The 877,557-nt window shown below is 48.8% G+C and carries 928 protein-coding genes, 36 tRNA genes, 3 rRNA genes, 2 other RNA genes and 1 other annotated feature (1 of these 970 cut by a window edge); of the genes, 435 read left to right on the top strand and 534 right to left on the bottom strand.

From position 1 onward, the window contains the following. The coding region (locus VD907_05770; protein ID HYG84352.1) for a hypothetical protein at window positions 1-238 on the bottom strand (238 nt) is incomplete at its 3' end. Window positions 239-285: 47 nt separating this feature from the next. Here VD907_05770 and VD907_05765 point away from each other — a divergent pair. The 8 genes from VD907_05765 to VD907_05730 all read left to right on the top strand — a co-directional run bounded on the left by VD907_05765 (window position 286) and on the right by VD907_05730 (window position 5,221). After that, window positions 286-375, top strand: a tRNA-Ser gene (locus VD907_05765). 104 nt (window positions 376-479) lie between these two features. Next, window positions 480-572, top strand: a tRNA-Ser gene (locus tag VD907_05760). 101 nt (window positions 573-673) lie between these two features. Continuing rightward, entirely contained in the window at window positions 674-1,051 is a 378-nt protein-coding gene (locus tag VD907_05755; protein ID HYG84351.1) for a hypothetical protein, read from the top strand. Window positions 1,052-1,229: 178 nt separating this feature from the next. Then, window positions 1,230-1,952: a hypothetical protein gene (locus VD907_05750; GenBank protein HYG84350.1), complete on the top strand. Its 723-nt coding sequence runs from the start codon at window positions 1,230-1,232 to the stop codon at window positions 1,950-1,952. 686 nt (window positions 1,953-2,638) lie between these two features. Next, window positions 2,639-3,172 carry a hypothetical protein gene (locus VD907_05745; protein HYG84349.1) on the top strand — a complete coding sequence of 178 codons (534 nt, stop codon included), beginning with the start codon at window positions 2,639-2,641 and terminating at the stop codon, window positions 3,170-3,172. Between the two features lie 138 nt (window positions 3,173-3,310). Next, complete coding sequence (locus tag VD907_05740; protein HYG84348.1) at window positions 3,311-4,081, top strand: hypothetical protein; 771 nt, start codon at window positions 3,311-3,313, stop codon at window positions 4,079-4,081. 258 nt (window positions 4,082-4,339) lie between these two features. Next, window positions 4,340-4,416, top strand: a tRNA-Arg gene (locus tag VD907_05735). A 175-nt stretch (window positions 4,417-4,591) separates the two neighbouring features. After that, on the top strand, window positions 4,592-5,221 hold the full coding sequence (locus VD907_05730; protein ID HYG84347.1) for a hypothetical protein: 630 nt from the start codon (window positions 4,592-4,594) through the stop codon (window positions 5,219-5,221). Between the two features lie 215 nt (window positions 5,222-5,436). On the opposite strand, the gene VD907_05725 is transcribed toward VD907_05730, so the two are convergent. After that, a complete protein-coding gene (locus tag VD907_05725) occupies window positions 5,437-6,180 on the bottom strand; it encodes a hypothetical protein (GenBank protein HYG84346.1) in 744 nt (247 codons plus the stop codon). Between the two features lie 455 nt (window positions 6,181-6,635). Beyond that, window positions 6,636-7,625, bottom strand: a complete 990-nt coding sequence (locus tag VD907_05720) for a hypothetical protein (GenBank protein ID HYG84345.1) — start codon at window positions 7,623-7,625, stop codon at window positions 6,636-6,638. A 99-nt stretch (window positions 7,626-7,724) separates the two neighbouring features. Here VD907_05720 and VD907_05715 point away from each other — a divergent pair. The 5 genes from VD907_05715 (at window position 7,725) to VD907_05695 (ending at window position 9,755) form a co-directional block, all read left to right on the top strand. Beyond that, window positions 7,725-7,814: transfer RNA gene (locus tag VD907_05715), tRNA-Ser, on the top strand. Window positions 7,815-7,826: 12 nt separating this feature from the next. Further along, window positions 7,827-8,219: an HIT family protein gene (locus VD907_05710; protein ID HYG84344.1), complete on the top strand. Its 393-nt coding sequence runs from the start codon at window positions 7,827-7,829 to the stop codon at window positions 8,217-8,219. Beyond that, window positions 8,220-8,678: a 23S rRNA (pseudouridine(1915)-N(3))-methyltransferase RlmH gene (locus VD907_05705; GenBank protein HYG84343.1), complete on the top strand. Its 459-nt coding sequence runs from the start codon at window positions 8,220-8,222 to the stop codon at window positions 8,676-8,678. A gap of 148 nt (window positions 8,679-8,826) precedes the next feature. Beyond that, the gene (locus tag VD907_05700; protein ID HYG84342.1) at window positions 8,827-9,168 is read left to right on the top strand and encodes a hypothetical protein; all 342 of its coding nucleotides are present in this window, start codon (window positions 8,827-8,829) and stop codon (window positions 9,166-9,168) included. A gap of 194 nt (window positions 9,169-9,362) precedes the next feature. Continuing rightward, window positions 9,363-9,755 (top strand): hypothetical protein, encoded by a 393-nt coding sequence (locus VD907_05695; protein ID HYG84341.1) that lies wholly within the window; start codon window positions 9,363-9,365, stop codon window positions 9,753-9,755. Here VD907_05695 and VD907_05690 read toward each other — a convergent pair. From VD907_05690 to VD907_05680, 3 genes are all read right to left on the bottom strand, one after another. Then, window positions 9,741-12,287 (bottom strand): valine--tRNA ligase, encoded by a 2,547-nt coding sequence (locus VD907_05690; protein ID HYG84340.1) that lies wholly within the window; start codon window positions 12,285-12,287, stop codon window positions 9,741-9,743. The two genes, VD907_05695 and VD907_05690, sit on opposite strands and share 15 nt — an antisense overlap. Window positions 12,288-12,539: 252 nt before the next feature. Beyond that, window positions 12,540-13,586 carry a tRNA (adenosine(37)-N6)-threonylcarbamoyltransferase complex transferase subunit TsaD gene (gene tsaD / locus VD907_05685; protein ID HYG84339.1) on the bottom strand — a complete coding sequence of 349 codons (1,047 nt, stop codon included), beginning with the start codon at window positions 13,584-13,586 and terminating at the stop codon, window positions 12,540-12,542. Between the two features lie 113 nt (window positions 13,587-13,699). After that, the gene (locus tag VD907_05680) at window positions 13,700-14,008 is read right to left on the bottom strand and encodes a hypothetical protein (GenBank protein HYG84338.1); all 309 of its coding nucleotides are present in this window, start codon (window positions 14,006-14,008) and stop codon (window positions 13,700-13,702) included. 91 nt (window positions 14,009-14,099) lie between these two features. Between VD907_05680 and VD907_05675 the strand changes: the two genes are divergently transcribed. Then, window positions 14,100-14,366 carry a hypothetical protein gene (locus VD907_05675; protein ID HYG84337.1) on the top strand — a complete coding sequence of 89 codons (267 nt, stop codon included), beginning with the start codon at window positions 14,100-14,102 and terminating at the stop codon, window positions 14,364-14,366. A 217-nt stretch (window positions 14,367-14,583) separates the two neighbouring features. Here the strand turns inward: VD907_05675 and VD907_05670 are convergent, their stop codons facing one another. From VD907_05670 to VD907_05660, 3 genes are all read right to left on the bottom strand, one after another. After that, entirely contained in the window at window positions 14,584-15,381 is a 798-nt protein-coding gene (locus VD907_05670) for a hypothetical protein (GenBank protein ID HYG84336.1), read from the bottom strand. Window positions 15,382-15,646: 265 nt separating this feature from the next. Next, entirely contained in the window at window positions 15,647-15,934 is a 288-nt protein-coding gene (locus VD907_05665; protein ID HYG84335.1) for a hypothetical protein, read from the bottom strand. 68 nt (window positions 15,935-16,002) lie between these two features. Then, window positions 16,003-16,389 (bottom strand): FKBP-type peptidyl-prolyl cis-trans isomerase, encoded by a 387-nt coding sequence (locus VD907_05660; GenBank protein ID HYG84334.1) that lies wholly within the window; start codon window positions 16,387-16,389, stop codon window positions 16,003-16,005. Window positions 16,390-16,576: 187 nt separating this feature from the next. Between VD907_05660 and VD907_05655 the strand changes: the two genes are divergently transcribed. Both VD907_05655 and VD907_05650 read left to right on the top strand, forming a co-directional pair. Beyond that, complete coding sequence (locus VD907_05655) at window positions 16,577-17,545, top strand: hypothetical protein (GenBank protein HYG84333.1); 969 nt, start codon at window positions 16,577-16,579, stop codon at window positions 17,543-17,545. A 112-nt stretch (window positions 17,546-17,657) separates the two neighbouring features. Beyond that, window positions 17,658-18,944 (top strand): UDP-N-acetylmuramoyl-L-alanyl-D-glutamate--2,6-diaminopimelate ligase, encoded by a 1,287-nt coding sequence (locus tag VD907_05650; protein HYG84332.1) that lies wholly within the window; start codon window positions 17,658-17,660, stop codon window positions 18,942-18,944. A 35-nt stretch (window positions 18,945-18,979) separates the two neighbouring features. On the opposite strand, the gene VD907_05645 is transcribed toward VD907_05650, so the two are convergent. From VD907_05645 to VD907_05630, 4 genes are all read right to left on the bottom strand, one after another. Continuing rightward, entirely contained in the window at window positions 18,980-19,291 is a 312-nt protein-coding gene (locus tag VD907_05645; GenBank protein HYG84331.1) for a hypothetical protein, read from the bottom strand. Window positions 19,292-19,419: 128 nt separating this feature from the next. After that, the gene (locus VD907_05640; GenBank protein ID HYG84330.1) at window positions 19,420-19,725 is read right to left on the bottom strand and encodes a hypothetical protein; all 306 of its coding nucleotides are present in this window, start codon (window positions 19,723-19,725) and stop codon (window positions 19,420-19,422) included. A gap of 94 nt (window positions 19,726-19,819) precedes the next feature. After that, a complete protein-coding gene (locus VD907_05635; GenBank protein HYG84329.1) occupies window positions 19,820-20,098 on the bottom strand; it encodes a hypothetical protein in 279 nt (92 codons plus the stop codon). A 10-nt stretch (window positions 20,099-20,108) separates the two neighbouring features. Further along, window positions 20,109-20,351: a hypothetical protein gene (locus VD907_05630; protein HYG84328.1), complete on the bottom strand. Its 243-nt coding sequence runs from the start codon at window positions 20,349-20,351 to the stop codon at window positions 20,109-20,111. 148 nt (window positions 20,352-20,499) lie between these two features. Between VD907_05630 and VD907_05625 the strand changes: the two genes are divergently transcribed. Next, on the top strand, window positions 20,500-20,754 hold the full coding sequence (locus VD907_05625) for a ParB N-terminal domain-containing protein (protein HYG84327.1): 255 nt from the start codon (window positions 20,500-20,502) through the stop codon (window positions 20,752-20,754). A gap of 105 nt (window positions 20,755-20,859) precedes the next feature. Further along, the gene (manB, locus tag VD907_05620) at window positions 20,860-22,200 is read left to right on the top strand and encodes a phosphomannomutase/phosphoglucomutase (GenBank protein ID HYG84326.1); all 1,341 of its coding nucleotides are present in this window, start codon (window positions 20,860-20,862) and stop codon (window positions 22,198-22,200) included. 90 nt (window positions 22,201-22,290) lie between these two features. Here the strand turns inward: manB and VD907_05615 are convergent, their stop codons facing one another. From VD907_05615 to VD907_05600, 4 genes are all read right to left on the bottom strand, one after another. Then, the gene (locus tag VD907_05615) at window positions 22,291-23,040 is read right to left on the bottom strand and encodes a hypothetical protein (GenBank protein ID HYG84325.1); all 750 of its coding nucleotides are present in this window, start codon (window positions 23,038-23,040) and stop codon (window positions 22,291-22,293) included. A 560-nt stretch (window positions 23,041-23,600) separates the two neighbouring features. Next, window positions 23,601-23,948, bottom strand: a complete 348-nt coding sequence (locus VD907_05610) for a hypothetical protein (protein ID HYG84324.1) — start codon at window positions 23,946-23,948, stop codon at window positions 23,601-23,603. A gap of 496 nt (window positions 23,949-24,444) precedes the next feature. Beyond that, window positions 24,445-25,020 (bottom strand): hypothetical protein, encoded by a 576-nt coding sequence (locus VD907_05605; protein ID HYG84323.1) that lies wholly within the window; start codon window positions 25,018-25,020, stop codon window positions 24,445-24,447. 122 nt (window positions 25,021-25,142) lie between these two features. Beyond that, complete coding sequence (locus tag VD907_05600; GenBank protein HYG84322.1) at window positions 25,143-25,730, bottom strand: hypothetical protein; 588 nt, start codon at window positions 25,728-25,730, stop codon at window positions 25,143-25,145. Between the two features lie 130 nt (window positions 25,731-25,860). On the opposite strand from VD907_05600, the gene VD907_05595 reads away from it, so the two are divergent. The 4 genes from VD907_05595 (at window position 25,861) to VD907_05580 (ending at window position 29,827) form a co-directional block, all read left to right on the top strand. Then, window positions 25,861-26,430, top strand: a complete 570-nt coding sequence (locus VD907_05595; GenBank protein ID HYG84321.1) for a hypothetical protein — start codon at window positions 25,861-25,863, stop codon at window positions 26,428-26,430. A 163-nt stretch (window positions 26,431-26,593) separates the two neighbouring features. After that, on the top strand, window positions 26,594-26,860 hold the full coding sequence (locus VD907_05590; protein ID HYG84320.1) for a co-chaperone GroES: 267 nt from the start codon (window positions 26,594-26,596) through the stop codon (window positions 26,858-26,860). Window positions 26,861-26,879: 19 nt separating this feature from the next. Then, on the top strand, window positions 26,880-28,532 hold the full coding sequence (gene groL / locus VD907_05585; GenBank protein HYG84319.1) for a chaperonin GroEL: 1,653 nt from the start codon (window positions 26,880-26,882) through the stop codon (window positions 28,530-28,532). Window positions 28,533-28,693: 161 nt separating this feature from the next. Further along, window positions 28,694-29,827, top strand: a complete 1,134-nt coding sequence (locus VD907_05580) for a DGQHR domain-containing protein (GenBank protein HYG84318.1) — start codon at window positions 28,694-28,696, stop codon at window positions 29,825-29,827. A 43-nt stretch (window positions 29,828-29,870) separates the two neighbouring features. On the opposite strand, the gene VD907_05575 is transcribed toward VD907_05580, so the two are convergent. Continuing rightward, entirely contained in the window at window positions 29,871-30,383 is a 513-nt protein-coding gene (locus VD907_05575; GenBank protein HYG84317.1) for a hypothetical protein, read from the bottom strand. A 93-nt stretch (window positions 30,384-30,476) separates the two neighbouring features. On the opposite strand from VD907_05575, the gene VD907_05570 reads away from it, so the two are divergent. Together VD907_05570 and VD907_05565 are read left to right on the top strand one after the other, a co-directional pair. After that, entirely contained in the window at window positions 30,477-31,508 is a 1,032-nt protein-coding gene (locus VD907_05570) for a bifunctional phosphoglucose/phosphomannose isomerase (GenBank protein ID HYG84316.1), read from the top strand. An 86-nt stretch (window positions 31,509-31,594) separates the two neighbouring features. Next, window positions 31,595-31,975, top strand: a complete 381-nt coding sequence (locus VD907_05565; protein ID HYG84315.1) for a hypothetical protein — start codon at window positions 31,595-31,597, stop codon at window positions 31,973-31,975. Window positions 31,976-32,035: 60 nt separating this feature from the next. On the opposite strand, the gene VD907_05560 is transcribed toward VD907_05565, so the two are convergent. Together VD907_05560 and VD907_05555 are read right to left on the bottom strand one after the other, a co-directional pair. Next, on the bottom strand, window positions 32,036-33,262 hold the full coding sequence (locus VD907_05560) for an ABC transporter permease (GenBank protein ID HYG84314.1): 1,227 nt from the start codon (window positions 33,260-33,262) through the stop codon (window positions 32,036-32,038). Continuing rightward, complete coding sequence (locus tag VD907_05555) at window positions 33,259-34,212, bottom strand: ABC transporter ATP-binding protein (protein ID HYG84313.1); 954 nt, start codon at window positions 34,210-34,212, stop codon at window positions 33,259-33,261. The genes VD907_05560 and VD907_05555 overlap by 4 nt, the downstream gene beginning before the upstream one ends. A 137-nt stretch (window positions 34,213-34,349) precedes the next feature. Here VD907_05555 and VD907_05550 point away from each other — a divergent pair. From VD907_05550 to msrB, 5 genes are all read left to right on the top strand, one after another. Continuing rightward, window positions 34,350-34,439, top strand: a tRNA-Ser gene (locus tag VD907_05550). Between the two features lie 130 nt (window positions 34,440-34,569). Continuing rightward, window positions 34,570-36,189, top strand: a complete 1,620-nt coding sequence (locus VD907_05545; GenBank protein ID HYG84312.1) for a CTP synthase — start codon at window positions 34,570-34,572, stop codon at window positions 36,187-36,189. A 48-nt stretch (window positions 36,190-36,237) separates the two neighbouring features. Next, complete coding sequence (argS, locus tag VD907_05540) at window positions 36,238-37,911, top strand: arginine--tRNA ligase (GenBank protein ID HYG84311.1); 1,674 nt, start codon at window positions 36,238-36,240, stop codon at window positions 37,909-37,911. Further along, the gene (locus tag VD907_05535; protein ID HYG84310.1) at window positions 37,912-38,286 is read left to right on the top strand and encodes an MscL family protein; all 375 of its coding nucleotides are present in this window, start codon (window positions 37,912-37,914) and stop codon (window positions 38,284-38,286) included. Next, complete coding sequence (gene msrB, locus VD907_05530; protein ID HYG84309.1) at window positions 38,283-38,681, top strand: peptide-methionine (R)-S-oxide reductase MsrB; 399 nt, start codon at window positions 38,283-38,285, stop codon at window positions 38,679-38,681. The genes VD907_05535 and msrB overlap by 4 nt, the downstream gene beginning before the upstream one ends. Window positions 38,682-38,695: 14 nt before the next feature. On the opposite strand, the gene VD907_05525 is transcribed toward msrB, so the two are convergent. From VD907_05525 to VD907_05515, 3 genes are all read right to left on the bottom strand, one after another. Further along, a complete protein-coding gene (locus tag VD907_05525) occupies window positions 38,696-39,196 on the bottom strand; it encodes a hypothetical protein (GenBank protein ID HYG84308.1) in 501 nt (166 codons plus the stop codon). Window positions 39,197-39,580: 384 nt separating this feature from the next. After that, complete coding sequence (locus VD907_05520) at window positions 39,581-39,745, bottom strand: hypothetical protein (protein HYG84307.1); 165 nt, start codon at window positions 39,743-39,745, stop codon at window positions 39,581-39,583. Then, window positions 39,724-40,008, bottom strand: coding sequence for a hypothetical protein (locus VD907_05515; protein ID HYG84306.1), 285 nt, complete (start codon window positions 40,006-40,008; stop codon window positions 39,724-39,726). The genes VD907_05520 and VD907_05515 overlap by 22 nt, the downstream gene beginning before the upstream one ends. Window positions 40,009-40,117: 109 nt before the next feature. Between VD907_05515 and orn the strand changes: the two genes are divergently transcribed. Together orn and VD907_05505 are read left to right on the top strand one after the other, a co-directional pair. After that, complete coding sequence (orn, locus tag VD907_05510) at window positions 40,118-40,675, top strand: oligoribonuclease (GenBank protein ID HYG84305.1); 558 nt, start codon at window positions 40,118-40,120, stop codon at window positions 40,673-40,675. A 2-nt stretch (window positions 40,676-40,677) separates the two neighbouring features. Continuing rightward, window positions 40,678-41,016, top strand: coding sequence for an MmcQ/YjbR family DNA-binding protein (locus VD907_05505; protein HYG84304.1), 339 nt, complete (start codon window positions 40,678-40,680; stop codon window positions 41,014-41,016). A 35-nt stretch (window positions 41,017-41,051) separates the two neighbouring features. On the opposite strand, the gene VD907_05500 is transcribed toward VD907_05505, so the two are convergent. Beyond that, entirely contained in the window at window positions 41,052-41,633 is a 582-nt protein-coding gene (locus VD907_05500) for a hypothetical protein (GenBank protein ID HYG84303.1), read from the bottom strand. Between the two features lie 105 nt (window positions 41,634-41,738). Here VD907_05500 and VD907_05495 point away from each other — a divergent pair, with 105 nt between their 5' ends. From VD907_05495 to rpoD, 3 genes are read left to right on the top strand one after another with little or no spacing between them, the layout of a single operon-like run. Further along, window positions 41,739-44,957: a hypothetical protein gene (locus VD907_05495; GenBank protein HYG84302.1), complete on the top strand. Its 3,219-nt coding sequence runs from the start codon at window positions 41,739-41,741 to the stop codon at window positions 44,955-44,957. Between the two features lie 22 nt (window positions 44,958-44,979). After that, a complete protein-coding gene (gene dnaG, locus VD907_05490) occupies window positions 44,980-46,728 on the top strand; it encodes a DNA primase (protein ID HYG84301.1) in 1,749 nt (582 codons plus the stop codon). Beyond that, window positions 46,715-47,713: an RNA polymerase sigma factor RpoD gene (rpoD, locus tag VD907_05485; protein ID HYG84300.1), complete on the top strand. Its 999-nt coding sequence runs from the start codon at window positions 46,715-46,717 to the stop codon at window positions 47,711-47,713. The genes dnaG and rpoD overlap by 14 nt, the downstream gene beginning before the upstream one ends. A gap of 74 nt (window positions 47,714-47,787) precedes the next feature. Here rpoD and VD907_05480 read toward each other — a convergent pair whose 3' ends face one another. Beyond that, window positions 47,788-48,372, bottom strand: coding sequence for an AAA family ATPase (locus VD907_05480; GenBank protein HYG84299.1), 585 nt, complete (start codon window positions 48,370-48,372; stop codon window positions 47,788-47,790). Window positions 48,373-48,419: 47 nt separating this feature from the next. Between VD907_05480 and polA the strand changes: the two genes are divergently transcribed. From polA to holA, 4 genes are read left to right on the top strand one after another with little or no spacing between them, the layout of a single operon-like run. After that, window positions 48,420-51,008 (top strand): DNA polymerase I, encoded by a 2,589-nt coding sequence (gene polA, locus VD907_05475; GenBank protein HYG84298.1) that lies wholly within the window; start codon window positions 48,420-48,422, stop codon window positions 51,006-51,008. Further along, window positions 51,009-51,737, top strand: a complete 729-nt coding sequence (locus VD907_05470; protein ID HYG84297.1) for an NUDIX domain-containing protein — start codon at window positions 51,009-51,011, stop codon at window positions 51,735-51,737. Window positions 51,738-51,754: 17 nt separating this feature from the next. Next, entirely contained in the window at window positions 51,755-52,636 is an 882-nt protein-coding gene (gene mutM / locus VD907_05465) for a bifunctional DNA-formamidopyrimidine glycosylase/DNA-(apurinic or apyrimidinic site) lyase (protein HYG84296.1), read from the top strand. Further along, the gene (holA, locus tag VD907_05460; GenBank protein HYG84295.1) at window positions 52,629-53,531 is read left to right on the top strand and encodes a DNA polymerase III subunit delta; all 903 of its coding nucleotides are present in this window, start codon (window positions 52,629-52,631) and stop codon (window positions 53,529-53,531) included. Before mutM ends, holA begins: the two co-directional genes overlap by 8 nt. Window positions 53,532-53,577: 46 nt before the next feature. Here holA and rpsT read toward each other — a convergent pair whose 3' ends face one another. Further along, complete coding sequence (gene rpsT / locus VD907_05455; protein HYG84294.1) at window positions 53,578-53,961, bottom strand: 30S ribosomal protein S20; 384 nt, start codon at window positions 53,959-53,961, stop codon at window positions 53,578-53,580. Window positions 53,962-54,505: 544 nt separating this feature from the next. On the opposite strand from rpsT, the gene VD907_05450 reads away from it, so the two are divergent. The 15 genes from VD907_05450 to VD907_05380 all read left to right on the top strand — a co-directional run bounded on the left by VD907_05450 (window position 54,506) and on the right by VD907_05380 (window position 70,444). Further along, entirely contained in the window at window positions 54,506-56,422 is a 1,917-nt protein-coding gene (locus VD907_05450) for a hypothetical protein (GenBank protein ID HYG84293.1), read from the top strand. 2 nt (window positions 56,423-56,424) lie between these two features. Next, complete coding sequence (gene truB, locus VD907_05445; protein ID HYG84292.1) at window positions 56,425-57,132, top strand: tRNA pseudouridine(55) synthase TruB; 708 nt, start codon at window positions 56,425-56,427, stop codon at window positions 57,130-57,132. Window positions 57,133-57,575: 443 nt separating this feature from the next. Beyond that, window positions 57,576-57,842, top strand: coding sequence for a 30S ribosomal protein S15 (gene rpsO, locus VD907_05440; protein HYG84291.1), 267 nt, complete (start codon window positions 57,576-57,578; stop codon window positions 57,840-57,842). A gap of 155 nt (window positions 57,843-57,997) precedes the next feature. Continuing rightward, complete coding sequence (gene pnp, locus VD907_05435) at window positions 57,998-60,109, top strand: polyribonucleotide nucleotidyltransferase (protein ID HYG84290.1); 2,112 nt, start codon at window positions 57,998-58,000, stop codon at window positions 60,107-60,109. 109 nt (window positions 60,110-60,218) lie between these two features. Further along, the gene (locus tag VD907_05430; GenBank protein ID HYG84289.1) at window positions 60,219-60,413 is read left to right on the top strand and encodes a hypothetical protein; all 195 of its coding nucleotides are present in this window, start codon (window positions 60,219-60,221) and stop codon (window positions 60,411-60,413) included. After that, window positions 60,410-61,006: a uracil-DNA glycosylase gene (locus tag VD907_05425; protein HYG84288.1), complete on the top strand. Its 597-nt coding sequence runs from the start codon at window positions 60,410-60,412 to the stop codon at window positions 61,004-61,006. The genes VD907_05430 and VD907_05425 overlap by 4 nt, the downstream gene beginning before the upstream one ends. A 3-nt stretch (window positions 61,007-61,009) precedes the next feature. After that, complete coding sequence (locus VD907_05420) at window positions 61,010-63,106, top strand: ribonuclease J (protein HYG84287.1); 2,097 nt, start codon at window positions 61,010-61,012, stop codon at window positions 63,104-63,106. 464 nt (window positions 63,107-63,570) lie between these two features. Further along, the gene (locus tag VD907_05415) at window positions 63,571-65,766 is read left to right on the top strand and encodes a DNA translocase FtsK 4TM domain-containing protein (protein ID HYG84286.1); all 2,196 of its coding nucleotides are present in this window, start codon (window positions 63,571-63,573) and stop codon (window positions 65,764-65,766) included. A gap of 44 nt (window positions 65,767-65,810) precedes the next feature. Beyond that, complete coding sequence (locus VD907_05410) at window positions 65,811-66,206, top strand: hypothetical protein (protein HYG84285.1); 396 nt, start codon at window positions 65,811-65,813, stop codon at window positions 66,204-66,206. Between the two features lie 176 nt (window positions 66,207-66,382). After that, window positions 66,383-66,736: a 30S ribosomal protein S6 gene (rpsF, locus tag VD907_05405; GenBank protein HYG84284.1), complete on the top strand. Its 354-nt coding sequence runs from the start codon at window positions 66,383-66,385 to the stop codon at window positions 66,734-66,736. Window positions 66,737-66,741: 5 nt separating this feature from the next. Further along, window positions 66,742-67,173 (top strand): single-stranded DNA-binding protein, encoded by a 432-nt coding sequence (locus tag VD907_05400; protein HYG84283.1) that lies wholly within the window; start codon window positions 66,742-66,744, stop codon window positions 67,171-67,173. Between the two features lie 10 nt (window positions 67,174-67,183). Beyond that, window positions 67,184-67,387 (top strand): 30S ribosomal protein S18, encoded by a 204-nt coding sequence (rpsR, locus tag VD907_05395; GenBank protein ID HYG84282.1) that lies wholly within the window; start codon window positions 67,184-67,186, stop codon window positions 67,385-67,387. An 11-nt stretch (window positions 67,388-67,398) separates the two neighbouring features. Next, entirely contained in the window at window positions 67,399-67,965 is a 567-nt protein-coding gene (gene efp / locus VD907_05390) for an elongation factor P (protein ID HYG84281.1), read from the top strand. A gap of 4 nt (window positions 67,966-67,969) precedes the next feature. Beyond that, a complete protein-coding gene (locus tag VD907_05385) occupies window positions 67,970-68,710 on the top strand; it encodes a TlyA family RNA methyltransferase (protein ID HYG84280.1) in 741 nt (246 codons plus the stop codon). A gap of 21 nt (window positions 68,711-68,731) precedes the next feature. Then, entirely contained in the window at window positions 68,732-70,444 is a 1,713-nt protein-coding gene (locus VD907_05380) for a serine hydrolase (protein HYG84279.1), read from the top strand. Here VD907_05380 and ychF read toward each other — a convergent pair whose 3' ends face one another. Continuing rightward, a complete protein-coding gene (ychF, locus tag VD907_05375) occupies window positions 70,445-71,521 on the bottom strand; it encodes a redox-regulated ATPase YchF (protein ID HYG84278.1) in 1,077 nt (358 codons plus the stop codon). A gap of 141 nt (window positions 71,522-71,662) precedes the next feature. Between ychF and VD907_05370 the strand changes: the two genes are divergently transcribed. The 18 genes from VD907_05370 (at window position 71,663) to VD907_05285 (ending at window position 88,158) form a co-directional block, all read left to right on the top strand. Further along, on the top strand, window positions 71,663-72,154 hold the full coding sequence (locus VD907_05370; GenBank protein HYG84277.1) for a phosphatase PAP2 family protein: 492 nt from the start codon (window positions 71,663-71,665) through the stop codon (window positions 72,152-72,154). 7 nt (window positions 72,155-72,161) lie between these two features. Further along, a complete protein-coding gene (locus VD907_05365) occupies window positions 72,162-72,830 on the top strand; it encodes a response regulator transcription factor (GenBank protein ID HYG84276.1) in 669 nt (222 codons plus the stop codon). Further along, window positions 72,827-73,825 carry an ATP-binding protein gene (locus tag VD907_05360; protein HYG84275.1) on the top strand — a complete coding sequence of 333 codons (999 nt, stop codon included), beginning with the start codon at window positions 72,827-72,829 and terminating at the stop codon, window positions 73,823-73,825. The genes VD907_05365 and VD907_05360 overlap by 4 nt, the downstream gene beginning before the upstream one ends. 109 nt (window positions 73,826-73,934) lie before the next feature. After that, the gene (locus VD907_05355) at window positions 73,935-74,495 is read left to right on the top strand and encodes a hypothetical protein (protein HYG84274.1); all 561 of its coding nucleotides are present in this window, start codon (window positions 73,935-73,937) and stop codon (window positions 74,493-74,495) included. 1 nt (window position 74,496) lies between these two features. Then, window positions 74,497-76,824 (top strand): hypothetical protein, encoded by a 2,328-nt coding sequence (locus VD907_05350; GenBank protein ID HYG84273.1) that lies wholly within the window; start codon window positions 74,497-74,499, stop codon window positions 76,822-76,824. Window positions 76,825-76,871: 47 nt separating this feature from the next. Beyond that, on the top strand, window positions 76,872-77,921 hold the full coding sequence (gene pilM, locus VD907_05345) for a type IV pilus assembly protein PilM (GenBank protein HYG84272.1): 1,050 nt from the start codon (window positions 76,872-76,874) through the stop codon (window positions 77,919-77,921). Continuing rightward, window positions 77,918-78,622 carry a hypothetical protein gene (locus VD907_05340; protein HYG84271.1) on the top strand — a complete coding sequence of 235 codons (705 nt, stop codon included), beginning with the start codon at window positions 77,918-77,920 and terminating at the stop codon, window positions 78,620-78,622. The genes pilM and VD907_05340 overlap by 4 nt, the downstream gene beginning before the upstream one ends. Then, window positions 78,622-79,317 (top strand): hypothetical protein, encoded by a 696-nt coding sequence (locus VD907_05335; protein ID HYG84270.1) that lies wholly within the window; start codon window positions 78,622-78,624, stop codon window positions 79,315-79,317. The genes VD907_05340 and VD907_05335 overlap by 1 nt, the downstream gene beginning before the upstream one ends. Next, window positions 79,314-79,556: a hypothetical protein gene (locus VD907_05330; GenBank protein HYG84269.1), complete on the top strand. Its 243-nt coding sequence runs from the start codon at window positions 79,314-79,316 to the stop codon at window positions 79,554-79,556. The genes VD907_05335 and VD907_05330 overlap by 4 nt, the downstream gene beginning before the upstream one ends. Before the next feature lie 12 nt (window positions 79,557-79,568). After that, complete coding sequence (locus tag VD907_05325; GenBank protein HYG84268.1) at window positions 79,569-81,341, top strand: GspE/PulE family protein; 1,773 nt, start codon at window positions 79,569-79,571, stop codon at window positions 81,339-81,341. A 19-nt stretch (window positions 81,342-81,360) separates the two neighbouring features. Next, window positions 81,361-82,431 carry a type IV pilus twitching motility protein PilT gene (locus VD907_05320; protein HYG84267.1) on the top strand — a complete coding sequence of 357 codons (1,071 nt, stop codon included), beginning with the start codon at window positions 81,361-81,363 and terminating at the stop codon, window positions 82,429-82,431. Between the two features lie 3 nt (window positions 82,432-82,434). Next, window positions 82,435-83,646 carry a type II secretion system F family protein gene (locus VD907_05315; protein ID HYG84266.1) on the top strand — a complete coding sequence of 404 codons (1,212 nt, stop codon included), beginning with the start codon at window positions 82,435-82,437 and terminating at the stop codon, window positions 83,644-83,646. 81 nt (window positions 83,647-83,727) lie between these two features. Then, the gene (locus VD907_05310; GenBank protein ID HYG84265.1) at window positions 83,728-84,183 is read left to right on the top strand and encodes a type II secretion system protein; all 456 of its coding nucleotides are present in this window, start codon (window positions 83,728-83,730) and stop codon (window positions 84,181-84,183) included. A 75-nt stretch (window positions 84,184-84,258) separates the two neighbouring features. Then, window positions 84,259-85,071 (top strand): prepilin peptidase, encoded by an 813-nt coding sequence (locus tag VD907_05305; GenBank protein ID HYG84264.1) that lies wholly within the window; start codon window positions 84,259-84,261, stop codon window positions 85,069-85,071. A 33-nt stretch (window positions 85,072-85,104) separates the two neighbouring features. Then, entirely contained in the window at window positions 85,105-85,851 is a 747-nt protein-coding gene (locus VD907_05300) for a type II secretion system protein (GenBank protein HYG84263.1), read from the top strand. Then, complete coding sequence (locus VD907_05295) at window positions 85,845-86,405, top strand: hypothetical protein (GenBank protein HYG84262.1); 561 nt, start codon at window positions 85,845-85,847, stop codon at window positions 86,403-86,405. The genes VD907_05300 and VD907_05295 overlap by 7 nt, the downstream gene beginning before the upstream one ends. Next, window positions 86,395-87,015 (top strand): hypothetical protein, encoded by a 621-nt coding sequence (locus VD907_05290; GenBank protein ID HYG84261.1) that lies wholly within the window; start codon window positions 86,395-86,397, stop codon window positions 87,013-87,015. The genes VD907_05295 and VD907_05290 overlap by 11 nt, the downstream gene beginning before the upstream one ends. Window positions 87,016-87,018: 3 nt before the next feature. Further along, a complete protein-coding gene (locus VD907_05285; protein HYG84260.1) occupies window positions 87,019-88,158 on the top strand; it encodes a hypothetical protein in 1,140 nt (379 codons plus the stop codon). On the opposite strand, the gene xerA is transcribed toward VD907_05285, so the two are convergent. Further along, the gene (gene xerA, locus VD907_05280) at window positions 88,148-89,083 is read right to left on the bottom strand and encodes a site-specific tyrosine recombinase/integron integrase (GenBank protein ID HYG84259.1); all 936 of its coding nucleotides are present in this window, start codon (window positions 89,081-89,083) and stop codon (window positions 88,148-88,150) included. The two genes, VD907_05285 and xerA, sit on opposite strands and share 11 nt — an antisense overlap. A 79-nt stretch (window positions 89,084-89,162) precedes the next feature. On the opposite strand from xerA, the gene VD907_05275 reads away from it, so the two are divergent. The 6 genes from VD907_05275 (at window position 89,163) to VD907_05250 (ending at window position 93,035) form a co-directional block, all read left to right on the top strand. Then, window positions 89,163-89,957: an undecaprenyl-diphosphate phosphatase gene (locus tag VD907_05275; protein ID HYG84258.1), complete on the top strand. Its 795-nt coding sequence runs from the start codon at window positions 89,163-89,165 to the stop codon at window positions 89,955-89,957. Between the two features lie 27 nt (window positions 89,958-89,984). Then, window positions 89,985-90,491 carry a nucleoside-diphosphate kinase gene (locus VD907_05270; protein ID HYG84257.1) on the top strand — a complete coding sequence of 169 codons (507 nt, stop codon included), beginning with the start codon at window positions 89,985-89,987 and terminating at the stop codon, window positions 90,489-90,491. 172 nt (window positions 90,492-90,663) lie between these two features. Further along, the gene (locus VD907_05265) at window positions 90,664-91,182 is read left to right on the top strand and encodes a PH domain-containing protein (GenBank protein ID HYG84256.1); all 519 of its coding nucleotides are present in this window, start codon (window positions 90,664-90,666) and stop codon (window positions 91,180-91,182) included. After that, the gene (locus VD907_05260) at window positions 91,130-92,203 is read left to right on the top strand and encodes a peptidylprolyl isomerase (protein ID HYG84255.1); all 1,074 of its coding nucleotides are present in this window, start codon (window positions 91,130-91,132) and stop codon (window positions 92,201-92,203) included. The genes VD907_05265 and VD907_05260 overlap by 53 nt, the downstream gene beginning before the upstream one ends. A gap of 10 nt (window positions 92,204-92,213) precedes the next feature. Continuing rightward, window positions 92,214-92,438 carry a hypothetical protein gene (locus VD907_05255; GenBank protein ID HYG84254.1) on the top strand — a complete coding sequence of 75 codons (225 nt, stop codon included), beginning with the start codon at window positions 92,214-92,216 and terminating at the stop codon, window positions 92,436-92,438. Window positions 92,439-92,456: 18 nt separating this feature from the next. After that, the gene (locus VD907_05250) at window positions 92,457-93,035 is read left to right on the top strand and encodes a hypothetical protein (protein HYG84253.1); all 579 of its coding nucleotides are present in this window, start codon (window positions 92,457-92,459) and stop codon (window positions 93,033-93,035) included. 226 nt (window positions 93,036-93,261) lie between these two features. Here VD907_05250 and VD907_05245 read toward each other — a convergent pair. Continuing rightward, window positions 93,262-93,338 (bottom strand) — tRNA-Asp (locus tag VD907_05245). A 113-nt stretch (window positions 93,339-93,451) separates the two neighbouring features. Between VD907_05245 and VD907_05240 the strand changes: the two genes are divergently transcribed. From VD907_05240 to VD907_05225, 4 genes are all read left to right on the top strand, one after another. After that, a tRNA-Thr gene (locus VD907_05240) sits at window positions 93,452-93,527 on the top strand. Between the two features lies 1 nt (window position 93,528). Beyond that, window positions 93,529-93,603: transfer RNA gene (locus VD907_05235), tRNA-Gly, on the top strand. A gap of 23 nt (window positions 93,604-93,626) precedes the next feature. After that, window positions 93,627-93,998, top strand: a complete 372-nt coding sequence (locus VD907_05230) for a hypothetical protein (GenBank protein ID HYG84252.1) — start codon at window positions 93,627-93,629, stop codon at window positions 93,996-93,998. Continuing rightward, complete coding sequence (locus VD907_05225; GenBank protein ID HYG84251.1) at window positions 93,995-95,629, top strand: glycosyltransferase family 2 protein; 1,635 nt, start codon at window positions 93,995-93,997, stop codon at window positions 95,627-95,629. The genes VD907_05230 and VD907_05225 overlap by 4 nt, the downstream gene beginning before the upstream one ends. Window positions 95,630-95,648: 19 nt before the next feature. Here VD907_05225 and VD907_05220 read toward each other — a convergent pair whose 3' ends face one another. Both VD907_05220 and VD907_05215 read right to left on the bottom strand, forming a co-directional pair. Continuing rightward, on the bottom strand, window positions 95,649-95,939 hold the full coding sequence (locus VD907_05220) for a hypothetical protein (GenBank protein HYG84250.1): 291 nt from the start codon (window positions 95,937-95,939) through the stop codon (window positions 95,649-95,651). 494 nt (window positions 95,940-96,433) lie between these two features. Next, window positions 96,434-96,510, bottom strand: a tRNA-Val gene (locus tag VD907_05215). Window positions 96,511-96,772: 262 nt separating this feature from the next. Between VD907_05215 and thrS the strand changes: the two genes are divergently transcribed. The 5 genes from thrS to VD907_05190 are packed head-to-tail and all read left to right on the top strand — an operon-like array spanning window position 96,773 to window position 101,036. Next, complete coding sequence (gene thrS, locus VD907_05210) at window positions 96,773-98,581, top strand: threonine--tRNA ligase (protein ID HYG84249.1); 1,809 nt, start codon at window positions 96,773-96,775, stop codon at window positions 98,579-98,581. Between the two features lie 4 nt (window positions 98,582-98,585). Continuing rightward, window positions 98,586-98,909 (top strand): methylated-DNA--[protein]-cysteine S-methyltransferase, encoded by a 324-nt coding sequence (locus tag VD907_05205; protein ID HYG84248.1) that lies wholly within the window; start codon window positions 98,586-98,588, stop codon window positions 98,907-98,909. Then, entirely contained in the window at window positions 98,879-99,757 is an 879-nt protein-coding gene (locus VD907_05200) for a tRNA (adenosine(37)-N6)-dimethylallyltransferase MiaA (protein HYG84247.1), read from the top strand. Before VD907_05205 ends, VD907_05200 begins: the two co-directional genes overlap by 31 nt. A 45-nt stretch (window positions 99,758-99,802) precedes the next feature. Further along, complete coding sequence (locus VD907_05195) at window positions 99,803-100,402, top strand: transcriptional regulator (GenBank protein HYG84246.1); 600 nt, start codon at window positions 99,803-99,805, stop codon at window positions 100,400-100,402. A gap of 10 nt (window positions 100,403-100,412) precedes the next feature. After that, the gene (locus tag VD907_05190) at window positions 100,413-101,036 is read left to right on the top strand and encodes an MBL fold metallo-hydrolase (GenBank protein HYG84245.1); all 624 of its coding nucleotides are present in this window, start codon (window positions 100,413-100,415) and stop codon (window positions 101,034-101,036) included. Between the two features lie 58 nt (window positions 101,037-101,094). Here VD907_05190 and rpmB read toward each other — a convergent pair whose 3' ends face one another. Further along, window positions 101,095-101,322, bottom strand: coding sequence for a 50S ribosomal protein L28 (gene rpmB / locus VD907_05185; protein HYG84244.1), 228 nt, complete (start codon window positions 101,320-101,322; stop codon window positions 101,095-101,097). 77 nt (window positions 101,323-101,399) lie between these two features. Here rpmB and VD907_05180 point away from each other — a divergent pair, with 77 nt between their 5' ends. The 4 genes from VD907_05180 (at window position 101,400) to rnpB (ending at window position 103,494) form a co-directional block, all read left to right on the top strand. Then, window positions 101,400-102,029: a site-2 protease family protein gene (locus VD907_05180; GenBank protein HYG84243.1), complete on the top strand. Its 630-nt coding sequence runs from the start codon at window positions 101,400-101,402 to the stop codon at window positions 102,027-102,029. Between the two features lie 171 nt (window positions 102,030-102,200). Next, a tRNA-Pro gene (locus tag VD907_05175) sits at window positions 102,201-102,276 on the top strand. A 13-nt stretch (window positions 102,277-102,289) separates the two neighbouring features. Then, window positions 102,290-103,126, top strand: a complete 837-nt coding sequence (locus tag VD907_05170; protein HYG84242.1) for a reverse transcriptase-like protein — start codon at window positions 102,290-102,292, stop codon at window positions 103,124-103,126. Window positions 103,127-103,153: 27 nt separating this feature from the next. Next, window positions 103,154-103,494: RNase P RNA component class A (gene rnpB / locus VD907_05165), an RNA gene on the top strand. Between the two features lie 55 nt (window positions 103,495-103,549). Here the strand turns inward: rnpB and rplT are convergent. From rplT to VD907_05145, 4 genes are all read right to left on the bottom strand, one after another. After that, entirely contained in the window at window positions 103,550-103,894 is a 345-nt protein-coding gene (rplT, locus tag VD907_05160; protein HYG84241.1) for a 50S ribosomal protein L20, read from the bottom strand. Between the two features lies 1 nt (window position 103,895). Beyond that, complete coding sequence (rpmI, locus tag VD907_05155; GenBank protein HYG84240.1) at window positions 103,896-104,090, bottom strand: 50S ribosomal protein L35; 195 nt, start codon at window positions 104,088-104,090, stop codon at window positions 103,896-103,898. Next, on the bottom strand, window positions 104,090-104,578 hold the full coding sequence (gene infC / locus VD907_05150; protein HYG84239.1) for a translation initiation factor IF-3: 489 nt from the start codon (window positions 104,576-104,578) through the stop codon (window positions 104,090-104,092). The genes rpmI and infC overlap by 1 nt, the downstream gene beginning before the upstream one ends. 122 nt (window positions 104,579-104,700) lie before the next feature. After that, window positions 104,701-106,188 carry a YifB family Mg chelatase-like AAA ATPase gene (locus tag VD907_05145; GenBank protein ID HYG84238.1) on the bottom strand — a complete coding sequence of 496 codons (1,488 nt, stop codon included), beginning with the start codon at window positions 106,186-106,188 and terminating at the stop codon, window positions 104,701-104,703. Between the two features lie 63 nt (window positions 106,189-106,251). Between VD907_05145 and ssrA the strand changes: the two genes are divergently transcribed. The 4 genes from ssrA (at window position 106,252) to VD907_05125 (ending at window position 110,884) form a co-directional block, all read left to right on the top strand. Then, window positions 106,252-106,649, top strand: a transfer-messenger RNA (tmRNA) gene (ssrA, locus tag VD907_05140). A 590-nt stretch (window positions 106,650-107,239) separates the two neighbouring features. After that, window positions 107,240-107,626, top strand: coding sequence for a hypothetical protein (locus VD907_05135; protein HYG84237.1), 387 nt, complete (start codon window positions 107,240-107,242; stop codon window positions 107,624-107,626). A gap of 40 nt (window positions 107,627-107,666) precedes the next feature. Next, window positions 107,667-108,104, top strand: a complete 438-nt coding sequence (locus VD907_05130) for a hypothetical protein (protein HYG84236.1) — start codon at window positions 107,667-107,669, stop codon at window positions 108,102-108,104. Next, window positions 108,104-110,884: a TraM recognition domain-containing protein gene (locus VD907_05125; GenBank protein ID HYG84235.1), complete on the top strand. Its 2,781-nt coding sequence runs from the start codon at window positions 108,104-108,106 to the stop codon at window positions 110,882-110,884. Before VD907_05130 ends, VD907_05125 begins: the two co-directional genes overlap by 1 nt. A 9-nt stretch (window positions 110,885-110,893) precedes the next feature. Here the strand turns inward: VD907_05125 and VD907_05120 are convergent, their stop codons facing one another. Further along, window positions 110,894-111,472 (bottom strand): hypothetical protein, encoded by a 579-nt coding sequence (locus VD907_05120; GenBank protein ID HYG84234.1) that lies wholly within the window; start codon window positions 111,470-111,472, stop codon window positions 110,894-110,896. Window positions 111,473-111,474: 2 nt separating this feature from the next. Further along, the gene (locus VD907_05115) at window positions 111,475-112,698 is read right to left on the bottom strand and encodes a hypothetical protein (protein ID HYG84233.1); all 1,224 of its coding nucleotides are present in this window, start codon (window positions 112,696-112,698) and stop codon (window positions 111,475-111,477) included. Window positions 112,699-112,834: 136 nt separating this feature from the next. Between VD907_05115 and gyrB the strand changes: the two genes are divergently transcribed. The 9 genes from gyrB (at window position 112,835) to VD907_05070 (ending at window position 124,250) form a co-directional block, all read left to right on the top strand. Next, window positions 112,835-114,811 (top strand): DNA topoisomerase (ATP-hydrolyzing) subunit B, encoded by a 1,977-nt coding sequence (gyrB, locus tag VD907_05110; GenBank protein ID HYG84232.1) that lies wholly within the window; start codon window positions 112,835-112,837, stop codon window positions 114,809-114,811. Between the two features lies 1 nt (window position 114,812). Then, on the top strand, window positions 114,813-117,320 hold the full coding sequence (gene gyrA, locus VD907_05105; protein HYG84231.1) for a DNA gyrase subunit A: 2,508 nt from the start codon (window positions 114,813-114,815) through the stop codon (window positions 117,318-117,320). A 2-nt stretch (window positions 117,321-117,322) separates the two neighbouring features. Further along, the gene (locus VD907_05100; protein HYG84230.1) at window positions 117,323-117,733 is read left to right on the top strand and encodes a divergent PAP2 family protein; all 411 of its coding nucleotides are present in this window, start codon (window positions 117,323-117,325) and stop codon (window positions 117,731-117,733) included. Window positions 117,734-117,891: 158 nt separating this feature from the next. Beyond that, window positions 117,892-119,365, top strand: a 16S ribosomal RNA gene (locus VD907_05095). Window positions 119,366-119,838: 473 nt separating this feature from the next. After that, window positions 119,839-119,915 (top strand) — tRNA-Ala (locus tag VD907_05090). A gap of 48 nt (window positions 119,916-119,963) precedes the next feature. Continuing rightward, a tRNA-Ile gene (locus VD907_05085) sits at window positions 119,964-120,040 on the top strand. Window positions 120,041-120,371: 331 nt separating this feature from the next. Continuing rightward, window positions 120,372-123,526 (top strand): 23S ribosomal RNA (locus tag VD907_05080). A 155-nt stretch (window positions 123,527-123,681) separates the two neighbouring features. Beyond that, window positions 123,682-123,790: ribosomal RNA gene (rrf, locus tag VD907_05075) — 5S ribosomal RNA — on the top strand. The 16S, 23S and 5S rRNA genes sit together here with 2 tRNA genes alongside, the layout of an rRNA operon. A gap of 187 nt (window positions 123,791-123,977) precedes the next feature. Then, window positions 123,978-124,250: a hypothetical protein gene (locus VD907_05070; GenBank protein ID HYG84229.1), complete on the top strand. Its 273-nt coding sequence runs from the start codon at window positions 123,978-123,980 to the stop codon at window positions 124,248-124,250. Window positions 124,251-124,259: 9 nt separating this feature from the next. Here VD907_05070 and VD907_05065 read toward each other — a convergent pair whose 3' ends face one another. Together VD907_05065 and VD907_05060 are read right to left on the bottom strand one after the other, a co-directional pair. Further along, entirely contained in the window at window positions 124,260-124,724 is a 465-nt protein-coding gene (locus VD907_05065; protein HYG84228.1) for a hypothetical protein, read from the bottom strand. Beyond that, window positions 124,699-125,517, bottom strand: a complete 819-nt coding sequence (locus VD907_05060) for an ROK family protein (GenBank protein HYG84227.1) — start codon at window positions 125,515-125,517, stop codon at window positions 124,699-124,701. Before VD907_05060 ends, VD907_05065 begins: the two co-directional genes overlap by 26 nt. A 57-nt stretch (window positions 125,518-125,574) precedes the next feature. On the opposite strand from VD907_05060, the gene VD907_05055 reads away from it, so the two are divergent. The 5 genes from VD907_05055 to VD907_05035 all read left to right on the top strand — a co-directional run bounded on the left by VD907_05055 (window position 125,575) and on the right by VD907_05035 (window position 132,540). Continuing rightward, complete coding sequence (locus VD907_05055; GenBank protein HYG84226.1) at window positions 125,575-125,958, top strand: hypothetical protein; 384 nt, start codon at window positions 125,575-125,577, stop codon at window positions 125,956-125,958. A gap of 99 nt (window positions 125,959-126,057) precedes the next feature. Further along, window positions 126,058-127,122 carry a S1 RNA-binding domain-containing protein gene (locus VD907_05050; protein ID HYG84225.1) on the top strand — a complete coding sequence of 355 codons (1,065 nt, stop codon included), beginning with the start codon at window positions 126,058-126,060 and terminating at the stop codon, window positions 127,120-127,122. 63 nt (window positions 127,123-127,185) lie between these two features. Further along, window positions 127,186-128,952: a translation initiation factor IF-2 gene (gene infB / locus VD907_05045; protein HYG84224.1), complete on the top strand. Its 1,767-nt coding sequence runs from the start codon at window positions 127,186-127,188 to the stop codon at window positions 128,950-128,952. 183 nt (window positions 128,953-129,135) lie between these two features. Then, window positions 129,136-132,045 (top strand): PP2C family serine/threonine-protein phosphatase, encoded by a 2,910-nt coding sequence (locus VD907_05040; GenBank protein ID HYG84223.1) that lies wholly within the window; start codon window positions 129,136-129,138, stop codon window positions 132,043-132,045. A gap of 51 nt (window positions 132,046-132,096) precedes the next feature. Then, a complete protein-coding gene (locus VD907_05035) occupies window positions 132,097-132,540 on the top strand; it encodes a DUF5663 domain-containing protein (GenBank protein HYG84222.1) in 444 nt (147 codons plus the stop codon). On the opposite strand, the gene fmt is transcribed toward VD907_05035, so the two are convergent. From fmt to priA, 3 genes are read right to left on the bottom strand one after another with little or no spacing between them, the layout of a single operon-like run. After that, the gene (fmt, locus tag VD907_05030; GenBank protein ID HYG84221.1) at window positions 132,537-133,427 is read right to left on the bottom strand and encodes a methionyl-tRNA formyltransferase; all 891 of its coding nucleotides are present in this window, start codon (window positions 133,425-133,427) and stop codon (window positions 132,537-132,539) included. The genes VD907_05035 and fmt overlap by 4 nt on opposite strands. Continuing rightward, window positions 133,387-133,962: a peptide deformylase gene (def, locus tag VD907_05025; protein HYG84220.1), complete on the bottom strand. Its 576-nt coding sequence runs from the start codon at window positions 133,960-133,962 to the stop codon at window positions 133,387-133,389. Before def ends, fmt begins: the two co-directional genes overlap by 41 nt. Before the next feature lie 38 nt (window positions 133,963-134,000). Continuing rightward, on the bottom strand, window positions 134,001-135,941 hold the full coding sequence (gene priA, locus VD907_05020) for a primosomal protein N' (GenBank protein HYG84219.1): 1,941 nt from the start codon (window positions 135,939-135,941) through the stop codon (window positions 134,001-134,003). A 31-nt stretch (window positions 135,942-135,972) separates the two neighbouring features. On the opposite strand from priA, the gene VD907_05015 reads away from it, so the two are divergent. From VD907_05015 to ileS, 15 genes are all read left to right on the top strand, one after another. Continuing rightward, window positions 135,973-136,632 (top strand): phosphoribosyltransferase family protein, encoded by a 660-nt coding sequence (locus VD907_05015; GenBank protein ID HYG84218.1) that lies wholly within the window; start codon window positions 135,973-135,975, stop codon window positions 136,630-136,632. 86 nt (window positions 136,633-136,718) lie between these two features. Next, window positions 136,719-137,021, top strand: a complete 303-nt coding sequence (locus tag VD907_05010; protein ID HYG84217.1) for a winged helix-turn-helix domain-containing protein — start codon at window positions 136,719-136,721, stop codon at window positions 137,019-137,021. Then, on the top strand, window positions 137,021-138,664 hold the full coding sequence (gene recJ, locus VD907_05005) for a single-stranded-DNA-specific exonuclease RecJ (GenBank protein ID HYG84216.1): 1,644 nt from the start codon (window positions 137,021-137,023) through the stop codon (window positions 138,662-138,664). The genes VD907_05010 and recJ overlap by 1 nt, the downstream gene beginning before the upstream one ends. A 53-nt stretch (window positions 138,665-138,717) precedes the next feature. Continuing rightward, window positions 138,718-138,933, top strand: coding sequence for a hypothetical protein (locus tag VD907_05000; protein ID HYG84215.1), 216 nt, complete (start codon window positions 138,718-138,720; stop codon window positions 138,931-138,933). A gap of 2 nt (window positions 138,934-138,935) precedes the next feature. Beyond that, entirely contained in the window at window positions 138,936-139,394 is a 459-nt protein-coding gene (locus VD907_04995; GenBank protein HYG84214.1) for a GatB/YqeY domain-containing protein, read from the top strand. 14 nt (window positions 139,395-139,408) lie between these two features. Further along, window positions 139,409-139,954 (top strand): nucleoside monophosphate kinase, encoded by a 546-nt coding sequence (locus tag VD907_04990; protein ID HYG84213.1) that lies wholly within the window; start codon window positions 139,409-139,411, stop codon window positions 139,952-139,954. Further along, window positions 139,939-140,694, top strand: coding sequence for a type I methionyl aminopeptidase (gene map / locus VD907_04985; protein ID HYG84212.1), 756 nt, complete (start codon window positions 139,939-139,941; stop codon window positions 140,692-140,694). The genes VD907_04990 and map overlap by 16 nt, the downstream gene beginning before the upstream one ends. Window positions 140,695-140,788: 94 nt before the next feature. Continuing rightward, window positions 140,789-142,042, top strand: coding sequence for a cell division protein FtsA (ftsA, locus tag VD907_04980; GenBank protein HYG84211.1), 1,254 nt, complete (start codon window positions 140,789-140,791; stop codon window positions 142,040-142,042). Between the two features lie 105 nt (window positions 142,043-142,147). Then, window positions 142,148-143,365, top strand: coding sequence for a cell division protein FtsZ (gene ftsZ, locus VD907_04975; protein HYG84210.1), 1,218 nt, complete (start codon window positions 142,148-142,150; stop codon window positions 143,363-143,365). A 130-nt stretch (window positions 143,366-143,495) separates the two neighbouring features. Next, a complete protein-coding gene (gene nrdR, locus VD907_04970; GenBank protein HYG84209.1) occupies window positions 143,496-143,960 on the top strand; it encodes a transcriptional regulator NrdR in 465 nt (154 codons plus the stop codon). Between the two features lie 84 nt (window positions 143,961-144,044). Continuing rightward, window positions 144,045-146,894 carry a vitamin B12-dependent ribonucleotide reductase gene (locus tag VD907_04965; protein ID HYG84208.1) on the top strand — a complete coding sequence of 950 codons (2,850 nt, stop codon included), beginning with the start codon at window positions 144,045-144,047 and terminating at the stop codon, window positions 146,892-146,894. Window positions 146,895-146,959: 65 nt separating this feature from the next. Then, window positions 146,960-147,220, top strand: coding sequence for a hypothetical protein (locus VD907_04960; GenBank protein HYG84207.1), 261 nt, complete (start codon window positions 146,960-146,962; stop codon window positions 147,218-147,220). Beyond that, window positions 147,210-147,833 carry a vitamin K epoxide reductase family protein gene (locus tag VD907_04955; GenBank protein HYG84206.1) on the top strand — a complete coding sequence of 208 codons (624 nt, stop codon included), beginning with the start codon at window positions 147,210-147,212 and terminating at the stop codon, window positions 147,831-147,833. Before VD907_04960 ends, VD907_04955 begins: the two co-directional genes overlap by 11 nt. 280 nt (window positions 147,834-148,113) lie before the next feature. Beyond that, on the top strand, window positions 148,114-148,653 hold the full coding sequence (locus VD907_04950) for a hypothetical protein (GenBank protein ID HYG84205.1): 540 nt from the start codon (window positions 148,114-148,116) through the stop codon (window positions 148,651-148,653). Beyond that, entirely contained in the window at window positions 148,650-151,700 is a 3,051-nt protein-coding gene (ileS, locus tag VD907_04945) for an isoleucine--tRNA ligase (protein ID HYG84204.1), read from the top strand. Before VD907_04950 ends, ileS begins: the two co-directional genes overlap by 4 nt. Before the next feature lie 45 nt (window positions 151,701-151,745). On the opposite strand, the gene VD907_04940 is transcribed toward ileS, so the two are convergent. Continuing rightward, on the bottom strand, window positions 151,746-152,087 hold the full coding sequence (locus tag VD907_04940) for a hypothetical protein (protein ID HYG84203.1): 342 nt from the start codon (window positions 152,085-152,087) through the stop codon (window positions 151,746-151,748). Window positions 152,088-152,134: 47 nt separating this feature from the next. Here VD907_04940 and VD907_04935 point away from each other — a divergent pair, with 47 nt between their 5' ends. The 5 genes from VD907_04935 (at window position 152,135) to VD907_04915 (ending at window position 156,238) form a co-directional block, all read left to right on the top strand. After that, complete coding sequence (locus tag VD907_04935; protein ID HYG84202.1) at window positions 152,135-153,208, top strand: hypothetical protein; 1,074 nt, start codon at window positions 152,135-152,137, stop codon at window positions 153,206-153,208. Between the two features lie 87 nt (window positions 153,209-153,295). Further along, a complete protein-coding gene (locus VD907_04930) occupies window positions 153,296-154,123 on the top strand; it encodes a sugar phosphate nucleotidyltransferase (protein HYG84201.1) in 828 nt (275 codons plus the stop codon). 66 nt (window positions 154,124-154,189) lie between these two features. Next, window positions 154,190-154,495, top strand: a complete 306-nt coding sequence (gene rplU / locus VD907_04925) for a 50S ribosomal protein L21 (GenBank protein ID HYG84200.1) — start codon at window positions 154,190-154,192, stop codon at window positions 154,493-154,495. A gap of 35 nt (window positions 154,496-154,530) precedes the next feature. Then, window positions 154,531-155,361 carry a ParA family protein gene (locus tag VD907_04920; protein HYG84199.1) on the top strand — a complete coding sequence of 277 codons (831 nt, stop codon included), beginning with the start codon at window positions 154,531-154,533 and terminating at the stop codon, window positions 155,359-155,361. Next, window positions 155,351-156,238 (top strand): ParB/RepB/Spo0J family partition protein, encoded by an 888-nt coding sequence (locus tag VD907_04915; protein ID HYG84198.1) that lies wholly within the window; start codon window positions 155,351-155,353, stop codon window positions 156,236-156,238. The genes VD907_04920 and VD907_04915 overlap by 11 nt, the downstream gene beginning before the upstream one ends. A gap of 50 nt (window positions 156,239-156,288) precedes the next feature. On the opposite strand, the gene lepB is transcribed toward VD907_04915, so the two are convergent. After that, window positions 156,289-156,879 carry a signal peptidase I gene (gene lepB, locus VD907_04910; protein ID HYG84197.1) on the bottom strand — a complete coding sequence of 197 codons (591 nt, stop codon included), beginning with the start codon at window positions 156,877-156,879 and terminating at the stop codon, window positions 156,289-156,291. 237 nt (window positions 156,880-157,116) lie between these two features. Between lepB and VD907_04905 the strand changes: the two genes are divergently transcribed. The 3 genes from VD907_04905 to VD907_04895 are packed head-to-tail and all read left to right on the top strand — an operon-like array spanning window position 157,117 to window position 160,765. After that, window positions 157,117-158,715, top strand: coding sequence for an LCP family protein (locus tag VD907_04905; GenBank protein HYG84196.1), 1,599 nt, complete (start codon window positions 157,117-157,119; stop codon window positions 158,713-158,715). 54 nt (window positions 158,716-158,769) lie between these two features. After that, entirely contained in the window at window positions 158,770-159,534 is a 765-nt protein-coding gene (locus VD907_04900) for a hypothetical protein (GenBank protein ID HYG84195.1), read from the top strand. Between the two features lie 13 nt (window positions 159,535-159,547). Further along, window positions 159,548-160,765 (top strand): trypsin-like peptidase domain-containing protein, encoded by a 1,218-nt coding sequence (locus VD907_04895; protein HYG84194.1) that lies wholly within the window; start codon window positions 159,548-159,550, stop codon window positions 160,763-160,765. Here VD907_04895 and prmC read toward each other — a convergent pair. From prmC to VD907_04880, 3 genes are read right to left on the bottom strand one after another with little or no spacing between them, the layout of a single operon-like run. After that, on the bottom strand, window positions 160,762-161,589 hold the full coding sequence (prmC, locus tag VD907_04890) for a peptide chain release factor N(5)-glutamine methyltransferase (GenBank protein HYG84193.1): 828 nt from the start codon (window positions 161,587-161,589) through the stop codon (window positions 160,762-160,764). The genes VD907_04895 and prmC overlap by 4 nt on opposite strands. Then, the gene (prfA, locus tag VD907_04885; protein HYG84192.1) at window positions 161,546-162,622 is read right to left on the bottom strand and encodes a peptide chain release factor 1; all 1,077 of its coding nucleotides are present in this window, start codon (window positions 162,620-162,622) and stop codon (window positions 161,546-161,548) included. Before prfA ends, prmC begins: the two co-directional genes overlap by 44 nt. 22 nt (window positions 162,623-162,644) lie before the next feature. Then, window positions 162,645-162,989, bottom strand: a complete 345-nt coding sequence (locus VD907_04880; protein HYG84191.1) for a type B 50S ribosomal protein L31 — start codon at window positions 162,987-162,989, stop codon at window positions 162,645-162,647. Window positions 162,990-163,357: 368 nt separating this feature from the next. Between VD907_04880 and VD907_04875 the strand changes: the two genes are divergently transcribed. The 10 genes from VD907_04875 to VD907_04830 all read left to right on the top strand — a co-directional run bounded on the left by VD907_04875 (window position 163,358) and on the right by VD907_04830 (window position 171,837). Further along, window positions 163,358-163,720, top strand: a complete 363-nt coding sequence (locus VD907_04875) for a hypothetical protein (protein ID HYG84190.1) — start codon at window positions 163,358-163,360, stop codon at window positions 163,718-163,720. Between the two features lie 179 nt (window positions 163,721-163,899). Then, window positions 163,900-164,616 carry a 30S ribosomal protein S2 gene (rpsB, locus tag VD907_04870; GenBank protein HYG84189.1) on the top strand — a complete coding sequence of 239 codons (717 nt, stop codon included), beginning with the start codon at window positions 163,900-163,902 and terminating at the stop codon, window positions 164,614-164,616. Window positions 164,617-164,636: 20 nt separating this feature from the next. Continuing rightward, complete coding sequence (locus VD907_04865) at window positions 164,637-165,227, top strand: translation elongation factor Ts (GenBank protein HYG84188.1); 591 nt, start codon at window positions 164,637-164,639, stop codon at window positions 165,225-165,227. A 93-nt stretch (window positions 165,228-165,320) separates the two neighbouring features. Beyond that, window positions 165,321-165,875, top strand: a complete 555-nt coding sequence (frr, locus tag VD907_04860) for a ribosome recycling factor (GenBank protein HYG84187.1) — start codon at window positions 165,321-165,323, stop codon at window positions 165,873-165,875. A 167-nt stretch (window positions 165,876-166,042) separates the two neighbouring features. After that, the gene (locus tag VD907_04855; GenBank protein HYG84186.1) at window positions 166,043-167,206 is read left to right on the top strand and encodes a M50 family metallopeptidase; all 1,164 of its coding nucleotides are present in this window, start codon (window positions 166,043-166,045) and stop codon (window positions 167,204-167,206) included. 52 nt (window positions 167,207-167,258) lie between these two features. Next, window positions 167,259-167,927 (top strand): CPBP family intramembrane glutamic endopeptidase, encoded by a 669-nt coding sequence (locus VD907_04850; protein ID HYG84185.1) that lies wholly within the window; start codon window positions 167,259-167,261, stop codon window positions 167,925-167,927. 10 nt (window positions 167,928-167,937) lie between these two features. After that, a complete protein-coding gene (locus VD907_04845) occupies window positions 167,938-169,182 on the top strand; it encodes an aminoacyl--tRNA ligase-related protein (GenBank protein HYG84184.1) in 1,245 nt (414 codons plus the stop codon). A gap of 97 nt (window positions 169,183-169,279) precedes the next feature. After that, window positions 169,280-169,738, top strand: a complete 459-nt coding sequence (gene greA / locus VD907_04840) for a transcription elongation factor GreA (protein HYG84183.1) — start codon at window positions 169,280-169,282, stop codon at window positions 169,736-169,738. Window positions 169,739-169,833: 95 nt separating this feature from the next. Beyond that, complete coding sequence (locus VD907_04835) at window positions 169,834-171,408, top strand: amino acid--tRNA ligase-related protein (protein ID HYG84182.1); 1,575 nt, start codon at window positions 169,834-169,836, stop codon at window positions 171,406-171,408. An 84-nt stretch (window positions 171,409-171,492) separates the two neighbouring features. Continuing rightward, window positions 171,493-171,837, top strand: coding sequence for a hypothetical protein (locus VD907_04830; protein ID HYG84181.1), 345 nt, complete (start codon window positions 171,493-171,495; stop codon window positions 171,835-171,837). A gap of 64 nt (window positions 171,838-171,901) precedes the next feature. On the opposite strand, the gene VD907_04825 is transcribed toward VD907_04830, so the two are convergent. After that, window positions 171,902-172,204: a DUF4342 domain-containing protein gene (locus VD907_04825; GenBank protein HYG84180.1), complete on the bottom strand. Its 303-nt coding sequence runs from the start codon at window positions 172,202-172,204 to the stop codon at window positions 171,902-171,904. A gap of 221 nt (window positions 172,205-172,425) precedes the next feature. Here VD907_04825 and VD907_04820 point away from each other — a divergent pair, with 221 nt between their 5' ends. The 3 genes from VD907_04820 (at window position 172,426) to tgt (ending at window position 174,788) form a co-directional block, all read left to right on the top strand. Further along, window positions 172,426-173,004, top strand: a complete 579-nt coding sequence (locus VD907_04820) for an NADPH-dependent FMN reductase (GenBank protein HYG84179.1) — start codon at window positions 172,426-172,428, stop codon at window positions 173,002-173,004. A gap of 89 nt (window positions 173,005-173,093) precedes the next feature. Continuing rightward, a complete protein-coding gene (locus VD907_04815) occupies window positions 173,094-173,570 on the top strand; it encodes a nucleoside deaminase (GenBank protein ID HYG84178.1) in 477 nt (158 codons plus the stop codon). A 3-nt stretch (window positions 173,571-173,573) separates the two neighbouring features. Next, the gene (tgt, locus tag VD907_04810; GenBank protein ID HYG84177.1) at window positions 173,574-174,788 is read left to right on the top strand and encodes a tRNA guanosine(34) transglycosylase Tgt; all 1,215 of its coding nucleotides are present in this window, start codon (window positions 173,574-173,576) and stop codon (window positions 174,786-174,788) included. Here the strand turns inward: tgt and VD907_04805 are convergent. Further along, the gene (locus VD907_04805; GenBank protein HYG84176.1) at window positions 174,785-175,459 is read right to left on the bottom strand and encodes a queuosine precursor transporter; all 675 of its coding nucleotides are present in this window, start codon (window positions 175,457-175,459) and stop codon (window positions 174,785-174,787) included. The two genes, tgt and VD907_04805, sit on opposite strands and share 4 nt — an antisense overlap. 66 nt (window positions 175,460-175,525) lie before the next feature. Here VD907_04805 and VD907_04800 point away from each other — a divergent pair, with 66 nt between their 5' ends. After that, complete coding sequence (locus tag VD907_04800) at window positions 175,526-175,912, top strand: metallopeptidase family protein (GenBank protein HYG84175.1); 387 nt, start codon at window positions 175,526-175,528, stop codon at window positions 175,910-175,912. A gap of 66 nt (window positions 175,913-175,978) precedes the next feature. On the opposite strand, the gene VD907_04795 is transcribed toward VD907_04800, so the two are convergent. Next, on the bottom strand, window positions 175,979-176,236 hold the full coding sequence (locus VD907_04795; GenBank protein ID HYG84174.1) for a hypothetical protein: 258 nt from the start codon (window positions 176,234-176,236) through the stop codon (window positions 175,979-175,981). A gap of 138 nt (window positions 176,237-176,374) precedes the next feature. On the opposite strand from VD907_04795, the gene VD907_04790 reads away from it, so the two are divergent. The 4 genes from VD907_04790 (at window position 176,375) to VD907_04775 (ending at window position 179,954) form a co-directional block, all read left to right on the top strand. Next, window positions 176,375-177,538, top strand: coding sequence for a polymer-forming cytoskeletal protein (locus VD907_04790; protein ID HYG84173.1), 1,164 nt, complete (start codon window positions 176,375-176,377; stop codon window positions 177,536-177,538). Between the two features lie 85 nt (window positions 177,539-177,623). Further along, window positions 177,624-178,925 carry a serine--tRNA ligase gene (serS, locus tag VD907_04785; protein HYG84172.1) on the top strand — a complete coding sequence of 434 codons (1,302 nt, stop codon included), beginning with the start codon at window positions 177,624-177,626 and terminating at the stop codon, window positions 178,923-178,925. 90 nt (window positions 178,926-179,015) lie between these two features. Continuing rightward, window positions 179,016-179,384, top strand: coding sequence for a ribosome-associated translation inhibitor RaiA (gene raiA / locus VD907_04780; GenBank protein HYG84171.1), 369 nt, complete (start codon window positions 179,016-179,018; stop codon window positions 179,382-179,384). 177 nt (window positions 179,385-179,561) lie between these two features. After that, window positions 179,562-179,954, top strand: coding sequence for a hypothetical protein (locus tag VD907_04775; GenBank protein ID HYG84170.1), 393 nt, complete (start codon window positions 179,562-179,564; stop codon window positions 179,952-179,954). A 34-nt stretch (window positions 179,955-179,988) separates the two neighbouring features. Here VD907_04775 and VD907_04770 read toward each other — a convergent pair whose 3' ends face one another. The 3 genes from VD907_04770 to VD907_04760 all read right to left on the bottom strand — a co-directional run bounded on the left by VD907_04770 (window position 179,989) and on the right by VD907_04760 (window position 182,306). After that, window positions 179,989-180,342 (bottom strand): hypothetical protein, encoded by a 354-nt coding sequence (locus VD907_04770; protein ID HYG84169.1) that lies wholly within the window; start codon window positions 180,340-180,342, stop codon window positions 179,989-179,991. Between the two features lie 219 nt (window positions 180,343-180,561). Continuing rightward, on the bottom strand, window positions 180,562-181,164 hold the full coding sequence (locus tag VD907_04765) for a hypothetical protein (protein ID HYG84168.1): 603 nt from the start codon (window positions 181,162-181,164) through the stop codon (window positions 180,562-180,564). A 74-nt stretch (window positions 181,165-181,238) separates the two neighbouring features. After that, entirely contained in the window at window positions 181,239-182,306 is a 1,068-nt protein-coding gene (locus VD907_04760) for a hypothetical protein (protein ID HYG84167.1), read from the bottom strand. 153 nt (window positions 182,307-182,459) lie between these two features. Here VD907_04760 and VD907_04755 point away from each other — a divergent pair, with 153 nt between their 5' ends. From VD907_04755 to prfB, 5 genes are all read left to right on the top strand, one after another. Next, window positions 182,460-182,894 carry a hypothetical protein gene (locus tag VD907_04755; protein ID HYG84166.1) on the top strand — a complete coding sequence of 145 codons (435 nt, stop codon included), beginning with the start codon at window positions 182,460-182,462 and terminating at the stop codon, window positions 182,892-182,894. A gap of 160 nt (window positions 182,895-183,054) precedes the next feature. Then, window positions 183,055-185,646 (top strand): preprotein translocase subunit SecA, encoded by a 2,592-nt coding sequence (gene secA, locus VD907_04750; protein ID HYG84165.1) that lies wholly within the window; start codon window positions 183,055-183,057, stop codon window positions 185,644-185,646. A gap of 24 nt (window positions 185,647-185,670) precedes the next feature. Continuing rightward, window positions 185,671-186,954 carry a pitrilysin family protein gene (locus tag VD907_04745; protein HYG84164.1) on the top strand — a complete coding sequence of 428 codons (1,284 nt, stop codon included), beginning with the start codon at window positions 185,671-185,673 and terminating at the stop codon, window positions 186,952-186,954. 3 nt (window positions 186,955-186,957) lie between these two features. Further along, window positions 186,958-188,250 (top strand): UDP-N-acetylmuramoyl-L-alanine--D-glutamate ligase, encoded by a 1,293-nt coding sequence (gene murD / locus VD907_04740; protein HYG84163.1) that lies wholly within the window; start codon window positions 186,958-186,960, stop codon window positions 188,248-188,250. A gap of 2 nt (window positions 188,251-188,252) precedes the next feature. Next, complete coding sequence (gene prfB, locus VD907_04735; GenBank protein HYG84162.1) at window positions 188,253-189,350, top strand: peptide chain release factor 2; 1,098 nt, start codon at window positions 188,253-188,255, stop codon at window positions 189,348-189,350. A gap of 177 nt (window positions 189,351-189,527) precedes the next feature. On the opposite strand, the gene VD907_04730 is transcribed toward prfB, so the two are convergent. Beyond that, on the bottom strand, window positions 189,528-189,866 hold the full coding sequence (locus tag VD907_04730) for a hypothetical protein (GenBank protein HYG84161.1): 339 nt from the start codon (window positions 189,864-189,866) through the stop codon (window positions 189,528-189,530). 146 nt (window positions 189,867-190,012) lie between these two features. On the opposite strand from VD907_04730, the gene VD907_04725 reads away from it, so the two are divergent. The 10 genes from VD907_04725 (at window position 190,013) to VD907_04680 (ending at window position 197,695) form a co-directional block, all read left to right on the top strand. After that, on the top strand, window positions 190,013-190,786 hold the full coding sequence (locus VD907_04725; GenBank protein ID HYG84160.1) for a hypothetical protein: 774 nt from the start codon (window positions 190,013-190,015) through the stop codon (window positions 190,784-190,786). A 62-nt stretch (window positions 190,787-190,848) separates the two neighbouring features. After that, entirely contained in the window at window positions 190,849-191,037 is a 189-nt protein-coding gene (locus VD907_04720; protein ID HYG84159.1) for a hypothetical protein, read from the top strand. A 120-nt stretch (window positions 191,038-191,157) separates the two neighbouring features. Next, on the top strand, window positions 191,158-191,574 hold the full coding sequence (locus VD907_04715; GenBank protein HYG84158.1) for a hypothetical protein: 417 nt from the start codon (window positions 191,158-191,160) through the stop codon (window positions 191,572-191,574). 160 nt (window positions 191,575-191,734) lie between these two features. Beyond that, on the top strand, window positions 191,735-192,223 hold the full coding sequence (locus VD907_04710) for a hypothetical protein (GenBank protein ID HYG84157.1): 489 nt from the start codon (window positions 191,735-191,737) through the stop codon (window positions 192,221-192,223). A gap of 98 nt (window positions 192,224-192,321) precedes the next feature. Continuing rightward, window positions 192,322-193,005, top strand: a complete 684-nt coding sequence (gene ftsE, locus VD907_04705) for a cell division ATP-binding protein FtsE (GenBank protein ID HYG84156.1) — start codon at window positions 192,322-192,324, stop codon at window positions 193,003-193,005. Continuing rightward, window positions 193,002-193,985 (top strand): permease-like cell division protein FtsX, encoded by a 984-nt coding sequence (locus VD907_04700; protein ID HYG84155.1) that lies wholly within the window; start codon window positions 193,002-193,004, stop codon window positions 193,983-193,985. The genes ftsE and VD907_04700 overlap by 4 nt, the downstream gene beginning before the upstream one ends. Window positions 193,986-194,052: 67 nt before the next feature. Beyond that, the gene (locus tag VD907_04695) at window positions 194,053-195,252 is read left to right on the top strand and encodes a CHAP domain-containing protein (GenBank protein ID HYG84154.1); all 1,200 of its coding nucleotides are present in this window, start codon (window positions 194,053-194,055) and stop codon (window positions 195,250-195,252) included. Between the two features lie 13 nt (window positions 195,253-195,265). Beyond that, window positions 195,266-196,468, top strand: a complete 1,203-nt coding sequence (locus VD907_04690) for a S41 family peptidase (protein HYG84153.1) — start codon at window positions 195,266-195,268, stop codon at window positions 196,466-196,468. Window positions 196,469-196,513: 45 nt separating this feature from the next. Then, window positions 196,514-196,894, top strand: coding sequence for a response regulator (locus VD907_04685; GenBank protein ID HYG84152.1), 381 nt, complete (start codon window positions 196,514-196,516; stop codon window positions 196,892-196,894). Between the two features lie 219 nt (window positions 196,895-197,113). Further along, a complete protein-coding gene (locus tag VD907_04680) occupies window positions 197,114-197,695 on the top strand; it encodes a hypothetical protein (GenBank protein HYG84151.1) in 582 nt (193 codons plus the stop codon). 67 nt (window positions 197,696-197,762) lie between these two features. Here the strand turns inward: VD907_04680 and VD907_04675 are convergent, their stop codons facing one another. Further along, window positions 197,763-198,035 (bottom strand): 50S ribosomal protein L27, encoded by a 273-nt coding sequence (locus tag VD907_04675; GenBank protein HYG84150.1) that lies wholly within the window; start codon window positions 198,033-198,035, stop codon window positions 197,763-197,765. A gap of 10 nt (window positions 198,036-198,045) precedes the next feature. Beyond that, window positions 198,046-199,212, bottom strand: coding sequence for a methyltransferase domain-containing protein (locus VD907_04670; protein HYG84149.1), 1,167 nt, complete (start codon window positions 199,210-199,212; stop codon window positions 198,046-198,048). 53 nt (window positions 199,213-199,265) lie between these two features. Between VD907_04670 and VD907_04665 the strand changes: the two genes are divergently transcribed. The 8 genes from VD907_04665 (at window position 199,266) to recO (ending at window position 204,763) form a co-directional block, all read left to right on the top strand. After that, entirely contained in the window at window positions 199,266-200,297 is a 1,032-nt protein-coding gene (locus VD907_04665) for a lysylphosphatidylglycerol synthase transmembrane domain-containing protein (protein ID HYG84148.1), read from the top strand. Then, entirely contained in the window at window positions 200,278-201,402 is a 1,125-nt protein-coding gene (xseA, locus tag VD907_04660; protein ID HYG84147.1) for an exodeoxyribonuclease VII large subunit, read from the top strand. The genes VD907_04665 and xseA overlap by 20 nt, the downstream gene beginning before the upstream one ends. Beyond that, a complete protein-coding gene (locus VD907_04655; protein HYG84146.1) occupies window positions 201,386-201,601 on the top strand; it encodes an exodeoxyribonuclease VII small subunit in 216 nt (71 codons plus the stop codon). The genes xseA and VD907_04655 overlap by 17 nt, the downstream gene beginning before the upstream one ends. After that, window positions 201,601-202,128, top strand: coding sequence for a hypothetical protein (locus VD907_04650; protein HYG84145.1), 528 nt, complete (start codon window positions 201,601-201,603; stop codon window positions 202,126-202,128). The genes VD907_04655 and VD907_04650 overlap by 1 nt, the downstream gene beginning before the upstream one ends. A gap of 163 nt (window positions 202,129-202,291) precedes the next feature. Further along, on the top strand, window positions 202,292-202,948 hold the full coding sequence (locus tag VD907_04645; protein ID HYG84144.1) for a hypothetical protein: 657 nt from the start codon (window positions 202,292-202,294) through the stop codon (window positions 202,946-202,948). Window positions 202,949-202,984: 36 nt separating this feature from the next. Further along, window positions 202,985-203,725, top strand: a complete 741-nt coding sequence (locus tag VD907_04640; GenBank protein HYG84143.1) for a HAMP domain-containing sensor histidine kinase — start codon at window positions 202,985-202,987, stop codon at window positions 203,723-203,725. Beyond that, complete coding sequence (locus tag VD907_04635) at window positions 203,718-204,089, top strand: response regulator (protein HYG84142.1); 372 nt, start codon at window positions 203,718-203,720, stop codon at window positions 204,087-204,089. The genes VD907_04640 and VD907_04635 overlap by 8 nt, the downstream gene beginning before the upstream one ends. After that, the gene (gene recO, locus VD907_04630) at window positions 204,086-204,763 is read left to right on the top strand and encodes a DNA repair protein RecO (GenBank protein HYG84141.1); all 678 of its coding nucleotides are present in this window, start codon (window positions 204,086-204,088) and stop codon (window positions 204,761-204,763) included. Before VD907_04635 ends, recO begins: the two co-directional genes overlap by 4 nt. 36 nt (window positions 204,764-204,799) lie before the next feature. On the opposite strand, the gene VD907_04625 is transcribed toward recO, so the two are convergent. Further along, window positions 204,800-205,069: a hypothetical protein gene (locus VD907_04625; protein HYG84140.1), complete on the bottom strand. Its 270-nt coding sequence runs from the start codon at window positions 205,067-205,069 to the stop codon at window positions 204,800-204,802. A 112-nt stretch (window positions 205,070-205,181) separates the two neighbouring features. Next, a complete protein-coding gene (locus VD907_04620) occupies window positions 205,182-205,916 on the bottom strand; it encodes a hypothetical protein (GenBank protein HYG84139.1) in 735 nt (244 codons plus the stop codon). Window positions 205,917-206,034: 118 nt separating this feature from the next. Between VD907_04620 and VD907_04615 the strand changes: the two genes are divergently transcribed. Continuing rightward, on the top strand, window positions 206,035-207,387 hold the full coding sequence (locus VD907_04615) for a glycine--tRNA ligase (protein ID HYG84138.1): 1,353 nt from the start codon (window positions 206,035-206,037) through the stop codon (window positions 207,385-207,387). 59 nt (window positions 207,388-207,446) lie between these two features. Here the strand turns inward: VD907_04615 and VD907_04610 are convergent, their stop codons facing one another. Together VD907_04610 and VD907_04605 are read right to left on the bottom strand one after the other, a co-directional pair. Next, window positions 207,447-207,776, bottom strand: coding sequence for a hypothetical protein (locus tag VD907_04610; GenBank protein HYG84137.1), 330 nt, complete (start codon window positions 207,774-207,776; stop codon window positions 207,447-207,449). Between the two features lie 8 nt (window positions 207,777-207,784). Then, window positions 207,785-208,057 (bottom strand): hypothetical protein, encoded by a 273-nt coding sequence (locus VD907_04605; GenBank protein ID HYG84136.1) that lies wholly within the window; start codon window positions 208,055-208,057, stop codon window positions 207,785-207,787. Window positions 208,058-208,182: 125 nt separating this feature from the next. On the opposite strand from VD907_04605, the gene VD907_04600 reads away from it, so the two are divergent. The 6 genes from VD907_04600 to VD907_04575 all read left to right on the top strand — a co-directional run bounded on the left by VD907_04600 (window position 208,183) and on the right by VD907_04575 (window position 213,353). Then, the gene (locus VD907_04600) at window positions 208,183-209,109 is read left to right on the top strand and encodes an RNase H family protein (protein HYG84135.1); all 927 of its coding nucleotides are present in this window, start codon (window positions 208,183-208,185) and stop codon (window positions 209,107-209,109) included. Window positions 209,110-209,193: 84 nt separating this feature from the next. Continuing rightward, on the top strand, window positions 209,194-210,177 hold the full coding sequence (locus VD907_04595; GenBank protein ID HYG84134.1) for a Kiwa anti-phage protein KwaB-like domain-containing protein: 984 nt from the start codon (window positions 209,194-209,196) through the stop codon (window positions 210,175-210,177). A 53-nt stretch (window positions 210,178-210,230) separates the two neighbouring features. Beyond that, on the top strand, window positions 210,231-210,584 hold the full coding sequence (locus tag VD907_04590; protein HYG84133.1) for a hypothetical protein: 354 nt from the start codon (window positions 210,231-210,233) through the stop codon (window positions 210,582-210,584). Between the two features lie 80 nt (window positions 210,585-210,664). Beyond that, entirely contained in the window at window positions 210,665-210,958 is a 294-nt protein-coding gene (locus VD907_04585; protein ID HYG84132.1) for a hypothetical protein, read from the top strand. 101 nt (window positions 210,959-211,059) lie between these two features. After that, the gene (locus VD907_04580) at window positions 211,060-212,589 is read left to right on the top strand and encodes a PIF1 family DEAD/DEAH box helicase (GenBank protein ID HYG84131.1); all 1,530 of its coding nucleotides are present in this window, start codon (window positions 211,060-211,062) and stop codon (window positions 212,587-212,589) included. Then, on the top strand, window positions 212,586-213,353 hold the full coding sequence (locus VD907_04575; GenBank protein ID HYG84130.1) for a hypothetical protein: 768 nt from the start codon (window positions 212,586-212,588) through the stop codon (window positions 213,351-213,353). The genes VD907_04580 and VD907_04575 overlap by 4 nt, the downstream gene beginning before the upstream one ends. A 39-nt stretch (window positions 213,354-213,392) precedes the next feature. Here VD907_04575 and VD907_04570 read toward each other — a convergent pair whose 3' ends face one another. Further along, window positions 213,393-214,259 (bottom strand): LssY C-terminal domain-containing protein, encoded by an 867-nt coding sequence (locus VD907_04570; protein HYG84129.1) that lies wholly within the window; start codon window positions 214,257-214,259, stop codon window positions 213,393-213,395. Between the two features lie 48 nt (window positions 214,260-214,307). On the opposite strand from VD907_04570, the gene VD907_04565 reads away from it, so the two are divergent. Beyond that, window positions 214,308-215,570 carry a glycoside hydrolase family 1 protein gene (locus VD907_04565; protein ID HYG84128.1) on the top strand — a complete coding sequence of 421 codons (1,263 nt, stop codon included), beginning with the start codon at window positions 214,308-214,310 and terminating at the stop codon, window positions 215,568-215,570. Window positions 215,571-215,605: 35 nt separating this feature from the next. Here VD907_04565 and VD907_04560 read toward each other — a convergent pair whose 3' ends face one another. Both VD907_04560 and VD907_04555 read right to left on the bottom strand, forming a co-directional pair. Further along, a complete protein-coding gene (locus VD907_04560) occupies window positions 215,606-215,872 on the bottom strand; it encodes a hypothetical protein (GenBank protein ID HYG84127.1) in 267 nt (88 codons plus the stop codon). Window positions 215,873-215,892: 20 nt separating this feature from the next. Continuing rightward, the gene (locus VD907_04555) at window positions 215,893-216,165 is read right to left on the bottom strand and encodes a hypothetical protein (protein ID HYG84126.1); all 273 of its coding nucleotides are present in this window, start codon (window positions 216,163-216,165) and stop codon (window positions 215,893-215,895) included. Window positions 216,166-216,306: 141 nt separating this feature from the next. On the opposite strand from VD907_04555, the gene VD907_04550 reads away from it, so the two are divergent. From VD907_04550 to VD907_04510, 9 genes are all read left to right on the top strand, one after another. Then, on the top strand, window positions 216,307-216,528 hold the full coding sequence (locus VD907_04550) for a hypothetical protein (GenBank protein ID HYG84125.1): 222 nt from the start codon (window positions 216,307-216,309) through the stop codon (window positions 216,526-216,528). Between the two features lie 243 nt (window positions 216,529-216,771). After that, window positions 216,772-217,131, top strand: coding sequence for a hypothetical protein (locus VD907_04545; protein HYG84124.1), 360 nt, complete (start codon window positions 216,772-216,774; stop codon window positions 217,129-217,131). 320 nt (window positions 217,132-217,451) lie between these two features. After that, the gene (gene rsmH, locus VD907_04540) at window positions 217,452-218,351 is read left to right on the top strand and encodes a 16S rRNA (cytosine(1402)-N(4))-methyltransferase RsmH (protein ID HYG84123.1); all 900 of its coding nucleotides are present in this window, start codon (window positions 217,452-217,454) and stop codon (window positions 218,349-218,351) included. 167 nt (window positions 218,352-218,518) lie between these two features. Then, complete coding sequence (locus VD907_04535; GenBank protein ID HYG84122.1) at window positions 218,519-218,872, top strand: hypothetical protein; 354 nt, start codon at window positions 218,519-218,521, stop codon at window positions 218,870-218,872. Between the two features lie 18 nt (window positions 218,873-218,890). Beyond that, window positions 218,891-220,642: a penicillin-binding protein 2 gene (locus VD907_04530; protein HYG84121.1), complete on the top strand. Its 1,752-nt coding sequence runs from the start codon at window positions 218,891-218,893 to the stop codon at window positions 220,640-220,642. Between the two features lies 1 nt (window position 220,643). Further along, complete coding sequence (gene mraY / locus VD907_04525; GenBank protein HYG84120.1) at window positions 220,644-221,687, top strand: phospho-N-acetylmuramoyl-pentapeptide-transferase; 1,044 nt, start codon at window positions 220,644-220,646, stop codon at window positions 221,685-221,687. Next, window positions 221,687-222,949, top strand: a complete 1,263-nt coding sequence (locus VD907_04520) for a putative peptidoglycan glycosyltransferase FtsW (GenBank protein HYG84119.1) — start codon at window positions 221,687-221,689, stop codon at window positions 222,947-222,949. Before mraY ends, VD907_04520 begins: the two co-directional genes overlap by 1 nt. Further along, entirely contained in the window at window positions 222,885-224,045 is a 1,161-nt protein-coding gene (locus VD907_04515; protein ID HYG84118.1) for a UDP-N-acetylglucosamine--N-acetylmuramyl-(pentapeptide) pyrophosphoryl-undecaprenol N-acetylglucosamine transferase, read from the top strand. The genes VD907_04520 and VD907_04515 overlap by 65 nt, the downstream gene beginning before the upstream one ends. 24 nt (window positions 224,046-224,069) lie before the next feature. Continuing rightward, window positions 224,070-225,023, top strand: coding sequence for a hypothetical protein (locus VD907_04510; protein HYG84117.1), 954 nt, complete (start codon window positions 224,070-224,072; stop codon window positions 225,021-225,023). A 743-nt stretch (window positions 225,024-225,766) separates the two neighbouring features. Here the strand turns inward: VD907_04510 and VD907_04505 are convergent. From VD907_04505 to topA, 4 genes are all read right to left on the bottom strand, one after another. Then, window positions 225,767-228,646, bottom strand: a complete 2,880-nt coding sequence (locus tag VD907_04505; protein HYG84116.1) for a type IV secretion system DNA-binding domain-containing protein — start codon at window positions 228,644-228,646, stop codon at window positions 225,767-225,769. A 55-nt stretch (window positions 228,647-228,701) separates the two neighbouring features. Beyond that, entirely contained in the window at window positions 228,702-229,739 is a 1,038-nt protein-coding gene (locus VD907_04500; protein HYG84115.1) for a sigma factor-like helix-turn-helix DNA-binding protein, read from the bottom strand. 309 nt (window positions 229,740-230,048) lie between these two features. After that, window positions 230,049-230,297 (bottom strand): hypothetical protein, encoded by a 249-nt coding sequence (locus VD907_04495; protein ID HYG84114.1) that lies wholly within the window; start codon window positions 230,295-230,297, stop codon window positions 230,049-230,051. 84 nt (window positions 230,298-230,381) lie between these two features. Continuing rightward, window positions 230,382-232,682, bottom strand: a complete 2,301-nt coding sequence (gene topA / locus VD907_04490) for a type I DNA topoisomerase (protein ID HYG84113.1) — start codon at window positions 232,680-232,682, stop codon at window positions 230,382-230,384. A gap of 203 nt (window positions 232,683-232,885) precedes the next feature. On the opposite strand from topA, the gene VD907_04485 reads away from it, so the two are divergent. After that, complete coding sequence (locus tag VD907_04485; GenBank protein ID HYG84112.1) at window positions 232,886-233,500, top strand: hypothetical protein; 615 nt, start codon at window positions 232,886-232,888, stop codon at window positions 233,498-233,500. A gap of 213 nt (window positions 233,501-233,713) precedes the next feature. Here VD907_04485 and dprA read toward each other — a convergent pair whose 3' ends face one another. Together dprA and pth are read right to left on the bottom strand one after the other, a co-directional pair. After that, window positions 233,714-234,580: a DNA-processing protein DprA gene (gene dprA, locus VD907_04480; protein ID HYG84111.1), complete on the bottom strand. Its 867-nt coding sequence runs from the start codon at window positions 234,578-234,580 to the stop codon at window positions 233,714-233,716. Between the two features lie 332 nt (window positions 234,581-234,912). After that, window positions 234,913-235,482: an aminoacyl-tRNA hydrolase gene (gene pth, locus VD907_04475; GenBank protein HYG84110.1), complete on the bottom strand. Its 570-nt coding sequence runs from the start codon at window positions 235,480-235,482 to the stop codon at window positions 234,913-234,915. Window positions 235,483-235,654: 172 nt separating this feature from the next. Here pth and VD907_04470 point away from each other — a divergent pair, with 172 nt between their 5' ends. Together VD907_04470 and VD907_04465 are read left to right on the top strand one after the other, a co-directional pair. Then, entirely contained in the window at window positions 235,655-235,954 is a 300-nt protein-coding gene (locus VD907_04470; GenBank protein HYG84109.1) for a hypothetical protein, read from the top strand. Between the two features lie 156 nt (window positions 235,955-236,110). Next, a complete protein-coding gene (locus VD907_04465; protein HYG84108.1) occupies window positions 236,111-236,512 on the top strand; it encodes a hypothetical protein in 402 nt (133 codons plus the stop codon). A 53-nt stretch (window positions 236,513-236,565) separates the two neighbouring features. On the opposite strand, the gene der is transcribed toward VD907_04465, so the two are convergent. Both der and VD907_04455 read right to left on the bottom strand, forming a co-directional pair. Beyond that, on the bottom strand, window positions 236,566-237,924 hold the full coding sequence (gene der, locus VD907_04460) for a ribosome biogenesis GTPase Der (protein ID HYG84107.1): 1,359 nt from the start codon (window positions 237,922-237,924) through the stop codon (window positions 236,566-236,568). Between the two features lie 78 nt (window positions 237,925-238,002). Further along, window positions 238,003-238,953: a hypothetical protein gene (locus VD907_04455; protein ID HYG84106.1), complete on the bottom strand. Its 951-nt coding sequence runs from the start codon at window positions 238,951-238,953 to the stop codon at window positions 238,003-238,005. Between the two features lie 97 nt (window positions 238,954-239,050). Here VD907_04455 and VD907_04450 point away from each other — a divergent pair, with 97 nt between their 5' ends. The 3 genes from VD907_04450 (at window position 239,051) to VD907_04440 (ending at window position 240,967) form a co-directional block, all read left to right on the top strand. Further along, a complete protein-coding gene (locus tag VD907_04450; GenBank protein HYG84105.1) occupies window positions 239,051-239,653 on the top strand; it encodes a hypothetical protein in 603 nt (200 codons plus the stop codon). 148 nt (window positions 239,654-239,801) lie between these two features. Next, entirely contained in the window at window positions 239,802-240,398 is a 597-nt protein-coding gene (locus VD907_04445) for a hypothetical protein (protein HYG84104.1), read from the top strand. Window positions 240,399-240,508: 110 nt separating this feature from the next. Further along, window positions 240,509-240,967 (top strand): hypothetical protein, encoded by a 459-nt coding sequence (locus VD907_04440; protein HYG84103.1) that lies wholly within the window; start codon window positions 240,509-240,511, stop codon window positions 240,965-240,967. Window positions 240,968-241,013: 46 nt separating this feature from the next. Here VD907_04440 and VD907_04435 read toward each other — a convergent pair whose 3' ends face one another. The 3 genes from VD907_04435 to VD907_04425 form a co-directional block, all read right to left on the bottom strand. After that, window positions 241,014-241,703: a pseudouridine synthase gene (locus tag VD907_04435; GenBank protein ID HYG84102.1), complete on the bottom strand. Its 690-nt coding sequence runs from the start codon at window positions 241,701-241,703 to the stop codon at window positions 241,014-241,016. A 31-nt stretch (window positions 241,704-241,734) separates the two neighbouring features. Then, a complete protein-coding gene (locus VD907_04430; GenBank protein ID HYG84101.1) occupies window positions 241,735-242,841 on the bottom strand; it encodes a response regulator in 1,107 nt (368 codons plus the stop codon). 288 nt (window positions 242,842-243,129) lie between these two features. Then, a complete protein-coding gene (locus VD907_04425) occupies window positions 243,130-245,091 on the bottom strand; it encodes an ATP-binding protein (GenBank protein ID HYG84100.1) in 1,962 nt (653 codons plus the stop codon). Window positions 245,092-245,265: 174 nt separating this feature from the next. Between VD907_04425 and VD907_04420 the strand changes: the two genes are divergently transcribed. After that, window positions 245,266-245,997 (top strand): SGNH/GDSL hydrolase family protein, encoded by a 732-nt coding sequence (locus VD907_04420; GenBank protein HYG84099.1) that lies wholly within the window; start codon window positions 245,266-245,268, stop codon window positions 245,995-245,997. A gap of 5 nt (window positions 245,998-246,002) precedes the next feature. On the opposite strand, the gene VD907_04415 is transcribed toward VD907_04420, so the two are convergent. After that, window positions 246,003-247,217, bottom strand: a complete 1,215-nt coding sequence (locus VD907_04415) for an L-histidine N(alpha)-methyltransferase (protein ID HYG84098.1) — start codon at window positions 247,215-247,217, stop codon at window positions 246,003-246,005. A gap of 230 nt (window positions 247,218-247,447) precedes the next feature. Between VD907_04415 and VD907_04410 the strand changes: the two genes are divergently transcribed. After that, window positions 247,448-247,735 (top strand): hypothetical protein, encoded by a 288-nt coding sequence (locus tag VD907_04410; protein ID HYG84097.1) that lies wholly within the window; start codon window positions 247,448-247,450, stop codon window positions 247,733-247,735. An 83-nt stretch (window positions 247,736-247,818) separates the two neighbouring features. Here the strand turns inward: VD907_04410 and VD907_04405 are convergent, their stop codons facing one another. Beyond that, window positions 247,819-248,097: a hypothetical protein gene (locus tag VD907_04405; GenBank protein ID HYG84096.1), complete on the bottom strand. Its 279-nt coding sequence runs from the start codon at window positions 248,095-248,097 to the stop codon at window positions 247,819-247,821. Window positions 248,098-248,276: 179 nt separating this feature from the next. Next, the gene (locus VD907_04400; GenBank protein HYG84095.1) at window positions 248,277-251,192 is read right to left on the bottom strand and encodes a DUF4082 domain-containing protein; all 2,916 of its coding nucleotides are present in this window, start codon (window positions 251,190-251,192) and stop codon (window positions 248,277-248,279) included. 145 nt (window positions 251,193-251,337) lie between these two features. On the opposite strand from VD907_04400, the gene VD907_04395 reads away from it, so the two are divergent. Then, a complete protein-coding gene (locus VD907_04395; protein ID HYG84094.1) occupies window positions 251,338-251,784 on the top strand; it encodes a hypothetical protein in 447 nt (148 codons plus the stop codon). Window positions 251,785-251,928: 144 nt separating this feature from the next. Here the strand turns inward: VD907_04395 and VD907_04390 are convergent, their stop codons facing one another. After that, the gene (locus tag VD907_04390) at window positions 251,929-252,660 is read right to left on the bottom strand and encodes a hypothetical protein (GenBank protein ID HYG84093.1); all 732 of its coding nucleotides are present in this window, start codon (window positions 252,658-252,660) and stop codon (window positions 251,929-251,931) included. A gap of 9 nt (window positions 252,661-252,669) precedes the next feature. Then, window positions 252,670-253,281 carry a hypothetical protein gene (locus VD907_04385; protein ID HYG84092.1) on the bottom strand — a complete coding sequence of 204 codons (612 nt, stop codon included), beginning with the start codon at window positions 253,279-253,281 and terminating at the stop codon, window positions 252,670-252,672. Window positions 253,282-253,493: 212 nt separating this feature from the next. Between VD907_04385 and VD907_04380 the strand changes: the two genes are divergently transcribed. Further along, window positions 253,494-253,883 carry a VOC family protein gene (locus VD907_04380; GenBank protein ID HYG84091.1) on the top strand — a complete coding sequence of 130 codons (390 nt, stop codon included), beginning with the start codon at window positions 253,494-253,496 and terminating at the stop codon, window positions 253,881-253,883. A gap of 49 nt (window positions 253,884-253,932) precedes the next feature. On the opposite strand, the gene VD907_04375 is transcribed toward VD907_04380, so the two are convergent. After that, a complete protein-coding gene (locus VD907_04375; GenBank protein ID HYG84090.1) occupies window positions 253,933-254,769 on the bottom strand; it encodes a hypothetical protein in 837 nt (278 codons plus the stop codon). A gap of 119 nt (window positions 254,770-254,888) precedes the next feature. On the opposite strand from VD907_04375, the gene VD907_04370 reads away from it, so the two are divergent. Continuing rightward, window positions 254,889-255,302: a VOC family protein gene (locus tag VD907_04370; protein HYG84089.1), complete on the top strand. Its 414-nt coding sequence runs from the start codon at window positions 254,889-254,891 to the stop codon at window positions 255,300-255,302. A gap of 69 nt (window positions 255,303-255,371) precedes the next feature. Beyond that, window positions 255,372-255,692, top strand: coding sequence for a hypothetical protein (locus VD907_04365; GenBank protein HYG84088.1), 321 nt, complete (start codon window positions 255,372-255,374; stop codon window positions 255,690-255,692). A 150-nt stretch (window positions 255,693-255,842) separates the two neighbouring features. Here the strand turns inward: VD907_04365 and VD907_04360 are convergent, their stop codons facing one another. After that, window positions 255,843-257,594, bottom strand: a complete 1,752-nt coding sequence (locus VD907_04360) for an SdrD B-like domain-containing protein (protein HYG84087.1) — start codon at window positions 257,592-257,594, stop codon at window positions 255,843-255,845. Window positions 257,595-257,781: 187 nt separating this feature from the next. Beyond that, the gene (locus tag VD907_04355; GenBank protein ID HYG84086.1) at window positions 257,782-258,378 is read right to left on the bottom strand and encodes an NUDIX hydrolase; all 597 of its coding nucleotides are present in this window, start codon (window positions 258,376-258,378) and stop codon (window positions 257,782-257,784) included. A 120-nt stretch (window positions 258,379-258,498) separates the two neighbouring features. On the opposite strand from VD907_04355, the gene VD907_04350 reads away from it, so the two are divergent. Further along, on the top strand, window positions 258,499-258,792 hold the full coding sequence (locus VD907_04350) for a hypothetical protein (GenBank protein ID HYG84085.1): 294 nt from the start codon (window positions 258,499-258,501) through the stop codon (window positions 258,790-258,792). Between the two features lie 105 nt (window positions 258,793-258,897). Here VD907_04350 and VD907_04345 read toward each other — a convergent pair whose 3' ends face one another. Continuing rightward, on the bottom strand, window positions 258,898-259,671 hold the full coding sequence (locus tag VD907_04345; protein HYG84084.1) for an inositol monophosphatase: 774 nt from the start codon (window positions 259,669-259,671) through the stop codon (window positions 258,898-258,900). A gap of 212 nt (window positions 259,672-259,883) precedes the next feature. On the opposite strand from VD907_04345, the gene VD907_04340 reads away from it, so the two are divergent. From VD907_04340 to VD907_04320, 5 genes are all read left to right on the top strand, one after another. Beyond that, window positions 259,884-260,051 (top strand): hypothetical protein, encoded by a 168-nt coding sequence (locus VD907_04340; GenBank protein ID HYG84083.1) that lies wholly within the window; start codon window positions 259,884-259,886, stop codon window positions 260,049-260,051. 170 nt (window positions 260,052-260,221) lie between these two features. Next, window positions 260,222-260,548, top strand: coding sequence for a hypothetical protein (locus VD907_04335; GenBank protein HYG84082.1), 327 nt, complete (start codon window positions 260,222-260,224; stop codon window positions 260,546-260,548). Window positions 260,549-260,655: 107 nt separating this feature from the next. Next, window positions 260,656-262,047, top strand: a complete 1,392-nt coding sequence (locus VD907_04330; GenBank protein HYG84081.1) for an Ada metal-binding domain-containing protein — start codon at window positions 260,656-260,658, stop codon at window positions 262,045-262,047. Between the two features lies 1 nt (window position 262,048). Further along, window positions 262,049-262,534 (top strand): methylated-DNA--[protein]-cysteine S-methyltransferase, encoded by a 486-nt coding sequence (locus tag VD907_04325; protein ID HYG84080.1) that lies wholly within the window; start codon window positions 262,049-262,051, stop codon window positions 262,532-262,534. A 211-nt stretch (window positions 262,535-262,745) separates the two neighbouring features. Beyond that, entirely contained in the window at window positions 262,746-264,227 is a 1,482-nt protein-coding gene (locus VD907_04320; GenBank protein HYG84079.1) for an ABC-F family ATP-binding cassette domain-containing protein, read from the top strand. A 45-nt stretch (window positions 264,228-264,272) separates the two neighbouring features. Here VD907_04320 and VD907_04315 read toward each other — a convergent pair whose 3' ends face one another. From VD907_04315 to VD907_04295, 5 genes are all read right to left on the bottom strand, one after another. Then, on the bottom strand, window positions 264,273-265,100 hold the full coding sequence (locus VD907_04315; protein ID HYG84078.1) for a hypothetical protein: 828 nt from the start codon (window positions 265,098-265,100) through the stop codon (window positions 264,273-264,275). Between the two features lie 9 nt (window positions 265,101-265,109). After that, the gene (locus VD907_04310; protein ID HYG84077.1) at window positions 265,110-265,877 is read right to left on the bottom strand and encodes a hypothetical protein; all 768 of its coding nucleotides are present in this window, start codon (window positions 265,875-265,877) and stop codon (window positions 265,110-265,112) included. Between the two features lie 187 nt (window positions 265,878-266,064). After that, entirely contained in the window at window positions 266,065-266,589 is a 525-nt protein-coding gene (locus VD907_04305; protein HYG84076.1) for a hypothetical protein, read from the bottom strand. A gap of 150 nt (window positions 266,590-266,739) precedes the next feature. After that, a complete protein-coding gene (locus tag VD907_04300) occupies window positions 266,740-267,096 on the bottom strand; it encodes a hypothetical protein (protein HYG84075.1) in 357 nt (118 codons plus the stop codon). Window positions 267,097-267,433: 337 nt separating this feature from the next. Continuing rightward, window positions 267,434-268,420: a hypothetical protein gene (locus VD907_04295; protein ID HYG84074.1), complete on the bottom strand. Its 987-nt coding sequence runs from the start codon at window positions 268,418-268,420 to the stop codon at window positions 267,434-267,436. A gap of 226 nt (window positions 268,421-268,646) precedes the next feature. On the opposite strand from VD907_04295, the gene VD907_04290 reads away from it, so the two are divergent. Both VD907_04290 and VD907_04285 read left to right on the top strand, forming a co-directional pair. Beyond that, window positions 268,647-269,891, top strand: coding sequence for a cyclopropane-fatty-acyl-phospholipid synthase family protein (locus tag VD907_04290; GenBank protein HYG84073.1), 1,245 nt, complete (start codon window positions 268,647-268,649; stop codon window positions 269,889-269,891). A 176-nt stretch (window positions 269,892-270,067) separates the two neighbouring features. Further along, window positions 270,068-272,212, top strand: coding sequence for a transglutaminase domain-containing protein (locus VD907_04285; GenBank protein HYG84072.1), 2,145 nt, complete (start codon window positions 270,068-270,070; stop codon window positions 272,210-272,212). Here the strand turns inward: VD907_04285 and VD907_04280 are convergent. Continuing rightward, the gene (locus VD907_04280; GenBank protein HYG84071.1) at window positions 272,202-272,660 is read right to left on the bottom strand and encodes an NUDIX domain-containing protein; all 459 of its coding nucleotides are present in this window, start codon (window positions 272,658-272,660) and stop codon (window positions 272,202-272,204) included. The two genes, VD907_04285 and VD907_04280, sit on opposite strands and share 11 nt — an antisense overlap. A gap of 60 nt (window positions 272,661-272,720) precedes the next feature. On the opposite strand from VD907_04280, the gene VD907_04275 reads away from it, so the two are divergent. Both VD907_04275 and VD907_04270 read left to right on the top strand, forming a co-directional pair. Then, a complete protein-coding gene (locus VD907_04275) occupies window positions 272,721-273,692 on the top strand; it encodes a hypothetical protein (GenBank protein HYG84070.1) in 972 nt (323 codons plus the stop codon). A 26-nt stretch (window positions 273,693-273,718) separates the two neighbouring features. After that, on the top strand, window positions 273,719-274,156 hold the full coding sequence (locus VD907_04270) for an NUDIX hydrolase (GenBank protein ID HYG84069.1): 438 nt from the start codon (window positions 273,719-273,721) through the stop codon (window positions 274,154-274,156). A 7-nt stretch (window positions 274,157-274,163) separates the two neighbouring features. On the opposite strand, the gene VD907_04265 is transcribed toward VD907_04270, so the two are convergent. Next, window positions 274,164-276,410, bottom strand: coding sequence for an excinuclease ABC subunit UvrA (locus tag VD907_04265; GenBank protein ID HYG84068.1), 2,247 nt, complete (start codon window positions 276,408-276,410; stop codon window positions 274,164-274,166). 11 nt (window positions 276,411-276,421) lie between these two features. Further along, entirely contained in the window at window positions 276,422-276,871 is a 450-nt protein-coding gene (locus VD907_04260) for a VOC family protein (protein HYG84067.1), read from the bottom strand. 52 nt (window positions 276,872-276,923) lie between these two features. On the opposite strand from VD907_04260, the gene VD907_04255 reads away from it, so the two are divergent. Further along, entirely contained in the window at window positions 276,924-277,613 is a 690-nt protein-coding gene (locus VD907_04255; GenBank protein ID HYG84066.1) for an FAD-dependent oxidoreductase, read from the top strand. A gap of 374 nt (window positions 277,614-277,987) precedes the next feature. Here the strand turns inward: VD907_04255 and VD907_04250 are convergent, their stop codons facing one another. The 4 genes from VD907_04250 to tatA all read right to left on the bottom strand — a co-directional run bounded on the left by VD907_04250 (window position 277,988) and on the right by tatA (window position 280,147). Next, complete coding sequence (locus VD907_04250) at window positions 277,988-278,716, bottom strand: hypothetical protein (protein HYG84065.1); 729 nt, start codon at window positions 278,714-278,716, stop codon at window positions 277,988-277,990. Window positions 278,717-278,852: 136 nt separating this feature from the next. Further along, on the bottom strand, window positions 278,853-279,101 hold the full coding sequence (locus VD907_04245; GenBank protein HYG84064.1) for a twin-arginine translocation signal domain-containing protein: 249 nt from the start codon (window positions 279,099-279,101) through the stop codon (window positions 278,853-278,855). A 91-nt stretch (window positions 279,102-279,192) separates the two neighbouring features. Beyond that, entirely contained in the window at window positions 279,193-280,011 is an 819-nt protein-coding gene (tatC, locus tag VD907_04240; GenBank protein HYG84063.1) for a twin-arginine translocase subunit TatC, read from the bottom strand. Next, the gene (gene tatA, locus VD907_04235) at window positions 279,968-280,147 is read right to left on the bottom strand and encodes a twin-arginine translocase TatA/TatE family subunit (protein HYG84062.1); all 180 of its coding nucleotides are present in this window, start codon (window positions 280,145-280,147) and stop codon (window positions 279,968-279,970) included. Before tatA ends, tatC begins: the two co-directional genes overlap by 44 nt. Before the next feature lie 113 nt (window positions 280,148-280,260). Between tatA and VD907_04230 the strand changes: the two genes are divergently transcribed. Beyond that, complete coding sequence (locus tag VD907_04230; GenBank protein HYG84061.1) at window positions 280,261-280,491, top strand: hypothetical protein; 231 nt, start codon at window positions 280,261-280,263, stop codon at window positions 280,489-280,491. Window positions 280,492-280,595: 104 nt separating this feature from the next. Here VD907_04230 and VD907_04225 read toward each other — a convergent pair whose 3' ends face one another. The 3 genes from VD907_04225 to VD907_04215 form a co-directional block, all read right to left on the bottom strand. Beyond that, window positions 280,596-282,314: a glycosyl hydrolase family 28-related protein gene (locus VD907_04225; protein ID HYG84060.1), complete on the bottom strand. Its 1,719-nt coding sequence runs from the start codon at window positions 282,312-282,314 to the stop codon at window positions 280,596-280,598. A 185-nt stretch (window positions 282,315-282,499) separates the two neighbouring features. After that, window positions 282,500-284,539: a heavy metal translocating P-type ATPase gene (locus VD907_04220; protein ID HYG84059.1), complete on the bottom strand. Its 2,040-nt coding sequence runs from the start codon at window positions 284,537-284,539 to the stop codon at window positions 282,500-282,502. 13 nt (window positions 284,540-284,552) lie between these two features. Then, window positions 284,553-284,840 carry a metal-sensitive transcriptional regulator gene (locus VD907_04215; GenBank protein ID HYG84058.1) on the bottom strand — a complete coding sequence of 96 codons (288 nt, stop codon included), beginning with the start codon at window positions 284,838-284,840 and terminating at the stop codon, window positions 284,553-284,555. Between the two features lie 536 nt (window positions 284,841-285,376). On the opposite strand from VD907_04215, the gene VD907_04210 reads away from it, so the two are divergent. Continuing rightward, on the top strand, window positions 285,377-285,943 hold the full coding sequence (locus VD907_04210) for a zinc-binding dehydrogenase (protein HYG84057.1): 567 nt from the start codon (window positions 285,377-285,379) through the stop codon (window positions 285,941-285,943). 124 nt (window positions 285,944-286,067) lie between these two features. On the opposite strand, the gene VD907_04205 is transcribed toward VD907_04210, so the two are convergent. The 3 genes from VD907_04205 to VD907_04195 are packed head-to-tail and all read right to left on the bottom strand — an operon-like array spanning window position 286,068 to window position 288,365. Continuing rightward, complete coding sequence (locus tag VD907_04205) at window positions 286,068-286,946, bottom strand: class I SAM-dependent methyltransferase (GenBank protein ID HYG84056.1); 879 nt, start codon at window positions 286,944-286,946, stop codon at window positions 286,068-286,070. Then, window positions 286,943-287,704, bottom strand: a complete 762-nt coding sequence (locus VD907_04200) for a class I SAM-dependent methyltransferase (protein ID HYG84055.1) — start codon at window positions 287,702-287,704, stop codon at window positions 286,943-286,945. Before VD907_04200 ends, VD907_04205 begins: the two co-directional genes overlap by 4 nt. 1 nt (window position 287,705) lies before the next feature. Further along, window positions 287,706-288,365: a class I SAM-dependent methyltransferase gene (locus VD907_04195; GenBank protein HYG84054.1), complete on the bottom strand. Its 660-nt coding sequence runs from the start codon at window positions 288,363-288,365 to the stop codon at window positions 287,706-287,708. A gap of 62 nt (window positions 288,366-288,427) precedes the next feature. On the opposite strand from VD907_04195, the gene VD907_04190 reads away from it, so the two are divergent. After that, entirely contained in the window at window positions 288,428-288,982 is a 555-nt protein-coding gene (locus tag VD907_04190) for a non-canonical purine NTP pyrophosphatase (GenBank protein HYG84053.1), read from the top strand. Here VD907_04190 and VD907_04185 read toward each other — a convergent pair. From VD907_04185 to VD907_04160, 6 genes are all read right to left on the bottom strand, one after another. Then, window positions 288,966-289,550 (bottom strand): AAA family ATPase, encoded by a 585-nt coding sequence (locus VD907_04185; protein ID HYG84052.1) that lies wholly within the window; start codon window positions 289,548-289,550, stop codon window positions 288,966-288,968. The genes VD907_04190 and VD907_04185 overlap by 17 nt on opposite strands. A 2-nt stretch (window positions 289,551-289,552) precedes the next feature. Then, window positions 289,553-290,635 carry a hypothetical protein gene (locus VD907_04180; protein ID HYG84051.1) on the bottom strand — a complete coding sequence of 361 codons (1,083 nt, stop codon included), beginning with the start codon at window positions 290,633-290,635 and terminating at the stop codon, window positions 289,553-289,555. Continuing rightward, window positions 290,628-291,638 carry a monodechloroaminopyrrolnitrin synthase PrnB family protein gene (locus tag VD907_04175; protein HYG84050.1) on the bottom strand — a complete coding sequence of 337 codons (1,011 nt, stop codon included), beginning with the start codon at window positions 291,636-291,638 and terminating at the stop codon, window positions 290,628-290,630. The genes VD907_04180 and VD907_04175 overlap by 8 nt, the downstream gene beginning before the upstream one ends. A gap of 139 nt (window positions 291,639-291,777) precedes the next feature. Continuing rightward, a complete protein-coding gene (locus tag VD907_04170) occupies window positions 291,778-292,302 on the bottom strand; it encodes a hypothetical protein (protein HYG84049.1) in 525 nt (174 codons plus the stop codon). Window positions 292,303-293,194: 892 nt separating this feature from the next. Further along, window positions 293,195-293,269, bottom strand: a tRNA-Glu gene (locus VD907_04165). A 103-nt stretch (window positions 293,270-293,372) separates the two neighbouring features. After that, a complete protein-coding gene (locus tag VD907_04160) occupies window positions 293,373-293,660 on the bottom strand; it encodes a hypothetical protein (GenBank protein HYG84048.1) in 288 nt (95 codons plus the stop codon). A gap of 124 nt (window positions 293,661-293,784) precedes the next feature. On the opposite strand from VD907_04160, the gene VD907_04155 reads away from it, so the two are divergent. After that, the gene (locus VD907_04155; protein ID HYG84047.1) at window positions 293,785-294,165 is read left to right on the top strand and encodes a hypothetical protein; all 381 of its coding nucleotides are present in this window, start codon (window positions 293,785-293,787) and stop codon (window positions 294,163-294,165) included. A 50-nt stretch (window positions 294,166-294,215) separates the two neighbouring features. Here VD907_04155 and VD907_04150 read toward each other — a convergent pair whose 3' ends face one another. From VD907_04150 to gltX, 4 genes are all read right to left on the bottom strand, one after another. Then, window positions 294,216-294,596, bottom strand: a complete 381-nt coding sequence (locus VD907_04150; protein HYG84046.1) for a response regulator — start codon at window positions 294,594-294,596, stop codon at window positions 294,216-294,218. 1 nt (window position 294,597) lies between these two features. Next, a complete protein-coding gene (locus tag VD907_04145) occupies window positions 294,598-296,121 on the bottom strand; it encodes an ATP-binding protein (GenBank protein HYG84045.1) in 1,524 nt (507 codons plus the stop codon). Continuing rightward, entirely contained in the window at window positions 296,112-297,221 is a 1,110-nt protein-coding gene (locus VD907_04140) for a DUF3048 domain-containing protein (GenBank protein ID HYG84044.1), read from the bottom strand. Before VD907_04140 ends, VD907_04145 begins: the two co-directional genes overlap by 10 nt. Before the next feature lie 99 nt (window positions 297,222-297,320). Next, a complete protein-coding gene (gene gltX, locus VD907_04135; GenBank protein ID HYG84043.1) occupies window positions 297,321-298,742 on the bottom strand; it encodes a glutamate--tRNA ligase in 1,422 nt (473 codons plus the stop codon). 259 nt (window positions 298,743-299,001) lie between these two features. On the opposite strand from gltX, the gene VD907_04130 reads away from it, so the two are divergent. Continuing rightward, window positions 299,002-299,175, top strand: a complete 174-nt coding sequence (locus tag VD907_04130; protein ID HYG84042.1) for a stress-induced protein — start codon at window positions 299,002-299,004, stop codon at window positions 299,173-299,175. Window positions 299,176-299,465: 290 nt separating this feature from the next. Further along, a complete protein-coding gene (locus VD907_04125) occupies window positions 299,466-299,984 on the top strand; it encodes an NUDIX domain-containing protein (GenBank protein HYG84041.1) in 519 nt (172 codons plus the stop codon). A gap of 55 nt (window positions 299,985-300,039) precedes the next feature. Here VD907_04125 and VD907_04120 read toward each other — a convergent pair whose 3' ends face one another. Beyond that, window positions 300,040-301,044 (bottom strand): hypothetical protein, encoded by a 1,005-nt coding sequence (locus VD907_04120; GenBank protein ID HYG84040.1) that lies wholly within the window; start codon window positions 301,042-301,044, stop codon window positions 300,040-300,042. Window positions 301,045-301,319: 275 nt separating this feature from the next. Here VD907_04120 and VD907_04115 point away from each other — a divergent pair, with 275 nt between their 5' ends. Continuing rightward, a complete protein-coding gene (locus VD907_04115; GenBank protein HYG84039.1) occupies window positions 301,320-302,762 on the top strand; it encodes a PEGA domain-containing protein in 1,443 nt (480 codons plus the stop codon). A 14-nt stretch (window positions 302,763-302,776) separates the two neighbouring features. On the opposite strand, the gene VD907_04110 is transcribed toward VD907_04115, so the two are convergent. After that, complete coding sequence (locus VD907_04110) at window positions 302,777-304,066, bottom strand: sortase (GenBank protein HYG84038.1); 1,290 nt, start codon at window positions 304,064-304,066, stop codon at window positions 302,777-302,779. 60 nt (window positions 304,067-304,126) lie between these two features. Here VD907_04110 and VD907_04105 point away from each other — a divergent pair. Next, window positions 304,127-304,214: transfer RNA gene (locus tag VD907_04105), tRNA-Leu, on the top strand. Window positions 304,215-304,233: 19 nt separating this feature from the next. On the opposite strand, the gene VD907_04100 is transcribed toward VD907_04105, so the two are convergent. From VD907_04100 to VD907_04080, 5 genes are read right to left on the bottom strand one after another with little or no spacing between them, the layout of a single operon-like run. After that, a complete protein-coding gene (locus tag VD907_04100) occupies window positions 304,234-305,127 on the bottom strand; it encodes a hypothetical protein (protein ID HYG84037.1) in 894 nt (297 codons plus the stop codon). A 29-nt stretch (window positions 305,128-305,156) separates the two neighbouring features. After that, a complete protein-coding gene (locus VD907_04095; GenBank protein HYG84036.1) occupies window positions 305,157-305,948 on the bottom strand; it encodes a hypothetical protein in 792 nt (263 codons plus the stop codon). Further along, window positions 305,948-306,445 (bottom strand): 8-oxo-dGTP diphosphatase, encoded by a 498-nt coding sequence (locus tag VD907_04090; protein HYG84035.1) that lies wholly within the window; start codon window positions 306,443-306,445, stop codon window positions 305,948-305,950. The genes VD907_04095 and VD907_04090 overlap by 1 nt, the downstream gene beginning before the upstream one ends. Then, the gene (locus VD907_04085) at window positions 306,442-306,834 is read right to left on the bottom strand and encodes a nucleotide pyrophosphohydrolase (protein ID HYG84034.1); all 393 of its coding nucleotides are present in this window, start codon (window positions 306,832-306,834) and stop codon (window positions 306,442-306,444) included. Before VD907_04085 ends, VD907_04090 begins: the two co-directional genes overlap by 4 nt. After that, window positions 306,831-307,628 (bottom strand): exodeoxyribonuclease III, encoded by a 798-nt coding sequence (locus VD907_04080; GenBank protein ID HYG84033.1) that lies wholly within the window; start codon window positions 307,626-307,628, stop codon window positions 306,831-306,833. The genes VD907_04085 and VD907_04080 overlap by 4 nt, the downstream gene beginning before the upstream one ends. A gap of 117 nt (window positions 307,629-307,745) precedes the next feature. Between VD907_04080 and VD907_04075 the strand changes: the two genes are divergently transcribed. Beyond that, window positions 307,746-308,276 carry a hypothetical protein gene (locus tag VD907_04075; protein HYG84032.1) on the top strand — a complete coding sequence of 177 codons (531 nt, stop codon included), beginning with the start codon at window positions 307,746-307,748 and terminating at the stop codon, window positions 308,274-308,276. An 85-nt stretch (window positions 308,277-308,361) separates the two neighbouring features. On the opposite strand, the gene VD907_04070 is transcribed toward VD907_04075, so the two are convergent. The 4 genes from VD907_04070 to smpB all read right to left on the bottom strand — a co-directional run bounded on the left by VD907_04070 (window position 308,362) and on the right by smpB (window position 313,495). Further along, the gene (locus VD907_04070) at window positions 308,362-309,732 is read right to left on the bottom strand and encodes a UDP-glucose/GDP-mannose dehydrogenase family protein (GenBank protein ID HYG84031.1); all 1,371 of its coding nucleotides are present in this window, start codon (window positions 309,730-309,732) and stop codon (window positions 308,362-308,364) included. Between the two features lie 189 nt (window positions 309,733-309,921). Continuing rightward, window positions 309,922-311,148, bottom strand: coding sequence for a hypothetical protein (locus VD907_04065; GenBank protein HYG84030.1), 1,227 nt, complete (start codon window positions 311,146-311,148; stop codon window positions 309,922-309,924). A gap of 105 nt (window positions 311,149-311,253) precedes the next feature. Next, window positions 311,254-312,867: an AAA family ATPase gene (locus VD907_04060; protein ID HYG84029.1), complete on the bottom strand. Its 1,614-nt coding sequence runs from the start codon at window positions 312,865-312,867 to the stop codon at window positions 311,254-311,256. A gap of 157 nt (window positions 312,868-313,024) precedes the next feature. Beyond that, entirely contained in the window at window positions 313,025-313,495 is a 471-nt protein-coding gene (gene smpB, locus VD907_04055; protein ID HYG84028.1) for an SsrA-binding protein SmpB, read from the bottom strand. A 99-nt stretch (window positions 313,496-313,594) separates the two neighbouring features. Between smpB and VD907_04050 the strand changes: the two genes are divergently transcribed. Together VD907_04050 and pyrH are read left to right on the top strand one after the other, a co-directional pair. Further along, window positions 313,595-313,891: a hypothetical protein gene (locus VD907_04050; GenBank protein ID HYG84027.1), complete on the top strand. Its 297-nt coding sequence runs from the start codon at window positions 313,595-313,597 to the stop codon at window positions 313,889-313,891. Window positions 313,892-313,974: 83 nt separating this feature from the next. After that, a complete protein-coding gene (pyrH, locus tag VD907_04045) occupies window positions 313,975-314,679 on the top strand; it encodes a UMP kinase (protein ID HYG84026.1) in 705 nt (234 codons plus the stop codon). Here pyrH and VD907_04040 read toward each other — a convergent pair. Beyond that, window positions 314,674-315,870: a glycosyltransferase family 4 protein gene (locus tag VD907_04040; GenBank protein ID HYG84025.1), complete on the bottom strand. Its 1,197-nt coding sequence runs from the start codon at window positions 315,868-315,870 to the stop codon at window positions 314,674-314,676. The two genes, pyrH and VD907_04040, sit on opposite strands and share 6 nt — an antisense overlap. Before the next feature lie 118 nt (window positions 315,871-315,988). Here VD907_04040 and VD907_04035 point away from each other — a divergent pair, with 118 nt between their 5' ends. The 4 genes from VD907_04035 to VD907_04020 all read left to right on the top strand — a co-directional run bounded on the left by VD907_04035 (window position 315,989) and on the right by VD907_04020 (window position 320,065). Further along, window positions 315,989-317,080 (top strand): nucleoside hydrolase, encoded by a 1,092-nt coding sequence (locus VD907_04035; protein HYG84024.1) that lies wholly within the window; start codon window positions 315,989-315,991, stop codon window positions 317,078-317,080. Between the two features lie 115 nt (window positions 317,081-317,195). Then, window positions 317,196-318,383 carry a glycosyltransferase gene (locus VD907_04030; GenBank protein HYG84023.1) on the top strand — a complete coding sequence of 396 codons (1,188 nt, stop codon included), beginning with the start codon at window positions 317,196-317,198 and terminating at the stop codon, window positions 318,381-318,383. A 3-nt stretch (window positions 318,384-318,386) separates the two neighbouring features. Then, a complete protein-coding gene (locus tag VD907_04025; GenBank protein HYG84022.1) occupies window positions 318,387-319,241 on the top strand; it encodes an alpha/beta hydrolase in 855 nt (284 codons plus the stop codon). Then, window positions 319,238-320,065: a hypothetical protein gene (locus VD907_04020; protein HYG84021.1), complete on the top strand. Its 828-nt coding sequence runs from the start codon at window positions 319,238-319,240 to the stop codon at window positions 320,063-320,065. The genes VD907_04025 and VD907_04020 overlap by 4 nt, the downstream gene beginning before the upstream one ends. 7 nt (window positions 320,066-320,072) lie before the next feature. On the opposite strand, the gene VD907_04015 is transcribed toward VD907_04020, so the two are convergent. The 3 genes from VD907_04015 to VD907_04005 are packed head-to-tail and all read right to left on the bottom strand — an operon-like array spanning window position 320,073 to window position 321,794. Beyond that, entirely contained in the window at window positions 320,073-320,663 is a 591-nt protein-coding gene (locus tag VD907_04015) for a thermonuclease family protein (protein ID HYG84020.1), read from the bottom strand. Beyond that, window positions 320,647-321,225, bottom strand: a complete 579-nt coding sequence (locus VD907_04010; protein ID HYG84019.1) for a DNA-3-methyladenine glycosylase — start codon at window positions 321,223-321,225, stop codon at window positions 320,647-320,649. The genes VD907_04015 and VD907_04010 overlap by 17 nt, the downstream gene beginning before the upstream one ends. Further along, a complete protein-coding gene (locus tag VD907_04005; GenBank protein ID HYG84018.1) occupies window positions 321,225-321,794 on the bottom strand; it encodes a cob(I)yrinic acid a,c-diamide adenosyltransferase in 570 nt (189 codons plus the stop codon). The genes VD907_04010 and VD907_04005 overlap by 1 nt, the downstream gene beginning before the upstream one ends. Before the next feature lie 222 nt (window positions 321,795-322,016). Here VD907_04005 and VD907_04000 point away from each other — a divergent pair, with 222 nt between their 5' ends. Then, window positions 322,017-322,457, top strand: a complete 441-nt coding sequence (locus VD907_04000; GenBank protein ID HYG84017.1) for a hypothetical protein — start codon at window positions 322,017-322,019, stop codon at window positions 322,455-322,457. Window positions 322,458-322,589: 132 nt separating this feature from the next. Then, window positions 322,590-324,260 carry an ABC-F family ATP-binding cassette domain-containing protein gene (locus tag VD907_03995; GenBank protein HYG84016.1) on the top strand — a complete coding sequence of 557 codons (1,671 nt, stop codon included), beginning with the start codon at window positions 322,590-322,592 and terminating at the stop codon, window positions 324,258-324,260. 132 nt (window positions 324,261-324,392) lie between these two features. Here VD907_03995 and VD907_03990 read toward each other — a convergent pair whose 3' ends face one another. Next, window positions 324,393-325,205 carry a hypothetical protein gene (locus VD907_03990; GenBank protein ID HYG84015.1) on the bottom strand — a complete coding sequence of 271 codons (813 nt, stop codon included), beginning with the start codon at window positions 325,203-325,205 and terminating at the stop codon, window positions 324,393-324,395. A gap of 241 nt (window positions 325,206-325,446) precedes the next feature. On the opposite strand from VD907_03990, the gene VD907_03985 reads away from it, so the two are divergent. Continuing rightward, window positions 325,447-325,815 carry a hypothetical protein gene (locus tag VD907_03985; protein HYG84014.1) on the top strand — a complete coding sequence of 123 codons (369 nt, stop codon included), beginning with the start codon at window positions 325,447-325,449 and terminating at the stop codon, window positions 325,813-325,815. A 584-nt stretch (window positions 325,816-326,399) separates the two neighbouring features. On the opposite strand, the gene VD907_03980 is transcribed toward VD907_03985, so the two are convergent. Continuing rightward, on the bottom strand, window positions 326,400-326,618 hold the full coding sequence (locus VD907_03980; protein ID HYG84013.1) for a hypothetical protein: 219 nt from the start codon (window positions 326,616-326,618) through the stop codon (window positions 326,400-326,402). Between the two features lie 142 nt (window positions 326,619-326,760). Here VD907_03980 and VD907_03975 point away from each other — a divergent pair, with 142 nt between their 5' ends. Further along, entirely contained in the window at window positions 326,761-326,976 is a 216-nt protein-coding gene (locus VD907_03975) for a hypothetical protein (protein HYG84012.1), read from the top strand. Between the two features lie 126 nt (window positions 326,977-327,102). Here VD907_03975 and VD907_03970 read toward each other — a convergent pair whose 3' ends face one another. Next, window positions 327,103-327,861: a histidine phosphatase family protein gene (locus VD907_03970; GenBank protein ID HYG84011.1), complete on the bottom strand. Its 759-nt coding sequence runs from the start codon at window positions 327,859-327,861 to the stop codon at window positions 327,103-327,105. Between the two features lie 124 nt (window positions 327,862-327,985). Beyond that, window positions 327,986-328,279 (bottom strand): glutaredoxin domain-containing protein, encoded by a 294-nt coding sequence (locus tag VD907_03965; protein HYG84010.1) that lies wholly within the window; start codon window positions 328,277-328,279, stop codon window positions 327,986-327,988. A gap of 376 nt (window positions 328,280-328,655) precedes the next feature. Here VD907_03965 and VD907_03960 point away from each other — a divergent pair, with 376 nt between their 5' ends. From VD907_03960 to VD907_03905, 12 genes are all read left to right on the top strand, one after another. Continuing rightward, a complete protein-coding gene (locus VD907_03960; GenBank protein HYG84009.1) occupies window positions 328,656-328,919 on the top strand; it encodes an AtpZ/AtpI family protein in 264 nt (87 codons plus the stop codon). Beyond that, window positions 328,916-329,758, top strand: a complete 843-nt coding sequence (locus VD907_03955) for a F0F1 ATP synthase subunit A (GenBank protein ID HYG84008.1) — start codon at window positions 328,916-328,918, stop codon at window positions 329,756-329,758. Before VD907_03960 ends, VD907_03955 begins: the two co-directional genes overlap by 4 nt. A 29-nt stretch (window positions 329,759-329,787) precedes the next feature. Further along, on the top strand, window positions 329,788-330,000 hold the full coding sequence (locus VD907_03950; protein HYG84007.1) for a H(+)-transporting ATPase: 213 nt from the start codon (window positions 329,788-329,790) through the stop codon (window positions 329,998-330,000). Window positions 330,001-330,010: 10 nt separating this feature from the next. Next, window positions 330,011-330,559, top strand: a complete 549-nt coding sequence (gene atpF, locus VD907_03945; GenBank protein HYG84006.1) for a F0F1 ATP synthase subunit B — start codon at window positions 330,011-330,013, stop codon at window positions 330,557-330,559. 3 nt (window positions 330,560-330,562) lie between these two features. Further along, window positions 330,563-330,967, top strand: a complete 405-nt coding sequence (gene atpH / locus VD907_03940; protein ID HYG84005.1) for an ATP synthase F1 subunit delta — start codon at window positions 330,563-330,565, stop codon at window positions 330,965-330,967. Window positions 330,968-330,971: 4 nt separating this feature from the next. Beyond that, complete coding sequence (atpA, locus tag VD907_03935) at window positions 330,972-332,504, top strand: F0F1 ATP synthase subunit alpha (GenBank protein ID HYG84004.1); 1,533 nt, start codon at window positions 330,972-330,974, stop codon at window positions 332,502-332,504. A 3-nt stretch (window positions 332,505-332,507) separates the two neighbouring features. Next, window positions 332,508-333,374, top strand: a complete 867-nt coding sequence (gene atpG / locus VD907_03930) for an ATP synthase F1 subunit gamma (protein ID HYG84003.1) — start codon at window positions 332,508-332,510, stop codon at window positions 333,372-333,374. Between the two features lie 28 nt (window positions 333,375-333,402). Beyond that, window positions 333,403-334,785 (top strand): F0F1 ATP synthase subunit beta, encoded by a 1,383-nt coding sequence (atpD, locus tag VD907_03925; protein HYG84002.1) that lies wholly within the window; start codon window positions 333,403-333,405, stop codon window positions 334,783-334,785. Window positions 334,786-334,796: 11 nt separating this feature from the next. Next, window positions 334,797-335,219 (top strand): ATP synthase F1 subunit epsilon, encoded by a 423-nt coding sequence (gene atpC, locus VD907_03920; protein HYG84001.1) that lies wholly within the window; start codon window positions 334,797-334,799, stop codon window positions 335,217-335,219. A 169-nt stretch (window positions 335,220-335,388) separates the two neighbouring features. Then, a complete protein-coding gene (locus VD907_03915; GenBank protein ID HYG84000.1) occupies window positions 335,389-336,363 on the top strand; it encodes a cadmium-containing carbonic anhydrase in 975 nt (324 codons plus the stop codon). Between the two features lie 80 nt (window positions 336,364-336,443). Beyond that, complete coding sequence (locus VD907_03910) at window positions 336,444-336,731, top strand: hypothetical protein (protein ID HYG83999.1); 288 nt, start codon at window positions 336,444-336,446, stop codon at window positions 336,729-336,731. 157 nt (window positions 336,732-336,888) lie between these two features. Next, window positions 336,889-337,182, top strand: coding sequence for a hypothetical protein (locus VD907_03905; GenBank protein HYG83998.1), 294 nt, complete (start codon window positions 336,889-336,891; stop codon window positions 337,180-337,182). Window positions 337,183-337,358: 176 nt separating this feature from the next. On the opposite strand, the gene VD907_03900 is transcribed toward VD907_03905, so the two are convergent. The 3 genes from VD907_03900 to VD907_03890 all read right to left on the bottom strand — a co-directional run bounded on the left by VD907_03900 (window position 337,359) and on the right by VD907_03890 (window position 342,868). Next, entirely contained in the window at window positions 337,359-338,321 is a 963-nt protein-coding gene (locus tag VD907_03900) for a tRNA-dihydrouridine synthase family protein (protein HYG83997.1), read from the bottom strand. 528 nt (window positions 338,322-338,849) lie between these two features. Beyond that, a complete protein-coding gene (locus VD907_03895) occupies window positions 338,850-339,122 on the bottom strand; it encodes a hypothetical protein (protein HYG83996.1) in 273 nt (90 codons plus the stop codon). Between the two features lie 404 nt (window positions 339,123-339,526). Continuing rightward, complete coding sequence (locus VD907_03890) at window positions 339,527-342,868, bottom strand: ATP-dependent DNA helicase (protein HYG83995.1); 3,342 nt, start codon at window positions 342,866-342,868, stop codon at window positions 339,527-339,529. A gap of 63 nt (window positions 342,869-342,931) precedes the next feature. Here VD907_03890 and VD907_03885 point away from each other — a divergent pair, with 63 nt between their 5' ends. Next, window positions 342,932-343,420 carry a hypothetical protein gene (locus VD907_03885; protein HYG83994.1) on the top strand — a complete coding sequence of 163 codons (489 nt, stop codon included), beginning with the start codon at window positions 342,932-342,934 and terminating at the stop codon, window positions 343,418-343,420. A 25-nt stretch (window positions 343,421-343,445) separates the two neighbouring features. Here the strand turns inward: VD907_03885 and VD907_03880 are convergent, their stop codons facing one another. The 6 genes from VD907_03880 to VD907_03855 form a co-directional block, all read right to left on the bottom strand. Beyond that, on the bottom strand, window positions 343,446-344,735 hold the full coding sequence (locus VD907_03880) for an RsmD family RNA methyltransferase (GenBank protein ID HYG83993.1): 1,290 nt from the start codon (window positions 344,733-344,735) through the stop codon (window positions 343,446-343,448). Between the two features lie 34 nt (window positions 344,736-344,769). Continuing rightward, complete coding sequence (locus VD907_03875) at window positions 344,770-345,351, bottom strand: type II secretion system protein (protein HYG83992.1); 582 nt, start codon at window positions 345,349-345,351, stop codon at window positions 344,770-344,772. A gap of 178 nt (window positions 345,352-345,529) precedes the next feature. Beyond that, entirely contained in the window at window positions 345,530-345,775 is a 246-nt protein-coding gene (locus tag VD907_03870) for a hypothetical protein (GenBank protein ID HYG83991.1), read from the bottom strand. 112 nt (window positions 345,776-345,887) lie between these two features. Further along, on the bottom strand, window positions 345,888-346,304 hold the full coding sequence (locus VD907_03865) for a hypothetical protein (GenBank protein HYG83990.1): 417 nt from the start codon (window positions 346,302-346,304) through the stop codon (window positions 345,888-345,890). Between the two features lie 68 nt (window positions 346,305-346,372). After that, window positions 346,373-347,941 carry a hypothetical protein gene (locus VD907_03860; GenBank protein HYG83989.1) on the bottom strand — a complete coding sequence of 523 codons (1,569 nt, stop codon included), beginning with the start codon at window positions 347,939-347,941 and terminating at the stop codon, window positions 346,373-346,375. 129 nt (window positions 347,942-348,070) lie between these two features. Next, window positions 348,071-348,403 carry a hypothetical protein gene (locus tag VD907_03855; GenBank protein ID HYG83988.1) on the bottom strand — a complete coding sequence of 111 codons (333 nt, stop codon included), beginning with the start codon at window positions 348,401-348,403 and terminating at the stop codon, window positions 348,071-348,073. A gap of 128 nt (window positions 348,404-348,531) precedes the next feature. Between VD907_03855 and VD907_03850 the strand changes: the two genes are divergently transcribed. Then, window positions 348,532-348,894: a hypothetical protein gene (locus VD907_03850; protein ID HYG83987.1), complete on the top strand. Its 363-nt coding sequence runs from the start codon at window positions 348,532-348,534 to the stop codon at window positions 348,892-348,894. Window positions 348,895-348,948: 54 nt separating this feature from the next. Here the strand turns inward: VD907_03850 and VD907_03845 are convergent, their stop codons facing one another. The 3 genes from VD907_03845 to VD907_03835 are packed head-to-tail and all read right to left on the bottom strand — an operon-like array spanning window position 348,949 to window position 350,050. After that, window positions 348,949-349,443, bottom strand: a complete 495-nt coding sequence (locus VD907_03845) for a YajQ family cyclic di-GMP-binding protein (GenBank protein ID HYG83986.1) — start codon at window positions 349,441-349,443, stop codon at window positions 348,949-348,951. A 53-nt stretch (window positions 349,444-349,496) separates the two neighbouring features. Next, complete coding sequence (locus VD907_03840) at window positions 349,497-349,760, bottom strand: hypothetical protein (GenBank protein ID HYG83985.1); 264 nt, start codon at window positions 349,758-349,760, stop codon at window positions 349,497-349,499. Window positions 349,761-349,783: 23 nt separating this feature from the next. Continuing rightward, on the bottom strand, window positions 349,784-350,050 hold the full coding sequence (locus tag VD907_03835; protein HYG83984.1) for a hypothetical protein: 267 nt from the start codon (window positions 350,048-350,050) through the stop codon (window positions 349,784-349,786). Window positions 350,051-350,138: 88 nt separating this feature from the next. Between VD907_03835 and VD907_03830 the strand changes: the two genes are divergently transcribed. Next, window positions 350,139-350,630, top strand: a complete 492-nt coding sequence (locus VD907_03830; protein ID HYG83983.1) for an NUDIX domain-containing protein — start codon at window positions 350,139-350,141, stop codon at window positions 350,628-350,630. A gap of 127 nt (window positions 350,631-350,757) precedes the next feature. Here VD907_03830 and VD907_03825 read toward each other — a convergent pair whose 3' ends face one another. The 3 genes from VD907_03825 to VD907_03815 all read right to left on the bottom strand — a co-directional run bounded on the left by VD907_03825 (window position 350,758) and on the right by VD907_03815 (window position 353,959). Further along, window positions 350,758-351,000 (bottom strand): hypothetical protein, encoded by a 243-nt coding sequence (locus tag VD907_03825; GenBank protein ID HYG83982.1) that lies wholly within the window; start codon window positions 350,998-351,000, stop codon window positions 350,758-350,760. 141 nt (window positions 351,001-351,141) lie between these two features. Beyond that, window positions 351,142-352,584 (bottom strand): hypothetical protein, encoded by a 1,443-nt coding sequence (locus VD907_03820; protein ID HYG83981.1) that lies wholly within the window; start codon window positions 352,582-352,584, stop codon window positions 351,142-351,144. Window positions 352,585-353,020: 436 nt separating this feature from the next. Then, complete coding sequence (locus VD907_03815) at window positions 353,021-353,959, bottom strand: hypothetical protein (protein ID HYG83980.1); 939 nt, start codon at window positions 353,957-353,959, stop codon at window positions 353,021-353,023. A gap of 226 nt (window positions 353,960-354,185) precedes the next feature. Here VD907_03815 and nhaD point away from each other — a divergent pair, with 226 nt between their 5' ends. Together nhaD and VD907_03805 are read left to right on the top strand one after the other, a co-directional pair. Next, window positions 354,186-355,478 (top strand): sodium:proton antiporter NhaD, encoded by a 1,293-nt coding sequence (gene nhaD, locus VD907_03810; GenBank protein ID HYG83979.1) that lies wholly within the window; start codon window positions 354,186-354,188, stop codon window positions 355,476-355,478. A gap of 138 nt (window positions 355,479-355,616) precedes the next feature. Continuing rightward, complete coding sequence (locus VD907_03805) at window positions 355,617-355,745, top strand: hypothetical protein (protein ID HYG83978.1); 129 nt, start codon at window positions 355,617-355,619, stop codon at window positions 355,743-355,745. A 71-nt stretch (window positions 355,746-355,816) separates the two neighbouring features. Here VD907_03805 and VD907_03800 read toward each other — a convergent pair whose 3' ends face one another. Beyond that, complete coding sequence (locus VD907_03800) at window positions 355,817-356,980, bottom strand: acyl-CoA dehydrogenase family protein (protein ID HYG83977.1); 1,164 nt, start codon at window positions 356,978-356,980, stop codon at window positions 355,817-355,819. A gap of 175 nt (window positions 356,981-357,155) precedes the next feature. After that, window positions 357,156-357,353 (bottom strand): hypothetical protein, encoded by a 198-nt coding sequence (locus VD907_03795; protein ID HYG83976.1) that lies wholly within the window; start codon window positions 357,351-357,353, stop codon window positions 357,156-357,158. A 171-nt stretch (window positions 357,354-357,524) separates the two neighbouring features. On the opposite strand from VD907_03795, the gene VD907_03790 reads away from it, so the two are divergent. The 7 genes from VD907_03790 to VD907_03760 all read left to right on the top strand — a co-directional run bounded on the left by VD907_03790 (window position 357,525) and on the right by VD907_03760 (window position 364,442). Further along, window positions 357,525-358,178, top strand: coding sequence for a Crp/Fnr family transcriptional regulator (locus VD907_03790; GenBank protein ID HYG83975.1), 654 nt, complete (start codon window positions 357,525-357,527; stop codon window positions 358,176-358,178). A 164-nt stretch (window positions 358,179-358,342) separates the two neighbouring features. After that, a complete protein-coding gene (locus VD907_03785; protein ID HYG83974.1) occupies window positions 358,343-358,555 on the top strand; it encodes a DUF378 domain-containing protein in 213 nt (70 codons plus the stop codon). 15 nt (window positions 358,556-358,570) lie between these two features. Next, window positions 358,571-359,191 (top strand): NAD(P)H-dependent oxidoreductase, encoded by a 621-nt coding sequence (locus VD907_03780; protein HYG83973.1) that lies wholly within the window; start codon window positions 358,571-358,573, stop codon window positions 359,189-359,191. An 84-nt stretch (window positions 359,192-359,275) separates the two neighbouring features. Further along, window positions 359,276-362,311, top strand: coding sequence for a DUF4082 domain-containing protein (locus VD907_03775; GenBank protein HYG83972.1), 3,036 nt, complete (start codon window positions 359,276-359,278; stop codon window positions 362,309-362,311). 153 nt (window positions 362,312-362,464) lie between these two features. Next, window positions 362,465-362,866, top strand: a complete 402-nt coding sequence (locus VD907_03770; protein HYG83971.1) for a hypothetical protein — start codon at window positions 362,465-362,467, stop codon at window positions 362,864-362,866. Between the two features lie 133 nt (window positions 362,867-362,999). Next, window positions 363,000-363,494, top strand: a complete 495-nt coding sequence (locus VD907_03765; GenBank protein ID HYG83970.1) for an NUDIX hydrolase — start codon at window positions 363,000-363,002, stop codon at window positions 363,492-363,494. A 90-nt stretch (window positions 363,495-363,584) separates the two neighbouring features. Beyond that, a complete protein-coding gene (locus tag VD907_03760) occupies window positions 363,585-364,442 on the top strand; it encodes an alpha/beta hydrolase (GenBank protein ID HYG83969.1) in 858 nt (285 codons plus the stop codon). A 141-nt stretch (window positions 364,443-364,583) separates the two neighbouring features. Here the strand turns inward: VD907_03760 and VD907_03755 are convergent, their stop codons facing one another. Beyond that, entirely contained in the window at window positions 364,584-364,970 is a 387-nt protein-coding gene (locus tag VD907_03755; GenBank protein HYG83968.1) for a helix-turn-helix transcriptional regulator, read from the bottom strand. Window positions 364,971-365,399: 429 nt separating this feature from the next. Between VD907_03755 and VD907_03750 the strand changes: the two genes are divergently transcribed. Continuing rightward, complete coding sequence (locus VD907_03750; GenBank protein HYG83967.1) at window positions 365,400-366,062, top strand: hypothetical protein; 663 nt, start codon at window positions 365,400-365,402, stop codon at window positions 366,060-366,062. Window positions 366,063-366,096: 34 nt separating this feature from the next. On the opposite strand, the gene VD907_03745 is transcribed toward VD907_03750, so the two are convergent. The 3 genes from VD907_03745 to VD907_03735 are packed head-to-tail and all read right to left on the bottom strand — an operon-like array spanning window position 366,097 to window position 370,034. Further along, window positions 366,097-366,915 (bottom strand): hypothetical protein, encoded by an 819-nt coding sequence (locus VD907_03745; protein ID HYG83966.1) that lies wholly within the window; start codon window positions 366,913-366,915, stop codon window positions 366,097-366,099. Window positions 366,916-366,952: 37 nt separating this feature from the next. Next, on the bottom strand, window positions 366,953-367,693 hold the full coding sequence (locus VD907_03740; GenBank protein ID HYG83965.1) for a hypothetical protein: 741 nt from the start codon (window positions 367,691-367,693) through the stop codon (window positions 366,953-366,955). A gap of 55 nt (window positions 367,694-367,748) precedes the next feature. Continuing rightward, a complete protein-coding gene (locus tag VD907_03735) occupies window positions 367,749-370,034 on the bottom strand; it encodes a helicase-related protein (protein ID HYG83964.1) in 2,286 nt (761 codons plus the stop codon). Between the two features lie 308 nt (window positions 370,035-370,342). On the opposite strand from VD907_03735, the gene VD907_03730 reads away from it, so the two are divergent. After that, the gene (locus tag VD907_03730) at window positions 370,343-370,795 is read left to right on the top strand and encodes a hypothetical protein (protein ID HYG83963.1); all 453 of its coding nucleotides are present in this window, start codon (window positions 370,343-370,345) and stop codon (window positions 370,793-370,795) included. A 44-nt stretch (window positions 370,796-370,839) separates the two neighbouring features. Here the strand turns inward: VD907_03730 and VD907_03725 are convergent, their stop codons facing one another. The 8 genes from VD907_03725 to VD907_03690 all read right to left on the bottom strand — a co-directional run bounded on the left by VD907_03725 (window position 370,840) and on the right by VD907_03690 (window position 378,647). Further along, on the bottom strand, window positions 370,840-371,379 hold the full coding sequence (locus VD907_03725) for a hypothetical protein (GenBank protein HYG83962.1): 540 nt from the start codon (window positions 371,377-371,379) through the stop codon (window positions 370,840-370,842). Between the two features lie 77 nt (window positions 371,380-371,456). Further along, window positions 371,457-372,026, bottom strand: a complete 570-nt coding sequence (locus VD907_03720) for a hypothetical protein (GenBank protein HYG83961.1) — start codon at window positions 372,024-372,026, stop codon at window positions 371,457-371,459. Between the two features lie 97 nt (window positions 372,027-372,123). Continuing rightward, window positions 372,124-372,555 (bottom strand): SRPBCC family protein, encoded by a 432-nt coding sequence (locus VD907_03715; protein HYG83960.1) that lies wholly within the window; start codon window positions 372,553-372,555, stop codon window positions 372,124-372,126. Window positions 372,556-372,613: 58 nt separating this feature from the next. Then, a complete protein-coding gene (locus VD907_03710; protein HYG83959.1) occupies window positions 372,614-373,585 on the bottom strand; it encodes a CCA tRNA nucleotidyltransferase in 972 nt (323 codons plus the stop codon). Window positions 373,586-373,670: 85 nt separating this feature from the next. Then, window positions 373,671-374,450, bottom strand: coding sequence for an ABC transporter permease (locus tag VD907_03705; protein ID HYG83958.1), 780 nt, complete (start codon window positions 374,448-374,450; stop codon window positions 373,671-373,673). Then, window positions 374,440-375,393, bottom strand: a complete 954-nt coding sequence (locus tag VD907_03700; protein ID HYG83957.1) for an ATP-binding cassette domain-containing protein — start codon at window positions 375,391-375,393, stop codon at window positions 374,440-374,442. Before VD907_03700 ends, VD907_03705 begins: the two co-directional genes overlap by 11 nt. A gap of 2 nt (window positions 375,394-375,395) precedes the next feature. Then, a complete protein-coding gene (locus VD907_03695) occupies window positions 375,396-377,885 on the bottom strand; it encodes an FtsX-like permease family protein (GenBank protein HYG83956.1) in 2,490 nt (829 codons plus the stop codon). Then, window positions 377,886-378,647 (bottom strand): ABC transporter ATP-binding protein, encoded by a 762-nt coding sequence (locus tag VD907_03690; GenBank protein HYG83955.1) that lies wholly within the window; start codon window positions 378,645-378,647, stop codon window positions 377,886-377,888. A gap of 236 nt (window positions 378,648-378,883) precedes the next feature. Between VD907_03690 and VD907_03685 the strand changes: the two genes are divergently transcribed. The 3 genes from VD907_03685 to VD907_03675 all read left to right on the top strand — a co-directional run bounded on the left by VD907_03685 (window position 378,884) and on the right by VD907_03675 (window position 380,510). Beyond that, a complete protein-coding gene (locus VD907_03685; GenBank protein HYG83954.1) occupies window positions 378,884-379,501 on the top strand; it encodes a TetR/AcrR family transcriptional regulator in 618 nt (205 codons plus the stop codon). Window positions 379,502-379,650: 149 nt separating this feature from the next. Continuing rightward, window positions 379,651-380,079, top strand: coding sequence for an NUDIX hydrolase (locus tag VD907_03680; GenBank protein HYG83953.1), 429 nt, complete (start codon window positions 379,651-379,653; stop codon window positions 380,077-380,079). Window positions 380,080-380,111: 32 nt separating this feature from the next. Beyond that, complete coding sequence (locus VD907_03675; GenBank protein ID HYG83952.1) at window positions 380,112-380,510, top strand: hypothetical protein; 399 nt, start codon at window positions 380,112-380,114, stop codon at window positions 380,508-380,510. A 62-nt stretch (window positions 380,511-380,572) separates the two neighbouring features. On the opposite strand, the gene VD907_03670 is transcribed toward VD907_03675, so the two are convergent. The 3 genes from VD907_03670 to VD907_03660 all read right to left on the bottom strand — a co-directional run bounded on the left by VD907_03670 (window position 380,573) and on the right by VD907_03660 (window position 384,122). After that, window positions 380,573-381,631, bottom strand: coding sequence for a hypothetical protein (locus tag VD907_03670; GenBank protein HYG83951.1), 1,059 nt, complete (start codon window positions 381,629-381,631; stop codon window positions 380,573-380,575). Between the two features lie 103 nt (window positions 381,632-381,734). Beyond that, complete coding sequence (locus VD907_03665) at window positions 381,735-382,259, bottom strand: NUDIX hydrolase (protein ID HYG83950.1); 525 nt, start codon at window positions 382,257-382,259, stop codon at window positions 381,735-381,737. 126 nt (window positions 382,260-382,385) lie between these two features. Continuing rightward, complete coding sequence (locus VD907_03660) at window positions 382,386-384,122, bottom strand: DUF885 domain-containing protein (protein HYG83949.1); 1,737 nt, start codon at window positions 384,120-384,122, stop codon at window positions 382,386-382,388. Window positions 384,123-384,266: 144 nt separating this feature from the next. Here VD907_03660 and VD907_03655 point away from each other — a divergent pair, with 144 nt between their 5' ends. Beyond that, on the top strand, window positions 384,267-385,766 hold the full coding sequence (locus tag VD907_03655; protein ID HYG83948.1) for an MFS transporter: 1,500 nt from the start codon (window positions 384,267-384,269) through the stop codon (window positions 385,764-385,766). A 61-nt stretch (window positions 385,767-385,827) separates the two neighbouring features. On the opposite strand, the gene VD907_03650 is transcribed toward VD907_03655, so the two are convergent. Further along, complete coding sequence (locus VD907_03650; GenBank protein HYG83947.1) at window positions 385,828-386,337, bottom strand: hypothetical protein; 510 nt, start codon at window positions 386,335-386,337, stop codon at window positions 385,828-385,830. 172 nt (window positions 386,338-386,509) lie between these two features. Here VD907_03650 and VD907_03645 point away from each other — a divergent pair, with 172 nt between their 5' ends. Beyond that, entirely contained in the window at window positions 386,510-387,931 is a 1,422-nt protein-coding gene (locus VD907_03645; protein HYG83946.1) for a hypothetical protein, read from the top strand. A 208-nt stretch (window positions 387,932-388,139) separates the two neighbouring features. Continuing rightward, a complete protein-coding gene (locus tag VD907_03640) occupies window positions 388,140-390,575 on the top strand; it encodes a hypothetical protein (GenBank protein ID HYG83945.1) in 2,436 nt (811 codons plus the stop codon). Between the two features lie 51 nt (window positions 390,576-390,626). On the opposite strand, the gene VD907_03635 is transcribed toward VD907_03640, so the two are convergent. Continuing rightward, entirely contained in the window at window positions 390,627-390,998 is a 372-nt protein-coding gene (locus VD907_03635) for a VOC family protein (GenBank protein HYG83944.1), read from the bottom strand. A 202-nt stretch (window positions 390,999-391,200) separates the two neighbouring features. Between VD907_03635 and VD907_03630 the strand changes: the two genes are divergently transcribed. Next, window positions 391,201-391,638 (top strand): nuclear transport factor 2 family protein, encoded by a 438-nt coding sequence (locus VD907_03630; protein ID HYG83943.1) that lies wholly within the window; start codon window positions 391,201-391,203, stop codon window positions 391,636-391,638. A gap of 199 nt (window positions 391,639-391,837) precedes the next feature. On the opposite strand, the gene VD907_03625 is transcribed toward VD907_03630, so the two are convergent. The 3 genes from VD907_03625 to VD907_03615 all read right to left on the bottom strand — a co-directional run bounded on the left by VD907_03625 (window position 391,838) and on the right by VD907_03615 (window position 395,465). Then, entirely contained in the window at window positions 391,838-392,374 is a 537-nt protein-coding gene (locus tag VD907_03625; GenBank protein HYG83942.1) for a hypothetical protein, read from the bottom strand. Between the two features lie 131 nt (window positions 392,375-392,505). Continuing rightward, complete coding sequence (locus VD907_03620) at window positions 392,506-393,780, bottom strand: PLP-dependent aminotransferase family protein (protein HYG83941.1); 1,275 nt, start codon at window positions 393,778-393,780, stop codon at window positions 392,506-392,508. Continuing rightward, on the bottom strand, window positions 393,780-395,465 hold the full coding sequence (locus tag VD907_03615) for a thiamine pyrophosphate-binding protein (protein ID HYG83940.1): 1,686 nt from the start codon (window positions 395,463-395,465) through the stop codon (window positions 393,780-393,782). The genes VD907_03620 and VD907_03615 overlap by 1 nt, the downstream gene beginning before the upstream one ends. Before the next feature lie 167 nt (window positions 395,466-395,632). Here VD907_03615 and VD907_03610 point away from each other — a divergent pair, with 167 nt between their 5' ends. Then, the gene (locus tag VD907_03610; protein ID HYG83939.1) at window positions 395,633-396,013 is read left to right on the top strand and encodes a hypothetical protein; all 381 of its coding nucleotides are present in this window, start codon (window positions 395,633-395,635) and stop codon (window positions 396,011-396,013) included. Window positions 396,014-396,039: 26 nt separating this feature from the next. After that, window positions 396,040-396,618, top strand: coding sequence for a DUF1697 domain-containing protein (locus VD907_03605; protein HYG83938.1), 579 nt, complete (start codon window positions 396,040-396,042; stop codon window positions 396,616-396,618). Window positions 396,619-396,638: 20 nt separating this feature from the next. Here the strand turns inward: VD907_03605 and VD907_03600 are convergent, their stop codons facing one another. Genes VD907_03600 through VD907_03590 form a run of 3 tightly spaced genes read right to left on the bottom strand, consistent with a single transcriptional unit; the run spans window position 396,639 to window position 398,004 of the window. Continuing rightward, window positions 396,639-397,232: a hypothetical protein gene (locus VD907_03600; protein ID HYG83937.1), complete on the bottom strand. Its 594-nt coding sequence runs from the start codon at window positions 397,230-397,232 to the stop codon at window positions 396,639-396,641. Window positions 397,233-397,241: 9 nt separating this feature from the next. Further along, window positions 397,242-397,508, bottom strand: coding sequence for a DUF1905 domain-containing protein (locus tag VD907_03595; protein ID HYG83936.1), 267 nt, complete (start codon window positions 397,506-397,508; stop codon window positions 397,242-397,244). Continuing rightward, window positions 397,498-398,004, bottom strand: a complete 507-nt coding sequence (locus VD907_03590) for a MarR family transcriptional regulator (protein HYG83935.1) — start codon at window positions 398,002-398,004, stop codon at window positions 397,498-397,500. Before VD907_03590 ends, VD907_03595 begins: the two co-directional genes overlap by 11 nt. A 104-nt stretch (window positions 398,005-398,108) precedes the next feature. Here VD907_03590 and VD907_03585 point away from each other — a divergent pair, with 104 nt between their 5' ends. Beyond that, window positions 398,109-400,355: an excinuclease ABC subunit UvrA gene (locus VD907_03585; GenBank protein ID HYG83934.1), complete on the top strand. Its 2,247-nt coding sequence runs from the start codon at window positions 398,109-398,111 to the stop codon at window positions 400,353-400,355. Between the two features lie 62 nt (window positions 400,356-400,417). Here the strand turns inward: VD907_03585 and VD907_03580 are convergent, their stop codons facing one another. Then, on the bottom strand, window positions 400,418-401,650 hold the full coding sequence (locus VD907_03580; protein ID HYG83933.1) for an MFS transporter: 1,233 nt from the start codon (window positions 401,648-401,650) through the stop codon (window positions 400,418-400,420). 228 nt (window positions 401,651-401,878) lie between these two features. On the opposite strand from VD907_03580, the gene VD907_03575 reads away from it, so the two are divergent. Continuing rightward, on the top strand, window positions 401,879-402,478 hold the full coding sequence (locus tag VD907_03575) for a class I SAM-dependent methyltransferase (GenBank protein HYG83932.1): 600 nt from the start codon (window positions 401,879-401,881) through the stop codon (window positions 402,476-402,478). Here VD907_03575 and VD907_03570 read toward each other — a convergent pair. After that, window positions 402,447-403,820, bottom strand: a complete 1,374-nt coding sequence (locus VD907_03570; protein HYG83931.1) for an MFS transporter — start codon at window positions 403,818-403,820, stop codon at window positions 402,447-402,449. The two genes, VD907_03575 and VD907_03570, sit on opposite strands and share 32 nt — an antisense overlap. Window positions 403,821-403,957: 137 nt before the next feature. Between VD907_03570 and VD907_03565 the strand changes: the two genes are divergently transcribed. The 4 genes from VD907_03565 to VD907_03550 all read left to right on the top strand — a co-directional run bounded on the left by VD907_03565 (window position 403,958) and on the right by VD907_03550 (window position 406,526). After that, window positions 403,958-404,392: an SRPBCC family protein gene (locus tag VD907_03565; protein ID HYG83930.1), complete on the top strand. Its 435-nt coding sequence runs from the start codon at window positions 403,958-403,960 to the stop codon at window positions 404,390-404,392. Further along, window positions 404,392-404,736 (top strand): helix-turn-helix domain-containing protein, encoded by a 345-nt coding sequence (locus VD907_03560; protein HYG83929.1) that lies wholly within the window; start codon window positions 404,392-404,394, stop codon window positions 404,734-404,736. Before VD907_03565 ends, VD907_03560 begins: the two co-directional genes overlap by 1 nt. Window positions 404,737-404,879: 143 nt before the next feature. After that, window positions 404,880-405,380: an NUDIX domain-containing protein gene (locus VD907_03555; GenBank protein HYG83928.1), complete on the top strand. Its 501-nt coding sequence runs from the start codon at window positions 404,880-404,882 to the stop codon at window positions 405,378-405,380. A 66-nt stretch (window positions 405,381-405,446) separates the two neighbouring features. Next, the gene (locus tag VD907_03550; GenBank protein ID HYG83927.1) at window positions 405,447-406,526 is read left to right on the top strand and encodes a serine hydrolase domain-containing protein; all 1,080 of its coding nucleotides are present in this window, start codon (window positions 405,447-405,449) and stop codon (window positions 406,524-406,526) included. A 223-nt stretch (window positions 406,527-406,749) separates the two neighbouring features. Here the strand turns inward: VD907_03550 and VD907_03545 are convergent, their stop codons facing one another. The 3 genes from VD907_03545 to VD907_03535 form a co-directional block, all read right to left on the bottom strand. Continuing rightward, window positions 406,750-408,471 carry a hypothetical protein gene (locus VD907_03545; GenBank protein ID HYG83926.1) on the bottom strand — a complete coding sequence of 574 codons (1,722 nt, stop codon included), beginning with the start codon at window positions 408,469-408,471 and terminating at the stop codon, window positions 406,750-406,752. A 157-nt stretch (window positions 408,472-408,628) separates the two neighbouring features. Continuing rightward, a complete protein-coding gene (locus VD907_03540) occupies window positions 408,629-409,204 on the bottom strand; it encodes a dihydrofolate reductase family protein (protein ID HYG83925.1) in 576 nt (191 codons plus the stop codon). A gap of 165 nt (window positions 409,205-409,369) precedes the next feature. Then, window positions 409,370-410,383, bottom strand: coding sequence for a D-alanyl-D-alanine carboxypeptidase (locus tag VD907_03535; GenBank protein HYG83924.1), 1,014 nt, complete (start codon window positions 410,381-410,383; stop codon window positions 409,370-409,372). Window positions 410,384-411,041: 658 nt separating this feature from the next. Here VD907_03535 and VD907_03530 point away from each other — a divergent pair. Beyond that, window positions 411,042-411,905 carry an alpha/beta hydrolase gene (locus VD907_03530; protein ID HYG83923.1) on the top strand — a complete coding sequence of 288 codons (864 nt, stop codon included), beginning with the start codon at window positions 411,042-411,044 and terminating at the stop codon, window positions 411,903-411,905. Window positions 411,906-411,949: 44 nt separating this feature from the next. On the opposite strand, the gene VD907_03525 is transcribed toward VD907_03530, so the two are convergent. The 5 genes from VD907_03525 to VD907_03505 form a co-directional block, all read right to left on the bottom strand. Beyond that, a complete protein-coding gene (locus VD907_03525; protein ID HYG83922.1) occupies window positions 411,950-413,539 on the bottom strand; it encodes a hypothetical protein in 1,590 nt (529 codons plus the stop codon). Further along, a complete protein-coding gene (locus VD907_03520; GenBank protein ID HYG83921.1) occupies window positions 413,539-414,315 on the bottom strand; it encodes an ABC transporter ATP-binding protein in 777 nt (258 codons plus the stop codon). Before VD907_03520 ends, VD907_03525 begins: the two co-directional genes overlap by 1 nt. 25 nt (window positions 414,316-414,340) lie before the next feature. Then, window positions 414,341-414,853: a DUF1772 domain-containing protein gene (locus VD907_03515; GenBank protein ID HYG83920.1), complete on the bottom strand. Its 513-nt coding sequence runs from the start codon at window positions 414,851-414,853 to the stop codon at window positions 414,341-414,343. Window positions 414,854-414,915: 62 nt separating this feature from the next. Then, window positions 414,916-415,368, bottom strand: a complete 453-nt coding sequence (locus tag VD907_03510; protein HYG83919.1) for a hypothetical protein — start codon at window positions 415,366-415,368, stop codon at window positions 414,916-414,918. 123 nt (window positions 415,369-415,491) lie between these two features. After that, window positions 415,492-416,262, bottom strand: coding sequence for a YaaA family protein (locus tag VD907_03505; GenBank protein ID HYG83918.1), 771 nt, complete (start codon window positions 416,260-416,262; stop codon window positions 415,492-415,494). 129 nt (window positions 416,263-416,391) lie between these two features. On the opposite strand from VD907_03505, the gene VD907_03500 reads away from it, so the two are divergent. Further along, the gene (locus VD907_03500; GenBank protein HYG83917.1) at window positions 416,392-416,772 is read left to right on the top strand and encodes a hypothetical protein; all 381 of its coding nucleotides are present in this window, start codon (window positions 416,392-416,394) and stop codon (window positions 416,770-416,772) included. Window positions 416,773-416,888: 116 nt separating this feature from the next. Here the strand turns inward: VD907_03500 and VD907_03495 are convergent, their stop codons facing one another. Beyond that, window positions 416,889-417,548, bottom strand: a complete 660-nt coding sequence (locus VD907_03495; protein HYG83916.1) for a 4'-phosphopantetheinyl transferase superfamily protein — start codon at window positions 417,546-417,548, stop codon at window positions 416,889-416,891. 157 nt (window positions 417,549-417,705) lie between these two features. On the opposite strand from VD907_03495, the gene VD907_03490 reads away from it, so the two are divergent. After that, complete coding sequence (locus VD907_03490) at window positions 417,706-418,113, top strand: SRPBCC family protein (protein HYG83915.1); 408 nt, start codon at window positions 417,706-417,708, stop codon at window positions 418,111-418,113. Beyond that, complete coding sequence (locus tag VD907_03485; GenBank protein ID HYG83914.1) at window positions 418,110-418,604, top strand: pyridoxamine 5'-phosphate oxidase family protein; 495 nt, start codon at window positions 418,110-418,112, stop codon at window positions 418,602-418,604. Before VD907_03490 ends, VD907_03485 begins: the two co-directional genes overlap by 4 nt. Window positions 418,605-418,654: 50 nt before the next feature. Here the strand turns inward: VD907_03485 and VD907_03480 are convergent, their stop codons facing one another. From VD907_03480 to VD907_03465, 4 genes are all read right to left on the bottom strand, one after another. Further along, window positions 418,655-421,714 carry an amino acid adenylation domain-containing protein gene (locus tag VD907_03480; GenBank protein ID HYG83913.1) on the bottom strand — a complete coding sequence of 1,020 codons (3,060 nt, stop codon included), beginning with the start codon at window positions 421,712-421,714 and terminating at the stop codon, window positions 418,655-418,657. A gap of 356 nt (window positions 421,715-422,070) precedes the next feature. Continuing rightward, window positions 422,071-422,964, bottom strand: a complete 894-nt coding sequence (locus tag VD907_03475) for a calcium-binding protein (GenBank protein HYG83912.1) — start codon at window positions 422,962-422,964, stop codon at window positions 422,071-422,073. 224 nt (window positions 422,965-423,188) lie between these two features. Beyond that, window positions 423,189-424,217 (bottom strand): L-threonine 3-dehydrogenase, encoded by a 1,029-nt coding sequence (gene tdh, locus VD907_03470; protein ID HYG83911.1) that lies wholly within the window; start codon window positions 424,215-424,217, stop codon window positions 423,189-423,191. A gap of 51 nt (window positions 424,218-424,268) precedes the next feature. Further along, window positions 424,269-424,838, bottom strand: a complete 570-nt coding sequence (locus VD907_03465; protein ID HYG83910.1) for a hypothetical protein — start codon at window positions 424,836-424,838, stop codon at window positions 424,269-424,271. A gap of 302 nt (window positions 424,839-425,140) precedes the next feature. Between VD907_03465 and VD907_03460 the strand changes: the two genes are divergently transcribed. The 8 genes from VD907_03460 to VD907_03425 all read left to right on the top strand — a co-directional run bounded on the left by VD907_03460 (window position 425,141) and on the right by VD907_03425 (window position 431,544). Continuing rightward, window positions 425,141-425,821, top strand: a complete 681-nt coding sequence (locus VD907_03460; GenBank protein ID HYG83909.1) for a helix-turn-helix domain-containing protein — start codon at window positions 425,141-425,143, stop codon at window positions 425,819-425,821. Between the two features lie 74 nt (window positions 425,822-425,895). Then, window positions 425,896-426,504: a dihydrofolate reductase family protein gene (locus VD907_03455; protein ID HYG83908.1), complete on the top strand. Its 609-nt coding sequence runs from the start codon at window positions 425,896-425,898 to the stop codon at window positions 426,502-426,504. A 29-nt stretch (window positions 426,505-426,533) separates the two neighbouring features. Continuing rightward, the gene (locus VD907_03450; protein HYG83907.1) at window positions 426,534-427,949 is read left to right on the top strand and encodes an MFS transporter; all 1,416 of its coding nucleotides are present in this window, start codon (window positions 426,534-426,536) and stop codon (window positions 427,947-427,949) included. A gap of 144 nt (window positions 427,950-428,093) precedes the next feature. Next, the gene (locus tag VD907_03445; protein ID HYG83906.1) at window positions 428,094-428,678 is read left to right on the top strand and encodes a dihydrofolate reductase family protein; all 585 of its coding nucleotides are present in this window, start codon (window positions 428,094-428,096) and stop codon (window positions 428,676-428,678) included. A 115-nt stretch (window positions 428,679-428,793) separates the two neighbouring features. Further along, on the top strand, window positions 428,794-429,402 hold the full coding sequence (locus tag VD907_03440) for a hypothetical protein (protein HYG83905.1): 609 nt from the start codon (window positions 428,794-428,796) through the stop codon (window positions 429,400-429,402). A gap of 111 nt (window positions 429,403-429,513) precedes the next feature. Next, window positions 429,514-430,197: a helix-turn-helix domain-containing protein gene (locus VD907_03435; GenBank protein HYG83904.1), complete on the top strand. Its 684-nt coding sequence runs from the start codon at window positions 429,514-429,516 to the stop codon at window positions 430,195-430,197. Between the two features lie 80 nt (window positions 430,198-430,277). Then, complete coding sequence (locus tag VD907_03430) at window positions 430,278-430,874, top strand: dihydrofolate reductase family protein (GenBank protein HYG83903.1); 597 nt, start codon at window positions 430,278-430,280, stop codon at window positions 430,872-430,874. A gap of 235 nt (window positions 430,875-431,109) precedes the next feature. Next, window positions 431,110-431,544 (top strand): hypothetical protein, encoded by a 435-nt coding sequence (locus tag VD907_03425; protein ID HYG83902.1) that lies wholly within the window; start codon window positions 431,110-431,112, stop codon window positions 431,542-431,544. A gap of 107 nt (window positions 431,545-431,651) precedes the next feature. On the opposite strand, the gene VD907_03420 is transcribed toward VD907_03425, so the two are convergent. Next, a complete protein-coding gene (locus VD907_03420; protein HYG83901.1) occupies window positions 431,652-432,701 on the bottom strand; it encodes a hypothetical protein in 1,050 nt (349 codons plus the stop codon). Between the two features lie 407 nt (window positions 432,702-433,108). Here VD907_03420 and VD907_03415 point away from each other — a divergent pair, with 407 nt between their 5' ends. The 3 genes from VD907_03415 (at window position 433,109) to VD907_03405 (ending at window position 437,455) form a co-directional block, all read left to right on the top strand. After that, window positions 433,109-436,171, top strand: coding sequence for an amino acid adenylation domain-containing protein (locus VD907_03415; GenBank protein HYG83900.1), 3,063 nt, complete (start codon window positions 433,109-433,111; stop codon window positions 436,169-436,171). A 144-nt stretch (window positions 436,172-436,315) separates the two neighbouring features. Further along, on the top strand, window positions 436,316-436,705 hold the full coding sequence (locus tag VD907_03410) for a DUF5655 domain-containing protein (GenBank protein HYG83899.1): 390 nt from the start codon (window positions 436,316-436,318) through the stop codon (window positions 436,703-436,705). 72 nt (window positions 436,706-436,777) lie between these two features. Then, window positions 436,778-437,455 carry a helix-turn-helix domain-containing protein gene (locus tag VD907_03405; protein HYG83898.1) on the top strand — a complete coding sequence of 226 codons (678 nt, stop codon included), beginning with the start codon at window positions 436,778-436,780 and terminating at the stop codon, window positions 437,453-437,455. Window positions 437,456-437,836: 381 nt separating this feature from the next. Here VD907_03405 and VD907_03400 read toward each other — a convergent pair whose 3' ends face one another. Then, window positions 437,837-438,187 (bottom strand): helix-turn-helix domain-containing protein, encoded by a 351-nt coding sequence (locus tag VD907_03400; protein HYG83897.1) that lies wholly within the window; start codon window positions 438,185-438,187, stop codon window positions 437,837-437,839. 97 nt (window positions 438,188-438,284) lie between these two features. Here VD907_03400 and VD907_03395 point away from each other — a divergent pair, with 97 nt between their 5' ends. Together VD907_03395 and VD907_03390 are read left to right on the top strand one after the other, a co-directional pair. Beyond that, complete coding sequence (locus VD907_03395; GenBank protein ID HYG83896.1) at window positions 438,285-439,259, top strand: NADP-dependent oxidoreductase; 975 nt, start codon at window positions 438,285-438,287, stop codon at window positions 439,257-439,259. Between the two features lie 26 nt (window positions 439,260-439,285). After that, the gene (locus VD907_03390; protein HYG83895.1) at window positions 439,286-440,065 is read left to right on the top strand and encodes an SDR family oxidoreductase; all 780 of its coding nucleotides are present in this window, start codon (window positions 439,286-439,288) and stop codon (window positions 440,063-440,065) included. A 140-nt stretch (window positions 440,066-440,205) separates the two neighbouring features. Here VD907_03390 and VD907_03385 read toward each other — a convergent pair whose 3' ends face one another. Both VD907_03385 and VD907_03380 read right to left on the bottom strand, forming a co-directional pair. Further along, the gene (locus tag VD907_03385; GenBank protein HYG83894.1) at window positions 440,206-440,691 is read right to left on the bottom strand and encodes a hypothetical protein; all 486 of its coding nucleotides are present in this window, start codon (window positions 440,689-440,691) and stop codon (window positions 440,206-440,208) included. 187 nt (window positions 440,692-440,878) lie between these two features. Continuing rightward, window positions 440,879-441,643, bottom strand: coding sequence for an SDR family oxidoreductase (locus tag VD907_03380; protein ID HYG83893.1), 765 nt, complete (start codon window positions 441,641-441,643; stop codon window positions 440,879-440,881). 86 nt (window positions 441,644-441,729) lie between these two features. Here VD907_03380 and VD907_03375 point away from each other — a divergent pair, with 86 nt between their 5' ends. Then, complete coding sequence (locus tag VD907_03375) at window positions 441,730-442,299, top strand: TetR/AcrR family transcriptional regulator (protein HYG83892.1); 570 nt, start codon at window positions 441,730-441,732, stop codon at window positions 442,297-442,299. A gap of 44 nt (window positions 442,300-442,343) precedes the next feature. On the opposite strand, the gene VD907_03370 is transcribed toward VD907_03375, so the two are convergent. Continuing rightward, complete coding sequence (locus VD907_03370) at window positions 442,344-442,784, bottom strand: helix-turn-helix domain-containing protein (GenBank protein HYG83891.1); 441 nt, start codon at window positions 442,782-442,784, stop codon at window positions 442,344-442,346. 103 nt (window positions 442,785-442,887) lie between these two features. Here VD907_03370 and VD907_03365 point away from each other — a divergent pair, with 103 nt between their 5' ends. From VD907_03365 to VD907_03355, 3 genes are all read left to right on the top strand, one after another. Further along, on the top strand, window positions 442,888-443,301 hold the full coding sequence (locus VD907_03365) for an N-acetylmuramic acid 6-phosphate etherase (GenBank protein ID HYG83890.1): 414 nt from the start codon (window positions 442,888-442,890) through the stop codon (window positions 443,299-443,301). Between the two features lie 869 nt (window positions 443,302-444,170). Then, entirely contained in the window at window positions 444,171-444,524 is a 354-nt protein-coding gene (locus tag VD907_03360) for a nuclear transport factor 2 family protein (GenBank protein HYG83889.1), read from the top strand. Between the two features lie 50 nt (window positions 444,525-444,574). Further along, window positions 444,575-445,525, top strand: a complete 951-nt coding sequence (locus VD907_03355) for an alpha/beta hydrolase (GenBank protein HYG83888.1) — start codon at window positions 444,575-444,577, stop codon at window positions 445,523-445,525. A 221-nt stretch (window positions 445,526-445,746) separates the two neighbouring features. On the opposite strand, the gene VD907_03350 is transcribed toward VD907_03355, so the two are convergent. The 9 genes from VD907_03350 to VD907_03310 form a co-directional block, all read right to left on the bottom strand. Next, window positions 445,747-446,469, bottom strand: a complete 723-nt coding sequence (locus VD907_03350; GenBank protein ID HYG83887.1) for a hypothetical protein — start codon at window positions 446,467-446,469, stop codon at window positions 445,747-445,749. A gap of 17 nt (window positions 446,470-446,486) precedes the next feature. Beyond that, entirely contained in the window at window positions 446,487-446,660 is a 174-nt protein-coding gene (locus tag VD907_03345) for a hypothetical protein (GenBank protein ID HYG83886.1), read from the bottom strand. A 384-nt stretch (window positions 446,661-447,044) separates the two neighbouring features. After that, a complete protein-coding gene (locus VD907_03340; protein HYG83885.1) occupies window positions 447,045-447,260 on the bottom strand; it encodes a hypothetical protein in 216 nt (71 codons plus the stop codon). Between the two features lie 89 nt (window positions 447,261-447,349). After that, window positions 447,350-448,198: a glycosyltransferase family A protein gene (locus VD907_03335; protein ID HYG83884.1), complete on the bottom strand. Its 849-nt coding sequence runs from the start codon at window positions 448,196-448,198 to the stop codon at window positions 447,350-447,352. Between the two features lie 719 nt (window positions 448,199-448,917). Further along, on the bottom strand, window positions 448,918-449,163 hold the full coding sequence (locus VD907_03330; protein HYG83883.1) for a hypothetical protein: 246 nt from the start codon (window positions 449,161-449,163) through the stop codon (window positions 448,918-448,920). Window positions 449,164-449,350: 187 nt separating this feature from the next. After that, window positions 449,351-449,425 (bottom strand) — tRNA-Gln (locus tag VD907_03325). Window positions 449,426-449,452: 27 nt separating this feature from the next. Continuing rightward, window positions 449,453-450,016: a type II secretion system protein gene (locus VD907_03320; GenBank protein ID HYG83882.1), complete on the bottom strand. Its 564-nt coding sequence runs from the start codon at window positions 450,014-450,016 to the stop codon at window positions 449,453-449,455. Window positions 450,017-450,122: 106 nt separating this feature from the next. Further along, entirely contained in the window at window positions 450,123-450,578 is a 456-nt protein-coding gene (locus tag VD907_03315; protein HYG83881.1) for a hypothetical protein, read from the bottom strand. 113 nt (window positions 450,579-450,691) lie between these two features. Beyond that, the gene (locus tag VD907_03310; protein ID HYG83880.1) at window positions 450,692-451,606 is read right to left on the bottom strand and encodes a hypothetical protein; all 915 of its coding nucleotides are present in this window, start codon (window positions 451,604-451,606) and stop codon (window positions 450,692-450,694) included. A gap of 101 nt (window positions 451,607-451,707) precedes the next feature. Between VD907_03310 and VD907_03305 the strand changes: the two genes are divergently transcribed. Further along, on the top strand, window positions 451,708-452,199 hold the full coding sequence (locus VD907_03305) for a hypothetical protein (GenBank protein ID HYG83879.1): 492 nt from the start codon (window positions 451,708-451,710) through the stop codon (window positions 452,197-452,199). Between the two features lie 126 nt (window positions 452,200-452,325). On the opposite strand, the gene VD907_03300 is transcribed toward VD907_03305, so the two are convergent. Continuing rightward, entirely contained in the window at window positions 452,326-452,679 is a 354-nt protein-coding gene (locus tag VD907_03300; protein HYG83878.1) for a hypothetical protein, read from the bottom strand. A gap of 145 nt (window positions 452,680-452,824) precedes the next feature. On the opposite strand from VD907_03300, the gene VD907_03295 reads away from it, so the two are divergent. Continuing rightward, window positions 452,825-455,584, top strand: coding sequence for a cation-transporting P-type ATPase (locus VD907_03295; GenBank protein ID HYG83877.1), 2,760 nt, complete (start codon window positions 452,825-452,827; stop codon window positions 455,582-455,584). A 35-nt stretch (window positions 455,585-455,619) separates the two neighbouring features. On the opposite strand, the gene VD907_03290 is transcribed toward VD907_03295, so the two are convergent. From VD907_03290 to VD907_03275, 4 genes are all read right to left on the bottom strand, one after another. Then, window positions 455,620-456,519: a hypothetical protein gene (locus VD907_03290; protein HYG83876.1), complete on the bottom strand. Its 900-nt coding sequence runs from the start codon at window positions 456,517-456,519 to the stop codon at window positions 455,620-455,622. Then, window positions 456,516-457,040, bottom strand: a complete 525-nt coding sequence (locus tag VD907_03285) for a sigma-70 family RNA polymerase sigma factor (protein ID HYG83875.1) — start codon at window positions 457,038-457,040, stop codon at window positions 456,516-456,518. The genes VD907_03290 and VD907_03285 overlap by 4 nt, the downstream gene beginning before the upstream one ends. 85 nt (window positions 457,041-457,125) lie before the next feature. Next, a complete protein-coding gene (locus tag VD907_03280; protein HYG83874.1) occupies window positions 457,126-458,370 on the bottom strand; it encodes an APC family permease in 1,245 nt (414 codons plus the stop codon). Window positions 458,371-458,372: 2 nt separating this feature from the next. Next, window positions 458,373-458,999, bottom strand: a complete 627-nt coding sequence (locus tag VD907_03275; GenBank protein ID HYG83873.1) for a class E sortase — start codon at window positions 458,997-458,999, stop codon at window positions 458,373-458,375. A gap of 134 nt (window positions 459,000-459,133) precedes the next feature. Between VD907_03275 and VD907_03270 the strand changes: the two genes are divergently transcribed. Beyond that, on the top strand, window positions 459,134-461,167 hold the full coding sequence (locus VD907_03270) for a M3 family metallopeptidase (protein HYG83872.1): 2,034 nt from the start codon (window positions 459,134-459,136) through the stop codon (window positions 461,165-461,167). A 167-nt stretch (window positions 461,168-461,334) separates the two neighbouring features. On the opposite strand, the gene VD907_03265 is transcribed toward VD907_03270, so the two are convergent. Then, window positions 461,335-462,669, bottom strand: coding sequence for a hypothetical protein (locus tag VD907_03265; GenBank protein HYG83871.1), 1,335 nt, complete (start codon window positions 462,667-462,669; stop codon window positions 461,335-461,337). A 20-nt stretch (window positions 462,670-462,689) separates the two neighbouring features. Beyond that, window positions 462,690-464,075 carry an exonuclease domain-containing protein gene (locus VD907_03260; protein ID HYG83870.1) on the bottom strand — a complete coding sequence of 462 codons (1,386 nt, stop codon included), beginning with the start codon at window positions 464,073-464,075 and terminating at the stop codon, window positions 462,690-462,692. A 116-nt stretch (window positions 464,076-464,191) separates the two neighbouring features. Here VD907_03260 and VD907_03255 point away from each other — a divergent pair, with 116 nt between their 5' ends. After that, the gene (locus VD907_03255) at window positions 464,192-464,407 is read left to right on the top strand and encodes a hypothetical protein (protein ID HYG83869.1); all 216 of its coding nucleotides are present in this window, start codon (window positions 464,192-464,194) and stop codon (window positions 464,405-464,407) included. A gap of 77 nt (window positions 464,408-464,484) precedes the next feature. Next, window positions 464,485-464,976, top strand: coding sequence for a DUF4385 domain-containing protein (locus VD907_03250; protein ID HYG83868.1), 492 nt, complete (start codon window positions 464,485-464,487; stop codon window positions 464,974-464,976). Here the strand turns inward: VD907_03250 and VD907_03245 are convergent. From VD907_03245 to VD907_03165, 17 genes are all read right to left on the bottom strand, one after another. After that, entirely contained in the window at window positions 464,951-466,129 is a 1,179-nt protein-coding gene (locus VD907_03245; GenBank protein ID HYG83867.1) for a hypothetical protein, read from the bottom strand. The two genes, VD907_03250 and VD907_03245, sit on opposite strands and share 26 nt — an antisense overlap. Further along, window positions 466,126-467,418: a glycosyltransferase gene (locus VD907_03240; GenBank protein ID HYG83866.1), complete on the bottom strand. Its 1,293-nt coding sequence runs from the start codon at window positions 467,416-467,418 to the stop codon at window positions 466,126-466,128. The genes VD907_03245 and VD907_03240 overlap by 4 nt, the downstream gene beginning before the upstream one ends. Beyond that, window positions 467,415-468,050 (bottom strand): hypothetical protein, encoded by a 636-nt coding sequence (locus VD907_03235; GenBank protein HYG83865.1) that lies wholly within the window; start codon window positions 468,048-468,050, stop codon window positions 467,415-467,417. Before VD907_03235 ends, VD907_03240 begins: the two co-directional genes overlap by 4 nt. Before the next feature lie 286 nt (window positions 468,051-468,336). Next, window positions 468,337-468,642, bottom strand: a complete 306-nt coding sequence (locus VD907_03230; GenBank protein HYG83864.1) for a hypothetical protein — start codon at window positions 468,640-468,642, stop codon at window positions 468,337-468,339. A gap of 37 nt (window positions 468,643-468,679) precedes the next feature. Next, the gene (locus VD907_03225) at window positions 468,680-468,823 is read right to left on the bottom strand and encodes a hypothetical protein (GenBank protein ID HYG83863.1); all 144 of its coding nucleotides are present in this window, start codon (window positions 468,821-468,823) and stop codon (window positions 468,680-468,682) included. A 205-nt stretch (window positions 468,824-469,028) separates the two neighbouring features. Continuing rightward, entirely contained in the window at window positions 469,029-470,276 is a 1,248-nt protein-coding gene (locus VD907_03220; protein ID HYG83862.1) for a glycosyltransferase, read from the bottom strand. After that, entirely contained in the window at window positions 470,273-470,860 is a 588-nt protein-coding gene (locus VD907_03215) for a sortase (GenBank protein HYG83861.1), read from the bottom strand. The genes VD907_03220 and VD907_03215 overlap by 4 nt, the downstream gene beginning before the upstream one ends. Before the next feature lie 15 nt (window positions 470,861-470,875). Further along, entirely contained in the window at window positions 470,876-471,064 is a 189-nt protein-coding gene (locus VD907_03210; GenBank protein HYG83860.1) for a hypothetical protein, read from the bottom strand. A 339-nt stretch (window positions 471,065-471,403) separates the two neighbouring features. After that, a complete protein-coding gene (locus VD907_03205; protein ID HYG83859.1) occupies window positions 471,404-471,766 on the bottom strand; it encodes a hypothetical protein in 363 nt (120 codons plus the stop codon). A 109-nt stretch (window positions 471,767-471,875) separates the two neighbouring features. Further along, a complete protein-coding gene (locus tag VD907_03200; GenBank protein ID HYG83858.1) occupies window positions 471,876-472,262 on the bottom strand; it encodes a hypothetical protein in 387 nt (128 codons plus the stop codon). After that, window positions 472,262-473,872 carry a hypothetical protein gene (locus VD907_03195; GenBank protein HYG83857.1) on the bottom strand — a complete coding sequence of 537 codons (1,611 nt, stop codon included), beginning with the start codon at window positions 473,870-473,872 and terminating at the stop codon, window positions 472,262-472,264. Before VD907_03195 ends, VD907_03200 begins: the two co-directional genes overlap by 1 nt. Further along, a complete protein-coding gene (locus tag VD907_03190) occupies window positions 473,862-476,639 on the bottom strand; it encodes a carbohydrate binding domain-containing protein (protein ID HYG83856.1) in 2,778 nt (925 codons plus the stop codon). Before VD907_03190 ends, VD907_03195 begins: the two co-directional genes overlap by 11 nt. Before the next feature lie 72 nt (window positions 476,640-476,711). Beyond that, window positions 476,712-477,764: a polysaccharide pyruvyl transferase family protein gene (locus VD907_03185; protein ID HYG83855.1), complete on the bottom strand. Its 1,053-nt coding sequence runs from the start codon at window positions 477,762-477,764 to the stop codon at window positions 476,712-476,714. Continuing rightward, window positions 477,754-478,875: a glycosyltransferase family 4 protein gene (locus VD907_03180; GenBank protein ID HYG83854.1), complete on the bottom strand. Its 1,122-nt coding sequence runs from the start codon at window positions 478,873-478,875 to the stop codon at window positions 477,754-477,756. The genes VD907_03185 and VD907_03180 overlap by 11 nt, the downstream gene beginning before the upstream one ends. A 6-nt stretch (window positions 478,876-478,881) precedes the next feature. Further along, window positions 478,882-479,850: a glycosyltransferase family 2 protein gene (locus tag VD907_03175; GenBank protein HYG83853.1), complete on the bottom strand. Its 969-nt coding sequence runs from the start codon at window positions 479,848-479,850 to the stop codon at window positions 478,882-478,884. After that, on the bottom strand, window positions 479,843-481,126 hold the full coding sequence (locus VD907_03170; GenBank protein ID HYG83852.1) for an oligosaccharide flippase family protein: 1,284 nt from the start codon (window positions 481,124-481,126) through the stop codon (window positions 479,843-479,845). The genes VD907_03175 and VD907_03170 overlap by 8 nt, the downstream gene beginning before the upstream one ends. 62 nt (window positions 481,127-481,188) lie before the next feature. Further along, window positions 481,189-482,139, bottom strand: a complete 951-nt coding sequence (locus VD907_03165; GenBank protein ID HYG83851.1) for a hypothetical protein — start codon at window positions 482,137-482,139, stop codon at window positions 481,189-481,191. Window positions 482,140-482,173: 34 nt separating this feature from the next. Here VD907_03165 and VD907_03160 point away from each other — a divergent pair, with 34 nt between their 5' ends. After that, on the top strand, window positions 482,174-482,896 hold the full coding sequence (locus tag VD907_03160) for a hypothetical protein (protein ID HYG83850.1): 723 nt from the start codon (window positions 482,174-482,176) through the stop codon (window positions 482,894-482,896). Between the two features lie 58 nt (window positions 482,897-482,954). On the opposite strand, the gene VD907_03155 is transcribed toward VD907_03160, so the two are convergent. Further along, a complete protein-coding gene (locus VD907_03155; GenBank protein ID HYG83849.1) occupies window positions 482,955-484,385 on the bottom strand; it encodes an MFS transporter in 1,431 nt (476 codons plus the stop codon). Window positions 484,386-484,486: 101 nt separating this feature from the next. On the opposite strand from VD907_03155, the gene VD907_03150 reads away from it, so the two are divergent. Together VD907_03150 and VD907_03145 are read left to right on the top strand one after the other, a co-directional pair. Beyond that, entirely contained in the window at window positions 484,487-484,906 is a 420-nt protein-coding gene (locus VD907_03150; protein ID HYG83848.1) for a MarR family transcriptional regulator, read from the top strand. A gap of 29 nt (window positions 484,907-484,935) precedes the next feature. Beyond that, complete coding sequence (locus VD907_03145) at window positions 484,936-485,265, top strand: MazG nucleotide pyrophosphohydrolase domain-containing protein (GenBank protein HYG83847.1); 330 nt, start codon at window positions 484,936-484,938, stop codon at window positions 485,263-485,265. Window positions 485,266-485,666: 401 nt separating this feature from the next. Here VD907_03145 and VD907_03140 read toward each other — a convergent pair whose 3' ends face one another. Together VD907_03140 and VD907_03135 are read right to left on the bottom strand one after the other, a co-directional pair. After that, window positions 485,667-487,052 carry a PKD domain-containing protein gene (locus VD907_03140; GenBank protein ID HYG83846.1) on the bottom strand — a complete coding sequence of 462 codons (1,386 nt, stop codon included), beginning with the start codon at window positions 487,050-487,052 and terminating at the stop codon, window positions 485,667-485,669. Window positions 487,053-487,230: 178 nt separating this feature from the next. After that, window positions 487,231-487,488 (bottom strand): hypothetical protein, encoded by a 258-nt coding sequence (locus VD907_03135; protein ID HYG83845.1) that lies wholly within the window; start codon window positions 487,486-487,488, stop codon window positions 487,231-487,233. Between the two features lie 150 nt (window positions 487,489-487,638). Here VD907_03135 and VD907_03130 point away from each other — a divergent pair, with 150 nt between their 5' ends. Continuing rightward, window positions 487,639-488,547, top strand: a complete 909-nt coding sequence (locus VD907_03130; protein HYG83844.1) for an SDR family oxidoreductase — start codon at window positions 487,639-487,641, stop codon at window positions 488,545-488,547. Window positions 488,548-488,595: 48 nt separating this feature from the next. Here the strand turns inward: VD907_03130 and VD907_03125 are convergent, their stop codons facing one another. Both VD907_03125 and VD907_03120 read right to left on the bottom strand, forming a co-directional pair. Then, entirely contained in the window at window positions 488,596-488,874 is a 279-nt protein-coding gene (locus VD907_03125; GenBank protein HYG83843.1) for a hypothetical protein, read from the bottom strand. Window positions 488,875-488,900: 26 nt separating this feature from the next. Continuing rightward, window positions 488,901-489,152: a hypothetical protein gene (locus tag VD907_03120; protein ID HYG83842.1), complete on the bottom strand. Its 252-nt coding sequence runs from the start codon at window positions 489,150-489,152 to the stop codon at window positions 488,901-488,903. 141 nt (window positions 489,153-489,293) lie between these two features. Here VD907_03120 and VD907_03115 point away from each other — a divergent pair, with 141 nt between their 5' ends. Beyond that, on the top strand, window positions 489,294-490,865 hold the full coding sequence (locus tag VD907_03115; GenBank protein HYG83841.1) for a hypothetical protein: 1,572 nt from the start codon (window positions 489,294-489,296) through the stop codon (window positions 490,863-490,865). Window positions 490,866-490,867: 2 nt separating this feature from the next. On the opposite strand, the gene VD907_03110 is transcribed toward VD907_03115, so the two are convergent. Further along, window positions 490,868-491,935 carry a M20/M25/M40 family metallo-hydrolase gene (locus tag VD907_03110; GenBank protein HYG83840.1) on the bottom strand — a complete coding sequence of 356 codons (1,068 nt, stop codon included), beginning with the start codon at window positions 491,933-491,935 and terminating at the stop codon, window positions 490,868-490,870. 131 nt (window positions 491,936-492,066) lie between these two features. On the opposite strand from VD907_03110, the gene VD907_03105 reads away from it, so the two are divergent. After that, window positions 492,067-494,388: an HAD-IC family P-type ATPase gene (locus tag VD907_03105; protein HYG83839.1), complete on the top strand. Its 2,322-nt coding sequence runs from the start codon at window positions 492,067-492,069 to the stop codon at window positions 494,386-494,388. Here VD907_03105 and VD907_03100 read toward each other — a convergent pair. Together VD907_03100 and VD907_03095 are read right to left on the bottom strand one after the other, a co-directional pair. Next, window positions 494,371-496,890, bottom strand: coding sequence for a cation-transporting P-type ATPase (locus VD907_03100; GenBank protein ID HYG83838.1), 2,520 nt, complete (start codon window positions 496,888-496,890; stop codon window positions 494,371-494,373). The genes VD907_03105 and VD907_03100 overlap by 18 nt on opposite strands. An 80-nt stretch (window positions 496,891-496,970) precedes the next feature. Then, window positions 496,971-497,285, bottom strand: a complete 315-nt coding sequence (locus VD907_03095; protein HYG83837.1) for a helix-turn-helix domain-containing protein — start codon at window positions 497,283-497,285, stop codon at window positions 496,971-496,973. Window positions 497,286-497,341: 56 nt separating this feature from the next. Here VD907_03095 and VD907_03090 point away from each other — a divergent pair, with 56 nt between their 5' ends. After that, window positions 497,342-497,935, top strand: coding sequence for an NAD(P)H-dependent oxidoreductase (locus tag VD907_03090; GenBank protein ID HYG83836.1), 594 nt, complete (start codon window positions 497,342-497,344; stop codon window positions 497,933-497,935). A gap of 29 nt (window positions 497,936-497,964) precedes the next feature. Here the strand turns inward: VD907_03090 and VD907_03085 are convergent, their stop codons facing one another. Beyond that, window positions 497,965-499,659, bottom strand: coding sequence for an FAD-binding oxidoreductase (locus VD907_03085; protein HYG83835.1), 1,695 nt, complete (start codon window positions 499,657-499,659; stop codon window positions 497,965-497,967). Window positions 499,660-499,696: 37 nt separating this feature from the next. Here VD907_03085 and VD907_03080 point away from each other — a divergent pair, with 37 nt between their 5' ends. Next, window positions 499,697-499,831 carry a hypothetical protein gene (locus VD907_03080; protein ID HYG83834.1) on the top strand — a complete coding sequence of 45 codons (135 nt, stop codon included), beginning with the start codon at window positions 499,697-499,699 and terminating at the stop codon, window positions 499,829-499,831. A gap of 90 nt (window positions 499,832-499,921) precedes the next feature. Next, the gene (locus tag VD907_03075) at window positions 499,922-501,028 is read left to right on the top strand and encodes an AI-2E family transporter (protein HYG83833.1); all 1,107 of its coding nucleotides are present in this window, start codon (window positions 499,922-499,924) and stop codon (window positions 501,026-501,028) included. 120 nt (window positions 501,029-501,148) lie between these two features. Here the strand turns inward: VD907_03075 and cysS are convergent, their stop codons facing one another. From cysS to VD907_03020, 11 genes are all read right to left on the bottom strand, one after another. Further along, the gene (cysS, locus tag VD907_03070) at window positions 501,149-502,636 is read right to left on the bottom strand and encodes a cysteine--tRNA ligase (protein HYG83832.1); all 1,488 of its coding nucleotides are present in this window, start codon (window positions 502,634-502,636) and stop codon (window positions 501,149-501,151) included. Next, entirely contained in the window at window positions 502,620-503,633 is a 1,014-nt protein-coding gene (locus VD907_03065; protein ID HYG83831.1) for a DHH family phosphoesterase, read from the bottom strand. The genes cysS and VD907_03065 overlap by 17 nt, the downstream gene beginning before the upstream one ends. Next, on the bottom strand, window positions 503,630-504,247 hold the full coding sequence (gene recR, locus VD907_03060; protein ID HYG83830.1) for a recombination mediator RecR: 618 nt from the start codon (window positions 504,245-504,247) through the stop codon (window positions 503,630-503,632). Before recR ends, VD907_03065 begins: the two co-directional genes overlap by 4 nt. Before the next feature lie 16 nt (window positions 504,248-504,263). Beyond that, entirely contained in the window at window positions 504,264-504,551 is a 288-nt protein-coding gene (locus VD907_03055) for a YbaB/EbfC family nucleoid-associated protein (GenBank protein ID HYG83829.1), read from the bottom strand. A 97-nt stretch (window positions 504,552-504,648) separates the two neighbouring features. Next, on the bottom strand, window positions 504,649-506,094 hold the full coding sequence (locus tag VD907_03050) for a glycosyltransferase family 39 protein (GenBank protein ID HYG83828.1): 1,446 nt from the start codon (window positions 506,092-506,094) through the stop codon (window positions 504,649-504,651). A gap of 20 nt (window positions 506,095-506,114) precedes the next feature. Next, on the bottom strand, window positions 506,115-507,464 hold the full coding sequence (gene dnaB / locus VD907_03045; GenBank protein ID HYG83827.1) for a replicative DNA helicase: 1,350 nt from the start codon (window positions 507,462-507,464) through the stop codon (window positions 506,115-506,117). Beyond that, window positions 507,457-508,899, bottom strand: a complete 1,443-nt coding sequence (dnaX, locus tag VD907_03040) for a DNA polymerase III subunit gamma/tau (protein ID HYG83826.1) — start codon at window positions 508,897-508,899, stop codon at window positions 507,457-507,459. Before dnaX ends, dnaB begins: the two co-directional genes overlap by 8 nt. Before the next feature lie 274 nt (window positions 508,900-509,173). Continuing rightward, window positions 509,174-509,683 carry a hypothetical protein gene (locus tag VD907_03035; protein ID HYG83825.1) on the bottom strand — a complete coding sequence of 170 codons (510 nt, stop codon included), beginning with the start codon at window positions 509,681-509,683 and terminating at the stop codon, window positions 509,174-509,176. A gap of 229 nt (window positions 509,684-509,912) precedes the next feature. Further along, complete coding sequence (gene rplL, locus VD907_03030; GenBank protein HYG83824.1) at window positions 509,913-510,317, bottom strand: 50S ribosomal protein L7/L12; 405 nt, start codon at window positions 510,315-510,317, stop codon at window positions 509,913-509,915. A gap of 45 nt (window positions 510,318-510,362) precedes the next feature. Continuing rightward, a complete protein-coding gene (gene rplJ, locus VD907_03025) occupies window positions 510,363-510,890 on the bottom strand; it encodes a 50S ribosomal protein L10 (protein HYG83823.1) in 528 nt (175 codons plus the stop codon). Window positions 510,891-510,960: 70 nt separating this feature from the next. Beyond that, window positions 510,961-511,101 (bottom strand) — a sequence feature (ribosomal protein L10 leader region). Window positions 511,102-511,492: 391 nt separating this feature from the next. Further along, window positions 511,493-512,182, bottom strand: a complete 690-nt coding sequence (locus tag VD907_03020; GenBank protein ID HYG83822.1) for a hypothetical protein — start codon at window positions 512,180-512,182, stop codon at window positions 511,493-511,495. Window positions 512,183-512,275: 93 nt separating this feature from the next. Between VD907_03020 and VD907_03015 the strand changes: the two genes are divergently transcribed. Further along, window positions 512,276-512,770 carry a dihydrofolate reductase gene (locus VD907_03015; GenBank protein HYG83821.1) on the top strand — a complete coding sequence of 165 codons (495 nt, stop codon included), beginning with the start codon at window positions 512,276-512,278 and terminating at the stop codon, window positions 512,768-512,770. A gap of 2 nt (window positions 512,771-512,772) precedes the next feature. On the opposite strand, the gene thyA is transcribed toward VD907_03015, so the two are convergent. From thyA to secE, 7 genes are all read right to left on the bottom strand, one after another. After that, window positions 512,773-513,690, bottom strand: a complete 918-nt coding sequence (thyA, locus tag VD907_03010; GenBank protein ID HYG83820.1) for a thymidylate synthase — start codon at window positions 513,688-513,690, stop codon at window positions 512,773-512,775. Between the two features lie 7 nt (window positions 513,691-513,697). Then, window positions 513,698-514,393 carry a dCTP deaminase gene (dcd, locus tag VD907_03005; protein HYG83819.1) on the bottom strand — a complete coding sequence of 232 codons (696 nt, stop codon included), beginning with the start codon at window positions 514,391-514,393 and terminating at the stop codon, window positions 513,698-513,700. A gap of 119 nt (window positions 514,394-514,512) precedes the next feature. Beyond that, the gene (gene rplA / locus VD907_03000; protein HYG83818.1) at window positions 514,513-515,511 is read right to left on the bottom strand and encodes a 50S ribosomal protein L1; all 999 of its coding nucleotides are present in this window, start codon (window positions 515,509-515,511) and stop codon (window positions 514,513-514,515) included. 125 nt (window positions 515,512-515,636) lie between these two features. Further along, window positions 515,637-515,978: a hypothetical protein gene (locus VD907_02995; GenBank protein HYG83817.1), complete on the bottom strand. Its 342-nt coding sequence runs from the start codon at window positions 515,976-515,978 to the stop codon at window positions 515,637-515,639. Between the two features lie 121 nt (window positions 515,979-516,099). Then, window positions 516,100-516,525 (bottom strand): 50S ribosomal protein L11, encoded by a 426-nt coding sequence (locus VD907_02990; GenBank protein HYG83816.1) that lies wholly within the window; start codon window positions 516,523-516,525, stop codon window positions 516,100-516,102. Between the two features lie 81 nt (window positions 516,526-516,606). Beyond that, on the bottom strand, window positions 516,607-517,155 hold the full coding sequence (gene nusG, locus VD907_02985; GenBank protein HYG83815.1) for a transcription termination/antitermination protein NusG: 549 nt from the start codon (window positions 517,153-517,155) through the stop codon (window positions 516,607-516,609). 4 nt (window positions 517,156-517,159) lie between these two features. Then, window positions 517,160-517,459, bottom strand: coding sequence for a preprotein translocase subunit SecE (gene secE / locus VD907_02980; GenBank protein HYG83814.1), 300 nt, complete (start codon window positions 517,457-517,459; stop codon window positions 517,160-517,162). Window positions 517,460-517,783: 324 nt separating this feature from the next. On the opposite strand from secE, the gene VD907_02975 reads away from it, so the two are divergent. Continuing rightward, window positions 517,784-518,908, top strand: a complete 1,125-nt coding sequence (locus tag VD907_02975) for a glycosyltransferase family 2 protein (GenBank protein ID HYG83813.1) — start codon at window positions 517,784-517,786, stop codon at window positions 518,906-518,908. On the opposite strand, the gene VD907_02970 is transcribed toward VD907_02975, so the two are convergent. The 3 genes from VD907_02970 to VD907_02960 are packed head-to-tail and all read right to left on the bottom strand — an operon-like array spanning window position 518,898 to window position 521,933. After that, the gene (locus VD907_02970) at window positions 518,898-520,574 is read right to left on the bottom strand and encodes an ATP-binding protein (protein ID HYG83812.1); all 1,677 of its coding nucleotides are present in this window, start codon (window positions 520,572-520,574) and stop codon (window positions 518,898-518,900) included. The two genes, VD907_02975 and VD907_02970, sit on opposite strands and share 11 nt — an antisense overlap. A gap of 33 nt (window positions 520,575-520,607) precedes the next feature. Beyond that, entirely contained in the window at window positions 520,608-521,297 is a 690-nt protein-coding gene (locus tag VD907_02965) for a SprT family zinc-dependent metalloprotease (protein ID HYG83811.1), read from the bottom strand. After that, window positions 521,298-521,933, bottom strand: coding sequence for an ATP-binding protein (locus VD907_02960; GenBank protein HYG83810.1), 636 nt, complete (start codon window positions 521,931-521,933; stop codon window positions 521,298-521,300). Window positions 521,934-522,063: 130 nt separating this feature from the next. Here VD907_02960 and VD907_02955 point away from each other — a divergent pair, with 130 nt between their 5' ends. Then, complete coding sequence (locus VD907_02955) at window positions 522,064-522,477, top strand: hypothetical protein (GenBank protein ID HYG83809.1); 414 nt, start codon at window positions 522,064-522,066, stop codon at window positions 522,475-522,477. Between the two features lie 128 nt (window positions 522,478-522,605). Further along, the gene (locus VD907_02950; GenBank protein ID HYG83808.1) at window positions 522,606-523,040 is read left to right on the top strand and encodes a hypothetical protein; all 435 of its coding nucleotides are present in this window, start codon (window positions 522,606-522,608) and stop codon (window positions 523,038-523,040) included. Window positions 523,041-523,083: 43 nt separating this feature from the next. On the opposite strand, the gene VD907_02945 is transcribed toward VD907_02950, so the two are convergent. Next, window positions 523,084-523,722, bottom strand: coding sequence for a hypothetical protein (locus VD907_02945; GenBank protein HYG83807.1), 639 nt, complete (start codon window positions 523,720-523,722; stop codon window positions 523,084-523,086). 114 nt (window positions 523,723-523,836) lie between these two features. Here VD907_02945 and VD907_02940 point away from each other — a divergent pair, with 114 nt between their 5' ends. Together VD907_02940 and VD907_02935 are read left to right on the top strand one after the other, a co-directional pair. Then, the gene (locus VD907_02940; protein ID HYG83806.1) at window positions 523,837-524,175 is read left to right on the top strand and encodes a PadR family transcriptional regulator; all 339 of its coding nucleotides are present in this window, start codon (window positions 523,837-523,839) and stop codon (window positions 524,173-524,175) included. Between the two features lie 8 nt (window positions 524,176-524,183). Next, window positions 524,184-525,812 (top strand): PspC domain-containing protein, encoded by a 1,629-nt coding sequence (locus VD907_02935; GenBank protein ID HYG83805.1) that lies wholly within the window; start codon window positions 524,184-524,186, stop codon window positions 525,810-525,812. A gap of 60 nt (window positions 525,813-525,872) precedes the next feature. Here the strand turns inward: VD907_02935 and VD907_02930 are convergent, their stop codons facing one another. After that, window positions 525,873-529,358, bottom strand: coding sequence for a DUF4082 domain-containing protein (locus VD907_02930; protein HYG83804.1), 3,486 nt, complete (start codon window positions 529,356-529,358; stop codon window positions 525,873-525,875). A gap of 118 nt (window positions 529,359-529,476) precedes the next feature. Between VD907_02930 and VD907_02925 the strand changes: the two genes are divergently transcribed. After that, window positions 529,477-530,631 (top strand): hypothetical protein, encoded by a 1,155-nt coding sequence (locus VD907_02925; protein HYG83803.1) that lies wholly within the window; start codon window positions 529,477-529,479, stop codon window positions 530,629-530,631. Between the two features lie 127 nt (window positions 530,632-530,758). On the opposite strand, the gene VD907_02920 is transcribed toward VD907_02925, so the two are convergent. Beyond that, on the bottom strand, window positions 530,759-531,151 hold the full coding sequence (locus VD907_02920; protein HYG83802.1) for an NUDIX domain-containing protein: 393 nt from the start codon (window positions 531,149-531,151) through the stop codon (window positions 530,759-530,761). Window positions 531,152-531,312: 161 nt separating this feature from the next. Between VD907_02920 and VD907_02915 the strand changes: the two genes are divergently transcribed. Then, on the top strand, window positions 531,313-531,942 hold the full coding sequence (locus VD907_02915) for a hypothetical protein (protein HYG83801.1): 630 nt from the start codon (window positions 531,313-531,315) through the stop codon (window positions 531,940-531,942). A 51-nt stretch (window positions 531,943-531,993) separates the two neighbouring features. Here VD907_02915 and VD907_02910 read toward each other — a convergent pair. After that, a tRNA-Trp gene (locus VD907_02910) sits at window positions 531,994-532,070 on the bottom strand. 124 nt (window positions 532,071-532,194) lie between these two features. Between VD907_02910 and VD907_02905 the strand changes: the two genes are divergently transcribed. The 7 genes from VD907_02905 to VD907_02875 all read left to right on the top strand — a co-directional run bounded on the left by VD907_02905 (window position 532,195) and on the right by VD907_02875 (window position 539,760). Further along, a complete protein-coding gene (locus tag VD907_02905) occupies window positions 532,195-532,797 on the top strand; it encodes a hypothetical protein (GenBank protein ID HYG83800.1) in 603 nt (200 codons plus the stop codon). 233 nt (window positions 532,798-533,030) lie between these two features. Further along, window positions 533,031-533,345 (top strand): hypothetical protein, encoded by a 315-nt coding sequence (locus VD907_02900; GenBank protein HYG83799.1) that lies wholly within the window; start codon window positions 533,031-533,033, stop codon window positions 533,343-533,345. Window positions 533,346-533,437: 92 nt separating this feature from the next. Next, window positions 533,438-534,619, top strand: coding sequence for an FAD-dependent oxidoreductase (locus VD907_02895; GenBank protein HYG83798.1), 1,182 nt, complete (start codon window positions 533,438-533,440; stop codon window positions 534,617-534,619). Window positions 534,620-534,706: 87 nt separating this feature from the next. Then, entirely contained in the window at window positions 534,707-535,894 is a 1,188-nt protein-coding gene (locus VD907_02890) for a glycosyltransferase family 4 protein (protein HYG83797.1), read from the top strand. Then, window positions 535,891-537,111, top strand: coding sequence for a glycoside hydrolase family 57 protein (locus VD907_02885; protein ID HYG83796.1), 1,221 nt, complete (start codon window positions 535,891-535,893; stop codon window positions 537,109-537,111). Before VD907_02890 ends, VD907_02885 begins: the two co-directional genes overlap by 4 nt. Beyond that, window positions 537,096-539,042 carry a glycoside hydrolase family 15 protein gene (locus tag VD907_02880; protein HYG83795.1) on the top strand — a complete coding sequence of 649 codons (1,947 nt, stop codon included), beginning with the start codon at window positions 537,096-537,098 and terminating at the stop codon, window positions 539,040-539,042. The genes VD907_02885 and VD907_02880 overlap by 16 nt, the downstream gene beginning before the upstream one ends. Further along, window positions 539,029-539,760 carry a hypothetical protein gene (locus VD907_02875; GenBank protein ID HYG83794.1) on the top strand — a complete coding sequence of 244 codons (732 nt, stop codon included), beginning with the start codon at window positions 539,029-539,031 and terminating at the stop codon, window positions 539,758-539,760. The genes VD907_02880 and VD907_02875 overlap by 14 nt, the downstream gene beginning before the upstream one ends. A gap of 56 nt (window positions 539,761-539,816) precedes the next feature. Here VD907_02875 and rpmG read toward each other — a convergent pair whose 3' ends face one another. The 10 genes from rpmG to trpS all read right to left on the bottom strand — a co-directional run bounded on the left by rpmG (window position 539,817) and on the right by trpS (window position 544,872). Continuing rightward, window positions 539,817-540,023, bottom strand: a complete 207-nt coding sequence (rpmG, locus tag VD907_02870) for a 50S ribosomal protein L33 (GenBank protein HYG83793.1) — start codon at window positions 540,021-540,023, stop codon at window positions 539,817-539,819. Between the two features lie 82 nt (window positions 540,024-540,105). After that, window positions 540,106-540,180: transfer RNA gene (locus VD907_02865), tRNA-Thr, on the bottom strand. A 49-nt stretch (window positions 540,181-540,229) separates the two neighbouring features. Continuing rightward, complete coding sequence (locus VD907_02860; protein HYG83792.1) at window positions 540,230-540,745, bottom strand: prepilin-type N-terminal cleavage/methylation domain-containing protein; 516 nt, start codon at window positions 540,743-540,745, stop codon at window positions 540,230-540,232. A gap of 41 nt (window positions 540,746-540,786) precedes the next feature. Continuing rightward, window positions 540,787-541,050 (bottom strand): hypothetical protein, encoded by a 264-nt coding sequence (locus tag VD907_02855; protein ID HYG83791.1) that lies wholly within the window; start codon window positions 541,048-541,050, stop codon window positions 540,787-540,789. A gap of 150 nt (window positions 541,051-541,200) precedes the next feature. Beyond that, a tRNA-Tyr gene (locus VD907_02850) sits at window positions 541,201-541,286 on the bottom strand. 1 nt (window position 541,287) lies between these two features. Next, window positions 541,288-541,363, bottom strand: a tRNA-Thr gene (locus tag VD907_02845). A 145-nt stretch (window positions 541,364-541,508) separates the two neighbouring features. Continuing rightward, window positions 541,509-542,162, bottom strand: a complete 654-nt coding sequence (locus tag VD907_02840; GenBank protein HYG83790.1) for a CDC27 family protein — start codon at window positions 542,160-542,162, stop codon at window positions 541,509-541,511. 31 nt (window positions 542,163-542,193) lie between these two features. After that, the gene (locus tag VD907_02835; protein HYG83789.1) at window positions 542,194-543,000 is read right to left on the bottom strand and encodes an AAA family ATPase; all 807 of its coding nucleotides are present in this window, start codon (window positions 542,998-543,000) and stop codon (window positions 542,194-542,196) included. After that, window positions 542,981-543,820 carry an RluA family pseudouridine synthase gene (locus VD907_02830; protein HYG83788.1) on the bottom strand — a complete coding sequence of 280 codons (840 nt, stop codon included), beginning with the start codon at window positions 543,818-543,820 and terminating at the stop codon, window positions 542,981-542,983. Before VD907_02830 ends, VD907_02835 begins: the two co-directional genes overlap by 20 nt. 2 nt (window positions 543,821-543,822) lie before the next feature. Continuing rightward, window positions 543,823-544,872 (bottom strand): tryptophan--tRNA ligase, encoded by a 1,050-nt coding sequence (gene trpS / locus VD907_02825; GenBank protein HYG83787.1) that lies wholly within the window; start codon window positions 544,870-544,872, stop codon window positions 543,823-543,825. Window positions 544,873-544,933: 61 nt separating this feature from the next. Between trpS and VD907_02820 the strand changes: the two genes are divergently transcribed. Further along, a complete protein-coding gene (locus VD907_02820; protein ID HYG83786.1) occupies window positions 544,934-546,172 on the top strand; it encodes a trehalase family glycosidase in 1,239 nt (412 codons plus the stop codon). 34 nt (window positions 546,173-546,206) lie between these two features. On the opposite strand, the gene rpsI is transcribed toward VD907_02820, so the two are convergent. The 49 genes from rpsI to tyrS form a co-directional block, all read right to left on the bottom strand. After that, the gene (gene rpsI / locus VD907_02815) at window positions 546,207-546,605 is read right to left on the bottom strand and encodes a 30S ribosomal protein S9 (protein HYG83785.1); all 399 of its coding nucleotides are present in this window, start codon (window positions 546,603-546,605) and stop codon (window positions 546,207-546,209) included. Then, a complete protein-coding gene (gene rplM / locus VD907_02810) occupies window positions 546,605-547,042 on the bottom strand; it encodes a 50S ribosomal protein L13 (GenBank protein HYG83784.1) in 438 nt (145 codons plus the stop codon). Before rplM ends, rpsI begins: the two co-directional genes overlap by 1 nt. Window positions 547,043-547,044: 2 nt before the next feature. After that, window positions 547,045-547,452 (bottom strand): 50S ribosomal protein L17, encoded by a 408-nt coding sequence (gene rplQ, locus VD907_02805; GenBank protein HYG83783.1) that lies wholly within the window; start codon window positions 547,450-547,452, stop codon window positions 547,045-547,047. Between the two features lie 2 nt (window positions 547,453-547,454). Next, window positions 547,455-548,378 carry a DNA-directed RNA polymerase subunit alpha gene (locus tag VD907_02800; GenBank protein ID HYG83782.1) on the bottom strand — a complete coding sequence of 308 codons (924 nt, stop codon included), beginning with the start codon at window positions 548,376-548,378 and terminating at the stop codon, window positions 547,455-547,457. 20 nt (window positions 548,379-548,398) lie between these two features. Beyond that, the gene (gene rpsD / locus VD907_02795; GenBank protein ID HYG83781.1) at window positions 548,399-549,016 is read right to left on the bottom strand and encodes a 30S ribosomal protein S4; all 618 of its coding nucleotides are present in this window, start codon (window positions 549,014-549,016) and stop codon (window positions 548,399-548,401) included. 3 nt (window positions 549,017-549,019) lie between these two features. Continuing rightward, window positions 549,020-549,412, bottom strand: a complete 393-nt coding sequence (gene rpsK / locus VD907_02790; GenBank protein HYG83780.1) for a 30S ribosomal protein S11 — start codon at window positions 549,410-549,412, stop codon at window positions 549,020-549,022. 12 nt (window positions 549,413-549,424) lie between these two features. Further along, window positions 549,425-549,811, bottom strand: a complete 387-nt coding sequence (gene rpsM / locus VD907_02785) for a 30S ribosomal protein S13 (protein ID HYG83779.1) — start codon at window positions 549,809-549,811, stop codon at window positions 549,425-549,427. A gap of 3 nt (window positions 549,812-549,814) precedes the next feature. Next, window positions 549,815-549,931 (bottom strand): 50S ribosomal protein L36, encoded by a 117-nt coding sequence (rpmJ, locus tag VD907_02780; GenBank protein HYG83778.1) that lies wholly within the window; start codon window positions 549,929-549,931, stop codon window positions 549,815-549,817. Between the two features lie 25 nt (window positions 549,932-549,956). After that, window positions 549,957-550,187 carry a translation initiation factor IF-1 gene (gene infA / locus VD907_02775; protein HYG83777.1) on the bottom strand — a complete coding sequence of 77 codons (231 nt, stop codon included), beginning with the start codon at window positions 550,185-550,187 and terminating at the stop codon, window positions 549,957-549,959. 59 nt (window positions 550,188-550,246) lie between these two features. After that, a complete protein-coding gene (gene secY, locus VD907_02770; protein HYG83776.1) occupies window positions 550,247-551,614 on the bottom strand; it encodes a preprotein translocase subunit SecY in 1,368 nt (455 codons plus the stop codon). Window positions 551,615-551,725: 111 nt separating this feature from the next. Beyond that, window positions 551,726-552,205, bottom strand: a complete 480-nt coding sequence (gene rplO / locus VD907_02765; GenBank protein ID HYG83775.1) for a 50S ribosomal protein L15 — start codon at window positions 552,203-552,205, stop codon at window positions 551,726-551,728. 3 nt (window positions 552,206-552,208) lie between these two features. Continuing rightward, entirely contained in the window at window positions 552,209-552,769 is a 561-nt protein-coding gene (gene rpsE / locus VD907_02760) for a 30S ribosomal protein S5 (protein HYG83774.1), read from the bottom strand. Between the two features lies 1 nt (window position 552,770). Next, complete coding sequence (gene rplR, locus VD907_02755; GenBank protein HYG83773.1) at window positions 552,771-553,124, bottom strand: 50S ribosomal protein L18; 354 nt, start codon at window positions 553,122-553,124, stop codon at window positions 552,771-552,773. A gap of 3 nt (window positions 553,125-553,127) precedes the next feature. Then, on the bottom strand, window positions 553,128-553,661 hold the full coding sequence (gene rplF, locus VD907_02750; protein HYG83772.1) for a 50S ribosomal protein L6: 534 nt from the start codon (window positions 553,659-553,661) through the stop codon (window positions 553,128-553,130). 14 nt (window positions 553,662-553,675) lie between these two features. Further along, window positions 553,676-554,077, bottom strand: coding sequence for a 30S ribosomal protein S8 (gene rpsH, locus VD907_02745; GenBank protein HYG83771.1), 402 nt, complete (start codon window positions 554,075-554,077; stop codon window positions 553,676-553,678). Between the two features lie 17 nt (window positions 554,078-554,094). Next, entirely contained in the window at window positions 554,095-554,364 is a 270-nt protein-coding gene (gene rpsN / locus VD907_02740) for a 30S ribosomal protein S14 (GenBank protein HYG83770.1), read from the bottom strand. After that, window positions 554,364-554,945 (bottom strand): 50S ribosomal protein L5, encoded by a 582-nt coding sequence (rplE, locus tag VD907_02735; protein ID HYG83769.1) that lies wholly within the window; start codon window positions 554,943-554,945, stop codon window positions 554,364-554,366. Before rplE ends, rpsN begins: the two co-directional genes overlap by 1 nt. Further along, entirely contained in the window at window positions 554,945-555,280 is a 336-nt protein-coding gene (gene rplX, locus VD907_02730) for a 50S ribosomal protein L24 (protein ID HYG83768.1), read from the bottom strand. Before rplX ends, rplE begins: the two co-directional genes overlap by 1 nt. 1 nt (window position 555,281) lies before the next feature. Further along, window positions 555,282-555,650 carry a 50S ribosomal protein L14 gene (rplN, locus tag VD907_02725; protein HYG83767.1) on the bottom strand — a complete coding sequence of 123 codons (369 nt, stop codon included), beginning with the start codon at window positions 555,648-555,650 and terminating at the stop codon, window positions 555,282-555,284. Beyond that, entirely contained in the window at window positions 555,650-555,922 is a 273-nt protein-coding gene (gene rpsQ / locus VD907_02720; GenBank protein HYG83766.1) for a 30S ribosomal protein S17, read from the bottom strand. Before rpsQ ends, rplN begins: the two co-directional genes overlap by 1 nt. Beyond that, on the bottom strand, window positions 555,922-556,131 hold the full coding sequence (gene rpmC, locus VD907_02715) for a 50S ribosomal protein L29 (GenBank protein HYG83765.1): 210 nt from the start codon (window positions 556,129-556,131) through the stop codon (window positions 555,922-555,924). The genes rpsQ and rpmC overlap by 1 nt, the downstream gene beginning before the upstream one ends. Beyond that, window positions 556,132-556,545: a 50S ribosomal protein L16 gene (gene rplP, locus VD907_02710; GenBank protein HYG83764.1), complete on the bottom strand. Its 414-nt coding sequence runs from the start codon at window positions 556,543-556,545 to the stop codon at window positions 556,132-556,134. 20 nt (window positions 556,546-556,565) lie between these two features. Beyond that, a complete protein-coding gene (gene rpsC / locus VD907_02705; GenBank protein HYG83763.1) occupies window positions 556,566-557,195 on the bottom strand; it encodes a 30S ribosomal protein S3 in 630 nt (209 codons plus the stop codon). Continuing rightward, entirely contained in the window at window positions 557,195-557,596 is a 402-nt protein-coding gene (rplV, locus tag VD907_02700) for a 50S ribosomal protein L22 (GenBank protein ID HYG83762.1), read from the bottom strand. The genes rpsC and rplV overlap by 1 nt, the downstream gene beginning before the upstream one ends. Beyond that, a complete protein-coding gene (rpsS, locus tag VD907_02695; protein HYG83761.1) occupies window positions 557,596-557,862 on the bottom strand; it encodes a 30S ribosomal protein S19 in 267 nt (88 codons plus the stop codon). Before rpsS ends, rplV begins: the two co-directional genes overlap by 1 nt. 3 nt (window positions 557,863-557,865) lie before the next feature. Further along, window positions 557,866-558,708: a 50S ribosomal protein L2 gene (gene rplB / locus VD907_02690; protein HYG83760.1), complete on the bottom strand. Its 843-nt coding sequence runs from the start codon at window positions 558,706-558,708 to the stop codon at window positions 557,866-557,868. Further along, a complete protein-coding gene (locus tag VD907_02685) occupies window positions 558,708-559,022 on the bottom strand; it encodes a 50S ribosomal protein L23 (GenBank protein HYG83759.1) in 315 nt (104 codons plus the stop codon). Before VD907_02685 ends, rplB begins: the two co-directional genes overlap by 1 nt. Beyond that, complete coding sequence (gene rplD, locus VD907_02680; GenBank protein HYG83758.1) at window positions 559,022-559,621, bottom strand: 50S ribosomal protein L4; 600 nt, start codon at window positions 559,619-559,621, stop codon at window positions 559,022-559,024. The genes VD907_02685 and rplD overlap by 1 nt, the downstream gene beginning before the upstream one ends. After that, complete coding sequence (gene rplC, locus VD907_02675) at window positions 559,621-560,235, bottom strand: 50S ribosomal protein L3 (GenBank protein HYG83757.1); 615 nt, start codon at window positions 560,233-560,235, stop codon at window positions 559,621-559,623. The genes rplD and rplC overlap by 1 nt, the downstream gene beginning before the upstream one ends. Window positions 560,236-560,432: 197 nt before the next feature. Beyond that, the gene (locus tag VD907_02670) at window positions 560,433-561,188 is read right to left on the bottom strand and encodes a hypothetical protein (GenBank protein ID HYG83756.1); all 756 of its coding nucleotides are present in this window, start codon (window positions 561,186-561,188) and stop codon (window positions 560,433-560,435) included. 1 nt (window position 561,189) lies between these two features. After that, window positions 561,190-561,924 carry a DUF3152 domain-containing protein gene (locus VD907_02665; GenBank protein ID HYG83755.1) on the bottom strand — a complete coding sequence of 245 codons (735 nt, stop codon included), beginning with the start codon at window positions 561,922-561,924 and terminating at the stop codon, window positions 561,190-561,192. Further along, a complete protein-coding gene (locus VD907_02660) occupies window positions 561,921-562,196 on the bottom strand; it encodes a hypothetical protein (GenBank protein ID HYG83754.1) in 276 nt (91 codons plus the stop codon). Before VD907_02660 ends, VD907_02665 begins: the two co-directional genes overlap by 4 nt. 86 nt (window positions 562,197-562,282) lie before the next feature. After that, window positions 562,283-562,606 (bottom strand): 30S ribosomal protein S10, encoded by a 324-nt coding sequence (rpsJ, locus tag VD907_02655; GenBank protein HYG83753.1) that lies wholly within the window; start codon window positions 562,604-562,606, stop codon window positions 562,283-562,285. A 185-nt stretch (window positions 562,607-562,791) separates the two neighbouring features. Beyond that, window positions 562,792-563,979, bottom strand: coding sequence for an elongation factor Tu (gene tuf, locus VD907_02650; GenBank protein ID HYG83752.1), 1,188 nt, complete (start codon window positions 563,977-563,979; stop codon window positions 562,792-562,794). A 287-nt stretch (window positions 563,980-564,266) separates the two neighbouring features. Beyond that, entirely contained in the window at window positions 564,267-566,348 is a 2,082-nt protein-coding gene (gene fusA / locus VD907_02645) for an elongation factor G (GenBank protein ID HYG83751.1), read from the bottom strand. A gap of 3 nt (window positions 566,349-566,351) precedes the next feature. After that, window positions 566,352-566,831, bottom strand: coding sequence for a 30S ribosomal protein S7 (rpsG, locus tag VD907_02640; GenBank protein HYG83750.1), 480 nt, complete (start codon window positions 566,829-566,831; stop codon window positions 566,352-566,354). Beyond that, the gene (gene rpsL / locus VD907_02635; GenBank protein ID HYG83749.1) at window positions 566,831-567,244 is read right to left on the bottom strand and encodes a 30S ribosomal protein S12; all 414 of its coding nucleotides are present in this window, start codon (window positions 567,242-567,244) and stop codon (window positions 566,831-566,833) included. Before rpsL ends, rpsG begins: the two co-directional genes overlap by 1 nt. Before the next feature lie 288 nt (window positions 567,245-567,532). Beyond that, entirely contained in the window at window positions 567,533-571,333 is a 3,801-nt protein-coding gene (gene rpoC, locus VD907_02630; GenBank protein ID HYG83748.1) for a DNA-directed RNA polymerase subunit beta', read from the bottom strand. A 1-nt stretch (window position 571,334) separates the two neighbouring features. Continuing rightward, window positions 571,335-574,703, bottom strand: coding sequence for a DNA-directed RNA polymerase subunit beta (locus VD907_02625; protein HYG83747.1), 3,369 nt, complete (start codon window positions 574,701-574,703; stop codon window positions 571,335-571,337). 228 nt (window positions 574,704-574,931) lie between these two features. Next, window positions 574,932-575,528, bottom strand: coding sequence for an ATP-dependent Clp protease proteolytic subunit (locus VD907_02620; protein HYG83746.1), 597 nt, complete (start codon window positions 575,526-575,528; stop codon window positions 574,932-574,934). A gap of 80 nt (window positions 575,529-575,608) precedes the next feature. Then, window positions 575,609-576,895 (bottom strand): trigger factor, encoded by a 1,287-nt coding sequence (tig, locus tag VD907_02615; protein ID HYG83745.1) that lies wholly within the window; start codon window positions 576,893-576,895, stop codon window positions 575,609-575,611. A gap of 63 nt (window positions 576,896-576,958) precedes the next feature. Next, complete coding sequence (gene hisS, locus VD907_02610) at window positions 576,959-578,296, bottom strand: histidine--tRNA ligase (protein ID HYG83744.1); 1,338 nt, start codon at window positions 578,294-578,296, stop codon at window positions 576,959-576,961. Between the two features lie 95 nt (window positions 578,297-578,391). Beyond that, window positions 578,392-579,543 carry a hypothetical protein gene (locus tag VD907_02605; GenBank protein ID HYG83743.1) on the bottom strand — a complete coding sequence of 384 codons (1,152 nt, stop codon included), beginning with the start codon at window positions 579,541-579,543 and terminating at the stop codon, window positions 578,392-578,394. A 102-nt stretch (window positions 579,544-579,645) separates the two neighbouring features. Beyond that, on the bottom strand, window positions 579,646-580,254 hold the full coding sequence (locus tag VD907_02600) for an HAD family hydrolase (protein ID HYG83742.1): 609 nt from the start codon (window positions 580,252-580,254) through the stop codon (window positions 579,646-579,648). Between the two features lie 134 nt (window positions 580,255-580,388). Continuing rightward, window positions 580,389-580,472: transfer RNA gene (locus VD907_02595), tRNA-Leu, on the bottom strand. A gap of 45 nt (window positions 580,473-580,517) precedes the next feature. After that, window positions 580,518-581,072 carry a 16S rRNA (guanine(966)-N(2))-methyltransferase RsmD gene (rsmD, locus tag VD907_02590; protein HYG83741.1) on the bottom strand — a complete coding sequence of 185 codons (555 nt, stop codon included), beginning with the start codon at window positions 581,070-581,072 and terminating at the stop codon, window positions 580,518-580,520. Then, entirely contained in the window at window positions 581,069-581,902 is an 834-nt protein-coding gene (locus VD907_02585) for a hypothetical protein (GenBank protein HYG83740.1), read from the bottom strand. The genes rsmD and VD907_02585 overlap by 4 nt, the downstream gene beginning before the upstream one ends. 12 nt (window positions 581,903-581,914) lie before the next feature. Next, window positions 581,915-583,945 carry an ATP-dependent DNA helicase RecG gene (gene recG / locus VD907_02580; GenBank protein ID HYG83739.1) on the bottom strand — a complete coding sequence of 677 codons (2,031 nt, stop codon included), beginning with the start codon at window positions 583,943-583,945 and terminating at the stop codon, window positions 581,915-581,917. Between the two features lie 4 nt (window positions 583,946-583,949). After that, window positions 583,950-585,170: a tyrosine--tRNA ligase gene (gene tyrS, locus VD907_02575; GenBank protein ID HYG83738.1), complete on the bottom strand. Its 1,221-nt coding sequence runs from the start codon at window positions 585,168-585,170 to the stop codon at window positions 583,950-583,952. Window positions 585,171-585,294: 124 nt separating this feature from the next. Between tyrS and VD907_02570 the strand changes: the two genes are divergently transcribed. Continuing rightward, entirely contained in the window at window positions 585,295-588,003 is a 2,709-nt protein-coding gene (locus VD907_02570; GenBank protein HYG83737.1) for a transglycosylase domain-containing protein, read from the top strand. Between the two features lie 66 nt (window positions 588,004-588,069). Here the strand turns inward: VD907_02570 and VD907_02565 are convergent, their stop codons facing one another. The 6 genes from VD907_02565 to VD907_02540 all read right to left on the bottom strand — a co-directional run bounded on the left by VD907_02565 (window position 588,070) and on the right by VD907_02540 (window position 595,507). Further along, window positions 588,070-589,089, bottom strand: coding sequence for a PIN domain-containing protein (locus tag VD907_02565; GenBank protein ID HYG83736.1), 1,020 nt, complete (start codon window positions 589,087-589,089; stop codon window positions 588,070-588,072). A gap of 18 nt (window positions 589,090-589,107) precedes the next feature. Further along, complete coding sequence (gene radA / locus VD907_02560) at window positions 589,108-590,457, bottom strand: DNA repair protein RadA (GenBank protein HYG83735.1); 1,350 nt, start codon at window positions 590,455-590,457, stop codon at window positions 589,108-589,110. A gap of 21 nt (window positions 590,458-590,478) precedes the next feature. Beyond that, on the bottom strand, window positions 590,479-591,462 hold the full coding sequence (locus tag VD907_02555) for a hypothetical protein (GenBank protein HYG83734.1): 984 nt from the start codon (window positions 591,460-591,462) through the stop codon (window positions 590,479-590,481). After that, window positions 591,462-593,936 (bottom strand): ATP-dependent Clp protease ATP-binding subunit, encoded by a 2,475-nt coding sequence (locus VD907_02550; GenBank protein ID HYG83733.1) that lies wholly within the window; start codon window positions 593,934-593,936, stop codon window positions 591,462-591,464. Before VD907_02550 ends, VD907_02555 begins: the two co-directional genes overlap by 1 nt. Window positions 593,937-594,062: 126 nt before the next feature. Then, window positions 594,063-595,184 carry a transcription termination factor NusA gene (gene nusA, locus VD907_02545; protein HYG83732.1) on the bottom strand — a complete coding sequence of 374 codons (1,122 nt, stop codon included), beginning with the start codon at window positions 595,182-595,184 and terminating at the stop codon, window positions 594,063-594,065. Window positions 595,185-595,327: 143 nt separating this feature from the next. Further along, on the bottom strand, window positions 595,328-595,507 hold the full coding sequence (locus VD907_02540) for a DUF6496 domain-containing protein (protein HYG83731.1): 180 nt from the start codon (window positions 595,505-595,507) through the stop codon (window positions 595,328-595,330). A 121-nt stretch (window positions 595,508-595,628) separates the two neighbouring features. On the opposite strand from VD907_02540, the gene VD907_02535 reads away from it, so the two are divergent. Together VD907_02535 and VD907_02530 are read left to right on the top strand one after the other, a co-directional pair. Further along, on the top strand, window positions 595,629-596,132 hold the full coding sequence (locus VD907_02535; protein HYG83730.1) for a hypothetical protein: 504 nt from the start codon (window positions 595,629-595,631) through the stop codon (window positions 596,130-596,132). A gap of 140 nt (window positions 596,133-596,272) precedes the next feature. Beyond that, complete coding sequence (locus VD907_02530; GenBank protein ID HYG83729.1) at window positions 596,273-598,807, top strand: M1 family metallopeptidase; 2,535 nt, start codon at window positions 596,273-596,275, stop codon at window positions 598,805-598,807. Here VD907_02530 and VD907_02525 read toward each other — a convergent pair. Both VD907_02525 and rplS read right to left on the bottom strand, forming a co-directional pair. Continuing rightward, on the bottom strand, window positions 598,804-599,718 hold the full coding sequence (locus VD907_02525; protein HYG83728.1) for a ribonuclease HII: 915 nt from the start codon (window positions 599,716-599,718) through the stop codon (window positions 598,804-598,806). The genes VD907_02530 and VD907_02525 overlap by 4 nt on opposite strands. A gap of 68 nt (window positions 599,719-599,786) precedes the next feature. After that, window positions 599,787-600,200, bottom strand: a complete 414-nt coding sequence (gene rplS, locus VD907_02520; protein HYG83727.1) for a 50S ribosomal protein L19 — start codon at window positions 600,198-600,200, stop codon at window positions 599,787-599,789. 228 nt (window positions 600,201-600,428) lie between these two features. On the opposite strand from rplS, the gene radC reads away from it, so the two are divergent. From radC to VD907_02505, 3 genes are read left to right on the top strand one after another with little or no spacing between them, the layout of a single operon-like run. Then, window positions 600,429-601,079 carry a DNA repair protein RadC gene (gene radC / locus VD907_02515; protein HYG83726.1) on the top strand — a complete coding sequence of 217 codons (651 nt, stop codon included), beginning with the start codon at window positions 600,429-600,431 and terminating at the stop codon, window positions 601,077-601,079. A 15-nt stretch (window positions 601,080-601,094) separates the two neighbouring features. Next, the gene (locus VD907_02510; GenBank protein HYG83725.1) at window positions 601,095-601,988 is read left to right on the top strand and encodes a hypothetical protein; all 894 of its coding nucleotides are present in this window, start codon (window positions 601,095-601,097) and stop codon (window positions 601,986-601,988) included. Between the two features lie 7 nt (window positions 601,989-601,995). Further along, on the top strand, window positions 601,996-603,129 hold the full coding sequence (locus tag VD907_02505) for an NADP-dependent malic enzyme (GenBank protein HYG83724.1): 1,134 nt from the start codon (window positions 601,996-601,998) through the stop codon (window positions 603,127-603,129). Between the two features lie 61 nt (window positions 603,130-603,190). Here VD907_02505 and VD907_02500 read toward each other — a convergent pair whose 3' ends face one another. Together VD907_02500 and VD907_02495 are read right to left on the bottom strand one after the other, a co-directional pair. Beyond that, a complete protein-coding gene (locus VD907_02500) occupies window positions 603,191-603,559 on the bottom strand; it encodes a hypothetical protein (protein ID HYG83723.1) in 369 nt (122 codons plus the stop codon). Between the two features lie 102 nt (window positions 603,560-603,661). After that, window positions 603,662-605,284: an ATPase, T2SS/T4P/T4SS family gene (locus VD907_02495; protein HYG83722.1), complete on the bottom strand. Its 1,623-nt coding sequence runs from the start codon at window positions 605,282-605,284 to the stop codon at window positions 603,662-603,664. Between the two features lie 52 nt (window positions 605,285-605,336). Here VD907_02495 and VD907_02490 point away from each other — a divergent pair, with 52 nt between their 5' ends. Beyond that, window positions 605,337-605,837, top strand: coding sequence for a TrmH family RNA methyltransferase (locus VD907_02490; protein HYG83721.1), 501 nt, complete (start codon window positions 605,337-605,339; stop codon window positions 605,835-605,837). A gap of 3 nt (window positions 605,838-605,840) precedes the next feature. On the opposite strand, the gene VD907_02485 is transcribed toward VD907_02490, so the two are convergent. The 13 genes from VD907_02485 to uvrB form a co-directional block, all read right to left on the bottom strand. Beyond that, window positions 605,841-609,524 (bottom strand): DNA polymerase III subunit alpha, encoded by a 3,684-nt coding sequence (locus VD907_02485; GenBank protein ID HYG83720.1) that lies wholly within the window; start codon window positions 609,522-609,524, stop codon window positions 605,841-605,843. Window positions 609,525-609,596: 72 nt separating this feature from the next. Then, entirely contained in the window at window positions 609,597-609,905 is a 309-nt protein-coding gene (locus VD907_02480) for a DUF5665 domain-containing protein (protein ID HYG83719.1), read from the bottom strand. 64 nt (window positions 609,906-609,969) lie between these two features. Beyond that, window positions 609,970-610,284 (bottom strand): YtxH domain-containing protein, encoded by a 315-nt coding sequence (locus tag VD907_02475; protein ID HYG83718.1) that lies wholly within the window; start codon window positions 610,282-610,284, stop codon window positions 609,970-609,972. Window positions 610,285-610,304: 20 nt separating this feature from the next. Next, window positions 610,305-610,556 carry a hypothetical protein gene (locus VD907_02470; protein ID HYG83717.1) on the bottom strand — a complete coding sequence of 84 codons (252 nt, stop codon included), beginning with the start codon at window positions 610,554-610,556 and terminating at the stop codon, window positions 610,305-610,307. Window positions 610,557-610,607: 51 nt separating this feature from the next. Continuing rightward, window positions 610,608-610,856, bottom strand: a complete 249-nt coding sequence (locus VD907_02465; protein HYG83716.1) for a GlsB/YeaQ/YmgE family stress response membrane protein — start codon at window positions 610,854-610,856, stop codon at window positions 610,608-610,610. 40 nt (window positions 610,857-610,896) lie between these two features. Next, complete coding sequence (locus VD907_02460; GenBank protein HYG83715.1) at window positions 610,897-611,778, bottom strand: UTP--glucose-1-phosphate uridylyltransferase; 882 nt, start codon at window positions 611,776-611,778, stop codon at window positions 610,897-610,899. Between the two features lies 1 nt (window position 611,779). Further along, on the bottom strand, window positions 611,780-613,231 hold the full coding sequence (gene gatB / locus VD907_02455) for an Asp-tRNA(Asn)/Glu-tRNA(Gln) amidotransferase subunit GatB (protein ID HYG83714.1): 1,452 nt from the start codon (window positions 613,229-613,231) through the stop codon (window positions 611,780-611,782). Next, complete coding sequence (locus tag VD907_02450) at window positions 613,232-613,645, bottom strand: hypothetical protein (protein ID HYG83713.1); 414 nt, start codon at window positions 613,643-613,645, stop codon at window positions 613,232-613,234. Continuing rightward, entirely contained in the window at window positions 613,645-615,048 is a 1,404-nt protein-coding gene (gatA, locus tag VD907_02445) for an Asp-tRNA(Asn)/Glu-tRNA(Gln) amidotransferase subunit GatA (GenBank protein ID HYG83712.1), read from the bottom strand. The genes VD907_02450 and gatA overlap by 1 nt, the downstream gene beginning before the upstream one ends. A 3-nt stretch (window positions 615,049-615,051) precedes the next feature. Continuing rightward, complete coding sequence (gatC, locus tag VD907_02440; protein HYG83711.1) at window positions 615,052-615,342, bottom strand: Asp-tRNA(Asn)/Glu-tRNA(Gln) amidotransferase subunit GatC; 291 nt, start codon at window positions 615,340-615,342, stop codon at window positions 615,052-615,054. A gap of 126 nt (window positions 615,343-615,468) precedes the next feature. Then, window positions 615,469-615,753 (bottom strand): hypothetical protein, encoded by a 285-nt coding sequence (locus VD907_02435; GenBank protein HYG83710.1) that lies wholly within the window; start codon window positions 615,751-615,753, stop codon window positions 615,469-615,471. Between the two features lie 111 nt (window positions 615,754-615,864). Further along, the gene (locus VD907_02430) at window positions 615,865-616,161 is read right to left on the bottom strand and encodes a hypothetical protein (protein HYG83709.1); all 297 of its coding nucleotides are present in this window, start codon (window positions 616,159-616,161) and stop codon (window positions 615,865-615,867) included. A 101-nt stretch (window positions 616,162-616,262) separates the two neighbouring features. Beyond that, window positions 616,263-618,236, bottom strand: coding sequence for an excinuclease ABC subunit UvrB (gene uvrB / locus VD907_02425; protein HYG83708.1), 1,974 nt, complete (start codon window positions 618,234-618,236; stop codon window positions 616,263-616,265). Window positions 618,237-618,372: 136 nt separating this feature from the next. Here uvrB and VD907_02420 point away from each other — a divergent pair, with 136 nt between their 5' ends. Next, entirely contained in the window at window positions 618,373-618,864 is a 492-nt protein-coding gene (locus VD907_02420) for a hypothetical protein (GenBank protein ID HYG83707.1), read from the top strand. 54 nt (window positions 618,865-618,918) lie between these two features. Here the strand turns inward: VD907_02420 and VD907_02415 are convergent, their stop codons facing one another. The 9 genes from VD907_02415 to gap all read right to left on the bottom strand — a co-directional run bounded on the left by VD907_02415 (window position 618,919) and on the right by gap (window position 626,755). Further along, a complete protein-coding gene (locus VD907_02415) occupies window positions 618,919-619,518 on the bottom strand; it encodes a hypothetical protein (GenBank protein ID HYG83706.1) in 600 nt (199 codons plus the stop codon). Between the two features lie 9 nt (window positions 619,519-619,527). Continuing rightward, window positions 619,528-620,769 carry a hypothetical protein gene (locus tag VD907_02410; protein ID HYG83705.1) on the bottom strand — a complete coding sequence of 414 codons (1,242 nt, stop codon included), beginning with the start codon at window positions 620,767-620,769 and terminating at the stop codon, window positions 619,528-619,530. Window positions 620,770-620,859: 90 nt separating this feature from the next. Continuing rightward, window positions 620,860-621,831: a carbohydrate kinase family protein gene (locus VD907_02405; GenBank protein HYG83704.1), complete on the bottom strand. Its 972-nt coding sequence runs from the start codon at window positions 621,829-621,831 to the stop codon at window positions 620,860-620,862. Between the two features lie 8 nt (window positions 621,832-621,839). Next, complete coding sequence (locus VD907_02400; protein HYG83703.1) at window positions 621,840-622,751, bottom strand: class II fructose-bisphosphate aldolase; 912 nt, start codon at window positions 622,749-622,751, stop codon at window positions 621,840-621,842. Between the two features lie 13 nt (window positions 622,752-622,764). Beyond that, on the bottom strand, window positions 622,765-623,760 hold the full coding sequence (locus VD907_02395) for a transketolase C-terminal domain-containing protein (protein ID HYG83702.1): 996 nt from the start codon (window positions 623,758-623,760) through the stop codon (window positions 622,765-622,767). Beyond that, window positions 623,757-624,605 carry a transketolase gene (locus tag VD907_02390; protein HYG83701.1) on the bottom strand — a complete coding sequence of 283 codons (849 nt, stop codon included), beginning with the start codon at window positions 624,603-624,605 and terminating at the stop codon, window positions 623,757-623,759. Before VD907_02390 ends, VD907_02395 begins: the two co-directional genes overlap by 4 nt. Window positions 624,606-624,616: 11 nt before the next feature. After that, window positions 624,617-625,267: a hypothetical protein gene (locus tag VD907_02385; GenBank protein ID HYG83700.1), complete on the bottom strand. Its 651-nt coding sequence runs from the start codon at window positions 625,265-625,267 to the stop codon at window positions 624,617-624,619. Further along, the gene (locus VD907_02380; GenBank protein ID HYG83699.1) at window positions 625,267-625,722 is read right to left on the bottom strand and encodes an RpiB/LacA/LacB family sugar-phosphate isomerase; all 456 of its coding nucleotides are present in this window, start codon (window positions 625,720-625,722) and stop codon (window positions 625,267-625,269) included. Before VD907_02380 ends, VD907_02385 begins: the two co-directional genes overlap by 1 nt. A gap of 10 nt (window positions 625,723-625,732) precedes the next feature. Then, on the bottom strand, window positions 625,733-626,755 hold the full coding sequence (gene gap / locus VD907_02375) for a type I glyceraldehyde-3-phosphate dehydrogenase (protein HYG83698.1): 1,023 nt from the start codon (window positions 626,753-626,755) through the stop codon (window positions 625,733-625,735). Window positions 626,756-626,931: 176 nt separating this feature from the next. On the opposite strand from gap, the gene VD907_02370 reads away from it, so the two are divergent. Both VD907_02370 and VD907_02365 read left to right on the top strand, forming a co-directional pair. Beyond that, window positions 626,932-627,315, top strand: a complete 384-nt coding sequence (locus tag VD907_02370; protein HYG83697.1) for a hypothetical protein — start codon at window positions 626,932-626,934, stop codon at window positions 627,313-627,315. 75 nt (window positions 627,316-627,390) lie between these two features. Further along, window positions 627,391-628,869, top strand: a complete 1,479-nt coding sequence (locus VD907_02365; protein HYG83696.1) for a RelA/SpoT family protein — start codon at window positions 627,391-627,393, stop codon at window positions 628,867-628,869. 202 nt (window positions 628,870-629,071) lie between these two features. Here VD907_02365 and VD907_02360 read toward each other — a convergent pair whose 3' ends face one another. Continuing rightward, complete coding sequence (locus VD907_02360) at window positions 629,072-629,608, bottom strand: inorganic diphosphatase (protein ID HYG83695.1); 537 nt, start codon at window positions 629,606-629,608, stop codon at window positions 629,072-629,074. Between the two features lie 84 nt (window positions 629,609-629,692). On the opposite strand from VD907_02360, the gene VD907_02355 reads away from it, so the two are divergent. Continuing rightward, window positions 629,693-630,382, top strand: coding sequence for a glycerophosphodiester phosphodiesterase (locus VD907_02355; protein HYG83694.1), 690 nt, complete (start codon window positions 629,693-629,695; stop codon window positions 630,380-630,382). On the opposite strand, the gene VD907_02350 is transcribed toward VD907_02355, so the two are convergent. The 3 genes from VD907_02350 to VD907_02340 all read right to left on the bottom strand — a co-directional run bounded on the left by VD907_02350 (window position 630,379) and on the right by VD907_02340 (window position 632,218). Beyond that, a complete protein-coding gene (locus VD907_02350; GenBank protein ID HYG83693.1) occupies window positions 630,379-631,317 on the bottom strand; it encodes an FAD-dependent oxidoreductase in 939 nt (312 codons plus the stop codon). The two genes, VD907_02355 and VD907_02350, sit on opposite strands and share 4 nt — an antisense overlap. Window positions 631,318-631,329: 12 nt before the next feature. After that, window positions 631,330-631,584: a glutaredoxin family protein gene (locus VD907_02345; GenBank protein ID HYG83692.1), complete on the bottom strand. Its 255-nt coding sequence runs from the start codon at window positions 631,582-631,584 to the stop codon at window positions 631,330-631,332. An 85-nt stretch (window positions 631,585-631,669) separates the two neighbouring features. Continuing rightward, window positions 631,670-632,218 carry an FKBP-type peptidyl-prolyl cis-trans isomerase gene (locus VD907_02340; GenBank protein HYG83691.1) on the bottom strand — a complete coding sequence of 183 codons (549 nt, stop codon included), beginning with the start codon at window positions 632,216-632,218 and terminating at the stop codon, window positions 631,670-631,672. A 195-nt stretch (window positions 632,219-632,413) separates the two neighbouring features. Here VD907_02340 and VD907_02335 point away from each other — a divergent pair, with 195 nt between their 5' ends. Further along, window positions 632,414-632,677: a hypothetical protein gene (locus VD907_02335; protein ID HYG83690.1), complete on the top strand. Its 264-nt coding sequence runs from the start codon at window positions 632,414-632,416 to the stop codon at window positions 632,675-632,677. 75 nt (window positions 632,678-632,752) lie between these two features. Here VD907_02335 and pheT read toward each other — a convergent pair whose 3' ends face one another. The 4 genes from pheT to VD907_02315 are packed head-to-tail and all read right to left on the bottom strand — an operon-like array spanning window position 632,753 to window position 637,420. Continuing rightward, entirely contained in the window at window positions 632,753-635,242 is a 2,490-nt protein-coding gene (gene pheT, locus VD907_02330) for a phenylalanine--tRNA ligase subunit beta (protein ID HYG83689.1), read from the bottom strand. Next, window positions 635,242-636,252: a phenylalanine--tRNA ligase subunit alpha gene (locus VD907_02325; GenBank protein ID HYG83688.1), complete on the bottom strand. Its 1,011-nt coding sequence runs from the start codon at window positions 636,250-636,252 to the stop codon at window positions 635,242-635,244. The genes pheT and VD907_02325 overlap by 1 nt, the downstream gene beginning before the upstream one ends. A gap of 50 nt (window positions 636,253-636,302) precedes the next feature. After that, the gene (locus tag VD907_02320) at window positions 636,303-636,530 is read right to left on the bottom strand and encodes a hypothetical protein (GenBank protein HYG83687.1); all 228 of its coding nucleotides are present in this window, start codon (window positions 636,528-636,530) and stop codon (window positions 636,303-636,305) included. 8 nt (window positions 636,531-636,538) lie between these two features. After that, window positions 636,539-637,420, bottom strand: a complete 882-nt coding sequence (locus VD907_02315; GenBank protein ID HYG83686.1) for a ZIP family metal transporter — start codon at window positions 637,418-637,420, stop codon at window positions 636,539-636,541. A gap of 166 nt (window positions 637,421-637,586) precedes the next feature. On the opposite strand from VD907_02315, the gene VD907_02310 reads away from it, so the two are divergent. Further along, window positions 637,587-638,339: an aquaporin gene (locus tag VD907_02310; GenBank protein HYG83685.1), complete on the top strand. Its 753-nt coding sequence runs from the start codon at window positions 637,587-637,589 to the stop codon at window positions 638,337-638,339. A gap of 68 nt (window positions 638,340-638,407) precedes the next feature. On the opposite strand, the gene VD907_02305 is transcribed toward VD907_02310, so the two are convergent. The 5 genes from VD907_02305 to VD907_02285 all read right to left on the bottom strand — a co-directional run bounded on the left by VD907_02305 (window position 638,408) and on the right by VD907_02285 (window position 642,304). Beyond that, window positions 638,408-639,478: a DNA recombination protein RmuC gene (locus tag VD907_02305; GenBank protein ID HYG83684.1), complete on the bottom strand. Its 1,071-nt coding sequence runs from the start codon at window positions 639,476-639,478 to the stop codon at window positions 638,408-638,410. A gap of 18 nt (window positions 639,479-639,496) precedes the next feature. Next, the gene (locus VD907_02300) at window positions 639,497-640,000 is read right to left on the bottom strand and encodes a hypothetical protein (protein ID HYG83683.1); all 504 of its coding nucleotides are present in this window, start codon (window positions 639,998-640,000) and stop codon (window positions 639,497-639,499) included. Window positions 640,001-640,017: 17 nt separating this feature from the next. Beyond that, window positions 640,018-640,503 carry a phosphatase PAP2 family protein gene (locus VD907_02295; GenBank protein HYG83682.1) on the bottom strand — a complete coding sequence of 162 codons (486 nt, stop codon included), beginning with the start codon at window positions 640,501-640,503 and terminating at the stop codon, window positions 640,018-640,020. A gap of 32 nt (window positions 640,504-640,535) precedes the next feature. Next, the gene (locus tag VD907_02290; protein HYG83681.1) at window positions 640,536-640,916 is read right to left on the bottom strand and encodes a hypothetical protein; all 381 of its coding nucleotides are present in this window, start codon (window positions 640,914-640,916) and stop codon (window positions 640,536-640,538) included. Window positions 640,917-641,077: 161 nt separating this feature from the next. After that, window positions 641,078-642,304: a DEAD/DEAH box helicase gene (locus VD907_02285; GenBank protein HYG83680.1), complete on the bottom strand. Its 1,227-nt coding sequence runs from the start codon at window positions 642,302-642,304 to the stop codon at window positions 641,078-641,080. Between the two features lie 277 nt (window positions 642,305-642,581). On the opposite strand from VD907_02285, the gene VD907_02280 reads away from it, so the two are divergent. Genes VD907_02280 through VD907_02265 form a run of 4 tightly spaced genes read left to right on the top strand, consistent with a single transcriptional unit; the run spans window position 642,582 to window position 645,162 of the window. Continuing rightward, window positions 642,582-643,115 (top strand): phosphatase PAP2 family protein, encoded by a 534-nt coding sequence (locus VD907_02280; GenBank protein HYG83679.1) that lies wholly within the window; start codon window positions 642,582-642,584, stop codon window positions 643,113-643,115. Continuing rightward, complete coding sequence (locus tag VD907_02275; protein HYG83678.1) at window positions 643,115-643,978, top strand: diacylglycerol kinase family protein; 864 nt, start codon at window positions 643,115-643,117, stop codon at window positions 643,976-643,978. The genes VD907_02280 and VD907_02275 overlap by 1 nt, the downstream gene beginning before the upstream one ends. After that, complete coding sequence (locus VD907_02270) at window positions 643,975-644,940, top strand: phospholipase D-like domain-containing protein (GenBank protein ID HYG83677.1); 966 nt, start codon at window positions 643,975-643,977, stop codon at window positions 644,938-644,940. Before VD907_02275 ends, VD907_02270 begins: the two co-directional genes overlap by 4 nt. Before the next feature lie 54 nt (window positions 644,941-644,994). Next, window positions 644,995-645,162, top strand: a complete 168-nt coding sequence (locus VD907_02265) for a hypothetical protein (GenBank protein ID HYG83676.1) — start codon at window positions 644,995-644,997, stop codon at window positions 645,160-645,162. Window positions 645,163-645,241: 79 nt separating this feature from the next. On the opposite strand, the gene VD907_02260 is transcribed toward VD907_02265, so the two are convergent. Next, window positions 645,242-646,348: a hypothetical protein gene (locus VD907_02260; protein HYG83675.1), complete on the bottom strand. Its 1,107-nt coding sequence runs from the start codon at window positions 646,346-646,348 to the stop codon at window positions 645,242-645,244. A 142-nt stretch (window positions 646,349-646,490) separates the two neighbouring features. After that, a complete protein-coding gene (locus VD907_02255; protein ID HYG83674.1) occupies window positions 646,491-647,252 on the bottom strand; it encodes an SDR family oxidoreductase in 762 nt (253 codons plus the stop codon). Window positions 647,253-647,390: 138 nt separating this feature from the next. Here VD907_02255 and VD907_02250 point away from each other — a divergent pair, with 138 nt between their 5' ends. Next, window positions 647,391-647,756, top strand: a complete 366-nt coding sequence (locus tag VD907_02250) for a helix-turn-helix domain-containing protein (protein HYG83673.1) — start codon at window positions 647,391-647,393, stop codon at window positions 647,754-647,756. A gap of 50 nt (window positions 647,757-647,806) precedes the next feature. Here VD907_02250 and VD907_02245 read toward each other — a convergent pair whose 3' ends face one another. Further along, the gene (locus VD907_02245; protein HYG83672.1) at window positions 647,807-648,148 is read right to left on the bottom strand and encodes a hypothetical protein; all 342 of its coding nucleotides are present in this window, start codon (window positions 648,146-648,148) and stop codon (window positions 647,807-647,809) included. A gap of 148 nt (window positions 648,149-648,296) precedes the next feature. Here VD907_02245 and VD907_02240 point away from each other — a divergent pair, with 148 nt between their 5' ends. Beyond that, window positions 648,297-649,568: an MFS transporter gene (locus VD907_02240; protein HYG83671.1), complete on the top strand. Its 1,272-nt coding sequence runs from the start codon at window positions 648,297-648,299 to the stop codon at window positions 649,566-649,568. Between the two features lie 48 nt (window positions 649,569-649,616). Here VD907_02240 and VD907_02235 read toward each other — a convergent pair whose 3' ends face one another. Then, window positions 649,617-650,003, bottom strand: coding sequence for a hypothetical protein (locus VD907_02235; protein HYG83670.1), 387 nt, complete (start codon window positions 650,001-650,003; stop codon window positions 649,617-649,619). 137 nt (window positions 650,004-650,140) lie between these two features. On the opposite strand from VD907_02235, the gene VD907_02230 reads away from it, so the two are divergent. Genes VD907_02230 through VD907_02215 form a run of 4 tightly spaced genes read left to right on the top strand, consistent with a single transcriptional unit; the run spans window position 650,141 to window position 653,960 of the window. Beyond that, window positions 650,141-651,406 (top strand): serine hydrolase domain-containing protein, encoded by a 1,266-nt coding sequence (locus tag VD907_02230; GenBank protein ID HYG83669.1) that lies wholly within the window; start codon window positions 650,141-650,143, stop codon window positions 651,404-651,406. Between the two features lie 36 nt (window positions 651,407-651,442). Further along, window positions 651,443-652,504, top strand: coding sequence for a winged helix DNA-binding domain-containing protein (locus VD907_02225; protein ID HYG83668.1), 1,062 nt, complete (start codon window positions 651,443-651,445; stop codon window positions 652,502-652,504). 47 nt (window positions 652,505-652,551) lie between these two features. Next, a complete protein-coding gene (locus VD907_02220) occupies window positions 652,552-653,331 on the top strand; it encodes a DUF72 domain-containing protein (GenBank protein HYG83667.1) in 780 nt (259 codons plus the stop codon). Window positions 653,332-653,345: 14 nt separating this feature from the next. Continuing rightward, complete coding sequence (locus tag VD907_02215) at window positions 653,346-653,960, top strand: hypothetical protein (protein HYG83666.1); 615 nt, start codon at window positions 653,346-653,348, stop codon at window positions 653,958-653,960. Window position 653,961: 1 nt separating this feature from the next. Here the strand turns inward: VD907_02215 and VD907_02210 are convergent, their stop codons facing one another. Both VD907_02210 and VD907_02205 read right to left on the bottom strand, forming a co-directional pair. After that, window positions 653,962-654,831: an ABC transporter permease gene (locus VD907_02210; GenBank protein HYG83665.1), complete on the bottom strand. Its 870-nt coding sequence runs from the start codon at window positions 654,829-654,831 to the stop codon at window positions 653,962-653,964. Beyond that, window positions 654,828-655,751, bottom strand: a complete 924-nt coding sequence (locus VD907_02205) for an ABC transporter ATP-binding protein (protein HYG83664.1) — start codon at window positions 655,749-655,751, stop codon at window positions 654,828-654,830. Before VD907_02205 ends, VD907_02210 begins: the two co-directional genes overlap by 4 nt. 102 nt (window positions 655,752-655,853) lie before the next feature. On the opposite strand from VD907_02205, the gene VD907_02200 reads away from it, so the two are divergent. The 4 genes from VD907_02200 to VD907_02185 all read left to right on the top strand — a co-directional run bounded on the left by VD907_02200 (window position 655,854) and on the right by VD907_02185 (window position 659,525). After that, window positions 655,854-656,354 carry a hypothetical protein gene (locus VD907_02200; protein ID HYG83663.1) on the top strand — a complete coding sequence of 167 codons (501 nt, stop codon included), beginning with the start codon at window positions 655,854-655,856 and terminating at the stop codon, window positions 656,352-656,354. 284 nt (window positions 656,355-656,638) lie between these two features. Then, window positions 656,639-656,881, top strand: a complete 243-nt coding sequence (locus tag VD907_02195; GenBank protein ID HYG83662.1) for an HPP family protein — start codon at window positions 656,639-656,641, stop codon at window positions 656,879-656,881. 27 nt (window positions 656,882-656,908) lie between these two features. Further along, the gene (locus tag VD907_02190) at window positions 656,909-657,217 is read left to right on the top strand and encodes a winged helix-turn-helix domain-containing protein (GenBank protein ID HYG83661.1); all 309 of its coding nucleotides are present in this window, start codon (window positions 656,909-656,911) and stop codon (window positions 657,215-657,217) included. A 76-nt stretch (window positions 657,218-657,293) separates the two neighbouring features. After that, entirely contained in the window at window positions 657,294-659,525 is a 2,232-nt protein-coding gene (locus tag VD907_02185; GenBank protein HYG83660.1) for an excinuclease ABC subunit UvrA, read from the top strand. 68 nt (window positions 659,526-659,593) lie between these two features. Here the strand turns inward: VD907_02185 and VD907_02180 are convergent, their stop codons facing one another. The 6 genes from VD907_02180 to VD907_02155 form a co-directional block, all read right to left on the bottom strand. Next, the gene (locus VD907_02180) at window positions 659,594-660,484 is read right to left on the bottom strand and encodes an NUDIX domain-containing protein (GenBank protein HYG83659.1); all 891 of its coding nucleotides are present in this window, start codon (window positions 660,482-660,484) and stop codon (window positions 659,594-659,596) included. 78 nt (window positions 660,485-660,562) lie between these two features. Beyond that, complete coding sequence (locus VD907_02175; protein ID HYG83658.1) at window positions 660,563-661,246, bottom strand: NUDIX domain-containing protein; 684 nt, start codon at window positions 661,244-661,246, stop codon at window positions 660,563-660,565. Window positions 661,247-661,630: 384 nt separating this feature from the next. Further along, on the bottom strand, window positions 661,631-662,602 hold the full coding sequence (locus tag VD907_02170; GenBank protein ID HYG83657.1) for a hypothetical protein: 972 nt from the start codon (window positions 662,600-662,602) through the stop codon (window positions 661,631-661,633). A 1-nt stretch (window position 662,603) separates the two neighbouring features. Then, window positions 662,604-662,939, bottom strand: coding sequence for a PadR family transcriptional regulator (locus tag VD907_02165; protein ID HYG83656.1), 336 nt, complete (start codon window positions 662,937-662,939; stop codon window positions 662,604-662,606). 73 nt (window positions 662,940-663,012) lie between these two features. Next, window positions 663,013-664,104: an ABC transporter permease gene (locus tag VD907_02160; protein HYG83655.1), complete on the bottom strand. Its 1,092-nt coding sequence runs from the start codon at window positions 664,102-664,104 to the stop codon at window positions 663,013-663,015. 1 nt (window position 664,105) lies between these two features. Further along, a complete protein-coding gene (locus tag VD907_02155; GenBank protein ID HYG83654.1) occupies window positions 664,106-664,867 on the bottom strand; it encodes an ABC transporter ATP-binding protein in 762 nt (253 codons plus the stop codon). Window positions 664,868-665,159: 292 nt separating this feature from the next. On the opposite strand from VD907_02155, the gene VD907_02150 reads away from it, so the two are divergent. Beyond that, the gene (locus VD907_02150; GenBank protein ID HYG83653.1) at window positions 665,160-665,477 is read left to right on the top strand and encodes a hypothetical protein; all 318 of its coding nucleotides are present in this window, start codon (window positions 665,160-665,162) and stop codon (window positions 665,475-665,477) included. A gap of 210 nt (window positions 665,478-665,687) precedes the next feature. Then, window positions 665,688-666,116, top strand: a complete 429-nt coding sequence (locus VD907_02145; protein HYG83652.1) for a DUF296 domain-containing protein — start codon at window positions 665,688-665,690, stop codon at window positions 666,114-666,116. Window positions 666,117-666,276: 160 nt separating this feature from the next. Here the strand turns inward: VD907_02145 and VD907_02140 are convergent, their stop codons facing one another. From VD907_02140 to leuS, 15 genes are all read right to left on the bottom strand, one after another. Next, the gene (locus tag VD907_02140; GenBank protein ID HYG83651.1) at window positions 666,277-667,023 is read right to left on the bottom strand and encodes a CPBP family intramembrane glutamic endopeptidase; all 747 of its coding nucleotides are present in this window, start codon (window positions 667,021-667,023) and stop codon (window positions 666,277-666,279) included. A 147-nt stretch (window positions 667,024-667,170) separates the two neighbouring features. Continuing rightward, window positions 667,171-667,836, bottom strand: coding sequence for a hypothetical protein (locus VD907_02135; GenBank protein HYG83650.1), 666 nt, complete (start codon window positions 667,834-667,836; stop codon window positions 667,171-667,173). A gap of 207 nt (window positions 667,837-668,043) precedes the next feature. Further along, window positions 668,044-668,119: transfer RNA gene (locus VD907_02130), tRNA-Gln, on the bottom strand. A gap of 86 nt (window positions 668,120-668,205) precedes the next feature. Next, entirely contained in the window at window positions 668,206-669,036 is an 831-nt protein-coding gene (locus tag VD907_02125) for an inositol monophosphatase family protein (GenBank protein ID HYG83649.1), read from the bottom strand. Between the two features lie 79 nt (window positions 669,037-669,115). Further along, complete coding sequence (locus VD907_02120; protein HYG83648.1) at window positions 669,116-669,805, bottom strand: S26 family signal peptidase; 690 nt, start codon at window positions 669,803-669,805, stop codon at window positions 669,116-669,118. Window positions 669,806-669,807: 2 nt separating this feature from the next. After that, window positions 669,808-670,197, bottom strand: a complete 390-nt coding sequence (gene sodN / locus VD907_02115) for a superoxide dismutase, Ni (protein ID HYG83647.1) — start codon at window positions 670,195-670,197, stop codon at window positions 669,808-669,810. Window positions 670,198-670,440: 243 nt separating this feature from the next. Next, entirely contained in the window at window positions 670,441-671,163 is a 723-nt protein-coding gene (gene trmD / locus VD907_02110; GenBank protein HYG83646.1) for a tRNA (guanosine(37)-N1)-methyltransferase TrmD, read from the bottom strand. Then, a complete protein-coding gene (locus tag VD907_02105; GenBank protein ID HYG83645.1) occupies window positions 671,127-672,521 on the bottom strand; it encodes an aminotransferase class V-fold PLP-dependent enzyme in 1,395 nt (464 codons plus the stop codon). Before VD907_02105 ends, trmD begins: the two co-directional genes overlap by 37 nt. Before the next feature lie 160 nt (window positions 672,522-672,681). Beyond that, window positions 672,682-673,080, bottom strand: a complete 399-nt coding sequence (locus VD907_02100) for a KH domain-containing protein (GenBank protein HYG83644.1) — start codon at window positions 673,078-673,080, stop codon at window positions 672,682-672,684. Between the two features lie 196 nt (window positions 673,081-673,276). Further along, window positions 673,277-673,627, bottom strand: a complete 351-nt coding sequence (gene rpsP, locus VD907_02095; protein ID HYG83643.1) for a 30S ribosomal protein S16 — start codon at window positions 673,625-673,627, stop codon at window positions 673,277-673,279. 135 nt (window positions 673,628-673,762) lie between these two features. Beyond that, a complete protein-coding gene (gene rnc, locus VD907_02090; GenBank protein HYG83642.1) occupies window positions 673,763-674,488 on the bottom strand; it encodes a ribonuclease III in 726 nt (241 codons plus the stop codon). 9 nt (window positions 674,489-674,497) lie between these two features. Continuing rightward, window positions 674,498-674,992, bottom strand: coding sequence for an NUDIX domain-containing protein (locus tag VD907_02085; protein HYG83641.1), 495 nt, complete (start codon window positions 674,990-674,992; stop codon window positions 674,498-674,500). Then, a complete protein-coding gene (nusB, locus tag VD907_02080; GenBank protein ID HYG83640.1) occupies window positions 674,973-675,431 on the bottom strand; it encodes a transcription antitermination factor NusB in 459 nt (152 codons plus the stop codon). Before nusB ends, VD907_02085 begins: the two co-directional genes overlap by 20 nt. A gap of 45 nt (window positions 675,432-675,476) precedes the next feature. Further along, on the bottom strand, window positions 675,477-675,686 hold the full coding sequence (locus VD907_02075) for a hypothetical protein (GenBank protein HYG83639.1): 210 nt from the start codon (window positions 675,684-675,686) through the stop codon (window positions 675,477-675,479). Between the two features lie 203 nt (window positions 675,687-675,889). Further along, window positions 675,890-678,319 (bottom strand): leucine--tRNA ligase, encoded by a 2,430-nt coding sequence (gene leuS / locus VD907_02070; protein HYG83638.1) that lies wholly within the window; start codon window positions 678,317-678,319, stop codon window positions 675,890-675,892. Between the two features lie 140 nt (window positions 678,320-678,459). Here leuS and VD907_02065 point away from each other — a divergent pair, with 140 nt between their 5' ends. Beyond that, a complete protein-coding gene (locus VD907_02065; protein HYG83637.1) occupies window positions 678,460-678,618 on the top strand; it encodes a hypothetical protein in 159 nt (52 codons plus the stop codon). 429 nt (window positions 678,619-679,047) lie between these two features. Here the strand turns inward: VD907_02065 and VD907_02060 are convergent, their stop codons facing one another. Next, entirely contained in the window at window positions 679,048-680,322 is a 1,275-nt protein-coding gene (locus VD907_02060) for a Mur ligase family protein (GenBank protein HYG83636.1), read from the bottom strand. 56 nt (window positions 680,323-680,378) lie between these two features. After that, the gene (locus VD907_02055) at window positions 680,379-681,605 is read right to left on the bottom strand and encodes an L-histidine N(alpha)-methyltransferase (GenBank protein HYG83635.1); all 1,227 of its coding nucleotides are present in this window, start codon (window positions 681,603-681,605) and stop codon (window positions 680,379-680,381) included. A gap of 253 nt (window positions 681,606-681,858) precedes the next feature. Between VD907_02055 and VD907_02050 the strand changes: the two genes are divergently transcribed. Then, on the top strand, window positions 681,859-682,164 hold the full coding sequence (locus tag VD907_02050; GenBank protein ID HYG83634.1) for a hypothetical protein: 306 nt from the start codon (window positions 681,859-681,861) through the stop codon (window positions 682,162-682,164). Between the two features lie 90 nt (window positions 682,165-682,254). On the opposite strand, the gene VD907_02045 is transcribed toward VD907_02050, so the two are convergent. Further along, window positions 682,255-682,331: transfer RNA gene (locus VD907_02045), tRNA-Ala, on the bottom strand. 144 nt (window positions 682,332-682,475) lie between these two features. Between VD907_02045 and VD907_02040 the strand changes: the two genes are divergently transcribed. Together VD907_02040 and VD907_02035 are read left to right on the top strand one after the other, a co-directional pair. Continuing rightward, entirely contained in the window at window positions 682,476-683,039 is a 564-nt protein-coding gene (locus tag VD907_02040; protein ID HYG83633.1) for a hypothetical protein, read from the top strand. A 387-nt stretch (window positions 683,040-683,426) separates the two neighbouring features. Then, entirely contained in the window at window positions 683,427-683,750 is a 324-nt protein-coding gene (locus tag VD907_02035; protein ID HYG83632.1) for an RNA-binding protein, read from the top strand. A 278-nt stretch (window positions 683,751-684,028) separates the two neighbouring features. On the opposite strand, the gene ligA is transcribed toward VD907_02035, so the two are convergent. The 7 genes from ligA to VD907_02000 all read right to left on the bottom strand — a co-directional run bounded on the left by ligA (window position 684,029) and on the right by VD907_02000 (window position 689,911). After that, a complete protein-coding gene (gene ligA, locus VD907_02030) occupies window positions 684,029-686,053 on the bottom strand; it encodes an NAD-dependent DNA ligase LigA (protein ID HYG83631.1) in 2,025 nt (674 codons plus the stop codon). Continuing rightward, the gene (locus VD907_02025; GenBank protein HYG83630.1) at window positions 686,043-687,062 is read right to left on the bottom strand and encodes a hypothetical protein; all 1,020 of its coding nucleotides are present in this window, start codon (window positions 687,060-687,062) and stop codon (window positions 686,043-686,045) included. Before VD907_02025 ends, ligA begins: the two co-directional genes overlap by 11 nt. Before the next feature lie 10 nt (window positions 687,063-687,072). Further along, window positions 687,073-687,951 (bottom strand): M48 family metalloprotease, encoded by an 879-nt coding sequence (locus VD907_02020; protein ID HYG83629.1) that lies wholly within the window; start codon window positions 687,949-687,951, stop codon window positions 687,073-687,075. Window positions 687,952-687,980: 29 nt separating this feature from the next. Next, window positions 687,981-688,538: a LemA family protein gene (locus VD907_02015; GenBank protein ID HYG83628.1), complete on the bottom strand. Its 558-nt coding sequence runs from the start codon at window positions 688,536-688,538 to the stop codon at window positions 687,981-687,983. A gap of 105 nt (window positions 688,539-688,643) precedes the next feature. Beyond that, window positions 688,644-688,731: transfer RNA gene (locus tag VD907_02010), tRNA-Leu, on the bottom strand. Window positions 688,732-688,743: 12 nt separating this feature from the next. After that, window positions 688,744-688,817, bottom strand: a tRNA-Cys gene (locus tag VD907_02005). 50 nt (window positions 688,818-688,867) lie between these two features. After that, window positions 688,868-689,911, bottom strand: coding sequence for a hypothetical protein (locus VD907_02000; GenBank protein ID HYG83627.1), 1,044 nt, complete (start codon window positions 689,909-689,911; stop codon window positions 688,868-688,870). 107 nt (window positions 689,912-690,018) lie between these two features. Here VD907_02000 and VD907_01995 point away from each other — a divergent pair, with 107 nt between their 5' ends. From VD907_01995 to VD907_01980, 4 genes are all read left to right on the top strand, one after another. Beyond that, entirely contained in the window at window positions 690,019-690,801 is a 783-nt protein-coding gene (locus VD907_01995; protein ID HYG83626.1) for a hypothetical protein, read from the top strand. A gap of 346 nt (window positions 690,802-691,147) precedes the next feature. Beyond that, on the top strand, window positions 691,148-691,822 hold the full coding sequence (locus VD907_01990; protein ID HYG83625.1) for a response regulator transcription factor: 675 nt from the start codon (window positions 691,148-691,150) through the stop codon (window positions 691,820-691,822). Window positions 691,823-691,996: 174 nt separating this feature from the next. Beyond that, window positions 691,997-693,361 (top strand): HAMP domain-containing sensor histidine kinase, encoded by a 1,365-nt coding sequence (locus VD907_01985; protein HYG83624.1) that lies wholly within the window; start codon window positions 691,997-691,999, stop codon window positions 693,359-693,361. Continuing rightward, window positions 693,351-694,913, top strand: a complete 1,563-nt coding sequence (locus VD907_01980; protein ID HYG83623.1) for a hypothetical protein — start codon at window positions 693,351-693,353, stop codon at window positions 694,911-694,913. Before VD907_01985 ends, VD907_01980 begins: the two co-directional genes overlap by 11 nt. A 1-nt stretch (window position 694,914) precedes the next feature. Here the strand turns inward: VD907_01980 and VD907_01975 are convergent, their stop codons facing one another. From VD907_01975 to VD907_01925, 11 genes are all read right to left on the bottom strand, one after another. Then, on the bottom strand, window positions 694,915-695,157 hold the full coding sequence (locus VD907_01975; protein HYG83622.1) for a hypothetical protein: 243 nt from the start codon (window positions 695,155-695,157) through the stop codon (window positions 694,915-694,917). Between the two features lie 111 nt (window positions 695,158-695,268). After that, window positions 695,269-696,210 (bottom strand): hypothetical protein, encoded by a 942-nt coding sequence (locus VD907_01970; protein ID HYG83621.1) that lies wholly within the window; start codon window positions 696,208-696,210, stop codon window positions 695,269-695,271. Window positions 696,211-696,382: 172 nt separating this feature from the next. Next, window positions 696,383-696,721 carry a hypothetical protein gene (locus VD907_01965; GenBank protein ID HYG83620.1) on the bottom strand — a complete coding sequence of 113 codons (339 nt, stop codon included), beginning with the start codon at window positions 696,719-696,721 and terminating at the stop codon, window positions 696,383-696,385. 86 nt (window positions 696,722-696,807) lie between these two features. Continuing rightward, window positions 696,808-698,190 (bottom strand): sodium/glutamate symporter, encoded by a 1,383-nt coding sequence (locus VD907_01960; protein HYG83619.1) that lies wholly within the window; start codon window positions 698,188-698,190, stop codon window positions 696,808-696,810. Between the two features lie 87 nt (window positions 698,191-698,277). After that, a complete protein-coding gene (locus tag VD907_01955) occupies window positions 698,278-698,787 on the bottom strand; it encodes a VOC family protein (protein ID HYG83618.1) in 510 nt (169 codons plus the stop codon). 107 nt (window positions 698,788-698,894) lie between these two features. After that, entirely contained in the window at window positions 698,895-699,296 is a 402-nt protein-coding gene (locus VD907_01950; protein HYG83617.1) for a hypothetical protein, read from the bottom strand. Between the two features lie 181 nt (window positions 699,297-699,477). Further along, a complete protein-coding gene (locus VD907_01945; GenBank protein ID HYG83616.1) occupies window positions 699,478-699,645 on the bottom strand; it encodes a VOC family protein in 168 nt (55 codons plus the stop codon). Then, window positions 699,642-699,797 (bottom strand): hypothetical protein, encoded by a 156-nt coding sequence (locus tag VD907_01940; GenBank protein HYG83615.1) that lies wholly within the window; start codon window positions 699,795-699,797, stop codon window positions 699,642-699,644. The genes VD907_01945 and VD907_01940 overlap by 4 nt, the downstream gene beginning before the upstream one ends. Window positions 699,798-699,870: 73 nt before the next feature. Continuing rightward, window positions 699,871-700,077 carry a helix-turn-helix transcriptional regulator gene (locus VD907_01935; protein HYG83614.1) on the bottom strand — a complete coding sequence of 69 codons (207 nt, stop codon included), beginning with the start codon at window positions 700,075-700,077 and terminating at the stop codon, window positions 699,871-699,873. Window positions 700,078-700,084: 7 nt separating this feature from the next. After that, entirely contained in the window at window positions 700,085-700,549 is a 465-nt protein-coding gene (locus VD907_01930; GenBank protein HYG83613.1) for a DUF2975 domain-containing protein, read from the bottom strand. Window positions 700,550-700,899: 350 nt separating this feature from the next. Beyond that, entirely contained in the window at window positions 700,900-701,424 is a 525-nt protein-coding gene (locus tag VD907_01925; GenBank protein ID HYG83612.1) for a hypothetical protein, read from the bottom strand. A 262-nt stretch (window positions 701,425-701,686) separates the two neighbouring features. Between VD907_01925 and VD907_01920 the strand changes: the two genes are divergently transcribed. The 5 genes from VD907_01920 (at window position 701,687) to VD907_01900 (ending at window position 703,999) form a co-directional block, all read left to right on the top strand. Beyond that, window positions 701,687-701,762: transfer RNA gene (locus tag VD907_01920), tRNA-Gly, on the top strand. 136 nt (window positions 701,763-701,898) lie between these two features. After that, the gene (locus VD907_01915) at window positions 701,899-702,456 is read left to right on the top strand and encodes an NUDIX hydrolase (protein ID HYG83611.1); all 558 of its coding nucleotides are present in this window, start codon (window positions 701,899-701,901) and stop codon (window positions 702,454-702,456) included. Window positions 702,457-702,477: 21 nt separating this feature from the next. Continuing rightward, on the top strand, window positions 702,478-702,915 hold the full coding sequence (locus VD907_01910) for a hypothetical protein (protein HYG83610.1): 438 nt from the start codon (window positions 702,478-702,480) through the stop codon (window positions 702,913-702,915). Window positions 702,916-702,984: 69 nt separating this feature from the next. Then, entirely contained in the window at window positions 702,985-703,524 is a 540-nt protein-coding gene (cyaB, locus tag VD907_01905) for a class IV adenylate cyclase (protein HYG83609.1), read from the top strand. A gap of 85 nt (window positions 703,525-703,609) precedes the next feature. Next, on the top strand, window positions 703,610-703,999 hold the full coding sequence (locus VD907_01900) for a DUF1428 domain-containing protein (protein HYG83608.1): 390 nt from the start codon (window positions 703,610-703,612) through the stop codon (window positions 703,997-703,999). A gap of 186 nt (window positions 704,000-704,185) precedes the next feature. Here VD907_01900 and VD907_01895 read toward each other — a convergent pair whose 3' ends face one another. After that, window positions 704,186-704,512, bottom strand: coding sequence for a DUF1048 domain-containing protein (locus VD907_01895; GenBank protein HYG83607.1), 327 nt, complete (start codon window positions 704,510-704,512; stop codon window positions 704,186-704,188). Between the two features lies 1 nt (window position 704,513). Further along, entirely contained in the window at window positions 704,514-704,834 is a 321-nt protein-coding gene (locus tag VD907_01890) for a PadR family transcriptional regulator (protein ID HYG83606.1), read from the bottom strand. Window positions 704,835-705,075: 241 nt separating this feature from the next. On the opposite strand from VD907_01890, the gene VD907_01885 reads away from it, so the two are divergent. Next, the gene (locus VD907_01885) at window positions 705,076-707,262 is read left to right on the top strand and encodes an RNA ligase (GenBank protein HYG83605.1); all 2,187 of its coding nucleotides are present in this window, start codon (window positions 705,076-705,078) and stop codon (window positions 707,260-707,262) included. A 12-nt stretch (window positions 707,263-707,274) separates the two neighbouring features. Here VD907_01885 and VD907_01880 read toward each other — a convergent pair whose 3' ends face one another. Then, the gene (locus tag VD907_01880; GenBank protein HYG83604.1) at window positions 707,275-707,706 is read right to left on the bottom strand and encodes an NUDIX hydrolase; all 432 of its coding nucleotides are present in this window, start codon (window positions 707,704-707,706) and stop codon (window positions 707,275-707,277) included. Window positions 707,707-707,824: 118 nt separating this feature from the next. Here VD907_01880 and VD907_01875 point away from each other — a divergent pair, with 118 nt between their 5' ends. Both VD907_01875 and VD907_01870 read left to right on the top strand, forming a co-directional pair. Then, window positions 707,825-708,202: a VOC family protein gene (locus VD907_01875; GenBank protein ID HYG83603.1), complete on the top strand. Its 378-nt coding sequence runs from the start codon at window positions 707,825-707,827 to the stop codon at window positions 708,200-708,202. Between the two features lie 35 nt (window positions 708,203-708,237). Continuing rightward, window positions 708,238-708,519, top strand: a complete 282-nt coding sequence (locus VD907_01870; protein ID HYG83602.1) for a hypothetical protein — start codon at window positions 708,238-708,240, stop codon at window positions 708,517-708,519. 72 nt (window positions 708,520-708,591) lie between these two features. Here the strand turns inward: VD907_01870 and VD907_01865 are convergent, their stop codons facing one another. After that, window positions 708,592-708,906 carry a hypothetical protein gene (locus VD907_01865; protein HYG83601.1) on the bottom strand — a complete coding sequence of 105 codons (315 nt, stop codon included), beginning with the start codon at window positions 708,904-708,906 and terminating at the stop codon, window positions 708,592-708,594. A gap of 136 nt (window positions 708,907-709,042) precedes the next feature. After that, on the bottom strand, window positions 709,043-709,378 hold the full coding sequence (locus tag VD907_01860) for a hypothetical protein (protein ID HYG83600.1): 336 nt from the start codon (window positions 709,376-709,378) through the stop codon (window positions 709,043-709,045). Between the two features lie 138 nt (window positions 709,379-709,516). On the opposite strand from VD907_01860, the gene VD907_01855 reads away from it, so the two are divergent. Beyond that, the gene (locus VD907_01855; GenBank protein HYG83599.1) at window positions 709,517-710,488 is read left to right on the top strand and encodes an ATP-grasp domain-containing protein; all 972 of its coding nucleotides are present in this window, start codon (window positions 709,517-709,519) and stop codon (window positions 710,486-710,488) included. 139 nt (window positions 710,489-710,627) lie between these two features. Here VD907_01855 and VD907_01850 read toward each other — a convergent pair whose 3' ends face one another. Both VD907_01850 and VD907_01845 read right to left on the bottom strand, forming a co-directional pair. Further along, a complete protein-coding gene (locus VD907_01850; protein ID HYG83598.1) occupies window positions 710,628-711,020 on the bottom strand; it encodes a hypothetical protein in 393 nt (130 codons plus the stop codon). A gap of 170 nt (window positions 711,021-711,190) precedes the next feature. After that, complete coding sequence (locus VD907_01845; GenBank protein HYG83597.1) at window positions 711,191-711,535, bottom strand: Hsp20 family protein; 345 nt, start codon at window positions 711,533-711,535, stop codon at window positions 711,191-711,193. 164 nt (window positions 711,536-711,699) lie between these two features. On the opposite strand from VD907_01845, the gene VD907_01840 reads away from it, so the two are divergent. Further along, window positions 711,700-712,041 carry a hypothetical protein gene (locus VD907_01840; GenBank protein ID HYG83596.1) on the top strand — a complete coding sequence of 114 codons (342 nt, stop codon included), beginning with the start codon at window positions 711,700-711,702 and terminating at the stop codon, window positions 712,039-712,041. Window positions 712,042-712,372: 331 nt separating this feature from the next. Here the strand turns inward: VD907_01840 and VD907_01835 are convergent, their stop codons facing one another. From VD907_01835 to VD907_01805, 7 genes are all read right to left on the bottom strand, one after another. Next, on the bottom strand, window positions 712,373-712,798 hold the full coding sequence (locus VD907_01835; protein HYG83595.1) for a hypothetical protein: 426 nt from the start codon (window positions 712,796-712,798) through the stop codon (window positions 712,373-712,375). Window positions 712,799-713,058: 260 nt separating this feature from the next. Next, window positions 713,059-717,399 carry a DUF11 domain-containing protein gene (locus VD907_01830; protein HYG83594.1) on the bottom strand — a complete coding sequence of 1,447 codons (4,341 nt, stop codon included), beginning with the start codon at window positions 717,397-717,399 and terminating at the stop codon, window positions 713,059-713,061. Window positions 717,400-717,719: 320 nt separating this feature from the next. Next, window positions 717,720-717,795, bottom strand: a tRNA-Phe gene (locus tag VD907_01825). Window positions 717,796-717,938: 143 nt separating this feature from the next. Beyond that, window positions 717,939-718,526: a hypothetical protein gene (locus VD907_01820; protein HYG83593.1), complete on the bottom strand. Its 588-nt coding sequence runs from the start codon at window positions 718,524-718,526 to the stop codon at window positions 717,939-717,941. Between the two features lie 104 nt (window positions 718,527-718,630). Beyond that, window positions 718,631-719,380 (bottom strand): slipin family protein, encoded by a 750-nt coding sequence (locus VD907_01815; protein HYG83592.1) that lies wholly within the window; start codon window positions 719,378-719,380, stop codon window positions 718,631-718,633. A gap of 129 nt (window positions 719,381-719,509) precedes the next feature. Further along, on the bottom strand, window positions 719,510-719,794 hold the full coding sequence (locus VD907_01810) for a hypothetical protein (GenBank protein HYG83591.1): 285 nt from the start codon (window positions 719,792-719,794) through the stop codon (window positions 719,510-719,512). A gap of 106 nt (window positions 719,795-719,900) precedes the next feature. Beyond that, entirely contained in the window at window positions 719,901-720,425 is a 525-nt protein-coding gene (locus tag VD907_01805) for a hypothetical protein (protein HYG83590.1), read from the bottom strand. Window positions 720,426-720,501: 76 nt separating this feature from the next. Here VD907_01805 and VD907_01800 point away from each other — a divergent pair, with 76 nt between their 5' ends. From VD907_01800 to VD907_01790, 3 genes are all read left to right on the top strand, one after another. Beyond that, on the top strand, window positions 720,502-721,692 hold the full coding sequence (locus tag VD907_01800; protein ID HYG83589.1) for a replication-associated recombination protein A: 1,191 nt from the start codon (window positions 720,502-720,504) through the stop codon (window positions 721,690-721,692). 65 nt (window positions 721,693-721,757) lie between these two features. Then, the gene (locus tag VD907_01795; GenBank protein HYG83588.1) at window positions 721,758-722,372 is read left to right on the top strand and encodes a hypothetical protein; all 615 of its coding nucleotides are present in this window, start codon (window positions 721,758-721,760) and stop codon (window positions 722,370-722,372) included. A gap of 105 nt (window positions 722,373-722,477) precedes the next feature. Continuing rightward, window positions 722,478-723,131, top strand: a complete 654-nt coding sequence (locus VD907_01790) for a hypothetical protein (GenBank protein ID HYG83587.1) — start codon at window positions 722,478-722,480, stop codon at window positions 723,129-723,131. Between the two features lie 72 nt (window positions 723,132-723,203). On the opposite strand, the gene typA is transcribed toward VD907_01790, so the two are convergent. Further along, window positions 723,204-725,027, bottom strand: a complete 1,824-nt coding sequence (gene typA, locus VD907_01785) for a translational GTPase TypA (GenBank protein ID HYG83586.1) — start codon at window positions 725,025-725,027, stop codon at window positions 723,204-723,206. Window positions 725,028-725,220: 193 nt separating this feature from the next. On the opposite strand from typA, the gene VD907_01780 reads away from it, so the two are divergent. Next, window positions 725,221-726,312, top strand: a complete 1,092-nt coding sequence (locus VD907_01780) for a hypothetical protein (protein ID HYG83585.1) — start codon at window positions 725,221-725,223, stop codon at window positions 726,310-726,312. A gap of 90 nt (window positions 726,313-726,402) precedes the next feature. On the opposite strand, the gene VD907_01775 is transcribed toward VD907_01780, so the two are convergent. Both VD907_01775 and VD907_01770 read right to left on the bottom strand, forming a co-directional pair. Beyond that, entirely contained in the window at window positions 726,403-727,455 is a 1,053-nt protein-coding gene (locus VD907_01775) for a DUF475 domain-containing protein (GenBank protein ID HYG83584.1), read from the bottom strand. A gap of 30 nt (window positions 727,456-727,485) precedes the next feature. Beyond that, on the bottom strand, window positions 727,486-728,037 hold the full coding sequence (locus VD907_01770; protein HYG83583.1) for a prepilin-type N-terminal cleavage/methylation domain-containing protein: 552 nt from the start codon (window positions 728,035-728,037) through the stop codon (window positions 727,486-727,488). 131 nt (window positions 728,038-728,168) lie between these two features. Between VD907_01770 and VD907_01765 the strand changes: the two genes are divergently transcribed. Both VD907_01765 and VD907_01760 read left to right on the top strand, forming a co-directional pair. Then, window positions 728,169-728,684 carry a hypothetical protein gene (locus tag VD907_01765; protein ID HYG83582.1) on the top strand — a complete coding sequence of 172 codons (516 nt, stop codon included), beginning with the start codon at window positions 728,169-728,171 and terminating at the stop codon, window positions 728,682-728,684. Between the two features lie 122 nt (window positions 728,685-728,806). Next, window positions 728,807-729,010 (top strand): hypothetical protein, encoded by a 204-nt coding sequence (locus VD907_01760; GenBank protein HYG83581.1) that lies wholly within the window; start codon window positions 728,807-728,809, stop codon window positions 729,008-729,010. Window positions 729,011-729,085: 75 nt separating this feature from the next. Here VD907_01760 and VD907_01755 read toward each other — a convergent pair whose 3' ends face one another. After that, window positions 729,086-729,934, bottom strand: coding sequence for a hypothetical protein (locus VD907_01755; protein ID HYG83580.1), 849 nt, complete (start codon window positions 729,932-729,934; stop codon window positions 729,086-729,088). Between the two features lie 110 nt (window positions 729,935-730,044). Next, complete coding sequence (locus VD907_01750) at window positions 730,045-731,259, bottom strand: L-histidine N(alpha)-methyltransferase (protein ID HYG83579.1); 1,215 nt, start codon at window positions 731,257-731,259, stop codon at window positions 730,045-730,047. Between the two features lie 147 nt (window positions 731,260-731,406). Between VD907_01750 and VD907_01745 the strand changes: the two genes are divergently transcribed. Together VD907_01745 and VD907_01740 are read left to right on the top strand one after the other, a co-directional pair. Continuing rightward, a complete protein-coding gene (locus VD907_01745; protein HYG83578.1) occupies window positions 731,407-731,772 on the top strand; it encodes a hypothetical protein in 366 nt (121 codons plus the stop codon). Beyond that, complete coding sequence (locus tag VD907_01740; GenBank protein ID HYG83577.1) at window positions 731,756-732,460, top strand: hypothetical protein; 705 nt, start codon at window positions 731,756-731,758, stop codon at window positions 732,458-732,460. The genes VD907_01745 and VD907_01740 overlap by 17 nt, the downstream gene beginning before the upstream one ends. 226 nt (window positions 732,461-732,686) lie before the next feature. On the opposite strand, the gene VD907_01735 is transcribed toward VD907_01740, so the two are convergent. Together VD907_01735 and VD907_01730 are read right to left on the bottom strand one after the other, a co-directional pair. Continuing rightward, window positions 732,687-732,763 (bottom strand) — tRNA-Val (locus tag VD907_01735). A 234-nt stretch (window positions 732,764-732,997) separates the two neighbouring features. Then, complete coding sequence (locus VD907_01730) at window positions 732,998-733,318, bottom strand: hypothetical protein (GenBank protein HYG83576.1); 321 nt, start codon at window positions 733,316-733,318, stop codon at window positions 732,998-733,000. Window positions 733,319-733,798: 480 nt separating this feature from the next. Here VD907_01730 and VD907_01725 point away from each other — a divergent pair, with 480 nt between their 5' ends. Beyond that, on the top strand, window positions 733,799-734,194 hold the full coding sequence (locus VD907_01725; protein HYG83575.1) for a hypothetical protein: 396 nt from the start codon (window positions 733,799-733,801) through the stop codon (window positions 734,192-734,194). A 255-nt stretch (window positions 734,195-734,449) separates the two neighbouring features. On the opposite strand, the gene VD907_01720 is transcribed toward VD907_01725, so the two are convergent. The 11 genes from VD907_01720 to VD907_01670 all read right to left on the bottom strand — a co-directional run bounded on the left by VD907_01720 (window position 734,450) and on the right by VD907_01670 (window position 743,782). After that, a tRNA-Leu gene (locus VD907_01720) sits at window positions 734,450-734,536 on the bottom strand. Between the two features lie 41 nt (window positions 734,537-734,577). Then, complete coding sequence (locus VD907_01715) at window positions 734,578-736,194, bottom strand: FAD-binding oxidoreductase (protein ID HYG83574.1); 1,617 nt, start codon at window positions 736,192-736,194, stop codon at window positions 734,578-734,580. Window positions 736,195-736,372: 178 nt separating this feature from the next. Next, window positions 736,373-736,461 (bottom strand) — tRNA-Leu (locus VD907_01710). A 78-nt stretch (window positions 736,462-736,539) separates the two neighbouring features. Next, window positions 736,540-738,330, bottom strand: a complete 1,791-nt coding sequence (locus tag VD907_01705; protein ID HYG83573.1) for a peptide ABC transporter substrate-binding protein — start codon at window positions 738,328-738,330, stop codon at window positions 736,540-736,542. A 10-nt stretch (window positions 738,331-738,340) separates the two neighbouring features. Continuing rightward, window positions 738,341-738,565 carry a preprotein translocase subunit SecG gene (gene secG, locus VD907_01700; GenBank protein ID HYG83572.1) on the bottom strand — a complete coding sequence of 75 codons (225 nt, stop codon included), beginning with the start codon at window positions 738,563-738,565 and terminating at the stop codon, window positions 738,341-738,343. Further along, window positions 738,566-738,949: a phage holin family protein gene (locus VD907_01695; GenBank protein ID HYG83571.1), complete on the bottom strand. Its 384-nt coding sequence runs from the start codon at window positions 738,947-738,949 to the stop codon at window positions 738,566-738,568. A 22-nt stretch (window positions 738,950-738,971) separates the two neighbouring features. Next, a complete protein-coding gene (locus VD907_01690; protein HYG83570.1) occupies window positions 738,972-740,180 on the bottom strand; it encodes a Xaa-Pro aminopeptidase in 1,209 nt (402 codons plus the stop codon). A 48-nt stretch (window positions 740,181-740,228) separates the two neighbouring features. Continuing rightward, window positions 740,229-741,722 (bottom strand): excinuclease ABC subunit UvrC, encoded by a 1,494-nt coding sequence (locus VD907_01685; protein HYG83569.1) that lies wholly within the window; start codon window positions 741,720-741,722, stop codon window positions 740,229-740,231. A gap of 104 nt (window positions 741,723-741,826) precedes the next feature. Continuing rightward, window positions 741,827-742,192, bottom strand: a complete 366-nt coding sequence (locus VD907_01680; protein HYG83568.1) for a hypothetical protein — start codon at window positions 742,190-742,192, stop codon at window positions 741,827-741,829. A 140-nt stretch (window positions 742,193-742,332) separates the two neighbouring features. Beyond that, window positions 742,333-742,818 carry a hypothetical protein gene (locus VD907_01675; GenBank protein ID HYG83567.1) on the bottom strand — a complete coding sequence of 162 codons (486 nt, stop codon included), beginning with the start codon at window positions 742,816-742,818 and terminating at the stop codon, window positions 742,333-742,335. A gap of 79 nt (window positions 742,819-742,897) precedes the next feature. After that, window positions 742,898-743,782, bottom strand: coding sequence for a rhodanese-related sulfurtransferase (locus tag VD907_01670; protein ID HYG83566.1), 885 nt, complete (start codon window positions 743,780-743,782; stop codon window positions 742,898-742,900). A 263-nt stretch (window positions 743,783-744,045) separates the two neighbouring features. On the opposite strand from VD907_01670, the gene VD907_01665 reads away from it, so the two are divergent. Then, window positions 744,046-745,830 (top strand): ABC transporter ATP-binding protein, encoded by a 1,785-nt coding sequence (locus VD907_01665; GenBank protein HYG83565.1) that lies wholly within the window; start codon window positions 744,046-744,048, stop codon window positions 745,828-745,830. A gap of 73 nt (window positions 745,831-745,903) precedes the next feature. Here the strand turns inward: VD907_01665 and VD907_01660 are convergent, their stop codons facing one another. Next, window positions 745,904-746,614: a 50S ribosomal protein L25 gene (locus tag VD907_01660; protein HYG83564.1), complete on the bottom strand. Its 711-nt coding sequence runs from the start codon at window positions 746,612-746,614 to the stop codon at window positions 745,904-745,906. A gap of 72 nt (window positions 746,615-746,686) precedes the next feature. On the opposite strand from VD907_01660, the gene VD907_01655 reads away from it, so the two are divergent. Continuing rightward, entirely contained in the window at window positions 746,687-747,373 is a 687-nt protein-coding gene (locus VD907_01655) for a VTT domain-containing protein (protein ID HYG83563.1), read from the top strand. 154 nt (window positions 747,374-747,527) lie between these two features. Here VD907_01655 and VD907_01650 read toward each other — a convergent pair whose 3' ends face one another. Continuing rightward, window positions 747,528-748,106, bottom strand: a complete 579-nt coding sequence (locus VD907_01650; GenBank protein HYG83562.1) for a hypothetical protein — start codon at window positions 748,104-748,106, stop codon at window positions 747,528-747,530. Window positions 748,107-748,333: 227 nt separating this feature from the next. Between VD907_01650 and VD907_01645 the strand changes: the two genes are divergently transcribed. After that, window positions 748,334-748,846 (top strand): hypothetical protein, encoded by a 513-nt coding sequence (locus tag VD907_01645; protein HYG83561.1) that lies wholly within the window; start codon window positions 748,334-748,336, stop codon window positions 748,844-748,846. Between the two features lie 2 nt (window positions 748,847-748,848). Here VD907_01645 and uvrA read toward each other — a convergent pair whose 3' ends face one another. Continuing rightward, on the bottom strand, window positions 748,849-751,662 hold the full coding sequence (uvrA, locus tag VD907_01640) for an excinuclease ABC subunit UvrA (GenBank protein HYG83560.1): 2,814 nt from the start codon (window positions 751,660-751,662) through the stop codon (window positions 748,849-748,851). 147 nt (window positions 751,663-751,809) lie between these two features. Then, entirely contained in the window at window positions 751,810-752,151 is a 342-nt protein-coding gene (locus VD907_01635) for a hypothetical protein (protein HYG83559.1), read from the bottom strand. Window positions 752,152-752,335: 184 nt separating this feature from the next. Between VD907_01635 and VD907_01630 the strand changes: the two genes are divergently transcribed. Beyond that, entirely contained in the window at window positions 752,336-752,641 is a 306-nt protein-coding gene (locus VD907_01630; protein ID HYG83558.1) for a hypothetical protein, read from the top strand. A gap of 34 nt (window positions 752,642-752,675) precedes the next feature. Here the strand turns inward: VD907_01630 and sbcB are convergent, their stop codons facing one another. The 7 genes from sbcB to VD907_01595 form a co-directional block, all read right to left on the bottom strand. Continuing rightward, complete coding sequence (sbcB, locus tag VD907_01625; protein HYG83557.1) at window positions 752,676-754,094, bottom strand: exodeoxyribonuclease I; 1,419 nt, start codon at window positions 754,092-754,094, stop codon at window positions 752,676-752,678. 3 nt (window positions 754,095-754,097) lie between these two features. Beyond that, complete coding sequence (gene obgE / locus VD907_01620; protein HYG83556.1) at window positions 754,098-755,393, bottom strand: GTPase ObgE; 1,296 nt, start codon at window positions 755,391-755,393, stop codon at window positions 754,098-754,100. Between the two features lie 73 nt (window positions 755,394-755,466). Next, entirely contained in the window at window positions 755,467-756,627 is a 1,161-nt protein-coding gene (locus VD907_01615) for a LysM peptidoglycan-binding domain-containing protein (protein ID HYG83555.1), read from the bottom strand. Window positions 756,628-756,851: 224 nt separating this feature from the next. Continuing rightward, window positions 756,852-757,931, bottom strand: coding sequence for an endolytic transglycosylase MltG (gene mltG / locus VD907_01610; GenBank protein HYG83554.1), 1,080 nt, complete (start codon window positions 757,929-757,931; stop codon window positions 756,852-756,854). Then, on the bottom strand, window positions 757,921-758,346 hold the full coding sequence (ruvX, locus tag VD907_01605) for a Holliday junction resolvase RuvX (GenBank protein ID HYG83553.1): 426 nt from the start codon (window positions 758,344-758,346) through the stop codon (window positions 757,921-757,923). The genes mltG and ruvX overlap by 11 nt, the downstream gene beginning before the upstream one ends. After that, window positions 758,336-759,967 (bottom strand): baseplate J/gp47 family protein, encoded by a 1,632-nt coding sequence (locus tag VD907_01600; protein ID HYG83552.1) that lies wholly within the window; start codon window positions 759,965-759,967, stop codon window positions 758,336-758,338. The genes ruvX and VD907_01600 overlap by 11 nt, the downstream gene beginning before the upstream one ends. Then, window positions 759,964-761,232: a cell division FtsA domain-containing protein gene (locus tag VD907_01595; protein HYG83551.1), complete on the bottom strand. Its 1,269-nt coding sequence runs from the start codon at window positions 761,230-761,232 to the stop codon at window positions 759,964-759,966. Before VD907_01595 ends, VD907_01600 begins: the two co-directional genes overlap by 4 nt. A 117-nt stretch (window positions 761,233-761,349) precedes the next feature. Between VD907_01595 and VD907_01590 the strand changes: the two genes are divergently transcribed. Further along, the gene (locus VD907_01590; protein HYG83550.1) at window positions 761,350-761,511 is read left to right on the top strand and encodes a hypothetical protein; all 162 of its coding nucleotides are present in this window, start codon (window positions 761,350-761,352) and stop codon (window positions 761,509-761,511) included. A gap of 122 nt (window positions 761,512-761,633) precedes the next feature. Here VD907_01590 and VD907_01585 read toward each other — a convergent pair whose 3' ends face one another. The 11 genes from VD907_01585 to VD907_01535 form a co-directional block, all read right to left on the bottom strand. After that, on the bottom strand, window positions 761,634-763,526 hold the full coding sequence (locus VD907_01585; GenBank protein HYG83549.1) for an alanine--tRNA ligase-related protein: 1,893 nt from the start codon (window positions 763,524-763,526) through the stop codon (window positions 761,634-761,636). Window positions 763,527-763,639: 113 nt separating this feature from the next. After that, complete coding sequence (locus tag VD907_01580) at window positions 763,640-763,822, bottom strand: hypothetical protein (protein ID HYG83548.1); 183 nt, start codon at window positions 763,820-763,822, stop codon at window positions 763,640-763,642. Between the two features lie 47 nt (window positions 763,823-763,869). Further along, on the bottom strand, window positions 763,870-764,943 hold the full coding sequence (mnmA, locus tag VD907_01575) for a tRNA 2-thiouridine(34) synthase MnmA (protein ID HYG83547.1): 1,074 nt from the start codon (window positions 764,941-764,943) through the stop codon (window positions 763,870-763,872). Next, window positions 764,944-765,552: a YdcF family protein gene (locus VD907_01570; protein ID HYG83546.1), complete on the bottom strand. Its 609-nt coding sequence runs from the start codon at window positions 765,550-765,552 to the stop codon at window positions 764,944-764,946. Further along, window positions 765,549-766,700, bottom strand: coding sequence for a cysteine desulfurase family protein (locus tag VD907_01565; GenBank protein ID HYG83545.1), 1,152 nt, complete (start codon window positions 766,698-766,700; stop codon window positions 765,549-765,551). Before VD907_01565 ends, VD907_01570 begins: the two co-directional genes overlap by 4 nt. Further along, window positions 766,700-767,134, bottom strand: a complete 435-nt coding sequence (locus VD907_01560) for a hypothetical protein (GenBank protein ID HYG83544.1) — start codon at window positions 767,132-767,134, stop codon at window positions 766,700-766,702. The genes VD907_01565 and VD907_01560 overlap by 1 nt, the downstream gene beginning before the upstream one ends. Window positions 767,135-767,155: 21 nt before the next feature. After that, on the bottom strand, window positions 767,156-767,365 hold the full coding sequence (locus VD907_01555; protein HYG83543.1) for a hypothetical protein: 210 nt from the start codon (window positions 767,363-767,365) through the stop codon (window positions 767,156-767,158). Window positions 767,366-767,423: 58 nt separating this feature from the next. Further along, on the bottom strand, window positions 767,424-768,182 hold the full coding sequence (locus tag VD907_01550) for a TatD family hydrolase (protein ID HYG83542.1): 759 nt from the start codon (window positions 768,180-768,182) through the stop codon (window positions 767,424-767,426). 77 nt (window positions 768,183-768,259) lie between these two features. Continuing rightward, complete coding sequence (locus VD907_01545) at window positions 768,260-768,499, bottom strand: hypothetical protein (protein HYG83541.1); 240 nt, start codon at window positions 768,497-768,499, stop codon at window positions 768,260-768,262. 174 nt (window positions 768,500-768,673) lie between these two features. Further along, on the bottom strand, window positions 768,674-770,161 hold the full coding sequence (metG, locus tag VD907_01540) for a methionine--tRNA ligase (protein ID HYG83540.1): 1,488 nt from the start codon (window positions 770,159-770,161) through the stop codon (window positions 768,674-768,676). Between the two features lie 173 nt (window positions 770,162-770,334). After that, entirely contained in the window at window positions 770,335-771,060 is a 726-nt protein-coding gene (locus VD907_01535; GenBank protein ID HYG83539.1) for a laccase domain-containing protein, read from the bottom strand. Between the two features lie 108 nt (window positions 771,061-771,168). On the opposite strand from VD907_01535, the gene VD907_01530 reads away from it, so the two are divergent. Both VD907_01530 and VD907_01525 read left to right on the top strand, forming a co-directional pair. Further along, window positions 771,169-772,362 carry a hypothetical protein gene (locus tag VD907_01530; protein ID HYG83538.1) on the top strand — a complete coding sequence of 398 codons (1,194 nt, stop codon included), beginning with the start codon at window positions 771,169-771,171 and terminating at the stop codon, window positions 772,360-772,362. A gap of 16 nt (window positions 772,363-772,378) precedes the next feature. After that, on the top strand, window positions 772,379-773,557 hold the full coding sequence (locus tag VD907_01525) for a hypothetical protein (GenBank protein HYG83537.1): 1,179 nt from the start codon (window positions 772,379-772,381) through the stop codon (window positions 773,555-773,557). Here VD907_01525 and VD907_01520 read toward each other — a convergent pair. The 4 genes from VD907_01520 to VD907_01505 form a co-directional block, all read right to left on the bottom strand. Continuing rightward, window positions 773,554-774,093: an FBP domain-containing protein gene (locus tag VD907_01520; GenBank protein ID HYG83536.1), complete on the bottom strand. Its 540-nt coding sequence runs from the start codon at window positions 774,091-774,093 to the stop codon at window positions 773,554-773,556. The genes VD907_01525 and VD907_01520 overlap by 4 nt on opposite strands. Further along, entirely contained in the window at window positions 774,071-774,871 is an 801-nt protein-coding gene (rsmA, locus tag VD907_01515; protein ID HYG83535.1) for a 16S rRNA (adenine(1518)-N(6)/adenine(1519)-N(6))-dimethyltransferase RsmA, read from the bottom strand. Before rsmA ends, VD907_01520 begins: the two co-directional genes overlap by 23 nt. 2 nt (window positions 774,872-774,873) lie before the next feature. After that, window positions 774,874-776,013, bottom strand: a complete 1,140-nt coding sequence (locus tag VD907_01510; protein ID HYG83534.1) for a ubiquitin-like domain-containing protein — start codon at window positions 776,011-776,013, stop codon at window positions 774,874-774,876. A gap of 137 nt (window positions 776,014-776,150) precedes the next feature. Then, a complete protein-coding gene (locus VD907_01505; protein ID HYG83533.1) occupies window positions 776,151-776,420 on the bottom strand; it encodes a hypothetical protein in 270 nt (89 codons plus the stop codon). 198 nt (window positions 776,421-776,618) lie between these two features. Here VD907_01505 and VD907_01500 point away from each other — a divergent pair, with 198 nt between their 5' ends. Beyond that, window positions 776,619-776,906 (top strand): hypothetical protein, encoded by a 288-nt coding sequence (locus VD907_01500; GenBank protein ID HYG83532.1) that lies wholly within the window; start codon window positions 776,619-776,621, stop codon window positions 776,904-776,906. A gap of 64 nt (window positions 776,907-776,970) precedes the next feature. On the opposite strand, the gene VD907_01495 is transcribed toward VD907_01500, so the two are convergent. The 4 genes from VD907_01495 to VD907_01480 all read right to left on the bottom strand — a co-directional run bounded on the left by VD907_01495 (window position 776,971) and on the right by VD907_01480 (window position 782,579). After that, window positions 776,971-779,103 carry a UvrD-helicase domain-containing protein gene (locus tag VD907_01495; GenBank protein HYG83531.1) on the bottom strand — a complete coding sequence of 711 codons (2,133 nt, stop codon included), beginning with the start codon at window positions 779,101-779,103 and terminating at the stop codon, window positions 776,971-776,973. Window positions 779,104-779,192: 89 nt separating this feature from the next. Next, window positions 779,193-780,512 carry a hypothetical protein gene (locus tag VD907_01490; GenBank protein HYG83530.1) on the bottom strand — a complete coding sequence of 440 codons (1,320 nt, stop codon included), beginning with the start codon at window positions 780,510-780,512 and terminating at the stop codon, window positions 779,193-779,195. Next, entirely contained in the window at window positions 780,509-781,300 is a 792-nt protein-coding gene (gene tpiA, locus VD907_01485; protein ID HYG83529.1) for a triose-phosphate isomerase, read from the bottom strand. Before tpiA ends, VD907_01490 begins: the two co-directional genes overlap by 4 nt. 58 nt (window positions 781,301-781,358) lie before the next feature. Continuing rightward, window positions 781,359-782,579 (bottom strand): phosphoglycerate kinase, encoded by a 1,221-nt coding sequence (locus tag VD907_01480; GenBank protein HYG83528.1) that lies wholly within the window; start codon window positions 782,577-782,579, stop codon window positions 781,359-781,361. Between the two features lie 439 nt (window positions 782,580-783,018). On the opposite strand from VD907_01480, the gene VD907_01475 reads away from it, so the two are divergent. Both VD907_01475 and VD907_01470 read left to right on the top strand, forming a co-directional pair. After that, the gene (locus tag VD907_01475; GenBank protein HYG83527.1) at window positions 783,019-783,537 is read left to right on the top strand and encodes a hypothetical protein; all 519 of its coding nucleotides are present in this window, start codon (window positions 783,019-783,021) and stop codon (window positions 783,535-783,537) included. Between the two features lie 135 nt (window positions 783,538-783,672). Next, the gene (locus VD907_01470; GenBank protein ID HYG83526.1) at window positions 783,673-784,560 is read left to right on the top strand and encodes a hypothetical protein; all 888 of its coding nucleotides are present in this window, start codon (window positions 783,673-783,675) and stop codon (window positions 784,558-784,560) included. 53 nt (window positions 784,561-784,613) lie between these two features. Here VD907_01470 and pyk read toward each other — a convergent pair whose 3' ends face one another. Both pyk and eno read right to left on the bottom strand, forming a co-directional pair. After that, entirely contained in the window at window positions 784,614-786,032 is a 1,419-nt protein-coding gene (pyk, locus tag VD907_01465) for a pyruvate kinase (GenBank protein ID HYG83525.1), read from the bottom strand. Between the two features lie 378 nt (window positions 786,033-786,410). After that, window positions 786,411-787,682 carry a phosphopyruvate hydratase gene (eno, locus tag VD907_01460; protein ID HYG83524.1) on the bottom strand — a complete coding sequence of 424 codons (1,272 nt, stop codon included), beginning with the start codon at window positions 787,680-787,682 and terminating at the stop codon, window positions 786,411-786,413. 114 nt (window positions 787,683-787,796) lie between these two features. Here eno and VD907_01455 point away from each other — a divergent pair, with 114 nt between their 5' ends. From VD907_01455 to VD907_01445, 3 genes are all read left to right on the top strand, one after another. Next, on the top strand, window positions 787,797-788,009 hold the full coding sequence (locus tag VD907_01455) for a hypothetical protein (GenBank protein HYG83523.1): 213 nt from the start codon (window positions 787,797-787,799) through the stop codon (window positions 788,007-788,009). Between the two features lie 248 nt (window positions 788,010-788,257). Next, a complete protein-coding gene (locus tag VD907_01450) occupies window positions 788,258-788,902 on the top strand; it encodes a 2,3-bisphosphoglycerate-dependent phosphoglycerate mutase (protein ID HYG83522.1) in 645 nt (214 codons plus the stop codon). A gap of 811 nt (window positions 788,903-789,713) precedes the next feature. Further along, window positions 789,714-790,049, top strand: a complete 336-nt coding sequence (locus VD907_01445; protein HYG83521.1) for a hypothetical protein — start codon at window positions 789,714-789,716, stop codon at window positions 790,047-790,049. Window positions 790,050-790,171: 122 nt separating this feature from the next. Here VD907_01445 and VD907_01440 read toward each other — a convergent pair whose 3' ends face one another. The 3 genes from VD907_01440 to VD907_01430 form a co-directional block, all read right to left on the bottom strand. Next, window positions 790,172-790,591, bottom strand: coding sequence for a hypothetical protein (locus VD907_01440; GenBank protein HYG83520.1), 420 nt, complete (start codon window positions 790,589-790,591; stop codon window positions 790,172-790,174). Continuing rightward, the gene (locus VD907_01435; GenBank protein HYG83519.1) at window positions 790,543-790,896 is read right to left on the bottom strand and encodes a hypothetical protein; all 354 of its coding nucleotides are present in this window, start codon (window positions 790,894-790,896) and stop codon (window positions 790,543-790,545) included. The genes VD907_01440 and VD907_01435 overlap by 49 nt, the downstream gene beginning before the upstream one ends. An 80-nt stretch (window positions 790,897-790,976) precedes the next feature. Further along, window positions 790,977-792,803 (bottom strand): ABC transporter ATP-binding protein, encoded by a 1,827-nt coding sequence (locus tag VD907_01430; GenBank protein ID HYG83518.1) that lies wholly within the window; start codon window positions 792,801-792,803, stop codon window positions 790,977-790,979. Window positions 792,804-793,046: 243 nt separating this feature from the next. Here VD907_01430 and VD907_01425 point away from each other — a divergent pair, with 243 nt between their 5' ends. Further along, entirely contained in the window at window positions 793,047-794,312 is a 1,266-nt protein-coding gene (locus VD907_01425) for a hypothetical protein (GenBank protein HYG83517.1), read from the top strand. 134 nt (window positions 794,313-794,446) lie between these two features. Here VD907_01425 and VD907_01420 read toward each other — a convergent pair whose 3' ends face one another. The 4 genes from VD907_01420 to VD907_01405 all read right to left on the bottom strand — a co-directional run bounded on the left by VD907_01420 (window position 794,447) and on the right by VD907_01405 (window position 797,036). Further along, window positions 794,447-795,427 (bottom strand): Gfo/Idh/MocA family oxidoreductase, encoded by a 981-nt coding sequence (locus VD907_01420; protein ID HYG83516.1) that lies wholly within the window; start codon window positions 795,425-795,427, stop codon window positions 794,447-794,449. A 150-nt stretch (window positions 795,428-795,577) separates the two neighbouring features. Next, window positions 795,578-795,922 (bottom strand): hypothetical protein, encoded by a 345-nt coding sequence (locus VD907_01415; protein ID HYG83515.1) that lies wholly within the window; start codon window positions 795,920-795,922, stop codon window positions 795,578-795,580. Between the two features lie 42 nt (window positions 795,923-795,964). Beyond that, window positions 795,965-796,636, bottom strand: coding sequence for an NUDIX domain-containing protein (locus VD907_01410; GenBank protein ID HYG83514.1), 672 nt, complete (start codon window positions 796,634-796,636; stop codon window positions 795,965-795,967). 31 nt (window positions 796,637-796,667) lie between these two features. Beyond that, window positions 796,668-797,036 carry a hypothetical protein gene (locus VD907_01405; GenBank protein HYG83513.1) on the bottom strand — a complete coding sequence of 123 codons (369 nt, stop codon included), beginning with the start codon at window positions 797,034-797,036 and terminating at the stop codon, window positions 796,668-796,670. On the opposite strand from VD907_01405, the gene VD907_01400 reads away from it, so the two are divergent. The 3 genes from VD907_01400 to VD907_01390 all read left to right on the top strand — a co-directional run bounded on the left by VD907_01400 (window position 796,959) and on the right by VD907_01390 (window position 800,018). Then, on the top strand, window positions 796,959-797,351 hold the full coding sequence (locus VD907_01400; protein ID HYG83512.1) for an NUDIX hydrolase: 393 nt from the start codon (window positions 796,959-796,961) through the stop codon (window positions 797,349-797,351). The two genes, VD907_01405 and VD907_01400, sit on opposite strands and share 78 nt — an antisense overlap. Window positions 797,352-797,496: 145 nt before the next feature. Further along, window positions 797,497-798,390, top strand: coding sequence for an ABC transporter ATP-binding protein (locus VD907_01395; protein ID HYG83511.1), 894 nt, complete (start codon window positions 797,497-797,499; stop codon window positions 798,388-798,390). After that, entirely contained in the window at window positions 798,390-800,018 is a 1,629-nt protein-coding gene (locus tag VD907_01390; GenBank protein ID HYG83510.1) for an anibiotic ABC transporter, read from the top strand. Before VD907_01395 ends, VD907_01390 begins: the two co-directional genes overlap by 1 nt. Here the strand turns inward: VD907_01390 and VD907_01385 are convergent. Further along, window positions 800,015-800,407, bottom strand: coding sequence for a VOC family protein (locus tag VD907_01385; protein HYG83509.1), 393 nt, complete (start codon window positions 800,405-800,407; stop codon window positions 800,015-800,017). The two genes, VD907_01390 and VD907_01385, sit on opposite strands and share 4 nt — an antisense overlap. Before the next feature lie 156 nt (window positions 800,408-800,563). Here VD907_01385 and VD907_01380 point away from each other — a divergent pair, with 156 nt between their 5' ends. The 3 genes from VD907_01380 (at window position 800,564) to VD907_01370 (ending at window position 802,673) form a co-directional block, all read left to right on the top strand. Continuing rightward, a complete protein-coding gene (locus VD907_01380) occupies window positions 800,564-801,649 on the top strand; it encodes a hypothetical protein (protein HYG83508.1) in 1,086 nt (361 codons plus the stop codon). Between the two features lie 176 nt (window positions 801,650-801,825). Further along, window positions 801,826-802,170: a hypothetical protein gene (locus VD907_01375; protein HYG83507.1), complete on the top strand. Its 345-nt coding sequence runs from the start codon at window positions 801,826-801,828 to the stop codon at window positions 802,168-802,170. A gap of 227 nt (window positions 802,171-802,397) precedes the next feature. Then, window positions 802,398-802,673, top strand: coding sequence for a hypothetical protein (locus VD907_01370; GenBank protein ID HYG83506.1), 276 nt, complete (start codon window positions 802,398-802,400; stop codon window positions 802,671-802,673). 110 nt (window positions 802,674-802,783) lie between these two features. Here VD907_01370 and VD907_01365 read toward each other — a convergent pair whose 3' ends face one another. From VD907_01365 to VD907_01345, 5 genes are all read right to left on the bottom strand, one after another. Beyond that, window positions 802,784-803,497: a GAP family protein gene (locus VD907_01365; protein HYG83505.1), complete on the bottom strand. Its 714-nt coding sequence runs from the start codon at window positions 803,495-803,497 to the stop codon at window positions 802,784-802,786. Window positions 803,498-803,695: 198 nt separating this feature from the next. Continuing rightward, window positions 803,696-803,770, bottom strand: a tRNA-Glu gene (locus tag VD907_01360). Window positions 803,771-803,868: 98 nt separating this feature from the next. Further along, window positions 803,869-804,327, bottom strand: a complete 459-nt coding sequence (locus VD907_01355) for a hypothetical protein (protein HYG83504.1) — start codon at window positions 804,325-804,327, stop codon at window positions 803,869-803,871. Between the two features lie 189 nt (window positions 804,328-804,516). After that, the gene (locus VD907_01350) at window positions 804,517-805,797 is read right to left on the bottom strand and encodes a Y-family DNA polymerase (GenBank protein ID HYG83503.1); all 1,281 of its coding nucleotides are present in this window, start codon (window positions 805,795-805,797) and stop codon (window positions 804,517-804,519) included. A 1-nt stretch (window position 805,798) separates the two neighbouring features. Next, window positions 805,799-806,176: a S24 family peptidase gene (locus VD907_01345; protein ID HYG83502.1), complete on the bottom strand. Its 378-nt coding sequence runs from the start codon at window positions 806,174-806,176 to the stop codon at window positions 805,799-805,801. A 714-nt stretch (window positions 806,177-806,890) separates the two neighbouring features. On the opposite strand from VD907_01345, the gene VD907_01340 reads away from it, so the two are divergent. Continuing rightward, window positions 806,891-807,925, top strand: a complete 1,035-nt coding sequence (locus tag VD907_01340; GenBank protein ID HYG83501.1) for a hypothetical protein — start codon at window positions 806,891-806,893, stop codon at window positions 807,923-807,925. Window positions 807,926-808,187: 262 nt separating this feature from the next. On the opposite strand, the gene VD907_01335 is transcribed toward VD907_01340, so the two are convergent. Continuing rightward, entirely contained in the window at window positions 808,188-809,381 is a 1,194-nt protein-coding gene (locus VD907_01335) for an MFS transporter (GenBank protein HYG83500.1), read from the bottom strand. Window positions 809,382-809,650: 269 nt separating this feature from the next. Here VD907_01335 and VD907_01330 point away from each other — a divergent pair, with 269 nt between their 5' ends. Together VD907_01330 and VD907_01325 are read left to right on the top strand one after the other, a co-directional pair. After that, window positions 809,651-811,534, top strand: coding sequence for a hypothetical protein (locus VD907_01330; GenBank protein ID HYG83499.1), 1,884 nt, complete (start codon window positions 809,651-809,653; stop codon window positions 811,532-811,534). Between the two features lie 81 nt (window positions 811,535-811,615). Then, window positions 811,616-811,831, top strand: coding sequence for a hypothetical protein (locus VD907_01325; protein HYG83498.1), 216 nt, complete (start codon window positions 811,616-811,618; stop codon window positions 811,829-811,831). Between the two features lie 172 nt (window positions 811,832-812,003). On the opposite strand, the gene VD907_01320 is transcribed toward VD907_01325, so the two are convergent. Together VD907_01320 and VD907_01315 are read right to left on the bottom strand one after the other, a co-directional pair. Continuing rightward, entirely contained in the window at window positions 812,004-814,169 is a 2,166-nt protein-coding gene (locus VD907_01320) for an ATP-binding protein (protein HYG83497.1), read from the bottom strand. Window positions 814,170-814,234: 65 nt separating this feature from the next. Further along, complete coding sequence (locus VD907_01315) at window positions 814,235-815,359, bottom strand: class I SAM-dependent methyltransferase family protein (protein ID HYG83496.1); 1,125 nt, start codon at window positions 815,357-815,359, stop codon at window positions 814,235-814,237. 329 nt (window positions 815,360-815,688) lie between these two features. Between VD907_01315 and VD907_01310 the strand changes: the two genes are divergently transcribed. Next, entirely contained in the window at window positions 815,689-816,069 is a 381-nt protein-coding gene (locus VD907_01310) for a response regulator (protein ID HYG83495.1), read from the top strand. Here VD907_01310 and VD907_01305 read toward each other — a convergent pair. The 4 genes from VD907_01305 to VD907_01290 form a co-directional block, all read right to left on the bottom strand. After that, on the bottom strand, window positions 816,062-816,871 hold the full coding sequence (locus VD907_01305) for a bifunctional 5,10-methylenetetrahydrofolate dehydrogenase/5,10-methenyltetrahydrofolate cyclohydrolase (protein ID HYG83494.1): 810 nt from the start codon (window positions 816,869-816,871) through the stop codon (window positions 816,062-816,064). The genes VD907_01310 and VD907_01305 overlap by 8 nt on opposite strands. 102 nt (window positions 816,872-816,973) lie before the next feature. Further along, window positions 816,974-817,609 (bottom strand): FAD-dependent oxidoreductase, encoded by a 636-nt coding sequence (locus VD907_01300; protein HYG83493.1) that lies wholly within the window; start codon window positions 817,607-817,609, stop codon window positions 816,974-816,976. Then, entirely contained in the window at window positions 817,590-818,429 is an 840-nt protein-coding gene (locus tag VD907_01295) for a histidine phosphatase family protein (GenBank protein HYG83492.1), read from the bottom strand. Before VD907_01295 ends, VD907_01300 begins: the two co-directional genes overlap by 20 nt. A 19-nt stretch (window positions 818,430-818,448) precedes the next feature. Then, window positions 818,449-819,276: a helix-turn-helix domain-containing protein gene (locus tag VD907_01290; GenBank protein HYG83491.1), complete on the bottom strand. Its 828-nt coding sequence runs from the start codon at window positions 819,274-819,276 to the stop codon at window positions 818,449-818,451. A gap of 159 nt (window positions 819,277-819,435) precedes the next feature. Here VD907_01290 and VD907_01285 point away from each other — a divergent pair, with 159 nt between their 5' ends. From VD907_01285 to VD907_01270, 4 genes are all read left to right on the top strand, one after another. Continuing rightward, the gene (locus VD907_01285) at window positions 819,436-820,368 is read left to right on the top strand and encodes a hypothetical protein (GenBank protein HYG83490.1); all 933 of its coding nucleotides are present in this window, start codon (window positions 819,436-819,438) and stop codon (window positions 820,366-820,368) included. 123 nt (window positions 820,369-820,491) lie between these two features. Continuing rightward, entirely contained in the window at window positions 820,492-821,001 is a 510-nt protein-coding gene (locus VD907_01280; GenBank protein ID HYG83489.1) for a DUF5684 domain-containing protein, read from the top strand. 109 nt (window positions 821,002-821,110) lie between these two features. Continuing rightward, window positions 821,111-821,389 (top strand): hypothetical protein, encoded by a 279-nt coding sequence (locus VD907_01275; protein ID HYG83488.1) that lies wholly within the window; start codon window positions 821,111-821,113, stop codon window positions 821,387-821,389. A gap of 136 nt (window positions 821,390-821,525) precedes the next feature. After that, window positions 821,526-822,701 carry a nucleoside 2-deoxyribosyltransferase domain-containing protein gene (locus VD907_01270; GenBank protein HYG83487.1) on the top strand — a complete coding sequence of 392 codons (1,176 nt, stop codon included), beginning with the start codon at window positions 821,526-821,528 and terminating at the stop codon, window positions 822,699-822,701. A gap of 103 nt (window positions 822,702-822,804) precedes the next feature. Here the strand turns inward: VD907_01270 and VD907_01265 are convergent, their stop codons facing one another. Further along, window positions 822,805-823,188, bottom strand: a complete 384-nt coding sequence (locus VD907_01265) for a hypothetical protein (GenBank protein ID HYG83486.1) — start codon at window positions 823,186-823,188, stop codon at window positions 822,805-822,807. A 137-nt stretch (window positions 823,189-823,325) separates the two neighbouring features. Between VD907_01265 and VD907_01260 the strand changes: the two genes are divergently transcribed. Further along, window positions 823,326-823,565 carry a hypothetical protein gene (locus VD907_01260; GenBank protein HYG83485.1) on the top strand — a complete coding sequence of 80 codons (240 nt, stop codon included), beginning with the start codon at window positions 823,326-823,328 and terminating at the stop codon, window positions 823,563-823,565. A 43-nt stretch (window positions 823,566-823,608) separates the two neighbouring features. On the opposite strand, the gene VD907_01255 is transcribed toward VD907_01260, so the two are convergent. The 4 genes from VD907_01255 to VD907_01240 form a co-directional block, all read right to left on the bottom strand. Next, window positions 823,609-824,061 carry an NUDIX hydrolase gene (locus tag VD907_01255; protein HYG83484.1) on the bottom strand — a complete coding sequence of 151 codons (453 nt, stop codon included), beginning with the start codon at window positions 824,059-824,061 and terminating at the stop codon, window positions 823,609-823,611. Between the two features lie 17 nt (window positions 824,062-824,078). Next, complete coding sequence (ligD, locus tag VD907_01250) at window positions 824,079-826,514, bottom strand: DNA ligase D (protein HYG83483.1); 2,436 nt, start codon at window positions 826,512-826,514, stop codon at window positions 824,079-824,081. 7 nt (window positions 826,515-826,521) lie between these two features. Next, window positions 826,522-827,283, bottom strand: coding sequence for a Ku protein (locus VD907_01245; protein ID HYG83482.1), 762 nt, complete (start codon window positions 827,281-827,283; stop codon window positions 826,522-826,524). Between the two features lie 96 nt (window positions 827,284-827,379). Next, window positions 827,380-828,402: a hypothetical protein gene (locus VD907_01240; GenBank protein HYG83481.1), complete on the bottom strand. Its 1,023-nt coding sequence runs from the start codon at window positions 828,400-828,402 to the stop codon at window positions 827,380-827,382. A 536-nt stretch (window positions 828,403-828,938) separates the two neighbouring features. Between VD907_01240 and VD907_01235 the strand changes: the two genes are divergently transcribed. From VD907_01235 to VD907_01225, 3 genes are all read left to right on the top strand, one after another. After that, complete coding sequence (locus VD907_01235) at window positions 828,939-829,817, top strand: HD domain-containing protein (GenBank protein ID HYG83480.1); 879 nt, start codon at window positions 828,939-828,941, stop codon at window positions 829,815-829,817. Between the two features lie 88 nt (window positions 829,818-829,905). Then, window positions 829,906-830,685 (top strand): endonuclease/exonuclease/phosphatase family protein, encoded by a 780-nt coding sequence (locus tag VD907_01230; GenBank protein ID HYG83479.1) that lies wholly within the window; start codon window positions 829,906-829,908, stop codon window positions 830,683-830,685. Window positions 830,686-830,809: 124 nt separating this feature from the next. Continuing rightward, window positions 830,810-831,610 carry a hypothetical protein gene (locus VD907_01225; GenBank protein ID HYG83478.1) on the top strand — a complete coding sequence of 267 codons (801 nt, stop codon included), beginning with the start codon at window positions 830,810-830,812 and terminating at the stop codon, window positions 831,608-831,610. A gap of 314 nt (window positions 831,611-831,924) precedes the next feature. Here VD907_01225 and VD907_01220 read toward each other — a convergent pair whose 3' ends face one another. Next, a complete protein-coding gene (locus tag VD907_01220; GenBank protein ID HYG83477.1) occupies window positions 831,925-832,281 on the bottom strand; it encodes a DUF6766 family protein in 357 nt (118 codons plus the stop codon). 55 nt (window positions 832,282-832,336) lie between these two features. Beyond that, complete coding sequence (locus VD907_01215; protein HYG83476.1) at window positions 832,337-832,942, bottom strand: HD domain-containing protein; 606 nt, start codon at window positions 832,940-832,942, stop codon at window positions 832,337-832,339. A gap of 89 nt (window positions 832,943-833,031) precedes the next feature. Between VD907_01215 and VD907_01210 the strand changes: the two genes are divergently transcribed. Further along, window positions 833,032-833,307 (top strand): hypothetical protein, encoded by a 276-nt coding sequence (locus VD907_01210; protein ID HYG83475.1) that lies wholly within the window; start codon window positions 833,032-833,034, stop codon window positions 833,305-833,307. A gap of 423 nt (window positions 833,308-833,730) precedes the next feature. Here the strand turns inward: VD907_01210 and VD907_01205 are convergent, their stop codons facing one another. The 5 genes from VD907_01205 to VD907_01185 all read right to left on the bottom strand — a co-directional run bounded on the left by VD907_01205 (window position 833,731) and on the right by VD907_01185 (window position 839,909). Next, window positions 833,731-834,207 carry a 2'-5' RNA ligase family protein gene (locus VD907_01205; GenBank protein HYG83474.1) on the bottom strand — a complete coding sequence of 159 codons (477 nt, stop codon included), beginning with the start codon at window positions 834,205-834,207 and terminating at the stop codon, window positions 833,731-833,733. A gap of 8 nt (window positions 834,208-834,215) precedes the next feature. Next, a complete protein-coding gene (locus VD907_01200; protein ID HYG83473.1) occupies window positions 834,216-838,343 on the bottom strand; it encodes an Ig-like domain-containing protein in 4,128 nt (1,375 codons plus the stop codon). 142 nt (window positions 838,344-838,485) lie between these two features. Further along, entirely contained in the window at window positions 838,486-838,890 is a 405-nt protein-coding gene (locus VD907_01195; GenBank protein ID HYG83472.1) for a deaminase, read from the bottom strand. A 28-nt stretch (window positions 838,891-838,918) separates the two neighbouring features. Next, a complete protein-coding gene (locus tag VD907_01190; GenBank protein HYG83471.1) occupies window positions 838,919-839,407 on the bottom strand; it encodes a GNAT family N-acetyltransferase in 489 nt (162 codons plus the stop codon). A 136-nt stretch (window positions 839,408-839,543) separates the two neighbouring features. Next, complete coding sequence (locus VD907_01185) at window positions 839,544-839,909, bottom strand: DUF1801 domain-containing protein (protein HYG83470.1); 366 nt, start codon at window positions 839,907-839,909, stop codon at window positions 839,544-839,546. A 159-nt stretch (window positions 839,910-840,068) separates the two neighbouring features. On the opposite strand from VD907_01185, the gene VD907_01180 reads away from it, so the two are divergent. Beyond that, window positions 840,069-840,344, top strand: a complete 276-nt coding sequence (locus tag VD907_01180; protein HYG83469.1) for a hypothetical protein — start codon at window positions 840,069-840,071, stop codon at window positions 840,342-840,344. Between the two features lie 123 nt (window positions 840,345-840,467). On the opposite strand, the gene VD907_01175 is transcribed toward VD907_01180, so the two are convergent. The 9 genes from VD907_01175 to VD907_01135 all read right to left on the bottom strand — a co-directional run bounded on the left by VD907_01175 (window position 840,468) and on the right by VD907_01135 (window position 850,235). Further along, entirely contained in the window at window positions 840,468-840,998 is a 531-nt protein-coding gene (locus VD907_01175; GenBank protein HYG83468.1) for an AAA family ATPase, read from the bottom strand. 50 nt (window positions 840,999-841,048) lie between these two features. Continuing rightward, complete coding sequence (locus VD907_01170; protein ID HYG83467.1) at window positions 841,049-842,911, bottom strand: glycosyltransferase family 2 protein; 1,863 nt, start codon at window positions 842,909-842,911, stop codon at window positions 841,049-841,051. Between the two features lie 62 nt (window positions 842,912-842,973). Then, on the bottom strand, window positions 842,974-844,197 hold the full coding sequence (locus VD907_01165; protein HYG83466.1) for a hypothetical protein: 1,224 nt from the start codon (window positions 844,195-844,197) through the stop codon (window positions 842,974-842,976). After that, complete coding sequence (gene wecB, locus VD907_01160; GenBank protein HYG83465.1) at window positions 844,197-845,312, bottom strand: UDP-N-acetylglucosamine 2-epimerase (non-hydrolyzing); 1,116 nt, start codon at window positions 845,310-845,312, stop codon at window positions 844,197-844,199. Before wecB ends, VD907_01165 begins: the two co-directional genes overlap by 1 nt. Then, on the bottom strand, window positions 845,309-846,913 hold the full coding sequence (locus VD907_01155) for a glycosyltransferase family 4 protein (GenBank protein ID HYG83464.1): 1,605 nt from the start codon (window positions 846,911-846,913) through the stop codon (window positions 845,309-845,311). Before VD907_01155 ends, wecB begins: the two co-directional genes overlap by 4 nt. A gap of 69 nt (window positions 846,914-846,982) precedes the next feature. Beyond that, window positions 846,983-848,206 (bottom strand): polysaccharide ABC transporter ATP-binding protein, encoded by a 1,224-nt coding sequence (locus VD907_01150; protein HYG83463.1) that lies wholly within the window; start codon window positions 848,204-848,206, stop codon window positions 846,983-846,985. Continuing rightward, window positions 848,207-849,019 (bottom strand): ABC transporter permease, encoded by an 813-nt coding sequence (locus tag VD907_01145; protein ID HYG83462.1) that lies wholly within the window; start codon window positions 849,017-849,019, stop codon window positions 848,207-848,209. Window positions 849,020-849,201: 182 nt separating this feature from the next. Beyond that, a complete protein-coding gene (locus tag VD907_01140) occupies window positions 849,202-850,104 on the bottom strand; it encodes an aminoglycoside phosphotransferase family protein (GenBank protein HYG83461.1) in 903 nt (300 codons plus the stop codon). A gap of 54 nt (window positions 850,105-850,158) precedes the next feature. Then, window positions 850,159-850,235 (bottom strand) — tRNA-Lys (locus VD907_01135). A gap of 101 nt (window positions 850,236-850,336) precedes the next feature. On the opposite strand from VD907_01135, the gene VD907_01130 reads away from it, so the two are divergent. Continuing rightward, entirely contained in the window at window positions 850,337-850,714 is a 378-nt protein-coding gene (locus VD907_01130; GenBank protein ID HYG83460.1) for a hypothetical protein, read from the top strand. 70 nt (window positions 850,715-850,784) lie between these two features. Here VD907_01130 and VD907_01125 read toward each other — a convergent pair whose 3' ends face one another. The 7 genes from VD907_01125 to VD907_01095 all read right to left on the bottom strand — a co-directional run bounded on the left by VD907_01125 (window position 850,785) and on the right by VD907_01095 (window position 854,446). Further along, window positions 850,785-851,105 carry a hypothetical protein gene (locus VD907_01125; protein HYG83459.1) on the bottom strand — a complete coding sequence of 107 codons (321 nt, stop codon included), beginning with the start codon at window positions 851,103-851,105 and terminating at the stop codon, window positions 850,785-850,787. A 160-nt stretch (window positions 851,106-851,265) separates the two neighbouring features. Beyond that, window positions 851,266-851,718 carry a hypothetical protein gene (locus VD907_01120; protein HYG83458.1) on the bottom strand — a complete coding sequence of 151 codons (453 nt, stop codon included), beginning with the start codon at window positions 851,716-851,718 and terminating at the stop codon, window positions 851,266-851,268. A gap of 62 nt (window positions 851,719-851,780) precedes the next feature. Next, a tRNA-Arg gene (locus VD907_01115) sits at window positions 851,781-851,858 on the bottom strand. 124 nt (window positions 851,859-851,982) lie between these two features. Continuing rightward, a complete protein-coding gene (locus VD907_01110; protein ID HYG83457.1) occupies window positions 851,983-852,324 on the bottom strand; it encodes a hypothetical protein in 342 nt (113 codons plus the stop codon). Window positions 852,325-852,513: 189 nt separating this feature from the next. Further along, window positions 852,514-852,590, bottom strand: a tRNA-Arg gene (locus VD907_01105). Between the two features lie 172 nt (window positions 852,591-852,762). Beyond that, window positions 852,763-853,353, bottom strand: coding sequence for a hypothetical protein (locus tag VD907_01100; protein HYG83456.1), 591 nt, complete (start codon window positions 853,351-853,353; stop codon window positions 852,763-852,765). A gap of 208 nt (window positions 853,354-853,561) precedes the next feature. Next, entirely contained in the window at window positions 853,562-854,446 is an 885-nt protein-coding gene (locus VD907_01095) for a hypothetical protein (GenBank protein ID HYG83455.1), read from the bottom strand. A 172-nt stretch (window positions 854,447-854,618) separates the two neighbouring features. Between VD907_01095 and VD907_01090 the strand changes: the two genes are divergently transcribed. Further along, the gene (locus tag VD907_01090; protein HYG83454.1) at window positions 854,619-855,695 is read left to right on the top strand and encodes a polyprenyl synthetase family protein; all 1,077 of its coding nucleotides are present in this window, start codon (window positions 854,619-854,621) and stop codon (window positions 855,693-855,695) included. A 12-nt stretch (window positions 855,696-855,707) separates the two neighbouring features. Here VD907_01090 and VD907_01085 read toward each other — a convergent pair whose 3' ends face one another. Further along, window positions 855,708-856,430 carry an undecaprenyl diphosphate synthase family protein gene (locus tag VD907_01085; GenBank protein ID HYG83453.1) on the bottom strand — a complete coding sequence of 241 codons (723 nt, stop codon included), beginning with the start codon at window positions 856,428-856,430 and terminating at the stop codon, window positions 855,708-855,710. A gap of 236 nt (window positions 856,431-856,666) precedes the next feature. Here VD907_01085 and murB point away from each other — a divergent pair, with 236 nt between their 5' ends. The 5 genes from murB to VD907_01060 all read left to right on the top strand — a co-directional run bounded on the left by murB (window position 856,667) and on the right by VD907_01060 (window position 860,003). Then, window positions 856,667-857,686 carry a UDP-N-acetylmuramate dehydrogenase gene (gene murB, locus VD907_01080; GenBank protein HYG83452.1) on the top strand — a complete coding sequence of 340 codons (1,020 nt, stop codon included), beginning with the start codon at window positions 856,667-856,669 and terminating at the stop codon, window positions 857,684-857,686. A 65-nt stretch (window positions 857,687-857,751) separates the two neighbouring features. Next, window positions 857,752-858,264 carry a prepilin-type N-terminal cleavage/methylation domain-containing protein gene (locus VD907_01075; protein HYG83451.1) on the top strand — a complete coding sequence of 171 codons (513 nt, stop codon included), beginning with the start codon at window positions 857,752-857,754 and terminating at the stop codon, window positions 858,262-858,264. A 24-nt stretch (window positions 858,265-858,288) separates the two neighbouring features. Further along, the gene (locus VD907_01070) at window positions 858,289-858,714 is read left to right on the top strand and encodes a hypothetical protein (GenBank protein HYG83450.1); all 426 of its coding nucleotides are present in this window, start codon (window positions 858,289-858,291) and stop codon (window positions 858,712-858,714) included. Then, entirely contained in the window at window positions 858,695-859,477 is a 783-nt protein-coding gene (locus tag VD907_01065; GenBank protein ID HYG83449.1) for a hypothetical protein, read from the top strand. Before VD907_01070 ends, VD907_01065 begins: the two co-directional genes overlap by 20 nt. Window positions 859,478-859,550: 73 nt before the next feature. Continuing rightward, complete coding sequence (locus VD907_01060; protein HYG83448.1) at window positions 859,551-860,003, top strand: type II secretion system protein; 453 nt, start codon at window positions 859,551-859,553, stop codon at window positions 860,001-860,003. A 293-nt stretch (window positions 860,004-860,296) separates the two neighbouring features. On the opposite strand, the gene glyA is transcribed toward VD907_01060, so the two are convergent. Beyond that, window positions 860,297-861,568: a serine hydroxymethyltransferase gene (gene glyA / locus VD907_01055; GenBank protein ID HYG83447.1), complete on the bottom strand. Its 1,272-nt coding sequence runs from the start codon at window positions 861,566-861,568 to the stop codon at window positions 860,297-860,299. A gap of 225 nt (window positions 861,569-861,793) precedes the next feature. Here glyA and VD907_01050 point away from each other — a divergent pair, with 225 nt between their 5' ends. Both VD907_01050 and VD907_01045 read left to right on the top strand, forming a co-directional pair. Further along, complete coding sequence (locus VD907_01050; GenBank protein HYG83446.1) at window positions 861,794-861,985, top strand: hypothetical protein; 192 nt, start codon at window positions 861,794-861,796, stop codon at window positions 861,983-861,985. A gap of 78 nt (window positions 861,986-862,063) precedes the next feature. Beyond that, window positions 862,064-863,587, top strand: coding sequence for a UDP-N-acetylglucosamine 1-carboxyvinyltransferase (locus VD907_01045; GenBank protein HYG83445.1), 1,524 nt, complete (start codon window positions 862,064-862,066; stop codon window positions 863,585-863,587). Window positions 863,588-863,652: 65 nt separating this feature from the next. Here VD907_01045 and VD907_01040 read toward each other — a convergent pair whose 3' ends face one another. After that, on the bottom strand, window positions 863,653-864,216 hold the full coding sequence (locus VD907_01040; GenBank protein ID HYG83444.1) for a hypothetical protein: 564 nt from the start codon (window positions 864,214-864,216) through the stop codon (window positions 863,653-863,655). 140 nt (window positions 864,217-864,356) lie between these two features. On the opposite strand from VD907_01040, the gene VD907_01035 reads away from it, so the two are divergent. Further along, entirely contained in the window at window positions 864,357-864,749 is a 393-nt protein-coding gene (locus tag VD907_01035) for a hypothetical protein (GenBank protein HYG83443.1), read from the top strand. A 209-nt stretch (window positions 864,750-864,958) separates the two neighbouring features. Here the strand turns inward: VD907_01035 and VD907_01030 are convergent, their stop codons facing one another. Next, window positions 864,959-865,372 carry a cyclic-phosphate processing receiver domain-containing protein gene (locus tag VD907_01030; protein ID HYG83442.1) on the bottom strand — a complete coding sequence of 138 codons (414 nt, stop codon included), beginning with the start codon at window positions 865,370-865,372 and terminating at the stop codon, window positions 864,959-864,961. 139 nt (window positions 865,373-865,511) lie between these two features. Here VD907_01030 and VD907_01025 point away from each other — a divergent pair, with 139 nt between their 5' ends. Then, complete coding sequence (locus VD907_01025; GenBank protein HYG83441.1) at window positions 865,512-865,868, top strand: hypothetical protein; 357 nt, start codon at window positions 865,512-865,514, stop codon at window positions 865,866-865,868. A gap of 141 nt (window positions 865,869-866,009) precedes the next feature. Next, complete coding sequence (locus tag VD907_01020) at window positions 866,010-866,171, top strand: hypothetical protein (protein HYG83440.1); 162 nt, start codon at window positions 866,010-866,012, stop codon at window positions 866,169-866,171. Between the two features lie 89 nt (window positions 866,172-866,260). Here the strand turns inward: VD907_01020 and VD907_01015 are convergent, their stop codons facing one another. From VD907_01015 to VD907_01005, 3 genes are all read right to left on the bottom strand, one after another. After that, window positions 866,261-866,644, bottom strand: a complete 384-nt coding sequence (locus VD907_01015) for a hypothetical protein (protein ID HYG83439.1) — start codon at window positions 866,642-866,644, stop codon at window positions 866,261-866,263. Window positions 866,645-866,710: 66 nt separating this feature from the next. After that, the gene (locus tag VD907_01010) at window positions 866,711-867,322 is read right to left on the bottom strand and encodes a hypothetical protein (GenBank protein HYG83438.1); all 612 of its coding nucleotides are present in this window, start codon (window positions 867,320-867,322) and stop codon (window positions 866,711-866,713) included. Between the two features lie 90 nt (window positions 867,323-867,412). After that, window positions 867,413-867,489 (bottom strand) — tRNA-His (locus VD907_01005). A 163-nt stretch (window positions 867,490-867,652) separates the two neighbouring features. On the opposite strand from VD907_01005, the gene VD907_01000 reads away from it, so the two are divergent. The 3 genes from VD907_01000 (at window position 867,653) to VD907_00990 (ending at window position 868,355) form a co-directional block, all read left to right on the top strand. Continuing rightward, window positions 867,653-867,727, top strand: a tRNA-Gly gene (locus VD907_01000). 103 nt (window positions 867,728-867,830) lie between these two features. Next, window positions 867,831-867,906, top strand: a tRNA-Arg gene (locus VD907_00995). A 59-nt stretch (window positions 867,907-867,965) separates the two neighbouring features. Continuing rightward, a complete protein-coding gene (locus VD907_00990; protein ID HYG83437.1) occupies window positions 867,966-868,355 on the top strand; it encodes a nucleoside triphosphate pyrophosphohydrolase in 390 nt (129 codons plus the stop codon). 31 nt (window positions 868,356-868,386) lie between these two features. Here VD907_00990 and VD907_00985 read toward each other — a convergent pair whose 3' ends face one another. After that, complete coding sequence (locus VD907_00985) at window positions 868,387-869,556, bottom strand: MFS transporter (GenBank protein HYG83436.1); 1,170 nt, start codon at window positions 869,554-869,556, stop codon at window positions 868,387-868,389. Between the two features lie 42 nt (window positions 869,557-869,598). Here VD907_00985 and VD907_00980 point away from each other — a divergent pair, with 42 nt between their 5' ends. Next, window positions 869,599-869,847 carry a DUF2164 family protein gene (locus tag VD907_00980; protein HYG83435.1) on the top strand — a complete coding sequence of 83 codons (249 nt, stop codon included), beginning with the start codon at window positions 869,599-869,601 and terminating at the stop codon, window positions 869,845-869,847. 4 nt (window positions 869,848-869,851) lie between these two features. Here the strand turns inward: VD907_00980 and VD907_00975 are convergent, their stop codons facing one another. After that, on the bottom strand, window positions 869,852-870,928 hold the full coding sequence (locus VD907_00975) for a hypothetical protein (protein HYG83434.1): 1,077 nt from the start codon (window positions 870,926-870,928) through the stop codon (window positions 869,852-869,854). A gap of 147 nt (window positions 870,929-871,075) precedes the next feature. Here VD907_00975 and VD907_00970 point away from each other — a divergent pair, with 147 nt between their 5' ends. The 3 genes from VD907_00970 (at window position 871,076) to VD907_00960 (ending at window position 872,864) form a co-directional block, all read left to right on the top strand. After that, the gene (locus VD907_00970) at window positions 871,076-871,597 is read left to right on the top strand and encodes a hypothetical protein (GenBank protein HYG83433.1); all 522 of its coding nucleotides are present in this window, start codon (window positions 871,076-871,078) and stop codon (window positions 871,595-871,597) included. Between the two features lie 318 nt (window positions 871,598-871,915). After that, window positions 871,916-872,323, top strand: coding sequence for a PadR family transcriptional regulator (locus VD907_00965; protein HYG83432.1), 408 nt, complete (start codon window positions 871,916-871,918; stop codon window positions 872,321-872,323). Then, window positions 872,295-872,864, top strand: coding sequence for a hypothetical protein (locus VD907_00960; protein HYG83431.1), 570 nt, complete (start codon window positions 872,295-872,297; stop codon window positions 872,862-872,864). The genes VD907_00965 and VD907_00960 overlap by 29 nt, the downstream gene beginning before the upstream one ends. A 220-nt stretch (window positions 872,865-873,084) precedes the next feature. On the opposite strand, the gene VD907_00955 is transcribed toward VD907_00960, so the two are convergent. Next, window positions 873,085-874,425, bottom strand: a complete 1,341-nt coding sequence (locus tag VD907_00955) for a serine hydrolase domain-containing protein (GenBank protein HYG83430.1) — start codon at window positions 874,423-874,425, stop codon at window positions 873,085-873,087. Between the two features lie 62 nt (window positions 874,426-874,487). On the opposite strand from VD907_00955, the gene VD907_00950 reads away from it, so the two are divergent. From VD907_00950 to VD907_00940, 3 genes are all read left to right on the top strand, one after another. Next, window positions 874,488-874,937 carry a hypothetical protein gene (locus VD907_00950; GenBank protein ID HYG83429.1) on the top strand — a complete coding sequence of 150 codons (450 nt, stop codon included), beginning with the start codon at window positions 874,488-874,490 and terminating at the stop codon, window positions 874,935-874,937. Between the two features lie 36 nt (window positions 874,938-874,973). After that, on the top strand, window positions 874,974-875,726 hold the full coding sequence (locus VD907_00945) for an alpha/beta hydrolase (protein HYG83428.1): 753 nt from the start codon (window positions 874,974-874,976) through the stop codon (window positions 875,724-875,726). Between the two features lie 147 nt (window positions 875,727-875,873). Then, on the top strand, window positions 875,874-876,167 hold the full coding sequence (locus VD907_00940; protein HYG83427.1) for a hypothetical protein: 294 nt from the start codon (window positions 875,874-875,876) through the stop codon (window positions 876,165-876,167). A 299-nt stretch (window positions 876,168-876,466) separates the two neighbouring features. Here VD907_00940 and VD907_00935 read toward each other — a convergent pair whose 3' ends face one another. Both VD907_00935 and VD907_00930 read right to left on the bottom strand, forming a co-directional pair. After that, window positions 876,467-877,006: a VIT1/CCC1 transporter family protein gene (locus VD907_00935; GenBank protein HYG83426.1), complete on the bottom strand. Its 540-nt coding sequence runs from the start codon at window positions 877,004-877,006 to the stop codon at window positions 876,467-876,469. Next, window positions 877,003-877,557, bottom strand: partial view of an ATP-dependent Clp protease ATP-binding subunit gene (locus VD907_00930; protein ID HYG83425.1) — the 3' end only. 1,842 nt of this gene lie beyond the right edge of the window; the window shows 555 of its 2,397 coding nt (coding positions 1,843-2,397); its start codon lies off the right edge, out of view; its stop codon occupies window positions 877,003-877,005. Before VD907_00930 ends, VD907_00935 begins: the two co-directional genes overlap by 4 nt.

Genomic DNA, 877,557 nt, shown 5'->3' with positions numbered 1-877,557 from the left:
ACCACACAATAAATGCCACTCCCACGGCACAGAGGGCCAGCAGGGCATACCAACCCGATGACTTATGATGAGCGACAAATTCACTGGCAGTCCACGTGATAGTGCCATCAGAACCGGTCGGTGGCACTGCAACCGATAACGGCTCCGTTGCAACCGACGCATTTCCATCGCCAGGATTGAATTGCCACGAGCCGTTTTCCATAAGCGTTATTGTACATGAAACATCGGTCGGTTGCACATACGGAGGTAGCTTGTTACAATTACCCCTGTTATCAAGCCGCTTAGGGAAGGGTGTCCGAGCGGTTTAAGGAACTGGTCTTGAAAACCAGCGTGCCAGCAATGGTACCGTGGGTTCGAATCCCACCCTCTCCGCCAGAAATTATTTATATACCCTCAAGTATTGTGAGGGTATATTTTTTATAAAACGGCACTCACCCGCTTCCCCTCGGCCTGATTTTATGTTACAATTCCTCGAGCACGGAGGAGTACCCAAGTGGCTGAAGGGGACGGTTTGCTAAATCGTTAGATCGGGGCAACCTGGTGCGAGGGTTCGAATCCCTCCTCCTCCGCCATGAACTTATTTACAAAAAACACCTATAGGTGTTTTTTGTTTGACATTTTTCTTTATCAATCTATAGTTAATTTAGCCAATTCGACTCTTGAAGGAGCGGCAGTGCTCACGCTGATTACAGATCCAACGATTCGCCTTAGTATCAGGAACGAAGATGCAGTCAAAAGCATTCGCCAAATTAAGACTGGGCGTGTTGAGAAGGGTGAAACGGTTGAGTTCCCCTTTTGGGTCAATGAAACCCACCGGTGTGATGTCTGGCAGGCACTCTATACTTCAGACTCCGTGATGCTTCTTGCTGGCTATGTTACATATAACGCTAGCAACACTAATTGTATCGTGTTTTATGCGGAGCTAATTGACGATGAATGGCGTGCTGGCAAATGCTACTACAAAACTCGTGACGAGCGTGTTATTCATGAAGAAATGAGCGAGGAAGTTGCGCTGAGGCATATTGCTGAGCTTCGGGCCGCGAGCAAGTAGCATTGCACGGTGGGTATCCTCCGGGTGCCCATCGTGATTATTTCAAAACTTAGTTGTTTTTTTAAAATTTTCATTATACAATTTGGGGACAGCGAACACTTCAGTGGGTGTTCAGGCGCCCACGCCAGAAGCGTGAGCTTGTTCATTCCACACTACTCTTTAGGGGAGGTGAGAGGCCATGCCCAAGAAGCAGTTGACCTCGAATCACGGGGCGCGCAAGAAGCGCGTCCGTATTGTCATCTTTACGGTGGCGGCACTGGGGGCAATGATCTTCGGTGCGGCTGCAGGTGCCACGATGTATGTCGTTTCTACCGGTCAGGGTGCCACGGCGACGAGCACGCACTCGTCGCTGCCGACGGCTAGGACGACACCGGCAACTACTCAGGCAGCAGTGGCTTCTGCCTCCCCTAGTGCGCCCACGACTACCATCGTGATGCGTACTGAGGTGATCGAGACTAATCCCTGTAAACTGGTGGACGCTCAAGATGTTTTTGGCGCGTTCATCAGGCAGCAGTCGCTGTTTCAGCGGATTAGCCCTGAAGGGGCACCGCCACAAGGGCCAGCGCAGCAACGGGTGTGCGAATACCAGTCGTTGTCTCATTTGGTGAAGATCACGACACTGATGGACAACGGTCAGCACTTCGCGCAGGCCAAGGCTGCTGCACAAGGCCAGCGGTGGTTCTGGGATGCAGCGACCGACAAGAAGTTCGCGGCCGAGGCTGAAGCTTTGGGCGACGACGCTTTCCGGACGCTGAATATGCTTTACTTCAGGGTGAAGGCCGTCACGGCGGTGGTGAGCATCACTCCACCCACCGGGATGACCGAGTCGCTGACGGATCATGGCACGCCGCTCGCCAAGATCGGTAGCCTGATCGCGAAGCGAATCTATACCTTGAAGTAAAGGGCGCCCTACAAGGGCGCGCGGTGGTACCAGGGAGCGCAAGGTGAACAGCCTTCCTCCCTGGTACTACAACTAAAACCGCAGTAGAGTGCGGTTTTTTAGGTATAAAATGGAAACCCACCGTTCGCAGATTAAGGCGATGACTAGACTTCAAGGCTAAGCAAATGATTGAGAAGTCGCCGTGATGATGAAAAAGGTAACAGCCCTGCCCAAAAACAATCACTTGAAAAGAACTAAAATATACGATATAGTGTACTCGTTTTGGATGATAGTTGCACTGGCAAGTTTTCGGTTTTCTAGACAACGGGGAAAAACGATGGCTGAGAATAAGAAGTGCAATGACAGCAAGCCGCACCCCATGCACCCTTGGACGGAGAGGAAGAGGGGCCGGCCTGATAAAAGCTTCAACTGCCCTGGCGTACCGGGCACCATCAAAAGGTAGCCTAGCTATGTAATCACGTCTCGCAACTATTGTCCAAAACAAATCGCCAGTTCATGCTGCTACTGTGGCATGGACTGGTCTTTTTATTGCTATCTCTTTAGACCTGTAAATCTTGTCGAAGCAAATAACAAAATACAGGTGAAAGAAGAATATTGACATTATTAATTATTTGTGATTTAATTAAATAAATCGTTCGCTGACCTTGTCCGAGCGATCGGACAGAGACAATTTGGAGAAGAAGCATATGGACAGGGCATTTGCTGCTATTGCCGCCATCGAGGTGCTAGCCTTTCTCGGACTCTGCGCCGGAAGCAGCCGAACGCTGAGCCGTGGCAAGCAGGTCGGCCTGCTCTTTACGGCAGGTGCACTCAGCTACCTCGGACCCGTGTTCTCAGGACTGATGGACTCGATCAACCTCGATGCGTGGCGGATCAATCTCCTCTGGGGGTCAGTCCGCGAAACTGTACTGACCACCAACATGGACGTCTACTCGCCCAGCTCCGCTGTCGCGCTCTTCACGATCGCAATGTTCAACTTCGGCTGGCCGCTGGGCATCGTGCTGATCGGCCTCTGCTACTTGCAGGCTGCTCACCGCAAGTTCAAGGCTACTCGCCAGTCCGTCGCATGGCAGCCTTCTCGTTTCGGGTTCGCCTGGAAGCTCCCTGCCTTGACCAAGGCGAAGCGCCGGCCTCGATCGGCGCCCGTCGAGGACTTCCCCGGCCAGCGTCATGGTGACGCCCCGCCGGCTCCTGTCGACGGCATCCGCGCCTCTCGCTAGTCTCATCCGTCCGCGGATACCTCCTCTCCTCACCGGAGTCGAGGTATCCGCCCTACCCTAAGCGCTCACGATATTGAGCTTTTAGGGAAGGAGCCCGAGAGCTATTCTTCGCTTGACGCTAATGCTATACTTACATATATGCAACCGAATGGGCAGCGAAACTACTGGCAGCCACAAGCTGATAACACTGAGGGGGATCTCCAGCCGCAACGGCCGGTCGCTTCGAGGCCGGTGCCGCCACGTACGGAGCCAATGCCTGCTGCACCACCTCCAGAACCGCAAGCGCCACTAGTCAGCCCTACCCCACCTTTGGTCACTCCTGCTGCGCCAGTGAACGCTGAGCAGCCACCGCTGCAATCTGTACCCGAAGCTACTGCACCTACCCTTGAGCTAGAGCTTGATGATATAGTCGACGATGTCGCTGACCCTCTCTTCGACGAGCCCGCTTCCGAGACCAATCTCAGCTGGGAAGCAGCCGATTTTATCCATCACGAAAAAGACGCCGCCTGGTTTGGTATTTTTGCGCTGGTGGTCATAGCGATGGTGCTATTTGTGCTGTTTGTTCTTAAAGATTACGTACTATTGGCGCTGGTAGTCGCTATGGCAATTGCCCTCTTCGCTTTTGCGCGGCGGCCAGCCCGAGTGGTGCGCTACACCCTTACGCCCCAAGGAATTCATATTGGCCAGGTGTTTCACGCCTTGTCAGAATTTCGGGCTTTTGGGGTGGTCCGTGATGGTGATTTTTACGCCATTATGCTGATGCCAGTAAAGCGGATTGCACTCGCAACTTTTGTGTATTTCCCTGAAGAGAAAGGCGAGCAAATTGTCGACATGCTTGGCGCCTATTTGCCAATGGAGCCAGTGAAGCTTGATATTGTGGATATCGCCATTCGCAAGATTCGACTTTAAAATTACAACTTTATTTTTGATCTTTTGCTGAAATATAAAGATTGTTTCCCAAAAACAGAGTAACATCTGAGTCTGATGCCGAAATCAAGGGGCGCATTTTATAAGATTTTGACAATTTAGGGGAAAACAGTACTTGCCTACCCACCCAACATTTGCTACAATGCCATTTGTTCTACCTACGCATCCCCTGCGCAGATAGAAAGCACTTTATAGTTACAAGGCGTAACCGCACAGAGTTTCTCTGTGCGGTTACGATATGCACCCGTAGCTCAGCTGGATAGAGCGTTGGCTTGCGGAGCCAGAGGCCATAGGTTCGAATCCTGTCGGGTGTACCATGTGAGAAAAGACTGCCTAAAGCGGTCTTTTTTCTTTCAGCGATTGTTTACCCAGACTTAACACGCAAAGGCAAACGGCCTGCCGATTATTGACACCATAATAATTATATGATATTATCTAGATTATCTTTCCAAAGTGGATAGATCAAGACATTCGGCTATGCGAGGAGTGCCAGTGGAGTTCAACGGCAGCGAAAAGGCTATCATCGAGGCCAGTGCCGAGGCAATCGTGGCTGGCCGGGATACTATCGACAAGCCCAATTTGTTTGTTCTTAATTCAGCGTTCCAGCGACGCGAAGGAAGTGATGCGATCGTCGCCGCACTTATCAAAAATGTCGAACAGTGCAGTGGCGGCAAGTACACGATTCGCAAAGCTGATCCGGCACTCTTCGATGTGTCATCGAAGGGCATTAGCCTCTGCCTTGTGCGATGCATCGTGGACACGCCCGAAGGGTTGGTGACTGAACTCGATGACAGCATGCTACTTATCGGTTTTGGTCCGTACAGCAACGGTCTCAAAATCGGGGCCAAACGAGCATCGCGCGAGAAGGTACTGGAACACCGCGCAAGCGCTGCCAAGATGGCTCGCGATCGACAGCGCCGTCAGAACGCAGAGCAAGCTGTCGAGACGTTCCTGGGCAAGCTTACTAGCGCCCTCAGGCAGCGCACCTCGCAGCATGGCGACCCCGAACTTTCGGAAGAACTGCACCGAAAGCTCAAGTTCAGGGACAAACTGACGCTCGAAGAGGTGGCCTACTTCGCTGCCACCATGGGCGTCACCATCGAGTCACTTGTTAGTGCCTGAGCCACTTTTGATCACTTTGGAAAGGGAACCCGTAGCTGCAGGCTTGCTTGCGGCTCGGGTTCTTTTTCTATTTGAATACACAATACAGTTTCGACTTCTATTCGTCTCATCAGATAAGGAGCATACCTTATGACTGCAAAGCAGAAGATAGGAGAACTTGAGCCTGATGGGTGGCTCGTCATCTGCTATTGCAGCCGAGCCGAAGCCCGAGGACGCTAGCTGGTATACTGCACGCCGTTTACAGTTACCGAACCGTTGTGGATATCGCGCTTAACCTTGCCTAGCACGCTTGCAAGAACGACCTCGGCGCCACTTGAAACGTCGAGGTTGGCATTGCCCGTGATTACGCCGCCATGAACGAACTGGCTGTTGCTGCTAAGATCCGCCTTTACAGTGGTGGTAAAACCTTCAGTGACTGCGACGTTAGCGCCACTCGACAGATCGAGCTTAAGCTTGCCACTGGCCGTGTCAATCATGGCCCAGGAGTCGCACGACAAGTCGCAAGTAAGCGAACTAATGTGTTGAGCCACAATGCTCGCCGGGCCGAAGCCCTTCACTTTCAGCTTTCCGCCAAGCGTTCCATGGACGCCGATTGCACCAATGGTGTTACAGATAGACGCCGCCATGTGCGGCGGCACGACCACCGCAAGTGTGATCGGGCGGCTCAGATCGATCTGTCGACCATCGACAAACAAGTCTTCATCCGAAGAGGCGAATGTCCTACCCGAAGTGGTTGTGCTGCAGCCGACGACGACCCCACTACCAGCAAAGTGAAGAGTTTTGAAACGACGGCTTGATAGCGAAATGCTGTCGTTGAGCAGACCGAAGCTGCCCTTGATCGACAGCGTTTCGCCTCGAGCTTCGAACGTGAGACTCTTGAGGAGCTCCTCATCACCGTAACCATGTAGGTATGCATGAGTGGCTTTGTCGTCCACGATGATGGCGATCTGGCCGAGCATCTCTTCGATCTTGATTTCGGTGACATCGTCGAGACCGCTGCTGAGGGGTCGGTTGATGAGCGGCGCTGCAGGTAGTGCGCAGTTCGCCAGCTCCGAGGCCGTCTTGAGCAGATCAGCAAGCAACCGGTGCATGTGTCTTCCTATCTTCTGCTGTTAAGGTTCGAGAACCATCTCTGAACTTAAAATATATATTAAAACTTTTAATATAAAATGTCAATAAAAATTGCGGGGGCTTTGCCAAAGAATAGCAAAGCCTCCCCGCTTTAAGCCGTGACCCTAGTCGATGGGGGCATCACGACCATCCGGATCGTCACCCCGGCCTTCATCGGCCTCGATGATCTCATCCCGACTCGGGCCTTCAGGTTTGTCGTGGTGTGCAAGCATAGCCTGCTCCCTTCTTCGCGTGCGAACAAGACGCTTCCACTGTACTACAAGCGTGCCGTATTCGTAAAGAACTAAAACGTAGCGTCGCTAAAACCCAAAGCCCGCTGCCACAACCGCGAGCCGCCATAAAGTAGCAGCGCCACCACAATCAAACTACCACTCAGCACAAGCAATTGCGTGCCGATCGCGGGCAAGGCTTGCTCGGTGAGCGGGGCAAAAAAGGCGGTGGTTGTTGCCGGTAAACCAACAAACAAGAAGCCAAAATCAAGAAAAGTACCAACTAGTAGCAAGGCGGCACCAAACAGTGCTGTTACAAGCATACTCACACCGATTCGAACAGCGAGTTTTCGGAGCGCCAGATGTCTTTCGCGACTTAAGAACACTACGCCAATTCCCGAGAGCACTGCAACCAATAGCGCACCGCCAGCTACCGTCGGCAGCGCCTGCACCAGCGCTGGAACCCGATTGACCATCAGCGCAGTATCAATTGAAACAGCCGATGGGCTATGAAATGCATCGCTCAATTCCACGTTTTTAGTGGCAATTTCTTCGGCCAATTGTTGGTCGGTTGGGCCGATAGGACGGCACTGGAGATTATTAAAATTAATTGGCAAGCCGGTACCGCTTGGGCAATTAGGTAGCTGCGCCAATTGCGACTGCAGCTCAGGAACCAGTTGGCGGATAAATGCCTGTTGTTGAACGTCAAGCGTGGCAGTAGCTGGCGGCGTGGTTGTTTTACCTTCTAGCCAGTCGTAGGCGGCATCAATCGCCTGCTCGGTTTGCTTTTGAGTGTTTTGGGTTGAAAAGGTTTTATCAAGGGCTTCATCAACCGGCTGCAGTAACCCTGGGTTAAGCGCGCCAAATCGCGTATGGATATCTTGGCGTATGCCGATTGTGGAATCGGTGATGTTTTGGTAGGCATTGCCTTTTTCAAGCCAAGTTTTCACATTTTCACGCTGCAACACTGTCAGCTGCACAGTGATAAGTGTCACAAAAATGCCAAGGCTCATAGCGCAGAGGCCCATAAGCAAACGACTCGGGAAGGAGAGAGGTTGTTTCATACTCCTATTGTAGCGGTTTTTAGGTGATAGCGAAATGGAGCGCGCCATTGCCGATTTCTCTCGAAGAAACGCACAAAATGTGCTATCGTAAAAAGCAATGGAGAGGTGCAAGAGTGGTTGAATTGGCCGCTCTCGAAAAGCGGTGTGCTAGCAATAGTACCGTGGGTTCGAATCCCACCCTCTCCGCCATGGAGGAATTATATGCAAGAATCTATCTTTACGAAAATTATTAAGGGCGAAATCCCGGTTCACAAACTGTACGAAGACGATCACACCTTGGTTTTTCTCGATAACAACCCCGTTCGCTTAGGCCATACGCTGGTGATCTCAAAAAAACAAATCGACCAATACATCGATTTGCCCGACGAAGACTACCTCGCCCTCTGGAAAACAGTCAAAAAAGTCGCCGCTAAACTCCGCGCAACCATGGACAAAGAACGGGTGGGCATTATGGTTAAGGGCATTGATGTCCCGCACACCCATGTGCATCTTATCCCCTTTGACGCTGGTGAAAGTTTTGACAAAGACGAGCACTCGCCGCAGCTGACAACCGAGCAGTACCAGCAGCTGGCAGAAAAATTACGACTCAGTTAAATGGCCATAGAAATTATTTCGGTGGGAAAACCGCACGATAGTGTATTTAAGGATGCCATTTTTCGCTACGAGAAGCGCCTGCAGAAGCCTTTCACCCTAAAGTGGTCACTGATACCGCCTTCGTCTCACGCGGCCACCAGGGCGGTTGAGGAAGAGTCTGAGCGAATAGTCCGCCGCTTGGCGCCTAAAGCAATTGTTATTTTGCTGGATGAACGTGGGCAGCAGCTTGACTCCCCTGCCCTAGCCCGGCAGCTTGAGGTCTATCTTTTACGTGGCCAGCCAATAGTGTTTATTATTGGTGGCGCTTACGGCGTATCCGATGCCGTGCGCCAGCGAGCCGATTTTACCTGGGCGCTTTCGAAGCTGGTGTTTCCGCATCAAATTGTTCGGCTGCTATTGGTCGAGCAGTTGTACCGAGCGCAGAGTATATTGAAGAATCAGGCTTATCATCATCAGTAGGCCAAATCGAAAGCACTGGATGATGCTTTGCAGCTATTTGAGCCGCGGTAAACTGGGGGGTCTCATTGCATCAATTTGGGTTGACACACGCCGCCTAAACGTTCAAAAATGATGCAGCTTGATTCGTCTCTAGTTTCTGGAGGGCTAGATGAAGAGCAAAGTGCAGCGTCTTTCTGACGATGAGATCAAGAATGGCCTTATGTGGCTTACGGAGAATCATGCGTTTAGCGCGCTGCCTGCAGAAATGTGGGAAGCCGCTCACACTGCCCTACTCCGGCAGAAAAAGAAGCAGTATAGCAGTGAGGATGCGGTGATGGCGGTGGTACGAGCTTTCGGGAAGGCCGACTTGGACGATGTGTTCAAGCTGCGAGTGACGCCCATGCAGGTGTGCTGGTTGCTGGCCTGCTTGTTGCCGGCAAGCGACGTGCTCGCGGCTGCAAAGGCCAGGGTTTGCCCGGTGCCATATGCCCGACAGTTGCAGCGGCCTTGATGGCAATGAGGGCACTTAAGTGGCTTGATATTCAGAAGATGGATATCAAGCCACGTTTTATGTCCAAGATAGTACTGGGGGTATGCTCATGACCCCAATCGCTTTTTAGGCAAGAACCTCTCCCACGAGAACACCTAATTGACATTTCTAACTATTTGTGCTAATGTTTATCTATTACCAAACAAAACAAAAATATGCAAAAAAGCTTTATCTCGTACCTCACTGCCACGCTAAGTATTATTCTCGGACTAGGAGTCATCGCTAGCGGTGCTCATTCGAAGGATGTTGTAATGCACGCTACAAACATTGAACGATTCCAGGCTGATAACTTAAGTAAACACATTACTGACGAAACTTCTCAAACGCAATCGCACGCGAAAGTGCACGCTGAACTCCATAACCATATAGAAAAACAGAATCTTAAAAGCATGGTAAAACAGGTCAGCGACCAGGCGCCACAAGCCGATGTGCGATCATTGAAACGAGTAAAGCCACCGCTTAAAAAACAGCTTGTTTCGACCAGGCATACTCGTCGGTTGACGCATTTACTCCAGCTTTTTGCCCGACACGCCTTAAAGCACGTCTAGCTCTTGTTGTAATCGCTCTGCAAACCGCCGCTGTTCTTCAAGCTGCTCGCGGGTTTCGTTGACAATTCTTTCTGGGGCGTTTTTGACGTAGCCTTCATTTGCGAGGCGGCCTTCCATGGCGGCGATCATCCGGCGAGTTTCTGCCAGTCGTTGCTCGAGTTTGGTTTGGTGTTCGTACAGCACTTCTTCGGTAGTGTCGAGCCAAGCCTCGCGGTTTGGTACAGCCAAGCGCACGCCACGAGGCGCGTCAATTCTTATGACCGCTTTTAATCGGGCAAGATGCATAATCAGATCGGCATTATCGGCGATCAAGCTGTCGTTACCATATAGCAGGGTTTGCTTGCCGCCGGGTAGTTCTTTGGCCACAAATCGGGCTTCGGCGACTAATTTTTGTAGTTGGGTAAATGCTGCAGCCGCAATTTCGTCGTAGGCTGCTGGGGTTGGCCACGGAGCGTTAATCAGCAGCTGCTTTTCCCAGGCCAAAGTCTCCCAGATCGTCTCTGTAACGAACGGCACAAAAGGATGTGCTAATTGCAGCATGGTTTCAAGTACCCAAGCCAGTATACTCGGGTTGTTTTGCTTCTTGCTAGCTTCAATATACCAATCCGCCACGTCATCCCAGATCGTGTGATAAGCCACCTCGGCGGCTTCGGCAAACCGGTGGTGTTTTAGGTGGTCAGCAATAGTGGTAGCTGCGGAATTGAGCTGCTGAACAACCCAATGGTCGGCAATTGACATAGCCTTTGGGCCACGATTGACATAGTCGTCCCCTACCCTATCTTCAATGAAACGCGCAATATTCCATAGTTTATTGCAGAAGTTACGGGCGGCCACAACTTTGGCCGGCGAAAAGGCCTGGTTTTGGCCAGCACTTCGCGAGCTCACGATACCAAGACGCAAGGCATCTGAACCGTACTGGGAAATTATCTCCATCGGGTTGACGACGTTGCCTTTGCTTTTGCTCATTTTTTGGCCGTGCTCATCAAGTACTAACCCATGCAGGTACACCGTTTTGAAGGGCACTTTGTCAGTAACGTACAGCCCGAGCATGATCATGCGTGATATCCACGAGTTTAAGATGTCATGGCCGGTTTCGAGCATATCTGCTGGGTAAAAACGGCTTAACTCACCATTTTCGAGGTAGTCGGTGGTGATGAACGGCCACTGGCCCGAACTAAACCAGGTGTCAAAAGTATCTTCTTCACGCTTGTAAGTTTTGCCGTCAACAATGATTTTTTCTTCGGAAACTCGTGGGTCAAAGATCCAATCATCGGGGTCGTTAATGTTCTGAAAGGCTGGAATCGGGATGCCCCAAGGAATTTGGCGGCTGAGGTTCCAGTCGCGGATGTTCTCGTAATATTGCATCAGTGCCTGGCCTTTGCTCTCGGGGATAAAAGCAATATCACCGTTGGCTACCGCTTCTTTTGCCCGCGCGGCAAGCGGCGTAACCTTAAGGAACCACTGATCTTTTAACAGGGGTTGAATAATCGTGCCACACTTGTAGCAGTGGCCAACGCTGCGCTCGTGATCAATCTCCCCTCTTCTTAACTCAGCCGCTTCAAGGGCATCGAGCACCTTTTCACGTGCTTCAAGCACCGTTAACCCATTGAACTGCTCGGGAATATCACCGGTCATGAGGCCATCGTAGCCGATGACCTGGCGCTGCTCTAGGTAGTGCCGCTCCCCTATTTCAAAGTCGGTTGGGTCGTGGGCAGGGGTTATTTTAACCGCACCTGTACCGAAGTTAGGGTCAATGGCTGAGTCGGCAATTATTGGGATCTCGCGGTTAGTGAGTGGTAAGAGTACGCGTGTGCCGATTAAATCTTTGTAGCGAGGATCCTCGGGGTGAACTGCCACCGCGACGTCGCCAAGTAAGGTTTCTGGGCGTGTAGTAGCAACGATAATCTCCCCTATTTTATCAAGTAATGGGTAGGCAATTTTCCAGAGTTTCCCCTTTTCTACTGCGTGCTCAACCTCGATGTCAGCAAAGCTGGTTTGGTGTTTGGTGCAATAATTAACAATTCGTTCACCTCTGTAAATTAGGCCGTCGTCCCACAGTTTTTTAAACGTGCCGTAAACGGTATCGATCACCTTTTTATCAAGTGTGAAAACCAGATGCTCCCAACTGGCGCTGGCACCAAGCGCTCGTACCTGGAGCTCCATACCGCCACGATGTTCATTTACAAAATCCCATACTTGGCCATAGAGCTGGTCACGGGAGTAATCGAAGCGGCTTTTCCCCTGTTTTTCAAGCAATCGTTCGTAGACAACCCAGGTTTCAAACCCTGCATGGTCGGCGCCAGGAATATATACTGCGTCTCTTCCCTGCATTCGGTGAAAACGAGTCAAGATGTCCTCAAGGGCAATAGTTAAGGCGTGGCCAATATGCAAATTCCCATTGGCATTTGGCGGCGGCATGATAATACTGTACGGCTCACCCTCCCCTTTGGGTGTGAAGGCATTAGCGGACTCCCACAGGGCGTAAATTTCTGGCTCGTATTGTTGAGGCTCGTAGGTTTTTGGTAATTTCATCAGTGCTTTTCTTCTAGTTATAGGTGTTACTTTTCGCATGAAAACAATTAAAAACCACTATACTTCACGTGAAGCATTGTGTTTCCTCTCCCACGGGTTTTGTTTCCACACTGTTTGTGTTATGCGGCTATTATAGCACTATCTGACCGAGGGATAAAAGCAATATAGGAGGAATCTGAAGCAAGATATCCTCGAAATTAGAAAAGCCCATTCCAGCGTGTATGAGCTTTTGAAGTAGAGCCCAGCGGAGTTTTAGGCCCAGGCAGTATGGGCCATCGACAGGCTTGGGATGACTTCGAGCTGGTGTGGTGAAGTAGGGGAGTGTTTTTGGGCGTAGTAATAGGCGAGCGTGGCGATCATGGCGGCGTTATCGGTGCAGAGGTTCGGATCGGCATAATTGACACTGAGCGGTAGGCGCTGGCTGAGCTGCCGGCGAAGCTCTTGGTTGGCAGCAACACCACCGGCAATGACTACCGATTTCGGTTGAAATTGTTTGTAAGCTAGCTCGGCTTTATCAACTAAGGTCTCAATTGCTACTTGTTGGAAGCTGGCGGCAAAATTATTGCGTGTGGGCTCGTCTAAGCGCTCTGCAAGCTTGAAAGATGGAAAATCGTATCCAACACCAACCTCGGCCTGCACCCGCCTTAAAACGGCTGTTTTAAGGCCAGAGAAGCTAAAATCGTAGGTATTTTTGAGCTTGGCTTTTGGAAAAGCGTAAGCAAGCGGGTCGCCCTTAAGAGCAGCTTTGGCAATACTTGGTCCGCCAGGGTAGGGGAGGCCGATTATCTTCGCCACTTTATCGAAGGCTTCACCAACGGCATCGTCTTGAGTTTGGCCGAGCAGCTGGTAATTACCGTGATCTTTAAAGAGCACCAGCTGACTATGGCCACCACTAACAATTAGCGCTAACATGGGGAATTCGGGTGCGGTTTCAAGTAAAAAATTAGCGTACACGTGACCTTCAACGTGATGGATAGGGTAGAGTGGCTTGTTTTTAATAAGGGCGAGCGTGCGAGCGGTAAGGGTGCCGATAAGTAAGCTGCCAACCAAGCCCGGAGCGTGGGTGACGGCGATAGCGTCAATATCGTTCCAGCTGGTGTTTCCCTGCTGCAGGGCGGCTTCAACGACTGGCAGCATAACTTCAATGTGGCTGCGGGCGGCGACCTCGGGTACGACGCCCCCAAACGCCCGGTGAATATCGATTTGGCTTTGCACGATATTACTAATAAGCGTTCGGCCATTATCAACAATGGCCGCCGCTGTTTCATCGCAACTGCTTTCTATCCCAAGAATCCTCATTTGCACTAAATTATACAATAGAACGCGGTTTTATTCTAGCGGCGAGTGCCGTAATACGGATCAAATTTAAAGGTGGGTGCCAAGCGTTGCTTGAACACCCACCAGGAAGGCGGTTAGGCCGTTTGCAGTAAGCGCAGGCCGGCAATCAGGGTGAAGCCGACTGTCAGTAGCGTAAGAAGTAGTACCGGCAACGCACCCGAGAGCACTTCGCCTAAAAGTGAACTTTCGAGTTTTGTGCTGACACCCGGGACGCTTCTGGCGGCTCGAACTCCATATTTCATTAGGCGGCGGAAAGGCAGCCAACGGGGAAGGTGGGCGGCGCAGTAGGGGAGGGGGGTCCTGAATGCGGCATGGCGAGGGTATAATCTTGCCAGGCTACACAGAGCAAGCTGGGCTATAAGAAGCCAGAGGTAAAGTTGCAATCATTCCTCCTTGGTGAGGCCTTATCTAACCGTCCTTAAGTATAAAATAAAACATTATGCTCGCTGAGTCAATGGCATATAGTTGCACTGCTTGCCACAAAGTCTTAAGAATGATATAGTAATCGAGCTTAAGGCATCGGTAGTGAGCCGTGAAACTGGGGTAGCTATGACGCGTAAGCCGAAAGCACTGGACGGTCAGCTCAGGAAGATCTTAAACAATATCGAGCACGCCGTGAGAGATGGTAATGATGATGAAGTACGGCGACGTTGGGGTAATGTTAAAAACAAGTATTTTAAAGAAATGATTGCCCCACACCTTAGTGACCAAGCGAAGGAAACACTTGGCCTAGAGCTATAGTTGTTAAACTTTCCGACCGCAAGGAAGCAGAACTGCTTTTTTCTTGCGGTTTTTAAATACAAGCAAAACACGTTCTCAGCGGTTTATGTGTCACAATAAACTAACATAGTTCGCATCGAGCAGTTAACTGAAAGTATCTTAATCTCACTAATTTAAATGGCAAATGCCCCACTCATCACGCGGGGCGTTTGCCGTGTTTGCGTGAGAGAGGGGCGTGTTACTCGGTGAAGAGGGATTCCTCATCGAGCACTTGATCGAACATCGGCATGACTTCAGCCCTGAAAGACCGTACGCCTTCGCTAGACACACCGTGGTCACTCGGCCTCTTGAGGGCCTGGGGCAACCACTTCTCGAGCTCTTCCCTGACTCTTAGCAGTTCTCCCGGTTTGATACCAGCCTCTTCCAGGGTGACTCCCTGGACAAGTGCTTGGAGCACCCCGTAGATGTTGAGGTAGATCGTCTGCGGGTCGTAGCCGTACTGAGGTAGCGGTCGACAGACGCTGAACTTGTGTTGCGCTTGACTTACCCAGCGTTCATGCTGCCATTGGCTCATATCTTCAGCGGTAATGCCGAGGTCCTCGGGCAACAGGCAGTAGTCTTGCAAGTATGTCATGAGCTTGTCTACCAAGCTGTGGCTACCTTCCTCGCGTGCACAGTACACGGTGACGTCGGCGTCGCAGAGATGCTTGAGGCATTCCTTGTAGATCGACTTGGCGATCAGCTTGGGGTAGTTGGTGGTGATGTATCTCTCGATATCCCACTTCCTAAAAGTGAAGAGACTGAGCCGGTTGCCTCCCGTGGTCAACTCTTCACCGCGCAGTCCGCGGTGAACTACCAGCAAGAAAGCTGACTTCTCGAAGAAGTCGACAATTTCTTGCCGCAGTTGATCGGGGGTAGGGCGAATGCCGGCCGCCCAGACAAACGCCATCAGTCGCAGGAACAACCGCGATTGCGACTGCTCCTTTTCCTGGTAAGCATTTGTGGCCAGCTGCCACAGCCAGCGCTTGTCCTTCATGAACTGCCAAAGGTAGGCGAGCTCCGAGGGGCGCATGTCTGGGACGCGGTTGGCGTAGGTGTTGAACAGGTCTGCGGTCGACCTTTGCCGACCGGTCATGGATGGTTCGATGTGAATGAGCGAGAATGTCATGGCTATTACTTTCTACGAGAAAGGTTTCATGAATACTCTTTCATGATTATATCATTACAAGAACAATTAGTCAATAGCAATTAGAGATTACGACCGCGGCACCGAAACAAATCGGTGCCGCGATGAATAACGATCAGCTGTGCGGCTTAAGCGTGACGAGCATGATGCGCTTCATGAAGTTATCGGACAGTCTGCGACCGCTGGAGTTACCGGGCGGCTTAGCGCTAAAGTAGGTGACCTCTACGGTATTCATGCTGGTGCGCGTTACCCGACAATCATTTGGCTGTTGCTCATCCCTGACAACCAGCAGTCGGTTGATTGTGCTAATGGCTTGCCCCTTCGGTCCGGTTTCATTCTTAATTGCGCCCCCCGATATCCAGGCGGACTTGCCGATGGGAAGATCCTGCAGGAACACAGCCACCACTCCTTGTCTCGAAAAAACTTACCGGTTAATTAAATCAAAGCTAGCCAATGGGCGCAAGGAGCTATCTAGAGGATAGCGACTAGTTCAATATCAAAAACTAAATCCGAATTTGCTGGAATGTTTGGAGCAGGGGACTGCGAGCCATAGGCTTGCACGGCCGGAATAATTAGCCGCCGCAAGCCGCCAATTTTCATGCCGGGTACGCCGACGCGCCAGCCTTCAATGACCTGGTCAAGACTAAAAGTGATGGCCTCGCCAAAATCGTGTGAACTTTGAAAAATAATGCCATTTGCGGCTAGGGCGCCGGTGTAATGGGCGGTGATGGTGGCGCCTTCGGGTGCCGTTTCGCCGTTGCCTTCGTGGCGGTCGATGATACGCAGTTCGGTAACTTTAGGGATAGGAACAAAATCTGCTAGTTGTGTGCCTTCAAGGCGAGGTGTGTTTGGATTCATGGTTTTAGTGTAGCAGGAGCTGGTGTCTAGAGCCAACCAATAAGCTATGTCCGTAAGCCGCAATATGGTGACGGCGATACTTGTTAATTGGAAATAGTAATGTATACTAGGCCGAATGCGTATGGTGCGCAGACCGTGAACTCACGGTATGTAGAGGGGTAGTCCTTTGCGACACAGAATGACGGCGATGTTCGTCGCTCTTCTTATGATGGTGGGCTTGTTCGTTACTACGCCTGCCGCGTCTGCAATCGTCACGCCAACCGCGATACAACAGCTCCCCTATACTTGGAACGGCCCGAAGGCCGGGTCGTTTGTGAAGGCAGAATGTGCACTCGGTCGTGTCAGTTTGTACGGTCGGGGCCTCGGCACCGGTATGTACGGCACGGCACAAAAGGGAGGTTCGTTCAGGTGGATGTCGCTTCAGGGCGGCACCTTCGCTTGGAGCGGCGTCGCGACCACACACTACACACTCGTTCTGCAAACAAAGAATTGGACGGGTGTTGCCGAGTGGCGGCTGGAAATCTCCAACTGCGCCGTTACGCGAATTACCAACAAGTGGACAAGCACTGACTTGATTCAGGCTGTCGTTTCGGTGAGCTGCGCACAGGGTGCTGACGGTCTGCTAAAGGTCGACATTACCGGAGGTGGTCACGGAAGGGGCAATCTCACGATCAATCAACTTGGCGTGAGGATGGGTGGTTCGCACGACTTGGACGGTTCGCCGTTTGCGATTTCGAATGTGGTCACTCGCGACGCCACGATTCAACTCACATTGACGGCGTCACGTTGGAACAATGGGCAATCCTGGACCAACCTACTGCGCGGATGCGAACCAGTCAGGGGTCGGGCGTTTACAGAAGGTAACCCAGAGGACTATTCAGTGGTGACGATTGTCTGTGCCTCGGCCGGCAACGGCCACCGTACGGTGGAATTTGCCGGTGAGTACGTTGGCAATGGCAGTTTCGGCTACTTGAACCCGAATGGTAGTTCTGGCTCCGGCCCCGTGAATTCTGATCGCAACGGCTCGTTCAAGATGGAGGGCCGATACCCTGATCAGTCGAGCGTCGCCAACTGGCTTCAGACCGATGGCTGGCACAGTAGTCAGCGTACTACCTTCACGGTGATGCTGCCGAGCTGTGCAGTTGCAACTTCCTAAGCCCGTTTGCCGCAGTTCCTGACCGAAGCTTCATGGCTTCAACCAGGGGCTGCGGCTCTATTTTTTATTAAGCATGAACTTATAGTTATTTTTTGCTATAGTGGCTTGTAGTATGGAAGATCTGAAAAAAAGGGCGAGGCAATTATTGCCAACAAAGGCGGTGTGGCTGGCTGAAGAAGCCTACCGGTGGGGGAGAGTGTATGCCGTATCAGCAAAGTATGGTAATCCGGCCCGTAGCTTACGGGTGATTGCCGTCACCGGTACTAACGGCAAAACGACCACCGCTAACTATTTAAACGAAATTCTAAAAGCCGCCGGCCACCGCACCGCGATGTTTACCACCGCGGTGATTGAAGTCGCGGGGCAACGACAGCTAAACGACCTAAACGCCACTGTTGCTTCAACCGAGCGCATGCAGCAGTTTTTCCGTGACGCCAAACAAGCGAAGGTGGATTTTGTGGTGCTCGAGATAACCAGCCACGCACTACACCAGCACAAGTTGGCGACGGTGCCAATTGAGTGCGCCATCATGACTAATCTTACCCAAGATCACTTGGATTACCACAAAACCATGGATGCCTACGCCGAAGCCAAGGGTATGTTGTTTGCGAAAAAACCGCGGTTTATTGTGCTGAACCGCGACGACCAATGGTTTGAATTCTTTGATAAATATGAACCCGGCGAGCACAAAATTAACTACGGTACCAGTGAAAACGCTGAATTTCGAATTACTAAAGTGAAATTATTCAAAAAGGGCAGCGAAGTACATATTGAGGCTGATCACCAAACAAAGATGGATCTGGCGACGGCGCTTCCGGGAAAGTTTAATGTGTATAATCTTACGGCCGCAGCTGCTGCGGCCTACATGTTAGGCATAGATTTAACGGCTATCAAGGAAGGCGCGGCGCAGCTTACGGCTATTCCGGGACGGTTTGAACGCCCAGTTGAGGGATTGACTTACGAAGTGATTGTCGATTATGCTCATACGCCCGATGCTTTGACCCAGCTGCTTGAAGCGGTGCGGAATTTGACCAAGGGCCGCGTGATTTTAGTGTTTGGTGCTACGGGCGACCGCGATAAAGGCAAGCGGCCGATTATGGGTGAAATCGCGGCTAAGCACGCCGATCGAATCTTTCTAACCGATGAAGAAAGCTACAACGAAGATCCAAGCACAATTCGACAAATGGTCATGGAGGGTATTGTTGCCGGCAAGGGAAGCGGGAAAACTGAAGAAATTGCTGACCGACGCGCTGCAATTGAAAAAGCGCTGTCGATTGCGCGACGCGACGACACGGTAGTAATTACCGGCATGGGACACGAACAGTTCCGGATTGTCAACGGTGAACGACTACCGTGGAATGATAGCGAAGTAGTGAGGAAAATTATAAAAACTAAATAAAAAGCCTCGACCCTACTGCAAGGGCCGAGGGGTGTTCACTTCGGTTCGTACCAGACTTCAGCTGATGCATTTGATAAGAAATGTCCAGTACTACGAGCTGGTCCGAAGCACAGCATGACCCTTGAACCATGCGCATTTCGACAATGTACATAAAAATAGGTCTGATCGTCTTGTGTGCGTTCTCTAACCTCTTCAGGGGTGACAATTACTGTCGCGTTATCCAAAACCGCTTCGAGCAGGAAGTCATATTTAAGATTGAGCAAAATTGCACGATGCAGGTTGGCCTTGATCTGATTAAAAATCCTTTCAGGATTCCCCGCGATTACATACTGTTTGTCGTAGCCCATGCCCGTCCCTTATTATGAAAAGCGTCCTACACCTCTGATGATATAGAGGTGTAGGACGATGGCCGGAGTGTTGGCGCTTATGCGGCGTCTTGCGTGGAAGTTGCGCCGCCGTCACGCTTTAGTGCCGATTAGCCGACCAAGAGTGGAATCTTCTCACCCGGCTTCACCTGCCGAGCCAGAGGCAGGGCAACCCGAACTGGCTTGCCATCCACCGTGGCGCCGGTGAACTCGATATTGTTACCCGTAGCGTCTTGACCGGTAACCGTAAGCCTCAGGTTGCCCTTGTCCGTGGGGACAGAGCACTCGCTATTCCTCCTCCGGAGCGCGCCTTCAAGCGTGCACCGAAGATCGTGAGCACTGATACGGGGAATATACTCGTCCGCCATGATAGCCTTCCTCTTGTTGAGCAGGTTGAACGAATATGAGTATATCATACATATATTAAAACTTTATAAAAATCTATAGAGTAACAAAAAGTAGGCCCGGCGATCCAACTACGGATCGCCGGGCGGGTGTATGCTCCGATCGCTAAATCTTGGCCGGCGAGACAATCAGGTTGTCTTCCGACACCGGCAGCCCTGCCTCCTGGAGCTTGCCGAGGATGAAGGTCAATGGTCGCTCAGTGTCAGGCACATCGATGGTGCCCGAGTACGTCTGGTCGTCCGCATCCACAGTGATGAATTGCCAGGATCGAAGGCCGTTCCTGGGTGAAATTCGCGGTACGCGCCGACTCACCATCTCGCTTCCGGCGAAAATGATGAGCTCGCGCGTGGTAGGAACTTCGACTTCAACTTCAGTGCTGGTCAACGGTTCACCTTTACGGAAATGGCGCCACAAGTATGGTCGCCAAAGGGGTAGTGGAGTACATTCGGACGTTCACAATAGCGCCCGAAGCGGTGTGGCCGATGTAGTGCGTCATGTCCGGTTCGGACGAGACTTCATCGACCATGAAATGCAGTGTCTTGCCTTCAGGGCGCAGTGTACAGAAACTCTTGCGCTGTCCGGCGAGCCACAGCTTAGCCTTATCGAGTAGACCAAGCTGGACTTCAAACTTTTCCATATCGGCCTCCCGTAAGACTGTATAGATAGTAAAATATTATTCTACTACTGTCAATAGATTAGTAATAAAAATGAATTATTGCTAGAATAACTGCTGGCAACTCTACAAAAGGAGGTGATTACTATGCGTCAACCCTAGGGGGTGATGCATGGTGTCGTTTTCTCGCAACCGCGAGACGCCAATCTTCGTGGATATCGCTCGGCTTCGGGTGAGCCATAAAAAGTTGCGGAAGCTGAGTGAGGCAAAAATCCGCCAGTATTTGCACGATTATGAAAGAGGTGATGACTTCCCGCCGATTGTCGTAGAAGATTGCGGCGAGTTTTACACGGTTCGTGACGGCCGCCACCGCTATCAGGCGCAGCTGCGGGCCGGGTTCGAACAGGTGTTGGTAGTCGCCTACTAAATCAAGGTGGTCCAGTTACATGGGCCACCTTCTAAATATCTGTCCGCTACTCAAGTAAAATGTGCGAATAAGGTACAATAGAATCATACTGAGAAGGAGGGAAGAATGAATCCAGAAATTTTCAAAGCGTATGATGTCCGTGGCCGAGTTGGTTCTGAATTGACCGTTGAAGTGTGTTGGAATATTGGCAAGGCGCTAGCAGACTTTTTACCTAACGATGGCGCAGTGGCAGTGGGGTATGATATGCGGCCCGATTCAAAACAGCTCGCCGAAGCCGTGATAGAAGGCGTGCGCCTACAGGGGCGCGATGTTATAAATATTGGTTTGGTGAGCACCGACATGATTTATTTTGCAGTTGGGAAGCTTGGCCTAGCGGGTGGGGCAATGGTCACCGCAAGCCATAATCCTGGCGATTACAATGGCATCAAGCTGTGCCGGGAAGAGGCGAAGCCAATTGGTATTGAAACCGGTTTGCTTGAAATTCGCGATGCCGCTATGGCTGGTAATTTTGTGCCAGCGGCCGAAAAAGGCAATCTTACAGACAAAGACGTCCGTGAAGAGTGGGTGCAGCACGTTTTGAGCTTTGTTGAGGTGAGTAAATGGCCGCAGTATCATATTGCGATCGACGCCGGGAACGGTATGCTAGGAGCAATTGCGCCGGTGCTCGAGCCACATGTGCCCTTAAAGATTGAGCGTATGTACTTTGAACTTGACGGCACTTTTCCGAACCATATCGCCAACCCGTTGGAACCGAAAAATATTATCGATTTACAACAAAAAATCCGCAGTGAGGCCCTCGATTTCGGCATTGCTTTTGATGGTGACGGCGACCGCGCGGTGTTGGTAGATGAAACCGGCGAACCAGTGAGCGGCACGGTAATGACCGCGATTTTAGCCAAATATTTCTTAAGCCGCCACCCGAACGCCACGATTTTATATAATGCCATTTGTGGCCGGATTGTCCCTGAGACAGTGGAAGCTAATAGCGGCACGGCGATTCGCACCAAAGTGGGGCACAGCTACATTAAAGCCAAAATGCGCGAACACGATGCGGTATTTGCTGGTGAACACAGCAGCCACTATTATTTCCGCGATAACTGGTCGGCCGATAGCGGCCTCTTGGCTGCCATGATTGCTATTGAAGTGCTGGCGCAAAGCGGCAAAAAACTGAGCCAGCTTGCGGCCGAATTTAAAAAATACGTGGCAATTCCTGAGACTAACTTTGAGGTGGCCGATAAAACAGCGGTGCTAGAAAGCTTAAAACAGACCTTTACCGATGGCCAGAAAGACGAGTTGGATGGCTTGACGGTAAATTACAGCAACGCTTGGTTTAATGTGCGCGGCAGTAACACCGAGCCGCTCATTCGGTTAAACGCTGAAGCTACCACTGTAGATGAGCTTGAAGAGTTAGTCGCACGGGTGCGCGCAGTGATTGAAAAAGCTTAGAAATAAAAAGAACCCGTTTGAAGGGTTTCTTGTGGGGTAGGGTGATGGGGTGGTGACGACGGTTGTCGTCACCACCCCATGCACGTCAGTTTACACGAAGGCGTGAACCTTCTCTTGCGTCGACGCCACACGCTTGCGGTTGGACTTGCGGCGCACGGGCTGCGCGTTCAGCGCCGCGACGAACCAGGGGTAGTGCTCGAAGAGGTGGGTGGTCGCTTCACGCTTGGCGATCTGCGCCAGCAGGCTGGGCAGGTCGTTGATGACCTCCCGAGCTTGTGCGGTGAGGTTGCCCTGCGGGTAGGTGTCACCCGATGCCAACATGGCATCGGCGACGGCACGCACCTGGCTGAGCGTTTCCGCGCTCCAGCCCTGCTCCTGCTTCATGCCGGTGATGGCGCCGTGGAACTTCTTGCGGGTCAACTCCATGTCCGGCGAGGTGCCGGACTGGTTGTCCTGCGGCACGGTCACGGCCTGAGCGACCGGTGCTGGTGTGGGCTGGCTGGTCTTCTTGGCCAGGCCCTTGGCGATTCGATTGAACCAGCTGTGTCGCATCACCGGGAAGCTCGTCTTCGGCAGACCGTGTTCGACAGCCAGCCGGACGAACTGCTCCGGAAGCTCGCGGATGACGGTTGCCGCCTTGGCGTTGACATCGACGGGAAGCGTCCGGCTTCCACTCTTGAGCATCTGCTTCAGCCACTCGGTGGCCCGACTACAGTCGGAGTTGTCGGTCAGCTTGGCGCAGATGAACTCCTTCAGTTTGTTCAGCACGACCGCCGTGCCATCTTCGACCTTCTCGGCCTGCGGGTTGACGGGGTTGTTGCCACGCTTGCTCTTACCCACGGAGGGCCTCCTAGTGAGTGAATTGTCTGACGTACGGACCGGGTAGTGCCAAGAAGCAGCTACCAGGTAACAGTGGTCATAATATAACAATAATTTCTAAAAGTCAATATTATATTAAAATAACTTGAAACTCCAGAGGAAGCGTTAGGTGAGCAGAGAAAGGCAGCGACTAGATCAATCTACTCTTTAATCACCTTATGGTAATAATGATCCTCATAACTCAAACGAATGATATTCTTGTAGCCTTTTGATTTTATTTCCTGGTATATTTTATTCTCGTCGAATGTTTCATTTTTATTGAAGATCTTAGACCTGTTTTCATCAGTATGGAGTGGATTGAAACCTTGGTCAGCTGAAGCTTGTCGGGCTGTAGCTTCTCATGAGCTAACGGATAGATACTGTAGTGATGATAGATGCCAGATATCCTATCTCGCGATCCTGCCCAAGTGACTCCGATTACTGATTCAGAGAATGAATTCCAGCCAGCTAGGCTGTAAGCCTTTTTTAGGTGTTGGTCGAGAGCAGTGATTGAGTCATTAGACCCGAATACGAGCAACTTTTTAAATAGCACTCTTACTAATTTGATCAATGCCAATCCCAACATAAATTGTTTTTACCCAGCAGGTGTTAACTGTTGATTCAGCAATCTTTTGAGCTGTTAGTGGCGTGGCAGTAGTGAAAAGTATATTCGCGAGTTGTTCAGAGCGTTGAGAGGCTCTTTTGCTTTCATCTGCACCAAGAGCGACGAATTGGGCGCGCGTGATGGGATAGTAAGGAGCGTCTTCTTGGGCGATTGGCTTGTTGGCAATCGCGACGTAAAGATAGAAGAGACCTATAAGCACTAGGGGGAACGCGATGATAGAATAGGCAATTTTATGTTTTTTGAAAGCCGCCCAGAATTTATGCATGATTGTATTGTAACTGCTTTAGGTTAATTTAAAAACCCTTTGCGCTCACAGGGAGCGCAAAGGGGGATGCTCTTCAGCGCCGACCTTTACAGGTTGGCTAGCAACAGCTAATCAACCATGAAGATAAAGGGGAATTGTTAAATATTGTATGATATGATATAACATATAAGTCAACGCCTAACAATCTGGCAAGAAGGAGTCGTCTCATGCAGAAGACTGCCGTCGCCGCGCCTGCCGACGAGCCCCAGCCCCACCGCAACCTCGCTGCCGCGCTTCGCCAGGTGGCAGACGTGCGGAAGAGTTGGGCGTCCGCCCTGTACTCGGCGCTTGCGTTGGGCCTCGACTGGAGTCTCCGCCGCGCTGGTGGCGAGGGCACCCTGGGTAAGTGACACCCGCCCTGCTGGTTCTTTCAACTTGGAAGAACCAGCAGGGCACACATCTACAGAAATTATGAACGCCTTGTCCTATATTAAAGGACAAGGCGTTTTTTAGCGCGTTAGCTCAGGGCAACTTGGCCCCGGGAATTGATTGTCAGCCGCTGACACTTCATTACTTGAGGCTGGTGAAGGCGGAGATTATCGTTACCGTTGTGGGTTTTGGTAGACTGCAGTTGCGGCAGCCAAGAGCTCCTTGGCCGCTGCAAGGTTGCCGCCCACCACTGTTCGCTGCCTGGCTTTTCCTTGCTGTTTGCATCCAGGCTGATGAAACTGAATAGCCGCGCATGCGCTTCAAGTACGATAGCGCCGTTCTTGGGCACGTCGTTGCTGAAGAGTGGATCGACAAACAAGGCAATGCTCGCCAGATAGTGCCGCTGCTCGTGGAGATAGCCGAGCAGCAGGTAGGCAGATTCGTGGCGCATCACCGGGGCCAGAGCAACTTCCCCTGCGCTTTGCCACGCGGTGTGCATGCGACCAAACCAGTTGGTGAGATCACTGGGGCTTAGCTCGGGTAGAAATGGATTGAGATCCGGGCTGGCACTGTTTCCTGCTGCCACTTCACGAAGCCACTTTGGTGCGTATCCCATGCTTGCCGCCGGCTTAAACTTCCCCAGCGTCCTTAGCGAGAACGACATTACTCCTCTTTCGGAAAAAGCAAAGTGAATGATGGACAATTGGTAGCATACGGTACTAAGTGGTAAAAAACAAGCATAAAATTGCCTCGAAAGTCCGGAGCTTTCGAGGCAGGATGTGATCGTCACCTTGCGAGCATTGAAATCCGCGGTGGGTTAGGCAAGAGAACCGGGCGACGCTTTTCGGCAACTTCGAGCAACCGCCAGTTATCGGCCGGGTGGCGCCGGAGGTCCATTTGTGGTAGCAGCGGCGATTCAGGCTGCGCCAGTACTGCCTTCCACCAGGCCGGTTGGCCAGGTCTTTCGCTGTACATACCAGGATTCTTCACGCCGAACAACCGAAAAGTCATCCTTGGAAGCTCCAGTGTCAGATGCGATGGGTTCTCCACCAAGAAAACTACCTGGAGGAGCCGCTGCATCCCCTCGGCATTAAAACCGAAGAGAATGCTAGCAGCTTGAAAAGCTGGGTTGCTAGGGTATTGCCATCTGAATCGATCCATGGTTTCAAAAATTGCACGTTGCTCCTGAAACCACTGGTCGACAATTCTTAGCGTGAGCGCAGACGTCCCCACGGGGTTGAGCAGCGCTTGGTTTGTTTGCGCTCGGCGGTGAGCCGGCATTTTCTCTAGTGCGATCCGGAGGCCCATTGGAGCGTACAAATGACTAGTGACATAGCTGAAATCTTGCAGTGTCTCCAGCGTAAAGTCGCTCATCACTACTCCTTAGATTGGCTGACCTTAGCCACATTATATCACTTGATACTAGCTCACGGTATAATGATTTGTTCTTGACATCATTGAAAAGATCCGTATACTACAAAAGTTAAACGAGCGAAGGAGTGTCGTGCGGCCAAAGATTATGCCCAATTGGGTGTCTAATCCAGACTCGTTTCAATCTCGAACAATAACGTTTCAGAATATGCTCCGTGGAGTCAGTGAGCGCATCGCTTTACACATTCCCGAAGCCAATCAGGAGCGCCTGGTTGGTGCGGTCGGTGCCTATTTAGCAACGCTCGCCAAGGAACACAGCTACATGCCCCTCAAGTGCAATATTGGGCAAACCTATCTGCAGTGGGAGGGTAAGTGGTTTCCGGTTGAATTTGTTGGCGCCGCTACTCCTTATAACAAGGCAAAAAAGCCGACGCGTGATGGCGTTCTGCTTGCACGCCTGATGTCGCAGATGTTGCGGAAGTTTTCGAGTGACGAAAGTGCTGTCCGAAGAGCCAAGACCGACGCCATTAAACTGCTTGAAGATGAATACGATCTTGCGATCGCGCCTGCAGAGGTGCATGGCAAGGTTAGTGAAGACCCCAAGCATAAGGGATGCCTGACCGGCTCCTTTGTGTGGCAGCAATATCTCCATAGTTTTACCGTTAACCTCCGAGCGGCTGGCGGCCTAAGGCAGCTCTGGTAGCATACATCTTCCTCTTTAAAAGGAGTGGGGCGGTGATCGCCGTCCCACTCCGCAACAAACTAGAAGTACATTTTTTAGCACTCACCACTTGCAAGTGCTAATTTTTTTGTTTACAATAAAGGCACATTGATAAAAGTTAACTTAAACGGGGAGTTTCAGTAGTATGGACACACCTATCTCGCCTCTTGGTGACCGAGTGGTTGCCGTAAAAGAGGCCGCACAGACCAAAACCGCTAGTGGCCTATATCTTCCGGATAATGCAAAAGAGAAGGCCGTTGCGGCAGTTGTAAAAGCAGTTGGACCTGAGGTAAAGCAGGTCAAGGTGGGCGATCGGATCATCTATAAAGAGTACAGTACGACCGAACTAAAGATCGACAACACTGAATATTTAGTAGTGAAAGAAGAGGATGTACTTGCGACCCTCGCGTAAGTAACGGAGATACATATATATGGCAAAAAAAGTTTTTTATGACGACGATGCTCGCCAGCGCGTACTGGGCGGTGCCAAAGCACTCTACGATGCTGTAAAAGTAACAATGGGTCCAAAAGGCCGCAATGTGGTGATTGGTAAAAGTTACGGCCACCCAACGGTCACCCACGATGGCGTCACCGTAGCTGAAAGTGTTGACCTCCCAGATACCGATGACGAAACTTTGGGCTACAAAGTCGGTGCTGAACTTATTAAGCAAGCAGCCACCAAAATGAACAAGGCAGCCGGCGACGGTACCACCACGGTAACGGTGCTGACTTACAATATTTTGAAGGAAGCCAACCGCCTGATTGCCGCTGGTCATAATCCAATGGAACTCAAAAAAGGTGTTGAAGCTGCCGCTGCTGAAGTGCTAACCGCACTTGAGGGCATGGCTGAAAAAATTGGCGATAACAAAAGCCGGATTGCCGAAGTGGCAACTATTTCAGCCGGCGATGCCGCCATTGGCGAACTGATTGCCGATGTGATGGAAAAAGTTGGCGGCGAAAGCGTTATTACGGTTGAGGAAGGCCAAGGTCTCAGCATGGAAGCCGAAGTAGTAGAAGGCTTCACCTTTGACCGCGGCTACGTGAGCACCTACATGGTCACCGATACCAACCGCATGGAAGCCGTCTACGAAAAACCAGCTATCATTGTGACCGATAAAAAAGTAGCCAGCGTACAAGAATTCTTACCAATTTTGGAAAAACTAGCCCAAGCTGGTAAGAAAGACGTTGTGTTGATTGCTGAAGATGTTGAAGGCGAAGCGCTTGGTATTTTGGTTTTGAACAAGCTAAAGGGCACCTTTAACACCGTTGCCGTGAAGGCGCCGTCGTTTGGTGATCGCCGCAAAGAAATTCTTCAAGACATCGCGGTACTTACTGGCGCGACCCTTATTACCGAAGAGCAAGGCTACACCTTTGAAAATGTTGACCTCAGTGTCGTTGGCTCGGCTCGTAAGGTAATTGTTGGAAAAGACAACACCACTATTATTTCGGGTACCGGCAGTGTAGCCGATGTCCAAAACCGAATTGCCGAAATCAAGGCCCAGGCTCAAAACGCTAAAAGTGAATACGACAAAGAACAATTTGAAAAGCGAGCTGCTGCCCTTGAAGGCAAAGTTGCCGTTATTAAGGTTGGTGGTGCCTCTGAAACTGAAATCGAAGAGAAGAAATTCCGCTTTGACGATGCTGTGGCTGCTACCAAAGCCGCTCTCGCCGAAGGTATCGTGCCAGGCGGTGGCGTGACGCTGCTCGAACTTGCTAAAAAAATTGAAATTAGCGGTGCCGATTCAGTGGCTGCTGGCCGCGGCATTCTTAAGGAAGCTTTACGACAGCCGTTCCGCCAGATTGTTTCAAACGCTGGCTTAAACGCCGAAGCGCTGCTGGCTCAAGTTGAAGCCGCCGAAGCTGGCATGGGTATTAACGTCAACACCCCTGAAAAAGGCCTGGTAAACATCAAGGAAGCTGGCGTGGTTGACCCAATTTTGGTCACCAAGCAGGCTATCCGCAGCGCTGCCTCAATCGCCTCAACGGCCATGACAATGGGCGCTCTGGTTGTTGACATTCCAGAAAAAGAAGCTGCAGCACCAGCCATGGGCGGTGGCGGCATGCCCGGCATGGGAATGATGTAAGGGTACATTTCACGTAGAAAATAAAGAGGAGCTCTGAGAAAGGGTTCCTTTTTATATTGCTCATAAACAATATATATGTAATAATACCGGTGAGCAGAGCGACAGGTCGGAAGCAAAGAACCTACCCCAAGGTGCTACTATAATTCCTGTCGGAGCTCTTAATGGTGGCTGAACAAGGAGTAAGCTGCCAACTCATGACCGAGGAGGAAGTCGTGAGTAATGAGGAAACCGCTGAGCTGCTCGAAAAGATCTCTTCTTGTGCGGCAGAAGCAGCGGGTGTGCTCCCGCAGGTTATTGTGACCAGACAGCGCGAGATTACCTTGTACACCTTTACACTGACTGCGGTTCAGATGATGCAGTTGTGTCGTGTCGAGCGCTTTGGCGAGTCGGACAACGGCGTCAATCGCAAGTTTCATAGCAATCATGCGTGGCGGATTGCTGAAGCGATGCTTCAGCCGAGTACGACTTTTGCTACGAATCCAGTCGGCGCGCTGATTGGCAACTGGCAGTTTGAAGATGGACGGCTCACTTATGGGCCGGGGGATTACATTACGCTTGACGATGGACAGCATCGTCGAGCCGCCCTCGAGATTCTGAACGAGACAGAGAGGGAACGATGGGAGTTCATTGTCACGGTAACCCAAGGCGTGCCATATAGCACGCGGCTGCGGCTGTTCTTGCAGCAAACAAAGGGACGATCCGTTGACGCACGTTTGAAGCTTGCAATGCAGGCAGAAATTGGTGACTGGAACAGCGAAGCGGAAAAGCTCGCTTACCAGTTGTGCCGTGAGCTTAACACTGATCCTCGTTCGCCGCTCAAGGGAATGATCCTAATGAGCGAGACCGAGGTACGGCCGTACGAAAGTAAGCATCGGCCCTCGGGTATTAACGTCAAGGGCCTTCACACAACTTTTACGTCGATGCTCTCGAAGAGGAGTCCACTCAGCCAGCTGTCTTCAGAGAAGCGGTTGGAGGTGATTAAGAACGTTGTGCGCGCTGCCAATGCAGTCTGGCCGACTTCGTGGGCGTCGTCCAAGCATGTTTTGACAACGGCAAAGGGAATCAATGCCGTTTGTAAGCTTATCGTTGTTGGTCGTTCATTCCGAGCGGCTGTTGGTAGCGACTTCTCGTACGAGAACTTGGTGCGTGTCTTGACCTATGCCCAAAGTTTCAATTGGACCGCAAAGCGTGCTATTCACGAAACCGAACGGGCAATGACTGAACGTCTTGACACCGCCATCTATCGGGGTCAGGAGCGTGCTACTCAAGCTATGCAGAACATTTCAGTAGAGTAGTACTAGCTATCCCGCATTGCAGCCAGCGATGCGGGATTTTTAATTACGCTGCTTGCTGCGGAGCACTCGAGAAATAATCAATTTCTTTAATAACATCCAGCAGGGCTTGGGCGCGTCGGGATTCGTCTTTGATGGCTTTGGCGGCTTCGTGGGCGGCGCCGAGCAAGCTTTGATCGTCGGTGGAGCGAATAATTAAAAGGAGGGTATCAAACTTTTCTTCGGCTGGTAGGTTTAATTTTGGCGCAAGTGGGCGCAGTTGCTCAAGGGCTTCACGCTTAATTGCATCAAGATTAGTAGCGGAAGTAGGGGTAGACGGTGCTGGGCTTGTAGCCGGCTTTCCGTTTGCCGCAGCGGGTTGTGCCGGAGTGGCCGCTGCCGGTGCTGGTTGATTAGCAGGCGTTTCCCCGGTTTTAGGCGGGGTCACGACTGTTGGTGTTGGGAGCGGCGATTCTTCAAAATCAAGATCATCTAAATCTTTCACTGGTGATTTTTTGTTTGTTCCTGAGAGCACTTTTGCTAATTCCTGATCATCACTAATTTGCTGGTTGTTGTCCATACCCACCTCTAGTTACCTAAAAAGTTTATGCTTCTTACACACTACTGTATCATAAGAATATAGAAAAAGTGAATAGCCTGAAGGAGACAGTGTATGCTTGATGATCTAAATGTTATTTCACAGCGCGACCCTAAAAATGCCCTGGGCGTGGCGGCCGAAGAATGGCAGCAGCTCACCGCCGAAGCGATTGTAGAGAACCAGCCTGCTAACTTTACACCGGCACAAATTGTTATTGCCGGGATGGGTGGCTCGGCGCTGGCAGCGGGCATGGCCAAGAATTGGCTTGAACTGCCGGTGCCGTTTGAAATATGCCGACGCTACGAATTGCCGCATTATGTCAGTGAACAGACTTTGGTTATTGCCAGCAGCTATTCGGGCAACACCGAAGAAACATTAAGTGCGCTTAAAAACGCTCGCCTGCGCGGGGCACAAATTGCCGTTTTGGCCTCTGGCGGCAGGTTAGTTGAAATCGCCCGCGAACGACAGTATCCACTAGTGGTGTTACCAAAAGGGCTGGAACCACGCATGGCAGTACTGTATAACTTACGCGCGCTTGTAAAATTGTTCGGTCAGTATCGTCTCGCTGCTGACGCTTATGCAGAAATTGCCGCCACCAGCGACTGGCTGAAATCTGAAATTAGCAATTGGCTAAAAGATATCCCTACCGAAGATAATCTTGCCAAACAGCTGGCTCTCAAGGCTGTCGGTAAAACCCCGGTAATTTATGCTGGGGCGCTGATGGCGCCAATTGCATACAAATGGAAAATTAGTTTCAACGAAAATGCTAAAAACGTTGCCTTTTGGAATGAGCTCCCAGAATTTAACCATAATGAATTTATTGGCTGGACCAGTCATCCGGTTGAAAAACCTTTTGCGGTGTTTGATTTAGTGTCGTCGTTCGAGCATCCGCAGGTACAAAAACGGTTTATGATCTCCGATAGTTTACTGAGTGGCAAGCGCCCGCACGCAATCACTGTGCCATTAAACGGTGAGAGCCCGCTTGCCCAAATGCTGTGGGGGAGTGTGCTTGGAGATTTTGTGAGTATTTACACTGCGATTTTGAATAATGTTGATCCGACACCAGTGGCGCTGATCGAAAAACTGAAGATAGCGCTAACAGACTAGTTCTGGTCATCAACATCTTGATTTTTTTTGAAACTCATTTATAGTTATTCTTGCCTAAGTAACTCGATTTTGAAAGGCATTCCAAGATGTCGATTTATGAGCTCATTGTCTCGAACGAGGACTACCTTGAGCTTGACGCAGCGGTCACAAGAGCCTGTGGTAAGAAGCTGGATCAGCTCGCGAGCGAAAAGCCTAATACGCGACGCTGTGCATTTGAGGTTATTCATAAATTCATGCAAGATTTCGAGGGGGAAGAAACTGAGGTAAGAGATACTGATGGTGCTGTAATTGCGGCGACAAGCGCGGATGGCAAAGACGCTGCTCAAGAAGCTGCCTCTTACGGTATGGACCAGCTGTTTGCTGCCGCGACGTCGGTTAAGATCGCAACTTACCCGGAGTCTAAGCATAATGCTGTTATAAACGGTGACTACAGGTCTTGTAAAACGAAGGTTTCATTTCCTGTATAGTTAGTGCAAATGCAGTTATCTGTGACCTCTACAGATAGCTGCACTTTTTATTTCTGTGTATTAATGATGTTGTCGGAGTGCTACGATTGGGTCCTTGCGTGCTGCGCGGAATGCCGGAAAGAGGCCGAAAACCACCCCAACAACTAACGAAACGCCCATAGCCAAGCCAAATATCCCCCACGAGAAGGCTGGGTGGAATGGCAAAAAGAGACTGATTCCGTAAGCGACGATGTAAGCCAGGAGAAAACCAAAAACGCCACCCGTCAGGCTCATAATTAATGATTCAATCAGAAACTGCGAGAAAACATGCCGGTTACTGGCGCCAATTGATTTACGAATGCCGATTTCGCGCGTGCGTTCGGCTACGCCAACTAGCATGCTGTTCATGATACCGATGCCACCGACGATGAGTGAAATGCTTGCAACGACCGCAACCATCGAAGTCAGCACTTGAAAGAAACTACTGGAGACATCGGCTGCCTCTTTACCACCTAGAACCGCAAAATCCTCTTCACCATCATGATTTTTCAGTAGCGCTTCGGTGAGAGTCTTTTTTATTGCTGGTAGTTCGGCGGCGCTTTTGGCTTTAACGGTGAGTTGTTGAATTTGAGCAATGCCTTGGTTAAAGCCCTTCCCAGCATCAAGGCTCACAATTGCGGCCATATCGAAGTTTATGCCGTTGATCCCAATGGGGTTTTTTATCTTTTTAAGCACCCCAATAATGGTAAAATCTTGCCCTTTTAGTTTCAGGCGTTGCCCGATGGTTTGATCAGTGCCAAAAAGGGCCACCGATAAGCTTTCACCGATGACTACTGTGTCACGGGCGGTAGTACCATCCAAAAACTGCCCTTGGGCGGCATTGATTTTAAGTGTTGAAGCGAGTTCTGGGGTGGTCGCGACGATAAAAGCGTCTTTGGCGCTTGCTTCTCCCTTTTTAATACTGCCATTAATAAGCATGAGCGGGGCCGCTGCCGCAACACCCGGTTGTTTGCGAGTGGTTTCAAGGTCATTTTCGGTAAGGGTAGTGGCGGCATAGGAAGACAAAGGATTATAGTCGATAGCGCCGGTGGCATTATGGCGGGTAACCTTCCCCGGACGAATAACCAGGATGTTTTGATCAAGGTGCTTCACTTGGGTCGCAACGGCTTGTTTTGCGCCTTCGCCCAGAGCCAGCACCATGGTTATTGAAGCTATGCCAATTATGATACCAAGCGTTGTCAGTGCGGTGCGCACGCGGGTACTTCGAAGACTTTCGAGCGCGATCCGAATGTTCGTCGAGAGTATCATGCTTTAGTGTCCTCTGGCTGTTTCTCGGCTTTAGATTTCTTTTTCTTACTCTTCACCTTTTTCTTACTTGCTACTTCTAGTTCTTCTAGTTTTGGCTCTTCCTGCGGAGCGGTTTCTGGGGTAACCTCTGGTTCTGGTGTGGGTTCGGGCTGCTCAGGTACTGAGTTCGGCTCGGAGTCGTTTCGCACAGTAATCTGAATTTTTCCCAGTGGTCGCTTTTCGGTGGGGTCGGGCTCAGGCTCTGGGTGTTTGGTATCGCTGGCGATTTGGCCATCAAGCATTTGAATGACGCGATCGGCGTGCACCGTAAGGTCAGGGTTGTGCGTTACCATGATAATGGTATTACCGCGTTTATGTATGTCGCTGAGCTCGCTCATAATAATCTCGCTCGATTTTGAATCAAGGTTGCCGGTTGGTTCATCGGCCAGGATAATCGACGGCTGATTCACCAAGGCGCGAGCAATAGCTACTCGCTGTAATTGTCCTCCAGATAGCTGATGTGGCATGTAGTATTCGCGTTCTTGCAGATGAAAGGTTTTTAGCATATCACTAGCGCTCTCGAGGCGTGTAACTCGGCCTTGTCCGGTGTAGGTGAGGGGCAGGGCGACATTTTCTATCACGGTTAGTCGGTGCAAAAGGTTAAAGTTCTGAAACACAAAACCAATTTGCGAAGCCCGAATTCGTGCCCGGTGGTGATGGCTAATAGTATCCACTGGCGTGCCATCAAGGTGATATTCGCCGTCACTGGCGGTATCGAGTAAGCCTAAAATATTTAACAACGTGGTTTTGCCACTACCGCTCGGGCCCATAATAGCCACAAACTCACCCTTGTCAATCGCGAGATCAACTCCGTTCAGCGCAAAAAAAGCAGTGTCATCATGGCCAAACTGTTTGGTCAATTTTTTGAGATGAATCACGGGTTTTGGCGGGGTGATATCGTCGTTTTGCATATTTTTTGTTCGTCTGTACCTTATTATAAATAGCTTTCTTACTTACAAGCAACAGCAATAGTCCTAATGATGTATAAAGCACAACTATAATAAAACCTTTTCTTCTTAGCGCGCGAGTTATACAATCATCTACATACGGAGAGGTGGCCGAGTGGTTGAAGGCGCACGCTTGGAAAGCGTGTAGAGTCGAAAGGTTCTCGCAGGTTCGAATCCTGTTCTCTCCGCCAGGTTTTATTTCGGGCGCATACCACGCCAGGTTCAGGTGCTCAATAAAAACCGCTACATATAGTATGTGCCTATTTGGCGGTACCACCACAAGTAGCGTTTTAGAAAAAGCTATGATACACTCTAAGACATATGAATACGGAGTCACATTCGCGCCGCTATATTTTTGTGACGGGTGGCGTGCTTTCGGGGGTCGGAAAAGGTATTACAGCAGCTTCTTTGGGAGCTGTATTAAAAGCCCGTGGCTTAAAGGTTTCAATTCAAAAATGTGACCCGTACTTAAATGTTGATGCCGGTACGCTGAATCCGGCCGAACATGGTGAGTGTTTTGTGACCAAAGATGGGGCTGAGACTGATCTTGATCTTGGGCACTACGAGCGGTTTTTAGATATCGAAGTCACGCGTAATGCTTCGACTCTAGCGGGGCGGTTGCTCCAAGACCTTATTGCTGATGAGCGGGCAGGTAAATTTTTAGGCAAAACTGTGCAGCTGGTGCCCCACCTGACTAATGCTATTCAGAGCGCCATTGAGCTTTCGGGCGGCGCGACAGATGTACATATTGTTGAAATTGGCGGCACGGTTGGTGATTACGAAGGCTTGGCGTTTATTGAAGCGATTCGTGAGTTTGCTGCCCGGGTCGGGCGAGATAATTGCCTGTTCGTTCATGTGGTATATATCCCGTATCTTGGCGCTAGCAAAGAATTTAAAACCAAGCCCGCTCAAAACGCCGTGCGGGATTTGCGGAGCTTTGGCATTACGCCCGATGTGCTCGTGGCCCGCACTGAAACCGAACCGCCAAGATCTGTGGCCACTAAGTTGAGCTTGTTTAGCGGGGTTGAAGAAAAGGCGGTTATTGTGCTGCCAAACGCCGACACCATTTACCGCGTGCCCCTGACGCTGCAAGAAAAAAGCATTGACGACTTACTGCTGCAGAAACTGCGGCTCGAAGCGAAGCCTGCCGATATGGCAGCCTGGCAAACGTTGGTGAATAACGCCACTAAGCCAAAGAGCGCGACGCTAAAAATTGGTATCATTGCCAAATACTTAGACAATGAAGACACCTATTTTTCGGTTATTGAAGCCCTGCGTGCTGCCGCCTGGCAACAAAACGTTGCCTTACAGTGTGATTGGGTGAATGCCGAAGCGATTGAAACCGATGGCTCGGCTGCACTCGAGCAGTATGATACGCTTTTGGTACCTGGTGGCTTCGGTACGCGAGGGGTCGAAGGCAAAGTAGCGGCAGCTGCCTACGCGCTTGAAAACAACGTGCCGTATCTTGGCATTTGCCTGGGGCTACAGGTGGCGGTAATTGCTGCTGCTCGTAAAGGCGGTTTACACCAGGCCACTAGTGAAGAGATTGAACCCGGCGCCGAACAGAACGTTATTTATATTATGAAAGACCAAAAGGGCAAAGAAGCCACCGGCGGCACGATGCGCCTGGGCGATTACCCGTGTGTGATTGTTCCAGGCACTTTAGCCGAACAGCTACATGGCTCCACTAAAATTATTGAACGCCACCGTCACCGCTATGAAGTAAACCGGGCGTTCGAAGAGGCTATTGTGGCCGGCGGCTTACGGATATCGGGTACTTCGCCCGACGGTGCCTTGGTAGAAATGATCGAAGCGGCGCAGCATCCATATTTTATCGCTACCCAAGCGCACCCAGAATTCAGCTCGCGTCCCCACCGCCCCTACGCATTATTTAGTGGTTTGATTAAGGCTGGATTGCAGCGAAAGCAGGGTAATCTCTGATTAGGATAATGATTTAAGTCGCTACTCTCTGTTATACTAGCAGTAATTATGCAGTATATTTTAGACGCGGTCCTCACCGAAATTACCGAAAAAGTGCAACAGCTACTTAACGTCTCGACTAAGCCCATCATTGGGCCAGCGCGGGCGGAGTTTAAGGCGGATTACGGCCTGCCGTGCTTTCCTTTTGCTCGTGAACTCAAAAAAAGCCCCCAGGCCATCGCCCAGCAGGTGGCAGAAGGCTTGCAACACGAAAGCATTCAAAAAATTGAGGCCGTCGGCGGCTTTGTGAACTTTACTTTGCAACCGCAGGTGTTAGCAAGCAGCATCGATGAAGTGACGCGTTTGGAAGGGCGCTACGGTGAACAGTCGCACTACCAAGGCCAGGTCCAGGTGATCGAAACCAATAATCCGAACCCCTTCAAGGACATGCATATTGGCCACGCCTACAATTCAATCGTGGCTGATACGATTGCAAACTTATTGGAGCTTGGCGGTGGTGACGTTCATCGGGTAAGCTACCACGGCGACGTAGGGTTGCATGTGGGAAAAAGCATGTGGGCGATTCTGAAATATGCAGAGGGTGATATAACCAAACTTGAAGCGATTGTGCCCGCCGAACGGGCAAGCTTTTTGAGTAAAATGTACGTCGAAGGCGCAGGCGCCTACGAAGAAGATCCGCTTGAAAAGCAGCAAATCGAACTGCTGGCTAAGCAGTCGTTCATTCTTGATGATCCGTTTTACCAGCAGGTGTACGAAATGTGTAAACAGTGGAGTTTTGATTATCTTGATGAAATTATCGCCACCATTGGCAGTAAACACGTTGAAAAGCGTTACCTTGAGCGCCAAGCAGATGAGCTGGGGCGAAAAATAGTCGAAGCGCACGATGAAGTATTTGAGAAGAGCGAGGGTGCAACAATTTTCCCTGGTGAAAAATATGATCTTCACACCCGTGTGTTTATTAGTTCGCGCGGCACAACCCTGTATGAAGCTCGCGATCTTGGGCTAATGCAACTTAAAAATCAAGATTTTAACCCAGATATGAGCTACATTGTAACCGCCGAAGAACAGCGCGAATATTTTAGAGTAGTCTTTAAAGCCGCCGAACTAGTACTGCCCGAGCTCGGTGGGAAAACCACCAACATTCCCCACGGGACGGTCAAGCTGAGTACCGGCAAGATGAGCAGTCGCACCGGTAAAGTACTCAATATTGAGTGGATTTTTAACGCCCTCCGCGAATCCATATTGCAGCGCAGTCCGGATACAACGGCACTTGACGAAACGATTACCGGTGCCTTGCGGTATGCCATGCTAAAGGTAAAAATCGGCGGAGATATCATATTTGATATTAATGAAGCTGTGAGCCTTGAAGGAAATTCCGGGCCGTACCTCCAATATGCTTATGCTCGCGGACGAAGCATTTTAGCCAAGCTATCGGTGGCGCCGGCCACTGAGCTTGGCAATATTACCGCCGATGAACATCAATTAATTATGAAACTATTACAGTACCCCAGCGTAACTACCAAGGCTGTCGCTGAGCTTGCGCCGCATCTTATATGCACCTACCTTTATGAGTTAACCCAGCAATTTAACCGTTTCTACGAAGCCAACCGAATTATCGGGCACGAACGCGAAGCCGAACGAGCCTATATGGTAAATGCCTATACCCTAATTCTCCAAAATAGCCTGGGTGTACTGGGGATTCCTTCGCCAGAAAGGTTATAAATGTCGGCAGCACCAAAAACGCCGCGCCGAAAGGTAGTGGTAGAGAAGAGCAAAACTCATATTGTCGGCTTTAAATCTTTCATTCGCGAGCAGGGCGTTGCAGGGCTAGCCATTGGTTTGGTGTTGGGCGGTGCGGTGTCGGTGCTGGTGAAGTCACTGATTGATAATATTCTTATGCCGCCACTCGGGTTTATACTCGGTTCGGCCGAGGGCTTAAAAGGCTTAACGCTTCACCTTGGCACAACACCAGCCGGAAAGCCGGCAGTGTTGCATTACGGCACATTTTTGAATGACATCGTCAACTTCTTGGTTATCGCGCTGGTGATATACGCTATTGTTCATTTGCTTGGCTTTGATCGTAAGGAGGAAAAGTGAGTAAAGTTCGCTCCGAGGCCGAGTGGCGCAAAATTCTTACGCCCGAGCAATTCGCCGTACTGCGCGAAAAGGCCACTGAAGCGCCATTTACTGGAGAATATGACGGCCTGTACGCCGACGGAGTATATGCCTGTGCTGCCTGCGGGCAGGTGCTATTTGATAGCAGTACCAAGTTTGATGCGCGTTGTGGCTGGCCGAGCTTTTACGATGCCCGGCCTGGCAGCGTCACGTTCCACGCTGATACCAGCCACGGTATGCAGCGCACCGAGGTGACCTGCAGCAACTGTGGTGGCCATCTTGGACATGTATTTGAAGGAGAGGGCTTTCAAGTACCAACCGATCAGCGCTATTGTATAAATTCGCTGAGTTTAAAGTTTACGCCAAAACCAAAATAGCTAGGGCAGAAGTCCTAGCTTGGCGACGACTCATCATTTTTTGAAAGAATTTCTAGTTGTATACTATTTCCTTTTCTCGCTAGCACTCTTGCGTAAAGCGGTATGCTTAATTCGGTAGACGAAACAATGCGCAGCGTTTGCCCAATCCGGATTGTCGAGTATTTCGCATCGCGCTCCAGCGAGATCTTCCCTTCGGATGAAAGCAGAGTGGCTAGCTCTGTATCGTTCACAAAGAACCGTCGCGGTTCACGCTCGGCATTTTTCTGCGCATCTTCGGCAAATGCTTCAAGAATAGTTGCTCGCTGGCGTTCAGGCGTACCTTGATTGACTCTTTGCCAGATATAAGCTAGCAAAGAAGCTATCAATAGCACCACATTTATAATGTAAATCGTGACGGCAGCTTCGATAGAGCCCACCAGATCAATAAAAATGCCTGAATGGAGCAATAAGAATAGTATTACCGTTGTCAGGCTGAAGGTTGCAAACAGAATTTTAGCGAGTAGAAATTTATTCATTTATGAAATGCAGTAAAGTTTACTGTGGCGGTCGCCTCTCAGTATACACCTCAAACACCCGTATCGGTAATAATCTCTCAGCACTTTGTTTGCTGTGCCGTCCCTTAAGGAATTACCGCAAGAGAGTTAGGGGCTAAGCAGAAACGGCTTCAAAATAAAATGTAGTAAGGAGTTTACCTCCCTGGGCGCGCTCCACTGGTTAATACCGTAGTCGCTCAGAATAAAAAGCACTGCTGGAAGCACAGTAATAATTACCGTATACCCAGTAGCTATTAATAAATATAAAGAAGCTAAGAATCCATAAAATAATTTGCGCTAATTATGTAAAAAAATAGCCCCACTGGCCTAAAGTGTTTCGGCTTTAGGTCAGTGGGGACCGCACACTTACTGATCGGTGCGAGGCTTCAAAAGCTCCAATTCGCGTTCTTTGCCATTAGGAAACTTCATAATCCCCAGTGCCCCGCGATCGGTGTCAGTTACAAACCGATGGGCCTTATCCACGAGGACGCCGAACATCTCATCTGCGGTCAGCTTATCATGAAGCGCCATTCAATTTCCCGGATGCATGCCCGCGGGAGGTCGCAGGCGATACGCTTGACATTGCGCAGTGATTTGTCGTCGTAAGTCTGAACGGTGCCGCGCAGGCCATTGCCGCGGACTGTCGTATAGACGGCACCTTCTAGCTCAGCGGTTCTAATAAGCAAGCCAATCTCAACAAGATCATATGCCGCCTGCGCCAAAGAAACCGCGCGACTTTGCATGTAATTGTGCAGGGCGGTTACGGTAGACGGCTCGACTACGACTACAAACACACAAGCCTCCTCGGTTGCCTAACATAATATTATAATAGTATGCGTAATAGTCAATTAAACTAATGAAAAGGTCTTTTTTACTTGAGGAAGACTTCTGTATAATGGGCCTATGACAAAGCACGCAACTATCCTGTGGGTAGACCTCGAAATGACTGGCCTTAATGCCGATGCCGACCTTATTCTTGAAGTGGCCGCAATTGCAACCGATTGGAATTTTACAGAGCTGGCGGTGTATGAAGGCATTGTAAAAAGCGACCCAAGTGTTTTGAAGCAAAAGTTTGCTACCAACGGCGTGTTTTGGGAGGCCAATGCTGAGACTCGTGATGCTTTGCTTGCTCAAAACGAAAAAGGCAAGAACGCGCCAGAAATTGAACAAGAGCTGCTCGCTTTTCTGAAAGCAAACTTTAAAGAAGACGCGCCGGTGCTACTTGGGGGCAATTCTGTTCATATGGATCGCCGGTTTATACTGAAGCAGTGGCCACAGCTTGATGCCAAACTGCATTACCGCATGCTTGACGTTTCGGCTTGGAAGGTAGTATTCGAAGGCAAATACGGTAAAAAGTTTGCAAAGCCAGAGGTGCACCGCGCCCTCGAAGATATCCGTGGTTCAATCATGGAGCTTAAATATTATCTTACGAAAGTGCAACCGGCAAAGAAATTACCATAGCTATGATGACCCAAGAAATCTTAGAAAAATATATTTTATCTTTACCCAAAGCCTGGCGCGATTACCCGTTTGGTGAGGGCGTGGCGGTGTATAAAGTGGGCGATGCCGATAAAAGCAAAATGTTTGCCCTGATTCAAGAGGGCGCGCAGCCCCTTCGTGTGAGCTTAAAATGCGACCCAGGGTTAGCGGAAATGTTGCGCGAAAAATACGAAACAGTACTTCCAGGCTACCATCTCAATAAAAAGCACTGGAATACCATTTTATGCTCCGGACAACTAAGCAACGAAGAGATTTTAGATCTGGTGCGGCATAGTTACGAACTGGTACATCCAACGGTATAGTTGCTCAGAATATCTGCCCGCAAAGCCGGGATTAGTTATTGATTAGATAGCGAATCAAAATCTTTTTTAATACTCATAAAGTTGTTGTAAGGAGTATTAAGCGCGGCTTTCAGCTGTCGGTTATTGGTTTTGTTGTAAATCTCGCTGAGTAGCGCAAGGATAGTATCAATTTTTTGTTCGACAGCTCGAGCATAGACTTCATCGTACCGCCCTTCAAGCTGGGCGTTGGCCAGTGCTTCAAGGGTGGCGGTGTCAGCTTCAAGCGCCCGGTTGTCGTCTGAAATACTGCCGCGACCGGCGGCATCCATTGGCTTTGCCAGCTCAGATAAACTACCAGTGGCGAGGATGCTTGTATCGCTATTTATTTTTTGTAAATCGGGATTGGTGAGGGCACCTTGCGAGTCGCTGGTGATTTTTTGAAGGGTTTCCAACCGGACTGTTAAGCGTTGTAAGGGGTCTTTAAGACTAGCATTATTAGTGAGCATTAATAGAATAAATCCAGCTATGATTGCCACGAGCAAGCCACCGCCAATCAACAGGCTGCGCTGGGAAATTCCACGAAATCCACCGTTTCGTGTGGGAACAGGCGGAACCATATCGGTAAAAGTAGGTTGCATGTATTCATTTAAGCATACACGGGGCCGGGGCGGAAGTTGAATGGATAAATCAAGTGTTCAGCTGGGGTAATATGTGATACGATTACCATAAGCAGCATTAGGCAGATGAACATGAAACAGTTTGTAACACAACACTTCAAACAATATGGCGAAAAGGCATTTGCCCTCCCAACCTTGATTATAATTTCAACAACACTGATGATTATTAGTGTGGCAGTACTCCAAGGCACGTTATCGGTAAAAACCTCGCTCGATAACCAATATTACGACCAACTCGCCAAAGAAGCCGCCGAAGCCGGTGTTGCCTACGCCAACGCTTGTATTGCAGCTGGTGCGATAATAAGCGATAACGGCGGCCCGCTGCGCACCCACACCGATTGCGAGGGGGTGAGCCAGCGAAGTAACGCCTATGTGGTAGACGATGGCACGGTCAGAACTTATTTTTGGACCGAAGGGCTTGATGTTCGGGCTGATGGTTCGATGACTATTAAAAGCGAAGGCTACGCCGAACGGCGTAAGCGCAACGGTGGCGTGTTTAAAACCCACCAAGCCACGGTTTCACAGGCTACAGGGATTGTTGGTACGCGGCTGAATGCCAAGAAGGTTGTTGCGTCAGACAGGACATCGTTTATCATTGCGTCTGACGGTTACGTTTATGGCGCTGGGCATAACTCGCGGGGTCAGCTAGGGCTCGGCGACACCATTGATAGACCAGCTCCTGCGAAAGTCACTATTAAGGACGCAACAAACAGAGAACTGAAGGTACTTGATGTGATTGCGGGAGACTTCACAACATACTTTCTAGGATCTGATTACAATGTTTATGCTGTCGGGGACAACTATAATGGACAGCTTGGTATTGGTAACAAAACGCACCAACATACACCCGTGCAAGTAAACTTGCGGGATTCGGCAAACAATATCTTAAAGGCAAGGAGTATTGTGTCGGACGGCTACTCGGCCTACATACTCGCCTCGGACAACTATGTTTATAGTGTGGGCGGTAATACATACGGTGAATTGGGGATCGGTAATATGATTGATCAAACCCTACCGGTGCGTATGAATTTAAGAAATCCGAGCAATGTTCTCTTAACGGCTAAAGCGGTTTACATGAGTGATTGGTCGACGTACGTCATAGCATCAGATGACTATGCCTATGCGATGGGAAATAATGCTAATGGACAACTAGGTATTGGCACGACGACTACAGGTCAGGCTACGCCGGTCCGGGTAAATCTACGAAATCCTAGTAATGTCGCTATCACTACTAGGGAGGTTTTCACGGCAGAGCTTAATCGACACGTATTCTTTCTGGGCTCAGATAATTATATTTACAGTGTTGGCTCAAACTATAATGGAGAACTTGGGACGGGTAATACAAGCTGGCTTACTACGCCCCAAAGAATGCAGTTAAAAGATGCAAGCGGCACTGCGATTACAGCTACTTCTGTTACAGTGGCGGAATCAACATATATAACGGGTTCAGACGGTAACTTATACGCCACTGGAGCCAACGCGGCTGGGCAACTGGGTAACGGCACAACCACGAGCTCCTTGGTGCCTGTAAGGGTACAGCTTAAGGATGCAGGTGGAACGTTCTTAAGGCCAATCACTGTTAAGGCTTTTGGCGATGCTGCCGTGGTTTTAGCGTCTGATGGTCATGTTTATGCTTTTGGGGAAAATGCCTGGGGAGGGTTGGGTGTTGGGGATAAAGATAAGCGTATTTTGCCAACTAAAGTATCTCCGGCAGGAGCTTCGGGCAATAATCGTATCAGAGATATTCTTATCTGGGATGAGGCTATGTTTTACATCAATACTGATAATGTGCTATATGCTGCAGGGTATAATTTTGCTGGCAAACTTGGGATAGGCAACACAACCGATCAAATGACTCCACAGCCGGTTCTACTACCTGTTCGCCCTCAATCAGACTCCATTATTAAAGTCCACAACAGTGGCTACAGCACCGTTGCCATTAGTAGCGATGGGGCAATTTACGTCGCTGGCGCCAATCATTTTGGGCAGCTGGGTATTCGTTCTAGCCAGAACCCGATTTCTACGCCAATGAGAATGCAGCTTAAAGATGCCTCGGGTAACTTTTTGTCTGCCCAAGACGCCACCTGTGTCGGGATTTCTTGGTCGTGTTATGCCATTGCTTCCGATGGCTATGCGTATGCCATGGGAAATAACAGTGTCGGCCAGCTCGGTAATGGCACGGTCAACCACACAAATATACCCACCCGAATGATCATAAAAGATCCCAGTGGTAAGGATGTTATGCCGTTGTCGGTTGTGGGTAATTCGTATGCAGATGTCGAAAAAGCTTCAATTTTTGTTCTTGGCGCCGATGGCTATGTGTATGCTACTGGTCGCAACGATTATGGTCAGCTCGGGGTGGGCGATACTTCAAATCGTTCGGCACCGGTGCGCATGAACTTGCGCGACCCGAGCAACAGGGTGTTAACAGCCCGTAAAGTAGTGCCTGGATTATACAGTACCTATATCCTTGCTTCTGATGGCTATGTCTATGCGGTTGGGCGTAACGATGTCGGCCAGCTTGGCGATGGTACAACAACCAACAAATCAACACCAGTGCGTATGAATGTAAGAAATGCTAGTAACGTCGCACTGACCGCTGTCGATGTCGTTGCGGATGATCACTCGGCATTTGTTATTGCCTCGGATAATCAAGTGTACGGTACGGGGCTAAATAACGGCACACTTGGTACTGGCACTGGTGCTAACGTTTCAACGCCAACGCTAATGATCCTACGTGACCCAAGCAATACAGTGCTAACTGCACGGAGTGTTATTACCGAAGGATATGCGACCTTCGTGATCGCTTCAGACAACTATGTCTATGTTACGGGCTATAATGATCGTGGGCAACTGGGTGTAGGGGATACAGCGCAACGTTATACGCCAGTCCGTATGAACTTGCGCAATCCTAGCGGCACACCCCTCACTGCCATAAAAGTGGCCTCATTTGGTGTTGCTGGAGCTGCCTTTGTTATTGCCTCAGATAATTATGTGTATGCGGTAGGTCGCAACGACTATGGGCAGTTAGGTATAAATTCCACTACGGGCATAAGCCTACCCCAAAGGGTGCAGCTCAAAGATAGTAAAGGTGCTCTACTTACCGCCAAGGATGTATTAATTGAGCACATCAGCGCTTACTTTATTGGGTCTGACGATCGGCTATATGCAACTGGTCTGAACGACAACGGTCAGCTCGGGGTAGGCGATAGAATAAACAAGAGCGTGCCATTGCCATTTAAGGTGCCAGTTGTGGTGATGCCGGGTAATCGTGTAATTCTTTAGAGGTGTTACAATAAAAGCATCTATGCAAGATGCAAAAGAAGAGGTGAGGAGCCGACTTAACATCGAGGACGTTATTGGTGAATACGTCCAACTTAAGCGTGCCGGCCGAAACTTTAAGGGACTTAGTCCATTTTCGCAAGAAAAAACACCCAGTTTTTTTGTCAGTCCCGAAAAACATATCTGGCACGATTTTTCCAGCAACAAGGGTGGTGATATCTTTAGCTTTGTCATGGAGGTAGAAGGGTTAGATTTCCGCGGGGCGCTCGAGCATCTGGCGCGTAAAGCCGGAGTCGATTTAAGTTTGTATCAATCGAGTGCACATCAAGGGCTTGCCAAAAAGAAACGTCGGGTGCAAGAAGCGCTGAATCTAGCCGCTAATTACTACCAGCATTCCCTGCTTAAAAACCAGCACGCCTTAGAGTATGTCTTCAAAAAACGTCACCTCAGTAAGGAAATGGTGCAAGATTTTAAAATTGGCTACGCACCAAGCACCGGTGATGCGCTGAAACAGTTCCTTCTAAAAAAAGGTTTTCGTACTGATGAGCTAAAAGACGCGGGACTGCTTTCCTCACGCAGTGGCGACATGTTCCGCGGCCGCATGACGGTGCCGCTAATGGACGGCCAAGGGGAGGTGATCGGGTTTACGGCGCGGCTCATTGCCGACGATCCGAAGGCGCCGAAGTATATCAACACGCCCCAAACCATTCTATATGATAAAAGTCGTCATGTTTTTGGCCTGCACCTAGCAAAAGAAGCCATCCGGCAAGCCGATTATGCAGTGATTGTTGAAGGAAACCTCGATGTAGTCAGCAGCCACCAAGTTGGAGTGCGGCAAGTGGTGGCCACTGCCGGCACCGCACTTACCGAATACCATTTAAAAGTACTCAGTCGCCTTAGTGGTAACATCCGGCTGGCGTTTGATGCCGATCGTGCTGGGGTGGCAGCCACCGAACGCGCCATCCCAATTGCGCAAACGATTGGCGTGCAACTGGCAATCATAACCCTACCAGATGGCGCCAAAGATCCGGACGAGCTCATTCAAAATGGTCCTGATGTCTGGCAGCGAACAATTGAGGCTGCCGAACCAGCGATTGATTGGGTATTAAAGCAGTACCAAGCTCGCTACGATACTTCAACCGCCGAAGGTAAGCGCAAGTTTAGCTCTGATGCCCTCGCTCTCATTACAAAGCTAAGTGATGAAGTTGAAAAAGAGCATTACATGCAGCAAGTAGCGCAGCTCACCGGCGCTTCGATTGAGGCGTTGGCAGAAAAGGCTAAACGAACGGCAAGTCCTGCAGCAGCAACTACCCTTAAAGTGGTAAAAACTTCACCAACTGGCCCAGACCCTTATGCCTATCAGGACAACTTACTGGCCGTGTTATTATCTGATACTGCAGCCCGCGAAACCCTAAAAAAAACCAGTAGTGAGTGCTTTAATGGCTCACATCGACAAAAACTAGCCGCATTTTTAACCGCATCGCAAGCTATTTTTACCTCAGAAATCCCCGAAGACTTGCAAGAAATGTCAGATTATGTGAAAATGTTACTATTGAAAGTCGACGCCCGATACGCTGTCTGGAGCGCCCAAGAGCGCTACCACGAAGCAGCAAAACTCGTCAGACAAGTACAAACCGAACACCTTAAACAAACAAAACAGCAACTTATGCAGGCACTTCAAGAGGCTGAGATTCAGCACGACGAAGCTGCAGCCGTTAAGTTGCGCACAGAATTGAACAAATTAATTAAGGAGCAAGTGAATGCCAAAAAGTGATGAAACCAAGGACCTCCCCGTTGACGATTTTGCGGTAACAGATGATGCAATTCCAGCGCTCGATGACGATATCGAACCGATAGGTGACGAACTTGAAGAAGAGGGTTGGGAAGACGATCCTACGGCAGGCGGTTCGTATCTCGATGATATTTCCGACGACTCGGTCCGTCTTTATCTGCGCGAAATTGGTAAAATCCCCCTATTAAACCCGGAAGAAGAGCTTGAACTAGCGCAAAAAGTAGTCCAGGGAGACAAACGTGCCAAAGATAAAATGGCCGAAGCAAACATGCGATTGGTGGTATCGATTGCTAAGCGATACAGTGGCCGTGGCCTCGACTTTCTTGATTTGATTCAAGAGGGTAATACCGGCTTGCTGCGTGCGGTCGAAAAGTTTGATCCAGATAAGGGTTTTAAATTCTCGACCTACGCTACTTGGTGGATCCGCCAGGCTATCACTCGCGCTATTGCCGACCAAGCCCGGACCATCCGTATTCCGGTGCATATGGTTGAAACAATTAACAAGCTACTCCGAACACAGCGTCGTCTGACTCAGGAGCTGAACCGCGAGCCGACTATTGAGGAACTTGCCAAAGAGCTCGAGATGGAACCAGACAAGGTAGAGTATGTCATGAAAATTAAGCAGGACATCACCAGCCTTGATGCCGGTGTCGGCCGCGACGGCGAAGAAGAAGAGACATCGCTTGGTGACTTTGTTGAAGATGAAGAAGGGAAGAGCCCGGTAGATGTTGCTACGAGCCAGTTGCTCCGGGAACAAGTTCAGTCTATCCTAAGCACCCTTACCGAGCGCGAACAAAAGATCATCAAAATGCGGTTTGGCCTCGATGACGACAAAAGCCACACTCTCGAAGAAGTTGGTCAGGAATTTAGCGTTACCCGCGAGCGCATCCGCCAGATTGAAGCGAAAGCTTTAGCTAAACTGCGTAAACACAAAGACGCCAAGAAGCTGCACGAATACTTGCAGTAAGACAAGTCAACCCTAGCCAGGCAACGACAATACAAAAATCTCTCATTCAGAGAGATTTTTGTATTGATAGCGTGTTACTGTTCGTAAAACTTTATTTTACGCAGCAATGCGTCGAGCTGTTTATGTATTTCTTCAACGCTGCCATCGTTACTCAGGGTGTAATCAGCATTCGCAATCGGACCACCTTTTTCAAGGGTCTCAATTTCGGTGTAGTCGCGCAGGGCTGCTTCTTGAGGAGCCAGTGGGCGAACTGGCCGTTTGGCTAAGCGTTCGTGGCGTAGCCAGCGCGGAGCGGTAACAGCGATAATAATTGCATTATGGCCAAAATGCTTCTTGAAGTATTTATATTCCGGCCAAGTATACAATCCATCTGCTACAATGCGTAGCTGGCCAGCGTCGGCTAGGTGTTCAATCTGTTCGGCCATCATTTTAGCGTAAATGTCGTTACCACCCATAATCCGCAAATCTTCGCGAACAATTCGTTCATTCGCCTGAGTTGGTTCTAGGCCGCGGCGCTTTACTTCGTCAAGGGTAATGCCACCAAAATAGACTGAAGGATAGCCCTTTTCTTTTAAAAATTCAACGCACGAGCTTTTTCCGGCGCCAGGCATACCGACAAAAGCGATAACCAGGGGATGTTTTTTTGAAATCTGTTGCATTACGGTTTATTATACCGGTGTTTGCAGTCCTAAGCTATACTAGTAGCATGACTTATTCAAAACGGCTAGTAATTATAGACGGCAAATCGGTATTTTACCGTGGCTATTACGCAATGCCCACCCTTGCTACCAAAGACGGCACCCCGACTGGCGGTGTGTATGGCTTTGCGGTGATGGCGCTCGAGGTAGTAAAGAAACTAAAACCCGATTACGTGTGTGTTGCCTGGGACAAATCCAAAACCAATATCCGGGCTCGTCGCGAGCTGTATCCGGCGTATAAAGCCAACCGTAAGCCGGCACCGCCAGATTTTTACGAGCAAATTCCTATTTTGCAAGATCTCCTTAAGGCACTTGGTTGGCCTCTGTATGAAGCCGACGATGTCGAAGCCGACGACATTATGGGCGCTTTTGCCAAGCAAGCCGGCCAGCAGGGTATCGAAAGCTACCTAGTAACCAGTGATCTCGATGTGCTGCAGCTGGTTAATGAACACACGCACATTTATACACTCAAAAAAGGCCTCAGCAACATTGAGCTCTTTAATGTTGCATCTTTTGAACAAAAATATGGGGTGAGCGCTCAGCGATGGGTGGATGTAAAAGCCCTAAAAGGCGATAGTAGTGATAATATCCCAGGGGTGGCGGGGATTGGCGAAAAAACCGCTCTAGAATTAATCAAGACCTACCACAGCCTTGATGGGGTATATGAGCACCTCGATGAACTAAAACCGGCGCTAAAGACCAAGTTAGAAGCCGGCAAGGATATGGCTTTTTTGAGTAAAAAATTGGTCACCCTTATTACCGATATGCCGCTCCAAATTGGGCTCGAAGACTGCAAATTTAGCGGCGATATTACCCCAGAGTTCGTAGCGATGCTTCGTAAGCTTGAGTTTAAGGCTTTACTCACGCGAGTAGAGGCCCAGTTTGCCCCGGGGGCTATTCAGGCTGCCGAAGCTAAAGTGTCAACGCTTGAGTCCGCACAAGCTGTACCATTTATTGAGACTGATTTTGCCTCTGGTCAGCCACGAGTAGTTGCCCTCAGCCCCGATGCCTCTCGGCTGTGGGTAAGCAGTGGAAAAAGCAGCTTCTCAGTGGTGACGTTATTAGCTGCCGACGAGCAAACACCCCTGGATGCCGCCGGCCAATTAGAATATCGCGAAATAGCGTCAGTGCTCCAAAACGGGCAGTTAGTCGGCCACGATTTGAACCGTCTTTTCCACGCGCTACTTGATAAAGGCTACGATCTTCCCGCTAATCCCATACACGATACTAAAATTGGGGCTTTCTTGCTGAATAGCCTCGAAAGAAGCCGGGAACTGAGCGACCTAGCCGGCCAAACAATCGATATGGCAGCGCCCGAACAAGTAATTCCAGCAATCTGGGAGGCCTACACCGATCAAAAAGTCCAACTTGATGAGCTGCCGGCACTTTCTAAGCTCGCAACTGAAATCGAATTTCCAACGATTGCGCTACTTGCAAAAATTGAAGCTCGAGGAATTCTGCTTGATGTGCCGTATCTGAAGGATATGAGTGAAAAATTTGCGGTTCGCATAAAAGAGTTCGAGGCTAAGATCCACGAGCTGGCGGGTCAAGCATTCAATATCGGTTCGCCCACGCAGCTCGGCCACATTTTATTTGAAGTGCTTGGCCTGCCCACTCAGGGCGTAAAAAAAGGCAAAACTGGCTATTCTACCGGGGCAAATGAGCTCGATAAACTACGGGCATTGCACCCAATTATCGACCTTATTACGCAGTACCGCGAATACACTAAACTTAAAAGCACCTATATCGACGCCCTGCCGAAACTGGTTGATGAAAATAATCGATTGCATACTACTTTTGCGCTCGATGTTGCCGCCACCGGGCGCCTTAGTTCGCGCGATCCAAACCTGCAAAACATCCCCACCCGCACCGATATTGGTCAGGCAATCCGCAGCGCCTTCCTGCCAGCCGAGGGTAATGTGTTCGTTAGCGCCGACTATTCACAATTTGAGCTACGCCTCGCCGCGGTAATGGCCAACGACACCGAGCTACAAAAAGACTTCAACAACGGTCAAGATATCCACACAACTACGGCCGCCGAAGTCTACGGCGTACCAATAACAGAAGTAACGAAAGCCCAGCGCCGTAACGCCAAGGTGGTCAACTTCGGGGTGTTGTACGGCATGAGCCCGCATGGCTTAAGCGTGGCCACCGGCATGACCCGGGACGAAGCCAAAGCCTTCATTGATAAATACTTTGAACTCCGTGCGCCAATTCGCGCCTACATCGATCAGACGATCCAAAAAGCTATGCAAGACGGTTATGTTGAAACCCTGCTTGGTCGCCGTCGTCCAGCTCCTGATTTAAAGTCGAGCAACTTTGTTGTTCGCGAAGCTGCCAAACGGGCAGCAGCCAATATGCCAATTCAGGGCACCGAGGCCGATCTTATGAAGCTTGCTATGCTCAAGCTTGAAGAGGAGTTAGACGGTTTAGGCCAGCAGTTGCTTCAAATCCACGACTCAATCCTGGTTGAAACGCCACGCCAAAATGCCGAAAAAGTAGCTCAAATCCTTAAGCAAACCATGGAGAACATTTATCCACTGCCGGTACAGCTGAAGGTTGACGTTTCGATTGGTAATAACTGGGGTGAGCTATAAATGGAGCGCCCATTTCAAGAGCCAATGCCGTCGTTTGTTGAACTGCGCAAAAAGATCGGTTATCCAGACGTGCCAATGCCCGGGATCCGTGATTGGAATATCGATCTACCACAGTATCGGCCGACTTATTACACTGCCGAGAAGGTGCAACAACACGCCAGCCAGCCTGAAACTCCTAACTGGCACGCATTAACATTCCGAAGCTATGAAGGTGAGGTACAGCGCGATGCTCTTGGCCGTCCGCTTAACCCTGCAGGACGGACCGGTATTGAAGGTCGTGGAAAGTTATGGAAGTGGGGACCAAATTTCGCTAGCGACGCCATTCTAACGCGCGAGATCGATAGTCAGATTGAGGCGCTGGTTATTGAACGGCAAGATACAGGTCAGCTAGCATTTCCGGGCGGGTTTGATGAAGGTCAAGATTCGCGCCAGTCTGCCGAAAGAGAGCTGTTTGAAGAAGCAAGAATTTCCTATAATATGCTACAATCTGAACCGTTGTTTGTTGGCGTGGCGGCAACTTCACTACGGAACACTGATAATGCCTGGATCGAAACAGCCGCGCATTATGCTCATGTTGGAAAAGAGGGGCAGCTACTCGTTCCTCGCCCGGCCGATGACGCGAAGAGTGCGATGTGGTTGCCACTGGCAGCTATAGACATTTGCCGTATGAGCGATGCGCACGCGAGCTATACCGTGCTATTAAAAAACAGATTTGGAATGACGGCCTAACTAGAAATGGAGTCGAGATGCCTGAACTACCCGAAGTCGAAACTGTCCGGCGTGGTCTTGAACGATTGATCGTTAACAAAACTATCAAAGCAGAAGAGCACGATACCCAAAAAGGTTTCCCGAATAATCCTGAAGAAGTGGCCCAATTTTTAATTGGGGCGACGATTACCGCTGTTCGCCGACGGGCCAAAGTACTCTTAATCGATTTATCAACTGGCTATAGTTTGTTGGTGCACCTCAAAATGACCGGCCAGATGGTCTACGTTGATGACGCCGCTCGCTTTGGCGCCGGGCACCCAAACGATAGCTTAATTCACGAACTTCCCGATCGTTCTACTCGCGTCACGTTAACCCTTAAAGAAGGTGGCAAGCTCTTTTTTAACGACCAGCGTAAGTTTGGTTGGATGAAGCTTTTACCTACTGAGTTAATTATGGAAACACCATTCATGCAAAAAGTCGGCCCAGAGCCGCTTGAAGCAACTTTTACAGACGAAGTGTTTATAAGCCGGGTGCGTCGCCGAAAAAACTCGCCGATTAAAGCCGCCCTTCTCGACCAATCGGTGCTTGCTGGCATCGGTAATATTTATGCGGACGAAGGCCTTTGGGGTGCAAAAATCCATCCTTCTACCTTAGTCCGCGATGTGACCGATAAGCAGTTGCGCGAGTTAAGAACTGAATTACAAACCGTTTTAAAGCTCGCTATCGAAAAAGGCGGTTCAACCGATAGAAATTACGTTAACGCCGAAGGAAAAAAGGGGAGTTACATGGATTTCGCTCGGGTATTCAGAAAAGAGAATACGCCTTGCCCGCGCTGCGGCATGACCATCATGAAAACTCGCGTAGCCGGGCGAGGGACGCATATTTGCTTGCACTGCCAGCCGGAGCCACAGCATGCTTAGTTATATTTTTGGTCCGAACACATTTATTATTCACTCAGCAATCGAACAGTTAATTCAGTCACATCCAGCAGGCGAGCTGGTAAAACTTGATGGCGAAACACTCGAACCAAGCGGGCTACCAGAAGTTTTTCAAGGCCAATCCTTATTTGCTCAGCATCGGCTAGTAATTTTAAAGAGCGTAAACGCCAACGCCAAGTTATGGCAAGCCTTAGAGCAGTGGATCGACCGCATCCCAGAGGATACCCATATTGTTATTGTCGCACCTCACCCCGATAAGCGCACCAAAACCCATAAAGCCCTCCTAAAGAAGGCGCACAAAATCGAAGCTAACGAACTTACCGAGCAGCAAGCAATCGAATGGGTGGCAAAACTCGCAGAAGCCGCCGGCAAGAAACTTAGTAGCAAAGCTGCACGGTTATTAGTTGAAAGGGTAGGCACAGACCAATGGCAGCTGCGGCACGCCTTTGAAAAGCTGCTTCTCAGTGATGCTTTTGATGAGGAAACTATTAAAAAAATCATTGAGGCGGTACCACAGGCGAATGCTTTTGCTGTCCTCGACGCTTTACTCGCCAAAAAATCTTCCGAGCTTACTGACGTGCTCGCTGTACTAAAAACCAGCGAAGATCCGTATCGTTTTTTTGGCTTGCTCGCCCAACAGCTCTTTCAATTGGCGCTTGTGGGTGAAGCGCCACAAAAAAGTGCAGACGAAATAGCTAAAGCGATAGATGCACATCCATATCCGATCAAAAAAATGCAGGCAAGTGCCAAACGTCTGTCGCCCCAAGAGATAAAACAAATGCTCCACGAACTCGTGCGGCTCGACGATCAATTAAAAACTTCTTCAGGCGAGCCCTGGCTCCTGATTGAAAAAGCGCTTTATAAAATGATGCCATAAAAAATACTCCACTGGGGAGAGATGGAGTATTTTTTGGAAGAGAAGATTATTTTTCTTCAGTTTTCTTTGGCTTTTTAGTTTCAGCGGTCTTTTTCTTGGTGTCAGCTTTTGCAGTAGTGGTCTTCTTGGCAGCAGGTTTTTTAGCAGGTGCTTCGTCTGCGGTCTTCTTTTTGCTGCTTCCAAGCTTCACGCCAGCTTCTTTGGCGGCTTTCGCTAGCTGTGCCTTGCGGCGCGAGACGGTATTCTTTTTCAAAAGCTTCTTCTTAACGGCGGTGTCAAGTTCGCTTTGTGCGGCACTCAAAGTTTCGGCGCTCGGGTTAGCGAAAAAAGCCTTCACGGCACCTTTAATGTCACGCTTAATCGCGACGTTACGCGCGCGTCGTTTCGCCGTCTGTTTCATTCGCTTAATGGCTGATTTAATAAGTGGCATATGTGGTTGTTATTTCCTTTACTACCTTTAAAAAGTAATGACTATAATCAGGGCTACTATAGCGGAGAACTGATAAAATGTAAAGTATTGATAAATTTTTGAGCGGCCAGTCTACAGTTCTTGCAGACTGGCCGAATACTACTCAAGCGTCACAGTGGTGCCTGTAACTTTGCGCTTGATATCTTCAGTCAACGAGTTGACGCTAAATGTTGCTTGCCACTCGCCATCTGCCCACACCGTCAATATTCCCTGAGGTGCGTCGTAACTGGCGTCATCTACCCATTTGCTTTGGTCGAGCGGCAGTTTTTCTGGTCATTCGCTGCCAAAATACTCAAGGTATTTCCTTAGTTGAGCGGCTCCGCTACCTGTGGTCACTACATCCCGCGGACGTGCGTTCATCCTGTGAGCCTTTCTTAGATAAAACTCTCAAGGTTACTCAGCCACTGTAGCAAAGTCTAGGCAAAAGCTGTAATTGACAACCTATAAGATTTTATGATAAGGTAAGACAAAATACGAACAAATAAACAGTAATTTAAGGTAATGTATGGACGGTAATGCCAAGCAGCAAATCGTAGAACGTATCAAGGGCGCGACGAATATTCTCGTAACGGTGAGCCGAAACCCCACCGTCGATGAATTGTCGGCCGCTTTAGCGCTCTCGTTTGTGCTTAATAAGCTGGACAAGCATGCCACGGCAGTCTTTAGTGGCCAAATTCCACCGGCCATTACTTTCCTTGAGCCCAAAAAGACCTTCGAGAGTACAGTTGATAGCCTTCGAGATTTTATTATTGCCCTCAATAAAGAAAAAGCTGATCGCTTGCGCTACAAAGTGGAAGACGACGTCGTACGCATCTTTATTACTCCTTATAAAGCCACCATTACCAACAAAGACCTGCAGTTTAGCCAGGGTGATTTTAATGTTGAAGTCATTATCGCGCTTGGTGTCGAAAAACGCGACGATCTTGACACGGCCATCACCGCTCACGGTCGTATTCTTCACGATGCGACAATCATTACCATCAACGACAGCGGTCAAAAAAACGACCTCGGTGCCATTGACTGGCACGATCCAACTGCCAGCAGCTTAAGTGAAATGCTGATGAGCCTCACCGAAGATCTTCAGAAAAACATCATTGACGAACAGATCGCTACGGCACTGCTAACGGGTATTGTGGCTGCTACCCAGCGCTTTAGCAACACCCGCACCACACCAAAGGTCATGACCATGGCCGCTCAGCTTATGGGCGCTGGCGCCAACCAGCAATTGATTGCCGCTCGGCTTGAAGAAGCCCACGAAATCCCCGAGCAAGAAAAAGTCGAAAAAGACGGCTCAACTAGCTTGCCTGAAGGCGCCTCAAAAAAGCTTAAAAAAGAAGAGCAGTCAAAGTCACCTGATGGGGAAATACGTGTGGCGCATGAGCTAGCTGAAAAGTCAGACACTAAAGAAGCGGCTCCTACGACACCGGTTCAACCTGAGGCTGAACTTAAGCCCGAGACAGCTGCCCCGGTTCCAACAATCGCCGATCTAGAAGCGGGCGCAAAAGCGCAAACCGAAAAGCCAAAGGACCAAGCGCAAAAACAAAAGCCTCGTCCTCCTAAGAATAAGCATTCTATTTCGCCCGCTCAATCAGCTTCGTGGCGCGACCAAGAAGTCACCCAGCCGGCGCTTGGCGGTACGTTAAACGCCACTACCGAAGAGGCAGCTGAAGAAAAGCGCCGCACCGAAGAAGACGAACGCAACAATATTATCTTGTCGCATGACAAACCAAGCCTGACCGAAACAATACAACAGCAAGCCCCAATTAATGCCTATGCCCCCGGTGCACAAGAGTTTGAACCACCAACCGTTGATCCGTTTGCGCAATCACCGAAGCAAAAAGCTCCTGAAAAGAAAAAAGCACCATCAATCGCAGATCTAGAAGCCGAAGCGCATGCTCACGCCCCCGCAAAGGAAGAAAAAACCAATGACGTACGCGCTGACATCGAGAAGGCGCTCAATGAAGCACCATTTAATCCGGCCCATCAACCCGTTGAAAGCTTAGGCGCCCAAGAATTGCCAGTAGTTGAGAAAACCGCTGCAGCAGAACCAGCTCCAGTGATGACTCCCGAGCCAGCGCCTGCACCTAAAGTAGAAGTTCCAGCACCTGCATCTGCTATGCCTGGCGTACCCCAAGCGCAATCAGCAGCGCAAGCAGATGACTTAATGTTGCCGCCTCCGCCACCACTGCCTGATTTCTCGACCCTACCGCCACTCCCGCCGCTGCCCGAAGTGCCCGCTGCCACGCCAGTGGCTCAGCCGCCCGTGTTGCCTCCTCTTCCAGAGATAACGCCACAGGCGCCTAGTGTGCCAGCTGCACCAGCACCGAGTACGCCATCAGCACCAGCGGCCCCTTCGCTACCAGAACAAGCACCGCCCAAAAAAAGCGACGACCCATCAGAATTTAAGATTCCCGGGATGTAATCTTGCCAATTAGCGCGACTAATACTGCCGATCCGGTAATGGATGGCATGCTGCTTATCGATAAACCAAGCCAGATGACGAGTTTTGGCGTGGTGGCACGGGTGCGCCGTCGACTTTCTGAAGTTGCCAACAAAAAGATCAAGGTTGGCCATACCGGCACACTCGACCCTTTCGCAACTGGTTTAATGGTGCTTCTAGTGGGTCCGGCTTGCAAGCGGGCTGGCGAGTTAAGTAAGCTTGATAAAGTTTATGAGGCTGCTATTACGCTTGGGAAAACAAGCACCACTGGCGACCCAGAAGGCGAAATAACCGAAGTTACTGATGCACCGGTTCCCACAAAACAGGAAGTCGAGGCAGCGCTTCAAGCCTTTACAGGCGAAATTATGCAAGTTCCACCGATGTTTTCGGCAATCAAAATCAATGGTCAACGTGCCTATAAACTTGCGCGGCAAGGTGAAACTGTTGAAATTCCGGCCCGAAAAGTCACCATTTACCAGCTCGAACTCATCGATTACGCTTATCCAATGCTAAAAATTCGAGCCCACGTTTCCAGCGGCACCTACATCCGCACCCTAGCCCAAGATATTGGTGAACGGCTACACACCGGCGCCTACTGTCATCAGCTCCGCCGTACAGCAGTAGGGAAGTGGCATCTTTCAGAGGCGGTAGAGATAGAGGCTGCCGCTCAGTCTTTGCGTGCCTTAGAATAGCCTCGTTTAATTATTTTTTGCGAATAAGGTATAGTACTTGCTGAAGTCCACACAAAGGGGTTCTAATGACCGACGCACCTAGCCAGCACGATGTCCGCTACGATTTGCCGGATTCTTTGCAAGTCACCCTCGGCTGACCTGCTATAGCGATGAGTGCAACGGCGCAACTTGCTTGGCGCAGCCATACATGACACAGGAAGACTTTGATCAAAAAGTTCGCGTGTTCATTAGTGAGCATCCCCCAGGGATGGTGTTGTCATAGCCTATGGTGAGGGGAAGCCTTTGCCCGTTTCACAATTGATCAGAGGCTAACGCTGATGGACATAAGGTTCTGTTATAACTAAAGAACCTTATGTCCCAATCCATCTATATTGAGACGTTTCGATAATTAGGAAGTTGAACTCCTTGTAAAACAACCAATAATCTGATAGCATTGTAAAGATATGATTACTCGTGAGAACAAAGTTACAGCAATTGCCAACGCGCAGCTTCACAAGGGCGATGTCGGGTCACCTCAGGTGCAGGCGTCGGTTTTGACGAAGCGTATTAACGAAGTAACTGAACACCTCAAGGTACACAAGCATGATTTTATGGCTCGTCGAGGCCTTCTGCAGATGGTCGGTCGTCGCAAACGACTCCTAAAGTATCTTGAGCAAAAAGACTTCGAAGCATACCGCGCGATTGTCGCAAAACTAGGACTCCGCAAATAATAGCGGGGTCTTTAGTTTAATGGCCATATTACATATAATTCGCTATACTAGTAGCGTAACTAAACCAAGCGGCGGCTGATAAGTGGTGGATGCAGAATCTAACAAAGCAGATCCTACACCCGTTACTTATAGCGCCGCTACAAAGGAGACGAAAAATGGCAACTATTAATCCATTCGGAAAAGACATTGTTAAGGTTGTCGGCGAATTTGCTGGACAAACTATTACGCTTGAAGCAAACCGATTGGCCTTTCAGGCTGATGGTGCCGTCACGGTAACCATGGGTGATACCGTTGTGCTCGGTATCGTTACTTCTGGCCCAGTCAACCCGAACCTCGATTACTTCCCCTTGAGTATCGATTACGAAGAAAAAATGTACGCCGCCGGCAAAATTAGCGGCAGTCGATTTATTAAGCGCGAGGGCCGCCCTAGCGAAGAAGCTATTTTAGCCGGTCGTTTAATCGATCGCCCTATTCGACCGCTGTTTCCAAAAGGCTACCGCAATGAATTACAGGGTATTGCAACAGTTTTAAGCCTTGACCCGCAAATTAGGCCCGACATGGTGGCGATGATCGCTGTTTCAAGCGCGATGCTGCTGGCTGGCGTGCCGTTCGATGGCCCAGTAGCCGGTGCGCGCATCGGCTTGGTTAACGGTAAGCTCATTGCTCAGCCGCAAACCGATGTTTTAGCAACCAGCGACCTTGACCTTGTTGTAGCGGGCACCAAAGACGCCGTTATGATGGTTGAAGCCGGCGCTAATCAGGTTGATGAAGCCACAATGGTAGAAGCCATTCGCTTGGCTCATGAAACCATCCAGCCCGTGCTTGCTCTACAAGAAGCTTTAGCTGAAAAAGTTGGTGTTACCAAAAAAGAATACGAATTATATCTGCCCGATGAAAGCCGCGAAGAAAAAGTCAAAGCTTTTCTTAAAGGCAAGCTTGGCGAGAACGTCCGTGGTGGTTTTCAAGAGCGACGGGCTGCACTTAAGGCGCTCGAGGATGCGCTATTTGAAGAATTTGTCCCCAGCGATGCTGACCACGCTGAAAAATTTGCCTGGCACGAAGCTTTTGATGCTCTTATTAAAAAAGAAGTACGCCGCGGCATACTTGAAGATGGCGTTCGGCCCGATGGTCGCAAGCCAGAAGAAATCCGCCCGCTTTCCAGCGAGGTTGGCGTATTACCACGAACCCATGGTTCGAGTATTTTTACGCGGGGTACCACTCAGGCGCTGAACATCACCACGCTGGCTCCACTCAGTTACGCCCAGATGGTCGACACCATGGAACTCGACACCGAGCGCCGCTTTATTCACCACTACAACATGCCCGGCTATACTGTAGGTGAAGTTCGTCGTCTTGGTAGCCCTGGTCGTCGCGAAATTGGCCACGGTGCTCTTGCCGAACGAGGGTTACGCGCGGTTATTCCAAGCGAGGAAGAATTTCCTTATACCATCCGGACGGTTTCAGAGATCCTAAGTTCCAACGGTTCTACCAGTATGGCCAGTGTCTGTTCGAGCTGTCTTAGCTTAATGGATGCCGGCGTGCCAATTAAAGCGCCAGTTAGCGGTATTGCCATGGGCCTCGTCACTGATGGTAAGGACAAGTCAATTATTCTAAGCGACATTCAAGGCACCGAAGATTTTGCCGGTGATATGGACTTCAAGGTAGTTGGTACCAACCAGGGCATTACCGCATTACAGATGGACATCAAAATTAAGGGTATTACCCCCGAGCTCATGGCCCGGGCGCTTGAACAAGCTAAGAAGGGCCGGTTGCACATTCTCGAGCACATGCTCACCACAATCGCCGAACCCCGCAAAACCATCAGCCAGTACGCGCCCCGTATTGAGAAACTTATCATCAATCCAGAGAAAATCGGGGCGGTTATTGGTAAAGGCGGTGAGGTAATCAACAAGATTACATCAGAAACTGGCGCTGAAATTGACATCAAAGATGACGGCTTGGTAACAATCTCAGCTGTCGACACCGCCTCGATTGAAAAAGCCCTTGATTGGGTAAGGGCACTCACCGAGGAGCCTGAGGTCGGAAAGATTTATAAGGGGGAAGTGGTAAAAATCATGGACTTTGGTGCCTTCGTAAACATCATGCCTGGTATCGATGGCATGGTGCACATTTCACAGCTCGCCGACCACCGAGTTGAGAAGGTGACTGATATCTTGCGCGAAGGGCAAACCGTTACCGTCAAATTGATGGCTATCGACGAAAAAGGTCGCTTAAATCTTTCAATGAAAGACGTTGACCAGGCGTAGCTAGTAAAAGCTTTCCGTCTGTGCTACAATAGAGGGTAGCTAGAAAGAGGTGCTGCAAGCGGCAATTCACTTCTGCTCTCCTTTACTTGTAACATGAATGATAAAGATAATGTCACGATTTACCGATAGGGCGGCGAAAAACGCATATTTGATTTTTGGAGTCATAGTCATACTGCGGCCATTCGTTGAGATTGTCATTCTCAAGCGACAAGATCTAGGAGCGATAGTCGGCGTCACGCTTATCAATGCCGTCACGGCAGCGGCGGCGGTGTACGCGCTTGAAAGATTGGTAACGAAAAAATGACCATCAAAAAACAAACTCTTCTTGATCAAATTAAGGCAGATATTCTCAACCAGAATATCTGCCCAGATTTGGCCAAGACAGCTACTAACTTAGTAATGGGCGATGGTAACGTCAATGCCAAGATCGTTTTTATCGGTGAAGCGCCTGGCAAGAACGAAGACCAACAAGGCCTGCCATTTGTAGGCGCGGCCGGAAAGTTCTTAAACGAAATGCTGGCAAGCATACAGCTTGAGCGCCAAGACATTTACATTACAAATATTGTAAAATACCGACCACCAAACAATCGCGACCCGCTGCCAGATGAGAAAAAGGCTTTTTGGCCATTTCTCGTCCGACAGCTCGACGTGATTGAGCCTGAAATCATTGTGACGCTCGGTCGCCATAGTATGGAGTACTTTTTACCTGGCATGAAGATAAGTCAGATCCATGGCGAACCAAAGCGCATCACTATAGGGAAGCGAAAAACGGTCATTGTGCCGCTTTTTCATCCGGCAGCTGCACTTTATAACGGCAGTCTTCGCCAAACGCTTCTTGATGATTTTTCACGCATTCCAAAAATAATAACCCTTATAGAAAGTGAAAGGAATAACTAACTTATGGGACAACGACGACTAGGAGAGCCACAAGGTGACGATCTCCGCAAACGACATAATGGGCAGCAAAAACAACGCCCGCAACAACAAAATACCGTACTAGCAAAAACCAGCACTCGCCGCGGCGAAGCGCAACGGGCGCAGCGCCGCACCAGCGAGAATGTTAATACGATTGCCTCACAGCACGTGATTAATATTCCGGTAAACAAATCGGTCTATAATGGCTATGGCGGCCGCCAATTTAGTATGGCCGATCAACGAAAGCCACGACCGAACGGCGCCCCAACTCTAAAAGTTATCCCGATCGGTGGCCTGGGCGAAATGGGTATCGGGAAAAACATGATGGCACTCGAATACGATAATGACATTATTGTTATCGATATGGGGTTTCTTTTTCCCGGTGCCGATTACCCGGGTATTAACTACATCGTACCAGACATCGCCTATCTTGAAGAGCGCAAGCACAAGATTCGCGGCCATGTATTTACCCACGGCCACCTCGACCACATTGGGGCTTTCCGCCATTTAATCCATCGCATCCCGGCTCCTGTGTATGCATCAAAATTTACCATGGGCATGCTTGAAAAAACTATGGAAGAAGCGACCAGCGGCTTTACGCCCGACATGAATGTCATGAATCCGGATATTCATGAAAAAGTGCAGCTTGGTGATAGCTTCTCGATCGAGCTTGTGCGTGTGAATCACTCGATCCCAGATGCAACCGCAGTTGTTATCCGTACCCCCGTTGGCGTTTTGGTGCATACTGGCGACTGGCGCTTTGAAGACAAGCCGGTTGACGGTCACGTGTTTGATTTAGCTCGTCTCACCGAGATTGCTTCGAAAGAAGGCATTCTTCTGCTGATGAACGAAAGCACTAACTGTGAATCGGAAGGTACTCATACTCATGGGGAATTTGATATTAAACAGAGTTTCCAAGAGATTATGGATCGGCATCCGAATAACCGCTTGATTATTTCCAGCTTCTCCAGTCAAATCCACCGTATCCAGATGATTCTGGAGGCGGCGCATGCACACGGGCGCAAAGTTGCGTTTGCGGGGTATAGTATGATCCAAAACCTCGAAGTTGCCTTGCGCTCAGGGGTCATAAAAGTACCAAAAGATACCATCATGAAAATGGAAGATATCATTAAGATGCCCGATGGCAAAGTGACGATTGTCTGTACCGGCTCGCAGGGTGAGTTTAATGCCGTGCTCAACCGCATGGCTAGCGGCGCTCACAAGCACATCAAGGTAAAAAGCACCGATTTAATCGTGCTGAGCTCAAACCCAATTCCGGGTAACGAAAAGTACGTGGTCCGCACCGTTGATGGCCTGATGCGCGAAGGTTCGGATGTCTTCCAAAATGGCAAGTCACATCTTGATAACACCGGCCCATTGCACCTTTCGGGTCACGGCTATTACGACGACCACGTCAAGTTCATCAATGCGCTTAATCCGAAATTCTACCTACCAATTCACGGCGAGTTCCACATGCTTGTACATAACGCCGAGTTAGCCGAAAAAGAATGCGGCATTCCGAAGGAAAACATCTTTGTGTGCGATTCGGGTGACGTTTTGGAAATTACCCACGAAAAAACAGCTAAAAAGAGCGGCCGTATACCTGTGGGTGGTGTTATGTATGATGATAGCGGCGCCGAGGTAAGTGAGATTGTCCTCAAAGACCGTCTTCACATGGCAAATGAGGGGATGTTTGTGGTGGTGCTGACTGTTAGTCGCCAAAACGGCCGACTGCTTACCAGCCCAGATATCATTTCGCGCGGATTTATTTACCTCCGCGATAGTGAAGAGTTGATGAATCTTATTCGGCAGTATTTGAAGCAGAAGGTTGCCCGTAGCTTTGGGGGGCGCAAGCCAGATCTCGATGTCTTGAAAAAAGAACTCAAAGATGAGATCACCCATATTTTGTACGACCAAACGCACCGCACACCAATTGTGATCCCAGTTATTAACGAAATCAACCCACAACAGGCTACAGCACCCCAGCCACCGCGCGATGCCCAAAAGCCAGTTCGGCTGCCAAAGAAACCGCTTTACCAGAAGCACGAAAAGCCAGTGGTTACGGATGAAGTAGGTGCCTAAGATAAAGCCACTAATAGGTGTATAAATAAAAGAGCCCCGAGACCGATAGGGTCTATCGTTCTCGGGGTTTTTTGCACTTGCAGCCTCCTTGGTAGAAATGCTGGCCCTATACGGTGGCAATAGGGATCGTAAGGCTTGATTCCGAGCTTACGTGCCGCTCGCGCACCGATAGTGGTTTCATCACCGGCGCTTGTTACGTAGGAGAAACCCAACCACAGGACAACTCCAGTCAAGCCAAGCAAAGCGAGCAAGCCCAACACGAGCCAGCGCATACGCATAACTCCTCCTCGCGACTAAGACCTTTCGAAGCCTATTTATATCATATCATAAATTCTTATTTATACTAATATCAATATCGAAGATTTATTATATGATATGTATTGCTTTTTATTGTAATTAGTACTATAATAAGCATAAGAACTACCTCGACATAAACAGGGGTAGGGCGTATAATAAAGATATCTATGCCAAAAAAGAAAAAAACATCGAAAAAAACCGCTAAATCTGCTCATCACAGCTTGCCTTCGGGTTTCTGGTCGCAAGTTGGAGCAATACTCTTGATCGCCATTGCGGTGCTGTTGGTTATTGGGATGTTCCAAGCTGGCGGACCAATTGTTGCGTGGTTGTATGAAGCTGGCCTGAAAACCGTTGGGTGGGCGATTTACGTGGTGCCGGTGCTATTTGTGTTTGTGGCGGTGAAAATATTTCAGGCAGAGAACAATCGCCTGCCGGGTATTATGCAATTTGCGACGGGTTTGCTGCTGGTCTGGATTGCTGGTTTTCTGAACTTATTTATAAACGACCCCAAGAGCCTTGATACTTCGTTGGCACTCCAGGGCGGTGGCTTTGCTGGCTGGTTGGTCGACCAAGGTTTACTGGCGCTGCTCAACACAACCACCGCCGGGTTTGTGCTGGTAATACTCATCTTCATTACTAGCCTGTTCGTGCTTCGTATCTCACCGATTAGCGTGATTCGGGCTATTGCCGATGCCTTTAAGCAGGACGAAAATTCCATTGAAGTTAAAAATGCGCTCACAGCTCGCCGAATAGCAGAAGCCGAAACCAGAAAAGCTGCGCCGATTGGTGAGCTAAAATTAAACGAAGGTGTGCCGACACTGTCGAGCAGCCACGATGAGCCCGAAAAAACCAAGCCATCGCGACTTTCTACCTTGCGCGGCAGTGTTGAACGCGATAAGGCGGCCGAGGAACAATCCGCTCTCACCACCGCCAGCGACCCCAATTGGCAACCGCCAAGCCTTGAACTGCTTGAAAAGAAACAAAGCCCGGCCGACGCTGGTGATGTAAAGCATAATGCCCAGACTATTAAAGATACTTTGGCAGAATTTAACATTGATGTTGAGATGGAAGGGGCAAATATCGGGCCAAAAGTAACCCAGTATACCCTAAAGCCACCGAGTGGCGTAAAACTTACCCGCATCACTGCGCTCGAGACCAACATCGCACTTAATCTAGCGGCACAAAGCTTGCGTATTGAAGCGCCGATTCCTGGGCAGCGAGCGGTTGGTATTGAGGTGCCAAACCGTAAAGCGGCCGACGTTCGTTTGCACGGTATTCTTAGCGCCAAGCAGTGGAATACGTCAAAGGAGCCCTTAGCATTCGCGGTCGGTAAAGATATTGCTGGCGATGCGGTGGTAGGCGAACTTAATAAAATGCCGCACTTACTGATTGCTGGGCAAACTGGTTCGGGTAAGTCGGTCATGATCAACACGCTGCTCACCAGCCTGCTGTACCGCAATAGCCCGGCCGACATGAAGCTTATTTTAGTCGACCCAAAGCAAGTAGAAATGGCCCCTTACGAAGATATCCCGCATCTTTTGACGCCAATTATTACCGATCCCGAAAAATGCATCAGTGCCCTAAAATGGGCAGTCAATGAAATGGAGCGACGTTACAGCTTGCTTGCGGGCGAAAAACTGCGCGATATTAAAAGCTACAACCAGCGCAAACGCGAAGAAAGCATGCCCTACATCGTTGTGGTAATCGATGAGTTAGCCGATCTTATGATGCTGGCGGCGCGCGACGTCGAAGCGTTGATTGTTCGTTTGGCGCAAAAAGCCCGAGCCGTTGGTATTCACTTAGTGCTCGCGACGCAGCGCCCGAGTGTCGATGTTATTACTGGTTTGATCAAAGCCAATGTGCCGGCCCGAATTGCCTTTACCGTTGCTAGCCAGGTCGATAGTCGAACGATTCTTGATCAAATTGGTGCCGAAAAACTGCTCGGTCAAGGTGATATGTTGCTGTTAACCCCAGGCATGAGCAAACCCAAGCGTATTCAAGGTGCTTGGGTAATGGATGAAGAAGTCGTAAAAATAACCGATCACCTCCGCATGCAGCAAGCACCGCAATACGACGATGAAATTATTGCCCAGCCGGTTCAGCTGAACGGTAAGGGTGGCGTCGTAATGGACTTCGACGGCGGCAACGATGACGATATGTATAAAGAAGCGGTGCGGGTAGTCGTTGAAAGCGGGAAGGCTAGCGCCAGTTTATTACAGCGGCGCTTACGGGTTGGCTATGCCCGGGCTGCTCGCTTAATCGAAACCATGGAAGAACAGGGGATCATTGGCCCGGCTGATGGCGCCCGGCCGCGTGAGGTATTAATCAGCAGTCTCGACGACCTCTCGACAGCGGAAGCCTAATAGCTTACTATCAAGGTGGTTGCGCGACTCGATAGGCGGCAAGTATGGAACTTTCTTTTGGCAGACTTATTGTAGGCGTGAATCGTCAAGCAAAAGAACAGCTTTGTCGATTTATGCCACAAAGTATGACTCCGGACTTTATCAGGCAATGTGAAGAAATCGGAAATAAAAAAGAGACCATCCTACTGCTAGGGTCACTGAATGGGTATATTTATGACGTAGCAGTCCTGCGGCATAATATTTTCTTGCGAATCGTTCGAGAACAGGGGAACTTTACGCTTAAAGAAGTGCAAGCGTACGTTCAAAAAAACAAGTTGCCTTCACTATACGTGGTTTTTAAGCCCGACAGAGCCACAGATGAGACCGTGCAAAAAATTATCGACAGTAATTTCATGAGGGGTCGAGCCTGGGATTATAACCTTAACCTCCCGAGACGTTAATGAGCGGTCTCTAGGTTGAGCCACAGAGAAGGTTAGCTTGTAACTGCTTCGGCCGTAGCGAAAGCTGCGGCATTTTTCATACTTGATGATCCACCCATTTCACGGTATAATTAAGAAGTTATCAACTCAGCTCAAGATATAGCTTGAGCATCCAGACGGATTCCAAAGGAGGACCTATGAGAGAGTACGAATTAACCGTACTGTTACACCCAGATTTAGAACTAAATCTGGACGCACCACTTGAAAAGGTGCGCAAAATTATCACCAACAATGGTGGTGAGATTGCCAAAGAAGACAATTGGGGTAAAAAGCGACTCGCTTACCGAATCGCGCGTGAAGACTTTGCCGTCTACATGTACTTCGAGCTAAAATTACCCCCAGAAGCATTACTAAAAATAAGTAATACTTTAAATATTACCGACGAAGTGTTACGCTATTTACTCGTAGCAAGCGATCCAAAGGCCAAGCTTGCACAAGAGGCCAAGGAAGCTAGAGAAGCGAAAAACGACAAAGAAAAAGAAGAGGAGTAGGGGTTATGGCAAAGAGTATCAACCAAGTCATTCTAATGGGGCGCTTAACTCGCGACCCTGAGCTGCGAACGACACCAAACGGAAAGAATGTATGCAGCTTTTCACTCGCTGTCGATCGTGCATACGGACAAGATGATTCGGCTGATTTCTTTGATATCACTGCCTGGGACAAATTAGGTGAACTGGTCAACCAATACCTTAAAAAAGGTCGCCGCTGCCTGGTACAGGGCCGGTTAAGCTACCGTGCCTGGGAACAAGATGGCCAGAAGCGAAGTAAGGTTGAGGTAATCGCTGAAGACGTTACCTTCCTAGATGGCCCAAATGATGGCGCCGGTTCGCCTGGGAACCAGAGCTCGAGTGCTCCCAAAAAGAACAACGATGTCGTTATTGAAGACATCGACAACAAACCAATTGATTTAAGTGAGATTCCATTCTAAGGAGTAATATATGAAACCACGACGTTTTAAGAAGGATGCACCCGCATACTTTGATTACAAAGATCCAAAAACACTTTTGCGTTATATCAATCCATACGGCCAGATCGAACCAGCAACCAAAACTGGTTTAACTGCTAAACAACAGCGCCAATTGACGACCGCCATTAAGCGAGCACGTCACCTTGCTCTGTTGCCATTCATTACTAGCAATTAGAGAAACTGACCATGTATTCAGTAACGGATCTCAAAAAAGGTACCGTCATTCAATTAGATGGGCGACCATTCAAGGTAATTGAGTATTCTCAAAAGGTAATGGGACGCGGTGGGAGTATTGTGAACGTAAAACTAAAAAACCTGATTGATGGTTCAGTTTTACCAAAAACCTTTAAAGGTGCCGAGAAAATCGAACCGGCTGAAGTAACTATGCAAAGCGTCCAGTACCTATATACTGACGGCGATGACTATTACTTCATGGATCCGGAAACCTTCGAACAATTCCAGCTGGCAAAAGATACAATCGAAGAAGCTCTTCCTTACCTAAAAGAGGGCGACATGATGTCTCTGCAATTTTTCGATGGCAAAGTAATCAACCTTGAGCTACCAAAGAACCTTTTCCTAAAAGTAACTTACGCCGAGAACGTAGTCAAAGGCGACACTACCAGTAGCGTACTGAAAGACGCAACGCTTGAAACCGGACTAGTCGCGAAAGTACCTGCTTTTATTAAGACTGGCGATGTGATTAAGGTTGATACTCGAACTGGCGAATACCTCGAACGCAAAAAGGACGCCTAATAGCATGACCCGCCAGCGGCTCGACCAAGAACTGGTTCGTCGCAAACTAGTGCAAAGTCGCTCGCAAGCTGAGAATTTTATTCGGCTTGGAAAAGTAGTGGTAAATGGGCGAGTAGTGAAAAAAAGTGGCTTTGCGGTGACCAACGATACGGCGATACTTTTAGCCGCTGAAGAGCGATATGTATCGCGGGCCGGGCTGAAGCTAGCGAGTGTCGCGACGACACTTGGGCTTGATTTTGCTGGCAAGATTATTTTGGATGTTGGAAGTAGTACCGGAGGGTTCACTGATTACGCCCTGCAGCACGGTGCAGCTAAAGTATATGCAGTTGATGTTGGCACCGACCAACTACATGCTTCATTGCGGCCGCATCCCAGAATTGAATTGTACGAAAAAACTGATATCCGCACGGTGAACACGACCTTGCCTAATGCTCCAAAGTTGGGCGAGGTACCAGATATTATTCTTATCGACGTCTCGTTCATTAGTATTCGTGAAATTTTGCCACATCTGGCAACCCATATTGCGGGGAAGCATACGCAAGTAATCGCCATGGTAAAACCCCAATTCGAAGCCGGTAAACAGCAAGTGAATAAAGGGGTGATAAAAAACGACACTATTCGCAGGAAAATTCTTAAAGATTTCGAGACTTGGGTAAGGCAGTGGTTCCTTATAAAAAATAAAGCCGATAGCGAAGTTAGTGGCGCAAAAGGTAACCGCGAGCGTTTTTATGAATTAGTGCTATAATACCTACCACAAGCTAGGTAAATGAAAAATAAAAATATACATAAAAAAGCTTCAACGCGACCTTGGTGGCAGACTGCAGTATTCATTGCCGGGGTGTTGTTTGGAGTGGTGATTCTTGGACAATTTCTTTATCCGACTGAACGTGCTCTTCCATTTACGCGGGTTTCTGGTGTTGATGTCGGCGGCAAATCAGCCAGTGAAATAACTGGAATCTTAGAGCGCCAATTTCAGCGGAAGGTCGTTTTTACAGCAGAAGGCCAGCAAGTTGCTGCGGTTAGTCTGGCGGACATCGGTGTTGCGTTACGCCTGAAAGAAACTACCCAAGATACGGTTCGCTATACCCCGGGCGAGCGGTTGCTGCCATTTTCATTATTTTTGAAGAATGTTTTACAGCCCGAAGCCACTCTGCGCTACCGGCTTGATATGGTAAAGTTGCAGCAATTTGTCAAGAATACCCTCCTTCCTATATGTAATAAAAAGCCCATCGACGCCTCGCTGCATATTGTAGCCGACGAAATAACCGTAAAAGGAGGCAGTAAAGGCCGAGAATGTCGTGAATCGGAAGTAGTAGCCGCAATTCGACAGTCGGCACTAAAGCCAGAAATCGCTTTACCGTCGAAGGTATTGCTGCCGACGCGTGACAGGGCAATGTTTGAGCCACAGGTCGCCAAGGCACGAGAAAAAATTACGCAGGGAATGACGATTATAGTAGAGGGGCGGCCAACGGTAATACCTAAGCCAGTACTGGCAAGCTGGTTTGTGTTTCAGGAAGAACCCCAAACAAAGCAGATTAAATTAGGTGTGCACCAAGCCAAGCTATCGCAGTACCTGGCACAGTTAAATAGTACAATTCATAAAGACGCTATAGCGCATCAAGTATTTATTATCGATGGTAAGCCAGAGCGGCGGGTCGAGGGCAAAGAGGGGAGAACGCTCAATATCACACAAACAGCTGCGGCGATATCGAACAGCCTTACTGCGCCGGGTGGGTCAGTAAGTATTACGGCAATCATCAGCCGAGTGACGCCACGCACTGAATATATTCGCGATTACAGCGGCTCGCAGGCTGGATTAAGCTTGTTACTGCAAGATTTAGTAGCTGAGAAAGGACAGTACGGTATTACTGTTGTCGAACTTGCAGGCAAGCGTCGTCAGGCTCATGCAAATGGAGATTATATTTTTACCACCGCCAGCACCTATAAAATGTTCGTCGCTTATTCGGTATTGAAGCAAATTGAAGCTGGTCTTATTAAATGGCACCAACCAATCAGAGGTGGCATGGACACGATTGCTTGTTTTGACGAGATGATTCGCTATTCACTCAACCCCTGTTCCTGGACGTTTAAAGACATGGTCGGTGGTTGGGCCAGAATTGAGGCGCAGATGAGAAGTTTAGGGTTAACGAACACATATTTAGTGCAGAATAATTTGCGCTCAACTTCTAATGACGAAGCTTTATTCTTAAAACGTCTCGAGGAAGGAACCTCGCTCACTGGTCAAAGTCGACAGTTCTTGCTGCGGCTATTCCGTGAACAAATTTATAGAAGCGGTATCCCAAGTGGTGTGTCCTGGCCGGTGGCTAACAAAATCGGCTTTCTAGAAGGTTTTCTGCACGATGTCGCCATTGTCTATTCACCAAAAGGGACATATATTTTGGCTGTCATGACCTATGGCGGATCGTGGTGGCAAATTGCCGATGTAGCTCGCCGCGTGGATGCAGTTATGCAACGCTAGCTAAACATTAAAGCGAAACTCTACTACATCATTTGGTTGCATAATATAGTCTCGCCCCTCGGTCCGCACCTTGCCAGCAGCTTTCGCGGCAGCCTCTGAACCTGCCGCTATGAGGTCGTCATAATCAACAATCTGCGCCGCAATAAAGCCACGTTCAAAGTCACCATGAATCACACCGGCGGCTTGCGGGGCAGTGCTGCCTTTCTTAATTGTCCAAGCCCGGACTTCTTTCTCGCCAGCGGTCAGATAGCTTTGAAGCCCAAGAATATTGTAGGCCGTAGTGATCACCTGGAAAAGACCGGGTTGCTCTTGGCCATAACTCGCCAGTAGCTCGGCGGCGTCTTCTTGGCTAAGCCCTTGAAGTTCATGTTCAAGCTGGGCATTTACAAACAGCGCGGTAGCCGGTGCAACCAGGGCGGCTAGCTCAGCTTGTTTTGCATTATTACTCAGGTCTTGCTCATCGATATTAAAAATGTAAATGAACGGCTTGGCAGTCAAAAGGCTTAAGCCGCGAAGATCATCAGGGTTAATGTCGCTACAGGCGCTAATAAGCTTCCCCTCATTTAAGTAATTCAGGGCTTTTTGCATAGTTTCAACAGCTTGGCGCGCTTTTGGATCGGACTTGGCTTGTTTTGCCAGGCTGGTAATTCGCTTTTCAAGGGTTTGGATGTCAGCAAGGATAAGCTCGGTATTGATAATCTCGATATCTTCCTGTGGATGAATTCGGTCGTGAACATGCACGATATCATCGTTATGGAAGGCGCGGACTACTTGGCATATTGCATCGACCTCGCGAATATGCGCTAAGAACTGATTCCCTAAACCCTCGCCCTTGCTTGCTCCCCGAACTAATCCAGCGATATCAACAAAAGTGACGGTAGCGGGGACGATTTTTTTGGCGTTGTACATATCAGCTAATTTTTGTAGCCGGGGGTCGGGAACAGGTACAATTCCAGTATTGGGTTCAATGGTAGCAAATGGATAATTAGCCGCAAGAATGTTGTTATTAGTTAAGGCGTTAAACAGGGTTGACTTCCCAACATTTGGAAGGCCCACGATGCCAATAGAGAGACTCATACGATAATCATATCATAACAGAGGTAAGAAGCTAATCTTTTATATTAGTTGCTGCGACACCAAGACATCCTATTCGAATCTACGATTCTCACGATGTTCTCATCTAAACTTTGACATACTGAATCACGTAAGGAGAAATATATGTACGAAGAAATAATCTCAATTGCAGGTGAATACCTCATTTATTTGTTGCCCTTCATTGGTCTTGCTGCTTGGCTGGTGCTTCCAAAGCAACGAAAATTTAGAATGGCTTGGCATGGAATGATAGCAGTAGGGCTAGGTTTTTTAATTGCTTTTATCGCGGGCGAACTGGTCTATAACCCTCGCCCGTTTGTCACGCTCAACATTGAGCCTATTTTTTATCACGAAGCAGATAACGGCTTTCCATCAACGCACATGTTAGCGGCTTCTCTTATCGCGGGAGTAACGTATCTATCCTCTCGTAAATTTGGAATAGTGATGATGATATGCGCTGCGGCCATTGGCACCAGCCGAGTGTTAGCATATGTGCATTCATGGACTGATATTCTCGCATCGGCTTTAATCGTGGCGATATCAGTATTTGCTGCTCACTGGATTGTAGCAAGACTTCCTAAGCGAATTGTCTACTTGGGCACTACCGATCCGGTATAGTAGAAGTATGAGAGTTCTTCTAGTAGAAGATAACGTGCGGTTAGCTTCGTTAACGAAACGGGCCCTAAAAGAGGAGGGATATGCAGTTGATATCGCCGAGAATGGCCAAAGCAGTCTCGATCTAGTGGATATTTATGAATACGATCTCGTTGTTCTTGATTTAACACTGCCCGATATTGATGGAATTGAAGTATGCAAAACAATCCGAAATTTGCACAAGATGCCGATTATTATGTTGACCGCGCGGGAAAGCACCTTTGATCGTGTTGCAGGCCTAGATAGCGGCGCCGATGATTATCTTGTTAAGCCATTTACATTCGATGAATTGCTGGCACGCATACGGGCAGTATTACGACGTCGTGCAACGCCGGATCGAGTGGTTATCGAGGCAGGACAGTTGCGTCTTGATGCGGCGCTGCGCACCGTGTACTGCAATGATAAAGCGCTTGGGCTTTCAGCTAAGGAATATACCCTCCTTCAATATCTAATCAGAAAACAAAACCAGGTTGTGTCGAAAACGGAACTACTCGAACATGTGTGGGATATGAACTATGAGGGTCTTTCGAATGTGGTTGAGACGTATATACGCTATCTCCGCCAAAAAATAAAGAATATCGGTGGTGATGCAGAACAGATTAAGACAATCAAAGGACAAGGCTACCTGCTTCAGGCATGAAAAATCCAAATACGCCCATAGGAAAGCTCACCATAGTTTATATAACGGTACTGTGCCTGGTTATTCTTTTTGTAGGTATGATGACGTACGTTATTGTAAATTTTTCTCTAGAAGCCTATGGTGCGCGCATGTACCAAGAAACTGTGAAAACGGACACTTTAGAGAATGGTCCTGAAGCAGTCAGGCGTGTTGCAGATGTATTGATCGATAGAGAGCTCGACCGCTTGCGCAGCTATATACTTATTTTTAGTGGCATAGCGGCAGTAATTGCACCTTTTGTGGCCTATTATTTGGCACGAAAATATACAGAGCCGGCAATACGTGCTCAAGAAAGGCAGCGACAATTTATAAGCAACGCAGCTCATGAGCTTCGTACACCGCTCGCACTAGTTACAGGCGAGCTTGATCTTGCCCTAAGACAATCTCGCTCAACAGAAGAGTATCGGGTGGCGATAGAGAATAGTCGAAACGAAATATTAGAAATAAACCGTCTTACCGACCAGCTTTTACTCCTGGGTCAACTCGACGAGATAAAAGAAGTAAAGAGAGAAAAGGTTGCTATCTCATCATTAATTCAAAAGTTAGTAAACGATAAGGCAACTGTATTTGAGTCTAAAAACTTACAAATAGAGCTGTCTATCCATTCCGATGTACCCGTGAGTCTAAACACTGATTTATTCAGCATTGCCGTCATGAATTTGTTGGATAACGCCATAAAGTATGCATCCCCAGGCAGTACAGTGAAGGTTAGTGTGAGTTTTGATTCTATGGTCCAAATTGTTATAAGCAACCAAACTGACTACGCTCCGTCCAGCCGTGAATTGCAGCGTCTTTCTGAAAGATTTTATAGATTAAATACTGCCAGAAGTCGTGGTTTCGGCTTAGGTCTAGCCATTACTCGAACTATCATTGAGAAGCACGAAGGAACAGTAAGGCTATCGGCGCAAAGCAAGAAGTTTATTGCGAAAATCACACTTAAGGCTGCCCGCAGTTAATTCAGGTGCCAGTAGACCTGTCGCTTTATATCACCCACGAGTCCCGCTTGCTTTTATTGCGATGCCAAGTTAAGCTTTGTATAAAGATAATGCTTAATTAAGTAATGCTATGGCGTATCACAAAAAAAAGAAAAAACCTAAGAAACAATCACACCTCTTTATTATAGCGGTCGTTATCGTGGCTGTTTTAGCCGCGGGCGCCGGCGGGTTGTTTTATTATCTGCAATCGCAAAGGAATAGCCAGCAAAATCAACCACCCGCTAAAGAAAAGACGCCCGAGCAACGTGTGGATGAAGTATCCAACAAGGCTCAAGGTCAAGCAGCGACTGGTAATATTGCTGGTGCGTATAAAACTTACGACGAAGAGATTGCCAAAACCTCTGATAAAAAACTCCAAGCGTGGTTACTTGTTAATAAGGCCACCGCGGCTATAAATGGCAAAAAATACGACGATGCGGTTAATTTCGCGCGTCAAGCCGAAGCTTTGGCGCCGAGCTACTCTACGAGCCTTGCGATGGCGCAAGCAACAGAGGCCAAGGGTGATAAAATAGCGGCTGCACAACACTACAAAACAACCGCTGAACGATATAAAACAGAAGCAAAAGACCTTCCGTTTTACGAAGCTGACTTAGAAAAATTCAATACAAAAGCAAGAGAATTGGCGCAGTAGTATGAAGTTTAGTATAAAGTTTAGTATAAAGCAATGGCTACTACTGGTATTGGTCGGATCTGGCTTTTTTATGATCGGCAGCGGCATGTCGGCCGGCGCATTCCCAATCTTTGGCAGAGGAGAGCACAGCGGCTATTTTACTGGCGGTTATGTTCGAGCCGGGGCAACGAACGTGCTTCCGAGTTATGGCGCGCCGTGTAACTTAAGAACAGATCAATATGTACGCGCCGGTGATGCCATTCCGCGGTTTATCGATAGCGTTGATGAGTTTATGAATTATTTGCGTTCTGAATACAATGGTTGTGCACATCGACGAACTGGGGTGGCCTTTATTGTGCATACCATGCTAGGCCGAAGCGGCGGTAGCGTTGGCCGAGATGTCTCGGGTGCAGATTTTGCTGACCTTGACCGACGGCTACGTTCGCCCCACCTGATAATTCATTGGAATACTATCGTGACACATTCGATAAACAGTTATTATAGTAATAACCACAACGATACAGCCTTTTATCGTCACAACAAAAGCGAATCAGGTATTCTTATAGTCGATCGACGCAACGGCGGAGTGTTGTATGAAATTCTTCATGCCTGTGCCAACCCCATGGGCGCATCAGTCGGATTACCTTATGTACCGCAATGGCACGCTGGCGGATCGGGGTTCATTCAAAAGGATGACGGAGCAGGCAACTTTGGCGGTAATCTTGGTACTGGGGTGAACAATGCCCGTCCGGGGGAGCGATATCGTTTTAATCACCGTATATTTAACCAAGGACCAGAAGCCTTAGATCGAAACATCGACACCTGGTACGACTACGCCTACCCTGGGAGTGTTGTGAGTCGGGTTGATCAGCGCACGCTAGGCTTTGGCGTCGGCTCAGGCCAAACAATTCGTGATATTTGGCACGAAACACCAGTAATTCCGGCTAATGCCGGTGGTGAACGCTACTGTAGTCGGGCATACTTTTCGCCGGCTGCATACAACAACCCGAGCATTGGAGGGGGGCCAGAATTGTGCGTCAATGTGCCATTCAGCTACGCGCTAACTCCAAGAGTTTCTACCGGTGGCGATTCAGGGACTAGTGTCGAGCAGGGCTCTCGAGGTACTAATGTTGATTTCCAGGTTGATAATGACGGTCCGACTCAGAGCCGCCCATCTCGCTGGCAGTTAATCCGCTTTGATGTGCGGCCAGGTTCACCGGGCTCTTCCGCCACTCAAAGAAGCCCGAATAATAACAGCGATGGTTGCACTACACACAACGCTCGTCCCGGCGTGACGAACTGCGATGTTGTGCGCGATGGTACGAATCGCGTATTTGAAGTCGGCAACACTGACTTGGGGCAATTGGTGCATGACACTGGTGACGTGCCAGTTGGGACACGAATTTGCTTCGTCCTCTCTGTTAGCTGGCCAACTCAAGTGAATAACCCGAGCTGGGGACATAGTCAGCCTGCCTGTATTGTTGTAGTGAAAAAACCAAAGTTGCAGGTGCATGGTGGTGATCTTTGGGTGGGACGACAATTTATTGATGACACTAACCCACGCGCGCCAGCCGACATTATTACCAGTACCAGTAATGCAGGTGGTCGGCTCTATGGCAGCTGGGCAGAATACGGTATTTTGGCAACAGGCAGTGTTACGGGGATGAGCTCGGGTGCTGGCTTGGCGGGAGGCGCGCCTCAGAACAGGCTGACGGCCGAACTGCATAAACTAACCTTTGCCAATAAGCCAACCTTTGGCGGCTTTACCTCAGCACCAGTTCGCATTCCTGATTACATCTCAATCTATAATCCCGCTGGCGGTACGGCTGTTGGGCCAACACTTAATCTCACGAGCGCTGCAGACGGGCGATACATTTCAGAAAATAACGTTACTGTTTCAACAAGCGGGAATATCCCATTGCGAAAGGACATCGTCATTCGAGCTAGGACGGTAACGATTAACAGCGATATTAGTTTTCAAGACTCTTACCGTATATTGGGTGATATTCCGCGCATCATAATTATTGCTGATGGTGATGTGCGAATTACACCAAATGTCAAACGAATTGATGCCTGGATAATTACCAAAGGGCAGTTGTTCACTTGTACTGACCCGAAGGATTTGACCACAGAAGTGTGTAAAGAAAAATTAGACTTTAATGGTCCGGTTGTCGCTAAAGATACGAGCCTTCGGCGGACCTTTGGGGCAGAGGCAGGTCATGGTGGTCGTGATACAGCAGCCGAAACGTTCAACCTTCGCCCTGACGCACTCCTGAGGGCTTACGAAAGTGCTCGCCAAGACGAACGAGCACAAACGGTGTATCAGATAGAATTACCACCGCGCTACTAATAACAGACTTGCTATTTTGCATAACGCTTACGTATAATGGAGGCAGTATGGCATTACTAAAATCGGTGGGCGATTACTTTGCACTCGACATTGGCACCACGGCCATCCGTGTCGTACAACTGACACGTGACGGAGCCGATAACTGGACGCTGCAAAAGTACGCTCATGTTCCCGTAGATATTAAGCTTAGTACAAGCGATTCTCCCCAAGCTCTACAAAGACTAGGGGAGGTTATTTCCACAGCTATCGGGCAAAGTGGTATTAAAACCCGGGATGTTGTAATTGGAATTCCTTCTAATAAATCTTTTACAACAGTCGTTGATATCCCAAATATGTCCGAGCAAGAGCTAAAAGGCACTATTAAGTATCAGGCTGAGCAATACATTCCTATGTCGACCGACGAAGCAAAGGTTGACTGGGCGATTCTTGGGCAATCTCTGCATGACCCACAAAAGATTGAAGTGCTGCTTGCAAGCGTAGCTAATAATTACATCGAGAGCCGGCTCGAGCTTATTGAAGGGCTCGGGTTAAATGTCGTTGCTGCTGAACCCGATTCTATTGCTATGGTTCGTTCGTTGCTACCGCCTAAAACACCCGATGCACGGCTGCTTATTGATGTCGGCGATGTATCAACGGATCTCGTCATGACCTATAACGACTCGCCCCGCCTGGTTCGATCAATTCCTACTGGCTTACAGTCATTAGTGAAGGCAGCGGTACAGAATCTTAACGTCCAAGAAAACCAAGCGCAACAGTTTATTCTGAAATTTGGCCTAGCTCCGGATCGGCTTGAGGGGCAAGTTGTTCGAGCCATTGAAAGTACACTTGAACAGTTCACGGTTGAAGTCAATAAGTCAGTAAAGTTTTTTCAAACTCGCTACCCTGACGTTGGAGTCGGCGGGATGTTGCTTTCGGGATACGGTGCGGTGGTGCCGGCTTTTGCCGATTACTTAGCCGCCAAAACCAACATATCTGCTAGTATTGCAAATCCATGGCAAAGGGTAAAAGTGAGCGCCACTGATCAAGAGAAGCTCCAGGCGGTGGCCATGCAGTTTGGTGTTGTCGTGGGCCTTGCGCAGCGAAAGGAAGTCGGATGATTGAATTAAACTTACTCCCCGACGTCAAAAGAGAACTTGTGCGCGCATACCAAGTGCGGCGCCGTACCATTGCCATCATGATTTTAGTGTCAATCATCTCGGTAGGTGCTGTGGTGCTTCTGGCATTGTATGTCTATGGCGGGCAACTGGCGCTTGGTAATATTCTTAACGGCACTATTGAGCAAAAAGCCAAAGAGCTATCTGAAAAGCAAGGGATAAACCAACAGCTTACTATTCAAAACCAACTGGCAGCGCTACCGGAGCTTCATGATGGCAAACTCATGTATTCACGACTCTTTGATTACTTGCCAGTCGTAAACCCGGCTGCCCCCAATAATATCCGCGTAACACGCCTTAGTACTGATGAGACGCAAGGACTTATCACAATCAATGGCTACGGACGCGACTATAAAGCAGTAACAATTTTTGAAGATACCTTAAAAAATGCTCAGCTAAGCTACCAGCAAGATGGCGAGAACAAACAAGAGCCATTCCTGAAAACCCTGACAATGTCACAGGTTGGACTCGGAGAAGACGCCGGAGGCAATAGGGTAGTAACCTTTACCGCGACGCTTGAATACGCCGAGGCTGCTTTCGATCGTAAAGTATCCAATGCAAAAGTCACCGTTCCGACTAGGACAACTACTAATGTTGGGCAAGAAGTGTTTGGCGAGCAGACCGCGGAGGAAGGAGAGAACTGATGGCAACAAAGGTGACAGCGCTAAAGAAACGCCAGCAGATTGCCGCAGCTAATCGCAGCGTGTTTGTATGGACCGCTGTGGCGGCTATTATTGTGGCATTCTCGTTAGTATTATTGCAATTTTTACTACAACAGATGGTCTTTAACGAACGGGTGCTAAATGAAAAACGACACACCGATCATACTTTGTCTCAAAATCTTCAAGCAGCAGATAAATTAAAAGAAGAAGTAAATGTCCTCCTCGCAAACAGCGATTTAGCATCGGTTCGTGCAAAGCCAACGGACTCTAACTTAAACGTAGTACTCGACGCGCTCCCAGCGGAACTCGATAGCTTGAACTTAGGCTCATCACTGCAGAGTGTCTTCCTGGCAGGAACTGTCAGGAGTATCGAGCGACTCAGCGTTACCTCATTAGAGCAAAACGCACCTTCAGAAGAGGATACTGTTGTAGAAGACGCATCAATCAGCCAAACTACACACCAACCACAAGAAATAGGCTTCAGCTTCACTGTGTCAGGCGATTACAACAATATAAGAAACGCTTTACTCGCGCTCGAGCGCTCAATTCGTCCGATCCAGGTATCCTCAATAACCATTGAAGGTAGCGATAGTAACCTAACCGCATCTGTTGAAGCCAAAACATTTTACCAGCCAGCTAAGAAGGTAGAACTAAAGGATAAAACGGTACAACCATGAGAAAGAACGATATAGCGATCATTATCCTCATTGCATCAATTAGCGCACTAGTTGCTTTCTTCATCGGTAAGGCTGTAATTGGCGAACCACAGCAACAAAGCGTAAAAGTAAAAACTATTGAAGCTATTACAACAGAGGTGACACCACCCGAAAGCACTATTTTTAATAAAGATGGCATCAACCCGACGGTCGAAATTAATATTGGTAATCCATCAAATCGCCAACCATTTGGCGAATAGAAGAGGTACTCCTTGGCGCTTTTAACTAATGATCTTCAGGAAAAGTTAAAAGAACTCCTTGTTAACGAGGGGCTTATTTCGGTTAACGATTTGCATAAGTATGAGAAACAAGCAGCCGAAACCAATACACCCCTCATGACATTACTTAGTAAAAACGATGTCATAGATGACGAGTCAATGACACGGGCAGTCGCTCATGTTACTGGCGCTCAGTACGTCAACTTGCTTGATGTTCAAGTTGACCCTAAGATCCTTGACCTGCTTCCAAAAGACATTGCCGAACGCTTCATGGCGGTACCGATTGGCGAAGTGCAAAACCGATTAGCAATCGCCATGCTTGACGCCAATAACGTCCAGGTTGTTGATTATCTCGCAAGCAAGATTGGACGACCGCTAAGAGTATACATTGCTTCAGAGAGCGGTATACGTGGCGTATTGGATCAATACCGCACAGACTTCTCAAGTGTCGATGCGGCAGTCAGTGCGGTACAAAACGAAGACGAGATTGCTCGCCAACGTCGTGAAGAAGGTGATATTAAAACCATCGTCCAAGACTCGCCGATTAGTCGGGCTCTAAGTAAAATTCTTGAGTACGCTGCTCGCAACCGAGCCTCAGATGTCCATATTGAACCACTTGAAACCAGCCTTCGGATTCGTTGTAGAATCGACGGTGTACTCCGGGAGATTATGCAACTCCCTAAGACAATCGAGCCAGCACTGGTCTCGCGCATTAAGATTTTAAGCAATCTCAAAATTGATGAACATCGCATTCCGCAGGATGGTCAGTTTGCGGTGCACGTCGCGGGCAAAGAGATTGACCTTCGTATTGCTATTAGTCCGGTGGTCTGGGGCGAGCAAGTCGTGATTCGTTTGCTCGATAAATCTGGTTCAAGCTTCAAACTTGAAGAAATGGGCTATGCTGGCCGCGCGCTACGGGCAATTCGTAAAGGTATTCGCCGACCAAATGGCATGGTGCTCACTTCAGGCCCAACTGGTTCGGGCAAGTCTACTTCGCTCTATGCGCTGATTCAAGAAATTAAAGATGACACGGTAAATATTGTGACGCTCGAAGATCCTGTAGAATATAAAATCCCCGGCGTCAATCAAATTCAAGTAAATACAGAGGTCGGCTTGACCTTTGCTTCTGGGTTACGTTCAATTTTACGTCAAGATCCAAACATTGTGATGGTAGGAGAGATTCGCGACCGCGAAACAGCCAACTTGGCCGTACAAGCGGCGCTAACCGGCCACTTAGTGTTTAGCACCCTTCACACCAATTCTGCCGCTGGTGTGCTGCCGCGTCTGCTTGATATGGGGGTTGAGCCGTTTCTGATAGCCTCTACGGTCAATACGATTATTGGCCAGCGGCTCGTGAGAAGCGTTGCCCCAGATCGAGACACCTATCAATCTTCCGCACTCGAAACACGGGAAATTATCGATACGGTCGGCCATCTGCTACCAAAAAATAATGCGGATATTCCAAAAGTATCTGAAGATTTAGGCTATAAAAATTTGCCACTTGCACATCAAAAAGCTTATACTTTAGTTAAAGGTAAAGATACATCAAAAACGCCTGGTGGGTACCTTGGGCGAACGGGGTTGTTTGAGGTCATGGATGTGACAACCGAAATCCAAGAACTCATCACAAAGCGCGCCACCAGTGCACAAATCGAAAAGAAGGCCGTTGAGCAGGGGATGGTAACTATGCGGCAAGACGGGTATCTAAAAGTACTCCAAGGGCTGACTACACTCGAAGAAGTTAATCGCGTCACAGCAAGTATTTAAAACAACATAAAAGAAGCATATGAATAACCAAGAACTTAGAATCGAAATCCTTCTCGAAGAAGTTATCCGAAAACGAGCATCAGACCTTCATTTGCAAGTCGGTTTGCCGCCGATGTTGCGTGTCGATGGTTCGCTCGTACCGGTAGCGGGCTATGCGAGTTTAAATGAAGAAGAAGTCGAACGGCTGATCTTCGCAATTCTTGATCAGGATCAACAACAAATTCTTCTAAAGGATAAAGAGTTTGACTTCAGCTTTGCTTTCGGTGATCTTGGTCGCTTCCGAGTGAATGCTTTTCATGAACGGGGCAACCTTGCTGCAGCTTTGCGTCTGATACCTAATGAAATAAAAAGTGTTGCCGAGCTTGGCATGCCGCCAGTAGTCAATTCGTTTGCTAACTACCCTCGCGGACTGGTGCTGATTACTGGCCCGACGGGCTCCGGTAAATCGACAACTCTGGCGTCACTGATTGATAAAATCAACTCAGAGCGCGCGTCGCACATAATCACCATTGAAGACCCCATTGAATTTACACACAAATCAAAGAAGTCGGTAATAGTCCAGCGCGAAGTTCACTACGATACCTTTAGTTTCTCGGCAGCTCTGCGTTCAAGTCTGCGGCAAGATCCGGACGTTGTCTTAATTGGTGAGATGCGTGACCTCGAGACAATCTCTGCTGCTATTACTATTGCCGAAACTGGCCATTTGGTCTTTGCAACTCTTCATACAAATAGCGCCTCACAGTCTATCGACCGCATGGTAGATGTTTTCCCGCCCCATCAGCAGCCGCAAATTCGGGCACAGCTCGCCAATATCTTAATGGCGATTTGTTCACAACGACTAGTTCCCGCTATTGGCGGAGGGCGAGCGGTGGCGGCAGAAATCCTGGTTGCAACCCCTGCAGTCCGTAATATTATTCGCGAAGGTAAAAGCCATCAGCTCGATGCCGTTATCCAAACCGGTGCCGATCAAGGCATGCAATCGATGGATAAAACACTGGTTGAGCTTGTTCAGGGTGGTGCCGTCAGCTATGATGAAGCGCGGAATTTTGCTGTTGATCTTACAGAATTTGACCGAATGATGAGAGGCTAACTCATGCTCAAGTTTGATTACGAAGCTAAGGATCAAAGCACTGGCAAACATGTGCGGGCAACCGTAGAGGCCGAATCAGAGCGAGCGGCGGCAAAGCTGTTGATGGAACAAGGGTTCATTCCAATAAATATAACTGAACAAAGTGAAAAAAAGGGCCTCTTTTCAAGCTTCACTAACAGAATAACCACCAAAGACAAAGTGGTGTTTACGCGCCAGCTTTCGACCCTAATTAGTGCCGGATTGCCTCTAACGCAAAGCCTGACTACTGTTGTCGATCAAACATCTAACAAACGATTGAAATCGGTGGCGCAAGACATTTTAACATCCGTTGAAGCAGGGAACTCATTATCGAATGCCTTCGGGAAGCACCCTGAAGTTTTTGATAAAGTCTACATTGCTCTGATTGCTGCAGGTGAAACGTCGGGCACGCTCGATAAAGCCCTGGAGCGAATCGCCGACCAACAAGAAAAAGACGCCGAGATGATCAGTAAAATTCGCGGTGCAATGGTCTATCCGGTAATTGTGTTAGTAGTCATTATGCTTGTGCTTGGTTTTATGTTGTTTACAATTGTGCCGCAAGTAGAAAAGCTCTATCAAGACTTAAGCCAAGAGTTGCCATTTATTACAGCGATTCTCGTCGGTGCTGCCAATTTTGTTATTCAGTTTTGGTGGGTGGCGGTGATAATTTTGATTGCAGCAGGTTATTTCTTGAAGCAATATCTCGAAACTGATAACGGGCAAACATTTAAAGACAGCACCAAATTAAATTTGCCCATTTTTGGCGAAATGTTCCGTAAACTTTACATGGCGCGTTTCATGCGCACCGGACAAACACTGCTGGCGACTGGCGTACCTCTGCTTGATGCCCTGCGTATTGCGGCCCGGGCTGTCAATAATAGTATTATCGAACGCTCGATCTTGCGTGCATCCGAGAAGGTAAAAGGCGGGAAGGGATTGGCTGACTCACTGCAACATGAAGCTTATATCTTACCGCTTGTGCCACAGATGCTTAAGATTGGTGAACAGTCTGGGCGTATTGACGAAATGATGGGCAAAACTGCCTCGGTGTATGAAAGTGAACTTGATTCGACTATAAAATCAATCTCTACTGCTATCGAGCCCGTGTTAATGGTTGTCCTCGCTATCGTGGCAGGTTTAATGGTGGCTGCCATTTTGCTGCCAATTTATGGCCTAGTTGAAACAATCCGGACCTAGCGAAAAACTTGCTAATTTTAGGGTTTCGATTTACGATATTCATAAGCACAATGAAACGAATAGAAAGGGTGGCTCATAAAAATGAACAAAGTAAATAGCCAAAAAGGGTTCACTATTATCGAGGTAGTGTTAGTGCTAGCAATCGCTGGTCTGATCTTCTTGATGGTGTTTATTGCGCTACCTGCCTTGCAGCGTAATCAGCGCGATCAACAGCGGCGGTCGGATGTTGGCCGCATGATAAGCCAGCTGACGCAGTATCAGACCGATAATCGGGGTAAACTGCCAAGTAATAATAGTGAGTTAAATAATTTTGTCAGCAACTATCTCAGAACAAATGATGAACAATTTGCTGACCCAAACAAGGGTGACTATACTGTTACACTTGGCGCAGCAAGCAGTGAACCGTCTGATGGCGAAATTACATACCATCCTGGCTCAGTTTGCGGTGAAGGCGGTAGCGTCAAGAGCGGTGGTTCAAGAAAAGTTGCCGTTCGCGTCAAACTTGAGGGTGGTCCTATCTTCTGCCAAAACAACTAGTTAAGTGCTACTTGGTAAATAAAAACTCCTGAAAAGGAGTTTTTATTTACTCCATAAACTGTTAGCATAAGAGATATGGAAAACGCACTGGTAATTGGAGGGCTAGCTCTTCTCGGGCTCTGCTTCGGTAGTTTTGTTAATGTGGCAGTATGGCGTATTAAAAACAACAAAAATCTGACCACCGATCGATCGGAGTGTGTTCATTGTCATCATAAACTTGCTTGGCATGACCTGATTCCAGTTATGAGCTGGTTGTGGCTGCGAGGCAAGTGTCGCTACTGTAGCAAGCCGATTAGCCTGCAGTATCCGTTAGTTGAGCTGGCCGTTGCTATTGTTTTTGCCGTATCATACATGGCCTGGCCCTACGACTTAGCGGGCTCTGTCGATTGGATATTCTTCGGCCTATGGCTCATAAGTATTGTGCTGCTCACAATTTTATTTATTTACGATCTCCGCTGGTTTTTATTACCAGATAAAGTGACGTTTCCGTTAATTGCAGTCGGCGTGCTAATGGCTGCGCTTTCGATATATCAAGCTGGGTTAGGGATGGAGGCAGTACTACAAATTCTTCTGGCTGTCGCTATTTTGTCTGGCCTCTACTTAGGGCTCTTTATGGCTTCCAAAGGTCGTTGGATTGGGTTTGGTGATGTAAAACTAGGTATCTTCCTCGGACTGGCGCTTAGTAGTTGGCCTCTCGCTCTTCTTTGCTTATTCTTAGCAAATCTTTTGGGGTGCCTGTACGTTATTCCGGGAATGCTCTTAAGGAAGCTGCACCGAAGTTCACGCATTCCCTTTGGCCCCTTCTTGATTGTTGGATTTATAATTTCGTTTTTGTGGGGCGGCAGTATCATCGATTGGTATTTATCTCTAACTTTTGGTTTCGTGTGATAGCTAATGAGCTTATGCTATAATCAAAACAAAATGAACATAAAAACACAAAACGGTTTTACTATTGTCGAACTGATGCTCTTCTTGGGAATATCAGGACTTTTATTAGTGATGCTTCTTGCCGGGACTACCGTGACAATTCAGCGGCAGCGCTACTCTGACAGTGTCAATTCAGCCCAAAGCTTCTTTCAGCGGCAGTACGGCGAGGCTTTGAATGTTATAAATGCGCGGTCCGGTAAAGAAGCCTGTAGCGCGAGTAATTTTATCGTACCTGCAGATGATGGATCGGGCGAGGCGCGTGGTACGAGCGACTGTTTAGTGCTCGGCAAGGCTATAGATATTCCTCGCGGCAATACCCTCACGAGTTATACCGTTGTAGGGCGGGCACCTGCTGCCGAAGATACTAGTTTAGCTGAAGATGAGCTCTTACAACAGTATAACCCCACGTTGGTACGTGAAATTGAAGCCGAGGCTTTCGATATACCTTGGGGTGCGAGCGTTGTGAATGCCAGAAAAGATGCCGGCGAACAAATTAACCGTCTGCTTCTTCTCCGTTCGCCCCGAAGCGGTGCGCTCTATACTTATGCATACCAAAGTTCCAGTGGCGGCGCGGCCGCAAAAGATGGCGTAACTCGAGCTAATCGGCGAGCTACTGTAAATGTGTGTATTCGATCGGCAGATATTGCATCATCAACCTCGATTGTAAGTATCGCTATGGGCGGCGGCCCTGAAGCGGTGCAGGCGCGCTTTGACGTACCAGCAGGAGAAGGCAAATGTTAAGTTGGCAAAATAAGGTAGAAAAACAGCGTGGCGACACAATCATTGAAGTATTATTTGCAACAGCCGCTCTAAGTTTTGTGATTGTGCTCTCGTTCATGATTATGAACAAGGGCATTGCCAGCGTTCAAATCGCGGTTGAAGACACATTGGCTCGCCAGGCAATTGATGCGCAAGCAGAATCGTTGCGATATCTACGCGATGCTTACGTAAAAACTAGCCGTCCAAGCGGAGTAGTCAAAACCCAGTGGGAGGCAATTGTCGCTCGAAAGGTACTACAGGCCACCGCTTTTAAGGAGTGTGAACTGGCTAATATTCAAGCTAACAAAGCCTTCTTTATTAATACAAATAACGTTACCGTGCAAAGCTATAATTCCCCGGCCCTAACATTTGCTGGCGCTGAACTTGGGCAAGGCATTTGGGTAGAGGCTGTGCAACCCAATATTCCCGCGAATAAGCCAAAGTATATCGATTTTCATATTCGTGCCTGCTGGGAGCCGCCAACGAGCGGACCGAATATAACTATCGGAACGATCGTGAGGTTATATGAATCATAAAAAGAAGCTCTCCGGGTTTACTGTGGTCGAACTCTTATTTGCGATGAGCTTTTTATCAGCGTTGCTTATTTTAGCTCTGATCAGCTCGATTAGTATTATGCGCACCTATAGTAAAGGGCTCGTGCTTAAGCAAGTAAACCAAAGCGGGCGGACAATTGGCGCTGAATTGCAGCGTTCGCTTAAGACAGCGCAGCCACCCATCGACAGTTCAACCGTAGCGGAGGGACGACTATGTTTGGGGGCTTATAGCTATGTTTGGAGCATCGGTGATCAAGATCCGTACAAATATGACGACGGTTCAACAGTTGGTTTTGCAAAAGTCAGCGATGCCACTCGAGCAATGTGCACAACAACCGCACGACCTGTCGTGCCGAAAGACAGCGCGGTGGAACTACTCGGCGGAGATACGACAAATCTGCGTATTCAAGACGCTGAAATGGGATCACCCCCGTCTCAGAATGGCTACTACCTATACACCTTCCGCTTTACAATTGGCACTAATGACCCCGAGCTGCTTAACGATGAACGTAGTGCATGTACCAGTGGGGAAGGCAAGGAGTTCTGTGCTCTTAATCGCTTTACAATAACCGCCAGCGCGAAAGGAGTATAAAAAGTGAAAAAAACAACAGGAAAACAGTCAGGGGCAGTTTCTCTCTTTTTGGTCATCTTCTTTGCACTTTTGCTAAGTGTTATTACGTTAGGATTCGTAAGAATTACAACGGAAGAGCAGCAGCAAGCGGTTACTAATGACCTCTCACAAAGCGCCTTTGACTCAGCAGAAGCAGGTGTAGAAGATGCGAAGCGCGCGCTTATTCAGTATCGACGAAGTTGTGAACGCGACCCAACGGGTGCCGAATGTAACAAATACAAAAATGCCTTTAGAGCCGACCGCTGCGATACACTAGCTGGGCCGCTCGCTGCCGACTTGGGGCTAGAACTAGATGACGAAGGGGCAGTCAGCGTGCAGTCATCTGCACAAGACGCCGATCTTAACCAAGCTTATACCTGTGTCAAAATACGATTAAACACCAAAGATTACACACGTAAGCTGGAAGCCAATACCAGTGATCTTGTGCCGATTGACGGTGTGGCGAACTTTAATGCAGTCACTATTGACTGGTTTGTCGCAAAAGACGCCGGACTTGCAACTGGCACACCATTCGAAATTCCGGCCACTAATGAAGGTTTCCCTGCAGCCGAGCAGTGGGGCAATGCAACACCACCAGTAATGCGTGTACAGCTGATTCAATTTAAGAAGGCCGGATTTACTCAAAAAGATCTCGAAGATGGTTCAAGTACGTTGTTTCTGTATCCGGTACAAAGTGGAGGGGCGGCGGACAATCAGGTGCCATTTACGCGATACGCTCGCAAAAGCCCAAACGAGCCGATTAATATTACCTGCACCACCGAAAGTAGCGGATATGCCTGTTCTGCAAAACTGCTCCTCACCGGAAGTTTAGCTATGACTAATGATAAATCTGCCTTTTTACGGATTACACCATTGTATAAAGGGGCAACCTTTCAGCTGAAGCTCAACGACGGCAATGTCGACTTTGACGGGGTGCAGCCGCTAGTGGACTCAACAGGTCGAGCAAACGATGTTTTCCGACGGGTGGAAAGTCGTATTCGTTTTGACGAAGCCACGGGCAATTATCCAGAAAGTGCCTTAGAAACCACCAGCGATATTTGTAAAAGTTTTGTTATTTCAGCAGAAGTCTTAAATCAAGGCGCCTGTCAGCCATCTAAGCCGTAGTGCTGTCGCTGGCCATGTTGCGACCGTGAAATTTCTCGTGCACCTCACGCAGATGGTGGTCGGTGACATGCGTATAGACCTGTGTGGTACTGATACTGCTGTGGCCAAGCATGCTCTGAACACTTCTTAAATCGGCCCCATTCATTAAAAGGTCGGTCGCAAAGCTATGGCGCATGGTATGGGGTGAAACATGCTTCGTAATGCCAGCTAAGCGAGCGTAGTGCGATACAATGCGCTGTACGCTTCGTGAAGTCAGTCGGCGATAATTGCCGGTTTGGTCGGCCTTGTGGCGACCGCCGTACGATATAAATAGGGGGGGCAGCGAATCATGGCGCGTTTGCATGTACTGCGCGATCCATCCTGCCGCTCTGCTGCTTATAAAGACGGGTCGATCTTTCTGGCCTTTTCCTCGCACCGTAAACTCCCGGCGCTCACTATTTATATGTTCGCGATTTAATGCCACAAGTTCAGAGACCCGCAGTCCGCCTGAAAATAAGAGTTCGATCAGGGCACGGTCGCGCAGACCCGCTTCTGACAACGTATCGATTACCTCTACCAATCGTTCAACTTCTTGCTCATTCAAGAAGGTGACTTGTCGTCGTTTAACTTTTGGAAGTTCAATTTTTTCAGGTCCAAGTGTTGTAATATTTCTTTTTGCACAGTAGTTTAGGAAGCTTCTCAGTGCTATTAAGTGATAACTTTGGGTAATAGTAGCTAGATCGTCATCGTTGTTATTTTTATATCGATTGAGCCATAGCCGCCATTTTCTGACCATTTCATCGTTAATCTCGGAAACTTTAATATCGCCAGCAAATTCAACCAAGCGCATTAGGTATAAGTGGTAGTTCTCGGCTGTTTTTTGTGACCGACCACGTTCAACCTCGAGATGCTCAAGAAAATCGACTATTAATTCGGATACATACATACTCTTATCATACCGCTAAAGTCACTATTTTACGACATAAGCATGACTTTTTTAAGGCTTCGTCGTACAATGGAGCAATATGACTATTTTTGAAGCAATAGTACTAGGTTTAGTCCAAGGACTTACAGAATTCATTCCTGTTTCGAGCTCAGGGCATTTAATAATTGGACAGTACCTGTTTGGCGGTAACCCTGACCATTTATTTATCGAATACATAAATATCGGTACTGTTTTAGCCTTGTTGATCTATTTTCGTAAACGCATTAGTGCTGCAATTAGAGACGTAGTAATCGAGCGCAACTTTCAACTACTACGGAACGTGGTAATAACCGCTATTCCCGCAGGTGTTGTGGGATTCACGCTGTCAGATATAATTTCAAGCCATCCCTTTTTTACGAATGTATGGGTAGTGATCGCTTCCTTAGTTGTGGTAGGTACCATTATGATTGTGCTTGAGAAGCTGCCAAAGAAATCACACATAACAGACGGAGAAAACCTGCCGAAAAGTCGCGCATTGGTGATTGGTCTCGCTCAAGTAGCAGCTCTAGTGCCTGGAGTATCGCGTTCGGGATCGACTATTATCGCTGGCCGATTAATGGGACTTGATGCCCGCAAAGCGGCTGAGTACAGCTTTTTAGTATCAATCCCAATTATGCTTGGTGTTATCACTAAACTACTCATAAAGGAATCAGATCGACTCTATGCGGTGCAACATCTGCCACAGCTTGTTATGGGTAATGTCGTAGCACTGATTTCAGGATTATTGGCCGTTGGGTTTTTAATGAAGTACCTCGAGACGAATAGCTTAAAGGTGTTTGGCATCTATAGAATAATAATTGCTCTCGTCCTAGCAGTGTTTCTTCTGTTACAATAGAGGCAATTAACACGTAAGGATTTATAAGTGGAAAAGACATTAATTATTTTTAAGCCTGATGCAGTCGCACGTGGTATTGTTGGCGAAATTTTAACTCGTTTTGAAAAAGTTGGTCTAAAGATTGTCGGCATGAAAATGCTGTACCCTGGTCGTGAGCATTACTACGAACACTACGAAACGATTGGAACGCTTAAAACGCGTAAGGGTGATGAGATTTTTGATGCTACGGTTACCTCAATGCTTGAAGGGCCAGTTATTGCGGCTGTCCTCGAGGGGGTAGAGGCGATCGAAGTTGTGCGAAAAATGGTCGGTTCAACTGAGCCAAAAGGGTCAGCACCAGGAACAGTGCGTGCAGATTATGCACATATGAGTTACAACCACGCAAACACAATTGGCCGTGCTATTCCGAACATCATGCATGCTTCGGCCGATCCTGAAGAAGCAGAGAGAGAAATTTCTCATTGGTTTTCTGAATCAGAGATTTTTGATTACGCTTCTGTTCACGAAGCTTTCACGCACGGGAAGCGAAAATAGAAACGAAGCTGGGTCCGTGAGTCCTAATCTTACGGACCCAGCTTTCCTAGGCTTATAAAGTGCGGTATAGTAAGTCCATAGCACGCCTCGGTAGCTCAATTGGATAGAGCAAGCCCGTCCTAAGGGAGAGGTTGTAGGTTCGAGTCCTATCCGGGGTACCAAAAGGAGAAAAATGGCAGAATTTGCAGGTCAGCGCGAAGGGGAAGAGGTTATATTAGTCTTTCGTAAGCATCCAATTGCTTTAAGAAAGGGTTTCTATATGCTGCTTATTCCGTTTGCGCTCAGTGCAATACCGACATTAATCTGGCCAGGCTACCTTGAAACACTTTGGATAGCCCTAGGAGGTTTTCTGCTTGGGCTCATGTTATTTTTTTACCAATGGGTGGGCTGGTATTTTACCGTGTACATTCTCACCGACCAACGTCTCCGGCAAACGGTGCAACACGGTCTATTTGGTAAGAATATAATTGATGTAACATTGTCAAAAGTCCAAAATATCAGCTATAATATACCTGGTTTTACTGGTGAAGTACTAGGGTTTGGGACCATCGTTCTGCAAACGTATGTGGGAGATCTCATCCTTGATAAAATCCATCACCCTGACAAAATATACAGCACTCTGCAAGATGCAGTAAATAATGCAACGCCAACAACAGCGGAGGCGCAACTACATGAAGAAGATACTATCTAAAATTAAACGCAAGAAGGAAGAGAAGCCTTCGCGTATAACAAACGAAACGGTGGCGGAACACCGCGAACGTATTCTAGCAGGTGGACGAAAATTTAAGTACCCAGTACAATACGCGCGTCATAAGCTTGTAATAAATACAATAGTTATAAGTATTACCAGCTTACTGATAATTATTTTTCTTTGTTGGTGGCAGCTGTATCCAGCACAAAACACGAGCGGGTTCTTTTACCGCTTTACGCAGATCGTACCTGTACCGGTAGCGACAATTGATGGCGAACAGGTGAGGTATAGCGACTATTTAATGCGCTTTCGTAGCTCTCTGCATTTTTTGCAGAAACAGAACATGATCAATATTAATTCCGACGATGGAAAGCGACAAATCGAACACTTGAAGCGTCAATCTCTTGACCAAGCTGTTACAGGAGCCTTTGTTGAAAAACTTGCGCGGGAACGGAATATCACTATTGATTCGGAGCAGATTAACGCTTTTATTACAAAAGAAAGACAGGCTCAGATTACCGTTCTCTCTGAAGAAGCATATGAACAGTCCGTACTGCGCGAATTCTACGATTGGTCACTCGATGAGTATAAGTCGATTGTTCGAAACACTCTATTAAAGCGGGAAGTTTCGTTTGCTATTGATGCCGCCGCCAAGAAGCGGGTGGAAGAAATTAGATCACACCTCGAGAGAGGAGAAGATTTTGCTAGAGTTGCAAAAGATACATCAGATGATCCAACTAAAAATAACGGCGGTGATGTTGGTTTTGTTGCTCGGTCGAGCCAAGATCAGAATGGACTTGTACAAGCGGCGCTATCGCTAAAGGTCAATCAGGTATCTGATATTATTAAAGGCACTGACGGTTATTACATTATTAAGTTACTTGAGGCAGACGAGAAACGGGTCCGATACGCGCGAATCAAAGTAAGTTTGACAGAATTTACACAGTTGCTTGAAACTAAAAAAACAAAAAACCTCCAAGAATACATCGGCATAGCAAAAGAATCAGCTACGCTGCAATAATCGAAGTCCTATGGAAACTGGAAAGGCATTACCTGAGCAATACCTGACTAGAGGATTAAGTGAATTAACTAGTTCAAGAATTTTTATGACTATGGCTGAAGATGACTCAGCCGCGCATCGATGGGAAATATGGCAAGCGGAAGGATTTGCCGAGAAATCGCCAGAAGTTGTCGAAATATTGATAAAGCACCATATCGATAGCCTTCATGGAGCTACCTCATTAAGCCTTGAATGAACGGTAGAACATGGGCTCGTGCCTACCAGTAGACATCGACAACTCGGCATTGTCGCTGTTGGCCTTGAGCACCACTCGCAGCCGCAAAAGCGTGAAGGTATGCACATTGTACCCTGGACTCGGGCTGGTGAGACTATCCGATATGCTGAAAAAAGAGTCGATCTATATGCTAGTTATGAATATGTCACTCCCGAGAATGCAGCAGAGATAGCTGGGTTTTCTACGGATGTGTACGAAGCGCTTCCAGAGTCGCCAATGCGAGACCATATGCTTGGTATAATTGCCGAAGCTCGAGCGTATCTACAGCATCAGCATAGATTTGAAAAACAAGATTTCTTTCCCGTTGTTTATAGTATTGATTCAAACCTCATACCCTCAAATACAGTCATGGAAGGAACTGGTTCAAGAGTGCGACATGATGTTGAAGTGAAAGGAATAATTCCGCTTGAAGCAATTAAAGGAATTTTTGCTCCAAGTGCCAAGCTTGAAACACTGCAAGATTGGCTTAATAGGCATAATCAGGAGCGAATAGCTACTTTGCCACTTGAAAAGCTAAGGTCGCTTGATAAAGCTGAGTACGGTCATCTACTGCGGTAGTATCTTTTCTAACGCTGGTGAATTGATTTTTCTATAGGTTGAAGGTATTGAGGCTTTAGCGCGCTATAACTACGACTATGGCGAGAGAAGGCAATTATTGCATAAATTAGAGTAGTGCTAGCGATGCTACAAAGAGCAGTGGTTGCAATAGAGCTTGAATAACAAAAAGTGGCCTAACACCCAGGCCCACTTTTACTTGCTATATTGTCTCAGGCAGGACCAATCTTGGCGGGCCCGACCGGATTCGAACCGGCGATCTCCTCCGTGACAGGGAGGCGTGATAGGCCTCTTCACTACGAGCCCAAATTATCCATACTTAAGACCTGACTATGATAGCAGGTTTTTGTACTACTGACAATCCCTTCGGTTCGATTTCTCAATGAAAGTGAGGAATGCTATAATACGTATGTTATTCCGCCGCTGTAGCTCAGCTGGTAGAGCGGCGCTTTCGTAAAGCGTAGGTCACCGGTTCGAATCCGGTCAGCGGCTCCATGCGGGTGTCGTATAGTGGTTATTATGTGACCTTCCCAAGGTCAAGAGGAGAGTTCGATTCTCTCTACCCGCACCAGAATAGGTGTTATACTAAATACAATGTTTCAACAAGCAATTAAACAAATAGTTCATGATCGCGCCTTTCTTGTGGTGCTGGTTATTTTATTCCTACTCGCAGTAGGTTATGTCGTGTCGATTGCGTTCCAGATTGCCCCAAGTGATTTGCAGCTGCCAGTGCGATACTCCGCGTTCGGCTTGACTAATTTCTACAGGGATAAGTGGTACTACCTTATTGGTTTTGCGGCTCTGGGATTAGTAATACTAGTCGCACATTTATTAATTGCCATGCGGTTATATATCCATAAGAGCCGTCAATTAGCGGTTGCATTCATGTGGCTGGGTGTGGCTTTTATTGTAACGAGCTATTTTACTGCTTTTGCTTTATTTAAGGTAGTGTCGTTATCACAATGACCGATATTGAAATACCTCTCGGAAAACGCACGAGGGCATATCGTTTCTTTGAAATGCTGCCAGCTTTATTAAGCTATGGTTCAGTCGCACTGCTTATTATATTGAGTTTGTTTAACCCGTTATGGGCAGCCATTTATTTAATCATGATTGTTATTACCTTGGCTGTTCGAGCGATCGCAATCGCGTTCCGCACGACTCAGGGCTATCAAACCCTACAGCGGGCACAGCAAGTTGACTGGAGGGCTCGTCTAGACGATCTCGAGAACCCCCAGCAAGCATTGGGGCAGTACAAAGACGATACTTCTTGGAATGCGCATATCCATAAAAGAAATTTAGAATCATTAGCGGCAAGTCCGGATTGGTACCCCAAGCCCTCTGAATTATATAACGCTGTTATCATAGCAACATACAATGAAAGCATAGATGTACTTGAGCCAACTGTTCAATCATTGCTAGCAACAGACTATGATGCTTCAAGATTGATTCTTGTATTGGCTTACGAAGAGCGCGGCGGTCAGGCGATTCAAAAAACCGTTGAAGAACTCTTTAAAAAATATAGTAATAAATTCTACAAATGCTACTTAGTGAAGCATCCAAAGGACATGCCCGGTGAAGTGATTGGCAAGGGTGGAAATATTACCTATGCAGGCAAGTTCTTAAAAGAACAGCTACCAAAAGAGAACATAAAGTATGAACAGGTTATAATTACAACGCTCGATAGTGACAATCGCCCTCATTCGACTTACTTTTCATACGTGACCTATGAATACATAGTGAACCCAAACAGGTTAAAGCTGGCTTTTCAGCCGATCGCCCTCTTTTTGAATAATATTTGGGACGTACCTGCACCGATGCGCGTATTGGCGGCAGGCAACTCATTCTGGAATATAATAAGTTCATTACGACCACATTCACTCCGGAACTTTGCAGCCCATTCGCAAGGCATGGCAGCATTGGTCGAAATGGATTTCTGGAGTGTGAGGACAATCGTAGAGGACGGGCATCAGTACTGGCGGAGCTACTTTTATTTTGATGGTGACTATAGTGTAGTGCCGATCTATGTTCCGATATACCAAGACGCTGTGCTCTCTGATACATATGCCAAAACGTTGAAAGCACAATTTATTCAGCTTCGAAGGTGGGCGTATGGCGCTTCAGATGTGGCATATGTGGCAACTAGAATCTTTCATAAAAACAATAAGGCGCCGCTACTACCAAGCCTTGCACGTTTCATGCGGCTACTGGATGGCCATGTAACCTGGGCGAGCGTGCCTGTAATCGTGGCATTTGGTGCTTGGGTGCCGTTGTTCTTAAATCACGAAGCTGCCCGGAGTATTATTGCCCATGAACTACCAGTCATCGTAAGCCGCATACAGCAGTTTGCATTGATTGGCCTGTTTGTTACCGTGTTTTGGTCGCTGAGGATGCTTCCGCCGCGTCCTGCGCGCTACAAACGCCGTAGAACGATATTCATGGTGCTCCAGTGGCTTCTTATGCCCATTACTGCGATATGTTACTCGGCTGCGACTGGGTTTTACTCACAGACCCGGCTGCTATTTGGTAAGTACCTTGATAAGTTTGACGTAACGGATAAAGCCGTTGTATCCGATAAGAAATCTAAGAATAGATAATTTGCGTGCCTAGACCCAATTACGGCTTTTTCAGTAAGTGGGTGACATTATGTTGCGCAGCATATTGCATGCCTGCGAGCTTATCAAAATTGTGAACTGTATAAAAGATTAGTCGCTGCAGTTCATCAATCTCTATTTCGAGTAACTGACTCGATGCAAGCTTATCTTCAACTGACTGCATTAGCCAATAACTATCGCTGGCCGCGTCTGATCGATGTGCAAAGCTTTTTAGTATGCTTTGGAGCAGCATACCCGGATTGTAGTTAGACAGTGTTTTATCTTTGGATTTAATTTTGATTTCCTCCGTCACGGCAATACGTTCATATGTCGTAAAGTTATGCCCGCAATTTTGGCACATCCTTCGTCGCCAGACTTGTGGGGTCTTTTTATGCGGACGCGAATTTATTACCGCCGTGTTATGATGACATTTTATACAAATCATGTATATATATTGTCATATCGCTATAATAAATACTAGTGGAAAACCAGTAAAAAATGTGGATTATTTTCTTTTGGAAGTCTGTTTCTGGGGAAGATATTCGTAGTAAAGAGTAAACTTTTCTAACTGAGATGCAGAAGAATGCTTAATATTCTTTTTCATAAATATTATATTATCATACTATCTATAATTATGCAAGTATAAGCAATTTTATACTTATATCATTTATGAGAATACGATCTCAGGACATATATCATTGAAGATGTAACAACTATAAAATTTTGGAGATATGTCGTGTGGAAAACTATCACTAGGGTGTGAATAAAAGAAAGAGACCCGCATGGGTCCCTTTCAGAATGATATCCTGGTGGGCGATAGAGGACTCGAACCTCTGACTTTCACAACGTCAATGTGACGCTCTAGCCAACTGAGCTAATCGCCCGTAACTTTAGATAGCATACCAAACACCCGAAAGTCTTGCAATAATTGATACGAAATATTATTCTATACTTGAACGACGAAGCGGATTAACCGCCCGCTGAGTTCCGTGGGAGTAATGACTACGATAACGTTATTTCATAAGTGCCTGATCAGAAATCAGGAAGTCCGGTGGAACCGCCCGTAATGGGTCCGAGACGTGCATGTAGTATATTCGAGATTCGAATGCGCTCCATGCACGTTTTTAAATGTAGAAGGAGTAAAGGATGCAGGAAGATCAAATTTATGCAATGCGTCACAGCCTGGCCCACATAATGGCAGCGGCTGTTCTTGAAATGTGGCCACAAGCTAAACTGGGTGTGGGACCTGTGGTTGAAAATGGATTTTATTACGATATTGATTTAGGCGAAGAGAAAATTTCTGAAACCGATTTTAAACGAATTGAAAGCCAGATGCGGAAAATTATTGCGCAAAATCAGCCCTTTGAGCATTTTGAATTACCGATTGATGAAGCGGTGCAATGGGCAAAAGACAATGATCAGCCCTATAAGCTCGAATTACTCAATGACCTTAAAAGAGCTGGTACCACCATTGCTCGCGAATTAGACTCGCAAGAGCTGGGCATACCAGCAGAGGGTAAGAGTGTTGTTGATAAAGTTTCATTCTATAAGAACGGTATCTTTGTTGATTTATGTCGTGGACCCCATCTATCAAGCACGGGTAAAGCGGGGGCGTTTAAGCTTCTCAGGGTAGCGGGCGCATACTGGCGTGGTAAAGAGTCTAACCCACAAATGCAACGGCTGTACGGAGTTGCCTTCGGAACAAAAGCTGAGCTTGAGGAGCATTTGCGCCTCCTTGAAGAAGCTAAAAAACGCGATCATCGTAAATTAGGGAAAGAGTTGGATCTGTTTGCTTTCTCTGATTTAGTGGGGGCTGGATTGCCGCTGTTTACCCCACGTGGAACAATTGTCAGGGATCTATTGGGAGACTTTTCTCAAACAATGCAGGCGCAGCACGGTTATCAAAAGGTAACAATTCCTCATATTACCAAGATAGGGCTTTACAAGACCTCCGGGCATTACGAGAAATATCCAGAGCGTTTTATAGTTACCAGCGAAGAATCTGACGATGAATTCATGATGAAGCCAATGAACTGTCCTCATCATATTCAAATCTACGCCAGCCGGCCCCGAAGTTATAAAGAGCTGCCAATCAGATACATGGAGAATGGAGTTGTATATCGAGATGAAAAAGCTGGCGAGCTTCATGGTCTGAGTCGTGTTCGCGCTTCGACGACCGATGATGGACATGTGTTTTGTACAATTGAACAAATTGAAGATGAATTTACAGCAATCATGTCTATGATCAATAATACCTACAAACAGTTTGATATGAAGTTTCGAGCTCGCCTCAGTTTCCGCGACAGCTCTGACGCCTATCTGGGGGATGAAGAATTGTGGCAAAAATCACAGCAAATCGTTGAAGGTGTTGCCAGGAAGCTTAAGCTTGATTATTTTATAGCCGAAGGTGAAGCTGCTTTTTATGGCCCAAAAATTGATATCCTCGTTACTGACGCATTAGGGCGAGAGTGGCAGTGCGCCACTCAGCAGCTTGACTTTATCGGTCCTGAACGCTTTGGATTGACCTATACGGCGGCGGATGGTTCTGAGCAGCGACCCGTCATGATGCATAAAGCACTACTAGGTTCGCTTGAGAGGTTTATGTCAGTATATATTGAGCATACGGGAGGGTGGCTACCGTTCTGGCTCGCTCCAGAGCAGGTTCGTGTGCTAACCCTTAACGATGAAGTAAAAGACTATGTAGACAATATAGCAACTCTATTTAAGGACATTTACTTGAGCCAGCCTGTGAAATATAACGAGCTTCGATACACTATCGATAATAGAAATGAATCGCTTGGCAAGAAGATTCGAGAGGCAACACAACAAAAAGTACCAGTATTGGCTATTGTGGGCCCGAGAGACGTGAGTGCGGAGCAAGTGAGTATACGTCTACGCGATAAAGAAGAGACAATTGCACTTACTGAATTACCGGCCTATTTAACTAGTCTATAAAATCATGCCGAATCGTTTGCTTAGAGATAAGGTTTATGCGATTGTCGCAAGGATACCGAAGGGCCGAGTAACGACTTACGGGGATATTGCTGCGGTCGCCGGCCACCCTTATGCGGCACGGGTGGTTGGGCGGATAGCACATTTTGGTCCAAGCAAATTGCCCTGGCATCGAGTGGTTAATCGGTCTGGTAGTATGGCTCGTGGTTTCTGGGGAGGTATGGAGATTCATGCACAGCTTCTTAAGCAAGAGGGCATAAAAGTGATAAACTATAAAATTGAAAATTTTGAGGACATCCGATGGCGCGAGATAACATCCCTACAATTGTAATTGTGGGTCCAACAGCCAGCGGCAAAACCGCTCTTGGGCTAGAGCTCGCTGAAAAATATGACGGCGAGATTATTTCGGCTGATTCTCGTACCGTATACCGTTATTTAGATATCGGAACTGCTAAGCCGACTCTCGAAGAGCGGTCTCGAGTAAGACATCATTTAATTGATGTCAGGAATCCAGACGAAACTTTCACTGCAGCTGATTTTCAGTCCAGCGCAAAACAAGTAGTTAAAGATATCAAAGCACGTGGCAAAATTCCGTTCATCGTTGGTGGCACCGGATTGTACATCGATGCTTGGCTATTTGACTATAATTTTACATCAAAATCAGACAGTAAAATGCGTGAAATGCTAGAAAAGAAAAACCTTGAAGAATTAATTGAGTATTGCAAGTATAACAACATTGAATTACCGACTAATTTTAGAAACAAACGACATCTTATACGCGCGATTGAGCAGAATGGGATAAACCGACAGAGAAAAGACACAATGCAAGAGGGAATATTCGTTGTCGGAATATCAATGGATAAAACGATGTTGCGCAAAAGAATTGAGCAGCGTGCGCAAAAAATTTTCTCAGAAAATGTTGTAGAAGAAGCTCTAAAAATTGCAGAAAGATATGGCTGGGAGATTGAAGCAATGACGGGCAACATCTATCCTTTATTGAGACAAGTTACTGAAGGGAAAATGAGCATCGATCAGGCAAAGGAAAAGTTTATAACTCTAGATTGGCGGTTAGCCAAGCGCCAAATGACGTGGTTTCGGAGAAATCAGTATATTCGGTGGTTATCCTGGGAAGAAGCACGGCAGTACATTTCAGGTATCCTCGATCGCAAGAAGCAATAGGATATGTTATGATAAAAGGGTTATAGGTTTCAAAAAGTAAAAAATATGATTGATGCATTGTTTGGCTCTAAAACTCGGGTAAAATTACTGCACTTGTTCTTGAATAATCCAGACAGGGCTTTTTACGTACGTGAAATAACACGTAAAATTGATGAACAAATAAATTCTGTGCGACGTGAGCTGGCTAACATGCTGAGCATCGGTATTATTAAGAGCGATAATATTGATAATAAACTCTACTACGAAGTGAATAAGAAGTATACTTATTACGCGCCGCTGAAACAAATATTCTCGGACGGTAAGTTAGAGTCCGAGGCGGCCGCAGCCCTCGAGGCCAATGATTGGGCGGCGAGATTAAAGCCGCTGGGCGACGTTCGAGTAGCTATTCTAAGTGGCAGTTTTGTAAAGAATTCGACAAGTCCAGTAGATATTCTCCTTGTTGGTTCACTGAATAAAAATCAGGTGAAGAAATTTATTCATGAGCTAGAGCAAGAGGAGGGACGCGTTCTTAATTTTACAGTCATGTCTTATGAAGATTTCTACTACCGTATGAGCGTAAAGGATAAATTTATAAATGAGATTCTCAGTGGCAAGTCAACGATAGTGCTTGATTCCGACAGTGTATTAACCGAGAAGCAGAAATAGGAGAAGAAATATGGAAATTGAATATAAGGGTGGTAATTGCGTTGTAATATATACTAAGAAGTCGGTCTTGCTAATCGATCCAAAGATTGAAGCTCTAGACAATAGAGAGATTAGTATTAAGAACAGCATTCAAATTGCGACGCAAGAAAAATTCGGAAGCTCGAAGGCGGAAGGTTTGCAATTTGAAAGTCCCGGTGAATACGAGGTTGCCAACGCATCTATAAAGGGTATTGCCGCAAGAACACACCTTAATGATAGTGAAGTTAAAAACGCAACAATGTACAATATCGACATGGAGGACATCCGCCTGGGGGTGATTGGCCATGTTGCTGCCGATATAAGCGACGAACAGCTGGAAGAGCTCGGAACTGTAGATGTCTTGATTATCCCTGTAGGTGGCTATGGCTATACGCTAGAGCCACATGAAGCCATCAGCCTTGTTAAGCGCATTGGTCCTAAGGTTGTTATACCGACGCACTATTCGGACGAAGAAACAATCTACTCTATCGCTCAAGGCGGTCTCGATAGTTTCCTAAAGGAGCTGGGGGCGCCTACAGAGACCGTTAATAAATATAAAATTAAATCTACAACTTTGCCCGAAGTTCTTACCGTTGTAAAAGTTATACAATCATAACCCTCAATGAAACCAAGCACCTAAAAAGCCCCTTGTCAGGGGCTTTTTAGGTGCTTGGTTACTTGGCTAATGCAAGGTCCTTCGATCCAGCTTTCGGCAGGACGCCCTTTTTCTTTAAGGTGCGAATTGCCTGCGTGCTTAGGTGCATCGTTACCTTTTGGCCATCGACGACAAAAGTCTTCTTTTGGAGGTTAGGTAGGAATACACGCTTAGTACGTCGTAATGAAAAGCTTACTTTATGACCATGCTGCGGGCCTTTACCGGTAAGTTCGCATCGTGCTGCCATAGTGTTAATCTCTTTTACTTATCTATACAATGTTACCGTTTTTTAGTTATTGCGTCAAGTCCTGATATACTTAATCCATGGACATTTCTTATATTCTAACCGTACTGGCAGTAATCTTGCTATCCATGACGTTGCATGAGGCAATGCACGCATTTGCGAGTTATTGGCTGGGAGATGATACTGCGCGTCTTGAAGGCCGTCTTACGCTTAATCCTATTGCACACATCGATCCCTTTATGACAATACTTTTGCCGATACTGCTTGCAATTAGCGGAGGGCCAATTTTTGGTGGCGCTAAGCCAGTGCCATTTAACCCTATGCGTGTTCGTTTTGGTGAGGTTGGGGCAGCGCTTGTTGGTCTCGCAGGGCCACTTACAAACCTGGCTCTTTCCTTTATTGCTTTTGCTGTTTATGCACTGGGAGGCGCCGAGTCAGCGATGGCTGATTTTTTACGTATCGCAGTAACGGTTAATCTGGGCTTTTTCATTTTTAACATGATTCCGATCCCGCCTCTTGATGGTTCACGATTGCTCTATGCCATTGCTCCAGATAGCGTACGGAGAGTAATGGCGCAAATGGAACAATACGGTATTATTATAATTTTTGCTATTGTGCTCCTATTTAATGCTCAGCTTGGCATGGCGATGGAAGCAGCAATGAACTTTTTCCTTAGTATATACGGCACGCTTTTCGGCCTCGAAGTGTGATATAATCATAGAGTCCGGTATGGAATTTAGGGTGTAAAGATTTCCTGAACAGATATTGATAGGGAATCCAATGATGGTTTACTCTCGTGGGAGTAAGTTGAGGATACCCACCTTGCATGCACGTGCAGGGAATATCACGCATCCTAATCTATATCGGATTTCATTATAATCCGGGGTGTAGCGCAGCTGGTAGCGCGTACGGCTGGGGGCCGTGAGGTCGCAGGTTCAAGTCCTGTCATCCCGACCAACAGAATTTATTTATGAAACAAAAGATTACCGTGCGGGCATTAGTGCGAGAAAACGGCAAGACGCTTCTGCTAAAACGAGCAAGTGGGCGTGAAGCGATATTGCATAAGTTTGAATTGCCTGGAGGAGAAGTCCTGCCTGGTGAACAGCCTGAAGATGCACTCAGGCGACTTGTACGAATGAATACGGGTATCGAAATCGAGACTCTTCAGTTATCGGATGTATTAAATTTCAGTGACACTGAAGCAGGAGTGTATGATCTGGTCATTTTATATTTGGCAAGCGTTCGTGTAGTTAATATTACATTGAACACAGAGAAGTACAGTAAGTTTCGGTGGCAAAAGATGTCAGATATGCATCAGAATGAACTTACCGACACTACAGTTACGTTGTTAAAAATGCAATCAACAGAGCAAGCTTACGCGATGGGCCTCCCAATTGCTGCTGATGTAGTAATTTATTCAGACGGCGGATCAAGAGGGAATCCTGGGCCGTCTGCTGCGGGTTATGTCATTTATGATTCCCACGAGAACTTGTTAGATGAGGGTGGGAGCTATCTTGGTATTACCACCAATAATCAAGCAGAGTATCAGGCGGTATACCTAGGACTACTGAAGGCGGGCCAATTTACTTCTGGCACAGTAGAATTTAGGATCGATAGTCTACTGGTGGTTAATCAGATGAAAGGCATTTATCAAATTAAAAACCGTGATCTGTGGCCAATTCATGAGAAGATAAATGAACTTAAGAAAAAATTCAAAAAAGTAAACTTCGTTCATGTCAAAAGAGAGTTTAATCAGTACGCTGATAGTATCGTGAATAGAACTTTAGATGAGCGAGCTAGACTTTAACGCCTTAATGCGATAGTATATCAAAGGGCAGGTCATTGAGCGATCGCTTGTGTTTATCACAAGAGGAAAGTCCGGGCAGCACAGGATATGGTAGTTGTTAACGACAACCGGGAGTGATCCTAGGGAAAGTGCCACAGAAACGAAACAGCCTCTTTACGAGGCAAAGGTGAAACGAGTGGGGTAAGAGCCCACAGTCAGCTATGGTGACATAGATGAGAGGTAAACCCTACCAGCTGCAAGGGGCCTACGTCTGCTTAATGCAGTGGTGATCCGCCAGTAGGTCAATAACCGCTTGATCATATAGGCAACTATGTGACTAGATAGATGACCGCTCACGACAGAACCCGGCTTATAGATGATGTGCCTCATTAAAAAACCGTCCGTATGGACGATTTTTTAATATGGTTATTCTGTCTCCAAAACTTACTTTGCGGCGATTTTTACAATCTCAGAAAATACCTGCGGTTCGCTAACAGATAGTTCAGCCAGTACTTTGCGATCAAGCTCAATATTGCTTTTCTTGAGGCTAGCAATAAATGCACCGTAAGTTGTACCGTTTTCTCTTGCAGCGGCATTGATACGAGTAATCCATAGCCCTCGTAGGTCGCGTTTTTTATTGCGGCGATCACGATAGGCATATTGTAGTGCCCGAATTACTGCTTGCTTGGCAAGCCGAAATGAGCGTCGACGCGCGTGTTGCATGCCTTTAGCGGCTTTGATGATTTTCTTATGTTTGCGGTGTGCAGTGACGCCTCTTTTAACTCGCATATTATACTCCTAGTGCTCGCTTGATATTTTTACGAATTGAACCAGTGATCTCGGCACTCTTGCCGATAACACGCTTTCGGCTTTTGCTTTTATGTGACAAAAGGTGCCCGCCACCTGCACGTTCACGAAGAAGCTTACCGCCAGCTGTTTTCTTCACTCGCTTCGCAGTACCCTTGTGAGTCTTGATCTTTGGCATTACTTACTCCTTACTACTATGCTCAAATTGCGACCAGCCATTTGAGGTTTTTGCTCAATAATTGCTTCTTCGGAAAGTTTGTCGATTATTTTATTTATCATCTCAAAACCCAAATCGGTATGTGCCATCTCACGGCCACGGAAGAAAATCATTATTTTCACCTTATGACCGTGCGTCAAGAAACCGCGGATTTTACGTAACTTTATCTCAAGATCGTTATCACTAATCTTGAGTCCCAGGCGCATCTGCTTAAGCTCGCTTGTCTTAGCGCTCTTGCGATTACGCTGTAGTTCCTTCATCTTCTGGTATTGGTATTTGCCCCAGTCGATGATTTTGACAACCGGTGGATTAGCAGAAGGTGAAATTTCAACTAAATCCAATCCAGCTTTCTGGGCGGCCTCAAGGGCTTCAGCTCGAGACATGATTCCTAGTTGGTTTCCCTCGGCACCAACTACACGAAGCTCAGAGGCTCGTATAGCTTCGTTTATGCGAAGTGACTTATTAATAATGCTCCTCTTTCCAGTGATGCAATTATGTATTTTTACTCATAGGGCATTATATCAGATCAGAAAGCTACTTTCAACAGTTATCCACATAGTTTTCAGTGAGGTTACAGTCTGAATTGAAGGGCTTCACTGATGTGAGATTCGCTTATTACGTCGTCGCCTTCAAGATCAGCAATTGTCCGAGCTACTTTGATTATTTTAAAATACGATCTCACCGAAAAATTTAGACGCTCTGACGCGAGTTGTAATAATCTCTGGGCGTCAGATGACAAATTAACACGTTCAATAATATTCGTGCTACCAAGGGAGGCATTTGTTGTGGTGTCATTGTAACGTTTGTATTGCAGTGATCGTGCTCGAATGACCGCCTCCCGATAGTTGTGACGAGGAGCTTCTTCTGCGCCTAACAGCTTTCCATAGTCAATACGGGATACTTCAACGAGAAGATCGAACCTGTCTAGGAGAGGGCCAGAAATACGTTTCTGATAATTATTAATTTGGATCTGGGTGCAGGAACATTCTTTTATGGTATCTCCCAGATAGCCACAGGGACAAGGGTTTTGAGTGGCTATAAGCATAAAATTAGCAGGAAAAGATACTTTTCCATTTGCCCGGCTAAGAGTAATGACGCGATCTTCAAGTGGCTGCCTGAGTGATTCAAGAGCTTGGCGCGAGTACTCGGGCAGCTCATCTAAAAACAATACTCCTAGATGAGCCAGGCTAATCTCGCCTGGCCGTGGGTAGTGGCCGCCGCCGACAAGAGATATATGACTCGCTGTGTGATGTGGGGTGCGAAAGGGGCGAGCTGCAAGTAGCCCGTTCATCGGCTCACCAGCTGCGCTATGTAATTTAGTGATCGCAATTCTTTCTTCTATTGTTAGTGGAGGCAAAAGATCTGGTAATGCTTTTGCGAGCATGGTTTTACCGGTGCCAGGAGGGCCAGTCAATAGAAGGTTGTGATGTCCGGCTGCAGCAATCATGAGCGCGCGTTTAGCGTGAGCCTGTCCGCGGACGTCATTAAGAGATGTCGATGACTCAACGATAGTATCTTTAACGATGGGTGAGTGGGGACGAAGGCGCAATTCGCCCTTTAGATGCAAGAAAAGCTCGCTTAATGTTGTGATCGCATATACTTTGACTCCTTTCATAATTGCCGCTTCGTCGGCGTTCTCTTTTGGAACAAAAATACGTGTAATACTTGCACTGGCTGCCGCTTCACTGAAATAAATACTTCCCGGCACTGGACGTAGTGCACCGTTGAGAGCGAGCTCACCAACAAATAGTGCATCGGAGACGTCGTCTTTTCGGAGTTGACCGCTCACGGTTAAAATGGCGATTGCTATAGGAAGATCAAAATGGGCTCCATGCTTTGGAAGGTTTGCCGGTGCCAGGTTTATCGTCACTCGCCTAGCCGGAAACTCGAGGTTGCTATTTTGAATGGCGCTTCGTACCCGGTCTTTAGCTTCATCAATAGCTTTATTGCCGAGGCCGACAATTTGCAGAGAAGGCAAGCCTTTTGTGCTATCGCATTCAACTTCAATTATTCTTGCTTCGAAGCCGACGCTAGTTGCAGAAAAGATTTGTGCTGTCATGGTGCATAAAGTAAAGCATAGTTATGGTCAAAAAATATATACTGTGTTATAATTACTACATATGGGGCTGATTTACGCTTCGACATATGGACATTGACAGGTCATTCTGCAGGTCGCTTCACAACGTACTGTGTAATTTAACTGCAAACAATTTTGTTGCAAAGGCTACTGCCGCAGTGAAGAGCTTCTTTGCTCCTCAACTTGCGCTTAGCCGCGTTACCGCTTAATTTTGGTAGCCATCGCCTTTGTGTAGGCAACATGTCACTTAGGCGGTGATATATTTATGTTGCTCGGTTAGTAGTAGGGCAGCAACTGCACTAGCGACATTTCATTGCGCGCCTTTCTAGCTAATTTTTGTTAATCTTTTATGCTAGTGGGCGTTACCCTTAAGATTAACTAAGCTTGTAGACGAATGACCGATCACCATATGGACCGGGGTGCGATTCCCCGCAGCTCCACCAAAAGAGACTTTCGTAGAAACGAAGGTCTTTTTTTTTGATGCTGTAGTTAAACAAAAATCTATTTAGATCCTGCCTATCGTAATAAAAAACAACCGCCTGCGAGTAGCGGTTGTTTAGTGTTTTGTTCATGTTTATTTTTGAACTTCTGAGTAAGTTTTTTATTCAGAAGTTACCTCTATAATATGCCTTCAAAATGCTACTGTCAATAGTTTTTTGAGCAAATTAATTATATGTGGAAAAACTAAATTTTGTATAGTATGCGGCGTGGAAGCACTTGACTTTCGAACATGCTTGTGCTAATAATAAATATAAGCTTTACCAAAAACAAAAAACCAAACGCACCTTACAAAACAAAATCCAAACCCCAAAACAAACTCAGCATGCTTTGGCTGAAACCTGGCAGTACTACTCGTTGTAGTATTGCCTAGCTCCGCCAAAGGTGTTGAGCTGTTGCTCGGTAATTATACTGAGCAACGTGCACATGCTCCGTTTTATACGGAGCGGTCAGTTGCCTTGGGCGGCAAGCGCCCCAATATTTTTTTGAAGCGGCGGATTTGTCGCCCAGGCTCTCTTAATCGTTGAGGTGGTTAATGTATAAACATCCGTTGAGATACACTGTATATCTGCTGGCCTTACTGGCAGCTATGATTCTTGTGTATATTTTGAATACGTACAATCCTGGTCAAGCTGGGCCTCATGGTATCTTGATAGTCTTTATTTGTATTTACGTTATTTCATTAGGCTTCTTTCTTCTTTCATTTGATGCAATTATAAGATTTATGCGGCGTGCGTTTCCAGAGAATCGCACTTATAACGACTTTGATATAAAAAAAGCGTATTACATTGCTTCAATTATCGCTTTTCTGCCCACACTCTTACTTGCTGTGCAGTCAGTGGGGCAGCTACAACTCACTGATGTGTTATTGGCACTCGTTTTTATTTCGTTGGCGATATTCTATGTGCTGAAGCGAGCCTAACTAACCACTCATTGATTGAGTTTATGCTATACTAACAGGCATGGAACCTAAGCTACCGGCACCAAGTTCACTGCCTGAAATACCATCACGAGAGCAAAGATTTAACGCACCAGAGCGGTTTATTTCTAATGGCGTTGAACAAGGTACTGAACGAGATTCTCGGCTTGAGTCACACGAAAACATCCAAGACCAAAGTCAGCGGGGTGATCCTAGTGCTGTGCTTCAGGCATCAACCTCAGCAACCCAAGCTGCCACCAGCTCGAGCCCGCTGCCTTTTGACGATACCCAAGCTTCAAGCGCACCGCTAGTAGCGGCGGACGATGAGCTTATTGAAAAGACTTGGATTGAGAAGGCTAAAAGTATTGTCACCCAAACTAAGAACGATCCTCACCTGCAAGCGGTGGAAGTAAGTAAGTTACAGGCGAGCTATTTATTAAAGAGATACGGTAAACAGATAAATCATTCGGGTAGAGATTGATGGCCAATATAATCATAGGTGCGCTTATTATTATTGCTGTGGGCGCTATTGTCGGCTTCTTCGCTTATTTTCAGTATCGTAAAGTGTTGCGTGAAGCCAAGAACTATGAGCGTGGTCTGAAGATGGTGCCCCTACTTATCCATATTCCGCCAAGTAGCGACGACATCGATACGGGTAATCGCGATGAGCGGGAGGTCACCGAGGAGGTCATCTCGCAGGCGCAAGTAATGTATAACATTATTGCAAGCACAGCGACCAAGGGCTTTAAAAGTAAAGTTTATGGGCAGCGCCATATTTCTTTCGAAATCATTGTTAACAAAGGACTGATCCATTACTATGTTGCGGTTCCAGTGGTGCTAATTGATGTTGTGCGGCAAGCTGTGGCGGCGGCATATCCAGCTGCGCGGCTCGAAGAAGTTGAGGAATACAATATTTTTAATAAGGTTGGGAAGATTAGCGGCACAATAGGCGGTGAACTGACACTTAAGAAGGACTATTCTTACCCAATAGCAACCTATAAAGATACGAAACGTGATGCCATGCGTTCAATTCTAAACGCACTGGCAAATGCAAATAAAGAGGACGGTATTGGTATCCAGATATTGCTGCGACCAGCACGCGAAGGTTGGACAAAGGGCGTTGTTGCGGCTGCGGCTGCAATAAAAAAGAAAAAAGAGCAGGGCACAGGAATGGCACCCAAGGACCTTTTGGGTGCGCTTTGGAAGGCACCGGAAGCAAAAGACGCAAAAACAGAGGACAAACAGCTCTCTACTCTCGAACAGTCTACGGTCGATTCGTTAGAAGCAAAAACACAACATCCCGGCTACGAGACGCTCATACGCATTATCGTATCGTCGAATACCTCAGCTCGATCACAGGCGCTATTAAAGAATACCGTGGCGGCGTTCTCATTATTTGATTTGCCACAAAGTAATGGTTTTAAGTTTACTATTGCCAAGAATATCGAACAGTTCGTCACCTCTTTTATATTTCGATTTTTCCCACAAGAGATTAATCGAAATATCTTAAATAGCGTCGAGTTAGCAACTATTTTCCATCTTCCTGATCAAAAAAATATTCCTACTTCTCAATTGCAGCGTCAGGCTTCGAAGCAGGTTGATGGCCCACACCAGTCGCTAAATCAAGGATTCTTGCTTGGGTACAATGTGTTTCGCGGCATTAAGAAGCCGATACGTCTTGCCCCTAGCGACCGTCGTCGTCACTCCTACATTATCGGTCAGACAGGTACGGGTAAGTCTGGACTACTTGAAAATCTTGCATTACAGGATATGCTCGATGGGCGTGGTTTTGCATTTATCGATCCTCATGGCGACTCGGCAGAGCGCCTTCTGGGCATGGTGCCAAAAGAACGAGTAGAAGATGTCATTTACTTCAATCCGGGCGATATGGAAAACCCTGTCGGGCTAAACTTATTTGAATTTGATACACCCGATCAGCGTGACTTCTTGGTGCAAGAGGCTATTGCAATGCTGTATCGATTATATGACCCAGGCCATACAGGTATCATTGGGCCTCGATACGAGCACTGGTTCCGTAATGCTGCATTAACCATAATGAGCGACCCTGGTGGCGCGAGCTTTATTGATATTCCTCAAGTATTTAATGACGACGCCTTTGCTAAATCGAAGCTGAAGTATGTTACAGATCAAACGGTACTTGATTTTTGGAATAAAGAAATGGCCCAAACAAGTGACTACCATAAATCAGAAGTCCTTGGATGGTTTGTTAGTAAATTCGGTGCTTTTTTGTCGAATGAAATGATGCGAAATATTATTGGACAAACAAAAAGCGGATTTAATCTTCGTGAAATTATGGACAAAAAGAAAATATTACTGGTTAACTTAAGTAAGGGCAAGACAGGCGAGCTTAATTCACAGCTGCTTGGTATGATATTTGTTATGAAATTTCAAGCAGCGGCCATGGGGCGTGCCGACATCCCTGAAGAGCAGCGTACAGACTTTACTTTATATGTTGATGAGTTTCAGAACTTTGCTACCGATAGCTTCGAATCAATTCTTAGTGAGGCACGAAAATATCGGTTAAATCTGATCTTAGCCAACCAGTTTATGACACAGCTAACTGATAAAATACGCGAGGCAATTATTGGAAATGTCGGCACTGTTATCAGTGGGCGAATTGGCACCACCGATGCTGAACTTATGCAAAAGAAGTTTGCCCCGATATTTGATGCAGAAGATTTGACCAAACTACCCAATTTTGAAACAGTTGCGTCTGTAATGATTGATAACGTACCGTCCACACCGTTTAGCATGTCGCTGGTGCCACCCATGGGCAAACCAAATCAGCAATTAGCGAATGCACTTAAGCGCCTATCGGCTGCAAAATATGGAACGCCACGTAAACTCGTGGAGAAACAAATATTCGATAGATTACGAGCCGGCACAGTATCGAATAATATGCCCAAGCCCAAGGTTCATAATGTTACACCACCGCCTGTGCGACCAATTAGTACGCCCGGTTCGAGTGCGGCACCGAATGCATCAACGTCAAGTCCTATTGGGGATACATCCACTTCATTTCTTGATGAATGGCTGGCAAAGAAACGTCAGTTGACAGCGGTAGATAACCCTATCAATAAAACTACGACGACCAATCCACCAAGCATGCCCATGAACAATTCTCACAACGCGATCAAAACTCAGCCCCCATCACAATCTCGTGATCAAGGCGAGGCAGTCATTCCAATTCGAGGCAGGAATAGTTCTGCTGACAACGAAATCGATATACCTATTCGATAGGATAAATAGCTATTTTCTTTTTCCGGTAATCATGACTTTTAAGAAGTCGTAGAGAAGGCCAATAATAAAACCTACAATTAATGCACCGATTGTTTCAAAACCTGAAAGAACATAACCAAAGTGTCGCGCTAATACATAGGCGGCACCGCTAAGGATAAAGCCGCATATCCCTGCTGCGAGTACTGCATTTGGCCTAAAAATTGTCGCGCCCGCAACATCACTTGCCTTTTCAATGACCGGATTATGAATTACTTTACTTATTGTTCGTTCAGTGGGGCGTAATTCAGTCTGAACTTCTCGAAGGGCCTGATTGTAGGCCGCTTTTTTATCAGCTTTTGTAATTCGTAGAAAGCTCGGTTCTGCCATCTGATCCGACGCTTTCTCACTCCGCTGGTCTTTAGCTGCTGATTCTGCCTCTTGAATGGCTCGTTTACGAGCCTCGATTGCAACAGCGTGACGATTTTCTAATTGCTCTTCGGTCGAAAGATTTTCGAACCTTTCTTTTAATTGTTCGCTTCTTTCCTGAGCAGCTGAAGGTAGTTGCTCGTTCTTTTCGGTTGAGGGTATTAGCTGTTCGGGATTTGCCATTGTTAACCTTGGAGAATTCCGTTGTTAAAGTTTCGTCGTACCAGGCGGAGTTCTTTATTAAGTTGTCGCGATCGAACGAAAAAATATGTGGCAATTGCGGTTATTAAGCCCACAATAAGCAGGCCATCATTTGGACCTGTCTTTGGCAATTCCACAACAGTCTGTTCGATGGCTTTGGGCGTAGGACAATTTACATCGATCTTAACTGTGTTGCCAAATCCATTAAGCATAGAACAGTCGTATGAAGCTGGATCGCTCTGTCCACGAGGGGTGGCAGGAATCGTCTTGAGAACTTCAACAACAATTTTACGGCTCTCACTCGATTTAGGAGAAATTTTTACATCATTCCATCGCAGTACCTTCTTGTTTTCATCATATGTTCCACCACCCATATCGATAAGCGTAGCGTATTCCGCAACATCCGTTAAGTGTTCTTCAATAGTTTCTACTGCCTCAGCGTCACCATCATTCTTAATTGTTAGGGTATATTCAATCCGGTCACCAGGCTGGGCAATTACTTCCGTGGCATTTGTTGTTTGCGTTAGGTTAAGCGCGCTCTTGTGCTTTGAAATAATAGGCTTTTTTTCTGGCGCGGGTGCGGGCGCAGGTTCAGTTGGGATAGGCTTTGGTGCCGGTTCGTTTTTGAATGCTAAGTTAGCACAGTTTTTCATAACTGCAAACCAGCCGATTTTTTGTGAATATCCAATAAATGCTTGATAGTTAGACCCGTGGCGCTTAGTGTGCTCAAGCGTATCTAACTTCCATAAAGGGGTTGAGTAGATCGATATGTCTGACCCATCACTTAATTTTATGGTATGTGTTTTTTCGCCCTCGGACTCACCAAATCGAGAAATTCGCCCCCATGAGGTAATGATTCTATTGTCATCAAGTGAATTAAAAGTACCTTCTGTAGCACTTTCTAACTCTTCGCGAGTAATACCAGCATAGGCTACAATATCGCGATATCCAGATGTGTTTGCATCGTAGGCACCCATAAGTTCATTCTTTGTCCGAATACCGCCGCGGATTAAGTCCGAAGGACTTGCTGCATTTGCTGACTCTGGCGGGCTGAATACGGTCAGAGACTGTATTAAAAGGGCAAGAATCATAAATACAAAACCAACTTTACGTGTTGCTTGTTCTTGTCGAAGTCGTCTGGCATAGAACCCTAACTGCCCAATAAGCGCGGGACTAAACGGCAGGTTTGATACTATTTTCTGAAACATTTTTATTTTAATAACTCCTTATATTAAATTTAGCATAAGAAATATGTTCAATACAATAGTTGCAATGAACACAATTTGCCCGCTATAATGGTAGAGATGTAAATATTCTGAATTAAGACTGTAAATGTGAGGGATCATGGCTAAACAAAAACCAACTGCTGATTATGATTCAAGCCAAATTCAAGTGCTTGAAGGCCTTGAGCCAGTTCGCAAGCGCCCAGGAATGTACATTGGGAGTACTGGGTACGAAGGACTGCACCATTTAATTAAAGAAATAGCTGATAACAGTATTGACGAAGCGATTGCTGGGCATGCAACCAAAATCATTATCACGCTTAAACATGACGGCGGGGTTGCTGTCTCTGACGATGGGCGGGGCATTCCAGTTGATATTCACCCAAAAACAGGCAAAAGTACGCTTGAAACAGTTTTGACGGTGTTGCACGCTGGCGGCAAGTTTGGCGGAGGTGGTTACAAAGTATCGAGCGGTCTTCACGGCGTTGGGTCAAGTGTGGTGAATGCCTTATCGACTAAGTTAATCGCTGAAGTTCATAAAGATGGTAAACTTTACCGTCAAGAGTACGAACGCGGCGTTCCGCTCTCTCCAATTAAAGCAGTCGACAAGACTGACCGCACGGGTACAGACATTACTTTTTATCCCGATGGTAGCATTTTTGAAACGACGACGCTTGATTACAAATGGGTGGTTAATTATCTTCGTCATCAGGCATACTTAACTAAGGGAATTTACGTCGCTGTTGCTGATGAACGAACGAATGAGCGACAGGCCTTTTACTTTGAGGGCGGTATTCAATCTTATGTAAAGCACTTGAATATCGGCAAAGAAGTTGTCTCGAACGATATTTTCTATGTTGAAAAGCAGGTTGAGGATTGCATGGTTGAAGTTGCCGTGCAGTACAACGAAACTTTTACCGAGACAGTTAAGGCATTTGCTAACAATGTCTTTACACCAGATGGCGGAACGCACCTTATTGGCTTTAGGACTGCGCTCACGCGAGTTATTAACGACTATGCTCGTAAAAACGGAATTCTAAAAGAAAAAGAAGAGAATCTTACTGGTGATGATATTCGGGAAGGCTTGACGGCAATCATTCTTGTTAAACTTCCTGATCCACAATTCGAAGGACAGACAAAAAACAAGCTCGGCAATCCTGAGATGCGGCGTTACGTTGAGCAGGTAATGAGTGAATATTTTGCCTACCATCTAGAAGAGAACCCGAGCATTGCACGAAAGATCATCGGCAAGGCTTTACTGGCGGCACGTGCACGAAAGGCTGCAAGGGCAGCGCGTGAAAATGTTATTCGAAAAGGTGCGCTCGATGGCATGTCACTTCCCGGTAAGCTGGCTGACTGCTCGAGTAAGGATCCAAAAAACTCTGAAATATATATAGTAGAGGGAGATTCAGCTGGTGGATCTGCTAAAAGCGGACGTGACAGCAAAACACAAGCGATTTTGCCACTTCGTGGTAAAGTTCTCAACGTTGAGCGTGCGCGACTCGACAGAATGCTCAATAATAATGAAATTGTCAGTCTCATTAAGGCATTAGGCGTAGGCATTGATGAACAATTTGATATTGACGGCTTAAGGTATGGTCGAATAATTATTATGACCGATGCCGATGTCGATGGAAGCCACATCTCCACACTTTTGATGACATTTTTCTTCAGATATATGCGAGAAGTTATAGAACGTGGTCATGTCTATCTTGCAAAGCCACCACTCTTCTTGCTGAAAGGCCCTGGCAATAAGCGACAGTATGTCTATAGTGATGAAGAGCGTGATAAAATATACAACGAATTGATTGCTGAACGCCGTGCTCGTGGTACAAAAATCAACGAATTAGATCCGCCTCATAAGCAAGCAGGATTAGTTGATGTACAGCGCTACAAAGGTCTTGGCGAGATGGACGCCGATCAGCTATGGGATACCACCATGAATCCTGAGAACCGCGTGCTTGTACAAGTGAGAGTTGAAGATGCTGAAAAAGCTGATGCAATTTTTACAAAGCTGATGGGTGATGAGGTTGAGTTAAGAAAGCACTTTATTCAGAGTCGCGCAAAATTTGTAAACACTGAGGATTTGGATATTTAATATGGACGAAGAACAGAAAAACCCAGAAATTGTCGAAATATCAGAAAGCCAAAACCACTCTCGCACTGTAGAGCTTCGTACAGTCGAAGACGTCATGGAGGATAGTTTTCTACGCTATTCGATGAGCGTTATTATTGAGCGCGCGCTGCCAGATGTCCGCGATGGCCTCAAGCCTGTTCATAGGCGCATTCTTTATGCTATGGAGCAGAACGGTTGGCGACCAGGTACGAAATTTGTAAAAAGCGCACGTGTTACGGGTGAGGTTATGGGTAAATATCACCCCCACGGTGACGCAGCAATTTATGATTCTATGGCACGCATGGCCCAAGACTGGTCGATGCGCTACATGCTGGTTGACGGTCAGGGTAACTTTGGGTCAATGGATGGAGACCCGCCAGCCGCAGCGCGCTATACTGAAGCTCGTATGGCAAAGGCTGCAGCAGAGCTTTTGGTTGATATTGATAAAAATACGGTAAACTTCCGCGACAATTATGACGGTTCGTATACCGAGCCAACGGTGCTGCCCGCAAAATTGCCAAACCTACTATTAAATGGGCAGATCGGTATTGCGGTCGGTATGGCAACCAATATTCCACCGCATAACTTGGGTGAACTGGTTGATGCAGCTGTTGTAATGATTGATAATCCAGAAGCAACACTGGATGAATTATTACAACACGTGAAAGGACCAGATTTTCCAACTGGTGCCATCGTCTATGGTGGCGCACCAATGAAACAGGCCTATCAGACTGGTCGGGGTGGTATCACGATTCGCGCTGTTACTTCAATAGAGGAAACGAGCAAAGGAAGACACCAGATAATAGTAAGTGAAATTCCTTACGGTGTAAATAAAGCAACACTCATTGAGAAAATTGCCGAGCTTCATAAAGAGAAGAAGATCACCATACACGATATTCGTGATGAAAGCGCTCGTGGGAAAGTACGGGTTGTCATTGAGCTGAAAAAAGATGCTTATCCAAAGAAAGTCCTTAATCAGCTGTTTAAGTTGACTTCGCTGCAGACAAGTTTTCATTACAACATGCTAGCACTTATTGATGGCATTCAGCCCCGCATCCTTGGCTTACAAGAGATTCTAGGAGAGTACATTAAGCATCGCCAAGTAGTGGTTCGACGCCGCACTGAGTTTGAGCTTAAAAAAGCTAAGGACCGAGCCCACATACTTGAAGGCCTCAGCATCGCACTCGATCATATTGATGAAGTTATAACAACAATACGTGAAAGTGAAACCACTGAAGAGGCGCAAGTTAATTTAATAGAGCGATTCAAACTTTCGACCCTACAGGCCGAGGCTATCCTGCAGATGCAACTTCGTCGACTTGCTGGCCTTGAGCGTAAAAAAATCGAGGATGAGTTAGCGGAACTTCGTACATTGATCGGTAAGCTAGAGGCAATCTTGGCTAACGAGCAAGAAATTTTGAATATCATCAAAACCGAGCTGCTCGAAATTAAAGAGAAATACGCTGATGAACGACGAACAAAAATAATAAATCATGAATTAGGCAAGTTTAGCGACGAAGAGCTGATTCCTGACGAAGAGTCTATTATACTTTTGACAAGCGAGAACTATATAAAACGAACCCTCGTTAGCGAATATCGACGGCAAAATCGCGGCGGTAAGGGAAAACGAGGCATGTCAACCAAAGAGCAGGACGTTATTGATCAGCTGGTTCCTGCGAGTACGCACGACTGGCTGCTTTTCTTCACCAATAAAGGACGAGTGTTTAGGCTAAAGGCACATGAAGTACCCGCTGCAAGCCTTGTGGCAAAAGGAGTCGCCGCTGTCAATCTGCTGCAGCTCCAGCCGGAAGAGCGCATCACTTCAATTATTCGTGTCGCAAAGGATCATGGTGAAGATGGCTATCTCTTTATGGCAACTACTCAAGGTACGGTCAAAAAGACACCACTAAAAGATTATAGCAATATTCGTACGACTGGCTTGATTACAATTCGATTAGACGATAACGATGAGCTGCGCTGGATTCAGATGACTTCCGGACAAGATGAGGTCGTTATTTCTACAGCGATGGGTCAGGCAATTCGCTTTAATGAAGGTGATGCACGGCCAATGGGCCGATCGGCACGCGGTGTACGCGGTATTCGCTTGCGACCCGGGGATAGAGTTGTTGGTATGGATGTCGCAGTTGAAGATCGACGTCTCTTGGTAGTGAGTGAAAACGGATACGGAAAAATGACTAAAATTAGTAATTTTCCTGCTCACAAACGGGGAGGAGTTGGTATTAAGGCGGCAATTGTAACCTCTAAAACCGGCAAACTTGTAGCTGTTAGGTCGCTTGAACCAACCGCTAATGAGGTGTTGATGATTTCTACCAAAGGCCAGGCCATTCGTGTTGGACTAAAAGATATACCGCTCTTAGGCCGCACAACTCAAGGGGTAAGGATTATGCGTTTAGGTAATGAAGACAATGTAGCTTCACTTGGTATCATACCCGAGCAAGAACAGCCTGAAATTGAAGAGGCCGGTGAATAGGTATGTTTCTGCTTGTGGCCTTTATTGGTTGGTTAGTGTCGCAAGTAGGGAAGTACCTGATACATTCGGTGCAAGTAAAGAGTTTTAAGGACTGGGGTTATTTGTACCGATCGGGCAGCATGCCAAGCGCGCATACAAGCATTATCGTTTCACTCGTAACTTATACGGGATTAATCGAGGGTGTGACGAGTAGTGTGTTTGCGCTTGGCGTGGTTGTTGCTGCCATAGTTATGTATGATGCCATGCAAGTCAGGCGGTCCGTTGGTGAGCAGGGCAGGGCTATTGAGGAAATTATAAAGAATAGCCACATAAAAAGACCCTATATTGCTATGGGTCATCGACCGAGTGAAGTAGCAGTTGGTGCGACGCTTGGATTACTGGTAGGGATTGTTGCTTTTTTTATCACAAAATAATGATAAGAAAGTATTGACACTTCAGTAACAGATACGCTATGCTAAGGGACAGTCTGAGTGGTAACGGAGATACACCGAGAGTCATGTCAGTGATGTACGTTTACAATTTGGTAGTGCAAATCATCGTCAGTCATCGTATCTAATTTATTAGATACATTTTTATGGAGAGTTTGATCCTGGCTCAGGATTAACGCTGGCGGCGTGCCTAACACATGCAAGTCGTGCGGTAACAGGAGTAGTTTACTACTTGCTGACGAGCGGCGGACGGCTGAGTAACGCGTAGGAATGTACCCCAAAGTGAGGGATAACTCCGGGAAACCGGAGCTAATACCGCATATGATCTTCGGATTAAAGCTTCGGCGCTTTGGGAACAGCCTGCGTCCGATTAGGTAGTTGGTGAGGTAAAGGCTCACCAAGCCGACGATCGGTAGCTGGTCTGAGAGGATGATCAGCCAGACTGGGACTGAGACACGGCCCAGACTCCTACGGGAGGCAGCAGTGAGGAATCTTCCACAATGGGCGAAAGCCTGATGGAGCAACGCCGCGTGCAGGATGAAGGCCCTCGGGTCGTAAACTGCTTTTAAGAGTGAAGAATATGACGGTAACTCTTGAATAAGGATCGGCTAACTACGTGCCAGCAGCCGCGGTCATACGTAGGATCCGAGCGTTATCCGGAGTGACTGGGCGTAAAGAGTTGCGTAGGCGGTATGTTAAGCGAGTAGTGAAATCAAGTGGCTCAACCATTTGGCTATTACTCGAACTGGCAAACTTGAGAGTGGTAGAGGTAACTGGAATTTCTAGTGTAGGAGTGAAATCCGTAGATATTAGAAGGAACACCAATGGCGTAGGCAGGTTACTGGACCATTTCTGACGCTAAGGCACGAAAGCGTGGGGAGCGAACCGGATTAGATACCCGGGTAGTCCACGCCGTAAACGATGGATACTAGCTGTTGGAGGTATCGACCCCTTCAGTAGCGAAGCTAACGCGTTAAGTATCCCGCCTGTGGAGTACGGTCGCAAGACTAAAACATAAAGGAATTGACGGGGAGCCGCACAAGCGGTGGAGCATGTTCATTAATTCGATGATAACCGAAGAACCTTACCAGGGCTTGACATCCAGGGAAGCACTGCGAAAGCAGCGCGTGCCTTCGGGAACCCTGTGACAGGTGCTGCATGGCCGTCGTCAGCTCGTGTCGTGAGATGTTAGGTTAAGTCCTTTAACGAGCGCAACCCTTGTGGTTAGTTGGATTTTTCTAACCAGACTGCCTCGGTAACGGGGAGGAAGGAGGGGATGATGTCAGGTCTGTATTGCCCTTACGCCCTGGGCTTGAAACGTGCTACAATGGCCAGTACAATGCGCAGCTAAGTCGCGAGATGGAGCAAATCGCATCAAAACTGGTCCCAGTTCGGATTGCAGGCTGAAACTCGCCTGCATGAAGTTGGAATCGCTAGTAATCGCAGGTCAGCTATACTGCGGTGAATACGTTCCCGGCTCTTGTACACACCGCCCGTCAAACCATGAAAGTAGCCAACACCCGAAGTCCGATTCGTCGGCCTAAGGTGGGGGATATGATTGGGGTTAAGTCGTAACAAGGTATCCGTAGCGGAAGCTGCGGATGGATTACCTCCTTTCTAGGGAGATGTTATGCCAATAGTACGAGCAATCTACTATTGAAGCTAGGTCGGTCTTGTTGTTGTGCTGGATCTACATAACAACGAAGTTCTCGTAAGAGAACAAGACTAGATTCAAAAACCGACTACGATGAGATGCACTACTAAGTTGTAAACAATAAAAAGAACGCCAGTGAGCGTTCTTTTTGTGTTTTGAGACTGTGTATGGCAGCATTGCTGCGGGACGACAGAAGGCAGGCGAGACGCGGCGGCTACTGTGGATATGACTGCGCCTTGTCCCTCCCCAAATATCCAAAGGGACTGGCTGATAGGAACATTAAATAGCGGGGTTAAGCGTAGCGATAGGATCGGAATCTGATGCGGTCGGTGTTTGGTCACGAACTTCTGTATGTAATGTCATTATTGCAGGGTTTAGTTTAAAATCTCTTGCGGTATTCGGTACGATACTGTAAAATACAGACTGTATTATTTATGGGGCATTAGCTCAGTTGGCTAGAGCGCCTGCTTTGCAAGCAGGAAGTCCGGGGTTCGAGTCCCCGATGCTCCACCAAAAGCGTACTTTAAAAAATATTTCAGTATACATTTCTATAGTTACTATGGGCGATTAGCTCAGCTGGTTAGAGCGCGTCACTGATAATGACGAGGCCGGAGGTTCAAGTCCCTCATCGCCCACCAAATTCAACTATAGAAATGTATACTGAAATACTTGCAAAATATCCGTAAGTAGCGTATATTACTTAATGTAGTAAGCGAATGTTTCGTGAATGAAACCTCTGGCGATTGTTGAGACAATCATCAGAGTTTTTTATTGCAAAAAGTACAGCATATTACTCTTTACAAATAAGGTCGAAACTTGCTACACTTAAGCGGACTTGAGTACAGAGAGAGCTCCTAACGAGGATTCGAATGTGTACTCAAGAGGTGAGTAACAAGTAATTTAACAATTTGATGTAAAAGATTGACAGATGGTAATTGGTTAATACTAATTACTAGTTAAGTCAATGCATAAAAAGGTACTCAAGGGCACACAATGGATGCCTAGACGTACATTACCGATGAAGGACGTGGAAGACTGCGATAAGCTTCGGGGAGCTGTCTACAAGCTTTGATCCGGAGATCTCCGAATGGGGAAACCCGCCATGAGTCATGTCATGTGCATCGTTACCTGAATCTATAGGGTAATTGAAAGGGAACCGTCTGAACTGAAACATCTTAGTAGGACGAGGAAAAGAAAGTAAATAACGATTCTCGGAGTAGTGGCGAGCGAAACGGGATGAGCCCAAACCTTATTGATTTTTGCCTGGTAATTTACCGGGTAAATAAGTTGACAGACGAATATTAATAAGGGGTTGTGAGATAATACAAGACCAAGTCAAAGGGTTTGATTAGTCGAACACTTTGACTTGCGATCGCAACTGTCATAAGCGAGTAAGGTAAGAAATCGGCTTTGTTAGCAGAAGAATTTGGAAGGATTTGCCAAAGAGCGTGATAGCCGCGTATGCGAAAACGAAGCTGACCTTATATGTATTTTCTCGAGTAGGTCGGGGCACGAGAAACCCTGATTGAATCCGGCAGGACCACCTGCCAAGGCTAAATATAATGTACGATCGATAGTGAACAAGTACAGTGATGGAAAGGTGAAAAGAACCCCGGGAGGGGAGTGAAATAGATCCTGAAATTGTGTGCCTACAAGGAGTCGGAGCCCTTCGGGGTGACGGCGTGCTTTTTGTAGAACGATCCAGCGAGTTAATTTGTAGTGCAAGGTTAAGTCAATTGACGGAGCCACAGTGAAAGCGAGCCTGAATAGGGCGTTTAGTACTACGAATTAGACCCGAAACCGAGTGACCTAACCATGGGCAGGTTGAAGCGACGATAACACGTCGTGAAGGACCGAACCAGGGCATGCTGCAAAATGCTTGGATGACCTGTGGTTAGAGGTGAAATGCCAATCGAACTCGGAGATAGCTGGTTCTCCTCGAAATAGCTTTAGGGCTAGCGTCATGTAAATTAGCCAACGGGGGTAGAGCTCTGTAAAGGACTGGGGCCCGCAAGGGTACCCACCCTTAACAAACTACGAATACCGTTGGTGGTACCATGGCAGTTAGAACGTCGGGGCTAAGCTCGGCGCTCGAAAGGGAAACAGCCCAGACCATCGTCTAAGGTCCCTAAATATACGCTCAGTGGGAAACAAGGTGAGATTTCTTAAACAGCTAGGATGTTGGCTTAGAAGCAGCCATTCATTTAAAGAGTGCGTAACAGCTCACTAGTCAAGAGATCTTGCGTGGAAAATGTAACGGGGCTTAAGCGTATTACCGAAGACATGGATTTGTAATTTATTACAAGTGGTAGAGGAGCGTTCCTCTCTGCTGTGAAGCAAAATTGGAAAGTTTTGTGGAGCGTGAGGAAGTGAGAATGCTGGAATGAGTAACCATAAGAGGGGTGAGAATCCCCTCGGCCGAAAGAGTGAGGTTTCCTGGGCCATGTTAATCAACCCAGGGTTAGTCGGGCCTAAGCCGAGGCGCATAGCGTAGGCGATGGACAACAGGTTAATATTCCTGTACCGGTTATATTTTGCACACTGTTCACGGTAAAGTAGTCAGAGCGGATTCATGGTATGTATCCGTCCAACCAAAGCGGGAACGTTTTGGGAGTGAAAGTGTCCCCTTGGGGATACGATTCTGGTGAGAGTGCTGGCTAGAAAAGCAGGTGTGCGCGTGGATATAGCCGCCCGTACCGCAAACCGACACAGGTACTCGAGTCGAGAAGACTAAGGCTTACGAGAGAACCTTCGCTAAGGAACTCGGCAATACAGCGACCGTAACTTCGGGATAAGGTCTGCCCCCACATCATTCGATGTGAGCCGTGTTCAGTATATTAGTGAAATGGTTAATGAGTACGTTAGGTTCAATTTTTGAAAATAACGACAAATCCTTTTTAAAACCAACTTTTACTGAGATAGAACAGTCATGATAATTGACTCTGAACGCGAGACTCTTGCATCAAATGATGTGGGGGCCGCAGCAAAAGAGCCCACGGAACTGTTTACCAAAAACACAGGTCTCTGCTAACACGAAAGTGGATGTATAGGGGCTGACTCCTGCCCAGTGCCGGAAGGTTAAGGGGAGTGCTTCACGGTGCGAACTGAAGCCCCGGTGAACGGCGGCGGTAACTATAACCGTCCTAAGGTAGCGAAATTCCTTGTCAGGTAAGTTCTGACCCGCACGAATGGAGTAATCATGTGGGCACTGTCTCAGCGAAGGACTCGGTGAAAGTGCATTGGCGGTAAAGATGCCGTCTGTCCATACCAGGACGAAAAGACCCCGTGGAGCTTTACTACAGCTTTGCATTGAACCAGGTTACAATATGTGTAGCATAGGTGGGAGACGTTGAAGCAGATACGCCAGTATCTGTGGAGTCACCGGTGAAATACCACCCTTGTTGTGACTTTGTTCTCACTCTAACCGTTATCCGGTTAGGGGACCGTGCATGGTGGGTAGTTTAACTGGGGCGGTTGCCTCCTAAAGAGTAGCGGAGGCGTTCAAAGGTTGGCTAGCTTCGAATGGAAACCGAAGTGATAGTGTATACGCAAAAGCCAGCTTGACTGTGAGGAGTACATTCCGAGCAGACACGAAAGTGGGAGTAAGTGATCCGCTGTACGTAACATTTGTTACATGAATGTGGGATCGACAGCGCAAACGGATAAAAGTTACCCCGGGGATAACAGGCTTATCGCGCCCAATAGTTCACATAGACGGCGCGGTTTGGCACCTCGATGTCGGCTCATCACATCCTGGGGCTGGAGCAGGTCCCAAGGGTTCGGCTGTTCGCCGATTAAAGTGGTACGCGAGCTGGGTTCAGAACGTCGTGAGACAGTTCGGTTTATATCCGGTATGGACGTTAGGAAATTTGAGAAGATCTGCCTCTAGTACGAGAGGACCGAGGTGGACGAACCTCTGGTGTATCGATTGTCGCCACCTGCGGCATTGTCGAGTAGCTACGTTCGGATTAGATAAGCGCTGAAAGCATATTAAGCGCGAAACTGACTTCAAGATAAGATTTCCCTATGAGCTCCCTGAAAGATGATCAGGTTGATAGGTGCAAGGTGGAAGTGCGGTAACGTATGGAGCCGAAGCATACTAATAGAGCCATCGCCTTTTTATGCTCTCATTTACGAAGCTAATTTTCGAATTAGCCAAGTAAATGAGGTAGACTTAACTAGTAATTAGTGCTTGCCAAAGCACGTCGATCTTTTACAAGATACCGTACATGGATATCGAAGTAAGGTTCTTAGTAGCAACATAGGCTAAGCACCCTGCTTCGGTGCCCATAGCGCTGGGGAAACACCTGCAACCATTCCGAACGCAGAAGTTAAGCCCAGTAGCGGCGATTATACTGCGCAAGCGGGAAACTAGCACGGTGCCGAATTATATAAAACCCTTGGGAAACCAAGGGTTTTATCTTTTGGGAAAAATTTTATAAATAACATTTACACCAGCCATGATATAATGCCCTGACTTTCTATAAAATGCAATAAACCTTATGTAAATATTGACTTTGCAAACAAAAAGTGCTAATGTATATATATTCTAAACATAGAGTAAAAGGAGTTTATATGGCAGGAACAAAGAACGGCGGCTTACGCGCTGCGGCAACAAATCGAGCTCGACATGGCAAAGAGTTCTATGCACGCATTGGGGCGATTGGTGGTAAAAAAGGACGCACTGGCGGCTTTGCTGCTAACCGAGAGTTAGCCCGAATTGCTGGCGCCAAGGGCGGACGAATTAGCCGTCGCACAAAGTCTGTCGCTGTTACTGAGCAGGTTGCAGATGTTATTGATATTTCAGTGAAGCGCGGTGATCATTCTGAGCTTGATCAAGCGGCATAAGTAGTTCTTCTAATTTATAACCTGACGTCGTAAGGCGCAAAAATGAGCCTCGTTCGCCCTCCAGGTGATAGCACATAAATGGCACGAATAGGTGCCATTTATGTTTTGGAGGCCATTTGTCGAACAGGACGGACACAGACTGCGCTGGTGTAACCAGTCACGATAGCTATCAAGCGATTCATTAACCAACGATTCAACTATGGAGAGGCCATATCTCGAAGATAGCGTGGTTTGAGCATAGTGCCAAGCAGCACGCTCCATCTTGATCAGATCAATATCTAAAATATACTCCTGGTGATTAAGGATGGCGTGGGCGGTTTCGTGTAGTAAATAGGCTAAGTTTGGACTAGAGCTTTGAGGTATAAAATAAACAGTTCTTTCATCTGGCCGCCACTTAAAGACATCACTCTCTGTAAATGTCACACCAGGATAATCTTGTCTGAGTCGCTTAATTAAAAGAGCGATCTGATCCATAGCAAAAACATCCATATAGTACAGCCTCTTCCGGGAACCTCGCTTGTATAACGGGGGGGATAGGGAAATGCTCGTTGAGCTGTGATTTAAGAATATCATCGAGGAATGATTTATACCGTTGAAAATAGGTACCAATGCTTCCACCGATAATTATTATCTCGGGTTGTAAGCTCGGTATGAGTGCGAGAAGCCCGACGCTTATTTTTTCGGCTACTTCCTGCCAGGTCTTTGTGTCGGTTTCGGGTATGTCGCGAGCTAATTTCTGGTAGGTTGCTTTAAGTGCGCGACCAGATGCAAATGTCTCCCATTCCTGATAATGGCCGTGGAAATTTAACACCATATGACCTGCCTCGCTGTTGCTGGTGGCTGGCTGAATATGGCCATCAACGATAAGCCCGCTACCGATCCCGGTGCTTACTGTAAGGTAGAGTGCAAGTGACGGGATTTGTTTCAAGCGCCTGACCTCACCTAGTGCTGCGAGGTTAGCGTCATTCTCCAGAAATACGGGTACGGTTATGCCGAGCTTCTTTAAGCCAAGCGGTATGTTGAAATCTTTCCAGCCAAGATTATCGCACCAAACAGCACGGTTGTTCTTTACCACGCCAGGAACGGCGATAACAATAGCCGAAACTTTTTGGAGGCTATAGTGTTGGTTCACAAGAGCTGCAAGCGCGGTAAGGTAATCGCGTTTATCGTGTGGTGTTTGAAATCGATATGACTTGTGCGGTTTTCCGTCACGATAAAAACTCGTCACGAGCGTTTTTGTTCCCCCAGTATCGATTGCGATTAACATAACTTTAGTGTAGCAGTTCTTTCTTAGCCTTGCGAGTATGTTATAGTGGAAACTGCAATGGAGACTTCTGAGCAGCACGATACTACACCAAAGCGTCATATCCTTCAGTTCATTGGAGTTGCAATTATCTTGGCCGCAGTATTACTAGCTGGGCTTTATTTCTTGAATCGTCGATCAGATTCTTCTGTAACCGCTGGAGAACCAATCGTGACGCAACCTGAGCCAGCGCCTGAGACGACAGAAACAGCTGAAACAAGGCGCCCCGCTGATAGCCAAACTGAACAAGCCAGTCCTTCACAGATTCCTTCGGCCGGTCCAAGTGACGTCTTGTGGCTCATGGTTCCTGTGCTAGGAGGCCTTATGTACCTCACGAATGAGTATCGAAAATCCCGGGTAGCAGTTACGCGTGCAGCCATGCACAAAACGAGCCACGGACTTTGACTTCTTCGCAGTAACAGCGTACAATAGAGAGTAATCTCTGGAGGCTTTTTATTGCCTGCAAAGAAATATACTCGAAGGAAGGAGTCTTTAAAAAAGACTATGGCAAATGCCACAATAACAATGGATGACCTCTTGAAAGAAGAGGCCGTAAAACAACTGACCGCTGGCGAGGTGGTAGAAGGAAAAGTACTATCGGTACGCAAGCACGAGGTGCTTATTGACCTAGGACCGCTAGGTGTCGGGTTGGTGCCTCGACGTGAAATTGGTTTTTCACGCAACTTAACAGAGGGTGATAGCGTCACTGCAAGTGTGGTTGATATCGAACTCGATAACGGCTATTCGCTGCTCTCGCTACGCAAAGCCGCGAAGGATCGTGGTTGGGACGAAGTAAGTCGAATTGCAGAAGAAGGCGAAGTAATTGAAGTTACCCCTTACGATGCAAACCGCGGTGGCTTACTCATCGAATTTGAAGGCGTGCGCGGGTTCTTGCCGGTGAGCCAATTAAGTGCTGAGCACTATCCTCGTGTTGGTGGAGCCGATAAGGATGAAATCTTGCAGCGACTTAACTCGCTGGTTGGAAAAGAAATCAAAGTACGTATTCTTGATGCTGACCGCAAGGCTAATAAGCTAATCTTTAGTGAAAAAGAAGCCATTAAAGAAGGTTTAGCAGAACGATTTGAAAAACTCAGCATTGGCGATACCGTCACCGGTGTAGCAACTGGTGTGGTTGATTTTGGTGTCTTTGTGAATGTCTCGGGCATCGAAGGACTCGTACACATTAGTGAAATCAGCTGGGAACGGGTAAATAATCCAGGTGATTATGTAAAAGTTGGCCAAGCTATCGAAGCGAAGATTATCGCTATCGATAAAGACCGATTAAGCTTGAGCATGAAACAGCTTACCGATGATCCATGGCTAAAAGAAGTTGAGCAGTTCAAGAAAGGCGATGAAGTCGAGGGCACAGTCACTCGCATCACGCCATTTGGTGCCTTTGTGCAGATTAGCCCTGCCGTCGAGGCGCTTGTACACATCAGTGAACTTGGTAGCGGTGATAACGCCGATCCCGAGAAGATCTTTAAGTTGAACGAGCGTAAGATGTTCCGTGTGCTTGACATCGATAAAGAAAATCGCAAAATTTCACTTAGTCTTACAGACAAAAAGTAACATGAAAAATAATTAGCCGCCGTCACATGCGAAGGACGGCAGAAAGGAGCTTTCTGAAACCCTATGTCTGAGAAAGTTATTGCCGTCCCGCATATGATTACCGTTGGTGAGCTTGCCGAAGCACTCGACTTGCCTGTGACTGTGCTTGTTGGTGAGTTATTTAAAAATGGAATCGCTGCCACAGTTAACCAGCGTATTGATTTTGAAACCGCCCAAATTATCGTTGACGAATTAAAACTGAACGTTCGTTTAGAAAAAAAATCAACTGATGAGGTGGCTGTGGCAAAAGCGACCCGCGAACTATCGGACGCAGCCGCTCCCCGTCCACCGATTGTTGCCGTTATGGGGCATGTTGACCATGGCAAAACATCTTTACTTGATGCAATCTTAAAAATGAAGGTTGCATCTGGTGAAGCAGGGGGAATTACCCAGCACATTAGTGCCTACCAAACTACTAAGAATAATCGTTCGATTACTCTACTTGATACTCCGGGGCACGAAGCGTTTAGTGCTCTTCGCCAACACGGCGCCGCACTAACGGATGTTGTAATTATTGTTGTGGCCGCTGATGACGGCGTGAAGCCACAAACTATAGAGGCGATTAAATTTGCCCAAGCAGCCAACGCAAAAATTGTAGTGGCGATCAACAAAATCGATAAAGATACCGCTGATGCAGCACGCGTGAAAGCGCAACTTGCGAGCGAGCACAACTTAAACCCAGAAGAATGGGGTGGCGATACGGTGATGGTCGAAGTGAGTGCCAAGACCGGCCAGAATATCGATAAACTGCTCGACATGGTGCTTTTGGTGGCTGATCTTGAAGATTTACGTGCTGAAGTTAATATTCCTGCTGAAGGTTTAGTTATTGAATCCCATATGGAGCAAGGTCGTGGACCAGTGGTGAGCTTGCTGGTTGAGCATGGCGTGCTTCGCCAAGGAATGTTTTTAGTTGCCGGCGGTACGTACGCTAAAATTCGTACCTTGCTTGATTTCGCTGAAAAGCCTTTTAAAGAAGCTGGCCCATCAACGCCAGCGGTTGTCACTGGTTTTAAAGAATTGCCGCATTTCGGCGATCGGTTTAAGGCGGTAACTAATGAGAAGCTTGCGCGTACCGAAGTTGAAAAGTATCGCGCTGAAACCGAAAGCAATGCCTTAAGCGCAAATGTCACCAGTGCCGATTTATTAAGAATGATGAGCAAAAAGCAAAGCACTCAGGATTTAAATGTTATCTTGCGGGCTGATGTGCAGGGTTCATTGACCTCTTTAAGTGACAGCTTACGCTTGCTTGAAAACGAAGAAATTAACGTTAATATTATTAGTTCGGGCGTTGGCAATATCACCGAAAACGATATTCGCTTGGCTTCTACCAGTAATGCAATTGTCTATGGGTTTAATGTGCAGCTACCGCCGGCAGTTAAACGATTGGCCGTACGAGATAAGGTCGCGGTCCGTTTGTTTAGGGTTATCTACGAACTCCTTGATGACGTGAAGGAAGCCATGGAAGGACTATTGAGCCCTGAAGTAGTTGAGCACGAAGTCGGCAATTTAAAGATCAAGGCTGTTTTCCGCACCACAAATAATGAAGTGATATGTGGGGGCGAGGTTATGAGCGGCAAGGTGACGCCCAACCTCTTGGCACGGGTAAAGCGAAAGGATGAACAAATTGCTGAAGTAGAAGTTGCCCACGTGCAACGTCAGCAACAAGAAGCCAAAGAAGTATTTGAAGGCGAATTGTGCGGCCTCAGCTTAAAAACCAAGAACAAGCTGTTGCTTGCTGAAGGTGATACTTTAGAATTCTTTACTCGAGAGCTGGTAAAGCGCTCACTATAGAGGCTGGCATAAGCGCTCACTTTTGATATCGGTGGCTGGCACGCCGCCACTCGCATCCTTGCTTCGGCTGTAATTGTTGAGGAAAATTACGCTGCTCTTGATTTTACGACGTTTTTGTGCTATTAATAAATAAAGAGAAAAAATAAAACAAAAACACGTTAACCCGTAGGAAGCAAAAAAGCTATGCCTGAACGATTACAACAAGCACAACAATCAGGACAATCAGAAGTTTTCGAATTTGGCGAAGTTCTTTCCGATGGGACGACTGAGCTTGTTCCCCAAGAAGAGGCTCCCGAAGATGCTTCCAGTGACCACCCCCGGTCTTCGACCGAGCTCGACCTATATTATAAGGAAGAAAAAGGAAAGCACGATCGTGACCCAAACAAAACCCAGGTCTCGGTGGATGAGCTTTATCGGAAGCTCGGAGTTGAGAGGCGGAAAGCAGCTGAAGAGGCGCGCCGTGATATCGATAAGGTTACTGAGCAGGTCAAGCAAGACATACGGGAACGCTTAAACGGGAAGCCAGAAAAATCGACCGCTACTGAGCAATCTGTCGCAATCCCACCGGCAAAGCCGAAACCCGCAGCTCCAAAACCAACCGATATTCCACCAAAACGCCCAGCTCCTCAACGAGAAACGTTTAAGGAGGCTCCTCCTAAAGCGCCAGAAAAGTCGCGGGCATCAAATACGCTTGAAAAAGAAAAAACTGCTGAGGCTAAGTCTGAAAGTGTTCGTTTTGCTTCCTTCACAACTTCAAGGAGCGCCAAGCAGCTGAAATTAGCCGAACCACCTCGTATACGCGGTTTAAAGGAAAGTTTCTCTACTCAGGGTCTTGACTGGCAAGATGGAAGAAATAAAAGCTTAGGCGCACAAGAAATAAGAAAGTGGGAAGCTGAAGTAGCAAAGGCTGAACGCGGGAATCAAGACGCTATTTATATTGACGCATCGCGTCAATTATTTGCACTTGCCGACGGTGCAGGTGGACACAAAGGTGGTGAGGTAGCTAGTAAGCTAGCGATGAGCGTGTTCGAAAAGTCACCGGTTCTTGACTACGAGCCTCAGATTAGCCCGCAGGTGGTTGTCGCCGATCATCTTGCTGAGATTAGTAAAATTCGCTTGAAGATGAAAGATTTGGCTACAGAGGATGCAAGTCTTCAAGAGATGGCAACAACAATCGTCACCGCTCAGGTTGTCGGAAATAACTTGATAGGAGTTGCTGCTGGTGATTCGCGAATATGTGTCGTAAGAGATGGCCAACCTATATGGCTTAATACTGAACAGATCGACCCACGCCAGCCAAACGTTATTCGTAACGCACTGAGTCCGGGGATATCGCATGGCCAGGCAGGCATAAATGTTAAATCTCGCAGTTATGACGAGAGCTTTGTTTACGCTCTTGAGCCGGGCGATAGAATAGTTATGATGTCTGACGGTGTATTGGGTGATTGGCCTGAGGAGAAAATAAATGCGGAAGCGCTTGAGCGAGCATTCAGACAGCCTTTGCCTGAAGACGCGATGAAGGCGCTTTTTGAAGCTAGCAAGAAGTACGACGACACCTCGATTATTGTTTTTGATTTCAATCCTGAAGGGTTCGAGCAGTCTGAAGCAACTACCAAAACCTCAAGCCAAGAAGCTCAGACCGAAGCAACTCCAGAGTTTGGCAGCTTTAGCGGTGAACTTCCCATTGATCCAGCTCCACCAACCACATCCCGAGTCACTCCTCCTGTGCCACCAGTGGCACCTCCACCCACTGCTGCCGAAACGACCGCAGAGTTCCCGCGCATTACACCACCAGAAGTCTTTAACGCGGCCTCACTTTTACGTGAAGAGCGGCTGGTTGAAAGCGAAGAAGCCGAAGCTTTAAGGGAGCTGACCGAAGAGCTGATCCGATTGGCGACAGCGAATGAAGCGGAAGATACAAGTAAATATAAAGAGAAGCATAAAAATATAGTTGATTTCGTTAATGGTATTGGTAAACGAAACGCTAGCCAGATTGAGTATTTTAATCAGATCGGTACCGTCAAGGATCTATATGACGAACCAGGGAATAAATACCCTCGTAAATATGTCAAGGGTTTGCGTAAAGCTGCAAACCGTGAATATACGGCTAAATTGGAAGGCGGCCAATATATCAAAAATGATGAAAAGCTTGACGGCGAAAAACTCTTAAGTAGTATTTATGAATCAAGGAAAGAAATTACTAAAGACCTGGGGCGTAAAGAAAAGCGAATCGTTAAAGACATTCTAAGGGACATCGAACGTCTTCCGGCAGCTGCTTGGGTAGGAGCTGACAAAAAGCTCTCTCAGGAAGAGTTGCAAGATCGAATTGAAGAAGAGGCGTACCTGCTTGGTAGAAATAATGCCGAGCGGGAAGCTGCAAAAGCGACTCTGACGAGCCTTGTAACTATGAACCAAGAAGACTGGGAGCGCACCGTAGAGGGCGGACAGATTCTGCAGCGTAACGAAGCGGCGAGGTCACCAGCTGAGCAGCGCCGTACGCTAAACGAAATGCAGCGTAATGGCATGGATGTTCGGAGGAGCCCTTTCCGTAATGAGGACATTCGCACCTCGCGATTCTTGAAGTATATCCTAGATCAAGTGCCTGAAACGAGTGAGCGATCGTCGGTTGAAGAACGGCCAGTTACAAGGGATCTTTCTGGAAAAGTTGCTAACTACTTGTGGATGAATGGCTACAACCTCAATTCAGGTTCATTCGAGAGAAAGAGACGAGAGCTAATCGAAATTGCAAAAGATGCTATAAGTGCAAAAGAGTTGGCTGAAATGCCGGAGCAGCTTGTCAGCCAGCCTCGGCCTTCAGAATACCGAAAGTATGGTTTAAGTCGTGACTACCAGCGGGAAAGCATGACCGTTGGTGCTGCGCGTGACATGCTGCAAGAATTGTATGATGCAAATCGTTTAGCGGATGAATATGAACAGCAAATCGCAAAAGTGCAAAAACTCGAACGAAGCACGCGTCGCCTCCCTGGTTCGCTTGCTTCAGCGCGCGGTAGATTGCAGCGATTAGAGCAGCGATTAAATGATTATCATATTCGAAACGAGGCAGGTAGGACGCGAATCGTCGAAGAGCGATAAGGTTTACTAACTATCTTGTATAATAAACAGTAAATAAGGGGTATATTATACATGTTTCGATTAGACGATGATTTTCTTGACTCGCTGGGGCTCGGTGCGATGCCGAAGGAAGAGAAGGTGCTGTTTTTGCAGCACCTTCGCGAAGAGCTTGAACTTCGGGTGGGCACAAAGCTAGCCGAGGGTTTAAGCGATGCGCAGCTTGCTGAATTCGAAGGTATTATCGATCGACGTCAGGGAAAAATTGACGAATGGCTGGCGGCTAACGTTCCGGCATACGCAAACGACCCGGCGTATGTTTCGATGTTACAAAATGCAGTGGCAAAAAAACAGGGTAATCCTTTGGAGCCAAGTGAAATTGAAGCGATTAGGGCCGAATTCACCGCCACCAAGTGGCTGGAAACAAACCGATCCGAATATCGGCAGGTGGTAGCGAACACGATTGAACAACTACGACAAGAAATTATGAATAATCGCGAGAGTTTTTTGGCGGCTTAAAGGGCGTAGCCGCGCATAAATTCGGGCCCGGTCATGGTTTTACCGTTTACTGCTTGTAGTTCATCGATTATCAGGTAGATTTTATCTTTACATTGAACCGATGGGCGAATAGTGTCGGCAGCTGTACTGGTGTGGGCTTTTAGGATAGTGCATAACTGTCCGAAGAGAGGTAGCTTTGATTTAGGGTAAAGACCGAAGGCACGAATATGCCGTTCGCATTCGCTAGCGGTCATAGCTAGGGGCGTTAGCAGGCTGTCATTTTTGGTGAGTAGCCGGCAATACGTGGCGGTGGCATGGTCTTGTTCAGCGGGTTGCAAACTACCGACTGTAATATCAGGCAAGGCGCTAAGTAGAAGTCGTGCTCCCTCGGTAGCGAAACGCTGATACAGCTCTTGGCTAGTTTCCGTTCCTGTTAGTAGGTAGGCTCTTTGCAGGTATACTGGTCCGGCGTCCATGTCTTTCGAAAGCTGCATGATCGATATGCCCGTTCGAGAGTCGCCATTAAGGATGGCGGTTTCGATTGGTGAAGGGCCGCGGTATTTTGGGAGGAGTGAGGGGTGCACATTGATTATCCCGGGGCTAAAACAATCCATAACTGATTGCGGAATAATTTTGCCATAAGCCACGAGCACGCCAATTGGAGCCACTAGTTTTTTAATTTCCGGAATGATTTCAGATACTTTTATGGGTTGCAGCACAGGAATGCTCGCAGCTTCGGCAATTTGTTTAACCAGGGGCGGCGTTAAGATTCGGCCGCGGCCTCGAGGAGTATCGGGCTTAGTGACGACTAACTCAACGGGCTGGCCGGCTTCAATGAGCGTGCGGAGAGTTGCCGCGCTAAAATCTTCAGTCCCAAAGAATACTATTGGTTTTGATATCTTTGTCATAGTCGAGCTTTTGTAGTTCGCCTTTATCGTCCAGGATAAAGAAATTATCTTTGGCGTCGCGAATGTGATCGATGAAGAGAAGACCATTAGTGTGGTCGATTTCGTGCTGGAGTACTCGGGCGAGATAGCCTTTGGCTTTGATGCGAATTTCATTGCCATCAATATCGAGGGCTTTTACGCGTACTTGTGAATACCGTGGCACGAGGCCATAGACATTTTTTACACTCAAACAACCCTCGTGATCGTAAATAATTTCGCCTTCAAGCTTTACGATCTCGGGGTTGATGAGGGGGGTGAAGGAGCGGTTATCTTTGTCGTCGAGGTCGCTACGGACAATGACAATACGCTCGAGCCGATCGACCTGCACGGCAGCCAGGGCTGCCCCAATTTCGTAGGGTCGAGAAGCTTCCCAGTCGAGAGTGGCGGCTTCCATATCGGCAATGAGGTCAGTAATTTCGCTGGTAATGACATGGATGCGTCGAGATTTTTCTCGAAGGTGGGGGTTTGGTAGGGTGATGATATCGTCTTTGGTCATGTAGCTGTAGTATACCTGATTTCAGGTTATTTTGATAGTTATAACAGGGAGATCGGGTCAAGTTCAAACTGCCAATGCCGTGGGGGAAGGTAGTCAAGGGCGGCGATCAGCTGTTGTCGATCATGGCTTTTGACTAAAAGCTGCCACCGATAGCTACCGCGTAGGCGTTCATAGAAGGCAGGCGCGGGCCCGAAAATCTGTATAGCAAGCGATGAGCTGCGAAGTGTCGTGCTTAGTTCGCGGGCCGCCTTGACGGCCTGTTGTTCGGTTCTATAAGAGCCAATAAGTTTTAATAAATGCGAAAAAGGCGGGAAGTGCTGCTGCTTTCGGCGATGTAGGACAGTTTGATAAAAGGTTTCGTAATCTTGAGTGATACCGCACTGCACACTAACAGCTTCAGGATAATAGCTCTGAACAACTAATTTACTCGATAGCTCATTGCGACCAACCCGACCGCGCACCTGTGAAACAAGTTGAAACACCCTTTCGTCGGCTTGGAAATCGGGTAAATTTAGGCCGGCATCTGCCTGAATAATGCCGACGGTTGTTAAGCGAGGAAGATCGAGCCCTTTTGCGATCACCTGGGTGCCAATGATGATATCGATCGCCCCATCGTAAAGTTCTTGATAGAGCTTATCGACCGTTTCAGAACTGGCGCTGTCGGCATCGAAGCGGAAGATCTTTGCTTTTGGAAAGAGCCGCTTGAGGGCGTCTTCGATGGCTTTGGTGCCGATGCCTTTATGAACTACCTCAGTTGCGCCGCATTGAGGACAGGCCGTAGGGACGGCTGCTGTAAAGTTGCATAAATGGCAGCGCAGTTGAAAAGCGTCGTTATGTAAGGTAAGCGGGAGAAAGCAGTGAGGACAGGCGGCCTGCCAGCCGCAATTTTTACAGAGAGTTGTGGGGGCGCTGCCGCGACGATTATGGAAGATGAGCGATTGTTGCTGCCGAGAGAGACCATCATTAATGGCCGAGAAAAGAGCATTTGAGATAAACGAGTGCTTAGTGAAATGCTCAAGCTTCTTCATATCGATGACTTCAATTTGGGGTGTGGTAGCGTGTGTCCGGGCGAGTGTGGTGAGCTTTATTACAGGTCGCTTAGTTGTTTCAGCTAGAAAACGATCTACTACGTTTGGCGTGGCGCTGCCAAGAATGAGCTTGGCGCCATGAAGTTGTGCAAGCATGCTGGCGGCTCTGAGGGCCGAATAGCGTGGCGTTTGTTCTTGCTTATAGCTTGGCTCGTGACTTTCATCAATCACGATTAACCCCAAGTTTTTGACGGGGCTAAAAAGCGCTGATCGCGGGCCGATAATAATGGCCGGTTGCTCGGTTTTTAAGGATTGCAGCCAAGCGTGGTGCCGCTGGGCTTCGGTCATCCGGGAGTGAGTGACAATGATATGGGGAAAATGCTGTGAAAACTCGGCTATAAGCTGAGAGGTGAGTGCAATTTCAGGGACAAGTACAATCACCGATCTATTTTGATTGATAGTGTTTTTGGCGGCCTCAATGTAGACCTGCGTTTTTCCAGAACCAGTTATCCCCTGCAGTAAATACGTGCCAGGAGGTCCACTATCTATCGCCTGAAGGGCAGCCGTTTGTTGGGGGTTGAGTACAATAGTTGTTCGATCGCGACGGTATTCCTGAAGGGTTGCAGGAATTTGGCGGCGTTTCTTGCCAAGGCCGGTAGGGAGAAGTGTTTGCCAGACGCTCGCCTCGGGGCTACGGTAATAGTCGCGGAGCCACTCGGCAATTTTGAGAATTTGCTTGGGGAGGGGTGGCAGGTCAAGGACATGATGAATAGCCTTGGTGGCGAAATTTGGTGACTGGACTTGCTCTATGACCACGCCCGAAACCAGTTTTTTCCCTACCTCAACCTGCACAAGTTGCCCCGCCGGCAGCTGGGTATCGAAATGATAGGTAAAAGACGAGGTGAAACGGGCGGCACGTGCCAGTGTCGCCACGAGGTAATAGTACTGCATTAAATCTATTATACTGCTAGACTAGACATGTATGGGAATGTATTTTAAGAACCGCCAAGAAGCTGGCCAACAGCTCGCCGCCCAACTATTACAGTATCGCTATGAAAATAGCGTAGTACTGGCTTTAAGCGACGGCGCTGTGCAGGTGGGGGAACAAATTGCAAGCCAGCTCCATTGTATTTTGACGATGCTGCTCCTTGAAAAAATCGATATACCGGGCGAATCGTTAGTGTTTGGCAATGTCAATCAAAATGGCAGCTTTACTTACAACGGGGCTATTTCAGCTGGTGAAATTGAGGCCTACTACACCGAGTTTCACGGCTATTTAGAAGAACAAAAACGAGAAAAGTTCCAACATATTAACCGTTTGCTTGGCGATGGTGGTATTCTAAGTAGTGACATGCTAAGAGATCATGTGGTGATCTTGGTAAGCGATGGCCTTTCTACTGGTGCGTCGCTTGATGCGGCGGCCGATTTCTTAAAACCCATACGGATTGCAAGGCTTGTCATTGCGACACCGGTAGCTTCAGTTGAAGCGGTCGATAGAATGCATATTCTGGCAGATGAACTTCATGTTTTGGGGGTCACGGATAATTTCATTAGCATCAATCATTACTACGATGAGAATGACATCCCGACTCATGAGCAAACCATCCAAAAGATCAATCAGATTGTACTAAATTGGCGCTAAGAGGCTGGTTGTGACTTGCATTTGTGTTGTCAAAAAGTGTAGAATAAATAGCAACGTGATCTAATCAAAAGAGGTTAAAACATAAGATGTTAGACGTAATTATCACTTCCCGAGTCAGACGAAAGATCATTGTTGTGTATGCAAAATATCCTGATTTTCGAACACACGTTCGTGGTTTGGCAAAGCTTATCAAAGAAGATCCAGGTAATATTCAACGAGAGCTAAAGCGACTCGAAAAGTTGGGCTTTTTGCAGAGTGACAAGCAGGGAAATACTAAAATTTATTCGACGAACAAGAATTTCGCGATTTTTAAAGAACTGCAAAGTATCGTTATTAAATCGCAACAAGCCCAAGCACAGCGCACCAAGCGCCAAAATCCAGAACTCTAATGGAACTGCATCCGCTGGTTGTTCAGCTTCTTGAACGGCGCGGTATAGTAGGCGAGGCCGCGCAGCAAGCTTTTTTGCAACCGAGTTACGACGCAAAGCACGATCCGTTTCTTCTGCCGGATATGCAAGCGGCAGTCGATAGGCTGGTTGCGGCCCGGAGTGCCCAGGAGCGCATTGTTATTTATGGCGACTATGATATTGATGGTCTGACTGCAACCACTGTGCTGCTTGAGGCTTTTGCTGCCTTCGGATTTAAAAATGTTGACGCTTTTATCCCGAATCGTTTTGTCGAGGGATATGGCTTAACGGTTGATGCAATTGAGCGAATTGCTGCCATGGGTGCGCAGTTAATTGTGACGGTGGATTGCGGTAGTTTGAGCCATACAGAAATCGAACGTGCCAATGAGCTTGGAATGGCCGTGATTGTGACCGATCACCATAACGTCGCAGAGGTACAGCCACCTGCAGTGGCGGTTATTAATCCTAAACGGAACGATCACCAGTATCCATTTATTGATCTCGCTGGGGTAGGGGTGGCTTTTAAACTTGTCCAGGCGCTGCAGTTGTATATTGATGGTCTCCCTCTTGGCCAAGAAAAATGGCTGCTCGATTTAGTAGCACTAGGAACTGTCTGCGACGTCGTGAGTTTGAAAGATGAAAATCGGGTGATGGTGTATTGGGGGCTTCAGGTGCTAAAGAAGACTCGCCGGCCAGGGCTTCGTGCTTTGATGGCGATAGCGGGCGTAAAACAGTCCGAGGTAAATGCTCGGGCGCTTGGTTTTGGGCTAGGGCCAAGGATGAACGCGGCTGGGCGTTTAGATACTGCTCAGCTTTCATTGGATTTATTAACCACTAAAGATCCTGAAGAAGCGTTGCGTTTGGCGCAGCAGCTCGACGCAATGAATGCACAGCGTCGTTTAGAGCAGAACCGTATTTTTGAAGAAGCCCAAAAACAAGCCGAGCAGTTTAAAGACCATCCGGTACTGGTAGTGAGTGACCCGGGTTGGTCACATGGCATCATTGGTATTGTGGCGGCCAAATTGCTTGAAAAATATAAGAAGCCGACTTTTGTACTGCAAGAAATTGATCATACCGCCAAAGGATCGGCGCGGAGCTACGGTGATTTTAGTGCAGCCGATGCTATTAGGGCAAGTGAAGCGCATATTTTAAAGGGCGGTGGTCATAAAGCGGCGGCGGGCGTGACACTTTTGAAAGATAAAATTACCGATTTTAGGCGAAGTGTGAACGATTATTATCACTCGCTCGAGCTGCAGGACCAAATACATCACCTGAGCCCAAAAGAAGAGCTTGTACTTGAGGAGCTGCATCATCTTGATGAGGCCTTGTTGAGGGCGCTTGAAGCACTTGAACCGTTCGGCCAAGGCAATACAGAGCCGATTTTTCAACTGCACGACATGCTTGTTTTGTCAGTGCGGCGAATGGGCGATGCTGAGCAGCATGTAAAATTACAGCTGCAAGATAAGCACAACCGGGCTTTATCGGTATTGGCTTTTTCAGCACCCGATCATTTCTTCGTACCCGTAGGGGCGCGGGTTCACGCGTGGTGCACGGTCGCTGTTAATGAGTGGCGCGGTGCGCGGACCATTGAAGGTCGATTACTCGAGCTGACGCTGGCTAATTAATGCCAGACTTCTCTTTGCGTTTTTAAATCTGATCTGTTACAATAGTTTTCGATATGGTACAAGTAACACGTAAAGATAGTAATGAGGCTAACGAGAACATTATCCGACGTTTCAACCGCAAGGTATTACAGTCGGGTCTGCTCTCTGTGGTAAAAGCACGTCAGCGATTTTCAAAAGATATTTCTAAAGAGGAGCGCCGCAAAAAGGCGATTATTCGCACTCAGCGTAAGGCTGACAAACTTATGCGAACCCGTCTTGGCGTCCGCTAGGCATGTCCTTAAAGCAACGTCTTGAAACCGACATAAAAGCAGCTATGTTAAGCGGCGATAGGTTTGTCGTCGATGTATTAAAAGGGCTCAAAAGTGCAATTTTGTACGAAGAAGTAGCCCAAAAGCGTCGTGAGTTGGGCCTAGATGACGCGGCAATCGAAGCAGTTTTTGCAAAACAGGCGAAACAGCGCGACGAAAGCGCAGATTTATTTGACAAAGGTGGTAACCACGCGGCGGCTCAAAAAGAGCGCGCTGAGAAAGAAGTGATTCTTCGTTATTTGCCAGAACCGCTGTCAGAAACTGAGCTCCACAGCAACGCCGAACGGCTTATCCAAGAACACAACGCCACAAGCCCTAAAGATATGGGCAAAGTTTTGGGTGCCTTGCGTGCTCAGTACGGTTCTCGAGTTGATGGCGCAAAAGCGGCGGCTATTGTAAAAGAACTACTACAAAATAAATAGGAGCCTTACTGTCGGTGATCATTTTTTTCGGTCCAGCAGGAGCTGGAAAAAGCGTACAGGGGCAGATGCTGGCTGCGCGGCATGATTGGCGCTGGTTAAGTTCTGGCCAGCTACTTCGCGATAGCCACGACGAAGTACTCATCCACCAGATGCAGTCGGGTAATTTAATTCCTACCGCGACAATAAACGAGATTGTCGGCGAGGCTATTAAGCGTGCCAAAGATATTAAACACGTCATTTTAGATGGCTTTCCAAGACGGCTCGACCAAGCGGAGTGGCTCGTTGAGGCTCAGCCAGAACATGAGCGTTCAATTGGACTGGTTGTCGTGCTTGAAGTGCCAAAGCACGAGCTCATTCGACGTCTCCAACTACGAGGTAGAGTCGACGATACCCCCGAGGCAATTGAAGAGCGGCTACGTATTTACCGGCAGGAAATTTATCCGATTTTAAATTATCTAACAGAACAGCGAGTGCACATTGCCCACATTGATGGAACAGGTACGGTAGGGCAAGTACATGATCGTATTGAGGCAGAGCTGGTTGCATGCAACCTCGTATAAAAACAACAGCAGAAATTGCCGAGATGCGTACCGGTGGCAAAATCCTAGGGACGATTTTTCAGCGTTTACGCGGCTATATCCAGCCCGGCATGACCGAACGCGAAATCAACGATTGGGTTGAAAAAGAAATTCATGCACTAGGTGCCACCCCGACCTACAAAGAGCCGACAGTCAATTTCCCAGGAGTGGTATGTATTTCTACCAACGATAAGGTGGTGCATGGCGTTCCTACCGATCACGAGTTACAAATTGGCGATGTCGTCGGGTTTGATCTCGTCATTACCTATAACGGTATGAAGACTGATTCAGCTTTTACAGTGGTGGTGGGCGAGGAACCGCGCGCAGATAAAAAGCGTCTGCTTGAATATACCGAGCGCAGTTTGTACGACGGTATAAGTATTATTCGTGACGGTGTGCGTACCGGTGATATTGGGGTGGCTATCCAAAAAACACTTCAGGCAGGGAAACTGGGGATTGTGCGAGAGATGGTCGGGCATGGTATTGGACACGAGATGCACGAAGCACCAGATGTGCCAAATTACGGTATGGCAGGCCAGGGGCAACTGTTGAAAGCGGGTATGACGATTGCTATTGAACCGATGGCAACCCTGGGGCGCGAACGGATAAAACTAGACCGCGATAACTGGACGCTTCGGACGCGTGACCGCAGTTTGGCGGCTCACTTTGAGCACACCGTGCTCATCACCCAGGATGGTTACGAGATTTTAACTCAGCTCTAGACCGGCTTTTGCAGCGTTAAATGAGACGAGGCTTACTGAGTTAGATTGCAGGAAAGGTTGCCAGACACCCGGCATAAGCGGTATACTTTGACATATGCAGGAACTTTCTCGATATGCGGTTGGTCTTGATATAGGCACGACCACCGTGCGGTGTGTGGTCGGCCACGTTGATGCCGGCGCCCAAACCCCCACAATTATTGGTATTGCCGCTACAAAAAACAGCGGTATGCGCAAAGGCATAGTAGTTAATTTAGTCTCCACGGCTCAGGCTATCGATAAAGCCCTCGAAGATGCCGAAAGGATGTCGGGGCACCAAATTGAAGCGGCCACCGTAAGTGTGAACGGGTCGCATATTTTAGGCATGACCTCCAGGGGAGTGATTGCGGTCGGCACCCAAGGTCACGAGATCAATGAGGACGATCTAGCGCGAGTAGAAGAAGCAGCCACTGTGGTACAGCTACCGGCAAATCGCGAGATTCTCGATGTCACGCCCCGCGGCTATCAGCTTGATGGACAAGAGAATATTAAGGATCCAATTGGCATGACTGGCGTTCGCTTAGAGGTTGACGCGCATGTCATTACTGCGCTAGCGCCCCATATGAAAAATCTCTTGAAAGCTAACGAAATGACCCACACCCAAGTTAACCGGGCAGTGCCGGCAGGCTTGGCCGCGGCACGAGCGGTGTTATCCGAGCAGCAAATGGAGAATGGCGTGCTACTAGTCGATATTGGCGGGACGACGACCAATATTGCGGTCTATGAAGAAGGTGATCTTCAGCATATTGCCGTGCTACCAGTGGGAGGGGTGAACATTACAAATGATCTCGCTATTGGCTTAAAAACTGATCTTGATATTGCCGAAGAGCTCAAATTAAAGCATGCTATTGCTATGCCAAGCCTACGTAAAGCAGGCGAAACGGTTTTGAGCGTCAAGCTTGAAAAGCAATCGCATGAATTTCCGGCCAGTGAAGTTGATATGATTGTCGACGCCCGGCTTGAAGAACTTTTTGAATACATCAATAAAGAACTAAAATCTATTGGCCGCGCCGCCAAGCTGCCAGGTGGCGTGGTGTTAACCGGCGCCGGCGCGCAACTAAAAGGTATTGATGATTACGCAAGAGAGTCCTTGCAACTAGCGGTTCGCATCGGCCACCCAACTGGCTTTAGTGGTGTGGCGGAGAACATTCAAGAGCCACAATTTGCGACTGCAGCTGGGTTGATGTTGCTTGATCTTGAAGGTGCCGGGGCTCACGCTCAGCGCGAGACAAGCAAAACCCAACAAGCAAATGCGGCACTAGGTTCATTTAGTAAGAAGATAAGCGGATTATTTAATAAGTTTCGTTCATAAAATATACTCAACCGCCGCGCGGAATGCAAAATGCATACAAAGTTGGTACATGCGCGAACAAGGTGTATACTAAATGTGAACAAGCGGGGAAGAGGATTTTAGACAATGCCTGAAGTAAAACCAGCCGATATACAAACATTTGCCACAATTAAAGTCGTGGGTATTGGTGGCGCCGGTTGCGCAGCCGTTAATCGCATGAAGGACGTGGGACTTCATGGCGTTCAATTTATTGCTATTAATACCGATGCACAAGCCCTACATAACTCAAAAGCCGATGTAAAAATCCATATTGGCCCCAATACTACTCGGGGCTTAGGTGCTGGTGCTGACCCAAAGGTTGGCGAAGCCGCAGCTGAAGAATCACGTGACGAAATTCGGAATGCACTGGAAGGTGCAGACATGGTGTTTGTAACGATTGGCGCTGGCGGTGGCACGGGTTCAGGTGCTGGCCATGTAGTAGCTGAGGTTGCTCGTGAGCTCGGTATTCTGGTTGTTGGTGTGGCCACAAAGCCATTTAGTTTTGAAGGCGAGAAGCGACGCCAAAACGCTGAATGGGCCATTACCAACCTGGGTCGCCAAGTCGATACGCTTATTACCATCCCAAACGACCGATTACTGCAAACAATTGATCGACGCACACCGCTACTTGAAACCTTTAAAATTGCTGATGATGTTTTACGGCAGGGCGTACAGGGTATTTCTGAACTTATTACCGAACACGGTCTGATTAACCTCGACTTTGCTGACGTTAAGGCAATTATGAGCAATGCCGGCTCGGCGCTGATGGGTATTGGCCGTGCAAGTGGTGATGACCGAGCCGTACAAGCTGCCCAGCAGGCAATTGAATCGCCACTGATCGAAGTTTCGATTGATGGCGCGCGCGGCGTGCTGTTTAATGTTTCGGGTGGTTACGATATGAGCATGAGCGAGATCCAAGAAGCGGCCGAAATTATCACCAGTGCCGTGGCGCCTGACGCGAATATTATTTTTGGGGCAACGCTGAAGCCAGAAATGGAAGATGAGCTCGTAATCACGGTGATTGCAACTGGCTTTGATTCGGCCTATTTCCATGAACAAGCAGCTTCGCTGGAGGATGGAGCCACTGCAACAGCGGCGCAGCCAACGGCCGATACCACACCGGCGACCACTACGATTGATGAATCTGATATCGAAAAAATCAACCTTGATATTGACGAGCCAATGCCCACCGCAAACACGTTTGCCGATGACGATGAGCCAAAAAACATTTGGCACTATGACGATGAAGACACCCCCGCATTTCTCAGAAGGCGCAAAGATCGCCAAAAAGACGACGACCGCTAATACTGTTGTAAAACGCTACATGTTGTGTCAAAAACTCTTGCATTGGCACATATATGGGGTTACACTAAGAAATAGCTACACTATATGGGGGTGTAGGGGCGCTTTAACACAAAACGAGGAGTTTTAGCTAATGAAATGTCCGCGCTGCCATGAAACCGACTTAAAAGTCATTGAATCTCGCGAAGCAGGAGATGGTGACTCGATTCGTCGTCGTCGTGAATGCCAGACATGTCATTACCGGTTTACTACTTACGAACGCATTGAGCGGCCAAATTTAGCGGTTATTAAAAAAGATGGTATGCGCGAATTGTTTGATCGCAATAAACTATTTGCAGCGATCCACCGCTCAGTTGGAAAATTTTTGGCATCAGATGTCGAAATTGAGGAAATCATAGCGCGTGTTGAAGAAGCGCTCTATGCACTCAATGAAAATGAAGTTCCTTCGCGCCTGATTGGGGATTTGGTGCTCGAAGAACTTCTAAAACGCAATGAAGTCGCTTACGTGCGATTCGCAAGTGTCTACCGCGAATTTAAAAGCCTGGATGAATTTGAAGCCATTTTGGCACAAGTCCAGCACAAAATTGCCAACTCTTAGTTTTTGTACTAAAGCCGCGCCGTGCTAGGGGTAGCAACGGTCAAAATAAAAACCATGTACTAACAATTAAGAGAGGGGAATGATATGGCACAAACAGTGTCCACGCTTTCAGTGTCGCGATATTTTACGGAAGAAGGGGAAGATCCGTATAACGCGCTGAAGTGGGTAGAGCGAGATTCAAAAATTGTTAATCCCGGTACAGGAAAAGTAGTTTTTGAACAAACTGGGGTGGAGTTTCCAGACTTCTGGAGTCAAAATGCCATTAACATTGTGGCGCAAAAATACTTTTACGGCACGCCGGGCACCGAGGGCCGAGAGCGCAGCCTGAAGCAACTTATTGACCGCGTGGTTAATACGGTAACAAAATATGGCTACGAGCAGGGCTATTTTATCGAGGAACAAGAGGCGGATACCTTTAATGCTGAGCTAAAATACATTCTGGCCACACAGCGAGCAGCTTTTAACAGCCCGGTCTGGTTTAATATCGGCACGCCCGATCGCGCCCAACAGGCAAGTGCTTGTTTTATTTTGAAGGTAGAAGATACGCTGCCGTCGATTTTAAACTGGTACCGCGAAGAAGGCATGATCTTTAAGGGTGGTTCGGGCGCAGGCCTTAACCTAAGCGCGCTTCGTTCTTCGTACGAAGGCCTTAGCTCAAGCGGCGGCAAGGCGTCTGGCCCAGTGAGCTTTATGCGCGGTGCCGATGCTAGCGCCGGCACTATTCAAAGTGGCGGTAAAACGCGCCGTGCAGCCAAGATGGTGATCTTAAACGTTGACCACCCAGATATCGAGGAGTTCATTTGGTGTAAAGCTCGTGAAGAACGTAAAGCCCGCGTGCTCCGCGATGCTGGTTTTGATATGGGGTTGAATGGTAAAGATGCCGTGAGTATTCAATACCAAAACGCTAATAACTCGGTTCGGGTGACTGACGATTTCATGAAAGCGGTCGAAGCTGACACCGACTGGGATCTGAAAGGCGTAATAGATAGAAAAGTCTATAAAACCATTCGCGCCCGCGATTTGTTTCGTCAAATTGCCGAAGCAGCTTGGGAGTGTGCCGATCCGGGCATGCAGTTCGACACCACTATTAACGACTGGCACACCACGCCAAAAGCTGGGCGGATCAATGGCTCAAATCCGTGCTCTGAGTACATGCATCTCGACAACTCGGCCTGTAACTTAGCCAGCCTGAATCTTCTTAAATATCTCAATGAAGATGGGACCTTTGACACCGAAGCTTTCAAGCATGTCGTAGAAACGATTATTGTCGCCCAGGAGATCTTGGTGGGTTACTCCAGTTATCCTACCGAGAGTATTGATAAAAACGCCCGTGCCTACCGCGAGCTTGGTATAGGCTACGCTAACTTGGGCGCAATGCTTATGGCAAAGGGTCTGCCATACGATAGCGACGAAGGTCGCGCTGTAGCTGGTTCAGTAACCGCCTTAATGACCGGCCATGCTTACGCCACCAGCGCCAAGATCGCTAGGCGAGTCGGGACGTTTGCTGGCTACAATAAAGATAAAGAGGGCATGAATCGTGTACTGCGTAAGCACCGTGACGCAGTGCGCGATATCGACGCTACTCTTGTTCCCGAAGAATTGCTTAGCGCAGCCGCTGGCGCCTGGGATGAAGCTGTTGAGCTTGGTGCGAAATACGGCGTCCGTAACTCGCAGGCTAGCGTTCTCGCACCTACCGGCACTATTGGGTTTATGATGGACTGCGATACCACCGGAGTAGAGCCAGATTTCAGCCTCACAAAGTTCAAGACTTTAGTTGGTGGTGGTTCGATGGTCATTGTTAACCAGACCATTCCGCGCGCTTTAAGGACACTCGGCTATGATGATCACGAAATAAAGGCGATTGTCGACTATATTCACGACAAAGGCAGCGCAATTGATGCACCACACCTTAAGAAGGAACACTACGACGTGTTTGCCTGTGCGGTTGGCGAAAACGCGATTCACTACATGGGGCACGTTAAAATGATGGGCGCCGTGCAGCCATTCATTTCTGGTGCCATTAGTAAAACGGTTAACATGCCGGCAAGTGTTACGGTTGAAGATGTCGAGCAGCTGCACCTGGATGCCTGGAAGCTTGGTATTAAGGCCATTGCCATTTACCGCGACAACAGCAAGGTTGGCCAGCCACTGAGTGAAAAGAAGCAAGAAGAAAAAGCTAATGACGCGCCCGCAAAAGTTGAAACTGCACAGCCAACAGTTGCAGAAGCCACGCCAACCGGGCTGTCGGCAGCAACACAGGTTGTCATTCGCCGCGAAATGCCGCGCATTCGGAACTCAAAAACCTTCTCGTTTAAGGTGGCAGATCTTCATGGCTACTTTACGGTGGGCGAGTACGAAGACGGTACACCAGGTGAGTTATTCCTGCGGGTCGCCAAGATGGGCTCGACGCTCGCCGGTGTTATGGATGCGTTTGCTCGCAGTATTAGCTACGGCCTGCAGTACGGCGTGCCGCTAAAAGCATACGTAAAAGCTATGAGCAATATGAGCTTCGCGCCGTTTGGTATCACCGATGACCCAGAGGTAAAAACCGCCACGTCAATTGTTGATTACATCTTCCGCCGCTTGGCGCTTGAATATTTAAACATCGACGACCGCCTAGAACTGGGTCTAGCGACGCTAGAAGATCTGGAGGCTGAGATGGCTGCTCAGCAAGCGCAACCTGTTACAAGCCAGCCGGCAGCAATAGCACCGCAACAACCCCAGGCGCCACAGGTTGTTTCAGCACCAGCTATTGCTACGGAGCCACAAGCGCCTTTGGCAAAGAAAGACGAAATTTCCATCGCCAAAGAGCTGCACAGTACTCCAGTAGCTGACCAAAATGCTCCGTTATGTTCGAACTGTGGCAACATTACGCAGCGTGCCGGTAGCTGCTATGTCTGTACCAGCTGCGGTACCACCAGCGGTTGTAGCTAACGATAAGTTACCATAAGCAAAATACCTCTCCAATTTGGGGAGGTATTTTGTTATACTAAACAGTAATGGAGACTACAGTTGTGTACAAAGAGGCCAGTGATCATGCCCGAGCGGTTGAAGATTTCTTGCGTGATTTCAAACGCCAAACTGGCAAAACTCTCGCCACCCTCAACCCGGACACCCCCGAGGGTGCTGTCTTTTGCGAAGTTCACGACATAATGGAATATCCAACCGTTATTGCCCTTGATAGCCAAGGGCGCCAGCAACAATTGTGGCGGGGATTGCCGCTGCCAACTATCAGCGAGGTAAGCTACTATGTTTCTTAGGTGGTGGCGCGAGAAAAGCTCTATTGAACGCTCAAACAGCTTAATTTTTGGCACCATGCTTCTTGCGGGGGTCATAGGGCTACTTGCGGCTTTTGTGCTAACACTCGAAAAATTTCATTTACTGCAAGAACCTGACGCCCAGCTAAGCTGTAGTCTCAATGCCGTTTTGAACTGTGCAAGCGTCATGAAAACCTGGCAGTCGTCATTATTTGGTTTCCCTAACCCAATTATTGGGCTGATGGGCTATTCGGTGGTAATTACGGTAGCGGTAGCGGGATTATGGGGGGTCAGGTTTCCTAAAAAATTTATGGTGCTCGCTCAAGTTGGCTATGGCTTGGGCCTGATTTTCGCCTATTGGCTCTTTTTCCAAAGTGTTTATGCAATCCAAGTTTTGTGCCCATGGTGCTTACTGGTGACCGTTGTGACGACTATTCTGTTTGATACGCTGCTGCGCTACAACTTGCGCGAAAACAACTTTTCTTTGCCCGAAACGGTGCATGCTAAAGCTCTCAGCTTTCTCGCAAAAGACTACGACAAACTGATTGTTGTTGGCTGGCTAGTATTGATGGCGGCGCTGGTATTTTTGAAGTTTGGTGATGGCCTTTGGCTCTAAAGCGGCTTGCGCAGAAGACTGCGAGAGCTTGAAAATTTACCCTCTTCAGACTACACTAAAATAAATACGTTCTACCTTTTGGTAGATGAGTGGTTATCACCCACGAAGTAGCGGAAAGAAATTGCTTTAAGGCAAAGTAGAATCCGACGGCTCACGCAGTCCGTTATCTGTAAAACCAAGCGCCAAAGAATCACTTCTTTTGGAAACTGGATGGTACCGCCCGGATAACTTTGGGTTCCAGTGTCTAAAAGAGGTGATTTTAATTTTTAGGAGCAAAATCATGACCGAACTTGAGCTCGAACTGACTTATTTAGCTAAGTATTTCCCAGAAGATATAGCCACGAACCCCTCGGAGATTGTTGAGGATATTTATATCCCCGAAGATCGCGATCATGCCTCGTTGCGGGTTCGCCGTAAAGGAAGCAACTATGAAATTACTAAAAAGGAACCAGTCGACGGCACTGACTCTTCTCGGCAAAACGAGCACACAATTCCACTAGTAGAAGACGAATATCTCGCACTCGCCAGATGCTCCAAGAAAATTGCGAAAAAACGGCGGTACTACACCGAAATTAATGGTTATAAAGCAGAAATCGATGTATTTCAAGATAATTTAGCTGGCCTGGTACTGATTGATTTCGAATTTGATTCAGACGCGGCCATGCGGCAATTTACTCCGCCCGATATCTGCCTGGCCGATGTCAGCCAAGAAGCCTTCATCGCTGGCGGCAAACTAGCCGGTAAGACGTACCAGGACATCCAGGCTCAACTTGAAACCTATAACTATCAACCACTGTTTATGGAAAGGAGCACTACATGAAATTTCAAAAAAACACCCGTCGCCGCGCAAAAGAATACGAAAAAGCTCTCGTTGACTACTGGAAAAAACATAAAACTTTTGAAAAATCGATTGAGAGTCGGCCAAAAAGCAACGCCTTTGTGTTTTATGATGGCCCGCCGTTCATTACCGGTGTTCCACATTATGGCACGCTTTTAAGTTCTATCGTAAAAGACGCAGTGCCACGCTATCAAACCATGAAAGGCAAGCGGGTCGAGCGCGTCTGGGGTTGGGACTGCCATGGTTTGCCAGCCGAAGTGTTCACCGAAAAGAAGCTTGGCATCAAAGATCGCCGCGAAATTGGCACCAAAATTAGCCTTGAAGAATATATTAGGGCTTGCCGTGAAAATATGGTCCAAACCGGCAACTTGTGGGAAGATACTATCGATCGGATTGGTCGCTGGGTAGATTTTAAAGGCGCCTATAAAACCATGGACAAACAGTACATGGAGAGTGTTTGGTGGGCGTTTAAGACCTTGTACGAAAAGGGCAAAGTTTACGAAGGTGAAAAGGTACTAATGTATTGTACTCGCGATGCGACGCCACTTTCAAAAGCAGAAGTAACCATGGACGCTGGCGCTTACCAGGACGTGACTGACCCAAGTGTTTTTGTAAAGTTTAAATTGAATGTTGCTGACTATAACGAGCGGCTCGAAGAAGCGACTGTGCCGCTTTATAATTCTGGCTCAAAATCTTTTGAAGTGGCGCTTAAGGAATCACAAGAGGCAAATCAAAAAAACAGTGAAGCCGCCGAAAGTATCAAAGGTGACGTTTATCTTTTAGCCTGGACGACCACGCCCTGGACATTGCCTGCAAACACGGCACTGGCAGTTAATGAAAAAATACTCTATGCCGAGGTACAGCTTAGCGGAGGCGACGATCGCTTTATTGTTGCCAAAAAACTTGTCGATGAAGGAAAGATTTTTAAAGATGACAAAAAGCAGCCGCTAGAGTATGTGATTAGGCGTGAGTTTGTAGGGAGTCGTTTGCTTGGCTTAAATTATGTGCCTCTCTTTGCGAATCGCGGTGCCAACGCCCATAAAGTATGGCATGCCGATTATGTCAGTGAGGATGATGGCTCCGGTGTAGTGCATCTTGCTCCTGCCTATGGTGAAGAAGATTTTGCTTTAGCAAAAGAGAATGGTATCCCTGTTGTTCATCTAATAGACGAAAATGGCTTTTATACCGAAGGTAAATGGCAAAGTCAAAATGTATGGGAGGTAAATAAGCCAATTGCCAAAGAGTTACACGGCCAAGGGGTAGTCTGGAAAATTGATTACTACCGCCACAGCTACCCGCACTGTCATCGCTGTGGCACGCGCCTAATGTACCGGGCGCATCCGAGTTGGTTTATGGATATCGACGGCCAGCGAGAACAGATGCTGGTAGAAAACACCGAACACATCAACTGGTTCCCTGAACACATCAAGCATGGTCGTTTTGAAAAAAATATCCAGCAAGCACCAGACTGGAACTTGTCGCGCGACCGCTTTTGGGCGACCGCTATGCCGGTGTGGGAGGGTGTTGATGCTGCGGGCAAGAAGCACCGCATAGTTGTGGGTAGCTACGCCGAACTCAAAGAGCTTTCTGGCAAAGAGCTTGACGATTATCATCGCCCGTGGGTTGACGATATTGAATTCGATAAAGACGGGGTGCACTACAAGCGCATCGATAAAGTGATTGACGGTTGGTTTGAAAGCGGCAGCATGCCTTTTGCCCAGTTCCACTACCCATTTGAAAACGTAGAGAAATTCGAACAAAATTTCCCTGGGGATTTCATTGTTGAATATATTGGCCAGGTGCGGGCATGGTTTTACTATGTCCACGCTGTTAGTGTGGCGCTATTTAGCCAAAATGCCTTCAAAAATGTGATCGTTACGGGTACATTGGCGGGGAACGATGGCCGCAAGATGAGTAAAAGCTACGGTAACTTTACCGACCCGAATGAGTTGATGGACACTTATAGCGCCGATAGCTTGCGTTTCTTGCTGCTTAGCTCGCCCGTACTAAATGGCGAAGACTTTGCTCTTCAAGATAAAGACGTCGCCGATGTTGCCCGTAAGCTCGCTATGGTGTGGAATATGTACGACTTCTTCACTATGTACGCCGATGTTGATGGCTGGGAATGGAACGGTGACTTGAGCGACCCGAGCGAAAAACTACAACACCCGCTCGATCAGTGGATTGTGAGCCGCGTGCATCAGCTCACACAAGATATCGAAACGCACATGGAAGGCTATGATCTACCGGGTGCGGTAAAACCAATCTTAGAGTTTCTTGATGACGCCAGTAACTGGTATGTCCGTCGGAGCCGCAAACGATTTTGGAAAAGCGAGGACACTGCCGATAAAAATCTCGCTTACACTACTTTGCACTATGTACTCACCCAAACAGCGATTGTTATGGCGCCCTTCACGCCATTTCTCGCAGAAGAGTTGTACCAAAAGCTCACCAATGGCGAGAGTGTGCACTTACTCGATTGGCCAAAAGTTGGCCATATCAATGAGCTGCTCATACACGAAATGGCGGTCTTCCGGCGCGCTATTAATGATGGGCTGTCTAAGCGAGCCCAGGCTGCTATCAAGGTGCGACAACCACTCGCCAGCGCTAAGCTGATTAACGTAGCTAGTAGTGCAGTATCACCTGAATTAACAAACGAGCTTGTCGATATTGTAAAGGACGAGCTAAATGTGAAGGCTGTTGAACTTTTGGCCAGCCCAGAAGACGGTGCTGTTGTTTCTGTTGAGTTAGATACAGCGATCACCCCTGAGCTAAAACGCGAAGGCATGGCGCGTGAAGTGATCCGACTTGTGCAAAATGGCCGCAAGCAGGCTGGTTACGACGTTGACGATCGGATTATCCTGACTATAACTACCGAAGATAAAGAACTGGCTAAAGCCGTCTCTGAGCATTCAAAAGTAATAAAAACCGAAACCTTGGCGGTTGAAGGTACGATAAAAAAAGAAGCATTTGAGCTTAATACCAAGGTTGAAGGACAAGATTTGCTTATCAAAATGATGAAAGCCTAAATTAATCAGGCTCGAAAAGCGGCAATGCTTTTCGAGCCTGGTGGGTTACTGCCGCAATCCGAGGGCACGCTCTAGCTCGGTGGCCAGGTTCGCGGCTCGCCTAAATTCTTCTTCGGACAACTTACGCTTTTGTAGCTGGTTGTTAAGATTGTTAATCTGTTGCTCAACAAGCCCTCGGTCGTAGGCTTGGGGAGTATTGGCTTGCTCGTCGAACCTCCTCTTAATCGCGGCCGCTGCACGCCGCAGTGCGTCAGTGTCATTACCCATTGGGAAAAGTGTCTTCAGTGCATCGACTGCCTTGCTCGTTTTCACGGGTGCTCCTCGATCGATAAGTCCGGTAACTTTTAAGATATTCTCATACACCTCGTCTGTCGTCAATTGTCGCATAAGAAGTCTGTGTACTGTATTATTAATTCATAAGATGAAATCCAACAATGAAACAATATAATTTTACCGCGCTTAGGAAGTTACAATTCATTAACGGCTGGAAATACTTCGGCATTGGCGTCGGACTCTTGGTTTTGTGGCTAGTTGCTTTAATAGCGGGTGATGACTGGGAGACAGTGGCATACTGGTTGTGCTGGGGGTGGGTAATTGCTCTCGTGCTTGGGAGTGTATTTTGTTTTATCGCCTGGCAAAAACTACGAAAACACAATCGGCAGGTTTTTACAGACTTTGCGGCGCAAAATAATATGACCTTTATCGAGAGTGCCAATGTCACCATCGAGGAACCGTCGTCATTATTTGGTTACGGCCACTCACGTCGAGCAAGCGAAGTGCTCAAGGGTGAAACCAATGGCCTGCCGTTTCAGCTGTTTAATTATACCTATACAGAGGGTCATGGCAAGTATGCCCACACCTACAATTTAGCCATGGCAGCGGTCGAACTTCCGTATCAAATGCCACAACTAGTCATAGATTCGCTAATCGAAACAGGCAGCGGACGCACTTCGGTTTTGCCAATTGATTTTAAACGGTCGCAAAAACTAACGCTTGAGGGCGATTTTTCGCAATACTTTGCCCTCTATGCCCCCGAGCAGCACGCAGTGGACGCCTTAACAGTGTTGGCGCCCGATATTATGCATACACTCATCGAAAAAAACGCTCTTTGCGATATTGAAATTATTGGGCGTCGTATGTACTTCTATTGGCCGAAAAAGCTCCGGCAAGCGAAAGACTACGAACAGGTGCTCGAGGCGTTCGAGTCGGTGATGGCTCAAGTTGCACCGCCGCTAAAGCGAATGCGCTCCTTGGCGTACTCGGCGAAAAAGTCGGAAATCGTAGGCAAGGTGGAACCTGCTAAATTGAAGAGGGTGTCCGCAGCGGGTAGTATTCTCGGTATTATGGTACTGGTGATTGGTGGGTTGTATGTTAACTACGCTGTACCTGACATCAACTGGATACCGTTAGTGGCAATTGTTACAGTCATCATAATAGCTGCTCTGCTGCAATCTTTCGTTCGCGAACGACGATACAGTCGACTACGGCGACGACATCTTAATAAATAATCTGTTACAATTTTAGATGTCCTTAATCGTGCCGCCAGAGCGCCACAAACATGATATACCGCTAGAATCGTTATAAGGAGAAACAAGATGAATGTCACAAAGGCCATTATTCCGGTTGCCGGGTGGGGGACGCGTCGTCTGCCCATTACAAAAGCTATTGAAAAGAGCATGTTACCGGTGGGGAATCGGCCAATTATTGATTACGTTGTGCAAGATTGCATACGGGCAGGGATCACCGATATTTACTTTGTCGTGAGTAAAGCTGGCAGTCAGCTAGAAGCTTTTTATACCCGCGACAGTGAGCTTGAGGACTATCTCAAAGCCAATAATAAAGAACAACTCTTACCGCTCGTGACGCCACCAAAAGAAGTGAATTTCCACTATATTGTTCAAGATACCTCTTCAGAGGCGCCGTATGGCACGGCTATTCCCGTAGCCCTATGCGCAGAATTTGTTGCTCAAAACGAACCGATAGCGGTGCTAATGGGGGATGATTTTATTTATAATGCCGATGGTAGCTCTGAACTGGGGCGTTTGATTGCCGCAACTCCCGAAACGGGGTCGTCAATGATTGGGGCGGAGGTGCCGCGCGAAGACGTGTCTCGCTACGGTGTATTAGCAATGGATGCTCGTAATAATTTTGTTCGAATTGTTGAAAAGCCAGCGATCGAAGCGGCGCCAAGTACCCTCATTAATCCGAGCAAGTATGTTATATCAGCCGATTTACTAAAGGAAATTTGCCACTATACAGAGCAGCCCCGAAACGAAGAATATTACATTACTGATCCCATCAATACGTACGTGCAGAATGGCGGCATCATGAAAGTTGTCCCAGCAGTTGGACACTATCTTGATGGCGGCACGGTTGAAGGCTGGCTGAAAGCCAACGAGATAGTAATGGGCGTGGCGGCCTAGCAGCTTTACATCTCCTTGGCAATCTGTTAAAATGAATCACTGATTAGATAACTAAAAGGAACGAAGATGAAAGCAGTTGTAAAGCTTGGCGGCAAGCAATATGTTGTCGCTGAAAAAGAGACCCTCTTGGTGGACCGCCTCCAAGATGGCACAAAAGAGCTCACGCTTGAACCGCTGCTGGTGTTCGATGGAAAAACTACCCAAGTTGGAACGCCAGTTGTAAAAGGGGTCAGTGTTAGCGCAAAGGTCATCGAAGATGAAGTAAAAGGCGACAAAATTCGCGTCATTCGCTTTAAAGCAAAAAAACGCGTCCACAAAGAAACTGGCCATCGACAAAAATATAGCAAAATCGAAATCACTTCGATCAAATAAATAAAAGAGCCCTGAAACTAGAGGGCTCTTTTATTATGCCCAAGAAACTTTTCACGCTTCGTGGTATACTGGACATAACGACAAAAGGGAAGAAAAGAGTGACAAAAACCAAAGTGATCGCTGTCACCAACCAAAAAGGTGGTGTCGGAAAAACTACTACTGCTGTCAACGTTGCCTATTTCCTAGCGAAAGCTGGGCATTCGGTGCTGCTTGTCGATCTCGATCCGCAAGGCAACGCCACGAGCGGCCTAGGCATTAATAAGCAAGAGCTCGAACGCACGGTAATGGATGTCGTGCAGCACGGCGTGCCAGTGCAGAATGTAGTACTCGCCACGGCGCACAAACAGCTATCGATTTTACCGGCCACGCCACAACTGGCAAACGCCGAAGTGGAGCTTGCCGGTGCCGAGCGCCGATTCACCAGGCTTAAACAAGCTCTTGATACTACCGAGGGTTACGATTTTATAATCATCGATAGCCCACCAAGCTTAAGTCTCTTGACCGTAAATGCACTTATTGCTGCCCAATACATTTTGCTGCCGGTCCAGGCCGAATTTTACGCCCTCGAAGGCCTAGGGCAGCTGCTTGAAACTATGCAGCTGGTGCGCAAGGGTATGAACCCAACTGTGGAATTACTGGGCGTACTGGTAACCATGATGGACAGCCGGACAACCCTCAGCGGCCAGGTGCATGAAGAAATCCAGCGGCACTTCCCGGGTAAAGTTTTTAAAACCACCATTCCGCGCAATATTCGGCTGGCCGAAGCTCCAAGCCACGGACTACCGGTAGGCGCATACGACCGCTGGAGCAAGGGCTCAAGAGCATATAAAGCAGTTGTAAAGGAGATGCTTGACCGTGTCAGCTAAAAAAGGTTTAGGACGAGGATTTGATTCGCTGCTGCCAACGGAGCTGTTGAACGAGGCATTCGATCCAACCTCGGCTCAGGATGAAAAAATCTCTGAGCTGCGGTATCTTAAAGTTTCAGAAATCACACCCGACCCAGAGCAACCCCGGCGTCATTTTGATGAATTAGCGCTTGATGAATTAGCAGAATCAATTAAAGAACACGGAATCGTCCAACCACTGGTGGTTATTAGTAAAGGCGAGGGGTATCAATTGGTGGCTGGCGAACGCCGCTGGCGCGCAGCCCGAAAGCTGGGGCTCGAAAAAGTGCCCGCTCTGGTGCGTACTCTTAGTAACCAGCACAAACTCGAGATCTCGCTTATCGAAAACTTACAGCGCCGCGATCTGAACCCGCTGGAAACCGCCACGGCGTACCTAAAACTGCGCGATCAGTTTAATCTCACTTACGAACAAATTGGCGCCCGTATTGGCGGAAAAGCGGTGAGTACCATCAGTAATGTGTTGCGATTGTTACAACTTCCTGACAACGCTAAACAAGCACTAGTGGAAGGCAAAATTTCCGAAGGCCACGCCCGGCAAATTTTAGCTCTTGATGCGGCAGAAGCCCAAAATGAACTCCTGAACTTTATTTTAAAGGAAGACTGGAGTGTTCGGCGGGCTGAGCAATACGTCGTTGGCTACAAGAAAGGCACCGCCAGCCCAGATAGGCGCGAACAAGCTGTCAAACACACTCGCACCGAAACCTCTACCACTAAAATGCTTGCTAAGCGCCTCAACACGCCCGTAAAACTAAAAACCACCGCCAAGGGTGGCCAGCTAATTATTAGCTTTAAGGACGAAGGCGACCTGGAACGAATCAGTACTTTGTTAAGCAAGTAATGCTTAATATACAATTTAAGACGCTATTTATCCTTCTTAGGCCAAAAATTCTAGAAGAAACGAATTTTATCGAAAGGATAAATCCGCAGCCCAACTGGCCCAATGACGTTCTCGAGCGGAATGGTTCCAAGACCATTGCGTGAATCGAGCGAATAACTGCCTGTTCGGTGGTCGCCAGCGACAAATAATTCATTATCTGGCACCACAATATCAACGTCGCCGGTGGTCGGCTGACCGGGCTCTTTGGTGGTGTCGTCCGGGCGGAAACCATCGGGGTGCTCTTTATTGTAAACGGTTAATACGCCGTTACTTACTGTTACGCGTTCACCCTCGAAAGCGATGACTCGTTTTACAATAAACTCATCAGCCATGCCCGGCTCGTGTAATGGGTTTTTAAAAACGATAATCTGGCCGCGCCCAGGGTTGTATTGGCGTCCAAAAAGCGTATCCCAGGTAACCGGTAGGCGGTTAACGATAACTCGATCATCGGTGTACATCGTTTTTTCCATACTTGGCCCTGTAACACCGAAACTGCGAAAAATAAAAGCGTGAATAAAAAAGACGCCGACAATAACCAACAAAATAAAACCAGCAATACCAAGTATATCTCGCAAAATCGAGCGTTTTTCGTGTGTTTCCATACGCTTATAAGCATACACTTATTTTGATGAAACCACAAAAGCTAACGTGATCTTTTGGGCAAGTTTATAGAGATAGTAAAGAGGCGTAATTGCAACCGATTTTCTAGACTCTCCAGTATATGCACTGCACAAAATATGTCGATAAATGAGAAATGATCAACAAGCGAGTGTGCGGGTTTACTTTTTAGGTTTAGTTTACGATTTGGCCTAAATTCGCTATAGTGAGGTAAGTTATTTATGAAAAAACGTCATACCCCAATTGATGACTTTACGCTGCGTCGACGCACGCCAGCGGATCCAAAGCATAAAACTAACACCGACACCTATACCGTGCCGCGGCGTTTTCTTGACACCACACGAACTCCAGGCGTGGCTAGTTCACCTAAAAAAACCGGTACCACAGAGAAAGCAGCTCTGTTAAGAAGTGAATTAGACGCTTCTCTTGCTGCCCTCGACGACGAAAAAAAGCCTAAAAAACGTCGATTCTGGCCACCGAGCAAAAAAGCGGTCAAGCGAACGATAGTTATTATTCTGATTTTGATTCTGGCAATCGTTGGTTTTCTTGGGATTCGCGCTTTTCTTGCGGGCACGCAGGTGCTAAGCGGTAATCTTTTTGATCTTTTTAGCCAAGGTAAACCGCTGAAGATGGATGAGAATGGCCGCAGTAATATTCTTATTTTTGGCACCTCCGAAGATGATCGAGCGCACGACGACGCTGGCCCGCACCTGACCGATTCAATCATGGTTGCCAGCCTTGACCAGAACAAAAAGGTGACGATGCTCACCAGCGTTCCGCGGGATCTATGGGTAAAGTACGGTGATGCCTGTATGGCTGGCTACGAAGGCAAGATCAATGCACTGTACCAGTGTATGTCAGATGACGGACGTAACGAACGAACCGGCGCACAAAAGTTGATGCAGGCGGTGGGTGAAGTCTACGGCCTCAAGATGCATTATTATGTACATGTGAATTACACTGCCTTAAAAGAGGCGGTGGATGCCGTTGGGGGCATTGATGTCGTTATTGAAAGTAGCGATCCGCGCGGTATCCTGGATCGTAATTTCGACTGGGAATGTAATTATCAGTGTTACCTGGTAAAGTACCCCAATGGGCCTGCTCATCTGGATGGTAAGCGGGCGCTGGCGCTCGCTCGGGCACGCAATAGCTCGGGAGGCTACGGCCTAGAGCGCGGTAACTTCGACCGTGAGCGAAATCAGCAAAAAATCTTGATTGCTCTGCGTGATAAAGCTGCCAGTGTCGGCACGTTAGCTAACCCGGCAGCCGTAAGCCAGTTGATTGATACCTTAGGCAAAAATGTTCGGACTAATTTTGAGGCCGGTGAGATGCGTACCTTAATAAATGTTGGCCAAGCCATGAAAAATAAGGATATCACGACACTTAGCCTCGATAGTGAAGAAAACAAGTTAATCACTACCGATAACGTTGCTGGGCAGAGTATCGTTCGACCAATGCTCGGACTGTATGATTTTAGCGATATCCACCGCTTTATTAAACGCCATATTTCTAACGATCCTGTCATTCGCGAAGCAGCTAAGATCGATGTACTAAATGGTTCAGGCGTGCCGGGAATGGCGCAGCAAACGGCCGATAAGCTTGAAGCCAAGAACTACACCATTCATTCGGTTGATACTGCACCTGCGGACAGCTATTCACCAGTTCAGATTCACCAGTTGAATCCTCAAAAAAAGGGCACAAAACAAAAATTAGAGCAACTTTACGGCATAAAAGTTATTTCAGGCAATCTGCCGGCGGGTATTGTTTCTGAAGCAGACTTCGTGATTATTATTGGTGCCGCGAGCACCGGCGCGCAGTAGTCTATGGCTGGCTATCTATGCTACAATACACGATAGATGGATCTACTTAAAACAGTGTCCAAACGCTCATTCCTGAGCGAAGCGACCTATATAGTACTAAATTTGGGGCTGGCTGGAGCAACACTAGCGTTGGTGCTCGCATTTGAGTCGCCTTTGCCGGCTTTTATCTTTATTCTATTAAGTAAGTGGCGAGTATTTGCGGTTCGCCCACGGTTTTGGTTTGCGAACCTACAAACCAATTTAGTCGATACGCTGGTTGGGCTTAGTGCCGTGGTGCTAATGTGGGCCAGTGGTGTGCTAATGTTCCAAATAGCCATAGCCGTACTATACGCTGCCTGGCTGCTGCTTTTAAAACCACGCTCGAAACGACACACCATGTTGCTTCAGGCGGGTATTGCACAATTTGTGAGCCTCACGGCACTTTTTACGGTGGCGTACGCGTGGCCGTCGTGGTTAGTCGTACTGCTAACATGGCTAATCACCTACAGTTCAGCCCGGCACGCACTGACAGCTTACGACGAAGACGACATCACCTTGCTTAGCCTGGTCTGGGGGTTTGTTGGCGCCGAACTGGGCTGGTTGGCTTACCACTGGACGATCGCTTATGCGCCCTTTGAAAGCGTGTCTTCGTTCAAAATTCCGCAAATCGCCATCTTGCTTTTAAGCTTTAGTTATCTCGCCGAGCGGGTGTATGCTTCGTTTCGTCGTAATGACGGTAAGATTGTATTCGCCGACTTTAAATGGCAGCTTGTCTTTATAGCTGCGCTTGTTATTATGATTTTGATATTTTTCAATGGCCTAGATATTACTGAACTATAAGAAAGGAGAGAGAATGAACCAACATCCCACCCCTCAGCAGCCAACCCAAAACGAAGCGCCTATTATTCCCACGCCCTCACCCAAAAAACTTCAAAAGACGGGCAAGAAAGGCGTACCAAAAGGTGTAAAAGTGCTTGGTATCGTGTTGTTGTGCTTTGTTGCTAGTTTCTTTGGATCGTGGGCGTTTATTAGCAGTGGACTTATTAAATTAAGCGACCACACAACGGTTGAAACGCGCCGGCAGCTTGTGCTGCAAGAAGGCGAGGTGGTCGCTGAAACCGCTAAAGAAGTATCGCCAAGTGTTGTATCGATCGTTACCCAAACCGCCCGTAGCCGTAGTTTTTTTAATACCAATGAAGGTGGCGGCTCAGGTACAGGGATTGTAATCAGTAAAGATGGCTACATTATCACCAACAAACACGTAATTCCCGAAACAACGGCCGCGGTTAAGGTGATTCTAGCTGATGGTACGAGCTACGAAAATGTAACAGTTGTTGGTCGCGATCCGCTGAATGACATCGCCTTTTTAAAGATTAATGGGGTTAACAACCTAAAGCCGGCGCGCATTTCAGACGAAAAAGTTATTACTGGCCAAAAAGTTGTCGCCATTGGTAACGCGCTTGGTCAATACCAAAATACCGTGACGGCCGGCATTATCTCGGGTATGGGGCGGCCGGTAACAGCCGAAGATAATGCGGGCGGTACTGAACAGCTGCTCGATTTATACCAAACTGACGCCGCAATCAACCCCGGTAACTCAGGTGGGCCACTTGTTAACCTAGCTGGCGAAGTTATTGGCATTAACACCGCCGTTGTGGACGACGCTCAAGGGATTGGTTTTGCTATTCCTATTAAAGCAGCTAAAGGCTTGATTAAAGGAGTGCTCGCTGATGGTAAGGTTGAACGCGGTTATTTGGGTACGCGATTTATTACGTTAACACCTGAAATTGCCCAGAACTATTCTTTAAATATCACGCGAGGCGCCTATATCAAAACGCAAAGCGCGTCGGTGCCAAGTGTGGTTGCCGGCGGGCCAGCCGATAAGGCGGGGCTCAAAGAAGGTGACATCGTGACCAAAGTAAACGATGAAAAAATTGATGAAAGTGCTGGGCTTAGCTTACTGATTGCCCAATATGCGCCTGGCGACACTGTCCAGCTCACTGTACAGCGAGGTGGTGGCGAAGTGACACTGAATGTCACTCTCGGCGCTTATAGCGCGGCAAACCGCTAGCGCTGAAAAGCGATCATAAAGCCATCGGCGTGAAGCAGAGAAAAGCCAAGATTAGTCGCTTCTTCTTGGAGGGCGGGGAATTGTCGGGGGTCGGCTTCCAGAATGATGCTGCCACCCAGCGGTAGGAGCTCGGCCGCTTGATGTAGCAGCGCGAACATTAATTGTAGGCCATTTTGATCAGCAAAAAGAGCAGTTTTAGGTTCAAATTTAGTTTCGGGTGAACGTTCCCAAGACGGGTCAACGTAGGGAAGGTTCGCAACAATTATATGTGGCGTTGGTCCTCGGTAGTTACTCAGTAAATTTGAGCGGTGGAAGGTAATGGCGGCCTGCAGTTGCTGAGCGTTCTTGGTAGCAATTTCAAGGGCCTCCTGGCTGCTATCGATTGCGTGTACCACCGCTTGGGGACAAGTAAGGGCGAGGCTAACTGCAATACAGCCCGAGCCAGTGCCGACATCTACTATAGCTCCTTCTGGCTGAAGATTTTTTACAAAATCAACCAGGGCTTCTGTTTCGGGCCGGGGAATAAGCACTGCCGGAGTGACCTGAAAATCAAACCCGTAGAATTCTTTATGACCGGTAATGTAGGCGAGCGGCTCGCGCTGCACTCGCCGGGCTAACTGGGTGTAAAGAATGGAGGAAACGGTAACCTGTTCGGTGTTATGGGCGAGAAGCCAGCTTCTATTGACGTCCAGTTCGTTCGCTAGTAGCAGCTCGGCGTCTAATCTGGCAGATGTGATACCGGCAACCTGGAGTGCAGCGGTTGCCTCGGCTAGCCACTGGTTAACGACTATTTTCGACGCCTTGGGCGGCAAGTTCGCGTTCATAGGCTTGGAGCTTTTCGATTATATCGCTAATATTGCCGTCAAGCGCACTAGGAATATTGCTTCGTGAATAGCCAATGCGATGATCGGTGATGCGATCTTGAGGGAAGTTATACGTGCGAATCTTCTCTGAGCGGTCGCCAGAGCCAATCAGTGTCCGGCGCTCGGCGGCTAGTTTCGACTGTTCTTCGTCAATTTTCATTTGTAATAAGCGGCTCCGAAGGACGCTTAGGGCTTTTTCTTTGTTTTTAATCTGAGACTTTTCGTCTTGGTTAGTGACCACCATGCCGGTAGGCAGGTGAGTAATGCGAACGGCCGAATCGGTGGTGTTAACACTCTGGCCACCGTGGCCACCAGCGCGGAAGACGTCAATCTTGAGGTCACTTGGGCTAATTTCAATATCGGTTTCTTCGGCTTCCGGAAGAACAGCCACCGTCACGGTGCTGGTGTGTATTCGGCCGGAACTTTCGGTGGCTGGAACGCGTTGCACCCGGTGTACGCCGCTTTCAAACTTTAATTTTGCGTACGGCGCTTCACCCTTAACAGCAAATATTACTTCTTTGTAGCCACCAACCTCAGATGGGCTTTCGCTAATGATTTCAGTCTTAAGGCGTTCGTTTTCGCAAAAGCGCAAATACATCCGTAATAGTTCACCGGCAAATAGGCTGGCTTCGTCGCCGCCGGCACCGGCGCGGATTTCGATGATGGTATTTTTTTCATCGTTCGGGTCTTTAGGCGCCAGCATGACAAATAAATCGTCGTCAATAGCGCTAAGCTCGGCTTCTAACAGAGGAAGCTCTTCTTTGGCAAGTTCAGCCAGCTCATCGCTGCCGCGGGCAAGTTCTTTGGCATCGGCAAGCTGCTTTTTAAGGGCAGCTTGACGTTCGAGCTTTTGGATAATCGCTTCAAGTTCGCTGCTGCGACGAGTTTTTTTAGCAAAATCCGGGTCGGCATAGGCAGTGGGCGTACTTAAAAATTGCTCAAGTTCAGCGAGTTCTTGGCGGACATCTTCGAGCTTAATGTTAATAAGGCCCATAACTTCAGGCTGCCGTTAATTACTAAGCGGCTTTAGCTTTTGGTTCGCCAGCGTCTTTTTTGGGAGTAGCTTTTTGAGCTGCCTTACGCGCTTTGTTTGAGAGTGCGGTTTTGCGAGCTTCAGCAGCAGCAAATCGCGCTTTAAAGCGATCAACGCGACCTTCGGTGTCGATAATTTTTTCTTCACCAGTGAAGAAAGGGTGAGAAGCGCTTGAAATATGCACTTTTACAAGCGGGTATTCATTGCCATCGGTCCACTTGATAGTGGCAGTGCTTTTGGCAGTTGACTGCGTGAGAAACGCAAAGTCGGCCGAATCGTCCTGAAAAACGACTGGGCGGTAATCGGTGGGGTGTAAGTTTTTCTTCATAATCTGTACTATTGTAGCTGTTTTTAAGGAGAAAGTCAAAATATAGCTACTATTGAATCGTCTCGTGGAAAGAGCCTGCCACAAGACGGGAACGAACGGGGCTTGTAGTAGGCTAGTGTACTTAAGTGTGTTTCTATGAACCGACTACTAGCTTAGGGCTATGCTATTACGAAGAGGTAACGTTCAAAAGTCCTATATATTGCATAATTTTATTTATGTGATATAAAGTAATAGTCAGGCAATCCAAATTTCGCTCAATTCGGGAGAATAAAATGAGCCGTGGTGCGCTGTTCGATATAGAAGGTGCCACATGGGACGCGGTAAACAAGCGGGTATTGGCGCTCGACTTTACCACCGCCCAGCGGGTTGTGAAGAGGCTTCGCAGCGAAGGCTACATCCCTACTACCTTCAAGCCTCATGTCCATGACTGGATGAGCGCAGGATCGTTTTGGGATTTTGAAGGACGACACGAAGGTCGAGCAAACGGTCGCAATGAGTGGGTCACGCTCGACTGCTGGAACGCTGAAGGTCACCGGCCGTGGTCGTTGATTCTCCGCACCAAGGAAGGTCCGTGGGCGACCTATGCCGAGGGCGACAATCAGCTCTTTTGGGGCGGTGATATCCTCGTCGAGGAAGTGATCGGGCGTTGTCGCCGGGCCAACCCTAATGCGATAGACCTCACGCCATGGGACTTCGAGCTGCTCGGCGAGCCATCAACCGAACTGAGCTGACTTTTACGCCCCGTCCTTTTTCCGAAAGGGCGGGGCAGCACTATATGGAGGGGCACCACCTTTATTTTTTGCCAAGCTTTTGTTATAATTATCTTGTTACACAATTTAAATGACACAGCCCGCACAACTATTCCTCTTAAATATAGAGATGTACGGGTGAGGAGAAAGGAATTACTCTTATGGCAGTAACTGTCGATGTAAAGGCTTTGCTCGAAGCTGGTCTGCATTTTGGCCACAAAACGAGCCGCTGGCACCCGAAGATGGCGCCTTATATTCATAGCAAGCGCCAGGATAGCCACATTATTGACCTCATTAAAACCGCTGAGGGCCTTGAAAAAGCTTTGGCTTTCATGGCTGAGGTGGTAGCAAGCGGGAAGCTAGTATTATTTGTTGGTACTAAACGCCAAGCTAAAGATCTTGTAAAAGCCGCTGCCGAAGAAGTTGGCCAACCGTATGTTACCGAACGATGGCTGGGTGGTGCTTTAACGAATGTTACTACCGTCGCCGCACGCGTCAAGCACCTTAAGAGTCTGGAAAAGCGTATGGATAGCGGTGAACTTGCAAATCGCTACAACAAGCTCGAAGTGCAGCGCTTTCAGGAAGAAATTGAAGACCTCAACAACAAGTACGGCGGTATCAAAGATCTAAACGGTAAGCCAGGAGCGCTATTTGTGATTGATGTGACCGCTGAGCAAAACGCCATCCGTGAAGCCAAGAAGCTCAACATTCCGGTTATTGCACTGGTTGATACCAACGCCAACCCAACCCCAATTGATTACATCATTCCAGGTAACGACGACGCCATTAAAGGCATCCAGCTGGTACTCGATTACGCAAAACAGGCGATAACCGAAGCTACTGCCCGTCGCAAAACCGCTAGCGAAGCAAAATCTTAACGTCAATAAGGAGAACTACTATGAGCATATCTCTTGAAGATGTGAAAAAATTGAAAGAACTGACAGGCGTTGGTTTGAGCGACGCTAAGGCCGCCCTGACTGAATCTGAAGGCGATTTTGACAAAGCTCTTGAAGCTATGCGCAAAAAAGGCCTTACGAAAGCCGAGAAAAAAGGCGAGCGTGAAGCTCGTGAGGGTTTGGTTGATGCCTATGTGCACAGTGGTCGTATCGGGGCAGTGGTTGAAGTTAACTGCGAAACCGATTTCGTTGCCCGCACCGAGGACTTCAAGACTTTAGTGCACGATATCGCTTTGCACGTTTCAGCCACCGCGCCACTCTATATTTCAATGGACGACATTCCAGCCGAAGAGCTACAGCGCAAAACAACTGAATTTACCGAAAAAGCCGAAGCTGAAGGCAAGCCCGCCGATATTGCTGCTAAAATTGTTGAAGGTCAGATTAAGAAGCATTTTGCTGAACTGACCCTGCTTGAGCAGCCGTTTATCAAGAACCCGGATATCACGGTTGGCCAACTAGTGAAAGAGCACATCGCTCGATTGGGCGAAAACATTGTTATTCGCCAAATCAAGCGAGTTGAGCTCGGCGCTTAGGCCTGTTACCAAAAACACAAAAAAGCCCCCAAGTTTTCGAGGGGCTTTTTTGTGTTCTCGTTCAAAAACAGCCATCAGTGATATACTAATACTATGTTTGACCTACAACCTTACGAAGACCGATTGAAAAGTGCCATCGCGCACTTTGAAGATGAACTCAAAAAAATCCGCACTGGCCGCGCGCATCCGGCGATGCTTGAAGGAATTATGGCAGAAGCGTACGGTACCAAAATGCCGCTGAACCAGGTAGCTAATATTCTAGCGCCCGAGCCGCAACTTTTGCAGGTAAGTCCGTTTGATCCAAGCAACATCAAGGCTATTAGCGACGCCATTCGCAATGATCAAAGCTTAGGCTTCAATCCAAGCGACGACGGGCGGGTAGTGCGCGTGCCCATTCCAGCCCTCACTGAAGAGCGGCGTTTGCAATTAGTAAAACTGATTGGTACGAAAGTAGAAGATTGTCGAATTGCGATTCGAAACATTCGTCAAGACGCTTTAAAAGACGCCAAAGCCAAAAAAGAGCAAAAAGAATTATCTGAAGACGACTTAAAACGAACAGAAAAATTGTTCGACAGTAAGCTAGCTGAAATACAAGCAAAAGTCGATGAACTCGCGAAAGCCAAAGAAAAAGACGTTATGACTATTTAATTCTGGGGCGGATGGGCTTTAATGGGGGTGCTACAGCCTTGTAGCCTTATCTCGTACCTGGAATAAGTACAGATCGTTGGATTAGCTTTCAGAAAAAGCATGACAGCTAATCTGACACCTGCTATCATACAAAGAGTATAAAATCGTCTCATCGTTTCGGAGGGTAAATGGATATATTCGCTGCGCTGCAATTCATCTTGTCGATTGCTGTTGGCTTACTGATACTAGTATTTTTGGTCGTCGTGCATGAACTTGGCCATGCTATTGTTGCGCGTCGCAACGGTGTGGTTGTGGAGGAATTCGGTATTGGCTTTCCGCCGCGGGCGTGGTCAAAAAAACTGAAGAATGGCGTTCTATTTACTCTAAACTGGCTGCCACTCGGCGGATTTGTAAAATTACAGGGCGAGAACGATTCAGCCGCGTCGAAAGGCGACTACGGCGCCGCCCGTCTTTGGGTAAAAGCTAAAATTCTGCTTGCCGGCGTCACTATTAACTGGGTGGTAGCAGTGCTTATTTTTACGGTTTTAGCGCTGACGGGCTTACCTAAAGTCTTGCCTCATCAATTTACCGTGCCATCCGATACGCGTGAGACACGGGGTCCGGTTGTACTTAGTAGCGTCAAGCCCGATTCACCGGCCAAAAAAGCAGGCCTAAAGGCGGGCGACGAATTGTTGCGATTCAACGGCAAGCCTATTCCGACGCCGGCAGATTTCCAGCGGTTTACTGCTGTTGAAAAGGGCAAAGAAGCGGAAATTATTTATAAACGTGGTGGTCGCGAAGTAATTGCAAAAGTACAGCTTGCAGCGAATCCGCCACAAGGTCAAGGGCCCATTGGAGCGGCAGCTGGACAACAGACCACCACTCATTCAACCTGGTCGGCACCGATTGTTGGTGTGATGACCACTTTTCAGCTGATTGGCGAAACACTGAAGCAATTAGGAGAAATGATTGCCAACCTGGCGCGCGGTTTGGTAATGCAGTTATCGTTTGACCAAGCTGCCAGGAATGAAGGCGGTCAAGCCCTGAACGCTGCCACCCAATCAGTTACAGGACCAGTGGGGATATTGGCGATTATTTTCCCAATGGCTCAAGAGGCTGGCCCGACTGTGCTGCTCTTCATAACTGGTTTGGTATCTTTGACTTTGGCACTGATGAATGCTTTACCAATTCCGGCACTTGATGGTGGTCGACTGTTTGTGACGATTATATTTAGAATCCTCAAAAAGCCGCTCACAAAAGAACGCGAAGAGTTGATTCATGGCACCGGTTTCCTTGTATTAATGTTGCTCGTAATAATCATTACCATAGCTGATGTGGGCAAGCTTTTCTAAGAACCGATTCGTTTATGCCGTTGCGTTAAGCGCTTGGCTGTATGGTGGTTTTTTGACGTCGCAAATTGCTGTCGCGCTGCTGCTACCGCCGCTTTTACTCTTGTCGCCGCGCGAAATGCTGGCTGAAGTGCAGCTGATGCTGGTGGCGTCGGCTTTGGTGTATGTGGTAGCGGTGCTCCTTGTGATTGGCGTGCCGGCTTTGTTTCGTGCTTGGCCATCAAAACGAGCACTCTTACAAACGCTTGGTATCGCCCAAAAGCCGACTTGGCGACAGCTAGCCTGGTCGCCAATTGCTTACATCATTTACTTTGCCCTAACGGCGGTGGTAATAAGTTTCATTGCGCAACTTGTGCCGAGCTTTGATCTTGCCCAAGAACAAGATCTCGGGTTTTCAAATATCAGTGCCCTCCATGAGTACGTGGCCGCTTTCGTGGCGCTGGTTATTTGCGCCCCAATTGCTGAAGAACTTTTATTCAGAGGCTTTTTATTTGGTAAGCTCCGCGAACGGCTGGCTTTTATTCCGACTGCCTTAGCGGTAAGCCTGCTGTTTGGTTTTGTGCACGGGCAGTGGAACGTGGCGATCGATACTTTCTTTTTGAGTCTGGCACTGAGCTACTTACGTGAAAAAAGCGGCACTTTGTGGCCAAGTATGCTGCTGCATATGATTAAAAATGGCGTGGCGTACTATTTTCTTTTTGTACAACCAGTGAGTATTGTGTAGAATAAAACGCATGCGATTATCCACACTTTTTACCAAAACGCGAAAAGAGGCGCCTGCTGACGAACAGGCGAAAAATGCACAGCTACTAATTCGTGCTGGTTTTATCTATAAAGTTATGGCCGGTGTCTACGCCTATACGCCGCTCGGTTTGCGGGTGCTTGAAAATATAAAGCAAATCGTACGTGAAGAAATGAACGCGGTTGGTGGACATGAGCTCATCATGACCAATTTACAAGCTAAAGAGCCCTGGGAAATCACGACCAGATGGGACGATGAAGTGGTTGATGTCTGGTTTAAAACAAAGTTAAAGGACAACACCGAGGTTGGTTTGGCCTGGTCGCACGAAGAGGCGATTATGGACATGATGCAGCACCATATTCAGAGCTATAAAGATCTCCCTGCCAGCGTGTATCAATTCCAGACTAAGCTCCGCAATGAATTACGGGCTAAAAGTGGTATTATGCGTGGCCGCGAATTTGTAATGAAAGACATGTACTCGCTTCATGCCACGGCTGAAGACCTGGACGCTTATTATAAGCGTGTTATTGATGCCTACAAACGAGTGTATGACCGCTTGGGCATTGGCAAAGAGACGTTTGTTACCTTCGCCAGCGGTGGGGCATTTACCAAATTTAGCCACGAATTCCAAACAATTTGTGAAGCCGGCGAGGATGTCCTGTATCTCCACCGTGAGAAAAATATTGCCGTTAATGAAGAAGTGCTTGAAGATGCCACAAAAGAGCTTGGCATTAATAAGCAGGATCTTGAAAAGGTAAAAAGCGCCGAAGTCGGGAATATCTTTAATTTTAGCACCGAAAAATCTGAACAAATGGGCATATTCTTTACCGATAGTTCAGGTCAGCAACAGCCGCTGCACCTGGCGTCATACGGCATCGGTATTACAAGGGTCATGGGCGTGATAGTCGAGAAATTTGCTGATGACAAAGGATTGGTCTGGCCAGAAGCGATTGCACCTGCTAAAGTATATGTAGTCAGGATTGGAGAAAGCGCTGAGGTTGTAAAAAGCGCTGATAACCTTTACGAAGAACTTACCCAACGTGGCGTGACTGTACTCTACGATGATCGTACCGTACGGCCAGGGGAGAAATTTGCCGACGCAGAGTTGATGGGGATGCCGCACAGAGTTGTGGTCAGCGATCGGCATCTTGAAAACAAGACGTATGAATACGCAGGTCGTACAGCAAGTGACACTAAGCTGTTGACGTACGATCGGCTACTTGCTACACTTACGTAACCCCACGAAATCGCTTTTCAGGGAGGGTGAAAGCCCTTTTGCAGATGTATTATACACCGACATGCCTTAACGGGCATGTTTGGTTGATGAAAGGAGAATTATGAAGAAACAATACCAATTGACCGTCGATGGCAAAAAAGAATTAGAAAAAGAATTAGAAGAATTAAAGTCACAGCGCAGTGAAATCGCCGAGCGTATCGCTAGCGCCCGTGATTACGGCGACCTCCGCGAAAATACTGAATACGACTCAGCCCGCGAAGAACAGGCTCGCCAAGAAAGTCGTATCGCTGAAATTGAAGAAATCTTGCTTAACGCCGAACTTATTACCACCCACGGTTCAAGTAAGGTGTCAGTAGGTTCGAAAGTCGAACTCAAGACCGATGGTAAAACGGTTACCTACACCATTGTTGGCCCAGTTGAAGCCGACCCGCTTGAAGGTAAAGTATCCGACGAATCACCAATTGGCGCCGCGCTACTAGGTAAAAAAGTTGGTGACATGGTGACCATAGCCACACCTAAGGGTGATGTGACCTACGAAATTGTAAGCATCAGCTAAAAGCATTTGCATACACTAATGAGAAAGACAGCACTTCGAAGGCTGTCTTTTCTCTGTTATACTAGAACAAATGACGATTAACTAAAAAGAGTATTATGGCAACACTAAAAGAATTACGCGCAGAACGTCTTAGAAAATTAGATGACCTCAGGCAAAAAGGGGTCAATCCGTATCCAGCTACCTCGCATCGAACGCATACTATTGGGGCAATTGTTTCAGATTTCGAACATCACGAAGGTGTCTATGCGGTTGCGGCTGGGCGCATTACCAGCATACGCAAATTTGGCAAACTAGCTTTTATTGTATTGAAGGATGCCAGCGGTAGCATGCAGCTATTTTTATCGCTGCAAAAAATGGCGGCTACTCTTGCTGAAATTCCCCAAGTGCACCTTCCAAATGAGCCGGCGCCAGCCGCAATCGATCGCCAGAGCGGAGAAGTAACTTTTGAAGATATTCCACTGCTTGATACGGGCGATTTTTTGGAGGCTCGCGGCCAGATTGTCAAAACAAAAACTGGTGAGATTTCAATTGCTGTTGAACGGATGCGCCTGCTCACGAAAAGTCTGCGGCCACTACCCCTTGAACGTGAAGGCTTTACCAATAAAGAAGAGCGCTTACGCCGTCGCTACGTCGACACTAATGTTAACCCCGATGTCTACCAGCGGTTCTTGCGTCGGAGCGATTTTTGGCAGGCAACCCGGCAATTCCTTTTAAACGAAGGCTTCAAAGAAATTAACACGCCGGTACTTGAGCTGACAACGGGTGGCGCCGATGCCACACCGTTTGTGACGCATATGGACGCACTCGATCAAGACTTTTACCTGCGAATTAGTCACGAGCTACCGTTGAAACGACTGCTCGTTGGTGGTTACGAAAAAGTTTTTGACATTGGTCCGCGATTTCGTAACGAAAATTACTCCGACGAACACCTACCCGAACATAATGCCATGGAGTGGTACTGGGCTTATGCCGATTGGCAACAGGGGATGAAGCTGACCCAAGAACTCGTGCGGTTCGTAGCCGATAAAACCTGGGGCAAACGAACATTTACACTGCTTAATGGGCATGAAATTGATCTTGGCCCAGATGGCGAAGACTGGCCGCGCATTAGTTTTGTGACGGTAATGAAAGAGCACTATGGGCTCGATGTGTTTACCTGTACGCTTGAAGAAGTGCAAGCTCAGCTTAAAAAACACAAAGTCGAAGTGGAGAAGCACGACAACCGTGCCCGTGGTATTGATAAACTCTGGAAAAAGATCCGTACTACCATTGCCGGCCCGGCTTTTTTGGTAGATATCCCTACCTTTTTACAGCCGCTGGCGAAAACTCAGCAGCAAGACTCACGCTTAACGGAGCAGTTTAACTTACTGCTCGGCGGCAGTGAGCTGTGCAAAGCTTATTCGGAGCTAAATGACCCAGTAGACCAGCTCAACCGGTTTGTGGAACAGCAGGCCATGCGCGATGCTGGCGATATAGAGGCACAAATGCTCGATATTGACTACGTAGAGGCTCTAGAATACGCCATGCCGCCAGCATGTGGCTTTGGGTATAGCGAGCGGTTGTTTTGGTTCTTAGAGGGCATTACGGCGCGTGAGGGCGTGGTATTTCCGCAGCTGAGGCGTGAGGTTGACGAAACAACCAAGGGTATTTACCCAGAAGTCACTTTATAGGGAAAAAAGCATCTGCCTACATGCTTGACAAGTCTTTTGACTAAGGGTATATTTTATTAGTTGCTACAGACGAGGAGGATCACTGTGGGCTCGGATCTGGTTGGCAGGACTTCTGGTACGGCTGATCTTGGGCGGGGTTACTCTTTCACCTGGGAAGGTGTAAAGCTAACTGAACTGACCGATGGCAATGCCAAGTTCGAAGGCGGAGGCTTTATCAGGTTGCTGGAAGGCGGCCCGGATGTTGATATGCTGAAGGGGGAGGTAACCATCTTCCTCAACGGTCAGCAGCTCGGGGGAACTCGCCAGCGCGCCACTGCGACGGGTGGGGCTCGAGTGAAGCAGTCCGGCGGAGGTGCTGACAGAGCCGTACAGGATGCTCGGGCGTCAGACGGTAGCTCTGTGACCCAGGCCGGACGTGATGCTTACTGATCTCAACAATTAAGGAGCGCCCTGGATGCCATTTTGGCCATCCAGGGCGCTCTTACGAAACGTATTACTTGTCTTTTTTGTCAACGCTTTTATCTTCAGGCTTCTTAGGTTCGTCTGTACGCTTCACAATAATCGTGCACTCTGTCACTAAGGCAGCAACAGCGCCAACCGCAGCTAAAATTGGGGCAAAGACTGCGCCAATAACCCCAATTGTTACCGGAAATTCCATCAAGATCTTGTCATTTCTATCTTTAATAATAATTCGCCGAACGTTACCCTCGTTAATCAGTTCTTTGACCTTAGCTAGTAGCTGATCGCCGCTTATTTTAAATTCTTCGTCTGGTTTTTGATTTTGTTGTTGTGTCATAGTACCTATAAGTATAGCAGGTTACTGCCGACTCGCCTTGAGCTTAATAATCATATTTTACAACACTTCTACACAAAAACGCAGGTTATCACGGTAATATGTGTAGTGGTTACTCATCTTGACTCCTCTGTTACAGCTGCTACAATGAAAATCCACTTGTAACTATATTGTGCTTTCTTTAGCGCCCGCGTCGGTCTCTTTATTACATAACGAGGCAATAAATGATGAGCACGGCGGAAATTTTCAAAATAGCAGTTATTGCCGGTACAGCCCGTGAACAACGCCGTTCAATTGCTGCCGCTCGTTTTGTTGCCGATATTGGCCGTCAGCTCGATGGTGTTTCGATTTTGGCGGTGGATCCGCAAGATTTTGTACTATCTGGTGATGGTAACGCGCCCGAGCACAAAGATCCGCGCTACACACAAATTACTCACGAAGCTGATGCTTTTTTTATTGTGACGCCCGAATACAATCGTAGCTTTCCGGGCAGCTTAAAGCGCCTTCTCGATAGCGAACTCGAGGGCTATAGCCATAAGCCGGTCGCTCTGGCTGGTGTTAGCGATGGCCCGTGGGGCGGCGTGCGGGCAGTTGAGGCGCTGCTTGGTACGGTGCGTCACCTAGGGCTTATTACGACAAGTTATGATGTCTACTTTCCGGAAATTCAAAAAATTTTTGACACCGACTGTACTATAAAACCTGAATACGCAACGACTTATCAGCGACAAGTCACGAAGGCCTACCGGCAGCTGATTGGGCTGGCTCGGGTATTAAGAGATGCCCGCGACAAAGGGCTTATCTAGCTGCTTTATACCCTCCGCCAGGGAAATTTGTCACGCTGCACTAACTCTTGCCATGCACCAGCCGGTGTTGTTTTGCTATACTACTATATATGAGTAATTTCCAAGAAAAATATATGGCACGTGCCGTCGAGCTATCCCGCCAGGGTATGAGCCAGGATAAAGGCGGCCCGTTTGGTGCGGTAATTGTGAAAAAGGGTGAGATAATTGCTGAAGGCTATAATCAGGTGACTTCAACTAACGACCCAACGGCGCATGCTGAAGTAGTGGCGATTCGTCGGGCTTGTGAAAAGCTCGGCTCTTTCCAGCTAGATGATTGCGAGCTCTATACCAGCTGCGAGCCGTGCCCGATGTGCCTCGGCGCGATTTATTGGGCGCGACCAAAAGTTGTCTACTATGCTAATTCCCAGCAAAATGCGGCTGATATTGGCTTTGATGACTCGTTTATTTATGAAGAGCTGGCGGTACCGTACGAAAACCGGTCGATTCCGTTTATCCGGGTTTCCAACGACGATGCTATTACCGTATTTGAAGGCTGGCAGCAAAAGACTGACCGCGTCGATTACTAGGCTATGAAAAAAGATTTTGGTTTTAAAGTTACTGCTCGACTTGGCAAAAATTCCTTAGCACGAACAGGGGTGATACAGACGCCTCACGGTGATATTGCAACGCCAGCGTTTATTGTGGTCGGCACAAAAGCAACGGTCAAGGCAGTCGTGCCAGAGCAAGTCGCGTCTTTGGGTGCTCAGGCGGTGCTAGCGAACGCCTATCACTTGTATTTGCAGCCTGGACCACAGGTGGTAGATCAAGCAGGTGGCGTGGGTAAGTTTATGAACTGGCCAGGGCCAACTTTTACCGATTCAGGCGGGTTTCAGGTGATGTCGCTAGGAGTTGGGTTTAAAAAAGTAATTGCTATGAATGCCGATGGCTTTACCCGCGATGACGTGATCGCCCGAAAAAAGCAGCGTTTAGCTTTTGTCGATGAAGAGGGCGTGACTTTTAAGTCGCATTTAAGCGGTGACTTACATCGTTTTACCCCTGAAATCTCTATGCAAATCCAACACCAGCTGGGCGCCGATATCATGTTTGCCTTTGATGAATGCACAACGCTGCTTAACAGCCGAACATACCAGGAAGAATCGCTCGAGCGAACCCACCGTTGGGCGGAACGCTGCCTGACTGAGCACGATCGCCTCACCAAAGAGCGGGCAGGCAAGCCCTACCAGGCCCTATTTGGGGTGATTCAGGGTGCTCAGTACGAAGATTTGCGGCGAAAAGCTGGCCGTTTTATGGGAAGCCTGCCATTTGATGGTTACGGGCTTGGCGGTGCGCTTGAAAAAGAAAATTTAGGCACAATCGTTCGCTGGATCAACGAAGAATTGCCCGAAGACAAGCCGCGGCACTTACTAGGTATAAGCGAACCAGACGACATTTTTGCCGGCATTGAAAACGGCGCCGACACCTTCGACTGCGTATCGCCGGCACGAGTAGGGCGTAATGGTTCGGTGTACTTACCAACCGGCCGAATCAATATTGGCGGAGCTCGTTATCGGCAAGATTTTTCACCGGTCAGCGACGACTGCGATTGTTATACTTGTAAAAATTACACCAAAGCCTATCTGAATCATTTATTTAAGGCACACGAGATGTTGGCGGGTACCTTAGCCACCATTCATAACGAACGGTTTATTGTAAAACTGGTTGATGATATTCGTGCCAGCATCCAGGACGGCAGCTTTTTCGAATTTAAAGCAGCCTGGCTGGCGCGCTACTACGGAACAAATTAATCGGTTGAAACTTTAAAGGGTGTAAAGTTGGTCTGATCATCAAGACTGTCTTGCTGCTCGCGTTTTTTAAGGAAGCTAATAACGCGGTAGGTAACTGGCAGTAAGATAATCTCGACGGCAGTTTTATAAAGTAATCCGAAGGCGACGTAAGTAATAAATTCCTGGCCACTTAAAATGCCGGCGAAGGCAATTGTACAAAAAACCAGCGTATCAAAAAACTCACCAACAATGGTCGAGCCAATCAGCCGAGCCCAGAGTTTTTTGCCTTTGGTGCGCTGTTTAAGCTTGGCAAGCACGAAGGCATTGAAAAACTGTCCGATTAAATAGCCACAGAGGCTGGCGAGTACAATTCGGGGCACAAAGCCAAGCACAGTTTCAAAGGCCGCTTGGTTTGGCCAGGCGGCAGCCGGTGGGGCGATTTGCACCAAGAAGAGTGTGGCCGATAGTAGCACCGAAATGCCGAAGCCGGTCCAGATAGCCCGACGGGCGTATTTGTAACCGTAAACTTCCGTTAATACATCGCCGAGTAGGTAGGTAAGTGGAAACAAAATAGCCCCGCCATCAGTAATAATACCGGCGATGTCGATCAATTTTACTGCGCCGATATTTGATATCAGCAGCAGGGCAGCAAAAGCAGCCAGAATGAGGTCGTAATATCTAAATCTCTTCATATTTTCCCGTAATTTAAACAACTTCGTTATTATACGCCATCCTGCTTTGCTATACTAATGAAAGTAATGGAAAATCACTTAGGAATCACCGACGAAGCCTTCGGGGCGATTGTGGCTGAGGCAATCGATGCCCTACCCGAAAAATACGGCCGTCGTCTCGATAATGTCGCCTTTGTCACCGCCGACCAGCCCAGCCCGCAGCAGCGCGAAAAAATGCGTCTTCGCCACTACGAGACGCTATTTGGGCTGTACGAAGGTATTCCCCAGGTAACCCGTGGGGCTGGCTACAGCTTTGTACTGCCGGATAAAATCACTATTTTTAAGTTACCACTCATTGCCGCCTCGCGGACGGTAGAAGAGTTACGCGAGCGAACCCGCAAAACAGTCTGGCACGAAGTAGCGCATCATTTTGGGCTCGATCACGAGCAGATCGACCGCTTAGGAGGCTCTTAAAATTGGTAAAGATATAAAAATCCTGACTATCTGGCTACAGATAGTCAGGGGTCTAGCGCAGCAACCTCATCTCAAATCATAATCTTCGGGCGTAGTTGAGTGAGTGGTGCTGGCAAACCACTTAAAGTTTGTTCCATTCAGCCTCATAAAATCTGATAGCGCTTTGTCAAAATCGGCTTTAGAAGAAATGCATTTACCCCGTTGGGTTGTTGCAGCGCTAGTAGAACAAAACACGACCAGTACTTCATCGGGGTTGAGTAGCGCCTTGAGCTGGTCATAGGTAGCGCTTGCCAGTGCCCTGAGTCGACGATTGCCTTGTTGCATCGTATCTCCTATTTGCGATATCGAAGCTGTTCCTTGATTACAATATTATGAATAATAGAACTTTGCAAACGAAAAATTTAATAGCTTTACTATTCTTTAGTACAATAAAAGGTAGAAACTTACATTAAGGAGAACAACATGCGTAAATGGAAACTTGCCCTTCTGGCATTAGCGTTGGTTGCGTTGCCAGCGGTGGTTGGCGGTATTGCACAAGCCACTGCCTTTCGGAGCGGGGAAGTCGTCAAAGCTGAGAAAACCGAAAAAATCGATCACACGCTCTTTATTGCGGGTGATGATGTGACGGTTGAAGCCGATGTTAATGGCGACGTATTCTGTGCTGGTCAAACGGTGACGATTAACGGAAACGTTAGTGGCGACGTGCTGTGCGCGGCGCAAACGGTGCGCCTGAATGGCGTGGTCGAGGGCGATGTTCGACTCGCCGGTCTGGACGTCACGGTAACCGGGAATATTGAAGGCAATGCCAGCGTGCTTGCCCAAGCGTTTGTTATGGATAGCAAGGCAAAAATTGGGAAAGACCTCACTCTAGCGACTCTTTCAGCCAGTATAAATGGCACCGTGCAGCGCGACGCGGTAATTAGTTCGGGTGAAGCGCAAATAAACGGCAAAGTTGGCCGCGATGCCACGGCGGCAGTTGATATTTTTAGCTTAGGCACGGCTGCAAACATCGCTGGAAATGTGCACTATTACAGTTATGCTGAAGTGCAGCAATCGGCTGGTGCAAAAGTTGGCGGTGAAATAACTCGTCACGATCCACCCGAGCAGCCTTCTGAACAGCCAGCAACGCCTGCTGAAAAGCTGATCGACTTCATTTTTATGACTTTAATGATTCTTCTGGTTAGTGTTGGACTAGCGGCGTTGTTTCCACGAATGCTGCAAAACCTTACCGCTCACGCCACTCAAAAACCAGGGGTGGTGGCGCTGACTGGTGCGGTAGCGATTTTTGCCACACCGGTTGCGATTATTCTGGCACTGCTTTCAGGTATCGGGGTGCTCCTAGGTGGTATTTTAGCGGTAGGCCTGATGTTGGTAGTGATGGTGAGTGCGCCATTATTTGGCCATTACATTGGTAATCTCATCTTCAAAAGCCGACCAAACACGCATCCGGTTATTGAAACGCTGGTCGGTAGCTTGATCTTGAGTGCCTTATTCTTCATACCAATTGTGAATATTTTTGCCTATGTCATCACCTTTGGTTACGCTCTTGGGGTAGTGCTTTCGGGGCTGGTTCGCTATAACTTCTCGCAACCAAGCGAGCCGCAAGCCAAACTGGTGAAATCTTAGAAGTTCTCGGTCTCGCCTATAATAATACAAGCCAAGGCAATCTTTGGCTTGTATTATTTTACCCCTGTAGTGGTATACTACAAATATGTTAGATATCCGTTATGTGCGCGACAACCCAGAGCGCGTGAAACAATTTAGTGTCCAAAAAGGCTACGAAGTTGATATTGATGCTGTGTTAGGACTCGACGCCGAGCGGCGCGAAATACAACAAAAAGCCGACGAACTGCGCGCGAAGCGTAACGATATTGCGTCGAAAATGAAAAAAGGTAAGCCCGAGCAGAAAATAATTGATGAAGGACGAGTGCTTAAAACTACTCTAGCTGAAGTCGAAGAGCGGTTTCGGGTTATTGACGAAGAATTTTTAGTCGCCCTCAAAAGGATTCCTAACCTTCCGCTTGATGATGTACCAGTCGGTGCCAGCGAAGAGGAGAATGTTGTCGTAAAAACCGTCGGCAGGCCGCCAGAATTTGGTTTTACAGCCAAAAATCACGCTGAAATTGCTGCCCAGAATGGCTGGCTCGATAAAGAGCGGGCCGCTAAGGTTGCTGGGAGCCGCTTTGCGTACCTAAAAGGCGATTTAGTGAAGTTGCAGTTTGCCTTAATCCAATTTATTACCGATAAGCTTAGTGACCAAGCGTTTGTTGATGACGTCATTAAAGAAACCGGCCTGCCGGTGAGCAACAAGCCTTTTGTGCCGATTCTGCCGCCACTCATGCTCCGCACCGAACTATACGACGCCATGGATCGCCTTGAGCCGCGCGACGATCGCTACAAAATAGAAGATGAAGATTTGTGGCTACAGGGCAGTGCCGAGCATGTGCTTGGCAGTATGCACGCCGATGAAACCTTCATGGAGGCCGATCTACCTTTGCGCTACATTGGTTATGCCACCAGCTTTCGCCGCGAAGCCGGTACTTACGGCAAGGATATGGAGGGTATGTTCCGTATGCACCAATTCGATAAGCTGGAAATGGAAAGCCTCACCACCGCCGAAGCCGGCAAAGACGAGCACCTCTTTCTGATTGCCATTCAAGAAAAAATCATGGAGCTGCTTGAGATCCCTTATCAATTGCTTCTAAAATGCACCTTTGATATCGGTAAGCCTAATGCGCGCGGGGTAGATATTGAAGCCTGGCTGCCAGGGCAGGGGAAATACCGTGAAACCCATACCGCCGATTACATGACCGACTACCAGTCGCGCCGGCTAAAGATTCGGGTGCGCCGCGCCAATGGCGACCTTGAATTAGTACACACCAACGATGCCACCGCTCTGCCGCTGAGCCGGGGGCCAATTGCCATCATTGAAAACTACCAAAACCAAGACGGCAGTGTACGCGTGCCTAAAGTATTACAGCCATATCTTGGCGGTCGCGAAACCTTGCGGTAGCTACCTAATGAATGCGGACAAACCGTCCCAATCGAAGCGTTTTTCAGGTATACTAAAAGTACAGTACTTTTCATAAAAAAGGAGGTTACTATGATTGCATCAATTGCGATTACAGGGGTAAAATACGACATCGATGCCACCACGCGGCGCTATGCGATGAGCAAAATTGGTAACCTCGACCGCTATATACCCAGGCACGCCCGCAAAAGCGTGAGCGCCGAAATTAGGCTTAAAGAAGTTAATCGGGCAAACGGTAACAAATACGAATGCGAAGTAATTTTGCACGTCCCCGATCAGACATTGGTTGCTAAAGATTCAACCGTCAACATGCTGGCGGCGGTGGATATTGTCGAAGAAAAACTTAAAAACCAGCTCAAAAAATATAAGGATGAACACTCCCCCCGACGCGGTGCGTACGGTATTTTAGGGAGATTCAAGCGCAATCTTGGCCGAAGCTAAGATACAAGAAAGCTTTATACCTGAACTCACCTGACAATTGTATCTGCATGTGCTATCATATTTGCGGCTAGATGGTCTAGCGGCATAACTTAGGGGTGCAGGGTGACCTTTTCCTGGGATGATCTGCGTCAGGCTGCCGGCAGGATGATAAAGTCTGGTAGATGGACTAGAGAGAGCTTGAATGCACATGCTGCTGCTATCCTGCAAGAAAAGGAAGCCGAAGAAGAAGCAAGACGCGAATACTGGGCGTCTCGTATTTCGCGAGGTGAAGTACTTCGCCTGGTCGCAATAGCCAGGGAAGAAGCCCTTAGGAAGTTTGAGAAAACTAAAGTTCATGGGTCGAAAAGACCAGTGTACTGGCGTGAAGGTACAGTTAGTGGGCATCCAGCTATGCTGAGATTTGGAGAAAACGATCACCCTGATCGAGTCGATATCTTTTATGGCGGAACTGACGGACCAATGGGCTATGGGCACGGGCATATTATTGTGAAATATGGCAGCATTGAAGAATGGCTTCTGCCCGGTCCGCCTGGCAAACGCTTCTCAGTTTTCAAGAAGAGGTTTGAATAGGCGATCAGCGCACTTTCTTAATAAGAGAGTGCGCCTATTTTTTTTCGAACTGCTCGATTACAAAGAGAAACTGCCGCCATGCGCTCTCGCTATATACTTCTTTGTTCGGCTCATTCTGATAAAGTGAATCAAAGAGCGACATATCTTCAAAAAAGAGGTCTAAATTTTGCCAAGCTCGGCTATTTGCAGAGCGTTCGTCGATGGGTTGTTTTTGGCTTAAGTGAAGTACCATTGCAAACTGCTCATCCGAGGCGGCATAGATGACTTCGTGAGTTTGCTTAGCAATGCGGGAGCGATGTGAAGGATATTTGTTACCTATTTCATACGCGTGACGCAAGAAATTGACGACTGCTTGCAGGCTGCCAAAATCAAATGCTTCGCTTTTCATGAAGTTACAGAGGGCATCAAATTGTTTGAGCGGCGGAGGCAGTTGCATGGATCAATAATAACAGAAATGGACGATATAGAAATTCTTACAACAGTCGATTATGCTAACAGGATACTAACATAGCAGCAGGGGTAATACTAGAGGCTCACATCAAGCACGTATGAAGCAGGCCACCACTGTTCTTTTTTAAAGGCATTATATTTGCACAGGCGGCGTCAGCTATCTTGCTTTTTCGTCTGTAGCCATGTAAAAGATCTCGGCTTCTTTCTGTTTTACGCCAAACGCATAAAATGGAATATTCATTTCCTTCGGGAAATGTAATGTCGCACCTTGTTTTAACACAAACTCCTTAAATGTGTCATCTAACTGGCACTGCTCAAAGGCAGACGGGAGATCCGTGCGCTGCGAAGGATATAACTTGGTGTCTTTATCAAATATTGCTCCTCGCAGGTCCGTTCGATAGGCAAATAACATACCTGTGGTATTCTCTAATCCTAAATGCCGAGCGCTGCATGACCATAAGGCCGTGGGCCAAAATTGCATGCCCTCGAAAGTAGCATTATCTAAATTACAGTTCTTAAAGCACAAGAAGTCGGAAGGAATATCTCCGAGATCCAAGCCTGAAAGGTCTAAATCTTCAATGTAGAAGACATCTCCCTCCTGTCCGTAGGTATAGCGGATATCTTTAAACAAACTCCAGTCGGCAGTTCGAAGCGATTGTTCTAGTTGTTGGTGAGCTTTTTGAGGGAGGAACATATTAAAATACTGGTGTTCGTTCTTTTTAGTGGCGACAAGGGGCAGCGCAAGAACATTTAAGTCCAAACTCCCTCAAACTGTCAACACTTTTTAAAGAGAAGAATGGCTTACCTATCAATAATAGAAATTAGCTGATCCGTCTACCAGGCTTGCACGGGCAACTTTTGACTACTCTTTCTTAAATACGAAGCTGGCATACCTAAAAAGCTATAAACATGCTGAGCGAAACCTTCCCAAGACACGTCGCTATAGTAGCTATTATTTTCATCGTCGTAATATAAATCATCAAACATATCAAGATTTTCAAGATCAATTACAATTTGATTCCAAGCAGGGTGATGACTAATATGTTTCACAATAGAGAGATCTAGAAAAAGCTCTTGAATCAGACGCGCCATTGTGCCGCGCATGCCGCGATATTCAGGTGGCTCGGCCAGGTCTACCGCAAAACGCAGGAAGCCCTTCAGCTCAGGAATGCTACTGATCTTTTCTTTACTATTCTTAATTGCTTCGTAGCGTTGCATGAAGGTTTCAGGTGCGCGATCGAGTGGCGTGAACTGCTGGTAGTAGTGGGCGGCTTTTGCCAGCATGTCACGTATCGTGGCTAGCCTTAACTGAATATCTTTAGTGCTTAGGGTGGCATTTTGTAATTGCAGAAATTGCTCGTGCAGGCCTGCAAAGTCCGGCACGCGGCAGTGCAAAAACTTGCTGTTTTGCGATTGACGAGCGGCATGATAGGCGAGCAAGGCATGCTTTTTTGGTTCGTGTTGAATGCGCGAAGTGTAGGTATTCCAGCAGCCGATGAGATCAAGGGGAGTATTGAAAGGTTGTTCGAGCCGCCAAAACGAGAATTCCGGCACTGAGTTACGAGGTTGTTCTAGCGTGCCCCTCAGTTTGGCCTGCAGTAGTTGCAATAATCTTCTTAACTCTGTCCATTGTGCGGTTATGCTAGTGGTCGGCTTGGTGGATGGGTGAGCGATAGCATAAAACTGCGCATAGATTTCATCAAAAATATCGGCGTCGTCTTTTAGCGGTGTGTCTTTATGAAAAGCGGCTATTCTTTGGGCGATTTTATGACGCTCAGCCGGGAAGACATCGCCAACTTCGAGCGCCCGTAGCCATAACTCAAGCATGGCCTGCGCGTCGTATTTTTCTTCAGCGTGCTTTGTAAAAAGTGCATCGAGTGTATGAAATTCATCTTTAGGCATGGCTGCTCTCAAGTTTACGGTAGGTATTTGTTTAGAATGGGGTACGGAAGACCTTACGTATGATACCAGATGCTCATTCTTGGTGACTAGTTCACCGCTATATATCGTTAAGGGTCATAGTATTGATTAGTATTTCCTAGGTAAGGTGTTATAATGATTCTGCTTCATAGTACATCGCCTAGTGAAAGGGATATCGTGGGCGACTCCAAGATCTTTTTGATGGATAGCGCGGCTGAAGACTTCTTGAATAACTTGCCGCGACGTTCGATGGGCACGTATATTACTTGGATCGAGCAGCAGCTTAAGAATCCGCGTACGGCCGGTGTTCCGCTAAAGGGCGATAAGCTGGCCGGTCTCCGGATGATTCACCAGCGGCAGCATGCATTTGTGGTCTTCGGGGTTAGTGACGCTGGTGAGGCGGTGATTCTAGTGGTGCAGCCAGGTGTCATCGATCTGGCGCTGAAAGAACTTGAGCTCATTCGGGTGCTCGAAGAGCGTCGGCCACTCACCCTCCTAAAGGATACGGCATCTAGCCCGCCAGCACGTATGCAGTTGCTGGCAGACTTCCGCAAGGCAAACACGGAGTAGGCTCGACTAGCTAGTCAAGCGACCCACATCAATCAAATCGATTGGTGTGGGTCTTTAAATTTATTGGCTCGCAGTAACTCACCAGCGATTGCCCTTATGGCCAAAAAGGCGTATACTGTTCAGTAACTGAATACTGATACCAATAAGAGGGGATGTTTGGATGAAAAAAGCGCTCACCAAAGTGTTTGGCGACCCGCAAGCGCGCACACTCAAGCGACTGAAAAAACAGGTAGCTGCAATCAATAATCTTGCTGATAAGTATAAAGCAATGAAGGAAACCGAACTGCGCAAGCAGACGGCGATACTGAAAGAACGTCTTGAAAAGGGGGAGAAGCTTGATAAAATCTTGCCCGATGCTTTTGCACTAGTGCGTGAAGCGGCCGATCGCAAGCTTGGCATGCGCCACTACGATGTACAGCTGATTGGTGGTATTGCCCTGCACGAAGGCAACGTGGCCGAAATGAAAACCGGTGAAGGAAAAACGCTTGTCGCCACCTTACCGACTTACCTCAACGCCCTGACTGGTAAGGGTGTGCACGTAGTGAGCGTTAACGATTACCTGGTGCAGCGTGATGCCGGTTGGATGGGTAAGCTGTACGATTTCTTAGGCCTTTCGACCGCTGTTATTATTAACGATGCTTCGTTTATTTATGACCCGAGCTTCGACAATGACGCTCATGACGACCCCCGCATGCGCAAACTACGCCCAGTCACTCGTAAAGAAGCTTACGCCGCCGATATTACATACGGAACCAACAACGAATTTGGCTTCGACTACCTGCGCGACAACATGGTTAATGATGCCGATCTTTTGCGCCAGCGCGATTTGCACTACGCGATTGTTGACGAAGTAGACTCGATTTTAATCGATGAAGCCCGGACGCCATTAATCATTTCAGCACCGGCAGCCGAAAGTCCTGAGTCGTATAAGCAGTTTGCCAAAATTGCCGATAAACTCGATCCAGCCACTGATTACGTGGTTGATGAAAAGCGCCGCGCTGTTTCTTTAACCGAATCTGGCGTTGAAAAAGTCGAAAAAATGTTGGGTATAAAAAACTTATACAGTCCCGACGCAGTGCGCGCTGTGTACCACATGGACCAGGCACTTCGAGCCCAGGCACTGTTTAAACGCGACAAAGATTACGTGGTCAGTACCGACAAAGAGGTGATTATTGTCGATGAATTCACCGGGCGTTTAATGCAAGGCCGTCGCTACAACGAAGGGCTGCACCAGGCGATTGAAGCCAAAGAAAACGTGCCAGTGCTGCAAGAAAATATGACTCTGGCAACGATTTCGTTCCAAAATTACTTCCGTTTATACGAAAAACTCGCCGGTATGACCGGTACCGCCTTTACTGAAGCCGAAGAGTTTCAGCAGGTGTACGGCCTAGATGTAATCCAGATTCCATCGAACAAGCCAGTTATTCGCGACGATCGAACTGACTTGATCTTCCGTACCGAAAAGGCCAAAATAACCGCTATTGCCAAGGCAGTAAAAGAATTCCAGGAGATTGGTCGACCGGTACTGATCGGGACGGCTTCGATTGCCAAAAACGAGCTTATCAGCCGCGAATTAATCAAAGCTGGCGTAAAGCACGAATTACTTAATGCCAAAAATAACGAGCGCGAAGCAGCGATTGTGGCCGGAGCTGGCCAAAAGGGCGCCGTAACACTGGCTACCAACATTGCCGGGCGCGGTACCGATATTATTTTAGGTGAAGGCGTGCGTGAGCTTGGCGGTTTGGTGGTGATTGGTTCTGAACGGCACGAATCGCGCCGAATCGACAACCAGCTGCGAGGTCGCGGTGGCCGTCAGGGCGACCCAGGCATGAGCCAATTCTACGTCAGCACCGAAGACGACTTGATGCGTATTTTCCAGGGCGACCGCGTGGCGGCTTTAATGACCCGTTTGGGCGTTGACGACGACACGCCCATCCAAAACAAGGCGATTAGTAAAACCCTTGAATCAGCTCAAAAACGGGTTGAAGGCTTTAACTACGATGCGCGTAAAAATGTTGTTCAGTACGACAACGTGATCAACCGACATCGCCGAGTAGTCTACACCATGCGGCGCAACATCTTGCTCGGCGAAAATATTAAACCCGAGATCGAAAAGTTAATAACTGCAGCGCTTCAAGATCTGCTGCGAAATCCAATCAAGAATAATCCAAAACTCATACAAGAACTTACGACTATCTTCCCGCTCGACGAAAAGCAGGTCAAAGATTTTGGCGCCGAAAAGAAGGACAAGCTCCGCCTCGAAAAAGCCAAAAAAGCCGTTGCAGAGTTTTATAAGTCAAAAGAAGCCGAAGTTGGCGAAGAAGGCATGCGGGCCGTTGAACGCGAAGTCTATATTCAGGTGCTTGATACGCTCTGGATGCAACACCTCGAGAATATGCAGCACCTTCGTGAAGGCATTCACTGGCGCAGCATGGGGCAGCGTGATCCGCTGGTTGAATATCGCCAAGAATCGCAAAAACTGTTCGAAGCCCTACAAGGCACTTTGCGCGATGAAGTGCTACGGGCAGTTATGCATGTCCGAAAGAGCGACGTTAAATTACAAGACGACGAATACGGCACCGAGCTAACCCGCGCCGCGCAATCGGCGGTTATAAAAGGCGTTAACGAAGTTGCCTCCGGTGAAAAAGAAGTGAACTTTACGGTCAAAAAAGCTTCAACCGAGCAAAAAACGAAAAAGGTCAAAGCTAAAAAACGCAAAGCCGAGCGGCAAAATCGCAAAAAAAGTCGGTAATAGCTAATTTTAAGGGAAGATAAATTGAAGCATACTGTTACAGAAGTAAAGCTTAAGACGGGTGCCAAAGGGTTGCTGATTGATGTGCCCGGCGCCACTGTCATGAGCTTTCAATTCCAGTTCCGGGCGGGCAATCGGTTTACCCGCAGCAAAGATATTTATGAAACCGCTCATATTATGGAGCACATGGCTTTTGGCGCCAATGCACGCTTTAAAGACGAACACGCCTACGAAGCCGAATTCACCAAAAACGGCGCCTATCACAATGCCTACACCAGCGATTACAGCATGGTGTATGTGAGTGATTGCGCCGATTTTGAGTGGGACCGCATTCTTGACTTGCAGCAGTTAGCAATTGCCGAGCCGCGCTTTAGCGAAGACGACTTAAAGTCCGAAACCGGCAATGTTCGCAGCGAGCTAACCGGCTATCTCAATAATCACAATCGGGTGCTTTGGCCGCGCATGCAACAACTGTTGGGTGAAGACGTTTTGACCTATCAGCAGCGCCTAAAAACCATCGCTAATGTTACGCTTGCCGACGTACGCGAACATTATGCCCGCACCCATACCAGCGAAAATCTCCGTTTTGTAATTGCCGGCAAACTGCAAGGCCGCAAAAAGCGCCTGATGGAAATGCTTGAATCATGGCAGCTCCAAGAAGGACAGCGCCTCGATATCCCCGTAGATACGCTCCATGCCGTTGAAAAGCCGCTACTTATTAAGCGTAAAGAATCGCCCAACCTGACCTTTGGCTGGTCGATGAATCTGCCACGTCGCCTTAGTAACAAAGAGGCCGATGCGATGGCCTGCGCCGACCATATTCTTACTGGAACATTGTATTCACGGATTTATGGTAAAGCACGCAAGAAGGGCTTGGTTTATAGTATCTTTTCGGATACATCGGTCTATGAGCACACTAGTTCATGGGATTTTGGGGCGCAGGTTAATCTTGATACCGCCGAGGGCTTGATGGATGTCATAGTTAGCGAAGTAAAGAATTTGCTCGACGGCAAATTGACCGAAGAAGAAATTGCCGCAGCGAAACAATACGCCCTCGGTCGCCATCAAATGGGCGCGCAAACTGTCGGGCAAATTAACGGCTGGTACGCCAACCGCTTTTTCTTTGATGACACCTTCGACAGCTATGATAGTCGCCCGCGGGCCATTAATGCCATCACCAAAGATACTATTGTGCGAGTGGCGCAGGAATTCGTGAATCAGAACTGCTGGCTACTCGGCGGCATTGGCAGCGCAGATGACGCCCTACTTGAACGCCTACACCAAAAGTTAACGCCAATCTTTAAGTAATTTATGAAAATAGCCCTGCTTGGTTACGGTATTGAAGGGAAAAGCGCTCACCGCTACTTAGCGGTTCAGTATCCGCAGGCCGAATTTACAGTCTATGCCGCGCCCATCGAACGGCCAAGCTACTTGCCCGAAACGGTGAATTATATAGGCGGGCGGACAGATTTTTTGGACATTCCCGCCGATCTGGTTATCCGGACGCCGTCGATTGCACCACACCGCATTACGTCTAGCGGCGAAATTACTTCGGTGACTAAGCTCTTCTTTGCCGATTGTCCGGCGCATATTATTGGCGTAACCGGCAGCAAAGGTAAGGGGACGACCGCCAGTTTTATAGCGAGCATCCTGCGGGTAGCTGGCAAAAAAGTCCACTTAGTTGGCAATATTGGCCTCGGTGCGCTCGATGTGTTGCCAACTATTACTGCCGATGACATTGTGGTCTATGAACTAAGCAGTTTTCAGCTGTGGGATATCGAAGCCTCACCTCAAACTGCTGTGGTGCTTACCATTGAAGCCGATCACCTTGACGTGCACCGCGACATGAACGATTACGTCCAGGCTAAGGCGCGTATTGCGCGATTTCAAACCAGCGAAGACCGGGTTATTTTTTACGCCCCTAATACGTATGCTCGGCAAATCGCGGCGCAATCTGCCGCAATAAAATTTGGTTATCCCAGCGCGGACGGGTTTTATATACGTGATGGTTATTTCTACCATAAAGCCCAACAAATCTGCGCCACAACAGCGGTGAGATTGCCTGGCGAACATAACCTTGAAAACGCGCTGGCAGCAATTATTGCCGCCTGGCCATGGGTGGATGAGGGCGAGGTGATCGCCAAAGGCCTCACCAGTTTTCACGGTTTGCCGCACCGCCTGGCGTTTGTGGCCGAAAAACAAGGAGTAAAGTACTACGACGACAGTATTGCCACCACGCCTGGTTCGTCGATTGCCGCGATCCGGGCTTTTGCTGCACCTAAAGTACTTATCCTTGGGGGCGCTACGAAAGGGGCCGATTTTAAGCCTTTAGCCGAAGAGCTACAACGTCACAATATCCGCAAAGTACTGCTGGTCGGAGCGGAAGCCGAAACTATTGCCCGAGCGCTCCAGAACGCCGCCTTTACAGAATATGAACTCATTGGTAACAAAACTATGCCCGAAATTGCTCAAAAAGCCGACCAAGCCGCCCAGCCAGGCGACGTGGTGCTCCTTAGTCCAGCCTGTTCGAGCCTCGACATGTTTCAAAGCTATCAAGATCGCGGCGATCAATTTATTGAGGCGGTAAGGGCGCTCCCCAACTAGTTATGCAGCCTTTATTGAAACGCAGTAAAGAGTTAACGGAAGCCATAGAACGAGCCTATGTGCAATTGGCAATCGACGCTCAGCTGCATGAACAACAGGCTCTCGAGCAAGAACTCAGCGAGCCGAGCGTTTGGAACAACCCCCAACTTGCGCAGGCTAAAAGTAAGCGCCTCGCCGCCAGCAAAGCCATCACTGATCCCTGGATCACCTTAAAAGCACAAGCTTCAGATATCGCTGAACTTATGGCGCTGGGCGATGAATCGATGCTACCAGAATTTGAAGAGCAAATGGCGGCTATGGAAACCGAATTTGCGGCTTTAAAAAAACAACTCCTTTTTAAAGGCCCCTACGACGACCACAATGCAATTGTGCGTATTACCGCTGGAGCCGGTGGTACCGATGCGCAGGATTGGGCGCAGATGCTCGAAAGAATGTATCTGCGGTGGGCCGAAAAAAACAGCATGACCACCAGCATCATCGAGCGTTCAGCTGGCGAAGAAGCCGGGGTGAAAACCAGTGTTATCGAAATTACCGGCCCTTATGCTTATGGTAAGTTGCAAGGGGAACATGGGGTGCATCGGCTGGTACGTTTGAGTCCGTTTAATGCCGATAATCTTCGCCAAACCAGCTTTGCGCTAGTAGAAGTTTTGCCGCAAATCGAGACGCCCGATGAAGTGCAGCTCGACGACAAAAACCTTAAAATCGATGTCTTCCGCGCTGGTGGCCACGGCGGTCAAAGTGTGAACACCACCGATTCCGCCGTTCGGGTGACGCACCTGCCAACTGGTATTACAATTAGTATACAAAACGAGCGTTCACAGCTACAAAATAAAGAAACAGCTCTTAAAATGCTCCGTTCAAAATTAGCACAACTACAAATCGAGCAGCACCAAGAGACGCTCCAAGACCTAAAAGGGCCAAGCAAATCGGCCGAATGGGGAAGCCAGATTAGAAATTACGTACTGCACCCGTACACGCTGGTAAAAGATACGCGTACCGGTTTTGAAGTACGCGACGCCCAAAAAGTACTTGATGGCGGTATTAATGAATTCATCGATAGCTTTCTTGATGCCAAAGCCGAAGCCGCTACAAATAGGTAAGCGGTTTGCGAGTAAAGCGCTGCATGTGCGCTACGCATTACCATGAAATAAAAAATCTCCTTAGGTGTTTAGTCTAAAGAGACAAGAAAAGTGAAGCAATATCTTTTTCACAACGTTACTGTATCTCTCCCACGTAGCGCGAGTATATCGCTACGTGGGAGAGATCATGTCCTTCTTCTAGATCAACACCGGCGTCAGCTTGATGCAATTCGGCAAGTTGTGACTGCCGCAGACCACCTCATAAAGCGCGTCGGCGACCTGCGTCATCAACTGCTCCTGTGCAAGCTTCGGGTGGGAAGCGCGCATCGACGAGCCATTCGTCTTCACTGAAACCTCCAGCTTGACTCCAGGAAGACGACTGCTCAGGTCATCAGGGTTGACGTAAAGGTCGGGCTGCTGGCCGTTTGCATCAGTAACACCCTGCAAAAACACCAGCTCCGTACCTTCCATGTCGTCTTCGATTCGACTGGTGGTGGTCAGCGTGCCCATAAAGCCGACGGCACCAGAATCCAACACAAAACACTGCGTATGCAAATACACGATATCTCCCAATTTGGGCAAGGATGTGTTTTAGTACTATACCATAAATATAGCAAGTATGTCTAGAACAGATACATAAACGGTCTAGTGAAAATGACCTATTTCTTGGTATACTTTTTGTCATGAGCATCTCAAATTATCGAATTGCAATCATCACGCTTATTGTCACTGCCGTGCTGCTTGGGGTAAAATTTGCGTTACACACCTTTCAACTCGAGCCAATTGTTCTTGGCTCGCTGCATAGTAGTGCGATTTCGGGCGTTATTTTTGTCATCGGTTTCTTGCTTTCAGCCACCATTGCCGATTATAAAGAAGCCGAAAGAATACCTGCTGAAGCCGCGTCGACACTGGAAAATATGTACGAAGATGCCCTATCAATTAGCAAAAATTACCCTGATTTTGATTTTCAAACCTACCGCCTGCAGCTAGAAAAAGTAGCAATTTCACTTACCAATGACCTGCGCGATAGCCGCAGCCATGAAGCGCGTAACGAACTGCGCGCACTTGGCCAACTGCACGCGGTAATGGAAAAGGTTGGGGTGCCGGCAAACTTTATCGTTAAGCTAAAGCAACAGCATGGCTCATTGCAGCGCAACTTGTCGCGAGTGAATTATATTCAGCGGATTACTTTTTTACCGTCAGCAAATATTCTTGCTTGGTCGATTGTGATTCTGGCGATTGCGCTACTGCTTTTTACCGAAATTGAGCCATTTTTTGGTGGCTTGTTAATCACCGGTGCTATCACTTTTATTCTGGTATACGTACTACTGCTTATTGGTGTAATAAAAACACCATTTCATAGCGAGGGCCGCACCAAAGACGATGTCAGTCTTTTCTTGCTTGAAAGAACAATTGAACAGTTCAAAAACGAAAACAATAATATATCTAAGAATTAGTTAATTGCTTTATAAGCCTAGGGCTGCTATAAATCTGAGTGTCCTTCAATGATTGGGGCAGCGTGGCACCGATTAGTAAGGAAGTCTGGGAGCGGGCTTGTTATGGCCAGCCGGAGCACTTCGTGCGCTTTATGATTACTTGGAAGTTGCTGATTGAAGCCGAAACGCGACGGCCGCTAACCCGCCGAATGCTGGTTGGGCTAAAGGCTCAAACTGGACACCCAGCGACTATTGCGAAGCTGATCAGGTGATCCACATGCTTACTGAGTGCAAATGGCGACTTGCGGAAGAAGTGAGCCAAGCCTGGTACCAACGGTGATATTGCCTAAAAAACTGTATAATGGATACGGCGTCTTTCGAAGGAGTGAAGCATGAAGAAGCTGATCTTGGTAGTTGGTGACGTGTCAGTTGGCGCACGGGAGCGTGTGAGGACTCGTGTGCAACAAACTGGTTCTAGCGTTCTCGTATTTCCCCTGACAGAAGACGAATGGCAGCTGGTGAATCTTACTGTTGGCGAACGAATTCCATTCTCGAGTCTTCCTGCCGATAGCGATACTTATAAGTTAGCACCCAATTCTAAACTAGCGGTTCCGGTGAGTGAGCTGCTGGGAGAGGATAACCCGGCAGAAAAGACCATTGCCTGGATGGCGGAGTATTTTAAAAGCATCGGTTATATCGTCGCAGTTATGGCCGCAAAGAAGGTATACGATGAGCCTGTAACCCAACGCTGGCTCCAGCATCTCAAGCCAAAAGAGACGCTCGATGCAGCAGGTAACCCTAGGGGTTAGAATAACGTCTGCACTGCAATGGCGTAGTGCAGACGACAAAACAGGACTATATTAAGATAAGCTGTCCTAGCTTAAGGGGGCAAGGACTAGCGTAATCTGTTATTGCAATACCAGAATTAGATGTTATGATTAAATAGTATCTGAGATCACGGAGGCCAAGGTGACAGGCGCAATCATCATCTACAGTGGTATAGCCGTCGCGCTGATTTTCATAATGATCTTCGGCATTACGATTGTTCGCGATAAGGCAAAGACATCGGGAAGACGTCTTGCTGGCATTGCGGGGGTGTTACTTGCGGGCTTTCTCTTCGCGGCGATCTGTGTCGTCAATTGGCCGTCGACTGTCGCGCACATGGAGCAGGCAGCAGCTACGCATTCGCTCAAGGAGCGTGCCGAGGGTGAAGTGCAGCAAATGCTCAATGCTCGAGGCGTCGACTACTTGTCGGTGAGCGTGAACGATGCTGCGGATCGCGCTGAGGTGAAAGTTCGAGGCGCAAACGCTAACAATGGTAGCGGTTGGCATGAAATTACCGCTATCAAACAGAACGGCACGTGGATTCTCGGCTGTCCGTATGGTGAGCGTACCACACCGCTCGAGGGTCAGCTTCTGGAGCAGTACAACCAGCAGGGGAAGTGTCCGGTGATCTAACTACCCCCGCCAGTGCAGTGCGCTGGCGGGTTAATTTATGGGCGTAATTTCCACATCAAACCAGCAGCGCTATTATGCTTGTGCTACAATGAAACTACATGATTCTGTTAGATCGGGTTACAAAAATCTACGGGAAGGATACCAAACCGGCCATAAACCGGGTGAGTCTTCATATAGAACCCAAAGAATTCGTCATTTTAGTTGGTACCAGCGGGGCAGGGAAGTCAACTTTATTGAAATTATTGACCCGCGAAGAAAAGCCCACCAGCGGTAAAATTGTCGTTGGCGGCATCGATTACGACACCCTCAAAGATCGCCAAATCCCGCTGTTGCGGCGCAAAATTGGGGTGGTGTTTCAAGATTTTAAGCTTTTACCCCAGCGCACTGTGTTTGAAAATGTGGCCTTTGCGCTTGAAATCGCGGGTATGACCAATCGCGAGATCAAGAATACCGTCCCAAAAGTTATTGACCTTGTGGGGCTGACCGGCAAGGAGAAAAAGTTTCCTCACGAACTTTCGGGCGGTGAACGGCAGCGGGTGGCAATTGCCCGGGCAGTGGTACGGCAGCCTAAAATCCTGATTGCCGACGAGCCCACCGGTAACCTTGACCCACGTCACAGTTGGGATATTGTGCGGCTGCTCGAGAAAATTAACCGTTATGGCACGACCGTACTGCTTACTACGCACAACGTTGAAATTGTAAATAAATTAAAACGCCGAGTGATTACTATTGATCATGGTAAAGTCACCTCTGATCAAGTGCAGGGGAGCTACCGACAATGAACCGTTCACACGATGCCCGGGCCACACTTCGGCAAAACAAACAGCTGCGTCGCCGTTGGCTAACGTTTGTGCGCATGTGCCGCTATGGGGTTAATAACTTCTCGAGGAACGCTTGGCTAACCGTTGCCGCAACCGCCGTCATGACGATTACGCTGCTGATTGTATTTTCAACCTTCGTTGCCCGTAACGTACTTATTAGCACGGTGGATGACCTTCGTAATAAAGTCGATGTGTCAATTTACCTTAAAAATACCATTACCCCTGGCGACGTGGCGATTTTAACCAACAAATTAAAAGCCTCACCGAATGTTAACGGCGTACGCTACGTAAGCGCCGAAGAAGCCAAACAAATTTATGCCGAGCAAAATAGCACCGACCCAGAGCAACTACAAGTGATCGCCGAACTGCCAAACAACCCATTTCCGGCGAGTTTACGGGTTAGCGTAAAAGACTTAAACAATATGAAGGCGATTGAAGAAATCGTCACCAACGACACTGATTTCAAGAACTTTTTAGAGCCAACCCGCAAGCCGTCTTTTGCCGGCGAGCGCAAAGAAGCCATCGAAAATATAGGCCAGGGGATAGAATTTGCGCAGCGCGCCGGGGTTATTGCTAGTGTCATATTTATGATTATTTCTATTTTAATTATTTTTAACACTATCCGCATGGCAATTTTCAACCGCAAAGAAGAAATACAGATGATGAAGCTGATTGGGGCGGATCGCAATTTTATCCGCGGGCCTTTTCTGGTCGAAGCGATGATGTATGGCTTTTTCGCGGCGGTAATCGCTACCTTTATTGGTTGGCTGGCGCTTCGTGCGCTACAAGGACCATTATCAAATTACGGCATTATCATTCAGCCTACCCTTGAATTTGTCACTATCATGAGCCCAGTTATTTTGGCTGGTATGATCGTAGTTGGCGCTATAATAGGCATAATATCCTCGCTGTTTGCGGTGCACCGCTACCTAAAAGTTTAGCTCCTAAAAAACTACCATAAGCAGGTTGACCTGGCTAAATATATGCGTTAGCATTAAAAGAGATTCTATGAAAATGTCTACCACCACACCATTTAAAAAGTTCGTCTCTCGTGCCCGATACTACGCGCTGGCCCTGCTAATGGCAGTGTCGCTGCCGGCTTCTTTTGGTGCTTTGCCTGTTTCGGCCAATGCTGCCGATCGTATTCGCGATCAAATTGAGGCAGCCGAGCGGGAAGTAAAGCAATTTGAAGCCCAAATCGAACGTTTACAGGGGCAGGCCAATACACTACAGAATGCCCTGGCTAAATTAGCCGCCGAAAAAGCAGCCATACAGGCAAAAGTAGACGCCAATGAGGCAAAACGCAGCGGTTTAATTACTGAAATTGCCGAAACAGAAGCAAATATTAAGCGCAATCAGGCAGTGCTGGGTGAAACCGTGGCTAGCTTGTATCTTGATGATGGGTTAAGTCCGCTAGAAATGCTGGCTAGTAGTAAAAGCATCGGTGACTACATCGATAAACAGGAATACCGCACGGCGATTCGCGAACAGCTGCAAGTGTCAATCAATGAAATCAAAGAATTACGCCGTAAGCTGAACGAACAAAAAGTAGCGGTTGAGAAAATCTTAGCTGAACAAAAGGGTCAAAGAGATCAAATCGCGGCTAAAGAAGCCGAACGCCAGCGATTGCTTCGTGAAACCCGTGGTCAAGAAGCGAATTACAGCCGCATGGCGGGCGAACGTCGCCGCGAAATCAATCAAATGGCTCAAGAGCTGAACGCCCTCTATGCTCAAGCCGCTGCTCGGTGGCGCGGCGGATACATTACTGTTGGCGGCGGCGGTGGGTACAAATATGCCGGCCAGGGGCTAACCATAGGTAATTGCCCTGGCGATTGTGTTGACGAGTTCCGTCTTTATCGTGGCCAGTGTACCAGCTACGTCGCTTGGCGCCTTGCTAGCGAAGGCTATAAAGTATATACCTTCGACGGTCGTGGGGATGCCACCCAATGGCCTGACACAGCTACATCTTACTGGGCTTCATTGTACGGCGAGGTAAACGCAGCCAAGGTACGAAACTACCCGCGCGCTGGGTTTGCGGCGGTCGATCAAAACATTGCCCCGCCATACGGCCACGTTATGTATGTGGAAGCCGTAAATGGTGATGGTACGATCACGATTGCAGAATACAATTATCAAAGCCCGGACACCTTTTCAAAAAGAAAAATTAGCCCTGCTGGCTTAGTCTTTCTTGAATTCGCCCGTCAATAACTAAGGTACTTTAATGACAAACACTTCTTCTGAAAAACACTCTAGTCAAAAGCGCGGTATTTCTTATGGGCTTCTTGCGGTAATCGTAGCCCTAACCTTAATTATAGGGTTTATTGCTGGGACTCGCAGCCACCAGCTTGCCTCAATATTCCCATTTTTGAAACAACAATCGCTCGATCTTTCTTCGATTCAAGAAACCTACAATCAGCTGCAGCGTAACTACGATGGCAAGCTCGATGTGCAAAAGCTGTTGGATGGCGCTAATCGTGGCCTGGCCGAAGCAGCTGGCGACCCATACACCACCTTTTTAACCGCCGATGAAGCAGCCGAGTTCACCCAAGAACTCGAAGGTACTTTTAGCGGCGTTGGTGCTGAGCTTGGTCGCCGAGACGACAAGCTTACTATCATTTCCACTCTCGATAACAGTCCTGCCCGGCGCGCTGGCTTACGAGCTAACGACGTGATTGTGCGCATTAATGACGAACCGGCAACCGGCTTTTCGGTAGATAAAGCAGTCGGCAAAATCAGGGGGGAAAAGGGGACAACGGTAAAAATTACCATTTTACGCGAAGGCGAACAAGAAGTAAAAGATTTCACCATTACCCGCGACGTTATCACCGATCCAAGTGTCAAATCTGAAATTAAAGACGGTATTGGTATTATGCGTATTTCGCGCTTTGGCGACCAAGACACGGTAATTCTGGCGCGATCAATTGCCCAAGAATTTAAAGACCGCGGCGTTAAGGGAGTGGTGGTTGACGTCCGTGGTAACGGTGGCGGCTACGTAGATACCGCTCAGGGTATTGCCAGTTTGTGGCTTGATAGCCAGCCAGTAGTGATTGAAAAAGGTAAAAATGTGCCCGAACAAACCATTACTTCAGGCGCTAACCCTATACTTAAGGGTATACCGACGGTAGTTTTGATTGACGGTGGCAGTGCCAGTGCCAGTGAGATTTTGGCCGGCGCTTTGAAAGATCACCGCGCCGCAAAGCTGGCAGGTACGGTAAGCTTTGGCAAGGGCAGTGTACAGAAGATTATCGCTATGCCCCACGGCGGCCAGTTAAAAGTAACGGTCGCTAAATGGTTCACGCCTCTCGGTAAAAATATCGATAAAGAAGGTATAGCGCCAGATTTTGAGGTCAAGCTGAGCGAAGAAGACATCAATAAGGGCCGTGACCCGCAGCGTGACTGGGCCATCCGAGAGCTAAAACGATAAGGAGCAGTTGTACAGAAAGTCGATTTCTAGTACGATTAAAGCAGTATGGAATCCAAAAAGAAAATTCTCCTTGTTGAAGACGATACCGCACTTGCCAGCGTCTATAAATCGCGGCTTGAGCTCGAAGGCTTTGCCGTCAGTGTGGTGCATAACGGCGAAGATGCCCTGTCGACGGCTGTTGCCTTTCACCCGGATCTTGTGGTGCTCGACGCCATGATGCCTAAAATCGGCGGTTTTGATGTTTTGGACATTCTTCGTAATACCCCAGAAACCGCTAACATCAAGATCATTATGCTTACCGCCTTAAGTCAACCAAAAGATAAAGAACGCGCCGAAGCGCTTGGGGTTGATGATTACCTCGTGAAATCGCAGGTTGTGATTGGCGATGTAGTAGCACGTATAAAGCATCATCTCGGGCTAAACTAAGCTACCTCAGTGAAAGATACCAATTAATTGGTAAGGGTAGGGTGGTCGTGCACTTATAAGAGCTTCTCATAAGCATGCGCAACTATTAAGAGCAGAACCTCCCTGTTATAACAGGCAGCTGTATGTTAATTACTCTGAGCTTTGCTGAAGCTGCTTATGGCTAATTGACTTTTATTATGTTTTGTGATAGAATCTAAAGTAAGTAATAGAAGAACCAGCATGAATACACTCTCCTCAGTACCCGAACATAGCCCACTCGTCGATAACGATGGTGTGATTGGGAGTGCTGAAGTTACTCTTAATGATCGTTTCAGTGATACTGAGGTTGACCGACAATTTGAAGGAATTGTTCAAACACTAAAAGCGCCAGAAGCTGAGTTGCCAGAAACGAAAGAGAATATCCCACCTGCTGAAGCGTCTACCGGCGCTATCGAAGAGGTCAAATTCTCCGAATTAAGTCTTCGCTCGAAGCTTGGCCGGGTGGCGATGCGCGCGCTCCAGGGCGTCCACCGCGCTGTAAGTGGCAGCTCGACTGCTATCGATAGCCCTCTGGAGCTTACCAAGCCTGCACGTGGTGAAGACATTGCTTTACCACGCCACCGAACGCGCCCAGCGTCAGCCGAAGCGGCCAAAGCGGGAGTGATTGAGAAAGACCAGCCATTATTCCGCCAGCGTGCTAAACGCTTCGGACGAGCAGTGGTTGGCAAAGTGCTTGATAACAGAATTATCAATGGCGTTTTTGCACTTCCCTCGATGGAAAGCGCTTACCGGAATCCTGAACGCAAAAAATTTGAAGAATAATATTGGTACAAAAAAGAAAAGCGCCTTCTTTAAACGGAGGCGCCTTTCTAATTGTAAGAATGTTTGTTTATTTTACAATAACTTGAGTACGAGTAGCAGTTTTGCCGGTGAATCGGCGAACTTTTACTTTTTGGAAGCTCACCACGCCATCTTTAGCAGCATGGATAGTGAAGTTACGGCTCATGTAAGTTCCAGGGCCGGCAACCTTGGTGGCGCCGACTTGGCGAACTAATACTTCGCCGTTATTAACGACTTGGCCGCCGAAACGCTTAACGCCTAATCGTTGGCCGGGTGAGTTGCGGACGTTTTTGGCGCTACCGCCGGCTTTCACGTGTGACATATTACTTTAATTACTCCTTAATCAGTACTAATAATTCACGCCCAACAATCTGTCCCTCACGGTGGTAGATCATTTCCTCGCGGGATGCGTGTATAAAATCTATTCGATTATAGCCAATATTCTTGAGGTCGTCAAGTGTCGAAATATGCTCGATGCCTTTTTTGGTGTGCCAAGCAGGTACGGCGATACAGAGGCGAGTGCCCGCGGCGATTTGTGGGGTAAGATTTTCTAAAAACTTTTTTGTAATAGTGTGGCACTCGTGTTTAATTGCTGCCAATGTTTCGGCTGACGGCTCGCTACTAAGGGGCTTTCCGAGATACGTTTCACAGACCACGGCGTCAACTGGTGGCTTCCAGGTGGCAGTGGTAGCATCGGCCTGTTCAGCGGTGTAATGAAAAGAAATACGATGTGTTCGCTGGAGCCAGTCGAGATTTTCCTGGGTATAGCGAACCATTTTATCACTGATATCAGTGCCGTAAACTTCATAGCCAAGTAAAGCGGCTTCTTGCAGTACAACACCGGTACCACAGAAGGGGTCGAGAAGGCGAGAGGGCGCCTTTTTCTGGGCGCCTACGAGGTTAATCATGGTCTGAGCGAGTTTTGGTGGCAGCATACCAACATAAGCGTCGCGCTTTGGGCGGCTGCGGTCACGAAAAGTGTAAGCCTCGATATCTTGCACGTGCTTGGTGAGGGCCAAGAGCGTTTGGCCAGCGCTGGTGGCACTCACGATCAACTCATGCTTATTGGCGGCTGTTCCGAGCTTGTTATGGAGCACTTGTGCAGTGTTGAGGGCGCTCTCAGTATTAGGGATGAGTCGCACTGAACTGCCGGTCTTCTTAAGGCGCTGTTTAATAATCAGGCCGGTTTTCTGCACATCGCGCGGCGAAATTGTAAAGTTATAGGCACTAATGCCCAAAGTCAACTTGCCTTCCAGCCGTAGGGCTTGGAAGTGGCGCACGGCTCGTTTACCAGCTGTTTCCCATGAAGTAGTGGGGACGCTATCAATTATCTCACCAATCTTCATCACGCCACCTAAGGGCCGCTGAAGCACCTCGGCAACGGGTATATCGAGCACCGCGACGTTTGGCGCTACCGGTGTTATTTTGGCGCTGCCGAATACACTTTCAAGTTCCGCCAAGGCGAGCCCGGGCTGCCGTCCTAAAATACAAATTGTCATGTTGCTACTTATTATACCTAAGTTTGGTGCCTGGTGGGCTATAATGTAGGGGTATGAAGTTCAAAACTTGGGTTAGCATTATTACACTTGTGCTCTTAATTGGGGTGATTTACTTCGCTCGGGATGAGCTTATTCAGGCATGGCAATTGCTTGGGCAGGTAAATCTTGGCATTTTATTTTGGATGATTCCGGTGCAAATATTTAGTTATTATGCCACTGGGGCGATTATTTTTTCGTATTTGCGAGCAAAAGGCAACGTTAAGCACTTAACGCACTGGCAGATGACCCGTATCGCGCTCGAATTAAATTTTGTTAACCATATTTTGCCGAGTGGCGGCGCAGTAGGATTTTCTTATCTTGGCTGGTTGCTGAGTAAACACGGCGTAAAGCCTGGCCGGGCCACCATGGCGCAAATTGTGCGCTTTGCTTTTACGTTTATATCATTTGTGATGCTTCTGATAATTGCGGTGATAGTGGTAGCCTTTGATGGCGCCATGAATGCGCTGGTGTGGCTGTTAAGCGCTGGGTTGGTGTTATCGGCAGCGTTTGCTAGTATCGCCACGCTGTACATCATAAAAAGCGAACGGCGTTTAAAGAAATTCGCCCACTGGGTGGCGGGAATTGGTAATAAAGTTGTTCGTATTGTGAGTCGCAAAAAGCGCAAAGAAATTATTGCTTATGAAACGATTGAACGATTCTTAGAAGAGCTACACCAAGACTACCTAGAGCTGCGAAAGGAAAAGAAGATTCTTATCGTGCCGTATATCTGGGCGACAATTGCCAATATTGCCGATGTAGCGCTGCTATGTATTGCCTTCTTGTCGCTCGGCGTGTGGGCTAATCCGGCCATGATCCTGATTGCCTTTGGTATTTCTTCGATTGTCAGCGCCTTAACGGTTACACCAGGCGGCGCAGGGGTTTACGAGGCGATTATGATCGCTTTCTTGGCTTCAGCCGGCGTAAACCCCGAGGTGGCTATTCTTGGCACACTGCTAGCTCGAGTGCTGCTTATTATGGGGACGATCGTCTTTGGGTACATTTTTTATCAGTTAACGATTTTGAAGTATGGAAAACGTCCAGCTTAGCGTTACCGATTGCATCGCCCTTATAAACCAAACGCTTGATTATGCGTACCCAGCGGTGACAGTCGTGGGTGAGGTGTCGTCTTTTAAAGTGAATCAGGGCAAATATGTGTTTTTCGACCTTAAAGATGACCAATCGACCATGCCATGTTTTATGACCGTTTGGCAATTACGACAACCACTTGAAGACGGCATGAAGGTGATGGTGGTCGCACAGCCCAAAATTACCGCCTGGGGTAAATTCAGCATGACCGTACGAGAAGTGCGGCCGGTGGGTGAAGGAAGCTTAAAACGCGCTTTTGAGCTGCTAGTGAAGAAGCTGCAAGCCGAAGGGCTGTTTGACGAAGCTCGCAAACGATCTTTGCCAATGTTTCCGGAGCACATCGGGGTGATCTCTTCAACTCAAGCTGCCGGCTATGCTGATTTTATTAAAATTTTAAACGATCGCTGGGGTGGCATGCGGATTGATGTAGCCCACGTGCAGGTGCAAGGGATGGCCGCGCCAGGCCAGATTATGCGGGCATTAGAACACTTTAACGAAATGGCTGAGCCACCAGAGGTAGTGGTGCTACTACGAGGTGGTGGCAGCGCCGACGATTTAGCCGCCTTCAACGATGAACCGCTGGCTCGGGCAATTGCTGCCAGCCGGGTAGTTACACTCGTGGGAGTCGGACACGAAGTGGACACTTCGCTCGCCGACATGGTGTGCGATGTGCGCGCCGCCACACCGAGCAACGCCGCACAATTATTGGTGCCTGACCGTAGCGAACTACTGCGTCAACAGCAGCTAATGATGTCGCGCACGGCAAAAGTGATTTGTAACCGTTACGATGAGCTAAGCCAGGTTTCTCGCCATGCTGTTGGGCATATGCTTCGGCACCTTGAAGCCAAACTTGGGCAACTAGTTGAAACGCACAAAAACATGCAGCAAACCCTGGGCCAAATTAATCCGCGAACAGTACTGAACCGTGGATATAGCCTGGTGCGCACCGAGGCGGGCATAGTGGTAAGAGGCAATGCCGAAGAGGTTAAGCCAGGCCAAAAGCTGACCGTTGAATTAGAAAAAGCTATAATAACTGCAGGAGTTATTGATGTCAGCCAAAAATAAATCGTCACTTAAACAGCAAATCGCCGAACTTCAGGAGTTACTGGAGTGGTTCGATCAACCAGATATTGACCTTGAAGAGGCACTAGAAAAATTTAAAGTTGCCGATATTTTAGCGCGCCAAATTGAAACTCGGGTTGGCAGCCTAAAAAATGAAATTACCGTTTTAAAAGAGCGTTTTGACCAGGACCAAGCGGCATAATGCCTGAAGCCATTTTGTGGATTGGCGGGGCTATAGTTGCTTGTTTTTTATTGGTAGTGTTTTGGGGCGCGCCGTATGTGCCCACCCGAAAACGTCAGCTAAACCAAGCCTTCGATGAACTATACCAGCTAAAGCCCACCGATGTGGTCATAGATGTCGGCGCGGGCGACGGGGTTGTGCTACGGGCAGCGGCCGAGCGGGGAGCGAAAGCAGTCGGCTACGAACTTAACCCGCTGCTGGTATTGGTGGCGAAATGGCTCGGAAGAAAGTATGGTTCGCGAATGGTAGTGCGCTGGAAAGACTTTTGGCGTCAGACACTGCCACCAGAGACAACCGTAGTCTACGCCTTTTTGGAGGGGAGAGATATTGCCAAGATGGAGCGTTTCTTGTTGGAGCAGGCCAAAGCCAGAAAACAGCCACTGTACTTTATAAGTTATGGCTTTGAGCTACCGGACATACCACCACAGAAGAAGGTTGGGGCAATGGTACTTTATGAGTTTGCAACCGAACGCAAGAATAGAGGCTGACACCTCGCCATTATAGACACTCTTCGCTCGCAAGCAGCTCGCTGCGTTGCAGTGGAAAACACTGACGTCTATGATGGCGAGGTGTCAGCCTCTATTCTCCATAGACAAATCGCTCTAAAGCCATAAGCTTTACAAAACCCCAGCCGCCTCTTATAGTAAGAGCATGCAAAACAAAGACTTTTTACAACAAGGAAGCCTGAACGGCCTGCTTGTTATGACGATTGTGCTCGGCGTGCTTGCGGCGGGCTTTGGCGCAGTGATGGTGTGGGCGCTGGTGAATTATAACGATCAGAAAAATAATGTCGATTCTAAAGTGGCAATTGCCGTAGCAGAAGCCAAGCGGGAACAAGCGCTTGAAGATGAAGACAAATTTGCCGAAAGGGAGAAAGAACCATATCGGCGCTTTATTGGGCCCGATGACCTCGGACGAGTAGAGTTTGATTACCCGAAGACCTGGAGTGTTTACATTGGGAAAAATGGCGAAAACGGCCGCTATGAAGCTTATTTAAATCCAAACACGGTGCCGATGGTACGGCCCAGCCAACAGTTTGCCCTGCGCGTAATTGTGGAAGATCGCAGCTACGAGTCAATCTTAAAAACGCACGAAACAGCGGTCAAGCGCGGTGAACTGCGCAGTTCAGCCATTACTGCCAGCGGTTTCACCGGAACGCGACTGGATGGCAAATTCTCGAACGACATTGAAGGATCGATGGTGGTGTTTAAGGTGCGGGATAAAACTTTGATGCTTGCTACCGATGCGACCATCTTCAAAAACGACTTCGACAAGATTATTTTAAAGACACTTAGTTTTAACCCGTAGAAAAAACGGTTCGCTTACGCTACACTTAAAAGAGAGATGAGCGCAAAAGATGGTACTGGCGAGATGATGGGGCAAGAGTTTTCGCTGCCCGCGATTACGGCGGCGGCTCATGAATTAAAGGCGCCACTGGCGTTGATTCGGCAATTATCGCTGGTTCTTCAGGAGGGTGGCACAACACCTACCGAACAACAGGAACTGCTCAATCGGATTACTCTCACAAGCGAACGTTCTTTGCGGCTGGTTGGGCTTTTAACCAAGCATGCTCGCCTTGAAGATGCTTTGTTTCAATTAGAGCCAGTGAACGTGGCACACGTTTGCCAGCAAGTGAGCCATGAGCTGCTACCGCTAGCAAAAGCTGGTAATAGGCACATTGCACTGCACCTAAAAGGTAAGCAGCCGCCAATTGCTGTGGCAAATAGCGAGTTGCTGCGGGCAGTTATTTTAGGCTTGTGTGATAACTCGCTTGCCTATGCCCAAACGCGTGCACCACTTGAATTAAAGGTGCACAAAAGCCACGAGAGCATTCGGATTGCTGTGCGTGATCATGGCACAGGCATGCCGGCAGATGTTTTTAAAAAGCTAGCCAGTCGGCTAGGTAAGTCGGCGCAGCCAGTAGCGGGCCGGCCGCAAAGCAGCGGGCTAGGTTTGTATGTGGCCAGCAAGTTTGCTGCTGCAATGCGTGGTAGTCTTGGTGTTCAGCGGCATCAGCGCGGTGGCGTGACCTTTTATGTTGATATGCCGGCCTCAAAACAGCTGAGTCTTTTAGCCTATGAGTAAAAAACGTGTTCTAATTGTTGAAGACGACATATGGCAAGGTGACTTGTATCTTTTTTTATTGAAGCATGATTATACTGCTTTACGCGTGACGTCAGCGGAAGCCGCGATGGAAGCTATAGATAGCTTTCAGCCAGATAGCATACTGCTTGATGTACTGCTTGATGGTGCCAATGGCATCACCTTATTACATGAGTTGCAGTCGCATGACGATACGGCGAGGATACCAGTAATACTGTGTACCAGTCTCGAACACATGCACAAAAATAGTCAGATACTCGCCCATTATGGTGTAAAGCAGGTGCTCGATAAGGCTACCATAACGCCCCAAAAAATACGGGCAGCAGTGAACGGAGTAGTAATATGAAGCCGATCCGAACCGAAGCAATTGTGTTAAGGCGTACAAATTACGGCGAAGCTGACCGAATAATTCAGTTACTCACCCCACAGCACGGAAAAATAGCCGCCATGGCAAAAGGTGTCCGGCGTGAAAAAAGTAAACTTGCCGGCGGGATCGAACTACTGGCAATCACGGAAGTAAATGTACAACCGACAACAAAAAGCGATGTTAGCATTTTAACAGGGGCGAGATTGCATACATTTTTTGTTCATATACTAAAAGACTATGATCGGATGCAGCTGGCCTACGATATCTTAAAAAGAATTAGCAGTGCTGTAGAGCTAGTGCCAGAGCCTGAGTGGTACTTCTTAACAAAAGAAGCGCTGAGTGCTTTAAATGACGAAAAAATCCCCAAAGATTTAGTAGAGTTGTGGTACCGTTTGCAGTATACGCACTTGCTCGGCCACGGGCTTAATCTTCGGACCGATAGTGCTGGTGGAGCGCTACAGTTGGCTGAACAGTATATATATGATGCGACGGAAATGGGGCTTAAGTCGCAAACTAATGGTTCAGTGACGAGTGAGCACATTAAACTACTGCGATTACTCCAAGATAACTCACCCAAAGCGGTATCGCAGGTGGGAGGCATCGAGAGTTTGATTTCGGAATGTTTATGGGTACTGCGCCAACACGACCAATAGCATGAAGATGCCCCGTCTTGGTGACGGGGCGGGCGGCTACACCTTCAGTGAATCGATGAAATCTTTTTGTGAGCCGTAAAAGTCCCTAAAGAAATAGAGGATCACTAGACGGACAAGATTTCGTTGCTGACGCGAGCTGGCATAGCCCACGGCTAGCCACAGTGATGCATCACCGCCGGACATATCTTTCAACCGACACAAACAAATACCTTCGATTAGCTTGCGCCAAAAGTGGGGCAGGCACCGAGTCCAAAAAGCCGCGGCTTCGAAATTTCCGCTGTTGTAAGCGGCCATAACCCGGGACATGGCTTCTTCGAAAGAATGGCTCACAAGATTATCCCAACAGTCGATGACAACTATATTCTATAAGAATAACCACATATGGTAAACCCTCGCCGAAGCGAGGGTAGGCGGGCGATTAGCGGAAGTTCTTGAGCCGCTTGAACTTGTCGACGGTATGCTGAGCCAACTTGGCCTTGCCCGACAGCTGTCGTGCCGCTGGCAGTAGCCGCCGGTGGAGGCGCGCTCCGCCGAAGCAAAGCAGCAAAACTTCCAAGCAGCGTTCGACGTGCTTCGCCCTGATGCTCTGGTAAAAGGTCTTTGGCGTCATCGCTAGGCGGCGCACCAGCGACTCCGCCTTCATCAGTCTAATGCGCGCGTTGAGCTCATACGGCTGGTGGCCGTCAAGCCCTTGCACGGCGGATCGCAGCAGGTTAAGCCCAGCCAGGCGGTCACCCTGTTCATAGCGCAACAGCCCCAAGAAGCTATTGGTGGCCTCGCGCTCCAACCAAATGGTTTCTTCAGGCCTTTCGCTGGCCGTCTCAGCCTTCTTAAGAAGCTCAAGTGACTGCTTGAAGAATCGGTGCGCTTCTTCGAACGCACCACCATCCATCTTCAACTGTCCGTGGTCACGATCGATACGCGCTGCATCGAAATTGCTGCTGGCTCGACTACGGGCAGTAGCAAACGCCTCCTCAGCTTCGTGGAAACGCACCGGCCCCATCAGGCGCAAAGTGATTGCCTTCAAGTGGTGTGCTTCGAAACGCTCAGGGCACCGCTTAATGGCACCTTCAAGCATTTCCAGGCCCGTGGTACGCTTTCCCTGATTCAAGAGGCAGATTGCCCTTTGGACATCGACGTCGTAGGTAGACATGTCACTCCTCGTCTCGTCTAGATCACCGGAATTTTATCGTACACAACTTAGCGACATTATTCAATACGATACGTCGAGCCATTAATTTTAGGCGTCTCTCTGTTATAATAACTGCAATATGTCACAAAAAACTACTGCACTTGAAGATATCGTCAGCTTAGCTAAGCGCCGCGGGTTCATTTACCAGGGTTCTGAGATTTATGGTGGTCTGGCCGGAACCTGGGATTATGGTCCGCTTGGCGTTGCCTTGAAGCGCAACATTAGCAATCTCTGGTGGAAGTTATTTGTCGAAGATCGTGAAGATATGTACGGGCTTGACGCCGCCATTTTGATGAATCAGAAAGTTTGGCAGGCGAGTGGTCACACCGGAGCGGGCTTCGCTGATCCTTTGGTAGAAGATGTGAAAACTAAAAAACGATACCGTGCCGATCACTTACTCGAAGAAAACGGCGTAGAAAACCCAGAAGCGTTATCGTATGACGAAATGAACCGCGTGATTCGTGAAAAGGGTATAAAAAGCCCCGACGGTAACGATTTAAGTGACGTCCGCGTGTTCAACTTGATGTTTGAAACGAACGTTGGGCCGATTCACGATGAAAAGTCGAAAGCCTACTTACGCCCCGAAAACGCCCAAGCGATGTTTGTTAATTATCGCAATATTGTTGATACTTTTTACCCAGATTTACCGTTTGGCGTAGCCCAGATTGGCCGCGCATTCCGTAACGAAATTAGCCCGCGCGAATTTATTTTTCGTGTGCGCGAATTCGACCTCATGGAATTTGAATACTTCATCCACCCAAACACTTGGGAAGAGCAGTTTGAATATTGGCGAACAAAATTTCACGAATGGATTCAGGCATTAGGTTTGCCGCTCGATAAACTTTATGAGCTCGAAGTGCCAGTCGAAGACCGAGCGCATTATAGTAAGCGAACAATCGATTTTGAATATGCCTTTCCGTTTGGCGTAAAAGAGATCGGCGCTGTGGCTTACCGGACCGATTATGATCTTTCAAACCACATGAAACATAGCGGGGTTAATATGCAGTATTTGGTGAAAGGTACCAATGAAAAGCTAATTCCGCACGTGATTGAACCAACCTTTGGGCTCGACCGCACGCTGCTCGCAGTGCTCAGTGAAGCCTACGCCGAAGACGAAGTCAACGGCGAAAAACGCGTACTACTGAAATTGCCCGAACACTTAGCGCCGGTGCGCTTTGCGGTGTCGCCACTGCTCAAAAACAAGCCTGAATTAGTGGAAAAAGCCCGCGAAGTGTTTACGGCACTAAAGAAAAAATACGGCGCCGTTATGTGGGACGACAATGGTAATATTGGCAAGCGCTATCGCCGTCAGGATGAAATCGGCACGCCATATTGTGTTGTGATTGACTTTCAGACGCTTGAAGACGGCACCGTTACCGTGCGTGATCGCGATACGACCGAACAGACACGCCACCCAGTTACTGAGATTTAGGTTGATTAAAAGTGGCCTGCCCTTACTTTTGGGCAGGCCGACGCATTGCTAGCGGCTTCTCACAAGACTTTCCTCATAAGTTCGGTTGCGGCTATCACAGCAAGCTCCGATAGCTCGCCATAGCTAGTACGCATACCTGGGATACGAGACTGAGTGATCCATACAGACATCAATCCCTTGTTGGGATAGATTCCCACGCTCTGAATTTCGCCCCGTGGTGAGATGAGCCGATCAGTAGCCTCGATGAGTTTATCCTGTTGTGGATATTGATCGATCAATTTCTGGAGTTTCTCCTTCGAGCCGGACATCGAAACAAGTACGCCAGCGGCAAGCACCTTCTTACCGTCCGGAGAGAGCAGATCATGGTTATGGGCATGTTCAAACTTCAACGCTTATCCTATTTAAGGTAGTTGGTAGCGATCAGGGTAGTGGCATAAACACACAATGCTTCTCCGCGGTCGTGTGCCTGCTCAGACGATTCAGCCGCCCCCGGGTGAAGCTCAACCACGAATTGATTATTTGATCGAACAGTGCATCGGATTGAATGAGGAGTATCACCCAGAAGGGCTGCCATTTGCTCCGACACCGAACTACCCAGGGGTGGCAAATTGAGTAGAACGTACCATTTCTCGCCATCAGCCCAAACTCTTGCAACAGTACAGAGCTGCATGCCGGTTCCTGTCTTGTGCGTTTGACTGCCAAGTTTGAAGTATACTATTTCTCCAGAGGAATCACAATAAGATGTTGCTCAAAGCACGCAATAACCCAACGCTAAACCTTGTATAATAGACACATATGATAACCTACTACACCGACGGCAGCTGTAGCCCTAACCCCGGTCCGGGTGGTTTTGCAGTGATCAAAAATATGCAGCCGATACTCCTGGGCGCTGAAAAAGTATCTACCAATATTCGCATGGAAGGCAAGGCAATCATTGCCGCTCTCAAGGATGCTGATGGCGCAGAATGCCAAATTTACACCGATAGTGAATTTTGGGTGAACGTGATTACCAAATGGTCCATAACCTGGGAAAAAAATGGCTGGAAGAAAAAAGGCGGCGACATTAAAAACCTTGAAATCGTCCAGGAAGTAGCGCCGCTGTACCGCAATTCTAACGCCACGCTTACCTGGGTGCGCGGCCACGCCGATGACCCGGGTAATATTTTGGCCGATGAATGGGCCAATATCGCTCGCGAACGTTTTAAAAAGGGCGAGTCGCTGGCTATTACTACCGCAGCCACGCACGAAGAACCGCCTCAGGTGCCAGAACTAATTAACCAGTATTTGCTTGGGGGCCGACTAATGCAGCTGGCAACGGTAAACAATGATCAACCCTGGGTCTGTACGGTGCATTACGTATATGTTCGCGGTAATGTGTACTGGCTTAGCTTGCCGTCGCGACGCCATAGCCAAGAGATCGAATGTCACGATAAGGTGGCCTTTGCCATGGCGGTAAAGCACGACAAGCCGGTGGTCGGCATTCAAGGCGAGGGCAGGGCTGAAGTGGTGCGCCACGAACCAGAAATCGCCGAAGTTATGCAGGCCTACGTTTCAAAATATGGCATTGGTCAAGATTTTTATGAAAACTTCCTCGCCGGAAAAAACCAACACTGGCTATACAAATGCCCGCCACGCTTACTGGTGCTATTTGATGAGGTACATTTTGATAAAACCATCTCGCGTCAGGAATGGCGACCAGAGCCTGCTGTAGCTGGTGCCTAAAGGCAAGCACTAGCATCTTGCTAAAATTACCGCTATACTAAACAGCAATTGTGATACGAACCAGCCGCTAAATAAGGAATCGACATGGATGAACCTCAGTTAACTGATATTTTTTTGTGGGCCAACACTACTGACGCTATTAAAAACGAGCTTGATGTTGAGTTTTTTCTGTTCAACAAAAACTACACGCCGTATCTGGCGGGTTTCAGCGCTGAATTGAACGCCCAAATAAAGCCATTATTTTTGTTCGAGCTCATGAATTTTGTCAATAAGGGCGCTGGTATGGGGCTAAGTGTACGAGATTTCGAGCTAAGCGAAGCCGAAGAAAACGTGCTGCTGCGCACCAAGCTCGACAAAGTAGGGCGGGCGGAAACTCTGCTGCATACCATCGAACACTCGCGTCACGAAATTGTGCCTTTTTCGGAGCAAGACCACGAATTTAAACGCTTGAAAGGCGTGGTTGCGCGGTTTTCGCACAAAGAGAAAGGTCATTTTTACGTTATTAAGCAGCTGCAGCAGTCGCAAATTCTTAAAGGTGCAGTGTCCTGGGAATTTATTGATGGCAGCTTTCGGCCGTTTGCGGCTGATGCCGGCTTAAAAATGCCGCCAGACAACCAAGTGCTGGTTGTGGGTAGCGATATATTTGTCTTTAGCCAAAGCAAATTCGAGCGCTTATTTGACTACGATTACAAAAAGCAAGCGCTGGCCGAGAAAAAAGCCAAAGAAATCACGGCCCATTTTTCGCTAAGTTTTCCAGAGGGTATGGATCTTCAAAGCTTAGTCCGGGAGCGTAAAAAAACCGTTACCAAATTACAAAAGATTAACCCAACGCTTATAAAGCAAGAGCAACTGATTGACCATGCCGAAGAAATGGGCCTTGAACTAATGGTCGACGACGCTGGAGCGATTATTATTATGGACGGCAACGATCTTGATACTTTTGTAAACCTTTTGAATGACGACTATATCACCAGTGATGTTACCGGCATTCGCTACGAGGTAAAAAGCAAAAAACCGCTTGACGAAGCCGCTGAAGATGAGTCGAGCCCTGCTCCCGGTAGCTTATAAATCTTAAATTTTGCTATACTATCCTTTGGGCTTCACTCGATTTAGGAGGAGGAATGCAAGCTGCAACTAGTGGTGAGCTGCTCGAGAGGGTTAGTGCGGCTGTTCAGGCTATCGGTAGCGCAGATCAGCGCCAACTCGCGGCCGTTCTGCGACAGAAGCCAGAATTGTACGTACGCTACGCCTCTATTCTTGAAGAGATGGCCAGCGTGGAGGCAGAGTACCTTCGCCTTGTTAAGAAGGTGGGGGCGCATTTGTCGCTGGAAGAAATGAAGGCAAGCTTGCGGCTACCTGCTGCGCTCCGCGAAGAGGCAAAGCGACAAGATCGTGAGCAAGATCGTCGGCTTAAGAGGATCGTGACTACGTTAGAAGAAGTTGCTCGCGCCCTAGGAGAAAGAAGCACTCACTAAATTCCCGCTAGTTCGTTTTGCATATCGTCAGTAACTAGAGTATTGTAGATGGGATGGCGCCGATTATTGAAGGGATTGTAATGGACACCAATAAGTTCAAACAACTTCTCGCCATGCAAGCTCGGTGGCTGATGGCAGCTGAAGAACGAAATGGATATCCTCCAAGGGAACTCGCGACGAGCCAAGAGCAGAATCGGTCACTTTGGCAACGGTATGAGCAGGCGAGGGTGCAGAGCGACCCCTTCCTAGCTAAGCTGGAGAAAGGGGCGCTACCTGACAGCGAGCTTGACGCTGCGCACGCTGCCTTCCGTGAGGCTGCCGAAGCCACCGAAGCCATTGTGGCGACACTCGCCGCAAATCGCCGGCAACAGTAGCGAAGCTTCATGTCCTGTCGAGATTCCTTCGGCAGGACACTTTTTGTTGTAAATTCCAGTTTTTCATCCTGCAGGCGGTTTTTAAGCGGTACAATAGCAGCATGGATCAAACTTTGGCTCTCGAGATTATGAGTGTGGGCGAGAATGTTTTTCTTACCGGACCGGCGGGTTCAGGGAAGACATTTGTGTTAAATGAGTTTATTCGACGAGCAAAAAGTCAGAAAAAATACGTTGCCGTGACGGCGACCACTGGACTGGCGGCGTCTCATTTAGGCGGAGCAACCATCCACGCCTGGAGTGGTATGGGCATTCATGATAGCTTGCCCGAGCGTTTCTTTGAGTATCTTCCTAAAGGTCGTCGGGAAATTATTGAGAAAACCGATATTCTTATCATCGATGAAGTATCGATGCTGCATGATTTCCGCCTCGATCTGGTGAACGACATCGCAAAAACCGTCCGAAAAAACGACGCGCCCTTTGGTGGGATGCAGGTGATTTTGTGTGGTGACTTTTTTCAGTTGCCGCCAGTCAACCGCAGCGAAAACCAGCAGGGGCGATTTATTGTGCATTCAGCTGCCTGGGAAGAAATCTCGCCGGTGATTTGCTACCTCGAAGAACAGTATCGGCAAAATGACGGCCAATTCCTCGATATTCTAAACGCTCTTCGTGCGGGCGATATTCGCCGTCGACACGCCGAGGCGCTTCTTGGCCGCCGAAACGCCCAACTACCGGGCGATCAGGAAGTCACCGAACTACATACCGTTAATATTGATGTTAATCGCATCAATAACCAAAAATTAAATGAGCTTCCCGGCGACGAAATAGTGTTTTCGATGGAAACCACCGGCTCGGAAAATTACGTCGAAAGCTTAAAACGGTCGTGCCTGGCGCCTGAAGAACTTCGCCTCCGAAAAGGCGCTTTAGTCATGTGTATAAAAAACAGCCCCGAACGTCGATATGTTAATGGTTCGATTGGAAAAGTGATCGAATTTGAAAAGGGTACCAATTACCCAATTGTGGAGCTGCGCAACGGCAAAACCGTTACCATGCTGCCCGACACCTGGGAACTGCGCGATGGCACGCGAAAGCGGGCATCGCTGACACAAATACCGCTGCGTTTAGCCTGGGCAATCACGGTGCACAAAAGCCAGGGTATGACGCTCGATGCTGCCCGGATTGACCTCGCAAGGGCTTTTGTGGAAGGGATGGGGTATGTGGCTTTAAGCCGGGTTCGTAATCTGGAAACGCTGAGCCTTGTTGATATTAACCGTATGGCCCTGAAGGTCAGCGCAGATGCTTTAAAAATCGATGCCACTCTAAGGGAGCAGTCGGCCACCCATGCTCAAAAGTTTGCACATCTTCGAGAACAGGCAAAGAAAGAAATTGTAAAAGATAAGACAACTTCAGCGTCCTCCTGGAGCGAAAAAATTGAAAAAATGCGCCAAACTTACCCCAACGCCTACCGCCCGTGGAAACCCGAGGACGACGCAGCGCTAAAAGAGAAGTTCCTGCAAGGCGAGGCCATCGAAACACTGAGTCAGCTACTCGGTCGCCATAAAAATTCAATTATAATGCGCCTCCAGAAGCATTATGGCGAAGATGTAGTGATAAACGGAGAGGCAGCCTCATGAGCGAACGTGGCGAACACTTCTTTGTTCCGGATGTTCTGCGCCCCCCTGACTATTTTAGGGAATTAGAAATTGCTGAAACAAACCGCTTAATCGATTACCTGGTAGCACCAGCTCACGAGCGGGTTGGTATCTTACCCGAAGACGCTGCTCAGGAACGTAAGGTGACGAACGAAGGCACAGTAAGACTGGTGCAGGCGCGCCAAATTACCCCAAAGCATGGCGATCCGTATATCCAAAGGCTAGCGCTACACAGCCAAATTGACTCCGAGCGACAACCGCTGCCAGGGTTGACCTATGAAATCTCGCACGAATTGTCGTATGTTTATGATAAACAAAAGGCCGGTGAGCCATTTCTGCACCAAATGCACACTGTCTTTGAAGCCCAATATAGAAATGGCTATATGACCGCCGAAGACTTTGCTGAACTTTTGACGGCGAAAAGTGTTATTTATACCGAAGGGTACAAATACGTCCTTCAACGCGACTTGCCCGTGTCCCGGTTGTATGTTGCCAGTGTTAAGGTGCAGCATCAGCCGCAGGGTGAAGCCGAACCTCCCGCTTATAGTTCGGCGCGGCTGGCCTTTATGAACAGCATGACAGCCCGTACTTTTCCCGAGGGTCGCTCACTCACTGTCTTGGATCAAGAGGCAACCGAGGGCCTGTTAACCGGCGATACCGACCACGAAAAGCGCCTGATCAGCGTCCTTTACCTGATGGGCTTAGTATCTGAGCACGAGATAAGACAGTACGCCGGTGTTTCGTAAAGTCAACTTATGCGCTTACCTAAAATAGTTGGACATTGATTATTTCTTTAATTTAGAAAATAGCGGCTGACCCAGTTGCACTACCTTGAGCGTGCCATCAGTAATGATATTGACGCCAAAGGTTTGCCCGCGGAAAGCTAGCTGTTCGCCAGCAGTTACAATAGTGGTATCGCGTAGCTTATCGGCTGCCTGCAGAGTACTAATAACAAAATCACGCTCGCGCTCAGTATCGCTATCAATCTGGTGTGTAATTTGGAAGTTGCGCATACGAATCGCAAACGGCCCGATGTCATGGGTGGCAGCGCCAATCCAGATTTCACGACGACCCTGCACCAAACCTCGAAAAACCTTTTCCCAGAATGATTGATGAGCGTGAGGTTGATGTTCGTCGGACAACCGCCATAGACGAATATGGTGGCGGTGTCGGGGCGTTGGCGGCGTGCCTTCCTGGATCTGAAAACCGATATCCTGGCGTCGCCCAAAAAGATACAGGCTACTAAATGGAGCGGCAGGGTAGGGGCGATTGAATATTGTGGCCCAGGCCATAATAACCGCCGATTTTAAGGTCACTTTATCGGCGATCGTCCAACCGGCGGCTTCCATGCTGCGGATCAGCTGCTTTTCAGAGCGGCATACAACAGCAATATTGACCGGATCCGACGGCCAACCATCAGAGGTGGTGGCGTAGAGTGGAATATGATTCGGTTTAATCGCAATTCGCCACACCCGCATTAAGCCAGGAATAGCCACATAGGCAATCCAGATATAGATAATAATCAAAATACCAAGCAGGGGAATCTTGCCATCTAAAATTGGCACCAGCAGAAAAAAGGTTGCGTACGCGGTGACAACCGCAATAATAAACACCAACAACCGCCATAGTAGGCGGAATACGAGTCCGAACATATCCACCATTGTACCTCAAGACGGCAGGAAGCGGTATAATAGTAAAACATGAGCCAGAAACAATTACCGTTACAATTTCCTAAAAAATTCTTATGGGGCACGTCAGTTAGCGCCCATCAAGTTGAAGGCGGCACAGACAATCAATGGACCCGTTGGGAACTCGAGAATGCCAAGAGCCTGGCAAAACAGGCCGAATATAAACAAACCTGGTTGCCACGGTGGGACGAAATACAGCAACAGGCAACTAATCCTGACAATTACATATCTGGCAAAGCTGTTGATCACTTTCATAACTATGAAGAAGATTTCAGACTGCTAAAGAAAATGCACATGAATGCCTTCCGTTTTAGTATTGAATGGTCACGGATCGAACCAGAAGAAGGCAAGTGGAGCCCGGAAGGTATTACTTTTTATAAAGAATATATTGCCGCGCTAAAAGCCAAAGAAATCGAACCGATCATGACGTTATTTCATTTTACGTTACCGGCATGGTTCGAAGAAAAAGGGGGGTTTGAAAAACGGGCTAACAATAAATATTTTGTTCGGTTTGCTGAAAAAGTACTGAGCGAACTGGGCCAACACGTGCGCTATGTGATCACGATGAACGAACCCGAGGTATATGTGTACCAGGGGTGGCGCGATGGGTCATGGCCGCCCAATAAAACCAGCAAGTGGCCGGCACTAAAAGTGTATCTGAACTTGGTGGCAGCGCATAAAAAAGTTGCTAAGCTCGCGCATGGTATGAGCCGGCGGTTTAAGGTAGGCTTGAGTACAAATGCCGCTCACCATTACCCAGGTGATGACGCCTGGCTCACGCGGCTGACAGCACAGCTCGCACAGAAAGGCGATGATCTTTTCTTACGGCTGACGCGTCGGCATCTTGATTGGATTGGTCTGAACTACTATTTTGCGAATCGCTATTACGGCTACCGAGCACACAACCCCGAAGACAAGCTAAGCGATCTAGGCTGGGCGATGGAACCCGACAAGATTCAGGACGTCGTGGAACGCTTGTATGTCAATTTTGGTGTGCCAATTATGATTACTGAAAATGGCCTGGCCGACGAAAAAGATGAGCATCGACAGTGGTGGATTACCCAAACGTTGCTTGCCCTACATAAAGCACAGGCTAGTGGCGTTAAGCTGCTTGGTTACCTGCATTGGAGCTTGCTGGATAATTTTGAATGGGCGTATGGCAAATGGCCACGATTTGGTTTATTTGCGGTTGACTACAAAACTGGCGCGCGGACGCCACGTAAAAGCGCGGCCTGGTTTGCGCTTGTAGTCAAGCGATTGAGGGATAAAAAATAATGGCGCTGACCCGTTTTGGGACAGCACCGTAAAAGCTATTTTCGAACAAAGCCAAAGCTACTATACTCCCTATGATCACAGCTCACAAAAATTAGCTGGCTGGTTTCATTGGTCTGGACGCCAAGTTGATGGCAATGGAAATGATCGATTCGCTTACCGGTAACTTGGACAACGCATTCCACACGCCGGTCACTCGGCAGGTTCTTAAGTTTATTCGTGGCGGCAGTCAGGATGAGCTCGAAATTTTGTTCTAAGCTGGCTGATGTTAGTTCGACGATTTCTTCGACCGCTCGGCGACCCATTTCGTACCCCGTTCAGTATCTTAGGCAACCGTAAACCCAAAGGTCTCGCGGCCAATCTTGTCACGCCTCCACCCTGCAAACATTACACCGTACCGAGTGATGTCGCTAAAGCCAAGATGAAAGATTATCCTACTCGTCTCGACCTCCTCAACTTGAGCTGCTACCGAAAATTCGGCACCAGCACGGAGACCATTATCCTGCACGAACTGCTGTACGCGTGAGAGGAAAGTAGTAATTGCCTGTTCTGGCGTTGCTTGGTTCACCTTAATCACAGGAACGGTCAGACGAGCCATAACTCCTCCAAAATCAAATCGATAAGACATCCATAGTGTAGCCTATCTCAAGTTCAATTTCAAATCATAGGCAAGCTAAATCGTCCAGAATAGTATATAATGGTTGACATTTAAGCTTAAGCATGATAACATGAAGGTATTATGAAAGAAAACACAAAAAAAGCGACAAACACAACTAAAAAAATAACCACCACGGCCGCAGCGGCGCCAACCGCTGATATGCGGAACTATGCTTTTGAAGATTTCAAAAACGCAGCGCTACTAGTATCGGTGTTTATGAACGCCTTTGTTTTTACCGGTTGGCTAGCACTTCAGGTGACCGACCGCTATAACGCTCAGGTAGTATCGTTCTTATTTGGTTAAAAGGGGGACTATAAAAAGAAATCCACAGCCATCAAAAGCTGTGGATTTCTTTTTATACTGTTAATGAGTCATGTTATCCACAAATATGTGGATAACCACCCAGTGGAGGTTGTGGAAAACTATTTTTGGGTATTGCAGTGGGTAGTGGTGGGTATTAAACTGAGTTCAGTGGGTAGCGGTGGGTAACACCACCAGAAAAAATAAAAACCACGAACGTAAAATAACCAATCATCAAAGGAACCAATGGCCACACTCGATTATTTCGAACGCAAGCTTGACGAAAAGCGTCGGTTAACTATACCGGCGGAACTTCGGGCTGAGTTTGCGAGCGGAGTCGTGTTAACCCAAGGGTTCGGCGACTACCTCCACTTATATCCAAAACAGGTGTGGGACAAAGAAGTCGAACCAGCCTTAACCGGCAGTATCCTCGATGAAAAAATCGCCGATCTGAACGTTAAGTTCCGGATGGGCAAGACCGAAGCCTCGCTCGATATGAAGCAGGGGCGTGTCACTATCGAGCAGCATTTGCTCGAGTATGCCCATATCGATAAAACGGTCCGGGCAGTTAGGGCAGGGGCGTACTGGCGAATAATCGCTGGCTAGCGTTCAAAATCGCACCTTCACAATTTGGTAAAAACAGATAGCGAAACTTTAGGAATGACTCTCGAGGTCAGCTATCTGGTAGTCAGTGGTGGACGAAAACGGCCGCCACCTATAAAATGGTCGTGGAACCTTACTTAAAACACCTCCCAAAAAACTCCACCTCACACATAAGTCTCTCACTTGTTGCCTTCCCTTGTGTTCTACTTTCGAGTTGTTTCTGTAACAGCCCTTACTAACGACACAAAAAGGCAACACCACAAAAACAAAAATATTTTCGCACAAAAACAAACATACTGACTACCAGATAGGTGACCTCGACTATGAGAAAACAACATCCACCACAACAACTCCACATTCCGGTCTTGCTTAAAAGTACGCTCGACGTGCTGCAGCCACAAAAGGGCGAGAAATACCTCGACCTTACTGCTGGCTATGGCGGTCATGCGCGTGCGTTCATTGCGGCAATTGGCGATGCTCATTTAGCGACGCTGGTTGATCGTGATGAGATGGCGATTTCCGAGCTGCAGCCTCTGGCGCAGCAAGGTGCGCGTCTTTTGCATACCGATTTTAAAACTGCCGCTCAGCAACTGGTTGAGGCCGGCGAAACATTTGATATTGTGCTTGTTGATTTGGGGGTGTCGTCACCGCAACTTGACAGAGCAGAGCGAGGGTTTTCCTTCCAACATAATGGACCGCTAGATATGCGTATGGACCAACGCGAACAGCTTACCGCTGAGCGCCTGGTAAATACGTTCTCAAAAGAGCAGCTAGTCAACATTATTGTTCGCTACGGTGAAGAACCGCCGCGTATGGCTGGGCGTATTGCCGAGGCCATTATTCGGTCGCGTCCGCACCATACAACAGCCGAACTCGCAACTGTTATTGCCAAGACTTATCGTGGCGGGTATCACAAGATACATCCGGCTACGCGTACCTTTCAAGCACTCCGGATTGCGCTCAATAACGAGCTCGAGCAAGTAGAGTCAACTTTGCCCTTATTGCCGCAGTTACTTACCCCTGGCGGCAGGGTAGGGGTGATTAGTTTCCATAGCCTAGAAGATAGGCTGGTAAAGCGATACTTCGCTGAAGCTGATGCCGCTGGGTATGAAGCCGAGCTCAAGTTACTGACGAAAAAACCAATCTTAGGTGCCACCGACGACGTTCACAATCCGCGTTCGCGAAGTGCAAAGCTTCGCGCCGCAGTGAAAATAAAAATATAAAAAAGAAAGGACTTGTTATGCCAATCGTAGTTGTTGACAAGTCACGCGCCACTAAAATCACCGTTACTCGCGGGTAGACGCGTCTAAAAAACAGGGTGGCTTGCCCGAACAAAGGGCGAGCCACCACCAAGAAAAAATAAACACTAATAAAATAAAGATAGCACCACATGTCTTATAATCGTAATGCCGTACTTGCAAGCAATCGTTCCCAGCATCAATGGCGCCGGAACCAAAACACCGTGGCTTTTCGCCCAAGTGCAAAGCTCGGCCCTGTTACTCATACCGTGCTGGTAGCTCTCATGATCGCCGTGCTTGGCCTCATATACTTAACCCAAATCACCAAAACCAGTACATATGGGTACGAGCTGAGCGATCTTGATCAAAAACGGGCTGAACTAATGAGCCAAAAGAGCGATCTTGAGGTTGAAAACGCCCGCTTGCAGGCGCTCGAGCGCGTTGAATCAAGCAGCGTTGCGCAGGGCATGACTACACCGGCAAATGTTGAAACCGCTCGTAATTAGCGCGTACAATAGTGAATCATGAGTCTTAGTTTTCAGAAGAGTAGTCGATCAAGGGTCCTGGCAACAGGACTGCTTGTGTTAGTGGTGATTTTTGTCGGCCAGCTGTTTAATTTACAGATTCTTCAACACGCCCATTACCGAGAAGAGGCTGAAAAAGAGCAGGTGGCTCGGCTCACAATTCCCGCTAAACGGGGCAAAGTTTATGCGCATGATGGCCAGAATTTGGTGCCATTAGTGCTCAATGAGCCGGTGTATACAGCGTATGCCGACCCGCACGAAGTGGAAGACCCGCGTAAAATTAGTGAAGTCATACGAAGAATTGCCGGCGGCACGGTGGTAAAAGATTTTGAAGACGGCTTAACTAGCAAGCAGTCTCGCTACACGGTGCTGGCGCGCCAATTGACCCGTAAACAAGCTGAGCTTCTAAAAAAAGAAGAGATAGCCGGTGTTGGTTTGCAAGAAAGTGATCGGCGCGTGTATCCAGAAGGCAGTTTAGCGGCCCAATTGCTTGGGTATGTTAACAGTGAGGGTAAAGGGCAGTATGGCATTGAAGAGGCTGCTAACGACCGCCTTAAGGGCGAAGACGGCTTACTGCAAGCTGTAACTGATGTGCGCCGTATTCCGCTAACTATTGGTCGTGAAGACATCCGAAAGCCAGCTAAAAATGGCGATGATCTAGTGTTGACCATCGACCGCAATATTCAGGCCTATGCTGAAACCGCCCTTGAAGTCGGATTAAAACGCGCAGGGGCAACAAAAGGCAGCGTTATTGTGATGGATCCGAAAACCGCAGCGGTGAAGGCGATGGCTAATTTCCCGACTTATAATCCAGAAAAATATTACGAAGTTGAAGATTATCGGCTGTTTCAAAACAATGTAGTTAGCGAGCCGTATGAAGCTGGGTCGGTCATCAAGGCACTGACAGTTGGTGTAGGCCTCGATACGGGCGTAGTAACTCCACACACCACTTTCAATAATCCAGGCTTCGTAAAGGTAGAAGATAGAATCATACGGAACGTCGAAGAAGATCCAATCAGCCCGGCTGCCACGATGACTGATATCCTGCAGTACTCGTTGAATACAGGGGTAGTGTTTATCATGCAGCAGTTAGGCGACGGCAGCTACAACCGTAAGGCACGCAATGTTATTTACGATTACTTTACCAATCACTATATGTTTGGTAAGAAAACTGGTATCGAGCAGGCGGCAGAATCTCGCGGAGTGGTTATTCCACCAACTGATGTACAAGGTAACAATGTTCGGTACGCCAACATGACATTTGGGCAGGGGATGGACCTGACAATGGTGCAGGTAGCAGCCGCTTTTTCGGCAGCAGTCAATGGCGGTACCTACTACAAGCCACACTTGATTGCTGGCACACGGAGTGCCGATGGCGCAGTGAAGCAGGAAACGCCAAAAGTGGTAAAGCAAAATGTTTTGAAGCCAGAAGTTTCGACGACGCTGAGGGATATGATCTACCGGGCGCGGCAAGCAGGTGTGCTTGGGGGAAATGACCGCGGCTATTTTGTTGGTGGAAAAACGGGCACCTCAGAGATTATTGACCCGGCAACAGGGAGATACACCGATGCTAATTCAATTGGGAGCTACGTTGGGTTTGGTGGTGATACTGAGCCGAAGTATGTCATAATGGTGCAGGTAAAAGACTCAAAGCTTCCTGGCTATGCCGGTACGACAGCAGCAGGGCCAATTTTTACTGATATTTCTAACTGGATGATCGATTACATGAAACTGAAAGCGAGGGGAAACTAAGGTGGTAGACCAGCTGACGATTGCTGAAATTACGGAGCAACTGACAAAAATATTTGCTTTGAGCGTTGGGTCGTTTGTACTGGCGATGGTCCTGACGCCTATTTACACCGCCGCGGCCTACCGCTATAAGTTTTGGAAACAACAGCGTAGCACTTCTACTACTGGTGAGCAGCTCAAGGTGTTTACAAAGCTGCACGCCGATAAATTTAAGCGGCACATACCCACAATGGCGGGTATTGTCACGGTGGCAGCCATCGGCGCGATCACTTTACTTGGTAATCTTGACCGTCAGCAGACGTGGTTACCGCTGGCAGCATTGGTTGGTGGTGGGTTAGTGGGGCTGCTTGACGATATTATTAATATTCGTGGCCTCGGCGGTGGAGTAAAGGGTTTGCGCTCAAGCATGAAGTTCTTGATGATTACGCTGGTTGCCCTAGCGCTGGCCTGGTTTTTCTTTACAAAACTTGGCTATACCGAAGTTCATGTGCCGTTTATTGGCGATATTTTCTTAGGTGTGTTAATTGTGCCACTGTTTGTATTTGCGGTGGTAGCCACCAGCAACGCGGTAAATATTAGTGACGGTCTCGACGGGCTCGCTGGGGGGCTGCTGGCGACGTCGTACGCTGTATTTGCAATTATTGCGCTGCTGCAGGGCAATTTTGGGATTGCCGGCTTTTGTTTCACGGTGCTCGGCGCGCTTTTGAGTTATTTGTGGTTTAATATTTATCCAGCGCGCTTTTTTATGGGCGATGTCGGCTCGTTTGCGCTGGGGACGGCACTTGGGGTAGTGGCTATGCTCACCGATACACTGTTCTTGCTGCCGGTGATTGGGCTATTGTTTGTGCTTGAAGCTGGCTCGAGCTTGGTGCAAATTCTCAGTAAAAAAGTGTTGAAACGAAAGATTTTTCTGTCGGCGCCGTTGCATCATCATTTAGAAGCCAAGGGCTGGCCAGAAACCAAAGTGACCATGCGATTTTGGGTGATTGCGCAAGTGCTCGGCAGCATTGGCTTATTGATGGCGCTAGCCGGAGGTCATATTAAGTAATGCGGCAGCGGCTTGAAAAAGCAAAGCAAACCGCCACAACTTTAGTTCGGCGGCATCGGCCAGATTACCAGATTATTCTTTTTATGGGAGTGCTAATGCTGCTCGGTTTGGTGGTGCTGTATTCAATTAGCACCGCTCGGGTGGAATTTATTAATACTTCGGGCAGCTCGCTCGACCAAGCGCACTTTATGCAGCGCCAACTGCTTTACCTGCTGGCGGGGCTGGTGGGCTTTGCGGTGGCGGCTTCGGTACCGCTGCGGATTTGGCAAAAATACGCCAGTAAAATTCTCCTCCTTAGTTTTGCGGCCTGCGTGTTGCTGGCGATAACCGGTGCCTTAGAGATTTGGCCGGCGCTCTGTACATCTGGTGCTTGTCGTTGGTTCGATGTCGGTTTCGGTACCTTTCAGCCCGCCGAGTTGGTGAAATTTGGCCTACTTTTGTTTTTGGCTGGTTTTTTGGGGCGAAAAATGGCCCAAGGGAAGGTGAATAGTCTATCAGATACGCTTATTCCACTTGGGGTGATTGTCGGGCTTGCAGCTTTCTTTATTGTGGTACTGCAAAAGGATATGGGGACAGGCATTGCAGTGTTCGGATTGGTGATAACTATGCTATTTATGGCGGGCCTCAATAGGCGCAACGGATTATTAGTTGGTGGGGCGCTGCTGGCTTTGAGCGTGGTGATGATTATCATAGCGCCGCATAGGCTAGAGCGGGTGGCGACTTTTCTTGATCCTTCGCGCGATACCCGCGATTCGAGCTACCATATTCGTCAGGCCAAAATTGCTATTGGCAGTGGGGGATTGTTTGGCGTAGGGCTAGGCCAAGGGGTGCAGGCGTTTGGTTATTTACCAGAGGCGGTCAACGACTCAATCTTTGCGGTGATGGGGGAGGTGTTTGGGTTTGTCGGGCTGGTGGCAACACTGGCGTTATTCGTGGTATTGTTACTAAGAATCCTCATGATAACCGATCGGCTGCATGATCCACCGATGAAGTTGTTGGCGGCTGGTGTATTTGGTTGGGTCGGGACACATACGGTGGTGAATATTGGCGCGATGATTGGCATTTTTCCGCTGACGGGCGTTACGCTACCGCTGCTTAGTTTTGGCGGTACCAGCTTGCTATTTATTATGATGGCGCTGGGGTTGGTATTTCAGGTGTCGCGCTACACGTCGCATGTAAAAGACAAAGGAGATGATAATGAAAATTCTTACGGTCGGCGGGGGGTCGGGCGGACACGTCACGCCAGTAGCAGCCGTTATTAACGAACTGAAGACCCAGCAACGAGACGTTGAGGTACAGTTTTGGTGCGATAAACGCTTCGGCCAGCAGGCGCGAAACATCATGAAGCATGTGCTGGTGGAAGTGACGGTCAAAACAGTGGTAGCCGGTAAATTACGGCGCTATCACGGGGTGTCGCTGTGGCGGCAAGCACTCGATTTACCAACGGTAATAAAAAATACCACTGATGTGTTTAAAATTCTGGTCGGTTTTATCCAAAGTTTTACCAGAATGCTATTTTGGCGGCCAGATGTCGTGTTTATGAAGGGGGGGTTTGTTTGCTTGCCCGTCGGTTTTGCGGCGCACATATTACGCATTCCGCTAATTATTCACGATTCAGATACGCTTCCGGGGCTCACAAATAGGGTGCTTGCCCGCTATGCCTCACGTATTTTAACGGGTGCGCCGTTAGAAAATTACTCATATTCTTCAGAACGCGCCGAATATGTAGGCATTCCGGTTGATGCCGAATTTTACCCCCGAAACGATGACGATAAACGGCGTATTAAAAAGGAGCTACATCTCGACCCAGACCTACCGCTATTAGTAGTAACCGGCGGGGGGTTGGGTGCGCTCCGCATAAACCAAGCGTTATTAGCGATTGCACCGATGTTGAAGGGCATAGCCAGCGTGGTACATATTGCCGGCGCGCGAGACGTCGAAATGGTAAAACAGCGAGCGCCCAAAGACAGCGCTTACAAAGTGTTTGGCTTTGTATCTGAAGGCATGCCGCAATTATTCGGAGCAGCTGATGTAGTGATTACCCGAGCAGGGGCGAACACCCTACAGGAGCTCGCGGCCAGCGCGGCACCGACCATCATTATTCCTAATGGGTTTTTAACCGGCGGACATCAGCTAAAAAATGCCGCCGTGTTTGAGCGCGCAGGGGCCGCCATAGTGCTTGATGAACCAGCCATGGCTGATTACCCGGAAATTTTATTCGATGCGATCAGTGCGCTGCTTGAAAGCCCAGACAAGCGACAACAACTAGCGGCCGCTATACATTCATTTGCACGACCAGATGCTGCAAAAAAAAGCGCAAGTGTTATTATTAAGACAGCTAAAAAACATAGGCGCTAAACTAAAAGGAGCTAAGGAGTCACTTTGGGGCTTTTTCGTAGCAAACAAAACACTGATACTCCGCGGCGCAGACGGTCTTCGGAGCCAGTCAGACAGCCAAAACTCATGCAAGGACAAGATGAGTATACTTTTCGACGTAGCCGCACCATTACCGGCAGTGTTTCATCGGAAGTAAAAGTTGCCAGCGAACAAAAAGCTCAACTAAAATCGCCGCGACTACAAGAGCATGAGCTGCGCGCTCGTCGCCGTAAATTGTTATCGGGGCTGGCGATTATTTTATGCCTGGCCGCTAGTATTTATTGGCTACTCACACAATTTACGGCTCGGGTGGTTATTCATGGCTATACTCCCAAGCCAATCAAAGCAATTAATTCCCCAGAGTATGCTGAAGCTATTCAGCAGTATCTTCGCGAACGGCCCTTTGAGCGCTTAGCCTTTGCCCTAAACCAAGAGCAACTGTCCGGGTATGTGCAAAAAAAACATCCAGAAGTTGCGACCATTCAGCTTGATAACGACGCAGCGATTGGGAGCAGCGGCTTTACGATTGGTTTACGCGTGCCGGTGGTCAGTTGGCGGGTGGCGCCAAAGCAGTATTATGTTGATGGCAACGGCGTATCTTTTGAGAGGAATATGTTCAACGAGCCTAGCGTGAAAATTAAGGATGACACCGGCTTAACGCTTGGGGCGAGTGGTGCCGCCATTGCCTCTCAGCGCTTCTTGGGCTTTGTTGGGCGGGTTGTGATACTGGTAAATGATTCTGGTATCGGCACGGTGTCTGAGGTAGTAATGCCAGCGGGTACCACCAGGACTGTTTCGATTGGTTTGAAGGGGAAGGGGTATACCCTCAAGTTGCACATCGATCGCGACCCGGCAGCCCAAGTAGAGGACGCACGATTGGCTATCGCCTATATGAAGCCGCGAAATATAACACCAAAGTATATTGATGTGCGGGTAGCAGGGAAGGCTTTCTACCGCTAGCCTTCTACTCTACTCTATGTTCTATTTTTGTTCTAATGAATAAACTAGCGCTGTTTTGTCTAAAAAACATAGCAAAGATATTATTTTCACAAAAAGCAAATTTTAGAATAGGAGAGTGGGAGAGCAGGGGATGTGGAAAACTAATAAAAAATATATTTTTAAGACAAGCCGTGAAAATGTCAAATAATCATGAAAAAACAACATCAGGCTTAAGGCATGGATAACAGCGAGTTGTGAGGAGCTGATCCATAAGGCCCATCCAGCCGATCAAAACTTGCTTATAACGGGGACAAAAAAGATAAAACAAATGATACGAAAACGACAGGAAGTGCTTTTGGGGAACCTCCCCCACTTAAGGAGTGGTGCCACAACCCATCTTTAGGTTACTTCGTTAATGTCGTAAAAGATATATTGTACGACATTAAGTCTATATCACTATCTACTACTTTCTAGTTGCATTGATCCGAACATTTCGCTGATTGGTACGGCCTTCTTTTTTCGCTAGTTGCTCTTCTCCATTGTGCTCTCCTTGTGTATTCCGGGATTGATATGTACGTATCCATAATCAAGTTTTTTGGTCATTTCGTTTCCATAGTTTAATTACTTTGATATTTAGCGCCCGCCATTCAGGTTTATTAATAACAGATGTTCTAATTTTGTTCGATTATTTTACAAACGGCTGACACATAAAAAGAATGGCTCCTATCACAGCAACCATTCTTTAAATGCCGGTACCGGGGGTTCTAGCGTAATCTAATTTCGGTTTCGTTTGAGCTTGTACGCGGTGGTATAGTAACACTGCGTGGTGTGCTGCCGCCGTTTGACGAATCACCGCCGCCATTACCGTTGCCGCGCGAGCGATTACGTGAACGACGTCGTTTTTTAGCTGGGCCATTATTTGCGTTGGTATCGGCCTGCTGCTGAGGCTGCATGGCCGGTCCTGAAGCATCGACAGGTGCTGGTGGGACGTCTTGAGTAGGCTGGAGGGTGTTATTATCGGCCGCGGTGGCAGGTTGAAGCTGAGCTTGCGGTTGCTGCTGGGCTGAAGGCTGTGGGTTTTGCAGCTTTTGCGGCTGCGGTCTATCTGGCCGCGGACCGTTAGGTTTTGGCCGTTGCCCGTTTTGCTGATAATTTCCACCCTGTCCTGGCCTCTGGCCTTGCCCGTTGCCACTTCCCTGCCCTTGCGGCTTTTGTTCGCCGGGTTCATTCGGGCTTGCCGCTACCAGTGATTGAATTTCTTCCTCTACCACTGCTCGAGGTCGGCCGTAAAGCTTTCTGGTGTTTTCCACGATGTAAGCAGAGTTATCTGTTTGAATCGGTGGCAGCTTAAGGGTAGTGGCGCTAAAGGCTGGTGCTTTTTCGCCGTTAATCACCATGTTTATCACGAAGTGGCGGTTGTGCATCTGCAAGAGGTCAATCGGTAAGAAGTTAGGCTCAAACTGCTTGGCAAGCAGTGGCGCGTCGTCTGGACTGACACGGAAGGAAATCATGGTACCGACGTTACCAAACACCGCATCGCGCACAGTTGGCGCCATCTGTGAGACGTATTGGTTGGCTACGGTAAGATTGAGGCCATACTTACGCGCCTCGGACAAAATGGTAGCGAACGAATCGGTAGCAAAGTTTTGGAACTCGTCGACGTAGAGATAAAATGGCCGGCGGTCTTCAATTCGCGGAATGTCACTGCGGCTCATGGCAGCTAATTGGACTTTGGTGACCAAAAACGAACCAAGAATCGAAGCGTTGTCTTCACCAATCAAGCCTTTCGACAGGTTGACGATGAGAATTTTTCCTTCATCCATCATCTGGCGGATGTTAAAGGTGCTTTTTGGCTGGCCAATAATGTTACGAATAATCGGGTTAGCTGTGAACGCCCCCACCTTGTTTAATACCGGTGAAATAGCTTCTGAAGCGAACTTATCCGTCCAGCTGGCAAATTCATTGTTCCAGAAGTTAAGCACCACTGAGTCTTTTGAGCTGGCCAACACCTTCTTGCGAAACTTTTTGTCGGTTAGCATACGGGTAATATCAAGCATGGTGGTATTTGGGTGATCCAGCAGTGCCAGAATGGTATAGCGCAAAATATATTCTAGTCGTGGGCCCCAACTATCGCCGAACATGCGCTTTAACACGCCAATAATTTCCGAGCTGGTGTTGCTCTTCATGTTTTGGTCGTGGACTTCCATAGGGTTAAAGCCAAGCGGATAAGCCGTATCGGCGGGATTAAAGTAGACCACATCCTTGATGCGACTCGCAGGAATGAACCGCATATTATCGGTAGCAAAGTCACCGTGCGGGTCGATTATCGCGTAGCCATGGTTATGAAAGATATCACTCAGCGCAAACAGCTCGAGCAACCCTGACTTCCCTGCCCCGGTTTGTCCAATAATATAGATGTGACGGCTGCGGTCGTAGCGATTCAGGCCAAATTGGTAATTAATACCGCGGAAGTTAGTCATGCCGAAGGCACTGATGTTGCGGTCGATATCGTCATTACCGGTAATAATAGGCAGTTTAGCTGGCGGTTCAGCCGTTTTTGAGCTGGCCCAAACAATATTCGGCGTTTCTACGTTGGTATGTGGTAAGTGGAAGACGCTCGACAGCTCCTCAATATTTAGAATATATCCCCTATCAATAAAAAAGCGGGCGGTGTACTGCGCAATATCTTCGCGCTTAAAGCTGGCCTTGGCGCTTCTGAAGCCGTTTAAGTTGGTGCTGTTGAACTGTTTGAAGGTGCCAACCAGGGCCTGCATGCGCAGTTTTGCCACGTGTTGATCATCGCCCAGATACGCTAAGCGAATCTTTACCTGGTAGCCAAGCTTGGTCGATTTTTTCTCGGCTTCGCTAATTCGGGTGCGGTCGCGCTCGGATAGTTCTTTGGCTGGTGTCTTAGCTTCGGGTGCTTTCCAGAGGGCTTCAAAAAAACGAACCAAAAAACCGCCAAAACCGGTAAGAAAGTCCCCACTGCCGCTGCTCCCGCTATTCTTGACATGGCTGACATAGCGGGAAGATCGGCGGTGCCAATCGTCGGCAACCGGACGAGCCAGCACCTGGATCCACATTTCTTCGTCGTTGCTTTCGAGCTTTGATAAAGTTGCCGTGATACCGGCGAGCGGGTCGACTTCGAAACTTTGGAAGGTTTTAATGGGTAATACTTCGTTGCTAGTGAGGACTAATTCTGAGGTATATACCACGGGGTGCTGCAGTTCGCGTTTGGTGTAGTCTTCGTCGGCCACGCGAATCTGGACGGTGGGATACTGGGCATAAATCTGCCCTTCAACGAAATTTTGTAAATGTTTTGGCACCCAGACATAAAAACGAATTAGCTTCCCAATCGCGGCGACTTCAAAGCTAATGTGCTCCTGCATGCCGCCATTCAGTCGGAGCTCTTTTTTGTCGCGCAGAATGCCGTGTAAACTAGCGAACATTTGTTCGGCTGCCAGTTCTTTTTTATCGTTAGCGCGGGGAATTTCTAGCGCTAGTAACACGTGGTCAATGGCTTCAAGCTGTTCGGCGCGCTTATAATTACGCCAGGTGATGTAACCGAGGAGTATGACAATAGGCACCCAGACGTACCACTGAGTGAGAAAACCAATTAACCAAGACAAAATAGTGCCCAACATTGCTATCTCCTATTGTCGCGCAAACAGAGCGTGAGTGCAAATAAACCGCGTGGGTTTATTCCTCGGCCAGTACGTACGTTGCTTTGGCAACGCGTTTAAATTGTGGTTTACTTTGTAAGTTTAGTAAAATAGTCGTTTCTTTTACTTGTCGGTGCTTGAGCACGCGCTTAACAATCTCGTCGCGGTGTAACGGTGCCTTTTCTTTTTTCAAGATATCAGCGATGATATCGGCGACCGTTCCGCGACTAAAGCCCCATTCATCGAGAGCGTAGATACCGCGACCAATCAATACAAAGCGATCATCTTTGATCAGTTCGTTATGAATTGCTTGGGTGGTGACGTCTTTGCGCTTGAAATCTGACTTCTTAATTGAGTCGGCGATTTCAGAAAAGTGCATAGGCTTTGTATTCTCGGCGAGGATGACATAAATTTTGTCGCGGATGTTTTTAGGGTTGACGGTCGGCCATTTTACAAGACCCCAGCTATCTTTTAGGCTCGCAAGATGCTTGCTGACGCTAGCGAGCGCTCGAACATGATCAGGGTGCTCATGGGTAAGTTTGTCGTGCAGATGCTCGATGGCAATTGGTTCGCTGTGTTTTTTGATGGTGTGCACGATTTCATCAACATGAGAGCGAACTTGTTTGTCGTCGTGGTGTTCTTTAATTGCAACACTATGATGGTAATTGTCGTTTTCGTCAACAACTGCTAAATGTGGTGAGAGTTCGGCAATAAATGCAATATGCGCTCGATCTCGCTCGGTGTGATTTGGATTAACCTTGGCGGTTAGGTCGTGGACGCGGGCAACCCGACCCATTTCGTGGAGGTGGCGAATAAGCTGCTTTTCGATGCCGGCAATTTTGAGGCTGCCCTCTTCGGCGGCCATTTTTAAGCGAATAAGAATAGCTTTTTCAAGCTGTCGTACGCGTTCGCGGGTAATACCCAATAACTCCCCTATTTGCTCTAGGGTTTCTTTGCGGTCGTGCAGGCCAAAGCGGCGGGCAATAATTTCGCGTTCACGTTCGCGCTCGATGCTTTCGAGAACGGCCAGCGCGGTGCCTCGTATATCAAGAGCGGTGTCGGCAGTGTCTTGCATGGTTATTCTGTTCCTCTCAGTTTATTTATCATAGTGTATGTATAGATTTATATCCACTATAAAACATAATTTTTATAATGTCAAACTATTTTTATAGTTACTTAATTATAGCATGAAATAGACGCTTATGGTAAAGTCTGTTTTCGGACTTTTTATTGTTCCCCTTTGTGGTATGAAGTAAGAGTCTAAAAGCATCTGAAAGCAAAGCACCCTCAGTATCAAGGGTGCTTGCTTGATTATGAGGATGCGGGTTCGGGCCCGTATGGAATGGTCTATAAAGACTCTCTCTGGTACCCCTTGGTACAAGTTTTAGTCGGTTTTGATGTGTGACTCAAGCTTCATGAAGACATTCTGCTTAATGCGCTCTAGCGAACAACCATTGTAGTAGACAGTAATGGTAGCTTTACTAAATTCGAGGTGCTCGACAAAATTTGTAGAACGAAGTAGTTCCGCTGCGTCTACCGTTGAAATATCTAGCTGAGTACACTGCACGGTGATTGCCTGACGATCTGGTAGTTTGTGCATGTCGAGCTTTCGCTTCTGACTGGCCTCGCTCATCGTAACCTACCGTTCTTTTCGAGTACCGATCTACAAAACTATACTATATAGATTGGTAGTGGTAAATGGTCGATAATAAGTGGGCTACTTTTTGAAGCCGCGTCGGCGGAAGCCTTTTTTGGCAGGGGCTTTTTCAAGGAGATCTTTGGCTTGTTCCAGGGTAATAGATTTTGGATCAGTACCTTTGGGTATCTTGGCATTCTTCTTGCCGTCGGTGATGTAGGGGCCATAGCGGCCATTGAGCACCTGGATGCCGCCTTCAAACTCGTTTATAAAGCGCTCAGCCTTCTTTTTGGCATCTTCGACAATTAATTCACGGGCGGTAGTCAGCTCAATGGTAAACGGGTCATGGCCGCGAATCGACAGATTGGTGCTGCCAACTTTTAGATATGGGCCAAAACGACCGGTGTTAGCTAGGATTTCTTGCCCGTCGTCGGTCTTCCCTACTACACGGGGTAGGCTGAAGAGTTGCAGAGCTTGTTCAAGGGTGATGGTTTCAACCGAAAGGCCATCAGGAATGCCGGCAAATTTTGGTTTTTCTTCATCTTCAACACTGCCGATTTGTACCATCGGGCCAAAACGGCCATAGCGGGCGCTGACCGGCTTGCCAGATTTAGGATCGGTGCCGATGGTGCGGCTTTGGGTGGCTTCGGCGCGGGAAATGTCGGCTGATTCATCGACGGTTTTATGGAAAGGCTCGTAAAATTCTTTGAGCATTTTGCGCCAGTCTTTTTTGCCTTCGGCAATGTTGTCGAACTCGGCTTCGACGTCTTTAGTGAAGTCGTAATCGACGATGCTGGGGAAGTATTTTACCAGGAAGTCGGTCACCACATTACCGGTATCGGTGGGGAGTAATTTGCCGCGATCGGCACCAACCCGAGTGGGCTCGGTGGTTTCTGAAAGTTGGCCGTTTTCAATGATCAGTTTCGATAGCTGGGCTTCTTCGCCTTCGATATCGCCCTTTATAACATAGCCGCGGTCTTGGATGGTGCTAATGGTCGGAGCGTAGGTACTTGGTCGGCCGATGCCTATTTCTTCGAGTTTTCGCACCAGGCTAGCCTCGGTGTATCGGGCTGGCGCACGCGATAGCGTTTCTAGGGCCTGGGCTTGCTGCAGGTTAAGCGGATCACCAACTTTTACCGGCGGCAGGAGCGGCGCATCTTTTTTGCCAGTGTCTTCGTAAACCTTCAAGAAGCCATCAAATAGCACTACTTCACCCTTGGCCTCCAGCTGTTCGGTGGCGGCGCTAGCGGCAATGGTGATGGTGGTTTTTTCCAGTTCGGCGGGTGTCATCTGGCTGGCTACGGTGCGTTTCCAGATGAGTTGATATAGTTTTTGCTGCTGGGAATCGTCGCCAGCGTTTGTAGTAGCCGTACGTGTGGGGCGAATCGCTTCGTGGGCTTCCTGGGCGCCAGCAGACTTAGTGGCAAAATTGCGCGAATGGTGGTAGTTATCGCCAAAGTTACTTTTAATGTAGCTGGCCATGTCGCTAAGCGCGAGCTTGCTAAGATTGACTGAGTCGGTACGCATGTACGTAATGTGCCCGGCTTCGTAGAGGCGCTGTGCCAGCATCATGGTTTGCTTTGGACTGTAACCGAGCTTGCGGCTGGCTTCTTGCTGCAAGGTACTGGTGGTAAATGGTGCCGAAGGGCTGCGAGAACCAGGTGTTTGTTTGACATTTGCAACTGAAAAGTCGCTCTTTAAAAATGCTTCGAGAACTTTGCGGGCTGCATCTTTGGTAGAAAATCGTGTCGGAGCTTCAGCGGTGAGCTCGGTGCCATCAGAAAGGTTGAAAACAGCGGTCAGTTTAAACGTGGCCACTGCTTGGTGAGCGGTGATCTCTCGTTCACGCTCGACAATTAATCGCACAGCTACGCTCTGAACGCGGCCAGCGCTCAAGCCCGGGCGAACCTTTTTCCAGAGCACTGGGCTCAGTTCGTAGCCGACAATCCGGTCAAGAATGCGGCGCGCTTGCTGAGCGTTGACCAGTTCAATATCGATGGTGCGGGGCTTTTCGATCGCGGCTGTGATAGCTGGTTTGGTAATCTCGTGAAACACAATGCGTTTGGTCGTTTTTGGATCAAGACCAAGCACTTCGCTTAAATGCCAGGCAATCGCCTCTCCTTCGCGGTCTTCATCGGATGCCAGCCAGACTTGGGTTGCTTGTTTGGCGAGCTTTTTTAGTTCTGAAACGGTTTTCTTTTTGTCGGGGCTAACTTCGTAGGCGGGCGTAAAGTTATTGGCGATATCAACGCTCATGCCTTTTTTAGGCAAATCGCGAATATGGCCAAAACTGCTTTTGACCTGAAAGTCCTTCCCAAGGAATTTTTCGATGGTTTTTGCCTTTGCGGGGCTTTCTACAATTACTAGATGTTTGTTACTCATGCTTTGTCCAGTATAGTCTACACATCGTTGCATGGTAATACAAGTAGATTTTATGAACTTGGTGGTGATGCTCCTGCAAGTTGCGACTATTACTTAACCATAACCCAGCTAGTTGCATTTTTCAAATTATCTGATATCATCTATTATGCATGTTTTGGCTGTTCTAGGATAGGAATCGAAGAATGGTATCCAACGAAGACCTTATGGGCGAGGGCATCGACCCCACCGATGAGGTTGATGCTGCCGATGACAAAGGCCTGCGCATTGCATACGACGCTAAAAGTCTGAAGAGCGCTGCGCAGAACCCCAAGGCCAAGCCGAGGATCCTCGGTTACGGCCTGGTGGACGAAATGGGCTTCCTCTACTTCCCTAGTGGCAACAAGCTGATGCGGCTCTTTCCGGACGAGCAGGCGGCTCAGGAAGAGCTAGGGCCAAAGATCACACTCAAGGTCACCGACGTGGATCTCTCCCCAAAGGAAGAGGTTGCGATTCGGCGTGGGCTGAACACGGTTCTCTATATGGCGCTGCATGGCGTTGACAAGGGCGCCGCTGAAAAGGCTGTGCGGCAGATGCAGCTGACCGAGTCGGTGAAGGCAATCCGTGACGGCCACGCGAGTTTTGACGACGCGCTCTTGGCGCAGGCCTGGCCGCATGTCAGGCCGCTTCTCCAGCGCGCATTCAGGGCTCTCGATGCTTGGTCCGTCAAGATGGACCAGGCGCGTGCTGTTCGGTTGTCCGATAGGCTCGAGGCCGAGTCTGCGCGTCAGGACAAGGCCGCACCGGCGCGGAAGAGGCGCGGACCCTTCGGTCAGCACTAGCTGTGTGTAGCGGCCTGCCGATCAGCTGCGATTGCTGATCGGCAGGCCGCCTTTTTTATGGTCACATTTAAAATGCCAATGATCCTCTTCTAGCTGTTGCTTGTGGTGTTCACGGTTCTCTGCGAAGTCTCAACGTTCAGTTCTTCCACGTCGCGATGGACTGACGCTATATCTCCGGCGCTGCTGTGGGCGGCACCGGAGATATAGTTTAGTTTACGCAAGTGTCCACTGATGCGCGCCGAGCGCCCGAATAGCCCCTTTAATCTCAAGCATAGTAAGGGTTTGGTTAAAGACACGGACATCCAGCTGGCTTTGCCGGTGCAGCTCATCGCCGTCGCGGATGCCGTGCTGCAAAAGTGCAATGATGGTCTTTTCTTCTCGAGAATCACCTAATGAAAGCTGTTGTGGTTGGGCGCTGGCGCTCGCCAGCCGTGGTGCGATGACCTCAAGAATATCTTGTACCGAAGTAGCCGGCTGCGCGCCTTGTTTGATGAGTTCATTGCAGCCAGCGCTGAGCGGGCTGGTGATGGCACCGGGCACGGCAAACACCTCTCTGCCCTGTTCGAGGGCATGCGAGACGGTATTTAATGTGCCGCTGCGGCTAGCAGCTTCTATAACAATAACCGCATCGGATAGGCCACTAATAAGCCGATTGCGGGCTAAAAACTGGTATGGCAGCGCGCTTTTACCTGGTTCATATTCGCTAATAATTGCTCCGCCGTTTTCAACTATTCTTTTACCGAGTTGGTAGTGCGACGAGGGGTAAATGGTGTGGAGGCCATTTGCCAGCACAGCCACGGTGGTGCCACCGGCATCGAGGGCGGCTTTATGGGCAATGCCATCGATACCGAGCGCCAAACCACTGACAATAATCACGCCCTGTTTTGCGAGCTCGTAGCTAAATGAATAAGCTACTTCCTTGCCATAAGCAGTTGGCTTTCGGGTGCCAACAACCGCCACTACTGGTGCCATATGTGTCGGCAATACACCTGTAACATACAATGATGTTGGTGATTTTACAATATTATCTAACCTCTGTAAAAATGGGTGTTCTTGGGTAATTATTCTATTGATTTTCATATGTTTTATGACAAAAAGTATTGACATTAATTATTAAGCGTGCTAATATAGCTCATGATTGGTTGCCACCCCGGTAGCCAAACGCACCTTATACCCCTATTTAACAATTTTTTGTTGGATTGCATGCAACGCGCTCTGGGCAAGTTTCTTCCCCTCCACTTCCCGGGCATTATACAACACGTTGCATGTAAACCAATCCCTTTAACCAGCGGACCTCTTGATTTGTGAGGTGGGTCACGCCAAGCCCTCCATGGGTGGGTTAAAGGGCCAAAAAGCGCCAGGTGATGCCCACCCTTACCTGGCGCTTTTTGGTGTTAAAAAATAAATTTAATCTAATTGTCGCCGAGCTTCCAAGTGGTAGCCGGCAAGGTTTTTAGCTTAATGAAGTCTTCTACTGCATCTGTAGCGTAATCGCTAATGGTATGTAGTTTTTCAAGCTCGGCAGATGAAAATTTGCCCAGCACAAAGTCGCGGTCATCGGTGTGGTTGCGCTGTTCTTGCCAGACGCCCACGCGAATGCGGGTGTAATCCAGCCCGAGGTGTTGATTGAGGCTTTTGATACCGTTATTGCCGGCATCGCTGCCGCCTTTCCGGGTGCGCACCGTGCCGAGTGGCAACACCAGTTCGTCGTGGATAGCCAAGATGTGCGATGTCTCGATTTTATAAAAGTCCATCACCGCGCGGGCAGCTTCACCGCTGTTATTATAGAAGGTTGTTGGTTTAATAAGCAGGCTTTTTCCGCCCGTGTGGGTATATTCGGCGATAAGTGCTTTAAACTTTGGTTTCTCTTGCCACTGTAAGCGGTGTTTTTCGGCAAGAGCATCTAACATAAAAAACCCAACGTTGTGCCGGGTGCGGGTATAATCTGTGCCGGGATTACCGAGTCCTATAATGAGCGTCATAATTCGTTTTGCTGTTTGGTCATTCTACTATAGCACAGAGACGGACACTTCCCCTTAGGGAGCGCCCTTCAGATGCTTGTTGAACACCCTTACTGATATTGATTTATCCTAATTTTAATATATAATATAGTCTGATCGAGATTGAGAACTTCCGTGAATCCCGAGGTGCTACATGTTGGTGCAAGCGACTTTGGCTGCCACATTCTTGATGCAGCTTTTCTGTGTTATAGAAGGAGCGGCCAAGCTGAACGAGTATGCCTCGCTAAACAAGTACGAACGAGAGCCAAAGCCGGTTTACTGGCTGGGCGTGACGGCAAGTGTAGTCGGCATGCTGGCAATTGGCTGGTATTTGCTGAGTTTTAACTTGGCGAGTGCTATGATTGCGATTGCTGTTTTACAGCATACTGCGAATGTGGCTGATTGCAGTCATCGGCCTGGTCTTCCTGGTTCCGCTACTCATGGGCGTTTTTAGCCTGCAGTCGAGCATGGGTACCTTTGAGGGTGTGATTGCTCTGCTGGTCGGTCTCTTCGGCGGGTTGCTGTTCAGCCTCTGCTTGAGAAAGAGAGTTGCACAGGACGCATCGTAACGACCCGGTACGCTCACCGACTACTAACGCAGGGAGACAAAGTGAATACCCCACTGGTTATAACAATGAGCTCAGCGCACTACCGCAACCTGTGCGATTACGCGCAAAAGACGCACGGCGTGTCTATGGAAGAAATGAAACAGCGCAATCCTGCCGAGCTGTTTAAGACCATTGCCATCTTTTGGGTGGAATCCACGAAGCTCGCAGGGGGTCCGGTTAAGCATCGCCAGCAAGGTGTGGTGGTGTCTCGCTCTGACCTGGATGGTGACGCGCCGCTCAACGCCTTTCTCCGAACGTTGAAGGTTGATATGGATGTTCAGCAAGTGACGCTTGTGCTTGAAGTGCAAGCCTCGCTAAAGGAATTGATCTTGTCGCTGGGAACAGCGCCGACCGCGCGGGAAGTGTTTCGCCTCGTGGTGGAGCCGCCTAGCCTAGCCGGCTAAACTTCTGCTTCGCCTGAACTGCTGCGATTGTATCACAGCAGTTCAGGCGAATTTTATTTTTGTTCGGCTAGTTTCTCGCGCTCGCGATTAGCTTTTATTTGTTTCTCATCCCGAAAACTAAAGTTGATTGGTGTGCCGCTGAAGTCAAATTCTTCACGCATGGCGCGCTCCAGGTAGCGTTTGTAGCTCCAGTGTAGAAATTTAAGATTGCTGCCAAAAATCACAAACCACGGCGGCGAAGTATCGGTTTGGACCATGTAGCGCAGTCGTGGATGGGTATTTTTCAGGCCGGCTGGCGGATGCTTTGCGAGGCAGGCTTGGAGGACTTTATTAAGTTCATGGGTTTTTAACTGGGTGTGGCGGCGTGCTTCAATTTGTAGCGCCAGATCAAACAGCTTAGTAACGTTTTGGCCGGTGACTGAGCTAGTGAAAATCAGCGGCGCCCACGGCACAAAAGCAAAATTGTATGAAATTTGTGGCGCCAAGGCATCGCGGGTGTACGCGTCTTTGCCTTCAACGCTATCCCATTTGCTGACCACCAAAACCAAGCCCTTGCCGGCTTCTTTAATCATGCCAGCGAGCTTTTGGTCAAGCTGGGTACTGAGCTCGTTGACGTCCATTAACAATAGGCAGACATCGGCCTCTTCAATCGCCTGCAAGGTACGTAATACACTGAATTTTTCGATGCCGACCTCTACCTTGCCATTACGGCGTACGCCAGCGGTGTCCAAGATTTCCAGGTCGCGGCCCTCGTAGCGAACCGACACGCGGTTTACGTCACGGGTGGTGCCAGCAATGTTGGCCACAATCGCCTGCTGTTTTCCGGCTAGGGTATTAAACAGATGGCTTTTGCCGACGTTTGGTCGGCCAATGAGGGCGATACGCAGGATGTCATCGGCAGCTGTGTCTGGCCGCGGTGGAATGATTGCCGTAATTTCATCGAGGACAGTGCGGATACCGTCGTTATGTTCGGCACTGGTTGGAAGAATAGTTTTGATACCGAGCCGGCGAAACTCGTCGATGGGCAGGCTTCCTCTTAAGTCGGTTTTATTGGTAATTAAGATAACCGGCTTGCGGCTTTTAAGCGCCTTTTTGGCCACAATGCGGTCGTCGTCGCCAAGGTACTGGGTGCTATCGACCACTACCAGGATAACGTCGGCAGCGTCGGCAGCTTCGGCGATTTGCTCTTGGATCGAAGCTTCAAATTCATCGCTTGGATCTTTAAGGCCAGCAGTATCGACCAGCCAAAAAGTGTGGTCGCCATGGGTCACTTTTCCTAGCACATTATCGCGGGTAGTACCGGCCTCACGGGCCACAATCGCCTGCTGTGAACGCACCAAACGGTTAAACAGCGAACTTTTGCCGACATTCGCTTGGCCAATAATAGCAACGGTGGGAAGTGGTTTTTTCATAATTTCTTCCCCTACTCTAACAGATTATTGCGATAAAGTGAAAATGAGTAGCCGCGGGATGCCCTCCCGCGGCTATTTCTAACTGAAGGCCGGCCAACGATAGGTTTTATTGTTGACCCTTACCTCGGACCCCGCACCTAGGCGGATGTCATCAATCGGTACATTTGTTACTTCCCCGCGATGCTTCACGTACCCACTGAAGCCGAGTGTGGCACGCAAGCTCCGCGACTTGCCAGACTTAATAGTAACCTCACTGGAGGTACCGAGCCGAGCGGTGATATCTCCTGCCACAGAAGCGAAGGTGAAAACACCAGAAAAGTCGGTCGTCAAGTTCAAATCGCCGGTAATGGCTCCAGTTACTACTTTGGGGCTGGTGGCTCCAGCAAAGGTGACGCTACCACCAACCTTGCCAAGTGTAAGTGTTCCTGATGACTTACCGAATGCAACATTATGAGCCACTTGCCGTACTTCAAGCGACTCGCTACCCAGTGCTCCGCTGATACTCGCCACGGATACGATGTAGGTATCGCGCAAGAATGCAGGCTTCATGGTAACGGCGCCCAGTGTCCCACTCATACCGATGGCGCCGAGCATGCCGCCGAGTGTAATCGGAGTGCCGGTCGGCACTTCGATCACCAAGCGTAGCGCGCGGTGGAGATCGATAGTTTGCCCATTGATCATGAGCTTATCGCCGCTACTGACCTTGACGAATACCGCCGCTGCACTCTTGAGACTACCAAGAAGCTTTGAAATCATTTTCGATCCAGCTCCATTACCGGACTTTTCCGGCAACGCTGCCGAGAGTTCGAGTTTCTTCTGATTTTCATTTGGGGGAAATGCGTCAAACTGGGCGGTTTCTCCATACCCCATAACGCGAATGCCGCGTCGATTCCGCGCCACGACCGTAACGTTAGCCAGCATCAAATTGAACTTTAGCTCGGTGCTGCTTGGATAGAGGCGATCAAAGACTGGAGTCTCGGGAAGTGCATTATCCCTTGCGAGAAGGATAGCTTTCATTAGACCAGGCACAATCTCGTCCTTTCGTAGCGGGGTCGCACTATAATATAGCATGTTTTTAGAGTCTTTCGATAGTTGCCTACACCAAGACTGTGTTACTATACCATTCATGCAGCCAGTCGTATTTTTTGCGCCAGGATTTCAACGCGGCTTTGAGAAGGGAGGCTACAACCGAGTCCGAAAAGCAATTAAGCGAAAGGGCTATGAGTTTGTTGAGGTGCCGATTGAGTGGCGCACCTACCCTGAAGATTGGAAGCGGCAATTCCTCGAGGCATACCGCGCCCGAGTGAAGAGCGGACAAAAGGTAATCTTCGCGGGTTTTTCGCTGGGAGCAGTAACGGCCTTCTTGGCAGCTGCCGACCAGCAGCCAGACGAGCTGTGGCTGTTTTCATTTTCGGCCCGGTTTGCTGAAGATATCCCACATGTTCCCGCTGAGCAGTTGGAATATCTTGAAACCAAGACGCCAGGTTTGGTTGCGAAGCTACGAGAGCTGGTGTTTGCGCAACTTGCCCCGCGCATTCAGTGCTACACCCTGCTCATGATGGGGGCTGTTGAAATTAAGGGGAGCCCGCTGCTCCACGAGCGAATGCTAGCAGCACAGCGCAGTTTGGCAAACACTAGCTCGCTGGTGGTTGTGGAAGGCGTTGGGCACAAAGCGAACGACCCAAAGTACGCCAACGCAATTGCGGCTTCTATCTTGCGGGCCAGTTAGTTGGGGCGCAAACGAACTCATTCTTCCGAGTTCGTTTGCGCCACTTTTATTTATAAAGATAAGGTAAAAATAAGCATTTTCAGGCCAAAGTATGCTACTTTATTAACTGGCGAGCACACGAGAGCCGTCTATTTAGGATGGTGAATCTATGAACGTGCCAATTATTGGTAGCGCGACCATTTTGAGCCTCCCGCTGGCATTTATCTTGATGGGTGCCAGCGGTTGCCACATCGCTGCTTACCATGTGGACGGTAAGCGATTGTCCCTCAGTAAAGTTGCCCGTAATTGTGGGCAAGGCAGCGTGCTCTTTATGGTGAGTCTTTCGCTACTTGCGGTGCAAGCAGGCGGCGCGTCTTCCGTGCAGGTTCGAATGCCTTTGATGCACCTGTTGCTGGTAGCTGCCTTGCTGTTTTTTGCCCTGCTTGAGCTGGTAAAGGCCTGGCGGCGCGCCGAGCGTACCCAAGTGGTTCGTGCTGGGATGACGGCTGCAATTTTGACTACCCTTTTGGGTGATGTTGGCTACACCTTTTTGACCTCGGAATGGAGGCTAGTGAGCCTGATTGGTTGGTGTGCAGTTGCCGTGGTTATCGCCGCTTGTTTTTGGATGATAGAGCAGGCAGCACAGATGAAAGCACCGGCAGCACCAATGACATCGCTGCAACTGCTCGGCACGGACGAATCCTACGCCGGAGCGGTTTATGTAGTGGCGCCCGGATCGGCTCACCCCACAGTCCTGCGCACGTAGTGCCTCCCCGCGGCTTGCCATGGCCGCGGGGCCTTTTTATGCATGCGTCTTGCGGGGCGAGGATAGAGTGGTGTATGATAATCATCAGTTCTCACGATAAGGAGAAGCGAATGGCTCGGCAAGAACGCGCTATCGAGAAGGCTTTGCTGGCTGTGGAGCTTGAGAAGCTCCACTCTCTTGAGGTCATTACGATTCAAGGGGTGCGGTATAGCGTGAAGCAGCGAGCTGTCAGCTGTCGGGCTGGTAAAAAGGTGGCCACTTGCGTTGTGGTTGCTGCAGTGCACGAAAGTCAGCAAGGGCTTTTGGTGAAGACCGGTAGAAACATCATTTTCGCTAGCTTTGTCGGTGGACCATTTGCTGAGAAGGACCACCGGCTGTTCTATGAAGCCCGGTTCTACGATGCCCAGGGGCAGCCCTTCTCCGATGACGCTGGTTCACTTGCCTTTCGGTATTATCGCAGGAATCGACAAAATAACTGGCTAGTTGTGCGGCACTCTAGCATTAAGGGCTTGTCGACAGGTGTGTACAGCTGCATAGCAGTTAGCGCCGAGGACCTGCAGCGAACCTAAGCAATCTGCCAAATGAACGCTAGGGTGGTCGAATCTGACCACCCTTCTATAATGGCTTTATTTCTTGCCACTTCCCTTCTGGCAGCTGCCCAAGTTGGTAGGGGCCGAACTCAGTACGGTGCAGCCGTACTACTACATAACCTAGGGCGCTGAACGTCCGCCGGATTTGCCGGTTACGACCTTCGTGCATTGTCACTTGCCAATCGCGGCGATGGGTGTCGCTCAGCCGACTGAGCTGTAATTTGCTGGGTCCATCTTCGAGCGTAACGCCAAAATCGTTGATCATTTGCTGATGCAGAGGTTCGAGGTCGCGGTTTAGCGACACTTCGTAGCTTTTGGTTTTGCGGAAACTCGGGTGCGTCATGCGGTGAGCAAAGTCGCCATCGTTAGTCAGTAGTAAGAGGCCAGAGCTATCTTTATCAAGCCGACCGACTGGTTTTAGATGATGAAACTTTTTTGCTAGTAAGCTATAAATAGTGGGAATGTCGCCTTGTTGTCGGCGCGAGCTGACGTAGCCAATTGGTTTGTGCAGTGCGAGATATCGCAGCGTGGTGGTATGCCCTAAAAGTTCCCCGTTGACGCGAATAGCATCGTGCGGCGTCACCGGGCGCCCGAGCTCGGCCGGGACATCATTGACGGTTACTTTCCCGCTGGCGATTAACTCGTCGGCCTCCCGGCGGCTAATGCCAAGCTGTAAGGCCAAATGTTTATTAAGTCGAATAGATGTCGAAGTCATGTATCACCAGTATACCCTACGCCACAAAAAGCTATTGCTGGAATGGATTACGAAAAGTATCCGGCATTTGCCGTGGGGGTGGCGTGATTGAGCCTTCACGGGGTGTTTGAGGGTAACTGACAGGGCGTTCTGGCAGTTTTTGTGGGGGTGTCGTCGGTGGTTGAGCAGGCGTGCTGGGCTCGTTAGGGGTGGTGCCGTTGTTTGTAGGCTCTGTTGGGGCGAATTCTGGAGTGCTGGCCTGCGCAGGCAGTGTTGCTGGCTGCTGGTTGTTAATGTCAGTAAAGTTAATTGGCGCCGGCGCAGTTTGCTGGGCAATGAGCGCATCAAGTTGAGCGTCTATGTCACCAGTATTTACTGCTTGTTGGCCATTGTTTGCGCTAGGTGTATCGTTGGTTGGTGCAGCTGGCTGAGGCGCTTCATTTGCAAGTTCTTTATCGAGCAACTCATTCATATCAACCCCGTGCGGACGCGAAAGATCACTCAGCGGTTGGATAACGCGTTCGCCAAGCGAAGCCGGCCGCGGCGAAGAAAATGGTGCTGTGGGCCGTGGTATAGAAGACGGCTGCGGTTGCGGTGCAGGAGCCGCAGAGTTTGTTTGTGGGTTTTGTGGGTATGGTTGGACGGGTTGCATAGGTGCGGTAGGCGGAGTAAACTGCCCGGGCATACTAGGTTGTACTGAAAACGGTTGCGGTACAGCTTGCGGTTGAGTAGAGGGCATGCCTGGCATTGCCTGGGGCGTTCCTGGTTGAGCTGCTGGTGCCGTAGCTGGGGCGTCACCCAATACCTCGTGTACCGCCCGAACGACATCTTCAATGCCCACTTGAGATTTTACTAAATAGCGGTCGGCTCCAAGCTGTTCACCGCGGTTACGCTGATCATCCGAACTTAAGGCGGTCATCATGATAACCTTAATAGTTCTGGTTTCGGTGGTCGAACGCAGGATGTCGAGCATGTCAAAGCCACTAATTTTTGGCATCATGACATCGCTAATAATCAGGTGTGGTCGTTCTTTGATGGCCATGGCGAGGGCTTCTTCCCCATCGCCCGCCGAAACGATATCATACCCTTCTGCAAGCAAGCGTACGCCGTATATCTCACGTAGGCTCTTGTCATCTTCGACAAGTAGAATCTTGGTCATATTACTTCTACTATACGTGCTTATGGTTAAAAAAGCTATAGTTAGGCTATTAAGTTCGGATTTAGTTGCTATGAGGGCGTTTTATGTCGGCAATTATTAAGATATTTTCTCGATCTTCAGTTTGCTGCGAGGAAATAATATTGAAACCCGCTTCATCGAATTGTCGAAAAACCTCAAATGCGCTCATGTGCTCGAAGGCCTTACGCCAGATCAGATTAAAAAGATTACTGATTTTTTTTGCAACTCTCGTTTAAGCGCCTCGGCGATGAACGCAATAAGAGGCTATTATTATCTTCGCGGTGGGATAAACAAATGAGACCTTCCGTCGTTATATGGCTGAGGCTGGGGTGACGAGGGCGACTGCTGAGGAGCCGGCTGAGGCGGTGCAATGTTCTGGCCGGTGGATGGAGGGACCGGCACGTTAGGTGAAGCTTGCGGCAGGATAGCTTGAGGTTGTTGAGGGGCCGGGCTTAGTGTAGTTGACTGGGTATTTGTGGGGGCTTGTGGATTCATAGGCGGCATGTTTGCGGCAGTGAGAGTGCTGGGCTCTAGAGGCACGGTGGTAGAGGTGGCGGCTTGGTAAGGCGTCGGCACAGCCACCGCACTGCTCGGCATCACCGGTGCTTCAACATTACCAACTCCGGCTTCAATCTTCGCCACCGCTTCCTCGTGCGAAACGCGCGGAATTTCTATATAAAACGTACTCCCCTTTTGGTACTCACTTTCAACCCAAATCCGGCCGTTCATGCCCTCTACAAGGCGCCGGGTGAGGTAAAGGCCGAGGCCGGTGCCGCCAATTTCGCGGGTGTCGCTATTATCCACTCGGTAGAATTTTTGGAACAAGTGCGGCACGTCTTCGGCGGGGATGCCAATGCCAGTGTCGTGGACGCTAATGGTGATGTGTTTAGTATCGCCGGTGACATCGACCGTAACATCGCCATGCAGAGTGTACTTAATAGCATTTTCTACCAAGTTCGAAACCGCTTCACGTAAGTGATCGTTGTCAACTTCGGCGTAATACACGGGGCTAATTTTTCGCGTCGAACCGGCATCGACACCAGGTTTAAACAGTAACACCAGCTGCTTCTCGGCGGCTTTTAAGGCGAATTCATCAACAATCTGCCCGGTAAAGGCAACCACGTCTACAATCGATGGGTTGCTGCGCAAGCGACCATCTTCGGCTCGCGAAACATCAAGCAGATCTTGGAATAGCCGGCCAAGGTGCTGGGCGGCTTCGTGAGCCTTCATGAGGTACAGCCGCGCGCGATCATCAATCGCAGCGGTTTGCGGATTGAGCGCCAGGCCTAAATAACCCTCGATTGATGCCACTGGTGTGCGCATTTCGTGGCTGGCGGTAGAAATAAACTCGGCCTGTTGTTTTTCTTCGGCTTTTTCTTTGGTAATATCGCGAAAGACCACAATGGCACCGCCGCCAGGCTGCCCAACCGGCGAAGCCAACAGCGATATGACGATCTTCTTGCCGGAACTAGTCTCGAGCTGCAGGTCGTTGGTGAGCATAGATTCGTTCGCTTCAAGCACGTGCTGAATCGGGTGCGCCTGGCCTTGGGGTGTGTTGCCCTGGCTGTTTTCAAGCTTTAAAACCGAATGGTAGTCAAGGCCAAGGGCATCGCGCTTTCCCCAGCCAATAATCTTTTGAGCCGCCGGGTTAATAAGCTGGATAATGCCTTTACCATCAATGGCTACTACCCCATCCTGGATGCCATTGATCACAATTTCAGATTTGTTGGCCACTTGGTTGAGCTCGCGGGCCAGTTCGTTGTAGGCTTTCTCTTTTTCGGTGTCACGGCTGCCTTTGTTGTGCCAAAGCAGCCAGCTAACAATAATCGGCAGCTCAAAGGCCAATAGAAAAACAATAATTTGGCTGCGTGAGGTAAGCGCTTCTTTAAATAGCAGCAAATCGAGTGCCAGGAAAATATTTGTTGCCAGCGCGACCGGCGCCAGGCCGTAAATGCCAAAAAGCCCAGCAAAAATCGCGACCAGCATCCCTAAAGCTATAAATGGCGAAGCTGTCACCCCAGTAGCTGCAAGGAGCGTGCCGGTAGTCAGCGCGAATAGTAAAAACAGTGCGAGTGCCACTTGGTAAAGCCACTTTTGCGGTGCCCAAAAGTAAGCCACCAGGCTCCCGAGTGCCGTGACGCCAGCGAGTACAGCCGAGTGCAAAGGGACGATCAGCTGCATTGAAACAAAAGTGTCGTCTACAATAAAGCGCGAGAAATAAAGCGCCAGCATAATACAAGCGCCAAACAGCACCACTTCGCAGATGCGTCGGTACCAAAATGGCGAAATGACAGTCGATGGTTTAATAGTGCCCTCCTAGGAAATTCTGAATGCTTATGGTTATTAGTATGGCGAATTTTGCCTCCGGCGACAAGTGCCAGCTTGACTGCGTGCTATAATAAAGCAATGACAGCCGCAATACTACTGACAATTGGTATCGTGCTCGGGGTATTTGTGGTTGTGCAACTTTTGTGGGTGAAACTAAATGGTCGGCGAGTGCCGCTGCCAAAAGTGTCTCGATTGCCGCGTAAAATTGGCGCCGGAGCACCGCTGCGTTATGCAGTACTTGGCGATAGCACCTCGGTTGCCCAGGGTGGCGACTATTCCCAGGGCTATGCTGTTGCCACGGCGGAATACCTGGCGTCGCGCTACGAGGTTGAGTGGTTGAACCTTGGCGAGTCTGGGGCGCGAGCTGGGTCGGTGCTCCATCGGCAACTGCCGGCAGCCCTCGCCTTCTCGCCGGATATTATCCTGATTGCAGTTGGCGCCAATGACGTGACGCACTTCACAAAAATGACCATCTTTACCGCCCAGCTTGAGCAAATTTTACATAGCTTACGCCAGGCAAACCCCGATGTGCGGGTAATACTCACCGGCGCCCCGGCTATGGGAACAATACCGCGGTTTCCATTGCCACTCCGCTCGATTATGGGTCGGCGAACTCTACAAATAAACGGCATCGTGAAAGAGCTTGCCAAAAAGCACAAGGCGGTTTTTGCGCCAATTGCCGAACAAACCGAAGAACTGTACCGCGCCCATCCAGAGCTATTTGCAGCCGATAAATTCCACCCCACCTCGGAAGGGTACTTGCCATGGATTCCTATTTTGCAGCGGGCGATTGATAAGGCGGAGGGTTAGGTTAATTAGCGCTCTTCCCTTTGCAGAGTCGCGAGCAATAGCATGTAGTCGTTATCTGGCGTCTTACTCACTTGTAGCGGGTTGAATCTGTTATTTGAAAAATGATTGACAACTTGTGTGGCACTTTCGTGTCGTGCTCGCCAAAGCAAAATTTTATCGTCCTTGTTAAGACTTACTAACCATTCGTATCCATCCATGGTAAATGTTATGTTGAGAGCATGCTTTAATCGAATTTGCAAATAGCGAGCTGACTCTTGCTCATTAAATCCAACCTCGACGTCGTAAAAAGAAGGGTCAATGCCAAGTTTGTCGACAATAAATTTATACTGCGGAGGCAACGGCTCTTCTGCAGTAAGTGGAAAGCTGAACCGATTCCTCATTGTGGGTGAATCAAGGGCGACAGTATAGGCTAGGAGGTCACTTCGTTGCATACTGTGCATGATTGTGCGAATACCATCTTCAGGCTCTCGAAAATTGCCTAAAGTACCACCGAGAACCAGCACTAGATTAGCCGTTTCTTTAGCTGGTGGCTCTGCGATTACCTCAGAGAATCTTTCAAAGCTAATATTCTTGCAATATCCCTCGAACTTCACGTCTTCACCGAACCACTTTTTTAAATTATGTTCAGCGACTTCGAGCATCGTTGGGCTAATATCAATTCCGATGTACCTCTTTAACTTCCCCGTCTTAAGGAAGTGCTCGGTTAGCGCTTTAGTTGGTAAAGCGTTTCCTACTCCAACATCGACAATATTGACGTATTTATATCTTTCAAGCAGAGACTCAATGTACTTTAGATTTAGATCGAGTAACTTTATTGTGCTATTAAGCATATTCGGTGACTTATCCTCATAAAGCCTTTGGGCATAACCATCCCAAAAGTAGGCACCTTCATCAATGTAGTTATATTCTCGCGATATTTCACGACCAGTTTCTATATTCGTAATAATGTCAAGAATTTGAGCTTTTGAATACAGCTTATAAAATTCTGGGATCGGCTGAGCATGCTTAAGGCTAAGGGTATTTAGAAACTTCCGACGCAGCGGCACCAAACCCTTCATAATTAAGTGGTTCTTTGGATTATTACTGATATAGTGGCGGCCACTGTCCTCAACCAGTTCAAGATTCAAACGTCCTTGGCGGGTTTGTTCGATCCAATTAGTAATAGTACGACGGCTGACGCCGTATTTTTCGGCTAGTTCTGTGCTTTTGAAGTAGTTCATTTATGTTAAATCTGGACGGAGAGACCGCTAATTGTTATTGACATGTTTCCCAAAATGAAGGTATCATTTACATAAGGTTAGTAACCCCATGGAACATATCGACCATACCATGTATGGAAAGTTTCAGCAACCTGCTTCTGTTTTGCAGGAGGAGTACTTTGCGGCAATGCCGAGTGCTACCGATATAAATAAGGTGCCTAAAACGGGCATCTCAATAAGGAGTAATCATTATGAGCAACGCTCATGTATCACAACCAGCAGATTCTGAGGTGATTGAACGGACTGTTCTTCGCCCTAGAGAGCAAGCAACAGTGCTGTTAGGTGTGTATGAAGATCTTATCCCCCAACCTAACTTTATGGTCGAGTCAAAGGCTGCTAAGGCCGCTACGGTGCATTTAAAGGCCAACTTGGTCCGGGTTAATAGCCATGGCGATTACCGCTTGTCGTACTTTTTAGAAAACAATTCAGACTCCCCTGTCGAGGTCACGATTCGCGAAAGCTACGCAGCGGGTGTGTAGGTTTCCCGAATACACGGAAACATATCAGTTGTGAGATAATAAAACAGGCCGGTCCACAAAAATGTGGAGCCGGCCTTTTTGTTCTAGCCTGTGGCGCGAAGATCTGAAGTAAGACTCCCCGCTAGCCAGCGGAGCTGCAGAGCGTTACCGGATCGCACCGCGACCACTAGTGCTTCGATCTCGCTTTCGGTAGGATCAAGAAAGTAATGGCTGGTGGCGCCTTGGCCGGGAATTTCAGACATCACGGTTAATTCGGCAATTAGCCTTTGACTCGCCGGGGCTTGCTTCCGCGGGGAAGCATCAGGCGGTGTAAACAAAGCAACGAGCGGGGCGGAAAAGTCCTTCGAGAATACTTCCTTCATGACACTTCCCTTCTCTTCAGGCTCAGGCACCTTATAGTGTGTACAAGAAAAATGCCGCAAAGCTTCAGTATAGCACAAGAAATTCTCCAAGCCTCGTTTAGCCATTTAGGGCATGGTCATAAAAATGCACTGCCGGCTCATGCTAGCAGTGCATTTGGTAGTTCAATCTTAGCTGTTAGCTACGGAGTAATTTTATAAATATGGTAGGTATGATCAGCGGCAAAGGTATCGGTAAATTGCCCGTCCGTTATTGGCAGGCTGCGGTTTTCGAACAAGACTTCAGCCTTACTTGCGGTCAGGCCGTTCGGTAGACGCAGGCTTTGCTGGCTGGTGGCACTGCCGCCCTTAACGCCGGCTGGCATGGCAAAAATGTAGTACGAGCCGTTTTTTTCTTTCAGCATGGTGTCGAGTTTGGGGTTAAAGCTGTAGCTGAACGACTGACTGTTGAGTACTGGGGCGAGCTCGGTAATTTGGGCATTCACCTGTTTTACTTTGGCGCGGATGGCAGCGTAGCAGTCGCGGCCGACGTATAGCGGGTCGCGGACGACGTTCGAGCTTTGGCAGGGGCCGCTAAAGCTGTGATTGAAGTAATTTATGCCGCGAGCTTCGTGGATTAGTGAATTCCAAACTGCACCAGCTAGTTGATTAGGTGTAATGCCGCGGTTCTCGGGGTCGGTGAAGGGGTGGCCGGTTTCAATAAAGCCCCACACTGGCTCGCGCTTACCGCTTAAAGCCGCCAGCCGGCGCTGAGCGTCGATCTGGTGGCCATAATTTGAAGCGCGGTGGCATTCATCGTAACTGAGGTCGTTGTAGCCGTTTCCGTGTGGCTGTTTGGCGCCAGAGCCATCCTTCCAAATCTCGCCGGCAACACTCCCGCCGCAAACAAGGTCGCGGGTGTACCAGTAAATATCCAGCGATACGACATCGTTTTGATCCAGCCACTCTGCGGCAATGGTATCTCCTGGCGTGTAGTTTGGCAAGATCATATTACCGGTGAAGTTGGTGTAATGGAAACGGCCATCTTTGGGTAGTTGGGCCTTCTTGGTCTTGAGGTGATTCAGCACTTGCCCTGGAGCCTGACCAAACTGCTCGGGTTCATCGCTCACAAACCAGCCAACGGTTTCGTTGCCAACGTTCGGGGCGTCGGTATGTTGATGAATAGCCGACATGCCGCTTTGGCGGATGGCTTCAAAATTTGGATAAACATTGGGTCGGGCGCCGTCTTTGTAGATTTCTAAATACGTGTTGATACCGATGGCTTTATCGGTGTCGACGTCGCGTTGGTTTTCAACAGTAGCGCCCCATAGGCCAATTGGGAAGAAATGAGGGTTGGTCCAGCCGTGGCTTTTGGCCTGCGGAAACTGTTCGTAGAAGCTTGGGCCGCCTTCCCAGGGCACACGTGGCAAGTCCTTTAGGTCGACTGGGGCTTTGGGGGCGATATACACGACGCCCACGGCAGATGAAAGCTCAGATACCTCTCCTTTGACGTCGATGGCCTGTACTTGGTAGCCGTAGGTTTTTTGGTCTTCAAGGTTTTGGTTGTCGGTAAAGTGGCGGGCGTCGCCGTTAAGTGCTGCGATTTGGTTGCCGTTTCGGAAAATGCGGTAACCCGATATTGTGCCATTAGGGCTGGTGCTGGGCTGCCAGGCCACGGTGATGGCGGCTTGATTTTGGGTAGCCGTCACATTTGCCGGTACGGTGGGCTGAGCGGTTGTAGCGGTCGGCCGGAAAATGACATCTACCCAGTAGTTGGCTGCATTGTAGCTGTGAGTTGGAAAACTAGAGGCGCCATACTTGTAGACGCCGTTTTCGCCGTCGGTGTGGTTCTGCAGGGCGGACAAGGGGCCATTTTTAGCAGCTTGGTTATGGAAATAGCCCGGCTCGGCAGCGTAAAACCCGTGAGGCGCGTGATATGACACGATGTAGGTCGTGTTGGCGGCAATAGCGACTGGTTCACTAAAGTAGGCTCGCTGCCAGCCGGCGGTACTTTCATTGGTAAAGCTAACGCTGGCGAGCTTGTTGCCTTGAGCATCCCACAGACTGCCGGTGTGTTGTCCGGTATTCTTTTCGCCCTTGTAAAACTTCACGCCAAGCACTTTCCCGTTGGTGTGGCTACGGAATTTTACGCCAAGCTCAACGCTTTCGGTGTCATCGTGGTGTTGTACGGCGGGGATGGTGTTATCTGGCCAGACGCTGACTGGTGCTAGAAATAGCACCTCGGCTGCTATAGACAAATCAGATTTTCGGCCGTTTGAATCGATAGCTTGAACTCGATAGGAATAGGTGCTGTTGTTTTCTAGACCCTGTGTGTCGTGGTAGCGAAGTTCACTGCCCGGAACGCGGGCAATTTCTTGATCGTTTCGGAGGATAATATATTCGCTAATTGTGTCACCAACGGCGCTACTCGCCTGCCAAGTCACTGTAATCCCCTCTTTTTCTGGCTCGGCGGTCACTTTTTCGGGGATCGTTGGTTTTTGGGTTGTATCTGGGATGAACAAAACATCCACCCAGTAATTGCTGCCACGGTAGCTACTCGTGGGGTAGCTGCTGTTACTGCCATAGGCATAGACGCCGTTTAAGAGCTCGGGGCCACTTTTTGGTGCAGTTAAAGGCCCGTTTGTGCGGCTATTTTTAGTGAAGTAGTGCTCGGTTACCGAGTAGTGCCCGCGCGGCGCGTGGTACGATACGGTGTAGATTTTGTTGGCCTCAATCTGCACCGGTTCTGGGAATGCTGCTGTTTGCCAGCCGCTGGCCGTTTCACTTTTAAATGTCACGCTCGCGAGGCGCTTACCGGTATTATCCCAAAGCGAACCGACGTGCGTGCCACGGTTTTTAGAGCCTTTGTAGAACTCTACCCCGGTTACCTTGCCGCTTTTACTGCTGTTAAAACGGACGCCAAGCTCAACGCTCAGGATATCCGGATCGGTGACGATGCGCGGTTTCGCCGAGGTACCCCACAGGCTATAAGTTTCTTGGCTAGCACCGGCAAAACCAAAGCGCACAATGCCGGCAATCGCTACAACTGCCAGAAGGGCGAATGCGGCGTAACGCCACTTAAAAGCTTGCCAAATAGTTGGTGTATGTATGCTGCGCATAGACAAATTTCTTCCCCAAAATATTAAATGTGTCTTAACTATAGCAGCAGCACGGATAAAAGCAAAACGGCAAATTGCAGCTGGAAGAAGAGAGGTCCAAAATGATATACTCCCTAATGTCTCATTGATTCGGTTAGGAGCTAACGTGTCCCGGCTTAACCTTACACCAGAGCAAATCGACGCACTGCAGGCCTACGTGATGTATACTTCTCAAAAACAGCGAGCGGCTGCGTTGAATGTTAGTGAAAATGCCTTCACTGCCCTAACTGCCAAGGCCGTAAAGGCGGCGCGCGCCAGAAACCGTCTGCATGCGGCGGTGAAGGCGTACCAGAGTGGCTTGTTTGATGAAGCAGAGCTGGACAAGACGATTCCCGTGCCGATGCTTGAGTTTGAGGACCTCTTTGAGAACCACCGCAAGATCATCTGGCTTGCAGCTGATGGGTATGAAAATTACGCAATTGCGGCAAAACTTAAGGCTTCTGACGGTCTCGTGGCTCAGTACTTTAGGGCTATTTTCGATAACACAGGCTATCGCGATCGTAACCAGGCCGTTTTTGTTTGTGTGCGAGCGAAGGTGCCGCGAGTAACGTAAGGCAGAAATACCATGGCGAACCTCTTCTAAAGGTTCGCCTGTTTTAAACTATGAAAAACCGCCGGATTGGCGGAAAAGTTGTTGGCCGCGAGGCCGACGGAGTACGACTGGTGGGTCGTGTCCGTCGGCCTCGCGGCGTACCGATCAGATAAGGAGGTGGCTGAGCGTGGAAGGGATCTCCCCCAGGCTCCAGAATGCCGGCTGGAAGCCGCAGTCGAGCCGAAGACTCAACGTACGGACCGTGCCATTCTGCAACTTCAGCGGGATGATGTAGTACCAGCCCGCGTTGTGCACCTTCGAGATGCCAATGTGGACCGCGTTTGGCACGGGCTCCATGAAGAAGCTGTACGCCTCTTCGTGGGCGCGCCATTCGATGCGCGCTTGGTCGAACTGAAGCCTTTCGTTGACGAAGGTCTTCACGCTCTCGCGCCACTGGCGAAGCGTGAACGCATAATTGGGATTGCTGTCATCTGCCGCGCTCATCAGAGCCCGATAGAGGGCATCGTCGCCCCCAACTGGGTAGCCTTCCTCGCTGACGTAACCGCAGAGCCGAGTGATCAGCTCATTGGTCGTCTGGTTGAGTTCAGGCGCCTTTGTGATGGGGGCGAATGGGGTGTGCCCGTCGCGTACGTTGGTGATGGATGGTGGCCCGAAGGACCACGGCTTTTCTTTCGTCGTGCTGCGCCACGTGGCGTAGTTGGTGAAGGTATCGCTCTGCATTTCGCACAGCGGAGTTTCTTCTGTAGGCGTACCCACCGCGGGGGTGGGTGCGGCCATCTGAACGTCGACAGTGCTGATACCACTGAGCAGGCTGAGCCCGCCCACGAACAGTAATACTACTGCCAACGCCAACAACGCACTTCTCTTGACAACCATTTTTTAACCTCAGTTCTTGTCGCGACGGCCGAACAGCGACCCGCCAACCAGGCCACAGGCGAGAGCCAAGACGCCTACGATGAGGATCTTGACCCACGGGAAGTCAATCCAGCCATCCACGGTAACCTGCTTGCCAATTGCCTCGAAGATCACCGGCTCGGCGTTGAGGAAGTAGTTGAGCAACAGCCCAGCGACGACACCAACAACCATGCCGATCAACGCACCGACCCAGCTGAACATCTTCTCGATGTGCCAGCGGTTGCGGACAACGGTCCGCTTCTCGATCACACGGGTCTCGATGACACGTGCCGCATCGACGTGCTGTTGGATAAGCAGAGCGAGTGCCGGCGAGTTCAGAACCGCCACCGAAACATTGGCGGCGGTAGTCGCCTCCAGCTCTTCGAGCCGGGCAGTAAGTGCTGCGATCTGCAGCTTCATCTCCGTGTTCTGTTGCTCCAGCTTACGCGTTCGACGCGCGGCGATGTAGTCCATCAACTGCGCGTCGAGCTGCTGACGCTTTCTGAGCAATTCCTCCAGGTCGCTGTCCTGAACCGGGTTGGCCAGGGCGGCCTGCAATGCAGTGCGGAACGGGCGAAAGAAAAACAGTAACCAAGAAAGCACGAGTTTCTCCTCTGATTCGGTACAAGCTCCGGCCCGCCCACAAAGAGCAGCGGTAAACTATGTGTATATTTATATCACAAAATTAAAAATAAATCAAGCATGCAACAAAAAGATACTGTTGGGTGTTGATGTGGTATCGCCTCGAGGGTAATTACTCGCTTGGCTATGCTATACTGCTACTGCTATCAATAAAACAAACAGGAGCAACAAAAATGGATCCAGAGATTACTTTTACCGGCGGGGTAAACATCGCTCTAAAAATACCAAAATATTGTTATGAAGACACGGTAGCGTTCTACCGAGACACCTTAAAACTAGAAGTCAAGGAAGAAGCAATCGATAACCCTACCGTTTCGCGCACGCATTCGGTGGTGTTTGGGCCAAATACGGTATGGCTTGATTGCGTTGATAATTATACCCACAGCGAAGCCTGGCTGGAGATTCAAACGCCAGATGTGGCAAAAGCCACCGACTATCTTCGAACGCGCGGTGTGACAACTAAAGATGAGTTCGAGCAAATTCCGGCCGACAAACACTGGATCACTGATCCGGCTGGTACTGTAATGATTGTCAGCGCGCCCGAGCGAGCTGGCGCGTATTAGGCCTAAAATAAAAATCCCTGCAGCGGATAGGGCCGCTGCAGGGACGAGCTTAACGCGTGTTGTACTGCCATACCTCGATGTAAGTCTTATCCAGCATCAACGCCGCCTTAAGGGGCTTCACCAAACTGTCGGGGTTGCCAAGCACAAACGGCTCATCAACTACAACAGTAAAGCTTTGGCACTCTGCGCACGAGGGGGCCGTCATTCTGGTCCACTTACGATCCTTACTCGCCCCCTCGGGAGCCGACAGGCGAATAAACGGAGTGCCCCGAGTCAAAACAATGTCTGTCGCCCCATTGATCTCGAGCCCTCTTTGAAAACCCTTTTTGCCGGGGTTCTCCTGCGCTGGTGCTTTATTGCTCCAAAAAAAGAACTTGTCGGTGGTACTAGCTTTAACCATTACTTCGCCATAGTGCAGATAGGAATGAGCCACGCTTAGGCTAACCCCATGTGGCTTAAGAGGCGTGTTCTTCGCAACGTCCTGCAGTACCTGCTTGAAATCGAGCGAGGTCGCTTGGTCGTATACCGGAATGCCCCATCCTGTTAGCCCTTGCTTCACCTCTGGAAGCGATGCCGCTACTACTTCATCATGCAGCCTGCTAAGGTTCATGTATGCATCGGAATCTTTATGGGTGAGCTTTGGCGCGCCGAATGGTTGAGCAAACTTCCCGCCCACTCCAGTGTGGTGCCGATTAATACAGATTTGCATTGCGTGCGACAAGCAGAGTCTGAGAAGCTGAAGCTTATCTTTGGCCGAGGCGTTCTTGAGCACGACGACGGCCCTTACCTGGGAAATGTGATCGAGGATGATAATTGCGAAAGGCTTACCTCCGCTTTTTGCGATCCAGCGATCGTTATCGGTGTTGATCGGCTTGTGCAGATCCACAACTTCCACCTCTCTTTTGCGGGTCCAAGATAGTATATCACGCACTGGATATATATGGTAATTGATTTTGAAGAAGAGTATAATTAATGAACAATACTAAAAAATAAAAAGAATATAAAATGAAAACACAAGTTTACCCTTACCTTAATTTTAAAGATAACGCTCGACAAGCTATGGAATTTTATCAGTCGGTGTTTGGTGGCAAGCTCGATATCGCCACTTTTAAAGAATACGCTGACATGCCGCAAGATCCGGCGGATGGCGATAAAGTAATGAACGCGATGCTGCAGGCCGATAGCGTTGCTTTTATGGCTGCCGACACACCAAGCAGCATGGAATACACGCCCGGAAATAACTTTGCCATGGCGCTTAGCGGCGATAACGAGCAAGAGCTGCGCGGCTTTTGGGATAAGCTTGCCGAAGGCGGCACCGTGGTGATGCCCTTAGACACAGCACCTTGGGGTGATGTATTTGGGATGGTGGTTGACGGGTTTGGTGTGCAGTGGATGGTGGATATTGCCAAACAGAGCTGATAGATATTGCCTTTTACCTACCTATCCTGGCATAATGGGCTAGTTCTACTAGTGACAAGGAGACTGCTCATGGGCGTAAGCGAAGTGGCACGATTTACGATTCCTGCAGAAACAGAAGCTATTCGTGTAGCGAATCTTCCTGCCGCTCTTTCTCGAGAAGACGTTCTGGTTGTTCCCGATGCTTCACTTAAGGATCAGGTGGTCATTCAGCTGAAAGAAGGCGCTAAGGCTATCGAGCTGGTTTTCAAGTCAAAATGGTACAAGGGAACTAGGACACTGGAAATCTTCCGGGATCCAAGCCAGCCGATCAATGACCTAGAGGTTCTGAGTGCTATTGTGCTCGGGATTCGAGTGCCGACAAAGTACAGTACTGATGTCACGATTGTGTAGAAACAGCTAGAAAGCTGCGCCTCGCCAAAAAAAGATTTGACGAGGCGCAACAATAAAAGTTAAATCCTCTTAAGTAAAATAAGTAACGTGATAACAAACAAAAGGCACCGATACGGGTGCCTTTTGTTTGTAGATGCAATAGATAGCTATCTAGCGCACGCTGCGGAAGCGCCAGGCCAGTGCGCCACCGGCGAGGGCAAGGATGCCGCCGATAGTGGCAACGAGTGATACTGATGTACCGGTGTCGGCTAGTTCTTCACAGTTGAAGCCGAAGTCGACCGTCATGTTGGCTGCATCGTTTGGTGCGCCTTGCCCGCTAGGTGCGAGGTCTGTTTCGTTAGCTGGTTCGCCAATGGCGAGCGTGACTTGCCCTGAGCGTACGGCATCGCCAGCTTGGGCAGGGTCGATACCGTTATCATCGCTCTCGGTGTCGTTGTTAGGATCTGCGCTTTGTAGGGCGCCGGTTGAACTGATATTGCATGATTCAAGCGAATTACCAGCCATAAAGTTGTCACTGACCACTTCAACTTCGTAACAGCCAGGGTTCAAGTTGTCGAAGCGGTAATAGCCTGCGCTGTCAGTCGTGGTGGTAGCAATTTGTGTTCCTGTACAGTCGTAAAGTGCCAAAGTAACACCGGCGACACCCGGGTTAGGGCCATCGGCTGCATCAATATTGCCCGAGTTGTTAGTGTCAATCCAAACACGGTTACCAAGGCTATAGGGCTGCCAGTAGCCAAAGTCACCTGTTTGGTTGCTCGGAGTGCTTAAACTTATCTCTACGCAGTAACCGACTGGGTCCTGGCCATTATTATCGGTATTTGGCGTACCTTGTGTGTTGGTGTATCTCGCCAGGACATTATTGTCGTCTGTCACCACCACAATATAGCGCGCAAAGGTTCCTTCGAGGCTGGTAACTGGCAGATTAGTGAACTGATAAAGGCCGTCAGCGTCGGTCGTGGTTGTCGTGACCAGCTGAGTTGGATCCAATGTACAGCTACTGTCGGTGCGGTAGATTGCTACCGTGACACCTGGGATTGGCTTGTCGCCTTTTGCTGGGTCGTATACGCCATCTTTGTCGTTATCTTCAAAAATTTGGTTACCAACGGTGCCGTTTTCTGGCGCAGGTGCAAGTGCCAAGAATGTGCCGGCTGGGTTAAAGCAGATACGGCGAATTTGGAAGAGGATATTACCGCCCGCATCGCGGAAAGTAATATATTCTTCGGTGAATGCTGGATTTGGGCAATTCGGATCGTTGACAGTGTCAGTAAAGAATGACCCAACATCGTTTTGGTCAATCAAGTAGTAAGTGTTTATGGCGCCACACGGCAAATGAGTTGGTTCTTTCCAGGTGACTGAACCATTTACGCCGGTTGAGTTACCTGCTGCATCAGTGGTGTTGGCATAACTCATGACTCGAGCCTTCCAGTCAGCCAGCTGTTCTGGGGTAACAGATTTTGGAACAGTTGCCCCTGGTGCTGGCTGGACGCCAATCATCTTTAAGATCACGAATTGGGCAGCGGTGACGGCCCGTGGGTCGCTGCTGTTTAAGTCGCTTTCTACCATTGCAATGTACTCTGCAGCCGTATCTACTTCTGCGGGTACACCTGGATTAGCTGCAGTTGGTTCAACGTACGAACCACCTGGGCTTGGCACGTTACTATAAGTACCGCCACGGAGTGCTGGCCCGTCCGTCCAGCCGGTGTTTGTAAAAAAGCCACACCATCGCTCACGATTGAAACCGGCTACTACCGTTGTTCCGTTACATGTTGCTGGTGCGGCACTTGCTTCTGGTGCTGCGCTAAAAAGCACTACGCCACTCGCGACTGCGAACAGACTGAGTGCGTAAGCCGCAAAGCGCTTTGCGAACGAACTTAATCGTTCGACAGTATTTGCATTGCTCATACCTTCCCCTATTTCCCTTTTGTTTATTTATTCCCCAAGCATAAATTTGCTTATGTTTAAAGCATAGGCAATTTTGGGTCCAGTGTCAAACAAAATGTTGCTTATTTTACTAGTTTTTTATTGTCAATTTGATAGCACTCAGAAAAACAGGGTTGCAAAGTGAAAACCTTTACCGAATATTCGTACGTTATAGCAACTTTTTAATTTCTTGCAGCTCGGGTAAGGAAGATTTTTTAATAAACTGAAAGGCGAAAAAGATTGTCGCCAGGTGCATGCTTTGGTAAGTGCCAGAGGTAGGATCTTGGATCATCGTCGCAAAGTCTTTAAACGGCATTTTAATAATTTCTAAGTCTTCGCCGTTTTCGAGTTGTTGCGGTTGTTGGCAGCCTCCGCCAAACGCGATAAACGAATGCACTCGATTGGTGTGGCTGGCCGAGTTTGGGTAGCTCGCGCCAATTGGATGCACTTCCCCGCCAACATAGCCCAGCTCTTCCTTTAGTTCGCGGGTAATTCCAGCTAGCGGCGAGCTATCGGAAGCGTCGATGCCGCCACTGACAAGTTCGGGAAGATATTCACCGATACCATGGCGATAGTGATTCACCAGGAGTACCTGCATTTGATCGTCAATAACAAAACAATTTGCCCACTCCGGATGCTCTACTACATAATAAGGTGCGATTTTGTGTCCATCGGCTGTTAAGCAGTCATCTGCGCGAAGCTTGAGCCATCGGTCGTTAACAATATAGCGAGATTTAGTAATGTGCCATTTCTTGAGTTGAGTCATGATAGTTACCTCCTGCCGTTGATAATACCTGGCTGTGGCTTATAACGCCACGCTTGACATTGGCCCCAAGGGCACTTATTATGTATCAATTGCCCGTGCTAACTAGCGAGATGAGGGAAAATGTTCAATCTTGACCTCAAGATCTATGGCGCCAAAAGCGATGGGTCAAATCAGATTGTGTTCAACTATTCTGAGGCTGGCGCAGCTGCGGCCCGCGAGCTGAGCGCACTACTCAGTCGTCACAATATGAATCACAGTGATGTGCCAAGCTATGTACCCCTGCAAGGTTTGGCGGCAGACCGCATGGCTAAACTGGGCTTGCGTATGGATGTCACTATCCTCAATGAACGTGAGCACATGCTTGTTTCGAAGTGGCTAAGTGACCATTCCGATGTTGTGAAGGGCGTTGACTAGCCTTTTTGCTGTAGTACGGCGCCTCGCTAGACCCGAGGCGCCCTTTTAATTTAAAAGTGTTTATAGAAGCAAAGCGCCAGATCAACTACTCGGCAGCGGGTTTACTTATGGCCGTAAATATTCCAGCAATGCACCATGAAGCGGGCCATTCGACACCACTATCCCATTTGAAGTGCCAGTGTAACTCACTTCCCCACCGGCAAGATCGGTGGCCGTGCCGCCAGCTTCGGTAACAATTAGGGCCGGAGCGATGGTGTCGTAAAGTCGTCCTACCCCTAGCATAGCTCCCGATAGCTTGCCCTCGGCCACTTTCATGGCTGAATAAGTAAACGAACGAAAATTAAACACCTTGCCTTTAGCGGTATCGATGCGGTCGAGCACTGTGCCGGTTGAAGCAAAATCCTCGGGGTGAAAGCTGCTGGTTGCAAAATAGCTGGCGCCAACCGCTTGGTTTTGGTTGCAAAAAATCTGCTGATCGTTTTTATAGGCACCCTTCCCTGCTTCGGCATAATACAGGTCGTCAGCTATCGGGTCGTAGGCTACGGCCAGTTGCGGCCGGCCGTCACCCACTAGTGCAATGACAATTGTCGAAACGGGAATACCATTTTCAAAAGGCTGCGTGCCATCAACCGGGTCGATTACCCATAGTCGATTGCTTTCGGTAGTGGTTGAAGCTTCTTCTCCATAGACGGCATCGCCGGGGTATGTTTCGGCGATTCTTTTAATAATCAGGTCGTTAATTTCGGTGTCGGCTAGGGTGAGCGGGGTGTTATCGGCTTTCCATTCGGTATGGGCACCACCAAAATACTTCTTAAAAATAAGGCTTGATTCACGGGCGAGCTGAAGGGCAAAAGTTAAGTCAGGAGACGGTTGATTCATGGAAGGTATTGTAGCACAGGCGGAATTAAGGCGCCCGTACTTTAAGCAGTGGGCTGATTGCTGATATTGTCAAAACTGCCGTCATTAGTTCTTTATGAACGTCGTTGGCGTAAAACATACTTGCAACTGAAAAGTCTTGTTGTTTTGTCCACCACGAAAAAGGTATAATAAAATTCTAGAGCATTAAAGCCCTTTCTGGGCAGGAGCGGTAGATGAAAGACAAAAATAATAACCAAGTAGTAGTAATGAGTATTAGTGCGGTTTTGGGTGGTCTGATTGGTTGGTTTGTGGGCACTTACTGGCTGAGCCCGGCGATACTTATTCCAATTGGGGTAGTGATAGGTATTGCTGTTGGTATGGCGGCGACTAAAGCCAAATAGCCTCCTCAGTTAGCTGAGCGCCCTCTAACAAGGCCTTACTTGTGTATACTCAAAATTTGTTATGTGATATACTATATAAGATCTTACGTTTTGGGATAGAGAGCGAGTGATGACAGATGCGGCGACGTAAGGCGTCCCCCAAGCGGACGTCATCACCAGAAGGAGCCTGTGTGACTGGTGTCGCAGTTAAAGATTACGCGGCCGAAGGCGATGGCCTGGTGGTTATCTTGCAGCTAAGCACCGCTCTACTCAAGCCGCTAGTGGCTGCAAACGCTGTGGAGCGGTTTCGCCGTAAGGTGCTTGGCCTCGATGATATCGGCCGCTGCGTTATGCCGAGCCGTTACTATTCAGACGATTCCGTACTGCTACTTGAAGTAAAGATTAACGCAGCTGGACTCGTCCGATATCGTGGGCCAAACGCACAGCAGGAACGAGCTCAAGTGCTTTGCGCGGCAGTCGAACGAATCATCAACGAAACGTCAGCAGCTCGCAGCTAGAAAGGGCTATGTGCCGTTTGGCGCATAGCCCTTCATAAATCAGTTTTGAGCCGTGTCAATGTCCGAAAACGCAGTAATCTTACCTGACGTCATGCTACGCTATGATTATGAATTTTTCGCAAGAGTCATACTATAAAGCCGTCCTTGCTCACGACCGCCGGTTTGATGGTCAGTTTTTTATTTGTGTCAGCTCGACTGGCATATATTGCCGACCAGTCTGTTCGGCACAAGTACCAAAAATAGAAAATTGTTCGTTTGTTGCCACCCCAGCGGCTGCAGAAAAAGCCGGGTTTCGGCCTTGTCTGCGTTGTCGGCCCGAACGAGCGCCTGGCACCACTCCTACCCTACCATCTGCTGCACAGCAACTTGCCGCTCATATCGATGACACGCTACTTATGCAGCAAACACTGGCCGACGCCAGCCGCAGTTTCGCAATGAGCCCACGGCATGTACGCAGGCTGTTTGCTCAAGAATTTGGCGTTGAACCTAAAGATTACCTCACTACCAAGCGCTTGCTGTTTGCCAAACAATTATTACAAGACACCAACCTGCCCATAGCTCAAGTGGCGTACGCTGCCGGTTTTGCGACGCCTGGGCGACTCACTATTAATATGCGCCAATCATATGGCTTCACCCCGCGACAACTCCGGAAAAACCGCCAAGACCTACCCGATCAAGCAGTGAGTTTGCGCACGGATTATCGGCCACCGTTTGATTGGCAGAATCTGCTTAGTTTTCTCCGTGGCCGAGCAACGCCATTCGAGCGTGTTTTGGGCGATACCTACATTCGAACCATTAATAATTACGAAATCAAAGTCCAAAACGTCGCCCACAAAAATCAGTTGCTGATTGAAATACCCGCGGCCCTAGCCGGACAATCGTACCGGATTGTGCGCCGAGTAAGAAAATTGTTCGACCTCGATGCCAACCCGCTGGTGATTGCGGCCTCGCTGGCCGAGGATCCACAGTTGAAGAAGTTAATTGAGCAGTACCCAGGTCTGCGCGTTCCGGGGTGTTGGGATAATTTTGAAATGCTGCTGCGGGTTATTCTTGGCCAGCAGGTTAGTGTTGCAGGGGCAACGACTTTAATGAATCGCTTGGCGAGTAACATTGGTACTCGGCCGGCACAAATCGCGGCCAGCACGCCCGAAGCCATTGCGCAAATTGGCGTGCCACTTAAACGCGCGACGACGATTTGGCAGGTCGGCTGCATGGTGCAGGACGGCTCGCTACGACTTGACGAGCCAAACCCGGTGCGCTTTTACGAACGGCTGGTTGCCATTCCGGGTATCGGCCCGTGGACGGCCGAGTACTTGCAGATGCGCCTTTTACACTGGCCCGACGTTTTACCAGCTGGCGATTTGGGCCTACAGAAAGCCGTACAGCCCGGCAGCCGCTTCACCGAGCGCCAATTGCGCGAACGGGCCAAAAAATGGCAGCCCTGGCGCAGCTACGCCACGGTACTGTTATGGAAATCATTAGATAATCAAGGAGGCTAAAATGACCACATTCTACAAATATCTCGATACGCCCGCCGGCACCATGCTCCTAACGAGCGACGGCACCGCCATAACCGGTATGCACTGGAAAGTATTTAAACGAGCGCCTACTGCCCTGCCCGACTGGATTCAAGATGATACGCCATTTGCGGTGCTCTTGCAACAGTTGCAGGAATATTTTGCCGGTAAGCGACAAGTGTTTGACGTCCCAATTAAAGCCCACGGTACTTCATTTCAACTAGCGGTTTGGGGAGAAATAGCCAAAATTCCCTTTGGCGAAACCAGCACTTACGGCCAGCTTGCAGCTCGAATCGGCCGACCTTCGGCCATGCGGGCAGTCGGTACGGCGGTGGGCAGCAATCCGCATTCGATTGTAGTGCCCTGCCATCGTATTCTCGCAACTGGTGGCCGAATCACGGGTTACGCTGGTGGTCTCGAGAGCAAAGCGACCTTACTGGCGCTTGAAGGCGTTCCGATCCGCTATTAACCAGCAAAATGCTTTTGATTATAAATAAAATGTGATATAATAAGGAAAGTGACAGAAAGGCGTTTGTTCTCGTAAAAATGATACAACTTACTAACTCATAAACCAGCTGCAATTCGGTTTTATTTGTTATGTAAGTTAAAAATGTCTTCTTTAAACCAGGTACCGTTTTGTAGCGTCAAACAGGTACCTGGTTTTATTTTCGAGGAGCTACATGATCAATTTTACAAACCTTTCAAAATCTTTTTCAGCCCACCAAGTGTTTAGTGGTATCAGCGGTGTCATTGCCACCGGGGACCGCATTGCCATAATTGGCCGTAATGGTGCGGGGAAATCAACATTGCTTGATGTTCTGCGTGGCGCGTCGCCGCCAGATAGCGGCTCGGTACAGCTGGGTGGGGAAATTATTGGCTACGCAGCTCAAGATATTCAAGCTGACTGCCTAGTGAGCAAACTGGTTGCAGAGCTTGAAGAGTGGCGGGTGCTGTATGCGCTATCGCAGGTGCAGTTGCAGCCAACAGTTATCGAGCAGTCAGTGCGTGAATTAAGCGGTGGACAGCGGACTCGATTGGCGCTCGCGCTGACCTTGGCCCAAGACCCTGCCCCCACTACCCTACTGCTTGACGAGCCGACAAATAATTTGGATAACGAGGGCTTAGTGTGGCTTGAAAGTTTTATCCAGCACTATCGCGGCAGTGTGGTGATGGTCAGCCACGACCGCTCTTTTATTAATGCCGTTGCAACGAAGGTATGGCAGTTAGATAAGGCTGAGCTCAGAGAGTTTAAAGGCAATTACGATGCCTACAGCGCGCAAATTGCCCAAGAACAAGCCCTGAGGGCTAAAGAGTACGAAAAATATCAAGAAGACCGAAAGCGCATCCAGCGCCTTATTCGCGAGGCGAACGACCGTTCTCAGCGTGGCGTGCGCGATAGCCGCCAGCGCGACAACGACAAATTTCTCAAGAATTTTAAAAACGAATATGTTCAAAATTCGCTAGGCGGGCGGGCAAAAGCGCTGCAAACCAAGCTAGAAAAACTTGAACAAACTGAAAAACCTCAGGTTGAAAAACGCTACACGACCCACCTTTTGGGAGCGGTGCATACATCAAAAATAGTGCTCGGCGTTCAGGAAGTAACAAAATCCTTTGGCGGTAAAGGGTTACTGCAGCCTCTGTCGTTTGAACTGCGCGGAGGCGATAGACTGTGGGTACGGGGCGAAAATGGAACCGGTAAGTCAACCCTCCTAAAGCTCGTAGCGGGCCAGTTTGCACCAACAAGCGGTAACATCGCTTATGGGGCGAATATCAGGGTGGGATATTTTTCACAAGATGTCTACGGTCTGGAGCCAACGAAGACTATTTTTGCAGCCACTCAAGCAGCGGGTATCTTCGACGAAACTTTGGTATACCAACAAGCAAAAGCGCTCGACTTATCGCCTGAAATGCTCCACAAGCCAACTGGCGAACTGTCGCGCGGCCAGCAAGCGAAGGCAAGCTTCTTGCTGCTTCTTTTAGGCCAATTTAACCTGCTGGTGCTGGATGAGCCAACGAACCATCTGGATATTCCAACCCGCGAAACAATTGAAGCTGCACTGAATGAATACAAGGGGGCTTTAGTGGTCGCTTCGCACGACCGGTATTTTGTGGATAGATTGCGGCCAAATAAAACGGTTACTCTAACCCGGCCTACAAATTAAATGAGGCTTGCACTTCCTCTCGGGGAAGAAGTGCAAGCCTCTTTTCTAGCGGCGCAAGCCGTGGGCAGTCAGCCACTGCTTTACCTGGTTGGGATCATCATGACGAATGATGTCGAAGTTGAGCTCGACGCCCGAATCGTGCCACTTACCGAGGATGGTGCGGAACTGTGCGTCCTCAACCTGCTTGCCCCGCTTAAAGGCAATAGCGGCGTCGGTGAAACGACCGCTACCCTCGATGAGCAGACAGTGAAACCCGTACTCCAGCGCGCCGCGGATTTCCTTGGCGGTGACGAGGCCACCGTTCCAGCAAATAGTGGCCGGCACAAGCCCTGCGTCTTGGCGCATGTTGTCCATGAACTCCAAATAGACCTCAACGTCGCCATCCCAGCCGGAGGTGTCGTTGACTCCATACTGCACCACCCACAGCATGTCGAGTGTCGGGTTGGGCAGCATGGAGTCGTTCATGATGTCACTCAGCATCAAGCTTGAGTGTTCACCCTGGTACGACATCGTGGCGCTGGTGCGCGGCACGCTTCCAAGCGCGACGCAATCCGGGTTCCACAGCTTTGCCAGGCCGGGCATCTCCAGAATGCCGGGGATCACTTTGAGTCGGTCGTTGACGATCCGCGTGCCCCCACTCATGAGGGCCAGCGGCTGCAACTTGCCGTCACTAAAAACCGCTTCGGTGAACCTAAGGGCAGCTTCACCGCTGACCGTGTCATTGCTGGTGCCGCCAACGAACCGGATGATCCCCGCCTTATCGGCACAGAGCACCTTCATGGCCTTGGGCGCACCTTCTTTGCGCTGCCCCACGACAAACTTGGCAATACCGCCGGTGACCTTGCGGGCAGTACCAGGAGGAAAGTAGTCCATGACATCTCCCTATTGCTGGACTATTTTGAGTTCACGCAGTACTTGCGCCAACTCATGGGGCTTGCACGACAGCACTTCGGTTTGATCGTTGTACTGACTACGAAATGCCTTATCGGCTGCGTATTTGCTTGCCATTCGTCCGCTTCCTTCGATCAGAAGCAGCCGGGCTTGCTTTCGCTTGGTCAGCTTGGCAACATGGAGCAGCTCTTGCTCGGTATACATGCCGCCATTGTACACAATATGAAGCGGTTCGTAGCCGCCGCTATCACGGAGCAACTCCATGTACTCCAGCGAGGCTTGCCACTCCTTTGTCCAGAGGTCTTTGAGGCCTCTGTCTGCATATTGCAGGATGATGCAGCTGTGGAGCTTTGGGTGGATGATATTAATGTGCTCGGGTTCGCGGTAGATAACCAGGTTCCCGTTATGGAGCACCATGTTGTCAATCCGCGGCACTACCCCGATTGCCCGTGCCTTAGGGCTACAGGCAATGATTTTCGGTAGTACCTCGGTGATGCTCGGCTTTACCTGAGTGTAGCCAGGCGCAGCCAGCATACGTGTGCCGCCAGCAATCAGGGCGACTTCGCACCCTTTGAAAGCGCTGACGAACATGTCGTACATTTCGTTAGCTTGACTGGCAGCCATGCCACCAGCACCCCCGGTTAACCGAACAACCTTTTTATTCGGCGCCGATGCCAGGAATACCGCTGCACGGGTAGATTCAGTGCCTAGTTCGCACACCTGTAGTTCTACGCCGGCGAATCTGCTTAGTTCACTCACCACACCACCTAAAAGGCCGGGATTGACTGTGCTTATACAATATAATAGTAACGATTTTTTGTAAAGTGATCTGCAAACTTGGTGCCCTGCGGTGCGGAAAATGCCTAGGATCGATGTAAAGCAAAACACCCCATCCTTACAGAAGCGACGCGGTGTCTGCTGGTGTAAGGAATGGGGCGTGGGGTCGCTAATCAACCTTTGGTGCGGGCAGGACGGACTCGATTATCTCGATCACGACCTTGGCGCCAGCCTTCACGAGCATCCCATTGGTGAAGATCTTTCGATCGGCGCCAAGTGGAATATCAGCAAAGTACGCGTGTGCCTGCAAGGCATCGCGGAACAGGTGCGGGAAGATTCGCGGCGTTTTAGAGCCAGCCTGCAGCGACTCCGTAAGGCCCGGGAAGAGTTCGCTCGGCACCTCCTTGACGAGTTTGTTGCGGTACTCGCAGGCATACAGCCATTCGCTCGGGTTATCCTTAAGGCGGTAGGCGTAAACAACCAAAAATAGCTGGCCGCCAACTCGGATGAAACTACCAGGTTGGAACCTGCGCTTCGGCGCCTTTCCACCCTTAAAAACCTTGATAGTCCCCCGCTTCGTCCAGCCGATCTTCCCGCCGACCAAGCCCAGTATCTCAGGGAGCGACACCTCAATTTCTTGAAACACCACTGGCCGTTGGAACTGCTGCCCGGATTGGCGATAATTCCCTCGCATGAAGGTTCCTCTCGGTGAAATCGGCGATCTTGATGAGATTAATCAAATTATATAATAGAATAATGAAATAGTAAATCAAAGTCAGTGGTTGTTGGTAAATAAAACGGCCGGTGTCTGCTGCTTAAGTCAGACACCGGCCAGGTTCAGTGTTTACTGGGGCGGAAGGGTCAACCCGCGCGTCCAGCTTGCCGTGACTCTGTCTTCAGTAGCAGTCCAGCCAATGCAGGCGCTAAAGCTCTCTTCGATAAACTGGCTTAGTTGCGCTACTGCTTCGGCTACCTCCAGTGTCTCAAGCTCATTAAACAGAGCAAGCCGGATCCTGGCGATGGCTTCTGTACCGACAACTTGGGCGTGACGGTTCAGGAAGTTGCGTGCAAGCTTCCGCCAGTCGTTCAATAGGGGGAGCTTTTTAACCAGTTCGCGACCTTCAGTATGAATGGGGATGATTTGCCCGAGGTCACACCACACATGCCCTCGCTGATAGGTTGTGTGAACGTTGCGCTCCATGTTTTACCTCGCACTAACAGTGACGGCCCATCAGTGATGGATGACTGCAGTAGTATACATACTTGCTACACATAAAGCAATACCAGCCCATTGTTGATAAACGAGCTTGCCCTACGCTCTAACCGCTGAACTCCCAATTCTGTCTATCCCTGAACCTTCGGTGTGGGAGCGTGGCTGGCGGTGCATCATGCCGACGCGTTGGGGTGCTTTGCTGAAGATCACTAAAACCCCCCGGCCTTCCAGGTGTGACCTATAGACGAAACGCTCGATGTGGCGTTATGATACGGCTGGGTAGAAGGACAGTGCAAGAGCTTTTCGTTAGGTGCTGGCAGTTAGCTTAAAGTCTTGGTAATGCCGTACGGTCGGTCATGGTGAGCTCGGCTGGGTATTCGTAGGTGCTTTTAAGGGTGGTGGGGCTGAATTCGGAGGCAATGCCATCAGCGGTGGTGTGGATTTCACTGTAGATGGGTAAATTGGTGTTTTCATCAATAATGTAATACCCTTTTAGACCAGTGAGAGGGCTGGTTAGAAAGAACCGCTGCTCGAAATGGTGCGGAATATCTTCGGCTTGAATACCGTTGCCGCCCTGTGAACTACTGTTGCCGTCGCGGAAAGCGTAGAAAAAGGTATCGGCTTTGACTGGTTTCCCGGTTTTTTCCTGCCCAACTTCAAAGCTTACCTTTTTACCAGTTTTGCCTTTGTAGGTTGCGGCGCCCTCATTGCGGGTAATTATGCCATCTTTTTCGTCGGTCAGCGCCTGCGCCATAGTGCTTGCTTGCTGGGCAGTGAGGCCAACAGGTAAAATGCCATCGCTAGTGCTGCCGTGATAGCGGGAGCGAGTGTAATCGCAAGAGTCAAGGGCGATGCCGCTGGTGGCTGGTTTCCAGGGGCCGGTTATGGCGGTCTCGGCTTCTGCGCGGGATGCAGGGCTTTTTATGGTGGTGCTTTCGAGTGGGGTATTTTTAACGCAGCGGTACGCCCGCGGCGAAAGGCTGTCTGATACGGCGACGAGGCTATACTCGCGCTTCGCAGCATCGTATTCTGCGAGCGAACGCACGCTCACCGCCGGGAAATCGCTGCGTTCGGGAACAGTCAATTCGTAAGCGTAGCGAACTTTAGTTTGTTGGGCCGCTGCTTCAATCATTTTGTAAAAAATGTTGTGCTGGTTACTACCTTTTGACGATTGGTTCATGAAGGTTACTAACGCCCATACCGCAAACAACAAGACAGCCACGACTATGGCTATAATAAACCACGACTTTTTATATATTGGCTGCGGGGCTGGGTTGTTTGTTGGTGGAGACGTTGTTTGCTTTGGGTCCATATTTCTGATCTCGCTGTTTCACTATGGTATATACATATAGTAGCACGCGGGCAGTTGTTGATGGTTGCGGACCTGGGGCGATTTTCGTCGCCACTGCACTCATAGCTTAGGTATGAACAATTAGCTATTTCCCCCTTTTGGCATAACAAAATGAATTTTTTAGTAGCTAAGTTGCTTGGCGACTTGGTATACTAGTTACGCCCTGCTACGCGCAAACGAAAGAGGTATGCGGATGTTCGCAGAAATGACGGACAAGCTGCTCAAGGAACTCCTGCGCCTGGCGCTTCATCAGCGGCTTCGCTGGGGGCGCCTGCGCCTTACCTTGTGGGACGGCACCGCGGAGCGGTTTGGCACTTCCGGAGATCTGCTCCATGCAGCAGTAACCGACCGCGAAGTGGTGCAGCGAATGCTGACCAACGCCAGTGTGGCCGTAGGCGAAGCCTACATGTTTGATCAGCTGCGAATTGCCGAGGAAGACCTTCCGCTGTTCTTCGAGATGGTCAACCGCAACACGCCCAAGCCCAGCCTTCAGACTCGACTGGTGCGGCGCGAGCCCAACCACGAGCGCTTGCAGCGCCGGCAGATCGGGGTGCATTACGATCTTGGTAATGACTATTACGATCTGGTGCTGGGCGAAACCGGGTTGTACTCGTGCGCCTACTTCGAAGCAGAAGGAGACGATCTCGACACCGCACAGCGCCAGAAAATTGCCCATCTGATTCGTAAGCTCGAGGTGCAGCCACGAAACAGCGTGCTGGATATCGGCTGTGGCTGGGGGTATTTGGCAGTCGAGATTGCCAAGCAGCACCCAGGTGTTGAGGTGCTTGGCATCACGCTGAGCAAGGAGCAGCTCAAGGGTGCCCGCGAGCGCGCCAAGCGCGAAGGCGTGGCCGATCGAGTGAGCTTTGAGCTGAAGGGCTACCAGCAGCTGGACGGACAGTTCAACCGAATTATTTCGGTGGGCATGTTCGAACACGTGGGCCGCAAGAACCACGACGATTACTTCTCGCAGGTGGCTCGCTTGCTGGCGGAGCGTGGCGTAACCGTGCTGCACACCATTACGCAGGAAGAGCCGTGGCGGCCAGTCAGCCCTTGGGTGGCGAAGTGGATCTTCCCCGGTGGTGACCTGCCAACGATCGCTCAGGTCGAAAAGGGTTTGGGCCGGCACGGCCTGCACTCGATCGACCGTGAGAACCTGTGGGAGCACTACTGGTTTACTCTGGCCGAATGGTACCGGCGCCACAAGGAGCATCGCGAAGAAATTATCGCGCTACTCGAGGGTCGCGTGCCTGGGCTGGCGGGCGAGCAGGCCTTCCGAATGCGCTCGTTCTGGTACGAAGGCTCGATGGCTGGTTTCGCCGAGCATGGTCGGCTGGGGCTGAACCAGTGGATTGCCACTAAGGGCAAGCCGCGGCGAGGCGCTTGGCCGCGGACGCGCCGGTACTTGTATCGGTCAACGGAGACCGCGTAAGTTTTTCACGGGTAGCTCTTTCTTGTCACAGCAACAAGAAAGAGCTGCCCAATTATCTTTAGACCAAAAGCAGCAATTATTTACTCCCCGCTTTTTAGATAGCTTAATTTAAAAAGCTCGGCCAAACGTCACACAACCAATTGTCAATTATATTTCCAGGCTGTATGCTTAAACTAATGCAAAATGTTACAACACCCTCACCTACGCCAAATGGAGCGGCTAGTGCGCCCTCAGCTCCTCGTTCAAACAAAAAAGTAATACTCATCGTCGGGGCAATTATTCTGGCCGTCGTGGTGCTTATGGGAATTTTTCTCTTTTCGGTTTTCCGCCTGGTATCGAATCAAACCACCAAGGTAACTTTTTCAGGTGATCTGCCCTACCAGTTTACTGAACCGCAACTAAATCTCGATCCACGCCATAAATTTGTGTTTAACGCCGCCATCGACCCAACCGCCATCGATTCTGAGCACAAAAATGCCATACAGGTATATAGCGACAGTGCCTTTACTAAAGAGGTGCCCGCTAGCAGCTATTACTTCGATGGCAAGCTGGAAATTAGTGCCCCGAGTGCGATCAATGCCATTGGTAGCGGCACGACAACCGGCAAAAGCGTGGCGCTCACCGGCTATGAAACCTGGGGGCTATTTAAAGAGTACTTTTTGGTGCAGCGGCGCGATCTCAGCACCGGCCAGCCGCTCGAAAAACCAATTGTGACCAAATTTACGGTTAAGCCAGCAGCACTTGCAACGCCAAAAGTGTCATATACTATTGATGACCGCGGGGCCGTGCAATTTTCTTGGGAAAAAGTAGCCGGAGCCGACGCATACTATATTGTGAAACTTGAATATGACAAAGGTGCCGATGATCGAGCAAACCTCACTGCGGATTTAATTGGTGAAACAAAAGACACCAAATGGGATTCGGTGCAGCAAGATAAATATTTGCAGCAAGATTTAAACAACCCTTCACGCGGGGTGGTGGTTCAAAACAGTGCGTTTAAGAACTTCTTACAATCAGAAGACGACTTACGGAATGCAGCGCCGGGCTCATTAACCGAAGGTGAAAAAAAGAAAATCACCGAATACGGCGTGGTTGCCTTTCGTGCTGAAACCGTCTCGTCACTGGGCGGCGTTGCCGGTGAACAAATTGAGCCCCAATTGCCTGTTAATATTGCCCATAATGCCCGCCGCGAACAGGATATCCCGGCAGATGTGAGCGTGGGGACCTTCGATGCGATTCCGAAGCAAATCCCTGTGACTATGGCCGATGGCAAAACCGCTCTGCGGCCGGTGATGGTTTCAGCCGAAGGCGTCACAAAGGGCGAAATTATTTCAAACGAAACTGGCCAGCCAGGCGATACGCGGCGCATCATCACCCTCAAAGTGCCGTATAAGGTGCAAGGGACGTTAATCAGTGGTTTTTATCATATTAAAGAGTATTCTGATGCCACTTACCCACAGGAAATCGCTCGAATTGCTACTCGTAACAAAGCCGCCCAAGCCAAAACCGGTAACTTCTCTACCTACACCTACGCCACGCCCAAGAAAGATTTAAGCAGTATCACAATCAGCAAGGCCGCCCCTGAAGTTCCCTATAAAGTGAACGCCACTAATTCATTTACGAATTACATTGCGGCAAATATGATCGCCGGCAGTGAGTACATTGATGTTTCGCAGTTCCAAGATAGCCCAATCGACCTCTGGGACGCCTACCGCGAAGCAATCTCGCAAAACCCATATATTCTGGCTGTCAAAAGCGCTTACTTTTATGACGATCGCAACCTGCTAGAAGTGCAATATTACGGCACGGCCGATCAACGTAAACAAGAACAACAAGCGATTGCTGCCGAAATTCGCCGTGTCACGAGCAGTATCATTAAGCCAGGCATGAGCGACAGCGCGAAAGTCACGGCTATCAATAATTACCTAATTGAACATGCCGAGTATAATTACGATGCTCTCGGTGCCCTCAAGACGACGGTCAGTTTTATCCCCGATCAATACACGCGCTCCTGGACGCCGGCCGGTACGCTGATTGACAAAAAAGGCGTTTGTGCCAGCTACGCCTACGCCTTCAAAGCGCTGGCCGACGCCGCAGGCTTACAGGCGGTATATGTGACCGGTTTGGCAAATGGCGAACGCCACGCCTGGAATAAGGTGAAGGTTGACGGCAAGTGGCGCGCAATCGATGTCACCTGGAACGACACTCCTGTGCAAACCAATTCGTACTTCCTATTAACCGACCAGCATATGAGCAAAGATCACCAGCAAGATGATGATTTTGTGATTGACGTTTTGGCGGGCCAATTTGCTACCCAATAAAATCGTAGTCGCTATCCATAAGCGCAATAAAGCGTTCTAAAATAGCCAATACCGAAGATCTTGTTAGTAATTGTTCGGCTTGGGTAACGGTTACCCAGCGGCTGCTAGCGTATTCGTGGTCGTGAACGCCGGTGTCTTCTTGCCAGGCGACGGCAAAATAGTGGGTGATTTTTGAAATCGGATAGTCAGTTTGCTTATCTAACCCTTCATCTAAACGGCCGCCTAAGTATGCGGTAATCGTCCCTCTTTGACCACTTTCCTCCTCGATTTCCCTAAGGGCGCAGTGTTCAAGAGTTTCGTTATGTCGGAGGGTGCCTTTAGGTAGCATAAAGCTACCGTCGTGGTCGATCAAAAGCAGCACCTCAAGTTCTTGGCCACGGTGCCGATAAACCACACCACCGCACGAAATGTGATACGGCGAGATTGGGGTAAAACGATATTCTTTCACGCTGTCACTATACCATAATGTCACTAACCAAAAATGTTGTTAGAGTATAATAACCTATATATGTATCAAAACACGACCAATCTCGACTACTCACCACTCACTGCTCCACCTTCGCGAGAGGTTACAACACCGAATACTGCTTTTGCCAGCGGTGCCCTGCGACAAGTCTGGGCGTTCATCGCTATCGGGGGCGTTTGTCTTCTGCTGGGCATTGTTGGCGTGGTTGCGACGCAAAATGCAGCGCTAGGCATTATCGGTGGCGTGGCGGGAGCTATCTTACTGATTTATGGACTCATTAATCTATTTAAAGTGAAAGCCCGGATTGGCCGGAACGTGGCGTTTCAAGCCTTTGCCACAGCTAATAATTTTAGTTTTACCCCAGCTTGGTCGTCAGTTGACGAGCCAGGTAGTATTTTTAGGCTAGGAATAGGCCGAGCCACTGAAGCAACGGTGCAAGGAGTGTATAATGCGCTCCCCTTTTGGTTTGGCACACACCGCTATAGTATTGCGCAGGGCCAGTACCGCCAAACGATAGTTATCGGAGCGGTCGCGGTGCAGCTGCCACGCCGACTGCCGCATGTGGTATTCGACCGCAAGGGCAATCGAACGCATATTAGTGATGGTATTGCTCGCTCGCAGGCTTTGCAGTTGGAAGGAGATTTTAACCGCTACTTCTCAGTCTATTGTCCGAAAGAATATGCTCAGGACGTGCTGTACTTCTTAACGCCTGAGCTGATGGAGGCGCTTATCGCTATGGACGACTCTTTGGATGCTGAAATTGTCGGCGATCGATTATACTTCTATCGCCGCGGTCCGATTGAGCCGAACCAAGCCATGGTCGCCAAACTATTTAGCCTTATTGCAGATATTGGTGGGGCGGTGGCAAAAAACACAGCGCAATATAAAGATGAGCGGTCAGACTATCCCGGCACGATTGCTGCTGGTGGCGCAGCACTTAAAACGAGCTTGGTGCCGTTTATTGTGGGAATTGTAGCAGTAGCCGCTTTAATTATTTTATATTTCTTACGCTGAATGCGGCACCGCAGAGGTAGTAACCTATGAATGATACTATATCCTACAAGCAATCGGCGGGCGGCATTGTGCATCATAATGGCAAGTTCTTAGCATTAGAGGTGCTTGATTATGGCGAAGTAGTATTTCCGAAAGGTACAATTGAGCCGGGCGAAACCCCAGAACAAACAGCTGTTCGAGAAATTTTAGAAGAAACAGGCTACCAGGTTACCATTACAGCTCCTCTGGGCGAAATAACTTATGATTTTACTGAGCATGACCAACACTACCGAAAGATGGTGCACTACTTTTTATTGAAGCTAATTGACGCTAAGGCTGCGCCAAAGCCCAATCGCCAGGCAGGCGAAAACTTCGAAAATCTTTGGCTGACTGCCGAGGAGGCCTTTACCAGGTTGACGCACGAAGATAGCAAGAAAATGTTACGGTATGCGCTCGAGAAGCTGGCCGTGAGTAAAGATAGTTGAGTAGAGCTTAAAGATAGCGCGCAATAAGTGATTGTTTGTTTTTGAGCAGGTCTTTGGTTGTACCTGTAAACATAATTTTACCGCCTTTGTCGCCGCCTTCGGGGCCAAGGTCAATAATCCAATCGGCTTGGCGAATAATATTAACGTTATGTTCGATGGTGATTACGGTGTTGCCAGTATCAACCAGCCGGTCAATCAAGGCTATAAGCCGCTTAGCATCTGAAACATGCAGGCCGGTTGTGGGCTCATCGAGCACGTAGACGCTCCCCTGCTTGTGCAGTTCGCTGGCTAGCTTAATGCGCTGGCATTCACCGCCTGATAGCGTGTTGAGTGGTTGGCCGAGCGTCAGGTAATCAAGGCCGACTTCGTTCAAGACCTGGAGCTGCTTAGTAATTTCGGGTAAGTCAAAAAACTGGCTGGCTTGAGCCATGGTCATAGCAAGCACTTCAGTGATAGATGCGCCGTTATATTTGTAGGCCAATACGTCATCTTTAAAGCGCTTGCCGTCGCACACGTCGCAGGGCGTTTTGGCGTTATCTAAAAATCCAAGATCAACGGTTAAAAAGCCGGCGCCCTTACAGTTGTCGCAGGCACCCTTAGAATTAAAACTAAATAGCCCGGCATCAACCTGGTTGGCTATGGCAAAAGCGTTTCGAATAGCATCCAGGATGCCAATATAGGTAGCTGGATTCGAGCGATTTGAGGTGCTAACCGGTGTTTGGTCGACCACAATCGCTTCTGGATGTTGGCGCAGAAATTCCTGGTTTATCAGCGAGCTCTTGCCCGAACCCGAGACACCAGTTACGACCGTAAAGACACCAGTGGGGATATCGACGGTGAGGTTTTGAAGGTTGTTTACACGTGCGTTAGTGATTGGCAACTGACCGGTTGGTTGGCGAAACACTTGTTTCATTGACAGCTGCTGCTTCAACTGCTGGCCGGTGATGGTCTTGGCTTTTAATAATTCCCGGTAAGTGCCTTCAAAGACCACCTGCCCTCCTCGCGTGCCGGCCTGCGGGCCAATATCGACAATATGATCTGCTACTGCAATAACATCGGGGTCATGTTCGACCACCAGGATAGTATTGCCTTCGTCGCGCAGTTTTTGCAACAGTTGATTAAGCCGCTGAACTTCGTGGGGGTGCAGCCCGACGCTGGGCTCATCAAAAATATAGGTGACATCAGTCAGGGCGCCATTTAAGTGTTTCACTAGCTTCAGGCGCTGCGATTCGCCGCCAGATAGGGTGTAAGTCGGGCGGTCGAGCGTTAAGTAACCAAGGCCAATCTCAACTACATGAGAGAGGCGATCAGTTATTGCCGTAATGAGTGTATGGTTTGCCTGCGTATCGAGCTGCTTGATGACTTCAAGAAGGGCGTCTATTTGCAGGGCGCTAAGCTCGGCGATATTGTACCCTTGTATTTTGCTGGCTAAGGCCTTTTGGTTGAGCCGCGCACCGTGACACACCGGGCAAGGTCCGGCTACGATAAATGGCGCTACCATTTTGTGCGTGCGCTCCGACATCGGCTTACCGTCTTTGGTGGCGTACTTGCGGCTAATGTAAAGGCGGTCAAATTTATCAACAATCCCTTCAAAATAAACGTTAAAACCATTACTGGTGCCAGCTTTAACTTTTTTCGCGTGGTAGAGATCGTCGAGTTCTTTTTGGCTGAAATCTTTGAGTTTTTTATCAAGGTCAAACAGCCCGGATTGTTTTACCAACTCAAGGTTCCAGTCGCCTTCTTGGTATTCTGGCAAACGAATAGCACCCTGATTGATTGATTTGGTTTTATCGAAAGAGGCCTCAAGATCAATATTCATCTTTTGCCCCTTGCCGTTACAGTGCTTGCACATGCCGGCCGGATCATTAAAAGAGAACCGATTGGCAGTACCGACATGCGGCTCGCCAAAACGCGAGAATAACAGGCGCAGCACCGTGGCGATATCTGTTACTGTGCCAACTGTTGATTGTGGGCCGCCGCCAAGCGGTTTTTGATCGATAATGACGGCCATATTTAAGTGCTTAATCTCGTCAACGTCAGGCTGGCTGATACGCGGCAACAGCTGCCGCACGAACATACTGAAATTATCGTTTAGTAGCCGCTGCGATTCGGCAGCAATGGTATCAAACACTAAACTCGACTTGCCCGATCCCGAAACGCCTGTGAAAGCAGTAATTTTACGCTTTGGGATTGTTAAGCTCACATTTTTAAGATTATTTTGGCGCGCGCCGCGGATGTCAATAAATTCTTGCATGGTTTATAATCTTACGATTCTTGCAGTACGTTTATAGCGTTGCCGTCTGGGTCCTCGATGCTTATAAACTGCGTGCCCGAGCCTGGGCCAAAGAGGTCGTCCATAATTTCGCTCACTTTGACGCCTTTTTTGCTGAGCTCACCCCGGGTAGCTTCAAGGTTAGTGGTGGTAAGGTACATGCCTATCATCCCAGGTTTTAGGGGTTCATCGGCACCATATTTTGCGGCCTTACCCAAGGTGATCGCGGCGCCACCACTGGGGAATTCTAAGGTCACCCACCAATTGTCGTCGTCTTCGCGATAGTCTTGAGTGATCTTTAGGCCGAGCGCGTCGGCGTAAAACGCCTTTGACTTTTTCATGTCGCTCACGGTGATGCTGAACATTTTTAGGCTATCGATTAGCTGCATGGTGTCCCCTTTTTGTGGTTGGCGGTATTGTATAATCAATGTACTTGATATCATCACCACCGTCAATTTAACCTTATCCAAAAAGCAAAAACTAAAGGAGTAAACGATGCTAACCACGCTGACACTCAAAGAAAAAGCACACCTTATAGCCGATGTGTGGGCCTTTCGTTTTGTGGCAGACCAACCAGTACAGTGGATCGCTGGGCAATATATGAGCGTTGAACTGCCGCACGATCAGCCAGATGGCAAGGGTACGAAACGCTGGTTTACAATTTCATCGGCGCCCTATGAAGGAATTATCCAAATCACCACCCGACTCACCGACAGTTCTTTTAAACGGGCATTAGCGGCACTGCCAATTGGCGGCAAGCTACCGTTACTCGATCAGCCGCATGGCAACTTTGTGTGGCAAGACACCACCTCGCCGCTCATATTTGTGGCTGGCGGCATAGGAATTACAGCCTTTCGTACTATTTTGCGGCAACGAGCGCATGAAGGTTCGTCGCTGGCGGTGCATCTGCTATACGGCAATCGCACCCACGATATTGTTTTTAAGGAAGAATTTGATAATTACGCCGCAAACGATCCACACTTTACAGTAGATTACGTCGTGGGCGAGCCGTTGAATGTGGCTAAATTGGCAAAGTTAGCGCCAAACCTCAATAAATCCTTGGTGTATGTTTCTGGTCCAACCATGATGGTCACTGCGCTTGGGAAAGAGCTTGAAGGGGCTGGCTTACCGTCCAGCCAGTTGAAGCAAGACTTCTACCCTAGTTACTCCGAGATGAATTATTAAATAATACCTTCATGATATAGGTTTTAATAAAAAAATGACTTTTAGGCGTACCACTCTTTGCGAATGATTTCTCCGCAAGAAGGTACGCTATTGACACGAGAGTTCTCAGACAACGGCGTGGATATAGCCCAACGCTAGACAGCCAATTCCCGATGAAGCATGTACAATGTGTATGGCTTAATCCGGTACATAGCTGCCAACCAAACGGCAGTGGTAACTATGATAAACCCAAGAACCCCAAGCCCCACTGCCCACCTTTCTTTAGTAGTCAACAACTATTATTATACAATATCAAAATAAATACAAAAGAGGTGTGGTGCTGGGAGGAGATGTAATTATACACATCACACTCCCAGCGACCCAGAACCTTTTTATCAATCGCACTTCCTAACTGACGGCGAGGCGTGGTTGTTAAGCTTTTCTCTTCCAATCTGCACGTAGTCGTATTCTATAACTAGTTCGCCGTACATATCGTTCCGGCCGAGGAAGGGAACACTGAGCCGTCGACAGCGACAGCCACTCAGGCTTGGCGGCGAAGCACTGTTGCCCCACGCAAGACACCAATCGGGAAATTGAATCAATGCTGACAGAACTTCTGTGCTTGCCAAGCGAGGGTTACCCCAAAGTTCTTGCGGTGGCTTTCCTTTGCCATGCTCAGGATCGAAGGCCAGCCACACTGGTTCTTCATGCCTACGGATATTGGGAGCAGGGTTTAGCTTTCGCTTTCTTCCTGCACCACCATTTCGTTTGGTATAACCAGGCGGTGGCGTAATATTGCACCAGAGGTTCTCGAACGTGTCTGGGACATGGAGCAACAGCACTTCTGAAGTGGTGAGCGGCACAAACTGCTCTGGTGGTGCTGGTAGAGCAGCCGCCGGCCACAGTTGTGCTGCCTTTTCGAGCTGCCGTTTAGGAGAGATGTACCATGAAGGCGTGTTGGTAGTGTCAGAAATTACAGCAGTGATATTCTCTGGATTACGCGTTTCCAGGATAGCCTGGAGGGCAACCAGTGTCCTGTCTGGATCAAGCGACCCACTATGAACACCCGTTACAAGCTCGCTTACTTGAGCGTGTAGTCGACTGAGCTGTTCAGGGGTGGCCATTCGGTCTCCGTTCTGCTCATGATTTGTCGTGTGGCTAGGATATTAAGGTTCTTACTGATTATATCATGTATATTATATTGTGCAATATAGCTTCAAAGCCACCACACATGAATAGTTCTTTGATATAAAGCTATTCTTAAGCTAATTTTGATCCTTGTCTTGAGGTAGTTGCAGAGCCTGAAGGAGTGGTGTTCGGGCGCACGCCACCGTAAGTGCTAGAGCCATAGCCGATACTCTCGGGCCCCGGTGACATAACGCTCGACAGCGTTTTTAGCATGGCAGTAATACCGAGGATCGCCGCAAAGCCAATACCCACATGTTTCAGAAAATCGCGCCGATCCATATCTTTTCGTAATAATTGCTCGAAATCTTGTTTTATTTTCATTCTTTGCCCCTTAGTACTTATGCTTATAATATACGTTTTAGGGTGAGGTGTCTATATTAAGAGTCCGCTAGACTGGGGGTGGTTTGTTTTTCTAAGAAAGGCCCTCTTTAGAGGCGGAGGATAGCGGCAATTGTGCCTTCTTGTTTCTCGACTTCTTGAGATGTAATGAAATCAAAACGCTCATTACGCCTAGCTGGTAAAGCCCGATAACCGGGCCGGCTATCATTAATTGATTCACGACATCAGGTGTTGGGGTAATGATTGCCGCGACGATAAACGCCCCCGCAATCACCCAGCGTTCAGATTTTAACAGGCCGCCCGGACTGAGCGGGCGAATCCAGTGCCAGAATAACAGTAGTAACGGCAATAAAGATAATACCGCCAGCCCAGCTATGTAAGCTAAAAAGAAATGAAGATAGGAATCGGCCGTTAAAGACGGCGTAACGGCATCGCCGGCAAAATTATTCAAAAACTCAAGCGCAACCGGAACTGCAACAAAATAACCATACAACACCCCAAGCGTTATAAGGCAAATAACGGCCGCGATTAACTTTACTGAAGAACGACGAGCATGGAGCGGCAGCGCCGGGCGTATAAAAGCATACAGTTGATAGAAGAGCACTGGTAAGCAAACAATGAGTCCAGCGTAGATCGCAATCTGAAAGATTAGGTTAAATCCACCGCCGGGCGTTAAATAAATTAATTCTTGCCCTTTCAGGGGCAGCATAATTACATGGAGCAATTCTTGCTGGTGTGTGTAGGCAAAGCCGGACGCCAGCAGAAAAGCCAAAGCCGTCAATAATAAGCGGGTGCGAAGTTCATTTAAATGCGAAGAAAAAGTGGAAGTCTGGGAGGCTTCGTTAGCCCTACGACTTCTCTTCTGGTGCTGGTTTCTTTGGGCTTGGCTCATCGTCTCGCATACTATTACGCAATTCTCTAGCGGATGTACCAATACTTTTTGCCAGCTTTGGCAATTTACTTGCCCCAAAGAGCAATACCAGTATTACTAAAATGACGACTAACTCCGGTGCGCCTAATCCAAACATACTTCTTCCCCTTCAACAACTATTCAATTGTGTTTGCGCATTATGTCTCAGTCCATTATTATATTAGTATATTGGTTATGTTTTCGCAATAATATCGAGTCATCGGGGGAGCTATGATACACAGTTTGGTACATCTTGCTGCAGCGGCAAACTATAATTGCGATACGTATGGCCAGAGCGCTTATAATGAATGCACCATTTCTACCACTCCTCCTACGCCGCCACCAAATGTTGGTTTTCTACCTAATACTGGCTACGAAATTATTATTCCGGCTGCGCTCGCCCTCGCAATGCTCATTGCTTCAACCATTCTAATTGCAAAGAAATTGTTGCGACGCCGCTGATTCTACTCGTAGATGTGAAACTGGTCTTGCCCTAATTGGCCGTATTAAAAACCAGTCAACTTAACCTCAAGCTGACTGGTTTTTAGTAGCTAGCAGTATAGATATTACAGCGCCACCCAGTTCCAGGATGGGGCCGAAGAATACGTGAGCTTAATTGCCTTGCCACTCGGCACGATAACCGTACCCGAAGTAATACCCGTCGCTGTACCGTCGACAGCCACTTCTGTTACCGTGCCACCTGAAATTGTGACAGCTGCATCTCGCCAGAAGGGGTTAACTAATGAAGTCGTTGAAGCCGGTACAGCCGGAGCAGTTTTGTGCCCGGGCGACGATGGTTGGTTTGTAGAGACGATCTTTAAATGCGCTGCGCCGCGCACAGTCGGCGGATTGCTGCCGATACTGGCAAAGTTAATGGTTCCCGTAAAATTATTGTTAGGATCGTCAATGGTATAGCCTGTCGAAGTTTCGACATGCATGCCTAAGACATCTATTGGTATTGAGCCGCCATTCCCATTCAAACATTGAATATTGATAGGAGTAGCTTCTACGGAGAGGTTAACAATGGTGATGCCATGAAAAGATGCGCCACCTACCCCACCAACGTAAATACCTACTTCGCAGTAAATGAGAGCCAACCGAAGGGCCGTTAAATGTTCCCCTAAGGTGCAGCCATAGTAAAAACCTTCACACGAGAAATCGACAATTACGGCGCAGTCATTGTTGAGATTATCGGGCATGCGCAGACCGATGCTAAGGTCATTTGTATGAGATGTAGAAAGTGACGGGGTACCGGCAGGGCTTGCGTTAGCTAGAGCGCTGGCCGAAAGAATCACGGCCTGAGCAATCCATTTAAAATCCCAGCCAATAATGCCTGGTTGGTGTGGCGCCATGACAGAAATGCCATCGACGGTAATCACCATATTCGAAAACATACCGCTTCCCTGCGGGACGGACGGGCCACCTACGATTGAAGGCGCTCCCCAGGTACCGTCTGCCGACAAACCGGTTAGAGTAGAGCGTATTACTGCGCCCGATCGCTGCTCGGTCGTTTGCTGCCAGTGGGCAAACGCCGATCCGTTTTCGGTGCCAGAAAGGACAAGCGAGAACTTTTTACCCGTTGTCTGTATATAAGGAATTTCGATTTGAGCATTGCCCTTGGCGACGCCGCCCTTCGTTGTTGGGCTGGAGACGACGTATGTACCCGGAGGAAAATGTATTCGGGCAAAATGCGTGCCGTCAGCAATGCCATCCTGCACCGCTTTATTAATTACTTCATTCAAAACGGCGGTGTTATCAGTTGCGTTATCTGCTACGGCGCCGTAATCCATAACATCGTAGGTACGTGCCCGTCCGTTGAGCCGCACTTTGTTGCTTAGATTAAAAGTAGCACCGCTGGTGTGGACGGTTGTAATGATATATATTCCTTCTCCATGATGGGTGACGATATCATTTACTGCATAAGCTGTTGAAGGTGACCACTCACCTTTGTAGCGTGACGCCGTGGAATCAACCGCAGGCGCCCAGGTGTTGTCGCCGCGTAGAAAGTTAGTTGCATCGCCACCAGTGCCGCCCAATTGTACGGCAGGCACCTTTGAATCGCCATTAAGCGCCGCATATCCGTCGGCCTGGCCTTTGTTTGCTGTCTTTTCTGTCGCGGCTAAATCACTTACCAAATTAGTAATTTTAGTTTGCGATAGTGTGCCCACTTCGGTGTCGCCAATTGTCTTCAAAGTGCCGTCGTTGTTATGAGCAACACTTAAAAAATCATTTAGTATATTGCCCCACGTGCCGCTGTCGCCGCCTGGTGATGGAAGTCTTGCCATAACTACTACCTTATTCCCCTTATGCTTCTTACTATTGTATTTATAACTACTTTGAAACACAATAGCGTTATCATAATCAGGACCGCATGTAGCTGCGTGATTGCTTTTTAGCTGCACGAAGCTTTGCTACGCTTTAAACACCTACAGGTCTTCGGGCATAGTTGCGGGCAGAGGCTTTGACTTATCTACGCCGAGAGGTGTAGCTTCCTTAGAAACTGGGCATTAACCGCTACCACAATAGTTGAAAGCGACATAAGCACGGCACCTAGCGCCGGCGACAGAATGAAGCCGAAACCGGCAGTAACGCCAGCAGCCAGTGGAATAGCCAGGGCGTTGTAGCCTGTGGCCCAGGCCAGGTTTTGGAGCATCTTGCGATAAGTCGCTTGTGAGAGTTTTATAATTTTCGCCACGCCGCGAGGGTCGCTGCTGGCGAGCACAATGCCGGCAGATTCAATTGCGACATCGGTGCCGGCACCAATAGCAACGCCAATGTCGGCTTGGGCCAGCGCTGGGGCATCGTTTACACCATCGCCAATCATGGCGACCTTGCTGCCATCGGCCTGTAATTTCTTGACTGTTTCGGCTTTATGCTCGGGTAATATCTCAGCAAAATATTCCTGAATCCCTAACTCTTTGGCGACCCAAGCCGCAACTCCGGCAGAATCACCGGTGAGCATGGCGACACGCTTGCCCATGTCTTGCAGTGTTTTAACTGCTTCCTTAGATTCTTCACGAATGACGTCGGCCAGCATAATTGCACCAATGACCTTTTTAGCTACAATCACGTACACCACTGTTTTACCGTCTTTTGAGGCAGTTCTTTCGGCCTTCTTGATTTCCTCTGGCATGTTAGCGGTAAGCTCTTCAACCAGGCGCGGGCCACCAACACACACCGTTTTTGCGCCGATTTTGGCTTTTGCACCCCGACCAGCCAAAGCCGAAAAGCCGCTAACTTCCGGCACTGCAAGCCGTTTAGCTTTCGCAGCGTTAACAATTGCGCGGGCGATTGGGTGTTCGGATTCGTTTTCTACAGCTGCGGCAAGCGCTAATAATTCCTCCTCATCACCATCGGCCACGATAGCAACCACGCCTTGTTCGCCCTTGGTGAGGGTGCCGGTTTTATCAAATAGTATGACGTCTACATTACGGGCCGCTTCAAGCGCCATACGCTGTCGAACCAGCAGCCCGCTACTCGCCGCCTTGCTGGTTGAGATTGCCGTGACAAGTGGAATAGCCAGCCCTAGTGCGTGCGGGCAGGCAATCACCAGTACGGTCACCACCCGCTCGAGAATAAAGCCAGCCGATTCTCCGGCCAGCGCCCAGCCGATCCAGGTAAGGAGCGCCGCCGCTAGCGCCACAAAAGTCAGGCAATACGCCGCTTTATCTGCTAAAATTTGGGTTTTCGATTTACTGTTTTGTGCTTCGGCGACCAACTTCATAATACCCGCAAGTGCGGTGTGGCTGCCGGTTTTCGTGACCTTAATGGTGAGCGAGCCGCTGCCGTTGATGGTACCGCCAATGACACTCGCCTTCACGGTCTTTTTTACCGGCTTCGATTCGCCCGTTAACAGCGATTCGTTAATATCTGACTCACCTTTTATAACTTCACCATCAGCGGGAACCTGCGCACCGGGGCGAACCAGTACAGTATCGCCAGGCTTTAGCTCGCTAACGGCGATTTTTTCGGTTCCGGTTTTGGTAACAAGGTCAGCTTCATCTGGCAGTAGCTTCGCTAATTCTTTTAACGCACCTTGGGCGTTCATAACCGACGCCATCTCAAGCCAGTGCCCCAGCAGCATGATAGTTATGAGGGTTGCAAGTTCCCACCAAAAATCCATACCCTCTACCACACCGAGCGTTGAGGCTAAGCTATAGCCAAAAGCCACTGTAATTGCCATAGAAATGAGCGTCATCATGCCTGGCTGCTTGCTCTGGAGTTCGGCTTTAGCGCTCTTCAGGAAAACCAATCCGCCGTAAAAGAAGATAATGGTACCAAAAATGGCCGGCAGGTATTCCATGCCCGCAAACTCCCAGCGCACGCCAAACCAGCTTTGTACCGTGGGCGAAAAAATAAGGGTCGGAATAGTAAGTAGCAGACTCAGCCAAAATTTCTGTTTGAACATATTTGGGTTGTGTCCGGCGTGTTTGTCGTGATCTTTGTGCCCGCCGTGATTCACGTGGGCTTGGTGATGTATCTGCTGATGCTGTGCGTGGGTATGCTTCATAATGTCTATTTCTTTAATTTCGCCCACGGATGTTATGTAGCTCGTAAAGGCTCAGTAACTCCTCGACTGCCTTTTCCTGTGCCGCGGCATCGCGAGAGCTGAGCATATCGGTTACGTGGGTGCGTAAATGGTTTTCAAGCACCAGCTTGTTGAGCGATGCCAGCGACTTTTGGATGGCCAGGCTTTGTGTCAGGATGTCCATACAGTAAGTGTCATCCTCAATGGCTTTTATGAGAGATTCTAGCTGTCCCCTGATGATCTTTGACCGGTGTAAACTGCGCTTTTTGTAGTCTTCATTCATAACTTTATAATATACCCCCTAGGGGTATTAAGTCAAGATGTGGCAATGCATTTCTGTCTGTAGCTTTGGTAAAAATGCTTCGTATAAAATAGATAATATACTGAATGAAGTAGATAATCTTACTCCAAGGAGGACCCAATGAAAGCAGTGAGAGTAAATGATACTGGGTCGGCTGACTCGCTAATCTTGAGTAATATCCCAGTACCTGAACCAAAAAAGAATGAAGTGGCTATCGATGTTGCCTTTGCTGGGGTCGGCTTTTGTAGATGTTTTATTTCGAAATGGAACATTTCCGCTTCAGACACCCTTTACTCCTGGTATTGAGGTCTCTGGCTACATCCGCGCTGTCGGGCCAAATGTCACAAATTTTAAAATTGGCTAAAGAGTTGGAGCTATACTAAATGATTTTGGACGTGGTTCTCAAGCAGGCGATATGCCGAAGTAGCAATCGCGCGCGCAGATCTTACGCTGCCTTTGGATGATAATGACGATTTAGCAGTGGTAGCTGGCTCCCTTATAAACGGCCTACCGCCTGGATCGCTCTCCATCACCAAGCGAAGCTTTCATCACAAGATACATTTCTTGTTTTAGGCGCAAGTGGGGGTATTGGCGATATAGCGATACGGCTTGCAAGAGCGGCCGGTATTCGCTCAATCATTGCCGTAGTTAGTAAGCCAGAAAAACAACAGGCGGTGCTCGACGCTGGTGCATCGTCTGCAATTTTAACGAGTGACCTACCGAGCCTTCACTCAGATAGTGTAACGGTAGTTATCGATCCCGTTGGCGGTGACCCACGCATCGAATCATTTAAATTGTTGGCGCCGTTTGGTCGATACGTTTTGGTTGGCAATGCAAGTGGCCGCGATTCTACGACGACACTTGACGCGGTATGGCACCGGAGTATTACTATTACTGGCGTAAGTCTTGGAGGCATTGCTCACTTACGGCCACGGTTAGCGGCTGAGAGTGCTCGAAATGCGCTGAATATGTTACAAAAAGATAATTATCGAGTTGCCACGCGACCGATTGAAGAGATTGTTTCTCTGCACAAAGAATTAGAGAACGGGAAAGCAGCGACAAAAACGGTAATCAAGATTCGTTAACCTGCGCAAAGCGAACAGGCCTTCTGCGGTAAAAGAATAGTCACTTGATCGACTGGCCTTGGCCTTAGGTGGAACACTTCGATGAATTACTGTTCGTCATGACAAATAGTTTATAATAGACCAACTATTTATGTAACTCAATAAACCATACGGCCTTGTTGACTGCCATGGTTGCGTGGGGATGCTCTTTTGCATAATCTAACTCTTCTTGAACTTGATAGTTTCTCTCCTCGTTCAGATTATCGAGGGCGGTGTTATCGATTTTGAAACCAGCCTCTCTGCACATTTCTAAAAACTCGGTAAATACACTCAAGTATCCCCAGCATTCCTCTGGGCCACGCAAACCTGCTTCGGTAAAGCGTACACCGCTTTCATCTTTCTGAAACACATCGCCGATCAAAACTTTGCCGTCAGGTTTTAGAGTGCTAAATAGAGCCTTTAGAATCTCGAGTTTGCTTTCGTAGGCAACATGACAAAGTACAAGATTAGTAACCACATAATCAAACGCGTCTTCAGCAAAAGGCCATTCTGCCGTGTTAAAGTCATATTCCACATTTTCAATCGAGGCAAAGTTTTCAAGCAGGCCTCTTTCCCTGAGTTTCTCAATGCCTCTTATCGTAGAAGCCTCCTGGCCCACCGACCAAGGCCCGGATATATCGCTATTAACCAGATTGATTTTAGAAGCTATCGAGGCAGGTATCGTCCTGGCAATATCCAGCGTACCCGCTCCTAGATCCAGAATCGCGGTTTCGCCCTCTTTATCTTTAATGTAATCCTGAAGAGCGGCAACTACCTTATGGCGAGCATACGTTTCAGGAGTACTATTTTCCAAAGAGCCATCTATAGGACTAACGAAATCAAACTCGCCTCGATAGAATCCGTCTTCAAAATCATAATTCTTATTTATGAAAGGACTATGCGGCGCTTTGTCGTTTTCTATATGTGTGTATTTGACGCCATTAACAACCTCTGTTGGGAACTCCCCTTTAAAAACTCGGCTCATACCAAATCCTTCTTACACACGGTGACAATTCGGGTACTATCCAGCTTTTTATAGTCGCTGATATATTTTCCATACTGTTCGATATCCACGAAGTCCCCTCGGGACAATAGGTATCTTATCTCTTGTGGGAAAAACATCCGAAACTTAGTTACGTTGGAGTTTAGTTTGCCATCTTCTGTTTCTACTGTTTTTGTTTCGGTGAGTATTTGGGATGCTTCATCAATTTCGTGATGGGCTATGAGCTTTAAACCAGCTTCAGTGTAGCCTTCTTTACTTTCACCAAAGTAATTACCATCAAAGGGCAATTTCTCTAGGTATGCGATAGGATTGAAGACGTCAAAAATAAACTTGCCGCCAGGGTTTAATAGTTCACTTACATCCTTTAGAAACTTGTCCAGCGCATCATTATCAGTTACATAGCAAAGAGTGGTGCAGATGCAAATAATTACATCAAACTTGTCTTTAAATTGGCCAATGTCGGTCATATTCATTTCAAGGAATGTGCAGTCGGGGTAGTGCTCTTTCGCATAACGTACCATGTTTTTATTAAGGTCAATCCCCGTCACGTCATGGCCTAATTTCTGAAGCCTATCAGCATGCATCCCTGAGCCGCAACCGATGTCCAGTATTTTTAAAGGTGCCTGATCTCCGATGACTTTGTTAATAAACCGAGTCTCTTTATCTAAACTATGACCCCTTAACAACTCCCAAATATCCGGATTATTGAAATAAAATTTGTCAGATTGATCTTTCATCATACTATCTCTTTACAAAACGTGCTCTTAATACCGTTCGAGGGCCCGTGTTTTCCTCTTTGAGTTCTTCAATGTATTCTTCTTCCAAAAATAATCCCGCATCCTTCATCATTGAATAGAAAAGCTCTTTTGGAAGAAGCGTCATTAGCAAGCCTTCCTTCGTCTGTACGACTGTACGCTCGTCGTCAAGATATGTATAGGTTGGGTCTAAATCTCTGTTTGTGAAGATATTTAGTAGAATAATCGCCCCTTTTTTGCATACCCGGCTAAGTTCACTTATTGCTTGCCTGTACTCTTCTTGAGACTTGGCTTGATGAAGCACACCTGTAGTAATCACAATATCAAAGAAGTTATCCTGAAAGGGAATCTCAGTAATGCTTCCTTCTTTAATCTCTGGCGTATTATCTAACTTTAAAGCATCAACACGAGCCTTCGTTGCTTCCAACATCGCCGAATTGATATCCACTGCGTAAGTTTGGAACCCTTTAGTCACGAGCAGCTCAGTATGGCGACCACCACCACAGCCCAAGTCCAGCGCTTTTATTCCAGCGGCCTCTTTATCTGGGTATCGTTTCAAGTATTCAACCATTAAAGGGTCAGCGGGCTTGCCTTTAAAGTACTTTACGTTTGAATTATCATTCCAGAATTTATAATCTTTTTCCATGATGATTCACTCTCTCCTGTAAACTATGTTATTGTCGCTTAAATTAAAGTAAAATGTTCTATATGACTAACCAGATATACTTACTTACCGGCAATCAGGGCAAAATTGACGCAGCTAATCTCATTTTCAACCGTTACGATATTCAGGTTCTGCCATTAGACCTTGATATTCCAGAGATTCAAGCCGCTTCTAGCGTTGAGATTGCCCGCGCAATGGCGCTAGAGGCATTCAAACGCACAGGCAAACCCGTTATCCGTGAAGATCACAGCTTCTTTATTGACGAGCTGGGTTTTCCAGGACCGTTTATGGCTTACATTGATAAAGCCATCTCGGTCGAACAACTGCTTAAAATCGTCGATACGCTAGAAAGCCGGGATGCGCACTTTGAGCTTGCGGCTTGTTACGTTGATGCCGAAGGCGAAGCCCATGACTTTTCTTACTCGGTTCCTATCACACTTGGTCATGAAATTAAAGGTACAGACAAGCTTCGCTGGGAAAGGCTTATGATGTTCAAGAGGGATACCAAAACCTTTGCTGAACTTGACAAAGATGATCGGGCCGAAGTGTGGACGAAGAATTACGAACAAATTGCTGAACTTATTAGTAAAGCTCTATAGCTTTACTGGCAATCAGCCGTAGCACTTCTTCCGATTTCGCTTTTAGCTCAACTACTGAGCCCGTATTTTCGATCCTATAATCTGCAACGCCCTCTACTTCTCCTAAGCCTAACGCCAAGTCAACTTCAAGCAGATCACAGAACTCTTCGAACGACATTTGAACCTTTTCGCGTTTCAGGTAGCGCTCATACAGCAATTGGCTAGGCGCATCAATCCAAACAATTTCATGTTGCGCATGCGGCCGTGAAGCCTTGAGCTTCTGGATATTATCGTATGACCGCATCCCATTAACTGCTACTAGGTTACTGTCTTCTTCAGCACCCCTTATTAGATTATTCAAATAAGCGTCAAAGAAGTTCTCGTCGTCGGCGAGCTTTTGTTTTACGTAGTCTTTAATATCTAGATTTTGATATTCCTCCTCTCTACCCCTGTATAATCGTCTCATCATTGAGCCGGTTTCAATGACTCGGAAACCATGCTCCTCAGCTAAATAGTCACAGAATTCCGTCTTTCCAGAAGCATGGTGGCCTACTGGATAAACGATCTTGGGTTTAATTATTTCAGACATATCTACCGTTCTACTGCTACAGAATAAGCGTTGTTATGTATGGTGGTTACAATCGTTTTAAGATCGAGCTTTCTAAACTCTTCTTCAATGTGCCCAAGATCTTTAGTTAGTGCAAAAAAACCGGGGCCTACGGACGAGAGAGATAGTATTTCTACTCGCGAATCATCCTTTAGAGGCCGCATTTTTTCCGCTAATTCAACGAGCCCAGGATAGACAAACGAACAATTTTTAATACTTCCCATGTCCCAACGGTAATCAAAGATCAATTCTTTGCACTTTGACAGATCACCGCTGCTCAAAGCGGGCATTACTTGATGGACAAGCCTGTAGGCAATTTCTTTGCCGTAGGTATTACCCGCAGTGCGAAAGCCCTCCATATTATCGACCTCCGCTTCTAGAAGGGTGCGAGAATCTGGAGCGGTAAAGTCACTTGGGATGCCAATAACAACGCTCATATCGTCGGGAATATTAAAGGTGTAAATTGGGGTTGCTTGCCCGGCAAGTATAATCAGGCCTCCTTCAAAATGACCGCACACTCCGGAACCGCCAATACATTGAACCGGCGCTAGCTGGGAGTCATCGCCCTCAACCTCTTCTCCATGATTTTGCGCACAGTATTTCACAAGATCAAGGCTCTTAATCGGTTTTCCGTACAGTTCGTTAATAGCAGCGGCAGTTCCAGCAATAAGCGAACTGCTAGAACCTAGTCCGCAGTGTTTTAGGTTGGTCGCATCATCAACGTCAATCTTAAGGCCGTGTTTGAACTTCAGCGCAGCTTTCATAAGGAGAGCCGCATGCATAATAAGGGCTTTACGAGGCGATCTTTCAGTAATGGAAATGTCGGAGTTTGTCTGATCTACCTCTACGGTTGTATGCTTGAAAATCGATACGCAGAAGTCAATCTGGCCCGCTTCATAAATAAGATTATTGTTGTCCGATATCTTTGCCGGGTCTAAGGCCATCGCCTCGAGCCGCGAAGGATAGCCGACGGTCAGTTTATTGTGTCTTAGGGAGACATCATCGCTAACTTCTACAGTATTGAAAACCGTTCCTACGGTAAATTCTTTAAAATCAGTCTTATTCATGTCGTGACCCCTCAACCCGAGCTATAGCTCGTTCAGTTTTATCAATCAGTACGTCTAGAATGTCGGGCTTATACGAACCGCTACCTACGGCATCATCAGGCCGTAGTTTGAAGTTGTCTTGGGCAATTTTTCGGTGTGGATAACGGAATTTTCTGATCTTTCTTAGGAGATCAAGTGCTGCTTGGCGGGAGTCGTCACCCATTTCAGGCTCTTGAGTAATGAGGCTCACAACGCTTCTATCGCCATTGTTTTCAAGATAATTCTCGATAGCTCTTTGCTGGACAGGGGTGAGATAACCTACGTTTTCCGCAAAGAAAGCGAGATAATCAGGGTCTTGCTCTTCGCATCCCCACAGCATAAAATCGATTGCGACCAATTGTATTTGCGCGCCGCCTGAACCTGTGTATTTTTTATCGCCAATCGTTAAGGATTCAAAATAGGGACGCATTTGGGAAGAGAAGAACTCCGGCGTCACCGTCCGCTTAACTTCAATGATTGAACGTACCATCTCATCCATTGCTACGCCAGAATCATTGAGAGCAGCGACAAGGCTGCTTTCGCGCCCGTAGGTAGAAATATTGCCAATGTTATCAACTGCACCGTCTAAAGCCACAATACTTCTGCTAACGGCATCAATAAACACTTCTTCTTCAGGCGTGCCCGTAAAAGAGCGTCTGCGATCACCAGCCGGATTAGCTGCCGTATAAGTAAAAACTGTACCTCGCGGAACCGTTTTTGCAGCTTCACTTACCCTTAAAAGTTCTGCTTCTAGCTCTGGCATTGCTTCAAAAGGATGCACTTCGTGACGGAGCAGCGAACTTGCCAGAAAATCCATGTCCCGGATTATCGCAAGCGCATCAGTTTGCGACATATTAACTTGCCGCTGGCTCTCCTCAAGAGCCTCTCTAGTGACAACCTCAAGCCCCTTGACATCACCTTCAGCGTTCAGCTCAGGCAGTATTCTCATCGCCTGATCAATCTTAAGCGGGTCACGTCTAGCCACCTCATCGTAAGAAGGAAAATCTAATCTGGGTCCGAGCGTCTCTAACATCATCTTCATCATTATTCTGTTATGTCATGCACAACAATAAATACTTGGGACAAGCTTACCAGACTCTGCCCGCCAGGGCAACAAAAGAAGATTAATTATCGATCGAGCTGTGTAAAATTTGGCGGATTAGTTCGCCCTTTGATATGCCGATCTTGTGGGATTGAATAGTGAGATAATGGTCAATCTCCCTCGTACTCATAAAGCTGGTGCGAGTTGTGAACATTTGCTTTTCCGCAAATTTTATAAAATCATCAAGTACTTTTTTGTAAGTTTTACTATTGTATCTCTTGATCTTCATTCCTCGCGAGGGTATATCTCCGATCACTCCTGCTGGGCGACCTTTCTCGGTTGCTCCATAAAGGTATAGGCACGGTTTTGATAGGTGGAGAGCATACGCAAGCTGGAATCCAAGTGTTTGGCTCGCTCGGCTCATTTCACCAATAAACACGTCGGACTTATTAATCTTTTCTATAATATCGCTATACGAGTATTCTTCATTCGGGCTAGTCACATCATGAAGATAATGAAATACCTGATGATTTTTCCTCAGGTGAAGTAGTATGCCGTTTTGGTCCGCTGCATCGCCTAATGTTGATGATGCAAAAAATATCTTCATGTTAATCAATATTATACTATCGTTTTTAATCTCTTGCAAAAACGATAGCACTCAAGGTAGCGTAGGTCTTTTATGTGATATACCTATTTTCCTTCGGGAAACAGGTCAACTTGCACTTGCTAAGGCAAGATGCAGGTTCTTATTAAAGCTCTTTTAGAGATTTTCTTAGGTTTAATTCTTCAGGGTCGTTTGACCATATACTATCGTCGTCGGCCTTTGCAGACAGTAACGTAGTCATCGTGGTTGTAAAGATATTTAGGTCTTCGGTTATTGCGCCTCGGCGTTTTAATAACTTCTTCTCCTGGGCACTACCAGGACAAACAAAGAGGATATCTGGAAATTCACTTCCTGTAGCGCCCCATTCTTCGCTTTCGTATACTCAGCATATTGCTTGAGTCATCTTTGAAGAACGAAGCTAGGCGTACCCGAATCAATCACGTGCAGAAAGAACCGCTTTGTCTCGTCCTGGTGCTTGAGCGAAATAAAATCATCGGGCAAGGGCTTGGGGAAATATTCATAGTTGCAAGCTCCGGCTTGGTAAATATTTTTATACTGTCGCCATACATTATCTTCAACTGAGTACTTACATGAAAAACTACTAAGCAGTGATCGATAAATTGCCGCGAGACACTTCTATTTTTATAAATGCTTTTGCTAACACTATCGGGAATGTCGGAGCGAACTTCAAGTTCTGGCGAGGTCAAATATTTTGTGGAACACCTTGATGAATTGCTACTCCAACAGATTGACCCGATCAAAAAAGCCCAGCTTTTCGGTGTCATTTTTGGCTACATGCCAACAGTCGAAGAAATAAAATGTGGAACACCAAAAACACCCCTTTTTACAGGGGTGTCTCCGGTCTTTCAGTTACTGAAAGCAGAAAATGATCTTATGGTGACCCTACCGGGAATCGAACCCGGGTTACCAGGATGAGAACCTGGCGTCCTAACCGCTAGACGATAAGGCCGTTAACGGTTGAATAATAGCATAATAATTTTTTAAAGTCCAGATTGTTGCTGTACCCGCGAGTAAGTAGATCTACTCGCGGGTACAAGCCGCCAAAGGATCCATCAGAGGTCAGGAAGCTCCTTAATATCAACGAGCTCACCACTAATGAATTCGATGCAAAGCTTTCTAATCTCAGGATCGGTCATGGGTTTTTCGCCGTGCTTTAGTTCCCCCTTCTTGGATCGCAGCCACATGTCAATCTCAGCACCGACCTTCTCAAGATTTGAGATGGCATCGGCATCTTTGACGTGTTGTGGGCGTGCCATGTATTCTGCGATGCCAAAACTGACAACGACGGCGAGCTCACCAACAGGCTTAAAGAGGAGTTGGTTTTTGGACGGTCGGGACATTAGATATCCTTCCTGTGGCAACCAACACATATCATACACCTATTCCACATCATTGTCCACTTCTTTTTCTCGCGTGGGCATGCTACGCTAGCTAGGCCCTTGTAGTATGTGCTTAGGAGTGGCAGTGTATGAACTTGCTCAGCATGCAGAACTTGAAGGAGTGACCGTAATTCGGCTCGAAGGCGCCTTGGCTTCGATGCGCCGACGATTGGTGGTGGATAATTTTATGTCGGTGTTGGTTGTTGGCATTGAGGCAGACTCAGCAGAGCTTCCCGTGCCTTTTCCTCGGATCGTATGCCAGGTTAATCATCGCTACCGAACACTGGTTATCTGGTGCGACAAAGCCGAAGCTTTTAGACTCGAGAAACTAGTGTTGTGCATTTGTTTGCCTAAAACCTTTTTGGGTTTCGTCGAAAGCGCCGACATGCATGAAACCACGTTGTTTTCATCGGTAGCGGTAGATGACTTTCCAGAACGCCGTGGCCGCCCGCGACTGGTCAGTTGAACGAGGCAATCGGCTCAGCGCCACACCGCGCGCTGAGCCATATTTATAGCTTATTTTTTGAGTGTTTCGATAATTTCAAGCAACTTGCGTGGGGTAATATCTGCTTTAATCAAATAGGCGTCTGCCCTACTCTGCATCGCCAAGCGCGATTCTTCATCTTGATCAAAGTTGGTCAGCACGATAATACGGCTATGAGGGATTTTGTCGCCGTCTTTGCCGCGTAACTTTTCGAGAATTTCGTTGCCCTTTTTTTCGGGCAGCATAATATCAAGCAAAAGTAAGTCGTAGTGTTTACTGGTGGCGGCCGCAATTGCGTCGCTGCCGCTGACTACCCAGTCAACCTCGTAGCCGGCTTTCCGTAAGCTGCGGACATACATTTCACCGATAAAGCGGTCGTCTTCGATGCATAGTACTGTACGAATATCTGTCATATCACCCCCGATACATGGCGTGGTTGCGGATCCAGCCGTTTGAATTTTCTATAATGCCTTCGTTACTATTATTGCTTGCGGCGAGCTTATCGGCAACGGTTTTATAGATTGGCAGCGTGAAACTAAAGGTTGAACCGTGTCCTTCGGTGCTACGAACGCTTATGGTGCCGCCATGCGATTCAACGATGGCCTTTGAAATGTATAACCCCAGACCCGAACCGGCGGCTGTTTCGCGCGAGCGGTGTGAACGGTAAAATTTAGTGAACAATTTTTGGATGATTGGCGCCGGGATGCCAATGCCAAAATCTTGCACACTAAACTCGACAAACTCCCCCGCTACCCTGGCGCTGATGACAATTTGGCCGCCTTCGTTGCTGTATTTGATGGCGTTATCCACCAAGTTAACAACCACTTCGCCAATACTGGTTTTATCGGCAGCAACAGTAGGCAGATCGGCGGGGATGTCGGCTGCCAGAAGTCGATTTAAGGTGTGGGCCCGTAGCTGTAGGTCGTCGCTGACGCCAGCAAATAATTGACTCGGGCGTTGTTCGTAAAGATACAGCTTAAGATGTCGGCGATCGTAACGGGCAGCGCCGAGGATATTGTTAACGTAGCCGCTTAAGCGATTGGCAGACACGCTCAGGCGGTCCATAAGAGCCTTTTGGTCGGGCGCAAGTTTATCGGCGAGCTCATCGGCCAGCACATCTAAATAGCCGCGGATAACCGTGATTGGCCCGCGCAGTTCGTGGGCTGCCAGGGCGATGAATTCCATGTGTTCTTCGTCGGGGCCGTAGTCTTTGGTGCGGTCGATGGTCATGATGATGGTTTCCACGCCAGCGGAGCCATTTTTATGGTACGAGGCAAACACATCGTAATAACGGCGTTCGCCGGTGTCAGTTTTTTCGGCGACTCGGCTCCAGGCCTGTTCGGTGGCGATACCGTTTTCTTCGCTGTTTTTAAGCCAGGTTTCAAGCGAGTTATTTTGGTCGAACAATAAATTTATTGCTCGGAAGTCGGTCGGGTTTTCGCGCAAAGGCGCCGCGACATTATAGTGAATGATAGTACGGCTAGCGTCGAGCACGATAATGCCAAATGGCAGCTGAGAAAAAATATGGCGATAGAGCGAGCTTGAAGTGTCTTTTTTGCCTCCGCCAGCGAGCGGCCGAGCGGCCAGTCCGTAAATAGCCAGCACGAGGTCTTTGAGGCCGCTGCGAATGTACCTTTCCTCATTCACCGGTAGCGGCGCCTCTTGGTTGGCGCTGTTACTCGCGTGCGTCACGGCGTCGGCAATCAGTTTTGTGGGTTCGGTGGCAATGGCAATGGTTATAGCAATTGCCATGACCTCAAGCAAGCTGAACGGCAGGAAAAATAAGAGCAAATAGTCATGGCTGGCTATGCCAAAAGTGGTTGGCGCCGATTGTAGCCAAAAATACAGTAGCACCCCAACCAATACTTGCAGCAAAAAACCAACTAAGAGTAACTTTACTTGAAAACGGGCATGGAAGTTCTTGAGTTTTACTGCCATGTGACGCTCCGGTCACTCGGAAGTGCCGTGACCCAGGTTTGGCCACGCACTAGTGGAATTGGCTGGCCAGCTTTTGTGAGAAACTGAATTTGCTGGCGTTTGTGGTTTTTGCGCCAAGTGCCTTCAACCACCTTACCTTCTTGGAAAATATAGGCCTCCCCACTGCCGATAAACTGAATTTGCTCGCGCCAACCATCTTCGAAGCCCAAACTCATTTTGACTTTCATAACCACCACTACTTTTGGCGCGATGCGGCCTTTTTCGCGGTCGAGGTGCGGCTGTCCGCCCTGCGAGCGCGGATAGTTTTTAGCCCGGGCGTCGTAGGTGTAGCTGGAATTATAGGTAGGGCTTGAAATATTCACCTGGATGGCGGTGGCCTTTTTGCCTTGTGTTGGTGCAGGTGTAGCGCCTGTCTTGGGGATCTCTTGCCGCAAAAAGCCCTGTACTTTTGAAGTGGTATATTTCTTGGCTCGATTTAGGGCATCGAGATGGCGAAAACTGGTATACACATTGTGCGGCGCTTCGCGGTCGGCGGCTCGCCAGTAGGCGCCATCGTTAAAGAACTGGTCGATATCTCGATAGCCTCCGCCGCGCACTTCTTGCAGCGACAAAAAGCTCCCGCCAACGTGAGCAATACTGGCGTCAAACGGCGCTGCCCAGGCTAAATAATATGGCCGCAAGCTACGCACTGGCCCAATGAGCTGCGGCTTTTCTTGCTGGTAGATGACCTGAAAGCGCGTAATGCCACCTTCGGCGATGGCTTCAAACACGACGCCCGATTCCTTTAGGCCAGATTGTGGCCGAGCGTCGGGGCTGTTTTCGATCATGATGGCTGTGGCGGCTTGCTTGGTAGCGGCTTCGTCTTTTACTTCAAGGCCAGTCAGTGGCGAATAATGGCGTTTTTCTGGTGGCGGCTGGTAACTATAACCTGTGTGAGATTCGGGAAGCGGTTGATTAACTAAAACCAGCAGCAGCACTCCAACCGCAACAATACCCCCTAGCGCCAAGAAGAAGTACCGAACGGTGGTGTGATCACCTAGTAACCTGTGAGTCTGGGTTTTTAGCTTTTGCCAAAGGGCTAGTATTTGTTTTTGCTGCATTACGTACCTATTATAACAAACTGTTCTAGCAGCCGTGATTTCTGAGAAGCTCGAAACTACCCGGGCAAGGTTTACAGCGTACTTATAGAGCTGCTCGCTTTAGGCTGTCATGAAATTGCGAATGCGTTCAAGCACGCGCTCTTTGCCAAGTAGCGCCATGGTTTCGGCTAGGCCGGGGCTAAAGGGTGCCCAAGTGGTCACTATCCGCAGCAGCCCAAATAGGATGCCAGGTTTTTGGCCAGTTGTTTCAAGTAGCTTGTTCAAGGCTTCTTGCAAGGCTTCGGGGGTAAAGTCGGTGGCTTCAAGGCTATCAAGGCATGTTTGAAGCAAAGCTTTTTGTTCTTCGGGGGTAAGCTTTTTGAGCTGTTTATTACCCGTAATTAGGCTAAGATCGGGGGTTGGCTCAGCAAAGAAGTAGCGCGTCAATAATGGCAGGTCGGCCAAGGTTTTGAGCCGATCTTGTACCAGGGCTAATACCTGCTTTTTATAGACCTCGGGCGCGTTGTTGGCTTCTTTGGGCCAGAAAGATATGCTCCGGCTATGTAGTTCATCCAAGCTTAAACGGCGAATCCACTGGCCATTGAGCCACAAAAGCCGTTGTTCATCGAAGCGGGCGCCGCTGCGCTGTACGCGGTCGAGGCTAAATTTTTCAATTAATTCGGCTTCAGAAAATACTTCTTGCTCAGTGCCATCGTTCCAGCCGAGTGAGGCGATAAAGTTAATCAGAGCTTCTTTGGTGATCCCGTCCGCTAGGTAGTCGAGCACATCCTTGGCGCCATCGCGCTTGCTAAGCTTTTTACCACCAGTGGCGGCCAGAATGTGCGGCACGGTGGCAAATACCGGTGGCGTCAAGCCCAGCGCTTCATACAGATTGAGGTAATTTGGCTGGCTGGCAATGAATTCTTGCCCGCGAATAATGTGGGTAATCTGCATTTCGGCGTCATCAACAATATGCGCAAAATTATAAGTTGGAAAACCGTCAGATTTTATAAGAATGAAGTCGTCAACCGCTTCAGCCCCAGCTGAAAGCTCCCCCATCACTTCATCGTGCCAGGTATAGTTTTTTGGCTCAGATTTAAACCGCAGCGGCGTGGTACCATCCCAGATTGGTGGGTTTTTTGGCCGATGATCTCGGTATAAAAAGGCACGTTTTTCGGCTTTGGCGGTATCTTTAAGGCCCTGGAGCTCTTCGGCGGTATACGGGTCGGCATATGCCCGGCCGCTGTCGATCAGCTTTTGGGCCCAACTTTTGTAAATTGCTAGGCGCTCACTTTGGCGGTATGGTCCGAAGGGTCCACCGATATCCGGCCCTTCATCGTAGTGCATGCCAAGCTCGTGCATGCATTTCAAGAGGTGGTGCGCTGAGCCTTCGACTTCTCTTTTTTGATCAGTGTCTTCAAGCCGCAAAACAAAAGTGCCATTTGCGTGGCGTGCGACGAGCCAGGCAAAAAGAGCAGTACGGAAGTTGCCAACATGCAAGAATCCGGTCGGACTGGGGGCAAAACGAGTACGTATTGACATAATGGTTCTACTATAGCATGTTTTTTTGGATTGTCGCTGGAGCGCTATGTAACTGGCAGCAAAAGTTGGCATATGCCGGTTGATTATGTTTAAAACTTTTGTATTAATTCCCTCCGGTAGATTAGCCGGTTCGTTTGGCACTGTGAAATAGCTCACAGCTCGACAGTTGCATCGATAATAGTAAATCACTAGCTGGCTCACGGCTTAAAATAGCCAGTGCCGTATAGTAAAACTTACCAACTTAACAAAGGAGGCGCGTATGGCAAATGGTACCAGCAATCGCGGTTTGGGTTCAAGTAAGATGAGCCCGGAAAAGAAGCACGAAATTCAAAGCAAAGGCGGTAAATCGCAGGGTAAACAAAACAACCCGGCTAACTTTACAAACGATCGCAAGAAGGCCAAGGCCGCTGGCCAAGAGGGTGGAGAGAAATAATTATGTTCGGTGGTGATGGCATTGGGGAGTGAGAATCTCCTCTTTAAGCTATAAACTAAACACCGCTCCTGCCAAGAAATGACAGGAGCGGTGTTTAGTTGTTGGGCTCGGAGGGTTACATTCAAGCGAAGGAACTTTCTGGATGCCCTTGAGTGCGACGCCGCGAAGAGTATCACCGGCATCTGTCAGCGCGATTATGCCTATTCTTTTTGCATAATTTATGAGTAGTTGTTACATCAAGGCAGTAAGTCGTGCTTGTAAAGCTACCCCACCCTATTTATACTTGCTGCATGAAAACGATTCTCACGCTTGACCAACGAACCTTCGATCCATCTGCGGATATCGCCGATCGCGAAAACTACAATCTTCGCCGGGCGGTGCGAGCGGTTGTTCGTGACGCTGAGGGCGCGGTGGCGCTGCTTCATGCGCGCCAGCGCGATTATTACAAACTGCCTGGCGGTGGCGTCGAAGGTAGCGAAGAGCTACTGATAGCGCTCGAGCGTGAACTGCTTGAGGAGCTAGGCTGCCGGGCAAAGGTAGAGCGAGAGCTGGGCCAAGTAGTCGAATGGCGTGATTATTGGCGCTTGCAGCAGCAATCGTTTAGCTACACCGCGGAAGTAATTGGTGAAAAGGGTCAGCCAGAATTCACCGAGAGCGAGATTGCCGAAGGTTTTGAAATAGTGTGGGTCCCGAATGTAGCTGCTGCAATTACCATGGTAGAATCTGTGCTGCTAAGCGCCGATCTACCGGTGAAGTTTATGGCAACGCGCGATGCCGCTATTCTTAAGGCAGCCCAAGCAGCCTTGTAAGCCAGCTAGTTCAACATGGCCAACCCGGTGTCTAGCATTGAGGCGCCGGTTGGATTTACATACTGGCGGCAATGTGTTCGATTTGGTTGTACGACAAGGGCGAATCGCCGTAATCAATCTCGTGCAGTAACCCGCCGTTCACCCAGACTGCTTTATTGCCAAAAGTATAAATCGTCAGGCCCTGAACGCTATGAATGTTATAGGCACCGTTTGATTCTTGCAAGACGTAATTGTCAAGCACGGCCTGCGAATCCCAGTCGCTCTCTTTTTGGGTGATGATATACCCTTGATTGCTGGTGTTAGCGGCGTAGCGAATAGTAACTTGACCTTGGGCGTATTCTGGTGGGCCGTTAAAGCTATAACCATCTGGCTGGTACTCGGGCATTTTGGCGTCAATACCAGCTTGGGCAGCGGCAACACGAATTGAAAGGTTCGGCACGTTGATATACGTTAGGTAGCCACCAAGGAGCACTAGCGCCAGTGCAGAGGTAGCCACCGATAATACTTTGGGGTGCTTATCGAAGAAGCGACGCTCGGGGATAGCGCGTTTAGTTGGCGCTTTCTCGAGGTGTTCACGCAGCAGCTCTTCTTTGATGGCACGCGAACTAATAGGTTGTTTCGGTGTCTTTTGTGCGGTAGTACTATGATGTACAAACTTGCGCTGTAATGCTGGCTGAGCGGCTGGTGCTTGTTTTACAGTGGGCTTGGCGGGCTCGCTTATTGGCTGAGAAGAAAATTTCTGAATCTGCGGGCTGCGCGTCATATGAACCCGCGGCCGTTCTTTTACTGGAGGGACGTTAGAGGTTGGTTTTTTGAGTGCAGCTCGATACAGCGTACGCGAGCGGTCGAGTCGACTATGGACGGCAGCAGCAGTAGCGGACGATCGCTTAACGACTGGCTGTTCGGGAATGCGCACTGATGGCGCGATATCTTGGACGATTTTATTTGCTGCAGGTCGTGGTGCGTGAGGTTTAGCACCGTCTTCAGCTGATGAAACTGCCAAACCGGTGGTGGCATCATACGCCTGTCCGTTAATAGTGATAATTGATTTCCCCGCCATATTTCTCTTTTGCTTCACGTGTGCTTATGCTTAATGAACTATTACTATGGTATGCGCATCTTGTAAAATCTGCAAGGCCTGAATTCCAGAAACCTGCGCGGCCGATTGGGGAGACTGTGAATCGATTGCAATAATCGATTTTCAGCCGAATGCTTCTATAAGCTTCCAGTGGAAGGTTATAGAAAAAGAGTGCTCCCCAATCGGCCCGCTGGTTTCTGGAAACTGCTCTAAAGCCAAAGCAAGCTATTTCCCCGAACAATTGCTATAATGATGCCATGCACCAACATACTTCCAAGCGACGCGAAGTCGCCTTCCGATTCTTTATTTACGGCGTGATGAGCGTCGCGGTTATTGTTATTTCTTTAATCTGTATTTTACTGGTTCTCGGTTACCGCTTTGATCAAGTCAGCGGCCGGGTGGAGCAACAAGCGCTGCTGCAGTTTCGCAGTTTCCCTAATAATGCCGCCGTGTTTGTTGATGGCAAAGATGCCCGCTTAACTACACCAGAGAAAATGACGATTAGCCCCGGGCACCATACGGTGCGCTTTACGCGGCCAGGCTATCACGATTGGAACAAAACCTTTACCGTAAAATCTGGTGATTTGCTGTGGCTGAATTACGCACGCCTGATACCGACCGAAATTACTACCGAAGCTGTCGCCCACTTTCCAAAGCTTGCTAGCACGCTGGCCTCTCCCGACCGGCGGTGGATTGCTCTGCTTTCCGATGCCAAAAAACCCACCCTTACCTTCGCTGATATCCGTAACGAAGCCGAGCCAGTAGTAAACGAAATGACGTTGCCGCCTGAAAGCTATACCATGCCTGGGCGAGCCGCCGGCAGCCTTAGTTTTGTAGAGTGGGATTTTGGGAGTCGCTTTATGCTGGCGAAATATACGGTGGGTACCACCACTGAATACTTGCGAATTGATCGGACCGATCCAAGCGCCACCATAAATATCAGTCGGCAGTTGCGCATTGGCATTGACGACATACATTTTATCGGTACGAGTGGTAATGTGCTGTTCGCACTCAGCCAAGGTACTATCCGCAAGATTGACCTGCAAGCTGGTACCATTTCACGGCCGCTTGTTACTGATGCTGATTCATTTATTTTATACAAAGAAGATACCATAGCTTTTACCGGCACCCGAAATAATCAACGCATCGTGGGTATGTATAAAGACGGCAAAAGCGAAAAAATCATCAAACAATTCCCGAACGATCGCCAGCCACTTTTTGTCACCGCAAGCAACTACTTTTACGATGACTACATGGCGATAGCCCATGGCACCAACGTAGAAATCTTGAAAGACCCTTATGGCCAGAGCCGAGAAACAAAGACCGTTGCCAGCTTTACTTTTACGCCCGGCGTTGCAACCCTTCGCTTCTCTAGCAACGGACGGTTCGTGCTGGCGCAAAACGGCGGCGAATTCACGAGTTACGATCTTGAAACCAGCAACAAAGCCCAGGCAGACATGACCGATCTTGGAAAACCAAGCGGTCCTTTGCGCTGGCTTGACGATTACTACGTTTGGAATGATGCCGGTGGCAAGCTGCACATTGCCGAGTTTGACGGCACGAATCAGCGGTTTATCAATGCCGTGGCGCCGGGATACGACGTTACTTTAAGTGAGAATGGTAAGCGTATCTTTAGCATTGGGCGCAACCAAACAACAAAGCAGTTTGTACTACAAAGCGCTATAGTTGTTCCAGAATAACACTTCTTCTCGTTCTAGCGACCACCGCCAAATACCCGCTCGAGCAGCGTTGGGGAATTAGCCGGTAGCTGAGCTGGCTCGTTAGACGTGTTTTGCTGCGGAGCCGATGACGCACCCGCTGGGTCGGGGCTAATTTGCTCAGCCACAACAATCAGGCGTTTTAGGGCCGTGCCGGGAGGCGTACAGGTTAAAAGCGTGACCAAAGGCTTATCGGTTTTTTGGGTTAGTTTATGAATGTCGGTTGGTTCGATAACTTCTTTATAGCTCACGCTGTAAGTGTAGCGGGTGCCTTCGTAATGAATATAGAACGTGTCGCCCTTTTTTAGCTGATCAAGCTGGACAAAAATAAATTTGTAGCCGCCATTATCGAAGACGTCGTTACTCGAGTGCCCCAGAAGCACAGTGTTGCCTACTTGCCCTGGAACGCTGTTGGCTCCCGGGATTGGATAGTGCACGACCCCGCTTTCAAGCGCTTTTTGTACGGTCGGCTCGGCAATTGAATTAAGGCCATAAACGACTGGCGCTTCAACGTTTATTTTAGGAATGATTACCTTTGGTTCTTTACTTACTTTAATATCGGTCGTTGGGTCGAGCACGATATTTTGTGGATTGATACTTCCAGGGCTGACGTAAGCGTGTACCTGGGCTACTAATACGCGGTTGTACTGCAGCACGGCAAACACCAATCCAACTACAACCGCGCTAATTATTGGCATAAAATGGCGGCTTTTACGAACCGCAGCAGCCCGAGTGCGGATCTTTTGCAGCAGATCATTTTTTAGCTCGTGCGTGGCTTCTGTTGAGCTAATAATCTGCGGGGCGGGCTCTACTGCTGCTGATGATGTGGCTGGTAGTGCTTGCGTGCGGGCAGCAGCTTGCGCTTTGGCTTCGAGCTGGCTACGGGTGGCGTGCAGCTGGTGTAAATAGTAGCGTTCATAGTATTGGCGGTAGTAGCTTTGCCAGGCGCTGTGATACTGCTGCAGTTGTTCGGGGGCCTCGGTCATGACAGATGGCCGGGTGTGAGTGCGGCCATAAACAGTTTCGGCCGTGGCCTGCTGGATATCTGGTTGCGGAGGGGCAGCTTGCTGTGATTGCAAATTATCGATGGTTTCTTTATGTGGTGGATTAGTGCTATAGATGGTGTCTATTTGCGAACGGACAATATCGGCGGCAGCGGCATGAGTTTCGGTGTGTGGCCGCTGATTTTGCGCAATTGGTGCAGGCACCGGGCCTGCGAGGGGTCGGTGTGGCGGAACAACGGGCGTGTTGGGTGATTGTGGATTGAATGGTAAATTTGGTTGCATAGTAGATTATTTCTACCTTTTATTGTACAATCCTAGGGTAGTGAACGCCAAATAGTTTATGCCGCGGTGGTGGAATTGGTAGACACGCTAGACTCAAAATCTTGTGAACATTTTGTTCGTGCCGGTTCAAGTCCGGCCCGCGGTACCACGGTGAATATATAGATGAATTATGCCCCGATTTGTTCGGGCGTTTTTTGTGTTTCGCTAGCGTCGTGTTTATGCTCGGCAACTTCAAAGACTTTATTGTGCATGTAGGTAGTTGCTGCTTGGATTAGCTCTTCTTGATGATCGGTGCTGGTGCCCTCAAGCTCGGCAATAATCGCTCGTGGAAGGGTCATGTCATCGAGCCGGAAAGTATCTTCTCCGAGCGTATTTGTGGCCTCCTTTAAAAAAAGCATGGCGATGTCATCGTCGTAATGTAGCGGCTGCAGACCTTTCGCTTCGCGCTCACGATTCTTTTGATTGATTGTAGTGTCAGCCATTTTTACTTGAGCCATTACTACGTGAGTGTAGGTATTATTTTCATCTGCTAAATAAAAGACCAGGTCGCTGGCACGCGTGCGGCCGTAGCGGTCGATTTCTTCGGAGGCCGGCACGGCATAAAACGGTGCATCAGGATTGTAGCTATATTCACGAGCCGCCAGAGCTTGGAAAGTGATTTCAGCGATGCGCCCGATTTTTTCCCGAATAATGCCATGATTTCTTGCCCGTTCTTGGGGGTTGTCCGAGGCAAATAGTTGCGCCTCGGCTTCATCGAGAATACTTAGTTCAGTTTGTAGTAATTCGCCTAACTGGCCATAGCTGGCTTCGATGTCGGATTGTATTTCGCTGGTTTCTGTAGGAGTGAAGCTTTCGGGCTGCTCTAAGAGATGCTGGATGTAATGGAACGGTAGCCCTAGCCGTTTCGCTTGAAGTCGCGAACGCTCGTTGTTGCTGGCGGTTAAAGGGATGCGTGCATCGAGTAATTCCCCCGCTTCTTCAATGTAGCCAGCGGCGGCATAAACATCACTGGCGGTTTCGACAGTGCCGAACGGGAAAGGATTTGTCACTCGTTCACTCATAGGGTAATTTACTATAACACACAATCAGTTTAGTAGTCAACTACGGCGCCGGCAGTTGCCTCAAGCGGCCGTTCTGGAAACCAGGCCCAGTATGTCGCCATGCGGCTCGCAACGCTGCCGCGCCAGATGGCCATTGGGTTGTGCCATGACATAGTAACGACCTGGCCGCCGTGAGCCATAACCAGTTGCTCGTTATGCAGTGTGGCAATCGTGACTGGATACGTAATAGTAAATTTATGCAGCGCTTCGACTAAATTTGCCAGCTGCATGCTAAAAGTTAGTACCTTGGGGTAGTAAATCGTCTGAAACAGTTTCTGGAGTTGGGCGAACGACAGCACCAACAGTGTCTGTGGCCGTTCGGCAATGGTGCTAGCCGCATTTTTTAAGAGGTCGATTGCATCGCGCGTAATAACGGTGGGCGTGGCGTGCATCCGGAGTAATGTTTCGAGCACGACAGCGGTTTCAGAATTACGCCCCGTGTCGCCAATATATAGGGCAACCGACGCCCAGGCCATAGCGGCGTGGAGCTCCGGTTCGGCGTCTTTTGAAAACCCTCCGGAAGTATTAGTCGGGACAAAAATAACCTCCGAAATGTTTTTGGGCAGGTTTTTCTTCAGTGCATTTGGCAGTAGAATACGCGTCGTACCAATGCCGCTTCGGGTGGCTTCTTCATGAGCGCCGACCACCGCTGCAAAACCTAGCGAATTACCGCCAATAATCGCCAGTCGTCCGGCGTGGGTCTTTTGTTCTGGCTTGCTCCATTCAATATCGGGAAAAAGCGCCTTGCCTGGCTCTTGCCGTTGCCAATAATCGTAGAGCATTAGCGGGTCATGTCGCTTTCGTGTGGCAATGTATCAACCGAGCTGACGGTGTGTTCCAGAAGCTCGTGCTGATCGTTATAGCGGAAGGTGCCGAATACTTTGGTGCCAGTGAGTGCTTTGGGTAGCCAATGGTGATCGGCTGGCCACATGGCTTCATAGGGGATATCAGCTTCATCAAACCATTCGGGCATCATTTCGTCGCTTTCGATTGGTTCGCCTTGCCAGTCGTGGCAGAAGTACACATACGCCAAGCGTTCTACCGGCTGGCCGGCTTCTTGTTCTAAAAAGACGAGCTCGGCCGCTGGTGTTAGTTTCAGCGGTCGAACACCAATCTCTTCTTCGCACTCGCGAATTGCGGCCTGCTGGATAGTTTCGTCAAGCTCAATTTTTCCACCAACGCCATTCCACTTCCCTGTCCCGTGGCCCCGTTTTTTCATGGCTAGCAGAGTCTGGTTGTCTTTCCTTAGAAAAAGTAAAGTTAAGTGTGGGTCGTTCATAGTCCTTTTTTAGTATAGCCAGTTTTTTGCTGCAGCCATACTTTTTGTTGTTCATCGCTAGTTTTGCCTTTAAAATGCTCGGCCGGATATTTTTCGGCGGCTTTTTCTAGCTTGGCGGAAATGGCTTTAGGAATGTCGATGTCATAGCGGTGCGCGAATTGAAAGGCATAGATCAAAATGTCTGCTAGCTCAGCTGCGAGCTCGTCTTTTTTGCCAACTGGTTCATCCTGCCACTGATAATGCTCAAGCAGTTCGTTGGCTTCAAGGGCAATCGAAATCGCCAGGGCTCGCGGAGGATTGCGTTGCCAATCGCGCTGCACCTGATGGTCCCAAATGATCTGGCTGATTTCTTCGAAAGTCATGTCGCTTTGTGCGGCAGGTTGGCTCATATATTTAGTTCCAGGCTAACTGGGCAGTGGTCGGAGCCCATGACATCGGCGTGAATTTTGGCTGACACAATGTTGTCGCGCAGGGCTTCGGAAGCTAAAAAGTAGTCGATCCGCCACCCAACGTTGCGAGCACGGGCATTGGCCCAGTGGGTCCACCAGCTGTAGTGACCATTGCCTTGAGTGAACAGGCGGAAAGTGTCGATAAATCCAGCGTCAAGGAACTTTTGGAAACCGGCACGCTCTTCATTGGTGAAGCCGTGTTTACCGATGTTGGGCTTGGGGTTAGCGAGGTCGTCTTCGGTGTGGGCCACGTTGAGGTCGCCGCAAAAGATCACCGGTTTGGTTTTTTCTAGAGTTTTACAGTGCTCCAAAAAGGCAGGATCCCACTGCTTGTCGCGAAGACTAAGCCGCGATAAGTCGCCCTTGCTATTTGGGGTGTAGACGGTCACGATATAAAACTTTTCAAATTCGGCGGTAATGACTCGGCCTTCGGCATTTGGGTCGCCGTAGCTATCAGGTACGATGCCATGTTTTTTGGCGATATCGTCGGCAAAGCCATTCACCACACTCAGCGGCTTAGTTTTGGTGAAAATTGCCGTGCCGGAATAACCTTTTTTGGTGGCGGAGTTCCAATATTCTTCGTAGTCGGGCAGGTCAATTTCGGCCTGGCCTTGCTCGGCTTTGGTTTCCTGGAGGCATAAAATGTCTGGCTGATGAGCTTCGATAAACGGGAGAAAAGTCCCCTTCTTGACGACGGCGCGAATACCGTTGACGTTCCATGAGTAGAGTTTGATTGTCATACCATAAAGTATAGCAGACGATCTTGCGGAGCCACCAGCGCTTGTCGCACTGTTGACCATGAATAGATTGATAGTATAATTACAAAGCCACTTCGAGTGTGAGGACGAGCCATGGCAAAGCTTTCAATCGAAGATCAGATTGCGCGCAAACTGACCAACGGGAGCGCTTGGCTGGACGAAGCTCTGCTGGATAATGTTGAGAGAGAGCTTCGTAGCCGGCTCTCTGGCCCGGCGTACACTCTTGCGTCCATCGTTCTCAAGGAGCTATATAATAACGGCTTTGTGCCGCGTAAGCGAGCGTTTAGCTTGCTAGCCAGCGGGAATGCTGTGGCGCTTAGAATTGCGACGCCAGAGGTCTACGCGGTGTTGGTAAGCCCCGACCAGCCAGCGGCTTGGCTGCTGACGGAGGTCACCGATACCCAGGCTGAGCAGGTGCTTAGTGAGGCTGAAAAGATTTTTCGACATCGCAACACCGACCAAGCCATCAAGCAAATCGTGACAAGGTTCATCCAAAAAGTCCTGATTGCCGATTTCGGCTTTGTGGAAATGCCGGTAAGTAAAGTGAACCTTGAACAAGAAACGCCCGTGCGCGGGAGCCTTGAATGGGGAGGTATGCCGTTTAGCTGCCGCGAGTGGGAGTAGGCACAGTGCATATGAACGCGTGATCCGCCCGAGGAAGTGTAAGAAACACTTCCTCGGGCGCTTTTAATTAGCTGCTCTTAACGCTTCAAGGGGCGCTCACTACCGATGGATTATCCGAAATCTTAAATACCGGCGCATTACCAGGCTGGTACATCTTCCCTACTCCGTGGTAGCTAAAGCCTGCCTTTACGGCAGCTGCTTCATTCACGACATTCATGCTGTCATAAATATTCTTGCTGTTTACGGCACTAGCAAGTGCCGGAAGGTCGAGCTGCTTATACGCTTCCCAGGGTGTTAAAAATACCTGCAAATCGCTGCCCTTAGCGGCTTCGAGTGGGTCGTCAATAAAGGTCAATGAAGGATGTGTCGCGATTTGTTGTGCTGCAGGAATGGCGTGCGGATCGGTGGCACGTACGGTTATCCCATCTTCAAGCAGTGCTTCAATAATTTTTAAAGAGAATGAGCTACGAACATCATCGGTATTGGGCTTGAACGATAGCCCAAAAACAGTAAGTGTTTTCCCTTCGCCCAGCAGGCGGCGAATGGTGTCAATGACATGACGCAAATGGCTTTTGTTGTGTTCGCTAGCACCGCGGAGTAATAGTGCCGGTGCTCCTACTCGTTCGCTACTTTCAATCAGGGCGGCAATATCTTTTGGCAAGCACGGTCCGCCAAAGCCAATACTTGGCGATAAATAGGTGCCGCCAACCCGAGGGTCCATTACCAGTGCTTGCGCCACGTCGTTGACATTGACATCAAGTTTCTCACAAATCTCGGCTACATCATTTATAAATGCCACCCGGGTTGCGAGGAATGAATTGGCGCTATATTTTATCATTTGAGCGGTTTTTGCGTCGGTAATAATAGCCGCCCCACCGAGCCCATAGAACAAGCCGGCTACCTCTTCAGATATAGCAACGTCATTCGAGCCGACAATAGTGCGCGTGGGGTGAAAGAAGTCGCGAATAGCCGTGCCCTCAGCCAAGAACTCTGGGCACGACACAAAAGTGATTTTGCCATTTTCTTTTACCGATTCAAGCCCCTCAAGCTCATTGAAAATGCCAACCGGCACGGTAGATTTTATAATCAGCAGTGTCGGGCTCGTGGCGACGGTGGCAATAGCAGTAACGGCACTATGCAGCGCCGATAGATCGCTTCGGCCGTTGGCGTCTTGCGGTGTTTGCACACTAATAAATACATATCGCTGTCCCGTGTAGGCTTTTTCAAGATTATCAAAAAAACGCAGTCGGCCATTTGCAAGGTGTTTTTGTAGTAGTTCTGGCACTTTTGGTTCAAAAAAAGGTGGTCTGCCCGATTGTAGTGAAGAAATTCTTTCTTTATTTATGTCGTAGCAGGCAACAGTGTTTCCAAGTTCAGCCAGGCCAAGGGCTGTTATGAGCCCTACGTACCCCGTCCCTACCATTAGTATGTCTTTTCCGGTGTTTTGCTTGATCATAATTCCGCCTCACTGCTTAAGGTTGCCTGCTTTTGGTAGGTATATTCTAGCAGACTTTGGCGGAAAGCCAGCTGTTAAACTTACTCTTTCGTCCTTTTGGACTCGTCAGTATATCCGCACAGATATAGAGAGTAGTGGGGCGTGCTGCTGCAGTGATGCAGCAGCACGCCCCTTTAGGGTTGTTTCACTCTACTTCCAGTCCTGCAAGCCGAGGTAGGCGCCAATGCCACCCGACTGACGGGCCAGGTTGGTAAGATCAGAATTCTCTGACACGCCAACCTGGAAGGCGTGAAGGAGCTTGCCGTTCACTACCGACAGCGAAGGCACGGTTGCCTGGCCGTCAGTAATGAAGACGATCTCTGGGTCGCGAAGATCGCGGTCACCCACGATTTCTTCAGAGCGTTTGCTAGCTGCTGTCAGTGTCCCCGTGAACTCGGTGGTGTATCCCATGTACTGAGCAGGATCACTGACGATCCGCATCAGCTCTCGGGCCGACTCGGGTGAGTCAGCGTGAAACTCTTCTTCACGTAATGCGCCATCGAAGAAGCGCAGGTACAGCTCGGCGTCGCCATCAATAACCGCCCGAAGGCGATTCATGACGATGCCCGCAGCTCGACTAGCGCCGAGACGTCCATCGTGAAGCATCGATCTAGATCCGTCAACTACCATGAACAGCAGCTGCTTCTGGGTGCGCCGAGTGCGCGATTCGCGCACGGGCAACTCACCAGAAACAGCACGCTGTATGCGCAGCTGCTTCGGAAGGGCCCAGGCAGCTTGTGCCGCCCGGCCCAGTTCGCTTAGTTCTTTGATGTCTCGCAGCACCACCTCTTCGCCGTTTGGGTCTGGCGTGAGCTTGCTTTGACCGTGGAGTTCGCTCAGCTCGCTGAGCTTACGCCCGATACGAAGCATCTCGTCAACTTGGAGGCCGCTCATCGTCAGCTCGAGCCCGAGAAGAAGTGCTTCTTCGTTGGGCTCATTGCCGCCGACAAACGCTTCCAGCATCTCGATATCTTGCTCGCTTAGAGCGTCAATCTTCTTGAATGCACCGGCGAGAGCTTCGATGAAACTTAGCTCGACGGCGATTTGAAGAATCCGCAACACCCACAACCGCTGCATGGCCCTGAACAGCCACAACAGGCGCACGGCCTGCGTTGGCTTGTTGTAGCCGGGCAATTGGTTGAGGTCCACTTCCACAAGTGCGTCGTAAAGCTGATGCTGGTATAGATGCAGGTCTCGCTCGAAGCTTTCAATAATTACCCACTCGGGGGTATTCTTGTTGCTGTTTCGAGCCAGAAATGCCTGTGCCTCGCTCATTGCGTGAACGGCGGTTTCGGCCTGCGCCTCGATCTCGTCGAACGGACGAATTTCAGCACCAGCAGTCTTCGCAAGCAAGTCCCAGACGAAGTCGAACTCCATTTCGGTGAGCTCGCCCAGGCTCTCTCGTCGTGCGATGTGCTTGACGGTGGCTTCGGTGGGAGGTATGAAGTGCGCGGGATCTTGCGTGTAGCGCATGAATTCCCCCTAGCGGTTATTGCGCTGGATGACCATGATCTTGCTCAGGATGGCGTCTTGACTTGCATTCAAGCTGGGGTGGCGCAACATGTGTGAGATTTCGAGTCGAATGACAACGAGTTCTCCCAAAAGCTGCCGCTTTTCTGCCTCGGAAATGGAACGACTGAGCCGCTTGCCAATTTTTTCGACTTGCGGGGCCAGCTCCTTCAGGCGCCGGCTGTTCTCGTCGGTGCTCGCCTTTTGGCGAGCCTTTTGCAGTTCTTCTTCGGCGAGCCACAGCAGGGATTGAGCGTCGCTAACGATCCTCTCAGCCTGGGCTTCGGTGTGCATGCCGTAGGTCGGCAGGTTCGAAGCATCTTCGAGGATGGCGCGAGCTTCACTGCTGATCTGCTCGTACTCAGGAATGGACTTGCCATCCCCGAGCTTGTACTGTAGTTCCAGTAGGTCCGCCTCAAGCTTGTTGAGCTCGATGCGCGTCTGGTTGTCGCCCGCCTCACCGACTAGCGAGTGAGCGGAATCGTACAGGTGACGTCGTCGATCGAGCAACGTCTCCGGAACGGCCACCGCGTGAATGCGTTCAGCAATGCGATTTGCCTCTGTGGAAATCCTCTGAAGTTCCGCGCCATCGGTCGCCCTCTTGAACTTAGTGACAAGGTTGGTCAGATCCAGCTCGGCCTGGTCGAGCTTCTCTTCTGCTTCGATGGAAGCGGCGAACTCATTGATGAGCTGGTTAATCCGCTTGCGCAGGTGAAAAATGCCCGGCAGGTAGGCCATTGCCTTGAGGTCTGCCGGTACGACACGATTTCGTCCGTTGATCGTCGCGGCGGCTTGCGCAAGCTGCACTGCTACTACTGCTGTACGCGGGGAGATTCTTGCCTTGTCCCTGATCAGCTCCTCTACGATCTGAGCCGTCATGCGTTGGATGCCGACACTCACCTTCGTCGCCTTTGCCTGTCGTTGCAGCGTCTCGACATCCGACCACGTGACGCCAGACTCTACCTCTTCGCGACCGAACACGGCCGCAAAGAGTTCCATGAAGTTATCCTTGCCATACGCTGGCCACTTTACCTCGAGCTGGATTGGGAAGCGCTGGATCAGCGCCTCGATATCCCGTCCAGCTTCGGCAATCTCCTGGGGAGAGTGGTTGGTGGCGGCAGCGATCACGCGGGTCTTCATTTTGACACGCTGGTGACCGTTGCGCAGCTCCTTTGCCGTCAGTGTATCCTTGAGGTAAGCCAGCACTCGCGGGGGAGCGTCAAACAGTTCCTCGAAAATAGCGATGTAATGGTTCAGGAAACTGAACTCGTGCTTGTACTGCATGGTGGCACCGACGGCGCGGTTGATTGCGTCAAGGTCGAGACCACCGAACAGGTCTTCGGCGCTTGTGCCTTGACCGAAGCTCTTGATGTACGTCTCTTGGCCCTTAATGGAGCGGAAAACGGCATCGAGAAATTCGGACTTGGCGTGCCCGCCGTCTCCGCTGAAGATCAAGTTAACGCCAGCCACAAGGGCCAGCGATACCGCCTCGCGCATTTCATCGCAGTAGACAAAACCTTGAGTCACTTTGGTGACCCACGGCAAAGTCAGTGTGTGCGACTGAACGGGGTGAATCGTTGCGGTCATGACCACCTTCTTGGTATAGAGTGAAACAATGTTAAATAACGACGAGCGTCTACATGGGCAACGGGTGCCGGCATGAGCGCTCGCATCACAAATAATATACTATAAAATACATAAAATGTCAACAATCTGCTGATCAAAACATGTCTAATCTAAATTGCTATTTCAGCTTGATCTCCCGCTTTGCCTCCCGCTCTTGATCACGGCGTTTAATGGTTTCGCGCTTGTCGTAATTTTTCTTCCCTTTTCCAAGCGAAATCACTACTTTAATAAACCGGCTACTCGTTAATAGCCGTAAGGGTACGATGCTAAAGCCGGATTGCCGGCGGTCAATTAATTCATCAATTTGTTTGCGGTGTAAAAGCAGTCGACGTGGGCGGGTATCAACGGTTCGTTGTTCGCCAGATTTCAGCAGCGCTGGCTTTACGCTAAAGCTGGCGTTTGACAGCCACAATTCTCCACCCTTCACCGATATAAAGGCGCCTTTAAGCTGTACGTGGCCGTCGCGGGCGGCACGTACTTCGGGGCCGGTGAGCTCGATGCCGGCCGATAATTCATCGCCGAGCTGGTAGTCAAACCGGGCGCGGCGGTTTAGAATGGCGCCGGGCGAGGACTTTTTCTTTTTTATCATCCACACAATTATACCTGATCTTCGCTTATCTGCCGACTTCCACTTATCGAACCCATATCGTATAGTAAGAAGGTTCAAGCAAAAGACAAGGAGCGGCTGGTGCAGATTTTTCGTTTTAAGTTGAACGAGCTTCCTAAGCGAGAGGTCTCTGAAATTCTTCGTGGTATAAATAATATACTTGGCAGTAAAGCCAGCCAGCTGATTTTTGATGAGGGGCCAGATTGCTATGTCTTTGTTTTGGACCTGGAAACTGCCGATGCCTTTGAAGAACGCCTGCGATCTAACGTACCGCCCGGTGTGTCCTTCTACGAAGTTCTCAATAAGGAGGATGTGCCTAATAGCGTGACGAATGATCCAGCATACACGGTGTTTATCGAAAGGTACGGACAAGCGTAACGGCGCATTTTGCCAAGGATTATCCTTGGCAATCTTTTTGGCGCGTTTTAATGAATCGGGTTTTTATGGGGTATACTGAGGCCATGTATAAACGTATTCTTCTAAAGCTTTCGGGCGAACAATTACAGGGCAAGTTTTCTGGTGGTTTTGACGCCGAGCGCGCTGCCTGGATTGCAAATGAATTGCGGCCGGTGCTGCGTGATGATGTACAAGTGGTAATTATGGTGGGTGGCGGCAATTACGCCCGTGGCGCGCAATTGGTGGGCCACGGCATCGAACGAGTGACGGCTGATAATATTGGCATGCTGGGTACCATGATGAACGCCTTGGCGCTAGCCGACGTGTTTGAATATACTGGCGTGCCGGCTCGGGCGCTCACTAATATTGAGGCCAGCCAAGTTGCCGACCAATTTACTCACCGCCGGGCAATCAGCCACTTAAATAAGCACCGCGTGGTGATTGTGGCTGGCGGCATTGGCCGGCCATACCTTACCACCGATACCGCAGCGGTGAGCTTGGCGCTTGAGCTCGATTGCGACGTGATTTTAAAAGCCACTAAGGTTGATGGCGTCTACAGCCAGGACCCAGCAAAGTTTCCGGAGGCTGAAAAGTACCCGTCGCTCACCTTTCAGCAAGCTGTTGAAAACGAAGACATTAAAGTGATGGATAAAGCCGCGCTTGGTCTGGCTATGGAACAAGACCAGCCGGTGATAATTTTTGATCTGTTGACTCAGGGCAATATTGCCCGGGCGGTTCGTGGCGAAACGATTGGCACAACTATCTCATAAGCGTATTGAGCCGTAAATCTGGCTCATTTTTTGCGCAAAATGTTCGCGGCTGAATAACTGGGCTTGTTTTTGGGCGTGTCGCGAAAGCTCGACCACCTTGCGGCGATCTTCAGCTAGCGCAACAATTGCTTTTGCCATGGCCTCAGGCGATGGGCCGTCGCTGCGGTATCCTGCCTTGCCAATTTCATCGCTCAATAGCTCGTCGCAGTACAGCACCGGCCGAAAGCGCGTAATGCTTTCAACGACCGTCATTGGTTGATTGTCGAAGTGGTACGACGACAGGACGGTTATATCGGCGGTATCGATAAGCGCGACGGTGTCGGTGTGGGTTTTCTTGCCATGAAAAGTGACGCCTTGCATTGTGGCGCGTTGTTTCATGTCGTCCAGCAGGCTGCCTTCCCCGATAAAATCAACGGTAAAGGGCGCCTTGGTGTGGGTGCTTGCGAGTTTGATGGCTTCAATAAATTCGAGCGGCCGTTTTTCTGGCTCACAGCGGCCTATCCACAGTATCCGTAAGGCTTGAGGGTTATTGCTCACAGGCGTAGCGGGCACGCTGCCGCTTGAAGCAAACGGGTTAGATACCACGTAGCACGGTGTTCGTAGCCCTGCCCGCAGCATGGTGTCGCGCTGGTGAGCAGAGGGCGAAATCACCGCTTGGGCGGCTTCGGCAGCAGAAAGCGTAATATCTTTTAAGGTTTTTTCTACAACATTACCTTCTGGCGTCCCTAGATGCAGTGGCTGTCGAAAGACCAGCTCGAGCGCATTGCGGAGAAACCAGGCGGTTGGTGCTTTTACAATACCTTTATATTGCCAGAAAAAAGTATGCACGGTGTAAACGCTAGGGACTCCCAGTTCTTTTGCTAGTCGCTGGGTCATTCGTGCCAAGCTCATTTCGGATTGCAAATGAATTACATCAGGCCGCTGTTCTTTTAGTATGGCGCGAAGTTTCTCAAGATTTTCAGGGGTAGACAGTAACATCGGTAAATCATATAAACTTCGCGGCAGCGTAAAGCTCGGCTCAATAAAAATCACGCCGTTAAGGTCAAAAACGGTTGATTTAGGTCGGTTCCCAAGTTGCAGAATAGTGACGCTGTGTCCGGCCGCTTCAAGTGCCTTTTTTTGCTCAAACATTGAAGACACCGCGCCGCCAATATGCTCGATTGAATAGTCATTAACAATGCAAATACGCATGCCAATATCCTAGCATAAATTGGTTGGTCGCTTTCATTCAATATTCTAAAATCCATTTGGATTTCTACAAGTTATATGGTGTAATACATGATGCAGGATCCTATTTTAGGGAGGAACATTGAAAAAATCCAAGGTTGTTTTGGTCATTGACGGACCCGACCCCGACAACTACGCCGCACTACTGGCAGCACTATCGGCGACGATGTGCTACGAGCTGGTTGCGGTAATCATGACCGGTCGGCCGGTTTCGACCGTGCCTAAAGCCAAGCCGTACGAGCTTAACCCGCATGCTTCGCGAGCCGTTCGGCGCGATAACGCCCTGCACGCTAAGGGCATTCTCATGCGTCATGGCGGCGAGCGTGTGCCAGTTTTTTCTGGCGGCTTGGCGCCTTATTCAACGGTGCCTCACGACCTGCACATTCACGAACGCGTCACGGATGTGTTTGACGATTCGCATGCTGGCCACGAGCTGAAGGGTGACATTACCGACGCGGTCGTCTACCTGGCGTCGTTCGACGAAACGATCCATGTCATTTGCGGCGGCCCGCTCACCGATGTTGCCTACCTAATGCGGCACCCGATGCTGATGCACAAGCTCGGCGTGGCGGTAGCACAGCTTGGCATGTTTGGCATCAATCCTGATGTCAAGGTACTGGCTGGTGGTCGCCGTCAGTTCAATGCGTTGGCAGATCCGGCGGCAGCGCGCGATGTGCTGCTGCACTATGCCGGGCCTTTTTACTTCATTCCAACCGATGTGACGAAGGCACCCGAGTTGGCTTTTGGCGGCGCGGATGAAATTGCCGCCCTCTCGGACTCAAGTGCTGCCCAAGAACTAACGGCGATGTACCGTCAGGCGTGGCCGGTGATGTGGGGAGGCCGAACGCCGTCGATTCCTGCTCATTTGCACGATATTCATCCGGCAGTGTTTATGGACCAACTGCTGCGTGACGTCCCCATGCATCACTTGCGCTATTCGCGTGACGGTCACGACCGAATTGGTCACTACACTGTTTCGCCAGTTGGCATTGCGCATGTACCGCACTTGCCGCACGAAGAGGACCGTTGGGGAGAGATCGATCTGGGCGAAGCCGACGACAACCAGCCGCCACGATTCTTGGTGGATGGTTTTGCGAACGAACAGTTCCGGCCCCTACTTGCAGAGATCCTGAACACCATCACCACCTCGAGCCCGCTCCCGGCTCTGGTGTGATCACGGCCACTCCCACACATAAACTCGTGGGAGTGGCCGATTACTTTAGGCGTGAATTTGCAGCGCATCGGGGCTATTTCCTTAACGAAAGACCTGAACAGTGTATAATGACACTATGAAAATCGTTATTGCTGCCGACTTACACTGGCCTACTATAAATGGCGTTGCTACTTTCAGCCGAAACCTAGCTCACGGACTCGCTGCTCACGGACACGACGTGACGGTCATTGCCCCATCACAAACGGGTAAGCGCTACGAAGAAGTTGATAGAAATCATATTGTTCGCCGAACTACCTCGCTGCCCTTCCCGTTTTACCAAAATTTCCGCATCTCAGTTTCGCCGCAGCGCGAAGTTAAGAAAATTATCGAAGAAATCCAACCGGATGTTATCCATGTACAGGGAATCTTAGGGATTGGCCGCGCTGCCTTGATGATCGGTAAACGCCTCAATATCCCGGTAGTAGCTACCAACCACGCCATTCCTGATAACCTGCTCGACAACCTAAAACTACTTGCCCCGTTCGCCAAACCAATCAGTTATCTTTTGACTGAATACGGCGGACGTTTTCATAGCAGCGCCGATTATGTAACACTGCCGACCATGGCCGCTATTAAAATGTTTGGCGATAAAACCGAAGAAATGGGCGTGCCAATTGTGGCTATCTCGAATGGCATCGACCTCAGTCGCTTTAAGCCCGGTAAGGTGCCAAAAGATGTTTACACCCGCTTTGGGTTACCGCAAGACAAGCCGCTAATTAGCTACATCGGCCGTCTCGATGGTGAAAAACACTTACACGTGCTACTGCGTGCCGCCGCCCGAGTGTTTAAGTCGATCGACGCGCACCTTTTGGTAGTAGGCAGCGGCAACGACCTCGAAAATCTTGAAGCGTTGGCTATTGAATTAGGCATTGCTAATAAAGTTACCTTTACTGGCCGCGTGAGCGATGAAGATTTGGTGCTACTGCACCGCGTAGGCACGGTGTTCTGCGTGCCTTCGCCAGCCGAGCTGCAGTGCATTGCGGCGCTCGAGGCCATGGCGTCTGGCCAGCCACTAGTGGCCGTAGATGCCGGAGCGCTCTACGAGCTGTGCCACGATGGCGAGAATGGCTATCTTTGCCGCACCGACGATGACGAACAAATTGCCAAAAAACTGGCCATCATCTTAAAAGATCCAGAGCTCCGAAAGAAATTTTCAAAAGCCAGTATGGCCATTGCCAAAACGCACGATCTTGAGCACACAATTACTCGTTACGAAGCAGTCTACAACGAGCTGCTACAAAAGCACCAAGCGGTGCTAGCTTAAATTATGAAACCAGCGACTGCTCATTACTTGCAGGTGCAAGACGCCACCGTTAAATACTGGCGCTACCATCACGAATCGCGCCCCACAATAGTGATGGTACATGGTTTTCGTGGTGATCATCATGGCCTCGAGTATATTACGCGGGCGTTACCGTACGTACGGGTTATAATTCCGGATCTGCCCGGGTTTGGTGCATCCGGGCCATTCATGACTCGCGAGCATAACGTTGAAAATTACGTCGCGTTTTTAAAAGAATTCATTGAAAAGCTTGCACTGCCCATGCCGCCGATTTTACTTGGCCACTCGTTTGGTTCAATTATTGCCGCGGAATTTGCCGCCACCTACCCTGAAGCGCTGGATAAGTTAATTCTCATTAACCCCATTGCTTCGCCGCCGCTTAAAGGTAAAAAAACGGCACTCGCCAAATTGACCAATCTTTACTATTGGCTGGGCGGGAAACTACCAGAACACGCGGGGAAAGCCTTATTACGTAATAAAAGCATCGTGTTAGCTATGAGCGCAGTCCTTACTAAAAGCCGCGACAAAGCCTTGCGAGCGCGGTCGCACAGTAACCATTTGTCATATTTTAGTTCATTTGCTAGTCGGCGCGTGGTGCTTGAATCCTACCAAGCTTCAACCAGCAAGAACGTCGCTGATCATGCCCATAGCATTGTGACCCCTACCCTGCTGATTGCTGGCGAACTGGACGACATTGCTCCAGCTCAACATCAAAAAATTTTAAAAGAAAAATTGCCCAACGCCCGCCTGATGATACTCGACGGCGTAGGGCATCTAGTGCATTACGAGGCGCCCGAAAAAGCCGCCGAAGCAATTGAGGAGTTTATCCGTTCAGCATGACCACCCAAACGTTTCATCTCGACGACTGGCTGACAGAATTTTCACGCCACATTAAAGCACGGCAGCCCTACCGCGAGCCCACACCGGAAGAAGCTGCCGCATTTATAGGCGGTTTGTGGGCGCTGATTCGCGGCGATACTGAATCGCCAGTTATGGCTGAGTTAGGATTTACCACTCACGTCGCGGTGGATACAAAAACCAATCGGCCCTTCACTCTGGTTTACAACGAATATGGCACCGAACGGGCTTGGGGAGCTTATGTAATTGACACCACGTTTACAGCCGCTCCCCGCCCCATCCGCGGCTTAGTAGAGGCACCGCACATTGTCTTCGATACGTATTCAGAGAAGCTTGCCCTTGAAATTTGGCGCGCTTACCCCGGTATCTTGCTGCTGATTTCAGGGACACATCGCACGGACGTTTCCTTTACCAATCCGCGCGATGTCGCCCATCAGCCTGGCTCGCTATTTCACCAGGTGGCGATGGCGTTCACTAAGCGGGGCATCCCGCAGTTTCAGCAGCACGGCTTTAGCGACGAAACCGACCCTGAGCACGACATTATTATTTCAAGTGGTGATGCCAAAAATTCTGAAGCTATTAAGCGCTTGGCAGATGCTCTTGAAGCAGCCGGTTTCCGGATAGCGCGAAACTGGGATAACACCGCCACCATTATGAAAGGCATGGATAACGTTCAAGGTGCTGCGGCCGAGGCAGATGGCACTGCTTTTGCCCATGTAGAAGTGAGTAAAACGGTTCGCGTATCAGAAGAGTTGCGAGCACGCTACCTTCAGGCGGTTGCGGCGGCACATTTTTTTACAGCCTAATAATCAACTAATTATTTGATTGTGACATCGGTTGCGTGCGCCATGTTTTGCCATCTTTGGTTGTTGTGCAAGCACCCCACAGTCCTTTTTTTGCACTTTTTGCGGCGGCTTGAGTAGTAATAAATTCGTCCTTTTTTTGAAATGGGAAAAGAGTGTACTCAAAGCCGTGGCCGGTGGCGATGAGCTCCTTATTGAGTAAGGTGTTATCTTTTAAGTACACATAGCGCAATAATCGGTTATAGCGGTCGCGCGGGTCGTTGGTTGGGTCGGCTACGAGCCGTACCACGCCGCCCTGGGCGGTTATTCGTTGCTTAGTAAACTCGGAGGCTTGGTGGCTGTAGCACTGTTTTGGCTTATCTGGGTGTTGTTTTTCTGGGGTATCAACGCCAATCAGACGGACCTTTTCGCGCTTGCCATTCATGTCAACGGTGATGGTATCGCCATCGGCAAAATCGACTACTTTGTAGTAGCCGGGCTCGGGTGCGGGTGCGCCGGTGGTAACTAGTGAAGTGACTTGGGGTGAAAGATAACTAACAATTAAGGCGAATAGTCCTACACTGGCCCACAGTAATTTCTTCGGGTTATTTCTTCGAGACATAAGGTGAATCGGTGATGTAAAAACGCAGCAGCTCATCGGCCGCTAGGCGTATGCCGATGCGGGTAGCGGTGGTAATGCTCGAAGCTTTTACATTGCCAGCATCATACACCTGCAAGGGTGGCTGGCGCAAGTCGTGGCCGTAAAGCATTTTATCGATTGCCAGCGCCTGGGCCAACTTACCTGGGCCATTGGTAAGCTGCGCATCGGGCGCGCCTTTCCGGAATTCGCGCATGCGTTCAATGCCAGCCAGCGGCTCAATGGCTCGAATTAGCACCCCGGCCCCCTCACCTTCTACTCCAGCAGTCACATTAAAGCACCAGTGCACGCCGTAGGTGAAGTAAATATAGGCGTGTCCAGGCGGGCCAAACATGGCAGCGTTGCGGGCGCTTGGGCCGCGGTAGGTATGGCTGGCCGGGTCGCTTTGGTGGTAGCTTTCGGTTTCTGCAATTCGGCCTTTTAAAATAGTGCCGTCATCGAGCCGGCGTTCAATAACTGCTCCCAGAAGGTACCGGGCGCCTGCTGTGGGGTCTCGTAGCTTTTGTGGGTCAAGAAATGTTGGCATTAAAAATCTATTCCTTTTTTCGCGAGGAATTTATCGTCAAAGTGGTGCTTGAGCTTGGTCATGTTGGTGGCAATGTCAACCAGTGGCAATAATTCTTCAGGAAAGTGCCGCCCGGTGACGCAGAGGCTGGTTTTTGGCGCTCGTGTTGTGAGCAGCGTTTGTAAATCCTCCTCGCTCAAAAGCCCATCGTACACAGCGTTATTGATTTCATCGCAAATTACTAAATCGTAATCGCCGCTGGTAGCGCACTCAAGCGCGAACGAAAAAGTTGCTTTGGCCGCAGCAGCGTGGTCTTCGTCGCTGACTGCTTGTTCGCTTAGCTCGCCTGCGTTAAAAAACCCTTTGCCACCTTTATAAAAAGTTAATTGGGTTTCAAAAATAGGCATAATCTTCTCAATAAAAGCGTGCTCACTCACCTGCCAGCTTTTAATAAACTGAATATAGGCGACGCGCCAGTCATTACCGAGTGCTCGCACCATGAGCCCTAAGCTAGCGCTGGTTTTGCCTTTGCTGTTGCCGGTGTACGCAAGGGTGATACTGTCTTTTTCTTGGTAGTCCTCGAAGGCCATACTTAATAGTGTAGCTTGTGATGACTGAAAAAAGAATGACCTCAAGGGGTTTCTTACGTAAAGAAAAATCGTAGTTATAATTTGCGAAAAGCAACACTAGAGCTTACGTGGCAAAATTAGTACGACTATAGTGGCTAATTATCTTCTTGCCCTAGAAGACTACGCCTGCTATTCTGTCTAAGGCCTGCACGCCAAAAGGCCACAACCTCGAAAGGTTAACCTGTGACTATCGGCAGTGTTACGATCAAGCCGAGCGAAGACCCGGTCAAAAAGGTGGTAGAAATCTTAAGGACGCAAGGACCTGTCGAGTATACGACGTTCGTAGTTGGCAAGACGATTCATCAGTCGCCAAATGTCCTAAAGTTTAACCGCGAACTCTTTGTGGTTGAGGTGCTTCGATCTGATCGAGTGTCATATCGATCGCTCAGGAAAGATGAAGTAAGGCCTGAAACGGTGCTCACCAGGTACCTGGCGGGCGTCCCATACCAGCAGTTGCTGGAGATGTGGTTAACCAAGGCTAAACAAGCAAGGCTTTCCGTGTCGGAGAGGATGACTACTTATCGGAGTGGCGCTCGTCTGGCGCTCGTTATTATTAACGGCCTAGAATGGGAAATTGTTCGGGGCTTCGGTGCCCATGAGGGTTACATCTGCGCCATTCGGTAATTTCCTTCGAATTTAGAACCGACGTAGCATTTCGAAGCAAGTCGTGAACTTTTGAATGGTGGAGGAACATCCATTACCCACCCGAAGCGACTGTTCGTTTCGGGTGGGTAATTTGCTATACTTAACCAAGCCATGATTGCCGATATCTCTGTTACCGAGAAAAGTTTTAATGCCAAAACCCTCCTGACCAACGTCCGGTTCTCTATTGATGATGGCGAAAAGGTGGGTATTGTGGGCAGAAACGGCGTTGGCAAGTCTACCTTGTTCGGAATCTTGGCCGGCACAGATACCGATTTTAGCGGTGAAATTATTTATCGTCGTGGGACGGTGGTGGTGGCGACTCGCCAGGAACACCACGGCACCGAAACCCAAACCGTTTTGCAGTATGTTCTTCATGGCCTACCCGAATACGCTCGCCTGTCTCATATTCTCGAAACCTATCCTGTTACCATGGGCGAAGACATGAAAAAAATTAGCGAGTACACCGAAGCCCTACAGCGATTTGATGACCTCGGGTATTACCAAATTGAAGAACAAATTACGCGCGAGCTCGATAACTTCCAGCTACCAGGGGTGGCCCACTCGCCTTTTATGTCGCTGTCTGGTGGGCAGAAACGGTTGGTCGAAGTGGTCAAGATTATGCACTCAAACGCCCACCTGGCGCTGGTTGACGAGCCCACCAACCACATGGACTACGTGGCAAAAGCCCAGTTTATTGATTGGCTCAAAACCGCCCGCGAAGCAGTGCTGGTGATTACTCACGACCGCGATGTACTGCACGAAGTCGACCGAATCATCGAAATAAAAGACGGTGGCAACATAAGCTACCCCGGTAACTACGACGCTTATTTAAAGCAGAACGCCACTCAAACCTCAAGCCAAATGAACGATTTTGAGCAAATCGAACGCCGAAAAGTGAATCTAAAAGCTAAAATCATTGACTACCAGCGCCTAAAAGAGAAATCACGCAACCCCGGTACCATCCAAAAATTTAAGCGGCTAGAAATGAAATCGCGGGAAGAATTAGCTGAGCTTGAGAAAATCGAAAAGCCAACCTTTTGGATTGATAAAAACTCGGTTGAAGAACTCAATTACAAGGCAACCGCCAGGTACGAAAAGTTCAAAAGCAAGAATATTCGCATGGCGCTTAAATCTGAAGCCTCGCGTAGTAAACACGTGCTGATACAAGCAAAAGGGCTTAGTTTGGGCTACGACAAACCGCTGTTTAAAGCGATAAACATTGACCTTCGAGAGGGCGAGGCGCTCGAGCTTCGCGGGCGTAATGGCGCTGGCAAAACAACTTTAATCAAGGCGCTACTCGGTGGTATTGCTGGTGAAGAATCAGTTACGACATCTAAAATTCACAGATTCTCTGGCGAAATTTCACTCGATTCGCAGGCGCGCATTGGCGTGTACGAGCAAGAAGTCGGCACCACCTATTTTGAGCTCCCGTTGTTTGATGCGATTGAACGACTGTATCTAGATAAAGGTTTAAGTGTCGGGCGCGAAAAAGTCATGCAGCTGATGAGCGACTACCTGTTTGACCCAATTGGCGACGCCAAAACACCTATCTCCCGGCTGAGTGGCGGTCAAAAAGCGCGCTTTCAGCTAATTTCGATGCTCGCCAACGACCCGCAGCTGCTGATCCTCGACGAACCAACCAATCACCTCGATCTGCCAAGTATCGAAGAACTTGAAGAAGCTTTAAAAAAGTATAGCGGTGCTATTTTATATGTCAGTCATGATGGTTATTTTCGCGAAGCTTTGGGTGGTGAGGTGGTTGAGCTAACGGCAGATAAATAAAGTTTGATATCTATACTTTGCGGCAAGGAGCTTCTACCGTCTAGCAATCTATTTTATTTCTATACTTTAATATTATTACTGGCAAGTAGGAGAGTTAAGTATCTCTCTCCTACCTGCCAGTTTCTGCTCTATCTAGCTAAGATAACCGCCGGCATATCCTCTGGCCGGCACGCCATAAGTCTTCTTTAGTCCCTTTTCTGGGGCGTAGACCTTTAGAAAATGTTGTACCATTTTTGGACTAACGTGCCCAGAAAGAGTGATCTTCTCAGGGCCTCCTGGCTTGTCGGCATGACGCAGCAAGGCAGCAACCCCTGCGATATCAAGCGCGGTTTGAGCTGAAAGGAGCTTTAGACTGTACCCCTCTCCAAGATATGCTTCGGTAAGGTCAATCACTGTACTATCACCAAAAGGTTGATTCTCCTGCTTTGCCAAAATACCTCGGTAACTATCGATTAGACTTTGTACTTCTCGCACCTCCTTGTCGGCTGCTGCAGCGATTTCTGTTACGCGACGGGAGATTACCTCTTTAGCGCTTACACCAGGACATTTGCCTAGGATAGCCGCCTGGCGACAATGATCCATGGCCGCCAATACACGCATATCCTGCGTGATGGTAATCTTATGGCCCAGTTCCTGCAAGAAACCGATCAATTGTCCTAGTGAGGATGCCTTCAAGTAGTGGGTTGGCCCGAGCCCGTAGCCTGGATCGCCCTCGTTATGATGGTCAATAGTTTTCACTGGCGTTACGCCCACGACCTTACACTCAACGAACACCACATCTGCGGCTGAACTAAGCTGATTCCTCGCTTCGTAAGCATTGCCTGGATGGCAGCGCCTACCCTCAGCCTTGGCGTACACGTAAGGTAGAGCCGCGTTATTGAGGATGCGTTCAATCTCCCGCATCTCCGGATCGTCTGCACCGAGGACAAAAAGAACGTCTTTCATTACAACTCCAGTTCCTCGGGAATCGAATAGCTGCAATTATGCAGGCATCGTATAGTTTAGCATTTTTAGGCGGAATTTCTAAATATGTCAGAATACACTAGTTGAAGGCTTGCTCAATAGCCCAGTTCTACTCCATAAAATTGTACAATATTTATTAACTTATTTATTATAGTAGTACTTGCGAATTCGCGAGTGCAAGGGGCTTTAGTAAACGCGACTGTTACGAGAGGGTGAATGAAACGTGCTGATCCGCACGAAGGCGGTGTATGTTGTCGCGAGAAAAGAACTTTATGTGTATGAGCTTGTGACCGAGGGCAGGAGACAAGATATTGGCATGGCGTATGATCTTAGTGTGAGGCACTACGAAACCCCGCCTACAATGATTAGTACCGATCATGGAAATGTCGTTGTTGAACAGGTTTCTGATCTAGTTGAACTCGATAAAGTACGAGAACAGCTTGGCCTCTATCGTTCCAATCTGTTTAGCAATAAGGTTAATGCCCTGTGGCGAGCGCTAGGACTCGATAATGTCCCTCAAGCGAGGGGCAACGGCGGTACCCTTAGGCTTTACCGCGTAGGCCATCCCGATCACCGGGGCGGCTTCTTCTAAAGCCCAGTCCTTCCGCCTGCTTCTGATTCCCAGTGATTCAGAGGCAGGCGGTTTCCATTTAGTTACCGGCCATAGCTTCTATTCTTGTTTTGAGAGCCAATAAAAAAGCCTACTGCCAATTAAGCACATTTGCTTAATTGGCAGTAGGGTCAAGCGTTACGGCTCAGACGCAACGAACAGTGACGCCCTTCACCTCGCTGAGCTTCTTAGCTTGCTCCGCCGAGAGTCGAAGCGCCGCCTCCCAGAATCCATTAGAAGGCCTCGGAGGGGTGATAAGCCCGTCAGCACGGCTACCTGCGTCGAACTGGTCGAGATTGTCCGGGAGCTTGTCCAGCTCTCGATCGAGCGACTCGTAAGCCGCCTCCAGAGTCTGCTTGCCATTGCCGAAAAAGTGGTAAAGCTGCTAGTCACTCATACTGCACCTTTCGTAGCGGGAACAACAGTAAAAAATTATAGCACGGGAGGTGATCCATCAACCCGGGTTTCGAGAATAAATTAATCAGCCCCACCAAAAAGTAGGGCTGTTTTTGGGAAGTGTAATCTTGTTGCTATCAAAGGTAGCACTACAAGCATCAAACTTGATCCTACACCGGGGTTATAGCGACCGATAGAATGCGGGCAGTTTCAACTGCCTTATACTCTTTAAGCGTGAGGTAGGCAGTGATTTCCCACTCACCCGTTTCCGCATCATTTCTGTAAAAACCGAGCGTCCCCTCAAGCACGTAGCCCGCTTCAATAAGGACCCTGCCACACTCTTCTAATGATGCTTCACTTCCGCCGCTAATGTAGTACAATCGTTTCACTGTCTTTACCCTTCTTCCAGCGAGCTAAAGACTGACTTCAGGTAACAATTGTCTTTCACTATCATTACCTGTTTTTTGGCTATTGTCCAGCGAGCCAGAGATGGCTATAATAAAACGACCAGTGCTACCAAGGAGGAGTTTCATGCGGCATTGTAAGCCGAATAAGTTGCGGCGCGTGAAGTTGCCGTTGTCCTTTGCTCAGAGGCAGGTGACGCCAAGGCGTGGACTGAAGAAGTCTTCTCTGCCCGTGCTGGCGGCGCTCGCGGTGCTGGTGGTGATGGCGAAGCGAAAGTTGCTGCGCGCTACCTGGCAGCAGCTGAGCGGACGTATGCCGACAAAGCAGTCCGAACGGCCGTAGGGTGTTCGATGCGCTTCCCGAAAAGGAGGTCTCTTGATCTCTCTTTTCGGGAAGCGCCTTTATTTTTGTAGTCAAATAAATATACCCTCGGCTTCAAGTGGCTATCTTGAAGCCGAGGGAAAGCGCTTATCCTACTACAACCCAACCAGTGTCGAAAGCATTTGGTTTGGCTGTGCCGACACTGCGGAAGTATTGCGGCCGTTCCGTTACCAGAGATGCGGGATCATCCGGGTCGCAAAAAGCGAAGAAATCTGCCTGGCCATTCCCAATCCAGTTCGATCGTTTGAGTGCCGGAATGTCATTATGATTTGGCACCAGGGGTTGCCACAGGCGCTTGTCGTCCATCTCCAGGAGTATTGCCCGGATCAGGCCCATTTTTTCGGCATGAGTCGATAGAGCAATGATACGGTTTGGCGCAAGTGTGCGGCACTGCTGCAGTACCACTGTCACATGATGACGGATATCCCACCAAGATTCGCCACCGGGCGGCCGCCACCGCCAGGCAGATTCCTTGCCTCGCTTGTAATCCGGGTGGGCGCGCGCCCACTCGTCGGGCGCGTAGCGGAAAATTCCGCGATTACGCTCGAGAAGGGCCGGTTCAGGGGTAAAATGGCTTAGGCGCTGCCCACCAAGCGCAACCTTGGCCGTCTCTTCGGTGCGGCGAGTGGGCGAATACAGGCAAGCATTGATCTTGTAGTGCCGTAGGACTTCGCGGAGCGCATGGGCTTGCTTTTTGCCTTCGTCCAAAAGTCCCATCGTTGTATCGGCATCAAGCGGAATACCCGCTTCGACTGCTTGAAGTGCCTCTTCACCTGTAAGCTTTGACCGCTGGTTCAGTTCAAAATAGCCATGGCGAAAAGTTATGATCATTCGCGGCATTGTCATAATGCTGCCTTCCTGCTTGGGCGTCCGTATGCATAATAAAGAATAGCTCACCTGGTCCACAATAGTAAAAACAAAAAAACCGCCTGTCGCGGACGAGGCGGTTTATTCAGGGTGAAGGTGGAGCTTAGGCGGCAGCAAGCGGCTGAATCCCGTGCCTCTCGATGGCCTGGTTAATCGCCGCGCGGTCGAAACCTAAAATCATATCGCCACCAATATCGGTCATCGGTACGCCAACGTATTGGCCGCCAGTTTTGTGCATTAATTCATGGTAGGCTTCCGGGTCTTGTTCGATATCTTTAGACACAAAGGGAATATTCTTTTCGGTTAAGTATTGGCGTTCGCTTCGGCAAAAACCACACCAACTGGTGCTATAAATTATGATTTGCGGTTTATTGGTGGTTTTGGGTGCGTCGTTCATGTGCTTGTCCTCTTACTATATTAAGTATATCATTGTGAAAAAATATATCAATCAGATTGATCTGTTGTTAAATGCCAGCCGCCGCAGTAAGGGCAGCGATAGACCCTTAAGGTAGTATTGTTTTGTAACAGCAATTCTTGGGCGACTTTTTCAGCTTGCTGCTTAGAGTCGTAGCGAGTTTTATTCTGGCAGTTCGTAGGAGTAAACCGTTGATGTTTAGTAGGATTATTTCGACGAGGCATTACTTCCAGTTAACCACAAGTTAGCGGGTTTATGACTAGTTGGGCCCTAAAGTGTGCGATAAGTCTGATTTTAGTGCACTCGCACCGTTTCACCTCTTGTTTTCGAGTCAATATCTGTTACAATGGCCTCGTATATGGCTACGACGCAGCAACCCAAAGACCGCGACCCTGCGCCTGTGCCGTCGAAGACGACGGTCATTTTGCTGATCGGCACGTTAGTTGATACAACGCTGCGACTATTTATCCCGGTAATTGCTGGTTTGCTTATCGGTTTATGGATCGACCATCAAACGAATACAAAACCCGCACTGACAATTGTTGGGGTGCTGATCGGGGTTGTAGTGGCAGCCTTACTGATTTATGCCCAAATAAAAGCAATAAATAAAGAAAAAACATGAACCCAGCAATATATTTTGCCAGTGAAAATTCACCGCACGTCAGCCTTGTTGCCGAAGAAGTATTTCGGATTGGCGATTTTCCTGTTACCAATTCACTGATTTTAGGTATTTTTGGCTATGGCTTTTTAATTTGGTTGTTCTGGTATGTCGTGTCTTCGATAAAAAAGGGTCGTAAAAACTTCTTGGTCAGCGCGATTCAGTGGGTATTTGAAATGCTGTATAGCACCGTTGAGCAAGTGATTGGCGATAAAAAAATCGCAAAGCGGCTGGCGCCTTTACCAATTACGCTTTTCTTTTTCATTGTTATCCAGTACTGGCTCGGCATCTTCCCGGTTATTGGGCCCATTACCATTGATGGCGTGCCGCTGTTCCGTGGGCTGGCGGCCGATCTTAATACTACTTTTGCGCTCGCAATCGTCACCATTGTTACCGCGCAAATCTATGCCATTAAGGTGCACGGTTTTGGTGGAAACCTCGGGCGTTACTTCCGTAACCCATTTAAGGATCCAGCCGGTGCGTTTGAAGGGATACTCGAACTTATCGCCGAATTCTCACGCCTAGTAGGCTTAAGCCTGCGGTTGTTTGGTAACGTGTTTGCCGGCGAAGTACTGCTGGCCATGATCGCCTTCCTGACCGTCTGGTTTACCCCCATTGCCTTGCCGCCATTCATGATATTCGAGCTGTTTATCGGCGGTGTTCAGGCCTACATTTTCTTCATGTTGACTGTCGTGTTTATTTCGCTCGGCATTGCGTCGCATGGACACGACAATCATTCCAAAGATCATTCTCCCACTCCCCTACCTAAACGTGCGGTTGTTGCCGGAGATGATACGAAGTAGTTACAATAAATAAAGGAGATACAATAATTATGCAAGAACTCGCTTTCGGACTAACCTACGCAATCCCAGCAGCCTTTGCCGCCATAGGTGCCGGTATCGTTGCTGCTGCAGCTGTTACTGCCGCTGGCCGTAACCCTGAGCGCGTTGCAGACATCCGTACTTTGATGATCTTGGGCATTTCATTTGTTGACGCCCTGGCGATCATCGCCATCATCGTGGCTATTATTGCTGGCGTAATCTAGGATTTGCTATATGGAGTATATAGCACACTTATTTGCCGCCGGCGCGACCCAGGTTGAAGCCGAGCCTTCGCTGTTTAGCGCGCTCGGTATCGATTGGCGTTTGCTTGCTCTGCAAACAATCGCCTTTCTCGTGTTGCTGTGGTTTTTAGGTAAGTTTGTGTACCCGCAGCTGGTAAATGCCATTGAAAAGCGGGAAAAAGCGATTGCTGAAAGCGCCGCCGCCGCCCAGGAAGCCGAAGCCAAGGCATCGGCAACCCAGGCCGAAGTAAAAAAGCTACTCACCGAAGCGCGTAAAGAGGCAGATAGCATTGTCGAAACGGCTCAAAAAGAAGCCGCAACAATTGTGGCCGAGGCCGATGAAAAAGCCCAAAAGCGAGCTGAAAGAATTGTAGCTGATGCTCAAGCAGAAATCGCTCGCGACGTCGAAAAAGCGAAACAAGCGCTTCGAGCTGAAACCACCGAACTGGTAGTAAAAGTCACTGAAAAAGTTTTGCGCCAGAAACTTGATGCTGCCAGCGATGCTCGGTTGGTGGAAGCTTCGCTAAAGGAGGCGCAGTAACGCATGCAGAGCCTTTCTCGTCGCCGGGTAGCGGCTTACGCAGCAGCACAACTGGCTGCTGGCGCCGATACCAACAAGCTTTCACAGCAGCTCGCCGCCTATGTTGTCAGCCAAAAGCGACTTTCGCAGTGGGAACTATTACTAACCGATATCCAAGCTGAATTGGCAAGGCGTTACCACACGACAAGCGCGACGGTGACCTCTGCATTTCCGCTCACCGATGCGTTACGCCAAAAAGTCACTGCCTTTGTGCAGCAGCAAACTGGCAGTAAAACCGTGCTGCTGGAAGAGCAAATTGATACCGATCTGATTGGCGGCGTGACGATTCAAACGACCGATGGCTTTTTTGACGGTTCCATCCGAAAACAACTGCAACAACTTACCACACTAACAAAAGACAAGGAGTAAAACGGTGGCAGAGATAGCAATCAAAGAACTAACCCGCGAACTGCGCGATGCCATTGAGGGCTTACGTAGCAGCAAGGGGCTTGAAGAAACCGGCATCGTGACCCGTGTTGGTGATGGTGTTGTCTGGATTTATGGCCTCACAAAGGCCGGCTTTAACGAGGTGGTCAGTATCGAAACGACTGATGGCAGCACGGTTGAGGCCTTCGTGCTGAACTTAATGGAAGATGAAATTGGGGCGGTGCTGATTGGCTCGGATAGCTTAGTACGTGCCGGGGCTCAAGTTCGCCGTAGCGGTAAGGTGCTCGACGTTCCCGTTGGTCCAGAACTACTCGGACGGGTTGTTGACCCGCTTGGGCGCCCGCTTGATGGCAAAGGCCCAATCGTCACCAAGAACCGTGGGCTGGTAGAAAAGTCAGCACCAGGCGTTATGGCCCGCAAGACCGTTCACGAACCAATGATGACCGGTATTATGGGCATCGACGCGATCGTGCCGATTGGCCGTGGACAGCGCGAATTGATTATTGGCGATCGCCAAACTGGTAAAACCGCCATCGCCATCGACACCATGATTAACCAAGCTCGCCAAAAAACTGGTGTGGTGAATGTTTATGTGGCGATTGGCCAAAAACTTTCTAAGATTTCCCGGATTGTTGAACGCCTCAAAGAAGAAGGCGTGATGGACAATACAATTGTCGTTGCCACTGGCCCAGCTGATCCAGCCTCTCTCCTCTATTTGGCACCATATGCTGGTACCGCGATGGGCGAATACTTCCGTGATAATAAAGCCCACGCCCTGATTATCTACGATGATCTTACCAAGCACGCTATCGCTTACCGCCAAATGTCACTACTTCTACGCCGCCCACCAGGCCGCGAAGCCTTTCCTGGCGACGTATTTTACCTGCACTCCCGCCTGCTGGAGCGTTCAGCTAAGCTTAACGACGAACTTGGTGCTGGTTCGCTGACGGCTTTACCAATCATTGAGACCCAAGCCGGCGATATTTCTGCCTACGTTCCGACCAACGTCATCTCTATTACCGACGGTCAGATCTTCCTGGAAACCGACCTGTTTTACCAGGGTATCCGCCCAGCGGTTTCGATGGGTCTTTCGGTGAGTCGTGTTGGTGGTGCCGCTCAAACCAAGGCTGTCAAAAGCGTCAGCGGCAGCCTAAAGCTCAGCCTGGCCCAGTTCCGCGAATTAGCTAGCTTTGCGCAATTTGGCTCAGACCTCGATGAAGCCACTAAGCACCAAATTGAGCGTGGTCAACGGCTGACAGAACTGCTTAAGCAGCCCCAGTACCAACCGATGAGTATTTGGGAGCAAGTAGCGAGCATCGTGGCTATCACCGACGGCACCTTTGATGACGTGCCGGTAAAGCGCATTAAAGACGCCCAGGCTGCCCTGCTCACTCAGCTGTGGACCAACCACAAAGAAGCCATGCGCGAGCTTAATAAGGGCGACAAGCCAACCGACAATCAGCTTGCGGCGATTAAAAAAGTTGCGACTAAGGTGGCAAAAGGCTTCCTGAAGGACTAACCAATGGCCTCAATCCGACAACTAAAAACGCGCATTCGTTCGGTCAAGAACACTCGCCAAATCACAAAGGCGATGGAGCTAGTGGCTGCTAGTAAAATGCGCCGCGCTCAGGATGCTGCCCAGGCCACCAGCTTGTATGCTCGTTCGGCTTTTGAGCTGCTCACTCACCTAGCTGCCCGTGATGTCACCGATGATCACCCGCTCTTCACCCAGCGGGAAATCAAGACTCGGCTGATTGTGGTGGTAACCAGCGATAAGGGCCTAGCCGGCGCCTACAACGCCAATGTTTTCAAGCGCTACGTCCAGCTTTTAAAAGCCGACGACGCGGCTGGTATTCGTAATGAAACGCTGGCAATTGGCCGCAAAGGGGCACAGTTTGTCACGCGCCTAAAAGATACCGAGATTGTCGGAGCCTACGAAGGCCTGCCCGATCAGCCAAATGGTGCCGAAGTCCGGGCGATCATGGCCACCATCTTGGATAAATTTACTAGTGGCCAGGTTGATGCTGTCGATGTTATTTATACCGAATATATTAATAGCATCACCCAAGAAGTCACCAGCAAGCGCTTGCTGCCGGCGGGTTTTATGGAAGTACCGGTTAGCGTAGAAGTAGCCCAGGCGCGGTTTGAGCCATCGGCTCGTGAGGTGCTTGAAGGCGCGACGCGTCGGCTTGTCGAGGCGCAAATTTTCCAGGCACTGCTTGATGCCACTGCCAGCGAACACAGCATGCGTATGTTGGCCATGAAAAATGCCACCGACAACGCCAATGAACTGGTTGACGATTTAACTTTAGCGATGAACAAAGTTCGTCAGGCCAGTATCACCCAAGAGATTGCCGAAATTAGTAGCGGCGCCGAGGCGGTTTCATGAGAATTTTAGGAGAGAATAAGGAGTAACTATGGCGACAGATAAATCTACAACCGGAAAGGTCACTCAAGTCGTCGGTGTGGTAGTCGACGTTGAGTTTGAAAAAAATAATCTACCAGCAATTTATGATGCGCTGCATATTGACCGTGGCGACAGTACCTTAGTGCTTGAGGTGGCGCAACACCTGAACGAAACCAGTGTTCGGGCGATTGCCCTGGCGACTACCGATGGTATCGCTCGCGGGGCGACCGTGACTGCTACGGGTGCACCAATTAGCGTGCCAGTTGGGGCAGCAACTCAAGGTCGAATGTTTAACGTGGTCGGCGAGCCTATCGACGGCAAACCAGCGCCAAAAGCCGCGACTTCCCCTATCCACCGCGAGCCACCAGCGCTTACCGAACAGTCAGGTAAGGCTGAAATTCTAGAAACCGGCATCAAAGTGATCGATCTGATTGCACCAATTGCCAAAGGCGGTAAGGTTGGATTGTTTGGTGGTGCTGGTGTTGGAAAAACGGTCTTAATTCAAGAGTTGATTAACAACATTGCCAAGTTTCACAGTGGGACATCGGTATTTGCCGGTGTTGGTGAACGTACCCGTGAAGGCTATGACCTCTATGACGAAATGAAAGAAGCTGGCGTCATCGATAAAACGTCGCTTGTCTTTGGCCAAATGAACGAACCGCCAGGGGCACGTCTGCGAGTAGCACTTTCGGGGTTGACCATGGCCGAAGCCTTCCGCGATGAAGGCAAGGACGTGCTGTTCTTTGTTGATAACATTTTCCGCTTTACCCAAGCTGGTTCAGAAGTATCGGCGCTGCTCGGCCGGTTGCCATCAGCCGTGGGCTACCAGCCAAACCTACAGCAGGAAATGGGCGCACTACAAGAACGCATTACCTCGACCAAAAAAGGTTCGGTTACTTCGATTCAGGCGGTCTACGTGCCAGCCGACGACTTAACCGACCCAGCGCCTTCAACTACCTTCGCCCACCTTGATTCAACTATCGTCTTAAACCGCGCGCTCACCGAGATCGGTATTTACCCGGCTGTTGACCCACTCGATTCTAACTCAACCATGCTCGACCCAGAGGTGGTTGGCCAAGAACACTACGAAGTCGCCCGCGAAGTGCAGCGCGTGTTGCAGCAGTATAAAGAATTGCAGGATATTATTGCGATTCTTGGTATGGACGAGCTCTCCGACGACCAAAAACAAACCGTCAATCGCGCTCGCCGCATTCAGCGCTTCCTTAGCCAGCCATTCTTTGCGGCCGAGAAGTTCACCGGCAACCCCGGCAGCTACGTCAGCTTGAAAGACACCGTGCGCGGCTTCAAAGAGATTCTTGAAGGCAAGCACGACGACAAGCCCGAAAGCGCCTTCTATATGAAGGGCGGCATTGATGAAGTGAAGGGTGAATAAGCGAGAGCCGTATGCAGCTTGAATTAATCACCCTTCTCGGTAAAAAAGTCGATCGAGCAGTTTACGAAGTGATACTGCCCACCGCAAATGGTGAGATTTCAGTCTTTCCTGGCCATGAACCGCTTGTTAGCTTGGCCGTGCCGGGTGTAATCGCGGTGCGGTACAAAAAAGAAGACCCCGATGAACTTCTGGAGTATTTTGCAACCAGTGGTGGCATCATCGAGGTCAGCCCTCGGCGCGTGCGGGTGCTGGTTGACGAAGCCGATCACGGTGATGATATCATCGAAGCTGAAAGCAAAGCCGCGCTTGAACGAGCCATGCAGCTGCGCGAAACCGCCAAAGATCAAGTTGAGCTAGAGCAAGCTCATCAGTTGGTCGATCGCCACGCGGTGCGCTTGAAGGTGGCCGAACTCCGACGCCGCAAAAAACTCTAACGGTCAGTTATAAGTCAAAAGTACGCACCGAAAAAGTGCGTATTTTTTGTTATTTGGCAAGTCATCATCAGATTAGTCGTTACTATGCAGCGGCCATTCTTTACATTTTCTTGCAGTAGGCGTATAAATAGCAAGGTTACTTCATCTAAGCGAAAGGCGTCCTCCTTACATGTCTACCCAGCTACTGCTTCCCGATGGTTTTGGTTATGGTCTCGGCTCGATTAGCCGGATTGATCGGCTAACAGCCCGCCAGTTGAGCCCCGATGACCTTACGATTGCCGATGAACTACTGCGTAGCGAGGCCTTTTTCGCACCAGTAGAGGCCGATGACGATGGTTGCGGTGACGGCCGGCTAACGATTAAGACGTATCGTCGGGATGCAACCAAGGGTAACACCACAGATGCAGAGTATCGTTTGCGGGCGAAGATTTTTGGCGGTGGGCTCACGGCAGCAACCAGCATGTTCCGCGCGGTAATGGGCCAAGCGCATCCAGATGGAGTACTGGCCGACAGGCGGTTGGTTGCGGAAATGCTTAAAAACCGCACTATCCAGTTTGGCGGCCACGACGACGACCATGCTCATGGTACGGTATGTGGCTGTGGCGCCATCGATAAATACGCTCTAATTACCGAAAATATTGTTCGCTTGCAGCCAAATATTCTTGGTAGCCTTGAGACATTGCTTGGAAAGCCAGCCATCGGTGCGATGCAGCCGACGCTCAATGCCGTGTTTGGTCTTTATCATCAGCTGAATACCCAAAAGAGTTACTTCACCGATAGCGAGGGTGCCAAGACGCTTCAGTTGATGCTCCGCCAAGGCGCGGTCATTAAGCGGCTCGGTGGTCCACACCTTGAAGTATTTGTCGTGGTGAATATGGTGCCACGCACCACCTTTGACGCAATGAAATTCGATGCAGCCCTAAAAAACAAAGGCATTACCACGCCAATTCAAGTGTTTGTAGTGGACGCTTGGCGAGGCGACCTGTATGCCGAAGCTGTCGCGCACTACGCGAATGAAGTATATAAAAAGGCTCTGCAGCAAGCCCGAGCCACGGCTAAGGCCGACTTCCTGGTGCGCACCCTAGCAACAGCCGCGACACTGACGGCTGGTGACCTCCCGGTATACGTGCGAACCGCCGCCTAGGCAAGTCCTGTCGAACAATGATTGCTTTAGCGGCCTCTTTTCTGTATACTCGAAAAGGTTTTTCCGATTCTAGAGGAGGAATGATGGGTGCCAAGTCCGTTCACGACTATGCCATCAGCGGTACTGGCGATGCTTCCCTGCGGGCAGTTCTCGCGCTACTCGGTGCTCAAAATGTGACGCTTCCGAGTCGTGCTGTTGAGGCTGGGGAGGTCGGCGTCGACGTGCCAAACGCCAATTTCTGGAAGTACGGCGGCCCAGATGGAGGCTGGGAGATCTCTTGGATGCCTCAGGGTGATGCCACTCAGCTTAGGTCCAAGGTCGCGGCCGTCAAGGGCGTAAGCATCTCGCGAGATAACGCGCCTGCCTGAGCTAAAGTAATTTAGCTGTTCGCGCTAAAGCACTTCCCTATCGTACCTTTTAAGGTGCGGTAGGGCTTTTTTATGACTTGCATTACCTTGTTGCAGTACGCTACACTTTTAGATGTTCGTAACGCTAGGGGCAAATCGCGAAAGTGAGTGTTTCAAGGTGAAGGAGACCTTTGAAAATGACTATTATATTACCGGTTGGAGTAAGGAAGCGTTAGAAAAGGTTTGTGAGGTGCTCGGCTGTCCAGTACCGAAAAACCCTCGGGCTCAAGCGGAGCTACGCAAACCTGGGTGCCGGGATTCTCTTGGACGCATCATTAAATACATGGGTCCTAACCCAAACTGGTCCGCCAGAGTGACCTTGGTTTTGCCGAATGACGAGCATAAAGACACTCAGCGTGATCTTGAAGATATTCCGGGCGTCACCGTCACAAAGATTGATCCGCGCACCTAAACACTCGGCCCTTGACTGTCGGCGTGAGCTATTCTCATCGACCAATAAGGCTACCCCCTGCTTTAGTCCACCGCTCATCTAACGACATACTTCCCTAGAAGTTTTAAAAGCGCCCAAGTCTCCAGCGAACAAGAAGTCTCTGCCACACTACAGTGTTGTAGTGTGGCAGAGCCATTTTAGTAATTGTTATAAACTGCAGCCAGCTGTTCGCGCGCTTCAGCGGTGCTACGGGTATGCATCAGGGCTTCACGTAGTTCGCTGGCGCCCGGAAAATCTCGGATATAAATTTTAAAGAAACGTTTTAACGGCTCGTAACGGCGTGGTTCGAGTTCGCGAGAGTACTTATCGAAGAGATCTAAGTGCAGGCGTAAAAGCCGCAATAAGTCGTCGCGGCTATGCTCGCGCGATTGCTTTTCAAAAGCGTAGGGGTTATGGAAAATCCCTCGGCCAATCATTACGCCGTCAACGCCATATTCTTTTACGAGTGCTTCGCCGTGCTGGCGGTCACGGATATCGCCGTTAATGGTTAACAGGGTATGCGGTGCGATATGGTCGCGCAACTTTTTTATTTCTGAAATAAATTCATAATGCGCCGGCACCTTGCTCATTTCTTTGCGAGTCCGTAGGTGAATCGTTAGATTCACGACGTTCTGCTTGAGTATGTGCGCCAGCCAGTCGTGCCATTCTTCGGTGCGGCTATAACCAAGGCGGGTTTTAACGCTCACCGGTAAGCCACCTTCTTTGGCGGCAGCGATTAGCTCTGCTGCCCGTTCGGGGTTCAAGATAAGCCCGCTGCCACTTCCCTGTTTTACTACCGCTTTATCTGGGCAGCCCATGTTAATATCGATACCCTTGTAGCCCATAGCAGCTAGTCCTTTGGCCATGTATGAAAAGTGCTCGGGGGTGTTGCCCCAAATTTGGGCTACCATTGGCTGTTCATCTGGGGTAAAAGTTAGCCGGCCGCGGGTACTATGAACACCGGCGGGGCTGTAAAAGCTGGCAGCGTTAGTGAATTCGGTGAAAAAGATATCGGGGCGGGCGGCACTAGCGACAACGTGGCGAAACACCACATCGGTCACCGCCTCCATGGGGGCTAAAATAAAAAATGGACGCGGTAAATCGTGCCAAAATGATTGCATATAACTTAAATTATAACAGCTTAATTTGTATAGTCAAAATTACCGAGTGGCGCTACGCGGCAGCGCCACTCGCTCGTTAACTTACGAGCTCTTTGGGAAGAATTCATCCAGGGGGAGCGGACCATGCTTATCGCAGGTGATCTTCTTTACAGGGTACGGCCGAATGGACTTGCCGGTTGTGGTTGATCGAATCATTACACCTTCCTTGCTAACATGAACTGTAACGTTCTTTTTGCAGTCGCTTCGGGGACAGACAGGCGACTTTCGGCCGCTTGGGCCAAAATAAACGACTCGATGGCCGTTTGGGCACCTTGTTGCTGACAGTTCACCCTTGTAGTCTGCGCTGATTGTCACGTGCTCGTCACAATCCGGACAAGGAATCTGACCAGGGACAGTATCGGGCATGGCATAGCCTTTCTGGGCTCTAAAATGATGGCCGGGTGGCCGCTACGACTTGCCGTCGGCAGCGGCCACCCGGGTTTAGAGGGGTGGATGGATGGTCAGTGTAGCTGCTTGAACTACCGATCGTCAGTTCATGACAATTCCTCGCGGCCCAAGTCGAAGCTCTCGCCTTGACCTCCCAGGATTACGAGGGACATCCTCGTTCAGCCCTCGCGATTCAGGTCCGAACTGTGGCGTCTGGGCAGAGCTGCGCGTCCGAATTTCTTCATCCACGCCTGGAATTTCTGGAACGTTGAAGTCTTCCAGGCCGAAGTCAATACCTCGTGATCCTGGCGAAGTACTCACTGTTTTCTCCTTCTTGCCACTGCGCATAGTTGGTTTATGCGCAAGAAGTATCATACCAAACCATAGAATATACGTCAAGCATGTGTAGGTGATTAAATAAAAATTAAATCTTCAAGCTTTTCTAAAATAAAAAAGGGCCGCGGAGGCGTTCACGAAAGCTGTAGTGAGCCTCGTGAACGCCCCGCGGGACCGCTTGCCTTTAGCCCCCTTTTATTTCACCAGGGCCAGCCGACAACCTTGCTCTCTGCTTCAGCGACTTGCCTTTGCGGGCAATTGCTGAGGTGGGGCGCACTAGGTGATGCAACCTGTCCGCAGCCGTCGCTTCGGCTGCATTGATTATTGGTTGAGTGGTCGACGCGGTATGGGCAGCAGGCTGGGCAAGACTTCACATTACCAAGACCCAACATTGGAACTCTCACTTCCAGCTGAGGAGATGGTCAATCGCGACTATACACCAATTAAATAGCGCCGTCAACTAGGTCTTGTTCGAATTTTTGAATGTCTTTAAAGTTTGGTTCGTACTTGCTGACATCGGGGAAATCGAGGGCCTGAATATGTCGCCATACCGCTGTAATAAGGTTTTCAAAGCGCGCCAGCTCGGCCGCTTCATAAGCTACCCCAAGGGTGGCAATTCGCCCATGTTTATCGGGTTCTACAAATTCGAGCTGAGCGGCGGTAACGGCATAGTTTTTAAAATCGCGCGATTTTTCAACCAATAGTTTATAAAATAACAGCTGCTGTTTATAGCGGTGTAGCTTGATTTTTTCTTGGTCGGTTTTACCGTGCCAGGCAATGGCGGCTTTGCCAGTTTTGTAATCGGTGATGGTGACGGTGCGTTCGGCCTGGTTGACGCGCAGTAAGTCAATCGCACCGGTGAGTTTGGCGTTACCTACCACCACGCCCTGCGAGCCAAAAGCTTTTTCGGCAATGTCGGTCTCGGTAAAGGTGCCGTAACGGGCGGCCAGAAAAGCATGTAGAGTGTCACTTCCTTTTTGCAAGTATTGCTCGTGATCGCGTGGCGACAGGCGCCATTCGGTGAGGGCAACTTCAAAATCGCGCAAAATATCTTCAACCGGGCGGCGCTTGCCAGTGGCACTAAAGTGAGCATGGGCACGCTGCAATGTTTGGTGAATCGCCGAACCAAAGGCCGCACTTGGTGCCATGGCCTGCGGAAAACGAAGCAGATTTTGCAATAACACCGTTTGCGGGCCGCCGGTGGTGATATCGATGAAGTTGTTCAGGTGCGTGGCGCTTAGCTTGTAATTTTCGAGCACCGGCTTAAGAATGGTGGCCATGTCTTGTTTGGGCAAACGGAGACTGGTTTGTTGCCAGCGGCTTTCGGCGGCGGCAATTTGTTCGCGTGGTGTTTCAGGGAGTGCAGGTTCGGCTTCTTGCCAGGCGTCGGTTTGCAGAAAGTAGGCTTTTAAGCTGTCTTTGGCGGCACTGTCTTTGTGGCTGTACGATACCAGTAGGTTGGTTTTGGCTCGGGTTGTGGCCACGTAAAACAGGCGCAGACGTTCGTCAGTGGTGTCACCGGCTGGGCTGATTGGTAAATTGGCGGGGAAATTTATTGTGCGGCTGCGGGTTCTGGCTTTACTCCCCCACACCGAATCGGCAGCATTCACCACAAATACAGTGTCAAATTCGAGACCTTTTGATTTATGGGCCGTCATGACACAAATGGCGTTTTGGTAGTCTTGCGCCATGGTGCGCAGGCTGGCAATGCCAGTGCCGGTTTGCCGGTGAAGGTCTATGAAGCGCAAGAATTCGGCTAGGGTTGGCGTGACATCTGGCTGGTAATCACGAAACTTTTGGCGGATGGTGCGCAAGGCTTCGAGGTAGGCTAAATAAGCCTCAGGCTGTTCCTCAAGAGCGTCATGCGGGAAGAAGTAGCTGCGCAGCGGCGAAACAAACTCTTCGGTTTCACCATTAGTCAGTGGTTGGCCGTCTTCGGCTTCGTCGCCTGGGGCTTGTAGTTCGCGGCTGCCAAGAATGGTATCGATGGTGGTCTCGAGGGATTCATGCAGTGCAATATGCGCGGTGGTCACCAGCCACTTGGCGATATCTTGGAGCCGGCCTTCTTGCTCAAACATAACCTCTAGCCAGAAGCGCTGCTCTTTATGAGCCGCTAAGCTCAATTCCCACAGCGTGTATGGTGCAATGCCCCAGGCCGGGTGAGCCAACAGTTCGGGCAGACGTGCCTGGACTTCATCAAAACGCTGCTCGGCAATTCCCTGCAGCACGCGGGCCACGAGCTCAATGGCTTTTATCGGCGGGCTTTCCAGAATGTTATCGCGACGTTCGTAATTCACGGCAATATGTTCGCGCTGCAAATACGGCAGCAGTTGCATAATTTCTTTATGCGTTCGGGTGAGCACAGCAATTTCGGCGGGGGTGTGGCCGGCCTGAATTTTTTTGCGGATGGTTTTAGCCAGCCAGTAGTATTCGTCTTCGAGGGTGGGCAGGGCTGCTAGCTGCACGCCGGCATTGTTGGCGGTTTTGTGCGGTGTAAGGGTTTTATCAATGAAGTCGAGCTGGTTTTCCAGCCGCTCCTGCCCTTGGGTAATGATGCTGCGCGCCGCTGTAAGAATTGGTGCCACCGAACGGTAATTATCGGTTAGGGTGATGATTTTAGCGTCTTTAAAATGCTCGCGAAAGGTTAAAATATTACTCAGCTCAGCCCCTTGAAAGCTGTAAATTGCTTGGTCGTCGTCGCCTACTACCAGGATGTTTGGTTGGCCTTCCTGGGCCTCATTGTTGGTAAGATTTAGCAAAATTCGCAGCTGGGCGCCGTTGGTATCTTGAAATTCGTCTACCAAAATATACTGGAACTGCTCTTGCAGGTTGTAACGCAATTCAGGGAATAGCTCGATGGCGTGCAGCACCCGCAAAATCATGTCGTCAAAATCGTATAGTTCGCGCGACTGCATGGCAATCAGGTATTCGTAATAAACATGCGATAAACTGCGCAGTTTTTTGCTGCGAGTGGTGTCTTTTAACACCGTGCGGCCGTCGATATCTTTTTCGCACCATTTTGCCCGCCAGGCAGTAATGGGCGTGGTTTTGCCGAGTTCATGGGCGGTATCGAGCGTCGCCGAAAATTGTTGCGCACAAATTTTACTAAGGCTGGTAAATCCGGGTAGTTCGAGCGCTGATTCTTGAAATTTAAAAAAGTGTTCGCGCAGTGGTTCGAGCGCCGCTAAAGCGGCTTTACTACGAACCGGCACTTCAAAGGCGGCAGTGATGGCCGGGTTAGCGTAAACAATAAACTGGTCGTTATGATCGAGGGTTTTTAGCAGTTCATCTGGTGTTAAGCCGCTGCGTTTTAGCTCGGAGATGGCGTTTTGGGTGTCGCGAATTTGGGTGAACTCATTATTTATGCGGCTGGCAAGTGGGTCGTCGTAGGGCAGTTTTTCGAAAATTCCCTGCAAAATTTCGTGGCTGCTAAGTTCATCGGCTGGCCGAAAATGCGCCCCATGATAAAAATAGTTGGGGTAAGAATGAATAATATCTGAACCAAAACTGTGAAACGTATGAATTGCCACGTGGTAAGCCGCTGGCCCCATCAAGCGCACCAGCCGTTCGCGCATGGCGGCAGCGCCTGATTCGGTAAATGTTAAACACAAAATATTTGCCGGCAGCACATCGGTTTTAGTTAGGATGTTCGCCACTCGCATGCTCAGTAGCTCTGTTTTGCCGGTTCCAGGGCCAGCAATGACCATTACAGGGCCTTCAATAGTGTCGACGGCTTGTTTTTGGGCGGGGTTGAGATTGTGGTAGCGGCTGGCAAAAGTGTTCATCGTATCTATTGTATACTATCCGCCTCTTGTCGAGGTAGAATATCCGCGTTACACTTAACAGTAATGAACAACGCCATCTATGACGATACGGCCATCGAACGGCTCGCGCGGGAGCAATTTGGCGTCGCGCTAGAAATGAAGCACGTTATTGTTCGGCAGGCACCGGTTAGTCACACGGCCGAAGCCACGGTGTTTTTAACCGCCAAGAACCAATTATTTGTTCTTATTAATGCCAAGTCGCGCTTACTGCTTGGCGACGTGCGCAAAATTGTTATTCGAATGGGGCTTAAAGCCGAATTATTTTTGCCACCCCGCACCGAACCCGACTATTTTGATCGCATTGGCCGCGAGAAATTTCGAGAAGTTTTTCCTGGGCGCACTAATATAACTTCGGCTGACATTGCTTTTTATCGAACATTAGCGCCGTATAATCCGGCATTGGTGCAGATTTTAGAGGTTAAAGAAGGGATTATTCGGAAGTTCGACCCAGATAGCAGCAATGCTTGGCGCACGGCAGCCGAATTTAGCTACCGGCGGATACCGACCAGTTAGCTACAGGGGGTGCGGCGCGCTAAATTTACCGCAGCTCTAGAACAGCGAGATGCTCAATGTGTGGCGTCCGCGGAAAAAAGTTGTAGCCGGTATGGGCGGTAATGGCGTATTGTTCGTGCAGAAGGGCGACATCGCGCGCTTGAGTAACGGGGTTGCAGCTGAGGTAAATAATTCGTTTGGGTTTCACTGCCAGCAAACGATCGATCACTGCTTGGTGTAAGCCAGCTCGCGGTGGGTCGAGGATGATTGTTGCTTCACCCGTAATGGCATTGGTGGCCTGTTCGGCGGGCGTGTGGATGACCTTGGCGCTGCTTTTGAGCGCCTGAACGTTGCGCTTCATTTCTTGAACGGCTGCGTTGTTACTTTCAACGAGCGTGAGCTGATCGCCACCTATGGTGAGGCCAATACTGCCGACACCGCTATAAATATCAATCACCGGACCGTTTGGAATAAACTGCTGCATGTCGCGGAGGGCCAGTTCGTACAATGGAATATTCACCTGGAAGAAACTTTCGGCGGCGTAGCGGAATGGAATGCTAAGAATGGTGTCTTCGAGCCACAAATTGCCTGCTTGGGCGTAGCGTTTTGTAATCACACTGGCGGGCGATCGGTGATCGGAATAGATCACTTCTCCACCACTTACCTGCCAGGCAAGAATGTCGGCTGGGGTAAAATCTTGGGCGACGGCTTCGTCTTTAACATACAACTGCGCCACTACCTCGCCGGCTTGTGTGCAGCGCAGCAGCAGGGTTTTAAGGCTGCGGGCCTGGCTGTGCTTTTGACCGAGCTGCGCTATGATTCGCTCGGCGGCCGCTGTAATCGCCGGGTGGGCCAAACTAGTGCTGTGCACCGGTACCTTGCCGTTGCCGCCGCGTTTAAAGAAAGCTAGGTCAAGGGAGTCTGAATCGGTGTGCCACCAAAAACTAAATTCTACTTTATTGCGGTAGTGATATTGCTGCTGATTAGTTTTAATTTCTACCTGGTGCGGCAGCTGGAGGTTGTGAAGTGCGAACGCTTCACTAATGAGTTCGGCCTTGTACTGCTGCTCGGCGGCAAAGCTATAAATTTGCCAGGGCGAGGTAGATAAATAACTTTCTGGATCTTCTGGGGCGACGCGTTGCGGCGAAGGGAGGGTCACTTCGGTGGCCACCGCTTCAGCGTAATTTTTCTTGCGCTTTGTGAGTTGTACGATCACCTCTTCGCCGGGCACGCCACCCCAAACAAACACCCGGCGGCCATCAGCTAGCGTGCCGATGGTTTGACCACCACCGACGACTTTTTCCAGGATAACTTTTTCTTGCGGAAATACTTTCATTCCAGACGATTGTACTGCTTTTTCCGCGAGAGGTCTAATTATTGATGCTGTTAATGTATTTCCAGGTGTCACTGGCTTCGTGTTTGTAGCTGAGTTTGAAGGCTTTGCAACGCGGCTCAGAGACAATTACAGCTAGCTTTGTAGCGCTAAGTTTTGGAGTGTAGAGGCGACTATAATCATAGTCTGTCCATCCGGTGCTCGTGCAGTCGGAATACCCCGAAGCGCCATTTGTTAGTCCCTGATAGCGAAATACATCGTTAGCAGTTGAATCAGGAGTGCTGGCAAAATTAACAATCGAATTAAGCGTACCGCTGGGTGCGCTTGGGGTGAGTAAGGCTTTTTGGTCGACCCGAAGAGTATTCGCTAAATGGTCGACGTCCTCTGGATCGGTGCTAATCATGGTGCCAACATTCGGGTACTCGCCATTGCGGTTATAGTAATCTTCAAGGGCGTTCGCAATGATACGGGCACTTGCTTCGCGGGCAGTGTCGCGGGTACGCATTTGGTAGCCGGTATACGACACCACGCCAATTGTTAATAAAATGCCAATAATTGCAAGAGTAACAATTACTTCAAGAACAGTAAAGCCAGACCGGTTTTTTTTGAATTGTTGCATATAAAAGCGCCCACTTAGTTAGTTTTAGTGTAGCATGGTTAAGCCAAAATATGTTTTTAGTGAGTGTAGCGCCGAAGATGGTGCTACACTCACTCGCCGAGCGCTCTTTTTGCTAACAGAAAGCTCACGGTGCACTAGCTTTGCGGAGTTAAGTCATCCGGCGTAACCAGCTACCGTATTAGCGTCTAGTAACTTTTACGTCACGGCGCACAGATGGTGGAATGCGCAGCACAACATTTGCTAATGCGGGGCCAGTATTTCGTACGCGAATTGTGTTTGCAAATGGCTCAATCTCGCAATCTTCTGGGCAGAGAATGGTTACCTGTCCAGAATTTTTATCAGGTGGATCGGCTATCTCGGAGGTAATATTGCCCACGAGCACGATCTCCCACAGGCTATAGGCGTCGGTACTTCTTTCGGGCACTGCTCTGCCTTTCGCTTTTGGGTCAACTGCGTAAGTATTTAAACACTGGTAAGATTTTTACGCAAGTTAAAAATGGGCCCTGACTGCGCGTTTGTGCAGTCAGGGCCGTTTTTCAGAGGTGCTTTACTTTAAGCGATGTGCCCTGTCGGAGCTTGATGACAATCGTGGAAGGTCCGGTGCGGCCAGGGCTCACAGTTTCGCCGGCGATTTGAATCTTGCCGGTGCCACGTGGGACGGTGACGCCTCCCGAGATGTGTCCAGCTTGAATTGCCCCTCCGTGAACAGGGCCGTTGATGATATTTTCCACACCGCCGAAAGTCGAATGCGCTGGCGGTCGCGAAGCATCGGGGCCGGTCAGCTCAAGCACCTTCTTCCCGAGGAAAGGCTTTGTGGTCCGTTCGTTCCAGTTGGGGTCCGATTCTACGATGACCAGTTCATCTTGTTCGCCGGGCCGCTCCTCGTACCGTACTTCGGCCCGTCCACCTCGCACCTCGATGTGCTTGATTCCCCGACGCAGGTATTGTTTCATGAGTTCTCCAAAATCGGTGCCAACAATGCCACTAAAATTATATAATTAAGTAAAACAAATTTAAAGCACTATAAAGCTCTACTCAGAGCAACGGTACGATCCCTATCGCCAAGTTCAGCAAAAATCCGATGCTGCTGCAAATTGCCGGCAACGTAAGTGATGGCTGCAAGCGGGTCAGCATCGGGCTGTTTGGCGTTGGCCTCAATCACCATAACGCGCTCGGTGTAGGGCCGAACGACTTCTCTCTCCTCCTTTTGGTCGTAAAAATACGCAGCCGAAACCAGCGTGACGACGTTGGTTTTGACGGCTAGAGCGCCAGCGCCTTTTTTGAGCAGCAGCGCTAAGGCTTCGGCTGGCGGGTGTGCGACTTGATCTTTATCGTAGCCTTCAAGCAGGCCGACACAAGCCCGAACGTCAGGACGTTCTTGTTTTTGGGGTGTTTCTACGAGCGGCCAATCAAATCGTTCACTGAAAGCACGGGCGTAGCGCTCGCTCTCATCGATTGGCGGCGCCGATGGTGTGCGGCTGCGGCTGGGGTCGCGGACGAATTCGATGGCCGTTACTTTATCGCGGCTGGTGGTCAGGTAGGCTGAGATTGGGAAATGGGTGTCGGCGGTAAAAGCCGTAATGGCCTCGGTCACTTCCTGCAGGCTAGCATTAGGCACATTCATACGGGCCGACCAAATGCCATCGGCCTGGGCAGCTTCGGCATAAGGAACGTCAAAACGGCCGAGCTCAGGTTGGCTGTCGTGATTATCTGCGAAATATTTGGCCAAGTCGCTTTCAGGGAACATGCCGGTGAGTACGTCGCGGTAGGGGTGGCGCAGCGCCAGCGGGCCATCGGGCAGCCAGGTGAAGAGATGGCTTAAGGATTTGCTTTCAGCATCGTGGTCGGCCGGAATGCAGCAGCGGAGTTCGCGGTTGTTTTCAAGGTCGGGGTATGCCCGGTGAATGGTGTGGGCGCCGGCATCGGCCAAGTAGGCAATCATCATAAAAGTATCGAGCCGGCTTTGAAAGCGCTTGGGAAAGCTAGCCTTAAACGCTTCAAGCGCCTGGCTCGAAAACCGACCCTGTAAAGCGCCACCAATAAAATCTTGATTTACTAGTTTTTCAACCGCTTCTTTGGCATCGCTGGCTAGTAATTCTGGGCTAATGTGCGGCAATAAGTTAGCCACCCCAATAGCATTATATTTTGCCTGGGCTTGATTGCTGCCGGTGGCCTTAACGGCGACAGGTTTAAAAATATCTTGCAGAAAACCGGTCAGGCGTGAAATCACTCGCTCTTCATCGGTTTGTAGCAGTTGCATAAAATCGTCGTGGCCATTAACTACTGCGTATACGTGTTCAAAATGCCGGCAATCGCGCGGAAGCTGTAAGTCGGTACGCATTAGGGCGGCGCCTTCGGCTGAACCTTTAGTGAAGGTTTCGATGGCGTGCATTGGATCGATTGGTTTAGGTGTTTGGAAGCCACGAACAATTGCATCGAGGGCTTCGGCAGAAACAACTGGTTCGCCCAACTCTACTTTGTGCATAATTGCCGCTTCCTCGGCATCGGTTAATAACCGTTCGCCGAGCAGCAGGCTGGCGAGTTCGTCGCGTTGGTGTTCAGAAAATTCAGGTTGAGGCAAAGGTTCCATCTTCGGTAGTCTCCACTTATAGTTACCGGGCTATTCTATAAAACAATTTCAGCTGAAGCAATATGAGGCTCTATTTCGCTGAGGATATTTGCCGCCTAAAGCACCATCAAGATACTTTAGGCGGGTGCGCTATTTGCCAAACACTAGCGGTTTGATATCTAGCGAAGCAAAAAGCTTTTTGATCTTGCTATCTATCTCGTCGAGCTTTTGCACACTTAGGAAAGGTTTAACTTTGATCGTCAATTCGTACTGGTCGAAGTGAAAATCCACGATACCTTCAATGGCGTGCAGGCCACGGGCGATCTCGACGGTAATGGAATCGTGCTGCGAGCGGGCACGGGGTTTATCAAGCCGATTCTCAAAACTCGCTGTGCCAATATCGAGCATCTGTGAAAATTTGTAAATATACTGAGTGTCGTTGAACTTCGATCTTTCCCTAAGAAAGTTTTTGACGACCGCCACTACTGCCCCTCGCTTTCAGATGTAAAGGATGCCCCTTTCACTATAGCGATGAAGTAGCAAGTTGTAAAACGGTAGTAACTTGGTATAATTTTGAGGAAGCGTCGTCTATCAGATAAGGGGCTGCCCTCATGGCAAGAAGTGATCTTCTCCGGGTAGTACATCATGAATATGATACAGTGCCGAAGCCTCATGTTGGGATGGTGCTCGGGTTCTGGCTTAGTAGTAACGGCCATAAGCTAACCGAGCAAGACAGGCAGGCCTTAGCAGACCAAGTTTGCCAGAAGCTGACAGAGCAAAGCCCGGAGCATCTTAAAAAACCAGAGGCCAAGCTGCTTACAACTGACGATCCGACTGATCTCGAACTTAGCCTGCTGGTCTACGTTTCGAATGAGTTTGATGAGCAAGATGTGCCGGGGCTTGTTCAGAGTACACATCGAGTGGTAGAGGCTGTGGCTGCGAACATTTTGAGCAAGTATCCGCCAAAAAAGTAAGGGCACAGATTTGCGGGGATGGTGTCCTCTCGAGGTACGAGAGGACACCTATTTTTATCGGTAATTCGTATAATTGAGCGTAAAGTCGTAATCTTGCTCGTTTAATAAGCGCATCACTGCCTGCAGTTCGTCTTTGCTGCCGCTTGAAACCCGAACGGCTGCGCCTTGGATTTGGGCTTTTACTTTTGGAAAACGGTCTTTAAGAAGTTTGGTGATCATTTTGGCTTTTTCTTGGTCGAGCCCTTCTTTAAAAGGTACTTCTTTCATCGCCCGTAAATTGCTTTCAGTCACCGGCTTGGTGAGGTCTAAGGATTTTGAACTTTGATTGCGGCTGGCTAATTTTTTACGGACAATATCTAAAATCGAATCGATTTGCCATTCGCCGGCGCCAATAATTTTAAAACCGGCTTTATCGGGCAACCAGTCAATCGCAGCCGGGGTATTTTTGAAGTCAAATCGGCTGTCAATTTCGCGCTGAGCTTGCTGAAAAACATTATTCATTTCGCCCTTATCGTATTCGGAAACTATATCAAAACTAAATGTGGCCATACGCTAAGTGTAGCATAAGTTAGGGCGCGCACCGATGGGGTGCGGGCGTAAATTTATCGCCGACGATCTTGAAGAATTTCGACAATCAATCCCATAGTATAGGCGCATCCTTCTGGCTTGAGCCACTGAATGCTGATTCGTCGCTCAGTTACCTCAAAAGTTGCTACCAACCCAGTAGTTTTGTCGTCTCGCAGATCATTGTTGATGATCTTCAGCTCTTCATCGGTAAACGGCGGCGTAGCGTGATTGAGCGTCCAGCTTGCGGTGCGCTTGATCGGGTCGAGTTCGTGCGTGTAGGGATACTGTGACATATTCATGACAACCCTGCCTCTCGGTCGGTTTAAGCGTGCTCGACAGCTTCCATAACGGCTCGGTGTAGCGTCGAAAGCAATTCGGTGATGTGGTACTTGGTATGGCTATTGCCAAACTGTACGTCCAGCACGTTGTCCTCAAAAGTGAAGAATTCGAACTCCTTGCTATCACGCAACCCCACTAAGGAATTAACCAGCAAGAATTCTGCCGACATTTCGAGGGGCTGTGTTAATTGCCAGCGGGCGCGTTTTGTACGCTCGTTGTGGCTGAACTCAAAAGGTTCTTGCGCCATCATGCTCCTCCTCGTGGCCATCATGAAGTATCTCGTATTATTTAACGCCCGTCAACTACCAAGAAGAGCTTGATGCGTTATACTGGCTTTTATGATAGTACCAGTTGTAAACCGTGACGATGTAATCATTGGAGCAAAAGATCGATCAGCGCTTGATTTTAAAAAAGATATCTTTCGTACTGCTTCGCTGTGGATCACCAATAGCCAGGGCGACGTGTTACTGGCACAGCGAAAGCATAATAAAAAAGTTGACCCGGGTAAGTGGGCCGAGGCAGTTGGTGGAACGGTCGAAGGCGGTGATTCGTACGAAACCACCATTTACCGCGAAGCCCAAGAAGAGCTAGGTATTGTTGATGTACCGTTTCAGCTTGGCCCAAAGCAGCTTATCACCTTTCCGGCGCGCTATTTTGTGCAGTGGTACAGCGTCACACTGGATTGGCCGTTAGAACGCTTTATGATACAAACAGCTGAAATTGAACAGATCGCCTGGCTTCCCCGTGCGCAACTTGAAACAGAACTTAAAACGGCGCCAGGAAAATATATTGCGGCGATGCCGGATATCATAGCGCTATTTCCTAGTTAGTTTTGGAGGTTGATTCTTTCGCTTGCTGCAAAAGTTAGGGCGAGCTAAATTGTGAATATAATTTCCAGAAATGGTGCGCCCGCCAGGTGGTGTGCCTGGCGGGCATTGCCGTGAATGTCTGAACGAACTACCTTGCTGCCATCAGCCCATTCGCATTTTTTGCAAACTTCCGGAGGGCAGCATCCTTCTCTTGTGCGCTCTTTGCCCGGGTCAATTCGTCATGCAGCGTAGGTTCAAGTCCGGGAAGAGCATGGCGCGAGTTGGGGCGAGTCAATTCAAGAGCATCGCGGATGAGACCGTCAAGAAATCGTTCTCCAATCGTTGCCGAGGGGTTTTCGTTAAGAGTGAAGACTAAAGCAGGGATGTTCATGTCGTCTCGCCTTTCTATCGCGAGTTACAGCTTATGTATAATATCATAAAATCTATTAAAAAGCAATATTAACGGTATCCTGAGAGTAAACAACAAAAAAGCCCCTCTGCTAATGTATGAGGGGCTATGTTTATTTGGAAGTTACTGCAATTTGCTTTTTGCGTAATTAACGCCATCAACCAAGGTTGTAAACACTTTCTCCATTTGTCCGTCGGTTAAAGGAGTGGTATCGGTCTTGTAAGGTTCGGTTTGGGCTCGCTTCATGATTGAAATCACGTACACGTGATTGTCTTTAGCGATATAGTGCAGGTAGCTATCAAAAGGTGCGTCCTTGATGGCGGCGTTAAAAGTTTTGACGCCCTTATCGCCGAGCTGCACTTCTTCAATTTTTCCAAGTGATGAGTCTCTCCCACGGGCTTCATCGCCACTTTTTTTGAAGTTAGTAACATATTTTTGAGCATCTTCGGGCGATTTGGTGATGATCAGTTGCACCATAAACTGGTGTGGGAAATTCACAAATTGGGCTGATGGCTGCTGCTTAGCTAATTCGCTTTGGGCGGCCATGTCTTTTTCGGTGCGGAAGTAGGTATTGCAGATTGATGACATCGCTTGTGGCGCATCGCTCTCGGCATCGGACGGACTGTAGTTTTGATTTGAATTAAACAGCGCCAGATCGAATTCGGCATTGCCGCCAATGGCTTCAGCGACTTTAGGGAAGTAGGTGTTTTGACATAAGTCGATAAACGGCATGTCGCCTATTTTGTTCACACCGGTGTAGTTTTTAGGTGTTTGGCCTTCACCGGCCTCGATGCGGCGAATAGCTTCGGCGTGGATTTTTTCGGTTCGGCTTGCCTGTTCCTCGGGGGTAGCGCTGCCCTGTGGAATTGAATAACCAAACTGCATATTCTTGTACTGAACAAAAACATTTAGATACTTTGAATCCTCGGATTGTGGTGCGAAGAAGCCTTTGTCTCTATTTGAAGGCAATGGCTTGGCGTTTTTATACTGAGATTTTGTTTCAAGGAACTTTGCCATAGCAGCTTGTTCGTTTGCGAATTGCTGCAGGGTTAAAGTAGCCGGAACAAAGGTTGGCTCACGGCCTTCGGGGCCATCTTCGAAGCGAATATCGGTTTTAATGCGGCAGGCACTAGGGATATTCTCGCGGCCAGTCGCTTTTAGGATGTCGATTTCTTTGTTTTCGGTATCAAATGGCGAAAAGGCATAGGTCTCTTCGGCAACTTGCTTGTTTTTGTCGCCTTCAAACTTAAGATTAGTCACCACGGTGTCGGTATCGAAAACGCTACAGGCATAAATATACGGATTTGAACCAACCGTTAGTGCTGGGCCGCGAGATGGTGCCTTGGCGCCATTAAAGAAAAACACAGCCGCGGCAATTGCACCAATAACAATAACCACCAGTGCGACAATAAGTAGAATAAGCTTGTTTTTTGATTTTTTAGGTGGTTGTGCGCCACTTCCGACAGAAGGCGTTGCTGGCTGTAGTGGCGTTTGGGCGCTACTCGCGGCCGGGCTTGGCATCTGTGCCGGTGTATTTACGGGTTGGTTTTCGTTGTTTGGTTGCATGCGGGCTCCTTGATTTTGCAAAATTCAGCTATATTTAGAGTGTAGCATATTGTCTGGTTGCAAATTGAATAAGAGCTAAAAATTAAAGGGTTCGGCGTGAGTATAAGTCACACCGAACCGCACACTAGCTATTTATCACGAACACCACAGCAAGGACACTGCTTCGGGTCTGAGCCGACACAGGTACACTCACAGCTGACGCAGAGGGTCCTATCGGGATCGGGTACGAAGTCTTCGAGCGTGACCTTCCGCTCGTCCGGAGAATGATTGCATCGACACGAACATCCGGCTGGCTTGGCCATTACTTCACTTCTCCTCGAAAAAGTTAGTGTCATAGTGTCATCGGTTTCTACGTAGCGCTAGCTATCGCAGAGAGTATAACATAGACCGTAGAAGATTAACGGCTCGCTGCGAAAGCACAGCGAGCCAGCACGCCCTACCCGAGCCAGAAAGTCGCGCTTACCAATCGGTGATCGGATGGCCACTTTCGGCGGTTGTTACCAGCAGGAACATGCACCTTGTAAGTCTTGGGCGCCAGGCCGCCCTTTTTAAGCCACGCAGCATTAATCAGCATGTAGTCAATCAGCAGCTCACCGCCAATATCGACTCCTTCGTTTACCGTTGGCATAAAGGCTTCCTTGGATGGGGTGCCACTTTTCGCGGCGAGCTCCGCCACGATATGGAAACCCTCGCCATCGTACCGGCGCGCTTTAGGATGCCCCCACGCATACGTTGGATCCCACTTGCCGACAAGCCTGTCGACGTTGTCGGTATACGCCGTCCAGCTGCCATCAGGGAGTTGCCTGCCCTTGCCTCGTCGGAAGCCTGGTGTGGCAATTTCCCAGTTAAATTGCGGCAAATGAAGACCCGAAGCAGTTTCGTTGAGGTCACCCATTAGCAGCTCAGGAACAGCTTTTTTACCCAAGGATGCTGCACGACCGGCTTCAGTCATGCGGAGTTCTCCGCCGTCGGGATTCCAGTGCTGCGCCAGCACCTCAAAAGGCTGCCCATTCCCGCGCACCACGAATCGCCCGAGATTTCGCTTGTCGAGGTAAGGAACTCGTTCGTCGCCCCAGTACTTAATCTCCAGCACGTTTGGGTCAAAGAATATAGCTGGCCCAAACGGACCACGCTCGGAATGGCCGAGATGCGCTTCGTAAGTGCCGCCGAGTTCGGCCATAAGCGCAGAATTGGCTGCAAACAGCGGGATACTCCCCTTGCTGCCCCACTCTTTACCTTCATTAATGACGATCAGCACCGGTCGCGGACGAATATTCTTAAACGCGAGTCGCAATTTTCCAAAGTCGTACTGGCCAGAAGGCTGCAGGCCACCAGCTTCGAAGTTAAACAAACACATTGGCAGCTCAACGCGCATGAGCGGCACCTTTCTGTTAAGGGACGTTATGTAGTATAAAACTTGCTTTTTACCGTTTCTAATCTTGATTTTTCGTAGTTTCATTGAGCATATCAGCATTTCTTGTACAGCACCCCTGTTCTCGCATTTTAACTACTTCTTAACTTTTTGAGCTTGTAATTTTTACCAAGCAGGAGTATTGTGTGGAATGGATTAGAAAAAACTCTTAACGGAAAGAAGAAAGTATATGCCTTTAGTCGCATGGATAGGTGCGGGCGTGTTTGTGCTTGGGTACGCGCTGATCGCCTTCGAACAAAAATTCAATACGCATAAATCGGCCATTGCCTTAATGATGGCGGGCGCCCTATGGGTGCTGGCGGCAATTTTGGGTCATAATAGCGAAGCCTTCGTCGCAATTACTAATGAAACTGCCGTCAATGTTTTCAGTATCGCCGCTTTTTCACTAGCGTCGATGGCGCTGATTGAGATCTTAGCGCATTATCGGTTTTTTGACTTCATTCGCACAAAATTAGCTAAATTAAAAATTACCGAGCGCGGACAGTTTGTACTACTGTTGGCGCTGTGTTTTATGCTATCGGGGGTGCTCGATAACATCAGTTTGACTATTTGTTTCATTTTAATTGCTCGTCGTTTCTTTACCGGCCGCAACCTGATTTTGGCGGCGTCTGGTATTGTAATTGCCGCTAATGCTGGTGGTGCTTGGTCGCCAATTGGTGATGTAACTTCGCTACTTCTATGGTTGAGCGGTAAGATTAGCGCGATTGATATGATCACCACTGCGTTTATCCCGACGCTGGTGCTGACAGTAGTGGCAGGTGCGTTTCTTTACCGCAAACTCCGTGATGATGAGTTTGTAAAGTTAGATACCGAAGATGACGCTATTACGCTTTCGCTGAGCGAAAAATTGGTTATTGGCTCAGCACTGTTTGCTTTTGTGCTGCCGCTGCTTGCCAACATGATAAATGTCCAACCATACACTGCCCGTTTGTTCGGCCTTGGTATCACCTGGGCAATTATTGAAATTGTTCGCCATAAGAGCCGCAAGCCACGTCAGTCGCATTTGACGGCTAATATTGAGAAGATTATTCAGTCGGTTGATTTGAGTTCGATCATGTTTATTATTGGTATTCTGCTCAGCGTTGGCGCCCTCACCTCGCTGGGCGTGCTGGCCTACTTTTCAGAAGTGGCTGTCGGCCCGCAACCGTCAGAAGGCTGGCTGATCGCCTTAAGCTCGATTCTTGGCTTGCTGTCGGGCGTGGTAGACAACTCAGCCTTAGTGGCGATTGCGATTGAGGTCTTCCCAATTACCGACCCACGCATCTGGGGCTTGGTGAGTATTACTGCCGGCACGGGCGGTTCGCTGCTGATATTCGCCAGCGCAGCTGGTATCGTAGCGATGGGAAGCTTAAAGGAACTGACTTTCCAGGCCTACCTGAAACTGGCTTCGCTGCCGGCGCTAGTTGGTTTGTTCGCGGCAATTATCACCTGGATGATCCAGTACTTCTTGTTCTGGAAGTAAAGCGACCAAATTAAAATAGCGATACCGTTTTAAATTAGGTGTCGCTATTTTAATGCCACTACCCTGATGCTCACCAGGGTTAAAGCAAATGTTGCGGCTCGCCGCTAAGTCTGCTACACTAAACACATGGAAGAGCCCATGATCGAAGAGCAAAGCATCCAAGATCAGCCAGGACGTCTGCGCTTACTTCAGCTTGCCGGTCTCGCTCTACTTCTCTTAGCTTCAATTGGTTCAATTATCGCAGGTATTATTTCGGTCGCTCTCTAACCTATTTTGCTTGATTAAAATTAAAATCGCCTGGCAACACTCCCTCTCGAAGAATATTGCCAGGCTTTTTGCTAGGTCAACTTCTGGCCGACCGGCGGCAGATCCAAGAAGCTCAGCGCCAGCATCTCACAGCAGTTCTTGCTACTGGGCGGCATAATACGCGCTGTGCGTCCGTCCCGCAGGAACCGACTGATGGTTGGGTTGAGCAAGCCGTTAAGGCCCACCAACTGATCAGCCTGGTGAATCAGCTCGGCAACCGCCTCCCCTACCAGCACCTTGGCCCTCGCCAGCGACTCCATGGCTACCGGTGAAATGCCGTCTTCGTCAACCGTTGTCGCCGCGTTCCATAGCGTTGTCCAGGCTGCTTCGACCTGCGCGATCAGCTTTCCGAACGGAATGCTGTTCGATTCCAGGTAGATCAGCGGCAGCGTCTTGCCGGCGGCCTTGCGTGTCTTAAGCTCGTATCCGAACTTGTGCAGCAGGGTAATGGCGACGCCCATGTACACCGAAGTGTAGTAGAACAGCCGATCATCGGTGTACAGCGCCGACTGCAGGAAGTTATCCCCGCGGTACAGCAAATACTCCTTGGGCACGAAGACCTTATCGAAGGTCACCTCGTTGCTGCGCGTATTGCGCATCCCCTCAGCAGCTTCATTCCAGATGTCCTTGACAGACAATCCGGGCTGGTTGGTGTCGACGATCAATACCATGAAGGCGCCTTGCCCATCACCAGCGTAAACCAGCGCGTAGTCACTCACTTCGAAGTTTGAAGCAAACTTCTTAACGCCCGAAAGCAGGAAGCCGCCCTCGGTTTCTTCCACCCGAAGCTTTGGGTTAAAAGTTTCAGGCAGCGCACTGCTGGCACCGGGCTCGCTGGTCAGCGCACTGAACAAGCGGTCCTTGCCAAGGCTTGCCAGTAGCTGGCGGCCTTCGTCGGTCAGCTGTCGGTGCGTTTCGCGCATGGCATAAATGTGCATGTTAAAACCAAGCGCAGTTGCAGGGTCGGCAGTGGCCAGCGCCGTGAGCGCCAGTACGGTTGCCCGAACATCAGCGTTCAAGCTCCCGGGCAAGCCGGGCGCAATTCCCAGGCCAAACAGCCCGGCCTCCTTAATGGCAGCAAGCGACTTTACCGGCGCCGCGCCTGTCTTGTCGTATTCAGCAGCAAACGGCGCGATGGCATCTGCGACTCGCAAATAACGCGCCCACAGCTGGCGGTAGCCATCGGAAAAGTTCATGCTAGTAAGCACGGGTACCTCCACATCGGTTGCCTACCCCATCACTATACTACAAAGAATAAAAACTATTAATTGAAAATTAACTGGCGAGTTCTACCTGCAGTTGGCTCTATATTCAAGAAAGGACCAACAGGGGGATGTGGTCCTTTCTTGAATATATAGGATAACTAACTAGCTAGTCTTCGTCTTCTTCGTCATCGTTACTCGGACGACCGCCACCTTGGCTGTTCTCGCCGCCCTTTTGTCCGGCTTGCTGAGGATCGGCGCCGTTTTCTTCGCCAAATGAGCCGGTACTATCAAGGCCTCCTTGACGAGCCTGCTCTTCGGTGTCATCTCGATTACCGAACTGACCTGGATTGTTTGGATCTGCCATAAATCCTCCTTTCGTTATGTTTGTACTGCTTACTGTAAAGCCAGAGCACTGAGAGAGCTGTACTACTATTCATTGCGGCTCTGTGACACGGTTTAAGGATACTGTGTGAAGTACTTCACAGGGCTCAGAGGTAAATACAGCAGATTTTCTTAAGTGAGATATAATAGAAATATGGCCACAATTCTGCAGAATCCAGTTATTGCGCCGATGCTTGAACGCGCACGTATACGCACGTACGCCAAGGGTCAAACGATTCTCTATCCAGATGATCGCTCGCCTGACCTGTTTCTTATTAAAGATGGCGCAGTGAGCATGCACGATATTGATGATGAAGGAAGCCGAAAGGTGCTCCATATTTTTGGGCCGCTGGCATTATTTCCGATGGTAAGCTTTTCTACGAGCCTGGCGCCATCGGCCTGGTTTTATACGGCGCTGGCCGATACGGATGTTTATTTGCTATCCTACGCAGAGGTCAAAGAGCAACTCGAAAATGCCAATGGCGTTTCGGCGTACAACTTGTTTTTAAAGCAATCACTCGATGAAATTCACGAATTACTGGTGCGTTTAAATAGCGCCACCAAAACCACTAGCCTTGGTAAATTAATCGCCGCTTTAAAGTTTTTGGGGACGCACCATATTAAAGCTCGCAGCGGCACCTGGCAACCGGTGCGATTTGCTGTACCGCACCAATTATTGGCAGACATGACTGGGCTCACCCGCGAAACAGTCAGCGTAACGATGAAACAGCTCTACGATGACAAAATTGCTCGTTATCCAGCATCCGGCAAGCTTGAGCTTAACTGTACAAAGCTTTTTAAAGTGTAATTCTTTAAACGAAAAAGTCATTAAGATGGGCTTTTTACAGAGATAACTGTATGCTAGCTCACATATTTAGTGTAAGTTAGCTTGAGCCTGGCAGTAAGCACGCTTAACGAGATAACCGAGCAGCGGCTTTATAGTAAGGCAGTACATTAATAACGGAGAATAACATGCAAGAATTGACAGTGCTCGATTGGATTTCGCTTATATTAGTAATTATCGGTGCATTGAACTGGGGATTGGTCGGTGTGTTTAAGCTTGACCTCGTTAAGGCGATTTTTGGTGAGGATTCCGTTATTGCGCGTATCATCTTCGCGCTGGTAGGTATTGCCGGTATTTACTTGATTTTTCTTTCAATGCAACTCGTGCGCCAAACCACATAATCTAAAGAGAACAAAGTGCGAGCTTTAATTCTCAACTGCACACTAAAGAAGTCACCCGCCACTTCAAATACGCAGGCACTTGCAAAAGTAATGAGTAACGCCCTACTGAGCCAGGGCGTTACTTCTGAAATTATTCGTTTAGTTGACAGCTTGTCCCATTTGACTATGGACAGTGATAGCTGGACTGCGGCGGAAGACTGGCTGTTTTTACGAGCTAAAATAAACGCTGCGCAAATAGTAGTGTTCGCTATTCCCGAGCGAGTGAGCGGACAGCAAAGCGTGGTCCGGCAGTTGGTTGCCTGTTTGAATAGCCAAACAGTTGCCGGTAATGACGATCCACTACATTGGGAGAAAAAAGTGGCTGGTTTCATTTTAGTCGGGGTTGAGAATCGGAGCAGTGACATTACTGAAATAGCCATCGACTTAGTTAAGGCTGGGTTTACAATTCCTGGAAGATGCTGGGCGCTTAGCAAGAATTCAGCGGTCGAGTCTGCTGATGCCGAGGCGACGCAGGCAGAATCGAAACCACGCCGTCATCAGAGTATTGAGCATGCGGCACGCCAATTAGTATTCACGGCAAGGGCGCTTGAAGCATATAGAAGAAGACGGGCTGCTGGAAGCCAGGAGGATAATTAATGATAGATTCTCTTAAAAAAGCTCTTGCTTTTAGTAGTGTAATTTGTGCTACACTAAAGACATAACCTTGGGCAAGATAAACAAATGAAAACCAAAACGATTCTCCGCTACTTACCGCGCCTCGCCATTTTACTGGCACTTTTCACGGTTTTATTTCTTGCTAAACCAGTTAATGCCGCCACATTTCCACTTTTTCCCCTTGATACTACCCCACCAAGCGTGCCGACTGGACTTAGCGTTGCACCGCAAGAAGCGTACTTATCGGTATCATGGGCTGCGGCTTCCGATAATGTTGGGGTAACCGAATACGAAGTTTGGCGCGATGGGTCGCTTTATAAAACAACTACTAAGCTTTCGTTTATTGATTACGCCGTGGTGCCTGGTCAAGAGTATAGCTATGAAGTGCGGGCAAAAGATGCCTCTAATAACTACTCGGCCCTATCAGCCGCAGTGGTGCGCGCACCGACGTCCACCAATGTTTGGGGTGAAACCTTGCCTGCTGTTGAAGATGGCGGCGATGGCGGCTCGATTGAGCTTGGCATGAAATTCACCCCCAAGCAAGACGGCAAAGTCACTGGTGTACGATTTTACAAGGCACCCGCTAACACCGGGGCGCATATTGGCAATCTTTGGTCCACGACTGGCGCCAATTTAGGGTCGGTGGTTTTTTCTGGCGAGACCGCTAGCGGCTGGCAGGAAGCAACTTTTGCTACCCCGATCGATGTCACGGCTGGCACGACCTATATTGTGTCCTATTTTGCCCCCAACGGTCACTATTCGATTGATCGCAATTATTTCAACATAACAGGCATGGAAACGCCATATATTTTAGTGCCAAAAAACACCGCTGGCAATGAAAATGGCGTGTTTGCCTATGGCGCCGGGCCAACCTTCCCTAATTCAAATTTTAATGCCGGGAATTACTGGGTAGATGTGGCATTTGCACCCGAACAACCGGCACCGCTCCTTGGAACCAACCCCTCGGCTACGACACTTGTAAGCCCATTACTCCCAACACCACTTACGAAGGCCGGCATGAGCGCTTCGATGTCGGGTGGGGATGGTTGGCGGCCAATCCCGTACGGCGATGCTATCTATAACATTGGTCACCACCAAGAAGTTACCAGCACCTACCCAGCAATTTACGCCACCGATCGAGTCACTGGCCAGCAGTTGCCGGGCTACCCTAAGGCCTTAAATAGCGGTGATCCAACCATGCCTACCGACTTGGTAAGCGTAACGCATACCACCGAATTTCTAGATCGTGAAGGTGCGTTTGGCCCGGCTGGCGCAGTGTATATCGGTGTCCAGCGCATGAATCAAAGTGAGGTTGGTGTTGCTTGTTTTAACCTTGAAACAGGCACCGGCTGCGGTTATACACCGGTTGGCAATACCGTTGGCAACACAAGCGGTGCTGGCGGTTTCAGTATATATGCTATTTTAAGCGCCGGTTATGAGGCAGAGGGAATTTTTCATTCGCTTACTTCTGATGGTCGGCTGGTGCGAATGGATATTGCTAGCCGAACTGCCCTACCTCCAGTTAGCTTGAACTTTCCTGATTCCACCGATCAAAATGGTGCCTATGGCCCTGCGCTCTATAAAGTTGGCGACAAACTAATTGCCTATATTCGCTACAATGCTTCATCAATTGGCGCCCTGCAGCCATTAGGAACCAGAATGCAGTGCTACGACCCAGCAACTGGCGCGATTTGCAGCGGCTGGCCAGCGACCCCGATTACTTTACCATCAACCGCCAATAACCCGGCCCACACTATTCGTGGCACAACCCCTATGCTTACCGGTGCTGGCGAAGAGGATGGTTTTTGTACCTTTTGGATTGAAGGAGCCACTGAGGGCGCGTACTGCTTTGGCCTCGATGGTACGCCGCGCACAGTGCCGCCTGTCCTGCTATCACCCACCGAAATACCTAACCCGGTATTCGATACCGGTCATTTGCCAGGTACCGCGCGAACCTACATACCCTATCGTACTGAAATAAGCCCAACAGTCGTTTACGATACCTATATGTGTTTTGACTGGGCAACGATGGCACGCTGTGCAGATTTCGGTGATACTCCAGGGAGTTTAAAGACCTGGGATCCAATAAATAACGGCAATCTTGCCACCTATGGCATTGTCTATGATGAAGCTGGGGGCTGCATGTTGGCACTTGGTGACCGTTCGTGGATGGTAGCTTTTTCGCCAATTACCGGTAACTCTCCCTGCCAAACACTAAAATATACCTCAGTGGTCGACCCAGTGGCTGCTTATTGCGACAACATTTCGCTGGCCACCACCTGGCGACAGCTGGACTTATACAATATTGATCCTTCGCTGGTAGACACTGCTCAGGTGACCTTGCGCGATAGTAATGGGGCGATTGTGCCGGGTTTTGAGGACATTGTCATTACCCCAGGCAGTCCGCTTGATATCAGCGCTATTCCGGCAACTGGTGCAACGCAGCAGCTGACCATTGAGCTTGAAATGACCACCCATTCTAACTGGTCGTGGCAAGACGGCCAACCGAGCATCGCTGCCAGCTTTAATGGCGATACTTTCAACCTCGAAGCCGACGACTGTACATTATCGCGGATTGGCGCTTCAGTATTTGAAGACACCAATAATAACGGTGTCCACGATAGCGGCGAAGCGCCGCTGCCAGGTGTTGAGGTAGCGCTACTTAACGATGCCGGTTTTACCGTTGCTGTGACCACCGTTCAGCCAGATGGTACCTACGAGTTTACGAACCTAGCACCCGGCAATTATGCAGTACAGTTCCGCACGCCAACTGGTTACCAATCATCACCACTCGTTGTTGGCACCGGTACCGGCATGACCTCTGATGCCGACCCGAATAGCGATGTAGCCACCAGATTTGTTACTTTAACCGGCGGCAATGCCCTTTACGTGATGGGTGCTGGCTTTTTAGTCGAACAACTTCCTGAACCGAACCCGAACCCAAACCCAAATCCAACTCCAAGACCGGAAACACCTAACCAACCTCCACAGCTTGCCCCCGACCTTGCGGATACTTCGTCGCAACTTCCGCAGTATATCCTTTTGTGCATAGGCTTATTGGCGCTTTCAGCTGCATCCTTCCGGTACGCGAAGAAACGATAGTCCCGTAATTAGTGTAGCTCTGGCGCTCGATGGAGCTCAACCCCCTGCTTGTTATGAGACTTGATAAGAATATGAGCGCTGCACCACAAGTGATAGCGTTTAAGAAAAAGTTAATGATATAATATGAACGTGCACTTGTCAAAGGAGGTTGGCATGGATCATCAGGTTGCTACCGAGGTTATTGTACGAGCGGCGCAACGATTGATCAGGGGTGTTAACCACCGCACTCCTTCGAGTCAATCCGGGCAGTTCTTGGTGAAGCAGATGGTTGAAACAAGCGATATTCGCACAGGATCTCAGGGTATCTATTTTGGACGCACAATTACCTGCAATGGTGATGGCGATGTGGTATCGTATACTCATCTTGCGATCCTCGATCACGGAGATCCGGCTAGCTACCTCGATCACGTGCCCACCACTAAGAGCTCACTGAAGTTGGGCCATCATGACGGTGAGGTGGTAGACCTGCAAGCTCTAGCCGCTCTCCCCGATGATCAAATCCTCCGCATGGCAAGTAACATCCTGCGGGTGATGCCAGGGAGTGACCAGGCCTGAGCTGCCTGCGCCGCTGGCTGCCGAGACTCGGTTCGGCAGCCAGCGATTCCATCTGTATAATATTTTGCCTTCGAAGCGGTGACAGTAATGATCCCGGCACCATCAAAGGGCAACAAGTGTATAATTATGACTAATGCTTGCTGTTATTTCAAAACATCGGTTTTACCCCTATCTTGGGCGATGGTTGTATTGGACAATTCTCCCCTTTTTAAGCGTTTATGGCCGGGTGGCTAAGCGTCCACGAGTGCGAGCGGTTTTGGTGCACAAAAACCAAGTGTTGCTAGTAAAAAACTGGCTTGGCGCCCAAAATTGGACCTTGCCGGGTGGCGGTATGAACTGGCACGAGAGCGAGCCTCAAGCCTTGCAGCGCGAGCTGTATGAAGAACTTGGCTTAAAAACCGTTCCCGCGCCCACACATTTAGATCGGCTAGTTCTGAAAAGTGCCCCTTACGCCCCGTTTAAGGTAAGTGTCTACCATGTTGTGCTTCAAGATTCACCACCACCGCTAATTACGATCGATACTACTGAACTTATTGCCGCCCAGTGGTTTCCAGTTGATAAATTGCCAGAAAAACTAGTGCCAGAATTCAAATTAATGCTACAAGATATCGCCCCAAAAACAGAATAGAGCCACGCTCTTCCCCTGCTAGCTGGTTCACAAGTTCTCAACTTCTTGTTTAAATAGAAAGACGATTACAGTAATACGACGGAGGCTTTCATGAAACATCGTACGATTACCCTTAACGACATAACTATCTTTTACCGCGAGGCTGGCCCTGAAGGCGCACCGGTTGTGCTGCTTCCCCACGGCTATCCAAGCTCATCTTTTCAGTACCGCAATCTTATTCCCGCGCTTGCCGATAAATGGCACGTCATTGCCCTCGACTTCCCTGGGTTTGGCTACAGCGATACACCGGAAGACTTTTCTTATACATTCGATGGCTACGCCGAATTTCTTGATGCCTTTGCGCAGCAGCTTGGGCTTAAAAAGTACGCGCTTTACTTGCATGACTACGGATCGCAAATTGGCCTGCGACTAGCAATGCGTAACCCCGAACGCATAACCGGGCTGATTATCCAAAATGGCGATATCTACGAAGACGCTCTCGGGCCACGCTACAACGCCCTCAAAGCTTACTGGCAACAGCCAACTCCGGAAGGTAAAGCTAAGTTGCGCGACGCGGTTTCTGAGGAAGGCTTCCGGGATGAGTTTACCGATGGGTTATCGAAGGAGGTTGCCGAACGCGTGGCACCGGATATGTGGCGATTATCGGGGGCGTTACTGCTCACCAAAAAGCGTCGTGAAATTATGGTCGGTCTTATGGAAGGCCTGAAAACTAATTTGCAGTGGATGCCCAAAGCCCAGGCATACCTACGCGAACAGCAACCGCCAACCCTAATTGTATGGGGCCCGCGTGATGGCTATATGCCCGAAGCCGCCGCCCGTGCTTATTTACGCGATCTACCGAATGCCGAACTCCACCTACTGCCCGACGGAAGCCACTGGCTGCTTGAAACGCACCTTGATGAAGTGGTATCACGAGTGCGGAATTTTCTTGAAAAGACATCTTCTTAATAGCGCTTCGTTATTGACGGATGAGTGCTATAGCCTTGACTGTTTATTCGAGCTCGATAAAGCTCTGTTTCTCTATAATTAAAACTTGGTGGTAAGGTGTGCGCAGGACGGATACTTCTCCGTCCTGCGCATCGGCACTAGTTAACGGTTGCGACGCACAATATTCCGCATCTTTTCAACGGTTTTTGCATCGGTAATGCCGTACAATTGGCACAGCGAATTGACATCAACGAGACTAGGTTGAGTCTGCGCTCCTTCGATTCGGATCACTTTCGACACCGACCATTCCAGTTTTTCTGCTGCTACATTCTGGCTCATGCCCTTCTGTTTACGCGCAGCAGTAAGGGCACTGGCCAACCACTCGAGATTAGGACGTACTCCTATAACTGTTACCTTGTTTGGCTTAAGACCATCCTGGAGGCATTTGGCAATTGCATCGAGATACTGCTTGGTTATATCAGTCGCCGCTTCCGGCTGAAGATCTGGGTACATAGCTGAAAGAATAGCGGCAATGTCTTTCGCGGGCACGAGTACTCCCAAGATCGGTTACTATTGCATAAATACTATAGCATATATCTGGACGACCATGGGCATACACTTAATGCATACTATGATATAGTAGGTAAGCACGACTTTTACAAGCAGCGAGAGGGGGTGAGGAAAACATTCCACGCAAGGATCGTGCGTTTGGCGTCTGGTGCACTAAAAAGCAGAAGGGCGTCAAGCGAGTTCACAAGGGTTCTGGAGGTGGTCGCAAGCGGCAGCAGCCTGTAATTGAGCCGCAAAAGCGGCGTCGTGGGCTGTAACGAAGGCTGATAGGAGCTTCGCCGACGGTTGCTTGAGTGCTCTATTTTTTAGGAGTACTCAAGCAACCGCTTTTTAATTTAGAAAAATTTACTTCATAAAAGTGAAGCAGTTGTTTTATACTACTAAAACCAAGTAATTACGGATACTCTTATGCCTTCGCCAGAAAATTTATCATTCCCCCACTATCGCAAATCTGATTCCGCCCCTTCTCTTGAGCAGTCAAAAGAAAAGAACCGTAATTGGGCTCACGCTCAAAAAATTCTAGCGCTCACTAATAAACACCCTATGAGCTTAGCCCAACGAAGAGTAGATATCCTTACGAATCTGTTACGCCAGGCGCAGAATCCGCTGCTTAAAAAGCTAACCATCGCCCCTAATTATAGCAATACCTCTAGCCTAATGGCCCGAACGGATTTTTACCATCGGTACGAAACCAAAGATGGCACCGATGCATGGCTACTCACTTGGGGGCGGGTGTCGTCAGGAGCGGCGATGCCCGGCGAATTGCTTCGGCTGATTGCCGTATCTGAAGAGAAAGCCGTTCAGCAAGAGGTATTGGGCGGCTACTATGTTTATAGCCATGAGCGTACGAAGCGCATCATCCCCTTTCGGGTAGATGAACCAAATGGCAGCCGGCCGATACTACAGCTGGTAGAAGGAGAAGAAGCTGCCGGTGTGTTTGACCAGCTTGAACAAGCAGCGCAACTACCGCTCGATACGCCGGCTACCCGCCAGCCTGCCTATGACGTAAAAGGTCGTTATGCGCGATGGTTACCTCAGGTTTCTGCTCACGCGGATGAAAAGTATCTTTAAGTGTAATCGTGAGTTATTTTGCGGGAGCTGGTGCTTATAGACGACCAGGTTTCCAGTGCCGCCACCAAAATTGACGTGGCGAGGCGGGAATGGCCACGGAGTAATTTTGTTGGGCTAGAAATTCTAAAATTCGTTCTAAGTGAGGTCGAACTTGGTCGATAATTTTGTACAAGCTGTTATTATCTACTCCGTCCATGGCGTCGTAAAGGGCTTGGCTTGGTAATCCTAGCTCTGCATTGTCGCCGGTGGCTGCAAAGGTTCGCAGCTTCGGAAAAGCATAGGTAAAGCAGAGCAACTCCTCGGCGAGGTCGAAGGGTCGGCGAATCCGTTCTTTGTCGAATTCATCTTCGCCTTCTATAACTTCGTCTGGTGTAAATTCCTCTAGGGTATACCATTCTATCGGTCGCTCGATAAGATCAAAAAGTTCGGCGATTTTACTCTTGAGCTGGATGTCTAGAAGGCTGGCGGTGAGTTGAGGGTCCCGAGCGGCGGGCTCAAGAAATGCTCCGGCTGCACCCGAAATGACGAAGCTATGGAACTCTTTCAGGTTACTGCCATAGTCTGATTCCCGCCAATACTCCACATCCTCTGGTGGTATCGAAATCGGAAATTCCTTCCAACCATGAACATGCAGCCTGGCTTCGCCGTAAGCCGCAATGCAGCCTACAATGTCTGGCACAGGCTTGCTTCCGTCACCCAGATACGCAAGCCAATGGTCGCGAATCGAGTTTGCTTTCGTAACCCAGTCATAACTGTTGTCAAGCTTCTCTACTTCATGCCAAAGTGGCGTATTAAGTAGATGACGGTTGCTTACATACCAACGGCTTGTCGGCGATTCAAGCTTTGATCGCATTATCTTGTCCTTTCGATTCCATTATAGCCTAAATGACCTAGTACCAAAGTCCACGCGTTACTTTAGTATTGACTTCAGAGACGAGCAGATCGTCGTAACTTGTAACGGGCTCATAAATGTCACCCTGGCCTCGAAAGAAAGTTACTTCAACATGCCGGTCGCCTACCGGTACTGCCTTAACGTATTCGGTGGAGCTAATATTATAGAGCATCACCTCTTCCGAGCTATCGGTAGCGATGCTACTGATAGCTTCGTACAGGTCGCGCGCGTCGGCTTGTGCTTCCACGAGCGAAGTTGCAGACACCTGTCGGCCTCCTCTCATCGGTTTGCCAACCTCAGTAGATGGATGCCCGACAATGTGCTTTCCGAAGTGAGCTTTTCTATAGGAACTCAGACTCTTGTAGTCCATGAGTGGAAGGCTGACGTTTTGCTGCTTCTTCTTTAGCTTATTGCGCGTTGGCTTCCGACTATACTTCGACCGGCTTTTCTCGCCACTTTCACACTGCTTACAAAGCTCAGGCTCAATAAACGCCCCCTTCAACTTATGGTGCATGATTTTAGCACCGCGGCTGAAAGAAATCCTGCGCCTGCATTTTTTGCAGAGGCGCGAGGTATCAACCTGCGTGTTTTTCCAGCTCCGGCAATCCGGGCAATTTTTAGGAAGACTGAGCCCCATACCGAGGAACCATTCGGGAATGGCTTTGTAAAAAATGGACTTATAGCCATTGCTACAGCCACGGTTTTCGCACTCGTATGGGTGCAGCTGTGGATCTCCCACGGTGAAGCCCTTCTCGTCGAGGTAACCAGTAAGAAAGGTGAAGTACTAAAAGCTGCTAGCGGCCAATATGCGCCAAGCGCCACATGGTGGCATCGCCCTTTGCCTGACGGCTAGGGACAATCCGGGCAATCAAGGTCTGCGCGCCATTCAGGGGTACCGGCGTATTATCTTGGAAGATAGTGCCGCTGCGACCATTGACGGTGTCGATCCAGGTGTAAAAGCCGGTGTCTTCGTCAAACACAAGCCGAACCGTCACCGAGCCGGGCATGGTGTAAAGACTGCTCCACAAACCGCTTTCGGGGAATGCCTTGAGCAGTTGCCGCCAGGGCAGATACAGCAGCTTTGGCGCCTTTTCGCTTTCGAAGAGGTTCCGAAGCAGGCTGGACTCGCCGTTGGTTTCCCAGAGCAGCTGCCAAGTGTCTTCGACAGCTTTTGCGGCCTTGCGGAGCTTCCTGATATCGACGCCTACCGAGTTGCACCACACCCTGAAATCGAAGAGGTCATCCGAATCTGGCTCGAACCACCCATCCTTAAACAGGGTGTCGGGCTCATAGCTTGCCGCAGTGGCGAACATCTTGAAAACCGACACGTCTTCGTGGTTGGCCCAGTGTGACCAGACGTCATCGATGTGGGCGATGGCTTCGTGCTTGCCCTCGTAATCGACAAAGTAGTCGTGCGGGGTACGCAACGCCGCCGCTGGCGAGTTGCTGAGCGCCGTAGCAACCACCCAGAACATGACATCAGATACCTTGGCATCTTCGGTCAGGCTCTTCTGGAGCTGCACGGCGTACGCCAAATCGACTCGGCCCACCCACTTCTCCATGCTGATACCAAGCGGCGTCAGCACGTAGTCCTCGGTGAGACCAAGCGCTTCAAGATTCGCAAACTGTTCGTGCAAGTATGCCATACGCTCGCTATTATCCGCCAATCTGGACGGAAGCGCAAGTGCCCGGATTTCGGCATCGATGTCGCGCCAGCCCTGCTGACAGGCGTAGTACGCCAGTGGCATCAGGGGTGAAGCGGCCAGCGGGAACCGAATCGGTTCGTACGGCAGCGTTTGCTTGTCGTTGAGCTCTTCATCATCGAGCTCGGCATAAAAGGCGCCGACTTCGTTGGTGATGAAGGCAATACCCGGACGCCGACGCCCAACCCGGCCAATTCGCTGTCGTAGCGAATTAACGCCCAGCGGCGCCACCACCGGAAACGTCACGTCGCCCACAGTCTCCTGCTCGTAGCCGGAATCCATGGTGACCACGAAGTCGAGCGTTGGGAAGGTGATGCCCATCTCGACCACACTGGTGGCCAGTACGACGTACGGCTGATGATCGCGCTCGATATTCGCGAGTTGCGTTTCAAAAGCCTCCAGTAGCCGCCGGTCGCGAACAACCTCGCTGGCCAGTTGCAGCACCGAAAGATCCGGGTGCGCCTTTTGGATGATCGCCTTGAGGCGCGCCGTGTCGCTGTAATCTCCGGCAAAGGAGTTCACCACAACCAACATGCCATGGGCACGTCCGGGTTCGGCAACGGCTTGGCAAACCTCGCCTGCCGCAGCGTAATTGTGGGGCTGCGGGAAATAGCTGCTGGAAGTATCCGGCGCGATCAGCGTGTGCTGAATCAGTTCGGGCAGGCACTCTACCGCCGGCGCGCCCAGATTGTGCATCCAAATTGGATACCGCTGGGCGTCAGCCTTAATGATGGTTTCAAGCCCTAGCGTTTCTTCCAGGTTATCGGTATCGACGGTGGCCGACATGTAGTCAATCGTCACGCCAGCCTTGCGCGCCAAAGCAATACCTAGCTCGACGCCAGGGTTTTGCTCAATCGTGACGTGCGCTTCATCGATCACCACGCGGTCGCGTTCGGGCGTGAGCTCGCCGGCCTTAGCCGTCAGCTCAAAAATACCCGTTGTTACAAAGGTGATCGGCGCATCGGGGTTGCTATTACCCGACACCGAGCTGATGCAGCCAAACAATGGCGGATGCGCTACCCCACTTTCTGAGGCAAAGCGCTCCCACAGGCTATTCATGAAGGCCGCCAGCCCAATTGCAATTGGAATACGCGGCTCAACAATCCACACCCGTGGCGCCGGATTCGGCTGCCAGGCCAACTTTTGCAGCTGGCGCAGCAGCACGTGTACCGGGACACCGACCGTTTTGCCGAGCCCAGTAGCTGCCACCAAAAAGAATGGCTCCTGGGTCATCAGCGGGAAATACCGGGCGATCTCAAGATCGTCGCGGTCGATTACCCACTGCAAAAACTGCACTACCTCACTGGCAAGAACCGTGAAGTCCTGCTTCAGCTCGAAGCGCGGGTCGCCAGAAAACTCGTACGGCGGAAGCTGCATGGCTTATAGCCTTTCTTGTAAGTTGCAAAAGAACATCGCCGATGGCGACTTTGAGTACCATAATATGGTTTACCCTAATTTGTCAAGGTGTATCAATCGTAAGGTACTGTGCGTCGTTTAAATAAAGGCCTTCTTATTCTTTGCAATATGCTAGCGTCGACTTTCTGGTTTAAGAAGCCGCATGTCGTACTGCTTTGAGAGTCGTGAAATAGGTACGGGCCATCTATCCTGCCGTTGGTGGACAATTGTCTCGTAAAATTATATAAAATATGCTACCTTTAAGAAGTCGTCTTTTGAAGGGAAGTGTTATGTCCAAGGGTAAAACAACGCGAACAGCTATTATCTGGGCAGATGTAGCCTGGCAACCATTGGCAGCACGAATTAGGCAAGGAGCCGTTCAAAGAAGCCGACTTCAGCGAGCGCTTAAGCTGGTTTTTGAAGCCACACAGCCAGGTCATCACGTGTATGTAAACGTAGTGAACGGGCAGCTTTCAAAGCAAGAAGTACAGATTGTTAAGGATATCAGAAATCGACGAGCGTTCCACAATATTATTGTCCGTCAGATTTTGAGTTCGCCTGATGAAACCGAATGGCTGATTATCCTCGATTTAAAGAAGCGTGGTCAAAAAGACTTTAGCCGCGAAGATGCTATGGAAGTTATAGCGCGGGTATTCAGCACCTTTGACAATTTCGAGACTTCGTACAGCGGCGAGCCGAGCTTCGAAGTATTTATTGAGATGACAAACGGCAAGACGGAATAAACCCCCTCGATGCGGCTGGCCCTGGCTTTTTAGCCAGGGCCATTTTACAATACGTCACGTGTTAATGTAGCTAGCTTCTCGCGGTAAGCCCGCTGGTTGAACCGCCCGGGGTAATCCACCAGTTCGGTATTTAACACGGTAAAACCCGCCTTACGCAGTGGCTCGGCTGCTACTTCAAATACATTAGATTTTATTAGAATAATTTTCGTTTCAGGGGTTGCCAGTGCTCGCACCCGTTCGAGTAGCCGTGGCAGACTGGCGGCAATGCGTTCTTGGCGCTGCTGCTTGGTAACTTCGTGTTCCTGGGAATCTTCCAGCGCTTCAATCATATAAATGCCATCAGCTTGTAAGCGGCGTAGCCACTGTTCTTTGGTGGTTTCTAGCTCACTTTCTGCGGTATCGGCAGCTTCCGGGTAGAGCGCGCGGATGGTATTAGTGAACAAACGGTCATCTTTACGAATGCGATCGGTGTAATAAAGTTGGCGACTACTCTGGATTTCCGGTGCTGGCGGCGGCGATTCGGCAATGAATAATAACTTGATCTGTTTGGGCTTATATTGTTGACGAACGCTGTTGTAATTCACGGGCGATGTTCCTATTAGATATGTAAATTATGCCATAGTAAGTTCGGGATGCGAAAACCGCACCCCGAAACAAGCTTTTACAGCGCCAGCAGTGCCCTCAGAATCTCGACCCTGTCAAGAGCAAAAACAGGGATGGTGAGACCCTTGCGGCTGATGGCTTCGGTGATCTTATCGCTCCCGAGCCACGACGGCCTGAAAATTGCCAGCTTGCTGCAGCCTCGAGTAGTCAACTGTTCGATAACGCTCCCTAGCTTATCCGCAGTGCTTGGCTGGATTGTTCGGTACACCGGACCCTTACCGATAGTCGCTGGCCTCAATTCGTAGGCCTCAAAACCGGTGCCATTGCTACTTCCCGTCCAGATCAGGCCATCAAACTCGCCTTTCTTTGGAGGGTATGCGACCTGGCTGGTCATGACGTCGATCATGTTAAAAACCTGAAATTTGCCGCCGCTCTGGTTTGCTTCGTGACGAATCAGCGACTCGTAGCCAGGGGCGTATACCCGCACTTCACGTGCCGGATTGTCCTTGAGACGTTCACAAATTTTTTGTACCCAATCGCCCATTGTCTTGTCACACTTAACCGTTGACGAATCTTTAGCCGTACCATAAGTGATCTCCCCGTCAACTGCAACAATCGCGGCCGTCATAGCTGCTCCCTAATAAATCGCGGCTAACGGTAGGCTATTATAAACAGTTTGAGCTTACCTGCCAAGCGATTTTACGCTAATTAATGCGCGTGCAAGATTATTGCCGAGCTTCAACCAGCTTTTTCATACCCTCCAAAACTTGCTGCCAATTTTCCACTGAATGATTAGCGCGCTCCTGGGCGTCAACATTAGACTGGGTGATGGTGACTTTGGTGCCGTCACCTTCGTCGGTTAACTCGTAGCGGATTACTTGGTAGAGCTCGGGCTTGTCTTCGATGCCGCTTGCTGGCGACCAGTAGTTAAATGCCAGCGAAGTTTCAGGGGCGAATTCGAGTACCGTGCCCTTATCTTCATATTGCTGGCCTTCCCATTCACCACGGAAGTAAATTGGCGTACCTACTTCCCAGGTGGTGACCAGATCGGTACCAAAAAAGTACTGCTTCACCAGTGCCGGCGTGGTGAGTGCTTCCCACACGGCGCTACGTGGAGCGTTAATAGTAATGTTGGTGCTAGCTGAGTAGGTGTTCATGTGTGTGATTATAGCACTGTTGTTCAAAATATAAGGAGATATTGCCTCTAGGTCCGAATTAAAACTCAGCTACCGCCACCCGCTCGCCTAAAGCGGCAATTGTCTTCTTGCTCCAGCCTAGCCTATCGCTAACGCCATCAAATGTCAGTAGATCGGGGTCGTCGCCCCACTCTGCCTGCACGGCCTCGAAGCTCGCCCGAATTAACAGTGCCCATTTATCCATAATACTCATCTCGCGAAGTTCCTCAAAGGCGTAGCGCGCAAGTTGTTCCTGCAACTGCTCGGTTTCAAGGGCTGCAAAACTGTATTGCTCTGGAAAAGTGGCTTGCAGTACGCCTGAACTCACTAAATCTTCCACGGCATTAATCCAAAATGTTCCCTGCAGCAAGATTTCAAACTCGCTGCGGATTCGTTCGTTTGATACTTTCTTAATTGCGGGGACGGTGTGGCGCGCGGCTTCAAGAGTGTATTGTTCGGGCTCAAAACCAAGCTGCGAAGCAAAACGGAAGAGTCGCAGAATCCGCAGCGGATCATCGTAAAACTTTTCTTCGGCATCGCCCACCGCCCGGATGAGCCTGTTTTGAATGTCGGCTTGGCCATCAAACGGGTCAACCAGGCGGGTGTGCGAATAAGCCATAGCGTTCATAGTGAAATCTCGCCGAGCGAGGTCAGTTTTTAAGCTAACGCCGAACTTAACGTCAGGATTACGCGATTCCTCATGGTATTTTTCGGCTCTAAAAGAGGTAATTTCCACATAGAACGGCCCGATCTTTGTGCCAATAGTGCCATAGTTTTTGCCGGCAAGATAAGTTTTTAAGCCTTCGTTCTCTAAGGTTTTTTGAATATCGCCGGGTAGTGCTGGCGTTGCAAAATCGAGGTCGGGGCTGTCGCGGCCAAGCAACATATCCCGCACTGCACCGCCCACGAGGTAAATTTCGTCGAAGATACTTTCAAGCGATTGCAGTACTAACTTGCCATTAAAAAATTCCGGTTGTGAGGCCTTTGGTTGTAGCGTGGTGTGGTCGGTCATGTATATATAACAGTAGCGTAAAAGGCAAGAAGAGTAAAATACTTGCTCAGGCCGAGTAGCAATAAATGCAGACAGAAGTTGACTACTACGCTTTGCGCGCCTTATGCCGCAAAATACTGGTAGCAACAGCAATTGCAATTACCAGAATAATAATCGGCCAGGCAAACGCCCAAAATACGGTTGTGTCACTGACGGGCGTGCCAATTAATAAGCTGCGCACGGTTTCAACAATCGGGGTGATCGGCTGATATTGGGCAACACCGTGAAGCCATTCGGGCAAGGTATTAACCGGTACGAAAGCGCTACTAATATAGGGTAAAAACATCACCACAAACGACACCGCAGCTGCCGCCTCCACGCTTTTCGCGATCAGCCCAAAAATGATGGCAATCCAGGTGAGCATAAAGATAACCAGCAGCAACAGCCCAGCGACGATTAGCCACTCCAGCGGTGTGGCATCGGGGCGAAAGCCAATTACCAGCGCCACTACAAACACTAAAGCTGCCGAAATACTGTTTCGCACCAAGCTACCGACTGCGTGCCCGACTAACAGCGACGACCGAGCCATCGGTAGTGATCGAAACCGCTGGAATAGGCCACGGGTCATATCGACGTTTAAAATCGACGCCGTGGTGGAACTGCCGTAGCCAACGCAAACTAAAATGACGCCCGGTACGATGTAATTAACATACGACGTGCCAGTCGAAATGGCGCCGCCAAACACCACCACAAACAGCAGCATAATCATAACCGGCAGCGCCAGGCTGGTGACCAGCGAATCAACGTTGCGGAATGTATGGCGGATGCTGCGCCTTACTGCCGTGGCCCAGTCTTTTAAGAGCCATGAAGTAGCATTATTCTGCATGGTTGTCTCCTCCTTGTGGTTTGGTGCCGGTTAACGATAAAAAGACATCGTCAAGCGTCGCTTTACGCAAATGAATTGTTTGGGGTTCGGCATTTTGGGCGTGTAATTGGTTTAACAGCTCGCGAATGTCGCTAGCTGCACCGTTGGTGGTCACATCTAAGGTTAACGCAGGTTGGTTGCTGCCAACCACCCGGTCGCCAAGCGCCTTCATAGCCTTTTTAAGGAGGCTGCTGTTACGAAAAGTCATTTCGGCCATGTCTTTCCCGACCAGTTGCTTCAGTTCTTCGGCTGTGCCGAGCGCGACAATTTCTCCATCGTTTAAAACAGCAATTGTATCGGCTAGCTGATCGGCCTCTTCAAGATATTGGGTGGTAAGAAAAATGGTGGTACCGCCTTTTACCAGCTCGGCAATTAGTTCCCAAATGGCTTTACGGCTGCGCGGATCGAGCCCAGTGGTCGGCTCATCCAGAAAAATTAACGGTGGTTCAGCCAGCAAGCTAATCGCTAGGTCGAGTCGACGTCGGGTGCCGCCCGAGTAGGTGCCGGCCCGTTGATTGGCTACTTTTATAAGGTCAAGCCGCTCGAGAATTTCTTGGCTGCGTTTTTTGATGACTTTTTCGGGCAGATGGCTAAAACGACCGATCATCTGCATGTTTTCGCGCCCAGTGAGCAGTTCATCGACCGCCGCGTATTGGCCGGTCACGCTGATCATCGCCCGCACTGCTTGATCGTCACGGACGACATCGTATCCGCCAATAGTCAGCTCGCCACCGCTTGGCAGTAATAAGGTTGATAAAATGTTGATAGTGGTGGTTTTGCCGGCACCGTTTGCGCCTAGCAGCGCGAAAACAGTGCCCTTTTTGACCTCAAAGCTGACATTTTTGAGAACTTCGTGATCGCCGTAGTTCTTTCGTAAATTCTTTACTGATACTAACGTTTGCATGATTACTCCCTGTTGGCGGCTGCTTTAATTGGCGGTACGCGCAGCGCAGCCGTGGCAGCTAGCCAGGTGACTAACAAGTTAAGCAGTAGCGCCCCAGCAATAACACCGAGGAGAATCATCCAGCCACCGCCCGGGAGCGGGCTGCCGTTGACGGCGATGCTAAACGGTACAAGCGAAACGCTCGATACCAGTATTCCCCCGATCACCCCGAGAATCGACATGCTGGCGGCTTCGAGCATGGTCATCCGCAGGACCTCGCGGCGAGTCGAGCCGATTAGCCGCTGCAGCGCAAACTCACGCCGGCGAGCTAAGATAGTGATCACCACGGTATTGATTAGGAACAGCAGCGCATAGAGTGTGACCATAATGGTAAACAGCGTATTTACCCACGATAACACCGATACTTGGCCGGCCACACCGCTGCGTAAGCTATCGCCGCTACTCAGTTGTACGCTCGCTTTGGTGGCTGCTTCGACGGCTTTTTTTAGCTCGCCAGGATTGGTCGTAGCGTTTGTTTGTAGTGCTATGGTTGAAATCAGGCCGCTGGCGGTATGTGGTGCTAATAGGTCTGCCGGCACAATGCCGCTTTCAAAGCCTGCCTGAGCTTCGTAAATTGCCACCAAACGGAGCGTTTCGTCGCGGCCATCACTAAAGCGGACCTTGACTGTATCGCCAACTTTGCGATTTAGATATTCAGCGTTGCCTTTTGAAAGCGCCAGTGTTTGTCCGGTCAGCCCATCAAACGACCCCGCAACAAACTTGTGCGCGAAAAGTGGCTTACCCGTTTCAACCGAGATACCTTGCATACGGAACGGTTCTTCATCGGGGCTGCCGTCGTTTCGTAAGAACCGGCCTTCGCTCACCAGTAGTGGCGAGCTAGCAGTAACGCCAGAAATTTGGCCAAGGTTTTTGGCAGTTTCAACCGAGAAGCCGTTCGAGGTCGCCTGTACGATACTATCGGCTTTAATGTCCTGGGTGAACGTCCGTTCCATCGTTTCAGACAAAGTTGCCTGCTGGTAGAGCATGCTGAGCGCCATGGCTGAGGCCAGCATAATAGGTGTTACCATAGCTGCCGATTGCAAATAGCGGACGCGGGCGTTCTTGACGGCCAGGAAGCCAGTGCCGTGGCCGAATAACCGGAGCGGACCGGCAAACAGCGCCAGGCCAGGAATAATCAGTGCTGGCGCCATGAGCCCGAATGCCAGTAGCCACGGCAAAACTGCTGGGCCGGCAGTGCTGCTAGCTAGTGCGCCGCGCATGACGAGCGCTGTAACAATAGCCAGCGATAAACCGCCAAGCAAGCAGGCAATCGCTACCCCGAGCTTCCACCAACTGAACCAGCGCCGCTGGGTAGCAACATCGGCCAAGGCTTCGATTGGCTGCACTCGGGTGGCGTGGCGAGCGGCGAGCAAGCTTGCGACTAATGCTGATACCAGGCCAACACATACCCCAATTAGTACTGGAATAAACCCTTGGTAAAAGACCACTGGTTCGGGCACCAACCGCACCGATTTCAGGGCATCGAGCATAAATTCACCCAACCAATAGCCAGGAATAATAGCCAGAGCGGTTGCTAAAATAGCGATCACCATAACTTCTGCCACCACCATGCCGCGCACTTGGCCGGGCGTAGCGCCGATGGTTTGTAGCAGTGCCATTTCGCGCGTGCGCTGACGAATAGACAGGCCAAGAATACTGGCAACCACAAACACGACCACCACAACGGTGTTGCCGCCAAACGGTGCCGAACCAGCAATCAGCACTTCTCGTGCACCACTCATGCCGGAATATTCGGCTTGGCCGCGGTCGTCACCGGTGAGCACAAGAACGTTATCTGAAGCTAAAGCTACCGATAAATCGTGCCGCACCTGCTCAACATCAGCTCCACTTGCCGGAACAATCCCTAATACGTCTACCCAGCCGCCGTCAATCTGTGATAGTCCAAAGTTGGTTTCAAAGAATAAAGCCGGCTGATTAAAAGCGGCGGTCGTTTTCGCTACGCCACTAACAGTAAAGTCCGAGGGCTTACCTTTAACGCTAATGGTGAGCTTGTCGCCTACCTGCACGTTTTGGATTTCAGCGGTCTTGCTATCAACTACCACTTGATCGGCCCGGCTAGGGGCTTGCCCGCTAGCAAGCGTGTATGGCGTGAGCTGAGCGCTTTCCCAGGCATGGCCATGTAGCCCCGGGGTTGCGGGCGCGCCGGTAATTTCGGCTGCAAATGATACATCACGCACAACCGTCTCGACGCCTGATACCGCCTCAGCTTTTTTAATGGTGTCACCCGAAATTCGCGCTCGTTCACCCGATTCGTAGTCGCGGCTAACGAGAATCGGCGCGTTGAGCCGTTCTGGCGGGGCATCAAGCCGGATGCCCGTCTCCATTAAGCCGCCACAGGCCATAATTATCGCGACGCCAGCAAAAATAGCTAAGAAAGCGCCGAGAAAACTGGCTTGACGGTAGCGGAGAGTTTTGAGTGCAAGCCGAAACATCTAGGCAACCTTTGCCGGTGCTTTATCCCAGGCGCCCAAGCGAATCATGCGCTTCGCAACGGCGTCGGCGGTTGGCTTCACAATCTCATCGACCACTTCACCATCGGCGATAAATAGCACGCGGTCGGCATACGAGGCTGCGACTGGGTCGTGCGTTACCATGACCACAGTTTGGCCATAAGTATCAACGGCGTCGCGCAACAGCGTCAAAATATCGCGTGAGGTTTTGGTGTCGAGTGCACCGGTTGGCTCGTCGCCAAATAAAATCGATGGTCGGGCAAATAGCGCCCGGGCAATCGCTACCCGCTGCTGCTGGCCGCCAGAAAGTTCGTGCGGCAAAACATGCTGCCGTTCGGTGAGCCCGACGGCGGCAATAACTTTATCGAGCGCGGTTTTGTCGATGGGCTTATTGCTGAGGCGCAGTGGCAAAGCAATATTCTCACGCACGGTCAGTGTCGCCATAAGATTAAACAGCTGGAAAATAAATCCAATGTGTTCGCGGCGGAATTTAGCTAGGTCAGTGGCCGATAGGTCTGCAATTGATTGCCCATCGATTATTACTGAGCCGTAGGTTGGCTTATCGAGGCCGGCGGCGCAGTTAAGCAGCGTACTCTTCCCCGAACCAGACGGTCCCATGATGGCAGTAAACGTGCCAGCGATGAATTCTTGATTAATATTTTTAAGGACGGTGTGTCCTTCTCCGCTACCTTTGAAGACTTTTCCGACTCCTTGCAGCTGTAAAATTGCGTTATCTTTTGCCATGCGTGATCCTTATTCTGAATGATTGTTCAAAATATAGCATACTTTTTGGGAAATGTCTAATATTTTTTACAACAGAGGTACGACACATTCCAGGACAGATTTAATTTTTACTTTCCCTGATATCAGATAACTTTCGCCCCGTAGTAGCAGAACACAGGCAAGAATTAGGCAGTTTTCAGGCAAACCTCAGCAGAAATCATTTGACAGCCAAGCAATAGCGCTTTATAATTTTGACTATGCATTCAGCCAAATCACCCCGTCGGGCCATTAAAGAAGAAGGACGACGCGCTCAAATTATTGCCGCCACCGTGTTTACCTTGGCTGAACTTGGGTATGTTAATACCAGCCTAGCGAAAATTGCCAAACGGGCTGGTATCAGCACCAGCCTTATTTTGTATCATTTCAAAGACAAAGACGAATTAATGGCCTACGCCCTAAACGACATTTCGGCGAAATGGTATATGCATGTACAAAACAATATTCGCACAGCCAAAAGTGCCCCCGATAAACTGCACGCTTATATTCGGGCGAACCTTATGTACATGGTCGAACGGCCAGAAATGATGGCTGCCCGGATTGAAATTATTTTTAATAAGCGCGATGAAGACGGCCGATTGTTTTTCCAAACCGAAAGTCACGAAACGGTTATTGCGCCGCTCGAACAAATTCTTGAGCAAGGCCGGCGTAGCGGTGATTTTCAAGACTTCACTACTGCCAGCACGGCGATTGCGATTCGGGCGGCAATCGATCAGTTTTTAGGCCTAATGAACAGCGCCACCGACGCTCCTAGCTATATTGCCGAGATAACTCGACTATTTGATAAATCACTTGGGCGTTCAATAATACGAAACTAGTCGGTTGACAAATTAAATATTCTTAGCCGGCTGACGCCTTGTGTCGTGGGTTCTGCCTAGTCGCGACATGACCACTTATCTCTGTCGGTCTATGGAATATATAGCACTTCGTCGGTCAATTGCTAAGCCCTCGTGTTACACTATCTTGTATGTTAAAAGATGATTGGCATTCAAAGTGTTTTTACCGTGTCTCGATTAAGGCAGTTATCCGTAATGCACACGGGCAGGTGTTAGTAGTCAAAGAAAAGAATAACCCCAAGTGGAACCTGCCTGGCGGTGGTATGGATTATGGCGAAACGGAGCAAGAAGCTTTGCGGCGCGAGCTGTATGAAGAAGTTGGCTATGTGGGCGACTTTTCGTATGAACCGCTTGGTATTGAGCCAATGTTTCTTGAGTCTAAGCAGGCGTGGCAACTATGGGTGGTCTATGATGTTGCCCCTGCGCATTTTGACTTTATAGTTGGTGAAGAAGCCGACGAGATCGCCTTTATGGATCCGGCAGTTTTTAAAAAGGAGCGTCCGCTGATATATAAATTCGCCAAAAAAACTAACCTTGACATAAGCAGTAGCAGTTTATAAAGTAGAACCATTCCTGCGAGCCTGGAGGTGCTATGTTTAAGGCAGATGCGGCGGTTGTTTTTTCTGATCGCGCGCCCGAACCAATCCGAGCCCAGAGACTAAAAACGGCGCTGTCGGGCTGTGGGCTTACTGCTGTACTTCGACCCTATACGTTGTCGCAAGGCTTTCTCGACATCGCTGCGTTTTATAAGCGCGCCCGAACAGTGCTGCTGCTGGCCTCGGGAGCTTCAAAGGATTTTGTGGCTGATGCTTTTGTAACCGCCGTTGCCGAAGGCTATAAGCCAGTACCAATTCAGTGCGAGCCCCACGCGGTTGCTCCACTCATAAAGCCGGCCGAGGTTCTGCCTTTCTTTCAGAAGAATACTGGCGCGGCACAAGAAGAACTACAGTTACTAACCGCAACCGTTGGTCGTTTGTGTAAGTCTGACTAACCTTACAAGTATAGTTTGTGTGGTGGCTTATTTTGCTACCACACAAACTCTTGAGTGTACATTTACAGACGATCCTGGAAAGAATCAGGTAGTTGCGATCGTAATTCGTCACGGGTAAGATTAAGAAACGGCTCGCTGGTAACTAAATAATCTTCAAGTTGTAAGTAGGCGTACGTTAATTTTACTTTGTCGCTATCGGTCAGCTGGTCTGGATTGGCGATGCCTGCCACAATGGCATGGGTCTTTGCTAACACTACCTCAGCGGCGCCCGGATTCGATATAAAACCTGAAACATATGTAATCACGTCCATATAATTTGTATTCTGTGGGAGTCGTGAGAAATTATTACTAATTTTTCTAAAGAACAAGCTGGCGCCAAAGAATAAGCAGGCCACAACAAAGAGTGGCCACAGCGAGAAGCCGTATAGGATATAGCCGATGAACGGTTCTGTATCAAATAGGGGCACCATCCGAATGAAGGTTTCGTGGAAGCATGCAAAGCTAACGGCAACAAATGACGCCATCAGCCACTGCATTGCCGTGTGATAGATAGGTGCAATACTATGATGCAGTCGTGAAACCAAGATGGCTGCGCCAATCGCAAAGCCACCTGCAGCCATATAGGTACCAAAAATGATATCAACAATCGGTTCGCTAATTGGATAGGGTGTGTGCGGGGCAACTGCTGCGCCAATTGCGAGTCCGCTTGCTAGCGCGATTGTAAAGCTAGCGTCACGTTTTGAAACTGCCGTACCAAGCAATTTGGACAAATGAAACATGCTTATGTACGAGACTACCGCCCCAATTAAAGTGCTTAATGTAATGGCCAAAGATAAGATAATAGGATCGATCGCTATAAAAGAGACCACCGGTAATTGTATTTGATTAAAGCTAAAAAACAGAATACCCAGTGTCAATAAGTAATAGGCGGCTCGCAAGCTTCTTCTAAATGCCCGAAGGCTTGTAAGAAAAGCCCCGATGGCGATAAGCTGTAAGGTTAAAATAATAAGACTAATCGATAGGTTAATCTTATCGGGCAAAGTGCTGAACTGAGGAAATAGATAAAAAGCGGTCGAGCCGATAAAAATTGTGACGATAGCCGTGGCTATTAGCTTTTTCATTTATTCATGACGCCTTATGCTCACTGTAGGCCAAGCTGGTTGTGCTTGTCAAGTTACCTTTTATTAAGGAGAGGGTGTGCGGGTTTGTTGCGAGCCTCGCGGCTTATCGCAGAAGGTTTAATCGATCAAGTCCAAGGAGCGCAACCTCGACATCGGTCATCTGGCCTGCGCGCACTAGCTGTAGAAAACTCGGTAGATCAAATAATCTAACAGTAATAAATTCACCGGCATCGAGCTGCTGAGCGGCGACCTTTTTGCAGTTGGCGGCAACAAAACAACCCCGGACCAAAGTGGCGTAAGCATCGTCGAAGCAATCGGTCACAAACTGAACATCGCCCGCATAACTGGTTTCTTCACGCAGTTCACGGGCCATGGCTTGTTCGGGTGTTTCGCCGGCGTCAATATAGCCGCCAGGAAGCTCATAAAGAACTTTGTTGGGCCCAGGCCGAAATTGTTCAACGGTAATAACCTGCTGTTCTTCGGTGAGCGCCAGCACACAAATGGCTGGCTTGGTAACTTTAATGTAAAACGGCTGCACTTGGCCGTCGGGCATTTCATAGGTGCGTTCTTCAATTTTGGTAAATTTATCAAAAACGATTTCTGACTTCAGTAGCTTCCACGGTTGCATAGCTTCTCCTTTAGTAGGACATCTCGCCTGGGCTTTAGCGAAAAACTGCCCTGCCCTTTTCGCTGGTACCAGCTTTAATTATAGGTGGTGTGTGGGCGATTGTACAAACGAGTTCAATGCTTACGGCTAATGTGTTTTTTGCTTGTTTGTCCAGGCGTGAAGGTGTGCGGGCAGTAAATCAAGCGGCATTTCGCCGTGCTGCAACACGGCATCGTGAAACTCCCGCACATCAAATTGGCTGCCGAGCTCTGTTTCGGCGTGATGTCGGAGCTCTCGGAACACCCCGTCAAATAAATAGGCAGAAATTTGCCCGGGCCAGGCTAAGTAGCGCAAAATTTCGTAGTGAGTTTGGCGGTCATCGTTGCCGTGCATCGCCAGTTTTTTCTGCTTGGCTTCGGCAATGCTCCAGCCATAATAATGCAGCCCAACGTCAAGCATGACGCCGCGAGCAATTAACAGTTTCGTTGCTATCATGGCGGCGTGTTCGTACGGGTGCACCGGAATGCCTAATTCGTGTACTAGTGATTCGGCGTACTGCGCCCAGGATTCACGGTAGGCTGGATGCCGGACTGATGCTTGCAGATAAGGATGCTTACTATTTTCGGATTGCAACGACAGTTGTAAGTGATGTCCGGGTACGCCTTCGTGCAGCGCCAGGCCAAGAATTCGGGCAGCTGGATAGGTTGTCGGGTCATCAACGGCAACATGAATACCACCAGCGCGTTGGCCGTCTCGGCTCGGCATAACGTATTTCGCTATATTCGCCCCGGGCAAAGCTTTTGTTAAACGAATTTCAGGATATTGTTGTGGCAAGGTTTTGAAAAGTCGCGGCAGTTGCTCCATGGCGATATCGGTAATGGTGGTGTATGCGCCGTGCATTTCGGCTGCCGATGAAAACGAGTGAAACTGATGATTCTTTTGAATGGCGGCTATCAGCGCCGCCGCGCCTCTAAATCCTAGCTCAGCTGAAAGTGCGGTTAGCTCAGCTTCATGCTTCTGGTATTGTTCTTGGGCGTAACGAAACAGCGTCTCAGGATGAAGTTGTTCGCTTGTCCAGTAGCGTAAAATGCGCTGATATTGTTCGAGGCCAGTGTCGAGATACTTAAGGCCAGGCCGTTCGTCGCTTCGAGCAGCGGGAATGTAGCGTTCGGAGACGTATTGTGAGAGTTTTTCGTAATTTTGGGCGGCGTTACGCATAGCTTGTTCGTATTGTTTTTGCAGCGAGGTGGGAATTGCCTCGGCTTGTTGTAACGGCGCAAGGAAGCCTTCAAACATACCATTCTTGATCATGGCTAAGTGGTCGTGGGTGGCTATAGCCACTGCACTTGGGGTGGTCTCCCCTTTTTGTGCGCCTTCTTCCATTGTGCTAATGGCTGCGTCCACCCAATGAGCCCACCCAGCTGCGCGCAGCATGCCCTTTTCGAAGTCTTCAGGCGTCTCATAGCGAAAATAGCCAGCGCCAGTTATATCGGTGAATGTCAAAAACGGTGTTGATTCGTCGGTGTGGTCAAGCGGACGGAAATTGTCGGTATTATAGCGCAGCAGGTCAAGGCGTATCTGTGTATTGCGTTCTAGTCGTTCTTTAAGTAAAGCGGTTTCTTCAGTAGGCACGCCTTGTGTTGCTTTTAGCAGCGTGAGCGCTTCGACGTAACCATCTTGTAGTGCCGCTTGCTTTTCGGCGTCTAGCGGGAAGGGATAGTGATAATTCAATTGATTAGGGAGCTCATGAGCATCTCCAGTACCTTCAACTGCTCGGGTTAAGGGATTGTGGTCGTGCTCGTGGCGGTGAAGCTTATCGAGGATGTGAGAAAGCTGGGCTTCGGTTTTGTGTTCGTGCGGTTCGTGAGGTGTAGTGTGCTCCATAAATACTTATTTTAAAACAAGAACCGCGATGGACGACCATGTTTAGCCGTGATAATTTTGTTTCGACTATACTTACTTTTAAGTAGGTACTTGAAAAAATGTGTGTTTTTGCTATATTTTACAAGAATGAAAGGAAAGGTAACCATGAAAAAAGTCCCTATTGCAGCGCCTAAAGCAACGAAAAAAGAGTGGTTGGGCCTCGCGGTGTTGGCTTTGCCGTGTATTTTATATGCCATGGACTTTACGGTCTTGCAACTGGCCGTGCCGCACTTGATTCGTGACCTACAACCTTCGCAGAGTGAGCTGCTATGGATTATGGATATTTATGGCTTTGTTTTGGCCGGTGCACTAATTGTCATGGGCATTTTAGGAGACAAAATTGGCCGCCGAAAGCTTTTATTGATTGGCGCGTTTCTGTTTGGCGTGGCATCGCTGTTAGCGGCTTTTTCGCAAACCGCCACGCAGCTTATCATTTCTCGGGCGGTGCTTGGTTTAGCGGCCGCAACACTTGCGCCATCAACATTATCGCTGCTCAGTAACATGTTCCAAGACGCCAAAGAAAGAACAATTGCGATTAGCGTTTGGATGACCAGCTTTTCGGTGGGTTCGGCAATTGGCCCTTTGGTGGGGGGCGCACTGCTCATGCATTATTGGTGGGGTTCGGTGTTCTTGATAGCAATTCCAGTAATGCTGTTCTTGTTGCTTATTGGGCCAAAGCTGTTACCGGAATACAAGAACGAATCAGCCGGACGCTTAGATGTTGGGAGTGCCGCACTGACACTGCTTACAATTCTACCGATTATCTACGGCATAAAACACACTGCTTCGCACGGTTTTGATGTCGTATCGGCTGCTATGATTGCCGCTGGGCTGGCTTTTGGCTATTGGTTCGTACGTCGCCAAAAAATGCTCGCGCAACCATTTGTTGATCTGCAGTTATTCCGCTCGCGCACCTTTAGCTCACTGTTGCTGGTGTACTTGTCGGTATTCTTTGTCATGTTTGCAGTTTTCTATTTCATTAGCCAGTACTTACAGTTGGTTCGCGGCATGAGCTCATTGGAGGCTGGTTTATGGACGTTGCCGTGGGCGGTGGCTTTTATTGTAAGTTCTATGGCCACTTCACGAATGGTGCAAAAACTGGGCTTAAAGAGGCTGCTGCTTGGTGGGCTACTGCTCGCGGGCGTAGGTTTGGGTATATTGGCGCTGCTACAGGCAGATACGCCACTACCACTTTATGCAATGAGTTTAAGTATGGTGGCAATTGGTTTTGCGCCGGTTATGGGCTTAATCACCGACAGTATTATTGATAGCGTCCCGCCACATCGGGCGGGCATGGCCTCTGGCGTCAGCGAGACCGCCGCCGAGCTTGGTGGTGCACTGGGTATTGCGGTGTTTGGGAGTTTAGCGGCGTTTATTTATACGAGCTATCTTCAGGGAGCCCACCTTCCGCAGGGTATTGGTGACAGCCTTGGTGCGGCGCTTCAGGCCGCGCAAAACTTCGCACCTGGTGTTGGGCATATAATAGTCACCACAACACAAACTGCCTACATGCATTCACTGCAGTGGGTGTTTGGCCTGAGTGCCGTATTAATAGTTGCAGCTGCGGGTATGCTGCGATGGGCCTACCGGCGTAAACCAGAATAAAATGTGACGCCCTCCGATCGAGTGATCGGAGGGCATTCACCCTTTCTATCTTCTTGGAGGATCAGAGGATGCTGAGGAACGGCTCGCCGGTCTCCAGGTGGAGTTCGGCGGCCGCCATCAAGTCGTCGAAGCTGCGGTTCAACAACCCCTCGGTGGGTTCGACCTCGATGCCGAGCAGGCAGGCAGCCTTGGCGATGCTCTGCCCCATCAGCAGGGGGCCGAAGTGCGCGACCTCGAACGTTTTGGGCTTGCCGCCCGTTAGGCTCGACAACGAGCGCATGGTGCCGTCGATGAGCTCGTCCTTGTGAGCGGCGCGGAGCTGGAGGCTGTAGCCTGCCGCCAGCACCAGTGGTCGCATGTCCTTCTCGCTGCCCGTGAAGGTAACGACATCCACGGAGCCCAGAACTGGGGTCTTGCACACGACCTTGGTTGGGCTAAGGTCGACGATGACTCCTCCGTAACCGATCTCAAAACGGACCAGGGAGGTGTAGGCAGCGTGAGTCGACTTTTTGTGCTGAGTGACGTTCGGCTCGGGACTGCCGTTGTAGCGCGCGTTGACGTAAGTGATCACACTGACCTTCCCAAAAAAGAAGGGGTGGTGGGTGACCCGAGGGTATCTCGCGGCCAATAAATCGATAATACAATGAAATGTTATAAAAGTCAAGTCAAGTCGCTTATCCTTGCAAAACCAGCGTATTTTTACTATAGATAAAGAGGTTTGTAATAAGGGACTCTTTGTAACTATGGAAAAATTTGAAGCTTCGACAAATTTTCAGCGTGACACCGTGCCGCTAGCAGATACTACCGAACGCACCACAAGCGCTTTTATTGAAGCTTCTGGTCGCATTACCATTGCCGGAACAACAATCGATATACGCACTGAGACGGGCGCTTTTGAGGCTCTCTTACAGCATCGCCACCAACCATATACCCATGCCGAACTTCACGAATTCAGCCAAGCCACAGAACCACTCCCCGACTTTACTCGGCAACTTGGAAGACTAGCCGCTAAACTGTTTGAAGTGAAGAATCAGCCGCTTGTCATTGTGGATGGTATGGCTCCGGAGGCAACTTACCAACTGTTTCCAGGGCTAGAGCTTATAGACCAACGAAACCAAGCCAGCGCCGATGTCGTGACTATTTTACGCCAGCGGATTCGCGCTGAACACACCCTCCAAAACGAAGCTGACAGCCAGCTCTCACCACGGCAGCGGCTCTATATATTATCGCAGCTTGTGCAAGAATACGCCGAGCATAGGCAGGCTCGACGAGCTATCTTGCAGCTGTACAGAGAGCACCATACCGCCCAAACGCGATCCGACTGGATAACACCTGATCCAAAAGACTGCCAACAATACGCTGAAGCGATTGAAAGCGCCCTGCAGGCCATTGCTTTTAGCGATGCGTCACCCGAAGCGCTAGAAAGTGAGATTATCAATGCCGTGATTGCGCAGCAAAGCCTGTACTTCCAGCACTTTTACTTGATAGATAGCTTAGCAAGGCGCTACGGCCACCAACTCAATCCGCGCGACCGGTTAGTGCAGCAGGGCTCGATAGCGCTGCTACGCTTCATTGGCGAGTATACAGCTCAACAAGGAGAATTCACCAGCGGCGCCTTTTATGAAGTTTCGAATGCTATGCTGCCTGCTTCTGTCCGGATGCATAAATTAAAGGAACGAATTTCCGTGGCGCGTGAGGTATATATTCAGCGCTGCGGCGAAGAGCCGAAAAGCTATGAACTAGCGGATATGCTCGGCATTCCGGCGCAGGAAGTAGAAAAGGCCGACAAACAATTAAGTACCAAGCGGGACGCAGCCTTATTAGAAAAAACTATCGATCAAGAGCTTGAGTTGCTCGAACTACGCTCGCGAGTGGAAGAGGTTATGGCGAGCGATGCTCTGAACGACCGGGAAAAAGTTGTCTTGAGTCTTCATTTCGGGTCATACGCCCCGGCCTTAGCGGGCGCAACTTTTAATGCTCACAGTACATATGAATACCCATTTTCAGAAGCCGATATGCCAAATGGTTATCGATCGGTGTCAATTTTAAAAATCGCTGAGCTAACGGGCGCGTCGGTTGGTGCGGTCTATGCAGTAATGAACAGCGCCCTTGAAAAAGCTCGGGCACTCTTACAGCAAGCTGGTATTGACGCGTTGGATGACTGATATGCACCCAGAAACGCGCGACTTCATCCCTACCGGTAACTGCGTTGAAAAAGACGCACCGCTTTTTAAGAGCTCCACCACCGCCGAACTCGCCCGCCGCGCCTGCGCCTCATGTTTGCAGCTCCCCTACTGCGAATCGCAGCGGGAAGCGATAGGGGCGATTTTATGGAAGCGTGGCGAGGTGGACCCGATGGTGGGAGGAGAAATTGTGAAGTCCGAAGCGCAGCAGGTCGATCTTTCTGCCATTGAAACCTTTGGCGAAATAACGCTGCGTTTTAATCGATCGCGTCGTCCTGACGATCCTGTGCGATTGCTTCGCAGCGTGCAACAATCGTTTCGGGCCGGCGAGCAAACCCGGAGTCGCTCGGCTTTCATGCGTCTGCAACATCCCACTTTAGATATTACAGAGTGGGCTATGGAGACGATGCTTAGCGCTGACCCAAATCTTCTTGAAAATGATTCAAAAAATCGAACCGAGCTGGCGAAAGAAATTGGACGCCACGTACTGTTTATGGCAGTAAATCGTACCGATGATGGCCAGTTGGAGCCGTTAGCGAAAAGATTCCAAGGCTTTGAAGCGCAACAATTTATTCCATTTGTTCATGCTTTTGCTAAGGAGGCTGCTGAAGTTGCCGCCAAAGGGTATCCCGACCCTGCTTTGTGGGTAGCCTTTCATAGCGCTGCATTTTACGACGACTACCAATCAATGGGTGAAAAATGGCATGTAAATCAAAAAGCTTTAATAAAAGCGGCGAAAGACTCCCTTGCTGCACCATGGCGACGTGTTGTAAAGATCCAAACGCAGGATCATGAGAAAAACAAACAGATAAGGAGCGCATTGTTTGCTCAGCAGGCTGGATTGAGAAGCATGGATCAGCTGATAATGCTCTTTGACAATAAGATAGCCATAGCTAAAATGGAAGAGCTAATATATGCAAGGATCATTCAAGTAAAGTCCGGAAGCAAGAAAATAGGTTTTAGTAGTCGCTTTTCAATGTATACCGAAGCCGAGAAAGCGGCAATTATTAATGAATTTGACTTGTTACAGTACTTTGAAGCAGATGAACGGGACCATCTAAAAAAGGCATTGCACGAGCAAGATCTTCGCAAGAAAGTATTTACTACCTTAATCCCCCACTTAGATCCAGCTATTAAAAAAGATGATAGTGCTACTCTTGATATTCGCACAGACCCCCAACTTCTTTTGAGGGTATTAAGACGAGAGCTATTCACGCAATCGATTCAGGGTGCAAAAAAGATGCTGAAAGCACACCCAGGTAAACAAGCCTTTGTCGAATATATTGCTACCGCGTTTAGAGAGGATATTACTAATTATGCAAATACACTATACCTATCGGCGGCAACCCTACTCGAACGTCGAGGGGTATTATTAGAGGCTGAAGTTGCTTCTCAAATCGCTGATCTGTTCATAGAGAGTTGCCGCGACATTCATATGCAGGGCGATATGGCTGAAAGACATGCCGCAAAAATTGCACTTTATTACAGCCCGGAAACGTATCATTCTATTCGAAGCTATGTAGAGCAGAACCCATTTATTACTCGTGATGATGTCAGGCAGGCTTTTTTAGGGAGCCCGTTCAATTCTATTGGGTATATAAGAAAATTGGAACGTACGAATGAAACCGTGCAAAAGGCAGATAGTCTTTCTCAATTCTCGCCGAGTGCGCGCAAAGCGCTCGCAAAACGCGGACTAGATGCTGAAGGGATAAATAAAGTTGTTAGTATGGCCGAGGAGTTTGTAAAAATTTACGGCAGTAAACTGAGCGAACATAAAATTCGGAGTGTCTGTGTTAAACACGGGACAAATAAAGAGAAACTAGAACAGTTACTACAACAAAGAATTCGCATGCGTACGCAACTAATTACACAGTATCAACAGGACATATCTCCTCAGCGATTGCGAAGCATAATCGATAAAGCGGGCTTCGGCAAAGAAATAGAGGCAGTAGAGCGGTTTTGCAAAAGGAGACAGCTCATACATAACTATTTTGCTCAATATCCCCACCCGGACATAAACGAATTTATAATTGACGAAAGAGCGCAAGCGGCGGTGAAAGATATGGACTGGTTAGAGCAGTATGAAAAACGCTTGGCATATGTTAAGCAGTACGGAGACGCCACTCTGCTTAGCAATGAGTTATTGCAGAAAATTGTTTTTACTCATTCAACCGAACCACTTGATGCCGTACGACGAGTGGTAAGGCTGTACCGAAAATACGAGTTTGACGATTATATCGATACAAAAATGATTGAAGAGGCTTTCCATCCTAATATTGGAAAAATGACACAACGGCTTTTGGTGCTCAGGCGATTTTTGAGCTCTAATAAAGTGGTGCAACTCGATCAAACATCGCCTGGTGAGCGCTCGAAGCACGAGACGATCAGCTCTCCAACTTCGCCTCACCGAGAAGCAGCAAGTGACTATTTGCGGGAGAAAATTGCCAGTTTGTTAGAAAACTTGGACGACTTTGAGAAAGCAGCCGTAAGCATTGTCTTTGAACTTGACTGGCTGGCTTCTGAAGAGCTAGAGCGTGAGACGGTTTTTCGCTACTTTAAGGTCCAGAACGAGCAACAGCTCGAAGCCTACGTGCAACAGCATATTTTGCCAAAGTCGATTTCATAACTATAAAAAGAAGAGCCAACTTTAGCAGGCTCTTCTTTTTGGTGCTTTTAATTAAGAATACTGAGGCATCTCTTGTAGCGCCCAGCTATTGCCATCTGGGTCTGAAAAGAAAGTAAAAGTACCCCATGGAAATTCTTGTAAATCGCTGGCCTCTACGCCTCGGTCGCGCAGCTGCTTTTGGCAATCGGCGGCACTTTTTACAACCATTTGCAGGCCCTGCTGGCTGCCTGGCTTCATTTCGGTAACGCCATCGCCGATAACAATCGAACAAGCCGAGCCCGGAGGGGTGAGCTGCACAAAGCGCAAGCCGTCTTTTACCTGGTGGTCGTGATCAAGGTTAAAGCCAACTTTATTCACGTAGAAGTCAATTGCCGTATCGACATCTGATACGGGCACCGGCACGAGTTCTAATTTCATTTCCATAACTTTTCCTTTGTTTAGGTTATTACTGTTCTATTTAACCATTGTGGTGCTTGTTAGTTTTGTAAAAAAACGACGCTATTTTACGGTTGATGGGCGTTTGGCTGCTGCGATACCGTGCATCTTGAAATAAATGTTGGGATGTTTTAAAATATTTGATTGGGCGCAATCGGCGCTCTTAGACCTTAGCTACTACGGAGCGTTCATGAGCGAGTCGCAGCGAGCAGTATACATGGCTTTCATTGCCGCCTTGGTGGCGCCTCTAAATGAACCGCAGGCGAAGAGGCAGGTGAGTCCGCGATTCCTTGCGGAGATTAAGCCCGACCAATCCAGCCTGCCCATGCAACGATTTAACTTTCAACAGTTTATTGTTGAAGTTAAGCGTTTGCACGAGGCGTTTCCGGACTTTGCTCAGAATGTAACTGTGCCTACCATCCTGCAGGATGGTAATGTTTTGCAGGCAATCTATCAGATGACGGTAACCTTCACCAGGAACCTCAAGAGTCGTGACGGTAGAACTACGTTTGAACCCAATGGAGCGAAAATTGTAATTCCTCAGACCGATACGGTGACATTTGCTGATGGCAAGATCGAAAAGTTCACCGTTCAAATTGACTCCAGGAATATCCTTAAGCATCTGTGATACGGGTGAAGAGCGCCAAATTCTAGGTGGCGGAACTCACTAGGGTCACCTAGAATACAGGCTGAGACGCATAGGCTTCCCTATCGTCTCGGCCTGTCTTAAAGCATCATATAATTGTTTCGATAGCGTTAAAACTACTGAACTAATTCTAAATACAAATAAAAGACTGGCGAGCTATAAGGCCCACCAGTCGTCAAGCTTATCCCTCTACAATGTGCGGATGCTGACAAGTGTACGTCGAGGCCGTGGTTGTGCCACGGCTCAAGACGCGAAACCCAGCGGGCCCCTCAGCACGCACCCAGGTCTTGGCGATGATTGGTTGGTTTCGCCAATTCAACAGCTTCGCCAAGAAGCTTGTCTGCGGATTCTCTTTCAGGTAGCTAGTTACGCGCTGGCGTTCAAGAGAGTTGGGCGATGCATTAAATTGGACAGTATCAACCCTGCCAGGCTGGCTCGTTTGCCCTTTAATGTGCAGTGAGCTTTCGCCGCTTCGCAGCGCACTCAACCTGATGCCTTTAGCACCGTTTCGCAATACTGCCCTTACGCCATCTGCATCAATTAGATACACCCATTCCCAAGGGGCTATTGCCTTAACGGTTAGCCGGCTAAGCAGTTCAACCACTTCTTCAAAAGTGTCCGGATCTTCTGGGCGGCCCTTCTTTCCAAGTAGAGCCATGAATGAACCGGTCATCGATGTGCGATGGCCAATTTCGGCACGATGCAATTCAACACGCACGGGAGTCTCCTAGAAGCAGTAAGTAGGACGGTAATTAGTATAAAGGAAAAAGGATGGTTTTTAAACTTTATGTATCTTGTTGTTTTAGGCTGAAAGTAGCATCTAACCATGCTCATTACTAGATCATGAAGCTAAATTGTAGTGATGGTGTGTAGTGGATTTGGTAAACTCGGCTCTTTAATTTGACCGAGTGATTGCCTGCACACTTCTGCCAGAATCGCGACGCCACGCGTGATCTGTTCTGCTGATGGCGTGGCAAAATTTAATCGAAAATGGTGCCGATGATTCTCGGGTTCAATAAAGAAAGTCGCGCCCGGAATGAAGGCCACGCCGGCGGCGATAGCTTTTTCGAGTAGCCGCTCAGCGTCAAGCCCATCTGGGCCGTTAACCCAAATAAACATGCCGCCCTCGGGCTTATTCCAGTGAAAACCTTCGGGCATGTGGGTTTGCAGGGCCTCGAGCATGAGTGACAGTTTTTTGGAATAGTGGCTATGTACTCGTGCCAGATAGTTTGCAGCCTGACCGGTGCGAAAGAATTCATCGGTCAGCGCCTGAGTGTAGACCGATCCTTGAAGATCGAGGCTGGGCTTGAGGCAGACAATTTTTTCCATAACGACCGGTGGCAGCACCATGACCCCAATGCGCATTGCCGGGGCGAACATTTTTGACACGGACCCAATTAACAAGGTGCGGTGTGGCGCAAACGAATGGATTGGCGGCAAAGGCTGTCCGCTGTAGCGCAGGCTGCCGTAAATGTCGTCTTCAATAATAAGCGCGTCGTATTTTTGTGCCAAAGCTGCAATCGACTTTCGCCGCGCGAGCGAAATAGTTCTGCCTGTAGGGTTCTGAAAGTTTGGTAAGACGTAAATAAATTTAACGCCTCCCTTTTTTAACGCCGTTTCAAGATCGCTCGGTATCATGCCTTCGTCGTCGCAGGCAATCGGGGTGACTGTCGCATCAAAGGTACGGAAGGCTTCGATGGCTAAGGTATAAGAAGGCGTCTCTACCAGTACGGTGTCGCCTTTATTTAAAAAAGCCACGCACAAACTATTGATCGCCCCTGAAGCGCCAGTCGTTAGATTGATATCCTCCGCGCGGCAGGCTACCCCCTGGTCGCTGAGCTGCTTGGCGAATGTTTGGCGCAGTGGCAAGAAGCCCTGCATGTGGCCATACTGCAGTATTTCTTTGCCGTACTTTTGCACGATGTTGTTGGTCAGCTCGCCCAGCACTTCCGTTGGAAGCAGGGTGCTATCTGGGGAGCCGGCGGCAAAAGAAATAATATCTTGGCCATGGCTGAGTAAGTTCAAGGCACGTGCAATTGGCCCAGGTTTTAAAGACGAAACTCTCTTTGAAAAATAGTGATTGTAATCAATCATATCGGTGCTCGTATCTTTTAGTGTCGCCATTACACACCTTTTTCCTGGGCTATTTTCTTGCCCGGCTTAGTGGTGGCGCCGCCAATGGCGCTGACCCGAGCGCCAATGAGCGGTACAGCATCAACGTCGACCAGCGCATCTATTAGTAATGGTTCTTTGCGGCGGTAGAGTTTTTTGAAGTCAAGCGCCCGCAGTTCTTCGTTTGAAGAAATTCGCAAGCCTTCAATGCCCATGGCTTCGGCCATTTTAGTAAAATCTACCGGTGATAGCTCGTCGCCCATCGGTTTTACGCCCTGGATCATCCGTAGGTGCCGGACCATACCAAACGAACTATCATTAAAGACCACGTAAATAACCGGCAGGCCGTACTGTTTCGCCACCGACAGCTCCTGGCCGGCCATCAAAAATGCTCCGTCGCCAATCAGGCACAGTGCCGGTGTGCGCTTAGCGAATGCCGCACCAATGGCTGCAGGGGCGTAGCCCATAGTGCCATAGCCAGTGTTAATCAAAAAATTGCCCGGTAGTAGATTTTGTTGGGTGTAGTGAGTAACCCACGACCAAATATTGCCAACATCAACCGTTAGGGTTGCTTCGCGCGGCAAGTCTTTGGTGGTGGTCTCAACCAGCAACTGCGGGCTTACTCGGCTATCATGTAAGGTGTAAGGCGACCGAAGTAATGGATAACGAGGTTCGGCAGCTTCTTTGCTAGCGACAATCGTTTTTAGCCGCCGCAGAGTGGCCGGTAAAGAACCGTATAGCTGCAGGTTTGCCATGCTCGCGAGGTCGGTGTAGGCTGGGGTAGTGTCAATCGTTACTAGTTTATTGTTGAGTAGTTTTGCGTCCCAGTTGCCAGTGTTCCATTCAGAAAATGTTGCCCCGATACTGACAATGACTTCGGCTTCAACGAGTGCTTGCACTGCCGAGCTATGTTCTGCAAAACCAAAAACGCCGGCAAATCGCGGATGCTGGACAGGTGCCCAGCGCAGGCCGCCCGGCGTGGCAACCATAGTGGCATTGAGTTTTTCACTTAGGCTGATAATCTCGTCGGTGGTGTTGTCGCTGTTTTCACCAATCACAAAACAGATGTTATTGCGATGTGCGAGCAAGCTGGCGAGCTCGGCGATGGCTTGCTCGTCAATCAGGGACGAGCGACTGGTGAAAATATCTTTTGCTGGGAGGGCCATCTCTTTTGCCGGCGCCTCTAAAATATTTGTGGGAATGCTTAGGTGCACTGGGCCTGGTGTTGGCGCGAGGGCTGCCTTTATTGCGGTAATGAGTTTTGGAATTAGTTGATCTTCGTGCGATACCAACGTGCTGTATTTGGTGCAGGCTTTGAGGATAGCCACGGTGTCGATGCCGGTATCTGAACTATCTTGCATGGCCCGTCTGCCAAATTTATGAAGCGGGGTTTGAGCGGTGATGGCTAATAGTGGCGTGCTTTCGAGCATGGCCGATGCCAAGCCAGTCACCATATTCGTGGCGCCTGGCCCCGAAGTGCCGACACACACACCAAGGTGCCCGCTTGTTTTTGCATAGCCATCCGCCATAAAGGCCGCATCGCCCTCGTGGCGACAAGTGATATTAAAAGGGCCACCCGTGCGCTCGGCTTTTTCAAGCGCATCATACAGCGGCCCTATGGCGCCGCCCTGGACGCCAAATAAATATCCGACTTCTAAGTATTTAAGTACATGTAAAATATAATCTGCATTTGTCATCTGTGTGCCCTACCCTTTTTGTTTATGCCCTAAGAGAGTATATGCGGGAGATCTTAACTACCTTTTAACTATAAGTTTTTTGCTGAACAGTTAGTCAAAAAGCCAATGGCAGAGTGCTATGCTAGATTCTAGGAATAGCAATAACAAAATTTTAACGGAGGACGCGCATGCTTAAACCCCGCTCGATTGCTAAAATTATTGCGGATACAGAAGGAAACACTAGCTTTAAAGATATAACCCTTGATACATCTCAACTTAACTTTGCGCCGCCTGCTCCCGTGTTACGCAGCACCGAAGTGCTAGCGGCAACCGGCATACGGTTTTTGGTGCTGCCTGAAGGCTGGTCGGGCGATTTTCATCCTGCGCCGAGCCGTATTTTAGGGATTGTTGTCGAGGGCGAGCTTGAAGAAGCTACCACCGATGGCGAAACGAGACTGTTTAAGCCGGGCGAGATGATACTAGGTGAAGATATGGGTAGCAAGGGGCACACCACCGTGGCTATCAAGAAAACGACCCTCGCGATTATTCATTTGGCCGAAGACGAGTAAGAGTGAACTTTGGTATGCTACGATGAATGAAAGTAATTCTAGATAAACATCGAGGAGAAGAAATGCGCGCCACTTCCTACATTGCATTGCTGCGTGGCATAAACGTTGGTGGTAAAAACAAAGTGCCTATGGCGGCGCTCAGGCAATATCTTGAAGAGCTTGGGTATCAAAATGTTAAGACTTTGATTGCCAGCGGTAACGTCGTTTTTACTTCTGATAAACAACCCGACCAGCTTACCAAAGAGATCGAAGCGATGTTACCCACTAAATTTGCGCTTGATAGCTCGTTGATTAAGGTGCTGATTTTAACCAAAGACCAGCTAAGCCAAATTATTGCGCAAGCGCCAAAAGACTTTGGTATCGCCCCCGACAAATATCGCTACTACGTGTTTTTCTTGATGGGCGTTTCGGTCGATAGTGCCATGGAGGCTTTTGAATTGCGGGAGGATATCGACCAAATCTGGTCAGGTGGTCAAGCAATCTACACGCAGCAGCTGCTGGCCAAACTAACCCAAAGCCGCATTAACAAAATTGCCTCCACGCCGGTGTACCAATCGATGACTATTCGTGGCTGGAACACGGTGACCCGACTTCTGGAGCTATAACAGTCAAGCACAAGACGGAGCTAAGAAAGATACGCCGACGGGTCGCGCCCAGCTGATGCCAGTAATTTGTGTTCAAGTGGCGCGTTGCCGGAAACTGTAATTGCCGTGGGTAGCACCTGCATCGAGTGTAATAAATCCGCAATCGGTAAGAGAATATCCCAGAGCTGCTGCACCACCTCTGCTGGCAAGGCAGCCTCGAGGCCAATTGTTTGGGCGACATCGTAGGCCGTAAGACTGCGTTCAATGATAATGTCGCGCAGGTAGTCTTTCGCTGGAAAATCGCCGTAAGACAAATGAACTAATTGTTCGAGGTCGTCGTGCTTCTGCACGGCTGTATTAGCAACTTCGGTCAGCTGTTGAAATGCTGCAACAAAGTCGTCTGGCAGTAAGTCTTCTTTTAGCTCGTAATTAGCTGAAATGTTCTTTTCGCCTGCCAGCACGCGCGGCACGCTAGCGTTCTCGTGGGCCTGAATGTTTATGGCGTCACGCAGCGTCAGCTGATCGCTATAGCGGATGTGTAGCGGTGCCAGTAATGAAAAGTGCTCGGGCTTGATGTGGATCATGCGCTCGGTCAGGATGGTGTTGGTGGTAGTAAATAATGTTTTAATGTCCATATGCTTCCTTTACAAACGTTGCTTTAAACGGACAGTAACAGTATCGCCCAGTTGTTTACCGGCTGCCTCCATAATGGGCGCGCGTAGTGGCAGCATGGCAACGCCACCGCCGAGCGGCATGAATGTTGCTTGAAATTCATGGCCTTCGATCTGGGCAACTACTTTCACCGACTTTCCGGTGCCAAAAAAGTTCTTGGCTTCTGGCCAGGCAACGTAGCTCCAGGCGCCTTTACTGCCTCCGCCTTCAATGGTGGCGGTAAATGTTTTATCGAGCATGACGCTCCTCCTTGTTCTTTAATTGATCACTCATCGTAGAAATATACAAATTTGCGGCCATGACTTCGGCAATCGAGGTGAGCCCGGTGACTACCTCTTCGAGTTGACGCAGGTCGAGTTTAGTAATGACTGCTTCGGCCCACGCTGCATTACGCAGCGCGATTTGCTGCAAAATGCGCTCGCCTTCAGGCGTAACCTGGAGCAGTTTCGTGCGACGATCAGCCGGGTTGTCTTTAAAAATCACCAGTCCATCCGCAGCGAGCGCATCGGCGATTCGCTGCACGCTTTGTCGAGCGTGACCCATGGTTCGGGCGATGCCGGCGACTGTTTGCGGCTGATGATACACGCGGCCCAGCACCTGCCATCGAGCACTGCTCTGCCCCAAGTCTTTTGTAAGTCGATCGCCATTTTGCATGAGTAAGTCGTTCGCCGTAAAGACGGTGAGGGCGAATTGTTCGATAAGGTGCACTGATTTGGGTTGTGAGTCTGGGGTCATAGAACAATAATAACTAATTGACAGTATACTGTCAATATTAATTTACATTATGATCTATGCTATGATTTTCCTAATGACAATTCCAACAAGGAGGCGTATAGATTATGAAGAATATCCGTAAAAATACCATCCGCATTGTCGGCGCCCGCGAGAATAACCTAAAAAACGTCTCGCTCGAAATACCAAAACATCAAATAACGGTATTTACGGGCGTTTCGGGTTCGGGAAAATCGTCGTTGGTGTTTGATACTATCGCTGCCGAATCGCAGCGTCAACTCAACGAAACCTACTCGAGCTTTATTCGTCATCGCTTGGCACACTATGGCCAGCCTGATGCTGATTTGCTTGAAAACTTATCGGTGGCGATGGTGGTTGACCAAAAACGGATTGGCAATAATGCTCGTTCAACTGTTGGCACGGTAACAGATATTTATACTTTCTTACGCCTGCTGTTCTCGCGTGTTGGCCAGCCGTTTGTTGGGTATTCAAATGTTTTCTCGTTTAACGACCCAGAAGGCATGTGCGCGCATTGCCAGGGTTTGGGAACGGAGCAAACGGTTGATGTTGATCGTTTAATCGACAAATCGAAATCGTTAAACGAAGGGGCGATCCAGTTCCCTACTTTCCAGCCGGGTGGCTACCGCTGGAAGCGCTATGTGCATTCTGGTCTATTTGATAACGATAAAAAACTAGGCGACTACACTGAAGACGAGTGGGATACGCTGCTTAATAAAACCGATGTCAAGATTACCAATCCACACCCCGAGTATCCTTCGACGCACCGCTACCGAGGCATTTTGGTCCGATTTAAAGAAGACTTTTTCTCAAAAGACAGCCGCGAGCTCAAAACGCACGCCGCCATCAAGCAGGTGGTGGTAAAAGGTGTTTGCCCGGTGTGTCATGGTGCCCGGCTGAAGCCTGAGGTTTTAAGCTGTAAAATAAATGGCAAAAATATCGCCGACTGCGCGGCTATGCAAATAACAGATTTACAGGCCTTTTTAGCAGGTGTAACCGACGCCAAAGCCCGAACCGTCATTCAGGAGATAAGCGAACGGCTGGAAAATCTAATTGAAATTGGCCTAGGTTACTTAAGCCTAGACCGCCACACCGGCACGCTTTCGGGTGGTGAGTCGCAGCGCATTAAAATGGTCAAACATCTGGGCAGCAGCTTGAGCGACCTGACGTATATTTTTGATGAACCGAGTATTGGTTTGCACCCAAGTAATGTACACAAGCTCAATGCTCTGCTTCGCCAGCTGCGCGATAAAGGCAATACTGTACTGGTCGTTGAACACGATCCGGACGTAATCAACATTGCCGATCACATTGTCGATATGGGGCCAGGCGCTGGCACGCACGGTGGCGAAGTTGTGTTTGAAGGTAGCCTACACGACTTTCAGGCATCGGAAACACTCACGGCTCGGTTTTTGCGGCGCCAGTTGGCGATTAAGCAAACCCCCAGAAAACCAAACGGCTTTTTATCTATCAAAAATGCTAATCTGCACAACCTACAGAACGTGAGCGTGGAAATACCAAAGCAGGTGCTAACAGTGGTGACTGGGGTGGCCGGTTCGGGTAAAAGCTCGCTGATACACGGGGTGTTGGCGGCGCAGCACCCAGAGGCTATCACTATTGATCAAAGCGCCATTCATGCCTCAAAACGTTCAACCCCGGCTTCATTTGTGGGCATTCTTGACTCCATTCGTGGGTTACTGGCAGCGGCAAATCAGGTTGAGTCATCGTTGTTTAGTTTTAATTCTGAAGGCGCCTGCCCAGAATGCAAAGGCTTAGGTGTAACCTCTACCGACCTAGCCTTTATGGATCCGATCGTCACCGTTTGTGAGCTCTGTAAAGGTAAGCGATTTACCGACCGCACCCTTAGCTACTCGCTTCGAGGCAAAAACATTTATGACATTTTGCAGCTGAGTGTTGACGAGGCGGCGGTATTCTTTAGCGAACCCGATATTCACCAAGTGCTGGCCCAGATGCAAGAAGTGGGCATCGGCTATCTAAAATTGGGCCAGCCGCTCGATACGTTATCTGGTGGTGAACGGCAACGTATCAAGCTGGCGCTACATTTAAAAAACCGCGGCAATATATATATTCTGGACGAACCAACGACCGGGCTACATATGTCGGATGTTAAGCGGGTGATCGGCATCATGAACCGTTTGGTTGATAATGGCAGCACAGTTATTGTGATCGAACACAACCTCGATGTCGTAGCACAGGCCGACTGGGTAATCGATATGGGCCCGGGCGCTGGTCACGATGGCGGGAAGATTGTATTTGAAGGCACACCCGAAGAAATGAAACGCAGCAGCCAATCCGTCACTGGCAAATACCTCTAAGTGCGTGTCACGTATAGCATCATGCAGTGCCAAGGGCATCTACTGAAACCAAGCTCACGCCGCTATGGCTTCAGTTGAGGTCCGGGTAGCGGCAGAGCTTCGCCGTCTCGAGGCGGAGTGACTCGCAAATGCCTCGTGCCGCCCATGACTACCAGTAGCAATCCTAGGGCAACAAAACCGACGGCTAAAATTTGGTAAGTTGTCGTTTGGCTGAAGTTGTTAAATAAGATGATCGCAACACCAAAGATGCCTAATGATACTACCTGACCACTAAAAGAGGCCAAAGATCCAATAGTCGCCCGGCGGTTATCCTGAATAACATGCTGCATCGATGCGCCAAAGAGTGTTTGAGCCAGCATGATGATTCTCATAAAAATCAGCATGGCAACTGGCCCAATTAGCTGATAAGTGGTTCCGGCGAATAGCACGGCACTGGCACCAACCACAAACAATGCAACGGTTACAAAACGAAGCCCTGAAAGTCGATGAGCAAACCAGCCCACCAAGCTCGATAATACCAAGCCGGCCGCCAGCCATAACGGGATAGCGTCAATTGGAACGCCGATATTGCTATAAAAAAGCGGCGTATATTCTTCCATCGTGCCAATGATGCCGGTAAGAATACCGAGCGCAATAACATAAATGAGCGCCTGCTTGTTATGCTTAATGTCTTTAGTGGCCTGACTGAGTGTTTGAAAAAACGGCTCCACTGGCTGCGATGCATGCTTGACCCGTTTGCTCTTGTAGGGCAAAAGAAAGGTTACACCGAGAGTAATGAAAGAAATTCCAGCGCTGAGCCAAAGTAAAAGAGTATAATTAGTGGCTCCTAGCAGTGGCGCAGTCGCGTAAGCCAGCATCATTCCGGCTAGTTTCAAGCTTTGACTGCGGGCAAACACTTTATTAAATAAGATTTTGTCGCCTTGCGCCTTTAATTCTTCGTATAAATACGCCTGAAATGTGCCAGAAGAAAACGCATACCCAATCCCCCACAGCACAAATCCGGCTGCATACCCACCAAACGAAGGCACGGCAAGCCACACAAGAAAAGCCGCCGCCTGCAGCAAATAGCTATACATAAGCGCCTGTTTGCGTGACATTCTGTCGGCTATAATACCAGTTGGTACCTCGGCGACCATGGCGATGAGTACCCAAATAATAAACAAATAGCTAATCGCCGTATTATCCAAGCCACCCTGCTGGGCAAACATCAGCGCGTAAAGTGGGTAGATTGGCATACAGTCGCCAAGAAATTGCTGGATATAGATGAGACTTTTAAATTGTATTTGTCGGAACATTTTACTTATCATAGCAGTTGTGTGGGCCTGGTGACTAGCTGGATCAAGCCGTGGAAGATTTGGCACTCTCAGGCATCCATGATTAAATACTTGGCACAGATAAGTGCACAAGGAGCTTCCTTGCTCTCGATTCTTGAAAGAAAAAAAGCAACTCCACGTCGGCTTGATCGGAGAAATGTAAGCACGGGAATTAACGAAAGATGAACTTATTAACTATTCGGACGTATTATGCACTCATCAACAAATCAGCATTGGAGCCAGGTATACAAGCAAGAGCGAGACTTTCAGCTCATTTCTTCCCAGGAGATAGATAGCTTCTTGAAATACGAGCTACCCGATGCGCCAAAAACCGGCCTTGACCTTGGCTGTGGTACGGGACAGCTTACCCGTGAGCTGTATCATCGTGGCTATAGTTTGATTGGTGTTGATGCCTCTGAGGAAGCCGTGCAGCGCGCTGCGAGGCTCACCAATGTTTCGAGTCAACGCCTAACTTACCTTCAGGCGGATCTTGAGCGGGATGATTTAAAACAACAGCTCGCAGCTCTAGCCCCTTTCGGGCTGGTAACGTGCAAATTAGTCTATGCATTTATTAAGGACAAGCCAGCGTTTCTTGAGAAGCTGAAGCAAATGCTACATCCACAAGGTTTGTTCGTAGTAATCACTCCACTCCTTGAAGATGTCGAAGACCATAAAAAGGTCATCGCTGTAAGTAGCGATGACCTTCAGCTACTTGAGATTTATTTTCAACAGGTGGCGATGGATAGAGTAAAAGGATTGACCTATTTCGTCGGGCGGCCTAAGCTCGCTGCCGTAAGCCATACCAAATAAGGGCGGTGCCAACCAGCGTGACCGCAACGTTTACCGCCAGAGCTAAGTGAACGCCGGCGAGTTCTACGCTTTGGGTGGCGGCGACTGCACCTAGCAGCGGAACGCCAATCGTGAGGGCGACTTGCTGGGTCATCGACACCAAGCCGGTGGCTAAACCTTGTTCTTCGTTTGGCAGTTCAGCAGTTGCGGTAACCGTGAAGGCAACAATAGCGCTAACGTGGCCAAAGAAGCCGATGAACAACGCTGGAATTAAAATTGCGAGTGCGAGCGCTGCATCGGCACCGAGCAGGACTAAGGGCAGAGTTGCAAGCGCCTGCACGACCAGCCCAATCGTCAAAACCTTGCGGCTACCGAAGCGGCTAATGAAACGGCCAGCAATCACACCCGCTACCACCGAGGCAAGGCCCGGGATACCAAAGATCAAGCCGGTAGCCAGCGGCGACATGTGCAAAATATTTTGTAAGTAAAGTGTCACCAAGAAAATCATAGCCGGTTCCATAACAAAGATAATCAGCCCGGCAAAATTACCCCATTTGACGGTTGGACGCTTTAAAATTCGTACCGAAGCGAGCGGTGCGGCCGAGCGGAGCTCAATCAGCCAAAACGCAACCAGCAGCAGTACGCCAACGGCGCCAATCAGAAGCTGCTTTTCAATAATCGCATACACTAAGGCTAACAAACCGCCCGTTACTGTTATGGCGCCCGGCACATCGAGCTTCACATGATGCGGGTGCTTACTTTCGTTGAGTAAAAACGGTGTGAAGCACAAAATAATGAGCGCGATCGGTATGTTTATAAAGAAGGCGGCCTGCCAGCTCAACAGGCTCACCAGCGTGCCGCCAACCAGTGCGCCAACCGTAAACCCACCCGAAAGCAGCGCTCCATTAAAGCCAAGCGCTCGGGCGCGGAGCGGCCCTTCTGGAAAAGTGGTAGTTAACAGTGACATCGAGGCCGGAATAGCCATAGCGGTAGCCAAGCCTTGGAGGACTCGGGCAGCCAGCAGCATTTCGGGGTTAGTTGCAAAGCCGCCAAGCAGTGAGGCGACAATCAGCAGGGCCATCGCTGCTAGGAATAATTTGCGGCGCCCCAGCAAATCAGCCAGCCTACCAAAGAGCAGCGTAAAGCCAGCTGCCGGTAAAGCAAAGGCAGAGACAACCCACGGCAGCTGAGCCAGTTCCATGCCCACCCCCGCTCCTACTTGAGGCAGTGCAACATTTAATATTGAAAAATCAACCGACAGCATAAAACCAGCTCCTAGTAGAAGAAGCAGAATCATGCGCTGCTGATTGGTGAAACGCGGCGTGGGGCCTTGCTTCGTGGTGGTATTGTTTGAACTTTTCATAATCGTCAGCATACAACATTGTGTAATAATATGCAACCATTTAGTTGCTTTTTTTAAAGAAATACCATATACTAGCGATAATTGCTTATACTAAAGAAGCAAGTAGAATACTACGGAAAGAAAACAAGGAGTCATCGATGCAAGATGTTATTACTCGAGAAATCACCCTTAAAGCACCAAAAGAACGGGTGTATAGTGCTATAACTGATCCTGAACAGATCACGGCTTGGTTTCCCGATAAAGTAGAAGGAACCCTCGAAGTAGGTCAAAAGCCAACTTTTCACTTTGGCGAATATAAAACGCAACTTTATATTGAAGCTGCGAAACCGCACGATTATTTTGCCTACCGCTGGGTGCCCGGAGGTGGCGGCATGGTGGAGGATATTTTACAGGCACCAAACACATTGGTGGAATTCTTTATTGAAGAGCAAGAAAACGGCACCAAAGTAACACTCAAAGAATCAGGCTTTGCGGCGCTCCCGGCCGACATAGCCAAAGCCAGCTTCAGCGATAACTCTAACGGCTGGGATCATATGATGAGCCGGCTCGAGAAAGTAATCAGCGAAGAATAGTGGCTCCGGCAGAGCTATTTCGCGCCCTGGGTGACCCAACGCGCCTGGAAATGGTGCAGCGTCTGGCATCTGGGGTGCGCCATACCATCACCACTATTTCGCAGGACTTGCCGATTAGCCGCCAAGGTGCCCGGAAGCATCTTCAGATTCTTGCTGATGCCAAGATCATTAGTTTGAAGCCTCGGGGCCGAGACGTGGATATTCAACTGGAACCGGCCACGCTCGACCAAGCCAAGGCTTTTATAGCCGAACTGGAACGTCGTTGGGACGAACGACTCGAAGCACTTCGCCGCCTTGTCGATGACGAGCCAGAATCCAGCCTACCTTCTCGCCAGAAGTCTTGAACCAGTTTCTGGCACTAGGAGTTGTGTCGCCCCGCTATAATACCTGCGGGGCGATGATTTTGGTAAAAGACGGCAAGAAGATACACTGAAGGGTATAGTATTTACTGTTACCAATAATCAGCTAGTGGCGGAGAGGATGAGTAATGCGAGAATTTAAAACCACCTACTGGGGGGCCGATCAATCAACCGCCGTCAGGTTCGAAGTTGTCGCTACTTCCCCGCCGCAAGAGCTTATAAGTGCTGCTTTTGTTTTTGCCCTAAACCAGAATCAAGAAGTTATCATTGCTAAATCCCAGCGTGGCTGGGGATTACCAGGCGGGCATCGCGAAGGTGACGAAACGGCAGAGGCCTGCGTTCGCCGCGAAGCGCTTGAAGAGGCCGCTGTTGCACTTCGTAGCCTAAAACTGATTGGGCAGTGGGTAGCGAAGAAAAAGTTTGACTCACCACTGAATCAAAAATATCCGCCACTCGCCTACCAACTTTTGTATATCGCCGATATTGATGCCATGCTGCCTTTTACCCCTGATTTTGAAACCACCGAGCGAACACTCATACCGCTCGCGCAACTGGCTGATTATCACAACAACCACCAGGATCTTGATGATATTTTTGAGTATGTTATTGATGAGCACTGCCGTATTTGATAAATATCTTTCTTTCAAAAGACTATACCCTGGTCTTAGAGGAGCTTTATCTGGTACTATTAGCATATGGATAAAAACTCACAGTTTACCGCGGCAATACACAAACGATTAGATAAAATAGCAAGTAAGCTGCCCGAAGGCGCGCCACTTCAGGTGCTACTCTATTCTCCAAAAAACGCTCTGGATAGTAATTATTCGAATGTCGGCGACGATCGACCTTACCATATTGCAAGTATCGGCAAAATGTTTACCGCAACTGTCATTGGTATGCTGCAGGACAAAAAACTGCTTAGCATCGACGACACGATCAATAAATATCTCACAAAAGATGTACTAAGCGGCCTATTCGTGTTTGAAGGGGTTAATTATCAGGACCAAGTTACCATCCGGCAGCTTCTTGGCCATACTTCTGGTGCCGCTGACTATTTTGAAAATAGTGCCAAAACTGGCCCTTCGTTCCAAGAGATTATAATGAATAATCCTGATAAAAAGTGGACACCAACGTCGCTAATCGATTTCACCCGCCAAAACCAATCGGCAGTTGGCGCGCCCGGAACCACCTTTAATTACTCTGACACGGGGTATCTCCTGCTGGGCCTCATTATTGAAAAAATAACGCAAAAAACGCTTGATGTGGTGCTGGAAGAATTTATCTTTAAGCCACTCAAAATGGATGACAGCTACTTATTATTCTACGGACAGCCTTCTAATCCGGTCCGCGACATCGCGCCCATGTATATTAACGGCATGAATGTCACTGGTACTAACATTTTAACCGGCGACTGGGCAGGTGGCGGTATCGTCTCTACCGTGCGCGATTTAGTAAAGTTTCAGCAAGCATTTTGGCAAGAAAAATTAGTCAGCAAAAACTACATCCAGCAGATGGCGGACGCTAAAAGCAAATTTCGCGCTGGTATGTATTATGGCCTCGGCATGACCGAGATGCGGTTCGAAGGTTTCTTCTTTTTGTTGCGCGGTCTTCCGCGGCCAAAAGGCCACACTGGAGTGGTTGGAACGCATATGTATTACGACCAGGAGCATGACCTGCATATTATAATGAATTTCGGTTCAACCGAACTGATGCGAAAAAGTGTGCAGACATTTATCGTGATTGAGCAGTTGGCTAAAAAATATTTGAGTAACTAATCATACTGACGAGCAAAAGAATTGCCGAGTGGATTGACGATGCGTTCGCTTATGTCGATCGAGATAAGCGAATTGTAGTGCTATCTAGTTTAGCCATCAGGCCACTCGAATTATGGCATTGAGGCGACTCTGGCTGGGCACAAGGCGTTCATTCGTAATATGAAGCAAGTACGCTCGTTTTGTCGTGAAGTTTGTAGTGAGGTGAATCAATTGCTGCCTGTCATTAGCGACTACGGCCCAAGCCTGGAAGCCCTGCGCTCAGTGGTTTGCTGCGGTTAATGAATTCATTAGCCCGACCAACAGCCATGGCTTTATCGTTAAGCTTGCGCGCGACTTCCGGACCCGTTGTTCGCAAGCCGGTTTTAATCTTGCCGAGTGTGTCGTGGTTTCTTTGTCCAGCTTGAGCTTTACGGATAAGGATCACCAGCGAAAGCAGTACTGGCTCTGATTTCTTGCCGGTTGGTTTCAGCTCGGCTTCAAGCAATAGCTGCAGCGCTTCACCGGTTGGAGGCAGGCCAGCTATCTGCAATCTAAGATTGTTAAGTAGGCGTTCATCGGTCACTGGGGCTTGAGTAATCTTTAGGTTGCGTAGATTGCCATAGAATTTACCGCGCAGCAGCGCACCAGCCTCTACAGTGTCCCAACCAGTTAAGCGGAGGCCGCCATTATCTTTTTCATCCATATTTTCCCACAAGGCGCGACCAATGAGTTCGATATGTTTGTCGATAAGCTTATCGAATTGCCTGGCCGGGATGAGGTTGTCGGGTTTGGTCACCAAAACCGATTCGCCAAGGCCTGCCTCAAGCACGGCTGAATTGACATCGGGGTCGTTAAGGAGGGCTTGAATTTCTATAAGATTACTATTTTCTTCTGGTGTTTCAGGAGTGGTAGTGGTATTGTTTTCGGTGCGATTGGCTTCGGGCCTTGAGAGTGGTGGAGTAACTGCTAAATTTTGAACAAACTGATTGTTAACCGCTGCGCGCGCTAAACTCTTTGCAGTGTTTAGATTTCGCGCGGTAATCTCACTTTTGCGTCGCAATTCTTCTTCAAACTCTTGGGGTCGCTGCAAAAAGATCCTACAAATTTCTTCTCGAGGTACCAGTGAATTGCGCGCTACCGCCTGATGAAGTTCAAGGAAAGAGCGGTAAGCCAGAGGCATTTGTGGCGGATGTGCATATTGAGGTAAAAGCGTAGGGTCGATAGTATCAATATAGGTGCACATTTTTACCCATTCGTCGGTAATAGCTAGAAGGATATTATTTTGATGCGTGCGAGGTATTTGATAAAAATCAGGTGCGGCCGATCGAAACGGTACGTCTTCAACCGCAATGCGTAGGTTTTCAATATTTTCTTTTTTGAAGCCTAACTTATGTACCTGATATTTTAGTTTATGAGGCTGCGCGGGTGATGCATCGGGTATGTGTGAGCGGATAACTTCGTATTTGGCGTTTTCATACGATGTCGCTGCGGCGCTGTGTGGCATCAAGACGATTCCTTGCAGGTTAGCGGTGAGGAAGTCAAGCATTTCATCAGAGGTGAGGTCGATGTTGTCGCCCGAGGCTCGACGCAGTTCCGGTAAAATGTATGATTGCACCAAGTTCCCTAGTAAGGCTTTGTCCGGCAGTTTACTCATCTGATCTGGATTTAATGCAGCTGCAAGATTAACTCTTCTCGCCTGTTCTAAATAACCCGACGGGCCTCTTTCGATATCATAATCTGGGCCTTCAACTGTCGGTGGGCGATATTCTTGTATGGCCTTAAGACTTCGGGCGCGTTGTGAACGTTCTGCAGCGATAACTTGCAGCCAGGGGTTATCAATTCGAGCCACATTGGCTTCAGAATTAGTAAATCTGTCATCTAGTTCAACCAACTGGCGGGTCTCTAGAGTAGCTATTGCCGCCTCAGGGTCACGTGGGGCACGATGAAGATATTCGGGAGTATTCATATTTGCATATTATAACATGAATACTTAATTTATACTAATACTGATTGAACACAGTACACAGAAGCTCTTTAAGCAACGCGATAAAGGCAAGGTATTAAGTATCTAATGGAAGTGTCTTGTTACGCCTCCATCTTCACCAGTTTTAACAGAAAATTATTTATGCTTCAAGATTCTTTGTCTGATAGCGCAGCAGCAGTGCACCAGATTCGTAGACCTTGGCTTCTGTTTTATGAAGTGCCAGAGGTTGCTTGAGGTTGTTGAAGAGCGGTTTGCCGCTGCCGATCGCGACGGGGCTCACGAACAGATGATATTCATCGATCAGGCCATTTTCTACGAATGCCTGCGCGATACCTACGCCGCCATACAATACTAAATTCCCCTTTTGTTCGCGCAGCTCAGAGATTTGTTTCACGAGATCCGTTACAACAACTAGCTCTTCATTCTTCCACAGTAGCTCTTCTTCGGTTTGCGACAGGATGATTTTAGGTTTTTCATTGATGTGCTCGGCAAAAACTCGCTCGCCCTCGCTGTTGGCTTTGGTAAGGGCGGCTGGCCAGTACGAGACCATATCTTTGTAGGCGCCGTAGCCAACCAGCATGGCATCTACCGACTCCATAAGCTTGGTGGCGTCGTGGTCCATTGCTTCTTCCCAGGTCACCCAGTCGAGCTCGTTGTTAGGATCGGCAACATAGCCGTCGAGGGTTACCATCATGCTTAGTGTTATTTTACCCATTAGTATCTCCGTAAATCTTTAGTGTAAGTTTCCAATCTTGCTTAGTAGTATAACACGAGTCTGATTCGGTTATATAGTGTCAGGATGAGCTTTTGCGAATGCAAGAGTCAGAGTAGCATCACATATCTTAAGCCTGGAGAGAGTAAGGCCAAGATTAACTAAAAGTTATTGTGCGTTGTCTTGTTCTTTAGAAGAAGTCTTGACCGAGCCTAACTCATGCTTTACTGACGTAAGCAACTGCCGACTATCTGTGTAGAGGCTGCGAAGATTGGGGTTACCCATAACAACCCCCACGATTGTTATATTTTGCCCATCTTTATTGGTGTGACGTGCGGCAAACAACAAGCAACTACCGGCTTCATCAGTGGTGCCGGTTTTGATACCAATTACGCCTTCGGTGCCAAGTAGTTTATTAGTGTTCTTTATGTGGCCAATGTCCGGAAGCCAGGCTTCTGGTTGTGCTACGATTTCGGCAATTACCGGATTTTTGAGTGCTGCGATGCCGAGCGCAACGACTTCAGATGGTGTGCCTATTGTGGCTGGGCTATACCCACTGGCGTCGGCGACAACTATCTGGTGGAGTCCCATGCGCTGCACCATGTCTTGGGCGTACGAGGTGTATGCCTCCATCGAACCAAATATCCTTTTGACCAAAGTGTCGGCCATGTTGTTTCCCGAAACAATCAGCATCGCCTGCATGGCTTGGTACTGAGTGAGGACCATGCCTTCATATACTGGCACTACCGAGCCGTTCTTGGCGACATACTGGTGATAATTCACTACGTCTTCGACGGTGAGTGTATAGGGTAGGCCAGATTGGCCGAGCTCGAGCGGTTGCTTTTCCATGATCGCTAAAGCAGTGATAACTTTTGCCATGCTGGCTATCGGGCGCGCTATTTCGTTCGGTGATGAACGCGCCAGCAGGCCATCCTCTAGACTGCCAATCGCTGCCTGCCCCGTTGCTGGCCAGAGAGGCTGTATTTTTTTGGGTTTTGAAACTTCGGGTGACGGAACTGTTACTGCCGGTGGAGGTTGGGCAACGTCTTTTCCTAACGTCATCATGCCATAGCCAAGAAACACAACCGGAATAATGCTCACTAAGCTGCCAAATAATAGTCGGCGACGCGGCTTTTTGACGGGTTTATAAGTGCGAGTGTGATAATTTCGGTTTGATCTCATTTTGTTTCTGCTTCAGGCGCGGTGTTATTCCAATTGTGTCACTACTTAAATTAATGAGTGCTAAGCGTAGCGATTGATTGTGAAAATGGTGTGAATTTTTTTAAAAGCAGCTTGGGTAAATTTCATATTCATTTCACATCTCAGCGACATCTTAAAAACAACGGGTAATTTTCTGCCATTGTCAAAGACATGCCACCAGGTCGGATACCCGAAACGAAAGGACTATTAATAATGGTAAAACAGGAATCACAGTATGGATGTGAAAAAGACGAGGCTCGTTTGTTTCAGAAGCTGACGTCCGACTATAATTTTACACTCACTATGACCGACGCGCCAGTACCGAGGCCGAGCTGGCTCAGGTAACTCGATGCATCAGCATTAGTCATAAGCTCACGCTGCTGACGGCCTTTGCTCGGCGGTCGGGTTGCTCGTCGTTTAGCGGCAACCGAGCAGCTTTTTGCCGGTAGGCTATCATCTACTCGTGTTTGATGCTTATCAAAGTGTACAGGTACAGCGGTCGCTCCATGCTTTCGAGCTCGAAGCGAAGGGAATTCGTAACCAGTGGTGATACGATCGAGATCTGTGCTAATAGAATGATTGGTTATCGATAAGACGATCGCTACAAAGCGCTCTTCCTCTCAAATGGTAAAATAGAGGTATGCAAGAAAGAAATTCTATCATCCTAAAAAATGGTAACAAATTGGCTTTTGTTACTGCTGGCGATGAAACCCGCCCGGCACTTTTACTGCTGCATGGCTTTCCCAGTTCGGCTAATACTTTTCGTGACATTTTGCCTGTGCTAGCTGAAGAAGCTTATGTGATTGCGCCAGATTTACCTGGTTTTGGCGATTCTGATGTGCTGGAGGAAACCTCGTTCGATAACTTAGCTCAGTCTGTAACGGAGCTGCTTAAGCGCTTAGGTGTTCGCGAACGCTTTATTTACTTGCATGATTTTGGCGCGCCGGTTGGGCTGCGCCTTGCCATGGATCAGCCTGAGCTGGTGAAAGGCTTGATTATACAAAACGCCAATGCACATCGCACCGGATTTGGGCCGCAGTGGCAGGCGACGCAGGAGTTCTGGAAGAACCCTACCGAAAAAACCGAAGCCACTGCCACCGCTCACCTCACCTTTGAAGGTGTGCGTGATCAATATGTGAGCGGCGTGCCGGACGATATTGCCCGCAAAATCTCGCCATCAGTCTGGGAAGAAGACTGGCGGGTGATGTCATTGCCAGGCAGATTGGCTGCCAACCGAGCACTTGTAGCCGACTACGGGAACTACGTTAAGAAGTTTGCCCAAATTTCCGAGTACCTTCGGTCATTTCAGCCACCGGCGCTCATGGTTTGGGGACGACACGATGTTTTCTTCGATCTTGCCGAGACGGTTTCCTGGATGGAAGATCTTCCGCGCATGGAGGCCCATATATTAGATGGCGGACACTTTTTGCTCGAAACGCATGCTGCGCCAGCTTCGGCATTGATGAAAGCATTTATTAAGAAGGTCAATGAGCTGCCGGGCTAGGACTCTACTGATACAAACTATATCGCTGCATAGTCTACGGTAACCTATGCCTTACCGAGTAAGAGCGTGTAAAACTGTAATTGCCGTCGCTGCAAAAGAGCATTTGTGAGACGCGACACCGCAATAGCAATGGCCACTGCAACCAACAAACCCGCGATAATCGGAGCTAGCGAAGCAGCTCCGTATCCGGCAACTACCGCTATGATTACCGGTAAGGCTGCGCCTAGTAGCACTGCTGGAAACACCGTCATCTGGCCGCCAGTCGCATCGCCGGCGCGTTGCCCGAGCCTTACGCGTTGGCGTGCGTCGGTGCCGATGGCCGGCATGACGACCGCGAGTAATGTTGCTATTGTGCAGCCCGTAGCGATTGCTGCCAGCGTTGCGCCAATCGCCGTGGTGGTGAGTGGCGAACCGCTTACGGCGCCGAGAAGCAGCGTACTAATAATTGCTGGCGCACCAAACAACACCAGCCAGGCGAGATATCTTCCGTAAAGGTCAGCTTTAAGCGCGCCTGGTGTAGTAAGTAGCTGCCAAAAGGCGGTTCCGTCAAGCGCGTAAGTATTTACCGCCACCATGGCGCCGAAAACCGCAAAGGCTACTCCTGTAAAAGGCAGTGCCCAGTCCCAGCCAGATAACCAAACAATAACCGCCATAAAAATCGGCGTTAGCCAAGCGTGCCGTAGTTCTAAAGAACGAACCGGATCGCGAAACCAGGTTTTAATCTCGCGGGTGAGGGTAGCCTGGAGCTGGGAATCTGGCAGGAATGCGGAGAATGTTCGGGCTTTTGCATTCAACCTAAGCCCACTCACCTGTCGGGCGGGCGGCTGGCGCAATGATTGTACGGTAACCATAAACCAAATTCTCCATAGCATAATTGTGAGGCCAACAAGTGCTGCTATGTAAGCCATGGCTGCTCCCGGGTTGCCCCCGAGGGCTTGCCATACGGCGGCAAACCCCCAGCCGGTCGGTAGCTGCAGTAAAATATTCTCGAGCCAGGTGGGCAAGTCAGCGGCGATAGTACCCGCAGAAAGTTGCATAATACCAGTGTTAACTTGAGAAGAAAGCAGCGCCGCAATCGGTATCCAGCCGGCAAAAGAAATCGCTAGTAGTAACGACATTTGCGTCGCGGCAATCGCTCGCCCAAAGCGCAGCTGCATAAATCGCTGAACAACTGCTGCAGTAGCTTTTCCTAACCATATAAGGAACATGACTTGTGCGATAACAGCCGCAATGCTTATTGTCATAACTAGCCCACTCGCCACACTGGCCGGTATAAGTAGGCTCGCAAACGCAACTACGGTTATAAGCGGCCCGACGCCAAATAGCTCGGTTACTCCAAGTGCCGCCACGATGGCGTATGGCGAGTGTGGAAGTGAGCGAAACCATTCGTGCTGGAGGAGTGGAGCGGTATACGTTGGCTGGATAAGTGGCGCCAGTAACCACATAACTCCCCAAGCGGTTAAGCATACGAGCAGCCAATCCGCGCTGATCGTTCCATTTATTATTGGTGTTGCGAGCCCAACAAGCAGCAGCGCAAACACCCCGCCGGTCACCAGGCCAAAGCCGCGCTCGGCGTTAGGGCCGTGCTTAATAAGTAGGAATTTGAGCCGAAGTAAGGTAGCAAGCAGTTTCATTACAGCCACTCAAGTTGTTTATGTGGTGGGCGGGTTTCTACCAATTCTACAAATCGTTCGTGCAACGATTTGCCGGCTGCCACTTCTTTGACTGTACCTTCGGCGATTACTTTTCCGGCTACAATTATGGCTAGTCTGTCGCATAAGCGCTCGACAAACGCCATAACGTGACTCGATAAAATCACCGTTCCTCCCCTACTCACAAATTGGCGCAGTACTGCTTCAATGGCGTTGGCGGAAACTGGGTCGATTGATTCGAACGGCTCATCAAGAATAAGCACATCAGGTACATGAATCAGTGCCATGCCAAGGGCAATTTTCTTTCGCATACCGGTAGAAAAATCAACCACCATGGTGGAATTAGCAGTATCAAGCTCCAGCACTTCCAAAAGATCAGTCACCCGTTGTTCAAGGTCGCTCGGCTTAACTTTACGCAATCTGCCGGTGTATTCAAGTAATTCGCGGGCGGTGAGCCGTTCTGGGTACGACAACCCGTCCATTAGTATGCCCAGGGCTTCCATGGCCTGAGTGTGATCTGACCATACGTCATGGCCATTAATGAAGGCGGTGCCGGAAGTTGGCTTTAGCAGCCCGGCAACCATCGAAAGCGTGGTGGTTTTCCCGGCGCCATTTGGGCCGACAACTCCGTAGAATATGCCATGCGGAATCTGTAGGTTAATAGCATCAACCACCGTTCGTTGATTGTACGCTTTTGTCAATGCTTGCAGTACGACGGCTGGGCTATCGCTTGTTTTGGTATTTGGGTCGGGTTTCATAGTGTAGAGATCTTTACTGTTGGGCTTATATATTTTTACAGAGAACTATTAGAATAAAGAATGCCAGTATTGTGGCGACAGTCCTGACCACATTCCATTTTACCCAAACGTGTTCAAAATTGTGGCGTGCACCAGCTAGCTCTTCATCGCTCATTGTATCGACGTTAAGGCTTTGCAGCTTGTTATTAAGTGGCAAATGCACACGCATCGTGGGCAGAACCATACCAAAAACGTACAGTAGAACGGCGACAACTAACAGTATTTTATCGGTTTCACCAGCGATGCCGATTGCGAGTGCTGCACTTGCGATTAAACTGAAGATTGCGCAAAAAAACACCACTCCAAAAATCGGCGCCGTTGAAACGGCAGGTAAGCTATTTTGCAGCACGCTATCTACGGCCTGGAATGACCGTATATAGTCTTTGTTTGTCAGTCGGCGCAAGCCGGGCATAAATATGACACTAAAGGTAAAAAAGAAGCCCGCAATCAGCCCGACGAGCAAGGTTGCGATTGTAAGTAAAAGTTCGTAAAGTGGCATATATTTCCTTTGGTTTGAATGTAGCTTTATAACATTGTCTCAGGCCAGCATGAACTACGCAACTATGCGCTTCGTCGCATCACCAGCCCATAGCCACCTCCGGGCCACTGCCAAGCCCCTGTGATAAGGGTGTCGTTTTCAGAGAAAGTGCCTTTAAAGAACCAACCCGACTGTTTGTTATTAAGCCAAAACTGAACCGTATCCCTTTCAATCTCCCAAATATATTTATAATGATGACCACTGCTACTCTCGAACCAATGGCCGACGATCTCTGTACTAGGTTCGGTTTCTTCCCAGCCCATTTCATTACCAATGACCATAAGGCCGTCGATACTCCCATTGCCGTCTTCGTGATGCCGAAAAGTTAGGAATCGTCCTCCCGGTAGCCAGGCAAACGTGTCGTTGCCAGCCCATTCTTCTTTAGTGTTAAAATCTCGGTGTGTCAGATCCCAGTTGCCGATGAGGCGGGAAAATGGTTGTAACGGAGAGTAATTTGTAGTTGAGGTATTGTTCATAAACTTTCTTTCTTGTTCATTATTCTAAAGAAAGTATGGCACAATGTGCGTTAAGAGTATTGTATTATTAGGACATTAATTTAATTAAACACCTTAGGCGCTGTTTGATAGACGGACATTTGTCTATTTGGTCCGCTGACTCAGCCCAATACCGCCAAAGTCTTCTGTAATATAAGTGGGCTGGTTCGTCGTGCTTAAAGTGACGCTGTACTGGTAGCCTAAATCTTTAAATTTTTCAAAATTTGGCGTTTCAGTTTGCTCGGCAATAATCCATCGGGCAAAAGCGCCACGAGCAATTTTAGCGTGCACCGTGACAAACTCTGGCTCGGCAGCTGGGCTTTTTCTGGTAAGAAAACGTGGGATAACCTGCCTTTTTGGGAGATGCTGAGTAATTAGTTTCTCGTATTCCTTTGAGGTAACGTTAATGATAAGTGCCTCAGGGTCGATACAGGTTTGCAGTATATCTTTCCAGTAGCTATACAAATTTGCGAAGCGCACATTGGGTAAACGATAGGCCGCTTCAAGCCGATAGGGCTCAATCGCATCGTATGGTCGCAAGATGCCGTACAGCCCGGATAGTATCAGCAGGTGGCTTTGGGCGAAAGAGCGTTCTTCTTTGGTAAAATTAAGGGCACGCAGGCCACTATAAATATCTCCTCGAAAGCACTCAGCGGCTGGAGATTTTGTGTGATGCGCAGCGTATAGCTTGTGAACTTCTGCGGCTTTGCCGTGAGAAACTTTCATACATTTTGCAATTTCTTCAACCGATAAGCTTCTAATGTAGCGCCGCAACTCCTCTGCTTGGCTAGAAAACAAAGGTTGACTCATGACGTGTTGGCTGGTTGTCGGTACCATTGTTTTTGAGGAATGAAGCAGGATTTGCAATTTGGGCATATGTAAGTAGTATACCAAGTTATTCTGTCGGTTGTGGCGAGTACTCACGTTGCTTGACAAATTTTCTTGATGCGCTTATTTTAAGTAGCTGTAGGCAACATTCTCGAGTACGAGACTGGAAGAGGTGGAATGATGAGCCGTGATAATACACAGAAAAAAACCAAGAAAAGCTACCGGGAAAGGCAAGCAGAGGCGGCCCTGGAGTTAATTAATGCACAAAATCCAGACGTTCGCATGGTTGCAATAAAAATCATTACGCAATACCCTTACGTAGAAGCCTCATCTGCCGGCCAAAGGCTTGACTGCGCTTTTGAGGCTGCTAAGGAAGAAATCGAGTATAATTTGGAACACCTAACCTACCAAGCAGCAAGAGGCAAGATCATTCGCGGTATGGATTCGGCACGGTCGGCCTTAAATAAGGCACGCCTGCAGATTAACTGCCAACAATACCGCTCATTTCTCGGTACCCCGTGCATGCTTTCAAGTGCGCGGGGCTTTTTAATGACTTGAAACTGGAAAATACATGAAATAATCATCCAACACAAAAATACTAACTGGAGCGATCGAATTGTAGAGAGTCGTCTTAATGGCGACTCTCTATGTTTAGAGGCAAGTCAAACAGTTTCTCAACGAGTAGCTTGCCAAGCTAAAGCCCCATACACTCCGCTTGGTGCTATTAATGGTTGCATTGGCGATAGTTGGGAGCGGTTGTTTAGCTCTTCAAGTGTAATGTCCAAGCACTTAATGTGCGCCTCTTTTGTAACCCAGGTTTCGTAAAAAAGCTGTAGTGGCCTTGACGATTCGGTCACTATCTTATACTCATCAGCAGTAAAGCACAGCTTCCCTACCCCATAGATGTCAACTTCAGGATCTCCCTCTTCGATGTCGATGCCAACTGGGACTTTTGCGATCGCCAGGGCAACGTACCGTCTGGTGTGGCTGAGAGAAAATTCGATGCCACGACCGGTTAAGATGGGTTTACCGTGAGCTGTCTTCTCGAAGACAATATTCTTGGGGGTGCCGCCCACATACTGAGCAAGAACTGTTTTAAGAAAATAACGAGCTGCTTGCCAATTGTATCTTTGGCTGGCATGTAGCTTCTCTGCTCGCTGAAGTTCATCGGCTGAAAGAATACTACTAAAATCATTAATACCACCTAAATCCGAGAATGACTGGATAAACACGTCCACTGCATCGTCTGCGAGAACTCGTCTTTTTTTACTACCGATATTCCACTGTAAATAGTGTATCTGCATCGCATGATTAGCCTGGGCTATGCCGCTCATACTCTTACCATACCATGCCCTCGCTCCTGTATGTAGACGATTTTTAGTAGGAAGGTTTTACCTCGCTAAGCACCCGCCGCCAGCTCGTTGATGGTGCACTTAATTTGCTTACGCTTATTGCACAAAGTATAATTACGGGTGTAATGGAGGAAATCGTATGCGAGCAGAAAAACGCTTAACGGTAACAATTAATCGACCTCTGGATGAAGTTTTCTCCTTCATCGTTGACCCTCGTAATACACCAAAATGGATCAGTGAAATAGTGCACGAAGAAGTAACCGAACTTCCTCTAAAAGTCGGTGCGGTGTATCTGCCGCAAGGCGAAGGCGGCGTGTCGTTAGGGAGATACCCGGTAACTCAGTATGAGCACAACAAGACATTTACTTACACCAAAGAAGGCGCAAAGTATTTTGCGCAATACACTTTTAGCCCAATCGATGAAACGACGACGAAGTTTGACTACTACGCCTGGGATGAAGAGAGCGATCTAAACAACGATCCCGTTACCGAGCAAGCATTACAGAAGCTCAAGGTGGCGCTTGAAAATGGAGAAAACTCTTTATGAACGAAACGTTAATCCAGCACGCCAAAAGACTTATTCGATCAATTCAATACGCCACGGTTGCGACAGCTTCGGCCGAGGGCAAGCCATGGAACAGCCCTGTTTTTTACTTGTACGATAATGACATGAACATATATTGGCTGTCGGATAAAGAAAACCAGCATTCACAAAATGTGCGAGCAAATGGCGATGCGTTTATCGTTATATACGACTCTACTGTCCCGGTCGTGCCGGTTGAAGGATGCAAGGGTGTTTACTTGCAAACAAAAGTAATAGAGATCAATGACCTCGAAACAGCTCGGAAAGCACTGGCTAACAAAAACATAAACCTAGGTGTTGCAGCTGAAGATTGCGTCGGCGATGCTGTACGGCGAATCTACAAAGCGACACCAGTGTGCGCCTGGGTAAACGACGCCGAAGTTGTCGACGGAGCACCACGACGAGATTTCCGTCTTGAAATACCGCTAAGTGAAATAAAGAATTTACTGGCGTAACAAAAAGAGAGTTGGTCCTAGCGCCGACTCTCTTTTTGTTACGGTAATTTTTACGCGACGGCTGGCTGTAGCTCGAATTCTTCCTCCATCGATAAACCGTCTTCCAGCGTCTGCTTTGATGGTTCAGGAATAAATCCTGTCTCTATCATGTAGTTAAAGTACGTTTTTAGTAAGTGCAGGTCAAACTGCGGGCAAACGATAGCTGCGTTCCTGAGGGCATGTTGGGTATTTGTTGAATCGTAGATCGGCATATTTTCGTAGAGCTCCCACACCGTTCGATCCTTGTATGTTTTTCCAGTAAGCATTGGCAAGAAAGGCGTGAGCGGATTACTGCTATCTGAAAGTTCAGCAAGTTGTTGCACCCACTCGGCGAACGGTCGTTGTTCTAGCCGGTATCCAAAAGTGTTCTTGATCGCCACAAAGAAATCGTTTAAATCAACACTTTCTTGATGAGGCGGCACAAGGTGATAGCTCTTATTAAAATTGTCAGGTGACTTACAGATAGTGCCAATAGCTTTGGCGACAAAATCAACTGGCGTAAACTCTTTCCGTTGACGCGGCAAATACGGGTATGCGCCCAATTGAATACAGCCTTTTACTAACCGGGCGACAAAATCATCTGGGTTATTAATGCCGGTCGTGCTTTCGCCCATAATAAACCCAGGTCGAAGAATAGTAGAAGGAACTCCCCGTTGTCGGGCCAACAAGAGAATTTTCTCGGCCACCCATTTACTCTGTGCGTACCCCATGTCTTTATAAAGCACATACTCACTTCTATCAAGACTATCTTCTTCCATGATTTTTTGTACGTGGCCTAAATAGCCAATCGGCCCAAAACTTACAATGGTTGAAAGGAAGTGAATCGGTTTTGTCTGGGCGGCACACGCAAAGGCGATAATGTTTTGGGTGCCAATAACATTTGCTGCTTTGTGTAATTCGTACGATTGCACATAATTCACCTTGGCTCCATTGTGGTAGATGGTGTCAACAGTTTTTGCCAAATGGTTATATGCAGCACGACTCAAACCAAGCAGTGGCTTATCGAAGCTGCCCGCCAGGGGGATGAGTCGAGAAGCGTAGCTATCTTTCCATAGCGAATATTTTTCCAGATTGTGTTTAATGCGCTTCAAGGCTTCTTGCTTGTTGCTGGAGCGCACAAGGCAATAGAGTTGAATGTCTGGCGAAGAGTGCAGCAACTCGCGGATCAAAAAGGCACCCAAAAAGCCTGTCGCACCAGTCAGCAAGACGGCGCGTTGATGGTAGGTCTCGGGACGAAATGGCTGTTCGGGCTGGATGTTTTCTGCAAGCTGTACTTCGGCAGCGAGGTCAAGTGTAGCGGCGGCTGATTCGGGGCGATTTGAAAGCCGGCATAGTTGAGCAATCGTGGGATGCTCGTAGAGTGCGCCGGCCGACAAGTCCGTTTCGAGCAATTTTTGCAGTTGAACCGTTGCACGGGCAGCCAGCATCGAATTACCACCGAGGTCAAAAAAGTTATCATTCATGCCGATTTCATCAACCAGTAGAAGTTGACGCCAAAGCGCCGCGATGGCCTTCTCTTTTTCGCTGCGAGGTGGTTCGTAAGCAATACCAAGGTCGGGTCGCTTGAAGCTCGTTTGCGGCAGTGCCTTTTTATCTACCTTACCACTGTTGTTGAGTGGCAGCGAATCAACAATAACAAAGTGCGCCGGTAGCATGTATTCGGGCATTTTTTGCGCTAGGAACTGCTTAAAAGCAGTGAGGTCAAAGGCAGCATTTTTTGTGCGGAGGACAATATGAGCAACAATTCTTTTATCGCCCGGTACTGCTTCTTGTACGGTAACGGCGCAAAATTTTACTGGACTGTACTTTAAAATAGCATTCTCGATTTCGCCTAATTCAATACGGAAGCCGCGAATTTTAACTTGCTGGTCGATTCTTCCCAAGAATTCTATATTGCCATTTGGGAGTTCACGCACTAAGTCGCCTGTGCGATAGAGTGTTTCGTTTGGCTGTTGCGGATCGGGTACAAAACGATCAGCCGTCAGCTCAGGGCGTTGCCAGTAACCCTTGGCAACACCAAGCCCACCGGTGACGAGTTCGCCAACTTGTCCTTTTTCTACCGGCTTCAGCTGACTGTCTACTATTCGTGTCGTGGTTTTTTTGATTGCCTTACCAATTGGGACGCCTCCCTTAAACTTCTCGTTTGGCTTTACGGCATAGGCCGTGGTATACACAGAGTTTTCGGTAGGGCCGTAGCCGTTTATGATGGTAGTGTTCTGCAGCGCCCGCGCGGCTTTTTCGGTGAGGTGTGGCAGCATCACATCACCGCCGGCAATTATGTAGCGAAGCGATCGGAGATCGTCAAGTTGCTCTTCAACCAGCAAATGGAACAAGCCCGTCGTAAGCGAAAGCACCGTCACGCCATATTTTTGCATTGCCTGGATAACACTACTAGGTGTAGGTTTTTCGGGGTTTGCGATGGCTAACGTCGCGCCATTTAACAGGGCACTCCATATTTCGTACGCAGAAACATCGAACGAAATAGGCGTTTGCAGTAAAAAGGTTTGTAGCTCAGTAAAATCGACATAGCCCATATGTTTCGCCAGTCGTACCACGCCGCGATGTGGCACCATGACGCCTTTTGGTGTGCCGGTGGAACCCGAAGTATAAATAATATAGCAGAGGTCTTCAGCAGTTACGGAAACTTTTAGTGATGTGGCTGGCGCTTGCTTAATCTCGAGTCCCCTAGTGTCTAGATGTAAGAATTCACATTCTAACTTTGGTAACCTTTGCGCCATAGCGGCTGTCGTTATAAGAAGCTTGGCTTTGGCGTCTTGGGCAATAAATTCGATCCGCTCGGTCGGAAGATCTGGCGCAATCGGTACGTAGACAGCGCCGGTTTTGACTATGGCCAGTATAACAACAATGAGATCAGCAGATCGATCAAGGACAAAGGCGACGAAATCGCCCTTTTTTACCCCTTGAGCTTGGAGGAAATGTGCCAAACGATTGCTCGACTCATCCAGCTCTTGATAGCTTAACTTGGTAGTTTTATATACTACTGCGGTTTGCCCAGGCGTTTTTTGCGCCTGCGCTTCGAATAATGTTTTTAAAGTGTCTTGCCGCTTCATGTGTTTTCCCCTGTAAAACTTTCAAATGTTATAGCACTGCTGTAGCCACGTAGTGGACAGCGTCTTGAATATTTTTACCCGTCGCTAAAACTTTAATTGCCCACACAAAGTTGGCGCCGATCGGAAGTCGAATGAGCAAATACCAGGCTGTGCACAGCCATCAACAACTTATTCTAAAATGTATGCATAAGTCCCCCTTGGTTTGGCCGCCTAATTACAACTATTTTTAGCATAACCATTGAATATTAAAAAACGATTAAAAAGCTTAGACCGCATAAGTCAAGTGGCTTTTATTGCACCACTTAAATGAGTCGCCGCGACCGACGACTCATTTATTTCACTACTCTAAAAGAATATTACTGTTCGCAGTTCACTACACCTTCCGTAGCGGTGCAGGTATCGGTGCCAAAGCTTGCGTCACCAGTGTCGGTTCCGGCGCCACCGTTTATCGTGTCGTTACCAGAGGATACGGGGAGTACCAGGCCGGTAGTAGTCTTCACGTCACTGTAAACTATGTCATCACCGTCCATGCCGACGATGGTGTCATTCCAGGCGTTAGTGAGGCTTAATGGACCAAGGCCGTTACTAAAGGTGAGCGTTTCGACATCGCCGTAAACCGTATCGTTACCGGTACCACCGATAATGGTATTGTTACTATCCCCGATTATGACCGGCCCAAGCAAAGTGAAAGTGAGGTTTTTGCCGAGGCCATAAATAATATCGTCGTCGGCGCCACCAAGCAGCGTATCGTTGCCGTTATTTGCAGAAACGGAAGCGGTAGTTATAGTGACATCTATGAAGCCGCCAGCAATAACATCTGCGCCGGCACCGCCATCAATGTAGTCATCATTGCCGATCGCTCCCCCGCCAGGCGAATCAGTTGTGAGCTCGCGGAAATCACCCAAAAGTTCATCGTTGCCGGCTTCCCCAAAAATTCTATCGTTGTCACCCAAGGCTACGCCCGGTTCGCGTATTTCAACGTCGCCATAGACTGTGTCGTCGCCCTCGCCAGCACAAATTCGATCGTCCCCACCGAGGCCAGATATAACATCGTTGCCACCCAACCCAACAATAACATCAACACCGGCAGTACCGGTGAGAATATCAGATCCACTCGTGCCAACGATTGTTGCCTCTGTGTCATCGCACATGTAAGTAGACGCATGAGCTGGTGTCGATACAAACACCGAGCTGAGCACCAAACCGCCAACGGCCAGCAAAGAACTTACTTTTTTAAAATTTATAGGCATAGGCCCTCCTTTTTGTTTTAACTTGCCCCGATGGGCTACTTTTAGCATAGCTATTAAGTATGAAAAAAAGATTAAACAACTCCCGATCACGGGATTAGGGGAAGCGCCAGGATAGTTGAAGCTAATTGACAACGCCCCAGGCTTTGAGGCGCTAAAGGCAAAAAGAGCAAGCTAGTCGATGGAATTTGCCGCGCCACTACGGCTACTAACGCCAACACAAGAAGTTAAAGCTGTGGCGTTTCCCAATTTAAGATTACTTTTCCCGAATCTCCACTCCGGGCCGCCGCAAATGCTTTTTCAAAATCGGCAAATCCAAACCGGTGCGTAATAACCGATGCTATATCGAGCCCATCTTTAAGTAACTGTGACATAGCCTGCCAGGTGGCAAACATTTCGCGCCCAAAAACTCCCTTGATAGTCAGCATTTTCGTGACAATAGTTGACCAGTCGGGTTGCACGGTTCCTGCCGGCAAGCCGAGGGCGGCGATTTTGCCGCCAGGTACGCTATGCGAGATCATGTCATTGAGCGCGGGCGTAGTGCCAGACATCTCAAACCCTACCTTAAAGCCATCGATAATGCCATATTGTTGGCGGACGTCTGCAAGCGAGCTAGTTGAAACGTTGATCGCTGTCTGTACCCCTGCTTGTCGCGCGAGCGAAAGACGATACTCGTTAACATCGGTAATCATAACCTTTCTTGCGCCTTTTGCCTGCGCCACAAGCGCAGCCATAATACCAATTGGTCCGGCGCCAGTAACTAAAACGTCAGCCTCCGCAAGATCAAACATGCTCGCCGTATGCACGGCATTGCCGAATGGGTCAAAAATTGCCGCCACATCAATTGCTGTATCAGGAGAATGCTTCCATATATTTTCGGCAGGCATTGCGATGTACTCGGCAAAAGCTCCGGGTATGTGTACGCCGATAACCTTTGTTTGCGGACAGAGGTGTTTCATGTTTGAGCGACAGTTATGGCAGGTATTACATACTAGATGTCCTTCGCCGCTCACTAAAGTGCCTGGGGAGACATTTTTTACCTTGGCGCCAACTTTCTCAACCACGCCAACGAATTCATGGCCTATGATCAAAGGGGCCGGTACCGTGGTTTGTGCCCACTTATCCCAGTCGTAAATATGTAAATCGGTCCCGCAAATGCCCGTACGGAGCACGCGCACTAATACCTCGTGCGGCCCAATCGATGGGATAGGCACTTCTTCGAGCCATAATCCTGGACTTTTTTGTCGTTTTATCAAAGCTTTCAACTAAATGTCCCCTGTTTGTTAAAATAATACTCACGCCGCGGCTTACTGAATTGGCAGCATGGCCGGAAAACCCGCTTGTAAGGAATAGCGCTGATACTCTTCTTCGGTTAAGGCACTACTTAAATCACCTACGTCACTATTAGCTAGCAACTTATCTTCAGCCGTCGTATGGGTGTGGGGAAGATTAAAAATGATATGTGCATTGTGGCGATCGCTTGGATTGCCGTATCCATGTACGAAACCTTTGGGAATTGACACGATTTCCTGTGGCGAGACAATGCGATTAACGATAACTTCAAACTCCACCCGACCATCCGGCGTGAATGTATAATCACCATCGTCATTTTTGTATGGACGGCCAAAAATAGCCCGTACTGGTGTTAGGGCGATTTGCGACTCACCGCCTTCAAGATGTAAGTGCGCTGACACGGCCTTAAGGGGCTGCATGCTAACCAGTAATATATCGATTTCTTGACCGGCAATTTCATATGATCCAAGCGGCGTCATGGCAATGCCAGCTTCATTGTATTGTGCACGCTCGATTGCCTCTGTGATACTAATAATCCTAAACCCATCATTTGTGCTATAGTGCGTCTTTTTTGCTGTCTCCATAATTTTCTACACTCGTGGTATACCTTTACTGCCTCTAATTCCTTAACTGGCATATTTAGCATAACTATTAAGTATGAAAAAAAGATTAAAATTATAAGGGTATGCGCTGACAAGCCAAAAGTAGGCGGAGAACTGTCATAAAGACAGTCGGATCGCTTAAGACGAAGATCGTCTAGATTCATATTTACTACAAGTAGCATACCGCATAGATTGACTTTGTCAGGCAATTGCGAAGCCAAATTGGCATTAGAAAAGCATAAACTGCATGAGGTCCTTGCACGGTTAAGCGATATACTATATATATGAACAGCACAACGCTTATTTGGAGGGAACGCACGACGGAGCTAGAGGCTATAGCTTCAGTCTGGACTTGCAATGCTTCCGAAATTACTTCACGCACTGTCCTTGCTGATCCGTGTATTTCTATTATCCTGGTAAAAAGTGCCGACAGCACCGAGGTGATACTAAGAGGCCCTGAAACCAAACCGCGCGGCGAAGTATTGCTCCCGGGCTACACCTGGACGGCGATTCGTCTGCAGCCGGGGGTAGTGTTAAGAAACTTTCCAGCCGAGCAGTTTACCGACAGCTTCTTGACGCTGCCAGCCGACAACGAGGCGCGATTTTTATTTGAAGGCATGTGGTTGCAATTTCCTGACTTTCGTCACGCCGAGCAGCTCGTAATGCAGATGCAAAATCTCGGCCTCATTAGTGGCAAGCCGTTGAGTAGTGAAAAAATTCCCCTGCAAGGCATGTCATCGAAAAGTTACTCTCGGTTAGTTAAGCGCACAACCGGACTTTCACCTTATAAGCTCCGTCAGCTGCAAAGGATCCACCAGGCACTGCAATTACTTAAGCAGGGCGTTCCTGCCGCAGCTGTCGCCGCCGATCTCGGCTTTGTCGATCAAGCCCATTTAGTTCGGGCGGCCAAGCAATTTTTAGGCCACACGCCAAAAGAGCTCCTACACTTGCCGCAAAGTCCTTAAAATTGTCCAGAATATCCAATATTTATAGCTCTCAACTCGGTATAGTACCATTGAAAGTTATAAAAAGGATATATATGCGAAAAATAGTAGTATTTACCATGCTGACCCTTGATGGAGTCATGCAGTCGCCCGGTGGACCAAAAGAAGACGATTCGAATGATTTTCAGTACGGTGGCTGGAGCCCGCCATTTGCCGACGGCGCTCTAGGTGAAATTATTGACAAAGAAGTGAGCGAGCCGTTTGATATGTTGCTGGGTGCCAAGACATACAGCGACATATTTGCACCAGGGTGGCCAAAGCAAACCGGCACCATTGCTGACGCTTTTAATAAAGCGACAAAATATGTAGTGTCTGATAAGCCGATAGAGCTTCCCTGGAAAGAATCGGTGCTGATCGATGGCGATGTGATTGCCAAGATAAAGGCGCTAAAGCAAGAAGACGGCCCGATGTTACAGGTGTGGGGCAGCGGTAACCTGATTCAAACATTGCTTGAGAATGATCTGATTGACGAGCTACGCCTCAGAACATTCCCGATAACTATCGGCACCGGTAAGCGTTTATTTGCCGAAGGAACGAAGCCGGCCACATTTGAATTAATAGAAACTGGCGCTTTGTCGAACGGCATTATTATTGCTAATTACCGGAGGGCCGGCGAACTTAAAACGGGAGCATTTAATTTTTAATAAAAGGTACTTTCAACTGGATAAGTTATATGAAACAAGTAATTGATAAATTAAAAGGCAAGAAACGCCGAATGTGGGCGATCCTTGGGTTGGTGCTACTGGCTGACGCCATCGACGTTATTGACGGAACGGTTACCAATATCGCGGCCCCCACTATCGCCGAAAGCCTTGGCGGTGGCGAGAGTCTGATTAAATGGGTGGGACCAGCTTATTTGCTCGCTATGGGTATCTTATTACTGATTAGTGGACGACTGGGCGATAAATATGGCCAGCGCCGGCTCTTTTTGATCGGCATGGGTGGGTTTACCGTTGCTTCAGCCATCATTGGCTTTGCAACCGACCCAACCTTACTTATTATCGCCCGCATCATTCAGGGAGCGTTTGGCGCACTGCTTATCCCGCAAGGTATGGCAATTATGACAAAAGTCTTTACGCCCGACATGCTAGCCAAGGCTTTTGGATTGTTTGGCCCAATTCTTGGTATCTCCGCGGTCGGTGGCCCGGTTTTGGCCGGGTTCATCATTAATGCCGACCTATTTGGCTTATCATGGCGTCCGATCTTTCTGATAAATATCATTTTGGGCATCATCGGACTAATCGTTGCGAGCAAGATTTTGCCACGCGATGACGCCGACCGCTCAACGGTTGTTGACGGCTGGGGTTCGGGCTTGCTGGCGGTGGGTATGTTTGGGCTGCTCTATGGTCTGATTGAGGGCCCGACGAACGGCTGGGAAATTGCATCGATTGCCTCAATTATTGTCGGTATTGCGTCTTTTATCGCCTTCGCCTTTCGTCAACGCACTGCGCCACATCCGCTTATTAAGGCGTCACTTTTAAAGAATCGCGGCTTTACCTCTGGCATGATTGTAGGCTTGATTGCCTTCGCTGTCAGCACTGGGTTGTTCTTTGTGCTGTCGCTATTCCTGCAAGAGGGGCTACACGCCAGCCCGCGCGACGCCTCGTTAGGGCTCGTGCCACTTACCGCCGGGCTTATCGTGGCCAGCTTTGCCGCCATGGGTGGCTTGGTTGCCAAGCTTGGCCGCAAGCTGGTGTTTATTGGGCTCGGCATCTCGCTGGTGGGCTGTAGCTTAGTATTAGCATTAGTGGCTTCCTTTGGTCTTAGTATCAATATTTGGGCTTTAGTGCCAGCCTTCTTTATCGTCGGCATTGGGACTGGCTTGTGCTTTACTACTATTCCTACCGTTGCCCTTGGCGATGCAAAGCCCGACGAAGCCGGCAGCGCCAGCGGCTCATTGACTTCAATTCAGCAGCTTTCATCAGCTATCGGTTCGGCCGCTGTTACGTCGGTCTTCTTCCAGGCGGCAGCCAGTGGGTTCGATTACGCAATGACAGTTACCTTGATTGTCGTTCTGGTGGCAACCGCCTTGAGCATCCCCTTCGTTTTCCTGATGCCTCGCAAGGCGCCGGCAGAGCCCGGGCAGTAACCGGTAAGCGTAGGGCGGTCAGCAACGAGGTCTAGGCTTTTACGATAAAGTTAGTTTAAGAAGATTGACGAGTCTATGCCGGCTTGGTAGTAACTCGATCTGCGATCTCCATTACAATAAGAAGAATTAAGAGGACAAAATATCATGCGCAAAATTATACTATTCATTCACAGCTCTTTTAACGGAGTGGTCACGGGCGATCCGGAAAAAGACAAAACTAACTTCGCTACTTGGGCAAAGAGTCGAGGAACGGGTTCGGATTATGTACTGCAAATTATGGAACCTGTCGATACTATCCTGCTTGGTCGCGGTACCTACGAAGATCTTGTTAGGAAATTTCCGCCCGCAAATGCTTCGCCGCTCGGTAAAAAAATAAACGCTACTCATAAAATAGTGGTTACTGGCGATCGTCCGCTAAAGGAGCTGGCTTGGGGCAAGTTTGCAGCCCCCGAGCAGTTGGTGGGCAACGATATTGAGAAGCAAATCAAAAAGCTAAAAGCGAGCGAGGGCGGCGATATTATCATCTTCGGTAGCCCGGTGTTGGTGCGGTCGTTGACTGATGCAAATCTTATCGACGAATACCATATTAAAGTGCACCCAATGATCGTTAACTATGGTGATCATCTATTCGACAACTTGAAAAAGAATAAAAGCTTGCAACTGTTAGATGCCCAAAAGCTAGAGGACAGCTGTCTTTTAGCGGTTTACGCACCGGCTAACACTCGTTAGTCTTGGGTAATGCTGCTCGCTTCGCTTGTGGGTTACGTAATTTCAAAAATACTTCCTGCCAGACTTCTCTGATACAATATAAATTAGAGATCGAATTGAAAAAAGGAGAACCTACATGGATCCACAGCAGCAACCAACCAATAATGTGCAACCAAATAACTCTCAAGCGCCACAGACACCTGGCGAACCGTCAAAAAATAAGAAAACTATGCTTATTGTTGTCGTTATTGCGGCAATAGTTATCTTGGGCGTGATCGTATTTGCCCTGATGAATCAGAACAAAGGTACCGATACCGGCAATCGTGATCCAAGGCCAACTCCGACCAATAATGATAATAACAACACCCCTGATACGGGTAAGTATCAAAAGTATTCTGTCACCGATAAACCAAGTGGCGTCGCTTTTTCAGTTTCATTCTATAAAGACGCCAAAGTCGAAGAAAAGAATGGTCACACCTACCTCAATCATGGCGAAGTTGGCTCAATGCATAGTGTTTATTTGGGCGCTGCCAGCGGTGACAAGATTGACTGTGGTGATAGCCCAACAACGACCATGCAGCTTGGTGGTGAGTCAACAACCGTTTGCTATGCCGAAGACAATACGCGCTACGCTGGATACGCTAAAACAACGAACGGCACAGTTCAATTAAACTTGGCAGGGCAAAAAGCAATTAGCATGGAGGACGCCAAGGCTATCATGGAGAGTGTAACGTTTAATCAGTAATGCGCGTGCAAGTCTTGTTTTATCGAGATTGACAAAACAGAATTTACGAGCTTTCGGAGGACGGCTGCCCGAATCCTGGACTATTACGTATATTAATGTTATAATATACAAATGAAAGATACAAGCCTGATTTGGCGAGAACGAGCTTCAAACTCAGACTTTATAGCGTCGGTTTGGACATGCACTACCACTGCGGCAACATCGCGAGCAGTGATTCCAGACCCCTGTATAACGTTAACGCTCGTTAAAGAAAACGGCAGTACCAGGGTTATTTTAAGAGGTCCCGAGACTAAACCACGCAAAGAATCACTGGCGGCGGATTATTCGTGCATGGCTATCCGCTTGCAGCCGGGCGTGCGCTTAAAAGGTTTCTCGGCCCGCAAATTCATCAACCGTTCGATGTCTATATGGTCTAATCATACGGCGCAATTTTGGTTCAATGAAACCTACTGGCAATTCCCCGACTTTGATAATGCAGAGGCGCTCATTGATCAGTTTTTTGCGGCTGGTTACCTACAGGAAAGTCCCTTTAACGATAAATTTAAGCAGATAACCAGTACGCTATCGCCTCGAGCCTACTCTCGATTGGTTAAGCGGACAACCGGCCTCTCGGCCTATCGACTTTATCAGTTGAATCGTATGCATCGGGCACTGCGGCTATTAAAAGATGGTCAATCAGCTACGGAAACTGCTGTGGAGCTGGATTTTGTTGATCAAGCGCACTTTGTCCATGCATCAAAACGACTTTTAGGGTACACTCCTAAACAACTGGCTCACTTACCGCAACTTCCGTGAACGAGGGTGTCAAAATATACAATATTTACACGTCCGGGTATGGTACAGTGGGCTTATAAATATAAGTAAGCAGGAACAGTATGCGTAAAATTAGTCTATTTATTCACAGTACTTTTAATGGTGTGGTGACCGGCGACCCACGCGAAGACAAGACCAACTTCATGGCTTGGACAACTAACAATAGCCTAGAAGTGGGCTCTGACGCTTTGCTCGAAGCTATGGAAAACGTCGACACGATTCTGTTGGGCCGAGGCACCTACGAAGACTTATCAAGGAAATGGCCGATAATGCCCGCCATCAGCGATATACCTTTAGGTAAAAAAATAAACAGTGCACACAAGATAGTTGTTACTGGCGATCGCCCGCTTGACGAGCTGAAGTGGGGCGATTACGAGACTCCCGAGCAGCTGACTGGTGACAATGTTGTAAACCAGATTAAAGACTTAAAGATGACCGACGGTGGCGACATTATCATCTTTGGTAGCCCTGTTCTGGTGCGATCCCTTACCGAAGCTGATCTGATTGATAAATATATCATCCAAGTGCACACGGTTGTAACGAACGATGGCGAACGCTTATTCGACACGCTTTCGGAGCAAAAAGATTTCCGACTAATAGAAGCAAAGGCGCTAGATGATACTTCGCTGCTCGTGACCTTCGAGCCTGTAAAAGCCTAGCTACGGCCGGCCAGCTATTCTAGCAAATAGGAGCGTCAATTAGACGCTCCTATTTTAGTGCATTTCTAAAGAGATATTTGAAAGTAGATCAGTTCTTCGCTGCTCGTTTATTAGCCAGTTGAATTTCGGCCCGGCAAGACGCTATCGAGGATGAGATAATAACCGGTGCTTCAAATTGCGTAGACTGTTGTGTTACGATAGTTATCGTATCTCCCTACTATGATCTGGAGCGATAATGCCTGAGTATAATCCATATTTCACTAGGCTTGAAACTTGTCCTAGCAGTGAGCAGTATGTTGATAAAGGGGAAGTTCGTCATAGACTAAAGCCTGGAAAAGGTAAACTCTTGAAGCAACTCGTAAAAGGCGCGCGGTATCAGCTTTTCTGTTGTCGACCAGTAAATTTTTATGATCCAGCGGCAGGATTTCACCACGTTGACTCGACCTTTATCTTTAGGGGTTTTATAAGCGCTCAGAACGACATGGGTCAGTCTCTGACAGTGGTTATCATGGATGTCGGTGATCATGAAGTGGGAGTTGAAGCCCATGTGCTTGGTTTAGCACCTTTTGATGGATGGGGCGAAGATGTGTTCTATGATTCATTGGGGATCGATTGGGCAAAATACCTAGGGAAGTGGAATCACTTTTCCTGCGTGATTTCAGCACCCTAGGCATTTACACATGCGCCCAACTGACTAAATCGGTTGGGTGCACTTTTTTATTTCTGTTTGCACCAGCTCTCCACAATTTAGTGTAATTCCCTACAACAATCTATTTGCTAGATAACTCTAGGGAACTGCCGGTGGCAAAGGCTGTGGTCCGAAGACGCACAAAATCCTTCGCCGACCGGCTGCCCTGACAAATCCTTAGCTGATACTACCAACCGGAGGCGCCGACCAGCTGTCGTCCGGGTGCAGGTAGAGCACCGTGGTTGCGGTGGTGCCGTCAACACAGCCAGTACAAAGTGCCGGTCGATGACGAGCGGCGCTGGCGGCAAGCCGCGAGCGACAACGCCGGCGAAAGCCGCTTCCAGCCGTGCGCCACGCTCGTTCATGTAGAACTTAACGTGCTGACGACACGAGGCCAAGATGTTCGATGTGCCATCGGGCGGGTTGATGCGCAGGCCATCAAGCCAGTTCAGCTCGGCAACCTGGTCGAAGGTGATCATCGGAATGATGGCGCCGCTGAAGCCGTAATCGGTGCGCGCACGTGCCGCCAGCATCTGACGAGCCATCTGGAGCAAATGAGCACCGTCTCGCGGGCCTTCCATCTCTTCTGGCAGCATCGCCAAATAGATGGTCTCGTGGCCCTTCGTGGCGATGGCGATGCGCCGCGAGAATACGCCGTGCTGGAGCGACTGAACCTGTGCGGCATCCCCTTCGAGCTTGAAGCCCGGATAGGACTTGCCATCCGCGTCGCGGTAAATGGAGGTCGGCGTGCCGGCCGCTGTCCATTCCATGGCCTTCTTGACGATCGAGCAGATGCCCAGGTCGTTCGGGTCGAACTGCGTGAACAGCGGGTCGAAGCCGTTGCTAACCAAGAAGTTGTTGAGCACTTCCCAGTCGTGACTAGTCATCGAAGTCAGATCGCGGAGCTGCGGGATCTCAGCGTAGTGCTTCACGATCCAGTCGACGAACTCCTGCTGTGCCTCGTTGATGCCAATCAAGTTGAGATTCTCGAGTGAGCCGAAGCCAGAAACACGAGCAAACTCCAGTAGCGCTCGGGCCGCCGGGCCGTTGGCAAAAGCGAGACTGCCAGTGAGCTGCGGCAGCTCGATCTTGGAGCCGCCGGGGGCACTCGGGGCAAGGTCACGCTGCGTGTCAGGCATGGTAATCCTTCCGTTTCACGAACAGTCAGCTACCAGAAGCCACTCACCTGCTGCTAAGAGATGAATAGCTCCCGGTGACTTGTCAAGGAACTTATCTACTCTACAATAAAAAACCGCAAAAAGCAATTAAGAAGTAAAGTTTTTGTCCTCGATACTATGGCTGAAATAATCCGATCAAGTTACGCGCAAAACTTCCTAGTGGACAAGTTTGGTGAGCACTTTCAATCTTATTCCCGGCGGACGAAGGTATTCGCTTTGCGGCATTAGGTAACCCAGTAGCATATTGCGCCTCCATGCCTTTAAAGTTCAGGTATTGCATAGTAGCGGCAGGTGGCACAATGTCGATTTAAGCAAAGTTTAAACAAAGCAGCGTATACTTAAAATGATAATTGAAATTCGGGGGTGGGATGACACAGAAACAGACTGTTGTAGAGGTGTTTGGCGCGCAAGTGCGCAATAATCCGGACGCACAAGCGCTAATTCAAGATGGCCGCGTGATGACCTACAGAGAACTCGACGCGGCTAGTAACCGCTTGGCGAATTATCTGGTGCGGCAAGGCGTAAAAAAGGGTGACCTGGTGGCGTTTACACTTGATCGATCGATAGAGTTAGCAGTCACCATCCTGGCTATTATAAAAACCGGTGCCGCTTATGTGCCGGTCGATCGGCGCCTCCCGGCTGAACGATACACCTTTATTATTGAAGATACAAAAACACGACTGCTCATTACCACTTCCCTGCTCACCGAAACTCTACCGAAGCTATCAATTAAGACAATCAAGCTTGACGCTGAAGCTACTCTTATTAATGCGCTTCCCGATACGACGCCTAAGGTGCATCTTTCTGGTGATGACCCGCTGTATGTGATTTATACTTCCGGATCAACCGGCACGCCTAAGGGTGTGGTGATTCCCCATCGCGGCATTACGCGCATTGCTAAGCATCTGCCGAAATACGTTGATTTTAAGCGGCCGCAAACTTTGCTGTTGCAAGCCCAGACGTCGTTCGATCTTTCGGTGTATGAACTGTGGACGGCGCTGTTGAATGGTGCGCGCTTGGCAATTCACAGCGATGATACCACGCCAGCAAGTATCAGTCAGGCAATAAAACGCTATGGCGTTACTGTTCTTACTTTAACCACCAGCTTGTATCACATTATGATCGAAGAACATTTAGATGACCTGCGTAATGTAGAATGCATCTACACTGGCGGCGACGTAATGCTGCCAGCCCTTACGCAGCGGGCCAGTGCCCGCTTAAAGGCGACGATAATTAACGCTTACGGTCCAACCGAAAATTCAATTATGGCGACCTCTTATAGTATTCGACCAGGCGCAAAACTGACTGGGAACGTACCGATAGGTCGCGCAGTCCCAGAAACGACGTTATACATTCTTGATAAAAACCTGCGAGAAGTCCCCGAAGGCAGCCCGGGCGAGCTTGTTGTTGGTGGCCAGGGCGTTGGGCTCGGCTATCTTAATCGACCAGAGTTAACGAAGGAAAAATTTATTGTTAATCCGGTCACGGGCGATCCAAACGATATTGTATATCAGACTGGCGATTTGGTGCAGCTGAACCACCAGGGTGAGGTGGAATTTTTGGGTCGAATAGACCAGCAGGTCAAGATCCGCGGCTTTCGTATCGAACTGGGTGAGATTGAGAATACTATTCTTAAACACCAGAACGTTAAGGCCTGTGCGGTGGTGGTGCAAGAGCCAACCGCTGGAGACAAGCGGGTCGTCGCCTTTGTGGTGCCGCGCGCAGGTAGAGCGTTTCGCGCAGATTCCCTGAGGCACTACCTTGCCAAAAAGTTGCCCGACTACATGCAGCCGGCGCACATCATGGCGCTCGAGTCGTTGCCACATAACACAAATGGCAAAGTCGACAAGAAAGCTTTGCTGCAGCTACAAACTTTCGAACGGACACTCAGTGCGCCGTATGTGGCACCACAAAATGACCAAGAGCGGCAATTAGTTGAAGTCTGGCAAGCACTTTTGCGCGTGCAGCCAATCGGCATAGAGGATGATTTCTTTGCGCTTGGCGGCAACTCGCTATTAGCGGCCCGTCTAACAGTTGATATGCAGCGGCTGCTTAAGACAGAACTGACGGCCGGGATTTTATATGAACAGCCAACCATCGCACGGTTACTAGCTAGCCTCAAGCAGCAACGAACACTGCGCCTACCAGAAGAAGTAGCGCTTGCCGATGACATCCGGCCAAAAGAGGTATTTAATCCAAATGCATACAGGCAATCAGCAGTACTGTTAACTGGCGCGACCGGGTTTTTGGGTGCGTTTTTGATCCGGGAGTTAATTGCAGCTTCACCGCAAATAACCATTTACTGTTTAGTGCGCGCTGCAAACCAGCGTGAGGGCATGAAGCGTATCCGAAGCAACCTCGAGAAATACGGCATATGGAATAATGACTACGCCAAGCACCTAAAGCCGGTCGCGGGTTCGCTTGAGCGGCCACATCTTGGGTTGTCGCGGCAATCCTACGAGAAATTAGCGGGAGCTGTAGACACGGTGTACCATAACGGCGCTAAGGTAAATTACATACAATCGTACGAGCTTCATAAGCCGGCTAACGTTATTGGCACCCAAAACATCCTCGAATTTGCCGGTCATGGCCGTACGAAGCCGGTTCATTATTTATCGACCGCGGCGGTTTTTGGGCCAATCGGCTTTTTAGAGGAAATTACTACTATTTACGAAGCCGACGACCTTGATCGCAGTGAAGCAGCCGTTAGCAAAGACATTGGGTATATCCAAAGTAAATGGGTAGCAGAGAAAATTTTGCGGATCGCTCAGCGGCGTGGCATGCTCATCACTGTACATCGCCCCGGTTTTATTATGGGCGACAGCATTAGCGGCGTTAACAACACCGACGATTACGTGGCCCGGCTCGTAAAAGGCTGCATTCAACTTGGTGTTTATCCAAACTTGCCCAGACAGCGCAAAGAATTTGTGCCGGTCGATTATGTGGCGCGGGCAATTGTTGCTGTCTGTCGAGATTCACGCAATTTTAATAAGGCGTATCATATTGTTCCGCCACATCAAGAAAGCACCGGCTTGAATGAATTCTTTGGTGCAATACGGGCTACATTTGGCTACCAGCTCGAGGAGCTGCCGTACAGTGTCTGGGCGGAACGCGTGACGCAGTACAAGGGTCACGATAATGCTTTGGCGCCATTCTTGCCGCTGTTGACTGAAAAAATTTACAAGAGCCGTACGCTGTGGGAATTGTACGAGAATATGAGTATATACGACTCGTCGAATTTGCAAGAAGCGCTAAAAGATTCAGGCATTACCTATCCACCATTCGATGAACAGTTACTTCGTACCTATTTTGCGTATATGGTCGATGTCGGCTTTTTGCCGCAGCCACCTACCCTGCAGCAGGCGATCGACAACACCATGCAGGAAGACCGCATTATTACGGCGCTACAGCCTGAAGGAGCCGTCAAGTAACGGGGCGCTCGGTAGACGCTTGTGCGCTTCTTTTCATGCTTGTTCGATTTTTTCGGCAAAAAGGTTTACGCACCGGTGGATATGTGCATCGTCTGTTGCAGGGGAAAGCTAAGCCAATTGGCTTAAATATTCTATAATAAAACTATGGAAGGAAACTGGACAATCGATACACTATTTGGTCAGCAACCGACTAACTTAAAGCTTTTCAATTATATTAAACGCCAGATTGAGGCTTGCGGTGACGTAAAGCTGGCTGTTACGAAAACTCAGGCGTCATTTGGTGTAAAAAGAAAATTTGCTTGGGTATGGGCAACGCCGGCAACAAAAAAACAACCAGAGGGCACGCTCATGCTGACGCTCGATATGCTCGAAAAGGAGACCGACAATCGTAACCTGATACGCGAGATTATAAAATACCGGGATGACAAATGGACTCACCAAATACCTATACAGGGCATTGAGACAATCGATACTATAGCTCAACTGGGATGGTTTGAGGAAGCGTATAAGTTTGGGTTGGGTACCAATACCTAGGCGTACTTTGCGGTGTAATCCCCTAATAGCTTTAGGCTAAGAGTTATTTTTGTCTTATAATAAGCTCAACACATGTCACAAATCCACAAAAGTCGCGCATCTATAAGCCCCTACATCGATACTATCTGGAAAACACAGAACATTAGTGATGGAGTATACCTTGCAACTCCCGATGGCTCCTGGGATTTAATTGTTCTCATTCATAAATCAGGGGCACGACAAATGCTCCTAGCGGGACAAGCCACAAAACCGCAGTATGTCCCGTATCAAGCCGGCACTGGGTCGGTGGTTATCTCGTTTGCGTCAGGGGCCTATATGCCGTTCCATCCGGCCGATACGCTAACCGATAGTGCTGAAATGCTCCCGAATTTAGATGATGATCATTTTATGCTTGCTGGGCACGCCTTTGAGTTCCCGACCTTCGAGAATGCTGAGCAGCTTGTCGATAAGACGGTTGCACTGAAAATTTTAAAAAACGATGCCGTTGTTGAGGGCGAGCTGCGCGGTGCACCGAAGGCGATGTCTGAACGCGCAAAGCAGCGCCATTTTTCGCGCACTACCGGACTAACAAAAAAGTATCTCAATCAAATTAAGCAAGCCCAGCGGGCAATCATCTTGCTGCAACAAGGCAAACGCCCTATTGATGCAGCGATCGAAGCTGGTTACACCGATCAGCCGCACCTTGCTAAGTCCCTAAAAAAGATAATGAACTCTAGGCCATCAAATATCGATGAAATACATAAACTGTAATGTTCTTGAACCGTCGTCTTACCAAGTCAAATAAGCACATTCGCCAACAATAACTAAAGAGAAACCATGACGACAATTTCACCTAAAATCGGCGCAGCCACCTCAAGCAAGCCATGATGCCAAACGAAGCAAAGAAATTACTATGATATCGCCGCTAAAAGATTACAAAGCCAATGCATCGACGAGCCAAAATTTGACACTGCTCATGAAGTGGTGTGTTGGATGGGCGCGGTGCAGGCGCAAGATTATGGCCAGGCTTTGTTGGGCTTCCCTCTCGGCAGGACCTGTCTTACTATAGAATCAGAATCCGCCCCTAGTTTTAAAGAAGTGAAATTCTATCCTATAAAAAGCCATCGAGCCAAACCTCTCAGGAGCTATGAACTACGAGACGGTAATCGAAGAAAAACGCGTCTGCGAGGATACCCATTCAGAAAGAGGACACAAAGCTTCCAAAAGCGATGCCCCAAGTGGTGTAATTGAATATTCCACTTTAGGTGGCAGCGATTTAAAATCACGTCGCAAAATCAGACCATCCTGCTCCATTTCCCGCAGCTGCTTAATAAGGATTCGCTCACTAACACCTAATAGGTCGCGCTTTAATTCGCCGAAACGATGCGGGTTCTCTTCCAGTAGCTGTAAAATCGCTCCTTTCCATTTCCCCCCAATCAGCTGGAGGGCGACTCCTAGGCCACAATTGTAGCCGTCTATTACTTCTTTGCATTCTTGTTCCATATACATACATTAATGTAAGTACTTGCTATTTTGCAAGCATTTATATTATTGTCGGTATAGCAAGATTGATAGCATAATAAACATGAAAAGAGATTCTATGGCCACGCAACTACCTAAAGCAATGCAAGCCGCTGTTATTAACGAATTTGGAGGGCCGGATGTTATTCATCTACAAACGCTGCCCGTTCCGCAAATCGCTGCCGACGAAGTGCTAATAAAGGTCAAAGCTGCCGGGGTGGCCGCCTGGGACGCACTGGAACGCGAAGGAAAATACGACGAGGCATTTGGCATGCCGACGGTCTTTCCCTATGCGCTTGGCTGGGATGGAGCCGGCGAAATTGCGGCGGTAGGTGCAAACGTGCAGGGCTTCAAGGAGGGCGACAAGGTATATTCTGCCTCCATGCCGCTCCCGCGTGGAGGGTTTTATGCAGAATATAAAGCAGTTGCCGCCGAACACGTGGCCCACATCCCGCAAAAAATAACCATGGAACAAGCGGCGGCCATGCCCTGGTGTGCTTTAACAGCGCTCAGCGGACTCGACCGACTGAGCTTAAAGCAAGGCGAAACACTTATGATTCTCGGCGCAAGTGGCGGCATCGGACACATTGCTGTTCAGCTTGCTAAAAGAATGGGCGTGAAGGTATTTGCCGTCGCTTCGGGTGCGGATGGCGTGGCACTTGCTACCCAGCTTGGTGCCGATATGGCAATCGATGGCCTAAATGACGATATTGTAGCAGCGGCGCAGCAATTTACCCCTGGAGGCGTTGATGCTGCGCTGGCACTGTTTGGCGGAAAAACAACCAACGTGGCGCTAGAAGCAGTTCGTAGTGGCGGGCGTGTGGCGCGCCCGGATGCCGAGTGGCCTGATCCGTATGTAAAACAAGGCGTAGAGCTTCTAAAGTACAATGGCGACACGACCCGGCGGGCAACCGACAGGCTAAACACACTTATAGAATCCGGACCGTTTACAGTTCATATTGATAAAGCCTTTCCGTTTGAACAGGTGGTGGCTGCCCACGAGGCACTCGACGCTCATTTCATAGGGAAGATCGTGTTAACAATTACAAACTAACCAAGTTATTACATAAGGAGCTAAAGATGTACAAAGAAAAGAAGGCAGTGGTTATTGGCGGCACGAGCGGCATGGGCTATGCAGTGGTAGAAAAATTAGTAAACGGCGGTGCGGAAGTTATTTTAACCGGACTGAATGAGGCAAAACTTCAAGAAGCAGCTGCAAAATCTAACGCAACCGCACTTCGCTCGGATGTCACAAAACCTGAAGAAATCAGTCGACTTTACGATGCCGTGAAGCAAAAATTTGGAACGTTTGACTACCTGTTTATCAATACGGGTATCTGTGAAATCGAAACCCTAAGAGAGATTACCGAAGACTCTTACGATCGGCATTTTGCCATCAATACAAAGGGCCCCCTCTTCACTATCCAAAAACTCGAGCCACTCATGAATGACGGCGGTGCAATTGTATTCACGAGCTCAATTGCCGATAGCATGGGTATTCCGGGCGGGCTTGTTTATTCTGCTACCAAGGCGGCGCTTGTGTCATTCACTAAAGTGCTCGCCGCTGAATTGGCGCCCCGACAGATTCGGGTGAATGCAATTAGCGTAGGGTTTGCGAATACTCCAACAATGGGCATGAACAACCTCAACGATGCCGAACGAAAAGCCTTCGCCGACGACGGTGCGGCGGTTACGCCCTTAGGGCGTCTCGCATCGGTTGAAGAATTTGCAGCCACGGCAGTATTCTTAGCGCACGAAGCGACTATGATAACCGGAGTGAATCTTCCGCTTGATGGGGGCATTGAGCTAGGCGTATTTGCTCAGCCTAGCCAAAGTGGCCTCGTGGCAGCTGCTTTATAGCAGGTAGTTTCAAAGGCCGATATATGATGTTGAGAAGTGCGTACTCCTTTTGACTCAGCTGTGCTCGGCGCTCGGTCGCAGATTGACCTATGTCAAATAGACGCCGCTACACGCGAGACCAAAAACTTATTTATGCCAAACTAATCATTCTGAAGAATATTTAGGACACCGGCCTTGTCTTTGTCGAAGATAAGAATACCGGTACTAAAAACATACTTTTTGTGGTCACCGAGATTGACTTCATACAATACGCGACTGTCGTTATCAAAGAAACGTAAGAAGGTCTCCCATATTGCCCCGGCTTCTTCAGGGGGCATGCGGTAGTCTCGATAGCCGAAGGCGGGGCCACCCATAAGATTGCTCACAATTTTCTTTGCTGCCCAACTTTCAGTTATGGTTTCCCAGAATGGCCCGTCATCGTTTGCTGTTTCAGGATCAAGTCGAATCGGCCAGATTTGAGTGTCGAAGGCTTCCGATGTAAGATCGGCAATCTCATCATTTGACTTTCCAGTGGCACGTAAGTCTGCGATAGAGGCAAACGCAATGATGTTATCATGATAAGCGCTAACACGTTTTCGAAAATCTTCGTAGTGTTCATCTTTGAGAAAAGTGGGAGTGTATTTCATTATGAATTAATCATATAAGAAGATGCAGGTTAAGCAAAGAGACTGCCTGAACGGTTAGGGCAATGGAGGGCTGGTGGATTGAGAAATAACCGCAGAAGTATAACTTATTACGTCGTATGATCGCAGGTCACATAATATGAATAGGCTCACGTTGACGTGAGCCTATTCAGTACATAGGGGGTCTTAGTTAGTCTACGGTTGCTCCACCAGTTACATTAACAACTGTTGCGGTCATAGAACGGGCATTGTCAGAAGCCAAGAACGCTGCGGTTTCGGCAACCTCAGAGAGTGTTGGCAAACGCTTGAGCATGGTTCCTTGAGCCATAACGCCCATGAATTCATCGTTAAACATTTCTTTCGTGTATGAGCCCGCAGCTGGAGCGTCGATCATGGCGTGTGGCCGTATACCAACGACGCGGATATTCTTTGGTCCCAGCTCCGCCGCAAGAATGCGCGTAAAGGTTTCTTTACCCGCGCTCGATACGGCATGCCCCAGGATGCCCCCAATAGCCAATTTTGCCCCGGGCTCAGACATATTAATGATTACGCCTTGACGCTCGCCACCCATGTGCTGGGCCACGGCTTTGCTGGTATTAAACTGCGCCTTAAGGAAGCCATCCACCGGGCGGATAAACTCTTCCCAAGAAAGATCAGCGAGTTGTGTTCCCTGATCATGCCGAACACTCACGGCATTGAAGGAAATATCAATTCTGCCAGCTTGTGTTGCAATTGTTTCAGCATGCATTTTAACCGCTTGTTGGTCAAAGACATCAACTACGGCTGTTTCTGCTTTCCCGCCAGAAGCAGTAATTTCGGCCGCTACTGTATCTAATTTTTCTTGTGCGCGATCGGCAAGAAAGACATAAGCGCCTTCTCTTGCGAATACTTTTGCCGCAGTACTACCGAGTGCGCCACCGGCTCCATAAATAACTGCAATTTTGTCTTGTAGCATTAGATTCTCCTTGCTTTAACAGGTGTTACAGTACAATAGTACACCGATCTGTTTACTTTTGCAAGGATTTTTGATATAGTGATGGCATGAACAAGACTATGAGTAAAAAACCAAAGGACAGAATCGTTAGCACGGCCGCCAAGCTCTTTTCTAGTCACGGCATTCATACTACCGGTGTTGATAAGGTTAGTGCGGAAGCAGATGTCTCTAAACGCACGCTTTATAAGCACTTTCCTTCTAAAGAAGCACTCGTATCGGCAGCAGTTACAGAAATAGGCCAAGCCTGGTTCGCAGCATGTACATCGTCGGATGCCAACGACCCTGCCGAACGGATTAAGCACGTCTTTACCATGGTTGAGCCAATGGCCGAAGTAGAAGATTTTTATGGTTGTATTATGATGAATACTAGTATCGAGCTACGTGGTTCTGATGATCTCGGCGTGAAAGTTGCGCGAGAATTCAAAACTAAACTCTATAATTATTTCGAAGAGCAAGCTACACTGTTTAACGCAAAAGAGCCCGCTGTACTTGCTGAACAGTTAGTACTGCTATATGACGGCATCAGCGCCTGGATTGTTATGCGCCGAAAATTCCCAGCATCCGCGTTTCAGACACTCAACTTGCTGCTGCTACACAGCAACCCATTACTGAAATAATCATAACGCGGCATGCGAGCCTATTCACTCACAAACGAGCACAATTAACCCTGACTTTTGAGTGTAAATATTTCTTTACTCAGGACGCCCGCCATTATATCTCGTATGAGCTGTTCGCGATCATTAGTGATCCGGTCAAGGATACTACTCGGTACGTCGACATCGTTTTTGCCATAAATGGCACTCCACTTCACCAGTTCAAGAAGCATAGGTAGAAGATCCAGTGTTTTCTGGGTGGCACTATACGAATCTTTGCGTTTATCGGTGGGGTGAGGTGATTTCGTGATCAATCCGTTGGCTTCGAGTGTTTGTAAACGGCTCGCGAGAATATTTGTCGCAATCTTTTCGTCTGACTTTAGAAATTCACCATACGTTTTCTTGCCGTAAAACAAAATATCACGCAAAACCAAAAGTGACCATTTATCGCCAAAGGCTTCAATGCCATAGTTTATGGGGCAGTCTGATCTGAGTGTCTTTTTAGTCATAACTACAATATAGCATAAAATACTTGCATTTTACAAGTGATATACGATATACTGCCTTCAGCTCGAGCTAATTAAGACCAATCTAAACTATAGGAGACCACCTATGCCCCTTTGCTACTTAGACGCACCAAAAGGTGCCAGTATCAGTGTAAAAACCCAAATGGCGCAGGAGATAACCGCAGTACTTGACGAAGCCTATGGCATTGATGACATGCGCATCTACTTTCGCGAATACGAACCAGATCAGGTGAGCCAGGATGGCAAGATAGGCGCTGAACCTATCCGCACATTATTCACCATTAATGGACCGGTGCTCAAAGATATCAATAAAAAACGTTTATTGGCCGAAAAGATCAACGCCGCAATCGTGACTGCATACCAAGGTATGGCGAATGTTAGCGAAACGCCTATTCTCTTCAATGAGTATCCCCTGGAAGAGATTGGCTGGGCTGGTCGTATGCAATCGGATATTCCAGAGATGGTTGAAGCTATGAAGCAAATGAACAGCTCTAGCTAGCGGGCTGTTGTTGCCGCCGTACGCCGCGACTATTTAATTTTCGTCATCAATTTTAAGTTTAAGATATACTGCTCGCAGTTTAGTAGCGGAAACTGGCTCATGTATTTCATATGCTTATCTACAAATGTTAGCAAGTTTCTATCATAAGTAGAGTACACGCTTCTTGTATTATATTCTTGGCTTTGAGTCATCTTTATGAGCTCGGACCGGAGTGAGGCACCCTTATCCGATGCCAAAAACTGCTTCGTTCGTGTGTTTATATTCCCTCGAATCTTCGCTTGCATCAGCGATATTACTTTCTACCCTAATTATATCATAAATTATTGTAAAAGTAACCACACACTGTTATACTAGAAACTTAACCAGAGAGGGTTTTATGGCCAAACAAAGAAATAATCATGGCGCAGATATAAAAAGGGCCCGAAAGAAAAAACTAAAAACAAAAAAGCAAAACTAATTACGGCTAAATAAGCTTAATAGCTCAGGTCCTGTAAAAGCTGGCAGTTGCGTTCTTTGCTTCTGGAGCGATTATCTGACACTATCCTGCCTTTAGCTGGTAGGAACTAGCCATGAAAGATTGACAGCTCGTCAATCTTTTTCATTTCTGAATAAAAAGGTGCAAAGACGAGCACCTAACAGCTGAACTTCGGCAATTTTTGGACAAACGCTAAGGATTGTTTAATTTACCGCAAATTCTTTAAATTGTCCAAAATGTTCAATATTTATGGTCTCTAACCCGTTAGAGTAGTTTTATGGCTGCAAAAGATTGTAGCGTACAACTAACATACAACCGGTCGACGACGGGTATATTTAAAAGTGTACGTGTCCCTTTAAGCCTGGCGTAATAAATAATAAGAAGGAATACAGCCATGTCATTATCGACAGAAGAAGTTCTAAGTCAATTTAACGATGCTTTTCAGAAGCATGATCCAAGCGGTCTGGAGGCTATTATTGCCGATAATTGTATCCTGGAAAACACCGGTCCTGCCCCGGATGGTGCGAAATACGAAGGCAAAGACGCATGTGTAGCATTCTGGACCAACATAGCCGCTAACCGCGATATGCGTTTTAAGCTTGAGGCTACCGATATATTAGGTGACCGCGGGATAATCTTATGGCGCCTCTACTGGGGTGCAAGTGACGCCGATTCTGTGCGCGGCGTGAATATTATGCGCGTTCATGAGGGCAAGATCGTAGAAGGACTCGGTTACGTCAAAGCGTAATGCTTCGTTAAACAATTAATTAATCACAGGCAAATAAGAAAGCAGAGTATATGAATAAATCTAGGAAAATGGCGCTGAGTATAGTAGCCATTGTTGTTGCAATTGGGTTGGGTGTCGGTGTGGTATTGTGGGTAGCGCCTAATTTTACTAGTAAGAAAGAGGCGACCACTAGTCAGGCCCCGCATAAAAAGACTGGTTATGCCGAAGTAAATGGTGTCAATATGTACTACGAAGTGCATGGTAATAAAAACGGTAAGCCCCCCGTGCTATTATTGCACGGTTCCCATATGAATATCGAACTCTCCTTTGCAGAGATGATCCCCAAACTTGCCAAGGACAGACAGGTGGTTGGCATAGAAATTCAAGGCCATGGACACACTGCAGACGTTGAAGGCCGGCCCCTTACGCATCAACAGGTAGCCGACGACATTGCCGGTTTCTTGCGACAGCAAAACATTACCAAGGCAGACATATTTGGCTGGAGTATGGGTGGAACCTTAGCTACCGAACTAGTACTCCGACATCCAGAGCTTGTGCGCAAAGTCGCCGTCATAGGTTCTAACTATAGATACTATGATGAAATACTGACCCCAGAGCAATATCAGCAGTTTATTGGAGTTCTCGATACAGGGTTTTCTCCAAAACAGCTGAAAGAGCCGTACGAAAAAGTCTCTCCACACCCAGAAAAATGGAACGAGCTCGTAACGAAGCTGTTTGCAATGGATGCTCAAAACAAATGGCCAACTGACGAACAAATTAAAAGTATTAAGGTACCATTCTTGATTATGAGCGGTGACCGCGACGCCACACCTGTAAGCCACGCTCTCAAGTGGTACAGCCTCTTGCCGAAAGGCCAGCTGGATGTTTTGCCTCATGCCGATCATTTTGCGCCTGTACTTCAGCCGCAAGTAGTAGTTGATTCGCTGCAGACCTTCCTAGATGCGCCCGAAAACCTGTCGACTGAACATATGAATAGCCCCGAGGCCTTAGATAAGCGATAGAGGAAACGACATATCTTAATAAGAAACACGCATTTTTTGCGTGTTTCTTATTTTAGAGCCTACCCTTGAAAAATATTTCCGATGTGAAGAGCGTTGAATTAATTATGGAACCCGGTTTTCGCAACTAGTCACTGAATAGGTATTATTTGCTCTACCACTTTCTTCCAGGATAGTTTTACTATACGCAAAGCAGCCTAAATAGGACGGTAGCGCAGAGTAACTCATGAGGCAAAGATCAGATCCTTTTTGCTAGAGAATGGTCGTCGCAAAACTTTTGAGGGTGATCTCAAACGCTCGAAAGATCTCCCCAATTCGCACACCCCTTGACCAATGACGTCATTTTGGTTAACGTAATCCGTGATTGAATCGTTATAGTCGGAAGGATTTACGCCATCGAGAACTTGTCCTATGCCAACAGCGTTAAATGTGACCGAATGGCCAACTTCGTTTGTTATGTAGGTCATATACTGAGCCAGTCCGCCGCCAAGCGAGTGGCCGGTAAAGCTATAATCTGTATAATTGCCCGGACCAACAAGCTGCATGGTATCTGCCCAAAAATCAAAAGCGTCGTCAAACTGGCTAGGACCTGATAGGTTTGTGTCGGTGGCGATTTCTAAGTCTGTCTCAAAATCTTTTAATGCCTGGATAGGATCAGAAAATAGCTTAGGCTCTGTACCGCGGAATGTGAAAACAATCTCACCTGTCGGAGATTGAAAAGCGGTACCGGCAAAACCGGATGCGGTATTCGATTGAAAATTAACTAATTTCCAGTCACCGATGTTTGCAAGGCCCTCCAAGACTGGTTCATCCGCATGCTCAATCTCGCGATTAGGATCAGTTAGAATTTGAGATATTGTTAGTTGGTTATTAACGTCTGTCTGACTGAAGTCATTATGCGCGAACTGCGAGAGAGCTAAGTACTGTTCGATTGTTAATGAGGACATATCTTTATTTGTTCCTTCTATTCAGCCTTTAGTATTCTGTCATTTAAAAAACACTCTTCCAACTTGCCTTTGATGTTATTAAAATCTCCGCCATACAAGTTGCATCCGTATCCTCGATTCGTATCACCAATACGTATTGTTATGCCGAGAGCAGGGTGAGCAACTTTCTTGCCGAGAATAAATTGTGCCACTTTATTAAGCCTGCTAATTTCTTCTCGCTTATCTTGAACGCTTAGCTTTTCTGGTGTATTAAGATGAAGTGATACCGTATACGAACTTGTCGCTATATTTAGTAATCGCCTCTTCGATAGGCGTTATACTACCCCTCATAGGGTTATCTTCTTGAGACGGAATCCCAATCGTTAAATCAAAATCCGGCGTAGTCCGATAAACCGTCTTTAGGAATGTTTCGGCTTCAGGTCGTCCTTGTCGCGCCCATACGGCAGGCACATATTTATCGAAATAGACGCCCGTATTTCGACTTTTCCCCACTTCGAATGTTAAAGTACTGTCATTAACAGGGTGGCCGATGCCTACGCGCTGTCCTGGATCTCCTATCGAAACAGCTCTGTCTTCTAAGTTGTAACTTTAAATTCTTGGCCGTATTTATCTTGTAGATACCTTTCCATGCCTATTTTGTCGCCAGCCATAGTTCCCCCAATAATGTAAAACAACATTACGCAGATGAGGACTATCCCCGCAATAATAGCCAGTGCGCCTTTGTACCATTTGTGTTTTCTCGGAGGCGCCGCATTGCTTTTCTTGACTTGCTGTTTTTTTGCAACCGGCATATCTCTTCCTCCGCTTTTTGATAGTAATGCTTTTGCTTAACTTAAATATATATGAGGTTTTTACAATAAGCAATATAAGGTGTCTCTAGCTATTCTGATTCAAGAAAGTAAAAATGAGAAAAGGGCGGTAATTTGCCTTCTTCGTATTCGCGCTGCCTTTGCCGCCAACGATCTACCCTAAAAGGATGCCAAGTCTGCCCTTCCATAAGCTTATCGTTCTTATGCTTTTGATAAATCATCTCAAAAGATTGCGCTGAGTCGGCGTACGTACCATTTGAGCGTATGCCATCGCCGCCAAATCGTTGATAGTAAGTGCCTAAAATTTTATTAACATATAAAAAACCGTTTGGATACTTACTGCCTATCGACAGTGCTAGGTCCCAGTCTTCCATAAGGGGAAGGGTTGGATCCCACCTTATTCCATCCTCGTACACTTTGCGGTGATGTATAAAACCATTTGTGTCTACGTGAAAGTTGTACATAAAAATATCATGGACAGTCAGCTCGCTTGCATGCGTGCGTTCTTCGCGGAAGATAGTTTTGACCAGCACCCCATTCTCGTAAAGTTCTAGCGGACGATTCATTCGGGGCAGGGCAAATACTTTATCGGAATGCGAGCTAAGCTGTGTATGCATGACCTCGAGATATTCGGGCAGTAGCTCATTATCGCTGTCTAGGTAAGCAATCCATTCTCCCCGTGCTGAAGCTAGGCCTGTATTTCTAGCCTCGGCTACCCCTGCGTTCTTTTGATAAATATAGCGTATGCGATTATCTCGTAGGTCATCAATGACTTGCTTGGTGTTATCGGATGAACCGTCATCAACGATAATAAGCTCCCAGTTTGCATCGGTTTGCGCTAAGATGGTATTTATTGCCTTACCTATAATGTATGCTCTATTGAACGTAGGCATAATAATCGAGGTGTATGGATTTGTCATTTTACACTAAGTAAGCTACCTTACAATGGCCTTATCTATGTTATTCGACCTTATGATACCTAACGCAAAATAAAAAAATATTAACTAATGCTGCTAATCATGACTGACTTAAAGAGGTGCCATGGGTTTAAATACCTTATACTACCCCTTAATCTGGGCGCAAAAAGTAAGGGGTTAGCTGTTACATTATTATCGATGAGTTGGGTGTCGTTGTAGTGCGCGGCAGCAGCGCTCCCCTATTTGTTGGGTATAATTTAAGTATGCAATATGTCTGTTGCTACTCCGAAGCATCAATGTGGTGGCAAAAAAACAAAGTTCCAATGTCAGAGCTCAAGAGCTGCGACGCCCTGGCTCTTTATGATCAATGACGATCTGTAGCTGGAACGCCATCACCAAAATTACTAGATTTATTAAATACAATAACTATCCAAAAAAGGAGATGTAAGAATGAAAATCAGCATGTGACCAAGCGGAGAAGAATAATCACACCATCGCTTCATCGTATGCGCACTAAAAGGTGTCTCGCTTGTGTCTAGTCTCATGGCGCTTCACCATTTCCTCAAAAGTGAGCAGCTCCACCACATCGCTGACCGAGAACAGTCACTTTATTTAGGTAAGTATTTACATCTCCGTACGACAAAAGTAAAGCACCTCGCCAATCCTGGAGGCATTGGCGAGGTATTGTTCGACAGGTAGGTCAGGTTTAAAGATGGTAGCAGCTACGTCCGCTCGATGACGAAGTTTCCTTCACGGTACGATACGGTACGCCCAGGGTAGATGGTGTTGGCTCGCTCCACTACCGCTCTGTAGTCCTCGTCGCTCGGATCATAGTCATCGCTCATCACGCTCCGTACGACATTTAGTGCATCCTCAGTGGCCGGGTATTCCCCCATGAGCGTAGCCACCGCGATTGGTGCAGCGAGCTTCCTGGCAGCGTCATCGATATTCGTCCAGTTCAAAGCCATTTTTACGCTCCAAATCCGTGATTGTCGGTCGTCAACCTATCTTAAATAATATAACATTTATAATTGCATTTGCATAGATTCATGAACTGGACTAGCGCAACAAGAAAAGAGGGTTGCCTGGCTCATTACGCTATTTTGGAAAAATAATTACATGAAAAAAGATTGATAGATTATCAATCTTTTTTCATGGCTGGGGATGAGGGATTCGAACCCCCGAATGCCAGGACCAAAACCTGGTGCCTTACCACTTGGCCAATCCCCAGTAGCAGGGATGATTATAGCAGATTTTTTACTGAACTTGAAGAGTATAATTCATGCCGTACTTCGTGTCCCACTGTTTGACGGTGCCACAGAGGTCAGTGTCGGTGCTAGTGTGGGGCAAGGTTTCAAGATTAGCGAATAAATACACCCGCTCTTGGCCGTCTTCCATGCAGTGACCCTTCATATAGGTGCGGCAGTTGGAGTGGTCGCTATCTATCTCGCAGCTACCAGCGCCAGAAGGATCAATAATATCAGTCGATATGTACCCAGCTTTCTTTAAGCAATCTATCATAGAGTTACCGTTTTGATTGCCCCCACCAGCCGAACCTCTGGCCGAGGTGAAGTGCTCACCATGCGAATTTGTGGTGCAGTTATTGCCAGATTTCGGCCACTCCCCTTCAGCTTGAAAGTACGAAAGCATGGCAGTCTGAATGGTTTTTAAGTCTTGTTTGCGCTTGGTATCGTTGGCCTGGGCGGTGATGTTTCTGAAACTGACGAGCGTGAGACTCGCCAGAATAGCCACCACCACAATAACAATCAGCAATTCAATTATAGTGAAGCCACCAGCTTTGAAAGTGCTTATGTTTTTCATAGCTACAGTATAGCAGGTATGAAAAACAAGACAGCTGGCCTAGTCTCTGCCGGTTTAAAATTATGACTATTTAAATGGCGGCACCGTATGGGTGCCGCCAACCACCTTAGCTCATAAGAATAGCTTCTGATCGAATAGAAATTTTATTCCAGAGGGTCGCCCAGGCTTGGGTACTGAATTCTCTGTCACCTACCTGGTGCTTCTCTTCGATGTAGACCAGTGCACGATCGCGGAGCTTTTCGATCTGTTCCCGGCTGATGCCAACTTCTTTGAGGGTGAGTACTCTATCCACCATCAATTCAAACAAATCTGATACAGCTTCGGGAAAATTGCTGTTACTCTGCGCGGCTTCGCACTGAGCGACGCACGCTCTAACATGGTGGATCAGCGCATGGCGGATCCACCCATCAACTTCTACCTGGCTGGTCCCGATGGTACCCAGGTTCAACCGGTACTTCACCGCTGTAGCGGCCAAGTACTCTGCGCCACGCATATGACCGGCGCGACAACGGCGTACGATGTTTTTCAGCAGCTCGATCGTTTCGGGTGGGGCTTCTTTCACCGCTTCTCCTTATGCCTATGGCTTGATGACTACTATAAAATATTACTGAATAAAAGAATAGACCCACGTAATTAAATGTGCCGGCAGAGAGGGGTTATCTCTGCCGGCAGCGGCTAGGCCAGGAGGCCGCGAATAGCACCCACAACTTCTTTGTGGATACCCTGGTAATCCTGGTAGCCGAGTTCGGTAATTGCTGCGTGCGTGAGCTCGGTTACCACATATAGCTCTTGGTTCTCCGGAAGATGCGCGGCGGTCGTGAGAAGCATCTTGCCGGCCTTTGTGCGGGCGATCTGTCCTTTCAAGATCATTCGGAGCTGCGTACCGTCATCATTGAAGTCACTGCGGGCGGGCCCAAAATGGACTTCACTGATGAAGCTGCGACTCGCAAGAAACGGCAAAGCCTCTTGCCAGGGCGGCATGACATGGCCATTGCGCCTGGCCACCCAGTGGAAGGTGTCGATACAGAGCTTATCGAAACCCATCTTGGGCATGGCCCGCACCATGCCGTCAAGCGTGACCGTTGTGCTCGAGTGCAGTACATTGAGTTGCTGCAGCACTTCAGCGGTCGGCTGCCACAGCCGCTCGGCAAAGACGCCTGCCAAACTGCGGTAGTCAATGGTCTCGCGACTTGGCGGCTGCTGCTCGTTGGGGTAAAGCACCGCCCGCAGCGGTTCGCCCTTGCGCTGCTGGTACAGCTGCAAATGTGCCAAAGAGCGCGACAGACTTGGCAGCATGGCGGCGAAAGCCACCTGCCGCTGGCGAGGCTTAATTGGCTGGGGCGGCAAGGCTTCACGAGCCAGACCACGCAGCGTGCTCCCCGAAAATGACTGGTGCAGCGAGGTCACCAAATCAAGCGCCGCACGCTTTCCGGCCAGAATTTCAGCGGCCAAGCGGCTGCGCAGCGGATGCATCTCAAAGCCGTCGTAACCAACTTGATTCAAGAAATCCTCATGCCCGCTGCTCCCTTCCAGGAATGCACGTTTGTAGGGGAGATTCAGATTAGCTGAACTTACCACCAGAGTGTGCATACTGCTACTATACGCTGAAAAAGATAATTATGAAATATATGTACCTTAAACGACAAATGTTCTACACTGTAGAGGCAGGTTTCGACGAGAGGTGAAATACTGTGAGCTCCGCTGCAATCCGGGTGTTAGTGCCCTTCGGTCAAGCTTTGACTGCTGCTTTCGTCGCTGCCCTTAAGCAGCATAAGGTGGCTGTCGAATTTACCGAGCTCTATCTTTGTGACAATAATAATCTTCGCGGTAACATCATTCGGATCAAGGGAAAGCTGTATGTTGTTGAAAGCCTCACCGACCGCGTATCGAGGCAGGAGGCTGAGGAGCACGGCGCACGTACAGTAGCCAGCACTCGCGAAGTCAAGCCTCGAGAAATCGACCCATGTTCGGTTACGGTCACAGTCGGCCGGGGTACGCAACCTCAGCAATGTATTACTGCCTGGGAAAAGGTCGCTCGAGAAGCCTTGGTGAAGTGTACTATCACCGAAGCCCAAGGGAACATACTCGCGAGTGTTGAAGTTGAAAGACCTGGCCGCGGTGGCCGGCCGCGGAAAATGTTCAAGCTAATTCTGAAGGGTACTACTGTCAGCCTGACCGCATAGTCGAAAGCCCGTCCGGTTTATGCCGGGCGGGTCATATTTTACATGAAGATATGAATACTTATTAAATAGTTAGCGCCCACGACACGAAAATGGTGTCGTGGGCGCGCTGACGATGTTGGCGCGAAACTAGTCTGTCTTCACGCTAAGCACTTGGGCCACCTTCTCAAGGAAATCAAGGATTTCTTCAAGCGTATTGTTCTTTTCAAAGATAGCTTGCTCAAGACTATTTCGATCAATGGGCTGAGGTGCTGACGTACCCGTCACGATACGTCGGATAATTTTGGGGAGTGCATTTTGCTCACTCGTAACTTTGATCAGGTGAGATTCGGCGTCTATCTTTCGACCTAGAGCATTTACTAGTTGAATGTATTTCTCGAGCAAATTATTCGCGAGTGGGTCGAGTTTGCTTGCTCTGACCTCTGGGTTGATTTTTCTAATCGCACCAAGCAAATTACGCGCCTGTTCGGCCTTCGTAGCCATGACTCACCTTCCAGTCTAGCTTGCGGACACTTACTATATCATAACAAAAACGAACGTAAAGTGAAAGTCGGATACCTGAGCAATAGATAATGACAGAAGCGTCTGTAAGCAGTTCAAATTCCGATTAATCTGTCATAATAAAACCATGTCGACAAAAAACAAACAAGCAGCCTACTTGCTAGAAATCGAAGACGCATTACAAGAATACAGCGCAACAACAACCGGTCTCACTGATCACGAAGCAACGAAACGACAGCAAAAATACGGGCCAAACGCGCTTGCGGTTGAACGTCGCGAAACTTGGGCGCACAAATATCTTCGACAGTTTAAAGACCTAATGGTGCTGCTTCTGCTCGTCAGCAGTGTAATATCGTGGTATTTGGGTGATACGCGCACGGCTATAATTCTTGGCATATTAGTATTGTTCAATACCTTGATTGGGTTTTTTCAGGAATTCCGGGCGGAAAAAACCATGCAGGCGCTCGAACGGTTGGTGACGCCGCAAGCCCAGGTGTACCGAAATGGCAATTTAAAACAAGTCGCCTCCAAGGAACTTGTGCCGGGTGATATTATTCGACTTGTCGAAGGCGACGCCGTGCCTGCAGATGTCCGAATTATAGAAGAATTATCTTTTTCCACTAACGATTTTGCCCTCACCGGCGAAAGTAACCCATCGCGCAAATTCACCCGCGCCCTGCCCCATCATGTACCGCTGAATAATCGCCACAACCTGGCCTTTATGGGCACAACTGTGGCCACTGGTGAAGCCAAAGGTTTGGTTATTGCCACCGGCGCCAGCACCGAGCTTGGGCGAATTGCGAGCTTGAGCCAGGCCACGCCATCCGAAATGAGCCCCTTGCAGCGCGAACTGCAACACATCGCCACCCGGGTAACCTACGGCGTGGTACTGCTTTGTCTGGTGCTGTTGTTCGTGGCGATTCAATCTGATATGGCTATAAAAGATGCTTTTTTGTTTGCGATTGGTTTTGCGAGCTCGCTGGTGCCGCAGGGGTTGCCGGCCGAAATTAATACCTCCCTCGCCCAAGCCGCTGGCAAGCTGGCCCGAGCAAAAGCTTTAGTGAAAAGATTGAGTGCCGTTGAAACGCTTGGCGCGACGCATATTATTTGTACCGATAAAACCGGCACCTTAACTAAAAACCAAATGACTGTTCAAAAGTTTATTGTTGGCCGCCACTACTACGAGGCAACTGGCACTGGCTATGCTCCGAGAGGTCTCATACAAAAAAATGGCAAGGCCGTTACCGCAAAAGAGCGCGAACACCTAGAGGAATTTTTGGTGAGCGGCGCCCTTGCCAGTAACGCCAAAGTGTTACCGCCAGATGATGCACATGCCGATTGGCACTGCTTAGGTGATCCAACTGAAGGCGCGCTCATTACTCTAGCCCGTAAAGCCAGCTTGCCGCTTGAAAAGTGGCAAACCCGCCTGCCGGAAGTTCGTGAACTCACCTTCGATTCAGCCCGAAAGCGCATGACTTCAGTCCGCCAAGCCGGTGAAAGAACAGCTGTGGCGTACGTGAAAGGCGCTCTCGAAAGTGTGCTCGAAAAATCGACCCATATCTGGGATGGCCAAAAAACTCGGGCAATCACCGAAGCCGACCGTCAATGGTTGCTTGAGCAAAACGACACCCTTGCTCGCGACGCCATGCGAAATTTGGGGTATGCCAAGCGTGAACTGCCGCTGGCTACAGCTAAAAAAGCTAGTTTAGCTGAAATTGAAGAAAAGCTCACTTTCCTGGGTATGGTGAGTATGATCGACCCACTGCGTGACGAAGTGCCCGCTGCCATGGCCGCTGCCCGGCAAGCGCACATTAAAGTTACTATTGTCACCGGCGATTTCGCTCTCACCGCTGAAGCCATCGCTCGGAAGGCCGGCCTCGATGCCGCGCACGGCCTTACTACGATTTCTGGCGAACAGTTGGTTACCATGAGCGACGAGGTCGTGCTAAAGCACGTGCAGCGCGGCGCTACGATTTTTAGCCGGGTTTCGCCAGAAGATAAAATGCGGATTGTCAGCTTAGTGAAACAGGCCGGTCAAGTGGTGGCGGTCACCGGTGATGGCATCAACGATGCGCCGGCTTTAAAGCGAGCCGATATTGGCGTGGCAATGGGTATCACTGGTACAGACGTAGCGAAACAATCATCTGAAGTAATTCTGCTCGACGACAGTTTTGCCACCCTCATGAACGCCGTGCGGTATGGTCGGACAATTTTTGCTAATATCAAAAAGAGCACCCTTAGCTGTTTCACTTCTAACTTTGCAGAATTAGTGGTGAATTTAGCAAGTTTGGGTGCCGCCAGTTTATTAGGTATTCCGCTGGCAATCGGTATTATTCAGATTTTAGCGATTGACCTGCTGGCAGAATTATTCCCGATCGCTGCGCTTGGTTGGGATAAAGCCGAAGGCGAAACTATGAAAGCACAGCCGCGCCACCCTAAAGAACATATCTTGAGCTGGCAAAATATTGCTGATCTCGCCTGGTGCGGGTTATTGATTGGGGGCTTAGCTTTTATGAACTATTTGCTGTTTTATGGGCGGGCCGGGGTGGATGCTCAGGCAGTAGATGCCACGTCCCTGCTCTATTTCCAAGCTACGACCATCACTTACCTAACGATTGTTTTATGCCAGTTGGTGAATATTATGCAGCGCCGCAGTGTGCATGGCTTCTTTACCGCTTACCAGTTCCACAACTGGCATTTCTGGGCGGCGATCGCGTTTTCACTTAGCTGCGTACTGGTGATCATTTATAATCCGATTATCGCTAATTATTTTAAGACTGGGCCGCCCGGTTGGATAGATTGGTTATATGCATTTGGGGCAGCGGTCATCTTTCTGTTGGTACGCGAGATGCAGCGACTTTACAAACAAAAACGCAGCCTACACTAAGGCAAGCTGCGTTTTTAGTAAAGGAGGAGAAATGTTTATTTGTGGAAGTCGTAGACTCTGGTGAAGCCTTCGCCGTCTTTGCTTGGCTCAACCCGCACGAACTCGGTACCTAGGTTGTGGTAGAAAGTATCAGGGTTGCCAGTAAGCGGTTTTAGCTCAACAATTACCTCTACCGCTATAGTATTCAGATCTTCAGTATAGCCCTGTTTTTCGGTGCTTATGTTGCGGCTATCGCTTAATACTACCGAAACAGTATCGCCAGCTTTGATGCTCTCGAGGCTGCTTGGCGCATCGTAATTAAATGCCTTGAGGCTCGGTGCCAGCTGGTAAGTAATGGTGCGTTGGTCACTATATTTAGGGTCGGTTTTCAGGGTGATGCTAGTATCGTTGATGGCCTGAACTTGCATCAGACGAGTGCTGGTGACGCTCTTCGTACCTTTAAGGGCTTCGTGCAGATTTTTAGACTGTTCGTTAACGATCTTATTCATGACATTTTCTTCACAAATGCCCTGAATCATGGCGACAACTTGTTCGTTGCTAAGCTTAGAGTCTTTCTTTACTTCATAATAAGCAACTTTGTTGTGCGGATCGCCGTTAATCGATTTGGTATATTCGCAATTTTCGGCTTCAACTTTTACGACGCGGTTTCCCGACTTTAATTCTTTTTGGCCACTAATCATGGTTGAGATGGCCGGCCAATTAGTCAGCGCATAGGCTGTGCCGCTTAATGTAATAACAGCGGCGATGGCCGTGACTAGCATCATTGGTTTTTGCATTAGTTTCATACGAAAGGCTCCCTGCAAGGTTTGCCACCACGATCTTTTCTCGGGTTTGGTAGCGATACCTGCAATTACGTTGGCAGTAAAATCTTTGCTCAGTGCGCGACGTGGCGATGGCGCCTTGCCACGCTCTAGAAGCGTGTCGATATCTTTCATGCTAGCTCCTTTTTTAATTCTTGTTTGGCTCTCGCTATCCAACCCTTTACCGAACCTTCCGGAGATGCCAGTACGGTGGCGATTTCGGCGTAGCTTAAGCCTTGCCAGTAGTACAGGCTTATTACCGCTTGGTATTTTGGCCGCAACTTTTTAACAGCTTGATGCAGTTCACTATACTTGGCCTCTGTTTCTGGGCTTGGCAAGGTGGAAGCGATGGTGGCGAGGAGTTCGTCATCGGCGACAATTACTTTAGCGTTCTGTTTTAGCCAGTTCAAAGCTTTATTGGTGGCAATTTTAAATAGCCAGGTGCTAAATTTGAACTCTGGTTTATAGAGCGCGAGCTTGTAAAAGCCGGTGATGAAGGTTTCTTGCGCAATATCCTCGGCGACATCTTCATCGCGCACAATTGCAAAACAATGATGGTAAACTGCGTTTTTATAACGGTCGACCAACTCGGCATACGCTTGGTGGTTGCCGCTTAAGCTATGAGCGATTAGCTCTGATTCATCTTTATTTTGCATACTGTACTTACAATTCTACGGTGCCAAAAGTTACACTGATTTTATAAAATGAGCACCTGTTGAGAAAACCAAGGCTCTTTTTTGACTAAAATAGTTCTAGAATTATCGTAAACAGCTGTCCGATCAATAGTGCCCCACTGGTAATCGCCCCTGCCCAAGGCGTAAAGCTGGGCGAAATGTGAAGTTTGCGGGCTTCGGGTGGATCGCGGCGACGTATAGCAATCAGCGATACGTTAACGGCAAAGAAGACAAACAGCAGTAACAAACTTGTAAACCCAGCAAGTTGCCCGAGCGGGAAAAAGATAGCACAAATCAGCGCGAGTAGACCGACAACCAGCACTCCCCGTGCTGGCACGTGATATTTTGAAACTTTGCCAAACCAGCTAGTAATCCAACCCCGAGCGGCTAGGCCGTACAAAAAGCGTGATCCCATCACCACGTTAACAATTACCCCGTTCAGGGTGGCGATTAAGCTGATAATTATAATGATCATTGCTGATTGTCCAGTTGCAGCGGTGTAGGCATCGGCCAGCGGAGCCTCGCTGCCACCGAGCGCTTGTGGCGATAGCACCCCTAATGCCACCGACGCCACCATAATATATAGCACTGTCACTACGCCAACCGCCACTAGAATTGCACGCGGGAAGGCTTTTTGCGGTTGCTTGACTTCTTCGGCAATATTTACCATATCTTCAAAACCAATAAAAGCGTAAAAAGCCACAAAAGCAGCAGCTAAAATTCCAGCCAGTCCCGCTGCATCGAGTGTCCCGAGGCTGTGCGAGAAATGAGCAAAGTAACCACCAAACGAGTCGGGCTGCGACCACATAATGGCGGCAATCAAAAACAATAAGCCACCCACCTCAATAATCGTCAGCACCGCCGCCACACCCACCGATTCTTTTATGCCCCGCAGCATAATAAACAGCAAAATAAGTGTGGCGCCAATTATTGCGACTGCGGGTTCAATTGGCACTAGGCTCGTAAAATAGCCGCTAAATCCTTTTAGTAAGGTGGCGGTTGAAATCGTGCCGGCCAGTACGAGGAGTAGCCCGATCGAGGTCGATAAGAACTTTCCTTTAAAAGCCTCGTGCAAGTAGACCGATATCCCCGCGCTAACCGGAAACCGGGCAGCTAACTCGGCATAACTTAGAGCGGCACAAAAGGCTACCAGCGCCGCCGCCAGAAAAGCAATAATGGCTAAGTAGCCTGCCGGTTCGGCAATTTTTCCTACCAGCACATACACGCCAGCACCAACAATGTTACCAATGCCGTACAGAGCCAGTAGCCAGGTGCCGACCGAACGTTTTAATTTTGGAGTAGATTCAGGCATGGTTAAAATTTACGAGCTGGGTCGACATTTTTTTCCACCAACTTGGCTTCGAGCACTTCGCGAATATGCTCGGGGTCGAGCAAGTCGCAGGTGTACAGCGTTAATCGATGCTCGTCAGTTGGGTTTTCAATGCTGACTTGGGTCGATTTTACTTCGTAATGTTTCGTTGTTTTATAATGGTAGCGCACGCCTTCAAAATCGACATAAATGCTATCCCCTTCTTTCAAGCGGTCGATGTGGTAAAACGGCGAAGCCCGCAGGGTTTGGCCTGGGCTAAAACCCAGCTGGAAACGGTGGCCGGCAACAATAAAGTTCCCGCCTTTTTTCGGGTCGCCGCGTTCTGGGAAGCGGTGCCAGGCGTTCTCGTTTAATACCTCTTCGCCACCAGATTTGTAGGTGATATTTAATTTTATCGCCGGAATGTATAGTCGGTTTTCTTTAATTTTTTCTTTGGCATGAGCCACCGGCACATTCCAGTCGGCTAAGGTTTGCTGCATATAAAACTGCGGTGCCAAGGTTAAAAAGGCCAAATAAGCGCCAGCCGCCAGCAATAAACATCCCACAAATAACAACACAAAATCGCGGATGCGACGCTTTGGTTTGCCTGATGTTTGAAGCGTAAGCGGCATGATTATAGTACCCCGAATAATTCTTGTTTCATTTTATCACGTAACTAGGGTGTAAGCACTATCTTTTTTGGCGGGAACTTGGCTCGGGGTCGAGCTTTTGAAGAAAATCCAGCTCTCGATGTATACTTGATCATATGACAAAAAACTCTTTCCTCCACCCGATCCACGAACTGCACTTTGGCACTTACGCTCCCGAGGACGTCGAACCTGCACTTGACGCCACCGAAAAACTCGCCTGGGAGCGGCTGAAGGCACTCGAAGAACTACCGGCGAGCGAGCGAACTTTTGAAAACACCATCCTCGCCCTCACTCGTTCAACCGATGAATTTGATGCGATTGTGAATATTGTTGGTACTTTGGAATCTGGCCTGGGTGAAACATGGAACGATCCGTATGAACTAGCCGTCAAGCGAAGCTCGCAGCTACATAACGCTATAAACATGCACGAAGGTTTATTCCGAGCGGTCGAAGCCTATGCTGAAGCCGGCATTGAAAACTTGCCAGCCAACAAGCAAAAACTAGTGACGGAAATCGTTCGTGACTTTAAACACAGCGGCGTTAGTTTGCCAAAAGCCCAGCGCGATGAACTATCGGCCTTACGGCTCAGGCTTAGCGAGCTGACCACCAAATTTGCCCAAAACGCGGTGAAGGCCAGCGATGCCGCGGGACTCCTCGTAAGTACCGAAGCCGAGCTTGCAGGGCTGGACGCCGAGTTTATTGCTGCCGCCAAAGATGCGGCTACCAAAAAAGCTACATCTGGCTACTGGATTTCCTACAACGAACCCAATTACGTGAAGGTAATGTCGCAGTGCAGTGTTAGCGCAACGCGCCAAGCGTTTCACAAAGTTGCTAATACCCGGGCGGCCGATACTAACCCGCCAGTTGCCGAAGAAATCTTAGCTCTGAGGCAGAAAATTGCTGCGATGCTCGGCTATAAAAATTACGCCGATTATGTCCTGGCTGAGCGTATGGCGAAAAATGGTGACGCGGCGAAATCGTTTATTGCTGATTTAACCAAACGCTACAAGCCAAAATCGCTTGAGGAACACCAATCGTTAGTGGCTTTTGCCCGCGAATATGAGAAAAATCCAAAGCTGGAGCTATCGATTGCCGACATAGATAGCGGATTGCATTTTTATTACGCCGCCAAACAGGCCGAAACGATTTCGGGCGTCGATGAAGAAGCCGTCCGGGCGTACTTCCCGCTCGATTCGGTGCTCGAGGGCATGTTCACTACCCTGACCACCCTGTATGGCGTGACGTTTGCTCAGAACAACGAAAAGGGTTGGCACGAGGATGTCGTGTCATACGACCTTCATGATGAGCAAGGACGCCATATTGCTCGAGTGTGGTGCGACTGGTTTGCGCGGCCCGGCAAAAAAGGTGGTGCCTGGATGGATGGCCACTACACCGACCCTAGGCCAAGTGGCGCGGTAGACAAACCGCACCTCGGACATGTGTGTGCTAATCTTGAGCGTCCGGCCAAAAACCGACCGAGCCTTTTAACTCTGCGCGACGTTGAAACAGTCTGGCATGAATTTGGGCATTTTATGCACTTTGCTTTAAGTAGCACCGAGCTTCCCGAGCAATCAATGAACGCTTGTTTATGGGATTTTATTGAAGCGCCCTCGCAAATTATGGAAAACTGGGTCTGGCAGCCAGAAGTTATGAAGTCGATGGCCAAACATTACCAAACCGGCGAGATTTTGAGCGATGACACAATTGTGGCACTCGTAGCTGGCCGGACGTTCCGGGTGGCATCGGCAGCGATGCGCCAGCTTTATTTCGCGACGGTGGATTTGGCGTTACATACTGAATTTTCATCTGGTGAGCAGTCGCTACTGGTATTTAGTCGTGATGTAAAGCAAAACTTTGTGCCACTCCCGATTGCACCTTATGAAGCCAGCATCGCGACTTTTTCACACATTTTTGCGGGCGGTTACGCGGCGGCCTACTATTCATATAAATGGGCCGAAGTTATTGAAGCCGATTTGTTCTCACGCTTTAAAAAAGAAGGCGTGCGCAACCCTGAAACTGGCCGCGCTTACGCTAAATACGTACTGAGTCGGGGCGACGAAGTTGCGCCGGATAAGCTGATTGAAGATTTCTTGGGCCGCCCAGCCAGTAGTGATGCAATGTTGCAGCGCGATGGTGTGGCGATTGACTAGTGTAATATAAGTTCTCCCTTCGGCGCTATCGCTGTTTCTTGGAGAGCACTCTTTTTAAACGACCTTCCACTGGAAGGTCGTTTAAGCGTTCGGCTGTGAATCGATTATTGCAATCGATTCACACAGTCTCTCCAAGAAACAGCGATAGCCCCGAAGGGAGGTACTGTCTACAGCGCGTTAAATCGTTCAATCGCCGTCTTAGCTACAGGCAAAATTCGCTGCTTGTAAGCATCCAGCGATTTGGCCTTGCCTTCTTCGCTGTCGTAATTGACTTCAATCATGACGCTCCCAATGCGCATAACCATTGAATAGTAATTTGTGGAAACTAATTCGCGAGTTTTGATATAGCTCTCATCACCGTAACCAGCTTCACTTACCGGAGTGAGAGTCACGTTTTCAGTGTTTTTCAGTGCTTCAAGGCGCTTTTTAGCAGCTTCTTCATTGCGGCTTTGCGACAAAGTAACATCGATGCTGCTGATCTCAGTGGTGCCGCGACGCATAGTTTCAACGCGGGTACATTCGCGCTGCGCGGTGTCTCTTTCGATTTCGGTTAGGTAGATTCTTTCCTCAGCTTGAGCGCTGACTTCCAGCTTTGTCAAGTGCTCAAAGTCTTCAGCGGTAATAAGCCGGCAAGGGTTCGCCATTTTATTGTACATCGCTGGAAAGGTAACGGTCAGAGGGCCGGTGACGGGCGAAAGTAGCTTTGTCGAAATTTCTTCGGCAGCCGCCTGAGCTAGCTTTTCGAAGGGTGACGTAAAGGTGACAACCGTATCGCTTTTGCGGATGATAAAGGTAAAATTAGCGTCACGTGGTGGCTCAACATATACTTGCAAGCCCGAAACTTCCTTCACCAGTCGGCCATCGGCCTTAAGTTTATCAAGATATTTAATGAGGTCACTCGAAAGAGGGGTCGGTTTTTGTGTTACATATACTTCGGCAAAAACGGTATCAAAACCATCGCCCTGGCCATACTTACAGTTATTGTCGAAGTTTGATGTAAATGAACTGGCCTGATGCGATGTTTCAATACTATCGCCGCCAACAATGACTCCGGTCGAACGCGGTTCGCCATCGCCACCGCGGGGCTGAGCAAGCGAACGATCAAAGTAGCCGTGGTCGACGACTAGCGGTGCTTTTAAGAAGTTTTTGGTGCCCAAGTTCTTGATTGATTCGTCGTATTTTTCAACGTGCTTTTTCAACGTGCTGACCGCTAACAAGTTACAGGCATCGATTACTTTATTCCCGGCATAGGTAATGGGCTGCGCCTCTGTGCCAAAAGTTAGTACGGTCGGACCATTATTAGTATCGTTTTTGTTGCCAGTTTGATTGTTTGACGTGTCATTTTTTGGCTGCAGCAATAAGTAAATAATAACGCCGGCCGCGATGACTAAGATGGCAATTGCTATGGCAATTAGCAGCTTGGCTTTCCGCTTATCACTTGCTGGCGGCGTTGGCGCCGGAGTCGGATTTTGGTTCACCGGCGGGGTAGATTGTGGTTCCATGAGTATTCCTTTTAGTGGTATTACTTTGTAGCAATTATAGCAGGTTTGAGCGGCTCGATTTCAAGCAAATGGCTGCGGTGCATAATATACGATCGCAAAATGCGATAGGTGTCAATATCAAAGGCGGCGCTGCCAAGGAGCGCGTTGTTGGCTTCCTCAATGACTCGCCATTGGTCGATAGTTAAAGCGGTATCGGGCTGGTCGCGGTGCCGAAGCAGTACGGGTCCTTCATAGGGCCAGCGCTCAATTCGGGTGTCGTGGAGAGCTTGGTCGAGCCGCTGGTTGTAACTTTCAATCGGTTCTTTTCCAACACAGGCGCCCTTACACCAGCCTAAGTGGTGGTGAAAACAGGCGCCTTTGGTGTTTTCTAAGCCCAGTAATTTTGAGCACAGCTGAAATTGTTTTTGGCGCTCTACTAATGCCCGGCGGGCGGCTAGGCGGCTATCGTAGGTGCCGTAGACAGCGGTGATATCGGTGTTTTCAAGCGCTTCTTGGGAAATACTAATTGTGGCGTAGCCTTCGGGAGTAAGGTTACGCTTCACCACCACCTGAGTGCGCTTGCGCCGCAACAAACGGTTATATACCGGCAGCAGTTCTTTTATGAGTTTGGATTCAAGCAGCAGCGCGCTGAGTTCATCGGCTGTTTCAATGTGGCGAATGTGATGCGTTTGAGTAGCTAATTTTCGCTCTTTTGCTACCGAGGCACTCTGCGCAAAATGAGATAACACCCGGGTCCGTATGGTGACGCTTTTCCCAACGTACAGCGGCCGTCGGGCTTCGTCTTCAAAAATGTACACCCCAGACGTGTTTGGCAAACTGTGGACTAGGGCTTCATTAAGGTGTGGCGGCAGATTCGGGCGTTTTAGCTGGTGATTGACGGCGGCTTTAAAAGCAATCTCACCGTGATCGGTAAGGGCAATCTTACTGAATTCCCACAGAGCCAGGGCGTCGTCGTAGGCACGGTGGCGAGCGGCCACTGAAATATTGTGGCGGCTAAGAATATTCTCGAGGCTATGGCTTTTGTGCTGCGGGTACAATGCCCGAGACAGCCGCACGGTGCACAGCCGGGGCGGCGCAAAACCTAAACCCGCAGTCTGCATTTCATTAGCGATAAACGAATAGTCAAAGGTAACGTTGTGCGCCACAAAAAGCGCATCTTTAAGAATGCGGGCCAGCTCGGGGGCGATTTTCGGAAAGTACGGTGCAGATACCAGATCGGCATCAGTGATGCCCGTGAGCTTGGTAATAAAATACGGTAAGTTCGTGCCGGGATTCACCAAGCTGTGAAACGTTTCAGTAATTTCCCCATTCTCTACCCGAATGACGGCAATTTCAATAATTCGGCTATTAGTATAGCTCCCTCCGCTTGTCTCAATATCGACGAATACCACCGGCTCCTTAAACATCTATTTCTATTTTACCTTCTGGCAAGAGAATATGTAAGACAAGCAGTACATATTGACCTTTCGCAAGCAAAGGGTTATTGTATGTAGGTTCCGTCTTTTAGAGAGGGGTACCAGCGGTGAATTCTGATGCTTTGGCCAGTGCTTTGTGGAGTGGGGTTAAGAACCAGTGGCCTGGTATTACGCTTGATCAGTTTAAGGATGCAGTAAAAACTGCACATCGTGAGATGAACGAAACGCAAGAGAAGTCGACTCTCGGCGACATGGATAAGCGAATTATGGCCATTCTGATTGAAAGGCATGGCTTGCCCGTCAATCAGAATGACGAGGGCTAGTTAACCGCTCTAGCTGAAAGAGCGATAGGCGCAACCCGTCTATCGCTCTATTACTTTTGATAGCATATTATATGTACATGGCAACAAAATACATAATAGATTATCAGGGCATAGACTTTCGCAAGCACCCAGAAAAATACAAAATTGGTCGTGGTGAGCAGGGTGTGCTTATGGCGGAGCCGTATAAAAGTGAAATACTTCCCTACTGGAAGTTCCGCACGCCTGAAATTGCCACTCAATCGGCTGAGAAAATTTACACTTTATTCAAAGCATATCTTGCACAAAACGATTTTGTTGGCGCCGATATGGCTCGAAAGTTTTTACAAATGGGCTGGACTCGGGCGCGGCGGTACGCTAATCATCCTTCGGGCAAAAAACATGATGCCAAGCAAAAAGTTATTGCTCAGGACAGTCAGGCGCTAACGTCGGATAAAGCGCAGTCAGCGGCAATCTTCAAAGACTATTACGATCGCGCCAGGCAGGATAAAGAGTATTTGGCGCTTAAAAAACTGCATTTACAAATTCAAACCAACTCACCAAAACCTAAGCATCAAACAGCCACAGACTAATACGCTTGTCGGCTAGCTCACGGGTAAAATGAGTAAACACCGGGGTGTGTAATGAGCTAGTTGGTGGTTGCGGCGACCAATACGACCAATTGGTTTCTTCGGTCTCTTCGCTTTTATCCTGGGCGAAAATGTTAATCGCTACTTCATATCCCTGTTGCTTTACAAGTTCGGCCTGGGCGCGAATGGTCAGTAGAATTTCTTTACGGCGCGCCGGTTCGATAGTGCGGATACTTTCCGGGTCCAGCGTATATTTTGTAGAAAAGGTACCGGTATTAAACCAGACTTTTTTCGTACCCACAATATCTGCCATTTCGGTAAGTAAGGGCGGATTTAAGAATTCCGCAGCGTTGAAAATAACGCCATTTCCGCCCTGCCGTGATACCCACGGGAATCCTTGAATGCCGGCGTAGGTCACTAGGCCAGGCGTGATGCCGCCTACATAAGGCAGTAAACTGTTGTAGTCGCCGCTTTCCCAGTTGAAATCGGTCATTTCATAGGTAGCTGAATTTAACAGAATGCTGGTTTGTAGCCCAGGGAACTGTTCGCGCGCACTCGAAAGATAGCGGTTAACGGCTGGGGCGAAGTACTCTGGCCGATTGTTCTTCCAGTACGGCAAGTTGGCTTCAGGAAATGGATTCCAAATACCTAGTTGGTTGTCTTTGAGGCCTTGGGCTTTGAGTTCGGTGAAGTAGGCTTTAATGGCTGCATCAAGGCTGCCATTCGCGAATAGCCCAAAGTCGATATTTACCCCTTGGGCGTCGGTTGGTTCGGCAATCACCAGCGGTCGTATGCCAAAACGGCTGAATTCTTTCAGGATTTTAGCGTCCTGCTTTGCGTAGCTAATGGCCTCAGTTTGGTTTTTTGGCATCGAGAAAAAGACCATCAGCGTATCAGTAACAAACGACCTGCAGACCTCTTGGTAGCTAGCTAGCTTCTTGAGCTGCGGCAAACTGGCACCGTGCAGCTTGTTGTTGGCGGGTTTTGTGCTGCAGGCGTCGGTGGTGATGGCTGTGGTGCTGGCGGGTCTAGCGAGCAGCTGGGCAAAGCTGTGGAGCGGCGAAGAACCGGTCATAAATTCATAGACCGTGCTAGCTGAAAAAGCCATCAGCCCAAAGAAAATGATATTTATAAGAATAATGTGGCGTTTTTTCATCCCTCAATCCCCTCGCGCTTCCAGTTTTGCCAGGCTAACGTATCGCCGCGGAGTACCATATGGAAGCTGCGCAGCAGCGCGTGAAATTCAATCCAAACAATCACATAAAACAGCGGCCAGGTAATCGGCCAGAGCAGCAGGATTTTCAAGCGTTCTTTAAACGATAATCTACTGCCAAACACCGCTACCACAAAATACGAGATGCCAATGAATAGCATACTCAGCGCCAGCGACACGAATTCACCTGACACAATGCTGTAAGTAATCAACAAGGTAGCGCCGATCGGCTCAAGGAGCAGCTGAAGCTCGGCAAACAGCGCGAACGGCAGCACAAACCACGCTAGGAACGGGTTGTGGTGGCGCTCCCAGGAAAAGAATAGTCGGCGGTAACGAATAAAGGTGTCAAAGCGACCTTTTTTCCAGCGCAGTCGCTGGGCGATGAGGCTAGCATAGGTGGCGGCGCCTTCAGTGTAGCAAATAACATCCTCGGCATAGATAGAGCGCAAGCCATGGAACTTAGTTCGCATCGAGAGCTCAATGTCTTCGGTTTTGTTTAATTCATCGAAGTGTCCAAAATAGTCGAAGGTGGCCGAACGCCGAAAAGCCGCGCAAGCACCACCGTAGATGTACTCGGCACCCATGGCGCAGTGTGCCCGTTTGAAATAAAAGCCGAACAGATATTCCAACTGCTGCATATAGCCAATAATTCTGCCTTTTACATTAGCTACCCTCACTTGCCCAACGACGGCCGCTACGCTGGGGTCGCGGAAGTACTCGGCGAGCCTCTCTAAGGCGTCGGGAGCCAGGGCGGAATCGGCGTCAATCGTCAGAATGACCTCACCGCTGCTATGTTTGATGCCGTGATTTAGCGCCTTACCCTTGCCGCCGTTTGGCAAACGATACTGCACAATACGCACCGGATTATTCGGGTGTAAGTTTTGCTGCTCGGCAATAAAAGCGTCAACAATATCGCCGGTTTTATCAACCGAACCATCATTTACTACCACTACTTCTAGTGCCGGATAGTTGTTGGCTAATACCGAGCGCAATGTTTTTAAAATACCGACTTCTTCATTCCAAGCGGGAATAATCACGCTAATACTGGGCTGGGTTTTTAATACCCGACCATAGGCTTTCTTTTCTTTTTTTAACACCCGGTAGCGCCGTACGGATTCGCGCATCGAATAAAAAGCCGCGAACAGCAAGAAAATGAAGTACTTAATAAGCATGATGGTCGCGAGAAAAATGGTGATATCGCGAAAGAGTATAAACAGGCTTTCGTTGGTCATACTTCGATTCCTTGTACCGACATAAGGCTGGCCTCGACGGTTACTAGCTGCTTGGCGGCTTCGTCGATGCACCCGATTACCATTTTACCGGTTGTGCCATTATCGGCAACAATCTGCGGCTCTGTGAGCGGTGTGACGCCGGCATGAGTTACTTTATATAGGTAGCGCCAGTCGTGCTCGGTATCAACAAAAATATTGCTGTCGATCTTTGGGAGATTCGTCTGGCTGATGGTCTGAATATTCGCCCGACAATACAAAAAAAGCACGCCAATATTCCCGGCGCGTGGGTTTTCTGGTAGCAGTAGGTGCATGGTGTTGGTGCGCGCTAGCCATTGGCTGTTTGTGTGCAGCGGCGGTACGATATCAAGCCGCGCCGAGCGGCCAGGGAGCTTAATGGTTTTTGGTTTGCCGTAGGTGCCGTATTTTTTAGGATGCAGCTGAGCGGCATCTTGAAGATTGTAGGTGCCGGTAAATGGCTGTAACTCAACCGCATCAAGCGTGTGTACGAGGGGTAAGGAACGGTTATAAATAGATTCATATCCCGACATAATAAGAAACACACTTAAAACTCCGCAGGCAGCAAACACCAACAGTCGTAAACTACCCAAGCTAACGGCTTTTAGAAATCGCATTTAAGATTTGTCCTTTTGCAAACGACGAATGCGCCAATTAAAAAATGCCGCAATAAGTTTCGATAAGACATTCACAATAATGACGATCGCTAAAAATACCAGGTAAATATACCAGAGCAGAAGAAATGGGCTGCTTTGTGCTGTCGGGAATTCCATAAGTCAATTACATTGTTCGGACAATTAATCTATAGATATTTTATAATGTTACTGCGCTAATGACAAGGTGATATTACAATTTAAACCGCCGGGCCTGCGCACTGCTGTGCAGACCTGGCGGATTGTGCCTCTATCGCAACTGTTGCATTTGATACGCCAGGCTACCCTTCAATCGTCGCTGTTGGTCGCTTGCTGCAACCACGACCTCGGCGATTTGGTTGCGAGCTCGTGTGAGCACTTCTTTGATACTATAGTCGCAGCCCTCCGTGTTAAGCGCCGCCATGATGGCTGCGGCTGCGTCAGCCACTGTTGAATAGGAATTGTCAGCCAACTGCACCAGTTCTGTGAACAGCTTATCGGTAAAGTAGAGCTTAGTCTGCAAAGGGAGCTGCTCGAAAGCGGCGCGCATGTCACCTTGATTGCGAAAAGTAATCATTTTTTGATCCCTCTCGGGAGCGTAGTGGTCAGATTTATCAACTTCGCTTCAATTGCTTCTCGGAGCTGCGCTCGTTGCCCTCGTCCGCTACTACCGCGTACATCAGCTTTTCAAGCTCAAGCCCGAGCAGTAGCCGAACGAGGGCATCTTCGCGAGTGCCCTTTGCGACACAACGCAACAAATGGAGCTGCTTTCTCTAGTGGCATTCGCTTGCCTGCTTCCTCAAGCAAATAAGGAAGCAATTGTTCTTGCAGTGCGGGAATTGTAAACTTTTTCTTGAATGCTCCGATCAAGGCTTCTCGCTGTCGAGGCTGAATCTCGGCCATTTCTTCCCCTCCCATTCAGGTGCGCGAACCCCTTTATTATACGGCAGATAGTCGCAAATACTACCCAATCCTTTCCACATGCTCCCATGAACTAGTACTATGACTGCGGCGAAGGAGCTGCGGGGCGTTCTTTATGGATTGCACTAGAGCGGCAAACTCCACGACGCTTAAAATATAGAGCAAGAAATACAGTAACGGCAGCAGTGCGCTTAAAAGTAGTTTTGCGGGTAAGGTTTCGGTTTCTTCGCCCAGAACCAGTAAAAAGACAAAACCGGTAACAATTAAATAGACGCTCACAAGCGAAGTGAGGTCGAAAAAGAGCACGGTCGTCACCAAAATAAAGCCCACCAGCAGCGGCTCAAGCAGCAGGGCAACTTCGCCAAATACAGCGTACGGCAACTGATACCAGGTGAGCTGCTTGCGGTATTTTTTATCTTTTGAAAAAAACAATTGGCTATTTTTGAATAGCGACTGCATGCGGCCATACTTCCAGCGAAAGCGCTGCCGGATGAGCGAGCGGAAACTGAGGACGTGTTCGGTGAAAGCAATAGCGTCGGCGGCGTAATTAATCCGGTAGTAGCGGTTGCCGAACTGGCGAATCAGTTTTAGTGTTACATCGATATCTTCGGTCATGGTGTCGGTATCGTACAAGCCGACTTTTACAAGGGCACTTTTTCGGAAGGTTGAGCCCACACCGCCGACGATGTATTCCATACTGGCTAAGGTTGAGGCGCGTTTCAAGCGATAGGAAATTAGATATTCGAATCGTTGCACAATGCCAAGCAGCGCTCGGTGCGGGATAATTTTAACGTTTGCCGCCGAAGCCACGACCCGAGGGTCGCGGAAGTGTTCCACCATGCGACCAATCGCCTGGCGATCAAGTACCGAGTCAGCATCGACCACCATCACCAATTTGCCTTTTGCCCAGTGACTCACTGCTCGATTAATGGCGGTGGCTTTCCCGCTATTTTGTTGATTGACAATTGTAAAACGACCTTGGTGTTTGCGCTGGAAATTGCGGAGTTTAGCGAGCGTGCGGTCGGTTGAGCCGTCGTTGACCACGATTACTTGTTTTTTGGAGTAGTTATTTTCGAGTACCGACGTCAGGGTGCGAAGCACGCCCACCTCTTCGTTATAGGCTGGAATGATCACTGTTATCAGCGGTTTGTAGGGGCGCTTTTTAGCGGCTTGCTTGCGCGCGTGGCGAATATCGTAAAGGTCGGCGCCAAGAAGCATGTACGCAATTCGGGCAAAGTTTAGTAGGCTGAGCCCGGCGATCACATGAAACATTATTTCAGAAAAATTCATGACCCGCTCGGCTCCTCAAGGCCAACAAACTGAAACTCGAGTACCCGCCTTTGGCTAAAGTCTGGCCCGGTGCAGGTGAGCAAAAAGATGGTGCGATATTTCTTTTCGTTAAGAATTTTGGTATTAGTCGGTGCGACTACGCGGTCGCTTATAAATCGAAAGATGAGTCGCTGCTGTTTGTTGTTGGTGATATACAGCAGCTCATTTTCAGCGACGCCGGTGAGTTTTAGGAAGACTTTTTCGGTAGCATGGCCATAAAATAAGGGCGTGGCTGTTTCGAGGGTGTAAAAAGCATGGGAATCATCGAGTGACCAAGCGGTCTGCGGTGAATAGTTAGCTTTTTGGAGGTTTACGGCGATACCCAGCCGCGGCAACTGGAGCTTCGTAGGGATTTCAAAAGGCGGTGCAGATAACGGCTTTGCTTGTTGCTTGGCGTCTATAAGTTGGGCGGTATTGGCAGTTTCGCCTTGCTGGCGGAGCGACCACGCCTGGTATTCTGGCGCTAGCAAAAATACTAAGCCACCGATAACCAGTGCGCTACTTACGATCATTACGACGCGGGAAATTATGCGGCTCGTGGCCATAATCAACCTAAAGAACTATTTACTGTAGCGTCGCTTTATAATTCGCACCGCAACTTGGCTGATTAATACTGCGAGGCCAATAGCGATAGCGCTATAAGCCAAGATGGTACCAAGCGTGTGGCCACTGGTGCTTGGTAAAGCGGCAATGCCGACTCCGGTAATTACGCTGCTTGAAACAATTGGACGTGCGCCAGTTTGGTACATTATCTTTTCTCCCTTACATAATAAAAGAGGTCTCGCGCTTAGCGAGCCCCTCTCTGTTATTACTTTCACTATATAATATGAGTGAATATATGTAAATAAAGTTTTGTAATTATGTCATCAAGCTGCGCTTTGCCCTGGCAGCACCTCGCCATAAAGAGCACTCTTTTTCTATAACCTTCCACTGGAAGCTTATATAGAAGCGTTCGGCTGAAAATCGATTATTGCAATCGATTTTCACAGTCTCTTTATGGCGAGGTGTTGTCAGAGCACCCACATCTTCTAAGGATTAAAATAGAGACCCCTTTTTAGGGCCCCTATTTTAATAGCAGATACTACTATTTAGCGAACAGTCGCGCCGTAGCCACCACCGTGGTCAGCGACGTACTTAACGCACTGTCGTTGGTTGTTGAAGCCGTAAACGTACCACCAACCACCTTCGCAGTCTTCGCGCTCTTCAGGCTGATCAGTGCTTACATAGCGCAAGCAGTGGTCAAGGCTCTTGAATCCAAGTGCCTTCCAGCCTTCGCCGAGCTGCTTGTAGCAAATGCGTTGGCTATTTGGCTTTTCGACATCCATGTAATTTGGAGACGCTAAAGCCACGCCATTGGCACTAAACGCTGCAACAGCTGCAACGACTGCAAAGCCAGCAACGAGTTTCGTCGAGCGGACTTTTTCGAGAACTTGTGACAATTTTTGTAACATCGTTCTACCTTTCATTAAAATTAATATCAACCTTACTATTGTAGCGCATACTTTTCTTTAGTCATTAACTAAATATTAACTATGCGCCTTTCTTATTACATATCTTTGCTCATGCTTCCTCCTTTCTTTCGGTTTTTGTTTCAAAAATGGCAGACAGAATGCCAACGATAATAAGAAGAAAGGCGTAGGTGGCGAAGTTCTTGGCGACTTCATCATTTTGAGCTAACACTAACAAGATGATGCAAATAAAAGAGATTATTGCCATTTTAAAGGACTCATTACTGTTAACTTTAAAAATAATTGCAACCACCCCATATCCTATTATAAGCAGTTGGCCATACATTGCGTCTTGAAAAAGAGTGCCCAACAAGGCCAATCCAACCAGCCCTAAAGCGTATAATGCCCAACGATAAGGACGGGAAGAAAATGCAACAGAGGACTTTTGTGGATGATGGTACTTTGCCTTCTCTCGATCGCGTCGGGTATTGATGTGCATTAGTATGCCTCCTCGGGGGTAACTTTATACAGGATTAAATTTTCGGTATCGGCTATTTTAATTAAACCAAGATCGTCAATAAACGCGTATTTCTTATAGTCGAATTCCTTTGCTAGCAGAACATATTTTACAGATAATAAATTCAGCTCCTTTGTAAAATCTTCTCTCTTTGGATTATGCAGCAATGACTCTATACGGCGCTGGTCATTGGTGGTATGGCCTGCATGCGCTCCCCGAAATTCAGGGTCATTACTTATTATAACTGGGTTACGAAAGAAGGCTGGGGCAGGGTTCATGATGACTTTGCCGGCGAATGAAAATTCCATATACATGTGCCAGGGCAGAAAAACAACCTTTGCGCTCGGCTCTTTATGTAGCCGTTCTCTAATCATGTGCCAATCTTGTGGGTAGTCTCGAGGTTGGAATTGACCGTGAAGCCCGCCAAATACCAACGGTGCAGTAGCCAGAGGCAATACGAACAGTAGTGGTAAGCAAAGGAGTGAGCCAAAAGCCTGCGCGTGCAAATTATTAACAAGGCGAACAATAGCATAGCTCCCATAGCCTGTCAGTAAACTAAGCACGATAGCTACAACTGCGGCAAACTTTTGTGGTTCTCTGTAGCCCAAGGTGAAGAAGCTTGCCGCGCCTGCTGCAAGTCCGACAGTCAAAACAAGCAAAATTAAAAGGCTGACTGCCGCGTCCTTCTGGGCCTTAAAAAGCGCGTGGAATCCCAATATTGCTACCACCCAAAGCCCAACGAGCGGCAGCCACCACCAGCTATACAAGTCTTGTGTTTTTAAGTAGAGATTCATTCCCTCCGCCCAAAAGCCTTGGAGTGTGAGAATATTTCCGATGATCCCCAATCCCCCGCCATAGGTTGCAAAAGCCAGAAGGTCATTCGGAGTAAAACTAGTGATAATAGCAACGTGGCCGCTACCTGCTACGGCAGGAATAAGCCAATATAGACTACCGATGAGCACGCTAATGATAACAACTGAGGTTCGTATTAAAAGTGTTCTTACCTTTGGCAAGCTCTGGCGAATTCGATACAGGTTAAGCGCAAACAACACCGTTGCTGGCAAAATAAAAATTCCAGCCATATGGATCGAAACAATACTGAGAACCAAGAGGGTTAATACTAATATGCCGCCGTTCTTAAGATTTGGTCGCTGCAGAAACTTCCATAGAAGCACCAAGCTTAGCGGCAAAAGCGCATACCCAAGTAATACCGAGAATTGCCCAACCATAAAGCGTGAATAAACAAAAGGGTTGACTGCGTACAGTACACCGGCGATATAAAATGACCATGACGGCTGATTCTGTAGGGCAAAAGTTTGAGCTAACCGAAATGCCCCTATTCCTGCCAGAAGAAAGATAGCAAGGAGGAGGATTTTCTGCAGGGCATCAGCAGGAATGGCCATATTAAGAATATGTAGTGCACCATAAAATAGATAGCTACTACGTACATCACTCGGTAACTCGATGTGTGGCCCAAATACCATATCGAGTGCAAAGATAAATCCTGGCGATAGTAAAGGCAGTAAAATTACAAGCGCTAAAGCACTAAAGAAAATATGCGGCAGGAAGCGTTGAAGGATACTATGTAGCATTCTCTACTCTCTTTCTATGTTTTCGTTCGTGTAAGAACTCCCAGATACAGTATGCCACTAGCCCGACAAAACTGACAGCACTAAGGATAAGACCAAGGTATAGCCATTTTTGTGGTACGAAACGCATCGTAAGTGAAATTGTATAATTACCAGAAGCGTCTTTTTGGCATACTTCCGCTGATCTACATAGTTCACTTGGCTGAATGTACCAAGCATTCATAGTATTATTTAATGCAAATTGTTCGCCGGCAGTTGCAGGGTTACTTAAGCTTGGTAGCCAGCTATCGTTACGCGTGGGGACAAGTTCCCACAGCTTACTGTACGTTTCGCTTGTGGCTAAGAAAAAAGGCGTGTCATTTGTTGTGATAGTGATTTCCTTTTGAGTTGGATCTTTGGCAATGGTTTCGATCTTCGGGCTCCCTAGTTTTGTGGAGCGATCTTTCAGAAGAAAAAAAGAGTTCTTAACTGGTGGAATATTAATAACGGCTACATTGTCATAGAGTACCTTCGACCGAGTACCTACTTTGCTGTCTGGATAGGCATATAGCATGAGCTTCATGCTAGTAGCATTCTCTGGAACCGTTACGGTGTAACCGAAGCTTTTCCACGAACTTCCGCTTTCCTTTATGCGCTGTGTTTTATCAATTTTGTAAGGGTCATCAAAACGAACTGAAAATCCTGCTACTGGCCCGGTTTCGGCTAAATAGTCGAAGCTTATAATATACTGTTGGCCAGGAGTAACTTTGATTTCTTTAGGTCCGGTGCAGGCGATGTGCGCCTTTGACTCAAGTTGCAATGATTGCTTACCGTCATTAGCTTGAGTATTGTTAAGCGACATCGATATGTCAGGCTTATTGTCGTAATTGTAGCAGTCACTGACCTTCTTCTGCCACAGACCACTCTCAAAGGAGCCGTTAGAAAGACTGTTTTTATATTTGAAAGTTGGATCATCGTAGACTAGCTTGTCATGCTTATCGTTTAACGAGATGCGCTGTGTTTTTGCACTCGGATCCAGCCTGTGGTAATCTGGCCGTTTTTGCGGCGATAGGGTCAAGGTGTTATCAGCTGATTTATAGTAGAGTGGCGTGTGAAGTTCTGGCACCAATAGTTCCTGCTTACTAACATGCGATCCTAATTGATTGTTCGTAATAATCTTATTTTCACGAATATTGTTGCCCGAAACGGTACTAAACGGATCTTCCAAGGCTATCATTGGTAAGTTCTTATTGTCGAGGCCGGTAAAGGAAAGTGGTGATCCAAGGTTGTTCTTTGTCATGCTGTAGGCATCGGCAACACTTTGTCTCTCGTCTAACCCATATAGATTTTCTAGTGCATATACTTGAGGTATATTGATTTTATTTTCGTATAGCTGGAAGTCTCCACGAAGGAAGCTGTGGCTGCGTTTAAAGTCGTATTGATGCGTCAGCATTCGGGCCAGGTCGGATTTTTCGCGGCAACTCAGGACGTAATTGTAACTACCCACGTTAATACTATCGATGCTGTCGACAAGTACACGCTTCACCTGAACGTTCTTAGCCGTTAGTACTTGGTTTAGCTCAACCGTTTCTTCCAGGTGGGTACTCATGTAATCCAGACAGCGAGGACTATTTACAAAAAGCAGAGTTTTATTTTCTAAAGGGGCGTTATTTAAGGCGGTGAAGTTCTCTAATGTTCGTGGAGTGAGCAATTTCTTATGGACATCGCTGAGCACGTATCCGTTCATTCCAATAAATATAATCGCTAAAGCAGCGAAGCTATATGTGCGAAGTTTGCCGGAAGTGCGGGCCATCAACAATACTATGATGCCGGCTAAGACAAAAGGAATATACAGCTGCCACTTTAGAGGCGAACGGAATGCCCAGCCGCCCGGCAGGGTGATGAGTAAACGGATTAAGGCATCGATATTCCAAATGGTCGTGGCTGCAAGAGCGATAAATATGAGAAATGCCAATGAAAACAGCAATAAGCGCCGCAAATCTAACCTTGAAAGTGAACTGCGCACTTTTATAAATAGAACTATTAGGAGAATGTAGAGGCTGAAACTAGCTGCAAAATATATAAACTTGTAGTCAGGATTATAAAATAAGAAATCGAGAAATACTTCTTTTGAAAGCGACAGCCCCGTAAGAAGATCAGCAGTATTCGAGGTTCCCACAAGCGCAGTGTAATCCATGGCAACCGGTACAACATTGGCTGAAATTACATCCTTACTTACGCTCCCCATGCTTAACAGAGAAAGAATAATATATGAATTAGCCAGAATTGCTCCGATTATAAGCGCTGTAATTTTTAAAGTATTCTCCCGCACGAAGTCCCAGTGGCGCCATCCTAAATAAACAAGATATACACCTGAGATAACGGTGTTAAGAATAAGCGTGTAAGGGTGAAGAAAAGAGATGTTTAAACATGCAACATAAAACAGCAGGTACCGTAATTGTCGTTTTTCAAAAGCAATTTTAATGAACGTTAGACATAGAGGTAATAAGGCTGCCGCCAATACTAGCCCAACCTTGGCCATATTGCCTAGGAATATTGGGTTTAAGGCAAAAAGCAAAGAACCTACCAGCGTAACGGGCAAACTATCAATCTTGAGAAACTTGCGGCAGAAATAAAAGAAGGCAAGAAATGCGATTACCAGCGATGATATGGCATAGAAATAGGCAGCTGCTTCGTGGCCAAATAAGCCAAAAACCAAAAAATTAAACACACGACCGGGCAGACGTATAACACCATCAGGGTTAGGTGTTCCTGTTTGAAACGACCACATATAAAAATGCTTAACCCAGTACGTGAGCCAATCAAATGGAAAAACAAAGTCACCGTTCGATAAAAAGCGCATTTAATCCCCTTTTATGTGCTTATCGATAAAGGCTTGAACATCAGATAACTGCAAATCGTTGATGGCGATATGCTGTGTCTCATCAACGCCAGCCTTTTTTAACATTTCGCGTACCTTATTATCATAAACTACTGGTAAAAATGGCGCCGAAGTTAAATGGGCGGTGATGATAATATGAAATTGAGGTGCGATAGCCAGTAATTGCCTGTGATGCTTCTGAAAGAAAGCAAAAAGCCCTAACGGATTATGCGTGAAGTCGAGCGGTTGAATATTTGAATATTTTTGACGCCAGGCTTGAATATAACTATAGCTTTCGGTGTCGACATTTTTATTCTCAAGCAGCGCTACAATGAATTGTTTGTTTGGATTGGCTGCAATAACCTGCTCCATTAAGAGACTAAAGTTATTTTTGTGCCTGGCCTTAAAATGCCTTAGGCCTATAAAAACTGTCTTCTCAGAAATCTTTATTTTTTTCTCGATCAACGCTAACTCTGATCTATAGTTATTTAGATCAATTTCATCAGTTGCCCAAGAAAGGTCATGGTCTAAGTGTACTTTTTTAGTATAACGACTGAAATTTTGCAATGATTCATCGTCACGAGCTAAAATAACGGCCGCACTCTTAGCTGCTAAAAATGCACCAATTCGTCCGAGAGTGGTGGTCGATGAGTAATATCCAACGCCAAGCAAATACACTTTTTTGCCAAAAATTCGAGCAATAAACAAGAACACACTTAAAAGGAATGTGTTAAGGTTCATATCGAGACCCCACAGCCCACCACCGCCAATGATTACATTTTTATTTTTTAAAAGCGTTTTCAACACTTTCAACTTGTCGTACATAAGTACCCGTTTAAAGCCGAAATCCTTATGCATTTCAGAGAAGGCTTCTGGTCGTTGGTAGGCAATCGTCAGATTCTTTACGCCTTGTTTAGCGAGGAGGTTTTGCAGTACCTCAAGCAATAATTCATCGCCGTAGTTGCCGCCGCCGTAATAGCCGATCAAAAAACTATTTTCAAGATCTGTAGTTTTAAGTAGCTGCTTAAATGTCATTGCTTTTAATTATCTCCATAAAATCTTTATAACTTTGCTCAAAAGTGATTGTTTTGCTCCACTCCCAGCCGGCGGTGCGGATGGCTTGGTAGTGTTCTGGACTGGCAAGGATCTCGGCTATGCCCACGGCGAGCGCTTCAGGATGGGGTGCGGTAACGATGCCGGTGCGGTTATGGCGAACGCTGTCTCGAAGGCCATCGACATCATATACAACAGCCGGGGTGCCTTGGCTATTGGCTTCGGTAACGATTAGCCCCCAACCTTCCTTGATGGAGGTTACTGTAATAAGGTGGCTCCGCTTCATGAGTTCGTCTTTTTCTTGCAGGCTTACCCAGCCAAGCAGGGCGATATCTTTTTTGTAAGGGCTCGCTTCTACCGCCGCCGTGAGCTCGCGACCATAGCTGCTATTGGTGTCGCCAGCGATTTTAAGCTGTAAGTCTGGTAAAGTTTTCTTGGCTATCTCGAAAGCTCGTAATTGGTCGATGGTGCGCTTCATTGCTCGCGCGCTCCCAAGACTCAGCATGGTTGGCCGATCGTACTTTTTCACGCTGGTGAGATCGGGCAGCGGCGTTAGTTCAATACCCTCCGAAATTATTTTAATCCGGTTATCTTTAAAGCCAAAATGCTGCAGATCTTTTTTGGTGCTTTCAGAAATAGTGATAGTAGTAGCGCGTGTTTTTCCCATAATAAACGTGGCGATTGGCTCAAGTAGGTAGTAGCCAATGTGGCTCAGTGGCGCGCGCGTTTCGTGAAACCAAATTTCGCGGGCTAATTGATGATAAAACAAGAATGCCTTTGCCTTGCCTTTAAAAAACGGGCTAAAATACGGCGCGGTGTTAACAGCTTCAACAATGACATCAAACCGATTTCGCAGGTGGCGCAAATAGTACCATAGCGCCGCAAACGAATGGATGTATCGGTTGGTGCCTACCCTGATGATTGAAATACCGTCAATCACATCATGGTTTTTTGCTCCTGGGTACTGCGCGGTCAGAATAGTTACCTCATGGCCGGCTTTTACCAAGCGTTTTGAAAGCTCGTGCAGAATGAGCTCGGCACCGCCGGCTTCGGGGTGTGAGGTGTCTTTCCAGGAAAACCACAAAATCTTCACAGGTCGCTACTCCGTCTCGCTTTGCACTACTGGTTCGGTCTCGCGGCGCACCACATACAACGGGCGGTTAAGTACTTCGCTGTGGATGTTGGCAATGTATAGCGCCACTAACCCCAGGCAGACCAAAATAATGCCCACCAAAATTAGCAGAATAAAGGCCAAAATAGCCGGGCCGCTAAAGTTTAGGTTCCATGGGTCTTGTAGTAAGTATTTCTCAATCAGAATAAACAATCCAATTGGGGTGGCAACCGCCAAAATGAACGCCCCAATGTACCCTGCTAGTCGTAACGGCAGCATGCTATACGAGGTAAAGCTGTTAATCGCCAGTGTGATCAACTTTTTAAGGGTGTAGGCTGCTTCGCCATGTTGTCGTTCGGGGGCTTCAAAGTGCACATATTCTCGCTTAAAACCAAGCCAATCAATCAGTCCGCGGGTCATGCGGTTGCGTTCAGTGAGGATGTTAAATTCATCTACTACTGCCCTATCCAGCAACCGAAAATCGGTGGCGTGCGGGGTGATGTGGGTGTGCGAGACGCGCTGCATGATGCTGTAGTACAGACGCGAAGTAAGCTTTTTAAAGGCACTCTCGCCGTCGCTATACGTCCGCACACCAACGATCACTTCACCGCCGTTTTCCCAGTGCTTAATAAATTCAGGCAGCAGGCTTGGCGGGTGTTGCAGGTCGGCATCCATAATAATCGCCGCGTCGCCTTTTGCGGCATGAATACCAGCCGAGGTGGCGGCTTCTTTGCCAAAGTTACGTACGAATTCAATCAAACGGACCCGTGGATCTTGCTTCCGCAAGCGGCGAACAATGATGGGTGATTCATCTTTGCTGCCGTCATCAACAAAAATAAATTCGAACTCATAGCTTAGCCCAGCAGCGACTTGCCGGAGCTCCTCATATAATAAGGGGATGTTTTTTGCCTCGTTGTGACCGGGAACAATAACTGAAATCAACTTTGGTTTAGACATGGTCTCTCCTTAAAACTCTATAACTCAGCCGCCAGAGGGCAATCAATACCAGCGTACCGACGCTTCCCCACAACAGCCCCTGCACAATACTGCTTAAACTGCTATGCATTTGCAGCAGTACGATAATTGTGCCAACAACGCCAACCGCCGCCAGTAAACTAATTTGGTAGCGTCGAAGCGCCATATAATATGAAACCACAAGGTTTAAAATAGACAGCACAAACAGCGCAGTCGCCAGTGGTGGCAATAAGTAGGCGTAGGCTTCAAACCGATGCCCCATTAATAGACTGACAAAAAAGTTAGGAAATGCCAAGAAAGCAATCAGACCAATTCCGCCGAGGCCGGCTACCAGTACGGCTGATTTTACTAGCAGTGCGCGGTTTTGCTTGGCCGGCGCTGCTAGCTTTACCGAAGAAAGCATCACTTGAGCTACCGAAGCCGTCAGGAAGAACAGTACCTTTGCAACCGTGGCAATACCGGCGTATCCACCGGCCGTTTCGGCATCAAAAAAATACTTCACCAGCAGTACATCGACGCTGGTCAGGACCATAATACTTAATGAAGCCACCAGTACGATGGCGCTATAGCGCAGTTCAGGTACGATTTCTTTACTATTTGGCAAGCTAAAGTAACTTGCGTGACTCTCGGGCTTGATGAAACCAGCTTGCTTCGCTTTGTAGGCGGTGTAGGCAAAAGCCAGGAGTTGTGCAGCCACAATACCAAAAATGGCGCCGGGGGTGCTTAGCCCAATCACCACCAATAGCGCCGACACGACTATCTTCCCTGCAGCCCCAAGAATATTCCCCGCCGAAACGGTGGCAAACTTTTTATTGCCACGCAAATAAGCGCTACGGAATGTGAGCGGCACAGTTGCCACCAGCGCCACTAAAAGAATAATAAACGGCCATGGCGACTCAAATCGTAAAACGTTTTGGAAAAATGGACTTGCCAATGCGCCTATCACCAGCAAAGCAAGACTTATGAATAAGCTCAGTTTCTCGAGCTCAAATAGCACGCGGGCTTGTCGGGTGCGATCTTCGTAATTTGCCACGATGTTTATTGCCACCTGGCTCAGCACGGTCAAGAAAATGGTTAACTGCAAAAATAATGAAATAAGTACTTGGACTTCACCGTATTCCTCAAGGCTCAAAAGTCGCCCCAGCACCGGGTAATACGCATAGTTGAGCACACTAACTGCGAGCGCGCCAAAAAAGAACACGGCATTATGCCGCACGAAATCACTCCTGCCCAAAATCGAGGTAATTCGTGTCTTCACGCTTTTAAGCCTAGCAATCTGTGGACGGTTAGACAAGACACTTTACTTTATAAAGTAATGACTTATTGATACGATACGAACCACGGAACAGGGGTGATCCCGTAGGTTTGTGCCGGTGAAAATGTCGGTGTATCTTCGTTGTAAAAATTCTTCCATCCCATGTGAATGCCCTGGGGTAAATCTTTAGTTAATACTTGCCAGGTGCCCAACTTGGTGGGCTGATCACCGTGACCATCCATTTGGATAATGTGCGCTAGTTCGGGGTGGGTGCGCAAAAGCTCACGCTTGTGAATCATTGAACTGCGGAATTGGTGCAGTAAAAATACTTTTTGCGGCAGGTTACGATGCCGGGTAAGACTAGCCAACCACGCAGCAGTCTGATTAACTTCATGCGCATGGACACTGCCAATTTGCTCTAAATGTTGTTCAGTTTTCTTCAGGCGCCATTCGGGATCGAGCGCCAGCCCCACGTGCGGATAAAGCAACAGCTTTTCAAGACGCTTAGCTTGGGTAAGAAAATGGGTGCGGCCAGGTTGTAGATCGAGCACGACGTATACTTTGGCTTTTTCAGCTTCCCTCACCCACTTTTCTAGTTTTTCAATCGGAATTTCACGCGAGTAATCACTGTCGGCGGTAGGTTCGGCGGCAGCAACGGTGGCAATAACCTCTAGTGCTGGATACACCTGCTGTTTGGTGTGCGGCTGGTAGTTTTGTGCCAGCTTTTTGACGCGCTGCAGTGTTTTTGGTAGTGACTGCTCCCCTAGCGCACCCAGTGCTGGTGTATCGGGCGCACCATACAGCGCGACGAGCCGCGTATGTGGTAATAGTTGCTGCCGACCGTCAAACAAAATCTTTTGTGGCTGCTTCTCTTCGCGTAAAGCCACCTTGGGAATGGCAGGCTGGGTAATCACCCCAATTAAGTACCAGCCGAGTCCTATGGTGAGTAAGGCGGCAATGGCCAGCAGAACAGGCTTCAGCCAGGGCAAATTTGCACTCTGCAATAACTTGTTCATAATAGTACTATACTAAACGAAAGGAAAGCCTTCTATGCCACAGCCATCCTCAGCTTCCAAAAAACCATTACTTGTCTGGATTATCGTAATCGCGGCAATTGCAGTTGCCGGATACCTCTTGTTTTTCTTGCCAAAATCGCAGCCAGCCAACCAGCCAGACGAAGATAATTTGCCAGATTTTAGTGCCGTTAAATCTGCCGAAATTGTACTTTCTGATCCTACTAAAACAAAGGCCGCCTACCAACTTCCTCAAAATTCGGTGAAAAAACTATCACCGGCCGAGCAAAACCAACAAACAGTAACCCTGACTTCGGGAAGCCTTGTGCCACTTGAAAAATTGACTATTGAAAAGCATGAAGCCAACAAAAAAATTATCGGTGTTGAGTTTACGGTCTATCAACTAAAAGATGGACTTGAAAACACCAGTTTAATTGACATCTTCCAGCAACAAGACGACGCTAAAAAGGCGGAAGTCGAAGCTAAAGATCAGCTGCTCACCCACGTTCAGTCGGGAACGCCACCTAGCCTGACAATCCAAACCACCGATAACCAAGCGGCGCCACTTGCCTCAATCAAGCGCACTACGATCATAACAAAAGACAGCAACGAAACTGCCGCTTACGAAATACTGAGCGGCTTAAAAACCGGCAAAAATTTACTAGTAGCCCACTTCACCACCGATTCAGAAACGCGATTGCTACAAGCCGATAGCATTTTTCAGGATTTGCTTAACCAGGTGCGGCTAAAAACTCAGTAAACAAGAAGCCGCTGCACTATTGTCAGCGGCTCCTTGTTTCCTTTCAGGAACAATACTTTTAGTGAACCACAATCGGCTCGGTAGCTGCGCCTGAAGTTTTTTTGCTCTGCTTAATGAATAAAGCGGCAAAAATGAATCCAAGCACTAAGATGACCAGTCCGCCATAAATCGCTGCCCGATACCCAGCCACAGTGGCTTCGGTAACATTTGTGGCGACCTGCAAGGCGCCAGTGGTCACGCTTGAAGCAATGCCAGCCAAAATTGCCAGGCCAAGTGCCCCACCAACTTGCATTGAGGTGTTGAGTAAGCCTGATGCGAGGCCAGCCTCACGCCCCGGTACACCACTGGTTGCGGCGACGTTGAGGGCCACAAACGACATCCCTAAGCCGAGCGAAATCAGTACTGAACCAGGCAAGATGGTCAAGGCGAAGACACCATCAGTTGGCATTTGGGCAATCCACAGCATACCCGCCATTAGCAGCCCAAGCGATACCAAGATGATAGGCTTGAAGCCAATTTTCGGCAAGATTCTTGGGGTAAGCGTCGAGACGACCCCGATAATAATCGGAATAGGCAAGAAATTCAAGCCAGTAATAACCGGCGAATACTGTAGAACGGTTTGCGCATAGAGCACGGTAATATAAAACATGCTCATCAGGCTAGCCATCACCGGTAGCATGATAACATTGGCGGCACTTAAGTTGCGAATCTTAAAGATCGATAGTGGCATAAGCGGATGCTTTACCTTAGCCTCGTTGAAGATGAAGCCAGCTAACAGCAAGGCGCTGACCGCTAGAATCGTCCATACGGTACCGTTACCCCAGCCAAGATGCACGGCTTGTTCAAGAGCATACACTAGGAGCATCAAACCGCCGGTTACCAGTGCTGCACCACGAATATCAACGTGTTTATCCTGTTCTTCAATCTCGTGCTTCGGCAGGAATTTCAGGGCACCATAAACTGCCAAGAGTCCAATCGGTACGTTAATAAAGAAGTTCCATTCCCAGCCGACAAACTGGGTTAGCGCACCGCCAACCATCAATCCGACTGCTGCCCCACCGGCGCCAACCGCTGCCCATACCGATAGTGCGCGGTTGCGTTCTTGGCCTTCTTTAAAAATAGTCAACAGCAGCGATAGGGCTGCAGGTGACATAAAGGCAGCAGCTAAGCCTTGGAGGGCTCGTAGGGCAATCAGCATGATACTATTTTGTGAAAAGCCAATCAGTACTGAAATGGCTATAAAAGCGAGCGCACCGCCAATCAACATTCGTTTGCGGCCAAACAAGTCGGCCATGCGACCGCCAAGCAGTAAGAAACCACCGAACGTTAAGGTATACGCGGTCACGACCCACTGAAGGCTTTCAGGCGTAAAATGCAACTGCTCTTGCAGAGCTGGTAAGGCGACGTTCACTACTGAAGAGTCCAGCACTACCATAAATTGCATCAACGCCAGGAAGCCTAAGACAAGCTTTTTGCGTGTGTTTGTCATTGTTGTCCTTTTACGTTAATTAACTTTAATAACTCGATCATTATATTTCTTGATATTTGATATTGTCAAGTATTTACAAAATGAAGTATAATGAAATGAATATGAAAGACGCAATTAAAAAGAATACCGCCTGGAATCTACTACAAGTCGCTACTTTTGCTCGTGTGCAGGCTCAGCATATCGCGGACGACTATGACCTTACCAGCACTCAGCTCTATGCGCTCTGTAGCCTTGACCCTACCCGGCCCATTTCTATGCGGAATATATCACTTGTGCTTGAATGCGATGCGTCGAATGTGACTGGATTGGTAGATCGCCTGCTGCACCACGGCTACGTTGAGCGGCACGAGCTACCAGATGATCGCCGGGTAAAGGTGGTGAGCCTCACCGACAAAGGTATCGCCTTACGCGCCGAAGCCCTGCAGCGCTTAGCTGAGGCTCCGCTTGATGGATTGCAGTACTTATCGCCTGGCGAGCGCGTCTTGCTTGATGAGCTACTAGTAAAAATGCTCACCAAGTAATTCTCCTTCACTTTGCTATACTTATCTCCATGACAACTGAACAACTTATGGCGCGGGCGATAGATATCCGCAAACGATACGACGAATTAAATGCTTCGAAATATGGTGACGCCTGGAATGGCCACCAGTTAGCGCTCGGTTTTGTGGGCGATGTTGGTGATCTTGCGAAAATTATTATGGCCAAAGACGGCCTACGCGACATCGATGGTGATGTCGATGAAAAGTTGGCACATGAACTAGCCGATTGCTTGTGGAGCGTTCTGGTGCTCGCGCACCGCTATGGCGTGGATATTGAAAAAGAATTCTTAAATACAATGGACCATCTCGAACAGCGAATCGCCGCTGAAGTGAACGCCTAGGTTCTTTCTTGTTTACTTAGTATTAGATCTTCCAAGCGCTTGACTGAAAAGAACAAAAGCGGCACTTTAACCACGGCTCATACCAAAAGTAAGGAGGCCGGGTAATGCCACACTACTACTTGTTGCGGCATGGTATTGGAAGCGCAGACACCGAGTTGCTCTATACCTTAGAAAGGAGAGCCAACAGCCTACTGAGACAAGATTTGTCGGGTTCTCAGCTATACCGGTAGGAGTGCTTGTAGTAACGGAAGTCGAACTTCGGCAGCCCAGCGGCTATACCCTTCTCCCCTCCTTGTGAAACTCCCTGGTCTGAGCGGGTCTGCTTAGGCCAGGGCAAAATTTTAAAGTGTAATAAAATACGCCGCAGAATATTGCGGCGTATTTCTATTTCGTAGCTGTTTTTATTTGTTTAAGAGTCGGTCGATAAGATGCTTGCGTGAGCGGAGGTAGTAAGCGCCGGCTGCAGTGATGCTGCCAAGGCCGAAGGCACCGCCGATGAAGTCGGCTGGACCAGTCTTAGGAAGTTCGACTGGAGGCTTTGGTGCTGCAGGCTTTTCACAGTCAGGGTGGCCAACAGGAAGCTCAGGGTTGTATGGGCAAGGCTTACAGTCAGGATGGTTTACCGGTAGCTGTGGGTTCAGCGGGCAAGCTTCTGGGCTTACTTTGATACTGACTTCACAGGCTTTGCTGGTAACTTTACCTTCACTTTCAAAGCTGACAGTGGCCTTGATGGTGTAGTTGCCTTCTTTCGCGTATTTGTGAGTGGTTACAACGGTGGTTGGGTCGGTTGCATCTGGCTTTACATCGTTTTGGCTAGCGCCGTCACCGAATTCGAAGTTACCGCTGATAAGGGTTGCGCCTTCGGCTTTAGTGTGAGCAGTAAATTCGTATTCATTACGGTTCAGCTGCTTAGCGGTAAGAGCGCTACACTCGAAGATTGGTTCAGGCTTTACTTCTACTGGTGTTTCACAGCTTTGGCGAGTATCGCTGACTTCTTTGCCGTTAACGTTGAAGTAAACAGTGACTTTGGCGTTGTAGTTACCAGCCTTAGCGTACTTGTGAGTAACAGCTTCGCTTGGATTGGTGCGAGTTTCGGTGGTACCATCGCCAAATTCGTAGACAACGCGGCTGACGGTAGCGCCATTTTCGGCAACCACATTAGTGCTGAACTTAAAGGTGGTGCGGTCGATTTGTTCTTTTTGTAGACTGTCACATTTGTATTTCGGGCTATTACCCCAGATAGGGTTACCACAAACGGTGAGGCTTGCGAATTCCATCTCGTGCGTGTCAGGGTTCATCATGACGATGACTGGAATCGCGTTGCTACCGAAGTTAGCTTGTGACGGACCAAAGTAGTAGGTTTTGCCAGCAATGGTGACCGGTGTACGGTTTTGACCACCCAAGGTGCTGCGGCCGAGGCTGTGAGCGCCGGTGGCAACGGTCTGGCCGTCAACTTCAATTCGGCCGTCCTTGAAAGCGGTACCCATTTTAGCGGTAGCAGCAAAGCGACCAAGTTCATCTGGGCTTAGGCCGTAATGTGCGTAGACATTGTGGAGGTCGCCAGTGGCGTTTTCATTATATTTGTTGACAAATTCTTGTACCGAATGTGCACCACAGTTGATGATATCGTTTGATGGATTACATTTTGCGGCGTTAGCTGTAGTTGCGCCACTTGCTGCGTTGAGGGCTAGTACTCCCCCGGTAACTACGGCTATTGCACCGAACACAAGCGCTTTGTTGCTGGCAGCAAGGCGCAGATGGTTCAGTAGACGTTTGACTATTTGCATCGCTTTACTTTCCTTCCTCTCTTTAAACTATTATTAACTCTATCATAAGTGATTAACATTGTCAATAATATGTAAGGCTTTTTTGCAATAATTACAACTATATTCTATAGAGCTTATGGTTAGCCGGTCCGCATATGAATATACAGACCGGCTATTTAGCGCTTGCGAGCTTTAAAATTTACTCCCAGCCAGCCTCGCGCCTAACGCGCGCCACAAGTTCAGGGTCTGACCCAAACTTTGAATTCAGCAGATGCGACTCGTAGGCGTGAGGCTGCGCAACGTCGCAACCTGTGCAGGGCTCGTGCTGCTTACCAGCAAGCGGCCGCATGTTCTTTACGAGCTCACTTTCTACTTGGGCTGTTGCTAACCGGTGCAGGGCTTCGTTCGCCATTGTTCCCAGGTAGTACTTGATGATTACCGACAGCGGAAGTGACATGGTCCTCTCCTTTTTTGTTGGCGGCACAACGAGCTTATTGTAGAGCGAGGCGCTATGTTTGTGAAGAGTAAATCTCGGCTTCAGATTTTCCGTCTCCTAAAAACAAGAGTATAATAAAAAGACATACCACTGACATCACGAGGAGGACATATGGCGCAACATTCGACAAAAAACCAATACGAGATGCAGGATCCGACAACGCAATATCCGCGGCCCGAATTTCCAGAACAAACGCAGCCCGAGCCTGGCCTCGCGAAAGACATGACCCCAAAACCTGATCACGGCGAAGAGTCGTATCAGGGGTTTGGCCGCTTGAAGGGCCGTAAAGCGATTGTGACTGGCGCCGATTCTGGCATTGGTCGGGCAGCGGCAATTGCTTTTGCTCGTGAAGGGGCGGATGTCGTACTTAATTATCTGCCCAGCGAAGAACCGGATGCCCAAGAAGTAATAAAAGTGATCGAAGCCACCGGACAAAAGGCCATCGCTATGCCGGGCGACATTAGCGACGAAGCTTTTTGCGAAAAACTAATTAGCGAAGGCGTAAAAGCGCTCGGCGGGCTCGATATTCTAGCGAATATTGCGGGCAAACAGGTCGCCCAAAAGCACTTAGCAGATATTACCACCGAGCAATTTGATCAAACTTTCAAAACCAATGTTTATGCTATGTTCTGGCTATGCAAAGCGGCGCTTCCCCACTTGCCGGCTGGCGCGAGCATTATAAATACTGCCTCGATTCAATCGTATGCACCGTCTCCAACATTGGTAGATTACGCGTCAACCAAGGCGGCGATTGTTGCTTTCACCAAAGCTTTAGCTAAGCAAGTGGCCGAAAAAGGCATCCGGGTGAATGCCATTGCGCCAGGGCCAGTCTGGACACCACTGCAGCCGAGTTATGGGCAGCCTGCCGAAAAAATCCCGGTATTTGGCGAGCAAGTGCCACTGGGCCGGCCAGGCCAGCCGGCTGAAGTAGCACCGATTTATGTGCTGCTGGCATCGCAAGAATCAAGTTATGTAACCGGTGAAGTGTATGGCGTAACCGGTGGGAATCCACTCCCCTAAAAGCTTACGGAAAATGATGATGCCTCCGGTGTGAGCCGGAGGCATGGTTCAGTATTCTTTGAGCTCGTTTTCTACGAATTTATTCAACTGCTCCAATGCTGCCTGGCCCAGATTTCTTGTTTCCCAGTCGTAACCAGGCTTGAGCACAAGGGTGATACTTTCGTGAGTTGAGAAACAGCTTACGGGACCATTACCACTAAAGTAGTTTCGAAGCCGCCTCTGTTCGTAATCAGTGAGGTGACGTCGTCGCAAGCTACCATTAACAACCTCATATACCCTCCTACCGGGATGGCCAGTTTCACCGCGGCCGATGACCTTAAGCACCATGCGTCCAAGCCTTTCAGGTTGTAATATCAGGCAAGCTTGCCTTCGACCGACTCAGCGGCGAGCGTGCGACCAAGAGCACAGATCACCTCTCGATCAAATCGATCATCGCTAACTACGGCCAAAACATGATCGGCGTAAATGTGTACGGTGTACCCGCTCATGCATCTATACAACTCAACTGCCAGCCAGTCCTGTTCGCCCTCGTCTAGCTGGAAATCGCAAAATTCGAACTTTCGGCCTAGGCTAAGTGACGTGATCGATACCTCGTAACGTGCCATCAGAACCACCTTAGGCTTATAGATTGCCGTATTTATCATTGGCTATCTTGGGGTCAAAGTCAATAGTATGCGCCAGTGTCTCATTGCGATTCGAGCCAAACTACCCTATACTTTGTGTTTGAATAGGACAGTCATCTTTTTATGAATCAAGCAAACAATTTACTTTCTGCTGAAGGCGCGATACTCCGAGAGCAGTTACAAGAAGCCCAGCTTGCCCAAAAAACACACGCTGCGGCGTTTGAGGGCAGCCGTAAAATTCATGTTGCAGGAATTGGCCGGGCAATTTCGGCGGCCTACGAACAGCTCCGAAACGCCGCCGCCAATACCGAAGAACATTTGCTGCTGCAGCAAGCTGTACGGCGATTTTTGCGCCGCAATATTTCCTTTACTGCGCAATCTATTGAAAAACCGCTGGCCGAAGAACTGGTGGTCGAGCTCACCCAGGCCGGTTATTTGGTAAACGATACCGTAGCGGTTGATACGGTTAGGTTAATTAATACCGCCATTGAACGCTCGTTTCGGGCGTACCTGACACTGCGTGCGGGGTCGATCACCCAGGAAACGGCCACTTCCTGGATGCTCGATGTTCTGTGTGTTGAAATTGAGGAGCTACTGACCGCACCCCGTACAGCCCAGGGAGTGTTTATCCATTTTGCCTATCGTCATTTCCGGGAGCTTTTTTCTGAAGAAGACGCCAAAAGCGTGGTACACTACGATATTTCGCTCTACATCGCTACTCATCGGGCGCTGCTGCGATCTGATCTTGCCAACGTTCGCCGCGACATGCTGCGCCTTTACCAGCGAACTATTGATGACCTTCAAGAATATATTGCTACTAACCAGCTGATCGATGAGTTGTTTCATAACGAAACAACCAATAAGTTAACCCGGGCGGTGAGCAAGTATGGCGCGCCGTTTCGGACATTTCGTAGCTTGCTTGAAAGTGGCGCTCCGGTTGAGGAGTTGCTGTTTGATAAAGCCAAGTTTAAGTCGGCCTATGCCGCACAGGTAAAAATCGAGCAAGAGCGTGTGGCACGCAAGCTCAACCGCGGGGTGATTAAAAGTATTATTTTCTTATTAATCACCAAGGTTATTATTGGGCTGGCGATTGAAGTGCCGTATGACATTTTTCTTACTGGCACGGTAGCTATTTTGCCGCTCATGATCAATATCTTTTTCCCACCGCTGTATATGGCGCTGCTGCGCATGAGCTTAAGCTTGCCTGGGCCGGCGAACAGCGTCGCTATCCAGGATTACATGACGGCGGTGTTGTATCAAGAGCAGCGCGAACAATTAAAAGTCTCACCGCTTAAACGAGCCGAATCCTCAACGGTACTCACCGGTCTCTACTGGCTGATGTTCTTGATTTCTTTTGGTGCGGTGGTCACGGCACTGTCGTTGCTTCATTTTAATCTTGTTCAGGGGATAATCTTTTTCGTCTTTCTTTCGACGGCAAGCTTCCTTGGGTTCCGCTTGTCGCGCTTGGTGCGCGAAATTGAAATGTTTGCGGCGCGCCAGGGGTTCTTTGATGCCATTCGCGACTTCTTTTATACCCCGTTTGTGATTATTGGGCGTTGGCTATCCGATAAATATGCGCGAGTAAATATTATTACTTTGATGCTCGATATGGTGATTGAGCTGCCATTAAAAACCATTCTTCGCTTAACTCGCCAGTGGACGCGTTTCTTAAACGAAAAACGCGACGAATTATAGGGTTAGGGTAATAGCCAGGTTTCAAGCAGCTGGTAGTATTTTGTAAGGTCACTGCGGTGCAGCCATTCGTTGGCGCTGTGGTGTCCGCCGCCATTTGGTTGCACAATAATGCACGGGATGTCGTAGGCCGCAAACCAGCGACCGTCGGTGCCGCCAAACGATTCTGAAAAACTAACAGGATTACCGGTCGCGATTTCCATCTTAGCGATAAAATGAACCACATCAGGATGAGTACGATCGAGCAGCAACGGCTTTGAGCGCACAGGCGTTTTAAATGAAAAGCCGTAAAGCTTACTTTGCGCTTCAATGTAGGTAAGATGTTCGGCAATTGCTTCTTCCTCGAAGGCTCGAAAATCGATAGTTACCGTAGCGGTGTCAGGCACTTGGTTCCAGGCGTCGCCGGCGTGGAAAGTGCTAATGGTGAGGGTTGGGTCGGAGGCCAGTTTTAAAGGGTAACGCTTTTTAATATCAGCTAAAAAAGGGAGCAAATTTGTAATGGCATTGCTGCCTTCAGCTGGCCGCGAGGCATGGGCAGCTTTGCCGGTAGCGGTGATTTCGGTTAATGAAAAGCCCTTGGCGCGTTCTTCAATCTTCCAGCCCATGCCGCCATCTGGAATGAAAACCACATTCGCGCGCCAGCCCGCAGCCAAGATGTCTGAAACACTTTGTCCGCCCAGTTCTTCGTCGGTGGTAAAAGCAAAGCCGACACTCTGGTCCTTGAGTGTCTCGTGGTGTTGCTTGGCAAATTCAATAAAACAAGCGGCCGCGAACTTCATATCAAACACACCGCGGCCCAACAGCCGATCTTCAACCGAGGTCACCGTATATTGCGACGGATGAGCCGGCACGACATCAAGATGGGCAAGGAGCAAGTAGTGCGGATGTTTGGTGTTTTGGGTGGTGGCAATTAAATACGGATTATCGCGGTCGATATCGACATGCACAAATAAACCCAGCGGTTCGAGTTCGCTGCGCACGTATTCGATAATTTGATGGCAAGCACCCCGGTTGCGACTTTCGCTTGGAATAGCAACGAGCGATGCAAGCGTCGTTTCGAGTTTTTCCTGCATCTGGTATCCTTTTTGTAAAAAACTACTACAAGTATGTAGTCTATGTGTATATCTGTCAATAAGCATGCTTCTATGGTTTGGCAAAGAGGCGTTTATTATGGCCTACGCACAGCTTCTTGTATGATAAGAGCATGGTAAAAGACTACCTGCTTATTTTGCGGCGCAACCTGGTGAATCCTTTAGTTATTTCGATTGCAATTTTAGCGGTAGGGCTGCTGCTTTTAAACGAACTGCGGGACGCCTGGTTTATCTCGGTAGTGATAACAATTAATGTGACGCTAGCCATAATTCAGGAGATTCGAGCGCGGCGGGCATTAAGAAAACTAGAAATCTTGACTGCGCCGAAAGCCGTCGTTTTAAAGGATGGACAAAAAACAACTGTTGCGGTCGAGGCGGTGCGTCGTGGTGATGTGGTGGAAGTAATTGCCGGCGACCAGTTACCTGCCGATGGGACGGTGGTGGCATCGCATGGCCTGGAATGTGACGAGAGCTTATTGACAGGCGAAGCCCGCACAGTAGTAAAACAGCCTGGCGATGCAGTATTTGCTGGTAGCGTTGCCGTAGCGGGCAGTGCGAGAGTAAAAGTGACGGCCGTCGGTGTCGAAACACGCGCCGGCACGATGACAGCGCACTTAAAGCGTTACGAGCCACAAAACACCCCTTTGCAGCGTCGAATTGCTCTGACTATCCAAATCCTGACGTACATCGCAATTGGTTTATCGATCGTAGTCCTGACGGTGTATCTGGCGCAAGATTTAGGCTTGGTGGCTGCTTTAAAAACGATAACTTCTGGGACTATTGGGGTAATCCCCGAGGGTTTATTGCTGGCTAGTACCCTGCTTTTGGCCTTCGGGGCGGTGAAGCTCGCCCAGCAGCAGGTGTTACCGCAGAAGCTTTCAGCCATAGAAGCCATGGCGCTGCTCGATGATTTATGCGTGGATAAAACCGGTACCCTCACCAGCGATACAATGCAACTTGAATCAATTGTGCCGTTTACTGGCACCAAAGATCAAATAAACGCCTACGTTCGAACACTGGCTCACGAAGCCAGCGGCAATAACGCCACGGGCAAGGCCATGCTGTCTGCTGTCGGTTCTGCCGAGCTGCTACCGGTAAGCGAAGTACTGGCTTTTTCGTCCGAGCGAAAGTTAAGTGCTGTGAAACTGCCCGATAACAGCGTAATTATGATGGGCGCACCTGAAATTGTGACCAAAAACCTGCGGCTATCCAAAAAACAAACTGATGAAATAGACCAGCGCGTCGAAAAAGGTCTCCGGGTGATGTTATTGGTACGTGCGCCGCGAGTTCACGGGTCGATCCGGGAGTCGTCCGTGCTTAAAGCCGCAAATTTTGCACCGGTCGGCCTAATTGTTCTAAGCAATGCTCTTCGCCAGAACGCGCGCGAAACAGTTGGCTTTTTACAAAAACGCGGTGTGCGGCTGCGGGTAATTAGCGGCGATAATCCAAAAACGGTGCAAACAGTAGCAGAACAAGCGGGCATTAGCGGCGCTGAAAAAGTTATTACTGGCCCAGAGTTAGAAAAACTACCAGGGTCAGCTTGGCAGCAAACTGTGGAAGATACGGTCGTCTTTGCTCGGGTTTTGCCTGAGCAAAAGCAGCAGATCATCAAAGCTTTACAGGCGAGAGGTAGTTTTGTCGGTATGGTTGGTGATGGAGTTAATGATGCCTTGGCGCTTAAACAAGCGAACTTAAGCGTGGCGATGTTTGCTGGCGCAGCTGCGTCGCGGCGGGTAGCCGATATTATCCTTTTAAATAATGCTTTCACGTCGCTCCCGATTGGTATGCGGCTCGGTAACCGAATTATGCAGGCAATCGAACTGATTGCTAGCTTATTCTTTCATAAAATTATTTATGGCATTTTGCTGCTTTTGGCGTCGCTTGTACTGCACCTGCCCTACCCTTTTTTGCCGCGTCATTTGACGTTTATGAATATTTTTCTCGTCACCCTGCCTTCGGTGCTTTGGACAATTTTCCCGCCAGAAACCGATAAGCGAATCGACCCGCGCCGTTTTTGGAAGCACACTCTGTTTGTTATGCTACCGCTCGCTTCACTCAGCTTTATAGGGATACTTTCTACGTATCTGTGGCTGCACAATGTCTTGCCAGGCGGGACCCTAGGTGTTGCGCAACAAGCCCAAACAATTACCGTGTTAATGACCACATTATTTGGTGTTGGAATGGTCTTTTTGGTACCGTGGCTGCTGGCTGTTCCGGCGAGCAAAAATATCCATCGCATGCGGCTACTCTATAGCGCGGGTGTTTTCTTGGTGGCATTAGTGGTGTTTGCTGTAGAGCCGCTGCGTAGTTTTTTGGATTTTACCGCCCCGATGCCGCAATTTATGCTAGTGCCGCTACTATTCACCGCGCTGACTATAGGCGCACAGCTATTTTTGGCTAAAAAACTAAGGCAACAGTTAACCGTGAAGTTTTAGGTGGTGTCGCCCAAAATATTTATGTAGCTCGCTGACAGCAATCACAGCGCTCGCAGCAACAAGACTAGTAACAAACAGCATTAATGGTGGTACTTGCACCACGTGCAGCACCGGTTGCAGTGGGCCAAATAACGCCAGCAACTGCAAGCTCGCGGCAATGCCGAGCCCTATGTAAAACTTCTTATTGCTCGCTTCCCCCCGCCCAAAAATAGACTGTAGCTCACGGCGAGCATTTAAGGCGTTCGCCCACTGCATTACTACCAGTGCGGTAAAGGTGAACGTTTGTGCGGCGGCCACGCCATGAGATTGCATGAAGAGCTGGAAGATAATTAATGCGACAACCGCCATGGTCGCGGCAGTAAGAAGTAAACGGCTCACAAGATAACGGTTTAGCAAAGGCGCGCCCGGACGACGAGGCCGTTGTTTCATGATGTGCTTTTCGCCCGGCTCGAGCCCAAGCGGAATAACTAAAGCGGTGTCGGTGACTAAGTTAATCCATAAAATCTGGACTGGCGCTACGGGCAGCGGCAGGCCAATAAGTAACGCGCCAATCATAGTCAGAATTTCACCAGTTGTGGTGGTGAGGAGGTAAAACAGCATTCGCCGAATGTTACTAAAAATAACCCGCCCTTCTTTTAGGGCGCTGACGATACTTTTGAAGTTATTATCGAGTAGTACCATATCGCCGGCGTCTTTTGCGATTTGTGAGCCACTGCCCATAGCAATGCCAACATTGGCATTCGCCAGTGCCGGAACATCGTTGACGCCATCACCAGTCATGGCCGGTACGCCGTGGGCTTTGAGGGCGCTCAAAATCCGATATTTTTGTTCTGGTACTACCCGCGCGAAGACATTTATTTTGCCAACGAGCTGCACCAGTTCTTTGTCGCTTAGTTCATTTAATTTTCGGCTGTCAAATACTTCATTTCGATGGGTGGCAATGCCGAGTTGCTGGGCAATTCGATAGGCGGTTTCAACATGGTCGCCAGTGATCATCTGTACTTGAATACCCGCTTCTTTCGCAGCAAGTACCGCTGGTTTGGCTTCTGGGCGAAGGACGTCGGCCACTGCTACTAGCCCAATAAATATCAGTTTATCGGGTAAAGTTTCGAGGGTGGTGTGGCGTGTGGCGCGCTGCAGCTTTGCGAAGGCAATCACCCGATTGCCTTCGCCGGTTAATTCTTCGAGCGCCGCGAGTACCTGCTGGGTTTCGGTTTTGTTGAGGCTCGTTTTCCCCAGGATGTGTTCGGGCGCACCTTTAATATAGGCACTAAAAGTTGTTCCATGCTGCCAAAGATTGCCGCTCATTGCGAAACGATGATCAAACGGCAGCGAGGCAACTAAAGCGTGCGTATCAGGCACGGAACGCTTCGTGCTTTTTGCATGCACAGCAAAGGCAATATCGAGCGGGTCGTGCAAGCGGCCTTTTGTTTGATTGACTGTGTAAGGTAGGATTTCATTAAGCGCATCGTTTGCATGCGGTAACTGCCAGGTTTTTTGAACCGTGAGGATATTTTTTGTCAGAGTGCCGGTTTTATCAGTAGCTACGGTGGTCACCACGCCAAGCGTTTCAATAGCAGCCATGTTCCGAATAAGAGCTTTTTGCTTCGCTAAACGGCGCATGCCCAGGACCAAAATAACGGTAATTGCCACCGGTAAGCCTTCTGGCACCGCCGAAACAGCCAGGGTAAGAATAAATCGTATCGCCTCGCCGACCTCGATGCCGCGCTGCATGCTTAAAATAAAAACGATAATCGAAACAATGACCACCATTATGATAATTTGGGTGAGCAGAGCATCGATTTTTTTCTGAACCGGGCTTTCGATGTCGGTGCGAGTTGAAAGAGCGGCGATTCGGCCGAATTCGGTCTGATTACCCGTTCTGACGACCGCCGCTGTTGCCTCACCGCTAACCACAAATGAGCCCTGGAATAAAATATTACTTTGTTCGTAAGCCGGTTTTTGGCCCTTAAGTGGTTGCGGCTGTTTGCTGACCGGTTCAGATTCACCAGTGAGCAACGATTCGTCTACCCGCACGCCCTCGGCAGAGAGCACCCGAGCGTCAGCCGGAATTTTCTGTCCTTCATTGACGACGATAATGTCACCCATGACAAGATCGGTGGCACTGATGGCGCGCTGTTTGCCGCCACGCAGCACTTTGGCCTGTTCGATTGACTGATCGCGAAGATCCCGCAGAATTTTTTCGGTTGAAAAGTACTGAACATAATAAATCGCGGCGCTAATAGCCATAATAACCCCAATAATAACCGCATCAAGTGCGGCGCCATGAAGAATACTAAAAACCGCCGCGACAATCAGCACGACCATAAACATATTAGCAAATGGCTCAATAATAATTCGCCACAGAGGTTTACGCACCACCTCGATAACATTCGGGCCGTAATGAGCCAGGCGCCGGCCGGCTTCTTTTTCTGATAGGCCGTTTTCGGTAGTACTAAATTCTTCTAAAATGGCCGAAGAGTGCTTTTGGTAAAAATCCATATGCTTATTGTAGCGTGAGATGGGGCTGTTTACGAAATCTTGCGCCCATATTGCGATCGGTGCGGTGAGGTGCTAATAAGCTAGTAGTGTCGTGCGCCCCATTCGGCCATTTGGGCTAATATTGGCCAAAGATCTTTGCCTTTTTCGGTTAAGGAATATTCTACACGCGGCGGGACCTCGGCGTAGGTTTTACGGATCAGCACGCCTTCATGTTCAAGATATGACAACCGCGCCGAAAGCGTCCGGGGATTAATGCCCTTCACCGCTCTTTGCAATGAAATAAACCGCATCGAGCCATTATTAGCCAGTTGGCGGATAAGTTGCGGCGTCCATTTATCGCCCAAAATTTTGGTGGCGGCTATCACGCAAGGTAATTCCGAGGACACAGTTTTCATGATTGCTTTTCATTATACATTACTATACAATGTATAGCAATGACGAGGAGGATGCCATGATTCATATTATAATTATTACTGCTTCAAATCGACCCGGGCGTTTTGGCGTTAAGCCAACTGAGTGGGTGCTGCAAACCGCTAAGGCTCGATTTGGTAATAAAGCAGAGTTCTCGGTAGTGGATGTCGCCGAACTTGCCCTCCCCTTTTTGGACGAACCAACACCAGCCCTCTACGACCGCTACGAAAATAAACACACAAAAGCCTGGGCGAAAACAATTGCTGAGGCCGACGGGTTTATTATCGTCACGCCCGAATATAACCACTCATTCCCGGCACCGTTAAAAAACGCCATCGATTATCTCTGGAAAGAATGGAATCATAAGCCAGTATCGTTTGTGAGCTATGGCTCAAGTGCTGGTGGCGTACGCGCTGTTGAGCATTTGCGCGGTGTTGCAGTGCAAGTAAAATTATTTGCGTTATTTGAGCATGTCCTTATCCCTAACTACTGGACCCAAGTAAATGAAGCCGGTGATTTTACGCCCGATGACAAGCAAAACGCCGATTTAAACAAAGCATTAGAAGAAATCACTTTCTGGGCCGAGAAATTAAAGGCCATTCGCACTGATTTGTCGCGGCTATCTCGCAGCTAAAGCGAGAGCGCCCTTACTGCCGCTCATCGCTATTTAATCAAAGAGCCTTGAGCCGAAGTACGGATATGGTTCATGCTAAACGACCATAAAGCATCGGTTTTCTTGTGTGGATTGAAGATGTTTTTGTCGTCGAAAATAGTTTTTACCGCTTTAAAGTGAGCCATCATCTCCTTCCCAAACATGTCGGCGAGCCACGGGCCGCGTATCATGCCGTCATTATGTTCACCCGCCAGCGTCCCTTGATATTTAAGCACCAGTGCCATCACTTCGCGCATGGCGGGTTCTAGTTTGGCTTGCTCTTTGGGCTTTTCGATGCTCATCAGTGGAATGATATGAAAGTTGCCATCGCCAAAATGGCCAGCGATCGTGGCGGGCAGTTTGTATTTTGCAATAATTTTGCGAAGTTCTGGTAAGAATTTCGGCAAGTATCGCGGCTGGACTGCCAGGTCATCAATGAACGGCGCGGCGTATTTATCCTTCACCTTTTGCCGCAATAAGTTAAAGCTCGCCCGTCGGATAAGCCAGAATTTCTTACTTTCAACTTCGGTACTATCGATTTCAGTTTCTAGGTCAAATGGCTTCAACGCAGTTTGCAGCTTCTTGATTTTCTTAAGCACTTCGCCTGGAGTCGGACCGTCAAATTCAACCATCAGCACCAATTTCGGCAGGTTATGTTTAAATTTAAGAACATCGGGAAGCAGGCTGGCCTGAACCCGTAGGAATTCTTTGGTGCCAAGTTTTTTACGAAAGCTCGAGAAATAACGGATGCCGAGTTCAAAGGTGATATCGTCAAAGCCTTCAAAGGTTGCCGGTTTATGGGCCATTATGGCTGGGATGAGTTCGCCAAGTTGGTCGGTATCGCGCATAAAGCAGACCAGTAGGCCGCTATGCGGCTGTCGCGGTACAAGCCTGAACTTAATGTCGGTGACGATGCCGAGTGTGCCCTGAGAACCAACAATGAGTTTGGTCATATCAAAGATACCTGTGTCTCGGTCCCAGACCGCCCATAAATTGTAGCCCATTGAATTTTTGCTGGTATGCGGTCGAGCTTTAGTGATACGGTCGTAGTCGGATTCTATAAGTTCAAAAACTTTGCGATACAGCTCGCCCTCAAAGTCGCCTTGTGACATTTTAGCCACTAATTCTGGCTTGGTGAGCGGTTTGACGGTGTATTCCTTGCCGTCAGCAAAAATAACTTTGAGTTCAGTTATGAAATTTTCAGTGTTACCGTATTGCAAGGATCGTTCGCCGCCAGAGTTGTTGGCCACCATGCCGCCAAGCGTGCAAATATCACGGCTCGCCGGTACCGAGCCGAGCTGGGCGTTATGAGCGATTGTTACTGGGTCGAAATCGCGGTAAAACACGCCTGGTTCGACATGGGCTGTGGTTCCGGTTACTTCCTTGATGGCCGAAAAATAGCGAGTCATATCGATAACAAGTGATTGCGACAACGGCCCGCCAGACATATCGGTGCCGCCAGAACGGGCGGTAATTGATAAGTCGGGGTGTGCAGTTTTATGCTTATTTACAAATTGCACCAACGCGCTGATGTCTTTGCTCCCTTTCGGATATAAGACCGCCTGAGGCTTTAATTCAAAAATACTGGCATCGTGACTATAGGTGGTACGGGTTGAATGATCAACCGCGATTTCGCCTTTAAAGATTGTTTCCAGTTTTTTAAGTAGCTGTTCCATAAGCTTTATGGTAGCATGAAATCGTCTCATTTTTACATCATGCTTGTGTTTATGTATAATAAGGGCTATGAAAAACGCTTCAACAACACAAAAAAACAAGGCAAAAGCGACCTACGAGCCAACCAAAGTCGCCCTCGGGGTGGCAGCGGTGGCCTCGATGTCGCTGCTACTGCTCGCGATTAGTCTGATTATCGTCTCGTAGCTTCGAATGAGCTTAGCGCGTGGCATTGATATTGTAGCTATCTGTAATTTTATTGCAGATTAGGCATAAACCAGCTACTATTAAGGTACGATGAATACACCTCGCCACGTAAAAATAGATATTGATACTCGTACTTTTGTGCGGTTTTGGTTGGTGGTGATTGCATTTGTGCTGGCTCTCGGGTTAATTTATTGGGCCCGGGCAGCGCTGCTTACGATTGGCATTGCCGTCTTCTTGGCGCTCGCCTTAAATCCGCCGGTATCATATATCTCGCGGCGATTACCTGGTAAAAGCCGAGTCGGCGCTACGGCTCTTGCCTATGTTGCGGTAGTGCTTTTCTTGGTTGGGTTTGTGTTTGCGGTTGTGCCACCGGTGGTTGAACAAACCGCCAAGTTCATCCAAACTGTTCCCGATGTTATTAAAAATCTCAGTGGGCAAACGGCTTTCATTGATAATTTTGTCGATCAATACAACCTCCGTGACCAATACAACGACGCACTCAAGAACGCTCAGGATCAAGCGGCGCACTTTGCATCGTCGCTCAGTGGGTCGTTTGTCAATGGCGTCGGTATTGTGTTTAACGCCTTTACTTCTACCTTAATCATCTTGGTTCTGACCTTCTTCATGCTGGTTGAAGGCCCGGGTTGGTTGTCAAAAATCTGGGGATTATACCGAGATCAAGAGCGCCTTGAGCGACATCAGCTACTCATGCATCGTATGTACGGCGTGGTAACCGGTTACGTAAACGGTCAGCTGCTGGTGGCGGCCACGGCTGCTGCCAGTGCGGCCATAACAGTGCTGATTTTGAGCTTAATTTTCAATTTTTCACCAAGTCTGGCCATGACGGCTGCCGCGTTTGTGTTTATTGGCGGGTTAATTCCGTTGTTTGGCCCGCTGATTGGTGGCGCGATTGCCGCGATACTTATTAGCTTAAACAGTGTCAGCGCGGCTATTGTTTTCCTGATCTACTTCATCGTTTATCAGCAAATTGAAAACAATTTCATTTCGCCTACTATTCAATCGCGGACGGTTGAGCTTTCGGCTTTAATGATTTTAGCGGCGATTACTATTGGCGTGTCGCTATTTGGTATTTTGGGCGGGTTAATTTCTATTCCGATTGCCGGCTGTTTGCGGGTACTGCTGATGTACTATCTTGAAAAGAATCGCCAGGCTCGGTTGCGAGATAAAAAAGCTTAAAATTGTCGCTTTGAATCTGTTTTTATGATTCACAATTTCAGGTAGGTTCTGCGCCGCTAGCGGTAAATAGAATAAACTTGTAAAACGAATAAAGTTAATTTACAAAAGGGCGGCAAGTGTCTATTCTACCCTTACCGGTTTTGGCAGATGCGACCATACCACGCCGTGCGGGGTGTCGCTTAAGGTAATGCCTTGATGCGTAAGCTGGTCGCGCAGTGCGTCGGCTGGCTGCCAGTCTTTATGTTCGCGGGCGCGTTCGCGTTCGAGAATAAGTTGCTTCAACTCGTCATCGATATCAGGTGTGTTGGCAAGTAGTTCAAGCCCGAGCAGAGAATCTAGCATTTCAAGTAATTCTACTAGCGCCTGATGCTGTGTGTCAGCGAGTGAATGCTTGGCAACTCCAGAGAATACTTCATCGATAATTTGTAGGGCGATCGGCGTGTTGAGGTCGTCATTGAGCGCATTCAGGACATCTTGTTTCGCTTGAATAAGGTGGATCGAGGCGGCATTTGTGGCTTTTTCGTCGTCGTCAATTAGCGTATCAAAGGTTTGCCAGCGCAAGCGGGCGACATTCTGCCAGTGTTCAAGTCGTCGCTTGGCAGCTTCAAGATTTTCCCAGGTGAAATTACTCTCAGATCGGTAATGACTCTGCAAAATAAACATCCGAAAGTCGAGGGGTGAAAAGCCGCGCTCTGCAATATCGACGAGCGTATAGCCGTTACCCAGACTCTTGCTTATTTTTGTGCCATTCGATTTTAAGTGGTTATTATGCAGCCAATAGCGCGAAAATGGTTTGCCGGTTGCAGCTTCGCTTTGAGCGATTTCATTGGTGTGATGTACCGGAATATGGTCAATGCCGCCAGTATGGATATCGATGGTTTCACCCAAAATATCCATCGCCATCGCCGAACATTCAAGATGCCAGCCGGGAAAACCTTTTCTAGCCTTACCGTCATCAGTAATATCAGATGGCGTGTCCCATTCCATGTCGCGCTGTTCATTCTTCGGGCTAAATTTCCATAAAGCAAAATCACTGACATTTCGTTTTTGCTCATTAACGCTTACCCGTGCGCCAGCTTGTAAGGCTGCTAAATGCAGGTTAGCAAAATCAGCGTAGCGTGGGAATTTACTGGTATCAAAATAGATACCATCATCTATTTGGTAAGTATAGCCCTTTTCTTTGAGCGTTTGGATGAGCGCAATTTGTTGCGGGATGAAGTCGGTGGCTTTGGTGATGTGGTTGGGCGTGATAAGGTTAAGCTGATGCATGCCCGTAAGGAATTCTTGGGTGTAACGTTTGGCCACTTCCCAAGCGGTAGTACCTTCGCGTCGAGCGCCTTTTTGTAGTTTATCTTCACCCTGATCGGCGTCGCCATCATTTTCGCCGGTTAAATGGCCGACATCGGTGATGTTCATAACCCGCTCGACGGTATAACCATTAGCAATGAGGGTGCGAACAAGGATGTCCCAGCGAATATACGCCACCCAGTTGCCGATATGCGGCGCATTATACACGGTGGGCCCACAGGTATACAGCGTTACACGCTCTTTTTGGAGCGGCTTAAAAACCTCGTCTTTTTTGGTCGGTGTATTATGCAGAATGAGCATGACTATCGTAGTCTTTCAAGATTTTATCGACGGCACCAATCAGTTCTGGCACGATTGTATCATATGCTTCGTAGGCGCGAAAACCAGCAGCGTATGGGTGGCCGCCACCGCCAAAGAAGCCAGCGACGCTTTCGGCAACTTTGGCGTCGGCATTGGCGCGAATTTTAGCGGTGAGCTTGCCGTCGGGGTAGGTTTTAATGGCAATGGCTAGCCGAACGCCTTCGACCAATCGCATTTCGTCAATAACGAGCATGCTTGGGTTGTACTGATCGCTGTACTGCGAGATTTCTTCCCAGGGAATATGCACGATAGCCAATTGACCATCAAGATAATACTCAATTCGTTCGAGTAAGCGACCTTTGTAGGCTAAAATCTCGGGTGACTTTTTCATGAACTCGCGGCGTCGGTTTTCGAGGTTGCTAATCGATGCGCCAAGCTCAATAACTTTTGCGATTGCCATGACACTTTTAGCGGTCGTACCTTCGGTGGTGAGGCCTAAGCTGTCCGACAAAATTGACATGGCAATATGCTCGGCCGCCTGAGGGTTGATGTGCCAGCCGGCGTTGGCAGCTAGGTCGTAGATAGTCTCACCTGTGGCGACAGCCGCGACGTCTGTAATAGCGGTATGGGCAAAAGGCAGGTCACTTTTGGTGGTATGGTGGTCAATCACGAGCACGGGATGGGCCGTAATATGACCGAGATTTTCTGGCGCCAAAGCTTTTTCCAGCAGTGTTTTACTGCTAGTATCAACGATAATGGTCAAGTCAGCGTTATAAGGAAAGTCAATTCCCACTCTGTCCCACCCGGGTGCGTAACGTAAATATTTTGGAATATCAACCGGGCAATATAAGCTAACGGTTTTTCCAAGGTCACCTAAAATTTCTTCGAGAGCCAAGCTTGATCCAAGGCTGTCGCCATCTGGATTTTCGGCTTGTACGACAACAATGTGTGTCGCCTTTTCAATCAATGTAACAGCAGCAGTAAACGAGTCTTTCATAATTTTCGCCTTCCTTCCAGGGCGTGACTGAGGGTGATTTGATCGGCGTACTCAAGGTCGATACCAACCGGTATGCCGCGGGCAAGGCGGGAAATGGTAATATGCTCAACATTTTCGTTGATCTGTCGCTGCAAGAATAAAGCGGTTGATTCCCCTTCGACACTGGCATTTGTCGCCAGAATCACCTCTTTTACCTGATCGTCGTTTAAGCGCTGCAAGAGTTCAGGAATGTGTAGCTGCTCTGGCCCAATGCCATCAAGCGGGCTAATTGCGCCACCAAGTACGTGATAGGTGCCTTTGTACTGGCCGGTGCGTTCGATAGCAATGATGTCAAGCGGTTCTTCGACCACAGCGACAAGTTGTTTATCGCGCGACGCATCGGTGTACAGCGGTGAGATGGCTTCGTCGGCGTTAATTAGGGCAAAGGTTTTTGGGCACTGCTTGACATTACCATGAAGCTTTTCAATTGCGTCGGCTAAGTCTTTAGCGATTCGCGGCTCGCGGCGCAATAAGTAATAAGCGTACCGTTCAGCGGTACGTGGGCCGACTCCGGGCAACTTGCCAAGATCTTCGATCAGCCGCACTAAAGCACGCGGGAGCGCAAAGGAAGCCACTCTATAAATTTCTCGTTTAGAGCCCTAGGTTACCCAAGCCACCCATTAATGGCTTCATTTTTTCGGCGGCAACCTCTTGGGCGCGTTGGGTAGCGTCGCGAACGGCAATTTCAATCCAGCGTTCAAGCTCGCCAATATCGTCAAGATCAACCCGTGCCGGGTCGATTTTTACTTTCTTGAGCTTTAATTCGCCATTTACCTGTACCACTACTGCGCCGTCGCCAGCAGATACTTCAATAATCTCTTTCGACAGCTCTTTTTGAGCCTTCTTTAATTTCATCACCATTTTAGCTTGGTCAAACATCTATTCGTCTCCTGATAATACTTATCTATTGTATCATTTTTCGCTGATTTCACTGTTGTTTTATTGCCGAAGTAATTTTAAATATTAACCTAAAAAATTAGTAAACAAAGAATCGGGCATTCTGCTCGGCAAAGTGATTAGTAATAATTTTTGATGGCTTGGTCGTTATGGCAGTGCCGGCATGCACCGCCCGAGAAACGATAAGTCCAGAACTGGCTTGGGCTAGCGGCGCTTCGGTCACAACTTGCAGCTTTGGATATTCGCGCGTCAGAATGTGATAAAAAGGCTGCTCACTTTTGCTTACCCATAAGGTACGCGGCTGGTCTTTTTTAAGCTCGTGCCGGATAAGCGATAAGTCACTGCTAAAATACTGACCAAGCGCCGGATGATGGCTATAATTATTGATATATCTATCGAGGCCGGTGAAGACAATGCCAGATATCAGAATTACCAGCGGCACCAAAGCGGCCGCCCGTGCGTACGGGTTACGCGGAAATAGCCCATACCATTCGCGAAATAACGTGTCGATGCCGATAGCGAGCATAAGAAGCAGTGGTACAAAAGTAATGGCAATATAGCCTGGCTGCAGTAAAAGCACCACGCCTAAAATTAACAGCCATAGCCCAATAGTATACGTTCGGGCGGAGTGATGATCTACCGCAAGCTTGAACAAGCCAAGCAGCATGAGACTAGTTGTGGCAAAACCGTAAATTGGCGTGAGAGCGACCCCTTGAATGCTCGGCTGCGCAAAGCCAAAGAAGGAGCCTAACAGTTGTTGGATGTTTTCACCAATCAGTGTCCAGCTGACATCATCTGGAACACCAAGCAGAACGAGTAATTCTTCAGGCGATTGGCTCACTCGCCAGAAAAGCGGTATAAGCAGCAATATTCCCACGGCTGCCCCGAGCCCGAGTTTCCAGCGCTTCATATGGAGCACCATAAACCTGAGATGCGGGTGGAATATAACCGCGAAGAATACCGCTATCAATACGTAGAGACTAAGCGGTGTGTAAAGACTAAGTGCAGCCGCAGCAAAGAAACAAATCTTCCATATTAGCGTGCGCCGTGGCCGAGCAGAAATATAGGTAGCCAGCAGCAGCAAAATAGTTGGCCAAAAGAAAAGCATAATTAACGGGGTGCCATGTTGGGCAATAATAAGGAATTGCCCGGCTGTTACGGCGATGATCGAAGCCAGAACAGCCACATTTTGCTTAAACCAACGCCGCAGAAGAAAGAGTAGCCCCAGGCTTGAAAAAACAGCTAAAAGCAGCGACGGTAATTTAATGCCGATTGGTGTTAAGCCAAAAATAGCAATGCTGGCTTTTTGCAGCAGATGATACGGAAGGTCAATGATTGAGCCGACAGCAGTGAGCTGCAATTGGCTGCTTTTAACAGCGCTATTCATCTCGGCTTCGGTGAGCATTCCGGGAATGGCTACCCCCGCAATTGCGAGCAAACTAATCAACGCAACTGCGAACAATCCATAGCCAATGGCATAACGATAACGGTATAAAATGAACTCGGTGAAGGCATGCTTTTTCATAGGCTTTTGTTCATTATACCCTAATGTTGTTTGTCGAGCGACATAAATCGCAGGCGTTCTGGGTGGAAGTAAAGCTCCACTTTGCCGACGGGCCCGTTACGATGCTTCGCGATGATGAGATCGGTAATGCGCTGGCGATCAGTATCTGGGTTGTAATACTCCTCGCGGTAGATAAATGCCACGATGTCGGCGTCTTGCTCGATTGAGCCTGATTCGCGCAGGTCGGCGAGCTGCGGGATTTGCGGACTGCGACTTTCAACCGATCGACTGAGCTGCGACAGGGCAATCACCGGTACGTTTAGTTCGCGAGCGATCAGTTTTAAGCCGCGTGAGATTTCACTCACTTCTTGCACGCGGTTGCCGTCGCTGCGACCGCTCGGTTGCATCAGCTGTAGATAGTCAACAATAATTAGTCCAAGCGGATGATTATGCGCTTCGCGGCGGGCCTTGGTGCGCATTTCAAGGACGGTCATGCCGGGCGTGTCATCAATGAAAATTGGCGCCTCGGCCATTTCGCCCATGGCTTCTGATATTTTACCGAAGTCATCATCGCTTAAGTTGCCGGTGCGAATATTCCAGGCGTCAACTCCCGAAGCATCGGCGAGCATACGGTCAACCAACTGTTCTTTGCTCATCTCGAGGCTGAAAAACAGCACCGGATGTTTATCGACAGTAGCGACGTTATATGCCAAGTTGGTTACCAGAGTAGTCTTCCCCATTGCCGGGCGAGCTGCCAGAATAATTAAGTCAGACCGCTGCAAACCGGCGGTCATGCTATCAAGGTCGCGGTAGCCTGTGCGAATGCCCCGTAGGGCGCCTTTGTTGCGGTGCAGCTCTTCCATGCGATCGAAGCTATCGGTCAGAATTTGCTCTAGACTGGTTAGATCTTGCTTCAAGGAAGCATCGCTCACCGAGAAAAGCTCAGATTCAGCCTGACCAAGCAGCTCTTGGATATCTTTTTCTTCGTCATACCCGAGCTCGGCGATTTCGGTGCTAGCCTTGATTAAGCGGCGACGCACGGCTTTTTGGGCGACCAAATCGGCATAAGCTTCGGCGTGAGCAGATGTTGGCACGTAATTGGTGAGATCAGTAAGATACACCGATCCGCCGACTTGTTCCAGCTCATCTCGCCCCTTAAGCTCGTCGCTCAAGGTCAACAAATCAACTGGTTTGTGCCGTTCGTAAAGGCGCAGCATGGCCGCAAAAATTAGTGAATGTCGTTTATCGTAAAAATCGGCCGCGGCTACTTTATCGGTCACTGCCGACAGTGCATCTTCGTCAATTAAAATTGCTCCTAGCAGGCTCATCTCGGCATCAGTATTTTGCGGCGGAATTTTGGCTGCCAGTGTTTTTTTGGCGTCTTTACTCATTAACTTTTACTTCCTCCCCGCCGCCCATTAAGGCTGCTACCGAAGCGGCTGTTTCGTCTTTTGGCGGTGCATGGCCGAGGGTGGTTTCAATAGGCGGGCAATTGCCGTAGAGCTTGGTAATACTCTCGACCAATAGCGCGCGATATTTTTGATCATCAACTTTTTTTCGGTGCAGAGCATAGGCAAAATAAAGCCGGAGAGTGCCTTCGGCGGTGTATTCTATGCTGGCGTGCTTAATAACGCCATACACCGAAACGTGCTCGGCGCGCACGGCTTCAACCACTTGTTCCCAGTTGAAATTTTCAATGATTGTAGCTGTGGTTACTTCTTGTATAGTTTCGGGTTGAATCGGGTCGTTAACAATTTGCTTTTCTTCTGTGGTTATTACTTTCGCGGCTGGCCTAGGCTTAGGTTGCTTCGGCGGTTGCACTGGCAAAGATAACGTCGGCAGCGGAGCCACGGCACTTTCAGCGGCGTTTTTGACTGAGGTAGCTTCGCCAGCAGCAATAGCTAGTGTGGCGAGCAACTTAGCGCTCGGGTTAGTTGACTTCCCGACTTCAAGTAACTTGTCGATTAACGGGGCGGCCTTTTTTTCCGAATCAATAATCGATGCTAAATATTTGATAAGTTGCTGCGTGATAATAACTGCTGCCGCACCTTTTTGTTCGATGCTTCGAAGCAGTTGCACGGTTGTGTCGAGTTTATTTGCCAGCACCGCTTGAGCAAGCTTAATAACATCGGTTTTCGGTGCTAGGCCTAAGGTGGTTTCGACCATTTCGGCAGTTATTTCCTTAGTGCCAAAAGCCGAAAGTTGGTCGAGCAAACTAATACTATCGCGGAAGCTACCGTCGCCGTGTTCGGCAACTAACTGCAGGGCGTCATCAGTTATAGAAATGGCTTCTTTTTGGGCGATCATTTGCAGATGAGCCACAACCTCAGGTACTGGCACCGGGCGAAAATGAAATCGCTGCGTCCGGCTAATAATCGTAGCCGGCAACTTGTGCGATTCGGTGGTGGCCAGAATGAAAATGGCGTGCGCTGGCGGCTCTTCAAGTGTTTTTAAGAGCGCGTTAAAACTTTCGCCTGTGAGCATATGTACTTCGTCGATGATATATACTTTATAGCGCGCCGAAACTGGCGCAATGTGAATTTTGTCGCGCAAGTCGCGGATATCATCGATACGGCGATTGCTGGCAGCATCAATTTCGATAATATCAAGGTGGGTGGTTTCATCGGTGTACGGCAACTGATTTATTTCATGCGCTAAAATACGAGCGATGCTGGTTTTGCCAACGCCGCGCGGCCCGGTGAACAAAAAAGCATGGTTAATTCGCTGCTGCTGCAGGGCGGCAGAAAGTATCGTTACGATGTGCTGCTGACCAACAATTTCCTGTAATGTTTTTGCTCGGTATTTTCTGTATAAGGCTCTAGCCATTTCGTTGTTTGTTCCACTCTCCCTTCTTCTAAGCATATAAAAATGACCGGGCAAATACTAGCCGTTTTTATCACTACATCCTTTTAAGTGCTGCATACCGGGCCTGTCATGTACTTACCGCAAGAGCACTCTTTTCAAAAAGCCTTCCGCTGGAAGGCTTTTTGAGCGTTCGGCTGAAATCGGTTATTGCAACCGATTTCACAGGCTCCTGCGATAAGTACATGGCAGGCCTGTCTAAGTAGTTGTTATTTAGTTTTTACAACTGAAGGAGCTTTTATAATGCCGCTTCAACTGCCGCCCAAGTAGCCTCTGGGTTATCTTCAGGGATAATGATCGTCACTTGATCGCCAATTGACGCCTTGAAATAAGTAACACTTGCAAGCAAAATACGATACTCGCGACCATTGGCCTCCACATAGTATGCACCATCGTGCTGTACGAGTGTACCAATGATTTGTCGGCGTGGCACGGGGCCGATTTGCTTGTAAATAAAGCTGCCGTCATCGGCAATGGTAAGCTTTAGGATGTCGCCTTCGACCAATTTTGATTTACTGGCGTAATTTGCCGGCACGGGGTAGGTTTTGCCGTCTGGGCCAATCATGGCTTGGCCATCAAACACACCTTCAATAATTTTACCGGTGGCTTCTTCGGTAGAAGGGCGCACGGTTGTTTCGTCATCACCAACAAGACTAATTAATAGCTCTTTTGCGGCTGCTAAATTGGTTTCAGCATCCTGGATAAGCGAACGAAGTCGCTTAACTTGTTTTTCTGGTAAGTCAGACATGATTCTCGCATTTCCTTGTCTGTTTTTGTAAACTTAGTATTGCCATGAGCATAGCATCGCGCCTGTTCATTGTCAAGCAATTATCCACAGGCCGATAAGATAGCGGACGGCTAAATGTTGTCATTTTTATGTAAATAGTTATGCTTATCTACGCCTTCACGATAACAAAAATACCCGCAGCCAAAAAAGCGCGGGTACTTTTGTTTGCAGATTCGGCCCAAGATAACAATTAGCTGAGTTCAGCTGTTGCGCCTGCGTCTTCGAGAGCTTTCTTAGCGGCTTCAGCGTCTTCTTTGTTAACTTTTTCTTTGATGGTGCTTGGTGCGTTATCAACCAAGGCTTTTGCTTCTCCAAGACCAAGGCCAGTCAATTCTTTAACTGCTTTAATAACAGCTACTTTTTGGCTACCAGCGTCTTTGAGGGTAACGGTGAATTCGGTCTTTTCGTCAGCAGGTGCAGCAGCGTCGCCACCAGCAGGTGCAGCTACGGCAACAGCTGGAGCAGCAGCGCTCACGCCCCACTCTTCTTCGAGGTATTTTACGATTTGGCTCAGTTCAAGAGCGCTTAATTTGTTGAGTTCGTCAACGATTTTCTTTTGAGCAGCAGAAAGCTCAACAGGTTTCTTTTCGTCCATGATTGTCTCCTTAATTGATAGATCTCGTTAATTACGAGCTTCGAACTATAGTTGTTCAGCGCGCTGTTTAAGTACCTGGGCAAACCCGCGCTGCGCACCATTAGCTACGCCAAGGAAGCCAGTAAGCGGTGCGGCGATAGTGCTGACCACCATGCCACGGAGTTGCTCTTTGGTTGGTAGCTCGGCGAGTGCTTTAACAGCCTCTGTAGACAGTGTTGCGCCGCTGGCATCAAAGCCGGCAACCAATTGCAGGTGCGGATGCTTTTTAGCAAACTGGGCCAGAATTTGGGCTGGAGCGACTTCGTCGGTAGCGCTAAAGGCGTACACTAGCTGTCCTGTAAGTAAGCTGGTGTCGGCATCTTTATAGGTGTCATTAGCACCAAGCGCTACGCGAACGAGGCGGTTTTTGACAACTTTAATTGTCACTTCCGCTTCGCGGGCTTGGGCGCGCAACTCTTGCAGTTCAGCTACCGATAAGCCAGCGTAGGCAGCGGCAGCGGTGCTTTTGGCGGTCGCAAATAGTTCTGAAAGCTCTGTAACTAACGCTTGTTTTTTCTCGCGTGAAATTGCCATTACTGAAAACTCCTAAAAAGCGTCAGGTTACAGTTGATATTTTTGGGCCGAATTGTCAAAGGGCGAATTTTCGAGGCACAAAAAAGTCTTTGGACCTCGCATCGCCAAAGACTTTCGGGAAAATAAACAGTGTTGGTTGTTCATCCCTCGGTAGCTAATTAAGTTCAGGTTCCTGAACCGCTACTGTCTTTGGTAATGTTCTTGTCGATTATACTACAGGTCTTTTGTTTACGTCAACTACTTCTTCTGGACCGGCTGATACCTAGTTTACGCATGGAACATCGTTTGATAAAATTATAACCCCGGTTCATTTCTTCAAGAAGGGTGTGATTGTTATGGCTCGTAATCACAAGCCAAAAAGGGTCGACGGGCCGGATGCGGCTAACTTGCGAAGCCTCGAACGCGCTGCGTCACAGTTGAAAGGGGGGAAGAAGACAAGGCAACAGTGGCAAGAAGAAGTTGCGAGGCTGAGGCGAAAATGGCAAAGCTTTGATAATAGAATGAAGAGGCGGCTTGCGCCTCATCTGAGCCCAGAACTTAAGGGCTTGCTCAGGCTTCAATGAATGCCGCTGAATATATTTTGCTGCCGCAAGAAGATGCTGCTAATCAGTATCTTCTTGCGGATTATTTTTAAGATGCCGGCTAATGAGCTCCCAGATTTCACTATGAATATCTTCCCGGCTACGCATAGTTTCTTCGTCTTGCATGCAGAAGATTTCTTGGTAATCATCGCGGGTTTCACTGAGCTCTTTATAGATTTTGGCTGCCCGCATTTCAAGGTTGAGGTCGGCTTCGTGAATATCTCGGCCGTTGATATAACTTCGTTCGCCCTTTTTGTCTACCTGGGCTTGGGCCACGCGCGGCTCAACGGCCAAAAACAGTGTGAGGTCAGGGCGCGGCAGCTTGTTCTGCTCGTATTCAAGCTGTTCTATGGCGGCAATCAGCGCCGCTTGCTCGTCCGGATTGGTAAGTCCGGCGCCTTGGTAGGCAAAATTAGACGATACGTAGCGATTAATAAACACAACACCTTTCGTATTGACTGCCTGCCACAGCGCTTCGCGCACGGCAAGCCGATCATTAGCGTATAGCACGGCGGCGTCATAGGGTGCATAGCGCTTTTCACCGCGCAAATACTCTTCAATTGGCCGGGCGCTGACTTGGCCATACCGTGGAAAATCGAAGCTGGCAATAGTAAGCCCTTCTTGTTCGGCCCGAGTTTTCGCTAGCTTAAATTGGGTCTCTTTGCCCGAGCCGCTATTTCCTTCAAACACCACCACAAATGCTTTTTTCATATCTCCCCTTTCGCTGTCACAAGTATAAATAAGCTACGCTAAAAACACTAGCGTTATGTTTACTACGTCGGCTATTTTCTATACACTAAAGTTATGCTTTCACTGATTGTTGCCCGCGCGAAGAATAACGTTATTGGTAAAAACAATGCCCTGCCGTGGTATTTGCCGGCCGACTTAAAGCACTTTAGGCAAGTAACGCTTGGTAGAAGCGTCATAATGGGGCGCAAAACGTACGAATCAATCGTGGCGCGGCTTGGCCATGCGCTACCAGAGCGGCAAAATATCGTGATCTCGCGGCATACGTGGCCGGCGACGTCGAGTGTTGTATTCGTTACTTCTTTTAAAGAAGCTCTAAAAGCAGCAAAGTCAGATGAAGTCGTTGTGATTGGTGGCGCTGGGGTGTATACCGAGGCGCTGCCGCAGGTTGAGAAGATTTATTTAACTGAAGTTGAAGCTGAAATCCCGGGTGACGTGTATTTTCCAGAACTCAATATGGATGACTGGAAAGAAGTTGCCCGCGAACCCCACCAAAAAGACGAAAAGCACCCGTATAACTATAGCTTCGTCGAATTAGTTCGGCGCCAATAGAATTATACAGCGATCGGTGCCTTGATTGGCGGATGGGGATCGTAATTTTGCAGCTCAAAATCGTTGATAGTAAAGTCAAAGATTGAGGTGACTTTAGGATTAATAACCATTTGCGGTAGTGGCCGCGGGTCGCGTGACAGCTGCAACTCTACTTGCTCCAGATGGTTTAAGTAAATATGTGCATCGCCAAGTGTGTGTATGAATTCGCCAGGCTCTAAACCGGTTACCTGAGCTATCATCATGGTCAGTAGCGCATACGAGGCGATGTTGAACGGCACACCCAAAAAAGCATCGCCGCTTCGCTGGTAGAGCTGGCAGCTTAACTTACCCTCGGACACATAAAATTGAAACAGCGTGTGGCACGGCGGAATGCCGGCTTTGGCCATTTCATCAATATCAGCAGCGTTCCAGGCCGAGACAATAATACGCCGTGAATTAGGGTTGTTTTTGATTTGATCAATGGCGGCTTGGATTTGATCGATGTAGCGGCCATCGGGTGTCGGCCAGCTGCGCCACTGATAGCCGTAGACTGGTCCAAGTTCGCCGTACTTTTCGGCGAATGCCAGGTCGGTTTTTATGCGTTCGGTAAACTCTTGAAGCCCGTTATTCCAGGCAGCGCTGCCAACTTTGGGCAGGGCTTTATTTTGCGAGAGTAGATACGCGCGGTACGGCCACTCGTCCCAAATATGGACGTTATTATCAATCAGATACTTAATGTTGGTACTGCCCTGCAAAAACCATAACAGCTCGTGAATGACCGAGCGGAGATAAAGTTTTTTTGTTGTAACCGCCGGAAAGTCTTCTGATAAATCGTAGCGGACTTGTCGGCCAAAGACGCTTAGTGTGCCGACGCCAGTGCGATCTTCGCGCTTTACGCCATTTTCTTTTACGTCTTTTAATAAATCTAGGTATTGTTTCATAGTATTCTCACTTTATAGTTACCGGTAGTGGTGTGTGGCGAGTATCTTTGTAAGCTCTAGGGAGCATCTGCTCTGGTTGCCAGGCATTCACAATCTGACCCAACTCATCGGCTTTGGTGTCTTGATATTTACCACTCAGTTGATGGTATTCGCTTTCGACTGGGCCAGTACTATAGAACACCAACTGGGCAATTCGCTCACCAACCGGTAAAATTACCGCGTCGCGCTGGTTCATGTTATAGATTTCCATTGTCCAGCGATTAACGTAGCCCGGGTCACCCCAACCGGCGTCCAGGCAAACTGCAACGCCATTTCGCCCCCAAGTGCTGCGGGCTTGCATAGTGCTCGTGGCGTCGCCCTTAACGCCAATAAACTCATGGGTGTGCGCTAAAATGCGCTCGCCAGGTTCGAGCACAATGATTGGGTGATCTTTTGGAATCCCTACAAACAATTTTCGGCCGTGTTTGGCACACCATTCGTCGTGTCGTTCGGCTTGGTGGGCGCCATCAAAATAGCGCTTCACTGCTTCTTCGTCGAATGGATTGTATACACCGCCAAAATTACTTCGTTCAGTTTTGTAGTACCATTCACCAAGCGTAACGTCGATGCTGCTGCCATTTATGTGTTCCTCAATATACGGATGAAACACCAGTTGGCCATTCTGAACAGCATTTTTAATATCTGTGTTGCTGAAAACCCCCATACTCCCCTTTTCTTACACGCTTATTCTTATTGTGACGAACAGAGCGCATTCCAGCAAGGGGTTTGACGCACTAAAAAACACCCCTGTTCGAGAGGTGTTTTTTAGTGAAGCTGTAATTTTTACAAGCTGTTGCTATCAACTTTAACGCCGGGACCCATGGTAGTAGCGATGCTGATGGCTTTGATGTAACCACCCTTAAGCGTGGTAGGCTTGACGCTTTGAAGACTCGCGAAGAAAGCTTTGGCGTTTTCTTGAAGTTTGTCTTTACCAAAGCTGACCTTACCAAATGCCAGGTGTACTACGGCTTGTTTGTCGACGCGGTACTCTACTTTACCGGCTTTAGCGTCGGTGACTGCCTTCGCAACATCAACCGCAACCGTGCCGCTTTTAGGGTTAGGCATTAAGCCACGAGGACCGAGCAAGCGAGCGTATTTACCAAGCTTTGGCATCATTTGCGGGGTAGCGATTAGGACATCGAAATTAAGCTGTTCTTTATCAAGTTGCGCGAGTAATTCATCTTCACCAGCGATGTCGGCACCGGCTTTTTTAGCGGCAGCCAGCTGCTCACTTGGTGCGAAAACGGCGACACGAATTTTCTTACCAGTACCGTGCGGCAAGCTAACGGTAGCGCGGATGTTTTGGTCGGCTTGGCGAGGATCAACACCTAGGTTCACGTGCAGCTCAACACTGCTATCAAATTTGGTGGTGGCAGTTTTTGTGGCCAGCTCGATAGCCTCGTCCAGGCTGTAAACTCTATCTTTTTCAACTGCTTTAGCTACTGCTTGGTACTTTTTGCCGCGGCGTTCAATTTTTGGCCGGGTGATTGGCTTTGGCCCTTTTTTAACCGTTACGCCTTCGCCATCTTGAGCGCTGGTATCGCCCGAAGTTTTTCGTGCTTCTTTGGCCTCAGCTTCTTCAGCTTCGCGCTGCGCTTTGGCGCTATGCTTACCGGCTTTGGTGGTTCGAGCGGCTTTTTCTTCGCTCGTTTCTTCTGTTTCGGTTGCTTCTTTTTGAGGTGCTTCAGCAATTGCTGCTTCAATTTCAGCAATCGTATTCGATTCGTTTACATCGAGACCAAGTTTTTTGGCTTCTTCAAGTAATTCGGCTTTCTTTGCCATAATATAAGGTATCCTTTCTGTGGTACAAGCGGCGCCAGGCGCCTCCCAAACTTTGGTATTGTTTTAGTATTATAGCATAAATGGCGGTTGCGTAGCAAGCGGGGCGGCTTGATACGCTTTATGCGTTAGGGTTCAATATATCCCGAAACATCACCCGGTCCAGAACAAGTCGGCTTGTACTTCTTTTCGATTCCTTCAGCTAGTTGTTGGTATAGCTTAAGGTTACCGTCTGCTACGGCTTGCAGCAGGTTTTCGAGCTCGTCACACAGTGCTTCGAGCGAAAAAGAGTTACTCCTCATTGAGATCCGGAAAACTGAATACGAACCCGACCGGCCACCGTATGTGAAGGTCAATTCGGGGCCGAATAGCTGGGAAATTGCCGGCCCAATATCTCCAGCAATAAAGAAGGTGCCAGCGCTTACTTCAAAACCTTTACGCGGCACTTCTACGTATCTAATGATTGGCATGACTTTTCCGTTCCTTGAGGTCGCGCCGCCCCGCTTGCTCTTTTACTATAATATAAAATATAATTTTGTAAAGCAAAAATAGATCACGCGATTAGGTGATCTATTTTTATACATCGCTTTTTTATTCAGTAACAGTCACGCCCATCGAGCGAGCGGTGCCAGCCACAACTTTTTGTCGGGCTTCTGGAGTGTAAGCGTTAAGGTGGTCTTTTTTGAGTTCGGCAATTTCAGCAATGTCTTTCATAGAGATAGTGCCGACTTTTTCAGCATGCGGTTTGCCAGAGCCCTTTTGGATGCCAGCTTTTTCGCGGATGAGGTCATCAACGGGTTGGCCGAGGGTTTTCCAGGTAAAAGTGCGATCTTCAAACACCTGCAGGTGCACGATAACCATTTTACCCATCATGTCTTTGGTAGCTTCGTTGAATGGATTGATAAAATCCATCATGTTTAAGCCCCATTGGCCTAAAATAGAGCCAACTGGCGGCGCTGCAGTCGCTTTACCGGCGGTAACGCGGAATTTTAAATTTCCAATAACTTTTTTTGCCATACGTATTTCCTTCTTTGACTCGAGTTAACGAGTGCGTAACTTAGTAATTGTAACAGATTATAGTCGTTTTTACTAGGCTGTTTAGGCAACCTTCTTGGCCTGTAGCGCGTCAAGCTCTACGGGTGTATCGCGGCCAAATACGCTTACCAGTGCCTTAATTTTGCCCTTTTGGGTGTCAATTTCATTAATAACACCATCCAAGCCTTTAAATGGTCCGTCGTTAATTACAATTACTTCACCAACGCTAAAGTCGATGTTGTGCTTCGGATCTTCAACGCCCATGCGTTTTTTAATCTTGGTGATTTCATCATTTGACATCGGTGTTGGTTCCGTGCCACTACCCACAAAGCCGGTGACGCCAGGCGTATTACGGATGATGTACCATGCATCCTCGGTAAGCTTCATCTCAACCAGTACATATCCCTGGAAGATCTTATTTTCGACAACTTTGCGCTTGCCATTTTTAATTTCAATCTGCTTCTCTTTTGGAACCAGTACGTCAAAAATCTTGTCGGCCATGTCCACCGCCTCAATTCGCTGACGGATGCTTTCGGCGACTTTTTCCTCGTAGCCTGCATAGGTGTGGACGGCGTACCACTGTCGTGTTGAATCGTATCGTTTTTGTGCCATAGCTTTAGAGTAAAATCCTATTAAATAAATATTGGAACCCTGAGTCGAGTGCGAGAATGAGTACTGCAAAAAACAGAGTGAAAAGTATAACCGCCAGCGTTAAGCTCCAGGTTGCGCTGCGATTTGGCCATTGTACTTGGCGTAATTCTTGCCAAGACCCCTTGACGTAGCGGCCGATTGCCCGAAATGGCGCAGTGATGATCCGTAGAAACTTTGGTGCTGGTTTTTTATCTTTTGTAGCAACACCGTTTGCTTCACTGGTATCATCGGCTGTTTTTTTGGCTTTTGGTTGTTCTTTTGCCACCGAATATTCTCCCAATTAAAAAAGACTGCATTTTCTGCAGACTTGTCAATAATTAGTATAAGGGTTAGCGAGGAGATGGTCAAGTGGTAAACCGTGATCCTCTACTCGGATCTCCATGGGGCAGCTGACGAGACGGGAGCACTCTTTTCAATTAATCTTCCAGTGGAAGATTAATTGAGCGTTCGGCTGTCAATCGGTTATTGCAACCGATTGACACAGTCTCCCGTCTCGCCGTCTGCCCCCATGGAGATCGGCGTCACTTGTGGATTTAAAATTCTGCCTGATTATAAATCCCGACCAAATATGTGATATATTGCTTATACTATGATATTTGTCTTAGCGCTAATGTGGAGCGCAGTTGAAGGGGTGCTTGCGGTTTTATTGTTATTGCAACTTCGGCTTGCCTGGCGTCGATACCATTGGCAGCATGACAAAGTAACGCCGCTGTCTTTTACCGATAGTCCAACCATTAGTATCTGTATTCCGGCGCGTAACGAGATGTTTGCGCTGGCGGAGTGCTTAGATACAGTGCTGGCGTCGGATTATCCAAAGCTCGAGATTCTAGTGCTCGACGATGCCTCGCAGGATAACACCTCGCAGCTGATTCGCTCGTACGCGCATGCTGGCGTTCGGTTTATCGAAGGTGACGCACTGCCGGATGGTTGGCTTGGCCGAAATTATGCCCTGCAAACGCTGGCAAAAGCGGCCAGCGGCCAATACATTGTGTTTATGGGCGTTGATACGCGTCTCGGGCCAGCAACCGTTTCAAAGTTAGTCAATTATATGTACGGCAAACGGGCGGCGATGGTGTCGGTCTTGCCGCCCCGCCAAAAGCTATTTCGCGCAAGTAGTTTTTTCGCTAGCTTTCGCTATTTCTGGCAGCTGTTACTACCGCAATTTGTGCATGTTCCCGCAACATCTGCTTTATGGATGGTCCGGGCGGAGGCGCTAGAAGAAGTTGGTTTCGAGCAAGTCAAGCATGACATCCTGCCCGAAAACAGCTTTGCTGCACATTTTATGAAGCAAAATACGTATCGGTTCCTGATTGGCGATCAAGAGCTCGGAGCAACCTACATGAAAAAGTGGTCGTCGCAGGCTGAAACTGCTGTTCGGCAGTATTTCCCGGCGCTTAAAAAGAGCCTATTTATGAGTGTGGTAGCAATTCTGGGTTTACTGATAGTTGGCTTGTTGCCGTTTATTGCTGCAAGCAGTTTGTTGCTCACGGCTCAATTCGGGAACAGTCTTTTGTGGTTCTCGCTCGTTGTCTGTTTGGGTTTGGCCGGCATGTACGGTGCGTATGCTAAACATGTTCTACGGATTCCCTTTTTAATCGGCTGTATACTCTTCCCGTTTTTGCTGGTGCAGGAAATCGCGTTTCTTGTAAGCAGCATCTACGCTTACTCAGCGGGGGCGGTCCGCTGGAAGGGTCGAACGATTACTAGGAAGTAATATCGCTGGCCTTGCCTTCTTTTGAACCGGCACCAGTATCCGGTAGGATGAAGCTAAAAGTTGATCCGTGATTTAATCGGCTTTGAAGTTCAATTTGGATAGAAAGCTTCTGGGCTAATTTGTTCACCACGTACAGCCCCAAGCCCGTGCCGTTGGTTTCGCGCGTTCGGTAATCTTCGGATCGATAGAATTTGTCAAAAACTTTCTTTTGCTCGCTTTTGCTAATGCCGATACCGGTATCTTTAACGGCGAAGTACACGCCGTCTTTTTGTCGCTTTGCAATCAGCATCACGCCGCCTTCAGAAGTATATTTAATAGAGTTATTGATAAAGTTTTGCAGTATTTCTTCAAGGTACAACCGGCTGGTTTTAACTGTGCCAATACGTGGGCTGATATCAAGATCGAGACGTAGCTTCTTGGCGGCCGCTTCGGATTGATATTCGTGATACAATGATCGCATCAATTCTTCGACATCAATTTCTTCTTTTTCATCACCCAAGCCTCGCTCGGCGCGCGATAAGGTGCTGAGGTCGTTCACCATCTTGGCAAGATACAGTACTTGGTGGTGTGCTTCTTCCAGGGCTTTACTAATATTTTGAGTCGACATTTTGCCATGCGTCATCATAAATTGAGCATTCGACAATGTGCCTTCTGCAATAGTGATTGGTGTCCGGAGTTCATGGCTGACCACCGATATAAATTCATCGCGCTCTTCTTCAAGGGTTTTTGCCTTTGTGATGTCGCGAATAATTAAAATGTGGCCAGTTTGTTCACTATTAACCTCGCTAAAGCTGGCCCGCACCGGCGAACAGCTGATACTGAGGCGGGCTTTTTCGCCATCTGAAAATACATAGGTTAAATCTTCGCGCACGTACATGCCGCGTTTCCCTTGAATTGCTTCAAAAAACGACACCGTCTGGCCTTCTTTATCGTATACCCGCAGCACTGCATCGAGGCGTTTGCCATTTAGACTTTCGTTGGTATCAAAAAAATCGAGGCTGGCGGCATTATAGAGCCGAATAACGCCCTCGGAATCAATATTAAGAATCGCGTCGCCAATACTGTTCACTAAAGCTAAAATTCGTTCACGCTGAAAACTTTCTTTGGTGCGTGAGAGCTGGAAATCGGCGTGTTGCCGGTTTTGAATGTGCCCGATCAAAATAACTGCGCTACCAACGAGCACGATACAGCCCGCCACCACGCTATCGAGCAGCAAAATTTCTAACTTACCGTCGCCCCAAAAAGCAAAATCGAGCACTGCAGTATGAATAAATAAAAGCCCACTGACAATTAAGCCGCGTAGGCCAAAAAAATAGTAAGCACTCATCATAAGCAGGATCCAGCAGGCAGCAATTGGCGACTGGAAACCGCTTACCCCCAGAAGATAAGCCGTCGCAAGCGCATGAAAAGCTAAAATCCGCAGCAGCGTACCAAACGGTCGCGGACGCTTTACCAAAAAACCAGCCAGACCAAACACTAATAACAGCCCCGAGACATACACAAAAACATTCTCGTTGTAATACGTCTGGCTAAAGGCGCCAGCGCGAATAAGCAAGCCGTAAGCAATCAAAAACAGCGACGCCACTAACGCCATGTAGCGAAACATGAGCACGAACTGTTCGGTGTATTTGTCGCGCTGCCAAATAATGCCCAGATATTTTTCCATAATGCTTATGAATAGTATGCCACAGCTCAACGTTTAAATATAGGGATGTTCTGCACGTAGCTGGCGCCGATGCGCTTGAAACTGTGGGTCGCAAGCCTTCACCGTATCCCAGAAGGCTGGGCTGTGATTCATGTGGCGGGTGTGGCTAAGCTCGTGCAACAGGACGTAATCGATGAGCTCGTGCGGTAATTTCATTAAGGCAATATTAAGGCTGATTGTGCCGCTGCTTGAACAGCTTCCCCAGCGGCTGCCAGCGTGCGAAAAGCGAACTTTTTTGTAGGAAAAACCGTAGTGCTGCGCGAAATAGGCTAAGCGACGCGGCAAGAAGGCTTTGGCTTCACGGCGAAGTGCGCGGCCCACTTGTTCGCGGATGAGAGTTTGGACTTCAGGCGCCGTGATGGTGGTATCGGCAGGTAGCCCAACAATGATTTTCTGCGCATGGGTGGTGATTTTTAGTTTTGGCGCCTTCATTACCACAAGGCTGTGCGACTTCCCGATCTGGGTACCGTGGGTGTAGATTGGCGACTGCGATTGCGTGCTCACCAATTCACGAATATTTGACCGCGAGTTGGCAATGAAGCGCTTGACTGCTTGCAAACTTGAAAACACAGGAATAGACGCCCGTAAGCGGCCGTCGGGCGCAATACGGATGCGCATATGGCGCGATTGAGCGCTGCGGCGAACCACAATTTCGCCAAATTCGGTATCGGTGAGGACTGGCATTTATCCTATTATAATCGATCGGCGTGGCGCGGAAAGGGGCGGATTAACTGAGCGCTCTGGTGCCGGTGGCTGAATAGTGGTAGTTGTTGGGCGGTTTTCGGTGAGTTTTTTAAGCACTACTTTTGCCTGGGTCGCATAGGTGTGTTTGCCGCTTATTACCACGTAGGCCTCGCTTGGGGTGGGTGCAACGAACCGCTTTGCCAGCTGTGAAAACTGATCGGGCTGGATGTTTCGTGAGGAAGTTTCTTCTTGGGTTTGCGGTGACCGCTTGGTGGCGCGGAACTTGGCGGTAGCTTCATCGGTCTGCACCCAAATAAGTAAGTTTTTGTAGCCGTGTTTTTTTGCTAGCTTTTCAAGCCGGAGCCGATCGATACGGGTAGCTGGGTAGCCGTCAACAATAATTGTTTGTTGGGTTTTCATCGTTTCTTCAATTTGATAGTCGGCAAGGGTGGCCAGTTGTTGCTGCTCTGGCGGTGAAAAAGTCGGGTTTTCTAGAATTTCATAGCGCAATTTGTCAACACTCACCAGCGGCGCCCGGAACATATCGGCGAACTGCCGCGCAAAGAAGCTTTTTCCGGCGCCCGGCAGCCCAGTCATTATGATCACTAGTGGCGTGGTGAGACTTAGCGACTTCATGGGTCTTAGTATAACAATTCTTATGGTAATTTGAAAGACGGGTCTAATTTAAACAAAAAAGACCCTTAACTTTCTTAAAAATTGTGTTACGATAGTATCCGTAGTCGAAGTACGACAGATTGGATAAGTCATGGTTAAGACTAAGCCCAACGGCATGCTCGTCACCTATTCGGTGATTGAGAGTGCGGGTGAAGGACGTCGGCCAAGGACGGTTGAATCACCGGTACTGATTATCAGTTTCTTGGACGACCGAGACCTTAGCGGCCTTGTCAAGGACGTTAAGCGCCTGGAACGAGTTAATAACGCTGTTGTTCCAAAGGGCTCCAAGACACTGCATGTTCATCTCGAGCTAACGTCGAATTTCTTTTCTGTCATGCGGGTGATCAATTTTGTCCGTGACCCGGAAGCGGCCAGCGCTGAGCTTGATGAGGAGCAGCAGCGTTCTGAAATTGAGACGCGCTTTTCGTTTGGGGGCAAGCAGGGCAAAGACCAGGCAGTTTTCGTTAACACTGTGCTCGATGCAATCACGAAGTTGAAGCGCTAGTGTTGAGGCGCATTATACAAAGACGTATAATGCGCCACTTTTATTATTCAAAATGTGCGTATTGTTTGACTTTGAGCCCGGTAGTATATAGTATATTTATGTACCGTCGACTACGAAGGAGCTTCAAAGTGTTTGATCGAACGCGTGCTGCTGTGGCTGGTGTCAAGCGCGTTGCTGCAATGGATCTGAGTGAGCTTGGTAGGGCAGGCGCGAAGACAGTCGTCAAGGCAGTCAAGGGTGGTGTTGACGCAACGAGGGGTTGGAATAGCCAGCGTAGGGCTAATGCCGGCAAATATATTGAGGTCGCTGCAGCGGTCGCAAACCTCGCTCCGGGCACGGGGCGAATGAAGAACATTAGTAGCCGTAAGGTAAAGGGTGTAACGATCGTTTATGACCCTGCTAATTCTGAAGTCATCCTGATCAAGGGTGCAGCTGGCAATAAGGGTGCAGTGAAAGATGCGCTGGCGATGTATGGGATTAGCTCGTCGGATGGCGTGACTGATCCGAAGATCATTCGTATTCTGGTTGACGACGCTTTGAAGGCCGACATTCCCCAGAAGTAGTCTTACGGGGCTCAGTATGACCATACTGAGCCCCACACAATTTTTAGGTTTTATAAAGTAGTGTGGGGTGTATCTTATCTAAACTGATTATTAGTAACTTATTTGCTCGTGCACTCGCCCCCGTCTTCACCACATCAGCAACAACATCCGCCACCCCTAATTCGCACATTGCTTCAACTGCCCCGTACACCGGTAGATCTGATAATACAACATTTAACTTTTTACCATTTTGCTCTATTTGTTTCAGGCATTTTTGTAAGAATCGTGGGTATGCCGTTGCGACAACCAGCGGCGGTGCCGCTGACGAATACAGCCTTTGCAGTAAGGTAGCTTCTTTTTCTTCAGGAATAAGTAAGCAGAAGTTGAGTTCTGGGCCTGCTAGTTGCTGGTAAGTTAGCGCCGAAGCGTTCTCGTACTCTTCGATGACGTCGCTAAATACTAAGCCGGCATCAGCATAGCCTTTATCGATGAGCATCGGAATACTATTGCTGCGCACACGAATGTAACTTGTGTTTTGTGTTTTTACGGTTAGGCAACGCTCGGGAAAGGGCGGTATTTTTATGCCGTATTGTTGTTCAAAGGCAGCCACGCAATCATCATAGTCGTGGCTATTTGGCAGTAAAATTCGTTTCCAGGTCGAGATTACGGTCTTGCTCAGGATTATTTTATCAGAATGATTCATCACAGCGTTCTATTGTAGATGAAAGTAAATATACACACAAGATACACATATTAGGAGTTGGTCGTTCTATAAAAAGTAATTGACAATGATAAGTACCTTGTATAACATAGAACTATGGAAGAAAAATTAACCAGCGAACGATATGCAGCACAACTTGCTACGCAGCTACGAAAAGGTTTTCTAGCCTACTGTGTACTAATGATTTGCAGCGAAAAAATGTACACTTCTGATATCATCAGGCGTTTACAAGCAGCCGAGCTCGTGGTGGTAGAAGGAACCATCTATCCCCTGCTCTCACGGCTCAAGAATGACGGCCTCCTCGCCTATGAGTGGCAAGAATCCGAACAAGGACCGCCGCGCAAATATTACCAGGTAACACCCTTTGGTGTGGCGGTAAAGAACGAACTGACCCACCACATTGAAGCACTAAACGCCGCACTTAAAAAACTATAAGGATGAATATGAAAGAGATCACCAGAATCCATATCGCAAAAGTTGCCTACGATATAGAAATTGAAGCTAAAAAAGACCTCGAACACTACCTTGAAACGGTGAAAAATGTCACTGTTGATCAAGAGGTGGTCGACGATGTTGAAATTAGAATCACCGAAATTTTAGCCGAACACGGCGTGACGAGTGGCGGTGTCGTCACAGCTACAGAGATACAAGCCATTAAAGAACAACTAGGCGCACCTCAAGAATTTGGCGACGGCGAGTCACGGCCGACCGCTGATGAAGCTTACGACAAAATTCGACCGCGCTTATTTCGCGATACCGACAATGCCGTTTTAGGAGGCGTTTTAAGTGGCATTGCAGCGTATTTTAAGATCGATGCGGTTTGGGTCCGCTTGCTGTTTTTGGTGCTTTTAATTGGCTCATTTGGCATGGCTTTAATCATTTATCTAGTGCTATGGATGGTTATTCCCGAAGCTAAAACTTCAGCCGATAAGCTGCTTATGGCTGGGCGGCCAGTAACAATCGCTTCTTTACGAGAAATGAACGAACTTGAAGCTCAAAGCGCAAAAGATCGCCCAGCAAGACTAGCCGGTCGTATAGTAACCTTTATACTTGGCCTTGGCGCGATGTCGGCAGCCGTTGCCAGCTTAGCTTTTACCGTATATGTCACATTTGGCGTGACTTTTTACGAAGGTACTCATGTTAATTCGAGCGATCCGATGTTTGGCTTCTGGCTGGCGGCGTTCATTTTGGCAATTGTCAGCGGCCTTTTGCTGGCGGTGCTCTGTGCGCAAATTGCTATCGCGCTCTTTCGGCAAAAGGCAACAAAGCGCAGCCTTGTATCGATGGGGGTTGTCACCTTAGCTGGTACGCTTAGCTTTGTTGTGGCAATTGGCCTCGTACTATTTGCCGAAGTGCAGCAAACAAACTTGCAAAACGCCCATACTCGCGAGGTTTCGCTTGCCATTCCAGCCGAAGCTAAAAAAGTTACCTCATTGGTAGTAGAAGTGCCACGAGGAACGGAAGTACACTACATGACAGCCAAAAGCCAAGCTCCTTCAGCCAAGTTGCAAACAATTGCTGCCACCAACAGCGCCATCATTAAGCCCGAAATAAAGGTAGAAGGTGACGTTCTTAAGATTTCCTCAAAAGTTTCACCGCAGCCCGTGTGCTCTCCGTTTGATTGCGAAGGCGTTACTACCGCGACCATTTACGTGTATGGGCCGGAGCTTAAGCATATAACCACAAAAGAAAATGCAGCTTTACAATACGGCGGCCCAAATCAACACGCTTTAACCCTCGACGCTGCCAAAAATTCCGATATCACCCTGCACGACGCCACGATCGAACAGCTGAAAGTCACGAGCCAAGAAGGTGTAAACATTATGGCAGCCGCCGCCACGGTTTCAAACCTAGAGACAACCGCTACCGGCTCATTGCTCGAATTTGGCACTATTCATACTCTGAAGATTACCGATCAGCAAGCCTGCCCGGCTGGAAGCGAGTCAACCATTGGGCTTGAGGATATTTCAAGTGGCACCTTTGTCTGGAATGGCCAAACCAAAGTGGCAGATAACACACGACTCGGCTGTACAAATGTTTCGATAGAAAAAGAACTAAACGAAGAGCTGTAAGTACCTTGTTCCCCACTGCTTATAACGGCCGGATCATAAGTCCGGCCGTTTTTATGGGAATTAGGATTCGAAAATCGGGCTCACCCAATAGTTGGCGTTATTGTAAAAGCTGGTGGGAAAACCGCCGCCATAAGTATAGACACCCGCCCCGATCGGTGCAGTAAGGGGCGCTGCGACATGCGGTTGATCAAAATAGCCGCTATTAGCTGAATAATACCCCGTGGGTGTAAAGTACGAGGCCACGTAGGGGGTATCGGCCTGAATTTCTACAGGAGTGTTAAATGAGGCAGATTGCCAACCGCTGCTGGTTTCACTCGTTACTGCAGCGGTCGCAAGCGGCGTACCGTCAGCACCCCAAAGGGAAATCGTGTGCGGTCCGAGGTTGTTTTGGCTTTTATAAAAGCGAACCCCCGTGATTTTACCGGCTGTTTCTGAGCTGAATTTAACACCTAGCTCTACAGCTTGTGGATCGTCAACGCTGGGAGTGGCGGGCGTTGGGTTATCAGGCCACAAGCTACAGGGGCAAACTGGCCCTTGGGTAGTAGTGAAACTCCAGCTGACATCTGCCGGCAAGGCGTTCCCCGCCATATCCTCTACCCGCGGGCTGGCACCGCCGCCGCGTAGCTTAGCGGTGTAGACGGTATTGGCAGCCAGCGGTGAGGCTGGTGTTAAGATGGCAGTTTTACTGGCGCTATCGTAGGCCGCCGTGCCCGCAATGGCTGCGCCGGCAGTGGTCTGTAGTGTGAAAGTTTGGCTGTTGACCGTGCTTGGATTAAGGGCTTCGTTAAAGGTGGCGGTAATGGCGGTGGTCTTGGCTACGCTAGTGGCATCGGCGGCTGGGACGGTGCTGCTGACGGTAGGTGGCGTGGTATCGATAGCGTAAGCTGCGGTGTACTGGCCGCTCGTAACTGGGAAGAAGGCATACTCGACGCCTTTTATTGTTTCGAGCGTAAACGACACGCTATTGCTGCCGGAAGTAATGCTCACGAGGGAACCATTCTTCGTATGTACCGGTAGCATCGCCCGCATCATGGCGTGCGCGTCACTGTGCACTACTGCATTAAAAGTAAAGTTGTTGCCATTCCAGGCGAGGTCCACAAACGACGAATCGTTACGCGCATCGGTCCATTCGAGCATTTGCTTAGCCGATACCATAGGTACGCCGCGAGTCTTGGCCGATTGTACAAGCTGTCGATCAAACGGGTCGCTGTAATCGTAGTGCGTGCCAATTGCGCCATAATAGCCTTCTGGCCCTAGTGCGCGGTCGATCTGCAGATTGATCGCATTCGGGTACGAAGCGCCGTTTTCATTGACTAAGTGCGATGGTAGTTGGTAAACATCAATCATTGAACCGTCGCTGTCGGCAAACCGCATTGGCAGACCCGAACCAGTAAAGTACCCGGGGCGGTTTTGCACCCAGCTGCCCGGCCAATAGTAATAATTTAGATCAAGCCGAATATTATTTGCGAGCTCGACTTTCGGCGAAGTTGCCCAGTCGCTCCAGACAATACAGTGGGTGCGACTGCTCACTTGGTGTGGCAGGCTGGTATATTTTGAGCGGAAGGTACCGAGCTCATCGGTAAAGGCTTGGATCAGCGATTGCGGTGTCCAGTTATCACAGCCGGTGCTGATATGCGAACCAATTTCAAACCCTTGGGCGGTAAACTGCGCTGCTTCTTGGTTGGTCAGTGGAGATGATTCATAAATCAGTGATGTCGCCCGAATGCATTCCCAATTATCCACACTGCAACCCGCCGGGCTATTGGCCAGCATATAATTAAAGCTGTCTTTTGTACCGGTAGCTGTGGCATGATCGTCACCGGCCATCACCAGCACAGCTTTCTCGCCTTTCGGGAAATACCAGAATTTTGGCAAGGGCTGGTTATCCTGGTTCATTTCTGAAATCAGATTTGCCAGTAGTCGCTGCTGTTCGTCGGCTTGAGGAATCGCTACTTTATTGAGGTCAATGTAATCGGGCTGGTCGCCGCCAAAGAACATATCGTTCGATCGTTTTGGTGCTAATCCATCGCGCTCCTGGCCAGCCCAGGCAGGGTTGCCCTGATGGGTATAGATCACCGATCGGGCGAGGTCGTAAGTAAAGGCGGCAGCTTGGCCACTACCGACGTTTTTTACCGTCACCGCCGGATACGCTGTAGTGTTGGTGGCGGTGGCATAGAGACTGGCAAGGACGGTTGTGCCGGTTTGGGCAGTGTAGGCATCTGCGGTGCCATGAAATTGCATAGTTTCAGTAACGATACCCGCCCCCACATTGGTGGCACTGTTGACCCGCAGGTAAGCATCAGACAGTGTCGTGTTGGCATCGGTGAGCCCTAGCAGCTCCGACAGTTTTTTATCGGGGCGCATTGCGATTAAGTTACCACCAGCATGTACCCAATCGCTGAGCATGGCGACTTGTGTGGTGGTTAGTGGCAAATCTCCAATAATCACTACCTCGTAGAGGCTTAAGCTGCTCGAGGTAACCTCGGTAATATCGCGGGTTTCAAATAAGTTTAACCCTTCAGCGCGCAAAATCTCGGCGTAATACTTGCTAAACGGTCGACTATTTGCAGTAATTGCCAGAATTGGCCCGCCTGGCCCTTGTTCAATATCTGACGGCACTGATGGCTGGGCGGTAGTGAACTGCCAGGTAAAGCTTGTTGTTAAGGCGTTGCCGGCGGCATCCTTCACCCGTGGGTCAAACAAGCCACCTTTAATAGTGGCCGCATATGTGGCGCCAGGTGCTAAATCGTTAACCGGATCGATGGTGACGGTGTGGGCTGTTTGGTTGTAGCTAATAGTGGCAGGAATAAGAGTGTTGGTGGTATCGCGCAACTCAACTGTGGCCTCTGAAACGCTACTTGACTGCATCGCCTCGTTAAAAGTGGCGGTCGCCGAAGTCGTTACGGCGTTGTTTGCGCTATTCGGTGCCGGTGTCACCATGGTAACGCTCGGCGGCGTGGTGTCTGGCCCGGTAGCGTCTGTAAAAATAACATCAACCCAGTAGTTAGTATTGTTGTAAATCGTCGTCGGGAAGCCGCCACCATTCGCATAGCTAAACACGCCGTTATTGGCAGGTGCAGTAAGCGGACCGTTGGTTTTTGGCTCGTTGAATTGGCCAGCGTTATACGAATAGTTACCATTGGGTGCATAATACGACGCCACGTAGGTAGTATGAGCAGTAACAGTCACCGGAGTATCGAAATAGACTTGTTGCCAACCACTAGCCGACTCGTTAGAGAACGTTGCCCGAGCCAACAAAGTGCCACTTTCAGACCATAAACTGCCCCGGTGCGTGCCAGTATTTTCTGGTCCTTTATAAAACCGGATACCTGAAATCACACCAGCGACATTTGTCTGAAAATTTACGCCTAGTTCAACCGCCTGAGTATCGTTAGCGTGAAGCACCGCCGGCGTGTCTGCTGCTCCCCACAGACTGCACGGACAATCGAGCGCCGTAGCGGTGAATGGTATGGTAATTGCAAGCAGCATCGCCGAAAGTAAAGTAACTGTAGCGCGCCGCAAGGTAGTGTGTAGTGTGTTTCGCATATTTCCCCTATTGAAACAAATGATGTGCTCCTATCATATAGAGCGCGGCACCATTCCGCAATACTCAAGGAGTGTTACAATAGATATATAGCAACCATTAACTTCTTAAGGAGGTGCTATGAATAAGGTTTCAAAATCAATCATCAACCAGCTGGCCGAACAGCGTGGCACGGCGCAACTGACTATGTATATGCCAACGCATAAAGAATCGAGCTTGCAAGCAGTGAGCGAAGATCAGGCGAGGTTTAAGAATCTTCTGAGGCGTGGTCTTGAAGAGTGGGAACAGCAGGTCAACCCGCAGAAAATTGCCGCCATACGCAAGCAGTTGGAAGAAAAAAATGAAGATCGCGCTTTTTGGAACGATACCTCCCGAAGTTTGGCCGTCTTTGCCAGCAAGCAGCAGGTTCACTTTTATCACCTGCCGATTGAAAGTGATGAATATATCTATGTCGGCGACACATTTGATGTCGCGCCGCTACAAATTGTTGATGAACTAAATCAACCCTATTATCTTTTTACACTAGCGCTCCACAATTCAAAATTATTCTATGGGGATATGTACGGCCTGGCGCCTGTGACAATTAACTTTCCGGCCAGCCCTGAAGATGCACTGAACATTGATGAGATGTTCTCTGGTAGCAACACCATCCGCGGCATCTCGGTTCCGGGTAAGGGCAATGAAAAGTTCAGTTCGCATGGCCAGGGCGATTCCAATCATGCCGGGCAAGAAGAACGCTTAAAATATTTTCGCATACTAGACGACACTATTGCGCGGTCGCCAGCGGTTGATAGTCAATTCCCTATCTTGCTTGCCGCTACCGATAGCGAAGCCAGTGATTACAAGGCAATAAGCAAGCTATCTCACCTGCTACCCGTACATATTCAAGGCAATTATACCCAAACGCCACTGCCCGAACTGCACAAACTTTCCTGGGCGACGATTCTTCAAGAAGTGGTTCAAAAAAAGCTCGCCCAGCACGCCGAGAAGTTTCATGAACTCAAAGGCCTCAAGCAAGCTTCAAGCGACATGACTGAAATAAAAGAAGCAGCGGCCATGGGTCGGGTTGACACGTTGCTGGTTGGGATTGTGCCAGAAACCAACGATTCGGTCAGCGAGACTGCAGATGGGCCACTCATTCGTTTACAAGGCGAATATCGAGATGGTCTGCGCGATGCCGTGCAAGTGGTAAGTTCGCAAGGAGGCGCTGTTTTAGGGGTTGATGCTTCGCTTATTGGCACGCCAAGTTTGGCGGCGGCTATTTATCGTTATTAAATAAGGCGCTTTAAAAGCGTCCCGGCTTTCCGGTAAGTAAAGTGTCGAGTCGCTATTTGCTAGGCTGGTTCTTCGGTATATTCCGAATACCCTATCCCCCGCTGCACGTCTTCAATGACCAGCTTTACTAACGGCAGCATGTTCTCGGGCAAGTTATCAACCGGAAACCACGAAAGATTATCGCACTTTTCGGGCTCGGCATTAAAAATGTCGCCCTGCCAGTGGCGTGCTTCAAAAAATAAATCAAGTCGCTCCTCACCACCTTATTCCTCGTTAAACGATGGCAGGTGTGCATCAATCGAAGGTCATGCGGCCTAATTGTAATTCCCGCCTCTTCCTTGGCCTCGCGTGCCATGGCATCGGTGGCAAGCTCGTCGCCATCTAAATGGCCGGCAACTACACTGTATTTACCGTCTTGATAGCCACTGTTGGCGCGCATTGATAACAGTATTTCATTGTCGCGCCGAAGGAGTAAATAGACAGCTGGTATGAGTTTGAATCGTTCTCTTGGAGTGGTCATAGGTATAGCATAGCAGAATGTCGGGTAGGCATTAAAATATTAGTCCGACTGCGATATCCCGACAGATCTGTTAGCAGCCTATACTATTTCATGATCGGGATATCATGTTATAATCAAGAAATGCTATAATATGGCAATTGCTGCACCTGGTAGGTGGCGAGATGAGAATTGGCTTTGATCTTGGGAATGTACTCTGTGCCTCAGACACAGAATTTCTGACGAAGGGCGATCTGACGGCCGCCCAGCGTATTCCGGGCGGATTTGAAACGGTAGCAGCTGCTGTTGCACAGAACGGGCCCGAAAGCAACTGGATTGTGTCAGCTTGCGGGCCACGGGTGCAAGGCTTCTCTGGGAAGTGGTTGCGCCAAGAAGGCTTCTTCACGCTTACTGGTTTCCATGAGAGCTGTTTTGCTCTGCCGCGCCGGTTTGAGCTGGATAAAGTTGCTGCTTCGCTACGAGAAAATCATGTTTTGTTTTGTGAGAAGCGCCCTCATAAGGCGATCATCGCCGCCGTTCTTGGGCTTGAAGCATTTGTTGATGACCGGATTCAAGTTCTTCAGGAACTGCCTGATTGCGTTCGACTCCGAATTGCTTTTCGCCCAAAGGCAGAAGAGCTGGCCAAGTTGGATGACGACCGGATCGTGGTCGTCCAGGATTGGCTTGAGGTGCGTGAGTTGCTTGAGCTAACAGTGTGGCAATGCCCCGTCTCTATAAAAAGAGGCGGGGTTTACTTATATATCCATAAAACTCTACCCTATTATCCAGCTTTTCTATTGAGCTGTCGGATCTAACTTGGGATTAAATTAGCTATAAAAATATCTACAGTCGATCTATTGATATCATGGCAGGAGTGGAGGGATTCGAACCCCCGGCCCTCGGTTTTGGAGACCGATGCTCTGGCCAGCTGAGCTACACTCCTATAACGCACCTTACTATAGCACAACAGCGCCGTGAAATCGAGAAGAAGTGCATTACCCTAAGGTTGAAATATTATCATTAATGTTGTACAATACATAGTTGTACTCTCTGTCGAGCGGAGGATCATGTCTATCCAGATTTTGGTAGAAAGCGTCACGGTTACCCGTGAGGGGATTGGTATCGCTTTTGGAACGTCAATGCGAGGTCGCGACAACGAGCTGACCCAAGAGGGCGCCCGCGCTCTTCGCATCCTGATGATTCATGCGGCGGACTTCAGTATCGATACGCAGCCATACCACGACACTGCGGATTATTTCCTCATCAAGACCAACGGCGGGCGCATTCCGGAGCTCGAAACCCAGCAGGGCGTCCAAAAGTTGATGGACGTTTACGGCAAGGGCGACATCAAGGTTACCTTTCAGGAACCGAAGCTATATGCCTCTCAGAACGGGTCCGTGCGGGGCGATGGAATTCAGCCTAGGCAACTGGCTGACAGCCTGAAGTCGGGCAAGTTTGTCCGCGCCCAGATGGTATTTGCGTTGAGCCTCCCAGTGCTCAACAGCGATTCGCAGGCGGTTCGGAGTGTGCTGCGAGACGAATGTGGCGTCGCAACTACCGCTGAGGTTAAGAATGGGATGAGGGTCTACGTCAGGGTGCGGACTGACAGCGAAGATCCGCTGATGACCTTGAGGCGTCTCCAGCCACGAATCGCCAAGGCACTGCGGTAACAAGTAGCGCACTACTCGGGCTATTAAGCTGGCCCGCGTAGTGCGCTGTATCTATAAGTCATTATTTGGCCAACCGAGCGCGGTGATGGCATCAAAGCTGTAATGAAATTGCTTGGCTCAAAGGCATGAATTAATAGAGATGGGTATGCTGGTAAGAATATTCGGGTTGAACTCGCGAGATTAAAATAAACTGCATCTTCCACCTCGGCTTTCAAAAGAGGTAAAATAAAAACATGCACATCAGATTATCAGCCGCAGAACGCGCCCAAATGAAAACGTGTGTTTGCCCGCGTAAAGTTCCTGGCGTCACGCCTTCGCCATCGGCGCGAACACTTGGCCGCTTTATTATTGGATTTGTCATTCTCGATGGGCTTTTAGCCTTGTTTTTGCCACTCGTTGCTTTAATTATATTCGGCATCATTTTTGCGTTTGGCGTTTTTAGCTCGTGCTGGTATCTTATCCGTGGGCACTCGCTAAAATGTGCTTTACTCTGGGGATTTGCCGGCTGGATACTTTTTCTGGTCGATGGAATTATTGGTAGTATATAACCCTATTCGATCAAGCTAATTGAGAGTTGGTGTGCTGTTAGCTTTCAACTATACTGAAAGCATAAGCATCTCAAACGTAGACGGAGCGTAGTATGAAAATTGTCATTGTTGGCGGCGGATTTGGTGGAGTGAAAGCGGCTCTGGAACTCGGGCAGCATGCTGACTTCTCAATTACCCTTATTTCAGATGAAGATTATTTCCTGCACCACGCTACCCTGTACGCCACCGCTACAGGCCGTAGCCGCGATGAGTCGGTGGTGCCGCTACGGGATATCTTTGCTGGTTACAAAAATGTGACTGTGGTGAAAGATCGGATTACTTCACTTGATCTTGAGCGAAAATTAGTTATTGGTAAGAAAAATTATCCGTTTGAAAAGGCAATTTTTGCCATGGGTGTCGTGACTACCTACTTTGGTATTAAAGGCCTCGCCGAGCATAGTTACGGCATCAAAACTTTGAACGAAGTGACGCGGTTTAAGCAGCATTTGCATAAAGAGTTAACTGAAGATAAGCACATGGATAAGAATTACGTCGTGGTGGGCGCCGGCCCCACCGGCGTTGAATTAGTGGCGGCTCTAAAAACCTATCTTACCCAGATCGCTGCGGCGCATGCTATTAAAAAAGCTACCATCAATTTAACTTTGGTTGAAGCCGCGCCACGAGTACTCCCCCGAATGAGCGAAGCTGCGAGTGCGGCCGTTACTAAACGGCTACAAGAACTGGGGGTAAGCGTACTCGTTAATAAAAAGGTTGAGTCGATGGACGATGATAGCGTAATGATAGATGGCCAAGACATTCCGTCGCAAACAGTGGTGTGGACATCGGGGGTGGCAAACCATCCGTTCTTTGCGGCGCACGCGCATATATTTAAGCTTGCCAAAAATGGCCGGGTGGAGGTTGATCGGCACCTTGAAGCCGCACCGAATGTATTTGTGATTGGCGATAACGCCGCGACTCCTTACACCGGCGTTGCCACTACCGCGCTGTACGACGCGAGTTTTGTGGCCCGCCACCTTAACCGGCTGGCAAATGGCTTGCCGGCCTACGCCTATGTGCCAAAAGCTCACCCCGTAACTGTGCCGGTGGGCGACGACTGGGCAATTTATGAATCATCGGGCATGCGTGTGACGGGAAAAATTGCCGCAGCGCTGCGACGATTTCATGAATTTCAAAATTATAAGAATCTCCTCAGTTTCAGTAAGGCCTTTCGCGCCTGGCGAGCGCGCTATCACCGCGACGAAGACTGCCCTGTATGCAAGAAATCAAAAGCTTAGCATAAAGCATAAGCATTGCTTATTCTAGCCTAAACCGATATACTACGGATAATAAAATGAAGGCAGGATTATCTATCTAAGGGTGGTATGAAGATATTGATGCTTGGTTGGGAGCTGCCGCCGCACAACAGTGGAGGCTTGGGGGTTGCTTGTTATAATATGTCTAAGGCCCTAGCGGTGCAAGGGGCCGACATTGACTTTGTCCTCCCCTATAATCCGGTTGGGCACGATATTTCTTTTATGAAGGTCCACGGCGCTACCCCCACCACCCCGGACAAAATAACCTATACCACCTATAGTCACCCACCTTTTGCTAGCGGTGCCGGCGCAACAATCAGAAGCATCCAGCAGCAATATGCCGCCTTTACCGAAACGCTCGTGCGCCAACAGCGGCCGCAGGTGATTCACGCCCACGATTGGCTGACAATGGAAGCGGCGGTGCGAGCCAAGCACATCGCGAACGTCCCCTTAATTGCCCATGTGCACGCCGCCGAATTCGACCGTTCGGGCGAACATTATGGCAATCCTTTTATTCACGAGATTGAACAAATGGGGCTTGAAATGGCCGATCGAATCATCGCCGTCAGTAACATTACCAAAAATATTATTGTCAAGCACTACGGTATTCCGGCCGAAAAAATTGCAGTGGTCTATAACGCTGCCGATGAGGCGCAATACGCTGAAGTTCAAGATACCAACACCTACGCTTACCTTGAGGCCATGAAACGCGAGGGCTACCGCGTCGTCGTGACGCTTGGTCGCTTAACCGTGCAAAAGGGCCTGACCTATTTCCTTCGGGCCGCTGCCCGTGCCTCCGAAAAATACGACAAGCTATTGTTTGTGGTTGCTGGTGACGGTGAACTGAGGGACGAGCTTTTAGAGCTTTCGGCGTCGCTTGGCATCGCCGATAAAGTCTTTTTTACGGGCTTTGTACGTGGTAAACAGTGGCGCGACGCCTACCGGATTGCCGACGCTTTTGTGATGAGTTCGGTCAGTGAGCCATTTGGCTTAACTGCGCTTGAAGCTGCCGCCAGCGACACAGTGGTGGTTTTAAGTCGCCAATCTGGCGTTGGTGAAGTGCTCCACAGCGTGCTTCGTTTCAACTACTGGGAAACTGATCGGTTAGCCGATCAATTGGTGGCGGTGGCTGCCTCACCGGCTCTATATTTTGAACTGCGAAAAAACGTCGCCCAAGAATATGCCCGGATTTCTTGGCAGGACGTCGCCAAGCAGTGTCTTGGGTTATACAAACAGCTTGCCGAGGTACGAGCATGAAGCCAAAAAGCATTGCGCTATATCTGCACGTACATCAGCCGTTTCGACTTCGACCGTATACGGTGTTTGATACTGCTACGGCTCACAATTACTTTAGCGCCGAGGATAGCGATAAAAACCGTGAGATCTTTGAAAAAGTCGCCGAAAAATCGTACCGGCCAATGAATCAATTGCTTGAAAGGTTACTACAAGAACATCCGGCTTTCCGCTGCAGTTTGAGTATTACCGGCACTTTTATTGAACAAGCCGAAGCTTGGGCGCCCGATGTACTTGAAAGTTTTCGGCGACTTGTTGGCACCGGCCGGATGGAGATTGTGGCCGAAACGTATCATCATAGCCTGGCCTTTTTTTATAGTCGAACCGAGTTTGAGGCGCAGGTGCAGCAACATCAAACCAAAATACAAGAGCTTTTTGGCGTGCGCCCGAGCGTGTTTCGCAATACCGAACTGGCGTATAACAATCAACTTGGGCAGTGGGCCGAGCAAGCCGGATATAAGGGTGTTATTGCAGAAGGTTGGGATCCAGTTTTGGGCGTACGCTCGCCAAATTATGTTTATCGGCCGGCGCAAACGAAAGCTATTTCGTTACTGCTGAAGAATTATCGCTTAAGCGATGACCTAGCGTTTCGTTTTTCGGATACAGCCTGGCAGGAATGGCCGCTCACGGCTGAAAAATATGTTGCCTGGGCCGATGCTTCTGATGCCCAGACCATTAATTTATTTATGGATTACGAAACATTTGGCGAGCACCAGTGGCAAGACACGGGCGTGTTTAGTTTTTTTGCTGATTTTGCTAGCCAGTGGCTGGCCTCCCCCGAGCGCACGTTTCGTACCTTAAGTGAAACCATTAGCGCTTACCCGCCGGTAGATGAAGTTGATATGCCCAACACCGTTACCTGGGCAGACACCGAGCGTGACTTATCGGCCTGGCTTGGAAACGCTATGCAACAAGAAGCCTTAAAGTACCTTTACAACCTAGAAGAAGATATTTTACGCTCGGGCGATGACGGGCTGATTGATGACTGGCGCCGCCTACAAACATCCGATCACGTGTACTATATGTGCACAAAATGGTTCAAAGATGGCGACGTACATGCTTATTTTAGCCCTTACGAATCGCCATATGAGGCATTTATTTACTTTATGAATACCCTTCGTGACCTGCGCTGGCGTATAATGGAACACAGAAAGGGAGGGCTGCAGTGGCTAGACCAATAATACTCAGTAATGGCGAACTTCATGTCGGGCTTAATAATTTTGGCTTGGTGCACGATTTTTACTATCCATACGTTGGCCTAGAAAACCACGCAGCGGCAAAATCGCTACGCCACCGGATAGGCGTCTGGGAAAACGGCACCTTTAGCTGGTTGGACGATGGCAATTGGCAGTTTGAATTCTCGTATCCTTTTAATGCGCTGATAGGTAAAACCATAGCTCGGCACGAAGGCTTAGGCATACTACTGGAGTTTGAAGATGCAGTCGATGCCACGCAAAATGCCTTCCTCCGCAACATCCATGTGGTGAATGAGCGCGACCAGCCGCGAACGATTCGGCTATTTCTGCACCAGGTATTTGCGATTGGTGATACTTGGGGTGGCGACACCGCGCAGTGCCTACCCGACGACGAAGTTATTTTGCATTACAAAGGCCACCGGGCTTTTACAATTGGCGCCACCGATAACCACGGCCGCACCTTCACGCGCTACAGTGTAGGGCTTTTTGGTATTGAAGGCCATGACGGCACCTACCGTGATGCTGAAGATGGCGAGCTGTGGCAAAATGCCGTCGAGCATGGGCGGGTGGACTCGGTGCTTGGCTTTGAGCTCTCGCTCGATGCGCACGATTCCACCCGGGTACACTACTGGATTGCCGCTGGCAAAACACCCGAAGAAGCGCTCGATATTGATCGCAAAATCCGGGCCGAAGGGGTGTTGCACCGGATTCTCACCACCGACATATGGTGGCATAAATGGCTCAAAAAAGCCGAAAAGTTTGCCAGTAAGCTTGATGAACGTTATCGCCAGGACTTTATCAATAGCGTGCTGCTACTAAAAGCTCATATAGATAAACGGGGCGCAGTTATCGCGAGCACCGATACTACCATGCTCAATTATTCCCGTGATGCGTATGCCTACTGTTGGCCACGCGACGGCGCTTATGTGGTCTGGCCACTCATTCGTCTGGGCTACGAAGACGAGCCGCTGCGCTTTTTTGACTTTTGCCGCCGTGTGCTGCATCCAAAAGGCTACTTAATGCATAAATACCAAGCCGATGGCGCCCTTGGCTCCAGCTGGCACCCTTATGTTCATGGCGAACGCACCGCTCCACCAATTCAGGAAGACGAAACGGCGATCGTGCTGTTCATTTTTGCTCATTATTATCGGCTTCATCCGCAAGCAGCGGTGCTTGATAGCTACTATGATGCGCTGGTAAAACCAATGGCCGATTTCTTAGCTAGCTATATTGACCCACACACTCACCTGCCCAAACCAAGCTACGACCTTTGGGAGGAAGTGTTTATTACCAGCACTTACACGACGGCTGTTGTTTATGCGGCATTACTGGCGGCGGCTGACTTGGCCGAAATTAAGCAAGATTCAGGGAGCGCTGTCCGTTGGCGGGCGGCTGCAACTGATATTGGCGAAGCGGCCGAGAAATACCTGTACAACTCCGACACCGCTTGCCTTAATAAAGGCGTACATATTGCGGTTGACGGCACCGTCACCCCGGATGCTACTATAGATAACGCAAGCATTTTTGGAGCTTTTATGTTCGGGCTCTTCCCATTGGATAGCGCAATTTTACGCACCAGCGTTGAAACTTCGCAGAAAGCTTTCGGACTAAGCGACCAGCACCCGGGTTTGCCGCGCTACATGCACGATAATTACCGGCGAGTTTCAGCTGAAAGCTTGGGTAATCCATGGTTTGTGACTAGTTTATGGCTCGCACAGTATCACCTGGAGCTCGATGAAGTAGAAAAAGCCGAAGCAATAATTGCCTGGGTGCAGCGCCATATGGCAAAAACAGGCGTGCTACCGGAACAAATTAACCCCTATGATGAATCGTGGCTATCGGTGGCACCCCTTGCCTGGAGCCAGGCTGAATTCATTAATACGCTGCTCGATATGAAACTTTATGACCACAAATAAACCTCTATCTATAAAACCTCATACAAAAGCGCTCCATGCATTGCAGCGCCTATTACCCAGCCGCATGATGCAAAAATATACTCACCGTAAAGTCATTGAAGCTTTCTCCGCCCAGCTCGGGTTAGTGTATTTTGGATTTGTTGATCAGCACGCAGATGAGCACGAATTAGTGCGCGGTTTCACGCTCTCTGTTGGCCATACCGACAACCATTATAGCGTCGGGAGCGCCTATGGTTATGATATTATCCTGGTTGAACGCACCGATGTCCTAAAGGCACCTGGCGCCCGCACCCAGCGCTATAATTGGATTATTTTACAAATTGATCTACGCAGCTCAGGGTTGCCGCACGCCTTTTTTACATCGCTCTCACACCCAAAGGTCTTTTACTCGCACTTTTTTATAAAATATGCTCGGTTCCAGCCGCTTCCGGCAAGTGTATGGCGAAATCATGATCCGCTATTTCGAGAGCGGTTTACCACTTTTTCAACTCCCGAAAGCGCCGAGGAACTAGTGCGGCTTTTCTCGCTTGATACCACCGCCACCATTGGGCGTTACTTTGATCGTTTTGAAATCGAACTGCAAGATGACAAACTGTTTGTCTATCTTAGTAATCAGCCGGTGACATTGGCTTCGCTGGAAGTATTGTTAAAGAATGGCTTGTGGCTAGCTGGCCAAATTGACAGCCAAGTTGCGGCGAGCGTCACGCAACAATCCTAAAAATAAAGCCCCCACAGGTTTAAGGCGAAGGCTGTATTTTTAGGAAGTATGCCAGATTAGCTTTTACGTGCTTTTACCACGTTACGGCCAAGGTTTTTCTTGGTCTCTTCGTACTCGGCGTGTACGCGTGCAATCGGGTCGAACTTGCGTAGTACCAACCGGTGCGGGGTATTCTGCGTATTCTTGCGGGTAACATAGGTGCGGTGGCCGGTAAGCTTGCTGACAAGAGCAATGATGATTCGCTTGGTATTCTTTTTTGCCATAAATCTCTACTTATTATTGCTATTAAAAACTTTTTAAAATTATATCACAGATAGTGGCATCTGACTAGATTGTAATAATCTCTGGAGCCCAAGACGAGAATTGAACTCGTGACCCCTTCCTTACCATGGAAGTGCTCTACCTCTGAGCTACTTGGGCGTGTAACAGGCTATAGTATAGCAGATATTTTTATGAAAATGAAGCGATTTTAGAATCGATGGGTAAAAATATGGACATAATTCATGCCAAATAGCGGATCGAGTGGCTCGGTGGTGCAGCCTTTGCTTTGCCACTCGCTAATGGTAGTCGTATCTCTATCATTTGGCGATTCGAGTTTAGCGAAAAAGCCGTAGGTCGTGTTGTCTGGATCGTTTTTCTTGCAGCTGTAAAACATGTACGAGCCTGGCCCAGAAGGAGTTGTCGGGTCTTTGATGTCTCCTGAAGGCGCCAGCAGCGTATCGATATTGGCAGCGTACTCTGATCCTTCGCCGCGAACATAGCCCTCCCCCAGGCCGTTACGGCCAGCGCCAGTTTCGGTTGGTTTCTTGGCGGCATCATTTGCCCAGGATTGCATCGCTTTGGCTAATGTTTCTAAGTCGGTGCGGCGTTTAGTGTCGCGAGATTGCTGATTGACTGCACTATAGCCAACACTGGCAAAAGTCGCCAGAATAGCGATAACCGCAATCACCACAATAACTTCGATAATTGAAAAGCCGCGATTCATAGTAGTACTATTATAAAGCACTACCGCTTACAAATTGAAAACTATTTACGTTTAGCGCTGGTTTTTTCTTGAACGCTGGGTTGCGGATACAACAGCGAATAGAGCACCGCCCATACAATACCGTTGATTGCAAAAATAGCCAGCGCGCCGAGGGCGAGGCAAACAATCAGCCGCCCGAGTTCAGGGTTCAATAAGCTTACTAAACCAGCAATAATAATAAGTACACCCGCAAGTGCGAGATAGACGTGCTGCAGTTTTGTGCGGTCGCCAGTTTTGGTGGACCAATTCTTGATTGCTTGTGGCATATGACTCCTTGTTCATTATATTATATCACGTGTGAATGATTAAGTCAATAATTGCGGGCGATCGATGCTCTGCGGGTCCTGAAGCTGGCTTTATTTATAGCGGTTATTTTTCCTAAAAAAAGAAAAACACCCGGTAAGAGGTGTTTTTCTTGGTGCTGGGGGAGGGATTCGAACCCCCGAAGGCGAATGCCGTCAGATTTACAGTCTGATGTGTTTGACCGCTTCACTACCCCAGCCTGGAGCCGACAGAGGGACTCGAACCCACGACCCGCGGTTTACAAAACCGCTGCTCTACCAACTGAGCTATGTCGGCATAATTAGTGTAGTACGCAGACAATAATACCTTAAACTCCGGTTTCATTCAAGCTTTGTTAATAAAAACAAACTGGGAAAGCATGGTAAAGGTCCTATCGACTTACGCCGATAGGACCTTGATTACGGACGGTTGGAGACAGAAGCTACATTATCACCCGGCGGGGTTGCTTGATTTTTTTCGGCACAGTGGTCTGGGCGGCGGTCATGCGGACAATTTTGCTGCGTAATTTTTCGGCGAGCTCCGGCCGGCCATCACGTTCGTAGGCGTCAGCCAGAATAGTAAGGCTTTGCGGGTTTGGTTCTAACTTTACCGCGTGTTCTAAGGCGTTAATTGTTTTACGTATGTTGTTAAGTTTTTCTTGTACTTTAGCGTAGGCGATATAGCGGGCGGCCAGGTCGTCTTCCATTTCAATTGCGCGTTCAAACGCTAAAGCAGCTTTTTCGTATTTGCCGGTTTCGTAGTAAATGAGCCCGACGTTGTGCAGGCTGGATGCACTTGGCTCGAGGCTCTGGGCGATCTCAAAACACTCAATGGCGTCTTCATAGGCACGTTGTTTGGCGTAGAGTATACCGAGGCGGTTGTAGGCAGTAGCGCTGCGTTCGTCAACTCGAAGAATAGTCAAGAGTGCCTTTTCAGCCCGTAGGTACTTCTTTTCTTTTAAGCTTTCTTGGGCAACTTGCCATAATTTATCGAGCCGGTCGACTAACTTCACCGGCATGTCGGTGGCAGTTTCTTCGGACTTCTGGTACAACAAAACCCAAATACCTAAGATGATGACGAGTAAAAGACCAAACATGTATGTTCCTTAGTATAACAAACTCTTTACATCATTCAAAAATTAATCGCAACAACTGAGTGCGCGGGTGGCCATTAGCGAGTAGTCTTTCTTGCACTTCGAGTACTTGTAAAAGTAACTGTGCGGTCTGGGTGGCTGGCGCGCGTTCAAGAGTGTGTCGAAGTACTATTTCAAGACTTCGCGCGAAACGCTGGGCCTGGATCCGGTCGGCACTAGTTGCATGAATTATCAGCAGTTTTCCGTAATTGTCGGCTTCTAAAAACTGCCGGGCCGAGCGCATGGTAGCCGCCGCAAGCGCAAAATAGTCTTTATCGCGTATCAGCCGGACAATTTCTGCCGGTAAGCCAGCGGCTATAAAGGCAATCTGTTTCTTTTTGGTTGCATCGATGGGTATGTTAGCTAAAGAGGTAATGAATTGTTCACTGGCCTGCGCGGGCTGCAATTGGTACTGCTGTGCTCGTGAGAGCACGGTTGGAAGGAGCCGTGTTGGTGCGTGTGAAGCTAGTATGAAGGCGATTCCCTGCCCCGGTTCTTCCAGTAGCTTCAAAAAGGCGTTCTGGGCTTCAGGTGTCATTTTTTCTGCATCATCAATAATAACCACTACCGATCCGTGCGGTCGAGTACGCAACTGAGCGTATAGTTCACGAATAACCTCGATGCCAATACTATCGTTCGTACTGGTAACATCAATCACCGATTTTGTGTGTTGCTTGGCTATAAAAGTAGCAATTGTATGCAGACCAATGCCCTCGGCGCCGCTCAGCAGTACCGCATGGGGCAGAGCTTGGGTTAACCTACCGACGATGGTTTTGGTGTGGCTATGCAGCTGCAAGGACATAGTTAAATTGCTCGGTAAAGTCATCCGGAACGGGAGCGATAAACGTTTTTCGTATACCGCCAGGAACGGTAATTTCTAGCTGCCAGGCGTGCAAAAACAGGCGTTCGGCAGGCGTACCATACACACGATCGCCTTTTATCGGACAGTTCAAATAAGCCATGTGCACCCGTAATTGGTGCGTTCGCCCAGTGAGCGGCTTCAGGAGCAGCAGGGTTTCGCGGTCGTTATGCGCCAGGGTTTCGAATACTGTTTCAGCTGCCTTGCCGTTTTTATCAACACGAAATGTTGCTGGCGCCTTAGGATTACGCCCGATGGGCAGATCAATTTTGGCGGTCGCAACTTCAGGTACACCGGTTACTACGGCAACGTACGTCTTTTTTACTTTTCGCTCTGAAAATTGCTTCCCCAGCAAACTCGCCGCTTCCGGATTTTTAGCAGCAATGAGCACGCCACTCGTGTCACGGTCGAGGCGATGGATAATCCCCGGCCGATTGCCTTCGGTGCCAAAAGTTGTTCGGGGCCGCATAAATTCTGCCACCGTGAATTCTTCAAGCTGCTCGCCCTTGGCATGTGTCAAAATACCAGCCGGCTTATTGATGACCACTACATTTTCATCTTCATAAAGCACCGGCAGGTCGAGCGGGGCAATCGGTGCAGCTTCTGGTACGTCCACCGTGACGATGTCGTCTTCGCTGAGCTGTTTGTTGGGCGATGTAATAACCTCACCATTCACCTTTACGAACCCTTGAGTGCAGTATTTTTGCCAGGTTGTTCGGGAATGCTCGGGCCAAAATTCAGCTAAATAAGCATCAAGTCGCATTGTTACTCCCGTGGCCGCAAGCCGACCGCTCGCTGTGCTCGGAGCAAAGTAGCGTTGGCAATGCTTCGCATGGCCGCTTCGTCTTGTTCGAGCTTTTTGATTAAATGTTGGGTATCGATTTGGTGATATCGCTGCTGAAAGCCGCTCAAAAACTCCTCCACGGCAGTTGCGACGGCTTTCTTTAAATCTCCGTAACGGTCTTTGCCTGTCCAGTCGGCAACCACAGATTCAAGCGGCTGGCCAGATAGTACAGCTAAGATTTCAAGTAAGTTGCTGACTCCTGGCTGCTTGGCGGTGTCGTAATGGATAACCCCCTCGCTGTCAGTGGTAGCACTCATTACTTTTTTAGCAGCCGCAGCCGGTTCGTCGCTAAGCAGGATAGTGCCTTTAGGGTCTTTAAGGCTTTTACTCATTTTTTTCGTCGGATCGGTGAGGCTCATTACTCGGCCGCCAGCAGTTTGTTTTTTGAAGGCAACCTGTTTCTTTACTTCTTCTGGCACCACAAACACTCCATCTGGAAAGATATCGGCAAATTTATGGTTAAGCCGCTGGGCGATATCCCGGGTAATTTCGAGGTGCTGTGTTTGATCGTCGCCAACCGGCACCCATTTGGCGTTATATAGCAAGATATCGGCGGCCATGAGCACCGGATAATTGAGCAAACCCACGGTGATGTTACCTTGATGTTGAGCAGATTTATCCTTGAACTGCGTCATGCGGGTCATTTCGCCGTAATACGTGAAGCAGTCGAGTATCCAGGTTAGCTCGGCGTGGGCAGAGATATAACTTTGGCGATAGATAAACGTATCAGGCTGTTCGAGGTCGAGCCCGGCCGCCACATAATAAGCGAAGCCTTTTAACACATTATCATACAGCACACTGTGGTCGATAGGCGTGGTAAAGCTATGAAGATCAGGTATGAACATGTTGATTTGGTGCGAGCCGGCAAGTTCTTGCTGCAAACGCACCATAGGCAATATTGCGCCTATGTAATTACCAAGCGTCAATTCATCATTACTCCGAATACCGGTCAGAATAGTATCTTTTTGCATAATTACCCCTTATTATACCTTTTATTAGCTAATTCTTGAAATGGCTTGCTACAATATGGTTATGATTACTGACGAACTGCGCGAGCAGGTGAAGCTGTTATATGCCAAAAATCGACGACAGGTAAAAGGTCACCTCTATACTGTGCCATCAGAAGATACTTACCCGTATCAGTGGCTATGGGATAGCTGTTTTCACGCCGTTACGTTAAGTTATTTTGATAGCCAAGCAGCGAAGGCCGAGCTGCGGTCATTGGTAAGCGCGCAATTTTCAAATGGTATGATCCCCCACATGATTTACTGGCAACCGGTGAAAAAAAGTTTTTTCCCCGAGATAAGCTGGGGCAAACGGCGCACCAGCAGCATTACGCAACCGCCACTCATTGCCGCAGCGGTCGATAAGATTAATGCGCGCGAGCCAGACCTCGAGTTTGTAAAAGAAATGGTGCCGCGGATAGATAAATTTCACCGGTATTTATTTCGTCATCGTGACCCACGACACACGCACTTAATAGGGGTTATTAACCCAGATGAATCCGGCGAAGATAATTCGCCGCGGTTTGATATGGCGCTCGGTTTTACAAACCCAAAGCATCAGTTCGTCGATAATTTTTCTTCACGTCTTAAACTAGTGCACGATTGGCGCGATGCCCGATTTGTCGTGAAGCAGCGCATGGATGTCCGGCACTGGGTACGTGACGTGCCGATTAATAGTATTTTATGCGAAAGTTTAGCCATTACCGCCCGGCTGGCTGATTTGGTGCAAGAATACGAAATTGCCGATTGGTCTTACCAAAAACATCTTGCCATGAAGCAGGCTATGCGTGAGAAGTTTTACCATGACGGGCTGTTTCTTTCAACCATGGGCTACGGCGATGCCCTAAAGGTGATTCCAGCTAAAACCTGGGGGATATTTATGCCACTGTATGCCGGCCTTTTAAGCGCCGCTGAAGCGATGACGTTGGTAGACTCGATGCTGCTTAACCCAGAGACGTTTAAAACGCCCTATAGTGTACCGACAGTCGCTAAGAACGAGCCAAGCTTTGACCCGAGCGGCGATTGGCGTGGTGATTGGTGGACCGGTACAAACTGGCGAGGCCCAGTGTGGATGGCGTCGAACTGGCTGATCATTAAAGGTTTGCGACAGTACGGTTTTTTAGAAGAAGCCGATAGGATTGCTAAGGATTCGCTGGCACTGCTCAAGAAATCTGGTTTTCGAGAGTACTACGACCCATTAACCGGCGAAGGCCATGGCGCCGCTGGCTTTACTTGGGGCGGGCTAGTGCTTGATATGTGGCAATAAAAAATCCAGCTCGGTGATGGAGCTGGATTTTTTATTAACGCTTCGAGAACTGTTCGCGTTTACGCGCCGATCGGAGGCCGTACTTCTTTCGTTCTTTTTCACGAGAGTCACGCTTGAGTAACCGTGCTTTCTTTAGGGTGCCACGAAGATCTTCGTTCATGACACTCAGAGCTTTTGAGATAGCCAGTTTTGCTGCATCGACTTGACCGCTTAGGCCACCGCCCTTAACAAGCAGTGAGACATCAAATTCTTTTTGTTTACTAACAAGTGCCAGTGGATCAGAGATTTCAGCTAACAAAGTTTTATTACCGTTAAGGTATTCTTCGGCTGGCTTGCCGTTAATAACAATTGCACCTTTGCCTTTAAGTAGGCGTGCGGTTGCAGTTGCGCTTTTACGACGGCCGAGGCCGTAGAAATATGTAGTATTCGCCATTATTTCACCTCTACTTTCTCAGGTTTTTGTGCGGCATGGGTGTGTTCGCTGCCAGTGAATACTTTGAGGCGCTTCAGGCGTTCAGCCGCAAGTTTATTCTTAGGAAGCATACCCTTTACTGCTTCAGTAATAACACGCGCAGGATCTTTTTCGCGAACTTCTGCCAGGCTAGCGCTAGTAATTCCACCAGGGAATCCACTGTGGCGGTAGTAGGTCTTTGCTTTTTCTTTATCGCCAGTTACCACAGCGGCAGCAGCGTTTATAACTACTACGTAGTCACCGCCATCAATATGTGGGGTAAAGGTTGGCTTATATTTACCGGTTAAATAACGAGCAATTGTGGTAGAAATGCGGCCGAGCGGTGCTGATGACGCATCGATTACTACCCATTTGCGGGTTACTTCTGCTGGTTTCTGAGAATATGTTTTCGTATTCATAGTTATGCTTTCACCTCTTCTTTAGCCGGAGCTACCTGAGGCTTGTCACTAATTTCGTCGACAAAACTAACGCTGGCAAGCTGGGCGTTATCACCAACTCGCAAGCGGGTACGCGACACACGGACATGGCCGCTATCTCGACCGCCAAGCTGGGGTGCGATAACGTCAACTAGTCGATGAGCAGCGTCAATCGAGCCGGTATTTGCAATGATTTGGCGCCGGTTATGGAGGTCGCCTTTCTTGGCTTTGGTTATTAGTTTTTCAATGACTGGAACAATTTCCTTTGCTTTTGGCAAAGTTGTCTCAATCTTGCCGTGTTCGATAAGGCTCACAACCAGCCCTTTGAGGAGGGCGTTTCGTTGATCGCGTTCACGACCAAACTTTCTTCCTTTATATCCATGCCTATGCATTTTTAAAGCTCCAACTCCGCCAATTTATCCTTGACCTCATCAAGGGCCTTGGTACCAAAGCCTTTGAGTTCACGAAGGTCGGCCTCGCTGAGGGTTACTAGGTCGTGGACAGTACGGATATCATTATTTATTAATGCATTTGCGGTACGAGCACTGAGGTTTAGGTCTTCAATAGGCGTGTCGAGCTCAGAGCTTGCATCGTCTTTAGCTTGGCCAACAGCAGGTGCGGCTTCGACCTTAGTGCTACCAGCAAGTGCGGTAAATTGATTAACCAAAATCGCTGCTGCTTCTTCGAAGGCTTCGCGCGGTGAGATTGAGCCATCGGTATCAATGGTGATCATCAATTTGTTGAGGTCGGTCATTTGACCTACGCGGGTATCTTCCACCTTGTAGCGAACGCGTTGTACGGGGCTAAAGATTGCGTCAATAGCGATCATATCGCTGTGAATACGCTTTTCGCTCGATTCTTCGATGGTGCGGTAGCCGCGGCCGGTTTCAACGACAATATCCATGACCACATTGGTATTTGGATCGTCGACGGTGGCGATATAGGCATCTGGGTTGACGATTTCGATGTCGGCAGTTGCTTTAATGTCGGCAGCCGTAATCGCTCCGGCGCCCTTCTTTTCAAGACGGAGCTCGAATGGGCCATCGGTGTGGGCGCGAAGACGAACGCTTTTAAGGTTAAGCATGATGTCAACGACGTCTTCTTTAATGCCTTTAATTGTGGTGAACTCGTGAGTGGCGCCTTCAATACGGAAAGCAACGATAGCAGCACCAGCAATGCTCGAAAGCAGTACGCGGCGAAGGCTGTTGCCTAAGGTGGTGCCGTAGCCCGTGTGGAGCGGCTCAACGGTGAATGTTGCGCTGGTAGATGAATGATCATCTACGCTGGCGAGTGTTGGGTTGTGAATTACTTTTGACACTTTATTTGCTCCTTACTCTTTTAGCGTGAGTAGTACTCAACGATTAGCTGCTCATTGATTTCAGGCTCTGCTTCTTCTCGCTTTGGTACGCCGGTAACTTTGATGGTGAGTTTTTTCGTGTCGCTCTTTAGCCAGCTCAGTGGTGCTTGACTGGTGTTGTTTACTACCTGATCGATTTCTTTGAAATAGGTTGACTCTTTGCTCTTTGGGCGAACAACAATCTCATCACCTTCTTTAAGGCGGATTGAAGGAATGTCGACGCGGCGGCCATTGAGCATGAAGTGACCGTGACTGACCAGCTGTCGGGCGGCTCGTCGGCTTGTAGCGAGACCAGCGCGGTAGACAGCATTGTCGAGTCGACGTTCGAGTAATTGCAGGAGCGTTTCACCAGACTGGCCGGCGGTACGGCTGGCTTCAGCCATTAATCGTGAGAATTGCTTTTCCAGTAAGCCGTATAGGCGGCGAACTTTTTGCTTTTCACGAAGCTGTACAGCGTACAAACTAGCTTTACCCTGACGACTGCGGCCGTGCTGTCCAGGAATGCCGCTTTTCTTAATCATGATCTTGTGCGCCTTCGGATGCAGTGCATATCCTTCGCGGCGACTTTGTTTTACAATTGGACTACGATCTCGTGCCATGTTCTACGCTCTCCTCTGCTTGCGTGGACGAACGCCACCAAATGGAATACCGGTAACGTCTTTAATGCTTTCAACGACAATATCAAAATTCTGAAGTGCGCGAACAGCAGCATCACGTCCGAGGCCAACGCCTTTAATGAACACGTCAACTGAGTTTAAACCATACAACTGTTTTGCGGCTTCGGCAGCTTTCTCGCTTGCAATCTGAGCAGCATACGCGGTGCCCTTTTTGCTGCCGCGGAAACCACAAGCGCCAGCGCTTGATGCAGCCAAAACGTTACCCTTTTTGTCAGTAAAGGTAACGATAGTATTATTAAAGGTAGCCTGAACGTGAAGTTGCCCGCTTGGTACTGAACGTCGCTGTTTCTTTCGTGTAGAAGTCTTATTTTCTGCCATACATTATATCCTTTAGGTCTTTGATGGTGCTTTCTTCTTAGTGCCGCCGACGGTAGTTTTCTTGCCCTTGCGAGTTCGTGCATTGGTGCGAGTTCGCTGTCCGCGTACGGGCAAATTATTCTTGTGTCGCAAGCCACGGTAAGCGTTGATGTCTTTAAGGCGCTTGATGTTGTTCGATACAATTCGTTGTAGGTCACCCTCGACAGTATAGTCACTATCGATTACTTCGCGAATTCGCTTCAATTCGTCTTCACCAAGGTCTTTTACGCGCTTCGTAGGCTCAACTTTCGCCTTTTCGAGGATTTGTGCAGCGAAAAGTGGACCAATGCCATAGATGTATCTCAGGCTTATCTGTATTTGTTTTTCAGTCGGTATGGTTACTCCAGCTATTCTGGCCATATGCTATCCCTGCCTCTGCTTATTTTTAGGTCTTCGTTTGTTAATGACACGCAGGCGTCCTTTACGACGCACTAGCTGGTCACCAGGACTAATTTTCTTGACGCTAGGACGAACTTTCACAACGAGCAAAATCTCCCTTTATCTTTTATGATTGATCTTTTAGCCGGTAGCTGATTCTACCCCTTGTAAGGTCGTAGGGGCTCAACTCAACTTCGACTTTGTCATTAAGCACTAACCGGATAGAATTACGACGCATCCTTCCTGAAATACGTGCTGTGACTTCATGGCCATTCTCGAGTCGGACGATAAATTCAGCACCGGGTAGTGGTTTCACTACCGTTCCGATTACCTTGATTACTCCTTTTTGTTCAGCCATAAACTACAATAGTGAATTATACAGTAAACTGCACAAAAGGTAAAGTGATTTTAGTATTTTTATCGGTATTCATCATAAGTTACCATGAGGGCACGCGAATTAATTTGACGTAAGGCTTCAATGGCTACTGTAACAACAATTAGCAAGCCCGTTCCGCCAATAGCTAGGTTAGCTGCGTTTATGCCAAACTGAGCGAATATATATTCAGCGACGAAAGGCAGGATGGCGATTATACCCAGCGCAAGCGAACCGAACAGTGTTAATCGATTAACAATAGTCTTGAGGTAGCGCTCGGTGTTGGCACCAGGGCGAACGTTCTCGACAAACCCACCTTGCTGCTGAAGATTCTCTGAAATTTCTGCCGTGTTGAAGACAATACCCGTGTAGAAATAGGTGAACATCACAACCAAGATAAAGTAGCTAACCGGATAAATAAAATCGGTTGCTGCCAGGCCTGTAAACGTTCCTGGTTGTGGCGCCTGGAACCAGAGTATAAGATTGTTACCAATCTCTTTATAGGCCTCATTGCCAGTCGCAACGAGAAGCTGACCGATAAACGCCGGCAGCGCCAAGAAAGCCACCGCAAAGATAACCGGCACGACGCCAGCGGTAATCAGCTTAATCGGCATCAAACTCTTCACGCCACCGTACTGGCTATTCCCTTGGACCCGCTTTGCGTAGTTAATGCTAATGACGCGTTGTGCTTCATTAATTTTTACTAACAGATACAATATGAGCAATGAAGAAATCAGCACCGCAGCCGTGACAAAGAAGGCCGTGGCATTCACTGGGAGCGTAAACCAATTGAACACGTTCAAGCGATCGCCCTCAGCTGAAAATAGTGACGTGCCAATTGTCGTGAGTATTTGCGGTAACTGGCTAATGATGCCAGCGAAAATCAGTAAACTAATACCGTTACCGACGCCCTGCTCAGTCATTAGTTCACCAAGCCACATAAGCAGCAGTGAACCGGCTGTCATAGCCGTGACGGCCACTACCCACTCAACCATGGTGGTCTCTCCAAGCACTGTGGTGTTGCCCGCCAGGATAGTTTGGCGAAGAATGAATATAAACGCGATAGATTGAATAATTGCCAACGGCAAAGATACTATACGTGTCCATTGATTAATCTTTTTACGGCCAGATTCTCCGTCTTTATGGAGCTCTTCAAAGCGCGGCACGACTTTTGTGAGCAGTTGCATCACAATCGAAGCCGTAATATACGGCCCAAGCCCAACTAGCACAATTGAAAAGCTCGCCAGCGCACCACCGCTTAGTAAGTTCAGGAACCCACCAAAATCACTACTCGAGACTAAGTTATCGATTACTTCCTTGAGCTGTGTTGGCTCGGCGATTGGCACCGGAATGTGTGCCAGGAAACGATAAGCGATAATGAGTCCGAGCACGATTAATAGGCGTTTTTGCATATCGCGACTTTTTAGCGATGCGAAAATTGTCCGCCATCTCATCGTATTGCTACCCCCTCTCTAGGTGCAAAAGAACGCTCAGAATATTTGAGCGCCCTTTTACTTTTTGGTTTATTCAGCTTTTTGCTTTGCACTCTGTTGTAATGGTACCGCAATTTTCTCAAAAGCGCCACCATTTGCTTCAAGTGCAGCTTTTACGCTCTTCGAGGCACCCTGAGTGCGCAGGGTCAGCCCTTTGATGCTTGAAAGATCGCCGCGAGCAATCACCTTCACACTGTGGAATGGTGTCATGATGAGCCCGGCTTCAAAAAGAGTAAAGTTATCAGCTGTCTTACCTTCAACTGCCTTGAGGTCTTCAAAGTAAACTACCTGGGCAGGAGTGCGCAAGCTCTTAAAGCCTTTCAGCTTTGGCACGGCTTGCATAAGTGCCCGCTGACCACCCATGAAGGTTGCGTTCAGTTTCTTGCCGGTGCGTGCTTTTTGACCTTTGGTCCCACGGCCAGCAGTTTTACCTTGGCCGGCGCTAATACCGCGCCCAACTCGCTTTTTGTTCTTACTAGTTGTTGCCTTTAGCTCGTGATATTTCGTCATATACTAATCTTCCTTTTTTGCCGTTCGCTTCTTAGGGGCAGTGATCCACTGATCGGCAGGGACAAGGCTCTTAAGCGCATCGACTGTTGCATAAGCGATGTTGACCTTGTTGGTACTACCGAGCGACTTGCTTAGGAGGTTGCGAATACCTGTTACGCCAATGATTGCGCGTACGACGCCACCAGCAATAATACCAGTACCGGGAGCAGCGGGTTTAAGAAGCACTCGAGCGCCACTAACCTTTACCTCGATGTCGTGCGGAATGGTATCGTTCACTACTGGAATGGTGATGAGATTTTTCTTGGCAATATCAGTCGCTTTTGCGACTGCCGCTTGCACGTCTTGGCCTTTTGCCACGCCAACACCCACCTTGGTTTTGCGATCCCCAACAACCACCAAAGCTTTAAAGCGGAAGCGACGACCACCCTTTACAACTCGGGCAACGCGGTCAATGTTAATGACCAGTTCTTCAAATTGCTTTTCTTCTTTAGGAAGCTGTGTGCGATCGTTTCGTGGAGCGCGACGTTCGCGAGATTGTGTTGTGGTTTTATTGTTTTCTGCCATACTAGAACTCCATTCCTTCCTTACGTGCAGCGTCGGCCAGTGCTTTTAGTCGGCCGGCGTAGCGGCGACCATTTCGATCAAACACAACTTTTGTGATCTTAGCTTTTTTAGCTTTCTTGGCTATTTCCGTACCAACCCAAGCAGCCTTCTCTGTTAAAGAGCCTTTCGTTTTGGTACCGACGGTTGTCGCAGCCACAAGCGTGCTCTGTTTGCTGTCATCGATCAGTTGTGCACTGACATGCAGATTGCTAATAGTAACGCTGAGGCGTGGTCGCTCTGAGGTGCCTTCAATTTTAGCGCGAACACGATTTTTTCGAAGGGTCCGACTAAGTAGTTTTTTTGCTAGCTGATTCATAGTTTATTTACCTGTCTTTCCGGCTTTTCGGATGATTTGCTCATCGAGGTATTTAATCCCCTTGCCCTTATATGGCTCAGGCTTCTTTAAGCTGCGAATTTCGGCTGCAGTTTGTCCAACTTGCTGCTTATTGATGCCACTCACTGTAATGAGATTCTTCTCGACCGTAAGGCTTATTCCTTCACCGGCCTTATAGGTAACCGGGTGCGAAAAGCCTAACTGCATTTCAATTTGTTGCCCGCCGCCAGCAACGCGAAAACCGACGCCGTTAACTTCCAGCTTCTTTTCAAAGCCTTTTGTAACACCATTCACCATGTTATTGATCAGGGCGCGCATCAGGCCATGCTGTGCGCGTGCGATCTTTTCATCACTCTTGCGCTTCACGCTAAGCGTAGTGTCATCGATGTTGACCGTGACATGCGGGAGCACTGCTTGCGACAGTGTACCCTTTGGTCCCTGGACCGTCACGACGTCTTGGTCGACCGTGATTGTCACACCTGTGGGGATCGAAATTGGTAGTTTTCCGATTCGACTCATATATTCTCCTCTTGTTAGTATATTTTACACAAAACTTCGCCGCCAACTCGTTCTTTACGAGCTTGCTGGCCAGTCATGACGCCCTTGCTTGTACTAATGAGCACGATACCGCGGCCGTTTTTAACGCGTGGAATATCGTCGGCGCCCACATAGACACGACGACCAGGCTTACTGACACGGACAATTTCGGTGATAACCGACCGCTTGCCGGAGTCGCTCAGGCTTAGAACGAGTGTGCTCTGCGGGGTAGCTTTTTCTAGCGCTACATCTGTAATGTAGCCCGCTTTTTTTAGCTCGCGAGCGATAGTTTCTTTAATTTTGCTACTTGGAACGCGAACTTCTGTTTTGCCAACAAGCGACGCATTGCGGATACGTGTCAACAAGTCGGCGATTGGGTCAGATGATTGTAATGACATAATACTCTGTTCCTCTCTTACCAACTACTCTTTGTGACACCAGGTACCTCGCCTCGACTGGCAAGTTCACGGAAGCTAATGCGGCTCAGACCAAATCGGCGGAAGTAACCACGAGGACGACCCGTAAGAGCGTCGCGGTTTTTCCAGCGAGTAGGACTTGAGTTAAGTGGTAGCTTAGCTAAGCCTTCTTGATCGCCAGCTGCTTTGAGCTCAGCGCGTTTTTGTGCGTATTTTTTAATTAATTTTTGCCGTTTAAGGTCACGGGCAATCATGGATTTTTTAGCCATTAGCGCTTACCTCCTTTTTCAAATGGTACGCCAAATTTTTCTAATAGCAGACGGGTATGTTTTGGCTTCTGGCTGCGGAAGACAAACGTCACCTGAAGGCCATGGAGCACCTGGGTGTCCTCGAAGTTGAGCTCGGGAAAGATAGATTGTTCAACAATACCGAGGCTATAATTACCGCTGCGGTCAAATCCTTTAGCGCCCACACCATGGAAGTCACGAACGCGCGGCAGTCCAACATTCACTAGGCGATCAAGAAATTCGTACATACGTGCGCCGCGAAGCGTGACGCTGACGCCAATCCGGTTCATGCCTGCTCGAATCTTGAAGCTCGCAATGCTCTTTCGTGCCATGCGGTCAACAGGTTTTTGACCTGTAATTTTGGTGAGTGTATTCGTGACAACTTCATAGTATCGCTTGTCGTCTTTATGCTTTCCGATGCCCGAACTGATAACAATCTTCTCAAGGCGTGGCACCTGATGTACATTATCGAGTTCTAGTTCTTTCTTAAGCTCAGCTACCAAACGCTCATTGTAGAGCTGTTTCAGTCGCGGAGCGGCGGGGCTGATACTCTTGGTAGCCATTACTTAATCTCCTTATTCTTAGCTTGACGCGCGACGCGGATTTTCTTGCCGTCCTTCATAACAAAACCGATGCGGCTGGTAGCGGCGCTTTTTTCGTCAACAACCAAAGCGACCTTGCTCACTGGAATCGGCACGTGAATTTCTTTCGTGCCCCCTCGCGGATTGAGCTGGTTTGGCTTAATGTTGCGTTTCATTTTACCAATGCCTTCAATCAAGACACCTTGTTCTTTGGTCACTACGGCGAGCACCTTACCGGTTTTGCCCTTGTGGGCACCTGCCATGATTTTGACGATATCGTCTTTTTTGATCTTTTTAATCGATTGGTTTGCTGCCATATTAAAGTACCTCCGGTGCTAGGCTGATTATCTTGCTGTAGCCAAGATCGCGGAGCTCGCGCGGGATCGGGCCGAAAACGCGGGTTGCGCGAGGCTGCTTGTCATCATTGATGATAACCGCGGCATTCTCGTCGAATTTGATAGTACTGCCATCTTTGCGCTGGATCGTGTCGCTGGTGCGCACTATAACTGCTTTAACAACAGACTTTTTCTTCACTGTACCGGTTGGACTAGCTTGCTTTACTGAGGCAACGATAATGTCACCAACGCCTGCGTAACGACGTCCTGTACCACCTAATACACGAATGCATAAGATTTCCTTTGCGCCACTGTTATCAGCGACTTTGAGGCGTGATTCTTGCTGTATCATTACGCAGTCTCCTCGACAAGTTCAATTGAACCGTGACCAGTTTCAATAATCCGGTCAAGTTTCCAGGTCTTATTCTTGCTCTTTGGTGGGATTTCGCTGATTTCAACCAAGTCACCAACGTGAGCTTCATTTTTAGGATCGTCGGCTGCATACTTCTGGGTCTTGGTGCTTTGCTTGCCGTACACTGGATGTGTGACACGGCGCGTTGCAGTGACTACAATGGTTTTATCTTGCACGTCAGAAGTGACAGTTCCGATAACTTTCTTTGCCATTATGCATTCTCCTCTGTCGATTGCGCTGCTTCGTTAATGAGGGTCGCAAGTTGAGCGATTTCTCGACGAATTTTGGTCAGCTGTCGAGGATTTGCTACTTCACCCGCGGCGTGCGAACGCTTCAATTCAACCTGCTCGAGTTGTTTTGCGCGAAGTTCAGCCCGCAGTTCTTCGACTGTTTTATCTCTTAGTTCTTTAATTGAGGCCATTTAGGCTTCCTCCCGTTTGATGAATCGCGTTCGAACTGGCAACTTGTGGCTTGCAAGGCGCATTGCTTCACGAGCAATTTCTTCGCTGACGCCTTTCATTTCAAACATGACAGTTCCGGCTTTTACTTTTGCGACAAAGAACTCAGGGTTACCTTTACCGCTGCCCATCTTAACGTCCTGGGGTTTACGGGTGACTGGAGTGTGCGGAAAAATTCGGATCCAGATTTTACCACCGCGCTTGATGTAGCGAGTCATCGCTTGACGAGCTGATTCGATTTGTCGACTTGTAATGCGCTCGTTGCTGAGGCTTTGAATGGCAAAATCACCAAAAGCAATGTAATTGCCGGCGGTAGCGATGCCATCATTCTTGCCTTTTCGTACTTTGCGGAATTTGGTTTTCTTTGGTAATAACATATCTAGCGTCTCCTTCGACCTTAGGCGCGCTCGCCCTTATAAATCCATACCTTGACACCAATGATGCCGGTAGGAGTTCGGGCTGTTGCTAAATGGTAATCTATGTCAGCGCGGAGTGTGTGTAGTGGGACACTACCGCGGATTTCTTTTTCGCGACGGCTCATTTCAGCGCCGTTCAAACGACCGGCGACCTCGATTCGCACGCCTTTGGCGCCGGCGGTCATGGTGTTCTGAGCGGTCATCTTAACAGCACGTCGGAAGTTAATGCGTCGTTCGAGTTGGTGAGCGATGTTCTCAGCTACTAATTTAGCGGCTAATTCTGGCCGTTTCACCTCTTCGATGTTAACGCGAACCTGCATATCAACAATTTTTTCGATCTGGGCTTTTAGGTCTTGGACACCTGCACCACCGCGGCCAATGACGACACCGGCTTTTGCCGTGTGGATCGTAATAGTTGCCAGGTTAGCCGATCGCTCGATCTCGATCTTGTTAATGGTAGGCCGTGAAGCAAATTTCTTTTCGATCAGCGCGCGTACCGCGGCGTCCTGCGCTAACCAGATAGCGAATTCGCGCTTGTTAGCAAACCAGCGTGATCGCCAGTCTTTATTTACTTGCAGGCGCATGTTGATGGGGTTGACTTTTTGTCCCATTACTTGCTCTCCTTGCTTGTAGCTTTTTCAGCTTTGGCTACAGCTTTCTTAGGTTTCACATCACCGGTCACTACTACATGAATGTGGCTGGTTCGTTTTTGATACGGCAAAGCTTGGCCACGAGCAGCTGGGCGGAAGCGCTTAAGGCGAGGTCCAGCTGTCACTTGCAAAGCTTTAATTATCAGTGTTTTTTCGCTCAAACCATGGGTGGTGACGGCATTAGCTTTAGCACTAGCGATAGCTTTTGCTAATGGAAGCGCAGCTCGCTTTGGAGTATGCTGTAGGATGACAAGTGCGTCAGCCACACTGCGACCACGCACCAGGCTGGCAACCAACGACACCTTGCGAGGCGCCAATGTTACCCCTTTAGCAATTGCGCGAACATCTTTCACTTCGGTCATTATCTCTTCTCCTTACCGCCGTGCTTACGGAACTTACGGGTAGGAGCAAATTCACCAAGCTTATGACCAACCATCATTTCGGTGACGTACACAGGGACATGTAAACGGCCATTATGTACGGCAATGGTTCGGTTCACCATTTCTGGGGTGATCGTGCTTGCTCGAGCCCAGGTTTTAATCAAGGTTCGATCGTCGTTTCCAAGCGCCGCAACTTTTTTCGCGAGCTTGAAATCAATGTATGGGCCTTTTTTAAGAGAACGGCTCATAGTTTACTTCTTCCTCCTCTTTGCTTCATGGCGGCTTCTTGCGATCATGTTATTACTATATTTACGGCGTCGGGTGCGGAAACCGAGAGTCAATTGACCCCATGGTGTTCGTGGCGGTTTACCAGAACCATGGCGACCACCATCACCACCACCATGCGGGTGATCGACGGCATTCATGACGACACCACGGACAGTTGGGCGGATACCCATACGGCGTTTGCGACCAGCAGAACCGATTTTAACGTTCTGATGTTGAATGTTGCCCACGACACCGATGGTTGCCATACATTCTACGCGGAAGCGGCGAACTTCACCGCTTGGCATGCGTACCAGTGCATAGTCACCTTCTTTTGCCATAAGTTGGGCTTTTGCGCCAGCTGCGCGAACGGCTTGACCACCCTTACCGGGCTGTAGCTCGATGTTGTAAATCTGAGTACCGGTTGGAATTGCGCTAAGCGATAAACGGTTACTTGCTTCGACGGCTGCACCTTCACCACTGGTGACCTTTGTGCCGATCTGCATATTAGTGTCAGCAATGATGTAGTGGTACAAACCGTGTTGATCTTTGATACGAGCAATGCGCGCGCTGCGATTTGGGTCGTATTCGATGTGCTCAACGGTGGCAATCGTACCAGGTGCAAGCCGATGGTTTAAGATGCGGTAAAACCGTTTTACACCACCACCGCGGTGACGAGTTGTAATTCGACCAGTGTTATTTCGACCAGCGGTCGATTTTTTGATGACTACTAGGCTTTTCAACGGTTTACGTGTAGTAATATCCGAAAAGTCCTGGCTTGTCATACCACGTCGTCCTGGCGTGGTTGGTTTGTATGCTTTAATCGCCATTACTTGGTCTCCTTAGTATCGGCTTCGTCAAAAATCTTAATGCTGCTACCTTCGACCAAAGTAACATAGGCCTTTTTAGTATCTTTTCGCTGAGCGGTGCCAGGCATACGACGGGTGCCTCGTGAAAAACGGACTACCTTGCCTTTTGACACAAGTGTATGTACGTCACTCACTTCAACCTTGTACTGTTCGGCAACGGCTTGAGCAATTTGCTGCTTGTTGGCCGATACGGGCACGCTAAATACATAGGTGTTATTTTGGGCAGATCCGTATGCCTTCTCGCTCATGCGGGGGATAAGACTTATAACAGTCATTACGCATTTCCTCCTAGCCAAGCTTCAATAGCCTTCACCGCGCTTGAACTCATGATGATAGTATCTGCATTGAGTACGTGGAAAACAGTTAGGTAGGTCGCTCTTACGAGTACAACATTTTCAATGTTGGCTGTTGCTCGCAATAACTCTGGAGTTTTTTCGTCGACAACGATAAGCACACGACGATTAGCATTGTTGTCTTTTAGAAACGCTGCTACCTCTTTGGTTTTTCCAGTAGTACTGATCTCGGCAATGACAATCTTGTCTGCTTGCTTTGCAAGTGTCAGAGCTTGACGAACTGCTGTTCGTTTTGCAGTTGTCGAAAGCTTCTTCTTATAATTTTCGTTACCAAGTGGACCGAAGACCGTGCCACCACCACGCCATAGTGGGTTGCGGATCGAACCAGTACGGGCGCGACCGGTGCCTTTTTGGCGATAGGGTTTTTTACCACCGCCACTTATTTCACCACGAGTTTTCGTGGTAGCGCTTGCGAGCCGTGCATTTGCTAGGTAGGCGTCGTACGCCAGTTTCAGCAGCTCGTGGTTCGGAACGTCAACGGCAAACACGCTTTCTGGTAAAGTAGTTTTAACTTCAGCCATTACGCTTTACCTCCAATTGTTACGATTCCGCGACGAGGACCAGGTACGGCACCTTTTAGACCAATAAGGTTGTGCTCAACGTCAACAAATGCAACCGTTAAGTTCTTAACTGTTACTTTGTCGTGACCCATACGGCCAGCCATCCGCTTGCCTTTAAAGACTTTTTGCGGATACATTGAACCGATTGAGCCTGGCTTGCGAACATTGCCGTTACCACCGTGGGTTTTCTTGCTGGTATTGAAGTTGTGCCGCTTAACAGTACCAGCGAAACCCTTACCCTTGCTCGTGCCGGTGACATTGACATTTTCACCCAGCGCGAAATTCGTTACGTTAATAGTATCGCCGACCTTTACCTCTTCAGGCAGATTATCGACACGGATCTCACGAATAACTTTCGGAGATACGTTTGCGGCTTTCACATGGCCAGCCACGGCATTGCTCAGTTTCTTACCCTCACCATACCCAATTTGTACTGCATTATAGCCGTCTTTTTCGACGGTTTTTACCTGAGTCACAGTACAAGGGCCAGCTTGAATGAGCGTTACAGGAATTGCAACACCATCATCGCTAAGGATCTGGGTCATACCAACTTTGGTACCGAGAAGTGCTTTCATTTTTTGAGCCCCCGCTCCCACTTAAAATTCTTGGTGGCTGGTGGTATCTGATAACAGACCTGCCAATTCACCAAGAATTGCTTTAATATTTCGTTAAAAGTTACCTCGTAATTTTAACAGAGACCACCGCTGTTTGTCAACTATATTGTTACCGCGTGATGTGATCACGCTTTTTCTTGTGGGATCTAGCGGTTGTATTAGTTTACGAGCGACACATAGGAACGTACTAAACGGTTGCGAGCTGCTTCGAGCATTGTTTTACTATCGCCTGATAGCTTCTGCAAAGAGGCATAGCGAGCTTGAAGTTGCTTTAGCACTTCTTGGTAACGCTGTTTATTCTGATTTTTATCAGCTTCAATGAGTGCTTGCCAAGCCGCGGTCAGTTGCTGGGTGTTCTCTTTAAGTTTGCTCGTCATGGCTTTGGCGGCTTCTGGTACCGTCATTTTTTCGAATACTGGCAGCGCCGCTTGCCACTGCTTAAGGTAATCATCCGGCGATTTATTGGTGCCTTGTGCGCTCGCCTGCTTAAGTACATTTGTTATCGCTTCCTCAAAATTAAGCAATTCTGTGGTGTAGCTAATTTCTGATTGCAGTGCGGTCGTGTTGGTTATGTGTTTTTTACATGCCTCGATTGCCTGCGCTGCAGCTGGACTACGCTGCCACCAAGCAGGTTGATCACTACAAACTGGGGTTGCAGCGACGGCTTTAATGGCGGTGAGCGCATCAATCTTTTTATGTTTTTCGCCGCTTTTAAGGTGTGCGGCTTGCTCTGCTATTCGCGCAGAGAGGGTCTGCTTTTGCTTATCGATTGCGGTGTTCGTTTTAGTGGCGTAGGCAGCGCCACTCTGAAGCCACATGATGAGCAATATAATCGCTAAAAGGAGAATAGAGGCGATAATAAACCAAATCTTTGGTACAGCAGCAATTTTTTGTGATAATGGCGCTTTCTTCATGCTATATGCCTAACTTCGATGAATATAGCTCGCTTTGTAGCGGCCAGGGATTAAACGTGCAGCCTTGAAGATTGATCGACTGCTGCTGCATCACTGGGGCGGGCTGCCCGGGGCTTGGGCAGTTCTGGTGGCCATGACCAAGCCAATGACCCGTCTCATGGTTAACAACCATATGCCGGTAATCACGAAGACTTCCCCTGCCTTCATTCCAGGCTGGCGTGGCATACAGCCAACGATCTTGATTTATGATCACATCACGGCCAACTTGACAGCTATAAGTAGAGTCACAGCCAAGCGCTGAAAAAGTTGTCATTTGATCGGCGGAGGCAAGGTAAAGAGTGAAGTCACCGCCGCTGGCAACGCGTTTAAACTGCACTCCGAGTTTTATCCAGCCATTTGGGTGATCGTAAGTTTCTTGTGCTAGGCGGGCAAATTCTTCAATATTAGTTGTGACTGCGCCTCTTGAAGTAACACTATAGGTTACTGTTCTGGTTACTGGGCGCACTGGTTGAAACCATGCTGGCTCTGGTAAGTTTGGTGCTTTAATGGCGCTTAGTGTGTGGACAAGGCCATTCTTTGATTCGACCAAACCGCATAATACTACAGCCTGTTTTTGGCTGCAGTCGTACTGTGGAGCTGCTTGTGCTGACCCTTGTATGACGCCGGCCAGCATGAATAACGCTAGCGACATGCTGCCGCCGACGACTAAGAAACGCAGTTTTTTGACGACGTTCATATAACCACCCCGGCGGGAAGAAAGTAGGTAACAATAGTCATGATCAAAAGAATGGCATATTCTATCTTTCGATCGATCTGAAAATGGTCATGCCGCGCAAAAAGTAACCCAATAACGAGACCGAGTGGCAACCCATTAATTGGAAGACCAAAAATAACCAGTGGTGCGCTAAACTTTAGCCATAAAGTGCCGATAAGAATATATAGTACAAGTTTGAGAAAAAAAGTGCTGTCTTTTTCGCTGGATGCAGATTTTTTGGGAGGATTTTTCATAGCTGTTATGATTATACCCTATCGAATCTACTGCACAATAAAAAACTCGCCGTAATTTGGCGAGTTTTTTATTGCGAGTAGCAGTGCTACATGCGGATTTCAGCATCACAGCCAGCAGGCAAGCTGAGGTTCTGTAAAGAATCGATAGTTTTTGGGGTCGCACCGATGATATCGATTAAGCGCTTATGAACCCGCATTTCATATGTTTCACCACCAGTTTTATACACATGCGGCGACTTCGAAAGCGTAAATGTACTGCGTCGGGTTGGAAGTGGCACCGGACCGTTAACGGTGGCACCAGTACGATTAACAGTTTCGATTATTTGTTTTGTGGAAAGATCAATCACTTTGTGATCATAAGCCCGTAAGCGAATGCGGATACGTGGTAGCTCACTGTTCGTTTGTGCCATGGAAGACTCCTTGCTATATGTGCAATGCCGTAACCTCTATCGGTTTTTCGCGATCGAGTTCTCGACATGATTAATGTTATAACTACATTATACATGTTTTAATGTATTTTTCAAGTTCTAGCCGCTCACCACTCACCAAAAAAGCCGCTTTTCAGGCGGCTCTTTTTGGTTGTGAAAGACTGTGATTACTTAGTAATCGCAGTGACAGCACCAGCACCAACGGTGCGGCCGCCTTCACGAATGGTAAAGCGCATACCTTGATCCATAGCAATTGGAGCAAGTAGCTTCACTTTGAAAGTAACGGTATCGCCTGGCATAACCATTTCTTTGTCGGCAGGCAGCTCAACTTCACCGGTTACGTCAGTCGTGCGGAAGTAGAACTGTGGCTTGTAGCCCTTAAAGAATGGTGTGTGACGACCACCTTCTTCTTTAGTCAGAATGTAAACTTCTGCTTCGAATTCGGTGTGAGGGGTAATGCTACCAGGTTTTGCAAGCACCTGACCACGTTCGATGTCATCGCGTTCGATACCACGAAGCAGTACACCAGCGTTGTCGCCTGCTTGGCCGCGATCGAGGCTCTTCTTGAAGGCTTCAATACCGGTAACAACTGACTTACGAGTATCGCGGATACCAACGATTTCAACTTCGTCGTTAAGGTTAAGGACACCCTGCTCGATACGACCAGTTGCAACAGTACCTCGACCCTTGATTGAGAAGACGTCTTCAATTGGCATTAAGAATGGCTTGTCGAGGTCACGTACAGGCTCTTCAATGTAAGTATCCATAGCTTGAACCAGTTCCATGATGGCGTCTTCGTATTGTGCGTCGCCTTCAAGTGCCTTCAAGGCTGAGCCCTTGATGATTGGGGCGTTGTCGCCATCGAAGCCGTTCTTGTTTAGAAGTTCGCGAACGTCCATTTCAACCAGTTCAACAAGATCTTGATCGGCCATATCCATCTTGTTGAGGAAGACAACGATCTTAGGTACGTTCACCTGACGAGCAAGCAGTACGTGTTCGCGGGTTTGTGGCATTGGGCCGTCAGCTGCGCTGACAACCAGAATAGCGCCATCAACCTGTGCCGCACCGGTGATCATGTTCTTGATGTAGTCAGCGTGACCAGGCATGTCAACGTGCGCGTAGTGACGAGCTTCGCTTTCGTATTCCTGGTGGCTTGTTGAAATGGTAATACCACGAGCTTTTTCTTCTGGTGCTTTGTCGATTTCATCGTATGCAACAGATTTGTTAACAGCGCTAGGTAATCGCTTTGCAAGTACAGCAGTAATAGCTGCAGTCAAAGTAGTCTTACCGTGGTCAACGTGGCCCATAGTACCAACGTTCACATGCGGCTTATCACGGACAAAAGTGTCTGCCATTTGTTTCTCCTATTATTACTTTGTTCGCATGGGATTAAAACCCCACAACGTATGTAGCAAATTATAAATTCTCGAAGGCAAAAAGTAAAGGCTAAACTTACTGTTTCGCCACAGTGTAGCGACCTTGTGACTTCTACTGCGGGTATGGTCGTTTTGGCGAGGTTATGCTTTAGCAACGCTTGAGTGCTTGGCGGGCTGACCAGCTATTACGCTCTGCTGTAGCGCGGCCTAACAAAAACCACTCCGTAAAAGAGTGATTTTTGTTACTGTGTCAGAGAATGTAATGGCTAAGCTGATCGCTTGGCAATAATCTCCTGTGCGACATTTGGCGGTACTTCTTCGTACTGCGCAAGTTCCATGGCGCTCGCTGCGCGGCCTTGGCTCATCGAGCGAAGGTCGGAAGTATAGCCGAACATGTTAGCTAGTGGTACGAAAGCCCGAACGAGCTTAGCGCCACTTGCAAGATCTTCCATAGCGTCAATCCGTGCGCGCCGAGAGTTGAGGTCACCAATGATATCACCCATGAATTCTTCAGGAGTGGTCACCTCAACCTTCATAACTGGCTCGAGGAGCACAGGCTTGGCTTGCTTGATACCATCTTTGGCAGCCAGGGTACCAGCTAGCTTAAAGGCTAATTCACTAGAGTCGACTTCGTGGTAGCTTCCATCATACAAGGTTGCCTTGACGTCTACTACTGGATAGCCAGCGATCACACCGCCGTCAAGTGTTTCCTTGACGCCTTGCTCGACTGGTTTGCGGTATTCTTGAGGAACAACACCACCTTTGATTTCATCGATGAACTCAAAGCCTTTGCCTGGCTCGTTTGGCTCAAAGCGAATCCAAACATCGCCATACTGACCACGACCACCAGACTGCTTGGCGTGTTTACCCTGGACTTCAGCGGTACCGCGAATAGATTCACGGAAGGCCACTTGCGGCTCACCGATGTTGGCTTCGACCTTAAATTCACGACGCATGCGGTCAATCAGGATATCGAGGTGCAGCTCACCCATGCCGCTCATGATGGTTTGACCGGTTTCATCATCAATGTGCACGCGGAAGGTCGGGTCTTCTTCAGCCAGGCGGCCCAGCGCAATGCTCATTTTTTCTTGGTCGCTCTTGGTCTTCGGCTCAACAGCAATCGAAACTGGCGGTTCAGGGAAGGTAATGCTTTCGAGGACGATTGGATTCGCCGGATCGGCCAGTGTCGCACCAGTAAAGGTATCCTTAAGGCCAACCACTGCCGCAATGTCGCCAGCGCCAATCATGTCGATATCTTCGCGCTTGTCGGCGTGCATCCGAACAATACGGCCAACGCGTTCTTTATTGCCAGTGTTAGTGTTAAGCACGTAGCTACCGGCAGTCAGCTTACCGCTGTAAACACGGACAAAGATTAACTTACCCACAAATGGGTCGGTAGCGATTTTGAAAGCCAGGCCAGCAAGTGGTTCGTTTTCATCTGGTTTACGTTCAATTTGCTCGCCAGTTTTAGGATTTTCACCCCAGAGTGCATCGATATCAAGTGGGCTTGGAAGGTAGTCGACAACGAGGTCGAGCACTTTTTCAACGATAACGCCGCGGCCATCACCGCCAGTAACGAGGTAAAAGTCGCCAGAGAGCACCCGCTTACGAAGGGCGGATTTTAGCTCATCAATAGAGATTGCTTCTTCACCTTTTTCAAGGAAGCGTTCGAAGAGCTCGTCATCGGCTTCAACGGCAGCTTCAACTAGTAAGCTGCGCGCGTGCTTTGCTTTTTCGAGCATGTCAGCTGGAATTTCTTCTACTTTGAGCTCGCGGTCGGTGAAGTCGCTATAGGTGTAGGCTTTCATGTCGATGAGGTCGACAACGCCGCGAATGTCCTTTTCAAAACCAATAGGCAGATGAACCGGCAAAGCTTGCTTTGACAGGCGTTTGTGAATTGATTCGAGTGACTTATAAAAATCGCCGCCAATTTGGTTGATCTTGTTGATGAAGCAGATGCGCGGTACACCGTACTTGTTGGCTTGGCGCCAAACAGTTTCGGTTTGAGCCTCTACGCCGGCCTTGCCATCGAATACAGTCACTGCACCGTCGAGCACGCGGAGTGAGCGTTCAACCTCGGCAGTGAAATCGATGTGACCAGGAGTATCGATGATGTTGATCTTGTGGCCTTTCCAAAAGCTAGTAACCGCAGCTGAGGTAATTGTAATACCTCGTTCGCGTTCTTGTACCATCCAGTCGGTGGTGGTTTCGCCTTCGTGAACAGCACCGATTTTGTGGCTAATACCAGTGCGGTACAAAATACCTTCGGTAGTAGTGGTTTTACCGGCGTCAATGTGCGCGATAATGCCGATGTTACGGAATAATTTAAGAGGGACTTTAGTTGCCATAGATTATCCTCGTGCAAAGTGCGCAAATGCGCGGTTAGCTTCTGCCATGCGGTGGGTGTCTTCTTTCTTTTTGAAAGCTGCGCCAGTTTCGTTGTAGGCATCGATGATCTCGGCCGCTAGTCGCTGATGATAGGGCATACCCGAACGAGCTCGAGCTGACTGGACTAACCACATAAAGGCAAAGTGCTGCTGACGATGCCCCTGAATTGGGAATGGAATCTGATAGTTCGCACCACCAACACGACGGCTTTTTACTTCAAAATTTGGTGAAATGTTTTTTAGCGCTCGTTCAAAAACTTCAAGCGGTTCTTCGCTGTCAAGTTTTTTAGCGGCGATCTCAAGCGCATTATATACTTGTCGCTCAGCCAGCAATTTCTTGCCGTTAAGCATGCTCTTATTAATTAAGCGCTGCACCATAGTACTTTGGTATTTACGATCTGGAGCAACGGTTCGTTGTAATGATTTAGTGACCTTACGAGGCATTACTTAGACTCCTTTTTTGCACCGTACTTAGAACGACCTTGCTTGCGCTTTTGTACGCCCTGAAGGTCAAGCGTGCCGCGAACGATATGATAGCGAACACCTGGAAGATCTGGCACGCGACCACCGCGAACAAGCACGGCGGCGTGTTCCTGCAAGTTGTGACCTTCACCACCAATATAGGCCCAAACTTCGTGACCATTCGATAAACGAACACGAGCAACTTTACGAAGCGCCGAGTTTGGCTTCTTTGGGGTTTTGGTAGTTACTTTGATACAAACGCCCCGCTTGAGGGGTGCGTTTTGTTCGTAGTAGCGGCTTTGTAGAGCATTATGAATACGACTAAGAGCGGGACTTTTGCTCTTCTTGGCGGCATCTTTGCGGGGCTTACGAATAAGCTGGTTAATTGTTGGCATTATGTCTCCTAAAAGTTAATGGTGTAGGATGAGCCGAAGCGGGCTCAGCATTCCTGCTTTCGGCGCAATTCTTAAAGGGGTTACTGCCTGTACACACTCTCATTGCAGTGTCACCTTTAAAAACATGAAACTCATCGAGAATTATAGCAGAAATACGGATCGGGCACAAGTGAGCCCGGGCGTTCTACTACCCTGCTCTTTACAAGAGCCCTAAAAGAATACGCCGAACGTAAAAACACCCGAGAGATGGGTGCTTTTACGGAATAACAAGAGTTTAATACTTTTCTATTATTCTTCGACGTCCACTTGATCGTCTTCGGTCGGTCGAGCGCCAGTGCCGACAGGGATCTTGCGACCAATGATCACATTTTCCTTGAGGCCATAAAGGTTGTCTACTCGTCCACTTGTGGCAGCGTTGATTAATACGCGAGTCGTATCCTGGAAGGAAGCAGCTGAAAGGAAGCTGTCGCTCCAGATTGAGACTTTGGTAATACCAAGCAGCAGTTGGGTGTACTGAGCCGGCTCTTTGCCTTCAGCGGTCAGTTTGCCGTTGGCTTCGATAACTGCAGCCTTTGACACGATGTCGCCGGTAACAAACAGGCTGTCACCTGGGTCCTCGATTTGTACGCGGCTAAACATTTGGCGTACGATGATCTCGAGGTGCTTATCGGCAATGTTTTGACCTTGAGCAGCGTAGATGCGCAAAACTTCATTGATGATGTAGCGCTGAGTAGCCTCGACGCCCTTAAGGGCCATTAAGTTACGGAGGTTGATCGAACCGTTAGTTAAGCGATCACCAGCTTCGACGATATCGCCATCGGTGACGACTAACTGCTTAAAGCCCGGAATTTCGTAGCGCACTGGATTTTGCGCAATGCCAGTAACGATAAGCTCGCCCTCTGCCGCTTCGACCGTACCATCAAATGGTGCTTTCAGCGGCATCAATTGATCTTCGTTACTTGCCAGTACGTCGCCAGCAGTCACTTCAGTGCCCGATTTTACACGAACAATCTGACCGTTGAGCTTGATGCGTTCAATCTTACCCTTGGTTGGCGTTACCTGCACCACGTAATTGTTGCCGTCTTCCCAGACTTGAACATTACCGGCAACTTCGCTCAGGTAGGCCTCGCCTTTTGGCGTTCGCACTTCGAAGAGCTCGGCAACACGGGGCAGACCTTGGGTAATGTCGTCACCGGCCACACCACTGGCGTGGAAGGTGTTGAGGGTCAGCTGCGTACCCGGCTCACCAACCGACTGGGCAGCGATAACACCAACCGGTTGAGCAATATTGATCAGGCTACCGGTTGCCATATCGAGTCCGTAGCTCTTTTGTGGAATACCGCGGAGGTTCTTAGTGCTTAGGACGCTTAAGATCTTGACACTTTCAATCTTTTCGTCAGCTTGAATGGCGTCAGCGATCTCGCGGGTAATTGGCTCGCCACGTTTTACATGGCCCGGTACGTCCTCGGCAGCATAACGGCTAAAGAGTCGGTCGCCAAATTCCACCATTGTTTCTTCGGTTTCAGAGCGGTAGATCGCGAAGCCTTCGTCTTCATCATCGTCTTTTACGGTGAAGACGTCTTGGCTCACATCGACCAAGCGGCGCGTTAGGTACCCTGAGTCGGCGGTACGAAGCGCGGTGTCGATGAGCCCTTTTCGAGTACCACGAGTAGCCACAAAGGCTTCAAGCGGGCTCAGGCCAAGGCGGTAGTTCGAGCGAATTGGCAGCTCGATTTCCTTACCGGCGGCATCCACCATGACACCAATCATAGCGGTCGCCAGCTTGACGTTACTAATATTACCGCGAGCGCCTGAGTTCACCATGATGCTAACACCGGTGTCACTTTCGAGCAAGCGATTTTGCAGCAGGTCAACAACTTTGCTGTCTACCTGACGCCAGACTTGCACCGTAAGGGTGTAGCGTTCGTTTTCAGTAATCAGCCCCTGCTCGTACTGTGACGAGACCAGCGCTGCGCGTTCTTCGCCTTCTTGAATCAGCTCGGCGATTTCTTCAACATCGAAGTAATCAGCCATACCAGTTGACACAGCGGCAGCGGTAGCGTGCTCAAGTGCCAAATCTTTTACTTCATCGGCAATGTGCGCCGTCACTTCTGAGCCGTACTTATCAAAGATTTTAGCCATTACTCGGTTGAGCACTTTTTTGGTCATGGCTTCGTTGATATATGGGAAGTCTTCAGGCAATACTTCGTTAAAGTATACACGACCGAGGGTGGTTTGGCGCATTTCGCCTTTTGCCGTCACGCGGATTGGAGTTTGCAGCGCAATCACGCCCTTTTCAAATGCCATAATGGCTTCGTTCACCGATGAGTAGCTGCGGATTTTGTCGGTCTGAGCTGATGGTTTTTCGTAGGTAATGTAGTACGAACCAAGCACGATATCCTGAATCAAGTTAAGGATAGGCGTGCCATCAGCTGGCTTTAGCAGGTTGTTGGTAGCTGACATCAATTCGCGAGCTTCGGTTTGCGCTTCATCGCTGAGCGGCAAGTGAACCGCCATTTGGTCGCCATCGAAGTCGGCGTTAAAGCCGCGGCAGACCAGCGGGTGTAGCTGAATGGCTTTACCTTCGATCAGTTTTGGCTGGAATGACTGAATGCTTAAGCGGTGGAGTGAAGGTGCGCGGTTTAGTAGCACGTACTTACCTTTAATCACTTCGTCGAGGGCGTCCCATACGATACTTTCGCCCGATTCAATCAAGCGTGTCGCCGAACGAATGTTGTGGGCGTGTTCGTTGCGGAGCAAGTAAGAAATAACAAACGGTTTAAACAACTCGAGCGCCATAGCTTTTGGTAGACCACACTGGTTAATTTTGAGCTCAGGACCGGCAACAATTACCGAACGACCCGAGTAGTCAACGCGCTTACCAAGCAGGTTTTGGCGGAAACGACCCTGCTTACCTTTGAGCATGTCGCTCAGTGATTTCAGGCGACGTCGGCCACCGGCGGCGCTAACTGCGCGACCACCACGAGCAGCACTGTTATCGATCAGCGCATCAACTGCCTCTTGCAGCATGCGCATTTCATTGCGGCGAATAACTTCTGGCGCGTTGAGGTCAAGTAGTTTCTTGAGGCGGTTATTACGGTTAATGACTCGGCGATATAAATCGTTGAGGTCGGCAGTTGCAAAACGACCACCAGCTAGCTGCACCATCGGACGAAGATCCGGAGGAATAACCGGCAGCACCGTCAGACACATGCTTGACGGCTTGACGCCGGCGCGCTGCATGCCTTCAAGCACTTTTAGACGCTTTTGAATTTTCTTGGCGCGCTGACCTTTAGCTGTTTCAACTTCTTCAGTCAAGCTCTTGATAAGCTGGTCAAGATCGATTTCATCGAGCAAGCGCTTCAACGCGGTGCCGCCCATGCCCACTTCGATAAGCTCGGCATATTCGTCGGGCAGCGCGCGGTAATCGGTTTCGCTCATCAGCGCCATCTTCGACAGGCTTTCGAGCTGTGTTTTGCGCTGCAGGTATGATTCATTCAAGTCCTCGAGTTCTTTTGACTGCTCAGTGGCTAATTGCTTAACATCGGCTCCGGCTTCTTCAGCTGCTTTTTCGTAGCGAATTTTGATCGCAGCGCGTCCGGCTTCAGTTTCGGCCTCAAGATCGGCGAGCATTTGATCACGCTTTTCGGCGTCGGCAGAAATAATAATGTAGCTCGCAAAATAAGCAATGCGCTCGAGATTCCGCACAGTAACACCTAATAGTAGTGCCATGGCGCTTGGTGTCCCACGCATAAACCAAATATGCGCTACCGGTGCGGCCAGGCTAATATGGCCCATGCGTTCGCGGCGAACGATACTTTTGGTAACAATTTCGCCGTTTTTATCGACTGCGACTTCACGCGAACGAATACCTTTTAGCTTGGCGTCGTGCTGGCTAATGTCTTTTACCGGTCCAAAAATGCGCTCACAGAATAAGCCGTCGCGTTCTGGTTTTTGGGTTCGATAGTTAATGGTTTCTGGCTTTAAAACTTCGCCGTAACTCCAATTAAGGATGTCATCGGCACTCGCTACGGCCAGCCGCACTGCATCAAAGTCGGCAATGCTGGTGTTAGTCACGAGGCGACTCATCTTATGCTAGCTCCTTATTTTCAGTTTGTAGTTCTTCAGCGTCTTGGATGGTCATACCATCGCCAAGATCAATATCATCATATTCATCAACTGCATCGGCTTCAGCAACATCAAGTGGCTGGACATCTTTTGGATTGACTGTCACGCTTGAGGTTGCGGCCATACTTTCTTCAAGTACCTGTTCGGCGTCGATGATTTCATCTTCGCTTTGGTCGAGCAGGTCAACACGCAGGCCAAGTCCTTGCAATTCTTTTACTAACACGTTAAAGCTTTCTGGAACTTTTGGTCCGGTAATCGGTTCGTTCTTGATGATGGATTCGTAGGCTTTTGCACGGCCGTAGACGTCGTCGGATTTAATGGTAAGCATTTCTTGCAGCGTGGTAGCGGCACCATACGCTTCAAGTGCCCAGACTTCCATTTCACCAAAGCGCTGACCACCGTTTTGCGCCTTACCACCAAGTGGCTGCTGGGTCACCATTGTGTATGGCCCAATCGAGCGAGCGTGGATCTTATCGGCGATCATGTGGTGCAGCTTAATCATGTACATGCTGCCGACGGCAGTTTTTTCGTGGAATGGCTCACCAGTACGACCATCGAACAGCTGCATCTTGCCGTCTTCGGGGAAACCAGCCTTCTTTAGCTCTTCAACAATAGCCTCATGAGGTACGCCGTTAAATGGTGGCGTTGCAACTTTGTAACCAAGAGCGCGCGCAGCCATGCCCAGGTGTACTTCGAATAGCTGACCCAAGTTCATGCGCGATGGCACGCCCATCGGGTTAAGAATGACGTCAACTGGGGTACCGTCTTCCATGAAAGGCATATCGGCCTCTGGGAGGATACGGGCTACCACGCCTTTGTTACCATGACGTCCGGCTAGCTTGTCACCAACGGCGATTTTGCGCATTTGGGCAACAAAGATCTGGATCTGCATCAATACGCCGGCCTTCAATTCGTGGCCTTTATCGCGGCTAAAGACTTTAACGCCCACGACTTTTCCGTGCTTGCCGTTGCTCATGCGCTGTGAAGTATCGCGAACATCTTTGGCTTTTTCACCGAAGATGGCACGAAGCAGGCGTTCTTCTGAGCTTAGTTCTTGCTCGCCTTTTGGTGTAATTTTTCCTACCAGTACATCGCCGGCTTTTACTTCAGAACCAACTTGCACAATACCGTTTTCATCAAGGTGGCGCAGACTATCTTCGCTGACGTTTGGAATATCACGGGTAACAATTTCAGGGCCCAGCTTGGTTTCGCGGACTTCAACCATAAAGTCGTTGATGTTGATGCTAGTGAGGTCATCATCTTTCACGATTCGCTGACTCAGAATGATGGCGTCGTCCATGTTGTAACCGCCCCATGGCATGTAGGCAACAATGAGGTCGCGGCCAAGAGCCAATTCGCCATCAGCGATTGAGGCGCCTTCGATCAAAACGTCACCCTTTTTCACCTTCTGTCCACGACTTACCACAACTTTTTGGTTGATGCTGCGATCGTCGTTACTTTGGCGGAAATGAACGGGAGTATAGTCTTTCACTCCATCGGCGTATTTTACCTGAACCAGTTCAGCATCAGCACGGACGACTTCGCCCTCGGCCTCAGCCACAACCAGCTGGCTGGTGTTACGAGCAATTTCAGCTTCAATACCAGTTCCGACGATCGGACTCTCTGGGCGTAACAGTGGCACTGCCTGCTTCTGCATGTTCGAGCCGGTCAAGTTGCGGTCAACGCGGTTCTTTTCGACGAATGGAATTAGAGCGGCCGTGGTACCAATGATTTGCTTCTTGGCGGCATCGTAGTAAGTCACTTCATTGGCTTCAGACTCTTCAGGAACCAGGCAGTTACGAACACTTACACGGCCTTCTTTGAAGCTGCCGTCATCATTAAGCGCGTTACCAGCTTCGGCGATAACTTCGGTGGCTTCCTGAGCAGCATCAAGATAAGCCACTTCATCGGTAACCTTTCCGTCAACAACTTTTAGGTAAGGTGTTTCGAGGAATCCGTATTCATTAACTCGGGCGTAGCTGGCCATGTTAAGCACCAACCCAATGTTGGCGCCTTCTGGTGTTTCAACTGTACAGAGTCGACCATAGTGGGTTTGGTGTGCGTCACGAACTTCAAGTCCGGCGCGCTCGCGGCTCAGACCACCAGGTCCCATTGAGCTAAAGCGGCGCTTATGCGCAAGTTCAGACAGTGGGTTGGTTTGATCCATAAACTGCGACAGCTGTGAACTAGCAAAGAACTCACGCACGGCAGCCACTACTGGTCGAGCGTTAATCAGCTGGCCGGGAGTGACGGTTTCGATTTCACTCATACTCATGCGGTCCATGGCGTTTCGCTGCATGCGGAGCATACCAATTCGGAATTGACGAGCAACTAGTTCACCGACCAATTTGACGCGACGATTACTGAGAGCGTCAATATCGTCTTGTGCTTCTTGGGTGTTGTTAAGACGAATTAGCTCCCGAATAATCGCGATCAGATCTTCAAGGCGCATGATGCGATTTTCGGTAGTATTTGCGACGTCAAGGCCGAGGCGCTGGTTGATTTTGTAGCGACCGACGCGGCTAAAGTCGAAGCGCTTGAAATCAAAGAACATCCGCTCAATCATCGAGCGAGCGTTATCGACAGTTGCCAAATCGCCTGGGCGCAAGCGGCGATAGACTTCAATCAAAGCCTCGTTAGCGCCGCGGCTTGGGTCTTTATCGAGAGTGGCATCAATGTATTTAATAGCACCGGTATCAATATCTGCAAACAACTCTTTAATGCCAGAACTGGTTGGGTAACCCAGCGCGCGCAGTAAAGTGGTCACTGGTAGTTTACGACGACGGTCAATTTTTACGTAAATAACACCACTAGTGGCAGTTTCAAATTCAAGCCATGCACCGCGGCCGGGAATCAGTTTTGCACCGTAGTAATTACGCGTACCCGATTGTTCGGCCGTAAAGAACACGCCGGCGCTACGAATAAGCTGGCTCACCACTACTCGCTCGGCACCGTTAATTACAAAAGTACCGCGATCGGTCATCCAGGGGTATTCTCCCAGATAAATTTCTTGCTCTTTTACTTCGCCAGTTACTTTATTGGTGAGCTCAACTTTTGCCATCAACGGCGCCTCAAAGCTCACGTTGTTATCGTGGGCTTCTTCTTCGCTCATTTTTGGTGTGTCGAATCGGTAGTCTCGGAACCGAAGCTCTAGCTTCTGACCGGTGTAGTCTTCGATCGGGTTAATTTCTGCAAAAATTTCGCTCAAACCGGTTTCAACGAACTCTCTCCATGAATCACGTTGATGAGCAATAAGATCTGGCAATGGTAGCGCGGTATCTTCTTTCGTAAAGTAGACACGCTTTGTATTGCCTAGCTGTTTTTGTGCCACGTAGCAACTCCTCGCTAGTTATATTAGTGATAGAATCGGCGCCGAAGATTCTCTATCCGTAGTCCCACACTTCTCTCATGCCATTGACGATAAGCACACCCGAACTACAGTTACACTGCTTCTTAATAGCAAATTATGAAGGCTCAGAGCAAATTAGTCAATTACTTTTTAACTTTATCTAAAACGACCACCTAAAGCGGCGGCCGTTTTATCGATGAAAAGCGAAAGCTAGACTTTTTCAATAATTTCGTCGATCAAGCCGTAAGCCTTGGCTTCTTCGGCACTCATCCAGAAATCGCGGTCCATGTCTTTTTCGATTTTTGAAACCTTCTGGCCAGTGTTCTGGGCGTATAGTTCGTGCAGGCGATGCTTCAAGAACAGCCCTTCGCGCAAGGTAATCTCTTGATCGGTGATCTTACCATGAGTACCGCTACTTGGCTGGTGGATCATAATGCGACTATTTGGCAGTGCGTAGCGCTTGCCTTTTGTGCCACTACTTAAAAGAAACGAACCCATACTCAAGGCTTGGCCAATAGCGATCGTTTGTACGTCGGGGGAAATATAGCGAATCGTATCAAAGATCGCTAACCCGTCATATACCGAGCCGCCGGGGCTGTTGATGTATAGCTTGATGTCTTTTTTCGGATCTTCATAAGCGAGGTGCAGCAGCTGGGCTACTACCAAGTTCGCAGTGTGCGAATTGACGTCCTCACCTAAAAAGATAACGCGCTCTTTTAGTAACCGCGAGTAGACGTCGAAGGCACGCTCGCCCTCGTATGATTTCTCAATAACTGTTGGCACCAGATAGTTAGATGGTTGTGTCATGTTCATACCATTATTATACACAAAAATTAGCACTCAATACAAGTGAGTGCTAATTTACTTGTCCTAGTGTTGCGCGAAAACTATTTCTTCTTGTTGAGCGCAACTAGTCGTTCAACAGTTTTGCGCGTCAGTTCACGATTGGCAAGATCCCGGCGAGCCTCAGGCGTATCAAGCTGCTTGCGAATCTGTTCGTCTTTGTAAGCTTCAAGCATTTCTTGGTGCCGCTTATCAAGCTCGTCTTTGGTGACTTCGATGCCTTCAGCTTTGCTTAATTCGGCGAGCGCTAGTCCAGCTTGCACACGACGCTCGGCGGCATCTTTTAACTCTTTTTCGTGCCATTCATCGTGCGTCATATTTTGCTGCTCGAGGTACTGCTCGAGCGTCAAACCGCGGTACATAAGATTCTGCACCGTGTCGCGCTCGATATTTTGCATCTGATCTTTCACTAGAATTTCCGGAACAGGCACTTGGCTGGTTTTGACCAGCTGTTCGACCAAGCTGTCTTTTAGCTTGTCGTCGCTTGCTTGTTGCTTCTGTTCGGTCAGTTCGCGCTTGATGTCAGCTTTCAATTCAGCAACCGTTTGGAATGGGCCAGCTTTTTGAGCGAATTCGTCATCGACTTTTGGCAGCGAAATCTCTTTCACCGACTTCAGGGTGACTGAAAAATTCACCTTAACACCAGCTAATTTTTCAGCGTGATAATCTTTAGGAAAGGTCAAGGGCAACGTAAAAGTATCACCAGGTTTTTTGCCGACAATGCCTTCTTCGAAACCCGGAATAAAGGTGTTGCTACCTAACGTCAGTGGGTAATCTTTGCCAGCTGCGCCACTAACTAACTCACCCTTTTCGTCTTTGCCTTCAAAGTCAATAGTGACCTCATCACCGTCTTTTGCAGCCCGGTCAACATCGTTCTTCTGGGCAAAGCTGGTGCGCATGCGGTCGATGACTTCAGTAACATCTTTGTCGGTTACCGTCACTTTTTCTTCGGTGACTTTCAAGTTCTTGTAGTCGCCAAGCTTAACTTCTGGCAAAATTTCAGCGGTGGCGGTAAAGATAGCGCTTTCACCAGGCTTAATTTCTCTTACGTCAACCTGCGGGCGGTCGAGCGCCTGAAAATCTTCTTTGGTAAAAATAGCAATCACGGCCGTATTAATGGCATTTTCGAGCGTCTCATTTTCAATCGCCATCGGTGAAAGGTGTTTCTCGGCAACCGCAGGCGGCACTTTCCCGACACGGAAGCCCGGCACTTTGGTGTCTTTCGCAAGGCGCACAAGCGCAATCTGTCGAGCGGCTTTTAGGTCAGTTGCATCAAGGGTAACTGAAAGTTCAACTTTCGTGTCGGATAGTTTCTTAAGAGTATGCTTCATAGTTATCTAGTGTAACAGATTAAAGGCTGCTTGACTATTGCTGAAACCAGGTTTTATGAATATCTAGGCGAAGAACTCATCGAGTTCATCCGAAACTTTTCGTCGGCGATCTTTCACCACGCTCACGACTCGTTCGAATCCTAATCGCTGCTCTTTGGTGGTTTTGACGTCTTTAAAGGTGTAGAGTTCTTCTTCTGCCTCTTTACTCCCTACAAATACCATGAACGGAATGCGCTTTTTCACGACAGTTTTGATCTGTTTATCAAGGTTTCTACCAGTGATATCGACTTCTGTTGTCACGCCTTCTTCGCGCAGTTTATTGGCTAGCTGAAGGGCTTCGTTGGTTTTGCCATCGAGCACGATGAGGTAGACCTCGGTGGTCGAATCAAGCTCGGGCAATAGGTCGTGCGAACGTAAGAACAGTTCGGTGGTAGTGTAACCAGGCGCCATGCCGACCGTCGGGATAGGTGGCGCCCCAAACAGGCTGGTCATGCCATCGTACCGGCCGCCGCCAAACATCGACCGGTTGTTATCGGGGTGGTTATCAAACACTTCAAAGACGATACCCGTGTAATAATCGAAGCCGCGCATTAAACTGATGTCAAATGTTGCATTTTTTACTCCCGATTCATTCAGCAGCGTAAAGAGGGATTGGATTTCTTTAATGGCATCGCAATTACGAATGGCCTCAGGAAGTTCGGCCATGGTTTTAGCACTGACCAGCGCGGCAATTTTGCGTAAGCCGGTGGTCGCCCGGTGGGCTTCAAAAATCTCGGCCGCCCGATCGCGAAATTCTTCCGGAGAAATTTTACCGCGGCGATCAAACAACTTCATCATTAGCTGCGCCTGCACCACATCAAGCTCCAAATAATCGGCCATCATGTAATTAATCAGCTTGCGATCGTTAATTTTAATGGTGTACATTTTTTTCGTTGCGCCAAAAGCTTTCATTAAGCGGTCGGCTAGAATAATAATCTCGGCGTCAGCACGAACTGAAGCCACACCAAAGATATCAGCATTTAGCTGCCAGAACTCACGCTCGCGCCCTCGCTGTGGTCGTTCGTAGCGCATATAATTCGCAATCGAATACCAGCGGGCAGGCATGGCAATTTCTTGGTGGCGAGCAGCGATCATTCGGCTAACGGTGGGAGTCATTTCTGGGCGAATAGCGACCGTTCGTCCGCCCCGGTCGGTGAACTGATAGGTTTGTTCGCCGACAATTTCTTGCCCGGTTTTGGCGGCATAAATATCGAGCGGTTCAAGCAGTGGCGCGCCATGCTCCTCGTAGCCAAAGCTCTCGACCACCTTCCGCCAGGTTGAAAAAATGTAGTTTTGAATGCGCTTATCTTCCGGGTAGTAGTCGCGCGTGCCTTTGTATGGTTGGGTTGGCAAACCTGCCATAATTTATGCCGTGTCCTTTAGTGTTACGTAGTTACTATAACTATAAAACTCAAACTCATATTTGTAAATAATTTGCTATCTGGCCGATGAGGCTCTTAAAACCAAACTTCGGCCGTTGTTTTGCCGCGTGCTTTTGTCATATCACGAATAAGCGCGGCGCCGTCGATAAGCGCAATACCGAGGCTACTCATTTCTGCATCAGGCAACATATTGATCAGCTCGGCCGTGACACCTTTCTGCTGGTAATAATGACGTAAAGTGGCCTTGTCTTGTCTGAAGGTCGGGAACCCGCTGCATTTACTAGGATTTGCCGGTGGTTTCTGAAAAGCCCTGGGAACCCATAATTCACTTTCCTGCGGAGAAAATAAGTTTTTACCCCACTCAATGACGTTAGCTCGCAGTGGATTTTCTTCACCCTTATTCTTCCAAGCTGCTTTTGTTACTTGTCGATTAAATGCTGCTGGCCGCTCAAGTCTTTCCAGCTGTGACAATGTTGCAGCGAATAAATCGTCGGACGTGGCGGCCGGATTTCGCTGTAACTGGTCGAAATAAAATGGCAGTAACACCCGCGCTAAAACGATCTCGGTATTTTCTGCCGCCATGTTGTACCACATCAAATCCCATGGCGTTTGTTGTCGCGGTCGAACATAGGACTCGTCCCCAGCGCTCTGAGTCTCAAGATAATCGAGATAGGCTCCATGTTTTTTCGAGCGATTATCAGCCACCCTTGCCAGCGACTCCCAAAATATTGCTTCGGGATCTTGCGGATCTTGGCCTTTTGCTTCGGCGGCCGCCACAAGCAGCTCGTTACTGGCTGAAACAACCGTGGTATACGATCGAAGCAATAACTCGTGGTATACCTCATCAGAGGCGTAGCTACGAAAATAAGGGTGATGATTAAGACTCTGTAGTCGTACATCTTCTTTAAAAGCAAGCGGGCTTTTTAGAACCTCGGCATACACTTTATGCCAGCCTGCCGCAAAAGCCGTCGAACTAACGCTCACCGTAGATTCATACTCTGCACGTGCGGGCTCTCGGTGCCATAGTAATTGCTTATTATCTTCAACAGGCTGCTCAATACCTAACCGGGTGTTCTCGAGTGTCTGGAGCTCATCTAACAGCCGTGGCGTATCCTTAGGTGAATCTATTAACGCCTGAGTGTATCTCTGGCGAATATCAAATAAAGTTTCGCGGTCATGTTCTTTGGAAATAGCCGCTGTGGAGGTTTCGGGAAAATTTTCTTTCATAACTTAATCTATCCTAGCGCATTTTAAGTGTCAGGCAATACAGCCAGAGAATTATTTATCCCTTGCTGCAGGCGTCGCCACAGCAAGGGATTACGCTTACTTCTACAAGAAACCGAGCAACTTACTGGCATCGCGCACCAGTTGTTTTGTGCTTGTCACTTTTAAGGCTTGCCAACCTCGGTTTACGGCGCCTTGTACGCATTTATCTTGGTCATCAAGCAAAAGAATCTCTCCGGGCCTAATGGCTGGCAGCGCTTGTTCGACTTTGGCATAGATTTCAGGATCGGGCTTAGCGCAGCCAACTTCGCACGACAGGATGAGCGGGTCGAAGCCTTTGTACGAACCATCTTTATGCAGCCTAGCGGCAATCGCCGGATTGATGTTCGACAGCAATCCAACATGCAGGCCTGCCGCGTGACACTTCCCAGCAAAATCGTAAGCGACCCTCTCTGGCTTCAGCGATAGGTAAACGTCATCCCACATCTTATCCGTCAGTACGTTGGGAGCGTCAGGGTAGAGCCGATTAACTTCTTGGACAAAGATGTTGTTATCGATGCGTCCTCGCTTCAAGTCGTCAAGGAGCTTTGGAACTACAATTGTTTCACGTAAGCCTATTGCCCGCGTTGCGGCTTTTTCGTTGGTTCCTTTCTCGCCACCCAGGGAAAGTACCCCGCCTTGATCAAAAATGACAGCTTTAATTAAGGTAGCCATCAGTACACCCTTCGCTTATAGTGAATATGCCATCGATAGAATAACATATATCAAGAGCATCGATAATTATATCGCCATAGTATTTTCGGGCTTTTCCGAGATAAAAGATCGAGCCAAAGCTCGATCCCTTATTCTGGTGCGCGAGAGAGGACTTGAACCTCCACGCCCGAAAGCACTAGTTCCTAAGACTAGCGTGTCTACCATTCCACCACTCGCGCATAACTGTATATATCGTATCAAAAATAATCAAATCTCGCAAAAAATTAGCTTCCGCTAACTTCCTTGCGGTAGAAAGTGAGCACCGCATTTCCATAACTACGATTGTCCACCACAACAACTCCAGTTTCGGTCGGTATCTCACTCCTACCTGAATGTGATAATACCATAAGCCCGTTTGGTTTTAAATATGCAAAAAGCTTGCTAATTGTGGAAAACTGCAGGTCGTGGTACGGCGGGTCGCAAAAAATCAGATCAAATTCTTGCGAAGTCGAGGAAGACAGCCAATTATTAAGCGTTGTTTTAATGACATCATATTTTTTATCATCGATTCTTAGGGCGTGGGCATTTTCCTCAATTACCCGAGCTGCCACCCGGTCTTTTTCAGTAAACACCACGCGGAGAGCCCCGCGGCTCAGCGCTTCAAGCCCTAGCGAACCACTGCCAGCAAAAGCATCGAGCACTACAGCGCCTTGCACTGCTTCACCCAGAATATTAAACAAAGAACCACGAATCCGCTCACTCATCGGGTGAGTGCGGTTATTTTTAGGTGTTGCCAGCATCCTCCCGCCATATTTGCCGGCAATTAAGCGTACATTCATGAGTTTTTTCGGCGTTCTTTCCGTTTCGCTGCCCGAAGAGCTGCTTCATACCAAGCAAGCACCACGGCCTTAATAATAAGCGGCGCAAGTTCAATCCTAGTTTGCCGGGCGAGCTCACGACTCCAGCCGTGTCTATGGAACGTTTGATACATTTTTAGCCCGTAAATCTGCAGTGCAATTTCTTGAAAGATGGGCAAAAAGCCCTCATTTTCAACACGAATCCGCTCGTTTGCATTGGTCATAGCGTGTTCAAGGCGTAATGGCGCCACGGTGGTCGCGACCCCAGTTTCAAATAACAAATGCGTGGTCATTACCCCTTTAGCACCCCAAAATTCCCAGTTATTACGCACCTTCTGCCGAGGCGTTTTACCCGGCAGTACCAGCTTCTCCTTCACGCTAGTACGGGTTTCAAGCCCTTTGCCTTCACGTAGTTCCGAGAGCTTTTCTTCAAGTGGGTAATGGTGCGCTGGCGTAAGGCCATCGGTAATAGCGTGCGCCAGCCAGGCGGCTTCAAAAGCTGCTCGTTCGTGGTTGCCGTCGGAGAGTGCTGTCGTTAAATTAGCTAAATGATCTTCAATAATTACCAGTAAGCGGCGATCGCTACTGTCGGTTGGGTCAAAATAGTGCCACGGCTCATCGACGGCCGGACTTTTTCGTTTGATGCCATCGGGGCCATTTTTGCCTTCAAATCGTAGGATTTGCCGAGTGGTCGGGAAGGTAATTCCGGTAGGAATAAATTTCTGAAATTGCCGGCGTGCGACACGATCGATCTTTTGATGCGTGCCGATAATATTTCCAGAACCATGGCGCAATGTCGTGCCTGAATACATGTTTTCTTCGTTTTAATTAAGCGTTGTGAGCCGCTGATAATGGCGTACTTGCGCTGCTAACTTCTTATATTGTAACAGATCAAACCCTTTTTCAATGAAAAAAGATGCCGCCCGCTGTGCTCGAGCGATAAGCGGCGTATCGCCCAGGCTCGCCAGGCGCATATTAAGCTGTCCGTGTTGCGCCCGACCATAGATTTCACCGGGACCGCGAAGCTGCAGGTCAACCTCGGCCAAGTAAAAGCCATCGTTGCTTTTTTCGAGCTCACGAAGTCGTGCGCTGGGTTTGGCGCTGGTACTGGTAAGCAAGTAGCAGCAACTTTGCTGATCGCTCCGCCCAACTCGGCCACGCAATTGGTGAAGCTGCGCCAAGCCAAAGCGATCGGCATCTTCAATTAAAATAACTGTGGCGTTTGGCACATCTACCCCTACCTCCACCACCGTGGTGCTGACTAGAATATCAGTTTCACGGCGGAGAAAAGCGTGCATTACCGCCTCTTTTTCGTCTCCCTTTAGCTGCCCGTGCAGTAGGCCAATCCGGCGGTGCTTAAACGGCCCTTGCTGCAGTTTTTTATATTCGGCCTGGACGCTTTTGAGCTCGTTATCGGGATTGGCGTCGATTAACGGACAAATAACGTAGGCTTGTCGACCCGCTGCCAGCTGGTGTTCGATCTGATCATACAGCTGCGGACGACTGTTCGGTGACCAAATAACTGTTTTTATCGGCTTCCTTCCTGCTGGCCGCTCGTTAATGATTGATATATCAAGTTCGCCGTAAACCGTTAATGCCAAGCTGCGTGGTATAGGGGTGGCTGTCATAGCAAGTAAATGCGGCATATGTTCGCTTTTATGGAGCAAGGTTTGTCGCTGCTGTACGCCAAAACGGTGCTGTTCGTCGATCACCACGAACCCCAACTTCTGAAACTGCACTTTTTCTTGTAATAACGCGTGCGTGCCAACCGTTACCTCTACCGCACCCCCGGCTAGTTGTTCGTACAAGATTTCTTTAGCTTTTTTTGGCATATGGCCAATTAGAAGCCCGACCTCCACGCCAAGTGGACCGAGTAGGTTTCTAAGGGTGGCGGCGTGTTGGGTAGCTAAAATCTCGGTGGGCGCCATAATTGCCGTCTGGAAGCCGGCTCTGGCCGCCATATAGGCAGCAAAGCCAGCTACCACCGTCTTACCCGAGCCAACATCCCCTTGTAGCAGGCGATTCATTGGCACTTTAGCGTTAAAGTTTTGCACAATTTCCCAGGCGGCCAAGCGCTGGGCGTTAGTTAGCTTGAACGGTAATTGCCTAACAAATTCTTTGGCCGCTTGAACGTCAAAAGGAATATGCCAACCTTCAAGCTTGTTGTTTTCAAGTTTGTTATAACCGCTGGCCAGCAACAATTCAAACAGCTCTTCAAAGGCAAAGCGTTCTTTAGCCCGCTGCAACTGTTCGTCTGATTCAGGAAAATGCAAGCCAAGCAGCGCGTCGGCGTAGGAAATTAATTGCTGCTGAGTCACAATGTCGTTCGGCAAAGTTTCGGGAAGCATGGTAATGAGTGGCTTTAGTTGGGCAATAAGGGCCCGCACTGTATGTGACTTTAAGCCTTTAACTTCGCGGTAAATCGGCAGAATCCGATCGGTGTTAATGTGTTCGCCATCAGCTTTTTCAGCACTAGGATTAATTAGCTGATATTTATTATATTGCAGCGAGAATTCACCAGACATAAAAAATTCTTGCTGTGCCTCGAGCTGCGCCGCTCGGTACGATTGATTAAACCACACCGCTGACAGCTTGCCCGTTGGGTCGCTAAGGGTGGCTTCGGTAACGTGCATGCCGCGCCGAACGCGGCGAGTTTTTACGTTCTCCACCGTTACTTTAACCGTTACTTTTCCGGGGCGAATGGCGGCAATCGGGGTCACCTGAGAAAAATCTTCATATTTTCTAGGTAAAAACTGCACTAGATCGTCTACCGTAAAAATACCAGCATCGTGCAGCTTTTTCGCCGTAACCGGGCCGACGCCTTTGATGTTCGCAATTGGAGTTTGGAGTGTCATGAGATTAGGCGGCGTAGGCAAGGAGGCAGAAAGTATTTTTGCCTTTTTTCACCAAGGTCGGCTGCGTGAAGGTGGTGGGTTCAGTTATTTTTTCCCCATTTACAGAAATAGCCCCGCTCTGCAGTAGGCGCCGCGCCTCACCCTTTGATTGCGCGATGCCGGCCTCAACCAGCCCTTCAACAATCTCTGTGTTCGCAGCTGTTGGGATTTCTGCCGCGAGTTGCTGTAGTTCGTCGTGAGCCATATCGGCAAATGCTTTACCGCCAAACAGTGCGTCCGTAATATTTCGCACAGCTTGTGTGCGTGCTTCACCATGCACAAGTTTGGTAACTTCTTCAGCCAGTTTTTGTTGCGCTAGCCGGGCAGCTGGATTTTGCTGATGCTCTTCAATCAGGGCGGTGATTTCGTCTTTTGAAAGTAGCGTATAGATTTTTAGGTAGTCTATCACTCCTTCGTCATCGGTGTTGAGCCAAAATTGATAAAACTTATACACCGAGGTTTTTTTGTCGTCGAGCCACACTGCGCCGTCTTCGCTTTTACCAAATTTTTTACCAGTAGCCCGATTGATCACCAGCGGTGCAGACCAAACATGGGCTTCAGCCCCTTCGAGCTTGCGAATGAGCTCGACACCGGTAATCGAATTGCCCCACTGATCGGAGCCGCAGACCTGCAAAGTAACACCATGCTCGCGGTATAAATGCAAAAAGTCGTAGCCTTGAATTAACGTGTAGCTGAATTCGGCGTAGCTAATCCCTGAACCACCCTCTCCAATTCGTGACCGCACAAAATCACGATCGAGTAGCTGGGTCATAGAGAAGCTTTTCCCGACTTCCCGCAAGAAATCTAAATAACCAATGTCTTTAAACCAGTCATAATTATCAACCAGCGTAAACGGCATGCCGTCAAAAATGTGCTGGTACTGCCTGGCAATGGCAGTTTTATTCTTTACTACTTCATCGATTGACTTTAGGGTCCGCTCTTCATCCTTGCCACCGGGGTCACCAATCATGCCCGTTGCACCGCCAACAAGCAGTACTGCCTTGTGGCCATGGCGAAGGAAATGGCGAATCATCATCGCAATCGCAAGATTCCCGACTTGCATCGAATCGGCGCTTGGATCGACGCCAAAATAGAAAGTAATTGGCTTTTTATCAAGCTCACTCGGGTCGTTAAGGGTCGTTTGGTTGACAAAACCGCGCCAGCGCAGTTCTTCGGAAAGCGTCACGATAATGCTGTCTCCATTACTTTATATTTAACCTCTGTTTAGTATATCGATAAAAGCCATTTGATGCTAGACGAAAGGTGCTATAATAGTGCGTAAAGCATAATGCTTAAGGAGTACTATATCGGTGACAAAACCTTCAAAAAGAGGCGCACGTGGTTTGAGTGTCTATTCAAATCTGTCGGCTAATCGTCGTTCAAAGAAAGATGCGCGCGCCCGCCAAAAGGCAGAATATTTAGCCAGCTTACCAAAACATCCGGTCAAACGGTTTTTTTATAGGTTGCATCCGAAGCGCTTTTTTGCGTTTTGGTTTAGTCGCCGCGGGGCCTTTTTAGCATTAAAAATAGTGGGCGTGGCGGCGCTGTTTGTGGTCCTTTTTGTGGGTGCGCTGTTTGCTTATTTCCGTCAGGAATTAAATGCGATTCGACCAGAAGAAATCAACAAACGTGTCCAAACCACTGTCACCCGCTACTACGACCGTAATAACGTACTCCTCTGGGAAGACCGTGGCGATAAAGATTATCGACTGGTGGTTGAATCGAAAGATATTTCTAAATACATGAAAGACGCCACCGTCGCCATTGAAGACCGCGACTTCTATAAGCACAATGGCGTCAGTTTTACTGGCATTATGCGCGCAACGGTCAATAACATCACTGGCGGCGACACCCAAGGTGGTTCTACCTTAACCCAGCAGTTAGTTAAACAGGTGTTTATTAGTGAAGAAGAAGCTTTGGCGCGCGGCATAACGGGCATCCCAAGGAAGATAAAAGAATCAATTCTCGCAATTGAAGTAGAGCGGATGTTCACTAAAGATCAGATTCTGACACTGTATATGAACGAATCACCATACGGTGGACGTCGTAACGGTGTTGAATCCGGCGCCCGAACTTACTTTGGTAAATCCGCTAAAGATCTTAACCTAGCAGAAGCAGCGCTTCTTGCAAGTATTCCGCAACAGCCAAGTCGGTACGACCCCTACAACCAAGAAGGCCATGAAGACTTAGTCCGTCGCCAGCATACAGTGCTTGATAACATGGCAAGCCAGGGCTATGTTTCAAAAGAAGAAGCCGAAGCCGCTAAAAAAATCGACATTCTTGATAAAATTCGTCCCGAAGCCGATCAGTATAAAGACATCCGAGCGCCTCACTTCGTACAAATGGTGCGCAGTCAACTTGAGAATGAGCTTGGTAAAGCTACGGTTGGGCGCGGTGGATTAACTGTAAAAACCACCCTTGACTGGCGAGTACAGAAAGTGGTTGAGCAAGCAATCACTAATTTGTTTAATTCATCACTGCCAGCTTCTGCCAACTTTAACAATGGTGCCGCAACTATAGTTGATACGCCAACTGGTCAAATTCTTGCCCTCCAAGGTAGCCGAAATTACCATCACCCTGGCTACGGGCAAGATAACGCCGCAATTGCCTTTATCCAGCCAGGTTCAACCATCAAGCCGCTGGTTTTTGCGGCGCTCTTTAAGCAAAAACCCGAGGGCCAGCTGAACTTTGGTGCTGGTACAGTGCTACGCGACGAACCAATTAATCATATTTATCGTCACGTCCTAGAAAACTACGACCACCGTTTCCTGGGAGATTTAACGATTCGCCAAGGTCTGGCCCAATCACGTAACGTGCCGGCTGTGAAGGCAATGTATATTACCGGTCGAGATGCAACTATTCAAACTATTCACGACATGGGTGACAAAAGTTACTGCACGCAAGGCGTGGACCGCCAAGTGCAGTTAGCGGCGGCCATTGGTGGTTGTGGCTTGCGCCAGGTAGAGCACACGAATGCTTTTGCAACTTTTGCCCGCATGGGAGAATACAAGCCCCCAACCGCTATTCTGGAAGTAAAAAACACCCAAGGTGACGTCATTAAAAAATGGAAAGACGAAGGCAAACAGGTACTTGACCCCCAAGTTACCTATATGATCAACGACATCCTCAGCGATGACGTTGCGCGAGCCCCTTCCTTTGGTCTTGGCGCATCCGGGCTTAATGTTCCGGGTGTAAAAACCGCTACCAAAACTGGTACCTCGAACATTGGCGATTTTTCAAAAGACTTGTGGATGATGAGCTATACTCCCCGTGCGACCCTTGGTATTTGGGTAGGCAATAATGACACCTCTCCGATGAGCCATGCTCTTTCAAGCGTTGTTGGCCCGACTGTAAGCGAGATCATGGGGCCAATCCATACCGAGATTTTCCAACGCGATGGCAGCTGGAAACCCGGAGATTGGTTCCAGCGACCCGCGGGAATACAAACCCTAGCAGTTGCCGGGCGGACAGATATCTTCCCGTCGTGGTATTCAAAGAATCAAGGCATTCGTGGCCAAAAGATGGCTTTCGACACCGTCTCTAAAAAACGCGCTACTAATTGTACGCCGGCACATGTCCGTACTGAACTAACGGTACAAAAGGTGATGGACCCTGTTACCCGCCGCGAAACACTCATCGCTCCAAGCGGCTACGATGTCACTAAGCAAGATGATATTCATAAATGTAACGACGTGAAACCGTTTGTATCGTCAATAACTGCCGAGCAAGTGGGGACTACGGGCCAGTACAAGATTACAGCAAATGTCAACAAGGGCACTCATCCGCTGAAAACTGTTGAGATTAAGGTCGATGGGCAAACCATTGCCAGCTTCTCTGCTCGTGGTGGCGCCTCTTATAGCAAGCTCCATACCTTCACCACTGCCGGTAGCCATACTATTACTGTTGTTGTACGAGATGCTGCCGAGTATGAAACAACCTCATCGCAATCCCTCACCGTGACTCTAAATAATGGCGGAAATGGCGATCCTGGTGGTGGCGGCGGTAACCCTCTGGAGTAATCTAGAGCCCAAATAAAAATATCACCCTGCTGGAAGGGTGATATTTTTATTACAGAACCTACTTGATTATGAGCGGTCTTTATTAGCAAGCGAAATTAAAGCATCTTCGGCGCTATGGGACGTTCGGCGACGAGGCTGACTTGCCGGACGAGCGGGCTGAGTGGGTGTAGCCAGACCTTCGCTTGATGCTACCGTTGATTGCTTAGGCGGAACCGGTGTTACAGCTGCTTCCTGACGTTTCTGGTTGCCACGCTTTTTATTGTTCTGGCTGTTATTTTGTGCACCTTGCTGCGTGCGCTTTTGCTGCGCCGGTTGTTTTACTGGCTGTGGTTGGCTCTTGATCTTCTCGGCTGGCTGCTGAGGCGAATGCGATCGTGATGACTGCTGTTCTTGCCCAACCATTCGGGCAAACATCATCCGGCCAGCTTGCGTTTGCAGATTACGAGTAAATTCAACTTTTACGTCACGTCCTATCAGCTTATGGCCATTTTCTACTACCACCATGGTGCCGTCTGGCAAGTAGCCAACAGCTTGCATTGGGCCTTGGCCAGCTTGAACCAGCGATATAGTTGACTGTTCGCCGGGTAAATAAGAAATACGCAGTGCCTGAGCCAGCTCATTGATGTTTAATACTGTTACTCCCTCTACCTGGGCTACTTTGTTTAAGTTATAGTCGATAGTACTTAGCTGGGCGTTATAGCGCTTCGCCAGTCGGATAAGCTGCGCGTCAACTCCATCTACCGGACGTTCATCTTGCAGAATCTTTAAATCAATGTGTTTCATTTGTTGCAGTTCTTGCACCACATCGAGGCCGTGGCGGGCACGGGTTCGCTTTTCGTGATCTGCCATATCAGCCAAGTATTGCAGCTCGGCAATCACACTGCGAGGCACAATAAGCTCAGATCCGGCAAAGCCCGCTCGGGCGATTGCCACAATTCGACCATCAATCAGTACCGACGTGTCTACCAAGGTCGCGGTGCCGCTTTTTCGGAGCCGGGGCGCAGCATTAGAGGTTGCGACCAAATACGCCACACCAGCAGTTATAAGTAATAATAAGGCTATAACAAGCCATTCAAAAATATCCATCTGATATCCTTTATTTTATTAATTTTGTAGATAATCGACTAATGCCTGTCGGAGGTCTTTCACTTCGTGCACGAAAGAGGATTGTGGCCGGACTGGTGGCGCGATGGCAAAAGAGAAGCCAAGTTTTTTCGCTTCGGCGATGCGGCGTTCGGCGCTATGTGTCGAACGGATTTCACCGCCAAGACCAACTTCGCCAAATACAACCGCTTCATCGCTTAACTTACGACCGGCGGCTGCCGAGGCAATCGCCATGCAAACTGCTAAATCAGCAGCTGGGTCTTGTAGCTTTAAGCCACCAACAACGTTAATGTAAATATCTTTATCCGATAAGTTCAGTTTCGTACGTCGTTCGAGAACAGCGACTAGCAAGTTTAATCGATTTAAATCAAACCCTGAGGCTGTGCGTTTAGGATACCCGAAATGCGTCGAATTAACAAGTGCTTGAATCTCTACCAGTAGCGGACGCGTGCCCTCCAGCGTGGCGAGCACAATTGATCCATCGGCATTTTGCCTTTCTGCCAGTAGTGCAGCCGAGGGGTTATCGACAGTCTGCAGCCCGCGGTCGGTCATTTCAAATAAGGCTGCCTCACTGGTTGAGCCATAGCGGTTTTTGACGGCTCGCACCACTTTAAAACCACCGTAGCGGTCGCCCTCAAATTGCAACACCACATCAACCAAGTGCTCAAGCACCTTCGGCCCGGCAATACTTCCCTCTTTGGTGACATGACCTACCAGGACCACTGTTGTAGTGGTTTCTTTTGCCGCCCGAATGATAACATTACTGGCGTTCGTTATTTGACTCACCGTCCCCGGTGCTGAAGCAATTTCCGCCAGGCTGACGGTTTGCATTGAGTCGACAATCACAAACCTGTAACTTCCCTGGCGAATTGTGGCTGCAATGTCATCGGCGCTTGTGGAAGCCGCTAGCGCCAGACTCTCATCGGCAGTTGCGCCTAAGCGCTCAGCTCGTAGTTTAATTTGTCCAGCCGATTCTTCACCACTCACATATAAAACCGGCGCGTGTTTCGCCACTCGCGCAGCTGTTTGCAAAAGCAAAGTACTTTTCCCCATGCCCGGCTGCCCGGCCATCAGCACTACGCCGCCCGGCATAAAACCGCCACCAAGCACTTCATCAAGTTCGTCGAAACCACTTTTTAAACGCCTCGACACTTCTTCGGTTGCGACTTCGGCGAGCGATGACGCTTTGAGCACCGTGCCGCTGCTTTTCGCTACCACCGACTTCCCGAGTGCTTCAGCTGCTTGTTCTAAGAGGCTATTCCAGGCGCCACAATTATCACAACGCCCCGACCATTTGGTGTGGGTAGCGCCACATTGTTGGCAGACGTATCGAGTTTTCGCTTTTACCATATGTAGTATAGTGTAACAGATTTAGACTGCCGGCACCGGCTGAGCAGTGCTGTCGAGACTACGATGAATACTCTCAGCCTGCAGCTGCAAGGCATCAAGCTCTCGCTTTTTGCGCTCGTAGGTATCGTGCGCCGCCTGAATTGCCTGGTATTTTACCGCCAACGCTTGCTGACGCGTCACTAATTCGGCCCTGGCGGCATTGAACTCATCAATTGAAGCAAAGCCACCCTCACGCTCGGATCGGGCGTTAAAAGCGGTAATATCTGCCGTTAATGCGCTACTTTCAGCGTTATAGCTGCCGGTATCACGGTTAATTTGGTCAATCAGGGCGTTTATTTCGCTAATAAGCCGATCTTGGGTGTTTTTAAGATCTGTAAAGACAGTTTCATATTGCCTAAATAGCGCGACTACAGCCTGACGATCAACGAAATACTGTTTGTAGTAAGCCTCAAGCTCGGGGGTTAAGCGTTCTCTTTCGGTGGCAAGGATCGAATGTAATTCATTATCTTGCACTGTTTGCGGTTCGTTCTTGTATACCGCCAGCCGTTTTTTAAAGTCAGCATCGGTGATTGACTGCGCCTGCGCCCGGAGCAGCGATACAATCTCTTCCCGTTTAGCACCTGGTAAACGCTCGTAAGCAGCATGAAGCATCTCATGGGCGGCAGTGACCTCTTTAATGCCGTCGAGGCGCTTATCGTCAATATTATAAACGTAAATCTGCTGGTTTACGTAGCAGCCAAGCGTCACGGCTTCAGTGTGATGGTTCACGCACGTAGCGTTAAATTCATCTCGATCGCTGAGCTTTGGCTGCGAAGCGTAGAAGTAAAACCGGCCACTTTCTGTGAGCTGGGCGCTCTGGCTAATGGCGGCAACTTCTGCTGAAGGCTTGAATTGCCAGACCGTGAATTGATCGATCAGCCACTGGCGATTGAGCAAGCCAAAAATAGCTAGCCCGATCACCACCATGCTGATGATCGGCTGTAATAGTGTGCCCCGGCGCCGCATTATTCTGGTTTTACAGCTACCGCTAGTTTACCTTTTTGCATGGTCGCGAGTAGGACATCGCCTTTATCGAAGCTTCTATCCAGAATGCCTTCGGCAATGGCATGTTCAAGTTCTTCTTGCAGCACTCGGCGTAGCGGACGAACACCGTATTTTGCGTCATACCCCTTATCAAGCAAGAACCGCTTGGCACTTGGCGTTACGGTAACCCGCAAACCCTTTAGCATAAGTCGGCGCTGCAAATCTTCAAGTTGTAGATCGAAGATTTTCCCAACTTCTTGCCGCGATAGTGCGTGGAAGACGATCACGCCGTCAAAACGGTTAATGAGCTCAGGACGCATCATGCGACCCAGTGCTTCTTTAGCGGCGGCAGCGTTTTCTTCATGCGCTCGTTCGAGCTGAGTTTGATCGTCTTTGCTTTTTGAAGCTGCAAAGCCAAGCGATGCTTCTTTGTACATTCTTTCTGCACCAAGGTTACTGGTAAGAATGATAATGGTGTTACTAAAATCGACCGAGCGACCTTTGGCGTCCGTTAAGCGGCCGTCTTCAAGTAACTGTAGCAACAATTGGAACACATCGGGATGCGCCTTTTCGATTTCATCAAATAGCACTACACTGTAGGGTTGGCGGCGAATTTTATCGGTCAGCTGACCGCCGTCCTCGTAGCCAACGTAGCCAGCCGGCGCACCGACCAAACGGCTCGTGGTATGGCGCTCGCGGAATTCACTCATATCGATTTTTATCAGCGCGTCATCCGAACCGAACACTTCGCGAGCGAGTACCCGGGCAAGCTCGGTTTTACCAACACCAGTTGGCCCCATAAACACGAACGAACCAATTGGCCGACGGGCGTGCGCAATACCGGAACGGCTGCGGCGAATCGCCCGAGCCACCTGTTCGATGGCCTCTTTTTGACCAATCAGGTGCTTGGTGAGGTGTTTTTCGAGCGATTTCATGAGCTTAGCTTCGGAAGTCACCACGCGCTTAACCGGAATACCGGTCATGGTTGAGATCGCCCCGGCGATATCATCGGCAGTTAACACAATTTGTTTTTCGTCCGCTAAGCTTTGCTTCATTTCGGCAATTTTGTCGTTCAGCTGACTAATGCGCGTTTTATAGAGCGCTGCCCGCTCGTAATCTTCGGCCGCCACGGCATCTTCCATTTTTTCGTTGAGTACCGAGATTTGCCGGCTATATTCACGCAACTTCGAAGGTCGCTTGGCATTGGCTAACACTCGCGCCCGCGATGAGGCTTCATCGATTACATCTATGGCTTTATCTGGCATAAAGCGCTCGCTCACATACCGGTTTGCCATATGAACGGCGTTTTCCAGCACTTCGTCGCTGAGCGCGACACCATGGTGTTTTTCATAGTAATGCCGCAAGCCCTTCAGAATGGCGATCGTATCCGTTAGGCTGGGTTCGGGCACAGTGATTGCTTGTAGACGGCGCTCGAGGGCGGCATCTTTTTCGACGTAACGGCGATATTCATCAAGCGTGGTGGCCCCAATCAGGCGCATTTTGCCGCGCGCCAGGGCGGGCTTGAGCATATTGGCGGCATCAAGTGCGCCTTCTGCGGCGCCTGCGCCCATCAAAAGATGGAGTTCATCAATAAAGACGATAATATTCTCGTCGTTGCCAATTTCTTCAATGACTTTTTTGAGCCGTTCTTCAAACTCGCCGCGATATTTCGTGCCGGCAATCATTCCTGCAAGATCGAGCTGAATCACCCGTCGATCAAGCAGATGGTCTGGCACCTCTTCTTTCGCGATGCGCTGCGCAAGCCCTTCGACAATTGCCGTTTTACCAACACCCGGCTCACCAATAAGTACCGGATTGTTTTTGGTGCGACGGGTCAAAATGGTAATCAAGCGCTCAATCTGTACGTCGCGGCCAATTACAGGGTCAAGCGCGCCCTCGCGGGCCTTGGTAGTAAGGTCGTCACCAAAGACTTCCAACATGCCTTTACCTTTGCGCTTACGGCTTTTGGTAGTGGCATCGCCCGAGCTTTCATACTCGCCCTGCTGGCGGCCCAGGTAATTTTCGATTTCTGCTAATAGTTCGTCGACATTCACCTTCATGTCCCTGAGTAGCACGGTAGCGCGGGCATTCTTTTGACTTAAAATACTATACAAAATATGCTCGGTGCCGCAATAATCCTGGTTAAATTCCTGGGCGATATCCCAGCTCAGTTTTAGCGTAAGTTTTGCGGTTTCGCTTAAACCTTTTGCGCCGGTACTCACTACTAAGGTGCGTGGTGTTAGATTTAGGGCTAGTTGGGCTCGATCGAGCGTGATACCAGCGTCAGCGAGTAGCTTGGCTCCTACCGATGTATCTTGACTTAGAACCCCTAACAACAGGTGTTCGGTGCCGATATAAGCACTGCCGAGGCTGCGCGCGATAGCATCTGCATGCTGCAAGCTATTGCGTGCATTATCGGTCAAGTGCTCTAAAAATTCTGAAAAGCTTTCAGGCATAATAGATGTCAACCTCCAAAGTGGTGTCTTTTGATAATACCATATTTTTAGTATATGAAATTAGCACTCTATATGCAAGAGTGCTAATTGACTTTTTTGGCAGTGTCGAACCTAAGCCTATTCGTTTTATTTAGTTGATTCTTCAATCACATCAAGCAAACTATCTTCAATGTTCTTTCGGGGTTTCTTTTCTTGGGTTGCGCCACGGGCAGTTTCAATATCAAGATCGTAGCCGGTCAGTTTGCTCGCTAGACGGACGTTCTGGCCACCACGGCCGATTGCAATCGATTGCTGGCTTTCATCGACAAACACTTTAGCGCGCTTTTCGCCGTCTTTCGCAAGCTCAATAGAATGAATGTTAGCTGGACTCAGCGCATTAGTAATAAATATAATCGGATCCTCGCTGAAAGTGACGATGTCGATCTTTTCCTGTTCGCCAATCTCATTCATAACTGCCTGCACCCGGGTACCGTGACCACCAACAAAAGTGCCTACTGGGTCAACGCCTGGCACAGTAGAATGAACGGCAATTTTTGTGCGCTTACCGGCTTCACGAGCCAGACCCTTAATTTCAACGGCGCCGCTTTCCATTTCGGGCACTTCTTGACGGAAAAGATATTCCACAAAGGCTTCGTTTGCGCGGCTAAGAATGAGCTGCGGGCCGCGATTGCCACGCTCAACGTCTTTCAAGTAGACCTTAATACGAGCACCGACGCTGTAGTATTCACCAGGGATTTGTTCGCTGGCGGGCAAGATGCCGGCAGCTTTGCCGAGCTCTACACGCACCAAGCGCGGCTCAACACGCTGTACGGTACCGGTAATAACAGTACCGATTTTATCAGCAAATTCTTCAAGCACCACTTCACGCTCAGCCTCACGAAGCCGCTGTAACACCACTTGCTTGGCAGTCTGGGCTGCAACGCGGCCAAAGGTTTCGGCTTCTTCAACAATTTCTACGGTGCCGCCAACTTCGGCATCAGCGTTGATTTTCTTGGCATCTTCAAGGCTGATTTCAGTGCTATCGTTGATAACTTCATCGACAACTTCTTTTGAAATGTAAATTTTTGTAGCGCCGGTGTTCGCATTCATCTCGGCACGTACTTCTTGATCGCGCTCACCATGATCGCGGCGCCAGGCGGCGGCGAGGGCCTGCTCGATAATGCCCATAACCATATCTTCAGGCAAATTCTTTTCGTCGGCAATAGTCCGAATAGCCAGCGCGAGTTGTTTGACGTTAATTCCATCCATAATAATATCTCCAGTTACAGTTAGTTGTTATGAAAAAGTCCGACCTTCCGGCCGGATCAACTACTGTTAGTATACTACATGTAGGCAGAGCCTGCCAATAGGCTTTTCATAAGGATAATTTTCTGTTTTTTGTGAATAAAAAGTTATTTCTTATCTTTTGGCACTTTCCCACCTTCTCTACGTGCCTTATCTAAGCCAATTGCCACTGCCTGCTTTTGGCTTTTTACTTTTTTGTCACTCTTTCCGATGGTAAGTTCGCCACTTTTCATCTCTTTTACTGCTTTTTTAACTTCTTCTTGAGCCTTTTTGCCGTATTTAGCCATGTCACTGTTCCTTTGTATTACTGGTATCTCTATTATACCCTCAGCGCGCAGTCAGCCATTTTACAAAACATTCTTCAATTTGCTACTATGTCAACGACTTCGCTATGAAGGAGATCACAGCGTGCCAACACACACGTATCATCCAGAAATTGATGACGACACAGCCTTGCTGCTCGTTCGAAACGCACTCATAATTCGTGCGACTGCAATCGAAGTCGTGGCGTCAGCCGTCAAGGCGCAGCCTGGCGCACCAAAATATGGCACCATCGTCACGCCATCAACCGTGAGCAATGCTGCGTTCACCAGCACCGGCCTTGGACTGGTCGTATCAGACGACCTCCCGGACTATGTCGTCACACCCTGGGGCGCACTTCGTATTGGTTCGTCATCCACCGAAGAACTGGAGTATGCATGGACGATAATCGAAAGGCTTGGGACCGAAGGAATTGAACTTGGATTTGACGATCCTTGGGGTGATCCGCGACCGTCCTGCAAAGTGATCTCGGTTAAAGGCACGAAGCTGCCACCCGCTCAATTTGATTACCGCAGATTCAAGACTTTTACGCAGTCGGTGCAGTCCTTCCAACGAGCGCTCCATGCAGTAACCAGCGAGCGCAGAAAGTAGCCTGCGTGGCCTATGGAATTAGACATCCCATAGGCCTCTTTAATGCTATTGCTGCGGGCACCGTATTGCTGCAGGCTTACCCTGCGCGCTTATTTCGCTTATAATGCAGTACAGTAAGAGCCGAAAAAGGAGATAAGTAAATGCATACCGTGCCTCGCCTTGTTAATCAGTTTCGCCCCACTAATTATCACCTGCAGCTGCGCCTCGAACGCGAACAGCGTCGCTTTAGCGGAACAGTGCGCATCGTTGGCGAAAAACTTGATGACAGTGCGGTTATTTCACTGCATGCAAAAGACTTAAAAATTCTTGCCGTGCAGATTGATGGCCATTCGGCTGATCACGAGCACGCCGAGCTTGATGAACTTCGCCTCACTGCTCCTGGCCTTACGAGTGGCGAACATACAGTTGAAGTTACCTTTTCAGGCGCAATTACCGATGCCATGCACGGCATGTATCCCTGTTACTTTACGCATGACGGCCAGAAGAAAGAACTGCTTGCTACACAGTTTGAAAGCCATCATGCGCGTGAGGTTTTTCCGTGTATTGATGAGCCGGAAGCCAAGGCAACCTTTGATGTCACACTTGAAACCGAGCCCGAAGTGGCCGTCATTGGCAACATGCCAATTAAAATACAAACTACTACTGCTAACAGCCTCGTCACAACTTTTGAAACCACGTCGCGCATGAGCACCTACTTACTGGCCTTCGTCGTGGGCGAGCTCCAAAGCCTTTCGGGCACTTCTAAAAGTGGCGTCACTACCACCATTTGGGCAACAAAAGCCCAGGCAGCTCGTAGCTTACAGTTTGCACTTGATACCGCCGTCCGCACGATAGACTTTTTCAACGACTATTTCGGCATTCCTTACCCACTGCCAAAAGCCGATCATGTTGCCCTGCCCGACTTTTCTGCCGGCGCCATGGAAAACTGGGGGTTAATTACCTACCGCGAAGCCGCCTTGCTGGCAGATGCTCAAAATGCCAGTCTTGAAAGCCAGCAGCTGGTAGCGGCAGTCATCGCTCACGAACTCAGCCACCAGTGGTTTGGTAATTTAGTCACCATGCGCTGGTGGGATGATTTATGGCTCAACGAAAGTTTCGCGAGCTTAATGGAGTATGTGGCGCTCGATGCACTGTTCCCCAATTGGCATTACTGGGAGCACTTTACCAGCCGTGAATCACTACCAGCTTTACAGCGTGATAGTATCCCCGGTGTGCAAGCCGTCAAAACGCCAGTTAATCACCCCGACGAAATTAGTACTTTATTTGACCCGGCGATCGTCTACGCCAAGGGCGCCAAAGTGTTGCGAATGCTACGGGCTTATATTGGCGATGAAGCCTTTCGGGCAGGGCTAAAACGCTACTTCTCAGAAAACGCCTACAAAAACACTGAAGGCAAAGATTTGTGGCACGCCTTAGAAAGCACGGCTCATAAAAAGGTTGAGCAATTTATGGCCGCCTGGATCGAACAGCCGGGCTTCCCGATGATTCAGGCTTCCCTTGAAGGTAAAAAGTTGCATCTCCAGCAGGCACCCTTTAGTATCGGCGTCACACCCATTACTAATAATGATGCACGGTGGCCTATACCGCTCGGCGGGCTGCAACCAGCCACTACGTCTCTGCTAGAAGACAAATCAACTCTCGTTGAAGTCGATACCGAGCAGCCACTACTCTTAAATCATGATGACACCGCTCATTTTATTACCGCTTATGATACTACCCTCCGCATGCAACTAACCAGTCGCTTAAAAAATGGCCAGCTCACCGTCGTCGACCGCTTAAATATCCTGAATCAGTATATGCTGTTAGCCCGTGGCCGGGTACAATCGGCCAGTGAGCTCGTTCAGCTTTTACCTGCTTATGCTGGCGAGGCTGCCGCGCCGGTGTGGCAGCTTATTGGTGCGGCATTTGGGCTGCTCGAGCGCTGCATTGAGCCCGACACCAAAGCAGAAGCTAAGCTTCATAAGCTCATTCAAAGCATCACCTGGCCGCTCTATGAGCAGCTGGGCTGGGAAAAGCGCGCTGAGGACACCGAAAACGATATTCTGCTTCGTAACACCATCGTTGGCCTACTGGTACACGCCAAAAATCCCGATGTAATTGCCAAAGCTCAGGCAGTTTTTACCCCTGAACTTGAAACCCTAGATGGTAACCTGCGCAGCAGCATACTAACAGCCGTCATCTTGCGGCATGAGCATCCTGAAAAAATTGCGACAACATTGCTTGAAACCTACCGCACTACAGCTGCAAGTGATATTAAGCAAGACATTGTCGCTAGTCTTGCAAGTGCTCAAAGCCAAACAATTCTGGAAACAGCCCTAGCCGCGCTCACCACTGATACAGTACGCCCTCAGGACGTTCGCCGCTGGTTCTTGTGGCTACTGAGGAATCCCCGTGCTCGCAGCCAAACCTGGCAGTGGATGAAGACAAATTGGCAATGGATTGAAAGTACTTTTGCGGGCGACAAAACCTATGATATCTTCCCAACTTATACGGCTAACTACCTGCAAACTGCAGCCGAACTTCGCGATTACCAAGAGTTCTTTAAAGAATTACGCCAACAGCCAGCGCTTTCGCGGGTGATTGCAGTGGGGGAAACTGAGATTCAAGGTCGCGTTGCCTGGCTTGAAGCCGATGCCTCGAAGGTCCGTAGAGCGCTCGAATCGCTCGCTGACTAAACTTCGGGGAGCCAAGCGGCAACTTCAATTGGCGCGCCGCTTAAAGAGAGCGCTGACAGGCTGTAATTTTCGGCAGTTAAACCATTCTCTTGTAGCCACAATTCAGCTGCAAAGCGCATTTGGCGGAGTTTTTGTGCGGTCACAGCTTCAACCCCACTCCCTGCTGCGTCGCTGCTGCGATACTTTACTTCCACAAAATAAATCGTACTGGCTTTTCTGGCTATCAAGTCAATCTCGCACCACCGTGTTCGCCAATTGGCGGCCAGCACCTTAAAGCCTTGGTTACGTAGGAACGCCGCGGCTTGCAGCTCGGCTTGTCGGCCCACAGTTCGTTCAATGGTACTGACCGGCTTAAAAAGCTCTGTCCGCTCCACAAGTGGCGCAAAGGTCATTCGGTGCAAGGGTGTGACGCCATGCCGCCGTAGCGCCTCTTGGTGACCTTGGGTGCCATAGCCAACATGGCGGTCAAAACCGTGGTGCGGAAAGGCTTTTGCAACCTGTTTCATATAAGCATCACGCGCGACCTTAGCAATCACTGAGGCTGCCGACACACTCGGCACTAAAAGATCAGCCTTTTTCATTAGCGTCACCCGAGGATCGTCGACTAGTTTTATGGTGCCGTCAATAATAATTTCTTTAAAAGAAGCATCGAGTGCCGTAAGGGCTTGCCGGGCGGCTTGCTTTAATGCCCAGCTTAACCCGCGAGCATCAACATGAGCGGCCGAAACCCAGCCCAAGCCGATAGCTTTTGCCTTGCGGCGAATATCATGGGCGATTACTTCCCGTTGTTTGGGCGTCAATTTTTTGCTATCGGTGAGGCCAGCTATTTTGGCGCCATCAAGAATCACCGCACCCACCACCAGCGGTCCCGCCCAACAACCGCGGCCAACCTCATCTATCCCAACAATCATACGGCCATAATAAAATACCCTGCCAAAATACTCAACTGGCAGGGTATTTTATTATTGTGAAAGAGATCTTAAGCTTCAGCTTTTTTCGTAGACTGCTTAGCGTCGGTGTTGACCGCGTTGATTTTTTCGCGGTCAAATGCAACTGGCTTAAGCCGGGCACTTTTACCACTTCTTTCGCGGAGAAAGCTAAGATAGTTGCGGCGAACCTTACTGCGCTTAACTACTTCAACTTTATCAACTAGCGGGCTGTGCAGCATAAATCCTTTTTCAACGCCCACGCCGCTCGTCACTTTACGAACAGTAATTCGGCTCGTTAAAGATTGCTTACGATCGGTACGAATAACCACACCTTCAAAAATCTGGATTCGCTCTTTGTTGCCTTCTTTAATTTTTTGGTGAACACGCACGGTATCGCCGCTGCGAACATCGACAACAGCGGTCTTTTTCTGCGCATCATTTACTCTCTTGATGAGTTCAAACATGAGTCTCTTTGCCCTTTTAGCTTTATAACTGTAATCAATGAAGGATTATAGCACAATATTTCTTTTTTTGAAAGTTACCATAAAATATCTTTTCTTTTCAAACGCTTGTAGCAAAGAGGATTTTGCCACCACAAAGCTGAAATGCTTTATCTGGGAAGAAAATTCGAAAATACCCTTCCCTTTCGAGGGAGCATCTGTTAGGCTTGTGGCGTGTCGAAGCTACGCGTTATGCACCAGATACCAGAGTTTGATCGTCCGCGCGAAAAAATGCAAAAGAAAGGGCCGGCGCATCTTTCTGATTTTGAGCTGCTTGAGGTCATTATTGGTAGTGGTAATCATCGCGTAAGTGTAGGGCAAGTCGCTCGACAAATTCAGCGACTACTCCGCCAAGGTAACGAAGAGCTGACAATCGAGAAGCTTATCGGTCTCCAAGGCGTGAGTATTGCGCAAGCATCGCGGATTCTCGCTAGTATAGAGCTAGCCAGGCGGCACCTCGTGCTGGATGCATTGCCTCTACGTACCTTTCAAGAATATATAGGTCGTCTTGCTGAAATACGGCACAAACAGCAAGAATACCTTATTTGTCTTTCGCTTGACGGTGGCCAGCGCTTAATTGCTCAGCGCACCGTAACGATTGGCACACTCGATGTTGTATTAGCGCACCCCCGAGAAGTGTTTGCTGATCCAATTGCAGATCGAGCTGCCAGCGTTGTAATTGCTCACAATCATCCCTCTGGTGATTGTGAGCCAAGCGAAAAAGACGTTATTCTTACCCAACAATTGGCCGCTGCGGGCCAGCTCCTTGGCATTCCGCTTCGCGACCATATCATACTCACAAAAACGTCCGCCTTCAGTTTTCGTCAGCAACATTTGTTATAAGAGGATACACAAGAAATGGCTACCCGTTATTTTGAGCTTCGCTCACTACAAAAACCAACCACCACACTCGCCGCTGATATCGCCCGGCATATCCAACTGCGGCAGCGGCTCGGTAGTGCGCTCATAATTTGTGAAAATCCACACGCATTACTCAGTGCGACGCGCAAGCAGTGGCTCCGGCTGAGCCGGCAGCTGCAGCTCAAGCGTGCCGCAACACTCAATACTGAAGAAATCTTGCGGTTGACGCACATTATTGTCCTTATGCAAAAAATGAGCTTTGTTGCTAAAACCCCCGAGGAACGACCAAATGCACAGGTGTATTTTGTCACTCCAGAAGAAGCAGCCAGCATGCCGGCAAGTTGCTACACATTATATATCACCCTTCCGCCCTCGCTGCCAGTTGCGCCGCTCATTAGCAGCATGCCCGCCGCCAGTTTAGTAGTTGATTACACGACTCAGTTACCGATTGCCGAATTTGCACTGCACGATAAGCAGGAGCTCGAAGCACTATTGCTCGAAAAATGGCAGACAATGGAAGCGCTCCTTGCGAGTCGCGGCATTACTGTTGAGCTACTGGCCTCCCAGGATCCAACCACGCTTTCACTGCTCGATCACGCCATTGATTCCTTGCTTGAAATTAGCAGCCAGTTCCTTACGGCTGCCTTTGAACTGCAGCACGCGGTTGATCTTGCGCAGCCATTGGTCACAGTTTCTGCAGAAAAACAGAAGGTATTCCTCATCGTCACGCGTTTAGCCTACAAAGTACAATCACTTTCTTCTCCGATGCTGCAAAACCCATTCATTTCTGATTCATACTTCCTCCGGGACCACGCCAGTGAACAAGATCCGTTACAACCTGGCATTGGGATATTTCAATCTCCTCGATTTATGGTTAACCTGTTATACTAGCTTTATTATGAATAGTGATGAGCTTGCCCTACAGTTACACAAAAAATTTAAAGGCAAAATAGCCACTTCGCTACGCGATACCCCAGATAGCCGCGAGAAGCTAAGCGCCTATTATTCGCCTGGCGTGGCAGCTATCAGTAAGCTTATAGCCGAAGATCCCTCACAACTCCGAAATTACACCTGGACCAACAACCTAGTGGCCGTTATTTCTAATGGCTCAGCGGTTCTCGGGCTTGGAGATATTGGCCCTAAAGCCGCAATGCCGGTAATGGAAGGAAAAGCGCTTCTTTTTAAACACTTTGCCGGTATTGATTCAGTACCGATTGTACTAAACGCGACAACCGCAGATGAGATTGTCGAAACTGTCAAACGGATCGCACCCAGTTTTGGCGCTATCAACCTTGAAGATATTGCCGCGCCGATCTGCTTTGAAGTAGAAGCTCGACTAAAAGAAGAGTTGGACATACCGGTCTTCCACGACGACCAACATGGCACAGCCGTAGTAACACTCGCCGGCATCATTAATGGCCTAAAAGTAAAAGGCGAAACAAGCATCCAAAATCAAAAGATCGTGGTGGTAGGTTCGGGTGCAGCTGGCACAGCGATTGCCAAGCTCCTCAACTTATACGGCGCCAAGGATATTATTGCCGTTGACAGCAAAGGCATTATAGGGCCGAAGCGCAGTGATTTAAACGCTGAAAAGCAACAATTGCTCGCCTTTAACCAACTTGGGCGTAATGGTCAACTAGAAGACGCTCTTGATGGCGCTGATATCTTTATTGGCGTGTCTAAGGCGGGCCTACTCACCCCCGAGCTTATAAAGCGCATGAACCCCAATCCAATTATCTTTGCACTGGCGAATCCAACGCCCGAGATTATGCCCGATGTGGCTAAGGCAACTGGTGCGGCGATTGTCGCCACCGGCCGCAGCGACTTTCCTAACCAGGTGAATAATGCCGTGGCTTTCCCCGGAATTTTTAGAGGAGCTCTTGATAACGGCGTCACAAGAATCACCGACCAGCACAAAATTGCGGCCGCTGAAGCCATCGCTTCGCTGGTTGAAAATCCAACGGCCGATACAATCATACCGAGCGTTTTCGATGACCGACTAGTGCCGACCGTTGCAAAAACCATTATCTAAATTAGCGCTTACTTCAATCAAAAAACTTACCCCCACAGCTTGTTAGCCATGGGGGCGAAACTCAGGTTGGCAGCGAGGCCAACGCCTGGCGGAGCAAGTCAGGCAGGCTTACCATCGCCTGCCGATACTTCGGCCCGACCGATGAATGCCTTAGCAGTTCATCGAACGCAGCAATAAACTCTGCATCGGACATAGCTTCAATATCTAGATCTAGATCTGGCTCTGTCTGGCCAGGCAGTAGCGCTAACCGGCTATACACTTCCTGAAGGACCTGCTCGCCAAGTTGGTTACGTGGCAGCCCGCGCTCTTCGATAATTGTTGCGTAGCTCTCTACAAGGTCACGGTAGGCACTGCGCAGCAGCGGAAACGACGGCTCCAAGGCGGCACATTTCACGACTGCACGATACAGTCGCTGTGCATATTCCTGCACTTAGCCAGAGCTCCTTCGATTGCTCGAAATGAATCGATTGTATAATATTATACAATAGTTATGAAATAAATTCAAGAATATCCATTTAAGTATTGTTTTCGGCTATATAACCCGATTTATCTCTTCTAAGGTCGTCTCCCCGGCCAGCGCGCGCAGCACACCCATTTGCAGTAAGCTTATCATGCCCTCTTTTTTAGCAGCTTTTTCAATAACATCGGCATTGACATCCAAAATATCGCCACGCAGGAATTTTTGAATTTCGGGGCTAATTATCATTTGCTCCATCAGAACAATTCGACCCTTAAAACCAAAGGGCGAATCTGGCGTTTCAACTGGGCGCCATAAATAAATTTCATCGAGGTTTGGCCGCTCGGCATGTTCAGGTAGATCTTTTAGCACCTCACGAATCCAGCGCTTTGTGGCGTCGTCCGGTTCGTACTTTTCTTTAGTGGCGTCGTCTAACTTTCGCACTAAGCGCTGAGCAATAACCATTCGAATCGCCGTGCTGAAGATCGGATTAATACCAATTAAATCGATCATCCGACTAAAGGCTGTCGCGGCGTTGCTGGCGTGAAATGTGCTCAGCACGAGATGCCCAGTGATTGACGCCTGAATAGCCGTCCGGGCAGCATCGGCGTCGCGAATTTCACCCACCATCACCACATCCGGGTCGAGCCGCAACACCGCCCGCAGTTTTTCAGCAAAGCTATCACCTCCGGTTGTATCTACTGGTATTTGGCTGACACCCGAAATACTATACTCAACCGGATCTTCAAGAGTAATAATCTTGCGATCAGGCTGGTTTAAAGCAGTAATCATGCTATACAGGGTTGTCGATTTACCCGAGCCGGTTGGTCCTACCACTAACACCATACCGCGTGGATGCGACACGACCTCATCGAGTGCCTTGCGCTCCCAGTCCGGCAAGCCAAGTAACTCAAGCTTCAGTAATGACTCGTCAAAGTTAAATAACCGAATCACAATATCTTGGCCGTAGATAGTTGGGATAGTTTCGATACGCATGTTCAGTAAGTGCGATTTGCCGTCTTTGGTGAGTTCCTGCTGCATATGACCCGATTGCGCATCAGTAGCAGCGGTAGAAATGTTGCTTTTTGAAGCAATTGAAGCCTGTAGTACACGGTATTTATCTTTTGATATAACAGCCACGACATGCAAGGCGCCGTCCACCCGAAACCTAATGCGCACATTTTCGCGCTGGCATTCAAGGTGGATATCGCTAGCATTTAAAGTATCGGCTTGCTGGATCAAATAGTTAAGCACGTCATCACTGCGTACCGATTCCAGCGTATTCGATACTCGCTCGAGAGTGGTGCTATCGCCTTCTTGAGCAATCTTAACGTCGTCATAAACAACTTCTTTTGGCGGATCAAAGCGACGCATAAAAGCCCAGAAGCCGCTGTTGCTTATAAGCACCAGTTGCACATTAAAACCACGGTCGTTATAGCTTTTTGTCAGATTTTTCACCAACGATTGCGGCGTTGAGCTAGTGATGCCAAATACATACGGGTTTTCGTCGTCGCCAACTTTCAATGGCACTAAGCGGCCTTTATACATCACATCAATCGGCAACACATTTTGCGCGAGTGAGGTGGTAGCTTCAATGTCTCGGGTGTCAAGATATTCAACACCCAAAATTGCCGCCCGCTGCATTGTATTGCGCTCATCTTGTTCTCGATGACGCGCTTGAAGTTGTAGATCGTCCATTACATCTATTGTATATGAAGCCATAAGTTTTTTCGACTGGTAAAATAGAGGTATGAATGATTACCCGCTGGTTTTAATAGCGCATAATATCCGCTCGACCCATAACGTTGGTGCTATTTTTCGCACCGCCGAAGGTTTTGGGATTAAGAAAATTTACCTTGGCGGCTATACGCCTTACCCAGCCACCCCGCAGGACCTACGCCTACCCCACATCACCGAAAAAATCACTGCTCAAATTAGCAAAACCGCTCTTGGCGCCGAAGAACTGGTACCGTTTGAAGCCTACCGCGATATCGACGGCTTGTTAACGAGCTTGAAGCACGGCGGCTATACCATCATTGGCCTTGAACAAGATGAAAAGAGCCGGCCGCTACAAAATTTTTCACCCACTGGGCCCACCGCCATCCTTCTGGGTGAAGAAGTTGCCGGTATCGAGCCGGGGCTTCGTGCCCAGTGTGATAGCTTGCTGGAAATTCCGATGCTTGGCAAAAAAGAATCTTTTAATGTCAGTGTCGCTTGCGGCATCGCCTTGTACGCCTTCAGAACTCAGTAGAACTTACTTGACTATCACACAGTTCTCGCCATAAATTGCCGAGAGGTGCGTAGTGAGTTCTGGAGTAGGATCGGTTTTAAACGGCAAGCGAATAGCTGACTTTTTATCTTCGCCGAGCACCAGCACGACTTCGCTGGTACCAGGATAGCCATTGAGAGCTTGTTTCATTTTAAGCAAGCTGTCTTGATCGTCGGGGTTCTTGATATGCACATAGAGCTTACGAATGGTAGTCTCGAGTGGTTTGTACGTCACTGGTGGGGCATCGCTTTTTGGTGGCGCTGTTTTTACTGCGGTAGCGGTGGCAGTTTTACGAAAACCACCCCGGTTATTCTGCGCTGCCGGTGCGGCTTTTGGCGCCTTCATTTTTTCGCCAGTGGCCTCGTAGCTATCGAGCTCTTCTTCGGTAATAATCATGACTTCATCGGCGATAATCTTCGCTTCACTGAGCATGTTGCCCTCACGATCTCGGGCATTCACCTTGCCTTTTACCCGAACCACCGCGTCCTGCTGCAGTTTGGCGCCTACTTCTTCATACAAGTTTGGGAAAACAATCACCTCGCCTTCGCCGTTTTTATCCTCAACGCCCACAAAAGCCATCTTTGTGCCACTTTTTGTCAGGATTGTCCGAACGGTGGTAATAACGCCGCCGACAATAGCCGTTTTGCCATCAAGCTCGGGCTTTAGCTCGGTAAGGGGCATAGTTTGTTCCTGGAAATAGGCGTCGTATTTATCAAGCGGGTGCGCACTGAGGTACAGCCCGAGCAAATCGCGCTCCCACGTTAGCTGTTCTTTTTCTGAATACTTCGTGGGGGCAGGCTCAATTTTAACACTCGGCATTACCGCCTCGCCAATCAGGCTGCTGAACAAATCGGTTTGCCCGCTGAGAGCTTCTTTCTGGAGCTTACTCGCAAAGCTAAGGATAGTATCGAGATTAAATAATAAGTCCGACCGATCACCCATTCGATCAAACGCACCGGCCTTAATAAGCGATTCCCACACTCGTCGGTTAACTTTGCTAGTGCTGACACGCTTGGCAAAATCCTCAACGCTCTTAAATGGCCCGTCGAGTTCGCGCGCTCGCAAGATTTCTTCTACCGCCGATACACCAACGCCTTTGACGGCCGCCATGCCAAAACGGATCTGCTGCTTGTCTTTCACCACACCAAACTCAACAAAACTTTCATTGACATCGGGCGATAACACTTTTATACCCATGTGCTTGCACTCGGTGATTTCAATAGCCAGTCGGTCAATATCGTCTTGGTCGCTGGTCATCAGTGCCGCCATGAAGGCATCCGGGTAATGCGCCTTTAAGTAAGCCGTCCAATACGAAATTAAGGCGTAACAAGCCGCATGACTCTTGTTAAAACAGTAGTTAGCGAATTCTTCTAGCTGTCCCCAGAATTTTTCTGCCATCGCCGGGTCGGCATCACTATGCTTAACCGCCCCCTCAATAAACTCCGGTTTTACCTTCATCATGAGATCGATTTTTTTCTTACCGACCGCTTTACGAAGCGTGTCGGCCTGACCGCCGGTAAAGCCAGAGAGATCCTTGGATATCTGCATAAACTGCTCTTGGTACACCAATACACCATAGGTGCTGGCCAGAGCATTTTCCATTTTTGGATGCAAATAGGTAATTTCTTCTTCACCGTGCTTGCGGCGAATAAAAGTATCGATAAACTGCATTGGCCCAGGGCGATAAAGAGCCACCATCGCAATGATATCTTCAAACACGGTGGGCTTTAATTCACGCAAATAGCGTTTCATGCCAGCCGATTCAAGCTGGAACACGCCGGTGGTATCGCCGCGCTGGAATAATTCATAGGTTTTTTGGTCGTCGAGCGGCAAAGACGAAAGGTCAATATCGGCGCCGTACACCCGCTTAATGATTCGCTGGGCATTATTAATAATTGATAAGTTCGATAGCCCTAAAAAGTCCATTTTTAGGAGGCCCAGTTCTTCAACCGGACCCATTGGGTACTGCGTAGAAACCACACCTTTTTGGGCCATTTCAAGCGGTGCAAATTTTACAATTTCATCCGGTGCGATCACCACACCGGCGGCATGAATACCGTGCGAACGGTTGGTGCCTTCAAGACGCATAGCAAAATCGATCACCTGTTTGGCGGTTGGATTCGTTTCGTATTCGCGCTTTAAGTCTGGATCTTGCTCAATGCTAACTTTCAAAGGAATGTGACGGCCTTGTACCGGCGCCGGGATGAGCTTTGCTAGTCGGTCGGCGTCGCTATAGGGCACCTGTAATACGCGGGCAACATCGCGCACGGCTGCTCGGGCGGCCATTTTACCAAAAGTCACAATGTTGGCCACGCGGGCGTCACCATATTTGCGAGCACAATACTGAATCACCTCGTCGCGGCGGGTATCCTGGATGTCGATATCGATATCAGGCATCGAAATTCGGTCGGGGTTCAAGAAACGCTCAAAGAGCAAATCATATTTTAACGGGTCCAGATCGGTGATGTTTAAGGCGTAGGCAATAATCGAACCGGCAGCCGAACCGCGGCCCGGGCCAAAAATAATCCCTTGGTTCTTTCCCCAGTTAATAAAGTCCCAAATAATCAAGAAATAGCCATTGAAGCCCATTTTATCAATGATACCGAGCTCATATTCCACGCGTTCGACTACTGCTTCACCGACTGTTTGGCGAGCTTGCTCAATCGATAGCGCCCCAGCGGCATCCTTTGTGGTACCGCCATAGCGCCAGGCAATACCCTGCCAGACTAATTCATCCAGATAAGTTTTTTCACTGTAGCCTTCGGGAGTAGGAAAGGTTGGAATTAAAATGCCACCCAGCTCAATCTCGACATTGCAGCGATCGGCGATTGCTTTAGCATTTGAAATATATTCTGGGTGATCCTCGCCCCAGCGGCTAATTAGCTCGCGGGGATCGGTGACGTGTAGGTGAAAATCCTTCAAGCTCATTCGGTTTTCATCGCTTAAATAGGCACCCGTACCGACACAGAGCAGCACTTCATGGGCATCGGTATCACCTTCATCAAGGTAGTGGGCATCGCAAGTAACAACGCCAGGAATGTCGAGTTCTTTAGAAAGTCGCATCAACCCTTCGTTGATTTTGATCTGCTCATCCCACGACTTCGGTGCCTCAGGGTGACCGTGGTCTTGCATTTCAAGATAATAACGATCACCAAAAATCGATTTGTACCACTCAGCGATGCGCTTAGCTTCATCGTAATTACCGGCGCGCAAGTTTTCGCCCAATTCGCCACCAGCACAGGCGCTTAAGGCAATTATTCCTTCGTTGTATTTTTCAAGCAGATTGTGGTCAACCCGCGGCTTGTAGTACATGCCTTCAAGATTAGCGGTGCTCGAAAGCTTCATTAAGTTTTGATAGCCCGTATTGTTCATAGCGAGCAAAATTAAATGATAACGGGCTTTATCTTTGGCAGGGTCGCGGTCGTGGATTGTGCGGGCCGCGACGTAGGTTTCAATACCAATAATTGGTTTTACGCCCTGGTCTTTGCAGGCTTTATAAAATTCAATGGCACCCGAAAGCGTCCCGTGATCGGTCATGGCAACGGCTTCCATGCCGAGCTCTTTTACTCGGGTAACCAACTCGTCAACCTTGGTCAAACCATCAAGAAGACTGTGATGCGTGTGATTATGCAGATGCACATAATCAGACGGCTTCAATTCAGCCTGCATTAGTCAGAATCCCCTCCAAATCACCTTTACTTAGCCTTATTATAGCAACTATGCTGCCCGGTCGCCAATGTGTTATTGACCACGCGCGCGGCTGGTAGCTTCAAGAAACCCCCTGAAAAGATCGCCTAAAACTGGCAAGCCCACCAGTTGCGATAGGAGCCAAAAGAGTGCTGCCAGAATTAACGTACCGCCGATCACGCTCCCAAGACCAAAAGAAATACCTCTAAAAAAGTTGACTAAATAGACTTGTTTACGATGAATATAAATATCATTAAATAGCTCTTCCAGCAATTCTCGTTGTGCGCCACGGGTATTATCTTTTTTAATGCCTTCAATGAAGCTATCGTCTTTTTCGCGTTTGGTTGACTGCTTTTTTTCCATTATTCCTCCTAAACAAAATGCGACATCAGATCGCTCTAACATCGCATTTTGTTATTAAGATTGCTTACTTAACGCGCTTATTGAAATCTTCTTTCACATCCTTGGCGGCACCCGCTGCGTGCTGCTTAAGATCGTGCGCGTGGTGCATGACTTTATCGGAATGCTCTTCGAAGTTTTGCTTTACTTTTTCGACAGTTTCACTCGCCTTAACCTTGACCTCTTGCGCTTTTTCGTTGGCAGTTTCTTTTAAGTCACCTGCCTTGCGCTTGATATCTTGTCGGGTTTCCTTGCCAGATTTTGGAGCGGTGAGAAAGCCTGCAATAACACCCGCTACGGCGCCTACAACCGCTCCTAATGCAAATTTACCTTTTCCAGCCATAAAGAATCTCCTTGTTTACCTTATTTTGTACTATCTTTTTCGCCTCTGAATAATCGGCTAATAAACTTAGCTAAGAACGATGGCGAAGTAAAGGTAGCAATATCAATCACGCCTCGCTCGATATGTTCGGCAGTCGTTCGGGCAGATTCGGCAACTTTATCGATTTTTTTCGTTACCTTAATAAGCATAATCGTTAAAGTGATCGCCAGCGCCAGAAAGATCGCCAAGAACACCGAGAGTATAATTACCAGGACTTCCGCGGCTTCGCTCATTGTGTGATCCTTTATTTAAACTTAACTTCTATAACCAGTATAGCACCAATACTAGCGACGGATCATTTTAATGATCCAGATCAGCACCACGGCACCAACTGTTGCCACAAGCAGGCTATATAGGTTGAAGCCGGTCACATCTTGGCCACCAAAAGTTTGGAACAAGAAACCGCCAATGAAGGCGCCGATGATACCAACGACAATATTAGCCACCAATCCCATTGAGGCATTAGATTTGGTGATGATTGAGGCAATCCAACCAGCGATGCCACCTAGTAGTATCCAAAGCAAAAAGTTCATATACTTGCTCCTTTTACGATTGTTATATATCTAGCGTAGCTCAGCCGAGACGATTACGCAAATAGGCTTCAAAGTCGGCGCCTAGTTTTTCGTTGGTGAGAGCCGTATCAACTACCGCTTTGAGGTATTTTAGCTGGTCGCCGGTGTCATGCCACTCGCCTTCAATAAATTCACCGTATACTGCATCTGTTTGAGCCAGTTCGTTTATCGAATCGGCTAAGGTAATTTCGCCACCAACCCCGGGCACTTCTTTTGCAATAATTGGCAAAATATCAGGCGTAAGTAAATAGCCGCCAACCGACGCAAACTGCGAAGGAGTTTTTTCTGGGCCGGGCTTTTCGACCAGTTCAGAAACACGGAAAGTGCGTTCACCAACTTTATCAGTGATTGCTGCCATGCCATATTTATCGGCGTCGCTCTTTGGTACTTCAATTAGCGAAATCACCGACTTACCGGTGGCTTCGTGAGCTTTTAAAAGCTGCATCGCCCGGGGCACTTCGCTCCTAAAGAAATCGTCAGCAAAAAAGACAAAAAATGGCTCTTCGTCGTCAATTAGGTGGGCAGCGTTTAACACTGGTCGAGCATTGCCTTTTGGGTTGCCTTTTTGCCGTACATAAACAAAGTTCGCCATTTGTGCGATTTGCTTTATTTGCTGGGCTAAATCGTCTTTTCCGCGTTGGCGCAGCTCATTTTCTAATTCATCCGAACGGTCAAAGTGGTCTTCTATTGCACGTTTGGTACTACCGGTTACAATTATAATTTCGGTTACCCCAGCTGCCACTGCTTCTTCCGCGATCAGCTGAATAACTGGCCGGTCGATAATCGGCAACATTTCTTTCGGCATGGCTTTTGTTTGCGGCAAAAAGCGGGTCCCAAGGCCAGCTGCACAAATAATAGCTTTCGTTGGACGTTTCAACTGCATACTAAATCCTTTCTTTGATCAACTTTTGGACAATACCAGGATGGGCCTTGCCTTTAGAAAGTTTCATGGCTTGCCCCACCAAAAACCCAATGGCTTTTTCGTTACCGCTTCGGATATCGTCGAGTGCTTTTTGTGAGCCCGGTGCGGCTAGCACTTCTTCTACAATTGCAATAATTGCCGCTTCGTCGTTTTCTTGAATGAGATTTTTATCTTCGGCAATCTTGCGCGGCGGCGTATTGGTGCGCAACATTTCGTTAAATACATCTTTGGCGGCAGTAGAACTCAGCTGTTTTTCTTCTACCATGTCGGCGAGTTCAGCGAAATAGCTGGCTTGTGGCTGAGTAGGTGTTGTTTCGGACGTCTCAATGTCCGTTAGCGCACTCGCAAACCAGTAAGCAACCCGACGTGCAGTCGCATCGCCGTAATTTGCTTGCAATTCAAGCACCACCGCAGCATTTTGCTGTGAAGCCAGCAGGGCGTTAACCACTGAATTGTCGAGTTGCATCGTTTGCCATGCGGCACGGTACTCTGAAGGCAAGGTTGGCATGGCAGCGCGGACGGCTCCAATTTGCTCTTCTGAAATCACCACTGGTGGAATATCGGCATCAGGAAAGTAACGGTAATCCTGTGCGTCTTCCTTAGTGCGCTGACTAAAAGTTTCAAGCGTGGCGTCGTTCCAGCCGCGTGTTTCCTGAACCACCTTCTCGCCACGTTCTAAAAGTGCAACTTGCCGTTTAAATTCAAACTCTGCAGCCTTTTCAACACTTCTGAACGAGTTCAAATTCTTAATCTCAGCCCGCGTTCCCCACTCTTTGGCGCTTTTTTTTGCCACCGAAATATTAACATCAAAGCGCATGTTGCCATGATACAAATCGCCGTTCGTCACACCCGCATAAGTCATAAGCAAATAAAGTTCTTGGGCGTAGGCCTTGGCTTCCTCCGGAGAGTGCATGTCGGCCTCGGATACTATTTCGATCAATGGCGTACCGGCCCGGTTTAAATCAACCAGGCTGTAATCTTTGCCGGTTGGATGCGTTAGTTTGCCGGCGTCTTCTTCAAGATGGGCGTGGTGAATACGCACCGCAATGCTGCGCCCGTCACTCAGCGGCGCCTCGACCACACCGGGGCCAATAATTGGCTGGTACATCTGAGTGATCTGGTAACCTTTAGGAAGATCTGGGTAAAAATAATGCTTGCGGTCAAAGCGGCTTAAGCGGGCGATCTCGCTTTTTAAGGCCAAGCCAGCACGAATCGCCAATGTTACGGCTGCTTCGTTGAGTACTGGTAGCACGCCGGGAAAGCCAAAATCAACCGGGCTCACGACGGTGTTCGGTTCTTTATCGCGGGCGTCGTTATCGGCACCAGAAAACAGTTTTGTGGCAGTTTTTAGCTGAACATGACACTCGATACCAATAGTCGGCTCGTACTGTTCAAGAATATTCGCGGTCACCATTTAGAGCGCTCCGAGATCTTTGAGGGCGATCTTAAAGGCCTTTAGGGCTTGGCGAGCGCTAATAGCAGAAATAGCGATGTCTTCGTGAGCAATCCGATTGCGCAATTTATGGGCTGCCCAGATTGCGTTGGGGTTACTGAGCTGCTTTTGGGCGCTTTTGAGTCGCTCGCCCATGGTGTTGCCGCCAAATCGCCGGGCTTTAAGGGCCTGGTCGACTAAAGTATCAGCACTTATGATCGCCATTTTACGCGCTGAATCATCGCCAGTCGCGTTTTTTTCAATCGCCAGCCATTTACTACGAAACGCCTCGCGGTCGATTCCGGCTGGTGCCTTGCGGGTGGCTCCAACAATAACTAAAAGTAGCACACCAACAAAGATGATGGCTACAAACATTATGATAATCATGCTGTCCATTACTTGTTTTCTCCTGTCAGTTGTTTCGCTAGTTGTAAAATTGCCGCATCAGCCTTCCGGGCACCGATAACCTGCAGGCCAATTGGTAAGCCTTGGCTGTTAACGCCGGCTGGCACACTCACCGCCGGGAGGCCAGCTAAGCTAGCCGGCACCGTCATGAGGTCAGCCAGATACATTTTTACGGGATCTTCGGTATTTTCTCCCAGCTTGAAGGCTGGCGTCGGCGCAACTGGCCCAATTAGCGCATCATATTTTGTGAATAACACGTTAAATTCGTTAATCAGCAGTGTGCGGGCTTTTTGAGCCTGCAAATAATAAGCGTCAAAATAGCCACTGGAAAGTACGTAGCTGCCAATCATGATGCGGCGTTTGTTTTCATCCACAAAGCTTTCATCGCGGCTGCGGCCATAAAGTTCGGCCAGGTTTGCCGCTTCGGCACGCCGGCCATAGCGAACGCCGTCGTACCGGGCCAAGTTAGAGCTAATTTCGGCTGGCACAACAATATAATAAATCGCCAAACTATAGCGCGCCATCGGCAAGCTGACTTCTTCCACCGTGTGGCCGGCCGTTCGCAACGCCGCGACTTGCTTTTCTACGGCTTCACGCACTTCGGCATCGACGCCTTCGTCCATCCATTCTTTAATTAAACCAATAGTTTGCTTTTTAGGTGTGTCCGCTCGTGGCGTAAAGAAACCTGGCAAGCTGGTGCCATCTTTTTCGTCTTTACCGGCCATAACTTCAAGCACCAATTCGGCGTCTGCAATCGTTCGAGCAATTGGCCCAATAACATCGGTGCTACTTGCCATTGCCACAACGCCGTAGCGGCTAACGGTGCCGTACGTCGGCTTCAGGCCCACAACGCCGTTAAAACTGGCTGGCTGGCGAATCGAGCCACCGGTGTCGGTGCCAAGTGCAAACGGCACAATGCCTAGTGCCACCGCGACTGCCGAACCACCAGAACTACCGCCGGCAACCCGCGTAGTATCGGTGGCGTTTAACGTAGGGCCAAAAGCCGAGTTTTCAGTGCTGCCGCCATGTGCAAAGGCATCGAGGTTAGCTTTGCCAATGCAGATCGCCCCTTCGGCTTCAAGTCTTTCGATAGCCGTTGCCTGAAACGGAGCGTTAAAATTCTCAAGAATCTGGCTGGCGGCTGTTGTTGGAGCACCAAATGCCAAAAAATTGTCCTTGGCAACAAATGGTACGCCGGCCAATCGACCGACCGCTTCACCCTTAGCAATTTTTTCGTCAATTAGTTTGGCGCGTTCAAGGGCGCGCTCAGTCGTCAGCGATAACAGCGCATGGTAGTCGCTCGCCGACTCGGCCTTTGCCAGCGCGCCTTGAGTTATTTGGACCGCCGACGCCGCACCAGTAGTAACTTTTGTAACAATTTCAGCAATCGTCATTTTTTATAATACCTTTGGCACTTTAATTTGGCCGGCTTCGGCTTGCGGTGCGTTTGCCAATAGCTCATCACGACCAAGGCCATAATTAATGATTGTGTCGGCACGTGTTGCCTGGGTGGCATCGGTTACTTGATAGGTAGGTTCGATGTTATCGGTTGGTAGCTCGTTGAGCTGACGGATATAAGCCAGAATATCTTCCAATTGGCCTTTGAGGTGTTCAATTTCGCTATCGGTTAACGCTATATTACTAAGGTAAGCCAGTCGGCTCACCTCTTCTCGAGAGATATGTGTCATACTGCTAGTAGTATAGCAAACTCTGCCGTAAAAGTAAGAATCCTGGCATTCTTTACTGACTAAATTATTGCCATATTAAAAGTGGCGCTGAGGACTGATGTCCCCAACGCCTGAGCTTACTACCCGTTACGACGGATCCTCGAACTCGAACTGCTCGTGAAGCTTCACCAGCACCTTCTGCCGGTGACCGGGCGACATGGGGTCGTAAGCTGCAAGCAGCTCTCGGGCACCCATGCTGAGGCCACCCGGGGCCGCCGCGCAGAGCTTCGCAAGCTCATCGTACCAATCACTGTCAACGAGCGCAGTGGACTGCTTATCACTGAGTGGATTAAAGGTCAAGACAATGTTATGCACGTGACCATGCTCGTCGGGGAAGTCGTGCTTCTTGGCCTCAGCGGAAATCTTGGACATTTTACCCTTTCTCTACGAGGCTCTGAACAGAATTTATAATACAGATGGTCGTGTCTTGTGTCAATGTAAAATTGCACCCGAACGGCGCTCTGACACCTGCATACTTACAGCCTATAGGCGCACTTGGTCTACGTAAAATTTTCGTTTGATTTCTTCAAGCACAACATAATGGAATGTTTCGGGTCGACAACCAACATTGTTGTTTTGGATAATCATGATCGACTTCGTTTTTTCACTGTACTGAGCAATAATTACAGCTCTTAGTGTTGCAACAAGATGATCGCACCACTTTGAAAGCTCCTCGGCATTATCACGAAAAGCCTGGTCGATAGGCGTAATTACCGCCTGCCTGCGTAGGTTATCGTGATTACTAAAAACCACTCGAACTGCATCCTGCTCCACGTCCATGTGATCACCTTTAATGTAGGCCGCAGCTCCAACCTAATAATAACATGGGTACCCTCATCCCCTTTACCACCCATCGATGTTTTGTCGGATAGCCGTATTGTTTACATCTTAGCTTTAATTTCAGCAATAATATCTCGAAGCTCGGCGGCTTTTTCAAACTGAAGGTTAGCGGCGGCGAGATCCATTTGAGCTGAAAGGTCGCGAATAAGGTGCTGGTATTCGTCTTTTGGTACTTTTTTGAGGTCGAGCTTCGGTTTTTTATCATCTTCTTTTGTTGGAATAATCGCCCGTAGGCCTTCGTCGACTTCTTTCGCCACGCTTCGCGGAGTAATGCCGTGCTCGGTATTATATGCTTCCTGAATTGAGCGACGGCGATTGGTTTCGTCAATAGCGTACTGCATGGATTTAGTGATGGTGTCGGCGTACATAATCACCCGTCCTTCTTGATGGCGGGCAGCACGGCCAATCGTCTGTACCAAGGCGCTGGCACTACGCAAGAACCCCTCTTTGTCGGCGTCCATAATTGCTACTAGGCTAACTTCAGGCAAGTCCAGCCCTTCGCGCAGTAGGTTAATACCCACCAGCACGTCGAACACTCCTAAGCGCAGGTCGCGCAGAATGTCACCTCGCTCAAGCGTATCAATATCTGAATGCACATAGGCAGTTTTAATACTCAGTTCTTGCAAATAGGTAGTGAGGTCTTCAGCCATCCGTTTTGTAAGCGTAGTAATGAGCACCCGTTGGCGCTTTTCAATTCGGTCGCGAATCTCGGCGATTAAGTCATCAATTTGACCTTCGGTTTTACGAATATCGATGATTGGGTCTAATAAGCCAGTTGGGCGGATCACTTGCTGCGCTGGTTCAGGCGAGTGAGTGAGCTCGTATTCAGCTGGTGTCGCTGAAACGTAAATTACTTGGTTGATGTGACGTTCGAATTCACTAAATGTCAGCGGTCGGTTATCGAGGGCGCTTGGCAAGCGAAAACCGTGTTCCACCAGCATTTCTTTGCGGGCGCGGTCGCCGTTGTACATGCCACGCACCTGCGGAATCGTCATATGGCTTTCGTCGATCAACAGCAAGAAATCATCGGGGAAATAATCAAGCAGGGTTGCCGGTTGCTCACCTGGCTCGCGATTGGTAAGATAGCGCGAGTAGTTTTCGATACCTTTTACAAAACCGGTTTCTTCAAGCATTTCAAGGTCGTATTTGGTGCGCTGGGCCAGGCGCTGAGCTTCGAGCAGCTTATTATGCTTTTCAAAATAAGCCAAGCGATCCTCAAGCTCGTCTTTAATTTTACCAATGGCTACCTTTAATTTATCTTGCGGGGTGACGTAGTGGCTACCCGGGAAGATTTTAATTATGTCGGGTTGGTCGAGAATCTCACCAGTGAGCGGGTCTACTTGGGTTAGGCGGTCGATCTCGTCGCCAAAGAATTCTATCCGAAAAGCAGTCTCGCTCCCCGCCGGAAATACATCAACCACATCACCGCGAACCCGAAAGGTGCTGCGATGAAAATCGATATCATTGCGCTGGTATTGAATGTCGGTCAGCCAGCGCAGTAGCTTATCACGCTGGCGGCGTTCACCTTTTTGTACCGTAATAGCCATCTCACCATAATCTGAAGGCGATCCAATGCCATAAATGCAGCTAACACTGGCGACAATAATCACGTCGCGGCGGGTCAACAGTGCGCTGGTGGCTGCGTGGCGTAAGCGATCAATTTCTTCATTGATACGTGAATCTTTTTCGATGTAAGTATCGCTGCTCGCGATGTAGGCTTCTGGTTGGTAGTAATCGAAGTAGCTCACAAAGTAGTGGACTTCATTTTCCGGGAAAAAAGCTTTGAATTCCGAGAATAACTGCGCGGCTAAGGTTTTGTTATGCGCCAGCACTAAAGTTGGCGCTTGGCGATTTTGAATAATATTCGCCATAGTAAAGGTCTTACCAGAACCGGTGACGCCAAGTAGTGTCTGTTCTTTTTCGCCTTTATTCAAACCGTTTATCAACTGGGCAATTGCCGTCGGTTGATCTCCGGTTGGTTCGTATTTTGACTGCAACGAAAAGCGCTGTGACATATCACTTAATTATACCATGCATCATCGATAGTTTAATTAAGCCAGTCCATAGCGGCAATTCATTCAATGAACTATTTACATTTATATGATGATATTATATAATCAATCGTCGTATCGCCAAACTTCAGGAGAAAGTGTGCGAAGTCATCTTGGGCTTTTCATCGCATTGCTTGCCATGGGTGGTGCGGTCGCCTGTTCTGATGTGCCTGCCCAGACGCCGGCTTTTGCTGACGGTCCAGCAGTCCTGAGGCATCTCGAACAGCAGCTGGGCTACACGCCCAGCGCCATGAACGGCCATGTCACCGACATGAAGGCAGTTTTCGAGAAAGAGAGCCGCGAGACGAAGACCAACGGAAAAGGCGCGAACAGGCGCTCAACCGTTTCGGTTGAACCGGCTCACTGGCAAGTCACTTTCACTTTCCGCGCCCAGAACGGTAAGACATGTCTCGTGGAACTGGACCAAGAGCCGAACCAGTACACTACGACCATCGCCGTTGATGAGTTCGGTGAAGAAGAAGTGACTACCGACGGTCTGCGGACAACCTCCCTTGACAACATGAGGTTCGAAACGCTTCAGGACAAGCTCAACAACCCTTCGGTGCAACAGCACTTCGAATGCTTCAAGTAGGCTGAGGTGCGTGGTCGAGAGATTACTTCTCTCGACCACGCACCGCTTTTTTATTTAGCCCTTCCGATTTCGCGAAACCTTGCCCTCGTCTTCGACTTCTTCTTTAAAGTCGGCGTATTTTTCATTCAGCACTTCAATTACCTGCTTTACCAAGCGCACCGGATCAGTGTCATAGATAATGCCTTTGACTCGCGGCGTAGTGACATTTTGGGTCAGCGTGGGGATAAAATCCGCTAAGCCGCCGCTTCCAAGGAGCACGGCGCAAACTTTATTGCTTTCAATGGCCGTAGAAAATTCGTGCAAGCTCCCCATGCGGCCGCCAACAGTGATAACGGCATCACTGGAACGCACTAAATGGACGTCTCGGCCGACGTATTCCATGCCAGTAAAGTTTATGTAGTCAAATTCTTTGGTGGGTAAATGGTACGAATTAATGTGTTCGCGGTAGGTAGCGGCTGGCGAAAAGCCAATCGAAAGCCCATTGACCGACTTTGCACCCATAGCCGCATAATGCGGCAAGCCCACCGTTGCCCCGGTTACCAACGTATGCCCAGCTTCGGCAATCGCCTTGCCAACTGCAAAGGCTAATTCATGCGATGATTGTACAGTATTTCCGGCCGCTGCTCCTGATACACAAATCTGAAATTTACTCATCTTTTCTCCTTACTTTCTTGGTAGTCTTTCTGGGGCAATCATGTCGTTATCGAGCTGGTTAAGAATCTGGTCTTCCAGGTTTTTTTGCCCCATATAGCGCATAAAAATTTCGTTCCACAAACTTTCACGAAAATGATAGACATAGCGCCGTTCGTAAGGTTCGCTGTTTGAGTAACTAAGACTCACATCTACCAAATTCACCGTAACCGGTAGGCCATCGAACAATAGCCCCACGTAATCTTTGTCTTTCCAGAATTTCATTTCGGGATCAAGCGCGTAGAGCATTTCTTCGGCTCGGCGCCAGTGCAGATCCTCTGGATGGACGTGTGGCTGAAAGGCCTCGGGATGGCTTTCGTCTTTTAGCTTGCCGAAATAACGTTGAATAACTCGCCAGTGCACATATTGGCCTGCCATTTGGCTAGCATTGTCCAGATCAGCAATCAGCGTATCGACTACAGTAGCACCGAAGTTCTTAGTGGTTCGCTTTAGCTTAAAGAAGGCCGAGTAGAGCCGGATTTCATTGATGTAGTGAAAAATCAGCGGCAAGCTTTTCAGCGTGATGCCTTTCATGTGCAATTGACGCATCGGCACTACCACAATCACGCCGAGTTCTTTGGTGTGGGTAATGTTGTGGAGCTTCTTTTTTACAAAACCTTCCGCCAGATCAACGTATTTGTCGTGATCCATTATCACGATTTCGATGTCGCGCGGTTCAAAATCATCGGGCGTCACCGATTTAAATAACTCGTTGTATGCATTGAGCCACTCACCGCCTTCAGAAAAGCGTAGGGCGGTGTACATTTCGCTCAGGTTCTCGTTCTCGAACATCGTCTCGAGTGAGTCATAGCCCAAGTGCGCCATTAATTTTTTAGGTGGCATTTTGCGCAGTAGTTCTTTAGCGACTTCATGTTTGAGCACCCATGATTGCATGTTAACGCCAACCTTATGAGCAGCCTCGACGATCAGCGGCACCATGGCTCGTACATCTGACGGATCGTTCCCGCCAATCAGTTTCGTTACGCGCTGGTTGTCTTGTTCGATCCGGTTAAGCAGTGCTTGGTAAAATTCCTTCCCGGTGCAATCACTTGGGTCCAACCCTAAATCGCGCATTGAACTATGGGTTTTTTCAATAATTTCCCCTATTAATCGTGTATCGACCCCTTGTTCGCCGCTGGCTTTTTCGAGCTGCTGTAAGGCTAAACTAAAGAGGGGCTCTTCGGCATCTAAAAGATCTCGTAATATCTTTGCCATTTTTTACCTCGTTTTATGTCAGTATATCATGCTAACGTTTATTATTGCCACGATACAAATCGTGGGTACCTGCAGAGTTCTATAGGCAGCTTAAAAGGCGACTTGCTTCAGCGGCATGTCATGGAGCGGTGCGCCCTTATGCAGAATCCCGGCCTTAGCGCCGATGTGCTGCACCACCGAGGTCGAGTTAGCACTGGCGAAAGTCATCGCATCCTCTAGCGGTGCCCCCTTTGCCCAATGGCTAACAAACCCCGAGCCAAAGGCATCCCCGGCCCCGGTTCGGTCGGTGACCGCTACGTCTTCGTACATCCCTGCTTCAACCACCACTTGGCCATCAGTCGCTATTGCTCCATTTGGGCCGTCAGAAATCACCACCGTTGGCACTAACCGCGCTGCGTGACGGACGAGTTCGGCCATGGTTTCCCCTTGGACGAGTTTTTTCATTTCGTCTTTGTTAGTAATCAAAACACTAACATCTTCGAGTAGTGACAGAACTTTTTTCGGTGAAGTAAGTTCGGCCGTACCAGGGTTAAAAGCGATTTGTACACCGTGTTTGGCAGCTTCAGTGACGCAGCGTTCGAGCAGTTCCATCGAGCCAACCGACGATAAATACACCCAATCGGCTTCGGCAAGCGGACTAAGGTCGTAATCTTTTGCTTCTAGGCTGCGCGTGGAACCATAAAAGCGCAGAATCGTGCGCTCCCCGTTTGGCGCCAATAATATTGAAGAGTAGCTGGTTTTAAAATGATCTTCTTGATGTAACGATCGGGTACTGACGCCTTCGTCGTCGAGCTCGCGGGCAATAGCGAGCCCGGCCGGATCATTACCAACAAAGCCAATAAACTCGCTGTACAGCCCCTGGCGAGCGAAAGTGACGGCGGCGTTCATAGCGTTTCCTCCAGAGGCAAACACCACATCGTCCATTACGAGCTTTTCGCCAAGCGGAATGTGGGTAAAATCTTCACCATTTTCGTAGTAGGGGGTGAAGATTTTTCCACCGACCAAAAATACATCTTGCGTTGCCGTGCCCACTGCTACCATTCTTATCTGATCGTGTCGCATATTTTCTCCTAGACCACGGCTTTCCCGGCACTCCCAAAGGCCTCAATTTTTTCTTCAACCACTTGCTGCACAGCTTTATATACCTCGGGCATAAGTTTTACCACCGCATATTCGGTAGGGTTATCCGCCAAGACTTTTTCAAGGGTTTTACGAAATACGTAGCGCATATCGCTATTAATATTTATTTTGCTGACGCCGATTTTGGCGGCTTCTTCAAAATAATGTAGCGGAGTGCCGCTGCCGCCATGCAAGCTAATAGCACAGGGGATGGCTTTGCGGATTTGAGCTAGTAGTTCAAGGTCGAGCTCTTTTGGCACCGGATATTTACCGTGCAGGTTGCCGATAGCCGCAGCAAAAGTGTCGATGCCCGTTGCCTCTACAAACGCGGCTGCGCCTTCGGGGGTGCTGAAGGTTTTTCTAATTTCTTCGTAATCGATTGCCTCCGTAAAGACATTCGAGCCGCCGCCAAAGTAGTGCGGTTCGCTTTCTACTAGCGCGCCCGTAAATTTAGCGTAAGCCACTACCTCTTTGGTGCCGGCAATAATTTCTTCGTCGCTAGCTTCATGATTGGCCTGGCTGATATCGATATGAATGAATTCAAAACCGGCGTCAATACCGCGCTTGGCGGCTTCAACGCTCGGGCTATGATCGAGGTTTAAGTACATTTCGATGCCATATTCCTGGCGGTAGTTATCAACCATATCGCGAATATTCTCAAGGCCAATGGCTTTTACTTCGCCATCACTAACCTCCACCAACACTGGTGACCGCTTGGCTTGCGCTGCCCGCGCCACGGCGATGAGCGTTTCTTGATTATCGATATTAAAAGCGCCGACCGCAAAATCTTGCTGACGCGAGCGCTGCATGAGGTGTCGCGCCCGTAAGGTACGGTTGCGAATTTCTTGAATACTTAAACCCATAGTGTTGTTCCCTTTATTGATGGTATTGTGGGGTGTTAGCGATAAAGTCGTGAATTTGCAGTGCCATCTGGGTGCCGGTGAGGCCAAAATGCTTCAGCAGCTCTTCGGGCTTCCCTGATTCACCAAAGATATCAGGAATGCCAATGCGCTTGAGCGGTGTGGGTAGTTGCTCGGTAAGCAGTTCAGCAATCGCGCTTCCGAATCCGGCCGCCGCCTGACCTTCTTCGGCAGAAAGCGCCCGGCCAGTCTTCTTGACACTTTGAATGATGGTTTTTTCATCAAGCGGCTTTATTGTTGGCACATGTACCACTTCGGCTTCAATGCCATCACCCGCTAGCATTTTTGCGGCCGCCAGTAGCTGGTAGGTCATCGCACCGGTGCCGAGCAGTGTGATGTCGTGGCCTTCACGGAGCACGTAGGCTTTTCCTAGCGTAAATGGTGTCTTATCGGTAGTGAAAATCGGAGATTTATCGCGTGCTAAACGAATATACCCTGGCCGCTTGTCTTGCGCTAGCGCCATCGTTGCTTTTTCGGCTTCCACGCTATCGCCCGGTGCCACCACCACCATGTTTGGCAGCACACGCATCAAAGCAATATCCTCGAGCATTTGGTGAGTGGCGCCGTCTGGACCAACACTAATGCCAGCGTGCGAGCCAACAATTTTTACCGGCCGATCATTCAGCGCAATCGTTGTCCGGATTTGTTCCCAGTTTCGCCCCGGGCTAAAGGCCGCATAACTTGAACAAAACGGAATATATCCCAGGGCCGACATGCCACTTGATACAGTCACCAGGTTTTGTTCGGCCACCCCGACTTCAATAAATCGATCGGGAAATTCTTCTTTAAATAGGCTCATTTGGGTGGAATCGGTTAGGTCAGCGCAAAGAGCCACCACCTGTTCGTCGCGCTTTCCGGCTTCGAGGAGCCCTCGGCCAAAGCCTTTACGAATCGGTTCCTTTGGTACTTGTTCGGTAAAGGCATCTTCTCGTAAATGCATGTCAGATTTCATTCGTGTTCTCCTGTTATACGGCCAGACAGCGAACGGAGCTTATGAAGCGCTTCTTTGGCTTGGTCAGAATTTGGCGGCATGCCGTGCCAGTGGTAATCGTACTCCATAAAGTCGACGTCTTTACCGGGAATGGTATGGGCAATAATGACACTCGGTTTTTCAACGATCGCCCGGGCCATGCTGCACGCATCGATGATACTCTCGATGTTATGACCGTCAATTTCTTGCACGTGCCAGCCAAAAGCCTCCCATTTAGCATGGAGGTCTTCAAGCGGCATTATATCTTCGGTATTGCCATCAATCTGGATGTTGTTGCGGTCAACGATTACTGTTAAGTTGCTGAGGCGATATTTGGCGGCAAACATCACACCCTCCCAAATATTACCTTCATTCAGCTCGCCATCTCCCGTCACAGTATATACTTGGCGCCGAGTATTTTTTTGGAAGTACTTCAGCGCATACGCCATACCCGCCGACTGGCTCAGGCCACTGCCCAGCGGGCCGCTGGTGGTTTCCAGCCCCGGTAGCTTTAATCGTTCAGGGTGGCCTTGCAGCCGAGAACCGAACTTGCGCAGAGTTTTTAGCTCTTCCTTTGGGAAATAACCGGCTTCTGCCATGGCCGCATAGCGCACCGGCACGCAGTGACCATTACTTAGAATTAAAATGTCACGCTCTTCCCAATCCGGGTTCTTTGGGTCGTGGTTTAAGACCGAAAAATAAAGCGCACTGAAGATATCCGCGAGGTCTAACGGCCCGGCGCTATGGCCGCTGCCGGCTTCAAGCAGCATTGATATGATACTTTGCCGAATAAGATTGGCTTTTTGCTCTAATTGCTTAATTGTCATACTGCTTATGATTATAGCGCAGCTTGGCTTTCTGAGCTAGGCGCAGCTACCAGCGCGTCGTAAGCAGCTTTTGGATCCTGGGCTTTTTGAATTGCACCGCCAGCGTTCAGCACCGCAACGCCGCTTTGAGCAATCGCACCGGCAGTAGCAGTATTTACACCGCCATCCCAACCGATTTCCGCTATCGGATTAATTGCTTTTACCGCCGCAACTTTATCAAGCAGCATCATGTCGGCTTGCCCGCCGAACTTCCCTAAATCACCACTAAAAATCAAAACATGATCGGCGGCCTCGATGAGTGCGCGGGCGGTTTCAGGCGCGGTTGACTGCAGTAACGCCACCCCTGCCTTTATGTGCAGCTTTTTAATATGCTCGAGCATACCCACAAGGTCACCTTCTGCCTCGGCATGCACAATAATTAGGTGTGGCTGCAAACTTATTAACGTCTCCAGATGCTGCAAAGGCTTCTGAAACATAACATGCAGGTCCGCCTTGAGTGTCTCTGGCCACCAGGCTTGAATTGGTGCGATACTTTTGGTAGGCGCAAAGCTGCCATCCATGAAATCAACATGAATCCGGCTAGCAAAAGGCGTTACTCGTTCAAGCTGCTGCTGGTATTCAGCCGGCGTCGAAGCAGTAATGCAAGGACACACCACCGGCATCACGACAACTCGTCTAATTGGCGGTTACGCCGAACGTAGCGCGCCGCACCGGCAAATGGGGTATTGAGCCAAGTTTCAATTATGCCCTTCCAGGCTTGTTCGTCGTCCTGCAGTACTCGTGATGGCAGGCAAAGTACGTTGCTGTCGTTGTCGTTGCGTGTCATTTTGGCTTCGTAAGCGTCCCAGATAACACTGGCCCGAATACCGCGAAAGCGATTTGCGGCCATACACATGCCCTGGCCGCCACCGCAAATAAGAATCGCTCGCGGATCGGTTTTTTCATCTTCACCGAGTACCTTCAGTGCAGCTTGTTGGGCGAATTCTGGGAAATCATCTTCGGGATCGAGCACTGCATCCCCAACGTCTTCAACGTCGTAGCCATGCTTTGATAAATAGGCAAACACCTCCTCCTTCATATGGAAGCCTTGGTGATCGGCAGCAAGAAAAATCTTCATAGTCCTAAACCTATTTGACCGTCCGACCAACGTCAGCCGTTAATTCAACGAGGCGGTTCGAGAAACCCCATTCGTTATCATACCAGGCCACAACTTTCACTAGGTTGCCGCCCACCACGCTGGTGAGCCCCAGGTCAACAATTGCGCTATGGCTATTGCCTTTCATGTCGCTCGATACTACTGGCTCTTCGGTGACCGCTAGAATTCCTTGGTAAAAAGGCAGGTCAGCTGCCTTCTTAAAGACTTCATTAATTTCTTCAGCGGTGGTATCGCGCTTGGTTACGACCACAAAATCGCTTAAACTCACAACCGGTGTCGGCACCCGCAACGACAACCCGCCAAAGACACCGTTCAAAGATGGAATCACCTGGCCAGCTGCGAGGCTCGCGCCGGTACTGGTTGGGACAATATTTTCGGCAGCAGCCCGGGCGCGGCGCAGGTCTTTATGGGGTGCATCTTGCAGGCGTTGATCGGCAGTGTAGCTATGCACAGTGGTCATCATGGCTTTTTCAATGCCAAAATTGCTCTCGAGCACTGCCATAACTGGCGTGATGCAGTTTGTCGTGCAGCTACCGTTGTTGAGCACGTCTTTAACATCATCTGCTTTTAGCTTGTCCTCGTTAACCCCAAGCACAATCGTATCCGAGCCTTCGCCCTTGGCTGGCGCGCTAATAATCACTTTTTTAGCACCCGCTTGGTCGATATGCGCTCGAGCTAATTTCGGATCGACAAAAAAGCCCGTGCTTTCAATCACCACGTCAATATGTAAGTCGCGCCACGGCAGCTTACCTGGTTCACGTTCAGCAAGCACCTGAATTTTCGTGCCATTGACCACGATTTCTCCATCGCTCGCTTGCACTTCGTGCTGGTAAATTCCATAATTAGAGTCGTATTTTAACAGATGTGCCAGCGTTTTCGCATCGGTAAGGTCGTTGACGGCGACAATCTCAATGTCGTCGCGTTCGAAAGCAATTTTAAAGGCATTACGGCCAATTCGGCCAAATCCATTGATAGCAACTTTTACTCGAGCCATGGCTCTCCCTTCGGTTTATGTCTTTTATGCTTATTATAAGCATAATCGCAAATCAGTAAAGGGTGCGCTAAGGAAACTAACTCTGATCGTGTTTAGCGCCGGAAAACATTATTATTTACAAGATTTTTTTATCATGATTTAATTAAGCGGAGTCAGAATTGGCGAATGGAGCGGCTATGGTTAAGCTTTCGATTCACAACGAGGATGTAAACAAGTTCCTCGAGGCGCTTAAAGCATCTGGAACCGCTAGTAAAAAGCCTACCTTGCCGGTTATACTTGATGGCCAGCGCAGAGAAGCCACGCTTTTTACGTCTGATCCGCTCATGCTTAAGGTGGAGATATCTGGAAATTCCATTCTTTTTCGTCTTGAAAAGTCTAGCTCAGGATGGAAGACATATCACACTGATCTGCCGGTGCCGCCGGCGGTTTTTCCGGAGCATAGCGCCGAGCATGCACAGAAAATTCAAGAATTGGCTCGAAAGTCTGCGGCTGAACTAGCACCAAGCCAACATGCAGCTATTCTGCGAGCAATCCTAGAGTACTTCCGCTCGCAGGGATAGCAGTAGAGGTCTGGAGCAAAGCTCTAGACCTCAGTTAATTCTGCCTCCATTAAGAAATACTCTATAATAGTAGCTATGAAAAAACGCGACCTGCTAGCCAGCGCAAAACCCTTTTATGCCGAAGATATGCTCGCTGAGCTCGAGCACGCGATTGACTATGCCACTGAAAAACACCGCGGGCAAAAGCGCAAAAGTGGCGAGCCGTACATTACGCATCCACTGGCGGTCGCCGATACGCTGATTGATTGGGGCATGGATATCGACACGGTTCTCGCGGGCGTGCTCCACGATACGGTCGAAGACACCGCTGCGACGTTAGCAGAAATCGAAAACTTATTCGGCCGCAACGTTGCCTTTTTAGTTGACGGTGTCACAAAAGTAAGCCAAGCCCGGGCAGGTATGCGCGATATTTCTAGCTACCTTCCGCAAACCAAAGATAATTTAAGCAAATTGCTGATTGCTGTTGGTCAGGATGTGCGGGTGATTATCATAAAACTCGCCGACCGGCTCCACAATTTACGCACTCTACAGCACATGCCGCCGGAAAAACAACAAAAAATCGCCCGCGAGAGCCTTGAGGTATTTGCGCCCCTGGCAGATCGGCTTGGTATGGGGCGGGTCCGAATGCAGATTGAAGAACTGGCGTTTAGCTACATTGAACCAAGAGAATTTAAGCACCTTAAAAAGCTCATGAAAGACCGGCTCGGTAAATCACATCGCAAGCTGGCTATAGTGCGCCAAGAAGTTGCCGCGACACTCCGCCGTGAACACATCCCGCACACCATCGACGGCCGCATCAAAAGCATTTATAGTCTCCATAAAAAGCTCCATAAAGTTGATGGGAACATTGACGATATCTACGACCTGATTGCCCTACGGATTATCGTTGAAGATCACGCGGCTTGTTATAAGGTGCTCGGCATTCTCCATAGCTTGTACCAGCCAATGATTGCCCGCATTAAAGATTACATTGCGGCACCAAAACCGAATGGCTACCAAAGCCTACATACCACGGTTATTACCCCTAATAAGCAAATTGTCGAGTTTCAGATTCGCACCCATGACATGCACGAATACGCCGAACGCGGGCTGGCCGCCAGCTTTCATTACCATGCCCAAAAAAGCAGCTCCTCTTACAAAAAACGCCGTACCGCCGCTTTGCCCATGGAACTGCAGTGGATCACCCAGCTGCAAGAAATTGCCATCAAATTAAAAGTCAACCAAGATGTACCATTGAGCCAGCTCAAAATTGACCTGTTTGGTGATCGTATTTTTGTGTATTCACCAAAGGGCGACATTTACAACCTACCTGAAGGCGCACTGCCGCTGGATTTTGCCTACTTGGTCCATAGTGATATTGCTAAGCACGCTGCTGGCTGTAAGATTAATGGCAAGATTGCCTCTTTTGACACCCCGCTAAAAGCTGGTGACGTGGTTGAAATCCTGACAAAACGCCTGAGTAGCCCAAAGCCAGCCTGGCTGGAACTCGTGAAAACTAATCATGCGCGTGAAAAACTGAAGAGTCAGCTAAAGAAGACGTCTCTGTTGAATTGAGCTAAATATTTGCCAGAAATTGTGAGTTACGTTCTTAGAAATCAAAGCCGCCACCCAGGGAGTTGCCTACTGGTGAGCCTGTAGAATCGATTGTAATAATCGATTTCTAGCCGAACGCTTAAAGAACCTTCCAGTGGAAGGTTCTTTAAAAAGTGCGCTCACCAGGAGGCAACTCCCTGGGTGGCGGCTTTCAAGCTAGTTACTACTGATTCTGCCAGCGCTCAATGCACTCCTTAATTGTTGCTTTCGCTTCTTCAGCATCGCCCCAACCAAGCACCTTGGTTGAACCAAGTTTCTTAAGGTCTTTATAGTGGTTAAAATGGTGTTCGATCTTTTTCTTCCACTGCTCACCGAGGTCATCTAAACTGGTAATCGCGTTAGCGTTGTTGCGATCATCGGCTGGCACCACCACTACTTTGTGATCTTGTTCGCCGTCGTCTTCAAAGTTCAAAATGCCAATAATTTGCCCCTCAAGGTAAACACCCATTGGAATCGGTTCGCCAGAGCTGGTATAGATTAGCACATCAAGTTCGTCGCCGTCATCATCAAGTGTTTGCGGAATAAAACCATAGTTTACTGGCTTAGCAAAAATCTGGGGCTCTTCACGGTCGAGCTGAAAAACTGCCAGCTTACGGTTCCATTCAATTTTATGGCTTGAGCCAAGCGGAATTTCATTAATTACATTAATGATGCCACCATCGACATCACCGGCATCGAGAATTTTGTTAAAATCAGCCATTATTACTCCTTCGTTACTGCCTTATCATGAAGTAGTATAGCATAAGTTCATGGCCTTACTTGCATCATCTGATACACTAGTGACATGATAGTTATTAGCCACCGTGGAGCAGCTGGTTTGCGCGCTGAAAATTCGATTGCTGCCATTCGAGCCGGCATAAAAGCTGGTGCCGATATAATTGAATTTGACGTGCGAACCACCAAAGACGGCATACCGATTTTAAGCCACGACTTCCATACCGTCCGGACCCAAAAAAAGCTCGATTTTATTAAACGACACACCCTTAGCGAACTTCGAAAACGCTTTGCTGGTTCGGAACACCCCATTGTCACCCTCGATGATGCGCTTCGTGAGGCTTTTGGGAAAGTTATGCTGAACATTGAGATAAAACAGCACAGCGCCGTAGCGCCAACGCTAGAAGTTTTAAAAAAGTACATTAAAAAACGTTCCGACTGGGACACAATTATTTTTTCGTCGTTTTCGGTCCGGGCATTGAAAGCTATCCGAGCAGCCATTCCCAAAGCCCAGCTTGCAATGCTCCATTCGCTGAATCCGCTAGCGTTTATTGCGCACGAACGAAAGCTGCGACTTTCGGCTGTCGGGTTTCATCGCTTGCGGATCACCAAACTAGCAGTAGAGGTCGCAAAACGCCTCGATTTATTTGTTTATGTCTATACAGTGAATCGGCCGCAAGCGCTGCCGGCACTTGAGAAGCTCGGCGTCGATGGCATCGTTACTGACTTTCCAAATAAATTCGCCGACCCGCCTCGTTAGCGCAGGGGGCCTTCTATATATTCACGAAGATTCAAGGCGGCAGTCGCACCTTCGCCAACCGCGCTGGCAATTTGCATGGTGGCGCCACTGCGGACATCACCACTGGCAAACACACCGGGCAGCGTCGTCATAAGGTGCCCATCGGTTTTAATGAAGCCCTGTTCATCGAGAGCGATCGTGGTGCTTTTTAGAAAGCCGGTATTAGGGAGCAGGCCAATAAAAACAAACACGCCGTCGGTGGCAATAGTTTCAGGTTGGCTATCTTTTTTGACTTTCACACCGGTGACTTTATTATCTTCGCCGACAATTTCGTCGATGGTGGTTTTCAGGTGCACGGTGACCTTCCCGGCATCAATATAGCCCTGTAGCTCTTTTTGCAGGATATCGCTAGCCTTGATACTGCTGCGCACCAGCATGTCGATATGCGTGGCGTACCGCGTTAAGAAAATAGTTTCTTGCACAGCCGAGTTCCCGCCACCAACCACTACCAATCGTTTATCCCGGTAAAAAGCACCGTCGCAGGTGGCGCAAAAATGCACGCCGCGACCATAGAATTCGTTTTCTCCTGGTACTTTCAGCTTTTTGTAGTCACTGCCAGTCGCAATTAGTACAGCCTTGGCTTTTAACGTGCCTTCAGTGGTAATAACTTCTTTTATCTCGCCTTTATCTTCGAGGCCAGTTACTTCGCCAAAGTCAATCTTGGCGCCAAAACGCTCGGCTTGCGCCTGCAATTGATCGGCTAGTTCGAGGCCATGAATACCCTTTGGAAAGCCAGGGTAGTTATCAACTAAATCCGTGACCGCCGCTAGCCCACCAATAGCCCCCTTTTCAATAAGGAGGGTTTCAATATCTTCGCGAGTAGTATACACGGCAGCAGCTAGCGCACTTGGCCCAGCACCAATCATTACCACATCATGAATTGTATCTTCATTCATATAATTCTCAATCTAAGCGGCCAAAGCAGCCATAATTTCGCCCGGCTTCCAACCAACTGTTACAGCCTTTTTGTCCTGCTCTTGATCGCTGACCACCGTTACGGGCACTTCCATTCGGCCGGTAAGGGAAATAATATTTTGGCGTTCTTCTGGCACTTCGTCAATATTTATAACACTGTAGGTATAGCCTTTGGTGGTGAGCCACTGCTTTATCGTTCGGCACGATGCACAAGTGTTTGAAGTATAAATAGTAATGTCTTTGGCCATAAGCGCTTATCCCCTTTTTCTGTTTTTCTCTGCCTTACATTATATATAGCGCCCCGCAATATGTACAGGGCGCTATATGTTGTTTTTAAGAAGTAACTTTTGTAATTTCGACAATGAAGGTCAGTGGGGTGTTTGGTGGGATGCTACTACCTGAACCTTGTTCGCCATAAGCCTGCTTAGCGGGAATAATTAGTTTGCGAGTACTTCCTTCTTTGGCGCCGACTAATCCTTTGCTCCAGCCTTCAATCACCCCGCCTAGCGATAAGCCAATAGGTTCTACTTCGCCACCGCGGTTGGTGCTATCAAAAATCTTACCATCCGGCGTCCAGCCAAAGTAATTGACTTCAATCTGTGCGCCTTCTTTAACCTCTTTGCCATTGCCTTTTTTCAGGTCTTCGGTTTTTAGCTCTTTGACCTTTTTAGCATCAAATTTTTCGGCTTTGTAGCCCGGCAAAGCTTCAGCTGGCTTGCTCGCACGCTCTTGAGCTTTTTGCTGCTCCTCCTGTGCCTGCTGCGCGATTCGATTACGGTTTTCGTTTTCAACGATAATTAAAAAGTAACCGCCAATCGTACCAACCGCCATAACGATTGCAATGGTCCAAATACCGATTCGCTGGGCGCGACTTGTGCTCATTTCCCCTCCTTATATAACTCAAAACTAGTAATCACTATAGCGAATTGCAGCTGAAAAGTCGACTCTAATCTCGCCCAGGGTGCTTCGTAGGGTTCATTCATAGTAAACGCACATTAATTGACTAATACGTTAAATAATATATAATTAACAAGCATTTACCTTACGGCAAGTGTAATAGGACAGAGAGGTTTGCTCATGAACGGAGCAAAAGCTGCAGGTTTTTTTGGCGTGCCCATCGGGGCATTCTCTGGTGTAACCGTCGCCGGGCTTCAGTACGGCAGCCCAGGCTGGGTGGTAGCGGGCGCGCTCGCCGTTCTTGGCCTGGTGTTGTATTTCATCCGTGTTCTTGGCCGTTACGGCTCGGGCGATCGCATGACATGGATAGGGCTACTAGTAGCTGGCTTCAGTACATTTTTTATTGTGCTGTGGCTCAGCCCTCAACTGGTTAATTCCACCTAAACCGTGAGCATACGTGTACAGAGCCGCTCTGTCCACGTATCCAAAGAAGCTAAAGTATTAGCTTTTTTGGATACGTTATACAATTTTAGCCTGTAGCTGTTTGTCCACCGCCGTTTCAATTGCGGTAATAAGTTGCTTGACCTCTTCAAGATCGATTGTCTTAATCGGATCATGCAATGTCAGATGCACGGTAATATTTTTGTATGCTGCATCGGCCGGCTGATACATATCAAGCGGTGAAAGTTGCCACTGGAAAGGACTGTCCTTAAGCGCAGATTGCACCACCGCTGCAACTTCAGCGTACGAGCGATCGGGCGCTACTTGCACACAAACGTCTTTTTCTGTGCCCTGGAAGCGTGGCGGTGGTGTAAATTCCTGCATAAACGTATAGTTTTTATAAAGCACGTCCAGATCGAGCTCAAACCCGGCAGCATATGTGGGTAGCTTAAAGTTCTTCTGTGCAGCTGCCGTATATTCACCCACCACGCCAATTGGCTGCCCAGCCATAAGTACCGTGGCACTTCGACCAACTTGAAACGGCGCAGCAAGCGGTGAATCGTTGCTGGCGAGCGGCTCAAAGGAAAGCTTCTGGCCTTTTAGCAGAAACTCAAGGAAATACTTTGCCTGGTAGTAGGCACTGCCTTTTAAGGCAGCGGTTTTTTTACTCGCCGCTAGCGTCAGCGCCAACCGGCTGTATTCGGCGGGCACCTCTGGTTCGGTGGTATCCATCATGCCTTTTTGATGGACTTTATTAATTTCGTACAGCGCGAAATAATCAAAGCCTTGCTTGCTATTGGGGTGCACTTTTGTTAGTAAGCTCGGGGTGAGGCTCAAACGATAATACTGCAGCTCAGGACTGATTGCATTGGTAATCCGGAAAGCTTGGGCTGCATCTTGCCCGGCGTGTTCGAGGACTTTACCGTGTACAAAGCTATAAGTCAGCAGTTCGTTAGCACCGGCGCTCGTAAGGCGCTGGCGTAAGCCTTGCTTGAATTGGTCGAATGGCTCAGGGTGGACTGCGCGGTAGGTCCGCAGCGGTAACTGCGGGATGATGGTATCATACCCCAAAACTCGGCCAATCTCCTCAATCACATCTTCGTCAATAGCAATATCTTTGCGCCAGTATGGCACGGCAACGATTAGCTTGTCGCCTTCGGGCGTCGCTATAAATTCGGCATGCTGCAGCGGCGTGGCAGCGGCTTCTAGGGATAAATCAGTGCCAAGCACGGCATTAATTTTTTGCAGCTGTGGGCGTAATATGCGCGTCGATTCGGGCTGTGGATAAATATCTATAACTTCGGAAACTCGCTTTGCGCCAGTGAAATCAGTCAGCATTCTAATGGCACTGGCAAGCACTGGTGCGGTTATAGGTGCCGGCTGGCCCTTAGTGAAGCGCGTAATTGCCTCAGAAAAGATGCCGTGGCGCATTTGGGTGGCCCGCAGGTTATATAGGTTAAAGCTGGCGGCTTCAAGTAAGACATTTTTTGTATCACTGCTGATTTCGGTTGAGGCGCCGCCCATGGCGCCACCGAGCGCGACAGGTGTTTCACCGGCGGCAATAACAATATCTTCTGAAGTAAGGGTGATGGTGCGGCCATCAAGCAGCTCGAGCTTCTCGCCGTCATGGCCAGTTCGGACCACCACATCAGGCTTACCCGTGCTACTTGCAGCTACAAATTTATCATAGTCAAACGCATGGAGCGGCTGGCCGGTTAAAAGCATCAAATAGTTTGTCACATCAACTACCGCGCTAATTGGCCGCACCCCAACCCGTGATAAATACGACTGCACCTGCAGCGGCGATTGCATGGCAGCATCAACATTCGCTAGCACCACTGCCTGGTAACGTTCGCAGATATCGGGGCTGGCAATAGTAACGGTTGGTTCGGCTTTGTCGCTTGGTGTTTTTCCAGCCAGAATTGGCTCGAGCATGGTAAACCAGGTAGGTGTCGTGAACTGCAGCCCTTGAATAGCGGCGATTTCGCGTGCAAAACCAATTAAACCAAAGGAATCTGGCCGGTGGGTTAGCGATTTATTTTCAATATCAAGCAAGTAGTCGTTGAGTTCGTAGGCCTCGGCAAAAGGAGCGCCCGGTGCAACCTGCTTATCGATGGCCACGATCCCGTCGTGGTTGTCGCCAATTGCTAGCTCTTTAGCGCTGGCGAGCATCCCATTGCTTTTGATACCGCGCAGCGGGCGAGCTTCAAGCACGAATGGCTCAGCATCAGAAAAACTCGCCGGCACCATTGCCCCTGGTGGCAGCCAGGCAACCAGCATGCCTTCTTGCACATTAGGCGCACCGCAGACAACTTGCACCAAACCATCTGCATCGCGTTCGACGTCCGAGTGAGCTCTACCGTCATCGATCATTACCACTTTTAGGCGGTCAGCATTGGGGTGAGGCGTCACTTTTTTTGCCTGAGCGACGATTATTCCCTGATATTTGGCGCCAAGATCAATCACTTCTTCAACTTCAACTAGTCGGCTGCCAATTAAAGCTACCAGCTCATCGATCGGTCGGTCGATGGGGACAAATTGTTTTAACCAATTTACACTTATAATCATCAGAATTTCCTCAAGAAGCTAAGTTTGCCAGATTCAAAGTACCGTAAGTCATTAATGCCGTAAGCGAGCATCACCAGTCGCTCGAGGCCGCCGCCCCAAGCAAAACCACGATACTCTTCGGGGTTAACGCCGGCAGCTTTCAAGACGTTAGGGTGAATCATCCCGCAGCCGAGCATCTCGAGCCATTCCCCTGGCTTGCCGCCAATTGCAGCCGGTTTTTCAATCATAAACTCAAGGCCAGGCTCAACAAACGGAAAGTAACCAGGCTGGGTTTTGATTTTAAGCGATTGGCCATAATAAGCTTCAAAAAAGCTCTGTAAGGTGGCGAGCATCTCAGCTAAGGTAGCGGTTTTACTGACATACACCCCTTCTACCTGGTAAAACGTGTGCTCATGCGTGGCATCAAGGTCTTCGTTACGAAACACCCGGCCGTAACTAACACTCGCGATTGCTTCGCCTTTTTCAAGCGCCGCTTTTCCTTCACGTATAATGCGCGTCTGCATAGTGCTGGTGTGGGCGGGGGGGATAAATCCTTCTTCGGTACGAAAAGTATCGTAACCATCGCGAGCGGGGTGGTTTTCAGGAAAGTTTAAGGCGCCAAACATGTGCCAGTCGTCATCGATTTGTCGCGATTCGATCGCCCGGAATCCCATGCGGGTAAAAATATCGATCACCTTTTCGAGCTCAGTGGTCAGAGGGTGCTGGGTACCTTGTTCGGCTGGCAGCAACTGTGGCCGCTGGGCTTCGGGCAGGTTAGGGTCCCAAGGGGCGGTGACGTCAAGAGGCTCAACCTCGGTAGTGGCTTTGGTTTCTTTTTCGGCAATGGCTGTTTCAAGTGCTTGCTTGAGTTCGTTAACTGCCTTACCAAACGAAGCCCGCTCTTCTGGCGGCAGGCTGGCTAGTTTTTTGTACAACTCTTTAAATTCAGCTGCCTTCAAAACAGTTCTTGGCTCGGGGTCTCGGGCAATACGTTCTAATAACGCCTCGCGAATGGATGCTATGTCGTTCATAATTACCTACAAGTATACGAGAAGCTCGCCTCTCGCGCTAGCGTTGAAAGCTAATTTCCGTTTTGTATGGTCGCGACGATAATCCCGACAATCACCAACAGCGTAATCAGTGCCAGTATAATCAACCCCGCCGGCCGTGTTTTGTTTTGGCCATCAAGCATCGCCGGCTGCGATTCGGTATCGGCTTTTAGTTTCTGCTGCATGCGGTCTTTCATTTCAGCAGCCAGTTTCTCTTGTAGCTCGCTGCGCTGATTCTTTTGTTGTACGAATAATGCCATATGCCCTCCTATTCGTGATGATATTCCTCGTGATGAGATCCTTCGTGCTCGTGGTGGTGTTCGTGGTCATGACCAGGCTCATGGTGCCCTTCTTCAACATGCACTTCTGGATGATGGTGCATAAATTGATGCGCCAAAGTGGTCGTCATCCCTACAAATAGCATACCACCAAGCAGTATCAGCGTTTGCAGATTAGCGACTTTGGTACTTGGTTCAGCGTGAATAGCCGGTACGATATCTGAGGCGGCAATATATATAAAGAAGCCGGCAGTAATTGCAAGTAGCATTGCCTGCGGAATGACGAAATGTTCGCCTAAGCCAAATACCAGGACCGCACCCACAATTGTCGCTAGCGCACTAAGGGCGTTAAAAAGCAGCACCTTTGAGCGCTTGACGCCCTTCGACAGCAATAGTCCAAAATCGCCAATTTCCTGCGGAATTTCATGTGCCGCAATGGCAATTGTGGTGATAATACCAGTAATTGGGCTGACCAAAAAGGCTGCACCAATCGCTAAGCCGTCAATAAAGTTATGCGCCGTATCGCCAATAACCACCAAGGTGGTCGCCGACGAACGAGTTGAGCGTTCTTCCTGGCCTTCAGCGTGCTTCCGATGGTGATGAAACCAGTGCAAAAACCGCTCTAATATAAAGAAACCAACAAACCCGGCCAATACCGCCATTGAAATTACCCTGGCATCCTCGCGGATAAGCGCCTCTGGCAGCAAATCAAGGAAGACAGCAGCTAAAAGCGCGCCGGCCGCAAACGGCACGGCTATTCGCTGGACGCTTTTGTTGCTTACCTTTCCATACAGTAAATACAATCCACCCGCTAACGATACCAGTGCGCCGGCGAGCACGGCGCTTATTACTAAAATCCATGAACTTTCCATGAGAAGTATTGTAAGAAGTTTTTGCTCACCCGACAAATCTGATACAAATCCACAAGTAATTTGCAACAATGATGCAATTTTAAGCTTCTTCGAAGGCGGCAATTATTTCTAAATTACGAGCCGTGATATACTATGGTATACATAAGAATTATAGGAGGATCCACATATGGACACGGCTGAACAATCAGCGCCCAACAACGAGCCAGTTCGCGACACAGCACCAGCTCGTAAGAAAAATCTGCCAATTGGACCGCTTGCCGCTGAGTTTATCGGCACATTTTTACTAGCAGGGGTTATTATCACGACTAGCGGCCAGCCGCTCTATATTTTTCTTGCGATCGCAGCATTAGTAGCGATTCTTGGCGGTATATCTGGCGCCCACTTAAACCCAGCTCTTACTATTGGTGCTGCCATGGTCCGACGTCTGACCCCGCTCCGTGCACTTGGCTACATTTTGGCGCAAATCATTGGTGCAATGCTAGCCTTCATTACGCTGAGCTGGCTGCTTGGCGGCGTACCTGATCAGCCGAATGCCGTCACCGGTCAGATGCAACAAGCCGAGCTATTTAAAGCCGCTGCCTTAACCGAAGGTAAAGAGTGGTACGCCTTCTTTGCTGAAATACTTGGCGCGTCTATTCTCGGTTTTGCTGTGGCCCACGCACTGACTGAAAAGCGCGAACGCTTTACTTCAGCCTTCAGTGTTGCCGGCGGACTTATGATTGGTTTGATTCTTGCAGGTTCAACTGCAATTTTAAACCCTGCCGTTGCACTGTCGCTGCAAGCGCTCAAATTTGAACTGTGGCCAATTGCCGTGCATGTTATCGCCCCAATTATCGGTGCCATTATTGGTTTCTTGATCTTCAAGTTGGTTGAAAAATCTACCCCTCAAGAACCAGCTGCACAGCCAATTGAATCGTAAGTAAATCCTTACATACAAAAACACCCCCAAAATCGCTTGGGGGTGTTTTTATAGCATTTTTCTAATAGCTATTCGTCTTTTTGCGGCCGATCCACAATCAGTGGCGTAATTACTTGTTGAGTTTTCGCAATCTTAACGACGTCTTTATCGATCTTCTGTAGCTCTTTGTTAGCGGTGTTGTAATGGTTAACAGTAGTACTCAGGCTGTTACCAAGTTTTTGCATAAAGGTATCATAAGCTTCAAGATGGCGACTCAGTTGCCCCACGCGCACTTGGATATCTTTCGCTTGTTCTTCGATTTGTAAGCTCCGGAGGCCTTGCAGCACCGTTTGCAGATACGCCATGAAGCTGGTTGGACTGACGATTATAACCCGCTTATCACGAAAAGCGTATTCAATTAAATCGCGCGCGCCGACCGCGGTCACACCAACTTTATTAATCAATAAGTCATAATACAGCGCCTCACTAGGAATAAACATGAAAGCAAAATCCATGGTATTTTCGTTTGGCCGGATGTACTTGCTGGTTTCATCAATTCGCAGTTTTAAGTCGGCTTTTAGCTGCGTAACAAGTTTGTCGCGCAAGGCTTTATCGGTCGTTTCAATCAATCGGTTGTAGTTTTCTAGGCTAAATTTGCTATCAATCGGCAGTACTTGATTTCTATCGAGGAAGATAACAGCGTCAACAATCACGCCATCGTTAAATTTATACTGCATCTGAAATCGTCCGGGCGGCAAAACGTTTGATAGCACCGTTTCAAGATAATACTCGCCAAAAACACCACGCTGTTTTGGGTTTTGTAGTACATTTTGTAAAGTTTTGAGCTCGTCGGCGACATCAACAACCCGACGGTTGGTTTCATCGAGCTTAGTAAGACGCTGCGTCACATCAGCTACAATCTTGGCGCTTTCGCTCAACTGCTGCTGCATTGACACATGATTGCGATCAAGGCGATCCATCATGGTTTGCTGCAGTCCGTCGCGTAAATCACCAATCCCGCGGGCGAGCTCGGTAATATCTTGTTTTAAGAAATCGGTGGCCGTGTTCGACTTTAAGTCGTTTAATCGTTGATACAATAAAAACAGTACCACCCCAACAACAAGTAGTAAGATAATCAGAAGCCCAACAATAATTTCCATACTTCTAGTATACGAGCTTTAAGCGCTCAGCGCCACTCGTGCTGCGCAAACCACCGCTACAGCCAGTAGCAGTGCCATCGGAAAATGGTGCAGGCGCAGCATCCAGCCAAATGCCCAATAAGATAGAGCGTACAATCCGACAATCCACAGCAATGCTTCATACCAAACGAATGAACCAATAAATCCTTGCAGCCCCCAGAGCGTCACGGCACTGGCAATCGCAATCAGCAGCGGCCGAAAAGCCAGCAACTTTACTAAAAAGACCGTACCAATAACCGCACTGAGGACGGTTGCAATATTATAGGCGAGCGCGCCGGCATTGGAACACATCGAAAACGCATCTGCCGAGCCGCAAGTCCAGGGTTCTACCACAAATTCGCGGAGCAGCAGCGCCAACCCGAGTGTACTGCCACCAACAACCACACCAACAAGCGCATATTTCCAAGAAGGATGCGCTTCGGCCCGGATAAAAGTGGCCTCCTTGGTAGTTACCTCTGGTGATTCCTGCGATTGGTCGTTCATTACCCCTAGTATACGCCTCAGCGCGCCGATTTACTACCTCGAGTAGGATCTGAAGCGTACCATAAAGCTCCAACTGCCGCAAATAATAGCCCGCCCACGATATCGAGCGGTGTATGCACCAGCGCCAGCACCCGTCCAAGCGCCATTAAAAGCGTCAGTCCGCCCAGTACCAGCGCCAATTTCTTCATTGGTGTTTCAAAATATACCGCCAGCACAATCGCCGCGGCAAACAAGGCGTGATCAGATGGAAAACCAGGATTGTTTAAGTATGCGGCGCCCGCCTCGACCCCTTTTTCAATAAACGGCCGGACTTCTGACGGCTGCCAAATAGCCGCCACGAGCTTGGCGATCAACAGCGCTGTTAGGCCAGCCATAACAATCCTAGAATAAGCCTGAAGACGCTGCCGATTTGGTACGCGAAACAGCAAAGCAAAGGCACCGAGTAGCGCAATAATAATCAGCGTGTAATCGGCGAGTATACGAATAAGAAGTTCGGGGTTCATACACCCTTAGTATACGCTACATCCCAGGCAGGCTAAACAGCGAGGCGCTGCATTCGGCGTTCGAGAAAGCTATTTATCTTTCGCTCACTCCAACCACGACGCTTTAGCTCGTCTTTTAATTTACCTACCAGAGCTTTATTGAACGCTTCATAGGTCTTAAATCCGTGACGTTTTAATATTTGTTCAAATGTACGGTGCTTTAGCTCGGCCTTCAACTGATCGGTGGTCATGCCCAGCACGCTTGCCGTTAAGTGCAGCTTGCGGTCGTGGCGCTTTTGAATTTTCTCAAGACGTTGAATGCTCGATTTCTTAGCCTCGGCTTCGCTTGGTGCAGCCGAAACGCCGCTGACCATGCTCAAGCTCATCACAGTCACAATCAGTAAAGTTACTAAGGTTTTTGTTGCTATTTTCATAGACCCTCCTTTTTAAGCAATATACTTGCTTATGTTTCTATTGTAGCCTTTTACGAGGCGTGAAAAACTTGTTATTTAAGCAACAGCAGGCCTTTCAAACTTTACTATATAAAAATAACCTCCAGTTACGGAGGTTATTTTAAAGTTCGAACGACTAAGCTTTATCGATTACGTGCCTGGATAAAGGTAAAGGCCTTACCTTTTGCCCCACCACGGCCAGTTCGGCCAATACGGTGGACGTAATCTTCGTAGGTGTTCGGTTGGTCAAAGTTAATCACGTGGCTCACATTTGGAATGTCCAGGCCACGGGCAGCAACATCAGTCGCTACCAGCACGCGAACTTCTTGGTTCTTAAAAGAACGCAGGGCTCGTTGGCGCTGTGGCTGAGTCTTATTGCCATGGATCGCTACCGATGGGATACCCGAACGGGAAAGAGCATCTGACAAGCGCTGTACACCAAATTTAGTTTCGCCAAATACTAACACTTTATCGTAAGCTTCATCGCTAAGCATGTTGGTAAGAATGTCCATTTTTTCTTCTTTAGACGTCGCTTCAATTACATCTTGCTCAACGTGTTCGCTGGTTTCGCTGGTGCGTACCGAAACAGTTACCGGGTCGTTTAAGAAGGCGTGTACCAACGCTTCAATGGTTGGTGTAATGGTGGCGCTAAAGAACAAAGTCTGGCGGTCGCGAGGCATGGTTTCAATGATTTTTCGAATATCATTGATGAAGCCCATGTCAAGCATGCGGTCGGCTTCGTCGAGCACCAGCGTGGTCATTTCACGCACGAACAATACACGGCGTTCAAGAAGGTCCTTCAAGCGGCCAGGCGTACCAATGATAACGTGTGGCCGGCGGCGTAAATCGCGAATCTGGCGGTCAATGTTCATACCACCAACACATAGCGCTGAATAAAGCTTCATGCCGCGTGAAAAGGTGCGAAATTGTTCATCAATCTGTTCGGCAAGTTCGCGCGTTGGTGCCATAATCAGCACGGCTGGCGCAGCGGTAGTGCCAGACAGCTTTTCAATGATCGGCAAGATAAAGGCAGCTGTTTTACCGGTACCGGTGTTAGCTAGACCAATCACATCTTTGCCTTCAATGATATGCGGGATAGCTTGATCTTGAATGGCACTTGGGTGGACGTAACCTTTATCGATGATATTATTCTGCAGAGCTGTGCTAAACGGAAAGTCAGAAAACGTATGCGTTGGTTCGTAAGTTACTTGCTCAACCGCCGTGACTGCTTTATTAATAAACTTACTTGGGTGAATGTAAGCACCACGAGGTCGTTTACTATTATTGTTGCCGCGCGAAAAAGTTCGACGCGCAGTATTAGGGCGCGAAGACGCGTTACGGCGTCCCGCACGAAAAGAGGTGTTATTCATAAAATAACCTTTCCAAATTGTAATAATTTATTCTCGACTGCGAGATGAACAGCGAGATATACTACTGTTTATTTTTTCTCTCAAGTCTTTGGTGCGTTTAAGCTAGGTAAGCTCAGAGAAACTCGATATTCATCGATGCAATAAAACCATGATATCACAGAAAATCAATAATGTCTAGTGCGGATTGTATTTGGCTGGTGACGGCCCTGCTTTAGCTGGACCGGTTATTGTTTAGGTTTTAATTGGTACCGCCGGGACATCCTGGTATAATCTTGGTATGTTCCGCCAAACGATTAGTCGCTTCGATCACCGTATTACCGATTCAATTAAAGGCGACTCGCGGCTGTTTGAACTGATTTATGGCTGGATAACCCTACTTGGCCATCCGATGACGGTGGTATTTATTGCCGCACTCGGGGTGATTACCGGCCTGGGCCTACAAAAAATTGTCGTGTCGTATGCGTTTATTGCGGCGTTGGCAGCACTAGTTGGCAGCACTATTTTAAAAGGCATTATGCGGCGCCCACGGCCAGATACGCTATACGCTAATGCCATGTGGCGCAAAACCTTTAGCTTCCCCAGCGGTCATTCATTCGGTTCGTTGGTGGTCTATGGCCTGCTGGCTTATTTTGCCTACGCTTATTTTATCGCACCGTGGAATATCGTTGGGCCGCTAGGAATTGGCCTGGTAATATTTTTGGTGGGTATTTCCCGAATTTATCTAGGGGCGCACTATTTTTTGGATGTTATCGGCGGCTGGCTGCTTAGCCTACCCGTTTTACTGTGGATTATTACGGGCATTATTAATTAATGGCTCATTATCATGTGTTTTTTAATAAGGCCGCTGGTACGGCTGAAAATAGCCGAGCTATAAAGGCCGCTTTTAAAAAGCATAGCACGGCAGTTAGCTTTTATGCACTTTCCAACCTTGATAAACAGATCAAGAAAATTGCCGCCCAAAATAACAGCGTCATTGTAGCAGCCGGAGGCGACGGCACAGTGAATGCCGTGGTAAACGCAGCTCACGACACAAAAATACCGATCGGCGTGCTACCTTTAGGCACATTTAACCACTTTGCTAAAGATATCAACATGCCTCTCGAGCCTGAAGCAGCGGTAACTGCGCTCCTAAAGGGTAAGCGTAAGAAAATAGACGCTGGCGAGGTAAATGGTATATTCTTCGTGAATAATTCGAGCATTGGGTTGTATCCGTCGTTGGTTGCGCGGCGCGATCAGTTAAAATCACGTTTTGGTAAAGCAATTGGGACAATTATTGCTGCCGGGATGGTGCTCGCGAAGCTCCGAAGGCGCCGTATTCACTTAACATTCGATAAAAAGCAGACAAAACTTCGAAGTCCATTCGTGTTTATTGGCAACAATCGCTACGAGACAAGTGGCAATGAATTCATTAACCGCAAAAGAATGACCGAGGGCGTTTTTAGTGTCTATGTCGTGACTACAAAGTCTTTTTTTAGCCTAGTGTGGTCGTTGTTTCGTTCCTCAACCGGTGGCAAAAAACAGCAAACGGCTATTAAGCAGCTGACGGCGCAGCAAGTGGCACTAAGGCTGCGTCATACTTCGGTAGTCGTCGCTTTTGATGGCGAGATTCGCTCGTTAAAAAGCCCTCTGCAGTACACCTTGCATCACAAATATCTAACGATCATCGCCCCATGAAGCTTCTACCTGCAGACATTTACTATCAACAGTTAGTTCAGCATCTTAACCGCGCCCAAAAAGACATCGTACTGGCTGCAATGGTCTGCTATTTTGAGCCTGGCATGGAGAAACTATTTGCAGCACTAGAGGCGTCAGCTGCTCGCGGCGTAAAAATACATATTATTATTGATGCCTATAACGACTTTCTGTTTTCCCAAGATTTTAACTTTTTTAAAGCTCGAGCTTACAAGCAGCGGATTCGTGCAACAAACAACAAATTGCAAAAGCTGGCGGCTCAAGGTGTTGCCATTACCCGACTCGGTTCGGTTGGCATAAATCCGTTTAAGGGGCGGTTTCATCAAAAAGTAAGTCTTATAGATGATGTAGTGTTTTTTGCCGGCGGCGTTAACTTGACACATGAATCGTTTCTTAATAATGATTACATGCTTTTCATTAAAGATGCGACGCTCGCCCGCAGATTAAATGAGTACTATGACAATGAAGTGAAAACCAACGAAAGCTTTACGTATGAAATTAGCCCATCCCATACCCTGTTAATTGATGGCGGAAAGCCGAACGAATCGATCATCTACCAGCGCGCGATTGAGCTCAGCACCCGGGCCAAGCGCATAACGTATGTGTCACAGATGGCACCATCTGGCCCTTTGGCAGGCTTGTTGGCCGCCAAACACGCCACGATTTATACTAATCGCGTGGCGCAGCTGCTTAGCCCGGCAGCCATTGATCAGCTCGCCTTTTTCCTCCGATACCGCCTGGCGAATAGTTACCAGAAAGAGCAGTTTCTTCATGCTAAATACCTGCTTTTTGAATTAGAAAGCGGCGAACGGAAGCTGTTGAGTGGTTCGCACAACTTTAGCTACCGCGGGGTGCGGTATGGCACCCACGAGCTTGCGCTCGAATCTTCAGATGCTAGTTTATATGCTGAATTTGCGCAATTCGGTAAAGACAATTTGACTTAGAAATAATTACTACTGATACTAATAAAGCACGTTCTCTTTTTGGAGGTTGTGGTTATGCGTGAGATGAGTCCCCTCATTGGTCATTCGATTGCCATAGATTTGGGAGTGAACTTTGATGAAGTTGATGCAGCATGGAAGAAACTTGATCCAGAATTTCGTAAAGCACACTACTACGATGAAGATATTCTGAGGGAGGCGATTGCTGAAAAGCTTCAGGAATAACGTGTTCCACCGTTTTTTGCGGTAATTTTTCCTGTTCTGGCTTGCCACATTCGGCAAGCCAGAACAGGATCATTTGTAGCTAGCGCAGTACCTCCGGCACACGGCGCTTATACAGCTCAGCATTTTGGTCGGTAACGACATAGCGTGGCGGCAGTGGATGGCCGTTTTCTAGCATGCCACTCGATGTGTAGCCAAGCTTCGCCACCACCTTTTTTGAAACATCAATCCGAATCCCCTTACCCGCCCAGTGTTGAACGGTCGTCAGGGTGTTACGGATCGCCTCGTCTGGATCGATGGGCGCGAACTGATACATATTTGCCTCAAGTCCAAGCGCTTGCCGCAGCGCAAAGACCGCTTGCAGATCATGAATTGACAGCGGCGGGTAAGCCTTCAGCTTCTTATCTTCCAGCTGCTGCTTAGCGTGCCGCTCAGCCGTCCGCTCGCGATGACGCCGGAAGATCTCCAGGATCTCTCCCTGTACGCCCAGGCGCGCCAGCTCATCTGCGCCCGTAAAGGTCACCTTGGGGTCGCGGGTGATATCTGATGGCACAAAATACATAGCTTGGGGGTAGTGCAGATAGACTTCAAGCGCTGCCCGCAGGTCCACCTCTAGATTGAATGACATCTGGCTGTAAATTGCCCGCTGCGACAGCTTAAAGCCCGCCTGACAAGCCAATATACCGAGCTTGCCAAAAATTACCGGGTCTTCAATCAGCTTCGCAACCGAAGAGAACTGCCCGCCAATCACAAGATGCACCGTGCCATTGAGACCTCGGATAAAACGACGCGCGTCAGTAAAATCACCAGCAATTGCCTTGAAACCCTGACCCTTTGGCGGCGCATCACCGAACACATCATAATCGTGGTGCTTGGTGTGCGCACTATGTGGAATCGGCGACGTGGCCGCCGTCTGGGTAATATCGAGCCCACGAAACACTTTCACACTAGAGCCCGCCCGCCGAAACAGCCCCGCCATGCGGGCAGTGTGCAACAGATGCACTCGCCGTGAGAGTTCAATATTCCTTGAACCTAACGGCTGATCTTCGTAGTTTACCGCCGTTGGATCAACGATTACTCCCACGAACTGAAAGCGCGGATTACCTTGAAAAGCCCGAAGCGCGCCGTAGTGCATCGCTTGATTGTCGGCGTTTGGACCGTCCGAAAAGCCAATGATGTAATCGGTCATCACGCAAATCCTTTTCTTTTTGTCATGCCCCGACACGGCTATTATACTGAAAAACAACTAACTGCACTTCAAAATCACTACATTAGCTCATATAAAAAATCGCAAGCTGGGTTTCCTGCGATTTTCAGTGTTTCTTTACTGTTTAGCTTTGCTGGGCAAAAACGCCTAGGCCAATACCACCATCAAACGGTAGGTTAACACCGGTAACGAACTCAGCTTCGGCTGCTAAGAATACCGCTGCTTTTCCAAACTCTTCAGGCGAGGCAATTCGGCCCATTGGAGTATACTTGTTGCCGCCGTCCTTAAATGCTTGTTTTTCCGCCTCCGAAAAACCGCCCACGCCCATTGACGGCGTATCCGCGTAGCCCACGCTCAGCGCATTCGCGCGAATTTTACGCGGCATCAGTTCGGCAGCCAACACCTGAGCCATCGACACCAAAGCTGCCTTAGTTGCAGAGTACACCAGCATGCCCGGAATGCCCATTTTATCAGCGACCGAACTTGTAAAAGTGATCGAGCCGCCGTCGTTCATGAGTGGCGATAGTTGCTGAACTGTGAAGAAAGCACCCTTAGTGTTTACATTAAACTGTCGATCATACGATGCTTCGGTGACTTTATCGAAACTTTCAACTTCACAAATGCCAACGTTTATGAACAAATAGTCAAAGGTGCCAAATTTGTCTTTTACGGTTTGTGCTAAAGCTTGACGATCAGCGGTGCTCGTCGCATCCGATCGAAGCGCTACGCCTTTTTCGCCCAGTTGCTCTTGTGTTTCTTGAATAAGCTTTTCGTTTCTGGCCGTAATCAGCACCTGCGCACCATCCTTAACCAGCTCGTTAACAATGCCCATGCCCATACCACTGGTACCGCCAATAATCACCGCTTTTTTATTTGCGTATTTCATAATTCTCCTTATATTACTTTCATCTTTGATCGATTTTCTTGCAGCCTCTTAGGAGCATAATTCCATACTTGACATTATGCAAGTACCTACATTAAAGTAAGTATGGATAGAAAAACACATGATCAGGAGTGATTTAAAATGGATGGATATGATTGTGGCCTTGGCGCCGCCTTTCAGGTAATTGGCGGCAAGTGGAAGGCATTACTGCTTTGGGAAATACATTATAAACCGATTCGGTTTGGCGAATTAAAGCGACGCGTGCCGGGCATTAGCGAGAAAATGCTTATTCAGCAGCTCCGCGAAATGGAAAAAGATGGTGTTATTAGCCGTAAAGCTTACCACGAGGTGCCGCCACGGGTTGAATATTCAATTACCGAATTTGGCACCACCTTAAACGAGGCACTTGTTCCGCTTTCGGATTGGGGCTTAAAATACGAAGATAAAATCGCGGGGACCACAACTACTTCCCGCCAGCATACACTGCATGCTGGAGTAACTGGTTAAAACGAAGCGAATGTAAATGGAGCGAGCCGAAAAACGACTCGCTCCAGCGCTCAGGGATACAGCCTCTCGCGACGCTTTTCTTTCGCCGCGATTCCGGGCTGCGATTTCAGCTCTTGCCAAACCGCGCCAATAACTGGGTCAGAAAGACATTCCAGCATAGTTTCATACTCGGATGAATCGTAACTATTCTGGTACGCCCTAGGATCAAACACACCGGTACGATCAATCTCAATACAGAGCTTGGCCGCCGCGTCTACTGACTTAACCATTTCTGTTACGGCATCGTTGCTTGCCTGAAAGCAATTGTTTGCCATCTTGTGGCGCCCGTCAACAACAAATTCTTTCTCGTCAAAAAGCTGCCGAGCCCGCTCAACAATATCCTTCAGCTTCATGGCTGCTCCTAGCTTCCGGTTGGGCTCTACCAGAGTAGCACACCAAAACCAAAGTTAAAATAGCCCATTTGTATCTAGGCACTCGCAAAAGCACGGCAGACATATTCGCGTAGCGAGAACAAAATTATATTGCTATAGTAAATGTACTATGGCTCCAACTCCGCAATCTATCCAGCGCACTTACTTAACATTGCTCCTATTTAACACACTCGCCGCCTCGCTGGTTTGGGGTATTAATACCATCTTTTTGCTTGATGCGGGGTTATCTAATTTTGAAGCCTTCGCGGCAAATGCCTTTTTTACGGCCGGAATGATGCTGTTTGAAGTGCCGACTGGCGTTATTGCTGATCTTCGTGGTCGCCGGGTTTCATACCTGCTCGGCACAATTACCTTGGCGCTGGCTACGCTGTTATATTTGCTTATGTGGCAAACCGCTGCGCCGTTTTGGTCGTGGGCAGTAGTGTCGGTGTTTTTGGGCTTAGGCTTTACCTTTTTTTCAGGGGCGGTAGAAGCCTGGCTGGTAGACGCCTTGACTGCCAGTGGTTTTAAGGGCAAGCTTGAATCTGTATTCGCCAAAGGTGAGATTGTTGAAGGCTCGGCCATGCTAGTTGGCTCGACAGCGGGCGGTGTGATTGCGCAGTACAGCAATTTAGGCGTCCCGTATATTATTAGGGCTGTCATATTATTACTAACCTTTATTTTAGCTTTTAAATTAATGAAAGATATTGGTTTTACCCCTACAAAAGGCAAAAACATGGCACATGAAGTAAAGGTTATTGCCCAAAATTCCCTAACCTTTGGCCTCAAAAACCCTTCCGTTCGCTGGTTAATGCTGATGACACCCTTCGTTATGGGGGCGCTAGCTTACGCTTTTTACGCCATGCAGCCGTATCTCCTAGAGCTATGGGGCGATCCAAACGCTTACGGCATTGCGGGGCTCGCGGCTGCCATTATTGCTGGTGCCCAAATCGCCGGTGGTTTATTGGTGCCTCATATCGGACGCATCTTTAAGCGCCACACTACCGTTCTAATTATTGGAGTATTTTTAAGTGGCATCAGTTTAGCGATATCCGGCTTAGTGCTTAATTTTTGGGTGGTCGTGGCTATGCTTGTGATCTGGGGGATGGTTTTTTCGGCCACTATGCCCGTGCGCCAGGCGTATTTTAATAGTCTTATCCCATCAAAACAACGGGCGACTGTTTTATCGTTCGACTCACTGCTTGGCTCGGCGGGTGGCGTGGTGAGTCAACCACTGCTCGGAAAAGCTGCCGATATGTGGGGCTACGCTCATTCGTACTTAATTGTAGCCGCTTTTCAGCTTTTGGCCTTACCCTTTGCCCTTCTCGCCAGGCGGCAAAGCGACAAGACGGCAGATGTTATTATCGAGAATCCTATAACCATAGAAACGCCCAGTAAGTAAAGTGCTTAAAATGGCGCTTCATCAGTCACCCTGACGAAGCGCCGTTAACTAGATTTGGTCCCTGAACAAATAGATGAGAACCTCCGTGGCGAGCGCCCGGTGCTCAGAAGCGATTGGACTCTTGCCTTGCGCTTCTCGAATCAGATCTTCAAGCTTACGGTTTTCAGCTTGAGTCTTCGCGGGTGATTTGCCATTATTGACCAGCTCGGTAATTTCTGCTGTTAGCTCGCTCAAGTCGAGCCTTCGTCGCGCAATAAGCGTTACCAGCGCATGTGTTGCCAACGCCTCGTGCAACGGCGCAAGCAGTGCATCCGTCTCGGAAACGTTCTTCTTGGATGCTTGTCGCGCTTTAGCTACCTTATCGTCTTGCGCCTTGATAAAAGCAAGGCCTTCATCCTTGTAAGCGAGCAACTTATCCAAATTCGGGTGTGCCATTATGCGCTCCGTTCCTCGGGAATCTCTATATACCATATACTAGCATACCGATTTCACCAAATTGTCACATCAAGATAATAGTTAATAAACTAGATAATTCAGGTATTATATACATAAGCATGATAAAGGAGGTGGGCATGAAGCAAAGCAAAAAACTAATCGCGCGTTTGTTTATGGGGGTTACGGCAATAGCACTTTTAGCCCAAACTCCAGTTTCGGCCTGGCACCATAATCATGAACAAAACGCCGCCCCAGACAGCCAGCTGCAGCGCGATGTTAACGCAATCCGCGATATCGGTACGGTTGGTGTACTGGCGGTTACCACCGATGACAATAAAATTACTCGCGCACGCGCCGGCACCGCTATTCGTGGCACTAGTCTGCCAGTGCCGTGGGAATCGCATTTTCGTATCGGCAGCAATACCAAAACTTTTATTGCGACCGTGCTGCTGCAGCTAGAAACCGAGGGCAAGCTTTCTTTAGATGATAGCGTTGAAAAATGGCTGCCAGGCGCGGTGGAGGGCAATGGTAATAACGGTGAGCTGGTTACAATTCGAAACTTGCTCCAACATACCAGCGGCTTGTTTGATTACACCAGCGACGAGACATTTTGGTCCACCGTCGAAACACCGCGAGCGTTTTATAAAAATCGGTTCACTAACTACAGCCCCGATCAGCTTGTCGCCGTGGCGATGCGCCATGCACCTAATTTTGCGCCAGGCACAGACTGGGAATACTCTAATACCAACTACATCTTAGCCGGCATGGTGATCGAAGCAGTTAGCGGCCGTAGCTGGGTTAAAGAAGCGAAAGAGCGCATCATTCGCCCACTTCACCTGACCGACACCGTTGAGCCGGGCACAAAACCATATTTGCCCTGGCCACATATGCGCGGCTACCAATTATTTGATACTACCGGTGTTTATACCGATACGACACTACACAACATGACCTGGGGCGGGGCGGCTGGCTCGCTTGTTTCTACCCCTCAGGATATTACCCGCTTTTTTAAGGCGCTTATGGCCGGCAAACTCCTTTCACCCGCACAGCTCGCTAAAATGCAAACCGTGGTTGAAATGGGCCCTGAGTACGAAGAAATCTGGCCTGGCGTGCGCTATGGCTTGGGTATAATGCGCTTTGACCTGCCATGTGGCGGCGTGTATTGGGGCCATGGCGGCGATGTCATTGGCTATAACAATACAAATGGGGTTACGCCCGATGGCAAGCGCAGCGCAGTAGTTGCCTCATCAACCAACACCTTTAGTGACCCAATTTTTGCTGAAAATTCAATTCGCACCACTGACACACTAGTCAAGAATGCCCTCTGTAATGAAGAGGTTTCTGAAACCGATGCGCTTACGGCATCTGGCCGCGAAGCTCTCGCTGTTAAGCAGCGGCTATAACTTTACTTCTTTGCCTCCTCACTACATACTGATAGCATGACTATTTCAGAGTTACTCGCGCTTCGTCTTTACAACCAGAGACTTCTGCACTCTGAGTTCACCACACCTGATCAAGTTGTAAAGTGGTTTGGCGCTATTCAAGCCCAAGAAATGCCCATCTCTTTTTATGCCTTTGGTCTTCGTATCCCGGGTTCTACCGAAGTCGCCATCGAACAAGCCACGACAGATAAGACTATTGTTCGCACCTGGCCGATGCGCAGCACCCTTCACTTTGTACCGGCTGATGATACCTTATGGATGACTCGCCTGCTTGGCCCGCGACAAAACCGCAAGACCGCCAGTATTTACCGTAATTTAGGCATTACAGAAGGACAGCTCAGCAAGGCACGATCTGTACTAGAAAACTCGTTATCTGAGACGCCCACACCGCGGCAGCAAGTATACGAACTCCTCGAATCTCATGGGATTGATACAAAAGGCAGTAAAGGCGCGCACCTTATGCGCTACTGGGCGCAAGAGGGACTACTGTGCCAAGGCCCTCGCAGCGGCAAACAACAAACCTTTGTCTTACTTAGGGCCTGGATACCAGACGCCGAGCAACCCAGCACCGAAGAGGCACTCGCCTTGCTTGCGCGTCGTTATTTCCAGAGCCACGGCCCAGCCACAATCCAGGATTTTATGTGGTGGAGCGGGCTCACAAAAACCGAGGCGCAACAAGGGATCGGAGCCATAAAGAACGATTTTACAAGCGAAGACATTGCTGGCAAAAACTATATCTTCTACCCACTAGTTGCACCAAAAACTCAACTGCAGCACCCTCCGTTATTGCTTCCTCCGTTTGACGAATACACCGTTGCTTACGCTGATCGCTCGGCAGTTATGGGGACAGCCGACATGAAAGCCGTCGGCTACGGTATTGACCCCAATATTATAATTAACGGGCAATCAGTTGGTCGTTGGAAGCGCGTTACCAAAGGCCGCGGCGTGGCAGTGCAGTTATCGCCCTTTCAAGAATTGAGCCCTGCCACTCACGCGGCAATTACCGCCGCCGCGCAACGCTACGCAGCTTTTATCGGTACCGATGTCAGCGTGTTCTAGCGTCATGCTCATTTGCTTTAGGGTGCGATAGAGCTACAATAAAACCTATGGCAGCAGCTATTCTTATTGGTACCTCGGGTTGGCACTACCAAGATTGGATCGGTTCTTTCTATCCCGCCGATATTATCGGCTATAATGAGCTTCGTTTTCATGCACAGCACTTTTCTACGGTTGAGAATAATTCGTCGTTTTATCGTATTGCGAGCCAAGCCACTTACCAAACCTGGGATCGAATGACACCGCCGGGGTACAAATTTTCAATTAAGCTCAATAAACTTATCACCCATTACCATCGCCTAGAGCTAACTGATGAGGTTATCGAACGCATCCAGTACATTCTTGAAACGACCGCTGTTTTAAAGGACAAACGGGGCGCAATTTTAGTACAACTGCCAGCCAGTTTCCATGTAGACATACAGCGCTTGGCTACATTTTTACATTTCTTCGCCAAAGCTGTCCGGGCTCAGGACCATCCGTTTGATATAGCGATTGAATTTCGCAACAAACAGTGGTTTACCAGCGAGACCTACGATTTGCTACGCAAATACAACGTAGCACTAACAGCCGCCCAGTCCTCACGCTATCCTGGCGTGCGCCAGCAAACTGCCGACATCGCTTATATTCGGTTTCATGGCCCAGAAAAGTTGTTCGCTTCAAGTTACAGCAACGAAGCATTAGAAGATTGGGCTAATTACATTAACAGCCTCGCCGCAACAACGCGCACTATTTACGTTTACTTTAACAATGACTTTCATGGCTACGCTATTGCCAACGCTAAAACACTTATGCAATTATTACAGGTACAGCCACCAGAAAATAAACTCTAATGTAGGACACGCTTGTGAGCAAAGAAGCACTATTTATTCCCGGACACGATACTGAAGCAAAAAAAGATTATCCAAAGACCTATGCAGCCTTAGAAGGTGCCGGCTTTAGAGTTGAACAGATTACGCCGCCCTGGGAGAAACGAGATTTTACCGCTGAAGTCACGCAGGTATCGCGCGAGTTACGGCAAAAAATCGGCCAAACCACCGTCGTTATTGCTCATTCGTACGGCGTGATGCTGGCTCTACCAGAACTAACCCGACAGCCGCGCCCGGGCATCGTGTTGGCTTCGCCAAGCCTGAACTGCGCCGAAGGCCTGGCTGATACAGCCGTCGGCGAACCGCTGCTCAAAAAAGACTATCCAGAAAGCTATGCCGCGATACAACACTATAGCCTTAACGAGCTGACCAAGCGCATTCGCACACCCCAAGAACGAGCCGCTGTTCTGGTTGGCGAAGCTGAGACTCAAAAATACCCCATTATTAAACACTTGGCAACAATAGCTGCAGCAAACTTAGGCACGGAAGTCACCTATGCCCCCAAAGCCAACCACTTTATTGATTACAACCCAAGTTATATCGAGACGGTAGTCAAAGCAGCAGACCGAATCAGCGACGCACTTCACCGCTAGCTTACAGTTTTCGCGATATCCGCGCTGTCGCTAAAATAACCGATAGTACACAAAAGCCAATCAAAATACCAATTAGCACCGCAGTCGAAAGCGTCACATTGCCGATCTGCACGCTAAAACCAAACGTATCCTTAATGCTGGCTATAGCAGCGGCGTGCCCTTGCGCCACCTCGGCTAAGGCTTGCCCCGCAAACGGCTCGCGAAGCAGCGCTGCCGCGTGAAAAAACGGCAAAGCGCTAATTGCATCTTGCACCGCAGCCGGAAGTACGCCAATCGGCACATAAATACCGGTAATAAACCCGGCGGTCGTGCCAGTGACAATACTGACCGATGAATACGCCGAGTCACTTTTTACCAGCGACGCAATCAAACTCGCAAACCCCGAAAAGACCAAACAGAATAACGCTAATAATCCCACTGTTCGCAGTACGTCACCAGTCGACAGCCATTCCACACCAGTTGCTACCAAGTACAGCTCACTGAGCCCAAAAACCAATAACGACATGCTGAACGATATTATGAAAGCTGCCCCCAAATATCCCATGATAATTTTCCAGCGCGCTACCGGCGACACGCTAAAATCTTTAAAACGGCTAGCCGCTTGGTCGGCAACAAAAATTTGCATCGCCCCAAGGCTGGTGGTAATTGGTGTCAACGTAAGAATACCGGCAAATACCCACGAATTTATAAACCCTTCAACCTCCTCGCGCGAGGCAAACGGAAATTTATCCTGCACGCTTTCGACCTGCACACTCCCTAAAAACAGAATATACAACAAGAACATCATTAATGACGCCAGCAGCGAAAAAAACACACTCGCGCGGTCGCGGAAGAATATCCGGATATTGCGCAGTATTAAACTACCAATCATAACTTATCGCCTCCTGGTTGGCCGTTTTGTGCCAGCGTTAAGAACATGTCATCCATGGTGCCGTGTAAAAACTCAAAATCTACTATTAGCGCTTCATTGGCTTTTAAAAGATTAAGAGCTGTCGCGCTATCTGGCGGATGAATAATCAGCAAGTCGTCTTTTTGCTGCAGTTCATAACCAGCCGCCCGCAATACTGGTACCAGCCGATCAGTGTCGCCTTTTAGCCGCAACTGATTACGAGTAAATTGTGCTCGTAGCGCCTGCGGCGTGCCGTGGGCAATTATACTGCCCTTATGAATCACGTAGACATCGTTCGCCCGTTCAGTTTCTTCCATATAATGAGTAGTCAGAAAAACCGTCAGGCCAGTCTGCGTCTGCAACTCGTAAATCGTGCGCCACACCGCTTCGCGGCTCTGCGGATCAAGCCCTGCAGTTGGCTCATCTAAAAACAATATCTGCGGATTATGGAGTAGTGCCCGAGCAATATCTACCCGACGTTTTTGGCCGCCCGACAGCGTACCATACGGCTTTTTCAGAAAATCAGTCAGCCCAATTCGCTCCGCTAGTTCATTGATTCGTTCGGTGGTATATTTTTGACTTAATTTATATAATGCTGCCCGGCTCTGTAAATTTTCAAGCACGCTCAGTAGTGGATCCAGCACTGAATACTGAAATACCACCCCGATGGCTCGTCGTATGGCATCATTTTCTTGGCCTAAAACGTGCCCAGCCACAGTCACCTCGCCGCTAGTGGGGGCAAGCGCAGTGGTCAAACAGCTTATAGTAGTGGTTTTTCCAGCGCCGTTTGTTCCAAGGAAAGCAAAAATCGAGCCTTTTTTTACTGTAAAAGAGATATTATTAACAGCGGTGTACTGGCCGTATTTCTTTACGAGATTCGAAACGATAATGTCATGGTTCATTTTTATGGGTTAATGATAGCATACTACTTCTTTAATTACAGCTTGAAACGTTCATCGTTACGTTGTATGCTATAAGAACCGCTTACTTCATCTGGAGGAAAAGTGAGTAGTCGCTGGGAATTCGATAGACAATCAGGCGAACTGACAGTTCGTCGCTTGAAAAAAAGTTTCGCTCCTGGGGCCTTGCCCGACAGCCCGCATATTTCTTCGATTAAAATAGTCGGGAACGCTAAAACTATTGCAATTCAGCTTAATCTAGAACCCGACGGCAAAGCCAGAGGCCTTGCGGCGGCTGGAGTCATCTCAACGCTTATATTGTTGGCTCAGCATGGCTACCTTGACACGGCTCAGAATGTAGCCAAATCAAATGAAGATACCGGCGTTATTAGGTTCATTTTCGATCAGCTCCCAATTCAGCTACCACATATAATCCTAAGAGGTCTAAGCATCTTCCGCAATGTGGATGTTGTGATTGGCGAACGAACGGTTACCATTGGACCTCAGATCGCGGGCGATATTGCATCGGTAAATAAGGCCGCAAGCGACCTTTGGGATCTCTTGCGAAAATATAAGGTAGTTGCCAAGAGCTATCCGCAGCATTAAACAAAGTGCTCGTTGACACACGTAGCGTCCGGACTCGATCGTCTATCCGTGAAACGCCAATACACTGAAAAGTGCACACAGAGGATCACGGCATCATAGAGGGACGCCGCCCGATCAGCAAGCACGCAGGTTGTGCTTGACGCCACTCAGGAGTCAAGCACAACCTATTTTTATAATCAGTCAGTTTTAAGCTATTAATCCATCGCTAGTCGTTGCGGCTGCCTACATTACGGCGCTCCGGCTATACCAGGCATGCAACCACACAGTGTTATACCCGAATAGCCATGCTGCTTGGACCTTCACTATGGGCGCTAGCGATAGCCGCTAGCATAGCAATCTTTGTTATGAATAAACTGCGGTTATTTCATATTCCAGCCGTGGCAACCAGCGCTGTGGCTGTTTTGGTACAGCCAGTCTCGCCAATCGTATTTATGCTGGGCGTGCTTATGGGAAGCATGTTGGTCGTAGCTGTTGCCGCACTAGCTTCCAGAATGACTAAAAAACTTACTTATCCTCTTTTTTGGTAAATAAACCGGGGTGGTATACTTATTGATATGAATCTTGTCCACCCTGATATTGCTACCGTTACCCTGGAAGATGTGCTGTATGCCTTAAGCGATTCGGTGCGCCTGCAAATCGTCAAGGCACTGCATACCGCCGAGCAGCCGCTTACCTGCACCGAAGCCGCTAAAAGCATTGAGGGTTTAGCAATTTCAACCCGCTCGCACAGTTTTAAAATTCTTCGAGAACGTGGGGTTATATACTCGCGGCAGCAAGGCAGAGAATGCTACAGCACCGTACGGCTCGAAGAACTTGAACAGCGCTTTCCAAAAGTCGTATCGACAATTCTTCAGCTACAGTAATTCGCTCCACAGTAAGCCAAGCCACTATGTATGGTACACTTTTATAGATATCATCAGCAGCTATCGGAGGGGGTAAATGGAATATATTGAGATTATCGGCGCACGCGAAAATAACCTGAAAAATGTTTCATTAAAAATTCCTAAGCGTAAAATTACCGTTTTTACGGGCGTTTCCGGCTCGGGAAAATCTTCGATCGTATTTGATACGATTGCCACCGAAGCCCAGCGGCAGCTCTACGAAAACTTCAGTATGTTTATTCGTAACTTTTTACCGCGCTACCCGCAGCCCGATGCCGATGCAATTGAAAACTTATCGATGGCAATTATTGTTGATCAAAAGCGGCTCGGCGGCGGGTCGCATTCTACCGTGGGCACGATTACCGATATCAACCCGGTGCTCAGATTATTATTCTCTCGTGTGGCGACACCGGAAGTGGGCGCTTCAAACTATTTCTCGTTTAACGACCCGCACGGCATGTGCCCGGAATGTAGCGGGCTCGGCAAAAAAATGACGATTAAAACCGATGGTTTTATTGATATGTCCAAATCGTTGAACGAAGGAGCGATCCAGGTGCCGTTTTTTGCCACCTGGGAAAATAACTCGTACAAATCGACCGGCTTCTTTGACAACGACAAAAAACTGGCCGACTACACTACCGAAGAACTCGACTTACTATTGCACGGCAAAGATCGCACCTACAAGCTACAAATTGGCGAAGGCACCATGAATGCGCGCTTTGTTGGCGTGCTCGAAAAAATTACCCAAGCCTACATTAAACGCGATATTAAAACCCTCTCTGCCCGCACGCAAAAAACCGTAGCGCCGTATCTTAAATATGCTGAATGCCCGCTATGCCATGGTGCACGGCTCAACCAGCAGGCATTGGCTGCTAAAATTAATGGTCGAAACATCGCTGATATGACGGCGATGGAAGTTGGGAAATTAATTCCACTACTGCAGGAGATTACCGAACCAATTGCAAAAAGCATGGTCGAAACACTCACCCAACGCCTGCAGCACATGGTGGATATTGGCCTCGGCTATTTAAGCCTGAACCGCGAAACTGATACCCTTTCGGGTGGTGAATCGCAGCGTATAAAAATGGTCAAACACCTCAGTAGCAGTTTAATAGACGTGACGTATATCTTTGATGAGCCAAGTGTCGGCTTGCACCCGCGCGACGTGCATCGGTTAAATGAATTGCTGGTTAAGCTCCGGGATAAGGGCAATACCGTCCTTGTGGTCGAACACGATCCAGATGTTATTAAAATTGCCGATCATATTGTTGATGTCGGCCCACTCGCCGGCACTAAAGGCGGCACTATTATGTTTGAAGGTAGCTACAGCGAACTGCTTCACGCTGATACTTTAACAGGGCGACACTTACAACAAGCATTGCCAATCAAAGGCGAATTCCGGAAGCCAATCAGCACCTTGCCCATAAAAAACGCCTCGCTCAATAACCTGCAAGATGTCAGCGTGACTATTCCTACGGGCGTTATGACGGTCGTCACCGGGGTAGCTGGTTCTGGTAAAAGCTCGTTAATTAACCAGGTATTTCTGCGACAATACCCCCATGCGGTGGCAATTGATCAATCGGGCATCGGTGCCAACCGGCGCGGCAACCCAGCTACTTACACTGGCATCATGGATGACATCCGGAAGGCTTTTGCGCGCGCCAATGCGGTTGATGCCGGTTTGTTTAGCTTTAACTCAAAAGGCGCCTGCGACAATTGCCAAGGAGCCGGAGTTGTGTATACCGATCTGGCATTTTTAGACGGCGTGAAAACACCCTGTGAAGTCTGTGGCGGCAAACGTTTCAAAGAAGAAGTGCTGCGTTACACTTTAAACGGTAAGTCAATTAGCGACGTCCTGGAACTAACCATCACTAGTGCGCTCGATTATTTTGACCAGAAGGAGATTGTTCGCAAATTACAAACCCTTTACGACGTAGGGGTGGGTTATTTAACACTTGGCCAACCGCTTAACACGCTTTCGGGCGGGGAATGTCAGCGTATTAAGCTCGCCAGCGAACTCCACAAGCAGGGCAATATTTATGTACTTGACGAACCAACCACCGGGCTGCATATGTCGGATATTACCCACCTGCTGGAAATCATGAACCGCTTGGTTGACACTGGCAATACCGTGGTGGTAATCGAGCACAATCTCGATATTATCCGTAATGCCGACTGGATTATTGACATGGGCCCAGAAGGCGGCAGTCGCGGCGGAAAAGTGATGTTTGAGGGCACGCCACTCGAGCTAAAAGCTGCCAAGCATTCGATTACTAGTGCCTATTTGTAGATATAATAAATAACTTTTGAAAATTATGCGGGGCTACCAGTTTGTACTGATACCCCCGGTGTCCCGATTTACCTCACCGACTGCTGGTGGAAGTGCTGGATAATCTTGAAGTGGGTCTTGATGAAGCGATCCTCAGCAAGCAGCTTCCTGATTTCCTCGAAGGTCCGCCACTCTGCCGTCACGGCTTCCTTGCTATCTGGCTGAAGCTCTACGCCCTCGAGCGCAGGGTTGTCAGTGCTTCGTGCAAAGGTGAACCATTCTTCGCCCCAGGCGTGAAGTGTATCGGCCTTGCCGCCCTTGGGCCAGGAGATCACCTCCTGCAGCTGGAGCTTACCAAGCGAAGCTCGAACGATACCAGCTTCTTCCTTGGCTTCCCTAAAAGCAGTGTCTTGGGTATTCTTGCCTAGCTCGCAGTGCCCACCAGGGACACTGTACTCAATCTCGCCGTTACGCCTTACCCCCACGATGGCATAGGTGATCAGTTCGTTATACTGACGCTGTTCAATGCGCTGCAGGATCAGGTTGCCAATGCGCTGCGGACCATAGCGGTAATACTTGCCGGGCCCGGTGTACATGCCGATCTTCGGGTGAGTCAGTACCTGCTCCGCGCGCGGATGCAGGGGCCGGCCCGTCGTATCGACCAACAAGCCCAGCTTGCGCCACTCCGCTACCCTCTTCTCTGGGAGAGGCTGTTCCCTTGTGACAATCACATCCATCTCTGAAGATCGCCGCATACGTGTTGCAGCGCCATAGGTATCGGCAAAATGCGGACCACCGTCAGGAATATCAATCCGATTATCGTGCTTTCGAGCATCGTTCAGCAGCTGTCGCCATACCTCTGGCTTATACTGCAAGCGGTTTTCACGCGGCGGGTATCCTTTAACGGGCTGTTTGCCGATAAGCTCTGTAGCCTCGCTTGACGTAAGCTTTGGCATATCCCGGTAGCTGACGGTCATCATCTCACCTCTCTTTGTATCGAAGACAACGCCTTAGTATAGCAAAAAAGCAGGTAGCGCCAAAATGACGCCACCTTTTCACTAGCACAACCCAGCTCGCGACAAGCCGAGCTCCATCTTGGCGTCATGCGGCTCCAAGCCTGAAACGAAGCGCTTCAGCTCCACCGCCAGCACCGGAATAATAGTGATTCGTTCACCTTCCTCGGCAAGACCCTGCTGCGTATTCTTCCACCGCTCAAGATAAGCATCAAGCTCAGTCGATGAAAGCTGAGCTTTGGCCAAGAAAAAATGCGCCTCTTCCTTGATCGTTCCCGGTGAAGCTGCAACTGGCTTGCCGAGCGCCTTCAGCTTCAAGGAAGCGGGCGGCAGTCCGGTTTCCTCCGCAGCCTCGCGGCGTGCAGCTTCCTCTGCAGTTTCTTGACTATCAATACCGCCGGCAGGATTAGCCACAATCTTGGCGCGATAGAGCTCACGGTACTGCTCGGTGAAAAGTACGTAGGTGCGCTTGCCATCACTGACAGTCACCACAACATCCACCGTCGGTCGCCGAATAATGCCCTGCACGGACCACTTCTCGCCACCCACATTCACATACAAGTGGTAAATCTTGCCCTTCCAAGCATCACCATGAAGGACATTCAGCCAGTCGCCATCCGCAAGGGGAAAACCGCACTCCTCAAGAAACTCGCGCACTCTTTCGGGCGTAATCTTGACATCACTAAGTGTCAGGCTGCCATTCGGCGCGCCCTTAATCCAAATCTCCACCACAGCTCCTTAGCTCGTACGACACTTCCATAGTAGCACGCCGCACAAGAAATACCAGACGAAGCGGGTGACAGCTGCCACCTGGCAGCACTAATTGTCGCTACTGATAACGGCACCTAATTAACATAGCAGAAACGACCCTCAGCTAGCTGCTTTTATCTCTTCCATGGCTTTCATGAGCGCCTTGCCGGTCGACTATTGGGCAGTCGATGCACCTATGCCAGATAAATCGCTCGAGGAGTTCTTCCCACAGCGTAGGTAGACACGCAACAAGGTCAGGAATGCTCTTATCCCTGACCTTCAAATTTATTGCAATTGTCCGTTCTAATACTTTTATAAGCTTCCGGGTTATGGACTTTCTAAATTAAACTTCCAACTTCATAATTACCGCTTTTTATATACCCAAAGCGCCTTTATCATTTCATACAAGCTAAAGGCGATTACCATCAGACAAAAGATAATAAAAGCATTAGTCGCAATTTGCTCAACTAAACCCACGTCTCCGCCATTTTTCGCAACTGAAGCAATGAATTCATCGCTGATAAGCGGCCGTACACCAATGAGTAAGCCAAAAAGGATAATTGTTAAGCTATTAAGCACCGCAATCAACCAAACCGTCAGCTTATTCCAGACCCCGACCGCTAGCTTGACTAGTTCAACGGCTAATGATGACACCGATAGCAGAAGTAGCAGTACCAACCAAACTGGCCAAAGACTGTCAGAAAGCAGCAGGGGAACATTTGGTGCGATTGCTTGATGGATAAAGGGTATTTGCCATAAAACTCCAATTATTGCCAGGATCGACCAGACTACTCCGGCCATGGCTTCACTTTTTGGTATTTGTCGCTCTTTTGGAATTATAGGAAGTTGATCTGGCGTCCAGTCGGCGCTGATGGCTGGCTGCCGATCTTTGGATGGCTTGGCGTCAACCCGCTCAACTGCAGCAATAATTACTGTTACCCACAGAAAAATATGTATTGCAACGTTTATTGCAGCATAAGCCGCTTCGGCGAGGAGCTGGGCAATATTTCGTGTTTCTGCTAATTCTAAAACGATGACTGCTATTGCTACGGTAATTGGGACAATTAATAACAAATTTTTAAGCAAAGTAACGTAGGCGTCAAAATAGCGCGGGCCAATTAAATAACGTTTGGCATCCGTGTACTGAGCTGCGAACTTTTCAGGATCGCCCAGCTCTTGCAGCACCTGTTTTACAATGGCCTCTGTTGGCTCGTGGCCAGCTTTATCGGCCACCATAGCTTCTATGTCTGATGTCAATTCCCGCGCGACGTCTTTGCGCTGACGTTCGGGAAGCTTTCTGGTTACCGCGTACACATATCGTTCTATTACATCCATATTACTTCCTCTCCTTAAGAAGTTTTTGCATAATACCCGTCATTGCTGACCATTCGTTTACAAGTTTTCCATACAGAATTTCGCCTTCTTGGCTCAGCCAATAGTATTTACGCGGCCGCGTGTCTGCCATTTCCCACACGCTCTGTAGTACACCTTGTTTTTCCAACCGGCGCAACAAAGGGTAAAGCGTGCCGGCATCAACCGGCACACCAACTTCTTTCAAGGCCTGTAATAGTCCGTAGCCATAGTGCCGCGAGTGCAATAAACTCAGCGTCGCAACAACAATTGTGCCACGACGCAGCTCCAAAACTTGACTATCTATAAATTCATGCGACATTGCTTCTATAATACGGCGGGTGTCTCTCTATGGCAACCATCGAGAGACACCCTTAAATTTATAGGTTTTGATACTATTCCCACCGGAACGTTTTAATACCGACAACAAACACGATTAACATCCAGGCGATAATAATTGCCAGCTCAGTGCCCAAGGCCAGCAAATGCGCGCCATCAACCACAATCGAACGGATACCGTCAACAATTGGCGTCAGCGGTAAGTAAGTCGTAAGTTCTTGCAGCCACTCAGGCATCAGCGCACGCGGAATCCATAACCCACTAAAGCCAAGCGAGGTAATAAAGACGATTTGGCCGTAGACATCTGCCTGGGTTGAATTCTTCGACCAACCGCCAATAGCCAATCCGAATCCGAGCATCAGGGCTAACGAGACTAACGTGAAGATACCGAATTCAAGCCAGTTTCCGCGCATTTCAAGGTCAAAAATCGTTAGCGCCAGAATCGTCATTAAGGCTACAGCGAGCACCCCGACCACTGCATACGCCAGGATCGTGCCAAGAATCAGCTGTCGCGACTTCAGGGGCGTTACCCGCAAGCGGCGCAACACGCCCATCTTTTTATCGGCTGGAATCGCTGAAGCCACCCCAAATATACCCACCATCATAATCGCCATACCAGTGAACATTGCAAACAGGCCATCGAAGATCTTGGCTTCCTTGCCTTCAATACTGACTTTTTCTAAGGAAACCGGAAAAGAAGCTCCAAGAAGGTTTTTATTGGCCTCGCTCGATATTTTCTCCATCACGCTCATCACGATATCGCCGTTAGTTCGGTCGGCCTGATCTAGGTACACTTTTGCCTTGCCCGCCGGCTTGCCATCTTGCATAGCACCAAAGCTTGCAGGCAGCTCAATGATGGCATCGAGCTTGTTATCCCGCATATGTTGCTTGGCTTCATCAAGGCTATACTTTTTGTCGGTTTCTTTAAATACCGTGACTTTCTTTACCCCATCAGCGAAGCTTTTAGCCAACTGATGCTCAGAGTTATTAACTAGCGCAACTTTCATAGAAATATTATCGGTATTGCGCGTAAACGCTCCAAAGATAAGCAGCAGCAGCGCAGGGATAGAAAACAGCACAATCAAGGTGATCGGGTCTCGTATCACGCGCTTAAACTGCGAGACCGCCATTTGTAGAGTAGTATTCATATTAGTCTCTCAACCCTTTTCCTGTTAAGTTGATGAACACATCTTCTAGATCGGCCTGAAGGACCTCTTTTGGTTTTTTAAAGCCAGTTTCTAGAAGCTGCTTAATGAGCGCTGCCGGGCTATCCATAGCAATAATCTCGCCATTATCCATCACGGCCACGCGATCGCAGAGTAACTGTGCTTCTTCCATATAATGCGTGGTCATGACAATGGTGATACCGCGAGCTTTAATGTCCTGGATGAGCTCCCACAAATTTTGTCGCGCTTGTGGGTCAAGACCGGTTGTTGGCTCATCGAGAAATAGTACTTTCGGGGTATTAATTAACGCCGCCGCGATGCTAAAACGCTGCTTTTGGCCGCCCGAAAGCTTTTCAGGGTAATCTTTTGCTTTTTCGGTTAGATTAACGCTGGCCAGAATCTTATCAATGTCAATTGTTACGTTATAGATGCTCGCGAGCAGTTGCAGTTGCTCACGTAGATTCAGCCGTTCATAAAATGCTGTCGACTGCGTTTGTACCCCAATGATTTTTTTAATTTCGTTTGGGTGTTTTGAAACATCTATGCCATCTATAAACGCTTGGCCTTCATCGATGTGGCGCAGTGTTTCAATCATTTCGAGGGTGGTTGTTTTACCGGCACCATTTGGGCCAAGGATGCCAAATATTTCACCTTTTTTAATGGCGAAGCTTACACCCTTGACTGTGGTTTTATTGCCGTAGCGTTTTGTTAACCCTTCGGCAACAACAATAGTATCTTGCTCCATGCTTTATCCTTATATTATTTATTGAACTACGTTCTGCAACACATTATAGTGTGTAGCGCACAGTATTGCAATAGTAAAGATGTATTATTTACGTTTTCATCTGTTATTTTGAATTATTTCCTTACTATTACGGCTCCTTCAGCTTGCGCGCACAACTTATAAGGCTTTATAGCACACTGTGCCCCTATCGTCAGCGAGTATTAATATTTAATTATATATGTTATAATAATGTAACTTGCACTTCTCGCTTCAAGGGTGTACTTTAAGGTTCAACGGCAGGTTTAGGAGACAAATGCGAACCCGGCTCCTGATTATTGGTGTCGTGGCGATTTTCGTCGGCTTATTCCTACTAATCAACTCCGCTATTCCAAATAGCACTCCCGGCGTCAGCATTGTTGGGGGCAACATTGCCCGGCTGCCACAAGGTGAAGCGTTCGTCTTGACTTATCGCGACGGAAAAACTGATTATATCTGGAAAATCACCCATGATAACCAGGTGGTCAAATTCAGCTGCCTGAACTGGTTCTGCCCCGACCTCGGGTCGGTTCCCTCTGCGGGGTTGATTGCACGAAAAAGGTCGACGCCACCCTGTGGTACGACTTCTACATAACACAGCGCGCAGACGGCGTGGTAGATATACAGTGGCCCTGGGGGTGGAAGTACCGCCCAGCGTAGCCTGAAAGTGCATGGGCGCCAAAATGATGCGATTATCGAATCACTCTGGCGCCCTTTTGCATGTAACCAAAATTCGCCCGCCATGAGCTCGATCTGATCGCTGCATGTTGCTTGTGCTCTATTATTCAATTAGAATGAGCGTATCATGACATACACTTTTGATAACGATCGTTACATTTTACGCATGGAGAGGGGCGAGCAATGGACTCAAGTGTTTGCTCAATTTGTAAAAGAAACAGGCTGTCATAGCGCATGGATAAGTGGCTTTGGCGGTCTCGATGCGGTGACCATAGGCTTCTTTGAATTTGACACCAAGGACTATCGGTGGAAAGAATTTGTTCAGCCTTTAGAAATGCTTTCAATCACCGGCAGCATTTCTCTAAACGAGCAAGGCCAGCCGATGTTTCATGTCCACGGAGTATTCGGCGACAAAAGCTATCGAACAATTGGTGGTCATTTGGGCGATTTTACGATATCTGTGACGGCAGAAATTTTCATACAGCCACTTAACAAGCAGTTGCACCGTAAAATGGACGAGAAATTGCGAGTGCAGCTCCTTGATCTCACCGATTAGCGCAAAATGATGCGTGGTTAGGCAGTCAGCTCGAACCAAACCCCACCGAACTAGCTAAAAGCCGCACCTGTTTCCCTTTAAAGGATCCTGTCAGTTGTAAGGCAAATAACATGTTTCAGATGATAATCTCCGTGTGTAGCATCGATCATATGTCGAGCTACTACACTAACCCACACGTTAATACAAAGATAGCAACTCCATGCGCAATAGCCGCTGGCCAGATGCCGTGTTTTAAGCGTAGAAATGCGCATACTGCTCCTTCATACAAGGTAAATAAAAGGACGACTGGGCCAATGTCGGTCACGGTGGTCGCTAAAAATGTATGGCCGAGGGCAAATATAAATGCCGAGAGTACCGCAGCTCGCACCGGTGTGTATATCTGTTCAAAATAGCCCTGTAAATAGCCCCTAAATAGTATTTCCTCAAGCAGATTACCGACAACAATCATGACAAATAACACAGGCAACACGGCATACGCCACCTCGCCACCTCGCTCACTCAGAGGAATAGATAGAAGCGATACTACTGCTATATATGGGAACGTAATGGCGGCCGCACCAACAACACCCCATAGAATTGTGCGACCATTCAACGGCCCCCAGCACAGATATTGCTTCATACTGCGATTCATACACACAAGGCCGAGCACAATTCCTAGTAGCAGCGCGCCCATTAAGGATAGGATTGCCATGTCATCCGTAAATCTAATCCAGGGTATCAACCCATTTGCAAGCCCGAATTCCCAGAAGCCGAGTGGAGTCATAGCGTCACGTAAAAGTATAAAGCCAAATATAAGAAGCAGGATCTTTATTGCGATAGTTTTTTTATCCGCAAGCAATGCATACACCACACCAAAGATAAGTAAGCCAGGCACAATACGAAGTAAATAATCTGCAAATTCAACCATTACGCTTAAGTATGATATAGGAAGGGCTATTTCACAAGAGACTGCTGGAATATAACTGAGATTAAGTCTCTGATACCTAGCAAATTTAGACCCCAAGGCTGAATGGGGTTCAGCCTTGGGGTGACTTTTTGAACAAACGAGACGGTGTTACCCCAGTGAAACTTGAGGAAGAGGCAGTTCCCGGAGGGCGTCTAGCTCATGACCCAGTGCTGCGAGCAGGGTGTCTCGTTTTTGCGCGGAAGCTGCATGATTAGGATAGCGGTTTGCCCACTCCTGAACCGCACGTGCATACGCTTTAACCGCTTCATATCCTATCACAAGCATGACATTTGGTATCGGCTCGATCTCAGGGCGGGCAATTCTACTAGCAACATCTGGGTCGGTAGTACCCCTTATTACCCTGTGCGTCCGCAACCGGTAACCCTTTACGAGCGCATGCCGACTGTTGGTGGTGTGGTTACCTTCTGCTTTAAAGTAGTTAGGCGATGCTATAGTTATTTTCCGTGGCCTGAGTACGTCGAGCTCGCCCCGGTCTGTCCCATCAAGAAAATCAGGAAATGCAACTACAACATTCATCTGTGCGAGATTAGTGCGTACAAGTTTACTATTCTTTTCTACGTATTCTTTTACACTCGTAACGCCAGCTCGATGCGAAAGAGGCTTCGGCTGTTCATGAATAACCATCGCATGCAAAACCATTCGCTTCACAGGGTCTGCAATTGTGGCATCTACCTCCTCCAGGGCCGCTGTCTTTTTTTCAGAAGATCCATCTTCGTGAGCCTTCCAGACACGTTCATAAAGTGATGTAGTCACAAAACTATACTATCGAATTAGTAGCACAATTACTAGTTGCAGGCTGAGAATAGACTTGTGAGACAATGCGCTAACTCATCGGAAGCCAGCCTATCACCCACTCACTATGTAGTGGTGTGGAGCGGTCGTCTGTAGAAGGACCTTATATGAGCTAGTTTAAAAACATTACTGACAATGAAAAAGATTGACTTTCGTCAATCCTTTTCATGGCTGGGGCGGTAGGACTCGAACCTACGATCTCATGTGCCAGAAACATGCGCCTTACCAACTTGGCCACGCCCCAATAGCTTTTAGGATTATAGCAAAATATCTTAATTATCTCAATAAATACTGCCTGCGCCTTCTGGAAAAAAGCGCAGGCAGGCCATACTAGGAATTCATGGCGTGCTTCAGCAGCTCGTATACCCGAGTGTTATTTGCGGCGATCCATGGCTGCTTACCCGGGGCATTCTTTAGCATCGTGGCAACGCCACCGGCCTCAGTAACAATACTCCAAGCAGCAGCCACGTCGTGCAGATGGACTCCGCGAGACACAAATCCAACCACCGGTCCGGCGGGCGGCATAAAGCCTCGAAGCCGATACATCTTGAGCAGCTCGGGGTCGGCAACAGCGCACGCCTTAAATACCGCACCGTCAACACGCCAGGGCGTAAAGCCCTGAGCATTGAGGTTATTAATCAGCTTTTGCGCTTCGGGGGTCTTCTTGACAGTAACCAATACCGTACCCTTGGTGGGCTGGCTGTCAAGGCTAAGCCGCTCCTGGCTCTTCCGCACCGTGCGGAACGCACCGCTACCCTTGCTAGCTGAATAAATAACCGGCTCCCCGCCGAGCAGCGGCAGCCCCACAACACCAACCACTGGCTCCTTATTCCACAGGCCAATCGATGGGCCGGCTAGCGACACTCGTGGCCGCCTACTTTGCCCAGCAATCAAGTCGTGCGTGCCATCAACCGGATCAAGAACAACAATGCCATTGTCGCCATACTTTGCGGTACTGCCATCTTCTTCACTTAGCACTCGGAGATGCCGATAAAGTCCAACCACCATTTCGCTCACTGCATCGTCAAGCGGAGTCTTTTTGGTGCCATCGGACTTAGTGATTACGGTTAGCTTTCCCTTGTGAAAGACATCCTCAATCAGCTCGTTGCAATTGCGGATAACTCCTCGTGCAAAGTGCAGCTCGTCGCTCAGGGAACGCATGTTGCACCCTTTCGTAGTAGGTGCCTTAATTATATCTTATTTTACAGAATACCACTCGACGTTCACTGTAAAACCCATGTCAACTTTTCAGCTTTGTTACCGACAAACACGCCAGCAACGCGATCAGTAGCACAGCAGCAAAATAGACTATGCCGTGGGGAATAATCGAAAACCCTCCAAATAACGCGACTTCGTGCGAACTGCTGGCAGCCATGCCGAGCCACAGGCAAGCTGTTATAAGACCAAGCGCCGCGCTGATTCTTCGAAATGCCCTGCTAAGCGGTAGCGCAAGTACGTACGGCAGTGCAAATACTTCTATGGTGACGATACTAGCCGCAAGCACAATCCCGCCATCAGGCGATAGGGTAAACTGTCGTTCAAGAATACCGCTGAACTCTTCGAAAGTTGCCAGTTGGGTCACCGCCATGCCAGTTAAAAACACGGCGTATAGGGCGATAGCTTTAGCGCGAAAGCTCCGCAGCGAGTAATCCACTGTTTCAGGGCCAGGTAGATGCGCCACTACTGTGCCCTGAATATCTTTTTCACGTATCGGGCCGTGTTCTCGGCTGTCGGTACTTTCGAGCCGGTTATCGCCTACCAAAAAGTAGCCGCGCGCATCATGCCTCTCAACCCTCTTGAGCACTTCCCTGCCGGCTAGCTTCGCCACTACTACTTCGCCAACCTCAGGCAGTCGACGCTTCACCACCACCACCGCCCCCGGGCGAAACCGTGGCACCATGCTGTTGCCTTTGACGCGCCTGAAAAACATGGCTATTTCTGTGAATCAGCGAAGAGGTGCACGACTTTATGCACCATATCATTTAACGCCTCCGCTTCTTCCAGGCTTACTGTTTGCTTGGTTTTACCGGCTTGCTTGGCAGTTTTCCACAAAATGTCGTGCAGATCAGGAAATTGCTCAAGATGTTCGGGCTTAAAATAATCACTCCATAAAATATAGACTTGCTCTTTGACTTTTTGGGCATGTTCTTCTTTGATTTTTACAGCCCGCACGAAGGTATTGTATTTTTCAACAGAATCAAGTTCTCCAAGTGCCGCAATTTTTTCCATCATTCGCTTAACGGTAGCCGCCGCGTGGCGCAAAGTATCGGTTTCATAAATGCCGCAGGGAAGGTCGCAGTGGGCTTCAACATCTTTAAACATGAACGTCTCCTTGTTAGGTTCATAGTAATTATACCGCAGATTGCTCAATTAAGACGTGATCATACCGCTCACATCCACTTTTGTTACTAAAATGGCGCAAAAAATGCTTGAGCTTAAGATGAATTTAATGTATAATAAAGGGAAGCGAATGCAATAAACAAACACTCAAAAACGGTGCAGCTCGCTCTACGATATCCACCACAACACGCTGTTAGCTCAGGTTAAGCCTGAGCTTTTGGCGTTTTATTGGGTTTTTTTTGACTGTTCTTGGCGCCATTTTGCAATATCGGCGTGGTTGCCACTTAAAAGCACTTCGGGCACCTTTAGGCTGCGAAATTCTGCCGGCCGTGTGTACTGAGGAAATTCCAGCGTTTCGCCGTCACTAAAGCTTTCGATTTCGGCACTAGTTTCGCCCCCTAAGACGCCAGGCATGAGCCGAACAATACTATCAATAATAGTCATGGCCGGTAGCTCACCGCCAGTTAAAACATAATCACCAACTGAATACTGAGCTTCAACTACCGCAGTGATCCGCTCATCGTAGCCTTCGTAGCGGCCACATATGAATATCAGTCCATTAGTTGCTTTAGCGTGCTGCACCGCCTCCGCCTGCGCCCACCGTTTGCCGCGCGGAGTCATTAAAAGTACTTGTGCTGTGGGGTCAGTGGCTTTGGCCGCTTCAACTGCCGCAAATAGCGGTTCAGGTTTGAGTAGCATGCCGTCACCACCACCGTAGGGCGTGTCGTCTACCTGCCGCCGTGGGCCCAAACCAAAAGTCCGCAGGTCAATGGTTTCAAACTGTACCACTCCTTGGTTTTGCGCCTTCCACATCATACTGGCGTTCAACACGCCCAAAAACATGTCCGGGAACAGCGTAATAACTTGGATTTTTCGTGGTGATACTTGCATAGCTTCAATAATACTGTATTTTAGTCGGTTTTTCGTAATAATTGCGGCAATTGCCATTCTTCCACTCTGGGGCGCTGCTTCAAGAAGTATTCGCCCGAGGTTGACTCTTGCTGGTAGCGCGAAATATCAATGCCGTTTTCTTGTATATCTCTTAGCGCACCAACCAAACAATCGACATCGTAAAAATTACTAAATATCCCAAAACTAGCACGCACCATGCCCGGAACCGAGCGTTTATCCCCCGCTTCCAAGGACCGAACCGTTTCAGCGAACTCTAATTGCCCCACTCCCAAAAGCCGCGTCACATACGGATGCGCACAGAAGCAGCCATTTCGCACACTAATATGATGCTGGTAGCCGAGTTCGGCAGCAACCAATTGATGCGAGATGCCCTCTAAATTAAAAGGCAGTACTCCCACCCGCGAGGCTGTTTGTTCGGGCTGAGTATCACCATAAAGTTGCAGGCCTTCAATAGTGGCTAGTTTACCCAGGGCATAAGCAGTCAGGGTTGCTTCGTGGTGGGCAACTTTTTCCATACCAACACCCTCAAGCACGCGTGCCGCTGCGGCAAAAGCCGCCGCTCCTAATGCGTTGGGCGTTCCGGCTTCAAAACGATCCGGCAGCTCGGCCCAGCTCACGGCTGTATCGGTCACGACTTTGATCGTACCGCCGCCACTGAGTGGCGGGCGAGTCCCGGTGAGGTATCGTTTTTTACCAATCAGGGCGCCGGAGCCAAGCGGAGCGTACATTTTGTGGGCCGAAACTGCTAGGAAGTCAATACCGAGTGCTGACATATCAATCGGTCGATGTGGCGCTAGCTGGGCGGCATCTACCGCAACTAAGGCATCAGCAGCGTGAGCCTGCTGCGCGATTGAAGCCACATTCGGCATGATCCCAGTGACGTTCGAGGCACCCGACACCGCTACCAACTTTATTTTTCCGGCGTAGCGCACCAAAAGCTCCTCAAAGTGCGCTTCATCAAACCGTCCATCCACATCTACTTCAACATATTGCACGTTGGCCCCGGTGTGCCGCCACGGAAGGTCGTTGCTATGGTGGTCCATGACCGAGCGAATGATGACGTCTTCTCGATCGAATGTGAGCGCTTGCGCCAGAAGATTGATTGCTTCGGTAGTGTTTTTAGTAAATATTACCGTATCAGTTTCGGCATCAGCCCCAAAGAATTCCCCAATTATCTCGCGCGAGCGTTCATAAACTTCAGTCGAAATTCGAGCATTTTCACCCGCTCCTCGGTGCACCGACCCATACGAATCTAAAAGTTCAGTAACCGTTTCCTGGACCGCCGCAAAGGCCGGAGTAGTCGCAGCGTTATCCAGTAAAATTGACCGTTCACGATTGACGCCCACCATTTGTGGCATCCCCTCAAGCGACTGAGCGTTACTTTGTTCAAACATATCCCTCCGTAACTGCCGCTTTTTTACTTATTCAAGAACCACAAAACCCGCCGTTGTGGCGGGGTTTGTAGACAAATAAAGCTCTCAACTTTATAAATATAACGTTGCTCGCATAAGCTTTTTTGGTTCTCGCAGAATTTTGTGCTTCGAACTAATAGAATTATATATCGAGATCGTCGAGATCTGCAAGTTCTTTTCGGGTCTTTTTTGTGAGGTCAGATTCGTTTTCCACAGGACCAGCGTCAGAGTTTTGCACAGCCTGGTCGTCGGTATGGTCTGATGATGTAGTATAGCTTTGGTTCGGGTCGTCGTTATTAACAATTTTTAGGTTATAACGGGCATCATTTTTTGTACCGAGTGCCCTTAGAAGCGTGCGTAAGCTTTGCGCAGTGACCCCACGCTTGCCGATCACGCGGCCAAGATCATCGGGGTGGACAGTCAGCTCCAATAACACCCCCTTTTCGTCGATTCGCCGCTCGACGACCACATCGTCGGGATTCCCCACGAGTGATTTAACGATATATTCGATAAATTGCTGATCTATTGTAGCCGTAGACATGCCGCCCCTCTTTCAGTCTTTCAAAATTTATATCGTTGTTACATTATACCATGAGCAATATAAACTAGTGATTATAATTGCAGAAAATAACCTACCCCTAATTATTGGCGCAGTGCAGTGTGCCTTCAGATAAGCTGTAGTACTAAAAACTCCCGCTCAAACGGCGGGAGCATTTATAAGAGCAAATGCAGCTAACTTAAGCTTCGGCTTCAGTTTCAGCCGGAGCTTCTTCTTTAGGCTGATTTTTGCGCAACTTTTCTGGGTTGCGCAGCTTGCCTTCCTTTTTGTCGGCTTGTTTTACCCAGGCAGGCATGTCAATTTTAGCTTCCTGAATTAAACGTACCACTCGAGGTGTTGGCTGAGCACCATTTTTTAGATAAAAACTAACTTTTTCAGCGTCAAGTTTTGATTCTTTAGTGTGCGGGTTGTAGTTTCCTACATAGGCGACAACACGACCACTTGATGGGTGGCGCTGTGCCTCTTGAACGGCGACACGATACACTGGGTACCCTTTGCGGCCGAGACGTTGCAAACGAATTGCGAGCATACTTACTTTAGTTCCCTTTAGTCATTAAAATTATATAGTTCAACTCTGGCCTATATTACGCGGTTTTGTCTCTGTTGTCAATCTGTTTAGGCAATTTTTTACTCGCTTGCCTCTCAGAAATCCCCGCTGTGCACGTTATCTTTGAGACTCCGTTTCGCGGACAGCTCGTGCTTTATAGACCTTAAGCGCGGCTTCAGCGGCCTTTTGCTGGGCAATTTGCTTAGAGGGGCCAGTGCCTTTGCCCATTAATTTTGGCCCGACAAATACACCAAGCGTGAAAATTTTGTCGTGATCCGGGCCGACTTCTTCAAGCACTTTATAGGAAGGCGTAAAGCCGTCCATGCGCTGCGACACCTCTTGCAGATGCGATTTCGGATCGCGCCAACTGCCGGTTTCGAGAATACCGCTTAATTTCTTTAAGATGTGCTGATCGATAAAATCCCGTGCTGTTTCGTAGCCTTTTTCAATATAAATAGCACCAATCAAGGCTTCGAAGGCATTAGCCAGAATCTGCTGCCGCGCCCGTTCACTGCCTTGGCGCTCGCCACGGCTCAGGCGCATCAGTGGCGCATAGCCCAGTGCCTCACCAGCTGCACCAATGCTCTCTGTCCGCACTAGCGCTGCTCGCCAGCTGGTCAAAATGCCTTCTGGCTCCGAGTAGTTACGATAAAGAAAGTCAGTTACCACAAGTTCAAGCACGGCATCGCCTAGAAATTCGAGCCGCTCGTTATGTTCTTTAGCGCTTTGTTTGTGCTCGTTCATGTAGCTTCGGTGCGTTAGGGCAGTGATTAGCAGCTCAATATTTTCGAACTCTAAACCAAGCTTTTGGCGGGCAAATTCTTTATACGGCGTCGTGTCCATGCCACTCATTTATAAATTCTCCTGTCGAATTCGCTTCATGGCCAGTAACATCAGCTTCCCGATGTCTTCATATTCGATTTGCTCGAGGGCATCCGGAAAAGTAAACCAGCGAATGCCGTTCATCCACTCTTCTTTTTTGATGTCGTTTGTATCGCCTTTGGCCCGCACCAAGTAAATCTGCGTCGTCATCATCACCAAAGTGTTAATCCGGCGATAGCGAAAATGGATTTTGCCGAGCCAGCCGATAACTTCGGTGTTTGCAAGGCCGGCTTCTTCAGCAATTTCGCGCACCGCTGTTTCTTGAGCGGTTTCGCCTTCTTCAATGTGACCTTTAGGGATGGTCCAGCGATTTTTAGCATCCTGTATCAATAAAATTTCTACTTCGCCCTTTTTATTGCGACGAAACACCACGCCCCCGGCCGTCGGTTCGCGGACAATCTCTTGAATCGACGGCTTTTTGCGGCTAAAGTATTTTTTGAACTTATCAAACTTCGGTGTCTGCATCGGCTGGCTCCTTAATAAGCTTGCGGTAGGCCGTACCAAGTACGCCGTTCACAAACTTGCTGGAATTATCAGAGCCAAATGCTTTTGCTAGTTCTACCGCTTCGTTAATCGCAACCTTCGGTGGCACGATTTCTGACAATTCTTTCAGTTCAAAAATTGCCATCCGCAAAATTGTCCGATCAATGCGGGCAATTTGCTCAATTGGCCACTCTGGGGCGATTGGCTGAATGATTGCGTCAAGGTCTTTGCGAGCAGCAAATACGCCGTCCACCAGGCGCTTTACGAAGGTCTTATCTTCAACAGTATCCTCGTAACGCCCAAGGTTACGCTCGAGCACTTCATCGATATCAAGCGTTGAATCGTTTGCTTCCTCACGGAACTCGCTTTCATACAGTGTTTGTAGTGCAATTATTCTACCGAGGTGACGGTTTGATGCCATACATCTGGCTCCTTTTTATATAAAATCTGACTTCTAAAACGAAGCCTATTTGCTTGCAGGTGCAGCTTCTTTAGTTTCTTTTTTTGGTGTAGCAATAGTTTGCTTAAGGGCCAATCGAGATTTGCCGCTTTCACGCTTGGTTGTAAACACCTTCACCGGTGATTTGCCGTTGACCATTCGGGCCAGTTTCAATACAAGGTGGCTTCGTCGCAGGCCAGTCTTGCGCGCACTGGTTTGTTTCTTTGGTTTACCCATGAATAAGAATCCTCTTTAGTTTAAATATAAATCTTACGGCGATTATACGCCAAAAACAGAGATTAGGCAAGAACCGGCATGATTATCACCATCACGCTTATGGACAAATTACCACTTGCACATGCTTTTTACAGTAACACGGTTATTTCTCTACTTCATCTTCAAGCATCACCCATAAGGATGCCTGTTAAGGCGATCAATATCTACAAAACAATATTAACCAACTTGCCCGGTACATACACGATTCGTTTTGGCTGGCTATCTTTGGTGAACTTAACCACTCGCTCGTCTTTGAGCGCCTGCGATCGTATATCTTCTTCGCTGGTTTGTGGAGGAACTGAAAGTGTGGCGCGAACTTTACCGTTTACCTGCACAACAATCGTGATGGTATCAATAGCCAGCTGCTGATCGTCCCAATTGGGCCACGCCGCTGCCTGAATAAGTCCTTCACCACCTAGCTGCTGCCAAAGTTCTTCGGCTAAGTGGGGTGCGAATGGCGCGACAAGCTGCACGAGCTGCTTGATTGCTTGTTCCCAATGTGCACCCGACATACCGTTCAGTTTTTGTTTGTAGAGTTCGTTCACAAATTCCATTAAGGCAGCGATGGCGGTATTGAAACGCAGGCTGCTTATATCATCTGTGACTTTTCGAATCGCTTTATGAAGGGCTTTTGTTACTGCCGCGGCATCACCCGCATCTTTGCCTTCATACGCCTGGTATTCTTGCACCAAGGTCCAAATGCGGTTTAAGAACCGGTAAGCTCCGGCGATCCCACCCGAATCCCAGGCGGCATCCAAGTCAATCGGGCCGATAAACAACAAGTAAGTGCGCAGTGTGTCGGCGCCGTAACCCTGATTAACAATATCGAGCGGATCGATAACGTTACCCTTGCTTTTGCTCATTTTGCTGCCATCTTCGGCATTAATCATGCCATGGTAAACCAGTTTTTTAACTGGTTCTTGGAAGTTGACCAATCCCATATCGTAAAATACCCGCGTCCAAAACCGGACGTACAGCAGGTGCGCTACCGCGTGGTCACCACCAACATAATAGTCAAGCGGCGCCCAGTAGTTCACTTTTTCAGGATTCCAGGCAGCTTCATGGTTTTTAGGGTCGGCGTAGCGCAATAAATACCAACTACTACATGCGAAACCGTCCATAGTGTCGGTTTCGCGAATTGCCGGCTGGCCACACTTAGGACAGGTCGTGTGCGTCCACTCTTCTAGGTTGGCTAGCACCGAACGGCCGTCACCTTTAGGGGTGAAATCGTCAACTTCAGGTAAAATAACTGGTAACTGCTCTTCTGGCACGGCTACCGCACCGTGTTCTTTACAGTGAACAATAGGAATGGGCGCACCCCAGTAACGCTGCCGACTTATTAGCCAATCGCGCATTCGGTAATTTACCGTGGGCGTGCCAACATTTTGTTCCGCCAGCCAAGCTGCAATTTGTTCGCGTGCGTCTTCGGTGCGCGTGCCATCAAATGCGCCAGAATTTATAAGCACCCCTTCGCCATGATACGGCGATACAATATCGTCGCTTGGCTTATCTATTACTTCAACCACTGGCAAATTAAAAGCTTCAGCAAAAGCAAAATCACGCTCATCGTGCGCCGGCACTGCCATAATTGCGCCGGTGCCATAGCCTGGCAAGACATAATCGGCAATCCAAATCGGAATTGCTTCGCCTGTTGCGGGGTTAACAGCCAGGCTACCGGTGGGGACGCCGGTTTTCTCACGGTTAGTGTTCATGCGTTCAATGTCAGATTTTTGTTGAGCGGCGGTGATGTAAGCTTCAGCCACCGCTTTCGCATCGGCCGATAGTAATTTTCGCGCCTGCCGGTGCTCTGGGGCGATAACTAAAAAGGTAGCGCCGAAGATGGTATCTGGCCGAGTGGTAAATACTGTAAGCTTTTCGCTACTGCCTTGCACCTGAAAGTCGATTTCTGCACCCTGCGAACGGCCAATCCAGTTGCGCTGGGCGGCAATGATCTTTTCGGGCCAATCCAGACTATCCAAGCCTTCTAAGAGGTCATCGGCGTAATCGGTAATCTTAAAGAACCACTGCTTCATCGACTTTTTAGTAACCGTACTGCCACAGCGCCAACACTTGCCGCCTTCGACCTGTTCGTTAGCCAACACCGTTTTATCCACTGGGCACCACCATTGGGCGCTTTGTTTTTGATAGGCTAAGCCACGCTCGAATAATTTTGTAAACACCCACTGTGTCCAGCGGTAGTATTCGGGGTCGGAAGTGTTAATTTCGCGCGACCAATCGATGCTTTGCCCCATTCGCTTGACCTGAGTTTTGAAGTTTGCAACGTTAGCAGCTGTTACGTCTGCCGGTTTTTGGTGGGTTTTAATGGCGTAATTTTCGGTGGGCAGGCCAAAAGCATCCCAGCCAATCGGGGCTAGTACATTTTTGCCATGCGCCCGCTGGAAGCGTGCCACTGCATCAACAATAGTGTGTTCAAAAGCGTGCCCAATGTGCATCCCAGCACCACTCGGATACGGAAACATGCACGAAATGTAGAATTTTTGCTTGTCAGATAAATCAGCAGCCGCAAAAGCCCGCTGCGACTCCCAGGCAACTTGCCACTTAGGTTCAATTTCGGAAGGGTTGTAGCGTTTCATTGCCATTTATTATAACAGATGCCACCACTGCATATACCCGCATTGAAGAAGGATTGATGAATCACGCGATATGTGGTTAAATATACTCCGTCCGCTGATTGTGGCTGAATTGTCCAGATATATCTTAAAAAGGAATGGTCATGAGCAAATTTTGGTTTGTTTTTCTTGATTTGCTGTGGCGAATAAGGCGCCTGCCCCGAAACCTATTCGAGCTGTGGCGCCTGCCAAAGGTTAAGGAGGGCGATATTTACATCGACTGTGGAAATCACGTGGTGTATGCACGTCATCGGAGATGGTGAGCCCATCGAGGCTTGGGCCATGGGATTACGACCTCACCAGTGTCTCTCTGCATGATGGATCCGCTCCTCGCAGCTGCTCGACAAAGCACTGTGTCCCGCGAAAGATCTCCCTCGAACATGCCTTGGTATGGCTGGCCATACCGGAAAGGGAGCGCCAAAGAATCCTGGAAAATATCCAGCGCATCCGCGAACAATCTCCAGAGCTCCAGCAAGTATGGAGGTAAGGAGCGCCCCAGCCAATCGGCTGGGGCAGTTTAAATTATTAGGTTACCTTCATTAGATCCCGCGTACATTATTAAAGTCATGATTCAAAAAGTATCCGCGTCAAAAAACAAAATTACACCGTTAAGACCACGAAGAACCTTCACAAGAAATTCCTTGAAATAGGCGCCTCGACTGGCGAACCTAAAGGTAAAACTTATACCGCTATTAAAACTTACTAAACTGTCGCTGCTTAATAGCAAGCCAAGCTGGCGATTGTCGAACGAGGTTGGCTTCGTCGTCGGTAGAATGGAGCAAAATTTTAATCGCTTCTTCGGTAAACACGCCATTTTGCGAACCTTTGGCAAGAATCACCGCACCTTTTTCCATCACGCTGTGCACAAAAGCTCCGGCGTCATATGGGGAAATAAAGCTCCGCACCTGGCAGCCGCGCCGCACCGCTGCCGGCGCTAAGTAGCGCTTCGCCTGCTCGCCCACGGTTACTACCCAGGCAAGTGCGTTAGGGTCGCACATATTACCAACTTTTTCGTGTTCTTGCTGCGATAGTTCGCCCATTTCGTTGATACTGCCTAAAATCGCTATTCGCTGTGGCGCCTGTATTTTGTAGATTGTCTGCAGCGCCGCCACCGCCGCAATCGCGCTTGAATTGTACGAGTCGTCAATCAATATGGTGTTGTTCTGGCCCCTCAGCACGTTCATCCGGCCTTTCACCGGGCGAATTTTCGCGATGCCGCCTTTAATCTCTTCGGCCGTTAAGCCAAGTTTTGCAGCCACCAAGCCAGCCGCCACCGCCGCCTTGGTGTTATGCTCGCCCACCACCTTTAAATTAACGTTGATCTCGCCGACTTCCTGAGTGATTAACTTGCCCGTAAAACCGGTTTCAAAATTGCTATCTTCAATCAGCAAGCGGTATTCCGCTGCACCGCTTAGGCCATAAGTACTGACATTGGCGGTGGTAACCATAGATGCATATTCGCCAGAAATGTCGTCGCGGTTCACGGCAAGCAGCTTGCTGAAGCTAGCCACCGAAAACTCTTCACGCGCGACGGCTTCAATAGTTTTGAAAAACTCCATGTGTTCATTGCTAACCGCCGTCACCACGGCAATATCGGCCTGCAGATAGGTGCCAAAATGGGCAATATCGCCGGGCATGTCGGTGCCCAGTTCTTGCACAATTACGTCAACGTCTTTTTCACCTTTTATACGCAGCCGTGCCGCTTGAAAGACTTTTAGCCAAGCACCGACCGACCGAATTTTGCCCGGATACTCAATGCCCAAAATCGCCAACGGCGCGCTCATATGCATGTTGTGGTTGCCTTCGTGCGTCCGCACCCGAAAACGTTCGGCGAGCACCGTGGCAATTGCCATTTTAGCACTCGTCTTCCCGACACTCCCGACAACTAACACCAACACCGGTTTGTGCTTTTGTAAATATTTTTGCACCAGCTTTTCAAGCCGTTTTTGGATAAATTTTTTAAACATAGTTATGCTTATGATATATGAAAAGCAGGTAAAGCTGAAGCTGTTTGGCAGCCAGTTTAGCGTGCGGTGTCGTCTTTTACTTCGTAAATTAACAGGATATATTCGTTATCTCGAGTTTTGCTGGCGTTTAGCAGTTCAAAGTTATTGCGATCGAACTGCCGAATTACATCGAAGGTATTTTGATGACGAGCCCGCCACAAAAGCAGCGCATCACCTTTTTCAAGGGTAACGGTGCGTTCGCGTCCGTCAATTTCAAAGATGATCGATAACGTGACTTTCATACGGATACGGATGTATCGAGCTTGATCGGTAGTGTCGAAAAGTTGCTCGACGTCGTAGAAGGATTCGTCGATGTTGAGGAGATCGGGGATCATCTTGTGCCGAGGCGGCAACGGTGCAACACTATCATCTGGATTAAAATCAAAGAAAGTACGTGCTCGTGGGGTGTCTAATTTTCTTGTAAATACGAGCAAGTCGTTTCTTCCCATGCTGCGATGAATCAGCTCAAGCGTATATTCAGGGTTACGCAGATTACTTAGCGTCCCACCAAGCAGTAACACGACGTTCATTGCATTACTGCCATCGAAAGAATCTCTTGCGAGTAGATCGTCGAATCTATCCGTGAGAATATCCCGAACATGCCCTTCAAAGTTAACCTTGTCATCAAACCATTCTTTGATGTTTTGCTCAGCAATATCGAGCATTGCCTTACTGTCATCAATCGCTACATAACGATTCAGCAATCCTTGCCGCAATAAGTTAGATAGAAGGCCATGAACAGGCATGGCATTACCAACGCCAAGATCGACTACATTAACACGCTTATTACTGCCTATAAGAGTTGTTATTGAGCTTTGCGCAAGTTCCAAAAGTTTTATTGTACTTGTGAGGGTATTCGGTGTGGTATCGTTAAGCAGCTTCTGCATATACTTATCCCAGAAATCGGCCCCGCCATCAAAATAAGCATACTGCAACGGAATCTCCCGATGCTTCTCAATGTTCGCGATAATATCAAAGATTTCTTCTTCGTTATACAGCTCGTAAAAACGCGCCGACGGCCGAACGGTTTTGCGAGAACGGCTGTTAATAAATTTCTTGCGCTCGCGGGCGAGTTCGTCCATGATTAACTGATTTTTAGCGGTGTTTGCAATGTACACGCGCTGCCCTTCCTGGTGGAGCTGCAGCTCAATCCTGCCTTGTTTGGCAGCGTCGATCCATTTTGCAACTGCGGTCAAAGAGACATGATATTTTTTAGAGACATCGATATTTCGGTAATACTGCATGTGTAAAAAGCGTTCCCACTGAAATTTAAATATTGACCATGATTGAGTAAAAAGTGTATCCTTAAAGTAGCAGCGCTGCTTCTAACGTGCGGACTTCTACACGGCTCGTACGCTAGTTTTCATTTCGTCCCGTTACCTTGGGAAACCAACTGGCCTGTTTAAATTCTCTCAAGGTTAGGCCGGCTTGTAAAGCATTCTTAAATTTTAATTAACAATACTGCCTAAATTTGGCAGTGCAAAGGGGAACTTTGAGATGCAAGATTGTAGCGCCACCCAGACACAAAAAGAACTTATTACAACCGCAACCATTCCGCCGCAGCAAACAACAGTGCTCGATGTTGGGATATTTGAAAGCACCATGCCAGAACCCGAACTTTGCCTTGAATGTTCGTCTAACAGCGTGCAACCTCTACGCATCAGTTTGCTTAAAAGCAATCGCCTGGGTGAATATAGCTTACAATATGAGGTTACAAACCGCAGTAATCGTGGCGTGAGAGTCTCTATATGGGAAGTGCTTAATAGTCGCGCGACACAGACCCGAGCATATATCGAAAATTAGGCCCACAGCTTAGGGATGCGTACATCATTAACACATATCGTTTGTTAACCAGAGCAGGCCTACTCACACAAGATTCGAATAGAACTGCTTTGGTGGAGCATATCGGATTCGAACCGATGACCTCTTCCATGCCATGGAAGCGCGCTAGCCAACTGCGCCAATGCCCCACAATGATAATAATTTCAGTCTACAACATATCCTCGACTATATCAATATACACACATTGTGAATAAAACTCTTGATTTTAATTGTATTTATGATAATGTAGTTCAGTAAGTGTTTGGCAACCTTCGACAGTATCGGGATTCGAGATGCAAACGACGGTTCATCTAGCGGTACCTCACCTCATCAACCACGTCACGCCTGACCCGTGGATCACCAACCTCATGATCGCAGTCTTCGTAGTCTGGGGCGCAGACTTTTTCGCCGATAAAATCCCCGGCGTGAAGGGATTTCAGCGAGCACCACAGATTATTGCACTACTGCTAGTGGCGGTTTCGTTCGACACCCTGTCGGATGTCAAGTTGATTTCAAGTCTTCGTGATCTCTTCATCAAGCTCATTGAGAGTTGGGGGGCTGGCGAGTGGCTCTGGAATATCGGTACAGGCGGGGTCGCACTGGTCATCGCCGCACTCTACGCCCTCCGCTACATGGGTTTGAGCTTTGGCGAGAAGTTGAACTTCCTTCCTAACAAGGGCGCGGAGAACATCTTCTGGGACGGTATTGGGTTCGGCTTGGCGATCTTCGCAGGATCGGTCCTGGCACCCTGGCTTGCGGACGCTATGGAGTTTCTGCGATACTCATTGTTCGCGATCTTCCAGGTACTTATCTTTGGAACGCTGAACCTCCTAGGAAAGGTCGGCTTTACCGCGTAGCCTGTAGCCCTCACCGGTTCAGCCATCCACACCAAAAGCCCGGTGCACAGTTTTTGCTGTGTACCGGGCCTTCTTCATATTTTAATGTAGCTCGCGCGCGCCCACCCGCGGCTCTTTTTTGTTTATGGAAGTTTTTTATATTGATCCGAACGCAAAGAGCCACTTTGCGTACGAGCTCTAGCTGCATTGTACACTAGAACCATAAGCTTTACAAATATTATTAACTTATTCTTAACTAAATTCGCATTGCCCTAGCTATTATTTCATAAATGTGCTTAACTAGTACTGTTCAGAAGCGTCGTATCAGTAGGGCATGTGCGTACAGTTCACTCCTTTTGCGATATGAAACTGGTCGAGTCTGGCATTTGAGAAGTAAAAGGAAAACGTATGGCACAAAAATTGTTTGTAAACAATCTCGCTTGGGAAACCACTAGCGAGAGTTTAGCTGCTCATTTCGCCCCTATGGGTGATATCGAAGAAGCAATCGTTGTTCAGGATCGTGATAGCGGCCGTAGCCGAGGCTACGGCTTTGTTACTTTCAAGAACGACGAAGACGGCAAAAAAGCTGTTGATCAGTTGAATGGTAGCGAACTTGATGGTCGCAACATTAACGTCAACGAAGCTCGCCCACGCGAGGAACGCCCACGCCGCGACTACAGCAGCAACGGCAACCAAAACGGTGGCGGTAGCTTCCGTCAACGCAGCTGGTAAGATAGCTTAAATCTTTCAAAAAAACGCGCTCGCAAAAAGCGCGTTTTTTTGATTACCATGATGTTCTCTAATTCGCTAAAGCAATCCCTCGGTATCGGTTTCATATAATAGCTATAAGGAGCGTACCGTCAGTGTCGAAAGCCTAACTCACTTCTTTACTGTCAGAAATTGGCGCTAGATCAAAATTATGTCGGGGGCCACTATTGACTCTGGGCTTTTTAGTGGACGCTTTGAATTACAGCTGGCACAAATAAGAGCTCCGCACTACTATCTGTTGATCAAGACTCAAGCAGCTCCAAAAAAGCCGCTTCATCGATAATTTTCGTGCCGTACTTCTCGGCTTTGGCAAGTTTGCTAGCTCCGACACTGCCGCCCGCCACAAGATAGGTGGTGTCTTTAGCGACACTGCTTTGGAAGGAACCGCCGAGTTCGCGAATTTTGTCGGCAGCTTCATCCCTGCTCATAGCGCTTAGCGAGCCAGTTATTACAAACGATACGCCGGTAAGCTTACCGGGTTTTGTGTCGGCGACTTGTTGCACAACCACCCCATTCTTCTGGAACTTTTGCAGCAACTTCTGGTTTTCCGGGTCTTCAAACCAGGCAACGATTGACTCTGCCACTACATCGCCAACACCTTCCACCGCCTGTAACTGTTCAAGGGTTGCGGCTTGCAGAGCTGCAAAAGTTTTAAATTCGTTCGCTAGATCAACAGCGGTTTGCGCACCAACATGACGAATACCAAGCGCGTAGAGAAATTTACCAAACGGCGGATTGCGCTTTTCGTTGATAGCGTTTATTAGGTTGGTGGCACTGATTTCGGCAAACCGTTCGAGGCTGAGTACTTGGTCCTTGGTTAGAGCATACAGATCTGCTGGGTCACCAACCAAACCAGCATCAAGCAAAGCCTCAACGTTCTTTTCCCCTAGGCCCGTTATATCCATGGCGCTGCGGCTTGCAAAATGCTGAATATGCCGCAGCATTCGCGCCGGGCAGGCGGGGTTGGGGCAGCGCCAGACCGCTTCGGCTTCTGGCCGGATAAGTTTGGTATCGCACTCGGGGCACTGTGTCGGCATAACAAAGGGTTGCTCAGTGCCGCTGCGTAACTCTACCAGCGGCTGCACCACTTCAGGAATAATATCGCCAGCCTTTCGAACAACTACCGTATCACCAATAAGCACGCCTTTTCGCTCAACTTCGTCTTGGTTGTGCAAGGTGGCCATCTGCACGGTTGAACCAACTACTACTACCGGCTCGAGCATCGCCACCGGTGTCGCGGCACCAGTACGGCCGATGCTGACAAAAATATCTTTAATTCGAGTAGTAGCTTCTTCGGCCGGGTATTTATAGGCAATTGCCCCGCGCGGGTTCTTCCCCACTACCCCAAGTTCGGCGTAGAGCTTGCGGTCGTTGAGTTTTACCACCATGCCATCGGTGTTGTACGGCAAAGTCAGGCGCTTTTTCTCCCAAATCTTTGCAAAATCCATTAGTTCATCGAGCGAATGAAACACTTGGGCTTCTTTATTAATAATGAACCCAAGACCATGAAGGATGTCGTAGGCACGCATGTTGGTAGAGATTTCATCGGGGTTGTCGCGTAGAATATCGTAGGCGCGAAAATACAGCTTGCGCTCGACGGTAATGCGCGGATCGAGTTGACGAATGGTACCAGCTGCTAAGTTGCGCGGATTGGCGTAAGTTTTTTTGCCCTCTTTAGCGAGCTGGGTATTAAGAGCTTCGAAATCTTTTTTATACATCACAATTTCGCCGCGGACTTCGGTCCGGCCACGCCGAAATTGGGCAAATTCTGGTGTTTCGTGGAGTAAAAGCGGCACGCTAGCAATAGTCCGAACGTTACTGGTCACATCTTCACCAATATAGCCATCGCCCCGCGTAACTGCTCGCTGCAGCCTGCCGTCTTGATACACCAGCGAGCACGCCAGACCATCCATTTTAATATCGACAAAAAACTCTACTTTTTCATCCATCATCGGTGCCAAACGGCGAGTGCGCTTGAGCCAAGCTTCAACTTCTTCGCGGTTAAAGACGTCGTTTAGGCTAATCATGCGGCTGGAATGGGCAACTTTTTCAAATTTAGCTATTGGCGCCACACCGACCCGCTGGGTGGGACTATCTGGGGTAATAAGTTCAGGGTATTGTGCTTCAATGGCCTTTAACTCGGCAAATAGCGTGTCGTAGACCGCATCAGAAACTGACGGAGCATCGAGCGCGTGGTATTCGTAAGAATAGCGATGCAGCTGTGCGCGCAGCTTTTCGGCTCGTTCAATAATATCTTTACTCGGCATCAATCAACCTCCTATAAAGTAGATAAATATAGGTCGCACTCCAAACAATTGTAAAAGCGCCAACCACTACCACCGATACCGGCACAAGCGGGAGCCACGAGATGCCTAGTAGGCGGTCTATCAGAATAATCGGAATCAGTAAGAGGGCCCAAAAACAGACAATCATGGCGAGCAGCCACAACAGGCGCAACATTAGCCGCAGCCGCCGGCCAAGCACTAGCTGACCCGCTTCTTTTAACGCCGCAAACGGATACATGCCTGGAATAGTCACTAGCACCATGGCCACCAGCGATGACGTTACCCAGTACAACGACAACACCCCTAGCAGAATAACCGCCAGCCAAAGCATCATGGCTTCTACCCCGCTTTCGCCGATACCGCTTGATTGCGCAACTTGAAGGCCTATAAAGCCGAGTGCCACTGGCAATAGCTGCACAATGATAACCAGGGTAATTAACAAGCTAGGCACAATTGGCGCGCCAGACGAATACAAACCGTCGCGTAGCTTTACCGCGTGCCCGGCAAGTCGCTGCCGCAGCAACCACACCATGGTTAGCCAACAGAGCAGCGATAGCAGTGCGCTATAAATCTGCTGCGCCTCCGATAACGCGCCGCTGTTTAAATCTCCCATTAGGGTCACGCCAAACACGACTAGCGCCTTGGTAAAACCACCAACGTCACCGCCGGTAATTTCCTGGCCGACATCATTCAGGTAAAAGTTAAGTTCGTCGTACGCCTGCTGCGAAATCATGCCCACTGCTAGAATACTGAGCAGTGCATAGACCACCACCACGCCCAGAAACAGCTTTTTGTCTTTAATGAGCACTTGCCACACTTCGCCAGTAAACTTCCAGTAACCAGGCAATTGAAAATCGCGGGCGTAGTCTCGGCGGCGAGTAAGACGAAAGCTTCGGTGCGGCGTCCGCTGCAGGTATTGTTGCCATCGCCCAGTTAGGCGTGATGCTAATCCCGGCTTTTTATTTTTTTCAGTGGTACTAGGCGCCGCCATAGGTGGTAAATTACATTTTTTCCGTCATGGCACGCAGCCGAGCAATGCGATCTTCAATTGGCGGGTGCGTACTAAATAGTTTACCAATAAAGTTACCTTTTAAGGGGTTTGCGAAAAACAAATGGGCGGTTGAGGCATTTTGGCGACGGAGCGTGGCACCTTGGTGTTGAATTTTCTCAAGCGCGCGCGCCAGGCCCTCGGGGTAACGAGTGGTCATAGCACCAGTAGAATCGGCCAGGTATTCTCGTTGGCGAGAAACCGCTAGCTGAATTAACATGGCCACAATCGGCGCCAGAATAATCGCGATTAAACCAAAAATCATGAGCTGCGGCGGTACATTATCGCGGTCGTCACTACTGCTAAACCACATCATGTGAATAAACAAATCAGAAAGCAAGCCGATCGCGCTGACTAAGCCAAACGCAATCATCGACACGCGAATGTCGTAGTTTTTGACGTGGCCAAGCTCGTGCGCCATCACCGCTTCGAGCTCGGTGTCGTCAAGAGCATTTAGGATTCCCGAGGTCGCTGCCACGATTGCATTTTTAGGGTTGCGACCGGTAGCAAAAGCATTTAAAGCCGGATCGTCAATTATAAACACTCTCGGCATTGGCATGCCAGTTGTGATTGCCAGGTTCTCTACAATCCGCCACAACCGCGGGTCGTCGCGCTTTTGGATTTCTTTACCACCCGACATAGCAATCGCCAGCCGTGCTGCGGCAAAGTATTGAATCAGTGCGTAAATTGCCGCTACTACAATAACAATAATTGAAATGTGTGGGTTGCCATAAATAGCACTGGCCAACCACCCGAGCCCCCCGATGAGCAAAAGAAAGCCGGCCATAATAATGACCGTATTTCTTTTATTAGCAGCAATGGCAGAATACATAACTAGTTAGGCCTCTCTTGAAAGAAATGTTAGAAAGAAACTTCAACTGGCTTTTCAACCGAAGCCATGTCATCGACTTCGAAGAATTCTCGGTTTTTAAACCCAAGCCAGCCAGCAAAAAGATTATTTGGGAACAATTGAATTTTGGTATTGAGATCACGGACACCACCGTTATAGAAGCGGCGGGCAGCCTGGATTTTGTCTTCAGTATCAACTAATTCTTGCTGTAGTTGCTGGAAATTCTCGCTAGCCCGTAGTTGTGGGTAGTTTTCAGCTACTGCAAACAAGCTTTTTAGTGCGCCTTCGAATTGGTTTTCAGCTTCGGCTGTTTCTTTAACGCCTTGAGCGTTTAGGGCGTTGGCGCGGGCTTCGGTAACCGCTTCAAACACGCTGCGTTCGTGTTCGGCGTAGCCTTTTACGGTGTTAATAAGGTTCGGAATCAGGTCGAGCCGTCGCTTAAGTTGCACCGTGATATCGCTCCAGGCTTCTTCAACCCGGACATTCAGCTTAACAAGGCTGTTGTAGGTTGCCCATAAGAAGATAATAAAAATCAGTACAATTGCACCGACAACTAGTAATGGAATCATGCTTTCCCTCGCTTTAGATATCGTAATTTATTCTGCTATAAGTATAGCATTTTATCTTGGAATAATACAGGGCTTTGTCCTTAAAAACAAAAGCAAAATAATCTCTGGTAGGCGAGGCGGGACTCGAACCCGCAAGGTTGTTTAGACCAACGGATTTTAAGTCCGTCGCGTATACCAATTCCGCCACTCGCCCGCGGCAATTATCTGGAGGCACCGACCGGGATCGAACCGGTGTACGCGGTTTTGCAGACCGCTGCGTAACCACTCCGCCACGGCGCCCCAAGCAGATATTTGGAATTATACCAACATCGCTAAGTATTTACCAGAAATTACTGTAAGATTTCGAGTTGTGATTTTTCATCCAATGTAAGCTCGGGCGGATACGAGTAGGTTTGCTTGGTCACGCCAATATTGAGCCGTTTGACACTATCTGATTCGGCTGCTTCTCTGTCTTTGTTCACCCCCATAAGCTCGCTGTAGACTGGTAGCTTTGTTGTTTCGTCGATTAAGTAAAAGCCTTTTACCCCGCCGGAATTGCTCGCATTGATGCTGATAAAAGCGTAATCGTACTGGGCATCTGGGTTGTTTTCGGCTTTGAGTTTTTGTATTTCTGCAGCTTTAAAGAAATTTTGGTACAGGGTTTGGTTAACCGATAAGCCATCGCCTTTAGGGGCAAAACTAATCTTACGCACTTTTTTACCCTCAAATGTCTGCTCGCCTTCATCGGTAACCGTAAATAAGTCGGCTTTGATCATTTCTTCTTCCCAAGTTTTGGCCTGTGCGGGCTTTAGGGTTACCGGGAACACACCGTCGTTAATGCGCGCCGGTGCTAAATCAACCACTACAGCCTGGGGATATAGCCCAACACGCTTGCAAGTGACAAACTGCAGGTTCTCGGTTACTCGCGAAAGAGCTAACAGGTCTTGGTTCGCTTCTTGCAAAGTTTTAGCCTCTTCGGACGCGTTGCGGAGGTCGATGTAGTCAGTGCCGTCAATACAGCGACCGAGGGTAAATACGTCTTTTCCAAGGTTTTTATTGGCAAAAACGTTACGGTACTTGCCGGCTGCAACGTCGATCTCGCTCACCGTTGAGGCGACGACCCCAACATTTTTATTAGCCGCAGCATCAGCAGCATTGGCATAGGTTTTTCGGAGCATGGCCACCCGAATTCGCTGCTGCTGGCTGGCGTTCGCTAAGCTTTCGTAGAAGGTTTTCTCGAGATTTGATGACTCGGCCGCTGGCTTGGGCGCGTCATTACGATTAGCTGAAAGAATAGCCACGATAATGCCAACAACCGCCAAAATTGCTACCACAATAGTAAATAAAATCATTCTGTTACGCTGTTTTTGGGGTGAGACCGGCTGCTGATCCATGCATTTGTTCCTTTTCTAAGTTGCTTGTGCTTCACGAGTTATTATAGCAAAATTATGTTTTTAAATGTATACTGTAAGCGAAGCCTCTACCATCTGGATGGGGAAAAATGGCAACAATTGGTTCGCGCGCAGAAAAGCGCGCTTGGACTAAGCGGGAGATGTGGTTTTGGCTTGATCAACTAATCGGCCTGGGGTTGATTGTCGCTTTTTGGTGGCGACAGATTGACGCCTCGCTTGAAGGGCGACCGCCGCTGATTAGCTGGATGTGTTCAGCCGAGGCGGCAATCCTCTGTTTTATCTGGTTGACAATTGAAGCGCGCCGAGTTTCGACCGGCTGGCAACGCAAAGAGATGACGGGGCTGCTCGTCCAGTATAGTGCCATCGTAGCCGGTAACACTACGGTTGTCTGCATTCAGTTCTACCAGCTATTCGTGAGTGGTGGTCGGCTTAAGCCATGGGATGTGACTGTCTTTCAGATCGATCTGATTGGCATGTACATCCTCATCGTGCTCATGACACAGGGGAAGTTGCACCCCAAGTCACCTTGGGCGCGTTGTTGGTATACGGTCGTCCTGAAGGCAACGCCGCAGCTTGTTCAGGCGCTGTGGATCTTCAACAAGAAGGGCGTTATCGACCTTGTCGGTACGATCTTTTTGGTTCTACAGACTCTGTGGCGCTGGAAGGCGCCGCTAGCGGCAATTGTTCGTCAAGACGTGAAGCCAATCACAAAAGCTCAGCCGTTTCCTCGCCGACAGCTCAGGACTATTGTGCAGAAGCTGCGGACGGCGCCAACGAGCGTTAAGGCACTCATGACCGGGTCGTCGCTCGATCTTGCCTCGACACTTCTTGTGTTTTGCGCGGCCTTTGGTACGGCCCTGCATGTCTTCTGAGACGGCTGGTGGTGAATAATCGTTCGCCACCAGCCTCATCTTTTTTAAAAAGCTTTTATTTAATGACAATTTAATCTTGCGGGCGGTATACTACACGGTAAACATAAGACGTAACCGTGCTCAGGCAACAGGCATTGTTACATCTATGTTCGCCGAGGGATATACAGTTAGTGCCAATTGGCGTTAGCAAGCGGCAGCCCTCGGCTTCATGTTTTTAAAACAAAAATTAGCTTTTATTCATAACTTTTCGCCACAAAATACACTTTTCTCGTATAATTATTAAGAATTATTTAATAATTGTGTTCTATTATTAAGCCAAAAGAGCGAAACCTGTATCTATAAAGTTATGAAACTATTAATCGTCGAAGACAACCAGCACCTCTCTGAAAGAATAAAACTTTTGTTTGGTAAAAGTTTTGTTATCGATGTGGTCGAATCAGGCAATGAAGCCCTTAGTAAGGCCGCCTCGGTACAATATGCTGTTATTATTCTTGATCTTGGCTTGCCAGATATATCGGGGAAGAAGGTTTGTGAAAAACTACGGGCCGCCGGCAACCAAGCGGCTATTCTGGTGCTCACCGCTTCAAAAGAACGTAGCGATTGCATTGCACTACTTGAATCAGGCGCCGACGATTATCTCACCAAACCTTTTGACCGCGAAGAATTACAGGCGCGCATCAAAGCGCTCAGTCGTCGCCAAGCTTTTCGGCTAAAGCGAAACATCATTAAACATCGCGACCTGGTGATCGACCTCGATCGCCGGCACGTTGAACGGTCGGGCGTCCCTATTAAGCTCCGACGCAAAGAATTTGACATACTCGAATACCTAATAAATAACCGCGGTCGCGCCGTCACTCGCTCTATGATTCTTAATCATGCCTGGGAAACTACCAAAGATAGCTGGAGCAGCACGGTTGATGTACACATAAAATATTTACGCGACAAGATTGACCGACCATTTGACGCGCCGATAATCAAAACTGCCTATGGTATCGGTTATATGGTCGATGACCCAGCGTAGTATATAATGTAAACTAGAACAGGTTATGGAACAGATTATTACCGCTATTTTGAACGATCCCGAGAAGCGTTCCCCTGAAGCAATCGAAGCTATCCTGGTTGAGCAGGCTGATGGCGGCGAGCCTTGGTTTTAGCACGACCATTAATTTGTAGTTTTAAAATGATAAGCTCACGATTGGAAAAATATTTAAGGCCCGCAACACCACTTCCGCTTGAGCCTGAGCGTGAGCGCACTTTTATTTTTCTTTTGCTTGGCACTTCCGCCTTCACACTGATCGTTTTTATTTTGTTAATCATCGGGGCACTCATCAAAAACGCCACCACCCTCCCCGGTCGCATGGTGATAATTACCATGGCTTCCGCTGCTTTATTCTTAATGTTTACTTTGTGGCGTAAAGCAAAATACCGCCTCGCAGCAACCTTATTGGTGCTCTTTTATGGTGTTATTGCGAGTCTCATCATTATCACCTGGGGCATTGCCACCACTTTTGGCATTTTGCTTCTAAGCGTGACCGTGGTACTGGCAAGCATTTTACTTGGCCCGCGACAATCGTTGTATGCCGCTGGGGCCGCCACATTCGTGTTGATTGGTTTACAAATCGTGATCGATTTTGGTTGGTATACGCCGCTCGAATCAACCGTACGACCCACTGTACTTGGGGAAGTGTTTGGTTATAGTGCAATTTTTGCAGTTTTAGGGCTAGTGTCGTGGTTGTTTGGTAAAAATATGGAAGCATCGCTAAAGAAGGCCAGGGCCGCTGAAGCTGCGCTTTCAAAAGAAAAAGAGTTACTCGAAGTACGAGTTGCCGAACGTACCCTTGAACTTGAAGCGCTGCAATTCCAGGAAATGCAGCAGCTTTACCGGTTTGCCGAAATGGGACAGCTGAGTGCAGCGCTACTTCATGATCTGGCGAATCAGCTAACCGTTTTGACGCTGGACATCGAAGACTTACAGCAACGGGCGCCTCGCTCGGAAGCGGTATCGCGTGCTCGCAATAGCGTTCGGCACCTCGAGCACATGATTGATCGTGTTCGAGCCCAACTACAAGGCGAAAACCCGGAGCGCCGCTTTCATCTTGCCAAGCGAATCAAGGAGACATTGCAGCTACTTAAACAAAAAGCCCACGGAAAGCAGGTTACACTCGAGTTTGAGACTTCAGGAAAAACTTCGACTATGCTCACCGGTGACCCAACCCGTCTGAGCCAAGCAATCGCCATTATTATCACGAATGCTATCGATGCCTACGCAAGAACAAAGTCCCCAAGCAAAAAGGTAGTAAAATTGCAATTATCTGAAGATGCGAATACTTTCTTCATAGCTATTACAGACTGGGGCGCTGGCATTAGCCCTGAGCACAGGCAAAAGATTTTTGAGCCGTTCTTCACCACCAAAGAAACCGGTATGGGTATCGGCTTATTTATTGCGAAACAAATTATCGAGAATCATTTCCACGGATCGCTTGCCCTCGACCCTGCTACCGAATACACAAAGTTTATACTTTCCCTGCCGAAAAGTCCAAAAAAGCAAAATGACCGATGATCAATTAAGTGCGGCGCGTCATTTTCTTGTTTTCACGCCTGTAAGCTCACCGGTTGACGCAGCCGCCCGGCTATTAGCGGGCGACTCACGACCAAACGACGCCCAGACAATTGTCCGGTTTTTAAAGAATGAGAACAGCACAATCGAGACAGCTTTGCTTCTTTTTTTAGTTTTACAGCACACTCGTGCCGAGCTAATTACCGGGGAAATGCTCGCACAGGTTACTCGTTTACTGACTCGCCACGAAGTTACCCCTGGTGGCCCTTACAAAAATACTAACGGGCAGCCGACACTATTAGTTAATTTGCTTACTGCGGCAGCGCTAAATAAGCTCACCATCATTCCGCCATCATTGCTGCGCTACTTAAAAACCACCACACAAAATCATCAGCCTGATTTTGAATCAACCCTTACTAGGTATTTTGTTTCTCGCATGGTTAATGGGGCGCCATTCAGTAGCATCGAGACAGCCCGATTATTCGACTTTCAGCAAAAAGACGGCGGTTTTCCTGCTTTCCAGCACTTCGAAGATGAGCAGCTCTCGCGAATTATAGCTACCAGCCTAGCAATTTTAGTACTCACACCCAAAGACACGCCATCGAATATCACAAAAGACCCTTTTTATGAAACCGTGCAGTCGAGCGTGATGGCACAATTACAGTCACTCCCGTCTTCATCTCGGGCATTGGCCATTCAGGCGGCCGAAAAGATATTCACCGCTGATACAAATCAAGAGATTCTTTTACTGCCACATTTTTTTAATCAATCACTAGCTCACCCGCTCAATCAAGAAGCAATTACTACACTCTGTAAAGCTAACTTTTTTAGTTGGCTGGCTTACACAACATACGATGCCATTCAGGACGACTACACGCACACCAAAGCCCTGCCAATTGCCAATGTCGCGCTGCGGCAAGCGTTAACGCAGTTTAGCCTTTTTGCCCCAACCCAGCGCAGTGAAATTGAACGTTACTTCATTTTGCTTGATGCCGCCAGCAGCTGGGAACTCGCCCATTGCCGCGCCGAAGCGACCGATGCAACTATAGCAATTAAGGCACTTCCGAAGTTCTCTGCCGGCCGCACTCAACTTGCGCACAAATCATTCGTGCATATTCTTGGGCCGCGGCTGATTGCGAAAACTGCGCATTATTCTAATGCCACCCTTAAAAACCTTGAACGCGGCCTGAGCCATTATCTCATTGCGCGCCAATTACAAGATGATGTTTATGACTGGCGAGCAGACATTCGAAAAGGACATCTCAGTTATGTGGTGTGCCATTTACTCAAGAAGCTGGAGCTGACCGCTGGAACATATCAACTGCCCGAGCTGTTAACGGCTATGCAGAAAGAATTTTGGCAAACAGGTGCCGAAGCCCTTGCCACAATACAGCTCAACCATCTTTCAAAAGCGAGAACTTTATTATTTTCCGGTTCAAGCTTGCGTTCACCGTCTCCACTTTTTACGCTTATCGAACAGCTAGAAGCAAACGTAGTGCAAACCCAGCAAAAGTATCGATTACAAAAACAATTTTTGGCGGCCTATAAAAAATGAGTTAGCGCTTTCCAGCTTGCCCCATATCTTCGTCGGCGTCCTCGATGTATTCGCGCATATCTTCGTTGCCATGCCCGGCTTCATCAAGATTCATCTTTTTGAATTCATGGGCAATTTCTGACTCAGGGATGCCCGCCCTATCGGCCAAATTGTCGGTTAATTCGTGCGTGATTTCATCTTTTTTGCTCAGATCAGCGTCTAGATCGTCCTGATAGCCTTTTAATTGTAGGTCGTCGTCATTCATATGATACCTCCTTGTGTACTTCTAGCATACCGCACACTACCAGCTGTTGCCTACCCTTAAACATCCTTAGAAATTTAGAACCGCTCGGCGGAACCGAGCGGCGTAAAGCTGTTAGATTTTAACTTTCCACCTTTCAGCGAGGTGACCCCTCGCCCAGGCCTCAAGCTTCTTATTATCGCCCTTATGGAGCTTATTGAGCTCGGACTCAATCTCTTTTGCTTGGGCAGCCCAGCCGAGGCGGCTCACTACACCATTCGTAACCTTGTCGAGCTTACTCTGGATATCCTTAACGTACCCGATGTACCCCAGCTGCTTCTCAATCAGCTCTTTAAAGCTGGTAACGCGCTTGCTTGTAGCTGGAACTTCGCCAATCAGCACATTTGCACCCTTGGTGATGAACTCTTCAATGCCGCCCATCGGTCGAGAGTCCGCCACCCGGATCATCAAAGTGATACGGTGCTGAGAGGTGATTGCAGGAACGAACCTGAAGCTACGCTCGGCTGCATCCTTGGCGCCAAAGGTCGTGCCAAGAATGAGCGCGCCACTAAACACCTGAGCCGGCAGTGCATAGCTGCGCTTCTGTAGCAACTTGATGAATTCGGAAGCGCTCGCCCATTCAAGCGTCTGGTCAAGCGAATAACCCCTTGGCCGCTGATTCGCCGGCGCATCACGAATAAGCGTTGCCCCACAGTGTCCAAAATCGTGGGAATACGCTGCCGCCGCGCCAACCTGGCGGACGACTAGATATTCCGACCTCGCTCGCGGACCATAGTAAGCATCAAAAAGCGCCAGAAAGTTATCTCGAACCTCCTTAAAATGCGTTGGATTGTGGTCAGGCAGATTAAACAACCGAACCGAATTGTCGGCTGCAGTCTCGAAGAACTTAAGATCGGCCCTGAACACTCCTTCGGGCTTTGCCTGATCATGGCTTGCGCTATACTGATACCCCTTGAGCATTTTTGCAAGGTCAGCCGGCAATTTGTTGCCATAAACCTTATAAACATCGCCGTCAATGAACTGTGGCCACATCGGACCAAGCACTTTTAGATTCATTTGAGGCTCCGTTTCGAATGTACAGATGTTGCCATACAATACTATACGAATTATTTGAATATGTGAATAGTGGCTTCGAGCTTCTTTCCTTTCCCGCCCCTAAATCTCTCGATACCATCCTTAACTGGCAAAAAAACGTGCCCGCCGTTACCGACGAGCACTTTCGGCTGACTTACTTTTCATACACCGCGGTGTACGCCCACACCAGGCAAGCCTTTACATATTCCTTTTGCCCCTCTGAGCCGCTTAGCGAAATTGCGCCACTAAAAAGATCGAGGAGACGATCAATTGTTTTTTGATCCATCCTGCGCATGCGCGGCGACAAACTGTTCTCGGATGAAACAAGATTATACACTTCGGTGCAAACCACCGACCAGTCTAGCTTTTGGTAGTTATCTTCGATTGCTCGCTCGGCACAGGCTTCTGGCGTTATTGGCCCGTTCTTTTGAACCGCCTTCTTTGCAGTCGGGTAGTATTCAAGCAGTTCCCGAAGTAGCATTTTCTGCGCCACATTTCCTCCTCCGCCGATTGTCAAGCCTTTACTAGAGTAGCATTTGCTATGGCTACCGTAAAGATTCTGCCGTTACACGTTATATCTTACGAATCGTGCCTGTGCGCAGTCGCCGGTAAAACTGGGCGCTTTTTCCCAAGGCGTATTCCTAGCCAAATCCAGAAAACCGTTATGAGGCTCACGCCAATCAATACCGGAATTTGGCCAAATTCGTGCAGAGCAATAACCGAACCAGCCGTCACGATACCCCCACCCATGAAGGGTTCGAACGCTAATTGTTTGTAGCCAAACGTTTCGCGGCTATGTGATTTGTTGCTCGGGTCGGCAAGTCGACCAAGCAACAACCCTGTGGCAGTCATACCCATGGACTGCCCCATGTTAGTAAGGCCTTTCTCAAACCAAAAGCTGCTAAACATGCGTGGCGCTAAAACCAAAAAGCCAAACACAATCCAGCCAATCCCCAGGAGTGCGAACGTAATGAATACCGGCAGGTTGCTGCCAATAGCGCTTAACGACACTGTGGCGATGGCGCTGGCTATTAAAATGTCGAGCGCCAAAGTACTAATAATCTCGGCGGTGCGGCGCTGAATCAAGGTTTGTTTGCCAAATTTGCGCAGTATCATTTGGACAATCAGTCCACCAATCATTGCCAGTGGAAAGAGCGGTAAATGCGTGAAGAAGCGAATGTCAGTTATGCCGCCGAGCAACGCAGCTTCAATAATTATCAGTAGCTGCAGTAGCACCCAGCCAATGCCAATAGCGATAGCAAAAGCAGCGACGTTTATCGCAATCGCTCGTGGGGTTGCCCGCAGCTTTCGACCAAAGGTAATTAGATTATAGCCACTGCGAATCATTTGTTGGCGCTGTTTTCGCTGCACCTCTGGGTCGATATAGTTCCCTCCGCCGCGGCGGCTATGCCAGTTCACAAAGAAAATACCAATTATAATTGCTGCAACAATACTCACGGTTGCTAACCCCAAAGCAATATCGGTGCCTTCTTTCCAGCCTAACTGCTCAAAGGTAGGCGCCAAACCGGCAGCCGTACCGTGCCCACCCTCAAAACTGATCTCAATCAGTGCGCCCGCCAGGGGGCTTGTGCCAAAAACCGGGGTCAAAAACAACATAGTCACCAGAATACCCAGCACGTATTGCCCCCAGGCGAGGCTGTTGCCAAAAGCAATCATTGGCCCTGAAACTTTCCAAATTTCTTTGCGGCCAGGAATAACTTTACCTAAAAACAACCCGGCAAATACTACTGTAATTAGGTATTTAGGCCATGTTGCCCAGTAGGCGGTAATCTCCTCGGGGATCGTGCCTAAAACTTGCGGTCCAAAAACCAGCCCCAACACCCCGGCAACTAATGCACTGGGAATAAAGAATTTTTGTAGCACCCCAGAGCCGCGTTTAATAAAACGCGCGACCGCTAGGATGATCACCAAAACAACAATACTTTGAAACAGCGGATGCATTGTTCCTATTATAAACAACCGGCAGGCTTTTTTGGTGCTAAAAAAGCCGTAAGTTTTACAATCAAGCTTTCAGAGGAAACAAACGGATTACTTGTCGTCGTGCGCGGCTTGTAATTGAGCAATATCTAGCTTTTTCATCTGCAGCATTGCCTGCATAACCCGGCCAGCTTTTTCAGCATCGGGGTCGCTCATCAATTGCCCCAGAGCTTTAGGAACAATTTGCCACGACAAGCCAAATTTATCTTTTAGCCAGCCACAGGCTTCGGCCTCGGGTACGGCGCTCAGCTTTTCCCAGTAATAATCTACTTCTTTCTGGGTGTCACAATCGACAAACAGCGAAATAGCTTCGTTAAATTTAAACTGTGGGCCGCCATCAAACGCAATAAATTCATTACCGGCAAGCATAAATGCGCCGTTGGCGACCTTCCCTTCTAAGCCAACCATCGGCCCTTCGAGCGGACCTTCTGGGTAGCGGCTGAGGCTTACTACTTTTGATTCAGCCTTCTTTTCTGGCGCACCATTAAATATTTCGACGTAAAAATTCATCGCCGCTTCGGCGTCTTTTTCGAACCATAAGTATGTTTTGACTTTTTGCATTGCTTCCCCTTTTTTACCTTCTTAGTATACCTAAGATGATTGCAACTTGTCCAAAATTTAAACGGGTAGGCGCAGCACTTATTGATGTGCTGCACCTACCCAACTACCTACAGTTCCTTACCCTGACGATCGGCAGTGGCCACGCGCGGGTAGTTCTTCTTGATACGAACCGTCAACTGCCTGCCAAGGATTTGCACCTCAGGAACATCGATGCAATCGGCGTGCTCTGCTGCCTTGCTAAAGTGACTGACCTTCAAGCAGCCTTCGACAAAGAGCTGCAAAGCCTCGACGGGTCCGACGAGCACCATCGCAACCCGATCGAGCTTGCCATTGCGCTCGTCATCGTCAAGGCAGTCCTGGATTTCGGGCGTGAGGGGATTAATATCTACCTCAAAACCACCGACCCTCCAGCTCTCCCTGCCCATACGCGCATAACTCTCATTCTCGAAAAACTTAACTTCGTCACCGGAAACCCTAAAAAACTTTCCGGAAATGCTCTGCGTACCCATGATCGGCCTCTCTCCTCATTCGGCAGCATACCTTCAGGCTGGCACCTGACTGCGCCCTACCATAGAGACACAAAATGAGGAATAAAGACAACTTGCTCTTATTCCTCATTTCGTATCGGATCCAACTATATCATTAAGTGATGCTTTAATCAACGGCGACTAAGCCGCATGGTACAAGCAGTTAACTCGCTATCGGCGCGTCACCAAACTCAATTTTATTCCCTTCAGGGTCTTGGTAAGCTGCCTTGCGCACGCCGTTACCATATGTTTCTCGTGCGGTTGGCTCGAGGCCTCGTTCGCTGGTTTGGGCTACAAGATCATCAAAATCATCTACAAATACCACATTCATAGTGTGGCCAGCCCGCGTTCTGGTAAGTGCTCGATAGCAATCGAAATGTGCTTGGCAAGCTCCCGCACGGCTTCAGTGCCGCTCGCAACGTAAGTCGGCGGGCAGCCAAACAAGCGTTCATACCAAGCAACTGCTGCCTTGAAGTCACGCACCGGAATGCAAGCGAAAAAATCAATTTATAGCTACCTGGGATTTTTTCATCTTTTGCCATACGCTTAATAACAGTTATCCCTGGCGGTATTCTAGGATATCCCCAGGTTGACAATCGAGTGCTTCGCAAATTGCGGCTAGTGTCGATAGCCGCACGGCCTTAGCTTTACCGTTTTTAAGTATTGAAAGATTCGCCATGGTGATGCCAACTTTTTGGGAAAGCTCGGTTAGGCTCATTTTTCGCCTAGCGAGCATTACATCAAGATTTACTACTATTGCCATAAAGTCGCTACACCGTTAGATCGTTTTCGGACTTAATCGCCACTGCCGACTGAAAAAGCTTTTGAAACAATGCCGCGGCAGTGGCGATGACAAATGAGCCAAAGGTAATCACCAAGCCAAGCACAATCACACCTGGCGCGTCATCTTTATCGGCCACAAAGTAAATGTAAGGCATGCCGGCAGCGTACATAGCGCTGATAATAACTGCGCAGTATTTTATACCTTTTAAGGCTTGTACCGCGGCGTGCGAAAAAGCGATGTTTTTATCAATATATACAAGCAACTTGAGCGCTTGGTAAATAGCAACGAAGAACGGTATCGCTGTAGCATACATCCCAAATAGAATCGGACGGTAATCGCCAGTTTTATCGGTACCAATCGCAAACGGTAGAACAAAGATACACAGCGCCAGCACAATAAGCGCTATAAAAATAACTGTTGCCCTTAAGATGATGGTTGAGCCGCGTTTCATTTTGGAGCCTTTCTTTTAAGTTGTGTTTGTATTTTAACAGTGATTTTATTGATTTACAATAATTATTTATTGATATTCCTATGATAATTTTGGCATAAAAAATCAGCAATTAAATGCTGGGCAGTCTTCATGAAACGAAGACTGCCCAGCCCAAGGTGATAAAGTCTGTCAGCGGTAGGAATAGTTGCAGGGCTGCAATAATGAGGCCGGCAACAAGCACTAAAAGTAGCTTGTTTTGTTTGTCATAGAGGCATTATAACAGCGTTAAGTGGGCAATTAGATTATTAAAGCGATGCCATTAAGAAGGGGCAGGCGCGGTTGATGCTACGCCTGCCCCATTTACTCTTCGTCTACCTACAGCAGAAAGAGATGTCTAGATCGACGTTCTGGATATACGTGAGATTTCTCTGCTTTAGACCTCGAATAGCCGCCTTATAGGCCTCCAAGTCCTGCTCCGTTCGAGCGTTCATAGGTACGAGCTGCTCGACGTCGAGCTTCCCTACGGCTGCGTAGAGGTCAGCTTTAACTCGCTCAGTTGGCTCAAAACCAGGGACAAACTCACCGCTGATAATTTGGCGGTAGTGCCTACCAGTACCGCATCGCTGCATTTTAACAAACAGCACCATTGCACCATAAGGCAGCAGCGGGTTAAAAATCCGCTTCAGTTTTCCGATGATGCCTTTGTAGTCGCTACCTTCCACTATACCCACAAGAACGGCATTTTCCCCGCTCTTGGGCAAGCTGAACCGAATACCCTCAATTTTTCTCAATTCAGGTTCCAGCGCTTTGAGCTTGTTCGGCTTTGTCGCAGGATAAGCAAAGCGGTATCCCGAAGGATTTGATTCCCAGATCACATATGAAGCCCTGAGCATCATCTTCTTCTCCTCTTCTGAGAGACAAGTGCACCTTGAGTATAAACTAATAAGGAATACTAGCCAAGGCATGAGGATAAATTATAAGGATTTACACTAACTTTGGCACTGTAACTTCATCTATCTTTTAAGGAACCTTTTGGTTAGTAAGGGCTTGGTGCCATGCTTTGGTTCTTGAGATAAGTTGTGTTTAGCGACTTAATACACAAAGTATTTAAAGACTGCTTGAAAACATACCATAACTGCGCTATAATCTCCCTAGTATGCGGGTTTAGCTCAGTTGTTAGAGCGCTTCCTTGCCAAGGAAGAGGCCAGGAGTTAGAGTCTCCTAACCCGCACCACGAAAAAAGCCCAGGTTTTCTGGGCTTTTTTCGTGGTGTGAATTTGGGTATTTCTTAGCCATGACCTCATCAAAGACAGCGCCGCGTTAGAGGGTTAGAGACTTTTCAAATGGAAGGCATGCTACGATAGATCTATATGACAAAACAAGACGACAATCCCTGGCGAACCCTCGATAGCAGAATAATGTATCAGAACCCTTGGATGACAGTGCACGAGGACAAAGTACTGACGCCAAGCGGCAAGGAAGGTATTTACGGCTTTATAGAAAGTAAGCCAGGAGTATTTATTATAGCTCTGACTGAGGATAACAAGATTTATCTTATTGAATCGTTCCGCTATCCTACACAAAAATGGCAGTGGGAATTACCTACCGGCGGTATTGAAGAAGGTGCGACACCTTTGGAATCAGCCAAAAACGAGCTTGCCGAAGAACTCGGTATGACTGCTGAAAACTGGATTCGTGTAAACACCTTTGGACCATCTTCCAACGGCTTTATGAATGACGTACAGGAAGTATTTGTAGCCGAAGGACTCCACAGGAGTGAGGAAAAACATTTCGAAGAATTCGAAGCTATCCGTGCAGCCAAAGCTGTAACAGTCGAAGAAATTATGACTATGATCAAAAATGGTAGGCTTACTGATGGTCAAACGCTTGCCGCACTGATGCAGTTTTTTACGTGGCGCGAACATTAATGACACGCGAACATTATTGTCATGAGAATTTCACTTAAGAAAACCGCCCATATAGGCATTATTGCCGGTCTTACAGCCTCACTAATTTATTTGTTAGCACCGCACCCGCGTGGCATAACCGTGTTTATACAGTGCGGAGCATTAATAATCCTGGGTGCGGTAATAAGTTATTTTTCTAGAAAAAAGATACATAATCCATATGCTGTAATTATCTACAGCATGCTAATTGGGTACGGAACAGTACGCGTATTGCCATTCGTCACCACATACTGGCTGATTGCCATAGGTGCTATTATTACGGCCAGCACAGCATTGGCATATTTTTTGTGGCGCCAGTATTTTGCTTTAAAAACCAACTTTGTTGTGAAGTATAGTGGAGCGGTTCTTCTTGTGATTGTTTGGTGGGTAGTTATTCCACTGACGGTTTTGTACTTCATCCGATTATCGTATACTCCTTAGCGATGAATAATTTCAAAGTTGCTCGCTAATATATTAATTACGGATATTAAATCTTGTTAGAATAAAACTATGATTGAAATTGAACGCAAATTCCGTATCTCGCCCGAGCAAAAAGCCGCTATTGAAAAGTATTTCAAAAATAACGGCAGCGACCTCGTGCCAGTCCACCAAATCGATCAAGTCTTTTTGCAAGGCATTAATTCGTTCAAAGATTTTAAGTCTGGTAAGCCAGTTGCTCGGCTCCGTACGGTCGATAATAAAACGCAGTTAACGTATAAAAGGGCAATTAACGATGCCGGCGATACGCTAGAGCATGAGCTTGGCGTAGAATCAGCCGATACAATGCAAAAAATTCTCGAAGAGATGGGCTATCAGCAGGTTACGCTTGTAGATAAAACCAGAATTGAGATGAAACAAGGCAGGCTGACACTTGTTTTGGACGAGGTTGCCCGCCTCGGGAGCTTTTTAGAAATTGAACTATTAGCCGAGCAGGCCGACACGGGCGGCGCGGAAGAGCAAATTCTTCAGTCTGCAGCACAGTTCGGACTAACCGCAGCCAATATCGAGCCAAAGAAGTATGACCAGCTTCTTGGCTCTTTACCTGCATAATGCGCGCGTAATCCGTATAATAGATTCTAGACTTATTGGTGCTAGACTTATTAGTAGAGTATCAATTTTAAAAGGATCTTTTGAAATGTCTAAGTATATCGATGGCTTTGTACTAGTCGTACCAAAAGGCAAAGCTGAAGCGTACAAAAAAATGACCGAAGAAGGACGAGATTCATGGATGAAGCACGGTGCGCTTCAGTATTTTGAGTGCAAAGGGGATGACCTTAAGCAAGAGGAGATGGGCGACGAAAAATCCCGTTCTTTTAGCGAAATGACCGGCGCAGAAGATGGAGACGATGTGTGGTTCTCTTTTATTGTGTTTGAATCCAAGGAACACCGCGATGAGGTAAATAAAAAGGTAATGGACGAGATGGATGAGGCCTACCAAGAACAAAGCGATTTCGTATCGCCGTTTGAAATGAGCAAGCTAGCGCGCGGTGGATTTGAGGTTGTGGTTGAGGCGCAAAAAGCTTGATCGCGGCTCCTGGCGTAGATCTATTTCCTAGCAAATAAAGAACAAGCGGTCACGACACCTGCAGCGCTGGCGGTAATCTTTCTGTTTCGTGACACATAATGGATAGCTCTCGCCTTACTAGGTAAGGCTATTGGCAAACTGTTAACCGCACCCAATTTAGATCAAGAGTTAGAAGCTATTGCTCACCTATTTACTTAACTTGTCGTTTAATTTTTTGCGCTGCTGGTCGTTATATGAGCTTTCACCACGAACAAATTCATCCGCGAAAGCCGCAACGTCAGGCCCGGTGATGTCAATGACTCGCCTGCCATCGGCAGCAGCTTCTTCGAGCATATCTACTAATGACACCGGTGGATCGATCGTTAATATGCCAGATGTGCTCCAGAGATAGTGTTTGATCTTTTTGTAGGCTTCGGCATACTCGGCGGGCAATGCCTTGGCACGTTTTTCAACTGCCCGGTATTTTTTCTTCTCGTTAAGATCGCCGATGATTGTATCGATAATTTTTCCCATTTTAGTTACTCCTTAGTTCATTAATTTTTGATGATACGAAATTCCATTTATCCCAAAAGGTTCGAAGTTCTTTTTGACCAGTCTTAGTGAGACTATAAAACTTACGCGGCGGACCAATTTCTGATGGTTTTTTTTCAATAGCTACAAGCTTGTTTTTCTCAAGCCGCACTAAAATCGTGTAAACTGTCCCCTCAACAATATCGGTGAAGCCGAGCTTCCGCAGCTGCTGAGTGATGTCGTAGCCATACGTTGGTTGTCGGCTAATGACTTCGAGCACACAGCCTTCGAGGACTCCTTTTAGCATTTCTGTAATATTATCCAAGCTAATTTCCTTTTTACTATATAGTATTACTTATTACTACTATATAGTAGCACGTAGTAGTAAATCTTGTCAACTGTTAGCTACTAAAAAACATAAGCAACTTGAATAAAATCTGTATCTGACGCGACCATCCGCTTGAGCAAAGCCATGGCAATTATTCAATATACTAGCCATAACATTGGCGCAAATCACCGAAGATAGTTTACAATAAGCCCAGAACTTAACGAGACCTACACCGAAAATGAGACAACTTTATATAACCCGCGGCATTCCCGGATCCGGCAAGAGCACTTTTATTCAGGAAAACAATCTTGAAGCATATACCGTTTCGCCCGATACCATACGCCTCGTTCTAGGCTCGCCGGTACTTGATACAAAAGGCCGTCTAGTCATGCCGTCTAAAGACGACGCGACGGTTTGGAAACTGCTGCGCGAATCAATTGAAACCCGCATGGCGCGGGGCGAGCTTATTATTATTGATGCCACCCACACTCTGCCCCGCTATTTCCACGATTACGCTAAACTCGCCCGAACCTACCGCTACAAACTTTTTGCGATCGATTTTGCTGACGTTCCGCTTGAAATCTGCAAACAGCGCAATAAAACACGAGCAAGCTATAAGGTGGTCGATGATAAAGTGCTTGAAACTATGCACGCCCGGCTACAGAATTTCACCATTCCAAAAGGTTATACGGTTATAAAACCAGATGAAGTAAAGGCCACCTTAGAATACACTCCAACTGATCTTAGTCAGTACACCCGTATTCATCATATTGGCGACATTCAGGGCTGCTATACGCCGCTGCGGCAATATTTCGACGAACACCCGTTTCGCGATGATGAATACTACATATTTACCGGCGATCTGCTCGATCGCGGCTCAGAGAATGCCGAGGTGCTGACCTACATTTGCGAGCAATTTGTCGATAAACCGAATGTGGCGTTTATTGAGGGCAATCACGACCTCTATATCTGGAAATGGCTGACCCACCAGCCCATCACTTCACGCGAATTTAACGGCCGAACACGCGGTCAGCTAGAAAGCGCCGCCATCGACAAGCCCGCGGTGAGTCGTCTGCTTCGTAGTATGCGCGAATGCTTCTTGTACACCTACCACGAAAAACAGGTGTTAGTATCCCACGCCGGTGTTAGCGCCCTGCCCGAAAATCTCAAGTTGCTCTCGAGTGAACAATATATCCGCGGCGCGGGGTCTTACGGCGAGGTCGGGCTGGTTGACGACGCCTTTGTCGCCAACACCAACAACTCCACTTACCAGGTTCACGGCCACCGCAATCAGCAAAATTACCCTACCCAGTACAATGAGCGTACCTTTAATTTAGAAGGTAAAGTTGAGTTTGGCGGCGATTTACGAGTGGTTCAGCTAAGTAGCGCTGGCTTTAAAGTAGTTGAGATTTCAAACCAGTCATCCGAACTAACCCTTCACCCAGAAAATGCACCGCTAGTGCACCAATTGCGTACCAATCGTTATATAACTGAAAAAACACTGCCTGGCAACATCAGCTCGTTCCACTTTAAACCGGAGGTATTTTACGAAAAAAAATGGACCAAACAAACCATCACCGCCCGCGGTTTATTTGTGAACACTCTCACCAACGAAATTGTCATACGAGCCTACGACAAATTCTTTAATATTAACGAACGCCGCGATACGGAACTGCCAGCACTAAAAGAAAAGCTCGCCTTCCCGGTAAAAGCCTGGGTTAAAGAAAACGGCTACTTGGGGCTGGTAGGCTACGACGCTGTCTCTGGTGATTTAATTTTTGCTTCAAAATCCACCACCGAAAGTGAATTCGCCGGCTGGTTTAAGCAGCTATTTATGAAGCGGTTTGGCAAGCACGAAGCCGCCATCAAGCAGTACCTTGCCCGCCAAAATGCCTGTTTGGTGTTTGAAGTAATGCTTCCCAACCTCGATCCCCACATCATCGATTACACCGAAGATCATTTGGTGCTGCTCGATATCGTAAAAAGGCAGGCCAATTTCGAAGCTTTACCAGATGTAGAACGAGAAAACTTCGCCGCCTCAATAAACGCCGCTTCTAAACGCCTGGCCGCAGAATTCGCGAATTGGGATGAGTTTCAAACGTGGCACGACCACCTCAAAGGCCTAGAGTTCCAGCTTGAAGGGAGTCATGTGGAAGGGTTTGTGATTGAAGACGCTCACCATTTCCTCGTAAAGGTGAAGCTAGACTTTTATAGTTTTTGGAAACAGCTACGAACCGCACTCGAGGCGATTAAAAATGGCAAACAGCCAAAGGTAAAACCAGAATCCGAGTACCCAGAAGCCGCCGAAGAAGTCATTACATTTATGCAGTCGCTGCCACCTGAAGAAATCGCCAAAGATACAATCATTGATATCCGGCGGAAGTTCCTGTTGGCTCAAGAAGACAAAGGTAGCGAATCACCCTAGCGGCTGGTCGTTTTATCCCCAAATTACCTCGCTCAGTACAATTTTATCGTAAGAAGGATGCAATTCTTGCTGGAGAAATTCATCTTTTGTACACCACCGCCACTCTGAAACATGATCAGTTTTTTTGAATGACACTTCAGGCACAGATGCTTTAAAAAATAGGTTCATCCGCGGCACAGCATCAACCACATTGCCAATATCGTAATGCACAATCCGGAAATCTGACGACACTTCGCTTGCGGGTGCGCCTAGTTCCTCCTCAATTTCGCGCATAATTGCCACTTCTATCGTTTCTCCGTGATCCACGCCGCCACCGGGAACTGCCCACCAGCCTTCTGCAGCTTCTTTGATCAATAAAACTTTTTTTGCCTGCACAATCAGCACTCTAGCAGCCACCCGGTAGAGGCAGTCATCAATCTCATTTAGTTTGGGATGTATACGCATGGTTCTATCGTAGCAGAACCTCGCAAAGTCGGTGCAACTCAACGTTTCAGGGCCGCTTTAATTTTAACAACAGTCACATCCATCAATGCTAAAATAGAAATATAAAAAGGAGGTTTTTATGGCAGATAAAGTAACGTGGTTTGAGCTACCGGCCGATGACACTGCGCGAGCAGGCGCGTTTTACGCTACTGTTTTTGGTTGGGATACACCTGACATGGGCGGCGGAAGCATGATGGCCATTACTACCCCTAGCGACGAAGAAGGCGCACCCTTAGCTGCCGGTGCAATTAATGGTGATATATCGCCGCGCAGCCAAGCCTTCGATAAACCCCTTATCGTGATTACTGTCGAAGACATCGAAGCTAAAATTAAAGCCGTTGAAGCCGCCGGTGGCAAGGTGGCATTAGCTCCCGAAAAAATGGAGGGTATGGACCTTATTTGGGCAATCATCACCGACACTGAAGGTAATAATATTGGCGTCGTTCAGGAAGTATAAGCTTAGAGAATACTACTCTAACAGTAATTAAAACTATGAATAACCTAGGCAAAACCTACGCCAACGGACAAAAGATCACCGAGCAAGATGGCGATACTCTTACTTATTTCTTTGAGGATGGCACCATAAAATCTAAAGGTGGCTATATAAACGGTGCTATGCGTGGCAGGTGGATTTTTAACAAGAAGGAAGGTTATTTGTGGCAGGTAGGCTACTTCGATGATCAAGGCAAGCAACATGGCCCGTGGATTATCTTTAACCAGGACGGCTCAATCCAAAAAGAGAAAAGCTTTGACCACGGCAAATTAGTAAAATAAAAAATAGCGAAGTTATTCTAAACAGGTTTACGTACACTTAACCTTAAGCTCTCTGCTCGCCAGCCAAAATGACTACAACGTATACCGGTCCTCATAATTAACCTTCAATTTCGATAATACCGGATTTTTCACATTTTCAAGTACCAACTCAGTTTTTACGTCAGATATTTTGCTCTGTAGGTAGTGGATAATAACTTTTGGGTTTTCGCCGTGCAACAATGCAAACCGAACACAACGTTCTTCGTCGGTAGCATTTTCACATAGTACAGTAAAGCCATGCGCCAGCCCTAATTTACGGATCCGGCCCCGGAGCATCACTCCATGAATTTCAGTGTGATCGGTGCGGATAGCGTAGATATCCCAGCTTAATGACGTTTTCGTATTCATACCTTTATCTTATCCTGTTTGTACCACGGTGAGCGATTTTTACGGGCTTGAGGCGTAGCATAAATTATGCCTCAAGCCCGGCGCTGCTACCAAAAGCGATGGCTTTGGTGAGTGTTCTTAAACCTCAGTCGGTTGCTTACTCCCAGCTATACGCTGCCATAAACATTTCAGCTTGCTCACTAATGTCAAATACCTCGGGGTTATATCGGATGAATCCGATGAGAGATTTAAGCATTATCGCAAAAGTCTCTTCGTCCTTCGCAGTATCCCCGGCGAGGCTATAAACAAGTCGTTGATTATCCCACCCGGATACCACCTCTCTGAGATTCAGCGAAATAATTTTAGCCTTTCGGCCGTGTCGCAGCTCCCAGTTAACCTCTTCGGCGAAAAATTGCATAACCAAAGTGTACAACTGGTCTTTCTCAAAAGCTACTCGTCCATCAGCTTCGGTGCGTCGAGTATGAATCAACACTTCAGTGCCCCTTCTTCAGACATAGCCTCTCTATTGTACCTCGGACTTGATAATTGTATTAATCGATGCAATAATAAAGCGACGCTACTGAAGTAGCTTTAGTTTTTATTGTAAATTACCGCACAAGAAAGGGTTGTCGTGTCCGCTCAGCCAGCTACCACCAAAATTAACCGACCAGTTGCAATCGCTATTTTTTGTCGTGAGTTAAAGGCTGGGGGTGATCCATTTTCAAGTGATTACTACTGGCAGGCCTATCAAGACCTTTTGTTGGCTTTAAAGAAACACGGTGCGGCGGCATATTTAACCACCGATAACAATTCTTACCGTGGATTCGGCCGGTTTCAAGCTGCGTATACCATCGACGCCAAAACTACTCTCGACAACCTTACCAAAGTAGAAGATGTGCAGGTCGATGTCGTTTTCGACCGCGGCGGCTTTATTGGACGCGATGTTTTAACTATTAACCCGCCGATTATCACCAAAATTGCCTCCAGCAAAATTGAAATGTATAAGCACTTCAAAGAGCACCAGCCAAATTCCTACATTGGCCACAACAAAAAACAAGTTGCAAAAGCCGCCGATAAACTACCCAGCGAAAAAGTTGTGGTCAAAGAGCCCGAAGGCAGCGGCGGCAACGAGGTCTATATTGGCGAAAAAGAAGATGTACTGGCCGAATTACCCAATAAGTTTCCGGTGTTAGTGCAGGAATTCATGGATACTTCTACCGGTGTGCCGGGAAAAGTTGAAGGCGTACATGATGTACGACTAGCAATTTGCGGCGGCGAAATTATTAACTACAATATTCGCAGCGCCCAAGAAGGTAAATTACTGGCTAACATAGCTCAGGGCGGCGAAATTATGTATTATGACGTCAGCGAAGCACCCGCCGAGCTTATTGCGCTAGCAAAAAAGATTGATGCTCATTTTAAAGACCTGCCGCGATACTACTCAATCGACTTTATGAATACGCCAGACGGCTGGAAGATGGTAGAACTAAACTCGTATCTTGGGTTAGGACCAGTTTCAAATGGAATACACGCCGAAAGAACGCTTAATCGGCTGGCTGATTACTTAGTAGCCCAAGCCACCCAAGTCGCAAACTCACACTAGCCGAGGGCTTATTTTCATTGCCATAGTACTGGCAAGCTCAAGCTTTCAATAAATTGTGCCGCTGTATGATTCATACCACCAGTATACTTTGTGACGGGCCAGCCATCCCTAGAAATTAAGAATGGCTGGCGCGCAACTTTTATGACTCCAGTGAGACGAATTGAATCACGCCGCTCAGCACCAAGCGATCGATTGGTTGCCTTTGGCAGTTACCCGTTTGCAACATGGTAACCGATGTGAACGGTTTGGTACCGGCTGTGGTTGAAATGGTTACGTGCGGCACACCATACTGGTTTGGCAGCTCAAGGCTATCAACCCGGACGGCTTGGGTGTTGCTATTCCAACAATGTTCGTAGGCTACCACTTCGGTTTGCGTACCGATCCAGCCTTCTACTTCTGCGCGCGGCACGTCGTAGCGTAGCGTCACGTGGTCGCAAAATAACTGCTCGTAACGCTGAGGGCAAGCCTCAAGTAGTACTTTCTTCGAATGCGTATCGAGTTTTAACCATAAAATGCCGTTTGTCTCTGCCATAACTTGCTACTATACACGATTTCTTAAAAAAACTAAAACCAGCACTCAAATTGCCAGCGCTGGTTTTAGTTTTTTAGACGGTATGGGTTATTTCTTTGAAGAAGTAATCGCAATCTTCTTCGGTGATGGTAGTTCTTTAAACGGCACCGTCACTTTTAGGACGCCGTTACTCATATCGGCTTTAATACCATCTTCAAGTGCCCGTTCAGGCAGCTGAATGCGGCGATAAAGCTGCTTGAGCTTTCGCGTACTACATACTTCTTCTTTTTATCTTCTTCCTTTTGGTGGCTTTCGGCCTGAATTACTAAGGCGCCGTTTTCAACGTGCACATCGACGTCTTTTTCGTCGAAGTTAGGAAGGTGGGCTTCCACTACCAACTCTTTATCCTCGTGGGTATACACATCGGTGGTAGGGATGTTCACTCCGCGCGTTGGTGTGAACCAATCATCGCCAAAGAGTTGTTTTTGTAGAGCACTGAGCTCTGCAAATGGATCCCATTTCATAAGATTGCTCATCGTAACCTCCTTTCGTTATTGCCGTAACGTTGTTTTACGAGAAGCAGCTGCTTCTACTATCATTATTATTAATTAGCACTCTCATGTCAAGAGTGCTAATTAATAAAACGGCGATACTGGGCGTATACTAAAAGTGTGGTTGTTTTTATTGATGGGGGTGCTGCATGCGTCTCTCAGAGAGCTCCTACGAGTTCCCTAACCAACCAACAGCTTATAGGGCTGTTCAGGAATCTCTACAAATTTTTTGCCGGGAAACCGGCTGGCGCTTTTACAACCCGATTTCCTTTGATCGGATGCGGAATTCTCGCAGCGAAATAGTTTTTGCGACCTTCAGCATTTGCACTCCACCAAATACATACTTGGTTGAAGTGTATGCTTGTGGCGCAAAAGTCACTATTAGCTGGAAGAGCGTCCCGACGTCAGATGACACGTTTTATGATAGCGTTGCGCTGAATGATCGAATTTTCCAGCTCGAACGGCTCATCGAACAGCACCTCCCAAAATAACCACTCACCCCTGGCCGTTTGCGCGGTCAGGGATTTAATGTGGTCGGCTATGTCTTAATTAGCAGCATAACAAAATTAGACTAGCTTTATCCTAAAGTACTACCAGTAAGCAATTGAGAAAATACAAAATACCTATACGGGTAGCCTCATTGCACAATCGGGAAATACACAAGATTTGTTAAATACTACCTGATCGATTGTCTTATTCTAATCATGTACCTAAGTTCAAAAATTGTAGGATTACCACAGCCGCACCACGCGGCTGTGGTAATCCATTTGCACTCAGCCCTAACCACTACAAAACGACATGCTAGATGGTCACCGGCTGCGTTTATCCATGGCGGGCAAGCGACAAAACGCCGAAGGGCTTTCCGTCCTTCGTAACCGCCTCCCCCGGCGTAACGAGATCAGCGGTTGGGCGCCCGCTTGCCACCGCAGCGGCGAGCGTAATGCCGCCGACGAAAAGCAGTACACCTTCCTTAGGTTCTGGCAAATCTATCGGTGGCCCGAAGCGTCGCTCAATCAACGGCACTAGGATACCATTCAAAATGAGAGGTGCAACCGGGGTATTAAACTCTTTCGCCGCTGCCGGCAATGGCCGGCCAGCCCCATCCACCCGAGGAGGGATTGTAAGCGCGATACTCACCACACCCCGCCTTGCCGCCGCGCCGCGCCCAATAACCACCTCATGATCACCCAGCTCATCCTCTTGCAGGATCACAAGCGAATGAGGAGTGAGGTTGATAATGCGAGACACTGCACTCTCCTTGGTCTACTGTCTGTCCGTCATTTCATGCAACTGTCAACAAGGAATGGATTACTTTAGCACATTGTTTACCATATAATAAAACGAAATAAGTTGCAATAATTTAAGTCTATGCCCCTTACGGTCCTGTCTTTAAAGTGCCGTTCTACAATAACCGCTTGATAGACCTGGGTTTCGTAATTATGCTCTCAGTATATGGTAATCTTTTTGCATTATTAGTCTGCACTTAGTATGAAGATGCATCCCCTCTGTTATTGTCTATCGAACCTCCCACTTGTTCGTCGCACATACATTACCCCAATACCAATACCGATCGCAGCAAACGCTAAAAGTATCGATGCAATAAAGGACACCCCTGTATCGGCAAGTCCACCCGTGCCAGTGTCGGGGGTGTTTGGCATAGGACTTGGCACTGGCGTCGGCGTTGGGGTTGGCGGTAAGTCATTCACCGTAGCCATCACCACGCACGCTGCTCTGAAGTTCGGATCACTCTCATCTGTAATTGGCGATGTTGGGCACTGGCCGCCCGCTACTGTATTTAGCAGCGTTTTGTCTGTCAGTTCGGATTGTGGCTTTATCGTTACCGAGTAGCTTACGGTCACCGCCTGATCAGTGGCGACATCACCCGACCACGTCAGCTGCGAGGCGGTGAAGGTTGGTGCCGGGCCGGCACTAGCAGTCGCATCCTCATTGTAAATGGCGTCATCGAGCACTTGAGCCATATTGTCGGAGATCGAAGGAGCATCTGCTCCGGTAAGGTCAGCCGCACCGGTATTCTCAACGGTAAGGTTGTAGGTGAGCGTGTCTCCAGGCAAAATCTCCTCTGGCGCTATCATGGTTTTTGTCACTATCCATGCCATAATGGCCGTCTGTGTAACACAATCGGCATTGTAGCCAGGATTGGCTGGGTCAAAAATGACAGGATTCGGACAGCCACCGCTAAAGACGCCGTTATTGAGCATGCCATCACCAAGCTCATCAGCTGCTTTAATGGTAACACTGTACTCAATGATTGCCGAATCACCCGCGCTCCCGTCTGCGGCCAAGTCGCCATTCCAAGTGAGTTGTTGGTTTGCAGCGCTGTAGGTGACTGTGCCCGCCGTTGCTGTCGCATCGCCGTTATAGATAGCATCATCAAGCACGCCAGCCAAATTATCTCCAACAGCCACCCCGGTCGCAGCGGCGGCCCCACTGTTATCAACGGTAAATCGATACGTCACGGTTTCACCAGCTTTGGGATTAGCCGTAGGACTCACCACTGTTTTGTTACTGCCAATGTCTGGTTGTGGCAAACGCACAAAACAGTTTGGGTTGGTGGTGGCAGTTGCTGAAGTACAGTTGCTTGCAGGTCCAGTGCCGCTGATGCTATTGATTAAAATACCATCCCCAGCCATCGGATTATTAGCCGTGACCGTATAGGTAATAGTAACCGTCGCCCCCACGGCTACGTCGCCTGTCCAACTGAGGTGAGGGGCGCTGTAGGTTGGTGCTGCACCGTCACTGGCAGTTGCGTTGTTATTGTATGTAGCGTCGTCAATGACATCGGTCATATCGTCAGTCACAGTGATGCCGGTTAATGGTGTTTCGCCCATATTTTCAGCAGTAATAGTATAGGTGAAGGTTTGACCTGGTGTAATTGGCGTGGTTGGCGTTGGGGTAACGGTTTTGCGGTACTCAATGCGCGAATAGGTATTGGTATCCGTCGCCGAGTTATTATCAGTAACGTTTTCAGTCGTGCCGGTTGGTGCAGCTACTGTAGCGGTATTTGAAAGGTTGCCAGTGTACTCCGCTGGAATTGTAATGGTAATACTGTAGGTCACGGAACTGCCGGGAGGTAGTGTGGCAGTGGTATTAATAGCTCCGGCTCCACTTGGCTGGGCGCAGGTAGCGCCGCCGGTTACCACGCCACAAGTCCAACTTGCAGTAGTAATGCCGCTCGGTAGCAGATCTTGAACAGGAGCATTGGTGGCAGTAGTCAAGCTGGTATTCGCACTTGCAACCACGATCGTGTAAGTTGTGCTGGTGCCGGGTGTATAGGCAGTAGTGTCGTCTGTTTTGGAAATAGATAGGTCGATCAGCGGTGCATCAGTGGCGAAGGCAAAGAAGTTACCATTAGCTAGCGTAACGTCTCCTTCCCAATTAGCGCCATTGAGTGTCATTGGGACAATCGTGGCGCCACTAGTAAAGTCGCTATCGGTGTCGACCAGCAGGTAAATCGTGTTTACCTCGGGTGACAACTTAGTGGCAAATGTTGACGAATCATCAGGAACCTGCACCCTTGTCGAGCCAACCGTACCAGTTTTTTGCACCTTAAATGTACGGCCGGTAATCTGTTTGTTTATTGGGGCCCCAGAAGTCGTCCAATCAATATCACCGTTGTTATCACCAAACATCAAAAACGAGTTATTAGCGGCAAAATTATTAGGATTCGATATATTATCAGCCGCAATGGTGCCGTGGCCTATGGTTACCAGACCTTCTGTATTAACCGACTTTGATTGCTTTTGGTTAAGGGCAGAAAGATCGTCGCGCCCAATACCTGTGATGTTATTGTTGTACCCATTATTAGTAGTGGCGCTCCAAAAGGTCGTGGCGCCATCACTGGCAACGTAACTTTGAGGTGAGGTCTGGTCGAGGGTGATGCCATATTTTAGAGCCACATACGAGTTAACGCGATTGAATTCCGCATCAGACAATGCATGGCCGTAATGGATAAACTCACCCATTAAGCCGCTGTAGTTTGCATCACCGACACTCGTTTGATCCCTTTTACCCAACTGCCGGAACGTAGCCGTAATGTTCATATTACAAGTACCCGTTGGTCCACCTGCCCCATTTAGGTAAGCTACGGCACTAGGATACTCGCGCTTATACGAAGTAATACGCGACACGCCTACTGGCGCCGTTACGGTAGATGTCGCTCCGCAAGCACCGCCGTCGCCGCCGCGCCCGACAGATGACGCCCCTGCAGCTGTGCTGGTAGCAAGAAAGTTGCTACCAGCTGAACTCGCGCGGTTGCCGAAATATACGCCATTGGCACTTACATTATGCTGCAGAGCAACTATAGAACTAAAGTTATTGGTGCCTTGTACGCCAAGGGCTGATGTGTATGCCCAGGCAGCGTTGCCAGTAAAGTTCCAGCCAGGGTTGAAGTTCATACCAGCTTCAGAAAATCCGCCGCCCGAACGCACAGCAGTGTTGCCATTACCACTCGAATCGAGCCAAGTGGTGGTCCCGGCGAGACCGTTCAGCGTTCCATCGTTTGCTTTTTGCCACGTAGTCAAGCCGAACACACCACCAGGCGCAGCCCCTAGAAACGCAAAAGTGAAGTAGTCGCCATTGCTAAAATCCCAGTTCACTTCATAATTGCCAGCACCATCGGGCGATAGCGGAACAAGCGTGTCACTAACCGAAAAGGTATCGTCGGTGCTACGTACGAGCACTGGCGCTGTGCCAGCTATTTTAGAAGCTGGAATACGAATTTTCACTGAACCTACGGTACCAGTTTCTTGAACTTTCCAGGCGCGCCCCATGCGCACTTGGTTCGCAGCTCCGCCGCTAAGCACCCCGCTAGCAACTGTAGTGGCTCCATTGTCGCCAAAAGCAAAGAAGGATCTATCGGCAGCAAAATTATTAGGGTTGCTGGCATTATCTGCGGCAATTGTATTACCGTTACCTACAGTTAGAAGACTATCGAGCGTCTCCGCTTTGGATTGTTTTTGGTTTAGCGGGCTTGCATCGTCGCGACCAATGACCGTGATGTTGTTATTGTACGGGGCATTGGCCGTGTTGTTCCAAAAGACCGTGCCGTCACTGGCGACATAGTCAGAAGAAACTAACGTCGCACCGTATTTAGCGGCGGAATATGATTGGACACGTGCCAATTCATCAGTAGTGAGTGCACGGCTATAGTGGACAAATTCACTCATAAAGCCCTGGAAAATTGCTGAGCCTTGCCCTGGTTGCAGTCGCCGACCAAGCATTCGGTTGGCGGCATTAATAGGCATATCACAGGTACCCGTAGTACCTGTAGCGGAGTTTAGGTAAACTGTGGCATTTGGACTTGTCCGCGTGTACGATGCTACAGCCGCTGTTTGAATTGGGGTAGTGGTGGTTGTATTAGCGCTACATGTTCCCCCACCACCTCCACGGCCCAGAAACGCTCCTCCGTTTGTGCCGTAACCGAAACGAAAATTATTATCTGCGCCCCCATTGTTAGAAAATAAGTCATGATTAGATACTGCGGTCGCTTTAAAAGCTACAGATGAACTGAAACTGTTGGCGCCTTCAACACCCAAGGTGCTGCTGTAATCGAGCCATCTCGTACCAGTAAATTGAAAGGCCGGGTTAAAGTTGATGCCACTTGGTACAAAAATCGGCTGATTTGCTGCGACAGCCTGAGTGGCGGTATTGCCATTACCACTCGCGTCACCCCAAGAAGCACCAGTCGCCGTGCCATCGTCTGCCTTCTGCCAGGTCACAAGCCCGCTACTTACCCCGCCAGGCGCAGCGAATACCGACGATGGTACCGACCCTACAAGTGCAAGCGCAGCAAATATAAGAATGCCCAGCATACGAGGCAGCGTAAACACCTTTTGACTGCTTTCCGATCTTATTTTTTTACCTTCGTTACCCTTGCCCATCCGTTGTCCCCTCCGATACAAGTAGCAGCTCACTAACGCTATTCTATTGTTTATGTTCCTTCATTTTCCACTGCGGGTAAGCATAAGCACCTACAATATTTAGATTTTACCATAGCTTACTTAATTAAGGTAGTTTTAACCACAGCCCGCTCGCTTCCTAACGCAAGCATCAATTCTGCTAAAATTATTCGCTCACAGACAGGACGATAAAATCGAGAGTAATAGAAATATCGTCGAGTTTAATACTCGACGATATTTCTATTATATCTTGGTGGCTCCTCCCAGACTCGAACTGGGGACACAAGGCTCTTCAGGCCTCTGCTCTACCAACTGAGCTAAAGAGCCACAACTACCTCAATAAGTAAGGCGACTTCCATCATTTTACCGAAAAACACCTTTTTACTCAAGTAATCTTATAAAAAACAGCCTGTTTTCAAAAAGTTTCTTGAAAACAGGCTGTGCTATGCAGCCCTTAAGCAGGCGTGTCGCTAGCCAAAAAGGCGGCGGTAGGCTTTAACGATCATCTCGTTGGAGTTGCTGACCCACTTATTAAACTCTGTCGTTTCAGCGCGCGAAGTTGAATCGTAGACAAGCCTCATCCGGAAACCGCACGTCACCGGTAGCTTGCTATCCGCCAAAGGGCATACCATGTCGTCTCGCGGCACTGAAAAGACTAGCTTAGACCCTTGATCCACTTTTACTTCCCAGTCTACATCAAGAGGCCACTTTGCGCGGTCACAGTTCTCGCCATGAATTCGCCGCAGTGAGATCGTGACCATCTCATCGCGAACGCCACACGGCACCAACTCCAGCTCTTCCTCCAAACCAAACTCAACACACAAACCAAGTACAGACTTTCTCGATTTGACGAGTGCAACCGCAAGTGCGTTCGCATCCGCAATCAGAAACTTACCATCATTGCGGTAAAGTCTGGACGTCACTTTCCCGTTGGCAATTTCGCGTAGGGCCTTAAACAGTGGCTCCGCGTTGAATTTTACCGATTTCTTGGGAGCTGCCAAATACAAATTGATTTGCAGATCCTGGGTCCTAGCATCAATTGTAATCGAACCAGCCATGCCCGCTCCTTGCTATCGGTTGGGTCCAGCTAGGCTAATCTTATAACTTTCTTAGGTTATGATCAATAGCGCTAAAGAGATCTGCGTTTTTAAGAGTTTGCTTATTATTTCTTACCAAAATGCTTCGCAAAGTCCATCAGCTCTGCCGGCAACACAAAAACGGTTTTCTGCGATGGTTCGGTAGCAATTTTTTCTAAAGTTTGGAGTGTACGAATGCTTACACCGCCTGGCACTTTGCTAAGCATCTCAGCGGCTTCAGCCACCTGCATAGCGGCGGCTTTTTCGCCTTCGGCAGTAATAATAACCGCTCGGCGCTCGCGTTCGGCTTCGGCTTGTTTGGCCATGGCGCGTTTCATATCGTGCGGCAGTTCAATATTCTGGATTTTTACGTTTTCAACGTCAATTCCCCACTGATCGGTTTGGGCATCGACAATCTGCTTAATTTCCTGACTAATCTGCTCGCGTTTACCCAGCAGGTCGTCCATATCAACGTTACCGGCAACATCGCGCAGCGCCGCTTGGGCGAACTGGCTGGTGGCATAAATGTAATTAGTGGTTTCAAGCACCGCTTTTGGGGAGTCTATTACCCGGAAATACACCACAGCGTCAACATTAACCGTCACGTTATCGCGGGTAATAACCTCTTGTTTTGGTACATCGATCGGCGTCGAGCGCATATCCACCCGAATCATTTGCTGAATAAACGGCCACACCACCCGCAGGCCGGGCCGGCGCACACCTGAAAACTTCCCAAGCGTCAGCACCACACCCTGTTGGTACTGGTTAATAATTTTGAGCCCCGCGAGCGCCAGCGCCAAAATTATGATAATTATCCAAATAAATAGTGCGTCCATATATCTCCTTTGTTACTAGTGTAAGGGAAATGAGATAAAAGAAAAAGGCTCCTTTTTGGAGCCTATGGTTTGTTGAGCACCGGTGCGCTTGTGTGAAAAAGCGCACCGGTGCCGATGGGTCGTAGTGAACTACCGCTTCTTCTGCTCGGCCATTGCTGGCCCGCTGAGATATCGCGCCCAATCATTAAGCAACGCTTGATTCTTTTGCCCGAAGCCGTGTAGGTGCCGCTTCGCTAGTTCCTCGCAGAGATTTCTAATGTCATCCAACGCCGGATTCCAGGTTTCCGCTTCACGACAGAGCTTATTCCAGAGCTGAGTGGCAACATTCCGCCGTTCATCGCCAGCGAATGCATGCAAGGCTTCTTTTGAGATTTCGCGTGACTGATTTTGCTGATCATTGTTTCGCTTGGTCATTACCCCACCTCACACTGCGCGTACTGGATGAATATCGGTAGTATAAAATCTAACTCATTAAAAAGCCAATGCGCCCGAGAAATCTCGTAGACGCATTGGCCGGTGCCTAAGCCGCTGCTCGTGCTTCGATAATACCACCAGCGCACAGCAGCTGACGCGCTGCTGCTTCGTTATTAAGCGACAAAGCGAGAGCAATTTGCTTTTCCCCTTCGGTGCTGCGCTCGCAGACCTTGCGGAACAGATAAGTCATTTGAACTAGCTGCTTGCGGTCGGTCATCCAGGCCACAAGCGTGGTAACTTCGTGGTCTGACAGCTCAGCGCCAGTCATTCCAGTCAGTGACCACAAGTAGACCATTGTGCGACACAGCGGCCACGGCGCGCGCGGCGACAGTGCCACCGACAGCCGATCCAGTGCCTTAAGCGCGGCATACCAGCTGGCGTAATGTCGGCAGGTACGCCACAGCATATTACCACCACCACTCCAGATGGCGAGCAGCTGGCTATCGGTGATATACCCGATATTTTCACCAACCTTCTGCTTCAGCACAGCCGAGAGCTGGTCGCTGCTGCGCCGTGGCACCTGCATGTGAGTGAGTAGCAATGCCCGCTCGTAGGTGGTTGCCATTGCCATGCCTTTCTTTAAGGATCTTGTCGAGTCACTTACCACTACTATATCATAAAAACATAAAATATGCTATACTATACGTATGCAACAGCAACCGCTGGCAGAACGCCTTCGCCCCACCACTCTTACTGACGTCATTGGTCAACGCCAGTTGCTTGGTAGTGGCGAAATTTTGCAGCGGATTGTGCGCGATAAATTACCGGTTAACTTAATTTTGTGGGGGCCGCCGGGTAGTGGAAAAACCACCTTAGCACGAATCATCGCCAAAGAGACCGGTGCAGATTTCATTGAACTCAGTGCCGTCACCGCTGGCAAGGCCGATGTCACAAAAGTAGTTGAACGCGCCAAGCTTAATTGGAACCTACGCCAGCGAACAATTTTATTCGTTGATGAAATTCATCGCTTTAATAAGGCCCAGCAGGACGCCTTTTTGCCCCACGTTGAAAGCGGGCTTATTACCCTGATTGGCGCCACCACTGAAAATCCTAGCTTTGAAATTATTACTCCGCTACTAAGTCGCAGCCGCGTACTGGTGCTTGAGCCGTTATCTAAGGATGACCTCATCGCCATTATTAAACGAGCCCTAAAGATTGAAAAGGCCAGCAAGCGTATCACCCCAAAAGCCATTGATTATCTGGCCGAACTAGCCGGCGGTGACGCCCGGATCGCCCTTGGCAACCTGGAACTCGCGCTGCAGCTAGGTGAAAAAATTACGCCTGAAATTGTTAAAACAGCCGCCCAAAAACGGATTCCCGGTTACGACAAAAAAGGCGAGATGCACTACAACGTTATTAGTGCCTTTATCAAAAGCTTGCGCGGCAGCAATGTTGACGCCAGCCTTTATTATCTTGCCCGCATGATCCAGGCCGGCGAAGACCCGAAGTTTATTGCCCGGCGAATGATTATTTTCGCCTCCGAAGATATTGGCCTGGCTGGCAATGGTGCGCTGGGCCTGGCAGTGGCAGCTTTTCAGGCAGTTGAGCGAATTGGTATGCCTGAAGCTCAGTATGTTTTGTTTCACACGGCGACCGCTCTGGCAAAATCTAAAAAATCACGCGCCACTACCAGTGCTATGAGCCGAGCGCTAGAGCTTGCAAAACAGTTCCCGGATGCTCAGGTGCCGCTGCATTTGCGCAATGCCCCCACAAAACTAATGAAAGACCTCGGCTACAATAAAGGTTACAAATGGGAGGCAGATTTTCAGCACGAAAAGGGCTTTTTGCCGGAAGAGCTAAAAAACGCCGTTATTTTTGACAATCGAGAGCCAGTATAATTGCCTAAATTTTCAAGATATGCTTAGATAGTTACGCTCACATCCACCCAAGAGTAAGGACGAAGATGAGCAAGCTAACGCCGGCAATCCAGCAAATCTTCAATACTGATGCCGCACAATTTGCACAAGCAACTGCAACCGCCCGTATTGTGGGGGTCGATGGTATTACAGAAAAGCTCATCCAGCACTCGGCGCGCGTACGGCAGGGCCAGGCAGCACTACACCTCAAGGCAGTCTTCTTGCGCATCGAGCAGGCGCTTTACCAACCGAAGATCATGTCAATCACTCCCGGAACGGCAACTTTCGTCACAACGCATCGCAACCTGGATGTCAACAGCGATCTCATGACCTACGTATTGGGAGCAACGGGCGAAGCTTACTGGCAGGCCGGCCTTAGTCATGACTTGCTGCAGCCACAGGACGCTGTCGCCTTCATGAAGCAACTCCACGCCGCAGGCAACGCGCTGCAGCTGAACCTTCGTGAGCTGCCAGACGATGTTGCAAACCTGCGCGAGTGGGTGCTCAGGAAGCTGGCCAACTTTACGTTGACACACAAGGCAGGTGGGATTCTTCGCGATTTCGTGAACAACACCTGGACACAGCTGGATAATGCGCGCAGGGCAGAGATCATGGACTTCGTCAAGCAGCACGTGACCCCTGCGCTGGCGAGGATGCTGTAGTAACCCGAGGCAGTACTGTCACCACCAGTGTGGCAGTACTGCCTTTACATTTTATACGGAAACTGATTTAATTTAGTGGGTTTACCCTAATACTCTGGAGCTCACATGTCTTTGAGTACTCAGTTCGATAGAGCACCTAGTAGCCGACGCCGAGCGAGAGCGCTTGCGGCAGCCCGGCTGCTTGGAGACAGCGATACATTCACCTTTTTCAAAGAGTTCGCTAAACTTAGCGGTTTCAAAAATGTACAGAAGGATGACTATCTCGGGCATTTTATCTGGTTCGTGCGATCGTGGGAAGACTACGTCATTGACGAGGGACCCCTACAGCACATCAAAGCAGCCGGTGTAAAGTACCACGGATTCCATCGTGATCGAGTACTTGGACGAGTATGGTTGTGGCTTGCCGATTGCTACCTCCGGGCAGCCCATCCTGGTGGACACGACGAGCTTCTCGGATCCGAACTTGATCATCAGCTGTTCGGACGTATGGTAAGGTTTGGCGAGAGTTTTGCCATTGATACACAGATCCTTGCACAAGTAAGGGCAAATCTAGCACAACTTCACGTCCTTGCTAAAGAAAGCCTGAAGAGCATGAAACGAGTGCAGAATCCAGGCCAAACTATGCAGCTATTGTACAATTCTACCTGGTATCGCATCGATCCTGACGCTCGCTTGGCTCAGGCTGACGTACATCGGTTTGTCGTTATGCATCTACCGAACCATGTGAAGTCAGCCTTTGCGCTGAGCTCAGTTAGGTAATAATTTATCTTGGCGGTATCGTTACGGTAATTCGTGACGATACCGCCCTCAATTTAGCTAACAATGTAGAAATTATTTTTTATTGTGCCGTTTGCGTTCGTTCGGATCGAGGTAGCGCTTTCGCAGACGTAGGCTTTTTGGCGTCACTTCAAGCAATTCGTCGTCTTCAATAAAGTCGATCGATTGCTCGAGACTGAGCTGAGTAAACGGCGTGAGCTGCACCGTGCCATCAGAAGAAGAGGTGCGCATGTTTGTCAGTTGCTTGGCTTTGCAAACATTAATATCAAGATCATCTTGGCGGTTATATTGCCCGACAATCATGCCTTGGTACACAGTGGTGCCTGGGCCAATAAACAGAATACCGCGAGCCTCAGCGGCTTCGAGTGCATATGGCGTACTGGTGCCAGCTTCGGTGGCCACCAACGCACCGTTGCGGGTTTTAGGCATTTTTGGCCCTTGTGGTTGGTAGCCGTGCGGCAAACTGTGCATAATTACTGTCCCTTTTGTGGCAGTAAGCAGCAGGTTACGAAGCCCGATAAGTGCGCGCGTCGGTATGATGTAGGTTATGCGTGTCGCACCTTGTGATGTTTGCTCTTGCTTGACTAATTCTGCGCGGCGCTGGCCAAGTTCTTGACTCACTGCGCCTATAAATTCTGGACCTACTTCAATCAGCAGCTCTTCCACGGGTTCTTGTACCACGCCATCTTTTTCAATGGTAACCACTTGTGGCCGGCCAACTTCAAATTCAAAGCCTTCGCGGCGCAGGGTTTCAATCAGCACGCTTAAGTGCAGCTCCCCGCGACCCGAAATTATAAATCCGATGCCGTTTTCTTCGACGCGGAGCGATACGTTGGTTTCAAGCTCTTTCTTTAAACGGTCACCAATTTGACGACTGGTGGTGAATTCACCTTCGCGACCTTTCAGCGGGCTGGTGTTCGGGCCCAAATACATACTTAATGTCGGCGCTTCAACTTCGAGCACCGGTAAGGCTTCGGGGGTGTCGCGATCGGCAATGGTTTCGCCAATATGGGCTTCAGCGATGCCGGTCAGCGCCACGATGTCTCCAGCCACAGCTTCGGTGACTTCCTCTTTGGTAAGCCCGCGATAGGCAAAAATCTTCTCAATTTTAGCGTTGACGGTGGTGCCATCGCGCTTAATAAGCGTAACAGGCTGGTTTTTCTTGGCGATACCGCGTGAAATGCGGCCAACGGCGTATTTTCCTAAAAAGTTATCGTATTGAAGCGAGGTGACAAGCAACTGCAGCGACGCATCGGCTACTACGGTTGGCGCCGGGATATCTTTAACAATTGCTTCAAACAACGGCGTTAAATCTGCCGCCGCTTCAGGATGAGCTGGCACCTCTTGCCAAGCTTTACCCTCGCGACCAATAGCATAGTAAATCGGATAGTGCAGCTGCGAATCATCAACTGCGAGTTCAAGGAATAGATTAGCGATTTCGTCTTCAACTTCGTCAATCCGACGCGAAGGTTTATCAATTTTATTAATCACCACCACTGGCTTCAAGCCCAGTTGTAGGGCTTTTGTGAGCACAAATTTTGTTTGCGGCATGGGGCCTTCTTGCGCGTCGACAATTAGCAGCACGCCATCGGCCATATTAAGTGTTCGTTCAACTTCACCAGAAAAATCAGCGTGCCCCGGGGTATCAATAATATTTATTTTGTAGTCATTCCAGTAGATTGTGGTTTGTTTGGCAGTAATAGTGATGCCGCGCTGGCGTTCTTGGTCACCGCTATCCATAATCAGGTCTTGGCTCATTTCGGCCTGGTTTTCACGGAAGGTGTTGCTTTGCTTTAATAAGCCGTCTACCAGGGTGGTTTTACCGTGGTCAACGTGGGCAATAATGGCAATATTTCGAATCTGTGCTGCGTCTTTCATAAAAATAAGCCCATCTTTATTTTTGGGCAATCCTTTAAGGCTAATAATAACATAAATCGAGGCCAAATGCTAGCAATCACTTTCAAAAATATTTCTTTTCGAGCGGTTCTAATTGAAAACTTGCTATAACAAAATTTTGTGATATTATATAAAACATTGTTCGCACTTTTACAAGTTGACAAGGGAGACAAATATGTCTCATCAGGAATTCGTTATTCCGAAGCTGGCTAGGGTCATCCTCGACACAAAGACACCCGAGCAGCCAACGGTTCAGATCTTCCTCGACCCGGACTACACCGGTGAACTGGAAGCCGGTCTCGAATCTGCTGATTCGCGCCTCTACTTGGTATGCAGTCACGCCTCGGCCGTCAATAACGGCAAACTGGCAGCATTCATCGAGACCGCGCATCACTGGGATTACAACAGCGACGGAAAATTTGATGCCGACCACGTCATTCAGGCACTCGAAGATGCTCTGTGGCAGAGCCGGGAGACGCCAGATGAGTTCGAACGACCGCGCGGGTGGTACAGCGGCACGCTTATGAGGTTGATGCCGAAGCAGCCGGAGCGGCACATCGTCTTCGGCTTTGGGGACATCCGGCGGCACTTCAAGTGGACCGACTACCTGTGGGCTGCGCCTGCGGTTGGGGCCTTCATTTTTCTGGCGCAGCTGCAGCTGCAGCTGCTCCCCTGGATGAAGTACTCGGTCGTCAGCGGCTACCTGGCCCTGACACAGTGGCTGGGGCTTTCTACGCCAATCGCCATTGCGTTGGTGATGGCTACGGTCGTCGTCACTTCGCGCATCCGGAAGCGGAAGCCGGCACAGAAGTCGTCACTGTCGATGTACACCTACGGCTTCTTCAGCAAGGCTGCCGTGTACGAAGAGCAGGCCTTCCGTGAGGGCGCCGAAAACTGGAACCTTCGGCAGCGAGCTATGAGCTGTTTGCTGTTCGGGGCGATTCATATGGTGAACCTTATCTATCCGCTGGCAAGTATCCTTCCCCTCGCCCTTGGCGGAGCTGGGCTGATGTGGTACTACCTTCGATCGCTCAAGAAGACGCCGTTCCGACGGACGGCCGTGTTGGCTGCTGCCGTCAAGCACCGACTGTACAACAAGGTGGCACTGATCTCGATCAGCATCACGCTAGTGCTGTGGTTCGGCTTCAACATCTACAGCCTGGCCTTCCTGTTCGCAGGAGTTGGGCTGCTGGTGATCGACCTCCGCGCCATCCGCAGCCTGGCTCAGCCAACGAGTCAGTTTGAAACCACCTCCCTCAACCGTTAACGAACATAGGCGTATCTTCCTGATACACCCTAGCCTCCCGGGTACCTTTTTGAAAAGGTTGCTCGGGAGGTTTTTAAATACTATTTAATTCTATTTTGTAGCTTTTACTTTATTGGCGTTCACTCTACTCCACCAAATTGCCACCGCGATAAAGCCAATGCCCAGGGTGCCAACAATCCACTCGGGCAGTTCAATATGATATAGCTTCAGTAGCATAATAGCCCCTAAGAAGGCGATCGCCCAGTGTGCTCCGTGTTCGAGGAATACATATTTTGACAGCGTTTTGGCGCGCACCAGATGAATCGTCATGGCCCGCACCCACACTGCACCGGCACCAAGACCCGCCATAATAAGTACGATGCTGCTGGTAATTGCGAAGGCACCAATTACACCATCGAGCGAGAATGAGGCATCAAGAATTTCGAGGTACATGAAAGCTGCAAAGGCCGCGCCACCCACCTTTAGCCCAGAAGATAAGGCAGCTTTTTTGTTCTTTTCAAACATCGCTTCAAGTAACGACAATCCAATGTGCAACGTCATAGCAGCAATTGCGGCGATCAGCACTGCCGTTTGGTATTTAGGGTCAACTGTCAGAAACAGCACAATTGAGGTTAACAGCATCAAGAAAACGGTAATATTATCGAACTTCCCTAAACGCCCAAGCTTAGCTTCAAGGAATTTTAGCCAGTGGGTTTTCTTCTCGTAGTCAATAAAATAACTAAGCGCGATCATGATCAAGAAGGTTCCACCAAACGCACTAATCACCGGCTCAGCCTTCGCTAGTTCGTGTTCGTAGGCGTGGGTATCATTGAGCGCCAGGTGTACTACGCGCCCAAAGTCTAAACCAGCAGTCAGCATAACAATCACGATCGGCAAGGCGAATCGGACCAAAAACACCGCGATAAAAATACCTAGCGTCATGAATAATTTTTGCCACTTTGGCGACATAGTTACGAGCACCTTGCTGTTAACAACGGCGTTATCAGCACTAAAGGTTGTTTCAAGGAGCGTGAGCACTATCACCGTAAATAGCGCGCCCATGCCGCCCCACATAAACGAGGCCACCCAGATTGCTAAAGTAACGGTTGTAGCGAACCAGTAAATTTTGAATAAATCTTTAAATGTCAGTATATCTTGTGTCATAACTTCCCTGCTTATCAGCCTATGATACCGCTATAAACCTCGGCCTGCAAGCGCTTCACGAATTTGGGTAAGTCGACTTGCTGGCGGTGGGTAGTTTCTGCTGGTAAACCATCGCCATTCGCCGCTTTGCTCGTTAAAGAAAACAACTGCAAACGAATCGCATGGCACGCCAGCCACTGCCGAGCTGCCGCAGCTGGCATTGTTAATACTTGCGGTCGGGCCATTGACAAAAGGAATATATAAATATGAATTTCTTGTCACACTCGCAGGGATTGCCATATCGTTATTATTACCAAGACTCACCACTGAGTTTTCGGCAGTTTCACCCGGGCCCTTAAACATGTCGCGGTTTACGTTCACACCAAAGATAGTTGGTGTCACCTCAATTGGATAAGCATTGTTGCTCGCAACATGCAACTCCAGGGCTTGCGCCAAAGAGCGGGCATCAGCTTCACGCTCGGTATCGCGCGCCCGTGCCTGGGCGCCAGAGTAATTCGCCACTCCAATCGTAGCTAAAATACCAATCACAATCACGACTACCAACACCTCAATCAACGTAAAACCGGCCTGTTTCTTTCCCACCCATTTCATATCTATAGAATATAGCGGTCTTTATGGATTAAAGCAATGTTACTATCAGTATCTCTTTACATAATACTCAAAAATTATATAATCCACTTAGGAATACCTCTCCCAGTCTGAAAGAAGGAGCTATGGAGAACGAGAGCACAATGCGCGAGTGCCTCCGTCTGCTCAATCTGCCCGGACATCCTTACCGAGCAAAGCTTCGCGGGCGCGACCTAGGGCTAGGCCGAGGCGAACAGATCGTGTCAGCCGCGGTTGAAACAACCGGATTGCGGCTTGGACGTACCAGCGGCAACGATGTCGTGGTAAGCGATTTCATAAAGTTTGAGCTGCAGAGTGACGGCACGATTGTGGTATGGGGAATGCGCGACGGCAGCGAACGACAGCGGGTGCAGTTGGTACCAGAAGCGCTCACTGAAGAGCTGACACAGGAGCTTGATCATTCGTTTAAGCTGCTCGGGCGACCAAACTTGCAGGAAATTGCACGCCGACAGACGGCTCAAGAGCAGTGCCGAGAGTTGTTGGTTGGTATCACCGATGTGACCTTGCTTGACCTAGCTGATGGCACAGCGAAGATCGAGGTCGTCACGGCGAATGGCAAGCGCACCGTGATTAACCTGCCCATCAGCCAGCTCGCGCCCTAACGGCATCGAATAACGCCCATCCGGAACTCCTGCAACTTCCGGATGGGCGCTTTTAAATTGTTTTTGAAACACCTCCCTGCTTTTAGTTGTATACTAGAAATAAGATAATCAAGGAGACGCGTATGGCCCTAGAAGATAATCTCGCCGAAAAAGCTCACCAAATGATTGACAACACAGCCGAAAAAATGAAAGACACCGCCCAAGCCGCCGAAGAAAAGGTGGACGAGCTAAAAGATAAAAAAGATAAACTAGCCCACGAAGCGGAACAACGAGTTAAAACTGCCGCTGAAGAAGCCAAGAAGGATGTTGAAGACACGCGAAGGTAGTCTTATACGAAGAGGTGTATTTTAAAGGCCCTCCACAAACGGTGTGTGGAGGGCCTGATCAGTCTGCCCAAAAACTCACTGCAAGGTGAATGGAATGTACAGCCGCTCTGGAAGCTGGTCGGTGACCTTAGGCGACCAGACGGCCTCGTATGGCGGTGTCAGTGTCAAACAGCTGCGCTGGTTCAGGCGATCATTGTATCGCCCCACAACCTCGAGCCGAAGCGACCCGCCAAAACTCAGCTTGCTCTTCATGATACCCCAAGTTCGCCCAGACTCATCCTTGGTAGCAAGGTAGTCCCAGGGCGTCTCGTTGGCGCTGTAGTCGTAACTGACTTCGTCAGCCAGATGCACTACTTGGTAGCCCCGCCACCGCAGCGAAGAGTAGTCTTTCCAGAGCATGATATCAAGTTGACGCTTTGGTTGTCCGAGCTCAGCCGATCGCAGCCACAGATCACCTGTAAACTGCTTTAGGCAAATGCAGCTCGTGCCATCCGGCAGTTGGTAGTGCTCTGCCCAGCAGAGCGTGCCCTTCCCGATATCTCCATTCGGCAGCTGAAATGGCTTGGGCGTGCCTTTTTCAACAGCAAACAGAACAGTCATGCTGCTCTCAAGCGACACGACACCGGTCTTTTCACCTTGTCGAACACCGTAGTAGTCATTAAATACCCGGATGTACTCACCGAGTGTCGCCTCAGCTCGAACGTCGACCGTCATGGCCGCGCCTGTTCGCCGACCATAACCGAAGTCGTATGTGGCGCTGGCCGGCAGTGGCGCCGGCTGCAGCACTATAGAAGACCGACTCGTGTTTTTTTGCCACGGCGAACGGCAGGTATAGACCTCTCCTATCTCGTGAAGCCGGTTTGCTACGAACGGCGTTACCTTAGCGCCAAGGTAGCTCACGATACCCACCAGACCCTCAAGCACTTTGCAGCCACCTTTCTTTGGTAGAGTCGATATTTATTATAACAGACAGTTAAATTTGTTTATAGCGCAAGTACATGAGATAGTGATGCAATATTTTGGTATAACGTGCTTTACACTTCTGCGAGCGGCCGCTTGCCAGAGATAAGTAACAAAAAGTCGTTATCCTTGGTTCGGCTCTTGTGCAGGGGGTTAAATCCGGCACCATAGATTAACTTTTCAATCTCAAAATGGCTATAGTGTTTTGCTCGCCATACCGCGAGAGAATCACCTTTGTTTAATTCAATTTTCCAAATCTGACTCATGACCTGCATTTCAATTGTTAATGCATATTTTAACTTAATATGCATTACCCGCGCACGTTCAATCTCGTCGTAGCTCAGAACAATATCATAAAGCGATTTATTGATACCTAGTAAATCGATAACATATTCGCGATGAGGTGGAAGAATATTGCCTAATTGCGTGGCCGAATTAAACTGATCGCGTGTGTTTCTTGAATCTAGCTTTAGGCTGTAAAGAAATAGATCATTGCGCTGCATACTCTTCCTGATAACATCTAGGGCATACTGAGGTGTATTAAAGTTTGACAGCGTTCCACCAAGTAACAGTATGAGGTTAACCGCTCCGCTGGGCGGCTCAGCAATAATATTTGCAAATGGCTCAACACTAATGTCGTAACAGTACCCTTCAAACTTAACGTGGTCACCAAACCAATTTTTGATGTTCCTTTTGGCGATATCAAGCATAGTTGGGCTAATGTCGATTGCAACATAGCGATTTAACTTGTTCTTTTCTAAAAGATGATTGACCACGCTTTTACTTGAGAGTGCGTTACCAACGCCAACATCTATGATATTAACCAAATCATATTCTTCCAGAAGGCTGTCAAGATAACTCATATTTAAATCGAGTAAGTTAATTGTACTGGTAAGGGTGTTGGCCACTTCACCTTCGTGCATCTTACGAGCATATTCATCCCAAGATTCCGCGCCACCATCAAAATAAGCATACTTATGTGGGATCTCCCGATCAGTATCTATTTGCGTAAAGATTTCATGAATCTGTTCCTCAGTATAAACATTATAGAATTCAGGAAGCGGCTTAATAACCTTATGAATATTTCCATTTAAGTATTTCCTACGAGTCTCTAAAAGCTTTTGAATAATTTGTTGATTTCTTGCAGTTTTAGCTATGAAATACCGTCCGTCGTTGTGAACAAGTTCTAAGCCCAGTCCGCCTTCCCGTGAGTTTTGTATCCATCTCGATATAGTACGTGGATTAACCCCAAAAAGATTTGTTAATTCTGATTTTTTATAGTAGCTCATCGATTGTGCTTATACTTACCTGTAAAAACGTTGACATGTGTCCGAAAATGCGTGTATCATCAAATAACAACAAGCATGCTTCTGCAATCACCGTATCATACTCAATGCTAACGGGCAATGGATTGCTAAAACAGCTTGTTAGGACAGGTGCTTAAAAATATTTACCGGGTGATGACGGCCCGTAATGGTAAATATATGTTATGGGGAATCATTTCTATGCATACGCATACCAACTCTGAGGCGCACAACAATGGCGATTTTCACGCTTATGACTTTTTATTGCCGCCTCAAAGCAATAAAGAGATCGCAGTTGGAATTTTCGAACTACCGTTTAAGCCGCCTAGTTATACCGTCGCCCTTTCCTCTGAAGACATGGTAAAAATAATTTATAAAAAGATACCACGCGAGCAAAATGGTGAACTAGTGCTCGCGTTTTATTTTGAAAATTTGTCAACTACAGCGATAAAAGTAACAATAAGGGAAAAAGCGGCTATTTATGAAGGGGTGTCCTGAATTATACGCACCATTAGGCTTCGCCGCCCTGGGCCACAAAGCAGTTGGCACGGTGCAGTGCGAAATATGTAAAAAAGAAATACCTACCAGCCTGGCAACTATCGGTCCGCTTAGTTTTGAACGTCGACAATTATTTGCGTGTGTAGACCATTTAAAAACCAAAACTTTATGGATCAACGGATGGGGTAATTACTTTATCTCACAAAACGATCGAGTACGAGCAATCGGCAAAGCTCCTACAACAAGGTACGCTGAGACTCGCTTATTACGTCATGCTACTGAGGGAGTTATGGACGCAGCACTGCACATTATAGTGCGGATTAGATTTAGTGGAACGATCCTTTACGTAGACAATGCTAAAATCTATTCAACAATATTAAGCCGATGCCTTATTAGACTTCGGAGGCTCCTCGAACGAGAAAAAGCAAATACTTCTGATACGGCAATGAGAAGCGTGCTTGAAGACATGGCGACGAGCATAGCTAAGGTCAAAATCTTGGACACAAATCCAAACCATTCCCATGGAAATAATATTCACTTGATAACACCTTCAATTACAATCCCTTCAGTCAAAGACATAAACACCATATTTCTAATTAATCGCCCGGACAAAAGCATGTGTCAGGAAATATACAATAATTTGAAGCCTGGTTCGTCAATCATTGAATATAGAGGGGCATCTATTTAAATTCGCTCGAGTACAATCTAAAGATATTGCAAAGTTACCACTTCTGTTTGAATGAGTTAATGTACACTATTTCGCGCACTACCCACGCAGGTGTATTGGATATTAATATAAAAGCGTAACACCTCAACGCAACTTGCCCATTGTCGCACAGAAGGCTTCAAAAAGTCAGCACCCATTAGTGCTGACTTTTTGAAATGCTCAAATTGTTGATATGATTATAATCTCTTGGTGGGCGCTGAGGGACTCGAACCCCCGACCCTCTCGGTGTAAACGAGATGCTCTAGCCAACTGAGCTAAGCGCCCTTAAAAGTCTTAATTATTCTAGCAAGGAGTCACTAAAATGTCAAAAATTAAATTACTAGACGTCGTGCGGGTAGGATTTCTGTCTATCTTCAGCGCAATCTGTTGAAAAATATTAGTGCAAGAATGATAATTACAAAGCAAGCAGCCCCAGATAAAGTCATCTGGGGCGCCGGCTCTCATAAATGAGCAGCTGAGTGCCGACATCCGCGACGGGATGGGCTAAGTGTTAGATTTTTACGGCAACATGGCCTCTACTGTCACAGAAGTGACATGTGGCGCGAGGTCGGCCAACCTTGGATACTCCTCGGGCTTAAAATCAAACGCGAGGAGTTCGAATGTGCCGTCGAACTCTTCCAGGAACCTCCTAAAGGCTGCTTCATGATGTTCCCTGTTCTCTTGGTCCTTCGTCGACCATAGAGCCCAAGAAATGAACAAAAGGGCTTCGTGACGGGCTTCGTCCGTAACGCATAGAGCTACTGCGTAGCAGGGGCCATCGCCATACGGGCGGGTGGCGAGTTTTCCATGAAGCTCAGTCAGTTCCACGTTGCTACTCATTTCAGGCCGGGTTGCAAAAAAGGATTATGCAACTTATTAAATAATACCATTTATTAAATGATATGTCAATAACAACCGTTTGTACTTTGGCGCGGCCTGTCTTTGGCCGACAAAGCTTGTATCGTCATGATGACAATTGGTGGGAGCATCCTAGCTTTACTCTAAATCTTGCCGCAATACAAAGATGTATTCTAAAAGCATTTCGGCAGTGGCGTCTTGCAGTATAGCGACGATAACCAAAGAGTTTAAGCCAGATTTGCACACAGAAATAGCAATAAAGAAATGTCCACTTTGTGGAACATTTCTATCCGTCATGATATCCTGGTGCACCACATCGACCTGTCGTGGAACACATTAGAGCCTAGCATAATTCTGATGTACGAAAAAACTAACTGAACTAGGTTGGTCGTATTGCAATGGAAAGATACATCTCCGAGTTTGAGACTGAAAAAGTTTTATATACCAATACCGTCTCCCTAGATGAAGCCCCGCAACAAAGTCCTTGTTTTATTAAGCTATATATGTTATTATAACATTTGTAATTACCCTCAACTTGAAGAGGTAATAGTGAACCAGTCGATTTCCAGCAAGCTCGGGCTCAACGCCGACACGCTGAAGATCATTTTGGATGACATGGCGTCGTCTATGCCCTCCCTGCGTGGTCGTCCCGCCGAAGCTCTCGAATCTCTCCTGAACGAGGTACTCGGAGTACTGACGGGCGACAGCCCGCGCAGTGAATTTCCGCGAACCGAGACGGACCGAGAGGTCTACCGTGTAGCTCGGGCGCGACTTGAGCCGGATCAGCCAAACGAGCTTACCTGCAGGCTCGCCTGGGGATCGCTCTGGTTCGGGAGGCCGCTCACTGCGGCCGCCTAACCTCCACCCCCGTCGCCCCACATCTGTCGCATAACGATAGACCCGGGGCGACGGGTTTATCATGCTAGCAAATCCATTTCGACTGGAGTCCTTTGCTGCCTTAAGTCATTATTTAGATTCGTAATACCCGCAATAAAAATCATAAGCACAGTCCTACCAACCACAGAGGACTTGAACCGGTACAACAGATAATAATTTACTCAAAACAAAAAGTGCCCCACTTTGTGGAACACTCTTCTATCTGTAATAAATTCTTGGTGCGCGAAAGAGGACTTGAACCTCCACGTCCGAATGGACACTAGCACCTGAAGCTAGCGCGTCTACCAATTCCGCCATTCGCGCACAATATTTTTACTATACCCTAGCTGCCACGCAAGTTCAAGCTATTTATAAGGAGAATAATCGTCGGTCACCAGCGGTACCAGCTTCTTTGGATCGAAGCCGGTTTTGGCGCCGGCGTTAAGAATATTGAAAGGATCAAAGGCCTTCTTGACTTGAATAAAGAGCTCGAGTACTTCTTTGGGATATTTCTTGGCGATAAATGGTGCCAATAGCCTTCCTTCGCCAGTAAACACGCCAAAGTCGCCGTCGTGCTGCAGCACCAACGTCAAGTATTCATCAATTAAGCGGAAGATTTTTTGTCGGTCCGTTACGCGGCGCATATCAAGTAGGGCTCGGGCTTGGAAAATGCCTGTTGTCGGGTCACCCCATACGTGCAGGGTGGCGTGCAGCTTTGTACTTAGTTCTTGTACGCCACGGAGATAATTTTCGATTTGTCCTTCGGGGATAGTAATGGTATCGACAAATGGCACTGCGACTCTGCCTTCCGATTCATCAAATGTGAGAGCCGAGAGAGTCCGCTCGTACAAATGTCGCCACGAACGTTGAATGTCGTAGTCATCTGATCGAAAGACGGTGTTGCCTATACGGCTGAGGGCTTTTTCAAGCCGTTTAGCTTTTTTACGGCGCAATCGCTCGTTTGTGTCATCGAATGTAATGAACAACAATGCTTGCGGCAGTTGCTCCATGTCTTCACCTAGCAATCCTTCGTAGGCAATCCCTTGTTGCTGCTGAGCAAATTGTAGTTCTTTATGGCTTAGAAGGGTTACCTCTGCCGGCTCAAGGCTTCGAATGGTTGCAGTGGCATCAAGTGCTGCTTCAAGGCTATCGCAAGCGACAACGGCCGTCTCGATGCCAGGGCTGTATGGCACCAACCGCAAAATAACTTCAGTTACCAGCCCAAGTGTCCCTTGAGAACCAAGCAGTAGCGCAGTGGCATCCAGCGAACCGTCCTTCTGTTTGGTGGCAGCAATATTGTAGCCCAAAGATGATGCCACCCCAGTCAGCTGCTCGTTAATTTGATCGGCTTCATCCGTCAAAATGCCATCAACCGTGCGATAGACTTCACCCTCAAACATAGTCAGGCCTTTTTTCTTGTTGAGCTCTTTCTTACTTAGCCGGCCAGTTTGCATAATATCGCCGTTCGCGAGCACGACTTCGACTTGATCAATCCAAGCGGCCATACCACCGTACTTCCCTACCCGTTTTCCGGCGTAATTACTGGCGAGTGCGCCACCAATCGTGCTACGAGGATCGGCGTCAAGCAGTGGCGGGAAACACAATCCGTGTAAAAACAGCGCCTCAGATAATACCTGCGCCGAAACTCCCGCCTGTACCCGCGCTAATCGCCGTTTGGTATCAACCTCGAGAATACGATTTAAGTGGCGAGACATATCAATCACAATGCCGGCGCCAATTGCCCCACCGGTAGTATCTTGGCCAGCGCCACGCGCCGTCAGCGATAGAACATGGCCTTTTTCAGCTAGCTGCCAGGCAAAACGGGCAATCTTACGAACATCCTGGGTATCTTTAGGAAAGACCACTGCATCAGGCAACTTTTCTAAAATACTTGCATCTTTTGAATAAGTTGCTCGCGCCCTCGGCCCCACAAGCACCTCACCCTGCAGATGCCCCTGTAAATATGTAGCGATTTTATTCATATTTTCGTCTCGTCATATATTCCTTTCATAATACCATAAGCATGTTGTGACGCCTACTATGTGAGTACGGTGAAATATGGCACGAGAGCGGTCTTTAGCTCCCCGAAGTCATCCAAGAACTCCCTTTTTGGGATAAAAAATACCCCACAAAATTTGTGAGATATTTTTTATAAATTCATGGTGCGCGAAAGAGGACTTGAACCTCCACGCCCTAAAACGGGCACTAGCCCCTCAAGCTAGCGCGTCTACCAATTCCGCCATTCGCGCATGAGTAACAAACGATATTGTACAGATTCTTCGTAAAAACTGCAACCCTGTTTACACATCTTTCGGTACGCCCAAAGGCTAAGGAGTCGTGAACCGGAGCCCCTGCTCGACCGTCCAGTACTTTACGCCCCGGAAACGATCAGCAAGATCAACAATTACCGACCTATCGGCAATTGATCGAACATCAGTGGTGGTTGCATAGTGCAACACCGGACGATACAACGCGATTGCCGGAATATCAGCCAGCCATTGTTCGGTAAGTGTTTTGTATTTTTCTGCCCTTAATGGCACCTCGGATCGCAAGCGTGCACTTTCAAGTGCGTCATCAACAATTTGCGAGCTATAATTTGCGAAGTTTAAACCAGTTTGCGAGGCTTGTGACGAATGCCAGTAGGCATAGACGTCCGGGTCAGCACCAATCGCAAATTCGTACAGCAAAACGTCATAGGCACGTGGCTGAAGAACACTTTGCTGCACGTCCTCAGGGTTCATCAGTCGGGTATCGACTTTTACGCCAATCCGGCGCCACTGCCCGGCAAGCTCACTGAGTACCTGGGGGTAATCACCACTTTCTACCGCAACCATCATAATTGAAAGTTCTCGATCTTTTAGAACTCGAACACCTTCGGCATTCTTCTTCCAGCCGGCTTTATCTAGTAATCTCTCGGCCTCGGCGATGTTATGCGCGGGGGGCTTCATACTCATAACGCTGGCGTATTGCTCGCCAATAATTGGGCCATGCAAAGGGAGCGCGCCGCCGACTTTATTAATTATCGCTGCCGTGTCGGTAGCGAGTCGTAGCGCTTGGCGCACTGTCAGGTCTTTTAGAATTGGACCGTCGTTTCTAAACAAAACGTAGGTACCGTTATTAATGGCCAGCGTTTCGGTAACGAAACGAGCTTTATCTAATTTTTTAGTTGTCGCGCTACTTAGGCCGCTCACGGCATTGACTTCGTTGCTCACTAAGGCCGCGTACAGTTGATCGGAATCCTTATAGATATGAAGTTGAAAGCGATCAAGCTGCGGCGCACCGCCAAAATAGTCGCGAAAAGCCCGCAGATGCAAGACTTTTCGCTCCTCGGCGGCATCAATAATTTGCACATTCCTAAAAGCAAATGGTCCGCTGCCTACCGGTGCCTTACTAAAAGCACTTTCGCGTAACAAGCCGGGTTGGACTGTTTTTAATAGATGCTGAGGCACTACCCCAAAGGTCAGGGCGTGCGGAAACGGAGCGTAGGCTTCTGGTAATGTGAATTCAACCGTCTGATTGTTTAGAGCAGCGACATCAATCGATTCCCAGCTCGACCGCAACGGCGACCGCGTTTCCGGATTTTTTATTAGATTGATCGTGAATACCACATCTTCGCTGGTAATCGGCCGGCCATCGTGCCAGACGGCATTTTCACGCAATTTTACCGTGTATATTTTGCCGTCGTGGCTTGCCTGCCACGATTCGGCCAGTTCCCCGCGCAGTTGATTTTTTTCATCGTATGCCAATAACCCCGAAAACAGCAAACGACTGGCGGTAAGCTCAGCCGTGCTAGCAGAAAACAACGGATTTACAATATCAAGCGGCCCTACTACACCTTCGGCATAAGTACCGCCCGGCACCGCCGCTTGAGCGGTGTACGAGCCACGGTACCAGTTAAATTGTAGGCCCGTGGCGCCGATTAAAAGGGCAACAAGCACTAACCAGCCCAACATATGGCGCCGCACTTCGCGGACATTTATCCAGCGCTTTACAAGAAACTTATGCGCATGCCGCAAAGTTGCAAGTTCCAGCTTTCGGGCTTTTTTTCCGAGCTGCTTACGAGAAGGTTTTAAGCGGTGAAATCGGCGCCAACTGCTGGTTTCCTGCGGATCGTCCATAAGAGTATCCTTACGCGAGTAACAACCCTGCTAAGAGTGACAGCACAAAAATAACCGACATAACGATTGTTGCTTCGAACAAGCTTTTATCGATACCGCGACGAGTGGTAAAAAATTCGCCCGAACTGCCAAATCCGGCACCCAAGCTCGCTCCTTGGGTCTGCAAAAGAATAAAAAGTATCATTAAAACTGCCGATACGGCCGTTACACCCTGTAAAATTGCTGTAATATCCATTTAAAACTCCTTCGCTTTACGTAGTTCAAGCAGCCCGCTCAATACGTAATTTATTAAACTCAATATAATACCAGTAAATACCGCCGCCCAAAATGAAATTTCGAAGCCAGGCACCAATAGCAGTGAAATATAGACCAAAAAACCATTGACAATAAGGGTAAATAAGCCCAATGTCAGTAGAATTGCCGGCAACGATAGTATTATTATAATCGGTTTTAGCAGTGTATTGACAATTGAAATGACAAAACCGGCCACAAAGAACATGCCAATCGCGCCAGGTTCATCGTAATTTGCGCCGAATAGGCCTAAAAGCCGTAGCGACAGCCAAAGACCAAATGAACTTAATAGCCACCGCAGCAAAAAAACGAAAAATTGTTTTCTCATAATTTACCCTTCATTATACCACCTAACCTATGCTCGTCGAAAGTTTTGCGCTTAAGTTTACCGGGCCGTCTTCGCTAATATAGATATCGTCTTCAATTCGCACGCCGATTCCTTCTTGACGGCTATAAATTCCCGGCTCTACCGTTATAACCATACCAACCTGAAAATACGCCTGCGCGCCCATACTATCATGAACGTCCAACCCCAGCCCATGACCAACCGCATGAGGAAAATAGGTATAAAAAGCATCGCGATCGCCAGGCTCCATAAGCTTAAGATCAACTAACGCCCGCTCCATAATAGCATCGGCTCGTTCGCGGTAATCTGAAAGCGGCATGCCAGGCTGGCATAACTGTATGATCTCTTTTTGAGCTTCGCGGGTGGCATCGTGAATGTCACGCTGGCGCTTGGTTGGATCGCCCGTAACGTAGGTGCGCGTAATATCGGCAGCGTAGTGTCCGTAGCTGGCGCCGACATCCATTAGTAACAGCTGGCGCTTCTTTAGCGGCTGGTTATTCTTCTCATAATGCAGCGTACAGGCTCTTGATCCGCCAGCGATAATTGGTAAGTAAGCGTGGTGGCAACCTTGTCGACGGAATGTATGGCTAAAATCAGCTTCAACTTCAAATTCATGGCGATAATTTTGTAGTTGGCGGCGCACTTTTTCAAAGCCTTCAAGTGTGATCTTTACGGCTCTTTTAATAGCCTCGAGCTCGAGTGGCTGCTTGATACTACGGATGGTAGCCAACTCCTGGCGACAATCTTGCACGCTATTAAAATGCCGCTCAAGCAGTTGCCGGAATTCGCGCGGTGCTGGGTTTGGTACCAACCCGTGCGTCGGGGGCTGATCGCAAGTATATACCAAGCTGTGCGTTCGGGCCATTTGCCGCAAGATACTCAGCGACGCCGTTTGATCAATGATGTCATCGATCCCGCTGATTGCTACTGCTTCTTCGGCCGTTAAGCAACCACCAAATAATTCTTGTTCACGGCTAATAGTCGGCTGCACTAACCAAGCCTTTCCACGCTTGCCATCAATAATTACCTGCCAGCCTGGTTCGTTTATCCCGGTGAGATACCAAAAATTAGATTCTTGCTCAAAACTTTGACCAATATCATTGATCCGCTGCAGCTGCACATATCCTGTAAGCGCGATAGCAGCACCCCGCAACCTTTCAATGGCCCGCTGACGGTTACCGGCAAAAAAAGATGGTGGGAAGTGTCGGTTCATTCTGTACTAGGCTAGCACATAACATTGGCTGAATGCCAGTATTCGCAGCTATTTTGTGCCCGCAAGCCAATCAATAATCCGCTTGGCTTGACGCTGGCCAACTACCGCAATAATTTGTTCCGGCTTGGCGGTTTTTATACCACGAACGCTGCCAAAAGCCGTCACTATTTTTTTACGCGTTGCCGGCCCAACACCAGGAATGTCGTCTAGTAAACTCTTGGTAGCACCTTGGCGTTTTAGAGTAGAATGATAGCTCACGGCAAAGCGGTGGCTTTCATTCCGAATTCGCTGTAGCAGCTTCACAATATGCGAGTCTTTTGGCAAACGAATTACGAAAAAATCATCACTCTCACCAACAAACGTGCCCACCGGCAGGCTATCGCTCTGGCGCACAAACTCAACGTTCGAGCGTGTTTTATGGACAATAATTTCTTCTTCACGTTTGGCCAGTCCAATCGCAGGAATAGTTAGCGATTTTTCTTCTAGGGCCCGGAGGGCGGCGTCGAGCTGTCCTTTCCCACCATCAATCAGCAGCAAATCAGGCGTCGGCCAATCGAGGTGGCGGCCACTAAAGCGCCGGCTGAGTGTTTCGTGCATATGGGCAAAGTCGTTATTGCCCGGTAGGCGCATTTTGAACTTGCGGTATTCAGCTTTATCGGCCAGTCCATTTGTGGCCACCACCATACTGGCAACGTTATTGGTGCCGCTCATGTGCGAAATATCGTAGCCTTCAATCCGGCGAGGAATTTGCGACAAGTGCAATAATTCCTGCAGCCCAACCAAAGCCTGATCTTTACTAATATCCAAGAATTCCGCATCGCCAAACATAATGCGTCGCTGTAGTTCTTTAAGGTTATTGAGCTTGTTGCGTAGTGCAGCGGCTAGCTCAAAGTTATGCTCGGTGGCGGCGTTTTTCATGTCGCGTTCGAGTTCTTGCATCAAGGCCTTGCGCTCGCCCTTCAAATACCGAATTAACTTGCGCAAACTTTGCTTATAATCGCTCGAGGATACTTTTTGCTCCTCTACGCCAGGACATAACCCAATATGATACTGTAGACACACCCGTTTGGGCATAACAGCATGGGTAGAATACGGAAACACTTTCCGTAAATATTGCAGCGCTTTTCGCACTGCCGCCGCATTATAGTAGGGTCCGTAGTAATCAGCGCCGTCATCAGCTGGGCCTCGAGTGAAACTAACGTAAGGGTAGGCATCCTTCATGTTTATACGAACAAACAACTGACTTTTGTCGTCGCGCAGCAAAATATTAAAACGGGGCTTGTAGCGCTTGACCATCTCGCTTTCTAAAAACAGGGCGTCGATTTCGGATTCGGTGGTAATCCAGTCGGTGTCGTTAATTTCAGCCACCAGAGCCAGGGTTTTGATATCCATGTCGCGTTTGCTCTGGAAGTACTGCCGCACTCGATTTTTAAGCACCGCCGCTTTGCCAACGTAAATAATCTCACCGGTTTTTGACTTATGAAAATAAACGCCCGGTGAGCGCGGAAGAGTTTTTAATTTTTCTTGTAGTTTTTCGTTCACTAGTAAGTATTATACAAATAAAAATGCCCCGATGGGCGAAGAATCTGGGATGTGCCTCTGAACTTCGCGGCGGAAGTTCAGAGGCTATCCGACGAACGAGTGCGCTACTCACTGGTGCTGTTGTCGCGATAGCAGGTAAATACGACAGTACGACCATTCACTTCGACAGTGAAATCAGCCACATCCTGTAAGGCCTCGCTTGGTTGCCACGGCGCGTCAGCCGCGAGGCGCTTGGCGGCCCTATAGGCCAGTTTGGCGGTGGCGTCATCCAGTTCTAGCTTGTCGAACAGCGGACAAGTCATATGGCCATCACTCACACTGGCGCGAACGCCATTGACCGTCTGGATGACCGGCTCGGGGCCGCTGGGCTCTTCTGAAGTGAAGAGCTTGAGCAGCTGCGCCGCCACAGTAGCCAGAACCAAACAAGCCATCAAAAAGACAGCCGTTGCCAAACCACGAGTGCGCTGCATGACGTACCCCTTTCGACGTAAAAACGAAGGTTCGATCGGATATTTAGTACAATATCATGAATTTTGCTTTTTGTAAACCACGTCACAATGGTCATAATATGAGCACCCCCACAGTTCGGAGTGAACTGTGGGGGGTGTTGCTAAAGGGGCTTATGACAGCTAAGCGTCAGCTGCCATCCCGCGTAGTTGATCGTTACGTCGGCTTCGCGCGGCCCAGCCGGCCCAGGCACGAAACTAACATGATTTGCTTCGGCAGTCGCGAGCGCCAGCACCTCCAGAGCCGCTTGCACGCCGAATTCCGGCAGTTGGGGCGAAGTGGGAAGCTGGCAGAACATCGTGCCCTGCCGCACCTGCACGATGCGTCGCCCGAGGAGGGTCAACCCTGTATCGGCTTTTGCCCACTCAATGCCCATGGTGGACAGTCGGACGGCGCCGGCCGTGTTGGGGGTGAATCCCTCCATTCGAAGTTCTCCCACGAAGGCCATTTCGGCTGCGGAAGAGCTCGTGTGCGTTGCCGTTGGCGCTCCGGCAATTCTGGCCGGTTCGTGACTGAACGCAAACAGAACAATCGCGAGCGGCAATAGCGCCAGGGCGGCCAACGAGTGACGCCAGGTCCAACGGGACACGTTTCTCCTTCTCAACAAACGGTCAAAAACTGACTAAATTATTATAACATAATACTTTTATAAAGTAAATATCGTGCGCTTACACAGTCAGGGCGAGCTTGCAAGCCTCCGAACAAACATCGGTCGTTTGCTTGCAATTCTCACAGAGCAAGATCAAGTTGTTACATGCTTTATTAGCACAATTTTCGTAATTACTGGTGCTTGCGCCGCAATGCACACATTCACCAATATCTTTTGCATGATCCGAAAACTTTTGGTTCATCCGGCCATCAAACACATACAACGAACCTTCCCATAGGCCGTCGTCGCCAAATTTCTCGCCGTAACGCACAATGCCGCCATCAATCTGGTAAACATCTTTGAAACCACGCTTTTTCATCATGCTGCTCAGCACTTCACAGCGGATGCCGCCGGTGCAGTAAGTCACCACGGGCTTGTCTTTGATGGCGTCGTATTTTGGATCTTCAAGTTCTTTTTTGAAGTCACGGGTCGTGCGAACATCGGGCACGATGGCGTTCTTAAACTTTCCAACCGCCGCCTCATACGCGTTGCGGCCGTCAAAAAACACCACGTCATCGCCATATTTTTCCACCAGTTCGTGGACTTGCTCGGGCGTAATGTGCTGGCCACCACCAACCACCCCTTTTTCGTTTACTTCAATTTCATCGGCTGCGTCAAAAGCGACAATTTCAGAGCGAACCTTCACGCTTAAGCGGGGGAAATCATCGCGCGAGCCGTCGCTCCACTTAAAGTCAATCCCTTTAAACGCCGGGTGGCTTTTTGTGCTTTTAACATATCTTTTTAAATCTTCAATATCACCGCCCACCGTACCGTTCAAGCCGTGCTTCGAAATTAAAATTCGGCCTTTCAGATTAAGGGATTCACCCAAGGTCTTTTGCCACAGCTTAATCGCCTCTGGGTCGGCCAGCGGGGTAAATTTGTAATACAATAAGATTTTTTGCATCAGACAAAAGTATAGCAAATCGTTAATAATTTGTATATCACGATAAGATATTGCCTGACAGGACTTTTTGTGCCGTCCGTGCCTATAATTCAGATTGCAGTTCAGGCTTCAATCTGTTATGGTAGAAGCAATATGGCTTCATTTTCTCTACAGCCCACTATTCTTGGCATGACTCTAGTGTGCGTCTAAAAGCGCCTGCTTCACTAGTCTTCTGCACATACACCTAATAACAAACCAGTAACAATAATCAAAAAGGATCCTCTATGAAAGAGCGTCGTGTCAAAGACACCTTAAAACTTTTTTGGGAACATGCCCGAGCATATCCGGGATACATTGCGGGTATTTTTACCAGCGTTCCCCTTACGCTATTAATTCAACAATTTATTCCGCCATTAATCGTGGCCGGCATTCTCGACCGCTTAAGCAAAGGCCAGTTCGACAGTGGCGACTTGTGGGGTAGTTTTGGTAATGACATCCTGCTCTACGCCGTGCTGGTACTAGTTGGTAACGCCATAGCTTGGCGAGTGGTGATCTTGCTCATCTGGAAACTCGAGCTGTTGGTGGCCCGCGACCTATCGCAGCGCATCTTTAAACACCTCATGAAGCAGAGTGCGAGTTTTCATGCTAATAACTTTGGTGGCTCGCTGGTGTCGCAAAGCACCAAGCTGGTCAGTGCTTACGTTCGGTTTGCCGATACTACTGTCTTTAATATGACAACACTGATCATGGCCTTCGCCATTACCATCATTATTTTGCTCCCCAAGGCGCCGTTATATGTGGCTGCCCTGCTGGTGTTTTCAGCTATTTTTATGGTCAGCGCCTTCTTTATTACCAAGCCGGTTCGTAAGCTGCACGCCGAAGAAGCCTCGGCCTCGAGCGCTCAAACCGGCATGCTCGCTGATAGCTTAACCAACGTGATGGCAGTCAAAAGTTTTGCCAGTGGCAATATTGAAGCCGAAACGTACGCTAATGCGACCGAAAAAACTCGCCAAGCCGGCCTAAAAGTTATGCGAGCCGTCAGCAAACGCGACACAATCTTTGGTACCATTAACGGTTCGATCATGGCCGTTTCACTTACGATTGCGATTGCCAGCGTGGTGATTTTTAAAAACGGCGACATCGCCACCGTGTTTTTGATCTTGAACTACACCGGCAACCTCACCAATCGGCTGTGGGAATTCAGCACCAGCACCTTGCGGCAATACAATCGCGCCTTTGGCGATGCCAGGGATATGGTGGATATTATTGCTACCGACCCGGCTGTTCAAGACACCCCGTCACCCGAAGTGTCGCGCATTAAAGATGGCGCTATCAACTTTGAGAACATCACTTTTGCCCACGCTGATTCAAAAGATGATATTCTGTTCACCGATTTCTCACTGAAGATCGCCGCCGGTGAAAAAATTGGTCTGGTTGGCCACTCGGGTTCGGGTAAAACAACCTTGACTCGCTTGCTCTTGAGATTTTCCGATCTTGATAAAGGGAGGATCTTGATCGACGGGCAAGACATCGCCAAGATCACCCAAGATGATCTCCGCAGTGCGATCGCTTACGTACCACAAGAACCGCTACTCTTTCACCGCAGTATTCGCGAAAACATTGCCTATGGCAACCCTAGCGCCACCGAAGAACAGCTTGTTGCGGCGGCCAAAAAGGCTCATGCTCACGAGTTTATCTCCCGCTTACCACAAGGCTACGACACTACCGTTGGTGAACGGGGTATAAAATTAAGCGGCGGCCAGCGCCAACGAATTGTGATCGCTCGGGCAATACTAAAAAACGCCCCGATCCTGGTGCTCGATGAAGCCACTAGTGCCCTCGATAGCGAAAGCGAAAAGCTCATCCAAGCCGCCCTGTGGGAGTTAATGAAAGACAGAACCGCCATTGTCATTGCCCACCGTTTAAGTACGATTCAAAAAATGGATCGGATTGTTGTGCTCAATAACGGCACTATTGCGGAAGAAGGCTCGCACAAAGCGCTCATAAACCAAAAGGGCATCTACGCTAGTTTGTGGGAACACCAGTCGGGTGGTTTTATTGAAGAGTGACCCTTAGTTTATATAGTAAATCAGGCGCTACCGTATGATAGCGCCTGAATCTTTACTCTAACCTTAGTGGCTATTAGTCTTTTGCAGGCTGGTTTTGCTGCTTGCCACCGGGTTGATCCTCGGCAGCTTGAGTGTCTTGCGGGGTATCTTCGCCATTTTCGGCAGCAACGTCCGCCGCATCTTCGCCGTCACCAGCTAATGAATCGTTGGCTCGCTGTAAGGCGCCTGGCTCATACACAGTGGCGATTGCTAGCTCTGGATCAGCCGCTAACTCAACACCTTCAGGCAGCGTAATATCGGCCACCGTTAGTTTTTGCCCGGCTTCCGCAAGGTTCTCAATTGAAACCTCAAGTGCTTCAGGAATCGCTGCCGGCCGCGAGCTCACTTCAAGCGCTGTCACTGCTTGCAGCACAACCAAGCCAGCTCGTTCAGCCGGGCTCTCGCCGGCACCAACTAGCCGCACCGGTACTTCGGCGGTAACGGTTTCGTTTTGTTTTACCGCATGAAAAGTCACGTTTTGAATAGTGAAGTGCACCGGATCAAGCGCCACATCTTTAATAAGGGCTAGTTTTTTCTTTCCATCAATCGTAAGATGCACCGGATGGTTTTTGCCAGCTAATCGAATGGCTTTTTGCACCGCTAACAGTGGGCCCTGAACTGGCGTGGCTTTCATGCTGTGGCCATAAATTACCCCAGGCACTTGGCCATCGGCCCGCAGCCGAGCAACCTTTTTACCAATCACCGTGCGTTTTTCGAGCGTCAACGTAACTTCATTGCTTGTCATATAAGGACTCTCCTTCAGTACGTTAGTTTGTCTTTCTATTATAACCTATCGTTCCATGGTAAAATAAAGAGCATGATTCCAGGATTTGAACTCGTACAATTTATTACTGTGTTTGGCGTGCTTGGCGTAGCGGCAATCGTATTTGCAGAATCCGGTCTTTTGATCGGTTTCTTTTTGCCGGGCGATAGCCTGCTATTTACTGCCGGCTTTTTGGCGCACGAAGGCGTGCTTAATATAAATATTCATGCCTTGGTGGCAATTTTATTTGTAGCTGCCGCCTTGGGCGATAGTGTGGGCTACACTTTTGGCAAGCGGGTAGGGCCTAAGATTTTTCGGCGTCCCGATTCGCTGCTCTTTAAAAAGGAAAATGTTGAAAAAGCCGCTGAATTTTATGAAAAACATGGCCCTAAAACGATCGTTATTGCCCGTTTTATTCCGGTAGTGCGAACTTTCGCACCAATTGTTGCCGGTATTAGCAAAATGAACTACAAACAGTTCTTGCTTTTTAACCTGGTGGGAGCGCTGCTTTGGGCAGTAGGTTTAACCTATCTTGGTTATTACGCCGGCGCGTGGTTTGAATCACAGGGCCTTGAAGTCGATCACTACCTCTTGCCTATCATCGCGCTTATTATTTTGATTTCAGTGCTGCCGCCAATCATTCACATCCTGAAGGATGCCTCCCGCCGCAAGGCCATTGTGCAAGCTTCAAAAAATGTCTTGAAAAAGAAAAGCCGCGCTACCGACAAAACAAATCGGTAGCGCTTCCCCGAAAAGCCTACCCCGACTACTGCGTTCTTCCTCGGCCCAATTCGCCTGTCTGTGACCTTATTTTTTGTTCTAGGATATATACCTAAGCCTAATCGCTGCGATACCAGCTAATTCAGCGCAGACGCACAGCTATTGATACGTCTTACTAATAATCTTCTTTGTTTATTTCGCGCTGTACGAGTTCACGGAGCACTTCGGCTTTGGTTTTGCCAGACTTGAACGATGCCCAGCGAAGATAGTTATAAATCGCACGATCGATAAAGAAATTGAACCGCATATCCTTGGTTTCAATGGTGTTATCTTGCAAGAATTTGGCAATAATTTCTTGAAGATTGTCATTGGTGTATTTTTCGGAATAAAGAAAATCCGAGCTCAAGCCAGTATAAAACTCACCGCCGCCCGCTGACTTGCGCTTCAAGACCAGCACTGGTTTCTTTTGCTGCAACGCCATTGCCACCAAGTAACCAGTCGAAAAGCTGGGCGAGGAGGCTTCAGCAATGACGACGTCCGCCTTCGCCAGTGCATTCATGTTGTCATCGTGCAGCTTTTTCCAGTCAATTTCTTTATTTTTATCGCTATCATTCGAGTTAGTTTGTTCTTCTGCTTGCTTTACCCAGTCGAGTGTATAGGTGTGGCCAAGGTCGCAGACAATACGGTTTATACGGCTAAAGTATTTTAGATCATCTTCAAGATTACTACGTGTAGCGATAAAGTGTACTAACATAATTATCCTAATTATATCACTTCGGAGTTAAAAAGCCAAATTGTCGCCTGCAAACGGCGACAACGAACACTTTAAACAACAATAGTACTAATAAAAACGGCGGATTCACTTTACTTTCACCCCCTACCTGTGGCATAATTTCAAAACCATACGCACCTACACCTATTATGCGTATATCATTAACCAATGTTGCTTCGGCGGCTTATGCACATATGGAGGAATGACAGATGTATACAGTTCAGGTGAGCGGTAACTTTCTTAACCACCGGGACATATTGATTAAAATTGAACATCAGCTACACAGTGTTGATATTCAGCGGCCTCACATCTATACCACGACCGACCAAATAGTAACACCCGAGGACCATTATAAGGCAATGGTCGACCTCTACAATGGCATTGCTAGTTGTGCTTTTCATATCATTTATTGTGGCGATAGCGTCGACGAAGCCACCTGCAACCAACTACTATACGCTATGCTCAAGTACCGGCCGGTGATTATCATCGGGAAACCTCGTTTCGAAAGAAATGTTGGTTTCTACGCAAAATCAATCATTAAATCTAAATTAAATAAATTTTATCCCACTAACCTACCGGAACTCGAACAAGAAGAGTTCCGGTATTTATATAAAAAGCTTCCTACCCGGGTTGATTATCAGCTGACGCACACTCAGCAGGTACTAATTCGATCGCGGGTTAAGGCGCAGCTCCACGAACTGTTCATGCAAACTAAGCGCTAAAGCTACAGCAAGGCCTGTAAGTAGCGGCCGGTGTAGGACTGCTTGTTCGATGCAATGTCTTCAGGCGTTCCTTCGGCAACAACCGTACCGCCGTTTAGGCCGCCTTCTGGACCCATATCGATCACGTGATCGGCGCTTTTTACGACATCGAGGTTGTGTTCGATTATCACCATGCTATTTCCAGCAGTTACCAAGGCCTGGAGCACATGCAATAGACGCTTGACGTCAGCCGAGTGTAAGCCAGTGGTGGGCTCATCAAGAATGTATAAGGTTTTACCAGTGGCGCGCCGACTTAGCTCGGTGGCCAGTTTTATACGCTGCGCTTCACCACCGCTAAAAGTGGTGGCTGGCTGCCCCAAAGTAATGTAACCTAAGCCGACCTCAACTAAAGTATCGAGCTTGCGGGCAATGGCTGGGACATTCTTAAAGAATTCAGCCGCCTGCTCAATGGTCATACTTAACACGTCAGCAATTGTTTTTTCTTTATATTTAATTTCGAGTGCCTCACGGTTATAGCGTTTGCCCTTACATTCTTCACAGGTAACATACACGTCTGGCAAAAAATGCATTTCAATTTTTATCACACCATCGCCCTGACAATTTTCACAGCGGCCACCTTTGACGTTAAAGCTAAAACGACCAGCTTTGTAGCCTCGGATGTTAGCTTCGGGAGTAGTTGCAAATAATTCACGAATCGGCGTAAATACCCCGGTGTAAGTTGCTGGGTTTGAGCGCGGCGTTCGGCCAATTGGCGATTGGTCAATAACAATTACTTTATCGAGTTGGTCTAATCCTTCAATATTTTCGTGTTTACCGGCGACTTCGTGCGCCCGGTGCAGACGAGCCGCGAGTTCTTTGGCTAAAATGTCATTAACCAAAGTAGACTTACCCGAACCACTCACGCCACTAACTACCGTCATGACGCCTAGCGGGAAAGCAACATCAATATTCTTTAAGTTGTGTTCTGCCGCGCCGCGAATTACCAGCTTTCGCTTGGCGTTAATCGTGCGCCGCTTTTTAGGCACGGCGATCTTTTCAGTGCCGCTTAGGAACTTACCCGTAATACTATTTGGGTTTTGCGCGACTTCTGCCGGAGTGCCAGCTGCAATCACCTGGCCGCCGTGAATACCCGCACCAGGACCAATATCCAGCAAGTAGTCCGCCTCGCGGATGGTGTCTTCATCGTGCTCAACTACCAAAACGGTATTGCCAATGTCACGCAAATGTTTAAGGGTGGCGATTAATCGGTCGTTATCGCGCTGATGCAGGCCAATGCTTGGCTCGTCGAGCACATACAGCACGCCTTGGAGGCCAGAACCAATTTGGGTAGCGAGGCGAATCCGTTGCGCCTCCCCGCCGCTCAGGGTGTTAGCGGCCCGGGCAAGTTCAAGGTAGGTTAAGCCAACATCGTGCATAAAGCCAAGCCGAGCGGTAATTTCGCGGACGATCTGGCGAGAAATGAACAGTTCTTGCTCGGTAAATGATAGTTTATTCTTAAACATATCAAGCGCGTCATTAACACTCAGGCCGCAAATATCCATAATATTAAAGCCGTGTATCGTAACCGCCAGCACTACTGGCTTTAGGCGAGCTCCACCACAAGCATGACACTTTTTCTCGCGCATAAAGCGTTCGATGTCGCGGCGCATAAATTCGCTATCGGTTTCCTTGTGGCGTCGCTCAAGGTTGGGCACCACGCCTTCATAGGCGGTATCGAAATACCGTCCACCGCCTAAACTTACCCGGTACTTCTGACTGCCTGTTCCATACAAAATTTTCTGCAGCGTATCGTCATCGAACTCTTTTACGGGCGTATGAATGCTAAAACCGTTAGCTTCGCCGACCGCCGCCAGCTTTTTCATGTACCAAGCATCGCTGTTGACACGGTTATAGGGTCGGATGGCACCTTCGGCAATGGTGAGGTTAGGGTTAAATACTAACTCAGGATCGACCTCGAGTCGTGAGCCGAGGCCCGTACAGACCGGACAGGCCCCATGCGGTGCGTTAAAGCTAAACAGCCGCGGTTCAAGCTCGGGAATCATTTCATTTGGGTGATCGATACAGGCGTAGCGCTGGCTATAAGTGTGGAGTGAGTTGTCATCGGCCTCAAGCACTTCAACTGTACCCTCGGCAATTTCAAGCGCTTGCTCTACCGATTGCGTGATTCGGCTGGCAGAATCGGGACTGCTGACCACTCGATCGACCACAAGTTCAATACTGTGTTTATATTTTTTATCGAGCTGCGGCCATTCGTCGAGCGCGTAAATCACGCCGTCAACTCGGGCCCGGGCAAAACCAGCCCGCTGGTATTGTTCCGGAACATGAGCAAATTCGCCCTTTTTATCTTTGACAATTGGGGCTAAGATCATCAAGCGACTGCCTTCGGGGAACTTCAGTACTTCATCAACAATTGCTTGGGGTGTGCGACGGTTAACTTCTTTACCGCAGATTGGGCAGTGCGGCACGCCAATTCGAGCGTATAAAAGACGCAAATAGTCGTAAATTTCGGTCACTGTTGCTACGGTAGAACGTGGGTTGCGGCTAGTGGATTTTTGATCAATACTAATTGCCGGACTTAAGCCGTCGATCTGATCGACATCCGGTTTCTCCATTAGTCCTAAGAATTGCCGCGCATAGCTGCTTAAACTTTCGACGTAACGCCGCTGGCCTTCGGCATAAATAGTATCAAACGCAAGCGAAGATTTACCAGAGCCTGATAGTCCGGTAATTACCACCAATTTGTCACGTGGAATCTCAACGCTAATATCTTTTAAGTTGTGTTCGCGTGCACCTGTAACTTTGATAACCTCTGGCATAACACCTTAGTATAGCATGAAACTGGGGCAAGTTGCTATATAGCTCACGGCAGCAATAGCCTAGGCGCAGGCATTCAAATAAATAGCAGCGGTGCCAGAAAATTAAGAACCCCTCCCATTGCCAAACGGGCAACGGGAGGGGCAAAACTAGGCTGGCCATAGCACAACTTTACCTTGTTGCGAGCACGAGAGACGCACGGGAAAACCTTCGAAGTCCTCCTGAGTACTCTCGCCCTTATTGCGCACGTCTACTCTCAGGATGGTACCAAAGTTACCCTTAGTATCACTCCGATCAAGCCTGACGACCAACGTCACTTCAGAGCCATCGGTTCTTTCAAAACTCAAAACCATTGGTGTTTTGTTTTCACTCAGTTTTCTAATTTTACTGAGCTCAAAGTCTTGCTCGGTTATGACACTGTCCAGCTTAGGCCGGTCCGTTAGTTGCTGCCAAACCACCTGCTTTAGAAATCGACAAAATTGCTGAAGCACTTTAACCTCCAAGGGGTAGAAGACAGCCTTATTATATGGTAATGCTCCAAGCAAATAAAGGCTCGTAGTTTGCTCAATATACTAGTAAATCTTAGGGCTATTCCTCGATTGTGCTTATGGTTGCACATAATTGACATTTGTGCTACGTTGGTGTTAAGAATAACTTAACTTTCTGGGTAATACAGTGAAAAAAGAAAAACTCATCAGAATCGGCTTGAGTGTCGTTGCGGCTGCGGCCACCCTTCAGCCAACCGTTATCCATAGCGTCTTGACGTTCTTTTTGTTTGGTGAAGTTCCAGGTACAACCCTTGTAGTGCCAGCGTGGTTTATGCTGACTGGCTACGTATTGGCCCTAGGTATTTTAGCTCACTGGGCAGCCACCCGAGGGCTATACTTCTTGCTTCAAAAAATGACCGAAACCCAGCGAAAGAAGAAGTGGGTGCGGTCGCTCACTAAGCGTCGTCGTTTTCGCCATAGCGAAATTTCTTAACTTTCTATACCCTATCTCTTGTCTTAACCAGGCTCTATTGGTCAACCGAGACAATACTTTCTGCCCATAAATGGAGCTCTTGCAGCAGAAACTGCTTTTCTTCATCAGATTCTTGAGCTAGTAATTGTAGATTTTTCATAAAGCCTGGCAGTTGCGCCTGGATTCTTTGGCTACGATACTGCTCCCAGCGCGTGCGTTCTTCTTCTGAAAGAATGTGAGGATAGTGGCGGGCCTTATAGCGCACGAGTAGTTCGTGCAATCGTTCATCATCAAAATCGGCAGTTAAAGTTGCCAGTTCGCGAGGGGAAGCGTTACGGATGATTTCGATTTTTCTCTTGTCGCCGTCGGGTGTAAATCCATCATACAGGCGATGTTCGACATCATTCACTTTTGCAAACGGCTGGCGATTAGCAAACACGGCCTTCAGTTTTTCGACTAGTTGTGGATTTTGTTCAAGGAGCCCCAAGTGCTTTTGAATAATCTCAGGCGTCAGCCCAATTCGCTGCCACGCATCACCTTGTTCTAGCACACCCAAAGGCGCAACCGCCGGACAGCGATTATACACCAGTTCTTTTACGGGTAGGGGGATAAAATCAGGTTTTTGGCGCTCCTCACGCGTGGCGTACAGACGTTTTTTTAATTCCTCAACCGGTAGCGACGCAAATAAGGTTGGATCATAGCGCAGATCGTACACCAGAGCGCCACCAGGCCGGGCACTATCGGCAATTGGGTAGGCGACAGTTGTTTTATGGTAGATTGACTCGTATCGGCCGCTGCTATAGACAAACGGTACCGGCCGCTGTGGGTTCACCAAGTTCATTACCGATTTTTTTTCGCGCATACCGAGCAGATAGTCGTAGAGTTTTGGCTGCTTGGTTTTAATTAGTTTCGTGACTGCGATCAGGGCATGCACGTCGCTCATAGCATCGTGAGCTTGCAGATGCTCGAGTTCGTTGGCTTTTGTGAGAAGTTCCAGCCGATTAGTGCCGTTGCCGTTTTCATCAACTGGCCAATTGATACCTTCTGGCCGAAGAGCTCGGGTCATACGCACCACGTCCAGTAAGTCCCAGCGCCCGCGGACATCTTTCCAGCACCATTCGTAGGGGTCGTAAAAATTACGCCACAAGGCATGTCGCACGAACTCATCGTCGAAGCGAATGTTATTAAAACCAACCGTTACCGTTTCGGGCGTAAACACTTCTTCACACAAAAGACGAATGAATTCTAATTCGCTTATCCCTTCTTCGTGAGTTTTTTGCGGTGTTATGCCGGTGACAAGCGTGGCGTGGGGGCTGGGCAAAATTTCGTCGGTAAGTTTTACCAGTACATTGATTGGTTCGCCAATTTGTTCGAGCTCGGGCGTCGTGCGTTGACCAGCAAATTGCATAATCCTGTCGGCGCGAGCGTCGAGTCCGCTGGTTTCAAGATCGTAAAAGAAAAAACTCTTTGCCATGTCCTACTGCTCAAAAAGAGTTAACTGATAGCCAGTATTTTCACCGATTACAATAGTATCATCGCCCTTGGCGCCTGCCCGCCGAAGCTCGTGGCTTATGCCCATCTTGCTCATGATATCCCTTAAACGGTTAACGCCGTGGATGTTACCAAAATCCGTTCGGGCGGCAAAGCGTTCAATTTTTTCACCGGTCACGATGTACCGACCATTTTCGACTCGGACGCGCCATGCTTCAGCTTTTGTCGCTTCGCTTAAGCGAATGACCGGCAGTTCTTCGTAGTCTGGAACGTCCTCGGTTTCTGCCTGGCGGGTTTTTTCAAGCTGGTCTTTTAGTTCGCGCAGAACTTCGGTAACACCGCGATGAGCCTGAGAAGAAATAGCGAATAGCGGCGTTTCCGGTGCAACCACTGCCTGAAGCTCAGACAATTTCCAGTTAATTAATTCGTCATCAAGCCCTTCGGTTTTTGTAAGGGCCACGACTTCCGGTCGTGCAACCAGTTCCGGACTATAAGCTTTGAGCTCATCACGGATGGTTTTATAAGCTGCAGCCACATCGTCCTGATAGGCATCAACTAAATGCAGCAGCACGGCTGTGCGTTCAACGTGGCGCAAGAAAGCATCGCCCAAGCCTTTTCCTTCGCTGGCGCCTTCGATTAATCCAGGGATATCGGCAATCAGAATGCTCGTATCGTCGATATCGGCGACTCCAAGATTGGGGGTCAGCGTTGTAAAAGCATAATCAGCAATTTCCGGCCGAGCGTTACTTACTACACTCAAGAAAGTTGACTTACCGGCGTTTGGAAAACCAACCAAGCCAACATCGGCGAGTAGTTTCAGTTCAAGCGTCGCATCATAAGTTTCACCTTTCTCACCCAGCTCTGCTACCCGCGGCGCCTGCCGCGTCGAGCTTTTGAAATGCGCGTTGCCAAAGCCACCAGCGCCACCTTTGGCGACCACCGCTTCCATGCCAGGAGTATCAAGGTCGACGACCACACTATTATCTGCAGTTCGGCGAACAACTGTCCCGACGGGCACTTTTACTCGCAAACTAGCACCGCTTTTGCCGTGCTTGTTGCGCTTTTGCCCCGATTGGCCACTTTCGGCTTGAAGCTTTTGGTTGTAGCGAAAGCCAGCGAGCGTATTAACGTTTTCGTCGGCCACAAATATAACATTGCCACCTCGACCGCCATCTCCGCCATCTGGGCCGCCTTTATCAATATATTTTTCATGGCGAAAACTGAGGCCACCATTTCCGCCTCTTCCGGCTATCACTACTACTTTGGCTGTATCAACAAACATATATTCCTAGCATACCAGAAACGGCGCCTCTGAGCTAACAGAGACGCCGAAACTGATAATTTTGTGAACAGAATTAATGGATATAGTTGTAAGCCTGCGCCTGGCCAGCCGGAATTGTTCGGAAGCTTTGGACACTCCAGCCTTGGTAGTTCATCTCTGAAACATAGACGCTACCATCCGGGTTCACCCGTTCGACAAAGGCCACGTGGCCATAACCGCCCCAGCCACCAGATGACTGCATAATAGAGCCTACAGCGGGGGTGTTGTTCACCTTGAAACCTGCACTGGCAGCAAAGCCGGCCCACGAAGTCGCGTTGCCCCAGAAGCTACCGATTGGGCGACCAGTTTGCGCACGTCGTTCATAGACCCACCAAGTACAGTAGCCAACATCATATCGGTTGCCAACTGAAGCGCTGGCAGCGAATCCGTTGTAAGCCAGGCCACCACCAGCATTAAAGGTAGTTTGCGGTGGCGTATAGCCGGGGCGTTCGGTTTCGGGCAACACACCTGAAGGGATCATGATTTGCTTACCTGGCGTAAGACCAGTCAGCTCAAGGTCGTTAAACAGTACGATACGTTCTTTATCGGTGCCATACTTCTTGGCTAGCGCTTCAAGCGTATCGCCGCGCTTCACCGTATAAAGAATACCGTCAGTCGCGGGAATAACTAATGATTGCCCGGCGGTTAATGCATCGGTGGTAAGCTTGTTCGCCCAGCGAATAGTATCGGCCGACACACCAAATTTATCAGCCAGTTTAGGCACGGTATCGCCAGTTACGGCGCGGTATTTTTTAGTATTACGCGAGTTAGTCGATGGCTGGACAATTTGCGGTTTAGAGATTAAATCGTCATCGGTTTGGGCTAGTTCGCCCTTCGCGCTTAATGAAATTGATAAGTTAGCAACGTTAGTCGCAACTGGCAATTCAGCGGTTTCGGCCATGGTTGCAGCCATGCTCGTTGCGACAAGCTGGTCAACCGATGGTTTATTGACTTCAATCGACACGCTTGAAGCGCGCTGCGACGCTAACTGCTGGCTCACCGGCGAGCGGTAGCCTTGCGCGACAAAGGTCGCAATTAGCACAAATACTGCCGTATACGTTGCGATAGTGGTAAACTTCTGAGCCCGGCTAGCGCGTTTTTTACGCTTTACTGGTGCTACAGCTATGCCGCTTAGTTGACTTCCGGCATTTACACGCCGTGCAAATAAATTACTAATAGCAATCTCCTGTGACATTATTTGTCACATTACAACCGTTACTTTGTCTTTCTTCTTACAGGTAAGAACAGGATACATTCGACCGTTCGTTATTATTACTATTTAGTGTGTAGTATCCGTACGACATTTGTCGATTGGCCCCGTGGTGAATTCTCTACCTGCTTCACGCAAATATAGCACACTACGAGTGCATTTCTATTGTAGCAACTATTGCTTAAATAGTCAATATATTTTGTAGTATACTAGTTTCGAAAGATCGAACAGTTCTTGATACAGTATTTGCGGGTGTATTCTTCGTGCTCGGCCTCTGTTCTTGAGAAGTAATTAGTGCCATCGTCACCACTAACAAAAAAGAGATAGTCGCCATCTGCTGGGTATGCCACAGCTTTTAACATAGCGATGGTCATGTTTCCAATAGGGCCGGGTGGTAAACCTTTGACTTCGCGGGTATTGTACGGCGAATCAAGGGTGACGCGTGGCTCAACACCAAGTAGCTCGGCGGCATAAATAAATGTCGCATCGGCGCCGAGTGGCATATCTTTTTCGAGACGGCTATAGAATACCTGCGCAACCTGGCTCGCATCGGCTTCGCCAACCTCTTTTTGAATTATTGAACCCAAGGTTATGGCTTGATATAAGGTCAGCTGGCGCTTTTCAAACTCGGGCAAGAGTTTTTCAGTTTGTAGCTTTTGGTAAAAAGTGTCAAACGTCCGCTGAAGTAGAGACGAAGCACTCTGGCCTGACTCAAGCAGATACGAATCCGGGAATATATAGCCTTCTAAAGTGGCTTGAGCTGGCTTACCTGCCAAAAGTGGATGTTGGTACGAAGCGTTGAGAGCTTGGTCGATTTCATCGGCGCTAAATCCAGCCGTCTCAAGTGTTTTCTTGATATCTTTTAACGTTGAACCGGGTAAAATTGTTATCATAAATTGGTCAGTATCACCTGAGGTAAGCTTTTTTATTATGTCCGCTACCGATTGGGCGGGGCTTAATGAATAAGTACCGGCTTGCAGTTTGTGCTTTACTTTTGCAAACTGAGCATAGAGCTGAAAAGCAAAGCTGCTCTTGATAAATCCTTTTGTTTCGAGATTGTCGCCTATTACTTCGGCCGTTTCGCCAGTTTTGACTGTAAATACAGTTTTCTCATTTGCCGCTGGATCACGCGGTTGCAGCGCCTGCTGATACCACAGTGCACAGACAACAATCCCCGCGATCAGCACTGCTAGCAGCCCGATAACGAGCCCCAGCCAAAGGCGCTTCCTCGAGCGTTTTAGACTAAGGCTTGGCTCAGCGGGCCGCTTTTTGGCAAATTTAAGCGCCATCTGATGGATGCACCCCTTCTAGGTAGTCGCCTAGGATTATAGCAGCTGCGTGGGCGTCAATATCGGCCTTAGAGTAGCGTTTTTTATGTGCCGCAAGATATTTCTCAGCGAGCACCGACGTCAACGATTCATCCTGGAACACGACCGGGATATGAAATAACTCGAGTCGTGCAGCAAACGATCTAACTGCTTCCGTTTGAGCCGTTTCCTCGCCCTGCTGATTCCGCGGCAAGCCAATAACCAGCGTGGCTGGCTCAAATTCAGCAAATAGTTCCTTTAAGCGCTCCATCTCTAATCCATCGACATCAATTGCCCCATATGGTACCGGAAACTTAACAGCGGTATCAGCGTGGGCAATACCAATTCTTTTTTCGCCGACATCAAGGGCAATTATAGTATGGGGATTACTGTTCATTGTTTTTGATAACAAATTCAATTGTTATTTTATCGGCACCTGGTGCAGCCGTTACCCAAAACGGTGAGAACCTGACATCGACATTTTCAACACCTGGAATAGTTTCGACAAGCTGCTGAATCTCTCCGAGCCGCTTACCTTGAAGCTGCTGCTTTAATTCGTTTTCTTTGACTTCTGGGCCAATGTGCCCGGCTGCGGTTAAACGAACGCTTAAGTTGCCCGCTTCTTGCTGGAAGCGGCTAAAGCGCACCGTTTTTTCACCGTTTTCATAGATGCGCTGATCGGTTTTACCTTCGAGCTCTTTTTGTAAGAAGTTTTCAAGCAGTGCTTTGACGTCTTTCTTAGCAACAGCCAAAAGGGTGTAGGTTGTTTCAACTGTTAACTTACCGGCGGTGGCTTCCTGACCAACTGCTGGCGAGACTGAGGGTTCGCCAACCGTCGTCACAAAACTGTCTTCAAGCACCACGACGTCGTCGCCAAATCGGGCTTTTATTTCATTTTTGGCATCATTATTATTCTGGTCTTTAATTTTTTCGCGGGCTTGATTGACATCATTTTGAGAAATGATTTTTACGGTGCGCTTAGACCCGCCCGTCATCGAGCCACCACTGGCCGATACACTTTGATTGCTCGAGGTGTAATTTTGTGCCGCTAAATTGTACTCCGAACCAATCGCGGCCGCGGTCACACCAACATTTGCTTGTCCGCCAATAATTGTCCCGTTTTCAATTCGGGCACCTGGCACAGTGACATCGGCGTTACTCTTGAATACCAATCCATTCCCAGAGGTGAATTCTGTTCCGGCTTCAATCACGATTGGGTCACTATTTGAGGCATTGGTTAGCGTCATACTGCCAGATGCCTTTTCGCCAACTTCCTTCGAACCGGTAGCCTGAAAATCGACGGTTTGGGTTTTTCGCAGTTCTTCAGCAAGCGGCTGAATGGCGTTCTTCTCAGGGTCAGTTGGGGTGTCGGTATCAAGCGAAAGAGGAAGATCAATGTTAACAAGAGTGGTTTTAGCCGTAATCGCTACGGTTGCATGGGGTGCAAAAAATATCGCCCACACCAAGAACAATATCAGCAGCAAGCCGCCGCCAATACCCAAGAAAAGCCACTTGCGGAACTTGTCAAAGTTAGGAATTCGACTGGCATTTTTGTTTGCTGACATTTTGGGCGTTGGAGCACCAGATTTTGTCGACGGGGTTTTTTGTAACGACTCAAAGGCAGCTGCCGCTTTGGGGCTTTCGATGCCGGTGGTTGGTGCGGGCTTGGCTGCGGCATCCAGCTCACCCACCGGTAGCTCTTCGCCGTTGATAACTTCTTCGTCGTCAATTTCGAGCGCCGTGATTGGCGCCAGTTCAGGCTTGGATTGTAAGTTTTTGGCTACTGGTATTTTCACCCCAGCAGCTAAGCTTGCCAGTGACTGTTCACTGGTAATAAGTACGAGCCGTTTATCGTCGGCTTGGGCGGCGCGCTGTAATAACTTTAAGTTTACGACACTTTGCAGTACCCCAATTCTTTTAGGTGGTACCAAAGCTACAATTTTGGCCTTAGCCGACTTCACCTTGCCAATAATTGAGGTGATGTCGTCTTCAATATCGATATAAATGACGTCTTTCATATGCGAAGTATTTTGTTCAATTTGTCTTTTATGCTATCGCCCTGACTGCCTACTATGGTATCATATCCGACCCTTAAAAGCCCCATGGCCGTTATAAAGGTGTGGTCGGTGACGTCGCCGGTTTTATCGGTGACCCCCATGACTTCGGCTGGCTTAATATGGTGCACCGACGGCTTTCGGGTGAATGGTAGCTCTTTGTACCAGTCGCTTGATTCCAGCCGCTGCACCAGCTTTGAAAGACTCGAGCCACCCCCACAGAGAAGAATACGGCTTGGAAGATGATCAACCGAGTCAAATTCGCTCAGTGCGAGTTCTACTCCATTAATCCAGACATCGAGGTTTTTATCGAGCGCGGCTTCTATCTTTTTGGCGATTGATGGTTTAATTGCCTCGGTATCAAGATTCACTTTTAATTTTTCAGCATCCTGATACGACACGTCTAGGTCGTGGGCGATGGTTCGGGTAAAACTGCGCCCGCCAATGCCGAACATTTTTGTACCTTCAACGCCGCCATCACTGACTACGGCAATGTCGGTTGTCCCACCGCCGACATCGGCTAGAATAGCGGTAAACGTACTGCTGGCATCGGTGCCAAGCACCGCTCGTGACACCGCAAATGGCTCGGCAGCAACCGCAATCAAATCAAGGTCAAGCTCAGAGGCGGTGCGCTCGAGGGCGCCAATATGCACCATCGGTGCAAAGGCCGTGTAGATCTGGATTGCAACATCACGACCCTGAAAGCCGATTGGATTACTGACTTTATAGCCATCAATATGAATACTAACAATCGCACTGTTGACTAGCTTTACTTCAACATCTTCGTTGCCGGTTTCCCAGGCCACTTGTTTTTGGGCTTTTACTTGGGCGCGTTCTTGAACTTTTTCGATGATGAATTCCATTTCGGCAACATCTAACGCGCGGTCTGGCTGCGGTCGTTTGTAGCGAATGGTATTGGTCATGCCTTTCACGAGCTCGCCAGCGATCCCGATGATCACCCTTTTGGTTTGCACACCTGCTTGGTCTTCGGCTTCAGCGAGAGCTTCTTCGCAGTTTCGTACCACGCCGCCGATATCAGCAATTGCCCCGGAGTGCATATCGCTTAAATCTTGCCTGGAGCGCCCGGCACCGATAATTTCAATTGTGTCGCCGTCGAGTCGAGCGATCAGCGCTTTGACAAATTCGGTGCCGATATCAAGCGCCACGAAGTGATTATCGTTGTTTTCCCCCGAACGCGTAATCGTTTGTTTTAGTTTATCAAATACCATAATTTGGTTTTAGTATACCATAAGCTCAACAAGATAGATACTTGCGAGTTCTGGGGTGGCCGTGCCATACTGGAGATGATCTCGGACTCACCCCTGACTATTTGGAGGAGATGCTCGATGAACATCAAAAAGGTACTTAAATGGACCGCTATTGGATTTGGCTTGTTCATGTTGATCACTCAGCCCGAGGAGAGCGCAGCTGCAGTGGGAACGGTTCTTAGTTGGCTTCGGCTCGGTGCCGAATCAATTATTACTTTTGTCGGGGAGCTGTTCGCTTGAAGGGCTCTGGCCAAGCTGCATTTGGGCCGAGATCACGCCGGAGTCGCCTGCCTATGCTAGGCAACGCGACTCCGGTATTTTCTCAATTTTTGACGATTACTCTTGTTAGCGAGGCGAAAGTATTAGGCTAAAACAGCTTTAATACGGCGAACCCCAGCAGAACTGGCTTCTTCTTTAATTATCTTGAAGCGCTTGCCGTCTTCAAATAGCTGCAAGGTATGCTCGACATGCGGCCCACCGCAAATCTCAAAGCTAAATGGCTTTTTGGCATCATCGGCGATCATTTTGTAAACTTTGACGGTATCGCCGTAACGATCGCCAAATTGGCCAAGCGCCCCCATTTTTAAAGCTTCTTCGGTGGGGTACTCTTGATACGACACCTTGAGATCTTTGGCAATTTGGTCATTTACGATATCTTCAACTTGCTTGAGCTGCTCGGCAGTGACTTTTTCGGGGTGCGAAAAATCAAATCGAAGGCGTTCTTCGGTAATATTACTACCTCGCTGAATAACATGATCGCCAAGTACATCACGCAAGGCTTGGTACATCAAATGGGTTGCGGTATGGTACTTTTTATGCTGCAGAGTCTGGCCACCGAGACCACCCTTAAACACGCCTTTACTAGCGGTTTGCGAGCGCTGGCGCTGTTCTTGCATAGCCCGATCAAAATTACTACGCCAATTGGCTTCCAGCGGTTTGTTCCAATGAAAGGCTTCTTCGATGGTGAGTTCAACCGGGAAGCCGTATGTATCGTACAGCTTAAAGACATCGGAACCGGTGATTTCTTCTTTTTCTTCGGCGAGTTTATTGAATTCTTTTATGCCTTTACGGATTGTCGTTCGAAAGGCCTTTTCTTCGCGCACAAGAATATCAATTATTTCAGTGCGTTTCGCTGCAACTTCCGGGTAATCGTCGTGGTATAGATTTGTAATAACGGGGGTAATTTCGGGTAAGAAATTTTGCTCAATACCAAGATCAAAGGCAAAGCGAATCGCCCGTCGAACCAGGCGCCGCATGACATAGCCCTGCTCCTTGTTGCTCGGTTTGACGCCATCGACTGCCAAGAAGGTGGCGCCGCGCAAGTGATCCGCGATTACCCGCATGGCATTGGTGTGGCTTTCGTACTTCTTGCCCGAAAGCTGCTCGAGTTTTTCGATGATTGGCCACAGCAAGCTAATTTTATAAACGTCAGGGCTATCAATGGCCGCAGCGGCAATTCGCTCAAGCCCACCACCATAGTCGACGTTTAATTTTTCAAGCGGCTCAAAGCTACCGTCGTCGAGGCGGCGATACTGCATGAACACTTGGTTGCCAATTTCCATAAACCGGCCACCATCGCTGGCTGGGTGCGGTAAGCCAACGCTAGTATCGTGGTTTTGTTCGCCGAAATCATAAAAAACTTCGCTATCAGGGCCGCAAGGGTCGCCGATTGGTGTGCTGGCAATGCCGCCGTTGCGACTCCACCAGTTTTCGCCGTCATCGTAAAAGAAAATTCGCTCGCCTTCCTTAATGCCGCGCTTATCACCGTCGGCCTGCGAGCCGATCACAGCAATTTTAGCTTCGATACCCTTTTCAGCAAATAATTTCTGCCAGATCGCTGCAGCTTCGTCATCGCGTGGAATGTTGTGCTCTTTACTACCGATAAAACAGGTAACGTATAATTTGTGTGGGTCAAGCCCAACTTTTTCGGTTAAAAAGGTAAAAAACCAGCGGATTTGGTCTTCTTTAGAGTAATCACCCAAGCTCCAGTTACCAAGCATTTCAAAAAAAGTCGTGTGAGTACGGTCGCCCACTTCTTCGATATCCTGGGCCCGAATACAAGTTTGGCTGTTTACCAACCGAGTGCCTTCGGGGTGAGCTTCGCCAAGCAAATACGGGATCAGCGGCTGCATTCCAGAGCCAGTAAACAAGGTCGTGGCATCATTTTGCGGCACCAGCAGCGCACGCGGAATAACCGCATGGTGTTGCTTTTTAAAAAAATCTAAATAGGCTTTTCGGATATCTTGGGCGTTCATAGTAGCTTTAGTATAACAGATATGGAGCTCAGCAAAAAGCAGCGAATTTTGCATCGCCGCCCGGCCGTTGCAAGAAAAATAGACCTCTAAAGATGAGGTCTATTTACTGCAGTTTATTGTCCTGGGATATGCTGCTTCGCTTCTTCAGCCGTTTGCGTTACTTGCTCTACTTGTTCGGTAACTTGCCCCGGGATGTCTTGCGCTTGTTCGGTGACATTTTGCACTGTGTCTTCGACAGTTTGCTGAATCTGCTCACCAAATAAATTTTGTACCCATTCTTTTATTGCATCAAACATATAACTTCCTCCTTATCAGTTTGTACGGTCGTTGCCGCCTGTACTATCTAGTCTAACACAGAATCGCTGACGATGCCGCTGCCGACTACTCGTTCGCCATCATATAGCACAGCCGATTGCCCAGCGGTAATAGCGCGCTCAGCTTGGGCTAATTTTAGAATTGCCGATCCGTCAGCTGTGGCAGTAAAGGTCGCTTCATGAAGCGACGCCCGATAACGACTGCGAATGGTGTACGTTTTGCCATTTTCGGCAGGTTCGTTGATAAAATGCAGCGAATTTAGCGTTAGCTCACTGCGCCATAGCGAACTGTCATTCAAATCGGTCGTAACGTAAACGATATTTTTTTCAATATCCTTACCAGTAACATAATACGGCAAGCCGCCGCCAACATTTAGGCCGTGACGCTGACCAATGGTATAAAATAGCGCTCCATCGTGCTGGCCAATCACTTTTCCGGTTTGCTTGTCAACTATTGCGCCGGGTTCGGTTTCTACGAATTCACTTAGGAAATCCTTGATACCAACTTCACCGACAAAGCAAATACCCTGAGAGTCCTTCTTGCGAGCCGTCACTAGGCCAAGGCTTTCAGCGATGCGGCGAACCTCCGGTTTTTCGAGTTCACCCACTGGAAACAGAGTTTTCTTGAGTGCCTCTTCGCTAATACGACACAAAAAATATGATTGATCTTTGTTGGCATCAAGGCCCATCAACAGCTCTGCTCGGCCATCAGCCGTATGGCGAACACGAGCATAGTGGCCAGTGGCAATCATATCTGCGCCATCTTCAAGCGCTGTTTCAAGGAACAGTTTAAACTTTACCTCTTGGTTGCACATGATATCTGGGTTAGGCGTGCGACCAAGCTTATATTCTTCGATCATGTAGTCAACAACTTTTTGCTTGTATTCTGCCTGAAAATCGAACACCTTAAAATCAATACCAAGCTGCACCGCTACGCGCTTGGCATCTGCTAGGTCGTCCGCCCACGGGCATTTCATGCCTGGCAAGTCTTGGGTCCAGTTTTTCATATACACGCCCACCACATCATGACCCTGTTCTTTCAACAGGGCTGCCGTTACCGAACTATCGACGCCGCCGCTCATTCCTACGTAGACACGAGCCATTTAGAAGCTACCTCCCAGGTGAAAAATAATGATTTTAGCTAATTCGCTACCCGCCAGCCACCAGCCACGAAGCGTCAACCACCAGGTCGGTGACCAGTGATTATCTTCAGCAACCGGATGATTCAAAACTTCTACTTGCCCGTCAAGCCGTTTTTGAAATTCAAGAGAAGCGCGACGCTGGTGGTACGCGGATGTTACTAGTATTATACGTTTAATATTATTTTTTGCAAACAGGCTCTGGGTTTTGAGCGCATTTTCGGCAGTGGTGCGGGATAATTCTTCAATCAGAATCGCCTGGTCGGGCACGCCGGCTGTAATCGCTTGCTGGCGCATAGCTTCGGCATTACTGGGGCTGGAAGGGTCTTGGGCCGCACCGGCAAACAGTACCCGTGGCGCCCAGCCATTCTGATACAATTTGATGGCTTCGGCGGTACGTGCCGGGGTATCGCCGCCGCTAATTGCGACAATCGCATCTACGGGCGCACACGAACCAACGGTCATGGTCGGTGCGCTATCACATTTGCCTAAATCGTTTGGCGATAAGTAGAGTGAAATAAAAAGCACCACCAACGCACAAAAACCGATCGCCCCACCGATCAACCATTTCATCGCGATAGTTCCTGGCGTACCACCTCAATAATGGCGGTAGCGGCTTTTTTTACCGCGGCTTCATCTGTTTGGCGGCCCAGTGAAAAACGCAAACTGCCATCGGCCAGTTCGGGCGGCAATTGGAGTGCGGTTAAAACATGTGAACGTGTGCCTTTATTGGCGGCGCAAGCCGAACCGGTAGCCACCAGTACACCCTTCATTTCAAGGGCAAACAGCGCCCGTTCGGCATCAAGCCCACGCCAGGCCATGTGCGAGTGGCCCGGCAAACGGTGCTTGCGGTGGCCGGTAATTTCTACATCAGGAAAGGCCTCAAGGATTTTATTTTCCAGCACATCGCGCAGCTGGCTTAAACGCTTAACTTCGCCTTTTCGCTTGTGTTCGGCAATTTCGAGTGCCCGCGCAAAACCAATGGTACCAGCGACGTTTTCAGTACCCGAGCGAATACCGCGCTCCTGCCCGCCGCCATGGATCAACGGCTGTAACCGTACGTGACTAGCTGCCCACAACAAGCCAACTTGCTTTGGGCCGTAACACTTAGCAGCGTTTAAAGTCAGCATATCGAGCCCCAGCCGAGCGACCTGCAGCTCCAGCAATCCGGCGGCCTGTGAAGCATCGCTATGGAAGTAGATTGGCGTTTTTATACCGCGTTTGTAGCGATCTTGGCGCACACCATGAATAACCTGAGCGATATCGCGCAGTGGTTGAACAGTGCCAATTTCGCTGTTGGCCATGGCAATACTAACCAGGCGGGTGTCATCGGTAATAGCCGCGCGAATACTTTCGGGGAGAACAACCCCCTTAGGCGTCGCTTCAACCAGCGTGTGATTATATTGACGCGCCGAAGCCAACACCGCTTGGTGTTCAATAGCGGCCGTCACAACGTGTCCACCGCCAGCTAAAGCCCCCTGAAAAGCAATATTTACCGACTCGGTCGCACCAGCGGTCATAATTATTTCATCGGGTTTGGCGCCAATGATTCTCGCTAGCCGACCCCGGGCGTCTTCGAAGTCACGGCGAACATCGCGCGCCGGCTGATAAGCACTTGATGGGTTATAAAACCGTTCAAAAAGATACGGCTCCATCGCCGCATAGACCTTGGGCTCTAGCGGCGTTGCGGCCGCATAATCGAGATAAATTAGTTCGTTCATCACGCTGCGGTTATTATATCAGGTGCCTGCGCCAATGGCAGCCCCGTATGCGGATCCCGCTTATACACCTCTCTGGTAACCTTTTCGTAATAAAGCCGGGATGCAACAGCTAAATTCTTTAGTTCATCGCCATCAATAAATCCATAAGTGCCGCTATCGTTCACCTTTAAAATACCGTTGGGATGCACTTCGTAGCGGGTAGTTGTGCTATGGTGCTTGCCTTTTTCGGTCCATTCTTCGTGCCATACCCACGTGTGATCATCAAGACAGAAAAATTCTCGGCGGTGGCCTTCAGGAATCGGGCCAAATAATTCACGGCCAATTTCAGATTCAAGCTGAATCAGTTCACGCTCGGTAAGGGTACGTAAAGGGCGGTCGGTTTTTTGTGAATTACCGACAATTAACGACATTGCTTTTTTAAAAATTGTCGCCATAATCGCTCCTTTCGTATGGTGTTATCGCGCGAGGTCGTAGTGTTCTTGCAAGGCACCCGCTCGGCGCAAGAGTTCGGTTCGTTCGGCCACAATAGCGGCCGCATTCCGACCAATTTCTCTAATAAGTTCGTCACGCTGCTCAATTGCTTCAATGCCGGCTTGCGCTTCTTCTATTACTTCTTGTCTTTTGAACTGCTGGCCTTCGGGATTGCCCCCTGGTGTTTCAGACATAAAAAACCTCTCCACATGCCTCTCATTTAGTGGTTGTTTTGTTTTTGGATTGTCTGTTTTAGATAGAAAAAAGATCCGTTGCGTTCTGGCTGGTTGCCTGGGAGAGCTCCTCGAGATTGATAGACCGGAGATTCGCCTGAAATTTGGCAACAAGCGTAACAAACGCTGGCTCATTGATAGTACCACGTTTTGGCACCGGGGTCAAGAAGGGAGCGTCGGTTTCGAGTAACATTTTTTCAAGGGGAATACTGGCGAACATGTTCTTTTGCGCCTCGGATTTTGTAAAGGTGCTAATACCGTTCACACCGATGTATAAGCCGCGTGCAAGCGCTTTTTCAAGATTATCTTTGGTATCGGTAAAACTATGGAGCACGCCGCGAAGTCCGGGGTATTGGTCGAAAATTGGCCAAAAATCAGTAAAAGCCTCGCGCACATGAAAACTGACTGGCAGATTATGCTTTTGGGCGAGTTCGAGGTGCTGGTGCAGTAGCGTTATTTGGGCCTCACGCGGACTGTGCTCGTAAAAGTAATCAAGACCGCACTCACCGATACCCACAATTTTACTCGTATCGTGCGATTCAAAGAGCTTTTGAAGCTCCGCGAAACTATTCGTCACTGCTTCATGCGGGTGAATGCCAACCACTGCCCATACATTGTCTCGCTCTGCCCATTTAATTGCCTGGGTTGAACTTTCAACATCGGTACCTATACACAGTATTTTTTCAACTCCTGCTTGGCGCGCTCGCTGGAACGCCGCCTCGGCATCGATCGGGTAATTAGCTTCGTGAATGTGGCAGTGGGTGTCAACAAATTGCATATCTGCATCATATATAAAAAGAGGCCCGCAGGCAACGAAGAAGTGTGGTGTCTTCTTGTTGCCTGCGAGCGCAGCCATTATTCTTTGAGCAAGTTTAGATAGGCTCGCACACGCTTCAGCCGTTCTTCAGGCGGAAGCTGAGACCAGCCTTGCTCTTTAGCGATACGAAGCATCTTTAGCATTTCCAGCATTTCCGTGCTCGAAAAAGACCGTTCATCGTCGGGTCGGGCCAGCTCTTCAACCTCCCGAAGCGTCATGAAAACATGAATTACCGCCTCAACCCTGTCGGGATCGCGAAAAATGTGCTCATCAGACATATTGCCTCAACCATTCTACTCAACGAATAGTGGTTTTCACATTATACAATATAACCTTAGACTGCCTAGAACTACGCAATTGTTTCCTTGTTATTGCAGTGTGGTGATACGCGGGTATATCGAACGATCTTATAATCTTGAACGAGAGTGATCCAGTTTTTATAAGCCTTATAACTAGTTCGACGTACTGGCAACTCGTGGGTCTTTAGTAAAGTTATAAATCTTCGGAAATAACACCGCTTGTTGCTTCACCACCCCGGTTTCAAACATCTCTTGAATAGCTTTTGCGGTCGTCGGGAGAAATGGCACCAGTAAATCGGCGATTTGAATTAAGCTGCCGGCAGCATACGCTAAAATCTCCGCCAAATGGCTCTCGGCTTCACTATCTTGGCCGCGAGCTTTCGCCACTTCCCACGGCTTAACACTTTCGAGGTAGCCGTTAAGCGAGCGGACTTTGTTCCAGATTTCATCAAAGGCTTTATTAAACTTCAATTCCTGCATAGCTTCGCGGTAGGCCTGAATGTCGTGTTCGGGCTGGGGCAGGTCCCCCAACACGCCTTCCTGATAGCGCAAGACCATACTCGCCACTCGCTGCACTAAGTTGCCGAGCTCGTTACCAAGTTCGTTATTATAGGCCGTCTCAAACTTTTCCCAGGTAAAATCGCCGTCGTCTTGAGTTGCTATGTGCCGAGAAAAATAATAGCGAAAAGCATCAACCCCGTATTTATCGATTACTTCGTTCGGGTCAACCACGTTGCCAATCGATTTGCTCATTTTTACGCCGCCCACATTTATATGGCCGTGCACCAGCAGTTTCTTTGGCAGCGGTACATCGAGCGCCAGTAGCATCGCTGGCCAAATTGCCGCATGAAAACGCAATATATCCTTGCCCACCACCTGCACATCGGCCGGCCAATATTCGCGCCATGTTAGGTTATCTGGGTAGCCAAGCACCGTAAGGTAGTTACTTAAAGCATCAATCCAGACGTAAATTACCTGGCTGTCGTCGCCGGGCACAGCAATGCCCCAACTGAGATTTTTGCGGGGCCGAGAGATGCTGACGTCTTCCAGCCCTTTGTCTATCAGCGCCAGAATTTCTTTTTTACGGTATTCTGGCACAATATCAAACTTGCGGGTTTCGATTGCTTCTTTAATCTTTTCAGCGAAGGCACTGGTTTTGAAGTAGTAATTTTCTTCGCTCAAGCGCTGGTATGGTTGATTGTGATCCGGGCACACGCCATTGGTTTCGGCAGCTTCTTTATCGGTGAAAAAAGCTTCGTGGCCAACACAATACCAACCCTCATAGCTCCCTTTATAAATATAGGGCTCGAGTTTTTGCCAAATATACTGCACCGCTTGAGCGTGGTGCGAATCGGTAGTGCGGATAAAATCGGTAAATTCTGCCCCAACTTTTCGCATTAAGGCTTCAAAATTAACATAGGTGCTATCGGCATAAGCTTTTGGCTCAATACCCAGTTCGGCGGCTTTAGCGGCGATTTTGTTGCCGTGTTCGTCGGTGCCCACCTGAAACCGCACTTCGCGGCCATTTTGGCGTTGGTATCGGCTCCAGATGTCGGCTAGTAAATAATCGAGTGCGTTGCCGATATGCGGCGCGCCGTTTACATAAGGAATTGCAGTGGTGATGTAGGCTTTTTTTGTCATAGGTTCCTTCTAGTGTAGCAAATAATAATATGTGGCAGTAGCGTAGCGAATCAAGCGTACCGGAGCTGTAGGAAGTGCGCTACACTCGCAAACAGCTCGTCCCGCTCTGTGGGAAACACAGAACTTCCTACTGCTCCGGTACCCTCATTCGCTGATCAAAATAATAACTATACTTAAGCAGGCTCACCCTGCTCGCGCATCATAGCCACAATTACAAACCGGCCGCGCTTGGCTTCTTGCTGCTGCAAATATTGACTATGCGAATAGTAGCCTTCGTGCAGAGCCGTATCTACCTCGGCCACCTCGATGTTTTCTGGTAGAATGCCGGCTTCTAAGAACTGCTCTTTATTAACCTCTTGCAAGCTTCGGCCATGAAAAGCATGGAGCGGGTAGGTTTCCGACCCAACCGCCGGACTTAGCCAAACCAAAACGTCTTTCGGATTGCAGCCATGATGTTCTTTTAAAAAGGTAATGTTAGCCTTTGCGCCGCGTTCTTCCGTGCTGTGGCGACCGAGATGCGACACCATTAATACTTGCTGTTTTGGGTCGTACAAAATTGCCCCCACGCAATCAGCCAGCGGTAACAATAAGGCATGGTTTGGCTCGGTCACCGCAAGAGCATCCGATGGCTGACCGTGGGTCTTATGGATTCCATGGCCTTTTTCCGATGCGTCAGCTGTGCGGTACCGTCGGTAATGGTCGCTATCGAATGTCACAATAATCTGCGTAGTGTGTTCTGGCGAAATACCAACCAATTCTAAGAACCGCTGACGATTCTTCGCCAGATCTTCATTTGGATCGCTCGGGACGTTTAAGGTCGGCATGCGGCCATTTGCCCGCGACGACACCTTTGCAATCACTTCATTCGGGAAAATTGTCGGCTGATGTTCGGCAATCATAGGGTTAGTATAGCATTCGATCCCTGAGAAAATAAATCTTGATTTCACTAGCACAAGTGCTGATGCCAGTGTACACTGGCATCAGCACTCTTTAACTGAAGTAAGTATATGTACCATAGTAAAAAGTCAGAAATAATTCATCCGGCGCAATATGAGATTGGATTTTTTCTATGGACACGCGTAAAGCTGCTTGACGTTCTCGATAAAAAAGCCATTGAAGGCTATAACCATATTGCTAGCTCACTGATGCGATCGTTTTGGGTAGATAACGCCAAAGATGAAGCGCATCACATGCCCTACACGGTTGGAGAATGGCTTGGATTGCTTAATGATACGCCTAAGATGGGCTTTGAAATTGGAGCCGCAACGCCCCTACGCTCATATCCTGAAATTGCCGAACGACGGTATAATCAATTGCTCGAATATTATGCTATAAATAAGCCTTACCAAGAAACAGCCTGGTTTTTGTACGAAAAGCTAGCCACACTGAAACAGGCAGATAAAGCCACTCTTGAAAGCTGGGGCGACCTCATATTCGCCTTTAAAGAACATAAAGCAAGTGGCTTTGATGCCCACCTAGCGCCTGGTTTTATTGATGATTTATATACTTGGATAGAATTTTACGAGCAGAGCTCTTCTGAGGCATATACTTTCGGAAAACAGTTCAGAGATAAGTATTCATTCTTTCAGCAGCCATACAAAAACGACAATTACAAGCAACGACACACTCACCTCGCTGTATATGAGTTAAATTTCTTTCTATGGTCCAGAATGAAACTGTGTGACGTTAAGAATATTGACAACTTGCGGTTGTATCGCGGAATTAGTAATGCGCTATGGATGGCCTATCAAGAAAGTAAGCTAAATAATAACGACTTCAAACTGATGCACGACCTGACTGTCGCGTTTGAACTACTCGAAACCTCGCCTTGGCTTGGCTACACCGTTGCCGCCACCATTAGCAGCTATGACTATTACGAAACCATGACACGCATGTACAATACACCGGTCGAGTACATTGATCTTGAGCAACCAATTATTGAGATTGGCCGTTTTCTCTATGAAAAAATATGCAGTCTCACGCCGGAAAGCACCCCGACGATTAAAAGCTTCAACCAGGCAGTAAAAGTCCTGGCAGATACAGGCATCGCGGCCCTTGAAGCAAAGCACCCCGGCTTCTTGCCACAACTTTTGGAGTGGCTTGCTTTACTGGAGCGTGGCGAGACAGACGATAAAATGGCAGATGAACTCCGCGCACAGTATCCCCTGCTATTTACTACAAAGCTTAGCTCAATAAACTAGGCAATCAAACCGTCCTATGACAAAACCGCAAACGCTCAGCTTATATCATGCTCCATACGAAATGGGATTTTTCTTATGGTCAAGGGCTAAGATGGTTGACGCATTCAACAAATCTGCGGCAAAGGGCTATCAGCAAATTGCACACACAGTCCGAAAAGGAGTCTGGGACCACTCACTTATCGATGAAGCGTACGAAATGGCCCATGAAATCTGTATCTGGCTTGGATTAATTGAGGACGCCCCTAAAATGGGCTTTGACTATGGATCAAAGACCAAACGAGATATCTTCCCTGAAATTGTCAATAAACTCTACGTAACTCAAACTGAATATGTTTCATTAAATAACCCCTATCGCGAAACGGCCTGGTTCTTTTATGAGAAATTAAGCATGTTAGGTAGCGCTGACAAAAGGACACTTGAGAGCTGGGGAGATCTTATTTACGTTTTTAAAACTGACTCCAATAACTTTGACTCTCACCTAGCACCGGGTTACATTGACGACCTGTATGCCTGGATAGAACTATACGAACACAACCCAACCAAAGCCTCCATTTTTGGTAGTGAATTGTACCAGAAATATGACTTCTTGCACTTGGTACAGAAATTTGGTAATTCCGTTTTACGAAAAAATCATGCGGCCCATTTTGAAATTCCATTCTTTCTATGGTCACGAGCTAAAATGGTCGATCAAGACAACGAGCCGGCAATACTGGGCTATCAACAGCTTGCGAATACAGTCCACAAAGCCCTTGAGGCTGGGCGACTTTCTGATCAAAATTACAAATTCACCCAAGACCTGGCCGTAGGTCTTGACCTTGTTAATACTTTCCCGTCTATAGGCCAAACCGTCCTCGCAACAATGGATCGGGGAAGTTATTACCAACTTATCGGGCGTTTGTACGACCTGCGGGCGGAGTACATTAATATAAATTTTCCCTATGTCGAAACAGCCCGGTTTTTATTTGAAAAAATAAGGAGTCTCTCTCCTGATGATGTAGATATTATGCAGAGCTTTCAGCAGGTCGTTAAGGCACTCCTACAAGATAAGGACACGGATATTGAACAGGTTTTGCCCGGATATCTAGCCCAGCTTCTTGAGTGGCTTCATAAGCCTGTAGTAGGAAAAGAACTAACCAGTCAAGTTTTGACACTTAAAAAGCTGTATCCTGTCTTGTTTACTAAGAATCCACATTAGCATTGAGCACTTAGTTCGATCTCCGCGGCTGTAAGGTCAGTTACTACTTCATGCAAGCGATTTTTGAGGCGTTGGATCCGCTGGTCGAGGGTCATGTCTTCGCGCAGCTGCGCCCGGGAGGTTTTAGCGGCGCTGGTAAGGTCGCGGATATGCAAGCTACAATCCAGGTCGGCGCAGCACAAAAAGGTCACGCTATGGTAGACACTGGTGGCTTTTTCAAAGGTAATACGCGCAGCGTTGCCGCCAGCTTGCCAGGTGCGGCAAAAATCACAGATCACGGGTTTGGTGCGGCCAGTTTTGTCTTTGATACCGGGCGATAGCTCGTATGCTAGTGCGTATAACCGGTTCTCGATTTCAATTAAAAGCACGCCGCTGTTGCCAGATCTATCTGCAATTGCTAGCAGTTCGCGGTTGTGCCAGTCTTGGGTGGTCATGCTGCCAGTGGCGGCAACGAATTTCACCGTTCGTCGCAGCCGCGGACGAATTGCAGCTCGCTCTAAAACGAGCGTGAAATCATGTGGCGTTAATTGTTTCAAGGTTGATCACTTCTTGGGTGAGTCGCGCCCAGTCATCGAGCGTTAAAGCTTCGGCGCGAGCATCAGGATTAATATTGGCAGCCCGAACTAATGTTTCAATGGTAGGTTTTGGTAGCTGTAAGCCACCAGACAGCGATGAACGTAGCTTCTTGCGCTTAGCTGAAAAGCCAGCTTTAACTACTTTGAAAAAATGCTTGTCGGGAATGTGGGGAAACAGCGGTGCGGAGCGGGTTTGTAAAATCACCACTTGAGAGTCGACTTTCGGCGGTGGCGTAAAAGCGATAGCCGGCACCACAGCGCCTAAGCTAACCTCAGCATATAGCTGCGCGCTGACCGCCAGAATACTCATATCGCCTGGTGCAGCGGCCAGTCGCTCGGCAACTTCTTTTTGGACTAATAACACAATGCGCGACGGCCGGTTCGTAGCGGTTAATAATACCTGGACAATTTTACTAGTGATGTAATAGGGCACATTAGCCACCACTTTGTAATTTTTCGGTAACCGCGATAGGTCATAGCTTAAGATATCACCATGCACCACTTCAAGATTAGCGGCTTTTACCCGCTGGGGTAACTGTTTGGCAAGCTGTGGGTCAAATTCTACCGCTACTACCCTGCCCGCCCGCGCCGTCAGTTGCTTGGTGAGCGCACCCGGGCCAGGGCCAATTTCGAGCACGGTGTCGGCCGTAGTCAGCTCGGCCATGTTGCAAATATGTTCGAGTGCGGTGATGTCGTCAAGCCAGTGCTGACCTAGGGCTTTATTGGGACTAGGGTTCATGACTAGCGGTAAGTATCAGGGAGTTTTGCACCGCACGAAGGCCACGGCGACCAGCCTCGTCGCTGGTAGGTTTCCCAGGCTTTTCTATCTTGCACGGCTGGTGGCGCTTCTGAAGGAATCGTGTAGCCCTCATACCCCGCCCAGGTGCTAACATCGTACTGGTAAGCACCGTAGTAGCCGTTCCCGGTGTTGATTTGGTAGTTTCCGCCCGATTCGCAGGCGCGTAACTGTGCTAACGCAGCAGCAAAGTCGCCGGTAAAGCTTGGTTTTGCACCAACAATTTCGACCTGCTTTTCGGGTTGTTTCGTTACCACACTCTGAATAATCTTGCGTGATACTTCTTTGCCGTTTTTCATAACAATTTCGTAAGTGACCGTTTTCTTACCTGGAACGCCAGGCGTTTTCACTTCGCGGTAGCCCACTTCTCGGTCGGCATCTTGGATTTGTTCAACTTCAAATTGTACTGTCTCTTCTTGAGTCATGGTTTGTTTGCCGTTACGCCAGACTTCAAGATTCATACCAGCGGCTATTTTGGTACTCAGCGGCAGTGACGTATCGTCATTCTTCGCCAGTTTTATACCTTTTTCGGCAAGCATAGCGCCAACCGTATCGGCCTGAGTACGCATGGTCGTCTTTTTACCGTAGAGTTTAATGGTGAATGGAATGGCCCGATCGATGGTCAGTTTTAAGCCGGCACCACCGTCGTCAACCACATCGTCAACCCGGTTAATAGCCGAAATATCTTCATCGTATAACGGAATATTTGCCTGTTCGGCAATCTTTTTAGCGCTCTGGTGGGCGGTCATAACCTTCACTCGACTTTCGCCATCAATAATCGTCACTGGGCGAGCACGGTAAATATTCACCTGATAATTTTTTGCCACCAGCTCAGTTGTGGCGGCAGGTTCAACGCTATCGAGTTCAGAAACGGTAATATCAGCCTTTTTTAAGGCATCGGCAATGGTTTTACCCTTAGTAATGACGACTTTTTCAGTTTCGCCATCATAAATAGTCACCATGCGGCCATCTTTTTGCTGCGGTGTATCAGCAGTGGCTCGAGTGGAAATAAACACACCGAGCAATAAAATTGCCGCACATAAGATTATCAGTATCCGAAACCGGATAAATATATTTTTTACCATAGGAGTTATGAGTTATGTAATACTCGGTTCACCATACGTAATGGTTCGATTATACTAGACCTTGACTAAAATAGCAAGTTATTCTGTGATATATCCCTCCTGACCCCGGTTAAGGGCCAGGAAGGAACTTTGCCACTTTAGCTATCGTCATCCTCAGGCTCTTGATCCGAACCGTTGCTACCTCGCTTGTACTTTACGTCGATTCTAGCCAAAAAGGCACAGAAAGCCTTGATCTGTTCGGGTGAAGTATTCTCGGGGAATTCTACCCAAAGTTCGGACCCACGCGCAGGCTGAGCGGGAACTTTTACTTCGGGATAACGATGATGATGTAGCTCGTTGATAATTTCCTGCCATCTTGGAGATTGCGTGTTTCTGAGACTAGGAAAGCGAAAGTATCCGTCCGACATTTTACGCCTCCAGAGAATTAGTCTACCCGACAGCGATTCATCAACCGTGTAAGCGCAGGTGCGGTCGGCTGACTTTTTCAGAATAACACATCTTGAAAGGAGCGTAATAGTTGCTACTTATCATTATATGTGTTATTATATATTTACTGTGAACAACACAGCTATTCCAGGAGGCACATTTTGTCTTTGTTCGAAATTGTGGCAAGGTCTGGGCTCCTCCTCGCAGGAGCGCTGATCGTCAACGCCATGGTGGCTTACGCCATCGATCACTACGAGAAACGAGAGATTGGTGGTGCGATCGTTTCGTTCGCCTTCACCGCCTTGGCGGTATGGTTTACCTACGAGGCGTACCAACATGCGGCGCGAGGAGGCTCCATCTACCTCGCCGCGCTCACTTTCAACAGCCTGCTTGTCTTGACAAGCGTCGCTGTTTTGGCCTACGTTGGCCGGCGAGCAACTGCGCAGCTCAGGCACATGTTCCACTAAAGCACCCTCCTGGATAAGGGGTACCACGGCACAACAGCCTGGTACCCCTTTCCCTATTTGTTTCTCACAAACGTCTTAGCGGCGCAAATGCCGCATTCAGCTTCTTTGTTCCCCGGCCTTCAAACATTATTTCGAGCGTTGTGCCATCAATCGATTTTATTTCCCCCACACCGAATACCGCGTGCTGAACTTTATCACCAATGGCAATATCTTCGTCGAATTCTTGAACAATTTCTGGTTCACCCCCAAAGCTAGCTCGGGCTGGTTCAAGTGGTGCTGCCGCTAAAGAAGCGGCATCAGAAACATCCGCCAAAAACCGCGAGGGCGGGTTATGCTGGCGATTGCCATACAAAAAGCGCGATGAGGCCGCCAACAGATGCAGCTCCTCGCGGGCGCGGGTCATACCCACATAGCACAGCCGACGCTCTTCCTCCATTTCAGTGGCATCATAGAGTGCTCGTGAATGCGGAAAAATACTTTCTTCCATGCCAATCATAAACACCACTGGGAACTCGAGCCCCTTTGCAGCGTGCAGCGTCATTAAAGTAATGGCGTCGCTTTTTTCGTCTACTGCATCGAGGTCAGAAATCAGGGCTACTTCTTCCAGGAAGCCAGCCAGGCCAAGATCGACGTACTGTCGCGCCACGCCAATTAGTTCTTCAATGTTTTCGATTCGATCTTCAGATTGCGGCGAGCCGTCGTTTATGTAGTTTATGTAGTCAAACCGCTTAAGGGTAAGTTCGATCAAATCCGGTAGCGGCACTTGGTCGAGTTGCTCGCGCAGCTTTTGCAAGCCTTCGCCAAGCTCAAGCAGCGCTGCCCGCGCTTTTGGAGTGACGACGGTGCACAAATTAGCAATACCAAGCGCGGTGATAATATCGGCCGATTGGCTTTGCTGCCAGGTTAAGAACTTCTCTACCGATGTCGGCCCAAGGCCACGCGTCGGCACGTTAACGATTCGTAAAAAGCTGGTGCGATCGGCAGGCTGGTATAACAGGCGTAAGTAGGCGATCACATCTTTTACTTCTTTGCGGTCATAAAATCGAACGCCACCCACAATTTTATACGGGATCCCGTAGCGAATGCAGGCTTCCTCCATTGCCCGGCTTTGGGCGTTGGTGCGATACAGCACGGCATAATCGCTGTAGCGCCTGGCCCGTAGCGACACCGCACTGGCAATCCGGTTCACTACAATTTCGCCTTCATGAGTTTCGCTGCCAGCATAGGCAATTTGCACTGGATAGCCATCGCCAACATCAGTCCAGAGCTTTTTATCTGAGCGCTGGGTATTCTTAGCAATTATTTTGTGGGCGGCATCAAGAATCTGCTTGGTAGAACGATAGTTTTGCTCGAGTTTGACGATCTTTGCCCCAGGGAAATCGCGCTCGAAGTTTAAAATGTTCGTAAAGTCGGCCCCGCGCCAACTATAAATTGACTGCCAGTCGTCCCCCACAACGCAGATGTTTTGCTGCTGATTCACCAAGGCTTTAATGAGCCGATACTGCACGGCGTTAGTATCTTGGTACTCATCAATCAATATGTGTTTGAAATTTGTTTGCCATTTTTGGCGAATTTCAGGAACTTCGCGAAACAAGCGCACCGTTTCAACCAGCAAATCATCAAAGTCCAGCGCCGCCGCCTCTTTGCGAAGCCGTTCGTAGCGCGGGAAAATATCAGCTACTACTTGCTGTAGCGGCAGTCGAGCCGTGCGTGAGAACTCTTCTGCCGTAACGCCATCGTTTTTTGCGCTACTTATCATGCCGCTAATTGAGCGCGGGGTGAATTGCTTCTCGCTAATGCTTAGCTGTTTCATAGCTTGCTTCACCACTGCCAAGCGGTCAGCTTCATCAAAGATCACAAAATTACGCGGCACCCCAATATGCTCGCCTTCACGGCGCAGTAACCGTACGCAAATCGAGTGGAAGGTGCCCATCCAGGGCATGAAGAACCGATCCTCGGCGTTTCGGCCGAGCAGCAAGGCTAAGCGCTCACGCATTTCTTTGGCGGCTTTATTAGTAAAGGTGACGGCCAGAATTGCTTCGGGCTGGACACCTTTTTCGGCGATTAAGTAGGCAATTCGATGGGTTAAAGTTTTGGTTTTGCCCGAACCTGCTCCGGCTAATATTAATAGTGGGCCAACGTCGTGCGCTGCCGCCTCGGCTTGGGCCGGGTTTAATCCGAGTAACAAATTATTCATTACCACTATAGTAGCAGAAGTTCGGTACGGCCGACTAGTTTATTCCCTGTTAAATGCCTTTAGGCATTTATGGAGAAAGCTTTTTGGAATTAATTGAAGCCACCATTCAAATAGTAAAGGCCAACGCCAATTGCAGCGCCCACAAGGAGCAGCAAAAAGATCATCGTAATCCAGAATAGCGCGCCCTTTTTCTTTTTGCCGGCGGGTAGCAGCGGGTGCTGGAACTGATCAACATCAAACATGGCATGCGGAGCCGCATTGTCGTCTGCTGGCTTTGTTTTGTACTGCTGCGGAATTGATAAAGTAGCTGCTGCCGATAGCGCTTGACGCACTGATGGAGAATCGTGCGGTTTAGCTGGTGTGAGTTGAGCGGGAGTATTCTCTGGTGGTAGCGCCGGTGGAGTATCGGGCCGTTCATTGCTGTGCGGATCGCCAGCTTCAATTGCCACCAAATCTTCGCGCAGTTCGGGCGGGAGGGCGTTAGCTGGCCGCTGTCGGTCGTCTTTTCGATTTAGCTCCGAAGTAGCCGGGATGTCGTTAACAGGTTTCTCGGTTGGTTTTTCAGTTGACGTACCGGGGGCAACAAACGCACCGAGCGGACGCTTTTCCACCTTGGCGTCACTGAGGAATGGCGATAGCACCGGGTCGGCTTCGGGAGCTTTAGCGGGGAGGGATTGGTTTGTTGATTCTTGCGGATTGTTATCGGGTTTTTTTCGACGATTTAAGAAATTGAGCGAATCACTCCATTTTGACTCAGGAGTTTCAACCAGTGCTGCTGGTGCGGCCGGCTGCACAGGCGTAACGGTTGGCTTTGGTGGTTGCACGGGTTTCACGACAGGGGTAATTTCGGGAGCCACCAGGCGAGCTGGCTGTTGCGCGACTGGTCGTGGACTAACTGTCTGCTGCGGTGCCGGGTTAGTTGTTTCCGAGCCGCTTTTGGCCATATCCGACGACGGATGCACGACATCCATAAATCTTCCCGCTCGGCGCACCGGCTGAACGGTTGAACGATCGGTCGGCGATACTTGAACCGGAGTACTTCTGCCGGTTATTTTAGGCGGCGTTGCTTCGGTAGTTGGAACTGGGGCAGCAGCGGGCGCTACCGTTGATGTTACTTCCTGAGCGGTAGGTAAAGTGGTGTCAGGCGGAGGGGTAAAAGAAGATGCCTGCGTCTCAGCTTGAGGCATTGGTTGCGGCTGGGGTGCGGTCGCAGAAGCAGGGGATGGCTCGGCTGGCGGTTGCTCTTTTACTGGCTCTGGAACCGGTTGATTTTGAGGGGGCTGAGTCGCGGCCGTGGTTGGAGCCGGTTCTTTAGGTTGCTTTGGCTCATTAGAATTAGAAGTATTCGTCTTGCCTAACAAAGACGATACTGCTCGATCCAGCTCATCAAAATCTATATCGTTGCTCATTGTTCCCCACCTATTTTTCTCATTTCAGCTGCTACCGTATGGCCCGCGGCGGCAATACTCGCAAAAACATCCGCTTGCAAGCTGGCGCCGCCCACTAGTAACCCGTTGATGCCCTTGGTCGCCAAATAATCGCTGGCGTTGTCTTTTGTGACACTACCACCATACAAAACCCGCACTTTTTTAGCAGCGTCATCACCAAATAACGCGGCAACGTTACGCCGGATGTGCTTAACGGCAACTGCCACGTCATCCGGTCGGGCATTTTTACCAGTGCCGATTGCCCACACTGGCTCATAAGCAATGACCACTTCGTCGAGTTCTTCCGAAGTAATATTAGCCAGGCCCCCAATAATTTGATCGTGCAGCACGTGGCTGGTTTCGTTATCTGCCCGTTCAGCGGCCGTTTCGCCCACACAAAGGATCGGCCGAATAGAATTTCTGAGCGCCGCTTGCACTTTTGCTCGGATGTCTTTGTCTGATTCGTTAAAAATATGTCGACGTTCCGAATGCCCAACAATCAGGTACTGCACCAGCCCGCGAAGCATGGCGGCCGAAATTTCACCGGTGTAAGCGCCTTCATCGCGCCAATAGGCGTTTTGGGCGCCAAGCTTAAACTGACGATGGTTCACCTGTAAGCTGAGCGATTGCAGTGTCATGATATTTGGACACAGCACTACCTCGACGTCACGGTGAGTGGGAATAGCCTGACTCAATTTATGCAAATAAACACTCGCTTGATGCGTGTTGAAATGCATTTTCCAATTACCGACAATGAGTGTTTTAGTCATTTATACTGAGTCTCGCAGATATCCGCTTATGTTTATCTAAGTGTACCAAAAACGCTAGCTAGGCGTCTAGTAGTGCTTCAATTCCAGGTAATTTTTGGCCAGCCAAAAGCTCAAGGCTGGCGCTACCGCCGGTAGAAACATGTGAAAAACTACCGCCTTTTTTGGCATCCCAATCGAGCACAAAATCGACCGTATCACCACCGCCAACCACGCTGGTAATGCCCTTGGCTTGGCTCATTTCAAGCGCGACCCGAGCCGAACCGTGAGCGAAAGCTGGTAGTTCAGCGTAGCCTAAGGTACCACTCCAAACGGCGGTTTTGGCAGTACGAATCGCTCGAGCTGCCCGCTCGATACTGGCAGTGCCGAGATCAAGAATTAGTTCGTCCTTGGCTACTGCATCAACTGCCACCACGGTACGCCTGGCGCTATTGGTAATGGCTGGCGCTACGGCGACATCGGTTGGTAAAATTAGCAGTTCGTCAACCTGGGCTTCACCAACTTTTTTAGCGGCCGCCTGGTAAATTTCGTCGAGGGTTTCGGTGAGATCATCTTCGGCCACGCTCTTACCAATTTCAAACCCACGGTAGGCTAAAAAGGTATTGGCCATGGCGCCGCCGATAACTATCCGGTCGGCAACCTCAATAAATCGCTTAATAACCGTGATTTTATCGCTCACTTTTGCACCGCCAAGCACGGCTGTTAATGGCTTTTTAGGGTGTTCCATGACTTCAGTAAGCGTCCGCGCCTCTTTTTCTAGCAGCACACCCGCAACGCTTGGTAGAAATTGCGTGATTGCCGCTGTGCTGGCATGCGCCCGGTGCACCACGCCAAAGCCATCCTGAATAAAATAGTCGGCACTGCTATCACGAGCCAACTGGCGGGCAAACTCGGTGTCGTTGGCTTCCTCGCCTGGGTAAAACCGCAAGTTCTCAAGCAGCAGTATTTCGCCATGGGCGGCATGAAGCGTGGCTTGATGGACTTTATCTCCGATAGCTTGATCAAGAAACGTCACTTCTTTTTTAAGCAGCGCCGCAAGATGTGTGGCTACCGGCTGTAAACTAAATTGTGCATTAAACTGCCCTTTCGGCCGGCCCAAATGGCTACAAATAATTATTGTGCAGTCATGTTCAAGCAAATATTGCAGCGTCGGCAAGCTTTGCACCAAGCGGTAGTCATCGGCAATACTGCCATCAGCTTCAAGCGGCACATTATAATCTGCCCTTAGCAGGACGGTTTTACCTTGCAGTGGTATATCTTTTAGGGTTTTTTTGTTGAACATAGGTCTACCTTTACTGCTAAAAGTTAACCATAAGCGACACAATATCTCAATACATTCCTTGGGAGCGGTATACTAAAGTTATGCATAAAACCAAACACCGGATAGTTGCTGCGCTTATTTTCTTTATTTTATGCACCGTATTTTCTGTTGTACTACTTGGCTACGGCTTTTACTGCGACGACTGGGGCGGTGGCTTACCATCTGACCCACCTATATGTCGCGTTCATAGTTTTTTACAAGCTGGAGAGCCGTTCACTTCCCTAATGCTTTGGGCGGTTAGTATTGGCTTACCCGCAATTATTAGCTACTGGTTTTACAAAAAATAGTACCCGCTATCCCTGACTGATCAATGCAGATAGTTGACATATGACTATAATGATTTATTATATTCTATGTGCTTGATCTGTTGTCAAAACCTTTGGTCAGGGAACGAGGAACGGTGATTGGAAGATTAGCTACCGGACACCATGTCATTGAAAAGGGTTCCCACATTCACCAGGGTACTGAGCGGTACTTACAAGTCGCCCTCAAGCATCTTGGAATGCCAGACAAAACCCCAGAAAGGTTTGTCAAGCAAACAATCGACTTTGGCGAAGTTATTGGTATGGCGACATGCGTGCCGGTTACTTCTTCGGACGTTGTTTTCTTCGCCCGGAGGCCGGGTAGGCAAGGGCTATCGAAGTTCAGCTTCGGGGCGACCTGCCGCAAGACCACCCTCCTAACGGTGGTAGTCAAGCGGGTATACGGAACAGATTATTACCGCTTGCTCACCGCCTACTTCGGCGAAGCAGCACCGGTAGAGCCGTTCAGCCCGATCGCACAAAAAAGCTCAGCGGCACGAGAAGAGTCGCTGGCATTTTGGAACACTCACGCACTCGTTCCAGAGCTACCCAGCCAGTACGGCGAGCCATTTGAACTCGACACCGTAACCAATCGAGTGCCAGAAGGCTGGCAGTAAGCAACCCAGGGCAGGTGAAGTTAACACTTTACCTGCCCACTTTAATACTCTCGCTTTTATGATATAATAACCTTTGCTGATAAAAGTAGTTTGTTGAGTCTGTACCTTACACGTATTCGTTAAGGAAGTGGTCCCATGCGTCGACGCACGCTGCTAGCAGCGGCTATCGGACTCATACTTACCGGCAATGCCCTGGCAACGCGCCTACCAACGACGCGGAACAGGTTTCTACTAGAGGCAAACGGCCCGTCCGATTTTCTAACGGTAGTTGCGGTCGGCATGAAAGCCGATGGCGACTTGAAGACGCAGCAAGTTCGGGCAAGCTTTCGGGCAATTGGCAATGTTGTCGTGGTCACCTATGATCCGGTGCATTTTGACCTCGCAGAAATTGTTGCCCAGCTTGCAGACTACCTCGATGGCATCAGCCTGAACGTCTGGAGCCGCAAGAAGTTGTTGGTTTTTGGCGCTTCAATTGGCGGTCAAGTAGGGCTCAAACTAATCGATGTAATCTCCGAGCACTGGCAGCAAGTGCCGGAACTGTCATTTATAGCGGTTGATGTGCCGGCCGATGCCAGCGACCTCGCCCTAGAAATGCCCGCGCGAGTTGCAGCCGTTGCGTTGTGGCCGGGCCACTTCGAGAATTTTGTGCAGCATCTTTTTACGCGCGACCCCGTCCCCGATTTCCCGCACGATGCAGATAGCAACGATACGGTACGCATGGCTAATAACGCCGCCAGTTACCGGTATCCTTTTTCCAGCGTTTGCGATCAGGTGCGGGCACTGGCCTTTCACCGGACGCCACCCGCGAAGAAATACGTTCAGGTAAACGCAGTGGTGCTCCGTTCAGCACAAGACACGGAGGTGCAGAACAGCGCTACCCAAAAAATGTTGGATGCTTTCGGTCTGAGCTCGGATCGCGCAATTACTGTTCCGGGTACGACCCACATTTCGTTTGCCGAGCACCCGGGTAGGTGGCGCACTGCTATTGATCATGCGCTGGACTTGCTTGGTCTAGCATCCTGAAAACGCCCCGCCTTGCAGTTTGCATGGCGGGGCGCCCTTCTTTTCTTGAGACTTTATTCAAGTACCCGAACGCGAATAGTGTCGGTACCACCAATCAGGCCAGGCTGGCGGCCGCTCACCAGCACAACGGTAACATTTGCCGTTTCACCGAAGTAATTTTTAGCTTTTAATTCTTTTGCCAGTTCGTAGCCTGCCCGTTCGCCATCTTCTCGAAGGAAGCTTTTATTGGCGTACATGAGTGCTAGCTGCTGGGCAACGCGCGGTTCGCTGGTAACGCTAATTATTGGTAGCGACGGCCGGTGAGCGGCGATGCTTTCGGCCGTAACGCCCGACTTGGTTTCGGCGACAATTGCCGTTGCGCCCACTTGGCTAGCCAGCGTGACCGCTGCTGAGCTAATCGCATCCTGCATGTCGGTTCGGTCTTCGCTGTAGTAAACGGGGCGCACGGGTGCGTGTTCTTGGGTGTGTAAAATCACCTTTTTCATGGCTGCTACCGTTTCAAGCGGGTAACGACCGTTGGCGGTTTCGTCGCTTAACATGACTGTATCGGCCCCTTGAATAACAGCGTTGGCAACGTCGCTGACTTCGGCTCGAGTTGGCTCGGGGTTATCGACCATGCTGGCCATCATTTGAGTCGCCACAATGCTTAATTTGCCGTATTTTTGACACAAACCTATGATTTGCCGCTGGACAATCGGCACTACTTCGGCGCCAGCTTCAACGGCTAAGTCACCTCGTGCCACCATCACGCCGTCGCTTGCTTTCACAATCGCTTCGAGTGTTTCTGGCTCGATGGCGGCTTTGGTTTCAACTTTAGCAATGACCTTGGCTTTTGAACCCTTTGATTCTAGGAGCTCACGGAGTCGTTCAATATCGGCCTCGGTTTGCACAAAGCTAAGGGCGACAAAATCTATATCTTGGTGAACACCGTATTCAATATCGGCTAGGTCTTTTTCGGTGAGAATATCGCCGCCAAAATCGGTATCGGGTAGGTTAATACCTTTGCGACTCATAAGGACACCGTCGTTTTCAACCCGCACCCGGATGGCCTGAGCGGATTGCTCCACGCCAACTACCGTCGTCCGAACTTTACCATCAAAAATATATAGCGGTTCGCCCGACTTTACTTTTTCAGCCAGGTTATATTGCACCGGAATGGTGTTGCCGCTATGGGTAGCACCGTAAGCCAAGGTTAGTTCGTCGCCCTGCTTAACATTCGTGACTTCTTTTAATTCACCGAGGCGAATTTTTGGCCCTTGTAGGTCTTGCAGAATGGCTACAGTTTTGCCAACCTTGTTGCTGGCTTCACGAATCCAGGGGATCTGTTGATCGCGCTCTTCGTGGCTACCGTGGCTAAAGTTAAGCCGAAAGCCATTTACCCCACCAATAATAAGCTTCTCAATTGTTTCTCTGTTACTCGTGACTGGCCCGAGAGTTGCCAGGATCTTTGTTCTTTTGAATAGTACGCTCATGATTGTATAAGTATACATCGCTGAGGTGGTAAGAGAAAGCATAATTTTTAAAATATATGATATAATATAGATCGAAGTATACGCACACCAGTGAGGAGCATGTAATGCCCCGACGCGTTCGGTTAAGCCAGGTTCGCGGAAGCGATGGCTGCGGTACCCCCAGTTGCATCAATGGGCGCATCCAGTGTAAGCATAATGCCTCTGGTTCGTGCAACAAGCGCGCGGACGGGAAGCCCTGCCCTGGCGGCCAGCCATGCCCGACCTGCGAACACAACGCTAAAGTTAGCGGTGACAAGAAGTCTTCTAGCTGATTCTTTAGTCTAGCCGTAACACTTCCTTGGGCGGATCAAAGCCGCTCCGCCCAAGGAAGGCAGTTCCCTATTTGAATGGATTATAGAGCTCAAGCTCCGGCGATAGTTCGCCAATCCGAAGCAGTTCGTTATACTTCGCCACCCGATCGGTTCGTGAAAGCGAACCGGTTTTAATTTGGCCAGTACCTAGCCCCACGGCGAGGTACGCGATAGTTACATCCTCGGTTTCGCCTGAACGGTGCGACATGACGGTGTTCCAGCCGGCTTTTTGGGCCATTTGTACCGCTTGGATGGTTTCGGTTAAAGTACCAATTTGGTTGGGCTTAATCAGAATGGCGTTAGCTGCTTTGTCGGTAATCGCTCGCTCAAGCAGCTTGGTATTTGTCACCAATAAATCATCGCCAACCAACTGTGTTTCTGCCCCCATTTCGGCTGTTAATGCTGCCCAGTTCTGCCAATCGTCTTCGGCAAGGCCATCTTCAATCGAAACAATCGGAAACTCTTTCGCCATTTGCTTGTACCAATTAATCAGCTCGGCGGCACTTACTTTTTTGCCTTCAGTAGCCAGGTTGTAACTGCCGTTTTCATATAGCTCACTCGAGGCTACATCAAGCGCGAGCACAATATCGTCGCCCAGCTTGTAGCCGGCTTTTTCAATGGCTTGGCTAATGAGCTCCAGTGGTTCGCGGTTGCCATTTTTAACACTCGGCGCGTAACCACCTTCATCGCCCACGGTCGTGCCGTAGCCGGCCGCTTTAAGCACTTTCGCAAGAGCATGAAATACTTCAGTGCCCATACGCAGTGCATCGGCGAATGTGACAGCGCTTTTAGGAATAATCATATATTCTTGCACATCACTCGACCCCGCGGCGTGCTTGCCACCATTCATGATATTCATCATTGGCATCGGCAAGCATTGGGTATGTGTGCCGGTTATTTGGGCAATATAGGCATGTAGCGGCAGATTTTTTGCCTGAGCAGCAGCTTTTGCCGTTGCCAAACTCACCGCCAGTAGGGCGTTTGCCCCCAGGCGAGCTTTGTTTTCGGTACCATCAAGCTCAAGGAGCCGTTGGTCAATAGCCATTTGGTCATCTGCGGCCACACCTCGTAGCGCATCTGCAATTTCTGTCTGTATATTTTGGACGGCCTTTGTGACGCCTTTACCACCATAAGCGGCATCGCCATCGCGTAGCTCAAGGGCTTCACCGGCACCGGTGCTGGCGCCAGAAGGTACCGCCGCTCGGCCCATGACGCCATTTGCTAAGATTACATCGGCCTCAACGGTCGGATTACCCCGAGAATCTAAGATCTGTCGGGCGCGAATTGTCTGAATATCCATGCTTTTAGCTCCTTTACTCTTCTACTATGGCACAGAAAATGATACGGGTAAATTCTTGAAGCGCGACCGTTAGGGTGATACTATGGCAGTGTTTGGCCCTACAGAGGAGGACGGATGGATCAGGAAGTCCAGCCTGACAATTATGTGATCGAGCCTGGCGGCCCTAAGGCGGTGTACGTTGATGGCGCACACCGCCCCGATCTCACTTGCGTCGACGGTAGCGGGCAGCCTATCGATGGCATAGTGCGAATCAAGAGTCGAGGACAGTTGTTCCCGCGTAACGCCAGGCTGACCTTGCTGCCGCCGGCAGATACAGAGAAGGAGTAAGCCTTGACTCAGGACGGCCCGCCGCCCAGCGACCGGGAGGACGCCGAGCCACCGAACAGTGCGCCTACCGTCAAACGCCGCCCTGGGCCGATCATCGACCCCGAGGCTAAGCCGCTAGGCGAAGATCCTTGGCCCCTTGCGCCGGGGACTTCCATGCACGGCTAGCACCTCCGGCACCCCAGCCTTCTTCAAGGTTTGGGGTGCCTTTACAATTTGCGACCTGGCTCACTTTCAGCCATAATAGGGCCATGAAGAAGAAAACTGGCATGCTTGTTATCAGCCGTCACGCTGAATCTGAATGGAACTTATTAGGTAAATGGACCGGTCTTACCGATGTCGATCTGAGCGAAAAAGGACACGAACAAGCCCGTTTATTAGGCAAAGCCTTGCAGGGTATTACTTTTGACGTGGCTTACCATTCCGAACAGCGGCGCACCCACCAAACGCTCGCGGGCATTCTTGAAGCCCACGGCCAAACCGATCTTGAACGGCGCCAACACGGCGCAATTAACGAGCGCGATTACGGCCATCTTACCGGCAAAAATAAATGGGAAGTCCAAAAAGAAATTGGCGAAGAGGCTTTTAAGGGCATTCGGCGGGGCTGGGATTACCCGGTGCCAGGCGGTGAAACCCTCAAAGACGTCCATGGCCGGGTGGTGCCATTTTTTGACGCTGAAATCATGCCTCAGCTCAAGGCTGGGAAAAATATTCTGCTGGTGGCCCACGGCAATTCAATCCGCGCGCTTATAAAACACCTCGACGACATTGAAGAAGCAGCTATTGCCGATGTTGAAATGCCGCTTGGTCATATTTTGCTGTATCACATTACCTCTGAGGGAAAAGTAGACAAAAAAGAATCGATTAGCCTTGAGATAGATCCTTCAAACGCTTAGTTCAGACAATGTTAAACCGGCTTTAGTTAGTATAGCGTCATTCATTTGACAAACTATGACTTAGATATAATTGTTGTTGACTTTACTTTCATTAAGTGCTATAAATAATAGCGTCAGAATCCACCGATGAAAAGGATATGAGAACATGCCTGAATGGGGATGGGCGGTAGTGCTTCTGTTCGTAGCGGCCATCACGTTTGTGATCGGCCGCCGTCTCATCAAGGGAGGGCGGCCGAAGGCTGTCAAGCCCAAGCGTTCCGTGAGGCCGACGCGCTCTTCCCGACACCCCGACGCATGGCGTTCAGGGCGCGGCGGCGAGCGATCCACGAGGCGCCGACCGCATGATGGCGATGGCCACGGAGCAGCGTCCGAGGTGCATGCCCCTGGTGACTGGCCGTACGATGACGACTACTTCCCCGGAACGCGCGGTGACAGCAGCCGTGACTTCGGTCCGCCGCCCTTCATGCGTGAAGACCGACCCGAGAGGATTCCTCACACGTACCCTGACGTCCACCACGGTGATCGTGAGCGGTCGTACGAAGCGCCCAGCACCTACTACGAACCGCGGGTGAACGAGCCGACGCAGGGCTCAACTGGTCACCATGGTGGCTGGAACCCCGGCGACAGTGGCAGTTCTGGTTCCGGCAACACGTCGAGCCCGCCCACCAGTGGCTCGGACCCGACGTCGAGCTGATCGCGCGTGGGGCTGTAGCAGGCGAATCTGTCTGCTACAGCCCCATTTTTAATAAGTTTTTAATATTTACCAATATCGGATATAATTGCTAGGCGCCGCCCAAGCGGAAGGAAGGCTATGGCCACTGAAGAACCACCTGGCTACGTTGAGGCCGTACGGAACTTCCCGGCCTCAATCATCGGGCAACTGTTTCTTGCAGCCTGTAAGGAAGCGTTCCCTCGTTGGCCAGGCTTGCATCTGGCCGTGCGTGCCGGTAATAGGGAAAAGGTAGAGCGATTGTTGCGCAGCGAGCCAGGTGAAGCAGCCCAAAACTTGCTTCATCTGTGGCGCGAGGCCTACCCAAATCGCTACGACTTCATTCCCGAACCGCAGAAACATCCGGAGAGGAAACAACCATCTGTTTCGGTGGTCGTTTCACCGCTCCCTACGTCCCCTGAACCCCAGTTGGCGTGACAGCATCTTGTGTGGCGAGCATACACTTGCCACACAAGATGCTTTAATTTTTTTAGTTTATTCATTTTGCATTAAAAGAGGTCATACCCGGCAGTCCCGGACATGACCTCGTTTGAGCTTCCTTAGGCAAATGTAATGCCAGTTCGCCAAAGCTTGCCCGCTTGACGGTTATTCACAATCGCCACCCGCAAATCTGTAAGGCTTTGGAATGGATGTGGCCAAAGATCCTCCGGATTCACCCCATCCCAGCGCTCAATCTGCTCTACCTCTGAAAGACTAAGCCCTTCAGGGGCGCTCACGATCAGCAGCATCACCCCGGAATTGCACTGCACGAATGCTCGGAAGCCACCAATCTCGCCGAGATACTCTGGGAATGGAATCCGCAACTGCAGCAATCTCTTCAGAGAAAGATGCAGGTCAAGCGGCACCACCTTCCGCAGCTCGTTCTCGGATCGAAAAACAATCTCCACCTTCTCAAAGCGCTTCATGATCGTCACGCCCTCGGCTCGATGGTAATGATGTTCTCGTGGTCGGTCGCCCACTTGCGGCAGCTGGCCATAATTTCTTCTACATCAAGGGAAAGCGCTCTTTCATCTTGGGTGATACTCACGACAATCCGTCGGTTAGGCTTTTCCCCAGTGATGTCGTAATTAAATACGAGATATGCAAGCTCATCCTCACAATATGTGGCGAATTCCTTTAGGCCAGGCTTGGGCTTCGTGGTGTCGTGCTGCGTTATCGCCTCACCAAACGCCAAACGAATCTCTGGCGGCTCAAGCCCGTACAACGCGTTAAAGCCTTCGTCATCAGCTCGAGCCGACACGTGAAGAAGGGTCGTTGCAGTCATCGCAAGAGAATTCCTTCCAAGCGAATCAAAAACTAACCTGGAACAGGCTTAACTCACACTATACCGATTACCGCAAAAACTTACAACTTCTTGCTTGTCTGATCTTCCTCAAGCTGCGATTGGAACATAGTGTAGTACTCACCTTTTTGGCGCGCCAGCTGAGCGTGCGTCCCGTTTTCTACAATCCGGCCGTGTTTCATTACAATGATCAGGTCGGCCTTTTTAACCGTGCTCAAGCGGTGACTAATGGTAATAACGGTTTTTTTATTGTCTTTTGCGAAAAGGCGAGCAAAAATGCGGGCTTCGGCCAACGCATCAATCGCACTGGTTGGCTCATCCAAAATAACAATTGGCGCATTCCGGTAAAAACTCCTGGCCAGGGCAATTCGCTGCCACTGCCCGCCGGAAAACTCGGTGCCCTTATTGCCATCGGCGTCTTCCATCCAGGGGCTCGGCAAGGTTTTTAGCCCTTGGGGTAATTCGGTGGTAAACTCTGCCGCTTCAGCTTTTTCTAGCGCCCGGCTCAGCTTGGCTTCTTCGAGCGGCTGGCTGACATCACCAAAATAAACATTGTTTTGGATATCGGCAAAAGAATATTTTTGGTACTCTTGCCGTAAAACAGACAGTTGCTTGTGCCACGAAGCAGTCGATACTTGGGTCAAAGGTCGATCATCAATAAGCACCTGCCCTTTAATGGGTTCGTACAGCCCGGTTAGTAGCTTAATGAGAGTTGATTTGCCAGCACCATTTTCGCCGACAATCGCCACATGCTGGCCTTTTTTAATAGTAAAACTAATATCTTGCAGCACAGGCTGCTGCAGTTGTGGGTAATGGAACGACACCTTAGAAAAAGTGATACTTTCAGGCGCCGTGCGTAACTTGAAGCCATCTTTTTTAGCGGTGGGCAGATCCATAAATTTTTGGTAATCAAAAAGGTTTGCCAAGTCTTCATCGAAGGTGCTGATTTGCGACACAAAGGCATTCGCGCCACCAATCGCCCGTGAAATAAGCTGTTGCACGTAAATAAACTGCCCAATTGGCTGAGCCCGGGCAATAATTTGACCGGCGATCCAGAGCAGGGCGCCGAGTTCAGTCGCGGCTTCTAACACGTCGGCCAGTAAACGCTTGCCAATAAACTGGCGTTCATACTGCAGGCGCTCTTTTTCGTCTTTATCGCGTAAACCTGCCCGTAACTGCAGTAGGTGGCGCACCAGCCCGTTAAGCCGTAACTCGGCAATACTACCAGGCTGCAGCAAGTTCCATTCTATATAGGCTTTCGAGCGGCGGACATCGACATTTTTATTCCAGTGCGTCACCTGTGCCCGCGATAATTTAAATTGAATGTAGACGCCGGGAATTACAGCGATGAGAGCAAAAAGTGCGAGCAGCGGTAGGAACAAACTGAGCGCTACCAGTGAAAAAATAAGCGTGACTAACTGCACCAAAATACTCGATAAGCGGTCGAAAATGTAAGCAAAAAATTGGCTGAACTTCTGCGCGCGATCATAAAGATCGGCGGTATCTTTATCGTCGTACTGCCAAAAGTCAAGCGACAAAAAATGCTCGTACATCATATCGCTCACCCGGGCTTCAATCTTGTAGCGCATTACCGCTTGCACATACTGATTAATACTTTGCCAGGCCGTCATAAATAAGCCCAACGCCGCCGTGATGATAATAAAAACAATCGCCTGCTCGCCAGCGGCTTCGTTCCCGGCAAAAGCTTCGGCTAGTTTAGTGGTGGTCGCCGCCGCAAAAAACGTCACTGCAATTGGCAGCGCCGCTTCTATGGCAATTCCTACTAGCTTAAAGCTCACCGCCAGCGGTGCTGTGCGAGCACTTAGCCTGGCCACACCCCATAACGCCCGGATGTATTCTTTAGTCGATAACTTCTTGTCTTTGGCCATTTACCCTGTCTCTCTAAGATTTACGTTCCTTATTTTGTCATATCGGTTCGTTTTTCGCTATCACCAGCCTATGACTCAACAGGTCAATTGCATTATAAACATATTTATGTTATAATGATATAGATTACTGTTTTTCAGTAACGCACTCTACAATCTAGATTTTAGGTGTAGGGGTAGATCTGCCTTTTGTAAAAAAGGAGGCGGTTTTGCCTCTTACACCCCGACGATCCTGGAAGGTTTCAAATGATCACCGAAGAATACGAGGAGGTGCGTACAGCCTTCCTCGAGGCGGTAAGCAAAGAGAAGGTTACTATTGAGCTGCTCCACCGAGCCATGGACTGCATCGACGTTGAGTTTGATCGCACCCCGTCATCGCTTGGCTGGCAATGGATTGCCGACTATCCTGGTCATTTTTTGCAGCTATTGACAGCGAGTGACACGGCGGTAACCGCTTTCTTCAAACGACACTTGCAGAACCCCTTTGTTCAGCGAGTGCTGTACTTTCCCGAGCTCCTTGGCCAAAGTGGCGACACTGCCGAAGAGCGCCTTAAGTTCGTGCGGACCATCTGGCTAGCGGCTGATTCCGCCCCGCACCATCGGTGGCTGCAAAACGCCCTGAAAGTGGGGATTTCGGAAGCAGCGCTGGCTCGGCTGATTCTGGAGAAGCTCGAGAGAAGCCAGGGCTTTAGGGAGGTCTTCGCTCGTAACGGCGGAAGCAGTAGAGTCTCACATGAGGCACTCTACAACCAGGCAAGCGATAGCTGGACAATGGCGCAGCTACATGCCGCCGACGCTTGGCAGCCAAATTATTGGTTACTTTTGTCGAATAGTCACCTGCTGCGGGTAGTGATGTTGCTTGTCGATAGGGCGCCACAACTGTTTTTCAGCGATAGCCGTACTAATGACGGGCCGAATTTTTGCGAGCTGCTCGCGATTCGGCTTGGCGAGGCGCAGGCCCAGCAGCTACTGAACTTGGCGGGCAACCGTCTACAGTCGCTTGAAGGCGTTTCGGAGCGGTTGTTTGCTCGTTTACCGGCGCATCTTCAGCTGGCTGTTTTGAACCGCGTGCCGCTGAACACCCGCTGGATCCTTTGGGCAACGCTGCGGCATTTCGATGTCTTTGGCGACAGCCTGCTCCAGCGAATTGAGCAAGTTGATCACCGAGACTACCTACGGTGGTGGCGCTACCTCGATTTCGAGCCGGAATTTGCGCGGGTTAAGCAACAGCGCCATAAACTGGCAATCGATATCGAGAAGCGGCTGCTTGCGGAGCTCAGAAAGGCAGACTGGAAAACCGGCACACTGCAAGCTCAGGAGCATCGCGGCGAAGTTCAATTGGGGGTACACACCCCGCACAAGCAGTACGTCAATAAATATCAAGAAAGCTACCCGTTCCTTCGATCGTTCGAGCCTCAGGCCGGCGATGAAGTGTTGTTCCATCCTGGCCACGCCGAACGCTTGACGCCAAGCGTCTCGGTGGTGAAATTCTTTCTTGTTAACCGTCCATAGATTGTCGAGTTGCCCGACCCCGCATTTTAAGCGGCTCCGTCGGGCTTACTCCTGGGCAAAGATATCTATATTTTTCCAGGAGTAATAAGATATTAAGACGCCCCTGCTCGTATAAACGAACAGGGACGGGAGAATCAGCCGCAGCTACCCCTCTCGAGCAGGTCGATCATCAAGGAGTTCACCTCAATCAGATGATCGTAACGCGAAAGAGATGGTTTCGCCAGCGTATCCAGGAAGGAGCGAGTGACGCCCTCGAACACTCGGTCGTACCCACTCTTATCCATCTTACTGATCGACTGACGGTGCACTTGCTGCGACTCGTGCTCTGTAATAAGCACCTCGCCCATCTGTACACGCACCACGCAGGTCGCCCGCCAGAACCGCAGTCGAATTTCTTCGGGATACCCCTTATGGTTCGGAGCAAGCCGCCGAGTCCCGACAAACGAGAAGGAGGTTTCCTCCACAGAGCCAACAACATTGTAGTAATCCGGGCCATCAGCCACTCGCCACGCCTGCAGCTTTCCGGAAGGCTGCCAGTGACGAATCAGTCCGAGCTCATGGGTGGCGTGGTCAGCTAGCAAACTGCGGGCGATCTTCCATGACGTATCGGGCGCAGGGTAAGAAAAGTCGAGAGCAATATGGCACAGATCACCATACTTCCGAATCAAACTTGGGAGCTGAGCCGTGGTCCAACTGTACGGCAGGTTAGGATTGTGGCTATCTTCTCGCGGATAACAGCTCATCACCGGAATCTTCCGGCTCTGGGCCGTGCGAATCGCTCGCTCCACCCTTGCCAGATCCTTACGGTTGAGCGCCAGCGGCTTATCACAAAACACTGGCTTACCGGCGGCAATCGCTAGTTCGAGCTGCTCGGCATGCGCCGCATCAACCGATGTGATCATAACCGCATCAACGCCTGGATGTCGCACCAGTTCTTCAGCTGAACCACAAATCACTGCAGCTTCATCACCATGCTCACGCATCGCTCGGAGCATTTTGTCGCGAGCCGGATCGTAAACTGCTGCGACCACATGACCGGCGCTCTTCAGGTGCTTTCCGTGCGAACGAGCAAAGTGACTGCTGGCGTAACCCAGCACACCCATTCGGTATGACACATTTACTCCATTCCTAGGCTTGCTCCAGCATAACAGGTCATTTTTGATTTGAATAGACACACAACCGATAGGCAGGCTCTTTGGCGGGCTGATCGATGTGGTTAGCAATTTTAAACCCTCACCTAGAGGCTAGGCGAGGGTGTCTGCTAATTACGATAGTGCTCGGTAAAGTTCAATAAAGTGTTCCCCAAGCAGATTATCCTGAACAATTGGTGGTTCAAGCATACCAGCATCTTGAATCAAGCTGATAACACCGTGTCGGGCGGTAGCGTTTCCTTGAATAGAAATAACCACTCGGTAGTGCGTGTTCCGGCAATTGATATTAAATACCGCCACGATCGTTGTGGGAAAATTGTAGGGAGACTTAATGACAATATCGCCTTCTTCTCCATTTCGTAGTTCCCACCTATAGCGCCTCGTCAGCGTTAGCACCACCACGAGCAAACTATCTGAATCGTGGTCGCCCAAACCGAATGTTTTATGTTCAGCCTGCATGAAACACCTCCGGAAGGATCAAAAGTACTATATCATAAATTGTTATGATTGTAATCGAGTGGTTATCTCTTCGAATATTGCCCCAGTACGTTGGCTCAACTGAGCAATTTCATAAAAACCAGGCAAGAAATCTGTGGGGATGACACTCGCTAAGGGTGCCCAAAAGCTTTCGCCAAGTTCCGGGCGCATTTCAGTTTGCCGGCCTGGTTGAATATCTCGCGCCTCAAATAAGTGCACTAGCATGTGCCGGTCGATATCGTCGCCTCTCATGACTCGCACGTAAACATCTCCCTTGTGGGCAAGTTCAGCAGTCAAACCGGCTTTTTCAGCTAACTCCAGCGCCGCCATAGCAAACACGCCCTCGCCGTAATGCATCATGCCATGCGGAAAGCTAATAAGCCCCGTGTTCGGCTGGCGGCGCCACCTGGTGAATAAATACTCCCCTTGTTCGTTTTTAGCGATGATTGCATTTAAAATCTGCGGCTGTTTTCGCATCTTCCCCGTCTTCAAGCTCAGCGTACTAACAAACTGCAAGCCTTTTGGCGACAAACGATACACTCTGTCGGTTTTTTCAACCAGGCCCTCCTTCATTATCCCTTTTAGGTGGTACATGAATAGATTGCCTTCAATATCTCTTGGTTTTAATTCACTATAGCGCCGGGTCGGATTTTTTGTTAGTTCTAGTAAAATATGATTTTGGATCCAGTTTGTCATCGTCAAATGTTTTTGAGTCAAAAGGTCCTGCTTATATTAGTCTGTTCCAGCAGCTAGTATAACACTGTACCTTAACAGTACCGATGAGGAAGGCTGAGTGATGAAGCTTCGTTTCACGCCGCCCCAGGATGGCCGGTCCCACACCTACTGCTTGCGCTGTCAGGCAGAAGCGGTGACCGAGAAGCCGTGGCCGCCGCGCGAACAGCGCTACCAGTGCGCCGCGTGCCGCTACAAGAGCAGCCGTGCGCTGATTGTCGACCCGAGCGTGAAGTGGTGGACCAACACGACTGACGAGTACTGGCACGAGACCGCTGGTATCTTTGTGGCCAACGAGCAGGGTGAGTTTTTGTTCTTCGATCGGGTGAAGCACCCGTTCGGCCTCACCGTTCCGGCTGGCCACGTGGATTTCAACGAGAAGCCACTGCAGGCTGGGGTGCGCGAGCTACGCGAAGAGACTAGCATTGTGGCTAGTTCGCTGAGGCCTTGCGTCATCGACAATATTTGGGGTGACGAGTGCCGCCGTGGTGCCGACGTGCACCGCTGGCACATTTTTGCCACGCGGTTGCCGGCTGGCCAGACCGTCAAGGTTGACGCCAGTGAAGGCGCGGCGCCGGTCTGGATGACGCTAGCGGCGGCCCGGCAGGCACCGCTGACACCGGCACTCCGACACATCGTGCGCCACCACAGCCACGCGCTGCTGGCAGCCATCACCTAACCAAACCCTGTCCTGTGTCTCTTTTTAGAGGCACAGGACATTACAATTTCGGGTTGTCTTTTATCCCAGCGGCAGTTTGCTATACTAGTAAAAACAGCATCCAAAACAAACAAGGAGCGCTATGCATCCCTACACGAGCACCGATATCGAAATTATTGCCATAAAAGATCTTCATAAAAACTTTGGGAAAGCAAAAGCCCTTAATGGGCTTGAACTAAGCGTAAAACAAGGCGAAATTCATGGTTTTCTGGGGCCAAATGGCGCCGGCAAATCAACCACTATTCGTATTTTGCTTGGTTTACTTCGAAAAACGCGGGGTACGGTGAGCTTGTTCGGCCGCGATCCGTGGCGTGAAGCCACCGAACTACATCGCCGCTTAGCTTATGTTCCAGGGGATGTCAATTTGTGGCCTAATCTTTCTGGCGGCGAAGCCATAGACTTGCTCGGGACATTACGTGGTAACTTCAACACCATGCGGCGGAACGAGCTGATCGAGCGATTCAAACTTGACCCGACCAAAAAATGCAACGCCTACTCCAAGGGCAATCGCCAAAAAGTTGCCATAATATCGGCTCTGGCATCAGATGTTGATCTGTACATTCTCGACGAGCCGACCTCAGGGCTCGACCCGTTGATGCAATCAATATTTAATGAAGAAATGGCCAAGCTCAAACAGCAAGGAAAAACGGTGCTTCTTTCGAGCCACGTGCTCGCTGAAGTTGAAGCCTTGTGCGATCAAATTACTATTATTAAAGAAGGCCGCACCGTTGAAGCAGGCACGCTGAACGAGCTGCGACAACTGACTCGCACCACTGTTGAAGTGCGCACCGAGCAGCCGATTAGCAAACTGGAAACCATTCCCGGCGCCTTCGATATTGAACAGCGCGGCACCCATGCACGCTTAAAAGTAGAGCCCGCCAGCCTTGACGAAGTAATGCGCCATTTAGCGAAGTTTACCATTACCAGCCTTACCGCCACGCCGCCAACGCTTGAAGAACTGTTTTTGAAGCACTACGGCGAAGGCTCGGAGGATAATTAATGGCAGCTTTTACTGGCCTAGGGAAAGTAATTCGTCTCGCCCTACGCCGCGATCGCTTAAAGCTACCGCTAACCATATTGCTACTCGCAGGGATGTTTTTTGCGCTAACGGCGAGTGTTGTCGAAGTTTACGGCGGCAGCCCAGCCGAACGTGCCGCCTATGCCACAACTTCAGCGGTCAGTACGGTGGCGATCGCTTTTAATGGGCCAGTGCTGGGCGATAGCTTGGGTTCGGTAGCCTTCACGGAAACTTTCACCTTTTTTGCGATTTTTGTGGCGCTCGCGACAACCCTACTGGTTATCCGCCACACCCGCCAGAATGAAGAACATGGGCGGATGGAACTTTTGGGTGCGGCAGTTATCGGCCGGCACGTACCCTTAACAGCGGCACTGGTGATAGCGGCGGGCTTTGCCGTGCTTATAGGCGGTGCGGTGGCGCTTAGTTTTGTCTTACACGGCCTGCCCTTCTCTGGTTCGCTATTGGCTGGAACTGCCATGACTTTTATTAGCCTGTCGTTCGCCGGCATTGCCGCTGTCACCGCTCAGCTTACGCGCACTGCCCGGGCTGCTAATGGCCTGGCTGCCGCCACTATCGGTGCAGCTTTTCTGGTGCGGGCTCTCGGTGATATTCAAGGCGAAGCACAACCTGGCGGCGTCAGTGCCACGAGTGGCTGGTTATCATGGTTATCGCCCATTGGCATTGCTCGTAATGCTCGGCCGTTTGCCGAGAACCAATGGTGGGTTATCGGCATTTTGGTTGCCATATGTATAGCCTTTCTTGCACTTGGCTACTGGCTCGCCTCTCGGCGCGATCTCGGCACTGGGCTTCTGCCAAGCAAATCCGGGCGGGCCACTGCTCGCGGCTATCTTTTAAGTACTTTTGGCCTGGCGTTTAGGTTGCAGCGCGGCATTTGGCTGGGCTGGTGTGTTGGAATCAGCGTTTTAGCTGTGACGCTTGGTGCTGTCGCCGAAGAAGTTGGTAAGTTCTCAGAAAATTCCGAACAAACAGCACAAATTATTGCCGCCCTTGGTGGTACCGCTAGTTTAACCGAGGCCTACCTCTCATTTGCGCTGCTACTGTTTGGCGTGGCCGCTGTCGCGTATTCGATTCAAGCCACGCTTCGTGTGCGATCCGAAGAAGCATCGGGGCATCTGGAAATGCACCTTGCCACGCAGACGCACCGTTCAACAATCTTTATTAGTCACGCTGTACTGGTGGCTATTGGTGCGTTTCTGCTGCTCATTGTGGCCGGAGCTACTGCTGGGCTCACTTATGGCCTTGTAATCGGCGAACCATTGCAGCAAACAGGCGGTCTGTTACTGGCAACGCTAAATTATTTCCCGGCTGTACTGCTATTCGTCGGGCTAACTTTACTGGCCTTGGGCTGGTTCCCCGCGGGAGCTGCGGCCGCTTCCTGGTTATTGTTTGCTGCGAGTTACTTTATCTTACAGTTCAGCCAATTGCTACAGTTCCCAACTTGGGTCGAGCAGTTATCGCCGCTCACTCATATTCCGCAGTTACCGGCCGAACAATTTGCAGCACTACCACTGTTAGTACTCAGCGGGATAGGCATCGCGGCAGGGTTAGCCGGCATCTGGCGCTTTACCTCCCGCGATATGACAACTTAGTTTGACGCAAATACCTCGATCATGTTGCCTTCCGGATCTTTCACCAACACAAATACACCGTTGAGTGATTTCATCGGGATTTTCTCTGATTCCACCGTACCGCCGGCGGCAGTTACTTTGGCGATCGCTTGGTCAAGATCGTCAACTTCGACAAGCACGACTGGTGTGGTAATGCCAGTCGCCTTCTTGACAATACAGCCATTCACCCGCGCTCGCTCCAGCGGGTCAAAATTCTCATCACTTTGTGAATTTAGCGCGACGTTGTAGTCAAAGTCGCTATTATCTTCGGTAGTGAGCGGCTGAATGTCCCAGCCAAATGCTTTATTGTAAAACGCCGTAGCTTTTTCGGTGTCATCAGCGGGTATACTAAACCATGTTACCGGATTCATAAGATTCCTCCTTATTTACCTTTTTATAATAATACCTACAAAATATATCGCAAGAACTTACTTTTTTGTAAGTTTTATAAGTACCGCAGTTGACGAAGCCCCCACCAACTGGCTACTATAAGTATCTGAGCACACCAACAACTCCGAGGAGGAGCTATGGCTAGCCAACTGCCCATCTATCTGACCGGAAGTTACCCCAAATACGGCGGGCCAAGCGCAGAAGATCACCTTCGTGCCATGCTGGCGCTGGTTCACAACCCGCTGGCGCTTGGTGGCGGTGAATGGCGCATCCCCCAGGAAGATAACTGGGTGGTTTGGCAGAGCCGAGAGATTCACCGCGAGCTGACTGGAAGCAGCACGCTTGCCATGGAGGGCAATCGGTACGCCGATTTCGCCATTCGCTTGCTGAAGGGGACCGTACTGACAGCCGTTACAAAGCCAACTGTACCTGTCGACAAGCCTCGGTTGCATTATGGCGACTGGGCGCTCCAAGACCGAAAGGTAGTGGAGGCAGTTATAAAGCAGAGGCAAATCGATGCCACATTCATGCGTGGCGCTCCATCGGCTTTCGGTTTGAGCTTCTTTTCAGGGGTAATTACTCACCTTGAGCTGCTTGAGCGTCGGCTGGCCGAGGAACTCCGGAAGATGCTGACACCCGACAAGCTCAGCGCCACCATCGTACAGTTTGAGCTGCCGGCTGAGCTTGCCCTCATTGCCTACGCACCTGGTCAAGAAGCTAAGCGTAAGTTGGTTCAAAAGTTCGTACAAAGTATCGAACGGGTCATCCGGCAACTTCCCAAGGGTACCCGTATTGCGTTTCATCTGTGCTGGGGCGATTTGAAGCACCGCGCAGTGGTGCCGAAGCCGCTGCAGTCGCTGGAGTCGATCGTACTGTTGATGAACGGCTTGCTTGCACTGCCGGTGTGGCAGCAGGGCTGGCAGTTGGCGGCAATTCACACTCCGCACTGCGATGGCAAAAATGCGCCCGCCGAGGGTCCGCAGACGTACCGAACTTTCAAGCAGTTGGAAATTCCGGCCAATCTTGATTTTTGGATGGCGCTCGGCATTCTTCATCCGAAGCTTTCGCTTGAGCGAACGACAAACCTCACCGGCACGTTGCGCGAGCTACTGCGCGCACAAGGCGTACAGCACTTTGCACTTGCAACCCCCTGCGGCAACGCTCGCGCCAGCAGGAATGAGCTTGAGCGAGTGTACGGCATCGCCCAAGAAGTAAGGGTGTAGCTTTTAGCGGAAGATGATCTTAAAGGTCGTCTTCCGCTCTTTTATTGCTTGCCCCAGATTAAACTGTGCTTTCTAGAGCCCCGCAACTGTTCTTACACATACTTGTGAATGCACAATAATTATGTTATTATATAGATAAGGCACTTTCCCATCATTCGACCGAAAAGAGTAATCAGATGAGCGTCGATCAGCCTGTCTCACAGAAGAAGCGGCTATTTCATGGCCTCCGTCAGCCTAAGCGGCCAAGCCCGCTGTTGGCGCTGGGTTTAGACCTGCTGAACAGCTTTGCAATCGCCCTTCTCTTTGCTGCGCTCGAGAAAACGAGCGGGGACATCGCCACGCTGCGCAACAACAGCGCACCCACTCTGGATGCCTATGAGTTGTTTGCGGTTTGGTTTGCAATCGTGCTGTGGTGTGCGGAAGTCGTGCTCATCGGTGCTAATATCATGGTTATTCGCCAGCGAATGATCGACCGCTTCCAGCTCCACCGAAACCGCACCATGAAATATCGTCTCCGGTAGAACAGAAGATGGCGCTTGTCGACAACGACGATCAACAAGCGCCACGGGAGGCCAAACCAAGCCGGTCGAGCATTGCTCCCGGCTTTTTACTACTACACCCGCCAATCATCGGCAGGTAGAGCTACTTTTTGATGAAATAGTATGCTATCCTAGGCTGCGAGGCCGCACCGCCGCTCACTAGAGACAGGTCTCGCGCAGCCATCGTCCGCACAAACGGAGGTTAAAAGATGACCGAGCTTAATCGCGCCGCCCTTGAAGCTCTTACCAAGGCACAGCAGGCACTCGATGAAGCGGTACAATTAGCACAAATCGCTGCCATTACAATGACGCCCAGCAATATTCGACCCGAAAAACTTAATGATTGGCGAGCGGAGCAGGTTAATCCGACCAAAAACGCCAGTATTAAGGCTGCCACCCAAAAGCGAGATGAGCGCCTGGAGTCGCTCGGCTGGACGCTTACGGAATGGCTACAGCGCTATAAGGCAGCGCAAAAGGGCCGCTGAGCTTAGTCGTTCTCCTGGGTTCTTGCAAATTTTTGCGAGAACCCAGTTTAAATTAAGTTCACAAGAAGCAAAGCAAGCTATCTAAAATCACTGTGGCGATCTCGATAGAATTACGAACCCGGAATTATTAAATCAAAAAAGCCCAGCCTCCATAAGGCGTCCCGTGCAATTAAGAACCCAGCAATACCTATTAGCCAGGCAGTACTGCCAGTCAAATGCCGCGTTGCCCAGCGTTCCATTGCGGCTATTTTTGGCTCTATTTTAGCGCGCATCGCCAGCCGAAGCCCAAATAGAATAAGCGCCGGAAGAATCATGACCACACAATATACTGCTAGAACCCCGATCGCTGTAATCGGCTCGCTATTTGCATTAACTAAAATACCAATGGCCGCCAAATACGGCAGCATCGTCGCTGCCTCTAAAAGTCCCGCCGTCAAGGCTAACCCGATTACGAGCACAGTCGAGGAGTCCGCTGAAGCTAATTTTGTACGTAGCTTGGCAATCTTTCCTTCTTGCTGAGTATCTTTGGGCCGGTTCGGCTTGAAGCTAAGAATTAACAAAGCGGCCCCGACAAATAATTGCAGCCAATTAACCATTTGAGTAGTCGCTGGGGCTGCAAGAAGCGTTTTAAAAAAATCTACCCCATAAAACAATGCCACCCCAAGCAAAAAATAGAAGACGGTAATCGTAATAAGATATATACCTATTGACTTTTGGTTCAAGCGCGAACGACTAAGTAACCACAGCGGAATCAACAGCGTGCCAATACTGGTGCTATCAACCAAAGCCAGCCCGAGAAGTGGCAGAAGAATGTCTAATATCATGAACCTATTATACCGTTCACCGCAACTAGGTCAGCTTGAAAATAACGTCTGTGCATAAAACGAGTAAGAATATGCTTACAAAAATAAAGATGTCCTCAGTTTTATACAAACCGTACGAGAAAGTTTTGTCAAAGCACCACGGATAAAACAAAAGAAAGACCACAAAACTTCGTGGTCTTTCTTGTATAAATAATTTCATGGTGATCCCAAGGGGAATCGAACCCCTGTTGCCGGGATGAAAACCCGGTGTCCTAACCGCTAGACGATGGGACCATCTAACAGGAAGGTATTATAGCAAAAAATAATCTAATAATCAATAAAAAACTCTGCTCGGATGTAACAAATTTCATTACACCCGAACAGAGATAACACTACGACCTCAGCGCTTCACGCACGATAGTAGCCCATGAAGACGACTTAGTGTGTTTTGGCTTAACAAGAGGCGGCAAAGCCTTAACCAATTTAGCAAGCCCGGGATTACCACCATCTGCTGCAACTGTGGTTTTTACGAAGTTCAGTTGTTCATGAACGACCACTACCGACTTCGTTAGCACTTCATAAAGCCGTGGTAAGCGCATCCCAACCAGGAAAGCATCGGGCTCGAGGTCCACGTAAGCCGCGTTTGGTACATAAATCAAACCCGCAATCGCGTTGCGTACCGATGGTTTCAACTGATTTCGAGCTTTCATAACCTCGGGCTTACTGCGGAAATTTGTAGCCGTGAAGCTAACCGGCAGGCTACCCTTAACAAAAGGATCGAGCTCCGAAGACACTTGCAGCCTAAGAACACGATCTCGCGGAATGCTCACCGTGATAACCGTAGTGGTCACTTCTCACTATTCCCTTTTCAGCTCGGTCGTTTCCTGCCTTAAAATTAACAGGCCCTGCTGATAATACGCCTGCTGGCACTCTCTGGCAAGTCTTTGTAAAAGGTATGTCGATATTTACATAGTAAAGAAGTGTTAATTATGGCTCTCTCACTGGAATCCAAAGCGGAAGCAGCACAAATTGCCCAAGGCTCAGACACTTAATTGCGGCAACTGGCTCCAACTTGTCGTATACTGCGAACTGCGCCATTTATGCTGCGCCTTCCAGTCAGATAAGTGTGGCCGCTCGGTGGCGTGCCAAATAGTTTTAGCACCGTACCGTTTATTTAGGGCGTCAACCGAGCGCATCAACCGCACCCGCCGCTCACGCTGGGCATCTGGGCTGGTTAAAGATAGCTGCCACGAAGCAGCGTCCCCCACCCCTAGCAGAGTCACCATAGCTTTATCGTACCCCAGCTCAGCATCATAAATCTGCTCTAAGCCTTCGGTGCTCATGGCGATAATCCGGCCGGTGTCCGCTGTGGCTTCAGGTGCGGTAATTACGGCTCGCACATACTGATATTTGCGCTGCTCGCCGGGTTGGCGCACCCGTAAATAGACCGCCACTCCTTCACAAATTGAGTCCTGCCGCCGTAAAGCTCCGGCTGCCCGGGCTGCAAAAGTTGCCACCGCGCTTTCGAGCTGATGATAGGCTCGCACGGCGTGGCCAAACTGACTCGAGCGCATAATCGTATCCTTACGCTTGCCACTGGTTTCCAGGCCGCTCCAGGCTTCGCCACGCAACTCTTTTGCCGTTGCCAGCCCTTTAATGGTTAGTGATTTTTGAATGAACTTATCCGACAGTTTGGTGATATCGTAGGCACTGCGCACGCCAATATCTTGTAATTTTGGCGCCGTTCGCCAGCCAATCCCCCACACCTCTTCAACGGGCAGCCATTTCAGCAGTGCCTCGCGACTAGCTTCGCTGATAGCCACATGCACACCGCCGGTGCCTTCGGTTTTTTTGGCAAAAGTCGCTGCCGCTTTTGCCAGCGTTTTTGAAGGCGCCACGCCAATCGATACCGGAATGCCAGTTGCCTGCAGCACAGCGGCTCGGGCTTGCAGTGCCCAAGCAGCGTAATCGTTGCCAGCGAGGCTGCTTAATTCCACAAACGATTCGTCAATTGAATAAACTTCAATATTCGGCGCCATGGCCGATAAAACCGCCGTTACTCGCTGCGACATATTGCCATATAGCCCAAAATTGCCCGAAAATACCGCCACGCCGTGAGTCCGGACCACGTCTTTAATCTTGAAAAATGGCACGGCCATCGGTATACCAAGCGCCTTAGCCTCGTTGCTGCGCGCCACCACACAGCCGTCGTTATTACTGAGCACAATCACCGGCCGAGTCGCCAGTTCGGGGCGAAACACGCGCTCGCAGGAAGCGAAGAAGTTATTACAGTCAATCAAAGCGAATACTTTTTGGGCCATACTACCTCTGTTTCCGCATCGGCTGTACCAAATACGTCACGACGCCCCAAACACTGGTTTGCTCGGCTGTTTCTTTTTCGCCACTCGGCAGGCTTAAGAATTCTGTCTGTCGGTCGCGGTGAAACTGCCGAATAACAAAGCTCTCATCAATGATCGCCACCACGGTGTCGTTATTTCTTGGCAGTAGCGCCCTATCAACCACGGCAATTGTGCCGGCGGTCACCCCTACACTTTCGGCAGCTTCGGGAGTCAGACGCCAAAAATACGTGCTGGCTTGGTGCTGCACAATCAATGTATCTAAACTGAGGCCCATCACATCGCTGGTTTCGGCTGGGTTCGGAAAACCAGCGTGATAGACCACTTCACTACCATCTTGCATGTTATATTTATTATACTCTTTTACTATCTATTGGCGTTAGTGCTCCCGGTAATCCAGGCCATTTTCTGGCGGGAGCACACTTTTTTCTCTATCTTTCACCGGAAGATAGAGAAAGCGTTCGGCTAAGAATCGATCATTGCGATCGATTCTTACAGTCTCCCGCCAGAAAACGGCCTGGATTACTGACCCCATCGCAACTAAAAGTAAAAAACACTATAAAATCCTCTTGCATATGAACTATAACCTGCTTATAATTAGCCAATGTGTGCTGGCAGTTATCGTTAGCGTTGTCATCGACAAGAGGCTCGTGCCCGTGACCATTCTAACGATAGTTCATCGACGATCATAGCTATTGACATTGGGTGTTCAATGTGATACTATTTATTAGATCGTGAGGTGATGCCACTATTAAGACATCATGACCGAGGAGTCCTTAACAAATCGGATCATTACACTGCATGTCTTTCGCACACGGCTACCAAGCGAATGTAGCGTGGTGGAGATAACCCTGGCTGTTGCCGCTTGCCACGGTGTTTATCTCTGCCACGCTGCATTCGCAGCCACCCGGATTATTCCGGAATGTATTTTCTGACAATTGCGAAGACTTGCTGTAAAAGGCAGGTCTTTTTTCTTGCACATTTGGACTAACGTTTTGTCGATGAATACATCGTCGCTAAAGCGTTAGTCCAAACCATTCGGAGTAAGGAGAAAGACATGTCTTCAGGTACTCGAAGCCGCGGCCGTCTGGTCGCTGCCTTGCTGTGCTTCGCCATCGCCGCAGTCGCAGCCGTGCTCGGGGTCCACCATCTCTGGCAATGGGCAGCCGGTAACACACCGTCGCCCAGCGGCGCGCAAGCCGCCCTGGTGTCCAGCATCGGGCCGACCCCGACATCCAGCGCAGCACAGTGCCCGAACACGGGCCCGGCCAAGCTGGAGCAGGGGCCAAACCACGAGCTAGTGACCGGCGGTTTGCCCGCGGACAACATCGACGCTGCCAAGCAGAAGCTGTTGGACGCAGCGACCACCAACCCGGTATTCGTGAGCGGCTACGCCTTCGAACGTGGCATCCGTGGCTACATCGATGCCAACACGTTGGTCAAGGATGGCTGCTGGACACCAGAGGGCTACAAGCTATCACTGGAAGTTATCGGTATCATCAAGTCCGGCACCGCCCAATACGGCAACGCCGATCCTGGCCGCCGGAACTCCGGCAGCCAGGACGGTAAACTGGTCGTCTCGGAAACCGCCGGCTTGAATGGTGACCTGAAGTCCGTGCGGATTTACTACCCGGATGGCAGCTTCACTGAGGTATTGGTTCGTTGCTCGAACTTCCTGTTCGAAGGCGACGTGCCGGAGATCCCGCGGGGCAAGACGGACAACCCGCCAACCCCCACCGGACAGACGCCGCAGCCACCGAACCCGCAGCAGCCCGAGTGCCCACCCGGCACGGTAGGGACGCCACCAAACTGCGTGGCGCCGAAGAACTCGGCGCAGCAGCCGGAGAACCGAGGCAACATTCCGCCTCAGGTGCAGCCTGGTGGGCAGAAGCAGACGGCGAGCCCGACGCACGCGCAACCCGTGGAGCCGCCGAACCCGCCGCCGACCTACAACTCGCCGGCACCGCCCGCACCGCCTGCGCCCAGCCCGCGACCGACGCCACCGCCCGTGAACCAAGGGCCGCCTAGTCAGACGCCCGCGCCACCCGGCGACCCGTGCGTCACCAACCCTTCTAGCCCAATTTGCGGCTAGTTCCCAAGGTGCGGCGCGTAAAGACAACGAAGTCGCGCGCCGCACCTTACACCTCTTCTAATTGTCAGAAATTTTACGAGAGGAGTTACTCTTACTAGTATACCTACTAGGGTTGAGCAGCTCCTCTCTCAACCATTTTTTGCATTGTTATGATCTGATTTGTGAAGCCAACATGATGCCTCTAAATTGAAGGGGCTCTTTTATTATTAAAAGTCCCAGGCCGGTAATGCACCAACCTGGGAACTATTGCACTATTCTGCCGCTACACCTGCGCTCCCTGCGGCACAAACTTTGCCGGCAGATACTTAGCGCACAGCACTGCAAACGGCAAAAACAGTACCACATTTGCAAGTAGCGCCCACTGCACGCCAAAATTGCCGCCCAGTCCCACAACCAGCACGCCCACAATGTAGAAAATCATATACACACTGGTGCGTACCGACGCGGCTGTCGACATAATATCCTGAGCGGGCACCTGGGTGTTGAAAATCGGACGCGCAACGGCCGACGACCAACCACCAGCGATAGCAATCAGCCCATACAAGCCAATCGTCCACCAGGTAACGGTGACTGCCAGCAAGGCCATCGAAGCCAACGATAAAAACATCGGCATCACAAACAACCGCTGGATATGCCACTGAAAAACATAGCGCTTCGCCAGCGTCGTCCCGATTAGCACCGCACCTTGTTGTGCGGCCCACATAACGCCAACTACCTCGAGCGGCACGCCCACCAGAAGCAGCAGCGGTGTCTGCACGATAAACAATGTCCGGCACATCTGGATCGAAGTTGCGCCAGCCAGCACGGCCCAGCGCAGCTGTTGGTTTACCATGACCAAACGAACAATACTCGCCATCTCTCTCAGAGCGGTCTTAATATCCCTTTTATCGGAAAAGGTCACCTTGGGTGGGGCGATGTCCTTCAGCAGGGCCGTGACAATCGCTCCAAAAACATATGGCCCGGCACCAAAAATAAATGCCCATGTATAGCCAAAGTTTGCCGCAACAAACCCACCCATCGCCAACAAAACAGCTGCCGATACGGCCGCCAACTGGTGATGCAGTATCAGCTCCTTCGACATATCACGACGCAGCCGTTGGCAATAGGCTGCCACCAAGCCATCGTCTGATCCGCTAATGAGTGACACTCCAATACCAAGCAGTGCTTCAAGTAGCAGCACATCCAGGAAACTATCTACCTGGGTATACGCCAAAAAGCACAGCGCCATCACGATATCAGCTACAACGACACAGCTCTTACGGCTGGTTTTGTCGGCGAGCCAACCGGCAGGGATATCAAAACAGAAGGCAGCCAGCATAAACGTCGCCTGACTCATGCCAATTTGAAATTGGCTGAGGCCGATTCCGCTGAGATACGGCACCATAATCGGTGCCACTGAAAAAGCAGTGGTAATCGCTATCCGTGCTCGAAGCAGCGGCAAACTAACAATTTGCACCTGACTTACCTTTCAGCGGACGAATAGCCGACGCTACTGAACATACCGGAGGATGCTCGCACTGTCAATGAAGTAAAACGAAGAAGTCCCCAGCCCGACCGAAGTCGAACTGGGGACTGATGCACACCGAAGGCTCAGGGGCGCGTGGCGCGCTGGAGCTCGATGAATTCTTAAACTTAAGTTGTCAATTATACTTGCATTTTTGTATTCTTTGTGATATAATCTGGACAGAATTGCTTAAGAAGACGAGCAACGAGAGGAGTCAATAAATGAGGAAACTATTCTCAGTATTTCGGAACATTCCGAAACGAGTAGCCGCTGTGTCGCTAATTGCTGTTGCAGCAATTGTGCCCGCCGCTATTTTTGCCTGGGGCCCAATCGATCGTGCAACTTTCACCGTCGAGAAGCCCGCGCACTATATTACCTTTAACTCAATCACCAACAACCCAACCTACGGTGACGAGCGCAACTTTGTGACTATTAAAGATGCCTCAAACACAGGCTTGGGTGGCTGGGAAGATGAAATTACCGTGCAACCCGGTAAAGAATACCTGGTGCGCATGTACGTTCATAACAACGCTGCCGAGAATTTGAAGCTGGTAGCTGAAAATACCCGTGTGATGGCCAATGTGCCAACCAACACTGGTAAGCAAATCCAAATCGACGGCTTCGTTACCGCCAATAACGCTGAGCCTAAAAAAATTTGGGACCAAGCTATTTTAAGAAGCGCAAGCGACTTTAACCTAGCTTACGTCGCTGGTTCTGCCAAGTTCTACAACAATGTATTTGGCCAAACTGGTGCTAACCTAAGCGATGGCATTGTTACCAGCGCCGGAGCCTTGGTTGGCTACGACAAGCTCGATGGTAAAGTACCTGGTTGTTTTGAATACAGCGGTTACGTTACCTTTAAAGTTAAGGTGCAAGGCAGCCAAACGCCAAGCTTTGAAATGCAGAAAACTGTTCAGAAGCTGGGTGACTACCAAAAATGGGCCAAAGACATCACTGCTCAGCCTGGCGATAAAGTTGAATACCGCATTAAATACAAGAACACTGGCGAAGTACAGCAGGATAACGTAGTCGTGAAGGATATGCTTCCAAACGGCATTACCTACGTACCTGGCACTACTAAGCTTTACACTACCTCGTTCCCTAACGGCAAACAACTGACTGATGATGTTACCAAGGGTGGGGTAAATATCGGTAGCTACTCGCTTAATAGCACAGCTTACGTTATCTTTACCGCTCAAGTTGGCAATAACGCCCAACTGCCTGAATGTGGCCCTAATAAGCTCACCAACAAGGCGACCGTTGAAACCGATCACGGCAGCAAAGACGACAATGCCAATGTTACCGTGCCAAAAGAATGCCAGCCTGAAGAAGGCAAAATCACTTGTGACCTCCTGACCGTTGATAAAATTAGTCGCACCCAGTTCCGCTTTACGACTAAGTACACTACTACGAACGCAACCTTCAAGCAAGTTACCTATGTCGTAACCAAAGACGGCCAAGAAGTTGACCGCTTTACCAGCACCAAAGAAAGCGACGTCTACACTATTAGCGACAAGGGTAACTACAAAGTCAAAGCATTGGTTACCGGTGTAGTAAATGGCAAAGAACAAACTGTTACTGATGCGAAGTGTGAAAAGCCGTTCTCAGTTGATGAAGAACCAGTAAAACCTGTTTACATCTGTGAGAAGCTAACCGCGATCCGCAAAGACGGCACCCGCGATGAATACAGCTTTAACCTAACCGTAAAGACTGGCGGCAACGTCACTGTGCGCGACATTGTGATCGACTTTGGCGACAATCAAAGCGCAACTCGCACCCTTGAAACCTTGCCGGTATCACACAAGTACGGCCAACCTGGCAGCTATGTTGCTACCGCTAAAGTAAACTTCATGGTAGACGGTAAGCTGGTAAAAGATGTAACTGGTAATGGCTGTAAAGTAGAAATAACTGTTGAGCAACCTCCTGTTGTTCCACCACAAAATCCACATAACCCACAACCACAAAAGCCTGGTGTTCCAACCGAGCTACCTGCAACTGGTCCGGAAATGGTAATTGGTGGTATTATCGGCAGTAGCGCCCTTGGCCTCGGAGTACATAGCTACTTCGCAAGCCGCCGCGCCCTGCGCGATGCACTGCACCGCTAAAAGAGTCTGACCGCTCCGGATACTAACCTTATAAAAAGCACCCCTGTAACAAAGGGGTGCTTTTTGGTACAATAATTACATATGACGAAGACAAAGAAGAAACGAGATAAGCCATATACCGGCCCCGATGCTGCCAGCACTAACCCGACGATCCGTCGCTACGAAGCCGTCGAGCGCAGTAAGATCGGTCAGTGGTGGCACGACAAAAAGCGAGTGGTAAAACCAGTTGGCATTGGCGTCGGAGTGTTGGTGGTGCTGATTTGGATTATTGTTGAAGGTATCCGGATTATTTTTTAACTCCTAGACTGCGACCGAAATATGTGGTCACCACAGAAACGCCCACAGGTGGCTAGACTTATCGCCTCTTTTTAAAAGTATTGTAGTAAGATAATTTCTAGCTTACTTATACCGATGATAAGATGAGGCGAATAACAGCGACTACGCACTTTTTATTTTGAGCTACCTGGCCCTATTTCTTCTTGAGAGGCAGTCTAAAGCCAAAAGTGCTCCCCTTCCCTTCCTCGGATTCAAAGATGATACTACCGCCATGAGCGACAATAATTTTCTGGGCCATGAATAAACCAATACCCGTCCCATCTGGCCGCTGTCGCCTGGCGTTTGACGCCCGATAAAACTTGGTAAACAATCGCGGTTTTTCTTTGGCCGGCACCCCAATGCCAGTATCTTTTATACGTAACACAACATTTTTATCGTCTTTTAAGAGCTCGATTTTAATCGAATCGCCGGCATGTGAATAAAAAATGGCGTTATCGATGAGGTTCATAATTACCTGCTGAATTTTATTATGATCAAGCTGCAAAGTAGGAATGGCGCTTGGCGCTTCATACTCAAGCGTTAACTGCCGCGAATCGGCCGTACTGCGAAGCTGTTCTACTTCATCTTTCACCAGCTCTGCCAGATTCACCTCTGATTTTTCGAGGATAAACTTGCCGGTCCGGATACGTGAAACGTTTAAGAAATCGCCAATTAATCGGACCATGCGTTCAGAGCTGGTAAAGGCTTCTTTGAGTAGTTTTTCTTGGGTTGGGTTAAGCTTGCCGGCATCGCCTTCAATCACCATGCTCAAATAGCCTTTGATGCTGGTCAGTGGTGTCCGCAATTGATGCGAGGCCATGCTGACAAATTCGTCCTTTGCGGCATCGAGCTGTTTCAACTTTTGGTTGGTATGGCGTAATTTTTCGGTGGCAATATCGACTTTGGCTTGCAGGGTTTCGTTAAATTTATTGATTTCTGCGAAGCGCAGGCTGTTTTGAATCGCTAAGGCCAGCTCGCTAGCAGCGGTCCGTATCACCTGGATATCTTTGGCATTATAAAAGTTGCCAGATAGTTTTTCGCCGTAATACATAAAGCCAATTAGCTCACGCGAGGTTTCGAGCCGTGCCACCAGAGTAATACCATTCGCTTCAAGCAGTTCGCGTAGTCCACCGTCACCCAGTTCGAGCCGATGCGTCATGATAATTTTAGTTTCTTGTTTTTTGAGTAACCTAAGCAACACAGTTTCATCGGTTACCTCGGGAGCTTTGCCAATTTTATAATAACGCGGCTCGGAATTTTGTACATACACCGACACAAACGACGCCTTAATTGCCGAAGCAATAAATTCGGCCGCTTTGGTTGAAACCCGCTTCAGGTTAATCTCGTAAGTTGTAATGTCACTGAGCGTGTTGAGCACGTCCTGTAGGTCATAATCGTAGCGGTAGAAAATTTTATCAGTTAAGCGGTCGAAAAAACTTTTGAGCGGATGGAAGGTAAAGGCGAGAATAATTGCCAGAGTAATATAGATGATGTTTTGCAGCATATTGAGCTGCTCGCCGCTAAATAATAGAAACGTAACGCCAAACACAGCCGCACCGTACATCACCCCAACTGATATCAAAGACAGCACATAGGCAATTGATTGCGCTAGCGCCCGCCGCACATCAAACAGACCATGGCGAATTATGGCATAGAACACCAAAATTACTAATATTAAAGTAAAGGGCGGCCCTGCCCAGATAAGCTTATAATTTCCAAATAACGGCAATAATAAATTAAACAATACGCCAAACAAACCAGCTGACAGCAAGCCAGCTAATATAAAGCCGAGCTGGGCAGCGATAATTTTCTTTTGGAGGAGCTTCGCCCGCAGATATTTTTTGGCGATAATAAACACCGCTGACACAATACAAGTCATAAAGTAGATTGTATAAGTAGCGTACGGAATAGCAGCCAGCACTACTTCATTACCGCCTGGTTGCAGTACTACTTGGTCAATAAAAAGATTATCGGGGAGCAGCAACAGGACGATTCCAAACAAGGGAATTGCCAAACCAGCCAAAAGCGGCCGATGCGGCTTATGCCCATCAGCATTTGGAAGCGTCAGTGCCAACCCCAGTAGACAGTAGCCGATAATTGCCGCGCTGATGTAATAAATCTTTGCCGAAACAGTGGCCATTTCTGCATCATGTGCACCCAAAAATAATGCAATACCGGCCGACCAGCAGAATACGGCTGTGGCCAGGCCGAAGAAATAACTATGATAGAGGCTTTTGCGACCACTAGCAATCACTACCCCGCCCAAAATCAGGTTCACCAGGCTAACGGTAATAAGTGTCACTACGAATAATGTCTGCATTGAAAGCGTAAATCCTTACGCTTATTATACAGACATTATCCGAAAAAACGGTCAGGAAACGATGATTATACTTCTTGTTCAACCGCCCGCGCGCCAAGTTCAGTCGTTACACGACTGGCGCGTGGCTGTGGTTTTTCAATTGAGACGACTGCGTAAACGCCATCTTCGGGGATATAAGTGGTCACGTTCTCAATCGGAATGCCGGCTTGCTGCACCAGGTCAGAAAGATCTTCGAGCGCCCGTGGGTAAATTTTTGGCCAACCAACAGCACGACGGTTAAACTCGAGCTGCGGGCGATCTTCAAGCATATTGCCGATGACTAAACTGCCACCCGGTGCGACAAGACGGTGCATTTTTTGGAGCATGCTCACCGCCACATCATCGCGGAAATATTCAAAAATCCCTAGACCATCGACCATCTGGGCAGTTTGTTCGCCAAGCTCATCTATAAGCGTATCGCGCACTAACATATCTTTTATGATATTCGACCGGCGAGTAGTGAAATCCCTTCCCGCTTCTAGCCCCTGCTCTTCAGCCAGTGTTTTCGCGAAGGCAAGTGCTTGTGGGTCAAGATCGATAAGCTCAAGTTTTGGCGCTTTTTCTGGCTGCTCGGCCTTGATACGTTCGATTGCCGAGAGCACCGGCACCGCCGCACCGCAAGCAATACTGACCCATTTCATATCGTTAGTTTCTTGTTTTTTGGCAATTTCAAGCGCGATATCGGTCATGATCGCCGCCCGAGACCGAATACCGATCGCGTCGATACTATGTTTAAAAAGCTCACGAGCGCGGTCGTCTATGTGGGCACCGTTTGGCATAACTGCCGATTCGGGCCGCTGCAGCGGGTGAAGCGCAAGTGCCGTCGGCATTAGCGATCCCCATTGGCGCTGACTTTCGGTGCTGTAATGCCACATGGATGCCTTGTTAGCGGGGTCAACAATCGGCATTTTGGTTTCAGGGTCTTGTCTTGGCGCCTGCCACTCTGGATGGCGCTGCAGCTCTACGTCCCAATATTCAAGCGTAGCTTGTATTTCTGCCCGCAACTCAGGATTCTCGGCTTCAAAACCATCGCTAACCTGCACTCGTTCGATACGCATGCCTTTTACTATTTCTGCTTCTGGCGCCGGTTCAACTTCAATGCGCCGAAAGGCCTCGTAATTTGGTTGGTCTGTTAAAAGATTTGGTGACATCCATCGCTCCTTTTAGTTAATCTTGTAGCATTTCAAATCGTAGAGAACAAAAAAACGACCTTTCGGCCGTTCAGACAATCAAAATGCTGTCGGTGTCTCCACCGGACAGTGCAAGTTTTGTTACAAGGCGGTTGCAAAATCGCAGCCGTAGTTGTGATTGTTGTTCCATACTTTTAGTTTACTCTCACCCCACTTAGTTGTGGGATATGTATAATAACACATGTTGGAAATAATTTCAATAGCCTCATGGAAGGTTATCGAAAAAATGGGTTTCTTATACCATAACCATCTTGGCGAAACTAGCAGTAAAAGAGTATAATAAGGTGACTATGCAAGCCCCTACCAAAATTGCCATCATCGAAGACGATCCAGTTATTAGCCAAATGTATCTTATGAAGTTTGAAGCCGATGGCTTTGAAGTACAGCGAGCCGAGAACGGCAAACTTGGGGTAGCACTGGTTGAACAAATGAAACCAGATCTTATACTCCTCGACTTACACATGCCGGTAATGGACGGTGCCGAAGCACTCGAAGAAATCAGGAAACACAGCTGGGGCAAGAAGGTCCCAGTTATCGTCTTGACTAACCTTGGCGCCGAAGAAGCGCCGAAGCGGCTGCATTCATTAGGAATCCACAGCTATATTGTGAAAGCCGAGCTCACACCTCGCCAAGTGGTGCAGCACGTAAAAGAGGCCTTAAAGCTTACTTAATAGCGCTCATCCGAGCCGCACGAATAACGTTATCGAATAAGGCCGTCACCGTTAGCGGCCCCACCCCGCCTTTTTCTGGCGTGATAGTTAGATCGCTCCGCTCGCGAAGATCGGGGCTGACATCACCCTTAATCTTTCCATCCTCCGAGGCAGTGCCGGCATCAACCACCACTGCGCCAATCTGGACCATATCAGAGGTAATCAGCCCCGGAACACCTGCGGCTGAAACAATAATATCGGCTGTAAATAAAACCGAGCGTATATCGGCCGTTTCTTTGGTTACCACTGTGACGTCGCAGCCTGAATTGCGCCACATACGCGCCAGTGGCGCTCCCACCAACCTCCCGGCGCCAACGATAACAATTTTTTTGTGTTTAATTTCAATATTGTAACCGGCCAGCAGCCAGTTGATTGCCATTGGCGTTGCCGGGTCGAGCACAGCGCCTTTGCCGAGAGCATCGACGTCTTTTTCAGGTTCCACGGCATTCACAATCTCGTCGGTTTGAGTAGGATCTTTGAGGGGTAGCTGCACTATGATACCGTGCACCGTGGGGTCGCTATTTAAGGTATCGATCGTTGAGAGCGCTGCCTCTTGCGGGATAGTGTGTACATCCACCGCCACCCCAATATCATCGCCGTACTGCTGCTTCAGTCGCACATATGTCGCCACAACCGGCATGGGGTTAGTCACTATTATTGCTAGGCGCGGCGACACCTGCCACTGCTGCTGCAAGTTGCGCACCTGCTTAGCCTGACGCTCTTTAATGTAACCAGAAAGTTCTGAACCGTTTAGTAATTTCATTCGTAGGTAATTGTAACAGAAAATAGGAGTACTCACCACCGCTGAGTGGCACTAGTTGCTAGCTATTTAAATCCTTGAAACTGCAAGATCACCCGTAATTTACTAAATGTTCTCGTGCAGGATTCGATCGGGAGCAACACCGCCTTCAGATAGATGCCGCTTTGTCGTTGCGATCATTTGTTTTGGACCGGCTATATAATACAGAGTCAGGGGGTCGGCAATTGATGCAAGGACCCCGGTGTCAAGCCGGACTTCGCGATACATAATAGTGAGCGCGGGCATTTTTGACTGCCAAAGTGCGATCTCCTCTTTAAACAAAAAGTTATCTCGTGCAGCATGAATCAAATGAATAGGGTACGGCAATTGTACCGTCGCCGCATGCGACAATAAGCTGCGGAAAGGTGTTATGCCTACGCCACCAGCAATTAAGATATACTGTTGTTCTTCGCGCCAAACAAGCTTACCTTCTATTGAGAAGCCGTTCACTACCGCTCCGGGCTGTAATTTCCAGAGAGCTTGCTTAAATCTACTACTACTATGACGCGTGGTGATACGGATAACCTTCTCGTGCGGAGCCGAGGCAATACTAAAACGCCGCTCATGAAGGTCGTAGCCCACTGGTAATTCCAAGCGGATTGATTGCCCCGCTTGCCAAGCCACCGGCTGTTCGGGGCGAAAAATGAACGATCTAACACTTGGTGTTTCTTGGATGATTCGTTCAAGCCGAAGTAGTATCATTGGTATTCAGTCTGGCGATTGCCTGAGCGTACGCCAGGAGCTCATCGTTGCTGTATTTATGACGACGAAATTCGCGCCACTCACCAGGATGATCGACGCCAGTCATCCAGGGGCAAACACTCCGCACCCAGCGAATATGCGGTGAGACTTCACCGGTTTCTGGATGCACGCGACTATAATGCAGCACCTGGCAATTATGTATCTTACGGCTTGGATCGGCTTTCCAGTTATTCCATTCCTCTGGCGTTGGTTGTTCGAGCGCTAAAAGATTTGCCACCAAAAATACACCATGCGATACCACAATGGCAGTTTTGTTGGGTACTTCGCGGTGCAGCATGGCGTACAGTTCACGGACCCGGGTTTCTGCAACTTCCATAATCGATTCCCCACCCGGCGGCTTCCAGAATAGCGGATCTTTGGCTCGCTTTTCGGCATTTTGCGGGTATTGCCGTTGAAACTGGGCGGTGGTGAGGCCTTCAATATCACCAAAATCGCGTTCGCGCACCAAATATTCCAGCCGCCAGCCATCGCGCAGCGGCAGCTGTAAGTGCCCAGCGGTTTCAATTGAACGCGCATATGGCGAACAATACGTGCGCTCAAAAGTTAGCAATTTGTTGGCAGTCAAAATATGCTTTTTAATCCACTGCCCTGTTACTTGAGCTTGGCGGGCTCCTTCTTCGGTGAGCCGGAATTGATGATCAGGTCGATTGATAAACTCGGCCGTGTATAAACTGTCGTCACCCGCCAGAGCGGCATTCCGAATGGTATTTGCTTCTGACTCACCGTGGCGAACAAGGACAAAATGATATGGCATCGACATATATGCATCATACCAGAAACTACTGTTTTTTGGGGCCAACTAAATCATCAACCGGCTGGGCTTGTTGCCAAAGCAGGTGAAAAAATTGCTTTTGAGCATCTGCTATGTCCTGATTATAAATTTCAATACCAAAAATTTCGCCGCCTCTCCAGTTGTAGTACGAAACCACGTTATCGTAAATGACCGTAGAATAGGTGATCTTAAATAGAGAATCGGGGACATATCGCGCCTGCCAGTTTGCGAGCCGTTCGTTTTGCTGCGAACTATACCACTCGCGCTGGGTGTTTATAAAATTATCGCCAATTATGCCACGAAATACTTGGTTTTTTTCGTTACACCGCCGTACCCATCGTTCAAAAAACTTTCTTTGAGTACGACTTTGCATATTTTCAAATAAAATTGAGTAGTTTGCGGTGCCTTCTTTCGAGCGTGTCTGGTTCCACATCATTTGTTTGACGCCATCGCTCCCCTGGTAGAATTGAACGCGTGCAACCGGCGACGAATGTGAAGCCGAGCGAATAATTGTGTCGATTTTAGCGAAATCTTCTTGGAGCTCAGTAAGCTCTTGCTCTTTTTTACTGATTAAGATTTGGAGATTTGCAATATCCGCCGCCTTAAAGATGTTTCGTTTATAATGGCTTTCAATTTCTATCACCGCCGATCGCTGTATGTCATCCATTAAGCGGTAAATCCGGGTTCGTTCAATACCCGAATAGCGGGCGAGTTCTGAAATTGTTTGCGGACCGTGCGTGTAGAGTGCAAAATAAATATCAGCTATCTCTGGCAGAAGGTCGAGTTTTTTGAAATAGTGCCGAATTAATTCGCGCAAGGGCTGTGGTTTTTCCATATCGAACCTCTCTGGTACGGTTAATAAAACGCGAATTGTGCAGATTTTGCACAACATGTTTTTATGATACGACTCTTAGAGTATTCTTACAAGTGCACAGCGATGTGCAACCGATACTCACACCGAGCATGCTTTTGGCTCATAAGGTAAGGAGCAGAGATGAATCTGGGTTTGTGGGCACCGTTCATTGACGTGACGGGCGTGAAGAGCTGGTATGGCGGCTTCCCGGAAAAGGTGGAAAATGCCCTACGAACGTACACGTTTACGTCGAAAGATTTCGATCCGATTCCGGTAGCTGAATACAACAAACTGCTCAAGGCCGCAGAGGCTTTCGCCGATAAGTCAGTCGCGCGTCTGAAGCTACCGGATCACAACCCCGAACACTTTGAAGACGTGCGTCGTAATGTACTACAGGCTTTCGACAAGCACTACGGCGCTAAGGCAAAGGGAGAGTACCTGGCGGTTCGGCAGATGCTTGAGATCGCCGCCTACTGCCACGACTGCTACCACTGCGGTTCGACCTTGCGAGCAGACGCTGAGCCTGGCAAGCTGCACAAGCCCGAGCTGGGTACGAACGTCTCTACTGAATGGGTGAGCGCCCTTGAGGTAACCGAGTTCGGCCTGGAGCACGGCTTGCCCTGGCCCAAGATCGCCTTCATGGTAGCCGTGATTCTGGCGACTACCTTTGGCGGCAAGGACGCGCAGCAGCGCCGCATTAGTAATGTACCCATCGTGGAGCCGGCGCACCCCATTAGTTGCATGATTCGTGCGGCAGATGTCGCCCTGAAGAGCGACTTTATGAAGTTCATCGTTAAGGGCATCAATGTCAACGTCCGCGAGACGCCATCGAGCGGAAAAGTGGAAAGCTACGATGTGTTCGTTACTAAGCAACTCGGGTTTATTGACCACTACGTGATGCCGACGTTCAAGTCGCTCAATCAGGTAGCGGGAACGAGCCTAACGACAGCACTTGGCTGGGATAAGGTCGCCATGGCCCACAAGAAGAACCTGCAGCGGATGATTGACAACGAGGACCCCGGCTTGATCAGAAAGGTCAAGCAGGAGCTGGCTAAGGTCGGCGTGACGCAGTAACAGCGGCAAAAAAGGCCGTTCGTGCCAAAAACACGAGCGGCCTTCTTAATAAAATTACAACAAACCATTTACGTGGCGTTTGTAAAAGATTATACTTTAGCTAATAGTTAACAAAGGAGCGATATGTTCGAGCTCGTCGCACAATCATATTACACAACAACCGACCTCGATAGCATGCAGTATCAACCGATTCCGCCCGAAATGCTATGGCCAGTTATCATCATCAGTTTAATTACTGTCATCGCCTCGATTGTAGGCCTATGGAAGATTTTCGAAAAAGCCGGACAAAAAGGCTGGAAGGCTATCATTCCTATTTATAACCTGGTGACTTTGTTTCAGATCATTGGCCGCTCACCATGGCTGATTCTTATTTACCTGCTTACTCCAATTCCACTGATTGGAGCGGTTGCAGCGCTTATCCTGACGATTATTACCACTCATGATCTATCACGCTCGTTCGGAAAAGGCGTTGGTATGACTATTCTGAATGTACTCTTCCCGTTCATTGGCTATCCTATCCTCGGATTTGGTGATGCAGTGTATCGTGGGCCAGCAGCTAAAGAAGATGCAGGTACCCCCCCAGCCACTCCGGCACAGCCTACCAACACACCCCCCGCTACGCCAACTGCTTAGGTAATAAACAAATACAAAAAAGAGATTGCGTGCAGCGATCTCTTTTTGTATAAAATCAAAAGAATGTTATAGTAGACTTGTCATTAACCGCTCAACTGTAGGGGCAGCCATGGGACTGTTGAATCTCTCTCCACCGAAGAACATTCGTTTCGTTGATAAGAATGGGAATGTTTTTGCCATTCCAGATAGTTGCTGGCATTTTATTGGGTATAGCTCAACCGATACATCTGATCCTATGCAGAGGTGGCTTGTGATGAAGCCCCGGACCATTTATAGCACCGAAGGTATCGTTATCGCAGACCTTCCGGGGCCAAATTGCGAACTGGTTTTGCACGGCTGGCCCAGGGGAATTCGCGCCCGGACCTACAACGAAGCACGTGGTTACTAACACACCCTGGTGCTGGCTTAAATGCCAGCACCATTTAAATTAGAAGCGGACCTGGAACATTTGACAACTCTTTCCGACTCCCGCATAATCAACCGCGAGTCAGGAGGTTCCTGGCTTTTTTACTAGAGGAGTGGCAGTGGCTCAGATTGTGTACGCCGGCGAACCATTTCCGAGTGAAGTCAACGCAACCGTCTACCTGGCAGGCCCGCTGCCCCGCAGTCATCTTGCACACCAAGAGCCGGCAAACTGGCACGGTGAGATGATGCAGGCACTGCGAACTGCAGGCTTTACGGGTGTAGTGCTTACGCCGCAGCGTCGAAATGGCGAGATGCCGCCAAATTATGACGATCAAAAGGCCTGGGAACTGGCGGCAATGGCCCGAGCTGATGTAATTGTGTTTTGGATTGTGCGGACCGAACACGTTCTAGCCGCCACCACTAACACAGAGCTAGGTTTGTTTGTTGCTCAAGGGCCGCAGCGTATTGTTGTTGGCATCCCTGATGACCCAGCCATTAGTCTGGCGACGGGCTACCAACGATCGCTAGTGCAAGATTACGGGCTGCGAGTGGCAGGAAGCCACAGCCAGGCTGCCCACACAGTGATGGAGGTCATTGGCGGGGGTGCTTGGCGCGAGCAAACTGCAACGCTCATTCCGCTATGCCTGTGGCGCACGAATTTTAGGAACTATTTCGAGCATCAGGCCAAAGCCGGAATCGTGCTTCAAGCACTAGAGGTTGTCGGTGCCCCCACCAATGAACACCAGCGGTGGGCAGTGCGGGGCAGCTGGCACATCACCGCCGAAGACCGGTATGTGGATCGGTTGTGGACCAGTGGCGCACTCGATACGGTAAGTGTTGTGCCGCTTCACCGCGCCGGGCGCGAAACAAGCACGCTCCTCCTTCGGCAACGATCGGCCCAAGCCCGCAACCAGTCTGGTACAGAGCTACGGCCAATTACCGCAGAATGGGAGCCGGGAAGGTCAGCTGTAGAAGTAGCCGTGAAGGCGCTTCTCGATCAGGCAAACATTACGGTGTCTGCCCGACGCCTGCAGCCGCTCGGCGGACCGCGTCAACTAGTAGATACCAGGGAAGTAAGTTGCGCCCAAGTGTTTGCGCTTAATCTTTCCGAAGAAGAACTGCGGACCATTACCGAAAGTGGGCACCACCACCTGGTAGCCACGGCGGCCGGCTGGTACGAAGCCGAGCTTGAAGTAGTGTCGCTGCTGAGCATCGATAAGCTACTGGCTCGCCCAGATCTTTCGCTTGCCACCTACGGAAAGCTTTTGCTGGCAGAGCGATTGCTGTTCGGGTAAGTGTCGGCGTAAGACTGCTACTTCGAGAAGCGCTTAATTTAATATGTCCACACGTTTACACCAGTGTTGCTTAGTGTAAACGTGTGGACTTTAAATCAACCGGTTAAGATACACGGCTGGATAGTGGATGATGGGGATTTTTGATTACCAACCTGTCGCCCTCCAACTTAATACCTGACTGCTGCGTGATACTCTTCACTATGCCGACATGCTTTCCCCCGCCTTCAATCGCGCCGGTAAAGCCAAGGCAGAGTTGTTCGCCAGGCTTAATAATCCGCCGACCTCCAGGTTTCCCCTTGTGTTCCTCGCACCTATTAACGATGTGCTGATGAGTCCCCTTCTCAAGTTCTGGGTGATTCGAGACAACATATACCACGCTCCGTTGACTTGAAACACCCGAGGCAATTATAAATCTATACCGCTCACCTCCAACATCAGTTTCCACAAGAAAGAAACCAGTTTCACGCGCGGTATCAAGTTGATTCATGCTCACCTTCCCCAGTTGAGGTAGTAGTAATATACTATATATCACATAGAAAAGCAATCTCCCTCCCGGTGGTTTTCTCTGACAATCATCTGCGGTAGAATAGTAGAGGAATTCGTCACCACCTTCGAGGAGTAGACATGGAACGTCGGCTGTCGTTAACCAGTGACGAGTTTATGGATTTGAATTTTGACGATCTGCGACTACGACTTGAGGGGAGAGAAGTCCTGATTGTAAGGTTTTCTGCAAGACCAAATCATCTACAGGAGAGAAAGCTCAATGCTGAAGAGGCATTCGTGGCCTTCAAGCGCGAGATGCCCCGCTATACCATTGAAGCATTTATTGCTCGCGTGATTCCCTCTCGACACGAAGAGGTGTAAAATTGGTCGTGCGGTGGTACTGCTTACTACCGCACGACCCTTACTATTCCTGACTATTTTTAAGATCTAACACCTTTTTCACGAATTCTTTTGGATACTTTACGCGCAGTAATTCTGCAGCCTCATCCAGACTGCACCACTGCGAATCGTCGTATTCATCGTTTATTTCATAACCCACATGGGCCGGTACATCACAACTATGCACCGCCATAATCAGGCCGGCATCAACGTCATCATACCGGAAGTAAACATTAGGAAATACCATCATAAACGAGCCGATATTAAATAATTCAATAATTTTAGTTTTTGTTTTAACCTCGCGCCGGAGAGCCACAACCATGTTTTCATTTTCCTCAACCTTGCCGCCGGGCATATCCCAGTAACCGCCAGGGTGGCTGGTTTTTTCTTGCGGTACGTGGAGTAATAATACCTGACCGTAAGTATCACGGATAAAAGCTTTGACGCCAAGTTCAAATGAGTCGCGGGGAGTAGTCATGTAGCCATGATAACAAATTATGACTCAATATTTTTAAGAATTTTTTCAAGATTAATGCCTTTGCCGATAACCGGCTTCCAGATATCGCCAATTTTCTCGAGACGAGGAAGGATTGTCCGAATAGTAAACAATTCTGGCGTCAGTTCGGCAGTAACTTCATCCCAATGGAGTGGTGTTGATACCGAGGCCACATCGGTTGGGCGCACCGCATACGGTGCAGCGAGGGTTTGCCCTTGACGGTTTTGCAAGAAATCAAGGTAAATTTTGTTAGGGCGCTTTTCGGGCATGCGTAGCACGCTTGTTAGCTTCGGTTGGCGTTTATTGACCTCCAGTGCGATAAGATGGGCAAAGTTCTTCACCTGTTCATAGGTGTATTTTGCGCCCATTGGGATAAAAATATGAATACCAGTTTTTCCAGAAGTTTTGGGGTAGGCCGGTATCTTCCATTCATCACACACCTGTTTAACGGTCTGGGCAACAGTAATCACATCTTGAAAAGTGACGCCTTCCGGATCAAGATCAATCACCGCCCAATCCGGGTTATCGAGCTGGCCAACCCGCGAATTCCAGGGGTTAATTTCAATGCTCCCAAGCTGCACGGCATAGAGCAGCGCATCAAGTCCGGTGCCGACCATCCAGTGCAAGTCTTTCTTGTTGGATTCCGAGTAAATATCGACTGATGGCAGCCATTCAGGGAGATGCTCGATGTTCTTTTGGAAGAAAGCTTCACCTTTTATGCCATCAGGTTGCCGTAGCAGCGATAGTGGCCGATCTTTGATATACGGCAGAATAAATGATGCAATCTGGCTGTAATAGTCAATTAAATCGCCTTTAGTATAGCCAGTTTTAGGGAAGAAAACCTTATCGGGATGGGTAATGTGCAGCTCGGGATTGAGTTTGGTGGATGATGTTTTTTTCATAGCGTTTTGCTTCTCCTTAACTAATTCACGGCGAATTGTCTGTGGTTTTTTATCTTCGCGCAGGCCAACAAATCGCGGGTGGCGCATATAGCCATCCTCGGTCCATTCGGTGAAAGCCATTTCACAGACCATTTCCGGCTTCACCCAGTGGACGGGCGCGTTGGGCTTTGGTTCATGCAAAAAGGGCGATGTTTTACGCTCTAGTTTTAAGAGTCGCTGTTGTAGTTCGCGGCGTTGTTCATCAGGAATACCGCCCCCCGAATGACCAACATAGACAAAATCACCATCTTTATACACGCCCACAATCAGCGAACCGAGATATTTTCTACCGCCGCGCGGTTCGGTGAAACCGCCAATCACTACCTCTTGGCGAAGTTGGGTTTTGATTTTGAGCCACTGCGGTCCGCGAGTTTTTTCTTGATAAGCGCTGCTGGCTTTTTTGGCGACGACACCCTCCATGCTGCTGGCTTTGACTTGTTCGAACAGTGCTATTCCTTTGCCGATAATGTGATCGCTGTAATGAATTACTGAATGAGCGGAAATGATGCGTTTTAGTAGATTTTTGCGCTCGATAAGCGGCATCGTTCGAATATCGCGCCCGTTATACCACAAAATATCAAACACATAATAATGAATGTCGCCGATTCGATCGCGGTGCCAACTCTGGAGCCACTCAAAGTGCGCCTGGCCTTTATCGTCGACTACCACAATCTCACCATCAAAAATAACATCGTCGGACAATTGCTGAAGCGCCTCGGCCACTGGCGAGTATTTTTCGAGAAAGTTTTGCCCAGTGCGAGAATATAATTGCACCTGGTTTTTGTGCTTACTGGCAATTGCCCGGTAGCCATCCCATTTAATCTCGAAGAGCCATTCATCGCCATCAAACGGCTCGTCTACCAAAGTGCAGAGCATCGGCTGAACTTGCCAGGGAGATTTTACTGCTGGGTAGCCTTGTAAATCGGGCGCTGTGTGATCGTCTAGTGCTTTACCTGTTCTGACCGAAACATCTTTTAGCAGAATATCTTCGGTAGTTACGAATTCATCATCTTTTTTCACTAGCAGCCAGGCGTTTTCTTCGTCGGCGTGCATTCTAATAAGAGCAAATTCACCGTGTAATTTCTCGCCGTGTAATATAAAGGTGATATGCCCTTGCTTTAATTCTTTCCGGAGCAGCTTTTCAGAGTCGCTGGTTGGCTTTCGTGGCTCATAGGTACCTTCGTCCCAAATAATCACTTCGCCGGCACCATAATTGCCTTTAGGGATTGTGCCTTCGAAGTTGCGATACTCGAAAGGGTGATCTTCTACCATCATAGCTAACCTACGTTCGTGCGGATCAAGCGATGGGCCCTTTGGGACAGCCCAGCTTTTTAACACACCATCAAGTTCCAGCCGAAAATCATAGTGCAACCTTGACGCATGATGTTTTTGGATCACAAAGCGCAATTGTTTAGAATGAGACGCTTTTAGTCTTCCGCGCGGCTCGGGAGTGTCACGAAAGTTTCTTTTTCGAAAATACTTCCCTAGCCCCATAGCTTTATTACTGCTTTAAACTTGCTTTCAAAGCCGATAAAAGGTCGTGGGCGACGGTTTCTTTTGGTTTAGTATCGTGTTTTGGTGGTTTTTTGCCTTTTATTTTGGCTTCAATGATTTCTTCGAGCTCTTCGGTGTAAGTATCGTGATAATCTTCAGGAATAAAGCGCTTAGTTTCCTGGCGCACAAGCTTTAAGGCAACATCAAGTTCTTTTTCACTAATTTTTGTTTGTGGGAATTTTAAATCTGTAGCTTCGCGAATATCGCTCGGAAAACGCATCTGATCAAGCACTAGGGCTTTTCCAACGGGTTTAATAACACCGAGGTGCTGCCGTTCGTGGGCAACATATTTTACAAGAGCTAATTTTTCAGACTCTTCCAGGGCACCGCGTAGTAAGGCGTAAGCTTTCTCGCCACCCTTCACTGGCTCGAGATAATATGGCTTCTCGAAATAGCGGATATCGATTTCACCTTCCTGCACAAATTGCTGGATATCGATAGTTTGCGTTTTTTCAGGGCTGACGCTTTCGAGATCTTTTTTGGTGAGAACGACGTAGCCGCCTTCACGGTACTCGTAACCTTTGACAATATCGTCCCACGCCACCTCCTCGCCATCTTTGCGGCAAACACGCGCAAAACGAATTGGCGAGTGGTCGTCCTTATGAAGCATGTCTAAGTCGATACCCTTACGGGTTTCTGAGCCACTAAACATCCGGACTGGGATGTTTACTAAGCCAAAGCTGATAGAGCCATTCCAGATTGGTCGCATGCATTCATAATAGCAGATGAAGCCTAGTACAAACAATCAAGCTAATGCTTTTATGGCGCATGGTGGCATGTATAATAGCCACCATGCCGATTCCTGCTATCTCGCCTGCCAGCTCGCGGCTGTAATGGTTCCGTGAGTCACAGGTAGCGACTTACCGGTAGCTATATCGATTGTATAGAGGTACGCTGTTTTTGTACGTTCGTCTTCCAGCAAAAGCAGTAACTGTCGCTCATCTGGCGACCACTGCGCGTTTTTGATAATTTGTGTCGGCGATTTTGTAATAGGCAGGTACGAGATATCCCCATTTGGTGCGCTAATACTGATCGCTTCATCGTGCTGGTCTTCATAAAAAACGATGCGATTACTGTTTGGTGCCCACGACGCGCCGTAACTGTCGCCATCAGAAATTACTGTTCGGTGCGTGCCGTCGAGCCAGATAGTGTACACCTCGTTTGCGCTATCTCGAAACAAAAGTTTATGACCGCTTGGCGACCATGCGACAAATGCCTCGCTCTCACTATCGGAAGTAGTAACTAAAGCCCGCTTAAAGTTACTGCTAAGATTGGCAATTACTAACTGCCGTGTTTCGTTTTTGGTCTCGGCATACACCAAACGGCTATTTTCAGGTGACCATGAAGGACTGCTCAAAACTGCTCCTTTAAGCCAGCCGGTTCGATTTTGTAGATTGCCCCCATTAGCATTAACCGTAAAAACTGCTCCATATCGTACCGATCCTTGTTCTTTATGGTGAACAAATGCCAATTGCCGACCATCTGTCGACCAGGCGGGTTCGCTAATTTCACCTCCGGTGCTATCGGCCACGAGCAGATTGTAAGCGCCGTCATGTCGCACACTATAAAGTGAACCCGCCTTCAGATAAGCCAATCGTTTGCCATTTGGCGACCATAGCGGTGAATGTGCACCATCACCCACCAAAAGCTGCTGCGCTTTACCGGTAGGCAGTACACGCCAAATGCCAGTTTTTCCCTGTGAAATTTTTGTAAAGGCGATCTTTCCATTGTCACCTGCATAAGTTGCCGATGCTTGTGGAGCAGCTACCACACCAAGTAGTAACCCTAAAACCGTAAACACACTAAATAACCGAGAAGGTATGCCCATAAGACTCCTCTTTTTACATAACAAAATGATTGATAGTAAGCTCTGTTAACAAAAACTTGTGGGCATTGTAGCACGCCTTCCCCACCTGCAAGGCTTTTTTAGACTTTAAAATTATGTGGTATTATTTACAAAGGCCTAGTTGCTCTATTCCAAGGAGGCTTCAATGGGTTGCAAATTTGTTACACGCGCTCGTCGTGCTACCGATACGGAGTGGTCGTATCAAGTGACTTGTTGTGTTTCGGACACGCGGAATGGCGACAAATGGCCCGTGGAAGCTATCCTGGTCTGTGGCAGACGTCCACAGACAGAATCTACGACCATTCAGGCCGCTAATCTTGAAGAGGCCAAGAAAGAAGCTCTTGAATGGATACGTAGGCTTCTCGCTAGTCAAAGTTACCTTGCCTGCCCAATCCAAAAAGTAACACTAGAGCATGCGGGCAGAATCACGTGGCAAGACTACTGATCGTGGTTGCCTGATCTCCTCTTTTGGAGGTTAGGCATTTTTCACTTTTATAACTTTATAGTATAGTGCTTCTATGCTGACTATCGATCCGGTTACTTCGCAGCTTGTTGCTTCGACGCTACAAAAACTCCGGCAAGTGGCCCCCTCGCTCGTTCGGGGAGCACTAGATATGAGCAATCAGGAGAACCGGGAGTTTGCTAAAACCCCGGACGACCCGGCACAGCATAACCTGTTTTGGCACCAATACGGTATCCTCACACACTCATGGCTGTTTCAGCAGCATTTGCAAACGACGGTGGTAGATTTCTTGCGACAGTGGCGACTGGAAGATGCTGTCACTGCCGCTCTCAGCGAGTCGATCGATGGACGTTCAAAATGGCAACTGCTACAGATCGCCGCCGTGCTGCACGATGTCGGCAAGTTCACGGCTCGCACTTTCAAGGAACGTCCGAGCAGTACTATGGCCTGGCACTTCGGTAAGCACGAGGTGCACTCGGGCAAGCTTATTCGCCAAGGGGTAGTAAAGCAATTCCTTAAGAAAGCCAGTTTTACCGCAGCCCAAATTGAATACATCGCCAGCTGCGCAGAACGGCACTTCAAGCTTGGCGAAATGCGAAATGAAATCAAGAATCATCCAGGTGGTTACTCGATGGCCTTTGCTCGATCGCCGCGACTTGGCCGAGTGATTACTGGTATTCTAAACAGCCCTAGCGATGGACCGTTTGCGCTCGAGATTTTCCTCTGCTTCCTGGCTGATAATCTTAGCAAGGTTCATGGCGATCTCTGCGCCACTGCCAACACCGATGCTGGCATTCAACAGGAGCAGCCGCGTATCAAAAAGGAACTAAAGAATCGCAACCTGCCCCCACAGCTGATCGATGGCGCCCTGCAGATGCCGGTGAACATCGAAGTGAGCCGGCGCGCGCTTGAAATGCGGGCTCCTTCCCACTGACCACTCGCCCATTCCAGAATTAACACTTCCGGAATGGGCGATAACTATTGCTTAAAATAATAAGATGTTATAAAACAAGATAGTGGCTATGACCGTGACTTTTGCGAACGTTAATGGTGGTTACGAATTCACCGGAGGTGAATATGGGAAAACAGGCCTCGGCAGGCATTCAGTTCAGCGGTATGCAACTGCGCTCGGAACCCAAGCTGATATCCTCTGTTTGAGCGAGGTGCACCTCGAGAGTCATACCAGCAGTAAAATGGTTGGTGAGTTTGCACGGAGCCTGGGCTACCGCTATACTGCGGCCACGGCGCTCGACAAAAAGATGCGATCGCACTTGGATAAGCAGTTTTGGCTCGGCATGGGCATCCTGAGTCGATACCCGCTATTGTCGGTCGAAAACTTTGAAATCCAGACGCCCAACCTCACTATCGAGCGCGACGGCACCACCTGGATCATGTTCAATAAGGGCGGCCAGCGAGTTCGGCTGCAAACTCCTGATGGACCAATGGACGTGATTAATTTCTCGTTCCCGCCATTTCATCATTTTAAGCGTCGAGTTGACGAGCCCGAATTTAGTGGTGTTCGCAAAGCACTTGTTAAGCACTTCGCTGTGCGTGATGGCGTCCCGCTGGTTATTACTGGCGACTTTAACAATCTGGGCGTACCGCTTGAACAAGCCTTTCCTGAGGTGTTTACCGCCGGCTTCAGGCAGGCTATTTCGATTAAATCTTCCGTGGTCGGTAAAGCAAGTGATCAAATCGATCATATCCTGATTAAGCCTGCTCAGCTGCGGGTAGTTAGTGCCAGATCTTTTGATATCGGTTCTGACCACTATGCCCTGCAGGTCGAAATGACCCGAAAGTAGCAGCCCTGCTCTCCCCACCTACTTACAAGGGGAGAGCAGTTTTTTACACACCTCGTACACCTCTGTTGTGTTTATCGCCTAAGTCAGCGAAACCTTTAGCAACTCCTGTATACTAACAGTACACATGTTTGATCTCAAAAAGCTCCGAAAACTAATTGAGGCCATCAATACCTACTACGCTTTTGCTGTCCTGCTGTACACTCTCGTGCTGTTCATCGCCGCTAATACTGAAGTATTTGTATGGATTTTTGCTATCGTTACTCCTTTCCTGGCTGGCTGGGGCGGGTATTTATTTTATGATTTTTTAGCTCAAAGAAATCAACGACACGGATTTCGCATACTATCTGATAGCATGAGCTACGAAATTAACTCTAACCACCGCTCGGTACTGCGTTATACAACTAAAATTCGGGCAGATACTAATCATTTAATGGTCTACCCTGTTGGCTACCAGTGGAGCGGGTCTGGCGAAGAAGGCATACCCAAGGTAAGCGGTAAAGGGCAGCAGCTTTTAGCTTTATTTAAGAATAAAACCAGTCGTGGCAGCATGAAACCCGCACCTTACGTCGCCACGACTGTTTCGACTGAAGGCGACTGGCACTACTGGTTCATCGCGCTCAACCCGCCGGTCCATAAAGATGAAGAGATTGAAGTTAAGTATTCCCAAGAATTCCACGATAAAAAAGGCGTTGCTAAACCGTATCTTTACTACTTTGCCCGGACAAAAATGGAGCGGCTTGAATTAAACGTGAAGTTTCCTGCAAATGCACGCCCGCAAGTGGTGACAAGCAGTTATATAAAGCCATCGGAACCCAGCAGGCCCTATACCGTCCCGGGAGCGGTATACAACCCCGAGAGGCAATGGGCGACCTGGGTGATTGAGAAGCCTAAAAAAGGCTACTGCTACCGTATACACTGGCAATAACGTTTTTGTTTGAATTAGGAAGGACGTTATTGTTTTTATTTTGCTATACTTAAGGTGTAATAAGCGTTTTTTGGGGCTTAGCGTGATACTTTTTGTGAAAAAATGTAGACAAAACAACCATAGACGGTTTATAATCCAAAGTGTAGCAAACCTAAACGGAGATGCTCACAAATGGGCGGCGGCGGATTAGCTTAGTAATTATAAAAGAGACCGATAACGGTCTCTTTTTTGTGGTATATTATTTGGCTAGGCTAAACATAGGTAATACACTGGGCAACGGCCTCGCTCAGATTATGCCTACCGTAGATCTGTTGTTACTTTTTCTTTTTGATCTCTTCCCTTAGTTCTTCGATCATCAGCTGGGTCTTAAAGTGTTCTTCGTCTTGCTTTCGAAAAATATACGCCGAGAATCCAGAGATCAACAGTGCTTGAGTAGTTAGCTGTAGCCACTCCGACTGCCAATTCTCGAAGGTGGCGCTCCAGAATTCCGGCCAAAATTCTTCCATCTGGAATATTTGCCCATGCTGTTGACTGGTTTGTTTTGCTGTTTCCAGCTGTGTGACAAATTGCCCAGCCCAACTAGCGAGAAAGAAAATAGTCAGAATAATCACCGCGCCCCAGTTTTTGAGAAAAGTATCTTTGCGCTTGAACTCTTTTTGTAATTCGGCCATATTCCTCCTTGTATTTACTCTGGTATGATGCGCTTGTATCTACCGTATTCGACCGCTACTTTTGCCAATCACCACTATTGCGTCGGTTGCGGCCAGTGAGGTGCCAGTCGTGGGGGTTTGCCGTAGTGAGTTGCTCAAATAACTGCTTGGCTGTGGCAGTGTATAGTTTTTCCTTGGCAACAAAGGCTCGGTTATCTTTCCATTCGTCGTGGAGCACGCCACCTCGCACCGATTGCTCGGCAAGTTCAAAGTCGACATCTAAATTATCGGCGTCTTTGACAATTTTGGCTTCAAGCGATTCGCGAGCTTCGTATTCTTCCCATAGCGCGTAGAATTCTTTTTCAAGCGCCGTGCCCGCCAGCATATCTTTGATCGCAAGCTGTTCGTTGCGCTCGACGTATTGCCGGGCTAAATAATCGACGTCACCGGCCCGGCTTTCGGCAATATCGTGCACCAGTACCATTTTGGCTATCTTACCTGTGTCGACACCTTCTTCGTGCGAAGCGATCATCATGGCGATCCAAAACATCCTGAAATGGTGCTCGGCCAGGTTTGCAAAATCGTAGCGCAAGAACCGCCGCCACATCCGATCGATGAATCGGATACTGCCCATTTCGAATAAAAAATTAATGTCTTGCGGTGAAGGAGTGTTTTTTGTCATATATCTAGTATAGCAGTGTATGGTTGACAGATGTATGCATCGTTACTATATTTATTGAGGCAACCTTTTGCTAAGAGAAAGGCACACTCGTGAGCAACGGTGCGGATAGTATTGCAGCGGCTATGAAACAGCGGTATCCCTCGCTTACAAACGAGGAGGCAGCTGCTGTGGCAAATGCAATCGTCAATCTTGTAGCAAAAAGCATCACTGCAGGGCATGCCATTGTGGGGCTAAGTGAGAGCGACTTTAGGGCGCTACAGGAAGTATCACAACGAGACACGTCGGCTACGATTGACTTTGATAAGCTTTTCAGTTCGGGCTTTTTTGCGAAGCTCCCCGCGAGCATTCGCAAGAAAATGGGTTAGCGTAATTCTTAAAGTGTCAGGGTGCAGGGATTTTCATCCCTGCACCACTTATCAAATTAGGTAGATATTCTTGAGCCTAACATTACCTTCGCGGTTTTGGGAGCGGATCCAGATACTGGCCGCTGAGCCAGCAATGCTTGGGAAACCGCCTCCCCTGTCGAGCTTGTGAATGCTCAGGATTTTGTAGTCCTTAACTTCAGCCAATATGCCACCAACGCCCGCGCGTATTTCGAAATCACGTCGATGCAGTTCACAGTCACCCCTACATGGCCTAGTACCTGGGTTCGTATCATACATTGCCCTCAGGTTGTTGCTAGGGTTTAGCGCGCAGTATTCCTCGGCTATGGGACTACCCCTTTACTCGGAAACGCGAACCATTTTTATCGTACGCCTTGCAAACAGCCATAGCAATTAGCTAAGCGATTAGAAAGAGAAGCTTTTGATTATTTCCCGGCGTGAGATATCGCCTTTAGGGAACATGTCAACTAAAGTAAGGTTCGCGACATGATGGCGCCAACCAGCCGGAAAGTTGGTAGTACCATGCAAGCTAATATGCGGACGATAGCCTTCGCCTAAATAGTGTGGCGCATCAAGCCGAAATGAATTATCTTCAGCGATAGCCAGCAGCTGCAAATGAAGTGCGATGATCGGTTCGCTTGGCTCCACAAGTCGAACGTGGACATTTTGCTTTGGGCCAAACCAGGCTTCACCTGCTGTTTGTATTTCGAATGGAGCTGTTTGTTTGGCTAACGTCTCTATGGTACGTATTATTTTTTCAACTTGCCAATCAGTCGCAAAATTTGAAAGGATAGTAACATGCGGTGGCCAAGCAGCGGAAGCAAAATTATAGCCTTCTGGTTGCGGCTCAAAGAAATGAGCGATGACATATTTTTGTGACATTCTAGTTACTATTTTCCGGTAGGTGTTTTCTTTTTAGCTTTCTTTTTCTTCATGAAGACCCAGAGAATCACCCCGCTTGCTACTACTAAGAGTGCGGCCACGATCAATATAATTCGTAGATTTTGGCCGGTATTGGGTAGATTTTCGCTGTTGGCTGGAGCAATGGCAGGGCCACTTGGGTCAACAAAGGTACCGTTAGTTTTTGCGTCTTCATCGAGACTTGCGCCTTCTTTAACTGTAAAGGTTGCCGTTGTTATGGTAGATCCGCCAATATTGGCCGTACCGTAACTTACATTAGCTATTGTGCTAAATGACTTCACCACCGAGTTAAACTTGCGCCACTCCCATTGGCTTGTGTCGTAAGCTTTGTTCAGATAGAGCGCTACTTGCGCCTGAGCGCCAGGAGCATAGCAGTCAAAGGTATAATCGAAGAGTCCAACCGGATAGGGTCGACCTTGATCCGAAGCCACTGAAGATTGAGGTATGACCTGAAGATTCCTCACCCGTTGGCAGCTGTCGCTAATGACCTCTAGCGTCACGTAACCACCGGTTACGGGGTTTGGAATTGAGGTCACATTACCTTGTTCGCTATCTTTTACTCCATCGCCGTTGCCGTCGCCATTATTTGGCGCACCATCTTCTAGCGCAGAAGCAGCGCCATCAGTATTAACCTTTATAATCACGGTGGTTTCAGTACTTGGATCGGAGGTATTTCCGGCTTGATCTGTTTGGGTGGCGCTGAGCGTATGCGTTCCTTCGGCGAGCGGGGCCGAAACGCAGCTCCAGGTGCCACTACTGGTGACCGTGGCTTTACACAGTACATTACCGTGCTCGTCTTTGACTTCTACTTTGGCATAAGGCTCGCCAGTACCAAGAATATTTGGCGTTTCAATATTCAGCTCTTCGCCATTACTGGGGCTGGTAATAACCGGAGCAGCAGGCGATGTGATATCAATTGTAAAGTTATTGGTGGCGCTTACCCCTGAGGTAGTGCCCGCAGGAGTAGTTTGGGTAGCTACTAAGTTATGTGGCCCCTCAGACAATGGGCTGAGTGGGGTGTACGACCAGTTACCAGCGCTGTCTACCGAAATATCGATCGGCGTACCGCCATCAATTACCAAATGCAGCGTGGCGTTTGGAATGCCAGTCCCGACAATAAACGGCATAGTATCCTGAGTGATTGTGCCGTTTGCAGGAGTTTTAATCACTGGCGGAGCGGGCAGCGATGTATCAATGGTAACAGCATTAGGCGTACTCTCGGGCCCGGTATTTCCAGCCACATCTGTTTGGCTAGCCTTAAAGCTGTGGGCACCACCTGTGAGAGGTGTTGTTGGGGCACACGACCAGGCACCGCTTGTAACCACACTGGTGCAAATAACCGCGCCGGTAGCATCTTCAACAGTTACGGTTGCGCCCTCTTCGCCCGTTCCCGAGAAGGTCGGTGTTGTGTCGTTGGTAGCAGCGCCATCAGCCGGACCAGTTATAACAGGAGCAGGCGGTGGTGTAATATCTATAGTAACGTTTAAAGGTGCAGTTTGCGCAGAGGTGTTCCCGGCTATGTCAACTCCTTGGGTGGTGGTAATTGCCCGGATACCTTCGGCGAGAGCAGTACTGGGTGTAATAACATACACTCCACTGGTGCAGATAGCCGTTGGTGCTATAGCGGCACCATCAACATAAAGCGTCACCGTACGTCCATCCGTACAGGTACCGGCAAACGTTGGCGTGGTGTCATTCGTCAGATCATCACCATTACTCGCGCCGCTATCGGTGGCGGCCAGCATATCGGGCATGCTTGGAAGTGGTTCGGTGGTATCGATTGTAAAAGCCAGCGAAGCGCTTACAGGATCGCCAGCCGTAATAGTGTGATTACCCTCAGCAATGGGTACACTTGGCGTAATAGTGTAACTGCCGCTCGTACAGGTGGCCGTGGGGGCAATTACCGCGCCATCAATTCGTAAGGTGACGGTTTGACCATCTGCACAAATGCCTGTAAAGGTTGGCGTTGTATCGTTAGTAATGTTGTCGGTGTTGCTCGAACCGCTATCGGTCGTCGCCGTCATATCAGGTGGCGGCATGATATCAGTTGAAAAAGTGAAGTAGCTGCCATTTGCAAGCACGCTGTTCGCTTCCCAATCGGTGCCATTTAGGGTCATTAGAGTAGCCGTTGCGCCACTCGAGAAATCTTCGTCCGTATCGACCAACAAATAAACCGCCGTTACTTCACTGGGCAATTTGGTCACCAGGGATGAGCTGTTGCCGGGTACTTGTACCTTCACCGACCCAACGCTCCCTGTATTTTGCACCCTAAATACCCGCCCGAGTTTTTGCTGTCCGGCCGGCGCCCCTGTTGCCGACCAAGCGAGGTTGCCATTATTATCGCCAAATAGCAGAAAGTCTCTATCGTCGGTAAAGTTATTGGAGTTGCTGGCGTTATCAACGGCAATCGTGTTGCCATGCCCGATAGTAACTAACCCAGTAGGATTTTCCGACTTTGATTGTTTTTGATTGAGCATAGAAATGTCGTCGCGACCGATACCGGTTATGTTGTTTTGGTAGGTTGCCGAACCAGTCCAGATAGCCGTGTCATTCGATGCCTTGTAATTAAGTGGCGAACTTGTCGTGCCGAGTGTCATACCATATTTAACTGCCATGTACGATTGCACCCGGTCGCGGTCGGCTGGGCTTAGATCACGGCGAAAGGCGATGACCTCACTTAGGTTACCATCAACAAACCGCGAGTTATGTGCAGCACCAATATAGGTATGACCAGAAGGACTGGTATCAAAATTTACGGTATTAGTTGCGGTGGTAAAATTCGTTAGGCCATTAAACCTCGCCGTCCATTCTCCCGGCTTGCTGAGCTCGTTGTAAATGAGTGGATCATTGACACTTCTGGTCGGGCCACCGGCTGGCGCTGTTCGCGGATCCCAGGCACGACGGACAGTATTACCAAAGCCGGTTAAGATTTCGTTTGAAGAATGATCGTACTGCCAAGTAGTCGCCGAACCACCACCGCCAAACTCATAAGGGTATCCGCCAGATTGGCCCAGCCCTCTTAAAGTTTGCACCATAGAGAATATTTCGCCAGCTTGCGCCCCGGCTAAAAGTTGCTTATTAGTAAAGGCTAAGTAACCGCTATTAAACCGAGCGGTGTTATGAAAGTTAAAGCCTTCGCCGATGGTGGGGACTGTTGGCCCGGCAATATCGTAGTCGGTATGCCACTGAAACACATCGTCCCAAGCCTGAATTGTACCTGCACTGAGTAGCATGTCGTCTGATCGAAGCCAGTACTCAAGTCCGCCAAACACACCCCCCGGTGCTCTTAGTGGCGTTAAAATAGTAGCGTCGTCAATGGTAGCATTTGGTGCACATTCGCGCGTATCTTGACCAATGTAGGTATTGGCGGTAGGCAAGCTAAAAGCGGTCCCGTCATAAGTGTTTGCTGCCGAAGCAGTTGCTGAACTAGCATCTTCTACCCCATTGATATACAGGCGCAAACGATTGCCATCGGCCACTTGTACGATATGCACCCACTGGTTAATCGGGATGGTGCTTGCGGAATCGTATAGTTTACCTACTCCATTAGATTGCCGGTGATGTACCCGTATTTTGCCGGCTCCGTTAACATACAGCATGTACGACCAATTAGGGCTACCATTGTTTCTACCAATGAGATTAGCATAGCTGTTGCCCCCACAGGGGCCATGATATCCCGCATTAAACTTTGCCCAAACTGAAAGTACATAGGTTGGCATGGCATCTAACGCAGCGTTATTGCCAAGATTCACTGTGCTTGCGGCCGCCCCAAGTGCACCGCTACCGTCAAATTGCAGTGCGGCGCCTCCACTACGCCCCGGGCTCACCCATGCTGGACTTCCTGAACCAGTACGAACAATCGTCCCGTGATGGCCCTTTCCGGACGTATCGCTGGCGGTCGAGCCCGTATTTTCATTAAAGTTCCACTGCCCCTCAAGGTTATTGGCCAGATTAGCACCGGCAGCAGGCTGTCCGAGCAAACACAATAGGAGTGCGCTTAACAAAAAGGAGCCGCCCAAGCGCATTGACCTACCGAGTAATAAGTTCTTGTATTTCTCACCCCTCATGCCGCCTCCTGGTAGTTCTGTTTTATACATTTTTATTGCTTGGATTGCCCTAAGCAAAAGCGCGTTTAGCTCATTTTACCATTGGCAGTTTATTATTACAACGAATTATATTCGAACTTATTTTCATTAGAAGATGCTTCGATTGAAGCCTCTGAAATCACTGGGCCAAAAACTACAGCGCTAGTCGTTCCAACTTAGGAACAAAATTAAGGCCCTTCACGAACTGAGAAGCATCGAGATTAGACTGGGGGTCATCAGGAAAAAGCTCCTTCATCGTGTTATAAAAAACAATCCGCCCTACCTTTGCGTACGACAAGGCGGTCAGGCACATCGCACAGGGCTCGCAGCTACAATAGGCGACCGCGCCTTCCAGTTTCCGACTGTTCGTGGCCTTGTTGGCAGCAATAATTGCCTTCACTTCGGCGTGGTGCACCGCAATCTTGTCTGCCCGCTGCGAATTATATGCTTCGGCAATAACTTTACCCTTCTGCACAATAACAACGCCGCAGCCAACCGGCTCTGGAGACGCTTCGGCCAGCGCAATCGCCCGAGCCAGAAACTTTTTATCAGTCGTCATGTTCTTAACAATAGCAAAAATAGTCAACTTAGGTAATAGTAAATGTCTGAACTGGGCCTTGCCAACTGTTCGTATCTAGCACGACCTCATTATATTTCCCGCCGGTAATCGCGCTGATTGTTTCACGCCAAAAATTGATAGCAGGTTTATTTGCCGCTATTTGTGCCACCTCCCATTTTCCAGGAAACTTTTTAAAGACGAGTTGAGCGGCCTTTTGCCCCACTCCGCTTTTTCTGAAGGCTGGTTTTACATAAAACTCGGCTATCGAATGGGCATCTTTTTCTATGATTGTGTGCTTGTTGATTAAAACAAAACCACCGATACTACCATTTACCATAATGAAAAAGGCCGCTCTATCGCTATCCGTAAAATAATTTGGCAAATATTTATAGCTTTTTATGGCACTCTCTGGCGCTTTGGTATAGGGAAGAAGTTCTTTCTGATACTCATAAAGAAGTTCAGACAATACGGCCTCATCACTCTCTCCTGCCGCCTGCAGCTCGACTTTTTGGTTCATGTCTATAGCATAACAAATTACTGCCTCTAAAAAATCTTTTTGTAAATGACTATCGCCCACCGAGTAATTTATGCTAAGGAACTGCCTTGAATTATATTAAAGCTAGTTGCTTACTTTTTATTTCAATTAGCAGCAACTAAGAGGCGCTTTGTAGTTTAATTGCTTGGTCAATATAATATTGCATCTGCGCTTCGTCAAATTCATCGATACTCTTTAAGCGCAAATTTAGTGTTTTATGCCCAGCACCTTCAAGTTGATTGTATTTATCTTGAAACTGACCGCCATCGGTAAATGCAAAGGTGATACCCTGCTTGGTAGGACTAATCGTAATAACAATTCGCTTTAAGCGGTACACCGGTACCCCCGGGTACTTTTCGGTTCCGCCCCTCATTTCTTCTTTTAATTCTGGGTACTTTTCTCGCACCAGTTCGCGAAACTTTGTGACGATCTCCTTATATTGTGGCAAGACTTTTTGTTCAATAAAAATTTCAACGTTGTTCATAATAGCACTATAACAAAATTATTTTAAACTTTTACTCTTAGATTATTATTGCCTGAGGAATGACTGATTTGGAGGGTACAACAAATGAAATTTGCTTATCTTAAAATATTATGATATAATTTAAAAGTGCTGAAATACCAAATCGTGAGGTAGGCAGTTATGAACTTTCTTCAGCTCCTCTTGCACCGCATCATGACGGTGGGTGGAGTACGGTATCGGGGTACGTTTTTCAGCGGCGGTCACTTCCGCCGCGTTTACAGCCGCTACCCGATCGTAGAGCAGACGAAGGAAACCCTCGAGTTCGAAGGCGGAATGAAATTGGAACTGGGCCAGCCCGGCCGAACCAGTGGCGGCCGTTATGGCAAGATTGTTACCCTCAGGGTAGGCTCCGATTCCAATCTCCGCTTCACCGCCATGGATTGCGGCCGCCGATAGTGTCAGAACAATACGGGAAGGGTCGCAACGGTCCGCGACCCTTCCCGTTCACAAACCTTCTCAGCTAAAGACCCGGTAGGGTCATTTTTTAATTAAGTATCGATCAGAATTGATAGCTTTAGCTTACGAAACTAATCCAATGCTCTTTGCAATCACACCAGCTGCTTCATAGGTATCTAATTCTGAGGTATTAATTTTTAAGGGAGTCACGAATGGAATAGAAAAGTTGCTCATATTCTTGGTCATTTTAGCGAGTATCACCGGGTTAGTCAGCTTCTTGTATCGTTTTCGCGATTCATTGCTTACCCGTTCAATTAGATCTTCTCGATTAGCCGATAGTTCTACAAAAACAACTTCGCCCTTGTTCTCTTCTACCGTCTGGATGAAACGCTGAACAGTCGCATCGTCATCCTTTCCTTCATATACATACGTAAATATAAGATCAGTGCCGTGCTTCGAGCAGTAATCAAGAACGTTGAGTCGGATAGTGTCGACGAGTTCGTAGTGATCTGTCACGTTGTCATTGTAAATATCGGCCACCAAGTCTCTGGATAGATGATTATGAAACAGGGCAATACCGGTGCGCTTCGAAAGAACCTCGGCGATGGTTAATTTGCCGACCGCAGGCGGTCCGTATATAAATATCAGTTTCATGTAGTTAAGCCTGATTAGTTGTTGGGATTAAAATTGAGAAGCAGTAATCTCTACGGCTGGTAGCTATGCCGTGGATCGACTTCATAAAGTGCGTTGTCTTTGTTAATATTTGGATTTAAATCGGGATCGTGCTGAATATATTTCGCCCAGCGTTCTTTAAACATGCTCATAGCCGCCCGCATTTCTTTCGTGTCGCGTTTTTTAATTTCACTTGGCAGACCAACGCTGATTGACTCGTGGTGCAACAACTGAACATACGGCGTATACAGATTGTAGTAGCCCTTTTCTCGCAGTCTGAGGCATAGGTCGACATCGTTATAGGTCACGCGGAACTCTTCGTCAAAACCACCAATTTCATCGTAGAGGCTTTTCTTGATCATCATACAAGCTGCAGTAACAGCGGTCATGTTGTGTTTGGTATTTAAGTAAAGATGCTGGTTGGGCGTAAGACCATGGTTGATGGCCATTGAAAACGAATTGGCCGCCACGCCGCCCAAGCCAACACCAATGCCGGCATGCTGCACGTGAACTTTATCTGGGAAAAACAGCAGGCAGCCAACTGCACCGATCTCTTTACGCTGCGCATCGCCAGCCAGCAATTCAAGCCAGTTAGGCGTTATCACTTCGGTGTCGTTATTGAGCATAACTAATAACTCTCCGCGGGCGTGCCGAGCGCCTTCGTTGCAGCTGCGGGCATAACTAAAGGGCTGTTCTGGCCAATCGACAATCTTTAAATTACGATGTTGCGCCTTTAGCTGCTCGTACCACGAAAGTACGCGCTTATCGGTCGAGCCGGTATCGACCAAGATTATTTCAAAATTTTGGTAGGTTGTTTTGGCGTATATCGAAGTAATGCAGCGCTTTACCACCTTATACTGATTCTTGGTTGGAATAACAATTGAAATCAGGGGGTTATTTTCTACCGGATATTCAACCATCCAATAGCCAGGATTTTTTGGATCCCGTTTTACCTGAGCCTCTGGATGGCCTTTTCGTTTTAGGTCATCTTCTATTGCTTTTTTTTGCGCTTCGATGACATAGGGTTTGGTGTCAGTAGATTTGGCGGTCGAGGAATCATGAATTCGCCAGCTGTAAACAATCCGTGGGATATGATGAATTTTTTTAGTGACACCCGTCACCCGGAGAAAGAGATCCCAATCTTGCGCGCCATTGTAGTCCTTTTTTTGACCGCCGAGTTGATCGAGGATGGTTTTGCGGATAGTTGAAAAATGGGTAATGTAATTGACGCTATGCAAGAAGTCCGGGTTCCAATCAGGCTTAAAGAAGGGCGCCTGATAGGCTTTGCGGTTTTCAGTGATTTTATCTTCGTCGGTGTATAAGAAGTCGAGGGTTTTGTCTTTATTGAGCGCTTTGGCGACTTCGTATAGCGCATTTGGCCAGAGAATATCATCGTGATCGAACAGGCTCACAAACTCACCGCTTGCCATCGCGATAGCCTCGTTTGTTGCGCCGGCAATATGTTGGTTTTTTTCTAAAAGCTTGTATTTTATACGTGAATCAAGTTGGGCATATTCTTTGATGATATCGCGCACGCCTTCATCTGGTGAGGCGTCGTCGACCACGCATAATTCCCAATTGTCGTATGCCTGGGCCAACACCGATTCAAAACAGTCGCTTAAAAATTGATGATTGGTGTTGTAAGTCGGAACAATAACAGAGATCAAAGGACGATACGGCAGCGCATCGGCCGCTCGCTTGATTTTAGCAACCTCTACTCCGTCGGGCAGATTATTCTCTAGCCATTTGTCGTAGTTCTTATCCGCAACTGACACTACGCCCAGATGGGGCAAAAGCGCCTTTTTTAACTTGCTTTTGAGCATCGGCGACTTGCCAATAATCTTCTTACTGGTTAGGATTGCGTGGTGTGCAGTTGTCTTTAATACCTTTTTCAAAATACTCCCCATCATTCCTTATTGTATTGCGTAAAGCTGAATTAACTTAAAAAGAATAACCATTAAGCTTTGAACTTTTTCGCTATTTTGTCGACTATTGTTTCCCGCTTTGCATCCCGTAGCTCCCGGGATTCGCTGCGAAGTTCCTCGAGTTCCCCTCGGTAATACTCTGCCATTTTAGCATAATCGGCGATCATCTTTTTATATTGTTCAATCTGATACTCATACCGCCACACGGTATTCTGGGTTTCCTGAAAAGCTAGTTTTGTCCTGAGCACATCGGAGTTCACCACCGAAGCCGAAGCGGTTTTTTTTATTGACACAGCAGCCTTTAGTAGTAGCTTTTTGCCTTCAGCTGCCTTTTGCACAAAACGCTCATAGACCGCGTAATTATGCTGGCTGTAATCGTTTATCTGATCTTCTGTGACCGTTCCCTCAAGGAATTGCTTAATGGTTATGTATTTATAGCCAAGCAGTGCAAAATCGCCTATTGTTTCAGATAAAACTATCGGCACGACGCCATTCCCGAGGTATTCAACCAGTTTGGTCGGGCAGGCAACGCGATTGACGAGCGTATCGTTACGAAGAATAAACCCAAGAGAAGCTTTTTTGTAATACGACAGCACTTCTTTGCTCGTAGCAGACTTTAAAATGACATTTTCAGTGGTGCTGATGCTCGCGAAGGCGTCGTGATCGTGCGATAATACGATGAACTTATGCGTGCTATGAAGCTTTTGCACGGCATCGATCATCATGTCAACATTTTGCCATTTCTGGCCGCCGCCGGCATAAATGACCGTCGATGTATCTTTTTTACTAATTTGCTGCTTAGCAGGTGTGCCGCCGCTACTATACACCGGTAGCACAATCCAGCGTCTGTTCGTTTTTTTAGAGTACTTTTCGTCAAAGTGCCGCACCATCATTTCACTGACGGCGACGAAATATTTGCCATATGTAAACGCTTGCTGTTCGGTGGCGGCCATTACACGGGCGGCTTCAAAGTTATCGCGATATGCTTCTTCTTCAGGGACAACACCGTGTAGGTCAGTAATGATTTTGTGCCCGAGCTCCTGGTAAGAGCTGGCGATCTTATTGGCATTGTACATGCTATGCACATATATGAGGTCTGCCTGAGCCAAAAGTTGCGCTGTTTTTGCAGCATTTTGCGATCCATCCACATAAACGCGCTCTTCATTTTTGAAAATTTCGTCTATTGCTGCGACGCGCTGCAAAAAGCCTTCTTTTTCTTTGTGTTTGCGAGGATCGGGGGCAACAAAAACAATCATTACTTCTCTAGTATATCAGCGATTTGCCTTGCGGTGGTCCCGTCACCGTATGGATTGATTGCATTCGCCATTTTGGCGTAGGCCGCTTGATTCGCGAGGAGTTCTTGGGTCTCACGATAAATTACCTCTCCGTCAGTGCCGACTAATTTGGCCGTGCCCGCCTCGACCCCTTCTTGGCGCTCAGTAACGTTGCGCATTACCAGTACCGGCTTTCCAAGAGTCGGTGCCTCTTCCTGGATCCCGCCGGAATCGGTCAGAACCAGGTAGGCTTTTTCCATTAGCCAAATTAACTGCGGGTAATCAAGCGGCGCTATAAGATGCACGTTCTGCAAATTGCCTAAAATACGGCGGACCGGTTCTTGCACGTTCGGGTTAAGATGAACTGGATATACAATTTCAATATCGCTATTTTCGGTGGCTAGCCGTTTAATCGCATGGCACATGCTTTCAAAACCTTCACCAAAGCTTTCCCGACGGTGCCCGGTTACGAGCAGTAGCTTCTTTGACCAATCGACGCCTTCAAAAACGTTTTTGTAGGTTGATTCGTCATGACTCTTGATAATTTCCAGGCCCAAAAGCAGTGCATCGATAACCGTGTTGCCCACTTTAAATATGTGGTCACTTGGCACTCCTTCCGCAAGGAGCGCCTTTGCCGCCCGTTCGGTCGGCGCAAAATGATAAGTAGCGATTCGGCCGACCATCACCCGGTTCATTTCTTCAGGGAAAGGTGAGTATATATCCCCGCTCCGTAGTCCTGCTTCAAGGTGCCCGACCGTAGTTTGTTTATAGTAACCCGCCAGCGCCCCAACAAAAGCGCTGGTGGTATCGCCTTGGACCAGAATAATATCAGGTTGAAACTCATCAACAACTGGTTCGAGCTTTTCGAGCACTTTAGCGGTTACTCCGAACAGTGTTTGCCCGGGCTGCATGACCGCCAGGTCGTAATCTGGAGTAATGGCAAAGAAATCAAGCACTTGATCAAGCATTTCGCGGTGCTGACCGGTGACGCACACCCGGACATCAAAGCTTTGTTTGCGCGTTTGCAGTTCCTTAATCATCGGCGCCATTTTGATTGCTTCGGGCCGAGTACCGAAGATTAATAACACTTTTTTCATTGCAGCACCTCCGTTAATATTTTCTTCCAATGGGCGTCCCAGTTCTGCTTTTCAAAGGTTTTGGCAATCTCCAAGCCTTTTTCCGCCATCGAGCTTATCTTGCTTCTATCGGTAACCAGAGTCTCTATCGCTTCGACCAAAGCATCCGCCCGTGGATCAATTAATAAACCGTTGTAATTATTGATAATTAGGTTTGGCAGCCCCCCAACGTTTGTCGCCACTACGGCGTTATTCGTCGCCATGCCTTCGAGGCACGAAAGCGAGGTGCCTTCGGAAAACAAGGTGGGAATAAGCACGACATGGCTATCTTCGTAGGCTTTGTGCATATCTTCCATAGCAAATTCATCCTGAAATACCTGGCCCTTGTAAGTGTTCATGAGTGTAGCGACCGCTGCCTTCACCTCTGTATCGTCGGTTTGGCCGACAAGCCGCAACTCAACATCTGAGCGGTTTTTGAGAATTGTATCAAAAGCTTCAAGCGTGATATAAATACCTCGTGCCGGGTACAGCCTCCGCGGGTAAGTGATGGTTAGCTTGCCGGTAAAATCTTTGGTTTTTGGCTTAAAGTTATTTTTATCATAGTAATTAGGCACATAGGTGAGCTTCTTGCCAAAATCATAATCGTAGGTACGCGTCCAGTTAACAAAATTGGTATCAACACAGATAGCTGCCTGGCTATTGTTGAGCGCATCAAAAATATCGTGGTATTCATCTGAGCGATGGGAGTATAAATGTCGATTGCTCGTATCCCAATGAATGCCATGATTAATACCAATCACCGGCAAGCCGCCAAGCTCGCAGGCAAGATCGAGGGGGGATGCAATAATAAGTTCGGCGTCCTGGCACACTTCGCGGTAAGCTTTCGAGATTCCTCGCATGCTGCTGGCATTCGTTTTAACCCCTACAACATCGACGCCCCGGTAGACTTTACTAAAAGGCGTCGTAGCATTCTGGATTATACGCGGCGTGTACCCCATAGCTTTAATGATTAGCGCCAGGTCGAACACATATCGCTCGGCACCGCCCTTATACAGCACTTCGCCTCGCCAATCGTAAAAGTTAACGTTAATAATATCGACGCGTTTCGTGCCAGAAGGCTTGAATAATTCTACTTTTGGCGGTAGCTTTAACCGACCTTCTTCCTTGCCTTCAAGCAAGTAGTGTATAAGCGGGTTAATCCGTAGTTCACGAACATCAGCGTTTGTGGCAAGGTAATATTTTGCATTGAATAACTCACTTGGGTCTCGGCCCTCGTAAGCACCATATTTAACGTAGTGATCGAGCGGATCCATGCCACTTTTTTTGACATCACTGTTATGGCTTAGGTAATACTCGGCGTCAAACAACCCCGATGAAAGCACGAGCTGCTTCATGCGCGCAATTACTGGCTCTGGCACCTCTTTTTCGTGATACCCACGAAGGGCATATACTTCACCGGTCGTTAAGGTTGACTCCCCAGCCGCCATCTTTTTACTAATCAGGCTTGGTGAGAATTTTCCACCAATTCTTCGCGCTCTATTGGCAAACTGTTCTGCCTTTAAAGAAAGGCGATCGATAAAATCCGTTCCTTTTCCGCTCTTCTTGCTGCTTTTTCTTGTCATCTTAACTTGCTATACCCGCTGATTACTTTTGTTGTCCTTGCCCTACCATACACTGCCCTTCTTATTGCATCATTCAACTTTTACGCTAATGCGGGGGTGGGTCAAGGCATGCTTTCTTAGCTTAATGCCTTTTACCGAAAAGTGAGCGGCATTGGTTTTTTGGTAGGCTATAACGCTTTCAGAAGTATAGTACTCCATAATTGCGTCGATGGCATACGTATCATCGTTTAAAATATTTTCCTGAATCACAAATTCAATGACATTCTTGCCTTCTTTTAGTAAAAGCGGCACTTCTTCCTGCCCGCCAGCCCCGGCGGAAATAACCACCACTCCCTGAGAATTGACAATACTTATACTAAAACCAGCCTTCGGAACGGCTACCGCAGATATAATTTCTACTTGCACGGCAAACGGCTCGAGTGCGACAACGGTGTCCTTTGCAATGGTTGGCGTTACCGAAAAGTTGACGCTTTTGAGGCTTTGGTGCTTAATGCCGGATATGCTGGCCTGCTTGGCATTTTCTTTTTCAATATCGTCAGCTATCTCATGGGTAAAGAGGTCGCTATACATCTGTCCAATTTCTCGCGAAGACCCCATTTTTACAATATGGCCGTTTTCAAGTAACACCGCTTTATTACAAAATTTCTCAATGGCCGCCATGTCGTGCGATACCAAAATAACGGTACGTTTTTCGTGTTTTAAACTGCTAAAATAACGATAACATTTCTGCTGAAAAGCTTCGTCACCAACCGCCAGCACTTCATCGAGCAGCAGCACATCACCTTTAGCTCGAATTGCGATCGAAAAAGCTAATCGCACCTGCATGCCGCTCGAGTAATTCTTCAGCCGCTCTTCCATAAAATCGTGTAGCTCAGCAAAGTCAACAATTTCATCGTACATGCTTTCCATTTCGCGTCGCGAAAAACCAAGCAGTGCTCCATTCAAAAAGACATTCTCGCGGCCGGTAAGTTCCGGATTAAATCCCACCCCTAATTCAATAAACGGCACCAGCTTCCCATTAACGTGCACTTGCCCTTCGTCTGGGTTATATATCCCGGCTAAAGTCTTTAATAGTGTGCTTTTACCGCTGCCGTTACGACCAACAATCCCGAAAAAATCGCCTCGGTTCACCGTAAAGGAGATGCTTTTGAGCGGAGTGAATTCGCGGTAGCCTTTTCGGCCCTTCAGAGCATTAATGAGCTTTTGTTTAATGCCACTACTCGATTCAAGTGGAATTTTAAAATGTTTGGTAAGATTTTCAACTATTACCACTGGTTCTGGGGTATCGGCCATCTATATTTCCTCCGCAAAGCGTCGTGAATGTCTTTTAAAGTAAAGCGCCGCGACTAAAGTAACGATCACTACAATAATAAAGGGGATAAAAACTTTCCAGCCGCCCACGTAGTTCCAGACCGTTATCGCATCTTTTTGGGTAACAAGCACATAGCGGATATCCTGCACCACTTGGGCGACGGGGTTCAGCAGAAGCACCGTTGCCGTGGATGCGCTCTCGCTGATCACCATTTGCAGCGGATACAAAATAGGAGTGGCATAAAAGGCCGCTTGCAAAAAAATTTCCCACAAATGCCCGGTGTCGCGGTATTTTACATTGAGGGCTGCTAAAAAGAAAGCAATGCCCAGCGCAAAAATATACAGCTCCGCAATAAGAGGAAAGATAAGCAGCCCCTCTATGCCCACCGGAATACCAGCAATTAAAAGAAAAATAAAAACGACAATTAAGTTCAGGCCAAGATTGATTAGCGAAGAAATCGTACCGGAAATAACAATAATATATTTTGGAAAGTTAATCTTACGAATCAAGGCACCGCGATTAATAATTGACTGAAGGCCATTAGTCGTTGCCTCTGTAAAAAAGCTCCATAGCACCACGCCAAGCAGTAGGTACACTGGGAAGTGTTCAACATCCCGGCCGAGCCGCAAGAACTGATCGAAAACCACATACAAAATTGCAAACAAGAATAGCGGCTTTAATAATGACCAAAGATACCCCAGTGCCGACCCCTGGTATCGTAACTTAAAATCTGTCACCACCAATTCGCGCAGCAAAATACGGTTACGGCGGCTAAATATGTTTGAGATTTTCATATATCTAGCAGACATTATAAGATAGATAGGCTGTTTTGGGTAGTTTAGAACTGAAGATGCCCCTTTAGAATTCTCCTTGCAAATGACCATCGGAATCATCGTTTATGACTTTTAATAAAATAAAGACTCCACGAAGAAGTCTTTTAATAATTTCTGGAGGACCATTGTAGTTGTTATCGCAACTAGAGTCGCTCAACAAACTTACTAAATTGTCGGGTATAATGGTCGACTCTATGTGGAGCCTTATCAAGCGCCCATCGCAATTTATCCAAAGATTCAAGAAGTTGCAGCGTTTCAATCTCTTCACTCATCACTCGGAATTCTTCAAGTGTAACACCATATCCGTCAATAAATGCTTCAAATTCTTGCGACGTCTTGTCGAGGCTTTCGTCAAGTATTACGGAAAAATCATGATGAGGCACGATATGGGCTTCTGCGGAGCCCCAGTCAATGACATAAACGCCTTTATCGTTTGCTATCGTGTTGGCTAAAGAAAAGTCACCATGATTAAGTCCGAATACAAAGTCTTTACGGAGTAGCAGCTTGAGCTTTTCTTTGATATTCTTTATTGAATCATCGTTAATGATGAGCTTAGCTATAAGGTATTCGTCGTCTAGAGCCGCAAGATTAGATCTTATATACACCTGCCAGTCATCAAGGGTACCACTTGTAATATCTTCGATCTTTTCACCAAAACCTCTTACGGGTATTCTATGAATGATGCGCAATACACTACCTAATTCTCTCCATAATCCAGGAGTAGAAACTATCCCTTTACCATTTCCCCCTTCTATATATTCCAGGACCATGAATACCTTGTCATTATATGTTCCAATCATAAATACTCGGGGCCCATTTACCCCAACTTTCGCTGTATACTCATAGCACCAGACTTCTTTTTTGAAACGATCATATTCATTACTGTCATTAAGGCGAAGGATGAACTTACCTGCAGTACTTTCAATTTTGTAGATAATGTTAACTTCACCCTTACCGTTTATAAGTTCGAGATTCGATATTTGGCAGGACAATTCGTGTTCGATAGTCTCTCTTAAACCTGGAGGGAGAATTTGGTTGCTACTCATATCCTTATCATAACAAAAAGACTTCCGAAGAAGTCCTTTTGTAAAATAATATCCTGGAGGGCCAGGTGGGGCTCGAACCCACGACACCCTGCTTAAGAGGCAGGTGCTCTAACCGGCTGAGCTACTGGCCCGGAATAACTAACGAATCGATAGTAGCATTTTTTACTGTTGATTGCAATGGACCGCCCCCGTTTTTCTTGCTACTATACTAGTACTTATCTGGAGCAATTACTTGAATCAAGAAAAACCAACTCAAGAGCCCACCTCACTGGGCGTCGAAGGTCCTCAACCACAAAAATCCACCAAGAAACCCGCCGATACGCTAACGGCAACCTCTTTTATTCTTGGCCTCTTTTCTATTTTCTATTCTGTGTTTGTTATTGGCTTCTTTTTCGCCATTCCTGGCCTGATTGTTGGGCTTATTAATATCAAAAAGACTACTCGCCCAGTGCTCAATACCATCGGGATTGCTTTGAACGCGCTGAGCATAATAGGAGTGACGCTGCTTATCTATTTGTTTATGCAAGGTTATAATTCCACGATTTACCAGGAATTCATCGAGGATTATCCGCCGTCAGAGCAGACAGAGATTCAGGTGCAGGAACTATAGTTAAGGCCCGTTCCTCCTTCTTAAATGCAAGAAGCAGAAACGGGCCGGTCGATGGGACCTCTAGGTTTGGCTAAAACTGGAATGAATTACCGAAATTGTTCATTTGAGCCTGAAGCCAGACCCTCTTGTGGAGATTCGTATCGCTCTGGTGGCGGTTGCTGCTGAATCGCTGCGGGTTATAAGCATTCTTGAAGTCGGCCGGGATCTCCAACCCCTTAAGACCTGGGTACCTCTGAAGAACCCTTGCCCGGCAAAGTGCCACGCGCTTCTCCAGGTCAGACTCGCTTGAGCCAAGTAGATCATCAACGATGGTGGTGCTAAAGTTAGGCTGGCCACTCAGATCGAGCCCAAACATTGCGTAGACAACTTCAGCAAGAGAATACTCTTTCACCTTGCTTCCCTTCGCCTCAAAAATTGGACCTATCAAATATATCGCCTACGCGTACTCTTGTCAACAGATAAGCTCGGGTAGGCCGGCCAAGCGAAGTATCAATTTAGAAGATATGCAGTCGTGAATATTCACCTTGTATGATTATTTATTCAGCCGCTGCTTAGTCATTCCACACCAATCGGGTAATGACCGGCCCTAGCGCCGCACAAATAATCAGCCACACCACAAACGCCACTGCGGCAATTGTGGCTTTATTTTGTTTAATGGGCAAATCATTAAAGAAGCGGTCGCTGCTATAGAATAACCCCGCTGAAAGCACACCGGCCAGCAAGAGATACAGCATATAATGAGCGATTTGGGTAAAGAGCAGTAAGTTAGAACCAGCATACAAAAATAGCAGTGCAAACACCGAAACCAGCTGGGCATTGGCCACCCAGGCCTTCAATAATTGTGCCGTCGCGAGCCCAATTGCCACCGTCGCCCCTAGCTGAACAACTAAGGTTAAGAATGGCAGCACGCCCATCATGCTGTTTGCAATAAACGATTTCACTAGCGCCAGCACCAACCCGGCAATCAAACCTATAAGAAGCACGTATTTTAATGAGTTTTTCATGATTCTAGTATAGCACCTAGTGCGCACAAAAAGCCGCCTCGAAGCGGCTTTTAACTCTCGTGTGGTACGCCTGAAGGGATTCGAACCCCTGGCCTTTGGTACCGGAAACCAACGCTCTATCCAGACTGAGCTACAGGCGCGTATCTATTTCGAAGCTTATCAATAACCACGCCGTTATGCAAGTTGCTATGAAAGTTAGATTTTTAAAAATAAGGTGTCCCAGGCGCATTTCGGGAGATACGCCTGGGACAGGGAGGCCGCTGATTAGCGGCCGGTTCCAATGAGCTGCTTTGCGGGCTCAGGCGCAAACAAGTCGCGTCCACTCGCCCAGGCACTCAGTTCGTTTCCAAAGTACCAATAGGCACCGACGTGCTGAATTACCTTCTCAACCTCCACGCGAGGGAGGTCTTCCGATCCAGCAGTTCTCAAGGCTGAGACGAAGATTATGTCCAGGTTCAAGCCATGTTGGCTGATACCCTCTTCGAGCAGCTGAACGAATTGGTTAGCGAAAGTTACAGTTGGCTTGTGCGCACAGCTAGCTCGCCACTTCAGCCAAGCAGCACGGTTTTCTGACCGTTCAACTTCACTTTGGCCTTTGAAAAGCATCGCTTCTCCAGAGTAGAAAGTCGGAAAATTGGAACTATTTTTAATAATAACACCTAAAGTGTGGCGGTTTCAATAATAACTTGAGCGCATTTCTTCCTCGAATTCTTGAATCTCGCTGACAATATCTGACAAAAATTAACCCTCCCAGCTAGCGTAACTGAGAGGGGTTAATAGAGCTAATATAAAACCTGGTACACCCGGCTGGATTCGAACCAGCGACCACTTGGTTCGAAGCCAAGTACTCTAATCCGCTGAGCTACGGGTGCATACTTCTTTCAATATAACAGATTGAGGGCAAGTTCTCAAGCCGTGGCACTTGAGGGGTCTTGCCTTGTCTATCAACGTTAACGGCTGCATCTTATATTGCAGCCCCGCGTTAACAGACAATCGCGGCTACAACTACGACACGCCGCATTAAGTGTAGCGGTCCTTTTTGAATTAAGTTGCTTTGCTTTCACTCCTTAGCTCAAAACTTGCTTCAAACTCTCCCGTAAATTCCGGCGCCCATTCGGCCACACCCGTTGGCACATCCAGGGCTTCTTGTCGCGCTGGGCTATTGGCAAAGTCAACTGGCTCAATCATTGCGGCGCCGGCATCGCGCAGACTCACCCATTCACCAGTTGGCTGATGTCGAAGATAATACACCATACTGGCGACGCGGCTTTCAGTGGCAGCCAAGCTCACCAAAGCGACTCTATCAACCATCAGTTCAGTTGGATCATCACGTGGCGGAAGTTTTGCAGCTTCGTAGCGCCCTTTCTCAAAACTTTCGGGGTCGGTAATTTCACGTAGAGCAGAAAATATCGCTCCCCGGCCTAAATTTATCCGTAGAATCCGGCCACCATCACCTCTCTTTGACTCTGCTTGCAACCAGTTGGCAATTTCTTCAGCCGCTCGGCCTTCGTGGTGATTGCCGATAATCGCGCCTCGTGCCGTTGGCTCGCTGAGGGCTTGTTTCATTTGCAGCAACTGTTTTGTCACTGACATTTGCCATGCTTGTTCATCTGGTGCCGCTGATTGTTTTTCCATATCAAAAATATTCCAATTTTGCCCACTTAAAATTACTAAAAAACAAGATACACCATAGCGGTGTCGTTTCTAGAAGCATTGTACACCCATTTTGCTATCAAGGTCAAAATACATACTATTTATCTATTTTTGCAATCATTCCAGATATGACGACACCCCCGAAGGAATGTCGTACTTTAACGACATTCACTCCGAGGGCGTTACAGCGCTACGAGGCGGGTAGTTGATTGCACAAGCTACGCAGCGCAACTTCGAAATCAATCAAGGTCTCCCACGACAGGTTGTTATCCTGCGGCTGTTGATGTGCCTGTTGAATCCACCGCAGAGCGATCTCCTTGGCTGCCATCAGTTGAACGCGCGGGATGCCAGCTTCTTCGGGCGACATGTCATGGTTCACGAGCAGACGCAGTACCTTTAGCAAATTGCCGTCGAAAACCATCTGGTAGCCATCGTTTTGGATAGGATGAAAGATCAAACGCGCCTTTGCAGCTGCATCCTGACGAATCCACTCTTCAACCTCAGCATGCGACAGCCCTAGCTGTTCCCATGAAATCCTAAGGAACTCAACCTCTTGTACCAGTCGTTTGGCTTGATGCACCTCTCCTCGCCTGCAAGCATCGATCCGGCCCCGAAGCTGCTTTTGATACCCTCGGAAACATACCTCGAGTGCCGCGATCTCTTCGCCCGGCGCAAACTCCCAAAGTTGGATTTCTCCAAGCACCACCTTTTCTGCCAACCTCTTGGCATCGTAGAGCCCACCGTCCGGTGATTCCTCTTTGGCAAACAGCCAAATCGTTCTCAGGCGATGCACTTCGCCCAGCCGACAGGTCCACGCCCAATCATCCGCGGAACAACCAATTGCTTCCGGAAGATCTCTGCGGGCACGTTGAACGAGTTTCGCCACCTCGATGAGTGATGGCGCGCAATCAATTCGCCCGATCATCACGTACCGGTGTCGCAGCTTAGCTTCTTGCTTCAGCTCCTTCCAGGCAAAAGTAACCAGATGTTCAAGTACTTCGTCTTTGAGTAGCTTAGCGTCCTTATCGGGGTTGAAGAATGCCTTGGCCACCATGTCGGGGCCAATCTGCTTCAATTCAGCCCAATGCTGTGGAATCATGAGCATGCTGATCATGCCAGCGCCCTCTCTCTATCTCTTACGAGGTGACAAAGACTATTCATATTTTATCATTTTTGTGCATTATGTCAATTATAATTGTGATGAGCTTTCGGTATCCCTTAGACTCTGCTGGGTGTAGAATACATTTATGACCTTTCCAGACCAACTTTTACATTACAAGCAAATGCTTGATACCGATATCACCAGACAGAGCCAAGACCTCTTGAAACAAACCGGTAATGAATATGGCAGTTTTTCGCACGATTCCCTGGCCGCGTTTACGAACATCCTATCTCGTGGTGGTAAACGCCTGCGTGGGGCGCTGGTTATGGCAAGCTACGAAATGCTCGGTGGCCGGGATTCGGCCATGATTATTCAGGTTGCGCGAGCAGTTGAAATGATCCATGCTTATCTGCTGATTATTGATGACATTGCTGATAATTCCGCTGTGCGGCGCGGTGGCCCAAGCGCCCACACGCTACTCGCTACGCATCATCAAACAAATCAGCTACAGGGCAATTCGCAGCACTTCGGAACCAGCGCCGCTACCTATGCTGCCCTTATTGGCTTTTACGAAGCAGAAGGCATACTGATGCAACTTGAGCTGCCCGCCACCTTGAAGCTGCAGTTACTCGAACAGTTACGCTCAACGCTCATTACTACTTATCATGGCCAGCTGCTCGATACGTACAACGAAGCCACCGGCACAGAGGATGAAACCAAAGCCCTGCGCGTGAGTGAACTGAAAACTGCTTATTATTCAATCGTGAACCCACTGCAAGTTGGGGCGCTATTGGCCGGCGGCACACCCAATGATTTTTCGCTATTACAAGAGTACGGCCAGCAAGCCGGTATAGCTTTTCAGATTAGTGACGATATTATGGGAATTTTTGGCAACGAAGCCAAAACCGGCAAATCTGCTAAAGATGACCTGCGCGAAGGCAAGCGAACAATTCTTATTACCTACACTTTGACTCATGCTAACGCTCATCAGCGCCAGCAGTTGCTGAGTATTCTAGGCAAAGCAGATGTCACCGATAACGAACTTCTAGCCGCTCGCCAGATTATTGAAGCCACCGGCGGGCTAACGTACGCCAAACAAACCATCCAGATGTATGTTCAAAAAGCTCAGGAAGTACTTAAAACCGCCCCCGCTCATTGGGATAAAGCCAAAATACAATTTTTAACAGATCTAGCGCATTCGCTGGTTGACCGCGAAGTATAAAGAAAGTGTAAATTAACGGCCTAAACGGCGCTCACGGCGCTCGAAGTCATTAATAATTGTTTCAAGTAGTTCGGCTGACATATCTGGCCACAAAACTTCAGGAAAGGCATATTGGGCGTTATCGGCAATTAAGCTCAAAAAACCTGCGCTGTTATGTGGGTCAATCCAACTGCCAGTGCGTAATATAAGATCAACGTTTGGTAAATCGCCCGTCCATGAATGGCGACGCAGGTGTTCGGCGGCTTTAAATAAATCTTTATCAAGCTGCTCGTCACTATTTTGCAAGCTCTGCAAAGCGGCGCCGCGCTCGCGCTGGCCATCATAGCCAATCAGCACTGTTAATTGTCGTTCGGTGTAATGCGCTGTTGCCGAAAGCGACTCTTCTATAGCGGCGATCGTTTTAGGCTTCAAAATTTCGCGCCACTCACCCATTACCTTCACTTGCACCTGATGCTGATGGATAAGCGGATGCGTCGCCAGCTCATGAAATTTTTGGGCAAAGATTGCTTCAATCGCGTTCACCAGCATAGCCGGACGCTTTAATAAGTTATCGTACGAACTGGCCCAAAAGGTGACGTGTGGCACGCCTATTTCAAAGGCGGCTTTAATTATCTCGAAGGTTGTCTCGCTGCCTTTTTTATAAACACTGTCTTCGCTGGAGAGGCCATGTTGCTTTGCCCAGCGACGATTGCCGTCGGGAATAATGGCCAAATGGTTGATCTGTAAGTTGCTCATTAGTGATATTCTACACCTTTTTGGGAGATATTTTTCTTTTTTTGCCAAACTTAGTACCCGTAGGTCTTGCGATGGGTGCTTCCTCACGAGAGACTGTGAAATCGGTTGCAATAACGGATTTCAGCCGAACGCTCATAAAAACTTCCAGTGAAAGTTTTTATGAAAAGAGTGCTCTCGTGAGGAAGCACCCATCGCAAGACCGGCATACACAACAATTGCTGATATACTATCAGTAGATGGATATCCGCAGCCACTTCCCACTCAAAGAACTCACCACTATGCGCCTTGGCGGTGAAGCCAGTGTCGTTATTGAAGTCATCTCGCGCGATGAACTAGTTGAGGCCATCCAAGCCGCAAAAAAACGCCAGCTCCCTTTTTTTGTAATGGGCGGGGGTAGCAATATTATTGCTCGTGATGATGGCTTTAAAGGAGTGCTAATTTTAAATCGAATTCCTGGCTTTGACGTACTCAGCGATGACGGACTCACCGCCATCGTCAAAATTGGCGCTGGCGAAAACTGGGACGAAACCGTTCGAAAGACGGTTGAAATAAACCTCAGCGGCATCGAGGCGATGTCGGCTATCCCGGGAACGGCCGGCGCGACACCGGTGCAGAATGTTGGTGCTTACGGCCAAGAAATCGCCGATACGCTTACCGAACTTGAAGCTTACGATCTTACTACCAATTCGTTTGTTACTTTGCAAAACGCTGATTGTGGGTTCTCGTACCGGCATAGCATTTTTAAGTCTACCGCCGCTCGGCGTTATGTTATCGTGTCTATTACTTTAAAATTACGACGCGTCGCCCTAACCCCGCCCTTTTATGCCAGTTTGCAAAAATATCTCGACGACCATAATATTCACTACTACACGCCGCAAGTCATCCGCGATGCCGTGATTGACATTCGCCGCGAAAAACTGCCTGACCCCAAGCTTTTACCAAACACCGGCTCGTTCTTCAAAAACCCTATTATCGAGCCGTGGCTATACCAAGATCTTCTCAAAACCTACCCCGACATGCCGGCTCACCAAATGGCCGACGGCAACTATAAAGTGCCCGCTGGCTGGCTGATCGAGCAGGCTAATTTAAAAGGCTACAAAAATCATGGCATGCGGACTTACGAAAAAAATGCCTTGGCCATTATCAACGATTCCGCCACATCTTACAAAGACTTAGCCGCTTTTCGCGATGAAATCATCGGCAAAGTTCGTGATACATTCCGGATCACCCTCGAGCAAGAACCCGAGGAGCTGTAGCATTTTTCATCTCATCCAGCCGTAGCCTTGCACATTCCTGCCATCCTGTTTATGCTTAAGGTATTGTGGGCACAAAACAAACAACAGCTGGCTTTACCATTATCGAACTAATAGTTGTGATTGCCATCATTGTTATTCTGGGCACGATAGCTATTATTAACCTTCAAGGGGGCCAGGCAGCCGGCCGCGATATCGAGCGCCAGCAGGATGTTCAGTCAATTGCGAGTCGCTTTGAGGCGTACTATGATGAACGCAATTTTAACCTGCCCTATTTCCCAACGCCTTCTTACCCGCATACCACTCAAATCTCTACTGCCACCAAGGGCCTCAGCCCCGAAGCCTACCGCGCGCCGGGTACTGCCGAGGGCACAAATTCTATTATCATCGCGACAAATACCAACAGTACACCGGGTGGCGTGCTTCCTCAGCCCACCATCCACCAATATGTTTATCAGCCTTTTAACGCCGCGGGCGAATTATGCACTGCCGGTAACGGACCGTGTTTACGTTTTAATATCTTTTGGCGCACCGAAGCTAGTAACCAAGTCGAAAAACTTACCAGTCGCAATCAACAATAATATGACATAATAAACATAACCATTATGAATACACCCCACTCTGGCTTCACCACAATTGAGCTACTCATCTCGCTATTTGTTGCTGCCGCGTTGGTTGGCACGTTTTATCAACTGTTTGCCGCCGCCGATCAAGGCAACCGTGATGCTCGTTTTCGGGCCAGTGCCAGTGCACTTGCCTATTCTAACCTTCGTAAGTACAACACTAAACCAGCTAGTTTTATCTGTAATAATACCACCGATTTAGTCGCTAACAGTTCTGCCCCTGGCCAGGTGATTTCTACCAACACCACCAACAGTAATCACCCTTCTGGGCTGCCCTCGCCGGTAGTAGAAACGATTATTGCCTGGGCGCCAGCAGGCTGTGGCAGCAACAAGCCTGTTTTGATCAATGCTATTGTCACCTACGGCCCACAAGAGAGGAGCATCAGGCATGGCACCTACGTCAATTAAAAAGACTTCTGGTTTCACCTTGGTTGAGCTGGTCATTGTGGTGCCAATTGCCATGCTAACGCTTATGGCCGTGGTAGCAGTGCTGATAAATTTAGTCGCTGATAACGCCAGCGTCCGTGGTGAGCTCAGCGCAATGCACGACACTCAACAAGCGCTTAATACCATTGAAACCGATGCGAGCCTGGCTGCCAAATTTATTACTACCAAAGATGCGCCGTTTAACGACCCTTACGGCCCTAGCGGTAATGGCGGCAGCTGGTCTTTTAATGGCAGCTCGAGCGACATTAATGCCCTGCTTATCCGCGCCTATGCCACCACCGCTAACCCGCTCGATACCACCAAAACCGCCGTCTACATTAACGAACTTGGCTGTTCAAACGATGTTATTTTGTCGAATCCGGCACTTACCACTAATATACTTTACTTTGTGCAGGGAGGTAACTTGTATCGGCGAGTGCTTACCGATACCAGCAAAACAACCTGCGCCCCACAATACCAAAAACAGTCCTGCCCGCCAAATCGCACCACAAATAATACTATTTGCAAGACAGACGACTCGCTGCTGCTATCTGACGTAACGAAATTCAAAGTCGATTATTTCAGCGATCCACTTTCTGGCACGCCCCTCAACACCAGCTCTGGGGCTGCCAGCGTCCTCGACCCGGCAGTTGCAGTGCGGGTCACCATAAAGGTCAGTAAAAGCATTGCCGGGCAAGCCTTTATTCATGAACGCAGCCTATTTATACACAAGCGAAACCTTTAAAGTGCTTGCGCTTATTACAACACTGCGTTATCATTAGTCCATACAAGAACATTACTAACTAGGGGGCATCTACATGACTCTTCAAAATATAAAAGATTACCGCGAACGAGGCTTCACCATCGTTGAACTTTTGATCGTAATTGTGGTGATTGCCATTCTTGCAACATTGGTAATTACTGCTTATAACGGCGTACAGCAGCGCGCACGAGATTCAAAGCGTGATTCAGATGTACGAGCGATTCAAACCGCTGCCGAAGCTTACCAAAGCGAAAAAAGCTTATACCCAACCTTGACTCAGCTCGAGGCCGCTGACAATACGGTTAAGCTTGATTCATCTTTGACCGATAAAATCACCGGCACTCCTCCCACCGACGCCACTAAGGATAATTATGGCTATATCCAATGTACCCATACCACAAAAGGGGTAACGGGGGCGCAAATCACCTATTGGAAAGAAACTGGCACAACAACTGGCCTACACAAGAAGAATTTAGGCGATCTTTCGAGCACTAACTGTACACCATAAGCTGATTGCTATCGCTAATACTAAATTGCACCTCTCGGGGTGCAATTTAGTATGCACCACCGGATGGACGTGAGTAGCTGGAGAGGTCGCCCAGACACTTCAGGCGCGCGGCTACCTGGAGCCAGCGGCTTCACGAAAGAACAATAGACGCTGCCGTCGCCAGGCTCAATAAGCAGGAAGCGGAGTGGGAAAAGACGGCCGATAAACTTCAGCGCCCGTCTTGGCACCGCTAACGGCGCCTCGCATACTGATGAGCGGCATGCTACATCGCCGCTCATCAGCATGCACCACCTTTAATACGGCAACGGAAACTGTCGCACCAACTCGCGCACTTCTTCACGAAGTTTGGCGAGTTTTTTCATATCCGAAGGACTCTGCATAACTTGCAGTAACCATTCCGCAAGCTGCGGCATATGCTCTTCGCGTAGGCCACGGGTAGTTAAAGCTGGTGTCCCAAGCCGAATGCCACTAGGACGGAATGGTGGTAAGGTGTCGCCAGGAATAGAATTTTTATTAAGTGTCAGGCCAATCGCATCGAGCGCTTCTTCGGCGACAGCGCCATCAATTCCAAAACTGGTATGGACATCGGCTAGAATCAGGTGATTATCTGTGCCATTCGTCACCAGCTTGAAGCCGCGTTTCATAAGCTCATCGGCCAAAACTTTGGCATTCTTCACAATTTGGGCAGCGTAATCTTTAAAACCTGGCTGCAGAGCCTCATAAAAACTAACCGCCTTCGCAGCAATCACGTGCATATGCGGGCCGCCTTGCACACCAGGAAAAACCGTGCGGTCAATTATTGTGGGTAAATTCTCGACCGTATATTCAGGTTTTTTTAACGGATTGCCTACAACGCCTCGGCTTAATATCATGCCGCCGCGTGGGCCGCGCAAGGTTTTATGCGTTGTGGTGGTAATAATATGAAAGCCGTAGTCAAACGGGTTATTAGCCACGCCACCAACGATTAATCCGGCAATGTGAGCCATATCGGCCATGAGCACTGCTCCGACCTCGCGGCCAATCTCGGCGAATTTAGCATACTCTAATTCACGGGGATAGGCGCTAAAACCCGCCAAAATGATCTTGGGTTTGTGTTTCAAGGCTAGTTCGCGCAGCGCCACAAAATCAATCTCGCCGGTTTCGACATCTTTCATGCCGTAACGCACAAAGTTGTACTGCTTGGCGAGCACTGTTACCGGGTGCCCGTGAGTTAAGTGCCCGCCATGAGATAAATCCATAGCCAACACGGTATCGCCTGGCTGCAGCCAAGCGTGGTACGCCGCTTCGTTGGCTTGGGCACCCGAATGTGGCTGAACATTAGCGTGATCGGCTTTAAACAACTGCTTTGCCCGTTCGATTGCCAGGTTCTCGATTTTATCGGTATTGATTTGCCCCCCATAATAACGCCGTCCTGGATAGCCTTCGGAATATTTGTTTGTTAGCACACTGCCAAGTGCCGTCAGTACCTCGGTACTGACGTAATTCTCCGACGGGATTAGTTCTAAACCGTCTTGTTGGCGCTGCTTTTCGGCAGCTATAAGTTCAAAAATTGAAGTATCGTTCATAAAAATATCCTATTTACAGATTATACTAATGTGAACGAACAGGCTATAACATAAGTATTAGTATATCATATTGGAGGTCGCCTTTTACTTCTGTGGTGCTTCTATGTCGTTCCTCCTCTTGTCAACTGAACGCGTAGCTTTTTTATTTTTAATTATGTTTGACAAGTGATCCAATGAGCGATAAGATAGGTACTTGTAGTCAAACGGCGCAACAGGAGGTTACGAGTGTCTCTTCCCGAGTACATCATCACGAGACTCCGCGAACAAGCCAAAGAAAAGTGGCCGCAACTTACTGATACCGCCATCGATGAAGCGCTTAAAGCAATCCCCGTCAAGGATTTTTCAGACGCTATCACCGCTGATCGAGCGCTAACTGCAATTCTTATGGCGCAGTACGGTATGCCGCAAAAACCATAATCCTGCCGAGGTGGTGAGTTATCGCAACTCACCACCTTTTACTTGATCTAATCTCATACATGATATATCATAAGAACTATGGAAAAAGATTACAAACTCAAGATCGGTAAACTTATTCAGAAAAACCGCATTAATCGCGGCATGACCCAGCAGGAGCTAGCGCAGGCTCTTGGCACTAGTCAAAGCGCCGTCAACCGCATTGAAAGCGGCGGCCAAAACCTCAGCATGGAAATGTTGGCGCGCATTAGCGACGTTTTAAATAGTGAAATTATTGCCCTTAATCGAGGAACGCTCAATTTTAGAATTAACGGTGGCAAAAAGCTATCCGGCAGTATTGAGGTAAAAACTAGCAAAAACGCAGCTGTCGGCCTACTGTGCGCCGCGCTTTTAAACAAAGGGAAGACGGTCTTCCGCCGCGTCGCCCGCATTGAAGAAGTCAACCGCATAATCGAAGTGCTGCAAAGTATCGGCGTGAAAGTTCGCTGGATTGGTAAATCAAACGACCTCGAGATTATTCCGCCAAAAGTGCTTGACCTCGAGAACATGGATATTGAAGCTGCAAAGCGCACCCGAAGCATTATTATGTTCCTTGGGCCACTCTTGCACCAATACGATTCATTTAAGCTGCCGTTTGCTGGTGGCTGTAGCCTCGGCACGCGGACGGTTGAGCCGCACATGACCGGCCTGGCTCCATTTGGCCTGCACGTTGAAGCCACCTCGGATTATTATGACGCCACCGTTGAACCAACCCGAGTTGAAAAAACGATTCTGCTGACCGAACGTGGCGACACGGTTACCGAAAATGTAATTATGGCGGCCGCCCTTTACGACGGCACCGTCACCATCCGTAACGCCAGTCCTAACTATATGGTGCAGGATGTTTGCTACTTTTTGCAAAAACTTGGCGTAACAATTGAGGGTATCGGCACTACTACCCTCCGTATCACCGGTGTAAAGCATATCGATACCGACGTTGAATATTACCCCAGCGAAGACCCAATTGAAGCCATGAGCTTAATTGCCGCTGGCATTGTTACTGATTCAGAAATTACTATTCAGCGCGTACCGATTGAATTTACCGAAATCGAACTAGCGGTGCTTGAAGGCATGGGCCTCGAATACGAGCGCAGCCCCGAATACACCGCCCGTAACGGCCATGCTCGTTTAGTCGATATTACCCTCAAGCACTCTGAGCTACGCGCACCAAAAGACAAGCTCCACAGTATGCCCTTCCCTGGGGTTAATATGGACAACCTGCCCTTCCTCGGCCTGATTGCCACCGTGGCTCATGGCCGGACCTTACTACACGACTGGTCGTACGAAAACCGCGCCATTTACTTCACCGAGCTTAGCAAATTAAATGCTCGAATTGAGATGGTGGACCCACACCGCGTGTATATTTCAGGCCCCACTAAATGGAAACCAGCTGAGGTAATTGCGCCACCTGCGCTGCGGCCTTCGGTAGTGATTTTGCTTGCCATGCTTGCCGCTCCTGGCGCGTCAATTCTGCGTGATGTTTATTCGATTAACCGCGGTTACGAAGATTTTGCCAACCGGCTGAATAGCCTTGGCGCTGAGATCGAAACTTTCCGCGAGATCTGAGCCTTCAGCTAGTAAAACAGCTCCACCTGCCGTTAGATCGCGGAGCTGTTTTTATGTAGCAGTGATTATTCTTCTTCCGGAAGCTGCAAAGTTGGCCCCGCGTTTGTCCAGGCAATCACCCCAATCTTTTCCGCAAAAACTTTCTGCGAAGCATCAGAGCTCGAAAGCTGGAGCGTGGCGGTGTCTTTTTTATCGGTTATGCGGTAGGCGTAGCGCGTGTCGCCTTGGTCTATAAAAATTTCATCCCCTACCCGCAACTGCCCGAGCCGCGCAAATGGCGACGCTTCGAGCGTTTGCCGTGGAGTAATTTGTAGGCTTAAAGCTGGTGCCGTAACGCGCAGGGAATTGTTGACATCGCCTTCAAAAGTAGCGTGCCGGCTATCTTGTGAAAGCTGAACGTTTATCTTCGGAATATACAGTTGGTCGCCCTCGACACCTGGCGCCACAGTGCGCACTTTTTCAGTGACAGCCTTTTGATTAGCAAATACCCAACCGCCGGCAGCCGGTAACACCGATAAAAAGCCCACGTAGCCGCCAACCACTAAAAATAGCATCATAAAAGTCGCTATTTTTAAGCCTTTTCTTCCCTTTTTGTCCTTAATAATCCCGTACTGATAATGATATTTCATATATAATTTCTGCGTTTTAGGCCACATTAAAAAGCTTTCGCTACAAGCCATCATAGCAAAGTTTGTTTGTAAACTACAGAGCAATGCTGTTGATTATTGTGGTATTATAAGACTCGCCCATAGTAGAGCGAGGAGTTGGCATGACTAAGGCTTTTCAGATACCCAAGACGGTCGTTGAGGTCAAGGTTGAACTAGGAAAGTACGTCTTTTCTCAAAAGCAACAACCGAGCGGCATGGTGCGGTCAGGTCCAAATTACGTCGAGCTTGGCACTCTCATCATCAAGCGTTACAATCGCCAGCTTAAGGCGCTAGCCGAGATTGCACAGCGTGCTGAAGCCGCTCGCAATCCGAGCGCAAGTGTTAGAAGTGAACTCGCTCGAAACGTTAAAGGAGCGGCAAATTTCCTTGCAACCGTAAAGGAGCCCTATATTAGAGAAATGTTCACGCATGGCTTTCGTCTTAACGGCCAGGGACTAGAAAGATTTTTGCTGCTTGTACAAGATGTCTCCAGCAGCGCTCATCAGCCAGATTAATGATCAGCTTAGAGAAAGCACTTAAACTTCCTAGTGGAAGGTGAACCTAGTTCCTCGGGTGCGGCTGTTCTAACTGCCTGTAGCACGGTGTTGTCCGTGCTACAGGCAGCTTTTTATTTTAAATGGCGGTAGTGAAGCAAATCTCACCACCGCCATGCTGCCGGACGCCAAACACGCCGTTATCCAGCGAAGTCACGCGAGTGGTGCGCTTACAGCCCGGCGCCAAATGGGCTGTTAGCTTCATCGACTTCGCGGGCAATAGTCGCCCAGTAGGTCGTCTCCTCTCGATCGATGATCCCGGGCCCGGACCCGCTCGCCACTCGGTAGCCAAGCCGGCGCAGCGCGGGGAATTGCTGGTGCGCGACGGGGTTGTCGCTGACAATCCAGAATTCGCCGACACTGAGTGGCGTACCGTCGAAATGTCTTTTTTCGATAAAGGTAACCAGCCGCTTGACTTCGTCTGGTCCCAAATCGTGGTCCAACAGCACCAGATCGAAATGACTCTTGGTCATTGCCACTGCAGCTGCCACCACAGTGCGAGCGTACACTACCTCATATTCACTAGCGAACCGGATTGTCCTAAGATCGTCAACAACCAATACTTTCAGCGATGTTGTAGCCATTACCACTCCTTAGGTCGTTTTTTAGAATAAAATATAATCTTATTAAAGTCAATAATACTTTGTTGTCATTTCATATTTTTGTGTTATTATAGCAAAGACAGGTGGCATACTACCTATCTGGGATGAAAGGGAGTCAACCATGGCACCGCTGGTGTTATCGATGCCGTCTCACTGCGAAGTGGAGCGTGCTGAAGTTGAGCGCGCAGCCACCGAAATGGTCCAGGCTGCCGCACAAGCTGCAGGATACCTCGTATTTAGGGTGATTGAACTCTCCAGCACTTACGAACTGAATGCTGCCGGTCAAGTGACTTTTGGCGGCAAACTGGTTGTGCGAACTTGCACGAGGCTCGTCCATGAAGTGTGGATGAGCTGCAAAATCATCGAGACCCCCGACGGCTGGACTCAGGCCAGCTGCCGCTTCGATGGCGCCACTAAGCTCTTCGAAGCGCACTGCAGTCTGATTTATCCTGGCCACGTGACAGTCAAGGTGGCGTAAGCCGAACCTTCCACCCCGCCTCCTCTTGCCTGTTGTCCATCCCCCAGATGGCAATAACAGCAAGAGGAGGCGCTTTAACGTTAATTCTGTACCACAATAGCCCCTAGAGCACGACTATGGTCTGTCAACTACATGGATTGGATGAAGCGAACCGTAGAAGTATACGACACCGGTGCCGAAGACCTGGCGGCTTATTTCGGCAGCCTAGGGCCACGCACTGCCGACATCGCTGAGGTCAGCAAAAGCGCTAAAAGCTCCCTCGACCCATGCAGGTTCAGGGAGCTTCATAAATTTGACAAATAAAATTAGCAGCGCCAGCCACTGAAACTGACTGGCGCCATGCTTTCGCCAAGAAGCTTGTAGATTATTTGCTGGCTCGAACTTTATATAAGTTAGCTATTTGCCAGCCTCACCCTGCCTCCAACAACACGCTCCGGCGCGCCCACCACAACAAAGGACCGTACGGTGCCGTCATCGTCGCCGTCATCGAGTTGCGACCTCAGGTTTTCGCCAGTGCTCGTCACAAAAATGTAATCAAAGGGCGGGATCAAGGCTCGCGACGTGCGTTCAAAAGCCGTCATGCTCAGTTGAAGCAGGCCGTTTTCGCAGCTTAGCATAGCGTAAATACTGTAGGTGGTGCCCTGGCTCACTTGAAAAGCTGCTGAACCCTGCGCTGCGAGTTCTTTCATAGCTTCCGAGACGACCTTGCCGGTAAATCGCACCTGCTGCAAGTCCGCCGCGAGCTTAGCGGCATCATAACCACGGCTATCCATCATCAACTCCCTGCTGTCCTTGGCAGGTACCGGTTAATTATACCGGCAGAAGGTGCATATGACTACAGATTATCTACTCTGCAGCGCATCTAGCGCCACACCCATGGCAGCAAATACCTGCCAATCTTGCTGGCTATAAGCTCTAGGGGCCATTTCAAGCTGGTAAATATCCCGAAAACGTGCAGTTTTACGATACTTGCCAACTTTCATCGCGGTTTGGGGATCAATAAAATCAAAATGGTACTTCATAAGTAGTATCATCACTAGTTCAATCAGATCCCCAACAAATGGAATAAAGCTCACCACTCGTCGTATGATCGCTAGAGCTTTACTGCTTTCGGCCACTGTAAATAGCACTTTTTCTTCCGCATCCATCACTTGCCAGGTGCTCACCAGCAGCGATTTCTTAAATTGCTTTCGCAGAACGCCCAGCCTTTTTCGGGCAGCATCTTCAACAAAATAACGACCGTGAATATCTAGAGCTTTTTCGGCCCGTAATGTAAATGCCACAGATTGCTGCGACTCGTCGGTAAAAAAGGTAATCTTTTCGCGAATTGTTACTCGCTTTTGCTGCGCAAAGGCTAATAACTCACCCTTCGTCCCATTGTCCTGGGCGCCAAATACCATGTAGCGGTTTACAAAAGGAGTCAATTTTTGTTCGATAATTATTTTTGGTTCCATGTTCATCTGTCTTTCATCATAGCACGCTCGCGTATCGGCTGCTCGTTTCCCCAAGAAAAATATCCCACCAAATAAGTGAGATATTTTTCTTGGGGCGAATGATGGGGTTCGAACCCACGGCCTCCGGAGCCACAATCCAGCGCTCTAACCTACTGAGCTACATCCGCCATAATTAATACCTGGATATTATACTACATCACCCCTAACAAGTACAGGGTGATCGTACGTCGAAGAAAATGCGATGACAACCCGAAACAACTGATTTAGGAGCTCCGTGGACATTCCTGCTTTATGAAATTTTACCGAATATGGTATACTTTCTTCAGTCATGCGGGTGTCGTATAGTGGCTAATATGCTAGCCTTCCAAGCTTGAGACGCGAGTTCGATTCTCGCCACCCGCACCAGAAATAATTTTGATCTGACAACAGCACTGCGATTGAAGCGGTGCTGTTTGTTTAGTGGTACAATATAGACGCTTACACCGTTTATCGGTATAATTCCAGATATGCCCCGGTAGCTCAGTGGATAGAGCAAGAGACTTCTAAGCTTTTGGCCGTTGGTTCGATTCCAACCCGGGGTACCATAACGCTTATGTTAAAGGGCTTCATTTCGGAAGTCTTTTGTTTGATATATAGTTAAAACATGCCTAAGTTCAAATTCGCTAAACTAGTTCGCGACAAGATAGTTGAGCATCAAATTGCATCTGGCGCGACTCCCATCTACCGTCAGCTAAATCCAAAAGAGCATAAAAATGAGCTAATCAAGAAGATAGTGGAAGAATCCCAAGAGATTCTTCACGCCAAGCCTGAGGAAGTTGCTGCGGAAATAGCGGATGTCCAACAGGCACTTGATGACCTAAAAGAGCAATACGGGCTAACAGACAAAGATATCACAAAAGCTCAAGCTATAAAAAATGAGAAGAACGGAGCATTCAAAAAAGGCTTGTACGTTGATTATGTAGAACTCGATGGCAATAGTAAGTGGGCTGATTATTACCGCAAAAATAGTAGTCGCTATCCTGAGATAAAATAGGCACCTAAGAACTTAGAATGATCTGAGAAGTTTAAGCTTTTGCCAGGAACCGTCCACGCGTCACCACTAAATAAGCGACGCCTACAGCACTAGTGAGTAATCCAAAGATAATTAACACACCGGCCGTTGTCGTGAGCTCCGTGAATACTCCATAAGTAAGAAACCCGATCACAGCGCCGGCTTCCACCCCTAAGCCATTAATCGAGGTAATAGTCGCTCGCGTTTTACCCTGAATCGCGTGCTGCACTTTTGCACCAAACACCGTTATCGACACCTTCACGAGCAGCATAAAGGCGGCAAAGCCAACCAGACCAGCCGGCCCCAGGAACTTGCCCGCCGCAGCTAAGGCAGCTCCCGCCGCGATAAGCAGCACCATAAAACTCACCGGACGCCATTTTTCTAATTTATAGGCAAAGAAATCCATTACAATAACCGGCAAAAATACAAGTAGCGACACAGCCGGAATCAAAACCGTCGAAACATCGCCAGCCTTAATAATCAGCGAGGCATATTCATCAAAGATACGAAACAGCACCCCAACAAACACCCCAAACGCAATGAGTCTTAACAGCGCACGGTTTCCACGTACTTCTGTAATGGCTTGACGTATGATCGTTGCGTACGGCACTGGTTCAATATTGTCCTGTTTCTTTTTGTGAGGCAAAGTAAACGCCATACCACTCGCAAGAATCGTCGCTATAACACTGCTCCATAGCACTCCTTCATACCCCAGCCAGGCAAACACTGGCATCGCCAGCAAAGTGGCGCCCAGCCCAAAGAACATGGCAAAGCTTTCAGAACGCCCAAGCACTTTGGCATATAAGGTCTCTTTTCCGGCGGTTTTTAATTCGTCAAACACCAAAGCTTCAAAGGTGCCCGAACTAAGCGACCGACCGATCCCCCAAAGCGCCAAGCCAAGCAAAAAACCTTCGAATGTTGGCCAAAACACCCATATGCCGTAGCCAATTGCACGAATAATTTGAGCCAGGCCCAGCAAGTTGCGTCGTGAATATTTATCTGCCAAAGCACCGGTTGGCACTTCTGCAAGCAAGATAATAACTGCCCAGATACCAAGCAGCAGCGAAATCTGAAACGTACTCAAGCCGCCGCGTTCGGCAAACATGACATTGTACAAGGGATAAAGCAACATGAACTCGCTAAAAATGCGGTACAAGTAAATCTTAATTAACAAGGCCTTCATAATTAACTATTGTAACGCAGCCTTCACCGGTATACTAGAATAATGAAACGCAAATGGGATACCACAAACGAGGCCGTACAGAAAAAGTGCATTGATGAAGTAATTGCGCGCATTGAAGAAATCGAAGATGGCGCGGTTGGGGTAATCGTAGCGCAAGATATAATCGATATCGTTACCGAGCACTTGGGGCCAGAACTATACAACTTAGGCATCCGCGATGCGAAAAAAGCTATACAAGAGCGGTTACAGGATATTGAAGTCGATTTAGCTATGCTCGAACAACAGCCGTAACCGGCTAGTTGATTGTTACCTCATGCAGCGCGCTGCGCCCCATAGTTCGCAGTGTCGCCTGGCGTTCACTATGCCGGGGTTCATAATTTGGGGCGTAATACGGCCGGATTATGTTTGTGAGCGGCGGCATATGCACGGCGTCCGAGCTAACTTTATTTAAAGCAGCCACGATTGCCTCGATAGTGGCTTCAAAAGGATAATCCCCGCTTGAATATGCTGCGGTCAAATACGCTCCGCCAAATTCAGAAGCATAGGAATGTTGGGCGTCACGGCTGACAAAAGCCGCTTTCACCGGAACGGGCTGGGGTGACGAGTTATGCGTAAAACCGTTCGTGAGGCGATCTTTATTACTCACCACAAGATTAATTTCTAGATCCGCAGGCGACATATGCGTAAATACGTCCTCTAGCGTCTCCCGCATTTGCTGGCCAGACATAATCCAGTCGTCTAAAATGATGCTTTTCACTGTGCTTGGCGCTTTGTCGCCTAGTTCTACCGGTGAAAGAAGCAGGCGGTCACCATATTTTTGTAACTCCTCATCAGTAAAATTACCTAAAACCTGATCAAGAATAAAGCCATCACTTTTATTAGTGCTGACATGTCCCAGGTCAGCCGCTTCGAGCTCGTCAAGCTCGGCATCATCATCCGCGCCATCTGTTGCAAACGTCTTGCTGGTTATGATAAAAATTGACGATTCAGAGTTATCGCGCAGGTAGATTTTCCAGTAGTCGGCAATGGATTTCGTGGCTTCTTGTAATTCTTTTTCGCCGATAAACGATAGGTTCTCGTAGATATCCTCGGCTCTTTTGGCAATCTCGCTGGGTACTTGTGGGTGGGTCATTGCTTCCTCAAGAAGAAGCATAGTTTGTGCGAGCGCTTGTTGTTCGGTGTAGGTACGCACATTAGGCACATTTCCACTGATTGAGGTGTCGGCACCAAGCCCATGTTTCATTTCGGCAGCTGAAAGAATCAGCGTTTGGCGCGTGTTGTCGGCCGCTTGCTCTATAAAGGCTGGTTGGGGCCTCGTGCGTATATTGCGTGAAAGCTGCGCGGTTTCACCCGTGGGAAGAGCATGTTCCATTGTCATTTCAATATATTATAACATATATAACTATGTAGTTCAATATGTAAGAGTTGGTCACCTCTGTGCTTTTGTGGTAAAAACTACCATAAATGAGATTAATCTTGTATAATGACACTACATATTACTCGACGGAGACTCCCAAACATGGAAAAGAACACAAACAATTACCTCGCACTTGGTGGCGGATTTATCCTGCTTGTTGGCCTGGCGCTGCTGGCTATGACCAATGGCTGGCTGGGCTTCGATAAGCAAACCTTTTGGCCAACCTACATTGTGCTTGGTGGTATTTTTATGCTGATTCTGGGCTTTGTTATTCGCCAAGCGATGTCACGAATTGTGCTCACTACTTTAGGAACCCTTGCCACATTAACGGGCGTTTTCTTTTTCTTGTTTTCGTATAACGTTTATGAGTGGAAAGCTATGGAAGTCTTGTGGCCGCTGTTCTTAGCCATTCCCGGTGCGTCGCTGCTTGCTGGCTACTATGCTGGCGGTGAAAAAAAGGTTAAGGCGCTGCTTTTTATTGGCATCGTGCTGCTGGTATTCGGACTCATCTTCCTCGTACTGACCACGCTCAATTCGTCATTTGCAATCGCTAAGCTCTGGCCGCTGTTTATTATTGTTGTTGGCTTAGGCATGTTAATTGCCGGTCGTAGTACTCGACAGTAAAAATATACACTCAATTTATAGGGTGACGGACAAGATACTCTTGCCCGTCACCTTTTTGCTACTCGTCTTCAATAACGCCTCCAGTAGTTTCGAGCAGAATCAGCTCCTTCTGTTGTTGCTTGAGTTCTTCAAGGGCTTCGGGGTCAATCACGCTCATGTAACCATCCCTTACATTCAGCTCGAGGTAGCGAAAATAAAATCATAATACTGATATTATTGCAATATCGCTGTCTTGAAATTAATAGTATACTATTCCATTGACATACTATATCTAGAGAACTATACTTTAAGAATACTATAAGCTAAACAAAGGAGTGAATGGAAAACAAAATTAACAATTTGGTGGCCGAATGGGACGACGTGTATAAAAAGGGACAATTGAGCCTCTGGATACTACTTGCCATCTTTGAAGGGCGTAAATACGCCGCGCAAATTAGTGAATTTATGCAGGATGCCACAGGCGGCAACTTTGAAGTAAAAGAACAAAGCCTTTATCGCGCCCTCCGCCGCTTTAGTGCCATGGGCTTAGTGGCGATAATCATGCAAGATTCACCGCACGGCGGACCAAAGCGTAAATATTACGAACTGACTACTGAAGGCAAGGAGGTACTTGGGCGTTTCATCGCCTTAAATATCACCCCTATGCTGAGCCCGCCAATTAACCAACTATTAAAAACTGCCGCATGGAGCGAAAATCATGAATCAACAGAGCAAACAACCACATAAACTTGGGGTTTTAGCAACTATTACTGGGGTCATTGCCCTTATCACCATTGCCTTAACCGCTATGGAAACATTTGTTGTGTATCCCACCGAAGCCCACCGAGACACCAGCCAACAAATGCGAATGCTGCAAACCGAGGCGACGAGTAGCGGCTCGCCAGGCACCGTACTTGAATCGGCAACTTATAAAGAATTGAGCTCGTCCCCCGAGGCGCAGTATAGCCTGACTGCCGCTGCTATTACCGTTGCAGTGCTGTTTATTGTACGCATTGGAATGATCGGCTTTGTTTATAACTACATAAGAAGCCGGCGTCTCGTAAAGCACGACACGTGGGCCACGGCCCTTGTGATGATGGCCGCCTGGCTCGTGTCGCTACCTGTTGTGACATTTATCGGCGCTCAGTTACTAGGCTATTCGCAATCACCTCTTGAACTGCTTTATTCAGTACTTCTAGGCATTACGCTCGGTACCCTCATTGACTACTTGTTTGCGCGAGTCTTTAAATGGCGCTACAACCGCAAGCACAGCTTTGTGGTAGATTAACTTTTTATAAAGTTAAAGACGAATCTTTTGACTCTAAGCGTAATCCTCCATTATTGTGGAATAAGGCAACATAAAAGGGGAGGCATTATGATTTCGATCACCGGTAATAATTCAGGCGCAGGTAGCAATGGTGCCTTAAGTGCAAATGGCAAGAACAAAAACGACATCCGCCGTAAGCGCATCGGTCAATGATATAAACACCCCTCAAAAGCAAGGGGTGTTACTTGACTAAGTAAACCGCTGCACCAGAAAGCCGGGCCTGCTGGACCCCTTTTTTAAAACTGTACTCAATCAGTTCACCTTCATTATAAACACTGCCTGTCGTAGCAAACTTGAGCTTAGTAGGGCTTATCGGCTGCAATGTTTCATACCAGCCAAAGGGCTCCCAATCATCGGGATCAATAATAATGATTTTGTTATAGAGGTCGATAATCTGCACGGTCGATACTTCATTGATAAATCGGGCGCTAAACTTCCCCGGATGGTGCCCGTCTTGCAAGCTGACTGTTTCAAAGAAGTAATTCACTGCACCTAAGATTCCTAGTGCAATGGCAGTAACTGGCGAGTCTTTGGCGTTGGCTGCGACTGAAACGATTAGTTTTGTGCGTGGGTTGCAAATGGTAGCTGAAACATGCCCGCCCACATGGCCGGTGTGTCCGAATAACGGCTGCCCGCTTTGCTGAAAAAATTCAATGCCAAGACCAAAAGCCGTGCTAGCATCATATCCAGTTTCAAGCTTACTTTGAGTTTTTACCTGTTCTTTAATTGACGCCGCGCCAATGACTTGCTTCTTCAGATAAATATGATCGATGAGCCGGCACATGGCATAAGGAGTCGTGTGTAGCCCTGCCGCAGCTGCTAGAGCGCCAGCTGCCTGCCGCCCAAGGGGCTGCCGTTGGTGGTAAAATGGAAGGCCATAACCCGTGGTTAGTAGTGTTTCAGGTCTAGCGGGATAGTCTGGCCAGCCGTCGATGCCTACCTCGTCCAGTAAGCTACCGAGCAGCTTGGTATATTTTGTATGTGTGACGGCTTCAATTATGCTACCGAGCAACCCATAGCCAACATTAGAATACTTCACCCGTTCGCCAGGTTGAAAAACCAAATCGTGTTTAAGTACTTGTTGCTGTAACTGCTTAGTGCCGAGAGGCGGCGCTTTGGCGAGCCAATGTTCAGCATCATTGCCATTCGCCAGTAAACCCGCGCTGTGTGATAACAAATGGCGGAGGGTGATGCGACGCACGCGTTCATCGCTGTGGGCACCAAGCCACGGCAAGTAGCGTATGGCTAAATCATCAAGCGACAGTTTTCCCTGTTCGGCTAACCGCAATAGTAACACCGCCGTGATCATTTTAGTTTGCGACGCCATACAAAATATATGGTGTGGCGTGAGTAGCTCAGATGGCTCGATGACGGCTCGACCAAAAGCATTTGTAAAAACATTCTCGCCTCGCCACAATACCGCCACGCTCAACCCCACTATATCAACGTGTCGCAGCCGATATTCCAACCACGAATCAAGAAAGGTGGCGGCTTTTTGTCTGCGCAGTTGTCGTAGGGACATAGTTGTTAGTATACCATTTAGGCCGCTGGCATAAACCAGCATTTCGCGCTATACTATAAGCCATGAAACCAACTCTTCTTGCGGTTCGTGCAATCGGTGCTGAGTTTGCTAATCGGATATTTATAACCTCTGCGCTGGTAACGGCTGGCATCTCAATAGTTTTCATTGCGTTAATCGTCTGGCTTACTTCGCTGAGTGCATGGTGGTGGCTACTAGGGGTAATTTTGATTTTCATCATGGCTTTTGCTGTGACCGCCTTGATTGTGGCGAAAGTGATCATTAATTCTGTCCGTCCGACACAAGACCGCACTCAAAAACAACAAACTAAGGCCTTCGTCGATAAACTTCAAGAATTATCAGAAGTGATGCAAACGCCTCATTTTGTGCTGTTGTTTCAAGCGGTACGCGATATCGCCCTTCCCCGCGAGAACGGTTTTATCGCTTCACTTAGTAGCGAAACCACTTCACTCAAGAACGATTTTATTGCATTAACGCGTTCGTTTAAAAAATAATTTGTCAGCGCTCATGAATTTTTGGGCATAATTATCATGGTAAAAAGAAAATATATCATTGATTCTGGTGGAAATGGTGAAACGCTGGTGCTCCTGCACGGTTACTTGGGCTCTTCACGATACTGGGTACGGCTAAAACCACTACTGCTTGAAGCCGGCTACCGAGTCATCACTATCGATTTACTTGGCTTTGGCAACGCCCCCAAACCACGAAGAATCAAGTACGATTACAACGACCATATTCAGCATATCCAGGCTGCTATCGAAAGCCTGCATTTACAGCAGCCATTTACAATTGTCGGGCACTCGATGGGCGCGTTATTAGCGCTACGCTATGCACGGCTTTACCCGCAGCAAGTGAAATCATTAATACTACTTCATCAGCCGTTATTCAAAGACCGTCAAGAAGCGGTTACTTCAATTCGCAGTACCGGGCGATCGTACCGATTCTTGCTTGATTCGCGCTTTAAGCGAATTGGCTGGCTGTTTGTAAAAGCCTTAAATTACCGCCACATCAAAAACCATAGCCCAGCTGCCCGCGAAGGGTCACTTAAAAACGTTATTGAAGCGGCTGAGGGCTTGACTGATTTAACCGCCGTCATCCAACCTGCGCTTTTAGTGGTTGGCCAAAGCGATCGCCAGGAATACGCCGCCAACGCCACCTTGTTTGCATCCACCTTTAGTAAAACCGTCACAGTGCTGACTGTCGATACTGGCCATCACGCACCGTACTTTCAGCCGAAGCAAACTTTTACCTGGCTGGATGAATTTTTAAGTAAAGCTAAATAAATGTCAGCCCTCACGAACCTATAAAAAGGTCTTGGTTTTGGTGGTTTGTTCTTATGATTATCGCCCTTTCCTACCGTTCGATTAGATGACGGCTGTAGCAGAGTTTGCTATACTCGGGGTCGAGTTGTACCAACAATAGGGGTAAATATGGCGACGGCGTTTATCATGGTTGTCGATGGAAAAAGCGACAAGATGGAAACTTTTGTCGAAATTGAGCATTTGAAAGCCTGGAATGAAAAACCTACTTTTGACAGTATCGACTATGTGCAAATTATGGAGAGTCTACCATCCTGGCGACCAATTCCGTATCAGATGATGTATGGAGGGGCACGCGTTTCGAACGAACAAGGCCAGGCCCAAATCTTCGCCCGTACGGTTGAAGCCGCCCTCGCAGCCTATGAGTGGTTGTACAGCTGGTCTGAAACCGACTCGCACTCATAGCTTACACTGTGCTGGCGGGGTTATAATAACGCCGCCAGCACACTAATTTGTAATGATCGTAGTATACTTGCAGTATGATTTATTCTTTTTTCGCTGGCGACATTCTTCGGCCAGAAGACGTGCCCAGTTTGATCTTTATTATCGCTATTTATGCCATACCATCAATTTTATTTGTCATAACGCTAATTATGCTGATCCGCGACGCATTCAAGCGAAAATTTAGGCGCCGCACTCTAATTTTTATGGTTTTGACCGTTATTGGATTACTTATTAATACAATAATTACTAGCTCATATTGACTATTTCGCCCCAAGCGCTCCGGCCAGTACATCACCCAGTACATAGGCCAATCCGGCAGCAATACCACTAAGCAATAAAGTTTCGAGGGCAGCTTTTAGTTGGCTAGTTTTGGTCATTTGTCCTTTTACGATACCGATGGCCATAAAAGCAGCACCGGTGAGGAAACAACTGATCGCGAACAGGGCGGTCTTATCCATTTTCAAGGCAAAAATAGCATCGATCACATAAATCAGCACCGGTACGAATCCGACCACCACGAATGAAACGAAGGTAGCAACGCCATCGCCCAGAGGCGTTTCGCCGCCTTCATGAGTTTCGTCTTTGCTCTTTTTCAGATCGCGTTCCGATTTAGCCGATAAGTAGGCGCTGGCGCCCATTGAAAAGCCATCGGCAATCAGGTTAGCGAAGCCCAAAATTATAATTACCAACGGGCTGAGCTGCGCACCGGCGGCCGCTGCTACGACCGCAAAGGTAGTCACTGTGCCATCGATTGCTCCGTATACTAACTGTCCTAAATATTGTTCAAACTTTTGTTTCACTGCTTTAAAGCCTCCTTTACATCATCTAATGATACCGCAATTACCTCACCTGGCGCTACCTGTCCGGCGAGCATGCGCTTTGCAAACAAATTCTCAACTGTTCGCTGCACAATGCGCCGCATTGGCCTCGCGCCGAGGCGTGGGTCGTAGCCAGCATCTACGAGGTAGCGCTTGGCTTCTTCGGAAACGGTGATGCTCATTTTTTGAAGAGCCAAATTTTTATTGACCCCCACCAATATGAGGTCGACGACTTGCAGTAGTTCATCTTTGGTGAGCGGTCGAAACACCACTATTTCATCGAAACGGTTAAGAAATTCTGGGCGAAAAGCTTGGCTGGTAATCAATTGGTTGATGAAGGGCTCTTCAAATTGTTCGAGCTCATAGCCAGCATCAATGTATTCGCGTATCGTATCGGCGCCGGCGTTGCTGGTGGCAATAATTATAGCATCACGAAAGCTGACCTCGCGGTTGCGCACATCGCGCAAAATGCCTTCATCGAGCAGTTGCAGCAAAGTGGCCAGCACATTCGGGTGGGCTTTTTCAATTTCATC

The organism is Verrucomicrobiia bacterium, assembly GCA_035629335.1.
Taxonomy (GTDB): Bacteria; Patescibacteriota; Saccharimonadia; order Saccharimonadales; family Saccharimonadaceae; genus DASUUR01.
Note: the sequence above shows the minus strand (reverse complement) of the source record. Positions and strands in the feature narration are given on the sequence as shown.

What these genes read in the sequence shown, in the direction of transcription:
- VD907_04820 (HYG84179.1), top strand. Translation starts at nt 172,426, where the DNA reads ATGATGAGCACGGCGGAAATTTTCAAAATAGCAGTTATTGCCGGTACA.
- VD907_02925 (HYG83803.1), top strand. Translation starts at nt 529,477, where the DNA reads ATGAATAAGGTTTCAAAATCAATCATCAACCAGCTGGCCGAACAGCGT.
- VD907_01910 (HYG83610.1), top strand. Translation starts at nt 702,478, where the DNA reads ATGAGAATTTCACTTAAGAAAACCGCCCATATAGGCATTATTGCCGGT.
- VD907_01145 (HYG83462.1), bottom strand. Translation starts at nt 849,019, where the DNA reads ATGAAAATCTCAAACATATTTAGCCGCCGTAACCGTATTTTGCTGCGC.
- VD907_02895 (HYG83798.1), top strand. Translation starts at nt 533,438, where the DNA reads ATGAAAATTGTCATTGTTGGCGGCGGATTTGGTGGAGTGAAAGCGGCT.
- uvrA (HYG83560.1), bottom strand. Translation starts at nt 751,662, where the DNA reads ATGCCAGAGGTTATCAAAGTTACAGGTGCACGCGAACACAACTTAAAA.
- pheT (HYG83689.1), bottom strand. Translation starts at nt 635,242, where the DNA reads ATGATTATAAGTGTAAATTGGTTAAAACAATTTGTCCCCATCGACCGA.
- VD907_02885 (HYG83796.1), top strand. Translation starts at nt 535,891, where the DNA reads ATGAAGCCAAAAAGCATTGCGCTATATCTGCACGTACATCAGCCGTTT.
- VD907_04635 (HYG84142.1), top strand. Translation starts at nt 203,718, where the DNA reads ATGAGTAAAAAACGTGTTCTAATTGTTGAAGACGACATATGGCAAGGT.
- VD907_03435 (HYG83904.1), top strand. Translation starts at nt 429,514, where the DNA reads ATGAAAGATACAAGCCTGATTTGGCGAGAACGAGCTTCAAACTCAGAC.
- VD907_05470 (HYG84297.1), top strand. Translation starts at nt 51,009, where the DNA reads ATGGAGCGCCCATTTCAAGAGCCAATGCCGTCGTTTGTTGAACTGCGC.
- VD907_01480 (HYG83528.1), bottom strand. Translation starts at nt 782,579, where the DNA reads ATGTTCAACAAAAAAACCCTAAAAGATATACCACTGCAAGGTAAAACC.
- sbcB (HYG83557.1), bottom strand. Translation starts at nt 754,094, where the DNA reads ATGGCAAAGAGTTTTTTCTTTTACGATCTTGAAACCAGCGGACTCGAC.
- VD907_01915 (HYG83611.1), top strand. Translation starts at nt 701,899, where the DNA reads ATGACAAAACAAGACGACAATCCCTGGCGAACCCTCGATAGCAGAATA.
- VD907_05560 (HYG84314.1), bottom strand. Translation starts at nt 33,262, where the DNA reads ATGATACTCTCGACGAACATTCGGATCGCGCTCGAAAGTCTTCGAAGT.
- VD907_02270 (HYG83677.1), top strand. Translation starts at nt 643,975, where the DNA reads ATGAAGCTTCTACCTGCAGACATTTACTATCAACAGTTAGTTCAGCAT.
- map (HYG84212.1), top strand. Translation starts at nt 139,939, where the DNA reads ATGCAACCTCGTATAAAAACAACAGCAGAAATTGCCGAGATGCGTACC.
- VD907_02905 (HYG83800.1), top strand. Translation starts at nt 532,195, where the DNA reads ATGTCTATCCAGATTTTGGTAGAAAGCGTCACGGTTACCCGTGAGGGG.
- VD907_02665 (HYG83755.1), bottom strand. Translation starts at nt 561,924, where the DNA reads ATGAACGTCGTCAAAAAACTGCGTTTCTTAGTCGTCGGCGGCAGCATG.
- pyk (HYG83525.1), bottom strand. Translation starts at nt 786,032, where the DNA reads ATGAGCGTACTATTCAAAAGAACAAAGATCCTGGCAACTCTCGGGCCA.
- VD907_05015 (HYG84218.1), top strand. Translation starts at nt 135,973, where the DNA reads ATGGGAATGTATTTTAAGAACCGCCAAGAAGCTGGCCAACAGCTCGCC.
- VD907_03050 (HYG83828.1), bottom strand. Translation starts at nt 506,094, where the DNA reads ATGAAAAAGCATGCCTTCACCGAGTTCATTTTATACCGTTATCGTTAT.
- nrdR (HYG84209.1), top strand. Translation starts at nt 143,496, where the DNA reads ATGAAATGTCCGCGCTGCCATGAAACCGACTTAAAAGTCATTGAATCT.
- VD907_02145 (HYG83652.1), top strand. Translation starts at nt 665,688, where the DNA reads ATGACATACACTTTTGATAACGATCGTTACATTTTACGCATGGAGAGG.
- VD907_04495 (HYG84114.1), bottom strand. Translation starts at nt 230,297, where the DNA reads ATGAGCGAGGCCAGTCAGAAGCGAAAGCTCGACATGCACAAACTACCA.
- VD907_04600 (HYG84135.1), top strand. Translation starts at nt 208,183, where the DNA reads ATGATAACCTACTACACCGACGGCAGCTGTAGCCCTAACCCCGGTCCG.
- VD907_04545 (HYG84124.1), top strand. Translation starts at nt 216,772, where the DNA reads ATGGCCACACTCGATTATTTCGAACGCAAGCTTGACGAAAAGCGTCGG.
- VD907_04315 (HYG84078.1), bottom strand. Translation starts at nt 265,100, where the DNA reads ATGGACTACTTTCCTCCTGGTACTGCCCGCAAGGTCACCGGCGGTATT.
- glyA (HYG83447.1), bottom strand. Translation starts at nt 861,568, where the DNA reads ATGAACGATACTTCAATTTTTGAACTTATAGCTGCCGAAAAGCAGCGC.
- VD907_02505 (HYG83724.1), top strand. Translation starts at nt 601,996, where the DNA reads ATGAATAGTGATGAGCTTGCCCTACAGTTACACAAAAAATTTAAAGGC.
- VD907_04470 (HYG84109.1), top strand. Translation starts at nt 235,655, where the DNA reads ATGTTGGTGCAAGCGACTTTGGCTGCCACATTCTTGATGCAGCTTTTC.
- rplN (HYG83767.1), bottom strand. Translation starts at nt 555,650, where the DNA reads ATGATACAGCAAGAATCACGCCTCAAAGTCGCTGATAACAGTGGCGCA.
- VD907_03280 (HYG83874.1), bottom strand. Translation starts at nt 458,370, where the DNA reads ATGCCTGAATCTACTCCAAAATTAAAACGTTCGGTCGGCACCTGGCTA.
- trmD (HYG83646.1), bottom strand. Translation starts at nt 671,163, where the DNA reads ATGGCAATTGCCGCAATTATTACGAAAAACCGACTAAAATACAGTATT.
- VD907_01205 (HYG83474.1), bottom strand. Translation starts at nt 834,207, where the DNA reads ATGTCACAAAAATATGTCATCGCTCATTTCTTTGAGCCGCAACCAGAA.
- prfA (HYG84192.1), bottom strand. Translation starts at nt 162,622, where the DNA reads ATGGGCCTTATTAACATTAAGCTCGAAGATGTCCGCCAAGAACTCGCT.
- VD907_02250 (HYG83673.1), top strand. Translation starts at nt 647,391, where the DNA reads ATGGATGGATATGATTGTGGCCTTGGCGCCGCCTTTCAGGTAATTGGC.
- VD907_01805 (HYG83590.1), bottom strand. Translation starts at nt 720,425, where the DNA reads ATGGCAATGGCAACCACCTACGAGCGGGCATTGCTACTCACTCACATG.
- VD907_01930 (HYG83613.1), bottom strand. Translation starts at nt 700,549, where the DNA reads ATGAAACGCGGCTCAACCATCATCTTAAGGGCAACAGTTATTTTTATA.
- VD907_03530 (HYG83923.1), top strand. Translation starts at nt 411,042, where the DNA reads ATGCAAGAAAGAAATTCTATCATCCTAAAAAATGGTAACAAATTGGCT.
- VD907_01555 (HYG83543.1), bottom strand. Translation starts at nt 767,365, where the DNA reads ATGTCTGAAACACCAGGGGGCAATCCCGAAGGCCAGCAGTTCAAAAGA.
- VD907_05305 (HYG84264.1), top strand. Translation starts at nt 84,259, where the DNA reads ATGGAAAACGCACTGGTAATTGGAGGGCTAGCTCTTCTCGGGCTCTGC.
- rplV (HYG83762.1), bottom strand. Translation starts at nt 557,596, where the DNA reads ATGACCGAAGTGAAAGATGTTCGCGCAATTGCTAAAGGGGTAACATTG.
- VD907_04360 (HYG84087.1), bottom strand. Translation starts at nt 257,594, where the DNA reads ATGAGCAATGCAAATACTGTCGAACGATTAAGTTCGTTCGCAAAGCGC.
- VD907_04380 (HYG84091.1), top strand. Translation starts at nt 253,494, where the DNA reads ATGGATCCAGAGATTACTTTTACCGGCGGGGTAAACATCGCTCTAAAA.
- rpsC (HYG83763.1), bottom strand. Translation starts at nt 557,195, where the DNA reads ATGGGACAAAAAGTCAACCCCATCAACATGCGCCTGCAAGTAAATAAA.
- VD907_05205 (HYG84248.1), top strand. Translation starts at nt 98,586, where the DNA reads ATGCCGAATCGTTTGCTTAGAGATAAGGTTTATGCGATTGTCGCAAGG.
- VD907_03660 (HYG83949.1), bottom strand. Translation starts at nt 384,122, where the DNA reads ATGGAGCACACTACACCTCACGAACCGCACGAACACAAAACCGAAGCC.
- VD907_03460 (HYG83909.1), top strand. Translation starts at nt 425,141, where the DNA reads ATGAACAGCACAACGCTTATTTGGAGGGAACGCACGACGGAGCTAGAG.
- VD907_04260 (HYG84067.1), bottom strand. Translation starts at nt 276,871, where the DNA reads ATGATATCAAGTACATTGATTATACAATACCGCCAACCACAAAAAGGG.
- VD907_05380 (HYG84279.1), top strand. Translation starts at nt 68,732, where the DNA reads ATGAAAAATAAAAATATACATAAAAAAGCTTCAACGCGACCTTGGTGG.
- VD907_01535 (HYG83539.1), bottom strand. Translation starts at nt 771,060, where the DNA reads ATGATTGCCGAACATCAGCCGACAATTTTCCCGAATGAAGTGATTGCA.
- VD907_01590 (HYG83550.1), top strand. Translation starts at nt 761,350, where the DNA reads ATGAACATCAAAAAGGTACTTAAATGGACCGCTATTGGATTTGGCTTG.
- VD907_01665 (HYG83565.1), top strand. Translation starts at nt 744,046, where the DNA reads ATGAAAGAGCGTCGTGTCAAAGACACCTTAAAACTTTTTTGGGAACAT.
- VD907_02365 (HYG83696.1), top strand. Translation starts at nt 627,391, where the DNA reads ATGAAAAAACGCGACCTGCTAGCCAGCGCAAAACCCTTTTATGCCGAA.
- VD907_04140 (HYG84044.1), bottom strand. Translation starts at nt 297,221, where the DNA reads ATGCAGCAAAAACAAATACTAGCCCTTTGGCAAAAGCTAAAAACCCAG.
- tatA (HYG84062.1), bottom strand. Translation starts at nt 280,147, where the DNA reads ATGTTTGGATTAGGCGCACCGGAGTTAGTCGTCATTTTAGTAATACTG.
- VD907_04325 (HYG84080.1), top strand. Translation starts at nt 262,049, where the DNA reads ATGACCACATTCTACAAATATCTCGATACGCCCGCCGGCACCATGCTC.
- VD907_01410 (HYG83514.1), bottom strand. Translation starts at nt 796,636, where the DNA reads ATGACAAACTGGATCCAAAATCATATTTTACTAGAACTAACAAAAAAT.
- VD907_02400 (HYG83703.1), bottom strand. Translation starts at nt 622,751, where the DNA reads ATGGGTTTAAGTATTCAAGAAATTCGCAACCGTACCTTACGGGCGCGA.
- VD907_05430 (HYG84289.1), top strand. Translation starts at nt 60,219, where the DNA reads ATGTCACGATTTACCGATAGGGCGGCGAAAAACGCATATTTGATTTTT.
- VD907_01265 (HYG83486.1), bottom strand. Translation starts at nt 823,188, where the DNA reads ATGAATCAACTTGATACCGCGCGTGAAACTGGTTTCTTTCTTGTGGAA.
- VD907_02315 (HYG83686.1), bottom strand. Translation starts at nt 637,420, where the DNA reads ATGGAAAGTTCATGGATTTTAGTAATAAGCGCCGTGCTCGCCGGCGCA.
- def (HYG84220.1), bottom strand. Translation starts at nt 133,962, where the DNA reads ATGACCAAAGACGATATCATCACCCTACCAAACCCCCACCTTCGAGAA.
- VD907_05230 (HYG84252.1), top strand. Translation starts at nt 93,627, where the DNA reads ATGTTTCAACAAGCAATTAAACAAATAGTTCATGATCGCGCCTTTCTT.
- VD907_03290 (HYG83876.1), bottom strand. Translation starts at nt 456,519, where the DNA reads ATGAAAGATATCGACACGCTTCTAGAGCGTGGCAAGGCGCCATCGCCA.
- rpsO (HYG84291.1), top strand. Translation starts at nt 57,576, where the DNA reads ATGATTACTCGTGAGAACAAAGTTACAGCAATTGCCAACGCGCAGCTT.
- VD907_03125 (HYG83843.1), bottom strand. Translation starts at nt 488,874, where the DNA reads ATGGTGCTTAAGGTCATCGGCCGCGGTGAAACTGGCCATCCCGGTAGG.
- atpC (HYG84001.1), top strand. Translation starts at nt 334,797, where the DNA reads ATGCAGCTTGAATTAATCACCCTTCTCGGTAAAAAAGTCGATCGAGCA.
- VD907_04645 (HYG84144.1), top strand. Translation starts at nt 202,292, where the DNA reads ATGCAAAACAAAGACTTTTTACAACAAGGAAGCCTGAACGGCCTGCTT.
- VD907_02335 (HYG83690.1), top strand. Translation starts at nt 632,414, where the DNA reads ATGAACGGAGCAAAAGCTGCAGGTTTTTTTGGCGTGCCCATCGGGGCA.
- VD907_03695 (HYG83956.1), bottom strand. Translation starts at nt 377,885, where the DNA reads ATGTTTCGGCTTGCACTCAAAACTCTCCGCTACCGTCAAGCCAGTTTT.
- priA (HYG84219.1), bottom strand. Translation starts at nt 135,941, where the DNA reads ATGCAGTACTATTACCTCGTGGCGACACTGGCACGTGCCGCCCGTTTC.
- atpG (HYG84003.1), top strand. Translation starts at nt 332,508, where the DNA reads ATGGCCTCAATCCGACAACTAAAAACGCGCATTCGTTCGGTCAAGAAC.
- VD907_03880 (HYG83993.1), bottom strand. Translation starts at nt 344,735, where the DNA reads ATGAAAGTATTTCCGCAAGAAAAAGTTATCCTGGAAAAAGTCGTCGGT.
- VD907_03450 (HYG83907.1), top strand. Translation starts at nt 426,534, where the DNA reads ATGAAACAAGTAATTGATAAATTAAAAGGCAAGAAACGCCGAATGTGG.
- VD907_04115 (HYG84039.1), top strand. Translation starts at nt 301,320, where the DNA reads ATGCACCAACATACTTCCAAGCGACGCGAAGTCGCCTTCCGATTCTTT.
- VD907_04805 (HYG84176.1), bottom strand. Translation starts at nt 175,459, where the DNA reads ATGAAGAGATTTAGATATTACGACCTCATTCTGGCTGCTTTTGCTGCC.
- VD907_04650 (HYG84145.1), top strand. Translation starts at nt 201,601, where the DNA reads ATGCCTGAAGCCATTTTGTGGATTGGCGGGGCTATAGTTGCTTGTTTT.
- VD907_04320 (HYG84079.1), top strand. Translation starts at nt 262,746, where the DNA reads ATGATCAATTTTACAAACCTTTCAAAATCTTTTTCAGCCCACCAAGTG.
- VD907_04355 (HYG84086.1), bottom strand. Translation starts at nt 258,378, where the DNA reads ATGACTCAACTCAAGAAATGGCACATTACTAAATCTCGCTATATTGTT.
- metG (HYG83540.1), bottom strand. Translation starts at nt 770,161, where the DNA reads ATGACAAAAAAAGCCTACATCACCACTGCAATTCCTTATGTAAACGGC.
- VD907_01840 (HYG83596.1), top strand. Translation starts at nt 711,700, where the DNA reads ATGCGTCTCTCAGAGAGCTCCTACGAGTTCCCTAACCAACCAACAGCT.
- gap (HYG83698.1), bottom strand. Translation starts at nt 626,755, where the DNA reads ATGGCTCGAGTAAAAGTTGCTATCAATGGATTTGGCCGAATTGGCCGT.
- VD907_03685 (HYG83954.1), top strand. Translation starts at nt 378,884, where the DNA reads ATGCATTCAGCCAAATCACCCCGTCGGGCCATTAAAGAAGAAGGACGA.
- VD907_04160 (HYG84048.1), bottom strand. Translation starts at nt 293,660, where the DNA reads ATGTCCCGACCGTCCAAAAACCAACTCCTCTTTAAGCCTGTTGGTGAG.
- VD907_04265 (HYG84068.1), bottom strand. Translation starts at nt 276,410, where the DNA reads ATGCAAGAATTTATTGACATCCGCGGCGCGCGCCAAAATAATCTTAAA.
- dcd (HYG83819.1), bottom strand. Translation starts at nt 514,393, where the DNA reads ATGGGGGTTTTCAGCAACACAGATATTAAAAATGCTGTTCAGAATGGC.
- VD907_03020 (HYG83822.1), bottom strand. Translation starts at nt 512,182, where the DNA reads ATGAAAAAAGCATTTGTGGTGGTGTTTGAAGGAAATAGCGGCTCGGGC.
- VD907_04960 (HYG84207.1), top strand. Translation starts at nt 146,960, where the DNA reads ATGGAGACTACAGTTGTGTACAAAGAGGCCAGTGATCATGCCCGAGCG.
- tatC (HYG84063.1), bottom strand. Translation starts at nt 280,011, where the DNA reads ATGAGCCAAGCCCAAAGAAACCAGCACCAGAAGAGAAGTCGTAGGGCT.
- VD907_02260 (HYG83675.1), bottom strand. Translation starts at nt 646,348, where the DNA reads ATGACCGATTACATCATTGGCTTTTCGGACGGTCCAAACGCCGACAAT.
- VD907_04930 (HYG84201.1), top strand. Translation starts at nt 153,296, where the DNA reads ATGAATGTCACAAAGGCCATTATTCCGGTTGCCGGGTGGGGGACGCGT.
- polA (HYG84298.1), top strand. Translation starts at nt 48,420, where the DNA reads ATGACTTATTCAAAACGGCTAGTAATTATAGACGGCAAATCGGTATTT.
- VD907_05480 (HYG84299.1), bottom strand. Translation starts at nt 48,372, where the DNA reads ATGCAACAGATTTCAAAAAAACATCCCCTGGTTATCGCTTTTGTCGGT.
- VD907_00985 (HYG83436.1), bottom strand. Translation starts at nt 869,556, where the DNA reads ATGAAGGCCTTGTTAATTAAGATTTACTTGTACCGCATTTTTAGCGAG.
- VD907_04270 (HYG84069.1), top strand. Translation starts at nt 273,719, where the DNA reads ATGAATGATACTATATCCTACAAGCAATCGGCGGGCGGCATTGTGCAT.
- VD907_01810 (HYG83591.1), bottom strand. Translation starts at nt 719,794, where the DNA reads ATGACCAAGCGAAACAATGATCAGCAAAATCAGTCACGCGAAATCTCA.
- VD907_03410 (HYG83899.1), top strand. Translation starts at nt 436,316, where the DNA reads ATGGAAGGAAACTGGACAATCGATACACTATTTGGTCAGCAACCGACT.
- VD907_03340 (HYG83885.1), bottom strand. Translation starts at nt 447,260, where the DNA reads ATGCCGGTTGCAAAAAAACAGCAAGTCAAGAAAAGCAATGCGGCGCCT.
- VD907_02840 (HYG83790.1), bottom strand. Translation starts at nt 542,162, where the DNA reads ATGTTTGGTCTTTTACTCGTCATCATCTTAGGTATTTGGGTTTTGTTG.
- smpB (HYG84028.1), bottom strand. Translation starts at nt 313,495, where the DNA reads ATGATAAAAAAGAAAAAGTCCTCGCCCGGCGCCATTCTAAACCGCCGC.
- VD907_02035 (HYG83632.1), top strand. Translation starts at nt 683,427, where the DNA reads ATGGCACAAAAATTGTTTGTAAACAATCTCGCTTGGGAAACCACTAGC.
- VD907_00980 (HYG83435.1), top strand. Translation starts at nt 869,599, where the DNA reads ATGAAACGCAAATGGGATACCACAAACGAGGCCGTACAGAAAAAGTGC.
- VD907_02210 (HYG83665.1), bottom strand. Translation starts at nt 654,831, where the DNA reads ATGATTGGTAGTTTAATACTGCGCAATATCCGGATATTCTTCCGCGAC.
- VD907_03950 (HYG84007.1), top strand. Translation starts at nt 329,788, where the DNA reads ATGCAAGAACTCGCTTTCGGACTAACCTACGCAATCCCAGCAGCCTTT.
- VD907_01340 (HYG83501.1), top strand. Translation starts at nt 806,891, where the DNA reads ATGTCTTCAGGTACTCGAAGCCGCGGCCGTCTGGTCGCTGCCTTGCTG.
- VD907_00960 (HYG83431.1), top strand. Translation starts at nt 872,295, where the DNA reads ATGAATCAACAGAGCAAACAACCACATAAACTTGGGGTTTTAGCAACT.
- prfB (HYG84162.1), top strand. Translation starts at nt 188,253, where the DNA reads ATGCAGCCTTTATTGAAACGCAGTAAAGAGTTAACGGAAGCCATAGAA.
- VD907_04655 (HYG84146.1), top strand. Translation starts at nt 201,386, where the DNA reads ATGTCAGCCAAAAATAAATCGTCACTTAAACAGCAAATCGCCGAACTT.
- VD907_03335 (HYG83884.1), bottom strand. Translation starts at nt 448,198, where the DNA reads ATGACAAATCCATACACCTCGATTATTATGCCTACGTTCAATAGAGCA.
- VD907_02230 (HYG83669.1), top strand. Translation starts at nt 650,141, where the DNA reads ATGAAGCAAAGCAAAAAACTAATCGCGCGTTTGTTTATGGGGGTTACG.
- pnp (HYG84290.1), top strand. Translation starts at nt 57,998, where the DNA reads ATGGCAACTATTAATCCATTCGGAAAAGACATTGTTAAGGTTGTCGGC.
- mnmA (HYG83547.1), bottom strand. Translation starts at nt 764,943, where the DNA reads ATGGCTCGTGTCTACGTAGGAATGAGCGGCGGCGTCGATAGTTCGGTA.
- topA (HYG84113.1), bottom strand. Translation starts at nt 232,682, where the DNA reads ATGAGTAACAAACATCTAGTAATTGTAGAAAGCCCCGCAAAGGCAAAA.
- VD907_02265 (HYG83676.1), top strand. Translation starts at nt 644,995, where the DNA reads ATGCGTGAGATGAGTCCCCTCATTGGTCATTCGATTGCCATAGATTTG.
- VD907_05050 (HYG84225.1), top strand. Translation starts at nt 126,058, where the DNA reads ATGGCAAATGCCACAATAACAATGGATGACCTCTTGAAAGAAGAGGCC.
- rpsS (HYG83761.1), bottom strand. Translation starts at nt 557,862, where the DNA reads ATGAGCCGTTCTCTTAAAAAAGGCCCATACATTGATTTCAAGCTCGCG.
- xerA (HYG84259.1), bottom strand. Translation starts at nt 89,083, where the DNA reads ATGTATGTATCCGAATTAATAGTCGATTTTCTTGAGCATCTCGAGGTT.
- VD907_01950 (HYG83617.1), bottom strand. Translation starts at nt 699,296, where the DNA reads ATGGGTACGCAGAGCATTTCCGGAAAGTTTTTTAGGGTTTCCGGTGAC.
- VD907_05275 (HYG84258.1), top strand. Translation starts at nt 89,163, where the DNA reads ATGACTATTTTTGAAGCAATAGTACTAGGTTTAGTCCAAGGACTTACA.
- VD907_04505 (HYG84116.1), bottom strand. Translation starts at nt 228,646, where the DNA reads ATGTTGGGCACTATTTTGTCTTGGTTAATTGGTTTTCTCACTCAGTGG.
- VD907_04755 (HYG84166.1), top strand. Translation starts at nt 182,460, where the DNA reads ATGATTCTGCTTCATAGTACATCGCCTAGTGAAAGGGATATCGTGGGC.
- tuf (HYG83752.1), bottom strand. Translation starts at nt 563,979, where the DNA reads ATGGCAGACACTTTTGTCCGTGATAAGCCGCATGTGAACGTTGGTACT.
- VD907_01240 (HYG83481.1), bottom strand. Translation starts at nt 828,402, where the DNA reads ATGGGCATACCTTCTCGGTTATTTAGTGTGTTTACGGTTTTAGGGTTA.
- VD907_03575 (HYG83932.1), top strand. Translation starts at nt 401,879, where the DNA reads ATGCACTCATCAACAAATCAGCATTGGAGCCAGGTATACAAGCAAGAG.
- VD907_02450 (HYG83713.1), bottom strand. Translation starts at nt 613,645, where the DNA reads ATGGACAGCATGATTATCATAATGTTTGTAGCCATCATCTTTGTTGGT.
- VD907_02390 (HYG83701.1), bottom strand. Translation starts at nt 624,605, where the DNA reads ATGACAATTAAGCAATTAGAGCAAAAAGCCAATCTTATTCGGCAAAGT.
- VD907_03795 (HYG83976.1), bottom strand. Translation starts at nt 357,353, where the DNA reads ATGGCAGATCCAAACAATCCAGGTCAGTTCGGTAATCGAGATGACACC.
- VD907_01430 (HYG83518.1), bottom strand. Translation starts at nt 792,803, where the DNA reads ATGGCCAAAGACAAGAAGTTATCGACTAAAGAATACATCCGGGCGTTA.
- rsmA (HYG83535.1), bottom strand. Translation starts at nt 774,871, where the DNA reads ATGAACCCTAGTCCCAATAAAGCCCTAGGTCAGCACTGGCTTGACGAC.
- VD907_03490 (HYG83915.1), top strand. Translation starts at nt 417,706, where the DNA reads ATGCGAGCAGAAAAACGCTTAACGGTAACAATTAATCGACCTCTGGAT.
- VD907_03885 (HYG83994.1), top strand. Translation starts at nt 342,932, where the DNA reads ATGAACAACGCCATCTATGACGATACGGCCATCGAACGGCTCGCGCGG.
- VD907_01740 (HYG83577.1), top strand. Translation starts at nt 731,756, where the DNA reads ATGAAGGGGTGTCCTGAATTATACGCACCATTAGGCTTCGCCGCCCTG.
- VD907_01255 (HYG83484.1), bottom strand. Translation starts at nt 824,061, where the DNA reads ATGACTACTCCCCGCGACTCATTTGAACTTGGCGTCAAAGCTTTTATC.
- VD907_02835 (HYG83789.1), bottom strand. Translation starts at nt 543,000, where the DNA reads ATGTCCTTGCAGCTGCATAGCCACACCAAAACCATCGTCGGTAGGTTA.
- VD907_01790 (HYG83587.1), top strand. Translation starts at nt 722,478, where the DNA reads ATGTCTTTGAGTACTCAGTTCGATAGAGCACCTAGTAGCCGACGCCGA.
- VD907_01445 (HYG83521.1), top strand. Translation starts at nt 789,714, where the DNA reads ATGGCCACTGAAGAACCACCTGGCTACGTTGAGGCCGTACGGAACTTC.
- VD907_04565 (HYG84128.1), top strand. Translation starts at nt 214,308, where the DNA reads ATGAGCCAGAAACAATTACCGTTACAATTTCCTAAAAAATTCTTATGG.
- VD907_01705 (HYG83573.1), bottom strand. Translation starts at nt 738,330, where the DNA reads ATGGACGATCCGCAGGAAACCAGCAGTTGGCGCCGATTTCACCGCTTA.
- VD907_02100 (HYG83644.1), bottom strand. Translation starts at nt 673,080, where the DNA reads ATGTCTACGGCTACAATAGATCAGCAATTTATCGAATATATCGTTAAA.
- rpsN (HYG83770.1), bottom strand. Translation starts at nt 554,364, where the DNA reads ATGGCTAAAAAATCCATGATTGCCCGTGACCTTAAACGGCAAAAATTA.
- VD907_05750 (HYG84350.1), top strand. Translation starts at nt 1,230, where the DNA reads ATGCCCAAGAAGCAGTTGACCTCGAATCACGGGGCGCGCAAGAAGCGC.
- murD (HYG84163.1), top strand. Translation starts at nt 186,958, where the DNA reads ATGAAAATAGCCCTGCTTGGTTACGGTATTGAAGGGAAAAGCGCTCAC.
- VD907_03800 (HYG83977.1), bottom strand. Translation starts at nt 356,980, where the DNA reads ATGAACTTTTCCGATGGCTACCGCCAGCTGTGGGCGCGTTATTTGCGA.
- VD907_04445 (HYG84104.1), top strand. Translation starts at nt 239,802, where the DNA reads ATGAACGTGCCAATTATTGGTAGCGCGACCATTTTGAGCCTCCCGCTG.
- VD907_04880 (HYG84191.1), bottom strand. Translation starts at nt 162,989, where the DNA reads ATGAAGAAAAACTTACACCCCACCGATTACCGCCCAGTCGTTTTTCAG.
- VD907_01545 (HYG83541.1), bottom strand. Translation starts at nt 768,499, where the DNA reads ATGTCTGATGAGCACATTTTTCGCGATCCCGACAGGGTTGAGGCGGTA.
- secA (HYG84165.1), top strand. Translation starts at nt 183,055, where the DNA reads ATGAAAAAAGCGCTCACCAAAGTGTTTGGCGACCCGCAAGCGCGCACA.
- gatB (HYG83714.1), bottom strand. Translation starts at nt 613,231, where the DNA reads ATGGTGACCGCGAATATTCTTGAACAGTACGAGCCGACTATTGGTATC.
- ruvX (HYG83553.1), bottom strand. Translation starts at nt 758,346, where the DNA reads ATGAACAGTAATCCCCATACTATAATTGCCCTTGATGTCGGCGAAAAA.
- VD907_02410 (HYG83705.1), bottom strand. Translation starts at nt 620,769, where the DNA reads ATGGCAAAGATATTACGAGATCTTTTAGATGCCGAAGAGCCCCTCTTT.
- mutM (HYG84296.1), top strand. Translation starts at nt 51,755, where the DNA reads ATGCCTGAACTACCCGAAGTCGAAACTGTCCGGCGTGGTCTTGAACGA.
- VD907_01660 (HYG83564.1), bottom strand. Translation starts at nt 746,614, where the DNA reads ATGACAAGCAATGAAGTTACGTTGACGCTCGAAAAACGCACGGTGATT.
- VD907_04680 (HYG84151.1), top strand. Translation starts at nt 197,114, where the DNA reads ATGAATACACTCTCCTCAGTACCCGAACATAGCCCACTCGTCGATAAC.
- VD907_04290 (HYG84073.1), top strand. Translation starts at nt 268,647, where the DNA reads ATGCGGATGTTCGCAGAAATGACGGACAAGCTGCTCAAGGAACTCCTG.
- VD907_04120 (HYG84040.1), bottom strand. Translation starts at nt 301,044, where the DNA reads ATGGCGGGGAAATCAATTATCACTATTAACGGACAGGCGTATGATGCC.
- VD907_03520 (HYG83921.1), bottom strand. Translation starts at nt 414,315, where the DNA reads ATGAAACCCGACCCAAATACCAAAACAAGCGATAGCCCAGCCGTCGTA.
- VD907_03420 (HYG83901.1), bottom strand. Translation starts at nt 432,701, where the DNA reads ATGCCTGACACGCAGCGTGACCTTGCCCCGAGTGCCCCCGGCGGCTCC.
- VD907_02015 (HYG83628.1), bottom strand. Translation starts at nt 688,538, where the DNA reads ATGATTCCATTACTAGTTGTCGGTGCAATTGTACTGATTTTTATTATC.
- VD907_03585 (HYG83934.1), top strand. Translation starts at nt 398,109, where the DNA reads ATGAAGAATATCCGTAAAAATACCATCCGCATTGTCGGCGCCCGCGAG.
- VD907_02345 (HYG83692.1), bottom strand. Translation starts at nt 631,584, where the DNA reads ATGGCCAAAGACATTACTATTTATACTTCAAACACTTGTGCATCGTGC.
- manB (HYG84326.1), top strand. Translation starts at nt 20,860, where the DNA reads ATGAATCCAGAAATTTTCAAAGCGTATGATGTCCGTGGCCGAGTTGGT.
- VD907_05385 (HYG84280.1), top strand. Translation starts at nt 67,970, where the DNA reads ATGACCCGCCAGCGGCTCGACCAAGAACTGGTTCGTCGCAAACTAGTG.
- rplM (HYG83784.1), bottom strand. Translation starts at nt 547,042, where the DNA reads ATGAATACGAAAACATATTCTCAGAAACCAGCAGAAGTAACCCGCAAA.
- rpsG (HYG83750.1), bottom strand. Translation starts at nt 566,831, where the DNA reads ATGCCTCGTAAGGTCACTAAATCATTACAACGAACCGTTGCTCCAGAT.
- VD907_02195 (HYG83662.1), top strand. Translation starts at nt 656,639, where the DNA reads ATGCTGCTTGGACCTTCACTATGGGCGCTAGCGATAGCCGCTAGCATA.
- VD907_04205 (HYG84056.1), bottom strand. Translation starts at nt 286,946, where the DNA reads ATGAGCCGAGTTTTTAAAGGGGAGTTCCCAACAGAGGTTGTTAATGGC.
- ileS (HYG84204.1), top strand. Translation starts at nt 148,650, where the DNA reads ATGAAATTTCAAAAAAACACCCGTCGCCGCGCAAAAGAATACGAAAAA.
- VD907_02125 (HYG83649.1), bottom strand. Translation starts at nt 669,036, where the DNA reads ATGCGTTCCCTGAGCGACGAGCTGCACTTTGCACGAGGAGTTATCCGC.
- VD907_02055 (HYG83635.1), bottom strand. Translation starts at nt 681,605, where the DNA reads ATGCAGTATTACCGAAATATCGATGTCTCTAAAAAATATCATGTCTCT.
- rplB (HYG83760.1), bottom strand. Translation starts at nt 558,708, where the DNA reads ATGGCGATTAAAGCATACAAACCAACCACGCCAGGACGACGTGGTATG.
- VD907_03185 (HYG83855.1), bottom strand. Translation starts at nt 477,764, where the DNA reads ATGACATTTAAGCAGCTACTTAAAACTACAGATCTTGAAAATAGTTTT.
- atpH (HYG84005.1), top strand. Translation starts at nt 330,563, where the DNA reads ATGCAGAGCCTTTCTCGTCGCCGGGTAGCGGCTTACGCAGCAGCACAA.
- VD907_01655 (HYG83563.1), top strand. Translation starts at nt 746,687, where the DNA reads ATGATTCCAGGATTTGAACTCGTACAATTTATTACTGTGTTTGGCGTG.
- VD907_01365 (HYG83505.1), bottom strand. Translation starts at nt 803,497, where the DNA reads ATGATATTAGACATTCTTCTGCCACTTCTCGGGCTGGCTTTGGTTGAT.
- VD907_04550 (HYG84125.1), top strand. Translation starts at nt 216,307, where the DNA reads ATGAAAGAAAACACAAAAAAAGCGACAAACACAACTAAAAAAATAACC.
- VD907_04075 (HYG84032.1), top strand. Translation starts at nt 307,746, where the DNA reads ATGGCAAAGCTTTCAATCGAAGATCAGATTGCGCGCAAACTGACCAAC.
- recG (HYG83739.1), bottom strand. Translation starts at nt 583,945, where the DNA reads ATGACACTCCAAACTCCAATTGCGAACATCAAAGGCGTCGGCCCGGTT.
- VD907_01185 (HYG83470.1), bottom strand. Translation starts at nt 839,909, where the DNA reads ATGAACAACGTTGAAATTTTTATTGAACAAAAAGTCTTGCCACAATAT.
- cysS (HYG83832.1), bottom strand. Translation starts at nt 502,636, where the DNA reads ATGCTCATTCTGCATAATACACCGACCAAAAAAGACGAGGTTTTTAAG.
- VD907_01455 (HYG83523.1), top strand. Translation starts at nt 787,797, where the DNA reads ATGGATCAGGAAGTCCAGCCTGACAATTATGTGATCGAGCCTGGCGGC.
- VD907_02550 (HYG83733.1), bottom strand. Translation starts at nt 593,936, where the DNA reads ATGCCTGAAAGCTTTTCAGAATTTTTAGAGCACTTGACCGATAATGCA.
- VD907_01730 (HYG83576.1), bottom strand. Translation starts at nt 733,318, where the DNA reads ATGAGTAGCAACGTGGAACTGACTGAGCTTCATGGAAAACTCGCCACC.
- VD907_04230 (HYG84061.1), top strand. Translation starts at nt 280,261, where the DNA reads ATGATACACAGTTTGGTACATCTTGCTGCAGCGGCAAACTATAATTGC.
- hisS (HYG83744.1), bottom strand. Translation starts at nt 578,296, where the DNA reads ATGGCAGGTTTGCCAACCCAACCATACAAAGGCACGCGCGACTACTAC.
- VD907_01615 (HYG83555.1), bottom strand. Translation starts at nt 756,627, where the DNA reads ATGTCACAGGAGATTGCTATTAGTAATTTATTTGCACGGCGTGTAAAT.
- VD907_02220 (HYG83667.1), top strand. Translation starts at nt 652,552, where the DNA reads ATGGCAGCAGCTATTCTTATTGGTACCTCGGGTTGGCACTACCAAGAT.
- VD907_03485 (HYG83914.1), top strand. Translation starts at nt 418,110, where the DNA reads ATGAACGAAACGTTAATCCAGCACGCCAAAAGACTTATTCGATCAATT.
- VD907_04250 (HYG84065.1), bottom strand. Translation starts at nt 278,716, where the DNA reads ATGGCCACCCCTGAACAGCTCAGTCGACTACACGCTCAAGTAAGCGAG.
- VD907_05710 (HYG84344.1), top strand. Translation starts at nt 7,827, where the DNA reads ATGCAAGAATCTATCTTTACGAAAATTATTAAGGGCGAAATCCCGGTT.
- VD907_04575 (HYG84130.1), top strand. Translation starts at nt 212,586, where the DNA reads ATGAGCGAACGTGGCGAACACTTCTTTGTTCCGGATGTTCTGCGCCCC.
- VD907_01165 (HYG83466.1), bottom strand. Translation starts at nt 844,197, where the DNA reads ATGATTGTTTTTGTTGCCCCCGATCCTCGCAAACACAAAGAAAAAGAA.
- VD907_02430 (HYG83709.1), bottom strand. Translation starts at nt 616,161, where the DNA reads ATGGACGTGGAGCAGGATGCAGTTCGAGTGGTTTTTAGTAATCACGAT.
- VD907_01295 (HYG83492.1), bottom strand. Translation starts at nt 818,429, where the DNA reads ATGTCGATGCCATATCATTTTGTCCTTGTTCGCCACGGTGAGTCAGAA.
- VD907_02025 (HYG83630.1), bottom strand. Translation starts at nt 687,062, where the DNA reads ATGGCGGCGCCTAGTACCACTGAAAAAAATAAAAAGCCGGGATTAGCA.
- VD907_05065 (HYG84228.1), bottom strand. Translation starts at nt 124,724, where the DNA reads ATGGATCAGATCGCTCTTTTAATTAAGCGACTCAGACAAGATTATCCT.
- rplS (HYG83727.1), bottom strand. Translation starts at nt 600,200, where the DNA reads ATGTTTGAACTCATCAAGAGAGTAAATGATGCGCAGAAAAAGACCGCT.
- VD907_01970 (HYG83621.1), bottom strand. Translation starts at nt 696,210, where the DNA reads ATGAATCTAAAAGTGCTTGGTCCGATGTGGCCACAGTTCATTGACGGC.
- VD907_02855 (HYG83791.1), bottom strand. Translation starts at nt 541,050, where the DNA reads ATGCCACAAGCAATCAAGAATTGGTCCACCAAAACTGGCGACCGCACA.
- VD907_05575 (HYG84317.1), bottom strand. Translation starts at nt 30,383, where the DNA reads ATGGACAACAACCAGCAAATTAGTGATGATCAGGAATTAGCAAAAGTG.
- VD907_03875 (HYG83992.1), bottom strand. Translation starts at nt 345,351, where the DNA reads ATGCAACAATTCAAAAAAAACCGGTCTGGCTTTACTGTTCTTGAAGTA.
- VD907_03235 (HYG83865.1), bottom strand. Translation starts at nt 468,050, where the DNA reads ATGCGATTTCTAAAAGCCGTTAGCTTGGGTAGTTTACGACTGTTGGTG.
- VD907_02525 (HYG83728.1), bottom strand. Translation starts at nt 599,718, where the DNA reads ATGATTGTTGGGATAGATGAGGTTGGCCGCGGTTGTTGGGCGGGACCG.
- nusB (HYG83640.1), bottom strand. Translation starts at nt 675,431, where the DNA reads ATGGCATCAAACCGTCACCTCGGTAGAATAATTGCACTACAAACACTG.
- VD907_01845 (HYG83597.1), bottom strand. Translation starts at nt 711,535, where the DNA reads ATGAGCAATCTTATGAAATGGGATCCATTTGCAGAGCTCAGTGCTCTA.
- radC (HYG83726.1), top strand. Translation starts at nt 600,429, where the DNA reads ATGCACCAGATACCAGAGTTTGATCGTCCGCGCGAAAAAATGCAAAAG.
- VD907_02930 (HYG83804.1), bottom strand. Translation starts at nt 529,358, where the DNA reads ATGCGAAACACACTACACACTACCTTGCGGCGCGCTACAGTTACTTTA.
- VD907_01190 (HYG83471.1), bottom strand. Translation starts at nt 839,407, where the DNA reads ATGAACCAAAAAGTCGAGCTGCAGGCGGCAGGAGAGAGTGATGAGGCC.
- VD907_01885 (HYG83605.1), top strand. Translation starts at nt 705,076, where the DNA reads ATGAGACAACTTTATATAACCCGCGGCATTCCCGGATCCGGCAAGAGC.
- holA (HYG84295.1), top strand. Translation starts at nt 52,629, where the DNA reads ATGCTTAGTTATATTTTTGGTCCGAACACATTTATTATTCACTCAGCA.
- VD907_04420 (HYG84099.1), top strand. Translation starts at nt 245,266, where the DNA reads ATGACAGCCGCAATACTACTGACAATTGGTATCGTGCTCGGGGTATTT.
- VD907_02105 (HYG83645.1), bottom strand. Translation starts at nt 672,521, where the DNA reads ATGTTTGAACAAAGTAACGCTCAGTCGCTTGAGGGGATGCCACAAATG.
- prmC (HYG84193.1), bottom strand. Translation starts at nt 161,589, where the DNA reads ATGAACGCGAACTTGCCGCCCAAGGCGTCGAAAATAGTCGTTAACCAG.
- VD907_01260 (HYG83485.1), top strand. Translation starts at nt 823,326, where the DNA reads ATGGAACGTCGGCTGTCGTTAACCAGTGACGAGTTTATGGATTTGAAT.
- VD907_03550 (HYG83927.1), top strand. Translation starts at nt 405,447, where the DNA reads ATGGATAAAAACTCACAGTTTACCGCGGCAATACACAAACGATTAGAT.
- VD907_03915 (HYG84000.1), top strand. Translation starts at nt 335,389, where the DNA reads ATGTCTACCCAGCTACTGCTTCCCGATGGTTTTGGTTATGGTCTCGGC.
- VD907_03735 (HYG83964.1), bottom strand. Translation starts at nt 370,034, where the DNA reads ATGCAGCTTCCGCCGTACGAGTTTTCTGGCGACCCGCGCTTCGAGCTG.
- VD907_05195 (HYG84246.1), top strand. Translation starts at nt 99,803, where the DNA reads ATGATTGATGCATTGTTTGGCTCTAAAACTCGGGTAAAATTACTGCAC.
- VD907_02185 (HYG83660.1), top strand. Translation starts at nt 657,294, where the DNA reads ATGGAATATATTGAGATTATCGGCGCACGCGAAAATAACCTGAAAAAT.
- VD907_01275 (HYG83488.1), top strand. Translation starts at nt 821,111, where the DNA reads ATGGGACTGTTGAATCTCTCTCCACCGAAGAACATTCGTTTCGTTGAT.
- VD907_03865 (HYG83990.1), bottom strand. Translation starts at nt 346,304, where the DNA reads ATGAAACAATACCTGCGTCGGGGAATCAAGCACATCGAGGTGCGAGGT.
- nhaD (HYG83979.1), top strand. Translation starts at nt 354,186, where the DNA reads ATGCCTTTAGTCGCATGGATAGGTGCGGGCGTGTTTGTGCTTGGGTAC.
- VD907_01875 (HYG83603.1), top strand. Translation starts at nt 707,825, where the DNA reads ATGGCAGATAAAGTAACGTGGTTTGAGCTACCGGCCGATGACACTGCG.
- VD907_04030 (HYG84023.1), top strand. Translation starts at nt 317,196, where the DNA reads ATGAAAATCGTTATTGCTGCCGACTTACACTGGCCTACTATAAATGGC.
- ftsE (HYG84156.1), top strand. Translation starts at nt 192,322, where the DNA reads ATGATTCTGTTAGATCGGGTTACAAAAATCTACGGGAAGGATACCAAA.
- VD907_05745 (HYG84349.1), top strand. Translation starts at nt 2,639, where the DNA reads ATGGACAGGGCATTTGCTGCTATTGCCGCCATCGAGGTGCTAGCCTTT.
- VD907_01280 (HYG83489.1), top strand. Translation starts at nt 820,492, where the DNA reads ATGTTCGAGCTCGTCGCACAATCATATTACACAACAACCGACCTCGAT.
- VD907_03595 (HYG83936.1), bottom strand. Translation starts at nt 397,508, where the DNA reads ATGCTCGATAAAACATTTACCGCCACCATTGAAGGCGGAGGCAGTAAA.
- VD907_04670 (HYG84149.1), bottom strand. Translation starts at nt 199,212, where the DNA reads ATGACAATTTGTATTTTAGGACGGCAGCCCGGGCTCGCCTTGGCGGAA.
- VD907_03765 (HYG83970.1), top strand. Translation starts at nt 363,000, where the DNA reads ATGCTTGCTGTTATTTCAAAACATCGGTTTTACCCCTATCTTGGGCGA.
- VD907_05505 (HYG84304.1), top strand. Translation starts at nt 40,678, where the DNA reads ATGATGACCCAAGAAATCTTAGAAAAATATATTTTATCTTTACCCAAA.
- VD907_05610 (HYG84324.1), bottom strand. Translation starts at nt 23,948, where the DNA reads ATGCATAAATTCTGGGCGGCTTTCAAAAAACATAAAATTGCCTATTCT.
- VD907_01935 (HYG83614.1), bottom strand. Translation starts at nt 700,077, where the DNA reads ATGGCAATAGTAGTAAATCTTGATGTAATGCTCGCTAGGCGAAAAATG.
- rplX (HYG83768.1), bottom strand. Translation starts at nt 555,280, where the DNA reads ATGGCAGCAAACCAATCGATTAAAAAGATCAAAAAAGACGATATCGTC.
- VD907_03195 (HYG83857.1), bottom strand. Translation starts at nt 473,872, where the DNA reads ATGCTACATAGTATCCTTCAACGCTTCCTGCCGCATATTTTCTTTAGT.
- VD907_03250 (HYG83868.1), top strand. Translation starts at nt 464,485, where the DNA reads ATGGCAACAAAATACATAATAGATTATCAGGGCATAGACTTTCGCAAG.
- VD907_04450 (HYG84105.1), top strand. Translation starts at nt 239,051, where the DNA reads ATGCAGCCAGTCGTATTTTTTGCGCCAGGATTTCAACGCGGCTTTGAG.
- VD907_03390 (HYG83895.1), top strand. Translation starts at nt 439,286, where the DNA reads ATGTACAAAGAAAAGAAGGCAGTGGTTATTGGCGGCACGAGCGGCATG.
- VD907_01060 (HYG83448.1), top strand. Translation starts at nt 859,551, where the DNA reads ATGACTCTTCAAAATATAAAAGATTACCGCGAACGAGGCTTCACCATC.
- VD907_01570 (HYG83546.1), bottom strand. Translation starts at nt 765,552, where the DNA reads ATGAAATGGTTGATCGGTGGGGCGATCGGTTTTTGTGCGTTGGTGGTG.
- VD907_03370 (HYG83891.1), bottom strand. Translation starts at nt 442,784, where the DNA reads ATGACTAAAAAGACACTCAGATCAGACTGCCCCATAAACTATGGCATT.
- VD907_03120 (HYG83842.1), bottom strand. Translation starts at nt 489,152, where the DNA reads ATGGCACGTTACGAGGTATCGATCACGTCACTTAGCCTAGGCCGAAAG.
- VD907_03665 (HYG83950.1), bottom strand. Translation starts at nt 382,259, where the DNA reads ATGCAACCGTGGAAGCTACTGAAGTCAGAAATCGTTTTTGATAAATTT.
- VD907_02990 (HYG83816.1), bottom strand. Translation starts at nt 516,525, where the DNA reads ATGGCAAAAAAAGTTATTGGAAATTTAAAATTCCGCGTTACCGCCGGT.
- VD907_01955 (HYG83618.1), bottom strand. Translation starts at nt 698,787, where the DNA reads ATGCAAAAAGTCAAAACATACTTATGGTTCGAAAAAGACGCCGAAGCG.
- VD907_02240 (HYG83671.1), top strand. Translation starts at nt 648,297, where the DNA reads ATGGCTCCAACTCCGCAATCTATCCAGCGCACTTACTTAACATTGCTC.
- VD907_01315 (HYG83496.1), bottom strand. Translation starts at nt 815,359, where the DNA reads ATGTCACCAAATCTTTTAACAGACCAACCAAATTACGAGGCCTTTCGG.
- VD907_01425 (HYG83517.1), top strand. Translation starts at nt 793,047, where the DNA reads ATGATCACCGAAGAATACGAGGAGGTGCGTACAGCCTTCCTCGAGGCG.
- rpmB (HYG84244.1), bottom strand. Translation starts at nt 101,322, where the DNA reads ATGGCAGCACGATGCGAACTTACCGGTAAAGGCCCGCAGCATGGTCAT.
- VD907_03430 (HYG83903.1), top strand. Translation starts at nt 430,278, where the DNA reads ATGCGTAAAATTAGTCTATTTATTCACAGTACTTTTAATGGTGTGGTG.
- VD907_03265 (HYG83871.1), bottom strand. Translation starts at nt 462,669, where the DNA reads ATGGAACCACAATCTACCCCGCCGGTGAACCAAAATCCGACTCCGGCG.
- recO (HYG84141.1), top strand. Translation starts at nt 204,086, where the DNA reads ATGAAGCCGATCCGAACCGAAGCAATTGTGTTAAGGCGTACAAATTAC.
- thyA (HYG83820.1), bottom strand. Translation starts at nt 513,690, where the DNA reads ATGAAACAATACCTAGATTTATTAAAAGACGTAAAAGAAAATGGCGTA.
- VD907_02000 (HYG83627.1), bottom strand. Translation starts at nt 689,911, where the DNA reads ATGGATCAGCAGCCGGTCTCACCCCAAAAACAGCGTAACAGAATGATT.
- VD907_03475 (HYG83912.1), bottom strand. Translation starts at nt 422,964, where the DNA reads ATGCCTATAAATTTTAAAAAAGTAAGTTCTTTGCTGGCCGTTGGCGGT.
- VD907_01960 (HYG83619.1), bottom strand. Translation starts at nt 698,190, where the DNA reads ATGCATCCGCTGTTTCAAAGTATTGTTGTTTTGGTGATCATCCTAGCG.
- VD907_03990 (HYG84015.1), bottom strand. Translation starts at nt 325,205, where the DNA reads ATGAAAGACGTTCTTTTTGTCCTCGGTGCAGACGATCCGGAGATGCGG.
- VD907_03300 (HYG83878.1), bottom strand. Translation starts at nt 452,679, where the DNA reads ATGGCTACGAAGGCCGAACAGGCGCGTAATTTGCTTGGTGCGATTAGA.
- VD907_04190 (HYG84053.1), top strand. Translation starts at nt 288,428, where the DNA reads ATGACTAACCAGATATACTTACTTACCGGCAATCAGGGCAAAATTGAC.
- VD907_02310 (HYG83685.1), top strand. Translation starts at nt 637,587, where the DNA reads ATGGACACGGCTGAACAATCAGCGCCCAACAACGAGCCAGTTCGCGAC.
- VD907_04020 (HYG84021.1), top strand. Translation starts at nt 319,238, where the DNA reads ATGACCACCCAAACGTTTCATCTCGACGACTGGCTGACAGAATTTTCA.
- VD907_01300 (HYG83493.1), bottom strand. Translation starts at nt 817,609, where the DNA reads ATGATACTACTTCGGCTTGAACGAATCATCCAAGAAACACCAAGTGTT.
- VD907_03230 (HYG83864.1), bottom strand. Translation starts at nt 468,642, where the DNA reads ATGATTACTTTTCGCAATCAAGGTGACATGCGCGCCGCTTTCGAGCAG.
- VD907_02490 (HYG83721.1), top strand. Translation starts at nt 605,337, where the DNA reads ATGAATGATTACCCGCTGGTTTTAATAGCGCATAATATCCGCTCGACC.
- VD907_02485 (HYG83720.1), bottom strand. Translation starts at nt 609,524, where the DNA reads ATGCAGGCTGAATTGAAGCCGTCTGATTATGTGCATCTGCATAATCAC.
- VD907_04615 (HYG84138.1), top strand. Translation starts at nt 206,035, where the DNA reads ATGTCACAAAAAACTACTGCACTTGAAGATATCGTCAGCTTAGCTAAG.
- VD907_04150 (HYG84046.1), bottom strand. Translation starts at nt 294,596, where the DNA reads ATGACAGATATTCGTACAGTACTATGCATCGAAGACGACCGCTTTATC.
- VD907_02385 (HYG83700.1), bottom strand. Translation starts at nt 625,267, where the DNA reads ATGCCGGTGGTGTGTCCTTGCATTACTGCTTCGACGCCGGCTGAATAC.
- VD907_04560 (HYG84127.1), bottom strand. Translation starts at nt 215,872, where the DNA reads ATGGGTCGCCGAGCGGTCGAAGAAATCGTCGAACTAACATCAGCCAGC.
- VD907_04275 (HYG84070.1), top strand. Translation starts at nt 272,721, where the DNA reads ATGTATCAAAACACGACCAATCTCGACTACTCACCACTCACTGCTCCA.
- VD907_05120 (HYG84234.1), bottom strand. Translation starts at nt 111,472, where the DNA reads ATGGCAAATCCCGAACAGCTAATACCCTCAACCGAAAAGAACGAGCAA.
- VD907_03380 (HYG83893.1), bottom strand. Translation starts at nt 441,643, where the DNA reads ATGCTACAAGACAAAATTGCAGTTATTTATGGAGCCGGTGGCGCACTC.
- VD907_01975 (HYG83622.1), bottom strand. Translation starts at nt 695,157, where the DNA reads ATGAATGACGACGACCTACAATTAAAAGGCTATCAGGACGATCTAGAC.
- rplD (HYG83758.1), bottom strand. Translation starts at nt 559,621, where the DNA reads ATGGCTGAAGTTAAAACTACTTTACCAGAAAGCGTGTTTGCCGTTGAC.
- VD907_01775 (HYG83584.1), bottom strand. Translation starts at nt 727,455, where the DNA reads ATGACACAAGATATACTGACATTTAAAGATTTATTCAAAATTTACTGG.
- ftsA (HYG84211.1), top strand. Translation starts at nt 140,789, where the DNA reads ATGCAGGAACTTTCTCGATATGCGGTTGGTCTTGATATAGGCACGACC.
- VD907_04185 (HYG84052.1), bottom strand. Translation starts at nt 289,550, where the DNA reads ATGTCTGAAATAATTAAACCCAAGATCGTTTATCCAGTAGGCCACCAT.
- serS (HYG84172.1), top strand. Translation starts at nt 177,624, where the DNA reads ATGTTAGATATCCGTTATGTGCGCGACAACCCAGAGCGCGTGAAACAA.
- rplU (HYG84200.1), top strand. Translation starts at nt 154,190, where the DNA reads ATGAAAGCAGTTGTAAAGCTTGGCGGCAAGCAATATGTTGTCGCTGAA.
- VD907_05360 (HYG84275.1), top strand. Translation starts at nt 72,827, where the DNA reads ATGAAAAATCCAAATACGCCCATAGGAAAGCTCACCATAGTTTATATA.
- VD907_03900 (HYG83997.1), bottom strand. Translation starts at nt 338,321, where the DNA reads ATGCAATCATTTTGGCACGATTTACCGCGTCCATTTTTTATTTTAGCC.
- VD907_03455 (HYG83908.1), top strand. Translation starts at nt 425,896, where the DNA reads ATGCGAAAAATAGTAGTATTTACCATGCTGACCCTTGATGGAGTCATG.
- VD907_04345 (HYG84084.1), bottom strand. Translation starts at nt 259,671, where the DNA reads ATGAATCAACCGTCTCCTGACTTAACTTTTGCCCTTCAGCTCGCCCGT.
- VD907_04865 (HYG84188.1), top strand. Translation starts at nt 164,637, where the DNA reads ATGAGCATATCTCTTGAAGATGTGAAAAAATTGAAAGAACTGACAGGC.
- VD907_03385 (HYG83894.1), bottom strand. Translation starts at nt 440,691, where the DNA reads ATGAAATACACTCCCACTTTTCTCAAAGATGAACACTACGAAGATTTT.
- VD907_02395 (HYG83702.1), bottom strand. Translation starts at nt 623,760, where the DNA reads ATGAAATCTGACATGCATTTACGAGAAGATGCCTTTACCGAACAAGTA.
- VD907_01015 (HYG83439.1), bottom strand. Translation starts at nt 866,644, where the DNA reads ATGATGGATAGCCGTGGTTATGATGCCGCTAAGCTCGCGGCGGACTTG.
- VD907_01780 (HYG83585.1), top strand. Translation starts at nt 725,221, where the DNA reads ATGTCTCATCAGGAATTCGTTATTCCGAAGCTGGCTAGGGTCATCCTC.
- VD907_01100 (HYG83456.1), bottom strand. Translation starts at nt 853,353, where the DNA reads ATGGAAAAACAATCAGCGGCACCAGATGAACAAGCATGGCAAATGTCA.
- VD907_02075 (HYG83639.1), bottom strand. Translation starts at nt 675,686, where the DNA reads ATGGGTAAACCAAAGAAACAAACCAGTGCGCGCAAGACTGGCCTGCGA.
- VD907_03600 (HYG83937.1), bottom strand. Translation starts at nt 397,232, where the DNA reads ATGGACATTAAAACATTATTTACTACCACCAACACCATCCTGACCGAG.
- VD907_05525 (HYG84308.1), bottom strand. Translation starts at nt 39,196, where the DNA reads ATGAATAAATTTCTACTCGCTAAAATTCTGTTTGCAACCTTCAGCCTG.
- VD907_04305 (HYG84076.1), bottom strand. Translation starts at nt 266,589, where the DNA reads ATGCGAGGGAATTATCGCCAATCCGGGCAGCAGTTCCAACGGCCAGTG.
- VD907_02955 (HYG83809.1), top strand. Translation starts at nt 522,064, where the DNA reads ATGGTTAAGACTAAGCCCAACGGCATGCTCGTCACCTATTCGGTGATT.
- VD907_03620 (HYG83941.1), bottom strand. Translation starts at nt 393,780, where the DNA reads ATGGCGACACTAAAAGATACGAGCACCGATATGATTGATTACAATCAC.
- recJ (HYG84216.1), top strand. Translation starts at nt 137,021, where the DNA reads ATGGAACTGCATCCGCTGGTTGTTCAGCTTCTTGAACGGCGCGGTATA.
- VD907_02360 (HYG83695.1), bottom strand. Translation starts at nt 629,608, where the DNA reads ATGGCTGATTTTAACAAAATTCTCGATGCCGGTGATGTCGATGGTGGC.
- VD907_05355 (HYG84274.1), top strand. Translation starts at nt 73,935, where the DNA reads ATGGCGTATCACAAAAAAAAGAAAAAACCTAAGAAACAATCACACCTC.
- VD907_05705 (HYG84343.1), top strand. Translation starts at nt 8,220, where the DNA reads ATGGCCATAGAAATTATTTCGGTGGGAAAACCGCACGATAGTGTATTT.
- VD907_02970 (HYG83812.1), bottom strand. Translation starts at nt 520,574, where the DNA reads ATGGAAAAATATCTGGGCATTATTTGGCAGCGCGACAAATACACCGAA.
- VD907_02150 (HYG83653.1), top strand. Translation starts at nt 665,160, where the DNA reads ATGCGAACCCGGCTCCTGATTATTGGTGTCGTGGCGATTTTCGTCGGC.
- VD907_03995 (HYG84016.1), top strand. Translation starts at nt 322,590, where the DNA reads ATGATTGCCGATATCTCTGTTACCGAGAAAAGTTTTAATGCCAAAACC.
- VD907_01090 (HYG83454.1), top strand. Translation starts at nt 854,619, where the DNA reads ATGACCTTTCCAGACCAACTTTTACATTACAAGCAAATGCTTGATACC.
- rpmG (HYG83793.1), bottom strand. Translation starts at nt 540,023, where the DNA reads ATGGCAAAAAAGAATACCAAGCGAATCATCATTGCTCTTGTCAGCAAG.
- VD907_04800 (HYG84175.1), top strand. Translation starts at nt 175,526, where the DNA reads ATGGAAAATCACTTAGGAATCACCGACGAAGCCTTCGGGGCGATTGTG.
- VD907_03525 (HYG83922.1), bottom strand. Translation starts at nt 413,539, where the DNA reads ATGAAACTGCTTGCTACCTTACTTCGGCTCAAATTCCTACTTATTAAG.
- VD907_02920 (HYG83802.1), bottom strand. Translation starts at nt 531,151, where the DNA reads ATGACCACTCCAAGAGAACGATTCAAACTCATACCAGCTGTCTATTTA.
- VD907_01035 (HYG83443.1), top strand. Translation starts at nt 864,357, where the DNA reads ATGACTAAGGCTTTTCAGATACCCAAGACGGTCGTTGAGGTCAAGGTT.
- VD907_04070 (HYG84031.1), bottom strand. Translation starts at nt 309,732, where the DNA reads ATGATCAAGCAAAACACCGGAAAAGACATACTAATGGTAGGGACGGGG.
- VD907_04595 (HYG84134.1), top strand. Translation starts at nt 209,194, where the DNA reads ATGGATGAACCTCAGTTAACTGATATTTTTTTGTGGGCCAACACTACT.
- VD907_03670 (HYG83951.1), bottom strand. Translation starts at nt 381,631, where the DNA reads ATGAAAAAGCTAATAGCCACGGCTATCGTCACAATTTTTATCGGCTCG.
- rpmC (HYG83765.1), bottom strand. Translation starts at nt 556,131, where the DNA reads ATGGCCTCAATTAAAGAACTAAGAGATAAAACAGTCGAAGAACTGCGG.
- VD907_01695 (HYG83571.1), bottom strand. Translation starts at nt 738,949, where the DNA reads ATGAGAAAACAATTTTTCGTTTTTTTGCTGCGGTGGCTATTAAGTTCA.
- VD907_03035 (HYG83825.1), bottom strand. Translation starts at nt 509,683, where the DNA reads ATGTCTGACTTACCAGAAAAACAAGTTAAGCGACTTCGTTCGCTTATC.
- VD907_01880 (HYG83604.1), bottom strand. Translation starts at nt 707,706, where the DNA reads ATGCGTATACATCCCAAACTAAATGAGATTGATGACTGCCTCTACCGG.
- rpsI (HYG83785.1), bottom strand. Translation starts at nt 546,605, where the DNA reads ATGGCGAATACTACATATTTCTACGGCCTCGGCCGTCGTAAAAGCGCA.
- rsmH (HYG84123.1), top strand. Translation starts at nt 217,452, where the DNA reads ATGAGAAAACAACATCCACCACAACAACTCCACATTCCGGTCTTGCTT.
- rplJ (HYG83823.1), bottom strand. Translation starts at nt 510,890, where the DNA reads ATGGCAATTTCACGCGAGAAAAAACAAGCGTTAGTTACAGAGCTTTCA.
- VD907_05260 (HYG84255.1), top strand. Translation starts at nt 91,130, where the DNA reads ATGCAACGCCAACAACAGCGGAGGCGCAACTACATGAAGAAGATACTA.
- secY (HYG83776.1), bottom strand. Translation starts at nt 551,614, where the DNA reads ATGCAAAAACGCCTATTAATCGTGCTCGGACTCATTATCGCTTATCGT.
- VD907_00975 (HYG83434.1), bottom strand. Translation starts at nt 870,928, where the DNA reads ATGGAACATGCTCTTCCCACGGGTGAAACCGCGCAGCTTTCACGCAAT.
- VD907_03095 (HYG83837.1), bottom strand. Translation starts at nt 497,285, where the DNA reads ATGAAAACTGTGTCCTCGGAATTACCTTGCGTGATAGCCGCCACCAAA.
- VD907_03975 (HYG84012.1), top strand. Translation starts at nt 326,761, where the DNA reads ATGCGGCATTGTAAGCCGAATAAGTTGCGGCGCGTGAAGTTGCCGTTG.
- VD907_05040 (HYG84223.1), top strand. Translation starts at nt 129,136, where the DNA reads ATGCCTGAACGATTACAACAAGCACAACAATCAGGACAATCAGAAGTT.
- VD907_05605 (HYG84323.1), bottom strand. Translation starts at nt 25,020, where the DNA reads ATGTCGTTCTCGCTAAGGACGCTGGGGAAGTTTAAGCCGGCGGCAAGC.
- VD907_04010 (HYG84019.1), bottom strand. Translation starts at nt 321,225, where the DNA reads ATGCCAACATTTCTTGACCCACAAAAGCTACGAGACCCCACAGCAGGC.
- VD907_03130 (HYG83844.1), top strand. Translation starts at nt 487,639, where the DNA reads ATGGCGCAACATTCGACAAAAAACCAATACGAGATGCAGGATCCGACA.
- VD907_01690 (HYG83570.1), bottom strand. Translation starts at nt 740,180, where the DNA reads ATGAACCGACACTTCCCACCATCTTTTTTTGCCGGTAACCGTCAGCGG.
- VD907_03210 (HYG83860.1), bottom strand. Translation starts at nt 471,064, where the DNA reads ATGTACCAAACTGGCGCACGTCCAATTGTTTCAAGCAGCGTAATTACC.
- rplL (HYG83824.1), bottom strand. Translation starts at nt 510,317, where the DNA reads ATGGACGAAAAGAAACCTGTTGAGCTTTCTGCTGCTCAAAAGAAAATC.
- rpsT (HYG84294.1), bottom strand. Translation starts at nt 53,961, where the DNA reads ATGCCACTTATTAAATCAGCCATTAAGCGAATGAAACAGACGGCGAAA.
- VD907_04895 (HYG84194.1), top strand. Translation starts at nt 159,548, where the DNA reads ATGAACCAACATCCCACCCCTCAGCAGCCAACCCAAAACGAAGCGCCT.
- radA (HYG83735.1), bottom strand. Translation starts at nt 590,457, where the DNA reads ATGGTAAAAGCGAAAACTCGATACGTCTGCCAACAATGTGGCGCTACC.
- VD907_03715 (HYG83960.1), bottom strand. Translation starts at nt 372,555, where the DNA reads ATGAACACCTACTCAGCTAGCACCAACATTACTATTAACGCTCCACGT.
- VD907_04790 (HYG84173.1), top strand. Translation starts at nt 176,375, where the DNA reads ATGCGTAAATGGAAACTTGCCCTTCTGGCATTAGCGTTGGTTGCGTTG.
- VD907_04690 (HYG84153.1), top strand. Translation starts at nt 195,266, where the DNA reads ATGACAAACACTTCTTCTGAAAAACACTCTAGTCAAAAGCGCGGTATT.
- VD907_01550 (HYG83542.1), bottom strand. Translation starts at nt 768,182, where the DNA reads ATGCAATTTGTTGACACCCACTGCCACATTCACGAAGCTAATTACCCG.
- VD907_03240 (HYG83866.1), bottom strand. Translation starts at nt 467,418, where the DNA reads ATGACCAACGAAAGCCTGTTTATACTCTTTCGCGATATCACCATTTTT.
- VD907_03085 (HYG83835.1), bottom strand. Translation starts at nt 499,659, where the DNA reads ATGAGACGATTTCATGCTACCATAAAGCTTATGGAACAGCTACTTAAA.
- VD907_05010 (HYG84217.1), top strand. Translation starts at nt 136,719, where the DNA reads ATGTTAGACGTAATTATCACTTCCCGAGTCAGACGAAAGATCATTGTT.
- VD907_05300 (HYG84263.1), top strand. Translation starts at nt 85,105, where the DNA reads ATGAACATAAAAACACAAAACGGTTTTACTATTGTCGAACTGATGCTC.
- VD907_05650 (HYG84332.1), top strand. Translation starts at nt 17,658, where the DNA reads ATGGAAGATCTGAAAAAAAGGGCGAGGCAATTATTGCCAACAAAGGCG.
- VD907_05415 (HYG84286.1), top strand. Translation starts at nt 63,571, where the DNA reads ATGCCAAAAAAGAAAAAAACATCGAAAAAAACCGCTAAATCTGCTCAT.
- VD907_02160 (HYG83655.1), bottom strand. Translation starts at nt 664,104, where the DNA reads ATGAATACTACTCTACAAATGGCGGTCTCGCAGTTTAAGCGCGTGATA.
- VD907_05125 (HYG84235.1), top strand. Translation starts at nt 108,104, where the DNA reads ATGGCCAATATAATCATAGGTGCGCTTATTATTATTGCTGTGGGCGCT.
- VD907_04170 (HYG84049.1), bottom strand. Translation starts at nt 292,302, where the DNA reads ATGAAGATATTTTTTGCATCATCAACATTAGGCGATGCAGCGGACCAA.
- VD907_03510 (HYG83919.1), bottom strand. Translation starts at nt 415,368, where the DNA reads ATGAACAATACCTCAACTACAAATTACTCTCCGTTACAACCATTTTCC.
- VD907_03955 (HYG84008.1), top strand. Translation starts at nt 328,916, where the DNA reads ATGAACCCAGCAATATATTTTGCCAGTGAAAATTCACCGCACGTCAGC.
- VD907_03155 (HYG83849.1), bottom strand. Translation starts at nt 484,385, where the DNA reads ATGACAAACACACGCAAAAAGCTTGTCTTAGGCTTCCTGGCGTTGATG.
- VD907_04200 (HYG84055.1), bottom strand. Translation starts at nt 287,704, where the DNA reads ATGATGAAAGATCAATCTGACAAATTTTATTTCAATAATCCGGATATT.
- VD907_02495 (HYG83722.1), bottom strand. Translation starts at nt 605,284, where the DNA reads ATGGACGATCTACAACTTCAAGCGCGTCATCGAGAACAAGATGAGCGC.
- gyrB (HYG84232.1), top strand. Translation starts at nt 112,835, where the DNA reads ATGGCTAAACAAAAACCAACTGCTGATTATGATTCAAGCCAAATTCAA.
- VD907_03570 (HYG83931.1), bottom strand. Translation starts at nt 403,820, where the DNA reads ATGAAAAGTTCAAACAATACCACCACGAAGCAAGGCCCCACGCCGCGT.
- VD907_03190 (HYG83856.1), bottom strand. Translation starts at nt 476,639, where the DNA reads ATGTGGTCGTTTCAAACAGGAACACCTAACCCTGATGGTGTTATACGT.
- VD907_02965 (HYG83811.1), bottom strand. Translation starts at nt 521,297, where the DNA reads ATGCCAGTCCTCACCGATACCGAATTTGGCGAAATTGTGGTTCGCCGC.
- VD907_02600 (HYG83742.1), bottom strand. Translation starts at nt 580,254, where the DNA reads ATGGCTACCTTAATTAAAGCTGTCATTTTTGATCAAGGCGGGGTACTT.
- VD907_01680 (HYG83568.1), bottom strand. Translation starts at nt 742,192, where the DNA reads ATGCAGCGCACTCGTGGTTTGGCAACGGCTGTCTTTTTGATGGCTTGT.
- VD907_02040 (HYG83633.1), top strand. Translation starts at nt 682,476, where the DNA reads ATGCAAACGACGGTTCATCTAGCGGTACCTCACCTCATCAACCACGTC.
- VD907_01330 (HYG83499.1), top strand. Translation starts at nt 809,651, where the DNA reads ATGAGGAAACTATTCTCAGTATTTCGGAACATTCCGAAACGAGTAGCC.
- rplC (HYG83757.1), bottom strand. Translation starts at nt 560,235, where the DNA reads ATGAAAGCACTTCTCGGTACCAAAGTTGGTATGACCCAGATCCTTAGC.
- VD907_01945 (HYG83616.1), bottom strand. Translation starts at nt 699,645, where the DNA reads ATGAATGTGGTATTTGTAGATGATTTTGATGATCTTGTAGCCCAAACC.
- VD907_03775 (HYG83972.1), top strand. Translation starts at nt 359,276, where the DNA reads ATGAAAACCAAAACGATTCTCCGCTACTTACCGCGCCTCGCCATTTTA.
- VD907_04625 (HYG84140.1), bottom strand. Translation starts at nt 205,069, where the DNA reads ATGTCCCGGGTTATGGCCGCTTACAACAGCGGAAATTTCGAAGCCGCG.
- rpsE (HYG83774.1), bottom strand. Translation starts at nt 552,769, where the DNA reads ATGGCAGAAAACAATAAAACCACAACACAATCTCGCGAACGTCGCGCT.
- VD907_01385 (HYG83509.1), bottom strand. Translation starts at nt 800,407, where the DNA reads ATGAATCCGGTAACATGGTTTAGTATACCCGCTGATGACACCGAAAAA.
- VD907_04590 (HYG84133.1), top strand. Translation starts at nt 210,231, where the DNA reads ATGCAAGCTGCAACTAGTGGTGAGCTGCTCGAGAGGGTTAGTGCGGCT.
- VD907_04015 (HYG84020.1), bottom strand. Translation starts at nt 320,663, where the DNA reads ATGTCTCGAAGAAATAACCCGAAGAAATTACTGTGGGCCAGTGTAGGA.
- VD907_01305 (HYG83494.1), bottom strand. Translation starts at nt 816,871, where the DNA reads ATGAAATTACTAAACGGTTCAGAACTTTCTGGTTACATTAAAGAGCGT.
- VD907_05690 (HYG84340.1), bottom strand. Translation starts at nt 12,287, where the DNA reads ATGAAATTACCAAAAACCTACGAGCCTCAACAATACGAGCCAGAAATT.
- VD907_02170 (HYG83657.1), bottom strand. Translation starts at nt 662,602, where the DNA reads ATGGATGTAATAGAACGATATGTGTACGCGGTAACCAGAAAGCTTCCC.
- VD907_04605 (HYG84136.1), bottom strand. Translation starts at nt 208,057, where the DNA reads ATGCAGCTCTGTACTGTTGCAAGAGTTTGGGCTGATGGCGAGAAATGG.
- rsmD (HYG83741.1), bottom strand. Translation starts at nt 581,072, where the DNA reads ATGAATGTACGCTTAATTGCCGGCAAATATGGCGGGAGGATGCTGGCA.
- VD907_01990 (HYG83625.1), top strand. Translation starts at nt 691,148, where the DNA reads ATGAAACTATTAATCGTCGAAGACAACCAGCACCTCTCTGAAAGAATA.
- VD907_02605 (HYG83743.1), bottom strand. Translation starts at nt 579,543, where the DNA reads ATGAAAGAAAATTTTCCCGAAACCTCCACAGCGGCTATTTCCAAAGAA.
- VD907_01470 (HYG83526.1), top strand. Translation starts at nt 783,673, where the DNA reads ATGCGTCGACGCACGCTGCTAGCAGCGGCTATCGGACTCATACTTACC.
- VD907_03150 (HYG83848.1), top strand. Translation starts at nt 484,487, where the DNA reads ATGAAAGACGCAATTAAAAAGAATACCGCCTGGAATCTACTACAAGTC.
- VD907_02585 (HYG83740.1), bottom strand. Translation starts at nt 581,902, where the DNA reads ATGTATTCAGGCACGACATTGCGCCATGGTTCTGGAAATATTATCGGC.
- VD907_02890 (HYG83797.1), top strand. Translation starts at nt 534,707, where the DNA reads ATGAAGATATTGATGCTTGGTTGGGAGCTGCCGCCGCACAACAGTGGA.
- VD907_03065 (HYG83831.1), bottom strand. Translation starts at nt 503,633, where the DNA reads ATGAAAGACTCGTTTACTGCTGCTGTTACATTGATTGAAAAGGCGACA.
- VD907_03165 (HYG83851.1), bottom strand. Translation starts at nt 482,139, where the DNA reads ATGAACAAGTTATTGCAGAGTGCAAATTTGCCCTGGCTGAAGCCTGTT.
- dnaG (HYG84301.1), top strand. Translation starts at nt 44,980, where the DNA reads ATGCAAGATGCAAAAGAAGAGGTGAGGAGCCGACTTAACATCGAGGAC.
- rplO (HYG83775.1), bottom strand. Translation starts at nt 552,205, where the DNA reads ATGACGAAATATCACGAGCTAAAGGCAACAACTAGTAAGAACAAAAAG.
- VD907_02085 (HYG83641.1), bottom strand. Translation starts at nt 674,992, where the DNA reads ATGCAGACACCGAAGTTTGATAAGTTCAAAAAATACTTTAGCCGCAAA.
- VD907_05425 (HYG84288.1), top strand. Translation starts at nt 60,410, where the DNA reads ATGACCATCAAAAAACAAACTCTTCTTGATCAAATTAAGGCAGATATT.
- VD907_00955 (HYG83430.1), bottom strand. Translation starts at nt 874,425, where the DNA reads ATGTCCCTACGACAACTGCGCAGACAAAAAGCCGCCACCTTTCTTGAT.
- xseA (HYG84147.1), top strand. Translation starts at nt 200,278, where the DNA reads ATGGAAAACGTCCAGCTTAGCGTTACCGATTGCATCGCCCTTATAAAC.
- VD907_02235 (HYG83670.1), bottom strand. Translation starts at nt 650,003, where the DNA reads ATGGCACACCCGAATTTGGATAAGTTGCTCGCTTACAAGGATGAAGGC.
- rpsM (HYG83779.1), bottom strand. Translation starts at nt 549,811, where the DNA reads ATGGCCAGAATAGCTGGAGTAACCATACCGACTGAAAAACAAATACAG.
- VD907_05335 (HYG84270.1), top strand. Translation starts at nt 78,622, where the DNA reads ATGGCAACAAAGGTGACAGCGCTAAAGAAACGCCAGCAGATTGCCGCA.
- cyaB (HYG83609.1), top strand. Translation starts at nt 702,985, where the DNA reads ATGATTGAAATTGAACGCAAATTCCGTATCTCGCCCGAGCAAAAAGCC.
- VD907_04815 (HYG84178.1), top strand. Translation starts at nt 173,094, where the DNA reads ATGAGTAATTTCCAAGAAAAATATATGGCACGTGCCGTCGAGCTATCC.
- VD907_01150 (HYG83463.1), bottom strand. Translation starts at nt 848,206, where the DNA reads ATGGCCGATACCCCAGAACCAGTGGTAATAGTTGAAAATCTTACCAAA.
- VD907_05520 (HYG84307.1), bottom strand. Translation starts at nt 39,745, where the DNA reads ATGGCGCTTCATGATAAGCTGACCGCAGATGAGATGTTCGGCGTCCTC.
- VD907_02300 (HYG83683.1), bottom strand. Translation starts at nt 640,000, where the DNA reads ATGAACGACCAATCGCAGGAATCACCAGAGGTAACTACCAAGGAGGCC.
- VD907_05660 (HYG84334.1), bottom strand. Translation starts at nt 16,389, where the DNA reads ATGAATCCAAACACACCTCGCCTTGAAGGCACACAACTAGCAGATTTT.
- VD907_05255 (HYG84254.1), top strand. Translation starts at nt 92,214, where the DNA reads ATGGAAACTGGAAAGGCATTACCTGAGCAATACCTGACTAGAGGATTA.
- VD907_01140 (HYG83461.1), bottom strand. Translation starts at nt 850,104, where the DNA reads ATGAGTAGCAACCAAATTCTCCCTCCAGGTTTAAGAGAGACTATCGAA.
- VD907_04110 (HYG84038.1), bottom strand. Translation starts at nt 304,066, where the DNA reads ATGCAACCAAATTTACCATTCAATCCACAATCACCCAACACGCCCGTT.
- VD907_03645 (HYG83946.1), top strand. Translation starts at nt 386,510, where the DNA reads ATGGAAAAATTTGAAGCTTCGACAAATTTTCAGCGTGACACCGTGCCG.
- VD907_04700 (HYG84155.1), top strand. Translation starts at nt 193,002, where the DNA reads ATGAACCGTTCACACGATGCCCGGGCCACACTTCGGCAAAACAAACAG.
- VD907_02915 (HYG83801.1), top strand. Translation starts at nt 531,313, where the DNA reads ATGAGAATTGGCTTTGATCTTGGGAATGTACTCTGTGCCTCAGACACA.
- rpsL (HYG83749.1), bottom strand. Translation starts at nt 567,244, where the DNA reads ATGCCAACAATTAACCAGCTTATTCGTAAGCCCCGCAAAGATGCCGCC.
- VD907_04715 (HYG84158.1), top strand. Translation starts at nt 191,158, where the DNA reads ATGAAGAAGCTGATCTTGGTAGTTGGTGACGTGTCAGTTGGCGCACGG.
- VD907_03275 (HYG83873.1), bottom strand. Translation starts at nt 458,999, where the DNA reads ATGCCGCTTACGCTTCAAACATCAGGCAAACCAAAGCGTCGCATCCGC.
- VD907_03055 (HYG83829.1), bottom strand. Translation starts at nt 504,551, where the DNA reads ATGTTTGACCAAGCTAAAATGGTGATGAAATTAAAGAAGGCTCAAAAA.
- VD907_01670 (HYG83566.1), bottom strand. Translation starts at nt 743,782, where the DNA reads ATGCAAAAAATCTTATTGTATTACAAATTTACCCCGCTGGCCGACCCA.
- VD907_04005 (HYG84018.1), bottom strand. Translation starts at nt 321,794, where the DNA reads ATGGCCTTCGAGGACTACCAAGAAAAAGACAGTATCACCCTTGCGTAC.
- VD907_03395 (HYG83896.1), top strand. Translation starts at nt 438,285, where the DNA reads ATGGCCACGCAACTACCTAAAGCAATGCAAGCCGCTGTTATTAACGAA.
- VD907_01815 (HYG83592.1), bottom strand. Translation starts at nt 719,380, where the DNA reads ATGGACGCACTATTTATTTGGATAATTATCATAATTTTGGCGCTGGCG.
- VD907_00990 (HYG83437.1), top strand. Translation starts at nt 867,966, where the DNA reads ATGCCTAAGTTCAAATTCGCTAAACTAGTTCGCGACAAGATAGTTGAG.
- VD907_03635 (HYG83944.1), bottom strand. Translation starts at nt 390,998, where the DNA reads ATGGAAATGAAATTAGAACTCGTGCCGGTGCCCGTATCAGATGTCGAT.
- VD907_04245 (HYG84064.1), bottom strand. Translation starts at nt 279,101, where the DNA reads ATGAAAATAAAACAAGATTTCGAGCAATTATTACGAAAAGATATGGAT.
- VD907_03500 (HYG83917.1), top strand. Translation starts at nt 416,392, where the DNA reads ATGATGAGCCGTGATAATACACAGAAAAAAACCAAGAAAAGCTACCGG.
- VD907_01370 (HYG83506.1), top strand. Translation starts at nt 802,398, where the DNA reads ATGACCGAGCTTAATCGCGCCGCCCTTGAAGCTCTTACCAAGGCACAG.
- orn (HYG84305.1), top strand. Translation starts at nt 40,118, where the DNA reads ATGACAAAGCACGCAACTATCCTGTGGGTAGACCTCGAAATGACTGGC.
- rpoC (HYG83748.1), bottom strand. Translation starts at nt 571,333, where the DNA reads ATGAGTCGCCTCGTGACTAACACCAGCATTGCCGACTTTGATGCAGTG.
- VD907_04295 (HYG84074.1), bottom strand. Translation starts at nt 268,420, where the DNA reads ATGGACCCAAAGCAAACAACGTCTCCACCAACAAACAACCCAGCCCCG.
- VD907_03675 (HYG83952.1), top strand. Translation starts at nt 380,112, where the DNA reads ATGTTTAAGGCAGATGCGGCGGTTGTTTTTTCTGATCGCGCGCCCGAA.
- VD907_04415 (HYG84098.1), bottom strand. Translation starts at nt 247,217, where the DNA reads ATGAACTACTTCAAAAGCACAGAACTAGCCGAAAAATACGGCGTCAGC.
- VD907_01220 (HYG83477.1), bottom strand. Translation starts at nt 832,281, where the DNA reads ATGGCCGAATTACAAAAAGAGTTCAAGCGCAAAGATACTTTTCTCAAA.
- VD907_04770 (HYG84169.1), bottom strand. Translation starts at nt 180,342, where the DNA reads ATGAAAAGCGAAGCATTTGATTTTGGCAGCCTGCAAGCAGTCGTCAAT.
- VD907_03845 (HYG83986.1), bottom strand. Translation starts at nt 349,443, where the DNA reads ATGGCCACATTTAGTTTTGATATAGTTTCCGAATACGATAAGGGCGAA.
- rpsR (HYG84282.1), top strand. Translation starts at nt 67,184, where the DNA reads ATGAAACCACGACGTTTTAAGAAGGATGCACCCGCATACTTTGATTAC.
- VD907_01320 (HYG83497.1), bottom strand. Translation starts at nt 814,169, where the DNA reads ATGCAGACATTATTCGTAGTGACACTTATTACCGTTAGCCTGGTGAAC.
- VD907_01045 (HYG83445.1), top strand. Translation starts at nt 862,064, where the DNA reads ATGGAAAAAGATTACAAACTCAAGATCGGTAAACTTATTCAGAAAAAC.
- VD907_01595 (HYG83551.1), bottom strand. Translation starts at nt 761,232, where the DNA reads ATGGTATTTGATAAACTAAAACAAACGATTACGCGTTCGGGGGAAAAC.
- rpmI (HYG84240.1), bottom strand. Translation starts at nt 104,090, where the DNA reads ATGCCAAAGATCAAGACTCACAAGGGTACTGCGAAGCGAGTGAAGAAA.
- VD907_04025 (HYG84022.1), top strand. Translation starts at nt 318,387, where the DNA reads ATGAAACCAGCGACTGCTCATTACTTGCAGGTGCAAGACGCCACCGTT.
- VD907_04225 (HYG84060.1), bottom strand. Translation starts at nt 282,314, where the DNA reads ATGGCAAGACTTCCATCACCAGGCGGCGACAGCGGCACGTGGGGCAAT.
- VD907_01085 (HYG83453.1), bottom strand. Translation starts at nt 856,430, where the DNA reads ATGAGCAACTTACAGATCAACCATTTGGCCATTATTCCCGACGGCAAT.
- VD907_03720 (HYG83961.1), bottom strand. Translation starts at nt 372,026, where the DNA reads ATGACGGCCGCGATTGTTGCAGTTGACGGGGAGATCACTTATGGTACG.
- VD907_03750 (HYG83967.1), top strand. Translation starts at nt 365,400, where the DNA reads ATGCCTTCGCCAGAAAATTTATCATTCCCCCACTATCGCAAATCTGAT.
- VD907_04350 (HYG84085.1), top strand. Translation starts at nt 258,499, where the DNA reads ATGTTCAATCTTGACCTCAAGATCTATGGCGCCAAAAGCGATGGGTCA.
- gyrA (HYG84231.1), top strand. Translation starts at nt 114,813, where the DNA reads ATGGACGAAGAACAGAAAAACCCAGAAATTGTCGAAATATCAGAAAGC.
- thrS (HYG84249.1), top strand. Translation starts at nt 96,773, where the DNA reads ATGCAGGAAGATCAAATTTATGCAATGCGTCACAGCCTGGCCCACATA.
- VD907_01155 (HYG83464.1), bottom strand. Translation starts at nt 846,913, where the DNA reads ATGACAAGAAAAAGCAGCAAGAAGAGCGGAAAAGGAACGGATTTTATC.
- VD907_03295 (HYG83877.1), top strand. Translation starts at nt 452,825, where the DNA reads ATGTCGACAAAAAACAAACAAGCAGCCTACTTGCTAGAAATCGAAGAC.
- VD907_03825 (HYG83982.1), bottom strand. Translation starts at nt 351,000, where the DNA reads ATGAACATCCCTGCTTTAGTCTTCACTCTTAACGAAAACCCCTCGGCA.
- VD907_03440 (HYG83905.1), top strand. Translation starts at nt 428,794, where the DNA reads ATGGATCCACAGCAGCAACCAACCAATAATGTGCAACCAAATAACTCT.
- VD907_03505 (HYG83918.1), bottom strand. Translation starts at nt 416,262, where the DNA reads ATGCCCAAATTGCAAATCCTGCTTCATTCCTCAAAAACAATGGTACCG.
- VD907_03495 (HYG83916.1), bottom strand. Translation starts at nt 417,548, where the DNA reads ATGAGCGGCATAGCCCAGGCTAATCATGCGATGCAGATACACTATTTA.
- rplF (HYG83772.1), bottom strand. Translation starts at nt 553,661, where the DNA reads ATGAGTCGAATCGGAAAACTACCAATTTCGATCCCCACAGGTGTGACA.
- VD907_03830 (HYG83983.1), top strand. Translation starts at nt 350,139, where the DNA reads ATGATAGTACCAGTTGTAAACCGTGACGATGTAATCATTGGAGCAAAA.
- VD907_05740 (HYG84348.1), top strand. Translation starts at nt 3,311, where the DNA reads ATGCAACCGAATGGGCAGCGAAACTACTGGCAGCCACAAGCTGATAAC.
- VD907_05290 (HYG84261.1), top strand. Translation starts at nt 86,395, where the DNA reads ATGAATCATAAAAAGAAGCTCTCCGGGTTTACTGTGGTCGAACTCTTA.
- ftsZ (HYG84210.1), top strand. Translation starts at nt 142,148, where the DNA reads ATGCCTGAAGTAAAACCAGCCGATATACAAACATTTGCCACAATTAAA.
- VD907_02065 (HYG83637.1), top strand. Translation starts at nt 678,460, where the DNA reads ATGAGCAAATTTTGGTTTGTTTTTCTTGATTTGCTGTGGCGAATAAGG.
- rplE (HYG83769.1), bottom strand. Translation starts at nt 554,945, where the DNA reads ATGGCTACCAAGAGTATCAGCCCCGCCGCTCCGCGACTGAAACAGCTC.
- VD907_05265 (HYG84256.1), top strand. Translation starts at nt 90,664, where the DNA reads ATGGCAGAATTTGCAGGTCAGCGCGAAGGGGAAGAGGTTATATTAGTC.
- VD907_01895 (HYG83607.1), bottom strand. Translation starts at nt 704,512, where the DNA reads ATGGGAAAAATTATCGATACAATCATCGGCGATCTTAACGAGAAGAAA.
- nusA (HYG83732.1), bottom strand. Translation starts at nt 595,184, where the DNA reads ATGGATGGAATTAACGTCAAACAACTCGCGCTGGCTATTCGGACTATT.
- leuS (HYG83638.1), bottom strand. Translation starts at nt 678,319, where the DNA reads ATGAAACGCTACAACCCTTCCGAAATTGAACCTAAGTGGCAAGTTGCC.
- VD907_05310 (HYG84265.1), top strand. Translation starts at nt 83,728, where the DNA reads ATGAACAAAGTAAATAGCCAAAAAGGGTTCACTATTATCGAGGTAGTG.
- VD907_03015 (HYG83821.1), top strand. Translation starts at nt 512,276, where the DNA reads ATGCTTTCACTGATTGTTGCCCGCGCGAAGAATAACGTTATTGGTAAA.
- dnaB (HYG83827.1), bottom strand. Translation starts at nt 507,464, where the DNA reads ATGAGTAAAGACGCCAAAAAAACACTGGCAGCCAAAATTCCGCCGCAA.
- VD907_05315 (HYG84266.1), top strand. Translation starts at nt 82,435, where the DNA reads ATGCTCAAGTTTGATTACGAAGCTAAGGATCAAAGCACTGGCAAACAT.
- VD907_01375 (HYG83507.1), top strand. Translation starts at nt 801,826, where the DNA reads ATGAGCGTCGATCAGCCTGTCTCACAGAAGAAGCGGCTATTTCATGGC.
- VD907_05170 (HYG84242.1), top strand. Translation starts at nt 102,290, where the DNA reads ATGAAACAAAAGATTACCGTGCGGGCATTAGTGCGAGAAAACGGCAAG.
- atpF (HYG84006.1), top strand. Translation starts at nt 330,011, where the DNA reads ATGGAGTATATAGCACACTTATTTGCCGCCGGCGCGACCCAGGTTGAA.
- VD907_04220 (HYG84059.1), bottom strand. Translation starts at nt 284,539, where the DNA reads ATGAAGCATACCCACGCACAGCATCAGCAGATACATCACCAAGCCCAC.
- VD907_04555 (HYG84126.1), bottom strand. Translation starts at nt 216,165, where the DNA reads ATGGCTCGTCTGACCGTTCCTGTGATTAAGGTGAACCAAGCAACGCCA.
- typA (HYG83586.1), bottom strand. Translation starts at nt 725,027, where the DNA reads ATGAAAGACGCAGCACAGATTCGAAATATTGCCATTATTGCCCACGTT.
- VD907_05135 (HYG84237.1), top strand. Translation starts at nt 107,240, where the DNA reads ATGTATAAACATCCGTTGAGATACACTGTATATCTGCTGGCCTTACTG.
- VD907_03535 (HYG83924.1), bottom strand. Translation starts at nt 410,383, where the DNA reads ATGAGATCAAACCGAAATTATCACACTCGCACTTATAAACCCGTCAAA.
- VD907_04405 (HYG84096.1), bottom strand. Translation starts at nt 248,097, where the DNA reads ATGAAGGAAGTATTCTCGAAGGACTTTTCCGCCCCGCTCGTTGCTTTG.
- VD907_01390 (HYG83510.1), top strand. Translation starts at nt 798,390, where the DNA reads ATGGCAGCTTTTACTGGCCTAGGGAAAGTAATTCGTCTCGCCCTACGC.
- VD907_03615 (HYG83940.1), bottom strand. Translation starts at nt 395,465, where the DNA reads ATGACAAATGCAGATTATATTTTACATGTACTTAAATACTTAGAAGTC.
- VD907_02165 (HYG83656.1), bottom strand. Translation starts at nt 662,939, where the DNA reads ATGTCGCATGAATTTATAGATAGTCAAGTTTTGGAGCTGCGTCGTGGC.
- VD907_03200 (HYG83858.1), bottom strand. Translation starts at nt 472,262, where the DNA reads ATGCACATCAATACCCGACGCGATCGAGAGAAGGCAAAGTACCATCAT.
- VD907_03080 (HYG83834.1), top strand. Translation starts at nt 499,697, where the DNA reads ATGAAAAACGCTTCAACAACACAAAAAAACAAGGCAAAAGCGACCTAC.
- VD907_02355 (HYG83694.1), top strand. Translation starts at nt 629,693, where the DNA reads ATGATAGTTATTAGCCACCGTGGAGCAGCTGGTTTGCGCGCTGAAAAT.
- VD907_03330 (HYG83883.1), bottom strand. Translation starts at nt 449,163, where the DNA reads ATGGCTTTGAACTGGACGAATATCGATGACGCTGCCAGGAAGCTCGCT.
- infB (HYG84224.1), top strand. Translation starts at nt 127,186, where the DNA reads ATGTCTGAGAAAGTTATTGCCGTCCCGCATATGATTACCGTTGGTGAG.
- VD907_00945 (HYG83428.1), top strand. Translation starts at nt 874,974, where the DNA reads ATGGTAAAAAGAAAATATATCATTGATTCTGGTGGAAATGGTGAAACG.
- VD907_03480 (HYG83913.1), bottom strand. Translation starts at nt 421,714, where the DNA reads ATGAAGCGGCAAGACACTTTAAAAACATTATTCGAAGCGCAGGCGCAA.
- VD907_03405 (HYG83898.1), top strand. Translation starts at nt 436,778, where the DNA reads ATGTCACAAATCCACAAAAGTCGCGCATCTATAAGCCCCTACATCGAT.
- VD907_05640 (HYG84330.1), bottom strand. Translation starts at nt 19,725, where the DNA reads ATGATATACTCATATTCGTTCAACCTGCTCAACAAGAGGAAGGCTATC.
- VD907_01560 (HYG83544.1), bottom strand. Translation starts at nt 767,134, where the DNA reads ATGGCGACAATTTTTAAAAAAGCAATGTCGTTAATTGTCGGTAATTCA.
- VD907_03965 (HYG84010.1), bottom strand. Translation starts at nt 328,279, where the DNA reads ATGAACGACGCACCCAAAACCACCAATAAACCGCAAATCATAATTTAT.
- gatC (HYG83711.1), bottom strand. Translation starts at nt 615,342, where the DNA reads ATGACACATATCTCTCGAGAAGAGGTGAGCCGACTGGCTTACCTTAGT.
- VD907_03320 (HYG83882.1), bottom strand. Translation starts at nt 450,016, where the DNA reads ATGAAAAACATAAGCACTTTCAAAGCTGGTGGCTTCACTATAATTGAA.
- VD907_02945 (HYG83807.1), bottom strand. Translation starts at nt 523,722, where the DNA reads ATGAATCATTCTGATAAAATAATCCTGAGCAAGACCGTAATCTCGACC.
- VD907_03270 (HYG83872.1), top strand. Translation starts at nt 459,134, where the DNA reads ATGACAAAAAACTCTTTCCTCCACCCGATCCACGAACTGCACTTTGGC.
- VD907_03860 (HYG83989.1), bottom strand. Translation starts at nt 347,941, where the DNA reads ATGGAACCTTTGCCTCAACCTGAATTTTCTGAACACCAACGCGACGAA.
- VD907_01290 (HYG83491.1), bottom strand. Translation starts at nt 819,276, where the DNA reads ATGGAAAAACCACAGCCCTTGCGCGAATTAATTCGGCACTATTTCAAA.
- VD907_03090 (HYG83836.1), top strand. Translation starts at nt 497,342, where the DNA reads ATGATTCATATTATAATTATTACTGCTTCAAATCGACCCGGGCGTTTT.
- VD907_03815 (HYG83980.1), bottom strand. Translation starts at nt 353,959, where the DNA reads ATGCGCGTTGAGCTGCCAATGTGTTTGTTTAACTTCGAAGCTGGTGGC.
- VD907_04340 (HYG84083.1), top strand. Translation starts at nt 259,884, where the DNA reads ATGAAAGACAAAAATAATAACCAAGTAGTAGTAATGAGTATTAGTGCG.
- VD907_01435 (HYG83519.1), bottom strand. Translation starts at nt 790,896, where the DNA reads ATGACTGCAACGACCCTTCTTCACGTGTCGGCTCGAGCTGATGACGAA.
- VD907_01030 (HYG83442.1), bottom strand. Translation starts at nt 865,372, where the DNA reads ATGGCTACAACATCGCTGAAAGTATTGGTTGTTGACGATCTTAGGACA.
- groL (HYG84319.1), top strand. Translation starts at nt 26,880, where the DNA reads ATGGCAAAAAAAGTTTTTTATGACGACGATGCTCGCCAGCGCGTACTG.
- VD907_00940 (HYG83427.1), top strand. Translation starts at nt 875,874, where the DNA reads ATGGCGACGGCGTTTATCATGGTTGTCGATGGAAAAAGCGACAAGATG.
- VD907_01800 (HYG83589.1), top strand. Translation starts at nt 720,502, where the DNA reads ATGCAACAGCAACCGCTGGCAGAACGCCTTCGCCCCACCACTCTTACT.
- VD907_03760 (HYG83969.1), top strand. Translation starts at nt 363,585, where the DNA reads ATGAAACATCGTACGATTACCCTTAACGACATAACTATCTTTTACCGC.
- VD907_02435 (HYG83710.1), bottom strand. Translation starts at nt 615,753, where the DNA reads ATGTCCAAGATTTCCGCTGAGGCCAAGAAGCACGACTTCCCCGACGAG.
- VD907_03310 (HYG83880.1), bottom strand. Translation starts at nt 451,606, where the DNA reads ATGCACACTCTGGTGGTAAGTTCAGCTAATCTGAATCTCCCCTACAAA.
- VD907_02285 (HYG83680.1), bottom strand. Translation starts at nt 642,304, where the DNA reads ATGAATAACACCTCTTTTCGTGCGGGACGCCGTAACGCGTCTTCGCGC.
- VD907_04430 (HYG84101.1), bottom strand. Translation starts at nt 242,841, where the DNA reads ATGACCAAGATTCTACTTGTCGAAGATGACAAGAGCCTACGTGAGATA.
- uvrB (HYG83708.1), bottom strand. Translation starts at nt 618,236, where the DNA reads ATGTCACAGCGCTTTTCGTTGCAGTCAAAATACGAACCAACCGGAGAT.
- VD907_03705 (HYG83958.1), bottom strand. Translation starts at nt 374,450, where the DNA reads ATGCAGAATAATGCTACTTCATGGCTCTTAAAAGACTGGGCCACGGCA.
- dprA (HYG84111.1), bottom strand. Translation starts at nt 234,580, where the DNA reads ATGAAAATCAATAGAATAATTACCCAAGAACACCCATTTTTACAGAGG.
- VD907_03730 (HYG83963.1), top strand. Translation starts at nt 370,343, where the DNA reads ATGTCCAAGGGTAAAACAACGCGAACAGCTATTATCTGGGCAGATGTA.
- VD907_01345 (HYG83502.1), bottom strand. Translation starts at nt 806,176, where the DNA reads ATGCAAGATGGTAGTGAAGTGGTCTATCACGCTGGTTTTCCGAACCCA.
- VD907_05370 (HYG84277.1), top strand. Translation starts at nt 71,663, where the DNA reads ATGTACGAAGAAATAATCTCAATTGCAGGTGAATACCTCATTTATTTG.
- VD907_02510 (HYG83725.1), top strand. Translation starts at nt 601,095, where the DNA reads ATGGCTACCCGTTATTTTGAGCTTCGCTCACTACAAAAACCAACCACC.
- VD907_03375 (HYG83892.1), top strand. Translation starts at nt 441,730, where the DNA reads ATGAACAAGACTATGAGTAAAAAACCAAAGGACAGAATCGTTAGCACG.
- VD907_02415 (HYG83706.1), bottom strand. Translation starts at nt 619,518, where the DNA reads ATGAGTAAATTTCAGATTTGTGTATCAGGAGCAGCGGCCGGAAATACT.
- VD907_03960 (HYG84009.1), top strand. Translation starts at nt 328,656, where the DNA reads ATGGCTACGACGCAGCAACCCAAAGACCGCGACCCTGCGCCTGTGCCG.
- VD907_04300 (HYG84075.1), bottom strand. Translation starts at nt 267,096, where the DNA reads ATGGAGCGCAACGTTCACACAACCTATCAGCGAGGGCATGTGTGGTGT.
- VD907_02060 (HYG83636.1), bottom strand. Translation starts at nt 680,322, where the DNA reads ATGTTTAAAAAATTTATCCAAAAACGGCTTGAAAAGCTGGTGCAAAAA.
- argS (HYG84311.1), top strand. Translation starts at nt 36,238, where the DNA reads ATGCAGTATATTTTAGACGCGGTCCTCACCGAAATTACCGAAAAAGTG.
- VD907_04370 (HYG84089.1), top strand. Translation starts at nt 254,889, where the DNA reads ATGAAAACACAAGTTTACCCTTACCTTAATTTTAAAGATAACGCTCGA.
- mltG (HYG83554.1), bottom strand. Translation starts at nt 757,931, where the DNA reads ATGGCGCTTAAATTTGCCAAAAAGCGGCCCGCTGAGCCAAGCCTTAGT.
- VD907_03515 (HYG83920.1), bottom strand. Translation starts at nt 414,853, where the DNA reads ATGCCACTTTACGAACTTTTACTTACAATCGCAACCTTGCTCGTCGGG.
- VD907_03835 (HYG83984.1), bottom strand. Translation starts at nt 350,050, where the DNA reads ATGATGGCGCAAGAACCTTTTGAGTTCAGCCACAACGAGCGTACAAAA.
- VD907_01645 (HYG83561.1), top strand. Translation starts at nt 748,334, where the DNA reads ATGTATACAGTTCAGGTGAGCGGTAACTTTCTTAACCACCGGGACATA.
- VD907_05070 (HYG84229.1), top strand. Translation starts at nt 123,978, where the DNA reads ATGGCAGGAACAAAGAACGGCGGCTTACGCGCTGCGGCAACAAATCGA.
- VD907_03610 (HYG83939.1), top strand. Translation starts at nt 395,633, where the DNA reads ATGCTTAAACCCCGCTCGATTGCTAAAATTATTGCGGATACAGAAGGA.
- VD907_04640 (HYG84143.1), top strand. Translation starts at nt 202,985, where the DNA reads ATGAGCGCAAAAGATGGTACTGGCGAGATGATGGGGCAAGAGTTTTCG.
- VD907_04365 (HYG84088.1), top strand. Translation starts at nt 255,372, where the DNA reads ATGGGCGTAAGCGAAGTGGCACGATTTACGATTCCTGCAGAAACAGAA.
- VD907_02295 (HYG83682.1), bottom strand. Translation starts at nt 640,503, where the DNA reads ATGAACCCCGAACTTCTTATTCGTATACTCGCCGATTACACGCTGATT.
- VD907_05000 (HYG84215.1), top strand. Translation starts at nt 138,718, where the DNA reads ATGGTACAAGTAACACGTAAAGATAGTAATGAGGCTAACGAGAACATT.
- VD907_04125 (HYG84041.1), top strand. Translation starts at nt 299,466, where the DNA reads ATGAAAACGATTCTCACGCTTGACCAACGAACCTTCGATCCATCTGCG.
- VD907_04535 (HYG84122.1), top strand. Translation starts at nt 218,519, where the DNA reads ATGTCTTATAATCGTAATGCCGTACTTGCAAGCAATCGTTCCCAGCAT.
- VD907_01020 (HYG83440.1), top strand. Translation starts at nt 866,010, where the DNA reads ATGAAGCGAACCGTAGAAGTATACGACACCGGTGCCGAAGACCTGGCG.
- VD907_04485 (HYG84112.1), top strand. Translation starts at nt 232,886, where the DNA reads ATGGGCGAGGGCATCGACCCCACCGATGAGGTTGATGCTGCCGATGAC.
- VD907_02275 (HYG83678.1), top strand. Translation starts at nt 643,115, where the DNA reads ATGGCTCATTATCATGTGTTTTTTAATAAGGCCGCTGGTACGGCTGAA.
- rpsJ (HYG83753.1), bottom strand. Translation starts at nt 562,606, where the DNA reads ATGGCACAAACGAACAGTGAGCTACCACGTATCCGCATTCGCTTACGG.
- VD907_03770 (HYG83971.1), top strand. Translation starts at nt 362,465, where the DNA reads ATGGATCATCAGGTTGCTACCGAGGTTATTGTACGAGCGGCGCAACGA.
- VD907_04675 (HYG84150.1), bottom strand. Translation starts at nt 198,035, where the DNA reads ATGTCACACGTGAAAGCCGGCGGTAGCGCCAAAAACGTCCGCAACTCA.
- VD907_05035 (HYG84222.1), top strand. Translation starts at nt 132,097, where the DNA reads ATGTTTCGATTAGACGATGATTTTCTTGACTCGCTGGGGCTCGGTGCG.
- VD907_02305 (HYG83684.1), bottom strand. Translation starts at nt 639,478, where the DNA reads ATGGAAATTATTGTTGGGCTTCTGATTATCTTACTACTTGTTGTTGGG.
- VD907_04920 (HYG84199.1), top strand. Translation starts at nt 154,531, where the DNA reads ATGCCCAAGAAACTTTTCACGCTTCGTGGTATACTGGACATAACGACA.
- VD907_04795 (HYG84174.1), bottom strand. Translation starts at nt 176,236, where the DNA reads ATGCAACAAGGCAATCGTCGACTCAGGGCACTGGCAAGCGCTACCTAT.
- VD907_03110 (HYG83840.1), bottom strand. Translation starts at nt 491,935, where the DNA reads ATGCAGGAAAAACTCGAAACGACGCTTGCATCGCTCGTTGCTATTCCA.
- VD907_02995 (HYG83817.1), bottom strand. Translation starts at nt 515,978, where the DNA reads ATGCCAATCATTAGATACGTAGAAGTGCCGCGTAAAGGTTTTGAAGTA.
- VD907_03790 (HYG83975.1), top strand. Translation starts at nt 357,525, where the DNA reads ATGGCCACAATTCTGCAGAATCCAGTTATTGCGCCGATGCTTGAACGC.
- VD907_02140 (HYG83651.1), bottom strand. Translation starts at nt 667,023, where the DNA reads ATGGTTGAATTTGCAGATTATTTACTTCGTATTGTGCCTGGCTTACTT.
- VD907_05350 (HYG84273.1), top strand. Translation starts at nt 74,497, where the DNA reads ATGAAGTTTAGTATAAAGTTTAGTATAAAGCAATGGCTACTACTGGTA.
- secG (HYG83572.1), bottom strand. Translation starts at nt 738,565, where the DNA reads ATGGATATTACAGCAATTTTACAGGGTGTAACGGCCGTATCGGCAGTT.
- rpsH (HYG83771.1), bottom strand. Translation starts at nt 554,077, where the DNA reads ATGTCATTACAATCATCTGACCCAATCGCCGACTTGTTGACACGTATC.
- VD907_05555 (HYG84313.1), bottom strand. Translation starts at nt 34,212, where the DNA reads ATGCAAAACGACGATATCACCCCGCCAAAACCCGTGATTCATCTCAAA.
- VD907_00950 (HYG83429.1), top strand. Translation starts at nt 874,488, where the DNA reads ATGAAACCAACTCTTCTTGCGGTTCGTGCAATCGGTGCTGAGTTTGCT.
- VD907_03690 (HYG83955.1), bottom strand. Translation starts at nt 378,647, where the DNA reads ATGGCAAAAGATAACGCAATTTTACAGCTGCAAGGAGTCGGAAAAGTC.
- VD907_03700 (HYG83957.1), bottom strand. Translation starts at nt 375,393, where the DNA reads ATGCAAACGTTAGTATCAGTAAAGAATTTACGAAAGAACTACGGCGAT.
- VD907_01530 (HYG83538.1), top strand. Translation starts at nt 771,169, where the DNA reads ATGTACCATAGTAAAAAGTCAGAAATAATTCATCCGGCGCAATATGAG.
- VD907_01925 (HYG83612.1), bottom strand. Translation starts at nt 701,424, where the DNA reads ATGATGCTCAGGGCTTCATATGTGATCTGGGAATCAAATCCTTCGGGA.
- VD907_03360 (HYG83889.1), top strand. Translation starts at nt 444,171, where the DNA reads ATGTCATTATCGACAGAAGAAGTTCTAAGTCAATTTAACGATGCTTTT.
- tsaD (HYG84339.1), bottom strand. Translation starts at nt 13,586, where the DNA reads ATGAGGATTCTTGGGATAGAAAGCAGTTGCGATGAAACAGCGGCGGCC.
- trpS (HYG83787.1), bottom strand. Translation starts at nt 544,872, where the DNA reads ATGCAAAAAGATACTATTCTGACCGGTATTCGGAGTAATGATGAATTG.
- ligD (HYG83483.1), bottom strand. Translation starts at nt 826,514, where the DNA reads ATGGGGCTAGGGAAGTATTTTCGAAAAAGAAACTTTCGTGACACTCCC.
- VD907_01350 (HYG83503.1), bottom strand. Translation starts at nt 805,797, where the DNA reads ATGGCCCAAAAAGTATTCGCTTTGATTGACTGTAATAACTTCTTCGCT.
- eno (HYG83524.1), bottom strand. Translation starts at nt 787,682, where the DNA reads ATGGATATTCAGACAATTCGCGCCCGACAGATCTTAGATTCTCGGGGT.
- VD907_01510 (HYG83534.1), bottom strand. Translation starts at nt 776,013, where the DNA reads ATGGTAAAAAATATATTTATCCGGTTTCGGATACTGATAATCTTATGT.
- wecB (HYG83465.1), bottom strand. Translation starts at nt 845,312, where the DNA reads ATGAAAAAAGTGTTATTAATCTTCGGTACTCGGCCCGAAGCAATCAAA.
- fmt (HYG84221.1), bottom strand. Translation starts at nt 133,427, where the DNA reads ATGACAAAGATATCAAAACCAATAGTATTCTTTGGGACTGAAGATTTT.
- VD907_04145 (HYG84045.1), bottom strand. Translation starts at nt 296,121, where the DNA reads ATGGCAGTAAAACTCAAGAACTTCCATGCCCGTTTTCAAGTAAAGTTA.
- VD907_01980 (HYG83623.1), top strand. Translation starts at nt 693,351, where the DNA reads ATGACCGATGATCAATTAAGTGCGGCGCGTCATTTTCTTGTTTTCACG.
- VD907_02875 (HYG83794.1), top strand. Translation starts at nt 539,029, where the DNA reads ATGACCACAAATAAACCTCTATCTATAAAACCTCATACAAAAGCGCTC.
- VD907_03540 (HYG83925.1), bottom strand. Translation starts at nt 409,204, where the DNA reads ATGGGTAAAATAACACTAAGCATGATGGTAACCCTCGACGGCTATGTT.
- VD907_04515 (HYG84118.1), top strand. Translation starts at nt 222,885, where the DNA reads ATGAAAATTCTTACGGTCGGCGGGGGGTCGGGCGGACACGTCACGCCA.
- pth (HYG84110.1), bottom strand. Translation starts at nt 235,482, where the DNA reads ATGACGCTCATTATAGGACTCGGTAATCCCGGCACAGATTATACCCGC.
- VD907_01765 (HYG83582.1), top strand. Translation starts at nt 728,169, where the DNA reads ATGGAGAACGAGAGCACAATGCGCGAGTGCCTCCGTCTGCTCAATCTG.
- VD907_02685 (HYG83759.1), bottom strand. Translation starts at nt 559,022, where the DNA reads ATGACTGTTATAAGTCTTATCCCCCGCATGAGCGAGAAGGCATACGGA.
- VD907_01600 (HYG83552.1), bottom strand. Translation starts at nt 759,967, where the DNA reads ATGAAAGACGTCATTTATATCGATATTGAAGACGACATCACCTCAATT.
- VD907_02460 (HYG83715.1), bottom strand. Translation starts at nt 611,778, where the DNA reads ATGCAGTTGAAACGTCCAACGAAAGCTATTATTTGTGCAGCTGGCCTT.
- VD907_03890 (HYG83995.1), bottom strand. Translation starts at nt 342,868, where the DNA reads ATGAACACTTTTGCCAGCCGCTACCACAATCTCAACCCCGCCCAAAAA.
- VD907_02405 (HYG83704.1), bottom strand. Translation starts at nt 621,831, where the DNA reads ATGCGACACGATCAGATAAGAATGGTAGCAGTGGGCACGGCAACGCAA.
- VD907_05565 (HYG84315.1), top strand. Translation starts at nt 31,595, where the DNA reads ATGTCGATTTATGAGCTCATTGTCTCGAACGAGGACTACCTTGAGCTT.
- VD907_01200 (HYG83473.1), bottom strand. Translation starts at nt 838,343, where the DNA reads ATGTATAAAACAGAACTACCAGGAGGCGGCATGAGGGGTGAGAAATAC.
- VD907_04255 (HYG84066.1), top strand. Translation starts at nt 276,924, where the DNA reads ATGCTAACCACGCTGACACTCAAAGAAAAAGCACACCTTATAGCCGAT.
- tig (HYG83745.1), bottom strand. Translation starts at nt 576,895, where the DNA reads ATGAAGCATACTCTTAAGAAACTATCCGACACGAAAGTTGAACTTTCA.
- VD907_01760 (HYG83581.1), top strand. Translation starts at nt 728,807, where the DNA reads ATGGCCCTAGAAGATAATCTCGCCGAAAAAGCTCACCAAATGATTGAC.
- VD907_03590 (HYG83935.1), bottom strand. Translation starts at nt 398,004, where the DNA reads ATGACCCCAGACTCACAACCCAAATCAGTGCACCTTATCGAACAATTC.
- VD907_04965 (HYG84208.1), top strand. Translation starts at nt 144,045, where the DNA reads ATGGCACAAACAGTGTCCACGCTTTCAGTGTCGCGATATTTTACGGAA.
- VD907_02475 (HYG83718.1), bottom strand. Translation starts at nt 610,284, where the DNA reads ATGGCTGGAAAAGGTAAATTTGCATTAGGAGCGGTTGTAGGCGCCGTA.
- VD907_01650 (HYG83562.1), bottom strand. Translation starts at nt 748,106, where the DNA reads ATGTTAGTACACTTTATCGCTACACGTAGTAATCTTGAAGATGATCTA.
- VD907_04760 (HYG84167.1), bottom strand. Translation starts at nt 182,306, where the DNA reads ATGCCTAAAGATGAATTTCATACACTCGATGCACTTTTTACAAAGCAC.
- VD907_05625 (HYG84327.1), top strand. Translation starts at nt 20,500, where the DNA reads ATGGTGTCGTTTTCTCGCAACCGCGAGACGCCAATCTTCGTGGATATC.
- VD907_03400 (HYG83897.1), bottom strand. Translation starts at nt 438,187, where the DNA reads ATGGAACAAGAATGCAAAGAAGTAATAGACGGCTACAATTGTGGCCTA.
- VD907_02940 (HYG83806.1), top strand. Translation starts at nt 523,837, where the DNA reads ATGGAAGAAAAATTAACCAGCGAACGATATGCAGCACAACTTGCTACG.
- VD907_04570 (HYG84129.1), bottom strand. Translation starts at nt 214,259, where the DNA reads ATGTTCGGACTCGTATTCCGCCTACTATGGCGGTTGTTGGTGTTTATT.
- VD907_03840 (HYG83985.1), bottom strand. Translation starts at nt 349,760, where the DNA reads ATGAATATGTCACAGTATCCCTACACGCACGAACTCGACCCGATCAAG.
- VD907_04215 (HYG84058.1), bottom strand. Translation starts at nt 284,840, where the DNA reads ATGAATGAAGACTACAAAAAGCGCAGTTTACACCGGTCAAAGATCATC.
- gatA (HYG83712.1), bottom strand. Translation starts at nt 615,048, where the DNA reads ATGACGATTGCTGAAATTGTTACAAAAGTTACTACTGGTGCGGCGTCG.
- VD907_01025 (HYG83441.1), top strand. Translation starts at nt 865,512, where the DNA reads ATGGCACCGCTGGTGTTATCGATGCCGTCTCACTGCGAAGTGGAGCGT.
- VD907_05400 (HYG84283.1), top strand. Translation starts at nt 66,742, where the DNA reads ATGGCAAAGAGTATCAACCAAGTCATTCTAATGGGGCGCTTAACTCGC.
- VD907_05495 (HYG84302.1), top strand. Translation starts at nt 41,739, where the DNA reads ATGAACATGAAACAGTTTGTAACACAACACTTCAAACAATATGGCGAA.
- VD907_02190 (HYG83661.1), top strand. Translation starts at nt 656,909, where the DNA reads ATGAATCTTGTCCACCCTGATATTGCTACCGTTACCCTGGAAGATGTG.
- VD907_05100 (HYG84230.1), top strand. Translation starts at nt 117,323, where the DNA reads ATGTTTCTGCTTGTGGCCTTTATTGGTTGGTTAGTGTCGCAAGTAGGG.
- VD907_03355 (HYG83888.1), top strand. Translation starts at nt 444,575, where the DNA reads ATGAATAAATCTAGGAAAATGGCGCTGAGTATAGTAGCCATTGTTGTT.
- VD907_04500 (HYG84115.1), bottom strand. Translation starts at nt 229,739, where the DNA reads ATGCAAGACACTGCCGACACCGCTCTTGATATACGAGGCACCGCGCTG.
- VD907_05190 (HYG84245.1), top strand. Translation starts at nt 100,413, where the DNA reads ATGGAAATTGAATATAAGGGTGGTAATTGCGTTGTAATATATACTAAG.
- VD907_03895 (HYG83996.1), bottom strand. Translation starts at nt 339,122, where the DNA reads ATGATACTTCTTGCGCATAAACCAACTATGCGCAGTGGCAAGAAGGAG.
- VD907_03135 (HYG83845.1), bottom strand. Translation starts at nt 487,488, where the DNA reads ATGTCACTTCCGCTGTCGGTAATCATCAAGTACTACCTGGGAACAATG.
- VD907_03745 (HYG83966.1), bottom strand. Translation starts at nt 366,915, where the DNA reads ATGCGATCAAAGCTTGAATCGCCGACAAGCCGTTGGTATGTAAGCAAC.
- VD907_03285 (HYG83875.1), bottom strand. Translation starts at nt 457,040, where the DNA reads ATGCAAAATAAAGATGAATCAGAGCTAATCGCTCATAGCTTAAGCGGC.
- VD907_04905 (HYG84196.1), top strand. Translation starts at nt 157,117, where the DNA reads ATGAAAAAACGTCATACCCCAATTGATGACTTTACGCTGCGTCGACGC.
- VD907_03805 (HYG83978.1), top strand. Translation starts at nt 355,617, where the DNA reads ATGATCGAAGAGCAAAGCATCCAAGATCAGCCAGGACGTCTGCGCTTA.
- VD907_04180 (HYG84051.1), bottom strand. Translation starts at nt 290,635, where the DNA reads ATGAATAAGACTGATTTTAAAGAATTTACCGTAGGAACGGTTTTCAAT.
- VD907_05545 (HYG84312.1), top strand. Translation starts at nt 34,570, where the DNA reads ATGAATACGGAGTCACATTCGCGCCGCTATATTTTTGTGACGGGTGGC.
- VD907_05340 (HYG84271.1), top strand. Translation starts at nt 77,918, where the DNA reads ATGATTGAATTAAACTTACTCCCCGACGTCAAAAGAGAACTTGTGCGC.
- VD907_04585 (HYG84132.1), top strand. Translation starts at nt 210,665, where the DNA reads ATGGACACCAATAAGTTCAAACAACTTCTCGCCATGCAAGCTCGGTGG.
- VD907_05365 (HYG84276.1), top strand. Translation starts at nt 72,162, where the DNA reads ATGAGAGTTCTTCTAGTAGAAGATAACGTGCGGTTAGCTTCGTTAACG.
- VD907_04955 (HYG84206.1), top strand. Translation starts at nt 147,210, where the DNA reads ATGTTTCTTAGGTGGTGGCGCGAGAAAAGCTCTATTGAACGCTCAAAC.
- VD907_04620 (HYG84139.1), bottom strand. Translation starts at nt 205,916, where the DNA reads ATGTCTACCTACGACGTCGATGTCCAAAGGGCAATCTGCCTCTTGAAT.
- VD907_04995 (HYG84214.1), top strand. Translation starts at nt 138,936, where the DNA reads ATGTCCTTAAAGCAACGTCTTGAAACCGACATAAAAGCAGCTATGTTA.
- VD907_02020 (HYG83629.1), bottom strand. Translation starts at nt 687,951, where the DNA reads ATGTATTCTGCCATTGCTGCTAATAAAAGAAATACGGTCATTATTATG.
- VD907_04090 (HYG84035.1), bottom strand. Translation starts at nt 306,445, where the DNA reads ATGAACGACCCACACTTAACTTTACTTTTTCTAAGGAAAGACAACCAG.
- VD907_02245 (HYG83672.1), bottom strand. Translation starts at nt 648,148, where the DNA reads ATGAAGCTGAAGGATATTGTTGAGCGGGCTCGGCAGCTTTTTGACGAG.
- VD907_03160 (HYG83850.1), top strand. Translation starts at nt 482,174, where the DNA reads ATGCCACAGCCATCCTCAGCTTCCAAAAAACCATTACTTGTCTGGATT.
- VD907_02860 (HYG83792.1), bottom strand. Translation starts at nt 540,745, where the DNA reads ATGAATCGCGGCTTTTCAATTATCGAAGTTATTGTGGTGATTGCGGTT.
- VD907_04725 (HYG84160.1), top strand. Translation starts at nt 190,013, where the DNA reads ATGAGCATCTCAAATTATCGAATTGCAATCATCACGCTTATTGTCACT.
- VD907_05200 (HYG84247.1), top strand. Translation starts at nt 98,879, where the DNA reads ATGGCGCGAGATAACATCCCTACAATTGTAATTGTGGGTCCAACAGCC.
- VD907_05225 (HYG84251.1), top strand. Translation starts at nt 93,995, where the DNA reads ATGACCGATATTGAAATACCTCTCGGAAAACGCACGAGGGCATATCGT.
- VD907_03605 (HYG83938.1), top strand. Translation starts at nt 396,040, where the DNA reads ATGAAAGTAATTCTAGATAAACATCGAGGAGAAGAAATGCGCGCCACT.
- VD907_02480 (HYG83719.1), bottom strand. Translation starts at nt 609,905, where the DNA reads ATGGAAAAAAAGCAGTCAACCAAACGCGAAAAAGACGATAGCTTCATT.
- VD907_02555 (HYG83734.1), bottom strand. Translation starts at nt 591,462, where the DNA reads ATGCGGCGCCGGGGCACACTATTACAGCCGATCATCAGCATGGTGGTG.
- VD907_04665 (HYG84148.1), top strand. Translation starts at nt 199,266, where the DNA reads ATGAAGTTCAAAACTTGGGTTAGCATTATTACACTTGTGCTCTTAATT.
- VD907_03555 (HYG83928.1), top strand. Translation starts at nt 404,880, where the DNA reads ATGCGAGAATTTAAAACCACCTACTGGGGGGCCGATCAATCAACCGCC.
- VD907_04695 (HYG84154.1), top strand. Translation starts at nt 194,053, where the DNA reads ATGAAAATGTCTACCACCACACCATTTAAAAAGTTCGTCTCTCGTGCC.
- VD907_03075 (HYG83833.1), top strand. Translation starts at nt 499,922, where the DNA reads ATGAATACACCTCGCCACGTAAAAATAGATATTGATACTCGTACTTTT.
- VD907_05055 (HYG84226.1), top strand. Translation starts at nt 125,575, where the DNA reads ATGGAGACTTCTGAGCAGCACGATACTACACCAAAGCGTCATATCCTT.
- dnaX (HYG83826.1), bottom strand. Translation starts at nt 508,899, where the DNA reads ATGGCTAGAGCCTTATACAGAAAATACCGAGCAAAAACATTACAGGAA.
- frr (HYG84187.1), top strand. Translation starts at nt 165,321, where the DNA reads ATGTTTGACCTACAACCTTACGAAGACCGATTGAAAAGTGCCATCGCG.
- VD907_03580 (HYG83933.1), bottom strand. Translation starts at nt 401,650, where the DNA reads ATGTTCCGACAAATACAATTTAAAAGTCTCATCTATATCCAGCAATTT.
- VD907_05500 (HYG84303.1), bottom strand. Translation starts at nt 41,633, where the DNA reads ATGCAACCTACTTTTACCGATATGGTTCCGCCTGTTCCCACACGAAAC.
- VD907_05450 (HYG84293.1), top strand. Translation starts at nt 54,506, where the DNA reads ATGGACGGTAATGCCAAGCAGCAAATCGTAGAACGTATCAAGGGCGCG.
- VD907_01110 (HYG83457.1), bottom strand. Translation starts at nt 852,324, where the DNA reads ATGCTTTTCAAAGGCCAAAGTGAAGTTGAACGGTCAGAAAACCGTGCT.
- VD907_05630 (HYG84328.1), bottom strand. Translation starts at nt 20,351, where the DNA reads ATGGAAAAGTTTGAAGTCCAGCTTGGTCTACTCGATAAGGCTAAGCTG.
- VD907_04440 (HYG84103.1), top strand. Translation starts at nt 240,509, where the DNA reads ATGGCTCGGCAAGAACGCGCTATCGAGAAGGCTTTGCTGGCTGTGGAG.
- VD907_03850 (HYG83987.1), top strand. Translation starts at nt 348,532, where the DNA reads ATGGCAAGAAGTGATCTTCTCCGGGTAGTACATCATGAATATGATACA.
- rpsD (HYG83781.1), bottom strand. Translation starts at nt 549,016, where the DNA reads ATGGCACGAGATCGTAGTCCAATTGTAAAACAAAGTCGCCGCGAAGGA.
- VD907_03365 (HYG83890.1), top strand. Translation starts at nt 442,888, where the DNA reads ATGCCCCTTTGCTACTTAGACGCACCAAAAGGTGCCAGTATCAGTGTA.
- tgt (HYG84177.1), top strand. Translation starts at nt 173,574, where the DNA reads ATGAAAAAAGATTTTGGTTTTAAAGTTACTGCTCGACTTGGCAAAAAT.
- ychF (HYG84278.1), bottom strand. Translation starts at nt 71,521, where the DNA reads ATGAGTCTCTCTATTGGCATCGTGGGCCTTCCAAATGTTGGGAAGTCA.
- VD907_03145 (HYG83847.1), top strand. Translation starts at nt 484,936, where the DNA reads ATGACAACTGAACAACTTATGGCGCGGGCGATAGATATCCGCAAACGA.
- VD907_05320 (HYG84267.1), top strand. Translation starts at nt 81,361, where the DNA reads ATGAATAACCAAGAACTTAGAATCGAAATCCTTCTCGAAGAAGTTATC.
- pilM (HYG84272.1), top strand. Translation starts at nt 76,872, where the DNA reads ATGGCATTACTAAAATCGGTGGGCGATTACTTTGCACTCGACATTGGC.
- VD907_03215 (HYG83861.1), bottom strand. Translation starts at nt 470,860, where the DNA reads ATGGCCACGAGCCGCATAATTTCCCGCGTCGTAATGATCGTAAGTAGC.
- VD907_04400 (HYG84095.1), bottom strand. Translation starts at nt 251,192, where the DNA reads ATGCGCAGCATACATACACCAACTATTTGGCAAGCTTTTAAGTGGCGT.
- VD907_02470 (HYG83717.1), bottom strand. Translation starts at nt 610,556, where the DNA reads ATGAGCGAAGCCGCGGAAGTCCTGGTAATTATACTCTCGGTGTTCTTG.
- VD907_02370 (HYG83697.1), top strand. Translation starts at nt 626,932, where the DNA reads ATGGTTAAGCTTTCGATTCACAACGAGGATGTAAACAAGTTCCTCGAG.
- tpiA (HYG83529.1), bottom strand. Translation starts at nt 781,300, where the DNA reads ATGACTAAAACACTCATTGTCGGTAATTGGAAAATGCATTTCAACACG.
- VD907_01565 (HYG83545.1), bottom strand. Translation starts at nt 766,700, where the DNA reads ATGAACGAACTAATTTATCTCGATTATGCGGCCGCAACGCCGCTAGAG.
- VD907_05725 (HYG84346.1), bottom strand. Translation starts at nt 6,180, where the DNA reads ATGCTCGGCCAGATCGCCATCATCGTGGACGACAAAGCCACTCATGCA.
- VD907_01040 (HYG83444.1), bottom strand. Translation starts at nt 864,216, where the DNA reads ATGAAATATCATTATCAGTACGGGATTATTAAGGACAAAAAGGGAAGA.
- VD907_05535 (HYG84310.1), top strand. Translation starts at nt 37,912, where the DNA reads ATGTCGGCAGCACCAAAAACGCCGCGCCGAAAGGTAGTGGTAGAGAAG.
- sodN (HYG83647.1), bottom strand. Translation starts at nt 670,197, where the DNA reads ATGTTTAAAGATGTTGAAGCCCACTGCGACCTTCCCTGCGGCATTTAT.
- VD907_03140 (HYG83846.1), bottom strand. Translation starts at nt 487,052, where the DNA reads ATGCAAATAGTCAAACGTCTACTGAACCATCTGCGCCTTGCTGCCAGC.
- VD907_01230 (HYG83479.1), top strand. Translation starts at nt 829,906, where the DNA reads ATGACCGTGACTTTTGCGAACGTTAATGGTGGTTACGAATTCACCGGA.
- VD907_05645 (HYG84331.1), bottom strand. Translation starts at nt 19,291, where the DNA reads ATGGGCTACGACAAACAGTATGTAATCGCGGGGAATCCTGAAAGGATT.
- VD907_03445 (HYG83906.1), top strand. Translation starts at nt 428,094, where the DNA reads ATGCGCAAAATTATACTATTCATTCACAGCTCTTTTAACGGAGTGGTC.
- VD907_04130 (HYG84042.1), top strand. Translation starts at nt 299,002, where the DNA reads ATGGCAAATGGTACCAGCAATCGCGGTTTGGGTTCAAGTAAGATGAGC.
- VD907_01450 (HYG83522.1), top strand. Translation starts at nt 788,258, where the DNA reads ATGAAGAAGAAAACTGGCATGCTTGTTATCAGCCGTCACGCTGAATCT.
- VD907_01215 (HYG83476.1), bottom strand. Translation starts at nt 832,942, where the DNA reads ATGACAAAAAACACTCCTTCACCGCAAGACATTAATTTTTTATTCGAA.
- VD907_03655 (HYG83948.1), top strand. Translation starts at nt 384,267, where the DNA reads ATGAAAAAAGTCCCTATTGCAGCGCCTAAAGCAACGAAAAAAGAGTGG.
- rpsQ (HYG83766.1), bottom strand. Translation starts at nt 555,922, where the DNA reads ATGGCAAAGAAAGTTATCGGAACTGTCACTTCTGACGTGCAAGATAAA.
- VD907_04065 (HYG84030.1), bottom strand. Translation starts at nt 311,148, where the DNA reads ATGGAGTTCGACTTCGTCTGGGACTTGCTTGCGAAGACTGCTGGTGCT.
- VD907_02820 (HYG83786.1), top strand. Translation starts at nt 544,934, where the DNA reads ATGATTACTGACGAACTGCGCGAGCAGGTGAAGCTGTTATATGCCAAA.
- VD907_05180 (HYG84243.1), top strand. Translation starts at nt 101,400, where the DNA reads ATGGACATTTCTTATATTCTAACCGTACTGGCAGTAATCTTGCTATCC.
- VD907_03465 (HYG83910.1), bottom strand. Translation starts at nt 424,838, where the DNA reads ATGGAGACAGCAAAAAAGACGCACTATAGCACAAATGATGGGTTTAGG.
- VD907_03105 (HYG83839.1), top strand. Translation starts at nt 492,067, where the DNA reads ATGGTAAAAGACTACCTGCTTATTTTGCGGCGCAACCTGGTGAATCCT.
- der (HYG84107.1), bottom strand. Translation starts at nt 237,924, where the DNA reads ATGAAAAAACCACTTCCCACCGTTGCTATTATTGGCCAAGCGAATGTC.
- VD907_04935 (HYG84202.1), top strand. Translation starts at nt 152,135, where the DNA reads ATGAAACAATATAATTTTACCGCGCTTAGGAAGTTACAATTCATTAAC.
- VD907_05720 (HYG84345.1), bottom strand. Translation starts at nt 7,625, where the DNA reads ATGAAACAACCTCTCTCCTTCCCGAGTCGTTTGCTTATGGGCCTCTGC.
- VD907_03115 (HYG83841.1), top strand. Translation starts at nt 489,294, where the DNA reads ATGAATCAAGCAAACAATTTACTTTCTGCTGAAGGCGCGATACTCCGA.
- VD907_01725 (HYG83575.1), top strand. Translation starts at nt 733,799, where the DNA reads ATGAAGCCCCGCAACAAAGTCCTTGTTTTATTAAGCTATATATGTTAT.
- VD907_02155 (HYG83654.1), bottom strand. Translation starts at nt 664,867, where the DNA reads ATGGAGCAAGATACTATTGTTGTTGCCGAAGGGTTAACAAAACGCTAC.
- VD907_02290 (HYG83681.1), bottom strand. Translation starts at nt 640,916, where the DNA reads ATGAAAATAGCAACAAAAACCTTAGTAACTTTACTGATTGTGACTGTG.
- VD907_02670 (HYG83756.1), bottom strand. Translation starts at nt 561,188, where the DNA reads ATGAAGAAAGCGCCATTATCACAAAAAATTGCTGCTGTACCAAAGATT.
- VD907_05410 (HYG84285.1), top strand. Translation starts at nt 65,811, where the DNA reads ATGGAACTTTCTTTTGGCAGACTTATTGTAGGCGTGAATCGTCAAGCA.
- VD907_04425 (HYG84100.1), bottom strand. Translation starts at nt 245,091, where the DNA reads ATGCTGGCGCTTTATTTCTCGCGCTTTATTGTAGACGACACTTTTGTT.
- VD907_04060 (HYG84029.1), bottom strand. Translation starts at nt 312,867, where the DNA reads ATGACCGCAACGATTCACCCCGTTCAGTCGCACACACTGACTTTGCCG.
- VD907_05145 (HYG84238.1), bottom strand. Translation starts at nt 106,188, where the DNA reads ATGACAGCACAAATCTTTTCTGCAACTAGCGTCGGCTTCGAAGCAAGA.
- VD907_04410 (HYG84097.1), top strand. Translation starts at nt 247,448, where the DNA reads ATGAGCAACGCTCATGTATCACAACCAGCAGATTCTGAGGTGATTGAA.
- VD907_04950 (HYG84205.1), top strand. Translation starts at nt 148,114, where the DNA reads ATGACCGAACTTGAGCTCGAACTGACTTATTTAGCTAAGTATTTCCCA.
- VD907_01010 (HYG83438.1), bottom strand. Translation starts at nt 867,322, where the DNA reads ATGGAACCAAAAATAATTATCGAACAAAAATTGACTCCTTTTGTAAAC.
- VD907_03565 (HYG83930.1), top strand. Translation starts at nt 403,958, where the DNA reads ATGCAAGATGTTATTACTCGAGAAATCACCCTTAAAGCACCAAAAGAA.
- VD907_03710 (HYG83959.1), bottom strand. Translation starts at nt 373,585, where the DNA reads ATGACCGACCACACCACGCTACAACCAAAGGCCTCACAACCGGAATTT.
- atpD (HYG84002.1), top strand. Translation starts at nt 333,403, where the DNA reads ATGGCGACAGATAAATCTACAACCGGAAAGGTCACTCAAGTCGTCGGT.
- VD907_04285 (HYG84072.1), top strand. Translation starts at nt 270,068, where the DNA reads ATGCAAAATGTTACAACACCCTCACCTACGCCAAATGGAGCGGCTAGT.
- VD907_04095 (HYG84036.1), bottom strand. Translation starts at nt 305,948, where the DNA reads ATGCTCTACGATTATTGGCAACGGCAAGAGCCAGGCAAGGCGCTTTTT.
- VD907_01235 (HYG83480.1), top strand. Translation starts at nt 828,939, where the DNA reads ATGCTGACTATCGATCCGGTTACTTCGCAGCTTGTTGCTTCGACGCTA.
- VD907_02180 (HYG83659.1), bottom strand. Translation starts at nt 660,484, where the DNA reads ATGATGACCGTCAGCTACCGGGATATGCCAAAGCTTACGTCAAGCGAG.
- VD907_02340 (HYG83691.1), bottom strand. Translation starts at nt 632,218, where the DNA reads ATGAGCACAAGTCGCGCCCAGCGAATCGGTATTTGGACCATTGCAATC.
- VD907_05130 (HYG84236.1), top strand. Translation starts at nt 107,667, where the DNA reads ATGGAACCTAAGCTACCGGCACCAAGTTCACTGCCTGAAATACCATCA.
- VD907_04195 (HYG84054.1), bottom strand. Translation starts at nt 288,365, where the DNA reads ATGGAAAAAGATTATAAATTCTGGAATGATAATTCAAACGTAAAGTAC.
- VD907_05570 (HYG84316.1), top strand. Translation starts at nt 30,477, where the DNA reads ATGCTTGATGATCTAAATGTTATTTCACAGCGCGACCCTAAAAATGCC.
- VD907_03425 (HYG83902.1), top strand. Translation starts at nt 431,110, where the DNA reads ATGCCTGAGTATAATCCATATTTCACTAGGCTTGAAACTTGTCCTAGC.
- VD907_02320 (HYG83687.1), bottom strand. Translation starts at nt 636,530, where the DNA reads ATGGCATTATTCGTACAACAAAAGAATCAGCGCAGCGAGCTACAAGAG.
- rplR (HYG83773.1), bottom strand. Translation starts at nt 553,124, where the DNA reads ATGAATCAGCTAGCAAAAAAACTACTTAGTCGGACCCTTCGAAAAAAT.
- rplP (HYG83764.1), bottom strand. Translation starts at nt 556,545, where the DNA reads ATGTTATTACCAAAGAAAACCAAATTCCGCAAAGTACGAAAAGGCAAG.
- obgE (HYG83556.1), bottom strand. Translation starts at nt 755,393, where the DNA reads ATGTTTGTTGATACAGCCAAAGTAGTAGTGATAGCCGGAAGAGGCGGA.
- VD907_02530 (HYG83729.1), top strand. Translation starts at nt 596,273, where the DNA reads ATGCATACCGTGCCTCGCCTTGTTAATCAGTTTCGCCCCACTAATTAT.
- VD907_04085 (HYG84034.1), bottom strand. Translation starts at nt 306,834, where the DNA reads ATGAGCCAACCTGCCGCACAAAGCGACATGACTTTCGAAGAAATCAGC.
- gltX (HYG84043.1), bottom strand. Translation starts at nt 298,742, where the DNA reads ATGTCAATACGTACTCGTTTTGCCCCCAGTCCGACCGGATTCTTGCAT.
- VD907_02660 (HYG83754.1), bottom strand. Translation starts at nt 562,196, where the DNA reads ATGAAAAATCCTCCCAAAAAATCTGCATCCAGCGAAAAAGACAGCACT.
- VD907_01245 (HYG83482.1), bottom strand. Translation starts at nt 827,283, where the DNA reads ATGCGACCAATCTGGAATGGCTCTATCAGCTTTGGCTTAGTAAACATC.
- efp (HYG84281.1), top strand. Translation starts at nt 67,399, where the DNA reads ATGTATTCAGTAACGGATCTCAAAAAAGGTACCGTCATTCAATTAGAT.
- rplA (HYG83818.1), bottom strand. Translation starts at nt 515,511, where the DNA reads ATGGCAAAGAAAGCCGAATTACTTGAAGAAGCCAAAAAACTTGGTCTC.
- VD907_05700 (HYG84342.1), top strand. Translation starts at nt 8,827, where the DNA reads ATGAAGAGCAAAGTGCAGCGTCTTTCTGACGATGAGATCAAGAATGGC.
- VD907_05420 (HYG84287.1), top strand. Translation starts at nt 61,010, where the DNA reads ATGGGACAACGACGACTAGGAGAGCCACAAGGTGACGATCTCCGCAAA.
- VD907_01225 (HYG83478.1), top strand. Translation starts at nt 830,810, where the DNA reads ATGTTTGATCTCAAAAAGCTCCGAAAACTAATTGAGGCCATCAATACC.
- VD907_02380 (HYG83699.1), bottom strand. Translation starts at nt 625,722, where the DNA reads ATGAAGATTTTTCTTGCTGCCGATCACCAAGGCTTCCATATGAAGGAG.
- VD907_01870 (HYG83602.1), top strand. Translation starts at nt 708,238, where the DNA reads ATGAATAACCTAGGCAAAACCTACGCCAACGGACAAAAGATCACCGAG.
- VD907_04040 (HYG84025.1), bottom strand. Translation starts at nt 315,870, where the DNA reads ATGCGTATTTGCATTGTTAATGACTATTCAATCGAGCATATTGGCGGC.
- VD907_03785 (HYG83974.1), top strand. Translation starts at nt 358,343, where the DNA reads ATGCAAGAATTGACAGTGCTCGATTGGATTTCGCTTATATTAGTAATT.
- VD907_02540 (HYG83731.1), bottom strand. Translation starts at nt 595,507, where the DNA reads ATGGCTAAATACGGCAAAAAGGCTCAAGAAGAAGTTAAAAAAGCAGTA.
- VD907_02120 (HYG83648.1), bottom strand. Translation starts at nt 669,805, where the DNA reads ATGTTTTTCAGGCGCGTCAAAGGCAACAGCATGGTGCCACGGTTTCGC.
- VD907_03820 (HYG83981.1), bottom strand. Translation starts at nt 352,584, where the DNA reads ATGCAACCAAACAACGAAAACCAACCCGTAAATACACCGGCACAGATG.
- VD907_03970 (HYG84011.1), bottom strand. Translation starts at nt 327,861, where the DNA reads ATGACAATGCCGCGAATGATCATAACTTTTCGCCATGGCTATTTTGAA.
- VD907_01310 (HYG83495.1), top strand. Translation starts at nt 815,689, where the DNA reads ATGCAAGCCCCTACCAAAATTGCCATCATCGAAGACGATCCAGTTATT.
- pyrH (HYG84026.1), top strand. Translation starts at nt 313,975, where the DNA reads ATGTATAAACGTATTCTTCTAAAGCTTTCGGGCGAACAATTACAGGGC.
- VD907_01380 (HYG83508.1), top strand. Translation starts at nt 800,564, where the DNA reads ATGGCTAGCCAACTGCCCATCTATCTGACCGGAAGTTACCCCAAATAC.
- VD907_02280 (HYG83679.1), top strand. Translation starts at nt 642,582, where the DNA reads ATGTTCCGCCAAACGATTAGTCGCTTCGATCACCGTATTACCGATTCA.
- rplT (HYG84241.1), bottom strand. Translation starts at nt 103,894, where the DNA reads ATGCGAGTTAAAAGAGGCGTCACTGCACACCGCAAACATAAGAAAATC.
- VD907_03680 (HYG83953.1), top strand. Translation starts at nt 379,651, where the DNA reads ATGTTAAAAGATGATTGGCATTCAAAGTGTTTTTACCGTGTCTCGATT.
- VD907_02960 (HYG83810.1), bottom strand. Translation starts at nt 521,933, where the DNA reads ATGAAGTCGCTAAGTCTCACCACGCCACTAGTGATCATAATGACTGGG.
- rpsB (HYG84189.1), top strand. Translation starts at nt 163,900, where the DNA reads ATGGCAGTAACTGTCGATGTAAAGGCTTTGCTCGAAGCTGGTCTGCAT.
- VD907_01505 (HYG83533.1), bottom strand. Translation starts at nt 776,420, where the DNA reads ATGTCGGACGGATACTTTCGCTTTCCTAGTCTCAGAAACACGCAATCT.
- VD907_04845 (HYG84184.1), top strand. Translation starts at nt 167,938, where the DNA reads ATGCGATTATCCACACTTTTTACCAAAACGCGAAAAGAGGCGCCTGCT.
- rpsF (HYG84284.1), top strand. Translation starts at nt 66,383, where the DNA reads ATGAGAGAGTACGAATTAACCGTACTGTTACACCCAGATTTAGAACTA.
- VD907_01525 (HYG83537.1), top strand. Translation starts at nt 772,379, where the DNA reads ATGACAAAACCGCAAACGCTCAGCTTATATCATGCTCCATACGAAATG.
- VD907_04330 (HYG84081.1), top strand. Translation starts at nt 260,656, where the DNA reads ATGAATTTTTCGCAAGAGTCATACTATAAAGCCGTCCTTGCTCACGAC.
- fusA (HYG83751.1), bottom strand. Translation starts at nt 566,348, where the DNA reads ATGGCAACTAAAGTCCCTCTTAAATTATTCCGTAACATCGGCATTATC.
- VD907_05670 (HYG84336.1), bottom strand. Translation starts at nt 15,381, where the DNA reads ATGAAGGACAAGCGCTGGCTGTGGCAGCTGGCCACAAATGCTTACCAG.
- VD907_04580 (HYG84131.1), top strand. Translation starts at nt 211,060, where the DNA reads ATGGATCAAACTTTGGCTCTCGAGATTATGAGTGTGGGCGAGAATGTT.
- VD907_05330 (HYG84269.1), top strand. Translation starts at nt 79,314, where the DNA reads ATGAGAAAGAACGATATAGCGATCATTATCCTCATTGCATCAATTAGC.
- VD907_03245 (HYG83867.1), bottom strand. Translation starts at nt 466,129, where the DNA reads ATGAAAAAACGCCACATTATTCTTATAAATATCATTTTCTTTGGGCTG.
- VD907_02565 (HYG83736.1), bottom strand. Translation starts at nt 589,089, where the DNA reads ATGGATATTTTTGAATGGCTTGTTATAGCCTTATTATTACTTATAACT.
- VD907_01795 (HYG83588.1), top strand. Translation starts at nt 721,758, where the DNA reads ATGAGCAAGCTAACGCCGGCAATCCAGCAAATCTTCAATACTGATGCC.
- VD907_03220 (HYG83862.1), bottom strand. Translation starts at nt 470,276, where the DNA reads ATGAATTTTTCTGAAATAATGTTTCATGTGATCGCCGGGCTCAGCCTA.
- VD907_01065 (HYG83449.1), top strand. Translation starts at nt 858,695, where the DNA reads ATGGCACCTACGTCAATTAAAAAGACTTCTGGTTTCACCTTGGTTGAG.
- VD907_01900 (HYG83608.1), top strand. Translation starts at nt 703,610, where the DNA reads ATGTCTAAGTATATCGATGGCTTTGTACTAGTCGTACCAAAAGGCAAA.
- VD907_01715 (HYG83574.1), bottom strand. Translation starts at nt 736,194, where the DNA reads ATGAATAAAATCGCTACATATTTACAGGGGCATCTGCAGGGTGAGGTG.
- VD907_02350 (HYG83693.1), bottom strand. Translation starts at nt 631,317, where the DNA reads ATGAATGAAGATACAATTCATGATGTGGTAATGATTGGTGCTGGGCCA.
- VD907_03630 (HYG83943.1), top strand. Translation starts at nt 391,201, where the DNA reads ATGAGCGAGTCGCAGCGAGCAGTATACATGGCTTTCATTGCCGCCTTG.
- VD907_03545 (HYG83926.1), bottom strand. Translation starts at nt 408,471, where the DNA reads ATGAATACTCCCGAATATCTTCATCGTGCCCCACGTGACCCTGAGGCG.
- rpsP (HYG83643.1), bottom strand. Translation starts at nt 673,627, where the DNA reads ATGCTCGCAATTCGTTTGCAACGTCTCGGCCGCAAAGGGTACCCAGTG.
- VD907_01415 (HYG83515.1), bottom strand. Translation starts at nt 795,922, where the DNA reads ATGCAGGCTGAACATAAAACATTCGGTTTGGGCGACCACGATTCAGAT.
- VD907_05060 (HYG84227.1), bottom strand. Translation starts at nt 125,517, where the DNA reads ATGTTAATCGCAATCGATACTGGGGGAACAAAAACGCTCGTGACGAGT.
- VD907_01325 (HYG83498.1), top strand. Translation starts at nt 811,616, where the DNA reads ATGACGAAGACAAAGAAGAAACGAGATAAGCCATATACCGGCCCCGAT.
- VD907_02935 (HYG83805.1), top strand. Translation starts at nt 524,184, where the DNA reads ATGAAAGAGATCACCAGAATCCATATCGCAAAAGTTGCCTACGATATA.
- VD907_02465 (HYG83716.1), bottom strand. Translation starts at nt 610,856, where the DNA reads ATGAACTTTTTGCTTTGGATACTACTAGGTGGCATCGCTGGTTGGATT.
- VD907_01750 (HYG83579.1), bottom strand. Translation starts at nt 731,259, where the DNA reads ATGAGCTACTATAAAAAATCAGAATTAACAAATCTTTTTGGGGTTAAT.
- rpsK (HYG83780.1), bottom strand. Translation starts at nt 549,412, where the DNA reads ATGGCAGAAAATAAGACTTCTACACGAAAGAAACAGCGACGTTCAGTA.
- nusG (HYG83815.1), bottom strand. Translation starts at nt 517,155, where the DNA reads ATGGCACAAAAACGATACGATTCAACACGACAGTGGTACGCCGTCCAC.
- VD907_01180 (HYG83469.1), top strand. Translation starts at nt 840,069, where the DNA reads ATGAACTTTCTTCAGCTCCTCTTGCACCGCATCATGACGGTGGGTGGA.
- VD907_04100 (HYG84037.1), bottom strand. Translation starts at nt 305,127, where the DNA reads ATGAGTGAACGAGTGACAAATCCTTTCCCGTTCGGCACTGTCGAAACC.
- VD907_01580 (HYG83548.1), bottom strand. Translation starts at nt 763,822, where the DNA reads ATGTTTGATGCAATAAAAGAATGGGTACAAAATTTATTTGGTGAGCAG.
- VD907_05600 (HYG84322.1), bottom strand. Translation starts at nt 25,730, where the DNA reads ATGAGCGACTTTACGCTGGAGACACTGCAAGATTTCAGCTATGTCACT.
- VD907_05655 (HYG84333.1), top strand. Translation starts at nt 16,577, where the DNA reads ATGTTCGTCGCTCTTCTTATGATGGTGGGCTTGTTCGTTACTACGCCT.
- VD907_02050 (HYG83634.1), top strand. Translation starts at nt 681,859, where the DNA reads ATGCAAGATTGTAGCGCCACCCAGACACAAAAAGAACTTATTACAACC.
- VD907_05295 (HYG84262.1), top strand. Translation starts at nt 85,845, where the DNA reads ATGTTAAGTTGGCAAAATAAGGTAGAAAAACAGCGTGGCGACACAATC.
- VD907_04940 (HYG84203.1), bottom strand. Translation starts at nt 152,087, where the DNA reads ATGCGACAATTGACGACAGACGAGGTGTATGAGAATATCTTAAAAGTT.
- VD907_01995 (HYG83626.1), top strand. Translation starts at nt 690,019, where the DNA reads ATGGCAACAATTGGTTCGCGCGCAGAAAAGCGCGCTTGGACTAAGCGG.
- VD907_02255 (HYG83674.1), bottom strand. Translation starts at nt 647,252, where the DNA reads ATGAAATACGCAAATAAAAAAGCGGTGATTATTGGCGGTACCAGTGGT.
- VD907_02830 (HYG83788.1), bottom strand. Translation starts at nt 543,820, where the DNA reads ATGCGACTTGATGCTTATTTAGCTGAATTTTGGCCCGAGCATTCCCGA.
- VD907_05590 (HYG84320.1), top strand. Translation starts at nt 26,594, where the DNA reads ATGGACACACCTATCTCGCCTCTTGGTGACCGAGTGGTTGCCGTAAAA.
- VD907_02975 (HYG83813.1), top strand. Translation starts at nt 517,784, where the DNA reads ATGATATTTGTCTTAGCGCTAATGTGGAGCGCAGTTGAAGGGGTGCTT.
- VD907_04520 (HYG84119.1), top strand. Translation starts at nt 221,687, where the DNA reads ATGCGGCAGCGGCTTGAAAAAGCAAAGCAAACCGCCACAACTTTAGTT.
- VD907_02900 (HYG83799.1), top strand. Translation starts at nt 533,031, where the DNA reads ATGCACATCAGATTATCAGCCGCAGAACGCGCCCAAATGAAAACGTGT.
- VD907_01120 (HYG83458.1), bottom strand. Translation starts at nt 851,718, where the DNA reads ATGAAAAACTCATTAAAATACGTGCTTCTTATAGGTTTGATTGCCGGG.
- VD907_04855 (HYG84186.1), top strand. Translation starts at nt 166,043, where the DNA reads ATGGATATATTCGCTGCGCTGCAATTCATCTTGTCGATTGCTGTTGGC.
- VD907_04530 (HYG84121.1), top strand. Translation starts at nt 218,891, where the DNA reads ATGAGTCTTAGTTTTCAGAAGAGTAGTCGATCAAGGGTCCTGGCAACA.
- raiA (HYG84171.1), top strand. Translation starts at nt 179,016, where the DNA reads ATGATTGCATCAATTGCGATTACAGGGGTAAAATACGACATCGATGCC.
- VD907_04835 (HYG84182.1), top strand. Translation starts at nt 169,834, where the DNA reads ATGGCAACACTAAAAGAATTACGCGCAGAACGTCTTAGAAAATTAGAT.
- infA (HYG83777.1), bottom strand. Translation starts at nt 550,187, where the DNA reads ATGGCTGAACAAAAAGGAGTAATCAAGGTAATCGGAACGGTAGTGAAA.
- murB (HYG83452.1), top strand. Translation starts at nt 856,667, where the DNA reads ATGGATATCCGCAGCCACTTCCCACTCAAAGAACTCACCACTATGCGC.
- VD907_00965 (HYG83432.1), top strand. Translation starts at nt 871,916, where the DNA reads ATGGAAAACAAAATTAACAATTTGGTGGCCGAATGGGACGACGTGTAT.
- VD907_02205 (HYG83664.1), bottom strand. Translation starts at nt 655,751, where the DNA reads ATGAACCATGACATTATCGTTTCGAATCTCGTAAAGAAATACGGCCAG.
- VD907_03175 (HYG83853.1), bottom strand. Translation starts at nt 479,850, where the DNA reads ATGTCTAAACCAAAGTTGATTTCAGTTATTGTTCCCGGTCACAACGAG.
- VD907_01820 (HYG83593.1), bottom strand. Translation starts at nt 718,526, where the DNA reads ATGGCTGGTTCGATTACAATTGATGCTAGGACCCAGGATCTGCAAATC.
- VD907_01850 (HYG83598.1), bottom strand. Translation starts at nt 711,020, where the DNA reads ATGGCAGAGACAAACGGCATTTTATGGTTAAAACTCGATACGCATTCG.
- VD907_03415 (HYG83900.1), top strand. Translation starts at nt 433,109, where the DNA reads ATGACACAGAAACAGACTGTTGTAGAGGTGTTTGGCGCGCAAGTGCGC.
- VD907_01285 (HYG83490.1), top strand. Translation starts at nt 819,436, where the DNA reads ATGAATCTGGGTTTGTGGGCACCGTTCATTGACGTGACGGGCGTGAAG.
- VD907_03205 (HYG83859.1), bottom strand. Translation starts at nt 471,766, where the DNA reads ATGTTACAAAAATTGTCACAAGTTCTCGAAAAAGTCCGCTCGACGAAA.
- lepB (HYG84197.1), bottom strand. Translation starts at nt 156,879, where the DNA reads ATGGAAACACACGAAAAACGCTCGATTTTGCGAGATATACTTGGTATT.
- VD907_01195 (HYG83472.1), bottom strand. Translation starts at nt 838,890, where the DNA reads ATGACGACTGATAAAAAGTTTCTGGCTCGGGCGATTGCGCTGGCCGAA.
- rpoD (HYG84300.1), top strand. Translation starts at nt 46,715, where the DNA reads ATGCCAAAAAGTGATGAAACCAAGGACCTCCCCGTTGACGATTTTGCG.
- VD907_05580 (HYG84318.1), top strand. Translation starts at nt 28,694, where the DNA reads ATGGTGGCTGAACAAGGAGTAAGCTGCCAACTCATGACCGAGGAGGAA.
- VD907_01865 (HYG83601.1), bottom strand. Translation starts at nt 708,906, where the DNA reads ATGAATACGAAAACGTCATTAAGCTGGGATATCTACGCTATCCGCACC.
- VD907_04825 (HYG84180.1), bottom strand. Translation starts at nt 172,204, where the DNA reads ATGACACAACAACAAAATCAAAAACCAGACGAAGAATTTAAAATAAGC.
- VD907_05695 (HYG84341.1), top strand. Translation starts at nt 9,363, where the DNA reads ATGCAAAAAAGCTTTATCTCGTACCTCACTGCCACGCTAAGTATTATT.
- VD907_02325 (HYG83688.1), bottom strand. Translation starts at nt 636,252, where the DNA reads ATGAACGACATAGCATCCATTCGCGAGGCGTTATTAGAACGTATTGCC.
- VD907_02225 (HYG83668.1), top strand. Translation starts at nt 651,443, where the DNA reads ATGACTATTTCAGAGTTACTCGCGCTTCGTCTTTACAACCAGAGACTT.
- VD907_01585 (HYG83549.1), bottom strand. Translation starts at nt 763,526, where the DNA reads ATGAACGCCCAAGATATCCGAAAAGCCTATTTAGATTTTTTTAAAAAG.
- VD907_03100 (HYG83838.1), bottom strand. Translation starts at nt 496,890, where the DNA reads ATGGATTTTTACCAAAAGCACTCTTCGGCCATTTTAGAAGAATTTAGT.
- VD907_01495 (HYG83531.1), bottom strand. Translation starts at nt 779,103, where the DNA reads ATGAATAATTTGTTACTCGGATTAAACCCGGCCCAAGCCGAGGCGGCA.
- VD907_01490 (HYG83530.1), bottom strand. Translation starts at nt 780,512, where the DNA reads ATGAGCAACGATATAGATTTTGATGAGCTGGATCGAGCAGTATCGTCT.
- VD907_04435 (HYG84102.1), bottom strand. Translation starts at nt 241,703, where the DNA reads ATGACTTCGACATCTATTCGACTTAATAAACATTTGGCCTTACAGCTT.
- VD907_03350 (HYG83887.1), bottom strand. Translation starts at nt 446,469, where the DNA reads ATGTCCTCATTAACAATCGAACAGTACTTAGCTCTCTCGCAGTTCGCG.
- VD907_00970 (HYG83433.1), top strand. Translation starts at nt 871,076, where the DNA reads ATGGAAAAGAACACAAACAATTACCTCGCACTTGGTGGCGGATTTATC.
- VD907_04685 (HYG84152.1), top strand. Translation starts at nt 196,514, where the DNA reads ATGGAATCCAAAAAGAAAATTCTCCTTGTTGAAGACGATACCGCACTT.
- ligA (HYG83631.1), bottom strand. Translation starts at nt 686,053, where the DNA reads ATGCCGAGTAAAGATATTATTGAACGAGCCGAAAAGCTGCGCGCACAG.
- rnc (HYG83642.1), bottom strand. Translation starts at nt 674,488, where the DNA reads ATGGACACGACGCCGTATAAAGAATTTGCCCGCCAAAAGCTTGGTTTA.
- VD907_03910 (HYG83999.1), top strand. Translation starts at nt 336,444, where the DNA reads ATGATGGGTGCCAAGTCCGTTCACGACTATGCCATCAGCGGTACTGGC.
- VD907_01175 (HYG83468.1), bottom strand. Translation starts at nt 840,998, where the DNA reads ATGAAACTGATATTTATATACGGACCGCCTGCGGTCGGCAAATTAACC.
- VD907_01070 (HYG83450.1), top strand. Translation starts at nt 858,289, where the DNA reads ATGAATACACCCCACTCTGGCTTCACCACAATTGAGCTACTCATCTCG.
- VD907_04390 (HYG84093.1), bottom strand. Translation starts at nt 252,660, where the DNA reads ATGGTTGTCAAGAGAAGTGCGTTGTTGGCGTTGGCAGTAGTATTACTG.
- VD907_02620 (HYG83746.1), bottom strand. Translation starts at nt 575,528, where the DNA reads ATGACACAACCATCTAACTATCTGGTGCCAACAGTTATTGAGAAATCA.
- VD907_05115 (HYG84233.1), bottom strand. Translation starts at nt 112,698, where the DNA reads ATGTTTCAGAAAATAGTATCAAACCTGCCGTTTAGTCCCGCGCTTATT.
- rplQ (HYG83783.1), bottom strand. Translation starts at nt 547,452, where the DNA reads ATGCATAGGCATGGATATAAAGGAAGAAAGTTTGGTCGTGAACGCGAT.
- VD907_03260 (HYG83870.1), bottom strand. Translation starts at nt 464,075, where the DNA reads ATGTTTAAGGAGCCGGTGGTATTCGTCGATATTGAGACAAGCGGAGGG.